This window comes from Pseudomonas guangdongensis, from assembly GCF_900105885.1.
GTDB classification, from domain to species: Bacteria; Pseudomonadota; Gammaproteobacteria; order Pseudomonadales; family Pseudomonadaceae; genus Geopseudomonas; species Geopseudomonas guangdongensis.
Map to the genome: position 1 here is coordinate 2234848 of NZ_LT629780.1, position 908815 is coordinate 3143662.

Below are 908815 nucleotides of genomic sequence, written 5' to 3' on the forward strand. Positions count from 1 at the left end.
GCAGCGCGCTGGCCATGCTGATCCCGGCGCTGGGGCCGTCCTTGGGCGTGGCGCCCTCGGGGACGTGCAGGTGGACGAAGGCCTGGTCGAAGAAGGTCGGGTCGCCCTTGTACTTCTTCAGGTGCGAGCTGATGTAGCTGTAGGCGATTTCCGCCGATTCCTTCATCACCTCGCCGAGCTTGCCGGTGAGCTTGAAGCCGCGGTTGAGGGTGTGGATGCGTGTCGCCTCGATCGGCAGGGTGGCGCCGCCCATGCTTGTCCAGGCCAGCCCGGTGACGATGCCGGTGCCCTGCAGATGGCGCTCCTTGCGGAACAGCGGCATGCCCAGGTAGTCCTCCAGATCCTTGGGGCCGACCTTGACCGTGGACTCGGGGTCTTCCAGCAGGCGCACCACCGCCTTGCGGACGATCTTGCCCAGCTGCTTCTCCAGCTGGCGCACCCCGGCCTCGCGGGCGTAGCCCTCGATCACCGCCCGCAGCGCGCTGTCGCTGATCCCCAGGCGCGCCTTGGGCACGCCGGCGCGTTCGAGCTGCTTGGGCCACAGGTGGCGCTTGGCGATGGCCAGCTTTTCCTCGGCGATGTAGCCGGACAGGCGGATCACCTCCATGCGGTCGAGCAGCGGGCCGGGGATCGAGTCGAGGGTGTTGGCGGTGCAGACGAACAGCACCTTGGACAGGTCCAGGCGCAGGTCCAGGTAGTGGTCGAGGAATTCGACGTTCTGCTCCGGGTCGAGGGTCTCCAGCAGCGCCGAGGCCGGGTCGCCCTGGTAGCTGGCGCCGAGCTTGTCGATCTCGTCGAGCATGATCACCGGGTTCATCACCTCGACGTCCTTGAGCGCCTGCACCAGCTTGCCGGGCAGGGCGCCGATGTAGGTGCGCCGGTGCCCCTTGATCTCCGCCTCGTCGCGCATGCCGCCTACCGAAAAGCGGTAGAACGGCCGGCCCAGGGCCTCGGCGATGGAGCGGCCGATGCTGGTCTTGCCCACCCCGGGCGGGCCGACCAGCAGGACGATGGAGCCGGAGATCTCGCCCTTGAAGGCGCCGACGGCGAGGAACTCGACGATCCGCTGCTTGATGTCGTCCATCCCGGCGTGGTGGCGGTCGAGCACCTTGCGCGCGCGCTTGAGGTCGAGCTTGTCCTTGCCCAGCACACCCCAGGGCACGCTGGTCGCCCAGTCCAGGTAGTTGCGGGTCACCGCGTATTCCGGCGAGCCGGTTTCCAGCAGCGACAGCTTGTGCAGCTCCTCGTCGATGCGCTTCTGCGCCGGCGCCGGCACCGTCTTGCCTTCCAGGCGGGTGCGGAACTCGTCGGCGTCGGCGCTCTTGTCGTCCTTGGTGATGCCCAGTTCCTTCTGGATCACCTTGAGCTGCTCGCGCAGGAAGAACTCGCGCTGGCGCTGGCCGATGGTGCTGTTGACCTCGGCGCTGATCTCCTTCTGCAGCTTGGCCACCTCGACCTCGCGGCGCAGCAGCGGCAGCACCTTCTCCATGCGCTTGAGCACCGGCACGGTGTCGAGCACCGCCTGCAGGTCGTTGCCCGGCGCGGTGGTCAGCGCGGCGGCGAAGTCGGTGAGCGGTGAGGGATCGTTGGGGCTGAAGCGGTTCAGGTAGTTCTTCAGCTCCTCGCTGTACAGCGGGTTGAGCGGCAGCAGCTCCTTGATGGCGTTGATCAGCGCCATGCCGTAGGCCTTCACCTCGTCGCTGGGGTCGGCCGGGGTGCGCGGGTAGTCGACCTCGACCAGGTAGGGCGGGGTGCGGCTCAGCCAGTGGCGGATGCGCACCCGCGCCAGGCCCTGGGCGACGAACTGCAGGGTGTCGTCCTGCTTGCTGGCGCGGTGGATGCGCACCACGGTGCCGTGCTCGGGGAGGCTCTCATGATCGAACTCCTCGGCGCTCTGCGGCGGGTTGTCCATGTAGAACAGCGCCACACAGTGGTGCTCGGTCTTGGCCACCTCGGCGATGGTCTGCGCCCAGTGCTCGGGGTTGACCATGATCGGCAGCACCTGGCCGGGGAAGAACGGGCGATTGTGGATCGGCAGGATATGCAGCCGATCGGGCAGGGCCTGGCCCTGCAGCAGCATGCCGGTACCGGCGGCGCCGTCGTCGTCGACGATTTCGTGAGGGATGTCCTGCTCGCTCATCAAGGGATTCCTGCGCTGATCGTTCGGTGTCCTGGGTACATGGGGGAGGGCGCCGCGCATTTCAACCATGGGCGATTCGCGCTTGATTGTTATGTTATTACTTATTAGCCTCCCCGGCCGCGCGACCAGGGAGCTGGACGAGGCCGCGCCTGGTTTTTCAATCCGCGCGGTCGCACAGGAGGTGCGCCCGCCGGCAACCGAGGTACTGCATGAATCCGATCCGTCATCCGCTTGCCCTGGCCGTGGCCATGGCCCTGCCGTCGAGCCTGGTCCTGGCCGCCGAGTCGCGGCCGCTCGAACTCGAACCCGGCGTGGTCAGCGCCAGCGCCCTGGCCAGCCGCGTGCAGGAGATGACCACTCCGGCCGAGGTGCTGGAGGGCGATGCGCTGGTGCTGCGCCGCGGCGCGACCCTGGGCGAGAGCCTCGACGGCCTGCCCGGCGTCCACGCCGCCGGCTTCGGCCCCGGCGCCAGCCGTCCGGTGATCCGTGGCCTGGACGGCGGGCGGGTCAAGGTGCTCAGCGACGGCGTCGACGTGCTGGACGCCTCCACCGTCAGCCAGGACCACGCGGTAGGCGTCGAGCCGCTGCTGGCCGAGCGCATCGAGGTGCTCAAGGGCCCGGCGACCCTGCTCTATGGCGGCGGCGCGATCGGCGGGGTGGTCAACGTGATCGACAAGAAGGTGCCCACCTACGTGCCGCAGAACGGTTACGAGGGCGAGCTGGAGCTGCGCGCCAACAGCGTGGCCAACGAAGGCGCCGGCCTGTTCGGTCTGACCGCCGGCGCCGGCAACTTCGCGGTGCGCGTCGAGGGCGTCAAGCGCCAGGCCGACGACTACGAGATTCCCGGCGCCGCGGGCGAGCCGCGCGCCGACAAGCAGACCGGCGCCTACAACGACACCGACAGCTACAGCCTGGGCGGCAGCTTCGTCGGCGCGCGCGGTTATCTCGGCCTGGCCTACAGCCGCCAGGAAAACCGCTACGGCCTGCTCGCCCACGAGCACGTCGAGTGCGACCCGCACGGCAACCACTGGCACTGTGGCGAGCACGGCCACGGCCATGATCACGACGCCCACGAGGAGGACGAGCACGACGAGCATGCCCACGGCGGCGCGGTGCCCTACATCGCCCTCAAGCAGGACCGCTGGGACCTGCGCGGCGAACTGAGCGACCCGCTGCCGGGCTTCGAGCGGGCGCGCCTGCGCGCCGGCCACAGCGAGTACCGGCATGCCGAGATCGAGGGCGGCGAGAAGATGGCGGTGTTCGAGAACCGTGCCAGCGAGGCGCGCCTGGAACTGACCCATCGGCCGCTGCTCGGCTGGCACGGTGTGCTCGGTGGGCAGACCACCCAGCGCGACTTCGCCCGCTTCACCGCGGAAAACCCCATGCCGCAGAGCCTGACCCGCAACCACGCGCTGTTCCTCCTGGAGGAATACACCGCCGGCGCCTGGCGCTACGAGCTGGGCGCGCGCCACGAATGGCAGGACATCGATGCCGACTCCGGCGCCCCGGACAGCCGACATCGCGGCACCTCGCTGTCAGCCGGCGCGGTGTGGACCTTCGCCCCCGAGTACTCGCTGGGCTTCTCGCTGTCGCGCGCCCAGCGCCTGCCCAGCGCCGAGGAGCTGTACGCCTACGGCCCGCACGCCGCCAGCCGCACCATCGAGCAGGGCAACCCGCAGCTCGACGAGGAAACCTCGCACAACGCCGAACTGACCCTGCGCAAGTTCGCCGGCGCCACCACCTTCAGCGCCAGCCTGTTCCGCAACCAGGTCGACGACTTCATCTATGCCGCCGATCTGGGGCGAAAACCGGGCGGCGGCTACCGCGAGATCGCCTACCGCCAGGCCGATGCGGTGCTTACCGGCGGCGAGTTCTCGGTGCGCCAGCAGCTCACCGGCAACTTCGCCGCCACCCTGTTCGGCGACCATGTGCGCGCCACCTTCAAGGACGGCGGCGAACTGCCGCGCATCCCCGCCGACCGCCTCGGCGTGCGTCTGGAGCAGCGCTTCAACGCCGCGCTGGACGGCCAGCTGGAGTTCTACCGGGTGCAGAAGCAGACCGACACCGCCGACTTCGAAACCGACACCGCCGGCTACAACATGCTCGGCGCCGGCCTCAGCTACCACGGCAGCCTGAGCCAGGCCGACTACCAGCTGTACCTCAAGGCCGACAACCTGCTCGACGCCGAGGCGCGCCAGCACAGTTCGCTGATCAAGGACGAGGTGCTGCTGCCGGGGCGCAACTTCACCGTCGGCATGCGGGTGAGCTTCTGACCCTGGGTTAGCGCGCCGGCGAGGGCTCGCCGCAGGCGCTGCCGCGTTTCCTGGACTGGAAACGACAACCGCCGGCCCTGGGGCCGGCGGTTGTGTTGCGGACGGTGGATCAGCCGATGGTCATCAGGCTGGCATTGCCGCCGGCGGCGGCGGTGTTGACGCTCAGGGCGTGCTCGATCAGCAGACGCTCCAGCGGGATGTCGGTGTCGCCACGGTTCAGGCCGTTGACGCCGACGATGGCGCCGGGGCGCTGGGCGGCCTTCTGGCAGACTTCGCGCAGCTGGTCGGAATCGCCGTGGTGGAGGATGGCGTCGAAGCTCAGCTCGCTGGTGGTCCAGTCGCCGACCAGCTGGATGCCCTGCTGCACGCCGCTGGGCAGCTGGGCGAGCAGCTTGCGGGTGGCCGGGGTGTCCTGCCACAGCACCCGGCAGCCGACCGCCAGCGCCGCGGCCAGCTGGGTCAGCAGGTCGCCGTCGTCGTCGGCCAGGCACAGCACCCGCTCGCGCGGCAGCAGGCTGTAGGTGTTGCGCTCGCCGGTCGGGCCGCTCAGCACCTGGGTCAGGCCGCTGGGCGACAGCTGCGCATAGCGCTCGGCCAGTTCGGCCAGCGCCGGCTGCTGCTGGCGCGCCCACTCCTGCAGCGCCGCGAAAGCGGCGTTGCCGTGGGGGCTGCGCTGCGCCTGGTCGAGTTGCAGCTGCTGGCTGAGCGCATCCTGCGGACGGGTGGACAGCAGACGATACAGGTACAGCGGGCCGCCGGCCTTGGGACCGGTGCCGGACAGGCCTTCGCCGCCGAACGGCTGCACGCCGACCACCGCGCCGACCATGTTGCGGTTGACGTAGAGGTTGCCGACATGCGCCGAGCCGACCACCTGGGCGATGGTCTCGTCGATGCGCGTGTGCACGCCGAGGGTCAGGCCGTAGCCGCTGGCGTTGATCGCGTCGAGCAGCGCGCCCAGCTCCTCGCGGCGGTAGCGCACCACGTGCAGCACCGGGCCGAAGATCTCGCGCTTGAGTTCGTCGAAGCTCTCCAGCTCGATCAGGGTCGGCATCACGAAGGTGCCGCGCTTGATGTCCTCGGCGTTGACCCGCGACAGCTGATGCACCTTGCGGCCCTTGTCGCGCATCGCCTGGATGTGCCGCTCGATGTTGGCGCGAGCTTCCTCGTCGATCACCGGACCGATGTCGGTGTCGAGGCGCTCGGGGTTGCCCAGGCTGTACTCGGCCATGGCGCCCTTGAGCATGCCCAGCACGCGGCCGGCGACGTCCTCCTGCACGCACAGCACGCGCAGCGCCGAGCAGCGCTGGCCGGCGCTGTCGAAGGCGGAGGCGATCACGTCGACCACCACCTGCTCGGTGAGCGCCGAGGAGTCGACGATCATCGCGTTCTGCCCGCCGGTCTCGGCGATCAGCGGCAGCGGGCGGCCCTGGGCATCGAGACGGCCGGCGAGGTTGCGCTGGATGATCCCGGCGACCTCGGTGGAGCCGGTGAACATCACCCCGCGGATGCGCTCGTCGGCGATCAGCGCGGCGCCCACGGTCTCGCCGCGGCCCGGCAGCAGTTGCACCGCGCCTTCCGGCACGCCGGCCTCGATCAGCAGGCGCACCGCCTGGGCGGCGATCAGCGGGGTCTGCTCGGCCGGCTTGGCCAGCACGGTGTTGCCGGCGGCCAGCGCCGCGGCCACCTGGCCGCTGAAGATCGCCAGCGGGAAGTTCCACGGGCTGATGCACACCACCGGGCCCAGCGGGCGGTGGCTGTCGTTGCCGAAGTGGCTGCGCGCCTGCGCCGCGTAGTAGCGCAGGAAGTCGACCGCCTCGCGCACCTCGGCGATGGCGTTGGCGAAGGTCTTGCCCGACTCGCGCACCAGCAGGCCCATCAGCTGCTGCATCTCGGCTTCCATGCGCTCGGCGGCGCGCTCCAGCACGGCGGCGCGCTCGGCGGGCAAGGTGGACTGCCAGATCTGCCCGCTGGCCACCGAGCAGAGCACCGCGTTGCGCACGTCCTGGGCGCTGGCCTCGAACACCTGGCCGACGATGTCGCGGTGGTCGGCCGGGTTCTTCACCGGCTGGCCTTCGCCGAGCAGGGCGGCCTCGCAGCCGAGCAGCGGCTGCGCGCGGTACTCGGTGTTGACGCTGGACAGCAGCGCCGAGGACAGCGAGCCGAGGCGGTGCTCGTTGGCCAGGTCGAGGCCGGCGGAGTTGGTCCGCGCCGCGCCGTAGAGCGCGCGCGGCAGCGGGATGCGCGGGTGCGGCAGGCCCAGGGTGCCTTCCTGGGCGGCCATCTGTTCGACCTGCACCACCGGGTCCTCGACCAGATCCTTCAGCGAGATGCTGTGGTCGGCGATGCGGTTGACGAAGGAGGTGTTGGCGCCGTTTTCCAGCAGGCGGCGCACTAGGTAGGCGAGCAGCGTCTCGTGGCTGCCCACCGGCGCGTAGATGCGGCACGGACGGTTCAGCTTGCCGTCGGCGACCTTGCCGACCACCTGCTCGTAGAGCGGCTCGCCCATGCCGTGCAGGCACTGGAACTCGTACTGGCCCGGATAGTAGTTCTGCCCGGCCAGTTGGTAGATGGCCGACAGCGAGTGGGCGTTGTGGGTGGCGAACTGCGGGTAGATGAACTCCGGCGCGGCGAGCAGCTTGCGCGCGCAGGCGATGTAGGACAGGTCGGTGTAGGGCTTGCGGGTGTACACCGGGTAGCCTTCCAGGCCGTTGACCTGGGCGGCCTTGATCTCGCTGTCCCAGTAGGCGCCCTTGACCAGGCGGATCATCAGGCGGTGGCGGCTGCGCTTGGCGAGGTCGATCACGTAGTCGATCACGTAGGGGCAGCGCTTCTGGTAGGCCTGGATGACGAAGCCGATGCCGTTCCAGCCGGCCAGTTGCGGCTCGAAGCACAGCTTCTCCAGCAGATCCAGCGACAGCTCCAGGCGGTCGGCTTCCTCGGCGTCGATGTTGATGCCGATGTCGTAGTGCTTGGCCAGCAGGGTCAGGCCGAGCAGGGTCGGGTACAGCTCGTCCATCACCCGCTCGTACTGGGCGCGGCTGTAGCGCGGGTGCAGCGCCGACAGCTTGATCGAGATGCCCGGACCTTCGTAGATGCCGCGACCGTGGGAGGCCTTGCCGATGGCGTGGATGGCCTGCTCGTAGGAGGCCAGGTAGCGCTTGGCGTCCTCCTCGGTCAGCGCCGCCTCGCCGAGCATGTCGTAGGAATAGCGGAAGCCCTTGGCCTCCAGCGACGCGGCGTTGGCCAGCGCCTCGGCGATGGTCTCGCCGGTGACGAACTGCTCGCCCATCAGGCGCATTGCCATGTCCACGCCCTTGCGGATCACCGGCTCGCCGCTCTTGCCGATGATGCGGTTGAGCGCGGAGGTCATGCCGCTCTCGTTGTGGGTAGACACCAGCTTGCCGGTGATCAGCAGGCCCCAGCTCGCCGCGTTGACGAACATCGACGGGCTCTGGCCCAGGTGCTGGCTCCAGTTGCCGTTGGCGATCTTGTCGCGGATCAGCGCATCGCGGGTGGCCTTGTCGGGGATGCGCAGCAGCGCCTCGGCCAGGCACATCAGCGCCACGCCCTCCTGGGAGGACAGCGAGAATTCCTGCAGCAGGCCCTGCACCAGGCCCTGGCGACCGCCGGCGTGTTTCTGGTTGCGCAGCTTCTCGGCGATGCCGAGGGCCAGTTTCTGGCTGGCCTCGGCCAGTTCGCGGGGCATCCGCGCCTGCTCCAGCAGCATCGGCACCGCCTCGGTTTCCGGGCGGCGGTAGGCGGCGGTGATCGAGGCGCGCAGCACCGACTGCGGCAGGATGCTCTCGGCGAAGTCGAGGAACACCTGCAGGCCCTGTTCGGTCAGCGCCTCCAGCGGCTCCTCGCCGGCGGCCACCGCCAGGCCGTTGTGCTCGGCCGGGGTCATGCCGCTCTCGATCTGCTCCAGGTAGCTGAAGATCGCCTGCTTGATCAGCCAGTGCGGGGTGCGGTCGATGCGCTGGGCCGCCTGCTTGAGGCGTTCGCGGGTGGCTTCGTCGAGTTTGACGCCGAGAGTGGTGGTGGCCATGGGGTGTCCTATTATTGGGATGGAGCACTGCAACGTAGCGAAAGATTAAACACGAACAATCGAAGGGTGCAACCAAGTGCAACCTTAATTTTTCGCCGGGCGACGAGCGTCAAGGAAGGGGGGGTTGCAGTGTTACTTTTCTGCACCACAGCTGTGCAGAATCGGTGGGATGCAGTGGGAAAATGCTACATAAAGGAGCATTTTGGGTTTTTCTACTGGCCGAAGGCAAAAAAGTAAAACCTTTTGCCGGAAATTGGTTGCACCTTGGATTCGGGTTTGCCTAGATTGTCGCCATCGAAGGTGCAACCGGGTTGACCGGATGCGGCAGTCGAACCAGAGCCAAACCAATAACAACCGCATGGGATCCCCCCCTCATGAACATGACCAACCCGACTTTGATCACCTTCGTGATCTACATCGCCGCGATGGTGCTGATCGGTCTCGTCGCGTATCGCTCCACCAACAACCTGTCCGACTACATCCTCGGCGGGCGCAGCCTCGGCAGCTTCGTCACCGCGCTGTCGGCCGGCGCCTCGGACATGAGCGGCTGGCTGCTGATGGGCCTGCCCGGCGCGGTGTACCTGTCCGGTCTCTCCGAGAGCTGGATCGCCATCGGCCTGATCGTCGGCGCCTACCTCAACTGGCTGTTCGTCGCCGGCCGTCTGCGCGTGCAGACCGAGCACAACGGCAACGCCCTGACCCTGCCGGACTACTTCACCAACCGTTTCGAGGACAACAGCCGCATCCTGCGGATCTTCTCGGCGCTGGTGATCCTGGTGTTCTTCACCATCTACTGCGCCTCCGGCGTGGTGGCCGGTGCGCGCCTGTTCGAGAGCACCTTCGGCATCTCCTACGAGACCGCGCTGTGGGCCGGCGCCGCGGCGACCATCGCCTACACCTTCATCGGCGGCTTCCTCGCGGTGAGCTGGACCGACACCGTGCAGGCCAGCCTGATGATCTTCGCGCTGATCCTCACCCCGATCATCGTCATGCTCGCCACCGGCGGCATCGATCCGACCTTCGCCGCCATCGAGCTGAAGGACGCCGCGCACTTCGATATGCTCAAGGGCGCCAGCTTCATCGGCGTGATCTCGCTGATGGCCTGGGGTCTGGGCTACTTCGGCCAGCCGCACATCCTCGCCCGCTTCATGGCCGCCGACTCGGTCAAGTCGATCCCCAACGCCCGTCGCATCTCCATGGCCTGGATGATCTTCTGCCTGGGTGGCGCGGTGGCCGTGGGCTTCTTCGGCATCGCCTACTTCGCCGCCCATCCGGAACTGGGCAGCGCGGTGGAAGCCAACCCGGAGCGGGTGTTCATCGAACTGGCAAAGATCCTGTTCAACCCGTGGATCGCCGGCGTGCTGCTCTCGGCCATCCTCGCCGCGGTGATGTCGACCCTCAGCTGCCAGCTGCTGGTCTGCTCCAGCGCCCTGACCGAGGACTTCTACAAGGCCTTCCTGCGCAAGGGCGCCAGCCAGCTGGAGCTGGTCTGGGTCGGCCGCGCCATGGTGCTGCTGGTCGCGGTGATCGCCATCGCCATCGCCTCCAACCCGGAAAGCAAGGTGCTGGGCCTGGTGTCCTACGCCTGGGCCGGCTTCGGCGCCGCCTTCGGCCCGGTGGTGATTCTCTCCCTGCTGTGGAAAGGCATGACCCGCAATGGCGCGCTGGCCGGGATGATCCTCGGCGCGGTCACCGTGATCCTGTGGAAGAACTACTTCGCCTGGACCGGCCTGTACGAAATCATCCCCGGCTTCATCCTCTGCACCCTGGGCATCCTGATCTTCAGCCGCATCGGCAACGCGCCGTCGCCGGCGATGCTCAAGCGCTTCGACGAGGCCGAGAAGGAATACCGCGACGCTCACCTCTGAGCCCTGTCGCCACCGGCCGCCGCGCGCGGCCGGTGCCTGTAACCAGGCACGGCTCCCGCCGTGTTTTACGGCCCGCGCCATGGCAAGCGCGGGCCTTTTTTCGTCCGCGCATCGACTGCGCTATGCTGCGCGACCCTTTCCCCAAGCCGCAGGCCGATTCATGAGCGATACCCCGAACAACCCGCTGCACGGCGTCACCCTCGAAGCCCTGCTCACCGCGCTGGTCGCCCACTACGGCTGGGATGGTCTGGCCCAGCGCATCGACATCCGCTGCTTCAAGAGCGACCCGAGCATCAAGTCGAGCCTGACCTTCCTGCGCCGCACCCCCTGGGCGCGGGAGAAGGTCGAGACGCTGTACCTGCGCCTGCCGCGCGACAAGCGCTGAGGACGCCGCTGTCGCAAGCATCGCGATGCCGTAGGGCACTCTTGCGAATTTCTTAAAGTGCTTGAATGTGCGTAGAATGCCGCCCCTTTCATTACCAGGGACTCGGGGGCTTTGCGCATGTCCATTACACCTTTGTTTCGTATGGATTTGCGCCGGCTGATCCTGCTGCTGGCGATCCTCAGCGCCCTGGTGACCCTGGCCAACAGCCTGTACGCCAGCTACCGCGTGCAGCGCCAGATGCTGATCGACAACACGCTGGAAAGTAACCACGCCTATGCGGCCAAGCTGGCCGGCAGCGTCGGCGACTTCCTCGACTCCGCCCAGCAGCAACTGGCCTACAGCGCCGGCCTGCTGGCCACCCGCTATGCCGATACGGCCTACCTGGAGGCCGAGGCCCAGCGGCTGCGCCTGCAGACCGACAGCTTCAACTCGGTGGTGTTCGTCGACGCCACGGGGCGGGTGCTGGCCACCTCGCCCGATACCCTGCAGATCCTCGGCCGCCGGCTGGACACGCCCGGCGCCGTCGAGGCGCTGCGCGAGCGCCGCCCGCTGGTCAGCGCGCCCTACCTGTCGCTACGCGGCAACCTGCTGGTGTTCATCTCCCATCCGGTGCGCGATGCCGCCGGCCGCTACCTGGGCTACATCGGCGGCACCATCTACCTCAAGCAGACCAGCATCCTTAACCGGCTGATTGGCGAGCACCATCACCGCGACGGCTCCTACCTGTACGTGGTCGATGCCAGCCGGCGCCTGCTCTATCACCCGCAGGCCGAGCGGGTCGGCACCCAGGTGGGCGATAACCCGGTGATCGATACGGTGATCGCCGGAGGGGAGGGCAGCCTGCGCCTGCGCAACAGCCAGGGCACCGATGTGCTGGCCGGATATGCCGGCGTGCCGCAGGCGGGCTGGGGCATCGTCGCCCAGCGCCCGACCGAGGCGACCCTGGCCGGGCTCGATGGTCTGATGCTCGGCGTGTTGCGCAACGCGCTGCCGCTGGCGCTGCTGACCGCGCTGTGCATCTGGTGGTTCGCCCGGCTGATCTCGCGGCCCTTGTGGCAACTGGCTGACGGCGCCCAGGACATGGATCGGCCGGGCACCGCCGCGCGCATCGAGGGGGTGCGCTCCTGGTATTTCGAGTCCTCCGAACTCAAGCGCGCCATGCTGGTCGGCATCGGCCTGCTGCACGGCACCATCGGCCGGCTGCGCCGCGACGTGCAGACCGACCCGCTGACCGGGCTGCACAACCGTCGCGGGCTGGATCTGGCCGTCGAGCTGTGGCGCGGCGAGCAGCGCCCCTTCGCCGTGGTGGCGCTGGACATCGACCACTTCAAGCGGGTCAACGACAACCACGGCCACGATGCCGGCGACCGCGTGCTGCAGGAACTGGCGCGGCTGATGGGCGAGTCCTCCCGCGAGGACGACGTGCTGTGCCGGGTCGGCGGCGAGGAGTTTCTGATGCTGCTGCCCAACGCCAGCGTCGAGGTGGCGGCACAGGTGGCCGAGCGCCTGCGCCGCCGCGTCGAGCAGACGCCGGTCGAGCCGGTCGGCTCGCTCACCGTCTCCCTCGGCGTGGCGCACTGGCCGCGGGACGGCAGCGGCATCGACCAGGTGCTCAAGCGCGCCGACGAAATGCTCTACCGCGCCAAGCGGCACGGCCGCAACCGGGTCGAGACGGCCGATGCGCGGCAGCCGGCAGGTGCCGTGCCGGCCTGAGGCGCCTCACTCGCCGAGCACCACCCCTTCGCGACGCGGGTCGGCGCCGCCGTGCAGGCCGTCGGCGCGGTACTGCAGGGCCTGGATGCCGCTGGGCAGCTCGACTTCCTCGACCTGATGGCCGCGTGCGCGCAGTGTCTCCAGGGTGGCCGGCGCGAAGCGGCCCTTCTCCAGCAGGGTCGGGCCGTTGAAGTTGGCGAAGTTGGGCAGGTCGATGGCCTGCTGCGGGCTCAGTTCCCAGGCGTAGAGGCCCAGCAGGGTCTTGGCGGTGAAGTGGACGATGGCCGCACCGCCCGGCGCGCCGAGGCTGGCCAGGGGCGCGCCGCTGGCGGCATCGAACACCAGGGTCGGGCTCATGCTGGAGCGCGGACGCTTGCCCGGCTCGACCCGGTTGGCCACCGGGCGTCCTTCGGCATCGCGCGGCGCGAAGGCGAAGTCGGTGAGCTGGTTGTTGAGCAGAAAGCCGCCGGGCAGGCCGCTGCCGCCGTCGCTGAGCAGCCGCGCGCCGAAGGCCGCCTCGATGCTGCTGGTCATCGCCACGGCGCGACCCTCGGCGTCGATCACGCTGATGTGACTGGTGCCGTACTCCGGCTGATCCGCCTGCGGCGCCCAGGCCAGCGGCGCGCCCGGCGTGCCGTGTTCGGCGCGCTCCATGCTGCCCTCGCCGATCAGCGCCGCGCGCTGCTTGAGGTAGCCCGGGGCGAGCAGGCTGCGCCAGTCGCCGGCCGGGGCGGCGGCGAACGCCGGATCGGCGATGTACTGCGCGCGGTCGGCGAAGGCCAGCTTGGCCGCCTCGCTGTAGCGATGCAGGAACGCCGCCGAGGGCGCGCCGTCTTCCAGCGGTCGTTCGAGCGGGGGCAACTGCTCCAGCAGGCCGAGGATCTGCATCTGCGTCAGTTGCCCGGAGGAGGGCGGCGGGAAGCCGCAGACCCGGTAGCGCTTGCGCCACAGCTGGCACAGCGCTTCACGGCGCAGCGGCCGGTAGGCGAGCAGGTCGGCGCCGCTCAGCCGGCCCGGGTTGTCGGCATGTTGCTGCACCTTGCGCACCAGCGCCTCGGCCACCGGCCCCTGGTAGAAGGCCGCGCTGCCGTGGCGGGCGACCCGGCGCAGCACCTCGGCCAGCGCCGGATTGCGCAGGCGCTGGCCGACCGCCAGCGGCTGGCCGCCCGGATAGTAGAAGGCGGCCGCCGCCGGGTCGCGCGGCAGGTGGCGGTCGGCGGCGAGCAGGGCGTGCAGGCGCGGGCTGACCGCGAAGCCCTGCTCGGCCAGCTCGATGGCCGGCACCAGCAGGACCGCCCAGGGCAGCCGGCCATGGGCGCGATGCGCCGCTTCGAGCATCTTCAGCAGCCCCGGCACGCCCACCGCGCGGCCGCCCACCGCGGCGGCCATGAACTCCAGCGGCTGCCCCTGCTCATTCAGCAGCAGGCGCTCGTCGACCGCCGCCGGCGCCGTCTCGCGGCCGTCCCAGGCGTCCAGGCGCACCCCGTCCCAGTGCAGCAGGAAGGCGCCGCCGCCCAGTCCGCTGGACTGCGGCTCGACCAGCGCCAGCACCATCTGCACGGCGATCGCCGCGTCCAGCGCATTGCCGCCGGCCTGCAGGATCTGCCGGCCGGCCTCGGCGGCCAGCGGGTTGGCGGCGGCCACCGCGTAGCGCTGCAGGTGCCAGCCGGGCTTGCTCTGGTAGCCGCTGGCCGCCTCGGGCTGGATCGGCCGGATGGCCAGTTGCGGTTGCTGCGCCTCGTGGCTGCAGGCGCTCAGGGCGAGACTCAGGCACAGGCCGAGCAGGCCGTTGCACAGACGGGGAAGGGGGCGGTTCACGGTGGCTCCTGGTGGCGGGCGCCGCCCGGTCGCGGCGTCCCGGTGAAAGGAAGAACCCGCCCGCCGAAGAGCGGCGGGCGGACTGCGGGCAGGTCGGACAGCGCCGGGCTAGAGCGCGTGGCGGGCGATGCGTGGCTCGCCGCCGGCGTTCGGCGCCTGGCAGCCGCTGTGGGCCTCCAGCAGGTAGGGGCGCAGCAGTGGCAGCATGCCCTTGAGGGTCTGTACCGGCAGCGCCGAGGTGAAACGGAAGCGCGCCGACTGCTCGCCGGACACGTAGGCGGTGAGCGTGCCGAAGTGGCGCGGGCCGAGGAAGAACACGAAGGTGGCGGTGCGGTTGCGGGCCGTCGAACTGGTCACCCAGCCGCTGCGGCTGACCGTCTCGATGCGGTTGTCGCCGGTGCCGGTCTTGCCGCCGAGGATCAGCGGCTGGCCGTCGTCCTGCAGCAGCACGCCCTTGAGGCGCCGCGCGGTACCGTTTTCCACCACGTCGGCCAGCGCGTTGCGCAGCGCCGCCGCCACCTCCGGCTGCATGACCCGCTCGCCATCGGTCTGCTGGCGGGCCAGACGGGTCTCGTAAGGGGTGTCGACGGCGAAGTCGAGACGTTCGATGCGCACCGTGGGCAGGCGCAGGCCGTCGTTCTGGATGATCCCCATCAGTTCGGCCAGCGCCGCCGGCCGATCCCCCGAGCTGCCCAGCGCGCTGGCCAGCGAGGGCACCATGTGCTCGAACGGGAAGCCCAGCTTGGCCCAGCGCTGCTGCAGATCGCTGAACGCCTCGACCTCGACCATGGTGCGGATGCGGCTGTCGCGGGCGCTGCGATGGCGGGTCTTGAACAGCCAGCCGTAGACCTCCTGGCGCTCGTCGCGGCTGGCGGCGAGCATCTCGCTGAAGGTCGCCTGCGGGTTCTGCAGGCGGTAGCCGATCAGCCACAGCTCCAGCGGGTGGACGCGGGCGATATAGCCCTGGTCGGGCAGGTTGAAGGCGCCGGGGCCGTAGCGGCGGTACAGCTCGTCGAGCTTCTTCGGCGGCGGCGCGAGCTTGCCGAGGCGCGCCTGCATCACTTCGCCGAAGGCCTCCAGACTGGCCTGGGGATACAGGTAACGGTGGATCGCCGCCAGGCGCGGCGGGCTCAGGCGCAGGCCGCGCAGCAGGGTATCGAGCATCTCCTGGGGGGGCTGCTCGCGATACTTGCGCCAGAAGCGCTGGAGGAACACCGAGCCTTCCTTGTCGGCGAAGCGGGTCAGGTACTCCAGGCGCCGCGGGTCCTTGTCGTCGGTGAGCAGCTGGGCGCTGTCGGCCATCTGGTAGGTGCTGTAGCGCGCCAGGTCGCGCAGCAGGCGCACGAACGGCAGGTTGAGGGACTCGCGCAGCGACTCGCGCACCGTGGCCAGGCGGCCGTTGTCCTCCTTGCGGAAGTTGCTGAAGGTGTGTGCGCCGCCGCCGGTGAAGAACACCTCGCCTGGGCTGGCCGAGTACTTGCGCTCCAGCGCGGCGTCGAGCATCTGCGCGAGGCTGGCCTGCGGGTTGACGCGCAGCCAGTCCAGCGCCCAGCGGCTGAGGTTGTCGCGCTCGTTGGCGGCGCGATAGCGCGCGACCAGCTCGCTGGGCGGCTGGCCGGCATGGCGCTGGTGCAGTTCGGCGACCATTTCCAGGTAGGTGGCCAGCACCCGCAGCTTGGCGGTGGAGCCCAGCTCCAGCTTGCTGCCTTCGTTGATGTCGAACGGTTGGCCGGTGGTGTCGGTCTGCACCCGCACGCGGTTGCCGTTGGGGCCGCGCTCGAACAGGGTGAAGCTGTAGCGCACGTCGGCGGTCAGCTCGGGGCTGAGCAGGCGCTCGCCGAACAGTCCGACCTCGGCGGCGAAGGCCGGATCGCCCAGCTTGCCCAGGTAGTCGCTGACCGCCTGCTGCAGCGGCTGGTTGAGGGTGGCGTCGACCGCCAGGTCGAGGCGGTCCAGGTCGTAAAGCGGCATGCCGAGCTGACGCACCAGGCGGGTGCGGATGGCGTTGATGCCCTTGTCGCTGGCCACCGGCGGCAGCGCCGGGTCGGTGGCCGGGTTGCGGAAGTTCAGCGGCTGGGCCAGCGCCGCGTCGCGCAGCGCCGGCTCGATCAGCCCGGCGCCGGCCAGCACCCGCAGGTGGCTGTCGGTCAGCGCGGCGAGTTCGGCGCGCCCGTCGGTCAGATACCAGGACGGCCGGCGCTGGGCGATGGTCAGCGCCAGTACCCGGCGCAGCGCCAGCCCCTGCTCGTCGAGGGTGACGCCCGGGCCGCCGGCCAGGGCGCGGTTGCTGGCGGCGAAGTCGGCGCCGAACCACACCCACAGGCCGTCGCCGATGCCGTGCACCTCGCCGTAGGCGGGAGCGGCGGAGAGCGGCACGTTGTTCAGGTAGTCGTGGACGATCTGCCGGCGCAGCGGCAGGGTCTCGCGACCCTCGCGATAGGCGCGGATGCTCGCCGAGAGCATCTGACGCAGCTTCTCCGGGGCATCCGGGGTGCGCCCCTGGGGCGAGTGACGGAACTTCTCGATCTGTGTGGCCAGGGTGCTGCCGCCAGCGGAGTCGGTGTCGGCGTCGAGCTTCTTGGCCAGCTGGGTCCAGGCGGCCTTGAGGAAGCGCGGCCAGTCCACCGCCGGGTTGAGGTGCGGGCGCTGGGTGTCGAGCAGGTGGCGGTTCTCGATGAACAGCAGGCTGGCTACCAGCAGCGGCGGGATGTCCTCGAAGCGCGGGTAGTGGCGCTGCGGGTGGCGGAAGTGGAACATCGGCTCGCCACGGCAGTCGGCGATGTCCAGTCCGGCGCGGGTCTTTTCCCCGTAGGGCGGGTACAGGCCGTGGCCGACGTACTCCAGCAGCGGCGGCGAGAAGCGCGCCTGGCGGGTGATGGCATAGCCCTGCTCGTTCAGGCGGCGGATGAACTCGGGCAGGGCGACGTAGCCCAGGCGCTGGTCGAAGGGGCCTTGGGTCGGCCAGACGAGGGCGGGGCTGGCGCCGTCCTCGACGCTGTAGCGCAGCTGCGCGGCCCAGTTGGCCAGGGGCTGCGATTGATGCTCGGAGGTCTGTGCCTCACGCTCGGCGAGCACCGCGACACCGGCCCCGGCGAGCAGCACCAGCACGGCGAAGCCGGCCCGGACATGACGGATGCGCCGGCGTTGCCGGCTCAGCACCTGCTCGTCGGCAGAGGCGGTTTCGGTCTGCGGCAGGGGGGGCGGAGACTGCGAGAGGGTGCCCATGATCCATCCTTTCATCCGAGCGTTTTTATCGTGTTTGGACAACAGCTTAGCCGTTATCGGCGGCCGCTGCATGGGGCGGCGGCGCTCTGGGGCGGGCCTTGGGCGGATCGTCGCGGCGCGCGATGTGTCGTCGCCCGTAGCGCCCGCGTCCACCGTCGAGCTGCTTGCGACAAGGAGAACCTGAAGATGCTGCTGTCCTGGCCCGCCCTGGGCGTGATCCGCGGACGTTTCCTGCTGCTGGCGCTGAGCTGCGTGGCGCTGGGCGTGGCCGTGTCCCTGCCGACGAGCGGCGCCACGCCGACGTTCTGGATGGATGCCGCGCTGGTGCTGCTCGGCGCCCTGGCCGCCCACGGGGCGGTCAATGCCCTCAACGAATACGCCGACTACCGCAGCGGCCTCGACCTGCGTACCGCGCGCACGCCGTTCAGCGGCGGCAGCGGCACCCTGGTCGAGCATCCGCAGTGCCTGGCGCAGGCGCTGTGGCTCGGCGTGGGGGGCCTGCTGCTGAGCGCCGCCATCGGCCTGTGCTTCCTGATCCGCCAGCCGGCACTGGTCGGGCAACTGGCACCGCTCGGTGCCGCCGGCCTGTTGCTGGTCGTCGCCTATACCCCCTGGCTGACCCGCCGGCCCTGGCTGTGTCTGCTGGCGCCGGGCCTCGGCTTCGGCCCGCTGATGGTGCTCGGCACCCAGGTCGTCCTTGCCGGTGAGGTCGGCATGAGCGGCGTGCTGCTGTCGCTGGTGCCGTTCTGCCTGTGCAACAACCTGCTGCTGCTCAATCAATTCCCCGACATCGACGCCGACCGCGGCATCGGCCGCCTGACCCTGCCGATGCTGCTTGGCCGGCCGCGTGCGCTGACGGTGCTCGGCGCGCAGTGGCTGCTGGCCTTCGCCGGCCTGCTGGGCTTCGTGCTGGCCGGCTGGGCGCCGACCGGCGCCGCCCTCGGCCTGCTCGGCGTGCTGCCGGCGCTGCGCGCCTGGCGGTTGCTGCGCCGCGATACCGAGGCCGCCGAGTGCCTGCTGCCGGCGATGGGGCTGAATGTGCTGGTCAGCGTGGCGACGCCGCTGCTGATGGCGGTGGGGATGGTGGTAGTGAGATGAGGTGCTCGACTGCGCAGCTTGATTGCTCTGGGCAGTAAATTTGCCGCCAAGCCTATTTTTCTTACGGGTCTTTGCCCGTCGTTTCTGAATTGATCAAGGATGTCTGTTGATGAGCACAAGAGTCACTGAAGGGCAGCAACAGTGGGATGCCGAAAGACCGGTTGCCTTGAACCGGATCCTGTTTGGCCCGCCGGGCACCGGAAAAACCTTTGCTACCGTCGAGGCGGCGTTGGAGGTCCTCACCCCAGATTTCCTTGCAGCTAATCGCGAGAACCGTGCGGTGCTCAAGATGCGCTTCGACGAACTGGTTGCCGAGGGACGGGTGCGCTTCGTCACTTTCCACCAGAGCTTCAGCTACGAAGACTTCGTCGAGGGGCTACGAGCCATTACTGACGAAGATAGTGGGCAGATCCGCTATGAGGTGGCGGATGGTGTGTTCAAGAGCCTCTGCGAGGCGGCGGCCGTCAAGATTACTCAGCAGGCTGAAGCCCCCATCGATCTCGGTGGTCGGCGCATTTGGAAAATGTCGCTCGGCAACACCTTGGGCAGCGATGCCAGCATTTATGAAGAATGCATTACCGGTGGCTACGTTCTTCTCGGCTATGGCAACGCAATCGACTTCAGCGGCTGCCGGAGCCGGGAGGAGGTGTATCAGCGCTTTTCGCGGGCAGGTCACACGTTAGCCAACCCCAATACCGACTACGCCTTGACCAGCGTGACTGTCTTCGTCACACGGATGAAAGTGGGTGATTTGCTGGTTGTGTCGGACGGCAACCTCAAGTTCCGCGCGATTGGCGAAATCACCGGCGATTACGCATTCAAGCCGCGTAAGGATTTTGTCGAAGACTATTCACAGTCCCGGTCAGTTAAGTGGCTGCGCACCTACGAGCCGTCGTTGCCCTACGGCGAGCTGATGAACAACCAGTTTAGCCAGATGACGTTGTACGAGCTGCGCCCCGGGGTGATTGATATGCGCAAGCTGCAAGCCTTGCTCAATACCCAGCAGCGGGATGTGCAAAATGGCTTTTTCGTCGGTCAACGTTTTGGCCAGGGCTATATCGTACAGAGGGTTTCGGCGGATGTAGTGGAGTTCGAAAAGCCCCGTGGTGGGCGTCTGCCGTTGCCGATCAGTTTGGTACGTCAATTGTTGCAGTACACCCAAACTGGCCAGATTTCTGTCGAGGATATCCGCCAGGGGCGGGTTTTCGAGAAAGTGGCTGAGGCCGAACTGGAGAAGTACATCGTCAATGGCTATCAAAGCCTCTTTGCCGCGCTGGTGGAGCAACTGCAAAAGCCTAGCGAGACCGCCCCTGCCAAGGACGCCCGAGTACTGATCATCGACGAGATCAATCGCGGCAATGTCTCGCGCATCTTCGGTGAGTTGATCACCTTGATTGAGGACAGCAAACGGGCTGGCGCGGCTGAAGCCTTGTCGGTTGTGCTGCCCTACTCGAAGGAGCGTTTCAGCGTTCCGGACAATGTCTACCTAATTGGCACCATGAACACCGCCGACCGCTCGTTGGCTGGGCTCGATATCGCCCTGCGTCGGCGTTTTACCTTCCAGGAAATGCCGTCGCGCCCGGAGTTGCTGGATGGCGTGCGGGTTGAAGGGGTGAACATCGGTCAGTTGCTGCGGGTAATGAACCAGCGTATCGAGGTGCTGCTGGATCGCGACCATTGTCTGGGGCATGCCTACTTCATGGAGATGCGCGACCAGCCTGCCAAGTGCAACTTGGCGCAGCTGGCGTTCATCTTCCGGCAGAAGATTCTGCCGTTGCTGCAGGAGTACTTCTTCGAGGATTGGGAGCGTATCAGTTGGGTGTTGAACGATCAGAATGCTCAAGCCGGCGTGCAGCCGTTCGTGCGAGCGCCGGCTCAGGAGAAGAGTTTGGCGGCGTTGTTCGGCAGCGAGGTGGCGGGCAAGCTGCGTGATCTGCGCTGGGAGCTGAACGAGGCGGCGTTCGAGTCCATCGCCAGCTATCGCAATATCCTCGGGGCTGCCGGGTGAGCTTGCACGCCATCACCGTCCGCGAGTACGCCCGCCTGACCACCGAGCCGGCCGCGCCATCGCTGGACTACGCCCAAGTGTCGCCAAGCGCCTTCGACTGGCTCTGCGAGCTGAGCGCCTCGTTCAGCCGCTCCGGCGCGGCGTTGCTACAGCGGGACGGGCACAGGGTTCTGAAACTGGACAGCTATGTCGGTGTGATCGAGACGCCCTGTGGCACGCGCCTGGAAATTCTCCCTAAGCATACCGAGCGCGCGGATTGCCTGAAGGAGAGCCGCCAACTACTGCAGCGGATGATCGCGACGGCGCTGGATCTGCCAGTACGCCAGGTCGGCGCGGCGGATCTACAGTTGTTCGACGCGCCGCTGTCGGAATGGGTGATGCGCCAGTTCCTCGAAGCACTGGACTATCTGCTCAAGCGTGGCTTGCGTTTCGACTACCAGCGTGTCGAGGAGGAACAGTGCTTCCTGTGCGGCCAACTCAACGTGGTGGCGCAGATGCGCCGGCCTCCGGGGCGCCAGCACCATTTCCAGATACGCCATGACTTGTTCCTGCCGGACTGTGCGGAAAACCGCCTGCTGCGTCTGGTGCTGGACCGGGTGTGCAAGAGCACGGATGAGCCGGGTAACTGGCGCCTTGCTCATGAGCTGCGTAGCTTGCTGCAGGATATCCCGGCGAGTCGCAACGTCCGTCAGGACTTCAAGCAGTGGCGCGGCGACCGGCTGATGGCGCACTACCAGCCGGTCCGCCCCTGGTGCGAACTGATCCTCGGCGAGCAGTCGCCGCTGTCGGTGAGTGGCGACTGGCGTGGCATCAGCTTGCTGTTCCCGATGGAGCGGCTATTCGAGCGGCATATCGAGGTGCTGCTGGGCAAACAGCTACCGAGCGGCGCGAGGCTGTTGCCCCAGCGCGCCAGGCACTCCCTGTGCACCCATCGCGACGAGCCCATATTTCGGCTCAAGCCCGACCTGCTGCTGGAGCATGAGGGGCTAGCCTGGGTGCTGGACACCAAGTGGAAGCTGATCGACGCCGCTGCCCGCGAGCGCAATTACGGGCTGAGCCAGGCCGACTTCTACCAGCTGTATGCCTACGGCCAGAGCTATCTGCAGGGGCAGGGCGAGATGGTGCTGATCTATCCGCGGACCGAGCGTTTCCGTGAGCCGCTGGAGCCTTTTGCCTTTTCCGCGCAGCTGGGGTTGTGGGTGTTGCCGTTCGATCTGTTGGCAGGCGAGTTGCTCGGTGGCGAACGGGCAGGGTTGCCGCTGGGTTGCTGAGCCGCTCGCGGTTACCCCCGCGCTGCGCTCACCCCTTCGAGGGTGGCGAACGAGGTGTCCTTGGCGGTGAGGAGGAAATCGCGCATGAACGGCGCATCCAGCATGTCGGCGCGGATGCCGGCGTATAGGGTGGCGTACAGGCCTTTTTCGCCGAGCTTCTTCGCCGTCACGTAGCCGCGCGAGCTGTACTCGTGCAGCGCCCAGTTGGGCAGGCAGCTGACCCCGCGACCGCTGGCCACCAGCTGCAGCATCATCACCGTCAGCTCGGCGGTGCGCAGTCCGGCTGGCTCGACGTCGGCCGGGTCGAGGAAACGGGTGAAGATGTCCAGGCGGTCGCGCTCCACCGGGTAGTGGATCAGCGTCTCGCCGGCCAGATCCTCGGGAGTGACATACGGCCTGTTGGCCAGCGGGTGCTGGTTGGCCACGGCGAGCTGCGCCTCGTAGGTGAACAGCGGCACATAGGTGATGCCGGCCAGCTCCACCGGGTCGGAGGTGACCACCAGATCCAGATCGCCGCGCGCCAGCGCCGGCAGCGGGGCGAAGGAGAAGCCCGAGGCCAGGTCCAGCTCCACCTCGGGCCAGGCGTCGCGGAACTGGTCGATGGTCGGCATCAGCCACTGGAAGCAGCTGTGGCACTCGATGGCCATATGCAGCCTTCCCGCAGTCCCTCCGGCCAGCCGCGCCAGGTCGCGTTCGGCGCTGCGCAGCTGCGGCAGCACCGCGTCGGCCAGCTGCAGCAGGCGCAGCCCGGCGCTGGTGAAGCGCAGCGGCTTGGTCTTGCGCACGAACAGCGACAGGCTGAGGCGTTCCTCCAGCTCCTTGAACTGGTGGGAGAGGGCGGACTGGGTCAGGTGCAGGCGCTCGGCGGCCTCCACCAGGCTGTCGGATTCGCGCAGGGCGTGCAGGGTCTTCAGGTGGCGCAGTTCGAGCATGGCGGCCTCGGCGGAAAGGTTGCATGGGGTGGATGGCCCTTCGTGGAAAGCGCGCGCAGCGATTTTCCACCGTTCACGACAGCCGCGGCGGGCTCCGGTGGAAAAGACCTGCGGTCGTTTTCCACCCTGCGGCAGCCTTATCGTGAGGGAAATTGTAGATCATCAAGAATTTATTGAGTTTGTCTCATGTGGCGGTGGCTGTCGACAATGCCGGCCACTCAACCAATACGGAGACAGACAAATGGCATTGGCGCACACCCTCGGCTTTCCGCGCATCGGCCGCGACCGCGAGCTGAAGAAGGCCCTGGAAGCCTACTGGAAAGGCGAACTGGACGAGGCCGGGCTACGCGCGGTCGGTCGCCAACTGCGCGCCGCGCACTGGCAGTTGCAGCAGGACGCCGGCATCGAGCTGCTGCCGGTCGGCGACTTCGCCTGGTACGACCAGGTGCTGGGCCACTCGCTGATGTTTGGCGTGGTGCCCGAGCGCTTCCGTGGCGCCGACGGCCGCGTCACCCTCGACACCCTGTTCGCCATGGCCCGCGGCGCCAGTGCCGGTTGCTGCGGGGGCGGCGGCGCGCAGGCGCTGGAGATGACCAAGTGGTTCGACACCAACTACCACTATCTGGTCCCCGAGTTCTCCCGCGACCAAGAGTTCCGCCTGAGCTGGGAGCAGCTGTTCGAGGAGGTCGCCGAGGCCCGCGCGCTGGGCCATGCGGTCAAGCCGGTGCTGATCGGCCCGCTGACCTATCTGTGGCTGGGCAAGGTGCGCGGCGACGAGTTCGACAAGCTGGAGCTGCTCGAACATCTGCTGCCGGTGTATGGCGAGGTGTTGCAGCGCCTCGCCGCGCTCGGCGTCGACTGGGTACAGATCGACGAGCCGATCCTCGCCCTCGACCTGCCGCAGGCCTGGAAGACCGCCTTCGAACGCGCCTACAACCTGCTGCAGCGCGAGCCGTGCCGCAAGCTGGTAGCCACCTACTTCGCCGGCCTGGAGGACAACCTGGGTCTGGCCGCCGGCCTGCCGGTAGACGGCCTGCACATCGACCTGGTGCGCGCCCCCGAGCAGTTCCCGGCGATCCTCGACCGCCTGCCGGCCTACAAGGTGCTGTCGCTCGGCGTGGTCAACGGCCGCAACGTCTGGCGCTGTGACCTGGAGCATGCGCTGGCCGTACTGCGCGAGGCGCACGAACGGGTCGGCGAGCGCCTGTGGGTGGCGCCGTCCTGCTCGCTGCTGCACAGCCCGGTGGATCTCAACCGCGAGGACCGCCTGGACGTCGAGCTGAAGGGCTGGCTGGCCTTCGCCGTGCAGAAGTGCGAGGAGGTGGCGCTGCTGGCCCGCGCGCTGAACCAGCCGGACGCGCCCGAGGTGCAGGCTGCGCTGGCCGCCAGCCGTGCAGTGCAGCAGGCGCGCGCCCAGTCGCCGCGCATCCACAATCCGGCGGTGCAGGCCCGTCTGGCGCAGGTGGTGCCGGCCGACAGCCGCCGCGCCAGCCCGTTTGCCGAACGCATCGTGCAGCAGCGTGCGCGCCTCGATCTGCCGGCGTTCCCGACCACCACCATCGGCTCCTTCCCGCAGACCGCGGCGATCCGTCTGGCGCGCCAGTCGTACAAGCTGGGCAAGCTCGGCGAGGCCGACTACACCGAGGCCATGCAGGCCGAGATCCGCCATGCGGTGGGCGTGCAGGAGCAGCTGGGGCTGGACGTGCTGGTGCACGGCGAGGCCGAGCGCAACGACATGGTCGAGTACTTCGCCGAGCAGCTCGACGGCTACGCCTTCACCCGCTTCGGCTGGGTGCAGAGCTATGGCTCGCGCTGCGTCAAGCCGGCGATCATCTATGGCGACCTGGGCCGGCCGCGGCCGATGACCGTGGAGTGGATACGCTACGCGCAGAGCCTGACCGCCAAGCCGATGAAGGGCATGCTCACGGGACCTGTGACCATGCTGATGTGGTCGTTCCCGCGCGAGGACGTTAGCCGCGAGGTGCAGGCGCGCCAGTTGGCGCTGGCGATCCGCGACGAGGTGCAGGACCTGGAAGCGGCCGGCATCGGCATCATCCAGATCGACGAGGCGGCGTTCCGCGAGGGCCTGCCGCTGCGCCGCGGCGCCTGGCAGCACTACCTAGACTGGGCGGTGGAGGCCTTCCGCCTGTGCGCCAGCGGGGTGGATGACGCCACGCAGATCCACACACACATGTGCTACAGCGAGTTCAACGACGTGATCGAGGCCATCGCGGCGATGGACGCCGACGTCATCACCATCGAGACCTCGCGCTCGCAGATGGAGCTGCTGGAGGCCTTCGAGGCGTTCGAGTATCCCAACGAGATCGGCCCGGGCGTCTACGACATCCACTCGCCGCGGGTGCCGACGGTGGCGGAGATGGTCGCGCTGATCGAGAAAGCGGCGGAGCACATCCCCGCCGAGCGGCTGTGGGTCAACCCCGACTGCGGCCTGAAGACCCGCGGCTGTGCGGAAACCCTCAGGGCGTTGGAGCACATGGTCGGTGCGGCGCAGCAGCTGCGCGGCAAGGCGCAGGCGGCGGCGTAGGAGCTGACTCGATCGTTCCCACGCTCCAGCGTGGGAACGACATGTCGGGCGCTCCTGCGCCCCGGTCGATCACGACGGATGCACGCGCCGGCTGATGGTGGACAACGCTGCGCGGTTGTCCACCCTACGCCTCAGGACAGCACCGGCCCGGCCTGCCGCCGCGGTGTTTCAGCGCAGCGGCGTGCGTGGCGTGCCGTTGCCCTGGTCGCGCAGCAGGACCGGGTGACCGCCCAGGCGTTGGTGCACCACGACCTCGCCCTGCGCGGTGCCCGCCGTCCTGCCGGCCAGATAGCGCACCAGCTTCTGTTTCTGCATCGGGCCAAGCAGCAGGCCGAGCTTGGTCCGCCGCCAGAGGATGTCCTCGGCATCGAGCGCCCACTCCTCGTCGCACAGGTAGTCCACTTCGCGGGCGTACAGGCCGGCGCCGAAGTTCTCGCCCAGCTCCATCAGGCAGTGCACGTTGTCCAGCAGTCGCAAGGCGCGGGTGCCGTAGCTGCTGGCCCAGCGCCTGGCCAGGTCGGCGGCCAGCCAGCCATGGGCCTGGCACAGCGCCTCGGTCAGCGCGCTCACCGATTCCAGCTCCTCGGCGCCGGGCAGCTTGCTGCGGGCGGTCCAGCTCGGCCCCATCGAGGGCAGGAACGGCGCCAGCTGGGCCAGCGCCGCCTCGGCCAGCTTGCGGTAGGTGGTCAGCTTGCCGCCGAACACCGACAGCAGCGGGGCGTGGCCGTGCTCGCTGTCCAGCACCAGGCGGTAGTCGCGGGTGATCGTCGCCGGCTCGCCACTGGCATCGTCGTATAGCGGGCGCACGCCGGAGAAGTGGCTGAGGATGTCGTTGCGTCCGATCTGCCGGCGGAAGTGTTCGTTGACCACCGCCAGCAGGTAGTCGATTTCCTCCTCGCTGATGCGCACCGCTGCCGGGTCGCCGTGGTACTCGCGGTCGGTGGTGCCGATCAGGCTGAAGCGCTGCAGCCAGGGGATGACGAAGACGATGCGCCCGTCGCGGTTCTGCAGGATGTAGGCCTGCTCGCCGTCGTGCAGGCGCGGTACCACGATGTGGCTGCCCTGGATCAGGCGCAGGTGCTGCTCGCTGCGCTGGTGCAGGACGTCGTGGAGCACGCGCTCGGCCCAAGGGCCGGCGGCGTTGACCAGGGCGCGGGCGCGCAGCGATACGCGGCTGCCGTCGGCGCGCTCCAGGTGCAGGTGCCAGAGGCCCTTGCTGCGCCGCGCGCCGACGCAGCGGGTCTGCACATGGATATGCGCGCCGCGCTCGCGAGCGGCGATGGCGTTGGTCACCACCAGGCGGGCATCGTCGACCCAGCAGTCGGAGTACTCGAAGCCGTCGCCGATCTCGGCCTTGAGCGGGCAGCCGGGGCCGAAGCTCAGGTGCCGCGAGCCGGGCAGGCTGTGGCGGGCGCCGAGGTGGTCGTAGAGGAACAGGCCGGCGCGGATCATCCACGCCGGGCGCAGGTGCGGGCGGTGGGGGAGGACGAAGCGCAGCGGGCGTACCAGATGCGGCGCCATGTCCAGCAGCACCTCGCGCTCGCCGAGGGCCTCGCGCACCAGGCGGAATTCGTGGTGTTCCAGGTAGCGCAGGCCGCCGTGGATCAGCTTGCTGCTCGCCGAGGACGTGTGTGCGGCTAGGTCGTGCTGTTCGCAGAGCAGCACCGACAGGCCGCGGCCGGCGGCGTCGGCGGCGATGCCGCAGCCGTTGATGCCGCCGCCGATCACGGCCAGGTCGTAGACCTCGGCCAGGGGCGCGGTGCTGGGGGTGTGGGTGTTCATGCTGGCGGCGCCTTTTGTTATGGGGGCTTCCATGGCCCGGCTCGCGGGCGGCTGCCCGGCTGTCGGCTTTTGCGTTATCTTCGCGGCGGTGCGCGCAGGCCTGCCCTTTAGCAGTCGTCCATGTGCGCCTCGACTTTCATTCTCGACCCTTTTCGTGAAGCCAGCATGACCCCCGCCATCGATCTGTTGAAGAAAGTTCGCGCCGCGCACACGGTGCACAGTTACACCCACGACCCCAAGGCGCCGTCCTACGGCCTGGAGGCGGCGGAGAAGCTTGGCCTGGAGCCTTCGCGGGTGTTCAAGACGCTGCTCGCCGCCAGCGAGAAGGGCGAGCTGCTGGTGGCGGTGGTGCCGGTGGCCGGCAGCCTGGATCTCAAGGCGCTGGCCCAGGCGGCGGGGGTGAAGAAGGCCGACATGGCCGATCCGGCGGCGGCGCAGCGCGCCACCGGTTACCTGCTCGGCGGGATCAGTCCGCTGGGACAGAAGAAGCGCCTGCGCACCTTCATCGACGCCTCGGCGCAGGAGTTCCCGAGCATCTTCGTCAGCGCCGGGCGGCGCGGGCTGGAGGTGGAGCTGGCCGCGGCGGTGCTGGCCGAGCACACCCGCGGGGCGTTCGCCGCCATCGGGCGTCCCTGAGCGGGTCTCAGCTGGCGCTGCTGTAGCGGCGCACGCCGGATTCGAGGGTCATCTGCGCGGCGATGCTGCCCTGGGCGAGGAACACCACCAGATGGTCGGCGGCGACCTGGATGCCGACGTCCTCGCCGAGCGCGTGGTCGTCGTGGCTGGCGAAGATCGATTCCAGCTGGGTGCCGGTGGGTAGCTGCAGGCGGTACAGGGTCGCCGCGCCGAGGAAGGTCTTGCCGACGATGCGCGCCTTCAGCTCGCTGTGCGGCGCGTAGACGATGTCGTCGGGGCGCAGCAGCATGTCCACCGCGGTGCCGGCGGCCCACTGGTAGGCGCGGTTGCCGCTCACCACTCCCAGTTCGGTCTGTACCGTGTCGTGGCTGAGCATCTGGCCGCGGACGAAGTAGCCCTGGCCGATGAAGCTGGCGACGAAGGGGGTCAGCGGCTCGTGGTAGAGGTTGTAGGGGGTGTCCCACTGCTCCAGGCGGCCGTTCTTGAACACGCCGACCTGATCGCTGACCGCGAAGGCTTCCTCCTGGTCGTGGGTGACCAGGATGGCGCTGGTGCCGCGCGACTTGAGGATCTCGCGGACCTCGTGGCTGAGCCGGCGGCGCAGTTCGCCGTCGAGGTTGGAGAACGGCTCGTCGAGCAGCAGCAGGCGCGGTTCGGGCGCCAGCGCGCGGGCCAGGGCGACGCGCTGCTGCTGGCCGCCGGACAGCTCATGGGGGTAGCGCTTGCCGAGGGCGCCGAGGTTGACCAGTTCGAGCATCTCGCGGGCGATGCGCTCGCGTTCGGGGTGTTTGCGGATGCCGAAGGCGATGTTCTCGGCCACCGTCAGGTGCGGGAACAGCGCGTAGTCCTGGAACACCATGCCGATGCGGCGCTTTTCCGGGGCGAGGGTGAAGCCCGGCCGGGAAATGACCTCGCCGGCCAGTTCGATGCTGCCGGTATGCACCGGCTCGAAACCGGCGATGGCGCGCAGGGTGGTGGTCTTGCCGCAGCCCGACGGCCCGAGCAGGCAACCGATGTCGCCGGCGTTGAGGTGCAGGTTGAGGTTCTGCACCACCGACTGGTCGCGGTAGCCGCAGGCCAGGTCGCGCAGGTTGAGCAGCAGGTCGTGGTTCATCGGCGTTCCGGGGTCAGGCGCGGTAGGCGTGTTCGACGAGGAATTCCAGCAGCGCCTTCTGGGCGTGCAGGCGGTTCTCGGCTTGGTCCCAGGCGACCGAGCGTGGGTCGTCGAGCAGGTCGGTGCTGATTTCCTCGCCGCGGTGCGCCGGCAGGCAGTGCATGAACAGCACGTCCGGGGCGGCGGCATCGAGCAGCGCGCGGCTGACCTGATAGGGCGCGAAGCGCTGGATGCGCGCAGCCAGCTCCTCTTCCTGGCCCATCGAGGCCCAGACGTCGGTGCTCACCAGATGGGCGCCGGCCACCGCTGCGTACGGGTCGCGGGTCAGGGTCACGCGGCCGGCGGCCTGGTCGAGGAATTCCTGCTTGGGCTCGAAGCCTTCCGGGCAGGCGATGCGCAGCTGGAAGTCGAACTGCACGGCGGCCTGGGCGTAGGTGTTGCACATGTTGTTGCCGTCGCCGATCCAGGCAACGGTCTTGCCCTGGATCGAACCGCGGTGCTCGTGGAAGGTCTGCATATCGGCCAGCAGCTGGCAGGGGTGCAGATCGTCGGTCAGGCCGTTGATCACCGGCACCTGCGAGTGGGCCGCGAAGTCGAGGACGTTCTGGTGGGCGAAGGTGCGGATCATCACCGCGTCGAGCATCCGCGACATGACGATGGCGGTGTCGGCGATGGGTTCGCCGCGGCCGAGCTGGGTATCGCGCGGGGAAAGGAAGATCGCCTGGCCGCCGAGCTGGATCATCCCGGCTTCGAAGGACAGGCGGGTACGGGTCGAGGCTTTCTCGAAGATCATCCCCAGCACACGGTTCTTCAGCGGTTCGTAAAGCACGCTGCGATTACGCAGCTCTTTCAGCTCGATACCGCGGCGGATCAGGCCGGCCAGCTCCTGGGGCGTGCAATCCATCAACGAGAGAAAGTGCCGAACGCTCATTATTCACTACCTGTATGACAGGCCGCAGAAATGACCGGCTTTGCAGAAAAAACGGGCTAGACCTGCGGCGGGACCGCGCGGAGCGGCGCTCTAAGGAAAGGCGTCGATCTTATAAGGAAATCGAGCGATTGCGCAAACCAGTACATATTTGCGCCATATTAACGGCGCACTGTTGCCCCAATTGGGTGCATGAGTGCTGCCGGGCCAGGTCTGGCAGCGGCCTTGCGCGATGCTGCAAGGCCGAGCGATACGCTCGGCTTTCCGTTACAATCGGCCCATCGCGCCGGCCGCGCGCCGGAACCCTTCAGCCGAGGTAGACCATGGACATCATTGAAACCATCAAAGAACAGATCGCCAGCAACCCTGTCCTGCTGTACATGAAGGGCTCGCCGAATGCTCCGCAGTGCGGCTTCTCCGCACGTGCCTCCCAGGCGGTGATGGCCTGCGGCGAGAAGTTCGCCTATGTCGACATCCTCCAGCACCCGGAAATCCGCGCCAACCTGCCCAAGTACGCCAACTGGCCGACCTTCCCGCAGCTGTGGGTCGACGGCGAGCTGATCGGCGGCAGCGACATCATTCTGGAAATGCACGAGAAGGGCGAACTGCAGCCGCTGATCAAGGCGGCGGTCAGCAAGGGCGAGTGACCGTCCTGCGGCCCTGAACGAAGAAGCCCCTCATTGAGGGGCTTCTTCGTTTCATGAGGCGCTCATTCGCCCATCTGCGACTGCAGGTAGTTCTCCAGGCCGATTTTCTCGATCAGGCCGAGCTGGGTTTCCAGCCAGTCGATGTGCTCTTCCTCGGATTCGAGGATGTCCTCCAGCAGCTCGCGGGTGGCGTAGTCGCCGCAGCTCTCGCAATAGGCGATGGCGGCCTTGAGGTCGGCCAGGCCCTTGTGTTCGAGCTTGAGGTCGCACTCGAGCATTTCCTTGGTGTTCTCGCCGATCAGCAGCTTGCCCAGATCCTGCAGGTTGGGCAGCCCTTCGAGGAACAGGATGCGCTTGACCAGCTTGTCGGCATGCTTCATCTCGTCGATGGATTCTTTGTACTCGTGCTTGCCGAGCTTCTCCAGGCCCCAGTCCTCGTACATGCGCGCATGCAGGAAGTACTGGTTGATCGCCACCAGCTCGTTGCCGAGGATCTTGTTCAGGTGCTGGATGACTTTCTTGTCGCCTTTCATGCCGGGATCCGCCTTGGGCCGTGGGTGATAGGCCAAGAGTCTGGTGCCGGCGCCGGGCGCTGTCAAATGGCGCAGCCGAGGGTGGCGCCGTGCCGGGTGGGCACGGCCAGGCAGAGGGGCGGGAGCAGTCGTGTCCGGCGGGCGGGGCGCCGGTCGCGGATTCAGCAGGCAGCGAAAGCGGCCGGATAGGCGAGGGCGGCCTGGGCGCCCTGCAGGTCGCTGAGGGTCTCGCGCACCACCTGCTTGGCCAGGCAGGCGCACTTGCCGCACTGGGTGCCGACGCCGGTGCTCTCGCGCACCTCGCGGTAGCTGCAGCATCCTTCGTAGACGGCATCGCGAAGGTGGTTGTCGGTGACACCCTGGCAGAGACAGACGTACATGGCAGAACCCGCAGACAGTTGGTTGATGCGGGGATGCTAATGTTAATAAGAAATACTGTCAAATGCTGCGGGTGTGCATTCTGTCGGATAACGAAAACCCCGGCCGGAGCCGGGGTTGCGGAAGACGGTGCAGTAGCCGATCGCTCACTCGTCGAAGTCGATCCAGCCGCCCATTTCCTTCCAGCGGTTGACGATGCCGCAGAACAGTTCGGCGGTCTTCTCGGTGTCGTAGCGGGCGTTGTGCGCCTCGCGGTTGTCGAACGGGATGTCCGCTGCCTGGCAGGCCTTGGCCAGCACGGTCTGGCCGTAGGCGAGGCCGGCCAGGGTGGCGGTGTCGAAGCTGGAGAACGGGTGGAACGGGTTGCGCTTGATCCCGCAGCGCGCCACCGCGGCGTTGAGGAAGCCCAGATCGAAGCTGGCGTTGTGGCCGACCAGCACCGCGCGCTTGCAGCCGCTGGCCTTCAGCGACTTGCGCACGCCCTTGAATATCTCGCCCAGCGCCTGTTCCTCGCTGACCGCCATGCGCAGCGGGTGACCCAGCTTGATGCCGGTGAAGTCCAGCGCCGCCTGTTCGATGTTGGCGCCCTCGAACGGCTCGATGCGGTAGAAGTAGGTGTGCTCAGGATAGAGGAAGCCGTCGTCGTCCATGGCGACGGTGGTGGCGGCGATTTCCAGCAGGGCGTCGGTAGCGCTGTTGAAGCCGCCGGTCTCGACGTCCACCACCACCGGCAGGAAGCCGCGGAAGCGCCGCGCCATCGGCGGTTTCAGGCCACCGCTGTGGGGTTCCAGCTCGTATTCGTCGTAGTCGATCTGCTCGCTCATGCCTGGCCCTCCAGCACGCGCCAGTGCAGTTTCTCGCCGGCGCGCAGCGGTACCAGGGTGTGGTCGCCGAAGTGCAGCTCGGTCGGCGCCACCCAGTCCTCGCGGATCAGGGTGATGCGCTCGCTGTTGCGCGGCAGGCCGTAGAAGTCCGGGCCGAACTGGCTGGCGAAGCCTTCCAGCTTGTCCAGCGCGCCGCGGCGGTCGAAGGCCTCGGCGTACAGCTCGATGGCGGCATAGGCGGTGTAGCAGCCGGCGCAGCCGCAGGCGGCCTCCTTGGCGTGGCGGGCGTGCGGCGCCGAGTCGGTGCCGAGGAAGAACTTCGGATTGCCGCTGGTGGCGGCGTCCAGCAGGGCTTCCTGGTGGGTGTTGCGCTTGAGGATCGGCAGGCAATAGAAGTGCGGACGAATGCCGCCGACCAGCATGTGGTTGCGGTTGTACAGCAGGTGATGGGCGGTGATGGTGGCTGCGACGTTGGCCGAGGCCTCGCGCACGAACTGCGCGGCGTCGGCGGTGGTGATGTGCTCGAACACCACCTTGAGGGTCGGGAAGCGCTCGACCACCCGGCGCAGGTTCTCGTCGATGAAGCGCTTCTCGCGGTCGAACACGTCGATGTCGGCGTGGGTCACCTCGCCGTGCACCAGCAGCGGCAGGCCGACTTCGGCCATGGCTTCCAGTACCGGGAAGATGTTGTCGACGCTGGTGACGCCCGAATCCGAGTTGGTGGTGGCGCCGGCCGGGTACAGCTTGGCGGCGTGCACCAGACCGCCGGCCTTGGCCGCGCGGATGTCCTCGGCGCTGGTCTTGTCGGTGAGATAGAGCACCATCAGCGGCTCGAAGCGGCTGCCGGCCGGGCGGGCGGCCAGGATGCGCTCGCGGTATGCCGCGGCCTGCTCGGCATTGCGTACCGGCGGCACCAGGTTGGGCATGATGATGGCGCGGCCGAAGGTGCGCGCGGCGTCGGGGACGGTGTGCGCCAGGGCGGCGCCGTCGCGCAGGTGGATGTGCCAGTCGTCGGGACGCAGCAGGGTCAGGCGGTCGGACATGCGGGGAATTCCAGGCGGGGTGACTCGTAGGGGCGTGATGCTACCGAAAAGCGCGCGGACGGTCATCCTGCGCCCCGGCTCCCCTGTAAATTCGCCGGAGGCGGCAGTAGAATCGGCCTTTTCGTAGAAAACCCCCGTGGAGAAACGCATGGCGGACGTTAAAAAGGTTGTTCTGGCCTATTCCGGCGGCCTGGACACCTCGGTGATCCTCAAGTGGCTGCAGGATACCTACAACTGCGAAGTGGTGACCTTCACCGCTGATCTCGGCCAGGGCGAGGAAGTCGAGCCGGCCCGCGCCAAGGCCCAGGCCATGGGCGTCAAGGAAATCTACATCGACGACCTGCGCGAAGAGTTCGTCCGCGACTTCGTCTTCCCGATGTTCCGTGCCAACACCGTGTACGAAGGCGAGTACCTGCTGGGTACCTCCATCGCCCGTCCGCTGATCGCCAAGCGCCTGATCGAGATCGCCAACGAGACCGGCGCCGACGCCATCTCTCACGGCGCCACCGGCAAGGGCAACGACCAGGTGCGCTTCGAGCTGGGCGCCTACGCGCTGAAGCCGGGCGTCAAGGTCATCGCGCCCTGGCGCGAGTGGGACCTGCTGTCGCGCGAGAAGCTGATGGACTACGCCGCCAAGCACGAGATCCCGATCGAGCGCCATGGCAAGAAGAAGTCGCCGTACTCCATGGATGCCAACCTGCTGCACATCTCCTATGAAGGCGGCGTGCTGGAAGACACCTGGACCGAGCACGAAGAGGACATGTGGCGCTGGACCCAGTCCCCGGAAGCCGCGCCGAACGTGCCGACCTACATTGAGCTGACCTACCGCGCCGGCGACATCGTCGCCATCGACGGCGTCGAGATGACCCCGGCCCAGGTGCTGACCCAGCTGAACAAGATCGGTGGCGAGAACGGCATCGGCCGCCTGGACATCGTCGAGAACCGCTACGTCGGCATGAAGTCGCGCGGCTGCTACGAGACTCCCGGCGGCACCATCATGCTCAAGGCCCACCGCGCCATCGAGTCGATCACCCTCGACCGCGAAGTGGCCCACCTGAAAGACGAGCTGATGCCCAAGTACGCCAGCCTGATCTACAACGGCTACTGGTGGAGCCCGGAGCGTCTGATGCTGCAGCAGATGATCGATGCCTCCCAGGCTACCGTGAACGGCGTGGTGCGCCTGAAGCTGTACAAGGGCAACGTCATCGTGGTCGGTCGCAAGTCCGACGACTCGCTGTTCGACGCCAACATCGCCACCTTCGAGGACGATGCCGGCGCCTACGACCAGGCCGACGCCGCGGGCTTCATCAAGCTCAACGCCCTGCGCCTGCGCATCGCCGCCGGCAAGGGCCGCAGCCCGCTCTGATAAGCTGTCTGCACCGAGCCTGACCATGACCCCGGCCGTGTGCCGGGGTCATGCTTTGTGCACCGTGAAACGCCAAGGAGATCCCTGATGAGACTGCTGCACACCATGCTGCGCGTCGGCGATATGGACAAGTCGATCGCCTTCTACACCGAAGTGCTGGGAATGACCCTGCTGCGCCGCAAGGACTACCCGGACGGCCAGTTCACCCTGGCCTTCGTCGGCTACGGCAACGAGGCCGAGAACAGCGTGATCGAGCTGACCTACAACTGGGGCGTCGACCGCTACGAGCTGGGCACCGGCTATGGCCACATCGCCCTGGAAGTCGAGGACGTCTACAAGGCCTGCGAGGACATCCGCGCCCGTGGCGGCAAGATCACCCGCGAGCCGGGACCGATGAAGCACGGTTCGAGCATCCTCGCCTTCGTCGAGGACCCGGACGGCTACAAGATCGAGCTGCTCTCGCCGCAGCGCAACGACTGAGCACGCTGCCCAACGCAAAGCCCCGCCATCTGGCGGGGCTTTGCGTTGGGGCCTTGGTGCGGCCGCTTCAGTCCCGCTTCGCCAGGCAGGCGGCGGCGGTGAGCAGCACGTCGGTGGAGGAGTTCAGCGCGGTTTCGGCGGAGTCCTGCACGATGCTGATGATGAAGCCGATGGCCACCACCTGCATGGCGATCTCGCTGGGGATGCCGAACAGGCTGGTGGCCAGCGGGATCAGCAGCAGCGAGCCGCCGGCCACGCCGGAGACGCCGGCGGCGCTGAGCGAGGCGATCACGCAGAGCAGCAGGGCGGTGGGGATGTCCACGGCGATGCCCAGGGTGTTCACCGCCGCCAGGGTCAGGACGCTGATGGTGATGGCCGCGCCGGCCATGTTGATGGTGGCGCCCAGGGGGATCGACACCGAGTAGGTGTCCTCGTGCAGGCCCAGGCGTTCGCACAGCTGCAGGTTGACCGGGATGTTGGCCGCCGAGCTGCGGGTGAAGAAGGCGGTGATGCCGCTTTCGCGCAGGCAGGTGAACACCAGCGGGTAGGGGTTGCGGCGGATCTTGCAGAACACGATCAGCGGGTTGACCACCAGGGCGACCAGCAGCATGCAGCCGACCAGCACCGCCAGCAGGCGCGCGTAGCCGGCCAGTGCGTCGAGGCCGGTCTCGGCCAGCGCCGCGGCGATCAGGCCGAAGGCGCCCAGCGGGGCGAAGCGGATCACTACGCGGACGATCTCCGACAGGCCATGGGACAGGTCGTGGAGCACGGTGCGGGTGGTTTCGCTGCCGTGGCGCAGCGCTAGTCCCAGGCCGATGGCCCAGGCGAGGATGCCGATGAAGTTGGCGTCGAGCAGGGCCTGTACCGGGTTGCTCAGCAGGCTGGCGAGCAGCGCGGCCAGCACCTCGCCGATGCCGCCGGGGGCGCTGGCATCGACGCCGGCGCCGCTGAGCAGCAGCGTCGAGGGGAACAGGAAGCTGGCGGCCACCCCGACCAGGGCGGCGGCCATGGTGCTGACCAGGTAGAGGAGCAGCACCGGGCGGATATGGGTGGGCTGGCCGCGCTTGTGGCTGGCGATGGCCGAGGCGACCAGCAGGAATACCAGCGGCGGCGCCACGGCCTTGAGCGCGGCGACGAACAGGGTGCCGACGAAGCCGGCGGACAGCGCGGCCTGCGGGGCGAGCGCCGCCAGCAGGGCGCCGGCGAGCAGGCCGACGACGATCTGGCTCACCAGACTGGTGCGCGCGAGGCGCTGCAGGAGAGGGCGTGGGGAAGCGGTGGCGTGGCTCATGGGTCGTCTCGAGGGTCCCGGATGCCACTGCGCGCAGTCGTCGACGGCGGGCAGCGCCGTCCGTTTGCTGCGGTGTACGGGGAGATCCCCGTGCGAAAGGGGGCGATTGTAGGGCGAGCCCGGGAGCTGGAGAAGTGCCGCCGGTAAGTCGGCCGTGACAGCGCCGCCCGGGTCCGGGCGGCGCGGAGCGGTTACAGGTCGAAGTCGTATTCCGACAGCTGCTTCTTCAGGCGGCGCTCTTCCAGCAGGTTGTCGATCACCCGGCGCTTGGCCAGGCTGCTGGTCTTGCCGGCCGGGGTTTCGCTGGCGGCGGGGGTGTCGTCCTGTTCGGCATCGACGACGAAGTCTTCTTCCAGGTCGAGGTCGGCTTTGGCTTGGGCCATGGCTGCTACTCCAGAAAACAGGGGACCGTTTCGCGGTCCTTATAGCGGCAAACTTCTGGAGGGTAAAAGAGATTTTATTTATCGCTCGATGCGAATTTTCAATGCAGGATCAATCGTCCGAAGTCTTCGCCTTGTACTCGCAAAGATCCTCGATCCGGCAGCTGCCGCACTGCGGCTTGCGCGCCTTGCACACGTAGCGGCCGTGCAGGATCAGCCAGTGATGGGCGTCGAGCAGGTATTCCCTGGGCACGAACTTCACCAGCTTCTTCTCCACCTCCAGCACGGTCTTGCCCGGGGCGATGCCGGTGCGGTTGCTGACCCGGAAGATGTGGGTGTCCACCGCCATGGCCGGCTGGCGGAAGGCGGTGTTGAGCACCACGTTGGCGGTCTTGCGGCCGACGCCGGGCAGCGCTTCCAGTTCCTCGCGGGTGCTCGGCACCGCGCCGTTGTGGCGCTCGATCAGCAGGCGGCAGGTCTCGATGACGTTCTTCGCCTTGCTGCGGTACAGGCCGATGGTCTTGATGTACTGCTCCAGGCCCTCGACGCCCAGGGCGTGGATCGCCTCGGGGGTGTTGGCCACCGGGAACAGCCTGGCGGTGGCCTTGTTGACCCCCACGTCGGTGGCCTGGGCGGAGAGGATCACCGCCACCAGCAGCTCGAACACGCTCTGGTATTCCAGCTCGGTGGTCGGCTCGGGGTTGTCCTCCTTCAGACGGCGGAAGATCTCCGCGCGCTTGGCGGCATTCATTCCACCACCCCGGTGACCCGCACGCGGCGGCTGACCGCCGCCTGCGGCGCGCCGGCCCGGGCCTTGGCGCGAGCCTCCAGGCGGGTGTCGACGAGGTTCTTGCCGGCGATCAGCAGGCCCATCACCAGGAAGGCGCCCGGCGGCAGGATGGCCAGCAGGAAGCCCCGGTAGTCGCTGCCGAACGCCTCGATGCGCCAGCCTGCCGCGCCGGCGCCGAACAGCAGCTGCATGTCGGCCAGCAGGGTGCCGCTGCCGAGCAGTTCGCGGATCGCGCCGAGCACCACCAGCACCAGGCCGAAGCCGGTACCCATCATCAGGCCGTCGAAGGCCGAACGGGCGATGCCGTTCTTCGCCGCGAAGCCGTCGGCGCGGCCGAGGATCACGCAGTTGGTGGTGATCAGCGGGATGAAGATGCCGAGGATCTGGTACAGCTCGTAGGTGTAGGCCTGCATCAGCAGTTCGGTGCAGGTGGTCAGCGCGGCGATGATCATCACGAACGCCGGCAGGCGCACGGCGGTGTGGGTAACGCTGCGGATCAGCGACACCGCGGCGTTGGAGCAGGTCAGCACCAGCATGGTGGCCAGCGCCAGGCCAAGGGCGTTGACCGTCGAGTTGCTGGTGCCGAGCAGCGGGCACAGGCCGAGCAGCTGGACCAGGCCGGGATTGTTCTTCCACAGGCCGTTGACGGCGATTTCGCGGTAGCTCTGGCTCATTGCGCGAGTTCCTCGGCAGGCTGGTCCTCCGTGCCGAACAGCTCGGCACGGTGGGCATCGACGTATTGCAGGGCGTGGTGCACGGCCTTGACCACCGCGCGCGGGGTGATGGTGGCGCCGGCGAACTGGTCGAACACGCCCTGGTCCTTCTTCACGCCCCAGCCGGTCTCGCCCGGATCGCTCAGCGACTTGCCGTTGAAGGCCAGCACCCAGGGATTCTTGGCCAGCTCGATCTTGTCGCCCAGGCCCGGGGTTTCCTTGTGCTGCAGGACGCGCACGCCGGCCAGTCGGCCGTCGGCCTGCACGCCGACCAGCAGGCGGATGCTGCCGCTGTAGCCATCGGGCGCGATGGCCTGGAGGATCACCGCCGTGGGGCGGCCGTCCTTGAGGGCCAGGTAGGCCGGCAGCGGCTGGCGGCTGCCGAGCAACGGGTCGGTCAGCTGCAGGCTGTTGTCCAGCAGGTGGTTGTCGTAGCTGCCGGCCGGGAGGATCTCGGCCAGCGCGCGCACCTGCGCCTCGCGCTCGGCGGCGGCGATGCGCGTCGCGGTGCCCTGCTGGGTGACGGCCACCACGCCGACGGTGGCGACCGCGAACAGGCCGAGGATCAGGGCGTTGCGCAGCATCGAGCGCGGCATTTCCGGCAGCATGGCGTCACTCTCCCAGCTTGAAGCCGCGCTCGGGCTTGCGATGGCCGTAGGTGCGCGGACGGGTGTAGTAGTCGATGGTCGGCGCGGCCAGGTTCATCAGCAGCACGGCGAAGGCCACGCCGTCGGGGTAGCCGCCCCAGGCGCGGATCACGTAGGCGAGCACGCCGACCCCGGCGCCGAACAGCAGCCGGCCGCGCAGGCTGGTGGCGCCGGATACCGGATCGGTGACGATGAAGAAGGCGCCGAGCATGGTTGCGCCGGTGAGCAGGTGGAACAGCGGCGAGCCGTTGGAATCGGAGCCTGCGCCGTTCCAGAACAGCAGGCTCATCAGCGCCAGGGCGGCGAGCATGCCCACTGGCGCGTGCCAGGTGAACACCCGCTTGTAGAGCAGGAACAGGCCGCCGGCGAGGAACGCCAGGTTGACTGCCTCGGCGCCGTAGCCGCCGAGGCTGCCGAACGCCGGGTTGCTTGCCCACAGCTCGGCGATGGTCAGGCTCTTGTTGACCTTGAGGGCATCCAGTGCGGTGGCCTGGGTCCAGGCGTCCGGCAGGCCGGCAGTCAGGCCGAGGATGCGCTGCAGGCCTTCGAGCAGGCCGAGCGTCGGGGTGGCGGCCTCGAAGCCGCGCGGCGCCGGCCAGCTGGTCATCTCCACCGGGAAGGAGATCAGCGCCACCACGTAGCCGAGCATCGCCGGGTTGAACGGGTTCTGGCCAAGGCCGCCGAACAGGTGCTTGCCGAACACGATGGCAAAGCCGGTGGCCACCAGGGTCAGCCACCAGGGCGAGTACGGCGGCAGGGCCAGGGCCAGCAGCACGGCGGTGAGCAGCGCGCTGCAGTCGCGCAGGAAGAAGGTCACCGGGCGGCTGCGCAGGCGCAGCACCGCGGCTTCGCAGCCGAGGGCGACGGCGCTGGCCCAGAGGAGGTTGATCAGGGTGCCGAAGCCGTACAGCCAGGTCAGCACCAGAATGCCGGGCACGGTGGCCAGCAGCACCAGCTGCATGACCTTCTGGGTGCGATTGTGGCCCGTGGCATGGGGCGAGGTGATGCGGGGCAGGGCCATGGATGCTCCGTTGTGGGCTTGCCTGGGGAGGTTGCCCTCCGCCTGCCGGTGGTGACCGGCGATGATCTTGGGGTTCGTGGGGTGGGTTAGGCCGCAGGCCATAACCCACCATGCGGCTGCAAGGCCGACCAGCGTGTGCCGGCTGTCGCCGGCAGCGGTGGGTTACGCCGCGGGCGGCTAACCCACCCTACGGTCATGTGCTCTGCTGCTCCGCCAGCGTCTGCTCGGCCTCGGCCAGACGCGCGCGGGCGGCCTCCAGCGCGGCCGGGTCGGCGTTCTCGTCGCGCTCCAGCTTGCGCAGGTCGGCGCGGGCGAAGGCCAGTTCGGTCTTCAGCGCGCGGGTGGCCTCGTCGACCGGGCGCTTGTCGGTACGCACCAGCTCCGGCGCCGGCTTGTTCGAGGCGTCCTCGGCGGCGTGCAGGGCCTGTTCGGCGCCCGCCAGCGCCTCGCGCAGCTGGGCCAGCCCGGCTTCGTCGGCGCCGGCCTTCTCGGCCTTCTTCAGTTCGGCGCGCTTCATCGCCAGCTCGACCTTGGCTTTCTTCAGCGGATCGATCTCGGCCTTGGCCGGCTCGGTCGGCTTAGGGGCCGCTACGGTGGTCGGCTGCTCCAGCGCCGCGAGCGCCTGTTCGGCCGTGGCGAGCTGTTCGCGCAACCGGGCCAGTTCGGTTTGCTGTGCGGTATCCGGTGCTTCGAGCTTTTCCAGCTTGCGGATCTGCGCCTTGAGCATGGCGGCTTCGATCTTGGCCTTCTTCAGCGCCTCGTCGCCGGCCGGTTTGGCGGCGGCAGGGGCGGGCGCGGCACTTTCGGCGGCGGCCAGTGCCTTATCGGCAATGGCGAGCTGCTCGCGCAGTTTTGCCAGCTCGGCCTGCTGTTCTGTATCCGGGGCTTCGAGCTTCTCCAGCTTGCGGATCTGCGCCTTGAGCATGACAGCTTCGATCTTGGCCTTCTTCAGCGCTTCGTCGCCGGCCGGCTTGGCGGCGGCAGGGGTGGGCGCTGCGACCGGTGCGACGGCCTGGGCCGCGGCGAGGGCCTGCTGCGCCGTCTCCAGAGCGGCGCGAAGCTCGGCGACCTGGGCGTGCAGCTCGGGCGTGTCGTGCTGGGCCAGCTGCTTCTCGGCCTTCTTCAGCGCCACCTGGGCCATGCTGGCCTCGATCTTCAGGCGCTTGAGTTCCTCGCCAGCGGCGCTGTTGTCGGCGCTGGCGGGCGCGGTCGGTGTGGCGGCGGCTTCGGCCTGGGCGGCCTTGGCGCGCGCGGCTTTCTCGGCACGGGCGCGACGCTCGGCCTCCTTGCGTTCCTCTTCGCGGCGCAGACGCTCCTGGCGTTGCTCGAAACGCTGCTTGGAGTGCTCGGCTTTCTGCTGCTTCTGCTCCAGCTCGCGGATTTCCGCCTTGGAGGCGCGGTAGTACTGCACCAGCGGAATGCTCGACGGGCAGACGTAGGCGCAGGCGCCGCATTCGATGCAATCGAACAGGTTGTGCGCCTTGAGCTGTTCGTGCTCCTGGCCCAGGGCGAAGAAGTGCAGCTGCTGGGGCAGCAGGCTGGCCGGGCAGGCCAGCGCGCACTCGCCGCAGCGGATGCACGGCATGGCCGGCGCCGGCGCCGGCAGCTCGCCACGGGCGGACGCCAGCAGGCAGTTGCTGGTCTTGATCGCCGGGACGTCCAGCGAGGGCAGGGTGAAGCCCATCATCGGCCCGCCCATGATCAGACGGTCGAGCTTGCCGCTGTCGAGGCCGGCGAAGGCCAGCAGTTCGCCGACCGGGGTGCCGATCAGCGCCTCGACGTTCATCGGTCGCGCCAGCGCCTCGCCGGTCAGGGTGACGATACGCGAGATCAGCGGCTTGCCGTGTACCACGGCGTCGTGGATGGCCACTGCGGTGCCGACGTTCTGGCAAAGCATGCCGATGTCCGCCGGCAGGCCACCGGCCGGCACTTCGCGGCCGGTGAGGATCTGGATCAGCTGCTTTTCGCCACCCGACGGATACTTGGTGGGGAAGACCCGCACCTGGTAGTCGCGCTCGCTGACCGCTGCGCGCACCGCGGCGATGGCCTCGGGCTTGTTGTCCTCGATGCCGATCAGTACCTCGTCGGGCTGGATCAGCTGCACCAGGATGTCGATGCCACCGACCAGTTCCGCGGCCTTCTCGCGCATCAGCACATCGTCGGCGGTGATGTACGGCTCGCACTCGGTGCCGTTGAGGATCAGCGTACGGATCTTCTGCTGCGGCCGTGCGGCGAGCTTGACCGCGGTGGGGAAGCCGGCGCCGCCCAGGCCGTTGATCCCGGCGTCGCGGATCTTCTCCAGCAGCTCGGCGGCCTCCAGCGCGCGGTAGTCGGGGCAGGGCGCGAGCGCGCACCACTCGTCGCGGCCGTCGGCGTCGATGACGATGGCCGGCGCGGGTATCCCCGAGGCGTGCGGGTAGGGCTGCGGGCCGATGAAGCTCACCGTGCCGGAGGTCGGCGCGTGCAGCGGCACGCTGACGAAACCGCTGGCCTCGGCGATCTTCTGGCCCTTGAGCACCCGCTCGCCGACCGCCACGCAGGGCTCGGCGGCGGCGCCGATATGCTGGCCGAGGGGCAGGATCAGCCGGTCGGGCAGCGGTGCCCGCTGGAGCGGCGTGCGGTTGGAGAGTTCCTTGCGCTCCGGCGGATGGATGCCGCCGGGGATGTCCCAGATCTTGGCGATAGCGCTCATGCGGCCTGCTCCCGGTCGGTGGCGATCAGCTGGCCGGGGGCCAGCGGGCGGTCCCATTTCCAGCCCTGCAGGTCGGTGCCGGCCTCGACCATGTCGATGCAGTCGACCGGGCAGGGCTCGACGCACAGGTCGCAGCCGGTGCACTCGTCCTTGATCACCGTGTGCATCTGCCGCGCGGCGCCGACGATGGCGTCCACCGGGCAGGCCTGGATGCACTTGGTGCAGCCGATGCACTCGGCCTCGCGGATGCGCGCGACCATGCGCGGCTTCTCGCCGCCCTCGGCATCCAGCGGCTCGGCCTCGACGTCGAGCAGGTCGGCCAGTGCCTGTACGGTGGTCTGCCCGCCGGGCGGGCACTTGTTGATCTTGTCGCCGTTGGCGATGGCCTCGGCGTAGGGCTTGCAGCCCGGGTAGCCGCACTGTCCGCACTGGGTCTGCGGCAGCAGGGCGTTGATCTGCTCGACGATGGGATCGCCCTCGACGCGGAAGCGCACCGCGGCATAGCCGAGGATGGCGCCGGCGACCAGGCAGATGGCTGCCAGGGCGAGGACGGCGATGAGGACCAGACTCATAGCTTGATCAATCCGGTGAAGCCCATGAACGCCAGCGACATCAGGCCGGCGGTGATCATGCCGATGGCCGCGCCGCGAAACGGCAGCGGCACGTCGGCGATGGCGATGCGCTCGCGCATCGCGGCGAACAGCACCAGCACCAGCGAGAAGCCGAGGCCCGCGGCGAAGCCGTTGGCGGTGGCGGTGATGAAGGTGAACTCGGCCTTGTTGGCGTTGAGCAGCGCCACGCCGAGGACGATGCAGTTGGTGGTGATCAGCGGCAGGAAGATGCCCAGCACCCGATAGAGGATCGGGCTGGTCTTGTTCACCACCATCTCGGTGAACTGCACCACCACGGCGATCACCAGGATGAAGCTGATGGTGCGCAGGAACTCCAGGTCCAGCGGCTTGAGCACGTACTGGTGCATCAGGTAGCTGCACATCGCGGCCAGGGTCAGCACGAAGGTGGTGGCCAGCGACAGGCCGATGGCGGTTTCGATCTTCTTCGAAACCCCCATGAACGGGCAGAGGCCAAGGAACTGCACCAACACGAAGTTGTTGACCAGAATGGCGCTGACCAGGATGAGGGCGAATTCGGTCATGGGCGATGGGCTCGGGCCGCGGAAAAACGGGCGCCTATTATCGTGGAGGTGGTTATGGCGTACAAGTCGGGGATTGCAGCGCCCTAATTACCTTTGGGAATAAGTGGTGGCTGTTCGGCTATTTGCGCGGCCTTGCGCCGGGCCATTGCGGCCTGCGGCGCATTGTCGCCCGGGGGCGGCGCGAGGCTGATCGTGCCCACGCTCCCGCGTGGGCACGCCTCCGGGGACGCTCCGCGTCCCGAAGGTGCTGTCAGTGCACGCGCTGGCCCGGCTTAGCACCGGCGTCCGGGCTGAGCAGGAAGATCTCCTCGCCGCCGGGGCCGGCGGCCAGCACCATGCCCTCGGACAGGCCGAACTTCATCTTGCGCGGCGCGAGGTTGGCGACGTACAGGGTCAGGCGGCCTTCCAGCTGGCTCGGGTCCGGGTAGGCGGACTTGATGCCGGAGAACACGTTGCGTTTGGCGTCGCCGATGTCCAGAGTCAGGCGCAGCAGCTTGTCGGCGCCCTCGACGAACTCGCACTTCTCGATCAGGGCGATGCGCAGATCCACCGCAGCGAAGGCGTCGAAGTTGATCTCGGGGGCCAGCGGCTCCTTGACCAGCTCGCCGTTGCCTGCGGGGGCGGCGGCTTCGGTGGACTGGGCGGCGAGGTCTTCCTTGGAGGCTTCGATCATGGCGTCAATCTTTGCAGGTTCGATACGGGTCATCAGCGGGGTGAACGGATTCAGCTGGTGGTTGGCCAGACGCAGCGCGTGGTCCTGCCAGGTCAGCGGGGCGATGTTGAGGAAGCCCTCGGCGGCGGCGGCCAGGTTGGGCAGCACCGGCTTGAGGAAGATCACCAGCTGGCGGAACAGGTTGACGCCGAAGGCGCAGATCTCCTGTACCTCGGCCTGCTTGCCCTCGACCTTGTTCAGCGCCCACGGCGCCTTGTCGGCGATCCAGGCGTTGGCGCGGTCGGCCAGGGCCATGATCTCGCGCATGGCGCGGCCGAAGTCGCGCTGCTCGTAGGCCTCGGCGATGCTCGGCGCGGCGACCTGGAAGGCGTCCCACAGCTCGGGCTCGGGATTGGCGTCGACCATCACCCCGCCGTTGCCCTTGTGGATGAAGCCGGCGCAGCGGCTGGCGATGTTGACCACCTTGCCGATCAGGTCCGAGTTGACCTTCTGCACGAAGTCCTCGAGGTTGAGGTCCAGATCGTCCACGCCGCGCGACAGCTTGCTGGCGTAGTAGTAGCGCAGGTACTCGGGATTGAGGTGGTCGAGGTAGGTACGCGCCTTGATGAAGGTGCCGCGCGACTTGGACATCTTCTGGCCGTTGACGGTCAGGTAGCCGTGCACGTTGACCGCGGTCGGCTTGCGGTAGCCCGCGCCTTCCAGCATCGCCGGCCAGAACAGGGTGTGGAAGTTGACGATGTCCTTGCCGATGAAGTGGTACAGCTCGGCGGTGGAATCCTTGTTCCAGAAGGCGTCGAAGTCCAGCTCCGGGCGGCGCGCGCAGAGGTTCTTGAAGCTGGCCATGTAGCCGACTGGGGCGTCCAGCCAGACGTAGAAGTACTTGCCCGGCTCGTCGGGGATCTCGAAGCCGAAGTAGGGCGCGTCGCGGGAGATGTCCCACTCCTGCAGGCCGCCGTCCAGCCATTCGGCGATCTTGTTGGCCACCGCGTCCTGCAGGGCGCCGCTGCGGGTCCACTCTTTCAGCATCGCCTCGAAGTCGGGGAGCTTGAAGAAGAAGTGCTTGGAGTCCTTGAGCACCGGGGTGGTGCCGGAGATCGCCGAGCGCGGGTCCTTCAGCTCGGTCGGCTCGTAGGTGGCGCCGCACTTCTCGCAGTTGTCGCCGTACTGGTCCTCGGCGGCGCACTTCGGGCAGGTGCCTTTGATGAAGCGGTCGGCGAGGAACATGCCCTTCTCGGGGTCGAAGTACTGGGTCACCGAACGGGTGGCGATGTGCCCGGCGTCGCGCAGCTTCAGGTAGATGCCGGTGGCCAGTTCGCGGTTCTCGATCGAGTGGGTCGAGTGGAAGTTGTCGAAGTTGACCAGGAAGTCGGCGAAATCGCCGCTGTGCTCGGCCTGCACACCGTCGATCAGCTGCTGCGGGGTGATGCCTTCCTTCTCGGCGCGCAGCATGATCGCCGAGCCGTGGGCGTCGTCGGCGCACACGTAGATGCACTGGTTGCCGCGCTGCTTCTGGAAGCGCACCCAGATGTCGGTCTGGATGTACTCGAGCATGTGGCCCAGGTGGATGGAGCCGTTGGCGTAGGGCAGGGCGCTGGTAACGAGAATCTGGCGGGGCTCGGACATGATGATCGGCTGCACTGGCGAAACAGGGAAAGGCGGGAACTATATAGGCACGGGCGGTTTTTTTCATCCGTGGGGGCTGGCGGTGCTGCGTGCGGCATCTTATGCGTAGGAAGGGAAACGGTCGCAGGCCTTTCCCGCCATGGCGCAGCGGCAGGGTGGGTGGCCAGCGCGTGGAGAATCGCTGCGCGAGTTTTCCACCCTGCAGCTCCGCGTGGGCCCGTCGCTCGGGTAGGATAGCCACCTGTTTCGCTCAACCATTTTCCGGGAGTCACCCATGAGTGCCGTCACCCGCGCCGCCGTCGAGGCGGTCCTGCGTCAGTACCTTGATCCGCATCTCGATCAGGACCCGGTCAGCGCCGGCTGCCTGCGCGACGTCGCCATCGACGGTGGCCGCGTGCGCGTGCGTCTGGAGCTGGGCTATGCCGCCGGCCTGTTCAAGGCCGGCTGGGCCGAGCTGCTCGAGTCCGGCCTGGAGAACCTCGACGGCGTGACCGAGGCGTCGGTGCAGGTGGACTGCGTGATCCCGGCGCACCAGGTGCCGGCGCAGACCCAGGCGCTGGCCGGGGTGAAGAACGTCATCGCCGTGGCCTCCGGCAAGGGCGGCGTCGGCAAGTCGACCACTGCCGCCAACCTGGCGCTGGCGCTGGCGCGCGAGGGCGCGCGGGTCGGCATCCTCGACGCCGACATCTACGGCCCCAGCCAGGGGCTGATGCTCGGCATCAAGGACGGCACCCGCCCGCAGGTGAAGGACGGCCAGTGGTTCGTGCCGCTCGAGGCTCACGGTGTGCAGGTGATGTCGATGGCCTTCCTTGCCGACGAGCGCACACCGATGGTCTGGCGCGGGCCGATGGCCTCCGGCGCGCTGCTGCAGTTGATCACCCAGAGCGCCTGGGACAACCTCGACTACTTGGTGGTGGACATGCCGCCGGGTACCGGCGACATCCAGCTGACCCTGGCGCAGAAGGTGCCGGTGGCCGGCGCGCTGATCGTCACCACCCCGCAGGACCTGGCCCTGCTGGATGCCAGGAAGGGCGTGGAGATGTTCGCCAAGGTCAACATCCCGGTGCTCGGCGTGGTGGAGAACATGGCGGTGCACGTCTGCTCCAGCTGCGGCCATGCCGAGCACCTGTTCGGCGAGGGTGGTGGCGCCAAGCTGGCCGCGCAGTACGGCGTCGAGGTTCTGGCCTCGCTGCCGCTGGCCATGGCGGTTCGCGAGCAGGCCGACGGCGGCAAGCCGACCGTGGTCGCCGAGCCGGACGGCCCGCTGGCGCTGACCTACCAGCTGCTGGCGCGCAAGGTCGGCGCGCGGCTGGCCCTTCAAGTCGGCAGCGTGGCGATGCCCAGCATCAGCATCAGCGAGGATTGAGCCGCGAGCACGGGCGGCGGCGCTGCCATTGCCCGTGCCGGGGAGAAATCGCGGGCATAAAAAAACCCGCCGAAGCGGGTTTTTTCGAGAAGTGCAGGTTAGATGACCTGAACTTCCTCGGCTTGCATGCCCTTCTGGCCGCGGGTCGCGACGAAGGAAACGGCTTGGCCTTCTTTCAGGCTCTTGAAACCGTCGCTCTGAATGGCACGGAAGTGTACGAAGAGGTCGTCGCCGGATTGCGGAGTGATGAAGCCGAAGCCTTTTTCATCGTTGAACCACTTGACGGTACCGGTTTGGCGATTAGACATGAAATGTCTCCTTGCATGAATTTGAAGTGTGGGTGCTCGGAAAATCCCGAGCTGGAACTGAGTGCAAGGAGTTAGGAGTCGTGGCGATGGTTGGATCGAAATCTAAACATGTTGCGATTCACGGTGACACATGCAGCAGCAGCCCAGTAACCATACGCGGTTTTCGTCAGGATGCGAGCTTTATTTTCGATTTCTTGTAGTCGGCGACCGGCGGTGCTCCCGAGTCGTTCCGCTTGCCCGCCATCGGCGGGCCTTTGAAGCGGGCCTTCGGCCCCGGTAAGATGCGCGCCTGATTCATTCACGCACAGCCCAAGCAGGACAGTCGCCATGAGCATCAAATCGGACAAGTGGATTCGCCGCATGGCCCTCGAGCACGGCATGATCGAGCCCTTCGTCGAGCGGCAGGTGCGCGGTGCCGAGTCCGAACGGGTGATCTCCTACGGCGTTTCCAGTTACGGCTACGACGTGCGTTGCGCCGACGAATTCAAGGTGTTCACCAACATCCATTCGGCCACCGTCGACCCGAAGAATTTCGACGAGAAGAGCTTCGTCGACGTCAAGGGGCCGGTGTGCATCATCCCGCCGAACTCTTTCGCCCTGGCGCGTACCGTCGAATACTTCCGCATCCCGCGCGACGTGCTGACCATCTGCCTGGGCAAGAGTACCTATGCGCGTTGCGGCATCATCGTCAACGTCACCCCGCTGGAGCCGGAGTGGGAGGGGCACGTGACCCTGGAGTTCTCCAACACCACCACCCTGCCGGCGAAGATCTACGCCAACGAGGGTGTGGCGCAGATGCTGTTCCTGCAGTCCGACGAGGCCTGCGAGGTGTCCTACAAGGATCGCGGCGGCAAGTACCAAGGTCAGGTCGGCGTGACGCTGCCCAAGGCCTGAGGCCGGGGCGGACCGAGACAACGACAAGCCGGGCCATGCAGCCCGGCTTTTTTGTGGCCGCTCGGCGGACAGGCTGCACGCCCCGTGCGCCGCCTGTACCTGCGGGTATGAGTTCAGCGCACCGGCGTCAGCAGCAGGCGCTGGTTGCCGTAGGCACGCTGCAGGTTGGCCTCGCGCAGGGGCAGGGGCGTGTAGCGGCCCTTGAGCAGTGCTTCCCGAGCGGCGGCGTGGTAAGGGCTGGTCGGGTGTTCGGACTGGCCGCGCACCTGTGCCTGCAGCGGCTCGTCGAGGGCGAAGTCGACCACCAGGCGCAGCGCCGGGGCGCTCCAGGCGTCGAAGCGGGTACCCCAGGAGCCGGCGGCGAGATTCACGGTGGAGTGGTCGCCTCCGGCCGGCAGCGGCGTGCGCGCACCGGCGAGCTGCGGGTAGCGGTGCAGTGCGCCCCACTGCCACCGGCGGCGGTCGCTGCCCAGTTGGCTGTCCAGCTGGGCGACCGCGGCGGCCAGGCTGCGGGCGAGGATGGCCGGCTTGTCCTCGACCTGCGGTGTGCGCCGGTCGTCCCAGAACGGGCTGTCGGCGCGGCCGAGCAGGTGGTCGGCCTGGGCCGAGTAGTTGAAGCGCGCCAGGTCGACGAAGGCCAGCCAGGCGGCGTCCTGTTCACCGCCGAGTTCGTCGAGGAAGGTCTGTCGTGCGCTTTCCTGCAGGAAGGCGGCGTACAGCGCGGCATCCGCCGAGTGTGCCGAGAGCTGGCCGTCGAAGACCTGCAGGCGGGCGAGCGCCAGCTCGGCGCGGGTGCGCTCGGCGGCGGGCAGGGTGGCGATGGCGCGTGCGAGCGGCTGCGCCAGCGCCGGGTCGGCGAGCAGGCTCTGGAGCTTGGCGGCGAACGGCGTGCGCTGGTCGTACTGCAGGGCGATCTGGCTGCGCGCATCGTGGCGGCGGTCGGCGGCGAGGCGTTCGGCGATGCGCTCGGCGCGCTCCGGGTAGTACCAGGCATTGGACAGTTGCACGCCATAGCCGCCCGGCACGCTGCGCTGGTTGGCGTCGCCCAGCCAGCCCTGTGGCGGGTCCTGGTCGTAGGGATGGAGCATGCTGTCGGCATAGCCGTCCCAGCCGTACTGGCGCTCCCAGCCGGGCGAGGGGAGCAGGCCGCGGCCGCTCCTGCGGTTCGGGTAGCGGCCGCCGACCTGCCAGGCGATGCTGCGCGCGTCGGCGTACAGCAGGTTGACCGCCGGGGCGCGGATCTCGCGCACCGCGTCGTGGGCGGCCTCCACCGAGGGCGCGCGCGACAGCTCGAAGAAGGCGTCCAGGCTGCGGTCGCCGGCGAACTCCGCGCGCTTGAGGGCGATGCCCAGGGGGCCGGTCGTGCCGCCGAGCAGCGGGCCGTGGGCGCTGGCGTAGAACGCCTCGCGCTGCGGACGCTGGCCGCGGACGAAGAAGGTTTCCTGGCGTTCGCGCAGTGGCAGCCACTGGCCGTCGGCGAGGTATTCCAGGCGTCCGCCGCTGCGCCGCAGCCGTTCGAGGAACAGGTCCTGGCTGTCGCCCATGCTGCGGCCGATGTTCCAGGCCAGCGAGCCGTTGAAGCCGGACAGCAGCAGCGGCAGGCCGGGCAGGGCGATGCCGCTGGCCTGGTAGCGCGGCGCGCGCAGCTGGACGAGGTGCCACAGTGGTGTCTCGCCGCTCTGGTGGCTGTCGCTGGCCAGCAGGCTGCGCCCGGAGTGGCTGCGCGGCGCGGCGACCGCCCACTGGCTGGAGAGATCGCCCTGCAGGTTCAGGCCGGCGAGGTGGCGCAGGTTGGCGGCCAGGCCGGCCAGCGCCCGGGTCTGCCCGCCGAGGGCGATGCCCTTGAGCTTGTCGGCTTCGTCGACCGGCAGCGGCTCGTCCGGGTAGGTCGGCAGCAGCCAGGCCAGTTGTTCGGCGCCGACCTTGTCGGCCAGCAGCAGGCCGGCGATCTCCTCCTGCAGGTTGCCGGCCAGCGCGAAATCGAGCAGGCAGAACAGCAGGGCCGAATCCTCCGCCTTCCAGTAGGCCGGCCGGTAGCCGCCGGCGCTGTACCTGTCGCGCTGGCGGAACAGGTAGGCGTTGACGCCGCGCGCATAGACCTCAAGGAACTGGCGCAGGCGCGGCGAGGCGTTCTGGTGGACGATCCGCGCATCGGCGCGCAGGTTCAGCGCGCGCATCAGGCGGTCGCCGTCCAGTGCCGCCGGCCCGGCGCGCTCGGCCAGGCGGCCCTCGGCCAGCAGGCGCAGGCCGAGCATCTGCTGCAGGCGGTCGCTGGCATGCACGTAGCCGAGGGCGAACAGTACGTCGTGGAAACTGTGACTCTCGATCAGCGGTACGCCCAGCGCGTTGCGGCGGATCGACACGCTCTGCGCCAGGCCCTTGAGCGGTTGCACGCCGCTGCTCGGCGGCAGGTCGGCGCCCTGGCGCTCCAGCCAGGCCTGGCAGCCGCCAAGGCCGAGCGTCGCGGCGAGCACGGCGCCGCTGAGCAGGGTGCGGCGGTGGAGGAAGGGCTGGAACATGGCAAGGCTCCTGGCTCGGGGCAGGCAGAGCGGCTGGGAAAAAGAGACCGGGATGGCGGATCGGGCGCCAAGGTAGTCGGGCGGCGCAGGCCTGGCAAGCGGCGGCGGACGCGCTGCGCGCCGGCCATGGGGGATGGCCGGCGCGCAGGGTTCAGGACTGGGCGCGCGGCGCCTGCAGGCCTTCGTCGAGCAGCCAGCGGGCGGCCTTGCGCGCCGCCGCCTTGTGCTGCAGTTCCAGCTCGCTGAAGCGCTTCTCGTGCTGACGCCGGGCGTCGCGAGGCAACGCCTTCCAGGCGGCATGGGTGGGGATGCCGGAGGTTTCCGCGAACAGCGTGTGGAAGACCTGGCAGTGCGCGTGGTTGCTCAGATGGATGTCGTAGTTGTCGAGCAGCACCTTGATGCGGATGGCGCCCTCGATCAGCGGCAGCTGCTCGTCGAGCAGGCTGCCGGCGAGCACGCGCAGGTCGCCGCCCAGGCGCTGTTGGCGCTCCTGCTCGGCGGCGGCGAGCGCCTTCTGCTGCTGCCACACCCGGCGCCACAGGTACAGGGCGTAGGCGGCGAGGGCCAGCACCAGCAGGCTGCCGGCCGCCAGCAGGGCGATGGACAGGGCGCTCATGGCCGCGTCAGGCGCCGTGGCACTTCTTGAACTTCGCGCCGCTGCCGCAAGGGCAGGGGTCGTTGCGGCCGACGTCCTTCAGCGGATTGCGCGTCGGCTCCTGGGCGGGGCCGTGGTTGCAGTGCGGGCCGTGGACATGGGGTTCGTGGTGGTGCGCATGATCGTGCGAATGGTCGCAGTGCGGACCATGGACGTGGGGCTGGTTGCTCATCGTTCACTCCGGAATGAAATCGCCGGGAATCACCTCGCCGCTGCGCTGCAGGTCGATGCTGCGACCGAACAGCAGGCCGGTCTTGACCTCGCCGTCGAGACGGTAGCGGATGGGTTGCTCGGGCTTCTCCAGTAGTTTGACGATGTATTTCATGTGCCGCCAGAGGTTGCTGTGCGCCGACACGGCAAACGACTCGTGACCGTGGGCCGGCACGGTGAACCACATCGGCGATTCGCCGTGGGCCAGCTGGATGTCGTTGAGGTGTACCTTATAGGCCAGACCGCGCACCGGCAGGCTGAAGTCGTTGGGGTTGTCGATGCGAAAGTGCAGCTTGAACTCCTGCTCCAGCAGGCGCGCGCGGATCAGCTCGACCTGGACCAGTTGCACGTCGGGATCCTTGAAGCCGCCGCCGAACCAGGTGGCGCAGCCGTTCAGACTGGCGCTGGCGAGCAGGATCAGCAGCAGGGCGAAGTTTCTTGTGGGTGATGCCGGAACAGACATGCGGTGACTCCGTTGGATGCCCGAGTGTAACAATCGACAGGCGGGCTGCAACGTGTGTTGCGAATATGTTGCAAGAAAAAGTCGTGCCATATTGCGCAGGGAAAAGGACAGGAGTGTGACGCCGATGGAAGTTTATGAAGTGATGCTGACCGGCGAACTGTTGCCCGGCTTCGAGGAGCAGGCAGTGCGCGAAGCCTTCGCGCGCCTGTTCCAGGTCGATGCCGCGCGGGTGGCGGCGCTGTTCTGCGGGCGGCCGGTGGTGATCAAGAGCGGCCTGGACGCGGCGGCGGCGGACAAGTACCGCCTGACTCTGGAGCGCATCGGCGTGTGCGTGCGGATCGAGCCGCTGCGTCCGGTCGAGGCGCCGGCGGCCACGGGCTGCGGCTTGTCGGTGGAACCGCGCGACGAGTACATGGCGGCGTTCCGCCATGTCGAGGCCCCGGACTTCGGCCTGGCCCCGCTGGGCGCCGATCTGCAGGATGCCCGTCCCCGGCCGCAGCCGCCGCAGCTCGACCTGCAGCGGCTCAGTCTGGCCCCGCCGGGCAGCGACCTGGGCCAGCTACGCGAGGCGCGCCCGTCCGTGCAGCCGCGCATCGAGCATCTGCGCCTGCTCGACTGATCCGCTACAGCAGCGGCGCGCAGCACTTCTTGAACTTCGCCCCGCTGCCGCACGGGCAGGGATCGTTGCGGCCCTGTGTCAGGCGCACCGTGGGGTCGATGAAGTACCAGCGGCCGTCCAGGCAGACGAAGTCCGAGCGCTCGCGGTGCGCCTGCTCGCCGCCGGCATCGCGCCAGCGGGCGGTGAAGGTCACCTGGGCGCGTGGCGGCGTGCCACCGAGCGGGCGATGCTCCTCCACCTGCAGGCCCAGCCACTGGCTCTGCGCGCTCCACTCGGCCATCGCCGCGCGATCCAGGGCCGCCTGCTGGGCGGGCAGGGTGGTGGCGACCAGATAGTCGATCAGGCCTCGCACGTAGGCGCTGTAGCGCGAGCGCATCAGCATCTCGGCGCTGTCCGGCAGGGCGCCGGCGTGGAAGCGGCCGCAGCAGTCGGCAAGAGCCAGGGTGCTGCCGCACGGGCAGAGGGTAGTCATCGGTGTTCCTGAAGGCATGGCAAGGGGGCGCAAGGGTAACCCTGCGGCCGGCTGGCGGCCAGACGCCGCGCTGCGTCCGTCGCCACGCTTCGACGCCCGGCTTGGCACTGCGCGGCGATGCCGCTAAGGTGGCGCATCGCCCGCGAGGAGCCTCCCATGAAACTGTTCAACCTGCTCGGCAGCCTGTCGGTCGCCGCCCTGTGGCTGGCGCTGGCCGGCAACCTGCTGCGCCCCTTCGCCGCGCCCTTCGACCTGCTGCTGCAGCTCGCCGCCGCCGGCCTGCTGGGCCTGCATCTGCTGCAGGCGTGGCTCTATCGGCGCGAACTGGGCGCCTGCGCCCGGCCGTGGCTGGCCACCCTCGGCGTGCTGTTGTGCGGTGCCTTCCGGCTGCCGCGCGAGCGGGCCGCGGTGGCGCCGCTGCTGCGTCCGCAGGCTAGTCGCGCCGACGCGCCTGCCGCCACGCCCGAGCCGCTGCGTTCGGCGGCCTGAGCCCGCCGCCCTGGCGGCGGCAGGCGCAATCGGTCTGCAGCCGCCGGCCCGGCGCGCTATCATAGCCAGCCATCCGGCTACTGAACGTATATCCAGCGCGCCCGCCATGCTCAGCAACGAACTCAAGTCCCAGATCCAGGGCGCCTACTCCCGTTTCCTCGAAGCCAAGGAACTCAAGCCGCGCTACGGCCAGCGGCTGATGATCGCCGAAGTGGCCAAGGGCCTCGGCGCCATCCCGGTCGACGACGAAGGCAAGCGTCAGGGCGATCCGGCCGTGGTGGCGGTGGAGGCCGGCACCGGCACCGGCAAGACCGTCGCCTACTGCCTGGCCACCATCCCGCTGGCCAAGAGCGCCGGCAAGCGCCTGGTGATCGCCACCGCCACCGTCGCCCTGCAAGAGCAGATCGTGTTCAAGGATCTGCCCGACCTGATGCGCAACAGCGGCCTCAACTTCAGCTTCGCCCTGGCCAAGGGTCGCGGCCGCTACCTGTGCCTGTCCAAGCTCGATCTGCTGCTGCAGGAGGGTGCCGCCCAGGGTGCCACCGCCCAGCTGTTCGAGGAGGAGGGCTTTCGCATCGACATCGACGCGGACAGCCAGAAACTGTTCACCAAGATGATCGAACGCCTGGCCGGCAACCGCTGGGACGGTGACCGCGACAGCTGGCCGGAGGCGCTGGAGGACGAACAGTGGGCGCGGCTGACCACCGACCACAGCCAGTGCACCGGCCGGCATTGCCCGAACTTCCAGCAGTGCGCCTTCTACAAGGCCCGCGAGGGCATGACCAAGGTCGACGTGATCGTCACCAACCACGACCTGGTGCTGGCCGACCTGGCCCTCGGCGGCGGCGCCATCCTGCCACCACCCGGCGACACCCTCTACGTGTTCGACGAGGGTCACCACCTGCCGGACAAGGCGATCAACCACTTCGCCCACTTCACCCGCCTGCGCGCCACCGCCGACTGGCTGGAGCAGGTCGCCAAGAACCTCACCCGCCTGCTGGCGCAGAACCCGCTGCCCGGCGAGTTCGGCCGGCTGATCGAGGGCATTCCCGAACTGGCGCGGGAAATCCGCGCCCAGCAGCAGTTCGTCTACAGCGCCTGCGAGGAAATCGGCGACTTCCGCCCCGGCGAGGACATGGAAGGTCGCGAGCGCCCACGCCACCGCTTCGCCGGCGGCGTGGTGCCCGAGCACCTGCGCGAGATGGGCATCGAGCTGAAGAAGGGCTTCAATCGCCTGACCGACCAGTTCACCCGCCTCAGCGAGATCCTCAAGGAGGCCATGGACGGCGACGGCAGCGCCGGGGTGACCAGCTACCAGGCCGAGGAGTGGTATCCGCTGTTCGGCAGCCTGCTGGCGCGGGCGCAGAGCAACTGGGAGCTGTGGGGCGCCTTTACCGCCGAGGACCCCGAGGACAGCCCGCCCACCGCGCGCTGGATGACCCTGGTGGAGAACGGCAGCTACCACGACATCGAGGTCAACGCCAGCCCGATCCTCGCCGCCGAGACCCTGCGCCGCCACCTGTGGAACGCCGCCTTTGGTGCCCTGGTGACCTCGGCGACCCTCACCGCGCTGGGCAGCTTCGACCGCTTCCGCATGCGCTCCGGCCTGCCGAAGGCCGCCGCCACCGCGGTGGTGCCGAGCCCGTTCCGTTACGCCGAGGCCGGCGTGCTGCGGGTGCCCGACCTCAAGGCCGACCCACGCAAGGCCGACGAGCACACCGCGGCGATCGTCCGCGAGCTGCCGGCGATGCTCGAAGGCGCGCGCGGCAGCCTGGTGCTGTTCTCCTCGCGCAAGCAGATGCAGGAGGTGTTCGACGGCCTCGACCGCGACTGGCGCAAGCGCGTGCTGATCCAGGGCAACCTGTCCAAGCAGGAGACGCTGAACAAGCACAAGGCGCGGGTCGACGACGGCGAGCCCAGCGTGCTGTTCGGCCTGGCCAGCTTCGCCGAGGGCGTCGACCTGCCCGGCGCCTGGTGCGAGCACGTGGTGATCGCCAAGATCCCCTTCGCCGTGCCTGACGATCCGGTCGAGGCGGCGCTGTCGGAGTGGATCGAGGCGCGCGGCGGCAACCCGTTCATGGAGATCGCCGTGCCGGACGCCTCGTTGCGCCTGATCCAGGCCTGCGGCCGCCTGCTGCGCACCGAGCAGGACACCGGCACCGTCAGCCTGCTGGATCGTCGCGTAGTCACCCAGCGCTACGGCAAGGCCATTCTCAACACCCTGCCGCCGTTCCGCCGGCAGATCGACTGAGTTCATAGTGTCGGTGCGCGCGACGCACCCGGCGCGTCGTGCGCGGCAGTCACGCCCGCGGCCGCGCGCCACCGTAAACTTGGCACAGGAGTCCCCATGCACATCCACGGCTATTTCGACCTGCAGTTCGAGGCAGTGAAGGACGCCTTCGCTGAGCTGTTCGACGAACCGCAGGAGCGCGGCGCCGCGCTGTGCGTGCAGGTCGGCGGCGAGACGGTGCTCGACCTGTGGGCCGGCATGGCCGACAGGGACGGTCAGGAGCCCTGGCACAGCGACACCCTCCTCAACCTGTACTCCTGCACCAAGGCCTTCACCGCCGTCGCGGCGCTGCAGCTGGTCGGCGAGGGCAAGCTGGAGCTGGACGCGCCGGTCGCCCGCCTGTGGCCCGAGTTCGCCGCCGCCGGCAAGCAGCACGTCACCCTGCGCCAACTGCTCAGCCATCGCGCCGGGCTGCCGGCGATCCGCCAGCCGCTGCCGCCGGAAGCCCTCTACGACTGGGAGGCGATGACCGCCGCGCTGGCCGCCGAGGCGCCGTGGTGGACGCCGGGCGACGGTCACGGCTACGCACCCATCACCTACGGCTGGCTGATCGGCGAACCGATCCACCGCGCCACCGGGCGCAATCCCGGCGAGGTGATCGTCGAGCGCACCGCGCGGCCGCTGGGCCTCGACTTCCACATCGGCCTGGCCGACAGCGAGTTCCACCGCATCGCCCACATCTCCCGCGGCAAGGGCAACCTCGGCGACGCCGCCGCCCAGCGCGTGCTCAACGCCATGCTGCGCGAGCCGCAGGCCATGACCACCCGCGCCTTCACCAACCCGCCGTCGATCATGACCAGCACCAACAAGCCGGAGTGGCGGCGCATGGCGCAGCCGGCGGCCAACGGCCACGGCAACGCGCGCAGCCTGGCCGGCTTCTACGCGGGACTGCTCGACGGCAGCCTGCTCGACAGCGCCCTGCTCGCCGAGATGACCCGCGAATACAGCCGGGGCGAAGACCGCACCCTGCTGACCTCCACCCGTCTGGGCCTGGGTCTGATGCTCGACCAGCCCGAGCTGCCCAACGCCACCTACGGCCTCGGCCGCCACGCCTTTGGCCACCCCGGCGCCGGCGGCTCCATCGGCTTCGCCGACCCCGAACGGGAAGTGGCGTTCGGCTTCGTGGTCAACACGCTGGGGCCGTACGTGCTGATGGACCCGCGGGCGCAGAAGCTGGCGCGGCTGGTGGGGGAGTGCCTGTAAGTGGGCGTCATGCCGGTGCTCGCGGAGCGCTGCAGTCGGTGGTGATGTGCCGGTATCGCTGTTGAGCCCGGATTTCGTGGCTGCACGCGTGGTTCGGAGCCGATCGGATTGCCCCTTCTAAATTCATCCTGACTCCAGCGGCAGCTCCAACGTGGCGACGAAGCCGCCGTCCGGGTGGTTGGCCAGGCCGAGCTGGCCGCCGTGGCGCTGGGCGGCACGGCGGGCGATGGCCAGGCCGAGGCCATGGCCGGGGCTGGCCTGGCCGGGGGCGCGGAAGAAGGGTTCGCCCAGGTGCGCCAGGTGTTCGGCGGCGACGCCGGGGCCGTGGTCGCGCACGCTGATGCTCAGCTGGCCGGCGTCGCGGCGGACGGCGACTTCCAGAGGCTGGTCGGCCGGGTTGAAGCGCGCGGCGTTGCGTAGCAGGTTGTCCAGCGCGCGCTCGAGCAGGTCCGGCCAGCCGGACAGTTGCAGCCCCTCCGGCACCTCGATGCAGATGGCCTGCTCGGGAGCGAGCAGGTGGGCGTCTTCGCGCAGCTTGCCGAGCAGCGCCGGCAGGTCGATGGGCTGGCGCTGGCTGCTCTCGCTGTCGACCCGCGCCAGTTCGAGGATCTCGCTGATCAGGGCTTCGAGGCGATCGCACTCCTGGCCCAGGCGCGGCCACAGGCGGGCGCGGGCTTCGGGGTCGGCGCGCTCGGCCAGGGCCAGGGCGACGCGCAGGCGCGCCAGCGGCGAGCGCAGTTCGTGGGAGACGTCGCGCAGCAGCTGGCGCTGGCTGCCGATCAGGTCCTGCAGGCGCGCACCCATGCGGTTGAAGTCGCGGGCCAGCACGCCCAGCTCGTCGCGCCGGCGGGCCAGGCGGGCCAGGCTGTGCTGCTGGTAGGTGGTGCGCCCGAGGTCGTGGACGGCGCTGCGCAGGCGGTCCAGCGGGCGGGTGATCGACAGGGTCAGCAGCAGGCTGAACAGGGTCATCACCACCAGGGCGATGCCCATGGCGCTGGCCGGCCAGAGCAGGCTGTCGAGGTGCCACTCGGCCAGTTCGGCCTTGGGGATGCGGTAGATGAACAGGTAGGTCTGGCCGCTTTCGGGGCTGGCGTATTCCTCGGTCAGGCGGCGCCAGGGCAGCCGCTCGCGGTGGCGCTGGCGGGCCTCGAAGGCCGCGGCGCGGCGCGGGAAGGTGCCCTGCACCAGCAGCTGGCCGCTTTCGTCGAGCACCTGCACGTCGATGTGGCGGCGATGCTTGTGGCGCTCCAGGTAGTGCTGGGCGGCGGCGGCGCCATGGTTCTCGTAGCGCTGCGTCCACTGTGCGGCGACGTTGTGGATGCCGGGGTGGCGGGCGAGGATCCAGGCGTCCTGATTCAGCGCATGGCCGAGCAGCAGGGACAGTCCGGCGACCACGGCGATGGCCAGCCAGAAGGTGGCGAAGATGCGCCAGAACAGGGAACGCATGGGTTCGGCTCTCGAACGCCTCGCGGCGAGCGCCGTCGGGCGGCCCGCCAGCGAGGCTGGGGGTGGGGTTACTGGGCCTTCTGCTCGCGCTCGGCTTTCCAGGCTTCGAACTCGGTGCGTTCGGCGCGGCGCTGTTCGCGCTCCTTGCTCAGTTCGTCGAAGCGCTTCTGCTGCTCGGCAGTCAGGGTGTCGCGGATGGCCTTCTGCTGCTTGTCGCGGTTGGCCTGCAGTTCCTTCTCCATGGCGGCCTTGTCGGCGGCCGGCAGCTTGTCCAGGTAGCGCTGGACGATGGCGCGGTGTTCCTTCATCTGCTCGCGCTGGGCATCGCGGATCTTGCGGTGTTGCTCGCGGTCGAGATCGAGGCCGCGCATCATGTGCGTGGCGTCGCCTTTCATGTGGTGCGCGCCGTGGCCGTAACCGTCGCCCATGCCGGGGCCGGCGATGGCCAGGGTGGGGAGGGCGGCGGCGAGCAGCAGGGCGGTGAGGGTCTTGCGCATGATCGTTTCCTCTCTCGTGGTCGGCGGGGTGCCGGATGAGTTCAGTCTAGGGCGCGCAAGGTCAACGGCCGTCAGGCGAGGGTAAATCCGCGGTAAAGGGGTCAGGGCGCGTAGTAGTAGCCGCGCCCGCGGCTGGCCATGATCCGCGAGCGACCGTCGGCATGGGCGCCGAGTTTCTTGCGCAGGTTGCTGATGTGCATGTCCAGGCTGCGGTCGTAGAGGGTCAGTTTGCGGCCGAGGGCGAGCTGGGCGAGCGCCTGCTTGTCCAGCGGCTCGCCGGGCTGGCCGAGCAGGGCTTCGAGGATGCGGCTCTCGGAGAGGGTCAGGGCGACTTCCTGCTCGCCGAGCATGGCCACCCCGCGGCTCGGGCTGTAGCTCAGATCGCCCAGCTCCAGGCGGGTGTTGCTGGCCGTGCTGCCCGGCTGCACGCGGCGCAGCACGGCGCGCAGCCGGGCGGTCAGCTCGCGCGGGTCGCACGGCTTGGCCAGGTAGTCGTCGGCACCCAGTTCCAGGCCGAGGATGCGGTCCAGCGGCTCGCCGCGCGCCGAGAGCATCAGTACCGGCAGCTCGGGGTGTTCGCCGCGCAACTGCTTGAGCAACTCCAGGCCGCTGCCGTCGGGCAGCATCACGTCGAGCACCACGGCGTCCGGCGCCTGCCCGGCGAGGGCGGCGCGGGCGCTGGCGCCGTCGTGGCAGGCGCGTACCTGGAAGCCTTCCTGCTGCAGCCAGGTGGCGAGCAGCTCGGTCAGTTCGCGGTCGTCGTCGATCAGCAGCAGGTCGTTCATGGCGGTCGGGGTATCCGGGCGGCGAAGGGTCAGGGCAGAACCTGGCGGAACGGCTTGACCAGCACGTCGGCATACACGCCGGCGGCACGGTAGGGGTCGGCGTCGGCCCAGGCGCGGGCGGCGTCGAGGGAGTCGAATTCGGCGACGATCAAGCTGCCGCTGAAGCCGGCGCTGCCGGGGTCGTTGCTGTCGATGGCCGGGTGCGGGCCGGCCAGCACCAGGCGGCCGGCATCGCGCAGGGCGTGCAGGCGTTCGAGGTGCGCCGGGCGGGCAGCCAGGCGCGCGTCGAGGGAGTTGGCGGCATCGGTGGCGATGATGGCGTAGAGCATGGCGATCCTTTCGGAGTGGGCCGCAAGGCGGCGCAGGAAGGCAGGGGAGAGCGGCGCGATGGCGGAATTTCGTCGTCGGCGCGCCATGAACGGCGGTGAAAGCGCATAATAACAGACCACAAAAGACGGAAAAGATCGCCATGCTTGCCGACCTGCACTGCCACAGTACCGCCTCCGATGGGCTGCTGACGCCCAGCGCCCTGGTGGAACGGGCCTGCGCGCAGGGCGTGGAGCTGCTGGCGCTGACCGACCACGACACCCTCGAAGGACTGGCCGAGGCGCATGCCGCGGCGGCGGCACTGGGCCTGACCCTAGTCGACGGCGTCGAGCTGTCCTGCACCTGGGGCGGTGCGACCATCCATGTGCTCGGCTACGGCTTCGACCCCGCCGCGCCGGCCCTGGGCGAGGCGCTGGCGGCGCTGCACGCCGGGCGCTGGGCGCGCGCCGAGGAGATCGGCCGGCGGCTCGCCGCCAAGGGCATGCCCGGCTGCTTCGAGGGCGCCTGCCAGGTGCAGCAGGCGCGCGGCGAGAGCGGCAACGCGCCGTCGCGGCCGCACTTCGCCGGCTACATGGTGGCCGCCGGCTACGTCAAGGACCATGCCCAGGCGTTCCAGCGCTGGTTGGGCGCCGGCAAGCTCGGCGACGTCAAGCAGCACTGGCCGACCCTCGACAGCACCCTGCAGACCTTGCGCCAGTCGGGGGCCTGGATCAGTCTGGCGCATCCCTGCCACTACGACTTTACTCGCAGCAAGCGGCGCCGCCTGGTGAGCGATTTCGCCGCCGGCGGTGGCCATGCCCTCGAGGTCGCCAACGGCCCGCAGGTGGACAGCCAGGTCGGCATGCTCGCCATCCTCGCCCGCGAGTTCGGCCTGCTGGCCAGCGCCGGCAGCGATTTTCACGGACCGCGCCTGTGGTCCGAGCTGGGCCGCTACCGCGGCCTGCCGGACGACCTGCCGCAACTGGCGACACGGCTGCGCGACCGGCAATCCCCACCCGCATAAGGAAACGTCATGGGCCAGTTCTTTCAGATCCACGCGGAAAACCCGCAAGCACGGCTGGTCAAGCAGGCCGTGGACATCATTCGCGCCGGCGGCGTGGTGGTCTATCCCACCGACTCCTCCTACGCGCTCGGCTGCAAGCTGGGCGACAAGGCGGCGCTGGACCGCATCCGCCACCTGCGCCGGCTGGACGACAAGCACAACTTCACCCTGGTGTGCCGCGACCTGTCGCAGCTGGGCGAGTACGCCAAGGTCGACACCAGCGCCTTCCGCCTGCTCAAGGCGCACACGCCGGGGCCGTACACCTTCATCCTCGACGCCACCCGCGAGGTGCCGCGCATGCTGCTGCATCCCAAGCGGCGCACCATCGGCCTGCGCGTGCCGGCCAATCCCATCGCCCAGGCGCTGCTGGCCGAACTGGGCGAACCGCTGATGAGCGTGACGCTGATCCTGCCGGGCGACCAGGAGGCCCTCAACGATCCCTACGAGATCCGCGAGCGCCTGGAAAAGCTGGTCGACCTGATCATCGACGGCGGCTATGGCGGCCTGGAGCCGTCCACGGTGGTCAGCCTGGTGGACGGCGATCCCCAGGTGCTGCGCGAGGGCTGTGGCGACCCGCAGCCGTTCCGGGTGCAGGCCTGACGGTGGTGGATGTACCCGGTGACTGAACAGCAACCGTCCCCCGACGCAGCGCTGCACGGCGGCGGCGAGCCCAGCGCGCCGCCGGCGCGCGTCTATGGCCGCGACTTCACCGACCTGCCGCAGGACCTGTACATCCCGCCGGATGCCCTGGAGGTGTTCCTCGACGCCTTCGAGGGGCCGCTCGACCTGCTGCTCTACCTGATCCGCAAGCAGAACATCGACATCCTCGACATCCCGGTGGCGGATATCACCCGCCAGTACATGGGCTACGTCGAACTGATGAAGAGCGTGCGCCTGGAGCTGGCCGCCGAGTATCTGGTGATGGCGGCGATGCTCGCCGAGATCAAGTCGCGCATGCTGCTGCCGCGCTCCAGCGAGGCGAGCGCCGAGGAGGACGATCCGCGCGCCGAGCTGATCCGCCGCCTGCAGGAGTACGAGCGCTTCAAGCAGGCCGCCGAGGAGCTGGACGCCCTGCCGCGGGTCGGTCGCGAGCTGCATGTGCCGCAGCTGCCGGCCCCCGAGGCGCGCGCGCGCACCCTGCTACCGCAGGTGTGCCTGGAGGAAGTGCTGCTGGCGATGGCCGAGGTGATGCGCCGCGCCGAGCTGTTCGAGAGCCACCAGGTGACCCGCGAACTGCTGTCCACCCGCGAGCGGATGAGCGAGGTGCTCGAACGCCTGGCCGGCGGCGACTTCGTCGCTTTCGCCACGCTGTTCGGTGTCGAGGAGGGGCGCCTCGGCGTGGTGGTGACCTTCATGGCGATCCTCGAACTGATCAAGGAGTCGCTGGTCGAGCTGGTGCAGAACGAGCCGTTCGCGCCCATCCATGTGCGCCTGCGCGGCGAATCCGCGGCCGTCATTACCCAGGAGTCCGAACCGGCATGAACCTCAACGATCCCCGGCAACTGGCCCCTTTGCTGGAGGCCATCCTGCTGGCGGCGGGCAAGCCGCTGTCCATCGAAGCCCTCGGCGAGCTGTTCGAGGAGGTCGAGCGACCCTCGCCCAAGCTGCTGCGCGAGGCCCTTGGCATACTGGGCGGCAGCTGCCTGGGGCGCGGTTTCGAGCTGTGCGAGGTGGGCTCGGGCTACCGCCTGCAGGTGCGCGCGCGCTTCGCGCCCTGGGTCGGGCGGCTCTGGGAGGAACGCCCGCAGCGCTACTCGCGGGCCCTGCTGGAGACCCTGGCGCTGATCGCCTATCGCCAGCCGATCACCCGTGGCGAGATCGAGGACGTGCGCGGCGTGGCGGTCAACAGCAACATCATCCGCACCCTGCAGGAGCGCGAGTGGATCCGCGTGGTCGGACATCGCGAGGTGCCGGGGCGTCCGGCGCTGTTCGCCACCACCCGCGGCTTTCTCGACGACTTCAACCTGAAGAGCCTCGACGAGCTGCCGCCTCTGGCCGTGCTGCGCGAACTGGAGCCGCAGTTGCCGGCGCCCGACGAGGACGACGACCCGGCGGTGCCGGCCAGTCTGCAGGCGCGCGCCGATCTGGCGCTGGCCGAGGCGGGTGAAGACGGCGAGGGCGTCGAGCCGGCCGAAGCGGCGGCGGAAACCAGCTTCCGCAGCCTGCTGGCCGAGCTGGATGCCATGGAGCAGGGCCTCAAGAGCGACTTCGAGGACCTGCCGCTGCCGGCGCTGGCCGAGGCGGACGCGCTGTCCGGTGCGGCAGGGCCGGACACCGACGATGAGCGGCAGGGCTGAGCGCTTGCCAGCGCCCCGGCTGCCGTCCAGTCTTGTCGGGTGCGTGGCGCCGGTCATCGGCGTATGATGCGCGCCCGCTCCGCGTCGCGGAGTCAGTTCACAGAATCCGGTTCCACCGGGAGGTGCCCAGCATGAACGAAAGCATTCAGCACGAAGAACACAGCCCGCTCGGCGAAAAGCTGCAGAAGGTCCTGGCACGAATGGGCGTCGGCTCGCGCCGCGACGTCGAGGCCTGGATCGCCCAGGGCCGCATCAAGGTCAACGGCGTCGACGCCACCCTCGGTCTGCGCGTGCAGCCCGGCGACGCCATTGCTCTCGACGGCCGCCTGCTGCGCCGCGAGGAAGAGGACCAGGTGGTGCGCCGGGTGCTGATCTACAACAAGCCCGAGGGCGAGGTCTGCACCCGCTCCGATCCGGAAGGCCGGCCGACCGTGTTCGACCGCCTGCCGCGGCCCAAGAACGGCCGCTGGATCAACATCGGCCGTCTCGACATCAACACCACCGGCCTGCTGCTGTTCACCACCGACGGCGAGCTGGCCAACCGCCTGATGCACCCCTCCTACGAGATGGACCGCGAGTACGCGGTGCGCGTGCGCGGCGAAGTCACCGACGAGATGATCGAGAACCTGAAGAACGGCGTGATGCTCGAAGACGGCCCGGCGCGCTTTACCGACATCAAGCAGGCGCCCCAGGGCGACGGCTTCAACCACTGGTTCCACTGCGTGGTGATGGAAGGCCGCAACCGCGAAGTGCGTCGCCTGTGGGAGTCCCAGGGGCTGGTGGTCAGCCGCCTGAAGCGCGTGCGCTTCGGTCCGGTGTTCCTCACCGCCGACCTGTCTGTCGGTCGCTGGCGCGAGATGGGGCAGGGCGAGGTGGACATCCTCGCCGCCGAGGTCGGCCTCAAGCCGCTGGCGCTGCCGGGCATGAAGGGCAAGGCCCGCGAGAAGCTCGACCGTATGCAGCGCAAGTCGGGCAAGCCGGTGGCCGAAGCCCGCCAGGGCGGTCGCGGCACGCGCGACGAGGCGCGCGGCGACAACCGCGGGCGGGGTCGTGGCGATGCGCGCGGCGAAGGCCGTGGCCAGCAGGGCACGCCGCTGGCCGAGCGTCCGGCCGACGTCAATCGCGGCAAGCGTCCGGGCAAGCCGCGCGAGGAACGCGCCAACCCCAACCTCACCGAGCGCCCGTCGCGCAAGCCGGCGGCGCCGCAGAACCCGCGCCGTCCGCAGCCGGCCGGCGAAGGCCAGCGTCCGGGCTTCCGTCGCCGCTGAGTGGCGATCCTCTCCGGCGCCCTGGTGGCGCCGGATTTCATTGTGCCCCGCGCTGTCGTGCGTGCCGACTAGCCAGGCAGTCGCGTCGTGCGGCACTATTTCGCCGCGTTTCGAACGGGCCGCCTATGCTTTCAGCGAGGCTGGCCGGCAGTCCGGCGCAAACGATCGATAGCGAGCGGCCAGGCGGTGGCTGCTCGCGCGTCCGGCCGGGCCGGGCGCCTGAATTTCTGGACTGGATCTGATCATGTCTCTGCTCAAACCTGCTGCTGTATTGATGTGTGTGGCGCTGGCCGGCTGTGCCGGCAAGACCGATTCCGATGTCGCTGCCGGCGCCGGGCAGGCGCGTCCCGAGGCGCCGCAGGTCGCGGCCAAGGCGTCCAAGGGCGATGCCAAACCTGCGCCGGCGGCAGCCGGCAAGACCGCTGCGGCGACACCGCCGGCTGCCGAGAAGAAGGGCGGCTGGTGGTGGTTCTCCGGTGTCGACGAGGCCGCGCAGCCGGCCAAGGCCCAGGCCAAAGCTGCGAAGGCCGAAGCGCCGAAGCCCAGAAAGGTCGATGCCGCCTGGCTGGACGCCGCCGAGAAGCGTCTGCGCGATGCGGTGGCCGGCAGCAAGTTCCGGGTCGAGCGCCGTGGCGAGGTACTTGTGGTGGTGGCGCCGGTGGATGGCTCGTTCAATCCCGACCGTCCGGCCATGCTCCTGCCGGCGACCCTGCGCCCGCTCAGCCAGGTGGCCAAGCTGGCCGCCAGCGATCCCGACAGCGCGGTGCTGATTCTCGGCCATGCCGACAGCAGCGGCGATGTGGTGGGCAATCGCAAGCTGAGCCTGGAGCGGGCTCAGTCGATGGCGGCGATCTTCCGCCTCAGCGGCCTGCAGAGCGACCGCCTGGCGCTGCACGGCGCCGGCTCCGACCTGCCGATGGCCAGCAACCAGCATGCCGCCGGCCGGGCGCAGAATCGTCGCGTGGAGATGATGCTGACCCTGCGCTCGGGCCTGCCGGCGCTGGTGGCGCAGAACAACCGCTGAGTGCCGCGTCGCCCGGCGGGGCGACACGCTCGTCAGTCCAAGCCCGTCGCGGCGCAGGGCGCCGCGTGTTGAACAAGGAGTTTTGCCATGAGTCAGTCGTTGGCCGACATGCGCCGGGATTACACCCGCGAGGGTCTCAGCGAGGAGCAGGCGCCGGCCGAGCCGTTCGCCCTTTTTCGCCACTGGTTTGCCGAGGCGGTGAAGACCGAGCAGGCGCCGGTCGAGGCCAATGCGATGACCCTGGCCACGGTGGACGCCGAGGGCCAGCCGCACTGTCGCGTGCTGCTGCTCAAGGCGCTGGACGAGCGCGGTTTCACCTTCTTCACCAACTACGACAGCGCCAAGGGCGAGCAGCTGCTGGCCAACCCGCGCGCGGCGATGACCTTCTTCTGGCCGGCTCTGGAGCGTCAGGTGCGTATCGAGGGGCGGGTCGAGAAGGTCACGTCCGTCGAGTCGGACGCCTATTTCCAGGTGCGCCCGCTGGGCAGCCGGCTGGGCGCCTGGGCTTCGCCGCAGAGCCGGGTGATCGACGGTCGCGGCGAGCTGGAGCGCCTGCTGGCGGAAACCGAGCGGCGCTTCATGGACAGCGCGCCGCATTGCCCGGAGCACTGGGGCGGCTATCGCCTGCTGCCCGAGCGGCTGGAGTTCTGGCAGGGGCGGCCGAGCCGCCTGCACGACCGGCTCAACTATCGGTTGCGCGACGGCGTCTGGCTGCGCGAGCGCCTGGCGCCGTGATGCCTGGGGTCAGGCCGCTGGGTGGTATTCCTGGGCGGCCTTCTCCAGCCAGGCGGCCAGGGCCTTGCGCTTGATGCCGCTGCCCTGCGCCTGCTGCAGGCGTTCGAGCATGTAGGCGCGCTTGGCGGGGTCGTTGCCGGCGAAGGACAGCGCCAGATCGCGATCGGTCCAGCGCTGGATGCGCTTGTACAGCCACCAGTGGAAGTACAAACCGGTTACAGTGGTAATGAAGATGATGAAATAGTCCATGTCGGGCTCCCGTGAATGCGCGCTCACCCTAGCCGATTGCCGGCACACGGAAAAGCGTCGGGAGGGCTCGGGATGGCAGGCCAGTGGAGAGCAGTCATGCGCAAATCAGCTTTATTGATGAGTCTGGCGGTTGCGGCGCTGACGGTTGGTGGCTGTGCCTCCAGCCTGACCGGCGACACCTATTCGCGCGACGAGGCGCGTGCGGTACAGACGGTGCGCCTGGGCACCATCGAGTCGTTGCGCCCGGTACGCATCGAGGGTACCAAGACGCCGATCGGCGCCGGCGCCGGCGCGGTGGTCGGCGGGATCGGCGGCAGCACCATCGGCGGCGGTCGCGGCAGTGCCGTGGCGGCGGTGATCGGCGCGGTGGCCGGCGGCCTGCTCGGCGCGGCGACCGAGGAGGGAATCACCCGCACCCAGGGCGTGGAGATCACTGTGCGCGAGGACGACGGCAACCTGCGCGCCTACGTGCAGGAAGTCAGCGAAGGGCAGATCTTCCGCGTCGGTGACCGGGTGCGCATCCTCACGGTGAACGGCACCAGCCGCGTCAGCCACTGACGACGGATCGGCCATGCGCCGGGGCGTGCGGTTTGCACGGCCCGGCGTTTTCTTTTAAAACCTTTGCAAACATTTTATCGGTCATGGGTGCGGCATTTGGCTATATGCTGCCTCGGCCATTGTGCTGGCGGCATTGCAGTTGCCATCGCCAAGGGCGCACATCCGGGCAGCGCCGTACCTGCGGCGGTCCATGTCTACAAAGGCTGCGTATCGACAGCCACCGCCCCTCTGCCGGGGGCGAGATAACCAAGGGGATATGCGATGACGCTGGCGCTCTTGATCGCGCTGCCGCTGCTGGGGGCCATTTTGCCCCTGCTGGTCGAACGCCACGGGCGTTCGCTGTGTGCCGCGGCGGCGGCGGTGGCTCCACTGGTCGGTCTGGTCCTGCTGCTCGGCGAGCGCAGCCGTGTGTTCGCCGGCGAGACGCTGCTGCAACAGTGGCAATGGCTGCCGACCCTGGGGCTGAACTTCAGCCTGCGCCTGGACGGTCTGGGCTTCCTGTTCGCCCTGCTGATCCTCGGCATCGGCCTGCTGGTGATCCTCTACGCGCGCTATTACCTGAGCAAGCAGGAGCCGATGGGGCGCTTCTACGCCTTCCTGCTGCTGTTCATGGGCGCCATGCTCGGCGTGGTGCTGTCGGAAAACCTGCTGCTGATGCTGGTGTTCTGGGAGCTGACCAGTCTTTCCTCGTTCCTGCTGATCGGCTTCTGGGGCTATCGCTCCGATGCCCGGCGCGGCGCGCGCATGGCCCTGACGGTGACCGGCGCCGGCGGCCTGGCGTTGCTCGCCGGGGTGCTGCTGCTCGGCAACCTGGTCGGCAGCTTCGAGCTGTCCGAGGTGCTGGCAGCCGGTCACTTCGTGCGCAACCATGAGCTGTATCCGCTGATCCTCGGTCTGGTCCTGCTCGGCGTGTTCACCAAGTCGGCGCAGTTCCCCTTCCATTTCTGGCTGCCCCACGCGATGGCCGCGCCCACCCCGGTATCGGCCTATCTGCACTCGGCGACCATGGTCAAGGCCGGGGTGTTCCTGCTGGCGCGCCTGTATCCGGTGCTGGCCGGCTCGGAGTGGTGGTTCTACATCGTCAGCCTGGTGGGGCTGGCGACCCTGCTGGTCGGCGCGGTGATGGCGCTGTTCCAGCACGATCTCAAGGGCCTGCTGGCGTTCTCCACGATCAGCCACCTGGGCCTGATCACCCTGCTGTTCGGCCTCGACACGCCGCTGGCGGCGGTGGCGGCGATCTTCCACATCATCAACCACGCCACCTTCAAGGCATCCTTGTTCATGGCCGCGGGGATCATCGACCACGAGACCGGCAGCCGCGACATGCGGCGCATCAACGGCATGTGGAAGTACATGCCGCACACCGCGGCGCTGGCGATGGTGGCGTCCTCGGCGATGGCCGGCGTGCCGCTGCTCAACGGCTTCCTCAGCAAGGAGATGTTCTTCGGCGAGACCCTGGCCTTCGAGCACCACCTGCTGGGCAGTTTCTATTGGATGATCCCGGCCGGCGCGACCCTGGCGGCGGTGTTCTCGGTGGCCTATTCGCTGCGCTTCATCCATGACGTGTTCTTCAACGGCGAGCCGGTCAACCTGCCCAAGTACCCACCCCACGAGCCGCCGCGCTACATGAAGGTGCCGGTGGAGATCTTGGTGTTCCTTTGCGTGCTGGTCGGCATGCTGCCGGCCTATACCGTGGCGCCGCTGCTGGCCGCCGCGGCTACCGCCAGTCTGGGCGCGACGCCACCGGAGTACAGCCTGGCGATCTGGCACGGCCTCAACCTGCCGCTGCTGATGAGCGTGATCGCGCTGATCGGCGGGATTGCCGTCTACGCCTGTCGCCAGCCGCTGTTCCGCTGGTACGCCGGCCTGCCGGACATGGACGCCAAGGCGCTGTTCGAGCTGGCCGTGCGCCAGGTGGTCCGGGTGGCCGCCTGCATCACCGGCGCGCTGGAGAACGGTTCGCTGCAGCGCTACCTGGCGCTGCTGCTGATGGCCACGCTGCTGGCGGTGTTCGTCGGCCTGTGGGACCTGCCGCAGCTGGTCGGCCCGCTGGCGCAGACCCGTCCCGATCCGGTGACCGCCCTGGGTTTGGGCGTGCTGTGCCTGAGCGCGGTGCTCACCGTGGTCTTCCACCGGCGCCGGCTGGTGGCGCTGATGATGCTCAGTGTGGTCGGCCTGCTGGTCTCGCTGGCCTTCGCGCGCTTCTCGGCGCCGGACCTGGCGCTGACCCAGCTGTCGGTCGAGGTGGTCACGGTGATCCTGCTGATGCTGGCGCTGTACTTCCTGCCGGCCCGCACGCCGGCCGAGTCGAGCAGCCTGCGCGGGCTACGCGACTTCCTGCTGGCCGGTGCCTGCGGCGGCATGGTCAGCCTGCTGACCTTCGCCGTGCTGACCCGTCCCTATGCGCAGGATCTGGCCGGCTTCTTCCTTGCCAACAGCGTGCCCGGCGGTGGCGGCACCAACGTGGTCAACGTGATCCTGGTGGACTTCCGCGGCTTCGACACCCTCGGCGAGATCAGCGTGCTGGCCATCGCCGGCGTCGGCATCTACGCGATGCTGCACGGCCTGCGCCTGCTGTCGCCCAGCCAGGACGCGGAGGGCCGTGCCTGGGCGCGGGAGCGCCATCCGCTGATCCTCGCCAGCCTGTCGCGGGTGCTGCTGCCGCTGGCTCTGCTGGTGTCGGTATTCATCTTCCTGCGCGGCCACAACCTGCCCGGCGGCGGCTTCATCGCCGGTCTGGTCACCTCGGTGGCGCTGATCCTGCAGTACATCGCCAGCGGCATCCACTGGACCCGCGAGCGCCTGCCGCTGAACTTCCAGCGTCTGGCCGGCGCCGGCGTGCTGATCGCCGGGCTGACCGGGCTGGGCAGCTGGCTGTTCGGCTACCCGTTCCTGACCTCGTCCTTCGGTCACTTCCACCTGCCGCTGGTCGGCGAGTTCGAGCTGGCCACCGCCATGCTGTTCGACCTCGGCGTGTACCTGACCGTGGTGGGGGCGACCCTGCTGATTCTCGCCTACCTGGGCAAGCTGACCCAGAACGATGCCGCAACGGAGGTTCACTGATGGAGCTGCTGTTCGCCCTGACTCTGGGCATCCTGACCGCCAGTGGCGTCTACCTGCTGCTGCGCGCGCGCACTTTCCCGGTGGTGATGGGGCTGACGCTGATCTCCTATGCGGTCAACCTGTTCCTGCTGGCCATGGGCCGACTGGCCACCGGCATCCCGGCCATCGTCGGACAGAGCGAGCGCTACACCGACCCGCTGCCGCAGGCCCTGGTGCTGACCGCCATCGTCATCGGCTTCGCGATGACCGCCTTCGTGGTAGTGCTGGCGCTGCGCGGCGTCGGTGAACTGAACACCGATCACGTCGACGGCAAGGAGCGCAAGCGATGAACCACGCCCTGATCCTGCCGATCCTGTTGCCGCTGTTCAGCGGCTGCCTGCTCCTGCTCGGCGAGCAGCGTCTGGGCAGCGGGGGGCGGCGCACGCTGTCGCTGCTCGCCACCCTGGCCCTGCTGCCGCTGGCCCTGTGGCTGACCGCCGAGGCCCATGGCGGTCCGCTGCAGGTCTATGCCCTGGGCAACTGGGTGGCGCCGTTCGGCATCGTCCTGGTCCTCGACCGTCTCAGCGCGCTGATGCTGCTGGTCACCGCGGCGCTGGCGCTGTTCGCCCTGTGCTATGCGGTGCGCGGCGACGACGAGCGGGGACGCAGCTTCCATGCGCTGTTCCAGTTCCAGCTGATGGGCATCAACGGCGCCTTCCTGACCGGCGACCTGTTCAACCTGTTCGTGTTCTTCGAGGTGCTGCTGATCGCTTCCTATGCCTTGCTGCTGCATGGCGGCGGCGGCGAGCGGGTCCGCGCCGGGCTGCACTATGTGGTGCTCAACCTGGTCGGCTCGTCGCTGTTCCTGATCGCGCTCGGGCTGTTCTACGGCATCGCCGGCACCCTGAACATGGCCGACCTGGCGCGCAAGGTGGCCCAGGCCAGCCCCGACCAGGCGCCGCTGCTCGGCGCCGCCGGATTGCTGCTGTTGCTGGTGTTCGGCCTCAAGGCCGCGATGCTGCCGCTGTACTTCTGGCTGCCGCGCGCCTATGCCGCCGCCAGCGCCCCGGTGGCGGCGCTGTTTGCGATCATGACCAAGGTCGGCGTGTACGCCATCCTGCGGGTGTTCATCCTGGTGTTCGGCGCCCAGGCCGGGCTGCTCACCGACCTGGCCCAGGTCTGGCTGTGGCCGCTGGCGCTACTGACCCTGCTGCTCGGTGTGCTCGGTGCGCTGGCGGCGAGCAGCCTGCCGCTGCTGCTGGCCTATCTGGTGGTGGTCTCGGTGGGCACCCTGCTGGCCGGGGTGGCGCTGGGCACCCCCCAGGCGCTGGTGGCGACGCTTTACTACCTGATGCACAGCACCTGGATCACCGGCGGCATGTTCCTGCTCGCCGATCTGGTCGCGCGCCAGCGCGGCAGCAAGGCGGCGCGCCTGGAAGCCGGGCCGGCGCTGCTGCAGCCGCAGCTGCTGGCCGGGCTGTTCTTCATCGGCGCCATCGGCATCGCCGGCCTGCCGCCGTTGTCCGGATTCTTCGCCAAGCTGATGCTGCTGGCCTCGGTGGCGCCGGGCATGCAGGCGCTGTGGCTGTGGTCGGTGGTGCTGCTCGGTAGCCTGGGCAGCCTGGTGGCCCTCAGCCGTGCCGGCAGCACGCTGTTCTGGCGCTCCGGGCGGGTGACCCTCGGCTGCGCCGAAAGCGACAACGGCCGTCTGCTGGCGACCATTGCCCTGCTGGCGCTCAGTCCGCTGCTGGTGCTGCTGGCCCAGCCGGTCACCGACTATCTGGAGGCGACCGTCGACCAACTGCAGGCGGTCGAGGTCTACCAGATGCTGATTCTCCAGGGAGGTGTCCAATGATGGCGCGCTGGTTGCCGCATCCCGTGCTCAGCCTGTGCCTGCTGGGCGTATGGCTGCTGCTGGTCAACGACTTCAGCGCCGGCCACTGGCTGCTCGGCGCCTTTCTCGGCTGGAGCATTCCGCTGCTGACCCGGGTGTTCTGGGTACAGCCGCCGCGGTTGGTGCGGCCGCTCAAGCTGGTGCCGTTCCTGCTGCTGATCCTCGGCGACATCGTGGTGGCCAACCTGCAGGTGGCCTGGCGCATCCTCGGGCCGCTGTCGCGGCTGCGCCCGGCGTTCGTCGAGGTGCCGCTGGATATCGAGGACGAACTGGCGCTGACCATCCTCGCCAGCATCGTGACCATGACGCCGGGAACGGTCTCCGCCGATATTTCCGACGATCGCCGCACGTTGCTCGTGCATGGTCTGGACATCGACGACGAGGCGGCCCTGGTGGCGTCGATCAAGCAACGCTACGAGGCGCCTCTGAAGGAGATCTTCGCATGCTCGACTACGTGATCCCGATCTGTCTGGCGCTGCTCAGTCTGGCGCTGCTGCTGGCCGCCCTGCGGCTGATCAAGGGCCCCGACCTGCCGGACCGCATCCTGGCGCTGGACACCCTGTACATCAACGCCCTGGCGCTGCTCGTGCTGTTCGGCATCTGGCTGGGCTCGGCGCTGTTCTTCGAGGCCGCCTTGCTGATCGCGATCATGGGCTTCATCGGCACCGTCGCGGTATGCAAATACCTGCTGCGCGGCGACATCATCGAGTGAGGTGAGAGATGCTCAATCCCTGGATCGAGGCGCTGGTGGCGCTGTTCCTGCTCGCCGGCAGCCTGTTCGCACTGGTCGGCGCCATCGGCCTGTACCGCCTGCCGGACTTTTTCACCCGCCTGCACGCGCCGACCAAGGCGACCACCCTGGGCGTCGGCGGCATGGTGATCGCCTCGCTGATCTACTTCAGCTTCAGCAGCGGCCAGGTCAATCTCCACGAGCTGCTGATCACCCTGTTCCTGTTCATCACCGCACCGGTCAGCGCCAACCTGCTGGCCAAGGCGGCGATGCAGCAGAAGGTGCGTCTGCACGAGGGCACCCGCGGGCGTCCGTGGGAGCAGTGAGCCTCGGACGTCGCGGCGGGCAGGCAGCCTGACCTAGCCCGTTCCGTTCGCCTCGGCCGCAGCGACCGTCTGCCAGTGCAGGGCCACATCGAGCATGCGCAGGGCGAAGGCCCACTCGTTGTCGTACCAGGCCAGCACCTTGACCAGATCGCCCTGCACCCGAGTCTGGGTCAGGTCGACCACGCAGGACGCCGGATGGCCGGAGAAGTCGCCGGAAACCAGCGGTAGCGCGTTGCATTCCATCACTCCGGCGGGCAACTGACGCGCGGCGCTTTCGAGCACCGCGTTGATCTCGCCGCGGGTCACGGCACGCTCGGCGCTGAAGGTCAGATCGAGCAGCGAGACCGTCGGCGTCGGGACGCGCAGCGCCAGTCCGTCGAGGCGTCCGGCCAGCTCCGGCAGCACCAGGCCGATGGTCTTGGCGGCGCCGGTGTGGGTCGGAATGATCGACAGCGCCGCGGCGCGGGCGCGGTACAGATCGCCATGGGTCTGGTCGAGCAGGTTCTGGTCGTTGGTGTAGGCATGCACAGTGTTGATCAGCCCTTGGCGGATACCCACCGCGTGGTGCAGCACCATGGCCAGCGGCGCCAGGCAGTTAGTGGTGCAGGAGGCGTTGGAGACGATCCGCTGGGCGCCCAGGCGCTGGTGGTTGACGCCGTAGACCACGGTCAGCTCGGCGCTCTCCAGCGGGTGGCTGACCAGAACCCGCGGCGCGCCCGCCTGCAGGTGCTGCTCGACCTGTTCGCGCTGCTTGAGCTTGCCGCTGCACTCCAGCACCAGATCCACGCCCAGTTCGGCCCAGGGCAGCAGGCGGGCGTTGGCTTCCTGCAGCAGGCGGATCGACTGGCCGCTGATCTGCAGCATGTCCTCGTGCAGAGTCACGCTGCCGGGATAGCGGCCGTAGGTGGAGTCGAAGCGGGTGAGGTGGGCGAGGGTGGCATGGTTGCCCAGGTCGTTGATGGCCTCGACGCGGATCCGCGACTCCAGGCCGTTCTGGAAGATCGCCCGCAGCACGGCCCGGCCGATGCGTCCATATCCGTTGATGGCGATGCGCAGCATGGCCCGACTCCTTCTGTGCCCTTTGCCTGCAGCATAGCCGGCCCGCGCCGACGTTGCCCTCAGTCGCGGGCGCCGCCGAAGCTGGCGCAGCCGGTCAGCGGCGCGGCCTGATCGAGGCGCAGGCGCGCGCGCAGGTGCTGCAGGGCGCCGCTCATGTCGTCGCGGCACAGTCCGGGGCTCAGCCACAGCTCCAGGCGCTGGCCGTTCGCCTCGCTGGACAGGCTCAGGCTGCCGTCGGGCAGGCGCTCTTCGAGATAGGGTAGGGCCAGCGCCGGACTGCCCAGGCGCTCCAGCACCATGCCGCCACTCGTGACCTGCAGCGACCAGAACGGCTCGTTGCCGCTGGCGCGCAGGATCAGCCGCTTGAAGCCGCTGTCCCGGCAGCCGCGGCCCTCGCCCTGCAGGCGGTAGAGCTGCTGCAGGCGCAGGCCCGCGCCGCTGGCCTCCAGGCTGCCGCGCAGATCGACGAACAGCGCCCCCGGGCTGTCGGCAGCCAGTTGGGCGATCTGCTCGCCGGGCTCGCCCTGACGGTTGAACTCCAGGCGGTAGGTGCGGCTTTCTCCGCAGGGGCGCAATTGCCAGTCGTCGCCCTGGCGGGTCAGCTCGCCCTGCAGGCGTAGGGTCGGCGCACTCGGCTCGGTCTTGGTGGCGGGCAGCCACTGGCAGGCGGCGAACAGGGGCAGGGTGGCGAGCAGCAGGGCAGGGGCGAGACGCATGTGATCCTCCGGAGCAGGTGCGCCACGGTAATCTGCGGGGCCTGTGCCGACAAGCGCGGATCGCCTGGCCTGTCGCTACATGCATGCCTGGCGGCTGTCAATAGCGGTGGGCTGGCCAAACCCCGCAGGGCATGCTAAAACCACTGAGGAAGTGATCTAGCCGCTTGAAACAAAAGGGAAAACCATGACCAAGTCGGAATTGATCGAACGCATCGTGACCCATCAGGGGCAGTTGTCGGCCAAGGATGTCGATCTGGCCATCAAGACCATGCTTGAGCAGATGGCTCAGGCACTGGCCTGTGGCGACCGCATCGAGATTCGCGGTTTCGGCAGCTTCTCCTTGCACTACCGTGCGCCGCGGGTCGGGCGCAATCCGAAGACCGGCGAGTCGGTCCGTCTGGACGGCAAGTTCGTCCCCCACTTCAAGCCCGGCAAGGAGCTGCGCGACCGCGTCAACGAGCCCTAGCGCCGTGCCCGTCGCCTTCCCTGCCCCTGTTCGCTGGAGACTGCGCATGCTCTGGATCAAACGTGTACTGGTGTTGGCCGTTGCCCTGCTGTTGGCGGCGCTGACGCTGGTATTCATCCTCGAAAACCAGAGCCAGACGCGCCTGCAGTTCATGACCCTGCACAGCCCCGAGCTGCCGGTGGCCTTTCTCGTTGCGCTGGCCTTCATCGCCGGCGCGCTGGTCGGCCTGGGGCTGAGCGTCTACCTCCAGGCCCGTCTCAAGTTCGCCCTGGGCCGCAGCCGCGGTGAGCTGGCGCGTTGCCGCAAGGAGCTCGACGACCTGCGCGCGCAGGCCGCTTCCAGCAAGGGTTCGTAGCGCGGTGTCCGACCTGCTCTGGCTGGGCCTGTTCATGCTGGCCGTGGCCAGCGGCTGGTGGCTCGGCCGGCGCGAGCGCCGGCCGCTGGAGCGTCGCCGCGCCGCACAGGCGATCAGCGACAACCATCTACTCGGCCAGCCCTCCGATGCCACGCTCAAGCGCCTGAGCGAGGCGTTGGAGGTCAGCAACGACACCTTCGACGCCCATCTGGCGGTGGGGCGCCAGTTTCGCCAGCGCGGCGATCTGGAGCGGGCCACCCAGGTCCATCAGAATCTGCTGGCCCGTCCCGAGCTGGGCCGCGCCGAGCAGGAGCGTGCGCAGCTCGAACTGGCACGCGATTTCCTCGCCGCCGGGGTGTTTTCCCGGGCCGAGCGTCTGTTGCAGGAGCTGGTCGAGGCGCGCGCCGGAGTGAGCGGCGAGGCGCTGCTCGACCTGCAGCGCATCTACGAGCGCGAGCGCGACTGGGCCAGAGCCGTCGAGATCGCCCGGCAATTGCCGCCCGGCGAGCCGTCGCCGCAAGTTGCGCTCGGCCACTACTACTGCGAGTGGGCCGAGCAGTCCCTGCGCCGTGGCGAAGCCGCCGAGGCGCGCGCCCTGCTCGAGCGAGCGCTGGAGAGCGATCCGGCCTGTGCGCGGGCCAGCCTGCTGCTGGCGCGCCTGCATGCCGCGCAGGGCGAGGAGCGGGCGGCTATCGGCCGGTTGCTGCAGGTGGCCGAGCAGGATCGCGACTTTCTGGCCGAAAGCCTGGAGCCGTTGCTGCGGCATGCCGCGAGCACCGGCAGTCTGGCGCAGCTGGAAGCCTATCTGCGCGAGCAGCTGGCGCGCGACGAGCCGACGGTGCGCGATGCGCTGGCGCTGAGTCTGGCGCGCGTGGTCGGCCAGCGGGAGGGGGACGCCGCGGCGCAGGCCCTGCTGCACGAGCAACTGGCCAGACGCCCCTCGCTGGCGCTGATCCGGCGCCTGCTGGAATGTGCGCCGGCCGACGCCGGAGCGCTGGCGGACAGCGCCGTGCGCGATGCGCTGGCTCGGCTGGCCGAGGAAGTGCCGGCCTGGCGCTGCCGCCGATGTGGCTTCCAGGCCCGCCGTCTGCACTGGCAGTGCCCGGCCTGTCATGGCTGGGCGGTGGTGCGTCCCCGGCAGGCAGGTCCTGCCCATTGAGCGAGGCGGGCGGCCGGCTCAGATCGTTCCGGCGTTTTTCAGGGCGGCAATGGCGGCGGCGTCGTAGCCCAGGCGCGCGAGAATGGCCGCGGTATGCTCGCCCAGCTGTGGGCCGATCCACTCGGTGCCGCCGGGCGTCTCGGAGAGCTTCGGCACGATGCCGGGCATCCGGAACTCTTTGCCGTCCGGCAGGCGCGCCTTCTGCAGCATGTCGCGGGCGAGGAACTGCGGATCGCTGAACATGTCCTCGGCGCTGTAGATGCGACTGGCCGGCACCTCGGCCTGCTGCAGCACCGCCAGCACCGCGTCCAGCGGCAGCGAGCGCACCCAGACGTCGATCGCCGCGTACAGCTCGTCGCGGCGCGCATCGCGGCCGGCGTTGTCGGCCAATTGCGGATCGTTGGCCAGGTCTTCGCGGCCGATGGCCAGCATGAAGCGTTTGAAGATGGCGTCGCCGTTGGCGCCGATCTGCACATGCTTGCCGTCGGCGCTGGTGTGGATCGACGAGGGGGTGATGCCGGGCATGATGTTGCCGGTGCGCTCGCGGATGAAGCCGAACACGTCGAACTCCGGCACCAGGCTTTCCATCATGGCGAATACCGCCTCGTACAGCGCCACGTCCACCACCTGGCCCTGGCCGCCGTTGACCTCGCGGTGGCGCAGCGCCATCAGCGCGCCGATCACACCCCACAGCGCGGCGATCGAGTCGCCGATGGAGATGCCGGTGCGCACCGGCGGGCGGTCCTTGAAGCCGGTGATGTAGCGCAGCCCGCCCATCGACTCGCCCACCGCGCCGAAGCCCGGCTGGTCCTTCATCGGCCCGGTCTGGCCGAAGCCGGACAGGCGCACCATCACCAGCTTCGGGTTCAGCGCGTGCAGCACCTCCCAGCCGAGGCCGAGCTTCTCCAGCACGCCGGGGCGGAAGTTCTCGATGACGATGTCCGCTTCGGCCACCAGTTGCTTGAGGATGGCCTGGGCTTCGGGGTGCTTGAGGTTGAGGGTCAGCGACTGCTTGTTGCGCGCCTGCACGAACCACCACAGCGAGGTGCCCTCGTACAGCTTGCGCCACTTGCGCAGCGGATCGCCGCCGTCGGGCGACTCGATCTTGATCACATCGGCGCCGAACTCGGCGCAGATGCGCGAGGCGAACGGGCCGGCGATCAGGGTGCCGAGTTCGATGACCTTGAGGCCGGCGAGGGGTTTGGCGGGCAGGGACATGGTGGCTCCTAGAGGGAAGGCTTGGCCAAGCCTAGGCGATTGCCGGGCGCGCGGCGAGAGTCCGCGCCGGCAGGCTGCGCGCCGGTGCGCGCCGAAGGGGCGCGCGGCCGGTGGCGCTGCAGCGGGTGCCGGGCCGTCGGGTGGTTTCGGGTACACTGCCGGCCTTTTTTCCTTCCATCCGGAACGCCCCATGGCCCTGCAGTCCACGCCCTACAAAGTCGAACTCAACCTCACCGATCTGGATCGCGGGGTCTACGAGAACCTGCGCTTCACCGTCGCCAAGCACCCCTCGGAAACCGAGGAGCGCATGGCGGTGCGGCTGATCGCCTATGCGCTGTTCTACAACGAGCAGCTGGCCTTCGGCCGCGGCCTGTCCGATGTGGACGAGCCGGCGCTGTGGGAAAAGAGCCTGGACGGTCGCGTGCTGCACTGGATCGAGGTCGGCCAGCCGGACGCCGAGCGCATCACCTGGTGCTCACGGCGCACCGAGCGCACCAGCCTGCTGGCCTACGGCAACCTGCGCGTCTGGCAGGGCAAGGTGGTCGATGCGGTGAAGACCCTGAAGAACGTCCATATCGCCGCGCTGCCCCAGGAGCCGCTGGCCGAGCTGGCCCGCGACCTGCCGCGCAGCATCAGCTGGAGCCTGATGATCAGCGAAGGCACCCTGTTCGTCACCGACGAACGCGGCCAGCAGCACGAACTGCAGCTGGAGTGGCTGCTCGGCGAGCGCGGCTGAGCGACCGCCCGGCGCCTTGCGCCGAGTGCCGGCGGGCTGCTTCGGCCGCTGCGGCGAGCGGCGCGGCGCTCCAGCGAGGCTCAGGGTGGCAGCGGCGCTTCGCGCGCCTGCCCGGCTCCGCGCCGTCCGGCGGCCACGGCATTCCTGTTATGCTTGCCGCCCCTTGCGGCGCTCCAGCCGCCGCCCGTCCCGGCCACACGACCCGAGTTCCGATGCGCATCGTTCCCCGCTCCCTGCCGTCCGTCCTGCCCGACCTGGGCGACCTGCCGCCGCTGCTGACCCGCCTGTACGCCGCCCGCGGCGTGCAGTCCGCCGCCGAGCTGGACAAGGCGCTGGCGCGGCTGATCCCGTACCGCGAGCTGAAGGGCATCGACGCCGCGGTCGAACTGCTGGTGACGGCGCTGGAAAGCCGTCAGCGCATGCTGATCGTCGGCGATTTCGACGCCGACGGCGCCACCGCGAGCAGCGTCGGCGTGCTGGCGCTGCGCATGCTCGGCGCCGCCCACGTCGACTACCTGGTGCCCAACCGCTTCGAGTACGGCTACGGCCTGACTCCGGAGATCGTCGCGGTGGCGCTGGACAAGCGCCCCGAACTGCTGATCACCGTCGACAACGGCATTTCCAGCATCGACGGCGTGGCGGCGGCCAAGGCGGCGGGCCTCAAGGTGCTGGTCACCGACCACCACCTGCCCGGCCCGGAGCTGCCGGCGGCCGATGCTATCGTCAATCCCAACCAGCCGGGCTGCGGCTTCCCGAGCAAGGCGCTGGCCGGGGTCGGGGTGATCTTCTATGTACTGCTGGCCCTGCGCGCGCGGCTGCGCGAGCTGGACTGGTTCGCCCGCGCAGGCATTGCCGAACCGAACCTGGCCGAGCTGCTCGACCTGGTGGCCCTCGGCAGCGTCGCCGACGTGGTGCCGCTGGACGCCAACAACCGCATCCTGGTTCACCAGGGCCTGGCGCGCATCCGCGCCGGGCGGGCGCGGCCGGGGCTGCGCGCGCTGCTCGAGGTGGCCGGCCGCGACCACCGGCGCATCACCTCCACCGATCTCGGCTTCATCCTCGGCCCGCGCCTGAATGCCGCCGGCCGGCTGGACGACATGAGCCTCGGCATCGAGTGCCTGCTGTGCGAGGACGAGGCGCTGGCCCGCGACATGGCCCAGCAGCTCGATCAGCTCAACCACGACCGCAAGGCCATCGAGCAGGGCATGCAGCGCGAGGCGCTAGCCCAGCTCAAGGAGCTGAAAGTCGAGGAGCTGCCGTTCGGCCTGTGCCTGTTCGACGCCGACTGGCACCAGGGGGTGATCGGCATCCTCGCCTCGCGCCTCAAGGAGCGTTACCACCGGCCGACCATCGCCTTTGCCGATGCCGGCGACGGCGTGCTCAAGGGTTCGGCGCGCTCGATCCCCGGCTTCCACATCCGCGATGCGCTGGACGCGGTGGCGGCCCGCCATCCGGGGCTGATCAGCAAGTTCGGCGGCCACGCCATGGCCGCCGGCCTGTCGCTGCCGCAGGCCAACTTCGGTGCCTTCGCCGCCGCCTTCGACGCCGAGGTGCGCCGCCAGCTGGTCGAGGACGACCTCGCCGGGCGCCTGCTCACCGACGGCTCGCTGGCCGCCGAGGAGTTCCGCCTGGATCTCGCCCAGCAGCTGCGCCACGCCGGTCCCTGGGGCCAGCACTTCCCCGAGCCGCTGTTCCACGGCGTGTTCGAGATCGTCCAGCAGCGCATCGTCGGCGAGCGCCATCTCAAGCTGGTGCTGAAGAGCGAATGCGGTCGCGCCCAGCTCGACGCCATCGCCTTCAACGTCGACCGCGAACTGTGGCCCAACCCGACGATCCGCTGGGCCGAGGTGGCCTACCGGCTGGACGTCAACGAGTACCGTGGCCAGGAAAGTGTGCAGCTGATGGTCGCCCATCTCGAACCGCGCTGAGCCAGCCTCGGAGGCTGCGGGCCCTCGGGCGCCCGACCGCTCCGCGCATGCCCTCTTGATTCTGCGCCCGGGCGGCGCAATATCCTCGGGATAGCGGACGATTCGTGGAGCCCTGCCATGATCCAGCTGTTCCAGCCGCTGACCCTGCGGCAACTGACCCTGCCCAACCGCATCGCGGTGTCGCCGATGTGCCAGTACAGCGCCCGCGACGGCCTGGCCAACGACTGGCACCTGGTCCACCTTGGCAGCCGCGCCACCGGCGGCGCCGGACTGGTGATCGCCGAAGCCACCGCGGTGGCGCCCGAGGGGCGTATCAGCCCGCAGTGCCTGGGGCTGTGGTGCGACGCGCAGATCGAGCCGCTGCGGCGCATCACCCGCTTCATCGACAGCCAGGGCGCGGTGGCCGGCATCCAGCTCGGCCATGCCGGGCGCAAGGCCGGCGTGTGGCGACCGTGGGCCGGGCGCAGCGGCGCGCTGCCGCTGGACGACGGCGGCTGGACGCCCCTGGCGCCCTCGGCGCTGCCTTTCGCTGCCGACCATCACACGCCCCGTGCGATGAGCCGTGCGCAGATCGCCACGCTGATCGCCGACTTCGCCAGCGCCGCCGGGCGCGCCCGGGCGGCCGGATTCCGGGTGGTGGAGATCCACGCGGCCCACGGCTACCTGCTGCACCAGTTCCTCTCGCCGCTGAGCAATGTCCGCGACGACGACTACGGCGGCAGCTTCGCCAACCGTACCCGCCTGCTGCTGGAGGTGGTCGAGGCGGTGCGCGCGGTGTGGCCGGCAGAGCTGCCTTTGCTGGTACGCCTGTCGGCCACCGACTGGCTGGACGGCGGCTGGAGCGAGCCGGAAACGGTCGAGCTGGCGCGGCTGCTCAAGGCGCGCGGGGTCGACCTGATCGACCTGTCCAGCGGCGGCCTGGCGCCCGGCGCGCAGATCCCGCTGGGGCCGGGCTACCAGGTGCGCTTCGCCGAGCGGGTGCGCCACGAGGCGCAGATCGCCACCGGCGCGGTCGGGCAGATCAGCGAGCCGGCGCAGGCCGAGCAGGTGCTGCGCTGCGGTCAGGCCGATCTGGTCCTGCTGGCCCGCGAGCTGCTGCGCGATCCCTACTGGCCGCTGCACGCCGCCGAGGCGCTCGGCCACCGGCTGGCCTGGCCGGCGCAGTACGTGCGCGCCGCCCGCCAGGACACACCGATCCACGACTCCACCGCCGGGCTGGACTGAGCGGTCACATCGCCTTGCACTTTTGCGCGGCTTCGCGCTGCCCGGCGCGCAGCGCCCTCGGCATAATCGCCCGATCTTCAGCGGAGAACTCCCATGGACACACGCAGTCTGCTCGACCAGTTGCTCAAGGCCGCCCCCGGCCTGCTGGGCAGCGCCGGTTCATCATCGAAGTCGCGCCCCGCCGGGCGACCGGACGGCAAGGAAGGCAAGGGCGGCAAGGGCGGCAAGGACAGCGGGCTGGGCAGCCTGCTGTCCGGCGCGGCCGGCGGCGGTCTGGCGGCCGGCGCCATCGGTCTGCTGCTGGGCAGCAAGAAGGCGCGCAAGTACGGCGGCAAGGCGCTGACCTACGGCGGCCTGGCGGCGCTCGGGGTGATGGCCTACAAGGCCTATGGCAACTGGCAGAAGCAGCAGGGCGCCAGCCAGCCGGCCACCGCGCCGCAGACCCTCGACCGCCTGCCGCCGGCGCAGGTCGAGCAGCACAGCCATGCGATCCTCCAGGCGCTGATCGCCGCGGCCAAGGCCGACGGGCACATCGACGCGCGCGAGCGCGAGCTGATCGACGCCGAGGTCGCGCGTCTGAGCGGCGATGCGCAGCTGCTGGCCTGGATCGACGGCGAGCTGAACCGCCCGCTCGATCCGGCGGCGGTGGCCCGCGCCGCGCAGACCCCGGAGATGGCCGCCGAGATGTACCTGGCCAGCCGCCTGCTGATCGACGAGGAAAACTTCATGGAGCGCGCCTACCTAGACGAGCTGGCCCGCCAGCTGCGTCTCGACCCGGCGCTGCGCGGCGAGCTGGACCGTCAGGTGGCCGAGGCCGGTTAGCCGGCGTCGCGGTACTCGGGCAACTGGCCGAGGCGCTGCTTGAGGAAATCCACCAGCAGGCGGACCTTGGGCGACAAGCCGCGCTGCGGCGGATACAGCGCCCAGACCGCGGTATTCGGCGGGCGATGCTGTTCCAGCAGGGCGACCAGCGCGCCGCTTCTCAGGTGCTCCAGCACGTAGTAGTCGGGCAGCTGGCACAGGCCGAAGCCGCGCAGCGCCGCGTCGAGCACCGCCGCGCCGCTGTTGCAGCGCCAGTTGCCCTGCACGCGCAGCTGGGTTTCCTGGCCGTGTTCGGCGAACACCCAGTGGTCGCTGCTGCCGATCAGGCAGTTGTGCCGGGCCAGGTCGGCCAGGCTGCGCGGCTCGCCGGCGCGTTCGAGGTAGGCCGGCGCGGCGCACAGGTACATCTCGCGCGGCGCCAGGCGGGTGGCCACCAGCCGCTCGGCGTTCAGGCGACCGAGGCGCACGGCCAAGTCGAGGCCTTCGTGGAGCAGGTCGAGGGTGCGGTTGCTCAGCTGGATGTCCACCCGCAGCTGTGGGTGCCGGGCCATGAACTGGTTGACCAGCGGCACCACGAAGCGCTCGCCGTAGGCCACCCCGCAGGTCATGCGCAGCAGGCCCTTGGGCTCGGCGGACAGGTCGCCGACCGCCCGCCAGGCGTCCTCGCGGGCGTCCTGCAGGCTGCGGCAGTGCTGCAGGAAGATCTGCCCGGCCTCGGTCAGGCTGACCCGCCGGGTGCTGCGATGCAGCAGGCGGCTCTGCAGGCGTTCTTCGAGCTGGGCGATGCGCCGGCTGACATGGGACGAGGACACCCCGAGGCGCTCGGCGGCGGCGGTGAACTGGCCGCACTCGGCGACGGCGACGAACTCGTCCAGCCCATCCCATTGGCTCATGGGGATTCTCCGGTGGGGCAGGGGATTGTCCCTGTGTGGCAATAATGTTTTTCCAAGCGGGCGATTATTCCTCAAAAGCCGCTGATCTACACTGTGCGGCACATTCCGGCGCAGGTTTCGCCCTGTGCCGTCCGCGTATCGCCAGGAGCCTTCCGATGATCAAATCCCGTGCCGCCGTCGCCTTCGCCCCCAACCAGCCGCTGCAGATCGTCGAGGTGGACGTCGCGCCGCCGCAGGCCGGCGAGGTGCTGGTGCGCATCGTCGCCAGCGGCGTGTGCCACACCGACGCCTACACCCTGTCCGGCCAGGACAGTGAGGGCGTGTTCCCCTGCATCCTCGGCCACGAGGGCGGCGGCATCGTCGAGGCGGTGGGCGAGGGCGTCACCTCGGTGCAGGTCGGCGACCACGTGATCCCGCTGTATACCGCCGAGTGCCGCCAGTGCAAGTTCTGCACCTCCGGCAAGACCAACCTGTGCAGCTCGGTGCGTGCCACCCAGGGCAAGGGCCTGATGCCCGACGGCACCACCCGCTTCAGCTACAACGGCCAGCCGGTCTACCACTACATGGGCTGCTCGACCTTCTCCGAGTACACCGTGCTGCCGGAAGTCTCGGTGGCGGTGATTCCCAAGGAGGCACCGCTGGAGAAGGTCTGCCTGCTCGGCTGCGGCGTGACCACCGGCATCGGCGCGGTGCTCAACACCGCCAAGGTCACCGAGGGCTCCACCGTGGCGATCTTCGGCCTCGGCGGCATCGGCCTCGCGGCGATCATCGGCGCCAAGATGGCCAAGGCCTCGCGCATCATCGGCGTCGACATCAACCCGGCCAAGGAGGCCGTGGCCCGCGAGCTGGGCCTCACCGATTTCGTCAATCCGAAGGACCACGCCAAGCCGATCCAGGACGTGATCGTCGAGATGACCGACGGCGGCGTGGACTACAGCTTCGAGTGCATCGGCAACGTGCAGCTGATGCGCGCGGCGCTGGAGTGCTGCCACAAGGGCTGGGGCGAGTCGACCATCATCGGTGTGGCGCCGGCCGGCGCCGAGATCAGCACCCGGCCGTTCCAGCTGGTCACCGGCCGCGTCTGGCGCGGCAGCGCCTTCGGTGGCGTCAAGGGCCGCACCGAGCTGCCGAGCTACGTGGCGAAGTCGCAGAAGGGCGAGATCCCGCTGGATACCTTCATCACCCACACCATGGGTCTGGAGGACATCAACGAGGCCTTCGAGCTGATGGAGGAGGGCAAGAGCATCCGTACCGTCATCCACTTCTGAGGCGTGACACACCGCCCGCAATGATCGCGCCCATGCTTTCTGCATGGGCGCGCCGTTTCCGGACCTCATGCAAGGAGTTCCCCCCATGAGCCTCGAACTGCTTTCCAGCCAGAAGAGCTTCGGCGGCTGGCACAACCGCTACCGTCACCGCTCGGCCACCCTCCAGTGCGACATGGTGCTCGCCGTCTACCTGCCGCCGCAGGCCGAACCGGACGCGAAGCTGCCGGTGCTCTACTGGCTGAGCGGGCTGACCTGCAGCGACGAGAACTTCATGCAGAAGGCCGGCGCCCAGCGCCTGGCTGCCGAACTGGGGCTGGTGCTGGTGGCGCCGGACACCAGCCCGCGCGGCCCTGACGTGCCGGGCGACCCGGACGGCGCCTGGGACTTCGGCCACGGCGCCGGCTTCTACCTGAACGCCACCGAGCAGCCCTGGGCGCAGCATTACCACATGCACGACTACGTGGTGCAGGAGCTGCCGGCGCTGGTCGAGGCGAACTTCCCGGTCAACGACAAGCGCGGCATCAGTGGCCACTCGATGGGCGGGCACGGCGCGCTGGTCTGCGCCCTGCGCAATCCCGGGCGCTACCGCTCGCTGTCGGCGTTCGCGCCGATCGCCAACCCGAGCAGCTGTCCGTGGGGCGAGAAGGCCTTTACCCGCTATCTGGGCGCGGATCGCGACGCCTGGCGCGGCTGGGATGCCTGTGCGCTGCTGGCCGAGCGCCCGGCCCGGCACCTGCCGATCCTGGTCGACCAGGGCGATGCCGACAGCTTCCTCGATGTGCAGCTCAAGCCGGCGGTCCTGCAGGCCGCGGCGGCGGCGGTCGGCCAGCCGCTGACCCTGCGCCTGCAGCCGGGCTACGACCACAGCTACTGGTTCGTCGCCAGCTTCATCGACGACCACCTGCGCCACCACGCGGCAGCGCTGCACGGCTGACCCCCGCGCCGCCCGCGGCGCGGCAACTCCTGTAGAATCGGCGCCCCGACTTCTGCAAGGCGTTGTCAATCATGCGTATCGGCCACGGCTACGACGTGCATCGTTTCGGCGAGGGCGAGTTCATCACCCTCGGCGGCGTGCGCATTCCCCACCGCTTCGGGCTCATCGCCCACTCCGACGGCGACGTGCTGCTGCATGCGCTGAGCGATGCGCTGCTCGGCGCGGCGGCGCTCGGCGACATCGGCCGGCATTTTCCCGACACCGACCCGCAGTTCAAGGGCGCCGACAGTCGCGTCCTGCTGCGCCATGTGCTCGGTCTGATCCACGCCAAGGGCTGGCGGGTCGGCAACCTCGACGCCACCATCGTCGCCCAGGCGCCGAAGATGGCTCCGCACATCGAAGCGATGCGCGCGCACATCGCCGCCGATCTGCAGATCGAGCCCGATGCGGTCAACGTCAAGGCCACCACCACCGAGAAGCTCGGCTTCGCCGGCCGCGAGGAGGGCATCGCCGTGCACGCGGTCGCCCTGCTGCTGCCGCGATGAGCGCGCTCGACGAGCAGGCGCTGCTCGGCCCGACCGCCTGGGGCCAGCCTTGCGGCAGCGCGGTGCTCAAGCACACGGCGGAGGACTTTCAGGTCAACGAGGTGCTGGACATTCCGCTGTCCGGCAGCGGCGAGCATCTGTGGCTGTGGGTGGAGAAGCGTGGCCTGAATACCGAGGACGCCGCGCGGCGCATCGCCCGCGCCGCCGGCGTGCCGCTCAAGGCGATCAGCTATGCCGGCCTCAAGGATCGCCAGGCGCTGACCCGCCAGTGGTTCAGCCTGCACCTGCCGGGCAAGGCCGACCCCGACCTGGCGGCGGCCGAGGGCGACGACCTGCGCATCCTCGAACGCACCCGCCACTCGCGCAAGCTGCAGCGCGGCGCCCATGCCGCCAACGGCTTCGTCATCCGCCTGACCGCCCTCGATGCCGACCGCGCCGTGCTGGAGCAGCGCCTGGCGCAGATCGCCGCCGGCGGGGTGCCCAACTATTTCGGTTTGCAGCGCTTCGGCTTCGACGGCGGCAACCTGCACGAGGCCCGCCACTGGGCCGCGCAGGGCACGCTGCCCGAGCAGCGCAACCGCCGCTCGCGGGTGCTGTCGGCGGCGCGCAGCTACCTGTTCAACCGGGTGCTGGCGGCGCGCATCGCCGAGGGCTGCTGGAACCGCGCGCTGCCCGGCGACCGGCTGGCCTTCACCGACAGTCGCAGCCACTTCCTCGCCGGCGCGGCCGACTGCCACGATCCGCGCCTGGCCGCACTCGACCTGCATCCCACCGGCCCGCTGTTCGGCGCCGGCGCGCTGGAAACCGGCGGCGCGCCGCAGGCGCTGGAGCAGCAGCTGCAGGCGGAGGAAGCGGCTCTGGTCGACTGGCTGGCGGGTGCCGGACTGGAGCAGATGCGCCGCATTCTGCGCCTCCCCATTGCCGGGCTGACGTGGCATTATCCCGCCACCGATACCCTGCAACTGGAATTCGTCCTGCCGGCCGGTTGCTTCGCCACCGTGGTGGTGCGCGAACTGGTCCGGTTGCTGCCGACAGGATCTATGGATATCCCATGCGAATTTTGATCGCCAACGACGACGGCGTTTACGCCCCCGGCCTCGTCGCGCTGCACCAGGCGCTGGCCGACTATGCCGAGTGCGCGGTGGTCGCACCCGACCAGGATCGCAGCGGTGCCAGCAGTTCGCTGACCCTCGACCGTCCGCTGCATCCGCAGCGTCTGGACAACGGCTACATCAGCATCAACGGTACGCCGACCGACTGTGTGCACCTGGCCCTCAACGGCCTGCTCGAACATACCCCGGAGATGGTGGTTTCGGGGATCAACCTGGGCGCCAACCTGGGCGACGACGTGCTGTATTCCGGCACGGTGGCGGCGGCCCTGGAAGGACGCTTCCTCGACAAGCCGGCGTTCGCCTTCTCGCTGCTGTCGCGACAGACCGACAACCTGCCGGCCGCCGCGCAGATCGCCCGACGCCTGGTGGCCATGCATGACCAGCTCGACCTGCCGCCGCGCACGGTGCTCAACGTCAATATCCCCAACCTGCCGCTGGAGCGCATCCGCGGCATCCAGCTGACCCGCCTCGGCCACCGCGCCCGCGCCGCCGCACCGGTCAAGTCGGTCAACCCGCGCGGCAAGGAAGGCTACTGGATCGCGGTGGCCGGCGATGCCGAGGACGGCGGCCCGGGGACCGACTTCCACGCAGTGATGCAGGGCTACGTGTCGATCACCCCGTTGCAGCTGGACCGCACCTTCCACGAAGGCTTCCGCGGTCTGGGCATTCTGGAGACGTTGTTGTGACAAGGAACGACCTGCAGCGCCGAGGGATCGGCATGACTTCCCAGCGCACCCGCGAGCGGCTGATCCAGCGCCTCTGCGAGGAGGGATTGTCGGATGCGCGGGTGCTCGAAGTGATCCGCCGCACGCCGCGCCACCTATTCGTCGACGAGGCGCTGGCCCATCGCGCCTACGAGGACACCGCGCTGCCGATCGGCCACAACCAGACCATCTCGCAGCCGTTCATGGTCGCGCGGATGAGCGAGCTGCTGCTGGCCAGCGGACCGCTGGACAAGGTGCTGGAGATCGGCACCGGTTCGGGCTACCAGACCGCGGTGCTCGCCCAACTGGTCGAGCGGGTGTTCTCGGTGGAGCGCATCCAGTCGCTGCAGGAGCGCGCCAAGGAGCGACTGCTCGAACTCGACCTGCGCAATGTGGTCTTTCGTTGGGGCGATGGCTGGGACGGCTGGTCGGCCCTGGCGCCCTACAACGGGATCATCGTGACCGCCGCCGCCAGCGAGGTGCCGCAGGCGCTGCTCGACCAGCTGGCGCCGGGCGGACGGCTGGTGATCCCGGTCGGCGCCGGCGACGAGCAGCAACTGCTGCTGATCGTCAACGAGGGTGGGCACTTCTCCCGGCAAATACTTGACTCGGTACGTTTCGTGCCTCTGCTGAGCGGCTCGGTGTTCTGAGTCCTCGGCCGTTCTGACGGAAAAAACAATGCGAAATGCTTTCCTGCTGTTCGCCAAGGGCATGGCCATGGGCGCAGCCGACGTGGTGCCGGGGGTTTCCGGCGGCACCATCGCCTTCATCAGCGGCATCTACGACGAACTGCTGCGCTCCATCGGCGCGGTGCCGACGGCCCTGCGCCAGTTGCTGCGCGGTCGGGTGCGCGAGGCCTGGCAGACGGCCAACGCCAATTTCCTGGTGATCCTGCTGAGCGGCGTGCTGACCAGCATCTTCAGTCTGGCGCGGGGCATCACCTGGCTGCTGGAGCACCAGCCGATCCCGCTGTGGTCGTTCTTCTTCGGTCTGATCCTGGTTTCGGTCTGGCTGGTCGGTCGGGAGATCTCGCGCTGGAACTGGGGCAGCATGCTGGGCTTCGGTCTCGGCGTGGCGTTCGCCTGGTGGATCACCGTGGCGGCCCCGATGCAGTGGGGGCACGACCCGCTGAGCCTGTTCTTCGCCGGCGCCATCGCCATCTGCGCGATGATCCTGCCAGGCATCTCGGGCAGCTTCCTGCTGGTGCTGATGGGGCTCTATGCCTTCGTGCTGGAAGCGGTCAAGGGCTTCGATGTGGCGGTGCTGGCGGTGTTCGCCGCCGGCTGCGCCTGCGGCCTGCTGAGCTTCGCGCGGTTGCTGAGCTGGATGCTCGAACATGTGCGCACCCTGACTCTGACCTTCCTGACCGGGCTGATGCTCGGCTCGCTGAACAAGGTCTGGCCCTGGAAGGAGACCCTGACCTGGCGCGCCGACCGTCATGGCCAGTTGCAGCCGCTGCAGCAGGAGAACCTGTGGCCCTGGCACTACGCCCAGTCGAGCGGACAGGACGCGCAACTGCTGCTGGCGCTGCTGATGGCGCTGGGCGGCGTGTTGCTGGTCTGTGCTCTGGAATGGTTTGCCAGGCGGCACCGGCCGCAGGTGGGGGAGGCATGAGTCGGCTCATGAGCGGATTCGCGATGTCATCGCAGGGTCGCGGCGCGCTGCGTCTGTTGGCCGGGTTTGGGCTGTGCCTGGGGTTGGCGCTGCTGGGAGGCTGCGCCACGTCTACGGGAAGCAGCGTGTCCGTCGACAGCCGCGCTGCGAACGCCCGTCAGCCGGTCACCCAGGGACAGTACCGGGTCCAGCGTGGCGACACCCTGTATTCGATTGCCAGTCGCTATGGCTGGGAATGGCGCGCCCTGGCGACCCACAACCGCATCGCCCCGCCCTACACGATTCATGTCGGGCAAGTGATCCGCTTCGGCACCTCGGGGCAGGCCCTGGCCAGCTCGCCGGCGCCCGCAGTGGTCGCACCGGTCGCAAGCCGGGCGCCCGGCAGTGCGGCCCGTCCCGCCGCTCCTGTGGCCGCGCCGAGCGTGCCGGCCACCACACCGGTGATGCCGTCTGCCCGCTCGGCCAGCGGCTGGTCATGGCCGGCCGTCGGTCAGGTGATCGAGGTGTTTTCGGCGAGCAATAGTTTGAACAAGGGCATTGATATCGCCGGAGATTTGGGCCAGCCTGTCCTTGCTGCACAAGATGGAAGCGTGGTGTACGCCGGTAGCGGTTTGCGGGGATACGGCGAGCTGGTCATCATCAAGCACAACGATACCTACGTCAGTGCCTACGGCCACAACCGCAGGCTGCTGGTGAAGGAAGGACAGCGTGTCAAGGTAGGTCAGCAGATTGCGGAAATGGGCTCTACGGACACTGACAGGGTGAAGCTGCATTTCGAGATTCGCCGTCAGGGCAAGCCCGTCGACCCGTTGCAGTATCTGCCACGCCGCTGAGCTGTCACCTTTGCCGGATAGCGTGGGGGGACAGGACCCCGGCGCGTCAAAGGGATATGAGCGTACGAGGTCTTTTGTCGAGCTCAGCAAAGGACCAATAAAAATGGCAAGTTCCAAAAAAGAAACCGTGGAGTTTGACAGCGATGACGAAATTCTCCTCCTGGAGCCTGGCGTCATCCCTGACCTGGATGTCGCCGAGCCGGAGGGAGACGGCGATGCGGGGCTCGACGTTCAGCCCGGCGCCAGCTCCCGGCAGCACAAGTTCATCGACTACACCCGTGCGCTCGACGCCACGCAGCTTTATCTGAACGAAATCGGCTTCTCGCCGCTGCTGACCCCGCAAGAGGAAGTGCATTTCGCCCGCATGGCGCGGCGCGGCGAAGAAGCCGGGCGCAAGCGGATGATCGAGAGCAACCTGCGCCTGGTGGTGAAGATATCCCGTCGCTACGTCAACCGGGGGCTGACCCTGCTCGATCTGATCGAAGAGGGCAACCTCGGCCTGATCCGCGCGGTGGAGAAGTTCGATCCGGAGCGTGGCTTCCGCTTTTCCACCTATGCGACCTGGTGGATCCGCCAGACCATCGAGCGGGCGATCATGAACCAGACGCGTACCATCCGCCTGCCGATCCACGTGGTCAAGGAGCTCAACGTCTACCTGCGCGCCGCTCGCGAGCTGACCCAGAAACTCGACCACGAGCCCTCGGCCGAGGAAATCGCCGCCCTGCTGGACAAGCCGGTCGGCGAGGTCAAGCGCATGCTCGGGCTCAACGAGCGGGTGACGTCTGTGGATGTCACCCTGGGTCCGGATTCCGATAAGACCCTGCTCGACACCCTGACCGACGAGCGTCCCAGCGATCCCTGCGAGCTGCTGCAGGACGAGGATCTGAGCCAGAGCATCGATCTGTGGCTGTCCGACCTGTCGGAAAAGCAGCGCGAGGTGGTGATCCGCCGCTTCGGCCTGCGCGGTCATGAGAGCTGCACGCTGGAGGAGGTGGGGCGCGAGATCGGCCTGACCCGCGAACGGGTACGGCAGATCCAGGTAGAGGCGCTCAAGCGCCTGCGCGAGATCCTGGAAAGCAACGGCCTGTCCAGCGAGGCGCTGTTCGAGTAAGCACTTCCGCACTGCAAGAGCCCGACCCGGCAGCGTCCGCGTCGGGTTTTTTCGTGCCCGCGGGCAAGACAAGCGGCATGTGCGGTCATTGATCGGATATCGGGCCGAGGCGCCGCTTGTCGCCCGTCCCTGTAATCCAAGGCTTACAGGGTTTGTAAGCCAATGCCGGAAAGGCTTCGGGTATTTGCCGGGCTGAGCGGTGAGTTTTTTTATAAATCTCTGTTTTTAAAGGATTTTTTGTGTTGCGGCAGGTGCTGGGGCGCCTCGCTCAGGCGGCGACGGCCAGCTTGCGGAAAAGTTCCCGGCGGCTAGTATCTGTCTTGCGTTCAGGATGTAACGCAGCCGGCAAGGATGCAGGCAGGGACATCACAGGGAAGCGATTCACCACGGTCGGTGGCAAGGGAACAGAAAGCAGGGCGGGGGCAACCCCGCCCTATTTTTTTGCGTGCGCAAAAGGTTCAGCCGCGGATGACCGGGCGGGTCGGGTCGGTGATCCACTCGCTCCAGGAGCCAGCGTACAGCCTGGCCAGCGGGTAGCCCGCCAGGCACAGGGCGAACAGGTTGTGGCAGGCGGTCACTCCGGAGCCGCAGTAGGCGACGATGCGGCTTTGCGGGCGCGGGCCGATCAGCCGGGCGAAGCGCTGGCGCAGGATGGCGGCATCGAGAAAGCGCTCGCTGTCGTCCAGGTTGTCGGTGAAGGCTGCGCACTGCGCGCCGGGAATGTGTCCGGCCACCGGATCGATCGGCTCGACTTCGCCACGAAAACGCGGCAGACCGCGAGCATCGAGCAATACCAGATCGGGGTCGGCCAGGGCCTGTGTCAGTTCGTTGCCGTCGATCACCAGAGCCGGATCGGGCTGGCCATGGAAGTCGCCGGCCGTCGCGAGCGGGCAGTCTCGGCTCAGCGGCAGACCGGCATCCTGCCAGGCGTTCAGGCCGCCATCGAGCAGCCAGACACCTTCGCGCTTGCCGAGCCAGAGCAGCAGCCACCAGGCGCGTGCGGCGAAGGCTCCCGGCCCGTCGTCGTAGAGCACGATCTGGCTGTCGTTGCCGATTCCCCAGGCGCGCAGGCGCTGGCAGAGTTGCTGCGGGTCGGGCAGGGGATGGCGGCCACTGCGTCCGGGCTGTACCGGGGCCGACAGGTCGCGCTCCAGGTCGGCATGTTGCGCGCGCGGCAGGTGGCCGGTCGCATGGGCGCGCCGACCGTAGTCGGGGTCTTCCAGGGCAAAGCGGCAGTCGAGGATCACCAGATCCGGCTGGTCGAGGCGTTGTGCCAGTTCTTGCGGGCTGAGCAGGCGGGCAAGGGCCATGGGCTTCTCCAGGTATGGGCAGTGGCGGGCAGGTGGGTGGACGACCTACAGCTTAACGCCAGTCTCCGCTCGACGTGCAGGGTGCATTTCCTGTGCCGGCGCTTGGCCGAATTGCCGCATGTTTGCCGCGCCGGCAGGTATACTCCGCGCTTTTACGCAGGAGAGCCTCGTGGCCGCAATCGATATCCGCTGGGTCCTGGATGACGCGACCCTGGCCAGCTGCTGCAGCGCCTGGCGCCGCCGGCCTTTCGTGGCGCTGGATACCGAGTTCATGCGGGTGGATACCTTCTACCCGATCGCCGCCTTGCTACAGGTCGGCGACGGTGAGGCAGTGTGGCTGATCGACCCGCTGAAGATCGGCGACTGGGCGCCGTTCGCCGCGCTGTTGGAAGACCCTGCGGTGGTCAAGGTACTGCACTCGTGCAGCGAGGACCTTGAGGTGTTCCGGCGCCTGACCGGCAGTTGCCCGCAGCCGCTGTTCGACACCCAGATCGCCGCCGGCTACCTGGGCATCGGTTTCTCCATGGGCTACTCGCGGCTGGTCAAGGAGCTGCTGGGGCTCGACCTGCCCAAGGACGAGACCCGCTCCGACTGGCTGCAGCGCCCGCTCAGCGACATGCAGGTGCGCTATGCCGCGGAGGACGTGCAGCACCTGTGCGAGGTCTACGCCAAGCTCGACGGCCGCCTGAGCGCGGACAAGCGTGCCTGGCTGCTGGAGGACGGGGCCGAACTGGTCGCCGCCCAGGGCGAGGTCTGCGACCCGCAGGAAGCCTGGCGCGAGGTCAAGCTGGCCTGGCGCCTGAACGGCCAGCAGCTGGCCGTGCTGCGCGCCCTGTGCGCCTGGCGCGAGGAGCAGGCGCGATTGCGCGACCAGCCGCGCAATCGCATCCTGCGCGAACGCTCGCTGTGGCCGCTGGCCCGCCTGCAGCCGCGCGATGCGGTCAGCCTGGCGCGCATCGAAGACATGCATCCGCGCACCGTGCGCCAGGATGGCGAGGCCCTGCTGGGGCTGATCGCCCGCGCTGCGGCGCTGCCCGTCGAGCAGTGGCCCGAGCCGCTGCCCGAACCCCTGCCGCTGGAAGCCGCGGCGCTGCTCAAGAAACTGCGCGCGGTCGGCCAGCGCGAGGCCGAGCGGCTGCAGATCGTCCCCGAGCTGATGCTGCGCAAGAAGGTGCTCGAAGCCCTGCTGAAAACCGGCTATCCCGATGGCCCTTACCAGTTGCCCGACGCCCTGCGCGGCTGGCGCCGCGCCCTGATGGGCCAGGCCCTGCTGGACACCCTCTGCCGAGACTGACGATGAAACGAATCTGCTCCATCTACAAAAGCCCGCGCAAGCGCGAGATGTACCTGTATGTCGACAAGCGCGAAGCCCTGGCCCGGGTGCCCGAAGCCCTGCTGAGCGCCTTCGGCGCGCCGCAGCATGCCTTCGACCTGCTGCTCACCCCCGAGCGCAAGCTGGCCCGCGAGGACATCCACAAGGTGCTGGACAACATCGAGAAGCAGGGCTTCCACCTGCAGATGCCGCCGCCGGAGGAGGAGTACATCGAGCACCTGCCCGACGAACTGCTGCGCCGCAACGACCCCGTCTGAACGACAGCCCGCCCGGAGACTTCGCCATGGCCGCCAAGGTCGAACCCTTCTGGAAGCGCAAGACGCTCGCGCAGCTCGACAGCGAGGAGTGGGAGTCGCTGTGCGACGGCTGCGGGCTGTGCTGCCTGCAGAAGCTCGAAGACGACGAGGACGGCAGCGTCTATTACACGCGCATCGCCTGCAAGCTGCTGGACCTCGAAACCTGTCGCTGCAGCGACTATGCCGGACGTCAGCAGCAGGTGCCCGACTGCGTGCGCCTGACGCCGGCGCAGGCCGGCGAGTTCCGCTGGCTGCCGCCGACCTGCGCCTACCGCCTGGTCGCCGAAGGCAAGGACCTGCTGCCCTGGCACCATCTGCTCTGCGGCGATCCGCAGGCGGTCCATGCGGCGCGCATTTCCCAGTCCGGACGCATGCTCAGCGAAAACAGCGTGGCCGAGGACGACTGGGAGGACTACCTGATCTTCCGGGCGGGCTGAACCTGCCGCGGCGGCCGGGGTCCTATCCGCTCACCAGGAGAACACTGCCATGCTCATGCGTTCGCGTCCCTTCTGGCTCGTGCTGGCGAGCCTGCTCTCCACCCCGCTGGCGGCTGCCCAGCGCGTCGACCTGGACTACCACGTGCGTTTCCTGCCGGACAGCGGCCAGGCGGAGGTCCGCCTGACCCTTGCCCGCGGCCAGGCGGTGCGCTATTTCGACTTCAGCCTCGGCGCCGATGGCGGCTACAGCGACTTCCAGGCCGATGGCGAGTGGAGCCAGGACAATCCGCAGCGTGGCGTCTGGCGTCCGCCGGCGGGCAAGGCCACGCTGAGCTACCGGGTGCGGATCGACCAGCAGCGCGACAATGGCCGCTTCGATGCGCGGATGACCGCCGACTGGGCCTTGCTGCGCGGCGACAACCTGGTGCCGGCGGCACGGGTCGACATCGCCCCGGACGTCGAGTTGGTCAGTCGCCTGCAGTTCGAGCTGCCGCCGGGCTGGAAGGGGGTGGAAACCGGCTGGCCGCGGATCGGCAAGGCGCGTTTTCGCATCGACAACCCGGCGCGGCGCTTCGACCGTCCGACCGGCTGGATTCTCGCCGGCCAGCTCGGCGTGCGCCGCGCCACGCTCGGCAAGACCGAGGTGGCGGTCGCCGCGCCGGTGGGCGAGGGGCTGCGGCGCATGGACATCCTGACCCTGCTGACCTTCGTCTGGCCCCATGTCCAAGCGGTGTTCCCGCGCGAGCCGGGCAAGCTGCTGATCGTCGGTGCCGGCGATCCGATGTGGCGCGGCGGCCTGTCGGGGCCCAACTCGCTGTACATGCACGCCGACCGGCCGCTGGTCAGCGAGAACGGCACCAGTTCGCTGATCCACGAGCTGGTCCATGTGTTCAGCCGCATCGGCGATACCGAGCGCAGCGACTGGATCACCGAGGGCATCGCCGAGTACTACGCCATCGAACTGATGAGTCGCGCCGGCGGCCTCAGCGAGGACCGCTACGCGAAGATCCGCACGCAGCTGGAGCGCTGGAGCCGCAAGGTCACCTCGCTGCGCGGCGAGCGCGCCAGCGGCGCGGTGACCGCGCGGGCGGTGCTGTTGCTGCAGGCGCTGGATGCGGAAATCCGCACCGCCAGCCGCGGCGAGCGCTCGCTGGACGACGTCACCCGCGGCCTGATGCGTCTGGAGAAGGCCAGTACCCGCGACTTCGTGCAGATCGCCGAAAACGTGCTGGGTCGACCGTCGAAAGTGCTGGATACCCGCCTGCTGCGCTGAGTGCGACCTGGACACGACAAGGGCGCCGCGCAGGCGCCCTTGTCGTGTCTGGCCGGGCGGTGTTTCCGGCCTTCGTGCGCCTGGCGGGCGCTCAGCGCCGGCCCAGCACCTTGAGCAGGAATGCGTACTCCAGCGCGGCGTCCCTGAGCGCCTGGTAGCGGCCGCTCATGCCGCCGTGGCCGGCGGCGAATTCGGTCTTGAGCAGCAGCGGGTTGGCGTCGGTCTTGCACTCGCGCAGCCGCGCCACCCACTTGGCCGCCTCCCAGTACTGCACCCGGCTGTCGTGGTAGCCGGCCACGGCGAGGATCGCCGGGTAGGCCTGGGCCCTGACGTTCTCGTAGGGCGCATAGGCGCGGATGCGCGCGTAGACCTCCGGCTCGCTCGGGTCGCCCCATTCGTCGTACTCGGTCACCGTCAGCGGCAGCTCCGGGTTCTGCATGGTGTTGAGCACATCGACGAAGGGCACCTCGGCGATCGCCGCGGCGAACAGCTCGGGGCGCTGGTTGAGCACCGCGCCGATCAACAGGCCGCCGGCGCTGCCGCCGCTGATCGCCAGTTGCGTCGTGGTGGTGTAGCCGCCCTCGATCAGCGCCTCGGCGCAGGCGATGAAGTCGTCGAAGCTGTTCTGCTTGTGCGCGAGCTTGCCGGCGCGGTACCAGGCCTCGCCCAGCTCGCCGCCGCCGCGCACGTGGGCGATGGCGAACAGGAAGCCGCGCTCCAGCAGGCTCAGGCGGGCATGGGAGAACCAGGGGTCGAGGCTCTCGCCATAGGCGCCGTAGCCGTACAGATAGAGCGGTGCGGGCAGCGCGGCGTCGAGCACCTCGCGGCGGCCGACCAGGCTGATCGGTACCCGGGTGCCGTCGGCCGCCGTTGCCCAGAGGCGCCGGCTCTCGTAGGCGTCGGCGTCGAAGAAGCCTTCCACCGCCGTTTGCTTGAGCACTGTCTGCGTGCCGCTGGCCAGCTCCAGCTGGCGGATCTGCGCCGGACGGTTGAGCGCCTCGTAGCGCAGGCGGATCACCGGGCTGTCGAACTCCAGGTCGTCGTAGACGTGCAGGCTGTAGGCGGCGTCCGGCAGCTGCACCCGGTAGGGCGCGCCGCCCTGGGGCAGGACCTCGATCACCGGCAGGCCGTTGTCGCGCAGGCCGAGGGTGATGGCGCCGGCGTTCAGGCTGACTTCCTCGAGCATCAGCGTATCGCGATGGGCGACCAGCTCCTGCCAGTGCGCGCGGGTCGGTGCGCTTTCCGTGGCGCTGTAGAGCGCGAAGTTGATTCCCGCCTGGTTGCTGCGGATCAGCCAGCGCCATTGGCCGTCGAGCTGGCCGTGGTCGGGGTAGTACTCGTGGCCTTCCTCGCGCGGGGCCAGGCACTGGAAGGCGCCGTCCGGGTGCTCGGCGTCCAGCACCCAGGCCTCGGAGGTGGTCTTGCTGGCCAGCAGCAGGATCAGCTGGCGCTCGGAGCTGGCGCGGTGACAGCCGAGGAAGAAGCGCCCGTCCTGTTCTTCGAACACCAGTTCGGCGCCGTCCTCGCCGAGGCTGTGGCGGTACAGGCGGTGCGGGCGGTGGGTGTCGTCCAGCGCGGCGAAGAACAGCGTGCGGCTGTCGTTGGCCCAGGTCAGGCTGCCGTCGCAGTCCTCGAAGGGCAGGGCGGTCACCTCGCCTGTAGCCAGCTCCTTGACGAATAGCTGGTAGATCTCGTCGCCCTGGGTGTCCAGGCTGTAGGCCAGACGCCGGTGGTCGGGGCTGATGCTGAAGGCGCCGATGGACAGGTAGCCATCGGCGGCGAGGGCGTTGGGGTCGAGCAGCAGTTCCTCGTGCGCCGCGTCGACGCTCAGCGAGCCGTCGGTCGGGCGCGGGTGGCGGTAATGGCGCGGATACTCCTCGCCGGCCGTGGTGCGCTGGTAGTACAGCCAGGGGCCCCAGGGGCTCGGCAGCGACAGGTCGGTTTCGCGGATGCGCGCGCGGATCTCCTCGAACAGCTGTTCGCGCAGCGCGGCAGTGTCGGCCAGTTGTTCCTCCAGCCAGGCGTTCTCGGCCTGCAGATGGGCGAGTACCTCGGCAGCGTCGCGCTGCTCCAGCCAGGCGTAGGGATCGGCGCCGTCCTGGCGGCGGGCGCGGGGCGGGGTATCGGGCATGGGGCTCTCCGGCCGCGTCTGGCGCGCGGCTGCTGGGAAAAGTCGCTATGATAAGCGGCCCATTCCGCCCGCGACCATGCGCCGATGACCGAACAAGACTATCTCCTCGCCTGGACCCTGTACGCCCTGGCCGCGCTGGGTTGCCTGCTGGTGGGGTTCCGCATCACTGCCTGGATGTGGCGTGCCCTGCGCGAGCCGCTGCGGGTGCTGATGGCCGTGCTGCTGTGTACGCCGACGCTGGTCGACCCGGCGCGCGAACTGCAGGCACCGGCCATCGCCATCGCCGCCTTGGACCTGCTGTTCAAGACCGGCAGCAACCTGTGGCTGGCGGTGACCGACCTGGCGGCCTTCGCGCTGATCGGTTTTTCCCTGTACCTGCTGTTCGTCGCCATCCGCTGGCCGCTGGAGCGGCGCCGGGCGGAAGCGGCCGCGGCCCGAGCCGAGGCCGAAGCGCAGCCGGCGCGCGAGCCGAGTTTGCGCGAGCTGCTCGATGACCGCCGCGGCGAGCCGCGCCTATGAAACCTGCCGGGAGCGCCGTGGATGTGTGAGTTGCTGGGCATGAGTGCCAACGTGCCGACCGATATCGTGTTCAGCTTCACCGGGCTGATGCAGCGCGGCGGGCGTACCGGCCCGCATCGCGACGGCTGGGGCATCGGCTTCTACGAGGGGCGCGGCCTGCGCCTGTTCCAGGACCCGCAGGCGAGCAGCGAGTCGGAGGTGGCGCGGCTGGTGCAGCGCTATCCGATCAAGAGCGAGGTGGTGATCGGGCATATCCGCCAGGCCAACGTCGGCAAGGTCTGCCTGGCCAACACTCATCCCTTCGTGCGCGAGCTGTGGGGGCGCAACTGGTGCTTCGCCCATAACGGCCAGTTGGCCGGGTTCGCGCCCGTGCCGGATTTCTATCGGCCGGTGGGCGATACCGACAGCGAGGCGGCGTTCTGCGATCTGCTCAACCGCGTGCGCCGCGCCTTTCCCGAACCGGTGGAGGTGGAGCAGCTGCTGCCGGTCCTGGTCGAGGCCTGTGCCGGCTATCGGCGCCTCGGCGTGTTCAACGCGCTGCTCAGCGATGGCGACTGGCTGTTCAGCTTCTGTTCGACCAAGCTGGCGCACATCACCCGCCGCGCGCCCTTCGGGCCGGCGCAGCTCAAGGATGCCGACATGGCGGTGGACTTCCAGGCGGAAACCACTCCCGACGATGTGGTGACGGTGATCGCGACCGATCCCCTGACCGCCAACGAGGACTGGCAGCTCTACCGCCCAGGTCAGTGGCTGCTGTGGCGGCGCGGCGAGCAGGTGGCCGCTGGCGCGCTGGCGGACTGACTAGCGCGGCGGCTGGTTCGGAGAGGCCCGACATGAAACGCGGGCAAGAAAAAACCCGGCTGATAAGCCGGGTTTTTTCGGACATCCAGATCAGCGATTAGCCGATGATCTGGATGTTGGAAGCCTGCTTGCCCTTCGGACCGGTGGTCACTTCGAAGGACACTTTCTGGTTTTCGGCCAGGGTCTTGAAGCCCTGAGCGCGAATTTCGGAGAAGTGGGCGAACAGATCGTCACCACCGTCGTCCGGCTTGATGAAACCGAAACCCTTGGTGTCGTTGAACCACTTAACTGTGCCAGTTGCCATTTCGTGTAATTCCTAGGTATTGATGTGTAGCAGGGCCGGAGCCCATGGGTGTGGAATCAAGAAGTCGAGAATGACGAACTGACGTACTGATTCAGTGCGTTTACAGCTGACGTATTCTGCCTTGACCAACGTCTTCACTTTGCCCGTTCCGGCCCGGCATGGCAAACGATTTTTTGCCCGGTCGGCAAAAATGCCTGGTGGCCTGTCGGGGTGCCGTTTATCCCGTCGGGCGCCGGCTCCATGGCCTTGCGCGGTACCGGCTCTGCCTGCCGGGCGCCCGGCAGGCAGAGTGCGCGCGCCGCTTACTGCTGCAGTTCCTGCTCGCCGAACAGGCCGTCGAACAGCATGGAGGACAGGTAGCGCTCGCCGGAGTCGGGGAGGATCACCACGATGGTCTTGCCCTGCATGTCCGGCTCGTTGGCGAGGCGCACCGCGGCGGCCATGGCCGCACCGCAGGAGATGCCGCAGAGGATGCCTTCCTCGCGCATCAGGCGCAGGGCCATCGCCTTGGCCTCGTCGTCGCCGACCTGTTCGACGCGGTCGACCACCGACAGATCGAGGTTCTTCGGCACGAAACCGGCGCCGATGCCCTGGATCTTGTGGGGCGCGGGCTTGACCTCGCTGCCGGCCAGGGTCTGGCTGATCACCGGCGAGCCGGCCGGCTCCACCGCCACCGAGAGGATCGGCTTGCCGCAGACGTTCTTGATATAGCGCGACACCCCGGTGATGGTGCCGCCGGTGCCGACCCCGGCGACCAGCACGTCGATGGCGCCGTCGGTGTCGTTCCAGATTTCCGGGCCGGTGGTCTGCTCGTGGATCGCCGGGTTGGCCGGGTTCTCGAACTGCTGCAGCAGCAGGTACTGGCCGGGGTGTGCGGCGGCCAGTTCGGCAGCCTTGTCGATGGCGCCCTTCATGCCCTTGGCCGGCTCGGTCAGCACCAGTTCGGCGCCGAGCGCCTTGAGCACCTTGCGCCGCTCCAGGCTCATCGAGGCCGGCATGGTCAGCACCAGCTTGTAGCCCTTGGCGGCGGCGACGAAGGCCAGGCCGATGCCGGTGTTGCCCGAGGTCGGCTCGACGATGGTCATGCCCGGCTTGAGCCGGCCGCTCTGCTCGGCGTCCCAGATCATGCTGGCGCCGATCCGGCACTTGACCGAGTAGGCCGGGTTGCGACCCTCGTTCTTGGCCAGGATGGTCACGCCGGTGGGGCCGAGGCGGTTGATGCGGATCAGCGGCGTGTTGCCGATGGCTTGGGCGTTGTCTGCGTAGATGCGGCTCATCTCGGGCCTTCTCCTGCGGTGGAAAACGAAAGCGCATCAGCCTATGCGCTCGGCGCGGGAGCGTCCAGCGCGCCGCGGTGTCCGGACGGGGCGCCGGCGTTCCCGGCGGCAAGCCCGCGCGTTATAGTCGGGCATCGCCGCCCACGGGCCGGCCACGCATCGCACGAGGAAGATTCCCGATGAAATTCGAAGGCACCGCCGCCTACGTCGCCACCGACGACCTCAAGCTCGCGGTCAACGCCGCCATTGCCCTGCAGCGTCCGCTGCTGGTCAAGGGCGAGCCGGGCACCGGCAAGACCCTGCTCGCCGAGCAACTGGCCGAGGCGCTGGGCACCCGGCTGATCACCTGGCACATCAAGTCGACCACCAAGGCCCATCAGGGCCTTTACGAGTACGATGCGGTGAGTCGCCTGCGCGACTCGCAGCTGGGCGTCGACAAGGTCCACGACGTGCGCAACTACATCAAGAAGGGCAAGCTGTGGGAGGCCTTCGAGGCCGACCAGCGCGTGGTGCTGTTGATCGACGAGATCGACAAGGCCGACATCGAGTTCCCCAACGACCTGCTGCAGGAACTCGACCGCATGGAGTTCTTCGTCTACGAGACCGGCGAGACGGTCAAGGCGGCGCAGCGGCCGATCATCGTCATCACCTCCAACAACGAGAAGGAGCTGCCGGACGCCTTCCTGCGCCGCTGCTTCTTCCACTACATCGCCTTCCCCGACCGCGACACCCTGCAACGGATCGTCGACGTGCATTTCCCTAGCATCCGCCAGGAGCTGGTGCAGGAGGCGCTGGAAATTTTCTTCGACATCCGCAAGGTGCCGGGGCTGAAGAAGAAGCCGTCCACCTCCGAGCTGGTCGACTGGCTCAAGCTGCTGATGGCCGACCAGATCGGCGAGGCCGTGCTGCGCGAGCGCGATCCGACCAAGGCGATCCCGCCGCTGGCCGGTGCGCTGGTGAAGAACGAGCAGGATGTGATGCTGCTCGAACGCCTGGCGTTCATGAGCCGGCGCGCCGGGCGCTAGGGTGGAGAGTCCGCAACGCGGTCTTCCACCGGTGGGCAACGCTGCGCGGCAGCCCACCCTGCGGTCTTCCCCGAGGTCATAGAGATGCTGCTCAACCTGTTCAACGAATTGCGCGCGGCAAAGGTGCCGGTGTCGCTGCGCGAGCTGCTCGACTTGCTCGAAGCGCTCGAGCGCCAGGTGGTGTTCGCCGACCTGGATGCTTTCTACTTCCTGGCGCGCACCGTGCTGGTGAAGGACGAGCGGCATTTCGACAAGTTCGACCGTGCCTTCGCCGCCTACTTCCAGGGCCTCGACAACCTGGACGCGGCGCTGCAGGCGTTGATCCCCGAGGACTGGCTGCGCAAGGAGTTCGAGCGCTTCCTCAGTGAGGAGGACAAGGCGCAGCTGAAGAGCCTGGGCGGCCTCGATGCGCTGATCGAGGCGTTCAAGCAGCGCCTGGCCGAGCAGAAGGAGCGTCACGCCGGCGGCAACAAGTGGATCGGCACCGGCGGCAGCAGTCCGTTCGGTTCCGGCGGCTACCATCCCGAGGGCATCCGCGTCGGCGACGCCGGCCAGCGCCAGGGGCGGGCGGCCAAGGTCTGGGAGCAGCGTCAGTACCGCAACCTCGACGACCAGGCCGAACTCGGCTCGCGCAACCTGCAGTTGGCCCTGCGCCGCCTGCGCCGCTTCGCCCGCGAGGGGGCTGCCGAGGAGTTCGACCTCGACGGCACCATCGAGCACACCGCGCGCGATGCCGGTCTGCTCAACATCCGCATGCGTCCGGAGCGGCGCAACGCGGTCAAGCTCCTGCTGCTGCTCGACATCGGCGGTTCGATGGACGCCCACGTCAAGGTCTGCGAGGAGCTGTTCGCCGCCTGCCGCAGCGAGTTCAAGCATCTGGAGTATTTCTACTTCCACAACTTCGTCTATGAGGCGGTGTGGAAGGACAACCGGCGTCGCCACAGCGAGCGCCTCGCCACCTTCGACCTGCTGCACAAGTACGGTCCGGACTACAAGGTGGTGTTCGTCGGCGATGCTTCCATGGGCCCCTACGAGATCACCCATGCCGGCGGCAGCGTCGAGCACTGGAACGAGGAGCCCGGTTTCGTCTGGATGCAGCGCTTCATGGAAACCTACAGGAAGCTCATCTGGATCAACCCGTACCCGCAGGAGGCGTGGAAATACAGCACCTCGACCTCGATGGTGCGCGAGCTGGTGCAGGAGCGCATGTACCCGCTGACCCCGGCGGGCCTCGAGGAAGGCATGCGCTTTCTCGCCGCCAACTGACCTTCAATCAACCCCGGGCCGAATGCCCGGATCGGGCGCCCGGCAGAGCCTGCCGCGCGCCCTTGCCTTTCTGGGAGTCGAGCATGTCGGTCACGCGACAGGGAATGGACGGGTTCGCCGTGCAACTGATGGTTGTGCTGTGCAGCCTGTGGGGATTGCAGCAGGTGGCGATCAAGCTGGCGGCGCCGGACATGGCGCCGCTGCTGCAGGTGGGGCTGCGTTCGGTGCTGGCGGCCCTGCTGGTGGCGCTGTTCATGCTGTGGCGGCGCCAGCCCTGGCAGCCGGGCGACGGCACCTTGCGGGCCGGCGCGCTAGTCGGACTGCTGTTCGCCCTGGAGTTCCTGTTCATCGCCGAGGCGCTGGTGCGCACCAGCGCGGCGCACATGGTGGTGCTGCTCTACACCGCACCGATCTTCGCCGCGCTCGGCCTGCACCTGTGGCTGCCGGGCGAGCGGCTGCGGCGCCTGCAATGGCTGGGCATCCTGATCGCGTTTGCCGGCATCCTGCTGGCCTTCGGCGGTGGCGCGCTGGGCCAGCGGATTTCCGCGCAGGTGTTGCTCGGAGACTTCTTCGCCCTGCTGGCCGGACTGTTCTGGGGGGCGACCACCGTGGCGGTGCGTTGCACCCGGCTGGCCGAGGCCGTGCCGGCCAAGACCCTGCTCTACCAACTGCTCGGCGCCGCCTGTCTGGTGCTGCCGGCCTGGCTGGGCGGACAGGTCGCGACGGCGCACCTGACGCCGGTGGTCTGGGGCAGCCTGTTGTTCCAGGGGGTGATCGTCTCCTTCGTCAGCTACCTGACCTGGTTCTGGCTGTTGCGCCGCTACCTGGCGTCGCGACTGGGCGTGTTCTCCTTCATGACGCCGCTGTTCGGCGTGCTGTTCGGCGTCTGGCTGCTGGATGAGCGCGTCGACCTGTTCTTCGTCGCCGGCGGTGCGCTGGTGCTGCTGGGGATCAGCCTGGTCAGCGCCGAGGCCTGGTGGCGCCGCCTGCTGGGGCGCTAGGTGAGACAGACGTGGATGCTCGGGGCCGGGCGCGGCGTACAATGGGCGGCGAGGCGCCGGCAGAGAGCCGCTGGCCTCGCCCATTTCCCCATGCAGAACGGAAGGTGCATATGTCCGGTATCGGAGCGATAACCCCGCAGGTGATGCCTGCCCAGAATGCGCTCAGCGCCGCTGTGGCCAGTGCCGAGGGCGGCGATGTCCAGGCGCAGAGTGGCGGCGTGACCTCGACGATCACCGTCGACCTGCATGCGGCGCTGTCCGGCAGCGGCAAGTCGGCCGGTGCCGGCGGCATGGTCGGCGGCGCCAGTGCCAGCAGCAACAGCGAGGAGTCCGACACCGTCAAGCAGCTCAAGGAACTGATCGCCCAGTTGCAGAAGCAACTGCAGGAGTTGCAGAAACGTCTGCAGGACGTGCAGGCGCGGGCCGGGAACGACGAGAGCGCCAGCGCCGAGGCGTCCGCGCTGCAGGCGCAGGTCGCCAGCGTGTCCGGCGCGCTGCTGGAGGCCACCGCGCAACTGGCCGAGGCACTGCAGGACTCGGGGGCGGGCAGCAGCGGTGCGCTGATCGATACCACCGCCTGAGTCCCGCCGCAGCCCGAGGCGCGCAGCAACGACAACGCCCCGGACCTCGCGGTCCGGGGCGTTGTCGTTACGGCCGGCCGGGTACTCAGGCGGCCTGGCTTTCGCTCTGGCGCAGGGCGCGGTTCAGTGCGCTGAACAGGGCGCGGAAGCTGGCGGTGGTCAGGTTGGCGTCGATGCCGACGCCGTGCAGCGGACGGCCGCCGTCGACGCGCAGCTCGATGTAGGCGGCGGCCTTGGCGTTGCTGCCAGCGCCGATGGCGTGCTCGCTGTAGTCCATCACCTCGATGCCCACCGGCAGGGCGGCGACCAGGGCTTCCAGCGGACCGTTGCCGGTGCCTTTCATGACCTGGGTGCGGCCGTCGTGCTCGACCTCCACCTCGACGCGGGTGATGCCGTCCTCTTCCTGCAGGCGATGGCCCTTGAGGCTGTAGGTCGCCGCGCCGTCGAGGTATTCGGCGACCAGCAGCTCGTGGATCTGCCGCGCGCTCATCTCCAGGCCGTGGCGGTCGGTCTCGCGCTGCACCACCTGACTGAACTCGATCTGCATGCGCCGCGGCAGGCTGATGCCGTACTCCTGCTCCAGCAGGAAGGTGATGCCGCCTTTGCCGGACTGGCTGTTGACGCGGATCACCGCCTCGTAGCTGCGGCCGATGTCGGCCGGATCGATCGGCAGGTAGGGCACTTCCCAGATGCCTTCCGGGTCCTGCTGGGCGAAGCCCTTGCGGATCGCGTCCTGGTGCGAGCCGGAGAAGGCGGTGTGCACCAGATCGCCGACGTAGGGGTGACGCGGGTGCACCGGCAGCTGGTTGCACTCCTCGACCACCTTGCGCACGCCGTCGATGTCGGAGAAGTCCAGCTCGGGGTCGACGCCCTGGGTGTACATGTTCAGCGCCACGGTGACCAGGTCGACGTTGCCGGTGCGCTCGCCGTTGCCGAACAGGCAGCCTTCCACGCGGTCGGCGCCGGCCAGCAGGCCCAGTTCGGTGGCAGCCACGCCGGTGCCGCGGTCGTTGTGGGTGTGCAGGCTGACGATCACGCTGTCGCGGCGGTCGATGTGGCGGCAGAACCACTCGATCTGGTCGGCGTAGACGTTCGGGGTGGCCGCCTCGACGGTCGCCGGCAGGTTGAGGATCAACTTCTGCGCGGGAGTCGGCTGGAACACCTCGATCACCGCGTTGCACACCTCGACGGCGAACTCCGGTTCGGTGGAGCTGAAGATTTCCGGCGAGTACTCGAAGCCCCACTGGGTGTCCGGGTTCTGCTCGGCCAGGCGCTTGATGATCTGCCCGGCGTTGACGGCGATCTGGATCACCCCGGCCTTGTCTTGGTTGAAGACGATGCGGCGGAAGCTCGGCGCGGTGGCGTTGTAGTAGTGGACGATGGCCTTCTTCGCGCCCTTGAGCGACTCGAAGGTGCGGGTGATCAGGTCCTCGCGGGCCTGGGTCAGCACCTGGATGGTGGTGTCGTCGGGGATGTGGCCGCCTTCGATCAGCTCGCGGACGAAGTCGAAGTCGGTCTGCGAGGCCGACGGGAAGCCCACCTCGATTTCCTTGACGCCCACCGCCACCAGCGCCTGGAACATGCGCAGCTTCTTCTCCGCGTCCATCGGCTCGATCAGCGACTGGTTGCCGTCGCGCAGGTCCGAACTCAGCCAGATCGGCGCCTGGGTGATGGTCTTCGACGGCCAGGTGCGGTCGGGGATGTCGATCTGCGGGAACGGGCGGTACTTGGTCGACGGATTCTTCAGCATGGGCATGGCGGATTTCCTGGAAACGGGGCCGCGGGGCGGCGGGCAATACGGAGTCGGGGCGGGCGAAGCGCGGTTCAGCTACGCAGTCGGGGGCTGACCAGGCGCAGGCTGAGGTATTGCCGCCGCAGGATGAGGGTGTGGGATGCGTTCATGGCGCCTACCCTAGCGGCTGCTGCGTGCCGATGGCAAGCATTGGTGAAAAATTGGAATTTATCTCTGCCTTGTGTTCTTGATTGGTTTTTTATTGCGCTAAAAAACCGTTTGCTACGCAGGCATTGCTTGGGGTTGCTGGCCCTGCGGATGCCCCTTTGCACCTCTTCGCAGCGGCGCTGCAGGGCTCTGCGGCGCCGTGTCGCACTAGGTCGACGCGCCGCCCCTGTGCGATCATCGCCGCCGTTTCGCGCGGCCCGCGGCCACGCAACCTCGTACAGGGAGAGGACATCGGGTGATTCGGCAACGGCGCATGCGTCTGGCAGCCTGGCTTGGCTTGTTCGCCATGCTGATGGCGTTCGCCGGTCCGCTGTACTCGCAGTTGCGCGCCCTCGATACGCTGGCGCTGAGCCAGCTCATCGACCTCGACGCCCTGCACTGCGGCGAAGGGCAGGGGCTGCCCGACGACGGCCCGCCGGCCTGGGTCCAGCACCTCGACCAGTGCGGTTACTGCAGCCTGCTGGCCGGCAGCCCGCCGTTGCCGGCGACCTTGCAGCTGGCCCTGCCGCCGCCCTCCAGCCTTGTCCATCAGTACCTGCCGCCGGCCCAGAACCTGCCGCAGGCGCCGCCGGCCAGTCGTCCGCCGCGCGGTCCGCCCTCCTTCCACGCCTGATTCATCGCTTGCATCCCGTCCGTCCGGGCGCGCCGTTGCGCACCTGTCCGGCGGCCGGCAATCCGTTTTTTGCGTGGAATACCCCCATGTCCGTTTTCGCTCGTCCGTCCCAGGCTCAATCGCGCCTGTCCCGCCCGTTCGCCCTGAATCCGTTCCAGCGTCGCTGGTGGCCGGCCCATGCCGCGCTGCTCGGTGCCCTGGCCCTGCCGCTGCAGGCGGCCGAAGTGGCCGGCGGCGCGCAGGCCGCCGATGAGGAGGTCGCTCCGCTGGTGGTGACCAGCGTCGCCCCGCAGTCGCCGCTGACCGTGGTCACCGATCCGCGCCAGCCGCGCCAGCCGGTGCCGGCCAGCGACGGCGCCGACTATCTGAAGACCATTCCCGGCTTTGCGGCGATCCGCAACGGCGGGGTCAACAGCGATCCGGTGTTCCGCGGCATGTTCGGCTCGCGGATCAAGCTGCTCAGCAACGGCGGCGAAATGCTCGGCGCCTGTCCGAGCCGCATGGATTCGCCCAGCTCCTACATCAGCCCGGAAAACTACGACCGCCTGACCGTGATCAAGGGCCCGCAGACCGTGCTGTGGGGGCCGGGTGCCTCGGCGGCCACGGTGTTGTTCGAGCGCGAGCCGGAGCGTTTCGACAAGCCCGACTACCGTCTCAACGCCAGCCTGCTCGGCGGCTCCAACGGCCGTTTCGACCGCAGCATCGATGCCGCTGCCGGCAGCCAGGACGGCTATGCGCGGGTCATGGCCAACCGCTCGCAGGCCGACGATTACCGCGACGGCAACGGCGACAGCGTGCCGTCGCGCTTCGACAAGTGGAGCAGCGACGTGGCGCTGGGCTGGACCCCGGACGCCAACACCCTGCTGGAGCTGACCGCCGGTGCCGGCGATGGCGAGTCGCGCTATGCCGGGCGCGGCATGGATGGCTCGGCATTCAAGCGCGAAAGCCTCGGCCTGCGCTTCGAGAAGAGCTACATCGGCGAGGTGTTCCATGGCATCGAGGCCAACGTCTATTACAACTACGCCGACCATGTGATGGACAACTACAGCCTGCGCAGCCCCAATCCCAACGACGTGATGATGCCGATGCGCAACCCGATGGCCAGCAACGTCGACCGCCGCACGCTGGGCGGGCGGGTCGCCGGCACCTGGCGCTGGGATGCCTTCGAACTGGTCGGCGGGATCGACGCCCAGGCCAGCGAGCACCGCCTGCGCAAGGCCGCCGGCATCGACACCTACAAGAGCCTGCCGTGGGCCAAGGATGCCACCTTCCACAACTACGGCCTGTTCGGCGAGCTGGCCTGGGATCTCAGCCGCCAGCAGCGGCTGATCGGTGGCGCGCGGATCGACCGGGCTGCCGCCGAGGACGAGCGCGAGCAGCTGTGCAACATGATGGGCATGGCCTGCCGGAGCAACCCGACCGCCGACCGGGAGCGCAGCGACACCCTCTACAGCGGTTTCCTGCGTTACGAGCAGGACCTGCTCGCCATGCCGGCGACCTGGTATGCCGGCCTCGGCCATGCGCAGCGCTTCCCCGACTACTGGGAGCTGTTCTCGGCAGCCAACCAGGTGGGGCAGCCGACCGCCTTCGCGTCGGTGAATCCGGAGAAGACCACCCAGCTCGACATCGGCATCCAGTACCGCCAGGGGCCGCTGGAGGCCTGGGCGTCGGCCTATGCCGGGCATGTCGACGACTACATCCTGTTCAGCTACGGCCCGGGGATGAACCCGCTGCACACCATTTCCTGGGTCGACAACATCGACGCGCGCATCGCCGGTGCCGAGCTGGGCGCCAGCTACCGCTTCGCGCCGCATTGGAAGGGCGATGCCAGCCTGGCCTATGCCTGGGGCGAGAACACCTCGGGCGATCGCGCCATGCCGCAGATTCCGCCGCTGGAGGCGCGCCTGGGGCTGACCTACGAGCGTGACGACTGGAGCGCGGCGGCGCTGTGGCGGGTGGTGGCGGCGCAGAACCGGATTGCCGAGAACCAGGGCAACGTGGTCGGCAAGGACTTCGACCGGAGCGCGGGCTTCGGCGTGCTGTCGCTGAACGGCGCCTACCGGGTCAGCGACACCCTCAAGCTCAGTGCCGGAATCGACAACCTGTTCGACAAGGCCTACAGCGAACACCTCAACCTGGCCGGCAACGCCGGGTTCGGCTATGCCGCCGGCAGCCGCTACAACGAGCCGGGGCGAACCCTGTGGACGCGGGTGGACCTGAGCTTCTGAGGTCGGCGCCGGGCGTTGCTGCAGGCGCGCCGCCGCCCATGCCGGGTGTCGAGCGCGCCCATGGCTCCGGCATCGGTCCCGGCGCATTCGACTGACCCGGCCCAGCCCCGCTTGCGGGGCTGGGCTTCGTCGCTCGAGCGGATTCCGTTCTGCCGGCGCCTCAGGCGTGCGCGCCCTGCCGCGCGTGCGGCTGCGTCGCCGGCGTCTGCCAGGCGCGCATGTCCGCGCCGCTCGGGTGCTGGAACACGCGCAGGCCGAACTCCGGGAGGATCGCCAGCAGATGGTCGAAGATGTCCGCCTGGATGGCCTCGTAGGCGTTCCACGCGGTGGTGTTGGTGAAGCAGTACAGCTCCAGCGGCAGGCCGTCGGCGGTGGGGCTGAGCTGGCGCACCAGCAGGGTCATGTCCTGGCGGATGCGCGGGTTGTGCTTCAGATAGCTCTCCACGTAGACGCGGAAGGTGCCGAGGTTGGTGACCCGGCGCTGGTTCAGCGCCGCCGCGCCCTGTTCGCTGAGGCGGCGGTTCCACTCGTCCAGCTCGCCCTGCTTGCTGGTGACGTAGTCCCTGAGCAGGGCGAACTCGCGCAGGTGGGCGATTTCCCCGGCATCGAGAAAATGCACGCTGTTCTGGTCCAGGTACAGGCTGCGCTTGATCCGCCGCCCGCCGGCTTCCTGCATGCCGCGCCAGTTCTTGAACGGGTCGGTGATGAAGCGCTTGGTGGGAATGGTGGTGATGGTCTTGTCCCAGTTCTGCACCTTGACGGTGTGCAGGGCGATGTCGATCACGTCGCCGTCGGCGTTGAGCTGCGGCATCTCCACCCAGTCGCCGACGCGGACGATGTCGCTGGAGGAAATCTGCACGCTGGCCACCAGGGAGAGCAGGGTGTCCTGGAAGATCAGCATCAGCACCGCGGCCATGGCGCCCAGACCGGAGAGCAGGATCAGCGGCGAGCGGTCGATCAGGGTGGCGATGATCAGAATCGCTGCGATGGCGAACACGGCGATCTTGACCACCTGGATATAGCCCTTGATCGGCTTGAGATGGGCGTCCGGCCGGCGCTGGTAGAGGGTGTTGACCAGGCTCAGGGCGCCGCCGATGGCCAGCGCCAGGGTCAGCACCACGAAGGCGCTGCAGACGTTGTCGACCACGGTGACCAGCGCCTTGGGCAGGTCGGGCACCAGCGCGATGCCCCGGCTGATGATCAGCGCCGGGACGATGTTGGACAGCCGGCGGATCACGCTCTGGTCGCCGGACACCACGTCGCGGCCCAGGGCGGTCATGCCCAGCGCGCGGTGGATGCCGCGCACCAGCAGGTGCTTGACCAGCCAGTTGGCCAGCCAGGCGACGGCCAGCAGCAGGGTGCCGGCGGCGATGCTCAGCAGCAGTGGCGGCTGCTGTTGCAGCCAAGCGTTCAGGGTGTCGAGTGAGGCGTTCACGGTGTCTCCTTGGGGGGTGGCCGGACGGGAATTCAGGGTTGGAAGGCGCCGATGAAGATCGCCGGATCGACCCGCGCATCGTTGAGGCTGACGTTCCAGTGCAGGTGCGGCCCGGTGGCCCGGCCGGTGGCGCCGACCTTGCCGAGCACGGCGCCGCGCGCCAGCTCGTCGCCGACCTTCACGCCGATCTGCGACAGGTGGCAGAACATGCTGATCAGGCCCTGGCCGTGGTCGACGAACACCGTCTTGCCGTTGAAGAAGTAGTCGCCGACCAGGATCACCCGGCCGGCCGCCGGCGCCTTGACCGGGGTGCCGGCCGGCACGGCGAAGTCGAGGCCCGAATGCGGATTGCGCTCCTCACCGTTGAAGAAGCGGCGCAGGCCGAACGGGCTGGACAGCGGGCCGTTTACCGGCCTGTCGAACAGCAGGTTGCTCGGCTGGCGCGCGCTGAATTGCCGGTAGGCGTCGTTCTGTACCGCCAGTTCGCGCTCGATGCGCGCCAGATTGGCGGCGTTGGGCGTGACCTGCTGCTGGTTCTTCAGGGTGATGCGCTGCTCCCGGTAGTGCCGGGCGGCGACGGCTAAGCTACGCGTGCTGCCGTCGTCAAGCTGCAGCTGCTCGCGTCCGGCCTTGACCGTCAGCGGCAGACCGACCACGGCGATCCAGCGCCGGCCGTCCTCGCGCAGCACCAGGACCGGGCGGTCGCGGTAGCGGGCGGCGGGGCGCTGCGCGGCGTCGCCCAGGTCGACCACCGCCACGCCGCCGGGCACCGGGCGGTCGAGCAGGCGGGAAAGGAAGCCTTCGGCATGGGCCGGCAGGCCGATCAGCAGGCTGAGGAACAGGGCGAGGAGTCGGAGCATGGGCGTCTCGGGCGGTCTGGGCGCGCCCGGCGAGGCCGGACGCGGCGGCTCATGGGGTCGGCGGCGACTCGACGCGCAGGTCAAGGCAGCCCTCGTGCAGGCGCGCGCGCAGCCGCTGGCCGGGGCGGGCGTCGGCGGCGCGGCGCACGGCCTGGCCGCACTCGTCGAGGAGGATGCTGTAGCCGCGCCCCAGGGTGGCCAGCGGGCTGACCGCCTGGAGGGTCTGCAGGGTGGCCTCGAAGCGCTGGCGACGCTCGCGCAGGCCGGCGTGCATGGCGCGCGGCAGGCGTTCGGCAAGATGGTCGAGGCGCTGGCGCAGCAGGCCGAGCAGGCGCTCGGGGTGCTGGGCGGCCAGTCGGGTGTCGAGGCGCGTCAGGTGCTCGCCGGCCCGCTGCAGACGCAGGGCCACGGCGCGCTGCAGGCGCAGCTCCAGCTCGTCGAGGCGCTGGGCCTGCTGGCGCAGGCGCTCGCCGGGATGGCGCAGGCGGCGGCGCAGGCCGTCCAGCTGCAGCCGGCGGTTGCTCAGCAGGTGCTGCATGCGCAGGGTCAGGCGGCGCTGCAGGGCGTCGAGGCGGCGCTGCAGCTCGGCGCTGTCGGGGGCCAGCAGTTCGGCGGCGGCCGAGGGCGTCGGCGCGCGCACGTCGGCGACGAAGTCGGCGATGGTCACGTCGGTCTCGTGGCCGACCGCGCTGACGACAGGCGTCGCGCAGGCGGCGATGGCGCGGGCGACGGCTTCCTCGTTGAAGCACCACAGGTCCTCCAGCGAGCCGCCGCCGCGGGCGAGGATCAGCGCGTCGAAGCCCTGGACATCGGCCAGCGCCAGCGCGCGGACCAGCTGCGCGGTGGCATCGCTGCCCTGCACCGCGCTGGGCACCAGGGTCAGCTCGACGTGCGGCGCGCGGCGGCGGAACACGCTGACGATGTCGCGGATCACCGCGCCCGACGGCGAGCTGACGATGCCGATGCGCCGCGGGTGGGCGGGCAGGGCGCGCTTGCGCCCGGTGGCGAACAGCCCCTCGGCGGCCAGCTTGTCCTTGAGCGCCTCGAAGGCCAGGCGCAGCGCGCCGTCGCCGGCCGGCTCGACGGCGTCGAGGATCATCTGGTAGTCGCCGCGGCCCTCGAACAGCGAGACCTTGCCGCGCACCTTCACCGCCAGGCCGTCGCGCAGCGCCTGGCGCACGCGCGCCGCGCTGGAGCGGAACAGCGCGCAGCGTACCTGGGCGCCGGCGTCCTTGAGGGTGAAGTAGACGTGCCCGGAGGTGGGGCGTGCCAGGTTGGAGATCTCGCCCTCGACCCAGACGCCGGGGAACACGTCTTCGAGCAGGTGGCGGGCGCGCTGGTTGAGCTGGCTGACGGTCAGGACCTCGCGATCGAGGCCGAGCCGCTGGAAGGGATCGGTATGCATGGCGGCCATGATAAAGACTTTGTCCGCCCTGCGGGCAAGCCCTGTGGCCGGCGCGGGGGCTGCAGTCGGCGGCGCGGCCCCGTACACTCGCGCCCCTTATGTCAGGCCCGGCGGCGGGTCTGCGCGGCACCTTCGGGGCGCCGGCAGCGTCGCCGCGGCATTTTCGTGGACAAGGATCGAGAGTTTCATGAGCAAGCAGATTCGCATCGCCATCGCCGGTTACGGCAACCTGGGCCGCGGCGTCGAGGCCGCCATCGAGAAGAACCCGGACATGACCCTGGTCGGCATCTTCAGCCGCCGCGATCCGGCCAGCCTGCAGCCGCTGCGCGCCGGCACCCCGGTGCACCGTCTGGAGAGCCTCGCCGCGCATGGCGAGGCCATCGACGTGCTGATCCTCTGCGGCGGCTCCAAGGACGACCTGCCGGCGCAGGGCCCGCAACTGGCCGCGCTGTTCAACACCGTGGACAGTTTCGACACCCACGCGCGGATTCCCGAGTACTTCGCCGCGGTGGATGCCCCGGCGCGGGCCAATGGCAAGACCGCATTGATCTCCATCGGCTGGGACCCGGGCCTGTTCTCCCTCAACCGCCTGTACGGCGAGGCGCTGCTGCCCGATGGCGCCACCTACACCTTCTGGGGCAAGGGCCTGAGCCAGGGTCACTCCGACGCCGTGCGCCGGGTGCCGGGAGTCAAGGCCGGGGTGCAGTACACCCTGCCGTCGCCGCAGGCCATCGAGCGCGTGCGCGCCGGCGAGCGGCCGCAGCTGAGCACCCGCGACAAGCACACCCGCGAGTGCTTCGTGGTGCTGGAGGAGGGCGCCGATGCCGCCGCGGTCGAGCGCGCCATCGTCACCATGCCCGACTACTTCGCCGACTACGACACCACGGTGAACTTCATCGACGAGGCGACCCTGATGCGCGACCACCGGCGCATGCCCCATGGCGGCTTCGTGATTCGCAGCGGCAACACCAGCGCCGAGCACGCCCAGGTGATCGAGTACTCGCTGCAGCTGGAGAGTAACCCGGAGTTTACCGCCAGCGTGCTGGTGGCCTATGCGCGCGCCGCCTATCGTCTCAATCGGCAGGGCCAGTGCGGCGCCATGACCGCCTTCGACGTGGCGCCCGGCCTGCTGTCGATCAAGTCGCCCGCGCAACTGCGCGAAGAGCTGCTGTAAGCCATGCCGGCGGCGTCCCGCACGACGGGGCGCCGCCGCCGAAGGAGGAATCCATGAGCGACCGACAGTTCATCATCGTGCCGCAGATTTCCAGCTATCCCGGCGCCGAGGCGCGGGCGCGCAAGATCCTGCGCTGGCTCGTCGAGCGCGACATCGTCGAGGCGCGCCTGACGCCCTGCGGCATCGGCGCCGGCGGACTGGGCTACGCCATGGCCGCCGGCGCCGAGCGGGTGCTCGACCTGCCGCCCGGCGTGGCCTTGCCGCTGGGCCGGCCGCGCACCAGCCTGGAGATCGTCACCGAGCGCTGCATCTACATGCCCGAGCGGGGCTTCGCGCGCCGCGCGCGCTGCCCGCAGTGCCGCCGCGAGATCGGCGAGGCGCTGTTCGAGCACCTGGAGGAGTGGATGCCGGGGGAGACCGACAACTTCGAATGCCCCGAGTGCGCCTTCGAGGACGACATCAACGGCTTCGTCTTCGCCCAGCCGTGCGCCTTCTCGGACCTGGGCTTCATCTTCAACAACTGGCCGGGAGAGTATTTCCTGCGCGCCTTCCTCGACGAGTTCGCCGAGCGCCTGGGCTTTCCCATCCGCGTGGTGCGGGTCGAGCTGTAGTAGGCGGCTGTTACCCGTGCGCCGCGCCATGGCCGATACTGCACGGACCTTCACCACCCGACAGGGAGAGAACCATGGCTGCGAAGAAGATCCTCATGCTGGTCGGCGATTACGTCGAAGACTACGAAGCGATGGTGCCGTTCCAGGCCCTGAGCATGGTCGGCCACCTGGTGCATGCGGTGTGTCCGGGCAAGAGCGCCGGACAGAGCGTGCGCACCGCGATCCACGACTTCGAGGGCGAGCAGACCTACAGCGAGAAGCCGGGGCACAACTTCGCCCTCAATGCCGACTTCGCCAGCGTGCGCGCCGAGGACTACGACGCGCTGCTGATTCCCGGCGGCCGTGCCCCGGAGTACCTGCGCCTGAATGCCGAGGTGATCGCCCTGGTGCAGGCCATGGCCGCCGCCGGCAAGCCGATCGCGGCGGTCTGCCACGGTGCCCAGCTGCTCGCCGCCGCCGGCGTGCTCAAGGGTCGCGAGTGCAGCGCCTACCCGGCCTGCGCCCCGGAGGTCGCCCTGGCCGGCGGGCGCTACGTGGAGATCCCGGTGGACCAGGCGCACAGCGAGGGCAACCTGATCACCGCCCCGGCCTGGCCGGCCCATCCGGCCTGGCTGGCGGCGTTCCTCGCGGCGCTCGGCACCCGTATCGAGCTGTAACCGCGAGGGCTGTCACGCTCCGGCGTGGCAGCCTCTTGGGAGGATGCTCCGCGCCCGTGGTTGCTTGGGAGGGCGCGGAGCGTCCCGAATGGCGTTACCGCACGAGGGCCAGGAAGCGCTCCGGGCAGAGGAGAACCGTCATGTGCGAGCTGTACGTCAAGGCCGACCCGATCCTCTACGAGTCGCGCTCGCGCTCGCTGCGCATCCGCGGCGTGGTCACCACCCTGCGCCTGGAGAACCAGTTCTGTGACATCCTGCGCGAAATCGCCGAGGTCGACGGCATGACCACCAACCAGTTGATCGCCAAGCTCTACGAGGAGGTTATGGACTACCGTGGCGAGGTGGTCAATTTCGCCTCCTTCCTGCGGGTCAGCTGCACCCGCTACCTGGCCCAGCGCCGCGAGCGCGGCGCGGCGTTGAGTCTGGTCGGCGCACGGGTGTCGGGCTAGCCGGGGCTGGGCGGGGCGCCGGCGCGCGTGGGACAATGCCGGCATGTCCCGAGTCCACTGTCCCCGCTGCCAGCGACCGCAGAGCCATTGCCTGTGTCCGCTGATCCCCCGTCTCGCCAGCCGTACCCGGGTGCTGATCCTGCAGCACCCGGACGAGGTGCGCCATGCGCTGAATACCGCGCGCCTGGCGGCCCTGGGGCTGTGCAACGCCGAGCTGCGCATCGGCGAACACTTCCCCGAACTGGAGGCCGAGCTGGCCGGTCGCCAGGTCTGGCTGCTGTTCCCCGGCGCGGCGGCGCTGCATGTCGAGGCGCTGGCGGGCCAGGCGTGCGGCGAGGAGCGCGTGCTGATCGTTCCGGACGGCACCTGGCGCAAGGCGCGCCGTCTGCTGCACTGCAATCCCTGGCTGGCCGCGCTGCCGCGGCTGAGCCTGGCCGAGGGGCTGGTCAGCCGCTACCGGCTGCGCAAGGCGCCGGGGCCGGGCGCGTTGTCCACCGTGGAGGCGCTGGTGCATTGCCTGAACGCTCTGGAGGGGCAGGGGCGTTTCGACGCGCTGCTGGCCCCGTTCGAGGCGCTGATCGACGGGCAGATCGCGGCGATGGGCGAGGAAGTCTTCCGGCGCAACCATCTGCGCGAGTCGCCCGAGACATGACGCGCCGGCTTCAGCGGCGGGTCTTCTGGCGCAGGATGTAGAGCGTCACCAGGCTGGCGCTGCCGAGCATGAACACCCGCGCCGGCAGCAGCGGCACCAGATAGCAGGACAGCAGGATGCTGGCCCACATCAGGCCGATGGCGTAGACCTTGCCCTTGAGCGGGATGCCCTCGCCGTCGAGGTAGTCGCAGATCCACGGGCCGAGGCGGGGGTGGCCGACCAGCCACAGATAGAAGCGCCGCGAACTGCGCACGAAGCAGGCGGCGGCCAGCAGCAGGAAGGGAGTGGTCGGCAGTACCGGCAGGAAGATGCCGGCGATGCCCAGCGCCACGCTCGCCCAGCCGATCCCCAGCAGCAACCAGCGCAGCCAGGGGTTGCGGGTTTCGACGATCTCGCGCGGCGCCATGCGGCGCCTCTCAGTGCGGGCGCGGCTTGAGCAGGGCGGGCTTCTCTTCCGGCGCCTGGCAGAGCAGGAACAGGGCGGTGAGCAGCTCGGGAATCTGGTCGACCATGCTGTCGACCAAGTCGCGGTCGCGGGCGATCTCGTCGAACTCGGGCTGCTCGTCGAACAGGCCGGAGCCGACCATGATCGGCAGCAGCAGCTCGCTGACCTCGTCCTCGGCGTCCTCGAACCAGACCTCTTCGCGCAGGAACACCCCTTCCATGAAGCCGATGCACCAGCCGCGCAGGTCGGAGTCGTCGGGCACCTCGCCCAGGTCGAGGTCGCAGGGCAGTTCCATGTCCTCGTCGCTGGCCAGCTGACGGCCGATGTGGGCCTTGAGCTGGATGAGGGTGCTCTCGATCTCGACCTTCTCGGCGTCGCTGCGGTAGTGCGGCGCTTCGGCGAACAGCGCGTCGATCCACTCGCGCTCCGGCACCGGATCGGGGCAGATGGACAGCGCGGTCAAATAGCCGTGGGCGGCCACGTAGTCCAGTGCTTCATCGTGCAGATCATCGGCATCGAGGAAGGCTTGCAGGCGGGACAGTTGCTCGGCGAAGGACATCGGGACACTACCTCAGGACGAATGCGACAACGATTGTAGACGAGGCGGCAGGCGCCTGTCAGGCGAACTATGCACGGTGAGTCGGCGGTGCTGGCGTATAATCGCCGGCTCGATTCGGAGGCCTCATGCTCGACTCTGCCCAGCGCATCCTCAAAGACGTATTCGGCTACGACGCCTTCCGCGGCAACCAGGCGCGGATCATCCAGCGTGTCGGCGCGGGCGGCGATGCCCTGGTGCTGATGCCCACCGGCGGCGGCAAGTCGCTGTGCTTCCAGGTGCCGGCGCTGCTGCGCGAGGGTGTGGCGGTGGTGGTCTCGCCGCTGATCGCGTTGATGGACGACCAGGTGGCGACCCTCGACGAACTGGGCGTGGCGGCGGTGGCGCTGAACTCGACGCAGACCCCCGACGAGCAGCGCGAGATCGCCGAGCGGCTGCGTCGCGGCGAGATCAAGCTGCTCTACCTGGCCCCCGAGCGGCTGGTGCAGCCGCGCATGCTGGCTTTCCTGCAGCGCCTGAAGATCGCCTTGTTCGCCATCGACGAGGCGCACTGCGTGTCGCAGTGGGGCCACGATTTCCGTCCCGAGTACCTGCAGCTCGGCCAGCTCGCCGAGCTGTTCCCGCAGGTGCCGCGCATCGCCCTGACCGCCACCGCGGACATGCGTACCCGCGAGGAGATCGCCCAGCGCCTGCACCTGCAGGAAGCCGAGCGCTTCCTCTCCAGTTTCGACCGGCCGAACATCTTCTACCGCATCGTGCCCAAGGATCAGCCGCGCAAGCAGCTGCTGGGCTTCCTCGAAGGTCGCCGCGGCGACGCCGGCATCGTCTACTGCATGTCGCGCAAGAAGGTCGAGGAGCTGGCCAGCTTCCTTGCCGAGCAGGGCTATCCGGCGCTGCCCTACCATGCCGGGCTGCCCAACGAGGTGCGCGCCCACAACCAGCGGCGCTTCCTCAACGAGGAAGGCCTGATCATGGTGGCGACCATCGCCTTCGGCATGGGCATCGACAAGCCCAACGTGCGCTTCGTCGCCCACCTCGACCTGCCCAAGTCGCTGGAGGCCTATTACCAGGAAACCGGTCGCGCCGGTCGCGACGGCCTGCCCTCCGAGGTGTGGATGGCCTACGGCCTGCAGGATGTGCTGTTCCTGCGCCAGATGCTGCAGAGCTCCGAGGGCGACGAGCGGCACAAGCGGGTCGAGCGGCACAAGCTCGAAGCCATGCTGGCGCTGTGCGAGGAAACCCGCTGCCGGCGCCAGGCGCTGCTGGCCTACTTCGACGAGGAGCTGCCCCAGCCCTGCGGGCACTGCGACAACTGCGTCGACGGCGTGGAAACCTGGGACGCCACCGAGGCAGCGCGCTTGGCGCTGTCGGCGATCTACCGCAGCGGCCAGCGCTATGGCGTCGGCCACCTGATCGACCTGCTGCTCGGGCGCGAGACCGATAAGATCCGTGCCCTCGGCCACCAGCACCTGACGGTGTTCGGCAAGGGCAAGCATCTGGCCGAGGCCGACTGGCGCACCCTATTCCGCCAGCTGGTGGCGCGGGGTCTGGCCGATGTCGATCTCGACGGCTTCGGCGGCCTGCGCCTGACCGATACCTGCCGGCCGCTGCTGCGCGGCGAGGTGAATCTCCAGCTGCGTCGCGATCTCAAGCCGCAGCGCGCGGCCCGCGGTTCGAGCGGGCCGAGCCAGGCCAGCCAGCTGGTGCGCGGCGACGAGCGGCCGTTGTGGGAGGCGCTGCGCACCCTGCGCCGCAAACTGGCCGAGGAGCATAGCGTGCCGCCCTACGTGATCTTCCCCGACGCAACTTTGCTGGAGATGCTGCGCAGCCAGCCGCAGTCGCTGGTCGGCATGGCGCGGGTCAGTGGCGTCGGTGCGCGCAAGCTGGAACGCTACGGCCAAGCCTTCCTCGATGTGCTCACCGACAGCCCCGAGGCGCCGGCCACGCCGCAGCCGGTGGCCGACCTGCGCCACGAGCTGGTCAGCCTGGCCCGTTCGGGGATGACTCCGGCGCAGATTGCCCGCCAGCTCGACTGCAGCGAGAAGAACGTCTACAGCCTGCTGGCCGAGGCCATCGCCCGCCAGCAACTGACGCTGGAAGAGGCGCTGGACCTGCCCGAGGAGCTGCTCGGCGAGATCCACGACGCCTTCCTCGACGGCGACGGCGAGCTGCCGCCGGTGGCGGCTATCGCCGAGGCATTCGCGGCGCGCGTGCCGCTCGGTGTGCTGTATTGCGTGCGCGCCGCCCTGGAAGCCGAGCTGGGTGGCTGAGGGCGGCGCGGACGGCGGGGTCAGATGCCCTGCGGCAGCTCCTCGCCGCCGAGCGCCTCGATCAGCTGCGGCAGGAACTCTACGAAGGTCAGCATCATCAGGGCGAAGCTGGCGTCCTGCTGGGCCAGGGCGTCCTCGCCGCCGTCCTGCTCGGCCTGCTCCTGCAGCAGGTCCTCGAAGCGCAGACGCTTGAGCGCCAGCTTGTCGTCGATCAGCAGTGACAGCTTGTCGGTCCAGGCCACGCCGAGCTTGGTCACCACCTTGCCGGCGGCCAGGTGGTTCTGCACTTCGTCGCTGCCCAGATCCTGGCGCTTGCAGCGTACGATGCCGCCATCCTCGTGGGTATCGCGCAGCTCGCACTCGTCGAGCAGGTATAGGCCGTTGCTGGCCTGCTGGTTTTTCAGCCAGTCGGTGAAAGTCGCCATCGGCGCGACCTTCACCGCCAGCGGGCGCACCGGCAGGCTGCCGAGGGCATCGCGCAGGGCGGACAGCAGCTCCTCGGCTTTCTTGGCGCTACCGGCGTCGACCAGCACCAGGCCGTGCTTGGGCGCGATCGCGGCGCGAGTCACTTGGCGGCGGATGAAGGCGCGCGGCAGTAGGGTCTGGACGATCTCGTCCTTGAGCTGGTCGCGTTCCTTCTTGTAGACCTTGCGCATCTGTTGCGCTTCGATCTCCTCGATTTTCTCGGCCAGCGCCTCGCGCACCACGCTGCCGGGCAGGATGCGTTCTTCCCTGCGTGCGGCGATCAGGTAGAAGTCCTGGCTGACGTGCGCGAGCGGGGCGTCCGGTCCCTTGCCCAGCGGGGCAACGAAGCCATAGGTGGCCAGCTCCTGGCTGGCGCAGCTGCGCGCCGGCTTGCCGCTCAGGGCGGTCTCCAGAGTTTCGGCATCCAGTTGCAGATCCTGGGTCAGGCGGTAGACGAGCAGGTTGCGGAACCACATGGCGGCTGGTAACTCCTTGAGCAAAGGAGCGCATTATTCCCCCTGGCGCGCCGGCAGGCCACCGCGTTGTGCGCCAAGTCGTTGCTGTCTTTGAAATTTTTTCAAAAAACGCTTGCCAAGGCGGAGTGCCCTCCATAGAATGCGCACCACTTCGAGAGCAAACGCAAACATGCGAATGCAACTGAATGGGTGATTAGCTCAGCTGGGAGAGCATCTGCCTTACAAGCAGAGGGTCGGCGGTTCGATCCCGTCATCACCCACCACTCTCGAGGTTGCGCGCGGCGGTAGTTCAGTCGGTTAGAATACCGGCCTGTCACGCCGGGGGTCGCGGGTTCGAGTCCCGTCCGCCGCGCCATTTTCTACAAGACCCTAAGTGACATGAAACACACAGAAACTCAGGTGCCACACGGCATGCTGGGTTTTTTGCGTTTTTGGTCTGCGCTTTTCCTGGCGTGGCGGTGCCGTTGGCGGCCTGTTAAGCTCGCCTACTCCGAGTTGCCCGCTGCGGCATCACCATTAAGGAACATGCATGAAACATCATCGCTTGGCCGCTGCGGTGGCTCTGGTTGGCCTGGTTCTGACCGGCTGCGACTCCCAGTCGGCGAAAAAGGAACTGGAGCTGAAGACCCCGGCCCAGAAGGCCTCCTACGGCATCGGCCTGAACATGGGGCGCAGCCTGGCGCAAGAGGGTATGGACGACCTGGATGCCCAGGCTGTTGCTCTCGGCATCGAGGATGCCGTGGCCAAGAAGGAACAGCGTCTGACCGACGAGCAGCTCATGGAGGCGTTCAGCTTCCTGCAGCAGCGCGCCGAGGAGCGCATGGCGGCCATCGGCGACGAGAACGCCAAGGCCGGCAAGAAGTTCCTGGAAGACAACGGCAAGCGCGAGGGTGTGGTCACCACCGCGTCCGGTCTGCAGTACGAGGTGGTCAAGAAGGCCGAGGGTGCCCAGCCCAAGCCTGACGACGTGGTGTCGGTTCACTACGAAGGCAAGCTGATCGACGGCACCGTGTTCGACAGCTCGATCCAGCGCGGCGCACCCATCGATCTGCCGGTTGGCGGCGTGATCCCCGGCTGGGTCGAAGGTCTGCAGCTGATGCACGTCGGCGAGAAGTACAAGCTGTACATTCCCAGCGAGCTGGCCTACGGCGCGCAGAGCCCGAGCCCGGCGATTCCGGCCAACTCGGTGCTGATCTTCGATCTGGAGCTGCTGAGCATCCAGGGTCAGGGCCAGTAAGTTTCCGTCTGCCGCCACCAGCGCCCCGCTTGTCGGGGCGTTGTCGTATCTATGGCCAGGGTTTTCGCCGGTTTCAGGTCTTGCCAGCGACAGTGTGTCGCAGGTTTATGCACATCGCACAGATCCGCGGCGGTGCTGTCAAGAGCGCTGTGGCGGCCCTCCGGGTTCAGGTTAAATTTCTGATTTGTAAAGACTTTTTTGGCTGAGCAAAAAATGCCCGATCTGTCTGGAGGCCGCATGCGACGGGGCCTGGCGGGAGTCTTCCCGGCATTGTTAACAAGCTTATCCACAGCTTTGGTGGATAACGCCCACCAGCCCGCCTGGCATGGGCATTGGCCGGGAGAAGGCGTGAACAGGGCGCTTGGCGTGGTGGCGCCGGCAGACTCAAGCTACGCACGCGCTGTTAAGATTGGGTGACTGGTGAGGAGTGTGAACGCAATGAATGTGCAAGTGATCGAGCGCGACGGGCAGCCGGAATACGCGGTGCTGGCTTGGGCGGAATATCTGCAGTTGCTGGCCGAGGCCGGGCGTCGGCAGCCGGAGAGTCGCGCAGCGGCCGAACCGGCGGCGGGGCCGGTCTTCGAGCTGGCCCGACTGGCCGAGTGGCGCGAGGCGCGCGGGCTCAGCCAGGAGCAACTGGCGCGGGCGGTGGGCATCAGCCCGCACTACCTGGGCATGATCGAGCGTGGCGAGCGGCAGCCGGACCAGGCCATCGGCCGGGCCCTGGAGCGTCATTTCGCCCGTCCGCAGGAGTGATGCCGAGTTGAGCCTGCGGATCAGCCGCCAGCACTGGCAGGGGCTGCTGGCGGCCCTAGACGAGGCGCGCCGGCAGCGCCACCTGCTGACCTATCGCTCGTTGATCGAGCGCCTGCAACTGCCGGCCCCCGCCATGGCGACGCTGGCGGCGGCGCTGGAGCACCTGGCGGCGCTGGATGCTCGGGCCGGCCTGCCGCTGCGCAGTGCGCTGGTGATCAGCCAGGGGGCCAGCCGTCTGCCGCGTCCGGGGTTCTTCGAGTGCGCCGAGCGCCTCGGACGCTTCAGCGGCCCGCCCGACGGCATGGCGGCTGCGGCCTGGCATGCCGCCGAGGTCGCCCGGGTGTTCGCCTTCGAGTTCAGCGAGGCATCCTCATGACGTCCCGTTACTGGCGCCTGCGTGCCGCCTGCGGTTACGCCCTGGCGCGCTACCTGTTCCGCTGGTCGTGGCTGCTGCGCCAGCCACGCGCCTGGCGCTGGATGGAGGGGCAGTTCGCGCGCATGGCGCACCTCGGCGATGGCGGAGCCCAGGACTTCTACGGCCATGTGCTGCTGTTTCGCGGTCAGGGGCTGGGCGCGCGCGAGGAGGGCTTGCGTCTGCTGCGTCTGGCGGCCGATCAGGGGCAGGCCAAGGCGGCTTTCCAGCTCGGCGTGCAGGCGCTCAAGGGCGATCTGGCGCATGCGCCCGATGCCCTCGAGGCGCGGCGGCGCTGGGAGCAGGCCGCTGCTGCCGGCCATCCGCTGGCGGCGCACAAGCTGGCCGAGCTGCTGATGCAGGGCGCGCCGGGACTGCCGGCCGATGCATCGGCTGCCGAGCACTACGCGGCGCTGGCGCGCCGCCTCGGTCTGTAGGCTTCCTCAGGCACTTTTCGGCAGCGGCATGGCCGCCTCGCAGACCGGCTGCGCCTGCGGCCGGCCGAGCAGATAGCCCTGCACCAGATCGACGCCCATGCCCTGCAAGGTCTGCAGCTCGCCGAGCAGCTCGACCCCCTCGGCGATCACCCGCGCGCTGGCGGCGCGAGCCATGCGCAGGATCGAGCCGACGAACTCGCGCTTGAGCGGGTCGAGGTGGATGCCGTCGATGAAGTGGCGGTCGATCTTGACGATGTCCGGGCGCAGCTCCGACCACAGGCGCAGGCTGGAGTAGCCGGCGCCGAGGTCGTCGAGGGCGATCGAGAAGCCCATGGTGCGGTAGTGGCGCAAGGCACGGTCGAGCAGGCCGAAGTCCTCGATCGGGGTCTGCTCGGTCAGCTCGATCACTACCCGCGAAGGCTCGATGCCGCAGGCCTGGAGGATCTGCAGGGTGCGGCCCGATTCGTGGCCCGGCTCCAGCAGCGACTCGGGCGAGGCATTCAGGTACAGGGTGCCGGGCAGTTGCAGGCGGCCGAAGGCCTGGCAGGCCTTGCCGCGGCAGGCGACTTCCAGCTCGCTCAGGCGGCCGGCCCGGCGCGCCAGGGCGAACAGGGCCAGCGGCGAGTGCAGGGGCGAGTTGGACGGGCCGCGGCTCAGGGCCTCGAACCCGTGGATGCGGCGACTGGCGAGCGAGAAGATCGGCTGGAACAGGGTGCTGAGCTGATCCTGGGCGATGATCCTGTCCAGGTTTCCAAGTTGCTCGGTGATGGTCATGCGGTGCTCGTCAGTCAGTGAAAAGGTGCCCCGCATCACGCGGGGCACCTGAATTTCACGACTAAATTGTGACGAGCTTATGACGGCCTGCCACCCCGAGGGGTGGCAGGCGTGCCTCAGTGGCGTGCCACGACCGCGTTGAGATTGAGGTAATCCAGGAGGATGCGTCCCGACTCGGCGAGGAAGGCGTCCTTTTCCGGCGCCAGGGTTTCCTCTTCCGCGGCCAGCGATTCCTCGTCCTCGACCTTCAGCTCCTTGAGCAGCGGCTCGCCTTTGGCGCTGCGCCGTGCGTTTTCCAGGCTCAGCTGGCGCTCCTCGATGGCGTGCTGCTCGGCGCGGCGACGCGTCTCGTTGAGGCTGACCCGGGTGTCCTGCATCAGCTGCTGGGACAGTTCCAGGCTGCGGCGGGCGAAGATGAAGTCCGGGTCCTGCGCGGTGCGGGTGGCATGTCTGGCCTTGAGTTCGGCGAGGAACGGCTGGAACGGATCGCGCTCGGGGTTGACCGCCGGGGAGATGCGATCCCAGGGCATGGCCGCCGGCAGGGCGCTTTCGCCGATCTCCTGAGTGTCGAAGGTGGCCGGGTAGGGGATGTCGGGCAGCACGCCCTGGTGTTGGGTGCTCTGTCCGGACACGCGATAGAACTTGGCCAGGGTCAGCTTGAGTTCGCCGTGGTTGAGCGGCTGGATGCTCTGCACGGTGCCCTTGCCGAAGGTCTGCCCGCCCAGTACCAGGGCGCGGTGGTAGTCCTGCATGGCACCGGCGAAGATCTCCGAGGCCGAGGCCGACAGGCGATTGACCAGCACCGCCATCGGACCGTCGTATTCGACGCCCTGGCTGTCGTCGGTCAGCACGTCGACGCGGCCGTCGCTGTTGCGCACCAGCACCGTGGGGCCCTGGTCGATGAACAGGCCGGTCAGCTCGTTGGCTTCCTGCAGGGAGCCGCCGCCGTTGTTGCGCAGGTCGATGACCACGCCGTCGACCCGTTCGGCCTTGAGTTCGGCGAGCAGCTTGCGTACGTCGCGGGTGGTGCTCTTGTAGTCGGGATTGCCGCTGCGGTAGGCCTTGAAGTCCAGGTAGAAGGCCGGGATCTCGATGACGCCGAGCTTGTAGTGGCGGCCGTCGTGGTCGAGTTCGAGCACCGATTTCTTGGCGGCCTGCTCTTCGAGCTTGACCGCTTCGCGGGTGATCGCCACCACCTTGCTGGTCTGATCGTTCGGCGCATTGCCGGCCGGGATCACTTCCAGGCGCACCACCGAGCCTTTCGGGCCGCGGATCAGCTTGACCACCTCGTCGAGGCGCCAGCCGATCACGTCGACCATCTCCTTGTCGCCCTGGGCCACGCCGACGATACGGTCGGCCGGCTGCAGCTGCTTGCCCTTCTCGGCCGGGCCGGCGGGCACCAGACGCACGACTTTGACGTATTCGTTGTCGCTCTGCAGGATCGCCCCGATGCCTTCCAGCGACAGGCTCATGTTGATGTCGAAGTTCTCCGCGTTTTCCGGCGACAGGTAGCTGGTGTGCGGATCGTAGGTCTGCGCGAAGGCGTTGATGTAGGCCTGGAAGATGTCTTCGCTGCGGGTCTGCGCCAAGCGCTTGAGCTGGTTGCGGTAGCGCTTGGTGAGCAGCTCCTGGATGGCCGCCGGCTCCTTGCCGGCGATCTTCAGGCGCAGCACCTCGTCCTTCACGCGCTTGCGCCACAGGTCGTCCAGTGCCTTGCGATCGGCGGCCCAGGGCGCCTTCTCGCGGTCGGTTTCGAGGCTCTCGTCGCGGCTGAAGTCGAGCTGGTCGACGCCCTTGTCGAGCAGGGCGAGGGCGAACTCCAGGCGTTCCTGCATGCGTTCGAGCTGGCGCTTGTAGATCACGAAGCCGGGCTGCAGCTCGCCGCTCTTGAGGTAGTCGTCGAAGCGGTAGCGCCAGGACTCGAAGGCGGCGATGTCCTCGGCGGTGAAGTAGCTGCGCGCCGGGTCGAGCATCTTCAGGTAATTGTCGAAGATCTGTGCGGAGCGTGCGTCGTCCAGCGGCGGCTTGCTGTAGTGATGGCGCTTGAGCAGTTCGACCACGTTGAGGCTGGCGATGATCTGCTCGCGATCCGGCTGCAGAGCGTCCCAGGCATTGCTGCGGGCGGTCGCCGCGTGGCTCGGCAGGGCGCCGATGGCCAGGGCCAGGGCAAGGGCGGTACAGGGCAGGAAGCGTTTCATGTAGGTATGCGTCGCAGGGATTCACGCCAAGTTTGGCAGCAGAACTGGCGCCGGGTTCCATGGTGCCAGTATCGGGCGGGCGCCCGGATGGACGGGGGAGGCTGACGGGAGGCCAGTTTCCGGGTAACAATCCGGGGCTTGTGGCCGGCAGTGCAGGGCAGGTGCCGGCATTTCGACAATATGGAGGTAGCGTGAACGCATTGCAAGGTATCGAGGGCGAGCTGGAGTGGGGCGTGCAGCCGCGCCCGGAGTGCGATGTCGGGCAGATCCGCATCAAGGTGGCGGCGGCTGGCCTGAACCGGGCCGACCTGTTGCAGCGCAACGGCCTGTATCCGCCGCCGCCGGGAGTGACCGAGGTGCTCGGTCTGGAATGCTCCGGGGTGGTGGTCGAGGCCGGCGCCGGCAGTCGCTGGCGGGTCGGCGACCGGGTCTGCGCGCTGCTGGCCGGCGGCGGCATGGCCGAGGAGGTGGTGGTCGATGCGCGCCATGCGCTGGCCGTGCCGGAAGGCCTCGGCCTGATCGAGGCGGCGGCGCTGCCGGAGGTGTATGCCACCGCCTGGCTCAACCTGTTCCAGCTGGCCCGCCTGCAGCCGGGCGAGAAGGTGCTGCTGCACGCCGGCGCCAGCGGCGTCGGCTCGGCCGGCATCCAGCTGTGCAAGGCCTTCGGCAGCCCGGTGTGGGTCAGCGTCGGCTCCCGCGAGCGGCTCGACTACTGCGAGGCGCTGGGCGCCGAGGGCGGGGTGATCCGCGGCGATACCCTGGACGGGCTGCGCGACTTCGCGCCCTTCGACGTGATCCTCGATCCGGTCGGCGCCAGCTACGGCGAGCTGAACCTCAAGCTGCTCAATCAGGACGGCCGCTGGGTGGTCATCGGTCTGATGGGCGGGCGCAAGGCGCAGCTCGACCTGGCCCTGCTGCTCGGCAAGCGCATCCAGATGATCGGCTCGACCCTGCGCAACCGCGATGCCGAGTTCAAGGCGCAGCTGATGGCCGAGCTGGAGCAATTCGTCTGGCCGCTGTTCGCCGAGGGGCGTCTCAAGCCGCAGCTGGAGCGCAGCTACCCGATCGAGGATGCCGCGGCGGCTTTCGAGGCGCTGGCCAGTAACGAGGTGCGCGGCAAGCTGGTGCTGGTGGTCGATCCCGCGCTGGACTGAGGCCGGCTGCGGACACGACAAGGGGCGCCGTGGCGCCCCTTGTCGTGTCCGGCGAGCGAGTTCTCAGCGCCAGTCGAGGATTTCCCAGCCGTGGCGCAGCGCGTGCTCGCGCAGCGCCGCATCCGGGTTGACCGCGTGGGGATGCTCGACGTGGCCGAGCAGCGGCAGGTCGTTGCGCGAGTCGGAATAGAAGTGCGCACCGGCCAGCGTTTCGCCCTGTTCCTCCAGCCATTGCTGCAGACGGGCAATCTTGCCCTCGCGGGCGCAGGGGATACCGGCGATCCGTCCGCTGTAGCCGCCGTAGTGCAGCTCCAGGTCGGTGCCCAAGACCTCGGCGATGCCCAGGCGCTCGGCGATGGCCTCGACCAGGAAGGTCGGCGAGGCGGAAATCACCAGCACCCGGTCGCCGGCGGCGCGGTGGGCGGCGATGCAGCGCATCGCCTGCGAATGGATCAGCGGCTCGATGGCGGCCTCGACGAAGGGGCCGGCAACGTAGGCCACTTCCTCGGGGGTACGGCCGACCAGCGGCTGCAGGCTGAACGCCAGGTAGTCCTCGAGGCTCGCCTCCAGGGCGGCGTACTGCGCCACCAGTTCCTGCTCGCGGGCCAGGAAGGCCTCGCGCTCGACCCAGCCGAGGTCGGCGAGGTGCGCGCTCCACAGGCTGGGGCTGTTGCCGTCGATCAGGGTGTCGTCCAGGTCGAAGATCGCCAGGGCCATAGTCCGCTCCTCAGACCAGTTCGGCGCTCTGGTAGAAGGCGCCGAGCACCTTCACCAGATGGGCCAGATCGTGGCTGCCGGCCAGCTCGCGGATCGAGTGCATGGCGAAGGTCGGCAGGCCGATGTCGACGGTGCGCACGCCGAGCTGGCTGGAGGTGATCGGGCCGATGGTCGAGCCGCAGCCTAGGTCGCTGCGGGTCACGAAGCTCTGCACCGGCACGCCCTGCTGCTGGCATAGGTGGCGGAAGAAGCCGGCGGTCTCGCTGTTGCTGGCGTAGCGCTGGTTGTTGTTGATCTTGATCACCGGCCCGGCGTTGAGCTGCGGGCCATGGTTGCCGTCGTGGCGGTCGGCGTAGTTGGGATGCACGCCGTGGGCGTTGTCGGCCGAGACCAGCAGCGAGCGCTGGAGGGTGCGCACGAAAGCCTCGCCGTCGCCGAGCAGGCGGCGCAGGGTTTGTTCGAGGAACGGGCCGTCGGCGCCGCAGGCCGAGCAGGAGCCGACTTCCTCGTGGTCGGTGCAGACCAGCGCGCAGTTCTCCTCCTCGCCGGCGGCGAGCAGGGCGCTGAGGCCGGCGTAGCAGGACAGCAGGTTGTCCAGTCGGGCGCCGGCGATGAAGTCCTGCTCCAGGCCGACCACGGCGGCGGCCTGGGTGTCGTAGAAACTCAGCTCGAAGTCCAGCACGCGCTCGGCGCGCAGGCCGTGCTCGCGCTCCAGCTGTTCGGCCAGTAGGCTGCGGAAGTCGCGGCTGGCGTCCACCGGCAACTGGGCCAGCAACGGCGGCAGTTCGGTCTGCGGGTTGATCGCCCAGCCCTTGTTGGCCTCGCGATTGAGGTGGATGGCCAGGCTGGGGATCACCGCGATGGGGGCGCGGAAGTCGATCAGCCGGCTGTCCAGCTGTCCGTCGCGACTGAAGGTGACCCGTCCGGCCAGCGACAGGTCGCGGTCGAACCAGGGGGCGAGCAGGGCGCCGCCGTAGACCTCGACACCCAGTTGCCAGAAGCCGTTGCGCACCAGTTCGGGCTGCGGCTTGACCCGCAGGCAGGGGCTGTCGGTGTGCGCGCCGACCAGCCGCAGACCGCCGTCCAGCGGCGCGCGGCGACCGAGCTGCACGGCGATCAGCGAGGAGTCGTTGCGGGTGACGTAGTAGCGCCCGCCCGGCTCGGTGTGCCAGGCCTCGCGCTCGTCGAGGCGCACGTAGCCGGCGGCTTCGAGGCGCGCGGCGAGGCTGGCGGTGGCGTGGAAGGGGGTCGGCGAGGCCTTGAGGAAGTCGATCAGGCCCTGGTTGAGTGCTTCGCGCATGACAGCTCCGGCGGCAGTGGTCGGCGCAGTCTACCGGAATCCGGCCGTCGCGGCCGGAGTCTGCCTGCGGCTCAGAACGGCGCCGGGCTCTCGAAGCGCAGCCGCTCGCCCGTCTGCGGGTGGGTCAGACACAGCAGGCTGGCGTGCAGGCACAGCCGATCGAAGGCGGCCAGCGCCTGCTCGTGGGCGTAGAGGCGGTCGCCGAGCAGCGGATGACCGATGGCCAGCATGTGCACGCGCAGCTGGTGCGAGCGGCCGGTGATCGGGGTCAGCTCGACCCGGCTCCAGTCGCCGCAGCGCGCGGTGACCCGCCAGAAGGTCAGGGCGTGCTTGCCCTGCTCGAAGTCGACGATGTGTCGCGGCTTGTTCGGCGGATCGTAGCGCAGCGGCAGCTCGATGCGCCCGCTGTCGGCCTCCGGCTGGCCCCAGCACAGCGCGGTATAGGCCTTCTCAGTTTCGCGGTCGTGGAACTGCCGGGACAGCTCGCGGTGGCTGTCGGCATCGCGGGCCAGCACGATCAGCCCGGAGGTTTCCCAGTCCAGGCGGTGGACGATGCGCGCCTCGGGATAGCCGTGCTCCTGCAGGCGGGTGACCAGGCAGTCCTTGTTGTCTTCGGCGCGCCCGGGTACCGAGAGCAGCAGGGTCGGCTTGTTGATGACCAGCAGGGCGTCATCCTGGTGGACGATTTCGATGTTCGACAGCGGCATGGCATTCCGGAAACGACAGCGGCGGCCGTCGGGCCGCCGCTGTGGCAAGGCGCCCGATCAGCGCTCGGGCAGGGTGACGTTGAGTTCGAGGATCGAGCAGGTGCCCTGGTTTTCCAGCACGACCTGCACCTGGTCCTGATCGATGTGTACGTACTTGCGGATCACCGCGATCAGCTCCTCCTGCAGCGCCGGCAGGTAGTCCGGCTGGCTGCGCTGGCCGCGCTCGTGGGCGACGATGATCTGCAGGCGTTCCTTGGCGATGGATGCCGAGGAGGTCTTCTTGCGCGAGAGGAGGAAGTCGAAGAGGCTCATTCCTTGCCTCCGAACAGGCGCTGCAGGAAGCCCTTCTTCTGCACGTCGAGGAAACGGTGCGGCACGTCCTTGCCGAGCAGGCGCTCGACCGCGTCGCTGTAGGCCTGGCCGGCGTCGCTCTGCTCGTCGAGGATCACCGGAATACCCTGGTTGGAGGCCTTGAGCACCGCCTGGGATTCGGGGATCACCCCGAGCAGGTCGATGGAAAGGATTTCTTCGACGTCGTCGACGCTGAGCATCTCGCCCTTGGCGACCCGCTCGGGGTTGTAGCGGGTCAGCAGCAGGTGTTCCTTGATCGGCTCCCCGCCCTGCTCGGCGCGCTGCGACTTGCTGGCCAGCAGGCCGAGGATGCGGTCGGAGTCGCGCACCGAGGAGACCTCGGGGTTGGTGACCACGATGGCGATGTCGGCGAAGTACATCGCCAGGTGCGCGCCCTTCTCGATGCCGGCGGGGGAGTCGCAGATGATGTACTCGAAGTCCTTCTTCAGGTCGTCGAGCACCCGGCCGACGCCTTCCTGGGTCAGGGCGTCCTTGTCGCGGGTCTGGCTGGCGGCCAGCACGTAGAGGTTCTCCAGGCGCTTGTCCTTGATCAGCGCCTGGCCGAGGCTGGCATCGTTGTGGATCACGTTGACGAAGTCGTACACCACGCGGCGTTCGCAGCCCATGATCAGGTCGAGGTTGCGCAGACCGACATCGAAGTCGACGATCACCGTCTTGTGCCCGCGCAGGGCGAGGCCGGTGCCGATGGCAGCGCTGGACGTCGTTTTGCCCACGCCACCCTTGCCGGAAGTGACAACAATGATTTTGGCCAAGGTGCTTACCCCAAAACAGGAAGATTCCGGGTCCCGGAAAATGCCGGGAGTATCCGTCAAAGGCGGGTGATGTTCAACACGTCGCCGACCAGGCTGGCCTGCACCGGCTTGCCCCATTGCGGACTGCGTCGCAGGTCTTCGGCGACCTTGTAGCGCCCGGCGATGGACAGCAGTTCGGCGGTCAGTTGCTGGCAGAAGATCCGCGCTGCGGTATCGCCGCTGGCGCCGGCCAGGACGCGGCCGCGCAGCGGACCGTATACATGGACGTTGCCGTCGGCGATCAGTTCCGCGCCGGGGCTGACCGCCGAGAGGACGATCAGGTCGCCCTTGGGCGCGTAGACCTGCTGGCCGCCGCGCACCGGACGGGTGATCACCAGGGTGGCGTTGACCGCCGGCTCCGGCGGCGGCTCCTCGACCCGCGGTGCGGCGGGCTCGGCGAGCGGTGCGCGTTCGCGTCCGCCGCTCGGCAGCAGCGGAATGCCCAGCGCCTGCGCCGCGGTCAGGTCGGCGCTGCGCCGCGCGCGCATGCCCAGCGGCAGCAGGCCGTGACGCTGGCAGAGGTCCAGCAGGGCGTCGAGGTCGAGGTCCGGTTCGTCCTCGGCCAGTTGTTCGAGGCCGAGCAGCAGGGGGGTGTCGTGGAAGAAGTTGGGGGCGCTGGCGACCTTGTCGCTCAACTGGCGGTCCAGGCGGTCCAGGTCGTTGTGCAGCAGCTCCAGCACGGTCACGGCGAGCAGGCTGCCCTTGAGGCGGAACACGGGTTCTTGGTTGAGCGGATCGGTGTGGTTCATGGTCATGGCTGCCGGACGTATCGCGGGACTTATAACGACATCACCGACGCCCCGCAAGTTGCAGCGTGGCTGATGCCCGCCCCTGCGACAGGGTAGAATGGCCCGCCCGAACGCCCTGACTGGATGTACTGATGGATCGTCCCCGTTTTCGTCGCGCCTTCCTGCACCCGCGCTTCTGGCCGCTGTGGCTGGGCCTGGGGCTGCTCTGGCTGGTGGTGCAGCTGCCCTATGCCGTGCTGCTGCGCCTGGGCCGAGTGCTCGGCGCGCTGATGCTGCTGGGCGCCGGTTCGCGCCGCCGCATCGCCGCGCGCAACCTGGAGCTGTGCTTCCCCGAGCTGTCGGCGGCCGAGCGCCGCCGCCTGCTGCGCGACAACTTCGCCTCCACCGGCATCGCCTTCTTCGAGATGGCAATGAGCTGGTGGTGGCCGCGCGCGCGCCTGGCGCGGCTGGCGCACGTCGAGGGGCTGGAGCACCTGCAGGCGGCGCAGCGCGAGGGGCAGGGGGTGATCCTGATGTCCCTGCACTTCACCACGCTGGAGATCGGCGCGGCGCTGCTCGGCCAGCGCCACACCATCGACGGCATGTACCGCGAACATAAGAACCCGCTGTTCGACTTCATCCAGCGCCGCGGTCGCGAGCGCCACAATCCCGACGCCAGCGCCATCGAGCGCGAGGACGTGCGGGCCATGCTCAAGGTGCTGCGTGCCGGGCGCGCCATCTGGTACGCGCCCGACCAGGACTACGGGCGCAAGCAGAGCATCTTCGTGCCGCTGTTCGGCATCCCCGCCGCCACCGTCACCGCCACCAGCAAGTTCGCCCGTCTGGGCAAGGCGAGGGTGGTGCCCTTCACCCAGCAGCGCCTGGCCGACGGCAGTGGCTACCGGCTGGTGGTCCACCCGCCGCTGGAGGACTTTCCCGGCGCCAGCGAGGAGGCCGACTGCCTGCGCATCAACCGCTGGATCGAGCAGGCGGTGCGCGAATGCCCGGCGCAGTACCTGTGGGCGCACCGCCGCTTCAAGACCCGCCCCGAGGGCGAGCCGAAGCTCTACGACTGATCAGCGGCCGAAACTGCCGTCGCGGTAGTCGGCGAGCGCCTGCTCGATTTCCTCGCGGCGGTTCATCACGAAGGGGCCGTACTGGACGATCGGCTCGCCCAGCGGCCGGCCGGCGATCAGCAGGGCGCGGGCGCCGCCGGCACTGCTCAGGTGCAGGCTGTCGCCGTCGCTGAGCCGCGCCAGTTGCCCGCGCTCGACCGTCCGGTCCTGCCGGCCGCGTACCGTCAGCTCGCCCTCGAACACATGCAGCAGCACGTTGAAGCCGTGGGGCAGCTCCGGCAGCACGCAGCCGCCGGCCGGCAGGCGCAGGTCGTAGAGCTGCGGCTCGGTGTGCGGGCGCAGCACGGCGCCGTCCTGCTGCAGCGCGCCCTCGCGGAACTGGCCGGCGATCACCGCCACCTCCACGCCGCGCTCGGTGCGCAGGCGGGGGATTTCACCGGGGGCGAAGTCGCGGTAGCCGGCCGGGCCCATCTTGTCCGCCGCCGGCAGGTTGAGCCAGAGCTGGAAGCCGAACAGCCGGCCCTGCTCCTGTTCGGGCATCTCGCTGTGGATGATGCCGCGCGCGGCGGTCATCCACTGCACGCCGCCGGACTCCAGCAGGCCGCGATGGCCGAGATGGTCCTCGTGGCGCATGCGCCCCTCGATCATGTAGGTGACGGTCTCGAAGCCGCGGTGCGGATGGGGCGGGAAGCCGCCGATGTAGTCGCCGGCCTCGCTGGAGTCGAAGGCGTCCAGCATCAGGAAGGGATCGAAGCGTTCCAGCGCGCCGCCGCCGATCAGGCGGGTGAGGCGCACACCGGCGCCGTCGGCGGTGGCGCGGCCGCTGTGCAGGTCGATGACGTCGCGGTAGTGGGGATAGCTCATGGCGCAACTCCGGTTCAGGGCGTTGCGTCATCCTAGTTCAGGCGAATGGATCGATGGGTGCGGATTCTGCGGCGGAATGATCGGTTGGCTCGATAGATTGTCGGGCTACTCGCCGATCTGCAGGCGGCGCGCCTCGTTGTAGAGGTAGCGCACCTTCTCGTACTCGAACGGCGAGTTGAGCTGGCCGTAGCGGAAGTCGTTGATATGGCGGCGGTCGATGGCCAGCAGGCCGTAGTACTCGGCGGGACGCCGGTTCAGGCCGCCGATGTCGGCGACGTTCAGGGCGCTGCCCAGGGTGTTGTCGAAGACCAGCCCGCCGGTGTCGCGCAGGTTCGACGGGCCGAGCAGCGGCAGCACCAGATAGGGGCCTTCGGCCACGCCCCAGCGGCCGAGGGTCTGGCCGAAATCCTCGCTGCGCCGCTCCAGGCCCATGCGCTGCGCCGGGTCCCACAGACCGCCCACCCCCAGGGTGGTGTTGAACAGCAGGCGCGCGGTGGTGTGCAGGGCGTCGCGGCCTTGCAGCTGCATGAGGTGGTTGGCCAGGCTGGGGATTTCCCCGAGGTTGGCGAAGAAGTGGCTCACCCCGCTGCGCAGGAAGCGCGGGGTGACGCGGCGGTAGCCTTGCACCAGCGGCAGGTATAGCCACTCGTCGAAGCGCTGGTTGAAGTGGTAGACGCGGCGGTTCCACTCCTCCCAGGGATCGTCGACCACCAGCGCGACCAGGGTGGCGCGTTCGAACTCGCGCTGGTCGAGCCGCGGGTTGAAGCGCAGCTGCTGCAGCGGGCGGGTGAAGCCGTCGGCATCCACGCTGGCGTCGCCGGCCTGGGCGCTGCCGCACAGCAGCAGGGCGGCCAGCAGCAGCGGGCGCAGCAGAGCGTCAGTCACGGAAGAACTCCAGCATGGCCTGGGTGTTGACCCGGTAGTTCATGTTGCCGCAGTGCCCGCCGCGCGGGAACAGAGTCAGCCGCGCGCCCAGGGTGCGGCGCAGGAAGCCCAGATCGCCGGGGCCGAGGATCAGGTCGTCGCGGTTGTGGAACACGGCGATCTTCGCGCTACCGGCCAGGTAGTCCTGCAGCGCGTAGAGACTGGTCTGGTCGATCAGCTGCAGCAGGCTGCCGCCGCCGTCGAGCTTGCGCCAGAAGGGGATCAGCTGTTCGCGCATGTAGCACTGGAAATCGCAGAGCAGGGCGCGCTTGAAGAAGGGGGTCAGGCTGGTGCCTTCGTCCATCGGATAGCGCGGCGGGATCACCGCACCGCGGCGGTTGATCAGGTCGGAGGTGAAAGCGATGTCGGCGGCCGAGAAGCGGAACACCGCGCCGATCAGCATGGCCATCTCCTCGTCGGACAGGCGCTGGCGCGAGCGCTGGACGTCGTGCAGCAGCGCGGCGTCGAGCTGCGCCGAGCCGCGTTCCTCGAAGTAGCGCGCCAGCTTGCCGAGGATCAAGTCGTAGAAGGTGCGGGTGTTGTCGATGCCGGCTACCTCGGTCTGCACCAGACGGTCGAGGTTGGATACCGAGGTGTAGAGGTTGACCGGCGGGTTGATCAGCAGCACGCGGCGGAAATCGAAGTCGCCCAGGCGCTCGTCCAGGTGGCTGACGAAGGCGGCGTGCAGGCCGCCCAGGCTGTAGCCGGTCAGGTAGTAGTCGGTCACCGGCAGGTCGCGCTGCTGTGCGCGGACCTTCTGCATCACCCGGTAGAGGTCGGCGGCGTCGTGGTCGGAAAGGCCGGGCGTGGCGTGCTTGGAGGCGGCGGCCATGAAGTCGTAGCTGGTCGGCGAGGACAGCTGCACCACGTGGTAGCCGGCGCCATAGAACAGCCGCTTGAGCTCCTCCATGCTGGCGCTGGCATAGTGCGCGCCGGTGCCGGCGATGATGAACACCAGCGGCGCCGGGCCGCTCTGTCGGGCCAGGCGGTACTTGAGGGTCTTTACCGCCCAGAAGTTGTTCGGCAGCTCGCGGCGCGGGCGCAGACGCAGGCTGTGGTCGGCCTGGACGATCTCGGCGTCGTCCGGCAGCGGCGGGCGCAGCGCCGGCGGGGTACCGACGATGGTCGCCTCGAAGGGATTGGCGAGCGGGAAGCCATAGTCGTCGGCGGCGATTTCGACGGCGGCCTGGGCGCCGCCCAGCCACAAGCCAAGCAGCAGCGGAACGAGGCGCGTGACGAAGGGCATGGCGATATCCGTGGTGCGTGACGGGCAGGGTGAGACTGCGCGCACCGGCCGGGGTTGCACTGGTGTGACGGGCGGTGCGGTGCGCGGACGGCTCCAGTGTGCCCGTTGTCGCCCGGATTGTCAGGCCGGCGCGGCAAAACGCGCTGACACGGGCTTGGGCCGGGGCGGAGGTCTCCGGCCCGGCGTGAATCCCTCGCGGGACTCCTGCTGATCAGCGACTACGGGTACCGCTTTTTCAGTAGTCGTTGTCCTCGACCTGCTGGGCGAGGCGCTGCAAATGCTTGCGCGACAGGGCGAGGAAGCGCGGCGTCAGGCCGGCGTCCTCGTAGACCGGATCGCCCTGCTCGTCGGTGGCCACCACCTTGCTGCCCCTGACATAGGGGAAGCTCGCCTCCAGCTCCTGCAGCGCGGCACCGACCAGCTCGCCGAGCAGTTCCTCGGCGTGGCGTTTGGGGTACATCTCGCCGAGCGCCGCCAGGCGGGCGGCCGACTCCAGATCCAGCGGGATGCAGTAGGTCTGCTTGCTCAGGGTGCCCTTGGCGCTGGCTTCCCATGCACTCACCAGATCACGGATCTTCATCGCTCTGTCTCCCGGGCCTGTAATGCTGTCGTGCAGGTCGTCGTCTGCGTGCGGCCCTGTCAGAAAGACTAGACGCCCGCTCGCCGCCCTGCCGGCAACTTGCACCCGGCCCGTGGCTGCGGCAGGCTCGGGCAAAAGGCATAAGGAGAATGAACATGGCCGAGATCGACGCCCGTCTGCGCGAGGACGTGAATGTGCTGGGCACCTTGTTGGGCGACACCTTCCGCGCCGAACGCGGCGCGGAGTTCCTCGACAAGATCGAGCGCATCCGCAAAGGGGCCAAGGCGGCGCGGCGCGGCTCGGCGGAGGGCGCGCAGCAGCTGGCGCAGACCCTCGATGCGCTGGCCGACGAGGAGCTGCTGCCGGTGGCGCGGGCCTTCAACCAGTTTCTCAACCTGGCCAACATCGCCGAGCAGTACCACCGGGTACGCCGGCGCCGCGCCGACGAACCGCAGCCGTTCGAGGAGCGGGTGCTCGGCGAGCTGCTCGAACGGCTGCAGGCGGCTGGGCACACCCCGGCGGAGCTGGCTCGCCAGGTCGCTGCGCTGGACATCGAGCTGGTGCTCACCGCCCACCCCACCGAGGTGGCGCGGCGCACGCTGATCCAGAAGTACGACGACATCGCCGCGGGCCTGGCGGCGCGCGATCACGACGACCTGTCGCCGCGCGAGCGCGACCAGGTGCGCCAGCAGCTGTGCCGGCTGCTGGCCGAGGTCTGGCATACCGACGAGATCCGCCGCAGCAAACCGACCCCGGTGGACGAGGCCAAGTGGGGTTTCGCGGTGATCCAGCATTCGCTGTGGCGCGCGGTGCCGGCGTTCCTGCGCGGCGTCGACGACCTGCTGCAGGGCTGCTGCGGGACGCGCCTGCCGCTGCACGCCGCGCCGGTGCGCTTCGCCTCGTGGATGGGTGGCGACCGCGACGGCAACCCCAACGTCACCGCCCAGGTCAGCGCCGAGGTGTTGCTGCAAGCGCGCCGGGTGGCTGCCGAGCTGCATCTGGAGGATGTCGAGCGGCTGATCACCGACCTGTCCATGCACCGCGCCAGCCCGGCGCTGCGCGAGCAGGTCGGCGATGCCCCCGAACCCTATCGCGCCCTGTTGCGCCAGCTGCGCCGGCGTCTGCTGATCACCCGCGACTGGCTGGCGGCGGCGCTGCGCGAACCCGGTCTGGCGCCGCCGGCCGGCGTGCTGCACGACAACGACGAACTGATCGCGCCGCTGCTGCTCTGCCACGACTCGCTGCGCGCCTGCGGCATGGCCACCATCGCCGACGGCGCGCTGCTCGACAGCCTGCGCCGCGCCCACACCTTCGGCCTGTGCCTGGTGCGTCTGGACATCCGCCAGGACGCCGCGCGCCACGTCGCCACCCTCGACGAGATCACCCGCTACCTGGGACTCGGCGCCTATGCCGAGTGGGACGAGGCGCAGCGTCTGGCCTTCCTCGAACGCGAGCTGGACAACCCGCGCCCGCTGCTGCCGGCCCATTACCGGCCGACGCCGGACACCGCCGAGGTGCTGGCCACCTGCCGGGTCGCCGCCCAGGCGCCGCGCGCGGCGCTGGGCTCCTACGTGATCTCCATGGCCGGGGCGCCCAGCGACGTGCTGGCGGTGCAACTGCTGCTCAAGGAAGCCGGCCTGCAGCGGCCGCTGCGGGTGGTGCCGCTGTTCGAGACGCTGGACGACCTGGAGCGCGCCGGCGCGGCGGTCGACGCGCTGCTGGCGCTGCCCGGCTACCGCGCTCGGCTGGACGGGCCGCAGGAGGTGATGATCGGCTACTCGGACTCGGCCAAGGACGCCGGCACCCTGGCCGCTGCCTGGGCGCAGTACCGCGCCCAGGAAGCGCTGGTCGAGGTCTGCGCGCGGCGCGGCGTCGAGCTGCTGCTGTTCCATGGTCGCGGCGGCACGGTGGGCCGCGGCGGCGGTCCGGCCCACGCGGCGATCCTCTCCCAGCCGCCGGGTTCGGTGGCCGGGCGTTTCCGGGTCACCGAGCAGGGCGAGATGATCCGCTTCAAGTTCGGCCTGCCCGGCGTCGCCGAGCAGAACCTCAACCTCTATCTGGCCGCGGTGCTGGAAGCGACCCTGCTGCCGCCGCCGGCGCCCACGCCCGAATGGCGGGCGCTGATGGAGCGGCTGGCCGGTGACGGCCTCCAGGCCTATCGCGGCGTGGTGCGCGGCGAGGCCGACTTCGTCGACTACTTCCGCCAGGCCACCCCGGAGCAGGAACTGGGCCGCCTGCCGCTGGGCAGCCGGCCGGCGCGGCGGCGCAGCGGCGGCATCGAGAGCCTGCGGGCGATCCCGTGGATCTTCGCCTGGACGCAGATGCGCCTGATGCTGCCGGCCTGGCTGGGCTGGGAAACCGCGCTGGCGCAGGCCGTGGCGCGCGGCGAGGCGCAGCTGCTGCACGACATGCGGGCGCGCTGGCCGTTCTTCCGGGCACGCATCGACATGCTGGAGATGGTACTGGTCAAGGCCGATGGCGGCATCGCCCGGCTCTACGACGAGCGCCTGGTGGACGCCGCGCTGCAGCCGTTGGGGCAGCGACTGCGCGACCTGTTGTCGCAGGCGGTGGCCGAGGTGCTGCGCCTGACCGGGCAGGCCGAGCTGCTGGGCAACAACCCCGAGCTGCGCGAGTCGATCAGCGTGCGCGACACCTACCTGGACCCGCTGCACCTGCTGCAGGTCGAGCTGCTCGCCCGCTCGCGCAAGCTGGCCGAACATGTCGACGGCCAGCTCGAACGGGCCCTGCTGGTGAGCGTCGCCGGTATCGCCGCCGGGCTGCGCAACACCGGCTGAGGCATGCCCCGGCGGCCGTCCTGCATCTTGTGTCGGGGCAGGCAGCTGTGTATTTTGGTCTGCTTTTTCGCCGTGCCATTTTGTGCTACGGGCGGTCAAGAGATTCCCAGGGCAGCCCCACGAGGGCTGCGCGAAGATGTCGTTGTGCCTGCCGCCCGGCATGCCCCGACTGCCAACAGGCAGCGGGACGGGTGGCCGATCGAGGCCATGTCATGGCCCTGAATTCCATCCGGCCTGCCCGAGGCGGCCGGAGACCCCATTTCTATCTGTTCCAGGAGCAATATATCGATGCGAGTGATTCTGCTGGGGGCACCCGGTGCCGGCAAAGGTACCCAGGCGCGTTTCATCACCGAGAAGTTCGGCATTCCGCAGATCTCCACCGGCGACATGCTGCGCGCCGCGGTCAAGGCCGAGAGCCCGCTGGGCCTGCAGGTCAAGGAAGTGATGGCCAGCGGTGGCCTGGTTTCCGATGAGATCATCATCGGCCTGATCAAGGAGCGCATCGCCGCTGCCGACTGCGCCAACGGCTTCCTGTTCGACGGCTTCCCGCGCACCATCCCGCAGGCCGAAGCCCTGCGCGACGCCGGCGTGACCATCGACCACGTGCTGGAAATCGCCGTGGAAGACGCCGAGATCATCAGCCGCATGTCCGGTCGCCGCGTGCACCCGGCCTCCGGTCGCACCTACCACGTCCAGTACAACCCGCCGAAGGTGGCCGGCCAAGACGATGAGACCGGCGAAGCGCTGATCCAGCGCGAGGACGATCAGGAAGAGACCGTGCGCAAGCGCCTGGAGCTCTACCATGCGCAGACCAAGCCGCTGGTGGACTTCTACCAGAACCTCGCGGCCGCCTCCGGCACGCCGAAGTACGCCTGCGTCCCTGGCGTCGGCAGCGTCGAGGAAATCACCGCCAAGGTGCTCGCCGCGCTGAGCTGATCGCTCCGCCGCTGCCACGAACGGCCCGCCCTGTGCGGGCCGTTTGCATTTACAATGCCCGCCCCGTTTGCCATCACCGGATACCCGTCATGACCACCCTGCTGGCCCTGGATACCGCCACCGAAGCCTGTTCCGTCGCCCTGCTGCACGAGGGCCGGGTGCTCAGTCGCTACGAGGTGATCCCGCGCCTGCATGCCCAGCGCGTGCTGCCGATGGTCCAGGAGCTGCTCGCCGAGGCCGGCATCGCCCTGAGCGCGGTGGACGCCATCGCCTTCGGCCGCGGACCGGGCGCCTTCACCGGGGTGCGCATCGCCGTCGGCGTGGTCCAGGGCCTGGCCTTCGCCCTGGAGCGGCCGGTGCTGCCGATCTCCAACCTCGCGGTGCTCGCCCAGCGCGCTCACCGCGAGCAGGGCGCGACCCAGGTCGCCGCGGCCATCGATGCGCGGATGGACGAGCTGTACTGGGGCTGCTATCGCCTGGAGGACGGCGAGATGCGTCTGGCCGGCGTCGAGGCGGTGCTGCCACCCGAGCAGGTCGCCCTGCCGCGCGATGCCGGCGGCGCATGGTTCGGCGCCGGCACCGGCTGGACCTTCGCCGCGCGCATTCCGGTCGAGGTCGCCGGGCGGGACGCCGGCCTGCTGCCCCATGCCGTCGATCTGCTGAGCCTCGCCGGTTTCGCCTGGGCGCGCGGCGAGGCGCGGCCCGCCGAAGAGGCCCAGCCGGTGTACCTGCGCGACAACGTGGCGACGCCGAAGAAGGCCTGAGCCGTGCTGCCGTACTTCCTCGGCTGTCCGTCGTGGAACGAGCCGGCCTGGCGCGGCAGCCTGTACCCGGCGGGCAGCGCCAGCCGCGACTTCCTCGCCGACTACTGCCGGGTGTTCAACACAGTGGAAGGCAACACCACCTTTTATGCCCGGCCCGCGGCGGCAACATTGGCGCGCTGGGCGCAGCTGATGCCGGCGCAGTTCCGCTTCTGCGCCAAGCTGCCGCGCGACGTCAGCCACACCGGCGATCTGCGCGAGCAACTGGCTGCCGCGGCCGAATTCGTCGCCCTGCTGGCGCCGCTGGGTGCACGGATCGCGCCGTTGTGGCTGCAGCTGCCGGCCAGCTTCGCTCCGGCCCGGCTGGCCGAGCTGGCGGCCTTCATCGATGGCCTGGCGGCGCCGCATGGGCTGGCGGTGGAAGTGCGCCACCTGGCCTTCTTCGCCCGCGGCGAGGAGGAGCGGGCGCTCAATCGCCTGCTCCATGGGCGCGGGGTGGAGCGCATCGGCCTCGACTCGCGGGCGCTGTTCAGTTGCACCGAGCGCAGTCCGGCGGTTCTGCATGCGCAGAGCAAGAAGCCGCGTCTGCCGCCGCGCCCGGCGGCCTTCACGATGGCGCCGCAGGTGCGCTTCATCGGCCATCCCGAGCTGGTCGCCAACGATGCCTTCCTCGCCCCCTGGGTGGACAAGGTCGCCGCCTGGATCGAGGAAGGCCGCACCCCGCACGTCTACCTGCATACCCCGGACAACCACCGCGCGCCTGAGCTGGCGCGGCGCTTCCATGCCCAGCTGATGGCCCGCTTGCCCGGCCTGCCGGCGCTGGCCGAGGATACCGGCGGCGAACAGCTGGGGCTGTTGTAGGGCGCGCCGCAGAGGATCGAGCATGCGCCGGGCCTGGGCGCCGGCGAGAGAGGCCAGCGCTCGTTCAGGCGGCGTTGCAAAGCGCCTGGGAATGCGCATAACGACCGGTAAGTACCGCTGCCTGCGCCCTGCCGGAGCTTCGCGCGGCCGAGCTTCCCTGCGGGGCCCGATACGCCGGCACGCGTCGATCCAAAGTCGCGCTCCGCGCGCCGGCGCTTTCGCGCTACCCTCGGCGCACCTCCACAGACCGGATGTCTGCCATGCCCCTGCCACGCCTGGCGCTGCTCGTCGCCCTGGCCATGCTGGCCTTTGCCGGTAATTCGCTGCTGTGCCGCATCGCCCTGCGCGAGGCGCATATCGACGCCGCCAGCTTCACGGTCCTGCGTCTGACCAGCGGCGCCCTGGCGTTGTGGCTGATCGTGCGCCTGCGCCGCCCGGCGGGCGGAGCGCTGGGCGGCAGCCTGCCTTCGGCGCTGGCGCTGTTCGTCTATGCCACCGGCTTCTCCTGGGCCTATCTGCAACTGTCCGCCGCCACGGGAGCGCTGCTGCTGTTCGGCGCGGTGCAGGCCAGCATGATCCTCTGGGGGCTGTGGCGCGGCGAGCGGCTGGGCATCGGGCAGTGGGGCGGCCTGCTGCTGGCGGCGCTGGGCCTGGCGGTGCTGCTGCTGCCCGGTGCCGGCGCGCCCCCGGCGCCGGCGGCGCTGGTCATGCTGCTGGCCGGGGTGGCCTGGGGCGTCTATTCGTTGCGCGGCCGCGGTGCCGGCGATGCCGGTGCGGAGACCGCCGGCAACTTCGTGCGCAGTCTGCCGCTGGCCGGCGGGCTGGCCCTGCTGGCCTGGCCGTCGGCGCAGCTGAGCGGCACCGGCGTGCTGCTCGCCCTGCTGTCGGGGGCGCTGACCTCGGGGCTCGGCTATGCGCTGTGGTACGCCGCCCTGCCGGCGCTGCGTGCTACCCAGGCGGCGACCGTGCAGCTCAGCGTGCCGCTGCTCACGGCGCTGCTGGGCGCGCTGCTGCTGGGCGAGCCCGTCGAGCTGCGCCTGCTGCTGGCCGGGGTGCTGGTGCTCGGCGGCATCGCCTGGGTGCTGCTCGGTCGCGCCGCCGCGCGCTGAGGCGGGGCGGTGGATTCTTTGGCAGAATGGCGGCCTTTCGTTGTCTGCCGTGGAAGCCCCGATGTCTGCCAGTCCCGTTCGCGTTCGAGTCGAAGCCCTGAGTCCCGCCCACGCGAGCGCCGCCCGGCACTGGGCCGAGCGTCTGGGGCTGGCGCAGGAGGGCGAGGCCGAGTTCGCCCTGCAGCTGGGCGATGACGGGTTGCAGCTGGTCGAGCTGGGCCCGGGAGCGCCGGGGCCGGTGCGCGTCGACTTCGTCGAGGGCGCCGCGGCCCATCGCCGGCTGTTCGGCGGCGGCAGCGGGCAGATGATCGCCAAGGCGGTGGGTATCCAGTCCGGCGTGCGCCCGCAGGTGCTGGACGCCACCGCCGGGCTGGGCCGCGATGCCTTCGTGCTGGCCAGTCTGGGTTGCACGGTGACCCTGGTCGAGCGCCAGCCGCTGATCGCCGCGCTGCTCGAAGACGGCCTGGCGCGCGCGGCGCGCGATCCCGAGGTGGCGCCGATCGTCGCGCGGATGCGGCTGATCTGCGGCAATGCAGTGGAGATCCTGCAGACCTGGACGGAGACGCCGCCGCAGGTCGTCTATCTCGACCCGATGTTCCCGCATCGCGACAAGAGTGCCCTGGTGAAGAAGGAGATGCGCCTGTTCCGCCCGCTGGTCGGCGACGATCTCGACGCCCCGGCGCTGCTCGCCGCGGCGCTGGCGCTGGCCAGCCATCGGGTGGTGGTCAAGCGGCCGCGCAAGGCGCCATGCATCGATGCCGCGCGCCCGTCGCACCAGCTCGACGGCAAGTCCAGCCGCTACGACGTCTATGCGAAAAAAGCCCTGAAGGGGTAGGCTGGGGCGGTCATCGACATGGAGATCGCCATGACCCAGAACGTCCGCGTAGCCCTGTTCATCGACGCCGACAACTCGCCCAGCCGCAAGATCGACGACATCATCGCCGAGCTGGCGGCGCTCGGTGTGGTGTCGATCCGCCGTGCCTACGGCAACTGGCGCAGCCCGCGCCTGGAGTCTTGGGTCAACGTGCTGCACGAGAACGCCATCCAGCCGATCCAGCAGTTCGACCTGGTCAAGGGCAAGAACGCCACCGACATGGCGATGGCCATCGACGCCATGGATGTGCTGCACAGCAAGCCGGTGGAGGTGTTCTGCCTGGTGTCCTCGGACTGCGACTTCACCCCGCTGGTGACCCGCCTGCGCGCCGAGGGCAAGCAGGTGATCGGTTTCGGCGAGCGCAAGTCGCCGGAGCCCTACGTCAACGCCTGCTCGCGCTTCGTGTTCCTCGACGATTTGCCCGATGCCGTGGTCATCCAGCCGCTCAGGCCGGCGGGCGGCGAGGGAATCTGCGAGCCGCAGTCGGTCGCACCGGCTTGCCGGCGCAGCGGCAAGGAACTCAAGGGCGATTCGCGGCTGATGAACCTGCTGCGCAACGCGGTGGCCTTCGCCGCCGACGACGAAGGCTGGGCGCACCTGAGCGTGGTCGGCTCGCGGATCGGCAACCAGGCCAGCTTCGATGCGCGCAACTACGGCTATGCGCGGCTGGTCGATCTGTTTGCCGCCATCGACCTGTTCGAGATCAAGCGGGTCGGCAACCATCCGCAGGTGCGTTACAAGCGTCGCGCCCAGGGCTGATGCCGGTGCCGATGAGCTGCGCTGTGCATCGCAGGAGAGCTGCCAAGGGCTTCACGCTGTCGCGATAAAGATGCGGCGCGGATGTTTCGCTGCTGGCAGAGGGGAATGGCTGGGCTAGCGTGAGGGAGCGGCCGGCGTGGATCGGCCGCCCCTCCCAAATAGCTGCAAAGGACTGTAAAGCATGAGCAGACTGCGTCTTTCTTCCCTGGTGTTCGCCCTGCTGGCCGGTTTTTCCCTCGCGGCGCATGCCGCGCCGACGGAGCCACCTGCACCTGCGCCGGCCACCGCGCCGCAGGTGCAGGTGGCACAGGTGACCAAGGTATCGCTCAACAGCGCCGATGCCGAGACCCTGGCCCGCGAGCTGAGCGGCGTCGGTGCCGCCAAGGCGCAGGCCATCGTCGCCTACCGTGACAGCCAGGGGCCGTTCGCCGCGGTGGACGAGTTGCTGGAAGTGAAGGGGATCGGTCCGGCGATCCTGGAGAAGAACCGCGATCGCTTGAGCGTCGACTGACGCCTCAAGCAGATCGTGGCGGTTGACTGACGAGGGCGGCGCAATGCGTCGCCCTCGTCGTTTGCGGCTTACTTGAGGCGGCGCTCGACGCCTTTCTCCACCAGCACCTTGGCGGAAATTTCCTCGACCGAGAAGTGGGTGGAGTTGATGAACGGGATGTTCTCGCGGCGGAACAGGCTTTCCACTTCGCGCACCTCGAACTCGCACTGAGCATAGCTGGCGTAGCGGCTGTTGGGCTTGCGCTCGTGACGGATCGCGGCGAGGCGGTCGGGGTCGATGGTCAGGCCGAACAGTTTGTCCTTGTAGGGCTTGAGCGCCGTCGGCAGTTGCAGGCGCTCCATGTCGTCCTCGGTCAGCGGGTAGTTGGCGGCGCGGATGCCGTACTGCATGGCCATGTACAGGCAAGTCGGGGTCTTGCCGCAGCGCGATACGCCGACCAGGATCAGGTCGGCCTTGTTGTAGTAATGGGTGCGCGCGCCGTCGTCGTTGTCGAGGGCGAAATGCACCGCATCGATGCGTTCCATGTAGTTGGGGTTGTGGGCGATGGAGTGCGACTTGCCCACCGAATAGGAAGAGTGCGAGGCCAGCTCCTGCTCCAGCGGCGACAGGAAGGTCGAAAAGATGTCGACCATGAAGCCGTTGCAATGCGACAGTACCTCGCGAATGTCGCGGTTGACGATGGTGTCGAAGATGATCGGGCGGACCCCGTCCGCCTCGGCAGCGGCATTGATTTGCTGTACCATTGCCCGCGCTTTTTCCGCCGTATCGATGTACGGTCGGGTCAGCTTGTGGAAGTTGATATTCTCGAACTGAGCGAGCAGGCTCTGGCCAAGCGTTTCGGCGGTAATGCCGGTGCCGTCGGAGATAAAGAAAGCGGTGCGTTTCATGGGCGCCCTGTCTACAGGATGGGAATCGTTCCCGGCTATCATGGAACGGCTGTCGGCAGCCGCTCGCGGTCCTGCGGCATTCTTACTTATTTTGCCGGGGTCGGCCACAAGCTCGGCCCCGCTTGAAAAGCGGTTTCTGCACACACTTAGGGGAGAAGTCACCTTGGCAGAGTACGTAGTTTCCCTCGATAAGCTCGGCGTCCACGATGTAGAGCACGTAGGGGGCAAGAACGCCTCCCTGGGCGAGATGATCAGCAACCTCGCCGGCGCGGGCGTTTCCGTACCGGGCGGCTTCGCCACCACGGCCCAGGCCTACCGCGACTTCCTCGAACAGAGCGGCCTGAACGACCGCATCCATGCCGCCCTCGACGCCCTCGACGTCGACGACGTCAACGCGCTGGCCAAGACCGGCGCGCAGATCCGCCAGTGGGTGATGGACGCCGAGTTCCCCGCCCAGCTGGATGCCGATATCCGCAGCGCCTTCGCCGCGATGGCCAACGGCAACGACAACATGGCGGTGGCCGTGCGCTCCTCGGCGACCGCCGAAGACCTGCCGGACGCCTCCTTCGCCGGCCAGCAGGAGACCTTCCTGAACATCCGTGGCGTGGACAACGTGATCCGCGCCGCCAAGGAAGTCTTCGCTTCGCTGTTCAATGACCGTGCCATCGCCTACCGCGTACACCAGGGCTTCGACCACAAGCTGGTCGCCCTGTCCGCCGGCGTGCAGCGCATGGTGCGCTCGGAAACCGGCACCGCCGGGGTGATGTTCACCCTCGACACCGAATCCGGCTTCCGCGACGTGGTGTTCATCACCGGCGCCTACGGTCTCGGCGAGACCGTGGTTCAGGGCGCGGTGAACCCCGACGAGTTCTACGTCCACAAGCCGACCCTGGAGGCCGGTCGTCCCGCCATCCTGCGTCGCAACCTGGGCAGCAAGGCGATCAAGATGGTCTACGGCGACGAAGCCAAGGCCGGCAAGTCGGTCAAGGTGGTCGACGTCGACCGTGCCGACCGCGCCCGCTTTGCTCTGTCCGACGCCGAGGTCACCGAGCTGGCCAAGCAGGCGCTGATCATCGAGAAGCACTATGGTCGCCCGATGGACATCGAGTGGGCCAAAGACGGTGACGACGGCAAGCTGTACATCGTCCAGGCCCGCCCGGAAACCGTGAAGAGCCGCTCCAGCGCCAACGTCATGGAACGCTATCTGCTCAAGGAAAAGGGCAAGGTGCTGGTGGAAGGCCGCGCCATCGGCCAGCGTATCGGCGCCGGCAAGGTGGTGGTGATCCACGACGTCAGCGAGATGGACAAGGTACAGCCGGGCGATGTGCTGGTCTCCGACATGACCGACCCGGACTGGGAGCCGGTGATGAAGCGCGCCAGCGCCATCGTCACCAACCGTGGCGGGCGTACCTGCCACGCGGCGATCATCGCCCGCGAGCTGGGCATTCCGGCGGTAGTCGGCTGCGGCAACGCCACCCACGTGCTCAGCGATGGCCAGCAGGTCACCGTGTCCTGCGCCGAGGGCGATACCGGGCTGATCTACGAGGGTGCGCTGGGCTTCGACGTGCGCCAGAACTCGGTGGACGCCATGCCCGACCTGCCGTTCAAGATCATGATGAACGTCGGCAACCCGGACCGTGCCTTCGACTTCGCCCAGCTGCCCAACGCCGGTGTCGGCCTGGCGCGCCTGGAGTTCATCATCAACCGCATGATCGGCGTGCACCCCAAGGCGCTGCTCAACTTCGCCAGCCTGCCGGCGGAGATCAAGGACAGCGTCGAGAAGCGCATCGCCGGTTACGACGATCCGGTCGGCTTCTACGTCGAGAAGCTGGTCGAGGGCATCAGCACCCTGGCCGCCGCCTTCTGGCCGAAGAAGGTCATCGTGCGCATGTCCGACTTCAAGTCCAACGAGTACGCCAACCTGATCGGCGGCAAGCTCTACGAACCGGAAGAAGAGAACCCGATGCTCGGCTTCCGCGGTGCCTCGCGCTACATCAGCGAGAGCTTCCGCGACTGCTTCGAGCTGGAATGCCGGGCGATGAAGAAGGTCCGCAACGAGATGGGCCTGACCAACGTCGAGATCATGATCCCGTTCGTGCGCACCCTGGGCGAAGCCTCCCAGGTCATCGACCTGCTGGCCAGCCATGGCCTCAAGCGCGGCGAGAACGACCTGCGCGTGATCATGATGTGCGAGCTGCCGTCCAACGCCCTGCTGGCTGAGGAGTTCCTCGAGTTCTTCGACGGCTTCTCGATCGGCTCCAACGACCTGACCCAGCTGACCCTGGGTCTGGATCGCGACTCGGGAATCATCGCCCACCTGTTCGACGAGCGTAACCCGGCGGTCAAGAAGCTGCTGTCCAGCGCCATCCAGGCCTGCAACAAGGCCGGCAAGTACATCGGCATCTGCGGTCAGGGTCCGTCGGACCACCCGGACCTGGCCCGCTGGCTGATGGAGCAGGGCATCGACAGCGTGTCGCTGAACCCGGACTCGGTACTGGATACCTGGTTCTTCCTCGCCGAAGGCCAGGCGTGATTCCGGCGCTCATGGTGTAAGCGAAAGGGCGGGGCAACCCGCCCTTTTTGCGTGTACAGAACAGCGAACGCATGCAAAGCAGCAGCAAACTCTTTCCCGTCGCGCTGGTTTCCGCCGAGTTGCGCGGCGATCTCGTCGAAGACGTCTACCGTCTCAAGCCCAATAACAGTCCCGACCGCTCGGTGGAGCTGGCGCTGACCCGCCTGGGTCTGGCCGGCGCCGCACGGCGCGGTGTGCCGGTGATCCTGCTGCATGGCGGCTTCGCCAATCGGCGTTGCTGGTATTCGGCGGGCGGCCACGGTCTGGGCGCCTGGCTGGCGCGTGCCGGTTTCGATGTCTGGCTGGCGGAGATGCGCGGCCACGGCCTGTCGCCGCGCAACCAGCGTTACCGCAATAACTGCATGAGCGACTACGCGCGTCACGACCTGCCGGCCATCGCCGCCTTCGTCGCCGAGCAGTGTGGCCGGCCGGCCCACTGGCTGGGGCACTCGCTGGGCGGCCTGAGCGTCGTCGCGGCGCTGGGCTGTGGTGCGCTGGCGGCCGGGCAGGTGGCTTCGCTGACGCTGTTCGGCTGCCAGGTCCGCCGCCTGCATTGGAGCCTGAAGGTGCCGCCGCTGGTCTGGGCGCTGCGCCTGTGGCTGCGCGGGCGCGAACAACTGTCGGCCGGCCGGCAGTCCCTCGGGCCGGAAGACGAGCCGCTCGGCATCGTGTGCGATGCGCTGCGCTGGTATGGCCTGTGGGGGCGCTTCGGCGTCGCGGGCGAGGACTGGGCTGCCGCTCTACGCACGCTGCAGGTCCCGGTGCTGGCGGTGGCCGGGGCGGGTGATCGCACCGATCCGGCCGGTGCCTGCCGCGAGCTGCTGGAGTGTTTTGCCGCCGCGCCGCGAGCCTATCTGTGCCTGGGCAGGGCGCAGGGTTTTGCCGAGGACTACGGGCATGCCGGCATGCTGGCCGGGCGTCATGCGCCGCGCGAGGTCTGGCCGCTGATCGAGCATTGGCTGCAGCATCGCTGCCTGCCCGCGACGGTCGGCGAGGCATCCGCGACGTTTGCCTAGTTCCCTGGCGGCCGGCTTGCCGCTAGGATCGGGCCTCAGCGTACCGTTGCCCGGACCGCGACACTGTCCCGCCGAGGGCGGGCTAGCCGTCCATGGTGGCCTGTTTCGCGCCACCGTGCCGGCGGGTGCCGCGGCATCCATTCCCCCTGCAAGGAGCCTTACATGCAATACGTGACCCCCGACCTCTGCGACGCCTACCCCTACGTTCACGTCGTCGAGCCGATGTTCAGCAACTTCGGCGGCCGCGATTCCTTCGGTGGCCAGATCGTCACCATTAAATGCTTCGAGGACAACTCGCTGGTCAAGGAGCAGGTCGAACTGGATGGCCGCGGCAAGGTGCTGGTGGTCGACGGTGGCGGCTCGCTGCGCCGCGCCCTGCTCGGCGACATGCTGGCCGAGAAGGCCGCCAAGAACGGCTGGGAAGGCATCCTGGTGTACGGCTGCATCCGTGACGTCGACGTCATCGCGCAGACCGATCTGGGCGTGCAGGCGCTGGCCTCCCACCCGATGAAGACCGAGAAGCGCGGCCTGGGCGACCTGAACGTGGAAGTCACCTTCGGTGGCGTGACCTTCCGTCCGGGCGAGTACCTTTATGCCGACAACAACGGCGTGATCGTCTCCCCCGACGCCCTGGCGATGCCGGAGTGATCCGCTGCCGACCGGCGCCCTCTGAGGTGCGACGGTCGGCCGGGCAGACGCCATGTTCAGCGAAATCCACGCCAGCGAGCGCGGCCTGGTCCACGGCTACGTGCTGGACGGCGAGGGCGGTGCGCGGCGGATTTCCCGCAATGCGCTGGATGTCCTCGACCTGCGTCCCGGCGAGAGCCTGTGGCTGCACTGGGATCGCGGCGTGCCGGAGGCGCGTGGCTGGCTGCGCGAGTCCAGCGGGCTGAGCCCCTTCGCCTGCGACCTGCTGCTCGAAGAGGCGACCCGGCCGCGGCTGGTGCCGCTGGGCGCCGAACGCCTGCTGGTGTTCCTGCGCGGAGTCAATCGCAATCCCGGCGCCGCGCCCGAAGACATGGTATCCCTGCGCATCTATGTCGATGTGCGCCAGGTGATCTCCCTGCGCCAGCGCCCGCTGCGGGCCGTGACGGCGCTGTGCGAGGCCTTCGAGCGCGGCGAGGGCCCGCGCACCGCCTCGCAGGTGATGCTGTTTCTCGCCGGTGCCCTAACCGATGGGGCGGATGCGCTGATTGCCGATCTGGGCGAGCAGCTCGATGGTGTCGAAGATGCCCTGGAGGCCAACGAGAAGGCGGTACCCGACCGCAGTCTGCTGTTGGCCCTGCGCCGCCGCGCCGCCGGCCTGCGCCGCTACCTGGCGCCGCAGCGCGAGATCTACGCCCAGCTGGCACGCAACCACCTGTCCTGGCTGGCCGCGGACGACTGCGACCGCTGGAGCGAACTGCACAACCGCCTGACCCGCCACCTCGAAGAGCTGGAGCTGGCCCGCGAGCGGGTCAGCCTGTTGCAGGAGGCCGAGCACCGCAGGGTCACCGAGCGGATGAACCGCACCATGTACATGCTCGGTATCGTCACCGGCTTCTTCATGCCGATGAGTTTCGTCACCGGCCTGCTCGGCATCAACCTGGGCGGGATTCCCGGCGCCGAGCATCCGCTGGGCTTCTTCGCCGCCTGCGGGCTGATCGCCCTGATGGCGGCGTTCCAGTGGTGGCTGTTCCGCCGCCTGCGCTGGTTGTAATGTGACCCGCGGCGTGCGCTTCGCGTCTTGATGGAACACCTCCCGGGGGTTGCCTCAACCATGCACGATCCCTTCGAAGAATCCCTGCGCGACCTGCTCAAGGGCAAGGCCGCCGAATCGGCCGATAGCGCCCGCCTGGATCGCGTGCTGAAGACCGCCAATCGTCAGGTCGGCGTGGGCGATCTGTTCAAGCTGCTCGGACACTGGTTCGACGCGCTGACGATCGCCCTCAACAGCGGCACGACCCGTCACAAGGTGTCGGCCACCCGTCGTCTGCGTACTCCTGCGCCACCGGCGCATAAGGCTGAGTGAAGATGGAATTCGATATCTGGACCCAAGGCCTGCTCAGCGCGATGAGCACTCTGTGGAGCAAGCTGGCCGGCTTCATTCCCAACCTGCTGGGCGCCGTGCTGGTGGTGGTGCTCGGCTTCGTGGTCGCCAAGCTGCTCGATACCCTGCTGTCCAAGCTGCTCGGCAAGCTCGGCCTCGACCGCCTGCTGGCCGGCACCGGGCTGACCAAACTGCTCGAGCGCGCCGGCCTGAAGATCGAGGTGTCGACGCTGATCGGCAAGATCGTCTACTGGTTCGTGCTGCTGGTGTTTCTGGTTTCGGCCGCCGAGTCCCTGGGCCTGCAGCGGGTCTCGGCGACCCTCGACCTGTTCGCCCTGTACCTGCCCAAGGTGTTCGGCGCGGCGTTGGTCCTGCTGGCCGGCGTGCTGCTGGCGCAGTTGGCCAGCGGCCTGGTGCGCGGCGCCGCCGAAGGCGTGGGGCTGGAGTACGGCAGCAGCCTGGGACGCATCGCCCAGGCCATGGTGATCGTCATCAGCATCTCGGTGGCCATCGGCCAGCTGGAAGTGAAGACCGAGCTGCTCAACATCGTCATCGCCATCGTGCTCGCCGCCGTAGGCCTGGCGCTGGCGCTGGCGCTGGGGCTGGGCAGTCGCGAGGTGGTGGCGCAGATCGTCGCCGGCATCTACCTGCGCGAACTCTACGAGGTCGGCCAGCAGATCCGCGTCGGCGAGATCGAGGGCACCATCGAGGAAATCGGCACGGTGAAGACCATCCTGCTGGACGAGGAGGGCGAGCTGGTCACCCTCAGCAACAGCCTCCTCCTGTCGCAACAGGTGCGTAGTCGCTGAATTCTCTGCGGGTTTCCTGCTAGATTACCCGGCTGTCCCTTCGCCCGCCCCTAGTGGTGGGCCTCCCCCTGACGACCCGATGCCGGCCCGATTCGCTTGAACAAGCCCCACCCCCAGTCCCTGCGCTACGACCCCCGCGAGCTTACCGACGAGGAGCTGGTGCAGCGTGCGCGCGAGGAGCTGTTCCATGTCACGCGCGCTTATGAGGAACTGATGCGCCGTTATCAGCGCACCTTGTTCAATGTCTGTGCGCGCTATCTGGGCAATGACCGCGATGCCGACGATGTCTGTCAGGAAATCATGCTCAAGGTGCTCTACGGGCTGAAGAACTTCGAAGGCAAGTCGAAGTTCAAGACCTGGCTGTACAGCATCACCTACAACGAGTGCATCACCCAGTACCGCAAGGAACGGCGCAAGCGGCGGCTGATCGATGCGCTGAGTCTCGACCCTCAGGAGGAAGCCTCCGAGGACAAGACGCCGAAGATCGAGGAGCGCGGCGGGCTCGACCGTTGGCTGGCGCACGTCAACCCGATCGATCGCGAGATTCTCGTGCTGCGTTTCGTCGCCGAACTGGAGTTCCAGGAGATCGCCGACATCATGCACATGGGCCTGAGTGCCACCAAAATGCGCTACAAGCGCGCGCTGGATCGTCTGCGCGAAAAGTTCGGCACTGGCGCGGAAGACTGAGCGAGGATTTCCGGCGCTTCCAAGCCGCGTGTTAAACTATCTGCCTTGTTGCCGGTCTGACGGTGGCAGCTTGCAAACTACCTAGATGGGGATTTAACGGATGAAACTGAAAAACACCTTGGGCCTGGTCATTGGTTCTCTGGTTGCCGCAACTTCGCTGGGCGCTCTGGCACAGGGCCAGGGTTCGGTCGAAGTCGAGGCGTTCGGCAAGCGCTACTTCGCAGACAGCACCCACGACATCACCAACGGCAACCTGTTCGGTGGCAGCCTCGGTTACTTCCTGACCGACGACGTGTCGCTGAACCTGTCCCACGGTGTCTACAAGAGCCTGGAAGGCGAAGGCCTGGCCCGTGGCCAGGAAATCGACGGCCACCTGACCGCCCTGGAAGCCGCCTACCACTTCGGCACTCCGGGCGTGCGCAGCCTGCGTCCCTACGTGTCCGCCGGCTTCGCCCACCAGGAGCTGGACAACACCTACGGCCGCGGCCAGAACAAGAGCACCCTGGCTACCGTCGGTACCGGCGTGAAGTACTACGTCTCCGAGAACGTCCTGCTCAAGGCTGGTCTGGACATGATGCACGGTCTGGATCAGGAGCAGACCGAGTGGATGGCCGGCGTCGGCGTTGGCATGAACTTCGGTGGCGGCAGCCAGCCGGCCCCGGCTCCGGTGGCCGAGCCGGCTCCGCTGGTCGAAGCGCCGGCTCCGGTGGCCGAGCCGGTACCGGAAGTGGTGCGTGTCGAGCTGGACGTGAAGTTCGACTTCGACAAGGCCCAGGTCAAGCCGGAAAGCTACGGCGACATCCAGAACCTGGCCGACTTCATGAACCAGTACCCGCAGACCACCACCGTGGTTGAAGGTCACACCGACTCCGTCGGCACCGACGCCTACAACCAGAAGCTCTCCGAGCGCCGTGCCGCGGCCGTGCGCCAGGTGCTGGTGAACCAGTACGGCGTCGATGCCGGTCGCGTCAACTCGGTCGGCTACGGCGAGTCCCGCCCGGTCGCCGACAACGCCACCGACGCCGGCCGCGCGGTGAACCGTCGCGTGGAGGCCGAAGTGGAAGCCCAGATCAAGCAGTGATCGGCTGACCAGGCGTTGAACGCACAAGGCCCGCATCGCAAGATGCGGGCCTTGTCGTTTGTGGCGCCGTCGTTGCGCAGGTTTCAGCGAAAGAACTTGCCCAGCATCCGCGAGACGAAGCCGCCGTCGAGGCTCTTCTTGACGAAGGGCGCGTAGTGCTTGTCCTCGCGCTTGATGTGGTTCATCAGCCACAGGCCGATGTCGGTGCGCACCTCGCGGGCCAGTCGGAACGGGTCCTGGCCGTTTTCCAGGCGCTGGGCATAGCCATGGGCGCGTGCCTTGAAGGCTTCGTGCACCTGATGGTGGGCATCCAGCATGGGATAGCCGGCCTTCTCCATCAGGCTCTCCTCGAAGGTGTTGTGAGAGATGGCGTAGTCGATCAGCTCGTGGATCACGTGCTCCACCGCCTCGACCGACTGGGTGGTGATGGCCTGATCGATCTCCGCCAGATACTCGAAGATACGCTTGTGCTGCTCGTCGATGATGTCGATGCCGGTGGCGAATTCCGGCGACCAGGAAATGACGATCCCCATGCTGCATTCCTTTCTTTTGACGTCTGGCGGTCATGTGCCGATGGCTGCGTGCCGCTATGGGCGGTGCAGGCCGTTTCATAGCACGGGCTGCGGCGAAAGACCACATGAGGGACGCGGGCTCTGCCGCAGTCCGTGCGCCAACTGTGACGCCCGGCACATTTGTTCTGCGATGGCGTGTGCGGACGCGCGTTTGACGCCCGTCACACAAGTCTCTAACCTGCCGGCCTGCTTCAGGTGCCCCCCAGCCGCCGGCTCGGCGGGGTGAAACAGGGAAGCCGGTGCGTTCGCTGCCATCGCGGACCAGGCCGGCGCTGCCCCCGCAACGGTAGGCGAGTCGAGAAACCGCATGGGCCACTGTGCTTGGCACGGGAAGGCGCGGTTTCGGGCGCGACAGGCGCCACTCGCGAGCCCGGAGACCGGCCTGTGGCATCCACGGTATCGCGGAGGGCGCTGGCCGTCGGGTGGTGCGGCGCTCGCCGCCGTCGCCCGTCGTCGCTGTCGTCCTGCGTGGCCACCCTGCGCGGGGAGCGCACAGCGGAGACAGACATGCACGACAGCGACATCCAGGACCAGCAACGCGACCAGCGCCACGTGGCGCGCATGCAGCGCAAGAAGGCGCTGATCGACGCACGGATCGCCGAAGCCAGCGCCGAGCGCGGCCTGCTGCTGGTCAACAGCGGCAACGGCAAGGGCAAGAGCAGCGCCGCCTTCGGCATGCTGGCGCGCGCCCTCGGCCACGGCCTCAAGGCCGGCGTGGTGCAGTTCATCAAGGGCGCCGCGACCACCGGCGAGGAAGCCTTCTTCCGCCGCTTCCCCGACGAGGTGCGCTACTTCGTGATGGGCGAGGGCTTCACCTGGGAAACCCAGAACCGCCAGCGCGACATCGAGAAGGCCGAAGCGGCCTGGGCGGTGGCCCGCGAACTGCTCGGCGATCCGCAGATCGCCCTGGTGATCCTCGACGAGCTGAACATCGCCCTCAAGCACGGCTACCTGCCGCTCGAACGCGTCCTGGCCGACCTCGCCGCGCGTCCGCCGATGCAGCATGTGGTGATCACCGGGCGCGGCGCCTTGCCCGGCCTGATCGAGGCGGCCGATACGGTCAGCGACATCGCGCTGGTCAAGCACGCCTTCCAGGCCGGGGTGAAGGCGCAGAAGGGGGTGGAGTTCTGATGGCCGCGTCGCGCCGCTGCCCGGCCCTGCTGGTCGCCGCGCCCGCTTCCGGACAGGGCAAGACCACCGTCACCGCCGCGCTGGCCCGTCACTACGTCGACCAGGGGCTGCGGGTGCGGGTGTTCAAATGCGGTCCGGACTTCCTCGACCCGATGATCCTCGCCCGCGCCTCGGGCGCTGCGGTCTACCCGCTGGACCTCTGGCTGGTCGGCGAGGAGGAGTGCCGGCGGCGCCTGTGGCAGGCGGCCGGCGAGGCCGACCTGATCCTCATCGAAGGGGTGATGGGCCTGTTCGACGGCAGCCCCTCGGCCGCCGAACTGGCGCGGCGCTTCGGCGTGCCGGTGCTGGCGGTGATCGACGCCAGCGCCATGGCGCAGACCTTCGCCGCCATCGCCCACGGCATGGCCAGCTACCAGAGCGATCTGCCGTTCGCCGGCGTGCTGGCCAACCGGGTCGGCAGCGCACGCCACGGCGAGATCCTGCAGGCCTGCCTGCCGGCGCACCTGCCCTGGTATGGCGCCTTGCCGCGCGAGGCGGCCATCGAGCTGCCGCGCCGGCACCTCGGGCTGGTGCAGGCCGCCGAGCTGGACGACCTCGACACCCGCCTGCAACGCGCCGCGGCGAGCCTGGCGCAGAGCGCCGCGCTGCACCTGCCGGCGCCGGTGACGTTCGCCGCCCCGGCACCGCTGGACTGCGCGCCGTTGCTCGCCGGGGTGCGCATCGGCGTGGCCCGCGATGCCGCCTTCGCCTTCGTCTATCCGGCCAACCTCGACCTGCTGCGCGAGCTGGGCGCCGAGCTGCACTTCTTCTCGCCGCTCGCCGACGCGCGGCTGCCCGAGGTGGACAGCCTCTACCTGCCCGGCGGCTACCCGGAGCTGCACCTGCAGCGTCTGGCGGACAACGCGCCAATGCGTGCGGCGATCTGTGTCCATCACGCCGCCGGCAAGCCGATCCTCGCCGAATGCGGCGGCATGCTCTACCTGCTCGACGGTCTGACCGACGTGCATGGCCAGCGCGCGCCGATGCTCGGCCTGCTGCCGGGCGAGGCGGTCATGCAGCCGAAACTGGTGGCATTGGCCATGCAGGAGGTCGAACTGGACGGCGAGCGCCTGCGCGGCCACAGCTACCACCACTCGCGGATGGATAGCCCGCAGGCGCCGCTGACCCACGGCGAATGCCCCAACTACCGGCGCACCCGCGAGCCGCTGTACCGCAGCGGCCGGCTGACCGCCAGCTACATCCACTTCTATCTGCCCTCGGCACCGCGCGCGGCTGCCGCCCTGCTGCGGCCATGAGCGCCGTGGCGAATCCTCCGGCAGCGCCTCGGCCGTGCGCCGCGCCGCTGCCGCCCAAGGCTCGACCATGAACGACGAAGCTCCCAGTCAGCGGCCGGAATTTGCCGGCAACCCCCACACCTTCAGCGCCGCCGAGCGCGCCGCGGTCTACCGCGCCATCGCCGAGCGCCGCGACATGCGCCACTTCAGCGGCGGCACGGTAGCCCCCGAGCTGCTCGCCCGCCTGCTCGACGCCGCGCACCAGGCGCCCAGCGTCGGCCTGATGCAGCCGTGGCGTTTTATCCGCATCACCGACCGCGCGCTGCGCCAACAGATCAAGGCGCTGGTGGAGGCCGAGCGGGCGCGCACCGCCGAGGCCCTCGGCGAGCGCAGCGACGAGTTCATGCGCCTCAAGGTCGAAGGCATCGAGGACAGCGCCGAGCTGCTGGTGGCCTGCCTGATGGACGGCCGCGAGCGCTACATCTTCGGCCGCCGCACCCTGCCGCAGATGGATCTGGCTTCGCTGTCCTGCGCCATCCAGAACCTCTGGCTGGCGGCCCGCGCCGAAGGCCTGGGCATGGGCTGGGTGTCGCTGTTCGACCCGCTCGCACTGGCCGAGCTGCTCGGCCTGCCGGAGGGCGCCGAACCGCTGGCGCTGCTCTGCCTCGGCCCGGTCGAGGCGTTCTATCCGCGACCGATGCTGGTGGAGGAGGGCTGGGCCGAGGAGCGGCCGCTGGCCGCGATGCTCTACGAGAACCGCTGGGGGCAGCAGCCATGAGCCTGGGTCTGGCCCTGTGCGCCGGCGTGGCGCTGGACGTGGCCCTCGGCGAGCCGCGCCGCCATCACCCGCTGGTGCTGTTCGGCCGCCTGGCCGAGCGTCTGGAAGCGCGCTTCAACGCCCACGGCGGCGGCTGGCGCAGCCACGGCGTCAGCGCCTGGTGCCTGGCGGTGCTGCCGCTCACCGTGCTGACCTGGGGGCTGGTGCAGCTGCCGCTGCTCGGCGGGGCGCTGGAGATCCTCGCCCTCTATGCGGCGCTGGGCCTGCGCAGCCTGCACGAGCACGCCCTGCCGGTGCTCGACGCCCTGCGTCGTGGCGACCTGCCGGCGGCGCGCGCCGGCGTGGCGCGGGTGGTCAGCCGCGATACCTCTGCGCTCGATGAGCACGGCGTGGCCCGCGCCGCCACCGAGTCGGTGCTGGAGAACGGCAGCGACGCGGTGTTCGCCGCGCTGTTCTGGTTCGCCGTGGCCGGCGCGCCGGGGGTGGTGCTCTACCGCCTGGCCAACACCCTCGACGCCATGTGGGGCTACCGCACCGAGCGTTTCGAACGCTTCGGCTGGGCGGCGGCGCGCATCGACGATGCGCTCAACTACGTGCCGGCGCGCCTCACCGCGCTGACCTACGCGCTGCTCGGCCAGACCCGCCGCGCGCTGGCCTGCTGGCGCCGCCAGGCGCCGCAGTGGGACAGCCCCAACGCCGGGCCGGTGATGGCTGCCGGCGCCGGGGCCCTTGGCGTCGAGCTGGGTGGCGCGGCGGTCTACCACGGCGAAGTCCACCAGCGCCCGGCGCTGGGTGAAGGCGCGCCGGCCGATGCCGAGAGCATCGCCGGCGCGCTCAGCCTGCTGCGCCGCGGCGTGGCGCTGTGGCTGGTCGTCGTGCTGCTGGGAGGCTGGCTGCATGCTTGAACATGGCGGTCGGCTGCGTGCGACGGCGCAGCGCTACGGCATTCCCCTGGCCGACTGGCTGGACCTGTCCACCGGCATCGCCCCCGAGCCCTGGCCGCTGCCGTCGATCCCGCTGGAGGTCTGGGCGCGCCTGCCCGAGGACGACGACGGCCTCGAAGCGGCCGCCTGCGCTGCCTACGGCGCCCGTCATGCGCTGGCGGTAGCCGGCAGCCAGGCGGCGATCCAGACGCTGCCGCAGCTGCTGCCGGGCGGCCGGGTCGGCGTGCTGGCGCCGAGCTACGCCGAACACGCCCAGGCCTGGCAGCGCGCCGGCCATGAGCTGGTGCGCCTGTCCGCGGCGGCCATCGACGCGGCGCTCGACGATCTGGACGCGCTGGTGCTGGCCAATCCCAACAACCCCACCGGCGAGCGCTTCGCCGTCGCGCAACTGCTCGACTGGCACGCGCGGCTGGCGGCGCGCGGTGGCCTGCTGCTGGTCGACGAGGCCTTCGCCGACTGCACGCCGGAACTCAGCCTGGCCGCGCACAGCGACAGGCCGGGGCTGGTGGTGCTGCGCTCGTTCGGCAAGTTCTTCGGCCTGGCCGGCGTGCGCCTGGGCTTCGTGCTGGCCGCGCCGACGCTGCTGGCGCGGCTGCGCGAGGCGCTCGGTCCCTGGCCGGTCAGCGGTCCGGCCCGGGCGCTCGGTCTGCAGGCGCTGGGCACCGGACAGGCCGGCGCCCGCCGGCGCCGCGCCGCCGAGCTGCAGCGCCAGGGCGCCGCGCTGGCCGGGCTGCTGCGTGCCCACGACCTGCCGCCTGCCGGCGGCACCGCGCTGTTCCAGTGGCTGCCGTACCCCGATGCGGCCGCGCTGCACGACTTCCTCGCCCGCCGCGGCATCCTCGTGCGCCTGTTCAACGAGCCAACCAGCCTGCGCTTCGGCCTGCCGGGCAGCGACGCCGACTGGCAGCGCCTGGCCCAGGCCTTGGCCGAGTACCGCCAGCCATGAGCCCACGTCCCGTAGGGTGGGCCACTCGCGCAGCGATTGCCCACCAGCCCGGCTGTTGCCTCGTTGCCGCTAGAAAACCGCGGTGCGGTTTTTCTGCCTCATGAGCGGCTGTGACTCACGATCCGAAGGAAACGACATGACCACCCTGATGGTGCAGGGCACCACCTCCGACGCCGGCAAGAGCACCCTGGTGACCGCGCTGTGCCGCTGGCTGGCGCGCCAGGGCGTCGCCGTGGCGCCGTTCAAGCCGCAGAACATGGCGCTCAACTCGGCAGTCACCGCCGATGGCGGCGAGATCGGTCGCGCCCAGGCGGTGCAGGCCCAGGCCGCCCATCTGGCGCCGCATACCGACATGAACCCGGTGCTGCTCAAGCCGAGCAGCGACACCGGCGCCCAGGTGATCATCCACGGCCGCGCCGTCACCCGCATGGATGCCGCCGCCTACCACGACTACAAGCGCGTCGCCATGCAGGCGGTGCTCGACTCGCACCGGCGCCTCGACGCGCAGTATTCGGTGGTGATGGTCGAGGGCGCCGGCTCGCCGGCGGAGATCAACCTGCGCGCCGGCGACATCGCCAACATGGGCTTCGCCGAGGCAGTGGACTGCCCGGTGATCCTCATCGCCGACATCGACAAGGGCGGCGTGTTCGCCCATCTGGTCGGCACTCTCGAACTGCTCAGCCCATCCGAGCAGGCGCGGGTGCAAGGCTTCGTGATCAACCGCTTCCGCGGCGATCTGGCCCTGCTGCAGCCCGGCCTCGACTGGCTGGAGCAGCGTACCGGCAAGCCGGTGCTCGGCGTGCTGCCCTACCTGCACGACCTGCACCTGGAGGCCGAGGACGCCATCGACGTGCGCCAGGTCGACAAGCGCGAGGAACGTCTCAAGGTGGTGGTGCCGGTGCTGCCGCGGATCAGCAACCACACCGACTTCGACCCGTTGCGCCTGCACCCGCAGGTGGAGCTGAGTTTCGTCGGCCCCGGCCAGTCCATTCCGCCGGCCGATTTGATCGTGCTGCCCGGCTCGAAGAGCGTGCGCGCCGATCTCGCCCACCTGCGCGCGCAGGGCTGGGAGGATGCCATCCGCCGTCACCTGCGCTACGGCGGCAAGGTCCTCGGCATCTGCGGCGGGCTGCAGATGCTCGGCGGCGAGATCGCCGACCCGCTCGGCCTGGAAGGAGCGCCGGGGAGCAGTCGCGGTCTCGGCCTGCTGGAGATCGACACCGTGCTGGAAGCCGACAAGCAGCTGCGCAACGTGCGCGGCCGCCTGGTGCTGGAGGATGCCGAGGTCAGCGGCTACGAGATTCACGCCGGGGTCAGTCGCGGCGCTGACCTCGAACGCGCGGCGGTGCAGCTGGACGACGGCCGCTGCGACGGCGCCCTCAGTGCCGACGGCCAGGTGCTCGGTACCTACCTGCACGGCCTGTTCGAGACGCCCGCGGCCTGCGCCGCGCTGCTGCGCTGGTCCGGTCTGCGCGCGGTGGAGATGCCCGACTACCACGCCCTGCGCGAGCGCGACATCGAGCGCCTGGCCGATCTGGTCGAGGCGCATCTGGATACCGCGCGGCTGCGCGCGCTGTGCGGATTGGCGCGGTGACCGCCTAAAGTCGTCGGCGCGCAGCGGCGTGCGTACTTCGCAGGGTGGAAAACCGCGCAGCGTTTTCCACCGGGGACGCTCGGCGTCATTCATGGTGGAAAAGACCGGCGGTCGTTTTCCACCCTACACAAGACTTCGTGAATCGAGAGCCACTTCACCATGCTTGAACTGATCCTCGGCGGCGCCCGTTCCGGCAAGAGCCGCCTGGCCGAGCGCCTGGCGCTGGAGTCCGGGCTGGCGGTCAGCTACATCGCCACCGCCCAGCCCGGCGACGGCGAGATGGCCGCGCGCATCGCCCATCACCGCGCGCGGCGTCCGGCCGACTGGGAGCTGGTCGAGGAGCCGCTGCAACTGATGGCGGTGCTGCGCGACCGTGCGGCGGAAAATCGCTGCCTGCTGGTCGATTGCCTGACGCTATGGTTGACCAATCTGCTATGGATTGATGACGGCATGCACCTCGCCGGCCAGCGCGACGCCCTGCTCGACGGCATCGCGACCCTGCCGGGACGCATCATCCTGGTCGGCAACGAAACCGGGCTGGGGGTGGTGCCGCTGGGCGAGCTGACCCGTCGCTACGTGGACGAGGCCGGCTGGTTGCATCAGGCGCTGGCCGAGCGGGCACAGCGGGTGGCGTTCTGCGTGGCAGGGCTGCCGATGATCTTGAAGGGAGAGGCGCTATGAACGAGCAGTGGTGGCTGGCCGCGTGCCAGCCGGTGGACCATGTGGCGCGGCAGAAGGCCGGCCAGCGTCAGGCGCGGCTGACCAAGCCGAGCGGCTCGCTGGGCCGTCTGGAGTCGCTGGCGGTCGAGCTGGCCGGTCTGCAGGGGCGCGAGTGTCCACACCTGGAGCAGCCGTGGATCGCGGTGTTCGCCGGCGATCACGGGGTGGTTGCGGAGGGCGTGTCGGCCTACCCGCAGGCGGTGACCCGGCAGATGCTGCACAACTTCGTCGCCGGCGGCGCGGCGATCAGCGTGCTGGCCCATCAGTTGCAGGCACGCCTGGAGGTGATCGACCTGGGTACCGTCGGCGGCGAGCCGCTGGGTGGCGTACACAGCTACGCGCTGGGGCCGGGCACCGCCAACTTCACCCAGGGGCCGGCGATGAGCGTGGCGCAGTGCGTCGCCGCGCTGGACGCCGGGCGAGCCAGCGTCGAGCGGGCGCGACAGGTATGCGCCGGGCTGTACATCGGCGGCGAGATGGGCATCGGCAACACCACCGCGGCCGCCGCGCTGGGCTGCGCGCTGCTCGATCTGCCGGCGCTGGCGCTGACCGGGCCGGGTACCGGACTCGACGCGGCGGGGCTGTCCCACAAGCAGCGGGTGATCGACAGCGCGCTGCTGCTGCACCAGCACGCCGGCAGCGAGCCCTTCGAGGTGCTGCGGCGCCTGGGCGGCTTCGAGATCGCCGCGCTGGCCGGCGCCTTCGTCGCCTGTGCCCAGCACGGCCTGCCGGTGCTGGTCGACGGCTTCATCACCACGGTCGCCGCGCTGTGTGCGGTGCGCCTCAACCCGGCCTGCCGGCCGTGGCTGTTGTTCGGCCACCGCAGCGCCGAGCCGGGCCACGCCCTGGTGCTGCAGGCGCTCAAGGCCGAGCCGTTGCTCGATCTGGGCCTGCGTCTGGGCGAGGGCAGCGGCGCGGCGCTGGCGGTGCCGCTGCTGCGCCTGGCCTGCAGCCTGCACGGCGGCATGGCGACCTTCGAGGAGGCGCAGGTCAGCGACCGTCCGGCATGATCCTCGACCTGTTGCGCCACGGCGAAACCGAGCAGGGCGGCGGCCTGCGCGGGCGTATCGACGACGCCCTGACCGCGCGCGGCTGGCAGCAGATGCGCGCCGCCGTGCCTGCGGCGACGCCCTGGCAGGCGGTGGTCAGCTCGCCGCTGCAGCGCTGCGCGGCCTTTGCCGCCGAGCTGGCCGCGCAGCGCGGTCTGCCGTTGCACCTGGAGCCTGGCCTGCGCGAGCTGGACTTCGGCGCCTGGGACGGGCGCAGCGCCGTCGAGCTGATGGAAACCGATGCCGAGGCGTTGGGCCGCTTCTGGACCGATCCCTATGCCTTCACCCCGCCGCAGGGCGAGCCGCTGGTCGACTTCGAGGCGCGCATTCTCGCTGCGTTGCAGGCGCTACATGCGCGCTTCGCCGCGCGCCAGCTGCTGCTGGTCACCCACGGCGGGGTGATGCGCCTGCTGCTGGCCCGCGCTCGCGGTCTGCCGCGCGGCGACCTGCTGCAGGTGGAGGTGGGGCATGGCGCCTTGTGCCGGCTGCAGGTCGCCGCGTCGGACGCCACGGGGCTGCGCCTGCGCGAGTAGGGGCGCGGCATGCTTGCCCCGCTGTCGCGGGGCCATGGCGTTCGCGGTTATCTCAAGGCGCGACCGTCTCGACGGCGCTGATCCAGGGCTCCAGACGCTGGCCGAAGGCCAGCTCTATGCGCAGATCGGGCGTCGTCCGGTTGTCCTGCGTGCGGCTCTGCAGACCGCGCAGGGCATCGTGCCAGGGCTTCGGCACGTTGATCCGCTCGACGCTCAGCTCGTCGAGGTAGCCGCGCAGGTGCGGCGGATGGTCGTGCAGGACGGGACGTACCAGACCCTGGACGATGGCGTGGCGGCGCCGGTCCGGATAGCGCTGGCGCAGGGCGTCGCGGTCGCGGCCGACCGCCACCGCATACAAGCGGGTGTCGCGCAGCAGCTCCTCCAGCTGCTGCTGGCGCTGCCGGGCGAGCTGCTGCAGGTCGGCACTGTCGGGCTGCGCCGCGAGGCTCTGGCGGGCCTGTTCGAGGAGCTCCCGGTGTCGGCGCAGCGTCTCGTGGTAGGCCGGGCCGTCCAGCTCCAGCACCACCAGGGCCAGCCGCGCGGCCTGATGCCGGCAGCGCGGCTGGCAGTCCTGCGCCTCCGGCGCGCGAAATCCCAGCTTGCGCATCTGCGCCTCGCTCAGCGAACGGTCGTGGCGTCCGTTGTCGGCATCGGCGCCCGGTGGCATGCGCCACTGCAGGTGCAGGGCCTGGCCGCTGTTCTCCCCGCGCGGATAGCTCGGCAGGCCGGCCAGCTCGCGCGGGCCGAGCGTCAGGCGGCTGTCCGGCTCGCCGCTGCGGTTGTACCAGGCGCCGGCCAGAGCGGCGGCGTTGACCGCCAGGATCAGCGCCAGCGCGGCGAGCAGGGTGGGGCGTGGCGTCAGGGGCTTCATGCGTCGCGACCTCCCGGGCGCGCGTGGCGCAGGCGGCGCAGCACCAGCAGGGTCAGCACGGCGATCAGGCTGAGCAGCAGGAAGAACAGGTACCTCGGCAGCAGTGTCCAGCACCAGTCGAACAGCCGGATGTAGAGGAGCAGGATGAAGAAACCCAGGCCGGTGTTGAGCGTCTCCGGCCAGTCGCGGCGGCTGCCGAGCCAGATGGCGCCGCCGGCGATGAGGAAGCCGAGCACCTGGTAGAAGACCTCGACGATTGCGACCGGCCAGGGCAGGTGGCTGCCCTGGCCCCAGTGGCCCAGCACCAGGACCGGCACCAGCAGGGCGAGCAGACCGAACACCCGGTAGAGCGGCGCGAAGCCGGCGAAGCGCCATTGCGGCAGCCAGCGCGGCGCGGCGAACAGCAGCAGGCCGGCGGGCAGGAAGTGCTCGGGGAACTCGGCCATGTTCAGCCAGTAGACCCCGCTCCAGGTGCCGGTGTGCGCGGCGAGGAAGGCCAGCAGGCAGAGCAGGCCGCAGCCCAGCAAGAGGCGGCTGTGGCAGGCATAGGCCAGCAGCAGGGCGAACGCCGCCCAGGCCAGCAGGGCATGGTCGCTGGGCGTGAGGTTGAAGATCTGCCCGAGCATCACCGTGTTCAGCACCAGGCAGGCGAAGGCGAGCATCGCCGCGAGCGTGCTGAAGTAGCCCGAGCTGTCGCGCTCGCGCACGGCGAAGGTCAGCAGCAGGCTGCCCAGCGCGGCGCCGGCGAGCAGGGCGACCTGGGTGGCGGTGCCGAACAGTCCCCAGAACTGGTAGAACAGGAACAGCACGCTGGCGGCCAGGGCCAGGGCGCCGAGCAGCGAGGCGATGCGCATGCCCAGCGACAGCTGGCGGGCGCGGCGGTCCTGATCGATGTCGAAGCGCTGGCGATAGTCGTCGAGCAGCTGGCGGTGGTGGGCATCCAGGCGGCGCTCCTGCGCGCCGTCGAGCTGCAGGGCGTGCTCGCGGCGCAGGCGCTGCAGCTCGCGCTGGAAGGCCTGGATGTCGTCGGCCCGTTGCTGGGCCTGGTCGCGGTCGAGGGGCATGGCCTGTCCTTGCTGCCGATCCTGTCCTTCCCAGCAAAGCAGAAAGGGCGACTTGCGTCGCCCTTTCTGCGGGTGGGGGTGGGGTTGCCTCAGCGAGCGCGGCGCTGCAGGGCCTCGATGCGCTCTTCCAGCGGCGGGTGGCTCATCAAGAGGCCGGCCAGGCCGTGCTTGAGGCCGCCGTTGATGCCGAAGGCGGTCAGGCTGGAGGGCATCTGCACCGGCAGCTCCTGCTCGGCGCGCAGGCGTTGCAGGGCGGCGATCATCGCGCCGGTGCCGGCCAGGTCGGCGCCGGCTTCGTCGGCACGGTATTCGCGCTTGCGCGAGAACCACATGACGATGATGCTGGCCAGGATGCCCAGCACCAGTTCGGCGAAGATGGTCGCCACGAAGTAGCCGATGCCGTTGCCTTCCTCGTTCTTGAGCACCACCTTGTCGACGAAGTTGCCGAAGATCCGCGCGAAGAACATCACGAAGGTGTTCACCACGCCCTGGATCAGCGACAGGGTGACCATGTCGCCGTTGGCCACGTGGCCGATCTCGTGGGCCAGTACGGCCTTGACCTCGTCCGGCGAGAAGCGCTCGAGCAGACCCTGGCTGACGGCGACCAGGGCGTCGTTGCGGTTCCAGCCGGTGGCGAAGGCGTTGGCCTCGTAGGCGGGGAAGATGCCGACCTCGGGCATCTTGATCCCGGCCTCGCGCGACAGCTGCTCGACGGTCTGCAGCAGCCACTGCTCGTGGCGGGTGCGCGGCTGGCTGATGATCTCGGTGCCGGTGCTCATCTTCGCCATCCACTTGGAGATGAACAGCGAGACCAGGGAGCCGGCGAAACCGAACACGGCGCAGTAGATCAGCAGGCTGCCGTAGTTCTGGCCGGTGAAGCGGTCGACCCCGAGCAGCTTGAGAGTGATGCTGGCAATCACCAGCACGGCCAGGTTAGTGGCCAGGAACAACAGGATGCGCATCATGATGGGAACCGTCTCCTTGCGGGCAGAATCGCGGTGAGTCTGTGCGGCTATATAAGGGAGTGACCGGGGCAGTTCAACCGACGGGCTATTTCAAACTGTGTCGCGCAGGCCGTCTGGGATGGGCTGCAGCGCTGTCCGGAGGGGATGCCGCGGTCCCGGCCCCGCGCGCTACGCAGGGCCGGGGCGAGGTCACTGGCGGTAGGTCTTGAGGAAGTTGCCGATACGGCCGATGGCCTGTTCCAGGTCGTCGACCCGCGGCAGGGTGACGACGCGGAAGTGGTCCGGCCACGGCCAGTTGAAGGCAGTGCCCTGGACGATCAGCAGCTTTTCGGAGAGCAGCAGGTCGAGGACGAACTTCTCGTCGTTGTGGATCGGGCAGACCTTGGGGTCGATCTTCGGGAAGGCGTACAGCGCGCCCATCGGCTTGACGCAGCTGACCCCGGGAATGTCGTTGAGCAGCTCCCAGGTGCGGTTGCGCTGTTCGAGCAGGCGCCCGCCGGGCAGCACCAGGTCGTTGATGCTCTGGTAGCCGCCGAGCGCGGTCTGGATCGCGTGCTGCGCCGGCACGTTGGCGCACAGGCGCATGTTGGCGAGGATGTCGATGCCCTCGATGTAGCTCTTGGCCTTGTGCTTGGGACCGGAGATGACCACCCAGCCGGAACGGAAGCCGGCGACCCGGTAGGACTTGGACAGGCCGTTGAAGGTCAGGCACAGCACGTCGGGCGCCAGCGAGGCGGTGCAGATGTGCTGGGCGTCGTCGTAGAGGATCTTGTCGTAGATCTCGTCGGAGAAGATCACCAGGTTGTGCTGGCGGGCGACCTCGACGATCTGCTCCAGCACTTCCTTGGGATACACCGCGCCGGTCGGGTTGTTCGGGTTGATCAGCAGGATCGCCTTGGTGTTGCTGGTGACCTTGGCCTTGATATCGGCGATGTCCGGGTACCAGTTGGCCTGCTCGTCGCACAGGTAGTGCACCGGCTTGCCGCCGGCCAGTGCGGTGGCCGCGGTCCACAGCGGATAGTCGGGCGCCGGGATCAGCACTTCGTCGCCGTTGTTGAGCAGGGCCTGCAGGACCATGACGATCAGTTCGGACACGCCGTTGCCGAGGTAGATGTCCTCGATGCCGACGCCTTCCACCTGCTTCTGCTGGTAGTACTGCATCACCGCCTTGCGCGCGCTGAACAGACCCTTGGAGTCGCTGTAGCCCTGGGAGATCGGCAGGTTGCGGATCACGTCCTGGAGGATTTCCTCCGGCGCCTCGAAGCCGAACGGCGCCGGGTTGCCGATGTTCAGCTTGAGGATGCGCTGGCCTTCGTCTTCGAGGCGCTTGGCGTGCTTGAGTACCGGCCCGCGGATGTCGTAGCAGACGTTGGCGAGCTTGTTGGATTTGCTGACCTGCATGGAAGGAACCCCGAATAACCAGCGCCCGCCATTCGCTCTGGCGCAAATCGTCGGGCAGGCGGGCGAGGGCGCAGTCGGGGCGCTCCACGCGGTCTGCGAAGGCGGCTTGGCAGTCTCGAACGCGGGTGACAGACTGAAAGTCGAGCATCATACGACTGCCCCGGTCCCGGTGAAAGGGAAGGGGCAGGCTTTTTTCCCAGGCGAGGTGTTTTGTATGCAGAAGGTGGAAAAAACCCTGGAGCAGTGGCGCGACGAGCTGTCGGAAAGCCAGTTCCAGATATGCCGGCTCAAGGGAACCGAGCGGGCGTTCAGCGGCGAGTACTACCACTGCAAGACCCCCGGCGTGTACCGCTGTGCCTGCTGCGCCGCGCCGCTGTTCGATTCCGACGCCAAGTACGATTCGGGCAGCGGCTGGCCGAGCTACTTCCAGCCGGTGTCGCCCGAGGCGCTGCGCCGCGAGGAGGATTTCGCCCACGGCATGCACCGCATCGAGGTGCTCTGCGCGCGCTGCGACGCCCATCTGGGCCATGTGTTCCCCGACGGTCCGGAGCCGACCGGGCTGCGCTACTGCATCAACTCGGCTGCGCTGCGCCTGGAGGCGCGCGAATGAGCCTGCAGTGCCGCGAGCGGGAACCGGGCATGGAGGGCCGGCTGGACGGCTTTCTGGCGCGGGCCGAGCAGGTGCTCGAACGGCTCGAACCCTGGCTGCCGGCACAGCCGCAGCAGATCGACTGGCAGCATTGTCTGGCCGCCCGCTGGCAGCGCGAAGGACGCCACGGCAGCCTGCGTGCGTTGCAGGTGCGCCTCGATCTGCGTCTCGACGACCTGCTCGGCGTCGACCGCCAGCGCGCCCAGCTGGAGGCCAACACCCGCCAGTTCGTCGCCGGCCTGCCGGCCAACCACGCGCTGCTCTGGGGCGCGCGCGGCACCGGCAAGTCCTCGCTGGTGCGCGCCCTGCTGGCCGCCTATGGCGAGGCCGGCCTGCGGCTGATCGAGATTGAGCGCGACGACCTGGCCGACCTGCCGCAGGTGGTCGCGCAACTGGCCGGCCTGCCCCAGCGCTTCGTGCTGTTCTGCGACGACCTGTCCTTCGACGCCGGCGAGGGCGATTTCCGGGTGCTCAAGAGCGTGCTGGACGGCTCCCTGGAGCAGGCGCCGGACAATGTGCTGCTCTACGCCACCTCGAACCGCCGCCATCTGGTGCCCGAGCGGCAGAGCGACAATGCCGACTGGCAGCGGGTCGACGGCGAGCTGCATCCCTCCGAGGCGGTGGAGGACAAGATCGCCCTGTCCGACCGTTTCGGCCTCTGGCTGTCCTTCTATCCCTTCAGCCAGCCGGAGTACCTGGCCGTGGTGCAGCACTGGATCGCGGCACTGGCCGCGCCCTGCGGGCTGCGCTGGGCGTGGAGCGAGGAGCTGGCCAGGGAGGCGATCCGCTGGGCCCAGGGTCGCGGCAACCGCAATGGCCGCTGCGCCTACCAGTTCGCCCGCCACTGGGTCGGGCGTGCCCTGCTCGACGCGCTGCCGCGCTGAGCCTGGGCGGCCGCTCAGGGGTACTTGAGGCCGAGCTTGTCGAGCTTCTTCCTGCCGACTTTCGCCCAGGCGCGGGTGTCGAAACGCAGCACCGCCATGGCGCAGGTCGGCAGGTTGCTGTCCTTGCCCGTCAGTTGCAGCAGCAGGTCCGACAGCAGCGGGTTGTGGCCGACCAGCATGACCCGCTTGTGCTCGCCGTCCAGCTCGCGGATCAGCTGGAGCAGGTCGTCCACCTCGCCGCGGTACAGCCGTTCGTCCTCGACGATGTGCCGGCGCTTGATGCCGAGCTTGCGGGCGATGGCCGTCGCCGTGGCTCGGGCGCGCCGGGCCGGGCTGGACACCAGCAGGTCGAGCGCCACCTCGGACTCGGCCAGGCGCTGCCCCACCTTGGCCGCGTCGCGCTTGCCCTTGTCCGTCAGTGGACGCTCCCGGTCGTCCAGGCGGACGTCGTCCCAGCTCGACTGGCCGTGGCGAACGAGGAACAGCGCTTTCATGGCAGGCACCTCGGGTGTGCGGGTTCGAACTTCAGGTTAGCCTGCGCGGATGACAAACGGATGCAGGCGATCCGCCCGCCGCCGGGCGTGTATGATCTCGGCCAGTCCGCCCTTTCAGTCTCCCGACATCCCCTGCAGGAAAGATGGTCATGGAAGCCAATAGCCGTCCTCTGATGCGCATTTTCGAACCTACCGTGTGCTACCAGATACCGCTGTTCCAGCGCCCCTACGTGTGGCGCCGCGAGTGCAGCTGGCAGCCGCTCTGGGATGACTTCGAGCGGCTGCTCGGCCAGGCGCTGGACGGCCAGCGCCTGCGCCCGCATTTCCTGGGCACCGTGGTGCTCGAACAGCTGTACAACCCCAGCGGCTGGGTACAGCTGCGCCAGGTCATCGACGGCCAGCAGCGCTTCACCACCCTGCAGCTGCTGCTGATCGCCCTGCGCGACCTGTGCCGCAGCCTGGACAGCCGGCGCTACTTCGAGCGCTTCGACTCGCTGGTCTCCAACCGCGCCTCGATGGTCGACAGCCCGGAGGAGATCTGCAAGCTGCTGCCGACCAACTTCGACCGCCAGGCCTATGCCCGGGTGCATCGGGCCGGCAGCCCCGAGGCGCTGCTGGAGCAGTTGCAGGAGGCCGGCGAGAGTCCCGACCGCGAGCAGGGCATCGCTGGCGCCTACCTGTACTTCCATGGGCGGCTCGACGACTGGCTGCAGGCGGCGGACGCTGAGCCGTTGCGCCTGCCACGCGAGGACCGTCTCGAAGCGCTCTGGGCGGTGGTGCAGAAGGGCCTGCAGTTCGTGGTGATCGAGCTCGGCGACCACGACGAGTCCCAGGTGATCTTCGAGACGCTGAATGCCCGCGGCACCCAGCTGCTGCCGGCCGACCTGATCAAGAATTTCCTGTTCCGCCTGGCCCAGGCCGAGGGCGACGATATCGACCTGCTGTACCGGACGCACTGGGCGGCCTTCGATGGCGAGTTCTGGCGCGAGGAGCTCAAGCAGGGTCGTGACAGTCGCCCGCGTATCGACAGCTTCATTCGTCACTTCCTGACCCTGGTTCTGCGTCGCGATATCCGCCTTGGGCACATCTTCAACGAGTGCAAGCACTACGTGCAGTACGCCGAGGAGGGGCGCTCGTGCTTCCTTGCCCGCCCTGCGACGGCGCGCGAGCACATGGCGCTGCTGGGCGATTACGCCGAGCATTTCCACACCTTCTCCAGTCCGCCGCCGGGGTCGCGGCTGGCGCGCTTCCTCGCTCGTCTGGATGCGGTCGACACCTCGGCCCTCTATCCGTTCCTGCTGCTGTGCAGCCGGCAGCTGTGCCCGCAGCGGCAGGACGAGTTCGAGGCGATCCTCGAGGTGGTCGAGTCGTTCCTGTTCCGCCGGATGATCTGCGGGCTGAGCAGCAAGCACTACAATCGCCCGTTCCTCGATCTGATCCGTCATCTGGAGCGCGAAGGACGGATCAGCGCCTGTGCGGTGGCGCGTTTCCTGCTGGGCTGCGAAGGCGAGAGTGCGCGCTTCCCGGGCGATGCCGAGTTCCGCCGGGCGATCCTCGACTACCCGCTGTACCAGTGGTGGCCGCAATACCGGGTGCGCGCGGTGCTGGAGGCGCTGGACGATGCGCTCGGCGGCGCCGGAGGCGAGGTGTCCGGCCCTGCTTCCGCGCCGAGCGTCGAGCCCATCCTGCCGCTGAAGTGGGAGGAGCACTGGCCGTTGCCCAAGGCCCTGGGCAGGAACCCGGAGGGCCGACAGGCGTTCATCGAGCGGCGCGAGCGGCTCAAGCACACCCTGGGCAACCTGACCCTGGTCGCCGGCGGCCTGAGTCCGGCGCTATCGCGCGCCGGCTGGGCGGTGAAGCAGGCCGAGCTGCTCAGGGGCGCTGCGCCGAACCTGAGCGGCGGACTGCAGGATCTGCAGGAGTGGTCGGAGCAGGAGATCCTCGCCCGTGGCCAGCGGCTGGCCGATGCGGCCTGCGCGCTGTGGGCCTACCCGCTGCTGCAGCGGGAGACCTCGTAGGCCGCGGATCTGCTGTGTCGAAGGAGCTTGGGCGTCGATACATCGGCGCCCAAGCTCGGCGTCAGTGCGGCGCTTGGGCGCGGGCCAGCAGCTTTTCGAGCATCCGGCATTCGTCGGGGAGAATGGCCTGTACGCTGTCACGCTGGCACAGACGAGCCTGCAGGGCGGCCAGTCCCGGCCAGCGTGCGGCATCGATCTGGGCGTTGCCGTGTTCCATGTTGATCACCTGACAGGCGAAGGCGAGGTCGGCCATGCTCAGCCGGTTGCCGACGAAGTAGTCGTTGCCGGCGAGGGTCTTTTCCAGGTAATCGAAATGGCGCGGCAGCTTGTCCTCGATGGCCTTCTGTACCTCCGCTTCGTCGCAGGGCTTGCCCATGGTCGGATTGAGGGCGCGGTTGACGAACACGCAGAAGGTGGTCAGCGGCGCCAACTCGTAGTCGGCATACTTTTCCAGCCAGCGGATCTGCGCCCGCTCGGCGGCCGAGTGACCGTACAGGGCGATGGTTTCGGGATGCTGCTCTTCGATGTACTGGGCGATCACGCTGGAGTCGGCCAGGCTCAGCTCGCCATCCCTGAAGCCGGGAATGCGCCCGAGCGGGCTGATCTCGAAGAACCAGTCCGGCTGGTTGAAGGGAGCGACGATCTGCAGTTGGTAGTCCAGCCCTTTTTCGGCCAGCAGCAGGCGCAGCTTGCGGACGAAGGGAGAGAGCGGGGCGCCATATACCGTCATGCTCATGGTGCGGTTCCTTGTGTGGGCGGGGCGGACCTCTTTATAGCACGCGCCGAAGCGCTGCCAAGGCGCCTGCCACGGCTTCGTATCAGGCCGCTGGCGCGGCGCAAGCCATTGATTTGGAAAAAATTAACGAGCAGGGGTTGACGCCTTCCAGGGCGCTCCATAGAATGCGCGCACTTCCGATGCGAAGCCGGTAGCGAAAGCGAAAGCAGCAAAAGAGGTTGGAAATGTGGCAGTCACAAGCTGTTGTAAGTTCCAGGCCGCGTCCCCTTCGTCTAGTGGCCTAGGACACCGCCCTTTCACGGCGGTAACAGGGGTTCGAGTCCCCTAGGGGACGCCACTTAAGCGGGAATAGCTCAGTTGGTAGAGCACGACCTTGCCAAGGTCGGGGTCGCGAGTTCGAGTCTCGTTTCCCGCTCCAGATTTTATCGATCAGCACGTGGTTGCTGATCGAAATACAGACCCAGAATGATGGGTTGGCATAGGCTGAACAGCCGGATGTAAAGATTTAGCGCGGGAATAGCTCAGTTGGTAGAGCACGACCTTGCCAAGGTCGGGGTCGCGAGTTCGAGTCTCGTTTCCCGCTCCAGATTTTATCGATTAGCACGTGATTGCTGATCGAAATGCAGACCCAGAATGATGGGTCGGCATGGGCTGAAAAGCCTGATGTAAAGATTTAATGCGGGAATAGCTCAGTTGGTAGAGCACGACCTTGCCAAGGTCGGGGTCGCGAGTTCGAGTCTCGTTTCCCGCTCCAAATCGAAAAGGCACCATCTCACGATGGTGCCTTTTTCGTTTGCGCGTCGGCCTGGTCCATCCCTCCGCCGCCAGGCGGGAGAGGGACCGCCGTGTCAGTGGCGCGGGCTGCTGTCGGGCAGGGCGAGCAGCTGCTTTTCCTGCTCCCAGTTGAACGCTTCGCCCTGTTCTTCGGCGGCAAAGCGACGTTCGTCGAGCTGCTGGTACAGGTCGATCTCCTCGTCGGGCATGTAGTGCAGGCAGTCGCCGCCGAACAGCCATAGCAGGTCGCGCGGTACCAGGTGGGCGATCTGCGGGTAGCGATGGAAGACCTGGACGATCAGCTCCTGGCCCAGATGCATGGCCGATTCCGGCTGGTGCGGCAGTTCATCGAGCAGTTCGTCGAAGCGCTCGATGAACAGGGCGTGGTTGTCCTCCGGCACTTGCTCGGCGTCGCCCAGGGCGATCAGGATGGTGCGCAGGTGGGCGAGCAGGGCGAGATGGTGGTCGATGTAGGCAGTGGCCATGGTGGTGTCCGGCAGTGAAACGGTGGGCGATTATAACAGTTGCCCCCGCTGCGATTGGCGCCGGCAAAGGGGGCTGCCGCTGCGCCAAGGTTGCATTTATGCGTGCAAGTCCCTATGTAGTCCTTTCGATTTTACGCGCGTGCCTCTTCCATGACTTCCGCATTGACCATTCGCCAGTTGACCAAGACCTACGGCAACGGCTTCGAGGCCCTCAAGGGCATCGATCTCGATGTCGCCGAAGGCGACTTCTTTGCCCTGCTCGGCCCCAACGGGGCCGGCAAGTCGACCACCATCGGTATCCTTTCCACCCTGGTGAACAAGACCGGCGGCACGGTCGAGGTGTTCGGTCACGACCTCGATCGCGACCCTTCCGGCCTCAAGCGCTGTCTGGGGGTGGTGCCGCAGGAGTTCAACTTCAACCAGTTCGAGAAACCCTTCGATATCCTCGTCGCCCAGGCCGGCTACTACGGCATCCCCGCCGGCGTGGCGCGCGGGCGCGCGGAGAAGTACCTGACCGAGCTGGGGCTGTGGGACAAGCGCAACGTCGCCTCGCGGATGCTCTCCGGCGGCATGAAGCGTCGTCTGATGATCGCCCGCGCGTTGATCCACCAGCCGCGCCTGCTGATCCTCGACGAACCCACCGCCGGCGTCGACATCGAGCTGCGTCGCTCGATGTGGAGCTTCCTGACCGGGCTGAACCAGCAGGGCATCACCATCATCCTCACCACCCACTATCTGGAAGAGGCCGAGCAGTTGTGCCGCAACATCGGCATCATCGACCACGGACGCATCGTCGAGCACACCAGCATGCGCGAGCTGCTGATGCAGCTGCACGTGGAGACATTCGTGCTCGACCTGCGCCGCCCGCAGCCGATTCCGCCGGCACTTTCCGGGTATGCCTCCAGGCTGATCGACCCGCAGACCCTGGAGGTGCAGGTGGAGAAGAGCCAGGGGATCAACTCGCTGTTCGCCCAGCTGGCTGCGCGCGGCATCGAGGTGCTCAGCCTGCGCAACAAGACCAATCGCCTGGAGGAGCTGTTCGTCTCCCTGGTCGGCAAGAATCTCGACGGAGCTCAGTGAATGTCAGCCGAACTGCGAGCCAACCTGGTATCCCTGCAGACCATCGTGCGTAAGGAAGTGCGCCGCTTCATGCGCATCTGGCCGCAGACCCTGCTGCCCCCAGCGATCACCATGATTCTGTACTTCGTGATCTTCGGCAATCTGATCGGTCGGCAGATCGGCGACATGGGCGGCTTCAGCTACATGGAGTACATCGTGCCGGGGCTGATCATGATGTCGGTGATCACCAATTCCTACGGCAACGTGGTATCGAGCTTCTTCGGCACCAAGTTCCATCGCTCGATCGAGGAGCTGATGGTGTCGCCGACTTCGCCCCATGTGATCCTCACCGGTTTCGTGATCGGTGGCGTGCTGCGCGGCCTCGCCGTGGCGGCCATCGTCACCGGCCTGTCGCTGTTCTTCACCCGCCTGCAGATCCACCATGGTGTGGTCATCGCCGTGGTGATGCTGCTGACGGCGACCATCTTCTCCCTGTGCGGATTCATCAATGCGGTCTATGCGCGCAACTTCGACGACATCTCGATTATTCCGACCTTCGTGCTGACCCCGCTGACCTATCTGGGCGGGGTGTTCTATTCGATCAGCATGCTGCCCGAGTTCTGGCAGACGGTGTCGCTGGCCAACCCGATCCTGCACATGGTCAACGCCTTCCGCTACGGCATCCTCGGGGTCTCCGACATCCATATCGGTGTCGCCATCGGCCTGATGCTGCTGGCTACCGGCGTGCTCTACGGCATCAGCCTGAGCCTGCTCAAGCGCGGCATCGGCATGCGCCAGTGAGCCTGGAGCGCCGGCGCGTCTGTGCCGGTGCTCACGATCCTTTCCAGTCCCTTTCGCGAGCGAGCGTGTCATGGCGCAAGACGTCCACCATTCCCCGCTGGGCAAGACCACCGAATATGTGGCCGAGTATGCCCCCGAGTTGCTGTTCCCCATCCCGCGCCTGGCCAAGTGGCTGGAACTGGGCATCGATCCGCAGGCGCTGCCGTTCGAGGGGGTCGATCTGTGGAACTGCTACGAGCTGTCCTGGCTGAACGAGAAGGGCAAGCCGGTAGTGGCCATCGGCGAGTTCGCGATTCCCGCCCGCTCGCCGAACATCATCGAGTCCAAGTCGTTCAAGCTGTACCTCAACTCGCTGAACCAGACCCGCTTCGCCGGTCGCGAGGCGCTGGTCGAGGTACTGGCGCGCGACCTGTCGGCAGCGGCCGGGGCGGCGGTGGCGGTGCGCGTGCGTACTCTCGACGAGGTGGCGGCCGAGGGCATCGCCGGCCCGCGCGGCGAGTGCCTGGACGACCTGGATGTGGCGATCGACAGCTACGGTCCGCCGGATGCCGGCCTGCTGGCCTGCGACCGCGAGCGGCTGGTCAGCGAGACGCTGTACAGCCATCTGCTCAAGTCCAACTGCCCGGTCACCGGCCAGCCCGACTGGGGCACGGTTTCCATCGACTACTGCGGGCCGGCGTTGGAGCGTGCCGCGCTGCTCGCCTACGTGGTCTCGCTGCGTATGCACGGCGATTTCCACGAGCAGTGCGTGGAACGCATCTACCTCGACCTGCGGGCGCTGTTGCAGCCGCAGCGGCTGACCGTGCAGGCCCGCTACGTACGGCGTGGCGGGCTGGACATCAATCCGTGCCGCAGCACCCATCCGGTCGAGGCGGACAACCGCCGGCTGGTGCGCCAGTAGCCGCTCCGGCGGCGATGAAAAAGCCGACCCGCGGGTCGGCTTTTTCTTGTGCGGCGCGAGGGCTCAGATACCCATGTTGGCCAGGGTCTGCATGATCGAGCGCAGGCTGCCGGCCAGGGTCGGATGGCTGGCCTCGAACCGCTCCACTGCCAGGTTGACGCCGTCCACCAGGCTGGCGTCCGGCTCGCTGGCGATCTCGCGGGCCAGTTGCACCTCGATTTCGCTCATCAGCTCGATCAGCGCCGCCTTGTCCTCGTCGTTCAGCGGCGGCGCTTCGGCCAGCTGGTTGCGCAGGTCTTGCAGTTGTTGCTGAAGTTGGCGTGCGGGCATTGCGGTTTTCCTCTGCGATGGTCTGGAACTGCGGCCAGGCTCTGGCCAGCCAGCGTTTCGGCAAGATTAACCCAGACCGCCTCAACCCGGGTGATCGGCATCAAGCGTCCTGGCGGCAAGGCGCGCGGGAGTCTGCAAACGCCTTATACTGCGCGCCTGAGCGGGGCGTCGTGCGACGGGCCTGCCTGACCGATCAAGGAGAAAAAACGATGCGAGAGATTCGCAGCCACTGGCTCGGGCGTGCCGCAGCCATCCTGCTGGCCAGTCTGCCGCTGTTGGCGCAGGCTAGCGAAGAGGATCCCTGGGAGGCCTTCAACCGGCCGGTGTTCGTGTTCAACGACACCCTCGATACCTGGGCGCTCAAGCCGCTGGCGCGCGGCTATCAGGCGGTTACCCCGCAGTTCGTCGAGGACGGCATCGGCAACGTGTTTGCCAACCTCGGCGAGGTCGGCAACCTGGGCAACAACCTGTTGCAGGGCAAGCTGCACGATGCCGGGGTCGATACCGCGCGGATGCTGATCAACACCACCGTCGGCGTGCTGGGCTTCTTCGACGTTGCGCGCCACGCGGGCCTGATACGCAACGACGAGGACTTCGGGCAGACCCTCGGGGTCTGGGGCGTGTCCAGCGGTCCCTACCTGATGCTGCCGTTCTTCGGGCCGAGCTCGCCGCGCGATGCCGCCGGTCTGGCGGTCGACAGCCTGCACTCGTTCTACCCGCACATCGGCCATGTGCCGACCCGCAACAGCGTGCGGGCGCTGGACGTGGTGGATACCCGCGCCGGTCTGCTCCCGGCCGAGAGGGTGATCACCGGCGACAAGTACCTGTTCATCCGCAACGCCTACCTGCAGAACCGCGAATTCAAGGTCTTCGACGGTCAGGTCGAGGACGATTTCTGAGACCCGCTCGACCCTCCGCGGTGCGACAGGACGTCGCTGCAACAGGGTGTTTCGGCGGCGCCTTTGCGGCTTGAACCCGCCTGCCGATGCGAGTAGTGTCGCGCCTTGTATCGGCGGCCCCGGCCGCCGGTCTGCCCAACTTCTCAGCCGAGCCGCCTGCGGCGCCGTTTGCCTGGATGATGCATGCATACAATCAGTGCCAAGCTGCTGGTCGTCGATGATAACGACGGGGTGCGCGCCCATTTGGCCGCCTACCTTGAAGATGCCGGTTTCTGCGTCCTGCAGGCCGCCAGCGCATTGCGCGGCCTGCAGCTGTTCGAGCTGGAACAGCCCGATCTGGTGATCTGCGACCTGGGCCTGCCGCAGCAGTCCGGCAAGGAGCTGGTGCGGCGCATTCTGGAGTGCGACGGCGACGCGCCGGTGATCGCGACCTCCGATGCCGGTGTGGTGAGCGACGCCGTCGAGGCTTTGCGCCTCGGCGCGGTCGACTATCTGGTCAAGCCGCTGGACGATCTGGCGATGCTCGAGCACTCGGTGCGTCGCGCGCTGGATCGTGCGCGCCTGCGCCAGGAAAACCGTCGTTACCGCGAACGGCTGGAGGCCGCCAACCGCGAGTTGCAGGCCAGCCTCAGCCTGCTGCAGGAAGACCAGGACGCCGGGCGCCACGTGCAGATGAACATGCTGCCGGTAACGCCCTGGCAGGCGGGCGAGTTCCGCTTCGCCCACCAGATCATCCCCTCGCTGTACCTGTCCGGCGACTTCGTCGACTACTTCCGCGTCGACGAGCGGCGCATCGCCTTCTACCTGGCCGACGTCTCCGGGCATGGCGCCTCGTCGGCCTTCGTCACCGTGCTGCTCAAGTTCATGACCACGCGACTGCTCTACGAGTCGCGGCGCAACCGGCAGCGCACGCTGCCCGAGTTTCGTCCCTCCGACGTGCTGGCGCACATCAATCGCGGCCTGATCAACTGCAAGCTCGGCAAGCATGTGACCATGCTCGGCGGGGTGATCGACGAAACCACCGGCACCATGACCTACAGCATCGGCGGCCATCTGCCGCTGCCGGTGCTGTACAGCGAGGGTCAGGCCCGTTATCTGGAAGGGCGCGGCCTGCCGGTCGGCCTGTTCGAGGACGCCAGCTACGAAGATCACGAGCTGCAGTTGCCGGAAGCCTTCAGCCTGACGCTGCTCTCCGACGGTATCCTCGACCTGCTGCCGGGCGAGACGCTGAAGGACAAGGAAGCGGCGCTGCCGCAGTGCGTCTGCGAGGCCGGCGGCAGTCTCGACGGACTGCGCCGCGTGTTCGGGCTGGCCAACCTGGGCGAGATGCCCGATGATATCGCGTTGCTGGTGCTGAGCAGGAATTTTGCATGAGTACGGGTAAGATCCAGTTCGCCGAACAGGACGGCACCTTCGCCCTCAAGTTTGTCGGCGAAGTCCGCTTGACGCTGTGTTCGGCGCTGGATGCGACCATCGAGAAGATCTTTGGCGCGGGTAATTTCTCCTCGATCATCATCGATCTGACGGAGGCTTCGAATATCGACAGCACGACCCTCGGCCTGCTGGCCAAGCTGTCGATCCTGTCGCGGCAGAAGATCGGTCTGCTGCCGACCCTGGTGACCACCAATCCGGACATCACACGCCTGCTCGAGTCGATGGGCTTCGAGCGGGTATTTAACATGGTCGGTACGCCGGTGCCTTGTCCGGAATGCCTGCGCGACCTGCCGGCGCAGGATCTCTCCGAGGCGCTGGTGAAGACCAAGGTGCTGGAGGCGCACCGTATCCTCATGGGTCTCAACGAGCACAACCGCGAGGCCTTCCGCGATCTGGTCTCCGCACTGGAGCGGCACTGAACCGACGCAAGTCGCAGCATTTCAACTTCATGAGCCCACAAAAAAGCCGCACCCTCGGGCGCGGCTTTTTTGTGTCGAGCGTCAGGCGTGTGCCGCCAGCAGCGCTTCGAGCTTTTCCTGATCGCGGGCGAACAGGCGAATACCCTCGGCCAGCTTCTCGGTGGCCATGGCGTCCTCGTTGAGGCGCCAGCGGAAGCCGCTCTCGTCGAGGCTCTCGCGTGGCTCGCCGGCAGTGCCCGGCGCCAGACGGCGCGGCAGCTCGCCCTCGGCGTCGGCCAACTGCTGCAGCAGCTCCGGGCTGATGGTCAGGCGGTCGCAGCCGGCCAGCTGTTCGATCTGGCCGATATTACGGAAGCTGGCGCCCATCACCACGGTTCCGTAGCCGTTGGCCTTGTAGTAGTCGTAGATGCGGGTGACCGAGCGCACGCCCGGGTCTTCGGCGCCGGCGAAGTCGCGACCCTTGGCCTTCTTGTGCCAGTCGTAGATGCGCCCGACGAAGGGCGAGATGAGGAACACCCCGGCATCGGCACAGGCCTGGGCCTGAGCGAAGGAGAACAGCAGAGTCAGGTTGGTCTGGATGCCCTGGCGCTCCAGTTGCTCGGCGGCGCGGATGCCTTCCCAGGTTGCGGCGACCTTGATCAGTACCCGCTCGCGACCGATGCCGGCCTGCTCGTACAGGCCAATCAGGCGCCGCGCGCGCTCGGCGGTGGCGGCGCTGTCGAAGGACAGCCGCGAATCCACTTCGGTGGAGACGCGGCCGGGAACGATCTGCAGGATCTCGCGGCCCACCGCCACCGCGAAGCGGTCGCAGGCCAGCCCGAGATCCTGTCCTGCACTGGCGATGGCGGCCTGCAGTTGTCCGGCATAGCGGGGCAGAGCGGCGGCCTTGAGCAGCAGCGAGGGATTGGTGGTGGCGTCCACCGGCTGCAGGCGGGCAATGGCCTCGACGTCGCCGGTGTCGGCGACCACGGTGGTGTACAGCTTGAGTTGCTCCAGCTTGGAAGTCATCTGACAAGAACCCTGTCGTTACAGATGCTTCGACATTAACCGAGCAGCGCACCCCGGCTCAATGGGCTTGCGCCCCGGCAGGTTGCGGCAACGCCGTGCTTGCCGGAGTCCGAGCCTGCCGCAGGGCCTCGGTGATCCGGGGCGACTTTCCGGCGTATCTCGGCGGGCTCAGTGCGTGCCCAGCAGTTCGATGGCGTGATCGAAGACACTGAGCGGCGCCGGGCTCTTGTGCACGTCCACCGACAGCACCTGGCGGAAGCGCCGCGCTCCGTGGAATCCCTGAGCCAGCCCGAGCACATGGCGGGTGATGTGGTGCATGGCGCCGCCCTGCGCCAGGTGCCGCTCGATGTAAGGGCGCAGCTGGCGCAGCACGTCGCCGCGGCTGGGCGCCGCGCGTTCGCTGCCGAACAGCTGCCGGTCGACCTCGGCCAGCAGGTAGGGGTTGTGGTAGGCCTCGCGGCCGAGCATCACCCCGTCGAAGGTCTGCAGGTGCGTGCGGCACTCCTCCAGCGTCTTGATCCCGCCGTTGAGGACGACCTCCAGCGCCGGAAAGTCGCGCTTGAGCTGCGCGGCCACTTCGTAGCGCAGCGGCGGCACCTCGCGGTTCTCCTTCGGCGACAGGCCTTCGAGGATGGCGATGCGCGCATGCACGGTGAAACTGCTGCAACCGGCCTCGGCCACCTGGCCGACGAAGTCGCACAGCTCGGCATAGCTGTCGCGGCCGTTGATGCCGATGCGGTGCTTGACCGTCACCGCGATGCCGACCGCATCGCGCATTGCCTTCACGCAGTCGGCCACCAGCGCCGGATGCCCCATCAGGCAGGCGCCGATCATGTTGTGCTGCACCCGGTCGCTGGGGCAGCCGACGTTGAGGTTCACCTCGTCGTAACCCCAGTCCTCGGCCAGCTTCGCGCAGGCCGCCAGCTCCGCCGGCACGCTGCCACCGAGCTGCAGGGCCAGCGGGTGCTCGCTCGCATCGTGGTCGAGGAAGCGCGCGCGGTCGCCATGCAGCAGAGCGCCGGTGGTGACCATCTCGGTGTAGAGCAGGGCATGTTGCGAGAGCAGGCGCAGAAAGAATCGGCAGTGTCGGTCAGTCCAGTCCATCATCGGCGCAACGGAAAAGCGCCTGCTCTGGATGCCTTGATTTGCGCGGGATTCAGAGGGGGTGTGGGTCATGAAAAAGGCCTGTTTTTAGGGCTTTGTGCACACGCAGTGCACACGAAGGGCATGAACAGGGGTATGATACAGGCATGCGCGGGTTGTAGTGGTCAAGCCATCCCGGACAGTGGGTTAAGTTTTTTCTCGGCCACGGCAGGCGGGAGTCCGTCGTTGGCTTGATGCGGCCTGATCCAGTTGTACCGATACATCAGGTAATGACTGATATCACGCCGAGCTTCCCGAGCACACAGGTAGCCCGTTGAGGGTATCCACTCGGTCTTCAGGCTGCGAAACAGCCGCTCCATCGGCGCGTTGTCCCAACAGTTGCCGCGCCGGCTCATGCTTTGCCGCATCCGGTAACGCCATAGCCGTTGCCGGAACAGGCGGCTGGCGTACTGGCTTCCCTGATCCGAGTGGAACATCACCTTCTGCGGTCTGCCACGCTGCTCGTAGGCCATGTCCAACGCACGGGCAGCCAGCTCCGCATCCGGCCTGTCAGAGAAGGCCCAGCCGATGACGCGACGAACGTGAAGATCCAGAACCACAGCCAGGTAATGCCAGCGGCCCTGCGCCCAGACATAGGTGATGTCACCACACCAGACCTGGTTGGGACGCTCGACAGTGAACTCGCGGTTCAGCAGGTTCGGAATGTAGGGACGCTCAACCGTTGCTGACCTGTACGCATGCGAGCCTGGCTGCTTGCTGACGAGGCCCAGCTCACGCATCAGGCTGCGCACCTGAAAGCGACCGATCATCACACCGCTCTCGCGCATCATGCCCATGATGCTGCGGCTGCCCGCAGCCCCGCGGCTTTCACTGAAAAACTGGTTGACCTGACTGCGCAGGGTTACACGACGAGCATCGACTCGATGACGCCGAGCGCGATAGTCGTAGAAGCACGAACGCGGCACATCGAAGGCTGAACAGACCATTTCCACGGGCTCCTGCTCACTCAACTGGTCTATCAGCGCGTACGTTCGAGTTCGTCCGCCATCAAGAGAGCGGTAGCCTTTTTTAGGATCGCTTTCTCCCGCTCCAGCCGGTTGATCTTGGCCTCCAGCTCTTGGATCTTCTGCTGCTCGGGAGTCAGCGCCTTGCTCTGCGGGGTGATGCCATTGCGCTCATCCTGAAGCTGCTTGATCCATCGACGCAGTGCCGACTCCACCACTCCCAAAGACTGGCAGGCCTCCACCACGGTATACCCCTGGTCCAGAACCAGAGTCGCGGCTTCGCGCTTGAACTCGGTTGAGAACGTACGTCGCTGTCTGCTCATCGAACACCTCTCTAATGGCGATGATTTTCGCCTAAGTCGGTGTCCGGGATCAGTAGACCACTACAGTGGAAGAACTCATTGACATGGTGGTGTGCAGCGAGAAGGGAGGCGGCCGGAGTTTTTTGCCGTTTGATTCTTTTTTGAGTGTTGCGTTTTTTTCGTGAATTGGCTTGCCCTTATAAATATTTTGTGAAGCACAAAATATTTATAAGGGCAAAAATTTTTAAATTTTAAGCTCATTGTTTGATGTCAAATCTTAGCCGCAGCCTAACGGCTGCGAAAGAGCGATATATAGAAGCAGGGCGGAGCGGGTTGCAGGGGCTATCCTGCTATCGACCTCATTTCAGATCGCATCCGGCAGGACATCCGGTGAAAAAGCCACCAGAGGAGGGGGCAGGAAGTGACTCGCTTTTTTGTTGCCCTCAAATAATACAGATCCGTTTTTTAAAAAACATTTCAAGGGGGCGGCTTTTCGATTTCCGACGAACGGTAGGTGTTGACGTCATGTCAATGGCCAGTGAAATGCCCTGTAAGCCAGGAACCATGCGGCTTTCGGCCGTATCGAGGTGGTTGGAGATGTGAGGAAAGTTTTTTCGATGGATTGGCGACGAACGGTTGCGTGGTTCCGGCCGGCGCATGGCGATGCGGCGGATCGGGTGCGACACATACTGTCGCTGTCATCCGTACCCTGTCGTCACGCTGCCTGGCAGCCAGCTATCGGGGAAGAAGGATCTTGCGAGCAGGTTGCTCTGGAGGTGGCTGGAAAGCCTCTGTGGGGCAAGGCTGTAGGGTGGATAGGCTATGGCGCAGAAAATGCGCTGAGCGAGCTCCTAGGCTGTTTGGGCGTGGGTTTCAGTCTGTGGGCGGGGGTTGTTGCCTGAAGGTGATGTCATGAAGAAGCTGAGCACTCGCGCGCTCACGGTCAGCTTGGTCCTGAGCCTGTTCCTGTCCAACCTTGCGCTCTTACAGGCCGCCGACCGTGATCTGGATAATGATGGCCGCTGGGACTTCAACCGCGGCGGCACGGATCGGGACGTCGACAACGACGGCCGCTGGGACTACGACAAGGGCGGTAGCGACCGTGACCTCGATAACGACGGTCGTTGGGATTTCGGTGCAGGTGGCTCTGATCGGGACATCGACAACGACGGTCGCTGGGATCATGACAAGGGCGGCTCGGATCGCGACCTCGATAACGACAAACGCTGGGACTACAACCAGGGCGGCTCGGATCGGGATCTGGACAACGATGGGCGATGGGATGACTGAGTTCCTCTGCGACACCGTTTGTCGCAACCCCATGGCATACAGCCTGAGAGCTACCAGTGTACCTGCCCTGAGGTCGGGATTTTGCGGATAATGCCGAGACTCAGAGTGTTGTCGAGCCTACCTGCCTCATGCCCACGTATACCGCCAACTTCACCAAGTGTTCGCTGATCGTGCCCGAATCGCGCATCGTGGCCGACCTGCTGCTGCAAGGTGTGTCAGGGAAGGAGTGGGATCGGCAGATTCGTGAGCTGAACGTGCTCAAGAAGCGAACCGCCAATACGTCGATGACGTACGCGAACCTTGCGCGCTCGCGGTTGCAGACCATGGATGCTGAGCTGTGGGAGCTGGTGCGCGACGGCAGCGTACCGGTGGCAACCCATGCCGTGCTGGCGGCCACCGTGAAATTCTCCCCCCTGTTCGGCGATTTCCTGCGCACTGTGGTACGCGACCAGTTTCGGCGCTTTGCTACCCACCTGGAGCTGCGCCACTGGGACAACTACATCGAAGACTGCCAGCGGGCTCAGCCGCGCATGCCGGCCCTCAGCGACTCCTCGCGCACCAAATTGAGGCAAAATGCCATGCGAATGCTCGACGAGGCCGGGTTCATCGAGAACACCCGCAACCTGCGTCTGCGCAGCCAGAACATCGAACCCGTGGTGCTGCGCTATCTGCAACACCGCCAAGAGCACTATGTGCTCGACTGCCTTCAGGTATGCCCGTGAACACATTGGATGAACGGCTCAACAAGATCCTCGACCGGATCACCTCCGACGATTTTCTGAAAGGCCAGGGACTGGGCAATGAAGTGCCGTTCTACGCCTTTGACTACCCACCCGAAGAGGAAGAAAGGGTGCGCGAGCACGTACGCTTTCTCGACGGCGCGATCACTAAGCGTCGTCCTGGCCTCAAGGTGGCAGTGATCAATCTGTTCGAGCTGCTGATGGAGATGCTCGAAGGCCGCAAGCTGCTTGAGAAGTCCCTGCACATGCAGTCTACCAAAGGGGATGAGGCCGTCTTCAAAGCGCTGAAAGCGCCACTGGATGCCGGCAAGGTGGCCAAAGAGCTGGTCGAGCGCTTCCCTCCGGCCGATTACAGCATGCTGTTGCTGACCGGTGTTGGCTCGGCCTATCCGCTACTGCGCACCCACAACCTCCTGAACAACCTGCAACCGTTCATGGGACAGCCCCCCCTGGTGCTGTTCTACCCCGGTCGCTATGACGGCCAGTCCCTGCGACTGTTCGGAATACTCGGCGAGAAGCCCTACTACCGCGCTTTCCAGCTGGTGAGCTAAAAGGAATTACCCGTGCAGATTCAGAAACTCTTCACCCGCTCCATTCACCGTTCGATCAACGGTGTGATCAAGGCCGACCAGGGCGATGCCGACTCGGTCTGGCAGGAGCTCGACGAGTACGTCATCACCCGCGAGCTGGACCAGCACCTGCGTAGCTTCTTCGAGTCCTACCTGTTCGCCCTCGATCACCCCCAGGAGGCTGCGGGTCGGGTAGGGGTGTGGATCTCAGGCTTCTTCGGCTCGGGTAAGTCGCACTTTCTGAAAATTCTTTCCTACCTGCTGGAGAACAAGCAGGTCAGCCGCGAGGGCGAGAGTCGTCGGGCCATCGATTTTTTCCAGGAGAAGATTCTCGATCCGATGCTCGCTGCGGATATCAAGCGCGCGATTTCTCTGGATACCGATGTCCTGCTGTTCAACATCGACAGCAAGGCCGACACCAGCGATGGCCGTGATGCCATCCTGCGTGTCTTCCTGCGCGTGTTCAACGAGAAGCTCGGCTACTGTGGCGATCACCCACACATCGCGCATATGGAGCGCTACCTCGACGAGCAGGGCAAGTTCGAGGCGTTCCGTCAGGCTTTCGCCGATGCTTCTGGCTCCACCTGGGAGGAAGAGCGCGACGCCTACCACTTCCAGGTCGATGCTCTGGCCACTGCGCTATCGCAGGTGCTTGGGCAGGAAATCAACGATGCAGACGCCTGGGTAGAGCGCTTCGAGAAGGACTTCAGTCTGAGCGTCGAGAACTTCGCTGGCTGGGTGCGGGACTATCTCGACAAGCAGGGCAACCAGAAACGCATCGTCTTCCTCGTGGATGAGATCGGCCAGTTCATTGGCCAGGACACCCACCTGATGCTTAACCTGCAAACCATCACCGAAAACCTCGGCACCACCTGCGGTGGCCGCGCCTGGGTGCTGGTGACCTCCCAGGAGGACATCGATGCCGTGCTCGGCGAAGTCCGGGCCTCCAAGGCCAACGACTTCTCCAAAATCCAGGGGCGCTTCAAAACGCGCCTGTCGCTCTCCAGCGGCAACGTCGACGAGGTGATCCAGCGTCGCCTGCTGGACAAGCAACCGGAGGCCAAGGATGAGTTGCGCAATATCTATCGCGAGAAAGCCGACATCCTGCGCAACCAGCTGAGCTTCACCAACATCGGCCGGACCTTCAAGGCTTTCACCGACGAAGACAACTTCGCAGCGGTCTATCCGTTCGCTCCCTACCAGTTCCAGCTGGTCCAGCGGGTGTTCGAGAGCGTGCGCAAGGCCGGAGCCACCGGCCTGCACCTGGCGCGCGGTGAGCGCTCATTGCTCGATGCCTTCCAGTCAGCCGCCAAGGCTGTCGGTCCCAGCGAAGTGGGCGTGCTGGTACCGCTCTACCGCTTCTACCCGTCCATCGAGGGTTTCCTCGAGGGGGTAGTCAAATCCACTATCGACAACGCCGCGAGCAACCCCAGCCTGGAGCTGTTCGATTCCCAGGTGCTGAAGACCCTGTTCCTGATCCGCTATGTCGATGAGATCAAGGGCAACGTCGATAACCTGATCACGCTGTTTATCGACCGTATCGATGCGGACCGCCAAGGGCTGCGCAAGCAGATCGAGGACAGCCTGCAACGTCTCGAGAAGGAGACGCTGGTCAGCCGCAACGGCGACGATTTCTTCTTCCTGACTAACGAAGAGCGCGACATCACCCGCGAGATCAAGGATGTCGACCTCACCAGCGCCGATGAGGCCCGGGAGCTGGGTGAGTTGCTGTTCAAGGAGTCGCTGCGCGACCAGCGCAAATTCCGTTTCACCGAGAACGGCAAGGACTTCGGTCTCAACCGCATGTGCGATCAGCACCCGCTGGGCAACCGCATCGATGGCGACCTGATGGTGTCGGTCATCAGCCCGCTGGTGGACGACCGCGAGACCTGGAGCGAGCAACGCTGCATCCTGGAATCTGGTCAGGGGGAGGGCAGTGTGCTGCTGCGCCTGGAGGATGACCGCGATCTGGCCCGCGAGCTGCGCCTATACCTGCAAACCGACAAGTACATCACTCGCAAGAACGATGGCACCTTGCCGTTGAATACCAAGCGCATTCTCCAGGACCGTGCTGAAGAAAACCGCCAGCGTCGTCAGCGCCTCAGCACCACGGTGGATCGCTTGCTGCGTGAGGCCGAGGTCTATGTGGCCGGGCAGAAGCTCGAACCCAAGTCCTCCAGTGCGCCCATGCTGGTCGAGGAAGCGCTCGACTATCTGGTGCGCAACACCTTTGCCAAGCTCGGCTACATCCAGCACCTGAGCAGCGACCCGCAGAAGGAGATCCAGTCGCTGCTGGCCACGCCCATGACCCCGGGCCTTGCCCTGGAGAGCACTGGGGAGGCAAACCCGCGGGCGCTCAAGGAGGTCAGCCAGCACATTGAGTTGCTCGCGGCCCAGTCGCGGCGCATCGTCCTCCATGACCTGGTGGATGGCTACTTCGGACGCCGGCCCTTTGGTTGGCCGGAGTGGGAAACCGTCCTGCTCATCGTTCGCCTGATGCTCAAGGGTGAAGTCAGTCTGCTCGGCAATGGCGGCCCGCTGGCCCCGCAGCAGGTTTGGAGTGAAATCTCCACGCCTGCCCGCTGGCGCACCACGGAAATCCAGAAGCGTCAGCAGATCGGCTCCGGCGAGCTGCAAAAGGCTCGTCAGCTGTTCAAAGATGTGGCTGGCAAGATCGCGCCGGATGGCGAAGATGCGCTGTACGCGGCGGTGCAGTCGACCCTGAAAGGCTGGGACAGCGACTTTGGCCAGTGGCGGGCTCTCGCCCAGAGCGGGCAGTACCCAGGCCTTGAAGTGATCGAGGAGTCCCTCAAGCTGGTTCGCAAGCTACAGGCGACTCCGGACAGCTTCGACGCCATTCAACTGTTCCTCAAGGAACGCAACGCGCTGCTCGACCTGTCCGACCATTACAGTGACCTCAGCCATTTCCACGGCAGCCAGAAAGGCGCGTGGGACAAGCTGCGCAAGGCCCAGCAGGACTTTGCCCCCAACCGTCCCAAACTCGACAAGCAGGCCGATGCGGCTCGTGCCTTGGCGCGCATCGACGAGATCCTGGCGGCCAAATCGCCCTACAAGCTCATTCGCGAGGGTGAGGGGCTAATCCAGACGGTGGCGCAGATCAACGAAGGCTTCCTCAAGGAGGCCCATCAGCGCGCCGATAGCTGGCTGGAAAAGCAGATCGGCAAGGTCAACGCCGAGCTGGACGCTCTCAAGGCCAGCCCCGATCAGCGCAACCGCAGCCTGCTGCCCTTGCAGACCCTGCGTCAGCGCATCGCTACCCAGCGCAGCCTGGCGCATATCGGACAGATGCAGGAGGAAGCCCGAGATCTGGCCGATGCGGCCATCGATCACCTGCACCTGCTCGCCCAGCAGGCCGCCGCAAAAGCCAAGGCCGATGCCCAGAAGGCAGTCATCGATACGGGCAATGGCTCGGCTCAGGCGATTGAGGAAAGTACGACTCCGGCGCCGGTAGCTCCCGCCCCCGTGGTTGCGCCGGTCACACCGGTGAAAAAGCGCCGGGTGATCGAAGTGCAGGAGCTGGTCGGCCCGGGCTACCTGGAAACCCAGGCCGATATCGAAGACTTCATTGCCCGGCTGCGTCAGGAGCTGGAGCAGGCCATTGCCAATCAAGAGCGCATAGAAATTCGCTAAGGAACAGCCATGTACAAGCCGGGTGGAACCATCAAGCAGCTTCTGGACAAGGTCGCAGCCAAGGAATACATCCTGCCGGCCATCCAGCGGGAATTCGTCTGGTGGCCGGAGCAGATCTGCCAGTTGTTCGACAGCCTCATGCAGGGCTATCCCTTCGGCACCTTCCTGTTCTGGCGTATCGAGCCCGAGAGGCGCCAGGAGTACCAGTTCTACGACTTCGTTCGTGACTACCATGAGCGCGACAACTACCACTGCGCTCTGCTCGAAAACCTCCCGGATCGCGAGCTGGTAGCCGTACTGGATGGCCAGCAGCGCATGACCGCGCTGAATATCGGCCTGCGCGGTTCCTATGCCTGGAAGCTGCCTGGCAAGTGGTGGTCGAGCAACGCTGCGTTCCCCGTTCGCTATCTGCACCTGGATCTTCTTGGTGAGCCCGATCCCGAAACAGGGTCTGAGTACCGCTTTGAGTTTCTGACGGATACGGCTGCATCTCTGACCGACGACGGCCATCTCTGGCTACGTTGTGGGCGTATCCTGAGTGAAAGTGAAGATGACTTGGTCGATAGCCTGGATGTCTTGGGGCTCAGCAGTGACCAGCTCAAGCAAGCCAAGAAGGTGTTGCGCCACTTCTTCAGAACTATCCATATCAAAGAAATCATCGCCTACTACGAGGAAACCGAGCAGAACCTCGAGCGCGTCCTGAACATATTCATTCGCATGAACAGCGGGGGCACGCCACTTTCCTATTCGGATCTGCTGCTGTCCATCGCCACTGCCCAGTGGTCAAAGCTGGATGCACGCCAGGAAATCCACCGGCTCGTCGACGAGATGAACAAGGAAGGTGATCAGTTCAGCTTCAGCAAGGATTTGGTGCTGAAAGCCGGCCTGATGCTCTCGGACATCGGCAGCGTCGGCTTCAAGGTCGAAAATTTCAACAAGGCTAACATGGGCCTGCTGGAGGAGAACTGGCAGCGTATCCGCGACGCCTTGTTGCTCGCGGTGCGCCTGCTGGCCAGCTTCGGCTTCAACAGCCAGAACCTGCGTGCCGACAGTGCGTTGCTGCCGATTGCCTACTACCTGTTTGTACGCCAGCCGGGCGAGGGCTATCTCTCCCGGGTCGAGTACGCCCAGGATCGGGAGAATGTCCGCAAATGGCTGATCCGCAGCCTGCTCAAGGCTTCCGGCATCTGGGGCAGTGGCCTGGACACCCTGCTGACCGCCCTGCGTGAGCAGATCCGTGAGCATGCCGCCACTGGCTTCCCTGCCGTCCAACTGGAAAGCGTGATGGCGGCACGTGGCAAGACGCTCACCTTTGTCGACGAAGAGCTGGATGAGCTGGTCGAGCTGCCCTACGGCGACAAGCGCACCTTCGCCCTGTTGTCCCTGATTTTCCCGGGCTTCGATCTGTCCCGGCACTTCCATGTCGATCACATCTACCCGCAGGCGCGCTTCACCAAGCCCCAGTTGCGCAAGCAGGGGATTGACGAGGAGCTGTGGGCGGAAATGGTCGACAAGTGCAACCGCCTGCCGAATCTGCAACTGCTCGAAGGCAGCATCAACAACCAAAAGCGGCAGAAGATGCCGCACGACTGGTATGCGCAGCTCAAGCCTGATGCGGCGACCCGCAAGGAGTATCTGGCTGGCCTCGAGATCGCCAGCCTGCCCGAAGAGCTCGATGGCTTCATGGGCTTCTATGAGCAGCGCAAGCAGGCACTGCGGGATCGCATCGTCGCGGCCCTGAAATAGACCACACGGTAAGCGGCGGCCGACTTCGGCCCATCAAGGGAGTGAGGCATGAGCAAGAGCTTTATGGCAGGAGAGGCGCTGTACCGCGCGTTCCGGGGACAGGGGCGAGTCTTGGTCGATGTCCAGGCGCTCGAGCATTCGATCCTCTCCGGCGAAGCCGGCTCGGCGCTGTATCGGCTGATGAGCGAGTCGGCCGACTACAACACCGATGGCAAGGCTATTGCCCTTTACCAGCGGGCTCTTGCCGGCTGGGTGCTGCAAGGTGGCTCAGGTGGCGAAGAGGCGGCTGTTGTCGCCCCTTTGCCCATCTCGCTCCAGCCGCCGACTGATTCGGCATTACGCCGGGCCGGCCGCCTGCTGGCCATGGTGCATGAGCTGCACAAGGCCGGTTACCAGCGATTGCGTATTTCCGCCGGCATGTCGCCTACGGGCATGCATTGGCGCTGCCACATCACCAGTGCCGACAATGTTCAGCTCGATGGCTGGGACCTTGTTCAATGGGGGGAGGAGGTCGTCACTTACTCCAGCGCCGACGATCACTACTTCGGCTGGCAAGACTCGGCAGGCAAGAGTGCCAGGCAGCTCGCACAGCTGTTCATCGAGCGTTTCCCCGAGTTGGCCAGGAAAGGGGTAGGGCAAGACCGAGCCTACGCCGGCTGGTTCGTCAGCATGTTGGGTAACGCCGAGAATGGTCGCTTTCCGGTGTTCTTTGCCGACTACCTGCTGAGCCCCACCGAGGAAGAAATGCCTCCGCCTCCCTGCGGCTATCGGCATGCATGGTCTGCGGTCGACGGACGAGTGGCCAACGCCGACCTGCGTCTCGAGCACCTGCCGCCGCCTGAAGCGCGTTGGGATGAGCTGGAGGTTTTCTGTCTCACCTATGACGGCTATGCCGGTGGCCAGAAGTCCATCAGTCAGTGCATGGCCCAGGCTGCGCAAGTGGCCTCCAGCCGACTGGCCGAAGCCAGTCTGGATGACCTGCGTACGACGCTGTTCATACGTCAGCGGGACATCCGCAACAATCACCCGATACCGCCGTCAGACGATGATCTGCGCCTGATGCATGCCATCGTCGAGCAGATCCGCAGCCGCCTCAGCCGTGGTTGAGGTATGCCACTCATCACGACGCGTTGCCTCAAGTCTGCCTAGCTCGGCCATTCCAGGGATCATGAAAAGGAGTTCACCCATGCGTCTGCTACCCCTCGCACTCGCCGCCAGCCTGTTCACCGGCTCTGCCCTGGCTGCTGAGCAACCCAAGCTCTTCAAGTCTTGGACGTACGGCTCACCCGCCAGCGCTTACAGCGAGACTGAAGGCTTTTACGACTGCTCGGCCGAAGTCGGCAACCCGGCACGCTGCATCGAAGAGGTCGACTTCCTGGGCCACAGCTTCGGCGCCATCCTGAGCTTCAACAATCAGCAGCTCGAATCGGTGGTCCTGGCGACCGACTTCAGCCAGGACATCTACGTCAAGAGCGTTGGCGCCCTGAGCAAGACCTTCAGCATGGCCCTCATGCGCGGCAGCAATGACCAGCTCGACATCATCGAACTGGCCCGTGCGCGTGGCGGCAAGGAGGACTTCATGGCCAGGCTCAACAACTACGAGACGCTCAACCTCCAACAGGGCCAGCTGACCTATTTCTACCTCGAGCAGCCGGCCACCGCACTTATGGCCAGGAAGAATGCCGTGGATGCCACCGTCAACGCGCCTGCCGACGTGCGCAGCGCCGAGCTGAGCGTGACCGATAACGACGGCGAGCCCCTGTTGCTGATCAACTTCAGCTTGCCTCGACTCACCTTGCAGAATCTCAAGCAGGCACTCCAGCAGGCGCCCGCCGAAGACTTCTGAGTCATTCGTCCAGGTCGGTGATGTGCTTTCTGGCGCACCGGCCTCCAGGCAGTCCGGCTGCCTGACATGAACACCCGGCCCCCGCGGCCCAACAGGAATCACCCATGAACCGCTCTGCTCTCAAGAAATACGCTCCCCAGGCCCGTCTCGACTTCATCGAGGCGGTCACCCTCCGTGCCCGTCGTCTGGGTCTCGACCCGGCACTGCCGGTCGATGTCGCACAAACCGGCGATGTGCTGATGATCGCTGGCCAGCCCTTCCCGGCCAGTATCGCCAGCCAGCGCACGGCGCTTGCCCAGCGTATTCGCCAGCAGGGCTTTGCCAGTGTCATGGAAGCGCTGGCCTACACCTGGTTCAACCGTCTGGTGGCCATTCGCTTCATGGAGCTCAAGGGCTATCTCAGCCATGGCTACCGAGTGCTCAGCCACCCGGACGGCTTGCAGCAGCCGGAGATTCTCGACCACGTCCAGCATCTTGAGCTGCCGGGTCTGGACAGGGCCGAAGCCATCCGCCTGAAGACCGCCGGCAATCAGGACGAAGCGCTGTACCGCGAGATCCTCCTCGCCCAGTGCCACGAGCTGCACAGCAACATGCCGTTCCTCTTCGAGGCACTGGACGATGCCACCGAGCTGCTGCTCCCGGACAACCTGCTGCGCACCGACTCGCCCATAGCTCGCTTGGTGGGCGACATCGAGGAAGGCGACTGGGAGCAGGTGGAGATCATCGGCTGGCTGTACCAGTTCTATATCAGCGAGAAGAAGGACCAGGTGATCGGCAAGGTGGTGAAGAGCGAGGACATCCCCGCGGCCACTCAGCTGTTCACCCCCAACTGGATCGTCCAGTACCTGGTACAGAACAGCCTCGGCCGCCTCTGGCTGATGGCCAACCCCGGCTCTGGCCTCAAGGCGCAGATGCCGTACTACATCGAACCTGCCGAGCAGACCCCGGATGTCCAGGCCCAGCTCGATGCGCTGATCAAGGTGCGCATGGACGAGGACGGCGGCACCCTCAACCCTGAGTCGCTGACGGTGCTGGATCCGGCCTGCGGTTCCGGGCACATCCTCGTCGAGGCCTACAACCTGCTGCGTGCCATCTACGAGGAACGCGGCTATCCACCGCGCGAGATTCCCCGCCTGATCCTCAGCAAGAACCTCTACGGCCTGGACATCGACGACCGCGCCGCTCAGCTTGCCGGCTTCGCCTTGCTGATGAAGGCCCGCGAGGATGACCGCCGCCTGTTCGACGATGCCGAAAACCCGCCGCACCTCAATGTCTTCGCCATTCAGGAAAGCGCTGGCCTGCCGGACGAGCAGATCGCTCAGACCATCCTCAATGCCGCCATCCAGGTCGAGGGTGGAGAGGCCTTCCAGACCGGGCAACTGTTCGGCGGTGGCCAGCTGGAAACCCAGCACAGCTCCGGCCTGACGGTGCGCGATCTGCGCGAGCTGATCCACCTGTTCTTCCACGGCAAGACCTTCGGTTCGTTGATCACCGTGCCGGCCGCCCTCAAGGCCAGGTTGGGCAAGATGGTCGATCTGCTGGCCACCGTGCGCAGCAAGGGGGATCCCCTGGCACGTAGCTATGCGGCTCAGGTGCTGGAGCAGTTTGCCTGGCCCGCGAGTGTGCTGGCGCTGCAATACGATGCCGTGGTGGCGAATCCGCCATATATGGGCAGTAAGGGCATGAATACGACGCTTAAGGATTTTGCCAAGGAGAACTTTCCTGATAGTAAGGCGGATCTCTTTTCTATGTTTATCGAGCGTGGCTTTGTGTGGTGTAAGTCAACAGGCTTCAATAGCATGGTTACCATGCAGAGTTGGATGTTCCTGTCGTCATATAAAGGGATGCGTGAGAATCTGTTGGCGACAAGAACTATTCAAACTATGGCTCACTTAGGGGCGCGAGCTTTCGGTGAGATATCTGGTGAGGTGGTGCAGACAACAGCATTTATAATTCAGGGTGGGCATGTATTAGGATTTAAGCCGGTATTTTTCAGGTTGATCGATGGTGTAGAGGTGGAAAAGGAATCCGCACTTCTGTCGGGGAAAAATAGATACGACCTGTCCGTGCAGGATGATTTTAATAAAATCCCTGGCAGTCCAGTTGCTTACTGGGCCAGCGAAGAGATTAAAAATTCGTTCTCTAAGCATCCCTCACTATCTACAGTTGGTAAGCCGCGCCAAGGGTTGGCTACTACGGATAATGAGAGGTTTCTCAGATTTTGGCATGAGTGCGACTTTGGAAATGTCTTCCTCGGCGCGAAAGATTCGAGTGAGGCGATGATTTCAGGGTGTAGGTGGTTTCCATGTCAAAAGGGTGGTGGATTTAAAAAATGGTATGGAAATAACGAGTATGTAGTGGATTGGGAGAAGGACGGTGCGCGTATTAAGGAGGTGGTTATTGCGCGCTATGGAAGCGCATCGAAGCGGGTTGCTAATGAATCATTTTACTTTAAGGCTGGAATCACTTGGTCGACGATATCTAGTTCTTCGCTTTCAATGAGGTATGTTCCCGCGGGCTTTATATTTGAAACGAAAGGGGCTATGTGTTTTTTTGATTCGAATTGGGATATGTACAGGTCTCTCGGTTTTTGTAATTCATCCATAGTTAATAATATAATTAATTGCATTAGTCCCACTTTGGATTTCCACGAAGGGCCTGTAGGTACTCTTCCGATTGCAGATTTTTATTCTGCGCTGGTGGAAGACAATGTGCGATCTTGCATTGAGTTAGCCAAGCAGGATTGGGATTATTCTGAGTTGTCTTGGGACTTCAAAAGTTTGCCAGTTACCTCTGGAGATTTTTTCGCGGATCGCTTATCGAAAAGCTGGAGCAATTTTTGTGTTGAGTTGGAAAGGCGAGTGGTTTTATTGAGAGAGAAGGAAGAAGAGAATAATTTTATATTTATAAGCAAGTATGGGTTGGAGAATAAAATAATTCCTGTAGTTCCTGATGAAGAAATAACGCTGAGTCGCGCTGACCGTGAAAAAGATATGATTCAGCTTATGTCCTATGCGGTTGGCTGCATGATGGGGCGCTACAGTCTCGACGAGCCAGGACTAATTTATGCCTATAGTGGTGGCGTTGGTTTTGATTCTACGCGTTACAGGAAATTCCCAGCTGATGTTGATGGAATCATTCCAGTAACAGAAGAGTTTTGGTTTGAGGACGATGCAGCTGAGCGCGTACGCGAGTTCGTCAAAATAGTTTGGGGCGCTGGTACGCTAGTCGAAAGCATGGAATGGCTGGCCGACAGCCTGGGCCGCAAATCCAACGAGTCCGCCGACGAGGCCATCCGTCGGTACCTGTCCACCAGCTTCTACAAGGATCACCTGCAAACCTACAAGAAGCGCCCGATCTACTGGCTGTTCTCTAGCGGCAAGCAGAAGGCCTTCGAGTGCCTGGTCTACCTGCACCGCTACAACGAGGGCACCCTCTCGCGTATGCGCATGGAATACGTCGTGCCGCTGCAAAGCCGCATGCAGGCCCGTATCGACCAGCTCAGCGACGACATCGCCGCCGCCACCAGCAGCGCCCAGCAAAAGACCCTGCAAAAGCGCAAGGACAAGCTCACCAAGCAGCTCGAAGAACTCCGCCGCTTCGACGAAGCCCTCCGCCCCTACGCGGACCAGCGCATCAAGCTGGATCTCGATGATGGGGTGAAGGTCAACTACGGCAAGTTCGGCAACCTCCTCGCGGAAGTGAAGGCGGTTACGGGTGGGAAAGAGGATTGAGTGAGTTTCAATAGAATGTCTGTGCCCCGGAGAGACTTTCGACGGGGCAATCTCAAAATTTCGTTTATGGTGGGTTGAATGGTTGCAGCAATTATTTTCGCGCTATTTTTACACTTCAGGAATCACTGGTGGAATAGCAAGCTCGTAAGTGGTGGTTATGGTGTCTCTTTTACATCCAATGTGGTCGGGATGTTGGGCGCCTTTGGCATGGTTGCTTTGGCATACTTTTTTATTGATTACAAGGCTTCAAGCATGGAGCGCAGTGGGGATGGTATTTTTGCCATCCTCTCGATGTTTTCGGCTATTTCTTCGGTTGGGATAGCGGCTGTTGTCGTTTTTATTTATCAAGTGGTGGCGGTGATTTCCGTTTGGCGAGCTACCGCCAAGCCGGGGGTATCATTCTGGACTAAGGTTTTCTGTAGGTACGCGCTGATATTGAACCTGATGATTGCTGCCGTGGCACTTCGGTTTGGGGCGGGCGGGATAATATTTGGCGGGATTCTCTATCTGGCATTCTGGTTTTTCTGGGGCAAGGGCCGCACGGGCGTGCAGTCGCCAAGAGCAGAGCGGGTCTTGCCTGCTGAGATGCCAAAAACTGTGAAAGAAAAGATTGACTCCGTTGCTTCGGGTGGTATTGATCTGGCCGGTTTTTCAAGGAACAACGCTGGTGAGCCTCGCCTGGCTGATTATGTCCAGCGGGTTACCCCTTCTGCGAGCATGAAAAAAAGAGTGCATATCGCACCGGATATCCCAGCTGGAAAGCTTGCATCAGCAATAGGCAGCCGTCATTTTAAGGCAGGCTTGAAGAATCAACAGCCTTTTATGCTGCTTGACGACTCTGGGCGATTTGATGGGAAGCATGGGCTTTTAGTCACTGACGAGTTTTTTGACTTCAGTTTTCCTGGTATTGAAGCTGTGACCTTCAGCTACTCATTTCACTCGGATGGTTTTGATGTGAAAGGCCAGAGTGTCTATCGGGGTGGTAGAAAATGTGCAGAATTCTCCAATTTCAAGGGGGATGACCTCGCGAAGATCTTTGGGGTTTTCAACGAATTTTTCGCTGATCGGGATGCCTGGTGGAGAAAAAGCGCCGAGAAAGGTGATCGGAATGCTCAATTCAAGTTGGCATCTAGCCTTGTGGGAAACAAGGAGGAAAGCATGCATTGGTTGCGTAAGGCTGCCGAGCAGGGCCACCCGATTGCACAGGGAAATTTGGGGACATATCTCACCAGTTCAGACCCGGAGGAGGCCTTTCTTTGGTTGAGTCGCTCCGCTGCGCAAGGCAATGAACACTCTCAGCGACGGTTGGCCGGAAAAGAGTTTGACTCATATAGGAATAAGACTGGCATCACTATTTGAAGTGGTGCTCAGATTAAAGTGGATAAGTGGTTCTAGGGGGAGCAGTGTATGAGGTCCTTGAAAGAATTTTTTGTGGCCAACAGCTTTGCTAATTGCAGTAAAGTTTACGTCGGTAATAATGTTCCGCCAAAGTTGGTAAGCAATGCCATCGGATCGTTTGGCTTCTCGGTGTCTCCTCAAGAAATAGCTGTTCTTCTTGATGATACTCTGTTCGGTAGTGGCAAGGATGGCTGTCTGGTCTGCGAAGGGCGGATTATTTTCAAGGAGGCGTTCTCGGATGCTATCGAGTACTCCTACGATGAGATAAACCTCCTCCAGATTGATGGCTCGGAAGTTTTCATCAATGGCCGTAAGGTGCATAAATTTACAATGCCCGATAAAAAGGACCTTAAGTTTTGCTTCGAGGTTCTGAATAAGTGGATATCGCTGAAGAAAAAAGGCGCAGAAAAGACGAGTTCTGTGCCAGTCGCTGAGGTCTCTGGTGGCATGTCGGATGCTCAGCGATCGATGCTGGCTGACGTTATTGTTGAATGTGCCTCTGATCTCGGTGTCGACAAAGTTTTTGTGGCGCCAAATATTCCACCAAGCAAGCTTTATGCTGCCATAAACTCCTATGGAAATGACATCAAGCCAGAGCAGGTTTTGGTTTTGGTCGATGACACTGTGTTCGGTAGCGCCAAAGATGGCTTGGTAATCACTGATAGCGTGATTGCCATGAAGTTTATGATGGAGTCTCCCAAGGTATTCCATTGGAAGTTTCTGGAAAGTGTGGTTGTTGCAAAGAGAAAGCTCTTCTTCAATGGTCGTGAAGTCGGCCAGTTGACTCAGTTGGGCGAAAAGGAGCTCGGGGAGCTGTTCAGGATCGTCGACGGGTTCCTCAAGGATCTACGCAGCGGTAAGGTAGATGAGTGCCTTGATGGCAACGCAGCCAACGCCAATCCTGCGCCTGTGGTTGAAATAAAAAATTCCGCAATCCCTACGGATGGCGTAGCCAAGGTTGAGTCGAAGGAATCGGCTACGGAAATTAGTTCATCTCAGGCTCCTCGGGCCATTAGCCAGGTGCAGAATTTGCCGCTAGCTGATCGTGCACTTACTGAGGGGCGCGTGGCGCCATCTACAAGCCCCAGGGCTGTGGTAAGTGATCAAGATTCGGACGCTGTCTCCATTGAAGAGAGCGTCAAAAATGACGTCAGGGTAAGTGATAAAGTATCTGGAATGATCTCTTCTGCTATCGAGCAGAATAAATCAAAAATCATTCCAATGCTCAAGGAGAAGGGAGTTGAGCTTTCTCTTGCAGCATTGCGAAGTGATGAAAATGTAGAGAAGCTTGCGGGTTTCTTGTACGCCTTCCTGCCGGGGGTTGTGCGGTTTGCGCTTAAGGAACAGGTTTTTGTTCAGTTTGTTCTTGATAATAGGAACAAGCTGCTGGCGGGGATTTTCAAGGATGAAGCCAAGGTTGACTTTGGAAGCGAGGAGGCGTCCAAGTGCTTGGTCAGGGCCGAGCGATTCGAAGATGATCTTGCCGAGCTTTTAGGTGAAAGTACAGGTTCTGCTCTTTCTGGGGGGAATGAAGCTCTCAGGGTGATGTCTGCGGTTTTGCAGGATCTTCGTTCCGAATTGGCTTCTGATGCTGACTATGAGTTGGTTTATGGTTTGGCTATTAATAATTTGAATGCGGTTTTGTCTCGGGCTGAGAAAATTTCTGGGTATCCGAGAGAGAAAGTTGAAGAGCAGATTTTGTTCATCCTTTCAATTATGTATGGCTTCTCCTTCCATAAGATACCGGAGTCCTTCAGGAAGGAGGAGAATGTTTTTACTGCTTTCTTCATGGGGTTCTTCGCAGTTTGCGAGAAATACGAAGAAAGAAGCGGAGCGAGTGGCCTGGATACGCAAAAGGATTGCGTGCCTATCGCTTTGGGGATGGCAAAGGTTATTACCAAAGATCAGCTGAACGAAATGATCAAAAAAATCATTTCTGGCCACAAGGCTGCCAAGAAACCTGGGGATTTTGAGCTTGACGATATCATGGCTCTTCTGCGTGAAGCGAACGGTTTTGCAGAGAAGTGGATCTCCGATTTGACGAGAAAAATGGTTCAAGAGGAGCGAGAAATGCACGAAAAGTGGGGGGATCTTATAAGTTAGTGTTGGCGGGCGGCTTCTGGCGCAATCGTTCCGCTTTTCTTTGTGGATGAGTGGAGCGGTTGCAAGGCTATTTAATGGATGATTGTGAGCTTTTTTATTTAATGGAGAGGGAACTTGAACAATAGATTTGTTTATGGCGCTTTTCTCGCTTTCATGGCTTTTGGGGCTCAAGCAGGCACCTACGAATGGACTTCCGGCTGGGGCATGGGAGTCAGCGAGCATCTGGTCGATGATGGCAACGGCAACGAGTTGAACATCTCCTGTCCGGATGATGAAGAGCAGGGCTACGTCAGTGCCTACGCCACCATCAATGGCAAACAGTACAGCTCCAACGATGAGCCGGGCTTTGACGTGATCGTCGATGGCAAGACGTACACCAACCCTTTCTATACCGGCTGCCGCGCCTGCGGCGACATCTTCCGCAACGAGTTCTGGGAGGCACTGCGCAAGGCCAATCGCCTACAGCTGAGCGCCGAAGGCCGCACCATCAACTTGCCGACCAAAAACATCGCTCAGGTGCTGAAGCCCATCGAAAGCCAGGAGAACAGCTGCCGTTCCGAGTGGTGATGCGCACTGGCCACCTGCGGGCCAGTTGCTATAGGTACGGAGGGGGAGCTGCGTCACTCTGCTCCCCTTGCCGACATCTTGGTGGTCTGATGCCGCTTGATACTCAGCGCGGGTAGCCGCTCCACTCAGATGCGTGCCCGTAATGCAGCTGGCAGAGGAGGGCCGATATACGTGCCTGCCTGATGGCTGCGGTCGAAGCTGAATACGTGGTAATGCGGGCTTTCCTGGCAGCGGCCTACCAGCGGTTGTCGATGGTCAGGACGCCCCTTGGCCAGTTCAACGGTGCCACCGCACAGCGGACAGTCGGCACTGAACCGTACCAAGCGGATCCACTTTTCGCTGTCGCGTCGGTACATCTCGAGCTGGCAAGGATCTTCAAGAAGTGCAGCGGCGCCACCGGGGGCGAGGATCACGCGGTGATCGATCAGTTGCCACCACGGGTGGTAAACGTAGCGCCACACGAAGGCGAAGCACAGGCTGACGAAGACCAGGCTGGTCAGCTGGGCCATAGTCGCTGGCTCGTGCGACAGGTGCAGACCCAGTACGCTCGTGGCATACATCAGAATCCAGGTGCCGCTGAGCAGAAACAGTGTGCCGAGAAACATGATCCCTTTCCGGCTGCGAGTGCGCAGCTCGCCATCACGGAACAGCCAGCGCAGGCAAAGCGATGGCTTGACCTCACCTCTGTCCGTCTGGCGATAGCTGATATCCAGATCAACTGTTTTGGCCTTTTCGGTCTTCGGTGCGGCCTCTGCTTCCGCCAGGGTCAGCCAATACTGGTTGACCTTGCCGCGCCCACCGCCGACCTGCTTCTGCTCATGCAATCCGAGATGCGGTCCTGGGAGGTCGCGTTGGAGTAGCTGCAAAGCTGCTTCCAGAGCTGGGGTTTTCGGAGTCCATTTGTTGGGGTCTTGCAGCTTGGACTCCGGGTTCTTTTCGCACGCAGCGATGAAGTTTTCCCGGGTGAAGGGGGCCGGTGTGCTGGTTCCTCCTTGCAGCTGCTCCAGTGTTTTTTCGACCATGTAGAGGACGATGTCGTAGGCCCGGCTTTGTGGGGTGTGGGGGCCAAACGTACTTTTCAGGCGCTCCAGCTGATCCAGCATCTTTCGTCCTTAATGGCTCTATTCCGGGATTTACAGCCTTGCAGAGAAAGCCCGGAAACCCCTTTTTCGGGGTTCTGGGGAGGTTTCTCGCCGGGCTGCGGGCGAGTCTTGAGTCCTTCTTTGAGAGTGGGGGACTCGAAATGACGATGTATGTTGCCATGAACGGCCAACAGCAACTGGTGACTGTCCAGGAGGTTGAGCGGGGGCTGGCCTGCGGCTGTACCTGTATCGAGTGTGGGGAAGTACTGATCGCTCGCAAGGGCGAGCAGAAGGAGCATCATTTTGCCCACCACTCGAACAAGGAAAGCTGCGAGGTTCGCCGGGAGAGCCTGCTTCATCTGTTTGCCAAGCAGGTTATTCGTGAAGCCATGGGGCTTCAGATGCCTCATTTGCCCGGCCAACCTCCCGAGGTAGGTGATCCGTCGAGCTGGTGGGATTTCGAGCTGGTCGAGGAAGAGGTATGGCTGGCTGGGTACCGTCCTGACCTGATTGCTCACCTGCGTGTAGTGGTCAAGCCATCCCGGACAGTGGGTTAAGTTTTTTCTCGGCCACGGCAGGCGGGAGTCCGTCGTTGGCTTGATGCGGCCTGATCCAGTTGTACCGATACATCAGGTAATGACTGATATCACGCCGAGCTTCCCGAGCACACAGGTAGCCCGTTGAGGGTATCCACTCGGTCTTCAGACTGCGAAACAGCCGCTCCATCGGCGCGTTGTCCCAACAGTTGCCGCGCCGGCTCATGCTCTGCTGCATCCGGTAGCGCCACAGCCGCTGCCGGAACAGGCGGCTGGCGTATTGGCTGCCCTGATCCGAGTGGAACATCACCTGCTGCGGTCTGCCACGCTGCTCGTAGGCCATGTCCAGCGCACGGGCAGCCAGCTCCGCATCCGGCCTGTCAGAGAAGGCCCAGCCGATGACGCGACGAACGTGAAGATCCAGAACCACAGCCAGGTAATGCCAGCGGCCCTGCGCCCAGACATAGGTGATGTCACCACACCAGACTTGGTTGGGACGCTCGACAGTGAACTCGCGGTTCAGCAGGTTCGGAATGTAGGGACGCTCAACCGTTGCTGACCTGTACGCATGCGAGCCTGGCTGCTTGCTGACGAGGCCCAGCTCACGCATCAGGCTGCGCACCTGAAAGCGACCGATCATCACACCGCTCTCGCGCATCATGCCCATGATGCTGCGGCTGCCCGCAGCCCCGCGGCTTTCACTGAAAAACTGGTTGACCTGACTGCGCAGGGTTACACGACGAGCATCGACTCGATGACGCCGAGCGCGATAGTCGTAGAAGCACGAACGCGGCACATCGAAGGCTGAACAGACCATTTCCACGGGCTCCTGCTCACTCAACTGGTCTATCAGCGCGTACGTTCGAGTTCGTCCGCCATCAAGAGAGCGGTAGCCTTTTTTAGGATCGCTTTCTCCCGCTCCAGCCGGTTGATCTTGGCCTCCAGCTCTTGGATCTTCTGCTGCTCGGGAGTCAGCGCCTTGCTCTGCGGGGTGATGCCATTGCGCTCATCCTGAAGCTGCTTGATCCATCGACGCAGTGCCGACTCCACCACTCCCAAAGACTGGCAGGCCTCCACCACGGTATACCCCTGGTCCAGAACCAGAGTCGCGGCTTCGCGCTTGAACTCGGTTGAGAACGTACGTCGCTGTCTGCTCATCGAACACCTCTCTAATGGCGATGATTTTCGCCTAAGTCGGTATCCGGGATCAGTAGACCACTACAGCGCGATGGCCGCAAACTGCTGATCGAGATTGCAGTCACCTCATTCGTCGATGAGGCCAAGCTCGAGCGCATCAGAGAGTCTGACCTGTGGACGTTGGAGGTCGACCTGAGCGACTTGCACGATGCTGAGATCGTTATCCCCTCTGATACCGTTCGACAGATGATCCTCCATCGCGCCGAGTGCAAGTACTGGGTGTATCCAGAGCCAGTCAGGTCCGAGGTTGTGTGCGCTGCGGAGTTTCCGGAGTTTCCACCGCCGTTCGAGCCGGCCTTCAGGCCGCCCATGTCAGAGCATCGCTTCACTATCGACGGCATGTGGGTTTCCGCCAGGGAGCTATTAATCCGGCAACCCAATACCCCAAATCATGCTGCATACGCGATTTTGGGATGTCGGAAGTAGGAACGAATCCGCTCGGGCTTTGATTGAAGGCGCCGCATGACCGAGCGGACTCGGCCTTCCAACGCATCCCGACTTTTCAAACTTGGCCCGCTGCGCACCTGATGCTTGAGATCGCCATTCAGGTATTCGTCCGGGTTGAGCTCGGGGGCGTAGGCGAGCAGAAAGAACACCTCAATCCGTTCGCGCCGCCCCTCCAGCCAGGCTTTGACCTTCTTGCTGTGGTGCACGCGCAGGTTGTCCAAGACCAGGAAGACCTTGCGCCCGCTGGTATCCCGGATCAGTCGCCCCAGGAAGCGGATCAGCACGACCGCTGTCATGGTTTCCCGGTACAGCATGAAGCGCAGCTTGCCCCGGTTGGTCACCGTCGAAATCATGTTCGTGGCAAAGCGGCTTCCGCTGACTTCGCGTACGGGCGTCCGCCCTGCCGGGGCGTAGCTGCGCCCTGCATGACTGTCGCTGCGCAGGCCGGTTTCATCGCCCCAGTGGATCTCGCCGCCCTCGGCCTTGGCGCGCTGCTCGATCTTCGGATACTCGGTTTCCAGCCAGCGCTTTATCGCCTCGGGCTTCTGCTGGTAGGCGCGCTTCAACGGGCGTTGTGGGGTATAGCCCCAACGCTTGAGGTATTCACCGACTGTCCGGATAGGCATCTGAAAGCCGCAGTGCAGGGCGATCAGGGCGCGCACCGCATCACGCGTCCAGAGCGCGAAGTCCAGCTTCAACTGATCCGGCATGGTGTCGAGCAACAGGGTGCGAATCAGTGACTCCTGCTCGGAGGACAGGCTGCGTCGCTCCCCCGGCAGCGATCCGCGCTGGCCACCTTCGATCGCGGCCTCTTTGCCCTGGTGCTCCGCGATCGCGACCCAATGCGCCACCGTGCGCAGATGAACGCCAACGGCTTCGCCGATGGCTCTGTAGGTATACCCCTGCTCGCGCATGCGTAGGGCGATAGCGCGTTTTTCGCGCTGTTCCAAGGGGCTGAGGCTTCGTGCGTCGCTGGTCATGGTGAAAAACGCTGATTATGCCCTATTGTATTGCCGGATTAATGCCGTCAGGGTCGCTGGCGGTGCGCTCGGTCTCCTACAGCCCGCAGATGCGCGATTTGCTCAAGCGGCTGGCTCGAGAGATGGGGGGCTATTACAAACCGGCTTACCGGAACTGGGTCTTTCCACCGGTCGTTGCGGCCATGCTGCTGGCCAGGCTGAAGGAAATGGCTGAGTGATACGCGGGAGGCCAAGTTGGGGGCGATCTCTCGATGCCGGGACTGCCACCCTGCGGAGGTTGACCTTGCCTTATCCCTCAGTCGGTTTATAGTTTCCTAATTAGATGCCCTATTGGTTGCATTTTTATGATGAAATTAAACCGGCTTCTCGCAGATTGGCCCCCTGGCGCGGTCGCCACCCAGGCCTGGCTCCACCAGCATGGTGTCGGCAGCAGCCTGGCACGCAAGTACCAGCAAAGTGGTTGGCTGGAGAGGGTAGGGCATGGTGCCTGGCAACGCTGTGGCGACCGGGTCGACTGGCTGGGAGCTGTCTTCGCCTTGCAGCAGGAAGCCCCACTGCGCTACTGGCCGGGCGGGCAGACCGCCTTGGACCTCCTGGGCTATGGCCACTATCTGGCCCTGGGGGGAGAGGCCGTCAGCCTGTGCGCCGCGCCGGGTGTTACCCTTCCGACGTGGTTTGCTCAGCATGATTGGGGGACACCGATCCACTTTCACCCGGTCAACCTGTTTGCCGAGCTGGAGACGTCCACCTGGCAAGGCTTCAAGCCGGCGCATCGCGACTTCGAGGTGCAGATCTCCTGCCCCGAGCGTGCGGTGCTGGAGTTGATCCATACCAGCGATGACGAGTCGTTGTTCAGCTCGGTTGCCGATCTGTTCACGGGGCTGGCGACGCTGAGCCCCAAGCGCCTGCAAAAGCTGCTGGAGGCCTGTCGCTCGGTTCGAGTGAAGCGCGTGTTCCTGCTTCTGGCGCGTCACGCCGGCCACACCTGGTATCAGCGTCTGGACTTGGCGCGCGTCGATATCGGCAGTGGCAAGCGACAGCTGATTCCCGGCGGGCGCCTGGACAAGCAGTTTCTGATTACCGTACCGGAGTCGTTCGCCGATGCCTCTTGATGCACGTTATGCCGCCCAGGTTCGACTCCTGGTACAAACCCTGCCATTCGTGGCTGCGGAAGAATGCTTCGCCCTCAAGGGCGGCACGGCGATCAACCTGTTTGTGCGAAGCCTGCCGCGCCTGTCGGTAGATATCGACCTGGCCTATTTGCCGAACTTGCCCCGTGACCAGGCCCTGAAGGAGGTGCGTGCCGCGCTGGAGCGGATCGCCGCCTCGGTTGAGCGTGGGCTTCCTGCGGTCAAGGCTACTGTTCAAGCCAATCGGCCGGATGAGCTGCGTATCCTCGTGCGCACGGCAGCGGCGCAGATCAAAGTCGAGGTATCGCCTGTGCTGCGTGGCACTGTCCATCCGCCGCAGCCACTCGATGTGGTGGACGAGGTCGAGGAAGCGTTCGGCTTCGCCAGCATCCCGGTGGTGTCCCTGCCGGACCTCTACGGTGGCAAACTCTGCGCTGCACTGGACCGGCAGCACCCGCGCGACCTGTTCGACGTGATGCTGATGCTGCGCGAGGAGGGCCTGACGCGGGAGATTTTCGAGGGGTTCCTGGTTTACTTGATCAGCCACGGGCGGCCGATTGCCGATCTGCTTGAGCCGCGTTGGAAACCGCTGGAGCAGATTTTCCAGGCAGAGTTTGCCGGCATGACCAGGGAGCCTGTGACGCTTGAGCAACTGGAGGCTGCCCGGATCGCGCTGCTGGAAGCTGTGCGTCAGCAGTTCACTGCGCGAGACGCCGAGTTCCTGCTGTCGCTCAAGAAGGGTCTGCCGGATTGGTCGCTGCTCGGGCTCCCTGGTATCGAGCAGCTGCCTGCGGTGCGCTGGAAGCTCAGCAATATTCAGGGGATGGCGGAGCAGAAGCGTGGAGAGGCACTGGTTCGCCTGGATGCGGTGTTGCAGCGTTTGCTGGATGGCAAGCTCTGAGTGCCTGGGCACCACACAGCGCTTTGAAGCTCCTGCTGAGATGGTTTGAAATTACGCCTAAAAGCGTACCAAAGGTTCCATTTATTTGATTCTTATAAACCGCTGGAGGCGGTGTTCGATGTCGGAGCAAGCAGCACAACTCGAGCGGATCACAGAGAGTCTGCAACAGCAGTTCGCCGGTTCCCGGGTGGTCTGGTGGGATGACCCGCAAGGCGAGTTCGGTGAGATTCTGGACTCGCTGGCTCTGGAGGGGGTGCAGGTTCTACGTCGATCGACGACTCCGGCATTGGCGATCAAGCAGCAGGTCGAGCTACTCAATCCGGCAGGACGCTTCCTTATCTACGAAGACACCATGCCGCCAGAGCCTGAGCAGGATTGGCTGCTGGATATCCGGCTCTATGCTGCACCCTTTGCAGCGGATCGCACCTCGATGCTGTTGCAGGAGTTGGGGCTGCGTCAGCACAGCCTGCGTGACCATCTGAAGACGCGAGCCACCTTCTTTGCCAGCCGAGATCGGATCAGCAAGATTCAGCGTTTGCTGAGCCCGGAGGATGATGAGGCTGCCATCGACCTGAAGATCCTCGCGGTGCTGGCCAAGGTGGATCAGGCCGAGACGTTTGCGGTGATCACCGCGATACTGGCTGGTCTGGTCGAGTGCGAACAGCACGATCAGAGCCCGATCTGGGGTGATATCTGCAAATACGACATGCAGCCGTTCTTCTGGAAACTCATGGCTCACGCATTCGGCTACCAGCACGGCGAACCCTCGTTGCGCCACTTTCTGGTCAGGCTGTTTGCGACGGATGTCGGCCATGCGCTCAACCACCAGCAGCCTGGGGCGTTGAAGGCCTTGCAGCTCAATCCTGCGCGAGCGGCCAACGTTGCGGTTTTCCTCTCCCAGTGGCGCGACAGCACACTGAGGCAATGGGCCTATGATCGCCTGGCGCGGCGGATTACCGAGGAGCTGCGTCCGGCCGAGCTGCTGGCTCAGGTGCCCATCGAGTCCCTGATGGGAGTGAGTACTTTCGTCGAAGTGGAGCGGTTGATCGCCGAGCGCCTGCGCGATGCCGTCCTGAGCAATACCAGCGAACCCGTCGGGCAGCAGCTGCGCGACATGGCCAGCCGGCGCATGGACGGCTACTGGGCCAACTCGCGCTGGCCCGACAACGAGGATGCCAACCGCTCAGTGTGGAATGCATATTACCAGTCGCTGATCGCTGCCTCCGAGCTGTTCGAGCTGAAGCTGCGCTATGCCGGTGGTTTCTCCTTCGCTTCACCCGAAGCTTGCTACAGCGCTTATACGCGGGAGCTGTACCGCTTCGACCAGCTGTACCGGCGCTATCACGAGAGTGCCGATCTGGTGTACGCCCGCAGCCCCGATGCGCTGTCGCCGCTGACCAGCCGAGTTGAGCAGGATTATCTCAATGGCTTCCTGCAACCTCTGACGCAAAAGTGGGGCAGTTTCCTTGAGGGCGGGATGCTCCAACAGTGGCAGCTGCCTGAAGTCCCCAATCAGCAACGCTTCTATGCGACTCACGTTGATCGCTACCTGAAGGGGGGCGAGGAGCGACGGATCTTCGTGGTGATCAGCGATGCTCTGCGCTATGAAGTGGCTCAGGAGCTGTGCGAGTCGCTCAATGGCAAGTACCGTTTCGCTGCCGAGCTGGAAAGCCAGCTCGGGGTACTGCCGTCCTACACCAAGCTGGGCATGGCCAGCCTGCTGCCGCACAAGAGCCTGAGCTATACCGACAGTGGGCTGGTGCAGGTAGACGGGCAGAGCAGCGATGGCCTGGAGGCGCGCAACAAGATCCTGGGCGGGGTGAACGGTCTGGCCGTGCGTGCCGAAGACTTCCTGAACATGAACAAGACCGATGGCCGCGAGCTGATCAAGCCGTACCGGGTGATCTACATCTACCACAATCGCATCGATGCGGTGGGCGACTCGTCCAGCACTGAGAGCAGCACGTTCAGTGCCTGCCGTGAGGCGCTTGGTGAACTCGAGTCCATCGTTACGCGCATCATGAACAACCTCAACGGCCACCGTGTGCTGGTGACTGCGGATCACGGCTTCCTGTTCCAGGACTCCGCCCCCGAGGTGTTGGACAAGAGCAAGTTGGTCAGCAAGCCAGCCGGGACTGTGGTGGCGAAGAAGCGTTACCTGATTGGCCGCAATCTCGGAGCTAGCGATCAGGTCTACGCCGGCCATATCCGGGACACCGCGGGGATAGAGGACGACATGATGTTCTGGGCTCCACGTGGGGTGAACCGCTTCCACTTCGTCGGTGGGGCGCGCTTCATCCACGGGGGCGCTGCCTTGCAGGAGGTCGCGGTGCCGGTGCTCAAGGTGCAGCATGTCCGCGGCCAGAAAGCCAAGGGCACCGAGGTGCGCAAGGTGCAGGCAACGGTGCTGGGGAGCAACTTCACCATTACTACTAACCGCTACGTGTTCAACCTGCTTCAGGCTGAGGCGGTGTCCGAGCGGGTGCAGCCGGCGGTGCTGAGGGCAGGGCTGTACAACGAGGCGGGCGACGCGGTATCCGCAACCGAGCTGGTGACGCTGGACAGCAGCTCGCCTAACCTCGATGAGCGGCAACGCAAGGTGATCCTCACCCTGTTGAACCGCCCGTTCTCCTCCAGCGAGCGGTATTTCTTCAAGCTCCTCGACGCGGAAACCGACGTCGAGCAGTTCCGTATCGATGTACGCATCAACTTGGCGATCAGCAATGACTTCGACTTCTGACAGCGCAAATCTCGACCGTGATGACGATCTCGATAGCCGCCTCAATCAGCATTTTGCTGGAAAGGTGGTGCGCAAGGATCTGACCAAGCGCCTGAAGGAAGGCATCAACGTGCCGGTGTATGTGCTGGAGTACCTGCTCGGCATGTACTGCGCCTCGGACAACGAAGAGGTGATTGCCGACGGGCTGGAAACGGTCAAGCGGATCCTGGCCGAGAACTATGTGCGCCCGGACGAAGCCGAGAAGGTCAAGTCGAAGATCCGTGAGCGCGGCAGCTTCAAGATTATCGACAAGGTGACTGCGCGTCTGAATGAGCGTCGGGACATCTATGAGGCGCTGTTCCTCAACCTCGGCGTGAAGGATGCCGAGATCCCGGGGCGCTATATCCAGCAGTTCGAGAAGCTGCTGGCCGGTGGTATCTGGTGCATCGTCACCATCAACTACTTCTTTGAGGAGGGGGCCAAAGGTTCCCCCTTCACGGTGCAGGATCTCAAGCCGATCCAGATGCCGAACATGGACATGGATGGTCTGCTGGAGGCTCGCAAGCACTTCAGCGAGGGCGAGTGGCTGGATGTACTGCTGCGCTCGACGGGCATGGAGCCGAGCCACTTCAGTGAGCGGGCCAAGTGGCATCTGCTGACCCGCCTGGTGGCCTTCGTCGAGAACAACTACAACTGCTGCGAGCTGGGGCCGCGTGGGACTGGTAAGAGCCATGTGTACAAGGAGGTCAGCCCCAACAGCATCCTGGTTTCCGGTGGGCAGACCACCGTGGCCAACCTGTTCTACAACATGGCGCGTCGCCAAGTCGGGTTGGTCGGGATGTGGGACGTGGTGGCGTTCGACGAGGTGGCGGGCATCTCGTTCAAGGACAAGGACGGTGTGCAGATCATGAAGGACTACATGGCTTCGGGCAGCTTTGCCCGGGGGCGTGATGCCATCTCGGCCTCGGCCAGCATGATCTTTGTCGGCAACATCAACCAGCCGGTCGATACCCTGGTCAAGACCAGCCATCTGCTGGCGCCGTTTCCCTCTGCGATGATCGACTCGGCCTTCTTCGACCGCTTCCATGCCTACATTCCCGGCTGGGAAGTACCGAAGATGCGCCCGGAGTTCTTCACTAACCGCTACGGCCTGATCACCGACTACCTGGCCGAGTACATGCGCGAGATGCGCAAGCGCAACTTCGCCGACGCTATCGACCGCTACTTCCGTCTAGGCAACAATCTCAACCAGCGCGACACCATCGCCGTTCGCCGTACCGTTTCCGGCCTGCTCAAGCTGCTCTATCCGAGCGCGGACTTTGACCGCGACGCGGTTCGTCGTTGCCTGGAGTACGCCCTGGAGGCGCGCCGCCGGGTCAAGGAGCAGCTGAAGAAGATCGGCGGCATGGAGTTCTTCGATGTGCACTTCTCCTACATCGATGTCGACACCCTGGATGAGACCTTCATCAGCGTGCCGGAGCAGGGTGGTGGTGGTCTGATCCCGGAGGGGCAGGGCAAACCGGGAGTCGTGCATCTGGTGTCGACCGGAGGCAACAGCCATCTCGGACTGTACCGGTTGGAAACCCAGATCACCGCCGGTAGTGGCAAGCTCAACATGTCTGGCTTGGGTTCCAGCAGCTCGGCCAAGGAAGCGCTCAAGGTGGCCTTCGACTTCTTCAAGGCCAACGCCAGCCGGGTGAGTGGCGCTGCCAAGGTGGGAGATCACGACTACCACCTGCACACCGTCGAGCTGCACAACACTGGCGCACCTCGAGCACTGACCTTGGCCGCTTTCGTCGCCTACTGCTCAGCCCTGATGCAACGACCGTTGCAGAGCCAAATGGTGGTGCTGGGTGATATGAGCCTTGGTGGCAATGTTGTACCGGTAGAGAACCTTGCTGAATGTCTCCAGGTTGCCTTTGACGCCGGAGCCAAGCGAATCCTCCTGCCGATGGCCAGTGTCACCGCGATCCCGACCGTACCTGGGGAGCTGTTTGCGAAGTTCCAGACGAGCTTCTACAGCGATCCGGTGGATGCTGTGTTCAAGGCGTTGGGGGTGGGGTGAGCGTGGTGTCACGCTGAGGTGGTGCAAGGGATGATGAGTTGAGCGCCTTCGCTTTTGACGTTGCCGACTTCATGCCCGACTGGGTACCACTCAAAAGCTGTTTGTAGTGGTCAAGCCATCCCGGACAGTGGGTTAAGTTTTTTCTCGGCCACGGCGGGCGGGAGTCCGTCGTTGGCTTGATGCGGCCTGATCCAGTTGTACCGATACATCAGGTAATGACTGATATCACGCCGAGCTTCCCGAGCACACAGGTAGCCCGTTGAGGGTATCCACTCGGTCTTCAGGCTGCGAAACAGCCGCTCCATCGGCGCGTTGTCCCAACAGTTGCCGCGCCGGCTCATGCTTTGCCGCATCCGGTAACGCCATAGCCGTTGCCGGAACAGGCGGCTGGCGTACTGGCTTCCCTGATCCGAGTGGAACATCACCTTCTGCGGTCTGCCACGCTGCTCGTAGGCCATGTCCAACGCACGGGCAGCCAGCTCCGCATCCGGCCTGTCAGAGAAGGCCCAGCCGATGACGCGACGAACGTGAAGATCCAGAACCACAGCCAGGTAATGCCAGCGGCCCTGCGCCCAGACATAGGTGATGTCACCACACCAGACCTGGTTGGGACGCTCGACAGTGAACTCGCGGTTCAGCAGGTTCGGAATGTAGGGACGCTCAACCGTTGCTGACCTGTACGCATGCGAGCCTGGCTGCTTGCTGACGAGGCCCAGCTCACGCATCAGGCTGCGCACCTGAAAGCGACCGATCATCACACCGCTCTCGCGCATCATGCCCATGATGCTGCGGCTGCCCGCAGCCCCGCGGCTTTCACTGAAAAACTGGTTGACCTGACTGCGCAGGGTTACACGACGAGCATCGACTCGATGACGCCGAGCGCGATAGTCGTAGAAGCACGAACGCGGCACATCGAAGGCTGAACAGACCATTTCCACGGGCTCCTGCTCACTCAACTGGTCTATCAGCGCGTACGTTCGAGTTCGTCCGCCATCAAGAGAGCGGTAGCCTTTTTTAGGATCGCTTTCTCCCGCTCCAGCCGGTTGATCTTGGCCTCCAGCTCTTGGATCTTCTGCTGCTCGGGAGTCAGCGCCTTGCTCTGCGGGGTGATGCCATTGCGCTCATCCTGAAGCTGCTTGATCCATCGACGCAGTGCCGACTCCACCACTCCCAAAGACTGGCAGGCCTCCACCACGGTATACCCCTGGTCCAGAACCAGAGTCGCGGCTTCGCGCTTGAACTCGGTTGAGAACGTACGTCGCTGTCTGCTCATCGAACACCTCTCTAATGGCGATGATTTTCGCCTAAGTCGGTATCCGGGATCAGTAGACCACTACACCTCCGGCAACACCGAGTTCTGGCGCCCGGCCGCCGAGCGGCTTGCCCACCCGGCGCAGCAGGTCCATATCGGCTGGCCCGGCTTCGGCAGCACGCCGCCCGACCCGAGCGTGACCGGCATGGCCGATCTGGTCGCCCGCGTGCTGCCAGAGATCGACCAGCCCACCACGCCGGTGGCGCAGTCCATGGGCGGCATCGTCGCCGTGTGCGCGGCGCTGCAGCGGCCCGAGCGGGTCACCCATCTGGTGCTGACCGTCACCTCGGGCGGGGTGGACATGTCCGCCCTGGGCGCGCAGGACTGGCGCCCGGACTTCGCCGCCGCCAACCCGAATCTGCCGCGCTGGTTCCTCGACGACCGCACCGACCTCACTGCCCGGCTGGCCGAGCTGCACATGCCGGTGCTGCTGCTCTGGGGCGACGCCGACCCGATCAGCCCCGTCCGCGTCGGCCAGCGCCTCGCCGAACTGCTGCCTCGCGCCGAGCTGCACATCTTCCCCGGCGCCGGCCACGACCTGGGCTTTACCCATGCGGCCGAGGTGGCGGGGTTGATCGACAGGCATCTGGCGAAGGGCTGACGGGGGCTGTTCGCCATCGGTCGTTTCGTTTATTTCGTTTGTTGCTGTTTTCGTTTGTTTCGATTAAAAGGTCGTGTGACTGCACCAACACTCTTTCTGGAGAAGCCCATGACCCTCGCGGACTTTGATCGCACCATGCTCCCTGATGACAAGGAGATCGCGGCCGCCGTGGAGTCGCGCCGCCAGCTTGCCGCCTTCCTGTCGACCAAGCTGGAAACCCAGCGCATCGATATCGTGGACGACGAGCAGCGTTCGCACACGGTCGAGCTGCCGGTCTTCGCCCTGCGCCTGCTCGATGAAATCCTCGGCGAGCTGGCCATGGGTAACGCTGTCAAGGTCGTGCCGATCCATGCGGAACTCACCACTCAGGAAGCCGCGGACTTGCTCAACGTCTCGCGTCCCCATCTGGTGAAGCTGCTGGATGAGAGCGCTATCCCGCACACCAAGGTTGGTCGCCACCGCCGGGTGAAGTTCGCCGATCTGATGGCGTACAAGCAGCGCAGGGATGCCGAAAGCCGTCAGGCGATGGATGAGCTCGCCGCGCAGGCCCAGGAGCTGGGGATGGGGTACTGATGAGGCACTCGCCGTTCACCGCCGTGTATGACGCCAATGTTCTGTATCCGGCGCCGTTGCGCGACTTCCTGATGCATCTGGCGCTGACCGGCGTTTATCGAGCGCGCTGGACGGCTGAGATCCATGAGGAGTGGAAGCAGAACCTGCTGCTCAACCGGCCGGATCTCTCTCGGGAACAGTTGGATCGCACGTCTTCTGCCATGGACCGGGCAGTGCCGGATGCTCTGGTCACCGGGCATGAGTCGCTATGTAGCTCGCTTAATCTGCCGGATCCGGATGATCGGCATGTGCTGGCCGCGGCGATCAAGTGTGGGGCGTCGGTCATCGTGACGTTCAATCTGAAGGACTTCCCGTCTGATGTGCTGGAGCCGTTCGAGGTCGAGGCGATGCACCCGGATGATTTCATCGCGGATCTTTTCGATCTGGATCAGGCGGCGGTGCTGCAGGCGGCTCAGGCACAGCGCGCATCGTTGAAGAACCCACCGCGCACTGCTCGGGAGTTCCTTGAGCGGCTTTCGTTGCAGGGGCTGACGCAGAGCGTCAAGTTGCTCTCGGACTATGAGCGGTTGATCTGACAGGCGTATGTCGTGAGCTTTGGCATGTTGCCGGGCGGGTCATCTCCTGAGCTTTCATCAAGCCCCGTCCCCGTACTTTGGGTGACCACCAACTACGGCGTTCGCCGATCATCCTCGAAGGCGAAGAGGCTGTGATCGGGCCACTTCGAAAATCTCGGCGGTACAAAAATGGTACAAGCCGAAACCCGACCCTCTGCAGCCCTTTATCCACGCGGGTTCTGATTTCCGTCCCGACGATCCATCATCGGCGCGACGAGAAAGCGTTGTTTTAGCCTGGGATGTACGGCGGCTGTAGCGGGCTGACATCTCGGAAGCAGACACCTGCCGGATAAGCGCTGCCGTACCGGGGAGGGGCGGAAAGCCTCCGGTGCGAGCCTGGCTGGACCTCGCCGGAGGCGGAGCCCCTCTGCGCTCGCAGGGGGCTGTGTATGTGCCTCAGAAGGTTTCGGCCTCGGCCACTCGGCGAGTGTGGGTGTGAGGCGCAGTCTGTGGGGACTGGGCTCGCTCGGCGCCGACCTTGAATACCGCGACCGTCTGCACCAGCTCCTCGGCCTGGCCGCGCAGGCTGTCGGCGGCGGCGGCCATTTCCTCGACCAGCGCGGCGTTCTGCTGGGTGGCGCGGTCCATCTGGGTGACGGCCAGACCGACCTGGCCGACGCCGGCGCTCTGTTCGCGGCTGGCGGCGCTGATTTCGCCCATGATGTCGGTCACCCGCTGGATGGCTTCGACCACCTCCTGCATGGTGCTGCCGGCCTGGTCGACCAAGCTGCTGCCGGCGGCGACGCGGTCGACGTTGACGGTGATCAGCTGCTTGATCTCGTTGGCGGCATTGGCCGAGCGCTGGGCGAGGGTGCGTACCTCGTTGGCCACCACGGCGAAGCCGCGGCCCTGTTCGCCGGCGCGGGCAGCCTCGACCGAGGCGTTGAGGGCGAGAATGTTGGTCTGGAAGGCGATACCGTCGATGGCGCTGACGATATCGGCCATCTGGCGCGAGCTGTTGTCGATCTCGCGCATGGTGGAAACCACGCGGTCGACCACCTCGCCGCCGCGTGTCGCCACCTCGGATGCACTCATGGCCAGCTGGTTGGCCTGGGCGGCGCCTTCGGCGTTGTTCTGCACGGTGGTGCCCAGCTCCTCCATGGAGGCGGAGGTTTGCTCCAGGGCGCTGGCCTGGCTCTCGGTGCGCGAGGACAGGTCCTGGTTGGCCTGGGCGATCTGCGCGCTGGCCACCGCCACGCCCTGCGAGCCCTGGCGCACGCTGGAAACCACCGCCAGCAGGCTGTCCTGCATGTGCTTGAGCTGCGCCATCAGGCTGCGGGTATCGCCGGCGCGCAGTGGGATCGGCCGGCTGAGGTCGCCCTGGGCGACGCGGTCGGCGATGGCTGCGGCATCTTCCGGATCGCCGCCGATGGGGCGCAGCACCAGACGCTCCAGGGCGATGCTCAGGCCGATGGAGACCAGCACGATGCTCAGCAGGCCGAGGCCGGCGGCCACGGCGCGCAGGGTGCTGATGCCGGCCAGCACCTCGTTTTCCGGTACGGTGGCGACGAAGGTCCAGGGCGTCGGCGTGGCGCCGATCCGGATCGGCACATACAGGCGGGTCACGGTGGTGTCCAGGCGGCTGTCGGTGATCCGCTCCCGATGGGGCGTGCCCGCCTGGATGCCGGCGCGCAGCGCTTCGTCGATGCCGACGGCGGTCATGTCCTGACCGACCTGCCGGGCATCGCGGTCGGCCACGACGGTGCCGCTGTTGGACAGCAGGGTGGCGTAGCCGCTGTCGAATATCTTCAGTTTGCCGACCATTTCCTGCAGGCTGGCCAGGGCGATGTCGATGCCGGCCACACCGAGGAAGCGGCCGTCGCGGATGATCGGCACGGTGAGGGTGGTGATCAGGACTTCCTTGCCGGCCACGGTGTAGGGGTAGGGGTCGAGCAGTACCGGTCGGCGAGTCTGCTTGGCCAGCTGGTAATAGTCGCCCGCGCCGGACTTGTCGTAGTCGATCAGCGCCTCGACCTGCAGGCTGCCGGCGCCGCGGTTCCAGTAGGGAACGAAACGGCCGCTCTGGTCGTGGCCGGGCTTGTCGACGTATTCCGCGTCCTTGCCGTCGAAGGCGTCGGGTTCCCAGCCGGTCCAGACGCCGAGGAAGCCGCTGTTGCCGGCGAGCACGCCGCGCAGGATGGTGTTGGCGATCTCGCGGTCGGCCAGGCCGTCTGCGCTCAGGCTGCCGAGCGCGTCGGCCAGCACCTGTGCGGCGTCCAGCGCGTGCTCGATGGTGAGCGAGACGGCCATGCTTTCGTGCTTGGCCCGTTCGTTGGCGTAGCTGAGCGCCGTGTCATGCTGCATGGAGGCGGCCTGCTGGCTCAGTACCGTGACGGTGGCGGCGAAGCCGACCAGCACGATCAATACCACGCACAGCAGCAACCTGGCGCGCAGGCTCATCTTCTTCCTTTCCAAGTACACCTCGACTCATCAGCGGTATGAAACGGTTGCCCGTCCGTTGCGGCGCGGCTGCGCTGCGGTCGGGCCCGGTTTTTAGATCCACACGAATCGGCTGGCGCGGTACTCCCGCGTGCCCCCTGGGCGAAAACGGTGCGCGGGGGCGCGGGCGAGAGCGGCGGCCTGCATCCGTTGCGGTTCCCTTGCGGAGAGGGAGCGTCAAATTTCCCACGGATCAATGGTTATGAAAAGTGTTAGTTGTGATGAAAATGAAGAATAAATGCCCGATTCGACGAGTATTTGACGTCATTGTCTGTTGTGGCGGCCAGTCCCGTGCCGGAAGAGGTGCCTCCTGCCCTGGCGCTCCCGCCGCTCGGGCGGATCTGTGCCGGGATTAAGCAATGGGCGTGCCGGAATCCGCTTGCTGCGGGCAGCCCGCGCGCTACTTTGGTAGCGTGCCCGGCGCTACCTGGGCAGGATTGCCCGGCGCCATCCCGACATGCAGGCTAGAGCCTGTTTCTGGCATACGGTGATCGGCATGGGCTGCGAGTTTCCCTCCCTGGCGCGGCGCACCCTGCACCTGGAGAACGGTGTGCAGGTGGCGCTGCTGCACGACCCGCAGGCGACGCGCATCGCCCTGGCCGGCAGTCTGGCGGCGGGCAGCTTCCACGAGCCGGCGGGCTGGCCGGGTCTGGCGCATTTCGTCGAGCACGCGTTGTTTCTCGGCAGCCACGGACGCCCCGGGGCGAGCGACTTCGCCGACTATGTGCATGCCCACGGCGGGCGCTACAACGCCCGCACGCTGGCCCTGCAGACCCTGTACTTGCTGGAGATGCCCGCCCGCGAGTGGCCGGCGGCGCTCGCTGCGCTGGACGATCTGCTGTTCCGCCCGCTGTTCTGCCGCGAACGCCTGCTGCGCGAGCGTGCGGTCCTGCACGCCGAGTATCTGGCGCGTTGCGCCGATGGCGCGCAGCAGGTGCAGGGCGCCATCGCCGAGCAGCTGCATCCCGGGCATCCGCTGTCGCGCTTCCATGCCGGCGCGCAGGATACCCTGCAGCCGCAGAGCGCGCAGTTCATGACCGACCTGCGCGACTGGCACGCCCGTCACTACCGGGCGGCGAACCTGTGCCTGCTGATCAGCGGCCCCCAGTCGCTCGACGCGCTGGAGCGTCAGGTGCGCGAGCGGTTGAGCGCGCTGCCGGCCGCTCCGCCCGAGCCCGAGCCCGAGCCCGAGCCCGACTGGCCCGACTGGCCCGACTGCTGGCCGGCCGGGCAGCCGGCGCTCGAACTGCTCCTGCAGCAACCCGAAGCGATCCGGCGCATGAGCCTGTGGTGGCCGCTGGCGCTGGAGCCGGCGCTGCAGGAGCCCCTGCAGACCCTGCTGGATCGGGCCCTGCAGCGGGCCGGCGCCGGCAGTCTGGCCGGCGAGTTACGCGCCCGCGGCTGGGCGCAGCGGCTCGCGGTACAGGTGCAGCCGGCGGATGCCGGCAGCGGCCTGCTGGTCCTGCATGTCGACCTGCTGGATGCCGGCGCGGCCCATGAGCGGGCAATCGCCGCGCTCTGCTGCGACTGGCTCGAAAGCTGCGCCGCGGATCCCCGGCTGCTGGCGGACGAGCCGGTCTGGCAGGCCATCTGTCGCGAGCAGGCCTGGCAGGAGTACGAACTGCCGGCCTTCGAGCGCGCCGCCCTGTGGGTCGAGCGCTGGCGCCAGCAGGGCGGCGACTGGCGGCCCTGGCCGCCGGTGACGCTGGAGACTCTGGCGGCGCGCCTGGCCCGGCTGGAGCGGCGACGGATGATCGTGCAGTACGCCCGGCCCCATCTGCCCTGCGCGGCGACCACGCCCTGGTTCCCCGTACGCTGGCAGGCCCGCCCGCTGGCCGGGTGGCCGGCTGTCCGGTCGCCGCGCTGGCAGACGCCGCCGCCCAACCCCTTCCTGCCGTCCGGCCCCCGTCCCGCAACGGCGTTGCCGGATGGCGCGTCCATGCAGCGTCCGGGGCATGCGGCGGTGCTGCTGTGCTGGCGCGGCGAGGATGCGCAGGGCGTGGCCCTGGCGGGTGCGCCGCTGGCCGAGGCGGCGCTGGCGCAGCACTGGCGCGAGGCGCTGGCGGATGCGCGACAGGCGGGTTGCGACTGGTGCTCGCTGGCCCACCCCGGCCAGCTGCGTTTTCATCTGAGCGGTCCGGCGCAGTTGCTGGCGCCGGTCCTGTCGACGCTGCTGGCGGCTCTGCACTGCCGCGACGGCGGGGCCTGGCGGGTGGCGTTGCGGCGTCAGGAGACCGAGGGCGCGCAGCAGATGCTGTTGCGCCAGATGCTGACCCACCCGGCGGCGCAGTGCCGGCCGGGCGACGAGGCGCTGCCCGCTGCCGCGCTGGCGCAGATCGACGATGAGGCGCTGCCGGCGTTGCTGCGCGGCTTCCTGCGCGACTCGGCGCTGCACCGCCTGGATTTCGGCGCGGTGCCGGAGGCGGTCGGACAGGTGCTGCAGGGCTGGGGGCGGCCTGTGCCGGCGCCGCCCCCCGCGCCGGCGCATCCCGAGCCCGGCGTGCACAGCCGCCGGCTCGGCCTGGGGGGCGACGAGCAGGCGGTTCTGCTGCGACTGCTGGCGCCGCGCATCGCGCCGCGCGAGGAAGCCGCCTGGCGCCTGCTGGCGGTATTGCGCCAGGGCGCGTTCTATCAGGCGCTGCGGGTCGAGCAGGGGCTGGGGTACGCCCTGTTCAGCCGTTTCCAGACGGGCGAGGCGGGCATCGAGCTGCAGTTCGGCGTGCAGTCGCCCCACGCCTCCGCCGAGCAACTGCAGGAGGCCATCCGCCGTTTCGTCGCGGACGGTGCGGCGGCGCTGGCGACGCTGCCCGAGGCGCGCCTGCAGCAGGCGCGCCAGGCCGTGCTCGACAGCTTGGCCGAGGCCGACGGGCAGCGCGCCCGCCGCCTGCGCGCCTGCCAGGCCTGGCTGAACGCCGAGCCGGCCGGCTGGACCGCGGCCGTACGCGCGGCGCTGGCGGAACTGTCGCAGGCCGAGCTGTGCCGGGCGGCCATGGCGCTGGGCGGCCCCGATACGAGCTGGTACTGGCTGTTCGGCCGCTGAGGTTCTGCCCGGCCGCCGCGGCGGCTCGTTCTCCCTGTCTGCGCCCGGAGCGCCCCCGTAGCGGTGCGCCTGCCGCCCCGCCTGCCTCCTTGCCGCTCTCCGCACGCTCTGCTCGAAACGGGCGCGTGTCGCGCGGCGGTCCGTATTGTCCCATCCGCCCATCCGCCCATCCGCCCATCCGCCCGGCGACCGTCTGCGCCGGGCGCGGCGGTGTGCCCGGGCGTTCCATGGTGGTAGGGGATGAGAGCCTTTGGTCGTGGCTCCTGTGGTCTTCCGAAAGTACGAGCGATCCGCGCCCTGCGCAGAATACGTGGCGTGCCGGCCGGCTCCCGATAATCGCTGCGACTGTTGGATCAGGCAGTCGTCCTGACGCAAGCGGAGACCAAGATGAACAAGAACAAAGCCTGCTACTCCCTTCTGGCGGCTGCCACCGCCCTGGCATTCAGCCTGCCGGCTGCTGCCGAAATCGTTCTGTACGACAAGGATGGCACCACTTTCTCCACCGATGGCTACTTCAACGCCTTCTACGTCAACAGCGACGTGGATCGCGCCGGCGAGCAGTTCGATCGCAAGCAGTCGCGGGTCAAGATGGGCTTCCTGCCCAACTACATCGGCTTCAACTTCGGCAAGCAGGTCGACGACATCAAGCTCGGCGGCCGCTCCTCGTTCTGGGTGACCATCAACGACAGCGAGCAGAACGGCACCGGTACCGCCATCGACGTGCGTCAGTTCTACGCCACCGCCAGCAACGACCAGTGGGGCGAGGTGCTGTTCGGCAAGGACTTCGGCCTGTTCGCCCGCTCCAACATCCTGCTCGACGAACTGCTGGCCGGTTACGGCCAGGTCAGCGACACCCTTGTGCTGGTCGATGGCGGCGGCGTGTCCTTCGGCAACATCGGCACCGGCTACCCGTATCCGTTCCCGACCTCGCAGATCACCTGGCGCTCGCCGGACATGAGCGGCCTGCGCATCGCCGCCGGCATCATGGACCCGGTCGATACCAACGACAGCAGCTCGACCGGCAAGGCCTATCAGGAAAACCCGCGCTTCGAGACCGAAATCACCTACCAGTTCGAGGTGGGCGGCGCGCAGATCTACTCCTGGCTCAACGCCATGCAGCAGACTTCGGAGAACACCGACAGCAGCGTCGAGGACGTCGACTCCAGCGGCATCGGCTACGGCGTGCAGGCCAGGATGGGCGGCCTGAGCCTGACCGCCTCGGGCTTCCAGGCCGAGGGCATCAACCCGTTCTTCACCAACAACCTGACCGAGCCGACCCTGCGCGAAGTCGACAGCGACGGCTATCTGCTGCAGGGCTCCTACCGCTTCGGCAAGAACCGCATCGCCCTGTCCTACGGCAAGACCAAGGATGACGGCAACGGTCAGGTGGCCGTCGGACGTCCCAGCCTGGCTGCCGACTACGAAACCCGTGGCGTCGCCTACTTCCGCGACATCAACGACAACCTCAAGCTGGTCGCCGAGCTGAACCAGTTCGAGATCGACGGCAAGAACAACCCCGCCCTCGACGAGGACACCCGCACCTTCGCCGTGGGTGCGGTGCTGGCCTTCTGAGGTCGTGCGCGGGCCGGAGCCCGACTCCGCCCGCGCCCGCCCGAACTCCTGTCGACTGCCGAAGAGGAAAGCCGCAAGGCTTTCCTCTTCGTGCTTGTGGGTGCCCGGTTGGCGGGGCGGGATCGCCGCGACCAAAGAAGGGGCGCGGCCAGTACCCAAGTAGCATTAGCCCGCCGCCCGCGCCTTTCTAGAATGCGCCTGTCTGTCTGTTCTACCGGCCCGGAGGCGACGTGGAAGAAGATCTGAACGACGTCGTCCGCATGGCCCTGTCCGAATCCAGCGATGCGGAAAGCGTGGCCCAGGACCTGGCCCGCCAACTGATGCACCCGCACCTGGGCTGCGTGCTGTTCTTCTGCAGCGCCGAATACGACCTGCCGGCGCTGGCCGCCGCGCTGGAGCAGTACTTCGGCGGCGTGCGCCTGGTCGGCTGCACCACCGCCGGCGAGATCACCCCGCAGGGCTACGGGCGCGGCTGCGTCAGCGCGGTCGGCTTCGATCATCGCAGCTTCTCCATCGCCGCCGCGCGCATCGACGCGCTGGACAGCTTCAGCCTGCTCGACGCCCAGCAGGTGGTCGCCCAGCTGGCCGAGGAATGCCGCGGCAGCAGCCGCGAGCCGATCACCGGGCACAGCTTCGCCCTGACCCTGCTCGACGGCCTGTCCAGCCGCGAGGAGCTGGTGCTCTCCGCGCTCAACGCCGCCTTCGGCCGCATCCCGCACTTCGGCGGCTCGGCCGGCGACGACAACCACCTGACCCGCACCCACGTCTACCACGACGGCCGCTTCCACACCGGCGCCGCAGTGGTGGTGCTGGTGCACACCGCGCTGGACTTCGAGGTGTTCACCACCCACCACATCCAGCCGCGCGACGAGAAGCTGGTGGTCACCGCCGCCGACCCGGCCAGCCGCACGGTGTTCGAGCTGAACGCCGAGCCGGCGGCGCTGGAGTACGCGCGCCTGCTCGGCCTCGACCCGCAGCAGCTCGACCTCAAGACCTTCGCCCTGCACCCGCTGGCGGTGCGTCTCGGCGGGCAGTACTACATGCGCTCGATCCAGCGGGTCAATCCCGACCTCAGCCTGACCTTCTACTGTGCGGTGGAGAACGGCATCGTCCTTACCGCCATGCAGCCCGGGCCGCTGCTGCCCAACTTGCAGGCACTGTTCGACGGCCTCGAACAGCGCCTCGGCCCGCTGCTGCTGACCATCGGGTGCGACTGCTTCCTGCGCCGCATGGAGGTGGAAGCGCGCGGCCTGGTGGCTGACACCGCCGGCCTGCTGGTCCGCCACCGCGTGATCGGCTTCAACACCTACGGGGAGCAGTTCAATGGCATGCACATCAACCAGACCTTCACCGGCGTCGCCATCGGCCGACCCGGACGGGGCCTGTGCCGCTGAGCTGCGCGTCCGGCTCGCCGAGCTGGAGGCGCGCAACCTCAAGCTGGAACGGATCAACGCCGCACTGATCGAGCGCGTCGAGTCCGCCGGTCCGCAGGGCGCCGACGCCTACGCCGCCTTCCAGCACTCGGTGGTGCTCGCCGAGCAGGTGCGCGAGCGCACCGACGCGCTGAACCGGGCGATGACCGAGCTGCAGACCAGCAATGCGCTGCTCAGCGAGGCGCGCGGCCGCGCCGAGACCGCCCACCAGCACCTGATCGACGCCATCGAGAGCATCTCCGACGCCTTCGTGCTGTTCGACGCCGAGCAGCGCATCCTGCTGTTCAACCGCCGCTTCCAGTCCCTCTGGGGCGATCTGCAGAGCCGCATCCGCCGCGGCATGCGCCTGACCGAGGTCAAGCGCCTGGCGATCAGTTCCGGGCTGGTGGTCGAGGAACACGGCGGCGCCGAGCAGGAGCGCACCCTCTATCGTCTGCACGATGGCCGCTGGGTGCAGGTCAGCGAGCGGCCGACCCGCGAGGGCGGCCTGGTGATCCTCTACACCGACATCACCGAGGTGAAGGTCAATGAGACCGCGCGCCGCGAACAGGCGGTGGCGCAGAAGTCGCGCCTGCTGCAGCGGACCATGGACAACCTGTCCCAGGGCGTCGCGGTGATCAACGCCGAGGGCGAGCTGGAGCTGTGGAACGGCCGCTTCCTTGAACTCAGCGGCCTGGCGCCGATCGAGGCGCACCGGCCGTTCGCCGAGGTGATGGCCGACAGCGAACTGGAGCTGCTCACCCCGGACAGCTGCGATATCAGCGGCCGTCCGCTGCGCGAGCGCGAACAGCGCCTGAGTGACGGTCGCGTGCTCGAGGTGCGCACCCACCCGATGCCCGCGGGCGGCTACGTCAACACCTACACCGACATCACCGAACGCTACCGCTACGCCGAGACCCTGCGCGAGAGCGAACGCTGGGTGCGCCTGATCACCGACCAGGTGCCGGCGCTGATCGCCTACATCAGCGGCGATCTCACCTACGAGTTCACCAACCGCGTCTACGACGAGTGGTACAGCTGGCCACGCGGCGCCATGCTCGGCCAGAGCATCCATGCGGTGCACAGCGAGGAGCACTGCCGGCTGCTCGAACCGTACATCGCACGCGCCTTCGCCGGCGAGAACGTCACCTTCGAGGTCGCCGAGCGCAACCAGGCTGGCCAGGAGCGCTACATGCTGCGTTCCTACGTGCCCAACCGCCAGCCGGGCGGCGAGGTGCTCGGCATCTTCGTGCTGATCCGCGACATCACCGAACGCCGGCGCACCGCCGAGGCCCTGCACCAGGCCTACCAGAACCTCGAGCGCCGGGTGCGCGAGCGCACCGCCGAACTGACCGCGGTGAACAGCCAGCTGCGCGAGGAGATCGACGAGCGCGCCCGCGCCGAGGCGCGCCTGCGCGAGGCCAAGCGCGAGGCCGAACAGGCCAACCTGTCGAAGACCAAGTTCCTTGCCGCGGTCAGCCACGACCTGCTGCAACCGCTCAACGCCGCGCGACTGTTCACCAGCGCGCTGCTCGAACAGCCGGTGCCGGCGCCCAGCGCCGGGCTGATCCGCAACGTCAGCAACTCGCTGGAGGACGTGGAAAGCCTGCTCGGCACCCTGGTCGACGTGTCCAAGCTGGATGCGGGGGTGATCAAGCCCGACGTCGGCGCCTTCGCCATCGCCGACCTGCTCGACAACCTCGCCGCCGAATACCACCAGATCGCCGCCAGCGAAGGGCTGACCCTCGACTTCGTGCCCAGCTCGGCGCTGGTCAAGAGCGACACCCAGCTGCTGGCGCGGGTGCTGCGCAACTTCCTCAGCAACGCCATCCGCTACACCGCCAGCGGCCGCGTGCTGCTCGGCTGCCGGCGGCGTCCCGGCGGGCTGTCCATCGAGGTGTGGGACACCGGCGCCGGCATCGCCCCGGACAAGCTCGGCGAGATCTTCCAGGAGTTCAAGCGCGGCGCCCCGGTGCGCGCCACCCAGGACCGCGGCCTGGGGCTGGGTCTGGCCATCGTCGAGAAGATCGTGCGCATGCTCGGCCACCGCATCCGCGTGTATTCGCGCGAGGGCATCGGCTCCTGCTTCGCCGTCGAGGTGCCCTACGCGCGCAGCGTGGCGCGCCCGCGCGAGCAGAGCGAACTGCCGGCGCCGCCCGGCGAACACCTGCAGGGCGCGCGGGTCTGGGTGGTCGACAACGACGCGGCGATCTGCGCCGGCATGCGCACCCTGCTGGAAGGCTGGGGCTGCCAGGTGGTCACCGCGCTGTCCGGCGACGACCTCGCCCGCCAGGTCGACACCGTGCAGGGCGAGGCCGACATTCTGCTCGTCGACTACCACCTCGACAACGGCCACACCGGCGCCGAACTGGTCGAGGAACTCAACGCCCGGCGCAGCGCGCCGCTGCCGGTGCTGATGATCACCGCCAACTACAGCAACGACCTCAAGCTGCAGATGCGCGAACTCGGCCAGGTGCTGATGCACAAGCCGGTGCGGCCGATGAAGCTGAAGACGGCGATGAGCCATCTGCTGGAGCGCAGTCGCTGCTGAGGCGGCGGGCTGGATAAGCGCGCTGCCGCCTATTCACCCTGGCGCTGCGGCTCGACAGCAGGCATTTCCCGAGAGCGAGACGAGGAGTCGAGCGATGCAAGGCAAGGCAATCCATGTTCAGGCGGGCGGCGGTTACGAGCGGGTGCTGGTCGGCCAGTCGCAGGCCGCCGCGCCGCGGGCGGGCGAGATCAGCGTGCGGCTGCACGCCAGTTCGCTCAACTATCACGACTTCGCGGTGGTCAGCGGCATGTGGGGGCCGAGCGAGCCGCGCATCCCGATGGCCGACGGCGCCGGCGAGGTGATCGCGGTGGGCGAGGGCGTCGAGGAGTTCGCCGTCGGCGATGCGGTGGTCAGTACCTTCTTCCCCACCTGGCTGGCCGGCGAGCCGCAGGTTGAGGGCTTCGCCACGGTGCCGGGCGATGGCGTCGACGGTTATGCCCGCGAGTTCGTCACCGCTGCGGCGAGCGCCTTCACCCGTGCGCCGCGCGGCTGGAGCCATGCCGAGGCGGCGACCCTGACCACCGCGGGGCTGACCGCCTGGCGCGCGCTGATGGCTGACGGCGGCCTGAAGCCGGGCGATAGCGTGCTGGTGCAGGGCAGCGGTGGGGTCTCGGTGTTCGCCCTGCAGTTCGCCCGCCTGGCCGGTGCCACGGTGATCGCCACCTCGTCCTGCGACGCCAAGCTGGAGCGCCTGCGGGCGTTGGGCGCTGGCGCGACCATCAATTACCGCCGCACGCCGGAGTGGGGCGCGCGGGTGCACGAGCTGACCGGCGGGCGCGGCGTCGATCATGTCATCGAAGTCGGCGGGCCGGGCACCCTGGCGCAGTCGATGGAGGCGGTACGGGTCGGCGGGCACATTTCGCTGATCGGCATTCTCACCGGTCTGGGCGGCGAGCTGCCGATCATCCCGGCACTGCTCAAGCAGATCCGCCTGCAGGGTGTGCTGGTCGGCAGCCGTGCGCAGCAGCAGGACATGATTCGCGCCATCGAGGCCAGCGGCCTGCGTCCGCAGATCGACCGCCGCTTCGCGCTGGAAGAGATCGTCGCGGCTTTCCGCTATCAGGAAAGCAACCGCCACTTCGGCAAGATCTGCCTGGAGTTCTGAGGTGGTGCGGCCCGTTGCGACGAGCCGCACCACCTTGTGGGCTCAGCGGCGCAGATAGGCGCTGAAGTCGATGTCGCCGGCGCTGAGGATGGCCTGCACGCGGTTGTGCACGCCGAGCTTGCGCAGGATGGCGGAGACGTGGGCCTTGACCGTGGTCTCGGCGATGTCGAGGTTGTAGGCGATCTGCTTGTTGGACTCGCCCTTGGTCATGCGCTCCAGTACCAAGAGCTGCTTGCGGGTCAGCGCCTGCAGCAGTTCCGGCGGGATGCCCGGCTCGTCGTGGCCGACCCGCCGCGCGCTGGGCTTGCTGGAGCGGATGATCTCCGAGGGTAGGTAGACGTTGCCGTTGAGTATCTGCTCGATGGCCTCGGTCATCTGCGCGCGCGGCGAGGACTTGGTGATGAAACCGACCGCGCCGTAGGTGATGGCCTGCAGGACGATCTGCTTGTCTTCCTCGGCGGAGACGATCACCACCGGAATGGTCGGCGCCTCGTTGCGCAGGGTCATCAGGCCGTTGAGGCCGTGCATGCCGGGCATGTTCAGATCGAGCAGGATCAGGTCGAGGTCGTCGTGTTCCTGGGTCAGGGCCAGGGCGCTGTCGAGGTCGGAGGTTTCCATCACCTCGCAGCCCGCGAAGCCGTCGCTGATGACGTTGTGGATGGCTTCGCGGAACAGCGGGTGGTCGTCGGCAATCAGGATCTTGTACATGGCCTTCACCAGATTCTTGTCGTTATCGATGGGGTGCGGCATTCAAGGCAGCGGTGCGGGGGTGGCGGCCTGTAGCGGCAGTCCGGCCTGCTGCCAGGCATCGACGCCGTCACGGTACCAGTACAGCCGGGTATAGCCCAGCGCGGCGGCGCGCTTGCTGGCGTTCCACGACAGCCAGCAGTCGGACTTGCAGTAGAACACCAGCGCGCGGTCGCGGTCGCCGCCGCTGGCCTGCTTGAGGTAGTGGGCGAAATAGTCCGACCAGCGAGATTCCAGACGGCCCTCGCCGACGTTGGCCAGCCACAGGCTGCCGGGGATGTTCTGGTGCGGCTCGTCGCTGGCGAACTGGCCGTGCAGCCAGGGGCGGCGGAACACGTCGATCAGCACCGGTTGCTCGGGGCCGTCCAGCAGGCGCTGCAGGGTGGCGGTATCGACGGTCCGAGCACCGTCCACCGTGGCCGGGGTGGGGCTGCGGTAGCGGTCCAGGCGATAGCCGTCGGTGGAGAACAGCGCATCCTCTCCGGCCTGGGCGGAGAGCAGGCCGCACAGCAGCGGCAGGCAGAGCACGGCAGCGAGCAGTCGCGACATGGCAGGGGTTTCCCTTGTTGTTTGCGACTATTTATCGGCCAGGCGCAGTGCTTTGGGAATTCTACGATGGAGGCGAAAGGCGGCACCAAAGTAGTAATTTTGCGAAAAGTCCGTCATCCATGGCGCGCCCTAGGCGTTGCGCCTGAGCGCGGCGTGCTGCGGGTTGAAGGTCAGTACGGCCAGCGCCGCGCACAGCAGGGTGACGCCCAGGCAGACCAGCAGGGCGGTGACGCTCAGGCGCTGGTAGAGGGCGAAGCGCACCAGCTCCACCGCGTGGCTGAACGGGTTGAGGGCGCACAGCCAGTACAGCCATTCGCTGGCCTCGCGCATCTTCCATAGCGGATAGAGCGCCGAGGACAGGAAGAACAGCGGGAAGATCACGAAGTTCATCACCCCGGCGAAGTTCTCCAGCTGGCGGATGCCGTTGGACAGCAGCAGCCCCAGCGCCGCCAGCATCAGCGCGGCGAGCAGCAGCGCCGGCAACGCGCAGAGCAGGCCCCAGGCCGGCGGCTGCACGCCGTACAGCCAGGCGATGGCGAGGAAGGCGTAGACCTGCAGCAGCGACAGCAGGCTGGTGGCCAGCAGCTTGGCGGCGAGCAGGAACGGCCGCGGCAGCGGGCTCATCAACAGCACGCGCATGCTGCCCATCTCGCGGTCGTAGACCATCGACAGCGAGCCCTGCATGCCGTTGAACAGCAGGATCATGCAGGCCAGACCGGGGACGATGTAGGTCTCGTAGGTGATGTAGGTGTCGTAGGGCTCGATGATGGCTATCCCTAACGCAGCGCGGAAACCGGCGGCGAACACCAAGAGCCACAGCAGCGGGCGCACCAGCGCGCTGAGAAAGCGCGAGCGCTGCTGGACGAAGCGCAGCCATTCGCGTAGGACGATGCCGCGCAGGCATTCCAGGTAAGCGGTCATGCGGCAACCTCGGTGAGGCGGGCGAAGCTGGCGGACAGGTCCTCGCCGCCTTCGGCCAGGTTCGCCGCCGTGCCGCGGGCCACCAGGCGGCCGCGATGGAGGATCAGCAGCGGGTCGTCGGCCTGCACCTCGTCGAACAGGTGGGTGGTCCACAGCACGGTGAGGCCGTCCTCGGCGCACAGCCGGCGCACGTGCTGGTTCAGCGCCTGGCGGCTGGCCGGGTCGAGGCCGGCGCTGGCCTCGTCGAGCAGCAGCAGCTGCGGCTGGTGCAGCAGCGCGCGGGCGATCTCCACCCGGCGGCGGTGGCCGCCGTTGAGTGCGCGCACCGGCTCGCGGCGGCGCTCGGCGAGCTGCTGGCGGGCCAGCTCCAGCGCGATGCGCTCGGCCGCCACGCCACGCGGCAGGCCGTGCAGGGCGGCGTGGTAGCGCAGGTTCTGCTCCACCGAGAGGTCGAGATCGAGGGTGCTCTGCTGGAACACCACGCCGATCTGCGCCAGCGCGCGGCGCGGCTGCGCGCGGATCGAGCAGTCGCCGATGCGGATGTCGCCCTCCTGCAGGTCGTAGAGGCGGGTGAGCAGGGCGATCAGGGTCGACTTGCCGGCGCCGTTGGGGCCGAGCAGGGCGTTGAAGCGCCCGGGCGCCAGGCTGAAGTCCAGCCCGCTGAGGGCCTGGCGCGTGCCGTAGGCGAAGCTCACGCCACTCGCCGCGAGGCCGATCATGGCGTCACCACCACGCCCCACGGGTAGCGGCCGACCTTGATCGACTTGGTGACCTTGAGGCTGGCCAGGTCGATCACCGAGACGTCGCCGCTGACGCCGTTGGTGGTCAGCAGCTGCTGCTCGCCGGGGGTGAAGGCCATGTGCCAGACGCGGCGGCCGACCAGCAGGTAGTCGAGCACCTCGTAGGTTTTGGCATCGACCACCGCCACGTGGTTGGCCGGGCCGAGGGCGACGAAGGCGTACTTGCCGTCGCTGCTCAGCTTGACGCCGACCGGCTGCACCTTGTCCGGGTGCACGCCCTTGATCGCGAAGTTGAGCACCTTGACCGGCTGGCGGCTGGCGACGTCGATCACCGTGACGGTGCCGCCGATCTCCGCCGAGGCCCACAGCAGCTTGCCGTCCTGGCTGAACTCGACGTGGCGCGGGCGCTGGTCGACCTGGGTGTTGTCGACCAGCTCGTGGGTGGCGGTGTCGATCCAGTGCAGCATGCTGGTGGTTTCGCTGGTGTTCACCGCCCATTTGCCGTCCGGGCTGACCGCCATGCCTTCCGGCTCGACGCCGACGTCGATCTGCGCCAGCACCTGCTCGCTGTCGACGTCGACCACGGTGACCAGCGCGTCGTCCTCGTTGGAGATGTACAGCCACTTGTCGTTGGGGTGCAGGGCGAACTGCTCGGGGTCGGCGCCGGAGGGCAGCTCCTTGACGATCTTGCGGGTGGCCAGATCCATCACCTGCACGCGGTCGGAGTCGCTGGCGCAGATGTACAGCAGCTTGTTGTCGCTGGACAGGGTCAGGCCGCGCGGGCGCATGCCGACCTCCAGCGTTTCCACCGTTTCCAGCTTGTCGAGGTCGATCACGCTGAGGGTGTTGTCCTTCTCGTTGGACACATAGGCGGTGGCGGCCAGCAGCGGGCCGGCGGCGCCCAGCAGCGGCGCGGCGATCAGGGTGGCGAGCAGGGTCTTGTGCATGGTGGGCCTCTTGTTGTGGTTGTCGGGCGGTTCATGGGTGCGCGCGGCGCACCCTGCAAGGCCGCAGTCGCAGGTATGGGCGGGCTGGCTTCAGCCGCCGTTGGCGGCCAGGTTGCAGCGGCTTTCCGGGCGGTCGAAGCCCAGGCTGTCGAGGTCGGTGAGCGGGTGCAGGAAGCCGTCCTGCGGCGAGGTGGTGACCAGCGCGCGCGGGTGCACCACGGGGATCGGCTGGCGCAGCTGGCCGTTCCAGTCGCGGTAGCTCAGCTTGCGGCCCTTGAAGCCGTCCAGCGGCAGTTCGCCGGACAGCGCCAGCTGGCGGATCGCCGCCGGATCGCTGCTTTTCAGCCTGCCGACCGCGGCGGCGACGCTGCGCACGGCGATCCAGGCGGCGAAGTCGCGGTCGTTCATCCAGCGCTTGGCGTGCTCCTCGAAGCGCTTCTGCAGCTGGGCGGCGCCGTAGGTTTCCACCGTCTTGTGCCAGCCGGTCGGGGTCAGGCCCTGGGTGCCGGCCACCGGGCGCGGGTACCAGGTGTGGTAGGGCACGTACTCGCCGAAGTCGCCGCGCTCGTCGGCGACCAGCACCACGTCGTACTCGGCGGTCTGGGTGAACAGCGGCATCTCGGCCTGGGCGCTGCGGCGCTGGTCGTTGTCGAAGCTCCACGGCTTCTCGGCGACGATCTTCACCCCGAAGCGCTTGGCGGCGCGGCGCAGGGCGTCGGCGTAGGCCGCGTCGTCTTCGGTCGGGCCGGGGATCAGCAGGGCGCGGTTCCACTTGCGCACGGCGAGGAACTGGCCGAGGGCGTCGGCGAGCATCGCGCGGCTGGGCAGGGTGTGCAGCACGTTGCTCGCGCAGGCGTCGGTGCGCAGGGCGTCGTCGGCGCTGCCGGCGTTGAACAGCAGGCTGTCCGGCAGCGCCGCGGCCAGCTGGCGCAGGCTGTCGACCGGGGCATTGACCACGAACAGGCGCAGGCCGGTCGCGTGCAGGGCGCGTGCCCGCTCGAGCAGCGCTGCGCCGCTGGCGGCCTCGGCGCTTTCCAGCCGGTAGCTGTGCTTGAGGAAGCGCCCGGTGCTGTTGCTGTCGGCGATGGCCAGTTCGGCGCCGCGCAGGCCGGCGTCCTCCGGTTCGGGAATGACGTTGGACAGCACCGGGCCGCGCTCGGGCGTGTGCTCCAGGTAGCCGATGCGGATGTCCAGCGCGGCCTGGGCGACGCCGGTCGCCAGCAGGCCGAGGGTGGTGATCAGGCAGGGCAGCAGTGTGCGCATGGACAGCCTCCTTGGGGATGCTGCCAGCTTAGGAAGGGCGGGAGGCTGGGCAAATATGCAGAAAGTAGCGCCGGACCGGTACCAAGGTACTGGTCCGGCGGCGGGATGCAGCTTTTAGGATGGGCCTACAACGACAATAAGGAACCCCGCCATGTCTTCGCTCAGAACCCTGTGCCTGCCCGTCCTGCTGATTCTCGGCATGGTCGGTTTCGACACCAGCCACGCCGCCGGCGACCTGACCCGCCGCACCGAGGCGCTGCCCGACCTGGTGATGGGCTCGGAGGCCAGCGACTACAGCCTGTCGCAGACCGAGTACCAGTTGGAGACCGGCAAGGCCTACCAGCTGAAGATCGTTTCCACCGGGCGCAAGGAGTACGCCTTCCAGGCGCCGGAATTCGCCACCGCCATCTACCTGCGCAAGGTTGAGGCCGGCGGCGTGGAGATCAAGGCGGTGACCCTCACCGAACTGGAGTTCGAGGATGTCGGCGAGGCGGAGATCTACTTCGTGCCGATCAAGCCCGGCAAGTTCCGCTTCTACAACAAGGGGCTGGAAGGCAAGGGCATGCAGGGCACCTTCGTGGTGCGCTGACAACCCGACTGTCGAGGCCTGAGCCATGGCCGCGCCGCTTTCCGCCCTGGGTCGCGCCAGCCTGCTGGTCAGCGCCCTGTTCCTCGCCGTGCTGCTGGTCTGTCTGGCGCTGGTGCTGCGCCAGGCCGAGCTGGACATCCGCCGCGAACTGCAGGCCGCCGACAGCGTGGCGCGCTTCCTCGCCCTGCGCGCGGCGGACGATCCGGCGCTGCTCGACGCCAGCCTGACCGCCAACCTGCGCCATCTGGAGCTGGATTGGGGCGACGACGCCCGCGGCGGCGCCGTGGACAATCCTCTGGCGCACTGGCTGGCCGGGCGCTTCGCCGACCTGCCGGTGTACCGGGTGGCGCTGAGCGACGGGCGCAGCCTGAGCATCCGCGTCAGCCCGCTCGACGAGCTGGACGAGGTGTGGGAGTCGCTGCTGCAGCTCTTGGCGCTGTTTCTCGTCGCCTGGCTGCTGTGCCTGGGCGCCAGCGCCTGGCTGGTGGGGCGCGGTCTCGGCCTGCTCACCGAGGTGCTGCGCGCCCTGCAGGCGATTGCCGGCGGCGCGCTGGATACCCGCCTGCCCGAGTACGCGCAGCCCGAGGCGCGGCGCCTGGCCGGGCAGGTCAACGCCATGGCCCAGGCCCTGCAGCAGGCCGGCGCCGACAACCAGGCGCTGACCGCCGCCCTGCTGGACACCCAGGAGCGCGAGCGCACCCGCCTGGCCCAGGCGCTGCACGACGATGTCGGGCAGATCCTCGCCGGCATGCGCGCCCAGCTCTACCTGCTCGGCCATTGCCACGACCAGCCGCAGCAGGTCGCAGCGATCAGCCGGCGCCTGCAGGACACCAGCGAGCAGATGCAGCAGAGCTTCCGCCGTCTGGTGCGCGATCTCTATCCGGTGATGCTGGAGCACCTCGGCCTCGGCGAGGCGGTGCGTCAGCACGTCGAGCAGTGGCAGGCGCAGCAGGGGCTGCCCTGCGCGCTGGAGCTGGACGATGCGCTGCCGCGCCTGCGCGACGAGGCGCGCGCGCACGTGTTCCGCCTGCTGCAGGAGGCGCTGACCAACGTCGCCCGGCATGCCGGCGCGCAGCGCGCCGAGGTGCGCCTGACCTGTCGCGGCGCCGACCTGCGCCTGGAGGTGTGCGACGACGGGCATGGCCTGCCGACGCCGCTGCGCGAGGGCGTCGGCCTGCGCTCGATGCGCGAGAGGGCGCGCTGCCTCGGCGCCGCCTTGCAACTGCACGACGCCGCGCCGCGCGGCCTGCGTCTGTGTGTGGAGATTCCTTGGCGGGAGTGGACTGCATGAACATCCTGATCGTCGACGACCATGCGGTGGTGCGCCAGGGCTATGCCAGCCTGCTGGCGACCCTGCTCGATGATGTCGTGGTGAGTGAGGCGGACAACGGCGAGGACGTGCTGCAGCGGGTCGCCCGCGAGTGCCCGGACCTGCTGATCCTCGACGTCGGCCTGCCCGGCATCAGCGGCCTGGAAACCGCCCGGCGCCTGCTGGCCCGCGAGCCGCAGCTGCGCGTGCTGTTCTTCAGCATGCACGACGAGCTGCCGGTGGTGCGCAAGGCGCTGGAGACCGGCGCGCGTGGCTATCTGACCAAGAGTGCGCCGCCGCAGGTGCTGCTGGAGGCGGTGCGCAAGGTGCTGGCCGGGCATACCTACATCGAGCACGGTCTGGCCACCGCGCTGGCCTGCGCCGGTCAGGAAGGTCAGGACCCGCGCCTGCGCGGCATGACCCAGCGCGAGCTGGAGATCTTCGTGCTGCTGGCCCGCGGCGTCGCCCTGCGGCAGATCGCCGAAAAGCTGTGCATCAGCGCCAAGACGGTGTCCAACTACCAGACCCTGCTGAAGAACAAGCTGCAGGTCGGCAGTCAGAGCGAGCTGGTGCATCTGGCCATCGACACCGGGCTGCTGCGGGTCGGCGTGGCCTGAAGCGCCGTTCGGCCGCTCAGCGGCGCGCTGGCGGCAGAACGGCGCCCAGCGCGCGGGCCTCGGCCAGCCAGCGCTCGCGGCGTGCCGGCGTGCTGTCCTGCAGCGGCCCGAAGCAGGCCACGGCGACCGGGCGGATGCCGCAGAACTCCAGGGTGGCGCGCTTCATCTGGGCGATGGCCGGCGCGCCGGTCACCCAGCGGAAGTACCAGGGCGGACTGTCCATGGTCACCAGCAGCTGCGCGCTGCGCCCGCCGAGCAGGCGCTCGGGCATGGCCTGGCCCGGCCGGTAGCGGAAGGCGAAGCCGGGCAGCAGCAGGCGGTCGAGAAAGCCCTTGAGCAGCGCCGGCACGCTGCCCCACCAGACCGGATAGACGAACACCAGGTGGTCGGCGCGCAGCAGCGCCTGGCGCGCCGCCTGCAAATCCGCCTCCAGCGCCTGCTCGCGGCGGTAGCCGTGGTGCAGCAGCGGGTCGAAGTCCAGGGTGTCGAGGGCGAGGCGTTCGACCCGGTGGCCGGCGTGCTCGGCGGAATCGGCATAGGCGTCGGCCAGCGCCGCGCCGAAGCTGTCGGCGGGGCTGGCGAGAATCAGCAGGACGTTGCGCGGGAGCATGGGGGAGTACCGGAACGAGGACGGGGCGCGCAGTCTGCGCCCTGTCCCATGGGGCAGAGTCAAGCCGGGACGCGGCAGTCGGCGAGGCGGCTGGCGTCGCGCTTCTCCAGGCAGGCGCGCAGCTCGTCGGCGGTGCGCTGCAGTGCCTCGGCGCGGCGTTGCAGCGCGGCGATTTCCTCCAGTGCCTCGCGGCGCTTGTGCTGCAGGTGGCCGAGCAGCGCCTGCCAGTCCGGCGCGCCGTCGGCGCCGGGACGCAGCAGCTCGCCCAGCTCGGCGAGCCGGAAGCCGAGCTGCTGGGCCTGGCGGATCAGGCGGATCCGCTCCAGGTGGCTGGCGGCGTAGTGGCGATAGCTGCCGTGGCGCGCCACTCCGTCGAGCAGGCCGAGGCGCTCGTAGAGGCGGATCGCTCGTGGCGTGGCGCCGCTGAGGGTGGCCAGTGTGCCGATGCGCATGACGATTCCCTGTCGCGAAAGAAGGCCGTCAGCCTGCCGGGCAAGGCCGCGCGGCGCAAGCCGGCGGGGTCACTTCTCCCAGTCGAGCGGACACTCGCGGCAGCCTTCCATGTGGGTGCCCTGGAAGGTGGCGTAGTGGCGGCGCGCGCCGGCGAGGTCGACGGCCTCCAGGTTGGCGTCGTTGATCTTGGCTTCCTGCAGGTTGGCGTCGCGCAGGGTCGCGCCCTTGAAGTCGGCCTTGTTCAGCCAGGCCATTTCCAGGTTGGCGGCGGTGAGGTTGGCATCGTGCAGGCGCGCCGCGGACAGGCGGGCGAACTCCAGGTTGGCGCCGGTCAGGTCGGCGCCGGTGAAGCGGGTGGCCTGGCCGTGCGCGGCCCAGCCGTTGATCGCCACCAGCCGCGCGGCGGAAAAGTCGGCCAGGCGCAGGTTGGCCTGCTGCAGGCTGGCGCGGGTCAGGTCGGCCTGGTGCAGCTTGGCCTTTTCCAGGTTGGCCAGGTCGAGGTTGGCGTGGCGCAGGTCGGCGCCGGAGAGGTCGGCGCCGGCCAGGTTGATGCGGCGCAGGTCCAGGTGACGCAGGTCGGCGCCGCGCAGGTCGGCGCCGGGGCACTGGCTTTCCGCTTCCAGGCGGCAGCCGTTGATGACGGTGACGCCGTCGTCGGCGACCGCCTGGGCAAGGGGGGCGAGCAGCAGGGCGAGAGGCAGGAGTCGTTTCATGGCGGCATTCCTGTAGGGTGCGCCGTGCGCACCGTGAGGGGGAATGGGTGCGCATGGCGCGCACCCGGCGGGCGGTGGGCGACAAGGAACGGGGGCGCAGCGCGCCCCCGTCGGCCCCGGGCGGCGGAGAGACGTCCGGGGGCCGTTGCTCAGCGCTGGGCGGTCTTGCTGTCCCAGCTCGGCAGCTTGAACACCCAGAACGAGCCGCCCTGGGCGACCGGCTTGGTCAGCTCGGCCATGTCGCCACCCCACAGCGGCACCGCGCCGCCGTAGCCGGCGGTCACGCCGATGTACTGCTCGCCGTCCTGCTCCCAGGTGACCGGCGGGGAGATGATTCCGGTGCCGACGTTGAATTTCCACAGCTCCTTGCCGGTCTTGGCGTCGAAGGCCTTGAAGTAGCCGTCGCCGGTGCCGGTGAACACCAGGTTGCCCTTGGTGGCCAGTACGCCGGCCCACAGCGGCAGCTTCTCCTTGTGCTCCCAGGCGACCTTGCCGGTGGTCGGGTTCATCGCGCGCAGGATGCCGACGTGGTCGTCGTACATGCGCTTGATACGGAAGCCCTGGCCGAGGTAGGCGGAGCCTTTCTTGTAGGTGACCTCCTCGGTCCAGTAGTCCTCCTTCCAGTGGTTAGCCGGCACGTAGAACAGTCCGGTGTCCTGGCTGTAGGCCATCGGGTTCCAGTTCTTGCCGCCGAGGAACGGCGGGGAGACTTCGATGGACTTGCCGTGTTTCTGGCCGGGTTCGGGCAGCGGCGGGCGCTGGCCTTCGACTTCCACCGGGCGGCCGGTCTTGAGGTCGATGTGGCTGGCCCAGGTGATGCCGTCGACGAACGGGAAGGCGTTCTGCAGCTTGCCGTTGGCGCGGTCGACTACATAGAAGAAGCCGTTGCGGTCGGCGTGGGCGGTGGCCTTGACGGTCTTGCCGGACTTGTCCTTGTAGTCGAACAGCACCAGCTCGTTGTTGCCGGAGAAGTCCCAGGCGTCGTTGGGGGTGTGCTGGTAGAACCACTTCACCTCGCCGGTGGTCGGGTCGACGCCGACCTGGCCGGAGGTGTACAGGCTGTCGTAGTCCTTGGGATCGCCGCCGTCGGCGGTGCGCGCCCAGCCGTTCCAGGGCGCCGGGTTGCCGGCGCCGATGATGATGGTGTTGGTTTCGGCATCGAAGCTGGCGCTCTGCCACGGCGCGCCGCCGCCCTGGCTCCAGGCTTCCTTCTTGCCGGTCGGGTGGTTGGGATCGTCCGGCCAGGAGGGTGCCTTGATGTCGCCGGTCGGGGTGCTTTCCTTGCCGTTGAGGCGGCCCATGTGGCCCTCGACGAACGGGCGCATCCAGACTTCCTCGCCGGTTTCCGGATCGCGGGCGAACAGCTGGCCGACCACGCCGAACTCGTCGCCGGAGCTGCCGTGGATCAGCAGCACCTTGCCGCTCTTGCCGTCCTTCACGATGGTCGGCGCGCCGGTCATGGTGTAGCCGGCGCCGTGGTCGCCGAACTTCTTGTTCCACACCACCTTGCCGGTGTCCTTGTTCAGCGCCACGACGCGCGCGTCCAGGGTGCCGAAGTAGACCTTGTCGCCGTAGATGGCCACGCCGCGGTTGACCACGTCGCAGCACGGGCGGATGTCGTCGGGCAGGCGGTGGCTGTAGCTCCACAGGCGCTTGCCGGTCTTGGCGTCGAGGGCGAACACCCGCGAGTAGGAGCCGGTGACGTAGATCACCCCGTCATGGATCACGGCCTGGGACTCCTGGCCGCGCTGCTTCTCGTCGCCGAAGGAGAACGACCAGGCCGGGGTCAGCTTGAACACGTTGTCGGCGTTGACCTGGGCCAGCGGGCTGTAGCGCTGGGCGTGGGTGCCCATGCCGTACTGCAGCACGTTCTGGGTGCTGACGTGGTCGTTGGCGATGTCTTCCCAGGTCACCGGCTTGGCCATGGCCGGCACGCCGAGGCCGAGGCCGGCGGCCAGGACCAGGCAATGGATGGTGCGGCCCAGCAGGTGCGGAGTGGATGGCAGGAGCTTTGTTGTTGTCATGGGGCGGTATCCCTGATCGGTGGTGGAAGGCTGCCGCGAAGCAGCCGCTCACCCCGATGGTGGCCGCGCACCGGTTCCCCGGATAGGGAAGCCTTCCCGCGCTCCTCGGGAAAAAATCCCTTTCTAAACAACGACTTGCTCTGCTACCAAGGGTCTCATCCGAAGGCACTGCAACACTGCTTCGAAAGTCTTGTACCAAGGGAGTAGGGCGCGGACACCAAAGCAGGATACTGGCGGTGGCCGGGGCCTCCCTAAGATGCGGCCAACACACTCCCGTCCCGGAGTGCATCGCCTTGCACCGCATCTGAAACGAGGTTCCGCCATGAACAACAAGAAACTGCTGAGCGCCCTGCTGACTTCCCTGGCCCTGGGGGCCGCCACCCAGGTCCTGGCCCACGGCGACGTCACCCCGCAGGTGGTGAACACCGCCGGCCTCGAACAGCTGGGCGAGGAATGGCGCGACGAGAACCCCTACCGCAAGCCCCACGCCGACCATGACAAGGCCGTGGAGATCGGCTCCTCCGCCTACAACCAGAACTGCGCCCGCTGCCATGGCCTGGAAGCCATCTCCGGCGGCATCGCCCCCGACCTGCGCGAGCTGGAAGCCAGCATCGACGGCGACGAGTGGTTCAAGGAGCGGGTGATCAACGGCGCGGTGCGCGATGGTGCGGTGTACATGCCGCGCATGGCCGATCACCTCAGCCAGGAAGCGCTATGGGCGATCCGCACCTACATCGAAAGCCGCGCCGAAGCGGCGCAGTAAGCCATGATGGCGCGCCTGTTCCTGCTGTTGCTGTGCCTGGCCGGGCTGGGAACGGCCCAGGCACAGGTACGTGCCTTCGACGACATCGTCGCCTCGGGCGTGCTCAAGGTGGCGGTGTACGAAGACTTCCCCCCCTACAGCTTCCGCGCCGACGGCCAGGCGCGGGGCGTCGACGTCGAGCTGGCGCAGAAGCTGGCCGACAGCCAGGGCCTGGCCCTCGAACTGCTGTGGGTCGCGCCGGGCGAGAAGCTCGAAGACGACCTGCGCAATTTCGTCTGGAAGGGCCACTACCTGCGCCCGGACGTGCTGGCCGACGTGATGCTGCGGGTGCCCTACGACCGCGAGTTTTCCTACAAGCGCAACGAGCTGGGCGAGCTGGTCAACGAACTGGTGGTGATGTTCGGCCCCTACCAGCGCGAGCGCTGGCAGGTCGCCCACGACACCCGCCGGCTTGCGGAGGTGCCCAGCGTCGCGGTGTTCGGCTACCACCCGATCGGCGTCGAGCTGGAGAGCGTGCCGTCGTTCTACATGAGTTCGGTGTTCGGCGGACGGATGAGCCGCAACACCCGCCACTTCGCCAGCCCGCCGCTGGCCTTCGCCGCGATGCGCGAGGGGCAGGTGGATGCGGTGATGGCCATGCGCGGCGAGATCGACTGGCTGCTCCACGAGGCCGGTGATCCGCAGCTCAAGGCCGCCGACAACGCCTATCCGGAGATGGGGCGCCAGCAGTGGGACATCGGCATGGCGGTGCACGAGAGCAACCGCCAGCTGGCCTACGCCCTGGAGGGCGGGCTGGTCGAGCTGATCGGCTCCGGCGAACTGGCGAAGATCTACGCCCGCTACGGGCTGCGCTACGAGGTGCCGGAACTGTACGAGGGCGAGGTGCAGGCGCAGACCCGCGGCGACTGAGCGATCGCTCCCACGCTCCGCGTCCCTGTTTGCGGGCGCAGGAGCGCTATCGGTGCGCACGGCGCACCCTACACGGGAAGGAGGCAGGGAATGACGATCCGAAGCATGGGCCTGGCGCTGGGCTGGCTGCTGTTGAGCGGCCCCTTGTGGGCCGGCGAGAGCGATCCGCTGCAGTCGCCGATGTGGAGTTTCCACCAGACGCGCTTTCTCGGCGCGGCGCCCTACGAGTTCGACGAGCGGGTGCGCCTGAGCGCGCCGCCGTTCGCCGAGGATGCCCGCCAGGTGCCGATCAGCATCGACGCCACGGCGCTGGGCAGCGAGGTGGTGCGCATCCTCGCCTGGGCCGAGCTCAATCCGATTCCGCAGATCTTCAGTTTCTTCCCCACGGGGCCGGTGGCGCCGCGCATCGCCCTGAGCATCCGCGTCGAGCAGGCCACGCCGATCCGCGCCGCGGTGCTGACCCGCGACGGCGTCTGGCATGTCGGCTCGACCCGCGTCGACGCCGCCGGCGGCGGCTGCACCGCGCCCAGCGCGGTGCGCGCCCAGGGCGGCTGGGAAGACCACCTCGGCGAGGTGTTCGGCGCACGCTTCCCGATGGGCGAGGGCAGCCGCCTGCGCCTGCGGGTGTCGCATCCGATGGACAACGGCCTGTCCGGCGGCATCCCCGAGTTCTTCATCGAGCGTGCCGAGCTGCGCAGCGAGGCCGGCGAGGTGCTGGCCAGCCTGGAGCTGCACCCCTCGGTGAGCGAGAACCCGACCCTGACCCTGCAGCTGGGCGACCGCGAGGCCGGCCAGCGCCTGTGGCTGCGCGACAACAACGGCAACGAATTCGAAGCGGCGTTCTGAGCTTCGCCATCCGGCGCCGCGCCGCTGCGCGCGGTGCTTCCCTGCGGTTCGCCCCGCCCGATCCGGACGTTCGGCGCGGGTCTCCCGGGCGCGGTGCGCGGGCGCCGGGCGGGCCGCGCTCCCCCATCCCGCAAAGGAGACACCATGCGTCTGTTCAGCCTGCTTGTGGCGCTCTTCCTCAGCCTGCCGCTGGCGGCGGCCGAGCTGGTCTACGCTCTCGAACCGCGCCGGATCGCCGAAAACACCTGGCTGCTGGAAGGCAGCACCGAAAACTTCGCCATGAGCAACGGTGGCGACATCGTCAACGTGGCGTTCATCGTCACCGAGGCCGGGGTGGTGCTGATCGATACCGGCATCTCCAGGCGCTACGGCGAGGCGCTGCGCGCCGCCATCGGCCGGGTCACCGAGCGGCCGATCGTCCTGGTGATCAACACCCACCATCACCCCGACCACGTGTTCGGCAACCAGGCCTTCGGCGACGTGCCCATCGCCTCGCTGGCGCGCACCCGCGAGCTGCTCGCCGAGCAGGGGGCGGCGTTCGCCGACAACCTGTATCGCCTGCTCGGCGACTGGATGCGCGGCACCGAGGTGCTGCTGCCGGGCGAGACGCTGGAGCCCGGCGTGCGCGAGATCGGCGGCCATCGCCTGCGCATGCTGGCCTTCAGCGGGCATACCGGCGCCGATCTGGCGATCCTCGACGAGACCACCGGGGTGCTGTTCGCCGCCGACCTGGTGTTCTACCAGCGCGCCCTGACCACCCCGCAGACGCCGGGGCTGCAGATCTGGCTGGACGATCTGGCCGCGCTGGAGAAGCTGCCCTATGCGCTGCTGGTGCCCGGCCATGGCCCGGTGGCCAGCGGGCGCGAGCCTTTCGCGCAGATGCGCGACTACCTCGGCTGGCTCGACGGCCTGCTGCGCGACTCGGCCGCCGCCGGCCTGGACATGAACGAGGTGATGAACGCGCCGATTCCCGAGCGCTTCGCGGCCATCAGCCAGAGCCGTTTCGAGCTGATCCGCACGGTCACCCACCTGTACCCGAAGTACGAGGCGCAGGTGTTCCGGCAGGTCAACAGCGACTGATTTGCGACTTTCCGGTCGGATGCCTCATCCCTATGGCTAAAGTCGCATTGCAATTATCGTACTGTATTTAAATCAAGGCGTTGCCGGCCCGCTCGGGAGCTTTGCACAATGCTCCGGCCGCAACGCCCGGCCCTCTCCGGCCCTGCGGCACGCCCCCCGGGAACCACGAAATTGTCTAGGGAGACTTGCCCGTGCAGATAGGTATACCCCGCGAAACCCACGATGGCGAAACCCGCGTGGCCGCCACCCCGGAGACGGTCCGGAAGTTTGTCGCCCAGGGCCATCAGGTCGTCGTCGAGGCCGGCGCCGGGCGCGCCGCCTGCATCACCGACGGCGACTACGAGGCCGCCGGCGCCCGCCTGGCCGACGCCGGCGCCGCCCTCGGCGCCGAGCTGGTGCTCAAGGTCGCCGCCCCCAGTCCCGTCGAGCTGGCGCAGATGCGCCCGGGCGCGGTGCTGGTCGGCATGCTCAACCCCTTCGATAGCGCGCAGATCGAGCGCATGGCCGCGCAGGGCATCACCGCCTTCGCCCTGGAGGCGGCGCCGCGCACCTCGCGGGCGCAGAGCCTCGACGTGCTGTCCTCGCAGGCCAACGTCGCCGGCTACAAGGCGGTGATGCTCGCCGTCGACCACTACCCGCGCTTCATGCCGATGCTGATGACCGCCGCCGGCACGGTGAAGGCCGCCCGCGTGCTGGTGCTTGGCGCCGGCGTCGCCGGGCTGCAGGCGATTGCCACCGCGCGGCGCCTCGGCGCGGTGATCGAGGCCTCGGACGTGCGTCCGGCGGTCAAGGAGCAGGTGGAATCGCTCGGCGCCAAGTTCGTCGACGTGCCCTGCGAGACCGACGAGGAGCGCGAATGCGCCGAAGGCGTCGGCGGCTACGCGCGGCCGATGCCGGCCTCGTGGATGGCGCGCCAGGCCCAGGCGGTGCACGAGCGCGCCCGGCAGGCCGACATCGTCATCACCACCGCGCTGATCCCCGGGCGCAAGGCGCCGACCCTGCTGCACGAGGCCACCGTGGCCGAGATGAAGCCCGGCTCGGTGATCATCGACCTGGCCGCCGCCCAGGGCGGCAACTGCCCGCTGAGCGTGCCCGGCGAGGTGGTGGTGCGCCACGGCGTGACCCTGGTCGGCCACACCAACCTGCCGGCGCTGCTGCCGGCCGACGCCTCGGCCCTCTACGCGCGCAACCTGCTGGATTTCCTCAAGCTGGTGCTCGACCAGGACGGCCGCTTCCACCTCGACCGCGACGACGACATCGTCGCCGCCTGCCTGATGTGCGAAGGCGGCCAGGTGCTGCGCCGCAACGCCGCCTGAGCCCGCCCGTCAGTCCCCTTCGCGGACCACCTACAAGGACAACAACCATGGATCCGATCTCCGACGGTCTCTACAACCTGATCATCTTCGTGCTGGCGATCTACGTCGGCTACCACGTGGTGTGGAACGTCACCCCCGCACTGCACACCCCGCTGATGGCGGTCACCAACGCCATCTCCGCCATCGTCATCGTCGGCGCCATGCTGGCCGCGGCGCTGACCGAAACCGGCCTGGGCAAGACCATGGGCACCCTGGCCGTGGCCCTGGCCGCGGTCAACGTGTTCGGCGGCTTCCTGGTCACCCGGCGGATGCTCGACATGTTCAAGAAAAAGGCGCCGAAAGCCCCGGCGGAGGGTCGTTGAGATGAGCATGAACCTGATCACCAGCTGCTACCTGGTCGCCTCCATCTGCTTCATCCAGGCCCTCAAGGGCCTCTCCCACCCGACCAGCTCGCGCCGCGGCAACCTGTTCGGCATGGTCGGCATGGCCATCGCCGTGCTCACCACCGTCGCGCTGATCTTCAAGCTCGGCACCGAGATGGCCACCGCCGGCCTCGGCTACGTGATCCTCGGCCTGCTGCTCGGCGGCACGGCCGGCACGCTCATGGCCAAGCGCGTCGAGATGACCAAGATGCCCGAACTGGTCGCCTTCATGCACAGCATGATCGGCCTGGCCGCGGTGTTCATCGCCATCGCCGCGGTGGTCGAGCCGCAGTCGCTGGGCATCGTCGCGCAGCTGGGCGAGCCGATCCCCGCCGGCAACCGCCTGGAACTGTTCCTCGGCGCGGCCATCGGCGCCATCACCTTCTCCGGCTCGGTGATCGCCTTCGGCAAGCTGTCCGGCAAATACAGGTTCCGCCTGTTCCAGGGCGCCCCGGTGACCTTCGCCGGCCAGCACTGGCTGAACCTGGCCCTGGGCCTGGCCATCCTCGGCCTGGGTCTGGCCTTCACCTTCAGCGGTGACCTGACCGCCTTCGCCGTGCTGCTGGCGCTGGCCTTCGTCATCGGCGTGCTGATCATCATCCCGATCGGCGGCGCCGACATGCCGGTGGTGGTGTCGATGCTCAACAGCTACTCGGGCTGGGCGGCGGCCGGCATCGGCTTCTCGCTGAACAACGCGATGCTGATCGTCGCCGGCAGCCTGGTCGGATCGAGCGGCGCGATCCTCTCCTACATCATGTGCAAGGCGATGAACCGCTCGTTCTTCAACGTGATCCTCGGCGGCTTCGGCGCCGAAGCCGGCGCCGGCGTTCAGGGCGGCAGCCAGGAACAGCGCCCGGTGAAGAGCGGCTCGGCGGACGACGCCGCCTTCCTGCTGGGCAACGCCGACAGCGTGATCATCGTCCCCGGCTACGGCCTGGCGGTGGCGCGCGCCCAGCACGCGCTGATGGAACTGGCGGAGAAACTGGCGCAGCGCGGGATCAGCGTGAAATACGCCATCCACCCGGTGGCCGGGCGGATGCCGGGGCACATGAACGTGCTGCTGGCCGAAGCCGAGGTGCCCTACGAGCAGGTGTTCGAGATGGACGACATCAACCCCGAGTTCGGCCAGACCGACGTGGTGCTGGTGCTGGGCGCCAACGACGTGGTGAACCCGGCGGCGAAGACCGACCCGCACTCGCCGATTGCCGGGATGCCGATCCTCGACGCGTACAAGGCCAGAACCGTGATCGTCAACAAGCGCTCGATGGCCAGCGGCTACGCGGGTCTGGACAACGAACTGTTCTACATGGACAAGTCGATGATGGTGTTCGGCGACGCCAAGAAGGTGCTCGAAGACATGGTCAAGGCGGTCGGCTGACCCCCGGCCTCGGCCGTCCCGGACCCTCGACGCCGCAACCGCCACCGTGCCCCGGTGGCGGTTGCGGCGTCTTGCCGTTGGCGCAGCGCCTGCCGCCCGGCGGGCGGGTATTGCTACCAAGGAAGCAGGTCTTTGCTCCCCGCGATCAATTGTTGCGCCACCCCCTGCGGCGAAGAATTCGTCACAGACCGGGAAAAATTCCCGGCGATAACAATGAACCCGCAGAGGTAGCCGCAATGAAGCACTCCGGTCTCACCCATTCCTTCGCCAGGACCACGCTGGGCCTCGCGCTGGCGCTGTCCGGCCTGTCCGCCTGGGCCGTCACCGACGAGGACATCCTCAAGGACGCGCAGACCCCCAGCGAGGTGGTCACCAACGGCCTCGGCCTGCAGGGTCAGCGCTACAGCACCCTGGATACCCTCAACGCCAACAACGTCACCCAGCTGCGGCCGGTGTGGGCGTTCTCCTTCGGCGGCGAGAAGCAGCGCGGCCAGCAGGCCCAGCCGCTGATCAAGGATGGCGTGATGTACATGACCGCCTCCTACTCGCGGGTGTTCGCGGTGGATGCGCGCACCGGCAAGGAACTGTGGCAGTACGACGCGCGCCTGCCCGACGGCATCATGCCGTGCTGCGACGTGATCAACCGCGGCGTCGCCCTGTACGGCGACCTGGTGATCTTCGGCACCCTCGACGCCAAGCTGGTCGCTCTCAACAAGGACACCGGCAAGGTGGTGTGGAAGAAGACCGTGGCCGACTACAAGGCCGGCTACTCGATCACCGCCGCGCCGCTGGTGGTCAACGGCAAGCTGATCACCGGCGTGTCCGGCGGCGAGTTCGGCGTGGTCGGCAAGATCGAGGCCTACAACCCGAAGAACGGCGAGCTGCTGTGGACCCGTCCGACCGTGGAAGGCCACATGGGCTACGTCTGGAAGGACGGCAAGAAGGTCGAGAACGGCATCACCGGCGGCGAGGCCGGCAAGTCCTGGCCGGGCGACCTGTGGAAGACCGGCGGCGCGGCGCCGTGGCTGGGCGGCTACTACGACCCGGAAACCAACCAGCTGCTGTTCGGCACCGGCAACCCGGCCCCGTGGAACTCGCACCTGCGCCCCGGCGACAATCTCTACTCGTCCTCGCGCCTGGCGCTGAACCCGGACGACGGCACCATCAAGTGGCACTTCCAGACCACCCCGCACGACGGCTGGGACTACGACGGCGTCAACGAGCTGGTGTCGTTCAACTACCAGGACGGCGGCAAGACCGTGAAGGCGGCGGCCACCGCCGACCGCAACGGCTTCTTCTACGTGCTCGACCGCACCAACGGCAAGTTCATCCGTGGCTTCCCGTTCGTCGACAAGATCACCTGGGCCAAGGGCCTGGACAAGAACGGCCGGCCGATCTACGACGACGCCAACCGTCCGGGCTCGCCGAACGATGCCGGCGCGCAGGGCAAGACCGTCACCGTGGCGCCGTCCTTCCTCGGCGGCAAGAACTGGATGCCGATGGCCTACAGCCAGGACACCGGGCTGTTCTACGTGCCCTCCAACGAGTGGAGCATGGACATCTGGAACGAGGGCACCGCCTACAAGAAGGGCGCGGCCTACCTCGGCGCCGGCTTCACCATCCACCCGCTCAACGAGGACTACATCGGCGTGCTGCGCGCCATCGACCCGAAGACCGGCAAGGAAGTCTGGCGCTACAAGAACTACGCGCCGCTGTGGGGCGGCGTGCTGGCCACCAAGGGCAACCTGGTGTTCACCGGCAACCCGGAAGGCTACCTGATGGCTTTCGACGCCAAGACCGGCAAGAAACTCTACGAGTTCAACACCGGCTCGGGCGTGATCGGCTCGCCGGTCACCTGGGAGATGGACGGCGAGCAGTACGTCTCGGTGCTGTCCGGCTGGGGCGGCGCGGTGCCGCTGTGGGGCGGCGAGGTGGCCAAGCGCATCAAGGACTTCAACCAGGGCGGCATGGTCTGGACCTTCAAGCTGCCCAAGGAAGTGGCGGCGGTGGCCAAGCGCTGACCGGGCGCCATGCCGGCGTCCGGTGAGGCCTGGCCGAACCTGGACTGCCTGACGGAGGCGGAGCGATGGCTCCGCCTCCGTCGTTTCAGGCCTCCTGCAGCGGCCAGTCCCAGTGACTGGAGCCCTCAGCCGCCAGCGCCTCGAAATGCCGGTCGATCCGTGCCAGCAGCGCGGCGTCGGTCTGTGCGTCCAGGCCGGGGTAGGGCGCGCCGAGGTAGTTGCCGTCGTAGGTCAGTACCGCCGCCGCCGTGCCGTGGCGCTCGTAGAGCGAGCGGATCAGCTGGCACTCCTTGTCTTCGGGCGGCGCGCAGCGCAACGCGTAGAGCAGGGCCAGCGCGGTGGCGAACTCCAGGCGCTCGGTGGTCAGGCCGAACTGCCGGGCCAGGTCGATGCTGCCGAGTATCCGCTCGCGCCGTTGCAGCTTGCGCAGCGGGTCGCGCGCCACGCGCTGGCAGGGGTCCTTGAAGGAGCGCCGGCAGCGCTGCAGGAAATTGTCGATGAAGCGGTCGGCGAACGGCGCGAGCGCCGGGTTCTCGCGCAGCAGGGCCGGCTTGATCTCCCGGTCGACCACCTGGCGCGCCAGTTGCTGCACGCGCTCGTCGCCCATGCCCTGGCCGATGCTCGGGTAGCCGAGCAGGCTGGCGTACCAGGCGATGATCGCGTGGGTGCCGTTGAGCAGGCGATTCTTCAGCTTCTGGATGGCGGCGATGTCGTCCACCGTCTGCACCTGGCAGAGTCGCTCCAGCAGCGCGCCGCCTTTCTGCGCGTAGAGCGGCATGTCGGGGCCGCTGCTGAACAGGCTCAGGCTATGGCTGCCCAGTTCGCTGAGCGGCGCCAGATGGCCGAGGCGGGTGCTCAGCTGTTGCAGGCTTTCCTCGGAGGCGGTGCGCGGGCTGGTCAGGTGCAGTTCGCCGAGACTGTCCTCCAGCCGGCGCAGCTCGTGCAGACGCAGGCGCAGTTGCTTGCGCAGCAGCTCGCGCGGGGTTTTCGAAACGATGCGGTTGACCACCGTCTCGCTGAACTCCACGCGGGCGAGCAGGGCGTCGGCCTCGTCCGCGTCCATCTGGCGCAGCAGTTCGTCGCGAACGCAGCGCCGCGTGAAGGCTGCGCCGCCCAGCTTGTTGAGCACCACCAGCAGGGTCAGCGGCTCGGCATCCCCGGCGAAGCGGGCCTGCAGCCCTCGTGCGATCTGCCCGGCTTGCTGGCGGATGGCGTTCTCCGGCAGGCAGATGGCGACGAGGGCCGTCTCGCGATACAGCTCCTGCATGGCGTGCGGGTCGTTGATGTCGATCAGGCGCACATGCTCGATGGCCTGCTCGAAGGCGCGGTTGGCGTAATGCACGGCGTACCGGCCGAAGGCATTGACCAGATTGCGCAGTGCCTGGTCGCTGGTGGCGCCGACGATCTCCTGGGGGCGGGTGTAACCGTCCCAGTGGGCCAGCACCTGGGCCAGGTAGCCGCCGCCCATGGCGCCGAAGCCGTGGATGCCGACCTTGAGGTCGTTGCGGGTCGCCGGAAAGGGATCGGTCAGGCGCGGCACGGGCCGGCTCGGCAGGCAGGGACGCAGGTCGGCGAGAAAGTCGGTCATGCACTGGCAGTAGCGGAAGGCCAGGGCGCGCACCTCCGCGCAGGGTTCCTTGATGTCGCGAATGGCGATCACCAGGGTGCCCGCGGCGGCGGCCGAGCGGATGCCGTTCTCCGAGTCCTCGAAACTCAGGCAGTGCTGCGGCTCGCAGTTGAGGCTGGCACTGGCGGTGAGGAAGATCTCCGGATGCGGCTTGCCGCGCGCCACCTCGTCGCCGCAGACGGTGATATCGAAGTACTTCATCACTCCGGCGTTGATCAGGTATTCCTCGGCGATGGCCCGGCGGCTCGAAGTGGCGACCGCCAGCAGCAGGCCGGCGGCCTTGAGGTGTTCCAGCACCTCGAACAGGCCCGGTTTGAGGGGAACGCCATACTTGCGTACATAGGCCAGCTCCAGTTCATCGGCGCGCTGGCGAATGGCGCTGTAGGGGTAGTCGGGGCCGTAGTGCTGGCGGGCGAGGGCTTCGGCCTTGCGGGCGCTGAGCCCCAGGGAGTCGGTCAGGACGGCGTCGCTGATCGGCTGGCCAAAGAGCTGGGTGGAGGCTTGCTTGAGGGTACTGAAGCGCAGGCGCTCGGTATCGAACAGGGTGCCGTCCATGTCGAAGATGGCGGCGTGAATCTGTCTTTCCTGAAAAATCATTGAAAATTCCTTGACTTGTTCGCTAGTTCTGCGATTTCTCCGTGAGGGGCTTAGGGTGTTTTTTTACCTTAACATGAAAAACGCCCCTGTCTGCCCGAGGGCGATCCCTGGTCCGGGCAGACCACGCACCCGCCGCCGCCCTGCGGCGGGTGCGTGGCCGGGTCGTCTTGCACGGGCCTGTGACCAGTCGGGTACGGGCGGGAGGGCGCTGGCGCGCAGCCTGCAGGCTGCGGGTATTTCCGGGGCTGGCCCGGTCTCGTCTTCTGCGGCTGCCGCGCGGCAGCCGTCGGCGGGAGGGCGCGGGCAAGGGGTTATGGCTTACTACCAAATAACGAGTTTCGCTGTTCCATCGGTGCATACCGGGCCGGTGGGTGGACTGCCAACATCCACTCACAGTCCACGCAAGAACCAGACCGGACCGCAACAATAAAAGAGAGGCCACGAGCATGATCTACGCACAACCGGGTACCGCAGGCGCCATCCTTTCCCTCAAGCCGCGCTATGGCAACTACATCGGCGGCGAGTTCGTCGCGCCGGTCAAGGGCCAGTATTTCACCAACACCTCGCCGGTCACCGGCGAGGTGATCGCCGAGTTCCCGCGCTCCACCGCCGAGGACATCGAGCTGGCGCTGGACGCCGCCCACGCCGCGGCCGACGCCTGGGGCCGCACCTCGGTGCAGGACCGCTCCAACATCCTGTTGAAGATCGCCGACCGCATCGAGCAGAACCTCGAAGTGCTGGCCGTCGCCGAGACCTGGGACAACGGCAAGGCGGTGCGCGAGACGCTGAACGCCGACGTGCCGCTGGCCGTCGATCACTTCCGCTACTACGCCGGCTGCATCCGCGCCCAGGAAGGCAGCGCCGCCGAGATCAACGAGCACACCGCCGCCTACCACTTCCATGAGCCGCTGGGCGTGGTCGGGCAGATCATCCCGTGGAACTTCCCGCTGCTGATGGCGGCCTGGAAGCTGGCTCCGGCGCTGGCCGCCGGCAATGCCATCGTCCTCAAGCCGGCCGAGCAGACTCCGCTGTCGATCACCGTGCTGGTCGAGCTGATCGGCGACCTGCTGCCGCCGGGCGTGCTGAACATCGTTCAGGGCTTCGGTCGCGAGGCCGGCGAGGCGCTGGCCACCAGCAAGCGCATCGCCAAGATCGCCTTCACCGGCTCCACCCCGGTCGGCTCGCACATCCTCAAGTGCGCCGCCGAGAACATCATCCCCAGCACCGTCGAGCTGGGCGGCAAGTCGCCGAACATCTTCTTCGAAGACATCATGCGCGCCGAGCCGGAGTTCATCGAGAAAGCCGCCGAAGGCCTGGTGCTGGCGTTCTTCAACCAGGGCGAGGTGTGCACCTGCCCGTCGCGCGCGCTGGTCCAGGAGTCGATCTACGACGAATTTATGCAGGTGGTGATGAAGAAGATCGGCCAGATCAAGCGCGGCAACCCGCTGGACACCGAGACCATGGTGGGCGCCCAGGCTTCCGACCAGCAGTTCGAGAAGATCCTCTCCTACTTCGACATCGCCCGCGCCGAAGGCGCCCAGGTGCTCACCGGCGGCGCCGCCGAGCGTCTGGAAGGCAGCCTGACCGGCGGCTACTACATCCAGCCGACCCTGCTCAAGGGCACCAACGACATGCGCGTGTTCCAGGAGGAAATCTTCGGCCCGGTGGTCAGTGTCACTACCTTCAAGGACGAAGCCGAAGCCCTGGCCATCGCCAACGACACCGAGTTCGGCCTCGGCGCCGGCGTGTGGACCCGCGACATCAACCGCGCCTACCGCATGGGCCGCGGCATCAAGGCCGGTCGCGTGTGGACCAACTGCTACCACCTGTACCCGGCGCACGCCGCCTTCGGTGGCTACAAGAAGTCCGGCGTCGGCCGCGAAACCCACAAGATGATGCTCGACCACTACCAGCAGACCAAGAACCTGCTGGTCAGCTACGACATCAAGCCGCTGGGCTTCTTCTAAGCACCGGGCTGGCGGGTGCAGCCCCGCCAGCCTTGCAGGCTTTGCTCCCCTCGGCGCGCTCCACGGCCGCCACGACTGTGTGTTGCTTGTCGATGCGCTCCCCCGGGCGCGGTTGCCGGCGGTCCTTCCCCGCTCCGGCAGCTGGTATCGAACGCGGCTTCGGCCGCGTTTTTTTTCGTCCGCACGATGCCGGCGCCCGGCCGCATGGCGTCTGCGCCGGCGGGTCTACCAAGGTCAGCGAAAACTCCTTCCAAAGTACCATTGGGCTGGCGCCGCGCAGGGCGCATAACTGTGCTTGCCGGAATTCGCCGGCCTGACAACAAGAGGACTGCGCCATGTGGACCAAGCCCGCCTTCACCGATCTGCGCATTGGCTTTGAAGTGACCATGTACTTCGCCAACCGTTGATCCACACAGCCCCGGCTCGCCGGGGCTTCCCATTCGGGGACTGCCCATGCACATCCGCATTCTCGGTTCCGCCGCCGGCGGCGGTTTCCCGCAGTGGAACTGCAACTGCCGCAACTGTCGCGGCCTGCGCGAAGGCACCCTGCGTGCCAGTGCGCGTACCCAATCTTCCATCGCCCTGTCCGACGACGGGGTCAACTGGATCGTCTGTAACGCCTCGCCCGACATCCGCGTGCAGATCGAATCCTTCCCGGCCCTGCAGCCGGCCCGCGCGGTGCGCGACACCGCGATCCGCGCGCTGATCCTGCTGGACAGCCAGATCGACCACACCACCGGCCTGCTCACCCTGCGCGAGGGCTGCCCGCACGAGGTGTGGTGTAGCGAGATGGTGCACCAGGACCTGACCAGCGGCTTCCCGCTGTTCAACATGCTCAGCCACTGGCACGGCGGCCTGAACTGGCGGCGCATCGAACTGGACCGCGGCTTCACCGTCGAGGCCTGCCCGGCGCTGCGTTTCACGCCGATCCCGCTGCGCAGCGCGGCGCCGCCGTACTCGCCGCACCGCAACGACCCGCACCCGGGCGACAACCTCGGCCTGCTGATCGAGGACACCGTCACCGGCGGCACGCTGTTCTACGCTCCGGGCCTCGGCCAGGTGGACGGCGCGCTGCTGGAGTGGATGGGCCGCGCCGACTGCCTGCTGGTCGACGGCACCCTGTGGCGCGACGACGAGATGATCCACGCCGGCTGCGGCAGCAAGCTGGGCAGCGAGATGGGCCACCTGCCGCAGAGCGGCGAGGGCGGCATGCTCGAAGTGCTCGAACGCCTGCCCGAACCGCGCAAGGTGCTCATCCACATCAACAACACCAACCCGATTCTCGACGAGGACTCGCCCGAGCGCGCCGAGCTGGACGCCCGCGGCGTCGAGGTCGCCTGGGACGGCATGAGCATCGTGCTGTAAGGCGGATCGTAGGGTGGGTTGCAACCCACCAACCGGCCGCAAGGCGCGGCCGTGGCGATGTCTGGCGACATCGATGGTGGGTTACGCCGCGTTGCGGCTGAACCACCCTGCGCCAGATGCCAGGCACCAGCAGAACAACAACGAGCCGCGCCGGTCGCGGCCACCCGAGGAGCCGTGATGACCCAGACTGCCATGAGCCCCGCCGAATTCGAGCAGGCGCTGCGCGCCAAGGGCGCCTACTACCACATCCACCACCCGTTCCACGTCGCCATGTACGAAGGCCGCGCCACGCGCGAGCAGATCCAGGGCTGGGTGGCCAACCGTTTTTACTACCAGGTGTGCATCCCGGTGAAGGACGCGGCGATCATGGCCAACTGCCCGGACCGCGACACCCGCCGGGAGTGGATCCAGCGCATCGTCGACCACGACGGCGCGCCGGGCGAGGAGGGCGGCATCGAGGCCTGGCTGCGCCTGGGCGAGGCGGTCGGCCTGGATCGCGCGCAACTGCTGTCCCAGGAGCTGGTGCTGCCCGGGGTGCGCTTCGCGGTGGACGCCTACGTCAACTTCGCCCGCCGCGCGTCCTGGCAGGAAGCGGCCAGCAGCTCGCTGACCGAGCTGTTCGCCCCGCACATCCACCAGTCGCGCCTGGACGCCTGGCCGGCGCACTACCCGTGGATCGACCCGACCGGCTACGACTACTTCCGCAAGCGCCTCAAGGAAGCGCGCCGTGACGTCGAGCACGGCCTGCGCATCACCCTGGCGCACTACACCACCTGGCAGGCCCAGCAGCGCATGCTGGAGATTCTGCAGTTCAAGCTCGACGTGCTGTGGAGCATGCTCGATGCCATGAGCATGGCCTACGAGCTGGAGCGCCCGCCGTACCACACGGTCACCGCCGAGCGGGTCTGGCACCGGGGGATCGCGCTGTGAACGAGATACGCCACGAGCAGGTGCCGGTGCTGCGCCGCGGCTTCCGCTTCCAGTGGGAGCCGGTGCAGGACTGCCATGTGCTGCTCTATCCCGAGGGCATGATCAAGCTCAACGGCAGCGCCGGGGCGATCCTCGGCGAGGTCGACGGGGTGCGCAGCGTCGCCGCCATCGCCGCCGACCTGCAAGCGCGCTTCCCCGATGCCGAGGGCATCGCCGAGGACATCCTGGCTTTCCTGGAGGTGGCGCGTGAGCGTTTCTGGATCGAGTTTCGCTAAGCCGGAGCACGTGCCCGGCCCGCCGCTGTGGCTGCTGGCCGAGCTGACCTACCGCTGCCCGCTGCAGTGCCCGTACTGCTCCAATCCGCTGGACTTCGCCCGGCACCAGGAGGAACTGACCACCGCACAGTGGATCGAGGTGTTCCGCCAGGCCCGCGAGCTGGGCGCCGCCCAGCTGGGCTTTTCCGGCGGCGAGCCGCTGGTGCGCCAGGACCTCGCCGAGCTGATCGCCGCGGCCCGCGAGCTGGGCTACTACACCAACCTGATCACCTCGGGCATCGGCCTGACCGAAGCGCGCATCGCCGAGTTCGCCGAGGCCGGCCTCGACCATATCCAGATCAGCTTCCAGGCTGCCGACGAGGAGGTGAACAACCTGCTGGCCGGATCAAAGAAGGCCTTCGCCCACAAGCTGGAGATGGCCCGCGCGGTGAAGCAGCACGGCTACCCGATGGTGCTCAACTTCGTCACCCACCGGCACAACATCGACAATATCGAGCAGATCATCCGCCTGTGCCTGGAGCTGGAGGCCGACTTCGTCGAATTGGCCACCTGCCAGTTCTACGGCTGGGCCGAGCTGAACCGCGCCGGGCTGTTGCCGACGAAAGCGCAGCTGGAGCGCGCCGAGCGCATTACCAACGAGTGGCGCGACCGGCTGGCCGCCGAAGGCCACCCGTGCAAGCTGATCTTCGTCACCCCCGACTACTACGAGGAGCGTCCCAAGGCGTGCATGAACGGCTGGGGCAGCCTGTTCCTCGACATCACCCCGGACGGCACCGCGCTGCCCTGCCACAGCGCCAGAAGCCTGCCGGTACAGTTCCCCAAGGTCACCGAGCACAGCCTGAAGCACATCTGGTACGACTCCTTCGGCTTCAACCGCTACCGCGGCGACGACTGGATGCCCGAGCCGTGCCGCTCCTGCGACGAGAAGGAGCGCGATTTCGGCGGCTGCCGCTGCCAGGCGTTCCTGCTCACCGGCGACGCCGACAACGCCGACCCGGTGTGCAGCAAATCGGCGCATCACGGCCTGATCCTCGACGCCCGTCGCGAGGCCGAGGAGGCGCCGTGGAGTCTGGAGCAGCTGACCCAGCGCAACGTCCGCGCTTCGCAGATCATCTGCAAGGGCTGAGGGCGGGCAGATGAGCCGTGCCAAGGGGCTGATCGTTCCTGCGCCCCCGCGAGGGAGCGCCGCCGCCCCGGCGTCCTGTGGGCATTCGAATCCCTCCGCGCCGGCTTGCGAACCTGGGCCCCGGCGACCGGCCGAGGCTGCCGAGCCGTTGCCCTGCGGCGACTGGTCGAGCGCCTGGAGCGCCGAACGGGCCGCCGCGGCCAGCCGCGACTTTGCCGAGCTGCGCGCCGGCCTCGGTGGCCTGCTGTGGCTGCAGTTCGACCCTAACGAAGCGGCCTGCAGCCTGTGGCGGTGGCGCGCCGGCCGGGCGCGTCGGCTGACCCCGGCGGGCTTCTCGGTGCGCAGCCGGGTCTACGAGTACGGCGGCGGCGCCTTCTGCGTGACCGACGTCGGCGTGGCGCTGGTCGGCGAGGCCGACCAGCAGCTCTACCACCTGCCGCTGACCGAGAGCGACGCGCCGGGCGCCCTGCGCGCGCTGAGCGCCGATCCCGACTGCCGCTACGGCGACCTGCATTTCGCCCCGGCCTGGCAGGCGGTGCTGGCGGTGGAGGAGCGCCGCGAGGGCGGGGCGGTGGTGCACCGGCTGGTGGCCCTGGCGCTGGAGGATGGGGCTCGGCGGGTGCTGGCCGAGGGCGCCGATTTCTACGCCGCGCCCAGGCTGTCCGCCGACGGGCGCAGTCTGGCGTGGGTCGAGTGGGACCGCCCCGAACTGCCGTGGACCGCGACCCGCCTGTGCCGGGCGCAGGTGGCGGTCGATGGCTCGCTCGGCCTGTGCGAGGTGCTGGCCGGCGGCGCGGGCGAGGAGTCGTTGCAGCAACCGATCTTCACTGACGGTGGCCGGCTGACCTGCCTGAGCGACCGCGACGGCTGGTGGCGGCCGTGGGCGGAACAGGATGGGCAATGGCGCCCGGTTTCTTCGGTGGAAAGCGCTGACGCGGTTTTCCACCCTGGGGCCGGGGTCGAGTGTAGGGTGGACAACGGCGCAGCCTTGTCCACCACCGGCACCGCTGCTTGGAGCACCCCCCGCCCCATGGCGTCGGCCGACCACGCCCCGGCGCCCTGGCAACTGGGCACGGTCAGCCACCTGCCGCTGGCCGGCGGCGGCTGGCTGCTGGCGCGTCTGGAGGAGGGCTGGGGCCTCTTGGTCGAGCGCGACGCGGCCGGCCGCGAGCGGCGTCTGGCGCCGGAGTTCTCGCGCTTCCGCCAGCTCGCCGCCGACGCGCGGTACTTCTACTGCATCGCCGCCGCGCCGGAGCGGCTGCCGGCGCTGCTGGCCATCGCCCGCGACTCGGGGGCGGTCGAGATACTCGCCGGCGGCGAGCGGCCGCTGGCCGAGGCCGAACTGTCGCGTCCGCAGTCGATCCGCTTCGCCACGGGGGACGGCGAGAGCGCCCAGGCGTTCTTCTATGCGCCGCGCAATGCCGCCTGTAGCGTGCCGGCCGGCGAGCGGCCACCGCTGGTGCTGTTCCTCCACGGCGGGCCGACCTCGGCCTGCTACCCGGTGTTCGACCCGCGCATCCAGTTCTGGACCCAGCGCGGCTTCGCCGTGGCCGACCTCAACTACCGCGGCTCCAGCGGCTTCGGCCGCGCCTGCCGGCTGCGCCTCGAGGGCGCTTGGGGCGACATCGAGGTGGCGGACGCCGTGGCGCTGGTACGCCACCTCGGCGCGCAGGGGCTGATCGATCCGGCGCGCGCCTTCATCCGCGGCGCCAGCGCTGGCGGCTACACCGCGCTGTGCGCGCTGGCCTTCCACGACGTCTTCCGCGGCGGCGCCAGCCTGTACGGGGTCAGCGACCCGCTGAGCCTGCGCCGCGCCACCCACAAGTTCGAGGGCGACTACCTGGACTGGCTGATCGGCGACCCCGTGCGCGACGCCGAACGCTACGCGGCGCGCACGCCGCTCCATCACGCCGGGCGTATCCGCGCGCCGCTGATCTTCTTCCAGGGCGGGCTGGACGCCGTGGTGGTGCCGCAGCAGACCGAGGCGATGGTCGCCGCGCTGCAGGACAACGGCGTGGCGGTCGAGTACCGCCTGTACCCGGAGGAGCGCCATGGTTTCCGTCAGTCGGCCAGTCTGGCCGACGCCCTGCAGTGCGAATGGCGGTTCTACCGGCGCCTGCTGGCAGACCGGGGCGATGCATGAGCGCCGATGGATTGCAATGGCCGGGCAATCCAGTAGGCTGTGGTCCGGTACACATTTCATAACAAAAATGACGCTCGCCAGGTTTCCCATGTCGCAGGCCATTACCCCGCTCCGCAAGTTCGTCAGTCCGGAAATCATCTTCGGCGCCGGCTCCCGCCATTCGGTCGGCAACTACGCCGCGACCTTCGGCGCGCGCCGGGTGCTGGTGGTGTCCGATCCGGGAGTGGTGGAGGCCGGCTGGGCGGGCGATGTGCTGGCCAGCCTCGACCGGCAGGGCATCCCTCACGTGCTGTTCACCGCGGTGTCGCCCAACCCGCGAGTCGAGGAGGTGATGGCCGGCGCCGAGCTGTACCGCGCCAGCGCCTGCGACGTGATTGTCGCGGTGGGCGGCGGCAGTCCGATGGACTGCGCCAAGGCCATCGGCATCGTCGCCGCCCACGGGCGCAGCATCCTCGAATTCGAGGGCGTCGACACCATCCGCATGCCCAGCCCGCCGCTGATCCTGATCCCCACCACCGCCGGCACCTCGGCGGACGTGTCGCAGTTCGTGATCATCTCCAACCAGACCGAGCGGATGAAGTTCTCCATCGTCAGCAAGGCGGTGGTGCCGGACGTGTCGCTGATCGACCCGGAAACCACGCTGAGCATGGACCCGTTCCTCTCCGCCTGTACCGGCATCGATGCGCTGGTGCATGCCATCGAGGCCTTCGTGTCCACCGGCAGCGGGCCGCTCACCGACCCCCACGCGCTGGAGGCGATCCGGCTGATCGGCGGCAATCTGGTAGCGATGATCGCCAATCCGCAGGACATCGCCCTGCGCGAGCAGATCATGCTCGGCAGCATGCAGGCCGGCCTGGCGTTCTCCAACGCCATCCTCGGCGCGGTGCATGCGATGAGCCACAGCCTCGGCGGCTTCCTCGACCTGCCCCACGGGCTGTGCAACGCGGTGCTGGTCGAGCATGTGGTGGCGTTCAACTTCGACGCCGCGCCGGAGCGCTTTCGCCGGGTCGCCGAGACCCTGGGCATCGACTGCCGCGGCCTGACCCCGCCGCAGGTGCGCGCGCGACTGGTCGAGCACCTGATCGCCTTCAAGCAGGCGGTCGGCTTCGAGGACAACCTGCGCCGCCACGGCGTCGGCAGTGCCGACATTCCCTTCCTGTCCCGGCATGCCATGCGCGATCCGTGCATCCTGACCAACCCGCGGCAGTCGACCCAGCGCGACGTCGAGGTGGTGTATGGCGAAGCCCTCTGAAGGCGAGGTGCGGCCCAACGTCGCCGATCTGCTGGGTCTGGGCAGTCATTCGGCGCGCAAGAGCTACTACCCGGAGCTGGCCGCGCGCCTCGACGAGCTGGAGCGCGAACGCAACCGCTACAAGTGGCTGTTCGAGCATGCCGTGCACGGCATCTTCCAGGCCGGCCTGCAGGACGGCATCCGCGCCGCCAACCCGGCGCTGGCGCACATGCTTGGCTACGACGATCCGCAGGAGGTGCTGTGGTCGCAGCACGATCTGGCCGAGCACCTGTTCGCCGGCGGCGCCGCCGAGCTGGCACGGATCGGCGCGGTGCTGCGCGAGGGCAAGGGGCTGTTCGGCTACGAAACGCGGCTGCGCCGCCGCGACGGCAGCCACATCGACGTGGTGATGAACCTGCTGCTCAAGCCCGATGCCGAGGGGCTGGTCGAGGGCTTCGTCGCCGACATCACCGAGCGCAAGCAGGCCCAGCTGCGTCAGCAGCAGATCAACGTCGAGCTGGAGCGGCGCGTCGCCGAGCGCACCGCCGAGCTGCTCGAAGCCAATCGCCACCTGCAGCAGGAAATCCGCCAACGCGAGCGCATCCAGTGCGAGCTGCGCGAGGCGCGCGACGCCGCCGAGGCGGCCAACCAGAGCAAGGACAAGTACCTGGCGGCGGCCAGCCACGATCTGCTGCAGCCGCTCAACGCCGCGCGCCTCTTGATCGCCACCCTGCGCGAGCGCAGTTTGCCGGCCGGCGAGGCCACGCTGGTGGAGCGCACCCACCAGGCCCTGGAGGGCGCCGAGGACCTGCTCGCCGACCTGCTCGACATCGCCCGTCTGGACAGCCGGGCGATCCGCCCGGACCCGGCCGTCTACCGCCTCGACGAGCTGCTGGCGCCGCTGGCCTCGGAGTTCCAGCCGGTGGCGGAGGCCGCGGGGCTGCAGCTGCGCGTGCGCATCCCGCGCCTGGCGGTGAACACCGACTTCCGCCTGCTCACCCGCATCCTGCGCAACTTCCTCAGCAATGCCTGCCGCTACACCGGCGAGGGCCGCGTGCTGCTCGGCTGCCGGCGGCGCGGCGCGCGCCTGCTGGTGGAGGTGTGGGACACCGGGCGCGGCATTCCGGCCGACAAGCTGGAGGAGATCTTCCTCGAATTCAACCAGCTCGACGGCAGCCGCCGCGGCGAGCGCAAGGGCGTCGGCCTGGGGCTGGCCATCGTCGAGCGTATCGCGCGGATGCTCGACTATCCGATCCGCGTGCGCTCGCAGCCGGGGCGCGGCTCGGTGTTTAGCATCGAGGTGCCGCTGGCCGAATACGCCGCGGCGCAACCCGCCGTGGCGCCCGTCGAGCGCCCCGGCGATCCGCTGCCGGGGCGTCGCGTGCTGGTGGTCGACAACGAGCCGGACATCCAGGCGAGCATGCAGGCGCTGCTTGTCCAGTGGGGATGCGAGGCGCGGGTGGCCGGCAGCCTGGAGGAGGCGCGCGGGCAGTTGCAGGGCTGGCAGGCCGAGCTGCTGCTGGTCGACTATCACCTCGACGCCGGGGCCAACGGTTGCGACCTGATCCGCGCGCTGCGCGCGGAGCACGGCAGCGCGCTGCCCGCGGTGGTCGTCTCCGCCGAGCGCAGCGAGCAGTGCCGCCGTCGCCTGCACGAGCACGGGATTCCGCTGCTCAACAAGCCGGTCAAGCCGGGCAAGCTGCGCGCGGTGCTCAGCCAGTTCCTCGGCTAGGCCGGCGCTCCTCAGTGCAATTTGCCCCGCGCTTCGCTAGCATGGCGCCCCACGCTTTTCAGCCGTAGCGAACAGATCGATGAGTTATCAGGTACTCGCCCGCAAGTGGCGTCCGCGCTCGTTCCGCGAAATGGTCGGCCAGACCCATGTGCTCCGGGCCCTGATCAATGCGCTGGACAACCAGCGCCTGCACCACGCCTATCTGTTCACCGGCACCCGCGGGGTGGGCAAGACCACCATCGCGCGCATCCTCGCCAAGTGCCTGAACTGCGAGCAGGGGGTCAGCTCCACGCCCTGCGGGCAGTGTTCGGTGTGCCGGGAGATCGACGAGGGGCGTTTCATCGACCTGATCGAGGTGGACGCGGCCAGCCGCACCAAGGTGGAGGACACCCGCGAACTGCTCGACAACGTGCAGTACGCGCCGAGCCGCGGGCGCTACAAGGTCTACCTGATCGACGAAGTGCACATGCTCTCCACGCACTCGTTCAACGCCCTGCTCAAGACCCTCGAAGAGCCGCCGCCGCACGTCAAGTTCCTGCTTGCCACCACCGACCCGCAGAAGCTGCCGGTGACCATTCTCTCGCGCTGCCTGCAGTTCTCGCTGAAGAACATGCCGCCGGAGCGGGTGGTCGAGCACCTGACGCATGTACTGGGCGCCGAGCAGATTCCCTTCGAGGAAGATGCGTTGTGGCTGCTCGGCCGCGCCGCCGACGGTTCGATGCGCGACGCCATGAGTCTCACCGACCAGGCCATCGCCTTCGGCGAGGGACGGGTACTGGCCGCCGACGTGCGGGCGATGCTCGGCACCCTCGATCACGGCCAGGTCTACGGCGTGCTGCAGGCGCTGATCGGCGGCGATGCGCCGGCTCTGCTGGAGGCGGTGCGCCAGCTAGCCGAACAGGGGCCGGACTGGAGCGGCGTGCTGGCCGAGCTGCTCAATGTGCTGCACCGCGTGGCCATCGCCCAGGTGCTGCCGGATGCCGTGGACAACGGCCAGGGCGACCGCGAGCGGGTGCTGGCGCTGGCTGGCGCGCTGCCGGCCGAGGACGTGCAGTTCTACTATCAGATGGGCCTGATCGGCCGTCGCGACCTGCCGCTGGCGCCCGATCCGCGCAGCGGTTTCGAGATGGTCCTGCTGCGCATGCTGGCCTTCCGCCCGGCGGACGCGACGCGTGTCCCGGCCACGCCGCTCAAGGCCGGCACGCCCGCGCCCGCCGTTGCCGCGCCGGCCGCATTGCCGGCAGCCTCCGTACAACCGCAACCGCAACCGCAACCGCAACCGCAACCGCAACCGCAACCGCAACCGCAACCGCAACCGCAACCGCAACCGCAACCGCAACCTGCGGCGCAGGCAGCAGCGCAGCCCGAGCGCACTCCCGAGGCGGTAGCCGAGCCGCAACCGTCGCCGCCCCAACCGGCTCGCACCGAGACCTCGCGCGAGCCCGAGCCGCCGGTGGCAACGGTGCCGGTGGACCTGCCCTGGGATCTGCCGGACGATGAAGGTGGCGTCACGGCCCGTGCCGTGCCCGCAGCTGCAGCCGCGCCGCGCCGCGAAGTACCGGTTACGCCGCCTGCGACCCCGCCGCAGCCGCCGGTCGTCGACGAGGGCGGCGAAGGCGACGAGGCGGGCGACGGCGAGGATTACGACAGCGTCGACATGGATGCCTATGCCTATCTGGACGGCATGCAGCCGGTCGACGACTACGCCCCGGCCGTGCCGCCTGCCGAGCCGGAGCCGGCCCTGGCGGTGGCGCCGGCGACCGGTCTGGCCGCCGAGTGGCTGGCGCTGTTCCCGCAACTGGGCCTGGCCGGGATGACCGCCAGCATCGCCGCCAACTGCACCCTGGTGGCCGTCGACGGCGATCACTGGTCGCTGCAGCTGGACCCGGCGCAGAGCGCGTTGTTCAATGCCGCCCAGCAACGGCGCCTGAGCGATGCGCTGAGCGCCTATCATGGACGCACGCTGACCCTGGACATCCGCATCGAACGTCCCGCGCAGGAGACTCCGGCACAGGCCGCCGCGCGCCAGCGCGCCGAGCGCCAGCGTCAGGCCGAGGCGGCGATCCAGAGCGATCCGCTGGTCCGGCGGATGATCGAACAGTTCGCCGCGGTGATCCGCGACGGCACCATAGAACCCCTGAACAACTGAGGTGATTTCCATGATGAAAGGTGGCATGGCCGGGCTGATGAAGCAGGCGCAGCAGATGCAGGAAAAGATGCAGAAGATGCAGGAAGAGCTGGCCAACGCCGAGGTGACCGGGCAATCCGGCGCCGGTCTGGTCAGCGTGGTGATGACCGGGCGTCACGACGTCCGTCGCGTCACCCTGGACGAGAGCCTGCTGCAGGAAGACAAGGAAATCCTCGAAGACCTGATCGCCGCCGCGGTGAACGATGCGGTGCGCAAGATCGAGCAGAACAACCAGGAGAAAATGGCCGGCATGACCGCCGGGCTGCAGATGCCGCCCGGCTTCAAGATGCCGTTCTGATCCCCGCGTCTCTCCCGGTGCGCAGCGCCGGTCCTGTGCACGGGCATGCCGCCTGCGCCGGGCCGGTGCTGCGCACCTTGCATTTGAATGGTACTTCGCGATGAGCTTCAGCCCCCTGATCCGCCAGTTGATCGACGCCCTGCGCATCCTGCCCGGCGTCGGCCAGAAGACTGCCCAGCGCATGGCCCTGCACCTGCTCGAACGCGACCGCAGCGGTGGCTTGCGGCTGTCCCAGGCGCTCGCCCGGGCGATGGATGGGGTCGGCTACTGCCAGCAGTGCCGCACCCTCAGCGAGGACGCCCTGTGCCCGCAGTGCAGCGATCCGCGCCGCGACGACAGCCTGTTGTGCGTGGTGGAGGGGCCGCTGGATGTCTTCGCGGTGGAGCAGACCGGCTATCGTGGCCGTTACTTCGTGCTCAAGGGCCATCTGTCGCCGCTGGATGGCCTGGGCCCGGAGGCCATCGGCATCCCCGAGCTTGAGCAGCACATCGCCCGCGGCCGTTTCAGCGAGGTGATCCTCGCCACCAATCCGACCGTGGAGGGCGAGGCCACCGCCCATTACATCGCCCAGTTGCTGGCGCCGCGCGGGCTGAGCCTGACGCGCATCGCCCATGGCGTGCCGCTGGGCGGCGAGCTGGAACTGGTGGATGGCGGCACCCTGGCCCACGCCATGGCCGGACGCCGGCCGATCGGTGGCTGAGGCGCTCAGCCCAGCCGGGCGCGCCAGAGAGTCGCGTAGCCCAGCCCCAGCAGCAGCCAGCCGCCCAGCGGGTGGAAGATGCTGCGCCACAGGCGACTGTACGGATCGAAGCCGACGCCGTGGATGAAGCCGCTGCAGATGCCCCACATCACCAGCATCAGCAGGCCGTGGCTGTAGCGGCCCTCGGCGTCGAGCATGGCGGCGGGATGGATCAGCAGCACCAGCGCCAGCGGCGCGGCGAGCAGCAGGGAAACCGCGCGGCTGCTGCCGCGCTGCAGCCAGGAACGGGACTCAGCGGTCACCCGCATCGCCCTCGTCGAGGTTCTGGGTGGTTTCCAGCCACAGCGCATTGACGATGCCGAAGCTGCAGGCCAGCAGTACGCCGAGAATCCAGGCGAAGTACCACATCTGTCGATCTCCTTGGCCCCATCGGGGCTCTTGTCGGCACGGGCTCAGTACAGGCCGTGCGGGTTGCTCTCGATGGTCTGGTCGGTCAGCCGGCCCCACATGCGGGTGTAGCACCACAGGGTGTAGAGCAGGATCAGCGGCACGAAGATGCCCGCTACCACCAGCATGATGCCCAGGGTCTTGTGGCTGGACACCGCGTCCCACACGGTCAGGCTCGACGCCGGGTCGAGGCTCGACGGGAAGACGAAGGGGAACAGCGCGAAACCCGCGGTGCAGATAGTGCCGACGATGGCCAGGCTGCTGCCGAGGAAGGCTACAAAGCCGCGGTTGAGCAGCGCGCCGAGCAGCGCCAGCACGCCGCCGGCCAGGCCCACCAGCGGGGCGAATCGGGTCAGCGGGTACTGGGCGTAGTTGGCCAGCCAGCCGCTGTTGTCCAGGCTCACCTGCTTGTGCAGCGGGTTGAGCGCCGCGCCCAGATCACCGAAGCCGCCGACCAGGCTGAAGCCCTGGATGCCCATCACCAGCCAGGTGCCGGCCGCCGCGAAGGTCAGCAGGTACACCAGCGCGCACAGCTGGGTGGCCTTGCGCGAGCGCTGGTGCAGGTCGGCGTCGGTACGCAGCATCAGCCAGGCGCCGCCGTGGGCGCAGAGCATGCTCAGGCTGACCACCCCGGCGAGCAGGGCGAACGGATGCAGCAGGGCGAAGAACGAACCCTCGTAGGTCGAGCGCATCAGCTCGTCGAGGCGGAATGGCAGGCCGAGGAACAGGTTGCCGAAGGCCACGCCGAACAGCAGCGCAGGCGCCGCGCCACCGACGAACAGCGCCCAGTCCCAGGCGCCGCGCCATTTCCGGTTCTCCAGCTTGCTGCGATAGTCGAAGCCGACCGGGCGGCAGAACAGCGCGAACAGCACCAGCAGCATCGCCCAGTACAGCCCGGAGAAGGCCACCGCGTAGACCATCGGCCAGGCGGCGAACAGCGCGCCGCCGGCGGTGATGAACCACACCTGGTTGCCGTCCCAGTGCGGGGCGATGGTGTTGATCGCCACCCGGCGCTCGTTGTCGGTCTTGCCGACGAAGGGCATCAGCGCCATGGCGCCCATGTCGAAGCCGTCGGTGAGGGCGAAGCCGATCAGCAGCACGCCGATCAGCACCCACCAGATGAGTTTCAGGGTTTCGTAATCGAACATGGCGGTCTCTCCTCAGGCCCGGGCCGGTTGGCGCTCGAAGTGGTAGCGGCCGGTGTGCAGGCTGGACGGGCCGAGACGGGCGAACTTGATCATCAGGTACATCTCGATCACCAGCAGCAGGCTGTAGAAGGCGATCAGGGCGATCAGCGAGCCCCAGACGTCGCCGGTGCTCAGGCTGGAGGCCGACAGGTGGGTCGGCAGCACCTCGCCGATCGACCACGGCTGGCGACCGTGCTCGGCCACGTACCAGCCGGTCTGCGCGGCGATCCACGGCAGCGGCAGGCTGAGCAGCGCCCACCTGAGCAGCCAGGGCTTGCTCTCCTCGTTCTTCTTCGCCGAAGCCCAGAAGGCGCAGGCGAACAGCGCCAGCATCAGGAAGCCCGAGGCGACCATGGCGCGGAAGCTCCAGAACAGGCTGAACACATGGGGAATGGTGTCCTTGGCGGCGAGCTTGATCTGCTCCTCGCTGGCATCAACCACGTTCGGGGTGTACTTCTTCAGCAGCAGGCCGTAGCCCAGATCGTGCTTGACCTGCTCGAAGGCGGCGACGGTTTCCACGCTCTGGTCGCCGCCGCGCAGTCGCTCGAGCAGTGCGTAGGCGGTCATGCCGTTGCGGATGCGCGCCTCGTGCTCGACGATCAGGTCCTTGATGCCCTTGACCTCCTCGTCCAGCGAACGGGTGGCGATCAGGCCCAGCGCCCAGGGAATCTTCACCGCGTAGTCGGTGCGCATTTCCTCCTGGTTGGGCAGACCGAACAGGGTGAAGCCGGCCGGCGCCGGGTGGGTTTCCCACTCGGCCTCGATGGCGGCCAGCTTGGTCTTCTGCACGTCGCCGATCTCGTAGCCGGACTCGTCGCCGAGGACGATCACCGAGAGGATCGAGGCCAGGCCGAAGGCCGAGGCGATGGCGAACGAGCGGCGGGCGAAGCCGAGGTCGCGCTTCTTCAGCAGGTAGTAGCTGGAGATCGCCAGCACGAAGATCGCCCCGGTGACGTAGCCGGCGGCCACGGTGTGCACGAACTTGACCTGCGCCACCGGGTTGAAGATCAGCGCGCCGAAATCGACCAGCTCCATGCGCATGGTCTGGTAGTTGAACTCGGCGCCGACCGGGTTCTGCATCCAGCCGTTGGCGATCAGGATCCACAGCGCCGACAGGTTGGAGCCCAGCGCCACCAGCCAGGTCACCACCAGGTGCTGCACCTTGGACAGCCGATCCCAGCCGAAGAAGAACAGGCCGATGAAGGTCGATTCGAGGAAGAACGCCATCAGCCCCTCGATGGCCAGCGGCGCGCCGAAGATGTCGCCGACGTAGTGGCTGTAGTAGGCCCAGTTGGTGCCGAACTGGAACTCCATGGTCAGCCCGGTGGTGACGCCGAGAGCGAAGTTGATGCCGAACAGCTTGCCCCAGAACTTGACCATGTCCTTGTAGATCTGTTTGCCGGTCATCACGTAGACCGACTCCATGATCGCCAGCAGGAAGGCCAGCCCGAGCGTCAATGGCACGAACAGAAAGTGATACATCGCGGTCATGGCGAATTGCAGACGCGACAGGTCGACGACGGCTTCCGAGATCATCTCGGCTCCTCCTCGTTCAGAGATGCGGGAGAGGTTGGCGGGGTGCCGAGCAGACGCTCGCTGACCCGGACGGTGCCGTTGTCCGGCACGGTGGGGGCGGTGAACCAGATGTGCTTGATGGTCAACAGGACGACCAGCTTGACCAGCAGGATGATGCCGATCTCGCGCACCAGGGGGATGCGCCAGGGGGATGGGCTGTCAGGTTGCGACATGTGCTGCGGCTCCGAACGGCCTGCGCCGGCAGGAGTGGCCGCGCAGGTGGCTGCATGAAGCAACAGCGAGGCCCGTCTCGGCCAGTGACCGAGCGCCACATGCGACCATGGGTCTCAGGTGGAAAGTCAATACCCTTTCGATTCGAAAGGTCTATTTCGTGTGTCGGAAGTATTACCGGATGCTGCGAGGAATGGCCCGCATCCGCGATGCTCGGGGTGGAAACGCAGACGCCCTGCAGGTAGCAGGGCGTCTGTGCGGTGGTGGTGCTGTGGCTGGCTCAGCTTTCGTAACGGCCGCCGGCCAGTGCGCAGAGCTCCACCGAGTCGAGGATCTGCACGTCCTTGCCTTCGGCCTGCAGCAGGCCGTTCTGCTGGAAGCGGGTGAACACCCGCGACACGGTTTCCACGGCCAGGCCCAGATAGTTGCCGATCTCGCTGCGCGACATGGCCAGGCGGAAGTGGTTGGCCGAATAGCCACGCGCCCGGAAGCGGGCGGACAGGTTGACCAGGAAGGTGGCGATGCGTTCGTCGGCGGTCTTCTTCGACAGCAGCAGCATCATCTGCTGATCGTCGCGGATCTCGCGGCTCATCAGGCGCATCAGCTGGCGGCGTAGTTGCGGCAGCTGCACCGACAGTTCGTCGAGTTTCTCGAAGGGGATTTCGCACACCGAGGTGGTTTCCAGCGCCTGCGCGGACACCGGGTAGACCTCGGTGTCCATGCCGGACATGCCGACCAGTTCGCTCGGCAGGTGGAAGCCGGTGATCTGCTCTTCGCCGCTGTCGGTGACGCTGAAGGTCTTCAGGGCACCGGAGCGTACGGCGAAGACGGAACCGAAGCCGTCGCCCTGGCGGAACAGGAACTCGCCTTTCTTCAGCGGGCGACCGCGCTTGACGATGTCGTCCAGGGCATTCATGTCCTCCAGGTTGAGCGACAGCGGAAGGCACAGGGCGGAGAGGCTGCAGTCCTTGCAATGCGCTTGCGGCAAGGAGCGCACCTTGAGGGTGTCTTGGCCGGCAGTCATGACGGTTCCTTACATGCACAGATTGCCGGCAAGGTTACCCCAGGCTGTGACGAACTGCCACCATGGAGGGTGCGCCCTGGCTCAGATCACCCGCGAGAAGCGCTGCGTGCTCTGCAGCGGCAGGTAGTGGTCGAACAGCATGCACACCGAGCGCACCAGCAGTCGGCCGGCCGGATTGATCTCGATGCCGCGTTCGTCGAGGCGGATCAGGCCGTCGGCGGCGCAGGCCTGCAGCTGTGGCCACAGCTCGGCGAAGTAGGCCTTGAAGTCGATGGCGAACTGCTGCTCGATGGCGACGAAGTCGAGCTGGAAGTGGCAGATCAGCTGCTGGATCACCGCGCGGCGGATGCGGTCGTCGGCGTTGCAGTGCAGGCCGCGGCGGGTGGCCAACTGGCCGTTGCCGAGGCTGCCCTGGTAGTCGTTGAGATCGTTGCTGTTCTGGCAGTAGAGATCGCCGATCTGGCTGATCGAGGACACGCCCAGGCCGATCAGATCGCAGTGGCCGTGGGTGGTATAGCCCTGGAAGTTGCGCTGCAGGGTGCCGTCTTCCTGGGCGATGGCCAGTTCGTCGTCGGGCAGGGCGAAGTGGTCCATGCCGATGTAGCGGTAACCGGCGGCGGACAGCTGCTCGATGGTGCGCTGCAGCATCTCCAGCTTGGCGCCGGGGCTGGGCAGGTCGTCGGCGTTGATGCGCCGCTGCGGCGGGAAGCGCTCGGGCAGGTGGGCGTAGTTGAACACCGAGAGGCGGTCGGGCTGCAGGGCGATCACTTCCTCGACGGTGCGCGCGAAGCTGTCGGGCGACTGCAGCGGCAGGCCGTAGATCAGGTCGAGGTTGATCGAGCGGAACTGCAGGGTGCGCGCGGCTTCGACGATGGCGCGGGTTTCCTCCAGACTCTGCAGGCGGTTGACCGCGCGCTGCACGGCCGGGTCGAAGTCCTGCACGCCGAGGCTGACGCGGTTGAAGCCGATGTCGCGCAGCAGGCCCATGGTCGCCCAGTCGGCCTCGCGCGGGTCGATCTCGATGCTGTAGTCGCCGCCGTCGTCGTCGAGCAGGTGGAAGTGCTGACGCAGATCGGTCATCAGCTGGCGCAACTCGTCATGGCTGAGGAAGGTCGGTGTGCCGCCGCCGAAGTGCAGTTGCTCGACCACTTGAGCACGGTCGAGATGGCGGGCGACCTGGCTCATTTCCTGCTGCAGGCGCTGCAGATAGAGGGCACTGCGGCCGCGATCCTTGGTGATGACCTTGTTGCAGGCGCAGTAGTAGCAGATGTGGGCGCAGAACGGCAGGTGCACGTAGAGCGACAGGGCACGCCGGGCCTGGGCGCTGTCGCGTAGGGCGTGCAGCAGGTCGAACGGGCCGACGCCGTCGTGGAACTGCACGGCGGTCGGGTAGGAGGTGTAGCGCGGACCGGCGAGATCGTAACGACGGATCAGGTCGGCATCCCAGCGGAGGGTGTCAAGCATGGGGGAGCCCCGAATATCAGACAGTGGGGGCAGTCTAGGGGGCGCTCGGCGGGGGGGTGTTGACCTGTATCAAGCGCACTGGAGGCGCTCCGCTGGCGCGATCTTGCGGCGATCAGGAAGCCAACGCACTGGCTATTGGCCAGTGCGTCGGTCTTGTTGCGGAGGGCGGCGGTGCCGCCGGCTCAGAAGCTTTCCCAGTCGTCCGCAGCGGCGGTTTCGGTCTTGGCGGCAGCGCTCTTGCGTGGCATGGCCGCTGGTTTGCTCGGTGCCACCGGCGGGCGTGGCGCCGCCCGTGGAGCGGTCCCTGCGCCGCTGCGCTGCGCCTGGGCGCCGAGCTTGAAGATCGCCACCACCTCGTTGAGGCGCTGGGTCTGTTCCTGCATGCTTTGCGCCGCGGCGCTGCTCTGTTCGACCAGTGCGGCGTTCTGCTGGGTCATCTGGTCGAGCTGACCGACGGCGGTATTGACCAGGCTGATGCCGTTGCTCTGTTCGTTGGCTGCGGCGGTGATCTCGCCGATGATGTCGGTGACCCGCTGCACGCTGGAAACGATGTCGTCCATCGTCGCGCCGGCCGAGCGCACCAGCGAGCTGCCGGCCTGTACCTGATCGACGCTGGCGCCGATCAGCGCGGTGATCTCGCGGGCTGCCTGCGAGCTCTGCTCGGCCAGGCTGCGCACGGCACTGGCCACCACGGCGAAGCCGCGACCCTGCTCGCCGGCGCGGGCCGCCTCCACCGCGGCGTTGAGGGCGAGGATGTTGGTCTGGAAGGCGATGCTGTCGATGACGCCGATGATGTCGGCGATCTTCTGGCTGCTCTGGGCGATGTCGTCCATGGTGTGCATCACCTGGCCCATCACCTCGCCGCCGTGGCGGGCCACGTCGGCGGCCGAGGTGGCCAGTTGGTCGGCCTGGCGCGCCGAGTCGGCGCTGTGTTTCACGGTGGCGGTGATCTGCTCCATGCTGCTGGCGGTTTCCTCCAGATTGCTGGCGGTGGCCTCGGTGCGGCTGGAAAGGTCCTGGTTGCCGGTGGCTACTTCGCGGCTGGCGACCTGGATGCTCTCGCTGGCCTGGCGCACTTCGGAAACCACCTTGTGCAGCGAGTCGCGCATTGCGGCCATTTCCTGCAGCAGGACGGTGAACTCGTCGGCGCCGGTGACCGCGACCGGCTCGGCCAGGTCGTTGGCGGCGATGCGCTGGGCGACGGTGGTGGCTTCCTGCAGACGGCGGCGCAGCATGGCCATCAGCCAGAGTGTGGCGGCGACGGCAATGGCCATCACGGCCAGTACGGCGCCGAGCAGCTGGACCTGCAGGGACGCGACGTTGTCCTCGATCATCTGGGTGCGCTGGCCGAGGATCTCCTGCTGCCAGTCGCGGGCCTCGTGGAACACGTTGACCAGCGGGGTGCGTGCGTCCAGTTGCTTGAAGGCCTGGGCGAGCTGCTCGTTGCCATCGCTCTGGCCGTTGCGGGTCAGGGCGATGAAGCCGTCCAGCGCGCCGCGGTAGGTGGCCAGATGGCGGCGCATGTCGGCGACCTGCTGGCGGGCCTTATCGGAGAAGATGTACTTGTTGAACTCCTCGATCCCTTCGCTGATCAGGGTGAGCGAGGCGTTGATCTCATCGATGGCGACCCGGGCCTGCTCCGGCGTCTTCACCAGCATCAACTGGCGGGACTGCGAATGCATCCGCGCGATCTCGGTGCGCATGTCGGCCAGGCGCAGCACCTGCGGCACCCGGCTGTGGGAGATGTCTGCGGCCTCTTGGGCGAGTTGTTGCAGGGCGAGCCAGGTGTTCAGGCCGACTGCGGCGAAGGCCAGCAGGATCAGTGCGAAGATGGCGGCCAGGCGTGTGCCGAAGCGCGAAAAGTTCAATCCCATTCTGGTTCTTCTCCTTGGTATCCGTGTGCCGGGCTGCAGTTGCCTGTGGCCAGGCGGCGTTGGCTGGCCGACGTTCTGTGTTTCGACTATCTGTCGGGCGCGCAATTGTATGCCGAAACGCGCGGCAGGCAATGCTTGCGGCTGGTGTCGGCGCGGTGAGCGGGCGTGGGGGAGTGGAGGAGGCGGTTCAGTGGCCCATCAACCAGGCCTGGTGCGGGCCGGGCAGGGTCCAGAGGCCGAACAGGATCACCAGCAGGCCGCCGGCGATGCGCACGCCGCGCCGCCGCAGCAGGGCAGTCAGACGCTCGGCGGCCAAGCCGGTGGCCAGCAGCACCGGCAGGGTGCCGAGACCGAAGGCCAGCATCAGCAGCGCGCTGTCTAGGGCGTCCCCCTGGCTGGCGGCCCAGAGCAGGGTGCTGTACACCAGACCGCAGGGCAGCCAGCCCCACAGGGCGCCGAGCAGCAGGGCGCGCGGTGCGTTGCGCACCGGCAGCAGACGGCGGGCGAGGGGTTCGAGCCGGCGCCAGAGCAGGCGGCCGATGCCTTCGATGCGGGTCAGTCCGCTCCACCAGCCGGCCAGGTACAGGCCCATGGCGATCAGCAGCAGGCCGGCGAGCAGGCGCAGGGCAGTGGCGGCAGGGCCGCTGGCCAGTGCCCAGCCGGCGGCGCCGATCAGCAGGCCGGCGAGACCGTAGGAGGCGATGCGGCCGAAGTTGTAGGCCAGCAGCAGACCCAGGCGCCGCTGGCGCTGCTCGGCGGGGATCGCCAGGGTCAGCGCGCCCATCAGGCCGCCGCACATGCCTATGCAGTGGCCGCCGCCGAGCAGGCCGAGCACCAGGGCCGAGAGCAGCAGGGGCAGCAGTTCAGTCACGCGGCGACTCGGGTGTATCGGTCCGGGCCGCGGGCTTGTCGGCGGAGTCGCCGGAGATGCCCGCCTGGTGACGGGGATCTTCCTCGTCGAACAGGATGCTGTGCGCCGGGCCGTCCAGATCGTCGTACTGGCCGTTGTTGACGGCCCAGAAGAACAGCCAGATGGCCAGGGCGACCACCACTACGGCAACCGGGATCAACAGGTAGAGTGCGGACATGGGGGTCTCCGATGGGCGGGCGCGGCGCCGCGCCGTGGCTGGACGAGGCGCATCAGGCGGCCTGTGCCGCAGGGGCGGGCGCTGTGGCGACCGGGCGCGGCGGGGTGCTTACCCGGCTCAGGCGCAGGGCATTGACCACCACCACCAGCGAACTGAGCGACATGCCGATCGCCGCCCACCCCGGAGTGATCCAGCCCAGGGCGGCGAAGGGCAGTACCAGGCCATTGTACAGACAGGCCCAGCCGAGGTTCTCGACGATGATGCGGCGGGTGCGGCGCGCCACGTCCATGGCCTGCACCAGACTGTCCAGGCGGTTGGAGAGCAGCACGGCGTCGGCGCTGGTCTTGGCCAGGTCGGTGGCGCTGCCCATGGCCACGCTGATGTCGGCTCCGGCCAGGACCGGCACGTCGTTGACGCCATCGCCGAGCATCAGCACGCGATGGCCGGCTTGGTGCAGTTCGCGCAGCACGGCGAGCTTGGCGTCGGGTGTCAGGCCGCCGCGGGCATCGCCGATTCCCAGCTCGCGAGCCACGCTGGCGACCATCGGCGAGCTGTCGCCGGACAGCAGCAGGACTTGCCAGCCGCGCTGGCGGGCGGCCTGCATCAGCAGGACGGCGTCGTCGCGCAGGCGGTCGTCGAGACGGAACCAGGCCAGTGCTCCCCGGGTATCGCCGAGCAGCAGCCACTGGCCCGGCTCGTCGGGCATCGGGGCTGCCGGGGTGCCGCTCAGGGCGCAGACGAAATCGCTCTGGCCGATGCGCAGCAGGCGCCCTTCGACCTCGCCTTCCAGCCCTTTGCCCGGCTCGCTGCGCAGCGCCTCGGCGCTCAGCAGCGAGCGGCCGAAGGCGCGAGCGATCGGGTGTTCGGAGCGCTGTTCGAGGGCCGCGGCCAGACGCAGGCAGGCATCGCCATCGAGCGCGGTCAAGGGGCGGATCTCGCGCAGGGTCAGGCGACCCTCGGTCAGGGTGCCGGTCTTGTCGACGATCAGGGTGTCGACATGGTTGAGGCTTTCCAGCACATGGCCGCGGGTGACCAGCAGGCCGAGCTTGTGCAGGCTGCCGGTGGCGGTGGTGAGTGCGGTCGGGGTGGCCAGCGACAGCGCGCAGGGGCAGGTGGCCACCAGCAGGGCGAGAACGACCCAGAAGGCCCGCTCGCTGTCGAGCTGCCACCAGAGCAGGCCGACCGCAGCGGCGGTGAGCAGCACGATGACCAGGAACCACTGTGCGACCCGGTCGGCCAGTTCGGCCAGACGCGGCTTGTCGGCCTGGGCCCGTTCGAGCAGGCGGACGATAGCGGACAGGCGGGTATCGTCGCCCAGCGCCTCGACCTGCAGGGTCAGCGGGCCCTCGATGTTCAGGGTGCCGGCGGTGACCGGCTGGCCGGCCTGGCGTGGTTGCGGCAGGTACTCGCCGGTGAGCAGCGACTCGTCGATGCTCGACTGGCCGGCGAGGATGCGCGCATCGGCCGGGATCACCGCACCGGGCGGCACCAGAACCTCATCGCCGACCCTGAGTTCGCTGAGCAGGATGCGCTGGCTGTGGCCCTGTGCGTCGAGGCGCAGGCAGGATGCCGGCAGCAGGTTGACCAGCTGGGCGGTGACCTGGGCGGTACGCTCGCGGGCGCGGCGTTCCAGGTAACGTCCGGCGAGGAGGAACAGGGCGAACATGCCGACGGCGTCGAAGTACAGCTCGCCGACGCCGGTAATGGTCGACCACAGGCCGGCGAGGTAGGCGCCGCCGATGGCCAGTGACACCGAGACGTCCATGGTCAGGTGGCGGGTGCGCAGGTCGCGCAGGGCGCCGCGGAAGAACTGGCCGCAGCAATAGAAGACGATCGGGGTGGTGAGGAACAGGCTGGTCCAGCGCAGGATGCTGTCCATGTCGGCGCTGAGGTCGATGTTGAACTCCGGCCAGGTGGCCATGGCGGCCATCATCACCTGCATCCACAGCAGGCCGGCGACGCCGAGCTGGCGCATGGCCTTGCGGTTCTCCTGCTGCATCCGCTCGGCCGCGGCATCGGCCTGGTAGGGGTGCGCCGCATAGCCGATCCGGCGCAGTTCGGCGAGCAACTGGCTGAGCGGCAGGCGCGCGCCGTCCCACTCGACCTGCAGGCGGTGGTTGGACAGGTTGAGATTGGCTTGGGTGACGCCGGGCAGTTTCTTCAGGTGATGCTCGATCAGCCAGCCGCAGGCGGCGCAGCTGATGCCCTCGATCAACAGGCAGGTCTGGCTCTGCTCGCCCTGGCGCTCGACCAGGGTCTGCTGCACGTCGGGGCGGTCGTAGAGGGCCAGTTCGTCGGCCAGGACCTTGGGCAGGGCCTCGGGGTTGGCGGCGCTTTCGCTGCGGTGGCGGTAGTAGCTTTCCAGTCCGCCGGCGACGATGGCCTCGGCCACCGCCTGGCAGCCCGGGCAGCACATGGCCCGCGACTCGCCGAGTACCTGGGCGTGGTACGGGCTGCCGGCAGGCACCGGCAGCCCGCAGTGGTAGCAGGGCAGGGGAGTGGCCATGGCGGCTGTCAGTGGGACAGTTCGATCGGGCGGCGGTCTTCCAGCACGAACTCGTCGAACAGGCGCCAGTCTTCGCGGCCCTCGCTGCCGATCAGCTCGACGAAGCGGCGACCGCTGACGGCGTCCTGCATCTGGCCCTGATAGAGGCCTGCCTGCCCGGCGACCGGTTGGAGGATGACCCGGCGGTCACGTTCCGGTTGGGTCGGGGAAATCAGGTTGAGCACCAGTTGCGCCGGCTGGCTGATCCCGCTCAGGGTCAGTTCGGCAGTGCCTTGGTGCTCGTCGAGGATCAGGGTGGCGCGCATGCCCAGGCGCTCGGCCAGGTGTTCGCGCTGCAGCGAAGTGTTGATGCCTTTGCCGACGTCGTAATAGTTGTCGGCGACCAGGGTGTCCGCGTTACGGGTGGCAACGACCAGCAGCGATATTCCGAGAACCACCGAGGTTGCCAGGATGGCGATGATGAACCAGGCCCAGAATTGCGTGTACCAGCGGGTGGTGGTCTCGGAGTTTCGCATGCGTGCTCTCTGTCAGCGGACGCGCGGGCCGATGAAGCGGCTTTCGGCGTCGAAGGTTTTACCGGGAAGGTCGGCGGCCTTGATTGTAAAGAGAATCTCGTTGGTGCTGGAAGGCAGCTGTTCCGGATCGATGGACAGTTCCACCGGCACCGAGAGGATCTCGCCGGCTGTGGCGAGGACTTCGCGCTTGCCTTCGTAGACCAGTCCGTCGAGGCCTTCTACCCCGATGCTGTAGACGTGATCGCGCTGGTCCTTGTTCATGATCTTCAGGGTGTAGACGTTCTCGATGCGGCCTTCCTCGTTCTCGCGGTACAGCACGCGGTCCTTGATCACGTCCAGCTCGGCCAGCGGGCGCATTACCAGCGCGGTACCGAAGGCGCCCATCATGATCAGCAGGGCGATGGCGTAGCCGATCAGGCGCGGGCGGGCGAGGTGGGTCTTCTGGCCGCTGAGGTTGTGCTCGGTGGTGTAGCTGACCAGGCCGCGCGGGTAACCCATCTTGTCCATGATGCTGTCGCAGGCGTCGACGCAGGCGGCGCAACCGATACAGGCGATCTGCAGGCCGTTGCGGATGTCGATGCCGGTCGGGCAGACATGCACGCACATCTTGCAGTCGATGCAGTCGCCCAGGCCCTGGGCCTTGTAGTCGGCATCCTTCTTGCGCGGGCCGCGCTGTTCGCCGCGGTTCGGGTCGTAGGAGACGATCAGGGTGTCCTTGTCGAACATCACGCTCTGGAAGCGCGAGTACGGGCACATGTGGATGCACACCTGCTCGCGCAGCCAGCCGGCGTTGCCGTAGGTGGCGAGGGTGAAGAAGCCGAACCAGAACAGCGCCCAGCCGTCGATGTTGAAGGTCAGCAGGTCGACGGTCAGCTGGCGGATCGGGGTGAAGTAGCCGACGAAAGTCAGTGCCGTGGCGGCGGCGACCAGCAGCCAGATGGCGTGCTTGGCGGCCTTGCGCAGGAACTTCTCGGCGCTCATGGGTTGCTTGTCGAGCTTCATACGCTGGTTGCGGTCACCCTCGGTGACCTTCTCGGCCCACATGAAGACCCAGGTCCAGACGCTCTGCGGGCAGGTGTAGCCGCACCACACGCGTCCGGCGAAGACGGTGATGAAGAACAGGCCGAAGGCGCAGATGATCAGGAGCCAGGACAGCAGCATGAAGTCCTGCGGCCAGAAGGTGGCGCCGAAGATGTAGAACTTGCGTTCGGGTAGGTTCCACCAGACGGCCTGGCGGTCGCCCCAGTTGAGCCAGGCGGTGCCGAAGAACATGAGGAACAGGAAGGCGCCGCTGATCAGGCGGATGTTGCGGAACAGGCCGGTGAAAGCCTTGGTGTAGATCATCTCGCGCTTGGCGTAGAGGTCGACGCTCTCGCCTTTCTTGGCGGGGGAGGGGGGGGTTACGTCCTTAACAGGAATCTGATCGCTCATCGGTCTCTACCACGGCTGGAGAAGGAGGTGCCCCGGCCGGTACTTGGCCGACCGGGGTCAATTCACCTGTTTTGCAATGGTACGCCTAATGGCGGGCGGCTGCATGCGACGGGTGGTCGCGCGACAGCCGCACGGGTCTTACTGTTGCTCAGCCTTTTGCGACAGGCTGTAGACGTACGCTGCGAGCAGGTGAACCTTGTCGTTGCCGAGAATCTCGTTCTGGGCGGGCATCACGCCGTTACGACCGTGGCGCAGGGTCTGCTGCACCTGGGCGAAGCTGGAACCGTACAGCCATACGCGGTCGGTCAGGTTCGGCGCGCCCATCAGCGGATTACCCTTGGCCTCGACACCGTGACAGGCTACACAGTTGGTGGCGTAGATCTGTTGACCGGCGGCAAGGTCGATGCCTTCGGGGTTCTTGAGGTCGCTCAGGCTGCGGATGTAGCCGGCAACGTTGCGGATACCCTCTTCGCCCAGTACGTCCTTCCAGGCCGGCATGGCTGCCTGGCGACCGCCGAGGATGGTGGTCTTGATGGTGTCGGCTTCGCCGCCCCACAGCCAGTCGTGGTCGGTCAGGTTGGGGAAGCCGTAGGCGCCCTTGGCGTCCGAGCCATGGCACACCGAGCAGTTGGAGGCGAACAGGCGAGCGCCCATCTTCAGGGCCTGCTCGTCCTTGGCCACTTCGGCCACCGGCATGGCGGCGTATTTGGCATACAGCGGGCCGTATTGCTCGTCGGCGCGCGCCATTTCCTTCTTCCACTGGTTGACACCGGTCCAGCCATCCTCATAGCCCGGCAGCACGCCCTTCCACTTGCCCAGGCCCGGGTAGAGGGCCAGATAGCCGACGGAGAAGATTAGGGTGCCGACGAACAGCAGGAACCACCAGCGCGGCAGCGGATTGTCGTATTCCTCGATGCCGTCGAAGGTGTGACCCATGGTCTGGTCGGTGGTGTCGGGGCGCTGGCCCTTGCGGGTCGCGAAGATCAGCCATGTCAACGCCAGCAAGGTGCCGACGGTGAGGATGGTGATGTACAGACTCCAAAAGGTAGTCATTCTTTATTGCTCCTGGAAGCGTGCTCGTCGCTCGTGGGCTTCTCGGGCGTCTCTGGTTCGTCGGCGAACGGCAGGTTGGCGGCTTCGTCGAAGTTTTTCTTGCGCTTGCCGCTGAATGCCCACAGCAGCAAGCCCGCGAAGGCGATCAGTACCAGGGCAGTGCCCAGGCCACGCAGAGTCCCGATTTCCATGGCGAGTTACCGTTTGTTCTTGATGCTGGTGCCGAGGACCTGCAGGTACGCGACGAGCGCGTCCATTTCGGTCTTGCCCTTGACCGCGTCGCGGGCGCCGGCGATGTCCTCGTCGGTGTACGGCACGCCCAGGGTACGCAGGGCTTCCATCTTGGCCGCGGTGTGCTTGCCGTCGAGCTGATGCTCGACCAGCCACGGGTAGGACGGCATCTTCGACTCGGGCACGACGTTGCGCGGGTTGTAGAGGTGCGCGCGGTGCCAGTCGTCGGAGTAGCGGCCGCCGACGCGGGCCAGGTCCGGACCGGTACGCTTGGAACCCCAGAGGAACGGATGGTCGTAGACGCTCTCGCCGGCGACCGAGTAGTGGCCGTAGCGCTCGGTCTCGGCGCGGAACGGGCGGACCATCTGCGAGTGGCAGCCGACGCAGCCTTCCTTGATGTAGATGTCGCGGCCTTCCAGCTGCAGCGCGGTATAGGGCTTGAGGCCCTCGACGGGCTCGGTGGTTTCCTTCTGGAAGAACAGCGGGACGATCTGGGTCAGACCGCCGATGCTGACGGCGAGGACCATCAGCAGGGCCATCAGGCCGATGTTCTTCTCGATGATTTCATGATTCTTCATCAGTGGGCTCCTTGAACCACGAACTGCTCGGCGGCGGCCATTTCATTGGCCTTGGCCACACGCACGGTGCGCCAGGTGTTGTAAGCCATCAGCAGCATGCCGGTGAGGAAGAAGGCGCCGCCGATCATGCGGACCAGGAAGCCGGGGTGGCTGGCTTCGAGGGCTTCGACGAAGGAGTAGGTGAGGGTACCGTCCTCGTTGACCGCACGCCACATCAGGCCCTGGGCGATGCCGTTGACCCACATGGAGGCGATGTACAGCACGGTGCCGATGGTGGCGAGCCAGAAGTGGGCGTTGATCAGGGGGATGCTGTGCATCTCCTTGCGGCCGAACACTTTCGGGATCAGGTGGTACAGCGAGCCGATGGACACCATGGCGACCCAGCCGAGGGCGCCGGCGTGGACGTGGCCGATGGTCCAGTCGGTGTAGTGGGACAGTGCGTTGACGGTCTTGATGGCCATCATCGGGCCTTCGAAGGTGGACATGCCGTAGAAGGCGAGGGAGACCACCAGGAAGCGCAGGATCGGGTCATGGCGCAGTTTGTGCCAGGCCCCGGAGAGGGTCATCATGCCGTTGATCATGCCACCCCAGCTCGGCGCCAGCAGGATCACCGACATCACCATGCCCAGGCCCTGGGCCCAGTCGGGCAGGGCGGTGTAGTGCAGGTGGTGCGGGCCGGCCCAGATGTACAGGGTGATCAGCGCCCAGAAGTGGACGATGGACAGGCGGTAGGAGTAGACCGGGCGCTCGGCCTGCTTGGGCACGAAGTAGTACATCATGCCGAGGAAGCCGGTGGTGAGGAAGAAGCCCACAGCGTTGTGGCCGTACCACCACTGGATCATGGCGTCGGTGGCACCGCTATACATCGAGTAGGACTTGAACAGGGTGACCGGGATCTCCATGTTGTTGACGATGTGCAGCATCGCCGTCACCAGGATGAAGGCGCCGAAGAACCAGTTGCCCACGTAGATGTGCTTGGCCTGGCGCTTCATCACGGTGCCGAAGAACACCACCGCGTAGGAGACCCACACCACGGCGATCAGAATGTCGATCGGCCACTCCAGTTCGGCGTACTCCTTGGAGGAAGTGAACCCCTGCGGCAGGGTGATCACTGCCAGCACGATCACCGCCTGCCAGCCCCAGAACACGAAGGAGGCAAGGGCGTCGCTGAACAAGCGGGTCTGGCAGGTGCGCTGCACCACGTAGAAGGAGGTGGCCATCAGGGCACAACCACCGAAGGCGAAGATCACCGCGTTGGTGTGCAGGGGGCGCAGGCGGCCGAAGCTGGTCCAGGGCAGGTCGAAGTTCAGGCTCGGCCATACCAACTGGGCAGCGATCAGGACACCTAGGCCCATTCCTATGACCCCCCAGATCACCGTCATGATGGCGAACTGGCGGACCACCTTATAGTTATAAGCAGTCTGACTGATTGCTGTACTCATTGCAGGGGTTCCACGGTTAATGGACTTTTCGGGACAAAAAACGGCGGCAAGTATGGAGAAAGCAGGTAGGCATTGCAACGCAACTCCCTGTTGTCAAAGGAATTGCATGCAAAGCCCGCCACCTGTCCATGCTGGCTGGCGTTTTCGTGGGAGCGCAGGCGGGGTCACGCAAGACGCCGCAAGGTCATATTGTCGCGTTGCTTTTGTAAGGAAGTGCGACTGACCGGGGAGCTTAGTCCCCTTGTGCGTTGCTGTGAAGGAAACTTCAGGCGGGGTGCGACACTTGGTCGCGCAGTAAAAGAGGGGCGTAGCGCGTTGCGCGCTACGCCCCTTGCCGCTTATTGAGCGGGTTGCTGCGAGAGGCTGTACACGTAGGCGGCGAGCAGATGCACCTTGTCGTTGCCCAGGTAGGGTTCCTGGGCAGGCATCTGGCCCTGGCGACCGTTACGGATGGTCTGCTGCAGCTGGGTCAGGCTCGAACCATAGATCCAGCCGGTGCTGGCGGTCAGGTTGGGTGCGCCCATGGCGGGTACGCCCTTGCCTTCGGCGCCGTGGCAGGCCACACAGTTGGCGGCGAAAATCTGCTGGCCGGCAGCCAGGTCGGCGCCGTGGCCTTCCGGCAGCGGTAGGCCGGCCAGTTCGCCACGCACGTAGGCGGCGACGTTTTTCACCCCGTCTTCGCCGATGACGGCGACCCAACCCGGCATGATGCCGTGACGGCCGGCGAGGATGGAGGCCTTGATGGTTTCCGCCTCGCCACCCCAGCGCCAATGGCTGTCGGTCAGGTTGGGGAAGCCGTAGCTGCCCTTGGCGTCCGAGCCATGGCACACCGAGCAGTAGGAGGCGAACATGCGCGAGCCCATCTTCAGGGCCTGCTCGTCCTTGGCCACCTCGGCCACCGGCATGGCGGCGTACTTGGCGAACAGCGGGCCGTACTCGGCGTCGGCGCGGTCCATTTCGCGCTGCCACTGCTTGACCTGGGTCCAGCCGCCTTCATAGCCCGGCAGCACGCCTTTCCAGTTGCCCAGGCCCGGGTAGAGCACCAGGTACAGGGCGCCGAAGATCAGGGTGCCGACGAACAGCAGGAACCACCAGCGCGGCAGCGGGTTGTCGTACTCCTCGATGCCGTCGAACGTGTGACCCATGGTCTGGTCGGTGGTGTCGGGGCGTTGGCCCTTGCGGGTCACGAAGATCAGCCATGCCAGCGCCAGCAGGGTGCCGACGGTGAGGATGGTGATGTAGAAACTCCAGAATCCTGTCATGGATCGTTTACTCCTGGCTGAGGCCGCGCATCAGCGCTTGTTCTTGATGCTGGTGCCGAGGACCTGCAGGTACGCGACGAGCGCGTCCATTTCGGTCTTGCCCTTGACCGCGTCGCGGGCGCCGGCGATGTCCTCGTCGGTGTACGGCACGCCCAGGGTACGCAGGGCTTCCATCTTGGCCGCGGTGTGCTTGCCGTCGAGCTGATGCTCGACCAGCCACGGGTAGGACGGCATCTTCGACTCGGGCACGACGTTGCGCGGGTTGTAGAGGTGCGCGCGGTGCCAGTCGTCGGAGTAGCGGCCGCCGACGCGGGCCAGGTCCGGACCGGTACGCTTGGAGCCCCAGAGGAACGGATGGTCGTAGACGCTCTCGCCGGCGACCGAGTAGTGGCCGTAGCGCTCGGTCTCGGCGCGGAACGGACGGACCATCTGCGAGTGGCAGCCGACGCAGCCTTCCTTGATGTAGATGTCGCGGCCTTCCAGCTGCAGCGCGGTGTAGGGCTTGAGGCCCTCGACGGGCTCGGTGGTTTCCTTCTGGAAGAACAGCGGGACGATCTGGGTCAGACCGCCGATGCTGACGGCGAGAACCATCAGCAGGGCCATCAGGCCGATGTTCTTCTCGATGATTTCATGATTCTTCATCAGTGGGCTCCTTGAACCACGAACTGCTCGGCGGCGGCCATTTCATTGGCCTTGGCCACACGCACGGTGCGCCAGACGTTGTAAGCCATCAGCAGCATGCCGGTGAGGAAGAAAGCGCCGCCGATCATGCGGACCAGGAAGCCGGGGTGGCTGGCTTCGAGGGCTTCGACGAAGGAGTAGGTGAGGGTGCCGTCCTCGTTGACCGCACGCCACATCAGGCCCTGGGCGATGCCGTTGACCCACATGGAGGCGATGTACAGCACGGTGCCGATGGTGGCGAGCCAGAAGTGGGCGTTGATCAGGGGGATGCTGTGCATCTCCTTGCGGCCGAACACTTTCGGGATCAGGTGGTACAGCGAGCCGATGGACACCATGGCGACCCAGCCGAGGGCGCCGGCGTGGACGTGGCCGATGGTCCAGTCGGTGTAGTGGGACAGTGCGTTGACGGTCTTGATGGCCATCATCGGGCCTTCGAAGGTGGACATGCCGTAGAAGGCGAGGGAGACCACCAGGAAGCGCAGGATCGGGTCATGGCGCAGTTTGTGCCAGGCCCCGGAGAGGGTCATCATGCCGTTGATCATGCCGCCCCAGCTTGGCGCCAGCAGGATCACCGACATCACCATGCCCAGCGACTGGGCCCAGTCGGGCAGGGCGGTGTAGTGCAGGTGGTGCGGGCCGGCCCAGATGTACAGGGTGATCAGCGCCCAGAAGTGGACGATGGACAGGCGGTAGGAGTAGACCGGGCGTTCGGCCTGCTTGGGCACGAAGTAGTACATCATGCCGAGGAAGCCGGTGGTGAGGAAGAAGCCCACGGCGTTGTGGCCGTACCACCACTGGATCATCGCGTCGGTGGCGCCGGCATACAGCGAGTAGGACTTGGTGAAGGTGACCGGGATCTCCAGGTTGTTGACGATGTGCAGCATCGCCGTCACCAGGATGAAGGCACCGAAGAACCAGTTGCCCACGTAGATGTGCTTGCTCTTGCGCTGCATTACGGTGCCGAAGAACACCACCGCGTAGGAGACCCACACCACGGCGATCAGGATGTCGATCGGCCACTCCAGCTCGGCGTACTCCTTGGAGGAGGTATAGCCCAGCGGCAGGGTGATGGCGGCGAGGAGGATGACGGCCTGCCAGCCCCAGAAGGTGAAGGCGACCAGCGGACCGCCGAACAGGCGGGTCTGGCAGGTGCGCTGCACCGCGTAGTAGGAAGTGGCGAACAGGGCGCAACCACCGAAGGCGAAGATCACCGCGTTGGTGTGCAGGGGGCGCAGACGGCCGAAACTGGTCCAGGGCAGGTCGAAGTTCAGACTCGGCCAGACCAGTTGTGCGGCGATCAGTACGCCGAGCCCCATCCCGACGATTCCCCAGATCACCGTCATGATGGCGAACTGGCGAACCACCCTGTAGTTATAAGCAGTCCTGAGATTTGCTGTGCTCATTTTGGAGGTTCCACGACTAATGGGCTTTGATCGGAAAAGATCAGCGTCAGGATGGATAAACCGCTATGGCAAGATGTTGATACAAATCAAAGCCCTATCGAGCGTGAGGGATTAGCGATGAATTTTTCCGGCCTGATGTGGTCTGTGCCGCCGGACGAGGTGCGCGGGCGGCTGATTCTGGCCCATGGGGCGGGCGCGCCGATGGACAGCCCGTTCATGACCGGGATGAGCGAGCGGCTGGCCGGGCGCGGCATCCTTGTGGCGCGTTTCGAGTTTCCCTACATGGCGCAGCGGCGCCAGGGCGGTGGCAAGCGCCCGCCCAACCCGCAGTCACAATTGCTGGAGTGCTGGCGGACGATCTGGCGGGAGGTGAACGCCGAGGCGTCGGGCGACTGGGCGATCGGCGGCAAGTCGATGGGCGGGCGCATGGCCAGCCTGCTGGCCGACGAGCTGGGGGCGGCGGCGCTGATCTGTCTCGGCTACCCGTTCCATGCCGCCGGCAAGCCCGAGCGGCCGCGCGTCGAGCATCTGGCCGACCTGCAGACGCCGACGCTGATCGTCCAGGGCGAGCGCGATGCGCTGGGCAACCGCGAGCGGGTCGCCGGCTATGCGCTGTCGCCCGCGATCCGGCTGCACTGGCTGGCGGCCGGCGATCACGACCTCAAGCCGCTCAAGGCCTCCGGGTACACTCACGCCGCGCATCTGGACAGCGCTGCGGCACAGGTTGCAGCCTTCTTCGTGGCGGAGTGACGGTCGTACTCAGCGGGCGAGCAACTGGCGCAGCACATGGCGGAGAATGCCACCGGCGCGGAAGTATTCGGCCTCGATGCGGGTATCGATGCGGCAGGTCACGGCGAAGCGCTCTTCGCCGCCGTCGGTACGGTGCAGTTCGACGATCAGCTGTTGTCGCGGCGCGAGATCGCCGGTCAGGCCGCGGATGCTCAGGCGTTCGCTGCCGTCGAGTGCCAGGCTGCGCCGGTTCTGACCGGGGAGGAACTGCAGCGGCAGCACGCCCATGCCGACCAGGTTGGCGCGATGAATGCGCTCGAAACTCTCGGCCAGCACCGCGCGCACGCCGAGCAGGCGAGTGCCTTTGGCCGCCCAGTCGCGTGACGACCCGGTGCCATATTCCTTGCCGGCGACCACCAGCAGCGGTACCCCTGCGGCCTGGTAGCGCTGGGCGGCCTCGAAGATCGACAGCCGTTCGCCGGAGGGCTGGTGCAGGGTCTGGCCGCCCTCCGCGCCGCCGAGCATCTCGTTCCTGATGCGGATGTTGGCGAAGGTGCCGCGTATCATCACCTCATGGTTGCCGCGCCGCGCGCCGTAGGAGTTGAAGTCCTCGGGCGCCACGCCCAGGCTCTGCAGGTACAGCCCCGCCGGCGAGCTGGCCTTGATGTTGCCGGCCGGGGAGATGTGGTCGGTGGTGATCGAGTCGCCGAACAGGGCGAGGATGCGGGCGCCTTCGATGTCCGTGGCAGGTGGCTCCGGGCGCTCGATGCCGGCGAAGAACGGTGGGCGGCGGATATAGGTGGAGTTCGGCTGCCAGGGATAGGTCGCGCCGGCGCCGCTGGTGATGCCCTGCCAGGCGGCATCGCCCTCGAACACCCGGGCGTATTCGCGGCGAAACATGCCCTCCTCCACGGCGCGTACGGCCTGGGCGACCTCGGCGTCGCTGGGCCAGATGTCGCGCAGGTACACCGGCTGGCCGTCGCGGCCGTGACCCAGCGGTTCGCGGTTCAGGTCGATGCGCGTGGTGCCGGCCAGGGCGAAGGCCACCACCAGCGGCGGCGAGGCCAGCCAGTTGGCCTTGACCTGCGGGTGGACCCGCCCTTCGAAGTTGCGGTTGCCGGACAGCACCGCGCTGACGATCAGTTCATGGACATTGATGCACTCGGCGATCGCGGTCGGCAGCGGGCCGGAGTTACCGATGCAGGTGGTGCAGCCGTAGCCGACCAGATTGAAGCCGAGCCGGTCCAGATAGGAGCTGAGGCCGGCCTTGGCCAGGTAGTCGCTGACGACCCGCGAGCCGGGTGCCAGCGAGGACTTCACCCAAGGGCGGCGCGTCAGGCCGCGCTCGACCGCTTTCTTCGCCAGCAGGCCGGCGGCCATCAGCACGCCGGGGTTGGAGGTGTTGGTGCAGGAGGTGATGGCGGCGATCACCACGTCACCGTGGCGCAGGCGCTGCTCGCTGCCGGCGACGGCGAAGTCCTGCTGCAGTTCGGCCTGGCGCCCTTCCAGGACCAGCAGGTTGTCGAACTGCGTGCGGATGTCCTCCAGCGCCACGCGATCCTGCGGGCGCTTCGGGCCGGCCAGCGAAGGGCGGATGGCGGACAGATCCAGCTCCAGCACCTCGCTGAACAGCGGCTCGGGCTGGCCGGTTTCGCGCCACAGGCCCTGGGCGCGGCAGTAGGCCTCGATCAGCGCGAGACGCTGCGGGTCGCGGCCGGTCAGGCGCAGGTAGTCGAGGGTCTGCCCGTCGACCGGGAAGAAGCCGCAGGTAGCGCCGTACTCCGGTGCCATGTTGGCGAGGGTGGCGCGATCGGCGAGGGGCAGGTGGTCGAGCCCCGGGCCGCAGAACTCGACGAACTTGCCCACCACGCCATGCCGGCGCAGCCGCTCGGTGACGGTCAGCACCAGATCGGTGGCGGTGACGCCTTCGCCCAGCCGGCCGACCAGGCGCATGCCGACCACCTCGGGAATCAGCATCGACAGCGGCTGGCCGAGCATCACGGCTTCGGCCTCGATGCCGCCGACGCCCCAGCCGAGCACGCCAAGGGCATTGATCATGGTGGTGTGCGAGTCGGTGCCGACCAGAGTGTCCGGGTAGGCCCAGGTGCGCTCGCCGTCGGCCTGGCTGCAGACCACCTGGGCCAGATACTCCAGGTTGACCTGATGGCAGATGCCGGTGCCCGGCGGCACCACGCGAAAATTGGCGAAGGCCTGCTGCCCCCAGCGCAGGAAGGCATAGCGCTCGTGATTGCGCCGCATCTCGATGGCCACGTTGGCGGCGAAGGCGTCCGGCGCGGCGAAGCGGTCGACCATCACCGAGTGGTCGATGACCAGATCGACCGGCGACAGCGGATTGATGGCCAGGGGATCGCCGCCGGCGGCGGCCATGGCATCGCGCATCGCCGCCAGATCGACCACGCCGGGCACGCCGGTGAGGTCCTGCATCAACACCCGTGCCGGGCGGAATTGGATCTCCTGGCTGGAGTGGCGTTTGGGCAGCCAGGCGAGCAGCGCCCGACAGTCGTCGGCGACGATGCTGTGGCCGTCTTCGTTGCGCAGCAGGTTTTCCAGCAGCACGCGCAGGGAGAAGGGCAGGCGGCTGCTGTCGCCCAGCCGCGCGTTGGCAGCGGCAAGGCTGCAATGGGTGTAGGTGTGCCCGCCCACCTGCAGCGGGCGAAGGCAGTGGAAACTGTCCGGGTGAGCCATGGCGCGATCCTCCCAGTCGTCATGCGAGCCGCGGCTGGCGCCGGGTGCGCTGCGTGTCGTCCCGGCCGCGCAGCAGGGCGCCGGCGCGGACTGGAAAGGCAAGCCTAGCCCGGTGCAGGGCGCGGCGCCCGTGCGGCGGATGACCGGCGCGCGACTTTGCGCGACAATGCCGGCCCGTTATCCGCCGGCCCCGTTCGTGAGAGTTCCATGACCCAGCAACCCGACGCCGTTCTCGATGCCACCGGCCTGCACTGCCCCGAGCCGGTGATGATGCTGCACAACAAGGTGCGCGACCTGCCGGCCGGCGGCCTGCTCAAGGTGATCGCCACCGACCCCTCGACCCGTCGCGACATTCCCAAGTTCTGCCTGTTCCTCGGCCACGAGCTACTGGAACAGCAGGAAGAGGCGGGCACCTACCTGTACTGGATCCGCAAGAAGCTCGACTGATATGCACTGCCCGGCAGGCGCACGCGCGCTTGTCGGGGAAGGCTCTACGCCGAGTCCGTGGCCGGCCTAGCGCCGGCTTGCGTCCCAGCCGCTCTGTCCCGGCGCCAGCTGGCAGCGGCGCAGGCTGTCCTGCCAGGCCTGCACGTGGCGCTGGCTGGCGGCGTTCAGCCCGCTCCATAGCGAGTGCTCGGTGCCGGCCAGTGCCAGCAGGTAGTCGCGGCTGGCGCTCGGGATGCCGGGGGCGCCGGCCAGCCGCCGCAGGGCGGCGCTCCAGCGCTGCCCGCGCTGATGAACCGTGGCCAGATAGGGCTGCAACTGCCCGGCGTAGTATTTGACGAACAGGTTCTGCATGAGCCGCCCGCGTGGCGTCGGCCGGCCCTGTGGGCACAGCGGGCGCGTGGCCTGACGTCGCTCCAGCAGCTCGCTGCCGGCCTCCAGCGTAGCTGTCAGGCGCTGCAGGCTGGTGATCAGCTCTGGGCCGCCGGAGCTGGCGTGCAGGGCGAAGAACAGTTCGTCCAGGGCCTCCGGCGCCGGTGGCAGGGCTGCCGGCAAGTGCGTGCCGATCTCTGCCAGGCGTTCGAGGGCGAGCAGCGCGGCCTCGTCGCCGGGGGCCTCGGGCGCCAGCGCGCGCGGGGCGAAGCGTAGGTACTGCTCGACCTCGGGGCCGGCGTTGACGGCGTTCCAGAATACCGCCGGGAGCTGCTCGCGCTTGGCTGCCAGCAGCGCCTGCAGGGTGTCGCGGGTTGCGGCGTCGGCGGGGCGCGCCAGCACCGGCAGACAGTCCTGCAGCGCCGCGATCAGCTGCCCTTCGTAGCCCAGACGGCGACTGGCGACCATCTGCTTGCCCAGGCTGTTGTTGCGCTCGGCGATCAGTTGCTGCAAACGCGGGCAGCGATGCATGTCGATCAGCAGGTCGAGCAGGCCGATACGCAGCTCCGGCGTCGCCAGCAGGCGCTCGCGGCGTGGCGGCATGCGCCACTGTTCCAGACTGGCGGGCGGTGCGGCCGCAAGGTCGAGTTCCAGGCCGTTGGCCAGGCGGGCGAGATAGTCGTCCTGCAGCGCCTGGCCCGGATCTCCCGGCTGGCACGCGGCCAGCAGCAGGAGCAGGGCGAGCAGGACGCCGCGCCGCATCTCAGCGGCTCCGGGCGGCGCGGATGCTGCGCCGCGCGCAGCCGCTCAGGCGCCAGCCGAGCAGGAGCGCGGCGCAGGTCAGGCCGACCACCAGGCCCTGCCACAGCCCGGCGGGGCCGCTGGGCTGTCCCAGCCAGTCGCTCAGGCCCAACGCATAGCCGACCGGTAGGCCGATACCCCAGTAGGCCAGCAGGGTGATCAGCATGGTCACGCGGGTGTCCTGATAGCCGCGCAGGGCGCCGGCGGCGGTCACCTGGATGGCGTCGGAGAACTGGAACAGCGCCGAGTAGACGATCAGGCCCGCGGCCAGGGCGACCACCTGCGGGTCGCTGGTGTACAGGCGGGCGATGGCCTCGCGCAGCGGCAGCATCAGGCTCGCCGAGCAGCAGGCGTAGGCCAGCGCTAGCAGCATCGCGGTGCCGGCGGCGAAGCGCGCATCGCGCGGCGCGCCGCGCCCGAGGGCCTGGCCGACCCGTACGGTGGCGGCCATCGCCAGCGAGTAGGGGATCATGAAGATCATCGAGGAGAAGTTCAGCGCGATCTGGTGGCCGGCGACCACGGTGGCGCCGAGGCTGCCGATCAGCAGGGCGATCACCGAGAAGATGCTGGCCTCGGCGAACACCGAGATGCCGATCGGCAGGCCGACGCCCAGCAGCGGGCGCATCGCCGCCGGCTGCGGCGCCTCGAAGCGGGTGAACAACTGGCTGCTGCGGTACACCGGCGCCCAGCGCACCCACAGCAGCATGCCGCCGAGTAGGAACCACATCACCAGCGCGGTGGCCCAGCCGCAGCCGACACCGCCCATGGCCGGTACGCCCAGCTTGCCGTAGATGAACACGTAGTTGGCCGGGATGTTCAGCAGCAGGCCGAGCATGCCGAGCACCATGCTCGGCCGCGTGCGCCCCAGGCCGTCGCTGAAGCAGCGCAGTACCTGATAGAGGGCGACGGCGGGGAAGCCGACAGCAACCGCCTGCAGGTAGCCCATCGCCGGATCGATCAGCGCCGCATCCACCTGCATCATCTGCAGCAGAGGGCGTGCGCCCCACAGTAAGCCGCCTGCCAGCAGGCCGACCAGCAGGCCCAGCCACAGCCCCTGGCGGACCAGCGGGCCGATGCGCGCGAAGTCGCCGGCGCCGGCATGGCGGGCGACCTTGGCGGTGACGGCCATCAGGATGCCGGTCATCAGCAGGAACACCGGCACCCAGATCGAGTTGCCCAGTGCCACGGCAGCCAGGTCGTGGGCGCTGACCCGGCCGGCCATCAGGGTATCGACGAAGCCCATGGCGGTGTGCGCCAGCTGGGCGATGATGATCGGCACGGCCAGGCCCAGCAGGGTGCGGAGTTCGCGGAGGGTACGGCGCGGGCGGGAGAGTGCGGGGGTGGTACTGGGAATGGACATCGTGGGGCCTCGACAAGCAGCGGCCAGTCTACGCCGGGGCTTGCGACGCGGCCAGCGGCAGCTGCCGTGGCGCGGCGAAACTGCGCTAGAGTGACGGCATTTCTGCACCGGAGCCCTGCCCATGCGCCTGCTGGCCGACGAGAACATCCCCCTGCTCGATCCCTTCTTCGCCGCCTTCGGCGAAATTCGCCGGCTGCCCGGTCGCGGCATCGACCGTACGGCGCTGGCCGATGTCGACGCGCTGTTGGTGCGCTCGGTGACCCGGGTCGATCACGCCTTGCTGGAAGGCACGCCGGTGCGTTTCGTCGGCACCTGCACCATCGGCACCGACCATCTGGATCTCGACTATTTCGCCGAGGCCGGCATCGCTTGGTCCAGCGCGCCGGGCTGCAACGCCCGCGGGGTGGTCGACTACGTGCTGGGCGCCGTGCTGGCCCTGGCCGAGCGCAGCGGCGCCGATCCGGCGCAGCGCACCTACGGCGTGGTCGGCGCCGGACAGGTGGGTGGGCGGCTGGTCGAGGTGCTGCGCGGACTCGGCTGGCAGGTGCTGGTCTGCGACCCGCTGCGGGCGGTGCGCGAAGAGGGCGACTTCGTCGATCTGGAAGAGATCGTTGAGCGCTGCGATGCGATCAGCCTGCATACGCCGCTGCAGCGCGATGGCGCGCACGCCACCTGGCACCTGCTCGATGCCGAGCGCCTGCGCCGCCTGCGGCCGGGCTGCTGGCTGATCAACGCCAGCCGCGGCGCGGTGATCGACAATGCCGCGCTCAAGGCCCATCTACAGGCCGGTGTCGATCTGCAGGTGGTGCTGGACGTCTGGGAGGGCGAGCCGCAGGTCGACCCCGAACTGGCCGCGCTGTGCCGGCTGGCGACGCCGCATATCGCCGGCTACAGCCTGGACGGCAAGCTACGCGGTACCGAGCAGATCTATCGGGCGTTCTGTGCCTGGCGCGGGGTGCCGGCGGCGGTGCGGCTGGAGACGTTGCTGCCGCCGCCCTGGCTGGGCGAGCTGGCCCTGCACGGCGATGCCGATCCGGCCTGGGCGCTGGCAACCCTGTGCCGGGCGGTGTACGACCCGCGCAGCGACGATGCGGCGTTCCGGCGCAGCCTGCTCGGCAGCGCCGAGGCGCGGCGCGCCGGTTTCGACCTGCTGCGCAAGCACTATCCGCCGCGGCGGGAAATTCCCGGTCTGACGGTGCGGGTGGCGGAGGGCGCTGCCGCCCCGGCGCTGCGTCGGCAACTGGCGGCGCTGGGCGTGAGGCTCGGCTGATCAGCCGAACAGGAAGCGCCGGCGTGGCTTGTCGGCCTGCTCCAGTTGGCGGCAGGCCTGCAGGATCATCTGTTCGGTGATCGGGATTTCGCGGCCCCGGGCGTCGATGATGGCGCCCAGATGCTGCTGGCGCAGCGGCTGGCTGAGATGACGGCGAGGGCTGGCGGGTGCGGCGCTGGACATGGCGGATGCTCCTGACTGTGCTTGCTGGCAGTCTAGGGGCGGTAGATGACGGGGCGGTGACGGTCCGGCGACGTGTGGAAGACAGATGCCCGCGGGGGCGGGCATCCGGGAGGGGTGCCGGACTCAGCGGTATTCGCAGAGGTAGGCAGTGTCCTGGGCGACCTTGAGCTGGAATTTGCTGTCGGCCGGCACGTCGAACTTGCTGCCGGCGGCGAAGGTTTCCCAGGCCTCGGCGCCCGGCAGCTTGACGGTCAGGGCGCCGGCGATCACGTGCATCACCTCGGCCTTGGCGGTGCCGAACTCGTATTCGCCGGGGGCCATCACGCCGACGGTAGCCGGACCTTCGTTCATCTCGAAGGCGATGGATTTGACGGTGCCGTCGAAGTACTCGTTGACCTTGAACATGCGGGCCTCGCAGGAAGGAAATAAAAGGGCGCGCCAGTATGCCCAAGCTGTCCGGTGGCGTCACCTGGGCATCGATCCGGCGACGGCGTCCCGAACCGGCATGGCTTCGGCCGCCACCGGCAGGTCCCGCAGGCAGGCGTCGAGGTCGACGGCGTCGATTTGGGCGGCGGCGAGGAAGCGCTGGGCGTACTCCAGGTAGGCGCCGCTGCACAGGAAAAGGCGGAACACCTCGCTGTCGATGTGCGCCTCGCGGGCCATCCGCGCCATGATCTGCAGGGCCTCGGAAAGCGGCTTGGGCGGCTTGTAGGGGCGGTCGTGGGCGGTCAGCGCCTCGAAGATGTCGGCTACCGCGACGATGCGTTCCGGCAGGCTCAGCTGCTCGCGGCGCAGGCGTCGTGGATAGCCGCTGCCGTCCATCTTTTCGTGATGGTTGGCCGCGATATCCGGCACTTTGCGCAGGTGCGGCGGCAGCGGCAGGCTGCTGAGCATGATCAGGGTCTGCACGATGTGTTCGTTGATCTTGAAGCGCTCCTCGTCGGTGAGGGTGCCGCGGCGCGTGCGCAGGTTGTGCAGCTCGCCGCGGTCGGCGGCATGGGGCGGCAGCCGCATGTCGAAGCCCCAGCGGTTGCGCGGATCGTCCTTCTCCACTGGCGGGCGCTGGCTGCCCCAGGGCTGGCGGTGCTCCGGACGGTCGGCGAGCAGGCGCTCCTCCGCGGGCAGCGCACGCGGCGCTATGCCTTCCAGTCGCTGGCGCTCCTCCAGGGAGAGGCCGAGGCGGTCGTCGAAGTGGCGCCACCAGCGGCGTTCGGCGATCCGCTCCAGGCGCCGGATGTCCTCGTCGTCCATGTCCTCGCCGCCGATGTTGCAGCGCGCAACGAAGGCGAAATCCTCCTGCAATTCGTCCTGCCGGCGCTGCAGTTGCCGCTGCAGCGCCGTGCCGTCGCCGCCGTCGGCCAGCGCCCGCCAGTAGTCCAGTTCGGCATCGCGCCAGAGCACCTCGAAGCGGGTGCGGATCTCGTGCAGGCGGTTGTAGAGGGTTTCCAGCTTGGTGGCCTTGTCGACCACGTGCTCGGGGCTGGTGATCTTGCCGCAGTCGTGCAGCCAGGCGGCGATGCGGAACTCGTAGAGTTCGGCTTCGCTCATGCGGAAGTCGGCAAAGCTGCCCTCGCGGCAGGCGATGGCCTTTTCCACCAGCAGTATGGCCAGTTGCGGGACTCGTTCGCAGTGCCCGCCGGTGTAGGGCGACTTGGCGTCGATGGCGTCGGCCAGCAGACGGATGATGGCGTCGATCAGGCGTTGCTGGGACTCGATCAACTGGCGGGTCTCGATGGCCACGGCGGCGGCGCCGGCGATCTCCTCGGCGAAACGGCGGAACGACTGCTGTGCCCGGGGTTCGCGGTGCAGCTCGCCCAGGCGCAGGACGAGCAGACCGAGCAGGGCGTCGCTGCGGTCCCTGAGCGGGATGCACAGGTAGTCCCGGGCGGCGAATAGCTGGACGAGGTCGGCGTCGAGCCGCACGGCGTCCTCGCCGCTGCAGTCCAGGCTAGGCGGGTAGTCGCCGGCCAGGTGCCGGGTGTTGAGGCGCAGGCAGGCGTTGTCGGATTCGTACAGGTAGATGCCGCCGCCCTCCAGGGCTGTGGCGCCGACCAGTTGCTGCAGCACCTGTTCCAGCATCAGTTCCAGACGGCTTTCGCGGTTCAGGGTGTGGGTGATGGTTTGCAGGTTGTACAGCGAGCCGGCCATGCGCTGCAGGACCCAGCCGAGGCGGCCGACTTCGCGGATCCGCGAACGTATCTGAGGCGGCTGGCGGAAGTCGAAGTCGATCAGCGCTTCCAGGTGTCGGGCCAGCTCGCGCAGCGGTGTGCCGATCCGCCGGCCCAGCCACCAGCCGGCCAGCAGCATGGGCACCAGCAGCAGGCCGGCCAGCAGGGTCTTGTCGAGCAGCAACTGGCGGGCGGCGAGGAACAGCTCGGCCTCGGGGATGGTGATCAGCAGCTTGCTGGCACTGTCCAGCCCTGTCAGCGGCATGCGCACGCCGTACCAGCGGTGTCCCTCGACGCTGAACGCTTGTACCTGGCGTCCGTCGGCGGGCAGGCGCTGCAGGGCGGAGAGTGCCGGTGCCTGCAGCTCGTCGAGTTTGGCCAGGCGCACGCTGGCGGGGTCGTCGCCGATCAGCAGGCGCTGTGGTTCGGAGTGGATGAATACCTGGTCCTGCGCGTCGAGGGCGGCGATCAGCGTACCCGGGGTCAGGCGCAGTGCGCGGACCTGGCTGCTGAGGTCCTGCACGGCGGCGTCCATGCCGATCACCATGCGCCCGTCGAGGCTGCGCTGGGCCAGGCTGACGCCGATCTGCGCGGTGGTGAAGAACAGGTAGGGTGGCGTCAGGATCGCCTCGGTGTCCGCCATGGCCTGGCGATACCAGGGGCGGCTGCGCGGGTCGTAGCGGTAGTCGGGACGTATCTGGCGCTCCAGCAGCTGCAGCTGGCTGTCGTAGAAGTGCCATTCGCCGTGCGTGGCGCCGGCGGCATCGCGGTCGATGCTTTGCAGCAGGTAGCGGGCCTGTGCGGGAGCTCGCAGGCGCTGGCGCTGCGGGTCGCTGTCCTGTTCAAGGCGGCGCAGCAGCAGGAAGTCGCCGTCAGGATAGCCGATGTAGACGGCGCTCAGGGCCGGGCCGATCTGCAGGGTCTCGGCCAGTAGCGACAGGCGCGGCAGGCGTGCCGCCAGGCTGTCGGCGCCGGACAGGGCATCGTGGCGCAGCAGGCTCAGCGCGCTGCGCGCCGGGCTGAGCAACTGCTGGGTGCGCTCGCCGATCAGGCTGCCGAGCCGCTGGGAGTCGTCCGTGGCAGCGGCCACCAGTGCCTGGCGCAGGCCATGCTGGCCCTGAAGGATCAGCGCGAGGGTCAGCAGCAGCATGCTGGCGACGATGGCAATTGCAGTCAGACGTTGCAGGGGGATGCCAGGGGGCGGGTGGGGCGTTTGCATGGCCATTCCTCCTGGCGTGGGATATTCAGTGCGGCGGTTGCGTGGCCTGGCAGGCGGCGATCAGGGCCGGCAGGCTCAGTGGCAGCAGGCGGGCGATGTTGCGGGCGTCGTCCAGGCCGCGATGCTGAGTGCCGGCAAAGCTCAGGCCGCTGACCTCCAGTGCCTTGTTCAGGCCCAGTTGGCGACGGTCGCGGCTGCGCCGGGTCTGCCGGTAATGGCGGGCGAACAACTGCTTGAGGTTGAAATGCGGCAGGCTGGCCAGGCAGCTGGACAGCTGCTGGTTGCGCCACTCGACTTCCAGTTGCTGGCGGTCGTAGTTGCCCCAGCTGAGCCAGCCTTGCAGGTCGCCGAGGTGCGGCAGCAACCAGGCTTCGAGGCGCGGCCAGAGTCGGTCGAGGGTCGGCGCGGCATCGATGTCGCTCTGGCGGATGTGGGTCAGCTGGCGGCAGAAATCGGTCAGCTCGGCGCGCAGGCGTGGTCTGACGAAACTCTGGAAGTGGCTCAGCTCGCGGCCATTCGCGTCGACGATGACCGCGCCGATCTCGATGACCTCCATGTCCTCGACCGGCCAGCCACCTTCGTCGGTGGTGGCTTCCAGGTCGATCACCAGCCAGTGCGTCATGCCAGTCTCCTTCTGCGGGCGAGTGCAGTATGGGAGCCTTCTGCCGTGCAGGCAAACGCCTGTGCTAGGCTCGTGCGTCGATTTTCGAGGAGGGGTGTGCGATGGCGAAGGTGGCGTTTATCGGTCTGGGCGTGATGGGCTATCCGATGGCCGGGCATCTGCAGCGCAAGGGCCACACGGTCTGTGTCTACAACCGCTCGGCCGACAAGGCCGAACGCTGGGTGGCCGAGTACGGCGGGTGCCGCGCGGCGACTCCGCGCGAGGCGGCCCAGGGCGCCGAGCTGGTGATGACCTGTGTGGGCAACGACGACGATCTGCGCAGCGTGGTGCTGGGCGGGCAGGGCGCTTTCGCCGGCATGGCGCCGGGCAGCGTGCTGGTCGATCACACCACGGCCTCCGCGGCGGTGGCTCGCGAGCTGGCGCTGCTGGCCGCCGAGCGCGAGCTGGAGTTCCTCGATGCGCCGGTCTCCGGCGGTCAGGCCGGTGCGCAAAATGGTGCGCTGACGGTGATGGTCGGTGGCGAACCCGAGGTGTTCGCCCGCGCCGAGCCGGTGATTGCCTGCTATGCGCGGATGGTGCGGCTGATGGGGCAGGCCGGCAGTGGTCAACTGACCAAGATGGTCAATCAGATCTGCATTGGCAGCCTGCTGCAGGGCCTGTCCGAGGCGCTGCATTTCGCCGAGTGCGCCGGGCTCGACCGGATGGCGGCGATGGAGGTGATCAGCAAGGGGGCGGCGCAGTCCTGGCAGCTGGAAAATCGTCATGCCAGCATGATCGAGGGGCGCTTCGACTTCGGCTTTGCGGTCGACTGGATGCGCAAGGATCTGGCCATCCTGCTGGAAGAAGCACGCCGCAACGGCGCCCAGCTGCCGGTCACCGCGCTGGTCGACCAGTTCTATGCCGATGTCCAGGCGGCCGGCGGCGGACGCTGGGACACGTCGAGCCTGATCAGTCGTCTCAAACCCTCGCGCGGTGCCTGAGTGAGGCGGTGCGGTCAGCTGCGGAAGATGAAGTAGGCCGCGCCCGACAGGCACAGCCTGACCCGTGGTTAATCGAGCTTCCGCGTCGGCTGTATATAAAGGAGGCTGAAGGGTACGAAGGTCGTCATGGTGATGGCCTCCTGAATGGTCTTCAGCTGGCCGACCGGCAGCGCGCTATAGCCAATGCGGTTGGTCGGCGGCGTGATCAGTGCATGCAAGTAGTTCAGGTGCTCGAACAGGACGATGCCTCAACTGATCAGGGCAGCGACGATCCATGGCTTGCTATGGAAGGTCTTGATGTGGCGAAAGTCGGGACGACGTTGAGCAGGCAGGGCAGGGCGGCGGTCTGCAGTCAGGCAGGCTGGGGCTCTGCATAAAAAACGCGCTGTATGGGGCTTGGCGCCAGTGTGGACGCTGGCTATCCTCGCGCGCCGAAAATGTCCTGTCCATGTCTCTTTCGCGGAGGTATTTCGCCATGCAGTGTCGCGCCGGGTGCGGAGCCTGTTGCATCGCGCCGTCCATTTCCTCGCCCATTCCCGGGATGCCCGAGGGCAAGCCGGCAGGGGTTCGCTGCGTGCAGCTCGATGCGCGCAATCTCTGTCGCTTGTTCGGCAGTCCCGAACGCCCCGAGGTCTGCAGTCGCTTTGTGGCGGACGTTCAGGTGTGTGGCGAAACGCGAGAGCAGGCGTTGCACCTGCTGGGCGAGTGGGAGCGCCTGACCGCCGCATGAGCGGAACGAAAAAGGGGCTGCCGAAGCAGCCCCTTTCCTGTCGCGCCGAGCCTGGCCTTAGCCGCGCTCGTTGATGGCGACGTAGTCGCGCTTGGTGTAGCCGGTGTAGATCTGGCGCGGGCGGCCGATCTTGTAGCCTTCGGAGTACATTTCCTTCCACTGGGCGATCCAGCCGGCGGTGCGCGCCAGGGCGAAGATCACAGTGAACATGCTGGTCGGGATGCCGATGGCTTTGAGGATGATGCCCGAGTAGAAGTCCACGTTCGGGTACAGGTTGCGCTCCTGGAAGTACGGGTCGTTGCGCGCGTACTCTTCCAGCTTCATCGCCAGCTCGAGCTTCGGATCGTTGATGCCCAGCTCGGACAGTACCTCGTCGCAGGTCTGTTTCATGACCTTGGCGCGCGGGTCGAAGTTCTTGTACACGCGGTGACCGAAGCCCATCAGCTTGAACGGATCGTTCTTGTCCTTGGCCTTGGCGATGAACTTCTCGATGTTCTCGACGCTGCCGATCTCGTCGAGCATGGTCAGCACGGCTTCGTTGGCGCCACCGTGAGCCGGTCCCCACAGCGCGGCGATGCCGGCGGCGATACAGGCGAACGGGTTGGCGCCGGTGGAGCCGGTCAGGCGCACGGTGGAGGTGGAGGCATTCTGCTCGTGGTCGGCGTGCAGGATGAAGATACGGTCCATGGCCTTGGCCAGCACCGGGTTGATCGGCTTCTCCTCGCACGGGGTGTTGAACATCATGTGCAGGAAGTTTTCCGCGTAGCTCAGGTGGTTGCGCGGGTACATGATCGGCTGGCCGACCGAGTACTTGTAGCACATGGCCGCCATGGTCGGCATCTTGGCGATCAGGCGGATCGCGGAGATTTCGCGGTGCTTGGGATCGTTGTTATCCAGCGAGTCGTGGTAGAACGCCGACAGGGCGCCAACAAGGCCGCACATCACCGCCATCGGGTGAGCGTCGCGGCGGAAGCCGTTGAGGAACGACTTCATCTGCTCGTGGACCATGGTGTGGTTCTTCACCAGGCCAGTGAACTCTTCCTTCTGCGCGGCAGTCGGCAGCTCGCCGTAAAGCAGGGCGTAGCAGGTCTCGAGGTAGTCGGACTTCTCGGCCAGTTGCTCGATCGGGTAACCGCGGTGCATCAGGATGCCCTTGTCACCGTCGATGAAGGTGATCTTCGACTCGCAAGCGGCGGTCGACATGAAGCCAGGATCATAGGTGAACACACCCTGGCTGACCAGGCTGCGGACATCGACAACGTCCGGCCCCATGCTGCCAGAGAGGATGGGCAGCTGAACCTCAGTACCCTCGATGATCAACTGTGCTTTCTTGTCAGCCATAACTGGCCTCCTAATTTTATGCGTGGAATCATCTATAGCGCGGCCCCCCAGGCAGGGCCCGTGCCACTATAGAGCGATAAGGTTGAAAGTCAATTTGTCCAAAAGTCGGTTTGTCAGCGCCGTTTCGCGCCCGTTTCGCCCTGAATCGGGGGCACGGTTTACGCCATTTGCCGGGGTGCGACAATCAGTCCTTTAGGCTAAGGGCGCGCGTTGTCATCGATATCCTAACTGTCTATACTCCCTGCCCGACCGCCAGAGGCTATGCCAGGCCTGGGTTCTGGCTGTTGTCACTCCCTGGTGATGGGTACCTGACAAGTGCACTTCCCGACAACTTGCCCTGCTGGTTGGGGCTCTCAGTGTGAAAAAAAGCCGTGAATAGCAAACGACCCGTAAACCTAGACCTTAGGACTATCCAACTCCCTGTCACTGCTTACACGTCCATCGCTCACCGTATTTCCGGCGTCATCCTGTTCCTGGGCATTGCTGTGCTGCTGTATGCACTCGACCTGTCCCTGGCGTCGGAACAAGGCTTCGAGCAGGTGAAGGCGTTCCTGGCCGGTTCATTGGCCAAGCTGGTGATCTGGGGCCTGCTGTCCGCTCTGCTCTATCACCTGGTGGCGGGCATTCGTCACCTGATCATGGATGCGGGCGTCGGTGAGACGCTGGAAGGCGGCAAGCTGGGCTCCAAAATCGTCATCGCTGTTTCCGCGGTGCTGATCGTTCTCGCAGGGGTATGGGTATGGTAACCAACGTCACTAACTTCTCCCGTTCGGGTCTGTTCGACTGGATGGCGCAGAGGGTTTCCGCTGTGGTTCTCGCGGCTTATTTCATCTTCCTGTTGGGGTACCTCGTGGCCAATCCCGGCCTGTCCTATGCGGACTGGCACGGGCTGTTCTCCCAGACCTGGATGCGCATCTTCAGTCTGCTGGCTCTGGTTGGTCTGAGCGCTCACGCGTGGGTCGGTATGTGGACCATCTCCACCGACTATCTGACCAGCATGGCTATCGGTCGCTCGGCGACTGCCGTGCGCTTCCTGTTCCAGGCAGTCTGCGGCATGGCGATGTTCGCATTCTTCGTCTGGGGTGTGCAGATTCTTTGGGGTGTCTGATCCATGGCTAGCATTCGTACTCTTTCTTTCGACGCCATCATCATCGGTGGCGGCGGCGCCGGCATGCGTGCCGCGCTGCAACTGTCCCAGTCCGGTCACAAGACCGCCTGTGTGACCAAGGTCTTCCCGACCCGTTCCCACACTGTATCCGCCCAGGGCGGCATCACCTGCGCCATCGCTTCGGCCGACCCGAACGATGACTGGCGCTGGCACATGTACGATACCGTCAAGGGCTCCGACTACATCGGCGACCAGGACGCTATCGAATACATGTGCTCCGTGGGCCCGGAAGCTGTGTTCGAGCTCGAGCACATGGGTCTGCCGTTCTCCCGTACCGAGCAGGGCCGCATCTATCAGCGTCCGTTCGGTGGCCAGTCCAAGGGGCCGGACAACAACACCCAGGCCGCCCGTACCTGCGCTGCTGCCGACCGTACCGGACATGCCCTGCTGCACACCCTGTACCAGGCGAACCTGAAGAATGGCACCACCTTCCTCAACGAGTGGTTCGCCGTCGACCTGGTGAAGAATCAGGACGGCGCCATCGTCGGTATCATCGCTATCTGCGTTGAAACCGGTGAAACCGTCTATATCCGCGCCAAGGCCACCGTACTGGCCACCGGCGGTGCCGGTCGCATCTATGCTTCCACCACCAACGCCCTGATCAATACCGGCGACGGTATCGGCATGGCCCTGCGTGCCGGTGTGCCGGTGCAGGACATCGAGATGTGGCAGTTCCACCCGACCGGTATCGCCGGTGCCGGCGTGCTGGTGACCGAAGGTTGCCGTGGCGAGGGCGGCTACCTGATCAACGCCCATGGCGAGCGCTTCATGGAGCGTTATGCTCCGAACGCCAAGGATCTGGCAGGTCGCGATGTGGTGGCCCGCTCCATGGTCAAGGAAGTCATCGCTGGCAACGGCGTCGGTCCGGACAAGGACCACGTGCTGCTCAAGCTCGACCACCTCGGCGAGGAAGTCCTGCACAGCCGCCTGCCCGGCATCTGCGAGCTGTCCAAGACCTTCGCCCACGTCGACCCGGTCGTTGCGCCGATTCCGGTCATTCCGACCTGCCACTACATGATGGGTGGCGTGGCCACCAACATCCATGGCCAGGCCATCACCCAAGACGCCAACGGTAACGACAAGATCATCGAAGGTCTGTTCGCGGTCGGTGAAGTGGCTTGCGTGTCGGTGCATGGCGCCAACCGCCTGGGCGGCAACTCGCTGCTCGACCTGGTGGTGTTCGGCCGTGCTGCCGGCCTGCACCTGGAGAAGGCCCTCAAGGAAGGCATCGAGCACCGTGGTGCCACCGAGACCGACCTCGAGGCATCGCTCAAGCGCCTGAACGGCGTCAACGAGCGCACCAGCGGCGAAGATGTCGCGCCGCTGCGCAAGGAGCTGCAGCAATGCATGCAGAACTACTTCGGTGTATTCCGTACCGGCGAATACATGCAGAAGGGTATCGCCCAACTGGCCGACCTGCGGGAACGCATCGCGAACGTCAAGATCGCGGACAAGAGCCAGGCTTTCAACACTGCGCGTACTGAAGCGCTGGAACTGCAGAACCTCCTCGAAGTGGCCGAAGCCACTGCGATTGCCGCCGAGACCCGCAAGGAGTCCCGTGGCGCGCACGCTCGCGAAGATTTCGAGGATCGCGACGACGAGAACTGGCTGTGCCACACCCTGTACTTCCCTGGGGAGAAGCGGGTTGCCAAGCGCGGCGTCAACTTCTCGCCGAAGACCGTTCCGGCCTTTGAACCCAAAGTTCGTACTTATTAAGGGTAGCCGCCATGTTGCAAGTGAGTGTTTATCGCTATAACCCGGAGAAAGATGCCGCACCGTTCATGCAGGACTTCCAGGTCGACACCGGTGGCAAGGACCTGATGGTGCTGGACGTGCTCGCGCTGATCAAGGAGCAGGACGTCACCTTCTCCTACCGTCGTTCCTGCCGCGAAGGCGTGTGCGGTTCCGACGGCATGAACATCAGCGGCAAGAACGGTCTGGCCTGCGTCACCCCGCTCTCGGCGGTGGTGAAGAACGGCAAGCTGGTCGTGCGTCCGCTGCCCGGTCTGCCGGTCATCCGTGACCTGGTGGTCGATATGAGCATCTTCTACAAGCAGTACGAGAAGGTGCAGCCCTACCTGCAGAACAACACGCCGGCTCCGGCCATCGAGCGTCTGCAGTCGCCGGAAGAGCGCGAGAAGCTGGACGGTCTGTACGAGTGCATCCTGTGCGCCTGCTGCTCGACCTCCTGCCCGTCGTTCTGGTGGAACCCGGACAAGTTCCTCGGTCCGGCCGCGCTGCTGCAAGCCTACCGCTTCCTGGCTGACAGCCGCGACACCAAGACCGAAGAGCGTCTGGCGGCCCTGGACGATCCGTTCAGCGTATTCCGTTGCCGCGGAATCATGAACTGCGTGAACGTTTGCCCGAAGGGTCTGAACCCGACCAAGGCAATCGGCCATGTACGTAACATGCTGCTGCAAAGCGGTACCTGATGATCCGCCTGTCGCGGTGATTCACTGAAGTCTGCACTGGCCGGCTCCGCCGGCCAGTGCAGTTGTAAAGCAGACCGCTCTCTACAGGGTGCGGTCATCGATGAAATAACGACCAGCAGGGGCGATCGGGCTGGACCCGGACTATCTGCGGGATCCGTAGTGGCTTTACCGAAGTCGCTGCTTTGGACTTTAGAGCCATGTTCGGTCTCCTCGCCAGGTGGTGTCCCCTTACCGAGGGTGACCTAGCATGCATGAAAGCGTAATGCAGCGGATGTGGAACAGTGCCCACCTGTCCGGTGGTAACGCTGCCTACGTCGAAGAACTCTACGAGCTCTTCCTGCACGATCCCAACGCTGTGCCCGAAGAGTGGCGCACCTATTTCCAGAAGCTGCCGGCCGACGGCAGCCAGTCTCCCGACGTTTCCCATGCCACGGTTCGCGATCATTTCGTGCTGCTGGCCAAGAACCGGCACCGCGCGCAGCCGGTATCCGCCGGCGCCGTCAGCAGTGAGCATGAGAAGAAGCAGGTCGAAGTTCTGCGTCTGATTCAGGCCTTCCGCATGCGTGGCCATCAGGCGTCCCGTCTGGACCCGCTGGGCCTGTGGGAGCGCAAGGCACCGGCCGATCTGTCGATCCATCACTACGGTTTGACCGACGCTGACCTGGATACCGTCTTCCATACCGGCGAGCTGTTCATCGGCAAGGCCGAGGCGACTCTGCGCGAGATCCGTGACGCGCTGCAGGCGACCTACTGCGGCACCATCGGTGCCGAATTCACCCATATCGTCGATTCCGAGCAGCGCAAGTGGTTCCAGCAGCGCTTGGAGAGTGTGCGTGGCCGCCCGCAGTACAGCAAGGAAGTCAAGGCTCACGTCCTCGAGCGCCTGACCGCCGGCGAGGGCCTGGAGAAATACCTGGGTACCAAGTATCCGGGTACCAAGCGCTTCGGCTTGGAAGGCGGCGAGAGCCTGGTGCCGATGGTCGACGAGATCATCCAGCGCTCCGGCTCCTACGGTGCCAAGGAAATCGTCATCGGCATGGCCCACCGCGGCCGTCTGAACCTGCTGGTCAACGCGCTGGGCAAGAATCCGCGTGACCTGTTCGACGAGTTCGATGGCAAGAAGCTGATCGAGATGGGCTCCGGTGACGTGAAGTATCACCAGGGCTTCTCCTCCAACGTCATGACCCCGGGCGGCGAAGTGCACTTGGCCATGGCGTTCAACCCGTCGCACCTGGAAATCGTCTCTCCGGTGGTCGAGGGCTCCGTGCGCGCCCGTCAAGACCGTCGCGGCGATGTCAGCGGCGACAAGGTGGTACCGATTTCCCTCCACGGTGACTCGGCGTTCGCCGGTCAGGGCGTGGTGATGGAAACCTTCCAGATGTCGCAGATCCGCGGCTACAAGACTGGCGGCACCATCCATATCGTCATCAACAACCAGGTCGGTTTCACCACCAGCAACCCGGAAGACACCCGTTCGACCGAGTACTGCACCGATCCGGCGAAGATGATCCAGGCGCCGATCCTGCATGTGAACGGCGACGATCCGGAAGCCGTGCTGTTCGTCACCCAGCTGGCCGTCGACTACCGCATGCAGTTCAAGCGCGACGTGGTCATCGACCTGGTCTGCTACCGCCGTCGCGGCCACAACGAGGCCGACGAGCCGAGCGGCACCCAGCCGCTGATGTACCAGAAGATCGCCAAGCAGCGCACCACCCGCGAGCTGTACGCCGATGCCCTGGTCAAGGAAGGCAGCCTGAGCCAGGAAGAAGTCCAGGCCAAGGTCGACGAGTACCGCACCGCGCTGGACAACGGCCTGCACGTGCTGAAGAGCCTGGTCAAGGAGCCGAACCCCGAGCTGTTCGTCGACTGGCGCCCGTATCTGGGCCACGCCTGGACCGCGCGTCACGACACCAGCTTCGACCTGAAGACCCTGCAGGAACTGAACCAGAAGCTGCTGCAGATTCCGGAAGGTTTCGTGGTCCAGCGCCAGGTCGCCAAGATCCTCGAAGATCGCGGCCGCATGGGCGCCGGCGCCATGCCGATCAACTGGGGCTTCGCCGAGACCCTGGCCTACGCCACCCTGCTGGTCGAAGGCCATCCAGTACGCATCACCGGTCAGGACGTCGGTCGTGGCACCTTCTCGCACCGCCATGCGGTGCTGCACAACCAGAAGGACGCCAGCCGTCACATCCCGCTGCAGCACCTCTATGAGGGTCAGCCGAAGTTCGACCTGTACGACTCCTTCCTCTCCGAGGAAGCCGTGCTGGCCTTCGAATACGGCTACGCCACCACCACGCCCAACGCGCTGGTGATCTGGGAAGCCCAGTTCGGCGACTTCGCCAACGGCGCCCAGGTGGTGATCGACCAGTTCATCACCAGCGGCGAGACCAAGTGGGGTCGTCTGTGCGGTCTGACCATGCTGCTGCCGCACGGCTATGAAGGCCAGGGTCCGGAGCACTCCTCCGCACGCCTGGAGCGCTACCTGCAGCTGTGCGCCGAGCAGAACATTCAGGTCTGCATGCCGACCACCCCGGCGCAGGTCTACCACATGCTGCGTCGCCAGGTGATCCGCCCGCTGCGCAAGCCGCTGGTGGCTCTGACGCCGAAGTCGCTGCTGCGCCACAAGCTGGCCATCTCCACGCTGGAAGATCTGGCGCAAGGCTCCTTCCATCCGGTGCTGCCGGAGATCGACACCCTCGATCCGAAGAAAGTCGAGCGCCTGGTGCTGTGCAGCGGCAAGGTCTACTTCGATCTGCTGGAGAAGCGCCGCGCCGAAGGCCGCGAGGACATCGCCATCGTGCGCATCGAGCAGCTCTATCCGTTCCCGGAAGAAGAGCTGGCCGAAGTCATGGCTCCCTACACCAACCTCAAGCAGGTGGTGTGGTGCCAGGAAGAGCCGATGAACCAGGGTGCCTGGTACTGCAGCCAGCATCACATGCGCCGCGTGATCAGCGTCCACGACAAGTCCCTGGGTCTGGCCTACGCCGGCCGCGAGGCGTCGGCGGCACCGGCATGCGGCTACGCCTCCATGCATGCCGAGCAGCAGGAAAAACTGCTGCAGGATGCCTTCACCGTTTAATGCCTTCACCCGTGCGCTGCCGGACCCAGGTCCGGCAGTGGCACGCCTGAAGAACCCTAATCCATAGGAAACGCACAGAATGGCTATCGAGATCAAAGCCCCGACTTTCCCGGAATCCGTCGCCGACGGTACCGTCGCCACCTGGCACAAGCAGCCGGGCGATGCGGTCAAGCGCGATGAGCTGATCGTCGACATCGAAACCGACAAAGTGGTCATGGAAGTCCTGGCCGAAACCGACGGCGTTCTGACCCAGATCGTCAAGAACGAAGGCGACACCGTGCTGAGCGGCGAGCTGCTCGGCACCATCGAAGCCGGCGCCGTCGCCGCAGCCCCGGCTGCAGCTCCTGCCGCCGCCGCTCCGGCTGTCGCAGCCCCGGCCGCTGCCGAAGAAGCCATCCTGTCCCCGGCTGCACGCAAGATCGCTGCCGAGAACGACCTGGACCGCAACGCCATTCCGGGTACCGGCAAGGGCGGTCGCGTGACCAAGGAAGACGCCGTCGCCGCCGTCGCCGCCAAGAGCGCCGCTCCGGCCGCCAAGCCGGTCGCTCCGGCCGCCGACGCGCCGATCTTCGCTGCCGGCGATCGCGTCGAGAAGCGCGTGCCGATGACCCGCCTGCGCGCCAAGATCGCCGAGCGCCTGGTCGAGGCGCAGTCCACCATGGCCATGCTGACGACCTACAACGAAGTCAACATGAAGCCGATCATGGACCTGCGCAACAAGTACAAGGACCTGTTCGAGAAGAAGCACAACGGCGTGCGCCTGGGCTTCATGTCCTTCTTCGTCAAGGCTGCCACCGAGGCGCTGAAGCGCTTCCCGGGTGTCAACGCCTCGATCGACGGCAACGACATCGTCTACCACGGCTACTCGGACATCGGCGTGGCCGTGTCCAGCGACCGTGGCCTGGTGGTGCCGGTGCTGCGCAACGCCGAGCTGATGAGCCTGGCCGAGATCGAAGGCACCATCGCCGGTTACGGCCGCAAGGCGAAGGAAGGCAAGCTGACCATCGAAGAGATGACCGGCGGCACCTTCACCATCTCCAACGGCGGCGTGTTCGGCTCCCTGCTGTCCAGCCCGATCGTCAACCCGCCGCAGACCGCGATCCTCGGCATGCACAAGATCCAGGAGCGCCCGATGGCGGTCAACGGCCAGGTGGTGATCCTGCCGATGATGTACCTGGCGCTGTCCTACGACCACCGTCTGATCGACGGCAAGGAAGCGGTGAGCTTCCTGGTGGCCATCAAGGATCTGCTGGAAGACCCGGCCCGTCTGCTGCTGGACGTCTGATCCGGCCCATCTCCCACGGCGGCTCCTGACAGAGGGGCCGCCCGGTTTATCCCAAAAGGATCGAGAGTTATGACCCAGAAATTCGACGTAGTGGTGATCGGTGGCGGCCCCGGTGGCTATGTTGCCGCCATCCGTGCAGCCCAGCTGGGCTTCAAGACCGCCTGCATCGAGAAGTACAAGGGCAAGGACGGTAAGACTGCCCTGGGCGGTACTTGCCTGAACGTCGGCTGCATCCCTTCCAAGGCGCTGCTGGACAGCTCCTGGAAGTACCACGAGGCCAAGGAGAGCTTCTCCGTGCACGGCATCGGCGTCGACAACGTGCGCATGGACGTGCCGGCGATGATCGAGCGCAAGGCCAACATCGTGAAGAACCTGACCGGCGGCATCGCCGGCCTGTTCAAGATGAACGGCGTGACCCTGATCGAAGGCCACGGCAAGCTGCTGGCCGGCAAGCAGGTCGAAGTCACCGCTGCCGACGGCGCCGTGCAGGTGCTGGAAGCCGGCAACGTGATCATCGCCTCCGGCTCCAAGCCGATCGACATTCCGCCGGCTCCGGTCAACCAGGACACCATCGTCGACTCCACCGGCGCCCTGGAATTCCAGAGCGTGCCGAAGAAGCTGGGCGTGATCGGCGCCGGCGTCATCGGCCTGGAGCTGGGCTCGGTATGGGCCCGTCTGGGCGCCGAAGTCACCGTGATCGAGGCCCAGGAGAAGTTCCTCGCCGCGGTCGACGAGCAGGTCGCCAAGGAAGCCCAGAAGCTGCTGACCAAGCAGGGTCTGCAGATCCGTCTGGGTGCCCGCCTGACCGGTTCCGAGGTCAAGGACGGTCAGGTGACCGTGTCCTTCACCGACGCCGCCGGCGAACAGCAACTGACCTTCGACAAGCTGATCGTCTCGGTCGGTCGTCGCCCGGTGACCCAGGACGTGCTGTCCGCCGACTGCGGCGTGACCCTTGACGAGCGCGGCTTCATCTACGTCGACGACCAGTGCGCCACCAGCGTGCCGGGCGTCTATGCCATCGGCGACGTGGTGCGCGGCCCGATGCTGGCCCACAAGGCCTCGGAAGAGGGCGTGATGGTCGCCGAGCGCATCGCCGGCCACAAGGCCCAGGTCAACTACGACCTGATCCCGTCGGTGATCTACACCCACCCGGAAATCGCTGCGGTCGGCAAGACCGAGCAGCAGCTGAAGGCCGAAGGTGTTGCCGTCAACGTCGGCGTGTTCCCGTTTGCCGCCAGCGGCCGTGCCATGGCCGCCAATGACACCCACGGCCTGATCAAGGTGATCGCCGACGCCAACACCGACCGCGTGCTGGGCGTCCACGTGATCGGCCCGAGCGCCGCCGAGATCGTCCAGCAAGGCGCCATCGCCATGGAATTCGGCTCCAGCGCCGAAGACCTGGGCATGATGGTGTTCTCGCACCCGACCCTGTCGGAAGGCCTGCACGAGGCTGCCCTGGCGGTGAATGGCCACGCCATCCACATCGCCAACCGCAAGAAGCGCTGAGGTGCCGCCGGCGCGGACGACGCCCTGCGTCGTCCGCGTCTGCCAGGACCCCCGTTGCCGCGAGCCAGGTGCCCGCGGCAACGGGGGTTTTTTGCTTTGTGCTCGGCAGCCGGTGCGTGGCGAATCGACCGCGTGCCGCTCTAGTCACTGCAACCTGTTCCCGGTTAGGATTCGTTCGCCGATACTTACAACTAAAGTGGTATGGAAGCATGAATCTTCACGAATATCAGGGTAAGCAGTTGTTTGCCGAGTATGGACTGCCGGTGTCCCGGGGCTATGCAGTCGATACTCCGAAGGAGGCCGCCGAAGCCTGCGACAAGATTGGCGGCAACGCCTGGGTGGTGAAGGCCCAAGTGCATGCCGGCGGTCGCGGCAAGGCCGGCGGCGTCAAGCTGGTTCGTAGCAAGGAAGAGGCCCGCGCGTTCGCCCAGCAGTGGCTGGATCAGCGTCTGGTGACTTACCAGACCGACGCCAACGGGCAGCCGGTCAGCAAGATCCTCGTCGAAGCCTGCACCGAGATCGCCAAGGAGCTGTATCTGGGCGCGGTGGTCGATCGCTCCAGCCGACGTATCGTGTTCATGGCCTCCACCGAAGGTGGCGTGGACATCGAGAAGGTTGCCCACGAAACCCCCGAGAAGATCCTCAAGACCAGCATCGACCCGCTGGTCGGCGCGCAGCCGTTCCAGGGCCGCGAGCTGGCCTTCAAGCTCGGCCTCCAGGGCGAGCAGATCAAGCAGTTCGCGCAGATCTTCGTGTCCCTTGCCCGACTGTTCCAGGACTACGACCTGGCGCTGCTCGAGGTCAATCCGCTGGTGATCAAGAAGGACGGCGACCTGCACTGCCTGGACGCCAAGATCAACATCGACGGCAACGCCCTGTACCGCCAGCCCAAGCTGCGCGAGATGCAGGACCCCTCCCAGGACGATCCGCGCGAGGCGCGCGCCGCCCGCTCCGAACTCAACTACGTGGCGCTGGACGGCAACATCGGCTGCATGGTCAACGGCGCGGGCCTGGCCATGGGCACCATGGACATCGTCAACCTCTATGGCGGCAAGCCGGCCAACTTCCTCGACGTCGGCGGCGGCGCGACCATGGAGCGGGTCAGCGAGGCGTTCAAGATCATCCTCTCCGACAGCAAGGTGCAGGCGGTGCTGGTGAACATCTTCGGCGGCATCGTGCGCTGCGACATGATCGCCGAAGGCATCATCGGCGCCGTGCGCGAAGTGGGCGTCAAGGTGCCGGTGGTGGTGCGTCTGGAGGGCAACAATGCCGAGCTGGGTGCCAGGGTGCTGGCCGACAGCGGGTTGAACATCATCGCGGCGAGCAGTCTGGCCGACGCGGCGCAGCAGGTCGTCAAGGCCGCGGAGGGCAAGCAATGAGCATCCTGATCGACAAGGACACCAAGGTCATCTGCCAGGGCTTCACTGGCAGCCAGGGCACCTTCCACTCGGTTCAGGCCATCGAGTACGGCACCCACATGGTAGGCGGCGTGACACCGGGCAAGGGCGGCACCACCCACCTGGGGCTGCCGGTGTTCGACACGGTGAAGGACGCGGTGGCCGCCACCGGCGCCACGGCTTCGGTGATCTATGTGCCGGCGCCGTTCTGCAAGGACTCGATCCTCGAAGCGGCGTTCGGCGGCATTCGTCTGATCGTCTGCATCACCGAGGGCATCCCGACCCTCGACATGCTGGAGGTCAAGGTCAAGTGCGACGAGCTGGGCGTGCGGCTGATCGGGCCGAATTGTCCCGGCGTGATTACCCCGGGCGCCTGCAAGATCGGTATCATGCCGGCCCATATCCATATGCCCGGCAAAGTTGGCATCGTGTCGCGCTCCGGTACGCTGACCTACGAGGCAGTGAAGCAGACCACCGATGCCGGCTTCGGCCAGTCCACCTGTGTGGGCATCGGCGGTGACCCGATTCCCGGATCGAGCTTCATCGATATTCTGAAACTGTTCGAACAGGATCCGCAGACCGAAGCCATCGTGATGATCGGCGAGATCGGCGGCAGTGCCGAGGAAGAGGCGGCGGCCTTTATCAAGGCTCATGTGAGCAAGCCGGTGGTGTCCTACATCGCCGGCGTCACGGCGCCGCCCGGCAAGCGCATGGGCCATGCCGGAGCGATCATCTCCGGCGGCAAGGGCACCGCGGACGAGAAGTTCGCCGCGTTGCAGGACGCCGGGGTGAAAACCGTGCGTTCCCTGGCCGATATCGGCAAGGCACTTGCCGAGATCACCGGATGGACCCTGCGATAAGCTCCGGTTGCGCGTAACCGTGGGAAAGAGCCACCAGCCGGTGGCTCTTTCCGTTTCGCGCGTGCGGCCGGGTCCCCGATTATCCAGTTGGTAGTTTTGCTTATGAATTATTTGAAAGGTCGGGATCTGCTGGCCCTGGGCTTCATGACGTTCGCGCTGTTCCTCGGCGCCGGCAACATCATTTTTCCGCCCAGTGCCGGGATGGCCGCCGGCGAGGCGGTATGGAGCGCGGCGCTGGGCTTCCTGCTCACTGCGGTCGGCCTGCCGTTGCTCACGGTGATCGCCCTGGCCCGCGTCGGTGGCGGCATGGACAGGCTGACCGCGCCGCTCGGGCGTGGCGCCGGGGTGCTGTTTGCGGTGGCGGTGTACCTGGCCATCGGTCCGCTGTTCGCCACTCCGCGCACCGCGGTGGTGTCCTTCGAGATGGGCGTGGCGCCTTTCGTCGGCAACGAGCCGCTGCCGCTGGCGTTCTACACCCTGGCCTACTTTGCCGCGGTGCTGTTCCTGGCCTTCAACCCCGGACGCCTGGTCGACCGCATCGGCAAGGTGATCACCCCGATCCTGCTGGCCGGCCTGCTGGTGCTGGGCGGAGCGGCGATCCTCGCACCGGCCGGTCCGGTCGGCACGACCGACGCGGACTATGGCGCGGCGCCGCTGACCCAGGGCTTCCTGCAAGGCTACCTGACCATGGATACCCTCGGCGCGCTGGTGTTCGGCATCGTGATCGCCACCGCGATCCGCGACCGCGGCGTGGATACCGCACACCGGGTGACCCGTTATTCGATCATCGCCGGACTGATTGCCGCCTGCGGCCTGTCGCTGGTCTATCTGGCCCTGTTCCAGCTGGGCGCGACCAGCCAGTCGATCGCCGGCGAGGCGCAGAACGGCGTGCAGATTCTCACCGCTTACGTGCAGCATACCTTCGGCACGGTCGGCAGCCTGCTGCTGGCGCTGGTGATCACCCTGGCCTGTCTGACCACCGCGGTGGGCCTGCTGACTGCCTGTGGCGAGTTCTTCAGCAAGCTGCTGCCGGTGTCCTACCGCACGGTGGTGGCGGTGTTCGGCATCTTCAGCCTGCTGGTGGCCAACCAGGGCCTGAATCAACTGATCAGTGTCTCGGTGCCAGTGCTGGTGGGCCTGTATCCGCTGGCCATCGTGCTGGTGCTGCTCAGCCTGGCCGACGGCCTGTGGCTGCATGCGCCGCGGATTTTCCGCCCGGTGATGGCGGTGACCTTGGTGTTCGGCGTGGTCGGCGGCCTGGCGGCGGCCGGGTTCAGCAGCCTGGTGCCGGCCTTCTTCAGCGAGCTGCCGCTGGCCGGGCACGATCTGGGCTGGCTGTTGCCGGTGCTGGTGACGCTGCTGCTGGCGGTGCTGTTCGACCGTTTCAAGGGCAAGCCCGCCCAGTGAGGCGGTGGAGGGCGCTGGCCGTCGTCGGCGGGCAGCGCCCGGCAGGATGATTCAAGGAGGCCGCATGGTTGTCGATCCGCAGTATGTACCGCACATCCTGGCCGTGGCCTGGTTCGCGCTGTGCTGGCTGGGCTATGCCCGCTACGCGATCTGGAAGGGACGCGACACGCCCTGTCTGGCCAGCGTGCTGCACCTCTACCGGGAGGACTGGATGCGCCGCCTGCTGCTGCGCGACAACCGCATCGCCGATGCCAACGTGATCGGCAACCTGGAGCGTAACGCCTCGTTCTTCGCCTCCAGCACGCTGATCATCCTCGCCGGTATCCTCACCGTGCTCGGCTCGACCGAGAATGCCGTGGCGGTGCTGGCCGAGCTGCCCTTCGTGCAGGCGGTCAGTCGCGAGATCAGCGAACTCAAGCTGATCTGCGTGGCGACGGTGTTCATCTACGCCTTCTTCACCTTCAGCTGGTGCATGCGTCAGTACAACTTTGCCGCGGTGCTGGTGGGGGCGGCGCCGATGATCGCCGAGCGGCAGGTCAGCGAAACCGAGCGCAACGCCTATGCCGCGCGCACCGCGCGGGTGCTGTCGATGGCCGCCAACCAGTTCAACCAGGGGTTGCGGTCCTACTATTTCGGTCTGGCGACCCTGGCCTGGTTCATCAATCCGTGGTTGTTCATCCTGGCCAGCGCGGGCGTGGTATTCGTGCTGTATCGCCGCGAGTTCCACTCCGATGTGCTGCAGGTGATGGTCTACAGCCCGACCCTGCCGCCGGATGTCGGCAAGGACGTCAAAGCGGACTGAACCCGCCGTCTTGCGGCGGCGGGCTGGTCGCTGTCCGCCCCGGCCAGTGGGGCTGGACGGCCGGCGTTACTGCTGCTCGGTCTTCTCGGCCTGCTCGCCAGCGGCCTCCTTGATTTCGTTCGCCTTCTCCTGCAAGGCCTCGCCGGCCTGCTGAAGGGTGTCGGCAGCCTCTTCGCTGGCTTGGCTGGCCGCTTCGCTGGCTTGCTGGCCGAGCGCCTGGGCTTTCTCCTCGACGGCCTCGCCGGCCTGCTTGGCGGCATCGCTCAGGGCCTGGGTGGTTTCAGCCGCGGAGTTGCCGGCGGCTTCCATTTTCTCTTCGGCTTTCTTGTCGCAGGCTGCCAGGCCGAGGGAGGCGGCCAGCAGCAGGGCAAGGCTCAGGGATTTGCGCATGATTCGTGGAATTCCTTGGACGGTTCCGTGGGGAAGAATCGACAGCTGCAGCACCCGGCGGGCAGGCCCTGATGGCGCTGCGGATCTGTCACTTCGTTGGAGTGGCAGATAGCCTGAAAGTTCATTGTGTCCTCGCGCTGGCCTGGGCTTTTGGTGGCATCCCGGTGCAGCGGGTATGATGTCGCGCTGTGAATCCAAGCCCCCTTGTCAAGGTCGTACCCATGAACGATGTCTCCGTGCTGGAAAGGGCCAACCGTTTTCTCGGTTCGCTGCGTCACTGCCAGGTGCTGGGCATGCGAGTGCATGCCGCCGACCGTGCCGGCGTCACCCTCTGGCTGCCTTTCAGCCGGGCGATCGTCGGCAACCCGGAAACCGGCACCATCCATGGCGGTGCGATCACCACCCTGATGGACTCCACCTGCTGCATCGCCACCGTCAGCGTACTGCCGGAGTTCGAGATCTGTCCGACCCTGGACCTGCGCATCGACTACATGCGCCCGGCCGAGCCGGACAAGGATGTGTTCGGTTTTGCCGAGTGCTACCGGGTCACCCCGCACATCGTCTTCAGCCGCGGCTATGCCTATCAGGACGACCCCGGCCAGCCCATCGCCCACGCGGTCGGCACCTTCATGCGCCGAGGCGGCGCGCCGGTCGGCGCGGAGGGCAAAGCATGACCCTGGAGCTGAAGACGCTGGTCCGCGAAGCCCACGAGAAGAACGATTACAACGCGCTGATCCGTCTGGTGCCTTACGCCAGCCTGCTCGGCATCGAGTGCCTGCGTCTGGGCGACGACATGGTGTTCCGTCTGCCGGCCAACGAGGCCTGCATCGGCAACCCCGAACTGCAGGCCCTGCACGGCGGGGTGATCGCCGGATTCATGGAGCATTCGGCGATGCTCCACCTGCTGATGTTCATGGGTATCCCGCACCTGCCGAAGATCATCGACTTCTCCATCGACTACCTGCGCGGCGGGCAATTGCGCGACACCTATGCCCAGTGCCAGGTCTGGCGTCAGGGGCGGCGCGTCGCCAACGTGGCGATCACCGCCTGGCAGACCACCCAGGCCGAGCCGATCGCCACCGCGCGCGCCCACTTCAAGGTCGACGAGCCCTGAGGCGTCCCCCGGCCGCGCGGATTTGCCCGCGGCCGGCGGGCAAGCCCTTGAAATCCCGAATGAAGTCTCCATATCCCTGACATTCGCCGCCTAGGCGCTTTCGTCATACCTGGAGTAAGCATTCATGAGCGTGGAGACTCGTAAAGAGACACTGGGCTTCCAGACCGAGGTGAAGCAGCTGCTGCACCTGATGATCCATTCCCTGTACTCCAACAAGGAGATCTTCCTGCGCGAACTGATCTCCAACGCCTCCGACGCCGCCGACAAGCTGCGCTTCGAGGCCCTGGCCAACCCCGCGCTGCTCGAAGGCGGCGATCCGCTGCGCATCCGCCTGAGCTTCGACAAGGACGCGCGCACCGTCACCCTCGACGACAACGGCATCGGCATGAGCCGCGACGAGGTGATCGCCCACCTCGGCACCATCGCCAAGTCGGGCACCGCCGACTTCCTGAAGAACCTTTCCGGTGATCAGAAAAAGGATTCCCAGCTGATCGGCCAGTTCGGCGTGGGCTTCTACTCGGCGTTCATCGTCGCCGATCAGGTCGACGTCTATACCCGCCGTGCCGGTAGCCCGGCCAGCGCGGGCGTGCACTGGAGTTCGAAGGGAGAGGGCGAGTTCGACATCGCCGACATCGACAAGGCCGAGCGCGGTACCCGCATCGTCCTGCACCTCAAGGCCGACGAGAGCGAGTTCGCCGACGGCTGGCGCCTGCGCAACATCGTCAAGAAATACTCCGACCACATCGCCCTGCCCATCGAGCTGCCCAAGGAACACTTCGGTGAAGAGAAGGACAAGCCGGTCGAGGTCGAGTGGGAAACCGTCAACCGCGCCAGCGCGCTGTGGACCCGCCCGCGCGGCGAGGTCAAGGACGAGGAGTATCAGGAGTTCTACAAACACGTCGCTCACGACTTCGAGAACCCGCTGACCTGGAGCCACAACAAGGTCGAGGGCAAGCTCGAATACAGCTCGCTGCTCTACGTGCCCGGCCGTGCGCCCTTCGACCTGTACCAGCGCGAAGCGCCCAAGGGCCTCAAGCTCTACGTGCAGCGCGTGTTCATCATGGATCAGGCCGACCAGTTCCTGCCGCTGTACCTGCGCTTCATCAAGGGCGTGGTCGACTCCAACGACCTGTCGCTGAACGTCTCCCGCGAGATCCTCCAGTCCGGGCCGGTGATCGACTCGATGAAGTCGGCGCTGACCAAGCGTGTGCTGGACATGCTGGAGAAGCTGGCCAAGGACAAGCCGGAGGACTACCGGACCTTCTGGAAGGCCTTCGGCCAGGTGCTCAAGGAAGGCCCGGCGGAAGACTTCGCCAACCGGGAGAAGATCGCCGGCCTGCTGCGCTTCGCCTCCACCAGCGACGCCAGCGGCGAGCAGAGCGTGGCGCTGGCCGACTACCTCGGCCGTCTGAAGGAAGGCCAGGACAAGATCTACTACCTCACCGGCGAGAGCTACGCCCAGGTCAAGAACAGCCCGCACCTGGAAGTGTTCCGCAAGAAAGGCATCGAGGTGCTGCTGCTCACCGACCGCATCGACGAGTGGCTGATGAGCTACCTGCCGGAGTTCGATGGCAAGTCGTTCGTCGACGTCGCCCGTGGCGACCTGGACCTCGGCCAGCTGGACTCGGAAGAAGATAAGAAGGCCCAGGAGGAAGTCGCCAAGGCCAAGGAGGGGCTGATCGAGCGCCTCAAGGGCGCACTGGGCGAGCAGGTCGCCGAGGTGCGTGTCTCCCACCGGCTGACCGACTCGCCGGCGATCCTCGCCATCGGCGAGCAGGATCTCGGCCTGCAGATGCGCCAGATTCTCGAAGCGACCGGGCAGAAGGTGCCCGAATCCAAGCCGATCTTCGAGATCAACCCGCAGCATCCGTTGATCGAGAAGCTGGACATGGAAGCCGACGAGGACCGTTTCGCCGACCTGTCGCACATCCTCTTCGACCAGGCCGCGCTGGCCGCCGGCGACAGCCTCAAGGACCCGGCCGCCTACGTGCAGCGCCTCAACAAGCTGCTGGTGGAGCTGTCGGCCTGAACGGCTGAACCCCGCCCGCGGTACTCCTGAAGATGCCGCTCGCCCTCCGGGGCGGGCGGCATTTTTCATGGCTGCGGAACAGCATGAGCGTCATCGCTTCGTCATGGAAAGGTCATAGGCTCGCCGCATCGCAACGAAGGAGAGCCATATGCGACTGTTCAACATGGGGGCGCTGGCGGCGCTGGGTCTGATGTCGGGGCTGGCCGTGGCCGAGGTGCGGGTGGAAGGGCCGGTCGAGTACGGCCTGTTCGAGACTCCGCCGCGCGAGGTGCAGCCGGGCGAGCGGGTGCTGCTGCGCAGCAACCAGCCGATTCAGCCGACCAGCGAGATTCCTGCCCGACTTGGCAGCAAGTTCGGCCTGCGCCTGACCCTCAGCGGCAAGCGCGAGGACGATACTCCGTTGACCCTGCTGTACCTGACACCCGGAGTGATCACCCCGGACGGCCAGCGCCATGATCGCTTCGAGGTGGTGCAGAAGCTGGCGCCCGGTGCCACCCAGGACGTGATGGCCTTCGAGTTCAGCGAGCATTACGAGGTGGTGCCCGGCGAATGGCACTTCCTGGTGTTCCAGGGCGACCGCAAGCTGGCCGAGCAGCGCTTTACCGTACGCTGAGGGCTTATCCACGCAGCCCGGCAATGGCCGGGCTGCGTCGTTTCCGGGGTCAGACCAGGGTGGTCAGCAGGTCGGTGCCGTGCAGCAGGTTGTCGGCCAGCGGGCAGCGTCGTTCGATGTCCGCTAGCACGGCCTGCTGCTCTTCGCGACTGAGGTCGCAGTCCATCTGCACCTTGACGCGCAGTGCCTGGAAGCCCGGGCGCACGTCCTCGCGGCGGCCGAGCAGGCCGTCGGGGTCGTAGTCGGCCTCGATCTCGAAGTGCATGCCGCGCAGTTCGAACTTGCGCTGGTGGGCGATGAAGCGGCCGATGGTGCCGAAGCAGCCGGCCACGGCGGCGAGGATCAACTCCAGCGGTGTGGGACCTAGATCCAGGCCGGCGGCGTTCTGCGGCTGGTCCATGCGGATCACATGGTTGCCGGCGCTCACGCTGACGGTGAAGGCGTGGTCGAGGTTGCCGCTGACGCGGAGAGTCTTCAGGGTCATGAGGATATCCTTGGCGGGGGAGGGGTAGGTGTCGGGCTGTGGGCCGAATGCGAATACCCTATACCCCGTAGGGTATGGCTGGCCAGTGACTGCCTGCCGCAGGCGCCGGAAACGACAACGGCACCCGAAGGTGCCGTTGTGCGTGGAGCGGGAAGGGCGGGCCTGTTACTGGCCGGTCCAGCGCTTCAGGACCAGGGTGGCGTTGGTGCCACCGAAGCCGAAGCTGTTGCTCATCACCGTGTTCAGAGTGACGTTCTCGCGGGTCTGGGTGACGATCGGCAGATCGGCCACGGCCGGGTCGAGCTCCTCGATGTTGGCCGAGCCGGCGATGAAGTTGCCTTCCATCATCAGCAGGCTGTAGATCGCTTCCTGCACGCCGGCGGCGCCCAGGGAGTGGCCGGACAGGCTCTTGGTCGAGCTGATCGCCGGCGCCTTGTCGCCGAACACGGCGCGTACCGCACCGGCCTCGGCCACGTCGCCGACCGGAGTCGAGGTGCCGTGGGTGTTCAGGTAGTCGATCGGGGTGTCGACGGTGGCCAGGGCCTGCTGCATGCAGCGGATCGCGCCTTCGCCGCTCGGTGCGACCATGTCGTAGCCGTCGGAGGTGGCGCCGTAGCCGACGATCTCGGCGTAGATCTTCGCGCCGCGGGCCAGGGCGTGGTCGAGGGCTTCGACCACCACCATGCCGCCGCCGCCGGCGATGACGAAGCCGTCACGCTTGGCGTCGTAGGCGCGCGAGGCCTTCTCCGGGGTGTCGTTGTACTGGGTGGACAGTGCGCCCATGGCGTCGAACAGGAAGCTCTGGCTCCAGTGCTCTTCCTCGCCGCCGCCGGCGAAGACGATGTCCTGCTTGCCGAGCTGGATCTGCTCGACCGCGTTGCCGATGCAGTGGGCGCTGGTGGCGCAGGCCGAGGAGATCGAGTAGTTGACGCCCTTGATCTTGAACGGGGTGGCCAGGCAGGCGGACACGGTGCTGCCCATGGTGCGCGGCACGCGGTACGGGCCGACGCGCTTGACGCCCTTCTCGCGCAGGATGTCCATGGCTTCCATCTGGTTGAAGGTGGAAGCACCGCCGGAGCCTGCGATCAGGCCGACGCGCGGGTTGGAGATCTGCTCCTCGGACAGGCCGGCATCCTTGATCGCCTGCTCCATCGACAGGTAGGCGAAGGCGGCGGCGTCACCCATGAAGCGGTAGACCTTGCGGTCGATCAGGGCTTCCAGGTCGAGGTCGACCGAGCCGGAAACCTGGCTGCGCAGGCCCATGTCGGCATAGGCCTGGTTGAAGCGGATGCCTGAGCGGCTAGCGCGCAGGTTGGCGGAGACGGTCTCTTTGTCATTGCCCAGGCAGGACACGATGCCCATCCCGGTGATCACGACGCGACGCATGCGGGTAACCCTTAGAAGCTGTCAGTGGAAGTGAACAGGCCGACGCGCAGGCCTTCGGCGCTGTAGATCTCACGGCCATCGACGCTGACGGTGCCGTCGGCGATGCCGAGAACCAGCGAGCGGTTGATGGTGCGCTTGATATGGATGTTGTAGGTGACTTTCTTGGCGGTCGGCAAGACCTGGCCGAAGAATTTCACTTCGCCCGAGCCCAGGGCGCGACCGCGGCCGGGGTTGCCCTGCCAGCCCAGATAGAAGCCCACCAGCTGCCACATGGCGTCCAGGCCCAGGCAGCCCGGCATTACCGGGTCGCCTTCGAAGTGGCAGGCGAAGAACCACAGGTCGGGAGTGATGTCGAGCTCGGCCACGATCTCGCCCTTGCCATACTTGCCGCCGGTCTCGCTGATGTGAACGATGCGGTCCATCATCAGCATGTTGGGGGCGGGCAGTTGCGCGTTACCCGGGCCGAACAGTTCACCGCGACTGCAGCGCAGCAGTTCTTCCCGAGTGAAGGCGTTTTGTTTGGTCATGCGAGCTCCTCGACGATCCCTGCCTGGCAGGGGGGCAGATCTTTCAAACCGCGCATCTTCTTCCCGATGAAAGCGTGGTTGCGGCATAGCCGTAGACTATGGCCTGTTGATGAAAGTCACAGCGCGGCGGCGACCATGTCGGGCTCGACTGGTGGCCGGTGCGTTGCACGGAAAGTGCAAGCGTGCCGTATTTCACGCCGGATCGCCACCCGTCGATGGTCGCGGACCTATCCAGCGCTGCAGGAGCAGGCGCAGATCGGAGCGCTTGAAGGGCTTGGCCAGCTGGTCGTTCATGCCGGCGGCCAGGCAGCTGGCGCGCTCCTCCGGCAGGGCATTGCTGGTCAGGGCGAGGACCGGGGTGTCGCGGTTCGGCCCGTTGCCCGCGCGGATGCGCCGGGCGATCTCGCGGCCGTCGAGGTCGGGCAGCTGGCAGTCCATGAGGATCGCGGCGTAGCGGTGCAGGTCGAGCAGCGGCAGCGCCTGCGCGGCGTTGCCGGCCAGGCTGACGCGAAAGCCCAGGCTGCGCAGCATGGCTTCGATGACCGTCTGGTTGACCGGACTGTCTTCGACCAGCAGCACGCAGTCGTCGCCGCTGCTGCCGCTGTCGACGAGCAGGGCGACTTCCTCGTCCTGGCACTGCCGGTAGGGCAGCGGCAGCTCCAGGGTGAAGGTCGAGCCGCAGCCTTCCTGGCTCTGTGCATGCAGGTGGCCGCCCATGTGCTCGGCCAGGGTGCGGGCGATGGACAGGCCCAGGCCGGTACCGCCGTAGCGCCGTGAGGTGGAGGTGTCGGCCTGCTGGAAGGCGTCGAACATGCGCTGCAGGCGGTCTGCGGGGATGCCGATGCCGGTGTCCTGCACCGTGCAGGTCAGCCAGAGCATCTGGGCGTCGAGGATCTGCCCGCGGATGCCGACGCTGATCCGCCCGCGCTCGGTGAACTTCAGCGCGTTGCCCAGCAGGTTGACCAGGATCTGCCGGATCCGCGTCGGGTCGCCGCATACCTTGCGCTGTTCCAGACCCGGCTCGATCTCCAGATGCAGTTGCAGGCCGCGCTCGCCGGCGCTGTGGCGGAACGCCTGCACGGTGCCCTTGAGCAGGTCGAGCAGGTCGAAGCAGATGCTCTCCAGCTCCAGCGCGCCACGTTCGATGCGCGAGAAGTCGAGGATGTCGTTGATCACCCGCAGCAGGTGCTCGGTGGATTCGGTGGCCAGCGCGGTGTACTCGGCCTGCTCGCTGTCCTGAGTGGTGGTGCCCAGCAGTTGCAGCATACCCAGCACGCCGTTCATCGGCGTGCGCAGCTCGTGGCTCATCATTGCCAGGAACTCGGACTTGGCGCGGTTGGCCTGCTCGGCGTCCTCGCGGGCCGCGACCAGTTGGGCGATGCCGCGCTGCTGCTCGGTCTGGGCCTGATCCAGGGCGGCGGCGAGGTGGTTGATGTGCCGCGCCAGCTCGCCCAGCTCCGAGCGATCGGTTTCCGGCAGGCGCGCCTGGTAGTTGCCGGCCTGGATCGCCTTGACCGTCTGCCCCATGGCCTGGATCGGGCGCGCCAGGCTCTGCGCCAGGCGGTAGGCGAGCAGCAGGGTGGCGATCAGCGCCAGCACCGCGAGCACGCTGGCGCGCAGGAGGATCTGCTGCTGGCGCTGGCTGAAGGCTTCGTCGGTCATGCCCACCACCACCTCGCCGAGCACCTCGGCGCGTGCCGTGCCGTCGGCCAGCGGCGGGTTGAGCAGGAAGGTGTCGTCCAGGCGGATCTGCTGGCGCAGGATCGGCGCGTGGAAGGTGGCGATGCGCACCGGCTCGCGGCTCAGGGCCTGCTCGACGTAGGCCAGCGGCTGGCCCTGGCTGTCGCGCACCTCGATAAAGCGTACCTGCGGGGTGTTCAGGGTGGCCTGCAGCAGGCTGTCGAGGATCGGGATGTTGCCGGAGATGACCCCGAACTCGCTGGCCGGGGCCAGCTGGTTGGCGATCAGCTGGCCGCTGGCGTCCAGCTCCTCGCGCAGTTCCTGCAGGCGGGTATGGGTGAAGTAGCCGGTGAGCAGCAGGGTCAGCAGCAGGGCCGGCCCCAGGCTGATGGCCAGGGTGCGGGTACGGATGTCGCTCTGGGCCCAGCGCATCATCATGGCTGCGGTTCTCCCTGGCGCAGGCGTTCGGCCTGGCGCTCGTCGTCGTCCAGTTCGATGCCCAGCGAGCGGGCGACCTGGGGGTTGCTGAGCACCTTGAAGTGGGCGGGGTAGGCGGCGCGGGGCCAGTGTCGCGGGGCGCGGTCGAGCAGGGCGTCGAGGCTGGCCAGCCAGTCCTGCTGGTCGCTGTAGGTGCTGCTCAGGCTGCCGGCGCGGATGAAGGCGGCGGTCGGGCCGATCAGCGCCTGCTTGCGCCCGTAGCTGGCCAGCAGGATGCCCTTGATGCTGCTCGGGTTGTACAGCGTCGGATCGTCCAGGCCGAGCAGCACGTCGCTGCTGTCGAGCAGGCGGTTGAGCGGCTGCGAATCGCCGGTGTCGGGCCAGTACTGGAATTCGAGGGTCAGGCCGGGCGGGGCGGTCATGCGCCGCAGCTCGTCGGCGAGCACGACGCTGTGCGCGCTGTACAGCACGCCGACCCGGCGGGCCTGCGGCAGCAGCCGGCGGATCAGTTGCAACTGGCGCGCCGGGGGCGGGTCGCTCCAGAGCAGGGTCAGCTGCGGCGGGCGCTGTTCGCCGAGGCGCTGCTGGGCCTGCAGGCGGCTGATCTGCAGGATCAGGGTCGGCGGCCCGGCGGCATGGCCCAGGCGCCAGTCGAGCAGGTCGGCGCCGAGCAGGATCAGCCGGGCATCGGCCGGCAGGGCGTCGGGCGTGGTGCGCTCGTGGCTGGGCAGCAGGCGCACGCGCTCGTCCGGGCGGCGCTGCTGCAGGGCGGCGACGAAGCGTTGCAGGGCCGGGCTGTCGTGGCTGGCGGCGATCAGTATCTCGCTGGCGCCGCCCGCCAGGCTCCAGCCCAGGGCGCCGGCCAGCAGGCAGGCGCGCAGCAGTCGGGAAGTCATGCTCATCCTTGAGAGGGTCGACATCGGGTTCAGAACTCGAGTCCGGCGGAGAACCAGAGTACCCGACGCGCGTCGTAGTGGTTGTTGGGCATGCTCAGCGGTTCGTCGTCCAGACGCTGCTGGAGCATGCCGGCCAGTTCCAGCTGGGTGGCGGCGATGTGCAGGCGCCGGGCCAGGCGCAGGTCCAGGCGCTCGAAGCGCAGGCCGTTGAGGCTGTCGGCGCCGTAGTAGAACAGGCTGCTGTGCCAGCCCTGACCCCAGTTGCGCAGCCAGCCGGCCGAGCCGCTGTGGCGCGGGGTGAGCCGGCGGTCTTCGGGATGGCTGGCGTCGAATTCGATGTAGGCATAGCCCAGGCGCAGGCGGTCGTCGCTGCCCAGGCGCCAGTCCAGCTCGCCCTCGATGCCGTTGAGGCGCAGGCGGTTGGCGTTGCTGGGGGTGAAGTCGTAGACCTTGAGCGGCTCGCTGATCATATCGTCGATGTTCTCGTGGAACAGCTTGACGTCCATGGCCAGGCCCAGGCGGGAGAAGTGCCCGTTGTAGCCCAGTTCGTAGGAGCGGATGCGCTCCTGGTCGAGGTCGCCGGGGGCCTGGGTGCTCATGAAGAACAGCGCCTCGCGCTGGCCGAAGGCAGCCGGGCGCAGGTCGCGGACCCGGTAGCTCCAGTGCGCGCCGTTCTCGAACATGTCCGGGGTGCGCAGCGCCTCGGAGTACACCGCGCGCAGGCCATGGGCCGGGGTGATCAGGTAGTTGAGGGCCAGGCGCGGGGTCAGCGAGTCGCTCAGCGCGGAGTCGCGCTCGTACATGGCGCCGCCCTGCAGCAGCCAGTGCTCGTCGATGTGCCATTCCAGATGGCCGAACAGGCGCCAGGTGTCCTTGCGCAGCGGCGCGCCCAGGTAGGTGTCCGACTCGGCGCGGTCGTGGCGGTAGCTGGCGCCGCTGAGCAGGCGCAGGCTGTCGGACAGGCTCAGGGTGTCCTGCACCTCCAGGTCGAGGCGGGTTTCCCGGCTGTCCTCGTTGATCAGGCCGCAGGCGTGGTCGAGGTTGCCGGTGGTCGGGTCGAGGGTGGCGAGCACCTGGCCGATCACCTGGCCGGCCAGCGCCACCTGCTCGGTACTGCCCGGCGGCGGGGTCAGCTTGCCGGCCTCCAGGTTGCCGAGCAGCGCGCTCGCGTAGCTCGGCGACAGGCGCCACAGCCGGCCCAGCTGCGGGCTGAAGCCGACCTGCGCCTCGCAGGCCCGCCACTGGCGCAGGCGCTCCCAGTGCTGCAGGTTGGCCTGGGCATGCAGGCGGTGCTGCGGGTCGAGGTCGAGGTTCCAGCGCACGCTGCCGGCATAGTCGCGGGCGCGCACGTCCGAGCGGTCGTCCTGCTCGCCCGGCAGCGCGGCGATTGGCAGGCTGGCGCGGTAGTGGTTGCCGACCTGGTTGCTGCCTTCCTTGAAGGCCAGCTGCCAGTCCAGCGACTGGCTGGGGTCGAGTTCCTGGGTCAGGCGCAGGTTGAGGCGGTCGAGGCGCCTGCCGTCGCGGAACTCGTTGCCGTCGCGGTCGTGATCGAAGCCGTCGTCGGCCTGGCCGGACAGCGACAGGTGCAGGTCGCCGCCGTCCCAGCCCAGCCCGTGGCCGGCGTACCAGTCGTCGATGCCGCGCTGGCCGCGGGTCACCTTCAGCCGTGTGCCGTGGCTGTCGCGCGGGGCGCGGGTGAGGATGTTGACCACCGCCATCAGCGCGTTGGCCCCGTAGCTGACGGTGTTGGGGCCGCGGAACACCTCGATGCGCTCGATGTCCTCGATGGCCAGCGGGATGTCGTGCCAGTCGACCTGGGCGAGCCCGGAGCGATAGACCGAGCGGCCGTCGACCAGCACCTGCAGGCGGCGTGCCTGGTTGGCGCTGCTGCCGTGGTAGTTGACCGTGGTCTGCGGCGGATTGCCGACCTGCGGCACCACCAGCATGCCCGGCACCAGGCGCAGCAGCTCGGGCAGGGTGCGTGCGCCGCTGGCGTGGATCAGCTCGCGGTCGAGCACGCTGATGCTGCCCGGCACGGCGGCGGCGGCCTGCTGCAGGCGCGTGGCGGTCAGCACTTCCGGCAGGGCCGGGCTGTCCATGAACAGGTCCTCGGCGCCGGCGGGGAAGGCCAGCAGGCCGAGACTCAGGGTCAACGCATGACGTGGATAGCCCATCACGGGTGCGGTTCCGATCCGTTGCGTGGTGAAGGGCGCGAATGGTACCCGAGGCGCCGCGTTTTGCCAGCGCCCGGAACACGGCTGGCCGGCGGGCCATGGCGCCGTATAATGCGCCCATTGCCGCCGTGGCGGCCCGTGATGGATCGATCGATGACTGAGCAGCAACCTGTAGCCGTGCTGGGCGGCGGCAGTTTCGGCACCGCCCTGGCTAACCTGCTGGCCGAGAACGGCCAGCGCGTGCGTTTGTGGATGCGCGACGCCGAACAGGCCGAGGCGATCCGCACCCTGCGCGAGAATCCGCGCTACCTCAAGGGCATCAAGGTGCATCCGGCGGTGGAGCCGGTCACCGACCTGGCGGCCACCGTGCAGGCCTGCACGCTGATCCTCGTGGTGCTGCCGTCCACCGCCCTGCGTGCCGCGCTGCAGCCGGTGGCGGCGCTGCTGCGCGGCAAGCTGCTGGTCAGCACCACTAAGGGCATCGAGGCGGACAGCTTCAAGCTGATGAGCCAGATTCTCGAAGAGATCGCCCCGGACGCGCGCATCGGCGTGCTCTCCGGGCCGAACCTGGCGCGCGAGGTGGCCGAGCACGCGCTGACCGCCACGGTGATCGCCAGCGAGGACGAGGAACTCTGCCAGCGTGTACAGCAGGCTCTGCACGGGCGCACCTTCCGCGTCTACGCCAGCCGCGACCGTTTCGGCGTCGAGCTGGGCGGCGCGCTGAAGAACGTCTACGCCATCATGTCCGGCATGGCTGCCGCGCTGGGCATGGGCGAGAACACCAAGAGCATGTTGATCACCCGCGCGCTGGCCGAGATGACTCGCTTCGCGGTGACCTTGGGCGCCAACCCGATGACCTTCCTCGGCCTGGCCGGGGTGGGCGACCTGATCGTCACCTGCTCTTCGCCGAAGAGCCGCAACTACCAGGTCGGCTACGCGCTGGGCCAGGGCCTGAGCCTGGAGGCGGCGGTCGAGCGCCTCGGCGAGGTGGCCGAGGGGGTCAACACCATCCGCGTGCTCAAGGCGCGCGCCGACCAGCTCGGCGTGTACATGCCGTTGGTCGCCGGCCTGCATGCCATACTCTTCGAGGGTCGCACCCTGGAGCAGGTCATCGGCCTGCTGATGTCCGGCGAACCTAAGACCGACGTCGACTTCATTTCCGCCAGCGGCTTCTGATCAAGGAGATAGGCATTCATGACCCACAACAAACAGGCCCGCGAGATCCTGATCCTGCGCGTGCTATGGATGGTGCTGTTCGCGCTGGTCTGGCAACTGGCCGAGCTGGTGCTGCTCGGTGTGGTATTGCTGCAGCTGGTGCTGCGCCTGATCAACGGTGCGCCCAGCCGCGCGCTGATGGAGTTCGGCGACAGCCTCAGCCAGTACCTGGCGCAGATCGGCCGTTTCGCCAGCTTCCACAGTGACGAGAAGCCCTGGCCGTTCGCCGACTGGCCGGCGGCGCGCGAGCCGCAGGTCGAGGCGCCGTTCGCGGCGGCCCCGGCACCCGCGAGCGCTCCGGTGCCTGCGGCCGCTGGCGCGGCGGCGAGTGCCGCTGTCGTGGCGCCGGTGGCGATTGCCGCAACGGACGAGGCAGCGGCGGCGGAAGGCGCGCAGGATAACGCGGCAGCTGCCGCCCCGCAGACCCCGGCAGCTGCCGCCGCGACCGAGGCGAGCGATGCTCCGCCCAAGGCGCCGGACGGCGGCGACGCGGAGCCGCGGGCATGAGGCTCTGGCTGCTGCGCCACGGCCAGGCCGGCCCCTATGTGCAGACCGGCGATCACCTGCGCGAGCTGACCGCCCACGGCCGGCGCGAGGTGCTGCATGCCGCCGGGCACCTGCTCGGCGAACCGCTCGATACCATCCTGGTCAGCCCCTACGTGCGCGCCCGGCAGACCGCCGAGTTGGTCCATGAGGCCCTCGAACGCCGCCCGGCGCTGCAGGTGCAGGATGGCATCACTCCCGACGACGACCCGCGCGGCGCGTTGCGCCTGCTCGCCGAGCGCCAGGAAGGCCACCTGCTGGTGGTGACCCACCAGCCGCTGGTCGGCGCACTGGCCGGGCTGCTGGTGCATGGCAGCCTGCAGCAGTCCTTGCCGTTCAACACCGCCAGCCTGGCGCTGCTGGAAGGCGAGGCGGCGCTGGCCGGGCTGATGAGCCTGCGCGCGCTGCATCACCCGCCGGCGCACTGAGATGGGCGTGCGTGTCGAGGAAGTGCGCCTGAGCCTGCCGCATATCGAGCTGGCGGCGCACCTGTACGGCCCCGAGGACGGTCGCCCGGTGCTGGCCCTGCACGGCTGGCTGGACAACGCGATGAGCTTCGCCCGGCTGGCGCCGCGGCTCGACGGCCTGCGCATCGTGGCCCTCGACCTGCCCGGCCACGGTCACAGCGGGCACCGCGCCGCCGGTGCCGGCTATGCGCTGTGGGACTATGCCCAGGACGCGCTACTGGTCGCCGAGCAGTTCGGCTGGCAGCGCTTCTCCCTGCTCGGCCACTCGCTGGGGGCGATCGTCGCCACCCTGCTGGCCGGCGCGCTGCCCGAGCGTATCGAGCGCCTGGCGCTGATCGACGGCCTCTTCCCGCTGACCCACGAGCCGGAGCTGGCGCCCGCCAAGCTGGGCGAGGCCCTGCGCGCGCACCTGCAGCTGGGCGACAAGCGCAAGCCGGTGTATGCCAGCGTCGACAAGGCGGTGAGCGCGCGGCTGCGCGGTGGCTACCCGCTCAGCCGCGAGGCGGCCGAACTGCTGGCCAGTCGCGGCCTGGTGCCGCAGGCCGGCGGCTACACCTGGCGCAGCGATCCGCGCCTGACCTTGCCGTCGCTGCTGCGCCTGACCCGGGCCCAGGCCGAGGCCTTCGTGCGGGCGGTGCGCTGCCCGGTCGGCCTGGTACTGGCCGAGCAGGGGCTGCTGCGCGACCCGCACTGGCTGGCCCTGCTGGAGCAGTTGCCGTTCACCGTCTGGCGCCAGCCGGGCGGCCACCATCTGCACCTCGACGACGAGGCCGGCGCGGCGGCCGTAGCAGACTGTTTCAAAGCCCTGTTCGCCGAGGCTTGACCTCGGCCTGGCAAGCACCGAGGCTGGGCGCACTGCAACAGGGAGAACCTGCATGATCGAGCTTCACAGCGGCGCCAGCCGGCGCTTCACCGCCTCTGACGCCACCCCGGGGACGGTTTCGTGAGTGCCCGTCCGATCAGCCGCACGCTGCGCCGGCTGGTGCTGGTCGGCCTTCTGGCCGCCCCGGTGGCGCTTGCCGACGTGCCGGGCAGTACCGATTTGGACTACCTGCCGCGCTTTGCCCGCGCCGAGATCGTCGACTACCGGGTGCAGGAGGGAGCCGAACGCATCTATCCGCAGAGCGCGATCCGCCGCATCAGCGGGCGCCTGCGCGTCGACGGCGAAATCGCCGCCGTCGGCCGGCTGAGCGTGCGCACCTACGAGCTGCCGGCCGGCCACTCCAGTGCCGAGGCCTTCGCCCAGGCGCGGCGGACGCTGCTCGCCGGCGGCGCGCAGGCCCTGCACTGGTGCGAAGGGCGCGAGTGCGGCGGCAGCAGCCTGTGGGCCAACAATGTGTTCGGCAACGCCCGCCTGTATGGGCCGGACGAGCAGCAGGCCTACCTGTTGCTGCAGCTCGCCGCGCCGCGCCAGGACACGCTGCTGGCACTGTACGCGATCACCCGCGGCAACCGGCGCAGCTACCTGCATGTGGAAACCCTGGAGGCTGCGCAGCCCCTGGGCAACCACCTGCCCAACGCCGAAACCCTGCTGCGCCAGCTCAAGGATACCGGCGTGCTGGAGCTGGGCGGCGTGCCGGCCGAGCCGGCCGATCCCTGGCTGGCCCTGTTGGCCCGCGCCCTGCGTCTGGACACCGGGCTGCGCGTGCTGCTCGGCGGGCCGACCGCGGCCGACTGGCGCGAGGCGCTGATCGCCCGCGGCACGCAGGCCGCGCGACTGGAAAGTGCGCCAGGTGAGACGGCGGGCCTGCATGTCGAGTGGTTACGCTGATAGGCTGTCGCCGTTCGCCGCGCAGCGGCACTGTCTGCTGGAAGCTTCTCCATGATTGAACACGACCGTCTGCTGGTGCAGATCCTCATGATCGGCTTGCTCGGCGCCTGCCTGTGGGTGCTGGCGCCGTTCTGGTCGGCGCTGTTCTGGGCCGCCGTCCTGGCCTTCGCCAGTTGGCCGCTGATGCGCGGCCTGACCCGCCTGCTCGGCGACCGCCCGGCGACCGCCGCAGGCCTGCTGACCCTCGGCTGGATGCTGCTGGTCGCCGTGCCGCTGGTCTGGCTCGGCTTCAACCTGGCCGACCATCTGCGCCAGGCGCTGGCCCTGTTCAAGGACATGCAGGTGGCCGGGCTACCGCCGGCGCCGGAGTGGATGGCCGGCCTGCCGCTGGTCGGGCCGAGTCTGGTGGAGGCCTGGGAGACGCTCGACCAGCAGGGCAGCGCGTTGCTGGCCAGCATCAAGCCTTATCTGGGCGAGGTCGGCAACTGGCTGCTGGCGCGCAGCGCGCGGATCGGCGGCGGGGTGCTGGAGTTGGCCCTGAGTCTGGTACTGGTGTTCTTCTTCTACCGCGACGGGCCGCGTCTGGCCGAATACGCCCTGAGCCTGCTGGAGCGCCTGCTCGGCAATCGCGCCGAGCACTACCTGGAACTGGTCGCCGGCACCGTGCAGCGGGTGGTCAACGGGGTGATCGGCACGGCGGCGGCGCAGGCCGCGCTGGCCTTCATCGGCTTCATGATCGCCGGGGTGCCCGGTGCCCTGGTGCTGGGCCTGCTCACCTTCGTGCTCAGCCTGATCCCGATGGGCCCGCCGCTGGTGTGGATCCCGGCCAGCGCCTGGCTGTTCTGGCAGGGCAGCTACGGCATGGGGCTGTTCCTCGCGGTGTGGGGGCTGGTGGTGATCAGCGGCGTGGACAACGTGCTCAAGCCCTACCTGATCAGCCGCGGCGGCAACCTGCCGCTGGTGGTGGTGCTGCTCGGGGTGTTCGGTGGCATCCTGGCCTTCGGCTTCATGGGCCTGTTCCTCGGCCCGACCCTGCTGGCGGTGGCCTACAGCCTGATCGGCGACTGGATCGCCCACCAGCCGCGCATCCAGCGTCCGCCCGCGCCGCCGCATTCCTGAGCGGCGCTTCACGCTTTGCCGCGCAGGCGGTGGCTGGCGCTGCCGGCGCGGCGCGGCTGCCGCTACACTGCGCGCCGCACCCCGCCTGCGGGCCGCGCGTGCGATCTTCCTTCGCCACCCATTCAAGAGTTCGAACGATGAAAAAGACAGGGATTGCCTTGGGCGTACTGCTGGCTGCCGGTGCGGTCTGCACCGGCGGCGCCTGGTACACCGCCGGCCAGCTCGAAGGCGCGCTGCAGGGCGCGATCAGCGAGGGCAACCGGCAACTGCAGACTTCCATGCCCGGCAGTGGCCTGGCGCTGGAGCTGGTGTCGCTGGAGCGCGGGCTGTTCTCCAGTACCGCGCGTTACCGGCTGCGTCTCGACAAACCCGGCGACGAGGAGCCGGCCGCCGAGCTGCGCTTCGTCGACCACATCGAGCATGGCCCGCTGCCGCTGTCGCGCCTGGCTTCCCTGCGCTGGCTGCCGGTGATGGCGACCAGCCGCGTCGAACTGGAGCGCAATGCCGACGTCGAGCCCTGGTTCGCCGCCGCCGGCGCCGCGGTGCCGCTGCGCGGGACGTTCGCCATCGGCTATGGCGGTGGCGTCGACGGCCAGTTGCAGCTGGCCCCGCTGCAGGTGGTTGCCGAGGGCGAGAAGCTCGATTTTTCCGGTCTGGATCTGGATCTCGCGGTCGGCGCCGATGCCAAGGATATCCGCCTGAGCGGGGCGGTCGAGCGCCTCAGCCTCGACCTGCAGCATGAGCGCGGTCCGGTGCGGATCAGCCTGAATGGGCTGAGCCTGGACAGCGAGCGCAGCCGCGGGCGCTCCACCCTGTACATGGGCGAGAGCCGGCTGGCGCTGGCCAGCAGCGAGATCCGTCTCGCCGACCAGCCGCCGCTGCTGATCCGCGATCTGGTGCAGAGCGACAGTCTGCACGAGCAGGGCGAGCGCATCGCCGCCAGTCTGGCCTACGACGTCGGCGGCCTCAGCTACGACGGCCACGAGCTGGGTTCCGCCCGCCTGCAACTGAGCCTGGGCAACCTCGACATGACGGCGCTGCGCCAGCTCAGCGAGCTGTACACCCGCTACGCGATGCGCCTGCAGGGCGAGGACGATTTCGAGCTGTCCGCCGAGGAGGAAACCCGGCTGCGCGACGCCCTGCTGCAGCTGCTGGCCGGTCAGCCGCGCCTGGCGCTCGACGAGTGGCGGGTGAAGACCGCCAGCGGCGAGAGCCGTTTCACCCTGCAGCTCGACCTCGACCGGCCGCAGCAACTGGAGGCCTCGCCCGACGCCCTGGCGCGCCAGCTGATCCAGCGCCTGCAGGCCAGCCTGGTGGTGGGCAAGCCGATGATCCGCGACCTGCTGATGCTGCAGGCGGTCTTCGATCCGCAGGCCGACCGTGCCGCGCTGAGCCAGGAGGCCGAGCAGGCCGCGCAGATGGCCGGGGAGATGGCCAGCGGCCTGCAGCTCGCCCGCCTGGAGGGCGAGAACATCGTCGCCCGCCTCGATTACCGGGACGGTCAGGTGGAGTTCAACGGCGTAAGCATGCCGGTCGAGCAGTTCGCCGCACAGATGATGGGCATGGCCGCGCTCGGCGGCGATGCCTTCGGCAGCCAGCCCGGCGCGCTGCAGGAGTAATCCGCCGCGCCGCGTCAGCCGATGTGCGGGTGATCGTGTTCGTAGCGATCCAGCACATCGCTGGCGATCAGCCGGCCCAGGGCGATCAGCTCCGGCGCCTTGTGGAAGTCGAAGAAGCGGCTGACCCGCTTGGGCACGTTGATCAGGATGTCCGGCGGATAGCCGGCGATCTTGTACTGGGCCAGGGAGTTCTGCACCACCTCCAGACTCTGGTTGATCAGTTCGAGCAGGCTGTCCGGCGCCTCGTTCTCCACCACGTGCATGTGGCTGGCCTTGGCGGCGGCGACCCCGCGCGAGGAGCCTGCGCTGCCTTCGCCTTCCGGCGGCGTCAGCAGCGCGGGCAGCTCCTGGGGATGCTGGCGGCGGAAGGGCAGGTGCGCGCCCAGGGCGTCGATCATCTGGTCGAAGCGGTGCTTGAGCGCCTGTGGCCGCTCGATCACCGGCAACTGGTACTGCAGCTGGTTGCTGGCGTTGACGTTGACCGCGACGATCAGGTCGCAGCGGCTGGCTACCACCGGCACGATCGGGATCGGGTTGAGCAGGCCGCCATCCACCAGCACCCGCGAGCCCTGGATCACCGGGGTGAACAGGCTGGGAATCGCCGCCGAGGCGCGCATCGCCTGGTGCAGGCAGCCTTCCTGGAACCACACCTCCTGCTGGTTGGTCAGGTCGGTGGCCACGGCGGTGTAGGGGATCGGCAGGTCCTCGATGTCGATCTCGCCGATGAACTGGCGAATCCGCCCGAACACCCGCTCGCCGCGGATGGCGCCGAGCGAGAAGCTGACGTCCAGCAGACGCAGCACGTCCAGATAGTCGAGGGTTTCCACCCAGCGCCGGTACACCGGCAGCTTGCCGGCGGCGTAGATGCCGCCGACTACCGCGCCCATCGAGCTGCCGGCGATGCAGGCGATCTGATAGCCGCGCGCTTCCAGTTCCTCGATCACCCCGATGTGGGCATAGCCCCGGGCGCCGCCGGAGCCGAGCACCAGTGCGACACGCTTGCCCATGTTGCAATCCCCCGCTGTGCCGTCGACCGCTGGCCTGCGACCCCATGTACAGGCCGGTCGAGCATGGCGCTTGTGGGTTTCAGTATGGGTGCTGCCGAGCGGGCTGCGCCAGGGCTTTGCTAGAATCGCCGCCATCGCGCATCTGCCCCCGGAGACCATGCATGACCGCCCCCCGCAGCGAACCCATCCGCCTCACCCAGTACAGCCACGGCGCCGGCTGCGGCTGCAAGATTTCCCCCAAGGTGCTGGAGGTGATCCTCGCCGGCAGCGGCGCGCAGAACCTCGACCCGAAGCTGTGGGTCGGCAACGCCTCGCGCGACGACGCGGCGGTCTACGCCATCGACGAGGAGCGCGGGGTGGTGTCCACCACCGACTTCTTCATGCCCATCGTCGACGATCCCTTCGACTTCGGCCGCATCGCCGCGACCAACGCGATCAGCGACATCTACGCCATGGGCGGCGACCCGCTGATGGCCATAGCCATTCTCGGCTGGCCGGTCAATGTGCTGGCCCCGGAAGTGGCCCGCGAGGTGATCCGCGGCGGCCGCGCGGTGTGCGACGCCGCCGGCATCCCGCTGGCCGGCGGGCACTCCATCGACGCCCCCGAGCCGATCTTCGGCCTGGCGGTCACCGGCCTGGTCGAGAAGCGCTTCATGAAGCGCAACGACACCGCCCGCGAAGGCTGCCGCCTGTACCTGACCAAGCCGCTGGGCATCGGCATCCTCACCACCGCCGAGAAGCAGGGCAAGCTGCGCGCCGAGGATGTCGGTCTGGCCCGCGACTGGATGTGTACCCTGAACACCCCCGGCAGCCGCTTCGGCAAGCTGGCCGGCGTGACGGCGATGACCGACGTCACCGGCTTCGGTCTGCTCGGCCACCTGGTCGAGATGGCCGACGGCAGCGGCCTGAGCGCGCGCATCGAGGCCGCTGCCGTGCCGCGCATCGCCGGCGTCGAGCATTACCTGGCCGAGGGCTGCGTACCCGGCGGCACGCTGCGCAACTTCGACAGCTACGGCCAGCGCATCGCGCCGCTGGACGCGGCGCAGAAGCAGCTGCTCTGCGATCCGCAGACCAGCGGCGGGCTGCTGGTGGCCGTCACCCCCGAGGGCGAGGCGGAGTTTCTCGCCGTGGCCGCCGAACTGGGCCTGGCGCTGGCGCCGATCGGCGCGCTGGTCGCCCGACAGAGCCACGCGGTCGAGGTGCTGTGATGCGCGACAACAGTGCCGACTACCGCGATATCTTCCTCAACGACCGGCCGCTGATGGATGTGCGCGCCCCGGTGGAGTTCCTCAAGGGCGCCTTCCCGCAGGCCCTCAATCGGCCGCTGATGAACGACATCGAGCGTCAGAAGGTGGGCACCTGCTACAAGCAGCAGGGCCAGGACGCGGCCATCGCCCTGGGTCACCAGCTGGTCGGCGGCACGGTCAAGGCCGAGCGCATCGCCGCCTGGGCCGAGTTCGCCCGCGCAAATCCCGACGGCTACCTGTACTGCTTCCGCGGCGGCCTGCGCTCGCAGATCACCCAGCAGTGGCTCGCTGCGGAGGCTGGCATCGCCTACCCGCGGGTGCTCGGCGGCTATAAGGCGCTGCGCGGCTTCCTGATCGACACCACCGAGGCGGCCGTGGCCGAGTGCGATTTCGTGCTGGTCGGCGGCCTGACCGGCACCGGCAAGACCGAGGTGCTGGCGCAGCTGGACAACGCCCTCGACCTGGAGGGACACGCCAACCACCGTGGTTCCAGCTTCGGCAAGCACGCCACCCCGCAGCCGGCGCAGATCGACTTCGAGAACGCCCTGGCCATCGACCTGCTGAAGAAGCGCGCCGCCGGCCATGAGCAGTTCGTCGTCGAGGACGAGGGACGCATCGTCGGCAGCTGTTCGCTGCCGCTGAGCCTCCATCAGGGCATGCAGCGCTACCCGATGGTCTGGCTGGAAGACAGCTTCGCCGGACGCGTGGAGCGCATCCTCGGCGACTATGTGATCGACCTGAGCGCCGAGTTCGTCGCCCTGCACGGCGCCGAGCAGGGGCAGATCGCCTTCGCCGAGCGCCTGCGCCAGAGCCTGAGGAACATCCTCAAGCGCCTCGGTGGCGAGCGCTACCAGCGTCTGGCGGCGATCATGGACGCGGCCCTGGCCGAGCAGCAGCGCAGCGGCGCGGTGGATCTGCACCGCGGCTGGATCGAGGCCCTGCTCGGCGAGTACTACGATCCGATGTACGCCTACCAGCGCGCGAGCAAGGCGCCGCGCATCGAGTTCAGCGGCGAGCGCCAGGCGGTGGTGGAGTACCTGCGCGAGCGCGCACGGCGCTGAACCGCGGCGCCGGGCGGCGCGTGGATTTTTCCGACGGAGGATGCATCGATGAAGACCTGGACCCTGTTGCCGCTGCTGGTCGTGCTGCTGGCCGGCTGCGCCGGCAAGACGCTGCACCGCGCGGACTGCGCGGCGCAGCTGGACGCCGCCTGGCGCGAGCTGGACATCGCCAAGGCGGAAGGTTTCGCCGGCACGGTCAGCTACTCCAAGGCGCTGGCGCTGCTCACCGCGGCCAAGACCCAGCAGCAGGTGGAGGCCTACTCCGGCTGTCTGCGCCGCGCCGAGCGCGCCCGCTTCTACATCCGCGAGTCGCGCGCCGGCCGCTGATGCCCATCCCGGCCCCGTCGCCACGGCGGAGTCGGGCGTGTTCCGTTTCCCTGCAAGGAAGGCTGCATGCTTGCCGAATTGTTCGCCGTGATGGCGCCGGTCCTGATCGTCGCCGGCATCGGCTATGGCTGGGCCCGTTCCGGGCAACCCTATCCCACCGACTTCGTCGCGCGTCTGGTGCTCAATATCGGCACGCCCTGCCTGGTGCTGTCCACCCTCAGCCGCACTGAGGTGGACATCCAGGCCTTCGGCCAGATGGCGCTGGCCTGTGTGGCGGTGACGCTGTGCATGGGCCTGATCGGCCTGCTGCTCAGCCGCCTGGCCGGCTACGACTGGAAGGTGCTGGTGCCGGCCTATCTGTTCCCCAACACCGGCAACATGGGCCTGCCGATCAGCCTGTATGCCTTCGGCGAGGCCGGTCTGGCACTGGGGGTGGCCTTCTTCCTGATGCTCTCGGTGGGGCACTTCACCCTCGGCATGCTGCTCTCCGGCGCCGAACGCTCGTGGCGCCGCCTGCTGGTCAATCCGATCATCCTCAGCCTGTGCGCGGCGCTGCTGGTGATGCTGCTGGAGCTGCAACTGCCGCGCTGGCTGGCCAATACCGTCAACCTGCTGGGCGGGCTGTCGATTCCGATGATGCTGGTGACCCTGGGCGTGTCGCTGGCCAGCATCCGCCTGCGTCACGTCGGTGCGGGGGTTCTGCTGGGCGCGTTGCGGATTCTCTGCGGTGCGGCCATCGGCTGGGCGGTAGCGGTGGCGCTGGATCTGCCGCTGCTGGCGCAGGGCGTGCTGGTGCTGCAGTCGGCGATGCCGGTGGCGGTGTTCAACTACCTGTTCGCGGTACGCGCCAACCGCTCGCCGGAGGCGGTGGCGAGTCTGGTCATGTGCTCGACCCTGCTGTCGTTCGTGCTGTTGCCGCTGTTGCTGGCCTGGTGGCTGCCGGCGGTGGGACGCTGAGGCGTCTCAGTTGACCAGTCGGGTCAGGTTGGGCAGTACCAGCAGCAGGGTGATGGCGAAGATCGCCAAGGCGGCTTGCCGCCATTTCGCTTTGAATTTGAGCATTGCCTGGGCCTTTTATTGTTGTTGCCGGGGGCTGTGCCGGAAGATCGCCTGCAATCCGCCCTCGTTTGGCGGCGCATGGTAGCAAAGGTGGTTCGATTAACCATCTACTGGCTGTCGCTTACTCTAGATGGCTTTGCCGGCGCGGGCATGGGCGTTTGTGCTGCAAGAGATGTACGGCGGTCCGGGGTGGCTCCGGCGGCGCGGTCTGGTGACGGCCTGGGCCCGGTGCAGAGCGGGCGGGGCATCCGTCCGGGTGCCGTGCCGTTAATCGGCTGGCCTGTGGCAGGGGGAAGGTGTGGCGGCCTTCCCCCTGAATATGGCCCGGGGCTTACAGGGTCTTGCTGACCGAGACGGTGAAGTTGGCGTCGCAGAAGTCCTTCTTGCCGGCGAAGGCGGCGCAGTCGCTGCCCTTGAGGTCGGTGTCGCTGTAGGTCAGGCCGACGTCGAGACCGGCGAGGGTCTTGCTCAGACCGATCGACCAGTCGTTGTAGGAGTCCTCGTTGCCGAAGGTGGGGTCCTTGAAGTCGTAGTTGCCGTAGTGCAGGGCCAGACCGATCTCGTAGGGCAGGGTGTATTCGTAGCCTACATAGGTGTACAGGGTGCTGTCGCGGCCGGCGAGGTCGTTGGAGTAGGCCGCGCCGAGGGTCGCGCCGTAGGCCGACAGGCTGGCGTAGTACTCGCTGAAGTTCAGGTCCTCGTCGCCGTCGCCCGGGTATTCGTACTTGATCCAGCCGAGGTCGTAGGCGATGTCCTCGGTGATGTTGCTGGTGAAGCCGGCGTAGTAGTCGAGCTCCATCGAGGCCTCGCCGCCGAAGTCGACGTTGGAGGCCCAGGTGCCGATGTACAGGCCGCTCTCGTGGGCCACATCCAGCCCGCCCTGGATCGCCGGATCGCCCTGGGTCTGGGAAATGCCGCGGAAGATGTAATCGCTGGTCAGGGCGACGTTCATGCTGACGTCGAAGTTGCCGAGCGGGCTGGCCACGGTTTCGGCGGCGGCGAAGGTGCTGCAGGCGACGGCGCCGGCGGCGGAGAGGGCGAGGGTCAGTTGCTTGAGCATGGGTACTACTCCTTGTGGTGCGAGATCGGGCGGGACCTTCCCGCTGCAGGGTCATGGCCGCTGCATTGAATGGGCGGAGTGCTCATAGCATTTACCTTGCCAGTTTTTAAAAGTCCTTTTGAATCAATAGGTTGCCTGACGGTATGGGCGGCTCTGCAGCGCCGTTCGGGGCGGATGGGCGGGCGCCTGGCGCCACCCTGGTGCGCGGGCGAGCCGTTTGCGGGCAGGCGCTGGCGCTCGCGGCGGCTATCGAGCGTCGCGGGCATCGGCCACAATGAGCGTCCGAACGAACCCGCATGGCAGGAGTCTTGCGATGAAAGAACAACTGGTGGAATTGATCACCCTGATCAGCTCGGGCTGCATGCGCGACGAGGATATCCAGCGCATCGCCGCCGAGGCCGAGCAGGCCTACGCCGATCCGCAGGCCTTCCTCGCGGCCAACCCGGACGTCAATTACGACGACAGCTTCCCGATCCCGCTGGGCGAGTGGGTGGTGGTCGGCAGCCTGCCGGACACCGTGCTGTTCCAGGCCGATCGGGCGGACGAGCTGTTTGCGCACATCGTCGAGTCCTTCGGGCCGCAGGTGGCCTTCGTGCTCAAGGCGCGCGACCTGACCAAGACCGACCTGCTCACCGCCCTGCGGCGCATCCAGGTGCAGCTGGGCAGTCTGTACCCGGAGAAGGGCGGCTATGTGCTGGTGGACTTCAGCGAGCCGCTGGACGACGAGCTGCAGGCCGTGCTGGTCTATGCCGAGGACCTGCCCCGGGTGCTGGAGCTGGCGCTGGAGATCGGTATCTACGCCGCGCCGGCCTACGAGAGCCGGCTGAGCGCCGAGGGCGACGGCGAGGACGGCTGAGCCGCGCCGTTCGCGAGTCTGCGGCCTGCAACGGGCCGCACAGCCGGCCGCCCGTGACGGGCGAGCCGGCCGGCGCCGGCGTTACGCGCCGGCCTTCTTGAGCTGCTCGAACCAGGCGGGGTCCAGGCGGGTCTGCTCGATGTCCAGGCCGCGGGCTTCCATGGCTTCCCGGAGCTGGTCGATCTCCCGCACCAGCGGCCCGAGGCCGCTGCTGTTGCCGTCCAGGCGGTGCATCTGCGTCACTCCCAGGTGATAGAAGCGCAGCAGCTTCATGGCGCTCGGCTCGCCGGCCTGCACGCCGGCGCTGACGTGGTGCATGACGTTGGTGATGCGCATCAGGTTGCGCTTGAGCTGCCAGCCGTAGACCGCCGCTGCCATCCAGGGCTGCGACCAGAGCTGCGTGCGCACCACCGCGACGGTCAGCAGCAGCCCGGCGAGCACTCCGCCGAGGTTCCAGCGGAAGTTGTCGCCGCCCGGCTCGCCGAACAGCGACACCGCCAGCATGGCCAGCGACATGGCCAGCAGGGCGAAGATCAGGATGACGATCAGCGCGCTGCGGCGCGTCTGCCGGCGGTACTCCTCCGGGTTGAACGGCTGGATCTCGAACATCATGCGATGGGGCTCCTTGCGTGAGCGGTGGGGACGGCGGGCATTATCGCCGCTGGCCGCGCCCGGCAACACCATCGCCCCGGGCAATTGCCTGCCGCGGCGGGCCTGCGCCTGTCGGGCCCTTGTTCGACCTTCGCCGCGGGGCGCCGCGCCGGCCTTGGCCGGGGATTCGCCCTGTGCCTATGATCGCCACTGCCGGGCGCCCTATGCGGCGCGCCCGGCCGATAACAATAAGAACGGAGGTGTGGCAATTGATCGTTCCGCAGTATTGGGCCGAGGCCCGTGTGCAGCACAAGGGGCGCCGGCGGCAGATCACCGTGCGGCGTTTCGGCTGGTCCGACGCCAGCCAGACGGAGGCGCAGGCCCACGCCGAGCGGCGTGCCTGGCAGGCGCTGGAGGATGTGCGCGACGGCGAGCCGCTGGCGCGGCGCGAACCGCGGGTGCCCTACAACGGCGCCGAGGGAGTGCCGATCCGCGAGGAGGTGGTCGAGCGCCATGGCGCGAGCGTGATCACCCGCAATGCCTATGGTGCGCGCTGCCTGAATACGCCCGATGTGCTGTTCGTCGACATCGATTTCCAGCAGGGCCCTTCCCAGCGCTTTGCCCAGGGGCTGTTCGCGGCGATCGCGCTGCCGGCGCTGCTGCTGGGCTGGCTGTTGCAGTCGGCGACGCTGCTGGCCGCGCTGCTGTGCCTGGCGCTGTTCGTCGCCAGCGTGCTGCCCGAGCGGCTGCATGGCCTGTTCCTGGCTTTCCACGGTGGCGCCGGGGCGCTGGCGCGGCGCCGGGTCGGGCGCTTCCTGGCCGCTCATCCCGAGTGGAACCTGCGCCTGTACCGCACCCCGGCGGGGATGCGCGTGCTTGCCACCCAGCGCACCTTCGCCAGCGACGATCCGGCGGTGGCCGCCTGCTTCGCGGCGCTCGGCGCCGATCCGCTGTATGCGCGCATGTGCCTGCGCCAGCGCTGCTTCCGCGCCCGGCTCAGCGCCAAGCCGTGGCGCATCGGCATCGCCGGGCGGCGGGGGCTCGGTCACTGGCCGGTGGCGGCGGAGCGGCTGCCGCTGCGCCGCCACTGGGTCGAGCGCTACGAGGCCCGGGCGCAGGACTATGCGGCCTGCCGGTTCGTCGAGTCGCTGGGCAGCGGGGTGATCGACCCGGCGGTGGCCGCGGTGCTGCGCCTGCACGACGAGCTGTCCGGGGCCGGCAGCCAGCGGCCGCTGGCCTGAGGCGCGGCCCTCACTCGCTGACGTTCATGTACTCGCGCGCCCAGGCGATGTAGTCGTCGGGGTGGGTATAGCGGGTCACCAGTTCCGAGGCGCTCAGGCCGTTGCCTGTGGCGATGCCGCGCTGTTCGCGCAGGCTGTCGTAGGTGGCCTTGATCGCTGCGAAATAGGCGCCGTGGCCGTCCACCGCGATACGCACGCCCAGTTCGGCGAGGCGGCAGTCGTCGCGCAGCGCCGGGTTGCCGTAGGTGACCAGCATCAGCGGTACGCGCAGGCCCTCGGCGATGGCCTCCAGATGGGCGCAGTCCTGCACCCCGACCAGGCAGATGGCGTCGGCGCCGGCGGCCTGGTAGGCCTGGGTGCGCTGGATCACCTCGGCCAGCGGCTGCACGCCGGCATGGGTGCGGGCGATCAGCGCCAGCGCCTTGTCGTCGCGCACCTCCTGGGCCGCGCGCAGCTTGCCGACCCCCTCCTCGACACTGATCAGCTCATAGGACTTGCGGCCGAATTGCGCCGGCAACAGGGTGTCTTCGAGGGTCAGTGCGGCGACCCCGGCGCGTTCCAGTTCGATCACCGTGCGCATGGCGTTGAGGGCGTTGCCGTAGCCGTGGTCGGCGTCGGCGATCACTGGCAGACGGGCGACGCGGCCGATGCGGGTGGCCTGCTCGGCGAATTCGCTGAGGGTGATCAGGGCGATGTCCGGTGCGGCGAGCACCTGCAGGGATGCCACCGAGCCGCCGAGAATACCGACCTCGAAGCCGAGATCGGCAGCGATACGGGCCGACATGGGGTCGAACACCGAAGCGGTGTGGTAGCAGGCGGAGGAGTCGAGCAGGGCGCGGAGGGCGTTGCGCAACTGGTGGTGACAGGCTTTTTGCATAAGTTATTCCTGCGGCTTACGGTTTGCTATTCATTATGGCGAGGCTATGTTGCAAGACCTGTACCGAACTTGCAATCCATGGCGATGCCTCTGGCATGGGCCCTGCGGCGGTGCTGGCGCTCGTGGCGTGGCGAAAGGGCGCCGTTTCCGGCGTCGGCTGACGGCGGATATTCGCCACCCGGGTGATCGTCCCTCGGCGGGCGCGCTGCAGGTGGCTTGGAGGTATTGCCGGAGTAGCGGCTTTTCGGACGCAGGCCTGTGGGTGCCTTGTGCCATGCAGTGGTGCCACCCGTATCGGCTTGCCGCGCGGCTGGGCGCGATCGCCGGCGATGTGGCCTGTGGCTGGCGGAGGATGGTGTACGCGACCTTGTGCGGCGTCTTCCAGTGCTTTTGTAGTAAGCCTAAAAAAACACTACAAAGTGATTGACGAGAGCCGGGGCAAACTTGCACGATGAACTCGCTTCCCTGACCCGGAGGCCCTGAAAAGGGTTTTCGGAGTGTGTCCGGTCAACCAGCCGGACCGTTCCGCGACTGTACTGCCCACAAGGCGGACTGATGAAGTTGGCTGGCATGTTCGCCTGTAGGGCGAGAGGTGCCGGCGAGACGTCCTCACGATGCATGCCGTGGCCGTGCCGCAGTCTTCCGGTCGGGTGTTGCAACCGCTCTGGCGTCCGCCTCCCTCCGCTTTTCCGGCCAGCCTGCCCAGGCTTCAGCGCTCTGCCTCCTGTAGCTCGCTCCGATCAGCGCTACATCAGGCTTCAGGTTGAGATTCGAATCCGCGAACGTCCGTCCGCCGCGCGTCCCACGACCCGGTGCCGGCGTTGCCGTTCGGTGAACCCGCATGCACCCGCTGCTTCTGCTCAATGACCAAAGGGGCTCATACCATGAATCTGAACAATCAACCGACCCTCGATGACCTGGCCCGCCTGTTCGCCGCCCGCAAGGACAGGCAGGACAGCCACATCCTGTGGATCTCCGAATCCGGCGAGGTGCGCCTCGACAGCCTGGCGCCGGAGATCGGCGAGGCGGAGTTCGAGAAACGCACGCCGAGCATGCGCGCCCGGCTGCGCACCTACCACCGCGGCAAGGGCTACGTCGGCAAGAAGGCCGCCGCCGACCGCGAGTTCATCGGCCGCGTGTACCAGACGCTGCAGCAGACCTGGGGTGTGGCGCGCAATCGCACCGAGGTGGCCTACATCGACCGCTACTGCTGAGCGGAAAAGCCTTCACCCGCCGGCTGTCGGCGGGTGAAGGCGTCGGCTGCCCTCAGGTCTGGGCGGCGATGAAGCGGCTCATCAGCGTCAGGGTCTGCGGCAGGGCCTCGCGGTGCGGTACATGTCCGCAGTCCTCGATGAAGACCGCCTCGCTGCGACCGCCGACCTGCTCGACGATGCGTTCGACCTGGGCGGCGCTGCCGTACTGGTCGTCGCAGCCCTGCAGCACCAGCAGCGGGCAGCGGATCGCCGGCAGCAGGTACTCGATGTTCCAGTGGCGGAACCAGGGGCTCAGCCAGGTCTGCGACCAGGCCTCGAACAGCGCCGTGCTGCGTTCGCCGTGGTAGCGCGCCAGCCCCTGCAGCTTGCCGAGCTGCCAGGCCTCGACGGCGCGGCGGATGCCATCGAGGGTCATCGGCTCGACGAACACATGGGCCGCGACGGTGATCGCCGCGCGCAGCAGCGGCGGACGCTCCGCGGCGTGCAGCAGGGCGATGCTGCCGCCGTCGGAGTGGCCGATCAGCAGGTAGGGCTGGCCGGCGATCAGCCTGGCCAGCACGTCGGGCAACTCCTGCAACGCCGCCGCATGCAGGTAGTGCAGGGTGCGCGGGACGTCCGTCGCCGGCGAGCGGCCGTGGCCGCGCCGGTCGTAGAGCAGTCCGCGGCATCCGCTGAGTGCACACAGGCGCTCGGCGAAGTCGCTCCACATCGCCGTGCAGCCGAGCCCCTCGTGAAGGAACACCAGCCAGGGGCGCTGCGGATCGCCGTCGATCAGGCGGTGGTGCAGGGCATCGTTGTCCATCGAATGGCTCTCCGTGTCAGGGCTGCGCGAGTTTTTGCGGCGCGCGCGGGGCGAAGCGCGCCAGTTGCATCTCGTGCAGGCGGCTGAGGGTGCGGCGGAAGGCGAAGGTCAGGCCGCCTTCGACATACAGCTGCTCCAACGGCACCTGTGCCTCCAGGTAGAGCGGTACGCGGCGGTCGTAGCATTCGTCGACCAGGGCGATGAAGCGCCGCACGCTGTCGTCGTGTACCGAGAGTGCCGGCAGCTGGCGGTCGCCGGCTGCCACCCGGCGGGCGCCGTCCTCGGTGCCGCGGGCGATGCGCGCGGCACGCTGCGGCGCGCTCAGGCACGGCAGGTCGCCGAGCAGGATGGCCGGGAAGCGGTCGCACAGGGCGATGAAGTCGAACGCCGACAGCGCCTGCTGGCAGAGGTCGGCGTAGCGGCACCAGAGTGCCGCCGGGCTATGGCGCAGGCTGTGGATGCGCCGCAGGCCGATGTTCACTGCGCCGTCGGCCACCGGCAGGCCCGCGCTCAACTGCGCGAAGACCGACTCCAGAGCGCTGGGTCGGCCGGGCTCGGCGATCCAGTAGCGCTGGTGGTGCGCGCCGGGGTGCCGGCGATGATCGGCGCCGCCATCCACCGCGAGGACCTGCATGTGCCGTTCGAGGGCGGCGATCGCCGGCAGGAAGCGCTCGCGGTTGAAACCCTCGGCGTACAGCTGGCCGGGCGGCTGGTTGGAGGTGGCGACCACCGTCACCTGTTCGACGAACAGCGCCTGCAGCAGCGGGCCGAGCAGCATGGCGTCGCCGATGTCGCTGACGAACAGCTCGTCGAAGCACAGCACGCGGACCTCGGCGGCCAGCTCGCGGGCCAGCGCCGGCAGCGGGTCGGCGGTGCCGCCGAGCTGGAACAGGCGACGGTGTACCCAGCGCATGAAGTGGTGGAAGTGCTGGCGCCGCGCCGGCACCTGCAGGCTGGCGTGGAACTGGTCCATCAGCCAGGTCTTGCCGCGCCCGACCGGTCCCCACAGATACACCCCGCGCGGCGCCGCGCCCTGCCGATGCCGATGCAGGGCTGCGTGGCAGCCGTCCAGCACCTGCGCGGCGCGCAGCTGCGCCTCGTCCGCCTGGAAGCCGCCGGCGAGCGCCGCCCGGTAGGCGGCCAGTGGCGAGGGTGCGGTATCGCAGGTGGCGCTGTGGGGCATGGACGGTTCTCGCACGGGCGGCCGGGACGAGCGGGCATCATAACCGCGCGGCGGCAGCGTGACGATGTGCGCGGCGACTGCCTGTTGCGCGCGCACTGGACAAGCGGTCGCCCGGCCGCGCATAACGGAGAGCGACGCGGCCCTGGATGGCGGGCCGCACTTTTCGCATGCCTGAATGGAGATGGATGAATGGCGACTTTTCCCCTGTCGACTCGCCCGGCGCTGCTCGTCGCCGCGCTGGCCTGCGCCGCTCTGGGCGCGCCGCCGATGGTGGCCCAGGCGGCCCCGGTGGTCCAGCAGCAGACCCAGGTGCCCGGCTTCTACCGCATGGCGCTGGGCGAGTTCGAGGTGACCGCGCTGTACGACGGTTATGTCAACCTGGATACCCAGCTGCTCAAGGGCGCCAGTGCCGAGGATATCCAGAGCCTTCTGGCGCGGATGTTCGTCGAGTCGGGCGGCGGTGTGCAGACCGCAGTCAACGCTTACCTGATCAACACCGGCAGCCAGCTGGTGCTGGTCGATACCGGCGCCGCGCAATGCTTCGGGCCGACCCTCGGCGGCATCCTCGGCAACATCCGGGCGGCGGGCTACGAGCCGGCGCAGATCGACAGCGTGTTGCTGACCCATCTGCATCCCGATCATGCCTGCGGTCTGCTGGACGAAGCCGGGCGGCCGGCCTTCGCCGCAGCGCAGGTGCATGTGCCGCAGGTCGAGGCCGACTACTGGCTGAGCGAGGCGGTGGCGGCCCAGGCGCCGGAGGGGCGGCGCAGCATGTTCGCGATGGCGCGGGCGGCGGTGGCGCCCTATGTCGCCGAGGGACGGCTGCAGGTCTATGGCGAGGCGGGGCCGCGGATTGCCGGGGTCAGCCCGGTGGCCACGCCCGGACACACGCCCGGACACAGCGCCTATCGGTTCAGCTCCGGGGCGCACAGCCTGCTGGTCTGGGGCGATATCGTGCACAGCCATGCGGTGCAGTTCGCCCGCCCGGCGGTAGCCATCGAGTTCGACGTCGACCGTGAGCAGGCCATCGCCACCCGCCGCCAGGTATTCGCCGATGTGGCGCGCGAGCGCCTGTGGGTGGCCGGCGCTCACCTGCCGTTCCCCGGCATCGGCCATGTGCGCGCCGAAGGCGAGGGCTACGCCTGGGTGCCGGTGGAGTACGCGCCGTTGCGCGCGGCGCCCTGAGCCGGCGAGTCCGCCGCCGTGCAGACAGCAAAAAGCCCGCACGGGGCGGGCTTCTCACCTATGGGGTCGCTGTTCCTTCAGCTGGGGAGGGATGTTGCCCTCGCGGGTGTGAAGAAAACGTGAAGGCGCCCCGTGCCTGCTTCACAGAACGCCGAATACCTTCTTCGCCAGGCTGGTGGCGGCACCAGCCGGATTTTCGCGGATGCTTGCCTCCTGTTCGGCGATGACCCGGAACAGGCCGTCCAGGGCCTGCTCGGTGACATAGTTCTCGATGCTGGCGTTCTTGGCGTCGAGGGCGCCGAAGGTGGCGGCCTTGCCGGCGAAGGCGTTGTACTGCTGCGCCAGGCCGACCCGGTCGGTGGCCTGCTTGACGATGGGCAGGAAGCGGGCGCGGATCTGCTCGCGGCTGCTGCGCGACAGGTACTGGGTGGCGGCGTCCGGGGCGCCGGCGAGAATGCCCTTGGCGTCGCTGATGGTCATCTTCTGCACCGCCTCCAGCAGCAGCGCTTGGGCCTGCGGCACGGCCGCTTCGGCCGCGGTGTTCATGCTCGCTTCGAGCTGCTCGATCTGCGCGCCCATGCCCATCATCTTCATGGTGCGCGCCACCTTGCCGAGGTTGCCCGGCAGCTCGATGCGCACCTCCGGGTCGCTGGCGAAACCGCCGGGCTTGCCGAGCTGCTGCACGGCGATCCGCGCGCCTTGGCCGAGGGCGTCCTTGAGGCCGCCACTGGCATCGCTCTGGCTGAGGTCGGCGAGGGAGAAGGCGAAGGCATTGGCGCAGAGCGCAAGGCCGGCGAGCAGGGCGGTGAGGCGGTGCATGGTGGGCAGTCCTGTGGCGGGGGAGAATGACCTTATCATAGCAGCGCGCCGCTGCGGGCCGTGGAGCGGAGCGCTCGGGGACGAGGCGCTCCTGAGTGCCTTGGGCCGTCGTGAGTCTTGAGGGCGCAGTGCCCTGGTCGTGACGCCCGCCACCGTGAGTGGCTCGCGGGGCTTTGCCTGTCGCATGCGGTTGCCTGCTGCGCTGGCGAGCACGTCGGGGGCAAGAGAGGCGGGCGCGGGCGTGCAGGTCCGCGTCTTGCGCAGAATGCAACGGCACGCCCCGGAGTTCTGTGTGGTGGCTCTTCAGGAGATTCCGATGTCGCGCATTGTCACCCTGACCCTCAATCCGGCGATGGACCTGTCCACCACCGCCGCCCGGGTCGAGCCGACCCGCAAGCTGCGCTGCAGTCTGCCGCACTACGATCCGGGCGGCGGCGGGATCAACGTGGCGCGTGTGGTGGCCACCCTCGGCGGCGACGCACTGGCGGTGTATCCGGGCGGCGGGCCGTTCGGCGACCTGCTCGAGCGCACCCTTGCCGGGCTGGGTGTGCCGCAGCGGCGCGTGCCGATCGCCGGCGATACCCGCGAGAGCTTCACTGTCGACGAGGGCGCCTCCGGGCTCCAGTACCGCTTCGTGCTGCCCGGCCCGGAACTGTCGGCGGTGGAGCAGCAGGCCTGCCTGGACGCCATCGCCGCGCTCGATCCGCGGCCGTCCTGGTTGGTGCTCAGCGGCAGCTTCCCGCCCGGGGTGGCGCCGATGTTTTTCGACCAGGTGGTCGCGCTGGCGCAACGTATCGGTGCGCGGCTGGTGCTCGACTGCTCGGGCGAGGCGTTGCGCCATGCCGGCCAGCGCGGCGCCATCCATCTGCTCAAGCCGAGCCTCAGCAAGCTGGCCACGCTGGCGGGTGGCAAGGTGGAGGGCGCGGCGGCGCAGGAAGCGGCGCTGCGCGAGCTGATCGGGCGTGGCGTGGCGGAGGTCATAGTGCTGTCGCTGGGTGGCGAGGGGGCGGTGCTGGCCAGCCGGGAAGGTATCGAGCGTTTCCCGCCGCTGGACGTGCCGGTGTGCAGTGCGGTGGGCGCGGGGGACAGCATGGTCGGCGCCATGGTCCTCGCCCTGAGCCGTGGTTGGAGCCTGCACGAGGCGGTGCGCTACGGCATCGCCGCCGGCTCGGCGACCATCATGCGCCCCGGCACCGAGCTGTGCCGGGTGGAGGATGTGCAGCGGTTGTACTGGAAGGGGTGAGACAAGCGAGGAAAACCGCCTGGGCGTTTTTCCTCGCGGCTGGAGGCTCAACCGGCGCTATCGCCCTTGGCCGCCTTCGGAGGCAGCAGGCCGTCGGCGCGGAACATCGCCTTGATGCCGCGGATCGCCTGGCGGGTGCGGTCGAGGTTCTCGATCAGCGCGAAGCGCACGTGGTCGTCGCCGTAGTCGCCGAAGCCGATGCCCGGCGAGACGCAGACCTTGGCCTCGGCCAAGAGCTTCTTGGCGAACTCCAGCGAGCCGAGGTGGGCGTAGGCCTCGGGGATCTTCGCCCAGATGTACATCGACGCCTTGGGCTTCTCGACCATCCAGCCGATCTCGTGCAAGCCCTTGACCAGCACGTTGCGCCGCTCGCGGTACTTGTCGGCGATCTCGCGCACGCACTGCTGGTCGCCTTCCAGGGCGGCGATGGCGGCCACCTGCAGCGGGGTGAAGGTGCCGTAGTCGTGGTAGCTCTTGATCCGCGCCAGGGCGCTCACGAGTTCTTGATTGCCGACCATGAAGCCGATCCGCCAGCCGGCCATGTTGTAGCTCTTCGACAGGGTGAAGAACTCCACGGCGACGTCCTTGGCGCCCGGCACCTGCATGATCGACGGCGCCTTCCAGCCGTCGTAGACGATGTCGGCGTAGGCCAGGTCGTGCACCACGAGGATGTCGTACTGCTTGGCCAGGGCGACCACGCGCTCGAAGAAGTCCAGCTCCACGCACTGCGCGGTGGGGTTGGAGGGGAAGCCGATGATCATCATCTTCGGCTTGGGAATCGACTCGCGGATCGCCCGCTCCAGCTCGGCGAAGAAGTCGACGCCGGGCACCAGCGGCACCGAGCGCACCTGGGCGCCGGCGATCACCGCGCCGTAGATGTGGATCGGGTAGCTGGGGTTGGGCACCAGCACGGTGTCGCCGTGGTCGAGGGTGGCCAGCATCAGGTGCGCCAGGCCTTCCTTGGAGCCGATGGTGACGATGGCTTCGCTGTCCGGGTCGATGTCGACCTGGTAGCGGTCCTGGTACCAGCGCGAGATGGCGCGGCGCAGGCGCGGGATGCCGCGCGAGGTGGAGTAGCCGTGGGTGTCCTCGCGCTGGGCGACCTGTACCAGCTTGTCGACGATGTGCGGCGGGGTGGCGCCGTCGGGGTTGCCCATGCTGAAGTCGACGATGTCCTCGCCACGGCGGCGGGCGGCCATCTTCAGTTCGGCGGTGATGTTGAAGACGTAGGGGGGGAGACGATCGATGCGCGCAAAGCGGCGTTTGCCGTGTTCGGCCATGATTTCCTCGAAGTACGTAAGCGCCCGGAACCGTCCGAGCGACGTTGGCCAGTGCGCTGGCCTGCGTCGGCGACGATACGCCGGCCGGATGACGTCTGTCGAGAGGCCAGATGGCCTTTCCGCCGTCCGCAAAGCAGAAGCCCCGCACGGGGCGGGGCTTCTGCTTACAGCGGTCTAGCGCTTACCAGGCTCAGGCCTGCAGCACCGGGATGTTGGCCTTGGCAGCCGCATCGCGGTATTCGGCCATCTGGTCGAAGGACAGGTAGCGGTAGATATCGGCAGACATGCTGTCGATGTTCTTCGCGTACTCCATGTACTCCTCGACGGTCGGCAGCTTGCCGAGGATGGAGGCGACAGCCGCCAGCTCAGCCGAAGCCAGGAACACGTTGGTGGCGTCGCCCAGACGGTTCGGGAAGTTACGGGTCGAGGTGGAAACCACGGTCGAGCCGGTCTGTACGCGCGCCTGGTTACCCATGCACAGCGAGCAGCCCGGCATTTCCATGCGCGCGCCAGCCTTGCCGTAGATGCCGTAGTAGCCTTCCTCGGTCAGCTGGTGGGCGTCCATCTTGGTCGGCGGAGCCAGCCACAGACGGGTCGGAATGCCACCCTTGACCTTGTCCAGCAGCTTGCCGGCAGCGCGGAAGTGCCCGATGTTGGTCATGCAGGAGCCGATGAACACTTCATCGATCTTCTCGCCGGCCACGGTGGACAGCAGGCGAGCGTCGTCCGGATCGTTCGGAGCGCAGAGAACCGGCTCCTTGATCTCGGCCAGGTCGATCTCGATGACGGCGGCGTATTCGGCGTCGGCATCGGCGGACAGCAGCTTCGGATCGGCCAGCCAGGCTTCCATGGCCTGGGCGCGACGCTCCAGGGTACGGGCATCGCCGTAGCCTTCGCCGATCATCCAGCGCAGCATGGTGATGTTCGACTTCAGGTACTCGGCGATGGCGTCTTCCGGCAGCTTGATGGTGCAACCGGCAGCCGAACGCTCGGCGGAGGCGTCGGACAGCTCGAACGCCTGCTCGACGGTCAGACCTTCCAGACCTTCGATCTCGAGGATGCGGCCGGAGAAGATGTTCTTCTTGCCCTTCTTCTCGACGGTCAGCAGGCCAGCCTGGATGGCGTAGTAGGGGATGGCATGCACCAGATCACGCAGGGTGATGCCGGGCTGCATCTTGCCCTTGAAGCGCACCAGCACGGATTCCGGCATGTCCAGCGGCATCACGCCGGTGGCGGCGGCGAAGGCGACCAGGCCGGAGCCGGCCGGGAAGGAGATGCCGATCGGGAAGCGGGTGTGCGAGTCACCACCGGTACCGACGGTGTCCGGCAGCAGCATGCGGTTCAGCCAGCTGTGGATGATGCCGTCGCCCGGACGCAGGGACACGCCGCCGCGGGTCATGATGAAGTCCGGCAGGGTGTGGTGGGTGTTGACGTCGATCGGCTTCGGATAGGCGGCGGTGTGGCAGAAGGACTGCATCACCAGGTCGGCGGAGAAGCCCAGGCAGGCCAGGTCCTTCAGCTCGTCGCGGGTCATCGGGCCGGTGGTGTCCTGGGAGCCGACGGTGGTCATCTTCGGCTCGCAGTAGGTGCCCGGGCGCACGCCCTGGCCTTCCGGCAGACCGCAGGCGCGGCCGACCATCTTCTGGGCGAGGGTGAAGCCCTTGCCGCTGTCGGCCGGAGCGACCGGCTTCTTGAACAGGGTGGACGGCGCCAGGCCCAGCTCGGCACGGGCCTTCTCGGTCAGGCCACGGCCGATGATCAGCGGGATACGGCCACCGGCGCGGACTTCGTCGAGCAGGACTTCGGTCTTCAGCTCGAAGGTGGTGATGACTTCTTCGGTGCCATGCTTGCAGACCTTGCCGGCGTACGGGTACACGTCGATGACGTCGCCCATGGCCAGGTTGGTGCAGTCGAATTCGATCGGCAGGGCGCCGGCGTCTTCCATGGTGTTGTAGAAGATCGGGGCGATCTTGGTGCCGAAGCAGAAGCCGCCAGCGCGCTTGTTCGGCACGTTCGGGATGTCGTCACCGAAGAACCACAGCACGGAGTTGGTGGCGGACTTGCGCGAGGAGCCGGTGCCGACCACGTCGCCGACGTAGGCGACCGGGAAACCCTTGGCCTTCAGCGCTTCCATCTGCTTGATGGGGCCGACCGAACCCGGAACGTCCGGGTTGATGCCGTCGCGGGCCATCTTCAGCATGGCCAGGGCGTGCAGCGGGATGTCCGGGCGCGACCAGGCATCCGGAGCCGGCGACAGGTCGTCGGTGTTGGTTTCGCCAGTGACCTTGAACACGGTCAGGGAGATCTTCTCGGCCAGCGCCGGGCGGTTGGTGAACCACTCGCCTTCGGCCCAGGAAGTCAGCACGGCCTTGGCGGCTTCGTTGCCGGCCTTGGCGCGCTCGGCAACGTCGTGGAAGGCGTCGAACATCAGCAGGGTGTGCTTGAGCTGCTCGGCGGCGACGTTGGCCAGTTCGGCATTGTCCAGCAGTTCGACCAGGGTGGCGATGTTGTAGCCGCCCTGCATGGTGCCCAGCAGCTCGACGGCGCGGGTCTTGCTGATCAGCGGGGAGCTGGTTTCGCCCTTGGCGATGGCGGTCAGGAAGCCGGCCTTGACGTAGGCAGCTTCGTCCACGCCAGCGGGAACGCGGTTGGTGATCAGGTCAACCAGGAATTCTTCTTCGCCAGCCGGCGGGTTCTTCAGCAGCTCGACCAGACCGGCGGTCTGCTCGGCGTTCAGCGGCTGGGGCACGACGCCCAGGGCGGCACGCTCTTCTACGTGTTTGCGGTAGGCTTCAAGCACAGTATTACCCTCATCAGTGGTCCCTTGCGGGGGTCCGGGACTCTCGTCCAGAAGCTGCTTTCAAAGTTTTACGCCGGCGGATGTGACGAGGGTATGTTGGCGAGGCGACTCGCGGCGAGGGCGCTCGCCAACAGACAGGCCGGGTTTACTGTGTGCGTGACGCTTTGAAAACAGCTTCTGTCGGACATTGGTGCCTGTAACAAGGCAGGCGGATTCTAATGGAAACGGCCTGATAAGTTAAGCAACCCGCCTTGGCAGCGGCGGGTGACCCGGCTTAGACAAAGGGCTAACATGCGACTCCGCTGACGGCCGCATTCCTGTTTTCACCATGTCCAACTCGCGCATCAAGACTCCCTGTATCGGCCTTTGCTCGACCGTCTACGGCGATCTGGTCTGCCGTGGCTGCAAGCGTTTCCATCACGAGGTGGTGAACTGGAACCTGTATGACGATGCGGAGAAACGCGCGGTCTGGCAGCGTCTGGAAAGCCTGCTGGTGCAGGTGGTCGCCGCCAAGCTGGAGGTGTTCGATCCGCAGCGCCTGCGCAGCCAGCTGGAGCAGCGGCAGATCCGTTTCGTCGAGCGGCAGTCGCCGTACTGCTGGGCCTATCAGCTGATCGCCCGCGGCGCACGGATGATCCAGCAACTGGATGCCTACGGCATCGCCCTGTTGCCCGAGTTTCGCGACAGCCCGCTGCCGTTGCTGCGCGATGCCATCGACCGCGAGTATTTCCTGCTCTCCGAAGCCCACTACGAGCGCTACATCGCACCGCGCTTCCTGATCGAGGGCGTCGAGCAGCGCGTGTGACACCCGTCGCCGGTAGCGACGGCGGGTGCCTGATGCTTCAGTCCTGACTCAACTGGGCCTCGAGATGCTCCGCGACATCGTCCGGCTTGAGGACCAGCACATCGCTTTCCAGCGCATCCAGCACCACTTCCGCGGTATTGCCGATCAGTGCGCCGGACAGCCCGCTGCGCGCCACCGTGCCGATGACCGTCACCACCGCATCGAGCTGCGCGGCCAGTTGCGGGATGAGCAGGTCGGCCGGACCTTCGGCGATGTGCAGCTGGCGGTTACTGAAGCCGTACTCCTCCTGGAACTGCTGGCAGGCCTCGCGGTAGCGGGCGGCGATGGACTCGCGAAGCTGGAAGGTCGGGTCGGCTGCCGAGAGCATCGGGGCCGGATGAGCGCTCAGCACGTGCAGCTCGCCCTTGGCCAGGCTGGCGATGTCGAAGGCGTGGCTGACGATGCCGGCATGCAGGGACTGGTGGGCCTCGTCGCTGTTGCCGACATCCACTGCCGCGAGGATGTTGCCGCCGCTCCACGGGCGGGCGGTCTTGACCAGCAGCACCGGCGCCGGGCAATAGCGCAGCAGCTTCCAGTCGTCAGGGGTGAGCAGGGCGCGCTTGAGCGGGTTGTCCGGCTGGTGCTGCTTGACCACCAGTCCGCAGCCTTCGGCCTGCTGGGCGGCGATGATGGTCTGGTGGGTGCTGTCCAGCCAGTCCTGGCGCACGCTCACGGTGTAGCCCTCGACACGCAGCGCCTCGGCCTGGGCGGCCAGGAAGGCGGTATGGTCGTGCTGCTTGTCGCAGACCAGCAGGTGCAGTTCCGAGCCGGTGGCTCCGGCGATCAGGCGGGCGCGTTTGAGTGCCGGGCCGTCCGGCTGGTCGGGTTCGAGGATCACCAGGATGCTGCGGATGGCTTGCATGTTCGTCTCCCCGGGCATGTGAAGGCTGACACGGGTACTACTGTAGTCGGCGCAGGGGGAAACGCCGCTTGATGCATGTCAAGCGGCGGGCATGGCCGCGAGGCCCGGTGTCCGTATAATGACCGGCTTTTCCAGACTAGTCCGCCCGCCATGTCCCTGCTTCCCGAGATCGAAAGCTTCCTGCTCTGCCCGACCCCCCAGGCCTGGATCGACCAGGCGCTGCAACATCCCGAGATCCTGCTGATTGACCACGCCAACTGCGAGAAGAAGGCCGCCGGTACGGCGCTGACCCTGCTGTTCCGCTACGTCGACAAGGACGACCTGCAGTACAGGCTGTCGCGCCTGGCGCGTGAGGAGCTGCGCCACTTCGAGCAAGTGGCGGCGCTGATGAAGAAACGCGGCATCGCCTACCGCCCGGTCAGCGCCTCTCTTTATGCCCAGCGTCTGCACGCGCACATCCGCAAGGGCGAGCCGGCCAAGCTGGTCGACACCCTGATCGTCGGTGCCTACATCGAGGCGCGCTCCTGCGAGCGCTTCTACCGCCTGGCGCCCTACCTGGACGAGGAGCTGGGCAGCTTCTACACCTCGCTGCTCAAGTCGGAAGCGCGCCACTATCAGGGTTATCTGAAAATGGCCGAGCAATACTCGCCGGAGCCGATCGACGAGCGGGTGGCGTTCTTCGCCGAGATCGAGCGCGAGGCGATCCTCACGCCGGACAAGGACTTCCGCTTCCACAGCGGCGCGGCGGCCTGAGCGCCTGTGGCGGAGCGGGAGGCGCCAGCCCCCGCGCTTCCCGGCTGAGGGTGGTTCAGTCCAGCGGGAAGGACTCCAGCCGATAGCCGCGCTCGTCGACCTCCAGCACCCAGCCCTGGCGGTCCCAATCGCCGAGGACGATGCGCTGGGCATTTTCGCCGTCGATCTGCAGCTTGTGCACCGCCGGGCGGTGGGTGTGGCCGTGAATCAGGGTGCGCACGCCATGGGTGGCCATCACCTGCGGCACCACCTCGGGGGTGACGTCGACGATCTCGGCGGCCTTCTCGCGGGTGCGCAGGCGGCTAGCCTCGCGCAGCTTGCGCGCCAGCTTGTGACGGGTAGCCAGTGGCAGGTTGCGTAGCAGCCACAGCGAGACGGGGTTGCGCAGGCGTCGGCGCAGGCGCTGGTAGCTCTCGTCGCGGGTGCACAGGCTGTCGCCGTGCAGCAGCAGCACCGGCTCGCCGTACAGCTCGACCACGCTGCCTTCCCTGAGCAGGCTGCAGCCGGCTTCGCGGCAGAAGCGCTTGCCGAGCATGAAGTCGCGGTTGCCGTGCATCAGCCAGATGTGCGTGCCGGTGTCGCTGAGGCGGCGCAGGGCGGCGGCGATGGAGCGCTGGAAGTCGTCCATGGCATCGTCGCCGACCCACACCTCGAAGAAGTCGCCGAGGATGTACAGCGCCGCGGCGCCGTGGGCGCGGGTGGTGAGGAAGTGCAGGAACGCCCGGCTGATGTCCGGGCGTTCCGCTTCGAGATGCAGGTCCGAGATGAACAGGACGCTCATCGAATCACGCGACGACTTCGGCCTTCTCGATGATCACGTCATCGACCGGTACGTCGCCGTGGCCGGAGCGGTGGCCGGTGGCCACGGCCTTGATCTTGTCGACCACGTCCATGCCCTCGACCACTTCGCCGAACACCGCATAGCCCCAGCCCTGGGCGGTCGGCGCGGTGTGGTCGAGGAAGCTGTTGTCGGCGACGTTGATGAAGAACTGCGCGCTGGCCGAGTGCGGGTCCATGGTGCGGGCCATGGCGATGGTGCCGGTCTTGTTGGACAGGCCGTTGTTGGCCTCGTTCTTGATCGGCGCACGGGTGCTCTTCTGCTTCATGCCCGGCTCGAAGCCGCCGCCCTGGATCATGAAGTTGCCGATCACGCGGTGGAAGATGGTGCCGTCGTAGTGGCCTTCCTTGACGTACTGCTCGAAGTTGGCCGCGGTTTCCGGGGCCTTGTCGGCGAACAGTTGCAGGGTGATGACGCCGAAGTTGGTGTGCAGCTTGATCATGAATTCGTTTCGCTCTGTCGGAAAAACCTAAGGCCTGTCAGGGGGTTGACAGCTTCGGCTATGATACGGGCTTTGACTTGAGCGGCCTACCCTGAGCCGCGTGCCGCATACCAAGGATCCCATGAGCAAGCCCACCGTCGAAAAAGCCGCCAACTTCCTGCGCCCGATCGTCCAGGCCGACCTGGAAGCCGGCAAGCACGCCAAGATCATCACCCGCTTCCCGCCGGAGCCCAACGGCTACCTGCACATCGGCCACGCCAAGTCGATCTGCCTGAACTTCGGCCTGGCCGAGGAGTTCGGCGGCGAGTGCAACCTGCGCTTCGACGACACCAACCCGGCCAAGGAAGACCAGGAATACATCGACGCCATCAAGGCCGACGTCGAGTGGCTGGGCTTCAAGTGGGCCGGCGAGGAGCGCTACGCCTCCAACTACTTCGACCAGCTGTACGCCTGGGCGGTGCACCTGATTCAGAATGGCAAGGCCTATGTCTGCGACCTGTCGCCGGACGAGGCGCGCGCCTACCGCGGCAGCCTGACCGAGCCGGGCAAGAACAGCCCGTTCCGCGAGCGCAGCATCGAGGAGAACCTCGACCTGTTCGCGCGCATGAAGGCCGGCGAGTTCCCCGACGGTGCCCGCGCGCTGCGCGCGAAGATCGACATGGCCTCGCCGAACATGAACCTGCGCGACCCGATCCTCTACCGCATCCGCCACGCCCATCACCACCAGACCGGCGACCAGTGGTGCATCTACCCGAGCTACGACTTCACCCACGGCCAGTCGGACGCCCTGGAAGGCATCACCCACTCGATCTGCACCCTGGAGTTCGAGGATCACCGCCCACTGTACGAGTGGTTCCTTGCCAACCTGCCGGTACCGGCCCAGCCGCGCCAGTACGAGTTCGCCCGCCTCAACCTGAACTACACCATCACCAGCAAGCGCAAGCTCAAGCAGCTGGTCGATGAAGGTCACGTGAATGGCTGGGACGACCCGCGCATGTCGACCCTGTCCGGCTACCGTCGCCGCGGCTACACCCCGGCCTCGATCCGCGCCTTCTGCGACATGATCGGCGTCAACCGCGCCGGCGGCCTGGTCGACATCGGCATGCTGGAGTTCGCCATCCGCGAGGACCTGGACGCCAACGCCGCGCGCGCCATGTGCGTGCTCAAGCCGCTGAAGGTGGTGATCACCAACTACCCGGAAGGCCAGGTCGAGAACCTCGAGCTGCCGCGCCATCCCAAGCAGGACATGGGCGTGCGCGTGCTGCCGTTCTCCCGCGAGATCTACATCGATGCCAGCGACTTCGAGGAAAATCCGCCGGCCGGCTACAAGCGCCTGATCCCCGGCGGCGAAGTGCGCCTGCGCGGCAGCTACGTGATCCGCGCCGACGAGGCAGTGAAGGACGAAGCCGGCAACATCGTCGAGCTGCGCTGCTCCTATGACGAGAACACCCTGGGCAAGAACCCGGAAGGCCGCAAGGTCAAGGGCGTGATCCACTGGGTGCCGGCCGCCGAGAGCGTCGAGTGCGAAGTGCGCCTGTACGACCGCCTGTTCAAGGCTGCCAACCCGGAGAAGACTGACGAGGAGGGCGGCAGCTTCCTCGACAACATCAACCCGGAGTCGCTGGTGGTGCTCAAGGGCTGCCGCGCCGAGCCGTCGCTGGCCAATGCCGCGCCGGAAGAACGCTTCCAGTTCGAGCGCGAGGGCTACTTCTGCGCCGACCTCAAGGACAGCCAGCCGGGCGCCCCGGTGTTCAACCGTACCGTCACCCTGCGCGACTCCTGGGGGCAGTGAATGACGCTTTCCATCTACAGCACCCTGTCCAAGAGCAAGGACGAGTTCAAGCCGCTGGAAGGCAACAAGGTGCGCATGTACGTGTGCGGCATGACCGTCTACGACTTCTGCCACATCGGCCACGCGCGGGTGATGGTGGCGTTCGACGTGGTCGCCCGCTGGCTGCGTCATCGCGGCTATGAGCTGACCTACGTGCGCAACATCACCGACATCGACGACAAGATCATCAAGCGCGCCTTTGATAACGGCGAGTCGTTCCAGGCTCTGGTCGGCCGCATGATCGCCGCGATGCACGAGGACGAGGCGCGCCTCAACGTGCTGCGCCCGGATATCGAACCGCGTGCCACCGACCATATCGCCGGCATGCACGCGATGATCCAGACCCTGATCGACAAGGGCTTCGCCTACGCGCCGGGCAACGGCGACGTCTACTACCGGGTCGGCAAGTTCGAGGGCTACGGCAAGCTCTCAAGGCGCAAGATCGAGGACCTGAAGATCGGCGCGCGCATCGAGGTCGACGAGGCCAAGGAAGATCCGCTCGACTTCGTGCTGTGGAAGGGCGCCAAGCCGGGCGAGCCGAGCTGGGAATCGCCCTGGGGCGCCGGACGTCCGGGCTGGCACATCGAGTGCTCGGTGATGTCCACCTGCTGCCTGGGCGAGACCTTCGACATCCACGGCGGTGGCCCGGACCTGGTGTTCCCGCACCACGAGAACGAGATCGCGCAGAGCGAGGCGGCCACCGGCAAGCTGTACGCCAACGCCTGGATGCACGCCGGCGCGGTGCGCGTCGCCGGCGAGAAGATGTCCAAGAGCCTCGGCAACTTCTTCACCATCCGCGAGGTGCTGGAGAAGTACCACCCCGAAGTGGTGCGCTACCTGCTGGTGTCCAGCCACTACCGCAGCCCGATCAACTACTCCGAGGACAGCCTGCGCGAGGCCAAGGGCGCGCTGGAGCGCTTCTACAACGGCCTCAAGGGTCTGCCCGAGGCGACGCCTGCCGGTGGCGAGGAGTTCGTCGAGCGCTTCGGCGCGGCGATGGACGACGACTTCAACTCGCCGGAAGCCTGCGCGGTGCTGTTCGAGATGATCCGCGAGGTCAATCGCCTGCGCGAGAGCGACCTGAACGCCGCCGCCGCGCTGGCCGCGCGCCTCAAGGAGCTGGCCGGCGTGCTCGGCGTGCTGCAGCTCGACCCCGAGGCCTTCCTGCAGGCCGGCGCCGCGGGCAAGGTCGATGCCGCCGAGGTCGAGGCGCTGATCGCCGCGCGCCTGGCCGCGCGTGCCGAGAAGAACTGGGCCGAATCCGACCGCATCCGCGACCAGCTCACCGCCATGGGCGTGGTGCTGGAGGACGGCAAGGGCGGCACGACCTGGCGTCTGGCCGAGTAAGCCCCCAGAAGCGGCGCTACCTCGCAGTGGAGCGCCGGTCGACTGCTTCGGACATCGCTCCATACAGTACAAGGCCGCCTGCATGGCGGCCTTGTACATAGGGTGTCGCGTTCAGTCTTGCGGCGGGGGAAGCGGGCGGATATTGACGGCATGCAGCCCCTTCGGCCCCTGCAGGATTTCGAAGTGTACCGACTGGCCGGCCTTGAGCGTCTTGTAGCCCTCGCTCTGGATGGCCGAATAATGGGCGAAGAAGTCTTCGTCGCGGCCTTCGGCCAGGATGAAGCCATAGCCCTTTGCATTGTTGAACCACTTGACCTTGCCGTTCAGCATGCTGATTTTCCCTCTGCAAAGGACTCCATTGCTGGAGTATGATCCCTCTCGGATCGCTTGGTCGGGAGGTCTCTCCCGTAGCGTATTCCCCCTTTTTTATTGGGGATATGCCCATTGTTTGTAACACCGATTTGCCGATAGTCAAGGCATCTCGCCAGCCACACGGCAAACACCCCAGATCCCCCATTCACCTGTCAGCGTTGTCCATTTCAGCATGCATGCAAGCCGCCAGATTCGACTAACATTCAATCAAGACTCGCCTGTACCGGCCGGAGACGAAGACTCGGGCGTCGCGGTACAGGAAGCCCAGCCGGCGCTGAAACCGCCCTCGATGTACAAGGTGATCCTGCTCAACGACGATTACACGCCGATGGATTTCGTGGTTGAAGTACTGGAGCGCTTTTTCGGCATGAATCGAGAAGCGGCTACCCGAATCATGCTGGCGGTGCATACTGAAGGCAGTGCGGTGTGCGGGATCTATACCCGGGATATCGCGGAAACCAAGGCGATGCAGGTCAACCAGTACGCGCGGGAGTGTCAGCATCCGCTGCTCTGCGAGATCGAGAAAGACGAGTGATGTGGGCCCTTGGGAATGAGGTGAAGGTATGTTGAACCGCGAACTTGAAGTTACCCTCAATCTCGCCTTCAAGGATGCTCGGGCAAAGCGGCATGAATTCATGACCGTCGAGCACCTCTTGCTGGCCCTTCTGGACAACGGCGCAGCGGCGACCGTCCTGCGGGCCTGCGGGGCCAACACGGACAAGCTGCGCCACGATTTGCGCGAATTCATCGACTCGACCACGCCGCTGATCCCGCTGCACGAGGAAGAGCGCGAGACCCAGCCGACCCTCGGCTTCCAGCGCGTGCTGCAGCGAGCAGTCTTCCATGTGCAGAGTTCCGGCAAGCGCGAAGTGACCGGCGCCAATGTGCTGGTGGCGATCTTCAGCGAGCAGGAAAGCCAGGCGGTGTTCCTGCTCAAGCAACAGAGTGTTGCGCGCATCGACGTGGTCAACTTCATTGCCCACGGCATTTCCAAGGTGCCTGGCGAGAACGAGACCCGCGACAACGAGCAGGAAACCCAGGACGAGGAGGGCGGCGAGGGTGTCAGCTCCGGCAATCCCCTCGAAGCCTACGCCAGCAACCTCAACGAACTGGCCCGCCAGGGGCGTATCGACCCGCTGGTCGGCCGTGAGGCGGAGGTCGAGCGCGTCGCGCAGATCCTCGCCCGGCGGCGCAAGAACAACCCGCTGCTGGTGGGCGAGGCCGGTGTCGGCAAGACCGCCATCGCCGAGGGACTGGCCAAGCGCATCGTCGACGGTCAGGTGCCCGATCTGCTGGCCTCCAGCGTGGTCTACTCGCTGGATCTGGGGGCGTTGCTGGCCGGTACCAAATACCGCGGCGATTTCGAGAAGCGCTTCAAGTCGCTGCTCAACGAGCTGCGCCGCCGCCCGCAGGCGATTCTGTTCATCGACGAAATCCATACCATCATCGGTGCCGGTGCAGCATCGGGCGGGGTGATGGATGCCTCCAACCTGCTCAAGCCGCTGCTGTCCTCCGGCGAGATGCGCTGCATCGGCTCGACCACCTTCCAGGAATTTCGCGGCATCTTCGAGAAGGATCGCGCTCTGGCACGGCGCTTCCAGAAGGTCGACGTGGTGGAGCCCTCGGTGGAAGACACCATCGGCATCCTCAAGGGTCTGAAGGGGCGCTTCGAGCAACACCACAAGATCGCTTACACCGACGAGGCGCTGCGCGCCGCCGCCGAGCTGGCGGCCCGCTACATCAACGACCGGCACATGCCGGACAAGGCCATCGACGTGATCGACGAGGCGGGTGCCTACCAGCGCCTGCAGCCCGAGGAGCGTCGGGCCGCCTGCATCGATGTGGCGCAGGTCGAGGACATCGTGGCGAAGATCGCGCGGATTCCTCCCAAGCACGTCACCACCTCCGACAAGGAGCTGCTGCGTAACCTGGAGCGCGACCTCAAGCTGACCGTGTTCGGCCAGGACGATGCCATCGATGCGCTGTCCACCGCGATCAAGCTGTCGCGTGCGGGGCTCAAGGCGCCGGACAAACCGGTCGGTTCCTTCCTGTTCGCCGGCCCCACCGGCGTGGGCAAGACCGAGGTGGCGCGTCAGCTGGCCAAGGCGCTGGGGGTCGATCTGGTGCGCTTCGATATGTCCGAGTACATGGAACGGCATACCGTGTCGCGGCTGATCGGCGCACCGCCTGGTTACGTCGGCTTCGACCAGGGTGGTCTGCTCACCGAGGCGATCACCAAAACGCCGCACTGCGTGCTGTTGCTCGACGAGATCGAGAAGGCTCATCCGGAGGTCTTCAACCTGCTGTTGCAGGTGATGGACCACGGCACCCTGACCGACAACAACGGTCGCAAGGCGGATTTCCGCAGCGTGATCCTGATCATGACCACCAATGCCGGGGCGGAAACCGCGGCACGGGCGTCCATCGGGTTCACCCAGCAGGACCACTCCAGCGATGCCATGGAGGTGATCCGCAAGGGCTTCACGCCGGAGTTCCGCAACCGTCTCGACGCCATCATCCAGTTCGGCCGTCTCAATCACGCGATCATCAAGAGCGTGGTCGACAAGTTTCTCACCGAGCTGCAGGCCCAGCTGGAGGACAAGCGGGTGCTGCTGGAAGTCAGCGAAAGTGCGCGCGGCTGGCTGGCCGAGCGTGGTTACGATGCGCAGATGGGCGCCCGGCCGATGGCGCGACTGATTCAGGAGCGGATCAAGCGTCCCCTGGCCGAACAGATCCTGTTCGGCGAGCTGGCCGAGCAGGGGGGTGTCGTGCACATCGACGTGCAGGACGGCGAGCTGGTATTCGACTACGAAACCGCAGTGATACCTGCCTGATTTCCGCTTGCCCATAACGACAACGCCCGGCAATGCCGGGCGTTGTCGTCAATAAAGCCTGCGCCGGATCAGCGGGCGCGGTAGGTGATGCGACCTTTGCTCAGGTCGTAGGGCGTCAGTTCGACGCGCACCTTGTCGCCAGTCAGGATACGGATGTAGTTCTTGCGCATCTTGCCTGAGATGTGCGCGGTAACGACGTGCCCGTTTTCCAACTCCACGCGGAACATGGTGTTGGGCAGGGTGTCGACGACAGTGCCTTCCATTTCGAAGCTGTCTTCTTTCGACATGCAGTAAAGCCCTCAAGTACTTTAGGATGGCCCGGGTGATAGGGTCGGGCAAAAGCGGCATGCATTGTGCCCGAAAATGCCACTCTGCGCCAAGTAGGCGCGCATCTTGCCGTGGTTTCGTCGCGCGACTAATACGCTCAGCGCACTCCCAGGCGTCTGGCCAGCCGGTGCAGGTTGGCGCGGTCGAGCTCCAGCTGGCGTGCGGCTGCGGCCCAGTTGTGCTGGCAGCGCTCCAGGGCGGCGATGATCTGCTGGCGCTGGAACTGCTCGGTGGCCTCGCGCAGGCCGCTGAAGTGTCCCGCGCCGGACTCCTGCGGCGCATCCTGCAGGAACTGTGTCGGACCGACGTTCGGTAGATCGAGCAGTTCGGCGCCGATGCTGAGGATGCGCTTGCGCTCTCCGCCGGCCATGGCTTTGAGTGCCGCGCGACCGATCAGATGCTCCAGCTCGCGGACGTTGCCCGGCCAGTCGTAGCCCAGCAGTGCGGCCTGGGCCTCCGCGCTCAGGCGCAGGCTGCGCAGGCCGAGGCGCGCACGGTTCTCTTCGAGGAAATAGCCGGCTAGCAGCAGTACGTCGCGGCCGCGCTCGCGCAGCGGCGGCACCGGCAGCGGATAGACGCTCAGGCGGTGGTAGAGGTCGGCGCGGAAGCGTCCGGCGCGCACTTCCTCGGCCAGGTCGCGGTTGGTGGCGGCGATCACCCGCACGTCGACGCGGTGCTCGCGGTCGGAGCCGACCCGCTGCAGCTGGCCGCTCTGCAGCACGCGCAGCAGCTTGGCCTGCACCGCCAGGGGCAATTCGCCGACCTCGTCGAGGAACAGGCTGCCGCCGTCGGCCAGTTCGAACTTGCCGTGGCGCTCGCTCAGCGCGCCGGAGAAGGCGCCGCGCACATGGCCGAACAGCTCGCTTTCCACCAAGGTATCCGGCAGGGCCGCGCAGTTGAGGCTGATCAGTGGCTTGCGCGCGCGTGGCGAGGCATCGTGGATGGCCTGTGCGACCAGTTCCTTGCCCACGCCGGTTTCGCCGCTGATCAGCACGTTCAGGTCGCTGCCGGCGACCACGGCGATCTCTTCCAGCAGGCGCTGGTGCTCGCGGCTCTGGCCGATCAGTTCGCGGCGCGCCTGCTGGCCAGCGGCCTCGCGGTAGACCCTGACCAACTGTTCATCGTGCTCGGCGCGGCGGGTCAGGGCGTCGATACGCTCGGCGGCGCGCGCCGTGGCGGCTGCCAGGCTGGCGAAAGCCTCGAGGTTGTCGAGATCGATATGCTCGAAGCGCGAGGGGTCCAGCGAGTCGAGGGTCAAGAGGCCCCAAGGCTGTTCGTCGACGTACAGCGGGCAGCCCATGCAGTCGTGGACTTCCAGATGTCCGGCGTGACCCTCGACCAAGCCGTCGTAGGGATCGGGCAGTGCGCAGTCTGCGGCGAAGCGTGTCAGCCCTCGATGGGCCAGCAGGCTCTCGAAGCGCGGGTGCTCGCCGACCCGGAAGCGCCGACCGAGGGTGTCCGCACTCAGGCCGTCCACCGCCAGCGGTACCAGGGTGTCGCCATCCAGGCGCAGCAGGGCGGCGGCGTCGGCCGGAAACAGGCTGCGCAGGGCGCCGAGCAGGCGGCGGTAGCGCTCGGCCTCGGGCAGTTCGCGGGACAGGTCGGCGACCAGCGGAACCAGTGCGGCGAGAAGCGGGTGCGTGGTCATTTTGACATTCCGTTGTCGAAAGGACTGCGGTTTTTTGTTGTCATGATGACCCTTTGTAAATTTAAGTTATTGATTTTAAAGAAATAAAATCATGGCACGAAAACTGATGTCTCCATTGTGCTTGCAGTTCCCGCGGCCTGTCGATGGCCGCTCACCGATTGAGCCTTTTCAGGAGATGTCCATGCTGTCCGATCAACAACGCGCCATCATCAAGGCCACCGTGCCGCTGCTGGAAACCGGTGGCGAAACCCTGACCAAGCATTTCTACAAGATCATGCTCGGCGAATACCCCGAGGTGCGCGTGCTGTTCAACCAGGCCCACCAGGCCAGCGGCGACCAGCCGCGCGCGCTGGCCAACAGCGTGCTGATGTACGCCCGTCACATCGACCGCCTGCAGGAGCTGGGCCCGCTGGTCGGCCAGATCGTGCACAAGCACGTGTCGCTGCAGATCCTGCCCGAGCACTACCCGATCGTCGGCTCCTGCCTGCTGCGCGCCATCCGCGAGGTGCTCGGCGCGGAGATCGCCACCGACGAGGTGCTGGAAGCCTGGGGCGCCGCCTACCAGCAGCTGGCCGACATCCTGATCGGCGCCGAGGAGGCGGTGTACGCCGCCAACGAGGCCAAGGAAGGTGGCTGGCGCGGCTCGCGCCAGTTCCGCGTGGCGCGCAAGGAAGCCGAGAGCGAGGAGATCACCTCCTTCTACCTGCAGCCGGTGGACGGCGGCGCGGTGCCGGAATTCGTGCCGGGCCAGTACCTGGGTCTGCGCTTCGTCATCGACGGCGAAGAGATGCGCCGCAACTACTCGCTGTCCGCCGCGCCGAACGGCCGCGAGCTGCGCATCAGCGTCAAGCGCGAGGCGGGCGGCCGCATCTCCAACTACCTGCACGACGAGGTGCAGGTTGGCGCCGAGCTGGAGGTTTTCCCGCCGGCCGGCGACTTCGTCCTCGAGGACAGCGACAAGCCGCTGGCGCTGATCACCGCCGGCGTCGGTATCACCCCGGCGGTGGCCATGCTGGAACAGGCGCTGCAGAGCGGCCGCGAGGTGCGCTTCATTCACTTCGCCCGCCACGGCGGCGTGCATGCCTTCCGCGAGTGGCTGGACGAGAAGAGCGCCCAGCACCCGCAGCTCAAGCGCTTCTACTGCTACAGCGAGCCGCGCGAGGGCGATGTGGCCGACGCCGAGGGTTTCAGCAGCGCCGCGCTGCTGGGCGACTGGCTGCCGGAGCAGCGCGACCTGGACGCCTATTTCCTCGGTCCGAAGCCGTTCATGGCTCAGGTGAAGAAGCAGCTCGCCGAGCTGGGCGTGCCGCAGTCGCAGTGCCGCTACGAGTTCTTCGGCCCGGCGGCGGCGCTGGAGGCCTGATCTAAGCTGCAGTGAGGCCTGGTGCAGGGTGGAAGACTCGCGCAGCGATTTCCCACCCTGCGCTGGCAGTGATCGCTCCCACGCTCCAACGTGGGAACGCCGCGCTGGGACGCTCTGCGTCCCTTTTGGTTTCGTGCAAGGAACTCCCCATGCAGTTGGTCGACCGCAAGGCCCTGTTGCAGATCGCGCCGCTCTGGCGCCTCGCCTTTCGTCCCTTCTTCCTCGCCGGCACGGCTTTCGCCGCGCTGGCCATTCCCCTCTGGCTCGGCGTACTGGCTGGCCTCTGGCCTGACTGGCAACCGGCCGGCGGTGCGCTGGCCTGGCACCGCCACGAGATGCTGTTCGGCTTCGGTGTCGCGATCATCGCCGGCTTCCTGCTCACTGCCGCGCAGACCTGGACCGGTCGCCAGGGCGTATCCGGCCGGCCGCTGACGGCCTTGGCGCTGCTCTGGCTGGCGGCGCGGCTGGCTTGGCTGCTGGATGCGCCGTTGTGGCTGCTGATTCCGCTGGAAATCGCCTTCCTGCCCGCTGTCGCCGTGCTGCTCGGCCGCATGCTGCTGCCGGTGCGCCAGGTGCGTAACTACCCCATCGTTGGCGTGCTGATCCTGCTGACTCTGGCCGACCTGCTGGTGGTTGCCGGCCTCATGCACAGCAACGATGCCTGGCAGCGTCAGGGCGTGATCGCCGCGCTCTGGCTGGTGGCGGCGATGATGGGACTGATCGGCGGCCGGGTGATTCCCTTCTTCACCCAGCGTGGCCTGGGTCTGCCGGCGCAGGTGCCTGCCGTGCCCTGGCTGGAGCGCTTGGCCCTGGGCGGGCTGGTCACAGTCGCGCTGCTCAGTGCCGCTGGGTTGGCGCTGCGCCCGCAGCCCTGGCTGGCCGGAGTGTTCGCTGCGGTGGCGCTGCTGCATGGCGTGCGCCTGGCGCGCTGGCACGACCGTCGGCTGTGGCGGGTGCCGCTGTTGTGGTCGCTGCACCTGGCTTATGCCTGGCTGGTCCTCGCGCTGGTCGGGCAGGCGCTCTGGCATGCCGGCCTGTTGAGCAATCCCAGCCTGGCGCTGCATGCCCTGGCCGTGGGGGGGGTGGGCGGGCTGATTCTGGCCATGGTCGCCCGGGTCAGCCTCGGGCATACCGGCCGGCCATTGCAGCCGCCGCAGGCGATGGCCTGGGCGTTCGCTCTGCTCAACCTCGGCGCTGTAGCGCGCGTGTTGTTGCCGCCGCTGCTGCCGCTCGGCGCGCTGCTGATGTCGGGTATCGCCTGGACGCTGGCCTTCGCACTGTTCGTCTGGCACTACGCGCCGATGCTTTGCCGGCCACGGCTGGATGGGCAGCCCGGCTAGGCGCGGCGTGTCGATGCTCGCAGTGTTACCGGGAGGCTCGTCACGTAACGCAGCTGGGTCCGGCGGTAACGGTATTGCAAGCCGGCTGTGTTGGTGGGTGGTGCAATTTTCTTTAAGTTCTTGATTTTAAAGGATTTTATTTTGTTGGCATGGCATGTGCTTTGTTAATGGCACAACAAGAACAACAACGTCGACACAACAGAACAAAAACAAGATCTGGCGATTCCATAACAACAAGAACAACAGGATGGAAGCGTAGCAAACCGATCGTTTTGGAGAGGAGTTGCCTGCACTCCGACCGGCCCGAGAACCATAAAACTGCCCCGAGGCAGCGGCCAGTACCGGTTGAGCCTGCAAGGCATGCGGCAGCATCAGCGTCCAAAACAATCCGTTTGTTCTTGAGCCCCCACTTGGGGCTGCGACACCGAAGCGTGCCTTTGGCCGGTGAAAAACAAGAACAACACACCGCCGCTATAACAAGAACACAGCATGACCGACTTGAGGGGGAGCCTAGGCTCCCCCTTGTGCTGTCTGCTCTCCCGAACTGGCGTGCCCGCAGCCTTGCAGCAGGTCTTGCGTGCTGCCTGCCAGTGCACGTATCCCTGTACGACTCCTCCTCCGGCCTCCCGGGTGATCATCCCCTCGTCCTGTCCGCTCGCCAGCTCGCGCGTTGTGCGCATCTCGTTCGGGCGCCCCCTTGCCGATTGCCGCCGGGGCGGTGCCTGGCTGTGCGGTGTACCGTGGCAGTTGCAGCGGATGCAGCCCGCAGGGCGGCAGCGTTCACGCGCTGCGGCTACTATCAATTCCATTTCCAAAACCTATTGGCCGGGTGGAGCTCCGGCTGCCAAGCTCGTTAGCAGGGTTGACCAAGCTGTCGCGGTGGACGGATGTGCATTGCCGCCCCGTGCAACGCCGCCGCTTGACGAACGATGGCAACGCCTCAAGGCTGTGCGAAGGGCAGGGCGACTCGACGAAAGGTCGGGCGGCCCGCGTAGGGCGCGCCACCCACCTTTTGCTAGCTGCCGGTGCCGGATGAGCCTGTTGCGGATCGCCACGGTGGGCGAGGTCGAGTCGATGAACTCATGTGATCGGAGATGAAAATGAGCGAGAACAATATGAAGCCTGCAGGCAAGTGCCCGGTGATGCACGGTGCTAACACCACCGGTAGCACCTCGAAAATGGATTGGTGGCCGAATGCCCTCAACCTCGACATCCTCCACCAGCACGACACCAAGACCAACCCGCTGGGCGACTTCGACTACCGCGAGGAAGTCAAGAAGCTCGACTTCGCCGCGCTCAAGCGCGACCTCACCGCGCTGATGACCGACAGCCAGGACTGGTGGCCGGCCGACTGGGGGCACTACGGCGGCCTGATGATCCGCATGGCCTGGCATGCGGCCGGCACCTACCGGATCGCCGACGGCCGTGGCGGCGCCGGCACCGGCAACCAGCGTTTCGCACCGCTGAACTCCTGGCCGGACAACGCCAACCTGGACAAGGCCCGCCGTCTGCTCTGGCCGATCAAGCGCAAGTACGGCAACAAGATCAGCTGGGCCGACCTCATCGTGCTGGCCGGAAACGTGGCTTACGAGTCGATGGGCCTGAAGACCTTCGGCTTTGGCTACGGCCGCGAGGACATCTGGCATCCGGAGAAAGACATCTACTGGGGCTCCGAGAAGGAATGGCTGGCGCCGACCGGCAGCGAAGGCAGCCGCTACTCCGGCGAGCGCGACCTGGAGAACCCCCTGGCCGCGGTGATGATGGGCCTGATCTACGTCAACCCCGAGGGTGTCGACGGCCAGCCCGATCCGCTGAAGACCGCCCATGACATGCGCATCACCTTCGCCCGCATGGCGATGAACGACGAGGAAACTGTCGCCCTGACCGCCGGTGGCCACACCGTCGGCAAGACCCACGGCAACGGCAGCGCCGCCAACCTCGGTCCGGCGCCGGAAGGTGCCGATGTGCAGGAGCAGGGTCTGGGCTGGATGAATCACAGCACCCGTGGCGTCGGTCGCGACACCGTGACCAGCGGTATCGAGGGCGCCTGGACCAGCCACCCGACCCGGTGGGACAACGGCTACTTCGACATGCTGTTCAAGCACGACTGGTGGCTGCAGAAGTCGCCGGCCGGTGCCTGGCAGTGGGAGCCGGTCAACATCAAGGAAGAGGACATGCCGGTCGACGTGGAGGATCCGAGCATCCGCTGCAAGCCGATCATGACCGACGCCGACATGGCGCTGAAGTTCGACCCCGATTACCGCAAGATTGCCGAGCGATTCCACCAGGATCAGGCCTATTTCGAGGAAGTCTTCGCCCGCGCCTGGTTCAAGCTGACCCACCGCGACATGGGGCCGAAGTCCCGTTACATCGGCCCGGAAGTGCCGGCCGAAGACCTGATCTGGCAAGACCCGGTGCCGGCCGGCCGCACTGACTACGACGTCGCCGCAGTCAAGGCGAAGATCGCCGCCAGCGGCTTCTCCGTCAGCGAACTGGTCAGCACCGCCTGGGACAGCGCGCGGACCTTCCGCGGCTCGGACAAGCGTGGCGGTGCCAACGGCGCGCGCATCCGCCTGGCCCCGCAAAAGGACTGGGAAGGCAACGAGCCGGCGCGCCTGGCCAAGGTGCTTGCGGTCTACGAGAAGATCGCCGCTGAGACCGGCGCCAGCGTCGCCGATGTGATAGTGCTGGGCGGCAATCTGGGGGTCGAGCAGGCAGCCAAGGCCGCCGGCGTCGAGGTCAGCGTGCCGTTCGCCCCGGGGCGTGGCGACGCGACCCAGGAGCAGACCGACGTGGAGTCCTTCGAGGTGCTGGAGCCGATCCACGACGGCTACCGTAACTGGCTGAAGAAGGACTACAAGGTCAGCGCCGAGGAGCTGATGCTCGACCGCACCCAGCTGATGGGCCTGACCGCGCCGGAAATGACCGTGCTGGTCGGCGGCATGCGGGTGCTGGGCACCAACCATGGCGGTAGCAAGCATGGCGTGTTCACCGACCGCGAGGGCGTGCTGAGCAACGACTTCTTCGTCAACCTGACCGACATGGCCAACACCTGGAAGCCGGCCGGCAACAACCTCTACGAGGTGCGTGATCGCAAGACCGGTCAGGTCAAGTGGACCGCGACCCGTGTCGATCTGGTGTTCGGCTCCAACTCGGTGCTGCGCGCCTACGCCGAGGTCTATGCCCAGGACGACAACCAGGCGAAGTTCGTCAACGACTTCGTTGCCGCCTGGACCAAGGTGATGAACGCCGACCGCTTCGACCTGGCGTAACGTAACCTAGGAGGTGAATCGGGCCTGCTTTGCAGGCCCGATTCGTTTATGCGCAGTGCGGAAGTGCGAGGGACCGGTAGCGACGGCTGACGCGCTACATCCACTCCTGTTCCGCTGCTGCCACCGGATCGCCCCACAACACCCGCGGCGGCAGGTCGTACAGCGAATGGGCACCGTGCTGCAGCAGCGGCAGCGCCCGCGCGCCGGCCAGCATCATGCGCGCCGCCAGCTCGATCTCGTCGAAGCGGGCCTCCAGCAGCAGGGCGGCGTGACTGCTGTTGCTGCTCGCCGCATGGCGCTCCAGCAGCAGGCCGCGCTCGGCCTCCAGCCCGGCGACGCTGTCCACCGGGAACACCAGGGTCTCCTCGTCCAGATAGAGCGGGTCGCGGCGGATGGCCTGCTCGACGGCGGCCGCGTCGGCACCCGGCTCCAGCTCGACGTAGATGTAGCGCTGCAGCGTGCCATCCTGGGTTCTCTGCTCCAGCGCCAGCGCCAGCGCCCGGCGCACGCCCGCGATGCCTTCCGCCGCCAGCGAGTGGTGCAGGCTGGTGCCGGCATGCAGGCTGCTGCGGGTATGCCCGTGGGGCAGCAGCAGGGCGAACTGGCTACGGAACAGCGACAGGATGCCGGGATCGCTGCCGGCGCCGACAATCGCGGTGGTCCGGTAGAGGTGGGCCATCCGCTGCATTTCCCCATGGTGGGCGATGAAGGCGTCGCCATGCAGGCGCGCGCACTCGACCAGCGGGATACGGTGCTGCAGCAGCTCCCGGGCCTGGCCCTGGACGCTGTCCGCCGGTACGCAGAGCAGGGCGGCATCGACCTGCTTAAGCTCGGTGAAATGCCCGACCACCGGCAGGTCGCCCAGCCAGTCGAGCGGTGCGGGGGTGCGCCGCACCACGCCGGCCAGGCCCAGGGTCGGATCGTCCAGCAGCCGCTCGGCGCAGCGCTGGCCGAGCCGGCCGAGGCCGATCACCGCGATCTGACGTTTCTTCATGTCTGCCTGCCTATGGGAGGAGCGCGGGCCGCCCGGTATTCCCCGTTGAGGTTAGATCAGGCCGTGGCCTCCCTCCGCCTGTGACGCTAGCGCAATGCGCCGGCAACGTTCGGCGGCGACCGCTCAGCTCGACTTGGCCGCCGTGACTGCCTGGGGCTCGAGCGGCTCGGTGGCCTGCGGCGGTTCGGCCGGCGCGGTGATCACGCTGAAATCGCTCACCTCGATGGCTCCCCGCCCATAGCCGAGCAGGTGGAAGGAGAACGCCTTGCGCGATTCCGGGTTGTAGAAGCTGAAGTCCATCTGCAACGGCTTGTCGTGGGTGACCAGCATCCGGGCGGGGATGTCCAGCGGCACGTCCTGCTCGAACTCCTTGGCCTTGAGCAGGATGTAGGCCTTCTGCTCGCGGCCCACCGAGCGCACGGTCAGACGCACCCGCGTCATCGAGCCCTTGGGCAGCTCCAGGTACTGGGCACCGATCAGGTTGTCCGTCCAGTCGTCGCGGACTTGCGCCTTGAGGCGGATGACGGCCGGGCTGCCGAACTGGTAGAGCCGGTTCAGCGAGGAGTGCAGCAACGACTGATCCAGCGCGCTGGCCCTGGCCGCCATCTGGCGCGCGTGCCGGCCGCCATACTGGCCGAGGAAGGTGGCCCGCTCGGCGATGAAGCCTTCGCTGGCGTAGTAGCGGCAGCGTTGCTGCACGTCGCACTCGGTCAGGGTGCCCCGGCCATCGTGATGGCGCAGCTTGCCGTTGGTGTACGACATGATCTCCCGGCCATGGTCATAGTCGCGGAACAGCGAGCGGCCGCTGAGGACCTTGGGCGCCGGGAAGCCGAAGTAGTCGAGCACCGATGCGCTCAGGTCGACGTGGCCGTAGACCCCGCTCTTGATCCGGGGCAGTTGCGCCTGCTCGGGGGCCAGCACCAGGCTGAAGCCCCAGGCTGAGGCCAGGCGCACGCCGTCGATGCCATGGGACTCGTCCGAGGTGACGATCACCAGGGTGTCCTTCATCACGCCCGAGCGCTCCAGTGCGGCCAGGAAGTCCCCGAGGGCATCGTCCAGATAGGCCACCGCGGCCTGCTTGGGGCTGGCGTGGCGGCGCAGGTACGCGGCCGGCGCCGAGTAGGGCTGGTGGGTGCCGACCGTCAGCAGGGTGAGCATCCAAGGCTGTTTGCCCCGGCGCAGCTGGCCGACGTAGTCCAGCGCACCTTCGAAGAAGGACCTGTCGTCCATGCCCCACGGGAAATCCAGACGGGCAGGCTTCCTGAACCACTCCCGGCCGCGGGTGGCGTCGAAGCCGATGTGCGGCATGATCCGGTCCTTGGCCATGAACCTGAGACCCGCGCCCTGCAGGTAGTGGGTGGCGAACCCGCGGCTGCGCAACTGGGCGGGCAGGCAGGCCCGGTTGCGCTGGTTCTGGGTGAGCATCTCGATGCCCTTGGGTGTGCCGTTGTCGAGCTTGTCGTAGTCGCCGCAGAGCATCGCGTACAGGCCGCGGATGGTCTGGTGGCTGTGCAGCACGTAGTCGGGCGTGTTCATGCCCCGTTCGGCCCAGGCGCTCAGCCTGGGCATCAGGTTTTCGTGGTAGCTGCCGTTCAGGGCGGCGCGGTTCACCCCGACATAGGCGCCGGGAATGCCTTCGAGGGCGACGATCAGCACGTTGCGGGCGCGCCCCGGGGCGTCCAGCAGCTTCCTGCCGTCCAGGTCGAGCCGGGCGAGGCCGGCCAGCGGTGGCGGTGTGTCGGCATCATCGCCGGCCAGCCATTCCTCCAGGCGGGTCTGTCCGTGGCCGACGCCGGCCACCAGCCACTGATGCGGCAGGTTGAACAGTCGCCACTGGTCCGCCTCGCTGGGGTGGAGATACTGCAGGCCGCCGTGGCCCAGCAGGAGCGACAGCGGCGCCAGCCAAGCATGCCGCGGCAGGCGCGGAGACGGTTGCGCGCGGCCGGCCCACCGGCTGGCCAGCCAGACGGCCAGGGCGCCGAGCAGGGCGGCGGCCACCCACGGCTGGGCAAGGCTGCCGGCGGTGGAGTTCTCCATGAACTGCGGATCGGTCAGGTACTGCAGGTCTGCCACGTCCGGCAGGCGGCCGACGGCGCTGACCAGTTCCACCGCCGCCACGTTCAGCAGGCTCCACGCCAGCAGCACGGGCAGGACCAGCCACCAGGGGCGGCGGTACAGCAGCACGATCAGCAGGCTGGCGATGCCCAGGTCGGACAGATAGCCGAGGGACGCGGACCAGCCCAGGGCAAGACGGATGCCCAGGGGGACGATCAGCACCAGGCCGATGAGACTGGCGAGCGGGGCGCGGGGATGGCGCAGGCAGTGCGGGATGATGCTCACGAGGAAACCCTCACGCCATCGGATGTTCATGAAAACATGCTGGGCGGAATCGCTCGTATTTTGGGCAACTTCGGCCGCGGAAAGTTCTTGCGCCCATCCGCGGGCCGGGCCGTGCCGATGGGCCTGCGCCTAGGTCTGCTTCGGGCGGGGCGAGGCGCTGCGCCTGGTTGCCGTGCCGCCGGCCTTACGCGGCGCGGTCTTGCTCGGGGCGCCGGTGCGCTTGCCCTTCCAGGCCGGCTTGCCGCGGCCGGGCGCGACCGGCGGGCCGCTGATGGTCAGGCGCAGGCCGGCGCAGCGCTCCACCAGCTTGCTCATCCACGCCGACTGCTTGGCGACGAACTCCTCCAGTGGCATCTCGCCGCTCTGCACCATGTCCAGCGCCTGCTCCCAGATCGCCGTGGTGCCGGGGTCGGCGATCGGCCGCGGCACCGCATCGATCAGGCCGAACGCCGCCGGGGTGGCCGCCAGCGCCTTGCCCTGTTTGGTCAGGTAGCCGCGGTCGAGCAGCCCCTGGATGATCCCCGCGCGGGTCGCCTCGGTGCCGATGCCGGTGGTGTCCTTGAGCTTCTGCTTGAGGCGCGGATCCTCTACCAGTTTGGCGACGTTCTTCATCGCCTTGATCAGGTCGCCTTCGGTGAACGGCTTGGGCGGCTGGGTGTGCAGGTCCTTGAGCGTCACCTCGCGCACCGCGCAGTCCTGGCCCTCGCGCAGCGCCGGCAGGGCCTGCGGCTCGGCCGCCTCGCGGCCCTTGGCCGGCGCGAGCGCCTCGGGCAGCGCGCGCCGCCAGCCCGGCTCGACGATGCGCTTGCCCACCGCGCGCAGGGCGTTGCCTGCGCAGTCGCAGTCGGCCTGGGTGCGGTCGTACTCGTGGTTGGCCAGGAACTGCGCCAGGTAGCGGGCGCGGATCAGGCTGAACACCGCGCGTTCCTTGCCGGCCAGGCGGCTGGAGGCCTGCGCGGCGGCGGTGGGGATGATGCCGTGGTGGGCGCTCACCCTGGCGTCGTTCCACGCCCGCGAGCGGCGCCGGGCGTCGAGGTGTGGCGCCAGCGTGGCCAGTGCCGGATCGGCGGCGGCCAGGGCGGCGAGGATCGCCGGGGCCTCGGCGTGCTGGCTCAGCGGCAGGTAGCCGCAGTCGCTGCGCGGGTAGGTGATGACCTTGTGCGTCTCGTACAGCGCTTGGGCGATGTCGAGGGTTTCCTGGGCGCCGAGGCCGAGTTTCTTCGAGCAGACTTCCTGCAGGGTACCCAGGTCGAAGGGCAGCGGCGCCGCTTCGCGCACGCGCTCGGTGTTCAGTTCGACCAGCCGCGCGCTGCCGGCACGGCGCATCGCCTCGGCGACGGCGCGGGCCAGCTCGGGCCTGAGGCAGCGGCCCTGCTCGTCGCAGGCATCCTCCGGCGCGCGCCACTGCGCGGTAAAGGGGATGCCATCCGCCAGCAGCTGCACGTCGATGGCCCAGAACGGCACCGGCACGAAGGCGGCGATGCTGCGGTCGCGATCCACCACCAGACGCAGGGTCGGCGTCTGCACGCGGCCCACCGAGAGCACGCCCTGGTAGCCGGACTGGCGGCCGAGCAGGGTGAACAGCCGGCTCATGTTCATGCCGATCAGCCAGTCGGCGCGCGAGCGGCCTAGCGCGGCGTGGTAGAGGGGGAAGGTCTCGCTGCCGGGCTTGGGTGCCTTGAGCGCCTTGCGGATCGAGGCGTCGTCCAGTGCCGACAGCCACAGGCGCCGGATCGGCCCGCGATAGCGGCAGTGATCGAGGATTTCGCGGGCGATCATCTCGCCCTCGCGGTCGGCGTCGGTGGCGATCACCAGCTCCGTGCACTCGCCGAGCAGGCGCTTGACCGCCTTGAACTGGCTGGCGGTCTTGCTCTTGACCAGCATCTTCCAGCGCTCGGGGACGATGGGCAGGTCGGCGAGGCTCCAGCGCTTGTAGCGCGCGTCATAGGCGTCCGGCGGCGCGGTTTCCAGCAGGTGGCCGATGCACCAGGTCACGGTGACGTTCGTGCCCAGCCAGCAGCCGTCGCCGCGCCGGCTGGCGCCGAGCACCTTGGCGATGTCCTTGGCCTGGGAAGGTTTTTCGCAGAGAAAGAGCTGCATGGCGGTCGTCGGGACGGATGGCGGTGGGGCAGAGCATGGGCAGAAAGCGGCGTTCAGGCAAGTTTTATCTGTATGTGCATACAGCTCTGCTGGCGCCGGCGGCCGTCGGCGGCGCGCCGGAACATGGCAACTGTGCGGCGGCGCGGTATGCTGCGCGGCACAGGCGTCGATTCAGCTTCAATTAAGTGGCGATGCCTAGAGTAGGCCCTGTCGAAAGCCACTGGCTCCCAAGGAGACCGAATCATGAAAAAGCTCACTGCCCTGTTCACCGCCGCCCTCATCGCCGCTGCCGCCGGTGCCGCCCAGGCCCGCGATCTCGGTCCGGACGAGGCGCTCAAGCTGCGCGATGCCGGCACCATCCAGTCCTTCGAGAAGCTCAATGCCGCGGCCCTGGCCCAGCATCCGGGCGCGACCATCGAGGAGACCGAGCTGGAAGAGGAATACGGCCGCTACATCTACCAGGTCGAGGTGCGCGACACCCAGGGCGTGCAGTGGGATCTGGAGCTGGACGCCACCAACGGCCAGATCCTCAAGAACCATCGCGACGACTGAGACTGATGCGCCACACCCTGTTGCTGGCCCTGTGTAGCCTGATCCTCGTCGTGCCGGCGCAGGCCCGCGACCTGGATCAGGACGAGGCCCTGCGCCTGCGTCAGAAGGGCGTGATCCTGCCGCTGGAGCAGCTCCTCCAGCAGGCGCTCGACCGCCACTCCGGCTCGCGCCTGCTGGAGGCCGAGCTGGAGGAGGATGACGACCTGTACGTCTACGAGGTCGAACTGCTCACCCGCGACGGCCAGGTGCGCGAACTGGAGTTCGACGCCGCCAGCGGACGTCTGCTCAAGGACGAAGAGGACGACTGATGCGACTGTTGCTGGTGGAAGACAACGTGGCCCTGGCCGACGAGCTGCTCGCCGACCTGGGCCGTCAGGGCTATGCCGTGGACTGGCTGGCCGACGGCCGCGATGCCCTGGTGCAGGGCGCCACCGAACCCTACGACCTGATCGTCCTCGACCTCGGCCTGCCCGGCATGCCGGGGCTGGACGTGCTGCGCCGCTGGCGCGCCGACGCTCTGCGCACCCCGGTGCTGATCCTCACCGCGCGCGACAGCTGGGCCGAGCGCATCGACGGCCTCAAGGCCGGCGCCGACGACTACCTGAGCAAACCCTTCCATCCCGAGGAACTGGCCCTGCGCATCCAGGCGCTGCTGCGCCGCGCCCACGGGCTGGCCAACCAGAGCGAGCTGAAGGCCGCCGGTCTGGTGCTCGACGAAGGGCGCCAGTGCGTGCGCCGCGGCAGCGAGGAGATCGCCCTGAGCGGCGCCGAATTCCGTCTGCTGCGCTATTTCATGCTGCATCCCGGGCAGATCCTCTCCAAGACCCAGCTCAACGACCACCTCTACGACGGCGAGAGCGAGCGCGAGTCCAACGTCATCGAGGTCCACGTCAACCACCTGCGCCGCAAGCTCGGCCGCGAGGTGATCGAGACCCGTCGTGGCCAGGGCTACCGCTATGCCGGCGCCGCGGAGGCGGGCGGGTGAGGTCGATCCAGAGCCGCCTGGGTCTCGGTCTGGCCGCCACCTTGCTGGTGGTCGGCGTGGTGGTGCTGCAGAGCAGCCTGTGGCTGTTCGACAACGGCCTGCGCCGCTATCACGCGGCCATCCTGCAGGACGAGGCGGAAAGCCTGCTGGTGGCCCTGGTGCGTGGCAGCGGCGGCGTGCAACTGGACGAGCAGCGTGTCCACCCGGCTTTCCAGCGCGCCTACTCGGGGCGCTATTTCCGCATCGATTTCGCCGAGCGCAGCTGGCGCTCGCGCTCGCTGTGGGACAGCGAACTGCAGCCGCCTGCGCAGGCCGGGCTGGCCATCGAGCTGCAGCCGGGGGCGGTGGGCCAGCGCCTGCTGGTGTTCCGCGGCGACTACCGGCGCTTCGGCCAGAGCCTGCGGATCACCGTCGCCCAGGACTACACCCCGGTGCTGGCCAGCCTGTCGCGCATCCGCTGGCTGGCCGCCGGCGGCGGTGCGGCGGCGCTGCTGCTGGTGCTGTTGCTGCAGTGGCTGACCGTGCGCCGCGCCCTGCGGCCGCTGGAGCGGGTGCGCCGGCAGATCGCCGAGCTACAGGCCGGGCAACTGAGCGCGCTGGACAGCCGGGTGCCGCGCGAGCTGGAGCCGCTGGTCGGGCAGATCAACCACCTGCTGCGCCACACCGAAGAAACCCTCAAGCGCTCCCGGCATGGTCTGGGCAACCTCGGCCATGCCCTGAAGACGCCCTTGGCGGTGCTGCTCAGCCTGCTCGGCCGCGACGAGCTGCGCGCCCATCCGGCGCTGCGCGCCACCCTGCGCGAGCAGTTGCAGCAGATCGAGCAGCGCCTGCAGCGCGAGCTGGGCCGCGCGCGGCTGGCCGGCGAGGCGCTGCCCGGCGCGCATTTCGACTGCGGCGGCGAGCTGCCGGCGCTGTGCGCCACCCTGCGACAGATCCATCCCCACGTCGACATCGACTGGCAGGCGCCGCCCGGCCTGCGTCTGCCCTGGGACCGCGAGGACCTGCTGGAGGCGCTCGGCAACCTGCTGGACAATGCCTGCAAGTGGGCGGACAGCGCGGTGCGGGTCAGCGCCGGCGAGGACGGGGAGGGGTACTGGCTGTGTGTGGAGGACGACGGCCCGGGCATCGATCCGGCGCAGCGCGAGGCGGTGATCGCCCGCGGCAGCCGGCTGGACGAGCAGGTCGCCGGGCATGGCCTGGGGCTGGGCATCGTGCGCGACATCGCCCAGGCCTGCGGCGGGACCTTGAGTCTGGAGGACAGTGGCGAGCTGGGCGGGCTGTGCGCGCGGTTGCACCTGCCCCGGCGCGCCCAGGCAGTGGGGCGGCCCTGAGCGGGCCGCCCGCGGGGTTTACTCGAAGGGCTTGGGCTGCGGCGTGTCGTTGGTCGACGGCGGCAGGATCGGCAGAGTGAAGCTCGGCTGTTCGCCGGTCAGGGTCTTGAGGAAGGCGGTGATCTTGCCGACTTCGTCGTCGCTGAGCTTGCGGCCCAGCTGCAGGCGGGCCATCACGTCCACCGCCTCTTCCAGCTTCCAGTAGGCACCGTCGTGGAAGTAGGGGTAGGTCAGCTCGACGTTGCGCAGGGTCGGCACCTTGAACTTGAAGCGATCGGCGTCCTTGCCGGTCAGCGCGGCGACGCCCTCGGCCGGGTTGTCGGTCTTGTAGGGTTCGACCAGGCCCATCTTCTGGAAGGAGTTGCCGCCGGCGGCCGGGCCGTTGTGGCAGGTGGTGCAGCCGGTGTCCTTGAACAGCTTGTAGCCTTCCAGCTCGACCTGGGTCAGGGCTTCCTTGTCGCCGAGCAGCCAGCGGTCGAAGCGCGAGTGCGGGGTGACCAGGGTCTTCTCGAATTCGGCGATGGCGTCGGTCACCGCGTCGATGGTGATCTTGTCGACCTTGTAGACCGCCTTGAAGGCGTCGCGGTACTGCGGGATCGAGCGCAGGGTGTCGAGCGCCAGGCTGTGGGTGAAGGCCATCTCGCCGGGGTTGGCGATGGGGCCGGCGGCCTGCTCCTTGAGGTCGGCGGCGCGGCCGTCCCAGAACTGGGCGACGTTCATGCTGGAGTTGAGCACGGTCGGCGAGTTGATCGGGCCTTTCTGCCAGTTGTGGCCGATGGAGGTCTGCAGGTTGTCGCTGCCGCCCATGCTCAGGTTGTGGCAGGAGTTGCAGGAAATGAAGCCCGACAGCGACAGGCGCGGATCGAAGAACAGCTGCTTGCCCAGCTCGACCTTGGCCGGATCGGTGATCTTCGCCGGCAGGATCGGTTGGATCGGCTCGTTGCTGGGCGTCATGGCCCAGGCGTTGAGGCTGCAGAGCAGGCCGGCGGTCAGTGTCAGCGTTTTTTTCATGAGACTTCCTCAGTCGTTTTCCCTGTTGGTCCACGCAAATTATCCCGGCCCGATGACAGCCAGCCGTTGCCCTGGATCAGCGCCGGGGCGATTGCCGGGCTCTAGATCGGGCCTGGCGGGCGAGTCTATTGCAGAAATAGCGAACCCCACGCCTGCGGGGCAGGGCGTGGGGTCCGGTAGGCGGCGCCGCGAGCGCGGCGTCGTCACTGCTTGGGCTTGCAGCTCTTGCAGGTCTTGCAGCCCAACAGGGTGTAGGCCGGGCACCAGCCGAGCAGGCCGGTGGCCAGCGGCAGGATGCCGATCCAGGCCCACAGCGGACCGCCGGCCAGCGCCCAGACGATCAGGGCGATGCCGACGACGATGCGGGCGATCTTGTCGATGCCGCCGACGTTCTTTTCCATGGTGAAACTCCTCTGTGCGTGCGCGATGGTGGGGATGGCCGGTGCTCAGTCGAACGCCGGCAGGCTGGGGGTGACCACCGGCTTGCCGGCCGCCGTCCAGGCGTCGAAGCCGCCGGCGATGGACTGCACCTTCAGGTAGCCCATGCTCCGCAGGGCGTCGGCGGCCAGCGCAGCGCGGCCGCTTGTCTTGCAGTACAGCACGATGTCGAGATCGCGGGCGGCCAGCTCGGGCGCGGCGCTGAGCTTGAACTCCAGCAGGCCGCGGGGGATGTGCACCGCGCCGGGGATATGCCCGGCGTGGAACTCGTCGGCCTCGCGCACGTCGAGCAGCAGGTCGGCGCTGCGGATCGCCGCCTCGGCGGCGTCGAGGTCGATTTCATGGATGCGGGTTCTGGCCTCGGCGACCAGATCAAGGGCGCTTTTCACGATGGTTGTCCTTGTGCGGGGAAGGGGTGGCGGGCTGGGGCGCGTGGCCGTTGCGGCGCTGGGCCATGGCCTGCCGGGTGGTCTGGGGGTCGAGGGCGGCCAGCGCCTCGAACTGGCTGATGAACACCTGGCCGCCGAAGTGATCGAGGAAGTCCGAGGCGCGCAGGCGGTCCATCACCGGGCCCTTGATCTCGGAGAAATGCAGCTGGATACCGGCGGCATGCAGCCGCGCGCTGATCGCTTCGAGGCTTTCCAGGGCGCTGGCGTCGATCAGGTTGACGCCGGGGCACATCAGCACCAGATGCTCGATCTGCGGGTGCTGGCCGGCCAGCTCGGCGATGCGGTCTTCCAGGTAGCGGGCGTTGGGGAAGTACAGGCTCTCGTCGACCCGTACCGACAGCACCTTCGGGCTTTCCACCACGGCGAAGCGCTCGACGTTGCGAAAGTGCTCGCTGCCCGGCAGCTGGCCGACCACCGCGATGTGCGGCTGGCTGGTGCGCCAGAGGAACAGCAGCAGCGACAGGCCGACGCCGAGCAGGATGCCGGCCTCGACGCCGAGCAGCAGCACGCCGAGCATGGTCGCGGCCATCGCCGCTGCGTCCTGGCGCGAGTAGCGCCAGGTGCGCCTGAGCGCGCCGAGGTCGACCAGACTGAGCACCGCGACGATGATGGTCGCGGCCAGCACCGCCTGCGGCAGGTTGTGGAACAGCGGGGTGAAGAACAGCACGGTGACGGCGATGCCCACGGCGGTCAGCGCGCCGGCCAGCGGCGTCTGCGCGCCGGCGTCGAAGTTGACCACCGAGCGGGCGAAGCCGCCGGTGACCGGGAAGCCGCCGCTCAGTGCCGCCGCCACGTTGGAGGCGCCAAGGGCGACCAGCTCACGGTTCGGCTCGATGCGCTGGCGGCGCTTGGCGGCCAGGGTCTGCGCCACCGACACCGACTCGACGAAGCCGACCAGGCTGATCAGCGCGGCGGCCGGCAGCAGCTGGACGATCAGCGTCGGTTCCAGGCTCGGCAGGGTCGGCGAGGGCAGGCCGCCGTGGACGGCGCCGACCACCCGCACGCCGGCATCGGCCAGATCGAGCAGACCGACCGCCAGTACCGAGGCCAGCAGGGCCAGCACCGGGCCGGCCTTGGCCAGGTTGCCGGCCAGGCGCGGTGGCAGGCCCAGCGCGCGCAGCCAGCGTGCGCCGTGGCTGCGCAGCAGAAACAGGAAGAGCAGGCTGCCGGCGCCGATCGCCAGGGTCGGCAGGTGGGCGCCGGGCAGTGCGGCGAGCAGGCCGAGCAGCAGTTCGGCGGCGTTCTCGCCGTCCACCCGGATGCCGAGGATGTGCTTGAGCTGGCCGAGGGCGATGAGGATGCCCGAGGCGCTGATGAACCCGGAGATCACCGGGTGGCTGAGGAAGTTGGCCAGGAAGCCCAGGCGCAGCAGCGCCATGGCCAGCAGAATGGCGCCGGAGAGCAGCGCCAGGAGCATGGCGGCTTCGGCATAGGCGGCGCTGCCGGCCGGGAACAGCGGGCCGAGCGCCGCGGCGGTCATCAGCGAGATCACCGCCACCGGGCCGACCGCCAGGGTACGGCTGGTGCCGAACAGGGTGTAGGCGATCAGCGGCAGGATGCTGGCGTACAGGCCGGCGACCGGCGGCAGTCCGGCGAGCATGGCGTAGGCCAGGCTCTGCGGGATCAGCATCAGGGTGACGATCAGCGCCGCGAGGCCGTCCCTGGCGGCGGCCTCGCGGTCGTAGTGGCGCGCCCACTCCAGGCACGGCAGGTAGCGGGCCAGCCGCTCTCTCATCACTTCTTCTCCTGGGTGAAGTCGCAGGCCGGTGTCGATTCCACCGGGCGCGGTTCGAAGTCCAGATGCCTGGGTTCGGCCAGCCACTCGTGGCCCTTGAGCATCAGGTCGAAGTAGATGCCGGGCATCCACTTGGTCTTCAGGTCCCAGGCCAGCTTGCGCGGCACCCGCGGATCGAGGGGGAAGGTGGGCAGCAGCTTTCCGCCGTAGCCGAACTCGGCGAGGATCACCTTGCCGCGCTCGACGGTCAGCGGACAGGAGCCGTAGCCGTCGTAGATCGCCCGCAGGCCGCGGCCGGCGAGTACGCTGAGGACGTTCTCGGCCACCACTGGCGCCTGCTTGCGCACCGCCGCGGCGGTCTTGGCGTTGGGCGCGGCGCAGACGTCGCCGAGGCTGAAGATGTTGCCGTAGCGCGGATGGCGCAGGGTCTCGTGATCGGCCTCGACCCAGCCGTCGGCGTTGGCCAGCGGGCTGTGGCGGACGAACTCCGGGGCGCGCTGCGGCGGCACCATGTGCAGGAAGTCGAATTCGCGCTCCACCGTGCCGGTCGTACCGTCGGCCCCGGTGACCTTGAACCAGGCCTTGTGCGCCTCGCCGTCGACCTTGATCAGCGTCTCGTTGAAGTTGAGGTGGGCGCCGTAGCGCTCGACGTACTGCATCAGCGGCGGGACGAAGTCGGCGACGCCGAACAGCACGGCGCCGGCCGAGCAGAAGTCCACCTCGATGTTGGGCAGCACGCCCTGTTTCAGCCAGTGGTCGCAGGACAGGTACATCGCCTTCTGCGGCGCGCCGGCGCACTTGATCGGCATCGGCGGCTGGGTGAACAGCGCCCGGCCGCTGCGCAGCGCCTGCACCTGCTGCCAGGTGTAGGGCGCCAGCTCGAACACGTAATTGCTGGTCACGCCATGCTTGCCGAGGGTTTCCCGCGCGCCCTCGATGGCGTCCCAGTCGAGGGTCAGCCCCGGGCAGACGATCAGCGCGCGGTAGCCGAGGCGGCTGCCGTCTTCCAGCACCACCTGCTGCTGCTCCGGCTCGAAGGCCGCGGCGGCGGCGCGGATCCACTGCGCCTTGGCGGGGATGCAGCGGGCCATGGCGCGCTCGGTACGCGCGCGGTCGAACACCCCGGCGCCGACCAGGGTCCAGCCCGGCTGGTAGTAGTGCTGGTCACGCGGCTCGACGATGGCGATGCGCAGCCCCGGATCGCGCTTGAGCAGGCTGGCGCTGACCGCGCAGCCGGCGGCGCCGCCGCCGATCACCAGCACGTCGTAGCGCGGGGTATGGGCGAAGCTGGCGGCCGGCTGCGGAGCGTTGGGCAGGGTCTGCCAGCGTTGCTCCAGGCGCGGGCGCAGCGCGGCGAGGTCGTAGCCGGCGTCCCTGGCGGTGGCCAGCAGGGCGTCGGGGTCGAGGTGGTGGGCCTCGGCCAGCGCCCATAGGGTGGTCGAGCGGGTGCCGCTGCGGCAGAAGGCCAGTGCCGGTCCCTTGATCTGGTCGAGCAGGGTGCGGAACGCCTCGACGTCGGTATCGGTGATCTGCCCCGAGACCACCGGCAGGTGGTGGTAGTCCAGCCCCGAGGCCTCGGCGGCGGCCTGCATGGCGGCGCTGGACGGCTGGCCCTCGCCTTCGTGGTCGGGACGGTTGTTGATCACCGTGCGAAAGCCGCTGGCGGCCAGGGTGCCCATGTCGGCCGGCTCCAGCTGGGCGGCGACGGCGATGAACGGGGTGAGGCGCTTGATCGGTTGCATCTTGTGGTTCTCCGCAGGTGCTCGCGCGGTGTGCGTCGGGCCGATTCAGAGCAGGTCGAGGGGTATCTTCAGGTAGCGGGTGCCGTTGTCCTCGGCCGGCGGCAGCTCGCCGGCGCGCATGTTGATCTGCACCGAGGGCAGGATCAGCGTCGGCATGCCGAGGGTGGCATCGCGTGCCTGGCGCATGGCGACGAACTGTTCCTCGCCGATGCCGACATGGATATGCACGTTGCCCGTGCGTTCGGCGCCGATGGTCGTCTCGTAGAGATACTGGTCGCGCCCCGGCGCCTTGTAGTCGTGGCACATGAACACCCGGGTCGCGTCCGGCAGGGCGAACAGCTTGGTGTGGATCGAGCGGTACAGGGTGCGCGCATCGCCGCCGGGGAAGTCGCAGCGGGCGGTGCCGTAGTCGGGCATGAACAGGGTGTCGCCGACGAAGGCGGCATCGCCGATCAGGTAGGTCATGCACGCCGGGGTGTGGCCGGGGGTGTGGATGGCGCGGGCTTCGACGCTGCCGACCCGGAAGGTTTCGCCATCCTTGAACAGGCGGTCGAACTGGCGACCGTCGGTGGCGAACTCCGGCTCGACGTTGAACAGCTTGCCGAAGGTGTCCTGCACCACGGTGATGCGGTCGCCGATCGCCAGGGTGCCGCCGAGCTGCTCCTTGAGGTAGTGGCCGGCGCTGAGGTGGTCGGCATGTACGTGGGTTTCGAGAATCCACTGCACGCGCAGGCCGTGTTCGCGCACGTAGGCGATCAGCCGGTCGGCGTTCTTGTGCGAGGTGCGCCCGGCGGCCGGGTCGTAGTCGAGCACCGGGTCGACCAGCGCGCACTGGCCGCTTGTCGGGTCGCTGACCACATAGCTGTAGGTGAAGGTGGCCGGATCGAAGAAGGCTTCAACATGGGCGTTCATCGGACAGTTCTCCCTGCGTGGCTTGATACCCGGTGGGGTATGTCATGGAGTAAAGCCTACTGCCGTTTTTAGTTCTATGCATAGAATTATTTTTTATAAGCGAGCAAGGGCGGCAATCGCCGCCGCCGGTATCGCTTTGACAGCCCAGGCCGCTTTCGGCACAGTGCGCGCCTTTCGTCGCAGACGATCCCGAAATCTGGAGTCAATCCCATGAATGCGGTACTCATCGCCGTCGGCCTGATGCTGGTGCTCAGCCTGTGCCGGGTCCACGTGGTGGTCGCGCTGATCCTCGGCGCACTGGCCGGCGGTCTGGTCGGCGGCCTCGGTATCGAAGGCTCGCTGGCAGCCTTCAACAAGGGGCTGGGTGGTGGCGCCACCGTGGCGCTGTCCTATGCGCTGCTCGGCGCCTTCGCCGTAGCCATCGCCAAATCCGGCCTGGCCCACGCCCTGGCCGACCGCGCGCTGGCGCTGGTCGGCCGTCAGGATGCCGGCGCCCAGGGTGGCGGTGGAGTGAAGTGGCTGGTGCTCGGCCTGCTGCTCGCCGTGGCGGTGTCTTCGCAGAACATCCTGCCGATCCACATCGCCTTCATCCCGCTGCTGGTACCACCGCTACTTTATGTGACCAGTCGCCTGCGCCTGGACCGCCGGCTGATCGCCTGCGTGCTGACCTTCGGCCTGATCACGCCCTACATGTTCCTGCCGGTGGGCTTTGGCGGCATCTTCCTCAACGAGATCCTGATGGCCAACGTGGCCAAGGGCGGGGTGGAGGTGGCCGGTCTGAGCGTGACCCAGGCGATGGCGATTCCCGCCCTGGGCATGCTCTGCGGTCTGCTGGTGGCGGTGCTGTTCAGCTACCGCAAGCCGCGCGACTACGACCTCGGCCGGATCGCCCGCACCGAGCAGGTGGACAGCCGCTACAGCCCGAAGACCCTGCTGGTGGCCGGTGTGGCGGTGGCAGTGGCCTTCGCCGTGCAGCTGTGGCTGGGCTCGATGATCGTCGGCGCGCTGGCCGGTTTCGTGGTGTTCTCGGTCTCCGGCGTGGTGCGCTGGAAGGAAGCCGACGACCTGTTCACCGAAGGCATGAAGATGATGGCGATGATCGGCTTCATCATGATCGCCGCCGCCGGCTTCGCCGAGGTGATGCGCGAGACCGGCCATGTCAAGGCGCTGGTGGATGCCTCGGCGGCGCTGATCGGCAACAGCAAGGCGCTCGGCGCGCTGCTGATGCTGCTGGTCGGTCTGTTGGTGACCATGGGCATCGGCTCCTCGTTCTCCACCGTGCCGATCATCGCGGCGATCTTCGTGCCGCTGGGCGTCGAGCTGGGCTTCGGCCCGCTGGCCATCGTCAGTCTGGTGGGCACCGCCGGTGCGCTGGGCGACGCCGGCTCGCCCGCCTCGGACTCGACCCTCGGCCCGACCGCCGGCCTCAACGTCGATGGCCAGCACAACCATATCTGGGACAGCGTGGTGCCGACCTTCCTGCACTACAACCTGCCGCTGCTGGCCTTCGGCTGGCTGGCGGCGATGATCCTGTAGGTAACGCCGTAACGAAAAAAGCCGGAGCAGTGCTCCGGCTTTTTTCGTTTGTGCCCTGGCGATCAGGAGGGGAACAGCTCGCCCAGCTTGAGCGCCAGCATCATGTCGCCTTCGGCGCGCAGCTTGCCGGTCATGAACGCCTGCATGCCGCTGACTTCGCCGCTGAGGATGCCCTTGAGGGTCGCGCTGTCCATGATCAGGGTCACGTTGGGCTTGTCCGCATCGCCCTGGGTCAGGTCGCAGGTGCCATTCTTGATGGCGAGGAAGTAGTTTTCCGCATCCTCGATGCTGAACTGAAAGATCAGGTCGAGGCCGGCGGCGGCGGCGGCGTTGAAGCGGGCCTGCATGGTTTCGATGACTTTGGCGACGCTGCTCATTGAGAGGGGTCCTTGTGCGATCCGGTGGGCAATTGCGGCGAGCGTATTGGCAAGGCGCGGCGGCTGTCAACGACAACCCGCGCGCGTCTTGCGCCCGGCGCCGGCACGCCCTGCCGGGCGGTTTCGCGCTGGTCGGCGGGGGCGAGTGGCCGTTATCCTTGCCGCCTGGCCGCGCATTCTGGTGCGGCGCACGATCGAGGAGAACCCGTGGAGTTTCTGAGCGAATACGCCGGCTTCCTGGCGCGGACCGTGACGGTCCTGGTGGCCGTTCTAGTCGTCCTGCTGGCCGTGGCGCTGCTGCGCGGCCGCGAGCGGCGCAGTGGAGGGCATCTGGAGGTGCACCGGCTCAACGACTTCTACCAGGCGCTGCGCGAGCGCCTGCAGGGCAGCGTGCTGGACAAGGAGCAGCTCAAGGCGCTGCGCAAGGCCGAGAGCAAGGCGGAAAAGGCCGAGAAGAAAGCCGGCCGGCACAAGCCGCGGGTCTACGTGCTGGACTTCGACGGCGACATCAAGGCCTCGGCCGGCGAGCACCTGCGCCACGAAGTCACCGCGCTGCTGAGCATCGCCACTCCCGAGGACGAGGTGGTGGTGCGCCTGGAGAGCGGCGGCGGCATGGTTCACAGCTACGGACTGGCCTCCTCGCAACTGGCGCGCATCCGCCAGGCCGGCGTGCCGCTGACCGTGTGCGTCGACAAGGTGGCGGCCAGCGGCGGCTACATGATGGCCTGCATCGGCGACAAGATCCTCGCCGCGCCCTTCGCCATCCTCGGCTCCATCGGCGTGGTCGCCCAGCTGCCCAACTTCCACCGCCTGCTGAAGAAGCACGCCATCGACTTCGAGGTGCTCACCGCCGGCGAGTACAAGCGCACCCTCACGGTGTTCGGCGAGAACACCGACAAGGGCCGGGAGAAGTTCCAGGAGGACCTGGAGATCACCCACGGGCTGTTCAAGGACTTCGTCGCCCGCTACCGCCCGCAGCTGGACATCGACGCGGTGGCCACCGGCGAGGTGTGGCTCGGCCAGGCCGCGCTGGGCCAGCAGCTGGTCGATGAGCTGCAGACCAGCGACGAGTACCTGAGCCAGCGCGCCCGCGAGGCCGAGCTGTTCCAGCTGCGCTACCACGAGAAGAAGAGCCTGCAGGAGCGCATGGGCCTGGCCGCCACGGCGGCGCTGGACGGCGTGCTGCTGCGCTGGTGGAGCCGCCTGTCGCAGCCGCGCTTCTGGCAGTGAGCCAGCCATGAAAAAGCCCCGCGATGCGGGGCTTTTTCATGCGGCGGGACAGGCTCAGCGGCGACGGAACAGCGGCAGCGGTTGCTCGACGCTGGTCTGGTAGGTCACCGAGAAGTCCGACAGGCCCTTGAGCGCATCGTACGGGTCGCGGTCGGCGCGCACCGCGAAGGCGTCGAAGCCGCAGCGGTGCATGAAGAACAGTTGGTCGCGCAACACGTCGCCGATGGCGCGGATCTCGCCCTGGTAGCCGTAGCGCTCGCGCAGCAGGCGGGCGCTGGAGAAGTGGCGGCCGTCGGTGAAGGCGGGGAAGTCGAGGGCGATGACCTGGAAGTGCTTGAGGTCGTCGACGATGTCCTCGATCTGCTCGTGGCTCTGCAGCCACACGCCGAGGCCGCCGTCGCGCACCTTGAGGGCGTGACTGGACTCCAGCCACAGGGCCAGCGGCACGATCAGGTCGTCGCTGTTGGGAATGCCGTCGAGGCTGGCGTCGGCCGGCAGCAGGTGCCAGCGCTCGTCGATGACCTCGCCGTTCTTAATGATGCTTTGCATAGACGCGCTCCTTGAAGGGATCGATGCCGATACGGCGGAAGGTCTCGATGAAGCGCTCGTCTTCATGGCGCTGCTCGACGTACACGGTGATGATCTTCTCGATCACGTCGGCCATGTCGTCCTGAGCAAAAGACGGGCCGAGGATCTGGCCGAGGCTGGCGTTGCGCCCGGCTTCGCCGCCCATCGACACCTGATAGAACTCCTCGCCCTTCTTGTCGACGCCGAGGATGCCGATGTTGCCGATATGGTGGTGACCGCAGGCGTTCATGCAGCCGGAGATGTTCAGGTCGATCTCGCCCAGATCGAACAGGTAGTCGAGGTCGTCGAAGCGGCGCTGGATGGCCTCGGCGATGGGGATCGACTTGGCGTTGGCCAGCGAGCAGAAGTCGCCGCCCGGGCAGCAGATGATGTCGGTCAAGAGGCCGATGTTCGGCGTGGCCAGGCCCAGCGCGCGCAGCTCGTTCCACAGGTCGAACAGCTTGGCCTGCTCGACGTCGGCCAGCACCATGTTCTGCTCGTGGGTGCTGCGCGCCTCGCCGAAGCTGTAGCGCTCGGCCAGGTCGGCGACGGCATCGAACTGCTTGTCGGTGATGTCGCCGGGGGCGATGCCGGTGACCTTCAGCGACAGTGTCACGGCGCAGTAGCCCGGCTTCTTGTGCGCCACCACGTTGCGCGAGCGCCAGCGGGCGAAGCCCGGGTGCTCGGCGTCGAGGGCGGCCAGCGCGGCGCTCTGGTCTTCCAGGGTCTGGTAGGCGGGGTCGACGAAGTGCGCGGCGACGCGGTCCAGTTCCGCCTGGGTCAGGGTGGCCGGGCCGTCCTTGAGGTGCGCCCACTCGGCGGCGACGCGCTCGGCGAAGACTTCCGGGGTCAGTGCCTTGACCAGGATCTTGATCCGCGCCTTGTACTTGTTGTCACGGCGACCGTAACGGTTGTACACGCGCAGGATGGCTTCCAGGTAGGTCAGCAGGTGTTGCCAGGGCAGGAATTCGTTGATGAAGCTGCCGACGATCGGGGTACGGCCGAGGCCGCCGCCGACCAGCACGCGGAAGCCCAGTTCGCCGGCTTCATTGCGCACCGGCTCCAGGCCGACGTCGTGGACCTCGATGGCGGCGCGGTCGGCGGCCGAGCCGTTCACCGCGATCTTGAACTTGCGCGGCAGGTGGGCGAATTCCGGGTGGAAGGTGGCCCACTGGCGGACGATCTCGCACCACGGACGCGGATCGATCACCTCGTCGGCGGCGACGCCGGCGAACTGGTCGGTGGTGACGTTGCGGATGCAGTTGCCGCTGGTCTGGATCGCGTGCATCTGCACGCTGGCCAGTTCGGCGAGCATGTCCGGCACGTCTTCCAGCTTCGGCCAGTTGTACTGCACGTTCTGGCGGGTGGAGATGTGCGCGTAGCCCTTGTCGTAGTCGCGGGCCAGCTTGGCCAGCATGCGCAGCTGTGGCGCGGAGAGCAGGCCGTAGGGCACGCAGACGCGCAGCATCGGCGCATGGCGCTGCACATAGAGGCCGTTCTGCAGGCGCAGCGGGCGGAATTCTTCCTCGCTGAGCTGGCCGGCCAGGTAGCGGGCGGTCTGGTCGCGGAACTGCGCGACGCGCTCCTCGATGATCCGTTGATCGTATTCGTCGTATACGTACATGTAATTGTCTGCTCTCAGGCTGTCGGCGGAGATCGGCATCGCCTGGCGAAGTCCGACCCGCAAGGGCGTCTGCTGCGCGCACGGCCGCGCACTCCCACGGAGTGGCGGCACGATAGCAGTTCGTCCTTATGCGATAAAGTGAAGAATAACTATATATAAATAGCTGAAATGGATAAGTGCGCGTGCGTTCAGCGCGCTCCGCCGGCGGCGGCGACCATCACCCGGTTGCGGCCCTGCTGCTTGGCTGCGTACAGCGCCTGGTCGGCCATCTTCAGCACGGTGTCGATGTCGCGGTCGCTGGCGGGCCAGTGGGCGACACCGAGGGACACGGTGGCCAGGCCGACGCCCGGGGTCAGGCTCGACTCCATGCGCGCGCGCAGGCGCTCGGCGACCATCCGCGCGGCGTCGAGGCTGGCCTCGGGCAGCAGCATGAGAAACTCCTCGCCGCCGTTGCGGCACAGCACGTCGTTGCCCCGCGAGGTGTCGCGCATCAGCTGCGCCATGTGGCGGATCGCCTGGTCGCCGACGTCGTGGCCGTGGTTGTCGTTGATGCGCTTGAAGTGGTCGATGTCCAGCGCCACCACGGCGAAGGGCCGCTCGCTGTCCTGCCAGCGCTCCAGGGTCATCTGCAGGCCGCGGCGGTTGAACAGGCCGGTCAGCGGGTCGGTCAGGGTGTCGAGGTTGAGCTTGCCGATCTTCTGCTGCAGCAGGGTCAGCCCGGTGAGCATGGCGCGCTTGAGCTGGGCCGCCTCGAAGTACCAGGCGCGCACGCTGCGGATGTCGCCGGAGGCGGTCTGCGAGTCCATGTTGCGCGCGGTGTTGGCCAGCTGCCAGAGCGGCCGGGAGATCAGCCGCGCCAGCCACCAGATGCCCAGCAGGGAGATCAGGGTGACCGGAATGGCGTTGCGCAGGGTGGTCAGCATCAGGCCGTCGAGCCCGGCCAGGGTCATCTCGGTGGGGCGCTGGGCGACCACGCCCCAGCCGCTCGTGCCCAGCGGCGCATAACCGGCCAGCATGTCGATGCCCCAGCTGTTGGTCAGGCGCATGCTGCCGGCTTCGCCGCGCACCACCGCGTCGATGGCCGGGTTGCCCTTGATCACCTCGCCGACCCGCTCGGGGTCGCGGTGGTAGACCAGGCTGCGCTGCCGGTCGACCACGTACAGATAGGAGCCGTCGCGGTAGTAGTGCTCGCCGAGCAGGGTGTGCAGGGCGCTCTTTTCCTTCAGGTAGAGACTGCCGCCGAGAAAGCCCAGGTAGCTGCCGTCCGGAGCGTAGATCGGCTGCGAGAGCATGATGATCAGCCGGCCGGTGGCGGAGACGAACGGCAGGCTCATCAGCGGGCGGCGCTCGCGCAGCGCCTCGCGGGTGCCTGTGGTGGCGAGGAGCGTGCCCAGCGCCAGGTTGCTCGGATAGACCGCGCGCAGCCGGCTGTCGGCACCGACCACGAAGGTGGAGTTGAAGGTTTCCGCCTGCTGCTTGAGGCGCTGCACCTCGTCGTGCAGCGCATCGGCATCGTCGAAACGCCCGCTCAGGCGCACCGCGCTGTAGGCCAGCTGGCGCTGCGCTGCGAGCAGGAAGTGGTGGGCGCTGTCGGCCAGCTTGGCGGCGTACACCCGGTTGGCTTCCAGGGTGCTGTCGATCAGCAGCTGGCGCTGTACCTGGTAGCTGGCGTAGAACAGGTTGGCCAGGGTGAGCAGGGCGCTGGCGATGGCCAGCAGCAGGATCAGGCGGCCAAGGTCGAGGCGGAGCAGTGAAGAAGTTGACATTGCGCGGCGCCCGTTGGCCTTGACGGTGGATGGGGGGCGAATCTTAGCATGGGGCCGGGGCGGGCTCGACGCTGGGCCATGGTCGGCTTGAGCCCGCTGCGATCCTCGGCTTGACTGGAGAGGGCAGGGGCCTTGCGAGGGGGACATGCCATGCAGCCGACGGATCCGCACACTATGCCCGACAGCCGCGCCGACGCCTGGGCCGCGCTGGCGCTGATCCTCATCGCGGTGCTGGCGGCGGTGCTCTGGGTCGCCGGGCGGTAGCCGCTCAGGCGGCACCGCTGAGGCCGAGGACCAGGCGCACCAGCCCGTAGAGCAGCAGCACGAACAGGGCGGTGCAGAGCACGCCGAGCAGGATGAAATGGCCGGGTTTGCCGCGGCTGAAGTCGCGGGTCCGGTTGCGCCCGCTCTGCACGCCGAAGGCGGCGGCCAGTACGCTATGCAGGGTCTGCCAGAAGGTCAGGGGCGGGGGCAGCGGCTCCTGCGGTTCGGTGGGGCGGGGTTGCGGCTCGTCGTGCATGGCGGTCTCCGGCGCGGGCGGGCGATGCAGCAAGCGTTGCCCGTGTTCGCCGCGCCGGCAAGTCGGCCGCGGTTTCAGAGTTCGATGCGCGCCCAGCCGCGGCGCTGCCACATCAGCGCGAACAGCAGCGAGGCCAGGCCGCGCTGCAGGATGTACAGGCTCCAGATCGCCAGCAGGCCGTAGCCGAGCACCGGGCCGAGCAGGTAGGTCAGCGGCAGCACCACCAGCCACTGGTTGCCGAGGGTCACCGCCATCACCGTGCGGCTGGCGCCGGCGCCGAGCAGCGCCTGGCCGAGCACCAGCGCGGCGGCGTCCAGCACCATGCCGGCGCCGGTCAGGCGCAGTGGCCAGAGTCCCAGCTCGACCAGTTGCGGGTCGTTGACGAACAGGCCGAGGATCGGCGCCGGGAACAGCCAGAACGGCATGCCCAGCAGCAGCAGGCCGCAGGCCGCCACCCGCACTACCTCCCAGCCCCAGCGGTGCGCCGCTTCGACGTCGCCCGCGCCGAGGCTGTGGCTGACCAAGGTGGTCGCCGCCATGCCCAGACCGATGGCCGGCAGGATCAGCAGCAGCGCCAGGTTGACCAGCACATGGGCCACCGCCAGTTCGGCGGTGCCGACCTGGGCGATGATCCAGAACAGCAGGGTGATGCCGGTGGCGAACAGGAACTGCTGCAGCGAATTGGGCAGCGACAGGCGGCTCAGCGTGTGCAGCTCGCGCCACCGTGGGCGGCGGCGCAGGAAGCCCTGGTCGCGCGCCACCCGCCAGGTCTGGCTGGCATAGACCAGCGAACCGACCCACAGGGCGATGCAGGTGCCCAGTCCCGAGCCCTCGGCGCCCATCGCCGGCAGGCCGAACAGGCCATGGATCAGGCAGTAGCTGAGCGCCGCGTTGGCCAGGTGCATGCCGAGCAGGATGCGCAGGTACAGCCCCGAACGGTGGCTGCCGTTCCAGAAGCCGCGGAACGCGAAGTTCATCCCCACCGCCGCTACCGCCAGCACCCGCCACTGCAGGTAGCCCTGACCGATGGCGGCCACCGCCGCATCGTCGGTCAGCCAGGCGATGACCAGCGGCGCGCTCAGCCAGCCGAGCAGGCCCAGCGGCAGGCCGCCGGCCAGGGCCAGCAGCAGTCCGGCGTTCAGCGCCGCGCCGGTCTCCTCCGCGCGGCCTTCGCCGCGGCGGCGCGCCACCAGCGCCTGCACCCCGGAGCCGAGGCCCATCACCAGGGCGATGACCATGAAGTTGGCGTAGCTGCCGATGCCCACCCCGGCCAGTGCGGTTTCCCCCAGGTGCCCGACCATCGCCGCATCCACCAGGTTGATCAGGCTCTGGCTGAGCATGCCGCCGATGATCGGCAAGCCGAGGGTGAGGATCTGGCGCAGGCGCTCGGGCATGGAGGGTGGGGAGGTGGCAAAAGGGTCGGCAGTTTAGCGCAGAACGCCGCCGCCGAGCCGCCCGGGAGCGCCCGCCTGGCCATTGCCTGCGGCGCGATGAACTCTGTGGGAGCGGCGCCCGCGCCGCGACAGTCGCCGTCTCGGCCGCGCCGCGAGCGCGGACGGCCTGAAAGATCCTGCCATGCCCCGCCTGTTCCCCCACGCTGCGCGGTGCGACGGTTTTCCTGTAATGAATTCGTGACGAAAGAGTGGCTGGAGTGCCTATGCCTCCAGCTCTGGCGGGTGCTGTAAGGAAAATCTGCCGTTTCTGCCGGTCGCCCGTGGCCGGCGCGGGCGGGCGGGTGGTTGTTCGCCGTCCGGGCAGCGGGTGTGATGCAGGCATGCCGGCCCTCGCGGGGTCGGCACCACAACAATAAAACGTGGAGGCCGCATGACTGCCCTGACCACCCCCGCCCCCCTGGCGTGCCACCCTGCCTCGCGCCGTCCCCGCCGCCGTTGCGCTGCGTCCGCTCTGCGGCCGACTGCCGGAACGGCCGCGCCATGTACAATGCGCGCCGCTTCGACTGTGACCCACTGCGCATATCCGCGCACCCCGGGTTGTCCGGACGCGCGCGATCGCCGCCGCCCGAGTCATCCCATGAGGTGAATCCGCCTTGCCGACTCCGCCGTGCCACAAGCCCGGCGGGTGATTTCCCGTCACAGACAAGAACAAACAGGTGACGCATGACCCGTGAAAAACCGAAGAACCTCTGGCAGTCCCGCTGGGGCTTCATCCTCGCCGCGACCGGCTCCGCCGTGGGCCTGGGCAATATCTGGAAATTCCCGTACATCACCGGCGAATACGGCGGTGGTGCCTTCGTGCTGATGTACCTGGGCTGCATCCTCGCCATCGGCATCCCGGTGATGATGACCGAGATCGCCCTCGGCCGTCGTGGGCGCGGCAGCCCGCTGGACGCCATCGCCCGGGTGGTCAGGGAGAACAACGGCAATCCGTTGTGGAAGCTGATGGGCGGCATGGCCACGCTGTGCGGCTTCCTGATCCTCTGCTTCTACGTGGTGGTCGCCGGCTGGGCCTTCGCCTACACGTGGAAGATGCTCGACGGCTCGCTGGCCGCCACCAGTGTCGAGGCGCTGGCCGGCGTGTTCGAGGCGCACAATGCCAGCCCCTGGCAGCTCGGCAGCTGGAGCCTGATCGTGGCCCTGGTCACCCTGTGGATCGTCGGCAAGGGCGTGACGGCCGGCGTCGAGCGCTCGGTGCGCTGGATGATGCCGGGCCTGGCGGTGATGCTGCTGATCCTGGTCGGCTACGCCCTGACCAGCGGCAACTTCGCCGAGGGCTTCGCCTTCCTGTTCACCTTCGACGCCAGCAAGGTCACCGGCGAGGCGTTCCTCGCCGCGCTCGGCCATGCCTTCTTCACCCTCAGCCTGGCCTCCGGGGCGATCCTCACCTACGGCTCCTACCTGCCGGACGACCAGTCCATCGCCCGCACCACCTTCGTGGTGGCGATCGCCGACACCTGCGTGGCGCTGCTTGCGGGCCTGGCGATCTTCCCGGTGATCTTCGCCAACGGCATGAGCCCGGCGGCCGGTCCCGGCCTGATCTTCATGAGCCTGCCGCTGGCCTTCCAGCAGATGCCGCTGGGCACCGTCTTCGGCGTGCTGTTCTTCGCCATGGTCTCGGTCGCCGCGCTGACCTCGGCGATCTCGATGATCGAGGCTACCGTCGCCTACCTCAACGAGAAGCACGGCGTCGGCCGCATGAAGGCCTCCATCGTCTCCGGTGCGGTGCTGATCGCCATCAGCATGCTGGCCATGCTGTCGTTCAACGTCGGCGCCGAGTGGAAGCTGTTCGGGCTGAACTTCTTCGATCTCCTCGACTACGTGACCTCGCGCTGGATGATGCCGGTCGGCGGCATCCTGATGGTGATCCTCGCCGGCTACTGCCTGCGCAGCGAGATCATGCGCGACGAGCTGCGCCTGCCGGCCGCCGGCTATGCGCTGTGGCTGTTCATGGTGCGCTACGTCAGCCCGGTGCTGATCCTCGTGGTGTTCCTCAACGCCCTCGGCTGGCTGGGCTTCGACCCGCTCGCCGGCTGGTACTGGATCGCCAGCGCCATCGGCGTGCTGGCCGTGCTCGGCGAAGTCTTCGCCCCGCGCGTGCGGCACGAGTTCGCCGTGCGCTGAAACGCCCTGCGGCGCTCCCCGGAACCCGGCCTCGTGCCGGGTTCTGTCCGTTCCGGGGCGCCGCTATACTGCGCCCCCTCCGGCCGGGACGCCGGCAGCCAGCGCGGTTTCGGCCATGCTGGGAGAGACAGGGACGCGCCGCGATGCGCCCGATCCGGGAGGCGTCGTTCCTGCCTCGCCGGCCACCCGCCGCCGCGGGGCGTTCCATTTCCCCAGGGGACCTACCGACCATGGACACCCACCCGCAGCCGGGCGAACTCCGGCGCAGCCTGCAGAACCGCCATATCCAGCTGATCGCCCTGGGCGGCGCCATCGGCACCGGCCTGTTCCTCGGCTCGGCCGGCGTGCTGCAGAGCGCCGGGCCGTCGATGATCCTCGGCTACGCCATCGCCGGTTTCGTCGCCTTCCTGATCATGCGCCAGCTCGGCGAGATGATCGTCGAGGAGCCGGTGGCCGGCTCGTTCAGCCACTTCGCCCACAAGTACTGGGGCGGCTACGCGGGCTTCCTGTCGGGCTGGAACTACTGGGCGGTGTACATCCTGGTGGGCATGGCCGAGCTGACCGCGGTGGGCAAGTACATCCAGTTCTGGTGGCCGGAGGTTCCCACCTGGGTCACCGCCGCGCTGTGCTTCGTGCTGGTCAACGCCATCAACCTGGTCAACGTGCGGCTGTTCGGCGAGACCGAGTTCTGGCTGGCCATCGTCAAGGTGGCGGCCATCGTCGGGATGATCCTGCTCGGCCTGTACCTGCTGCTCAGCGGCGAGGGCGGCGAGCAGGCGCGGGTCGACAACCTGTGGCGCCACGGCGGCTTCTTCCCCAACGGGGTCGGCGGGCTGGTGATGGCGCTGGCCTTCATCATGTTCTCCTTCGGCGGCCTGGAGCTGGTCGGCATCACCGCCGCCGAGGCCCGCGAGCCGCGCCAGGTGATCCCCCGGGCGATCAATCAGGTGGTCTACCGGATCCTGATCTTCTATGTCGGCGCGCTGACCGTGCTGCTCTGCCTATACCCCTGGGACGCCCTGCTGGCCAGCCTCAACGCCGCCGGCGATCCCTACAGCAGCAGCCCGTTCGTGCAGATCTTCGCGCTGATCGGCAGCGATACCGCGGCCCATGTGCTGAATTTCGTGGTGCTCACCGCGGCCCTGTCGGTCTACAACAGCGGCGTCTACTGCAACAGCCGGATGCTCTACGGCCTGGCTGCTCAGGGCGACGCGCCGCGCGCGCTGCTGCGCCTCAACCGCCGCGGCGTGCCGGTGCTGGGCATCGCCGTGTCGGCCTCGATCACCCTGCTGTGCGTGCTGCTCAACTACCTGCTGCCCAACGGCGCGCTGGAGCTGCTGATGGCCCTGGCGGTGGCGGCGCTGGTGATCAACTGGGCGATGATCAGCCTGGCGCACCTGCGCTTTCGCGCCAGCCAGCGACGCCTCGGCCTGCAGTCGGGCTTCCCGGCGCTGTGGTCGCCGTTCTCCAACTACCTGTGCCTGGCCTTCGTGGTGCTGATCCTCGGCGTGATGCTGCGGATCGAGGGCGTCAGCCTGTCGGTCTACCTGATCCCCGGCTGGCTGCTGCTGATCTGGCTGGGTTATCGCCTCAAGCTGGCGCTGGCGCGCCGCTGAGGCGCGTCAGGTAGAGGGGAGGGGCGGCCTGCGCGAGTGCGGCGGGTTGGTCAAGGGGCGCATGGCGCACCCAGCGGCGCTCGGAAGGGGAGACGGGGCGCCTGGGCGCCCCGTGGCACCAATGGGCGTCAGCAGACGCGAGCGATGGCCGCCGCCAGCTCGCCCAGGCGGCGCTCGTCGAGGCCGGCGACGTTGGCGCGGCCGCTGCCGACCAGGTACACGCTGAACTCCGCGCGCAGCCGGCGCACCTGCTCGGGCGACAGCCCGGTATAGGAGAACATGCCGCGCTGGCTGGCGATGTGGGCGAAGCGCTCGGCCAGACCGAACGGCTGCAACGCCTCGACCAGCCCGTGGCGCAGGCGCAGCACCCGCTCGCGCATGGCGTCCAGCTCGCGCTGCCATTCCCGCTTCAGCGCCGGGTCGGCGAGGATGGTCGCCACCACCGCCGCGCCGTGGAACGGCGGCGTCGACCACAGGTTGCGCGCCAGCGAGGCGAGCTGGCTGCGCACGTCGAGCAGCTTGTCGTGATCGGCGGCGCAGACCAGCAGCGCGCCGGTGCGCTCGCGGTACAGGCCGAAGTTCTTCGAGCAGGAACTGGTGATCAGCAGCTCCGGCAGCTCGGCGGCGAACAGGCGCACCGCCCAGGCGTCCTCCTCCAGACCGTCGCCGAAGCCCTGATAGGCGAAGTCGATCAGCGGCAGCAGCTCGCGGCGGCGCACCACGTCGAGCACCCGCTGCCAGTCGTCGTGCGACAGGTCGAAGCCGGTGGGGTTGTGGCAGCAGGCGTGCAGCAGCACCACGTCGCCGCTCGGTACCTGCTCCAGTGCGGCGAGCATCGCCTCGACGTTCAGGCGGTTGTCGGCACCCACGTAGGGGTAATGGCTGACCTTGAGCCCCGCCTCGGCGAAGATCGTCTCGTGGATCGGCCAGGTCGGGTCGCTCAGCCAGATGCCGCGCCCCGGTAGGCAGTGGGCGAGGAAATCCGCGCTCAGGCGCAGCGCGCCGGTGCCGCCGGGCGTCTGGGTGGCGCCGGCGCGCTGGCCGGCCAGCAGCGGCGAGTCGGCGCCCAGCACCAGGCCGGCGAGCTGCGCGCCGAAGGCCTCGTCGCCGTGGCCGGAGGTGTAGGTCTTGGTGGTTTCCGTCGCGAGCAGGCGCTGCTCGGCCTGCTTGACCGCCGCCATGATCGGCGTGCGACCTTCGGCGTCCTTGTACACGCCGACGCCCAGGTCGAGCTTGGCCGGGCTGGGATCGGCGCGGAAGGCCTCCATCAGGCCGAGGATCGGATCGCCGGGGACGCGGGCGACGGACTGGAAGTGACTCATTGAATACCCTCGCAGGTGGCGGCGAGCGCGTCGGTACGCGCCGCCATGATGAAGTCGTTGCGGTGCAGGCCACGGATCTTGTGGGTCCACCAGGTGACGGTGAGCGCGCCCCACTCGACCAGCAGCGCCGGATGGTGGCCTTCGGCCTCGGCGGCGGCGCCCACCGCGTTGGCCAGGGCCAGCGCCCGAGCGAAATCGGCGCAGCGGAAGGTGCGTTCCAGCTGCATCACCCCGTCGCGCACCTCGATGCGCCAGTCGGGAATCTGTCGCAGCAGGCCGGCCAGTTCGGCTTCGGGCACCTGCGGGGCATCGGCGCGGCAGGCGTCGCAGTGGGCTTGGTCGAGCGTGTTCATGGCAAGGCATCCTCGAACGGGCGGGACGGGCTGTCGCCGCGGCGTCCTGTTGTTATAGCCCGTATGGATACCCCAGGGCGGCGCGGCGCGCAGCCAGTCGGCGCCGGCCGGCGGGGAGGTGTGGGGAGTGCTTGTGTAATTCAATCGTTACGGTTGCCGCTGAGTGGGCGCCTCCCGGTGGATCGGCGGCCCTTCATTTGCCGGCTTTCGTCACATATTCTTGACGAGAAGAATGCGTCTTGCGGCGCCCGGTGTGCCTGAGCGGCGGTTGAACCGCCGGCAGGCGTACCCAGACCCGACAACAACCACAACACGGGCCCTTTCCATGCGAATCAAGGTTCACTGCCAGAACCGCATCGGCATCCTGCGCGACATGCTCGACCTGCTCGCCGACTACGGCGTCAACGTCGCCCGCGGCGAAGTCGGCGGCGAGCAGGGCAATGCCGTCTACCTGCTGTGCCCCAACCTGATCAACCTGCAGTTCCAGTCGCTGCGCCCGAAGATCGAGGCGATTCCCGGCGTGTTTGCCCTGCAGCGCGTCGGCCTGATGCCCAGCGAACGGCGCGCCCTGGAACTCAACGCCCTGCTCGGCGCCCTCGAGTTCCCGGTGCTCTCGGTGGACATGGCCGGACAGATCGTCGCCGCCAACCGCGCCGCCGCCCAGTTGCTCGGCGTGCGCGTCGACGAGGTGCCGGGCATCGCCCTGTCGCGCTACGCCGAGGACTTCGACCTGCCGGCGCTGGTGCGCGCCAGCAAGGCGCGGATCAACGGCCTGCGGGTCAAGGTCAAGGGCGACGTCTACCTGGCCGACATCGCGCCGCTGCAGACCGAGGGCGAGGACAGCGAGGCGCTGGCCGGCGCGGTGCTCACCCTGCAGCGCGCCGACCGCATCGGCGAGCACATCTACAACGTGCGCCGCCAGGAGCTGCGCGGCTTCGACAGCATCTTCCAGAGTTCCAAGGCGCTTGCCGCGGTGGTGCGCGAGGCGCGGCGCATGGCGCCGCTGGATGCGCCGCTCTTGATCGAGGGCGAGACCGGCACCGGCAAGGAGCTGCTGGCGCGTGCCTGCCATCTGGCCAGCCCGCGCGGCAAGGCGCCGTTCATGGCGCTCAACTGCGCCGGCCTGCCCGAGTCGATGGCCGAGACCGAGCTGTTCGGCTACGGCCCCGGCGCCTTCGAGGGCGCCCGCCCCGAGGGCAAGCTGGGCCTGCTGGAGCTGACCGCCGGCGGCACCCTGTTTCTCGACGGCGTCGGCGAGATGAGCCCGCGCCTGCAGGGCAAGCTGCTGCGCTTTTTGCAGGACGGCGGCTTCCGCCGGGTCGGCAGCGACGAGGAGGTGTATCTGGACGTGCGGGTGATCTGCTCGACCCAGCAGGACCTTTCCGAGCTGTGCGGGCGCGGCGAGTTCCGTCGCGACCTCTATCACCGCCTCAACGTGCTGTCGCTGCACATCCCACCGCTGCGCGAGTGCCTGGACGGCCTCGATGCGCTGGCCGCGCACTTCATCGACCAGGCCAGCCGGCAGATCGGCTGCCCGCTGCCGCAGCTGGCGCCGCCGGCCCTGGAGCGGTTGCGCCACTACCACTGGCCGGGCAACGTGCGCCAGCTGGAGAATGTGCTGTTCCAGGCGGTGTCGCTGTGCGACGGCAAGTGGATCAAGGCCGAGCACATCCGCCTGCCCGACTACGACATGCCGCAGCCGCTGGGCGCCTTCACCCTCGACGGCGGCCTGGAGCAGATCGTCGGTCGCTTCGAGAAGGTGGTGCTGGAAACCCTCTACCGCGACCACCCCAGCAGCCGCCTGCTGGGCAAGCGCCTGGGGGTGTCCCACACCACGGTGGCCAACAAGCTGCGCCAGTACGGCATCGGCGCGGAAAAGGCCTGACGCACGGCCCGCCCGCCGGGCAACCTGTGGTCGCCGGCGTGGTCGAAGTCTGGCTGGACAACCCCGGCGGCGCCCGACACAGCGGGCGCCGCCCCGCCCACGGAGACTCGCCCTTGCCCGTTTCGCTGCGCCGCCTGCTGCCCTGTCTGCTCCTCGCGCTCGGCCTGCCCGTACAGGCCGCGCCCGCCTGTCCGGCCGGCCAGCAGTCGCTGTGCGTGGGCAGTTGCTTCTGCGTGCCGGCCAGCGCCGAGATCGAGGCGCTGCACCGCGATCTCGGCCGGCTGGCCGCCCAGGGGCTGGAGCGCTGGCTGCAGGAATCGCGCGATGCGCTGGTCGCCCGCGGCGCGGATCAGCCGATCCCCCTGCATGTGCGCGCCCAGCTGGAGCCCTATTTCGACCTGCGGGTGCTGGAAACCGCGCGCTTCGCGGTGGGCGACGCCACCCAGTTCAGCGCGGCCAACACCCTGCTGCACAACCCCGACGTGCAGGCGGTCACCCTGATCGACGTGGTGGTGTTCCGCAGCGCGGCCGCCGCCCAGGACGACGTGGCGCTCTGGGCGCACGAGCTCAAGCACGTCGAGCAGTATCTGGAGTGGGGTGTGCGCGGTTTCGCCGAGCGCTACAGCCGCGACCATCAGGCTGTCGAGGCGCCGGGCTACGCCATGCAGCGCCGGGTGGCGGCGGACCTGCGGGCCGCACAGGCGCCGCTGGCCACGACCCGCGAATGACGCGCCGATAAAAAACCGCCCGCACCCCAGGGGAGGTGCGGGCGGTGAAGGTGGGCAACGCCATCTGATGCCCTGTCTGTGCAACCCAGACTCGGTGGATCAGGCGACCTCTTTGGCCGCCTGCATGTGAACGACCTGCACGGCCACCGCTTCGACCTTCGGCTGCGGCTTGGCGTAGCGCTGCGGGGCGAAGGCGTGCAGCAGCTGGGCCTCGCGAGACTTGACGCGCTCGACGCTGGCCAGCTTGACGTGGCCGTAGCCGCGGATCTCCTCGGCCAGCGCGGCGATGCGCACGGCGGCGTCGAGGTTGTCGGCCTTCAGTTGCGGCAGCAGTTCGCGGATGCGCGCGGCGTACTCCTCGATCAGTCGGCGCTCCATGCGCCGCTCCTCGGTCTTGCCGAACAGGTCCAGCGCGCTGCCGCGCAGGCCCTTGGCCTTGGCCAGCAGCGGGAAGACCTTGGCAAGCCACGGACCGATAGTGATCTTGCGCGCGCGGCCGTCCGCGCCCGGACGCGACAGCAGCGGCGGAGCCATGTGGAATTCGAGGCGGAAGTCGCCCTCGAACTGCGCCTCCAGCTGCTGGCGGAACGCCGGGTCGCTGTACAGGCGCGCCACCTCGTACTCGTCCTTGTAGGCCATCAGCTTGGCGTAGCCGCGCGCCACCGCTGGGCTCAGGCGCAGCTTGGCCTGCGGGCCGAGCAGGGCGCGTTCGGCGGCGGCGACTTCGTCGACCAGCTGGCGGAAGCGGCGGGCGTAGGCGGCGTTCTGGTAGTCGGTGAGTAGCCGCTCGCGATGGGCGACCAGCTCGTCGAAGTCCTCGATCAGGCGGAATTCCTCCACCTCGGCGCTGCGGCTGAGCAGCTGGCGCAGGCCCTGCGGGTTGGCGCAGGCCAGACGGCCGAGGCCGAAGGCGGCCAGGTTCATCGGCACGGCGACGCCGTTCAGCTCGATGGCGCGCTGCAGCGACTCCAGGCTCAGCGGGATCAGCCCGGCCTGCCAGGCGTAGCCCATCAGCAGGATGTTGGCGCCGATGCTGTCGCCGAGGGCGCGCTGCGCCAGGCTCTGCGCGTCGCACAGCTCGAGTCCGGCTTCGCCTACGGCGTGGCGGATCTTCTCCAGCAGGCCTTCGGTCTGCAGGTTGGCGTCCGGGTTCTGCACGAACTCGGCGGTGGGCAGCACGTGGCGGTTGGCGATCACCTTGGTGCGGCCGTGCTTGACGCTCTGCAGGGCGTCGGCGGAGGCGGCCACCACCAGGTCGCAGGCGAGCAGGGCGTCGGCCTGCTGGGTGTCGATGCGCACCTGGTTGAGGCGCTCCGGCACGTCGGCCAGGCGCACGAAGGACAGCACCGCGCCGCCCTTCTGGGCGAAGCCCATGAAGTCGAGCACGCTGGCCGACTTGAATTCCAGGTGGGCGGCCATGCTGATCAGCGCGCCGACGGTGACCACGCCGGTGCCGCCGACGCCGGTGACCAGCAGGTCGTAGGGCGCGTTCCACACGTGGGCGGCCGGACGCGGCAGCTTGTCCAGCAGCTCGGCCAGGGCGCGCTGGCCGGCCTCGGCCTGCAGGGCGCCGACGCCCTTGCGCACGCGGCCGCCCTTGACCGAGACGAAGCTCGGGCAGAAGCCGTTGACGCAGGAGTAGTCCTTGTTGCACGACGACTGGTCGAGCTGGCGCTTGCGGCCCAGTTCGGTTTCCAGCGGCACCAGCGACAGGCAGTTGGAGGCCACGCCGCAGTCGCCGCAGCCTTCGCACACCGCCTGGTTGATGAACAGGCGGCGGTCCGGGTCGGGGAATTCGCCCTTCTTGCGGCGGCGGCGCTTCTCGGCGGCGCAGGTCTGCTCGTAGATCAGCACGGTGACGCCGGCGGTCTCGCGCAGTTCGCGCTGCACTTTGTCCAGATCCTCGCGCGGGTGGAAGGCGGTGCTGGCCGGGAAGCGGTCGCGCTGGCTGGCGTACTTGGCGATATCGTCGCTGAGCACCACCACCTTGCGCGCGCCCTCGGCGGTGACCTGCTGGGCGATGGCGTCGACGGTGATGGTGCCGTCCACCGGCTGGCCGCCGGTCATGGCCACCGCGTCGTTGAACAGGATCTTGTAGGTGATGTTGGCCTTGGCGGCGATCGACTGGCGGATCGCCAGGTAGCCGGAGTGGTAGTAGGTGCCGTCGCCGAGGTTCTGGAACACGTGCGGCACCTGGGTGAAGCGCGAGTGCGCGGCCCAGTCGACGCCTTCGCCGCCCATCTGGATCAGGCCGCTGGTGCCTCTGTCCATCCAGTTGGCCATGAAGTGGCAGCCGATGCCGGCCAGGGCGCGCGAGCCTTCCGGCACCTTGGTCGAGCTGTTGTGCGGGCAGCCGGAGCAGAAGTACGGCGAGCGGCGCACGGCGTCGGCCAGGTTGCTCAGCTGCGACGGTGCGGTGAAGTCGCGCACCAGGTGGCGGCGGTCGAGGCCGGCGGTCTGCCGGGCCAGCCAGTCGGCCAGCACCGGCATGATGCGCGACGGGCGCAGCTCGCCGAGGGCGGAGAGCAGCGGCTTGCCAGCGGCGTCCTGCTTGCCGAGCAGGCGCGGGCGCAGCTCGGCCGGCTGGTTGTAGAGCAGCTCGCGCAGCTGGCGCTCGATCACTGGCGCCTTTTCCTCGATCACCAGCACCTCGTCGAGGCCGCGGACGAAGTCGAGGGCGCGACTCGGCTCGATGGGGAAGGACAGGCCGATCTTGTAGACGCGGATGCCGGCGCGGGCCAGGTTGTCCAGGGAGATGTCCAGGCGGCGCAGGCATTCGAGGAAGTCGAGGTGCGCCTTGCCGCAGGTGACGATGCCGAAGCGCGCCTGCGCGCAGGCGACGATGGTCTTGTCGATGCTGTTGCTCTTGGCGAAGGCGCGCACCGCGTCGAGCTTGTCGGCCTGGCGGGCTTCGAGCTGCAGCGAGGGCAGGTCCGGCCAGCGGTAGTGCAGGCCGCCGGCCGGCGGGGTGTAGTCCACCGGCGCCTCGAAGCGGGTCTGGATGCGGTCGAGGTCGACGGTCGAGCCGCTTTCCACCACCTCGGAGAGGGCGGTGAAGCCGACCCAAGCGCCGGAGAAGCGCGACAGCGCCCAGCCGTACAGGCCGAACTCCAGGTATTCGGCGATGGTCGCCGGGGAAACGGTCGGCACGCTCCAGGCCTGGAAGGCCAGGTCGCTCTGGTGCGGCATGGAGGAGGACACGCAGCCGTGGTCGTCGCCGGCGACGATCAGCACGCCGCCGTTGGGCGAGGAGCCGTAGGCGTGGCCGTGTTTCAAGGCATCTCCGGCGCGGTCGACGCCCGGGCCTTTGCCGTACCAGTAGGCGAACACGCCGTCGACGGTGCGCGCGGGGTCGGACTCGACCTGCTGGGTGCCGAGCACCGCGGTGCCGCCGAGCTCTTCGTTGATCGCGGGGAGGAATTCGATCTGGTTGTCGGCCAGCAGGCGCTTGGCTTTCCACAGGGCCTGGTCGACCATGCCCAGCGGCGAGCCCCGATAGCCGCTGATGAAACCGGCGCTGTTCAGGCCGCGCGCGCGGTCGAGGGCGCGCTGCATCAGCGGCAGGCGTACCAGCGCCTGGGTGCCGGTGAGGAAGATCTGGCCGCGGGTGGCTTCGAGGCTGTCGCTCAGGCGGTAGTCGTCGCGCAGCTGCACGGTGCTGGCGCGCTCGGTCGCATGGGTCATTGTTATTGTCCTGCGAGGGGTTGTTCTGTGGCGAATAGTGTTCCCCAGCGCAGGCGGTTTTTTGTTTCTCTTTTTCCTTGTGCAGCGGTAGATTCGAGAAAAAATTAATAGCTATTTCTCGAAAAGGAGAATCACATGCTCGACAAGTTCGCCCGCCAGCTGCTCCGCGAGCTGCAGCGCGACGCCCGGCAGACCATGCAGCAGCTCGCAGAAAAGGTCGGCCTGTCGACCACACCCTGCTGGCGGCGCATCAAGGAGCTGGAGGAGGAGGGGGTGATCCGCCGCTACACGGTGCTGGTGGACCGCGAGAAGGTCGGCCTGCAGAACTGCGTGTTCGCCGAGGTGGCGCTGAGCCGCCACGCCGGCGACGTCACTGCCGAGTTCGAGGCGGCGGTGGCCGCCACCCCGGAAATCGTTGCCTGCTACGCCACCACCGGCAAGGCCGACTACCTGATCAAGGTGGTCACCAGCGACATCAAGGCCTACGACCAGGTGCTGCAGCAGCGCATCTTCCGCCTGCCGGGGGTGGCCAGCGTGCACACCAGCGTGGTGCTGCGCGAGGTGAAGGACGAGGTGATCCTGCCGTTGGGGTGATGTTTTGATCTGCCCTGCGCTGAGTTCTTATCTGTTTTTTTGTCGAGGATTTATAATTTTTATGCGTAAATTTCTTTACGGTAAAAAGGTTTTTCTTCAGGAAGTAGTGGATGGTTTGGTTGGTCCCAGGTTTACAGATATATCACATTATTCAAGAATGGATAATGAGAGCATGCGGGATGATGAGGGAAGTAAATTTTTCTCTTTGAGTGAATGTGCCTTGGAAGTTTTTTCTGGGGATTGTGACTTCAGGCTTGGCGGTGCAGGCGTCGGTTCCATGCTATCTATCCCAACTGAACACTGCTATTGCCTTTGTTTGAGCGGTAGAGGAAACGATCCTGAACTTTTTGAGAAGTTTAAAGCGGATATTTGTATTGAGATTGATGTTGAGGTTCTTTTGGATATTGTTGGTTCTGTTTTATCTCATCGTCTAAAAGGGGCTGCTGTCGATGCTCGAGAGATAACCTACTATGAGCCATCTCTTCCTCCGATCTCAGTAGGCTCTAGAGATTTGGTTTTCTTTAAGCCTATCCAGTTTTCTCATGAGGCAGAGTTTAGGGTGGTTATTTTTTATCCAAAAGACAAGCGCGGATTTATTTGTGATGGCGGGGTTTTCGTGCCATTCAGTATTCCTGGAGATTCTTTGCATATTTCTTTTTCTAGTGAGGATTCATCGGTTTTTAAGAGATTTGTTAAGGGTGTTTTTGAATTTCCGGGATTTTGCTTGGGTTGAGAAAATTTTTGCTTATTGGGTTGAACAGGGGCAGCACCTCCGTACTGCCCCTAAATTTTACTGCTGCGCTTCGACCTCCGCCTCCACGCGGCGGTTGATGGCGCGGCCTTCGGCGGTGGCGTTGTCGGCCACCGGGCGGCTTTCGCCGTAGCCCACCGAGTCGACCCGATCGGCGCTCACGCCGTACTGGTGGACCAGCACATCGCGTACCGCCTGGGCGCGGCGTTCGGAGAGGCGCTGGTTGTAGGCGTCGGGGCCGACCGAGTCGGTGTGGCCTTCGACGGTGGTGCGGGTCTGCGGGTACTGGCTCATGAAGTCGGCCACCGCGCGGATGTCCGCCTGGCTGCCGTCCTTGACCACGGCCTTGTCGAAGTCGAATTTCACGTCCAGCTCGACGCGCACCATGCTCGGTGCCGGGGTCATGGGCTCCGGTTCCGGGGCGGCGACCGGCAGCGGGCAGCCGTCGGCGCCCACCTGAGTGCCCTTGGGCGTGTCGGGGCACTTGTCGTCCTTGTTGACCACGCCGTCGCCGTCGGCGTCGCCGTGGACCCAGCAGTAGGCGGCGCCGGTCAGCGCGCCGATGCCCAGGCCGCCGGCGGCCCAGCTGGCGCTTTCGATGGCGCCCAGGCCTGCGCCGACCACACCGCCGACGGCCGCGCAGGGTGGCCAGTCGCTCTGTACCAGGCCGGCGCAGCCGGTCAGCAGGCCGCTGGCCATGGCCAGGGGTAAGGCTGTTCTTGCAATGCGCATAGTTGCTGCTCCTCGATGGATCGGGCGGGACTGCTCACGTTGCTGGCCTTGCAGGCAAAGCAATGTGTGAAAGTGTTGCAGCGGATCGGGAGTTGTCAAAACGACAGGGCGTGCGGCGCAGTGCGGAGCGGGCGGGGAGGACGTGGGAGCGGGGCGCTGCGTGGTGCGGATGCGCCACCGGGGCAGGCGTCGGGTGGCCTGCTCCGGCGACGTGATGGAGTGGTGCGGACTCAGTGCTCGGCCTGCCAGGCGTCGATGACTTCCTGGGCGGCGCGGAAGGCGTCGATGGCCGCCGGGGCGCCGGCGTAGACGGCGCAGTGCAGCAGGGTTTCGCGGATTTCCTCGATGCTGCAGCCGTTGTTCAGCGCGCCGCGCACATGGCCCTTGATCTCCTGCGGGCACTTGAGGGCAGTGAGTGCGGCGAGTGTGATCAGGCTGCGGGTCTTGCGCGGCAGGCCGTCGCGGGTCCAGACCCCGCCCCAGGCGTGGGCGTTGACGAACGCCTGCAGCGGTTCGGTGAATTCGGTGGCATTGCCCATGGCGCGGTCGACGAAGGCGTCGCCCATCACCTCGCGGCGGACCTTGAGGCCCTGCTCGTGGCTGTCGGTCATCGGGGGTTCCTTGGCTGGAGCGCCTGCGGACAGGCGCGGGGGCCGGCTCAGCGGCGTTCGAGGGCCAAGGCTACACCCTGGCCGCCGCCGATGCACAGGGTCGCCAGCCCCTTGCGGGCGTCGCGGCGGAGCATCTCGTGCAGCAGGGTGACCAGGATACGGCAGCCGGAGGCGCCGATGGGATGGCCGAGGGCGATGGCGCCGCCGTTGACGTTGACCTTCCGCGCATCCCAGCCCAGTTCCCTGCCGACCGCCAGCGCCTGGACAGCGAAGGCCTCGTTGGCTTCGATCAGGTCCAGTTCGTCGAGCCGCCAGCCGGCCTTGTCCAGGCAGCGGCGGGTGGCGGCCACCGGGCCGATGCCCATGACCGCCGGATCGACCCCGGCGCTGGCGTAGCCGGCGATCCTCGCCAGCACCGGCAGGCCCAGCTGCTCGGCCTTGGCGGCGCTCATCAGCAGCACGGCGGCGGCGCCGTCGTTGAGGGTCGAGGCGTTGCCGGCGGTGACGCTGCCGTCCTTCTTGAATGCCGGACGCAGGCCGGCCAGCGAGGCGGCGCTGGTTTCGGCGCGCGGCTGCTCGTCGACGGCGAAGCGCAGCGTCTCGCCCTTGCGCTGGGGCACCGGCACCGGGGTGATCTCGGCCGCGAAACGCCCGGCCGCAAGGGCGGCGCAGGCCTTCTGCTGCGAGGCGGCGGCGAAGGCGTCCTGCTCTTCGCGGGAGATGGCGTATCTTGCCGCCAGATTCTCTGCGGTGATGCCCATGTGATAGTCGTTGAAGGCATCCCACAGGCCGTCGTGGAGCAGGCTGTCGACGATCTGGCCGTGGCCCAAGCGCAGGCCGCTGCGCGCCTGGGGCAGCAGGTAGGGCGCCTGGCTCATGTTCTCCATGCCGCCGGCGATCACCACCTCGGCGTCGCCGCAGCGGATCGCCTGGGCGGCCAGGTGCAGGGCCTTGAGGCCGGAGCCGCAGACCTTGTTGAGCGTCAGCGCCGGCACGCCGTGTGGCAGGCCGGCGAGCAGCGCGGCCTGGCGGGCGGGGTTCTGGCCGCAGCCTGCGCTCAGCACCTGGCCGAGGATCACCTCGTCGACCCGGGCCGGGTCGAGGCCGGTGCTTTCCAGCAGGGCGCGGATCACGCAGGCGCCCAGCTCGCTGGCGGGGATGTTGGCCAGCGCGCCCTGGAAGGCGCCGATGGCGGTGCGGGTGGCGGCGACGATGACGACTTCGTGCATGGCGGACTCTCTTGTTGTTCGTGGCGCGGTACATGGCGCTGCCGCAGGGCGTGCGCCCGCGCGGCGGCAAGGCCGCGGAATTAGAAAAGCGACTGCAGGGGCAGTCGCCGAACCGGGCAGAAGAGGGGGATTGGCACCTCTGCCGGGAAAGCGTGGGTGCCGGCGCGGCGACACCCTGAATGGCATGGCGTGCGGGCAGTCGGGCGGCCCGGCGCGCTCATGTCGGGCTCAGCGTCGGACCTGGCAGCCGGTGGCGGCCTGCAGTTCGTCGAAGTCGACGCCCTCGGCCAGCTCGACCAGCTTCAGGCCCTCTGCGGTGACGTCGAGCACGGCCAGGTCGGTGATGATGCGGTCGACCACGCCGACGCCGGTCAGCGGCAGGTCGCAGTGCTCGAGGATCTTGTGCGCGCCGCCCTTGGCGGTGTGCTCCATCAGCACTACCACGCGCTTGACCCCGGCCACCAGGTCCATCGCCCCGCCCATGCCCTTGACCATCTTGCCGGGGATCATCCAGTTGGCCAGGTCGCCCTGCGCCGACACCTGCATGGCGCCGAGGATCGACAGGTTGATGTGGCCGCCGCGGATCATCGCGAAGCTCGCCGCGCTGTCGAAGAAACTGCTGCCGGGCAGGGTGGTGATGGTCTGCTTGCCGGCGTTGATCAGGTCCGGGTCGACCTCGTCCTCGGTGGGGAACGGGCCGATGCCGAGCAGGCCGTTCTCGCTCTGCAGCCAGACGTCCATGCCTTCGGGAATGTAGTTGGCCACCAGGGTCGGCAGGCCGATGCCGAGGTTGACGTAGAAGCCGTCCTGCAGCTCGGCGGCGGCGCGCTGCGCCATCTGTTCGCGGGTCCAGGCCATGGTTCAGCTCCTCCCTGCTTTTGTAGAAAGTGTGCGTTGCTCGATGCGTTTCTCGGGCGTGGCGTTGACCACGATGCGCTGCACGTAGATGCCCGGCAGGTGGATCTGGTCGGCGTCCAGGGCGCCGGTCTCGACCAGCTCCTCGACCTCGACCACGCAGACCTTGCCGGCCATCGCGGCCAGCGGGTTGAAGTTGCGCGCGGTCTTGTTGAACACCAGGTTGCCGGCCTTGTCGGCCTTCCACGCCTTGACCAGCGCCACGTCGGCGGTCAGCGAACGCTCCATGACGTACCACTGCCCGTCGAACTGGCGGGTCTCCTTGCCCTCGGCGACCAGGGTGCCGTAGCCGGTCTTGGTGAAGAACGCCGGGATGCCGGCGCCGCCGGCGCGCAGCTTCTCGGCCAGGGTGCCCTGCGGGGTGAACTCCAGCTCCAGCTCGCCGGCCAGGTACTGGCGCTCGAACTCCTTGTTCTCGCCGACGTAGGAGGAAATCATCTTGCTGATCTGCCGGGTGGCGAGCAGCTGGCCGAGGCCGAAGCCGTCGACGCCGGCATTGTTGCTGATCGCGGTGAGGTTCTTGCGGCCGCTGTCGCGCAGGGCGGCGATCAGCGCCTCGGGGATGCCGCACAGGCCGAAGCCGCCGACGGCGATGGTCATGCCGTCCTCCACCAGCCCGTCGAGGGCGGCGTCGGCGTTGGGGTAGAGCTTGTTCATGCTGAGCGGTCTCTGTTGTTCTTGTGTGCTTGAGACGGGGGCGCTCCCACGCCGGAGCGCGGGAGCGATCGGATCGCCGGTGTCAGGCGCTGCGCGCCGGCAGCAACACGCCGCGGCATTCGCCGAAGCCGATGGAGGGCTGACCCTCGCGGCGGCAGCGGGCGCGCAGGATCACCTCGTCGCCGTCTTCGAGGAAGGTGCGGGTCTCGCCGCTGCTCAGGGTCAGCGCCTGCTTGCCGCCGAAGCTGCTCTCCAGCAGGCTGCCGAACTGCTCGGGCTCCGGCCCGGACAGGGTGCCGGAGCCGAACAGGTCGCCCGGCTGCAGCATGCAGCCGCCGACGCTGTGGTGGGCGACCATCTGCGCCACGGTCCAGTACATGTGGCGGGTGTTGCTCAGCGCCAGACGCTGCGGGGCCAGGCCCTGTTCGCGCATGGCGGCGCTCTGCAGCAGCACTTCCAGCTCGATGTCGAAGGCGCCGGCGGCCTGATCCTGGGCATCCAGCAGGTAGGGCAGCGGCTGCGGGTCGCCGGCCGGGCGCGGCGGCTGGGCGATGCGGAACGGCGCCAGCGCCTCGGGCATCACCACCCAGGGCGATACCGTGGTGGCGAAGTTCTTGGCCAGGAACGGGCCGAGCGGCTGGTATTCCCAGGCTTGCAGGTCGCGCGCCGACCAGTCGTTGAGCAGGCAGTAGCCGGCCACATGCTCGCCGGCCTCGCCGATGGCGATGGACTCGCCCATGGCGTTGCCCTCGCCGATCCAGATGCCCAGCTCCAGCTCGTAGTCCAGGCGCTTGCTCGGGCCGAAGCTCGGCGCCTCTTGACCCGGCGGCAGGGTCTGGCCCAGCGGGCGGCGTACCGGGGTGCCGGAGACGCACACCGTGGAGGCGCGGCCGTGGTAGCCGATCGGCACGTGCTTGTAGTTGGGCAGCAGCGGGTTGTCCGGGCGGAACAGCTTGCCGACGTTGTTGGCGTGGTGGATGCCGACGTAGAAGTCGGTGTAGTCGCCGACCCTGGCCGGCAGGTGCAGGCGGCAGTCGGCCATGGCCGGCAGCAGGGCATCGCCCAGGGCTTCCATGTGCATCCGCGCCGGGCTGCCTTCGGCTAGCAGGCCGGTCAGCGCCGCGCGCAGGGCGCGCCGCGCCGGGGCGCCGAGGGCGAAGAAGGCGTTCAGGCAGTCGCCGCTGGCGGCCCGGGCGGCGGCTTCGGCCTCACCCTCGAACAGCCCGGCCGCGCAGGCGACCTGGAGGTCGAGGATGTGCTCGCCGATGGCGACGCCGCCGCGCGGCGTCTGGCCGGCGACGCTGAAGACGCCCAGCGGCAGGTTGTGCAGGGGAAAGTCGGGGTGGCCGTTGGCCGAGGGCACCCAGCTGAGCGGGTTGGCTGCGTCGATCATGGACTGCGTTCTCCGTGGCGGGGCCGGATTACTGGAACATTTCTTTGTAGCTGCCGTCGTGCATCCACGCGGCGTGTTTGGGTGCGCGTTTGGTCTGGCCCCACTCTTCGAGCATCGCCCATTTCACCTGGTCGAGGGCGGCGAGCATCTTTGCCGAGCCGGTGTTGGCGGCCAGTTCCAGGCGGTGACCGTTGGGGTCGAAGAAGTAGATCGACTGGAACAGCGCGTGGTCGGTCGGGCCGAGCACCTCGATGCCGGCGGCCTCCAGGCGCGCCTTGGCCTCCAGCAGGACCTCCATGGACTCGACCTGCAGGGCCAGGTGCTGCGTCCACACCGGGGTGTTCGGGTCGCGGCCCATCTCCGGCCGTGTGGGCAGCTCGAAGAACGCCAGCACGTTGCCCATGCCGGCGTCGAGGAAGATGTGCATGTAGGGATCGGACTCGCCGGTGGAGGGCACGGCGTCTTCGGCGATGGACAGCACCAGTTGCATGCCCAGGTGCTTTTCGTACCAGCGGGCGGTTTCCAGCGCGTCCTTGCAGCGGTAGGCGACGTGATGGATTTTCTGCACGAGCGGCTTCATTACGGTTTCCCTTTCTCGGTGGGCGGTGCGGATGCGCGGCGGCACAGGTGGCGCTGGCGAATCTGCGTTTTGTTTTGCGTAATCAACTTACGATTAACGTAACTTGCGCGCCCGAGGGCGTCAAGCGCTAGAATCCGCCACCCATCGCCACCCACAGGAAGGATCATGACCAGCGAAATCGAGCGCGCCGCGGCGCCACGGCGGCAGAAGGTGCAATCGGCCGAGGTCGGCACCGACATCCTCAAGGGCCTGGCCGAACTGGCGCCGGCCACCTCACTGTCGCGCCTGGCCGAGCACGTCAGCATGCCGGCGAGCAAGGTGCACCGCTACCTGCAGGCGCTGATCGCCAGCGGCTTCGCCGAGCAGGACGAGAGCACCGGCCACTACGGCCTGGGCCGCGAGGCGCTGTTCGTCGGTCTGGCCGCCATCGGCCGTCTCGACGTGACCAAGGTGGCGCTGCCGCGCCTGGTCGAGCTGCGCGACGCGCTCAACGAGACCTGCTTCCTCGCCGTGTGGGGCAACAAGGGGCCGACCGTGGTGCACGTCGAGCAGGCGGTGCGCGCTGTTACCGTGGTCACCCAGGTGGGCTCGGTGCTGCCGCTGCTGGGCTCGTCCACCGGGCTGGTGTTCGACGCCTTCCTGCCGGCGGTGGAGCTCGCCGCACTGCAAGCCGAGGCGCTGGCCGAGCCGGGCGCACCGAGCGCCGCCGAGCTGGCGGCGCTGCAGGCGCAGATCCGCGCGCGCGGCCTGCACCACGTGCACGGCCTGCTGATGTCGGGGGTCAATGCGCTGTCGGCGCCGCTGTTCGCAGCGGGGGAGAAGCTGGTCGGGGTGATCACCGTGGTCGGCACGGCGTCGAGCTTCCCGGCCGACCCCGAGGGCGCGCAGGCCGAGCGGTTGCGGACGGTGGCGGCGGAGATCAGTGCGCGGATGGGCGGCGTGGCGCCGCAGTAACGCGGCCAGGCCCCGCAGGCACGGCGCGGCGGCCGGGATGCCGGCGGCGATGGGCTGGCGGGGGGAGTTCAGCATCAGGATCAGGCGGTCTGCGCGCCACAAAGAAAAACGGCAACCCGGATCTCGCTGCCAGGCCGATCCGGGTTGCCGCAAGTACAGGCCGGGGGCGCCGTGTCGACCCCCGGCCTTTAGGCCCCGCGCCGCGCTCGGGCGAGGGGCGAGCGTCCTTACTCGGTGGCCAGCACGCCGCGGCGGATCTGGTCACGTTCTATGGACTCGAACAGCGCCTTGAAGTTGCCTTCGCCGAAGCCGCTGTCGCCCTTGCGCTGGATGAACTCGAAGAACACCGGGCCCATCAGGGTTTCCGAGAAGATCTGCAGCAGCAGGCGCTGCTCGCCGTTCTCCGCCGCGCCGTCGAGCAGGATGCCGCGCGACTGCAGCTCGGCCACCGGCTCGCCGTGGCCGGGCAGGCGGCTTTCCAGCATCTCGTAGTAGGTCGCTGGCGGCGCGGTCATGAAGCGCATGCCCAGCTCCTTGAGGGCGTCCCAGGTCTTCAGCAGGTCGTCGGTGAGGAAGGCCACGTGCTGGATGCCCTCGCCGTTGAACTGCATGAGGAACTCCTCGATCTGCCCGGCGCCCTTGGAGGATTCCTCGTTGAGCGGGATGCGGATCATGCCGTCCGGCGCGGTCATCGCCTTGGAGGTCAGGCCGGTGTATTCGCCCTTGATGTCGAAGTAGCGGATCTCGCGGAAGTTGAACAGCTTCTCGTAGAAGTCCGCCCAGTAGGCCATGCGCCCGCGGTAGACGTTGTGGGTCAGGTGGTCGATCAGCTTGAGGCCGGCGCCCTGCGGGTGGCGGTCGACGCCCTCGATGAATTCGAAGTCGATGTCGTAGATCGAGCTGCCGTCGCCGAAGCGGTCGATCAGGTAGATCGGCGCGCCGCCGATGCCCTTGATCGCCGGCAGGCGCAGCTCCATCGGCCCGGTGGGGATGTCGATCGGCTGGGCGCCCAGCTCCAGGGCGCGGGCGTAAGCCTTATGCGCGTTCTTCACCCGGAAGGCCATGCCGCAGGCGGACGGGCCGTGCTCGGCAGCGAAGTAGGAGGCGAGGCTCTTCGGCTCCTTGTTGAGGATCAGGTTGATGTCGCCCTGGCGGTACAGGTCGACGTCCTTGGAGCGGTGGGTGGCGACCTTGGTGAAGCCCATCATGGCGAAGATGGGCTCCAGGGTGTTCGGCGTCGGGGCGGCGAATTCGATGAATTCGAAGCCCATCAGGCCCATCGGGTTATCGAAGAGATCGGTCATGGCGGTTTCTCGTGTGCAAGCGGATTGAATGAAGGTGTAGCAGCTCAGCGGTCGAGAAACCGGAAGGGCGGCGCGCAGGACAGTCCGCGCACGCTGCGGGCGAGGAAGTCGCCCATGAGCAGTTGCAGGCCGAGGATCTTCATGGCGGGGACTCAGGCCGGGGTGTCGGCCTGGGCGTCCGGGTGGGCCTGTCGGAAGGCCGGGTGTTCGAGGGCGCGGCGTTCGACGCGGACGATGCGCGGCAGGTCGGCGAAGTCCACGCCGAAGCGGCGCGCGGCGTACAGTTGCGGCAGCAGGTAGACGTCGGCCAGTCCCGGGCGCGGGCCGAAGCAGAAGCCGTGGTCGCCGATCAGCGCCTCGACCGCGCGCAGACCCTCGCCGATCCAGTGGGCGATCCACTGCTGCACCTGCGCCTCGTCCAGACCCAGGCCGCGCAGGCGTTCGAGCACCGCGACGTTGTGCAGCGGGTGGATGTCGCAGCTGATCAGCGCCGCCACGCCGCGCTGGCGCGCGCGCTCCAGCGGATCGGCCGGCAGCAGCGGGCATTGCGGGTAGCGTTCTTCGAGGTATTCGAGAATCGCCGGCGACTGGATCAGCAGCACGCCCTCGTCGCTGCGCAGCGCCGGCACGCGACCTTGCGGATTGATCGCACGGTAGGCGCTCTGGCGCTGCTCGGTGTGGCCGGGGGCGAGGTTGACCGGGATATGCCGGGCCTCCAGTCCCTTGAGCGCCAGGGCGATGCGCACCCGGTAGGAGGAGGTGGAACGGTAGTAGGTATACAGGTCCATGGCCGCACGCTCGTGTTGGACGGTCGGGCGGGAGCGCTCGTACCGTCTCCTCGCTCGCCCGAATATTGTTCTTTGCGTAACTGCGTTCTGATTTGTGCAATTTGCAGCGTAGCGGCCGGGCTGTCAAGCGCTGTGCTCAGTTCAGCACATAGCCCTGCGGCAGCAACGGCTCGGGCAGCGGCTCGCCGAGCATGTCCAGCAGGTCGATCTCGATGTGGCGCACCAGCGCCGTGAGCGGCAGGTCGTTGTCGGAGAGGCCGAACGGCTCTTCCAGTTCGTCGCCCAGGGCGTCGAGGCCGAAGAAGGTATAGGCGATGATCGCCACCAGCACCGGGGTCAGCAGTTCCAGGGAGGCGACCAGTCCGAACGGGAGCAGCAGGCAGAACAGCCAGGCGGTGCGGTGCAGCAGCAGCGAATAGGCGAAGGGCGTCGGCGTGCTCTTGATCCGCTCGCAGGCGGCCTGGGCGCAGGCCAGCGCCTGCAGGCGCCGCTCCAGGCCGAGGTACAGCACGTCGCTGAGCTGGCCGCGGCGCAGCGCGTCGGCCAGCTCGATGTTGAGTGCCTGCAGCAGGGCTTCGGCGGCGTTGCGGCGCTGGCGCAGGGCGGCGAGCGCCGCGCCCTCGACCCAGCGCTCGGCGGCCAGCCGGGCGTCCTGGTCGCGCAACTGGGCGGCCAGGGCATGGGCGAAAGCGATGGTGGTCCTGAGCAGTCGCGCCCGCAGGGCCTGCCGTTCGGCGCCGGGCAGCAGGGCGAGGACTTCGCGACCGAGGCCGCGGCTGTGGATGATCACCTCGCCCCACAGCTTGCGCGCCTCCCACCAGCGGTCGTAGCAGGCGCTGTTGCGGAACCCGAGAAACACCGACAGCGCCAGGCCCAGCAGGGAGAACGACGGCGCGCTGAGCTGGCTCAGCCAGTGCATCCAGCCGGCCTCGTAGAGGGCGACCACGGCGCAGGAGAGCAGGGTGATGACGCCGATCTTGGCGGCGATCTGCGGCAGGATGGAACCACGCAGGATGAACAACAGCTTGAGCGTGCCGGGGCGCGGACGAACGATCATGTCGGGGGCGATCCACAAAGGACGGGAGGGGCGGGAGGCGCGCGGATTATGCGCCGCCCGGCGCTTGCCGGCCAGTGCCGGCATGGCGCCGGAGGCCCATTCCAGAGCCTGCGCCGCCGTCGTGGATCGTCTGGCGGCCGCGTCCCGCCGCGTTCAGCGGGCGCGGTCGAAGTAGGTGGTGGTCGCGGTGAGGCGGGCGACTTCCTCGACGTAGGCGCGCACCGCCGGCGGGAAGGCCAGGTCCCTGACCATGCTCAGGTTGCGCAGTCCGGGATAGAGCAACACGTCGTCCCAGCCGAGGGTGCCGCCGTGTTCGCTGGGCAGCGGCAGCGCCGGCAGGCCGGCCAGCATCGCCTCGACCGCCGCCTTGTGCTCGGCGGTTTCCGCCAGCGCCTGGGCGAAGCTGCGCTGGATGAGCTGCTCCTTCTTGGCCTGGAAATAGTCGCGGGCCGAGGCGGTGGCGAACTCGGGCAGGTCTAGGGCGATATCGCGGGGGAACAGCAGGCACCAGATGGCCAGGCGCGCCCGGTCGAGCTGCGCGCGGATCGCCTCGGTGTCGCCATGGGGGCGGATGGGCCGCAAGACGTCGCCGATCTCGTCCAGATGGCGGGCGATGTCCAGGCTTTCGCCCATCGCGCTGCCGTCGTCGAACTGCAGGATCGGCACCTGCTTGGCGCCGATCATCGCCAGGCAGCTCGCCTCGTCGTCGTTGAGCAGGTAGACCTGCTCGACCGGCACGCGCTTGTAGTGGGCGACCATCTCGGCACGGATGCAGAACGGGCAGTGGTCATACAGATAGAGCCGCATGGGCAGTCCTCGCTCGGGGGGCTGGGCCGGGCGGGCTCAGGTGGCCGCCCGGCGGGCAATCATTGCAGAACCTGGGCGTTGAATTGCTGCAGGCAGACCTGCCACCACTCGAAGGAGTCTTCGAGGTTGTCGCGGGTGATGCCGTGGTCGGCGTTGATGTCCATCTCCAGGCGCGGGTCGCCGTCGTTGTCGAGAAAGGCCTTGGCGAAGCGGTTGTCGCGGTTCCAGGCGTTGATCTCGGTGAGGTTGGTGGCGACCCCGGACCAGCCGGCGCTGAACTGCAGGGCGGTGCAGTCGCGGCCGTTCTTGCAGCCGTAGAAGTAGACGCCGTACTTGGTGCCGTCGATGCGCCCGACGATGTTGGGATCGCCCACGTCGTCGGTGCCCAGCTCGGCCGAGCCGAAGCCTTTGGCGATTTCCAGCACCTGCTGGGGGTTGCTGGCATCGATCAGGGTGCTGGCCTGGGCGGCGCCGGTGCCCAGTGCCAGGATCAGCAGGCTGCGCAGGGCCAGTTGGGGGACGTTCATGCTCGACTCTCCGTGTGTGTGATGGCGGACGACCGGCGCGCAGTGTAACCGCTGCGGCGCGGCGGGAAATCCGCCTTCGTGCTATGTTGCGCGCCTTGCAACGTGCTCTGGAATCGCCATGAAATTCATCCACCAACGCGAGCAGCTCAACGAGGGCGACCAGATCGTCATCGAGAGCTCGCTGCCCTGCAACATCCGCCTGATGAACGACGCCAACTTCCGCGCCTTCAAGAACGGCGCCCGGCACAACTACATCGGCGGGCACTTCGACCGCTTCCCGGCGCGGATCAACGTGCCGAGCAGCGGCTTCTGGAACATCACCCTCGATACCGTTACCCGCCGCCCGATCAGCGTGACGCGCAAGCCGAAGCTGGAGTATTCGATCAGGATTCGGCGGGCGAAGCCGGGGTACTGAGCCACGGCCGGTGGCTGGCTGTGACCGCTCCGGATACGAAGAGGCCCGCAGATGCGGGCCTCTTCGTGTTTGCCGGTGGATCGGTCAGTCGTCATACCCCAGATTCGGTGCCAGCCAGCGCTCGGTCACGCCGAGATCCTGGCCCTTGCGCCGGGTGTAGCGCTCGACCTGATCCTTGTCGACCTTGCCGACCGCGAAGTACTGCGCCTGCGGATGGGCGAAGTACCAGCCGGAGACGGCGGCGGCGGGGAACATGGCGTAGTGCTCGGTGAGGAACACGCCGCTCTGGCCGGGTTTGCCCATCTCGGCCTCGGGGTCGAGCAGGGCGAACAGGGTGCCCTTTTCGGTGTGGTCCGGGCAGGCCGGGTAGCCGGGGGCCGGGCGGATGCCCTTGTACTGCTCCTTGATCAGCTCCTCGTTGCTCAGCGCCTCGTCCTGGGCATAGCCCCAGTACTTGGTGCGGACTTCCTTGTGCAGCCACTCGGCGCAGGCCTCGGCGAGGCGGTCGGCCAGCGCCTTGACCATGATGCTGTTGTAGTCGTCACCCTTGGCTTCGAAGTCCTTGGCCAGCTCCTCGGCGCCGATGCCGGCGGTGACGATGAAGCCGCCCATGTAGTCGGTCACGCCGCTCTCTTTCGGGGCGACGAAGTCGGCCAGCGACAGGTTGGGCTTGCCGTCCGGCTTGATGGTCTGCTGGCGCAGGTGGTGCAGGGTGGCGAGCTTCTCGCCGTTGTCGGCGTAGACCTCCAGATCGTCGTCCTCGACCTGGTTGGCCGGCCAGAAGCCCAGCACGGCGCGGGCCTTGATCAGCTTCTCGTCGATCAGCTTCTTCAGCATCGCCTGGGCGTCGGCGTACAGCGCGGTGGCGGCCTCGCCGACCACCTCGTCGGTGAGGATGCGCGGGAACTTGCCGGCCAGATCCCAGGAGATGAAGAACGGCGTCCAGTCGATGTACTCGGCCAGGGTCGACAGGTCGATGTCCTCCAGCACCTTGACGCCGGTGAAGCTCGGCACCGGCGGCTGATAGCCGGCCCAGTCGAACTGCGGCTTGTTGGCCACCGCCTTGTCGTAGCTCAGGCGCTCGGTGCGCGCGCTGCGCGCGGCGGTGCGCTCGCGCACCTCGGCGTACTCGGTCTTCAGCTTGGCGACGTAGTCGGGCTTCATTTCCTTGGACAGCAGGGTGGTGGCCACGCCCACCGCGCGCGAGGCGTCGGTGACGTAGACCACCGCGTCGTTGCTGTACTGCGGCTCGATCTTCACCGCGGTGTGCGCCTTGGAGGTGGTGGCGCCGCCGATCATCAGCGGCAGCGAGAAGCCCTGGCGCTGCATTTCCTTGGCGACGTGGACCATCTCGTCGAGCGAGGGGGTGATCAGCCCGGACAGGCCGATGATGTCGCACTTCTCCTCGATGGCGGTCTTGAGGATCTTCTCCGCCGGGACCATCACGCCCAGATCGACGATGTCGTAGCCGTTGCAGCCGAGCACCACGCCGACGATGTTCTTGCCGATGTCGTGGACGTCGCCCTTGACCGTGGCCATGAGGATCTTGCCCTTGGCTTCCGGTTTGTCGCCCTTCTCGGCCTCGATGAAGGGGATCAGGTGGGCCACCGCCTGCTTCATTACCCGCGCGGACTTGACCACCTGGGGCAGGAACATCTTGCCGGCGCCGAACAGGTCGCCGACCACGTTCATGCCGGCCATCAGCGGGCCTTCGATGACTTCGATCGGGCGCGCGCACTGCTGGCGGCACTCCTCGGTGTCCTCGACGATGAAGGCGGTGATGCCCTTGACCAGCGCGTGTTCCAGGCGCTTGTCCACCGGCAGCGAGCGCCATTCCTCGTTCTCGACTTCCTTGACCGCGCCGCCGCCGCGATAGTCCTCGGCGATGGCCAGCAGCGCCTCGGTGGCGCCGGCGTTGCGGTTGAGCACCACGTCCTCGACCTTGTCGCGCAGCGCGGCGGGGATCTCGTCGTAGATCTCCAGCTGGCCGGCGTTGACGATGCCCATGGTCAGGCCGTTCTTGATCGCGTGGTAGAGGAAGACCGAGTGGATCGCCTCGCGCACCGGGTTGTTGCCGCGGAACGAGAAGGACACGTTGGACACGCCGCCGGAGGTCAGCGCATAGGGCAGCTCGTCGCGGATGTAGGCGCAGGCCTCGATGAAGTCCACCGCGTAGTTGTTGTGTTCCTCGATGCCGGTGGCCACGGCGAAGATGTTCGGGTCGAAGATGATGTCTTCCGGCGGGAAGCCGACTTCGTTGACCAGGATGTCGTAGGAGCGCTGGCAGATTTCCTTCTTGCGCGCGGCGGTGTCGGCCTGGCCGGCCTCGTCGAAGGCCATCACCACCACGGCGGCGCCGTAGCGCTTGCACAGCTTGGCGTGGTGCTTGAACTGCTCGACGCCTTCCTTCATGGAGATCGAGTTGACGATGCCTTTGCCCTGGATGCACTTCAGGCCCGCCTCGATCACCTCCCACTTGGAGGAGTCGATCATGATCGGCACGCGCGAGATGTCCGGCTCGCCGGCGATCAGGTTGAGGAAGGTGACCATCGCCGCCTTGGAGTCGAGCATGCCCTCGTCCATGTTGATGTCGATCACCTGGGCGCCGGCTTCCACCTGCTGCAGGGCGACTTCGAGGGCCTCGGTGTAGTTCTCCTCGCGGATCAGGCGGGCGAAGCGGGCTGATCCTGTGATGTTGGTGCGCTCGCCTACGTTCACAAAGAGGCTGTTGCGGTCGATGGTGAACGGCTCCAGGCCCGACAGGCGGCAGGCCTTGGCAATCTCCGGGATGGCGCGCGGCGGGTACTTGGCCACCGCCTCGGCGATCGCCTGGATGTGCGCCGGGGTGGTGCCGCAGCAGCCGCCGACGATGTTGAGGAAGCCGCTGGCGGCGAATTCCTCGACCACCGCGGCCATCTCCGCCGGGCTCTCGTCGTACTCGCCGAAGGCGTTGGGCAGACCGGCGTTGGGGTGGGCGGAGACATGGGTGTCGGCCTTGCTGGCCAGCTCTTCCAGGTAGGGGCGCAGGTCCTTGGCGCCGAGGGCGCAGTTGAGGCCGACCGAGATGGGGTTGGCGTGGCGCACCGAGTTCCAGAACGCCTCGGTGGTCTGCCCGGACAGGGTGCGCCCGGAGGCGTCGGTGATGGTGCCGGAGATCATGATCGGAAGTGCAACGCCTTCCTCCTCGAACACCTGCTGTACGGCGAAGATCGCCGCCTTGGCGTTGAGGGTGTCGAAGATGGTCTCGATCAGGATCAGGTCGGCGCCGCCCTCGATCAGGCCGCGGGTGGCCTCGGTGTAGTTCTCCACCAGCTCGTCGAAGGTGACGTTGCGGTAGCCGGGGTTGTTGACGTCCGGGGAAATCGAGCAGGTACGGCTGGTCGGGCCGAGCACGCCGGCGACGAAGCGCGGGCGATCCGGGGTCTCGGCGGTCTTGGCATCGCAGACCTGGCGGGCCAGGCGGGCACCTTCCACGTTCAGCTCGTAGGCCAGGTGCTCCATGCCGTAGTCGGCCTGGGATACGCGGGTGGCGTTGAAGGTGTTGGTTTCCAGGATATCGGCGCCGGCGTCCAGGTAGGCCTTCTCGATGGCGCCGATCACGTCCGGGCGCGACAGCAGTAGCAGGTCGTTGTTGCCCTTGACGTCGCTCGGCCAGTCGGCGAAGCGCTCGCCACGGTAGTCGGACTCCTCCAGCTTGTAGCTCTGGATCATGGTGCCCATGCCGCCGTCGAGGATCAGGATGCGTTCCTTGAGGGCGTTCTGGAGGGCCTGGAGACGGGCGGCGCGGTCGGTCATGGGGACTACCTAGAAAGGGTGGATCGAAAGGCGCGGATGATAGCAAAGCTGCATGGTTCTGGAGCGCATGCGGGTGTAGCATGAATTTTGTTCATGTTGGGCCGGCGTCTGCGAGGCTTTCCACGCGCCGCGTGGAAGCCGGATCCCGGTGGTGCGGCCGCGTTGCGGAGCCTCCGCCCCCGTGCCGGCGGGCAAACGGCTAGAATCCCCCGAAACCCGCCACGGACAGCCCCATGCCCATCCCCTTCCTGCTGCTGATCCTGCTGCTGATCCTGCTGTTCAGCCTGCCGCTGTCCGCCGCCCCGGTCTCCTTCACCCGCGATGTGCAGCCGATCCTCACCGCCAAGTGCGTGGCCTGCCATGCCTGTTACGACGCGCCCTGCCAGCTCAACCTGGGCAGCGGCGCCGGTCTGGCGCGCGGGGCATCGAAGGTGCCGGTGTACAACGGCACGCGCACCCAGGCCGAGGCGACCACCCGGCTGTTCGTCGATGCGCAGACGGAGCAGGGCTGGCGCACGCGGGGCTTCCATTCGGTGCTGGAGGGCGGCGACGCGGCGCTGGTGGCGCGGATGCTGGCGCTGGGCCGTGCCCACGCGCCGCTGCCGGGCAGCAAACTGCCGGAGGATCTGGACATCGGCATCCGCCGCGACAACCAGTGCCCGACGCCTGGAGAGTTCGACGACTTCGCCGCCCGGCAGCCCAGTGCCGGCATGCCCTTCGCGGTCAGCGGGCTGAGCGATGGCGAGTACGCGCTCCTGCAGCGCTGGCTGGCCGAGGGCGCACCGCTGGATGGCGAGCCGGTCGTCGCCAATCCCTCGGAAGCGGCGCAGATCGAGGCCTGGGAGGCGCTGCTCAATCGCCGCGGCGCCCGCGAGCAACTGGTGGCGCGCTGGCTGTACGAGCACCTGTTCCTCGCCCACCTGTATTTCGACAAGGGCGCCAGCGGACATTTCTTCGAGCTGGTGCGCTCGCGCACGCCCACGGGCGAGGCGGTGGATGTGATCGCCACGCGGCGCCCCAACGACGACCCCGGTACGCGCTTCTTCTACCGCCTGCGGCCGGTGCAGGGGGTGATCGTACACAAGACCCACATCACCTATGCCCTGAATCCGCGCAAGCTGGCGCGGGTCGAGGGGCTGTTCTTCGCCGGCGACTGGACGACGGATGCGGTGCCCGGCTACGGCCCGCACCGCCGCGCCAACCCGTTCGAGACCTTCGCCGCGATCCCCGCCGAGGCGCGCTACCGGTTCATGCTGGACGACGCCGAGTACTTCGTGCGCACCTTCATCCGCGGCCCGGTGTGTCGCGGCCAGATCGCCACCGAGGTGATCCGCGACCACTTCTGGACGCTGTTCCAGGACCCGGCCCACGACCTCTACCTGCTCGATGCCGAGTACCGCGAGCAAGTCACGCCGCTGCTGGCGCTGCCCGGCCAGGAAGACGACCTGGCGCGCCTGCCGCTGGTCTGGCGTACCTACCGGGCCAAGCGCAACGGCTACGAGGCGGCGCGCCGCGAGGCCTATTCGCACACGCCCTATCCGAGCTGGTCGCACATCTGGGCTGGCAACGACAACGCGCTGCTGACCATCTTCCGCCAGCACGACAGCGCCTCGGTGCGCAAGGGGCTGATCGGTGCGGTGCCGCAGACCCTGTGGTGGATGGACTTCCCGCTGCTGGAGCGCACCTACTACGCGCTGGTGGTCAACTTCGACGTGTTCGGCAACGTCTCCCACCAGGCGCAGACCCGCCTGTACTTCGACCTGATCCGCAACGGCGCCGAGCAGAACTTCCTGCGCCTGATGCCGGCGGCGCAGCGCCAGGCGATCCTCGGCGACTGGTACCAGTACAGCGGCCGGCTCAAGCTGTGGCTGGATTACGAGGGCATCGACCGCACCACGCCGAGCGGCCTGACGCTGCCGGCGGAGAATGCCAAGGCGGTGTTCGCCGCCCGGCTGCTGGAGCGCTACGGCACCCTCAACGCGCGGCCCGATCCGCTCAATCGCTGCGGCGACGGGCGCTGCTATCGCGCCAAGGCGAGCCCCGCGCTGCAGCGGGTCGACCAGCGCCTGAGCCGGCTGGCGGCGCGGCCGCTGGCCGAGCTGGCGGCCATCGAGTTCCTCCCCGAGGCGACCCTGCTGCGCGTCGAGCTGGATGGCGGCGGGCGCGAGGTCTACAGCCTGCTGCGCAACCGTGCGCACAGCAACGTGGCCTTCCTGCTCGGCGAGTCGCTGCGCTACCAGCCGGACAAGGACACCCTGACCCTCTACCCGGAGGTGCTGAGCAGCTACCCGAACTTCCTGTTCAGCCTGCGCGAAGGGGAGGTGGCGGCCTTCGTCGCCGCCCTGGAGCAGGCGCGCAGCGCCGGGGAGTTCGAGCGCATCGTGCAGCGCTGGGGTGTGCGGCGCAGCGATCCGCGCTTCTGGAGCCTGTTCCACGACCTGAGCGCACACATCCGCGAGCGCGAGCCGGTGGAGGCGGGGGTGCTGGACATGAACCGCTACCAGAATCTGTGAGCGGCAGCGACGTTCGGCGGGTCTCCGGGCCTTGCGTCGCTGGTCTCCGGCCTTATTCCTACCAAAACGCTAGGACTTTATCCGCGTCCCGGCATCGCGTACACTGCGCGCATGTTTGCGAGGAGTTGCCATGAGCGCCATCACCTTTACCGAATCCGCCCAGGAGTACCTGGCTGACCTGCTGGAGAAGCAGAACACGCCGGGCATCGGCATTCGCGTGTTCATCACCCAGCCGGGAACCCAGTACGCCGAAACCTGCATCGCCTACTGCAAGCCCCACGAGCAGAAGTCCGAGGACACCGCGCTGGCGCTGAAGGCCTTCACCGCCTGGCTGGACGCGGTCAGCGTGCCGTTCCTCGAAGACGCCGTGGTCGACTACGCCACCGACCGCATGGGCGGCCAGCTGACCATCAAGGCGCCGAACGCCAAGGTGCCGATGGTCAACGAGGACAGCCCGCTGCCCGAGCGCATCAACTACTACCTGCAGACCGAGGTCAACCCCGGTCTGGCCGGCCATGGCGGCAACGTCAGCCTGGTGGACATCGACGACGAGGGCGTGGCCATCCTGCGCTTCGGCGGCGGCTGCCAGGGCTGCGGCATGGTCGACATGACCCTCAAGGACGGCGTCGAGAAGACCCTGATGGAGCGCATCCCCGAACTCAAGGGCGTACGCGACGTCACCGACCACAGCAACAAGGAAAACGCCTACTACTGACGGCGCTCGCCGGTCCTGGCCGGCGCTGCGTGCCGGCAAAGAGGCAAGGATGGCGAGCCCCGAGGGTCTCGCCATTTTTTCGTGATGAGCAAGGAGTTCCGCATGCATCCCTTCAACGCTCCCCGTCCGCCGCAACTGGCCTGGCTGCTCGGCTGCGCCGGACTGATCCCCTTCGTCAGCGGTGCGCTGGGTATCTGGTTGACCCCGCTGGGCTGGCGTCCGCTGGTGCTGACCGCGTTGCTCGATTATGCGGCGGTGATCCTCGCCTTCATGGGCGCGATCCACTGGGGGCTGGCGATGCGCGGCGAGCAGGACGACCTGCGTGCGCTGATGCAGCTCGGCCTGTCGGTGATCCCGCCGCTGCTCGGCTGGGCGGCGATCTCCTTCGGCATGCCGGTGGTGCTGGCGATCCCGATCTTCCTGCTCTGCTTCGTCGCCCTGTACCTGGCCGACCTGCGCGCGGTGCGCCTGCAGTTGGCGCCGGCCTGGTATCCGGTCCTGCGCGGGCCGCTGACCCTGGTGGTGAGCCTCAGCCTGCTGGTCGCCTGGCTGGGCGTGCTGTTCGCCTGAGTCGGCGGGGCGCCTTGCGGTCCGCGCTGCCTGGCGATCCCAGGCGATCCCGGTCTTCTGCGGCAGGCTCGCGCTGAGGCCGGTTCAGGGGCGAGGTGCGTCGCGACGAGGGCGCGGCGCTCACGGGGCTTGCGGCCGTGTCGGGCGTGCCGATTGCAGCCCCGGACCACGACCATCCCTCGCGCCGTTGTGCCTATCTGCTAGGATGCCGCCCCGCGGCTCTGTGCCGCGCTTTCGCCCAGATCGAACAATCGCGCGCCCGGGCGCGCCAAGGGAGTGTTGTATGGAGTTATGGGTCGCCATCCAGGCGCTGATTCTCGGCATCGTCGAGGGTCTGACGGAGTTTCTGCCGATTTCCAGTACCGGCCACCAGATCATCGTCGCCGACCTGATCGGTTTCGACGGTGCGCGCGCCAAGGCCTTCAACATCATCATCCAGCTCGGCGCGATCCTCGCGGTGATGTGGGAGTTCCGCCGCAAGATCTTCGCCGTGGTGGTCGGCCTGCCGCGCGAGCGCCAGGCGCAGAACTTCACCCGCAACCTGCTGATCGCCTTCTTCCCGGCGGTGATCCTCGGCCTGGCCTTCGCCGATCTGATCGAGCAGTGGCTGTTCAACCCCATCACCGTGGCCAGCGCGCTGGTGATCGGTGGCGTGGTGATGCTCTGGGCCGAGAAGCGCCAGCATGCCATCGCCGCCGAGACGGTCGACGACATGAGCTGGCAGCAGGCCCTCAAGGTCGGCTGCGCGCAGTGTCTGGCGCTGATTCCCGGCACCTCGCGCTCGGCCTCGACGATCATCGGCGGCCTAGTGTTCGGCCTGTCGCGCAAGGCCGCCACCGAGTTCTCCTTCTTCCTCGCCATGCCGACCATGGTCGGTGCGGCGGTCTACTCCGGCTACAAGCACCGCGCCCTGTTCGACAACGGCAGCGACCTGCCGGTGTTCGCCCTCGGCTTCGTGGCCTCCTTCGTCTTCGCCATGCTCAGCGTGCGCGCCCTGCTGCGCTTCATCGCCACCCACAGCTACGCGGTGTTCGCCTGGTATCGCATCGCCTTCGGCCTGCTGATCCTGGCCACCTGGCAACTGGGCATGATCGATTGGAGCACTGCACAGGGATAGGGGGAGCACGGGCTATGGAACAGCGCGGCGTGCTGAAAAGCTGGAACGACGACAAGGGATTCGGCTTCATCCAGCCGGAAACGGGTGGCGAGCCGCTGTTTGCGCACATTTCGGCGATGCGTGGCGAGCGGCGGCCCCAGGCGGGCGAGACGGTCCTGTTCATTGCCGAGCGCGACCCGCAGGGGCGGTTGCGCGCCCGGCACATGCGTCTTGAGGCGCTGAGCCTCGACCGGCCGGCCATCCGGCGCAAACCCCGTCCGGGCGTGACTCCGGCGGACAAGCCGGCGCGCCGGGAGCGTCCGCCGCGCGCCGGTTCGGCGGGTATCCGCAACTGGCCACTCAAGCTGGCGCTGTTGCTCGGACTCTGCGTGCTGCCGCTCGCCGGCGCGTGGCGGATGCTGCAGCTGTGGGGCCTCGTCTGGCCGTTGGCTGCCTACGCCCTGGCCAGCCTGGTCAGTTTCTTCCAGTACTGGCACGACAAGCGCCGCGCCGAACAGCGCGAGTGGCGCATACCGGAAAGCACCCTGCATGCCGTCGAGCTGTTCGGAGGCTGGCCGGGCGCGCTGCTGGCCCAGCAGGTGTTCCGCCACAAGACCCGCAAGGTTTCGTATCAGGTGGTGTTCTGGGGGATTGTCCTGCTGCATCAGGCGCTGTGGTGCGACTGGCTGTGGCTGGGCGGTCGTTACGGCGGCGCCTGGCTGGCGCTGCTCGGTGGCGGGGCGTAGCCGTCCGGCCCGCCCATGGCCATCGCCGGCCTCGGGGCGTCATGCATCTGGTATACTGCCGCACAGAACCCCGCTCCGGCGGGGTTCGCTTTTTTTGGCTTCCGGCGGCGAATGGGTAGCAAACTGGTACAAGAATGGCACCGTCGCTGAGCCACTCCCTCTGAAACCCCCGTGGATACTGGCCTTGATCTCTACCGCAAACATCACGATGCAATTCGGCGCCAAGCCGCTGTTCGAAAACGTTTCCGTCAAGTTCGGCAACGGCAACCGCTACGGCCTGATCGGCGCCAACGGCTGTGGCAAGTCGACCTTCATGAAGATCCTCGGCGGCGACCTGGAGCCGTCCGGCGGTCAGGTGATGCTCGAACCCAATACCCGCCTGGGCAAGCTGCGCCAGGACCAGTTCGCCTACGAAGAATTCAACGTCATCGACACCGTGATCATGGGTCACGAGGAGCTGTGGCGGGTCAAGGCCGAGCGTGACCGCATCTACTCGCTGCCGGAGATGAGCGAGGAGGACGGCATGGCCGTCGCCGAACTGGAAACCGAATTCGCCGAGATGGACGGCTATACCGCCGAATCGCGCGCCGGCGAGCTGCTGCTGGGCCTGGGCATTCCGCTGGCCCAGCACTTCGGGCCGATGAGCGAGGTGGCGCCGGGCTGGAAGCTGCGCGTGCTGCTGGCCCAGGCGCTGTTCTCCAACCCGGACGTGCTGCTGCTGGACGAACCGACCAACCACCTGGACATCAACACCATCCGCTGGCTGGAAGGCGTGCTCACCGCGCGCAACAGCACCATGATCATCATCTCCCACGACCGGCACTTCCTGAACTCGGTGTGCACCCACATGGCCGACCTGGACTACGGCGAACTGCGCCTGTTCCCCGGCAACTACGACGAATACATGACCGCCGCCACCCAGTCGCGCGAGCAGCTGCTGGCCGACAACGCCAAGAAGAAGGCGCAGATCGCCGAGCTGCAGACCTTCGTCAGCCGCTTCTCGGCCAACGCCTCCAAGGCCAAGCAGGCCACCAGCCGCGCCAAGCAGATCGACAAGATCCAGCTCGCCGAGGTCAAGCCGTCCAGCCGCGTCAGCCCGTTCATCCGCTTCGAGCAGACCAAGAAGCTGCACCGCCAGGCGGTCACCGTCGAGCACATGTCCAAGGGCTTCGACGGCAAGCCGCTGTTCAAGAACTTCAGCTTCACCGTGGAAGCCGGCGAGCGCGTGGCGATCATCGGCCCCAACGGGATCGGCAAGACCACCCTGCTGCGCACCCTGGTCGGCGAGCTGACCCCCGATGCCGGCAGCGTGAAGTGGACCGAGAGCGCCGAGGTCGGCTACTACGCCCAGGACCATGCCGCCGACTTCGAAGACGACATGACCCTGTTCGACTGGATGGCGCAGTGGACCCAGGGCGGCGAGCAGCTGGTGCGCGGCACCCTCGGCCGCATGCTGTTCTCCAACGACGAGATCCAGAAGTCGGTCAAGGTGATTTCCGGTGGCGAGCAGGGCCGCATGCTGTTCGGCAAGCTGATCCTCAACAAGCCCAACGTGATGGTGCTCGACGAGCCGACCAACCACCTGGACATGGAGTCGATCGAGGCGCTCAACCTGGCGCTGGAGAACTACCCGGGCACGCTGATCTTCGTCAGCCACGACCGCGAGTTCGTCAGCTCCCTGGCCACCCGCATCATCGAGCTGTCGGAAAACGGCGTGACCGACTTCAGCGGTAGCTACGACGACTACCTGCGCAGCCTTGGCGTAGCGGTCTGAGGCACAGGGCAGGGCGCCTCGGCCCCCTGCCCGCAGCGACCGGCCTGGGCATCCGGCCCGGTCTTCGAGCGCGCGTCCGGCCCTGGCCTGGCGCGCGCTTTGTCGTTCAGGAGGTGGGCTGCGGGCGCAGCGGCGCGAACTCCTCGGGAGTGATGGTTTCGCGCTCCAGCAGCAGCCGCGCGCCGGCATCCAGCTCCGCGCGGCGGCGCTGCAGGATTTCTCCGGCGCGGGCGTAGGCGGCGTCGATCAGCGCGCGCACCGCCAGGTCCACCTCGCGGGCGGTCTGCTCGGAGTAGTCCTTCTCACGCATGGCGATCACGCTCTCGCCGAGAAAACTGTTGCTCTGCCGCTCCAGCACGGCCTGGCCCAGTTCGGCGCTCATGCCGAAGCGGGTGACGATCTGCCGGGCGATGTCGGTGACCTTGGCCAGGTCGTCGGCCGCGCCGGTGGAGACCTCGCCGAACAGCAGCTGCTCGGCGGCGCGCCCGGCCAGCAGTACCACCATGCGGTCCTTGAGTTCCTGCAGGGTGATCAGGAAGCGGTCCTCGGTGGGCCGCTGCAGGGTGTAGCCCAGCGCGCCGATCGAGCGCGGAATGATCGACACCTTGTGTACCGGGTTCATGCCGGGCAGCGCGCTGGCGGCCAGCGCGTGGCCCATTTCGTGCCAGGCCACCACCTCGCGCTCGTGGGGCTGCAGCAGGCGACCCTTGCGCTCGGCGCCGGCGACGATGCGCTCCACGGCGCGGGTGAAGTCGTCCATGCTCACCTGCTCGGCGCCGCGCCGGGTGGCGGTGATCGCCGCTTCGTTGACCAGGTTGGCCAGGTCGGCGCCGGTGAACCCCGGAGTGAGGCCGGCGAGCTGCTCCAGATCGACCTCGGCGGCAGCCTGGATACGCTTGATGTGAACCCGCAGGATCGCCGCGCGGCCCTTGCGGTCCGGGCGGTCGACGACGATCTGCCGGTCGAAGCGGCCGGCGCGCATCAGCGCCGGATCGAGAATTTCCGGGCGGTTGGTGGCGGCCAGCAGCACCACCCCTTCGCGCGGATCGAAGCCGTCCAGTTCGGCGAGCAGTTGGTTGAGGGTCTGTTCCTTCTCGTCGTTGCCGCCGAAGGCGCCGACCCCGCGGGCCTTGCCGAGGGCGTCCAGTTCGTCGATGAAGATGATGCACGGCGCCGCCTTGCGCGCCTGCTCGAACAGGTCGCGGACCCGCGCGGCGCCGACGCCGACGAACATCTCGACGAACTCCGAGCCGGAAATCGAGAAGAACGGCACCCCGGCCTCGCCGGCCACCGCCTTGGCCACCAGGGTCTTGCCGGTGCCGGGCGGGCCGACCAGCAGGATGCCCTTGGGAATCCGCGCGCCGAGGCGGCTGTAGCGGGGCTGGTCCTTGAGGAAAGAGACGATCTCCTCCAGCTCAGCCTTGGCCTCGTCGATCCCGGCGACATCGGCGAAGGTCACCCCGGTATCGCGCTCGACGTACACCTTGGCCTTGGACTTGCCGACGTTGACCAGCCCGCCGAGTCCCTGGCGGTCGGCCATGCGCCGGAACAGGAAGCTCCAGAAGGCAAAGATCAGCACCAGCGGCAGCAGCCAGGAGAGCAGGGCGGAGAGGGCGGTATTCTGCTTGACGGCGGCGAACTGCACCCCGGAGCGGGCCAGCGCCTCGGCCAGTTGCGGATCGACGCGGTTGGTCACGAAATGGCTGCGGTTGTTGATCGGGTCGAGCAGCTTGCCGCTGATCTGCTGCTGGTCGATGCGCAGCTCGGTGAGCTTGCCGGCGTCGAGCAGGCGGAGGAACTCGCTATAGGCGATCGGCTCGACCGCCCGGCGCTCGCTCCACCAGCCCTGAAACACCAGCAGCAGGCTGAAGGCGAGCAGAAAGTACCAGGCGTTCCACTGAAACTTCTTGTCCATGCGCGGCTCCGGTTGTGCAGGTTCGGCCTGTGCAGGATAGCCCTCCGGCCATGCCCGGGCTTCGCTGCGCGGCTGCGCCATGGGGGAGAAGAGAGGCGATGCACCGTTCTGCATGGGGTGCGAACAGGCAACTCGCTGCTCGGCAAGGTGGCTCATCTACAGCCGTTGTTTAACATAATGTATTTGATAAGTGCATTCGCAACCCCCTACCGTGCACCGGATTAACAGTGCGGGGAGGAGGCGGCGGGAGCGAGCGATGGCGTGCCGTACCCACAGCTTTTCGAGCAGGTTCGTCAGGGTTGCGCGCTCTGCCAGTCCAGACGCAGGTTGCCGTCCTGCACATGCACCGTGCAGCCGAGCGGGGCGCATTCGCGCAGCAGGGTCTCGTACAGCCAGTGCCGGTCGAGATCCGCGGCCTGCTCGATGCGCAGGCGGTGCAGACGGGTGGGCACCATCTCCAGGTCGAGCAGGCGCCCATCGTCGCCCAGTGCGGCGAAGTACAGCAGCCCCAGTTCGCCACGAAACACGCCATGGCTCTCGATGCCCTCGTAGTCGTTGAGGCGGTCGCCGCAGCCATAGAGGATCAGCCGCTGGCGGTAGACCTCGATGCCCTTGATGTGGTGCGAGGAGTGGCCATGGATCAGATCGACGCCGGCCCGGTCGATCAACGCATGGGCGAAGGCGCGCTGTTCTTCGGGGATGGCGAAGCTCCAGTTGTCGCCCCAGTGCAGCGAAACCAGCACCCGGTCGCCGGCGCGGCGCTGCTGGCCGATCAGCGCCGCGACCCGCCCCAGGCTGCGCGGCGACAGGTCGTCCAGGCGCGCCACGCCCGGCTGATGGGCAGCCGCGGCCCAGTGCGGGGGAATGCCGCTGTCCGGCAGACCGAAGGCGAACACCAGCAGGCGCCGGCCATCCGGCAGCGGCAGCACGGCCGGCGCCTGGGCCTGCTGCAGATCGAGACCGGCGCCGGCCCAGGGCAGGTCGTGGGCGCGCAGGGTGTCCAGGGTATCGCGCAGGCCGGTTTCGCCCCAGTCCAGCACATGGTTGTTGGCCAGCACGCAGCAGTTGATGCCGGCGGCCTGCAGCAGCGGGAAGTTTTCCGGACTCATGCGGTAGTTGATGCCCTTGGGCTCGGGGCGGCCGTGGCGGGTCAGGGCGGTTTCCAGATTGATCAGGCGGACCTGCGGCCGGCGGCGGCGGATCTCGGCCAGGGCATCGCCCCAGGGGTAGGCGAAGTCCACCGGCCGCTCGATGACGGCGCAACGCCGCTCGGCGAGGGCTACATAGTCGTTGGCATCGTGGACGAAATCTTCGTACAGCCGCGGATCGCCGGGGTGCGGGAGGATCTGGTCGATGCCGCGGGCCGGCATGAAGTCGCCGAGCAGGAACAGGCTGAGCGGGGCGCTGGCCATGGAGTCCACCTTGCGGCGCCGGTCGCGCCGCGGGTTGCCGGAGGGTCGTGGTCGTCCCTGGCGTTATGGGCGCTTGTCCTCGTCCCTTGCATCCCCGGTGGCAGTTCGAGATGCACGGCGCGTACTCACATCCAGAGTAAAGATCACCGCAGCCCGTCGCGGAGCGGAACCCGCCGGCCGGTTCTGTGCCCTACAGGCGGCGCGGCGGCACCTGGCCACGCTGGCGACGGGCGCGGCCGCCGGGGTGCTGGTGGTGACGGTAGAAAACCCGTTTGAACAGCTCGGAGCTGCCGGCATACAGCAGGGAAATACCGAGTAGCGCCAGCAGCAATGTCGGTGGCAGCGGCACCAGGCCGAACCAGGTCGCCAGCGGGCTGTAGGGCAGGGCGAGGGTAACGGCGATGACGGCCAGCGAACTGCCCAGCAGCAACCGGCCGGGCCGGCTGCGCCAGCAGGGCTTCCAGGTGCGCACCACGAAGATGATCAGCACCTCGGTGAGCAGCGATTCGACGAACCAGCCGGTCCGGAACAGTTCGGCCACCTCGCCGGCGAACCACAGCAGCACGGCGAAGGTGAGCAGGTCGAACAGCGAGCTGACCAGGCCGAAGCCGATCATGAAGTCGCGCACCATGCGCAGGTCCCAGCGGTGCGGCATGCGCTGCCACTCGCGGTCGACGCGATCGTTGGCGATGCCCACGGCGGGAATGTCGGAGAGAAAGTTGTTGAGCAGGATCTGCTTGGCCAGCAGCGGGAGGAAGGGCAGAAACAGCGAAGCCACGGCCATGCTCAGCATGTTGCCGAAATTGGCGCTGGTGGTGATGAAGATGTACTTGAGGGTATTGGCGAAGGTCTGCCGGCCTTCGTCGATGCCCTGGCGCAGCAGGTCGAGGTCGTGCTTGAGCAGCACGAAGTCGGCGGCTTCCTTGGCCACATCCACCGCATTGTCGACGGAGATGCCGACATCGGCGCAATGCAGGGCCGGTGCGTCGTTGATGCCGTCGCCGAGGAAACCGACCACGTGGCCGGTCTTCTGCAAGGCGAGGATGATGCGCTCCTTCTGGTTCGGATCGACCTCGGCGAACAGTGCCATCCGCGGCGCCAGGTTGAGCAGGGCCTCGTCCTTCATCTGCGCCAGTTCGCTGCCGGTGACCACGCGCTCTACGGCGATGCCCACCGCTTCGGCGACATGCTGCGCCACCAGACGGTTGTCGCCAGTGATCACCTTGACCTGCACGCCCAGCTCATGCAGCGCGGCGAGGGTCTGTTGCACGCCGGGCTCCGGTGGATCGAAAAACAGCAGGAAGCCGACGAAGGTCATGCCGTGCTCTTCGGCCTTGTCCGCCTCGGCGGCTAGCGTCTTGCGCGCCAGCCCCAGCACCCGATAGCCCGCGCCGCTCCAGCGGGCATAGCGCTCGCGGATGGCAGCCAGCGTACTGGCGTCGAGCGGGGTTTCCCGGGTGCCGTCGGATACCCAGGTGCACACCTCGAGTACCGTTTCCAGAGCGCCCTTGGTGAGGGTCTGCGGATAGGCGGCGTCCGGCTGGCGAACCAGCACGCTGAGGCGCTTGCGGGTGAAGTCGTAGGGAATCTCGTCGAGCTTGCGGCAGTCGTCGGCTTGCTGCGCCGCCGCGACGATGGCTTCGTCCAGCGGATTGCGCAGGCCGGTCTGCAGGTGAGCATTCAGCCAGGCCATGCGCAGCACGGCGGACGAGGGCTGGCCGTCGATGTCCAGCGCACCGTCCAGGCACACCACGCCGCGGGTCAGGGTGCCGGTCTTGTCGGTACACAGCACGTTCATCGCGCCCAGGTTCTCGATGGCATTGAGGTGGCGCACGATCACCCCGGCCCGGGACATGCGCTGCGCGCCACGGGCCAGGGTGATGCCGAGGATCGCCGGCAGCAGCTCCGGCGACAGTCCCACCGCCAGTGCCACGGTGAACAGCAGGGTGTCGAGGGTCGGGCGCTGCAGCAGGATGTTGGCGCCCAGCACCAGCACGGTGATCACCAGCATGACCCGCAGCAGCAACGTGCCGAAGTGCCGCAGGCCGCGTTCGAACTCGGTTTCCGGCGGACGCAGGGCCAGGGTCGCGGAGAGATGCCCGAACTCGCTGTCGGCAGCAGCCCTGACCACCAGCAGGGTTGCGCTGCCGCTGCGCAGCGAGGAGCCCATGAACAGGCAGTTGCTGCGCTCGGCCAGTGCCGCATGGACGGGCACCGTGCCCGGCTGCTTCTCGACGGGGAAGGTTTCCCCGGTCAGCAGGCCCTGGCTGGCGAAGCAGCCCCGAGCGTCCAGCAGGACGCCATCGGCGGGGATCAGGCTGCCGGCCGACAGTTCGACGACATCGCCCGGCACCACCTCGCTGGCGGGTATCTCCTGCACCTGCCCGCCACGGCGTACTCGCGCCTTCACGGCGATGCGTCGGCGCAACTGCTCGATGGCCTGCGAGGCGCGGTGCTCGTACCAGGCGCCAAGCAGCGCACTGCAGGCCACGATGATCAGAATGATCAACGCCTCCAGCCAGTCCTGCACCAGCAGCGCGATACAGGCACCGAAAATCAGGATCAGCACCAGCGGGCTGCGCAGCTGCTCGAACAGCAGTCGCACAAAGCCACGTCGTGCAGGCGACGGCATCTTGGCGCAAGCCAGTCGCTGGGCCGCGAGGGCCGGTTCGAGGCCCTGGGGAGAACTGCCCAGTTCGAGCAAAAGGTCGCTGGCCGGACGACTCCAGTAAGCGGCAGGATCGGCCGGCGAGAGCGGGTCCTGCGGGTGGGGCGGGAAGGGCGCAGGCATGGAATGCCCCAGGGCCAAGGAGAAAGCCCCGCAGCGGCGGGGCTTGCGGATCGGTCAGCGCGGTTTGATATCGATGGTCTTTTCCGCCTTTGCCGCTTCAGGCTTCTTCGGCAGTGTGACGGTCAGCAGTCCGTTGCCGAAGTGGGCCTCGATCTTCTCCGCATCGACCCCCTCGGGCAGGCTGAAACTGCGCTGGAAGGCGCCGTAGTGCCGCTCTGACAGGTAGTAGTCCTTCTTGCGCTCCTCGCGCTCGTCCTTCTTTTCCCCCTTGAGGGTGAGGATGCCGTTGTTCAGCTTGATTTCGAGGCACTTCTCGTCCATGCCCGGCAGCTCGGCCGTCAGCTCGTAGGCGCCGTCCTTCTCGACGATATCCACGGCCGGCATGCCGCTGATGGTCAGCTCGCGCTTCCAGAACGGCTCCACGTCGAGGCTGCTGCGAGCGAAGGGGAAATGCCGTAGATCGAAGTCCTCGAACAGGCGGTCGACCTGACGGCGCAGGCTTTCGAGCGGGTGAGGGCGCTTCTCGGTCTTGTCGGATTCCACGGGAATCTTGTTGTCGGTTGCCATCGCACATTCCTCCAGTGTGCCCCGCGACGGGGCCTGACGTTCATGTTCGCTGGCGGAAAAACCATCGCCTTGACTTTTATCAAGCCGAAACTGAGTGATGTCATAAACGGGCGATATCTCTGATTAAACATAATAAAGCTGAATGGCCAACCCTGTCGAAATCCGCACTCCGAAAAGTTATCAGCCTTGGGGAATGTCCTTGAGCTGCAACGGGGAAAGCAGCCCAAGGTGCTTCAGCCGCACTTCGCGGCCATCGATATCCAGCAGGCCGTTGCGCTTGTAGCGGGCCAGCAGGCGACTGACCGTCTCGCTGGTCAAGCCCAGGTAATTGGCGATCTCGCAGCGGCTCATCGGCAGGATGAAGTGTCGCGCGGACAACCCGCGCCGGCCGAAGCGGCCGGCCAGGTCGAGGAGAAAACCGGCCAGACGCTCCTCGCCGGTGCAACGAAGCAGCCCCAGCCGTCGCTGATCGGCCTGGATTTCCTCGCTCATCACCCGCAGCAGTTCACCGCGCAACTGCGGCAGGCTGCCGGCCAGCGTTTCCAGGCGGGTCAGGGGAATGCTGCACAGCATGCTGGTCTCCAGCGCCACGGCAAAGCCCGGATGGCTGTGGCGGCCCAGCGCATCGAGGCCGAGCAGTTCGCCCGGCAGATGGAAGCCGGTAATCTGCTCGTTGCCGTCGCTGCTCAGCAGATAGGTTTTCAGCGTACCGCTGCGCACCGCATACAGGCTCGCCTGAGGATCGTCGGCCCGGTACAGGTGTTCGCCGCGCTGCAGCGGGCGACTGCGCTGGATGATCGCCTCCAGCGCCGCCAGCTCCCGACAGCCCAGGTTGAGCGGAAAGCAGTGCGCACGCACTCGGCAGGCCTGGCAATGCATGGCGGTGACCGGTCGCAGAGGCAAACCATGGCGGGCGCATCGATCCGGCATGCGGAACTCCTGTGACGGCATACGGGCGGTGAGAAAAGTCTAGGTCATGCGTGGCATGGGTAAGGCCTGCAGCGGTTGCCGGGCATGTGCTTGCTCGACCGCCTGGAGGACTCGCGCCGCGTTGCGCGCGGGCCTGGCTCCGCACTCAATAGACGTCTGAGGCCTGCATCGCCCAGAGATGCGCGCCGACCAGCGCGCGCCAGGGCGAGAACTCCGCCAGCCAGGCCCGCGCCTGCGCCTCGCTGACTTGCTCCGGCTGGCCGAGTAGCGCCTGCAGCCCGCGGCGCACGGCGGCATCGCCATGCAGCGAGCCATCCAGCCAGCCGAAACCGCGCAGCAGCGCGTAGTTGACTGTCCAGGGGCCGATGCCGCGCAGCGCCTCGAGCTGCGTCCGGATCTCCTCGACCGGGAGCGTGCGCATCCAGTCGTCGAGGGGCAAGCGACCCTCCATCACCCCTCTGGCGAGGGCCAGCAGGGCGCCGGCCTTGGTTGCCGAGAAGCCGGCCCGGCGCAGGGTCGCTTCGCTCAGCCCGGCGACCTGGGGAGCCTGCGGGTAGCACAGCAGGCCGCCGGAATGGCGCACGTTCGCCGCCATCACCAGCTTGCGACGAAGGGCGACGGCGGCGCCGACGCTGATCTGCTGGCCGGTGATCGCCCAGGTCAGCGCCTCGAACGGGGTCGCGGTGAGCGGTACGCGCAGGCCGGCCTGCCGGGCGAGCAGGGGGCCGAGTTGGGGATGGCGGCGGTGGCGCTGTTCGAAGGCTTCCACCTCCTGCTCCAGGCCGAGCATGCGGCGGACCATGGCCTCGAAGGCTGGCTGTCCGGCCTCCGCCACTGCGCCGTCGACGGACAGGCACGCCTGTGCCCGGCCGCGGTGGAATTCGATGGACAGGCAGGCCGCGGCATCGCCCCAGACGAGGCCCTTGTGCAGCGCGGCCGCATCGACCCGTTCGGCGATGGCCTGCGGGTCGCGGCGATGGAAGGCCAGGATATCCTGGGGACGGAAGGTGGCGCCCAGCGCCATGGCGCAGGAAAGCTTGGTGGTCACGGCGTGGCCTCCCGTTCGAGCAGCGCCCGCTTGCGCTCAACCCCCCAGCGATAGCCGGAAAGTCCGCCGTCGCTGCGCACCACCCGATGGCAGGGAATCGCCACGGCCAGCGCGTTGGCCGCGCAGGCGCCCGCCACGGCGCGCACGGCCTTGGGCGCACCGATGCGCTGGGCGATTTCCGCATAGCTCGCCGTGGTGCCGGCCGGGATTTCCCGCAGTGCCTGCCAGACGCGCTGCTGGAAGGCGGTGCCGCGCACGTCGAGGGGCAGGTCGATTCCGCGCCCGGGCATTTCCACGAAGCCGACGACCGTGGCCACCAGTTGCTCGAAGGCGGCATCCGCGCCGATCAGCTCGGCCTTGGGGAAGCGGTCCTGGAGGTCGCGGACCAGGGCATCGGGATCGTCGCCGAGCAGGATGGCGCAGACGCCGCGTTCGCTGGCGGCGATCAGGATCGAGCCCAGCGAGCACTCGCCCACCGCGAAGCGGATGACCGCCCGGTTGCCGCCGTCGCGGAAGCTCCCGGGAGGCATGCCCAGCAGGTGCGCCGACTCCTGATAGAAGCGGCCGGACGAGTTGTAGCCGGCCGCGTAGATCGCATCGGTGATCCTGCCGCCGCCGCCCAGCGTCGTGCGGACCTTGCGGGCGCGGAGTTCCGCCGCGTAGGCCCTCGGCGTCACGCCGGTGACCGCCTTGAACAGGCGATGCAGATGGGAGGTGCTCATCCCGGCGCCACGCGCCAGCTCTGCCAGGCTAGGCGGCGTGTCCGCGGCCTCGATCTGCCGGCACAACATGGCTACCAGGGCAGCCTGCCGCTCGGCGAGTGGAGGCTGGTCGGGACGGCAGCGCTTGCACGGGCGGAATCCCGCCTGTTCGGCGGCGGCGGCCGAAGCGAAGAAGCGGACGTTCTCCGGTCGCGGCGTGCGCGCGCCGCACGAGGGGCGGCAGTAGACACCCGTGGTCCGCACCGCATAGCAGAAACGGCCATCGGCGAGCGGGTCGCGGGCGACCACCCGGGTCCAGCGCGGATCGGCCAGGGTCGTGGCGGCAGATTGTTCGGTTGACTTGGACATGTCCGGAGTATCCCACGAGTTCGACGCCGCCTACTGTAGAGCTGGCAGGAGTCGGACACACTCCGGGTCTTGCTTTCGAATTCGCTGCCCGCAAAAGAGCATTTCGCAAGGAGGAGCAGGGGAGAGGCGAACCATTCCGGGAAGAGCGGACGGAACGCGGATGAACCCAGACCTGCGAATACGGCTTGCCTCAGGCCGAAACAATCCTGTTCTTACCCCCGTGTTTGGCCTCGTACAGCGCTTGATCGGCGCGTTTTATCGTGTCTTCGTATGAGCGATCTTCCGGGATCATGGTCGTCACCCCCATACTCGCCGTGACAGCAATGCCGTCCACCGAGAACTTACCGAGTTCTTCCCTGAAAAGATCATGTATACGCCTGGCGAACTGCATTGCCTGTTCATGTCCGGTATTGGGCAGGGCGACTACAAACTCATCGCCACCAAAACGGCAGGCGCAATCGGTCTTGCGAAGTGCCGAGCGACAAATGTTGGCTACCGCCTGGATCGCCTCATCGCCAACGTGATGACCCTGGCTGTCATTGATTTTCTTGAGGTTGTCAAGATCGAACATCAAGATGCAGGTCGGTACCGAATACCGAACGTATGACTCGTAGTGCAGCGTCAGGTCATGTTCCAGTTTTCTCCGGTTGAAAAGGCCTGTCAGCTGATCGGTATCGCTTAGCTCCCGCAGCCTGACCTCCAGGTCGTGCCGCTCCGAGATATTGCTTGCGACCCAGAGCACGACGTCCTCGTCGTCCACAGCAAAACTCAGGGCCTGGATGCGTCCCTCGAACCAGATCGGCTTTTCGGGTCCCTCATCGGGCAAACCCTTCACATCCTTGTTGCTCAGTTCGTATTCCTCGACGAGCAGTTTCCGGGACGCCAGCGCCCAATCGATCTGTTCGAGAAACCAGTTGGCTTTTTCAGGCTTGATCAAGTCCGAAAGATACAGGCCAACCAGGCCGGAGCCGTCGTGGTAATAGCGCTTGTCACGGCCACCAAACACCGCAACATATTTGCCAGTGCGGGACAGGATAAAGGCGGGATCCGGCAAAGCATCAAGAATTGATTTCATCTGCTCGACGTTGACCATGACGCACTTCTTCTGAGTGGTTTAATGGATGGCACATTAGTCAGCCTAAAGGTGAAATGCACGGAATTTTCTCGACGCCAAGAGCGGCTACCGAGCTGGCTTGGGCCTGTCACGAAAAGCTGCTTTGGGTCGAAAGCATTCGCCAGTAGCAGTGTCCGGTACCGTGATGCACAGGTTCTTCATCGAGTGCGCGCGCTGTTCGTCGACGGACGTGTAGTTGGTGTTCTGGGTGGCGCTCAAGCTATTGTCGTGCAATATATGCAATTTCCGGGTCTGGTGATTATCGGATATTGCATTGATGGTTGCCCGGTCCCCCCCACGACCTTGGCTGCAAATTTGCGGCCTGAGCTTCTGGGCACCGATGCTGCCGGGCCTTCTGGCGGCACGCACGGTGCTACGCGCCGAACCACCGGGCTGAAGCGGCCCATGGGCGGCAAAGCGCCGGCCTTTCGGGTACGGTATCGGCCTGTCCCACCCGGCATCGCTCTGCACCACGCCACGGAATCCTCCCATGCCCAACGCACCGCAACCGCTGTTCGAAACCTATAACCGCTTTCTGGACCTGAACTTTCTGCAACTGAGCGAGGAACTGCCGGCCGTGCGCGCGTATCTCGCCGGCTTTCCGCCCGAACTGCAGGTGGTCGAGGGTTATCTGGCCGTGCGCGGGTTCCTCAAGTCCTATGCCGGCAACGAGCCGACCTTCAACTCCTACCGCACCCATGTCGAGCGGCTGCTGCTGTGGTCCATGCTGGTCGCCGGCAAGCCGCTGCTCGAACTGCGCCGGCGCGATGCCGAAGCCTTCATGGAGTTCTGCCTGCGTCCGCCCCGGGACTGGATCGGGCCGATGGTCCGCTCGCGTTTCGTGCGTATCGGCGGGCGCAAGAAGCTCGAATCCGACACCTACGCGGTCAACGAGGACTGGCGGCCGTTCAGCGTCACCACGCCCAAGCGCAACCGCTCGCTGAGCGAGAGCGGCGCCGTTGCCGAGGAGCAGCGGCCCTACCGGATGTCCCAGGGCTCGGTCGCCCAGGTCTTCGCCGTCTGCGGCAGTTTCTTCCAGCACGCCATCGACGAGGGCCTGACCGAGGTCAACCCGTTCCGCGCGGTCAAGCAGAAGTCGGTCTACAAGCAGCGCAACACCCTGGACGTTTCCGGGCGCTCGCTCACGCCGCTGCAATGGGGTTACGTGATCGAAACCGCCGAGCAGATGGCCGACGCCGAGCCCGAGGTTCACGAGCGCACCCTGTTCATCCTCGCCACGCTGTTCGCCATGTACCTGCGCGTTTCCGATCTGGTCGGCCGCGACAACTGGGAGCCGACCATGGGCGACTTCCGCCGCGATACCACCGGCAACTGGTGGTTCCATGTGGTCGGCAAGGGCAACAAGGCGGCCAAGATCAGCGTGCGCGACGACTACATCCAGAACTACCTGACCCGCTACCGGCGCCATCTGGGGCTGCCTGCCCTGCCCTCGCCCCATGAAACCCACCCGCTGCTCAGCACCCTCAAGGGCCGCGCCGGGCTGTCCGACCGCCACTTGCGCCTGCTCCTGCAACAGGTCTTCGATCGCGCCCTGCAGCGCATGGTCGAGGAAGGCTGGAGCAACGACGAGGTCGACCACCTGCGCTCCGCCTCGCTGCACTGGCTGCGCCACACCTCGGCGACCTTCGACGCGCCGCACCGCGACATGAAGGATCTGCAGGCCGACCTGCGTCACAACAGCCTGAGCACCACCCAGAACACCTACTACAACTCCCTCGACGAGCAGCGCGCCCACTCGGTCAAGCACCTGCGCATCAAGGACTGAACCGCGCGCCTCGCCCGCCGTGTGCTCACCTAGGCGGCCCGCGGCCGCGAATCCCGTGGCCGCGGCGCTCTCGCCGCTCCGCGCTCCGGCCCGAGGCGGAATCCGGCCGCGCACGCCTCGCCGCCCTGTGCTGAACTGTGTTTATGCCCCCTATCGATTGCGGGCCAGGCCCGCGAGGCAGGCTGCCATGTATCACGGTGAGCGCTTCAACGCCTGGACGCATCTGGTCGGCGCGGTGCTGGCCAGCATCGGCGCGCTCTGCCTGCTGGTCCAGGCACTCTGGGAGGGCGAGCCGCTGAAGATCGGCAGCATCGCGGTCTACGGCGCCAGCCTGGTGCTGCTCTACGTGGTTTCGACCGTCTATCACAGCGTGCGCGGGCGAGCCAAGGCGATCATGCGCAAGCTCGATCACCTGTCGATCTACCTGCTGATCGCCGGCAGCTATACCCCCTTCTGCGTCGTGAGCCTGCAGGGGCCTTGGGGCTGGTCGCTGCTCGGCTTGGTCTGGGGCATGGCGCTGGTGGGCATACTCCAGGAACTCAAGCCGCGCTCCGAAGCGCGCCGGCTGTCGCTGGTGATCTACGCGCTGATGGGCTGGAGCGCCGTGCTGGCCCTGGAGCCGCTGGCCAGCGCGCTCGGCCCCGGCGGGCTGGGCTGGCTGCTGGCCGGCGGCATCTTCTACACGGTAGGCATCGTCTTCTTCGTCCTCGACCGGCGCCTGCGCCACGGGCACGGCATCTGGCACCTGTTCGTGATCGCCGGCAGCACCCTGCACTACGTGACGGTGACGCTCTATGTGGTCTGAGGCCCGCCGCAGAGGGCGCGGCGCCAAGCACGACGGGCGCTCTCCCCGCTCGCCCGGCCATGTCTTTTCAATCTCTGCATATATCCATAAGTGCTTTCCGCAGCAAAAATAAAGCACTTAAGATCATAAGCAGACAAGCCCGCGCGCCCCGCCGCGCCGGTCGGGGTCGCCCGTCGCGCCGGCCCCGCACTCCCGATCCTGCTCAAGGCACCCCGACGATGGCACTGGAAGCCCTGCAACAGCATTTCCGCACCGAACAGGAAACCCTCTGGGGCGACGGCCTGGCCCTGAGCGCCGCCGCCGACGGCGTGTCGGGGCACTTCGCCCGCCTGCGCCTGCACAGCCACTTCCAGCCGCTGCTCGATGCCGTCACGCTGCAGCCGCTGGCCCATGAGGCGCTGCTGCGCCCGCTCGACCCGCACAGCGGCGCCTATCTGCCGCCCAGCGCCGCTTTCGCCTGTGCCCGCACGCCGCAGGAGGCGGTGTATCTGGATCGCCTGTGCCGGGTGGTGCATGCGCTCAACTTCGTCCGCCAGCAGCCGGGCCGGCAACTGCTGTTCCTCAATGTCAGCGGCCGCCACCTGGCGGCCGTGGCCCAGGAGCACGGCGCCGCCTTCGAACGACTGCTGGCCCTGTGCGGCCTGCAGCCGCAGCAGGTAGTGCTGGAAATCCTCGAAGCCAGCGTCGACCAGCTGGAACTGCTGCAGACCGCCCTGCAGGCCTACCGCAAACGCGGCTTCCGCATCGCGATGGACGACTTCGGCTGCCAGCACTCCAATTTCGACCGCCTCTGGCAGCTCACCCCGGACCTGGTGAAGCTGGATCGCCACCTGATCCAGCAGGCCGAGGTCAACCCGCGCGCGCGGCTGATCCTGCCCAAGCTGATCGGGATCATCCACGACCTCGGCGCCCAGGCGGTGTGGAATCGAGACGGCGCAGCAGCACCGCCTCTGCGTGGACGCCGGCAGCGACCTGCTGCAGGGCTACTACTATGCCCGTCCGCAGCCGACGCTGCTGCGCGACGGTGCCGCAACGCCTGCGGTGTCGCGCCCGGCGGCGCTGGCATAGGTACGGCAATCCGGCTGCGCCGCAGGGCACGGCCAGAACGGTAAAAGGCCCGGCGGGAGCGAACCCGCCGGGCCTTTTGCCTCTTCGCCGACCTGGACGTTACTGCTGGGCGCCGTAGGTCTGGTCGAACACGCCACCGTCGTTGAAGTGGGTCTGCTGGATCTGCGGCCACTCGCCGAAGGTCTTCACCGCATCGAGCAGTTCGACCTGCGGGAAGCGGTCGGCGAACTCCTGGAGGATCGCCGGGTTGCGCGGGCGCAGGTAGTTGGCGGCGGCGATGCGCTGGCCTTCGTCGGACCACAGGTACTTGAGGTAGGCCTCGGCCTCGGCGCGGGTGCCCTTCTTGTCGACCACCTTGTCGACCACCGCCACCGGCGGCTCGGCCTGCACCGAGACGCTCGGGTAGACCACCTCGAACTCGCCGCGGCCGAATTCGCGGGCGATCATCTCCGCCTCGTTCTCGAAGGTCACCAGCACGTCGCCGATCTTGTTCTGCATGAAGGTGGTGGTCGCCGCGCGGCCGCCGGTGTCCAGCACTGGCGCCTGGCGGAACAGCTTGCCGACGAACTCGCGCGCCGCCGCCTCGTCGCCGCCCTGCTTGAGCACGTAGCCCCAGGCCGACAGGTAAGTATAGCGGCCGTTGCCCGAGGTCTTCGGGTTGGGCACCACCACCTCGACGCCGTCCTTGAGCAGGTCCGGCCAGTCCTTGAGGCCCTTAGGGTTGCCCTTGCGCACGATGAACACGGTGGCCGAGGTGAAGGGCGCGCTGTTGTCCGGCAGCAGGCTCGCCCAGTTCTGCGGGATCAGCTTGCCGATGTCGTGCAGGGCGTTGATGTCGGTGGCCATGTTCATGGTGATGACGTCGGCCGGCAGGCCGTCGATCACCGCGCGGGCCTGCTTGCTGGAACCGCCATGGGACATCTGGATCTGCAGCGGCTTGTTGCCCTCGGCCTGCCAGTGCTTCTGGAAGGCCACGTTGTATTCCTTGTAGAAGTCGCGCATCACGTCGTAGGAGACGTTGAGCAGCGTGGCGGCCTGGGCGGCGCCGGAAGCCAGCGCCACGCTGGCGGCCAGCAGGGAGGAAGTGAGCAGTCGCTTCATCGGGCAATCCCTGGGGGTGAACGGAAGAAAGCCGGACTATAGGAAATTGCCGCTTATTCCACAAAAGAATATTTAGTTATCTTTATCTTCGATCATCGCATAAGCATGGGCGGGCATGAACGCCCTGCCCTTATATTCCAAAAAGAAATTAATAAATCAAAATTCATTCTTTTTGACTCTTTGAAATCCTGTGCATAGTGGCTCCACCCAAGGACATCACCCCTTCTGAGGAGCACCACCATGAGCATCCGCCTCGGCGACATCGCCCCCGATTTCGAACAGGACTCCAGCCTCGGCCGCATCCGTTTCCACGAGTGGCTCGGCGACAGCTGGGGCATCCTGTTCTCCCACCCGGCCGACTTCACCCCGGTGTGCACCACCGAGCTGGGCTTCACCGCCAAGCTCAAGGACCAGTTCGCCCAGCGCGGCGTCAAGGCCATCGCCCTGTCGGTCGACCCGGTGGACTCGCACCTGAAGTGGATCGGGGACATCGAGGAAACCCAGGACACCCGGGTCAACTTCCCGATCCTCGCCGACGCCGACCGCAAGGTGTCCGACCTCTACGACCTGATCCACCCCAACGCCAGCGACACCCTGACCGTGCGCTCGCTGTTCATCATCGACCCGGCCAAGAAGGTGCGGCTGATCATCACCTACCCGGCCAGCACCGGGCGCAACTTCCACGAGATCCTGCGGGTGATCGATTCGCTGCAGCTGACCGACAGCCACAAGGTCGCCACCCCGGCCAACTGGCAGGACGGCGACGAGGTGGTGATCGTACCCTCGCTCAAGGACGAGGAAGAACTCAAGCAGCGCTTCCCCAAAGGCTACCGCGCGGTGAAGCCCTACCTGCGCCTGACCCCGCAGCCGAACCGCTGAGCTGCGATACCAAGGTTTCAACCCTCAAGCCACGCATGGGGTTCGGGGCCTGCCAGGCAGAACAGGCCCCTTTTTTATTCACACGAGAAGGAAACAGCGATGCGGGTCGTATCTCTTTCCGGCAGTCCCTCGCAGCAGTCGCGCTCCGGCGGCCTGCTCGACTGGTCGCGGCGCTGGTTGAGCGCGCGCGGCGTCGAGGTGGTCGGCTTCGGCGTGCGCGACTTCGCCGCTGAGGATCTGCTCCACGGGCGCTTCGACAGCCCGCAGGTCATCGAACTGGCCGAGCGTGTACGCGAAGCCGATGGCCTGCTGGTCGCCACGCCGGTGTACAAGGCCGCCTATTCCGGCGCGCTGAAGACCCTGCTCGACCTGCTGCCCGAGCGCGCCCTCGCCCGCCAGGTGGTGCTGCCGCTGGCCACCGCCGGCAGCCCGGCGCACCTCTTGGCGCTGGACTACGCACTGAAGCCGGTGCTCGCCGCGCTGAAGGCCGAGGAAGTGCTGCAGGGCGTGTTCGCCGACGATGCGCAGACCCGCTATCAGGACGACGGCCTGTGGCTGGCGCCGGAACTGGAGCAGCGTCTTGAAGGCGCCCTGGAACAGTTCTACCAGGCACTGGCGCGCCGCCCGCAGCACCTGCAGCCGGGGCAGCTCGAACGGCAATTGCTCGGCGCCCGCTGGAGCATCTGAACCACCGATTTCCCCTTCGGGCGAGCGTTCCCGCGCAGTCCACCCGTTTCCAGCCTCCCCGTCGCGGGCGAGGCGCGCGAAAGTCCTCACCCGTCCGTCAACGGACCGGCAGGCATCCACCACCAACGACTTGCATATCAAGGAGAGCGCCATGCGCACTACTTACCTGCGTCGCGGACTGGTCGCCCTGCTGGCCGCCGCGATCTCTTCCGCCGCCCTCGCCGCCGACGAGGCGCATACCCTGCGTATCGGCTACCAGAAGTACGGCACCCTGGTCCTGCTCAAGGCCAAGGGCTCCCTGGAGCAGCGCCTCGCCGCCCAGGGCGTCAAGGTGCAGTGGACCGAGTTCCCCGGCGGCCCGCAGCTGCTGGAAGGCCTCAATGTCGGCTCGGTCGACTTCGGCGTGACCGGCGAGACCCCGCCGGTGTTCGCCCAAGCCGCCGGCGCCGATCTGCGCTACGTCGCCTACGAGCCGCCGGCGCCCACCGGCGAGGCGATCCTGGTGCCCAAGGATTCGCCGATCAAGTCCGTCGCCGAGCTGAAGGGCAAGAAGGTCGCCCTGAACAAGGGCTCCAACGTGCACTACCTGCTGGTGCGCGCCCTGGAGGACGCCGGCCTGTCGATCAAGGACATCACCCCGGTGTACCTGCCGCCGGCCGACGCCCGCGCCGCCTTCGAGCGCGGCAGCGTCGATGCCTGGGTGATCTGGGACCCCTTCCAGGCCGCCGCCGAGCAGCAGCTGTCGGCGCGCACCCTGCGCGACGGCAGCGGGCTGGTCGACAACCACCAGTTCTACCTGGCCAGCGGCAGCTACGCCCAGCAGCACCCGCAGGTGGTCGGCGCGCTGATCGAGGAGATCCGCACCGTCGGCGAGGAGGCCAAGGCCGATCCGGCCAGGGTCACCGCCCAGGTCGCCCCGCTGATCGGCCTGCCGGCCGACATCACCCACAAGGCCGTAGCTCGCCAGGGCTACGGCGCCCAGCCGCTGACCCCGGCGGTGGTGGACGCCCAGCAGAAGATCGCCGACACCTTTGCCGACCTCAAGCTGATCCCCAAGCGCCTGAGCATCAAGGACGTGGTCTGGACGCCGCCGGCCAAGGTCGCACAGCAGTAAACCGCTCGCGGGCGCCCTGCGGGGCGGCCCGTTCCACTTGCCGAATCATCGCGCGCATGAGCCAGGCCCACGCGCGCCCGCTTTTCAGCAATCTTTCAGGAATACCGCGATGAGTCTGAACATCTTCTGGTTTCTCCCCACCCACGGCGACGGCCACTACCTGGGCACCGCCGAGGGCGCCCGCGCCGTCGACCACGGCTACCTGACCCAGATCGCCCAGGCCGCCGACCGCCTCGGCTTCGGCGGCGTGCTGATCCCCACTGGGCGCTCCTGCGAGGACTCCTGGCTGGTCGCCGCCTCGCTGATCCCGGCCACCCAGCGTCTGAAATTCCTCGTCGCCCTGCGCCCGGGGATCATCTCGCCGACCGTGGCGGCGCGTCAGGCGGCGACTCTCGACCGCCTGTCCAATGGTCGCGCGCTGTTCAACCTGGTCACCGGCGGCGATCCGGACGAGCTGGCCGCCGACGGCCTCAACCTCAGCCACGCCGAGCGCTACGAGGCGGCCGTGGAGTTCACCCGGGTCTGGCGCAAGGTGCTGGAAGGCGAGACCGTCGACCTCGACGGCAAGCACATCCAGGTCAAGGGCGCCAAGCTGCTCTACCCGCCTATCCAGCAGCCGCGCCCGCCGCTGTACTTCGGCGGCTCTTCCGAGGCGGCCCACGAGCTGGCCGCCGAGCAGGTCGAGCTGTACCTGACCTGGGGCGAGCCGCCGCAGGCAGTGGCGGAGAAGATCGCCGACGTGCGCGCCCGCGCCGCCAAACACGGTCGCACGGTGAAGTTCGGCATCCGCCTGCACGTGATCGTCCGCGAGACCAACGCCGAAGCCTGGGCCGCCGCCGAACGCCTGATCAGCCACCTCGACGACGACACCATCGCCAAGGCGCAGGCCTCGCTGGCGCGCTTCGACTCGGTCGGCCAGCAGCGCATGGCCGCCCTGCACGGCGGCCGCCGGGACAAGCTGGAAGTGGCGCCCAACCTGTGGGCCGGGGTCGGTCTGGTGCGCGGCGGCGCCGGCACTGCGCTGGTCGGCGACGGCCCGACCGTGGCGGCGCGGGTCAAGGAGTACGCCGATCTGGGCATCGACACCTTCGTGTTCTCCGGCTATCCGCACCTGGAGGAATCCTACCGGGTCGCCGAGCTGCTGTTCCCGCACCTGGATATCGCCCAACCGCAGCGTCCCGAGAGCCGCGGCTACGTCAGCCCGTTCGGCGAGATGATCTCCAGCGACATCCTGCCCAAGGCGGCCAAGGCCGGCTGATGAGCTGAGCGTGCCCACGCCGGAGCGTGGGAACCATCGTGAAAAGAGTGAACGAACGATGAGTACGACACCTATCCAAAGTCTGGCCCTGCGCCTGGCGCCCTGGGCCCTGCCGGTCCTGCTGCTCGGCGTCTGGCAACTGGCCGCCAGCAGCGGCTGGCTGTCCAGCCGCATCCTGCCGGCGCCCAGCGCCGTGGGCGTCGCCGGCTGGCTGCTGCTGACCAGCGGCGAACTGTGGCAGCACCTGGCGATCAGCGGCTGGCGCGCCGGCATCGGCTTCGTCATCGGCGGCAGCCTGGGCCTGGCGCTCGGCTTCGTCACCGGCCTGTCGAAATGGGGCGAGCGTCTGCTCGACAGCTCGGTGCAGATGATCCGCAACGTGCCGCACCTGGCGCTGATCCCGCTGGTGATCCTGTGGTTCGGCATCGACGAGAGCGCGAAGATATTCCTGGTCGCCCTCGGCACCCTGTTCCCCATCTACCTCAACACCTACCACGGCATCCGCAGCGTCGACGCCGGGCTGGTGGAGATGGCGCGCAGCTACGGCCTGTCCGGCTTCGCCCTGTTCCGTCAGGTGATCCTGCCCGGCGCCCTGCCGTCGATCCTGGTCGGCGTGCGCTTCGCCCTCGGCTTCATGTGGCTGACGCTGATCGTCGCCGAGACCATCTCGGCCAACGCCGGCATCGGCTATCTGGCGATGAACGCCCGCGAGTTCCTGCAGACCGACGTGGTGGTGCTGGCGATCCTGCTCTACGCCGTGCTCGGCAAGCTGGCCGACGTCGCCGCCCGCGGCCTCGAACGCGCCTGGCTGCGCTGGCACCCGGCCTACCAGCAAGGAGGTGCCAAATGAGCGCCCAGGACCTGAAACGCGGCATCCCGCTGCGCCTGCACGGCGTGGCCAAGGCCTTCGGCGACCGCACGGTGCTGCACGGCATCGACCTGCACATCCCCGCCGGCCAGTTCGTCGCGGTGGTCGGCCGCAGCGGTTGCGGCAAGAGCACCCTGCTGCGCCTGCTGGCCGGCCTGGATCATGCCAGCTCCGGCGAACTGCAGGCCGGCAACGCGCCGCTGGCCGCGGCCCGCGAGGACATCCGCCTGATGTTCCAGGATTCGCGCCTGCTGCCGTGGAAGCGAGTGATCGACAACGTCGGCCTCGGCCTGTCCGGCGACTGGAAAAGCCAGGCGCTGCAAGCGCTGGCAGCGGTCGGCCTTGGCGAGCGCGCCCACGACTGGCCGGCGGCGCTGTCTGGCGGGCAGAAGCAGCGCGTGGCGCTGGCCCGCGCGCTGATCCACCGCCCGCGCCTGCTGCTGCTCGACGAGCCACTCGGCGCGCTGGACGCGCTGACCCGCATCGAGATGCAGCAACTGATCGAGCGCCTGTGGCAGCAGCACGGCTTTACCGTGCTGCTGGTCACCCACGACGTCAGCGAGGCGGTGGCGGTGGCCGACCGGGTGATCCTGATCGAGGACGGCCATATCGGCCTCGACCTGCCGATCCCGCTGACCCGTCCGCGCCAACGCGCCTCGGCGGCGCTGGCTGCCCTGGAAGCCCGTGTGCTCGAACGGGTACTGGCCCTGCCCGCCGGCGCCGAGCCGCCGGAACCTGTATCCCCGCTGCCCACGCAACTGCGCTGGGCCCTGTAACTCCCGACTCCGCATCACCCCTACCCCGCTAAGGAGCAAGACCATGACCATCAAAGCCATCAACGTGCGCAACCAGTTCAAGGGCACCATCAAGGAAATCGTCCTGGGCGACGTGCTCTCCGAAATCGACGTGCAGACCGCCGCCGGTATCGTCACTTCGGTGATCACCACCCGCTCGGTCAAGGAGCTGGAGCTGGCCGTCGGCAGCGAGGTGATCGCCTTCGTCAAATCCACCGAGGTGTCGATCGCCAAGCTGTGAAGCCGGCCGCGCCATCCACCGCCGATGGTGGATGGCGCGTGACCTCAATCGTCGCGGGTCAGCACTTCCAGCAGCTCGATCTCGAAGCACAGGTTGGAGTGGGGCTTGATCTGCTCGCCGACCTGCCGCTCGCCATAGGCCAGATGCGCCGGCACCCACAGCCGGCGCTTGCCGCCGACCCGCATGCCCATCAGCCCCTGATCCCAGCCCTTGATCACCCGGCCGGTGCCGATCACGCACTGGAACGGCTTGCCGCGCTGCCAGGACGAGTCGAACACGGTGCCGTCCTCCAGGGTGCCGGTGTACTGGGTGGTGATCAGTGCGCCCTTGACGCAGGCCTTGCCGTCGCCGACGACCAGGTCCTCGATCTGCAGTTCGTTGCTCATGTTGCGGATTCTCCCGATGGATGATGCGGCGCTGCCTCGTCGCCGCGCGCCTTTTCGCAGGATTCGCCGCGCGGGGCAAGCCCCGCCGGCGGATACCAGCGTGGCGTGTACACCCAGTCGCCGCCATCCGCGCGCGGGAAGCTGCGGGTGGTCGAGGAGCCGACGATCACCAGGGTGCGCATGTCGACCATCTCGGCGGTCAGCTCGCCGAGGGTCAGGCTGCGCAGCGCCTGCGCCGGGCGGCCGACGTCGCGGCCGAGCACCACGCGGGTCTGCGGGTCGCGATGGCCCCTGACGATCTCCAGGGCGCGGCCGAGCTGCCAGGGCCTGGCGCGGGAGATCGGGTTGTAGAAGGCCATCACCAGATCGGCGGCGCCGGCGTGCTCGAGGCGCTGCTCGATCACCGTCCACGGCTTGAGGTTGTCCGACAGCGAGATCAGGCAGAAGTCGTGGCCCAGCGGCGCGCCGGACAGCGCGGCGGTGGCCAGCGCGGCGGACACGCCGGGGAGGATTTCCAGCTCGACCGCGTGCCAGAGCGGGTCAATGCTCTGCTCCAGCGCCTCCAGCACCGCCGCGGCCATGGCGAACACCCCCGGATCGCCGGAGGACACCACCACCGCGCGGCGCCCGCTGGCCGCCAGCTCGAAGGCATGGCGGGCGCGCTGCAGCTCCTCGCGGTTGTCGCTGCAGTGGCGCACCTGCTCCGCGCGCAGCGGGCCGGCCATGTTCACGTAGGTCTCGTAGCCGAGGATGTCCTCGGCCTCGTCCAGCGCGCGGCGCACCGCCGGCACCATCAGCTCGGCGGCGCCGGGGCCGAGGCCGACCACGCTGAGCCGGCCGCGCGCCCGGCCCAGACGGGCCATCTCGACCGGCTGCGCGGCGCGGCCGATGCACAGGCCGTCGCCGGCCAGCCTCTCCTCCAGCGGCAGCAAACGGCGCAGCCAGTCGGCCGGCGTTTCGCCCGCCGCGCGTTCGGCGAAGCGCAGCGGCACGCCGAGTTCGCGCGCCGCGCTGCCCAGCGCGGCGTCGCTCATCGCATCCATTGGCGCCAGCAGGCCGGCCAGCGCCGCTTCGGCCAGGCCGTGGGCGGCCAGCGCGGCGCGTACCTTGGCGGCCAGCTCGGCCTCGCCAGCCTCGACCGCCACCACCAGCGCGCGCGGGTGGATCAGCAGCTCGTCGGCGCTGGCGCCGCGCGCGCAGCTCACCCGAATGCGCCGCCCGGCGTCTTCGCGCAGCGGCAGGCGCGCCGCGGCCAGCCAGGGCGCCGCACCCTCCACGCGCACCCCCTCGCCGCCGAGCAGGTCGGCGACGAAGCGCTTGCCCTCCTCCACGTCGGCCAGCGCGTAGCCGTCCGGCGGGTTGAGCAGGCAGGTGCCGAAACGCAGTTCGCCGGACGTGGTGATCGCCGCCTCTATGCCGAAGATCGCCGCGATCTCGCGGGCGATATGGTTGACCCCGGCCAGCCCGCCGAGCAGCGGCACCACCGCGCTGGCGTCCTCGGCCACCGCCAGCACCGGCGGCTCCTGCTCCTTGTCGGCCAGCACCGGCGCCAGGCTGCGGATCACGATGCCGGCGGCGCACAGCGCGACGATGGGCGTGCCGCTCTGGTACAGCGCGCGCAGGGTGGCGCCGAAGTCGGCGTAGGCGATGTCCGCCTCGACCCGGCCCTGCAGGGCGTAGACCGGCGCCTGCGGGTAGCGGCGCTGGATGCGCCGCGCGGTGGGCAGGCTGGCGGCGCCGAGGATCACGATTGCGGGAGTCTTGTGCATCAGCCTTGCCACCTCGGGCCGGGAACCAGGATGAGGGAGAAGTACGGCGATGCCATCGGGTCGACCTCGGCCAGCGGCAGGCTGCGCTGCTCGGCCATGGTCGCCCGCTCGATATACAGGGCGCGCTCGGCCAGATTCAGGCGCTCCAGCACCCGGCGCACCTTGTCGAAGTTGCGGCCGAGCTTCATCACCACCGCCGCCTCGACGCCGGACAGCCGCGCGGTCAGCTCCTCCTCGGACAGCACGCCGGACAGCACCAAAAGGCTCTGGTTGCGATACACCAGCGGCGCGCCGAGCGCGGCGGCGGCGCCGAGCATCGAGCACACGCCGGGCACCACCTCGGTGGCGTAACGCTCGGCCAGGCGGTCGTGCAGGTACATGTAGGAGCCGTAGAACAGCGCATCGCCCTCGCAGATCACCGCCACGTCACGGCCGGCGTCGAGGTGCGCGGCGACCTGCGCGGCGGCGGTGTCGTAGAAGTCGGCGATCACGTCCTCGTAGGACAAGGGCGGCGCCAGCTTCTCGGTGGTCACCGGGTAGACCAGCGGCAGGCGCAGCTGGTCGTCGCGCAGGTACTCCTCGATGACGCCGAAGGCGTTGCCGCCCTGCCCCTTGCTGGCCTTGGCCTTGGCGACGAAATAGGCCACCACCGGCGCCTCCCGCAGCAGGCGCAGCGCCTTGACGGTGATCAGCTCGGCATCGCCCGGCCCGACGCTCAGGCCCAGCAGTCGTCCCTTGCCCATCATTCCACCTCCGTGGCCAGCGCGTTGACCGCCGCGGCGGCCATGGCGCTGCCGCCGCGCCGGCCGCGGACGATCACGTAGGGCACGCCGTGGCTGCCTTCGGCGAGCAGGTCCTTGGACTCGGCGGCGCCGACGAAGCCGACCGGGAAGCCGAGGATCAGCGCCGGCTTGGGCGCGCCGGCGGCGAGCATTTCCAGCAGGTAGAACAGCGCAGTCGGCGCGTTGCCGATCACCACCACGCTGCCTTCCAGATGGTCGCGCCAGTGCTCCAGGGCCACCGCCGAGCGGGTGTTGCCCAGCTCGCGGGCCAGCGCCGGCACTTCGGGATCGTTGAGGGTGCAGACCACCCGGTTATTGGCCGGCAGGCGCGCGCGGGTGATGCCCTCGGCGACCATCCGCGCATCGCAGAGGATCGGCGCGCCGGCCGCCAGCGCGGCGCGCCCGGCGGCGCCGGCACCCGGCGAGAAGCGCAGGTCCTGCACCACGTCGACCATGCCGCAGGCGTGGATCACGCGCACGGCGAGCTTTTCTAGATCGGCGGGGATCGCCGCGAGATCGGCCTCGGCGCGGATGATAGCGAAGGAGTTGCGATAGATTTCCTGGCCATCGCGGATGTAGTCGATCATGGAGACTCCGGGGATGAGGGATGGGCGGCCAGCCGCGCGGCGGCCTGCTCGATGTTCAGATGTTCGGCCAGCACCGGGCCGTGGCCGCCGGCCAGCAACTGGTAGCGCGCCGGAGCCGTGGCCAGCAGGGTGAAGGCGGCGCCATGGGCGGCGGCGCAGCGCCGCGGGCAGCCGCTCAGATGGATGACCGCCGCGTCGGCCGCGGGCGGCAGCAAGGCGGCCAGGCGCCGGGCGTCGGCCTTGGTGTCGGCCAGCGCGCGGGCGCAGCCGGGCGAGCCGCTGCAAGCGATCAGCCGGGCCAGCGGCGCGGCCGGGTCGACCAGCAGGCCAAGCTCCGCCAGGGCGCGCTGCGCTTCGGCGCCGCGCGCGGCGGGCACGTCGGGGAGCAGCACGCCCTGCCAAGGGGTCAGATGCAGACGGGGCGTGCCCAGTCGCTCGCTCAGCGCCGCCAGCGCCTGCAACTGGCGGGCGTCGAGGCGGCCCAGCGCGGTCTGCGCGCCGACCTGGCAGAGCCCGGCCTCGCGCTGCGCCTGCACGCCGAAGCGCCGCTGCGGTTCGGCCGGCGCGCGGCGCCAGGCGAGCAGCGCGGCGTCGCGGCGCAGCGCCAGCGCCGGCTGGCGTTCGCGCAGCGCATCAAGGACGGCAGGCGCCGGCAGGCTCTGCAGCAGGTGGCGCATGCGCGTCTGCTCGGCGCCGGCGCGGTCGAGGAACAGCGCCAGCAGCGCGAACACCAGCTCGCCGGCCTGCGCCGCCGGAATCGAGGCCAGCGCGGGATCGTCCCCGGCGCGCTGCGGCGGGCAGCCGGCCAGGCCGAAGGCATAGCGCGGCCCGTCCTCGCCCGGCAGGGCCGACAGCCACAGGTCGTGGGGATGGTCGAGCATCGCCAGCGCCTCGCCGCCGTCGAGCTGCACGGCGAACTTGGGCGACAGCCCATGCCAGCGCGGTTCGCGCTCCAGCCGGGCGAGCAGCGCGGCGGCCAGCGGGCGGGTGTCGAGCAGGGTGTGGGGATCGTGGCCGGCGGCGGGGCTGAGCATCAGGTTGCGCACGTCGTCGCCGCCGGCGCTGGCGGCGCCCAGGCCGGCGGCCAGCAGGCGCTCGATCAGCGCGTCCTCGCACCCAGCGCGCACGCCGCGGATCTGCAGGTTGGCGCGGTTGGTGGCTTCCAGCACGCCGCCGGCACACGCCTCGGCGGCAACGGCGATGGCCCGCGCCTGGCGGGCGGTGAGCCGCCCACCGGGCAGCTTGATGCGGCAGATGCCGCCGTCGCGGGCGGCGACGATGCGCAGCAGGCCCGGACAGGCGGAAGGGCGCGGCGCAGCCGCGCGAAGAGGATGCTTCACGAAAGGTCACCGGATTGTCCGTCGCGGCGACCCCTGCGATCCCGCCCGCAGGCGAAACCCCGCGCCGGCCCGCAGGCTGGCGCGCTTGCAGCATCGGTACACCCCGCCCGACGTTGGCACTCGCGACTCCTCTCGCCGGCAGGTCTCCTGGCTGGCAGGTCGTCGCCCGGCGTCGCCTTCCCGGTTGCCCAGTGGCCTGTGACGCGGACTCGCTGCTGACAGTTGCGGGGGCAGCCACGGTCGGAGCGATGCTCTTCCGTGTTCCCTCTTCGGCCCTGAACGGGCACCGACGAACGCGCTATTATGCCCGCCTTTCGCCGCCATTGCCCTCACAGACCACCACGGGGGCGAATTCATTCGCCAGGGCGCGGCATTTTGGCGGAGACCTCCGCCCATCACACAAGGAACCCCGATGACGCCCTGGCTGACCGTAGTGGGCATCGGCGAAGACGGCTTCGCCGGCCTCGGCAAGAGCGCCCGCCGCGCCCTGCTCGGCGCCGCGCACATCGTCGGCGCCGAGCGCCAGCTGGCCCTGCTGCCGCGCTGCGTGAGCGCCGCGCGCGCGTGCTGGCCCAGTCCGTTCGACCTCGCCGCCGTGCTGGCCCGGCGCGGCACGCCTACCTGCGTGCTGGCCAGCGGCGACCCGATGTTCTACGGCGTCGGCGCCAGCCTGGCGCGCGCGCTGCCGGCCGGGGAGCTGCGCGTGCTGCCGTCGCCCTCCTCGGTGTCCCTGGCCGCCGCGCGCCTGGGCTGGGCGCTGCAGGACTGCACGGTGGTCTCGCTGGTCGCCCGCCCGCTGGCCGCGCTGAACCGCCACCTGCAGCCCGGCGCGCGCCTGCTGGTGCTCAGCGAAGGCGCCGCCACCCCGGCGCAGGTCGCCGAACTGCTGCGCGAGCGCGGCTTCGGCCTCAGCCGCCTCAGCCTGCTGGAGCACCTCGGCGGCCCGCACGAACGGCGCCTCGACGGCCTCGCCGCCGACTGGAGCCTGCCGCCCGGCGCCGCCCTCAACCTGCTGGCCATCGACTGCCGGGCGGAAGCCGGCGCGCAGCCGCTGCCGTCCACCGTCGGCCTGCCCGACGAGGCCTACCGCCACGACGGCCAGCTGACCAAGCGCGACGTGCGCGCCGTCACCCTCGCCCGCCTCGCCCCGCTGCCCGGCGAGCTGCTGTGGGACGTCGGCGCCGGCTGCGGCTCGATCGGCATCGAGTGGCTGCGCGCCCATCCGCAGTGCCGCGCCATCGCCCTGGAGGCCGACGAGGGCCGCCAGGCGCACATCCGCCACAACCGCGACGCCCTCGGCGTGCCGCACCTGCAGCTGGTCGCCGGCAGCGCGCCGCAGGCGCTGGCCGGCCTGCCGGCGCCGGAGGCGGTGTTCATCGGCGGCGGCGTCACCGTGCCCGGCGTGCTGGAAGACTGCTGGGCGGCGCTCAAGCCGGGGGGACGGCTGATCGCCAACGCCGTCACCCTGCAGAGCGAGGCGCGGCTTATCGACTGGCACGCCCGCCACGGCGGCGAGCTGCTGCGCCTGCACATCGCCCACGCCAAGCCGCTGGGCAACTTCGACACCTGGCGCCAGGCGCTGCCGATCACCCTGCTCTGCGTGCGCAAGCCCGTCGAGGCCGGCGATGCGTGAGGAAACCCCGGAACAGCCGCGCCCTCTGCGCACCGGCCTGACCACCGGCAGCTGCGCCACCGCCACCAGCCTGGCCGCCGCGCGCCTGCTGCTGGGCGGCGAAGCCTGCGACGCGGTGGAGATCGTCCTGCCCAAGGGCCAGCGGGTCAGCATGCGCCTGGAGTTCTGCCGGCCGTGCGCCGGCGGCGCCGAGGCCGGCACGCTCAAGGACGGCGGCGACGACCCGGACGCCACCCACGGCGCGCTGATCAGCGCCCGCGTGGCGCTCGATCCGCGTCCTGGCGTGCGCTTCCACGCCGGCCCCGGCGTCGGCACCGTCACCCGCCCCGGACTGGTGCTGGCGGTCGGCGAGCCGGCGATCAACCCGGTGCCGCGACAGATGATGACCGAACACCTGAGCGCGCTGGCCGCCGAGCGCGGCTATGCCGGCGGCTTCGAGGTCACCGTCTGCGTGGCGAACGGCGCGGAAATCGCGCTGAAGACCATGAATCCACGGCTGGGCATCCTCGGCGGCATCTCCATCCTCGGCACCACCGGCATCGTCCGCCCGTTCTCCTGCTCGGCCTACATCGCCTCCATCCACCAGGCCATAGACGTGGCCCGCGCCAACGGCCTGCAGCATCTGGCTGCCTGCACCGGCAACGCCAGCGAGGACGCCATGCGCGGCCACTACGGCCTCGACGACAGCGCGCTGATCGAGATGGGCGACTTCGCCGGCGCGGTGCTCAAGCACCTGCGCCGCGCCCCGGTGGCGCGCCTGACCCTGTGCGGCGGCTTCGGCAAGATCAGCAAGCTGGCCGCCGGGCACCTCGACCTGCACAGCCGCCGCTCCAGCATCGACCTGCCGCAACTGGCCGACTGGGCCGCCGAACTGGGCGCCGACGGCGCGCTGCAAGACGCCATGCGCGCCGCCAACACCAGCCAGCAGGCACTCGCCCTGGCCGCTGCCGCCGGCATCGCCCTGGGCGATGCGGTGTGCGCCCACGCGCTGGCCTTCGCCCGCTCGATAGTCCCGGCCGAGGTGCGCCTGGAAGTCTTCGCCATCGACCGCCAGGGCCGCTTCGTCGGCCGGGCGCTGGAGTCCGCATCGTGAACAAGCGCATCCTGCTGCTCGGCGGCATCGGCGAGGCGCTGGCCATCGCCCGCCAGCTACCGAGCGACGCCATCTACAGCCTCGCCGGCCTCGGCAAGGTGCCGACCGACCTGCCCTGCCAGGTGCGCGTCGGCGGCTACGGCGGCGCCGAGGGGCTGGCGCGCTTCATCGCGGCTGAGGGCATCGGCCTGCTGATCGACGCCACCCACCCCTACGCCGCACAGATCAGCCGCAACGCCGCCCGCGCAGCGCAGCTCGCCGGCATCCCCTGCTGGGCCCTGCGCCGCCCCGGCTGGCAGACCGGCCCCGGCGACGACTGGCGCGAGGTGGCGGACTGGGCGGAACTGACCGCCGCCCTCGCCCCCTTCCGCCGCCCGCTGTTCACCCTCGGCCGCGAACCGCTGGAACACCTCCACGAAATCCCCGCCCACCAGCACTGGACCGTGCGCTGCCTCACCGCCCAGCCGCCCGCACCGCGCGCCGAAATCCTCGGCGCCCGCGGCCCCTTCGCACTCGACGACGAACGCGCGCTGATGGCACGCATCGACTGCGACGTGCTGATCAGCAAGAACAGCGGCAGCCAGGCCACCGAGCACAAGCTGCAGGCCGCCCGCGAGCGGGGGATTCCGGTGCTGGTGTTGAAGAGGCCGGAGTTGCCGAAGGTGGAGTGGGAATTTGGGAGTGGGGAGGCGTTGCTGGTGGGGTTGGCGGAAGGAGGTTGGCGGTGATGTGTGGTTATCACGACAGTGTAGGGTGGAAAACGACCGTAGGTCTTTTCCACCGGGTACTGCGGGGCATGTGACGGTAGAAAACGCTGTGAGGTTTTCTACCCTACGAGCTAGTTCGTTTCATTTCAGTTTTACGGCACCTCGCTCACATCGATTCCCGCTCTAGCAATAAAATCAATAGCAGATTTTTGCTTTAGCTTTTTCAAGCCGCTAATGATTTTTGGGGCAATGAAACTTTTACCATCCAGATAGATAGCAAACTCAGAAACATCATCTCCACCATTCTCATACTGCTCACGTAAACCATCATATTCTTCGGAATAGCAATGACGACCACCTACGTCAGCAAGAGCAAGCAGGGCGCTCATTTCCCGTATCGAATATTCAGCACGAAGAAGCAGATATAAATCGCGATCCAGACCAGCGCCAGACAACATTGCATCACGCCAACCTAGACCACTAGAATCAGCTGTTGCCCTGATTCGAAGCTCAAGAAATCGAGAAATCTTCTCTGCCGAAATATCCTTCAGCGGAATCTCATCACCTATATTTGCTGCAAACTCCCTATGAGATTTAATCACATCTATAATCTCAGAAAGACCTCTCAGGCTTACCCCATATCTCTTGCTGATATCATTTTTTATTTCTCGAAATGCAGGGGCACTCCACTCTGACTTTTTGGGAAGTTCCTTAGATATACGTTCAATCACAGCTCTAGAGGCGAATCTCGTGTATGTTCCTGTGCGGTATTCATCAGAGAGAAGCTCAGTGAGACCCTCTGCGTCTTTAATACCATTTGAGAGCCTACAGAAAGCAGAGTAGAACACCTCTATGTTTATCAAAGAAACGCTGTTCTCAAGATGCTTTTTGTTGCTATTGTCATAGGCATATCGAAATGTCTCTCCTGTAGGGTCAACCATTGAGAACTCACGAACCGCAGGCTCTATCAACCGAACCACCTCTGCATATCGTGGGTCGCACAAATTGGTCGCTTCCGCATACATATCCCACAGCGCAGCCAGATCATGAGTTCTCATGAGCTTGGGATCAGAAACAGTGACCTGCCCTTTTATTCTCTCAATCAACCTGATCTGCATTTTCAAAAACAGCTCTATTCTATGCCTGGCACAAAATACTATCGGATACACTATTTCATCTGGATCAAACCCTTTGGAGATGACATCTCGGCACATTGTGTGAACAGCACGCTCGAACCCTCCAGCGTAGTAGCCGGTCTCAGGCCATCCGTTCTTTCCTACGCATGCATTCAGCCCTATGTTTTCACCCCTTGAAAAAAACTCCAAAACCTTGACTCCTTTTTAAACCACGGGGAAATCCAACTGTTTATAAGGCCGCACATTGTTCAGCGGAGGAATTCTCCAACAGCTTTGGCTCGAAGCTCTATTATTAATCCGGCAACCCAATACCCCAAATCATGCTGCATACGCGATTTTGGGATGTCGGAAGTAGGAACGAATCCGCTCGGGCTTTGATTGAAGGCGCCGCATGACCGAGCGGACTCGGCCTTCCAACGCATCCCGACTTTTCAAACTTGGCCCGCTGCGCACCTGATGCTTGAGATCGCCATTCAGGTATTCGTCCGGGTTGAGCTCGGGGGCGTAGGCGAGCAGAAAGAACACCTCAATCCGTTCGCGCCGCCCCTCCAGCCAGGCTTTGACCTTCTTGCTGTGGTGCACGCGCAGGTTGTCCAAGACCAGGAAGACCTTGCGCCCGCTGGTATCCCGGATCAGTCGCCCCAGGAAGCGGATCAGCACGACCGCTGTCATGGTTTCCCGGTACAGCATGAAGCGCAGCTTGCCCCGGTTGGTCACCGTCGAAATCATGTTCGTGGCAAAGCGGCTTCCGCTGACTTCGCGTACGGGCGTCCGCCCTGCCGGGGCGTAGCTGCGCCCTGCATGACTGTCGCTGCGCAGGCCGGTTTCATCGCCCCAGTGGATCTCGCCGCCCTCGGCCTTGGCGCGCTGCTCGATCTTCGGATACTCGGTTTCCAGCCAGCGCTTTATCGCCTCGGGCTTCTGCTGGTAGGCGCGCTTCAACGGGCGTTGTGGGGTATAGCCCCAACGCTTGAGGTATTCACCGACTGTCCGGATAGGCATCTGAAAGCCGCAGTGCAGGGCGATCAGGGCGCGCACCGCATCACGCGTCCAGAGCGCGAAGTCCAGCTTCAACTGATCCGGCATGGTGTCGAGCAACAGGGTGCGAATCAGTGACTCCTGCTCGGAGGACAGGCTGCGTCGCTCCCCCGGCAGCGATCCGCGCTGGCCACCTTCGATCGCGGCCTCTTTGCCCTGGTGCTCCGCGATCGCGACCCAATGCGCCACCGTGCGCAGATGAACGCCAACGGCTTCGCCGATGGCTCTGTAGGTATACCCCTGCTCGCGCATGCGTAGGGCGATAGCGCGTTTTTCGCGCTGTTCCAAGGGGCTGAGGCTTCGTGCGTCGCTGGTCATGGTGAAAAACGCTGATTATGCCCTATTGTATTGCCGGATTAATATGGTCCAGTGACTGCTTTCATCTCTTGTCCGCAGCAGCTAGAAACCCACCCATTTCTTGATCGTTCCCACGCTCCGCGTGCGAACGCAGCCAGTGACGCTCTGCGTCCCAGAAGCGGATGCGGAGCGTCCAGTGATAATGGCTCCCACGCAGAGCGTGGGAGCCATCACATCAAGCGCTGAGCGCGAGTCAGAACCGCTACGAACCGCTACGCGTCCCTCGGCCGCCCCACCACAACCCCCACCCGCATCCCGAACAGCCTGAACACGCTGTCCAGCGTCGCCACCGTGGGGTTGCCGGCATCCTGTTCGAGCTGGCGCAGGGTGCGCAGCGACAGCTTGCACATGCGCGCGAAGTCGGTCTGGTTCAGGCCGGTGACGCGCAGGCGCAGTTGGCGGATGGCGCCGCCGAAGCTCAGGGTGCCGTCGGCCAGTTGCTGGCGGATGTCGTCGAGTACCGCGCCGCGGTCTTCCGGCGGTTTCTTCATAGCAGCCCCCAGCGGCGCAGGGTGGTTTCCAGGCGGTCGAGCGGGATGGTCGGTGCCTGCCAGGTCGCCTCGGGCAGGCCCAGTTCGTGCAGCAGGTCCGGCAGGGCCAGCAGCTGGCGGGCATCGGCGCGCAGGCGCTCGAACGAGACTTCGGGGTCGGCCCAGCGCGCCAGGGCGTGGCAGGCGGCGCGCCAGTCGGTGCCCTCCAGGCGTTCGATGCCGTCGGGCCAGCGGGTCGTGCGCACCACGCCTTCGGGGTCCATGGCCATCGGCGCCAGGTCGTAGATCGGCGCCAGGTCGATGCGCTCACGGCTGCGCAGGATGGCGAAGTTGCGCCCGTGATTGTCGGTGTTGCCGAGTATCTGGTTGAGCAGGTCGCGGCGCAGGTATTCGGCGATCAGGGCGGGAATCTCCGCGCCCTGCCCGACGGCGTTCCAGGTCTGCGCCAGGCGGGCGACCACCTCGACATGCTCCAGGCGGCTGCCCGGCCGGGTCACGCCGCACAGCGAGTAGGCGGATTCGACGGCGATGCGCTCGACCCCGTGCGGGCCGATCCGGCGGTCGAAGCGCTGCATCCACAGGCTGGGCTTTTCTGCCTCCTCGAAGGCCAGCCCTTCGGCGGCAATCGTCTCGATGCCCAGACGGTTGAGCGCATGGTAGTAGCAGTATTCGCTGCGCAGTATGTCCCGGTCGGTGGCCGTCGCGCCGTTGCGCGGGAACTTGACGAACCAGTGCCGGCGCACCTCAGCGTCGGGCAGGCTGGCGTCCGGGTGGAGGTCGCCGGCGGCATCCTCGGCCAGCAGCAGCTTGGGCGCCTCGCCGCCCGCTCCCGTGGCGCCGCCGATGGCCGCGCCGCGCTCGTAGGCGTAATCGAGGAAGCGGATGTCGCGGCGGATCACTTCCTCGCGGGGGAAGCCGGCCGCTACGCAGGGGGCGGCGACGGACTCCTTGACCCGCAGGTTGCCGACCGGCGCCAGGGTGCAGCGCTGCAGCAGGAAGAACTCTTCCGGCGCATCGAGGGGCAGCGCCATCCGCGCGAGGATGAGCCGCCGCGCGGCGCCGGCGGGGATGATGTCGTGCAGGAAGGCCGGCGCGATGCCGCGGTAGTCGTCCCAGCCCAGGGGCAAGGCGGCGCTCACCGCCGGGGCTTTCGGCGTGCCCAGGTCGTCGAGGTGGGCGACCAGATAGTCGGCCTCGTAGCGGGCGCTGCAGCGGCTGCGCAACCCGTCGGCGGGCGCGTCGAAGCACAGCCGCATCGCATCGTGCCATTGACCGTCGAGATGGACCTGAAGGGTGAGGGTTTCCATGTGATGGCTGGCGCCGCGCACCGTGTCTTTGGAGATGTGATGGATAGGCATCATAGTACCTATTCTGGCCATGCCCAAGGCACAAAAAGGCATTTAAATACCTATTTATGCCTTTGCGCAGCCCGGAATCGGCATTTTGATGCCCATCCAATGCCATTGCACTGAAATCCGGCCTGCCCGTTATCTTGCGTCATGGACGGCTGGCTCCAGCCGGGGCTACCGGCGGGAAACCGTGGGCATGCCCCGTGCGCTGCGGCACCGAACGCCGCGGCGGCTCGCTGTATAAGGCTCAGGCACTGCCGATGGGGTCGGTGCCGCGTCCCCGCGGATCGTAGTCGGCACGGAAAACCGGGCCGGCCATTCACTCAGGGAGAGGGGGAAACAACTTGAAGGGTGCCGTTGAAGCCGAGGCTGCGATCAGCCTCCCTGCCCGCTCGCGGAGCTGGTTCATCCAGGCTGTTCTGACAGCGATCGTCTTCATGCCGGCCTGGAAGTGGTACGGCCTTTGGCCAGGTGTCGCGCTGGCCTTGCTGTTCAACCTGCCGCTCGTGCTCGGGCCCAGCAGGATCACTATCTATCCGCATTCCAGGCGACTGGTCTTTTCATACCCGGGGTTCGGCTCCTTCAGGCGGCAAAAGGTCGTCGATCTCGCCGGGTTCTCGCGCGTTTACAGCCAGATCGACAGCTATGCCGCACGCTCCCTCCATCTGAGCGGCCCGCAGGGGGAACACCTGAAGCTGGCCAGCTTTGCGCAGAGCGTGAGGTCGGCAAACCGGCATATCGAGGAAGTTGCCGAGCTGCGGAAAAGGATCGCCAGTGCCCTGCATATCGTCGATGGCGGTGAGGCCTAGCCTCCGCCGGATGGCGCCGGCCGAGCGGCGATTGCCGTCGCAGAGCGGTTCGGCCGCATCAGGAGCGCCTCGCCACGCGCACCGTTTGCGGGCAAGATCGGGCCTTCACCTCGGGACCGCCGCGACAAGGAGCATCGCCGCCATGAACCACTCTCAAGACATCCGCCGCCTGCTGGGCATCCGCCATCCCATCGTCCAGGCGCCTATGGTCGGGGTGTCCACGCCGCAACTGGCCGCCGCGGTGTCCAATGCCGGGGCGCTGGGCTCCATCGGTCTCGGCGCCAGCAGCGCGGCGCAGGCGCAGGAGTCGATCCGCGCCACCCGCGCGCTCACCGCCGCGCCGTTCAACGCCAACCTGTTCTGCCATTGCCCGGCGCTGGCCGATGCGGCGCGCGAGGCGGCCTGGCTGGCGCATCTGGCGCCGGTGTTCGGCGAGTTCGGCGCGCAGCCGCCGGCGGCGCTGAGCGAGGCCTACCGCAGTTTCCTGGCCAGCGAGGACACCCTGGAGGTGCTGCTGCGCGAGCGGCCGGCGGTGGTCAGCTTCCATTTCGGCCTGCCGCCGGCCGAGTGGATTCGCGCCCTCAAGAGCGCCGGGATGGTCACTCTGGCCTGCGTCACCAGCCTGGAGGAAGCGGCGCTGGCCGAGCAGGCGGAAGTCGATGCGCTGGTGGCCCAGGGCGCCGAGGCCGGCGGGCATCGCGGGGTGTTCGAGCCCGAGGGCGACCTGCTGCTCGGCACCTTCGCGCTGGTCCGGCTGCTGGCGGGCGCCACCCGTCTGCCGCTGATCGCCGCCGGCGGGATCATGGACGGCGCGGGCATCGCCGCCGCCCTGCGCCTGGGCGCGGCGGCGGTGCAGATGGGCACCGCCTTCGTCCTCTGCCCGGAATCCTCGGCCAACGCCCAGTACCGGGCGGCGCTGGGCAGCGAGCGGGCGCGCCACACGCGGATCAGCGCGGCGATCTCCGGGCGCCCGGCGCGAGGGATGGTCAACCGGCTGTTCGACGTGCTGGACGCCAAGGGCGCCCCCACCCTGCCCGACTACCCCATCGCCTACGAGGCCGCCAAAGCGCTGGTCGCCGCCGCCGGCGCCCGGGGCTGCCACGACTTCGCCGTGCAGTGGGCTGGCCAGGGCGCGCCGCTGGCGCGGGCCATGCCGGCGGGCGAGCTGGTCGAGACACTGGTGCGCGAGCTTGGGGAGGCATGCCCTCAGCCAACCTATTCCGCCCCCTAGCGGGTACACTGCGGTGAGCAACGGGCTCGCGACAGCGGCGAGCCCGTCCCCCGCAAGCCACCCATGGAGCACAACATGCAGGCCAAGAACGCATTGAGTGACGAACTGGTAACCCGGATGGAAGACAGGATTCCGGTCATGGCCGAAGGCGCCGTGAATAGCGCGTACATCAACGCACTGGCAGCCGGCAGGAGCGTGGTGGAGGTCATGGGCGGCCTGCTCGTCGAGACCACGGCCGACGGCAGTCACAAGGTGATCCGCCCGGCCAAACCCAAGCACAAGGTAAGTCTTGGGGGAGTCATCAAGGTACGGCGTTGTTCATGAGCATTCCCCGGCTGAGGGTCTTCGCCGGTCCCAACGGCTCCGGCAAGAGCACCATGAAAAGCGCTATTCCCGCTCATCTGATCGGCATTTACATCAATCCCGATGAAATCGAAAAAGCCGCGCGGGAGAGCAACCGCCTGGATTTCGCCGACTTCCAGCTGCATGTCGAAGGCGAGGAAGTCCTCGAGTTCCTGCGCCAGCACCGGCTGATCGACGCTGCCCGGCTGGGAGAGGAAGTCTCCCGCATAGGCTTCAGCCACAACGGGCTGGACCTTCGAGCGGTAGCGATGAACTCCTACTTCGCATCGGTGTTCGCCGACTACATCCGCCACAAGCTGCTTGAAGCCCGGTTGTCCTTCACCTTCGAGACGGTCATGTCCAGCGACGACAAAGTGGCATTCATGCGCAAAGCCAGCGCGCTCGGCTACCGCACCTACCTGTATTTCGTCGCGACCGAAGACCCTGAAATCAACATCAACAGGGTCAGGAACCGGGTCGCAGCTGGCGGACACCCGGTTCCGACCGAAAAGATCGTCCAGCGCTATGGGCGCTGCCTTGGTCTTTTGCCATCGGCCGTTGCGGCATCGAACCGGGCCTACATCTTCGACAACTCCGGCGCCGACCTGCTCCTGCTCGCCGAAGTCACCGATGGTACCGACCTTGAATTCAAGGTTGAGGAAATCCCCGACTGGTTCATGAGCGCCTATGTCGAGAAGGTGCAATAGATCCTCGCCGCTCAGCACAAAAACGCCCGCGGACCGTCACCGGCCGCGGGCGTTTTCATGGGCGAGCAGCTGTCAGGCGACGCGCAGGTTGCCCACGCAGGTCAGCCGCCGCAGCACCGCGGAGTCCGGCCAGCGCTTGAGCAGGCGCACCACCAGGCAGGTGAACAGCGGCTCGCAGAGCACCAGCGGCGCGTAGGCGGCGGCGAACAGCAGCCAGTTGTCCAGCGCCAGCGGCTCCTCGCCGATGGCCAGCCAGAAGCCGACCATGGCCACCACGCCGCCGTAGTAGACGGTATCGAAGCGCACCACGGACTGCCAGTCCAGGCGGCGCGACTGGCTGTCGAACAGGCGGCGACCGAACAGGCCGTGGGCGGCGATCAGCGGCAGCATCAAGGACAGCGAGTTGACGCCCAGGTGGACCAGATCCTGCGGGTCGAACACCAGCCCCTGCAGCAGCAGGCCGAGGGCGAAGCCGAACAGGGTGGGCAGGAAGCCGAAGACGAAGTAGATCGCCGAGGCGCCGATGAAGTGCAGCTCCGAGACTCCGGCCGGGACGTGGTAGGCCTGCATGAACAGCGAGAAGAACACCGCCGCTAGCAGGGTCTTGGCGATCTGGTCGAGGCGACCGATCCAGCGCGGAGCGTAGATCAGCAAGGTGGCGATGGCGGCCGCGTGGCCGTAGAGCACTTTGGCGGCGTTCAGCGCGCCGGGTTCGATATGCATCGGACTCCCTCCGAGGGATGCGTGGGTCGAGTGGCCGCCTGGGCGGCCGGTGGTGCCGGCAGGTCTCCTGGCTGGCGGGTCGTCGCCCTTGCGCGCCTTCCCGGTCCGTGGACCAGTGGCCTGTTGCGCAAGCGCTCGCCGCTTACAGTTGCGGGGGCAGCACGGGAATCGCCCGCGAGCGGGCTCACCCGTTTCCCTGTTGTCTCCGCCGCGACGCGACGGAACCGGACTCGTGGGGCGCGGCGGCGTTGGGCCGCCGTGCCGGATCTGAAGTCGCCCGGACGCGGGCGTGCGGGGATGGCGATCGGTAGAAAATCGCTGCGCGGGTTTTCTACCCTACCGGGCTCGTGAGCTTGGGCGCGGAGGGCATGGTGGAAAAGACCTGCGGTCGTTTTCCACCCTACGGGGTGCTGGCAGGCGTGGCGTAGGGTGGGCAACTCGCGCAGCGATTGCCCACCGCCAGCTGCCACGCTGGACAAGGCTGGGCCGTTGTCCACCCCACGCCGGACCTTCCCTTGCGCGATGCTCATGCCAGCGGGATCTCGTCGATATGCCGGTATTCGGCGCCCAATGCCGCCGCCAGCGCCCTCGCCCGCCCGAGGCGCAGCGGGCCGCTCTCGATGTCGATCAGCAGCGCCGGGCAGGCGGCGGGCGCCAGCGCCGGCAGCTCGCGCAGGCGGCCGTCGGTGAGCAGCCAGAGCTGCTGGCGCTCGCCGGGATGGCGGCGTTGCCGGCGCGCCAGCCATTCGCCGGCCTCGGCCAGCGCGGCGGGCAATGGCGTGCCGCCGCCGGCGCCGAGCTGCTGCAGCCAGTGCCGCGCGGCCTGCGGGGCACGCTGGCCCTGGCAGAACCAGCGCGGTTTTGCGCCGTCCGCCTGCAGCAGGGCCAGTGCCACGCGGCGGCGGCACGCCTGGTCGAGCAGTTCGGCGAGCAGGCCCTTGGCGCGGCGCAGGGCGCCGTGGCGGCGGGTCGAGGCCGAGGCGTCGACGACGATCAGCCATAGCGCTGGCGCAGCACTCACGCGGCTGCGGTAGTGCAGTTCGGCGCGCGAGCGCGGCCGGCCGCGCTGCAGGCTGCGCGGCCAGTCGATGCGGCCGGGGCCGGACGCACCGGCGCGGCCACGCGGGGTCGGCTGGGGCTTGTCCCGGTGTCTGGCATCCGCGCCCCGGGCGGGTTGCGGGCGGATGCTCAGGGCTTTTTTGGCCAGCGCGGCGGCGCGCGGCGCTCGCCGATGGCCACCGGCTGCGCCGGCAACTCGCCCCACTGGCCTTCGCCGGGGTCGCGCTCGCCACTCTGACCGCCCGCATCGTTCTGCGGGGCGGCGGCGCTATCGTTCGACTGCGGCGGTGGCGCGGCGGCCGGGCCGTGCGGATGGCGATGGCGCAGCACGAAGTCCTGCACGGTGTCGATGTCCTCCGGGGCGATGGCCGCGGCGCCGCGCCAGGCGGCGTGGGCACGGGCGGCGCGCAGCCAGACCAGATCGCCGCGCAGGCCGTCGATGCCGGCGGCGTAGCAGCGTGCGGCGATGGCTTCCAGCGCTGCATCGTCCAGCGGGATCGCTTCCAGCGACTTGCGGGCCTGCCGGCAGCGCGCCTGCAGCGCGTCCTGCGCCGCCTGCCAGCGGGCGCGGAAAGTCTCGGGGTCGCGGTCGAAGTCCAGGCGGCGGCGGACGATCTCGGTGCGCTCGGCCGGCAGCGGTGTGCCGCCAAGGCTGACGGCGAGGCCGAAGCGGTCGAGCAGCTGCGGGCGCAGCTCGCCCTCCTCCGGGTTCATGGTGCCGATCAGCACGAAGCGCGCGGCGTGGCGGTGCGAGATGCCATCGCGCTCGACGTGGTTGACCCCGCTGGCCGCCACGTCGAGCAGCAGGTCGACCAGATGGTCGGCCAGCAGGTTGACCTCGTCGACGTAGAGCACGCCGCCATGGGCGCGCGCCAAGAGGCCCGGCGCGAAGCGCGCGCGACCCTCGCCGAGTGCGGCGTCCAGATCGAGGGTGCCGACGATGCGTTCCTCGGTGGCGCCCAGCGGCAGGGTGACCAGCTGGCCGGCCTCCAGCAGCTCGGCCACGCCGCGCGCCAGGGTCGACTTGGCCATGCCGCGCGGGCCTTCGATCAGCACGCCGCCGATGGCCGGATCGACCGCCGCCAGGCACAGCGCCAGCTTCAGCGCGTCGGCACCGACCACCGCGGCCAGCGGGAAGTTCACGGGTTCATGCATGGGACATCCTCGTGGCGGCCATCAGCCGTCCTCCTCACAGTCGAGCAGCAGGTTTTCCAGCGCCTCGCGGTATTCGCCCGGCTCTTGCCAGAGGCCGCGCTGCTGGGCATCGAGCAGGCGCTCGGTCATCTCGCGCAGCGCCGCTGGGTTGTGCTGGCGGACGAATTCGCGGGTATCGGCGTCGAGCAGGTAGGCATCGGTGAGCATCTGGTACTGGTGGTCGTCGATCAGCTCGCTGGTGGCGTCGAAGGCGCACAGGTAGTCGACCGTCGCCGCCAGCTCGAAGGCGCCCTTGTAGCCGTGGCGCTTGATGCCGGCGATCCACTTGGGATTGGCGGCGCGCGCGCGCACCACGCGGTTGAGTTCTTCCTTGAGGGTGCGGATGCGCGGGTTGTCCGGCTGGCTGTGGTCGCCGTGGTAGCTGGCCACCGGGGCGCCGCCGAGGGTTTCCGCCGCAGCGAGCATGCCGCCCTGGAACTGGAAGTAGTCGTTGGAGTCGAGCAGGTCGTGCTCGCGGTTGTCCTGGTTGTGCAGCACCGCCTGCAGCGCGCCGAGGCGCCGCTCCAGCGCGGCGCGGGCCGGCACGCCGTCGCCACCGGCGCCGTAGGCGTAGCCGCCCCAGGTCAGGTAGACCTCGGCCAGATCGGCGCGGCTGTCCCAGGCGCCCTCAGCGATGGCCTGCTGCACGCCGGTGCCATAGCCGCCGGGGGCGGCGCCGAACACCCGCCAGCCGGCGCGGCGGCGCGCCTCATCCAGGCCCAGCCCCTCGGCAGCCAGCTCGGCGCTCTCGCGGCGCACCCGCGCGGCCAGCGGGTTGAGGTCTTCCGGCTCGTCCAGCGCGGCCACCGCCAGCACCGCGGCGTCGAACAGGCGCAGCAGGTTGGCGAAGGCGTCGCGGAAGAAGCCGGAGACGCGCAGGGTGACGTCGACCCGCGGGCGGTCGAGCAGCGACACCGGGAGGATCTCGAAGTCCTCGACCCGCCCGCTGCCGGCCTGCCACACCGGGCGCACGCCGAGCAGCGCCATGGCCTGGGCGATGTCGTCGCCGCCGGTGCGCATGGTCGCGGTGCCCCACACCGACAGGCCGAGGCGGGTCAGGTGCTCGCCGTGGTCCTGCAGATGGCGCTCCAGCAGCAGGCTGGCGGACTGGAAGCCGAGCCGCCAGGCGGTGGGCGTGGGCAGGTTGCGCACGTCCACCGAATAGAAGTTGCGCCCGGTGGGCAGTACGTCGAGACGGCCGCGACTCGGCGCGCCGCTCGGCCCCGGCGGCACGAAACGGCCGTCCAGCGCGGCGAGCAGCCCATTGATCTCCGCCGCGCCGCAGGCGTCGAGCAGCGGCGCGACGCGCTCGCGTAGCTCGGCGAGCACCTGCGCGCTGGCCGCGCCGGGCGCTTCCCGTTCGCCGTCGATCAGCTGCAGGGCGAGCAGCTCCAGGCGCTCGCGAGTGTCGCCAGCGGTACGCCACGCATCGCTGCATAGATCGGCGAGAGCATCCGGACGCGGCCCGCTCCACGCCTCGCCGGGATCGCCGGCCAGCGGGTCCCAGCCCAGCGCCAGATCTTTGGCCAGCGCGCGCAGCAGGCTGGCGTTGCCGCCCTGCCCGTCGCCGCGCGGCACACGCAACAGCGCCAGCAGGGTGTCGCGGCGCAGGCGTCCCGTGGGCGACTCGCCGAACACATGCAGGCCGTCGCGGATCTGCGATTCCTTGAGGTCGCACAGGTAGGCGTCGAGCTGCGGCAGCCAGCTGTCCGGGTCGTCGCTGAGCTGCAGGTTCAGCTCGCGGTCCAGCGCGGTGACGCGCACGGTGGCGAGGATCTCGCCGCGCAGCTGCTCGGCGCGGCGCGGGTCGAGCTGGCTGGCCTCGTAGTATTCGTCGGCCAGGTGCTCCAGATCACGCAGCGGGCCGTAGCTCTCGGCGCGGGTCAGCGGCGGCATCAGATGATCGACGATCACCGCCTGGGTGCGGCGCTTGGCCTGCGCGCCCTCGCCGGGATCGTTGACGATAAAGGGGTAGATATTCGGCAGCGCGCCGAGGATCGCATCCGGCCAGCACGCGGCGGACAGGCCGACGCCCTTGCCCGGCAGCCATTCGAGGTTGCCGTGCTTGCCGACGTGGACCACGGCGTCGGCGCCGTAGGCCTCGCGCAGCCAGAAGTAGAAGGCCAGGTAGCCGTGCGGCGGCACCAGCAGCGGATCGTGGTAGATCGCCGCCGGATCGAGCTGGTAGCCGCGCACCGGCTGGATGCCGACGAAGGTCAGGCCCAGGCGCAGGCCTGCGACCATCATCCGCCCGCCGCGGAACATCGGGTCGCCTTCCGGTTCGCCCCAGCGCTCAAGCACCGCCTGCTGGTTGGCTTCAGGCAGGCGCTCGAACAGGCGCTGATAGTCGGCCAACGCCAGGCTCTGGTGGCAGGGGCGCAGGTCGAGGCTGTCAAGATCGTTGCTCACCCCGCCGAGCAGGGCGTGGATCAGCGCCGTGCCGGAGTCCGGCAGCCCGGCCAGCGGATAACCGGCGTTTTGCAGCGCACGCAGGATATTCAGCGCCGCCGCCGGGGTGTCGAGGCCGACGCCGTTGCCGATGCGCCCGTCGCGGGTCGGGTAGTTAGCCAGCACCAGGGCGATGCGCTTGGCGGCGTTGGCCTTGCGCGCCAGGTTCACCCAGCGCCGCGCCAGTTCGGCGACGAAGTCCATGCGCTCGCCGTCGGCCTGGTAGCAGACCACATCGCTCTGGCTGCGCTCGCTGCGCCAGGCCAGGCCCTTGAAGCTGATCGGCCGGGTGACGATGCGCCCGTCCAGCTCGGGCAGCGCCACGTGCATGGCCAGGTCGCGCGGGCCGAGGCCCTGCGGGTTGTCCTGCCAGCGCGGGCGGTTGTCCAGCGCGCAGATCGCCTGCAGCACCGGCACGTCGCGGCGGAACGGGCGCAGCGCCGGGCGCTCCGGGCTGGACAGGGCAAAGCCGGTGGTATTGAGGATCAGCGCCGCGTCGCTCTCGTCCAGCCAGTTCTCGACCTGCGCCAGGCAGGCCGGCTCCTTGAGGCTGGCCACGGCGATCGGCAGCGGATTGAGGCCCTGGGCGACGAGACGCGCGCAGAACTCGTCGACGAAGGCGGTGTTGGCCGCCTGCAACTGCGCGCGATAGAACAGCAGTGCCGCCACCGGCGCGCCGGTTTGCCAGTCGTCCCGCCACAGCGCCGGGGTGCCGCTGCCGTGGCGCGGGTGGTAGACGCTGATACGCGGCAGCGCCTGCGGCTCGTGCCATGCCTGCGCGTGCCCCAGCCAGCGGTCGGCGAGGAAGCGATACAGCTGGCGGGCGTTGTCCAGCCCGCCCTGGCGTAGGTACTGCCAGGCGCGCTCGGCGTCCTCCCTGGACACCGTGCTCAGGCGGCTCAGCTCCGGGTCGGGGCGGTCGTCGCCGGGCACCAGGATCAGCGTGGCGCCGGCCTCGCCCAGCTCGACCAGTCGCTCGATGCCGTAGCGCCAGTAGCCCACCCCGCCGTGCAGCGAGAGCAGGATCACCCGCGCATGGCGCAGTACGTCCTCGACGTAGAGGTCGACCGAGGCGTGGTTGCGCAGCTGGGCGGGGTTGGCCAGACGCAGGCTCGGGTAGCCGCCCGCCAGCTCGCCGGCGGCCGCGGCCAGCAGCGTCAGGTTGGAGTCGCCGCTGCACAGGATGACCAGCTCGGCCGGGGTCTGGCCGAGGTCGGCGATGCTGTCGTCGGGGACGAAGCCGCCGGGCTGGGTGCGCAGGAGGTGCATGGCTCGGGCGGGCGCCTCAGCGGGTCAGCGCGGCGCGCAGCTCGGCGTCGATGACCGCCTCGTTGAGATCCTGGCCGATGATCACCAGCCGGGTGATCATCGGCTCATCGGCGCGCCAGGCGCGGTCGAAGTGCCGGTCGAAGCGCTGGCCGACGCCCTGCACCAGCAGGCGCATGGCCTTGCCCGGCACGGCGACGAAGCCCTTCACGCGCAGCACGGCGTGGCGCTGCACCAGCTCGGCGAGCGCGGCGAGCAGCAGGCGCTCGTCGACTTCCGGCAGCTCGACGCCGAAGGCGTCGAACTCGTCGTGGTCGTGGTCCTCGCCGTCGCCGTGGTCGTGGTGGCCGGGGCGGGCGTCGATGTGCAGCTCGGCCTCGGCGCCGATGCCCAGCAGCACGTCCAGCGGCAGGCGGCCCTGCTGCGCCTCGACGATCTTCACCGCCGACGGCAGCTCCTCGGCGACCTCGGCGCGCACCGCGGCCAGTGCCTCGGCATCGAGCAGGTCGGTCTTGTTCAGCACCACCAGGTCGGCGCAGGCCAGCTGGTCCTCGAACAGCTCGTGCAGCGGCGACTCGTGGTCGAGGTTGGGATCGGCGCGGCGCTGGGCGTCCACCTGCGCGGGGAAGGCAGCGAAGGTGCCGGCGGCCACGGCTGGGCTGTCGACCACGGTAACCACCGCATCCACCGTGCAGGCGTTGCGGATTTCCGGCCAGTTGAACGCCTGCACCAGCGGCTTGGGCAGCGCGAGGCCGCTGGTTTCGATGAGGATGTGGTCGAGGTCGGCGCGGCGCGCCACCAGTTCGCGCATCACCGGGAAGAACTCTTCCTGCACGGTGCAGCACAGGCAGCCGTTGGCCAGCTCGAAGACGCGGCCCGCCGCCTCCTCCTCGCTGCAGCCGATGGCGCACTGCTTGAGGATCTCGCCGTCGATGCCCAGCTCGCCGAACTCGTTGACGATCACCGCGATGCGCCGACCTTGCGCGTTGTCCAGCAGATGGCGCAGCAGGGTGGTTTTGCCCGAGCCGAGGAAGCCGGTGACGATGGTGACGGGAAGTTTGCTCAAGGATTTCATGCGCGGCCCTGCCTGGCTGGCGGGGGCATGACGAGACGCCGCCGGGCGCACGCGCGCCGGTCGGTCGGATTCGCCACCGGATCACCCCGCCCGGTTGTCGTGAAGGTCCGGAAACGCTCCGCGAGGCGGGGCGCTTCCTTCGAGGCAGGTCTCCTGGCTCACGGTGGGCGCCTGTGGCGCCGTCCCCTCGCCTTCCCGCGTGAGCAGTGGCGTCGTGAGGGGATTCGTACCGTTTACAGTTGCGGGGGCAGCCGCGGTGTCGCACCGCGTTCCCTCTTAGCTCCGGCCCAGACCGGAGAACCTCGGGGCGGCAAGGCTACGCAGGGTGCGCGCGGGGGTCAATGGCGGTGACCGGTGATGCCGGCAGCCAGACGTGGCAACTCGCGCAGCGATTGCCTGCCGGGCAGGTCGGCGCCGGGGACTCGGCAGAAGATCGTTGCGCGAGTCTTCCACCCTGCGCCGCGTCCACCGGCGGTGGTGCGATTGACGCCGTGCGCGGCGGCGTGCTGTTGTAAAAAAGCGTTCCGCCTGGGCGGCCGCCCTCGAAAAACCATCCCCTGCCGCGATCCGGCTCGCTTCGTCCGTCAACGTCCATGCCCTCAGCATTCTTCCCCTCTTGCTCCGATTCCCGATCTGCCCGGCTGCTGGTCGCCGGCTTCGGTTGCCGGCGCGGCTGTGGCGCCGAGGAGCTGCAGCGCCTTCTGGCGGGCAGCCTGCGAGAATGCGGACTGAACGTCGCCGATCTGCACGCCCTGGCGAGCCTCGACGGCAAGCTCGGCGAGCCGGGCCTCGTCGTCCTGGCCGAGCAGTTGGGACTGCCGCTGCACGGCCTCTGCGTGGAGCGGTTGCGGGAGTACGAGCCGCGGCTGACCAGCCACTCCGCAGCCGCCCGGCGCATCACCGGCTGCGCCGGGGTGGCCGAGGCCAGCGCCCTGGCGCTCGCCGAGGCGCTGGGCGGAGCGCCCGCCAAGCTGCTGATCGCCAAGCGGCGCAGCGCCAACGCCACCTTCGCCCTGGCGCACGTCGCCGCCCCTTCCCACCTGGAGCATCCATGACCGTCTTCTTCATCGGCGCCGGCCCCGGCGATCCGGACCTCATCACCGTACGCGGCCAGCGGCTGATCCGCAGCTGCCCGGTGATCCTCTACGCCGGCTCGCTGGTGCCGGAGGCGGTGCTGGAGGGGCACAGCGCCCATACCGTGGTGAATACCGCCGAGCTGGAGCTGGCGCAAATCGTTGACCTGCTGGCCGAAGCCCACGGGCGCGGCGAGGACGTGGCGCGCGTGCATTCGGGCGATCCATCGCTGTACGGCGCCATCGGCGAGCAGATCCGCCACCTGCGCCGGCTGGGCATTCCCTACCAGATCGTCCCCGGCGTCACCGCCACTGCCGCCTGCGCGGCGCTGCTCGGCTGCGAGCTGACCCTGCCCGAGGTGTCGCAGACGCTGATCCTCACCCGCTACGCCAGCAAGACGCAGATGCCGGCAGGCGAAGCGCTCGGCGATCTGGCTCACCACCGCGCGACCATGGCCATCCACCTGGGCGTGCGCCAGCTGCCGCAGATCGTCGCCGAACTGCTACCCCACTACGGCGCCGACTGCCCGGTCGCGGTGGTGCACCGGGCCAGCTGGCCGGATCAGGACTGGGTGCAGGGCACCCTGGCCGATATCGTCGCCAGGGTCGCCACGAAGGACTTCCGGCGCACCGCGCTGATCCTGGTCGGCCGGGTGCTGACCGCCGAGGACTTCGCCGACTCCTCGCTGTATTCGGCGCACTGACGCTGCCCGCAGGCTCCCCGCCGCCGGCAAACGCTGGGCGCCCTGCGCCTTCCGATGAATATCCGCCCGCAGTAGCGCGGACTTTCCGCAGGGCAGCGTCCATGGCGCGGGATCGCCCTGCCGATTCCCCTCAGTCGCCGCCGCTCCGTCCCGGCAGCGCCGCCACTTCCGCCAGCGCCAGGCTGCCGAAGGCGGCGCTGGCGTCCACGTAGCGCAGCGCCGATTTCACATCCTTCCAGCCGACGTATTCCATCAGCGCCTTGAGGTCCCAGCCGCTGGCGCTGGCCCAGGTGGCGAAGCCGCGGCGCAGCGAGTGGCTGCTGTAGCGTTCGGCGTCGAGGCCGGCGCGGCCCAGCGCCTGGCGCAGCAGCGGGATCACGCTGTTGGCGTGCAGCCCTGCCTCGCCCAGTCGCCCCCAGCGGTCGATGCCACGAAACACCGGCCCTTCCAGCAGTCCGGCGCTGGCGATCCACGCCTGATAGGCCTGCACCGGGCACAGGCGGCGCAGCGCCGGTGCCCGGTAGTGGGTGCCGAGGTTGTCGCGGTCGCCCTTGCTGCGCGGCAGGTACAGGCTCATGCCGACGCCGGGCTGCACGCGGATGTCCTGCACCTGCAGGCGGCACAGTTCGTCGCTGCGGAACCCGCGCCAGAAGCCCAGCAGGATCAGCGCCGCATCGCGCCGGCTACGCAGCAGCGCGGTGCGATCGCCGGCCGCCTCGGCCTGCCGGGCTTCCTCTTCCAGCGTTTCCACCACCTGCTGCAGGTCGCGCAGCTGCAGCGGCTCGGCCTGCTTCTCGCGGGCCGGATGCAGGGCACGGATGCCGCGCAGGGTCTGGCGTACCAGCGGCGCCTTGGTCGGGTCGGGGAAGCCCTGGCTGTTGTGCCACTGGGCCAGCGCCGAGAGGCGCAGCTTCAGGGTGTTCAGCGACAGCTGGCCGGCATGGGCAGCCAGGTAGCGCGCCACGCTTTCGGCGGTGGCCGGCAGGAAGCCACCCCACTCCACCTCGAAGTGCTCGATGGCGGCGCGGTAGCTGCGCCGCGTGTTGTCGCGGGTGGCCGCGTGCAGGTAGCGATCCAGATCGGACATGGGGCATTTCCCGGGCCGGTGTACCGGCATGCTGCTCGAAAGACGCCATTTTCGCCGCTTAGGCGGCGTAATACCAGTATATCCCGCATCAATATTTATGGAAAAACGCGAAATTCTATTCCGTATTTGTACTGTATTTTCGTAACATGTAATACGGTACGAAATCGACGGAGCGGCACATGGCACGCGGCGGCATCAACAAGGCATTGGTTCACAAGGCGCGGCAGGCGTTGCTTGCTCGCGGCGAGCACCCGAGCATCGACGCGGTGCGCGTCGAGCTGGGTAATACCGGCTCGAAGACCACCATTCATCGCTATTTGCGGGAGTTGGACGACGAAGGCCCACTGATTCCGGATGCACGCCCCAGCCTCAGCGACGAACTGGGCGCACTGGTCGCCGGCCTGGCCGAGCGGCTGCAGGTCGAGGCCAACGCGACCCTACAGGCCGCCGAAGCCGCCTTCGCCGAGGAGCGCAGCGGCTTGCGGAACGAGCTGGAACAGGAGCGCCGCCGCTGCGCCGAGCTGGAGGCCCAGGCGGCGCAGCAGCAGCAGGCCATGGCGGCGCTGCAGGCGGAAACGCAGCAGCTGCAGGCCCGCCTGCACGAGCAGCAGCTGGAGCTGACCCGCCTCGATCAGCTGCAGAGCGACCAGCGCATCCGCCTGGAGGAGCGCGAGCGGCAGATCGCCTCGCTGGAGGACAAGCACCGCCACGCCCGCGAGGCGCTGGAGCATTACCGTGCCTCGGTGCAGGCCCAGCGCGAGCAGGAGCAGCGACGCCACGAGGCGCAGGTGCAGCAGTTGCAGGTCGAACTGCGCCAGGGCCAGCAGGCGCTGATCGTCCGCCAGGAGGAAATCCTCCAGCTCAACCGCGACAACGAGCGGCTGCTCGGCGAACTGCGCGGCGCCCATCGCGAGCGCAGCGAACTGCAGGAACAGCAGGCCCGGCTGGCTGGCCAGCAGAACGAGCTGCACGCCCAGCTGGCACGGCTGGAAACCCGCAATGCCGGTCAGCAGGAGGCGCTGGAGCGTCTGGAGCAGAGCCGCCAGGCGCTCGGCGACGAGCTGGAGCAGGCGCGGCGCCGCGAAGTCGAACAACTGCGCCAGGCCCAGCAGACGGAGCAGGCCCTGCAGGTCGCCCTGGCCCGCTGCGAGGCGGAGCTGCAGCTATTGCGTCAGGCGCGGCAGGCGGCAAGTACCGCGCCCGGCGCTGCGCAGGGGGCACAGGAGTAGCAGCCCGCAGGGTACCGCCAGTACCGCAGCGCGCGGAGCCCTCTGTCTTCGCCGCACGCAGGTGGCGGCGCGGGCGCGCACAACCGGCGCCCCCATCGCAGCCTCCGCGCCGGCGCAAGGACATGGATGCCCTGCCGCACAGTGAAATATGCAGCGGCATCCGTAGCCGTTGTACCGGCGCCGCGATAGCCCGAACGGCGCCGGGGCTGGCCTCCTGCGGGATCTCGCCCGCGTCCTCTACCCGCCCCGCGCCACACTGCGCCATCCGGTCGCTCCGGGGCGCGGGGCGCCTGTGCTATGTTGCGCGACCTGTCACCCATGCATCTTTCTGGAGCCTCCCGCATGCCGATCCGCCCCCTGACCCTGGCCGCCCTGCTGGCCTGTGCCCTGCCGGTCTTCGCGCACGACTACAAGGTCGGCGACCTGCAGATCGACCACCCGTGGTCCCGCGAGCTGCCGCCCAACGCCCCGGCGGGCGCGGCCTACTTCACCCTGCACAACGGCGCGGCGCAGGCCGACCGCCTGCTGGGCGCCAGCACACCGCGCGCCGAACACAGCGAGCTGCACAACCACGTGCATCGCGACGGGCTGATGAAGATGGAAGAAGTGCCCAGCGTCGAGGTACCGGCGCAGGGCGAGGTGCGTTTCCAGCCGGGCGGCCTGCACGTCATGCTGTTCGGCCTCAAGCAGCCGCTCAAGGCCGGCGAGCACTTCCCGCTGACCCTGGAGTTCGAGAAGGCCGGCAAGGTCGAGGTGCAGGTTCAGGTGGAAAGCGCCGAGGCCCGGGTACCGACCGGGCACGGCGAGCATGAGGGGCACGCCGGCGGGCATGGTCACGGCCAGCACTGAGCCGCGGCGGCATTAATGCAAACGGGGAGCCCATGGGCTCCCCGTTGCGTTGCGGACTACCGCTCGCCGCTGGCGACTCAGTCGGCGCGCGGGCTGCGCAAGGTGACGAACTCCTCGGCGGCGGTCGGGTGGATGCCGATGGTCTCGTCGAACAACGCCTTGGTGGCGCCGGCCTTGAGCGCCACCGCCAGACCCTGGACGATCTCCCCGGCCTCCGGGCCGACCATGTGGCAGCCCAGCACCCGGTCGCTGTCGGCATCCACCACCAGCTTCATCAGGGTGCGCTCCTGACCGTCGCCGAGGGTCAGCTTCATCGGCCGGAAGCGGCTCTCGAATACTTTCACAGCATGCCCCTGCTCGCGCGCCTGCTGCTCGCTGAGGCCGACGGTGGCGATGTTCGGCAAGCTGAACACCGCGGTGGGGATCAGCGCGTAGTCCACCGGCCGGTATTCCTCGGGGCGGAACAGCCGGCGCGCCACCGCCATGCCTTCGGCCAGCGCCACCGGGGTCAGCTGCACGCGGCCGATCACGTCGCCGATGGCGAGGATCGACGGCGCGCTGGTGCGATACTCGTCGTCCACGGCGATGAAGCCGCGCGCATCCAGGGCCACGCCGGCGTTTTCCAGCCCGAGGTCGTCGAGCATCGGCCGCCGGCCGGTGGCGTAGAACACGCAGTCGGCCTCCAGCTGGCGACCGTCGCGCAGGGTGGCGCACAGGCTGCCGTCGGCCTGACGCTCGATGCGCTCGATGTCGCTGTTGAACTGCAGGTCCAGACCCTTCTTGCCCAGCTCCTCTTCCAGATGGCAGCGCACCGCTTCGTCGAAGCCGCGCAGGAAGCGCTCGCCGCGGTACAGCAGCGTGGTCTGCGCGCCGAAACCGTTGAAGATCGAGGCGAATTCGACGGCGATGTAACCGCCGCCGACCACCAGCACCCGCCGCGGCAGCTGCGCCAGGTGGAACACCTCGTTGGAGGTGATCGCCAGCTCGCGACCGGGGATCTCCGGCACCTGCGGCCAGCCGCCGACGGCTATCAGGATGTGTTCGGCGCTGTAGCGCCGGCCGTCCACTTCCACTTCGTGGGGGCCGAGGATGCGGGTGTGGCCTTCCAGCAGGGTCACGCCGCTGTTGACCAGCAGGTTGCGGTAGATGCCGTTGAGTCGCTGGATTTCGCGGTTCTTGTTGGCGATCAGGGTCGGCCAGTCGAACTGCGCGCCGTCCAGCGACCAGCCGAAGCCGCGCGCCTGTTCCAGCTCCTCGGCGACGTGGGCACCGTAGACCATCAGCTTCTTCGGCACGCAGCCGACGTTGACGCAGGTGCCGCCCAGGTAGCGGCTCTCGGCCACCGCCACGCGGGCGCCGAAGCCGGCGGCGAAGCGGCTGGCACGCACTCCGCCGGAGCCTGCGCCGATCACAAACAGGTCGAAATCGAATGCCATGTCGAGTCTCCTTTTTCGTTGCCGGGCAGGATACCACCGGCCGAAACGAAACTGCCCCGACCGGAACGGGCGGGGCAGTTTCGCGGCGCAAGCGGAAGCGGCGGAATCAGTAGGCCTTGCCGGCCTTGTAGAGATTCTCGTAGCAGAAGTTGGTGGCCTCGATGAAGCCCTCGGCGCTGCCGCAGTCGAAGCGCTTACCCTTGAACTTGTAGGCCAGCACGCAACCGTCCTGGGCCTGACGCATCAGCGCATCGGTGATCTGGATCTCGCCGCCCTTGCCGGGCGGGGTCTGCTCGATCAGCTCGAAGATGTCCGGAGTGAGGATGTAGCGGCCGATGATCGCCAGGTTGGAGGGCGCGTCTTCCGGCTTGGGCTTCTCGACCATGGTATGCACGCGGAAGATGTCGTCGCGGATCATCTCGCCGGCGATCACCCCGTACTTGTGGGTGTCTTCCGGCGGCACTTCCTGGATGGCGACGATCGAGCAGCGGAACTGCTTGTACAGCTTGACCATCTGCGCCAGCACGCCGTCGCCGTCCATGTTCAGGCACAGGTCGTCGGCCAGCACCACGGCGAACGGCTCGTCGCCGATCAGCGGACGACCGGTGAGGATCGCGTGGCCCAGGCCCTTCATCTCGATCTGCCGGGTGTAGGAGAAGGTGCACTCGTCGATCAGACGGCGAATGCCGACCAGGTACTTCTCCTTGTCGGTGTCGCGGATCTGCTCTTCCAGCTCGTAGCTGATGTCGAAGTGATCCTCGATGGCGCGCTTGCCGCGCCCGGTGACGATGGAAATCTCCCGCAGGCCGGCGTCCAGCGCCTCCTCGGCCGCGTACTGGATCAGTGGCTTGTTCACCACCGGCAACATTTCCTTGGGCATGGCCTTGGTTGCGGGCAGGAAGCGGGTGCCATAACCAGCTGCCGGGAAGAGACACTTCTTGATCATGATGAGCGGAACCTTGGAGTTGGAAGTACCGGGGGCGGCAGTCTAATCAGCCGACCAGCGGCTTACAACGGACAAATGGGCGAGCCGCCTTAAGCATCGATTAAGCCGGCGTGGCTAGGCTGTGCGATCATCGCAAACGCCACATGGCGCCCATCCAGAACAATAACTCGATCACAAGGAAGCCTCCCCATGGCGCACGCTGCACCGCGTCGTACCGATGCCTTTTATTGGCTGCTCACCTGGCTCGCGCTGGCCCTCCATCTGGGACGCTTCTTCGAGCTGGCCGCCGCTCCGCTGCTGGCCGTCTACCAACTGGTGCTGATCGGTAGCTATGCCCTGCTGTTCGTCGCGCCGATCTGGGCGCTGAGCCGCCTGGCGGGCCGCTTCGCGCCCAGGGCCGGCGCCGTGCTGTCGGTGCTGCTGGCCGGCGCTGTGCAACTGGCGCTGTATGGCGATCACCTGCTCTGGCAGCTGTACGGCTTCCACCTCAACGGTTTCGTCTGGAACATCCTCACCACTCCGGGCGGCATCGCCGCGCTGGGTTCCTCCGCGTCCACCGAGCGCGAGGTGGCCCTGCTGGCCGCCGGACTGTTCGCCCTGCAGGGCGCGCTGCGCCTGCTGGCTGCCGCACTGGCCCGCCGCGCGCTGCCGGCGCCGCGCCTGGCCTGGGTGCTGCCGCTGTTCGTCGTCGCCACCCTCGGCGAGCGGATCAGCTATGGCGTCAGCCACTTCTACGGCTACAGCCCGCTGCTGGAGAACGCCCAGCGCATGCCCTTCTACCAGCCGCTGACCATGCGCCGGGTGCTGGAGAAGCAGTTCGGCCTGGAGCGCCCGCAGCGCCTGGAAGTCGCCAGCGCCAAGCTCGACGGCCAGCTGCGCTATCCGCAGGCGCCGCTGCGCATCGAGGCGCCGGCCAAGCCGCTGAATATCGTCTGGCTGGTCGCCGAATCCTGGCGCGCCGACACCCTGAACGCGCGGGTGATGCCGCAGACCCACGCCTTCGCCCAGCGCGCCCAGCACTTCACCCGCCATTTCTCCGGTGGCAACGGTACGCGCATCGGCATGTTCAGCCAGTTCTACGGCCTGCCGGCCAACCTGTGGTTCCCGGTGCTCGACGCCCGCGTCGGCAGCCCGCTGATCGACGTGCTGCAGCAGCAGGACTACCAGATCAAGCTGTTCACCAGCGCGCGCTTCAGCTACCCGGAATTCGACAAGACGCTGTTCGTCAAGGTGCCGCGCGAGCAGATGGTCGAGGACGATCAGGGCGAAACCTGGGCCCGCGACCGGCGCAACGTCGACAACCTGCTGAAGTTCGTCGAGCAGCGCGATCCGGCCCGGCCGTTCATGACCTTCCTGTTCTTCGAGTCGCCGCACGCCAACTACAACTTCCCGCCCGAGTCGGTGATCGAGCCGGACTACCTGCCCGACTTCAGCTACGCCAGCATGGACCTTACGCGCGACATCAAGGGCATCCACAACCGCTACCTCAATGCCGTACACCACCTGGACAGCCAACTGGCGCGAGTCACCGCACATCTGGAGAAGAACGGCCTGCTGGACAACACCCTGGTGGTGATCACCGGCGACCATGGGGAAGAGTTCATGGAAAAGGGCCGCTGGGGCCACAACTCCACCTTCGTCGACGAGCAGATCCGCGTACCGCTGGTGCTCTGGGTACCCGGCCGCGCGGCGCATCTGGAAGACCTGCGCACCAGCCACATGGACCTGCTGCCGACCGTGCTGCCGCTGCTCGGCGTGCAGAATCCCAGCCAGGACTACGCCGTCGGCCGCAGCCTGTTCTCGGCGCAGCCGAACCGCCTGCTGCTGGCCGGCAACTGGGATCGCCTGGCCTTCCTCGGCGAGCAGCACAAGCTGGTGCTGCCGTTCACCAGCGGCAGCTTCGTCGGCCTGGACGTCAGCCACGCCGACGACCGTCAGGTGCTCGACAGCAGCAAGGTTCTGCAGAACAAGCTGCCGGCGATCCAGGCGGAAATGAGCAGCCTGCGGCGCTTCCTCGCCCACTGAGCCGGGCTGTCACACCAGCCACCGCGTCCTCTCTCTTGCCCCGCGACAGCCCGGCATCCTTGCCGTTGCCGCGGGGCATCGCCCCTCTCGCACTGATTACCGAATGGCACGATCTTTCAAGCGTGAAGGTTTACCAATAATTCATTATGGTAAATAAAGACTCGTAAACTGGTGCTTGGTCGGTGCGGCGGCTCAGTGTTGCCGTGGCAGCTCCAGCACGAAACGGGTCAGTTCGTGGGCAGACTCGCAGGCGATACGGCCACGGTGGGCTTCGAGGATCGAGCGGGTGATCGCCAGGCCGAGACCGGCCTGGCCGCCCTCTTCGCGGCGTGCCGGATCGATGCGGTAGAAACGGTCGAACAGCCGCGCGCGATGGGCCTCGTCGATCGCCGGCCCCGGATTCTCCACACTCAGGCGCAGCACCTCGTCCACCGCGACGATTCGCACCACGATGCAGCCCCCGGGCGGGGTGTAGCGCAGCGCGTTGGACAGCACATTGGACAGCGCCCGGCGCAGCATGCCCTCGTCGCCCTCGACCCAGCCCTCCCCGCAGCGCTGCAACCGGATATCGCCCTCCTCGGCCAGCCAGCGGTAGTAGTCGAGCAGGCCGTCGACCAGCCCATGCAGGGCCAGGCGGCGGCGCTCCGGAACGATCAGGCCGTTGTCGGCCTTGGCCAGGAACAGCATGTCGTCGATCATCCGCGCCATGCGCTTCACGTCGTCGAGATTGCCGTACAGCGCCTCCCGGTACTCCTCCAGGCTGCGCGCGCGGCCGAGCACCACCTCGGTCCGGGTGATCAGTTGGGTCAGCGGCGTGCGCAGCTCGTGGGCGATGTCGGCGGAGAAGTTCGATAGCCGCACGAAGGCTTCGTCCAGGCGCGCCAGCATGTCGTTGAAGGCATCCACCAGCGGGCGCAGCTCCACCGGCACGGCCGCCAGGGGGATCCGCTCCTTGAGCGAGCGCGCCGAGACCTGGGTGGCCACTTGGGTCACCTCGCGCAGCGGACGCAGACCGCTGCGCGCCACCAGCCAGCCGAGCCCAGCGCTGAGCAGAGCGCAGATGCCCAGCGCCATCCATAGCCAGCGCCCCAGTTCGGCGAAGAACGCCGCATGATGGGTCACATCCAGCCCCAGCAGCAGGGTCAGCGGCCGCTCCGCGCCGGGCGGCGTCAACGGCGCGCGCAGGCCGCGCAGCAGGCGGCCGTCCTCGCGCCACTCCCAGAACGGCGCCGGATCGTGGAGGAACCGCGGAGGAATCGCCTTGCCCGGCGGCTCGGCGAACAGCTCGCGCCCGCTGGCATCGACGATCCGCGCGCGCAGGTCCTGATGGGCGCCGAGCAGGGCATGCAGCTGCGGCTGTAGGGCGGCGAGGTCGCCGCGTCCTTGCAGACTGCCGAACAGGCGCTGGCTGGCCTGCAGTTTCTCGTGCAGGGCGTGGCGGTCCAGCTCGATGAAGTGCTCGCGGCTCAGGTGCTGCACCGCCAGGCCGGCGGCCAGCAGCACGCCGGTCAGCGCCAGCATGAACAGCACGCCGAGCCGCGCGGTCAGCGACAGACGAGCCATCACTCGGGCAGGTCCAGCCGGTAGCCCATGCCGCGCACGGTATGGATCAGCTTGGGCGAGAAATCGTCGTCTATCTTCAGCCTCAGGCGGCGAATCGCCACCTCGATGACGTTGGTATCGCTGTCGAAGTTCATATCCCAGACCTGCGAGGCGATCAGCGACTTGGGCAGCACCTCGCCGCGCCTGCGCAGCAGCAGTTCGAGCAGGGCGAACTCCTTGGCGGTCAGCTCGATGCGCCGCCCGGCACGCACCGCGCGGCGCTTGAGCAGGTCCACTTCCAGATCGGCGATCTGCAGGCAGGTCGGCTGTGCGCTGACCTGACCGCGACGCAGCAGGCTGCGCACCCGCGCCAGCAGCTCGGCGAAGGCGAACGGCTTGACCAGGTAGTCGTCGGCGCCCAGCTCCAGCCCCTTGACCCGGTCGTCGACGCCATCGCGCGCGGTGAGAAACAGCACCGGCAGCTCCAGCCCGGCGGCGCGCAGGCGTTGCAGCACCGCCCAGCCGTCCAGTTCCGGCAGCATCACATCGAGAATCAGCAGGTCGTGCCCGCCGCCCAGCAGCGCGTGCAGTGCGGCGGCGCCGTCCGGCGCCCGCTCGACGGAAAATCCCGCCTCGCACAGCCCTTGTTGCAGATAGGCGGCGATCTTCGGATCGTCCTCGGCCAGCAGAATTTGCATGGTGCACCTCTCACTCATCCCGCGCGCATTGTGCAGCGCACGCCTCATACTCACCAGTCGCCGCGCCGAGCTGACAGAACGGTAATCTTCGCCTCAGCTTACCGACAGCCAGGCACCTCTATGCTTAGTTCAGGGTGCCTTTGCACCCTCTGTGCGACACGACACGCCCGTGCCACCCATACCGCCCAGACAGGAAGGAACCCATGCCCCTCCGTACCTCGCGCCGCACCTTCATCAAGGCCCTGGCCGCCGGCGGCGCCCTGGCCGGCCTCGGCCTCTGGCGCGCCCCGGTCTGGGCGCTGGACAGCCCCGGCCAGCGCGGCGTGCTGGCCGGCAGCGAGTTCGACCTGGACATCGCCGCGCTGCCGGTCAACTTCACCGGCCGCCCGCGCACCGCACTGGCCATCAACGGCAGCCTGCCCGGCCCGGTGCTGCGCTGGCGCGAGGGCGACACCGTGACCCTGCGGGTGCGCAACCGCCTCAAGGAGGACACCTCGATCCACTGGCACGGCATCCTCCTGCCGGCCAACATGGACGGCGTGCCCGGCTTCAGCTTCGCCGGCATCGCGCCGGACGGCATGTACGAATACACGTTCAAGGTGAAGCAAAGCGGCACCTACTGGTACCACAGCCACTCCGGCTTCCAGGAACAGCAGGGCGTCTACGGGGCGCTGGTGATCGACCCGCGCGAACCCGAGCCCTTCCCGTACGAGCGCGACTATGTGGTGCTGCTCTCCGACTGGACCGACGAGAACCCGGCGCGGGTGCTGGCCAAGCTGAAGAAGCAGGCCGACTACTACAACCCGCAGCGCCGCACCCTCGGCGACTTCATCGACGACGTGGCCGTGCATGGCTGGCGCGACGCCTTCGGCGAGCGCTGGGCCTGGGCGAAGATGAACATGAGCCCCACCGATCTGGCCGACGTCAGCGCCACCACCTACACCTACCTGCTCAACGGCCAGGCTCCGGACGGCAACTGGACCGCCCTGTTCCAGCCCGGCGAGCGCGTCCGCCTGCGCCTGATCAACGCCTCGGCGATGACCTACTTCGACTTCCGCATCCCCGGCCTCAAGCTCACCGTGATCGCCGCCGATGGCCAGCCCGTCGAGCCGGTGGAGGTCGACGAGATCCGCCTGGGCGTGGCGGAAACCTACGACGTGATCGTCACCCCGGATGGCCGTCAGGACGCCTACACCCTGTTTGCCCAGTCCATGGACCGCAGCGGCTACGCCCGCGGCACCCTGGCGCTGCGCGAAGGGCTCAGCGCGCCGGTGCCCGAACCCGATCCGCGTCCCGAACTGAGCATGGCCGACATGGGCCACGGCGCACATGGCGGGCATGCTGGCCATGGCAGCAATGCCGCGGCGAACCCGCACACCGGCCACGGCGCCGGCATGGGCCATGGCGCGATGCACCACGGCGACATGGACCACGCGGCCATGGCCGGGATGGCTCACGGGCAGATGACGGGCATGGATCACGCCGGCATGAGCGGCATGCCCCACGATGCAACGGCAGGCGCGCTCATCGCCATGCGCGGCCATCCGACCAGCGAAACCGGCAATCCCCTGCTCGACATGCAGACCGAACAGCCGACCCACAAACTCGACGACCCCGGCATCGGCCTGCGCGACAACGGCCGCCGGGTGCTGACCTACGCCGACCTGCGCAGCCGCTTCGCCGATCCGGACGGCCGCGCGCCGAGCCGCACCATCGAGCTGCACCTGACCGGCCACATGGAGCGCTTCGCCTGGTCGTTCGACGGCATTCCCTTCGCCGACGCAGAGCCGATCCGCCTCGCCTACGGCGAGCGGGTACGCTTCGTGCTGGTCAACGACACCATGATGCACCACCCCGTTCACCTGCACGGCCTGTGGAGCGACCTGGAGGACGAGTACGGCAACTTCCGGGTGCGCAAGCACACCATCGACATGCCGCCGGGCTCGATCCGCAGCTACCGCGTCACCGCCGACGCCCTCGGCCGCTGGGCCTATCACTGCCACATGCTGATGCACATGGATCTCGGCATGTTCCGTGAAGTTCACGTTGAAGAATCAGGAGTTACCCGATGAGCACCTTCGGCACAACCGCTGCCCTGGCCCTGGGCCTCGGTCTGCTCGCCAGCGCCCAGGCCGCCGAGCCGCAGGATCACGCGGGGCATGCCGGGCACGGCGGAACCGCGCCGACCGAGAGCGACAAGCACAGCGCCCATCACCCACAACCTGCAGCGCCGGCGCCGGCAGGCCAGGGCATGCCGATGATGGATCACGGGCAGATGGGCCATGGTGGCATGAGCCACGAGCAGATGATGCAGATGTATCAGCAGCACATGCAGGGCCAGCCGCAGGCGGCGCCCGGCGCCGGTGCGCACGCCGGCCATCATCCCGACGGCTACCCGAGGGCTCCGGTGCCGCCGGTCACCGACGCCGACCGCGCCGCCGCCTTCCCCGACCTGCCGCCGCACACCATGCACCAGGGCGGTATCAACCACCTGTTCATCGCCGACCAGTTGGAATGGCAGGACGCCGACGACGGCAGCGCCCTGGCCTGGGACCTGAACGGCTGGATCGGCGGCGATATCGACCGTCTCGCCTTCCGCTCCGAGGGCGAGCGTGTTGCCGGCCGCACCGAGTCGGCCGAGCTGCAGCTGCTGTGGAGTCATGCCATCGGTCCGTGGTGGGAATCGGTGCTCGGTGTGCGTCAGGACTTCAAGCCGGGCCCGGCGCAGACCTGGGTTGCCTTCGGCATGCAGGGCATGCCGCTGTACGGCCTGGAAACCGAGGCCACCGCCTTTCTCGGCGAGGCCGGCCAGAGCGCCCTGCGCCTGAGCGCCGAATACGACCTGCTGCTGACCCAGCGACTGATCCTGCAACCCGCCGCCGAACTCAACCTGTACGGCCGTACCGACGAGGAGCGCGGCGTCGGCTCGGGTCTCTCCGATCTCGAACTGGGCCTGCGCCTGCGCTACGAGATCCGCCGCGAATTCGCTCCCTACCTCGGGGTAAGCTGGCACCGCGCCTACGGCAACACCGCCGACCTGCACCGCGCGCACGGCGAGGACCTCGGCGAGGCGCGGCTGGTGGCGGGGGTGCGGTTCTGGTTCTGAGGCCCGCCCTCGGGCCGGGCCGGCTTGGCGGCTAACGGTTCTGCCGGAGCGCGGGGCATCGCGGCGCGAGCGCCCCGCTCCACACAGGCTTTGCAGACGCCTCGGGCAGTCATGGGATTGCCCAGCAAGACCACCGACGGCGGGAACCCGCCCGTGGCAAAGCTGCTAGAATGGCGCGGATTTTTTCAGCCCCGTGAGTGTCGCCGTGGAACTCTTTAAAGAATTCACCTTCGAAGCCGCCCATCTCCTGCCCCATGTCCCCGAGGGCCACAAGTGCGGGCGTCTGCATGGTCACTCGTTCCGCGTGGCGATCTACATCGAGGGCGAGGTAGACCCCTATACCGGCTGGATCCGCGACTTCGGCGAGATCAAGGCGATCTTCAAGCCGATCTACGACCGTCTCGACCACTACTACCTGAACGACATCCCCGGCCTGGAAAATCCCACCAGCGAGAACCTCGCCAAGTGGGTCTGGCAACAGCTCAAGCCGCTGCTGCCGGAGCTGTCGCGGGTGCGCATCCACGAAACCTGCACCAGCGGCTGCGAGTATCGCGGCGACTGATTCCTCCCGCCCAACCGGGCCGTTCGTCGCGGCCCGGTCATGGCGGCATGTTCTATCGAGCGGCTCTTGAGCGCCTCCTTTGGCTTATTAATCCGGCAATACAATAGGGCATAATCAGCGTTTTTCACCATGACCAGCGACGCACGAAGCCTCAGCCCCTTGGAACAGCGCGAAAAACGCGCTATCGCCCTACGCATGCGCGAGCAGGGGTATACCTACAGAGCCATCGGCGAAGCCGTTGGCGTTCATCTGCGCACGGTGGCGCATTGGGTCGCGATCGCGGAGCACCAGGGCAAAGAGGCCGCGATCGAAGGTGGCCAGCGCGGATCGCTGCCGGGGGAGCGACGCAGCCTGTCCTCCGAGCAGGAGTCACTGATTCGCACCCTGTTGCTCGACACCATGCCGGATCAGTTGAAGCTGGACTTCGCGCTCTGGACGCGTGATGCGGTGCGCGCCCTGATCGCCCTGCACTGCGGCTTTCAGATGCCTATCCGGACAGTCGGTGAATACCTCAAGCGTTGGGGCTATACCCCACAACGCCCGTTGAAGCGCGCCTACCAGCAGAAGCCCGAGGCGATAAAGCGCTGGCTGGAAACCGAGTATCCGAAGATCGAGCAGCGCGCCAAGGCCGAGGGCGGCGAGATCCACTGGGGCGATGAAACCGGCCTGCGCAGCGACAGTCATGCAGGGCGCAGCTACGCCCCGGCAGGGCGGACGCCCGTACGCGAAGTCAGCGGAAGCCGCTTTGCCACGAACATGATTTCGACGGTGACCAACCGGGGCAAGCTGCGCTTCATGCTGTACCGGGAAACCATGACAGCGGTCGTGCTGATCCGCTTCCTGGGGCGACTGATCCGGGATACCAGCGGGCGCAAGGTCTTCCTGGTCTTGGACAACCTGCGCGTGCACCACAGCAAGAAGGTCAAAGCCTGGCTGGAGGGGCGGCGCGAACGGATTGAGGTGTTCTTTCTGCCCGCCTACGCCCCCGAGCTCAACCCGGACGAATACCTGAATGGCGATCTCAAGCATCAGGTGCGCAGCGGGCCAAGTTTGAAAAGTCGGGATGCGTTGGAAGGCCGAGTCCGCTCGGTCATGCGGCGCCTTCAATCAAAGCCCGAGCGGATTCGTTCCTACTTCCGACATCCCAAAATCGCGTATGCAGCATGATTTGGGGTATTGGGTTGCCGGATTAATATCGGGAAATAATCTAAGCTCCCTGCCCTTCCTTTGCTAATTTCATCCCAATAAGACGGTTAACTCCTTCGAGCAACCTGAATTGAACAAGGATGCAAGATGCAAAGTTCTGCGCTTCGACGCCTTCTGGTCATTGACCCCTGTAGCGATTTGCAACCCCTGCTATCCGAGTTGTCCCGCAGCGGATGGAAGGTCCATGAATGTCCATTATCGCGCGCACTGGAATATCCGGCGGATGTCGGAATTATCCAGCTGGGCGATTGCCTGGATACCGTCCGCGAACTGCTCGCGCGCAATCCGGCACAATGGATCGCACTCCTGCCGGACCATCTTCATCTGAATGAAGCCATGGGCAAGTTCATCGGCGAGTGGTTCTTCGACTATCACACCCTGCCGCTCGACCTACACCGGCTGAAGACCATCCTCGGTCACGCCTCGGGCATGGCCCGCCTGCGCCATGGCGACCCGCACCAGGCGCCACAGGGCGACCTGGTCGGCGACAGCCGGGCGATGCGCGAGCAGCGCCGGCTGATCGCCAAGCTGGCGTCCACCAACTCGCCGGTGCTGATCCGCGGCGAGAGCGGCACCGGCAAGGAGCTGGTCGCCCAGGCCCTGCATCGGCAGTCCAGGCGCGCCGGCCAGCCCTTCATCGCCATCAACTGCGGCGCCATTCCCGAGCAACTGATCCAGTCGGAGCTGTTCGGCCACGAAAAAGGCGCCTTCACCGGCGCCAGCCAGCGCAAGACCGGCCGCATCGAGGCCGCCGATGGCGGCACCCTGTTCCTCGACGAAATCGGCGACCTGCCGCTGGAGCTGCAGGCCAATCTGCTGCGTTTCCTGCAGGAGGGGCAGATCCAGCGTATCGGCTGCAACACGCCGATCGCCGTGGATGTCCGGGTATTGGCCGCCACCCACGTCGATCTCGAACAAGCGGTGGTCGCCCGGCGCTTCCGCGAGGATCTCTACTACCGGCTGAATGTCCTGCAGATCCGCACCGCGCCGCTGCGCGAGCGCCTGGAGGACATTCCCCTGTTGGTCAGGCACTTTGCCCAGCTGTACGCCAGCGAGGTGGGCCGCCGCCCGCGCGAACCGAGTCCGGCTGCGCTGCAGGCCATGCAGGAGTACGCCTGGCCGGGCAATATCCGCGAACTGGCCAACCGCGTGCGCCGCGGCATGGTTCTGGCCGAAGGCCGCTTCATCGAGCCCGAGGATCTGGGACTGCTGGCCAGCTGTCAGGAAAGCGGCGAATGCAACCTGGTCGACTACAAACTGCAGGCCGAGCGTCGCGCCCTCAACGAGGCTATCCAGTACACCTCGACCTTTACCCAGGCCGCCAAGGCGCTGGGCGTTTCACGACCCACTTTCTATCGACTGTTGAACAAGCATGGCATGCGCACGCGACATAAGTCGCCGCCATTATAAATAGCGGTAAAGCGGACAATGCGCGGTACGCCTTGAATTCTCGGAACAGGCGTACCGCGCCTATTGTTTTTCACTCCCGAATCTCAGCATAAATTCAACTTGAGCATTACTGACTGACCGCTACAACGCCGAGACTCTCGACCGGCACTCGGCGTTGCAGCAACCATGATCAGAAGTAGTAGGGGAATTTCAGGCTGAAGGAAAAGTCCGGAGCATCCGGCGTCAACCCGATGGACAGGTTGGGCACCATGGTCAGTTTGTCGGTCAGGGCATAGGTCATGCCGATGTTGAAGTACGCGGCATTTGCATCGCTGCTGGACACCGTCTGCCAGTCGCCTCCATCGGGACGGATGCGGCTTTTCTGGCTGACCAGGTGAGAGTAGGAAAAGGACATGCTGGTGCGCTCGTTGAGCGCGAAGGCCACGCCCATGCCGTACTGGAACCAGTTGCCGAGCTTGACCTTGCCGGGCACCGTCTGGCCAATCGTCGAGCTGATGTCGTCGAACGATTCTTCCATGTTGTAGGTGTAGGACAACGAGCCGAACAGCACCGCCGGGTCGACCGTCTTGACCACCGAGATGCCCGGCGTGATCGACCAGACCCCGTTGCCGGTCGGCAGCTCCTCGGGGATGAAGACGTTGTCGTTCTCGGTGGCCTGGATCAGCTTGACGCCATACGGATGCTCGCCGGTCGGCGCCTTGACCCGCAGGCTGAGTACCGTGTCGGGCACGCTGCCCTTCTCGTCGAACAGCTTGTAGGCCACACCGACGCTGACATCGCCCAGCGCGGGATCGCGAGTGACCTTCGCCGAGGACACCGCCTGGGTCGAGCCGCCGGCACCGGCCGACTCATAGGTGGTGCTGCGATAGACGAAGGGTGCATTGATGTCGAACTGCCAACGGTTGCCCAGGTTGTAGCGGCCGGTGACATCGAAGGTGAAGCTGTCGGAGCCGATCTGGTCGACGTTGATGTTGCCCAGGAAGATGGCATCCAGGGCGAGGAAGCCGTTGAGCACCAGCTGGCGGGTATCGTAGCGGCTGTAGGTCAGGCCGGTTTCCAGGCTGAACTTGCCGTCGCCGAAGAAGCCACTGGCCTCGTCGTAGATGTTCTCGACGCTGCGCGCCGGACTGCTGTCCTCGCGCAGCTGCTCTCCGTAGCCTTGCCCCGGCCCTGCGGAGCGGGCCAGACGCCCGGGCTGGGCGACCGCGGGGCGAGCCTCGACTTCCCTGACCCGTTGCTCCAGCACCATGAGCGCCTTGCGTTGCGCATCGTACTGCTGACGCAACTCCAGCAGTTCCCGTTGCAGCGCTTCCACTTCGTTAGCCTTCGCCGTCTGCATCGATGCCAGCGGAGAAACAGCGGCTACAGCTATCGCAATTCGCAGCGAATATGAACCGGTCATAACAGCACTACCCTGTCGCGACTAATGGTATGAACAGCGTAGATCAGTAGCCCATCGGTCGCAGGTTGCGCAGTTGATCGATATTGCAGTTCAGATCCTCGCCCGACAGCCCGCTGCGCAGCACCACATCCAGCGAGGCGAAGTTGCGCACCGTATTGAACGAGCCATTGATGTTCGCCTGCTGACGCAGGCCGCCGGCACCCAGTTGCTGCCAGCTACTGCCCTGCCCCGGCGCCTGGATCTCGATGCGCAGGCCGCCGCCTCCCGGCTGGATCGCCACCTGGCCAGCCACACCGCTGACCGCCACACCATTGCCGAGCGGCTGGCCGGCACCACCAGCAGTCGGCGCCGACTGCCCACGAGAAACATTGATCACCAGATTGTTGGCCACCGTATTGAAGTCGCCGGCCGATCGGCTGCTCTGCACAATCCCAGCCACGCTGTCGAGCCCGGCGCCGCCAGCGATCTGCCCGCTGCTCATCCCGGGCGCGGCCGGTGCTGCCGAGGCGGCCCCCGGCAGGCTGTCGCTCGTGATGGTCGAAACACTGAACTGTGGCTGGTACATGCCCTGCCCGACCTGCATGTTGACCTGACCGCCGATCACCTGCCCGCTTGCGTCCTGCCAGATGCTGTTCATGGTCACGCCGAAATGCACGATATGCCCCGGCATGACGAAGCGGCCGCGCAATTGGGCCAACTCGTGGTCGTGCAGCTCGATCGGCTGCAACTGCGCATGAATCGGCCACGACAGGGCAGCCAGCAGGCCGACCGTCCCCCAGTGGCGAATAGACATGTTCATGTCGACCTCCCAAAGGTCGCTGATCCGTTCAGAAGAAGTCGCTCTGGATAAAGCCGTACTCCATGAGTTCGGCATCCTTGACCGGCCGGAAACCGTTCAGGCGATCTCGGGCGGTCAACGGCTCGGGGGGCGACAACAGAGCGTTGTAGCGGTCGTATTCGGGGCCGATGATCGCGAAGACGATCCCGTTCCAGCCCTCGGCGAACTCGTTGAGGGCATAGCGCTTGTGCCCGAGCACCGGATCGCCGACATAGGCCCAGCCGTTCTGCACCCGCTGCAGCACGACGAAATGCTTGTAGCCGCGCACTTCCTGCAAGACGATCACAGGCACTTTCAACTCGCCCAGTGCCGCTGGCGGAATGCGATAGCCACGTGCCCGCATGCCCAGCGCCTGGATGTAGCGCTTCATGTCGAGCATGGAAAACCCCTGGGTACGCACCAGGTCGTGATCGGCGCCCGCCAGCATGCCGGTGATCACCTGTTCCTCGTCGACATCGAAGCGATAGGCCTGGCGCAGGATGGTCGCCACGGCGGCGGCGCCGCAGCTGAAGTCGGTACGCTGCTCGACGAGATTGCTGAAACGCCGCTCGCGCATGCTTTCGATCTGCTTGAACACCAGACCGCCGCCCGGCAGCACCGCCATCGGCATCGGTCCCGCGTGCAGCAGGCCGCTGCATAAGCATCCCAGGACAAGAATCGCAATGCGCATGGCGCACCTCTCGAATCGGCAGAAAAGGCCCTGCAAGCAGGGCCTTTCCAGCGGTGAGGTTACATGCAGGTCTTGCAACCCACAGCGATGGCCAGCGAGTTCAGCTGCTGGTTGTTGGTCCCCGCCGAGACGTTGGCACCGATGTTGCCGCTGACCCCGTTCAGGGAGTTGGTCACGCTGGCATCATTGGTCACGACCTGCTTGAAGGTAGCGCCCACCGGCACATAACCGGTGGCAGTGCCGCCCAGCGCAATGGCACCGGCTTCACCGAATACCAGCGGATCCTTGTCTGTCCGGTCGCCGCCATTACCGCCACGGTGATGACCGCCACCGTGGTGATCATCGCGCTCGGCCTCGTCGACCACATAGCCCGAACCGCCGCCCCAGTAACCACCACCCAGTCCAACAGACAGACTGACCTTGGCGTACTCGGCCTTCAGGTTGGCTTGGTTGTCGACATCGACGCCGCCAAGATCCTGGGTCACGCCCGTGCTGGCGACAGCCTTGCGCCCGGCCGATACGGAGATGGCCATGGCGTTTTTCTGCTGGTTGAAGTTGCCGGCCGTCATGTTCAGGCCGATGTTGCCGCTGGAGCGGTTGGCAGCGTTATCCATGGAAGCGCTGTTCTGCGTCGAGTAGTTCTGGACGTCGTTGCCACCGCCATGCTGGGTCACGGAGATCGAGGATACCGCCGTGCCGAACAGGAACTGCTCGTCGGCCACAGCGATCACCGCCTCGTTGGCTTGCTGGTTAACATCGCCGGCAGCGACGTTGGCACCGACATTGCCCGAGCTGCCGTTGAGCGACCCGCTGACGGTTGCAGTGTTTTCGGTACCTTCATTGCGTACCCAGTTACCGCCCATGTCCTGTACGTTGTCGATGCTGGCCATGGCACCGGCATCGGGCGTGGCATAGGGGTTGGGCTGCTGATGGTGCCCGCCGTGATGGCCTCCACCGTGGTGACCACCGCCACGGTTGTTGTCCGCATAGGCACCCGCCGCCATTACTGCAGCCATGGCGAACACCAGCGGTTTGAGAGTGGCTTGAACTTTCATGGCATTTCTCCTTGCAGAATCGCACTACCTGTTGGTTTTTGCGGTCACTGGGTGACCTTTATGCCGATGGCATTGACCATCCGGTTGCCTGCCCCGGCGCTCTGGTTCAACTGCACCACGCCGCGACTGCCGGCAAAGGCCCGGTCGTCGATATCGACGAGGCGGTTGCCGGCGGGCGCGTCAGTTGTTCCCGAGTTGTGTGCCAGCACCACGCTCTGCTGAGCGAGGAGGCTGTCGTCCAGGCTTTCCACGCGCGCACCGAGCTGCACCTGGAAAGCGTTGATCTGTTGTGTGCCGACCCCGGCGGACTGGTTGACGCCCAGCACTCCGGAGCCATTGGCGAAGGCGTTGCCACGGATGCTGGCGCTGGCGTCCATCCCGGTCAGCGGCGCGCTCGCATCGAGGCTCTGGCGATAGCGCTCGCCACCCGACGCCGAGCCGATAGCCAGGGTGCGGCCGTTGATCTGCTGCTGCAGATGACCGGCGGCCTGGTTGACGGAAAGCGCTCCGCTGTAGCCCTGGCCGCTGCTGGAGATCAGCGCGGCGTTGTCCTCGACCGGCGAGGACGCCCAGCAGGCTCCCGACAGCAGCAGTCCCGAAACTCCGATCAGCCGCCACATGTCAGCGATCTCCCGTGAGCATCTTCAGCGGCGCCAGGCCCTGCTGAAGACTCTTGTTGATCTGGCCGGAGATCGCCCCGCCCGAGCCGCCGTGACCGCCGGCGATGTTCGGCATGCCCTGCGCCGCGCCGGCGGACTTGCCGTCCAGGCCCGGGGTATGCATCGGCAGCTGCAGCGCCCGCGTCATCACCGACTGCCCGCTGGAAACCTGCGAGAAGTCGCCGTCGCTCAGCTCGCCGGCCGCCACGCTGGAATTGACCAGCGCCGAACGGTCCATCTGCACGGTGAGAGGATTGGGATCGGGAACCAGCGCCGGGCGCGTGGCGATGCGCGGCTGGACGTCGCGGGTCAGGATGACTTCGCCATCCGCCGCCTGGGCCACAGCGGCGAACATTGCGATGGCCAGCAGCGATGCGCTGGTCACCGCCGTGTAAACCCTTGCCCTGTTGCGTGCTGTGTTGCTCATCGCCGCCACCCCCACATTTGCCTGTCCATGCAAGTGCAGAGGCTGTGCCAGAAATAAAAAATCCTGATAAATCAACAGGATGGAGCAATACACGCAGACTGCGACGCAGGCCTTGTCAACGCGCTGAGACACAACCGGCGAAAATCCCGTCCGTGCCTGTATCAACCCTGCAACACCGCTCCCGCTGATGGGCGGCGCCCAGGCGTTACCGGCCTTGCAGCCCGCCGCACTGTCTCAGCGGCGTAACAGCACTGGTCTTCCGGCATAGGCAAGCGCCGCCCCGGCGCCGATAATGCGGCCCCTTGTCAGCGTCCGATGCCGCCGCATGCACCACACGCCAGTTACGCCTCGTTCACCCACCACTCGCGCCCGGCAGGTTCGCCGCTGATGGCCGCCATCCCCGGCCAGGGCGGACGCGAGCGTGGGCTCGATCTGGTCAAGTGGCTGGCGCTGCTGAGCATGGCCATCGACCACCTGCGCTTTCTGCTGCCCGGCCACGAGCTGCTGCGCTGGAGCTTCGTGCCCGGCCGGCTGGCCTTTCCGCTGTTCTGCCTGGCCCTGGCCGCCAACCTGGCCCGCGCGCGACCCGGGGTCTTCGCCGCCAGCGAGCGGCGCCACCTCGGCGCGCTGGCCCTGTTCGCCCTGCTCAGCGAGCCGGCCCACGACCTGATGCTGGGCAATGCCGGCAAGTTCAACATCCTGGTCACCCTGGCGCTGGGCTGGGTGCTCGCATGGGCGCTGAACGCCCTGCAGCCGCGCGCCCTGCTGCTGGCCGCCGGCCTGCTGGCGCTCGGCGCCGCGCTGCACGCGCAGATCACCTACGGCCTGCTCGGCGTGCTGCTGCCGAGCCTCTGCCTGCTCGCCCTGCAACGACGCGGCCCCTGGCCGGCGCTGGCCACTCTGGCGGTGCTGCTGGCCAACCTCGGCCCGCGCCTGCGCGACGGCCTGCTGGCCGGCGAGCCACACGCCGCGCTGATCGCCGCCACCTGCCTGAGCGCCATCCCGCTGGGCCTGTGGCTGCTGCACACGCCGCTGCCGCCCCGCCTGCGGGTCGCCGCCGTCGGTCGCTGGGCCTACTACTTCTATCCGCTGCACATGCTGGCGATCGCCGCAGCCGCCGCGCTGCTGCGCGCCCACTGAGGGACCGAACATGCGCCTGATCCACACCTCCGACTGGCATCTGGGACAGACCCTGCACGGCCAGGACCGCGACTTCGAGCACGCCGCCTTCCTCGCCTGGCTGCTCGATACCCTGGTGGAGCAGCGGGCCGACGCCCTGCTGATCGCCGGCGACGTCTTCGACACGGTCAACCCGCCGCTCAGGGCCCAGGAGCGCCTGTACGACTTCATCGTCAGCGCCCACCAGCGCCTGCCGCAGCTGGACATCGTGATGATCGCCGGCAACCACGACTCCGGCGCACGCATCGAGCTGCCGGCGCCGCTGCTGCGCCGGCTCAACGCCCACGCCCTGGGCCGGGTGAGCTGGCTCGGCGACGGCGAGCTGGACAGCGCGCGCCTGCTGCTGCCGCTGCACCGAGCCGGCGGCGAGATCGGCGCCTGGTGCCTGGCCCTGCCCTTCCTGCGCCCGGCGGAAGTCACCGGCGGCGGGCTGGGCAACGACTACCTGGCCGGCATCGCCCGGGTCCACCAGCAGTTGATCGCCGCCGCCGAAGCACGCCGCCGCGCCGATCAGGCACTGGTCGCCATCAGCCACGCGCACCTGGCCGGCGCGGCGGTGTCGGAGGACTCCGAACGCAACATCGTCATCGGCAACGCCGAGGCGCTGCCGGCCAGCCTGTTCCCCGAGTCCGTCGCCTACGTCGCCCTCGGCCACCTGCACAAGCCGCAGCAGGTCGCCGGGCAGACACGCCTGCGCTACAGCGGCGCGCCGCTGCCGCTGTCGTTCGCCGAGGTCAACTACCCCCATCAGGTGCTGCTGGTCGAGCTGGACGGCGCCGGCCTGCACCAGGTCGCGGCGCTCCCCGTGCCGCGCGCGGTGGAGATGCTGCGCCTCGGCCCGGCTCCGCTGGCCGAAGTGCTGGAGTGGCTCGCCGCCCTGCCCGCCGCCGACCGCCCCCGCGAGCGCCAGCCCTGGCTGGAAGTGCGCGTGCAGCTGGAACAGCCGCAGCCCGACCTGCGCCAGCAGATCGAGGCGGCGCTGGAGGGCAAAGGCTGCCACCTGGTGCGCATCGCCAGCGAATATCGTGGCAACGGCGTGGAAGCCGCCCCGCTGGTCGGCCTCGACCAGCTCGACCCGCAGGCGCTGTTCCGTCGCAGCTGGCAGGCCGAGTACGGCCAGGAAGCCGACGCCCAGGTGCTGGCCGACTTCGCAACGCTGCTGCAGGACGTGGAACTGAACGGAGAACCGGCATGAAGATCCTCGCCATCCGCCTGAAGAACCTCGCCTCGCTGCCCGGCGAGCAGGTCATCGACTTCACCGCCGAGCCGCTGAAAAGCGCCGGACTGTTCGCCATCACCGGTGCCACCGGCGCCGGCAAGAGCACCCTGCTCGACGCCCTGTGCCTGGCGCTGTTCGGCGAAACTCCGCGCCTGCAGCACGCCCGCGCCGCCCTCAAGGTGCCCGACGGCGCCGACCCGGAAGCGCTCGGCAGCGACGACGGGCGCAACCTGCTGCGTCGCGGCACCGCCAACGGCTTCGCCGAGGTGGATTTCGTCGGCGTCGACGGCCGCCGCTACCGCGCCCGCTGGGAGGTGCGCCGCGCCCGCGACAAGGCCAGCGGCAAGCTGCAGAACAGCCAGCAGAGCCTGCGCGACCTGGACGCCGACCAGTTGCTGACCACCGCCAAGAACGAATTCCGCGCACTGATCGAGCAACGCCTGGGCCTCAACCTGCAGCAGTTCACCCGCGCCGTGCTGCTGGCGCAGAGCGAGTTCGGCGCCTTCCTCAAGGCCGACGACAACCAGCGCGGCGAACTGCTGGAAAAGCTCACCGACACCGGCATCTACAGCCGCATCGGCAAGGCCGCCTACGCCGCCGCCAAGCGGGCGAAAGAGGCACTGGAGCAACTGGAGCGCGAGGCCGGCGGCGTGCGTCCGCTGGACGGCGAGGAACGCGCTGCGCTGGAGCAACGCCACGTCGAGGCCGTCGCGCGCCTCAAGAGCGAGCAGACGCAGTTGCAGCATCTGCAACAGCAGCGTCAGTGGCTGGCCGAACGGGATCGCCTGCAGGGCGAGCAGCAGGCGGCGCAGCAGCAGCTGGATGCCGCCCGCGCCGAACACGCCGGTCTGGCCGGCGAACGCCAGACCCTGGTCCTGCTCGAACAGCTCGCTCCCGAGCGTCATCGCTTCGCCCGCCAGGCCGAACTCGGCCCGCAACTGGCCGAGTTGGAAAGCGACCTGCAGCGCCATGGCCAGCAGCAACAGGCACTGCAACAGCGCCTGGGAGAACTGGAGGCGGCAGCCCGGCAGAGCGCCGCCGTACAGGCAAGCGCCGAGCAGGCCCGCCAGCACGCCGACGCGCCGCTGCGCCAGGCCTATGCGGAAGAACAGCGCCTGACCGAACTGCAGCAGGAGCTGACCCGGGCGCAGCAGGCCGAGCGTCAAGCGCGCGACGCCTGGAGCGGCGGGGAAGCCGCGCTGGCCGGACTGCAGGAGCGCCAGACCCGCCTGAGCGGCCAGCAGGCCGCAGTGGCCGAACGCCTGCAGCGCAGCGGCACCCTGCAGGCGCTGGGCGCCGCCTGGGACGGCCATCGCCCGCGCCTGCAGCAGGCCGTGCAACTGGCCAACCAGCTGAGCAAGGGCCGCGAGGAGCTGCCGGCGCTGGAGCAGGCGGCTCGCGATGCACAAATACGCCTCGCCGCCGCACAGCGGGAACTGAGCGAACTGCAGCAGCCGCTCGGCGGCGCCAGCTCCGCCGAACAGCTCGACCGCCTGCAGCAACAGCTCGACGCCTGGCGCCCGCAACTGCACGCCCTCGACCAGGCACAACGCCACTGGCAACGCCGCGAGGAGCTGGCCAGCGCCCTGGCCGCCGTGCAGATACGCAGCGCCAAACTCCAGGCCGAGCGCGAGCAGTGCGTGACCAGCGGCAAGGCAGTCGGCGCCGAGCTGCAGGGCGCAGAGCAGACGCTCAAGGCCACCCTTGAGCTGCTGGAGCGGCAGCGTCTGGCCCGCAGCGCCAGCGTCGAGACGCTGCGCGCGCAACTGCAGGACGGCGAACCCTGCCCGGTGTGCGGCAGCGCCGAGCATCCCTGGCACCACGGCGATGCCCTGCTCGCCGCCCTCGCCGGCCAGGACGAGGCCGAAGCCAGCCGCGCCCGACAGCAAGTCGACCGGCTCCGCGAGCAACGCGCCGTGCTGGCCGCCGAATACAAGGCGCTGGAACGCCAGCTGGGCGAAGTCGGTGAGGAACAGGCACGCATCGGCAGCGAACTGGCGGCACTGGACGCCACCCTCGCCAGCCATGACGTACTGCTCGCCCAGCCGCTTGAGCAACGCAGCGCCTGGCTGGCCGGGCAACTGGCCGAACTGCGCCAGTGCATCCAGCAGGCCGAGCAGCGCCAGAGCCAACTGCTGGCCCAGCAGCGGCGCAGCGAACAGCTGCAGGAGCAGCTGCGGGCGGCCGACAAGGCCAGCGAGACGGCCCGCCAGCAGCTGGAGCACCAGCGCCAGCGGCTGGCCGCCGACCAGCAGCGCCTGGACGCCGAGCTGCAGGCCTTCGCCGACCTGCTGCCCGGCGACTGGCTGCAACGCTGGCAAACTGAGCCGGCGCGCACCTTCATGGAGCTGGACCGCCAGGTGGCGGAACGTCTGCAGCAGCTGGACGAGCAGCGCGAGCTGGACGAGGAGTATCGCGAGCGGCAGACCGTTCTGGACAAGGAGCGCCACGAGCAGTCCCATCGCCAGCAGGCGCTGCAGGCCTGCAGCACCCGCCTGGGAGAACTGGAACAGCTGCGCCAAACGGCCGCAGCCGGTCTGCGTCAGTGTCTGGGCGAGCAGCCCAGCGCCGCCGCCTGGCAACGCCAGCTGGAGCAGGCACAAAACCTGGCCCGCGCTGCCGCCAACGCCGCCGGCGAGGCGCTGCAGCAGGCACGCCAGCAGCAGATCAAACTCGCCGGCGAGGAACACAATCTGCGCCAGCGCCAGCAGGCGCTGCATACCGAGCAGGCCGACCTGCGGCGCGAACTGAACGCCTGGCGCGCCAGCCACCCGCAGCTGGACGACGCCACCCTCGCCGCCCTGCTCGCCCGCCCGGCCGACGATCTCGCCATGCTGCGCGAACAGCTCAAGACCGCCGAGGATGCCGTCACCCAGAGTCGCGTGCGTCTGGAGGAGCGCAGCCAGCAGTTGGCCGCGCATCTGGCAAGGGTCGACGCTGCCCCCGAACCCTCAGCCCTGGCGCAGGCGCTGGCCGAACAGCAGCACAGCCTCGAACAGGCCGAACACGCGGCCAGCGAACTGCGCGCCTCGCTCGTCGACGACGACCGGCGGCGCAGCCAGAGCCGCGAACTGTTCGAACGCATCGTCGCCGCGCAGGCCGAATACCAGCGCTGGGGGCGGATCGCGGCGCTGATCGGCTCATCTGAAGGAGACAAGTTCCGCAGGATCGCCCAGGGCTACAACCTCGACCTGCTGGTCCAGCACGCCAACGCGCAACTGCAGCAACTGGCCCGCCGCTACCGCCTGCAGCGCGGCGGCAGCCCGCTGGGCCTGCTGGTGCTGGACACCGAAATGGGCGACGAACTGCGCTCGGTACACTCGCTCTCCGGCGGCGAAACCTTCCTGGTGTCGCTGGCCCTGGCGCTCGGCCTCGCCTCGATGGCCTCCAGCAAGCTGCGTATCGAATCGCTGTTCATCGACGAAGGCTTCGGCAGCCTCGACCCCGAATCCCTGCAACTGGCCATGGATGCCCTCGACAACCTCCAGGCCCAGGGCCGCAAGGTCGCGGTGATCTCCCATGTGCAGGAAATGCACGAACGGATTCCGGTGCAGATCCGCGTGCAGCGGCAGGGGAACGGGGCGAGTGTGGTGAGGGTGGTGGGGTAAGAAGCCAAGGGGCTGTGGATGCGGCCACGCTGGCAGGGCGCGGTCGTCTCCTGCGCGCAGACAACGGCGCCGCCTTGCCTGCCGCTGCCCACGGTGGGTAATCGCTGCGCGAGCTACCCACCCAAACTCCGGAAATACGCTGCGATTGGGCAGCGAAATCCGTCGGATACTCAGTAATCCCGCTTGTAGAAGATGTCCAGCGAACTGGCCAGCCCACTCGCCGCTTCCAGATAAAGCTTCTTGCTCAGCTCGTAGCGCAGCGCCAGGCTGTTGACCGGCTCGAACACGCCGACGCCGTAGCGCAGGCTGAGGTTGGGGGCGAGGTAGCCGCTGGCGACCACGCTGGAGGTCAGGCCGGAACCTTCGCTTTCCAGCTGGAAGTCCTGGATGCCGAGGCGGTCGGCCAGCGAGCGGGCCACCGGGGCGCCGCCGGCCAGGCCCAGGGCCAAGGCGGCCTGACCGATCAGGTTGTCGTCGCCGCCGCTGCCCAGCGGGCGGCCGAGCACCAGGTAGGACAGCGCCTGCTCCTGGCTCATCGCCGGCTCCGAGAACACCTGGGAAAGCGGCGCGTCACTGCGCCCGGAGAGGCGCAGGCCGGCTGTGACGTCGCCGACCGTGCGCACCGCCTCGACGTCGAGCAACGGCTCGCTGACCGGCCCGGCGAACAGCAGGCGGGCGCGGCGCAGGGTCAGGCGCTGGCCGTAGGCGCGGTAGCGGCCGTTTTCCAGGGTCAGGGTGCCGCGGCTGTCGAGGTTGTCGCGGATGCGCAGGTTGCCCTTGAGGTCGGCGGTCAGGCCGAAGCCGGAGAAGCTCAGGCGCTCGGCGCCGAGGGCGATGCGCAGGTCCATCTTCAGCGGCAGGCCGGCGGCCTGTTCCTCGGCGCCGACGATGCGCGCGTCGTCGGAAACACGCACCGCCTGTTCGGGCAACTGGCGCACGCGGATGCGTCCGCGCGGCACGGCAATGCGCCCGGCGAGGCTGACCGCGCCCTGCTCCAGACCGATCTGCAGGTCGGGTTCCACCTCCACTTCGGCATAGGGTTCGAGGCTGGCCGGCAGGCGGCTGCCGCGCAGGTTGAGGGCCATGGACAGCTGCGGCGCCCAGCCCAGTTCGCCGTCGAGGCTGCCGCGGCCGTGCTCGCCGCTGCGCCAGCGGCCGTCCAGGCGGGCGCGCTGGCCGGCGATGTCGAGGGCGACCTGCAGATCCTCGATGGGCAGCGGCAGCTCGCCGCCGGCGGCGCGGCCGTCGCGCAGGCGCAACTGGCCGTCGATCACCGGGGCCAGCAGATTGCCGGAGAGCCGGCCGCTGCCGTCGATGCGCCCGTCGAGCTGCTCGACCTGGGCGACGAAGGGGCGCGCCAGGGCCAGATCCAGGGCGGCGATACGGAAGTTGCCGGACAGCGGCCGCGCGCCGGGGCGCGGGTCGATGCCCAGCTCCAGGGCCAGTTCGCCCAGTTGCGGACCGCTCAGGCGCAGCTGGCTGTCGATGCGCTGCGGGCGCAGGCGGCTGTCCAGGTAGAGGGACTGGTAGGCGATGTCCTGCCAGCCCTCGCCGTCCGGCTCGCGCAGGCGCAGCACGCCGCTGCCGGCATCGAGGCGCAGGCTGCCGCTGGGCCCGCTGGCCGGCAGGTCGAGGGACACATCTCCCTGCAGGACGCCCTGCACCGCGAAGCCTTCCGGCAGCACGGCGGCCAGCCGGGCGAGCTGGAAGTCGCGCAGGCGCAGACGCAGTTGCGGGTCGGGCAGCAGGCGCTGGGCGTCGGCGCACAGGCTGGCATCGGCGGAGCGCCAGCAGTGCGCGCCGAGGCTGACCCGCCCGGCGGCGCTGCGCTCCAGCAGCGCCGGGGTCTGCAGCTGCCAGTCCAGCCCGGCGGCGGCCAGCCGGCCGCGGGACAGCTCGCCACGCCAGCGCCGCGCGGCGTCGAGACCGCCCTGCAGGCGCAGGTCGAGCGCCAGGGGCTCGCCGTCGAGCTGCAGGTCGAGGCCGTGGCGGGCCAGGGTGCCGGAGGCATCCGCGCTGAGGGTGCCGAAGGCGCTGTCGCCGCTGCGCAGGCGCTCGGCCTTGAGGGCCAGACGGCCGCGCTGGCCGGCTTCCACGGCGGCGTCGAGGCTCAGGCGGCCGAGGCCGGCGTCGCGGTAGCCGAGACGCCGGCCATTCAGGGTCAGGCGGCCTTGCGGCGCGGCAGGGGTGCCGGCCAGGCGCAGGTCACCGCCGAGGTTGCCGCGCAGGCCGGGCCAGAGCTGGTCGAGGCGGTTCAGGGCGAGATCGAGGCGACCGTCCAGGCGCGTGGCCCAGCGGCCCTGTCCGTTGAGGCGGTTGTCGCCCAGGCGCAGGTCGAGGCCGTCCAGACGCCAATCGGCCGGCGCGCCCTGCAGATGGCCGGCCAGCGCCAGCGGCTGACCGCGCAGGCGGCCCTGCAGGCTCCACCGGGCTTCGGCCTGCAGCCCGGATTCGCCCAGCTGGCCCCGGCTGCTCAGGCGTCCGCCGATGCGGCCGGGCAGTTCGGCCAGCCAGTAGGCCGGGTCGAGGTCGGCCAGATTCAGTTCGGTTTCCCAGCCCAGCGCGGCGGCGAAGTCCAGCGCCAGCGCGCCCTCGGCGTGGCCGCGCCCGGCGTCGAGGCGCAGTGCCGGCAGGCGCAGGGCGGTGCTGTCGCCTTGCAGCGGGCTGCGCAGACGCAGCGGCCCGGCCGGGCCGTGCAGGCGGATGTCGAAGTCGCCGCGATAGGCGTCGGCGGCGTAGTCCAGTTGCGCCTGCAGCGTCTCCAGGCGCAGGTCCACGCCCGCCAGCGGATAGAGCTGCTGCCAGTCGAAGGCGCCAGCCTCCAGGCGCAGCGCGGCGCTCAACGCCTCCTGCCAGCCGAGGCGGCCGGCCAGTTGCAGCGCCGCCCCGGCGCCGTCGCGCAGGCGCAGACGCTCGATCTGCGCGCCGCGGGTATCGGCGCGGCCGTCCAGACTCAGCGCGACCGGCCGGTCGCGCCCGGCCAGCCGGCCACGGCCCTGGATGGCGAAGCCCTGCTGCAGGTCGCCGCTCGCCGCCAGGGTCAGCTGCGTCAGGCGCAGGGTCGCTGGCAGGCCGGCGGCGGCGAGGAAGTCGCGGGCCTCAAGGTTCAGCGCCAGCGGCAGGCCGTCCTGCAGCGGCGCCAGCCAGCCGCTGAGCTCGGCGTCCAGATAGCCGCTGCTGCGCGCGTGCAGCTCCAGACGCTGGCGCAAACGGCCGTCCAGCTCCACGGCCAGCGGCCAGGGACGGCCGTCCAGCGCCGGCAGGCGCAGCGCGGCGCGGGCGCGCAGCGGCCAGTCGCCGTGGGGCTGCAGTTGCAGGTCGTCGATGCGCAGGTGCAAGTCGTCGCGGGCCAGCTCCAGGGCGGACAGGCGCAGGCCGCTGCGCTCCAGTTGCGCGCTCAGGGACAGTTCGCGCAGCTGCTGGGTTCCATCGATGCGCAGGCTGCCCAGCGCCAGATGGCCGATCCGTATTTCCAGCGGCAGGCGGATATCTGGCAGCTGCAGCGGCGCGCCGGCTTCGTCCGAGGCGGGCGGCAGGTCGAGCGCCACCTCGGCGGCGCGCAGTTCGTCCAGACACAGGCGGCGCTGCAGCAGGCAACCCAGACGCAGCGTGACGCCGGGCTGCTCGACGCTCAGCGCGGTGGCGCCGTCCGTCCACTGCAGGCGCTCGGCCGACCACTGGCCGTAGAGCGTGCCGGCAAAGCCCTCGACGGCCAGCCCCGGCACCTGGGCCAGCAGCCAGCGGCTGCCGCGCTCGCCGAGCGGCAGGGCGAGCAGCGCGGCCAACGCCAGCAGCACGACCAGCAGCAGGGTTGCCAGGGCCTTGAGGCTTGCCTTGAGCAGACGCGTCACAGTTCCGGTCCCATGGAGAAGTGGATGCGAAAGCCCGAACCCTCGTCGCTGTCGAGGGCGTGGGCCAGGTCGAGGCGGATCGGCCCGGCCGGGGAGATCCAGCGCAGGCCGATGCCGACGCCGGTCTTCAACGGATCGCTGAGGCCGTCGAAGGCGTTGCCGTGGTCGACGAAGCTGGCCAGCCGCCAGCGTTCGGCGAGCGGGTACTGGTATTCGACGCTGGCCACCGCCAGGTAGCGGCCACCGATGCGATTGTCCGCGTCGTCGCGCGGCGACAGGGTCTGGTAGTCGTAGCCGCGCACGCTCTGGTCGCCCCCGGCGAAGAAGCGCAGCGACGGCGGCACGGCGGAGAAATCGTTGGTGGCGATGCCGCCCAGCTGCAGGCGGCCGAGCAGGCGGTGGCCGCCGGCGAAGGTGGTCAGCCCGCGGGCCTGCAGATTGACATGCAGCAGGTCGGCGTCGGAGAGCAGGGTGCGCTGGGCGCCGGCCAGGTCGGCCTGCAGGCGCCAGCCGCGGCTGGGGTCGACCTTGCTGTCGCTGACCGTGCGGGAAAAGCCGATCCCCGGCAGCAGCAGGCTGCTGTTGCCCTCGTCCTCGCCGACCCGGTAGTTCTCCTGCTCCCAGCGCAGCGAGACGACCCGCAGCCAGTCGCTGGCCAGCAGGCTTTGCCACTGGCTGCCGAGGGTCAGGCGGCGACTCTCGGTGTCCACCAGGTCCTCCTGCTGGTAGCCGGTGGTGAAGCGCAGGCTGTCGCTCAGCGGCGGATCGAGGGGAATCTCGTACCAGGTACTGAGGTTCTGCCGCGGTGCGGAGAACTCGAAGTCGGCGCCCAGGCGGTGGCCGCCCTCGCCGCGCCAGTGGCGGGTCCAGCTGCCGCGCAGGCGCGGGCCGACGTCGGTGGAGAAGCCCAGGCCGACGCCCAGGGTGCGCGGCTTGCGCGCCTGCAGGGCGACCCGCAGCGGGATGCGGCGATCCTCGGCCTGTTCGGGGCTGGCGTCGATGCGCACGTCGCTGAAGTAGTTGCTGGACAGCAGCGCCTGGTTCAGCTCGGCGATGCGGTCGGAGTCGTAGGGGATGTCGCGGCCGAAGGGCACCATGCGCTGCAGCAGGTCGTCGTCGAACGGGGTGTCGCCCTCGAACTGCACCGCGCCCAGCCGGTAGCGCGCGCCGCTGGCGTAGATCAGGCGGATATCGGCGACGCCCTCGGCCGGATCGACCGTCAGGCTGTGCTCGACGAAACGGCCGTCGAAGAAGCCGTAGCGCAGCGCCTGGTTGGCGATCAGCCGCTTGGCGTCGTCGTAGGCACCGTGGTCGAGCACCGCGCCGGGCTTCAGCCGCGCGCTGGACGGCAGGCGGAAAGCGGCCAGCGCGCTGGCCTCGCCGTCGATGCGCACCTCCACGCGGCGCAGGCGCACCGGCTCGCCGGTCTCGATGCTCAGGCGCAGGCGCGCCTTGTCGCCCTCGCCGCGCACCTCGCTGCGAATCCGCGCGCGATAGTGCCCGAGCGCCTGCAGCGCCTTGCGCGCCTCGCGCTCGGCGTGGCGGGCGAAACGGCGCAGCGCCACGGCGTCGCGCTCGCCCAGCGGGCCGATGTGCGCCTCGACGTTGTCCTTCAGGGTCTTGTTGGCCGGCGTCAGGCGCACCTCCAGCTCGGCGGCGGCCAGCGGGCCGCAGACCAGGCAGGAGGCCAGCAGCAGGCCGGTCCAGTGGCGATGGGTGCGTTGGGTCATGACGGGGATGCTAGCACGCGACAGCCGCTCTCCGGCCACGCCCTCACTCCCCCGCCGACGCCTCCAGCCCCTGCCAGCCCCCGCCCAGCGCCGCGATCAGCTGCACGCTGGCGATCAGCCGGCTGCCCTGCAGGTCGAGCAGGCTGCGTTCGCTGGACAGCGCGGCGGTCTGGGCGCTGGCCACGCTCAGGTAGTCGACGGTGCCGGCGCGGTACTGGTTGTCGATCAGGCGCAGTGACTCGCGGGCGGCGTCGAGGGCGGCGCGGCGGGCGTCGGCTTCGCGTTCGGCGACGGCGAGCTGCACCAGGCGGTCTTCCACCTCGCGCAGGGCGTCCAGCACGCTCTGCCGGTAGTCGGCCACGGTTTCGTCGTAGCGCGCCTCGGCCTGTTCGACCCCGGCGCGGATGCGCCCGCCGTCGAACAGGGTCATGGCGAACTGCGGGCCGATGGACCAGAAGCGGTTGGGCGCGCTGATCCATTCGGCGAGCTGGGCGCTGCGGTAGCCGCCGCTGGCCGAGAGGGTCAGGTCGGGGAACCAGGCGGCGCGGGCCACGCCGATCTCGGCGTTGGCGGCGATCACCCGGCGCTCGGCGCCGGCCACGTCCGGGCGGCGCTCCAGCAGGCTGGAGGGCAGCGCCGGCGGCAGGCCCGGCAGCGCCGGCAGCCCGTCGCGGGCGGCCAGGCGCAGGCTCGCCGGGCTCGCGCCGAGCAGCACGGCGATGGCGTGTTCGAGCTGGGCGCGCTGGTAGTCGAGGTCGATGCGCTGGGCTTCGGTGCTCTTCAGCTGGGTCTGCGCCTGGGTGACGTCGGACTTGGGCACCAGACCGGCGCGATACTGGTTGTCGCTCAGGCGCAGCGAGCGGCGGTAGGCTTCCAGGGTGGCGTCGAGCAGGCGGATCTGCTCGTCGACCACCCGCAGCTGCAGGTAGCTCTGCACCAGTTCGGCCTGCTGGCTGAGGCGCACCGCGGCCAGATCGGCGGCACTGGCGGCCAGGCCGGCCTCGTCGGCCTCCAGCTGGCGGCGCAGCTTGCCCCAGACGTCCGGCTCCCAGCTCGCGCCGAGACTGGCGTCGTAGCTCTTGGCGACGCCCTCGGCGCTGCCACTGCGGCTCGCCGCGGCGCCGCCGTCGAGGGTCGGCAGGAAGGCCGCGCGCGCGCCGCGGGCCAGGGCGCGGGCCTGGCGCCAGGCGGCCTCGGCGGCGGCGAGGCTCTGGTTGCTGTCTTCCAGACGGCAGATCAGGGCGTTCAGCTCGGCGTCGCCGTACAGCTCCCACCAGGCGCCGCGCTCGATGGCATCGGCCGGCGCGGCGGCCTTCCAGCCTTCCACGGCGCGGAACTGCGCCGGGGTGTCGAGGGCCGGGCGCCGGTAGTCCGGGCCGATGGCGCAGCCGGTCAGGGCCAGGACCAGCAGGGCCGGCAGCAGCCGGCGGGCGGGCAGGCGTCCATCGAGCGCGGGCAGGCTCGCCCTTGCGGGGCGCGGGGCGTGAACGGGTGCAGTCATAGCGGAGCTTCCAGGGCGGTATCGCTGGGCCGTCCGCGCCAGCGGTTGACGCGGTGGCGCAGGCGGTCGAGGTACAGGTAGACCACCGGGGTGGTGTAGAGGGTGAGCAACTGGCTGAGCACCAGCCCGCCGACGATGGTCAGGCCCAGCGGCTGGCGCATCTCGGCGCCCTCGGCGCCGCCGACCAGCAGCGGCAGCGCGCCGAGGATCGCCGACAGGGTGGTCATCACGATGGGGCGGAAACGCAGCAGGCAGGCACGGCGGATCGACTCCTCCGGGCTCAGGCGCTCGCGGCGCTCCAGCTGCAGGGCCAGGTCGATCATCAGGATGGCGTTCTTCTTCACCACGCCGATCAACAGGAACAGGCCGAGCAGCGAGATCAGGCTGAACTGCCCGCCGGTGAGCTGGATCGCCAGCAGCGCGCCGACCCCGGCCGATGGCAGGGTGGAGAGGATGGTCAGCGGGTGGATGTAGCTCTCGTAGAGGATGCCGAGCACCAGATAGACCAGCAGCAGCGCGCCGAGGATCATCAGCGGCTGGGCGTTCTGGCTGTCCTGGAAGACGCCGCCGGTGCCGCCCAGCTTGCCCTGCACCTCGGTGGGCAGGTCGATCAGCGCCATGGCGCGGTCGATGGCGGCGCTGGCCTGATCCAGGCTCACGCCCTCGGCCAGGGCGAAGGAGAAGCTCTCGGCGGCGAAGGCGCCGTCGTGCTGCACGCGGTCCTCGGCCAGGCTGCGTTCCCAGCGGGCGAAGGCGGCCAGCGGCACCTGGGCGCCGTCCGGGGCGATCAGCCGCACCTGGTCGAGCACCTCGGGATGCTGGGCGTAGCGCGGGTCGATCTCCAGCACCACGCTGTACTGGTTGAGGCTCTCGTAGATGGTCGACACCTGGCGCTGGCTGAAGGCGTTGTTGAGCAGCGCGGTGACCGTGCTCATCTCCAGCCCCAGGCGCTTGGCCGCCTCGCGGTCGACCACCAGGGTGATCTGCTGGGTGCCGGCGCCCTCGCGGGCGTCGACGTCGGTCAGCTCCGGCAGGCTCTTGAAGGCGTCGCGCACCTTCGGCTGCCACTCCTTGAGGGCCTCCAGTTCGCTGGCCAGCAGCACGTACTCGTAGCTGGAACTGCCGCCCTCGCGGGCGCCGAAGCGCAGGTCCTGGTCGGGCATCAGGAACAGCTGTCCGCCCGGCACCTTGGGCAGGTTGCGGCGCAGCCGCTCGGCGACCCGCTGGGCGCTGGCGTCGCGCTCGGCCACCGGCTTGAGGCGCACCAGCATGAAGGCGTTGTTGATCCCGCCCTGGCCGCCGATGAAGCCGGCCACGCTCTCCACCGCCGGGTCCTCAAGGACGGCGCGGCGGAAGATTTCCATCTTCGGCTGCATGACCTGGAACGACAGTCCGTCGTCGCCGCGGATGAAGCCGACCAGCTGTCCGGTGTCCTGCTCGGGGAAGAAGGTCTTGGGCACGTTGACGTACAGCCAGACGTTGAGGGCGATGGTGGCGAAGAGGCCCAGCAGGGTCAGCAGCGCGTGGCGCAGCGACCACTCCAGGCTGACCCGGTAGAAGGCCAGCACCCGCTCCTGCAGCCGCGCGCCGAAACGCCGCAGCCGACCGTCGCGGCCCCGGGTGTCGCCGGGACGCAGCCAGCGGGCGCAGAGCATCGGCGTCAGGGTCAGCGAGACCAGCAGGGAGATGACGATGGCCACCGTCAGGGTGATGGCGAACTCGCGGAACAGCCGCTCGACGATGCCGCCCATGAACAGGATGGAGAGGAACACCGCGACCAGCGAGACGTTCATCGACAGCAGGGTGAAACCTACCTCCTTCGAGCCCTTGAGCGCCGCCGGCAGCGGCTTCTCGCCGGCCTCGATGTGCCGGGCGATGTTCTCCAGCACGACGATGGCGTCGTCCACCACCAGCCCGGTGGCGATGATCAGCGCCATCAAGGACAGGTTGTTCAGCGAGAAATCCAGCAGGTACATGGCAGTGAAGCTGCCGACCAGCGACACCGGCACCGCCAGCGCCGGGATCAGCGCGGCACGCGGGCGGCCGAGGAAGGCCAGCACCACCAGGATCACCAGCGCCACGGCAATCAGCAGGGTACGCTCGGCCTCGTGCAGGGTGGCGCGGATCGACGGCGAGCGGTCGCTGGCCACCTGCAGCTCGACGCTGCCCGGCAGCACCGCGCGCAGCGCCGGCAGCTCGGCGCGGATCTGCTCGATGGTCTGGATGATGTTGGCGCCGGCCTGGCGGTTGATCACCAGCAGCACCGCCTCCTCGTCGTTGAAGAAGCCGCTGTTGTAGCGGTCCTCCACCGCGTCGCGCACCTCGGCGATGTCGCCCAGGCGGATCGCCGCGCCGTCCTGGTGGCGGATGATCAGCGGCAGGTAGTCGGCGGCGCGCGACAGCTGGTCGTTGCTGGCGATCTGCCAATGGCGGCTGCCGTCTTCCACCGCGCCCTTGGGGCCGCGCACGTTGGCCGCGCCGAGCGCCTGGCGCACCTCGTCGAGGGCGATGCCGTAGTGCTCCAGCAGGCGCGGCTGCAGCTCGACGCGCACCGCCGGCAGCGAACTGCCGCCGACCTGCACCTCGCCGACCCCCGGCACCTGGGAAAGTTTCTGCGCGACGATGGTCGAGGCGGCGTCGTAGAGCCGGCCCTTGTCGAGCACCGTGGAGGTCAGCGACAGCACCATGATCGGCGCCTGGGACGGGTTGACCTTGCGGTAGGTGGGCATGCTGCGCATGGCGCTGGGCAGCAGGGTGCGCGCGGCGTTGATCGCCGCCTGCACCTCGCGGGCGGCGGCGTTGATGTCGCGGTCTAGGTCGAACTGCAGGATGATCCGCGTCGAGCCCTGGCTGCTGCGGCTGGTCATCTGGTTGACCCCGGCGATGGTGCCCAGCGAGCGCTCCAGCGGCATGGCCACGCTGGAGGCCATCACCTGCGGGCTGGCGCCGGGCAGGCTGGCCTGCACGGTGATCACCGGGAAATCCATCTGCGGCAGCGGCGCCACCGGCAGCAGGCCGAAGCTCAGCACGCCGGCCAGCAGGATCGCCAGGCTGAGCAGCAGGGTGGCCACCGGGCGGACGATGAAGGGCGCCGAGAGGTTCATTGCCCTGCTCCGCCCACCGCCACACCCGCCGCGCTGCGCCCGGCAAAGCGCCGGCTCAGGCGGTCGAACCACAGGTAGATCACCGGGGTGGTGAACAGGGTCAGCACCTGGCTGACCAGCAGGCCGCCGACCATCACCAGACCGAGCGGCTGGCGCAGCTCGGCGCCGGAGCCCGAGGCGAGCATCAGCGGAATGGCGCCGAACAGCGCGGCCAGGGTAGTCATCAGGATCGGCCGGAAGCGCAGCAGCGCCGCCTGGTGGATCGCCGCCTGCGGGTCCATGCCCTGGTGGCGCTCGGCCTCCAGGGCGAAGTCGATCATCATGATCGCGTTCTTCTTGACGATGCCGATCAGCAGGATGATGCCGATCACCGCGATCAGCCCCAGGTCGTTGCCGGTCAAGAGCAGCGCCAGCAGCGCGCCGACGCCGGCCGAGGGCAAGGTGGAGAGGATGGTGATCGGGTGGATGTAGCTCTCGTAGAGCACGCCGAGCACGATGTACATGGTGACGATGGCGGCGAGGATCAGCCACAGGGTGCTCGACAGCGAGGCGCGGAACGCCTCGGCGGCGCCCTGGAAGCGGGTCTGCACGCCTTCCGGCAGGCCGATCCCGGCCTTGACCTGTTCGATGCGCGCCACCGCCTCGCCCAGCGCCACGCCGGGCGCCAGGTTGAACGACACGGTGACCGCCGGGAACTGGCCGATACGGTTGACCACCAGCGGCGCGGCGCGCTCCTCGACGCGCACCAGGCTGGCCAGCGGCACCGCCACCCCACCCTCGCCGGCCACGTGCAGCTGGCGCAGCGCGGCCAGACCCATCTCGCGGGCGCCCTGGCTTTCAAGCACCACGCGGTACTGGCTGGTCTGGGTGAAGATGGTGGAGATCTGCCGCTGGCCGAAGGCGTCGTACAGCGCGCTGTCGATGGCGCTCATGCTCACGCCGAGGCGCCCGGCCAGGTCGCGGTCGACCTGCAGGTAGGCCTGCAGGCCGCGGCTCTGCAGGTCGCTGGTGACGTCGGCCAGCTCGGGCACGCCCTCCAGCGCCTCGACCAGCCGCGGCGTCCACGCCTCCAGCAGCGCGGCGTCCGGCGATTCCAGGCTGAACTGGTACTGGGTACGGCTGATGCGGTCCTCGATGGTCAGCTCCTGCACCGGCTGCAGGAACAGCTCGATGCCCGGCACCTGCGCTAGCGCCGGGCGCAGCCGCTCGATCACCTCGGCGGCGGTGACGTCGCGCTCGGCATGGGGCAGCAGGTTGATCTGCAGGCGCCCGCTGTTGAGGGTGGCGTTGTCGCCGTCCACCCCGATGTAGGACGACAGGCTGGCCACCGCCGGATCGGCGAGGATCGCCTCGGCCAGACGCTGCTGGCGCTCGCTCATGGCGGCGAAGGAGATGCTCTGCGGCGCCTGGCTGATGCCCTGGATGGCGCCGCTGTCCTGCACCGGGAAGAAGCCCTTGGGCACCGCCAGATAGAGCGCCACGGTCAGCGCCAGGGTGCCGAGGGCGATCAGCAGGGTGATGCCCTGATGGCGCAGTACCCAGTGCAGGCCGCCGTCGTAGCGGGCGATCAGCCAGTCGATCCAGGCCCCGCTGGCCTTGTAGAAGCGGCTCTGCTCGGCTGCGGGATCGTGGCGCAGCAGGCGCGCGCACATCATCGGCGTCAGGGTCAGCGACACCACCAGGGAGATGAGGATGGCCACCGCCAGGGTGATGGCGAACTCGCGGAACAGGCGGCCGACCACATCGGCCATGAACAGCAGCGGAATCAGCACGGCGATCAGCGAGAAGGTCAGCGAGATCAGGGTGAAACCGATCTGCCGGGCGCCCTTGAGCGCGGCATTCAGCGGCGTCTCGCCCTCTTCCAGATGGCGGGCGACGTTCTCCAGCATGACGATGGCGTCGTCGACCACGAAGCCGGTGGCGATGGTCAGCGCCATCAGGGTCAGGTTGTTGACCGAGAAGCCGGCCAGGTGCATCACCGCGAAGGTACCGATCAAGGACAGCGGCACGGCGATGGAGGGAATCACCGTGGCGGCCAGGCGGCGCAGGAACAGGAAGGTCACCAGCACCACCAGGCCGATCGCCAGCAGCAGCTCGAACTGCACGTCGCGCACCGCGGCGCGGATGGTCTGGGTGCGGTCGCTGAGCACGCGCACCTCGACCCCGGCCGGCAGGCTGGCGGTGATGCCCGGCAGCAGCGCCTGGATGCGGTCGACCACCTCGATGACGTTGGCGCCCGGCTGGCGCTGCACGTTGACCAGCACCGCGGCGTTGCGGTCGGCCCAGGCGGCGAGGCGCTCGTTCTCCGCGCCGTCGACCACCTCGGCGATATCGCCCAGGCGCAGGGTCGCGCCATTGCTGTAGGTCAGCAGCAGGTCGCGGTATTCGGCGGCGGACTTGAGCTGGTCGTTGGCGTCGAGCTGGGAGACGCGGGTCGGGCCGTCGAAGTTGCCCTTGGGCTGATTGACGTTGGCGGCATTGATCAGGCTGCGCACGTCGCTCAGGGTCAACCCGTAGGCGGCCAGCGCCTGCGGGTTGACGCGGATGCGCACCGCCGGGCGCTGCCCGCCGGCCAGGCTGACCAGGCCGACGCCGTTGATCTGCGCCAGCTTCTGCGCCATGCGCGTGTCGACCAGATCGTTGACCTCCGGCAGCGGCAGGGTCGCGGAGGTGACCGCCAGGGTCAGCACCGGGGTGTCGGCCGGGTTGACCTTGTTGTAGACCGGCGGCGCCGGCAGGTCATTGGGCAGCAGGTTGCTGGCCGCGTTGATCGCCGCCTGCACCTCCTGCTCGGCGACCTCCAGGGCCACGTCGAGGCTGAAGCGCAGGGTGATCACCGAGGCGCCGCCCGAACTGGTCGAGGACATCTGCGCAAGGCCGGGCATCTGCCCGAACTGGCGCTCCAGCGGCGCGGTCACCGCGCTGCCCATCACCTCCGGGCTGGCGCCGGGATACAACGTCAGCACGCGGATGGTCGGGTAATCCACCTGGGGCAGCGCCGCCACCGGCAGCAGCCGGTAGGCGATGGCCCCGGCGAGGAAGATCGCCACCATCAGCAGCGTGGTCGCCACCGGGCGCAGAATGAACGGACGCGACAGGTTCATCAGTCGGCTTTCCCGGCAGCGGCGGCAGGAGCCGGACGCTCGCCCTGGGCGGCTCCCGGAGCGGCGCTCTGCAAACGTCCGTCACTGGCGTGCTCGCCCGCCTCGCCACGCGGCGCCGCAGCGGCAGCACCGGGAGCGGCCGGCGGCGTGGCCGGCTTGAAGGCACCCTCCACCACTTCCACCGTGCTGCCGGCGCGCAGCCGGTCGGTGCCTTCCAGCACCACCTTCTCGCCGGCCGCCAGACCCTCGGCGATCAGGCTCTGCTCGCCGTTGCCGGTCTCGACCCGCACCGGGCGCACTTCCACCTTGTCGTCGGCGCCGACCACATAGACGAAGGTGCCGCTGTTGCCGAACTGCACCGCCTCGGCCGGCAGCAGCAGCGCCTCGCGACGGGTGTCGACGCGCAGGCGCACGTTGACGAACTGGTTGGGGAACAGGCGCTCGTCGGCGTTCTCGAAACGCGCCTTGAGGCGCACAGTGCCGGTGGCGGTGTCGATCTGGTTGTCCAGGCTGGCCAGCACGCCCTCGGCCAGCCGGTTGCGCTCGCCGCGATCCCAGGCCTCGACGGCCAGCATGGCGCCCTGCCGGTAGCGCGCCAGCACCGCCGGCAGCTCGGCCTCGGGCAGGGTGAAGCTGACGGTGATCGGCGCGGTCTGGGCGATGCTCACCAGCGGCGTGGCGTCGCCCGAGGACACCAGGTTGCCGACATCCACCTGACGCAGGCCGAGACGCCCGTCGATGGGTGCGCGCACCTCGGTGAAGTCCAGCTTCAGGCGCGCCTCGGCGACCTGCGCCTCCAGGCTCTTCAGGCTGCCGCGCAGCTGCTCGACGCTGGCCTGCTGGCTGTCGAGGGTCTGTCTGGCGATGGAGTCTTCGGCGTAGAGGCCCTGGTAGCGCTTGAGGTCGAGTTCGGCGTTCTTCAGCTCGGCGCGCCGCTCCAGCAGGTTGCCTTCGGCCTGCTGCAGCACGGCGCGGTAGCTGCGCGGATCGATGCGCGCCAGCAGTTGCCCGGCCTTGACCTGCGCGCCCTCCTCGAACAGCACCTCGACCAGTTCGCCGTCGACCCGCGGGCGCACGCTGACACTGTTGTAGGCCTGCACGGTGCCGAGCGCCTTGAGCTCCACCGCGTAGTCGCCCAGGCGCGCCTCGGTGAGCCGCACCGGCACCGCCCCGCCACCTCCCATGCCGCGGAAACGCCCACCGGGCCCGCCGCCCATCCCCGGCCCGCGCGCAGCCGGCGCCTCGGCCACCGGCTGCGGCCACCACCACCAGGCCAGCGCCAGGGCGAGCAACAGGACAACAGCGCCGAGCAACCAGCGCTGGCGAGAAGAAGCATGGGGAGCAGAGAGTCGGGACATGGTGCGAATCGCTTTCCTTGGGAGGCTGAACGATAAGGCCTCTCAGTTGGGATGCAAAGGAGCTTTACCGGCACTTTACCTGCCCGGCGGCGATCCATCCCGGCAATGCAGCCCCTAAACGCAAACGGCCTGCGCAAGGCAGGCCGTTTGCACTCCAGACGAGGACTCAGAGCGCCTTCAGCGCCGCCGCGTAGTCCGGCTCGTCGGCGATTTCGCCGACCAGTTCGGCGTGCAGCACCTTGTCGTGCTCGTCGAGCACCACCACGGCGCGGGCGGCGAGGCCGCGCAGCGGGCCTTCGGCGATGGCCACGCCGTAGTTGTCGAGGAACTCGCGGCCGCGCAGGGTCGAGAGGTTGACCACGTTGTCCAGGCCTTCGGCGGCGCAGAAGCGCTTCTGCGCGAACGGCAGGTCGGCGGAGATGCACAGCACCACGGTATTGGCCAGCTTGCTCGCCTCGGCGTTGAAGGTGCGCACCGAGGTGGCGCAGGTCGGGGTGTCGACGCTGGGGAAGATGTTCAGCACCTTGCGCTGGCCGGCGAAGTCGGCCAGGGTCTTGTCGGACAGGTCGCCCGCCACCAGGCTGAAGGCCGGGGCCTGGCTGCCGACCTGCGGCAGGCTGCCGTCGACGCGTACCGGGTTGCCTTTGAGGGTCACTTGACTCATTGCGGTATTCCTTTTGCTTCAGGGATGAAAGCCCCGGCGCCGCCGGGGCGGTCGATCAGGGATGGCGGGCGAAGTGCTCGCGGGTCAGGCGCAGCACCAGCGGGCTGAGCAGCAGCAGCGACACCAGGTTGGGCAACGCCATCAGGCCGTTGAGGGTGTCGGCCACCAGCCAGGCGAACTCCAGATGGGCCAGCGCGCCGAAGGGGATGGCCAGGACGAAGACCAGGCGGAACGGCAGGATCGCCCGGGTGCCGGCGAGGAACTCCCAGCAGCGTTCGCCGTAGTAGCTCCAACCGAGAATAGTGGTGAAGGCGAAGATCGCCAGGGCCAGGGCGATCAGGTGGCTGCCGATGCCGGGCAGCGCCGATTCGAAGGCCGCCGCCGACAGCGCCGCGCCACTGGCGCCGCTGGTCCATACCCCGGAGCAGACGATCGCCAGACCGGTCAGGCTGCAGATGATCAGGGTATCGATGAAGGTGCCGAGCATGCCGATCAGCCCCGAGCGCACCGCGCTGGTGGTGGTGCCGGCGGCCTGGGCGATGCCGGCGGTGCCCAGCCCCGCCTCGTTGGAGAAGATCCCGCGGGCCACGCCGAAGCGGATCGCCGCCATCACCGCGGCGCCGGCGAAGCCGCCGGTGGCGGCGATGGGGGTGAAGGCGTGGGTGAAGATCAGCGCGAAGGCGGCGGGAATCTGCGCGGCGTTGACCGCCAGCACCGCCAGCGAGGCGACCACGTAGGCGATGCTCATCGCCGGCACCAGCGCTTCGGCGACCTTGCCGATGCGGCGGATGCCGCCGAGGATCACCAGGCCAGCCAGCAGCATCACCGCAAGGCCGGTGGCCCAGTGCGGCGTGCCGAAGGAGACGTGCAGCGCATCGGCCATGCTGTTGACCTGGACCATGTTGCCGATGCCGAAGCCGGCCAGCCCGCCGAAGATCGCGAAGGCGCTACCGAGCCACTTCCAGCGCGGGCCGAGGCCGTTCTTGATGGCGTACATGGGGCCGCCGACATGCTCCTTGCGCTCGTCGACCTCGCGGTAATGCACCGCCAGCACCACTTCGGCGTACTTGGTGGCCATGCCGACCAGCGCGGTACACCACATCCAGAACAGCGCGCCGGGGCCGCCGAGGAAGATCGCCGTAGCCACCCCGGCGATGTTGCCGGTGCCGATGGTCGCGGCCAGTGTGGTCATCAGCGCCTGGAACGGGCTGATCTCGCCGGTGCCGGCCTCGCCCTTGTGGCGGCCCTGCCAGAGCAGGCGCAGGCCGGTGCCCAGGCGCAGCAGCGGCATGCCGCGCAGCGCCAGCATCAGAAACAACCCGGTACCGAGGATCAGCACCAGCATGGGCGGCCCCCAGACCAGTCCGTTGACCTGTTCGACCAGCGCATGGAACCACGCCATCCTCACCTCTCCTGTCGTCTCGTTGCGGGCGCGGCTCGATCCGCCGCGCGGTGGCGATGGTGCGCGGTGGCGCGCCATCGGGGTCCGTCGGGCGCCACCGGTGTGCGGCCGGCGCCTCGCTGTACGCGCGGGTGTGCCGCGCCCGGCGATCCTAGCACGGCGCCGCGCGGCGAAAACCCGACGGACTGCAGTGGCTTTGCCGGGGCCAGTACAGGCGGGGGCGCCGGGGGCTCCATCATCCAGCGCGAGTTACGGGGCACATGGCGCACCCTGCCGAATTCGTGCACAGGCCCTGCGCCGACCCCCGGCCGGCCCTGCAGGAGCGGGCGCGATCGGCTAGGATGGCGGCTTTTCCCGGAATGCCTGCGCGATGAAACTCGTCTCCTTCAATATCAACGGCCTGCGCGCCCGCCCCCATCAACTGGCCGAACTGATCGAGCGTCACCAGCCCGACGTGATCGGCCTGCAGGAAACCAAGGTGGCCGACGAGCAGTTCCCCCGCGCCGAGATCGAGGCGCTCGGCTACCACGTCGAGTACCACGGCCAGAAGGGCCACTACGGGGTCGCCCTGCTGTCGCGCCAGGCGCCGCAGAACCTGCTCAAGGGCTTCCCCTGGGATGGCGAGGAGTCCCAGCGGCGCTTCATCGGCGCCACCTTCAGCGATGCCCAGGGCCGACCGCTGCACGTGTTCAACGGCTACTTCCCGCAGGGCGAGAGCCGCAGCCACGCCACCAAGTTCCCGGCCAAGACGCAGTTCTACGCCGACCTGCAGCGCCTGCTGGAGGAGCGTTTCCGTCCCGAGCAGGGCGTGGTGGTGATGGGCGACTTCAACATCTCCCCCGAGGACTGCGACATCGGCATCGGCGCCGACAACGCCAAGCGCTGGCTGCGCACCGGCAAGTGCAGCTTCCTGCCCGAGGAACGCGAGTGGCTGGCGCGCCTCAAGCAGTGGGGGCTGGTGGACAGCTTCCGCCACCTGCACCCGGCAGTGGCCGACCGCTTCAGCTGGTTCGACTACCGCAGCCGCGGTTTCGAGGACGAGCCCAAGCGCGGCCTGCGCATCGACCTGATCATGGCCTCCAGCGGCCTGCTGCCGCGGCTCGCCGAGGCCGGCATCGACTACGACCTGCGCGCCATGGACAAGCCCTCCGACCACGCGCCGGTGTGGCTGCGCCTGGACTGAGACACCGGTCACAGTCACCGTCATTCGGGCGTCACCTCGGCGCCCTACCCTGCGCGGCAGTCTTCCGTCGTCCGCCCAGGAGTCCTGCCATGTCGCGCCTCGCCCCGTTCCGCCGCCTTGCGCCGTTCGCCGCGCTGCTGGGCCTGCTGCTCGGCGCGCCGACGCAGGCGGCCCTGCCGCTGCCCGACGACGACCGGCCGCTGCTGCGCATCCACGGCTCCAACACCATCGGCGCGCGCCTGGCGCCGGCGCTGGTGGCCGGCCTGCTGGAGCGCGAGGGCTTCGGCTCGCTGCGCATCGAGCCGGGTCGTCTGGCCAACGAGCAGCGCCTCAGCGCCCGCGATGCACAAGGCCGCCGGGTAACGGTGGAGATCGCCGCCCACGGCTCGGGCACCGGTTTCACCGCGCTGGCCGCCGGGCAGGCGAAGATCGCCGCCGCTTCGCGGCCGATCAAGGCCGAGGAGGCGCGCCGCCTCGCCCATCTGGGCGATCTGCGCAGCCGCGAGGCCGAGCAGGTGATCGCCATCGACGGACTGGCGGTGATCCTGCACCCGGACAACCCGCTCAACAGCCTGTCGGTGGAGCAGCTGGCGCGGGTGTTCTCCGGCGAGATCGCCCGCTGGGAACAGCTCGGCGCCCCGCCCGGAGCGATCCGCCTGTACGCCCGCGATGCCCGCTCCGGCACCTGGGACACCTTCAACGAGCTGGTGCTGGCCGCCCACGGCCGCAGCCTCGCCGCCGGCGCACGGCGCTTCGAGTCGAGCGAGGCGCTGTCCGCCGCGGTCAGCGCCGACCCGCGCGGCATCGGCTTCATCGGCCTGCCCTACATCCGCCATGCCAAGCCGCTGGCGCTGCAGAGCGGCGACGCGCGGCCGATGCTGCCCGGCACCTCGCTGGTGGCCAGCGAGGACTATCCGCTGGCGCGGCGGCTGTACCTGTACCTCAAGCCCGAGGAGGACAACCCCTGGGCGCGCGCCCTGGTGCGCTTCGCCCAGAGCCCCCGGGGGCAGGCGCTGGTGGCCCGCGAGGGCTTCGTCGCACAGACCGTGCAGGCGATGAAGGTCACCCCGCATGCCGGGATGCCCGAACGCTACCGGCGCCTGGCCGAGGAGGCGCACCGCCTGACGGTCAGCTTCCGCTTCAACGCGGGCAGCGCGCACCTGGACAGCAAGGCCCTGCAGGACGTGCTGCGGGTGCAGCAGTACCTGCGTGCACACCACAAGAGCCAGGGGCAGGCGGTGCTGGTCGGCTTCGGCGACGCCAGCGGCAGCGCCGAGCGCACCCGCCTGCTGTCCAAACTGCGCGCCCTGGCGGTGCAGCGCGAGCTGAGCCGCGGCGGCATCCTGCTGCGCGACATCGACGGTCTCGGCGAAGCCCTGCCGCTGGCCGCCGACAGCGCCGACGGCGGGCGCCAGCGCAACCGCCGGGTCGAGGTCTGGGTGTACTGAGGCGCAGCGCCAGCTAAACTGCGCGCCCCGCCTTCGCACCGAGACTTTCCCCATGCCCATCGCCATGGCCCGCCACATCCTGGTCAAGACCGCCGCCGAGGCCGAGCAGCTCAAGGCCCGTCTGGCCAAGGGCGAGGACTTCGACACCCTGGCCCGCCGCCACTCCACCTGCCCGTCGCGCAAGCGCGGCGGCGACCTGGGCGAGATCCGTCCGGGGCAGATGGTCAAGGCGTTCGAGAGTGCGGTGTTCCGCAAGCCGGTCAACCAGGTGCAGGGGCCGCTCAAGACCCAGTTCGGCTGGCATCTGGTGCTGACCTACTTCCGCGACTGAGGCGCGCGCCGCGCCACACGCGCCGGCCCGAGAAGGGCGAGGCATAGCCCGCGGGCCGACGCGCGCTACGCGTCCGCCGCCTGCAGGCGCTGCGCGCGGCTGGCGCGCTGCTGCTCCAGCAGGCGGCGCAGCTGCTGGTCGAGCTTGTCCAGGCAGCCCTGCGGGTCGAGCCAGTAGTCGGTGGACCACAGCCGCAGGATCTCCCAGCCCAGCCCGCGCAGCACGCTCTCGCGCACCTTGTCGCGGTCGCGGGCGGTGGCCGAGCGGTGGTAGGTGGCGCCGTCGCATTCGATGCCGGCCAGGTAGCGCCCAGGCGCGTCCGGGTCGACCACGCCGAGGTCGATGCGGAAACGCGACACCCCGACCTGCGGGTGCAGCACCCAGCCGCGCTCGCCCAGGGCGCGCGCCACCGCCTCCTCGAACGGCGAGTCGAACTCGCCCACCGAGCCGAACACCGCGGCATCCAGGGCGCGGGCGCCGTGCTCGGCGAATTCGAGGAAGTGCTTGAGGTCGCGCACGCCGAGCGCGGCGGTGCGCGACAGGTCGATCTGCTCCGGGCGCAGGCTGCTGAACACCTTCAGCTCGCGCCGCGCGCGGGTGATCGCCACGTTGAGGCGGCGCTCGCCGCCGCGCTGGTTGAGCGGGCCGAAGTTCATGCTCAGCTGGCCCTGGCGGTCGGGGCCGAAAGTGGTGCTGAACAGGATCAGGTCGCGCTCGTCCCCCTGTACCGACTCCAGGTTCTTGACGAACACCGGCTCGATCAGCGCCTCGTCGAAGTGGCGGTCCAGCGCCGGATTGGCGCGCCGCGCCGCGTCCAGCAGGTCGAGGATCAGGGTCTGCTGCTTCTGGTTGAAGGTGACCACGCCCAGGCTCAGCGCGCCCGGCTCGACGCCGGCCAGGCGCTGCTCGATCTCCACCACCACCGCGTCGGCCTCGGCGCGGTTGGTCTGGCTGCTGCCGCGCGCGTAGAGGCCGTCGACGCGCACCAGGTTGACCGCGCGATCCTCGGTGGTCGGCGACGGGAAGGTGATCAGCCCGCCCTTGTAGTAGCGGTGGTTGGAGAAGGTGATCAGGCTCTCGTGGCGCGAGCGGTAGTGCCAGGCCAGGTCGAGGGTCGGCAGGTTGGCGCCGAGCAGCTCGTCGAGGATGCTCTCCAGGTCCTCGTCGTCGCCCTCCTCCTCGCCGCCCTGGGCGGTGGTGAAGAAGCTGGTCGGCGGCAGCTGCTTGGGATCGCCGACCACCACCACCTGACGGCCGCGGGCGATGGCGCCGATGGCGTCCCACACGGTGATCTGCGAGGCCTCGTCGAAGATCACCAGATCGAAGGGTTCCTGGTCGGCCGGCAGGTACTGGGCGATCGACAGCGGCGACATCAGCAGGCACGGGGTCAGCGTGGCGATGGCGTGGGGCGCCTCGGCGAGCAGCTGGCGCAGCGGCTTGTGGCGGTTCTTCTTCTCCAGCTCGCGGCGCAGCAGGCCGAATTCGCTGCTGTATTTGCTGTCCTCGCGGCCGTTGAGCTGCTGGCGGATGCGCGTGCGGATGTACTCGGCGGTGATCGCCCGCACGCGGTCGTCGAGGGCACGGAAGCCGGCGATCTTGCGCTCGTGCTCGACGGCGACGAACTGGCGCAGCGCCGGTTCGGCATCGATCTGCGCGGCCAGCCAGCCGCGCGCGTAGTTGACCTCCAGCACCCGCATCAGGTCGGCGCCCTCCAGCCGGCCCTGTTCGAGCGCGGCGATCAGCGGCTGCAGGCCGAGGCCCAGCGCCTCGCTGCGCACCCGCCGCCAGGCGCACCAACCGTGCAGGCGGCCGGCGTGGCGTTCCAGTTGCCCGGCCAGCGTCGCCAGGCGGGCCAGACCGGCCTCGCCGGGCTCGTACAGTTCGCCGGGCTCGCGGCCAATCAGCGCGGCGAAGGCCTCCAGCGCCTCCTCCAGATCGGCGCCGAGCTGCAGGGCGTCGCCGCACAGGCGGCCGACCGCGGCCTGCGCGTCGAGCAGCCCGTTGCCCTCCAGCACCAGACGGCGCAGGCCCTGGCGCAGGGCGGCGAGCTGTTCGCCGTCGCCGGCCAGCGCGGCGGGCAGCGAGCGCAGCTGCCAGGCCAGCTGGGCCAGTTCGTGCAGCGCCTCGGGGTCGGAGTCCAGGCCATGCCAATGCGGCAGGCCGGCCAGCCGCGGCGCCAGCGCCTGCAGTTCGCGGTGCAGCTGCTGCAGGGTGCCCAGCGTCGGCAGGGCGGCGCCGACCCCGTCGCTCAGGCCGACCCCGGCCTGCTCCAGCAGCCAGGCCTGCAACTGGCGCTGACGCACCAGCTTGAGCGGCCACCAGCTGTCCTGCGCCTCGCGCCAGCGCTGCTCCAGGGCCGTCAGGTCCAGCGCCAGCAGGCGCTCGCGCGGCCAGGCCTGGGACAGCCCGGCCTGCAGCTCGGCGAAGCGCTGCAGCAGCGGCACCGCCTTGTTCAGGGCATCGAGGCGCTCCAGCACGTCGGCCTGGAAGGCGAAGTCCAGGTCCTTGCCGGCGGCCTGCGGCAGCAGGCGCAGCAACTGGCCGAGGGCCGCCAGCTGGCCGCGTCCCTGCAGCGGGCGCAGCAGGCCGAGGTGCCGGCCGAGCGCGGCCAGACAGTCGCCCAGCGCCGTGGCGCGCGCGGCGAGCAGCGCCGCCTGGGCCAGCGCGGCCTGCTGCCAGGCCATGCTCCAGTCGTCGACGGCGACGAAGGCCAGCGGATGCTCGCCGGCGCCGCCCAGTTCGGCGGCGTTGAGGCCGAGGCGTTCGGCCACCGCCAGCAGGTGCTCGCGATCGGCGGCGGTGTGGCTATCGGGATCGCTCCAGCGCAGCTCGACGAGCGGCACTCCGGCATGGGCCACCGCCAGCGCCAGAGCGCCGCGCACGGTCAGGCCGTTGCGCCGGGGCCGGTGCAGGGCCTCGACCAGCGCGTTGAGCTCGTCGCGCAACTGGCGCAGGCGCGAAGTCTCGCGCGCCCACTCGACGTCGCGCAGGGTGCCACGCGCCTTCCAGGCGTCGGCCAGCTGCTGGAACACCTCGACCTTGCGCGCCTTGTTGGAATGCAGCTCCAGGCAGAATTCGCCGAGGCCATGCTCGCGCAGGCGGCGATAGACCACCTCCAGCGCGGCGGCCTTCTCGGCGACGAACAGCACCCGGCGGCCGAGGGCCAGGTTGTGGGCGATCATGTTGGCGATGGTCTGCGACTTGCCGGTGCCCGGCGGGCCGATCATCACGAAATTGCGCCCCTCGGCGGCGGCGACCACCGCGGCCAGCTGCGAGGAGTCGGCTGACAGCGGGGTGAACAGCTGCTCCGGGCTGACCCGCCGGTCCAGCTCGCGGGGGGCGACGAACTCGCCGGGCTGGACGAACGGCTCGCGCGGGCTGTCGATCAGGTGGCGCACCACCGGGTTTTCCTTGAGCTGCTCCAGGCGCTCGGCCAGGTCCTTCCACATCAGGTACTTGGCGAAGGAGAAGGTGGTCAGCAGGACGTCGTCGACAATCTCGAAGCCGTCCACGTCGAGCACCTCGCGGCGCATGCGGGTGAGGATCGCGGCGATGTCGATGCCCTGGCCATCGCTGGGCAGCAGGCTGTCGAAGCCCTGGATGTCGAGGGCGAAGTCCTGGCGCAGCATCTCCAGCAGGGTGGTGTTGAAGCGCGGCTCGTCCTCGCCCAGGCTCAGGCGGATGCCGGAGTTGATCGACTTGCGGCTCATGGTCACCGGCAGCAGGATCAGCGGCGCCCGGTAGCTGCGCTCCTTCAGCCCCGGACGCTGCCAGCGCAGGAAGCCGATGGCGAGGAACAGGGTGTTGGCGCCGCCCTCCTCCAGGTCGGCCTTGGCCTTGCGGTACAGCTCGACCAGCGCGGCCTCCAGCTTGTCGGCCTCCAGCGGGGCGAACAGGCGGCCCTTCTCCAGCGCGCTGCGCGCGCCCTGCTCGCGGGCCAGGACGGCGGCGGCGTCCTCGCCGCGCGGCGGCAGCGCTTCGAGGGCGAACGCCTGTCCGGCGGCCAGGGCATCTTCGAGCTGCGCGGGATCGGGGGCGAGGATCGGGATCGCGGTGCGGCTGTCGCGCAGGCTGAGCAGCGGGTTGCGCAGCGACAGGTCGAGCAGACGGCGCTGCCACTGCTCCAGACGACCGAGCGGGGTGGCCGGCGCCAGCTCGTCGTCGCCGACCGCGGGCGCGCGCATGTCCGGCGCGTCGAGCACCTCCAGGCTGTCGGCCTGCGGCAGCGGCGTGCCGAACGGGCGCAACTGGTGGGCGCGGGCGGTGGCCAGGTCGAGGACCATAACGAAGCGCTCGTCCACCGTCAGGCGCTGCTGGGCGGCGCGCATGGCGTCCTTGAAGGCCACCCCGCGGCTCAGCAGGGCGCTGTCGAACAGCAGGATGTCCTTGAGCTGCACGCGCTTGCGCAGCAGCAGCACGTCGTCGCCACAGACCTGCGGGAAGCGCTCGGCCTGCATCCACAGGCCGGCGTAGGCATGCTCGTCTTCCAGCACCAGCAGCGGGTGCAGGCCCATGCGTTCGAGCAGCGCGCAGCACAGCAGGGCGCAGTCCAGGGCCCCGGCGCTGCGGGTCTGCACGATCTGCTCGGGGCTGCGCAGGCGCTGCGCCGCGGCCAGGGGCGCCGGCGCGGCCAGGGCGTCCAGGCGCAGGCCCAGCAGCACGTTCCAGACCGCCACCGCCTGCAGGCCGAGCCGGCTGGCGTCGGCGGCCTCGTAGCCGTGCAGGGTGGCGTCGTGGCCGTTGCGCTTGAGCAGCTCGCCGGCCAGGCGCAGCAGCTTGTCCACCACCGGCTGCGCCGGCAGGCAGCAGCTGGCCAGCTGCTCGGGAGCCTGTAGGTAGCCGGCCCACTCCAGCTGCGCCGGCGTGCCGAGGTCCGTGGCCGCCTGTTCCCGGTGGGCAGTGCCGCCCTGCTCGTCACGGGCCTGACCGGGTACCAACGCTTGCTCGGACATCCGACTGCATCTCCAACCTGCGGACCGCCAACGGGCGATCCCGGCCGGCGCAGTCCGCGCCGGCACTCTATTGATGATCTGGGGGAACAGGCCTGCGTCACCGCGCCGGGGAATGGCGGAAAAGCGTCACCGGGCGGCCATGAACCTGTACGGGCGCACAGTATCCGCTGCCATCGTGCAGGTAAAGGGCTTTGCCGCCTCGCACGATCCTGCCGGCTGCGGATCGGCGCCCGGCCCTGGCCGGCAGGTCCCGCGGCTTGCTCCCGGCCCCGGTTGTGCGACAATCCGCGCCTTTTTTCAGCGCCGCCCGCGCGCCTGCAGCCGATCCACAGCCGATGACCCTCGATCTCCACCACCTGCGCCTGCAGGACTGGCGCCACGCCATTGCCAGCGGCGACTTCCAGCGCGGTCGCGCCTATGCCGACGAGGAGCGCGCGCAGAACCTGCGCTTCGAGGCCGGCGAGCTGCTCGCCGAGTGCCGCGGCTCCGGCTGGCAGCGCTATCGCCAGCGCATCCGCCTGATCGAACGGGCCGGGCGCTGGGACGTGGACGGGCGCTGCAACTGCCCGGTGGGCTACAACTGCAAGCATGTGGTGGCCGCCCTGCTGACCCTGGAGCGCCTGCAGCAGGCCGGCCAGCGCCTGCCGGGCAGCGACGCGCCGGCACCGCAGGTCGTCGAACTGCCCGCCCGGCCGCCGCGCCCGCGCCTGCTGCTCGGCAGCCATGTGCGCGCCCACTACGACGCCCGCAAGGGGCGCATGCTCGAACAGACCCAGCACCGCGCCGCGCTGGCCTTCGACTACCAGGGCCACCTGGCCTTCGGTCGCGGCGCGCGCGAGTTGCTGGTCAACCTCGACGGCGGCCGGCGCCTGCGCATCCTCCGCGACCTGGAAAGCGAGGCGGCCTGGCGCCAGCAGCTCGTCGAGCTGGGCTTCGCCGTCGCCCTGCGGCGCAGCGAGGCGCTGCCGGAAAGCGCCGGCGAGCCCTTCGAGCTGGCCGACGACGGCGCCTGGCTGCATTTCGTCCGCGAGGGCCTGCCGCAACTGCGCGAGCGCGGCTGGCAGGTGCGCCTGCAGCCGGACTTCCACTTCAACCTCGCCGAGGTCGGCCAGTGGTACGCCAGCGTCGCGGAGGCCGAGCACGACTGGTTCGACCTGGAGATGGGCATCGAGGTGGACGGCCAGAAGGTCAGCCTGCTGCCGATCCTGCTGCACGCCATCCGCCACTCGCCCTGGCTGCTCACCGGCGAGGCGCTGGCCCGCCGCGGCGACGACGAGGTGCTGCTGGTGCCGCTGCCGCGCAGCCACGGCGGGCGCCGCGTGGCCCTGCCGTTCGGGCGGCTGCGGCCGCTGCTGGCCAGCCTCGGCGAGCTGTACCTGCGCGACGACGAGGGCGCCGCCGACACCCTGCGCTTGGCCCGCGCCGACGCCGCGCGGCTGGCGCAGCTGGAACAGTTGCCGACCCTGCACTGGCTCGGCGGCGAGCGCCTGCGCGACTTCGCCAGACGCCTGGCCGAGCTGCCGCAGCGCCGGGTCGCCGCGCCCGCCGGGCTGCGGGCCGAGCTGCGCGACTACCAGCAGCAGGGCCTGAGCTGGATGCAGACCCTGCGCGAGCTGGGCATGGGCGGCATCCTCGCCGACGACATGGGCCTGGGCAAGACGCTGCAGACCCTGGCGCACATCCTCGCCGAGAAGCGCGCCGGGCGCCTCGACCGGCCGGCGCTGATCGTCATGCCCACCAGCCTGATTCCCAACTGGCAGGACGAGGCCGCGCGCTTCGCCCCCGAGCTGCGCGTGCTGGCCCTGCACGGCGCCAAGCGCAAGGCACTGTTCGCCCAGATCGACCAGCACGACCTGGTGCTGACCACCTATGCCCTGCTGCCGCGCGACCTCAAGCAGTTCGCCGCCCGCCCCTGGCACCTGCTGATCCTCGACGAGGCGCAGAACATCAAGAACCCGCGCAGCAAGGCGGCCAGCGCCGCCGGCCAGCTCGACGCCGCCCAGCGCCTGTGCCTGACCGGCACGCCGCTGGAAAACCACCTGGGCGAGCTGTGGTCGCTGTTCAACTTCCTGATGCCCGGCTGGCTCGGCGACAGCAAGACCTTCGCCCGCAACTACCGCACGCCCATCGAGAAGCAGGGCGACGCCCTGCGCCTGGCGCATCTCAACGCCCGCGTGCGGCCCTTCATGCTGCGCCGCAGCAAGGAGCAGGTGGCCCGCGAGCTGCCGCCCAAGACCGAGATCACCCTGCGCATCGAGCTGACCGACGTGCAGCGCGACCGCTACGAGGCGCTGCGCCTGGCCATGGACCAGAAGGTGCGCGCCGAGATCCAGCGCCTGGGGCTGGGCCGCAGCCAGCTGCTGATCCTCGAAGCGCTGCTGCGCCTGCGCCAGGCCTGCTGCGACCTGCGCCTGCTCGGCGACGAACAGGCCGCCGGCTACGCCAGCGCCGACTCCGGCAAGCTCACCGCCCTGCTCGACATGCTCGACGAGCTGATCAGCGAGGGCCGCCGGGTGCTGCTGTTCTCGCAGTTCACCTCGATGCTCGAACTGATCGCCGCCGAACTGAGCGCGCGGCGCATCGCCCACGTCACCCTGACCGGCGCCAGCCGCGACCGCCGCGCGCCGGTGGAGGCCTTCCAGAGCGGCCGGGTGCCGGTGTTCCTGATCAGCCTCAAGGCCGGCGGCGCCGGCCTCAACCTCACCGCCGCCGACACGGTGATCCACTTCGATCCCTGGTGGAACCCGGCCGCCGAGGCCCAGGCCAGCGACCGCGCCTACCGCATCGGCCAGGACAAGCCGGTGTTCGTCTACAAGCTGATCGCCCGCGGCAGCGTCGAGGAGAAGATCCAGCAACTGCAGCACAGCAAGGCCAGCCTGGCGCGCAGCGTGCTCGACGGCGGCGCGCAGGGCGACTGGTCGCTCAGCGAGGCCGATCTCGACGCCCTGCTGGCGCCGCTGCCCTGATGGACGCGCCCTTCGCCGCCACCCTGCCCTGCCGCGGGGGCGACTATCCGGACTGGCATCGCGGCCGCTCGCGCTACGCGCTGTGGAGCCTGCCGGTGGAGTGCCCGCGCATCCTCGCCCGGCTGGCCGAGGCGCGCGCCCGGCTCGGCGACTGGCTGCATGAGGACTGCCGCCGCCAGGCGCACATCACCCTGTTCGTCTGCGGATTCCCTGCGCAATCCCCACAGTTCGACGACGATTTCCCCGCCACGCGCCTCGCCGCCCAGCTTGATGCGCTGCGCCGCCTGCGCGCCGCGCCCTTCGTCCTGCGCATCGGCGGCCTGCGCAGCTTCGCCAGCGCACCCTACCTGACGGTGGACGATCCCGACGCCAGCCTGGCGCCGCTGCGCGCGGCGCTGGCGGCGCAGGGTGCGGAAATCCGCCAGGCGCCCTACCGCCCGCACCTGACCGTCGGCCGCTATGCCCGCGCCGTCGCCCACGCCGAGTTGCAGCGGCGCCTGGCGGCGAGCGTCGACCACACGCCGCTGAGCCTGCCGGTGCGCGAGCTGCACTACGCCACCTACGCCGCCGCCGACCTGGCCGGCCCGCTGCGCTGCGAGCGGCGCCTGGCGCTAGACTGAGCACACCCCCGGCACGGAGCCCGACATGTTGAGCAGCGAACTGAAAGCCTTCTATCAGGTGGCACAACTGGGCAGCATCACCCAGGCGGCGAAGAAGCTCGGCCTCAGCCAGCCGACGGTGACCACCCAGATCCGCCAGCTGGAGGCGCGCTACGGCATCGAGCTGTTCTACCGCGGCGGCCGCCGGCTGAGCCTCAGCGACGCCGGCGCCGCGCTGCTGCCCAGGGTGCGCGCGCTGCTGCAGCAGGAGGCCGACATCGAGTTCTTCCTGCGCAACAGCGGCCAGTTGCAGGGCAGCCTGCGCCTCGGCGCCACCGCGCCCTACTACGTGCTCGACCTGCTCAAGGGCTTTCGCGAGCGCCTGCCGCAGGTCGAGGTGGCGGTGCAGATCGGCAATTCCCAGGAAGTGCTGGAGGCGCTCGACGAGTTCCGCGTCGACCTCGCCGCCTCCTCGCAGCGCCTCGACGATCCGCGCCTGGTGCGCCTGGAGCTGGGTCGCGATCCGCTGGTGCTGGCGGTGCACCGCGAGCATCCGCTGGCGGCGCTGGGCAGCGTGCCGCTGGCCGCCCTGGCGCGGCACTGCCTGCTGATGCGCGAACCCGGCTCCACCACCCGCCAGCTGACCGAGCGCATGCTCGCGGAGGCCGGCGTGCGCCCGCAGGCGCTGCTGGAGATCGGCAGCCGCGAGTCGATCCGCGAGGCGGTGCTGCGCAACATCGGCGTCGGCATCATCGCCCGCCACGAGGTGCCGCACAGCCCGGAGCTGCGCGTGCTGACCCTGGAAGGCGCGCCCGAGATCGCCGAATACCTCTACTGCCTCAAGGAGCGCCGCCTGGCGCGCCTGCCGGCGGCCTTCCTCGCCGTGGCCCGCGAGTTCGCCGAACGAGCGGACTGACATCCCCGCTTCACAAAAATCCCGATACCTCCATCGGCAGCTTTTGCCCAACTGCCACAAGGCCTTAGCACACGCGCCCTAGCATGACCCTCGTCGAGTCATACCGCTCCACGAGGATCGCACCATGCACCCCATGCCCACCGCGCACCTGCGCGTCCACCAGTTGCGCAAGCGCTTCGGCGGCTTCACCGCCCTAGACGGCGTCTCCCTGGACATCGCCGCCGGCGAGCTGGTCTGCCTGCTCGGCCCTTCCGGCTGCGGCAAGACCACCCTGCTGCGCTGCGTCGCCGGCCTCGAACGCCAGGACGGCGGCGCCCTGTACATAGGCAGCCGCGACATCTCCACGCTGCCGCCGCAGGCCCGCGACTACGGCATCCTGTTCCAGTCCTACGCGCTGTTCCCCAACCTCACCGTCGAGCAGAACATCGCCTACGGCCTGGCCGGCAGCGAGCGCGAGGCGATCCGCGCACGGGTCGCGCAGATGCTCGAACTGGTCGGCCTCACCGGCAGCGAGAAGAAGTACCCCGGCCAGCTCTCCGGCGGCCAGCAGCAGCGCGTCGCCCTGGCCCGCGCGCTGGCACCGGCGCCCTCGCTGTTGCTGCTCGACGAGCCGATGTCGGCCCTCGACGCCCGCGTGCGCGAACACCTGTGCAGCGAGCTGCGCGCCCTGCAGCGCCAGCTCGGCATCACCACCCTGATGGTCACCCACAACCAGGACGAGGCCATGCTGATGGCCGACCGCATCGCGGTGATGAACCACGGGCGCGTCGAGCAGTACGCCACCCCGCGGGAGATCTACGCCAACCCGGCCAGCCCGTTCGTCGCCGAGTTCGTCGGCCAGGGCAACTGGCTGCCCTTCGAGCAGGCCGGCGACGGCTTCGCTCGGGTCGGCAGCCTCAGCCTGCGCCTACCGGTGGCGGCTCGCGCCGAGCGCGGCCGGCTGTTCTGCCGCCCGGAAGCCATCGTGGTCAACCCGACGGTGCACGAGCCGAACCTGTGCCGCGCGCAGATGCGCGAGATCACCTTCCTCGGCAACCGCTGCCGACTGAGCTTCGAACTGGACGAACTGCCCGGCCACGCCCTGCAGGCCGAGGTCGCCCCCGAGGCGCTGCCGCATCCGGCCGGCGAGCTGTGGGTCGCCCTGCCGCCGCACCGCCTGCAGGTGTTCGCCTGACATGCACAGCTCCCTCACCCTCCCCGCCGGCCGCGACGCCGGCCTGCGCTGCGCCCGCGCCGACCGCCTGTTCATCGACGGCGGCAAGTGGACGATGCTGGTCCTGCTGCTGCTCGCCGTACTGCTGCCGCTGACCGCCATGCTCTGGCGCGGCTTTGCCGGCGAGCCCGGCCAGGGCGGCGGTCTGGCCGCCGCCGCCGAGCTGCTGGCCAGCGCCAACTTCCGCTGGCTGCTCGGCAACAGCCTCAAGGTCGCGCTGACCGTGGCGCTGATCGTGGTGCCGCTGGCCTACCTGTTCGCCTACGCCCTGCAGCGCACGCTGATCCCGGCCAAGGGCCTGTGGCGCGGCATCTCCCTGCTGCCGCTGTTGGCGCCGTCGATGCTGCCGGGCATCGCGCTGATCTACCTGTTCGGCAACCAGGGGCTGCTGCGCGAGCTGCTGGACGACAACATCTACGGCTTCTGGGGCATCGTCCTCGGCGAGGCGATCTACACCTTCCCCCATGCCTTGATGATCCTGCTCTCGGCGTTGGCGCTGGCCGACGCGCGGCTGTTCGACGCCGCGGCGAGCATGGGCGCGAGTCCCTGGAAGGCATTCCGCAGCATCACCTGGCCGGGCAGCCGCCAGGGCGTATTCGCCGCCTTCTGTCTGGTGTTCACCCTGACCATCACCGACTTCGGCGTGCCGGTAGTGATCGGCGGCGACTACCAGGTGCTGGCGCTGGAGGCCTACAAGGCGGTGGTCGGCCAGCAGCAGTTCGGCCGCGGCGCGCTGATCGGCCTAGTGCTCTTGGTGCCGGCGCTGCTCAGCTTCGCGGTCGACGCCTGGCTGCGCCGCCGCCAGCGCGACGCCATGAGCGGCCGCGCTCAGGTGTTCCGCCCTGTGCCTGCGCCGCGCCGCGACGCCACTTTCCTCGCCGTGGTGATAGCCCTGTGCAGCCTGCTGCTCCTGGTGTTCGGCATGGCGGTGTACTCGTCGCTGGTCGCCTTCTGGCCGTACAACCTGTCGCTGTCGCTGCGCCACTACGCCTTCGCCGACCTGCCCGGCGGCTGGCAGCCGTACTTCAACAGCCTGCTGATGGCCTCCGCCAGCGCGCTGATCGGCGGTTTCCTGATCTTCACCGGCGCTTGGCTGCTGGAGAAGACCCGTCAGGACGCTCTCACCCAGGTCCTGCGCCTGCTGTGCTTCGTGCCGATGGCGGTGCCCGGTCTCGTGCTCGGCCTCGGCTACGTGTTCTTCTTCAACCTGCCGGGCAACCCGCTCGGCGGCCTGTACGGCAGCCTGCTGCTGCTCACCGTGTGCACCGTGGCGCACTTCCTGAGCACCGCGCAGATCACCGCCAGCACCGCGCTGCGCCAGCTCGACGGCGAGTTCGAGGCCGCCGCGCTGTCGCTGCGCGTGCCGCTGTTCCGCCACTACCTGCGCGTCACCCTGCCGCTGTGCCTGCCGGCGCTGCTGGACATCGTCCGCTACCTGTTCGTCTCGGCGATGACCACGGTGTCGGCGGTGATCTTCCTCTACAGCCCGGACAGCATGCTCGCCGCCATCGCCGTGCTGAACATGGACGACGCCGGCAACGTCGGCGGCGCCGCCGCCATGTCCACCCTGATCCTGCTCACCTCCGCCGCCGTGTCCCTGCTGCTGGCCGCCGCCTCGCGCGGGCTGCTGCGCCGCAGCCAGGCCTGGCGCCAGGACCCGAGCCACTGACTCACCCCCGGAGAACCCTCATGCACTATCAGACCCCCGACCGCCTGGAAGCCGCCATTCTCGACTGGGCCGGCACCGTGGTGGACTTCGGCTCCTTCGCGCCGACCCGCATCTTCGTCGAGGCCTTCGCCCAGTTCGACGTCGAGATCAGCCTGGACGAGGCCCGCGGCCCGATGGGCATGGGCAAGTGGGACCACATCCGCGCCCTGTGCGACCAGCCGGCCATCGCCGAACGCTTCCAGCGCCGCTTCGGCCGCCTGCCGAGCGACGCCGACGTCACCGCCCTCTACGAGCGCTTCATGCCGCTGCAGATCGCCAAGGTCGGCGAACACTCGGCGCTGATCCCCGGCGCGCTGGAGGCCATCGCCGCCCTGCGCGAACGCGGCCTGCGCATCGGCACCTGCTCGGGCTACCCGCGCGCGGTGATGGACAAGGTGGTCGAGCTGGCCGCCGCCGCCGGCTACCGCCCCGACCATGTGGTGGCCAGCGACGAGGTGCCGCGCGGCCGCCCCGGCCCGGCGCCGGCCCTGGCCAACGTGGTGGCGCTGGGCATCGAGCACGTCGGCGCCTGCGTCAAGGTCGACGACACCGCGCCGGGCATCCTCGAAGGCCACCGTGCCGGCATGTGGACCGTGGCGCTGCGCTTCTCCGGCAACTTCGCCGGGCTGACCTGGGACGAGTACCGGGCGCTCTCGCCCGCGCAGCGTGCCGCCGAGTGCCGGCGCCTCGACGCGCTGTTCGCGCCCTGCCGGCCGCACTACCTGATCGACACCCTCGCCGAGCTGCCGGCGATCGTCGACGCCATCGACCTGCGTCTGGCCCGCGGCGAACTGCCGGGCAGCGCCCGCTGAATTCCCTTCGCACAAGGAAATCCCCATGTTCAAACGTCTTGCCCTCGCCGTCGCCCTGGGCGCCGCCGCCCTGCAGGCCCAGGCCGCCACCGAGCTGACCGTCTACACCGCCCTGGAGGTGGAACAGCTCAAAGTCTACAAGGAAGCCTTCGAGAAGCAGCACCCGGACATCGAGATCCGCTGGGTGCGCGACTCCACCGGGATCATCACCGCCAAGCTCTTGGCCGAGAAGGACCGCCCGCAGGCCGACGCGGTCTGGGGTCTGGCCGCCTCCAGCCTGGCGATCCTCGCCCAGCACGACATGCTCGAAGCCTACGCGCCGCAGAACCTGCCCAACATCGACGCCAAGTACCGCGACGCCGCCAACCCGCCGGGCTGGGTGGGCATGGACGTGTGGGCCGCCACCGTGTGCTTCAACCGCGTCGAGGCCGAGAAGCAGGGCCTGCCCAAACCGACCCGCTGGGAAGACCTCACCGACCCGGTCTACAAAGGCAAGATCGTCATGCCCAACCCGGCCTCCTCCGGCACCGGCTACCTCGACGTCAGCGCCTGGCTGCAGACCTTCGGCGAGCAGCAGGGCTGGGCGTTCATGGACAAGCTGCACGAGAACATCGGCCAGTACACCCACTCCGGCTCCAAGCCGTGCAAGCTGGCCGCCGCTGGCGAGTTCCCGGTGGGCATCTCCTTCGAATACCCGGCCATCCAGCTGCAGCGCCAGGGTGCGCCGCTGGACATCGTGCTGCCCAAGGAAGGCCTCGGCTGGGAGGTGGAGGCCACCGCCATCCTCAAGGGCAGCGACGCCATGGATGCGGCGCGCAAGCTCGCCGACTTCTCCGCCAGCCCCGAGGCCATGCGCCTCTACAGCCACAACTTCGCCGTGCTCGCCCAGCCGGGCATCGCCCAGCGCATCAGCGAGCTGCCGGCCGACTACGAACAACGCCTGATCGCCAACGACTTCGCCTGGGCCGCCGAGGAGCGCGAGCGCATCCTCGCCGAATGGCGCCGGCGCTACGACGGCAAGTCCGAGAAACAGTGAGGAGAACCACCATGCACAACCGTTCCGACATCGCCATCGTCGGCGCCGGCATCCTCGGCCTGGCCCACGCCTTCGCCGCCGCCCGCCGCGGCCTCAAGGTCCGCGTCTTCGAACGCAGCGAGCGCGCCCTCGGCGCCTCGGTACGCAACTTCGGCATGGGCCTGATCACCGGCCAGGCGCCCGGCCCGATGCTCGACCTGGCCCGCCAGAGCCGGCCGATCTGGGCCGGCTGGGCCGAGGCGGCGGGCTTTGCGGTCAAGCGCGAAGGCTCGCTGCTGTTCGCCCGCAGCGAGGCCGAGGAGCAACTGATCGAGGCGTTCTGCGCCGGCCGCGCCCGCGAGCACGGCTACCGCGTCGAGCTGCTCGGCCGCGAGGCGCTGGGCGAGATCTACGGCGGACGCTTCCGCCACCACCGCGCCGCCCTGCACGGCTTCGACGACCAGCAGCTCTATTCGCGCGAGGCACTCCCGGCCATCGCCGCCTGGCTGGCCCGCGAGCACGGCGTGGAGTTCCACTTCTCCACCCTGGTGCGCGAGGTCGAGCCCGGCGTGCTGTACACCACCGCCGGGCGCTTCCAGGCCGGGCACATCCTGGTCTGTGCCGGCCACGACTACCTGACCCTGCTGGCCGACACCCTGCGCACCCTGGAACCGCAGGTCTGCCGCCTGCAGATGCTGCGCGTCGCCCCGCAGCAGTCCTTCGAGCTGAACCACGCGGTGCTCACCGGCCTGTCCGGCGTGCACTACGGCGCCTTCGCCGACCTGCCGGAGGCCGACGCGGTGCGCGCGCAGATCCGCCGCGAATGCCCGGCGCTGGAGCGCTTCGGCATCCACTTGCTGGTCAGCCCGACGCCCCACGGCGAGCTGATCATCGGCGACTCCCACGACTACGGCCAGGACGCCTCGCCGTTCAACGCCGAGGAAGTCGACAAGCTGCTGCTGGAACTGGCCGAGCACACCCTGGCCACTCCGCTGCGGGTGGTCGAGCGCTGGCAGGGCGTCTACGGCGGCCGCGGCCCGGGCCCCTTCTCGGTGACCCCGGCCGGCGAGGGCATCACCGCGGTGCTGATGCACACCGGCCTGGGCATGAGCGTCGGCCCGGCGCTGGGCGAGCGCACCGTCGCGGCGCTGCTGGGCGAGTGAGGGCGGGCGGGACTGCGGCGGCGCACATCCTCCCTGCGCCGCCCGGAGACTGCCGGGCCACTGCTTGAAGCCCCGCTGGCCGGGTGCCGATGGAGCCTCGGCACTTCTGGCTGCCAAACCACCGGGCAACGGCCTGCCGGGCATCGGGCAGGCCGTTGCCCGGCTTTTGCCGTACGGCACGGATCGCCGCCGACGTGTAACCGGCGAACCGCCGCACCAGTGCCCTGCGGAGTGCTCGGGCACCTTCTGCAGCGGTGCTCACCGCGCGCCGCCGAACACAGGCCGGGCGCGGTGCGCATCATGCAAATCGAGTAGGCGGCATCGTCCCGTGGAGTGCTCAAATCCGCCGCACCCCCTGCTCGCCGGTGCGCCGTGCCGTGGGCGCCCAGACCACCATCGGGAGGTCCTCCATCAACACCGACCCGCGTTACATCGTCTGGCTGCTCGACTTCCTGCAGAGCCAGGGCATCGACAGCGCGCAGTTGGCTCGCCGTCACCGGCTGGACCCCGCACGCCTGCTGGACGCCGATGCCACGGTCAGCACCGAGCGGCACCGCGCGCTGCTGCTCGATGCGCTGCAGCTGAGCGGCAACAGCGGTCTCGGCCTGCAACTGGGCATCCAGCGCTCGCTGGCCACTTTCGACCAGCTCGGCCACCTGATGATGAGCTGCGGCACCCTGCGCGAGGCGAGCCACGCCGGCCTGCGCTACCAGAACTACCCGGGGCGCTTCTCCGGGCGCTCGATCATCACCGCGTTCAGCGAGATCGAAGGCCAGGGCTGCTACCAGATCCACGCCAGGGACGATCTCGGCCCGCTGCGCCTGCTGGCGGTGGAGGACGTGCTCGGCAGCATCGTCGCCAGCTGTCGCTGGGTGCTGGGCCGCCCCCTGCCGGTTACCCGCCTGCGCTGCGACTTCCCCGCGCCACCCCATGCCGAGCAGTACCCCGCGGTGTTCGGCTGCCCGATCCAGTTCGACGCGCCGGCCACCCAGCTGTTCTTCGACGCCGCCGTGCTCGACCAGCCGCTGCCCCAGGCCAGCCCGCAGAGCGCCGCGCTGTACGCCAGCCTGTGCGAGCGGCGCAGCATCGAGCGCAACGGAGGCGAGGTGGCCTGGCGGCTGTCGCAGATGATCGCCGGGCAGATCGCCGAACCGCCGGATCTGACCGCCGCCGCCGAGGCCCTGCACTGCAGCCCGCGCACTCTCAGCCGCAAGCTGCTCGCCCAGGGCTGGCAGTACCAGCAACTGGTCGACCAGGTGCGCGAGATCCACGCCCGCCGGGCGCTCAGCGACCCGACCCAGAGCATCACCCGCATCGCCCAGCAGCTCGGCTACGCCGACAACTCGGGCTTCTTCCGCGCCTTCAAGAAGTGGACCGGGCTGTCGCCCAGCGCCTTCCGCGAGCGGCTGTTCGGCTGAACGTCGCGCGTCTGCGCCACGCCTCCCCTCGCCACCCCGCGCCACACCCTCAGCACCGCCCGCCAACATGGCCGGATCGGCCATCGAACTGTCCGCATCGGCAATGCCTGCACAGGCCCGGCAGCTCTAGCATCGACCGCACAACAAGAAGCCACTGGAGCACCATCATGCTGAAAACCGAGGGCATCAACGCCCATCTGCTGGAAAAATTCACCCCCAACCCCGGCGCGCGCCCGCTGCTGCCCGCGCTGAACGCCAAGGCGCAGGTCGCGCTGATGTGCCGGATGCTCAGGCGCGAGGGCTGGGACGACCACATCGCCGGGCACATCACCGTGCGCCAGAGCGACGGCACCATACTCACCAACCCCTGGGAGCTGGCCTGGGACGAGCTGCGCGCCAGCGACATCGTCACCCTCGACCGCCACGGCAAGGTCCTCGACAGCGACTGGAACGTCACCCCCGCCCTCGGCCTGCACCTGCAGCTGCACGAGCTGCGTCCCGACGCCAACGTGGTGATCCACAACCACGCCCGGTGGAGCGGCATCTGGGCCGACCTGCAGCAGGTGCCGCCGGTCTACGACCAGTCCGGTGCTTACTGTGGCGTCGAGCTGCCGCTGTACGACGACTACACCGGCACCTTCGAGAAGCAGCAAACCAGCCTGTCCGCCGCCGAGGCGCTGGGCGACGCCAAGTGGGCGCTGCTGGCCAACCACGGCGCGCTGGTGGTCGGCCGCGACCTGCGCCAGGCCCACCTGCGCGTCGTCACCCTGGAATGGCGCTGCCGCCGCGCCTACGAGGTCAAGCTGGCCGGCGGCGGTCGTCCGCTGGCCGACGCGGTGGTCGAACGCCTGGCGATGGCCGACGCCAACGGCTTCCCCTTCCTCTGGGAAGCCATGGCCCGCCGCGAGCTGCGCAACGATCCGTCCGTCCTCGAATAACGACAATAAGGAGAACAACCATGGGCCTCATCGTCACCCCCCTGAACAACGTCGGCGTCGAAGTCTCCGGCTTCGACATCAACGGCCCCTACAGCGAGGCGCTGCAGGCCGAGCTGAAGGCTCTGTGGTACGAACACGCCATCCTGCTGTTCCGCGACCAGGACATCACCCCGCAAAGCCAGATCCGCTTCAGCCGCCTGTTCGGCAAGCTGGAGATGCACCCGCTCAAGGTCACCACCTCCGACCAGTACCCGGAACTCTTCGTGCTGGAGAACAACGGCGCCAAGGACAGGTTCGCCACCGCCTTCTACCACGGCGAGGAAATCGTCGGCCGTCTCGACTGGCACATCGACCTGCACTACACCGGCCGCCCCAACCACGGCGCCGTGCTGACCGCCGTGGAGGTCGCCCGCGAAGACGGCATGACCGGCTTCGGCGACCTGGCCAAGGCCTTCGACGCCCTCGACGACCAGACCAAGGCGCTGCTGGAGAAGCTGGAGGTGGCCTACGCGTTCAGCATGCAGCGCCGCCACATGCGCTACGTCGACCTGGACGGCTACGTGCCAGGCCCCGGCCTGCCGAAGAAGCCCGCCGACATCGGCTTCCCCGACTTCGCCGATGCGGTCTACCCGGCGGTGGTCACCCACCCGGTCAGCGGCCGCAAGATACTTGGCGTGGTCGAGCAGTTCCTCGACCGCATCATCACCCCGCAGCGCTTCGGCCTGTGCAACGACGAGGCCATCGAACTGCTCGAACGCCTGGTGGCGCATACCCGCAAGCCGGAATTCCACTACTTCCACCCGTGGCGCCAGGGCGACATGGTCCTCTGGGACAACTGGCGCGCCATGCACTGCGCCACCGGCACCAAGCCCGGCGTGCGCCGGGTGATCAACCGCACCACCATCGAGGGGGATCGGATGCTGGGGCGGGTGTTGAGCGGGGAGTGACAGCAGCGTCTACTGCCCAAGGCCAGCGGCGTGGAGGTGCTGCGCTACCTGATGCAGGAGCATGGCCTGACCCAGGCCGACCTGCCCGAGGTGGGCGCACAGTCGGTCATTTCCGAGATCCTTGGCGGCAAGCGCCAGCTCAATGTCCGCCATATCCGCGCACTGTCCGAGCGTTTTGGCGTGCCTGCCGACGTGTTTTTCTGAGGCCGCACACGCGCCTGTGCCGCTCGGGACGAAACTCCCCGAGCGCCCCACCGATCAGCGGCCGCGCGCCTCAAGTACTGCGGAGCCCAAACAGGAAATCGCAACACTCCGATAAAGCCGCAGCCACTCGGCGCATCGCCAGAAAACCCGTAGATATCCGTAAAACATGCACAGCGGGCTTCAGGCCTGACGCCCAACATGGACACTATCGCGCCAATGCCGCCTGTCCGGCGCACCTAAAAAAACGCCGCCCGCTGCATGCACAGCGGACGGCCAAAGGGCGACTCTCAGCGCTCTTACATGTACAACACGACCAGATCGTTGATCACCGCCGGGCGTTCGCTGCCGACCACGTGGATGTTCAGCTCCAGGGTCAGCTGGGTGCCGCGCTTGCCGATCTCCACGGCCTTGACCCGGCCGCGGGCGTGGATGCGCGAGCCGGCCGGCACCGGGCTGGGGAAGCGCAGGCGGTCGGAGCCGTAGTTGACCATGTTGGTGAAGCCGACGATCTCGTGCTCGAACGGCACCTTGAGGCGCGACATCAGCACCTGGACCAGCGCGCCGTGGACGATGGTGCCGCCGAACGGGCCCTGCTTGCGGGCGCGTTCCGGGTCGGTGTGGATCCAGTAGTCGTCGCCGGACAGCCTGGCGAACTCGTCGATCAGCGCCTGATCGACGACGAACTGGTTGCTCCACTCCGTGAACTGGTCGCTGACCAGCGCGTGCAGGGCCTCGGCGTCGTCGACGCGGATCTGCCGGCGCGGCGCCTGTTCCTCGACCTGCTCCACGGCCTGCTGCTCGTCGAAGCGGCGCGGGGCCACGTCCTTGTCGAGGCCGGTGAAGCGCAGCAGGGTTCGGCCTTCGGCGTCGACGGTGTCGAACACCGGCTTGAGGCGCATGCCGACCTTGATCTCGTCCTCGGCAAGGCCGACCAGGGTGGTGTTGATCCGCACGCCCTCGTCCAGCTCGACCACGGCGAGCTTCTGCGGCGCCTCGTCGGCGAAGTCCGGCAGGGTCGGGATGCGCGCCACGGTGAAGCTGTACAGCGTGCCGCTGCCGGAAACATCCTGCCATTTCAGGTCGTGGGAGTAGCAGCGGTCGCAGTGGCGGCGCGGGTAGAAGACCCAGTGGCCGCAGGCCTGGCACTGCGGGATGGTCAGGCGCTGCTCCTTGAGGCCAGCCCAGAACGGCGCCGAGATTTCCGTCGGCACGGGCATCGGTTTGTTGGTCGACATCTCGCTCATGCTCCCTGAAGAATCAGTGCGCCCTGCTCGCTCATCACGCCGCCGGTACCGGAGACGTAGACGTTGTCGCAGCGGGTGAGCTGGCGGTCGCCGGCGCGGCCGGCGATCTGGTGGAAGGCCTCGATGACCTGCGACATGCCGCCGGCCGAGCCGGCCTGGCCGAAGCTAAGCTGGCCGCCGTGGGTGTTCATCGGGAAGTCGCCGCGCCAGGTCAGGTCGTGCTCGCGGACGAAGCGCATGCCCTCGCCCTTGGGCGCGAAGCCGGCGTCTTCCAGGGTCAGCAGCACGGTGATGGTGTAACAGTCGTAGATCTGCGCCGCGTGCATGTCGGCGGGCTTGAGGCCGGCCATGGCGAAGGCGCGGTCCGAGGCCGGGCCGACCGGGGTGCGGGTCATGTCGCTCGCGTAGGACGGCGACTTGAACTCCAGGTGCTCGCCGAAGCCGGTGACCACCGCGCCGCGGTTGCGCGCGCGGGCGGCGACTTCCTTGGAAGCGACGATCAACGCCGCGCCGCCGGCGACCGGCATGACGATCTCCAGCACATGCAACGGGTCGGCGACCTTCTTGCTGGCCAGCACCTGTTCCACGGTGAGCGGCTGGCCGTAGAACATGGCATCGGGGTTGAACTGGGCGTTGAAGCGCTGATCGACGGCGATCTTGGCCATCGCTTCGGCGTCGTAGCCGTACTGGGCGGCATAGCGCTGGGCGATCATCGCGTAGCCGGTGTTCTGGCCCATGTGCCCGTAAGGCAGGTCGAACTCCGCCTCGGGCGCGCCGAAGGCGGTGCTGTGGCCGCCGAAGCGCATGGCGCGGGCCATCCAGCTCGGGTCCTCGTCGGGGCCGAAGGGAGCCATGCGCGCCGGCAGCACGCAGAGCACCGCCTGGCACAGACCCAGTTCGATGGCGGCGGCAGCGCGCCAGACCATGCCCACCGAGGTGCAGCCGCCCAGATCGACGACTTCGGCGAAGTTGAGCTTCATGCCCAGGTATTCGGCGGCCATCGCCGGGACGAACACCGAGGCCTCGTGGAACTGCGGGCCGTTGATCACCAGACCGTCGAGGTCCGAGGCCTGCAGGCCGGCGTCGGCCAGGGCGCGCGCGGCGAGGTCGGCCACCTGTTCCAGATGGAACATGCGCGGCGCGCTGGCGTACTTCTCCGGTTTGTACTGGGCCGCTCCGACGATGGCGGCGTTGCCTTTGAGTCCCATGGTTGTCTCCACTGGTGCGGGGCGCTCGATGAGCCGTGACATGCGGCCACTATGGCGCGCATGTCGACGGCTCGAATCGTTCAAACCGAGTAGGCCGCACGGAGGAGCCCGCAGGCTCCGCCGTGCCGCGCCTCAGAACGAGTACTTGGCGGACAGGGTGGCGTAGTCGCGGTCGGCCAGCTGGCGGCGGATCGGGTCGGCCTCGCCGAGGAAGGCGTTGTAGGCCAGCGCCACTTCCAGGTTGCCCATGTACTTGAAGGTGGTGCCGACGGTCAGGCGCTTGTCGCCCTGGGCGCCGGAGATGGTGCCGGACATCGGCGTGGCGCCCTCGACCACATGGGAGAAGCGCACCGGCACGTCCAGGTCCCAGCCGGTGAACACGCCCGGGTAGTTGAACACGCCGACCAGCGAGTAGGCGGTGGCCGTCTTGCTCTTCCACGCCGTGGCGGTCTTGAAGCTGTAGTCGTCGGCGCCGTTGAGCGTCTCCACGTCGTCGACCCGCTGGTGCACCACCTCGCCCATGAAGGTGGTCTGGCTGGCCCACGGGCGGTCGCCGAGGATGCGCATGAACGACAGCTGCATCTGCTGGCCCTTGCCCTTGGTCGGCTGCGGGCCGCCGGCGGTAAGTACGTTCACCGGCGCGCCGTCGCGGTACGACCATTCGCCGCCGATCTGGGTGTCGCCGACCTTGGTGGAGAAGCTCACGCCGGTGAGGTGGATGTCCTCGAAGTAGTTGACCCGGTAGCTGCGCGGGATGCCCCCGACTGAGCTGATGTCGATGCCGGACGGGTTGCGGTCGTGGTAGTTGATGCGGAACAGCGACAGCTCCAGATCGGCGGTCGGCCGGTAGCGCATCTGCAGGCCCCACTGGCCGCTGTCGCGCGGCTCATTGGTACCCGCGTAGGTAGCCTGCTGGATGCCCATGCCGAACCTGGTCAGGTCAACCAGCAGCATCTCGCGACCGGGGCCGGTGACGTCGCTGGTCGACAGGTAGCTGCCGACCGGCGCCAGTTCGTTGCCTTTCCACTCGTACTGCACGTAGCCGCCGAAGGTGAACGCCTCGTTGAGGCTCCACTGCGCGGACACCTGGCCGACCGGCAGCAGCACTTCCTTGGTCTCGATACCCGGCAGCGAGGACTTGACCACGTCGACCGGTCCCTGGGCACCGGAGACACCCGGGAAGATCAGGCTCTCGCCCCAGGACACCACATGGCGGCCGGCCTTGAGGTCGATGTTCTGGCCATCGTCGGTGCGCCAGCCACCGAACAGGTAGGCATCGAGGATGCGGCTGCGGCCGCCGCTGTAGTACTTGGCGTCGCTGCTGAACTCGTCGTGGGCACCGGACTTGTTGACGGTGGCCGGCGAGTCGTTGTCGTTGCGTCCGTGGTAGGCGTCGTCATAGAAGGTGCTAGCGCGCAGCACCGCGCCGAAGTTGTCCCTGTGCAGGATCAGCTCGGCCAGCGCACCGACCCGGTGGGTCACCAGGCTGCCCTTGTCGAAGTTGCGGTTGCCGTCGTCCGCGTTGAGGCCCAGCAGCGCATCGTCCGGCGACTCGGTGCGCATGCCGATGCCGTAGCTGGTGGTGAGCGTCCAGTCCAGGGTGAAGCCGTTGTCGAATTCGATGGACTCGCCGGCGTGCGCCGCGCCGCTGGCCAGGGCGATGGCGATGGCGGCGGCGAGGCCCAGGAGCGGGAAGCGCTGGGCAACCAGAGTCTTGCAACGAACATTGTTGTTATTGTGCATGCTGCTTTTCTCCAAATGACGGCCAACCGGCCGCGTCGAGTTTCCTGGCAACGCCGGCCGGCCCGCCTCGTCAGAACAGACTAGGCAGACCGGCCGGCGCGTCTTGCGGCCGGGCGCGGCGGTAGCGGTACACGCCCGCCACCGTCTCGCGCACCAGCAGTCCCTCGGTGACGAGGTAATTGGTGTGGGCCAGCGTCTCGCCGATGGCCATCAGCTCGTCGAAGCGGCTCTTCAGCCGCGGGAACAGCTCGACCATCAGCTCGGCCGCCGTGCACGGCTCGCTGCAGCGCTCCAGGGTCTGGTCGAGATGCTGGCGGTGATGGGCGCGCAACTGCGCGAGGCGCAGGTGCAGGCCGAAGAACGGCCGCTCGTGGGCCGGCAGCACCAGCAGGCCGTCGGGCAGCGCGGCCAGCCGGTCGAGGGAAGCCAGCCAGTCGCGCAGCGGGTCGCCGTCCGGCTCGTCGACGTTGACGCCGACCGTCGAGGTGATGCGCGGCAGCACCTGATCGCCGGAAATCAGCAGGCCGTCCTCGGCGCTGAGCAGGCAGGCGTGCTCGGGCGAGTGACCGCGGCCGAGCACCACCTGCCAGCGCCGGTCGCCGATGGGCAGCACGCTGCCCTCCCTGAGGCGGCGGAAGGCGCTCGGCACGCGCGGCCGGAAGTGCGCCGCGCGGACCATCGGCAGGAAGGCGGCCGAATCCTCCGCCGCCAGCCCGGCCTGGCGATAGAACTGGTGAAAGGCCCAGTCCGGCTCGTCGCTGCGCGGCGGCGCGACATGCAGCGCCTGGTACTCGGCGTGGGTCATGTACACCGGGCAGCGGAAGCGTTCGGCCAGCCAGCCGAGCAGGCCGCTGTGGTCGTAGTGGAAGTGGGTGCAGATCAGCGCCAGCAGCGGCCGGCCCTCCAGCACGCCGCCCAGCACCGCCTCCCACACCGCGCGGCTCTGCTCGGTGTTCAGGCCGGTGTCGACCGCCACCCAGCCATCGCCATGGCGCAGCAGGTAGAGGTTGATGTGATCGAGGCCGAAGGGCAGCGGCATGCGCAGCCAGAGCACGCCGGGCGCCACCTCCAGGGTCTCGCCGGGGGCCGGCGGCGCCACCCAGGGAAAGCGCAGGCCGGCACGCAGTTCGTGGCCGTTGGCGTCGAGTTCAACCATGGGAATCACCGAAGGGCGCCAGGCCGATGGCCGCCAGCGCCTCGGCCGAATACGGCCGGTAGGTGCCGGCGCCGTCGTCGCGCAGGTACAGCGGATCGGCGAAATTCGCCGGGTCGTAGCCCTGGCGCTGCAGGTCGACCTTGCGCAGCTTGAAGGTGCTGGTCAGGTCGGCGGCGGCCGACACGCGCACGAACACCGGCGCGGCGTAGCGCGGCAGACGCGCCTCGGTCAGCGCGTAGAAGCTGTCCGGATCGAACTGCTGGCCGTCCTGCATCAGCACCGCCGCCATGCCGGCGCGGCCCTCCTGCCCCGGCACCTGCACGCCGTAGATGTTGATCAGCTCCAGGCCCGGATAGTCGGCCAGTGCGTCGGCCACCTCCAGGGTCGAGACGTTCTCGCTCTTCCAGCGGAAGGTGTCGCCGATGCGGTCGACGAAGTAGAAGTAGCCGTCCTCGTCGTAGCGCAGCAGATCGCCCGAGCTCCAGTAGGCGTCGCCCTTCTGGAACACGTCGCGGAGGATCTTCTTCTCGGTGGCCTCGGCCGAGGTGTAACCCTCGAAGCGGCCGCCGCCGATGTCCGGGTGGTCGACGATGTAGCCGATGGCCTCGCCCACCTCGCCCGGCTGGCACAGCAGGTAGAAGCCGTTGGCGTCGCGCGGGTGCGACTCGCTTTCCACGTCGAAGCGCACCAGGCGGAAGTTGGTCTTCTCCCAGTAGGGCACGCGGCCGCAGGAGCCGATGCGGTTGTCGACGTTGATCAGGTTGGTGTTGGCCTCGGTGGAGCCCCAGCCCTCGAAGATCTGTACCTCGCCGAAGCGCTCCACCCAGCGCTGCCAGGACTCCGGCGACAGGCCGGCGCCGAGCATGGCGCGCAGGCTGTGCTCGCGGTCGCGCGCATCTTCCGGCAGGTTGAGCAGGTAGCGGCAGATCTCGCCGATGTACTGGCAGATGGTGATGCCGTGGTTGCGCACGTCGCTCCAGAACTCGCGCACGCTGAAGCGCCGGCGCACCACGATGGCGGCGCCGACCTTGAGCGCGGTGGAGGTCACCGAGGTGGCCGCCGCGCCGTGATAGAGCGGCAGGCAGCAATAGAAGACGTCGTCCGGGGTGGCCTCCAGGGTCTCTACCATCACGTCGCCCGAACTCATCCAGCGCATGTGGCTGTAGCGCGCCGCCTTGGGCAGGCCGGTGGTGCCGGAGGTGAAGATCAAGAGGCTCGGCGTCTCGGCGCTGATGCCTTCGCGCAGCTCGCGCGGCGGCGCCTGGCGCGGGGCGGCCGCCACCTCGGCGGCGAAGCCTTGGTCGGTGAGCGCGCGCAGCTCGACACCCGCCGGCTTCTCGGCATCCGGCACCAGCCACAGCGGCACCGCCGGCAGGTTCTCGGTGGCGGCGAAGTTGGCCAGGCATTCCTCGCCGGCCAGCACGGCGCGCGCGCCGGTGGTTTCCAGGGCATGGGCCAGCGGCTTGCCGCTGACGTGGGTGTTGAGCGGCGCCACCACCACGCCGAGCTTGACCAGGCCGAACCAGGCGAAGAAGAACTCCGGGCGGTTCTCCAGCGCCAGCGCGCAGACGTCGCCGGCCTTGAGGCCACGGGCCAGAGCGGCGTGCGCCACCTGGTTGGCGCGCGCGTCCACCTCGGCGTAGCTGTAGCGCTCGCCACCGTAGATCAGCAACGGCCGCGCGGCCAGGCGCTGCGCCTGCTCCTCCAGACGGTCGCCGATGGTGTAGGGATCGCGCGGCTTGATCAGCGCGCTGGCCGCGGCGCGGCGGTCGAGGCGCGCCTGGGTGACCTCGCGGGGCACCGGGGCGGCGTCCAGCGCGGCCACGGTCTGGGCTTGGATGGGATCGTTCATCTTGTTGTTGTTCCCCTGATGGATTCGAGGTTCGCCGGGCTCAGCTCGCCGGCACCGGCCAGCGCGGGTAGTCGAGGTAGCCGCGCGGCCCCGGCGTGTACAGCGAGCCGCGGTCGAAGCCGGCCAGCGGCGCGTTGACCCGCAGGCGCTCGGCCAGGTCCGGGTTGCCGATGTAGTGGCGGGCGAAGGACACCGCCTCGCCCTGCCCGCTCTCGATGGCGCGGGCCGCGCTGTGGCCGTCGAAGCCGTCGTTGAGGATCAGTGCGCCGGGGAAGTGCTCGCGGGCCAGGGCGAAGGCGTCCAGCCCCGGCACCGGCGCGCGCATCACGTGCAGGAAGGCCAGTCCCAGCGGGGCGATGGCGTCGAGCAGCGCCGCGGCGGTGGCGGCCGGGGCGCTGTCCTCGCTGTCGTTGTAGGGGTTGCCGGGGCAGATGCGCAGGCCGACGCGGCCCGGGCCGATGGCCTCGGCCATGGCGGCAAGCACCTCGGCGGGGAAGCGCACGCGGTTTTCCAGGCTGCCGCCGTACTCGTCGCTGCGCTTATTGCTGCCCTCGGCCATGAACTGCATCGGCAGGTAGCCGCTGGTGCAGTGCAGCTCGACGCCGTCGAAGCCGGCGGCGCGGGCGTTGCGCGCGGCCTGGGCGAACTCGGCGATCACCTCGCGGACCTGCGCGGTGCTCAGCGCCACCGGCTCGTCGGTGTCGACCATGCCGGCGGCGTCGCTGTACAGCTGGGTGCGCGCGCGCAGCGCCGAGGGCGCCACGGTCGGCGCGCCGGCCGGCTTGTTGTGGTGGCTGGCGACCCGGCCGACGTGCATCAGCTGCAGGACGATGCGCCCGCCGGCGGCATGCACCGCCTCGGTGACGCCGCGCCAGGCGGCGATCTGCGCGGCGTTGTAGATGCCCGGGGTGCGGCAGTAGCCGAGGCCGGCGGCCGAGGGCGCGGTGCCTTCGGCGACGATCAGGCCGGCGCTGGCGCGCTGGGCGTAGTACTCGACCATGTCGAGGGTCGGCATGCCGTCGGCGCCGGCGCGGCTGCGGGTCATCGGCGCCATCACCACGCGGTTGGCCAGTTCGATATCGCCCAGACGCAGGGGTTGGAACAACGGATTCATGGTCGTCTCCTCAGCGCACGCGGATCTTCGGCGCGCCGGCACCGCGGCGCAGGGTGGCGAGGAAGCCTTCCAGCGGCGCCGGCGCGGCGACTTCGGGCAGGCTTTCCTTGTCCGGGCGCGCGGCCCAGAACTCGTTCCAGGAGGGGAACAGGTCGTGGAAAGTGCCGTGATAGGGCTCGCGGCCGGGCCAGCGCATCTTGCGCTGGCCGATCGGCGGCTTGTTCAGGTCGGTGGCGTACCAGTAGCAGGGCAAGCGGCGGCGGAAGTACCAGCGCCCGTCGATGCGCTCGTAGTCGTCCCAGTAGAGCATCTGCATGATCACCCACTCCGGGCCGGTCTCGTGCTCGTTCTTCGAATACACCACGCCGGTGGCATGGTCGGCGTCGACGAACTCGATGATGTGCTGGCCGAGGTGGTGCGAGGTGCCGTCGAACTGGTTGCGCAGGGTGTCGTCGAGCCAGTTCTTGAGGTGGGCGCGGCCGACCTTGTCGCGGCCGACGCGGATGTCCGGGGCGAACAGGTTGACGTGGGCGTCGAGGTCGCGCATGTCCAGCGACAGCGAATACTTGCCGGCCAGCTGGCGGATTTCCTCGATGGATTCGAGGCGGTCCAGGCGCGCGGCGAGGCTATTGTTGTTGTCCATTCGGATTGCCCTTGCTGCGGGTGGTTCGGCCCCGCGGGCGGCGCTCGACGCCACGCGCGGGGTGTGGGCGCGCGGCGTCAGTCGAGCACGGTGTAGAGGTCGGAGCTGCGCCCGCCGTCCACGGTCAGGCAGGCGCCGGTGACGTAGGAGGCTTCGTCGGAGGCGAGGAACAGGATGGCGTTGGCCAGCTCCACCGGCTCGCCGACCCGGCGCAGCGGGATCATCTTCTCGGTGTTGGCGCGCGCCTTGTCGTCGGCGAGCATGCCGGCGGTGGCCGGGGTGGCGACCACGCCGGGGATCACCACGTTGCAGCGAATCTTGGCGGCGGCGCCCTCGGAGGCGGCGGCGCGGCTGAAGTTGATCACCGCGGCCTTGGCCGCCGAGTAGCCGGCCATCCAGGCGGTACCGAACAGGCCGCAGATCGACGCCAGGTTGACGATGGCGCCGCCGCCCTGCTGCTGCATGATGCGCATCGCGGTGCGGGTGCCCCAGAAGGTGCCGTCGACGGTGGTGGCGAAGTTGCCGTGCCAGGTGTCGGTCTCGGTGGCGGTGATGGCGCCCCAGCTGTAGGCCATGGCGTTGTTGACCAGGATGTCGAGGCGGCCGTGACGCTGCGCGGCGGCCTCGATGGCGGCGACGAAGGCCTGCTCGTCGCTGACGTCGGCGACCACGCATTCGGCATTGCCGCCCTTGTCGCGGATCGCCGCGACCACCGCCTCCAGCGGCTCGGCGCGGCGGCCGCAGATGACCACGGTGGCGCCTTCCTCGGCGAAGCGGTGGGCGGTGGCCTCGCCGATCCCCGAGCTGCCGCCGGTGATGAAGGCGACCTTGTTCTGCAGACGTGCTGTCATCGTTGCTCTCCCTCTCAGATGAAGGCCATGCCGCCGTTGACGGCGATGTTCTGGCCGGTGATGAAGCTGGCGTCGTCGCTGGCCAGGAAGGCCGCCACGGCGGCGATCTCGGACGGCTCGCACATGCGGCCGAGCGGGATGGCCTTGACCATGCTCTGCATCCAGTCGTCGGGAATGCCGGCCATCATCGGGGTGTTGGTCGGGCCGGGGACGATGGTGTTGACGCGAATCTGGCTGGCGGCCAACTCGCGGGCCAGGCTGCGGGTCAGGCCCATCACCCCGGCCTTGGAGGCGCAGTAATGACTCGGCCCCTCGCCGGAGAGAGCGGCGGTGCTCGACAGGTTGACGATCACCCCGCCCTGGCCGCTCTGGTGCATCAGGCGCGCGGCCTCGCGGCTGCACAGGAACACGCCGGTGAGGTTGACGCCGATGACCCGCTGCCAGTGCTCGTCGGGGGTGTCGAGGAAGGCGTCGACCGAACCGACGCCGGCGTTGTTGACCAGCACGTCGAGGCGGCCGAAGCGCTCGACCACGGTGGCCATGGCCGCGGCCACCGTGGCGCCGTCGGCGACGTTGCAGGCCAGTGCCAGGGCACTGCCGCCGGCCAGCCCTTCGATGCTCTCGCGCGCGGCGTCCAGATTGATGTCCGCCGCTACCACAACGGCGCCCTCCTCGGCGAAGCGGCGCACCATCGCCCGCCCCATGCCCTGCCCTGCTCCGGTGACGAAGGCCACCTTGTTCACCAGCTTCATGTGCGTTCTCCCGCAAGCGAAATTCCGTCGCGGCGGGGAACTCCCGCGGCGACCACGGGGCTCATGATTGGCGGCGCACCACGGATCAACATCGTCCGATAAGACGATGCCCATGACCGGGGCAAGGCGGAGCATCGCGCTCATCCTTCGCAGAACAACAACAAGAGGAACTGCCCGTGAACCCACCTGCGCGTGTCACCTGGCGAACCCATTACGCCCTCGGCGTGCTGACGATCATCTACGTGTTCAACTACATCGACCGGCAGCTGATGGCGATCCTCATCGAGCCGGTGAAGGCCGAGTTCGGCATCTCCGACACCCAGGTCGGCCTGCTCTCCGGGCTGACCTTCGCGGTGTTCTACACCCTGTTCGGCTTCCCGCTCGGCCGGCTCTCCGACCGCATCGGCCGCAAGCCGGTGATCGCCCTGTCGTGCATCGCCTGGAGCGCCATGACCATGCTCTGCGGCCTGGCCGGCAGCTTCCTGTTCCTGGTGCTGGCGCGCATCGGCGTGGCCATCGGCGAGGCCGGCGGCACCGCACCGTCGATGGCGATGGTGTCCGACCTCTACCCGCCACGGCGCCGCTCCACCGCCCTGTCGGTGCTGATGCTCGGCTCCAGCCTCGGCGCGATCTTCGGCCTTGGCCTCGGCGGCTGGGTGGCCCAGCATTACGGCTGGCGCACCGCCTTCGTGGTGATCGGCGCGCCGGGCATCTTCCTCGGCCTGCTGCTGTGGGCCACGGTGCGCGCCCCCAAACCGGCGGCGCCAGCCATCGCGCCGGCCGGCACCGCGCAGGAAAGCTGGCTGCAGACCCTCGGCCTGCTGCTGCAGACTCCGGGCTTCCTGTGGATCGTGCTGACCGGTTCGGCCGCCGCCATCGCCGGCTATGCCATCGGCACCTGGGCGCCGAGCTTCCTGATCCGCTCCCACGGTCTGTCGCTGCAGGAGGCCGGCATTCTGGTCGGCGTGGTCGGCGGCACCTGCTCGGCCATCGGCACGGTCACCTGCGGCTGGCTCACCGACCGCATGGTGCGCCGCGATGCCGGCTGGCAGATCGGCGTGCCGCTGCTCGGCACCCTGCTCAGCATCCCCTTCGGCCTGGCCTGCTTCCTCTGGCCGCAGGGCGTGGCTTTCGAGGCCTTCGGCATCGCCGTGCCGCTGGCCTTCCTGTTCTACATCCCGTTCGGCTTCTTCGGCACCTGGTGGGCGACGCCCTGCCTGGGCGCGATCAGCCACCTGTTCCCGGCCACCCGCCTGGCCCAGGCCACCGCGATCTTCGTGATGGGCATGACCCTGCTCGGCGTCGGCCTCGGCCCGCTGGTCACCGGCATGCTCAGCGACTACTTCACCCCCATCGCCGGCAGCGAGGCGCTGCGCTACTCGCTGGCCGCCTCGATGTCGCTGCTGGTGCTCGCCGCGCTGTTCCTCGCCATCGCCCTGCCGCGCTACCGCCGCCAGCTGCTCGGCCAGCCCTCGCCTTCCAGCGCTGTCCACGGCGCCACCACCGCTACCGCCTGATCAGGAGATCGCCATGTCCGCACAAGACCTTCCGCTGCCCCTCGGCCACTTCGCCACCCTGCCCGAAGGCCTGCGCCTGCACTACCTCGACGAGGGCCAGGGACCGGTGGTGCTCTGGCTGCACGGCAGCGGCCCCGGCGCCAGCGGCTACAGCAACTTCAAGGGCAACTACCCGCTGTTCGCCGCCGCCGGCTACCGCAACATCGTCCTCGACCTGCCCGGCTTCGGCCGCTCGGACAAGCCCGAGGACACCGAGTACTGCCTGGAATTCTTCGTCGCCGCGCTGAACGCCTTCCTGAGCACCGTCGGCATCGAGCGCTGCACCCTGGTCGGCAACTCGCTGGGCGGCGCCATCGCCCTCGGCCAGGCGCTGGCCCACCCGGCCACCGTCGAGAAGCTGATCCTGATGGCCCCGGGCGGCCTCGAAGAGCGCGAAACCTACTTCCAGATGGAAGGCATCCAGCGCATGGTCGAGGTCTACAGCGCAGGGCCGATGGGCGTCGAGGAAATGCGCCAGGTGATGACCCTGCAGCTGTTCGACCCGAGCCTGCTCGACGATACCCTGCTGGCTGAACGCGCCGCGGTGGCCGCCACCCAGCCGCGCAGCCTGTTCGCCGGCATGCGCGTGGCCAACATGACCGAACGCCTCGGCGAGCTGACCTGCCCGGTGCTGGCCTTCTGGGGCACCGTCGACCGCTTCAACCCGGTCGGCGGCGCGCTCAAGCTGCTGGACAACGCCCCGCAGGCGCGCTGCCTGCTGCTCAACCGCTGCGGCCACTGGGTGCAGGTCGAGCACACCGAACTGTTCAACCGCACCTGCCTCGACTTCCTCGGCGAAGCCTGAACAATCGCGCCGGGGCGGCGGCGTCGCTCCGGCCAGCTAGGGACGATCCTTCGATGACCCACTATCCCCACCTGCTCGCCCCCGGCCGCATCGGCCAGCTCGAACTGCGCAACCGCATCGTCATGGCGCCGATGGGCTCCAACTTCGCCGAGGCCGACGGCCACTGCGGCGAACGCATCCAGGCCTACTACGAGGCGCGCGCCGCCGGTGGCGCGGGCCTGCTGATCATGGGCGTATGCTCCATCGCCTACCCGGCCGGCACCGCCGAGCCCTACCAGGTCGGCGTCTCCAGCGACGACTTCCTGCCCGGCCTGTCCGCCCTGACCGCTCGCGTGCACAAGCACGGCGCCAAGATCGCCATGCAGCTGCAGCACGCCGGCAAGGTCGCGGTGCGCGACATGGCCGAGGGCCGGCCGATCTGGGTGCCGTCGATCCCGCCGGCAGTCAACACCAACATGATGGCGGCGCTGACCCGCGAGGAGCTGAGCACCTTCGTCAGCTCCAGCAAGCGCCGCGAGGGCGGCGCCGCGATCCGCGTGATGGACCAGGCCGACATCGCGCAGATGGTCGAGTGGTTCGCCGCCGCCGCCGAGCGCGCCCAGCGCGCCGGCTTCGACGGCGTGGAGATCCACGCCGCGCACAACTACATCATCGCCGGCTTCCTCTCCGCCTATTACAACCAGCGCGACGACGAATACGGCGGCCCGCTGGAGAACCGCGCGCGCCTGCTGCTGGAGGTGCTCGCCGCGGTGCGCGCACGGGTCGGCGCCGACTTCCCGGTGTGGCTGCGCCTGGACGCCTACGAGCTGCGCACCCCCGGCGGCATCACCCTGGAGGACGCCAAGACGGTGGCGGTGATGGCCGAAGGCGCCGGCGCCGACGCGGTCAGCGTGTCGGCCTACGCCGCGGTCACCGAGGGCGTGGCCTTCACCGAGGCGCCGCTGGTGCACCAGCCGGGCGGCTACCTGGAGTGGGCGGCGGCGATCCGCAAGGAAATCGACATTCCGGTGATCGCCGTCGGCCGCGTCGAGCCGGAAGCCGGCGACCAGTCCATCGCCCAGGGGCGCTGCGACTTCGTCGCCATGGGTCGCAAGCTGCTGGCCGACCCGGAGCTGCCCAACAAGCTGATCGCCGGCCGCCCGCAGGACTTGCGCCCGTGCATCTACTGCTATGCCTGCGTCAGCCAGATATTCATCAACCAGCGGGTCAAATGTGCGGTCAACCCGCGCACCGGCCACGAGGCCGAGCTGGTCATCGCCCCGGCGGCCACGCCGCGCCATGTGGTGGTGGTCGGCGGCGGCCCGGCCGGCATGGAGGCGGCGCGGGTCGCCGCGCTGCGCGGTCACCGCGTCACCCTGCTGGAGCGCAGCGACCGCCTGGGCGGCACGCTGTTCTTCGCCGCCCTCGCCTACGCCGAGAACGGCCGCCTGCTCGATCATCTGGTCGAGCAGGTACGCAACCTGCCGATCGAGGTGCGCTACAACAGCGAGGCCACCCCGCAGCTGCTGCGCGAGCTGGGCGCCGACACGGTGCTGGTCGCCACCGGCGCACGGCGCGCCGCGCCGGCCATTCCCGGCGCCGAGCAGGATCACGTGTGGAGCGGCGACGAGCTGCGCCGCCTGCTCACCGGCGACCGCGCCGAGGAGATCGCCAAGCGCAAGCTGTCGCTGACCCAGCGGGCGATGATGAAGGCCGGCAGCCTGGTCGGCGTCACCGACTCGACCGCCGCCATGCAGAAGCTGTCCCACGTGTGGATGCCGCTGGGCAAGCGCGTGGTCATCGTCGGCGGCGGCCTGGTCGGCCTGGAGCTGGCCGAGTTCCTCATCGAGCGCGGTCGCGAGGTCTGCGTGCTGGAAAGCGGGCCGAGCCTCGGCCGCGAGCTGGCCATCGTGCGCCGCTGGCGGGTGCTGCACGGCTTGCAGGAGCACCAGGCGCAACTGCTCACCGGCGTCGAGGTCCAGTCCATCGGCCGCAACAAGGTCAGCTATGTCAGCGCCGAGGGCGTCACCGTGGAAGTTGCGGCCGACTCGGTGGTCCTGGCCATCGGTGCCGAACCGGACGACAGCCTGGCCCGCGAGCTGGCCGCCGCCGGCCTGCCCGTCAGCAGCATCGGTGACTGTGAGCAGATCGGCTACATCGAAGGCGCCATGGCCTCGGGCCTGCGCGCCGGCTGCGCGGTCTGAGCCAGCGGACGCTGCGGGTTCGCCCGCAGCGTCCGCTTCACTTCCCCAATCGCATGAGTGCTCAACCCCCTGTAGGGGCGAATTCATTCGCCTTGCCGGGGTGTTTTGGCGAATAAATTCGCCCCTACAAGCCGGGAAATCGGCTGCATGCGCTTGCCCTGCCCAGGAAACCTGCCAATGAGCGACGCAACCCGCGCCATCCACAATCTGCTCCACCGCTACGCCGAAGCCATCGACGCCGGGCACCTCGACGAGGCCGCCGCACTGTTCCGCCACGCGCGCATCGAGGCCGGCGGCAACGGCACACTGGACCATGCCGGCCTACTCGCCCTGTGGCAACGGATCATCGTTCTCTATCCCTGCGGCACCCCGCGTACCCGTCACCTGATATCCAACCCCATCGTCGACATCGACGAGGCCACCGGCACGGCGACTGCCCGCTCCTGCTACACGGTGTTCCAGGCCACCGAGCAGCTGCCGCTGCAGGCTATCGCCAGCGGCCGCTATCTGGATCGCTTCGCGTGCATCGACGGGCAGTGGTGTTTCACCGCGCGGGAATATCGGCTGGATCTGGTGGGGGATATGAGCTGGCATCTGACCACGGTGAAGCACTGAACAACGGGGCTAAAGCGACCGGGAAGGCTCTCCCTCGCCCACCCGGATGCTTCATCCATTGCTCGCCCCCCCCAACCTCACGCCGGCCGCGCCTCCACCACCGCAATGCGCGCGGGGAGCTTTTCCAGCAGGGCATCCACAGCGACCCGTGTTTTCAACGGCAGGTGGGGGGTATGTGGCCACAGGGCGTTGATCGGGAAGGTCACGCTTGGTTGCGCGGACAGCACTTCCTGCAACTCGCCGCGCAACAGGTACTCGCGAGCCAGCCAGTAGGGCAACCAGGCGATGCCGTGATCGGCAAGCGTGGCGTCGACCACGGCACGGAGGTCGTCCATCAGCAGGCGGGCCTTGGGCTTGATCGACTGCAGCTGGCCGTTGACTCGTACCTGCCAGTCGAGCAACCGGCCTTGGCGCATATACGCCACCGCATCGTGCTGATGCAGCTCCTCGATGCTTTTCGGCAGCCCGTGGCGCTGCAGGTAGGCAGGCGAAGCGCAGAACGCCATACCGTGCTCGCCCAACCAACGGGCCACCAGGTCGCGGGTGTCGGGCAAGGCGCCATTGCGGATAGCCAGGTCGAAGCCTTCCTCGACCAGGTCCACCATGCGGTCGCTGAAGGACATCTCCAGGGTCAGCCCCGGATGCTGCTCCGCCAGTTCGATCAGGATTGGCGCTATGCACAGATGCCCGAAGAGCACCGGCATGGAAACCCGCAGGCGGCCGGTCACCTGCCATTTGCCGCTTTCCAGCAGCGCTTCTCCCGCACGAATTTCCTCGATCGCCCGCAGGCAGTGCTCGAGGAACAGGCCCCCCTCTTCGGTGAGGCTCAGGCTCCGCGTGGTGCGATGAAACAGTAGTACCCCCAGGCGTTGCTCCAGACGAGCGACTCTCTTGCCTACAGCGGAGCGGGTGATGTGCAGACTGGCGGCCGCCTCGGCGAAGCTGCCGGACTCCGCGACCGCGACAAAAATCTCGATGCCGTTCAGGGTATCTCGCATGACTCTGTATCCAAATAGGAACCAATCATAGGAAATACTATCGCCACTTGGGAAAAAGTGGCGATGGTAGGCTTTACGCATTCAAACGACAGATTCACCAGGAGCGCATTCATGAGCCAGGTTCTCGTCCTCAAGTCCAGCATCATGGGCAGCAACTCCCAGACCAACGCACTCATCGACAGTTTTCTGGCCCAACGCAGAGCCAGGGGGGGCGCCGATGAGGTGGTGGTGCGCGACTTGACCAGCCTCGATCTCCCGGTTCTCGACCACGAGCTATTCCAGGCACTGAGGGGCGCCGAGGATCTGAGCGAACGTGCCCAGCGCGTGGTGGCCCTGTCCGATCAATTGATCGCCGAACTCCAGGCAAGCGATGTGCTACTGATCGGTGCGCCCATGTACAACCTGAACGTGCCGACGCAGCTGAAGAACTGGTTCGATCTGGTAGCTCGTGCCCGCGTTACCTTCCGGTATACCGAAACCCATCCGGTAGGTCTGGTCGAAGGCGTGAGCGCAGTGGTCTTCAGCTCCCGCGGTGGCGTGCATGTCGGCCAGCCCAGCGATGCGGTCACGCCTTACCTGCGGGCCGTGCTAGGCCTGATCGGCATTACTGAGGTGGACTTCATCTATGCCGAAGGGCTGGACTCGAAGCCTCACGGTGCAGCGAAAGGACTGGCCGACGCCCACGCACAAATCGTCAGACTGACCGCCTGAGTGCGGGTCGCCCCGTCACACCAATCACGCGTTCTGAATCCAAACGAGCCGAGTTGCTACGCCGCATTGCCAAACGCAAGTGGCCTGCCGATGCGAGGATAGGTGCCGGGATCATCCTGGGCTGTGCGCAAGGCGAAACCGCAGGCCATAACGACACGGGCCGGTGTCCCCTCTCAGGACACCGGCCCGTGTCGTTTGTGCATGTCTCGTTCAGCGCTTCAGATGGCAGCCCTGCGCCCCTGCCACGGCCGCTCGCGTTCGAGCTGGCCGGCCAGGCGATACAGCACGCCCTCGCCGCCCAGGCGCGCGGTGAACATCATGCCGATCGGCAGGCCGCTCTCGCTCCAGCCGGAAGGTAGCGACATGGCCGGCTGGCCGCTGACGTTGGCGACCACGGTGAACGCGGCGCTGCCGGTGGCGGCGCTGGCGTAGTCCTCCCAGGGCTGGCTGAGGCGCAGCTTGCCCAGTTCCGGGGTCAGGGTGGCGGTGACCGGCGAAAGGATCACGTCGAAGCGCTCGAACTGCGCTTCCATCGCCAGGCTGACGGCCTCGAACGATTGCCGGGCGCGGTACAACGCTTCGCCGCTGACGCCCTGGGCGCGTTCGAGCACCGTGCGGGTGACCTGTTCGAGGTCGTCGGCGCCGGCGCTGCGGCCGAGCCGCTGCTCGCGGTCGCGGATCGCGCTCAGCAGCGCCGTGCCGGTGACCGCGCCGTGGGCGGCGAATACCTGCTGGGGCTGCACCGGCTGTGCGATCTGCTCGACCTCATGGCCGAGGGACAGCAGCAGCTTGACCGTGTCGTCGAGCACCCGGCGGATGTCGGCATCGAGGGCCAAACCGGTCAGCGACTGGTCGAGCAGCGCCACGCGCAGCTTGCCGGGCTCGCGGCCGACCTCGTCGACGAAGGGGCGCTCCAGCGGCGGCAGCCAGTAGGGGCTGCCCGGCTCGTGGCCCTGGCCGACGTCGAGCAGCAGCGCCGAGTCGCGCACGCTGCGCGACACCACATGGGCGGCGCTGGCGCCGAACCAGCTCTCGAAGCGGCCGGGGCCGCTGGGGGTGCGGTAGCGGCTGGGCTTCATGCCGAACAGGCCGCAGTAGGAGGCCGGGATGCGGATCGAGCCGCCGCCGTCGGTGGCGTGGGCGGCCGGGACGATGCCGGCAGCCACCGCCGCCGCCGCGCCGCCCGAGGAGCCGCCGGCGCTGTGCGCCAGGTTCCAGGGGTTGCGGGTCTGGCCCCAGAGCAGCGACTCGGTGGTGGTGGTCAGGCCGAACTCGGGCACCGCGGTCTTGCCGAAGATCAGCGCGCCGGCGGCCTCGTAGCGCGCGGCCAGGGTACTGGTGTGCTGCGCTGCGGGCGCGTCCCTGAAGAAGCGCGAGCCGTTGCTGGTCGTGGTGCCGGCCAGGGGGGTGTTGAGGTCCTTGAGCAGGAAGGGCACGCCGGCCAGCGCGCCCGTACGGGCCAGTCCCTGGCGCTTGCGGGCGGCCAGCAGGCGCCGGGCGTAGTCGTCGTGGCGCATCACCACGGCGTTGACCTGCGGGTTGAGCGTATCGCAGCGCGCCAGCGCGGCGGCCAGCAGCTCCTCCGGGCTGATCGCGCCGCGGCGTACCTGCTCGGCCATGGCGGTGGCGTCGAGGTCGAGATACTCGCTTTGCGCAAGCCCGCCGGCGGCGAAGCCGAAGCGCGGCAGCAGGCTGGCGCCGGCCAGCAGCGCGCCGGCCTTGAGCAGTTGCCGGCGCTGCCAGTGCATCGGCGACGACGTCGCAATGCCCTGCCCGCCGTCCCACGCCGCACTCGCTGCCTGCCCCTGCATGTCAGCGTCATTTTCCATGGTTATCGCCTCTGTTCGTTATCTTTAGTTCTTTTTTGCCGCAGGGTAGCGTTCAGTCCGCCAGGCGCGGCGCCCAGGCCACGCCGTTGATGTGCGCGCCGCCGTCGACGAACAGGGTGTTGCCGGTCAGGTAGCGGGCAGCGTCGCTGGCCAGGAAGACCGCGACCGGGCCGATGTCGTCGAGCGGGTCGCCGACCCGCCCCATCGGGTTGGCGGCGGCGATGGCGCTGGCGTTGTCCGGGCTGGCGGCGGCGAACTTGCGGTAGGCCTCGCTGACCGCGCCGGGACAGATCACGTTGCAGCAGACGCCCTCGCCGGCCCATTCGCGCGCGGCGCTGCGGGTCAGGGTGCGCAGCGCTTCCTTGGCGGCGTTGTAGTCGGCGGTGTACAGGTGGGCGTTGACGCCGTTGAGCGAGCACAGGTTGATCACCCGCCCGCCGCCGCGCTTGCGGAATTCCGGCAGGGCCGCCTGCATGGCCCAGAAGGCGGCCATCACCGCCATGTCGAAGGACGCGCGCAGGCGCTCGTCGCTCAGTTGCTCCAGGCGCGCGAAACCCGAGCCGCGCCAGGCGTTGTTGACCAGGATGTCCAGCTGGCCGAAATGCGCGACGGCGGCGGCCACCATGGCCTGCACCTGTGCCTTGGCGGTCACGTCGACGCGCTGGAAGACGGCGTCGACGCCCCAGCTGTCGCGCAGCCAGGCCACGGTTGCCTCGCCGGCCTGCTCGTCGATTTCCGCCACCATTACCCGCGCGCCCTCGCGGGCCAGCGCCCCGGCGATGCCGCGACCGATGCCCATGCCGGCGCCGGTGACGATGGCGACCCTGTTCTGCAGCTTGCCCATTGCCCTCTCCTGCGTGGTCTGCCACGAAAAAACGGCCGCTCACCCCGGAGGGGAGCGGCCGAACAGAACAACCCTGTGTCCGCCTCGAACTCAGCGCCCCTGGGCGCGGATGGCGTCAGCCGTGTACATGGTCGGGACGTACTTGCCCTCGTTGAGAATCGGCCCGCGCTTGGACTCGTTGGTCATGCTGTAGCCGACGTACTGTCCGGAGTTGAGGTCGTGGTAGAAGGACGAGCCCGCCTGCCAGGCGCTCATGTCCGGGTGGTAGTAGTAGTTGATGAAGGCGAACTTCCACAGCTCGCCGCGGGCGTCGTAGTTGTCGGCCATCACCGCGTTCCAGGTGTCCTCGTCGATGAACAGCACGCGCTTGCTGTACAGGTGACGGAAGCCTTCCTTGAGGGTCGCCTCCAGCACCCAGACCCGGCGCAGCTCGTGGCGCATCACGTCGGGGTTGGGATGGTTGGGGGTGAGGATGTCGGCGTATTTGATCTCGCCGCTGTTGGCCTTGAAGGTGTTGGCCGGGATGTACATCTCGCGCTTGCCCAGCAGCTTCCACTGGTAGCGGTCGGGCGAGCCGTTGAACAGGCGGTCTTCGTCGATGATCATCGTGCCGTTGGTGCCGATCATCGGCTGGTCGTAGCCGTAGCCGGGCATCTGCCGCACGCGCCGGGTGCCCGGGTTGTAGGTCCAGGCCTGGCGGCTGCTGGTGACGAAGTTGTACGGCTCGTGGGCGATGTTCATCGTGCCCTTCTCGCGCTGCGGCGAAAGGGTGGTGTTCCAGCTCATCGCCTGCATGCCGCTCTCGGTGACCGGCTCGACCGTGGGATCGTTGGCCTGGGACAGGTTGCGCTGCCAGGTGCGGCCCCAGGCGATCTTGCCGTTGGGCAGCACGCTGGCGATGTCGCGGATGTTGTCCTCGGTGAAGGCGCGCACCGGCAGCTGGTGGTTCCACAGCACTTCCATGGCGTTCTTCGGAATCGGGAACGGCACCTGGCCGAGGCCCTTGACGCCCATGCCGTCGTTCTCCAGCTCGGCGGTCAGCGCATTCTGCCGGGCGCGGTCGCAGACATAGTCGGGATAGCGGAAGTCGCGATGGCCGGGGTAGACGTTGATCTTGTAGGTCTCGGGATAGCGCTTGAGCAGCGCCTTCTGCCCTTCGCTCAGGCGCTCGGCGTACTGGGCCATGTTCTGCGCAGTGATCACCGCCACCGGCTTCTCGTCGGCGTAGGGGTCGACCGGCTTCTGGCCGGAGAAGCGCACGTGGTTCCAGCCGGGCACCTCGCCCAGGTACTTGCCGGTGAATTCGGGGATGCTGCCGTCCGCGTTGCCGGCCCGCTCGGCGCCGGTGCAGGTCAGTTCCTTGCCGAGCTTGGCGGCTTCCTCGGGGCTTACCCTGGCGTGAGCATTGGCGATCAGTCCCGCATTGATCGCCAGCGCCACGGCCAGCACAACACCTTTTCTGTTCATTTTTATTGGTCTCCGATGGGGTGGTCCGGCTTTCGAGCCGGGGTCCATGTTTCCCAATGGAGTGGCTGGCAACATCGTCCGTCAGGACTAGGCAAGATCACTGCCTTATCGCCGGTTTTGTCCGCACGATAGCCAACGCCGCAAGCACCGGCGCCTCGACGAGGCGCGGTGCTTGCGGCGTGCGGGGAGGCCCGGCTCAGTTCAGGAAACGGCGCAGGAAATCCTCGCGCAACGCACTCTTGAGCAGCTTGCCGGAGGCGTTGCGCGGCAGCTCGGCAGCACTCAGCAGGATGTGCTCGGGCACCTTGAAGGCCGCCAGGTGGGCGGCGATGTGCGCATGCAGCGCCAGCTCGTCCACCCCGCTGCCCTCGCGCACCCGCGCCACCAGCGCCACCGCCTCGCCCATGCGCTCGTCCGGCACGGCGAAGGCGGCCGCCTCGATCACCCCGTCCAGCCCGCTGGCGCAGGCCTCGACCTCGGCGGCGGCGACCTTCTCGCCGGCGCGGTTGATCAGGTCCTTGAGCCGGTCGGTGATGCGCAGGAAACCCTCCTCGTCCACGCAGCCGACATCGCCGGTGGCCAGCCAGCCGTCCTGCAGCACCTCGGCGGTGGCCGCCGGCTGCCCCCAGTAGCGGCTCATCAGGGTCGGCGAGCGCAGCCAGATCTGCCCCTCCCGGTCCGGCGCCTGCGGTGCATCCGGCGTGTCGCCGATGCGCACCTCGACGATGGGCAGCGGCCAGCCGACCGTGGCCGGCTTGTAGACGAACTGGTCGCCGCCGATGGCCGCGGCCACGCCGTTGCTCTCGGTCATGCCGTAGCCGGCGCCGCCGATGGCGTTCGGCTTGACGCCGGTGAGCTGCGCCAGCAGCCCCGGGTTGGCCGCCGCGCCGCCCAGCCCCAGGCCGAACAGGCTGGCGGTGGCCTCGCCGGCGAAGCGCGGCGAGGCCAGCAGCTGCTGCATCATCGCCGGCGCGCCGTTGAACTGGGTGCAGCGCTCGCGCTCGATCAGGTCGAGAGCACGCTCGGCGTCCCACTTGTACATCAACACCAGCCGCCGACCGCCGCGCAGGGCCACCAGGAACTGCGCGTGCAAGCCGCTGACGTGGAACAGCGGCACCGCCATCAGGGTGGTCGGCGCGAAGCCGCTGGCCATGATCGCCTGGATGCGGGTCGGCGAACTCATCGCGGCGAAGGCGCCCTGGAACTCGAAGGCGGCCAGCGCCTGGCACACCGCGCGGTGGGTGGACAGCACGCCCTTGGGCTTGCTGGTGGTGCCGGAGGTGTAGAGGATCAGCAGCGGGTCGTCGGGCTCGAACGCCGGCGGCGGCAGCAACTCCACCGGCTCGGCGAGCAGCCGCTCGTAGTCGCTGACCCGCGCGTTCTGCTGCGGCGCATCGACGGCGACGACGCGCAGGTCGAGGGCCTCCAGGTCCTGTTCGAGCAGCGCCAGGCGCGGCGCGTCGCAGAGCAGCAGCGCCGCACCGCTGTCTTCCAGGCCGTGCAGCAGCTCTTCGCGCTGGCCCCAGCTGTTCAGCGGCACCACGATGGCGCCGCTGGCCACCGCGGCGACGAAGGCCACCAGCCAGGCCGGCTGGTTGCGCATGGCGATGGCCACGCGGTCGCCCTTGCGCACACCGAAGCGGGTGCGCAGCTGCGCGGCCAGACGGTCGACCCGGGCGAAGAACTCGGCGAAGGTCAGCCGCTGTTCCTCCCAGACCAGGAATTCGCGCTCGCCGTGGGCGCGCCCGGCATCCAGCGCGCTCAGCAGGTCCGGCGCGGCGTTGCGGAACGCGCGCGGGCCACCGTCGACGGGGGTGACCACTTCATAGGGTGAGCCGGGGGCGATCAGTTGCGCCCAGGCGGCTTTCCAGTTTTCCACTGTCATGTCGCTCTCCCGCGCTCAGGCCTGGGCATCGCTCAGCGCGCCGTAGCGCTGGCAGTGGTAGTCGCTGTCGCCGAGGCAGGCCTGGGCAACGCGGATGCGCTTGAGGTACAGGCCGACGTCCAGCTCGTCGGTGACGCCAATGCCGCCGTGCATCTGCACCGCCTCGTTGCTCACCTTGTCGGCGGCGATCCCGGCCTTCCATTTGGCCAGGCTGGCCAGGCGGGCGCGCTCGGCGGCGTCGAGGCTGGCGTCGTCGAGGGCGGCGAGGCCGGCCATCACCGCGCTGCGCGCCAGCGCCAGCTCGACGTACAGGCGCGCGGCGCGGTGCTGCAGGGCCTGGAACGAGCCGATGGGCTGGTCGAACTGCACGCGGGTCTTCAGGTAGTCGAGGGTGGTGGCGAACAGCGTCTCGGCGGCGCCGAGCAGCTCGGCGGCCAGGCACACGCGGCCGCGATCCAGCGCGGCTTCCAGCGCCGGCAGGCCGTTGTCGAGTTCGCCGACCAGCGCCTCGGCGCCGAGCGTCACGCCGTCGAACCGCAGGCGCGCGCAGTTGCGCGAGTCGATCAGCGCCGCCGGGGCGACCGTCAGGCCCGGCGCGCCGGCCTCGACCAGCAGCAGCGACAGGCCGTGGGCATCGCCGCGCTCGCCGGCTGTGCGCGCCAGCACCAGATAGGCGTCGGCCTGGACGCCGTCGACCACGAACAGCTTGGCGCCGGACAGGCGCCAGCCGCCTTCGGTGCGCTCGGCACGCAGCGCGGTGGCCAGCGGGTCGTGGCGGCCGCTCTCGTCGATGGCCAGCGCCAGGCGCTTGTCGCCTGCGATCAACGCCGGCAGCCAGCGCGCTTGCTGCTCGGCACTACCGGCCAGCTGCAGCAGCGAGCCGGCCAGCACCACGCTGGACAGCAGCGGACTGGCGGAAAGGTTGCGGCCGATCTGCTCGAACAGCGGGCCGAGGCTCTGGCAGCCGAAGTCCAGGCCGCCGCAGTCCTCGGGGAACGGGATGGCGCTCCAGCCCAGCTCGACCATCTCGCTCCACAGGGCGGGGTCGAAGCCGAGCGGCGCGCGCTCGTCGCGTAGGCGGCGCTGCGCGGCCACCGGGCTGCGCGCGGCGAGGAACTCGCGCGCGGTGTCGGCCAGCAGGCGTTGCTCTTGGTTGAAAATCAGGCTCATGGCGTGTTCCTCACTTGGCGTCCGGCAGGCCGAGGACCCGCTTGGCAATGACGTTGAGCTGCACCTCGGAGGCGCCGCCGGCGATGGTCATGGCGAAGCCGTTCAGCCAGGCCTTGGTGATCGCCAGCTCCTCGCCGCTGAAGGCGTCGCCTTCCCAGCCGAGGGCGTGGTAGCCGAGGGCGTCGAGGAGGATCTCGAACTTGTCGCGCTCCTGCTCGCTGTGCACCAGCTTCATGATCGCCATCAGCCCGGAGACGTCCTGGCCGCTGCGCGCCTCCTCGCCCATGCGCTGCACGGTGAGGGCATAGGCGTGCTCGTCCATCGCCGCGCCCAAGGCGCGGGCGCGCAGGGCCTGGTCGGCGGCGCTGCGCGGCTCGGACAGGTAGCGCTCGACCAGCGGCAGCAGGTGGAAGTGGTTGGGCAGGCTGGTCTCGCCGAAATTGGACATGGCCTTGCGCTCGTGCTGCAGCAGGCTCTTGCCCAGGGTCCAGCCGCCGTTGAGCGGGCCGATCAGCTGGCTCTTGGGCACCTTGACGTTGTCGAAGAACACCTGGCAGAACGCCGACTTGCCGCTGATCAGGTCGATGGGCGCCACGCTGACCCCCGGCGAGCGCATGTCCAGCACGATCAGGCTGATGCCCAGGTGCTTGGGCGCGTTCGGGTCGGTACGCACCAGCGCGTACATCCAGTCGGACTTGTCGCCGTAGGAGGTCCAGATCTTGGTGCCGTTGACCACGAAGTGGTCGCCCTCGTCGCGGGCGCTGGTCTTCAGGCTGGCCAGATCGGAGCCGGCATTGGGCTCGGAGAAGCCCTGGCACCAGCGGATCTCGCCGCGCGCCATGGGCGTGAGCAGGTCGCGCTTCTGCTGTTCGCTGCCGTATTCGAGCAGCACCGGGCCGAGCATCCAGATACCCAGGTTGATCTGCGGCGGCCGGCACTTGAGGCGGCGCAGCTCGCTTTCCAGCACCGCCACCTCGGCCGGCGTCAGCCCGCCGCCGCCGTACTCCACCGGCCAGTCCGGGCAGAACCAGCCCTTGTCGCGCATGCGCTCGAACCACAAGCGCTGGTCTTGGTCATGGAACTCGACCTGGCTGCCGCCCCACACCAGTTGGCCCTCGGGCAGCGGGGCGCGCTGCGAGGGCGGGCAGTTGGCTTCGAGCCAGGCGCGGGTCGCTTGGCGGAAATCGTCGATGGCGCTCATCTGTTGTTGTCCTTGTTGTTCTGCGCCGGGGCGGCGCTGGCGACGCCCCGGCGGGCAATGTGGCGAAGCCCGCGACCGGCGAGCGCTCAGCGCAGGGTGCGCGGCATGCCGAGGCCGAACTGGGCGATCAGCTCGCGCTGGATCTCGTTGGTGCCGCCGCCGAAGGTCAGGGTCACCGAGGCGCGCACCTCGTACTCCAGCTCGCCCTGCAGCAGGGAGGCCGCCGAGCCTTCGCGGACCAGCCCGTTGGCGCCGACGATCTCCGACAGCTTGCGCAGGATCTCGATCACCGACTCGGCGCCGTAGACCTTGGTGGTCGAGGCCAGCGCCACGTCCATGCGCTCGCGTTCGAGGTCGGCGGCGATGCGGAAGTTGATCAGGCGCATGGCCTCCAGACGCGCGTAGCACTCGGCCAGCGCGCTGCGCACCCAGGCCTGCTCGACCGCGCGGCGGCCCTGCTCGTCCGGGCTGCGCGCCCACAGGTAGACGCGGCGGAACAGCCCGGCGACCTTGTCCGACCAGGAGCCCAGGCCCAGGCGCTCGTGGTTGAGCTGCGCGGTGATCAGCTTCCAGCCGCCGTGCAACTCGCCGACCAGCATGTCGGCCGGCACCCGCACATCGTCGTAGTAGGTGGCCGCGGTCGGGTTGCTGCAGGTGGGGATCACCGTGTGCGAGAAGCCCGGCAGCGTGGTGTCGAGGATCAGGATCGACACGCCCTTGTGGCGCGGGCGCTCCGGGTCGGTGCGCGCGGCCAGCCAGATGTAGTCGGCCGCCTCGGCGCCGGAGGTCCACAGCTTGTTGCCGTTGACCACGAAGTGGTCGCCTTCCGGGCGCGCGGTGGTCTTCAGCACCGCCAGGTCGGAGCCGGCGTCCGGCTCGGAGTAGCCGATGGCGAAGATGATCTCGCCGGCGGCGATGCCGGGCAGGAACTTCTCCTTCTGCAGCGCGCTGCCGTACTCCATCAGCGCCGGTCCCACGGTGCTGATGGTGACGAAGGGCAGCGGCGCGCCGGCGATGTTGGCCTCCTCGAAGAAGATCAGCTGCTCGGTGGCGGCGTAGCCCTGGCCGCCGTGCTGCTTCGGCCAGCCCACCGCCAGCCAGCCGTCGCGGCCCATCTGGCGGATGGTCTGGCGGTACAGGTCGCCGCCCTCCTTGCCGCGCAGCTCGCTGCGCAGCTCGGGAGTCATCAGGTTCTGGAAGTAGTCCCGCACCTTCAGGCGCAGGGCGTGTTGCTCGGGGGTCAGATCGACGAACATGTCGCGCTCCTTATGCTGCGCCGAGGATCAGGCCGCTGGTCGGCACGCCGGTGCCGGCGGTGACCAGCACGTTCTCGACGTTGTCGACCTGGTTGGCCGCGCTGCCGCGCACCTGGCGCACCGCCTCGGCCACGCCGTTCATGCCATGGATGTAGGCCTCGCCGAGCTGGCCGCCGTGGGGGTTAATCGGCAGGCTGCCGCCGCGGGCGTGCAGGCCGTCGCGGATGAAGTCCTTGGCCTCGCCGCGCTTGACGAAGCCGAACTCCTCCAGCTGCGGCAGCACGAAGGGGGTGAAGTGGTCGTAGATCACCGCGGTCTGCAGGTCCTGCGGGCCGAGGCCGGACTGCGCGTACAGCTCGCGGGCCACCACGCCCATCTCCGGCAGGCCGGTGATGTCGGCGCGGTAGTAGGAGGTCATGATCTGCTGGCCCTCGGTGATGCCCTGGGCGCCGGCCTTGATGATCACCGGCTTCTGCTTCAGGTCGCGGGCGTACTCGGCCGAGGTGATGACCATGGCCACCGCGCCGTCGGACTCCTGGCAGCAGTCGAGCAGGTGCAGCGGCTCGGCGATCCAGCGCGAGGCCTGGTGCTCTTCGAGGGTGATCGGCTTGCCGTGGAAGAACGCCGCCGGGTTGGTGGCGGCGAAGTCGCGCACCGCCACCGCGACGCGGCCGAAGTCCTCGCTGGTGGCGCCGTAGGTGTGCATGTAGCGGCGGGCGAACATGCCGACCCAGGCCGCCGGGGTGTGGAAGCCGTGCGGCATGTACCAGCCGTAGTTGACGTTCTCGAAGATCGGCGTGTCGGCAAAGCCATAGCTGCCGGTGCCGAAGCGGTACCAGGAGCGCTCGTTCATCGCCCGGTACACCACCACCACCTTGGCCACCCCGGTGGCCACCGCCATCGCCGCGTGCATCACCGGCGCGCAGGCGGCGCCGCCGCCGTGGGGGATCTGCGAGAAGAACTTGACGTTCTTGCAGCCGAGCAGGCGGGCGATCTCGTACTCGGGCACCTTGTCCACCGAGTAGCTGCTGAAGCCCTCGACGTCGGCCGGGTCGATGCCGGCGTCGGCCAGGGCGCCCAGGGTGGCTTCCATGGCCAGGCGCAGCTCGGTGCGCCCGGAGTTCTTGGAAAATTCGGTGGCGCCGAGGCCAACGATGGCCGCGCGGCCGGAAAGCGAATTGCGGGTCATGTCCTGTCTCCTGCGCCGTGCGGCAGCACCAGGGTGGCCGTACCGGTCACGTGGTTGCCCATGGAGTTCTTGCCCTTCAGGGTCACCTCGACGGTGCGGCTGGCGGCGTCGCACGCGCTCACCTCGCCGCTGAAGGTCATGCTGTCGCCCGGGTAGTTGGGCGCGCCGAGCTTGATCTTCAGATCCTGGAAGCGCGCGCCGGGGCCGGCCCAGTCCTCCACGTAGCGCTGCGCCAGGCCGCTGGTGGTGAGGATGTTCATGAACACGTGGGGCGAACCGAGTTCGCGCGCGGCGTCCTTGTCGTGGTGGCCGGGGAAGTAGTCGCGGGTGGCGATGGCGCCGGCGGTGATCAACTGCACGGTGATCGGAATCACCAGCTCCGGCAGGGCCTGGCCGGGGAGCACGTCGTCAAATGCCCTGGTTTTCTTCGAGGTCATATTTCCATCCCAGCTTGTCGTTGTTGGCCAGCCAGTCGCCGAGGCGTTCGAGGGTCGCGGCGCTGCCGCCGAGAGCGATGCCCAGGGCGCGGCTCCAGTAGAGGTAGCGGTGGATCGGGTAGGTCAGGTCGACGCCGATGCCGCCGTGCACGTGCTGCGCCTTGTGGCCGACCTGATGGCCGGCCTCACAGGCCAGATAACGGGTCGCCAGCGCCTCAGCGGTAGCCGACAGGCCGGCGTCGAGGCGCCAGACCAGCTGCCAGAGCGCCGAGCGCAGCGCTTCGACGGCGATGTGCGCGTCGGCCATGCTCATCTGCACCGCCTGGAAGCTGCCGATGGCGCGGTCGAACTGCCTGCGCTCGCTGACGTATTCCACGGTGCGGCGGATCTGCTCGACGGACACCCCCAGCTGCAGCGCGGCCAGCGCGGCGATGGCGCGGCTTTCCAGCCAGTCCAGCGCGGCGACCGGCAGCAGCGCCTCGTCCGGCACTACCACGGCGTTGAAGCGCAGGTCGGCGACCGCCTCGCCCTGGGTGAACACCCCGGCGACCCTGTCGATGCCGGCCGCTTTCAGGTCGACCCGCAGCAGGCGCGGCGCGCCGGCCACCGTGGCCAGCAGCAGGCCATGGTCGGCCTCGGCGCCCAGCGGCACGGCGGCCACGGTGCCGTCCAGCCGCCAGCCCGCGGCCGCTTGCGTGGCCTGCAGGGCGATGCCGCGGGCACTGGCCAGGCCGTCGAAGGCCAGGGTCAGCAGTGCGCCGCCCTCGGCGGCGGCCTGCACGATGGCGGCGCTGCCGGCACCGGCGAAGCGGGCCAGGGTCGCGGCGGCCAGCTGGTGGCGCCACAGCGGCACCTGGCCGAGGGCGCGGCCCTGGGCTTCCAGTACCAGCATCAGCTCGGTCATGCCCAGGCCGCTGCCGCCGCAGTCCTCGGGGATGGCCAGGGCCTGCAGGCCGGTTTCCACGCAGCTCTGCCACAGCCCGGCCATGAACGGCTCGCCGGCGCCGTCGAAGGCGCGCAGACGGTCGTCGGTGCAGTAGTCGGCGAACAGCCCGCCGGCCATCTCGGCGATGGCGCGCTGTTCCTCGTTCAGTTCGAAATCCATGCTCGGCTCCTCACTGCGCCACCGGCCGGAACAGCGGCAGGGTCAGCTCATCGTCAAAGGTGTGGAACTCGACCTGCACGGCCTGGCCGATGGCCAGCTCGTCGCGCTGGACGCCGACCAGCCTGGCGATCAGGCGCACGCCCTCCTCCAGCTCGATCAGGCCGATGGGGTTGGGGTAGTCGAAGGGGGGGACTTCCGGGTAGTGCATGACCACGAAGGAGTAGAGGCTGCCCTTGCCGCTGGCCTGCACGCTGTCCCAGTCGAAGGAGTGGCACTTGGCGCACACCGGCGCCGGCGGATGGCGCAGGGTGTTGCAGGCGCTGCAGCGCTGGATCAGCAGCTTGCCCTCGGCGCAGCCTTCCCAGAAGAAGCGGGTGTCGTCGCTGATGCCGGGCTTGGGCCGCTTGAACTTCGGCAGCGCCGGCGCGCCCTCGCCTTCGGCGGCCGCCTTGACCGGATTGGCCGGGCGGAACTTGAACACGCGGAACAGCAGCTGGCCGACCGGCTCGTCGCCCTCGGGCTTCTCGGAGAAGAAACTCATCACCAGGGTGACGAAGTAGCCGGTGCCCAGCGCGGTGGTCTTCTCCTCGCCCACCGCGTCGAGGCGGGTGGTGTAGTAGAGCTTCTCGCCGAGGGTCACGTAGCGCTCGAAGCTCAGGTCGGAGTTGACCGCCACCACCGAGGCGAAGCCGTTGGCCTCCAGCAGCTTGAGCACCTCGTAGGGGTTCTCGTCGGTGGAGCCCGGCGCGTAGTTGTTCTGGTGCAGGCCCTCCAGGCACCAGGCCTGCAGCATGGCCGGCGGCGCGACGATGCCGCCGTACTCGCTGCCGGCGGCATAGTCGGCATCGGTGTAGAGCGGATTGTCGACGCCCATCACCTCGCACCACTGGCGGATCATCGGCGCGTTGACCGCGTCCCAGGCGTAGACGCGACCGTACTCGCGTCCCACCATGGCCCGCACGGCGGGCATGAATTCTTGTTCAGCCAAGATCGTCTCCTCGGTATTGAGGGCGGCCCGCGCGGCGGGCGCGCCGGCTTCGCTCATTGATGGGCGGAATTGGCTGCCGCCTGGAAGGCGGGACGCTCCCCGCCCCCGTGCAGCAGGAGGTTGCAGCCGCTGGCGTAGCCGGCCAGCGGCGAGGCGATGTACAGGCAGGCGTTGCCGATGTCCTCGGGGGTGGCCATGCGCCCGGCCGGGATGGTGGCGCCGACCGCGGCGATACCCGCCGCGTCGCCGTAGTGCAGGTGCGCCTGCTCGGTCTGCACCAGCCCCGGACTGACGGTGACCACGCGCACCTTCGGCGCCCACTCCACCGCCAGCGAGCTGACCAGCGCCAGCACCCCGGCCTTGGCCGCGCCGTAGGCGGCGGTGCCCGGCGAGGGACGCAGGGCGCTGATGCTGCCGACGAAGACGATCACCCCGCCCTCTGCCTGACGCTGCATCAGCCGGTTGGCGTGCTGGGCGACGTTGAGCGGGGCGATCAGGTTGAGACGGATGATGCTTTCGTGAAACCGCGGCGAGGCCTCGTCGGCCAGGGCGAAGGGGCTGCCGCCGGCGTTGTTGACCAGCACGTCGAGACGCCCGCAGCGTTCCTCTATCGCGGCGAACAGGGCCGCCAGCGAATCGGCGTCGCGCACGTCGGCGGGGAGGAATTCGGCCTGACGGCCATCGGCCTCCGGCAGCGCCTCGGGGGCGTTGCGTCCGCAGACCAGCACGCGGGCGCCGGCCTCGATGAAGCACTGCGCGATGCCAGCGCCGACGCCCTTGGTGCCGCCGGTGACCAGCACCACCTTGCCGGTGAAATCCAGGCTGTTGTGATTAGCCATTGCACGCTCCTTTTTCCTGCATGGAACGCACTCTAGGGGCAGGCCCGCGCCGCTCTCGTCGTCTAAACGGACGATGAGTGAAGCGCCCGGCGGCGCGAACAATCGGGGCATCCCCTTACCGCCTGCCACAAGCGAGGTCGTGCATGGCCGACGACAACCTTCCCTCCGTGCTGCTCGACTTTCCCGCCGAGGGCGTGGCGCGCCTGCGCCTGAACCGCCCGCAGGCCACCAACGCCCTGAGCCTGGAGCTGCAGGCGCGGCTCTCGCGCCACTTCGCCGAGCTGGGCGAGGACCCGGCGGTGCGCTGCATCGTCCTCACCGGCGGCGAGAAGGTGTTCGCCGCCGGCGGCGACATCACCAGCATGGCCGGGGTCGGGCCCATCGATATCTACCAGCGCCACACCGAGCGGGTCTGGGCGCCGATCCAGCACTGCCCCAAGCCTGTGATCGCCGCGGTGTGCGGCTACGCCTACGGCGGCGGCTGCGAGCTGGCGATGCACGCCGACATCATCGTCGCCGGCCACGGCGCGAAGTTCTGCCAGCCGGAAATCCGCATCGGCATCATGCCCGGCATCGGCGGCACCCAGCGCCTGGTGCGCGCGGTGGGCAAGGCCAAGGCGATGCGCATGGCGCTGACCGGCGCGCCGATCAGCGCCGAGGAAGCCTGGGTGGCCGGGCTGGTCAGCGAGCTGGTCGCCGACGCCCAGGTGCAGGAGCGCGCCCTGGAGATGGCCCGCGGCATCGCCGCCATGCCGCCGCTGGCCGCCGAGCAGATCAAGGAGGTGATCCTCGCCGGCATGGACGCCTCCCTGGAGGCGGCGCTGGCCCTGGAGCGCAAGGCCAACGCCCTGCTGTTCGCCTCCCACGACCAGAAGGAAGGCATGCAGGCGTTCATCGACAAGCGCCCGCCGCGCTTCGAGGGCCGCTGAGCCGCCGCCCGCCCCATACCCGTCCCCGCAGGCCCGCTCCGGCGCGCGCATCGCGCGCCCGGCGGCCAGCCGGCGGGAGCCAGAGCGGCCAGCCTGACGGCCGCATTCTTGGCGCAGCAGCGCCAGCGCAAGGAGTACGCACGCATGAATCCACCGCTGTTTTCCCTCGAAGGCCAGACCGCCCTGGTCACCGGCGCCGGTCGCGGCATGGGCCTGGGCATCGCCGAAACCCTCGCCCGCCTCGGCGCCACCGTGGCGGTCAACGACTTCTATCCCGAACGCGCCGAGGAAGCGGTCGCCGGCCTGACCGCCCAGGGCCTGGCGGCCTTCGCCGCGCCGGCCGACGTCGGCGACTACGCCCAGGTGCAGGAGATGGTCGCCGGCATCCGCGCGCGCACCGGACGCCTGGACGTCTACGTGTCCAACGCCGGCGTGCCGGTGAGCGGCATGGGCTACGCGCGCTTTCTCGAATCCACGCCCGAGGACTGGGAGCGCTTCGTCCGCCTCAACATGTACGGGCTGATGAACGGCTGCCACGCCGTGCTGCCGGGGATGATCGAGCAGGGCTACGGCCGGGTGATCGCCATCACCTCGGAGTCCTGGCGCGCCGGCGTGCCCATGGGCATCGCCGCCTACGCCGCGTCCAAGGCCGGGGTGGTCGGCTTCGTCCGCCAGCTGGCCGCCGAGATGGGCCGCAAGGGCATAACGGTCAACGCCCTGTCGCTGGGCACCATGAACAACTGGGACTCCGAGGAGATGGCCAAGAAGTCCTGCTTCGTGCCGCGCGCCGGCTCCCCCGCCGACGTCGGCGCCGGCGTCGCCTACCTCGCCTCGCGCGAGGCCAGCTGGGTCACCGGCCAGGTCCACGCCCTCAACGGCGGCAGCCTGACCGCCTGAGCGGGGCGCCACAGACCTCCCCGGCCGCGCCGGGGAGGTCCGCTCAGCAGGCCAGCGGCCGGCCCTGCGCCGACAGGCGCATCACGTAGCCGAGCTTGACCAGCGACGGGCCGAGGATGGTCAGCATGTGCGCGCCGACCACCAGCCCCAGGCCGATGGCCTCGTCGAAGCAATAGGCGCCGAGCACGCCGACGATCAGGATCGCCATGCCGGCCAGCAACAGGCCGTTGGCCAGGGTGCGGGCTTTGCCGGGGGACTCGAGCATGCCAGCCATATCGAGTACCTCCATAACGCGTTCACAGGGTGCGAACAGCGTTTCAGGAACCGTGCCAGGCCAGCGCGCCCTTGCGGATCAATACCCTACGAGCGCACTCGGAAAAAGGCAGTCGAATCGACACGCCAGTTTGCGGTCATCGCGACTACGCGGCGAGTCGGAATGACTCGCCTCCGCGCACTCATTCGGCCTGGGCCACCCCGGCGCGCTTGAGCAGCTGCTTGCAGCGCTCGGAGAGGTGCAGCACGCGCAGGTGCTTGCCGGCGCAGGCGTAGCGCTCGCGCAGGGTCTTCAGCGCGGCGATGGCCGAGTAGTCGACGAAGCTCAGGTGGCGGCAATCGAGGACCACCTGATCGGGATCGCCGGCCGGGTCGAACTGGTTGAGGAAGGTCGTGGTGGAGGCGAAGAACAGCGTGCCGTGCAGGCGGTAGAGCTTGCTGCCATCGGCCTGCAGATGGCTGTCGGCGTACAGCTCGCGGGCCTGCTGCCAGGCGAAGTTGAGCGCGGCGATGACGATGCCGCACAGCACCGCGGTGGCCAGGTCGGTGAACACGGTGATCACCGTCACCGCGAAGATCACCAGCGCATCGTTGCGCGGCACCTTGCCGAGCACCCGCAGCGAGGCCCAGGCGAAGGTCTGCTGGGCGACCACGAACATCACCCCGACCAGCGCGGCCAGCGGGATGCGCTCGATCAGCGGGGCGAGGAACAGCACGAACAGCAGGATCATCACCCCGGCGACCACCCCGGACAGCCGGCCGCGACCGCCGGAGCCGAGATTGATCATGGTCTGGCCGATCATCGCGCAGCCGCCCATGCCGCCGAACAGCCCGGAGGCCAGGTTGGCCGCGCCGAGGGCGGTGCATTCGCGGTCGGGATAGCCGCGGCTGCCGGTGATCTCGTCGGTGAGGTTGAGGGTCAGCAGGGTTTCCAGCAGGCCGACCAGGGCCATCAGGATCGCGTAGGGGGCGATGATCCCCAGGGTCTGCAGGGTCCACGGCACGTCCGGCAGGGCGAAGACCGGCAGGCCGCCGGCGATGTTGGCCATGTCGCCGAGGGTGCGGGTCGGCAGGTCGAGCAGCCAGACCGCCACGCCGACGCCGAGGATCGCCACCAGCGCCGGCGGCACCGCGCGGGTCAGGCGCGGCAGCAGGTAGACGATGGCCATGGTCGCTGCCACCAGCCCGAGCATCAGGGTCAGCGAATTGCCGCCCAGCCACGCCTCGCCGTCCTTGAAGTGCTCCAGCTGGGACAGGGCGATGACGATCGCCAGGCCGTTGACGAAGCCGAGCATCACCGGATGCGGCACCATGCGGATCAGCTTGCCGAGGCGCAGCAGGCCGAAGGCGACCATGATCAAGCCGCCGAGCAGCACGGTGGCCAGCAGGTACTGCGCGCCGTGCTGCACCACCAGGGCGACGATGACCACCGCCATCGAGCCGGCGGCGCCGGAAACCATGCCTGGCCGGCCGCCGAACAGCGCGGTCAGGGTGCAGATGATGAAGGCGCCGTAGAGGCCCATCAGCGGGTTGAGCTGGGCGACCAGGGCGAAGGCGATGCACTCGGGCACCAGGGCGAAGGAGGTGGTGAGTCCGGCCAGGACATCGGCGCGCAGACGGGCTGGTTTCATGGGGTTCCTGCGATCTGGACCGGCGCGAGCGGCCGGCGGGATGGGAAAAACGGCTGCGGATGTTACGGAATCGACCCCGCCCCGACCACCCCGGCCGTCCTCCCGGCCACGCGCGGCACAGCCGCGCGCGCCCTCAGTCCAGCGCCACCACGCTGCACAGCAGCAGTTGCACCAGGGCGGTCTGGCGCTTCACACCGGTCTTGGCGAACACCGCGCGCAGGTGGGTGCGCGCGGTGTTGCGGCTGATCCCCAGCCGGGTCGCCGCCTCCTCCAGGGTCAGCCCCTCGCCAAGCAGCACGGCCAGCGCGGCCTCGGCCGGGGTGAGGCGGTAGAGCTGGCGCAGCAGCGGTTCGGACGGCTGCGCCGGGCGGGTGGTGTCGCGCAGGATCAGCTCGACGGCGGCCGTCCGCCCGGCTTCGGCGCTGGAGCCCAGCGGGATGCTGCGCACCAGCACGCTGAGGCCGCCGCGCTGGCCGCCGCGGTCGAGGGCGATGGCCTCGGCCAGAGCGCTGCCGCTGCGCCCGGCGGCGGCCTGCTTGATCAGCCGCCACAGGCGGCGGTCGTCGCGCGGGGCGACGGCTTCGAGCAGGCCGTTGTGCAGTTGCAGGCTGTCGCGCTCGGCGAGGATGGCCTCGGCCACCCGGTTGATCCGGCAGATTCCGCCGTGCTCGTCGAGCAGGATCGAGCCGATGCCGATGCGCTCCAGGGTGCCGACGTACAGCCGGCAGGCGCTCTCCACCCGGTCGATATGGGCGTACAGGCGCAACGCGCGGCGCAGGTGCGGCAGCAGCAGGCCGCACAGCGCCCGCTCGGTCTCGCTGAACGGCCCGCCCTCGGGCGGGCGGCTCAGGCGCAGGCGGAACTCGCGCTCGCGGCCGTCGTCGCTGCGGATGTCGGCGCCCATCATGTAGCGCACCTGCAGCGGTTCGAGGAAATCGCGGTAGATCACGCTGCCCAGCCACTCGTCTTCGTCGATCAGCTCTTCGAGCATCACCACCGCATCGCGCGGCAGGTTGACGAACGGATCGACCGCGTACAGCGAGCTGCTGTAGAGGGCGTGGATGTGCGGCCGCGCCTCGCCGGCGAACACCACCAGGCCGCGATCCTCGGCGCTGGGCAGGCGGATGGTCAGCGAGGCGTAGTTGGCCGCGAAGCGCCGGCGCAGGGCGTCGAGCAGGCCGCTCCAGGGCGGGTCTTCGAGCAGGCCGTCGTAGACCCGCCCGATCAGCTCCTGCAGCTCGGCATAGCCGGTGCCCGCGGCGAGGCAAGGGGCGCACGCGCCCCCCGCCTCCGCCATCACAGCCCGCCTCGCCGGGCGGCCTCCGGCCCGAACATCGCCGGGCGGAAGTTCGGCACGTTCAGCTTGAAGCCCTTGGGCTGCTCGTTGATCAGGTTGAACGCCAGGTAGGTGTTCTCCAGCAGGTCGTGGTACAGGCCGACACCGGCCTGCGGCGTCTGGGTCTCGTAGGCGTAGAAGAAGTTGAGCATCGAGGTACGCCACAGCTCGCCGCGACTGTCGTAGTTATCGGCGACGATGGGGAACCAGGTGTCCTCGTCGATGTACAGGCGACGCTTGCCGTACAGGTGGCGGTAGTCGCTCTTCAGGGTGCCTTCCAGCACCCAGACGCGGTGCTTCTCGTAGCGCATGTGGGTCGGGTCGATGTGCCCCGGCTTGAGCAGGTCGGCGTACTTCAGCTCCGGCGAGTGGATGCGATAGGCGTTGTAGGGGATGTACAGCTCCTTCTTCTCGACGATCTTCCAGTCGTAGCGCTGGCCGGAGCCGTTGAACAGGCGCACCTCGTCCACGGTGATCGAACCGCCGCTGCCGGGGAACGCCATGTCGAAGCCGTAGCCGGGGGCCTGACGCACGCGGCGGGTGCCCGGATCGTAGCGCCAGCTCTGGCGCGGCTCGGTCTTGTCGTTCCAGAACTCCATGCCGGTGTTCACCTCGCCCTTGTCGCGCAGCGGCAGCAGGGTCTGGTTGAGGTAGAAGGACGACTGGCCCTGGGTATCGCCGATGCGCCCCGGCTCCAGGTGCGGCGCCAGGTTCTTCGAGTGCACGCGGCCCCAGTTGATCTTGCCGTCGCGCAGCACGTAGGCGTTGTCCGAGATGTATTCCTCGGTCCACGGGCGCACGGTGAACAGCGAGGCGTTCTTCAGCAGCTCCAGACCATTCTTCGGCATCGGGAACGGCGTGCCGCCGGTCTTGGCCACCACGCCCTCGCCGTCGTCGGTCAGGCGGGCGTAGCCGACGTTGGCCTTGGTCGCCTGGCACACGCTGTCGTTGAAGCGGAAGTCGCGGTGCGAGGGATAGACCGGCATGCGGAAGGTATCGGGATACAGCCGGAACAGCGCCTTCATGCCGTCGGTGAGGTGCTGCTCGTGCTCGGCCATGTTGGCCGCGGTGATGACGAACAGCGGCTTCTCGTCGGCGTAGGGATCGAGCGGGTGGTTGCCGGTGCCCTGGAAGTTCACGTGCGGCGGCGCGCCCAGCCACTTGCCGGAAAACGCCGGAATGCTGCCGTCGGCGTTGCCGGCGCGCTCGGCGCCCATGCAGGTGTGGGTGCTGCTGTCCAGCAGGGCCGCGTCATCGGTCTTGGCCAGCGCCGGCGTGGCGAGCGCGAACAGCGCGCCGCAGGCGAGCGCTCTGGCGAGTTGCGAGTGTTTCATGGGTCCCTCCCCCTTCTTAATAGGTGTACTTGGCGTTCAGCGACACGTAGTCGCGATCGGCCAGGGTGCGGCCGTTGGCGATGTCCGCCGAGCCGAGGTAGCCGACGTAGGTCAGGCCGACCTGGAAGTTGCCCAGGTACTTGAAGTCGCCGCCGACGGTGATGCGCTTCTCGTCGCGGCCCAGGCCCGAGTAGGCGCTGCCGGCGACGTTCTGGTTCCAGAACACCTTGGTGGTCAGGTCCCAGCCGCTGAACAGCCCCGGATAGTCGAAGGTCGCGCCGACGCCGAGCAGCGTGCTGCCGCGGGTCTGGCCGTCGTACTCGAAGTCGTCGAAGGCGCCGTTCTCGCCCGGCAGGCCGCCGCTGACATGCAGGGTGTCGACGCTGTCGATGCGCTGGTGCACCAGCTCGCCCATCAGCGTGGTCTGCTGGGCGAAGGCGCTCGGGCCGAGCATGTACACGGCGTTGAGGTTGGCCTGGATCAGGTTGCCGCGGGTCGGCGCGCCGTTGGACAGGTACACCGCGGCGTCCTCGCGGTAGCTCAGATCGCTGCCGATCTGCACCGCATCGCCGAGCTTGGTGCTCAGGCTCACCCCGGTCAGGGCGATGTCGTCGAAGTAGCCGAGCTGGTAGGCCGGCGCGTTGCCCGCCCCGGTGCCACGGCCGACGCCGGCCAGCGAGGAGTAACGGGTGTTGCCGGTGAAGTCGAAGAACAGCGCCGCCACCCGGTCGTGGTAGCGGTAGTGGTAGAGGCCGACCTCGGTGTCCTGGCTCAGCTGGTAGCGCAGGCCCAGACCCCACTGGCCGTCGTCGCCCGGCTTGACCTCGCCGGCGTAGTTGACCACCCGGAAGCTCTGGTCCGGCAGGCTGCCGATCACCCCTGGCGCCAGGCGGAAGAACTGCGCGCCGGGGCCGAAGTAGTCGCTGCCGAAGAAGTCGCCCACCGGGTTGAGCAGGGTCTCCTCCCACTCGTACTGCCAGAAGCCCACCAGGGTCAGGTCGTCGGTCAGCGAGAAGGACGCCGACACCTGGCCGACCGGCAGGTAGGCGTCCTTGGCCTCGGTGCCCGGCACGTTGAACTTGGTGGCGTCCACCGGCGCCTGGCCCTGGCTGATGTTCGGCCAGAACAGGCTCTCGCCCCAGGCCACCAGATGGCGGCCGGCCTTCACCGACAGATAGCGGCCGTCCAGCTCCCAGTTGCCGAACACGAAGGCGTCCAGCAGGCGGAACTCGCCGCCGCTGCGCTCGCGGGTCTTGTCGGTGAAATGATCGTGACTGCCGACCTTGTTGACCGTCAGCGGCGAGTCGTTGTCGTTGCCGCCGCGGTAAGCCGCATCGTAGAAGTGGCTGGCGCGCAGCATGGCGCCGAGGTTGTCGTGGCGCAGCAACATCTCGCCGAACAGGCTGACGCGGTTGGTGATCAGCGCGCCGCGGTCGAAGTTGCGCGTGCCGTCGTCGAGGTTGAGATCGTTCAGATACGCGTCGGCGGGCTTCTCGGTGCGCATCGAGGCGGTGTAGTTGACCGTCAGCGACGATTCGAGGGTGGTCGACTCGCCCAGTTCGAGGGTCGGCAGGGCGCTCGCCGCGCCGCTGCCCAACGTCACCGCCACGGCGAGCAACTCGCGCAGGTACGGCGGCTGGCCGGTGCGCCGGCCTTCCTTTCTTGCTGCCTTGGACATGCTGTCTCCTGATTCTTGTTGTTCTGGCATCACAGGCCCGCAGCGGCGTCCGCCGCGCAGGCAGGTCCACGCCCCGCCGCGCGGACAACCGGCACGGCGGGGACGGGAACAGTGTGGGAAGGCGCGAGCGGGCGGACATCATCCGTTTGAGGGAGATTCGGGCAGTCCGGCAGCGGGAATCGCGCGGGCGCCCCGGCACGGCGGCTGTAACCCCGGAAGCCGGGCACAGGAGCGCCCGGAGAGGCGGCAATACCCGCAAGCGGCGCCTCGCCGCACGACGCCGCCTTGCCGTCACACCGCGAGCGGCGGCGAGACTTGTCTACCCGGCCGGCGCGTTGAAGCCCACGCCGAAGTCATGGCCCCACACGCTCACCTCGCTGGCCTCAAAGACGCTGTGCCGCGTCCAGTCGAGGACCAGGCCGCCGAAGCCGTACTCGATGGCGAAGCCCGAGGGGGTGTCCATATAAAAGGAGGTCATGCGGTCGTTGACGTGCTGGCCGAGGGTGGCCATCAGCTTGACGCCCGCGCGCTGCATGCGGTCGTGGGCGCGGCCGACTTCCACCAGGTTCTCCACCTCCACCATCAGGTGCACGCAGCCGCTGGGCACCGGCCCGCCGAACAGCGCCAGGCTGTGGTGGCGGCCGTTGTTGCAGTGCAGGAAGTAGATGGGGATGGCCGGGGCGTCCGGCGCCGGCTGGAAGCGGTGGATGTCGGACAGGCCGAAGCCCATCACATCGCGCAGGAAGGCCCAGGTTTCATCGAAGTTCGACGCCGGCAGCACGGTGTGGCCCATGCCCAGCTCGCCGGTGACGAAGCCCGGCACGCCGGCCGGCGAGACGAAGCGGCGAAAGTCCGAGCGCACGCCCCATACCAGCTCGTGCAGGTTGCCGGACGGGTCGCGCAGGCTGGCCAGGCCGTTGACCCGGCGCACCGCGCACAGCTCGGCGCAGCCGCGCTCGAACGGCACCCCGGCGCGCTCCAGTTCCGCGCAGGCCTGCTCGAAGGCTTCCTCGCCCGCCAGCTCCCAACCGCTGGCCACGTAACGGTCGGCCGGCCCGCCGGAGACGAACAGGCGGAACGGCCGCTCGTCCATCTTGATATAGAGGTCGCCCAGCGGCCCCTCCTCCACCATCATGCCCAGCACGTCCTCGGCCTGCCGGCGCCAGGCGGCCAGGTCGCGGCTCGACGCCACCACGTAGGCCAGTCCACGAATGTCCATCATCGGATTCTCCTCGTCGCGGCGCCGGGCGCGTCGCCACGCCCGGCGCACTGCTCGCAATCAGCCCCTCAGGTGGCGCAGTTCCGGCTTCACGCCGACGTAGTCCATGTCGATCTCGTGCTCGTAGCGACGGGTCGACTCCTCGGGCGCCTCGTTGACCGGCAGGAAGAACTGCTCGTACCACTTGCGCGCGTGGTAGAGGTTGCCGTCGCTCTCGCAGAGCATCGGGTTGCCGATGCGCAGCTTGTTGTCCCAGATCGCCACGTCGGTGCCCAGGGCGATCTGCTGCAGCTCGGTCCACTCGGCGATCAGTTGCTGGTTCTCGGCCTTGCTCAGCCCCGGAATGTGCCTGGTGGCCACGCCGAAGTGCAGGGTGAAGCTGTGATGGTCGATGGCGGTGTTGCCGACGATGTAGATGGTCTCCATGTAGTGGCCCTTGTACGGTCCCTTCAGCGACACCAGCAGCACGCCCGGCCCGTAGTAGGTGGCGTAGGTGATCACCGCCTCGCCCGCGCTCATGATCCGCGAGCCGGAGATCTGCACCTGGGTGGCCTTGTGGTCCTCGAACAGGTTGGCGAAGAACAGCGATGGCGACTGGTGCGTCTCGTCGAAGTGCCCCATGTCGACGATGTTGTCCACCAGCTCGCGGCTGTTGGCGTTGATCACCCACTCCGCCCAGCGCATCTCGCTGTACTCCGGCGAATACAGCTCCTCCAGGCGCGGGATCTCCTGGCCCTCGATCGGCGGGTTGCCGTCCGGGTCGTGCCAGATGAACAGCGCCTCGTTCAGCTCGGCGGTGGCCCAGCGGCCCACCCGCGCCTTCGGCGGCACGCGCTTGCAGTAGGGAATGCTCACCGCCTTGCCCTCGCGGTCGAACTGCCAGCCGTGGAACGGGCAGACCACGTTGTCGCCCTCCAGGCGGCCATGGCTGAGGTCGCCGCCCATGTGCGGGCACCAGGCGTCGAGCACCTGCAGCGCGCCGTCGGAGGTCTGGAACACCACCAGGCGGTAGCCGAAGGCGTTCACCGTATGCGGCTTGCCGTCCTTGTACTTCTGCGCCGAGCCCAGGCAGTGCCAGCCGCGGGCGTAACGCTCGGGGATCGGGTCGGCGATGATCTTTGCGCGATTCATGGACATGGTCGGGTCTCCTGGGCTCAGAGGAAGCTGTCGGTGGTGGTCTGGTCGGTGAGGGCGATGAAGCCGAAGGCGCGGCCGAACAGGTCGACGTTGTTGGCGATGTGCGCGCGGCCGGTGAACACGTCGAGGAAGATCCGCGTCAGCGGATAGCTGCGGTAGGTGCCGGCAGCGCCGCAGCAGCGCAGCAGCTCGTTGATGTGGTGGGCGCACTCGTTGGCCACCTGGGCGAGCTGGTAGCGCTGGCGCAGCCGCTCGTTGACCGGCGCCGCCTCGCCGCGCTCGGCGTAGCTCATCTGCACGTCGTAGTGGCGCTTGCGGTTCTCCACCATCTGCTCGTGGGCGACCACCGCGCGGGCGTAGGCCAGCTGCGCGTTGGGATCGTCCACCGTGCGCATGCCGACGTTCTTGCTGATGCCCTGCTTGGCGTAGTCCTTGAAGTGCTGGATGGCCGCCGCCAGGCCGCCGAGGCAGGCGTTGGACACCGCCGGGATGAACATCTGGGCGAACGGCACCCGGTACAGCGGCGCACTGTTGAGTTCACGACCGGGGTTGGCCGCGTCGTCATGCTGCTGGGTGGCGTGGGTGCGGTGCAGCGGCACGAAGGCGTCCTCGACCACGATGTCGTGGCTGCCGGTGCCACGCAGGCCGATCACGTCCCAGTTGCGCTCGATGCGGTAGTCGCTCTTCGGCACCAGGAAGGTGCGGTAGCTGTTGCCCTTGCCGACGCCCGGGGTCAGGTTGCCGCCGAGGAACACCCACGCGCAGTGCTCGCAGCCGGTGGAGAAGCCCCAGCGCCCGCTGATGCGGTAGCCGCCCTCCACTTCCGTGACCCTGGCCACCGGCATGTAGGTCGAGGCGATCAGCGTCGAGGCGTCCTCGCCCCACACCTCCTGCTGCGCCTGTTCGGGGAACAGCGCCAGCTGCCACGGATGCACCGCCACCACGCCGTACATCCAGGCGGTGGACATGCAGCCCTCGGCCAGCGTCTGCTGGATCTCGGCGAACACCTTGGGCCCGAACTCGAAGCCGCCATGACGTTTCGGCTGCATGACGCGGAACAGCTGCGCCTCCTGCAGCGCGGCGATCACATCAATGGCCACCTTCAGCTCGGCCTCGGCCTGCGCGGCACGCTCGGCCAGCAGCGGCACCAGCGCCCGCGCGCGGGCCACCAGCTCCTCGGGGGAAATTCTTGTTGTTTGCTCCATCGACTCACCCATGGTCGTGCGGGAAGAAGTCGCGGGCCGCCAGCGTTCGTGCGGCGGCTCGCCCTGTGTGACACGGGACGGATTCTTTGACTGGGGCCGGGTGGCGACATCATCCGAATGGAGTAGCCGCGCGGGTAGTGGGGGTTTTGTTGATCTGGAGCAAGGATTGGCAGGGGGATAGCCGAAGCACACGGCATGGTGATCTGGGACAAAGCCTGAAGCTTTGATCAATGCGCGAGGTGAACCAAAGCGAGAGAGACTTGAGTAAGCGCGGCCATCGCACCTATCTGCGACGGCTAGAAGGTTGCAGGCTCCGAGCTGCTCGATGAGATGGCTGGAAGTAAGTGTGCCCGAGATATTAATCCGGCAATACAATAGGGCATAATCAGCGTTTTTCACCATGACCAGCGACGCACGAAGCCTCAGCCCCTTGGAACAGCGCGAAAAACGCGCTATCGCCCTACGCATGCGCGAGCAGGGGTATACCTACAGAGCCATCGGCGAAGCCGTTGGCGTTCATCTGCGCACGGTGGCGCATTGGGTCGCGATCGCGGAGCACCAGGGCAAAGAGGCCGCGATCGAAGGTGGCCAGCGCGGATCGCTGCCGGGGGAGCGACGCAGCCTGTCCTCCGAGCAGGAGTCACTGATTCGCACCCTGTTGCTCGACACCATGCCGGATCAGTTGAAGCTGGACTTCGCGCTCTGGACGCGTGATGCGGTGCGCGCCCTGATCGCCCTGCACTGCGGCTTTCAGATGCCTATCCGGACAGTCGGTGAATACCTCAAGCGTTGGGGCTATACCCCACAACGCCCGTTGAAGCGCGCCTACCAGCAGAAGCCCGAGGCGATAAAGCGCTGGCTGGAAACCGAGTATCCGAAGATCGAGCAGCGCGCCAAGGCCGAGGGCGGCGAGATCCACTGGGGCGATGAAACCGGCCTGCGCAGCGACAGTCATGCAGGGCGCAGCTACGCCCCGGCAGGGCGGACGCCCGTACGCGAAGTCAGCGGAAGCCGCTTTGCCACGAACATGATTTCGACGGTGACCAACCGGGGCAAGCTGCGCTTCATGCTGTACCGGGAAACCATGACAGCGGTCGTGCTGATCCGCTTCCTGGGGCGACTGATCCGGGATACCAGCGGGCGCAAGGTCTTCCTGGTCTTGGACAACCTGCGCGTGCACCACAGCAAGAAGGTCAAAGCCTGGCTGGAGGGGCGGCGCGAACGGATTGAGGTGTTCTTTCTGCCCGCCTACGCCCCCGAGCTCAACCCGGACGAATACCTGAATGGCGATCTCAAGCATCAGGTGCGCAGCGGGCCAAGTTTGAAAAGTCGGGATGCGTTGGAAGGCCGAGTCCGCTCGGTCATGCGGCGCCTTCAATCAAAGCCCGAGCGGATTCGTTCCTACTTCCGACATCCCAAAATCGCGTATGCAGCATGATTTGGGGTATTGGGTTGCCGGATTAATAGTACGATGAAGATCCAGCCTGCGCATACAATAGCGCTTACGTCGAATAGCGAGGGACCATGTTCGATTTCACCAGCCTCACCACAAAAATCAACTCTGAAGCACCCGATACACTAGAGGAGCTTTTCAGCCAACTTGACAGGAAGGCCACTCATATCACACTTCGTCCTGCGCAAACTTCAGCCTTAGCAAAACTTGATGAGCAGCGAGATAAGCGGGATATAGTTATCAAGCTAAGCACTGGCTCAGGAAAAACCGTTGTCGGGTTGGTGTATGCTGAAATGATGAGGCGCCGCTTTAAAGGCGAGCCAGTCTTGTATTTGTGCCCAACAAACCAACTTGTTGATCAAGTTATTCAATCAGCACAAGCCATTGGCGTACAGGCTGGGGCTTTCCCTAGCAATGGGCTACCATACAGCGCGCTTGCCGGAGAATCCGTACTAGTTTGCACCTACGACAAGTTATTTAACTCTAGAAACGTCTTCGAAACCAATACCATCAGACCATCCTGTATCGTTTTGGATGATGTCCATGCCGGCATCAATCGAGTCAGAGGCTGCTTCACAGCAAAAGTACCTGATCAATGCTTCGATCAATTCAGATCGATGTTGCAGCCTCTCTGCGAGGCTACAGATCCTGCGACTTGGCGAGGGATTCAGAGTCACTCGCAAGATTTTCGCTACGAGGTTCCATATTGGGTCTGGGACAACATTCACGGCGAAGCGGCAAAGATTCTCGAACAACACAAGGACGATCGAGAACTGCGATTTTGCTGGAATAACATCAGTCGCTATCTAGAGCTGGCGCGAGTATGTATCTCTGGAACCGGGGCTGAAATTACGCTCCCGTTAGCAGCCGTAGAAGAGAATGCGGCATATTGCTCAGCCAAGCATCGCCTTTTCATGTCCGCAAGCATCAAGGATGGCTCATCCTTTATTGCTGATCTTGATTGCGATCCCGAGGCCTTTAAGCGCGTCATCGAACCCTTGGAGGACGAGGGCGCCGGTGAGCGCATGATGCTTGCCACTTCGCTCATCAGCCCCGAGGCCGAAAAAAAAGATATCGCAGAAGTATGCAAAAATCTGTCGCTCTCAGTGAACGTGGTTGTCCTAACCAGCTCAACTTCCCAAGCAAAAATCTGGGTAGACTCAGGGGCAACCCTAGCGAAAGCCCAAGATTTTGACTCCGCCCTGGAAGAGTTGAAAACATCAGTAGGAAACTATGTTGTTTTCCCACAGCGATTTGATGGCGTCGATCTTCCTGACGATGCATGTAGGGTTTTAGTCATCGATGGCGTGCCCACTGGAGATAGGCTCAGCGACAAAATCGACGCTGCGCGACAGAAGGACTCCCCTGAGTACGACGTAAACACAGTCAACCGATTTGAGCAGGCACTTGGAAGAGCCGTGCGTTCAAGCGCGGACTTTGCAGCAGTTTTCTTGGTCGGAACTGATATTGCCGCTTTTATCGGAAAGCGCTCAGTCAGAGACCTTCTTGAATCTCGAACACTTGTACAAGTTGATCTCGGGAGAGACCTTACAAAGCTTACTCCGGGCACTACCCTTCCCGCTGCCCTCAAGGGGATGGTTCAAGCGCTCATCGGCAGAGATAATGGATGGAAAGACACTCACCGCAAGCGTGTTAAGGCTGCCCAGCGCGTCACGAGGCAAGGAGGGGTTTTAACAGTTCATGAGTTGCTCGCAACCGCCGTACGATCTAGTTGGGTCTTTGCAAAAGCACGAAACTTTCAAGCTGCAGTGCCCATTCTACGCGAGGCAATCAACAACCCCAACATCCATAAAGTTCAAAAAGCAGAGCTACTCTACAGAATTGCATCCTATCTTCACCAATTTGACTCCACGGCCTCCGCAGATGCTTATCGAGCAGCTTTCAATATAAACTCTGACTTCCCACGCCCACAAAAAATAGCTGATAAAAAATTCGCAAAACTCTCTGACCAAGCCGTAGCCGTACGCGACTACTTTGTTCGATTTGCTCAGCCAAATGCTGCCTTAGCACGTCTAGATCAAATAGCAGCAAAGCTAAGCTTCGCTCTAGACGCAGAAGTCATAGAACAAGGATTGCTTGAGCTTGGCGAAGCATTAGGCGCCACTGCGACGCGACCAGAAAAAGAGACCGGCCGCGGCCCAGACGACCTTTGGCTATTTGATGATATCGGTTTTTGCCTAGAGGCGAAAAGCGAGAACAAAACATCAATTCACAAGACCGACGCAGCACAGTTAACACTTAGCCTGCAATGGTGCAATGACAACGTCATGATGCCAGAAAAGGGGTTCATCCCCATTTTTGTCTCGAACACTTCAGTTGCTGACCGGGCTGAGGACATATCCTTTGGTCCAAGCCTACTGACTGAGCAGATTCTATTTGATCTCATAGTGAGACTAAAAAAAGTCGTCCTGTGCCTTAGCTTTGATGGCCCGCTGTTCTCAGATCCTGCTGCAATTATGAAAGCGCTCAACGCTGAAGGACTAGCAGGCCGGCAGATTGCAACAAAATTAGGAAAACTGAGTAGCCCCCACTAACCTGCTTCCCCTTACAGGTAGGTACCTGTAAGGGGAATTAGACCTAAAAAGTCAGCCGCCCGGTCTCACGATCCGATATGCCAGGCTCGCGGGATGGGCGGAGGAGCGGATTAAGACGCTTCCGAAGCCCCCACCGGATACCGCCACACCCCACAAGCCACCTCCGCCAGCACCTCTCCCCTGGCCAGAATCTCCCGCTCCGCCCAATCCTCCAGCTCATGCAGCTCGCGGCTCAGCCCCGGCTGGCTGTACCTGAGCAGCTCCGCCTTCTTCACTTCCCACGGCGAGCGCGACAGCGCCGGGTTGAGGCTGCCGGCGAGCAGGGTCAGGTTGCCCAGGGTGTGCTTGAGGCGGTCGCGCTGTTCGGCGAAAGCCTGACCTGCACGGCTTTCGGCAGCAGCCAGTGGTCATCCCAGTTCTGGCCCGCGCTCATCAGGCTGAATCATCGCCTTCTTCTGTGAGGCGTCGGATAGTCAGTCCCGCGCGTTGTTCGATCAGGGTGGCAATCTGTTCGATCAGTGGCTCTCGCGCAAACATGGGCGTCGCCTGCAAGGTGCGCGCAGCCTTGGGTAGCGCCTGCGCCATGCCGAGGATTCGCTTGCGGGTCTGGGCGCGTGCCAGTCCGGCGGCCTCGGCGAATTGCTCCCAGTGCCGGAGCCGGACCTCGCTGAACTTGTACTTGCTGCCCAGCTTCATCGCCATCTTCGGGGTGAGGCTCGGGTAGATGGCGGTCGACAGTACGTCGTAGAGCGGGGCCAGGGTCGGTGCCGCTCTGGATGAGGGGGAGGCGAACAGCAGCGAGAAGTTCTTGGCATGCGCATCGTGGTTGCCGACCAGGGCGTTGAACACCACATAGTCCAGCAGACGCAGCACCTGGGGGGCGCTGGGACGGGTAACGCGCCGCAGCAGATCGAAGCAGGCTTTCAGGTCGGGGCCGCCCTCGTTCTGATACTTCATCTCCGGCACCACGCCGAGCGCCTGGCAGAGATCCTCCTGATGCAGACGTACCGGGTTGCCTTGTGCATCGCGCTGGCGGTCATAGCGCGCGACCAGCAGGAAGCGGCGGTCGCCAGCCTGATGAATCCGCGCTTCGGCGCTTGGCAACTTCATCGCCTGGGCCAGAGCGAGGCAGAAGCCTTCGTTGAGCACCGTATTCTCGAGTGCGTGAATCGGCGGCTTGAGAATATGCGTGCTGGGCTGTCCTCCCAGAGGCAAGCCGATGCGCTGCCCGTCGAACACCACCGGCAGCTTGTCCTGAGCGCCGGCGAGCGACAGGCGCAGGCCGTCCTGACCGGCCAGCATCGGGCGACGGGGCAGCTCGTCGAGGATCGCGGATAGTCGTTGATCGTCCAGCCACGACACCTCGCCCGCGCCGGCGACCTGCGGGACCGCATCCTTCGGCAGCAGCGTGACGGCCCCGGCGCACTCGCCGCCGATGGCATCCAGCAGGGCGAAATCGTTCTGCCCAGATACCTGGAAGCGTTGGGCGATCAAGCGCCGCAGATGGCCTTCCGGTAACAGCCCGGCGAAGAACGGCCGGGTACGAATGTCATCGAAGGGGGCGGCCTGCAGCGGCAAGGAGCCCGACAGCGCTACCGCGTCGGGGTTCGCCAGCCAGTTGGGGTGATACGCAAAGCTCAGGCGACCATCGTTCAGCGACAAGCTGCCGACCTGCTCGGCGAACAGCCAGACGGCGAGTTCATGCGCCATGACGAGTGGTCTCCGCTGGAGCACCCGCAAGCCCGTCCAGCCGGACCCGGCCACCCAGGGCATCGATCACGCGGAGCACCTGCTCCAGCCGCACCGTGGGCTTGCCGGCCTCCAGATCGACCACGAAGCGCACGCCCACCCCGGCGGCCAGGGCCAGATCGGCTTGCGTCAGGCCCAGTTGCTTGCGTGCGGCTCTCAGGGCCGCGCCGAGTGCTTGCGTGGAGTCGATAGGAATCATGGCGTTCTCGAATAATTTCCCGTTCGGGAAATTATTCGCCTGAAACCGCACTGACGCAAGCCAATATTCCTGATCGGGAATATTACGTGTACTTCGGCAACTGTATGGGTGAATTATTCCCGAGCGGGAATCACCGCTCCCCGCAATTCCCCCTTCACCACCTTGTTCGACGCATTCACTGGCAGCGCCTCGAAGAAGCGCACCAGCCTCGGCACCTTGTAGTTGGCCATGCGCTGGCGCGACCAGGCGATCAGCCCGGGCTCGTCGAGCTCTTGCCCCGGGCGTAGCACCACGCAGGCGCAGCCGACCTCGCCCATGCGCTCGTCGGGCACGCCGATGACCGCGACCTGGGCGATGGCCGGGTGTTCGAGCAGGCCGGCCTCGATCTCCGCCGGGTAGCAGTTGAAGCCGCCGACGATGAACATGTCCTTGAGGCGGTCGGTGATGCGCAGGTAGCCGCGCGCGTCGAGGGTGCCGACGTCGCCGGTGTGCAGCCAGCCCTCGGCGTCGATGGTCTCGGCGGTGGCCTGCGGGTTCTCGAAGTAGCCCTGCATGACGTGGAAGCCGCGCAGGCACACCTCGCCCGCCGCGCCCGCCGGCAGCGGGCGGTTTTCGCCGTCGACCACGCGCACCTCGGTGCCGGGGATGGCACGGCCGCAGGTGGTGGCCACCGTCTCGGCGTCGTCGGCCGGGTCGCAGATGGTCGCCAGGCCGCCGCACTCGGTCAGTCCGTAGGCGGTGGTGACCACCGCGAAGCCCAGTTCGCGGCGCATGCGCTCGACCAGCACCGGCGGGATGGTCGCCGCGCCGGTGACGGCGATGCGCAGGCTGGACAGGTCGCTTTCTGCCAGCTTGGGGTGGGCGAGCATCGACAGGTACAGGGTCGGCGGGCCGGGCAGCACGGTGATGCGGTCGCGCTCGATGCGCTGGAACACCGCCTCGGCGTCGAACACCGGGTGCGGCAGGATGGTCGCGCCGCCGAGCAGGCAGGTCAGCCAGCCGGCCTTGTAGCCGAAGGCATGGAAGAACGGGTTGACGATCAGGTAGCGGTCGCCGGGGCGCAGGCCGATGACCTGCACGTATTCGGCGAAGGCGCGCAGGTTCTGGCCGTGGGCGCTCATCACGCCCTTGGGCTTGCCGGTGGTGCCGGAGGTGAACAGCAGGTCGGACAGGTCGTCCGGGCGCACGGTCAGGGCGCGCGCCTGGGCCTCGTCCATGTCGACCGCCTCGCCGGCGGCAAGAAAGCCCTGCCAGCTCAGGTCGCCATGGTCGGAGGGCGCCTCGCAGGGCAGCACCACCACGCGCTGCAGGCAGTCCGGGCGGTGGGGTTCGAGCATCGCCGGGTAGTCGACGCCGAGGAACTGGCCAACGCAGAACAGCAGGCGGGTGCCGCTGCGTTCGAGGATGTCGGCGGCCTCGTTGCCCTTCATCCGCGTGTTGATCGGCACCAGGGTGGCGCCGGCGCAGTGGATGCCCAGCGCGGCCAGCACCCAGTCGTAGCGGTTCGGGCCCCACACGGCGACGCGGTCGCCGGGCTGGATGCCCTCGGCGATCAGCGCGCGGCTCACCGCGAGCACCCGCTCGGGCAGTTCGGCGTAGTCGATGCGCACCTCGCCGTCGGCCAGGGCGCAGCGCCCGGCGTGGCGGCGCGCGGCCGCGAACACCAGGGCGGGAATGGTCGGCGGCACGCCCTCGGCGGCCGGGGTGGTCAGCGGAATATCGGTCATCTCGGCCATCCGTATCTCAGTCGGGGAAGCGCACGCGCACGTGCGCGCTGGTGGCCACGGCCTGGCAGGCCAGGGTCCAGCCTTCGTTCAGCTCCTGCTGGTCGAGGGCCTCGTTGCGCAGCAGCTCGACCTCGCCCTGCTCCACCGTGCACATGCACGAGGCGCAAGCGCCGACCAGGCAGGAGTGCGGCGCGCGCACCCCGGCGCGGCGCATGGCGTCGAGCAGGGTCTCGCCCGGTTCGCAGTCGAGGGCGTGCTCGGCGCCGTCGAGTCTGACCTCCAGACGCGCGGCCACTGCCGCCTCGCTGACCACTGCCTCGCCCTGCTCGCCCTCGCCGGGCAGCGAGACGAAGCGCTCGACGTGGACCTTGGCGGCCGGCACGTCGAGGCCGTGCAGCGCGGTCACCGCGGCGTCCATGAACGGGCCGGGGCCGCAGATGAAGGCCTCGGCGTGCCTGAACGGCCGCGCCAGTTCGGCGAGCTGCTCGACGGCGGGGATGCCCTGCACCGAATCCAGCCAGTGGATCACCTGCAGGCGGCGCGGGTGGGCGGCGGCCAGGGCCTTCAGCTCGTCGCGGAAGATCACCGAGGCCTCGTCGCGGTTGGCGTAGATCAGCAGCACGCGGCCTTGGCCTGCGTGCAGCACCGAGCGCAGGATCGACAGCACCGGGGTGACGCCGCTGCCGCCGCCGAACAGCAGGAAGTCGCCGTCCAGGCTGCGCGGCACGAACACCCCGGCCGGCGCCATCACCTCGATGGCATCGCCGGCCTTGGGCACGTCGCACAGCCAGTTGGAGGCGCGGCCGTCCTTGACGCGCTTGACGGTGACGCGCAGCGGCTCGTCGAGCAGCGGCGTGCTGGACAGCGAGTAGCAGCGCGGCAGCCAGCTGCCCTCAAAGGGGATGCGCAGGGTGAGGAACTGCCCCGGCTTGTACTTGAACTGCGCGGCCAGCGCGGCCGGCACCTCGAACACCAGCGAGCGGGCGTCGGCGGTTTCCTCGATGACCTGCGCCACGCGCAGGGAGATGTATTCGGGACTGTTCATGCTCAGATACTCATGACGAACTGGCCGCTGTCGATGCGCAGTTCCATGCCGTTGATGGCGCGCGACTCGTCGCTGGCCAGGTACAGGGCGGCGGCAGCGACGTCCTCGGGCAGGCACATGCGGTTCATCGGGTCGCTGTCGATGGTGAACTTCGCCGGGTCGATGCCCGGCGGGTAGCTGGCGACGGTCATCGGCGTCAGCACGCCGTCGGGGTGCAGCGAGTTGCAGCGGATGCGGTATTTCTGCCGGCGGCAGTGGGCCGCCACGGCGCGATTGAGGGCGGCCACCGCGCCCTTGGAGGCGCCGTAGGCGGCGTAGTCGTCGCGCCCGGCCAGGGCGGCGATGGAGGAAACGTTGACGATCGAGCCGCCGCTGTCCTTCATCAGCGCCACGGCCATGCGGCAGCCGAGGAAGGCGCTATCGGAATTGACCCGCAGCAGCCTGTGCCAGTCGTCGAGGCTGGCGTCCTCGATGCTGCCCTTGAGCAGGATGCCGGCGTTGTTGACCAGCACGTCGAGGCGGCCGTAGCGCTCACGCACGAAGTCGGCGACCGCGTTCCAGTCGGCCTCGCTGGCGGCGTCGTGGCGGACGAAGCTGGCCGCGCCGCCCCGCTCTGCATTCAGTTGGTCGGCCAGCGCCTGCCCGGCGTCGGCGTTGAGGTCGCTGATCAGCACCTTGGCGCCCTCGCCCACCAGCGCCTGCACGATGGCGCGGCCGATGCCGCTGGCGCCGCCGGTGACCAGGGCGATCTTGTCCTGTACCCGTCCTGTCATGTTCGTCTCCTCGTTCAGGCGGGCGCGCCGAGCGGCGCGGCCTGGCTGGTGGTGTGTTGCCCGGCATGGGCCGCCGCTTCGCCGGCGCGGCGGCCGGAGAACACGCAGTCGGCCAGCGACAGGCCGCTGATGTAGAGGTGCGAGGGAATGCCGATGGCGGTGCGCCCGGCGGCGTACAGGCCGGGGATGGCCTGGCCCTGGCCGTCGAGCACCGCGCCGTTGTCCTCGTCGACCTTGAGCCCGCCCAGGGTCAGCGCACCGAGCGGGAAGATCGGGTTGCCCACCGAGATGTCGCAGGCGTAGAACGGCGCCCGGTCGAGCACCTGGCGGCTGCTCTCCGACTTGCCGACCGGGTCCGGCGCGGTGCCGCGCGCGGCGGCGTTGTAGGCGCGCAGCGATTCTTCGAGCAGCTCGGGGCGCATGCCGGTGACGCCGGCCAGCTCGCGGGCGGTGCGGCCCTTGCGCACCTTGAGCAGCATCAGCGCCAGCGCCGGCACGCTCTGGAACCACCAGTAGCCGCCGAACAGCGCCTGCTTGATGGCATCGCGGCGCAGGCGCACATCGAGCACCAGCCAGGCCTTGCCACCCTGCTCCTCGCACAGCGGGTAGCCGAGGGTGCCGCCATAGACTTCCTCGTTGACGAAGCGCCGGCCTTCGGTGTTGACCACGATGCCCTTGGGCCAGCACAGCGGCGGGTTGATGAAGCGCCACGGCGAGACCTGTTGCAGACGGTCGCTGGCTGCGCCGGCGGTGAGGCCCAGGCGCAGGCCGCTGCCGTCGCAGCCGGTGGCGCCGACCTTGAAGTTGCGGCGGTATTTGGGCGCATGTTCGGCGATCAGCGCCCGGTTGAAGATGAACCCGCCGGTGCTGAGGATCACGCCGTTGCGTGCCTGCACCAGCCGTGGCCGGGCGTGCTGCTGCTCGATGCGCGCGACCTTGCGGCGCAGGCCGTCGCAGTAGCTCGGGGCGAAGTTCTGCAGGCGCTCGGCGCGCGCCGCGAGGCGGGCATGCTCTTTCGCCGCTTTGCTGCCGGCGGGCAGGCACCACAGCTCGGCGCCGATCACCCGGCCCTTTGCGTCCAGCACCAGACGGCGTGCGGCGGACTGCACCAGCGCGCGCACCCCGGCCTTGAGGCAGGCACGCTGCAGGTGGCCGTAGAGCACCGCGCCGCACTGGCCCTTGCCCACGGTGCGGTGGCCGCGCGGCGCAGGCGGGTGAGCGCCTTGGTGCGAGGGCACCATCTCGTTGCCGGAGTAGTAGAGGAAGTAGCCGTCCGGCGGATAGGAGGTCTTGCCGCCGCCCGGCGGCATGCTGTGCGCGTAGCGCGCGCCGTGGCTTTCCAGCCACTCCAGGTTGGCCGCGCTGGACTCGCAGAAGCGGCGCAGGGTGGCGTCGTCGATCACCCCCTGGGTCTCGTGCTTGAGGTAGTCGAACATCGCCTCGGGGCTGTCGACGTAGCCGGCGTCGCGCTGCTGGCGGGTGCCGCCGCCGGCGTACACCACGCCGCCGCTCTTGGCGCTGGCGCCGCCGCCGGTGAAGCGGTCGGCAACCAGCACGTCGGCGCCACGGGCACGCGCCTCCAGCGCCGCGCAGGCGCCGGCCGCGCCCCAGCCGATCACCAGCACGTCGCACTGATCGTCCCACTGCAGGCTGCTGGCGTCGGCCACCTGCAGCGGCAACTGGATGTCGGTGCAGGTCGAGATCGTTTCGCGGGTCATCCTGACCTCCTCACAGGCTGGCGGCGATATGCCGGGCGGCGATGTAACCGAAAGTCATCGCCGGGCCGAGGGTGCCGCCGGCGCCGGGGTAGCTGGTGCCCATCACCGAGGCCGAGGTGTTTCCGATGGCGTACAGGCCGGGGATCGGCTGGCCGTTCTCGTGCAGCACCTGGGCGTTGGCGTCGGTCAGCAGGCCGCCCTTGGTGCCGATGTCGCCGGCATCCAGGCGCATGGCGTAGTACGGCCCCTTGGTCAGCGGCGCCAGGCAGGGGTTGGGCTTGACGTTGCTGTCGCCGTAGTAGCGGTCGAAGACGTTGCCGCCACGGGCGAAGTCGCTGTCGACGCCGGTGCGGGCGAACTCGTTGACGCGCTTGACCGTGGCGTCCAGCCCGGCCGGGTCGACGCCGATCTGCCGGGCCAGGCCGTCGAGGCTGTCGGCCTTCCAGTACACGCTGTTCAGCCACTCCTTGCGCAGGCGGCTGTCGGGCATCACCTGGGCCGGCATCAGCGGGCCCATGGCGTAGTTGAAGCGGAAGCGCGCATCGAAGATCACCCAGGCCGGGATCGACTGGCTGTCCTTCTGGTGCTCGCGGTACATGGCGTCGACGAACTCCAGGTACGGCGCTGCCTCGTTGACGAAGCGCTTGCCGTGGCCGTTGACCACGATGGCGCCGGGGAAGGCGCGTTCGGCGAAGATGCCCCGCGGCTTCTCCTCGCCGGGCACCTTGATGGTCGGCGCCCACCAGGCCCAGTCCATCAGGTCGGTGGCGGCGCCGATGGCCTGCGCGGCCTCCAGCGCGGCGCCGGTGTTGTTGCCCGGCGGGGTGGCGCTCCAGTCGGCACGGGTCGGCTGCGGCAGGTACTTCTCGCGCAGCGCCTGGTTCTGCTCGAAGCCGCCGCAGCCGAAGATCACCCCGCGCCGCGCCTGCAAGGTCAGCTTCCGGCCGCCCTGCAGCACCTCGATGCCGGTCACCCGGCCGTCTTCCACCACCAGCTCGCGGAACTCGGTGTTCAGCCACAGCGGCACCTTGCGATCCATCAGCGAGCGGCGCAGCGCGGCGATCAGCGAGGCGCCGAGGGCGGCGCGGCGGTCCATCTTGCCCTTGCGCCGGCCCTTGAAGTCGAGCTTGTAGCGCAGCATCAGGCCCAGCAGCATCAGCCGCCAGCCGAACTCGCGGGACATGGCCTTGTGCGCGTGGCGCGCGGTCCAGGCGATGCGCCCCATCAGCAGGGTGGTCGGCGAGGGCTTGCGCATGTGCTCGTATTCGTCGCCGAGCAGGCTGGTGTCGAACAGCTCGGGGTCGAGGCTGCGCCCGCCGGGCAGCGAGCCGGGCAGGTGCTGGTAGTAGTCGGGGTACTTGTCGGCCACCGCGTAGCGCACGCGGCTGCGCGTTTCGAGGTAGTGGATCATCCGCGGCGCGTATTCCAGGTAGGCGCGCAGGCGCGCCTCGTCGACCTTGTCGCCGGCGGCCGCCTTGAGGTAGGTGAAGGCCTTGTCGAAGCTGTCCGCCCCGCCCTTCTCGGCGAAGTAGTGGTTGTTGGGAATCCAGATGCCGCCGCCGGAGATCGCCGAGGTGCCGCCGTACTTGTCGCTCTTCTCGACGACCAGCACCGAGAGGCCCTGGTCGGCGGCGACCACCGCCGCCGCCATGGCGCCCGCGCCGGAGCCGACGACGATCACGTCGTAGGCGGACTGAGGCTGAACCTGTGTTGTCATTGTTGTCGTGTCCTTTGCCGTGGTGGTCGGAAGCCGGGTCGATCAGACGTAGGGGTCGGGGTTGGGCAGGCCGAGCTGCACCGCGCCGTAGCTGCGCCCGAAGGCGGCGACGTTGTTGGAGATGTGCCCGCGCGCCTGGTGCAGGTCGCGGAAGGTGCGCGCCACAGGGTTGCTGCTGTACAGGCCGGAGGCGGCCATCGAGCGCAGCAGGTCGCTGACCCGCTCGGCACAGACGTTGGTGACCTGGGCGGACTGGTAGCGGTACAGCAGGCGGGTCTCGGTATCCGGGATCTCGCCCTTTTCGGCCAGCGCCAGCATGTGGGCGAAGTTGCGCTCCAGCACCAGCTTGAAGGCATCGAGGGTGGTGATCGCCTCGGCCACCGCGCTCTGCGCCACCGGGTCCTCGGCGGTCCTGGCGCCGTGCTTGCCGATGTGGCGGGCGGCGTTGTCGCGGAACTCGTTGATCGCGCCCTGCAGGGCGCCGAGGCAGGAGCTGGACACCGCGCGGGTGAACACCTGGGCGAAGGGCAGCGCGTAGATCGGGCTGGTGTTGACCTCGCGGCCGGGCGTGGCCGCCAGGCTGGAGTTGTTGGTGCGCTGCACGCGATGGGCGGGGACGAAGGCGTCCTCGACCACGATGTCGTGGCTGCCGGTGCCGCGCAGGCCGAGCACGTCCCAGTTCTTCTCGATGCGGTAGTCGCTGCGCGGCACCAGGAAGGTGCCGTGCTCGACCGGCAGGTCGCCGTCGGCCGGCAGGATGCCGCCGAGCAGGCACCACTGGCAGTGCTCGCTGCCGCTGGAGAAGCCCCAGCGCCCGCTGATGCGGTAGCCGCCTTCCACCGGGGTGACCTGGGCCACCGGCATGTAGGTGGAGGAGATCAGCGTGCTGGTGTCCTCGCCCCACACGTCCTGCTGGGCCTCGACCGGGTAGCGGGCCAGTTGCCAGGGGTGCACGCCCATCACGCCGTAGATCCAGGCGGTGGACATGCAGCCTTCGGCGAGGGTCATCTGGATTTCGAAGAAGGTGCGCGGGTCGACCTCGTAGCCGTCCCACTGCTTGGGCTGCAGGGCGCGGAACAGGCCGGCCTCCTGCATCTCGCGGATGGTCTCGTCGGGCACCTTGCCCTCGCGGTCGGCCCGCTCGGCGCGCTCGCGCAGGGCGGGAACCAGACGCCGGGCGCGCTCGATCAGCTCGACCTCTACCGGGGTTTTTTCTCGCATGACATGCATCGCCAACTCCTCCGTCACTCTCGCTGAGCGAATCTGTTCGTGGCTTCGATCATCGGGCGCACCCCGGCGCCGCTCATCGTCAATGCGGACTAGACGGAAGGGTGCAGACGGCGGACGGCAAAAGGCCCGGCGCTGGGGCCGGGCCTTGGGGGATGCGAAGAGGCGAGATGATCGTTCCCATGCTCCAGCACGGGAACGCGCGCCCTGCGCACTGGACGCGGAGCGGCCGGGGAGCGGCTCCCACGCAGGAGCCTTCAGGGGGTCAGGGCGTCACCTGCGCCTCCATCGCCGCAAGGAAGTGCTCGCCATAGGGCGGCAGCAGGCCCCACTCGCGGCGCGGGTCGTAGGCGCCGGCCTCGAACACGGTGCGCGCATGGCTGAATTCGAGGAAGCCCTCGCGGCCGTGGTAGTGGCCCATGCCGGAGGCGCCGATGCCGCCGAACGGGGCGTCCTGCATGGCGGCGTGCATCATCGCCTCGTTGATGCTCACCCCGCCGGACAGGCTGTGTTCCAGCACCCGCCGCTTCTCCGCCTCGTCCGTGCCGAACCAGTACAGCGCCAGCGGTCTGGGCCGGGCATTGATCTCGGCAAGCACCGCGTCGATGGCGTCGTAGGGCAACAGCACCATCGCCGGACCGAAGATTTCCTCCTGCTGGATACGGCACTCGACCGGCGGATCGACCACCACGCGCAGCGGCCGGCGGCGGTCGGCGGGGTCGGCCGGCAGCGACTCGGGCAGCGACTCCACCCGCACCCCGGCGGCGATGGCGTCCTCGACCAGCCCCTCGACGCGGGCCAGATGGCGCTGGTTGACCACCGCCACCACGTCCGGGTTGCCCTGCACCCGTGGGAACAGGCCGGCGTAGGCGGTCTTCAGCTCGGCGAGGAAGACCTCAAGCTGCTCGCGCGGCACATAGACCAGGTCCGGGTTGACGCACAGCTGGCCGCCGTTGCTGGCCTTGGCCGCGGCGATACGGAAGGCGGCGGTGGCCAGATCGGCGCTGCGCGAGACGATGGTCGGCGACTTGCCGCCCAGCTCCAGGGTCACCGGCACCAGGTTGTCGGCGGCGCTGCGCATCACCGCCTTGCCGACCGCGGTGCTGCCGGTGAACACCAGATGGTCGAAGGGTTGCGCGCTGACCGCGGCGGCGACTTCCGGGCCGCCGCACACCACGCCGACCAGCAGCGGATCGAGGTGCTCGGCGCAGGCGGCGGCCAGCACCTCGGCGGTGCGCGGGGCGATTTCCGAGGGCTTGAGGATCGCCCGGTTGCCGGCGGCCAGCACGTAGGCCAGCGGGCTGAGCAGGGTGAACAGCGGCGCGTTCCAAGTACCGACGATGGCCACCGAGCCCTTGGGCTGGTACATCACCCGCGCCCTGGCGCCGAGCTGGTCGTAGGGCGGGAACGGCTGGCGCTCCTGCGGCTGCATCCAGTCTTCCAGGTGGTCGCGGGCGTGCTTGAGCGAGGCCAGCGAGCCGAGCACGTCGTTCATCAGCGAGAAGCCCTGCGGCCGCCCGCCGAAATCCTCGTCCATCGCCTGCGCCAGCGGCTTGTGCCAGGCCACCAGCAGGTCGATCACCTGCTGGATGCGCCGACGCCGCTCGGCGGCGTCCACCGCGCCCTCGGCGTTGAAGGCGGACTTCTGCGCGGCCAGCAGCGCGGCCAGCCCCTCGATAGGTGCAAGTGCGGAATTCATCGAACCTCCTGAAATGCTCGCGACGGCCGGTGTGGCGCCCTGCGCCGATAGTGGCGAGCGCCGGCGCCCCGGCGCCTCGTCCGTTGAGACGATGCCGGGCCTTGCCGGCGTTGCGAATACTCGCCACACCCTTACCCCCGATACCTGCGAGGCCCAGCATGAACGCTCCGGCTACCTTCGACCCTCAGGCCTTCCGCGCCGCCCTGGGCACCTTCACCACCGGGGTGACCATCATCACCACCCGCACCGCCGAGGGCGAGGCGGTCGGCATCACCGCCAACAGCTTCAACTCGGTGTCGCTCAACCCGCCGCTGGTGCTCTGGAGCCTGGCGCGCAACGCGCGCAGCCTGGCGGCCTTCAGCGCCGGCCAGTACTGGAACGTGCACGTGCTGGCCGCCGAGCAGGAGGCCCTGTCCGGGCGCTTCGCCACCCAGGGCAGCGACAAGTTCGCCGGCATCGCGCTGGACGACGGCATCGGCCCGGCGCCGCTGCTGCCCGGCTGCACCGCGCGCTTCCAGTGCCGCACCGCCTTCCAGTACGAGGGCGGCGACCATGTGATCTTCGTCGGCGAGGTGCTGGCCTTCGACAGCAGCGGCCGGGCGCCGCTGGTCTACCAGGGCGGCCAGTACGCGCTGGCCGCGCGCAAGCCGCGCCAGGAGCTGCGCCTGGGCGCCACCCCGCCGCCGGAGTGCAGCTACACCGAGGACCTGCTCGGCTACCTGCTCGGCCGCGCCCACTACCAGCTGCTCGACCGTCTGCGCCGCCTGATGGCCAGCCAGCAGCTCGACGAACACCTGTTCTTCGTCCTCTCGGTGCTGTGCATCCGCGACAACCTGACCCTCGACGAACTCAACGCCTTCGTCGCCTACACCGGCCACCGGGTGAGCGCGCAGAGCCTGGCCGAACTGGAGCGCCGCGAGCTGATCGCCGGCGAGCCGGGCCGCGACGGCAGCCGCCGCTACCTGCTGACCGCCGCCGGGCGCGAGCAGTCGCTGCACGAGATCGCCCTGGCCAAGGCGGTCGAGGGCGATGTCGCCGACCAGCTGGAACCGGGCGACGTGATGGCCCTCAAGGTGCTGCTCAAGCGCCTGGTGGCCGCCACCGATCCCGGCCTGCCCGACCTGTGGGCCGGCCGCTGAAACGATCCGCCATTCCCCATCGATAACGACAAGAAGGAGTTTCCGGCATGAGCATCCTGCAGCGCTTCACCCTCGACGGCAGCGTCGCCGTGATCACCGGCGCCGGTCGCGGCATCGGCCGCGCCATCGCCCTGGCCTACGCCGAGAACGGCGCCGACGTGGTCTGCGCGGCGCGCACTCTGGCCGACGTCGAGGCGGTGGCCGACGAGGTCCGCGCCCTGGGACGACGCGCCATCGCGGTGTCCTGCGACGTCACCGACCTGGCCCAGCGCGAGGCGCTGGTCGCCAGCGCCCGCGAGCAGTTCGGACGCATCACCCATCTGGTCAACAACGCCGGCGGCGCCGGGCCCAACGATCCGCTCAAGCTGGCCCCGGAGCGCCTGGAGGAAATCCTGCGTTTCAACGTCACCTCGGCCTACCACCTCACCCAGCTGTGCGTGCCGCACATGCGCGAGGCCGGCGGCGGTAACGTCATCAACATCACCTCGGGCGCGGCGCGCTACGCCCAGCGCCAGTTCAGCGCCTACGGCACCGCCAAGGCCGCGCTGACCCAGCTGACCCGCCTGCTGGCCCAGGACTTCGCCCCGCAGGTGCGGGTCAACGGCATCGCCCCCGGCCCGATCCTCACCGATGCCCTGCAGCGGGTGATGCCCGCCGAGATGCGCGCGGCGATGGAGACCGGCACGCCGCTGGGCAGCCTCGGCGAGGTCGAGGACATCGCCTGCGCCGCCCTGTACCTGGCCAGCCCGGCGGCACGCTGGGTGACCGGCAAGATCCTCGAAGTCGACGGCGGCGCCGAGAACAGCGTCTGGCCGGGCTGAGTCCCCGCCCCTACGGCGGGCCGCCGGCCCGCCTCCGCCTTCCCCTCTGCGACGGAGCCCCAGCATGCAGGCATCCCTGATCGACACCCTCGGCGACGAGCTGTTCGCCGCCCTGCGCGACCGGCGCACCCTGGCGCCGCTCACCGAGCGCCACCCGGACATCACCCTGGACGACGCCTACCGCATCTCCCTGCGCTTCCTCGCCCAGCGCGAGCGGCAGGGCGAGAAGGTGATCGGCAAGAAGATCGGCGTCACCAGCAAGGCCGTGCAGGACATGCTCAACGTCCACCAGCCGGACTTCGGCTTCCTCACCGACCGCATGCAGGTGGCCGACGGCAGCGATGTCAGCCTCATCGAGCACCGCCTGATCCAGCCGCGCGCCGAGGGCGAGATCGCCTTCATCCTCGCCGAGGACCTGGTCGGCCCCGGCATCAGCGCCGAAGACGTGCTGGCCGCCAGCGCCTGGGTGGTGCCGTGCTTCGAGATCGTCGACTCGCGCATCCACGAGTGGAAGATCCGCATCCAGGACACCGTGGCCGACAACGCCTCCTGCGGTGTGTTCGCCCTGGGCTCCCAGCGCATCGACCCGCGCATGCTGGATCTGGCCGCCGTGCGCCTGGAAATGACCAAGAACGGCCAACCGGCCGGCAGCGGCCTGGGCAGCGCGGTGCAGGGCCATCCCTGCGCGGCGGTGGCCTGGCTGGCCAACACCCTGGGCGAGCTGGGCATCCCGTTCCGCAAGGGCGAGGTGATCCTCTCCGGCGCCCTCGCCCCGCTGGTGCCGGTGAGCGCCGGCGACCGCATCCACCTCTCCCTCAGCGGCCTGGGCGAAGCCTCGCTGCGCTTCGTGCCCTGACGCCCCCTTTTTCGAGAGCGAATCCATGACCAAGAAGATCAGATGTGCCCTGATCGGGCCGGGCAATATCGGCACCGACCTGCTCTACAAGCTCAAGCGCAGCCCGGTGCTGGAGCCGGTATGGATGGTCGGCATCGACGCCGCCTCCGAGGGCCTGACCCGCGCCCGCGAGCTGGGCCTGAAGACCACCAGCGAGGGCGTCGACGGCCTGCTGCCCCACGTACTGGAAGACAACATCCAGATCGCCTTCGACGCCACCAGCGCCTACGTGCACGCCGAGAACAGCCGCAAACTGAATGAGCTGGGCGTGCTGATGATCGACCTGACCCCGGCCGCCATCGGCCCCTACTGCGTGCCGCCGGTCAACCTCAGGCACAACCTCAAGGCCGGGGCGATGAACGTCAACATGGTCACCTGCGGCGGCCAGGCCACCATCCCGCTGGTCGCCGCGGTGTCCAGCGTACAGCCGGTGGAATACGCCGAGATCGTCGCCACCGCCGCCTCCAAGTCGGTCGGCCCAGGCACGCGCAAGAACATCGACGAATTCACCCGCACCACCGCCGGCGCCATCGAGAAGGTCGGCGGCGCCAGGCAGGGCAAGGCGATCATCGTCATCAACCCGGCCGAGCCGCCGCTGATCATGCGCGACACCGTGCACTGCCTGACCGAGTCGGAGCCGGACCGCGAGGCGATCACCGCCGCCATCCTGGCGATGATCGAGCAGGTGCAGCAGTACGTGCCCGGCTACAAGCTGGTCAACGGCCCGGTGTTCGACGGCAACCGCGTGTCGATCTTCATGGAGGTGGAGGGCCTCGGCGACTACCTGCCCAAGTACGCCGGCAACCTCGACATCATGACCGCCGCCGCCGCGCGCACCGCCGAGATGTTCGCCGAGGAAATCCTCAAGGGCGAACTGACCCTCGCCGCCCAACCCGCCCTCGCCTAAGGAGCCGACCATGGATCTTCGCGGCAAGAAAATCACCGTCCACGACATGTGCCTGCGCGACGGCATGCACCCCAAGCGCCACCAGATCAGCCTGCAGCAGATGAAGGACATCGCCAGCGGCCTGGACGCCGCCGGCGTGCCGCTGATCGAGGTGACCCACGGCGACGGCCTCGGCGGGCGTTCGGTGAACTACGGCTTCCCGGCGCACAGCGACGAGGAGTACCTGTCGGCGGTGATCCCGCTGATGAAGCAGGCCAAGGTCTCCGCCCTGCTGCTGCCGGGCATCGGCACCGTCGACCACCTGCGCATGGCCCACGAGCTGGGCGTCTCGACCATCCGCGTGGCCACCCACTGCACCGAGGCGGACGTCTCCGAGCAGCACATCAGCATCGCCCGCAAGCTGGGCATGGACACCGTCGGCTTCCTGATGATGGCGCACATGAACAGCCCCGAAGGCCTGGCCAAACAAGGCAAGCTGATGGAGAGCTTCGGCGCCAACTGCGTGTACATCACCGACTCGGCCGGCTATATGCTGCCGGGCGACGTGGCCGCGCGGGTCGCCGCGCTGCGCGAGGTGCTCGATCCGGCCACCGAGATCGGCTTCCACGGCCACCACAACCTGTCGATGGGCGTGTCCAACTCCATCGCCGCCATCGGCGCCGGCGCCACCCGCATCGACGCCGCCTGCGCCGGCCTCGGCGCCGGGGCCGGCAACACGCCGATGGAAATCCTCGTCGCGGTGTGCGACCGCATGGGCATCGAGACCGGGGTCAGCGTGTTCGGCATCCAGGACGTCGCCGAGGACCTGGTGGTGCCGATCATGGACTTCCCGATCCGCAGCGACCGCGACGCCCTGACCATGGGCTACGCCGGCGTCTACGGCTCGTTCCTGCTGTTCGCCAAGCGCGCCGAGAAGAAGTACGGCGTGTCGGCCCGCGAGATCCTCGTCGAGATGGGTCGCCGCGGCATGGTCGGCGGCCAGGAGGACATGATCGAGGACACCGCGATGACCATGGCCCGCCAGCGCGGCCTGCCGGTCTGAGCGTCGCCGGCCGGGCGCCGCCGAGGCGCCGGGCCGGTTAGTGGTATCCGGCCCGGCCAGTCTGACCGGGCCCTCCCCCGACCGGACCGGCCGGGCGCCGTGACGGCATCGCGAGCCGCCCGACCGCCGGGCCGGCCCTCTGCAAGGAGGCCGCCATGGCCCGCGCCACCCCCTCCCCCGGCCTGTGGCACAGCCACGGCCTGCTGTTCCTCATGGCGCTGATGTACGCCGACAACTTCGTCGGCCGCCAGATCCTCGCGGTGATGATCGAGCCGATCAAGCAGGAGTTCGGCGCCAGCGACAGCGCCATGGGGCTGATCTCCGGCCTCGCCTTCGCCGCCGTCTACGCGGTGCTCGGCCTGCCCGCCGGGCGCCTGGCCGACCGCCTGCCGCGCACCCGCCTGCTCGCCGCCTCCTGCCTGCTGTGGGCGCTGGCGACCATGGCCTGCGGCCTGGCTGGCGGCTTCCTGGTGCTGATACTGGCGCGCATGGCGGTGGCGACCGCCGAGGCGCCGGCGACGCCGACCGCCTTCTCGCTGATCGCCGACCTCTACCCGCCACACCGCCGCTCCTTCGCCATCAGTTGCTTCACCGCCGCGCCGACCTTCGCCGCGCTGATCGGCCTGGCCGGCGGCGCCTGGCTGGTGGAAACCCACGGCTGGCGCACCACCTTCATCCTCATCGGCCTGCCGGGGCTGCTGATCGCTGCGCTGCTGGCCGTGACCGTGCGCGAGCCGCAGCGCGGCCGCTGGGAGATCAGTCATGTGCCGGCGGCGCCGCAGGGCATGCTGCGCACCGCGCTGGAGCTGTGGCGCGAACCGGCGCTGCGCTGCCTGCTGGTCGCCGGCGGCTTCTGCACCCTGAGCGGCTACGCCCTGGCGATGTGGAACGCCAGCTTCCTGGTGCGCTCCCACGACCTGTCGCTGCAGCAGGCCGGCCTGCTCGCCGGGCTGGTCGGCGGCGGCGTGGCCGCCATCGGCACCCTGACCAGCGGCTGGCTGACCGACCGCCTGGCGCAGCGCAGCCGCCTGTGGCTGATCGGCATCCCGCTGCTGGGCAACCTGATCGGCGGTCTGGCCATCGCCGCCTACCTGCTCTGGCCGGCCGGCACCCTGCTGCACTGGGGCGCGCTGGCGGTGCCGACCGCGTTGCTGTGGTGCGCGCTGGCCTGCTTCTTCAGCGTCTGGTGGGTGGCGCCGTCCTACACCCTGATCACCCATCTGGCCGCTCCGGACCGGCGCGGCACCGTGATGGCCATGCAGACCATCCTTTCCACCATTCTCGGCGTCGGCCTCGGCCCGCTGGCCACCGGCATGCTCAGCGACCTGCTGCTGCCGGCCTTCGGCCAGGAGTCGCTGCGCCATGCCCTGCTGGCGACCAGCGCCACCGTGGTCCTGCCGATGCTGCTGCTGTGGCGGGTCTACCGGCTGACGGTCCGCCAGCAGGCGCTGGCGCTGAACGCCACCGCCGCCTCCTGACGAAAGAATGCCCGCTGCAGTCGTTGCCAGCGGGCATTCTTTCGTCGCTGGCGGCCGCGCGGCCGCCGGGTTCAACCGCGTTCGACCAGCATCGCCACGCCCTGCCCGCCACCGACGCACAGCGTCGCCAGGCCCTTGCGCGCCTCGCGGCGCTGCATCTCGTGAAGCAGGCTGACCAGCACCCGGCAACCGGAGGCGCCGATCGGGTGGCCGAGGGCGATGGCGCCGCCGTTGACGTTGAGCCTGTCGCTGTCCCAGCCCAGCTCGCGCTCCACGGCCAGGGCCTGGGCGGCGAAGGCCTCGTTGGCCTCGATCAGGTCGAGCTGTTCCAGGCTCCAACCGGCCTTGGCCAGCGCCGCGCGAGTGGCGCCCACCGGGCCGATGCCCATGATCGCCGGGTCGACGCCGACGCTGGCCGCCGCGACGATGCGCGCCATGACCGGCAGGCCCAGGGCCGCCGCCTTCTCGGCGCTCATCAGCAGCACCGCCGCGGCACCATCGTTGAGCGTCGAGGCATTGCCCGCAGTCACGCTGCCATCCTTGCGGAAGGCCGGGCGCAGCGCGGCCAGGCTGTCGAGGGTGGTGCCGGCGCGCGGCTGTTCGTCGTGCTCGAACACCAGCGGCTCGCCCTTGCGCTGGGGAATCGACAGCGGCGCGATCTCGGCGCGGAAGCGCCCCTCGGCCTGCGCGGCGCTGGCGCGCTGCTGCGAGCGCAGGGCGAAGGCGTCCTGCTCGGCGCGCTCGATGGCGTACTTCTCGGCCAGGTTCTCCGCGGTGATGCCCATGTGATAGTCGTGGAAGGCATCGGTCAGGCCGTCGCACAGCAGGGTGTCCTGCAGCAGGCCGTCGCCGATCCGCAGCCCCGCGCGCGCGCCGCGCAGCACATGGGGCGCCTGGCTCATGCTCTCCTGTCCGCCGGCGATGACGATCTGCGCATCGCCGCAGGCGATGGCCTGGGCGCCGAGCTGGACAGCCTTGAGGCCGGAGCCGCACAGCTTGTTCAGGGTCATGGCCGGCACCTCGTAGGGCAGGCCGGCCTTGACCGCCGCCTGGCGCGCCGGGTTCTGCCCGGCCCCCGCCGTGAGGATCTGGCCGAGGATCACCTCGTCGACCTGCCCGGCCTCCACGCCGCTCTGCTCCAGCAGGCGGCGGATCACCGCCGCGCCCAGATCGCTGGCCGCCATGGCCGCCAGGCTACCCTGGAAGGCGCCGATGGCCGTGCGGGTCGCACCCACGATTACAACGTCACGCATAAGACCTCCAGCGGTCGTCTTGCGACAAAGAGTCAGTCGGATGAACCATCGATAGAACACGCGGGCGCGCCCTGCGCCCGCGACAACCTCAAATCCCGCCGAAGAAGTTCGCCAGTCCCACCCGGGACAGGATCATCACCAGGAAGTCCGTATCCCTGCCCTTCCCCGCATAGGGGTCGTAGACGAACAGGAAGACCGCCAGGGCGGCGAAAGAGAGGCTCCAGAGGCATACCTTGCTTGCTGTTTTCATAGCCAGATCCCGCCATTAACAGACAAACCGCACCACGTTCGAGGCAATCATAGAATCGGCCGCGGGCGGCGCATCGTCCGTCCAGACTAAATCCCGCAGCCGCCGGGACCTCGCCCGGCGGCCCTCACAGGTTGGGGTAGTTCGGCCCACCGGTGCCTTCCGGGGCGACCCAGGTGATGTTCTGCGCCGGGTCCTTGATGTCGCAGGTCTTGCAGTGCACGCAGTTCTGCGCGTTGATCTGGAAGCGCTGGCCGCCGTCGTCGCCGGCGACGATCTCGTAGACCCCGGCCGGGCAGTAGCGCTGCGCCGGCTCGTCGTACAGCGGCAGGTTCTGCGCCAACGGGATGCTCGCATCGCGCAGCTTCAGGTGGCAGGGCTGGTCTTCCTCGTGGTTGGTGTTGGAGAGGAACACCGAGGACAGTTTGTCGAAGCTCAGCTTGCCGTCCGGTTTGGGGTAGACGATCTTCGCGCAGGCCGCGGCCGGCTTGAGGCGGGCGTGGTCGGGGGTGGTATCGCGCAGGGTGAACGGCAGCTTGCCGCCGAACAGGTTCTGGTCGACGAAGTTGAACGCCCCGCCCAGCAGGGTGCCGAACCTGTGGATCGCCGGGCCGAAGTTGCGGCTGCGCTGCAGTTCGTCGTACAGCCAGCTGGCCTCGAAGGCCTTGACGTAGTTGTTCAGCTCGTCGCCGCCCTCGCGGCCGGCGGCCAGCGCCTCGACGATGGCGTCGGCGGCGAGCATGCCGGACTTCATCGCGGTGTGGCTGCCCTTGATCTTGGCGAAGTTGAGGGTGCCGGCGTCGCAGCCGATCAGCGCGCCGCCGGGGAACACCAGTTTGGGCAGCGAGTTGAGGCCGCCCTTGCAGATGGCGCGGGCGCCGTAGGCGATGCGCTTGCCGCCTTCCAGGTACCGGGCGATGGTCGGGTGGTGCTTGTAGCGCTGGAACTCGTCGAACGGCGACAGGTGCGGGTTGCTGTAGGACAGGTCGACGATCAGGCCGACCACCACCTGATTGTTCTCCAGGTGGTAGAGGAAGGAGCCGCCGGTGTTCTCGCTGCCGGTGATGTCCAGCGGCCAGCCGGCGGTGTGCACCACCAGGCCCGGTTCGTGTTTCGCCGGGTCGACTTCCCACAGTTCCTTGATGCCGATGCCGTAGTGCTGGGCATCGGCCTCGGCATCCAGCTTGTAGCGGGCGGTCAGCTGCTTGCCGAGGTGCCCGCGGCAGCCCTCGGCGAACAGGGTGTATTTCGCGCGCAGTTCCATGCCGGGGGTGTAGAGGCCGTCCTTGGGGTTGCCTTCGTGGTCGACGCCCAGGTCGCCGGTGACGATGCCGCGCACCACGCCCTGCGCGTCGATCAGCGCTTCCTGGGCGGCGAAGCCCGGATAGACCTCGACGCCGAGGGCCTCGGCCTGCTGGGCCAGCCAGCGGCACAGGTTGCCGAGGGAGATGATGTAGTTGCCCTCGTTGTGCATGGTCCTGGGCACCAGGGCATCGGGGATGCGGGTGGCGCTGTCGGCGTTCTTCAGCAGGTAGATGTCGTCGCGCTTGACCGGGGTGTGCAGCGGCGCCCCCCGTTCCTTCCAGTCGGGGAACAGTTCGTTGAGGGCGTGCGGCTCGAACACCGCGCCGGAGAGAATGTGTGCGCCGACTTCGGAGCCCTTCTCCACCACGCAGACACTGACGTCCTGTCCGCTGGCGGCGGCCTGCTGCTTCAGTCGGCAGGCGGCGGAGAGACCGCCGGGGCCGGCTCCGACGATGACGACGTCGAATTCCATGTATTCGCGTTGCATGTTCCGCTCCCCGGCCTAGGCCTCGACCGCCTTGACCATGTCTTCGAGCACCTTCTTGGCGTCGCCGAACACCATGATCGACTTGTCCATGTAGAACAGTTCGTTGTCCAGGCCCGCGTAGCCGCTGGCCATCGAGCGCTTGTTGACGATCACGGTTCTGGCCTTGTACGCGTCGAGGATCGGCATCCCGGCAATCGGCGAGTGCGGGTCGGTCTTCGCCGCCGGGTTGACCACGTCGTTGGCGCCCAGCACCAGCACCACGTCGGTCTGGCCGAACTCGGGGTTGATGTCGTCCATCTCGAACACCTGCTCGTAGGGCACCTCGGCCTCGGCCAGCAGCACGTTCATGTGCCCCGGCATCCGTCCGGCCACCGGGTGGATGGCGTATTTCACGCTGATCCCGCGGTGCGCCAGTTTCTCCGCCAGTTCCATCAGCGCGTGCTGGGCGCGGGCCACCGCCAGGCCGTAGCCGGGGACGATGATCACGCTGTCGGCGTTGCCCAGCAGGAAGGCGGCGTCGTCCGCCGAGCCGCTCTTCACCGGGCGCTGTTCCTGGCTGCCGCCCTGAACGCCGGCGCCGGCTTCGGCGCCGAAGCCGCCGAGGATCACGTTGAAGAACGAGCGGTTCATCGCCTTGCACATGATGTAGGAGAGGATCGCGCCGCTCGAACCGACCAGGCTGCCGGCGACGATCAGCATCGCGTTGTTCAGCGAGAAGCCGATGCCGGCCGCCGCCCAGCCCGAGTAGCTGTTGAGCATCGACACCACCACCGGCATGTCGGCGCCGCCGATCGGGATGATGATCAGCACGCCGATGACGAAGGCCAGCGCCAGCAGCACGGCGAACGCGGTCAGGTCACCGCTGAAGGTGAAGGCCAGACCCAGGCCGAGGATGGCCAGGCCCAGGGCCAGGTTCAGCCAGTGCTGGCCGGCGAAGGTCACCGGGGCGCCCTGGAACAGGCGGAACCTGTATTTGCCGGACAGCTTGCCGAAGGCGATCACCGAGCCGGAGAAGGTGATGGCGCCGATGGCCGCGCCGAGGAACAGTTCCAGGCGGTTGCCGGCGGGGATCGGCTCGCCCAGCTGCGCGACGATGCCCAGCGACTGCGGCTCGACCACCGCGGCGATGGCAATGAACACCGCGGCCAGGCCGATCATGCTGTGCATGAAGGCGACCAGTTCGGGCATCTTGGTCATCTCGACGCGCTTGGCCATGAGCGTGCCGGCCGTGCCGCCGAGCAGCAGGCCGAGGATCACGTAGCCGAGGCCGGCGGTGGTCCCCCCTTCTTGCAGGGAGAGCGCGCCGAGCTTGTAGATCAGGCCGACGGTGGTGAGCACGGCGATGGCCATGCCGACCATGCCGAACAGGTTGCCGCGGCGCGAGCTGGTCGGGTGGGAGAGGCCCTTGAGGGCCTGGATGAAGCAGATGGAGGCGACCAGGTAGCAGCTGGTGATCAGGTTCATGCTCATCTCAACGACCCTCCGCCGGGGCTTTCGGCGCCTTTTTCTTGAACATGTCGAGCATCCGCCGGGTGACCAGGAAGCCACCGAACACGTTGACCGCGGCCAGGGCCACGGCCAGGGTGCCCATGGTCTTGCCCAGGCCGGTTTCGGTCAGCGCCGCGGCCAGCATGGCGCCGACGATGACGATGGCGGAGATGGCGTTGGTGACCGCCATCAGCGGGGTGTGCAGTGCGGGGGTGACGTTCCACACCACGTGGTAGCCGACGTAGATCGCCAGCACGAAGATGATCAGGTTGTAGAGACCGTCGGAGATCGGATCCATGGTTGTTGTCCTTGTAGGAGGTCCGCGAAGGGGACTGACGGGCGGGCTCAGGCGGCGTTGCGGCGCAGCACCTGGCCGCCTTCGCACATCAGGCAGGCGGCGACGATGTCGTCGTCGCGGTCGAGGTGGAAGCGGCCGTCCTGGTCGAGCACCAGCTTGAGGAAGTCCAGCAGGTTGCGCGCGTAGAGGGCCGAGGCGTCGGCCGGCAGCAGCGCCGGCAGGTTGGTGTGGCCGACCAGGGTCACGCCGTGGCGCACCACCACCTCGCCGGGCACGCTCAGCGGGCAGTTGCCGCCCTGGGCGGCGGCCAGGTCGATGATCACCGAGCCGGGCTTCATCTCGGCCACGGTGGCCTCGTGCAGCAGAGTCGGCGCCTGGCGGCCGGGGATCAGCGCGGTGGTGATGACGATGTCGGCCTGCCGGGCGCGCTCGTGCACCGCCTGGGCCTGGCGCGCCATCCACGAGGCCGGCATCGGCCGCGCGTAGCCGCCGACGCCTTCGGCGCATTCGCGCTCCTCGTCGGTCTCGCAGGGCACGTCGACGAACTTGGCGCCGAGCGATTCCACCTGTTCCTTGACCGCCGGACGCACGTCCGAGGCCTCGATCACCGCGCCGAGGCGCCGCGCGGTGGCAATCGCCTGCAGCCCGGCGACGCCGGCGCCGAGCACCAGCACGCGGGCGGCCTTCACCGTGCCGGCGGCGGTCATCAGCATCGGCATGAAGCGCGGGTAGTGGTCGACGGCGAGCATCACCGCCTTGTAGCCGGCGACGTTGGCCTGCGAGGACAGCACGTCGAGGCTCTGCGCCCGCGAGGTGCGCGGCGCCGCCTCCAGGGCGAAGGCGGTGATGCCCTGCGCGGCCATGCGCTCGATCTGCGCGCCGTCGAAGGGGTTGAGCATGCCGACCAGCACCGCGCCCGGGCGCATCTGCGCCAGCTCGGCGGGGCTGGGAGCGGCGACCTTGAGCACCAGTTCGGCGCCGAGGGCGGCGCCGGCGTCGGCCAGGCGGGCGCCGGCGGCCTCGTAGTCGCCGTCGGTGATGCAGGCGGCGCGCCCGGCGCCGGCCTCGACGACGACCTGATGGCCCTGGGCGACAAACTTCCGGACCGTCTCCGGGGTGGCGGCCACGCGGGTTTCCCCGGCATGGGTTTCCTTGGGAATACCGATGCGCATTCCACTCTCCTTGCGTCTTGAGGGATTAGAGCGATTCAGAACCGGGCGAGGCTCAGGCGCGCTGCGCGCGCCGGGCGAAGAAACCGTCGACGGCGGCGGCGAACTCGGGCCGCCCGGCGCAGTCGAGGAAGGCCGCGCGCTCGGCCTGCAGTTGCGCCTCCAGGCTCTGCTGCCCGGCCAGGCGCAGCAGGCGCTTGAGATGGGCCAGGGCATGGGGCTCGCGCCGCGCCAGGCGCGCGGCCAGGTCGTCGGTGACCGCTGCCAGCCGCTCGGCCGCCACCACCCGGTTGAGCAGGCCCAGGCGCAGGGCCTCGGTGGCGTCGAAGCTCTCGCACAGCAGGGCGATTTCCAGCGCCTTGCGCAGGCCGAGCAGGCGGGGCAGGGCCCAGGAGGCGCCGCCGTCGCAGCTGGCGGCGATATCCGTATAGGCGAAGTTGAACCGCGTGCCCTCGGCGGCGATGGCCAGATCGGCCGCCAGCATCAGGCTGATGCCCGCCCCGGCCGCGGCGCCATGCACGCTGGCCAGCACCGGCACCGGCATCTCGCTCAGCAGTTGCACCGACGCGTGCAGCGGACGGATCAGGGCGTCGGCGGCCTCGACCGGCGCCCGGCGCATGGCGGCCAGATCGCCGCCGGCCATGAAGGCGCGACCGTTGCCGCCGAGCACGACCACGCGCACCGCGCTGTCGCTGGCGATGGAGCGGCAGGCCTCCAGCAGGGCGTTGGCCAGCCCGGCATCCAGCGCGTTGAGCACGTCCGGGCGGTTGAAGCGCAGTTGAGCCACGCCGGCGGCGCGCTCAACGACAAGGGGTGAATCACTCATGGCGGATCTCCAGGCAATGACTTCGCACGCGCGCCCCGCCCGCGCGGCCAGCCGGCCGGCGGGGCTGTCGATACGCTACTCAATAGAAACCGCGGTCCTCATCGGCCATCTGGCGTAGGCCATCCGTCACCCGGTACAGCTCGCCCAGCCCGGCGAGCCCGTCGGCCAGCGCGACGAAGCGGCGCACGCCGAGGGTGTCGATGTAGCGCAGCGGGCCCCCGTGGCTGCCGGGGAAGCTGATGCCCAGCACCGCGCCCATGTCCACCTCGGCCGCCGAGGCGACGATGCCCTCCTCCAGGCTGCGCACCGCCTCCAGGCACAGCGGCACCATCATCCGCGCCACGATCTGCGCATCGTCCATCGACGCGGCCGCCGGGGCGGCGAGCAGCGCGGCGACCTGCGGGTCGTCTTCCCTGAGCAGGCGCCCGCTGGCGTCCGCGGTGTAGCGGTAGAAGCCCTGGCGGTTCTTCTGGCCGAGGCGCCCGGCGTCATGCAGGGTCGCCACCGCGTCGCGGAAGTCGTGGCGCATGCGCGTCGGGTAGCCCGCGGCCAGCACCTCCATGCAATGGCGGCTGGTGTCCAGGCCGATCACGTCGAGCAGGTAGGCCGGCCCCATCGGCCAGCCGAAGGCCTCCATGACCCGGTCGATGCGCGGGAAATCGACGCCCTCGTGCAGCAGGCGGACGAAGCCGCCGAGGTAGGCGAACAGGATGCGGTTGACCAGGAAGCCCGGGCAGTCGTTGACCACGATCGGCGTCTTGCCCAGGCGGACGGCCAGCGCCACCGCCGTGGCGATGGTCTGCGCGCTGCTCTGCTCGCCGCGGATCACCTCCACCAGCGGCATCTGCTGCACGGGGTTGAAGAAGTGCATGCCGCAGAAGTTCTGCGGCCGCTGCAGCGCGCGGGCCAGCAGGCTCACCGAGATGGTCGAGGTGTTGGTGGTCAGGATCGCCTCGGCGGGCAGCGTGCATTCGGTCTCCGCCAGCACTGCCTGCTTGATCTCCGGGTTCTCGACCACCGCCTCGACGACCAGATCGACCTCGGCGAAGGGCGTGTAGTCGAGGGTCGGCTGGATGCGCGCGAGGCACTCCTGGCGCTGCGCCTCGCTCATCGCCTGGCGGGCGACGCGCTTGCCGAGCAGCGCCTCGCCCTCCTCCATGCCCAGCCGCAGGGCCTGCTCGCGGATGTCCTTCATCACGCAGGGATAACCGTGCAGGGCGGCCAGGCTGGCGATGCTGCCGCCCATGATCCCGGCGCCAAGCACCGCGCAGCGCCGCACCGGGCGGGCCAGCGCCTCGTGGCCGCGGGCGGCCTTGCGCACCGCCTGGCGATTGAGGAACAGGCCGATCAGGCTGGCCGCTTGCGGCGAGCGGGCCAGCGCGACGAAGTCGCGGGCCTCGCGCTGCAAGGCCTGCTCGCGCGGCAGGGCGAGGCTCGCGGCCATCGATTCGAACGCCCGGCTGGCGGCCGGGAAGTGGCGCCGCGTCTTCGCCGGGATGGCCTGCAGGGCCTGCTCGATCAGCGCCCCCGCAGCCTCGGCCGGCAGCTCCAGAGCGGCCCGCTTGCGCTGGCGCCGCGCCTGGTAGTCGATCTCGCCGGCCAGCGCCTGCCCGAGCAACGCGCGGCAGCGCCCGACCAGTTCGGCCTCGGGCACCACGGCATCGACGATGCCGGCCGCCAGGGCGCTGGCGGCGTCCACTTCGCGGCCGGAGCCGATCCATTCCAGGGCAACGTCGAGGCCGGCCAGGCGCGGGGTGCGCACGCTGCCGCCGTAGCCGGGGAACAGCCCCAGCCCGACCTCGGGGAAGCCGACGCGGGCATGCTCGCCGAGCACTCGCAGGTCGGCGGCCAGGCACAGCTCGAAGCCGCCGCCGAGGGCCAGGCCGTTGATCGCCACGGCGCTGGGCATCGGCAGGTCTTCGAGGTCGCAGAACAGCCGGTCGACGGCGAGGATCGACTCCAGCACCTGCGCCTCGCTGCGCCGGAAGGCGGCGGAAAACTCGGTGATGTCGGCGCCCACCACGAACAGCGGCTTGGCGCTGGCGATCAGCAGGGCGCGTACCCCCGCCGTGGCCTTGAGCGCATCCAGCGCCTGGCGCAGCTCGTCGAGGGTCAGCCGGTCCAGCTTGTTGACCGGCTCGCCGGCCAGATCGAGCGTGAGTTCGGCAATGCCGTCGGCCTGCAATGCGACGGACACCGCCTTGCCTTGAAAGATCATCCTGTCAGTCTCCTGAGAGGCTCGCCGCGGCGAGCCGGAACGCAGGCCGGCGACGGCCTGCGTGGGGGCGGGTCAGCCGATGAGGCGCTGCAGCTCCGGTACCGCCTCGAACAGATCGCCGACCAGGCCGTAGTCGGCGACCTGGAAGATCGGCGCCTCCTCGTCCTTGTTGATCGCCACGATCACCTTGGAGTCCTTCATCCCGGCCAGGTGCTGGATCGCACCGCTGATGCCGACGGCGATGTACAGCTCGGGGGCGACGATCTTGCCGGTCTGGCCGACCTGCATGTCGTTGGGCACGAAGCCGGCATCCACCGCCGCGCGCGAGGCGCCGACCGCGGCGCCCAGCTGGTCGGCCAGGGTGTAGAGCAGCGCGAAGTTCTCGCCGTTCTGCAGGCCGCGCCCACCGGAAACCACCACCTTGGCGGCGGTCAGCTCGGGACGTTCGGACTTGGCCAGCGCCTCGCCGACGAAGGCGGAAAGGCCGGTATCGCCGGCGCCGCTCACCGCCTCGATGGCGGCGCTGCCGCCCGTGGCGGCCACGGCGTCGAAGCCGGTGCTGCGCACGGTGATCACCTTGATCGCCGCGCTGGACTGCACGGTGGCGATGGCATTGCCGGCGTAAATCGGCCGCTTGAAGGTGTCGGCGCTCTCGACCGTGACGATCTCGGAGATCTGGTCGACGTCCAGCAGCGCGGCAACGCGCGGCAGCACGTTCTTGCCGTTGCTGGTGGCCGGAGCCAGCACATGGCTGTAGCCGCCACGGGCCAGCTCGGCGATCAGCGGGGCGAGGTTTTCCGGCAGCTGGTGAGCCAGCGCGGCGCTGTCGGCGACCCGTACCCGGGCGACGCCCTCGATCCGGGCGGCGGCTTCGGCCACGGCGGTGCAAGCGCTGCCGGCGACCAGCACATGGATATCGCCGCCGATCTGGCGGGCGGCGGCCACGCTGTTGAGGGTGGCGCCGGCCAGGGCGGCGTTGTCGTGTTCGGCAATGACGAGAATGCTCATCTCAGATCACCTTCGCTTCGTTCTTGAGTTTTTCCACCAGCTCGGCCACCGAGCCGACCTTGATGCCGGCGCTGCGGGTGGCCGGCGCCTCGACCTTGAGGGTCTTCACGCTGGAGGCGGTGGACACGCCGAGGGCCTCGGGCGTCAGCACGTCGAGCGGCTTCTTCTTGGCCTTCATGATGTTGGGTAGGGAGGCGTAGCGCGGCTCGTTGAGGCGCAGGTCGGTGGTGACGATGGCCGGCAGGGTCAGCGCCACGGTCTGCAGACCGCCGTCGATCTCGCGGGTGACCGTGGCCTTGCCGGCGGCGATCTCCAGCTTCGAGGCGAAGGTGCCCTGGGCGAAGCCGCAGAGCGCGGCGAGCATCTGCCCGGTCTGGTTGTTGTCGCTGTCGATGGCCTGCTTGCCGGTGACGATCAGCTGCGGCTGCTCCCGGTCGACCACGGCCTTGAGCAGCTTGGCCACGGCCAGCGAGCCCAGTTCCTCGGCGGTTTCCACCAGCACGGCGCGGTCCGCGCCGAGGGCCAGCGCGGTGCGCAGCTGCTCCTGGGCGGCGGCGGGACCGACGGACACCACCAGCACTTCGCTGGCGATGCCCTGCTCTTTCAGGCGCACCGCCTCTTCCACGGCGATTTCGCAGAAGGGGTTGAGCGCCATCTTCACGTTGGCCAGATCGACGCCGGAGTTATCCGCCTTGACGCGGACCTTGACGTTGTAATCGACCACACGCTTCACGGGGACCAGAATTTTCATGCAACCTCCCGGTTCGACTGGACTGGATAGTTGCAGGCAAATTACGGCAACGCGCAGCGATCAGCCTCGTTCATTTGAACTATTGGCGGCATTGCGCACAGACAGAAACGACACCGCCCGGCAAAGCCGGGCGGTGTGCTGGGGGGACGGGCTGGCGATGGCTCAGCCCACGGTGACGATCTCGCGCCGCTCGAACATCGCCGCCGGCACCTCGGCTTCGTCCATGAAGAACTGCTGATACCACTCGCGCAGCTGGTAGACCGGGCCGTCGCCCTCGGCCAGCACCGGGTTGTTGATGCGTACCTTGTGCTTCCAGATGTCTACGTCCTGATAGAAGGAGTTGCGGTTCTGCTGCACGTACTCCTTGGCCAGCGCCTCGTTCTGCTCCTCGCTCCAGCCCGGAATCTTCTTCACCAGGCAGCCGAAGCGCAGTTCGAAGCTGTTGGGAGTGATCGGCACATGGCAGTTGAGCAGGATCGAGTGCACCTCCAGCCCCTCGAACTGCGCGCGCATGCGGGTGAAGTGGGTGGCCGGGCCGAAGTAGGCCGACTCGGCGACCAGATCGCCGCCCAGGCGCTCGGAGTCGCCATGGAAGATCTGCTCGGCGACGTGGCCCGCGAACACGTTGGCGAAGTACTTGGTCGGCGTGCCGTGCACCGGGCCGAAGTGCTGGGCGTCGACCAGGTTGTCGACCAGCTCGCGCGGGTTGGTCTCGATGATCAGGGTGTCGAGGTGCCAGTCGTGGGACCAGTCGGCGCTGTCCATCTCCGGCAGGTGCGGAATCACCACGCCCGCGGCCGGCGCCTTGCCTTCCGGGTTGTTCCAGACGAACAGCAGGCGGTTCTCCTCGCAGGTCAGCCAGGCGCGGGTCTTGGCCTTGGGCGGGATGCGCTCGCAGTAGGGAATCTCGACGCAGCGGCCGCTGCCCTCGAACTTCCAGTGGTGGAACGGGCAAACCACGCGGTTGCCCTCCAGGGTGCCCTGGGAGAGGTCGGCGCCCATGTGCGGGCAATGGGCGTCGAGGACGCTGATCTTGCCAGTATCGTCGGCGAACGCCAGCAGGCGGCTGCCGAACACGTTCAGGGTATGCAGCTTGCCGTCGCGAAAGTCGTCGGCGATACCCAGGCAGTGCCAGCCACGGGCATAGCGGGCAGGCAGGGCATTGTTGGAATTGTGATTGTCTGCCGGAAAGGTCATCAGGATGTCTCCGTTGAGCACACGCAAGCGGGATACCGGATGGCTGTCGTCGAGGCGGGCCACCCGGCAGCGTCCGACGATCTTCACCGAGGGACGCCGCGGGCTCATCATCCGCTTGGACTAGAAAAGGCGATTTCAGCCGCCGGTCGGCACCCGCCAGTCGGCGACGATGCCCTGCTCTAAGGCGAACGGCTGGGCGGCGATGGTGCGCTTCTGGAAGTCCGCGGCCTGCGGAGCGGTGGCCAGCCAGAGCATCACCTGCGCCGGCACCGTGGGCGGCGCCATGCCGCCGCGCAGGGCGATCACGCCCTTGTCGCCGATGGTGGCCATCAGCGCCTCGGTGGTCACCACGCCGGGATTGACGGTGAAGGCGCGGATGCCGCGCTCGCCCAGCTCGGTGGTGAGCACCCCGGACAGGCGCGACACCGTGGCCTTACCGGAGCCGTAGGCGTAGCCCCAGCCGCCGCGCCCGGCGGCCACCGGCGGATCGCTCTCGCCGGCGCCGGAGGTGACGTTGACGATCACCCCCTCGCCGCGTTCGAGCATCTGCGGCAGCACCGCGCGGGTGGCGAGGAACGGCGCCAGCAGGTAGCCCTGATAGACGCGCAGCAGGGTCTCGGGTTCGAGTTCGAGGAACGGCAGGTTGAGGTCGCCGCCCTGGTAGATGGCGTTGTTGACCAGCACATCGATGCGTCCGAAGTGCTCCAGCACGGCGGCGCAGGCCTGCTGCACCGACTCGCCGTCGAGCAGGTCCATGCGCACCACGAAGGCCTCGCGGCCCGACTCGCGGATCGCCGCGGCGGTCGCCGCCAGGCTGCCCGGCAGCGGCGTGCCGTCCGGGTTGCGCAGCGCGTGCTGGTGGCTCTCGCCCTCCTCCAGGGTGCGCGCGCTGATCGCCACGTCGAAGCCGGCGCGGGCGAAGGCCAGCGCCGTCTCGCGGCCGATGCCCCGGCTGGCGCCGGTGATGAATGCCACTTTGTTCATTGCAGACTCCTTGCTTGCGCTCCCCAGCGCAGTCTGGGCGCCGGAAGCACGGCGAACATCGTCAATACGGCGCCGAAACGGCGAGGCCACCCCCAGGTGGCCTCGTCCGTGCGGTTGCCGCGATCAGAACCGCGCCGGACGCACCATGGCGTCCATCCCGCCGTCGACGAACACCACGCTGCCATGCACGAAGCTGGCCTGCGGCGACTGCAGGAACGCCACCAGCGCGGCGATTTCCGCCGGCTGGCCGGCGCGGCCCAGCGGCGCGACGAAGTTGCGCACCGCCTGACCGAAACGCGGGTCTTCCTTGGAGGCCTGGTGCAGCGGGGTTTCCACCGCCCCCGGCGCCACCACGTTGAGGCGCAGACCCAGGCCGCCCCACTCCACCGCCTTCTGCCGGGCGTAGCGGGTCACCGCGTACTTGGAGCAGGCATAGGCGCTCTGCGGCTGGTTCAGCTCGTCGGCCAGCGCCAGCGCCCGCGGCTCGTCGCCGGCCAGCATGGCCTCGACCATCGGCTGGCTGTTGTCCGCATGGGTCGCGGCCACCGAGCCGACGATCAGCGCCGCGCCGCGCTCGCCGCGCGCCAGCGCCGCGGCCAGCCCCTCGACCAGCGCGGTGACGCCGAAGTGGTTGACCGCGACGATCAGCCCGCTGGACGGCGCGGTGACGCCAAGCCCGGCGCAGCACACCAGACCGTCGAGCACACCGTCGCAACGGGCCAGCACGCCCTCGACCGCCATCTGGCGCCCGGCGGGGCTGGACAGGTCGGCGATCACCTCGGCATGGGCGCGGTCGATGCCGATGATCTCGTGACCGGCGGCGCGCAGGGCGTCGCACACGGCGGCGCCGATGCCCGACGCCGAACCGCTGACTGCTGTGACTGGCATGGTAGTTCTCCTGGGTGACGGGTCTGCCCCCACACTAGGCGGCGCGGCAGCGGGCCGAATCGTCCGCATGGACGATCCGGCGGCGGCTGTCAGCCGGCGCGCAGGCGCTGCGCCGGCAGCTCGCTCTGCCCCAGCGCCATCACGCTGTTGAGCATGATGCGCACCAGCTCGGTCTGCCGGCGCACGCCGGTCTTGGAGAAGATCGAGCGCAGGTGCGCGCGCGCCGTGTTGCGGCGGATGTTCAGCGCCTCGGCGGCTTCCTCCAGCGACAGGCCGTTGGCCAGTTCGAGGGACAGCGCGGTTTCCGCCGGGGTCAGGTTGAACAGCTGCTTGGTGACCGCGGTGCTGGCCAGCGACTTGCCGGCGGCATCGCGGATGTACACCACCACCGCAGGCTGCCCCTTGCTTTCCGCCCACTCCAGCGAAGGCACCGACTCCACCACCACGCCCAGGCTGACCTGCCCGGACGGCCGGGCGATCGACATGGCCTCGGCGATCGGCGGCGCCTCCTTGCCCTGACGGGCGAAGGCGTTGCGCACCAGGCGCTGCAGTTCGCGGTTGTCGCTGGGATAGGAGGCCTCCAGGCGGCCGCCGACCAGCTTGAGGCCGTCGGCGTCGGCGAGGATTTCCTGGGCGACGGGGTTCTGCTGCAGCACCCGGCCGCTCTCGTCGAGCACGATGGTCGCCACCGACAGGCGGCCGATGGCCTGGGAATACAGCACGCCCATCGACTGGCTGCGGTCCAGCTGGTTGTGCATGTTCAGGGCGCGGCGCAGGTGCGGCAGGATCAGCTCGCACAGCGCGCGGTCGCGCGCCGCGAAGCTCGCCGCCCCCTCCGGGCGGGTCAGCCGGAAGCGCAGCTTGCCGGCATCCGGGGTGGAAATGTCGACGCCCATCACATGATGCACGCCGTTGGGCTTGCACCAGTGCTGATAGTAGGAAGAACGCCGCCACTCCGCCTCGCCCAGCACCTCGTCGGCGGTGAACACCGCGTCCACCGGCATGTTGACGAAGGGCGTGTTGGTGTTCGGGTACGTGATGTAGGTGATCTTGCCCTGCCCCTCGATGTTGCCGGCGACGATCATCAGGCCGACGTCGGTCTGTTCGGGAACACGCAGGATCAGCGTGGCGTAGTTGGCCTGGAACAGGTCGCGGATCTGTTCCATGGGGATGTTCCACAGGCGACTGTCCAGGGCCGCGTCGTACAGGGCTGCGACCAGTCGGTCGTATTCGGCCAGATCCAGGCCCGCCAGGGCATGGATACCATCGATAGTCTTCTCCACCCTTCACCTCACTGCGGGCGCGGTTCATCGACCGCCCCCTTTTTATTGTTATCGGTCGTCCCTCGCAGTGGCGCGATGGCCAGGCAACCGCTCCGGTTGCCGTGGCGTTGCGCCGTACGGTGCTCGCAAGTCCGTGCGTGCCGGCGTTGCCGCAGCGCTCGCTGCGGCGGTCCGGCAAGCCCGCGCCAGACAGATTCGGGCAAACGGGAGGCCACCACAAGTACCTTGCAGGGCTCCCGCTCGACGGCTGTACGGCCCGGGTTTTCCCTCCCTACACCTGAGCGCCAATTTCCCGGCGACGAACTGCCGGCGCGCTCGTAACAGTCGCCATCTCCGCCTCCTGACCGTCGCGGGCGCGCACCAGCGGGCGCCCCTCGTTGAACCAGGCGGCCAGCGCCGGCAGCAGGATGATCGCGCCGAACACGTTGACCAGGAACATGAAGGCCAGCAGCACGCCCATGTCGGCCTGGAACTTGAGGGCGGCGAAGGCCCAGGTGCACACGCCGATGGACATGGTCAGCGCGGTGAACACCGCCGCCGTGCCGCGCTGGCACATGGCCTCGTAGAAGGCGTTGCGCAGGTCGCGCCCCGCTTCCATCTCGTGCTGGATGCGTTCGTAGAGGTAGATGCCGTAGTCGACGCCGACGCCGACGCCGAGCGCCACCACCGGCAGGGTGGCGACCTTGAGGCCGATGCCGAGCAGCGCCATCAGCGCGTTGCACAGGATCGCGACGATGGCCAGCGGCACCAGGATGCACAGCACCGCGCGCAGCGAGCGGAAGGTCAGCCAGCAGAACAGCGCCACCGAGCCGAACAGCGCGCCGAGCATCATGACCTCGGCGCGGTCCACCGCCTCGTTGGAAGCGGCCATGATGCCGATGTTGCCGCCGGCCAGACGGAACTCCACGCCCGGGGTGACGTCCTCGGCGATGAGCCGCTTGACCTCCTTCATCACGTGGGCGACGGTCGCCCCCTCGTGGTCGGTGAGGAACACCAGCACCTGCATCTGCTGGCAACCGTCGGTGACCATGCCCAGCTCCGAGGAGTAGGCGTGCGAGCCCTGCTGCAGGCCCTGGGCGGAATTGGGGATCGCCGACCAGCGCGGGTTGCCCTCGTTGTTGCCGGCGATCATCACCCGCGCCATGCCGGTCACGCTGGACACCGACTGCACCCCGGCGATGTGCCGCACGGCGAAGTCGAAACGGTCCACCGCGCGCATCACCTGCGGCGTCAGGCAGGCTTCCGGATTGTCCTTGACCTCGACGAACACCGTCAGCACGTCCAGGCCGATGGCGTAGCCACCGATGATCCGCGCGTTGTCGCGGTTGTAGCGCGACTCGCTGCGCAGCTCCGGCGCCCCGGCGCCGATGTCGCCGGTCTGCAGCTCGCGCGCCTTCATGGTCCCGGCCGCCAGCAATCCCAGGCTGATGGCGAACACCACCAGCGCCGGCCGTGGCTTGGCGAAGCCGGAGACGCGCCACCACAGCGCGTGCTTGCGGCCCTCGATCGGCTTGTTGAAGTGCTGCGCCGAGCGCTCCAGGGTCAGGTAGGAGATGATGATCGGCAGCATCATCTTGTTGGTGATGATCATCAGCAGGACGCCGATGCAGGCGGTCACCCCCAGTTCATGCACGATGGGGATGTCGATCAGCATGATCACCGCAAATCCCAGCGCGTTCATCAGCAGCGCCAGGGCGCCGGGAATGAAGATCTTGCTGAACGCGGCATGGGCGGCGACCACCGACGAGTCGCCGGCCAGCACGTCCTGCTTCCAGGCGTTGGTCATCTGCACCGCGTGGGACACGCCGATGGAGAAGATCAGGAACGGCACCAGGATCGACATCGGGTCGATGCCCAGGCCCAACAGCGGCAGCAGGCCGAGCAGCCAGACCACCGGCAGCAGCGCCACCACCAGCGCCACCACGGTGAGCTTGAGCGAGCGCGAATAGCCCCACAGCAGCGCCGCAGTGATCAGGAAGGCGACCACGAAGAAGCCCATCACCGTGCCCAGGCCCTCGACCACGTCGCCGACCAGCTTGGCGAAGCCGACGATGTTGATCTCGATCTGCTCGTTGTTGTAGCGCGCGCGGATTTCCTCCAGACGCTGGGCCACCTCGGTGTAGGAGACCTTCTGCCCGGTCTTCGGATCGATGTCCTGCAGGTCGGCACGCACCAGCGCCGCCTTGAGGTCGTTGGCCACCAGGCGGCCGATCTGCCCGGAGCGCGCCGCGTTGTTGCGCACCTGTTCGAGGTCCTTGAGCGACCCGGAGAAGCGCGGCGGCACCACCACGTCGCCGAAGTAGCCGTCCTCGGTCACCTCGATGTAGCGCACGTTGGGGGTGAACAGCGAGGTCACGCTGGAGCGGCTGACCCCGGAGGTGAAGAACACGTCGTCGGTGACCTTGCGCAGGGTATCGAGGAACACCGGGTTGTAGATGTCGCCCTCGCCCTTCCAGCGCACGCTGACCAGGAAGCGGTTGGCGCCGGTAAAGATCTTGCTGTATTCGAGGAAGTTCTGCATGTATTCGTGGCGCAGCGGAATCAGCTTGTTGAAGCCGGGGTCCAGCCGCGTCTGCAGGGCACTGAAGCCCAGGCCCACGGTGATCGCCAGGAATACCACCATCAGCATCCGGCGGTGCCCGATCAGGCGGTCGGCACAGGCCTCGACCCAGCGGTCCACCCAGGAGGTTTGTTCCTTCATCTCGTCGCCCTCAGTTCTGCACGGCGGCTACGCCGCTGCGGAAGCTCTTGAACACACCCCGCTCGCCACCGACCACCAGCACCCGCTCGTCGAGCGCGGCGATCGAGGTCAGGGTGCCCAGGCCGTCCAGATGCACGCTGTCGGCCAGCCGGCCCTCGCGATCGAAGCGCATCACCACGCCGCCGGCGCCGACCAGCAAGGCCCCCGAGCGGCCGGGCATCAGGTCGTGGCCGTAGAGCGGCGTCGCGTGAGCGACCGGCACCTGCTTCCAGCTCTGGCCGAAATCGGCGGTCACGAACACGTGGCCGCGCATGCCGTAGGCCAGCCAGCGCTCGGCGGACAGCCGCGCGATGCCGAACAGCGAGCCGTTGTAGAACGCCGGCAGCGGCTCCCAGTGCTGCCCGCCGTCGGCCGAACGCAGCACCGTGCCGCGCTCGCCGACCAGCATCAGGCGGCCGTCGGCGTCGCCGTCCATGCCGTTGAGGTGGTAGCCGTCCACCGGCAGTTCGCGAGCCTCCCAGCTGCGCCCGCCATCGGCGGAAACGAAGTACTTGCCGAAGCTGCCGTAGGCCACCACCTCGGTGTCGCTGGCGGCCCATACGCCGAGCAGCGGCTCGGCCAGTTCGAGGTCGACGCGGCTCTCCCGCCAGCTGCGCCCGCCGTCTTCCGAGCGCAGGATCCAGCCGTCGTGCCCGACCGCGACCAGGGCGTCCTGCGACAGGGCCACCACCCCGGTCAGGCTGCTGTCGCGGCGCGGCTCCACGCTGGCCTGCAGCCAGGAGTCGCCGTAGTCCTCGCTCACCAGAATGACCCCCTGCTCGCCGACGGCCACCACCCGGCGGCCGTCGGTGGCCATGTCGTTGATCAGCAGGCGGTCGATGCGCAGCTCGGTGGCCGGCAAGGGGGGCGGAGTACGCAGGGAGAACGCATACAGGGCGGTGGCGGCGACGACCGCCGACATCAGGTAGCCGATCAGTTGGCGCATGGCGACCTCCCGGCGGCGTGCGGAAGAGGAGCGGAAACGTTCATGGGGTCTGTCCCTTGTTCTTGTTGTGACAGGTCCGGGCTAGGCGACCGGACCGACGCAGGCGACGACGCACCCCGATAGTCCCCAAGCGGCTCCGGGCCAACATCGTCCATAAGGAGTAGCCGGCCCGGGCGCCGTGGAGACGGCGGGGCTCAGGCCAGCTCGAACAGCCCGGCGGCACCCATGCCGCCGCCGATGCACATGGCCACCACCACGTAGCGCACGCCGCGGCGACGGCCTTCCAGCAGGGCGTGGCCGACCATGCGCGCGCCGGACATGCCGAACGGATGGCCGATGGCGATGGCGCCGCCGTTGACGTTGAGGCGGTCGTCGGGGATGCCCAGCACGTCGCGGCAGTGGATCACCTGGCAGGCGAAGGCCTCGTTGATCTCCCACAGGCCGATGTCGGCCACGGTCAGGCCGAAGCGGTTGAGCAGCTTGGGCACGGCGAACACCGGGCCGATGCCCATCTCCTCCGGCGCGCAGCCGGCCACGGCGATGCCGCGATAGACGCCGAGCGGCGCCAGGCCGCGGCGGGTGGCCTCGGCGCGGCTCATCAAGAGGGTCGCCGCGGCGCCGTCGGAGAACTGCGAGGCGTTGCCGGCGGTGATGAACTCGCCCTGCTGCACCCACTTGCCGTCCTTCCACACCGGCTTGAGCGCGGCGAGATCCTCCAGCCTGGTCGACGGGCGGTTGCACTCGTCGCGGTCGGCGAGCACCTCCTCGTGGCCGGTCGGGTTGCCCTCCTTGTCGAAGCACAGCTTGCGCGCGGCCAGCGGCACGATCTCGTCGGCGAACAGCCCGGCGGCCTGCGCCGCGGCGGTGCGCTGCTGGCTCTGCAGGGAATACTCGTCCTGGGCGGCGCGCGAGATGCCGTAGCGGCGCGAGACGATCTCGGCGGTCTCCAGCATCGGGATGTAGGCCGCCGGCACCACTTCCTGCACCGCCAGCGACTGCGCGCGGTAGCTGTTCTTGTGCTTGGTCTGGGTCAGCGACAGCGACTCGACGCCGCCGGCCACCGCCACGCTCAGCTCGCCGGTCATGATGCCCTTGGCGGCGACGCCGATGGTCATCAGGCCGGAGGCGCACATGCGGTCCAGCGCCATGCCCGGCACGCTGTCCGGCAGGCCGCCGGTGTAGGCGCACAGGCGGCCGATGTTGTAGGCCTGGGTGCCCTGCTGCACCGCCGCGCCCATGATCACGTCCTCCACCGCGCCCGGCTCGATGCCGGCGCGCTCGACCACCGCGCGCACCACGTGGCCGCCGAGCACCGGCGCCTCGGTATCGTTGAAGGAGCCGCGGAAGGACTTGGTCAGCGCGGTGCGCGCGGTGGATACGATCACCGCATCGTTCGGATTGGCTTGCATGGGAATCTCTCGCTCAGTTGAAGGTGTAGCGGCTGATGGTGTCGACCACGCAGCCCGGGCGCTCGCCGCCCTCGATCTCGACGCTGACGCGCACGGTGGCCTGCACCGCCGCGCCGACCTGCTCGACGCGCACCACCTCGCCGCGCCCGCGGATGCGCGCGCCGACCTTGACCGGCGCCGGGAAGCGCACGCGATCACAGCCGTAGTTGACGCCCATGCGCAGGTTGTCGACCTGGATCAGCTGCGGCAGGAACAGGTTGACCAGCGACAGGGTCAGGTAGCCGTGGGCGATACAGCCGCCGAACGGGCCGCTGGCGGCGCGCTCGGGGTCGACGTGGATCCACTGGTGATCGCCGGTGGCCTCGGCGAACAGGTTGACCCGCGCCTGGTCGATCTCGATCCAGTCGGTGGCACCCAGATCCTGGCCCTCGGCGGCGAGCAGCTGTTCGGCGCTGGAATAGATGGTGGTCATGGCGCGCTCCTCAGGCCTGCTGGGAACTGACCGACAGCACTTCGCCGGTCATGTAGGAGGCGTAGTCGCTGGCCAGGAAGACCATCACGTTGGCCACTTCCCAGACCTCGGCGGCGCGGCCGAAGGCCTCGCGGCTGGCCAGCTGGGCGAGCAGCTCCTCGCTGGAGGCCTTCTTGAGGAAGTCGTGCAGGGCGATGGACGGCGACACCGCGTTGATGCGCACGCCGAACTCGGCGGCTTCCAGCGCGCTGCAGCGGGTCAGCGCCATCACCCCGGCCTTGGCTGCGGCGTAGTGGGCCTGCTCCTTCTGCGCGCGCCAGCCGAGCACCGAGGCGTTGTTGACGATCACCCCACGGCCGCGGCCCTGCATGTGCGGCAGCATGGCGCGGGTCATGCGGAAGGTGCCGGTCAGGGTGATGTCGAGCACCCGCGACCACTCCTCGTCGCTCATCTCGGTGACGCGCTTCTGGCCGCCGAGCCCGGCATTGTTGATCAGCACGTCGACGCCGCCCAGCGCCTGCTCGGCCGCGGCGACCAGCGCCTGCACCTCTTCTTCCACGGCGACGTTGCACAGCTGGCCATAGACGGCGGTCAGGCCGGTCTCGGCCTTGAGGCGCTCGACCGCCTCTTCCAGGCGGCGCGGGTGGATGTCGGAGATCATCAGCGCCCGGCAACCCTCCTCCGCACAGCGCTTGGCGGCGGCGAAACCGATGCCGGCGCCGGCGGCGGCGGTGATCAGGACGGACTTGCCGGCCAGCAGCTGGTGGCCGGGTACGTAGGGGGGAGCTTGTCGCATGGCAGAAACCTCGTTGGTAAAGGGTCTGCCACAGGTATACGGGGCGCTCGGGGGGGCTACATCGTCAAAACGGACGGGGTGGGCGCGCCGTGTCCGGGGGATGGCCAAGCGCGGACCGGCACCCTGCCAGTCGCCCCGGACAGCAGGACCTGCGCCCCCTGAACGGGGGCGCACGGGCGTGCCGGGCCTCGCTCGGCAGCCATGGGGTCACTCACGCAGCACGGGACTGACGCGGCGTCGAGGGCACCTGTCCGGCGCCGCGCGACTCCACGGCGACAGGCCCCTCAGCAGGCTTGCGCTTCCAGCTGGAAGCCGGGCACCGCGGCGGCTCGCTCTTGCGCAGGCGCCTGCGGCGGCGGCATATCGTCCAGGCGGAACACCGCCACCGCCTCCTGCAGGGTTTGCGCCTGGTCGGCGAGGGCGAGCGAGGCGGTGGACGCCTCCTGTACCAGCGTGGCGTTCTGCTGGGTCACCCGCTCCATCTGCGCGACGGCGCCGTTGACCTGGCCGATGCCCTCGCTCTGCTCCCGCGAGGCGGCGGAGATCTCGTCGAGGATATCGGTGACCCGGCTCACGGCGCCGACCACCTCGGCCATGGTCCTGCCGGCCTGCTCGACCAGTTGCGAGCCCTCCCCGACCCGGCGCGTGGACTCCTCGATCAGCGCCTTGATGTCGTTGGCCGCGGAGGCCGAGCGGCTGGCCAGGTTGCGCACCTCGCCGGCCACCACCGCAAAGCCGCGGCCTTCCTCGCCGGCACGCGCCGCCTCCACCGAGGCGTTGAGGGCGAGGATGTTGGTCTGGAAGGCAATGGAGTCGATCACGTCGATGATGCTGGCGATACGCTGCGAACTGTCGGTGATGCCCTGCATGGTCTCGACCACCCGGTGCACCACCTCGCGGCCCTGGGCGGCGGTGCCCGAGGCGTCGTTGGCCAGCGCGTGGGCCTGGCGGGCGTTGTCGGCATTCTGCTGCACCGTGGCGGTCAGCTCCTCCATGCTGGCGGCCGTCTGTTCCAGGGACGCCGCCTGCTGCTCGGTGCGCGCCGCCAGATCGACGTTGCCGCCGGCGATCAGCCGCGAGCCGCTGGCGATGCGCTCGCTGCCGCTGCGTACCGAGCCGACCACCTGGGTCAGCGAGTTCTGCATCCGGTTCATCGCGTGGGTCACGCTGCCCGGTCGCGCCTGCGCCATGTCGATGCGTGTGGTGAGGTCGCCGTTGGCGATACGAGTGGCCAGATCGGCCACCGCGGCCGGCTCGCCGCCGAGCTGGCGGGTCAGGCCACGGGTCAGCAGCACGCCGATCAGCGCGCCGACCAGCAGACCGGCCAGGGTCAGACCGATCATCAGCAGGCGGATGCCGGCGTAGATCTCGTCGATCTGCCGGCTGAACTCGGCGGCGTTGCCCATCATGCCGTCGACCAGCTGGGTCATCAGCTCGTTGGCCTGCTCGGCGACAGGTCGTATGGAGGTGAGCAGGTAGGCGGTCGAGGAACGCGGATAGGGCACGTCCTCGCCGTCGAGACGGCGGATGACGTCCTTCATGTTCTGCGCGTATTCCTCCTGCGCCTCCAGCAACTGGGCGAACAGCCGCCGGTCGCGCTCGCCGACGAAGGACTCCGCGGCCTTGTCCATCTCGCTGCGTACCCGCTCCAGGTGCGTGTCCATCTCGCCCAGATACTGCTGGCGATCCTCGAACGACGCGGTGAGGATCGCGCTGCGAATCGCCGACGCCGCGGCCTGGAACTGGATGTTCGCCTCGCTGGCATGGCGTATGCCGGTGGCCTCGCGCTCGTACATCAACGATGCCAGCTGCTTGAGCTGCGCAGCCTTGAGGATCCCCTGCAGACCGACGAAGGCGCCGATCAGCGATACCAGAAAAAATCCACAGACCAGCTTGGTGCCCACTGTCTGTCGTCTCAACCAATCCATGCATGTTCTCCAGGCCAAAATGGACAACGCCCCGGCCACCAGGCCGAGGCGTCGCGACATTCACCGCTCCCTCAGGTCCCCCAGACCTTCTGCGCCTTGGGCGCTTCGGCGAGGATTTCGTCGACCACCGGGCCGATCTCCTCGGGCAGCCAGCGCGCGCCCTTGTCGCGGGTCACGCCGGTGCGCCAGCCGTCGCCGAGGGAGATGCGACCGCCCTGGCTCTCGAACACCTGGCCGGTGACGTGGCGCGACTGCGCGCTGCCCAGCCAGACCACCAGCGGCGCGACGTTCTCCGCCGCCCACAGGTCGAAGCTGCCGTCCTCGGGCTTCTTCACCACCTCGGCCATGGCGCTTTCGGTCATCGCCGTGCGCGCCGCCGGGGCCAGGGCGTTGGCGGTGATGCCGTAGCGGGCGAGTTCGGCGGCCTGCACCAGGGTCAGCGCAGCGACGCCGCCCTTGGCCGCCGAGTAGTTGGACTGCCCCACCGAGCCCTGCAGGCCGGCGCCGGAGCTGGTGTTGATGATGCGTGCGTCGACCGGCTGGCCGGCCTTGGCCTGGTCGCGCCAGCGGCGGGCGAGGATGTTGGCCAGGCAGAAGTGGCCCTTGAGGTGCACCTGCATGACCAGGTCCCAGTCCTCTTCGCTGAGGCTGAGGAACATGCGGTCGCGCAGGATGCCGGCGTTGTTGACCAGCACGTGCACCTCGCCGAAGGCCGCTACGGCGGCATCGACGATGCGCTGGGCGGTGGCCAGGGTGGTGATGTCGTCGGCGTTGGCGATGGCCGCACCGCCGGCGGCGCGGATCTCGCCGGCGACGTCCTCGGCGGCGGCTTGACGGATGTCGTTGACCACCACGTTGGCGCCCTCGGCGGCGAAGGCCAGCGCATAGGCGCGGCCCAGTCCGCCGCCGGCGCCGGTGATGATCACGGTTCTTCCTGCACAGATAGCCATGGTTTGTTGTCCTTGTTCTCTATGTTCGGGTCTGCAGCCGGCATCCCACGCAGGGTGGAAAACGACCGAAGGTCTGGTGATGGCTCCCACGCTCCCGCGTGGGCACGATCAGATCGGACGTGCCTTACAACCGTTCGATGATGGTCACGTTGGCCTGGCCGCCGCCTTCGCACATGGTCTGCAGGCCGTAGCGGCCGCCGCTGCGCTCCAGTTCGTGCAGCAGCGTGGTCATCAGCCGCGCGCCGGTGGCGCCCAGCGGGTGGCCGAGGGCGATGGCGCCGCCGTTGGCGTTGGTGCGCGCCGGGTCGTAGTCCAGCTCCTTGGCCCAGGCCATCACCACCGAAGCGAAGGCCTCGTTGATCTCCACCCGGTCGATGTCGTTCATGCTCATGCCGGCCTTCTTCAGCGCATGGCGGGTCGCCTCGATGGGGGCGGTGAGGTGCCAGATCGGGTCGTCGCCGCGCACGCTGATATGGTGGATGCGCGCCCGCGGGGTCAGGCCGTAGCGCTTGAGCGCCGCCTCGGAGACCACCAGCAGCGCCGCCGAGGCGTCGCAGGTCTGGCTGGACACCGCGGCGGTGATCGACGGGTACTCCGGCCCCACCGGCTCCAGGCTGGCCATCTTCGCCAGGCTGGTTTCGCGCGGCGTCTCGTCGTACCAGACGCCCTCCAGCGGCAGCACTTCGCGGGTGAAGCGGCCGCCGGCGATGGCCGTCAGGGCGCGCCGGTGGCTCTCCAGGGCGAAGGCCTCCATCTGCTCGCGGCTGATCTGCCAGTGGTCGGCGATGCGCTGGGCGGCGTAGAACTGGTTGACCGGCGCATCGCCGAAGCGCGCCTGCCAGCCCTTGCTGCCGGAGAACGGATCGGGGAAACCCAGCGGCTGGCCGGCGAGCATCGCCGAGGAGATCGGGATCTGCGTCATGGTCTGCACGCCGCCGACCGCGATCACGTCCTGGGTGCCGCTCATCACCGCCTGGGCGGCGAAGTGCAGCGCCTGCTGCGACGAGCCGCACTGGCGGTCGACGGTGGTGCCCGGCACGCTCAGCGGCAGGCCGGCGGCCAGCCAGCTGGTGCGGGCGATGTCGCCGGCCTGCGAGCCGATGGTGTCGACGCAGCCGAAGATCACGTCGTCGTATTCGAAGGCCGGCACCGGGTTGCGCTCGACCAGCGCCTTGAGCACCTGGGCGCCCAGGTCGATGGCGTGGACGTGGGACAGACCGCCCTTGCGCTTGCCGGTCGGGCTGCGCAGGGCGTCGACGATATAGGCTTCAGCCATGGGTCACTCCTCGAAGGTCTGGCCCGGCGCCAGCGGGGCGCCGTCGGCCAGCACGAAGCCGGCCACGCGGGACTTGTGGAAGGCGCGGTCGCCCCAGGAGGCGTCCAGCGCCCAGGCGCGCTTCATGAACATCTGCAGGTCGACCTCCCAGGTGTAACCCATGGCGCCGTGCACCTGGATGCCGTGGCGCGCTGCCAGCCAGGCCGCCTCGGCGCAGGCCAGGCGGGCGTGGGAGACGTGCACCGGAGCGTCGGTCGCGGCGCTGGCCAGGGCGTGGGCGGCGCGGTACAGCACCGGCTTGGCGAATTCGATCCTGGTGGCGACGTCGGCCAGGTGGTGCTTGACCGCCTGGAAGCTGCCGATCGGCTTGCCGAACTGCTTGCGCTGGGCGACGTAGTCGACCGACAGGTCGAGCATGCGCTGGGCCAGGCCCAGCGACTGGCCGGCCACCGCCAGCGCGCCGCGATTGACCGTATCCGCCCACAGCGCGCGACCGGCCTCGCCCGCCGCCACGCGGGTCGCCGACCCCGGCTCCCAGACCACCTGGCTCAGGCGCCGCGAGGCGTCGATGCTCGGCGTGGCGATCACGTCGACCAGCGCGCGCGGCACCAGATGCACCTCGTCGCCATGGGCGAGCAGCAGCTGGTTGGCCAGGTGGGCGTCGGCCACCAGCGGGTTGACCGGATGGCCGACGGCGACGCGGATGCTGCCTGCGGCGATCTGCGCCAGGGCATCGCTGCGGCCGGGGGTGTCCTCGGCCAGGCCGACGAGCAGTCCGGCGGCGATGTAGGCGGTGTCGGCCAGCGAGTCGGGGATGGCGTAGTAGCCCAGTTCCTGGGTCATCAGCGCCCAGGCCACGTCGTCCATGCCCAGGCCGCCGCAGGACTCGGGCACCGACAGGGCGGTGAGGCCCTGGCTGGCGATCTTGTTGCGCAGCTCGGGGGAACGGCCGGCGTCGGTTTCCCAGACGTCGCGCAGCATCTCGGGGGCCGCCTCGGTCATCAGGAAGCGGCTGATCGCCTCGCGGAAGGCGAGCTGGTCGTCGTTGAAGGTGAAGTCCATGGCCCGCTCCTTACTTCGGCAGGCCGAGCATGCGCTCGGCGATGATGTTGCGCTGGATCTCGTTGGTGCCGGCGTAGATCGGCCCGGCCTGGGCGAACAGGAAGCCCTCCAGCCAGCCCTCGCTGCCGTCCAGCAGCTCGCCGCGCGCGCCGAGGATGCGCATGGCAGTCTCGTGCATGCGCAGGTCCAGCTCGGACCAGAAGATCTTGTTGGTGCTCGACTCGGCGCCGATGCGCGCGCCGCGCGCCAGGCGGCCGACCGTGTGGTAGGCGGACAGCGCGTAGGCCTGGGCGTCCATCCACGCCTGGACCACCGCCTCGCGGATGCTCGGGTCGCGGTCGGCGCTGTCCTGGTTGGCGCGGTACAGCTCGACCAGCTTGCGCGCGGTGGCCTGGAAGCGTGCCGGCGAGCGCAGCAGCAGGCCGCGCTCGAAGCCGGCGGTGGCCATGGCCACGTGCCAGCCCTGCCCTTCGGCGCCGATGCGGTTGTCCACCGGTACGCGCACGTCGTCGAAGAACACCTCGGCGAAGGCGTCCTTGCCATTCAGCGCCTTGATCGGGCGGATGGTTACGCCCGGGGCATTCAGCGGTACCAGCAGGTAGGACAGGCCGTGGTGGCGGCTGGAGGCCGGGTCGCTGCGGAACAGGCCGAACAGCCAGTCGGCGAAGATCGCGCGGGTCGACCAGGTCTTCTGGCCGTTGAGCACGTAGTGGTCGCCGTCGCGGATCGCCTTGCTGGTGATCGCCGCCATGTCCGAGCCGGCATTCGGCTCCGACCAGCCCTGCGCCCACATGTCGGCGCTGGCGGCCATGCGCGGCAGGAAGCGCTTCTTCTGCTCCTCGGTGCCGAACTCCATCAGGGTCGGGCCGAGCAGCAGCTGGCCGTTCTGGTTGACGCGCATCGGCGCGCCGGCACCGTAGTACTCCTCCTCGAAGATCAGCCATTCGGTGAGGTCGCAGCCGCGCCCGCCGAGTTCGGCCGGCCACATCACCATGGACAGGCGGGCGTCGAACAGGCGGCTTTCCCATTCGCGGTGTTGTTCGAAGCCTTCGCGGGTGTCGTAGCTGGCCAGCGGCTCGCGCGGCAGGTTGTCCGCCAGCCAGGCCCGCACCTCGGCGCGGAAGGCCTTCTGTTTGGGGGTATAGGCAAGGTCCATGGTGCGTCCTCAGAACTTGGCGTCGCGCTTCTCGACGAAGGCCCGGCGGGTCTCCGCGGAGTCCGGGCTGGTGTAGGCCTGCAGGGTGAAGCCCTGCTCCCAGCGGTACTTGTCTTCGAGGTTGCCGTCCTCGATGCCGTTGAGGGCTTCCTTGGCGATGCGGATCATCGCCGGGCTCTTGGCGGCGATCTTGGCGGCGATCTCCAGGGCGGCCTCACGCAGCTCTTCCTTCGGCACCACGCGCTCGATGAAGCCGTACTTCTCGGCCTCGCGGGCGCCGATCTTCTCGCCGGTGAAGAACAGGTAGCGGACCTTCTGCACCGGGAACAGGCGCTGCAGGTGGGCGCCGCCGCCCATGGCGCCGCGGTCGACCTCCGGCAGGGCGAAGGTGGCGCACTCGGCGGCGACCACGATGTCGGCCGCGCCGGTGATGCCGATGCCGCCGCCGAGCACGAAGCCGTGCACCGCGACTATGACCGGCACCGGGCTGCGGTGCACGGCGCGGAAGGTCTCGTAGTTGCCCTTGTTGACGGCGACGATGCGCTCGGGATGGGCATCGAGTTCCTTGATGTCGACCCCGGCGCAGAAGCCGCGGCCCTCGGCGCGGATGACGATCACGCGCACTTCCGGGTTGGCGCCCAGCTCGTCGATCGAGCGCGCCAGGCCCAGCCATTCCTGGCTGTCCAGCGCGTTGACCGGCGGCTTGGCGATCGTCAGTTCGGCAATGCCCGCCTCGATACGGGTAGTGAATGCCTGGCTCATTGTTGTTGGCTCCTGGTAGGCATGGCGGGGTTCAGGAGATGGCCGGCGCGGTCTTCGCCGCGGCCTGGCGGGCGCAGAGCGCGGCCAGGCAGCGCTCGGCCTCGGCGACCATCTCGTCGATCAGTTGCTGGCAGCTCTGCAGCTCGCCGATGGCGGCGGCCACCTGGCCGCTGGGCAGGATGCCCTCGTCGGGGAAGCCGTCGACCATCGAGCGCTGCAGCAGCACCGGCTGGTTGGCGGCCATCACCGTCTGCGACACCGCGCCCGGGTCTTCCTTGAGCGCCTGGCGCAGCACGCCGAGCATGTGGCCGAAGCTCATACCGGTCTGCTGCTTCCACTGCCAGGCGCTGCCCAGGGCGATGCGCAGGCGGCCGAACGGCCCGGCGCCTTCCAGGCGGTTGATGAACGGGTTGTCGATCATCCGGTGGCGCATGCCGTCCACCGCCAGGGTGACGCGGATGCGCTGCGGGTCGTTGACCGCCAGGTAGCGCTGCAGGGTCGCCTTGGGGGTGGGCGAATCGCTGGTCATCAGGAAACGGGTGCCCATGGCGATGCCGGCGGCACCGGCGGCCAGCGCCGAGGCCAGGCCGCGGCCGGTGGAGTAGCCGCCGGCGGCGATCACCGGCACCTTGACCGCATCCAGCACCTGCGGCAGCAGGATGGTGGTCGGCACGCCGCCGGTGTGGCCGCCGCCCTCGCCGCCCTGGATGGTGATCAGGTCGGCGCCCAGCTCCACGGCCTTCTGCGCGTGCTTGAGCGCGCCGACGGTGGGGATGCACAGCACGCCGGCGGCCTTGAAGCGGGCGATGGTCTGCTTGTCCGGACCGCGGCCGTAGCTGACCGCGCGCAGGCGGTACTGGATCGCCAGGTCGACGCACTGGGCGGCGTTTTCCTGGAACATGTGGAAGTTGAGGCCGAAGTTGCTGCCGCCGGTGGCCGCGATCACCTTCTGGATCTCGCCTTCCAGTTCGGCGGCCGGGATGGTCGCCCCGGCGAGGAAGCCGAAGCCGCCTGCCTTGGTGGTGGCGATCACCAGGTTCGCGTCGGCCACCCAGCCCATCGCGGTCTGCACGATCGGGTAGCGGCAGCCGAGCGCCTCGGTCAGCGGGGTCTGCAGCAGGGCACTCATGCGCTTTCCCCTTCGCTGGCCGCGGCCTGCTTGTTGGCCTTGGCCATGGCCTTGGCGTCGTAGCCGCCCAGCTTGTCGCCGGACAGCAGCTCGTTGTGCACGTGGGCGAAGTGGTGCCAGGCGAACACCGCGTCCATCGCGGTGCGCTTGCCGGCCAGATCCTCGACGTGGTTGATCGCCTGCTTGGTCAGCGCCAGGCCCATGCGCGGCTGGGCGGCGATCTTCGCCGCCAGCGCATAGGTGGTCGCCTGCAGCTCGTCACGCGGCACCACGCGGTTGACCATGCCCACCTCGTAGGCGCGGCTGGCCGGCATGCGGTCGCCGCACATGAGGAATTCCTTGGCGATGCGCGGGTTCATCTCGTAGGGATGAGCGAAGTACTCCACCCCCGGAATGCCCATGCGCACCACCGGGTCCTGGAAGAAGGCATCGTCGCTGGCGACGATCAGGTCGCAGACCCAGGCCAGCATCAGGCCGCCGGCGATGCAGGCGCCGTGGACCATGGCAATGGTCGGCTTGGGCAGCTCGCGCCAGCGCCGGCACATGCCGAGGTAGACCTCCTGCTCGCGGGCGTACAGGTACTCGCCGCCCGGCTTGTTGGTGTGGTCCCACCACAGGTGGGCGCGCTCGAACGGCTTGTTGATGTCGCGTCCCGGCGTGCCGATGTCGTGGCCGGCGGAGAAGTGCTTGCCGGCGCCGCACAGCACGATGACCTTGACCGCGTCGTCGTCCACGGCGCGGCGCAGGGCCGCGTCGAGGGCGTAGGTCATCTGCGAGTTCTGCGCGTTGTTGAACCCCGGACGGTTCATGGTCAGGGTGGCGATGCCGTCGGCCACCGTGTACAGCACCGGCTGCTCGGTCTCGTAGACCGAGGCGTCGGCGCGGGTGACGAATTCGCTGTCGCTGCTCGGGACGCTCATGGTCGATTCCTCAGGCCTGGGTGGCGGCACGGATGCCGGGCGGATTGCCCTTGAGGGCGGAGGCACGCAGGTCGTGCGGGTCGAGGCGGCGGATGATCGCCAGCTGCTCGGCGGTCGGATGCGCGGTCTCGCCCATGCCGTCGGCCTTGAGCAGCGGGAAGCCGGTGTTGTCCTGCACCTCCTCGAAACTCACCCCCGGGTGCAGCGAACGCACGCGCACCGCGCGCTCCGGCCCCTCGAAGTCCATCACGCACAGGTCGGTGACCACGCGGCGGATGTCCATCAGGTCGCGGCGCGAACCCTCCAGCCAGCGCTCGGGCTTGAAGCCGACGCCGGAGACCATGTCCACCTCGCCGGCGACGAACACCCGCTTGTTGTGGCTGGGCACGAAGAACGAGTTGATGTGGTTGATGCTGTTGCCCGGCAGGCCGCGCACGCCGAGCATGGCGATCTTCGGCTGGCGGTAGTCGCCGACCACCGACAGGTTGGTCTGGCCCCAGCGGTCGACCTGGGTCGGGCCGATCATCGCGTGGCGGCGGCCGCCCCACACGCACTCGAACACCCGCTCGAAGCTCATGCAGCCGGAGTACTTGGGCACGTAGTCGCCGCGCGGGCCGAGCGGGATCGGCTCCTCGACCAGGAACGCCTCGCTGTCGGTCATCAGCAGTTCCGGGCTGTGGGTGAGCTTGGCCAGGCTGGCGCCCAGGCGCGGAATCACGCCCAGGCCCGAGGCCAGCACTTCGCCGTTGCCGCGCCAGGCTTCCGAGGCGGCGACGATCAGCAGTTCGGCCAGGGTGAAATCACGGGTATCGGTCATCGCTCGTTCTCCTCAGAACACCGGCAGGGGCAGCTTGCCCAGGCGCTCGGCGCCGCCGTTCTTTTCCTGGTAGGCCGTCTCGCCCGGCGTCACGAACTCGTCGACGTAGGCCTGCCAGCCGCCCTCTTCCGCCGCACTGGCGACGTAGCGCTTGAAATGGCTCATGTCCCAGCCGTAGTCGGACGGGCAGGAGGTCGGGTGGGCGCCGAACGGGGCGTGCACCACGCCGGTCACCAGGTAGCGCTCGAAGGTGTTGTTGCGCGCTTCCTGAGCGGTCAGCGCGAAGCGCTCGTGCAGGCGCTCGCAGGACACGAAGCACTGCTTGGCGGCGCGGGCGAACAGATGGTCGAAGTACGGGTCCGGGCCGGTCACCAGGGTGTTGCCCAGGCGGTCGGCGTCGTTGACGTGCAGGAAGGCCACGTCAAGATTGAGCGCCGGCATGGCCAGCAGCACCTCGCCGTCGGCGTAGGGCGAGGCGATGGTCTTCAGCTCGGGGTTGTGGGTCAGCACGTCGGTGGCCAGGCCGCAGCGGGTCGGCAGGAACGGCAGGCGCATGCCGGCGGCGCGCAGGCCCCACTCGAACATGCCCTCGTCCAGCTCCATCAGTTCGGTGAGCTGGCCGGCCTCGCGGCACTTGCGGAACCACGGCTCCAGCGGGATGGCGTCGAGGGTGGCGAAGCCGAACACCAGTTTCTTGACCTTGCCGGCGGCGCACAGCATGCCGACCTCGGGGCCGCCGTAGGCGACCACGGTGAGGTCCTTGACATCCGAGCGGAGGATCTCGCGGACGATGGCCATCGGCTTGCGCCGCGGGCCCCAGCCGCCGAAGCCGACGGTCATGCCGTCGCGCAGTTGGGCGACCGCATCGGCCGCCGTCATTTGCTTGTTCATCTCTTCTGTACTCCTTATTGCCGGCCGGCGGAGAAGTCGTGGCCCCAGATGCTCACGCGGGTGAACTCGAAGGCGCTGTGTTCGGCCCAGTCGAGCTGCAGGCCGCCGTAGCCGTATTCCAGGTCGAAGCCCGAGGGGGTCTTCATGTAGAAACTGGTCATGCGGTCGTTGAGGTGCTGGCCGAGGGTCGCCGACAGCGGCACGCCGTGCGCCTGCATGCGGTCGTGGGCGCGGCCCACCTCGGTCATCGAGTCGACCTCGACCATCACGTGCACGCAGCCGCTCGGCACCGGGTACTCGGCCAGCGCCAGGCTGTGGTGGCGGGCGTTGGCGCAGTGCAGGAAGTGGATGCGGGTCGCCGGGCCGTTCGGGTCCGGGCGGAAGTTGAAGATGTCGGAAACCTCGAAGCCGAGCACCTCGGTGGCGAAGGCCAGGGTGGCGTCGAAGTTCGGCGCCGGCAGCACGGTGTGGCCGAGGCCCATGTCGCCGGTGACGAAGCGCGGCACGCCCTGCGGCGAGACGAACGGCAGGCAGTCGGAGCGATGGCCCCAGCTCAGTTCGTGCCGGTTGCCCGCCGGATCGACGACGATGGCCAGCGCCTGCACGCCGCGCTGCTCGATCTCCTCGGCGCTGCCGGCCTGCCACTCGACGCCCTTGGCCTCGAGGTGCGCGAGGGCGTTGCGGAAGGCCTTCTCCCCGGCCAGCTCCCAGCCGGAGGCCAGGTAGCGCGGCGAATCGCCCTCGACCACCAGCATGCGGAAGGGACGCTCGTCCATCTTCACGTACAGAGCGCCGCCCGGCGCGGGGCTGGTCGGCATGCCCAGCACGTCCTCGGCGTAGCACTGCCAGTCGCCGAGATTGCCGACCTGGGCAACGAAGTAACTCAGTCCACGGATGTCGATCATGCCCCTGCTCCTGAAAGATCGTTTCATGACTTGGGGCGATTCTGCGCAGGCCGCACCAGCGGCTCATCGTCCGTTGAGACTAAGCAGGGACGAGACCTGTAGGGGCGAATTCATTCGCCCGACCGGGGCCACGCTGGCGAATGAATTCGCCCCTACACGGCCACGGCCAGCGCGACTTCTAGTCCGTTTCGGGGATTCCCGTACCCCGCGCCCCTCGCACACTCGAATCCTGCTAATGGGCCAGAGGAGCCGGTAATGGACTTCGCGCTGAGTGACGAACAATTGATGATCCAGGAGAGCGCGGCGGGCTTTCTCGCCGCGGCCTCCGATTCGGCGGCGGTGCGCGCCGCCATGGCCAGCCCGCAGGGCTTCAATGGAGAGCTGTGGCGACAGATCGCCGAGGATCTGTGCTGGCCGGGACTGATGATTCCCGAGCAGTACGGCGGCGTCGGCCTGGGCTTCGTCGAGCAGGCGATCCTGCTCGAACAGATGGGCAACCACCTGCTCTGCTCGCCGTTCTTCGCCAGCGCCTGCCTGGCCACCCCGGCGCTGCTGCTGGGCGACAACGAGGCGCTGCGCGCGCGCTGGCTGCCCGAACTGGCCGCCGGCAGCCTGACCGCCACCCTCGCCTACCGCGAGAACCGAAACGGCTGGCATGCCGCCGAGCAGCCGCGCGCCACGCGCGACGGCGACGGCTGGCGCCTCGACGGTATATATGAAGCGGTGCTCGACGGCGCCAGCGCCGGGCTGCTGATAGTCACGGCCCGCGACGACGCCGGCGCGCAGCGCCTGTTCGCCGTGCCCGCCGAGCAGGCCGGCATCCGCCGCCAGGCGCTGCCGACCCTCGACCAGACCCGCCGCCGCGCGCGCATCGAGCTGGACGCTGTGGCGGTGAGCGCCGAGCAGTGTCTGCACGCGGATGGCGAAGGCGAGCGCCTGCTGGACAAGGTGCTGCAGATCGCCGCCATCGGCCTGGCCTGCGAGCAGACCGGTGCCGCGCAGCGCACCCTCGACCTGACCCTCGCCTACATCGGCGAGCGCAAGCAGTTCGGCCGCACCATCGCCAGCTTCCAGGCCATCAAGCACCGCTGCGCCGACCTGATGCTGGCCATCGAGTGCGCCCGCTCGGCCAGCTACTACGCCGCCTGCGTGGCGCGCGAGGCGCTGGTCGAAGACGGCGACACGCAGCTGGCCGGCCAGCTGGCCGAGGCTGCCGCCATCGCCCAGAGCCAGGCCAGCGAGACCTTCATGCACTGCGCGGCGGAGTCGATCCAGCTGCACGGCGGCGTCGGCTTCACCTGGGAGTACGACCCGCACCTCTACTTCAAGCGCGCCCGCGCCAGCGAGCAGCTGCTCGGCACCCCGAGCTGGCACCGCGAGCGCCTGGCCACCCTGATTCTGGAGACCCGCCCATGAAAATCGGATTCGGCATCGAGGACGAAGCCTTCCGCCAGGAAGTCGCCCACTGGCTCGAACAGCACCTGCAAGGCGAATTCGAGCAGCTGCGCTTTCGCGGCGGCCCCGGCGACGAACACATGTTCCCCGAGGAGCGCAAGGCCTGGGAGCGCGAGATGGCCAGGGGCGGCTGGATCGGCCTGGGCTGGCCGCGCGAGTGCGGCGGGCGCGGCCTGTCGATCAGCCAGCAGGTGATCTTCCACGAGGAATACGCCCGCGCCGGCGGCCCGGGCCGCATGGGCCACATCGGCGAGGGCCTGGCCGGGCCGACCATCGCCGCCTTCGGCAGCGAGGAGCAGAAGCGCCGCTTCCTGCCCGGCATCCTCGAGGGCCGCGAATTCTGGTGCCAGGGCTACTCCGAGCCGGGCGCCGGCTCCGACCTGGCCGGGGTGAAGACCCGCGCCCGCCTGGAGGGTGACCGCTGGCTGATCAACGGCCAGAAGGTGTGGACCTCGCTGGCCCACGAGTCGGACTGGTGCTTCGTGATCGCCCGTACCGAGCCGGGCAGCGTCGGCCACAAGGGCCTGTCGTTCTTCCTGGTGCCGATGCACCAGGCCAACATCCGCGTGCAGCCGATCCAGCAGATCACCGGCACCAGCGAGTTCAACGAGGTGTTCTTCGACGACGCCGAAACCGCCGCGGACAACATCGTCGGCGCGCCCGGCGAGGGCTGGAAGATCGCCATGGCCCTGCTCGGCTTCGAGCGCGGCGTCTCCACCCTCGGCCAGCAGATGCTGTTCCAGAACGAGCTGGACGAGATCGTTCGCATCGCCAAAGCCAACGGCGCCGCCGCCGACCCCATGCTGCGCCAGCGCCTGGCCCGCGCCTGGGCCGGCCTGCGTACCCTGCGCTACAACTCGCTGCGCATGCTCTCCGGCCCGCAGGACGGCAGCCTGCGCCCCGAGGCGATGAGCTACAAGCTGGCCTGGTCCACCTGGCACGTCGAGCTGGGCAAGCTGGCGATGGACGTGCTCGGCCCGCAGGCGGAGATCCTCGACGGCGAGCCCTACGAACTGTCGCGCCTGCAGTCGCTGTTCCTGTTCACCCGCTCGGACACCATCTACGGCGGCAGCAACGAGATCCAGCGCAACATCATCGCCGAACGAGCCCTAGGGATGCCGCGCGAGCCGCGTTGAGGGCTCGCGCACTTCCACGATGTAAAGGCCTGCAGCCGACCAGGTTCAGGCCTACTCTTCGCTATTCGCAGTGCCTAGTCGTGTCGCACGTCCGCGCCTGCGCCGTCGTGCCGCCCTGCGGCTCCGCCTTGCCCTCCACCGGCCGCCCCTCCCCGTCGCGTTGCGTCCTTGTCGTCGCCGCCGTTCATTTTCGGCGCAAAGAGAAACCCCCGACCAGCGTTTGCTGATCGGGGGTTTGGTATAGGTGCTTGACGATGACCTACTCTCACATGGGGAAGCCCCACACTACCATCGGCGATGCGTCGTTTCACTGCTGAGTTCGGGATGGGATCAGGTGGTTCCAACGCTCTATGGTCGTCAAGCAATTCGGTTGGGATCTCGCCGTGGCGCGATCCCGAATCAGGTATGTGATAGCGGTGTTTCTATTCGGTATTTGCGGTTCATGCAAGCTTTCGGCCTGTCACACGCAACAATTGTCAGATTGTTTGGGTGTTATATGGTCAAGCCTCACGGGCAATTAGTATCGGTTAGCTCAACGCCTCACAGCGCTTACACACCCGACCTATCAACGTCGTAGTCTTCGACGACCCTTCAGGAAGCTCAAGGCTTCAGTGAGATCTCATCTTGAGGCAAGTTTCCCGCTTAGATGCTTTCAGCGGTTATCTTTTCCGAACATAGCTACCCGGCAGTGCCACTGGCGTGACAACCGGAACACCAGAGGTTCGTCCAACCCGGTCCTCTCGTACTAAGGTCAGCCCCTCTCAAATCTCAAACGTCCACGGCAGATAGGGACCGAACTGTCTCACGACGTTCTAAACCCAGCTCGCGTACCACTTTAAATGGCGAACAGCCATACCCTTGGGACCGGCTTCAGCCCCAGGATGTGATGAGCCGACATCGAGGTGCCAAACACCGCCGTCGATATGAACTCTTGGGCGGTATCAGCCTGTTATCCCCGGAGTACCTTTTATCCGTTGAGCGATGGCCCTTCCATACAGAACCACCGGATCACTAAGACCTACTTTCGTACCTGCTCGACGTGTCTGTCTCGCAGTCAAGCGCGCTTTTGCCTTTATACTCTGCGACCGATTTCCGACCGGTCTGAGCGCACCTTCGTACTCCTCCGTTACTCTTTAGGAGGAGACCGCCCCAGTCAAACTACCCACCATACACTGTCCTCGATCCGGATAACGGACCAGAGTTAGAACCTCAAGATTGCCAGGGTGGTATTTCAAGGATGGCTCCATGGAAACTGGCGTCTCCACTTCAAAGCCTCCCACCTATCCTACACAAGCAAGCTCAAAGTCCAGTGCAAAGCTATAGTAAAGGTTCACGGGGTCTTTCCGTCTAGCCGCGGATACACTGCATCTTCACAGCGATTTCAATTTCACTGAGTCTCGGGTGGAGACAGCGCCGCCATCGTTACGCCATTCGTGCAGGTCGGAACTTACCCGACAAGGAATTTCGCTACCTTAGGACCGTTATAGTTACGGCCGCCGTTTACCGGGGCTTCGATCAAGAGCTTCGCTTTCGCTAACCCCATCAATTAACCTTCCGGCACCGGGCAGGCGTCACACCCTATACGTCCACTTTCGTGTTTGCAGAGTGCTGTGTTTTTAATAAACAGTCGCAGCGGCCTGGTATCTTCGACCGGCGTGGGCTTACTGAGCAAGTCATTCACCCTCACCGGCGCACCTTCTCCCGAAGTTACGGTGCCATTTTGCCTAGTTCCTTCACCCGAGTTCTCTCAAGCGCCTTGGTATTCTCTACCCAACCACCTGTGTCGGTTTGGGGTACGGTTCCTAGTTACCTGAAGCTTAGAAGCTTTTCCTGGAAGCATGGCATCAACCACTTCGCATTCTAAAAGAACGCTCGTCATCAGCTCTCGGTCTTGAATTCCCGGATTTGCCTAAGAATTCGACCTACCACCTTAAACTTGGACAACCAACGCCAAGCTGGCCTAGCCTTCTCCGTCCCTCCATCGCAGTAACTAGAAGTACAGGAATATTAACCTGTTTCCCATCGACTACGCTCTTCAGCCTCGCCTTAGGGACCGACTAACCCTGCGTCGATTAACGTTGCGCAGGAACCCTTGGTCTTTCGGCGTGGGAGTTTTTCACTCCCATTGTCGTTACTCATGTCAGCATTCGCACTTCTGATACCTCCAGCCAGCTTCTCAACTGACCTTCACAGGCTTACAGAACGCTCCTCTACCGCTCATCCAAAGGATGAACCCGTAGCTTCGGTGTGTGGTTTGAGCCCCGTTACATCTTCCGCGCAGGCCGACTCGACTAGTGAGCTATTACGCTTTCTTTAAAGGATGGCTGCTTCTAAGCCAACCTCCTAGCTGTCTAAGCCTTCCCACATCGTTTACCACTTAACCACAACTTTGGGACCTTAGCTGACGGTCTGGGTTGTTTCCCTTTTCACGACGGACGTTAGCACCCGCCGTGTGTCTCCCACGCTGACACTTCCAGGTATTCGGAGTTTGCATCGGTTTGGTAAGTCGGGATGACCCCCTAGCCGAAACAGTGCTCTACCCCCTGGAGTGATACGTGAGGCGCTACCTAAATAGCTTTCGAGGAGAACCAGCTATCTCCGAGCTTGATTAGCCTTTCACTCCTATCCACAAGTCATCCCCTACCTTTTCAACGGGAGTGGGTTCGGTCCTCCAGTCAGTGTTACCTAACCTTCAACCTGCTCATGGATAGATCGCCCGGTTTCGGGTCTATACCCAGCGACTAAACGCCCTATTAAGACTCGCTTTCGCTACGCCTCCCCTATACGGTTAAGCTTGCCACTGAATATAAGTCGCTGACCCATTATACAAAAGGTACGCAGTCACCCAACAAAGTAGGCTCCCACTGCTTGTACGCATACGGTTTCAGGTTCTATTTCACTCCCCTCTCCGGGGTTCTTTTCGCCTTTCCCTCACGGTACTGGTTCACTATCGGTCAGTCAGTAGTATTTAGCCTTGGAGGATGGTCCCCCCATATTCAGACAAAGTTTCTCGTGCTCCGTCCTACTCGATTTCACTGCAAGGATCTTTTCGTATACGGGGCTATCACCCACTATGGCGGCACTTTCCAGAGCCTTCTACTAAAATCCAAGCAGCTTAAGGGCTAATCCCCGTTCGCTCGCCACTACTAAGGGAATCTCGGTTGATTTCTTTTCCTCAGGGTACTTAGATGTTTCAGTTCCCCTGGTTCGCCTCTTGCACCTATGTATTCAGTACAAGATACCCAGCTTATGCTGAGTGGGTTTCCCCATTCAGAGATCTCCGGATCAAAGTCTGTTTGCCGACTCCCCGAAGCTTATCGCAGGCTACCACGTCTTTCATCGCCTCTGACTGCCAAGGCATCCACCGTATGCGCTTATTCACTTGACCATATAACCCCAAGCAATCTGTGATCCGAGGATCTGATTGACTGTGATTATGTGCGTGAATGTCGACATTCGCCGAAAACTTGCGCTTGAACTCGCAAATTTTACCTTGACTTGAATGATCACCAGTGAAAGAGATCATTCAGTCTACTTCTATCACATACCCGAATTTTTAAAGAACGTCTGGCGATAAGACCAGAAATCAATGCTCGTTTCGCACTGCATGTTGCAGTACAAGCACTCATTTCTGAGCTTGGCGATTAAGTGGTGGAGCCAAGGAGGATCGAACTCCTGACCTCCTGCGTGCAAAGCAGGCGCTCTCCCAGCTGAGCTATGGCCCCATCTTTCGATCAGCCTGCGCACCACGACAATTGGTGGGTCTGGGCAGATTCGAACTGCCGACCTCACCCTTATCAGGGGTGCGCTCTAACCAACTGAGCTACAGACCCAATCGCCTTTCGCGAGTGAATCAAGCAATTCGTGTGGGAGCTTATGAGGAAGCTGAAGTCTTCGATTAAGGAGGTGATCCAGCCGCAGGTTCCCCTACGGCTACCTTGTTACGACTTCACCCCAGTCATGAATCACTCCGTGGTAACCGCCCTCCCTAAGGTTAGACTAGCTACTTCTGGAGCAACCCACTCCCATGGTGTGACGGGCGGTGTGTACAAGGCCCGGGAACGTATTCACCGTGACATTCTGATTCACGATTACTAGCGATTCCGACTTCACGCAGTCGAGTTGCAGACTGCGATCCGGACTACGATCGGTTTTGTGGGATTAGCTCCACCTCGCGGCTTGGCAACCCTCTGTACCGACCATTGTAGCACGTGTGTAGCCCTGGCCGTAAGGGCCATGATGACTTGACGTCATCCCCACCTTCCTCCGGTTTGTCACCGGCAGTCTCCTTAGAGTGCCCACCATAACGTGCTGGTAACTAAGGACAAGGGTTGCGCTCGTTACGGGACTTAACCCAACATCTCACGACACGAGCTGACGACAGCCATGCAGCACCTGTGTCAGAGCTCCCGAAGGCACCAATCCATCTCTGGAAAGTTCTCTGCATGTCAAGGCCAGGTAAGGTTCTTCGCGTTGCTTCGAATTAAACCACATGCTCCACCGCTTGTGCGGGCCCCCGTCAATTCATTTGAGTTTTAACCTTGCGGCCGTACTCCCCAGGCGGTCAACTTATCGCGTTAGCTTCGTTACTAAGTTCTCAAGGAACCCAACAACTAGTTGACATCGTTTACGGCGTGGACTACCAGGGTATCTAATCCTGTTTGCTCCCCACGCTTTCGCACCTCAGTGTCAGTATCAGTCCAGGTGGTCGCCTTCGCCACTGGTGTTCCTTCCTATATCTACGCATTTCACCGCTACACAGGAAATTCCACCACCCTCTACCGTACTCTAGCTCAGTAGTTTTGGATGCAGTTCCCAGGTTGAGCCCGGGGCTTTCACATCCAACTTGCTGAACCACCTACGCGCGCTTTACGCCCAGTAATTCCGATTAACGCTTGCACCCTTCGTATTACCGCGGCTGCTGGCACGAAGTTAGCCGGTGCTTATTCTGTTGGTAACGTCAAGACAGCAAGGTATTAACTGACTGCCCTTCCTCCCAACTTAAAGTGCTTTACAATCCGAAGACCTTCTTCACACACGCGGCATGGCTGGATCAGGCTTTCGCCCATTGTCCAATATTCCCCACTGCTGCCTCCCGTAGGAGTCTGGACCGTGTCTCAGTTCCAGTGTGACTGATCATCCTCTCAGACCAGTTACGGATCGTCGCCTTGGTGAGCCATTACCTCACCAACTAGCTAATCCGACCTAGGCTCATCCGATAACGCAAGGCCCGAAGGTCCCCTGCTTTCTCCCGTAGGACGTATGCGGTATTAGCGTTCCTTTCGAAACGTTATCCCCCATTACCGGGCAGATTCCTAGGCATTACTCACCCGTCCGCCGCTGAATCCGGTAGCAAGCTACCTTCATCCGCTCGACTTGCATGTGTTAGGCCTGCCGCCAGCGTTCAATCTGAGCCATGATCAAACTCTTCAGTTCAAATCAATCTGGGTTTTGAGAAAACCCTAAACTTGGCTCAGCAATCGCAAAAAACTCTCGAATTCACGAGTGTTACTTGTGATGCTGATAATCTTGCGACTGTCAGTCTTATCTCACAAGCACCCACACGAATTGCTTGATTCAACTTGTTAAAGAGCGTTTCGACCGAGCCAGTGTTTCGTCTCAACCGAGGCCGCGCATTCTACAGCAGCCTTTCAACCTGTCAAGCGATTTTTGAAAATTTCTTTTCAATTCAATCGCCTGGCGCCTTTCAGGTTGCTTGTCTGTCTGGCGTGGAGGTGAATCATACAGCATCGAAAATGCCTGTCAACACCCTCGGCGACTTAATTCCTAGCCGTCAGACATCGACCGCAGTGCCTTCGAACCAGGCCAACTTCTGCCGCAGCGTGACGACCTCCCCCACAATCACCAGAGTCGGCGCATGCACCTTGTGCTGTGCCACCAGTTGCGGCAGGTTCGCCAGAGTGCCGGTGAACACCCGCTGGTTGCGGGTGGTGCCCTGCTGGATCAGCGCTGCGGGCGTATCCGCTGCCCGACCATGACGGATCAACTGTTCGCAGATCAGCGGCAACCCGACCAGCCCCATGTAGAACACCAGCGTCTGACCCGGAGCCACAAGATCGACCCATGGCAGGTCGCAGCTATGATCCTTGAGATGGCCGGTCACAAAACGCACCGACTGCGCATAGTCGCGATGCGTCAGCGGAATACCGGCATAGGACGCACATCCCGAAGCGGCAGTGATACCTGGGACGACCTGGAAGGCGATGCCCTCCGCAGCCAGCTCCTCGATCTCCTCGCCACCACGCCCGAAGATGAAGGGATCCCCCCCCTTGAGACGCAGCACGCGCTTGCCTTGCTTGGCCAGCGCCACCAGCTGCTGGTTGATCTGCTCCTGCGGCAGTGCATGCTCGCTACGCCGCTTGCCGACATAGATACGCTCGGCGTCCCGCCGGCACATGTCGACGATCGCCGGAGCAACCAGACGGTCGTACAGCACCACATCAGCCTGCTGCATCAGACGCAGAGCCCGGAAGGTCAGCAGATCGGGATCACCCGGCCCCGCACCGACCAGATAGACCTCGCCCAGATGGCGCTCCTGGCTGCCCTCCAGCGCGCTCAGCAACAGGCGCTCCGCCTCGGCATCGCGGCCAGCCAGCACACGCTCGGCGACCGGCCCCTGGAACACCTCTTCCCAGAACACCCGACGCTGCTGAACATCGGCAAAGCGCCGCTTGACCCTTTCACGGAATCGCTGCGCCAGACCGGCCAGACGCCCATAGGCAGCAGGAATCAAGGTCTCCAGGCGAGCCCGCATCAGCCTGGTCAGCACTGGCGCATCGCCACCGCTGGACACCGCAACCATCAGCGGCGAGCGATCGACGATGGCCGGAAAGATCACGCTGCACAGCGCCGGAGCATCCACCACGTTGACCGGCAGGCTGCGCTGCCCGGCATCGCCGGACACACGAGCATTGAGCACCTCATCATCGGTGGCGGCGATTACCAGCACGCAGCCGTCCAGATCCTCGGCCCGATAGCCGCGCAGTCGCAGCTCGCCGCCACCGGCTTTCACCAGATCGCGCAGCTCGTCTTCAATCTGAGGCGCAACCACCTGCAGGCATGCACCGGCCTCGGCCAGCAGGCGCGCCTTGCGCAGGGCAATCTCACCGCCGCCGACCACCAGCACCCGACGACCGCGCAGATTGTGAAACAGGGGAAGAAAGTCCATGACCGCCTCTCGACAGATGCCGGCTGAATAATGAAGAAGGCCGGACCTCTGGGGCTCCGGCCGCTATCGCACCCGCCGCACACGGCGGAAACGGGGGCTGCTGGCAGCCCCCGGCAAGTCGACCGACGATCAGCCGATGACCTCGACGCCACCCATGTAGGGCTTGAGCACCTCCGGCACACGAATCGAGCCGTCCGCCTGCTGGTAGTTCTCCAGCACGGCGACCAGGGTGCGACCGACGGCCAGGCCGGAACCGTTGAGGGTATGCACCAGCTCGGGCTTGCCGGTTTCCGGATTGCGCCAGCGCGCCTGCATGCGCCGGGCCTGGAAGTCGCCACAGTTGGAGCAGGAGGAAATCTCGCGATACTTGCCCTGGCTCGGCACCCACACTTCCAGGTCGTAGGTCTTGGTCGCACCGAAGCCCATGTCGCCGGTGCAGAGCGCCAGCGTGCGGTACGGCAGCTCCAGCAGCTGCAGCACCTTCTCGGCATGGCCGACCAGCTCCTCCAGCGCGGCGAAGGACTTGCCGGGCTCGACCACCTGTACCAGCTCGACCTTGTCGAACTGGTGCTGGCGGATCATCCCGCGGGTATCGCGACCGGAGGCGCCGGCTTCGCTGCGGAAACATGGCGTGTGGGCGACGAACTTCAGCGGCAGCTGCCTGGCATCGAGGATCTCGCCGGAGACGATATTGGTCAGCGACACTTCGGCAGTGGGAATCAGGTAGAAGTCGGCCTCGCCCTCGCGGCTGATCTTGAACAGGTCATCCTCGAACTTGGGCAACTGGCCGGTGCCTTGCAGTGCCGGCGCCTGAACCAGATAAGGGGTATAGGCTTCCTCGTAACCATGTTCGCCGGTGTGCAGGTTGAGCATGAACTGCGCCAGGGCGCGGTGCAGGCGGGCGATCGGCCCGCGCATCAGGGCGAAGCGTGCGCCGGACAGCTTGGCGGCGGTCTCGAAATCCAGCCAGCCATGCTGCTCGCCGAGCGCGACATGATCCTTGACCTCGAAGTCGAACTCGCGCGGGCTGCCCCAACGACGCAGCTCGACGTTCTCGTCCTCGCTGGCACCCACCGGCACCGACTCGTGCGGCAGGTTGGGGATGGTCAGCAGCAGCGCGTCCAGCTCGGCCTGGATGGCTTCCAGCTCCTGCTTGCCGGCAGCCAGCTCGGTGCCCATGCGCTCGACGTCGGCCATCAGCGGAGCGATGTCCTCGCCGCGCTGCTTGGCCTGACCGATGCTCTTGGAGCGGGTATTGCGCTCGGCCTGCAGCTGTTCGGTACGGGTCTGGGTTTCCTTGCGGCGGCTTTCCAGCGCCTCGAGGCGCGCCACATCCAGCTGGAAACCACGGGTCGCCAGACGCTGGGCCACTTCCTGAGGCTGGCCACGAACCAGTTTGGAGTCGAGCATGCGGAAATCTCTATATGCAGAAGCGATCGGATGAAAATGCCGCACCGGCACGTGCCGGGCGCGGCCGTCGGCTCCGCCGCACGGCGGAAGCCCGGAAACAACAGGCCGCAGAGTTTACCCGCTGAACCCGCCGCTGGGGCAGCCTGGCGGCGTTTTTGTCTTCCCAGGCTCGTACAGCCTCAGGCTACAGGGCGCGCGCCAGTGCCAGTCCCGCCCAGGTGGCGAGCAGGCTGGCGAACACGCTGAAGCCGGCATAGCCCAGCGCCGTGGCGAGCTGACCGCTCTCCAGCAGGCGCAGGGTGTCGAGGGAGAACGACGAGAAGGTGGTCAGGCCGCCGAGGAAGCCGACAATCAGCCCGGCGCGCAGCGCCAGGGGAATGTCCGGGCGCAGCAGGAAAGCTCCGTACAGCGCGCCGATCAGCAGACAACCGAGCAGGTTCACCGCAAGGGTCGCCCAGTAGAAATGCTGCGGCCAGTGCGCCGTCACCCAGTTGGCCGTGGCGAAGCGCAGCAGACAGCCGACCGCCCCGCCCCCGGCCACCGCCAGGGCCGCGGCGATCATGGCTTTCTCCGCCGGCGCGGGCTCTGCCGGTCCAACTCGGCCAGATGGGCAAGCTTCTCGCGGATCTTCAGTTCCAAGCCGCGCGCTACCGGCTGGTAGTAGGCCTGCGGCGCCAGCTGCTCGGGGAAATAGTCCTCGCCGGCGGCATAGGCCTCGGGCTCATCGTGGGCATAACGGTACTCGTCGCCGTAGCCCAGCCCCTTCATCAGTTTGGTCGGCGCGTTGCGCAGGTGCAGCGGCACCTCCAGCGAGCCGTGCGCCGCGGCATCGCGCATGGCCGCCTTGAAGCCCATGTACACGGCGTTGCTCTTCGGCGCACAGGCCAGATAGACCACCGCCTGGGCGATCGCCAGCTCGCCTTCCGGGCTGCCCAGACGCTCCTGTACTTCCCAGGCCGCCAGGCACAGGCTCAGCGCGCGCGGATCGGCGTTGCCGATATCCTCGCTGGCCATGCGCACCACCCGGCGCGCCAGATACAGCGGATCGCAGCCGCCATCGAACATTCGCGCCAGCCAGTACAACGCGGCATCCGGGCTGGAGCCGCGCACGGCCTTGTGCAGGGCGCTGATCTGGTCGTAGAAGGCCTCGCCCCCCTTGTCGAAGCGCCGCACGCCCTCGCCCAGCAGGCTTTCCAGCAGTTCGACGCCGATTTCCTCGCCGTCCTCCAGCAAGTCGGCGGCATTCTCCAGCAGGTTGAGCAGGCGCCGGCCGTCGCCATCGGCCGCGGCCAGGAGCAGCGCTGTGGCCGCCTCGTCAATCCGCAGACGGCGCTCACCCAGGCCACAGGGCTCGCCGAGCGCGCGCGCCAGCAGCGCGCGCAGGGCGGTCTCGTCGAGCGGCTTGAGGACATAGACCCGGGCCCGCGACAGCAGCGCATTGTTCAGTTCGAACGAGGGATTCTCGGTCGTGGCGCCGATGAAGATCAGCGTGCCGTCCTCGACATAGGGCAGGAAGGCGTCCTGCTGTGCCTTGTTGAAGCGATGCACCTCGTCGACGAACAGGATGCTGCGGCGCCCGTATTGGGCGGCCTGCTGACGGGCCACTTCCACCGCCTGGCGGATTTCCCTGACCCCAGCAAGCACCGCCGAGATGGTCTCGAAGTGGGCGTCGCCGACCTGCGCCAGCAGCCGCGCCAGGGTGGTCTTGCCCACCCCCGGCGGCCCCCAGAAGATCATCGAGTGCAGCGCACCCTGCTCAAGCGCCTCGCGCAGCGGCTTGCCGCGCGCCAGGAGGTGCTCCTGCCCGGCATAGTCGTCCAGCCGGGTCGGACGCATGCGGGCGGCCAGGGGCTGGGTAGCCGGAGGGCGATCGAACAGGTCCATGGGCAGGGGTCACTGCTCCTCGATCACATCGGCGCCGGCGGGCACCTGGAAGTCGAACTGGGCATCGTCCAGCGGCTGGTTCATCTTCACACCGAGAAACAGGATGTTGGTGCGCTGGCCGATGCTGTCGATCAGCTGCATGTCGTTGATCACCCCGTTGCGGAACGACAGGCGCAGCGTGTCGAACAGGGTGTCCTTGGCCTTGGGCTTGAGAATGAAGTCGACCACGCTGCCGCCTTCCTGATGGCTGATGGTGAAGCTCTCGCGGATCTTCGACACATCGCCGGACAGCAGCAGCGCCGGCGTGTGGGTCATGCGCTGATCGAGGTCCTGAATGGTCACCTGCTCCAGGTCCGGATCGTACAGCCAGACCTTCTGACCGTTGGAGACCAGCAACTGCTCCATCGGCGCATCGGTGTGCCAGCGCAGCAGCCCCGGCCGCTTGAGCGCCATCTCGCCACTGGCTTCCTGCAGCTGGGTGCCGGAACCGTCCAGGGTCAGCTGGGAGAAGCGCCCGCTCAGGGTCTTCGCCTGGCCCAGCAGCTCGGTCAGCCGCTGTACCGAGCGCCCCTCTCCTTCCTCGGCATGGACGCCAGCCCCGGCCAACGCCAGGGCGGCCAACAACAACACTCGAATCAAACGCATAGAGCCTCGCTCAGTCGCGCACCGGCGCCGGCGCGATGACTTCGCGGGAGCCGTTGCTGTTCATGGGGGTAACCACTCCAGCCATTTCCATGGCCTCGATCATTCGTGCCGCACGGTTGTAGCCGATCTTCAGTTTGCGCTGCACCGCGGAAATCGATGCCCGGCGGCTTTCCGTGACGAAGCGCACGGCCTCGTCGTAGAGCGCGTCCTCCTCGCTGCCCTCGCCACCCTCGCCACCGGTCGAATCATAAGATCCGCCGCCGCCCTCTTCGGTTCCCGCGAGGATGTCCTCGATGTAATCGGGTGCGCCGCGCTGCTTCCAGGCCTCGACGGTACGATGCACCTCGTCGTCGGAGACGAAGGCGCCATGGACGCGGATCGGCAGCCCGGTGCCCGGCGGCAGGTAGAGCATGTCGCCATGCCCCAGCAGTTGTTCGGCGCCGCCCTGGTCGAGGATGGTGCGCGAGTCGATCTTGCTGGACACCTGGAAGGCGATGCGGGTCGGGATGTTGGCCTTGATCAGGCCGGTGATCACATCCACCGAGGGGCGCTGGGTGGCGAGGATCAGATGGATGCCGGCGGCCCGCGCCTTCTGGGCGATGCGGGCGATCAGCTCCTCGACCTTCTTGCCGACGATCATCATCATGTCGGCGAATTCGTCCACCACCACCACGATGGTCGGCAGCGCCTTGAGCAGCGGTGGCAGGTCGTCCGGACTCTCGCGGCGGAACAGCGGGTCGGTCAGCGGCGTACCGGCCTCCTCCGCCTCGCGGATCTTGCGGTTGAAGCCGGCCAGGTTGCGCACGCCCATGGCGGCCATCAGCCGGTAGCGGCGATCCATCTCGGCGACGCTCCAGCGCAGCGCGTTGGCCGCCTCCTTCATGTCGGTGACCACCGGGCAGAGCAGGTGCGGAATGCCCTCGTAGATCGACAGTTCGAGCATCTTCGGGTCGATCATGATCAGCCGCACCTGCTCGGGGGTCGACTTGTAGAGGATCGACAACAGCATGGCGTTGACGCCAACCGACTTGCCCGAGCCGGTGGTGCCGGCCACCAGCAGGTGCGGCATGCGCGCCAGGTCGGCGGTCACCGGCCGACCGCCGATGTCGTGCCCCAGGGCGATGGTCACCACCGACTTGGCTTCCTCGAACTCGGGAGTGGACAGCACCTCGGAGAAGCGCACGATCTGGCGGTTCTCGTTGGGCACCTCGATGCCCACGGTGGTCTTGCCGGGGATCACCTCGACCACCCGCACGCTGATCACCGCCATCGAGCGCGCCAGGTCCTTGGCCAGGTTGGTGATGCGGCTGACCTTGATGCCCGCCGCCGGCTGAATCTCGAAACGGGTGATCACCGGGCCAGGATGGGCGGCGACCACTTCGACCTCGACGCCGAACTCCTTGAGCTTGATCTCCAGCAGCCGCGACATCGACTCCAGCGCCTCGGGGGAGAAGCTGTTGGGACGGCTCTGCGCCGGGTCGAGCAGCGAAAGCGGCGGCAGGGTGCCCGCCAGCGCCTCGTCGACGCAGCTCGCCACGGGTGCCCTCACCTCATGGACCACCGGTCGCGGCTCGGCCGACAGCGGCTTGATCGCCAGCGGCGGCCGCTCGGCCGTCGCCACCGGCGCGACGCGCTCGACCGCACGGGGGGGAGCAGGCGGCGGCGCCTCGGGCTCGACTGGCGGCAGCGCGAACGGTTCGTCGTCCAGCAGATCCTCGATGTCCAGTACCGGCTCGCGGCGCCCGCTCGCCTCCTGACGGGGCGGCTCGACCGAGGCCGCTCTGGCTACGGCAGGCAACTCCGGAGCCGCAGCGGGGGCCGCGGCCAGCGGCGCAGTGCGCCCGCGCCGCGCCGGCGCAGCGCTCTCGGCGACACTGTCGGCCTGACGCAGCTTGAGTTCGAGGGCGCGTCGCTCGCTGCGTGCCGCCCACCAGCGACTGCCCAGACTGTGCAGCAGCTCGAACAGGTCCAGGGTGATCTTGCCGGTCAGGTCCATCAGGCGGAACCAGGACAGGTCGGTGAACACCGTCAGGCCGAACAGGAAGACCGCCATGAACAGCAGCGTGCCGCCCTGCACGTTCAACGCATCGACGGTCCACTCGCCCAGCGTCTTGCCCAGCATGCCGCCGGCCGGCGCCTGCGGGTTGACCTCCAGCGACTGGAACTGGATCGCCGCCAGTACCGAGGTCGACAGCAACAGCAGCAGCAGCCCGGTCAGGCGCCAGGACAGCAGCCAGCCGTTCCAGCGCAGCGGCCGGTGGCGGGACAGGAACAGGTCGAGCATCTTCAGCCCGAGCAGGGCCGGCAGCACATAGGCGGCATAGCCGAGGACGAAGAAGCACAGGCTCGCCACCCAGGCGCCCAGCCGGCCGGCGGCGTTGTTGACCTGCCCCGAGCCGGTCGACACATCGATGCCGGGGTCTAGGGGCGAATAGCTCGACAGCGCCATGCACAGATAGATGCCCAGGACGCCCAGCGCGATCAGCGCGGCCTCCTTCAGGCGGTAGTGCAACTGCTCGCGCCAGGCGCTCTCGCCGGCCGTCTCGCCCGACTTGCGGGGGGCGGAGGCGGAAGCGCGGCTGCGCGCCTTGGCGGTAGGGGTGGAAATCTTCAAAACGGGTCTTTTCCTGTGCGCATCCGGCGCTTGCGAATCATTGACGCAGACTATTGTAAGACTTTGCCTCAAGGATGCCATGCAGAGCGCTGGCCGGCGGTTTTTGCCGCCCGCACCTGTGCCGGTGTAGCATGCGCCACGGCATGTTCGAGGCGGGCCGATTGGAGCACGCATTTCCTTTTGAGACAAAGGCTTGTGGAGTCATTTATGGGTGAAACCAAACATTCGCGACTGATCATTCTTGGCTCCGGCCCGGCCGGCTACACCGCCGCCGTCTACGCCGCCCGCGCCAACCTCAAGCCCCTGCTGATCACCGGCCTGCAGGCGGGCGGCCAGCTGACCACCACCACCGAAGTCGACAACTGGCCCGGCGACGTCGAGGGTCTGACCGGTCCGGCGCTGATGGAGCGCATGCAGAAGCACGCCGAGCGCTTCGCCACCGAGATCGTCTACGACCACATCCACACCGCCGAGTTGCAGCAGCGCCCCTTCGTGCTCAAGGGCGACAGCGGCGTCTACACCTGCGATGCGCTGATCATCGCCACCGGCGCCTCCGCCCAGTACCTCGGCCTGCCCTCCGAGGAGGCCTTCATGGGCCGCGGCGTCTCCGCCTGCGCCACCTGCGACGGCTTCTTCTATCGCAACCAGGTGGTCTGCGTGATCGGCGGCGGCAACACCGCGGTCGAGGAAGCCCTGTACCTGTCGAACATCGCCCGCGAAGTCCATCTGATCCACCGCCGCGACAAGCTGCGCGCCGAGAAGATCCTCCAGGACAAGCTGCTGGAGAAGGCTGCCAACGGCAATATCCGCCTGCACTGGAACCACAGCCTCGACGAGGTGCTGGGCGATGCCAGCGGCGTCACCGGCGTGCGCATCAAGGACGTCAACAGCGGCGAGGCCCGCGAACTGGCACTGACCGGCGTGTTCGTCGCCATCGGCCACAAGCCCAACACCGAACTGTTCGCCGGTCAGCTGGACATGCGCGACGGCTACCTCAAGGTGCAGGGCGGCAGCGAGGGCAACGCCACCGCCGCCAGCATCGAGGGCGTGTTCGCCGCCGGCGACGTGGCCGACCACGTCTACCGTCAGGCCATCACCTCGGCCGGCGCCGGCTGCATGGCCGCGCTCGACGCCGAACGCTACCTCGACCAGTAAGGCCGTGCGGGCCTGCCGGCCCGCCCTCCCCCATGCTCAGCTGGCTGACCCGCAACTCGCTGGATTTTCCGCCTCTGGAGCGCGCCCTGCGCGAGCCGGACGGCCTGCTGGCGGCCGGCGGCGACCTCAGCCCGGAGCGCCTGCTGGCCGCCTATCGGCACGGCTGCTTCCCCTGGTACCAGGACGGACAGCCGCTCCTCTGGTGGTCGCCCGACCCGCGCATGGTGCTGTTCCCGGAAGAGCTGCACGTCTCGCGCAGCCTGCGTAAGACCCTGCGCCGCGGCGACTTCACGATCACCTTCGACCAGGACTTCGCCGCGGTGATCCGCGCCTGCGCCGCCCCGCGCAGCTACGCCGACGGCACCTGGATCACCTCTGCGATGCAGCAGGCCTACCTCGAACTGCACCGCCGCGGCATCGCCCATTCGGTGGAGGCCTGGCAGAACGGCGAACTGGTCGGCGGACTCTACGGCCTGGCGCTGGGCCGGCTGTTCTTCGGCGAGTCGATGTTCAGCCGCCGCGACGATGCCTCCAAGGCCGCCTTCGTCACCCTGGTCGAGCGCCTGCGCGACTGCGACTTCGCGCTGATCGACTGCCAGATGCACACCGAGCACCTGGCCCGTTTCGGCGCCCGCCAGATCCCCCGCCACGCGTTCGCAGCCTGCCTGCAGCGGCATCTGGATCGGGAAGGACCGAATCCCTGGGCGACCACCGCGCCGTGACATACACTGCTTGTGAGTACTCCGCTGGGAGGCTTTCGCCATGACCGAGCTGGCCCATCTCAAGTTCTACGCCACCCAGCCGCATGCCTGCAGCTATCTGGACGAACAGGCCACCACGCTGTTCCTCGACCCGCGCCAGCCGCTCGACGCCGACATGTATGCCGAGCTGTCCGAACTGGGCTTCCGGCGCAGCGGCGAACATCTCTACCGGCCGCACTGCCAGCACTGCCAGGCCTGCATCCCCGCGCGCATCCCCTGCGCCGCCTTTCGCCCCAACCGCCAGCAGCGGCGCATCGCCCAGCGCAACGCGGACCTGCAGACCCATATCGTGCGCCCAAGCTACAACGACGAGTACTACGCGCTGTATGCGCGCTACATCGAGCAGCGCCATGCCGACGGCGACATGTATCCGCCCAGCCGCGAGCAGTTCGCCACCTTCCTGCTTCGCGATCTGCCGTTCTGCGTGTTCGTCGAATTCCGCCTCGACAACCGGCTGCTGGCCATCGCGGTGACCGACGTGCTGCCCAACGGCCTGTCGGCGGTCTACACCTTCTTCGATCCGCAGGAGGAGAAACGCAGCCTCGGTCGCATGGCCATTCTCTGGCAGATCGACGAGGCGCGCCGGCGCGGCCTGCCAGCACTCTATCTCGGCTACTGGATCCGCAACTGCCGCAAGATGCGCTACAAGAGCGAGTACCGCCCGCTGGAGCTGTACGTCAACCAGCGCTGGACGCTGCTGACCTGAGCACGGCGCGACAATTGCGAGCCATGCACCCGGCAGCACGACCAAAACCCCGCATAATTCGCCCGCTTCCGCACCCCGGGCTGGCATTTCCACCTAAGTCTACTGGTGACTTCCCACCTCCCCCATAGGCTATGGAGGCGGCGGAACACCTTCGGCAGGCCGCCTGTCCATTGCCGAATTCATTTGCTATGGTTCGCGTCCCGACGAAGGCTGATGCCTTGTTCATCCGGCGCTATCGAGGTTTCGATTGATCAAGGTGCTCGTTGTTGATGATCACGATCTGGTGCGTACCGGCATCAGGCGCATGCTCGCCGATGTCGAGGGCGTCGATGTCGTCGGCGAGGCCGACTCCGGCGAAAGCGCCGTGCTGCGCGTGCGCGAACTCAAGCCGGATCTGGTGCTGATGGACGTAAAGATGCCCGGCATCGGCGGCCTCGAAGCCACCCGCAAGATCATCCGCAGCCACCCCGACATCCGGGTGATCGCCGTCACCGCCTGCGACGAGGAGCCGTTTCCCTCGCGCCTGCTGCAGGCCGGAGCGGCCGGCTATCTGACCAAGGGCGCCGCCCTGGACGAAATGATCAAGGCCATCCGCCAGGTGTTCGCCGGCCAGCGCTACCTCAGCGCCGATGTCGCCCAGCAACTGGCCCTCAAGCCCTTCCAGGCGCAGGGCGACAACTCGCCCTTCGAGCTGCTGTCCGAGCGCGAAATGCAGATCGCCCTGATGATCGCCGGCTGCCAGAAGGTGCAGAGCATTTCCGACAAGCTCTGCCTGTCGCCGAAGACGGTCAACACCTACCGCTACCGCATCTTCGAGAAGCTGGCGATCACCAGCGATGTGGAACTGGCCATGCTCGCCGTTCGCCACGGCATGGTCGATGCCGGCAACTGAGATGGACAGCCCCTTCGACAGTGCAGGCTTCCTGGCCAGCTGCAGCAGCCATCCCGGGGTCTACCGGATGCTCGATGCCGACGGGAAACTGCTCTACGTCGGCAAGGCCGCCAACCTGAAGAAGCGCCTGGCCAGCTACTTCCGCAAGAGCGGACTGGCCCCGAAGACCGCCGCACTGGTCGCGCGCATCGCGCAGATCGAGGTCACCCTCACCGCCAACGAGACCGAAGCCCTGCTGCTGGAGCAGACGCTGATCAAGGCCTCGCGACCGCCCTACAACATCCTGCTGCGCGACGACAAGTCCTACCCCTACGTCTTCCTGTCCAGCGATGACGCCTTCCCGCGCCTGGGCATCCATCGCGGCGCCAAGAAGCAGAAAGGCCGCTACTTCGGCCCCTACCCCAGCGCCCTGGCCATCCGCGAAAGCCTCAACCTGTTGCAGAAGACCTTCCAGGTCCGTCAGTGCGAGGACAGCTACTTCAACAACCGCACCCGCCCCTGCCTGCAGTACCAGATCAAGCGCTGCAAGGCGCCCTGCGTCGGCCTGGTCAGTGCAGAGGAATATGCCGAGGATGTCCGCCACTCGGCGATGTTCCTCGAAGGCCGCAGTAACCTGCTCAGCGACGAACTGACCCGCAGCATGGAGCAGGCCGCTGCCGCGCTGGATTTCGAGCGTGCCGCCGAACTGCGCGACCGCATCGCCCTGCTGCGCCGCGTCCAGGACCAGCAGAGCATGGAAGGCGGCAGCGGCGATGTCGACGTGGCCGCCGTGGCAGTCAGCCCCGGCGGCGCCTGCATCAACCTGATCACCGTACGAGGCGGGAGGGTGCTGGGCAGCAAGAGCTTCTACCCGCAGATCGGCATCGAACAGGAGGCCGGCGACATCCTCAGCGCCTTCCTCGCCCATCACTACCTGGGCTCCAGCGAGCGCGACCTGCCGGACGAGCTGATCGTCAACTGCGACCATGCGGACCTCCCGACCCTGAGCGCCGCCATCGCCACGCTGCGCGGGCGCGGCCCCTCGATCAGCCTGCGGGTGCGCGGCACCCGCGCGCGCTGGCAGCAACTGGCGGCGACCAACGCCGAGCAGGCGCTCAGCGCCCGCCTGGCCAACCGGGCGCACGCCGCCGCCCGCCTGGCCGCGCTCGGCGAAGCCCTCGGCCTGCCGCAGGCACCGCAGCGCCTGGAGTGCTTCGACATCAGCCACTCCAGCGGCGAGGCGACGGTGGCCTCCTGCGTGGTCTTCGGTCCCGAAGGCCCGCTGAAATCGGAATACCGCCGCTTCAACATCGAGGGCGTCACCGCCGGCGACGACTATGCGGCCATGCAGCAGGCGCTGACCCGGCGCCTGCGCCGCCTCAAGGACGGCGACGGCAAGCAGCCCGACATCCTTCTGGTGGACGGCGGCAAGGGCCAGCTCAACATGGCCCGCGAGGTGTTCGACACCCTGGGCGTGACCGACATCCTGCTGCTCGGCGTGGCCAAGGGCGAAACCCGCAAGCCCGGCCTGGAAACCCTCTACCTCAACGAGGCGAGCCACGAATTCACCCTGCCGGGTCACTCCCCGGCCCTGCACCTGATCCAGCAGATCCGCGACGAGGCCCACCGTTTCGCCATCACCGGCCATCGCGCCCGGCGCAGCAAGGCCCGCAACACCTCCCGCTTGGAGGAAGTGCCGGGTGTCGGCCCCAAACGCCGCCGCGACCTGCTCAAGCATTTCGGCGGCCTGCAGGAACTGGGCCGCGCCAGCAGCGATGAGATCGCCAAGGCGCCGGGCATCAGCAAAAAGCTCGCCGAGTTGATTTATGCCGTACTGCACAGCGAGTAGAATCCCCATTTCCTTAGCAGCCACAGCGTGCCGATGAATATCCCCAACCTGCTCACCGTCCTGCGCGTACTGCTGATCCCGGTCTTCATCGCGCTGTTCTACCTGCCCTTCAGCTGGAGTTACTGGGCAGCCAGCGGCGTGTTCGCGCTGGCCAGCGCCACCGACTGGCTGGACGGCTATCTGGCGCGACGCCTGGGGCAGAGCACACCGTTCGGCGCCTTCCTCGACCCCGTCGCGGACAAGCTGATGGTAGCGGTCGCCCTGGTGCTGCTGGTCGAGGAGCACTCCAGCCTGTGGCTGAGCCTGCCGGCCATGATCATCATCGGCCGCGAAATCGTCGTCTCCGCGCTACGCGAGTGGATGGCGGAGATAGGTGCCCGCGCGCATGTTGCTGTATCGCGCCTCGGCAAGTGGAAAACCGCCGCACAGATGACGGCTCTGGTCATCCTGCTCGCCAATCCGCCACGCATGGACCTGTGGGTGGGCTTGGGCTTCGGCCTGCTGATAATCGCCGCCATCCTCACCCTCTGGTCGATGATCCAGTATCTGCGCGCCGCCTGGCCGCACCTGGGTACGAGCAAATAACTTTTTTGAATCAAAGACTTGACAGCTAAACGGGTTCCTATAGAATGGCGCCCGTCACCAAGCGGGAATAGCTCAGTTGGTAGAGCACGACCTTGCCAAGGTCGGGGTCGCGAGTTCGAGTCTCGTTTCCCGCTCCAGTTTCAACGCTGTTCTGAAATATCTTCAGAACGCAAAGGCCGGGTGGCAGAGTGGTCATGCAGCGGATTGCAAATCCGTGTACGCCGGTTCGATTCCGACCTCGGCCTCCATATGAGAAAGTCCTGCAAGTCGATGATTTGCAGGACTTTTTTATTTACGGCAGGAAAAAGCGCGCCTTGCGGACATCGGGATGTGCTGTATATATTCTGCCCCCGCAGATCACGGATACACCGCGCTACCGCCCGAATGGCGAAATCGGTAGACGCAGGGGACTTAAAATCCCTCGCCCGCAAGGGCATCCCGGTTCGAGTCCGGGTTCGGGCACCAACAACATGCTTCCGCCTTCCCCCGGATTCACCCGGAAAGGCCGGAAACCCAGAGAAACCGGCCACTTGAGCCGGTTTTTTTGTGCCTGGGTTATCCCGCGTGCATCTGGATAGCCCCGCCATTTAGGTATATGTTTAGGTATACACCGATTCGATATGGAAACGTATACCAATGGCCCGCACCGTTACCCCGCTCACTGACCCCAAATGTGACGCCGCCAAGCCCCGCGAAAAGGAGTACCCCCTGTTCGACGGGCAAGGGCTTTACCTGCTGGTGAAGCCGTCAGGCACTAAGACCTGGCGCTTCAAGTTCACCCGTCCGGATGGCCGCTCCGGCCTCGCCACTTTCGGTAACTACCCGGCCCTTGGCCTGAAGGCCGCACGCGAACGCCGCGCCGAAGCCCTGGCACTGCTGGCGCAGGGTATCGACCCGCTCGAGCACGCCCGGCAGGCGAAGGCCGAAGCCATAGCAGCCACCGCGCACACCTTCGAGGCAGTGGCCCGTGACTGGCACGCCGCCAACGCCGCCAAGTGGAAGCCAGCCCACGCGCAGAACGTCCTGAGCCGGATGGAGAAAAACCTGTTCCCGGCAATCGGCAAGCGCCCGATAGCCGACCTGAAAACACGCGACCTGCTGGCTCCGCTCAAGGCAGTGGAGCAGCGCGAAGCCCTAGACCTGGCGAGCCGCCTGCGCCAGTGCATTACCGGCATCATGCGCCGCGCCGTACAGCTCGGGATTATCGACACCAACCCGGCGAGCGACCTGCAAGGTGCTACGGCGACCGGCAAGACCACCCACCGCGCCGCGCTACCCTTGGAGCGCCTTCCCGAGCTGCTGGAACGCTTGGACGCCTACAAAGGACGCCAGCTCACCCGCCTGGCCGTACAGCTCACCCTGCTGGTTTTCGTCCGCTCGAGCGAACTGCGCTTTGCCCGCTGGGAGGAAATCGACTTCGACCGGGCGCTGTGGACGATCCCCGGCGAGCGGGCACCGATTGAAGGCGTGAAGCATTCCACGCGAGGCTCCAAGATGGGGACGCCGCACCTTGTACCCCTGAGCCGGCAGGCAATGGCCGTACTCGAGCAGGTGCGCCAGCTCACCGGGCGCTTCGAGCTGATCTTTCCGAACGATCACCAACCGCAGAAGCCGATGAGCGAAAACACCGTAAACGCCGCCCTGCGCCGCATGGGGTACGACACCAAGACCGAGGTATGCGGGCATGGATTCCGCACTATGGCCTGTTCGGCGCTGGTGGAGTCGGGGCTGTGGAGCCGTGACGCGGTAGAACGGCAAATGAGCCACCAGGAACGCAACGGGGTACGCGCCGCCTACATCCACAAGGCCGAACACCTAGGCGAGCGCCGCCTTATGTGTCAGTGGTGGAGCGATTATCTGGACGCCTGCCGGGAGCAGTTCACTGCACCGTTCGAGTTTGCCCACCGTGGCGAGGATGGCGGCAACGTGGCGCGGATCAAACGCACCGGGGAGGCTGGCTGATGCACCCGGTATTTCCGTTTGATCTGGCCGCGCAAGACGCTATCAGCCGCGCCGAATCCGACCCTGAGCAGGCCGCCGAAGCCCTGCGCCTTGTGGCGGCCTGCCTGCGCCGTGGCGAGGCGCTGCCGGCGAACCTTGCCGAGTACCTGGCTGGCGCTATCGAAGCCAGCATGGGCAAGCCCCAGGCCCGGAGAGCCGCCGCCTTGTGTAATGAGCTGCACCTTACCGCGCAGAACCGGCGGCCTGCCGCCTACTGGCCGGAAGTCGGAGCGTACATGACCGACCTGATCGAAGCTGGCGCAAGCCAGAACGCCGCCGCCGTGAATTTTAGGATTGGTGAACCGACCGCCGTCCGCTACCTGCGCCAGTACCGCGAAGCCATGCGCGCCGCTGAGGCCGTCGAGCGGCTGGAAGCTGGCCGAACTGACTGACTCAAAAGCCCCTGCCCTATTGGATCAACAGCGCCGGCCACGCCGCATAACCTGCGACCTGTACTCACACAGGAGCATCCGACATGATCCAAGCAACCACCCCGAGCGCCAGCACCCCCGAGCTGTGGACGATGGCCGATCTGGCCCGCGTCATGCACCGTACCCGCTCGGGTATCGACAAGCTGCGCGCCCGTGACCCGCAGTTCCCCAAGCCGCTGAAGGATGGCACCGACCGCCGCAGCCGTATCTATTTCGTCCGGCAGGAAGTCGAGGCGTACCTGTCTGCACGTCTGGCCGAACGCGAGGTGCGCGCATGAAAAAGGCCGCACCCCATACCAGCAGCGCAGCCCGTCGCAAGGCGCATTTTACCACCGCCGTACAGGTCGCCGGCATCGCTGCCCTGTACGTCCTGACATTCGCCGGACTGCTGGCCTTCACGCTGCTGATTATCGAGGTGGTGCGGAGGGCTGGCCTGTGACCGACCAGACCGACTACCAGCGAGGCCACCGCTATGACGGCGAAGGATGACGCCGGCAAGGCGATGGGGCCAGTCGAGAAGCAGCAATGGCTAGATGACGCCGCAGCATTGGCACACCTGAGCCGCGCCGAGCTGGCCGCGCTGATCGTGATAGCCAACACGATGAACTCCAAGACCGGCATAGCCTGGCTGAGTATGGCGACCATCGGCAGACGCACCGGCACCACCATCCGCACCGCCAACAGGACTATCAGGCGACTGCTAGAGCTGGGGCTTATCGAGCTGGTGAAGCGTGGCACATGGCAGGGGAAAGCCAACCACTACACCCTGAACCGGCACTATTTCAGCCAACCGGTAGGTAGTGACGCCGGCGACACTACCCCCAGCAAGGTAGTGACACCCAGCGTCGAAGGTAGTGACGCGCAGGGTACAAAGGTAGTGACGCCCACGTCAGACATATCTATCCCTGAATCCGAGCCATTAGCGAAGGATGAAGGGGATAGATCGCAAGCGGAGGCCGGGACTGCGCCGCTGCGCCCTGTTGGGGCTTGCGTCGCGTCCCGCCAGACAAAAAGAGCAAGGGTGCGGCAACCCCCTATGGCCTGAGCCGTCAGGCGCTTCTGAGACGCTTACAGGCCGCCATCGTCGATACGGGTAGGGAATGCGCCGGGAGTACGGCAAGATCACGGCACCTTTCACGGTAAGATCACGGTAAGGTTTTGCAGGATCACCCCATGTTTACCCCAAGGTTCCGCATGGATCACGTCAAGATCACCATTAGGCCAGCCGCTAAGGTTGCACCAAGGGTTCGCGGATCACGTCAAGATCACATCATGGCTGCATCCGTTACTCAGATATGAGCATCGCCCGACCTGATGCTATTTTCGCAGCATCGCCCCCACCACCCCCACTAGAACGCCCTGAGAGGCCGCAGGACGCGTCCCGGCTGATCCGCTGGCCGATGGCATGGCCTGACCTATGCGAGCTGCTGGCGGCTGTCCTGCTGGCACTGAAGGTTTTCCAGCAGTCACTATGCGAGGCGCAGCCTTGCCGATTAGAAGGACGTTTTTGGGCACGTTAGATGTGAGCGCTTTTGCGCGCATCCTGAGCAGTGCGCACGCGACAAACTCCCCAGTATCAAAAAGCGCCAGCAGATGCCCGGGCGAAGGTGCCCGGCTGGGGTACTTTCGGATTTAGGTATACGACCAGGACACCCAAGGCAAAAAACCCTTCAAGAATGCGGCTTTCAGGCCACTATTCGACTCCGGCTTCGACCATATTCTTCAGAGCTTGCGGGGGCATCTCGATGCAGCCCTGATGAGCTTTCCGCAATTCGACGCGCCACGCGCCAGCAGTCTCAAGCCGACAATAGAAAGCAGCCCCGACATAGCGCGGGGCTTTTGCGTTTCCGGGTCGTACGACAGCGAGCGTGATCGACAGGCACCTAATTCCGCTGCACGGCATCCATGCCGCAGGCGTCGATGCCTACCTCTCAGCCCCGCAAGCAGGCTTCGGACGCACGCAGGTAGGACTGCTGGTGCTGCTCGCCCTGGCTGTCGCGGTAGGTCATCAACGCCGTGGTGGTTTCGCAGCTGGCGCTGGCGGGGATCTCGATGCTCAGCACCCGGGCGATGTCCGCGCGAGGCGCACCGGTTTCGCCGGCATGGGCGACGCCGGCGAGGCACAGCAGGGCAACGGCAAGGATCTTGGCTTTCATAGATGACAGGTCTCTCATAGGCTGGAAGAAGGGCTCGCACTCCTGCATCTCCGACACCCAAGCCGCAGCGGCGGGCTGCCAGGGGAGTGCATGCCAGCCATTCTGCCCGGGCGGGACCGTCAAACCGCTTGCCGGTGGATTACCGATTCGTAATGGAGCATGAGCGGGCAGACCGCGCGCATCGGCTATCGTGAAACGGGATGGGAATCCCGCTCCGGCGTCGAGGAAACCGCACATGAGCCCAGGCAAGACCGCATTCGTGCTGGCCGGCGGCGGCAGCCTCGGTGCCGTGCAGGTCGGCATGCTCAAGGCGCTGGACCGGGCGCAGATCGTTCCCGACTTCGTCGTCGGCGCCTCGGTCGGGGCGATCAACGCCGCCTACTATGCTGCCGCCCCCGATGCCGCCGGCATCGCGCGCCTCGAACGCATCTGGCTGGATCTGCGGCGTACGGACATCTTTCCGTTTGCCCCGTTCGACACCCTCCTCGGCCTGCTCGGCCGGCGCGACTTCTTGACCCGGCCCGGCCCGCTGCAGAGCCTCATCGCCACGCAGTTGCCCTACCGCAGGCTGGAGCAGGCCGCCCTGCCCTGCCACGTCGTCGCCACCGACGCCCTCGACGGCACGGAGGTCATCCTCTCCTCGGGCGAAGCCAGCCAGGCGCTGCTCGCCAGCGCCGCCATTCCGGCGGTATTCCCGGCCGTGGTCATCGATGGGCGACCGCTGATGGATGGCGGCATCGCCAGCAACACCCCCATTGCCGCGGCAGTAGCCCTGGGCGCGAGCAGGGTGGTGATCCTGCCGACCGGCACCCCCTGCGCCCTGCAGAAACCGCCGCGCGGGGCGCTGGCCGTCGCCCTGCACGCCATCAACCTGCTGGCGATGCGTCAGCTGCTGGCCGACATCGACCGCTTCGCCGCACGCTGCGAGCTGATCGTCCTGCCGCCGCTGTGTCCGCAGGCCATCAATACCTACGACTTCACCCACACGGGCACGCTCATCCAGCGCGCGGAAAGGGCTGCCGAGCACTGGCTGCAGGACGGCCTGCAGGGCCTGCGGGCCAAGGACCCGCGCTGGTTGCTGGCACCCCACCGGCATCCCGCCGCACACGGCTGAGCGCGGCGACTGCACCGGCACCCCGCAAAATTGCTAAACGCATCACGGAAGCCGGTCGATCCGCGTCATATCGTCGGCCGTCCCACAGGGAGGGCCGACAATGGAAATGACACGACTGGAACAGATGTGGCGCCTGTTCGGCATGCCGGGGCTGCTGATGGCCGGCGCCCTGCTGGGCATGCTGCTGGTGAGCGCGCTGCCTGAACTCTTCGCCGCTTCGCTGCGCGATCTGGCCAGCGTACCGCTGCTGGGCGGGCTCGCCTGGGGCACCGTCTGGTGGATACTCAACGCCTGGAAACTCTACTGCTGGGAAGCCGGCACCTGGGAAGGCAGCTGCATCTTCTGCGGCGGCCACATGCACAGCGCCGACGGCGTCAGCCTGTGCCTGGCCTGCAGCACCCGCCGCGAAGCCCAGCCGCTGGCCTGAATCACCCTCCCCGCGCGCCCTGCGGCGGCCCGATGCCACGGCTGCCAAGCGGCGCTGCCGTCTGCCATGCACCTTTGCCCTGATCTGCCGCAGTGACAGCCGCCGCCGGCGGGCTTACCCTCTGGACTCGAAAAGCCGGTCGAGAACGGATGGATGCGATGAAGCAGAACAAATGGATGGGGCGTGGCGTACTGCTGGCTGCACTGGCGCTCGTCGCGCTGGGTGCCTGGTATCAGCTGCGCCCGGGGGATGCAGACGCCGGCCTGGTCAAGGGCAACGGTCGCATCGAGGCCACCGAGATCGACGTGGCCAGCAAGCTGGCCGGGCGCATCGCCCACATCGAGGTCGATGAGGGCGATTTCGTCGAACCGGGACAGATCCTCGCCCGCATGGACACCAGCAACCTCGACGCCCAGCTGCGCCAGGCCGAAGCGCAGGTGCGCCAGGCGGAAAACGCCATCCTCACCGCCCGCGCCATGGTCGCCCAGCGCGAGAGCCAGAAGGCCAGCGCCGAGGCCGTGGTGGTGCAGCGCCAGGCCGAGCTCAACGCCGCCGACAAGCGCTACCGGCGCACCGAGGCGCTGGTGCAGAGCCGCGCCGTGTCGCGCCAGCAGCTGGACGACGACCTCGCCGCCCGGCAGAGCGCCGCAGCGACCCTCAGCGCCGCCCGCGCCCAGGTGCTGGCCGAGCAGGCCGCCATCGAGGCGGCGCGCTCCCAGGTGATCGAAGCCGAATCCGCCGCCCTGGCGGCCCGCGCCACGGTCGAGCGCCTGCGCGCCGACCTCGACGACAGCCAGCTCAAGACCGACCGCGCCGCGCGCGTGCAGTACCGCATCGCCCAGCCGGGCGAGGTGCTCGGCGCCGGCGGCAAGTTGCTCAATCTGGTCGACCTCGCCGACGTCTACATGACCTTCTTCCTGCCCGAGCGGCAGGCCGGGCGGGTGGCGATCGGCAGCGAGGCGCGGCTGGTCCTCGACGCCGCGCCGCAGTACGTGATCCCGGCGAAAGTCAGCTACGTGGCCAGCGTCGCCCAGTTCACCCCCAAGACGGTGGAGACCGCCAGCGAGCGGGAGAAGATGATGTTCCGCGTCAAGGCGCGCATCGACCCCGAGCTGCTGAGAAAGCACCGCGAACGGGTGAAGACCGGGCTACCCGGCGTGGCCTGGCTCAAGCTCGACGACGGCGCCGAATGGCCGGCCCACCTGCAGATCAACGTCGGCCAATGAACGGCGCGAACGCCACCGTGGCGCACCTGGCGGACGTCGGCCTGCGCTACGGCCAGACCTGCGCCCTCGACGACATCCAGCTGGAGATTCCCGCCCGGCGCATGGTCGGCCTGATCGGCCCGGACGGGGTCGGCAAGTCCAGCCTGCTGGCGCTGATCGCCGGCGCCCGGCAGATCCAGCGGGGCCGCGTGCGGGTGCTGGACGGCGAGATGAGCGACGCCGCGCACCGCCGTGCCGTCTGCCCGCGCATCGCCTACATGCCCCAGGGACTGGGCAAGAACCTCTATCCGACCCTCACCGTCGCCGAAAACCTGGAGTTCTTCGCCCGCCTGTTCGGCCAGGACCGCGCCGAACGGCAACAGCGGATCGACGCGCTGACCCGCAGCACCGGCCTGCATCCCTTCCTCGACCGCCCGGCCGGCAAGCTCTCCGGCGGCATGAAGCAGAAGCTCGGCCTGTGCTGCGCGCTGATCCACGATCCCGACCTGCTGATCCTCGACGAGCCGACCACCGGGGTCGATCCGCTGTCGCGCAGCCAGTTCTGGGAGCTGATCGGGCGCATCCGCGCCGGGCGTCCGCAGATGAGCGTGCTGGTCGCCACCGCCTACATGGACGAAGCGCAGCGTTTCGACCACCTGGTGGCCATGGACGCCGGGCGCATCCTCGCCACCGGCAGCCCCGCCGAGCTGCTGGCGCGCACCGCAAGCGCCAGCCTGGAGGAAGCCTTCATCCGCCTGCTGCCGGAGGAGAAGCGCCGCCGCCACCGCGCCCTGGCAATCCCCCCGCGCCCGCCCAGCGACGCGACGGCCATCGAGGCCCACGGCCTGACCATGCGCTTCGGCGACTTCGTCGCGGTGGATTCGGTGAGCTTTCGCATCGAGCGCGGGGAGATCTTCGGTTTCCTCGGCTCCAACGGCTGCGGCAAGTCGACCACCATGAAGATGCTCACCGGCTTGCTGCCGGCCAGCGAGGGCGAGGCGCTGCTGTTCGGCAAGCCGGTCGATCCCCACGACCTGCAGACCCGGCAGCGGGTCGGCTACATGTCCCAGGCCTTCTCGCTGTACGGCGAGCTGAGCGTGCGGCAGAACCTCGACCTGCACGCCCGGCTGTTCCACATCCCCGCCGCCGAGCGCGAGGCGCGCATCCGGGAGATGCTCGAACGCTTCGAGCTGGCCGACGAGGTGGACAGCCTGCCCGAACGCCTGCCGCTGGGCGTGCGCCAGCGTCTGTCGCTGGCGGTAGCGGTGATCCACCGCCCGGAAATCCTGATCCTCGACGAACCCACCTCGGGGGTCGACCCGGTGGCCCGCGACGGCTTCTGGGAGCTGCTGGTGCAGCTGTCGCGCGAGGACGGCGTGACCATCTTCATCTCCACCCACTTCATGAACGAGGCGCTGCGCTGCGACCGCATCTCGCTGATGCACGCCGGCCGCGTGCTGGACAGCGACACCCCGCAGGCGCTGATCGACAAGCGCGGCCTGCCGGACCTGGAAAGCACCTTCATCGCCTACCTGCGCGACGCCGTGGCCGAGGCCGACGGCGGCGCCGTCGAGACGCCAGCCGGCCACGCCGCGGACACTCCGCCCGCCGCCACCGACCACGCCGCGCCCCACGCCCGCTTCAGCCTACGCCGCCTGCTCAGCTACAGCCGCCGCGAGTCCATGGAGCTGCGCCGCGACCCGGTGCGCGCCACCCTGGCGATGCTCGGCACCGTGCTGCTGATGTTCATCATGGGCTACGGGGTCAGCTACGACGTGGAGAACCTCACCTACGCGGTGCTGGATCGCGACCAGACCACCAGCAGCCAGGCCTATCTGCTGGACATCGCCGGCTCGCGCTACTTCACCGAGCGGGCGCCCATCGCCGACCACGCCGAGCTGGACCGTCGCCTGCGCAGCGGCGAAATCAGCCTGGGCATCGAGATCCCGCCGAACTTCGCCCGCGACCTCAAGCGCGGCACCGCCCCGCAGATCGCCTTCTGGATCGACGGCGCCATGCCGATGCGCGCCGACACCATCAAGGGCTACGTGCAGGGCATCCACGCCAGCCACCTGCAGGAGCTGGCGCGCCGCGCCGGCGTGGACGCCACGCCGCAGGTCGACGTGGCGATCCGCTACCGCTACAACCCGGACGTGCAGAGCCTGCCGGCGATGGTGCCGGCGATGATCCCGATCCTGCTGATGATGATCCCGGCGATGCTCACCGCCCTGGGCGTGGTGCGCGAGAAGGAACTCGGCTCGATCACCAACTTCTACGTCACTCCGGTGACCCGCCTGGAGTTCCTGCTCGGCAAGCAGCTGCCCTACATCGGCCTGGGGATGATCAACTTCCTCACCCTGGTGCTGCTCGCGGTGTTCGTCTTCGGCATCCCGGTCAAGGGCAGCCTGCTCGCCCTGTGCCTCGGCGCGCTGCTCTACGTCACCTGCGCCACCGGCCTGGGCCTGTTGATGTCGTCGATCCTGCGCAGCCAGATCGCGGCGATCTTCGGCACCGCCATCGCCACCCTGCTGCCGGCCATCCAGTTCTCCGGGCTGACCCACCCGGTCTCGGCGCTGGAAGGCCCCAGCGCCTTCGTCGCCCAGCTCTACCCCACCAGCCACTTCCTGATCGTCAGCCGCGGGGTGTTCTCCAAGGCGCTCGGGCTGGCCGAGCTGTGGCCCTACCTGTTGCCCATGCTGGCGGCCATCCCGGTGCTGACCCTGATCAGCGTCGCCGGCCTGCGCAAGCAGGAGAAGTGACATGCGCGCCCTCGGCAACATCCTCCAGCTCGGCCTCAAGGAACTGCGCAGCCTGTACCGCGACCCGGCGCTGGTGGCGCTGATCGTCTACGCCTTCACCCTGGCCATCTACTCCAGCGCCACCGCGCTGCCCGAGGCGCCGCACCGCGCCAGCGTCGCGGTGGTCGACGAGGACCGCTCGCAGGTTTCGGCGCGGATCCTCGACGGCCTGCAGATGCCCTACTTCATGCCGCCCGCGCACATCGACCTCGCCGCGATGGACAGCGGCATGGACGCCGGGCGCTACACCTTCACCCTGAACATCCCGCCGAACTTCCAGGCCGACCTGCTGGCCGGGCGTAGCCCCAGCGTGCAGCTCAACGTCGACGCCACCCAGGTCAGTCAGGCGTTCACCGGCGCCGGGCACATCCAGCAGATCGTCGCCGCCGAGACCGCCGCCTTCGTGCAGCGCTACCGCGGCAGCGAGCCGCTGGCGGTGGACGCGGTGATCCGCATGGCCTTCAACCCCAACCTGGTGCGCGCCTGGTTCGGCGCGGTCAACGAGGTGATCAACCAGATCACCATGCTGGCGATCATCCTCACCGGCGCCGCGCTGATCCGCGAGCGCGAGCACGGCACCATCGAGCACCTGCTGGTGATGCCGGTCACGCCGCTGGAGATCATGCTCGGCAAGGTCTGGGCGATGGGCCTGGTGGTGCTGGTCGCCGCCGCCTTCTCGCTGCGCGTGGTGGTGCAGGGCTGGCTGGACGTGCCGCTGCAGGGCTCGCTGGCGCTGTTCGTAGCCGGCAGCGCGCTGCACCTGTTCGCCGCCACCTCGATGGGCATCTTCTTCGGCACAGTGGCGCGCTCGATGCCGCAGCTGGGTCTGCTGGTGATTCTCGTGCTGATGCCGTTGCAGATCCTCTCCGGCGGCGTCACCCCCCGCGAGAGCATGCCCGAACTGGTGCAGCAGGTGATGCTGGTGGCGCCCACCACCCACTTCGTCCAGCTCGCCCAGGCCATCCTGTTCCGCGGCGCGGGGCTGGACATCGTCTGGCCGCAGTTCCTCGCCCTGGCCGGCATCGGCGCGCTGTTCTTCGCCGGCGCCCTGGGGCGGCTGCGCAAGTCGCTGCAGTGAGCGACCGAGTCCTGCGGGAGCGCCATCCGCGCCGCGAGGGCACGGGGAGCGAACCCCGGCAGGATCGGGCCTGTTTCGCACCGCCAGGGCGAGGCCGGACCACCTGCGCAGTCCCGCCTCGCCCCGTTCAGCGCTGGAACTGCGCCGGGCGCTTCTCCAGGAAGGCGCCCATGCCTTCCTTCTGGTCGGCGGTGGCGAAGGCGGCATGGAACAGCCGGCGCTCGAAGCGCAGGCCCTCGGCCAGCGAACTCTCGTCGCAGCGCTGGATGCACTCCTTGATCATCAGCACCGCGGTGCGCGAGCGCGCGGCGATCTGCCGGGCGGTGTCCAGCGCCGTCGCCTGCAGCTCGGCCAGCGGCACCACGCGGGCCACCACGCCGCAGCGCTCGGCCTCGGCGGCATCGAACTGGCGCCCGGTAAGGGTCATTTCCATCGCCTTGGCGCGGCCGACCAGCCGCGCCAGACGCTGGGTGCCACCACCGCCGGGCAACACGCCGAGGGTGATCTCCGGCAGGGCGAAGCGCGCATTGTCGGCGGCGATGATGAAGTCGCAGGCCAGCGCCAGCTCGAAGCCGCCGCCCAGCGCATAGCCGGCCACCGCGGCGATCACCGGCTTGCGCCGTGCGGCGACCCGGTCGACGCCGGCGAAGAACTCCTCCAGATAGCTGTCGGGGAAATGCAGCCCGACCATCTCGCGGATGTCGGCGCCGGCGGCGAAGGCCTTGTCCGAACCGCTCAGCAGCACGCAGCCGATCTCGCGGTCGTGTTCGAAGGCGTCCAGCGCGCGGTTCAGCTCCTCCAGCAGCGCGCTGTTCAGCGCATTGAGCGCCTGGGGACGGTCGAGGACGATCAGCCCGACGGCGCCGTCGCGCTCGACCCGGATGTGTTGGTAGCTCATGGCATAACTCCTGGGGGCAAGGGTCAGCGCAGGCGCTCGATGGCCACGGCGGTGGCTTCGCCGCCGCCGATGCACACCGAGGCGACGCCGCGGGTCAGGTCGTACTGCTGCAGGGCGCAGAGCAGGGTCACCAGCACCCGCGCGCCGGACGCGCCGATCGGGTGGCCCAGCGCGCAGGCGCCGCCGTGGACGTTGAGGCGCTCGTGGGCGATGCCCAGCTCGCGCATCGCCGCCATCGGCACCACGGCGAAGGCCTCGTTGATCTCGAACAGCTCCACCGCCTCCAGCGCCCAGCCGCTACGCTCCAGCAGGCGACGAATCGCCCCCACCGGCGCGGTGGTGAACAGGCTCGGCGCCTGGGCGAAGGACGCCTGGGCGACGATCCGCGCCAGCGGGGTCAGGCCGCGGCGCTCGGCCTCGGACTGGCGCATCAGCAGCAGCGCGGCGGCGCCGTCGGAGATCGAGCTGGAGTTGGCCGCGGTGACGGTGCCGCCCTCGCGGAACGCCGGCTTCAGGGTCGGAATCTTGTCCAGACGCGCCTTGGGCGGCTGCTCGTCGGCGTCGATCAGCCGGCGTTCGCGGCCGATGCGCGCCTCGACGGCGACGATCTCCGCAGCGAAGCGGCCCTCGGCCATGGCCTTCTGCGCCCGCTCCAGGGAGGCGATGGCGTAGGCGTCCTGCTCGCGGCGGCCGAAGCCGTAGGCGCTGGCGCAGTCCTCGGCGAAGGTGCCCATCAGCCGCCCCGTCTCGTAGGCGTCCTCCAGACCGTCGAGGAACATGTGGTCGAGCACCCGGCCATGGCCGAGGCGATAGCCGCCGCGCGCGCGGTCGAGCAGGTAGGGCGCGCGGGACATGCTTTCCATGCCGCCGGCGACCACCACCGAGGCGCTGCCGGCGATCAACTGGTCGTGGCCGAGCATCACCGCCTTCATTCCCGAGCCGCACATCTTGTTCAGCGTCGAGCACAGCGCGCCCTGCGCCAGTCCCGCGCCCAGCGCCGCCTGGCGGGCCGGCGCCTGGCCCTGGCCGGCCTGCAGCACGCAGCCCATGAGCACCTCGTCCACCGCCTCGGCGGCGAGGCCGGCGCGGTCGAGCGCGGCGCGGATCGCCACCGCGCCCAGTTCGGCGGCGCTCATCTCGCTCAGCTCGCCCTGGAACCCGCCCATCGGCGTGCGGGCGCTGCCGACGATGACTACCGGGTCTTTCATGTTCATGGTCTCGCTCCTCGTTGCATTCATTTCGCCGCCATGCGCAGCGCGCCATCCAGACGGATGACCTCGCCGTTGAGCATGGGGTTGGCGACGATGTGCCGCACCAGCGCGGCGTATTCGGACGGGTGCCCCAGGCGGGGCGGGAACGGCACGTTGGCGGCCAGCGCGGCGCGCACTTCCTGGGGCATGCCGGCCATCATCGGCGTCTCGAACACCCCGGGGGCGATGCACATCACCCGGATGCCCGAGCGCGCCAGCTCGCGCGCCGCCGGCAGGGTCAGGCCGACCACCGCGCTCTTCGAGGCGGCATAGGCGCATTGGCCGATCTGCCCGTCGAAGGCCGCCACCGAGGCGGTGTTGACGATCACCCCACGCTCGCCGTCGGCGTTCGGCGCGTTGCACGCCATCGCTTCGGCGCCCAGGCGCAGCAGGTTGAAGGTGCCGTTCAGGTTGATCTCGATCACCCGGCGAAAGCGCGCCAGATCGTGAACGCCGTCGCGGCCGAGGAGCTTCTCGGCCGGCGCCACCCCGGCGCAGCTGACCACCCCGTGCAGGGCGCCGAACTGCGCCAGCGCGGCGTCCACCGCAGCCTGCACCTGCGTCTCGCAGGTCACGTCGCAGGCCACCGCCAACGCCGCCGCGCCCAGTTCCAGGGCCGCCGCGCGGGCCGCGGCGGCGTCGATGTCGGCGAGCACCACCCGGGCGCCGGCGCCGACCAGTTCGCGGGCGGTGGCCAGGCCGAGGCCCGAGCCGCCGCCGCTGATCAGAAATACGCTGTTGTCGATCTGCATGACGGTTCCTCGCTCAGTGGGCGGCGGCCTGCGGCGCCTGGCCCTGGGCACGGGCGATTTCCTGGCTGCGCAGCAGGAAGCGCTGGATCTTGCCGCTCGGGGTCTTCGGCAGCTCGGCGACGAACTCCACCTCGCGCGGGTAGGCATGCGCCGACAGGCGCTGGCGCACGTGCTGGCGCAGCGCCTCGGCCAGCGAGGCATCGCCGCGGTACGGCGCGTGCAGCACGACGAAGGCCTTGACCACCTCGGTGCGCTCCGGATCGGGCTTGCCGACCACCGCCGCCTCGATCACCGCCGGGTGCTCGATCAGCGCGCTTTCCACGTCGAACGGGCCGACCCGGTAGCCGGCGGTGGTGATCACGTCGTCGTTGCGGCCGATGAAGCTGATGCTGCCGTCCTGGTTCAGCTCCACGGTGTCGCCACTCAGATAGTAGCGCCCGGCGAAGGCGCGGGTCGGCTGGCCCAGGTAGCCGGGGAACCAGAACAGCGGCGACTGACGGCGATCCACGGCGAGGATGCCGGGCTGGCCGGGGGGCAGCTCGCGCAGCTGCTCGTCGACCACCACCACCCGGTGGCCGGGCACCGAGTAGCCGGCCGCGCCCAGATGCACGGGATGTTCGAGACCATGGTGGTTGCACAGCACCATGCCCATCTCGGTCTGCCCGTAGTGGTCGTGGATCGGCGCCTGCAGGCGTTCGGCGAACCAGCGGATCACCTCCGGGGTCAGCGGCTCGCCGGCGCTGCTCACCGCGCGCAGGCGCCCGCGCAGCTGCGCCTCGACCTCCTCGCGGGCGGCCATCAGCAGACGGAAGGCGGTGGGCGAGCCGGCCAGGTTGGTGATGCCGTACTGGCGGACGATCCGGCAGGTGCTCTCCACGCTGAACGGCCCGTCGTAGAAGGTGGTCGGGTAGCCCAGCGCCAGCGGCCCGGTGACCGCGTAGTAGAGGCCGTAGGCCCAGCCCGGATCGGCGAGGTTCCAGAAGGCGTCCTCGGGGCGCAGGTCGATGGCCTGGCGCATGTAGCCGGTGAACGCGACGATGGCCTTGAGCGGCACCTGCAGCGGCTTGGACGGCCCGGTGGTGCCGGAGGTGAACATCAGCAGGAAGGGATCGTCGCCGCGGCGCGGCACCGGCGCGAAGCTCGCGTCCTGCGCCTCCAGCTCGGCCCAGAAGCTGCCGTCGCCGCGACGGATACCCTGCCCCTTCGGCCCGCTGACGGTGAGGATCGGCGGCGCGTCGGGCACCTCGTCGAGCTTGGCGCGGTTGCCGGCGTCGGTGACCACCAGCCGCGCCGCCGAGGCGGCCAGGCGGTATTCGATGGCCTTGGGACCGAAGGCGGTGAACAGCGGCTGGTACACCGCGCCCAGGCGCCAGGTGCCGAGGATGGTGATCAGCAGTTCGGGAGTGCGCGGCAGCAGGCCAGCCACGGTATCGCCGGGGCGCACGCCCTGCTGCCGCAAGTAGTTGGCCAGCCGCGCCGAGGCGTCCTGGAGCTGGCTGAAGGTCCAGGTGCTGCGAGTGCCGTCGCGGCCCTCCCAGAACAGGGCGATGCGGCCCGGCAGGGCGTGGCGGTCGCAGCATTCGACGCAGGCGTTGACGGCCTCCAGCGAGCCGCTCAGCGCCGCCGCGACGGCGCGCTGCAGATCGAAGGCGCCGACGGCGCTCTGATAATCGCGCATGGTGATGACTCCCGGCTTGTTGTTGTGTGGAGCTGGCCGGATAGTCGCGCCGCCCCGGACGGGCGGGCAATGTCGAAACTCGTCAATCCTCGCGAGCAGTTTGGACAATTGCGGCGTGCCGGCCGCGCTGGCGGATCAGCGTGCGGTACTGCCCCGGCGTCGCCCCGGTCCACTTGCGGAACGCCTTGTAGAAGGCGCTGGCGTCGGCAAAGCCCAGCCCGAAGGCCAGCTCGGCGAAGTTCGGCTCGCCGCCGTCGAGATGGGCGATGGCCAGGTCGCGGCGCAACTGGTCCTTGAGCGACTGGTAGGACTGGCCCTCCTGGGCCAGATGACGGCGCAGGGTCGAGGCGCCCATGTGGAAGTGCCGCGCCAGGGCCTCCAGGTCCGGCCAGTCGGCCGGCGCCAGGGCGCGCAGGTGGGCCCGCACGCGCATCGCCAGGCTCTGCGGATCGCGGTAGCGGACCAGGATGTTGGCCGGCGCCCCGGCCAGGAAGCGCCGCAGCTCGTCCTTGCCGCGCCGCACCGGCTGGTCGAGGGCGCGGGCGTCGAGCAGCAGGCGGCTGCGCGGGCGGGAGAAGTTCAGGTTCGGGCCGAACATCACCCGGTAGTCGCCGTCGTAGTCCGGCGCCGGGGAGCGCAGGTCGATGGCCAGGATCGGCAGGCGCTGCCCGGCCAGCCAGCAGGCCAGGCCGTGGATCATCAGCCACAGGGTGAAGCAGGTGAAGGCGCGCGGCGGCGGCCCCGGCGGCTCGTCGAGGACGATCTCGGCCAGCGCGCCGCAGCGCGACAGGCGCGGATCGAGGTCGTCGAGGACCAGGCCGAGAAAGCGCAGCGCACCCTCCAGCGCCGCACCGACGCTGGCCTCGCCCAGCGCGGCGCGGGCCATGAAGGCGAAGCTGCCGGGCTTCATGCGCCGCCGGTTCATGGCGAAGAACTCGTCGTCGAGCACCCGCACGCTGGCCAGCCAGAGCCGCGCGTAGAGCGCCGCCGGCACCCGCGCGCCGGGCTGCGCCAGCGCCGGCGGGTCGATGCCGACGCCGCGCAGCAGCGCCTCGGCGTCGTGGCCAAGGCGGCGCAGTTCGAGCAGCGCCTCCTCCACCAGCGCGGCGGAGATGGTGCCCTTCTCGGTCGCCGCGCTCATGGCGCCATCCCGGCATCCGCCGCGCGGCCCATCAGCAGCGCCTGCTGCTGCGCCGCCGTCTCGCGCAGGAAGTTCCACGCCGCGCGCATCCGCGACAGGTCCTTGATCTCCACCGGCATCAGCATCCAGAAGGTGCGCACGAACTCCACCTCGCCGGGCAGCACCTCGCGCAGCGCCGGCTCGCCGGCGGCGGCGAACGCCGGGAGGATCGCCAGCCCGGCGCCGGCCGCCGCCGCGCGCTGCTGGGCGAGGATGCTGGTGCTGCGCAGCGCCACATGGCGCGGCCGGCCCAGCTCCTCCAGGTAGTGCAGTTCCTTGCTGTAGAGCAGGTCATCGATGTAGCCGACGAAACTGTGCTCGCGCAGGTCGTCGCGGCTGCGGATCGGCGCCCGCCCGGCCAGGTAGCGCTCGCTGGCGTACAGGCGCAGCACGTAGTCGGTGAGCCGGGTGATGATGTACGGCCCGCGCTCGGGGCGGTCGAGGGTGATGACGATGTCCGCCTCGCGGCGCGACAGGTTGACCATCCGCGGCACCGCCAGCAGGTCGACCTGCAGGTGCGGGTGGCGGGCGGTCAGCTCGGCCAGTTGCCCGGCCAGCAGCACGCTGCCGTAGCCCTCGGTGGCGCCGATGCGCACCAGCCCGGAGAGGTTGTCCTCGCCGCCGCCGGGGCGCGTCTCGATGCCGGAGAAGGCGCTTTCCATCGCCTCGACCTGCGGCAGCAGGCGCCGGCCGCTCTCGCTCAGGCTGTAGCCGCTGGCGGCGCGGACGAACAGCGCGGCGCCGTGGCTCTTCTCCAGCGCCTGGATGCGCCGCGCCACCGTGGTGTGATCGACGCCCAGCCGGCGCGCGGCGGCGGTCAGGGTACCGGCGCGCGACAGTTCGAGGAAGTAGCGCAGGTTGTCCCAGTCCATCGGTGTGTCTCCCGTGTGCGTGTGCGGAACGTGCGCGGGTACAGCTTGCCCCGGCGCGGCGCTCCGCCGCCATTGTGCGAATCTGCACAGGCGATGTGCAAATTGCGCCACTGTGCATGGCAATTTTCCACTGCTAGCGTTGTTTTACGGCCCGGCAACGCCGGCGCTCCGACCATAACAACGACAAGACAGCCCCACTGGCGAGGTGACCATGACCGCGACCCGCACCCTTCCCACCGTCAAGCTGCTGATCGGCGGCGAGTTCGTCGAATCGCAAACCACCGAGTGGCGCGACGTCGTCAACCCGGCCACCCAGGAGGTGCTGGCCCGCGTACCCTTCGCCACCGTCGATGAGATGAACGCCGCCGTGGCCAGCGCCAGGGAGGCCTTCAAGAGCTGGCGCAAGACCCCCATCGGTGCCCGCGCGCGGATCCTCCTCAAGTACCAGCAGCTGATCCGCGAGAACATGCAGGAACTGGCGGCGCTGCTCAGCGCCGAACAGGGCAAGACCCTGCCGGACGCCGAGGGCGACGTGTTCCGCGGCCTGGAGGTGGTCGAGCACGCCGCCAACATCGGCAGCCTGCAGCTCGGCGAACTGGCCAACAACGTCGCTGGCGGCGTCGACACCTACACCCTCAACCAGCCGCTGGGCGTGTGCGCCGGCATCACCCCGTTCAACTTCCCGGCGATGATTCCGCTGTGGATGTTCCCGATGGCCATCGCCACCGGCAACACCTTCGTCCTCAAGCCCTCCGAGCAGGACCCGATGGTCACCATGCGCCTGGTCGAGCTGGCCTTGGAAGCCGGCATTCCGGCGGGCGTGCTCAACGTCATCCATGGCGGCGCCGACGCGGTGAACCTCTTGTGCGACCACCCGGACATCAAGGCGGTGTCCTTCGTCGGCTCCACCCGGGTCGGCACCCACGTCTACGAGCGCGCATCGCTCAGCGGCAAGCGCGCACAGTGCATGATGGGCGCCAAGAACCACGCCATCGTCCTGCCCGACGCCCACAAGCAGCAGACCCTGGCCAACCTGGTCGGCGCCTGCTTCGGCGCGGCCGGCCAGCGCTGCATGGCGCTGTCGGTGGTGATCCTGGTCGGCGAGGCGCAGAGCTGGCTGCCGGAGCTGGTGGAGAAGGCCCGCACCCTCAAGGTCGGCGCCGGCAGCGAGCCGGGCACCGACGTCGGCCCGCTGATCTCCCGCGCGGCGCGGGCGCGGGTCGAGGAGCTGATCGGCTGCGGCGTGGCCGAAGGCGCCGAGCTGCTGCTCGACGGGCGCAACCCGCAGGTGCCGGGCTACGCCGACGGCAACTTCGTCGCCCCGACCATTTTCTCCGGCGTCACCCGTGAGATGACCATCTACCGGGAAGAGATCTTCGGCCCGGTGCTGTGCGTGATGCAGGCGGCGACCATGGACGAGGCCATCGCCATCATCAACGCCAACCCCAACGGCAACGGCACGGCCATCTTCACACGCTCCGGCGCCGCCGCGCGGCACTTCCAGGAAGAGATCGACGTCGGCCAGGTCGGCATCAACGTGCCGATCCCGGTGCCGGTGCCGATCTTCTCCTTCACCGGCTCGCGGGCCTCCAAGCTCGGCGACCTCGGCCCCTACGGCAAGCAGGTGGTGCAGTTCTACACCCAGACCAAGACCGTCACCGCACGCTGGTTCGACGAGGACGAGGTCGGCCACGTCAACACCACCATCACCCTGAAGTGAGTCGGGGCGGCCGGCGCCGCACGCGCCGGCCGTCCAACCAGAACGACAAGAAGAGGACTCGGCATGCATATCGGCTTTCTCGGACTCGGCAACATGGGAGCGCCCATGGCCCGCAACCTGCTCAAGGCCGGCCACCGGCTGAGCGTCTTCGATCCGGTGCCGGCGGCGGTCGCCGCCCTGGTCGAGGCCGGCGCCCACGCCGTCGACTCGGCGGGCGCGGTGGCCACGGCGGACGTCGAGGTCATCGTCACCATGCTGCCGGCCGCTGCGCAGGTGAAGGCGGTCTACCTAGGCGACGACGGCCTGCTCGCCCACGCCCGCCCCCGCGTGCTGCTGATCGACTGCTCGACCATCGACCCGCACAGCGCCCGCGAGGTGGCCGCCGCCGCCGAGGCGCAGGGCAACCCGATGCTCGACGCGCCGGTGTCCGGCGGCACTGGCGGCGCCGCGGCCGGCACCCTGACCTTCATGGTCGGCGGCAGCGATGCCGACTTCGCCCGCGCCCGACCGCTGCTCGCGGCGATGGGCAAGAACATCGTCCACTGCGGCGGCCACGGCAACGGCCAGGCCGCCAAGGTGGCCAACAACCTGCTGCTGGGCATCTCGATGATCGGCGTCGCCGAAGCGATGAACCTCGGCGTGGCCCTGGGCGTCGATCCCCAGGTGCTGGCCGGCGTCATCAACACCTCCAGCGGCCGCTGCTGGAGTTCCGACACCTACAACCCTTTCCCCGGGGTGATGGACAACGTGCCGGCCGCGCGCGGCTACAGCGGCGGCTTCGGCTGCGACCTGATGCTCAAGGACCTCGGCCTGGCCAGCGAGGCCGCCCGGCAGGCACGCCAGCCGGTGATCCTCGGCGCCCTCGCCCAGCAGCTCTACCAGACCTTCAGCGCCCAGGGCCATGGCGGCCTGGACTTCTCGGCGATCATCAACCTCTACCGCAAGGAACCCCAGGCATGAGCGCAGCCCCCGTCCTGGCCGAAGTGCGCAACCGCATCGGCCACCTCACCCTCAACCGCCCGCAGGGCCTCAACGCCCTCAACCTGGACATGGTCCGCCTGCTGCAGCGCCAGCTGTCGGCCTGGGCCGACGACGGGCAGATCCTCGCCGTGGTGCTGCGCGGTGCCGGCGAAAAGGCCTTCTGCGCCGGCGGCGACATCCGCGCCCTGTACGACAGCTACCAGGCCGGCGACGACCAGTGGCAGCGCTTCTTCGAGGAGGAATACGCCCTCGACCAGTACATCCACGCCTATCCCAAGCCCTTCCTCGCCCTGGTCGACGGCTTCGTACTCGGCGGCGGCATGGGCCTGATGCAGGGCGCCGCGCTGCGGGTGATCACCGAACGCACGCGCATGGGCATGCCGGAAACCGCCATCGGCTACTTCCCCGACGTCGGCTCCAGCCACTTCCTGTCGCGCCTGCCCGGCGAGCTGGGCACCTACCTGGGCGTCACCGGCAACCAGATCCGCGCCGCCGACGCGCTCTACGCGGGCCTGGCCGACTGGTGCCTGCCCAGCGAACAGCTCGCCGAGTTCGACCGCTGCCTGGACAACCTGAGCTGGAACACCCCGGCGCGCGAAACCCTGCGCACCCTGCTCGCCACCCTCGCCTCGCGTACCCTGCCCGGTGCCGAACTCCAGGCGCTGCACCCGGCCATCGAACAGCACTTCGCCCAGGACAGCATCGCGGCGATCCGCGCCTCGCTGCAGGGCGAAACCCGCGAGGCCTTCCGCGCCTGGGCCGAGGACACCCTCAAGGTTCTCGACAGCCGCTCGCCGCTGGCCCTGTGCGTGACCCTCGAACTGCTGCGCCGGGGCCGCCAGCTGTCGCTGGCCGAGTGTTTCGCCCAGGAACTGCACCTGGACCGCCAGTGGTTCGCCGCCGGCGACTTCATCGAAGGCGTGCGCGCGCTGATCGTCGACAAGGACAAGAACCCGCGCTGGAACCCACCGCACCTGGAGGCCGTCGACCCCGCCCAGGTACAGCGCCTGTTCGCCCGCGCCAGCCGCTGAAGCGCCCGCAGCCACCGGACAAGAACAAGAGAGAACGGCCATGAACGACCTCGAATTCACCGAAGAACAACGGATGATCCGCGACATGGCGCACGACTTCGCCCAGCGCGAGATCGCTCCGCGCGCCGCCGCCTGGGAAAAGGCCGGCTGGATCGACGACGCCCTGATCGCCCAAATGGGCGAACTGGGCCTGCTCGGCATGGTGGTGCCCGAGGAATGGGGCGGCAGCTACATCGACTACGTGGCCTACGCCCTGGCGGTGGAGGAAGTCTCCGCCGGCGACGGCGCCCTGGGCGCGCTGATGAGCGTGCACAACTCGGTGGGCTGCGGCCCGCTGCTCAACTACGGCACCCAGGCACAGAAGGAAGCCTGGCTGCCCGTGCTGGCCGGCGGCCGGGCCATCGGCTGCTTCTGCCTGACCGAACCGCAGGCCGGCTCCGAGGCCCACAACCTGCGCACCCGCGCCGAGCTCAAGGACGGCCACTGGGTGCTCAACGGCGCCAAGCAGTTCGTCACCAACGGCAAGCGTGCCAAGCTGGCCATCGTCTTCGCCGTCACCGACCCGGAACTGGGCAAAAAGGGCCTGTCGGCCTTCCTGGTGCCCACCGACACCCCCGGCTTCGTGGTCGAGCGCGCCGAACACAAGATGGGCCTGCGCGCCTCCGACACCTGCGCCATCGCCCTCGACGACTGCCGCATCCCGCAGGAGAACCTGCTCGGCGAACGCGGCAAGGGCCTGGCCATCGCCCTTTCCAACCTGGAGGGGGGGCGCATCGGCATCGCCGCCCAGGCCCTCGGCATCGCCCGCGCCGCCTTCGACGCCGCCCTGCGCTACGCCCGCGAACGCGTGCAGTTCGGCAAGCCGATCATCGAGCACCAGAGCATCGCCAACCTGCTGGCCGACATGCACACCCGCCTCAACGCCGCGCGCCTGCTCACCCTGCACGCCGCCCGCCTGAAAAGCGCCGGCCTGCCCTGCCTGTCCGAAGCCTCGCAGGCCAAGCTGTTCGCCTCGGAAATGGCCGAACAGGTCTGCTCCAGCGCCATCCAGATCCACGGCGGCTACGGCTACCTGGAGGATTACCCGGTAGAGCGCTACTACCGCGATGCGCGGATCACGCAGATCTACGAGGGCACCAGCGAGATTCAGCGGATGTTGATTGCAAGGGAGTTAGGCAATTACGGGGTTTGATGACAGTTTGAGACTTGGTGCGGACAACCTAGGCAGCCAGCGCTGCCCAGGTTGTTTTTTGTCTGGATGACGCGTTAACCTCGCCGCATTGCAAAAATGCCGTACGCAAAGGGACTTCTCATCATGGCGCATAACCTGCTCTCAGCTTTAGCCACAGTCAAAATCCCACATTATAAATTCTGACAAATATCTCACCCACCATTCTCATCCAATATACTACCGATTAATACAATCCTCAGCAAAACCGGATCACAAGGAAGAAACATGCCAAAATCTGAAATATTCGAGCTCCACCTAAAAAGATCAGACAAAGACAATGACATCTTCAGCCCTGAATATCAAAATGAGCTGAATGAGTTTTCCAAAGGCGCACACGCAAGTAGCCAGCGCAGCTTTGCCATGGACTGCGCAGCAGGCAGCGGCGGCCTAATTGGTGAATTCGTCTTCAACAACGCAGAAGCATTAATTGCCGCACTTGCATATGTCGCAAGCACATGGATAACCGCCAAAAATGGAAGAAGAGTCCGCATAAAAACTAAAGAAATTGAAATAGAGGCAAGTTCAACCGAAGAGATCAATGAGGTACTGGATAAAATAAAAAATCTTCAGGAAAACACCCAAACCCCAACAAATAACCAACAACCAAAGAAAACAATAGACCCGAGCATCCAATCCAGCTCACCCAAAAATCCAAAAATCACCCGCCAGCAGAAAAATCAGACACAACGATGAAATTCGAAAACCTAATTCACCTCAAACCATAACAAATATCACCTATTACTGAGCTCCCCACAAAATGCACCGCACCCGCCGCCTTGCAATTATCATCGCCTGCTATCTGCTCTCCGCATACGGCATTCTCTGCTCGCTGATGCTGGCGGGAATGGCCGGCGCCGGCTCGCCGGGCGCGGGCATGGTCGGTCTGCTGATCGTGTTGGCTTGGCTGTGCCACCTCGTCATGAGCATCGGCTGGGTGCTCGATCGGCCCGCCCGCCGATGGCTGCCGATCTGCGGCAGCGTGGCCGGCTCGGTGGCGTTGCTGGCGTGGCCTGTCGCGAACCCGGCGCTTGAGCGTTTTTCGATCTCCGACGCCCTCGGCGCCGCGGTCATGGGCGGCGGCTTCGTCCTGCCCTGCTTGCTGCTTGCCCTCCATCTCGTCCGCTTCCACCTGACGGCCCACCGCCCGGCCGGCGCCTGAAACCGGACGGGGCAACGCCCCAGCCCGACAGTCCCGCAGGATGCGCCACGCGCACCGGGAAACCGCGCCGACTCATGCCATCCCTGGCACTGGCTGCAAACACCGGCACAGCCCGCGTCCGCATCACGAAACCTTCACAACCCGCGCCCTATACTCGCCCCATCTAGTCTCCTTGGCCCCGCCCCGTGCGGGGTTTTCTTTTTCTGCCATTCCCGTTTCCCACCCCCGATACGCCGCCCCTACGTCCGGCCGGCCGCCTCAGTCGTGCCCGGCCTGCCCCTGCGGGTGGGTGCCGGGCACGTGGTTGTGCGGGTGTCCGTCGCCGCGGCGATCCTCGGCCAGCGGCTGCGACAGTTCGCGCAGGATGCCGCAGGCGTCCGCCGCGCCGGGGACGGTGCAGCGCTGGCGCAGGTTCAGCAGGTGCGCTTCGAGCTGGCGCAGCTCGCGGATGCGCGAGCAGACGTGTTCGATGTGGCGGTCGAGCAGCCGGTTGACGTCGGCGCACGGCTCGTGCGGAGCGTCCTTGAGGCGCAGCAGGGCGCGGATTTCCTCGTGGGTCATGTCCAGCAGCCGGCAGTGGCGGATGAAGGTCAGGCGTTCGAGGTGTTCGCCGCCGTAGATCCGGTAGTTGCCTTCGCTGCGCGCCGGCGCGGGGAGCAGGCCTTCGCGCTCGTAGTAGCGGATGGTTTCCACCGCGGTTCCGGTATTTCTCGCCAGTTCGCCGATCTTCATCGCCCTCTCCTCCGCCCCTCGATGGGCGCCCATCGCCGCCAGCATAGTCGCTTGACTCTGTAGCCACTACAGGCTGTTTACTCCCGGTACGCCATCCGAACAGGGAGAAGGCCATGGCCTCCTGCAAGACCGACAATTGCGGCTGCTCGTCCGCCGCGCTCGCCCCGCCGGCCGGCATCCGCGTGGCGCGCTACCGCATCGACAACATGGATTGCCCCACCGAGGAACGGCTTATCCGTAGCCGCCTGGAAGGCTTCCCCGGTATCGCCACGCTGGACTTCGACCTGCTCGGGCGCACCCTGAGCATCGGCCACCGTCTCGACTCGCTGGCTGGCGTCGAGGCGCAACTCGCCGCCCTCGACATGCATGCCGTGCGTGTGGACAGCCGCCACACGCGGCTGGCCATCGCCGGCATGGACTGCCCGACCGAGGAACGGCTGATCCGCGAGCGTCTGGGCAGCCTGCCGGGCGTCGACAGCCTGGAGTTCGACCTGCTGAACCGCCAGTTGCGCATCGACCACGACCCGGCCGCGCTGGAGGCGATACTCGCCGCGCTGGCCGCCCTCGATCTGCCGGGGCGGGTGCTGGACGAGGCGGCGCCGGCCAATGCCGCCGGGGACGCCGCGCCGCGCCGGCCCTGGTGGCCGCTGGCGCTGTCCGGGGTCTGCGCGACCCTCGCCGAGGTCATGCACTGGGTCAACGGCGGCAACCACTGGCTGGTGATGCTGCTGGCCCTGCTGGCCATCGGCGTCGGCGGGCTGTCCACCTACCGCAAGGGCTGGATCGCCCTGCGCAACCGCAACCTGAACATCAACGCGCTGATGTCGATTGCCGTCACCGGGGCCATGCTGATCGGCCAGTGGCCGGAGGCGGCGATGGTGATGTTCCTGTTCGCCCTCGCCGAGGTCATCGAGGCCCGCTCGCTGGAGCGTGCCCGCCACGCGATTCGCGGCCTGCTGGCGCTGGCCCCGGACACCGCCACCGTGCGGCAGGCCGATGGCGGCTGGCGGAGCATGCCGGCCAGCGCGGTGCAGGTCGGCGCGCAGGTGCGCCTGCGGCCGGGCGAGCGCATCGCGCTGGACGGCGTGGTCAGCGCCGGACGCTCGGCGGTGAACCAGGCGCCGATCACCGGCGAGAGCCTGCCGGTGGACAAGGCCCCCGGCGACAGCCTGTTCGCCGGCAGCATCAACGGCACCGGCGCGCTGGAGTACCGGGTCAGCGCCGAGGCCAGCCATTCGACCCTGGCGCGGATCATCCAGGCGGTGGAGTCCGCCCAGGGACGCCGCGCGCCGACCCAGCGCTTCGTCGACCGCTTCGCGCAGGTCTACACCCCGGCGGTGTTCCTGGTCGCCCTGCTGACCGCGCTGATCCCGCCGCTGCTGCTCGCCGGGGACTGGCTGGAGTGGGTCTACCGGGCGCTGGTGCTGCTGGTGATCGCCTGCCCCTGCGCGCTGGTGATCTCCACCCCGGTGACGGTGGTCAGCGGCCTGGCCGCCGCCGCGCGCATGGGCATCCTGATCAAGGGCGGCGTGTACCTGGAGGAAGGTCGCCGGCTGGCCACCCTGGCGCTGGACAAGACCGGCACCCTGACCCATGGCCGACCGGTGCAGACCGACTTCCAGGCCCTCGACGGCGAGGCGGCGCAGGTGCAGCGGGTGGCCGCCAGTCTGGCCGCGCACTCCGACCATCCGGTGTCGCGCGCCATCGCCCGCGCCGCGCAGGAGGCCGGGCTGCAGATGCTCGCGGTGAGCGGGCTGGAGGCGATTCCGGGGCACGGGGTGCGCGGCACGGTCGACGGCCAGTCCTGCCATCTGGGCAATCACCGGCTGATCGAGCGTCTGGGGCTGTGCTCGCCGGCCATCGAGGCACGCCTGGAGGCGCTGGAGCGGCAGGGCAAATCGGTGGTGCTACTGGCCGGCCCGCAGGGCGTGCGCGGCCTCTTCGCGGTGGCCGACACCCTGCGCGACAGCAGCCGCGCGGCGGTCGCCGAGCTGCACGCGCTGGGGGTGAAGACCCTGATGCTCAGCGGCGACAACCGCCACACCGCCGAGGCCATCGCCCGCGACGTCGGCATCGACGAGAGCTGCAGCGAACTGCTGCCGGAGGAGAAGCTGGCGCGCATCGAACGCCTGCTGGCGGACAGTCCGCCCGGCAGCGTCGGCATGGTCGGCGACGGCATCAACGACGCCCCGGCGCTGGCTCGCGCCAGTATCGGTTTCGCGATGGGCGCGGCGGGCACCGACACCGCCATCGAAACCGCCGATGTCGCGCTGATGGACGACGATCTGCGCAAGATTCCCGCCTTCATCCGCCTCTCGCGCGCCACCGCGCGCGTCCTGCGGCAGAACATCGCCCTGGCCCTGGCGATCAAGGCGGTGTTCCTGGCGCTGACCTTCAGCGGCGATGCGACCCTGTGGATGGCGGTGTTCGCCGACATGGGCGCCAGCCTGCTGGTGGTGGCGAACGGCCTGCGCCTGCTGCGTCAGGCGCCATAGCCGGCGGGGGCCGCGGCGCGCGGGGACGGCGTTGCCGCGGCGCGCCCGGGCTTACTCCAGCTCTTCGTCGTCGCGGATCAGCACGCACAGACGACCCTGGTCGTCCTCGTGCCAGTCGTGGACGTAGTACATCGCCACCCCGCCCTCGGCGAGCATGACCGCCACGTAGTCGCCCACGTCGGGGGTGAAGAAGCCGCGCGCGGCAGGCTCGGCCTCGCACTCGATGAAGGCGTGGAAGAACAGCGCCGGGTCGTCCTCGTCGAAGTAGGCGGCGCAGGCCTCGGCATCCCACTCGGCCGGCGGCTGGAAGGCGCCGCGGAAGAGGATGCGCGCATCGCCCAGGTCTTCCTCCTCGGCGTCCGGGTCGTCCTCGTCGGCGCGGTACAGGGTGCAGTCCAGCGCCTGCGGATTGCCGAGGATTTCCCGCCGCGCCGCCAGGCGCTGCAACGGATCGAGGCCGTCGGCCTCGCACATCTGTACCCACACCTTGTCCATGCTGCGCTCCCGAATATGGCTCTGCGAATCGGCGCCGGGCACCAGCCTGGCAGCGTGGCGCGACGCCACGGTGACAGCCGCCCCGGATCGAGGCGGCGGATCATAGCAAGGCTGCCGGCGCGACACCCGTTACATCGCGTGGCGCAGGCGCTCGACCAGCTGGGCGTGCAGCTCGGGGTCGCCGCAGGCGATCACCGCACCGCCGTGCTGGGCGGTGCTGCCGTCCCAGGCGGTCATCACCCCGCCGGCGCCCTCGACGATGGGCATCAGCGCCTGCACGTCGTAGGGCTGCAGGCTGGCCTCGACGATGGCGTCGACGAAGCCCGAGGCGAGCATGCAGTAGGCGTAGCAGTCGCCGCCGAAGCGCAGCAGCTGGGCATCGGCCGCCACCGCCTCGAAGGCGGCGCGGCGCGCAGCGCTGTCGAACATGTCAGGGGTGGTGCACATCAGTCGCGCGCTGGACAGGCTCTTGCAGGCGCGGGTGCGCAGCGGCGTGCCGTTGCGCCAGGCGCCTGCCGGGCTGCCGGTGTAGCGCTCGCCGGTGAACGGCTGGTTCATCACCCCGAGCACCGGGCGCTCGCCGTCGTTGAGGGCGATCAGCGTGCCCCACAGCGGCAGGCCGGTGATGAAGGCGCGGGTGCCGTCGATGGGGTCGAGCACCCAGGTCAGCGGGCTGCTTCCGGTCACCGCGTCTTCCTCCTCGCCGAGGATGCCGTGCTCGGGGTAGCGGGCCAGGATCAGCTCGCGCATGGCGCGCTCGGCGGCCTTGTCGGCGACGGTCACCGGGTCGAACAGCCGGCCGCCCTTGTCGTCCACCGCCAGTTCGGCGCGGAAATAGGGGGCGATGGCGGCGGCGGCGGCATCCGCCAGTTGCTCGGCGAAGGCCTGGTATTCGGCAAGTTGCGCAGCGCTGAGGGACATCGAAGGCTCCAGGGTACGAACGGGAAAGGCGCGGATCATAGCAAGGGCCGACACATCCTTCAGCCGGCCGGCGGCGCGCCGCGCAGGCCGCGCTCCAGCGCATCGGCCAGCGCCACCGGCACGCCGAGCCGCACCAGGTTCCAGTAGTGGCCCTCCAGGGTGCGGTTGACCAGCAGGGTGGTCGGCGAGGGCTGCAGGCTGCCGAGCATGCCCAGCACCTCGGGCGACAGGTCGAGCAACTGGCGATGCAGACGCGTGGCGGCGAAATCCCAGGGCTGGCCGGGCTGCAGCACGGGGTGCAGCAGCGCCTGCAGGCGCCGGTACAGCGGCCACGGCGGCGCCGAGGCCGGCTGGCGCGTGCCCAAAGCCTGGAAGGCGCGCTCCAGACGCTCGACGCTGCCGGCCTGCAGGGCGCGGTAGGCGTCGACGTAGGCCTGCAGCACGTCCGGCGCCAGGCGCTGCACGCAGCCGAAGTCGTAGACCACTAGCTCGCCGGCCTCGGTGTAGGCGAAGTTGCCGGCGTGCGGGTCGGCATGCAGCAGGCCCAGCTCGAAGGCCTGGGCGACCAGCCAGTCGACCAGGGTCTGCGCCACCCGCTGGCGCACCGCGACGCTGGCCCGGTCGATGCCCGAGAGCGGCAGGCCGGCCACTTCGTCGAGCGCCAGCACGCCGGGCCGGCACAGCGCCTCGCAGGGCTCGGGCAGGCGCAGCCCCGGCCAGGCGGCGAAGTGCCGGCGGTAGACCTTTAGCCGCTCCAGCTCCAGGGCATAGTCCAGCTCCGCCTCGATGCTGCGCGCCAGCTCGCGGTAGACGCCATCGAGCTGCCCGGCCGGCGCGCACAACAGGCGCCCGAGCGGCAGCAGGCGGCGCAGTTGGGCCAGGTCGGCGCGGCAGATCTCGGCCATGCCCGGATACTGCACCTTGAGCATCAGCGGCCGGCCGTCGCGGGCCACGGCGCGATGCACCTGACCGAGCGAGGCGGCCGCGCAGGGCTGGGGCTCGATGTGGCGGAAATGACGCTGCAGATCGCCGTCGTAGAGACGGCACAGGTGGGCTTCCAACTCGGCGAAAGGCAGCGCCGGCACCTGGTTCTGCAGCCGCGTCAACGCCTGCACGATCGGCTCGGGCAGCAGATCCTGCCACTGCGCGGCCATCTGTCCGAGCTTGAGCACCGGCCCCTTCATCTCGCCGAGCACCTCGCCGAGCAGCGCGCCCACCGGCTGCCAGTCGATCCCCTCGCGACCGCGCAGCAGGCGCTGGCCGACAGTGCCGCCGGCAATCCGCGCGGCGGTGCCGGTGAGCGTCAGGAAGCGCCCGAGGGCGGAGCGTGAAGGCGGAGTGGACATCGCAAAGACCTCGCAGGAACCTGCCCCGATCCTCGGCGAGCCCGGCGGCGCGGGCAAGCCTGCATGCGACCACAGCGACGCCGCGCCGGACTGGCGGCACGCCGGGCAACCCGGCAAGATCGACCCAGCGGCGCTCCCCGGCGCCGACCGTCCACGGAGCGCGCCATGCAAGCCGTCTACATCGACACCGAATTCACCCAGCTCAGCGCGGAGCGCCGGCTGATCTCCCTCGGCCTGGTCGCCGCCGGCGGCGCCGAGTTCTACGTCGAACTCAGCGACACCTGGGAGGAAGCCGACTGCTCGGACTTCGTGCGTGAGATCGTCCTGCCGCAACTGCAACCGCAGCGCCACGGCCTGCCGGCGGCCGAAGCCGCTCGGGCGGCGCATGCCTTTCTCACCGGGCTGGGCGAGATCGAGATCGTCGGCGATGCCCTGGCCTGGGACTGGCCGCTGCTGGTCGAGCTGCTGGCGCCTCTGGGCCTGCCCGATAACGTGTGCGGCCACCGCCAGGTCGATGACCCGCTCGCGGTGCTGCCCAGCGCGGCCATCCCCCATCACGCCCTCTACGACGCCCGGCTGCTCTGCGCCCTGTGCGAAGGCCGGGCGCTGCCCGGCGAGTGAACGGGTCGCCCCTTGCGGCAGGCGCCAGAACGCCCTGCGGGCCGAGAATGGACGCAGCGACGGGGAGGAAAACGGAATTTGCCGGGGCAGAAATGGAGGCGGCCCCGCCAGCCACGCCCCGGAACACAATGTCACCACTATGGCTGCTCCCTTCCGGGCCTGACCAGGTTTACGGCTGATTGTTGCGGGTAGGCTTGGAGACCGCGCCATTACTGGCTTCCAGCGGTTTCTGTCCATCACACGACTATTGACTGGTGGCTGCATTCTACAGCGAGCGATTCAGCCTGTAGCAGCCCTTGGATCACCTGTTCGGATCACTTTTGGATCACTTTTGGATCACCTAGCCACACCCAGAGCGGCTATTTTTTGAGCAAATTTATGAGACCCCATATACGCAGGGGCTTACCTGTCGTTCCCCCGGTACCCTACCCAGGCTCGCCGTCTTAGAAGGAGCCTCCCCAAGCTGCTGCATCTTCCTGTGGCTGGCAGGGGCAGGGTTGAGGTCGCTGTGCCGTTCAAGTCTTAGGCATCATTCCAGCGCTCAATGTTTCCTTCCCAGCCCTCCATTTCCTCCTCGCTCATCGCGGATTCACCGTCGTGGTCGGAGCACTCGTCTTCGGAGTTCAGCTCGCTGAGGGCATACGCCGCCTCGCCCCTGCAGTAGCGGCAAAATCCGTACTCACCGCTGCTTGCCACGCAAGCGAAGTGAATGAAGTCTCCCGTGTCGTACCCCCCGGCCCTAATGGGGATCAGCGGCTCTCTGTCTTCACCTTGACCGCAAATGACGCACTGGTTTTCGTTTGACATTGCTTTCTCCTAGCTGGATTTGAGTAGAGGAAGACCACTCAAAGTAGGCTGAAAGATTGATGAGAGCCAGTGGATCAGATTGTGTACCTTTTGATCCATCCTGAAGCCTTCCTCAAGCCAACGAAGGAATGCGGCCTCCAAGTAGCTCAGATCTGTTGACTTCCACTGATCCACGACCTAGCATCCTGAGCCAACCATTAGATCCACCTCTGCGCTCAGGGAGCAACCAGCCATGACCGCCACCATCGCCTACGTCCGAGTCAGCACCGACGACCAGACCACCGAGGCCCAGCGTCACACCATCAGCCAACGCTTCAACGTCAATGAGTGGTTCTCCGATGAGGCCACCAGTGGCGCTACGAAGGCGCTGCAGAGGGATGGGTTCAAGGCGCTACATGCCTATGCCCGCAAGGGAGATACCGTCGTGGTGGCTGCGATAGACCGTCTGGGCAGGGATACCATCGACGTTCTGGAGACGGTGGAGGCACTGAAGGCCAAGGGAGTGACAGTGGTCTCGATCCGTGAAGGCTTCGATCTCTCCAGCCCAGTGGGTAAGGCCATGCTGACCATGCTCGCTGCAATGGCAGAGCTGGAGCGATCCAACATCAAGGCGCGTCAGATGGCTGGAATAGAGAAGGCCAGGGCGCAGGGGAAGAAGCTGGGTGCCCCGAAGGTGATCGACGATGGGGCTGTGGCTGCCTGGAGGAAGGAGAACAGCGCCAGCATTGCCGATACCGCCCAGCACTGGAGGATCTCCACGGCTGCAGTGAAGAGGGCTTGCCGGGCCTTCAGGGTCGAGGCTTGAGCCTGTGCTGTGGTGAAGCCCTGTGGTGGGGTGTGCTTACTTTTTCCGCCCCAAGATCCACCGTAAGCCACCCCGGAAGCCTCACCAGCAGAGCCACTTTCTCAACACCGAAGGTCTGCCCCGGTGGTTGCACCCGGCTGTGAGCCTCTGGTCTCGACAAGAATCGTGCCAATCTTGAGGGGGTCGATTAGGACGCACTACTGAGGGAGAAACGTCTCAACCGTGCAGAATCGTCTCATCGGCATCCTTGGTGCTCGGTGGGCCTTCTGAAGCTGGCGCTCATGTTCGACAAGAATCGTGCCAACTTCAGGGTGGTCGATTAGGTTGCACTACTGAGGGAGAAACGTCCCTAACTGGGAAAGGCTCATCGCATCAGCATCCACGCTGGGCAGTGACCGAGTACCCGTGACTACTTTGAGCTTCAGGCGTGTAGAACCGATAAACGCACCCATCAGTGGGTGGCAGTTCAACGGAAGGGAACCTGACGAAGCTGGCTTGGGGGTGATGGCACCAAGTCGAGGCTGGCTACCTGCGTAGATGCAGGGTGTAGTCGCGGATGGCGAAGCCACTATAAGTTTCTCTTGTAGTGCTTTCACCATTCATCATCACCATCAATATTAATCCGGCAATACAATAGGGCATAATCAGCGTTTTTCACCATGACCAGCGACGCACGAAGCCTCAGCCCCTTGGAACAGCGCGAAAAACGCGCTATCGCCCTACGCATGCGCGAGCAGGGGTATACCTACAGAGCCATCGGCGAAGCCGTTGGCGTTCATCTGCGCACGGTGGCGCATTGGGTCGCGATCGCGGAGCACCAGGGCAAAGAGGCCGCGATCGAAGGTGGCCAGCGCGGATCGCTGCCGGGGGAGCGACGCAGCCTGTCCTCCGAGCAGGAGTCACTGATTCGCACCCTGTTGCTCGACACCATGCCGGATCAGTTGAAGCTGGACTTCGCGCTCTGGACGCGTGATGCGGTGCGCGCCCTGATCGCCCTGCACTGCGGCTTTCAGATGCCTATCCGGACAGTCGGTGAATACCTCAAGCGTTGGGGCTATACCCCACAACGCCCGTTGAAGCGCGCCTACCAGCAGAAGCCCGAGGCGATAAAGCGCTGGCTGGAAACCGAGTATCCGAAGATCGAGCAGCGCGCCAAGGCCGAGGGCGGCGAGATCCACTGGGGCGATGAAACCGGCCTGCGCAGCGACAGTCATGCAGGGCGCAGCTACGCCCCGGCAGGGCGGACGCCCGTACGCGAAGTCAGCGGAAGCCGCTTTGCCACGAACATGATTTCGACGGTGACCAACCGGGGCAAGCTGCGCTTCATGCTGTACCGGGAAACCATGACAGCGGTCGTGCTGATCCGCTTCCTGGGGCGACTGATCCGGGATACCAGCGGGCGCAAGGTCTTCCTGGTCTTGGACAACCTGCGCGTGCACCACAGCAAGAAGGTCAAAGCCTGGCTGGAGGGGCGGCGCGAACGGATTGAGGTGTTCTTTCTGCCCGCCTACGCCCCCGAGCTCAACCCGGACGAATACCTGAATGGCGATCTCAAGCATCAGGTGCGCAGCGGGCCAAGTTTGAAAAGTCGGGATGCGTTGGAAGGCCGAGTCCGCTCGGTCATGCGGCGCCTTCAATCAAAGCCCGAGCGGATTCGTTCCTACTTCCGACATCCCAAAATCGCGTATGCAGCATGATTTGGGGTATTGGGTTGCCGGATTAATATCACCTATGAAGTTGATGACTATGAGTGATGACATCAAGTGATCTTGTGGAGCAACTGAAAGTCAAGCCTAAGGTGGAGCCACAAGTGCTACTTGATGACTACACCTTCATTGGTTCTGACCACGATGGTGATGATGATATTGATCAGTCCCCAGTGACGATCTTCGATCTCCGACACAACTGACCGAGAGCCTCTCTGCTCTTCCCAGCTTCCTCCTCGGTCATGTGTCAGGTCATGTGTCGGGAATGATGGTCAGGTGTCAGTGGTGATGATGGTGGTATGTCAGATGCCATATCCACCACCCATTCCTCCACCTCAGCCCCACCTCAAGTCCAACTTCAAGTAACACCTCGCAGCTTCCCTTGCTGCTTCAACTCAAACCCAGCCCGTTTTGTCCAGCCGTTCGAGCCGTCCATGTTTCCCCTTGGTGTGGGGAGCTGGTGGTGTGGACGGAAGGGACTCTGACGGCTGCACAAAAAGGAATCACACCATGAAGATCAAGCGTACTGGCAAGTCCTTCAACTACACTCCGGCTGACTGCCCGAAGCATGTGATGCTGACTCTCGGATTCACTGAAGAACAGACCGAGAGGATGATCCGGGTGCGCCGGATACTTCCCTTTGTCGAGAGCAGAACAGAGCCGTGTATTGATGCCCGGAAGCTCTGGGAAAAAATAGGCAGACCCGAAGCCCGTTTCGACAAATGGGTCTCTCGCGGCGCAGCAAGAATAATGGACGAATTCGGGCATTATTCGGAGGTGGTAAAGAAGAGCACACCATCATCGCGAAAGCCCCGCACCGACTACATTCTCAGCCGTAACTGCGCAGCGCATTTGGCCATGAGCACTCAAACCCCAGAAGGGCGCGAGGTTCGGCACTACTTCCTCGACATGGAAGAGCTGGCCCTCAAGCTCATCCGCTACACCCCTCTCCGTGGCTCCATGATCACCACCATCGACAACCAGGTGGCCAAACAGGCATTCGTGGTTGCAGGTAACAAGGCCAAGGCTGGTGAGCTACCGAAGAATCTGGTCAAGAGCGAAGCCTTCAATACCCAGAAGACCCTCATGTCGCTGGTATGCAGGGTGATGACTGGTCTCTCTGCTGGTGAATGGAGGGCCAAGGTAGGGAAAGGCATCCGTGATGTACTCTGCCCAGAAGACCTCAATCAGTACGCCCGAGCTTACGACCTTGCCTCAATGCTGCAAACGGCAGGGAAGTCTCTCGGTGAGATCGAGGAGACGCTCAAAGCCAACTTCGGCAACAGCATCCAGGTCGATGACTACCTCACCGAGCAGCACCCGGAGGTAGCCTGAACATGCGACTGATCGAAGCCTTCTTCATCGTTGCACTGCCCATCTGGCTCTCCATGCCGCTGATCTACTTCCTGCTCCTCCAGCTCAACCCAGGCATGAAGCTCACCACAGCACAGAACAAGGCATCTTGCGGAGGCAACTGCAAGCCATGCTGACCAGAGCTGACAAGCAGATCTCACCGGAAGTACGCAAGCATCAGAAACTCAAGGCGATCAAGGAGAAGCCCAAGGTGGCAACTCCAACCAACCCCGATAGACGCACCCTCGCTGAACACATGGCTGAAGTGGAGCGTCAATGGAAGGCAACCACACGGATGAACCTTCCGGTGCTTCGTTTGGTGAAGACCACGAACGAATAGCTGTACCTCTTCTCTTTCCTCTCTTTCTCTCTCCCGTGGCAACCCCCGGTCATCCCTTCGTCTGCACCTCGCAGAAGATCGCTCTGCGGTCTGGATGGCTGGGGGTATTTTTTCGTGAAAGCCTCTCTCCCCGGAAGACATCTTGTTCATGTCATGACCCGCTCTCCACTGCTACTGATTCGATCAGTCCCGTGGGCTAACTGCGAGCCTCTCTGATTAGGACGCACTCATGGATGACGCCCCCGGTTCCGACTGGGGGTGTCCTCCGATGCCCACGACAACTGTGAGAAGACCGCACATGAACCTGCAGTACATCCGTCGCCTGTCCCCGCAGTGCGACTTGATTCTGAACCACCTGGAGAAGGGCCACTCGATCACCCAGCGATCCGCCCTGATGGACTTCGGCGTGATGGCTCTGCCGCGCCGCATCAAGGATCTCAAGGAGATGGGCTACCCGATCCGCTCCGTGATGGAGACCAACAACCTGACCGGCCAACGCTACGCCCGCTACTCCCTGGAGAAGGAGACCCTGCAGTGATCCAGCTCAACAAGATCTTGAAGTCGTTCTCCAAGACCATCGACCAGCTCGAACGACTGATCGCCACCAACAACATCGAGGTTGACCACAACACCCAACAGATCGACCACCTGCAAGGCAAGAACCTGATGCTGCTGGCTGAAGCCCAGGCAGCCAAGGAGACCGCCGAGAAGTTGAAAGCTCTGGTAGGCCAGTGACCCAGACCTGACCCGACGAATCGACGGGTTAGGTATCCAGCACAAGACCTGGGTGGCCAAATCGGCCAGTCAGCTACCCCGAATCCCCAGGCCCGCACAACGCGGGCTTTTTCATGCCTAGAGGAAAGAGACCATGACCAACCAAGTGACCAACTTCAAGTTCGAGGGCAGCGCCGAGATCCGTGTGGTGAGCATCGACGGCAACCCGTGGTTCGTTGCGAAGGATGTGTGCAAGGCCATCGGCTACAACGTCAAGGAAAGTGGCGATGTGAACACATCCCAGGCGCTGAAACCGCTTGCTTCGGACGAGGTTATCACTAGTCAGATTAGTGATAACCGTGGAAAACCTCCGAAGCTGATCTCCGAGTCCGGCCTCTACAAGCTCATCATGCGCTCGAACAAACCGGAAGCCCGCCGCTTCCAAGACTGGGTGACCCGCGAAGTACTCCCGGCCATCCGCAAGGACGGTGCCTACATCATGGGCGAGGAGAAGGTGGCGACCGGCGAGCTGGATGAAGACGCCTTCATTGCCAAGGCGATGGAGATCATGCAGCGCAAGATCGAACGCCTGAAGGAAGAGAAGGCCAAGCTGGCTGTGGAGAACCAAGAGCTGACCCACGAACGCGACGGTCTGTCCTCCGTGGTCGGCTCGAAGATGCACACCCTTGGCCGCTTTGCTCGCACCCTCCCGCAGATCAACAGCCTCGCCATCAAGTCCGACCTGCAGCGCCTCGGCTACCTGTACAGGAAAGGTGGCACCTACCGGATCTACCGCCAGTACGAGCACCTGTTCGTCGAGAAGTTCAACGATCAGTACGGCTCCATCGACATCTTCGTGACCGAGAAGGGCAAGACCCTGATCGCCTCTCTGGCTGACCAGAAGAAGCTGACCATGAAGAAGGCGTATGCAGCATGAGCGAGTGGGTACAGACCCAGACCTGACCGGCTGAATTGACCAGTCAGCTACCCCGAATCCCCAGGCCCGCACAACGCGGGCTTTTTCATGCCTAGAGGAAAGAGACCGTGACCAACGCAATCATCACCCGCGAGTACAACGGCAACGTCTTCACCTTCCGCGAGGACGGCTACTTCAACATGACCGACGCTGCGAAGAAGTTCGGCAAGCGCCTGGATAACTTCATGGTTTCCCCGGAGACCAAGGACTACGTCGAAGCCCTTTCTCAAACCCTGGATTCCAGGGATTGCCAAGTAGTACAGGCGTTCCGTGGGGGCCGCACCCCTGGCACCTGGGGCCATCCCAAGCTCGCCGTCTTCTTCGCCCGCTGGCTGGACGTGAAGTTCGCTGTGTTCTGCGACATGGTGATCGACGACATCCTCAACAAGAAGGCCGAGCTGACCATCACCCAGCCCGCCGAGTCGATGGCCATGAAGGTTCCTCAGTCCTTCCCCGAAGCCCTGCGTCTGGCTGCCGAACTGGCAGAGCAGAACGAGAAGCTCGCCTCCGAGAACAAGGTGATGCACGACGAGCTGAACCTGCTGACCGTCGATGAGTACCGGGCACTGACCCACCGCTACTTCAACCACGGCTACAAGGTGAAGCTGGGTCAGGCAGCCACCCGAGTCCTCCGCTCCGAAGGTCGTGAACCTGACCAGCAGGAGCGCACTGTCCACGTCTTAACAGCCTCGCCGTCACCCCTGACCGGCAGCGCCTCGGCAGGATATATTTGACGCGCGCAGCCCCAAGCTCGTGGGCTACAGATTGCTCATGGCGTACAGCATCCAGCCGACTACGAAAGAGTTGCTCTGCTGGACACTGAGGAGAAAGGTACGCATATCTGGGTGGCGAGGCTGCGTCTCGTCATATCAGGTGAGAAGGAACTGAAATATGCTGGACAAGACCCTGATCAATGGCTTCCGCTTCCTTGAGGAACTCCGCAAGCTCGACCCAGAGATGCAGCTCCAGACTGCACAGACGTTCATGTGCGTTGCCCTTCGTCCGGGCATCACGATGAAGGAGATAGGAGACAAGCTGGGACTTTCCCAGTCCTCTTGCTCCAGAAACGTAGCGGCGCTCTCGAAGGTGCATCGCCTGAACAAACCAGGGCACAACCTTGTGGTGGCGGTCGAAGACCCAATGGAACGCCGCCGCAAGGTGGTAAACCTCACCCCAGATGGCGAGCGTATGGCCCGTAACATCAAGGCTCTACTCGAAGGCAACGACTTCTAAGCGAGGAGTGGTGCAAGACAGGCCTCGAACCTGGACAAAGCAGGTATTGCATCCGGAGCGGGAGGCCGAAGCCATCGCCGCGCTCGACCCTCTCCGCTCACTGCAACCACCCAACAGCATCGAAGTCCACTGCCTCCACCACCGGGGCCAGTACCTCGGGCCTGAAGTCCTTACCGTAGCGACTGAAGGTGATGCCACCCGTCTGGTGCCCCAGCAGCCCACCTACCAGCGCCTCACTGAGACCCTTCTGCTTCAGGTGATCGGCAATGGTGTGACGGAAGCTGTGGAAGTCCTTCTGCCCTTCCCCATCCCTGAAGCCCAACTGCTCACGAACACGGGCGAACCACTTCGACGGAGCAGCCGCGTAGCCATGCTTCTTGTGGCAGGTCAGTTCAGGGAAGACCCGCTGGTGCCCTGCCGCCCGCTGCTTCTGGATGAACTCGATGAAGCCCAGCGCCTTGAGCTTGGAATGGATCGGCACCAGCCGCTCGGAAGATGCAGTCTTGAGCTTCTGATCGGGTCGTGATGCTCGGATGTGGAGGCAGTCCACACCGTTGATGGTCACCACATCGTCGAGGTAGAGCTGACACAGCTCATTGAGCCTTGCTCCGGTATACAGCCCCAGCAGGGGTAGCCAGTACTGATTCGGCTTCTTGGTGCTGGCCGAGGCGTATACCTCCTTCGAGAACAACCGGCGCAGATCCTCCTCGGTGAAGACACTGCGCTCCTCGCTGACCTTGCCCCGCTGCCTCACCCTCAGCCCATCGAAGGGATTGCGCTCGCAGTAGCCCTCACGGATGGCGTAGGAGAAGAAGGTAGTCAGGTTCTTCACATAGTTGTTGAACGTAGTAAGGCTGATCGTGCTGGTTGCCGTCTTGATGATCTCCTCCAAGGACTGGCCTTCGGGGAGCTGATAGAGACGCGGAGGCAGCTTGAGTGCTGTCTCGCGGAACTTCCGGGCATCCTGGCGGGTGATCAGGTCAATGGGCATGTCACCGATGATCCGCACCAGCAGGGCAGCAACGGATCGCTTGTCGTCGATGGTCTTGGTCGAGACGCCTTCCTGCTCCTGCTGCCCCAAGCACTCCTCGACCACCTTGGAGAAGCGAGGAGACGTACTGGGCGAGTCTGGCACCAACCCCATGCCTTGACCTGAAGAAGCTCTTGTAGAGGCTCTGCGGAGCTTCTGAGAGCCTTCTGCCTCTCTGCCCTGCCCCACCTCGCCATTCGCTCCGGGCTGCCCCTGTGGGGGCACTCCAGAAGCCACCATCTCGACCAACTGCTGCTGACGGAGCCATGAGGCCCAACTGGCGACTCGCTTGCCTCCAGCCTCCCATGCACCACGCAAGGCATCAAGACAGGGACGAACACCCTGGAAGGCTTGGGTGTAGAGGCGCTGAACCTGCAGGAGCAACTCACGGCCACGGATCAAGGCTTCGCGCTTGCAGCGGGTCTGCAGGGAGCGACGAATCTCGGCACAGGGGAACAACGGACGAAGGACTTCTGGCACCACGATCCTGAAATAGAAGACCGAGTGTCGGGACAACCAGAGGTAGGAGGGAACGGCTGGCACGGTGGATCACCCTTTGGATCACTCGCGTGTCTCAGGGCAAAAAACCGTTGAAAATCAAGGACTTACAGAAATGGAGGCGGCCCCGCCAGCCACACCCCGGCACACAATATCACCGCTATGGCTGCTCCCTTCCGGGCCTGACCAGGTTTACGGCTGATTGTTGCGGGGGGACCGACGGGGCCACCATAACGCGCCTGCCAGAACAGCAGACGGGCGCCATTGTAGCGGCTCGCACGCAAGTTACAACCGCTGAGGGGAAAAAAGCCGCCAGCCGCCCAGGGCTGCCCGCCGGCAAGCGGCGGTATGGTGCCGGGCTTGCCGTCGCCAAAAAACTGTCAAAAAAGCCCGAGCACCGCTTCTGCGAATATTTCTCGCTGCCCGCCACGAAACCGCTCACAAAAGCCAGGCTCTGGATTATCATCGCCGGGCCGCGGCGCGCCTGAGTCCGCAACGCCACCGACTGTTATCAAATTCTTGACGCCAGGCGTCGCGGCATGCGCCCTTCCGGCCCGCTTTTACTCTCAGGGAATGCTCACGTCATGCAGGACACCCGGAAAACGACGCTGCGCCGCTGGATGTGGCGCGCCTTCGTGCAAAGCTCGCTGATTCCGCTGATCCTGGTGGAAACCGTGCTGATCGCCGCCTACCTGCTAACCAACAGCTCGATCCGCGAGGCGCAGATCGACCACCTGCGCCAGACCGCCCTCACCGACCTGCAGAGCGCCGCCCAGCAGGAAGGCCGGCTGATCAACGAGCGCCTGCGCGCCATCAGCCGCACCACCCGCCTGTACGGCGAGCAGATCCGCGAGGTGCTGCTGCGCGAGGACTACCAGGTCGACGAGGCCGAACGCCGCCGCCACGCCCACACCGAGGACGGTGTGCTCTACACCCGCAGCAACGACGGCCGCGCCGCTTCCTTCTATGCCAACAGCACCCCTCGCGAGCGCCAGGACATGGAGCGCGTGCTGCGCCTGGCCCAGCTCGACCCGTTGATGAAGAGCATCCAGGCCAGCGACAAGCTGATCGCCTCCCTCTACTTCAACACCTGGGACAGCTACAACCGCATCTACCCCTGGTTCTTCACCCCCGACCAGTACCCCCACGACATGGTCATCCCCGACTACAACTTCTATTACCTGGCAGATGCGCGGCACAACCCACAGCGCAAGGTGGTGTGGACCGAAATCTACGTCGACCCCGCCGGCCAGGGCTGGATGATGTCGGCGCTGGCGCCGGTCTATCGCGGCGACTTCCTCGAAGGCGTCGCCGGCCTCGACGTTACCGTCGACACCATCCTCGACGAGATCGCCACCCTGCAGGTGCCCTGGAACGGCTACGCCATCCTGGTCAGCGAGGAGCTGAACATCATGGCCCTGCCGCCGGCCGGCGAGCGCGACTTCAACCTCAGCGAGCTGACCAGCCACTCCTACGACGAGGCGATCCGCAAGGAAATCTTCAAGCCCGCCGACTTCAACCTCGCCAAACGCGAGGACACCCAGGCGCTGGCCGGCGCCATCGGCCAGCGCGCCTCCGGCCTGCAGACCCTGAGCCTGGGCGGCAAGAGCCAGCTCGCCGCCTGGACCACCATCGGCGAAACCGGCTGGAAGCTGGTCACCCTGGTCGACGAGGCCGAGGTGTTCCGCCAGACCAACGCCCTGGCCGCCCGCTACCAGCAGATCGGCTACCTGCTGATCGCCGGCCTGGTGCTGTTCTACGTGCTGTTCTTCGCCGGCATGTGGCTGCGCGCCCGCCAGCTCAGCGCCCAGCTGCAGGGGCCGATCGACCACCTGTCGGCGATGATGGGCGAGATCGGTCGCGGCAACTGGCACCCGCCGCGCCAGCCCTGCGAGATCGGCGAGCTGGACGGCGCCGCCGCCGCCGCCGCGGCGATGGGCGCCCAGCTCGAATGCAGCGAAACCACCCGCCAGCAGGCCCAGGACCAGCTCGATCTGGTCCTCGACTCCACCACCGAGAGCCTCTGGACCCTCGACCTGCGCCGGCAGCGGCTGCACATCGAGGGCCGCTTCCCGCAGCGCTTCGGCCTGGACGGCAACGACCTGGCGCTGGACGCATTCCTCGCCCGCGTCCACCCCGACGACCGCGAGGCGGTGATCGCCTGCCACGAGCAGCCGGCCGCGAGCAGCGACAACTACAGCATCGAGTACCGCTTCAGCGACGCCCATGGCATCTACCACTGGCTGCTCAGCCGCGCCCGCCTGCTCGACGCCGATCCGGTCAGCGGCCGGCCGCTGCGCCTGGCCGGCACCCACGTCGACATCGACGCCCTCAAGGCCACCCAGGAGGCGCTCAGCCGCGCCAGCCAGCAGGCCCAGGCCGCCAACGTCGCCAAGACCCGCTTCCTGTCGAGCATGAGCCACGAGCTGCGCACCCCGCTCAACGCCGTGCAGGGCTTCGCCCAGCTGATCCAGCTGGAGCTGCAGGAGCGCCCCGAGGAGCACAGCCTGCGCCAGTACGCCGGCGAGATCGACAACGCCAGCAGCCACCTCGGCCTGCTGGTGGACGACATCCTCGACCTGGCGCGCATCGAGGCGGACAAGGCCAGCGTCCATCTGGAGACCGTCGACGCCCGGCAGATCATGGCCGAGTGCCTGGAACTGATCCGCCCGCAGGCCCGCGAGCAGCACCTGCAGCTGGAGGCCCAGCTGCCGCCGGGCAGCCTGCTGGTGCGCGCCGAGGCGCGGCGCCTGCGGCAGATCCTGCTCAACCTGCTGAGCAACGCGGTCAAGTACAACCGCCCCCACGGCCGGGTAACGCTGGGCTACCGGATCGACGGCGAGCGCCTGCGCCTGAGCGTCGAGGACAGCGGCTACGGCATCGACCCCGAGCGCCAGGACCAGCTGTTCAAGCCCTTCCAGCGCCTCGGCCACGAGAACAGCGCGATCAAGGGCAGCGGCATCGGCCTGGTGCTGAGCCGCGAGCTGGCCGAGCTGATGCACGGGCGGATCGGCTTCGTCAGCACCCCGGGCAGCGGCAGCACCTTCTGGATCGAGCTGCCGTTCAGCGCCGAACTGCAGGCCAGCGTGCGCAGCGCCGCCGCGCCCGGCCGCGAGCGCCTGCCGCGGGTGCTCTACGTCGAGGACAACCGCGCCAGCCAGCTGCTGGTGGAGAAGGCGCTGGGCGACATCGCCCGGGTCGAGGTGCTGGACAACGGCCTGGAGGCGCTGCACTGGCTCAACGAGCACCCGCCGCAGCTGCTGCTGCTCGACCTCGACCTGCCCGGCCTGCAGGGCGACGCCCTGCTGCGTCGCCTGCGCGACAACCCGCAGACCCGCGAGCTGCCGGTGATCATCATCAGCGCCGCGGCGATGCCCGAGGACATCGCCAACATCAGCGCCCTGGGCATCGCCGGCTACCTGACCAAGCCGCTGAAGATCCAGACCCTGCGCGAGGCCGTGCTGCAGCTGTGCGGACGCGCGCGGCAGGCGTCCTGAGCCGCGCGGGCGCCTGTCGGCGATACCCGCACAGCGGATACACTATCGCCATGCATTCCCCGGCGTTCCCATAGGTATCCCCCGTGCCCGGCAAAATCCTGATCACCGGCGGTGCCGGCTTCATCGGTTCGGCGCTGATCCGTCAGCTGATCCACGGCAGCGACCGCGAGATCGCCAATCTCGACAAGCTGACCTACGCGGCCAACCCCGCGGCGCTGGCCTGCGTGGCGGACTCGCCGCGCTACCGCCTGCATGCAGTGGACGTCTGCGACGGCAGCGCATTGGCACGGATCTTCGCCGATTTCCGCCCGGACGCGGTGATCCACCTGGCCGCCGAGTCCCACGTGGACCGCTCCATCGACGCCCCGGCGCCGTTCGTCCAGACCAACCTGGTCGGCACCTTCACCCTGCTCGAAGCGGCCCGCCGCTACCGCGATGGCCTGCCGGCCGCCGCCGCCGATGCCTTCCGCTTCCTGCAGGTGTCCACCGACGAGGTCTACGGCGACCTGGGCGACGGCATGGCGGCGTTCCGCGAAACCACGCCCTATGCCCCCAGCTCGCCCTACTCCGCCTCCAAGGCCGGCGCCGACCACCTGGTCCGCGCCTGGCAGCGCACCTACGGGCTACCGGTACTGGTCAGCCACTGCTCCAACAACTACGGCCCCTGGCAGGTGCGCGAGAAGCTGATCCCGCTGATGATCGACCGCGCCCTGCGCGGCCAGCCGCTGCCGGTCTACGGCGACGGCGCGCAGGTGCGCGACTGGCTGTATGTGGACGACCACGTCCGCGCGCTGCTGGCGATCCTCGAGCGCGGCCGGCCGGGCGAGAGCTACAACGTCGGCGCCCATGCCGAGCGGCGCAACCTCGACGTGGTCGGGCAGCTCTGCGACCTGCTCGACGAGCTCAAGCCGCGCCCGCACGGCTCCTACCGCCAGCAGATCGCCTTCGTCGCGGACCGTCCCGGCCACGACCGCCGCTACGCCATCGACGCCGGCAAGATTGCCGCCGAGCTGGGCTGGCGACCGCTGGAGAGTTTCGCCTCGGGCCTGCGCAAGACCGTGCAGTGGTATCTGGAGCAGCCGCGATGAAGGGCATCGTTCTCGCCGGCGGCAGCGGCTCGCGGCTCTATCCGCTGACCTGCGCGGTGTCCAAGCAGCTGCTGCCGGTCTACGACAAGCCGATGATCTACTACCCGCTGTCGGTGCTGATGCTGGCCGGAATCCGCGACATCCTGATCATCTCCACCCCCGACGACCTGCCAGGCTTTCGCAAGCTGCTCGGCGACGGCGCGGCCTTCGGCATCCGCCTGAGCTATGCCGAGCAACCGGCGCCGGAGGGCGTGGCCCAGGCCCTGCTGATCGGCGAATCCTTCGTCGGCGACGACAACGTCTGCCTGATCCTCGGCGACAACATCTTCTACGGCTACGGCTTCAGCGCCATGCTCCACGAGGCGGCCGGCCGCCAGCACGGCGCCACCGTATTCGGCTACCCGGTCGCCGACCCGCAGCGCTTCGGGGTGGTCGAGTTCGATGCCGACGGGCGCGCGCTGTCCATCGAGGAAAAGCCGCAACGGCCGAAATCCGCCCACGCGGTGACCGGCCTGTACTTCTACGACCGCGACGCGGCGCGCATCGCCCGGCAGGTCAGGCCCTCGTCGCGCGGCGAACTGGAAATCACCGACGTCAACAACGCCTACCTGCAGCGCGGCGACCTGCAGGTCAGCCTGCTCGGTCGCGGCTTCGCCTGGCTGGATACCGGCACCCACGACTCGCTGATGGAGGCCAGCCACTTCGTACAGACCATCGAGGCCCGCCAGGGCCTGAAGATCGCCTGCCTGGAGGAGGTCGCCTGGCGCCAGGGCTGGCTGTCGGATACGCAGCTGCAGCAGCGCGCCCGGGCGCTGGCCCACACCGGCTACGGCCAGTACCTGCTGCGCCTGCTGGCCCAGGAGCCACGGCGATGAAGGTGACCGCCACCGAGTTGCCGGGGGTGCTGATCGTCGAGCCACGGGTGTTCGGCGACGCTCGCGGCTTCTTCCTGGAAACCTTCCAGGTCGAGCGCTATCGTGCCGCCGGCATCGACCTGCCGTTCGTCCAGGACAACCACTCGCGCTCGACACGCGGCGTGCTGCGCGGCCTGCATTTCCAGCGCCGGCGCCCGCAGGGCAAGCTGGTCAGCGTCAGTCGCGGGGCGATCTACGATGTGGCGGCCGACATCGACCCAGCCTCGCCCACTTTCGGGCGCTGCGTCGGCGTCGAGCTGAGCGACGCGAACCACCGCCAGCTATGGATACCGCCGGGCTACGCCCATGGTTTCTGCGTGCTCAGTGCGGTGGCCGATACCCACTACAAATGCACCGATTTCTACTGCCCCGACGACGAAGGCGGGGTGATCTGGAACGACCCGCAGCTCGACATTCCCTGGCCGCTGGGTCAGCCGCTGCTGTCGGACAAGGACCGCGCCCTGCCGAGCCTGGCCGGACTGCTGCAGGCACACGGTCGATGAACCGCACCAATGCGGCCGCGCCGCTGCGCGTGCTGGTCACCGGCGCTCACGGCCAGCTGGGCCGCGAGCTGCTGCGCCATGCGCCGGCAGACTGGACGGTCGTCGGGCTGGGGGCCGCGCAGCTGGATATCCGCGATGCTGCGCAGGTCGCCGCGCAGGTGGAAAGGGTGCGTCCGCAACTGATCGTCAACGCCGCCGCCTACACCGCGGTGGATCGCGCCGAGACGGAGCCGGCGCGGGCCTGGGCGGTCAATCGCGACGGCGCCGCGCACCTGGCGCAGGCGGCGCAGCAGCGGGGCATCGCGCTGTTCCAGCTGTCCAGCGACTACGTCTTCGCCGGCGACCTGCGCCGCCCCTACCGCGAGGAGGACGCCTGCCGACCGCTCGGCGTCTACGGCGCCAGCAAGCTCGGCGGCGAACGGGCGGTGCGCGCAGGCTGCAGCCGCCATCTGATCCTGCGCAGCAGCTGGGTGTTCGGCGCCCACGGCCACAACTTCGTCAAGACCATGCTGCGCCTGGCGGGCACGCATCCGGAACTGGCGGTGGTCGCCGACCAGCTGGGCTGCCCGACGCCGGCGGCCTACCTGGCCCAGGTACTCTGGCAACTGGCGCAGCGCTATCGCCAACAGGGCGACCTCGCCTGGGGCACCTACCACTGCGCCGGCGCGCCGCCCTGCAGCTGGCACGCCTTCGCGTTGGAGATCTTCCGTCAGGCCGAGGCGCTGGCGCTGCTCGCGCGGACGCCGCAGGTGCGCGCCATCGGCAGCACCGACTACCCCGGCGCCGCGCAACGGCCGGCGTATTCGGTACTGGACTGCGGCAAGCTGCGCGCCACTTTCGGCATCGCCCCGGCCGACTGGCGGACGGCGCTGGCGGGGGTGCTGGGCGAGCTGGCCGCCGGCTAGTCGCCCGAGCCCAGCCCCCAGCGCTGGCGCAGCCACTCCAGGTCTTCGGGACGGGTGATCTTCAGGTTGTCGGCGCGACCCTCGACCAGTCGCGGAGCCTGGCCGGCCCACTCCAGGGCGGAAGCCTCGTCGGTGATCGCCACCCGCGATACCCGGGCGTCGGCCAGGCTGCGGTGTAGCGCGCCGAGGCGGAACATCTGCGGGGTATAGGCCTGCCAGATCACGCTGCGGTCGACCGTCTCGCGCACCCGGCCATCCTTGCCGACCCGCTTGAGGGTGTCGCGCGCCGGCACCGCCAGCAGGCCGCCGACCGGGTCCTCGGCCAGTTCGCCGAGCAGCAGGTCGAGATCCTCGCGGCTCAGGTTGGGCCGCGCCGCGTCGTGCACCAGCACCCAGTCGTGCTCGTCGGCACCGAGCTCCAGCAGATGCAACAGGCCGTTGAGCACCGAGTCGGCGCGCTCGCAGCCGCCGGCGACACGGGCGATGCGCGGATCGCCGGCGCAGGCCAGCCCCGGCCACCAGGGATCGTCCTCGGCCAGGCAGACCACCAGCCCCTTGAGGGTCGGGTGGCCGAGGAAGCAGCCAAGGGTGTGCTCCAGCACCGTGCGCTCGCCGAGGCGCAGGTACTGCTTGGGACGGTCGGCGCGCATCCGCGCGCCGACGCCGGCCGCAGGAATCACGGCCCAGAATTCGGGGAGGGGAATCAGGTTCATTTGCTCAGCAGATACAGGGTTTCGCCGTCTTTGACCATGCCCAGCTCATGGCGGGCACGCTCCTCGACCGTCTCCATGCCACGCTTGAGCTCGGCCACCTCGGCATCGAGGATGCGGTTGCGTTCGAGCAGGGCTTCGTTCTCGCGCTTCTGGTCGGCGATTTGCTGGCGCAGTTCAGCGTTATGGGTGAGGCCGCCGTCGCCTTCCCACAGACGGTATTGCAGGCCGCCCAGCACCAGCAGCAGCACGACGAACAGCAGATGGGCCTTTTGCATGCGGATCAGCCCTCGATGGTGCGGTGAAGGCGGCGCGGGCCGCGCGCCGCCCTGTCGCCATGCCCGCCGCAGCGGACATGGCGAGGGTCACGGACAGCTTAGCCGCGGAACTCGGCACGGCCCTTGTACGGAGCCTTGGCACCCAGTTGCTCCTCGATGCGCAGCAGCTGGTTGTACTTGGACACGCGATCGGAACGGCACAGCGAACCGGTCTTGATCTGGCCGGCAGCGGTACCCACGGCCAGGTCGGCGATGGTGCTGTCCTCGGTTTCGCCGGAGCGATGCGAGATCACCGCGGTGAAGCCGGCGGCCTTGGCCATCTGGATGGCTTCCAGGGTCTCGGTCAGCGAGCCGATCTGGTTGAACTTGATCAGGATCGAGTTGCCGATCGACTCCTCGATACCGCGCTTGAGGATCTTGGTGTTGGTGACGAACAGGTCGTCGCCGACCAGCTGCACCTTCTCGCCGATCTTGTCGGTCAGCACCTTCCAGCCGGCCCAGTCGGACTCGTCCATGCCGTCTTCGATGGAGATGATCGGGTAGCGCTGGGTCAGGCCGGCCAGGTAGTCGGCGAAACCTTCGGCGCTGAACACCTTGCCTTCGCCTTCCAGATCGTACTGGCCGTCCTTGAAGAACTCGGAGGAGGCGCAGTCCAGGGCCAGGGTGACGTCTTCGCCCAGCGTGTAGCCGGCGTTGGCCACGGCTTCGGCGATGGCGGCCAGGGCGTCCTCGTTGGAAGCCAGGTTCGGCGCGAAGCCGCCCTCGTCACCGACGGCGGTGTTCAGGCCACGGGCCTTCAGCACGGCCTTGAGGTGATGGAAGATCTCGGCGCCCATGCGCAGGGCGTCGGCGAAGGTCTTGGCGCCGACCGGCTGGACCATGAACTCCTGGATGTCGACGTTGTTGTCGGCGTGCTCGCCGCCGTTGATGATGTTCATCATCGGCACCGGCATGGAGTAGACGCCCGGGGTGCCGTTCAGATCGGCGATGTGCGCGTACAGCGGCACGCCCTTGGCGGCGGCGGCAGCCTTGGCGGCGGCCAGGGACACGGCGAGGATGGCGTTGGCGCCCAGCACGGCCTTGTTCTCGGTGCCGTCCAGTTCGATCATCGCCCGGTCCAGGGCCCTCTGGTCGGCCGGATCCTTGCCCAGCAGCAGCTCGCGGATCGGGCCGTTGACGTTGGCCACGGCCTTCAGCACACCCTTGCCCAGGTAGCGGCTCTTGTCGCCATCGCGCAGCTCCAGCGCTTCGCGCGAGCCGGTGGAAGCACCGGACGGCGCGCAGGCGCTGCCGATGATGCCGTTGTCGAGGATCACATCGGCTTCTACGGTGGGGTTGCCACGGGAGTCGAGAACCTCACGGCCCTTGATGTCGACGATTTTTGCCATTGCGGGTAGCACTCCAGAGAGTTGACGAACACGATCGCGGATGCAGTGGCCTGGCCAGTGCCGCACGACCGGGGAGAAAACGGGATCGGGCGCCCCGCTCGGGCGCCCGACACTTTACCGCGGTGGACGGCCCTCAGGCCGTTTCGAGCGGCGGGAAGCTCTTGACCAGCTCGTCCAGCGCCTTGAGCTGGGCGAGGAACGGCTCCAGCTTGTCCAGGCGCAGGGCACAGGGACCGTCGCACTTGGCGTTGTCCGGGTCCGGGTGGGCTTCGAGGAACAGCCCTGCAAGCCCCTGGCTCAGTCCGGCTCGTGCCAGCTCGGTGACCTGGGCACGGCGCCCGCCGGCCGAATCGGCGCGACCGCCCGGCATCTGCAGGGCATGGGTCACGTCGAAGAACACCGGGTAGTCGAACTGCTTCATGATGCCGAAGCCGAGCATGTCGACCACCAGGTTGTTGTAGCCGAACGAGGAGCCGCGCTCGCAAAGGATCAACCGGTCGTTGCCCGCCTCCTCGCACTTCCTGAGGATGTGCTTCATCTCCTGCGGGGCGAGGAACTGGGCCTTCTTGATGTTGATCGCCGCGCCGGTCTTGGCCATCGCCACCACCAGGTCGGTCTGCCGCGACAGGAAGGCCGGCAGCTGGATGATGTCGCAGACCTCGGCCACCGGCGCCGCCTGGTAGGGCTCGTGGACGTCGGTGATCAGCGGCACGCCGAAGGTCTTCTTCACTTCCTCGAAGATCTTCAGCCCCTCGTCCAGGCCCGGGCCGCGGAACGAGGCGATCGACGAGCGGTTGGCCTTGTCGAAGCTGGCCTTGAACACGTAGGGAATGCCGAGCCTCTCGGTGACCCGCACGTATTCCTCGCAGACCTTCAGCGCCAGATCGCGCGACTCCAGCACGTTCATGCCGCCGAACAGCACGAACGGCAGGTCGTTGCCGATCTGGATGTCGCCGACGCGGATGATCTTCTGCGCCATGGCTCAGCCCTTCTGGTTCAGTGCGTGCTGCTGGAGGGCAGCCTTGACGAAACCGCTGAACAGCGGATGGCCGTCGCGCGGGGTGGAGGTGAACTCCGGGTGGAACTGGCAGGCGACGAACCACGGATGCTCCGGCGCCTCGACCACCTCGACCAGCGCGCCGTCGCCGGAGCGGCCGCTGACCCGCAGACCGGCTTCCTGCAGCTGCGGCAGCAGGTTGTTGTTGACCTCGTAGCGGTGCCGATGGCGCTCGACGATCACGTCCTTGCCGTAGCAGGCATGGACCTGCGAACCGGCCTCCAGCTGGCACTCCTGGGCGCCCAGGCGCATGGTGCCACCCAGGTCGGAGCCTTCGCTGCGCTGCTCGACGGCACCGGTGGCGTCCTGCCACTCGGTGATCAGGCCGACCACCGGATGGCCGCTGGCGTGATCGAACTCGGTGGAGTTGGCGTCCTTCCAGCCCAGCACGTTGCGGGCGTACTCGATCACCGCGACCTGCATGCCCAAGCAGATGCCCAGGTAGGGAATCTTGTTCTCGCGGGCGTACTGCACGGTCTGGATCTTGCCTTCCACGCCGCGCAGACCGAAGCCGCCGGGCACCAGGATGGCGTCGACGCCGGCCAGCAGGCCGGTGCCCTGGTTCTCGATGTCCTCGGAGTCGATATAACGCAGGTTGACCTTGGTGCGGCTCTGGATGCCGGCATGGCCCATCGCCTCGATCAGCGACTTGTAGGCGTCCAGCAGCTCCATGTACTTGCCGACCATGGCGATGGTCACTTCGTGCTCGGGGTTGAGCTTGGCATCGACCACGCGGTCCCATTCGGACAGGTCGGCCGGGCCGCACTCCAGGCCGAAGCGCTCGACGACGATGTCGTCCAGGCCCTGGGCGTGCAGCACGGAGGGGATCTTGTAGATGGTATCCACATCTTCCAGGCTGATCACCGCACGTTCTTCGACGTTGGTGAACAGGGCGATCTTGCGCCGCGACGACAGGTCGACCGGGTGGTCGGAGCGGCAGATCAGAACGTCAGGCTGCAGGCCGATGGAACGCAGCTCCTTGACCGAATGCTGGGTCGGCTTGGTCTTGGTCTCGCCGGCGGTGGCGATGTAGGGCACCAGGGTCAAGTGCATCAGCATCGCGCGCTTGGCGCCGATTTCCACGCGCAGTTGGCGGATCGCTTCGAGGAACGGCTGCGATTCGATGTCGCCGACGGTGCCGCCGATCTCCACCAGGGCCACGTCGGCATCGCCGGCGCCCTTGATGATCCGGCGCTTGATCTCGTCGGTGATATGCGGAATCACCTGCACGGTGGCGCCCAGGTAGTCGCCGCGGCGCTCCTTGCGCAGCACGTCCATGTAGATGCGGCCGCTGGTGAAGTTGTTGTTCTGGGTCATGGTGGTGCGGATGAACCGCTCGTAGTGGCCCAGGTCGAGGTCGGTTTCCGCGCCGTCGTGGGTGACGAACACTTCACCATGCTGGAACGGACTCATGGTCCCCGGATCGACGTTGATGTAGGGGTCGAGTTTCAGCATGGTGACCTTCAGCCCCCGCGCCTCCAGGATTGCCGCCAAGGAAGCCGAGGCGATGCCTTTCCCCAATGAAGAAACAACACCACCCGTGACGAAGATGTAGCGCGTCATGAAAAACCCTAGAAGTTTGCGTTGAGGCGGCTGGCCGCCGGGGAATGCGAAGGGAGGCGCAAAGCCTCTTGAAGACGGGAGAATAGTTTACGCGAAAGGCATTATCAGCTCAAACCCGGACCACCGGTCGGCGGCTGCCAGCGCAGGCCGGGCGCGCCCTCCCCGCTCGTCCGCAGCTGCGGCAGGTTGGCCACCGCCAGCAGCCGGTCGCCGCACTTGAGCAGCGGCAGGCGCTCGCGCACGAAGGGCGGCACGCCGCATTCCTGCAGCAGGCGCTTGAGATCGCGATGGCCGCGCCCCGGCAGGTCGAGCACCTCGCCGCCGCGGCGGTACTCCACCCGCAGCGCGCCGTTCGGCAGGGCACCTTCGAGCCACACACGCCCGTTGCCGGGCAGCGCCAGCGGCTCCTGCGGCGCAAGCCAGGGTTCGCCAGCCGGCGGTGGCGCGGCGAGCCAGGCGCCGCTCAGCCACCAGAGACGCCCGCCATGGCGGCGCAACTCGCCGCCGCTCAGCCGCCAGCAGGGCGTGGCATCGACGGCGGCATCGCGCAGATCCACCCAGCCGGTCCAGTGCTCGCGCTCGGGCGGCAGGCTCAGCGGGCGCAGCCACTCGCGCAGCGCATTGCGCTGGCGCGCCTCGGACAATGCCTGCAGCGGCGCCAGCGCCAGCGATGGCAAGGGCAGCCAGGCATGTGGCGCGGGCGTGCGGGCCGCGGCCAGATCCAGGGCAGCCAGCTCGCCGAGCAGTTGGTCGGCTTCGGCCAGTTGCTCGGCATCGCGGGCCAGCACTGCGCCGGCCGCCGGCCAGTGCCGCTCCAGACGCGGCAGGATCTCGCGACGCAGGAAGTTGCGCGCCAGGGAGACATCGGCGTTGCTCGGGTCCTCGATCCAGGACAGTCCCGCCGTCCGCGCCCAGGCCTCCAGCTCGGCGCGCCTCACCTCCAGCAGCGGGCGCAGCAGGTGCCCGGCCGCCAGCGGCCGACTGGCCGGCATCGCCGCCAGCCCGCGCACCCCGGCACCGCGCAACAGACGCAGCAACAGCGTCTCGGCCTGGTCGTCGCGGTGCTGGGCGACGAGCAGCACCTCGCCGGCCTTCAGGACAGCGGCGAACGCCCCGTAACGCGCCTCGCGCGCCGCCCGCTCGACGCTGGCGCCCTCGCCCACCCGCACGTGCCGCACCTCGAGCGGCACGCCCAGCGCCGCACAGCGGGCACGGCAGTGCGCCACCCAGGCGTCGGCGTCGGCCTGCAGACCGTGATGGACATGCACGGCGGACAGTGGCGGCAGGTCGTGGTTAGCGCGCAAACGGACGAGCAGGTGGAGCAGCACGCTGGAATCGAGGCCGCCGGAGAAGGCGACAACCCAGCCCGACGCCTGGCGCCAGGGTTCGAGCAGGGACAGGAGACGGGATTCGAGGGACATGGAGCGCAGCTCCAGCAGGGATGAATGCCGCCGGCAGGCAAGCCGGCGCGGCAAAGAGCGGACGCCCCTTCCGGGCAACCGGCGCCGCCCGGAACGGCGAGCGGCGCGCCACAGGGTGAAGGGTCGCCGCGCGAGCCCTGCACCCTGCGCAGTCGCGCGTCAGGCCACGCCGTAGCTCATCAGGCGCTCGTAACGGCGCGCCAGCAGAGCCTTGGTGTCGAGCTTGCCCAGCTCGTCCAACTGCTTGTTCAGCGACTGGCGCACCGACTCGGCCACCGCCGCGTGGTCGCTGTGGGCGCCGCCCAGCGGCTCGGGGATGATCTGGTCGACGATGCCCAGGTCCTTCAGGCGCTCGGCGGTCACGCCCATGGCCTCGGCCGCTTCCGGGGCCTTGTCGGCGGTACGCCAGAGGATCGAGGCGCAGCCTTCCGGGGAGATCACCGAGTAGGTGGAGTACTGTAGCATGTTCAGCTGGTCGCAGACGCCGATGGCCAGCGCGCCGCCCGAACCGCCCTCGCCGATCACCGTGGCGATGATCGGGGTCTTCAGGCGTGCCATGACCCGCAGGTTCCAGGCGATGGCCTCGCTCTGGCCGCGCTCCTCGGCATCGATGCCCGGGTAGGCGCCGGGGGTGTCGATGAAGGTGAGGATCGGCAGCTTGAAACGCTCGGCCATTTCCATCAGGCGGCAGGCCTTGCGGTAGCCCTCGGGGCGCGGCATGCCGAAGTTGCGCCGGACCTTCTCGCGCACTTCGCGACCTTTCTGGTGGCCGATGACCATCACCGGACGGTCGTCCAGACGGGCGACGCCACCGACGATGGCGGCATCGTCGGCGAAGTGGCGGTCGCCGTGCAGCTCATCGAACTCGGTGAAGATGTGCTGGATGTAGTCCAGGGTGTAGGGACGGCGCGGATGACGGGCCAGGCGCGCAATCTGCCAGCTGGTCAGGTTGCTGAAGATGCTCTGGGTCAGCGTCAGCGTCTTGTCCTGCAGACGGGCAATCTCTTCGCTGATGTTCAGCTCGTTGTCATTGCCCACCATGCGCAGGCCATCGATCTTGGCTTGCAGGTCGGCGATCGGCTGTTCGAAATCCAGATAATTCGGGTTCATGCAGGCATCCGTGGTGAGCAGGTTACTGTTCGGCTCGAAAACTGGCGCCCGACTTTACGGGATCGGGCGCGGCCGGTCGAGTGCGGCAGGAGCGAGGCCCCGGCCTTAGCGGTATTGCAGGAAGACGTTGTCGCGTCCGAACTGGTCACGCAAAGTCTGAATCAGGCTGTCGGTGGGGTCGATTCGCCATTGGTCGCCGAACTGCAGCAACGCGCGGGCGTTCTCGCCGCGGTAGTCGAGGGTCAGCGGGCAGGCACCCCGATGGCGACCGCACAGCTCCGCCAGCCAGCCCAGGCGATCACCCCCCAGCTGCTCGCCGGCGACTTTCAGGCGCAGGCTTTCGGCCAGCCCGGTGCGCGCCTCCTCCAGACTCATCACCCTTTTCGCGCGCAGGCGCAGGCCGCCGGAGAAGTCGTCGAGGCTCACCTCGCCCTCCACCACCACCAGCGCGTCGGTCTGCAGCAGGGACTGGGCGGCGGCGAAGGCCTCGGCGAACAACGAGGCCTCGATGCGCCCGGAACGGTCGTCGAGGGTGACGAAACCCATCTTGTCGCCGCGCTTGTTCTTCATCACCCGCAGGTTGACGATCAGGCCGGCTACCGTCTGCGTCTCGCGCGCCGGGCGCAGGTCGTTGATCCGCTGGCGGGCGAAGCGGCGCACCTCGCCCTCGTACTCGTCGATCGGGTGGCCAGTCAGGTACAGGCCGAGGGTTTCCTTCTCGCCGCGCAGGCGCTCCTTGAGGGTCAGCTCGCGGACCTTGCGGTAGTTGGCATAGACGTCCGCCTCGGGCTCGGCGAACACCCCGCCGAACAGGTCCATGTGCCCGCTGTCGGCGCTGCGCGCGGTCTGCTCGGCGGCCTGCACCGCCTCCTCCATGGCCGCCATCAGCACCGCGCGATTGAGGTCGAGGCTGGCCTGGTAGGCCTTGGGCTCGTCGTGGTAGTGCGGCCCGAGGCGATCCAGAGCGCCGCTGCGGATCAGCGCCTCGAGGGTGCGCTTGTTGATGCGCTTGAGGTCGACCCGCGCACAGAAGTCGAACAGGTCCTTGAACGGCCCCGCCGCGCGCGCCTCGACGATGGCCTCCACCGGCCCCTCGCCGACTCCCTTGACCGCGCCGAGGCCGTAGACGATGCGCCCGTCGTCGTTGACGGTGAACTTGAACTCGGAGACGTTGACGTCGGGGGCGTCGATGCGCAGCTTCATGCTGCGGCACTCCTCGATGAGGATCACCACCTTGTCGGTGTTGTGCATGTCCGCCGAGAGCACCGCGGCCATGAACGGCGAAGGGAAGTGGGTCTTCAGCCAGGCGGTCTGGTAGGAAACCAGGCCGTAGGCCGCCGAGTGCGATTTGTTGAACCCGTAACCGGCGAATTTCTCCACCAGATCGAAGATGTTTCCCGCCAGCTCGCCATCGATGCCGTTGCTGGCGCAGCCCTCGATGAAGCCGCCGCGCTGCTTGGCCATCTCCTCGGGCTTCTTCTTGCCCATCGCACGGCGCAGCATATCGGCGCCGCCCAGGGTGTAGCCGGCCATCACCTGGGCGATCTGCATCACCTGCTCCTGATACAGGATGATGCCGTAGGTGGGCTTGAGCACCGGTTCGAGCCCGGCGTACTGGTAGTCCGGATGCGGGTAGGACAGCTCGGCGCGGCCGTGCTTGCGGTTGATGAAGTCGTCGACCATGCCCGACTGCAGGGGGCCGGGACGGAACAGCGCCACCAGGGCGATGAGGTCTTCCAGGCAGTCCGGCTTGAGCTTCTTGATCAGCTCCTTCATCCCGCGCGATTCGAGCTGGAACACCGCGGTGGTTTCCGCACGCTGCAGCAGCTGGTAGGTCGGCTTGTCGTCCAGCGGGATGAAGTCGATGTTCAGCGGCTCCATGCCCTGCTTGGCCCGCTCGCGGTTGATCGTCTCCAGCGCCCACTTGATGATGGTCAGGGTGCGCAGGCCGAGGAAGTCGAACTTGACCAGGCCAGCGGACTCGACGTCGTCCTTGTCGAACTGGGTCACCAGGCTGCCGCCCTCGTCGTCGCAGGCGATCGGCGCGAAATCGGTGAGCTTGGTCGGCGCGATCACGACGCCGCCGGCGTGCTTGCCGGTGCCACGGGTGACGCCTTCCAGCTTGAGGGCCATGTCCCAGATCTCGCGGGCATCCTCGTCGGCGGCGAGGAACTCGCGCAGCGGCTCCTCCATCTCGTAGGCCTTGTCGAGGGTCATGCCGACCTCGAAGGGGATCATCTTCGACAGGCGGTCGGCCAGGCCGTAGGACTTGCCCTGCACCCGCGCCACGTCGCGCACCACCGCCTTGGCGGCCATGGTGCCGAAGGTGATGATCTGGCTCACCGCGTTGCGCCCGTAGGTCTCGGCCACGTAGTCGATCACCCGGTCGCGGCCGTCCATGCAGAAGTCGACGTCGAAGTCGGGCATGGAAATCCGTTCGGGGTTGAGGAAGCGCTCGAACAGCAGGTCATAGGCCAGCGGGTCGAGGTCGGTGATCTTCAGCACATAGGCGACCAGCGAGCCGGCGCCCGACCCCCGCCCGGGGCCGACCGGCACGCCGTTGTTCTTCGCCCACTGGATGAAGTCCATCACGATCAGGAAGTAACCGGGGAAGCCCATCTGGATGATGGTGCCCAGCTCGAACTCCAGGCGGTCGACGTAGACCTGGCGCCTGGCCTCGTAGTCCGGGGTGTCCTTGGGCAGCAGGATCGCCAGGCGCTCCTCCAGGCCGTCGAACGACACCTTGCGCAGGTAATCATCGATGGTCATGCCCTCGGGCACCGGGAAGTTGGGCAGGAAGTAGGTGCCCAGCTGTACTTCGATGTTGCAGCGCCGGGCGATCTCCACGCTGTTCTCCAGCGCCTCGGGCAGATCGCTGAACAGCTCCCACATCTCTTCCGGGGTCTTCAGGTATTGCTGGTCGGAATAGGTGCGCGGCCGGCGCGGGTCGTCGAGGGTGCGGCCCTCGCCGATGCACACGCGGGTCTCGTGGGCCTCGAAGTCCTCCGGCCTGAGGAAGCGCACGTCGTTGGTGGCCACCAGCGGCGCATGGCAGCGCGCCGCCAGCTCGACCGCCGCGTGCAGATGCTCCTCGTCGCCGACCCGGCTGGTGCGCTGCACCTCCAGGTAGAAGCGCCCGGGGAAGGCCGCCTGCCACTCGCCGAGCAGCGCCTCGGCCTCGTCGGGGCTGCCGTTGAGCAGCGCCATACCGATCTCGCCCTCGCGGGCGCCGGACAGGGCGATCAGCCCCTCGGCCGCCTCCTTGACCCAGTCGCGCTGGATGATCACCAGGCCGTTGTGCTGCCCTTCGGTCCAGCCGCGCGAGACCAGTTCGGTGAGGTTGCGGTAGCCCTGTACGTCCATCGCCAGCAGGGTCAGCCGGCTGAGCGGTGCGTCATCGCCGCGCCCGGCCAGCCACAGGTCGGCGCCACAGATCGGCTTGACGCCCGCACCCATGGCCGCCTTGTAGAACTTGACCAGCGCGCACATGTTGCTCATGTCGGTGACCGCCACGGCCGGCATGCCGGCGCCGGCCACCGCCTTGACCAGCGGCTTGACGCGCACCAGGCCGTCGACCAGGGAATATTCGGTGTGCAGGCGCAGATGGACGAAGGAAACGGGCATGAGGGTACCGTGGCAGCTGAAACGACAGGGAACGGATTGTAGCGGGCCGAAGCGCCCAGGTCAGAGGGCTTTCGCCGCCCAGTCCCGCCGCGGGGCGGGAAGATTCGGCGCGCGGCGCCTCAGGCGTCGGCCAGCAGCGCGCGTACCGGCGCGAAGGAGCGCCGATGGATCGGCGTCGGCCCCAGACGGCGGAGCGCCTCCAGATGCGCCGGGGTCGGATAGCCCTTGTGCCCGGCCATGCCGTAGCCCGGATAGAGGGCGTCCAGCGCGGCCATCTCGCGGTCGCGACTGACCTTGGCGAGGATCGAGGCGGCAGCGATGGCCGGCACCCGGCCGTCGCCCTGCACCACCGGGGCGGCGGGCACCTCCAGCACCGGACAGCGGTTACCGTCGATCAGCGCCAGACTGGGACGCACCGCCAGGCCGGCCACCGCGCGCTGCATGGCGAGGAAGGTAGCCTGGAGGATGTTCAGCCGGTCGATCTCCTCCACCTCGGCGCGGCCGATGCACCAGGCCAGGGCCTTCTCGCGGATCTCGTCGAACAGCCGCTCGCGGCGCGCCTCGCTGAGCTTCTTGGAGTCGTTGAGGCCGAGGATCGGCCGCGCCGGGTCGAGGATCACCGCGGCGGTGACCACCGGGCCGCACAGCGGGCCGCGCCCGACCTCGTCGACCCCGGCGACCAGCTCCTCGACCAGCGAGAAATCCAGGCCCAGCTGCATCAGGTAGGCTCCAGCAGCTGCAGCACCGCCTCGGCGGCACGCTCGGACGCGCCACGGCGCAGGGCGCGATGGATGGCGTCGAACCCCTCGGTCTGCACCTGGCCATCATCCAGCAGCGGCGACACGGCCTCGGCCAGGGCGTCGGGCGTCGCGGCCTCCTGGATCAGCTCGGGCACCAGAAAACGCCCGGCCAGCAGGTTGGGCAGGGAAATGTAGGGGCTTTTCACCAGCCGCTTGAGAATCCGGTAGGTCAAGGGCGCGACCCGGTAGGCCACCACCATCGGCCGCTTGAACAGCAGCGCCTCCAGGGTCGCGGTACCCGATGCGATCAGCACCGCATCGCAGGCGGCCAGCACCTCGTGGGAACGGCCGTCGACCAGCTTGAGCGGCAATTCGCGGCCGGCCAGCATGACTTCGAGCTGGGCACGGCGCTCGGCGCTGGCGCAAGGCAGCACGAAGCTGACGCCACCGCGCAGCGCGCGCAGCCGCGCGGCGGCGTCAAGGAACAGGCTGCCGAGGCGCTCCACCTCGCCGCCGCGGCTGCCGGGCAACAGAGCCACCAGCGCGCCCTCCTCGGCCAGTCCCAGGGCGGCGCGCGCCGCGGCGCGGTCGGCTGCGAGGGGAATGGCGTCGGCCAGCGGATGGCCGACGAAGCACACCGGCACCTGCTGTTCCTCGTAGAAGCGCGCCTCGAAGGGGAACAGGGTGAGCATCAGATCGCAGGCACGGCGGATCTTCAGCACGCGCTTCTGCCGCCAGGCCCACACCGAGGGGCTGACGTAGTGCACGGTGCGGATACCGGCCTGGCGCAGCTTGAGCTCGACGCCGAGGTTGAAGTCGGGAGCATCGATGCCGACGAACACGTCGGGGCGCTCGGCGATCAGAGTACGGATCAGCCGGCGGCGACGGCCGAGCAGCTCGGGCAGACGGCCGAGCACCTCGACCAGGCCCATCACCGCCAGACGCTCCATGGGGAAGTAGGAATCCAGGCCTTCGGCCTGCATGCGCGGCCCGCCGACGCCGATGAACTGCGCGTCGGGATGGCGCGCCTTGATGGCCTGCATCAGGCCGGCGCCGAGGATGTCGCCGGACGCTTCGCCGGCGACCAGGGCAACTTTCAGGGGACGGGTCATGGCGCTCAGCGGGTGATGCCGCGGGTCGAGTGGCGCACCGAGTCGCAGAACAGCGCGACTTCCGGGTGGAGGGCGGCCTCTTCGGCCAGTTCGGTCAGCGCCGCCTCGACGGTCAGGCCCTTGCGATACACCACCTTGTAGGCGCGGCGCAGCGCCTGCATCGCCTCCTCGCTGAAACCGCGCCGGCGCATGCCCTCGAAGTTCATGCTGCGCGCTTCGGCCGGACTGCCGAACACGGTGACGAAGGCCGGCACGTCCTTGCCGATCGCCGTGCCCATGCCGGAGAAGCTGTGCGCACCGATGTGGCAGAACTGATGCACCAGGGTGAAACCGGAGAGGATCGCCCAGTCGTCGATGTGGACATGCCCGGCCAGCGCGGTGTTGTTGACCAGGATGCAGTGGTCACCGATCACGCTGTCGTGACCGACATGCACATAGGCCATCAGCAGGTTGTGGCTGCCGATGGTGGTCTCGCTGCGATCCTGCACCGTACCGCGATGGATGGTGACGCCCTCGCGGATCACGTTATGGTCGCCGATCACCAAACGGGTCGGTTCGCCCTTGTACTTCAGATCGGGGGTGTCCTCGCCTACCGAGGAAAACTGGTAGATGCGATTGTGCCGGCCGATCACCGTCGGGCCCTTGACGATCACGTGCGGGCCGATGACGGTACCCTCGCCGATTTCCACGTCCGGCCCGATGATCGACCAGGGGCCGACCTCGACGTTGTCGGCCAGTCTGGCGCGCGGATCGATGATGGCGCGAGGGTCGAGCAAACTCATTTCTTCTGTTCCGCGCAAATGATCTCGCCCGAGCAGACCGCCTTGCCGTCGACGCTGGCCTGGCACTCGAACTTCCACAGGCCGCGTTTGGTGCTGAGCACGCGCGCTTCGAGGATCAGCTGGTCGCCCGGGGTGACCGGCGAGCGGAAGCGCAGGTTGTCGGAGCCGACGAACAGGTACAGGGTATCGGCCGCCGCCTTGGCGCCCATCAGGCTGAAGCCGAGCAGGCCGGCGGCCTGGGCCATGGCTTCGATGATCAGCACGCCGGGCATGATCGGATGGCCCGGGAAGTGGCCATTGAAGAACGGCTCGTTGATGGTGACGTTCTTGTAGGCGCGGATGCGTTTTTCCTCGAGATCCATCTCCACCACCCGATCCACCAGCAGGAACGGGTAGCGGTGCGGCAGGAGTTCGCGAATCTCGTTGATATCCATCATGTTCAGGGGGCCTTGAGCAGAAAAGGGAACACGGCGCTGCGTGCATCAGGCATCTGATGCGGCATCTCCGTTGCAGGTCACGGCAGCCAGCTGCTTTTCCAGCTGCTGCAGACGCTTGGCCATGTCGTCGAGATGGCGCAGGCGCGCCGCGCTCTTGCGCCACTCGGCGGCCGGCTGCATCGCCGTGCCCGAAGAGTAGGAACCCGGTTCGGTGATCGAGCGGGTGACCATGGTCATGCCGGTGACGAACACGTGGTCGCACACCTCGATGTGGCCGACCATGCCGACGCCGCCGGCGATCATGCAGTGCTTGCCGATCTTGGTGCTGCCGGAAATCCCGCAGCAGCCGGCCATAGCGGTGTGGTCGCCGATCTGCACGTTGTGGGCGATCATGATCTGGTTGTCGAGCTTGACCCCGTTGCCGATCACGGTGTCGCTGAGCGCGCCACGGTCGATGGTGGTATTGGCGCCGATCTCGACGTCGTCGCCGATCCGTACCCCACCGATCTGGGCGATCTTGCTCCACACGCCCTTGTCGTTGGCAAAACCGAAGCCTTCGCCGCCGATCACCGCGCCCGACTGGATCACCACCCGCGCACCGATCTGCACGTCGTGATAGAGGGTGACGCGCGGCGCCAGCCAACCGTCCTCGCCGATCACGCTGCGCGCACCGACCACGCAGTGGGCACCGAGGGTTACGCGCGCACCGATCACCGCGCCGGACTCGATCACCACGCCCGGACCGACCGCAGCGCTCGGATCGACCACGGCATCGGCCGCCACCAGCGCACTGGGATGGATGCCCGGCAGTGCGACCGGCTTGCGATCGAACAGGTGCGAGAGCTGGGCGAACGCCAGGTACGGGTTGGCCAGCACCAGGGCGTTGCCGGCGAAACCTTCGGCATCGGCCGGCGTGAGCAGCACGGCACCGGCCTTGCAGTCGCTCAGGTGCTTGCGGTACTGCGCATTGGCCAGGAAGGTCAGCTGTCCGGAACCGGCGTCCTGCAGCGCCGCCAGTCCGCCGATACGCAGATCGGCCGGGCCGCGCAACTCGGCACCGACACGCTCGGCCAACTCGCCCAGGGTATACATGGAGTCGCTCATGGGATCAGCGCAGCTGGTTCATGCGCTCGATCACCTGCTTGGTGATGTCGAACTGCGGCTTGACCTCGACCACGGCACCACGCTCCAGCACCAGATCGTAGTTGCCGCGCTTGATGACTTCCTCGACGGCCTTGTCCAGCTTGGGCTTGAGCTGCTGCAGCATGTCGCGGTCGGCGATGGCCTTGGCCTCGTTGAGCTCCTTGGACTGGAACTGGAAGTCGCGGGCCTTCTGCTTGAACTCCAGCTCCAGACGCTCGCGCTCGCTGGTCTGCATCTTCTCGCCGTCCTTCATCAGGCGCTCCTGGATGCGCTTGGCATCGCTTTCCAGGGTCTTCAGACGATTGAGCTGCGGGCCGAACTTCTTCTCGGCGTCGACGGCATACTTCTTGGCCGCGTCGGATTCGAGCAGGGCCATTTGATAGTTGAGGACCGCCACCTTCATTTCGGCGAAGGCCGGCATGCTCACCAGAGCGGCGGCGAACAGAACAGCTTGGGTCAACTTGCGCACGATGAACTCCTGCTACGAATCGGTTGGGTAGTCTGCACGATGAATCTAGAAGGTCTGTCCCAGGGAGAACTGGAAGACCTGCGTATCGGAGTTCTCCGGCTCCTTGATCGGCATGCCGAGGCTGAAGCTCAGCGGGCCGAGGGCGGTCAGCCAGGTGAGGCCGACACCCACGGAACTGGCCATGTTGCTCAGGTCGATGTCGCACGATGCGTCGTTGCGAGCCTTCTGCGCGGTGCTGCAGTTGGTATCGAACACGTTGCCCACATCCCAGAACACCACGGTGCGCAGCGAGCGCTGATCCTTGACGAACGGCAGCGGGAACAGCAGCTCGGCGCCGCCCTGGACCAGGATGTTGCCGCCGAACGGCTCCGGGTCCTGATCCGGATCGGCGGCGCTCGGCGTGCTGCGCGGCCCCAGGCTGCTTTCCTCGAAACCGCGCACCGAACCGAAACCGCCGGCATAGTAGTGCTCGTAGAACGGCAGCTCGCTGGTGGAGCCATAGCTGTCGGCATAACCCAGGCGGGTATGGAAGCGCAGCGCGTAGTCCTTGCCGAGCGGGGCGAAGACCTGCCCGTTGTAATCCAGGCGATAGAACGACAGATCGCTGCCCGGCAGGGTGATCTCGCCGACCAGGCTCTGCGAATAACCGCGGGTGGCGAACACGCCACGGTTGAGGGTCGAGTCGGACCAGCCGATCGAGCCCTTGAAGTTGGTGTAGCTGTCGCCTTCGAGCGCGATGAAGTCGTTGATCTCGCCGACCGTGTAGGTGCCCGGCTTGATCTTGTCCTGCTGGGCGCTGAGGCCGTAGGTCAGGCGCGCGGTCTCGCTGATCGGGTAGCCGAGGTTGATGCCGGCGCCGAAGCTGTCCACCGAGTAGCTGGAGACGTCCACATCCAGCTCGTCGTAGTCGGTGGTGCGGTAGAACATGTTGTAGCCGAGGCTGACGCCGTCCTTGGTCCAGTAGGGGTCGACGAAGCCGAAGTTGTAGCGGGTCTGGTATTCGCTGCGGGTCAGGCCGAGGTTGACCTTGTTGCCGGTGCCGAGGAAGTTGTTCTGGCTGATCGAGCCACCGAGGATCAGGCCGGCGCTCTGGGCGAAACCGACGCTGGCGGTGATCGAGCCGGAGGGCTGCTCCTCGACCGTGTAGTTGACGTCGATCTGGTCGTCGGCGCCGGGCACCTGCGGGGTCTCGACGTTGACTTCCTTGAAGTAGCCGAGACGCTCCAGGCGGGTCTTGGACTGGTCGATCAGGTAGGTGGAGGCCCAGCCGCCCTCCATCTGGCGCATCTCGCGGCGCAGCACCTCGTCCTCGGTCTTGGTGTTGCCGCGGAAGTTGATGCGGTTGACGTAGGCGCGCTTGCCCGGATCGACCACGAAGGTCACGCTGACCGTGTTGTCCTCGTCGTGCGGCTCGGGAATGCCGTTGACGTTGGCGAAGGTGTAGCCCTCGTTGCCGAGACGCCGGGTGATCAGCTCGCTGGTGCTGGTCATCACCTTGCGGGAGAACACCTGGCCCGGCTCGACCAGCAGCAGCTTGCGCACCTCTTCCTCCGGCACGCGCAGATCGCCGCTCAGCTTGACCTCGCGGATGCTGTACTTCTCGCCCTCGTCGATGTTGACGGTGACGTAGACGTGCTTCTTGTCCGGGGTGATGGATACCTGGGTGGAGGCGATATCCATGTTGATGTAGCCGCGATCCAGGTAGTGCGAGCGCAGCCGCTCCAGGTCGCCCGAGAGTTTTTCGCGGGAGTACTTGTCGTCGTTGCGGAAGAACGACAGCCAGTTGCTGGTGCGCAGCTCGAACAGCCCGGCCAGTTCCTCGTCGGAGAACACCTGGTTGCCGACGATGTTGATGTGCTGGATGGCCGCGACCGAGCCTTCGTTGATCTCGATCTTCAGCGCCACGCGGTTGCGCGGCAGCGCCTCGACCTTGGTCTCGATGCTCGCCGAGTAGCGGCCCTGGGCCACGTACTGGCGCTGCAGTTCGTTGCGCACGCCTTCCAGGGTGGCCTGCTGGAAGATCTCGCCCTCGGCCAGCCCCGACTGCTTCAGGCCCTTGAGCAGCTCCTCGGTGGCGATGGCCTTGTTGCCCTCGATCTCGATGCTGGAAATCGACGGCCGCTCGACCACTTCGACCACCAGCACGTCGCCGTCGCGGCCGAGGCGGATGTCCTGGAAGAATCCGGTCTTGAACAGGGAGCGGGTCGCATCCACCAGACGGCGCTCATCGACCGCTTCACCGACGTTCAGCGGCAGGGCGCCGAACACGCTGCCGGCAGAAACGCGCTGCAGGCCGTTGATGCGGATATCGGTGATGGTGAAGGACTCGGCGTGAACCTCGGCGGTGATCAGCGCGGCGATTACCGCAGGTAGCAGCAAGCGTTTCATGAAGTCCTTTCTTTTTCAGACTGTCTAAAAAGGAACTGCCGCGTCAGGCGGCAGTTCCGCAATACGATGACCTACAAGCGGCTGAGATCGTTGAACAGCGCCAGCAGCATCAGACCGACCACAAGGCTGATCCCGATCTGCATACCGGCCGCCTGCACCCGCTCGGACAGCGGCCGACCGCGCACCCACTCGACCAGGTAGAACAACAGGTGTCCGCCATCGAGCACAGGAATCGGCAGCAGGTTGAGCACTCCCAGGCTGATGCTCAGGTAGGCGAGGAAACTCAGGAAGTCTCCCAGCCCCGACTGAGCCGAAGCGCCGGCCACTTTAGCAATGGTTATCGGGCCGCTCAAGTTTTTTACCGACAGCTCGCCAAACAGCATCTTGCCGATGGAATCCAGGGTCATCAGGCTCATCGACCAGGTGCGCGCCAGCCCCTCGCCGACCGCATCCAGCGGGCCGTGACGCACCTCGCGCAGCATCTCCGCCGGCCATTCGCCGCCCGCCACACCCGCCCCCAGGTAGCCTGCACGGGCCGCACCCTCGCCGCGCGCCGCCAAGGTCAGATCGACCACGAAGGCGCGACCGTCGCGCTCGACCTGCAGGGCGATGCGCTGCCCGGGACGGGCGCGCACCGCCTCGACGACCTGCTGCCAGTCGTCCAGCGCCTGGCCGTCCAGCGCCTTCAGGAGGTCGCCCTCGCGCAGCCCGGCCGCCTGCGCCGGCCCGGCGGGATCCAGCTGGGCAAGCAGGGGGGCCGTCTGCGGCCGCCATGGGCGAATACCCAGCGATGCCAGCGGGTCGGGTTCCTCGGCGCCGCGCAGCCAGCCATCGAGCACTAGGCTGCGTTCGACCTCGAGGGTCGAGCCAGGTTCGAGCAGGCGCAGACGCAGGGTGCCGCTCTCGCCCAGGCGGCGGATCAGCTGCAGATTGACCTCGCCCCAGCCGAGCGTCGCCCGGCCGTCAACCGCCAGCACCTCGGCACCGACCGGCACGCCGGCGCGCGCCGCCAGGCTGTCGGCCTCGACAGCACCGATCACCGGGCGCACCTGTTGGCTGCCGAGCATGGCCAGCAGCCAGAAGAACAGCAGCGCCAGGAGGAAGTTGGCCAGCGGCCCGGCGGCAACGATGGCGAAGCGCTGGCGCACACTCTTGCGATTGAAGGACTGCCCGAGCAGCGCCTCGGGCACGTCGCCCTCGCGCTCGTCGAGCATCTTCACGTAGCCGCCCAGGGGAATCGCAGCGATGACGAATTCGGTGCCTTGACGATCATGCCAGCGCAGCAACGGGCGACCGAAGCCGACCGAGAAGCGCAGCACCTTGACCCCGCAGCGCCGCGCCACCCAGAAGTGGCCGAACTCGTGGAAAGTCACCAGCACCCCGAGCGCCACTAGGGTGCCCAGGATCATGTACAGCGCGCTCATACCCACCTCCACCTTCAGCGCCCGAACCGTTGCAGCCAGGCCTGCGCGACATCGCGCGCCTGGCGGTCGGCGGCGAACACGCGCTCCAGCTGGTCGACGGGCTCGCCCGGCAGCGCGTTCAGTACCGCCTCGATCATGCAAGCAATGTCCGGGAAGCGGATACGCTCGTCAAGGAAGGCCGCCACCGCCACCTCGTTGGCGGCATTCAGCAGCGCCGGCAGGGTACCGCCGGCCTCGGCGGCCTGACGCGCCAGCTGCAGGCAGGGGAAGCGCCGCACATCGGGCGCCTCGAAATCCAGCCGGGCGATGGCGAACAGGTCCAGCGGCGCCACCCCCGAGTCGATGCGCCGCGGCCAGGCCAGCGCATGGGCGATGGGCGTGCGCATGTCGGGATTGCCGAGCTGGGCCAGCACCGAGCCATCGACATAGTCGACCAGCGAATGGATCACGCTCTGCGGGTGGATCACCACCTCGACCTGGGCCGGGCGCGCATCGAACAGCCAGCAAGCCTCGATCAGCTCCAGTCCCTTGTTCATCATGCTCGCCGAGTCGACGGAGATCTTGCGCCCCATCGCCCAGTTGGGGTGGCTGCAGGCCTGCTGCGGCGTGGCCTCGGCGATACGCTCCAGCGGCCAGCAACGGAACGGCCCGCCCGAGGCGGTAAGCAGGATGCGCCGCACGCCGACTGGCGCCAGGCCGCGCCCGTAGTCGCCGGGCATGCACTGGAAGATCGCGTTGTGCTCGCTGTCGATCGGCAGCAGCTGGGCGCCATGCTCCTGCACCGCCTGCATGAACAGTGCGCCGGACATCACCAGCGCCTCCTTGTTGGCCAGCAGCACGCGCTTGCCGGCCCGCACCGCGGCCAGGGTCGGCCCGAGACCGGCAGCACCGACGATGGCGGCCATCACCGCGTCCACCTCGGGATGCGCGGCGACCTCGCACAACCCCCCCTCGCCGGCCAGCACGCGAGTTGCCAGCCCGGCGGCGCGCAGACTGCCCTGCAGGGTACGCGCCGCCACAGTCTCGGGCACCACGGCAAAGCGCGGGCGGTGCTCCAGGCACAGGCGCTCCAGTTCGGCCAGCCGGCTGTGGCCGGTCAGCGCGAACACCCGGTAATCGCGCGGATGGCGGGCGATGACATCGAGAGTGGAGCGACCGATGGAGCCGGTCGCGCCCAGCACGGTGACCTGCCGGACAGTGTCTTGCGCCATCTCGCTCACAGGGCACCCCAGCCATGCAACCAGAGCAGCACGGCGAACATCGGCACCGCCGCAGTCAGGCTGTCGATGCGGTCCAGCACGCCGCCGTGCCCGGGCAACAGATTGCTGCTGTCCTTGATCGCGGCCTGGCGCTTGAACATGCTTTCGGTCAGATCGCCGACCACCGAGATCGCCACCACCAGCGCCGCACCGAGCAGCGCCAGCAGCAGATCGCGCGCCGCCCAGTCGAAATACAGCCCGGCCAGCAGGGTCAGCAGCAGGCTGCTGGCCAGCCCTCCATAGAAGCCTTCCCAGCTCTTGCCGGGGCTCACCGCCACCGCCAGCTTGCGCCGGCCGAAGCGCTTGCCGCTGAAATAGGCGCCGATGTCGGCACCCCAGACCAGCAGCATCACCGCCATGATCAGGCTGTTGCCCTGCGGCCACTGCTTGAGCAGCAGCAGCCCCTGCCAGGCCGGCACGAGAATCAGCAGGCCGATCAGCATCCGCACCGCCGGCGTGCGCCAGAGACGGCTGCTGGACGGGTAGCCGAGCACCAGGCCGATCGCCGCCAGCCACCAGAGTACCGCCAGCGCCAGCACCGGGCCGGCCAGTTGCGGCAACCGGTAGAGCAGCAGGAGCAGACCGGCGACCAGTGCCGCATAGCCCAGGCGCTGCACCTGGGCCAAGCAACCGGCCAGACGCGCCCACTCCCAGGCGCCGACACAGATCACGGCGGCGATGAACAGGGCAAAACCGCCACCCTGCAACCAGAAGAAGCCGGCCAGCGCGACCGGCAACATGAACAGGGCGGTGATGATGCGCTGTTTCAGCATGTGGGGTTTCGTCCTTCGGCGGCCACCTGCTCGCTGGTCTTGCCGAAACGGCGCTGACGCCGGGCAAAATCCGCCAGCGCGCTACGCATGGCCTCGTGCTTGAAATCCGGCCAGAACAGCGCGGAGAAATACAGCTCGGCATAGGCCATCTGCCAGAGCAGGAAATTGCTGATGCGCTGCTCGCCACCGGTACGGATGCACAGGTCGACCATTGGCTGATCGCCGGTGACCAGGCAGCGGCGCAGCAGATCGGGAGCGATGTCCTCGACCTGCAGATGGCCGGCCGCCACCTCACGCGCCAGGCGCTGGGCGGCCTGGGTGATGTCCCACTGCCCACCGTAATTGGCGGCCACCTGCAGCAACAGGCGCTCGCCGCCTGCCGTCAGATCCTCGGCTTCGGCCATCGCTGCCTGCAGCTCGGCGCTGAAGCGCGCCCGCTCGCCGATGATGCGCAGGCGGATGCCATTGTCTGCCAGCCTTTTCGCCTCGCGGCGCAGGGCGCGCAGAAAGAGCCCCATCAGCGCTCCGACCTCGTCGGCCGGACGCTGCCAGTTCTCGCTGGAGAAGGCGAACAGGGTCAGCACCTCGACCTCCGCCTCGGCGCACACCTCGATCACCGCGCGCACGGCATCGACGCCGGCCTTGTGCCCGGCGACGCCGGGCAGGAAGCGCTGCTTCGCCCAACGGTTGTTGCCATCCATGATGATGGCGACATGGCGCGGCACCGCAGCAGAAACTGCTTGCATCGTCTTCTCCATGACAGTCACCCGGCCGTCAGACGGCCATCAGGTCGGCTTCCTTGGCCTCCAGGGCCTTTTCGACTTCGCCGACGGCCTTGTCGGTCAGCTTCTGCACCTCGTCGGCGGCACGACGCTCGTCGTCCTCGCTGATCTCCTTCTCCTTGACCAGGTCCTTGAGCTGGGCCAGCGCATCGCGACGGATGTTGCGGATCGCCACGCGAGCGTTCTCCGCCTCGGCGCGCGCCTGCTTGGTGTAGCCCTTGCGGGTTTCCTCGGTCAGCGCCGGCATCGGCACACGGATGGTGGTACCGGCGGTGGCCGGATTGAGACCGAGGTCGGAGGTTAGGATGGCCTTCTCGACGGCCTGGATCATGCTCTTGTCGAACACGGTCAGGGCCAGGGTGCGCGAGTCTTCGGCGATCACGTTGGCCACCTGGCGCAGCGGCGTGTCGGAGCCGTAGTAGGACACCATAACGCTGTCCAGAATGCTCGGATGGGCACGCCCGGTACGGATCTTGGCGAAGGCGTGAGCCAGCGACTCCAGCGACTTGTTCATGCGCTCCTGCGCGTCTTTCTTGATCTCGTTGATCATTCTCAACCCTCCTCGACCAGGGTGCCTTCGGCGCCCCCGACAACAATGTTAAGCAAGGCTCCGGGCTTGTTCATATTGAACACCCGCAGCGGCATCTTGTGATCGCGGCACAGGCAGATGGCCGTCAGGTCCATCACCCCCAGCTTGCGATCCAGGACCTCGTCGTAGGTCAGACGCTCGAATTTCTCGGCATCGGGATCCTTGAACGGGTCGGCAGTGTACACACCATCGACCTTGGTGGCCTTGAGCACCAGATCGGCATTGATCTCGATGCCGCGCAGGCAGGCCGCCGAGTCGGTGGTGAAGAACGGATTGCCGGTACCGGCGGAGAAGATCACCACCTCGCCGCTCTGCAGGTGGCGTACCGCCTTGCGGCGGTCGTAGTGGTCGGTGACGCCGACCATGGAAATCGCCGACATCACCAGCGCTGGAATGTTCGAACGCTCCAGGGCGTCGCGCATGGCCAGCGAGTTCATCACCGTGGCCAGCATGCCCATGTGATCGCCGGTGACACGATCCATGCCCGCCGCGCTCAGCGCCGCACCGCGGAACAGGTTGCCGCCGCCGATCACCAGACCGACCTGCACGCCGATCCCCACCAGCTGGCCGATTTCCAGGGCTATGCGGTCGAGCACCTTGGGATCGATGCCGAACTCCTCGCTGCCCATCAGCGCTTCACCGCTGAGCTTGAGCAGAATACGTTTGTAGCGGGGTTGGCGACCACTCAGCTGGGCCATACAGATCTCCTGCGGCGTAGGATTTGCGGAAAGACCGGTGCACTGCCTGCGACCGGCGCGGATTGGACCACGGCGGATCGCTCGCGTATGCACGGGCGGCAAAAAATATCCGGCGACAAGCCGGCGTGCGGCTTTCAAAGAAAAGGCTGCACGCGCGAGCGGGCAGCCTTTTGGCGATGGCGTCAGACCATCTTACTGCTTGCTGGCAGCCACCTGAGCAGCCACTTCGGCAGCGAAGTCGACTTCGGCCTTCTCGATGCCCTCGCCCACTTCGTAACGCACGAAGGAGACGATCTCGGCACCGGCTTTCTTGGCCAGTTCACCGACCTTGACTTCCGGATCCTTGACGAACGCCTGCTCGACCAGGCTGGCTTCGGCGAGGAACTTGGCGATACGGCCCTTGACCATGTTCTCGACGATGTTTTCCGGCTTGCCGGCGATCTTGTCAGCGTTCAGCGCCAGGAAGATTTCCTTTTCCTTGGCGATGGCTTCCTCGGACACCTCGGCAGCGCTCAGGAACTGCGGGTTGCTGGCAGCCACGTGCATGGCGATGTCCTTGGCCAGCTCGGCGTTGCCGCCTTTCAGGTTGACCAGCACGCCGATGCGGTGACCGTGCAGGTAGGCGCCGACCACATCGCCCTCGACGCGGGTCAGGCGACGGATGTTGACGTTCTCGCCGCACTTGGCGACCAGCGCTTCACGAGCGGATTCGCGGGAGGCGACCAGCGGAGCGGCGTCGGTCAGGCCGTTGGCGAAGGCTTCTTCCAGGCTGTCGGCGACGAAGCCCTTGAAGTCGTCCTGCAGGGCCAGGAAGTCGGTCTGCGAGTTGACTTCGATGATCACGGCCGCCTTGTTATCGGCGGAGACCTTGACGGCGATGGAGCCTTCGGCGGCGATGTTGCCGGCCTTCTTGGCGGCCTTGATGGCACCGGAAGCGCGCATGTCGTCGATGGCCTTCTCGATGTCGCCTTCGGCGGCGACCAGGGCCTTCTTGCACTCCATCATGCCTTGACCGGTGCGCTCGCGCAGTTCTTTCACCAGGGCTGCAGTAATCTCTGCCATGTTCGCAATCCTCTTGGACAGGTTTTCAACCATTCCACCCGCTGTCGCGGGCATTCGATTCTTGAAGTGGCAAAAAGGGGGCCTAGCCCCCTTTCTGCGCAGCGGTGTGACGCTTGGCGCGCCCGACGCTTAGCCTTCGGCGGCTTCGGAGGAAGCCTGCTCGATGAACTCTTCGCCGCCGGCGTTGGCCTTGCCGCGCAGCACGGCGTCAGCCATGGCGCCCAGGTAGAGCTGTACGGCGCGGATGGCGTCGTCGTTACCCGGGATGATGTAGTCCACGCCTTCCGGGCTGCTGTTGGTATCGACAACGCCGATGACCGGAATGCCCAGCTTGTTGGCTTCGGCGATGGCGATGCGCTCGTGGTCGACGTCGATTACGAACAGCGCGTCCGGCAGGCCGCCCATCTCCTTGATACCACCGAGGCTGCGCTCCAGCTTCTCGAGGTCGCGCGAACGCATCAGGGCTTCTTTCTTGGTCAGCTTGTCGAAGGTGCCGTCCTGCGCCTGGACTTCCAGGTCGCGCAGACGCTTGATCGAAGCGCGGATGGTCTTGTAGTTGGTCAGCATGCCGCCGAGCCAGCGGTGATCGACGAACGGCATGCCGGCGCGGGCAGCCTCTTCGCGAACGATCTTGCCGGCGGAGCGCTTGGTGCCAACGAACAGGATCTTGTTCTTGCCGGCAGCCAGTTTCTCAACGAAGGACAGCGCCTCGTTGAACATCGGCAGGGTCTTTTCGAGGTTGATGATGTGGATCTTGTTGCGCGCGCCGAAGATGTACTTGCCCATCTTCGGGTTCCAGTAACGGGTCTGGTGACCGAAGTGGCAGCCGGCTTTCAGCATATCGCGCATGTTGACTTGGGACATTTCTATTCCTCGATAAGTCGGGTTGAGCCTCCACGCACCCCAAAGTCCAACCCTTGCGGGCACCCAGGACAGTGTGTCGGTGCGTGTGTGGTTTCGATGGCTTGACGGGACCACCCCGAAAAGCGCGGCGCTTTATACCATATCCGCTCCCCCTGCGGAACCCGTCGCGCACGCCGCGGCGCTGTGGCCGGCCTGCCCGCGTCTGTTAGAATCGCGCCTTTCCCCGACAACGGCGCCGCGCCTCGGCGCCCGAGAGAGAGCTGATGACCGTTTCCATCAAGAGCCCCCAGGACATCGAGAAAATGCGCATCGCCGGCCGCCTGGCCGCCGAGGTGCTGGAGATGATCGAGCCGCACGTCAAGGCCGGCGTCACCACCGAGGAACTGAACCGCATCTGCCACGACTACATCGTCGACGTGCAGAAGGCGATCCCGGCTCCGCTCAACTACAAGGGCTTCCCCAAGTCGATCTGCACCTCGATCAACCACGTGGTCTGCCACGGCATCCCCAACGACAAGCCGCTCAAGGATGGCGACATCCTCAACATCGACATCACCGTGATCAAGGACGGCTACTTCGGCGACACCAGCAAGATGTTCCTGATCGGCAAGGTGCCGGAGTGGGCCGAGCGCCTCTGCCAGGTCACCCAGGAGTGCCTGTACAAGGGCATCTCGGTGGTGCGTCCCGGCGCGCGCCTGGGCGACATCGGCGAGATCATCCAGAAGCACGCGGAGAAGCACGGTTTCTCGGTGGTGCGCGAATACTGCGGCCATGGCATCGGCACCGTGTTCCACGAGGAGCCGCAGGTGGTCCACTACGGCCGCGCCGGCACCGGCCTGGAGCTCAAGGCCGGCATGACCTTCACCATCGAGCCGATGATCAACCAGGGCCGCTTCGAGACCCGCCTGCTCGGCGACGGCTGGACCGCGATCACCAAGGATCGCAAGCTCTCCGCCCAGTACGAGCACACCATCCTGGTGACCGAGGACGGCTACGAGATCCTCACCCTGCGCAGCGACGACACCATCGCCCACCGCGCCCCCTGAGTCGCCCATCGACGGAGAAGCCCATGCCGACGCCGCACGCCGATCAAGAGCTGTTCGACCGCGGCCAGTTCCAGGCCGAACTGGCCCTCAAGAGCAGCCCCATCGCCGCCTTCAAGAAGGCCATCCGCAAGGCCGGCGAGGTCCTCGACGGGCGCTTCTCCGCCGATTGCGATATTCGCGCGCTGATCCACGCCCGCGCCTGGTTCGTCGACCAGATCCTCGGCCAGGCCTGGGCGCGCTTCGACTGGGGCGACGCCGCGGACATCGCCCTGGTCGCGGTCGGCGGTTACGGCCGCGGCGAGCTGCACCCGCACTCGGACATCGACATCCTGCTGCTGCTCGACGGTGCCGACCACGAGCGCCTGCGCGAGCCGATCGAGGGCTTCCTCACCCTGCTGTGGGACATCGGCCTGGAAATCGGCCAGAGCGTGCGCTCGGTGGAGGAATGCGCCAGCGAGGCGCGTGCCGACCTGACGGTGATCACCAACCTGATGGAAAGCCGCACCATCGCCGGCCCCGACAGCCTGCGCCAGCGCATGCGCGAGGCCACCGGCACCGCACAGATGTGGCCGGCGCGCGAGTTCTTCCTCGCCAAGCGCGCCGAGCAGCGCGCCCGCCACGCCAAGTACAACGACACCGAGTACAACCTCGAACCCAACGTCAAGGGCTCGCCGGGCGGGCTGCGCGACCTGCAGAACATCCTCTGGGTCGCCTGCCGCCAGTACGGCACCCTGACCCTCGACACCCTGGTCAGCAGCGGCCTGCTCAGCGACAGCGAGCTGAACCTGCTGCAATCCTCCCAGGCCTTCCTCTGGCGGGTGCGCTATGCGCTGCACATGGTCGCCGGGCGCGCCGAGGATCGCCTGCTGTTCGATCACCAGCGGCGCCTGGCCGGCCTGCTCGGCTACGAGGCGAGCGACAGCAAGCTGGCGGTCGAGCGCTTCATGCAGAAGTACTACCGGGTGGTGATGGCGATCTCCGAACTGAGCGACCTGGTCAACCAGAACCTCGAAGAGCTGCTGCTGGAGAAGGGCGACGCCGGCCCGACCCTGCGCCTCAACGCGCGCTTCCAGGTGCGCGACGGCTTCATCGAGGTGACCAGCCCCAGCGTGTTCAAGCGCACCCCCAGCGCGATCCTCGAAGTCTTCGTGCTGATGGCCCAGCACCCGGAAATCCGCGGCGTGCGCGCCGAAACCATCCGCCTGCTACGCGACCATCGCCACCTGATCGACGAGGAGTACCGCCGCGACATCCGCAACACCAGCCTGTTCGTCGAGCTGTTCAAGTCCTACAAGGGCATCCACCGCAACCTGCGGCGAATGAACCGCTACGGCATCCTCGGCCGCTACGTGCCGGAGTTCGGCCACATCATCGGCCAGATGCAGCACGACCTGTTCCACATCTATACGGTCGACGCGCACACCCTCAACCTGATCAAGCACCTGCGCAAGCTCGACCGCCCGGAGCTGGCCGAGAAGTTTCCGCTGGCCAGCGAACTGATGGCCAAGCTGCCCAAACCCGAGCTGGTGTACTTCGCCGGCCTGTTCCACGACATCGCCAAGGGCCGCGGCGGCGACCACTCCGAGCTGGGCGCGGTAGACGCCCTGGCCTTCTGCGCCCGCCACCACCTGCCGCCGTGGGACAGCCGGCTGATCGCCTGGCTGGTGCAGAATCACCTGGTGATGTCCACCACCGCGCAGCGCAAGGACCTCTCCGACCCCCAGGTGATCCACGACTTCGCCCGCACCGTCGGCGACCAGACACACCTCGACTACCTCTACGTGCTGACCGTGGCCGACATCAACGCCACCAATCCGAACCTGTGGAACTCCTGGCGCGCCTCGCTGCTGCGCCAGCTCTACGCCGAGACCAAGCGCGCCCTGCGCCGCGGCCTGGAGAACCCGGTGGACCGCGAGGAGCTGATCCGCGAGCACCAGCACGCCGCCCTCGACCGCCTGCGCCAGCGCGGCACGGTGGACCCGGACGCGGTCGAGCAGCTATGGAGCCAGCTCGGCGACGACTACTTCCTGCGCCATTCGGTCGAGGACATCGCCTGGCATGCCGAGGCGATCCTCCAGCACCCGCAGGACGGCGCGCCGCTGGTGCTGATCAAGGAAACCACCCAGCGCGAGTTCGAGGGCGGCACGCAGATCTTCATCTACGCCCCCGACCAGCACGACTTCTTCGCCGTCACCGTGGCGGCCATGGACCAGCTCAACCTGAGCATCCAGGACGCCCGCATCCTCACCTCGACCAGCCAGTTCACCCTCGACACCTACGTGGTACTGGACGTCGACGGCGGCTCGATCGGCGACGATCCCGAGCGTATCGAGGAAATCCGCCAGGGCCTGATCGACGCCCTGAAGAACCCCGAGGACTACCGCACCATCATCCAGCGCCGGGTGCCGCGCCAGCTCAAGAGCTTCGCCTTCGCCCCGCAGGTGACCATCCACACCGACGCCCTGCGCCCGCTCAGCGTCATCGAGGTGATCGCCCCGGACCGCCCGGGCCTGCTGGCGCGCATCGGGCAGATCTTCCTCGACTTCGACCTGTCGGTGCAGAACGCCAAGATCGTCACCCTCGGCGAGCGCGTCGAGGACGTGTTCTTCGTCACCGACGCCCACAGCCAGCCGCTGGCCGACCCCGAGCTCTGCGCCCGCCTGCAGGACTCCATCGTCCGCCAGCTTTCCGACTCCACCGACAGCCTCGCCACACCGTCGCGCATCCGCTTCTGAACAGGAACCCCAGATGAACCGAGCCCTCGACCTCCTGCAGCCCTATCCGTTCGAAAAGCTGCGCGTACTGCTGGCCGGCGCCCAGCCGCCGGCGGACAAGAAGCCGATCGCCCTGTCCATCGGTGAGCCCAAGCACCGCTCGCCGAGCTTCGTCGCCGAGGCGCTGGCCGGCAATCTCGACCAGCTCGCCACCTACCCGACCACCCTCGGCCTGCCGGCGCTGCGCGAGTCCATCGCCACCTGGTGCGAGCGGCGCTTCGGCGTACCGGCCGGCTGGCTGGACCCGGCCAGGCACGTGCTGCCGGTCAACGGCACCCGCGAAGCGCTGTTCGCCTTCACCCAGGCCGTGGTCAACCGCGAGCCGGAGGCCCTGGTGGTCAGCCCCAACCCGTTCTACCAGATCTACGAAGGCGCCACCCTGCTGGCCGGCGCCCAGCCGCACTACCTGCCGTGCCTGGAAGACAACGGCTTCAATCCCGACTTCGACGCCGTGCCGGCCGAAGTCTGGCAGCGCTGCCAGATCCTGTTCATCTGCTCGCCGGGCAACCCCACAGGCGCGCTGGTGCCGATGGACACCCTGAAGCGACTGATCGCCCTGGCCGACGAGCACGACTTCGTGATCGCCGCCGACGAGTGCTACAGCGAGCTGTATTTCGACGAACAGAGCCCGCCGCCCGGTCTGCTCAGCGCCTGCGCCGAGCTGGGCCGCAGCGACTTTGCGCGCTGCGTGGTGTTCCACAGCCTGTCCAAGCGCTCCAACCTGCCGGGCCTGCGCTCGGGCTTCGTCGCCGGCGACGCCGAAATCCTCAAGCCGTTCCTGCTCTATCGCACCTACCACGGCTGCGCCATGCCGGTGCAGACCCAGCTGGCCAGCATCGCCGCCTGGAACGACGAGGTGCATGTGCGCGCCAACCGCGTGCTGTATCGCGAGAAATTCGAGGCGGTGCTGGAAGTACTCGGCGGCGTGCTCGACGTGCAGCGCCCGGACGGCGGCTTCTACCTGTGGGCGAAGACCCCGCTGGACGATGCCACCTTTACCCGCGAGCTGTTCGAGCGCGAGCACGTCACCGTGGTGCCCGGCTCCTACCTGTCCCGCGAGGTCGACGGCGTCAACCCCGGCGCGGGCCGCGTGCGCATGGCCCTGGTGGCGCCGCTGACCGAGTGCGTCGAGGCCGCCCGGCGCATCCGCCATTACCTGGAGAACCGCCAGCCATGATGGACAACCCGCTCAACGTGATGACCGCGCTGATCGCCCTCGGCATGCTGCTGCTCGGCGTCGGCTACACCACCCGCGACAGCGACATCGGCGTGGGCATGCTGGCCCTCGGTGTGCTGGTGATGCTCTCCTCGCTGTTCTACCGCCTGTACCTGGCCTTCGCCTGAGGGAGCCCGCCATGAGCGAACACTGCCTTTATGGCATCAAAGCGTGCGACACCATGAAGAAGGCCCGCAGCTGGCTCGACGAGCACGGCGTGGCCTACCGCTTCCACGACTACAAGACGGCCGGCATCGACCGCGCCCGTCTGGAAAAATGGTGCGACGAACACGGCTGGGACAAGGTCCTCAACCGTGCCGGCACCACCTTCCGCAAGCTCGCCGAGGAGCAGAAGGCCGATCTCGACCAGACCCGCGCCATCGAGCTGATGCTCGCGCAGCCGTCGATGATCAAGCGCCCGGTGCTCGACCTCGGCAGCCGCACCCTGCTCGGCTTCAAGCCGGAACTCTACGCCGCCGCGCTCCCCTGAGCCGGCCGCCGCCACCCTCGAAAGGAACCACCCCGCATGTCGCAGACCCTCTACAGCATCGCCTTCGGCGTCGGCACCCAGAACCGTCAGGGCGCCTGGCTGGAAGTCTTCTATGCCCAGCCGCTGCTCGCCCCGGGCGCCGAACTGGTCGCCGCCGCCAGCAGCGCCCTCGGTTACACCGGCGGCAACCAGACCCTCGCCATGACCAACCACCAGGCCCACGACCTGGCCGGCGCCCTCAAACAGATCGACGCCGCCCAGGCCGCCCTGCTGACCCGTCTGGCCGAGAGCCGCAAGCCGCTGGTCGCCGTGCTGCTGGCCGAGGACGCCGCCCCGGCGACCACCCCGGAGGCCTACCTCAAGCTGCACCTGCTCTCCCACCGCCTGGTCAAGCCCCACGGCACCAGCCTGGCCGGCATCTTCCCGCTGCTGCCCAACGTCGCCTGGACCAACGAGGGCGCCGTCGACCTCGGCGAACTGGCCGAGCGCCAGCTGGAAGCGCGCCTGAAAGGCGAGCTGCTGGAAGTCTTCTCGGTGGACAAGTTCCCGAAGATGACCGACTACGTGGTGCCGAGCGGCGTGCGCATCGCCGACACCGCCCGCGTGCGTCTGGGCGCCTACATCGGCGAAGGCACCACCATCATGCACGAGGGCTTCGTCAACTTTAACGCCGGCACCGCAGGTCCCGGCATGATCGAAGGCCGCGTCTCCGCCGGCGTGTTCGTCGGCAAGGGCTCGGACCTGGGCGGCGGCTGCTCGACCATGGGCACCCTGTCCGGCGGCGGCAACATCGTGATTTCCGTCGGCGAAGGCTGCCTGATCGGCGCCAATGCCGGCATCGGCATTCCCCTGGGCGACCGCTGCACCGTGGAGTCCGGCCTGTACATCACCGCCGGCACCAAGGTCGCCGTGCTCGACGACCAGGGCAACCTGGTCGAAGTGGTCAAGGCCCGCGACATCGCCGGGCAGAACGACCTGCTGCTGCGCCGCAACTCGCAGAGCGGCGCGGTCGAGTGCAAGACCAACAAGACCGCCATCGAGCTGAACGCCGTGCTGCACGCGCACAACTGAGTGGCATCCGCGGGGTGGAGAACTCGCGCCGCGGGTTTCCCACCCCGCCGGCAGCCGCGAGGCGCGCCGCCGGCCGATCGCTACCGGTACACTGCCTGAAGCGCCGGATGGACCCCGGGCCCGCCGGCCGACACACCGCCCCTACCGGGACCGCCCCTGACAGGAGCCACCATGTCCCTGCCCTCCCCCTGGCGCGCCGACTTCCCGGCCTTCTCGGCCTTCGCCGCCGACGGCCTGACCTACCTGGACAGCGCCGCCACCGCCCAGAAACCCCAGGCGGTGCTCGATGCCCTGCTCGGCCATTACGCCGGCGGCGCCGCCAACGTGCATCGCGCCCAGCATCTCCCCGGCGAGCGGGCCACCCGCGCCTTCGAAGCCGCCCGCGACAGCGTGGCGCAGTGGCTGAACGCCGACAGCGAGGAGATCGTCTTCACCCGCGGCAGCACCGAAGGCCTCAACCTGCTGGCCTACGGCCTGGAACACCTGTGCGAACCGGGCGACGAGATCGCCGTCAGCGCCCTGGAGCATCACGCCAACCTGCTGCCCTGGCAGCAACTGGCCCAGCGCCGCCAGCTCAGACTGGTGATCCTGCCGCTGGATGCCGCCGGCGACATCGACCTGGCGCAGGCCGCCACGCTGATCGGCCCGCGCACCCGCCTGTTGGCGGTCAGCCAGCTGTCCAACGTGCTCGGTCGCTGGCAACCGCTGGCACCGCTGCTGGCTCTGGCTCGCGCCCAGGGCGCGCTCAGCGTGGTCGACGGCGCCCAGGGCGTGGTGCATGGCCGCCACGACCTGCAGGCGCTGGACTGCGACTTCTACGTGTTTTCCGGGCACAAGCTCTACGCCCCGGACGGCATCGGCGTGCTCTACGGCCGCCGCAGCGCCCTCGCCCGCCTGCGCCACTGGCAGTTCGGCGGCGAGATGGTGCAGTTCGCCGACTACCGGAGCGCCCGCTTCCGCCCCGCCCCGCTGGGCTTCGAGGCCGGCACCCCGGCCATCGCCGCCGCCATCGGCCTGGGCGCGGCCCTGGCCTACCTGAGCGAGCAGGACCCCTACGCCATCGCCGCCCACGAAGCCGCCCTGCACCAGCGCCTGCTCGCCGGCCTGCGCCGCTTCGACGGCCTGCGCCTACTCGGCGAGCCGCACACCGCACTGGCCAGCTTCGTGGTCGAGGGCGTACACAACGCCGATCTCGCCCACCTGCTGAACGAGCAGGGCATCGCCGTGCGTGCCGGCCAGCACTGCGCCATGCCGCTGCTGCAACGCCTCGGCCTGCCCGGCGCACTGCGCGTCTCGCTCGGCCTGTACAGCGACGGTGATGATCTGGAGCGCTTCTTCGCCGCTCTCAACCACGCGCTGGAGCTGCTGCGATGAGCGCGGCGACGAACCTGCCGGCCGAGGCCCGTGCAGCCCTGGCCGCCTTCTCCGCCTGCAACGGCTGGGAACAGCGCGCCCGCCTGCTGATGCAATGGAGCGAACGCCTGCCGGCGCTGACCGACGAGGAACGCTGCGAGGCCAATCGGGTGCAGGGCTGCGAAAGCAGCGTATGGCTGGTGGCAGGCCGCAGCGGCAGCCGCCTGCAATTTCGCGCCAGCAGCGACGCCCGCCTGCTGCGCGGCCTGCTGGCCCTGCTGCTGCTGCGCATCGACGGTTTGAGCGAGGCCGAACTGGCCGCGGTGGACGTGACCGACTGGTTCGCCCAGCTCGGCCTCGGCCGCCAGCTGTCGCCGTCGCGCAGCAGCGGACTGAACGCGGTGCTGCAGCGCATCCGCGAGCTGGCCAGCGAAACCTATCCGTAGGGGGCTCGCGTCGGCGACTGCCCGCCAGCGACAGCCCCCCTGCGCGGGACTCCGGCCCTACGACTGGGTGCCCCTGCGCTCCGCCGGCCGCCGCGCGCCGGCCACCAGTTTGTCGACCAGCCGCGCCGCGGCGACCATGCCGAAGGTGGCTGTGACCATCATCACCGCGCCGAAGCCGCCGGCGCAGTCCAGGCGCACCCCTTCGCCGACGAAGCTCTTGCTCTGACAGACGCTGCCGTCGGGCTGCGGGTAGCGCAGCTGCTCGCGCGAGTACACGCAGGTAACGCTGTAGGTGCGCCCCGGGGTGCGCGAGAAACCGTAGTCGCGGCGCAGCAAGGAGCGCACCTTGGCGATCAGCGGGTCGTTGACCGTCTTGTTCAGGTCGGCGACCTGCACCTGGGTCGGGTCGACCTGTCCGCCGGCGGCGCCGGTGGTGACGATGGCGATCTTGCGCCGCTTGCACCAGCTGATCAGCGCCGCCTTGGCCGCCACGCTGTCGATGCAGTCGATCACCCCGTCGAGCTGTTCGGTGATGTGCTCGGCCATGGTCTCGCGGGTGACGAAGTCGGCCACCGCATGCACGATGCAGCCGGGGTTGATGGCGCGGATGCGCTCGGCCATCGCTTCGACCTTGGCGCGACCGATGTTGCCGGCGTGGGCATGGATCTGTCGGTTGGTGTTGGTCACGCAGACGTCGTCGAGGTCGAACAGCGAGATCTCGCCGACTCCGCTGCGCGCCAGCGCCTCGGCCGCCCAGGAACCGACCCCGCCGATGCCGACCACCGCCACATGGGCGCTGGCCAGCCGTTCGAGGCCGATACGCCCGTACAGGCGGGCAATGCCGCCGAAACGCTGCTCGTCGATCTGCATGTCAAGTTCCCCGGAAAAATGCGCCGCGCATTATAGGGATGCGCCCGGCGCCACCCAAGTGCCGGGCGCCCGCCGGCCCGCGCAGTACGCCCCCTGTACAGCCCCGAAGGGCCGGAGTACGATGCGCGCGCGTCGGCGCTCGCCGGCTTTCCTCTCCGTTCCTTTCTCTGGAACCCTGCATACATGTCTGCTCGCAAACTGGGTCTCAACCTGGTCATGGTCGTGGCCGTGGCCTCCCTGTTCACCGGCCTGTGGGCCTGGTTCAACCAGCCGCTGAAAGCGCCCGACTGGCCCGACCACATCTCCGGCTATTCCTTCTCGCCGTTCCGCCTCAACCAGAACCCGCAGGACGGCACCTACCCGAGCGAGGCGGAGATCCGCGCCGATCTGGAGCTGCTCAGCAGCCAGACCGACAACATCCGTACCTACTCGGTCGACGGCATGCTCGGCGAGATCCCGCGCCTGGCCGAGGAAGCCGGCCTGCGGGTGACCCTGGGCATCTGGCTGAGCAACGACCTAGAGGCCAACGAGTGGCAGATCCAGCGCGGCATCGAGATCGCCAAGCGCGAGCGCAGCGTGGTGCGCGTGGTGGTCGGCAACGAAGCCCTGTTCCGCGAGGAGGTCACCGTCGAGCAGATGATCGGCTATCTCGACCGCGTGCGCGGCGCCCTCAAGGTGCCGGTGACCACCGCCGAGCAGTGGCACATCTGGGAGAAGTACCCGGAGCTGGCCAGGCATGTCGACCTGATCGCCGCCCACGTGCTGCCCTACTGGGAGTTCATCCCCCAGGAGCACTCGGTGGACTTCGTCCTCGACCGCGCCCGCGAGCTGAAGAAGCTGTTCCCGAAGAAGCAACTGCTGCTGGCGGAAGTCGGCTGGCCGAGCAACGGCCGCACCCGTGGCGGCGCCCAGGCTACCCAGGCCGACCAGGCCCTCTACCTGCGCAACCTGGTCAACCAGCTCAACGCCAAGGGTTACAACTACTTCGTCATCGAGGCCTTCGACCAGCCGTGGAAGGCCAGCGACGAAGGCTCGGTCGGTGCCTACTGGGGCGTGTTCAACGCCGAGCGCCAGGCCAAGTTCCCGTTCACCGGCAGCGTGGTGGAGATCCCCGAGTGGCGCCTGCTGGCCACCGCCTCCGGGGTGCTGGCCCTGCTTGGCCTGGCCCTGCTGCTGATCGACGGCAGCGCCCTGCGCCAGCGCGGCCGCACCTTCCTGACCATCGTGGCGTTCCTCGCCGCCACCCTGCTGGTGTGGATCGCCTACGACTACAGCCAGCAGTACAGCAACTGGTTCAGCAGCCTGGTCGGCATCCTGCTGGCCATCGGCGCCCTCGGGGTGATGATCGTCCTGCTCACCGAGGCCCACGAGCTGGCCGAAACCGTGTGGAAGCACCAGCGCGTGCGCACCTTCCGCCCGGTCACCGAGGAAAACGCCTACCGGCCCAAGGTGTCGATCCACGTGCCCTGCTACAACGAGCCTCCGGAGATGGTCAAGCAGACCCTCGACACCCTGGCGCGACTCAACTACCCGGACTACGAAGTGCTGGTGATCGACAACAACACCAAGGACCCGGCGGTCTGGCAGCCGGTGGAAGCCCACTGCGCCGGCCTCGGCCCGCGCTTCAAGTTCTTCCACGTCGCGCCGCTGGCCGGCTTCAAGGGCGGCGCGCTCAACTATGTGCTGCAGCATACCGCCGCCGACGCCGAGGTGGTGGCGGTGATCGACTCCGACTACTGCGTCGAGCCGGACTGGCTCAAGCACATGGTGCCGCACTTCGCCGACCCGGAGATCGCCGTGGTGCAGTCGCCGCAGGACTACCGCGACCCGCACGAGTCGCTGTTCAAGAAGCTCTGCTACGCCGAGTACAAGGGCTTCTTCCACATCGGCATGGTGACCCGCAACGACCGCGACGCGATCATCCAGCACGGCACCATGACCATGACCCGCAAGTCGGTGCTCGACGAACTGGGCTGGGCCGACTGGTGCATCACCGAGGATGCCGAGCTGGGCCTGCGGGTGTTCGAGAAGGGCCTGTCGGCCGCCTACGCCGAGCAGAGCTACGGTAAAGGCCTGATGCCCGACACCTTCATTGACTTCAAGAAACAGCGCTTCCGCTGGGCCTACGGCGCCATCCAGATCATGAAGCGCCACGCGGCCAGCCTGTTCCTCGGCAAGGGCAGCGAGCTGTCGCGCGGCCAGCGCTACCACTTCATCGCCGGCTGGCTGCCGTGGATCGCCGACGGCCTGAACATTTTCTTCACCCTCGGCGCCCTGTTGTGGTCGGCGGCGATGATCATCGTGCCCAACCGGGTCGACCCGCCGCTGATGATTTTCGCCATCCCGCCGCTGGCGCTGTTCGTGTTCAAGCTGGGCAAGATCCTGTTCCTCTACCGCCGCGCGGTGGGGGTGAACATGCGGGACGCCATCGCCGCCGCGGTGGCGGGCCTGGCGCTGTCGCACACCATCGCCAAGGCGGTGCTGTACGGCTTCGTCACCCGCAGCATCCCGTTCTTCCGCACGCCGAAGATGCGCAGCAGCCACGGCCTGCTGGTAGCGCTGGCGGAGGCCCGCGAGGAGGTGTTCGTCATGCTGCTGCTATGGGGCGCCGCCTTCGGTATCGCGCTGACCCAGCCGCAACCGAGCCTGGACGTGTACTTCTGGGTCGGCGTGCTGCTGGTGCAGTCGCTGCCCTACCTGGCGGCGCTGCTCATGGCCCTGCTCTCGGCCCGTCCGCAGGTCGAGGCCAGCAGCGACGAAGTGCCGGTCTGATCCCCGGCCCTTCCCCGACAACGGCGCTCAGAAATGGCGCCGTTTTCCTTTAAGATAAACGCCTTTCGACCTGTCGCCGTTTGCGGAGCCTGCATGACCACCCTCTCCCCCACCCTCGAACTGGCCTGCGAGCTGATCCGCCGCGCCTCCGTCACCCCGCTGGACGAGGGCTGCCAGGCGCTGATGAGGGAACGTCTGGCCGCCTGCGGCTTCGCTGTGGAGCCGATGCGCATCGAGGAGGTGGAGAACTTTTGGGCGCGCCGTGGCGGCGAAGGCCCGGTGTTGTGCTTCGCCGGCCACACCGACGTGGTGCCCACCGGCCCGCTGGACGCCTGGCAGCATCCGCCCTTCGCGGCCTTCGTCGATGCGGAAGGCATGCTCCGCGGCCGCGGCGCCGCCGACATGAAGGGCAGCCTGGCGGCGATGATCGTCGCCGTCGAGCGCTTCGTCGCCGACCACCCGCGGCACACCGGCGCCATCGCCTTCCTGATCACCAGCGACGAGGAAGGCCCGGCGCTGCACGGCACCAAGGCGGTGGTCGAGCGCCTCTCGGCGCGCAACGAGCGTCTCGACTGGTGCATCGTCGGCGAACCGTCAAGCACCTCGCAGGTCGGCGACATCGTCAAGAACGGCCGCCGCGGCTCGCTCAACGGCCGCCTGCGAGTCAAGGGCGTGCAGGGCCACGTCGCCTACCCGCATCTGGCGAAGAATCCCATACACCTCGCCGCCCCGGCACTGGCCGAGCTGGCCGGCGAGCACTGGGACGCCGGCAACGCCTTCTTCCCGCCGACCAGCTTCCAGATCTCCAACATCCACTCCGGCACCGGCACCACCAACGTCATCCCCGGCGAGCTGACCTGCCTATTCAACTTCCGCTTCTCCACCGAATCGACCGTGGAAGGCCTGCAGCAGCGCGTCGAGGCGATCCTCGACAGGCACGGTCTGGACTGGCAGATCGACTGGTCGCTGTCCGGACTGCCGTTCCTCACCGAACCGGGCGCGCTGCTCGATGCGGTGTCGGCGAGCATCAAGGCCGTCACCGGCCGCGACACCAGCCCCTCGACCACCGGCGGCACCTCGGACGGCCGCTTCATCGCCACCCTGGGCACCCAGGTGGTCGAACTCGGCCCGGTCAACGCCACCATCCACCAGGTCAACGAGCGGGTGCTGGCCAGCGACCTGGACCTGCTCACCGAGATCTACTACCAGACGCTGGTGCGTCTGCTGGCGGCCTGACCATGCTCATCTGCCCGATCTGCAGCGGTGCGCTGCATGCCCAGGACAACGGCGTGCAGTGCAGCCACGGCCACCGCTTCGACCGCGCCCGCCAGGGCTACCTGAACCTCTTGCCGGTGCAGCACAAGAAGAGCCTCGACCCGGGCGACAACGCCGCGATGGTCGAGGCGCGGCGGCGCTTCCTCGGCGCCGGCCACTACGCACCGCTGGCCGCGCGACTGGCCGAGCTGGCGGTGGCGCGCACCCCGGCGCGCTGGATCGACATCGGCTGCGGCGAGGGCTACTACACCGCGCAGCTGGCCGATGCGCTGCTGGCAGCCGACGGCTACGCCCTGGACATCTCCCGCGAGGCGGTCAAGCGCGCCTGCAGGCGCGCCCCGCAACTGACCTGGATGGTCGCCAGCATGGCCCGCGTGCCGCTGGCCACCGGCTCCTGCGGCCTGCTGGCCAGCGTGTTCAGCCCGATCGACTGGGTCGAGGCGGCGCGCCTGCTGCGCCCCGGCGGCGGCATCCTGCGCCTGGGGCCGGCGCGCCTGCACCTCTACGAGCTGCGCCAGAAGCTCTACGATGAGGTGCGCGACTATCAGGACGACAAGCACCTGAGCGATCTGCCCGACTCGCTGAAACTGGCCGATACCCAGACCCTGGAGTTCCGCCTGAGCCTGGACAGCTTCGAGGCGCGCAGCGACCTGCTGGCGATGACCCCGCACGGCTGGCGGGTCAATGCCGAACGCCGCGAACGCATCCTCGCCGAGCCCTTCGAGGTCACCGTGTCCGCCCGCTACGACTGGATCGAACGCCAGTAACAATGCCCAGGACGGCCGCGCGGCCGTCCCCATCGCCGCACCAGGAAGCCCGACATGCGCCAACCGGATATCGAGATCTACCTCAAGGACGTCGAACTGCCGGCGGTCACCGCCTGGCTGGAGCAGGCCATCGGCCCGTGCAGCCAATGGCAGGTCCGCGGCCAGACCCACAAGTGCCGCGCCGGCGACATCCCCGTCACCTGGCTGCACAAGGCCGTCGGTCGCTGGAGCAGCCTGCTGCTGGACAGCGCGCAGACGCCCTGGGAAGACGACCTGGCCTGCGCCAAGGCCGCCTGCGCCGCCCTCGGCGTGCAGGTACGCTGCGCCCCCGGCAGCTGGAACGAGGAACAGGGCGAGGAAGATGCCGACCGCTGGCTGAAGGTCACCGCCGAGGGCGTCAGCGAGATCACCTGGCGCACCGACTGAGTCCGGCTCCCCTCTCCACCGCCCAAGAGATTCACCATGCAAGGCAAGATCGTCACCTGGAACGACGACCGCGGCTTCGGCTTCATCGCACCCGACGATGGCTCGGCGCAGCTGTTCTTCCACATCTCCGCCGTGCGCACCAGCGTACGCCGGCCCCAGCAGGGCGACCGGGTCGCCTTCGAAACCACCCGCGACAGGTCCGGCCGGCTCAAGGCCGCCTGGGTGACGCTCGAAAACGCGGCGGCGCAGCCGCAGGCGCCTCGGCGAGCGCCCGGCAGCGCCCCGCGCGGCAGGCCGGCACAGTCCAGCCCGCTCCGGCTGCTGGGCGGCGCCGCGCTGCTGGTGCTGCTGTTCCTCGGCTGGCTGCTGACCCAGGGACCGCTGTCCGGCCTGTTCACACCGACGCCCGCCGGCCCCGGCAGCGCCCTGCAGGTCGAGGCACCGATCCAGCGCGAGATCGACAAGACCCTCGCCCTGATCCGTCGCGGCGGCCCCTACCCGCACAGCCAGGACGGCACCGTGTTCCAGAACCGCGAACGCCGGCTGCCCGCCCAGGCGCGCGGCTACTACCGCGAATACACGGTGCGCACGCCGGGCCTGTCCCATCGCGGCCCGCGGCGCATCGTCACCGGCGGCAACCCACCGGTGATCTACTACTACACCGAAGACCACTACCAAAGCTTCCGCGTACTGGAGCCCAGGCCATGACCCCGCAGCAATTCGCCGCGCGCCTCCTCGCCGAACCGGCGCACGCCGGGCTGTATCGCTGCGCGCCGGGCTGGGTGCAGGACTCGGCGGAGATCCTCTGGCGCCCGCTCGCCGCCGCGCCCATCGCCCGCGAGCCGCTGCTCGCCGCGCTCGGCACCGCACTGGCCTTCCCCGCGTACTACGGGCAGAACTGGGACGCCGCCTGGGACTGCCTCACCGAACTGGACTGGCCGGCCGGGCGCCTGCTCGCCCTGCGCCTGCCGCTCGCGCCCGGCTGCGCGGTGGACGAGGCGGCGCTGGAGGTCTTCCTCGAACTGCTGGACGACGCCTGCCGGCACTGGGCCGAACAGGGCCGGGCGCTGTGCCTGCTGCTGGAAACCCGCCGCGAGGACCTGTCCTGCCTGCGCGCGCTGCCCATGCTGGAGTGATCGCGCAGACAGCGAAAAGCCCGTCTCGCGACGGGCTTTTCGGAACCTCCACAGCGTGGACTCAGAGCTTGGAAACGTCCTCGGCCTGCAGGCCCTTCTGCCCCTGGGCGACGGCGAACTCGACGCGCTGCCCTTCCAGCAGGGTGCGATGGCCATCGCCTCGGATGGCGCGGAAATGCACGAACACATCGGCGCCGTTCTCGCGCTGAATGAATCCATAGCCCTTGGCATCGTTGAACCACTTGACGGTTCCGATCTCGCGATCAGCCATTACAACTCTCTCCAGACTCGCAAATGTTCATCGCTCCCCGCAGGGAGCCGCTCGGGACGGTACGTTGCGAAACGTTCTTCTTGTTATATCCGACCTCCGCCGCCGCGAGGCGTCTGGAGCGGGTATTTCGAATGGCGTTCTTGACGACCGCTGGCCCGAGTATAAACAAAGCGTCCGACCTGAAAAGCCCCGCCACTTGACCCAGGACAAAGGTCGCAGCCTTCACTCGCGCGGCGCCAGCAGCTCGCCGGCACGCCGCGCCAGCACGGCGTATTGCGGCGCCTCCAGACGATAGGCCCAGTCGCGCTGGCCGATCAGCTGCGCGCCCAGCCCGCGGCTTTCGCCCAGCACCAGCCAGTGCTGGCCGCCGCGCAGATAGAAGCGCCCCTGCAGCTCGCCGCCCGCGAAGGTGCGCACCACGAACTCCAGCTCCGGACGGCCATCGAAGGCGACCTGCGCCAGCGACGCGGCGTCGGCGAAGTCGAGGCTGGAGAACAGCGCGGCCATGCTGTTGAGCGCTCCCTCGTAGGCCAGCCGGCGGCCGGCCGGCAGGTCGAGGAGGTTCAGGTTGAACTGCTCGGCGCTGTCGCGGCCGGCGCGCAGGCGCTCGCCATCGGCATGCCGCACCGCCACCTCGCGCACGCTGGCGAAGGGAATCTCGGCGATGCGCCGATCCAGCCAGGCCAGTTCGTTGTCGACCAGCGCCAGCGGCTGATCGACCAGCCAGACCTGCGCATCGTCCGGCCAGCGCACCAGTTGGCCGCCCTGCCGGGAGGCCTGCCCGATCAGCAGCACCTGCGGCGCGCCGCCGAGGCCTTCCAGGGTCAACCGCGTGGCCGCGCCCTCGCCAGCCTCGGCCAGGCCGAGGCGCGCGTGGTTGTCCGGGTTGCGGGTCTTGGCCTCGACCTTGCGCGCCGCCGCCAGCGCGCGCAGCAGGCGATTGACCTCGCCGGCCGCCGCCGGATAGCCGGCCTTGTCCGGCACCACCCAGGCGTCGCCCTCGCGCACGATGCGGATCCTCGGCAGCTCGCCGTGGCGGATCTCCAGCGCCCGCACCTTCTCCAGTTGCCCGGCCAGCGCCGGCAGCAGCAGTTGCCGCTCGGCCTGGCGGGCGATCCCGTCGCCGCGCTGCAACCAGACGAGCAGCGCCCCGAGCAGCAGGGCGAACGACAACAGCATCCACAGCGACTTGCGTTGCATGACAGCCTCCGGCAGGCATCGGGGGATGTGGCGCCAGCCGCCTTGGCCGCTGGCGCCCACCCGTCAACAGGGTCAGGCCGTGCGCCGCCGGCGCAGCAGCCACAGACCGATCACCGCCAGCGTCAGCAACAGCGGCACCAGGGCGATATTGACGAACTTCAGGCTGCGCCCCAGCGCCTCGATGTCGGCGTTGAGCTGGTAGCGCACCTCGCGCAGCTGCTTGCGGATCGCCAGCTTCTCCTGCATGAACTGCTGCAGGGTGGCCTGCTGCTCGGGACTCAGCTCCAGCGCCTGCTCGGGGCCATCGCCCGGCTGCAGTTCGGCCAGGCGCTGCTCGGTCTGCGCCAGGCGCTGGTTGAGGATCTCCTCCTGCTCGCGGAAGCGCGCCTCGGCCTGACGCTGCAGGTTCTCCACCACCACGAACGGCCGGCTGTAACGCCCGCGCGAGCGCACGCTGATCAGCGCATCGCTGCCGGCGAGGTTGTCCAGCGCGTTGATGGCGAAGCCGGCGTTGTCGGCGAACGGTTGCGGCACGCGCTGGCCGAAGAAGTCCTGCACCTGCACCCACATGCGGTCGGCGAGCAGGTCGCTGTCGGCGACCACGATCAGGTTGATCCGCTCGGCGGCCTTGAGGCCGTCCTTCTGCCCCTCGATGCCGTCGGGGAAGGCGCTCTGCGCCGGACCGTCGATGCGCGCCGCCAGCGCGTAGCGTTCGCCGGTCGGGGCCAGATCGCGCAGCAGCTCCTGCGGATCGCGCAGCATGGCGAAGCGCTGGACGTCCATCGGCATGGCGTACTCGGAACTCTGCAGCAGCGGCGTGAAGCGGGTACCGGCGCCTTCCAGCGGTTCGAGGATGCCGGCGGTGGCTACGGTGATGCTCTCCAGCCCCGCCGTGGTCACGTCGTCCTGATCAAGCGCCTGCGCCGGCAGGCTCAGCCAGCCGACATGGCGCACCGGGCGCTGCGCCTCGCCGCGCCCCACCGCCAGCGCGTAGCTGCCGTCGGCCAGCACCTCGCCGGGGCGCAGGCGCAGGCCCCAGGCCTTGAACAGCGGCGCCAGGTCGGAGGCGTTGCCCCCCTCCATCAGCCCGCCGCTGTCCGCCTCGCTGAACGGATCGACGAAGGCCAGCAGCTTGCCGCCGCGCAGCACGAACTGGTCGATGGCATACAGCGTCGGCTCGGCCAGCGCCTTGGGATGAACCAGCAGCAGCACCGACACCTCGTCGGGGATGCGGTCCACATCGTCCTGCAGGCGCTTGATGGCGAACTGCTGGCGGATCTGCTCCATGACCATCCAGGGCGCGCCGCCCTGCCCGCTCAGCGGGTTGAAGCCGCCGTCCAGCGGCAGCCCGGAGAGCACGCCGACCACCGGCCGCTCCGGCTTGGCCAGCGCCTGCACCAGACGGCTGATCTCGTATTCGAGGAACTCCTCCTGGTCGAGCGGGAAGAACGGGATGGTCTGCACGTCGTCCAGCGCGTTGCTGCCGGCCAGGCCGAAGTACAGCTTGTCGCCGCCTTGCTGCAGCGGCACCGCATGCAGGCCGAACTCGGCGGCGCGGTCCTCCTCCTCGGAGAACGGCTCGGGGTCGATCACCTGGAGCCTGAGCTTGCCGCCGGCTGCGCGCTCGTAGGCGCGCAGCATCTCCTCGACGCGCCGCGCGTAGTTGCGCAGCGGCGTGAGGTCGCGGCTGAGGTTGTCGGAATAGAAGAAGTACAGGTTCACCGGCTCGTCCAGCCCGGCGAGGATGCGCCGGGTACCGTCGCTGATGGTGTAGAGCTTCTGCTCGGTCAGGTCGAGCCGGGCGTTGGGCAGGCCGATGCCGGTGACCATGTTGAAGGCCAGGAAGGCCGCGGCGATCAGCAGCAGGCCCGCGCCGGAATGGATGATGCGCTTCATCGTCGGCTCCTCAGTCGGCTTTCTTCAGGTCGATCGCCACCGCCGTGGCGGTCAGCCAGGCGAGGATCAGGCTGGCGAAGTACAGCAGGTCGCGCAGGTCGAGCACGCCCTTGCTGATCGCATCGAAGCGGGTCAGGAAGCTCAGCGCGGCCACCGCGTCGACCAGCGTCTGCGGCGCCCAGCCGCTGAAGGCGTCGAGCACCAGCGGGAAGCCGCTGGCGACGAACAGGAAGCACACGCAGACGGTGAGGATGAAGGCGATCACCTGGTTGCGGGTCAGCGCCGAGAGGCACGAGCCGATGGCCAGGTAGGCGCCGGCCAGCAGCCAGCTGCCGATGTAGCCGGTGAGGATCGCGCCGTTGTCCGGCTCGCCCAGGTAGTTGACCGTCAGCACCATCGGGAAGGTCAGCAGCAGGGCGATACCGGCGAACACCCAGGCGGCGAGGAACTTGCCGCCCACCGCGTCGGCACGCGTGATCGGCAGGGTCATCAGCAGCTCGATGGTGCCGCTCTTGCGCTCCTCGGCCCACAGGCGCATGGCCAGCGCCGGCACCAGGAACAGGTACAGCCAGGGGTGGAAATTGAAGAACGGCGCCAGATCGGCCTGACCGCGCTCGAAGAACTCCCCCAGGTAGAAGGTGAACACCCCGGACAGCACGAGGAAAATCACGATGAACACATAGGCCAGCGGCGTGGCGAAATAGCTCGCCAGCTCGCGCCTGAAGACCACCGGCAACTGCTTCATGCCGCCTCTCCTCGGGTCAGGGTGCGGAACACCTCGTCGAGGCGTCCGCGCTCGACGTCCATTTCCTTGATCTGCCAGCCGCGCGCCGCGACCAGCGCGCTGACCTGCGGGAAGATCACCTGGCCAGGCTGCGCCAGCACGGTCAGGCTGTGCTCGCGGGCGTTACGCTCGACCCCGGCGACTCCCGGCAGCGCCGCCAGCGCCGCCTCGTCCAGGCCCGCGCCGCCCACCAGGGTCACCGCCTGGTGATAGCGCGAGCGGCTCTCCAGCTCGAAGGGCGTGCCGTCGGCCACCACCCGTCCGCTGGCGATCACCAGCGCCCGGCTGCACACTGCGCTGACTTCTTCGAGGATATGCGTGGAAATGACGATGATCTTGTCATGGGCCAGACGCTGGATCAGCTGGCGCACCTGATGCTTCTGGTTCGGGTCGAGGCCGTCGGTGGGCTCGTCGAGGATCAGCACCTGCGGGTCATGGAGGATCGCCTGGGCCAGCCCGACGCGGCGCTTGAAGCCCTTGGACAGGGTCTCGATGGACTGGCCGAGCACCGACTCCAGCTCCACCTGGGCCACCGCCCGCGCCACCCGCGCGCGCTTCTCGGCGCCACGGAAACCGCGTACCTCGGCGATGAAGGCGAGGAACCCCTGCACCGTCATGTCGCCGTAGCAGGGCGCGCCCTCCGGCAGATAGCCGATCAGCTGCTGGGCCTTGAGGGTCTGGCGCTGTATGTCGAAACCGAAGATCCGCGCGGTGCCCGAAGTCGGCGCGAGGAAGCCGGTGAGCATCTTCATGGTGGTGGACTTGCCGGCGCCGTTAGGGCCGAGAAAGCCCAGCACCTCGCCGGGCTGAACGCGGAAGGACAGGCCGTCCACCGCCGTATGCTGCGCAAAGCGCTTGGTGAGTTGTTCCAGTTCGATCATGGTCGCTCCAAGACTGCCGGAGCCTGCGCGCCAACAGCCGCGGAGGCTTCACGAATGCCGGGTGAACTCTAGGTAGGGCATGGGGGCATTGCAAGGGGCAGGCCGTGCCCGCGCGGGCCGGCTCAGAGCCGCGCCCTACGGGCGGAGGCCATGCTCCATCAGCCCACTTCCTGCGCCTGTCCCGCCAGATTGCCCAATGCCTCCTCCACCCGGTTGCGCCCCTGGCTCTTGGCCTGGTACAGCGCCTGGTCGGCCAGCTTGATCAGGATTTCCGGGCTGTTGTCGTCCTCGGGCACCAGCAGGGCGACGCCCATGCTCACGGTGACCACGCCCAGCGGCGAATCGGCGTGGGCGATGGCCTGTGCCATGACTGCCGCACGGATGCTTTCGGCCAAGGCCAGAGCGCCGGCGGCGTCGAGGTCGCTGGCGATCACCGCGAACTCCTCGCCGCCGTAGCGGGCCGCCAGGTCGCCGGCGCGGCGGGTGCCGGCCTGCAGGGTGGCGGCCACCTTGCGCAGACAGTCGTCGCCGGCCAGATGGCCGTAGCGGTCGTTGTAGCGCTTGAAGAAGTCGATATCGAGCATGAGCAGCGCCAGCGGCTGGCGGGCACGGCGTGCGCGGCCCCACTCGCGGGCCAGGGTGGCGTCGAACACCCGGCGGTTGGCCAGCCCGGTCAGGCCGTCGGTGCTGGACAGGTGCAGCAGCTCGCGGTTGGCCCGCTCCAGCTCGGCGGTACGCGCCTCGACCTGCTGGCGCAGTTCCTCGGTGTGTCGCTCCAGGCGGCGCGCCATCATCGCCAGGGCATCGCCGAGCATGCCCACCTCCAGCACCCGGCTGTCCACCGGCTTCTCGCCGCTCCAGTCGCCGTTGCCCAGGCGCAGCGCCCAGCGGCTCAGGGTGCCGAGCGGCTGGGCGATCCAGTTGCTGAGCAGCACGGCGCCCAGCAGGCTGAGCAGCAGGACGGCCAGGGCGACCAGGGTGACGTTGCGCAACAGGCCGCTGGTCGGGGCGATGAACTGGCGCTGCGGCAGGGCCACGCCGATGGTCAGCGTCGGGCCATCGGGCAGCGCGTAGCTGCCCCAGTCGACCAGATAGCGCTCGCCGTCCAGCTCGCGGAAGGTGCGCCCCTCGGTACTGCCCTGCTCGGCGATGGCCTGGCCGCTGGTGCGCACCAGCGGGTTGTCGCTGGCGCTGGCCTTGATGCGGATGCTGCGGGTACCACGCAGCAGGTATACCGGCTCGCGGCTGGAGGTGGCGAGCAGATCGCCGTTGGCCTCGGCGAGGAAGGCCACGCCGCCGGTGTGCCGGGTGATGTCGGCGAGCAGCTGGCTGAGCTGCAGCAGGGCGACGTCGGCGGTCAGCACACCGAGAAATTCGCCGCTGCGGCCGTACAGCGGCGCGGCCATGCCGATGCCCATGGCATCGTAGGCGCCCGACTCGTCGTCGATGGCGTAACGGTACGCCGGGTACCAGACCATGCTGCCCGAGGCCCGCGCGGCGCGGAACCAGGGCCGGAGGCGCGCATCGAAATGGGCGTTGCCGCGGGAAATCAGGCTGCCACGACGGTTGGCGTCGTCGACCCGATAGAGCAGCATCGCCCGACCGTCGCCCTGGCGGGCCTGGAGCATGCGCAGGGCGCGGTCCTCGCCGCGCGGCGGACGGCTGGCGGCGTGGTACTCGCCCTCGGCGGTGCCCAGGGAGAGGAAGGTCAGCAGCGACTGCTGGCGCAGCTGGAGGAGGAAATTGCCGACCAGCGCCTCGGGCTGGGCGACATCCAGCAGGCCGAGGCGCGCCTGCTCGGCATTGAAGCTGAGCACCCGGCGCGGTACCTCGAAGAATTCGGCGACCTTGTCGTGGACGCGCAGGCCGATCTCGCTGGCCAGCTGCTTCTGGAACTGCTCGGCGGCGGACAGCGCCGCCTGGTAGGACAGCCAGCCCTGCACGGCGATGATCGGCAGCAGGAGCATCAGCAGGCGTCGGCTGAGGAAACCGCGCAACGGCACCTTGCGCATGCTCTCCGACCACTGCGGGCCGCGCGCCGGGCGACCGTCGAACAGCACCAGCGCCAGCAAGCCGAGGGTCAGCAGCGCGCCGCCGCCGCGCAGCCACAGCGCGCGCTGCGGCGGATAGCCCTGGGCGCGTTTGAGCTGCGCGGCAATCATCCAGCGGCCGTCGGGCAGAACGATCTCGCGTTGCAGGTCGGCCTCGTGGAACAGCTCGGGATCGCCGAAGAACACCTCGCCGCGCTCGCCCAGCCCCTCGCGCCCGCGCAGGGCCAGCGCGAAAGGCAGCTCGGGATCGTACAGGCCGCTGTCTTCCAGCAGCCCCTGCAGGTCGATCACCGTGGAAATCAGTCCGAGCAGTTCGCCGCTGCGCGGATCGGCGCCGCCGGCGAAGAACGGCGTGCGCACGATCACTCCGAGCCGGCCGCTCTGCAGCAGCGGTAAAGGCCCGGCGAGGCTGTTGCCACGCCGGGCGACGGCGCGGCGCACGCCTTCCATCATCTCCGGGCGCAGGCCGAAATCCATGCCCAGCACCGCCTCGTTGCCGGCCAGCGGATTGACGTGGACGATGCGCAGGCCGCGCGAGATGGCGATGTTGACCAGCCGGCGATGGCGGTCGAGCAGCGGTTCGGTGAGCGCGCGCAGTTCCTCTTCCGGCAACTGCGGGTCGGCGGCCAGGCGCGCGGCCAGCGGATCGGCCAGGGGCATCAGCGCACCCAGGGTCTGCTCCAGTTCGGCGCTCAGGCGCTGCAGCTGGCCGGCGGCCTGCTGGTGGCGCAGCGACTCCTGACGCTGGCGGTCTATCAGTTCGGCGACGAGAGTGACCAGCAGCCCGAGCAGCAGCACGCCGATGACGTTCCCGAGGGCTTTGCGGCGTTTCATCGCTACTCCATTGATCTGGACGGGGCTTGCCGATCCGGGGCAAGACGGCCGGAATGCGCCGCGCGGAATGGCGCCGGGAGCGCGATGCGGCGCGGATGCCGGCTCGATGACGATGCTAATCGTCCGGCCGCATTCTGCAAAGCGCGCCATGCGCGGCGCGGTGACTCGGCCAGCGGCATCACGGTCACGCCGACCTGCGGGGCGTGGCCGCCGCCGAGGATCGCCCCGCGCAACGCGGGGGCGCCACCATCAGAGCGCCACGGCCAGCACCACCAGCACCGCGCATTCGAGCAGTTCCAGCAGCGCTCCGGCAGTATCCCCGGTGGTGCCGCCGAGGCGCCGCAGCATGGCGCGCCGGCACAGCACGAACACCGCCAGCGCGCTGCCCAGCGCCAGCAGTCCGGCCCAGCCGCCGGCCAGGCAACCCAGCGCCACCGCCAGCAACACCCACCAGCCGGTACGCTGCGGCACGGCGGCAGCCATGGCGCTGCCCAGCCCGTTGGCGCGCACATAGGGGGTGCCGAGCAGCAGCATCAGCAGCGCGCTGCGCCCCAGCAGCGGCGCCAGCAGCAGCACCGCCCACTGCCCGGCCGCCAGCAGCGCCCAGAGCGCGGTGAACTTGAGCAGCAGCAGCGCCACCAGCGCCAGCACCGCCATCGGCCCGCAGCTGGGGTCCTTCATGATCGCCAGGGTGCGCTGGCGATCCCCGTAGCCACCGACCCAGGCATCGGCGCTGTCGGCCAGCCCGTCCAGGTGCAGCCCGCCGCTGGCCAGCAGCCACAGGGCCAGCAGTAGCGCCGCGGCCAGCGGCGCGAACACGCCCTGCAGCAGCGCGGCGGCGAGCAGCAGCACGAGACCGAGCAGCAGGCCGACCAGCGGATAGCAGAGCAGCGACCGGCCGAGCTGGCGGGGTTCGGGCATGCCGGGCAGGCGCACCGGCAGGCGGGTGAGAAACTGCAGGGCGATCAGCAGGGGCAGCACGGCGTTCACGCGGGACTCCAGGGCTCGAAGCAGGACAGCGGCGGGTTCATCCGCGGCGGCGCAGGCGGTAGACACGCTCTTCGAGACGCGACAGACCGCGCTCGATGAACCGCCAGTTGCCCTCCAGCGCGTCGCTGCAGAGCAGCAGCTCCAGCTCCCAGCCCTCGCCGTAGAGCGCACGCACCTCGGCATCGTCGACCGCGAAGGGCGGCCCGCTCATCTGCTCCTGCGGGTAGTCGAGGGTAACCAGCATGCCGACCGCGCCGGCCGGCAGCAGGCGCTGCAGCTGGGCGACGTAGCGGCGGCGCATCTCCGCTGGCAGGGCGATCAGCGCGGCGCGGTCGTAGAAGGCCGTGCAGCCGGCGGTCTGCGCCGGCTCGACGGCGAAGAAATCGCCCTGCAGCACGGCGATCCCCGCGTCCTCATGGCGTTGTAGCGCGCCGTCGGCGCGCACGGCGGGAGACAGCCCCTGCTCGGCGAAGAAGTCCGTCACCGCCTTCGCCGCCAACTCGATGCCCAGCACCCGCTGTCCCTGGGCGGCCAGCCAGGGCATGTCGAGGCTCTTGCCGCACAGCGGCACCAGCACCTCGCTGCCCGCCGGCACCGCCAGCTGCGCCCAGCAGGCCTGCAGGTGAGGATTGACTTCCTTGAGGTGGAAGCCGATTTCGTTGCGCGCCCAGCGCGCCTGCCAGAACTCCTCGTGCATCTGCGTCTCCCTGTCCGATAGCGGTATTCGATGCGATTGGTCGAAAACTTATGCTGGATTTCGATCATTCGGCTGCCGAAGATAGCAACATCGCTCCCCGGAGGCACTTGCCATGTTACCCAGCCTGTTCATTTCCCACGGCTCGCCGATGGTCGCCCTGCACAGCGGCGACACCGGCCGCGCGCTGGCCCGCCTGGCCGGCGAGCTGCCGCGGCCGAAGGCGATCCTGGTGGTCTCCGCGCACTGGGAAAGCGCCGACCTGCGCATCACCTCGGCACCGCGCCAGGAGGCCTGGCACGACTTCTACGGCTTCCCGCCGGCGCTCTACGCGCTGGACTACGAGCCGCCCGGCGCCCCCGCGCTGGCCCTGGAGATCCTCGAACGCCTGGAGGACGACGGCCTGGTCGTGCATCTCGATCCGCAACGCCCCCTCGACCACGGCGCCTGGGTGCCGCTGCGCCTGATGTACCCCGAGGCGGACATCCCGGTGCTGCAGCTGTCGCTGCCCAGCCAGCACGGCCCGGCGCTGCAGACCCGCCTCGGCCGCCTGCTCGGCGAGCTGCGCGGCCAGGGCGTGCTGCTGATCGGCTCGGGCAGCATCACCCACAACCTCGGCGAGCTGGACTGGCACGCCGGCCCGGAGATGGTCGAGCCCTGGGCGCGCGAGTTCCGCGACTGGCTGGTGGCGCGCCTGGCCGCCGACGACGAGGCCGCCCTGCACGACTACCGCCGCCAGGCGCCCTGGGCGGTGCGCAGCCATCCCAGCGACGAGCACCTGCTGCCGCTGTTCTTCGCCCGCGGCGCCGGCGGCGCCTTTGCCGTCGAGTACGCCGGCTTCAGCAAGGCCACCATCGCCATGGATATCTACCGCTTCGGCTGAGTACCCGGCCCGGCCGGCGTTTCTTCCGGCCGCAAACGCGAACGCCCCGAGCGAGTCGGGGCGTTCGTTGCAAGCCGGGGCCGATCCGCGCGGATCAGTCCTCGTGGTAGCGGCGCAGGCGCAGGGCCTTGCCGGCCACACGGGTCTCCTTCAGGCGACCGAGCAGACGCTCCAGACCTTCCTCGGGCAGCTCGACCAGACTGAAGGTCTCGCGCACCTGGATGCGGCCGATGGCTTCGCGAACCAGCTTGCCTTCGTTGATGATCGCACCGAGCAGGTTCTTGGCGGCGACGCCGTCGCGCTTGCCCAGGGCGGTGCGGCAGCGCACGCGGCCTTCGGCCAGCGGCTCCATCGGACGTCGCGGACGGGCTTCGCCGGTACGCTCGCCGCTGCGCTCGCCACGCTCGGTGGCCGGACGCTCGCGGCTCGCCGCCGGGGTCAGCGGCTGCTCGCGGCGCACGCTTTCCAGGTCCAGCGCCTGGCCCTGGGTCAGCTTGGCCAGCAGGGCCGCGGCCAGTTGCTCCGGGGTGCATTCCAGACGACGGCACAGCTCGACACCGATCTGCCCGCGGGCCGCTTCGGCACCTTCGAGCAGCGGCTTGAGGCCGTTGGCCAGACGGGTGAGACGCGCCTCCAGCACGGTTTCGGCGTCCGGCAGCTTGATCTCGGCGACCTTCTGGTTGGTCACGCGCTCGATCACCTGCAGCATGCGGCGCTCGCGCGGGGTGACCAGCAGCAGCGCACGGCCTTCGCGACCGGCGCGGCCGGTACGGCCGATGCGGTGCACGTAGGACTCCGGATCGTAGGGCATGTCGATGTTCAGCACATGGGTGATGCGCGGTACGTCGAGGCCACGGGCAGCCACGTCGGTGGCGATCACGATGTCCAGGGTGCCGTCCTTGAGCGCCTCGACCACGCGCTCGCGCTGGGCCTGGGCGATGTCGCCGTTCAGCGCGGCGGCGCGGTAGCCGTTGCGCTCGAGCATCTCGGCGATGTCCAGGGTGGCCTGCTTGGTGCGCACGAAGCCGATCAGCGCGTCGAACTGCTCGACTTCCAGCAGACGCAGCACGGCGGCCTGCTTCTGGTCGGCATGCACCATCAGGTGGGCCTGCTCGATGCGCTCGACGGTCTGGGTCTTGCTGGCGATCTTGACGTGCTTGGGCGACTTCAGGTTGCGCTCGGCGATGGTGCGGATCGACGCCGGCAGGGTCGCCGAGAACAGCACGGTCTGGCGGCTTTCCGGCAGGGCCTGGAAGATCGCCTCGATGTCTTCCATGAAGCCGAGCTTGAGCATCTCGTCGGCTTCGTCGAGGACCAGGCGCTGCACGCTGTTCAGCAGGTTCTCGTCACGACGCAGGTGGTCGCACAGGCGACCCGGGGTGGCCACCACCACCTGGGCGCCCTGGCGCAGGGCCTTGAGCTGCGGGCCCATCGGCGCGCCGCCGTACACGGCGACCACCTTCACCCCACCCATGTCGCTGGAGTAGCGCTCGAAGGCGGCGGCGACCTGCAGGGCCAGCTCGCGGGTGGGGGTGAGGATCAGCACCTGCGGCTCGCGGCGCGCCGGGTCGAGCAGCGACAGCAGCGGCAGGGCGAAGGCGGCGGTCTTGCCGGTGCCGGTCTGCGCCTGGCCGATCATGTCGTGGCCGGCGAGGATCACCGGAATCGACTGCGACTGGATGGCCGACGGCTCTTCGTAGCCGACCGCAGTGATCGCGGACAGTACGGCCGGATGGAGATTGAGCGCGGCGAAGCCGCCAACGATGGATTCGGTCATGGGTATTTGCCTCGTGTAATCCGCAAAGACCCATGGCCAGCGCTGCGCCAGCCAAAAGCAAGACCCGTAGGGTCACCCTGGCAGCCTGGTCGGCGGGGATTTGCGAAATCGCGTGAAAAGGATAGTTCGACAAGAGGTGTCCGTCGGGACGGACGCACGGCGGAAGCTGGCGCTTCCTGAGGTGCTGGTTTGGCACGGGACACATCAAAGCGGCGCACATCATAACGCAAGATACGTGCCGAGTCGCGTCTTTTTCGCCGCAGCGCTGCGCGCGCCGGCCTTCAGCTGGCCGGGCGCAGGTGCGCTACATAGCCTTCCAGGCTGTAGCCCAGCCGGGTTTCCAGGCTGCGGGCGCGCTCGCGCAGCGCCGCCGGATTGAGGGTCTGGGCCTCGTCGGCCGGCACATAGAGGATCACGTTGCCCTCGCAGACCGGGCACTCCCAGTAGCTGTGGCGGAACAGTCCGCGCAGCAGCGGCGCGCCCAGCGGCTTGCCGTCGGTAGCGCTCCACTGATTGATCACCAGCCAGCCGCCGGGGCGCAGCCGCGCGCGGCAGGCCTGCAGGAAGCCCCAGGCGATGTGCGCGGCGGCCGGCCCGGTGTCGGTGTAGAGATCGAGGAAGATCACGTCCGCCGGCGCGCACTCGGCCAGCTGGCTGCGCGCATCGCCGATGCGGATCTGCAGCCGCGGATCGTCGGCCAGCCCCATGAACTCGCGAGCCAGCGCCGGCACCGCCGGACGCAGCTCGACCGCCTCGGCCGCGCGCAGCGGCAGCCATTTCAGGCAGGCCATGGTCAGGCTGCCGCCGCCCAGGCCGAGAAACAGCGCCCGCTCGCAGCGCGCAGGAAGCAGCGCGCCGAGCAGCATAGCGCGGGTGTAGTCGTACTCCAGCCAGGCCGGATCGGGCCGGTAGCTGCAGCTCTGCTCGACCTCGTCGCCGAATTCGAGGAAGCGGTAGTCGCCGGCCTCCACCACGCGGATCACCCCGTGGTCGTCGTGTATTTCCGCCAGCTGGCGATAGTCGCCCATCTCACCCCTCCACAGAATCGGCGGCATCCTAGCAGACGCCCCGGACTCGATACACGGCCTCTATCGAGCCCATGCCAGCGCGGCCCGGACGCATCGGTTACCATGACGCCCATCCCCTATCCGTCACCGCGAGCCACCCGATGAGCCAGCCCTGGAGCCCCGACAGCTGGAGAACCAAGCCGATCCAGCAACAACCCGACTACCCCGACGCCGAGCACCTCGCCCGGGTCGAGCAGACCCTGGCCGGCTATCCGCCGCTGGTGTTCGCCGGCGAGGCGCGCGAGCTGCGCCGCCAGTTCGCCGAAGTGACCCAGGGCCGCGCCTTCCTGCTGCAGGGCGGCGACTGCGCGGAGAGCTTCGCCGAGTTCTCCGCCGGCAAGATCCGCGACACCTTCAAGGTGCTGCTGCAGATGGCCATCGTGATGACCTTCGCCGCCGGCTGCCCGGTGGTCAAGGTCGGGCGCATGGCCGGGCAGTTCGCCAAGCCGCGCTCCGCCGGCCACGAAACCCTCGACGGCGTGACCTTGCCGGCCTACCGCGGCGACATCGTCAACGGCATCGGCTTCGACGCCGCCAGCCGCGCCCCCGATCCGGAGCGCCTGCTGCAGGCCTACCACCAGTCCACCGCGACCCTCAACCTGCTGCGCGCCTTCGCCCAGGGCGGCTTCGCCGACCTGCACCAGGTCCACCAGTGGAACCTCGACTTCATCGCCAACTCGGCGCTGGCCGAGAAGTACAGCCACCTGGCCGACCGCATCGACGAGACCCTGGCGTTCATGCGCGCCTGCGGCCTGGACAACGCGCCGCAGCTGCGCGAAACCAGTTTCTTCACCGCCCACGAGGCGCTGCTGCTCAACTACGAGCAGGCCTTCGTCCGCCAGGACAGCCTGACCGGCGGCTGGTACGACTGCTCGGCGCACATGCTGTGGATCGGCGACCGCACCCGCCAGGTCGACGGCGCCCACGTGGAGTTCCTGCGCGGCGTCGGCAACCCGGTCGGCGTCAAGGTCGGCCCGAGCATGGACACCGACCAGCTGCTGCGGCTGATCGACCTCCTCAACCCGGACAACGATCCCGGCCGCCTCAACCTGATCGTGCGCATGGGCGCCGGCCAGGTCGGCGAGCACCTGCCGCGACTGATACGCGCCGTACAGGGCGAGGGCCGCCAGGTGCTGTGGAGCTGCGATCCGATGCACGCCAACACCATCAAGGCCAGCAGCGGCTACAAGACCCGCGACTTCGCCTGCGTGCTGGAGGAGGTCAAGCGGTTCTTCCAGGTGCATCGCGCCGAGAACAGCCATGCCGGCGGCATCCACATCGAGATGACCGGGCAGAACGTCACCGAGTGCATCGGCGGCGCGCGACCGATCACCGAAGCCGGCCTGTCGGACCGCTACCACACCCACTGCGACCCGCGCCTCAACGCCGACCAGTCGCTGGAGCTGGCCTTCCTGATCGCCGAAACCCTCAAGCAGGCCCGTCAGTGAGCCCCGCCGCGCCGCCTGCCCGGCGGCGCGGACTCAGCCCTTCAGCGCCAGCAGCAGGGCGCAGCCGACCAGGAACAGCGCGAACCATGCGCGCAAGCGGCGCGCCGGCAACCGGTGGGCGAGCCGCACGCCCCAGCTGATGCTGAGCAGCCCGCCGAGCGCCAGCGGCAGGCCACTGGCCCAGTCGACCTGGCCGTGGCCGGCATAGGTGAGCAGGGTCACCAGGGTGCCGGGCAGCGCCAAAGCCAGCGCCAGCCCCTGTGCCACCACCTGACTCAAGCCGAACAGCAGGGTCAGGATCGGCGTGGCGAGCACCGCGCCGCCCACCCCGAACAGGCCGCCCAGCAGTCCGCAGCCGCCGCCGAGCAGGACCAGCCCAGCAGATGGCAGGCGCTTCGGGACGGCCGCCGTCGGCTGCAGCCAGAGCTGCAGGCCGTTCCACAGCGCCAGCGCCAGCAGGAACGCGACGAAGGCCAGGCGCATCGCTCCCGCATCCAGACCGACCGCGAAGCGCGCACCGCCCCACGCCAGCAGCAGCGACGACAGCCCCAGCAGCAGCCCATGGCGCCAGTCGATCCGGTTGCGCTGGTGGTAGCGCCACAGCGCCAGCATCACGTTGGGCACCACCATCACCAGCGCCGTGCCCTGGGCCAGTTGCTGGTCGAGGCCGAGCAGGCCCAGCGCCGGAATCGCCAGCAGGCCGCCGCCGATGCCGAACACGCCGCCGAGCACGCCCAGCAGCATTCCCAGCCCCACCTCCAGCAGCATCTGTAACAGCGTCATGGCGTCCTCCGCGAAAAGGTCCATGCTACGCAGGCCACCCTACCCCGGAAACGCAAAGCCGGGCACAATGGCTGTGCCAACCACGCACAGGTGCAGCCATGTCCCACGATCCGCTCAGCGGCCAGCTGGCCCTGTTTCTCGACAGCCTGGAGTGCGGCAGCTTCTCCGCCGCCGCGCGCCGCCACCAGCTCACTCCCTCGGCGGTGGCGCGGCGCATCGATGCGCTGGAGCGCCAGCTTGGCAGCCCGCTGTTCCAGCGCAGCACCCATGCCCTGCGCGCCACTCCGGCCGGACTGGCCTTCGCGGTGCGCGCCCGGCGCATCCTCGACGAACTGCAGCTGGCGCGCGCCGAGGCGGTCTCGCTGGGCAGCGCCCCGGAAGGTTTGATCCGCATCGACGCCCCGGCGCCGTTCGGCCGCCGCCATCTGGCGCCGGCGATTGCCGAGTTCCTGGCCGCCTATCCGGGGCTGGATGTACAGCTGCGCCTGATCGACAGCTTCGTCGACCTGCAGGGCGAGCACCTGGGACAGGTCGATCTGGTCCTGCGCATCGGCCCGCTGGCCGATACCCGCCTGGTCGCCACCGCCCTGGCGCCGATGCGGCGCATCGCCTGCGCCAGCCCGGCGTACCTGAAACGGCGCGGCACGCCGAGCGATCCGCGCCAGCTCGCCGAGCACGACGGCCTCGACTGGGACCGACTCGGCCCGCCCCACGCCTGGCGCTTCGAGGTGGCGGGACAGCTTCGCCAGATCCGCCCCACCCGCCTGCGGATGACCGCCAACAATGCCGAAACCCTGCTCTGCGGCGCCCTCGCCGGCCTGGGCATCGCCCACCTGCCGACCTGGCTGATCAGCGACCACCTGCTGCGCGGCGAGCTGCTGCCGCTGTTCTGCGATAACGGCCTGCCCGCTCCCGAGCCGAGCGGCATCTATGCCCTGCGCCTGCCGCAACCGGCCAGCTCGCGCACCCGCCTGCTGCTGGAGTTCCTGCGCCAGCGCTTCGGGCCGGCGCCGCCCTGGGACACGGCCCTTCAGGGCGGCTTTGCCGCGCGCTGAGGGACGCAAACGAAAAAGCCCGGCGCAGGGCCGGGCTTTCGTCGACACACGAGCGGGATCAGGCCTTGACGCGGGCCTTGTACTCGCCGGTGCGGGTGTCGATCTCGATGGAGTCGCCGATTTCGCAGAAGGCCGACACCTGCAGCTCGGAGCCGTTGTTCAGACGGGCGGTCTTCATCACCTTGCCGGAGGTATCGCCACGTACGGACGGCTCGGTGTAGGCGATCTGGCGCACGATGGTGGTCGGCAGGTCGACGGAGATGACCTTGTCGTTGTAGAACACGGCTTCGCAGACGTCGGTCATGCCGTCTTCGATGAACGGCATGACCGCTTCGAGGTCGTCCTTCTCGATTTCGTACTGGTTGAACTCGCCGTCCATGAACACGTACAGCGGGTCGGCAAAGTAGGAGTAGGTCACTTCCTTGCGCTCGAGGATTACCGGCTCCAGCTTGTCGTCGGCCTTGTACACGGTCTCGGTCGCGGAACCGTTGAGCAGGTTCTTCAGCTTCATCTTGACCACGGCACTGTTGCGGCCGGACTTGTTGAACTCGGCCTTCTGGATGACCCAGGGAGCACCGTTGATGATGGCGACCTGGCCGGCGCGGAACTCTTGTGCGGTTTTCATGCGAATTTCCGTTGGAATTGAGGGTGAAACAGGTGCGCTATTCTAACGAACCTGTGTAAAAAAGCACCAGCCCCGTCGCAAGATCCGGGCGGGAGGCCAGCTCGGCGCACCAGCTTCGCGCGTGTCGTTGCCAGTCCGCAGCCTGTGCCTGCAGCTGCGCCCAGCTCGCTGCCAGGCTCGCATCGGCCTCCGGCGCCGCGTTCCAGGTCCGCCACAGATCGCGCAGCGCCTGCGCCAGCGCCGGCTCGGCCGTCGCCAAGTAGCGCGCCATGAAGGCCTCGAGCTTGTCCAGATGGGCGCTCTCCTCCTGCGGGTAGATGTGCCAGATGAACGGCCGCCCGGCCCACTGCGCGCGCACGAAGGAATCCTCGCCGCGCACCGCGTTGAGGTCGCAGCTCCACAGCAGGCGGTCGTAGTCGTCCTGACTGACGAAAGGAATCACCCGCACCGTCAGGGCGCCGCGCGTACAGAGCGCACCGCACGCCAGATCCTCGCCTGCCCAACGCCGTACATCGCCCAGCACCCGCCCCTCCGGCACCAGCAACAGGGTCGGCTCGCCGGCCGCCAGCAGCTCCAGCCATGCCTCCAGCCGCGGCTGCTCGTAGGCGAACAGCGAGACCAGCCGCTCACCGCGCCACTCGACGCCCAGTCCGGCGAGAAAGGCGCGGCGCCCTTCGGCATCCGCCTGCCAGGCATCGCGGCGCACCAGCAGCTCCCGCTCGCGCAGCAGCCCGCCGGTGCGCGCGGTGAAGCCGGGAAACCAGAAGTACTTGGCCAGCCCGTTGGCCTGCGGCGAGGCCAGTCCATGGCAGTCCTCGACCCAGTCCTCGGCGCTCAGGTACTCGAGATTCACCCACAGCGGCAGCGGCCGGCACGCCCCCAGCGCCGCCTCGTAGGCCGCCGGCAAGCGGCAGGCAAAGGCCTCGACCACCACCTCGGCCGGCTCGACCGCCGCCCAAGGCTCGCCCCAGCGACACACCTCGACACCCTGCTGCCACTGACGGTCGGCCAGCGAATCGGCCCCCGGACACAGCGGCACGAAGGCCCCCGGCTCATCGACCCACAGGCGCACCTGCTGGCCGTGCTCGGCCACCAGCTGACGGGCCAGCCGCCAGGTCACCCCGATGTCGCCGTAGTTGTCCACCACACTGCAGAAAATGTCCCAACGCGCCATGGCTGCCTCCGTCACCTGCCGGCGCGCAGTCTAGCAGCAACCCCGACGCTCACCGGCCGGCCCTAAGCCAATGAAAAATTTGAAAAAAGCTTTGCATTCGGAAAAACCTTCGACTACATTGTGCGCCGTCGACAGGGGCATAGCCCACGCCGACGAGAAAATATGGTGAGGTGTCCGAGCGGTTGAAGGAGCACGCCTGGAAAGTGTGTATACGGGAAACCGTATCGAGGGTTCGAATCCCTCCCTCACCGCCATATTGAAAACCGAAAGCCCCGCATTGCGGGGCTTTCGCGTTTCTGCGGATCGGAAAGCGTACCTGTAAGCGCGCGCCGGATTTGGCACCGTCTTGCATGGTGTTTGGCATACGCTGTTTGCAGGATGCTTGGCACAAGAGCCCGCTTGAATGCGGGCTCTTGCGTTTCTGGGGGCTGGGTCAGAGCCAGGAGGACTGGTAATCGGGGGAGTGGCGTGCGATCTGGTGGGTGACCGGGTTGTAGGAGCCGCTGAGTGCTCGCGCCTCCTGCGCGGACTCCGCCTGGACTGCCATGGCGAATGTGCGGTTGTCCGTGCCGCCGGGGCTGGCGGCGGGGCCGAAGGTGTAGTGCGTGTGGCGACGGCCTGCGATGTAGCCGCCCGGCTTGCTCCGGGCAATACTGCCCATCCAGCGTTGTCCGGCTTCTTCCCACCGGACCTCAGCCCCTGTGCCATCTCTGCCACTAGCTCACACACAGCCAGACGGGAACGCCGCGCCCGCCACCCGGGCCCATCCCGAGCCGGACCGGGGCGCGGCCGAGCCGACGGCCGGTGGACACGGCAGCCATTGTGCCGGATCGGCTTCCTCAGCCGGACTGCAGCGCCACCAGCGCAAACCCGCACAGCATGCCAGCCAGGGCGATCAGCCAGCCGATGCGGTAGGCGCGGTTCTTCAGTGCCCGGCGGGCGGGGTCCATGGGTTTCTTCGGGGTTCTCATGCTTCGCTCCGTTCGGCCGACAGGCGCCGTGGGCGGCGCGTGGCGCGCCTTTTTAGAGCGGCGCCGCGCGCTTGTCCAGCCCCACCAGCCGGCAGGACTCACATGAGACCGTCGATCAGCACCGCATTGCTGTAGATCAGAATGCCGTCGCTGGCGCGGTGGCCGATCAGATGGAACTGCCCGCGCCGGTCGTCCGGGCGTAGGTAGACCCGCAGGTAGCAGTCCGCCAGCGGCCCGCACTCGGGTGGCGTGACCAGCTCCAGACTGCCCTGATCCACCTCCACACGCAGCTCGGTGAGGCGCTCGTCGTTCTGCAGACGCTCCTCGGCCTCCTCCAGCTTCAGCCGGTTTTCGCCGCCGATGTAGAAATGAATCAAACCCATGGGGAGCGACTTGCCCTGGGGATCGGGCTTGCACCAACTCTCGATTTCGAAGCTACTCATGGCCATGGCTCCAGGCAGGCGGGCGGACAGAGCCCACCGCTCAGGATAGCCGCGCCACCGCTACGCTCCGTGCCGCTCGTCCCCCGATTCAGGGCGCGCCGAACAGCGCCGTCCAGTAAATGCCGGCTGCGCTTTTCGGATCGACGGCGTAGGCGGCGCCCAGCTCGCTGAACTGCGGGTTCATCAGGTTGGCACAGTGCGCGGGGCTGGCCAGCCAACCGTCAACCACCCGGCTCGCGCCATCCAGCGCGGCGGCGATGTTTTCGCCGACCTGCCGGCCCTGGTATCCGGCCAGCTCGGCGCGGTCGCTCGGGGTATAGCCGTCGCGGTCCTGGTGGGCGAAGAAATTGCCGTTGGCCATGGCGCGGCTGTGGCCCTGCGCGGCGGCGCCGAGCACCTCGCTCCAGCTCAGCGGCGCAGCGGCGGCGAACGGCTGGCTGCCGCACTGGCGCGCCTGCGCGCGGGCGGCGTTGACGGCATCGAGTAGCTTGCGGCCCTCGGCCTGCCAGTCGCCCAGCTTGCCGCCGAGCAGCGGGCGGGCCAGCACCACACGCCAGTCGCGCCCGACATGGTGGATGCCGACATCCACGTACTGCGGCGCCAGCACCACCTGGCAAAAGCTCTGCCGCAGCATCTCCATCGCCGCCGGCGCATCGCGCGGCCCGGACAGGGTGATCGCCTGGGCGTCCACCATCGGATAGCCGCTGCGACTCAGCGCCGCCTGCAGGTCGCCGACCACACCGGCCGGCTGGATCAGCCGGGGATCGGCGCTCAGCGGCGGCAGCTCGCCGGCCGCCTCGCCGGCGCAGCTCTGCACCTGCGCCCGGTAGGCGTTGAGCGCCCCGAGCAGCTGCGCCTCCTCGCCGGCCGCAACGGCGCCACACGACAGCCCCAGGGACAGCGCGGCCAGTCCCGCGACGAATGATGCACTCAGCATGACGATCTCCTCGAATCCAGGGCGCCCATGATGCGCGATCCGGGGCCGCCTGGCACCCGTCCGCTGCAACGGCGCAGCCGGCAACCCCCGCAACCGGAGCGCAGCGCCCATCGGCCACCCAGCACTCGCGCTGTTGCGGCCCGGAGCGGCACGGCTATGATCGCTGACATGGACACGCCACCGCTTCGCCAACCCTGCCCTCCCGCCGTCTGCATCTGCAGGCATCGCGAGCTGCTGGACGACGCGCGCGGCGACCGGCGCATCCTGCGCCTGACCCGCCACGAGGAGCGGCGCCTGCTGGAGCGCCTGGAGAACCTGCAGGACCTGGACGACCTGCGTCACCTGCAACGGCGCATGCACGAGCAGCTGGGCATCCGCCTGGAGGTCGCTCCGGGGCACCACGAGGTGCGCAGCGCCCGCGGCATCGCCATCACCTTCGCCGAGCAGGCGGGACTCTGCCGCAAGACGCGCCGGGCGATTCCGGCGGCGATCCGCCGCGCCATGGAGCGCCGCCCGGAGATCGTCTGGCGCCTGCTCGACAGCTTCGACCTGCTGGGCGGGGCCTGAGGTCCAACGCGCGGACAGATCCTCAATCGCGGGCGCGGCAGCGGGAATAGAGCAACGCGCCGGCATGCTTGACGGCGGATTCGGCGAAGTACACCTGGTGACGGAGGTTCATGGGGATTTCCTCGGAACTGTCGATGGTTGCGACCGCCCGGCGCTGCCGTGCGGCGATGACGACAGGATGCCGGCGCCGCACGCCGGCGGGAAAACGAAAAACCTCATCGCCGGGATTGAGAAAAGCGATGCGTCCGCGACTCCTGCGGGAGCGACGCTGCGCGCCGGCGCCATCCGGCCCCGCCGCAACGGCCGGAGCAGAAGGCCGGCGCCCTCACCCGCCCGGCGCCTCCGCTCACGCCATGCCCGCAAAGCGCCGGCGGATCGCTACAATGCGCGGCTGTTTCGAAGCGCTCGCGAGTCCGCCCCCATGTCTCTACCCAAGCACCACCTGGAACTGCTCAGTCCCGCGCGGGATGTCTCCATCGCCAAGGAGGCCATCCTGCATGGCGCCGATGCCGTGTACATCGGCGGCCCCAGTTTCGGTGCGCGGCACAATGCCGAGAACAGCGTGGCCGATATCGCCGGGCTGGTGGAGTTCGCCCGCCTGTTCCATGCGCGGGTGTTCGTCACCCTCAACACCATCCTCCACGACGACGAGCTGGAGCCGGCACGCCGGCTGATCCACGAACTGTACGACGCCGGCGTCGATGCGCTGATCGTGCAGGACATGGGGATCATGGAGCTGGACATCCCGCCCATCGAGATCCACGCCAGCACCCAGACCGATATCCGCACCCTGGGCAAGGCGAAATTCCTCGCCGACGCCGGCTTCTCCCAGCTGGTGCTGGCCCGCGAGCTGAACCTTGCGGAAATCCGCGAGATCAGCGACAGCGTCGACGCCGCGGTGGAGTTCTTCATCCACGGCGCGCTGTGCGTGGCCTTCTCCGGGCAGTGCTACATCTCCCACGCGCAGACCGGGCGCAGCGCCAACCGCGGCGACTGCTCGCAGGCCTGCCGCCTGCCCTACACCCTCAAGGACGAGAGCGGCGCGGTGGTGGCCTACGAGAAGCACCTGCTGTCGATGAAGGACAACAACCAGAGCGCCAACCTGCGCGCACTGATCGACGCCGGGGTGCGCTCGTTCAAGATCGAGGGCCGCTACAAGGATGTCGGCTACGTGAAGAACATCACCGCCTACTACCGCCAGCGCCTCGACGAGATCCTCGCCGACCGCCCGGACCTGGCGCGCGCCTCCAGCGGGCGCACCGAGCACTTCTTCGTGCCCGACCCGGACAAGACCTTCCACCGCGGCAGCACCGACTACTTCGTCAACGACCGCCTGACCGACATCGGCGCCTTCGACTCGCCCAAATTCACCGGCCTGCCGATCGGCGAGGTGCTCAAGGTCGGCAAGCGCGACCTGATCGCCAGCACCAGCGACCCGCTGGCCAACGGCGACGGCCTCAACGTGCTGGTCAAGCGCGAGGTGGTGGGCTTCCGCGCCAGCGTGGTCGAGCTGCTCGGGCAGAGCGAGGAGGACGGCACACCGCGCTGGCAGTACCGCGTCGAGCCCAACGAGATGCCGGAAGAACTTAAGCGCCTGCGCCCGAACCATCCGCTCAACCGCAACCTCGACCACAACTGGCAGCAGGCGCTGCAGAAGACTTCCGCCGAGCGGCGCGTCGGCGTGAACTGGCGGGCCGAGCTGAGTGCCGGGCGCGTCACCCTGACCGCCACCAGCGAGGAGGGCGTGAGCGCCTCGGCCAGCTTCGACGGCGCCTTCGGCGCAGCCAACAAGCCGGAGCAGGCCCGCGAGCAGCTGCGCGACCTGCTGAGTCAGCTGGGCAACACCGTCTATCACGCCGACGGCGTGGAGATCGCCGCCGCCGAGATGCCCTTCGTGCCCAACTCGCAGCTCAAGGCGCTGCGCCGCGAGGTCGTCGAGGCACTCACCGCCGCGCGCCTGGCGGTGCATCCGCGCGGCAGCCGCAAGCCGGTCAGCGTGCCGCCGCCGGTCTATCCGGAGTCGCACCTGAGCTTCCTGGCCAACGTCTACAACGCCAAGGCGCGCGCCTTCTACCAGCGCTACGGCGTGCAGCTGATCGACGCAGCCTACGAGGCCCACGAGGAGACCGGCGAGGTGCCGGTGATGATCACCAAGCACTGCTTGCGCTTCTCTTTCAACCTGTGCCCCAAGCAGGCCAAGGGCTACACCGGGGTGCGCACCAAGGTCGCGCCGATGCAGCTGGTGCATGGCGACGAGGTGCTGACCCTGAAGTTCGACTGCAAGCCGTGCGAGATGCACGTGATCGGCAAGATCAAGGGCCATATCCTCAACCTGCCGCAGCCGGGCAGCCAGGCGAGCATCGTCGCCGAGATCAGCCCCGAGGACCTGCTCAAGACCATCAAGCGCCAGCCGCTGCACTGAACCTGCAATCCGGCGGCGGGCCGCATCCCGCCCGCCGCCGGCCTTGCCGGACAGGCCTCGCCGCACCGCCGCCCACGATCGCCCGCCCACGCCCCCGCGTGCGCGGGATACAATGCCGGCTCATCCCCCAGGAAAAGGCTCCATGACCTCCACAGACACCGCTCACCAACCCAACCGCGAATTCATGCATCACGTGAGCGATGGATGCGCCTGCGCCGTGTGCGGCAGCGACACCCGCCCCCTGGCGATGCAAGTGCTGCAACGCTCCTACGCGCGCGATGCCAGCCTGCCCAAGGGGTTTCTGGTGACGGCGATGTCGGTGGACGCCATGCGCGGCGTATTCCCGGTGTGCGACCAGTGCGCGCCGCTGTGCCCGACCTGCGGCCTGCCGGCCGCCAGCGCCGCTGTGCTGAAGTTCAAGAAGGCCATGAAGGCGCAGTACGGCAAGGCCGTGTGCCCGCAGCACGGCGCCAGCGACACCCTCAGCACCCGCCTCAAGGCCATCTTCAGCCGCGCGCTGAAGTTCGGTCGCAACTGACACGCCCCCGCGCCGCCCGGCCTCGCGGCGCTTGAATCGCCGGCGAATTCCGGTAGGCTCGGCGCCTTACTTTGCAAGGAGTATTCCCATGGCCAAAGCCACTGCCCGTCACATCCTGGTTGCCAGCGAAGCCAAGTGCCTCGAACTGAAAGCCGCCATCGAAGCCGGCGCCGACTTCGCCCAGGTCGCCAAGGACAACTCGACCTGCCCGTCCGGCCGCCAGGGTGGCGACCTCGGCTCGTTCGGCCCGGGCCAGATGGTCCGCGAGTTCGACACCGTGGTGTTCAGCGCGCCGCTGAATGTGGTGCAGGGCCCGGTGAAGACCCAGTTCGGCTACCACCTGCTGGAAGTCACCAGCCGCCAGGACTGATCCCGACCGGCAGCATCGCTGCCAGCGCGCACCATGCAAAAGGGGCTGCCGGATGGCAGCCCCTTTTGCATAGGTTCGGCGCCAAGGCGCCGTGCGACGGCGGATCTCAGGCCTGCAACTGCCGGGCGATGCGCTGCGCGGTGGCGACCAGGCGCTGCTCCGCCTCGCGCAACTGCTCGCCCTGCTTGAGCAGCGGGACGCACAGGTTCAGCGCGGTGAGCACCAGCAGCTCGTGACCGCCGGCACCGGGAAAACGCTGCTGGCTCTCGTCGAGACGCTCGCGCAGCAGGGAGGCGGCCTGTTGCAGGGTCTCCTCCTCGCTGGCGGACACCTTGATCGAGTAGTCGCGCCCGAGAATGTTCAGGACACGAACGCCGCTCTCCTTCATGCGACGTTACTGGCACCGGCGCGCTGCACCAGCGCCTGCAGGCGGGCCAGCGCGGCGGTCTGCTGCTCCTCCTGCTCCAGAGCGGCCATTTGCAGGTTCTCGTTTTCTTCCCGGGCCTGACGCAGCTGCTGCTCGAGCTGCTGGCAATTCTGGCTCAGGGTCTGGTTCTGTTGCAGCAGATCGGCGACAAGGCCTTCAAGTTGCGCGAGGGTAGCTTCAAGCATGGAGTTTTCCCGAAGTTCGTGAGAGTTGGCGAAGAATAAATAAAAGCACACGCACCGACAACTATGCCACAGCGCACGCCCGTCGCGGACAGACGGGTGCCGGCCGGGCCGTCGAGCCGCTAGAATCGCCCTCCCCGTTCCCGGCACGCACCGGGACACCACCCGCACCGCGAGAGAACCGATATGGGCGCCCAGTGGAAAGCCAAACCGAAAGAAGCCGCCGCCAATGCCAGGGGGAAGATCTTCGGCAAACTGGTGAAGGAAATCATGATTGCCGCACGTAACGGCGCCGATCCGGAAATGAACCCCAAGCTGCGCCTGGCCGTCTACCAGGCCAAGAAGGCGTCGATGCCCAAGGACACCCTGGAGCGCGCGATCAAGAAGGGCGCGGGCCTGTCCGGCGAGGTGGTCAACTACGAGCGCACCGTCTATGAAGGCTTCGCCCCGCACCGCGTGCCGGTGATCGTCGAGTGCCTGACCGACAACCTCAACCGCACCGTGGCGGAAATCCGCGTACTGTTCCGCAAGGGCCAGCTGGGCACCTCCGGCTCGGTGAGCTGGGACTTCGATCACCTGGGCATGATCGAGGCCCACCCCGAAGGCGACGCCGACGCCGAACTGGCCGCCATCGAGGCCGGCGCCCAGGACTTCGAGCCGGCCGAGGACGGCGCCACCCTGTTCTACACCGAGCCAACCGACCTGGACGCGGTGTGCAAGGCGCTGCCGGAGTTCGGCTTCACCGTGCAGTCCGCCAACCTCGGCTACAAGGCGAAGAATCCGGTGAGCCTGTCCGGCGCCGAACTGGAAGAGGTCGAGGCCTTCCTCGAAGCCCTCGACAACCACGACGACGTGCAGAACGTCTACGTCGGCCTGGCCGGCTGAGGCCGGAGCGCTCCCGGGCGCGGCATGCTCGCGCCGCGCCCGCCCAAGAAAAGGACTTCGCCATGCCCGCTCGCCTGCTCCTGCGCCCTGTCCACGCGGACGATCTGGCGCGCGTTGCTGCCTTCGCGCAGACGCCCGAGGAACTCTACTACCTCGCTCCGCGCGCCCGCTTCCCGCTGGATGCCGCGCAACTGGCTGACAGCATCGCCCAGCGCAGCGACTCCAACGTGATCTGCCGGGGCGACGAGGTGCTCGGTTTCGCCAATATCTACAAGCGCGAAGGCACCGCCTGCTACGTCGGCAACGTCGTGGTAGCGCCACAGGCGCGCCGCCAGGGCGTCGCACGCTTTCTGATGGAAGGCATGGCGCAACTGGCCGCCGCCCGGCATGCCGCCCGCGAAGTACGGGTCTCCTGCTTCAACGGCAACACCGCCGGCCTGCTGCTGTATGCCCGCCTCGGCTACACCCCCTTTGCCCTGGAAGAGCGCAGCGACTGGCAGGGCCGCCCCATCGTGCTGCTCCACCTGCGCCGCCCCTGCGCCTGAAATATCCCGGCCGACGCAGCAGATTGTCGCAGCCCGGCCGACGTCTCCCGCACCGCGCCAGACCAGGACGGGCGCTGCCTGCAGGGTGCAGCGTCATCCGCCCACACTGCCCGACAGCGGGCATATGGCCGCCATCGGCGGCCAATCGCGGACAAAACCCGATACAATGCGCGGCTTTTCCACCACCCCCACCAAGGAGCCGCCATGAGCACCCTGCCGCCCTGCCCGCAGTGCAATTCCGAATACACCTACGAGGACGGCGCGCTGCTGGTCTGCCCGGAGTGCGGCCACGAGTGGTCGGCAGATGCCGGCACCGAGACCGGCGAAGGCGACAAGGTGATCCGCGACTCGGTCGGCAACGTGCTGAGCGACGGCGACACCGTCACCGTGATCAAGGACCTCAAGGTCAAGGGCTCCTCCCTGGTGGTCAAGGTCGGCACCAAGGTCAAGGGCATCCGCCTGTGCGACGGCGACCACGACATCGACTGCAAGATCGATGGCATCGGCGCGATGAAGCTCAAGTCCGAGTTCGTCAAGAAGGTCTGATTCGGCACTCCGCCGCAGGCGATCCCGGCCAGCGGCCGGGGTCGCCGCCGGAACCGCTGCGGACGACTCGCCGGCCCGGCGACACCCTCATGCTGGCCCGACAGGCGCTCATCCGCTGGCAAACGGAAGGCACGCCGGCAACTGTGCCGCCACGACAGGCCGGGTATACTGTCGCCCCGAAACCGTCACCGCCCCAGCCGCACCCCGGATCGCCCATGACCTCGAACATCCCGACGCCCGAAACCGCCCCGCACAGCACCGCCGACAGCACGCCGGACAGCAGCGCAGAGAACCGCCAGATTCCCGCCTTCCGCTTCCCCTTCAGCGCCGACACCTACGCCCCGAAGAAGGACGGCGACCAGCCCCGCTACCCGCGAAACCACGGCGTCAACCACGACCAGCGCCCCGGCGCAGCGCCACGCGGCACCCGCCGCTCGATGGGCAAACGCTGATCCGCCACACGGCACGCGCATGACGCAGCACCTCGATTTCACCCCGCTCGCCGCGCTGCAACATCCCCTGCTGCACAAGTTCTACCGCGCCCAGCGCAGCCCAATGCGCATCCCCGACGGCGCCCAACCCTGGGTCGCGCGCGGCGCGGACATCCTCGCCGCCCTGAACCTCACCCCGCTCGATGGCGGCCAGTGGCTGACCGGCCTGCTGGTCTCCCGCGAACACCGCCGCCAGGGCCTGGCCCGCCACCTGATCGACCACGCCCTCGCCGCCACGCCCGCCCCTACCTGGCTGTTCTGCCACCCCGACCTCGCCGACTTCTACCAACGCCTGGACTTCACCCCCAGCGAACACCTGCCGCCCAGCCTGGCCGAACGGCTGCAGCGCTACCGACGGCACAAGCGACTGGTGGCGATGGTGCGCTGACAGAACGCGCACGACAGGTAACGCGAAAATCACGCGCACCCTCGCGGAGAACGGCAAGAGAGGTACGGCGCCCCCAGGCCAGCACCAGCGGACGCGCTACCCACACCTTTACCCTGGCCTATGGCACCAGCGAGTCCGATCACCGGAACCTGGCCACCACCGAGGGGTGGAAGCGGGCCAGCCTGAGCGCGAGCATCACCAATGCCCTGCTGCTGGCCGCATACGACGCCCAGGGCAACATCCAGACCGCCCGTTACGACATCGAGGCCGACGCCAGCTTCTCATCCACGACAGCCCCCTTGCTGACCGGCTCACACACGATCACCGAGACCTATAAGCTGGTCGATGGCATGTCCGGCCCCGCCTGCGCACTGTCCGAGGTGCGGCATAACGGCTTCGCGGTCGCCGGAGGCGTCACCCTCAAGCAGCAGAACGCCCGGCTCTGCGCCATCGTGCGCGGATTCGACGGAAAGGAGGTCGACCGGGTCGAGCGGATCGGCCAGCGCACCGAGCAAAGCACCTACCTCTCCGGCGGGGAGGGCGCCTGGTACGAATACGAGAGGGGCAACTACGTCCAGGCCACTGGCGACAATATCGGCTCGCTCTGGCTGAGCGTGGCGCTGGACAGCATGATCAGCCAGAGACCGCTGCCTATCGGAAGGCACCTGAGCGGAGGCGGGCTTACCAGAGTCCTGTTCGCCGAGGACGAGCGGGACTTCGTCGCCGCCTACAGCAACTGCCTGGGCGGTATTGCCCGGAGCAAGCCGGGCGGCTACATCGCAGGCCGCCGCCACACACACTACACCTTCGGCGCCGCCACCAGCCCCGGCGGCACGGACAACCGCACATTCGCCATGGCAGTCCAGGCGGAGTCCGCGCAGGAGGCGCGAGCACTCAGCGGCTCCTACAACCCGTTCACCCACCAGATCGCACGCCACTCCCCCGGCTACCAGTCCCCCCTGGCTCTGACCCAGCCCCCGGAAACGCAAGAGCCCGCATTCAAGCGGGCTCTTGTGCCAAGCATCCTGCAAACAGCGCATGCCAAACACCATGCAAGACGGTGCCAAATCCGGCGCGCGCTTACACGAACGGTGACCAAAATGGGTTGTTGCACACTGGGCACCAAAAACAGCAGGTATAAAAAAATCCAAGCACCCGTAAGTGCTTGGATTTTCTAGGGATTTTTGGTCGGGACGGAGTGATTCGAACACTCTACCCCTTGCACCCCATAAGGGTAATTAGCTGTCTACCACTGTCTCCCGATTTCCGTTGATCACGCTGAAACCCTTGAAAATAAAGGCTTTCAGGCTTTCAGTCGTCCACGGTCATCCATTAGGATTCACCTCAAGCTACGCTCAAACGGTCACCAAACGGTCACGAGGAGAAGCCATGGGCGAAATCACTGACAGGCAGATGGGCACCAAGCCGTCGGACAAGGATATCTGGCTGAACGAGTCAGCCCCCAAAGGGCATGGACGCTTCATCGCACGCATCACTCCTGGCGGGGATCGCCTGTTCTACTACCGCTACACGGACTCGACCGGTAAGCGGATTCGACTCCCTCTGGGGGCCTATGATCGTGACGGGACCTCGGGCCTTACCCTGAAAGCTGCACGTCTGCGCGCCCGAGAACTGACTGATCTTTACCTGAGCGGCATTACCGATCTGCGGGAACACCTCGAGGCCGAGGAGGCTGCACGCATTGCTGCCCGCGATGCCGAGCTGGCACGCCTGGCAGAAGAGAGGGCTGCCGCCGAAGCCGAGCAGGCACGCCAGGCTGCCCGTAAAAGCGTTGCCGACCTCTTCGAGCACTGGGCCAGGGTCGACCTTATCAACCGGAAGGATGAGGGTGCCGAAGTCCGGCGCATGTTCCAGAAGGATGTACTGCCCGTCATTGGCCATCTCGCGGTTTCTGATGTGAAGAAGGGACATATCACTGAGGTGACCGATGCGCTGCTTGCCCGGGGCGTCAATCGCATGGCCAAGCTGATCTTCAGCCTAATGCGTCAGATGTTTCGCTTTGCCGTGGATCGTGACCTGATCGAGCATGACCCCTCGGCCAGCATTCGGAAGGCCAAGATCGGCGGTAAAGATGTCGAGCGCGATCGAGTGCTGAGCGAGGACGAGATCCGCCTTCTGGCCCAGAAGGTGTCCGGGGCTGGCTTGCTGGTCACATCCGAAGCGGCAATCTGGATTGCTCTCTCAACATGCTGCCGCATCGGTGAGTTGCTGGCGGCGCGCTGGGAGCATATCGACTGGGACAAAGGCACCTGGCTGATTCCTGCTGATAACAGCAAAAACGGCAGAGCGCATACCGTCATGCTGTCACCTTTCGCCGTAAAGCAGTTCAGGAGGGTGCAGGAGCTCAACGGTTCTACCCCTTGGTGTTATCCGAATACTGACGGTAGCGGCCCGGTATGTCCGAAGACCGTGACCAAGCAACTGGGAGATCGCCAGCGCTCGCCTGAGCAGGGCACCATGAGCCGGCGCAGCACAAAAGCCCAGGCCTTGTTGCTGTCCGGTGGAAAGTGGACACCTCATGACCTGCGTAGAACGGGCGCTACGCTCATGACGGCTCTCGGCGTTCTGCCAGAGGTTGCCGAACGCTGCCTGAACCACACCGAGGAAAACAAGGTGAAGCGTACCTACCAGCGGCATAGCTACATCGCAGAGATGAGCGATGCCTGGATGCGTTTGGGGGAGCACATTGAGCAGCTGACGTCGGCGGAGTTCTGAGTGGCCTGCCCCGAAGCGGGGCGTGCAGGTGGATCGGGTAGTGCTTTTTATGGGCTTTTATGAGATATCAGTAATTATCTGTTTTGGATAATTGTAGGTAACCACGATGAGCACCATCTACCGACGCCCCGAGCTGGCCGCCCAGATGGCTCGCCAGCTACTCAACCCAGGCGTGCTCGATGAGGGCCTGCGCTCCGGGCTGTTCATCTCGGGGCTACGACGCACGGGCAAGACCACCTTCCTGCGTAACGACCTTATTCCTGCCCTGGAACAGGCCGGTGCCTTGGTCATCTACGTCGACCTGTGGAGCGACACGCTGACCAGCCCGAGCAAGCTGTTGCATGCCGCCATCCGTCAGACACTCGAGGAGCTGCAGACGCCTTCATCGGCCCTACTTGATCGGCTCAAGCGGATCGGCGGCCTGGATATCGAGGCGTTGGGCTTCAAGCTCGGCTTCACGGTGGAAAGCATCGGCAAGGAAGATGGGCCAACACTGGCTCAGGCGCTGAGCGAGGTGGTCGACAAGGCCAAGACCGACATCGTGTTGATCGTCGATGAGGTCCAGCATGCCATCACGTCCGAGGAAGGACAGCAGCTGCTCCTCGCGCTCAAGGCGGCACGGGATGCCATCAATCCGCGTCCCGATACACCCGGCCACTTCATCTTCATCGGCACCGGCTCGCACCGGGCGCTGGTCAGTGAACTGACTGCACGACGAAATCAGGCCTTCGCCGGCGCAACCTCTATCCCGTTCCCACTGCTGGGGGAGGACTACGTTGAGCATCTGCTGCAGCGGTTGGCCCACCAGGAAAGCAGCCGGCTACCTTCTTTGGTCGTCGCCACTCAGGCCTTCAAGACGCTGGGCAACCGACCGGAGGAAATGATCAAGGCGCTGCGGCAACTGCTGAGTGGCGCCCCTTCGGATAGCGATCCGGATACCCAGCTCCCGGTCATCGCAGCCACGCTGCGCTCCATGGCGGCCGATATCGAGCTGATGAAGGTCGATCAGCTGGGCAGCCTGGCCAAGGCCATCTTTGGGCGTATCGCGGCGACGGAAGGCGATGCCCGCGGGCTGTTCTCAGCTGAGGCGGCGGCTGCCTACTCCAGGCAGGTAGGGCGCGAAGTCCGCATCGAGGAGATCCAGCCGATCGTGAACCAGCTGGTCGACGACAACATCATCATGCGCCGGGGACATGGGCTGTACTGCGTCACTGACCCCTTCGTGCAGGAAATCTGGCGCGAGCGGCAGGATTTCCTCGACCGCATTGACGATCTTTGAGTTAAGAAATCGCCATGAGCAACGCCTCCGTCTACTTCATCCTCCACGTGCAACTCGAACCCCTGCACCTCAGCCCGCCGATCTGGCGGCGGTTGCTGGTCAGCGGCGACTGCACGCTGCGCAAGCTGCATCACTTCATCCAGGCGGCCATGGGCTGGCACAGCAGCCATCTGCACGAATTCAATGATGGCCTGCATCGCTACCTGCCTCCTGACCCCGACTTCCCGGATTTCGAGCTCGAGACACGGGACGACCGCAAGTACAAGCTGCGCCGCCTGCTCAAGGAAGGCGACCGCCTGCGCTATGTCTACGACTTTGGCGACTCATGGGAGCACGTCATCGCTGTGGAAAAGGTCGAGCCGTGCGACGCCAGTGGCAGCTGGTGCGAAGTGCTCGACGGTGCCCGTGCCTGCCCGCCCGAAGACGTCGGCGGCGTGCCGGGCTACCTGCAGTTCCTCGAGGTCATCCAGGCGCAACCGCTCGGTGACGAAGGCCGCGAGGCCCTGGCCTGGGCAGGCAGCGCCTTCGATGCCGAGCTGTTCGATCGCCGGGCGGCGAATGCGGCGGTGCAGCGGATCTGCAACAACTTCTGGGGCTGAAACCAGCGACTCCGCAAGAGACTGCCCGAGCGGAGCACTCTGAATGTTGCCTAGAGGCTCGTCAGTGCTGGACATGGCGTGTTGGCGCAGTTCTACACGAGCTCATGCAGCCGGCCGTGGTGGATCGCTCGTTGTGCAGGGCTGTGGGAAGCCCACTCCAAAAAATCTCAGTCACACATCACTGCCATGACATCCCCCTCACGGAGACCTACGTCATGTCCTTGCAGTGTCCCCTCTGCAGTTCCCCCAAGATCGCCTCGCTGCGTACAGCCATGAAGATCGGTGCCGCCGTCGGCGCTGCCGGAGGCGCTGCTCGCGGTGCCAGCGTCGCATTGACCGGCAGTCAGGTCGGTGCCGCTGTAGCCGTTGGCCTTGCAGCCGGCCCGATTGGCATCACGCTCGGCACCGTCGCCGGAGCCATCCTCGGCGGCCTGGCCGGCGGTGCCGGTGGCTGCGCGCTCGGCGCACAGCTCGGTGAGAAGCTGGATCGCCATGTGCTGTCCAACAACCTCTGCTTGGAATGCGGGCATCGCTTCAACCTGCCGGTCTGATCGACCGCTGTTTCCTCTCGCCTTCCTTCGTCTTTGACCTTTCTTGGCAGTGGCTGCGCCTGGCGCAGCTGCTATGCCGTCCTGCATCTCAAGGAGTCATCACCATGGCCCATCTCATCGAACAAATGGCCTATGTCGGCCAAACCCCCTGGCACGGTCTCGGCAGCGAGCTGTCGCCGCATCAGCCGCTGGAAGTCTGGCAGCGTGAAGCCGGCATGAACTGGACTATCGAGGAAAGCCCCGTCCGCTTCATGGCTGACACCCAGGGGCACCTGGGCACCATCCATGCCTTCCCCGAGCAGAAAGTGCTGTACCGCTCGGATACCAAGGCTCCGCTGTCGGTGGTCTCCAACCGCTACCAGATCGTCCAGCCCCGCGACGTGCTGGAGTTCTACCGGGATCTCTCCGAGGTCTCCGGCTACGAGCTGGAAACGGCGGGCGTGCTCAAGGGCGGTCGCAAGTTCTGGGCGCTGGCTCGTACCGGACAGGGCTCGGCGCTCAAGGGCAACGATCAGGTCAACGGCTATCTGCTGCTGGCCACGTCCTGCGACGGCACCCTGGCCACCACGGCGACCCCGACCACGATCCGGGTAGTCTGCAACAACACCCTGAGCATCGCCCTCGACGGCGCTCCGCAGGCCATCAAGGTGCCGCATAACACCCGCTTCGATGCGCAGGCGGTGAAGCGGCAACTAGGCATCGCGGTGTCCGGCTGGGACGAGTTCATGTACCGGATGAAGCACCTGGCCGAGCGCAAGATCCGGCCGCACGAGGCGAAGAACTTCTTCCTCGACGTGCTCTGCGAAATCCAGCCCAACAGCGCCGTGCCGGAAGCGCTGCCCAACGAGCGGGCGCTCAAGCGGGTCGAGAGCCTGTATGGCGGCGCGGGTCGCGGAGCCAATCTGGAGTCCGCACAGGGTACGGCCTGGGGACTGCTCAATGCGGTCACCGAGTACGTCGACCACGAGCGCCGGGCACGCAGCAACGAGTACCGCATGGACTCGGCCTGGTTCGGCCAGGGTGCCCAGCTCAAGCAGAAGGCCCTGGATACCGCACTGCGACTGGTGGCCTGAGCCTTTACCTCACTCCCTTTCACATCCCTTGCGAGAGCGCCCGGTCAGCTTCGGTTGGTCGGGCGTTCTTGCGTCTGGAGGAATGCACCATGGAACAGATCAAATCCCGTACCACTTCGAGCAAGCCCCGGCCGGCGCTGCGTCTGGTCAAGACCAAGGCCATGCCCCGTGAGGAATGGCTGGCCGTGCGCAAGCGCGGCATCGGCAGTTCGGATGCGGCGGCGGCCGTGGGCCTCAGCCCCTATAAGTCGCAGCTGGAGCTGTGGATGGAGAAGACCGGCCGGGATGCAGCACTGCCCAAGGCCGACGCCCAGGATGAGGAAAGCCCGCTCTACTGGGGCAACATCCTCGAACCGATTGTCGCTGCGCACTACACCAAACGCAGCGGCAACCGGGTGCGGCGGGTGAATGCCGTCCTGCAGCACCCGTCCGCCGAGTTCAGCTGGATGCTGGCCAACATCGACCGCGAGGTGATCGGCGCGGATGACGTGCAGATCCTCGAATGCAAGACCGCCGGCATAAACGGGGCACGCCTCTGGAAGGAGGGCGTGCCTGAGTATGTGCAGTTGCAGGTGATGCACCAGCTGGCCGTCACCGGCAAGCAGGCCGCCGATGTGGCGGTGCTGATCGCCGGTCAGCATGTCGAGATCCATCGCATCGAGCGTGATGACTTCCTCATCGGTCGCCTGATGCGTCTGGAGCAGCAGTTCTGGCACTACGTCACGACCGACACACCGCCACCGGCGGATGGCAGCGCCTCGGCGGAGCAGGCGCTACGCACCCTGTTCCCACAGGACAACGGCGAGACGCTGGATTTCAGCCAGGACAGCTCGCTCTCGGCGGCCTTTGCCGAGCTGCAGGCGGTGCGCGAGATCCTGAGCACCCACGAGAAGCGCGAGGCGCAGCTCAAGCAGACCATCCAGCAGGCCATGGGCGACGCCACCAAGGCCACCTTCGAGACCGGCAGCGTGACCTGGAAGAAGGCCAGGGACAGCGAGAGCGTGGACCTCAAGCGACTGCTGCAGGATCACCCGGAGCTGCAGGCGCAGTACACCGCCATCAAGCCCGGCAGCCGGCGCTTCCTGATCGCCTGAACAACCCGACCCCACCACTCAACGAGCCACCCCGGTCCCTCGCGGCCTGGGTGGCTTTTCTGTTTTCAGCTCAAGGAGAACCCCCATGCTCAAGGGCCTGGCTATCACTCCGCCGGTACTCGGGCGGATTTCCATCGGCAAGGTCGTCGAGAAGAATGGCAAGCGCCTGCCGGAGAAGGACGATCAGTTCACCATCACCTCCCAGGTGCAGGTCCGCGACGGCTGGCTGCTACACCCCTTCGACGAAGCGCTGCGCAAGGAACAGGGCGGCAAGATCCGCAGCATCCCGATCCGGCTGCTGTTCAACGAGCCGGATCTGAACTTCCGCGCCGACTACAGCCTGTTCGACCGCAACACCGGACGGCCGCTGTGCGTCGGCAATGGCGAAACCTGCCGCCGCCAGACCAGCGAGGGGCTGCAATCACTGCCGTGCCCCTCACCGGATGCCTGCCCGCTGGCCAAGGGCAACGCCTGCAAGCCCTACGGACGGCTCAACGTGGCCATCGGCGACGACGATCCGCTCGGCAGCTTCGTGTTCCGCACCACCGGCTTCAACAGCATCCGCACCCTGGCGGCCCGGTTGCAGTACCTGCAGGCGATCTCCGGCAACCGACTGGCCTGCCTGCCGCTGGAGCTGCGCCTGCGCGGCAAGTCCACCCGGCAGAGCCATGGCACGCCGATCTTCTACGTCGACATCACGGTACGCAGTGGCCTGACGCTGGAAGAGGCGCTGGAGCAGGCCCGCCAGCTCGATGAGGCCCGGCGCAACGCCGGCTTCGACCAGGCCGCGCTGGATCAGGCCGCCCGGCAAGGCTTCGCCAACGGCGCTTTCGAGGATAGCGAGGAAGACACCGGGGCCATCGTCGAGGAGTTCTTTCCGGTGACCGAGGAGGAGCCCAGCAGGCAGAGCGTCACTCCCGCAACCGCTGCCCCAGCCGGCAAGCCCGGCCTGGCCGAGCGTCTGGAGGCGCAGATGCAACGCCAATCCCCCTCAGCAGAAGCGCACTGATCCCACAGAATCGATTCGAGGAACCACACCATGAAATTCCACAAGCTCAGAGCAGGCGAAGTGCCCGGCACCTACGTCATGGAGTCGCCGGTCACCGAGGCCGACATCCTGCACATGGCCCGGCAGCTGGCCCGCAAGCGGCTGGCCAAGGGCCGCCCGCTGAGCGACCCGCAGAGCGTGTTCGCCCACCTGCAAACCCTGCTGCAGGACTACCCACACGAGGTATTCGCCCTGCTGCTGCTCGATACCCGGCATCGGGTGATCGGCTTCCACGAACTGTTCCGCGGCACCCTGGACGGAGCCAGCGTCTACCCACGGGAAGTGGTCAAGCTGGCCCTGGAGCACAACGCGGCAGCCGTGATCCTGGTGCATAACCACCCCTCGGGCGATCCGGAGCCAAGCAACGCCGACCGCCATCTGACCCACAAGCTGATGGACGCACTGAACCTGGTCGGCGTGCGTACCCTCGATCACATCGTGGTCGGTAACGAAGGCTGCGTATCGCTGGTGGAGCTGGGCTACATGTGAGCCCCTCACGCGAACCACTGGAGGACACGCCATGGCGATCCTGCGTCTGCTGGCGGCACTGCTCGCCTTTGCCGGCATCCTCGCTGGTTGCCTGGCAGTCCTGCTGCTGATCATCGTGCTGCTGCGTTTTCCGCTGCTGCTGATCGCCCTGCTGCTGGCGTGCTGGGTGTTCGGTCGGCTGCTGGAAATCAGCGGCTCGTCGGATAGCTAGTCAGCCGCTTTTCGCAGCAAAATGCGGCATCCTGACCACATAGAGCACTGCTGCAAGCAGTCTGCTCATCCATCAAATGGAGCTTGAAATGAAGAAAATCGTCGGCACCCTGGCACTGTCTGCCATTGCCATCCAGTCGGCCATCGCCCAGCCCATGGGCGAGAGTGCCCAGTCGCACTGTGCCTATCTGGAGGAGGTCGTTTTCAACTGTGCCATCGGCAAGAAGCACGTTTCCGTGTGCAACACGGACGGCAACCTGCAGTACCACTTCGGCAAGATCGGCGCAGCCGAGCTGGTTTTCCCGGCCACCCCGGATAACAACGAGTCAGTGACACGCGGCGGGATCATGCTGGCTGGTGGCGGCGGTGACTACCTGCGCTTCTCGAATGGAGCACACGACTACATCACCTACAGCGCAGAGGGGCGAGGTGTGCTCAGTGAGGGAGTCGTCGTCGAGAAGAACGGCAAGCAGCTCGCAGCACTGAAGTGCAGCAGCTACGCGACCAACAAGATCTCCACCAATCTGCCGGATGGCATCCATGACGATGCCAAGCCGTTCTTCATCCCCTGACTGCTTGTGAGCAGACCAGCGTGGGCAGCCCGAAGGCCGCTCACGCTGGCCTGCCGTCACCGGGCATTTCTTTTTTTGCTTCTTCGGCCAACCCTTCCAGATCAGCCGTCCCGCGCCACCTCGAAGCCCACCACACTGCGCTGCTCGCGGCTGAATTCCACGCCGATCAGGTGGATCGGCTCGCCTCGCGCCCGGTACTTCTCGGCATAGCCACGCTCGCGGATCTGCTGCAGCGCCTTGCCCTCGGGGACCAGCTCCACCACCTTGAACTCGAACAGGTAGACCTGGCCATTGAACAGTACGGCCATGTCGATGCGACCGAAGCTGGTGGCATCTTCAACCCGCACGTCCAGGCCCAAGGCCGCGAAGTGGCTGTAGAACACGCTGGCGTAGTAGCCCTCGTACTGGGCAATCGGATTGTTGCGATACCAGTCGTGGGGGATGCTGGCGAAGAACGCGCTGAACAGCTGCTGCAGCCCGGGGAAGTCGTTGCTGCGCAGCAGGCGATGCAGCGACATGCGCTGGCGGGCGACCGGCTGCCCCTCCGGCGACCAGGCCTTGATCAGGCTGCCATGCAGGCTCTGACGCACTTCGCGGTTGGGATAGCGCAGGCGATAGAACCAGTTGCCGTCGAGGTTGATCTCCTCGTCGATGGTCAGATAGCCCGCCTGGAACATCAGCGCCTCGGTGGCGATATTGTCCACCTCGAAGGTCGACAGCAGCTCGGCATCGGTTTCCAGCTGTCCCAGCTCCGGCAGCCAGGCCTGACGGCGAGTGAGCAGCTCGATCAGGAAGGTCGGCGTTCCCGTTTCGAACCAGAACGGGCGGAACTCGCGCTCACGGAACAAGAGCAGCAAATCGAACGGGTTGTACACCGAGGTGCCGGTCCAGTTGTAGCCGTTGTACCACTGACGGACTTCCTCCCGATCCAGTCCGGCCAGCTCCGGAGCGAATACCGTATCCACGTCCTCATCGGTGTAGCCGCAGATGGCGGAATAGCCGGGTGACAGGGTGATGTCGCGCAGATTGTTCAGCCCCGAGAACAGACTGACCTTGCTGAACTTGGATACCCCGCTGAGCATGGCGAAGCGGATATGTGCATCCTGCCCCTTGATCACCGAATAGAGGTTGCGCAGGCCGTCGCGCATCTCGCGGGCCAGCTCAGCGTTGGCCAGATTGTCGAGAATCGGCTTGTCGTACTCATCGACCAGCACAACGACCCGCTGACCGTGGATGCACTCAGCCTCACGGATCAGCTCGGCAAAGCGGCCAGGGATGTCTGCTGCCGTGAAGTCAGGTAACCCGAGTCGCTGGGCGTTGACCTGCAGCAGATCGTCGATGCGGGTATCCAGCGCCTGGCGACTGTTGACCACCCCGTCGGCAAAGCTGATACGCACGACCGGAAAGCGCCGTCCCCAGTCCCACTGCCCATGCACCACCAGGCCACGAAACAGCGGCTCGTTGCCCTCGAACAGCTCGGCCAGGGTATCGAGGAACAGGCTCTTGCCGAAGCGCCGCGGGCGGGAGAGGAAGTAGTAGTTGCCTTCCTCGATCAGCTGCAGGGCGATGCCGGTCTTGTCGACGTAGTAGCAGTCATCCTCGCGGATACGGGCGAAGGTCTGGATACCGATGGGCAGCTTCTTGCGTGACATGGCAGGCAACCTGTAGGCAGATGCGGCGATTGTAGCCGAAGGGATGCGGGCAGGCTCAGTTGGAGCAAACGTAGTGGACGCCAAGCTCCGTGGCAGCAACGGCTACTTGCCGTGCAACCAGCGCCCTCTGCGCATGCCAGCCGGGAATCTCGCTGCCATCACTGCCGATGCCCAGCCCATGCTTCCAGTACGACAAGTAAGCCTCGCCACGATCAGCTGCGTAGTAGTTGCCATTGCCGGCAGAGTAGTCGAGCGCATACTGCCAGTTGTTTTCGCGCATGCAAACGCCATGCTCAGGGTGTAGCAGTTGGCCCAGCCCGATCAGGTATTCGGCACTCTTGGCATCCAGCGGCCGGAATACCGCGACCCTCAGGCGGCCATCCTCGCGGGCACTGATGGCGGCAACCAGGCTTTCCTCGCGCTGGATGGTGACCAGCTCACCCGCTAGATCCACCGGCCCCAGCTCCAGCCACCAGTCATCGCCCATCACGGGAGCGGCAGCTCGACCATCGTCCGCGGTCAGCAACTGGGCCAGCCGATTCATGGCCGGCTCGTAGTGTCGCCAGTCCACACCAGCTTCGGCGCCATGCTGCTGCAGAGCCTGCAGCATGACCGCCAGCGGCAACTCGCCATCCAGGGACAGAGCTGCCTGCAGGTCGCCCGGTGGCAGCGGATAGGCAATGTCCGGCAGGCCGTAGCGGGCCAGGATTTCGGGCTTGAGGTGGATCTCAGCGGTATGCGGCATGAGGTATCTCTTCACAAGGGGCTGGCCTAGATGCCAATGCCGGAACCCAGACAATCTGCTTCAGGTTCCCCTTCATCACATCCATGGACTCAGCCCCAGTCTTCACGATTACCGAAGCCTCACCACTCGGGCCGGCAGCTGTTTTCCGGGCTGTCGAGCGGCTTCAGCACCTGGCCGATGTTCTTGGTCGGCAAGTTGATGGTGCTTCCCCCTGCGCTGAGCTGCAGGCGATTGGCGTGGCGCAGTGCCTCCCAGAACTCCCCGCGGTAGATCTCGCTGCAGACGCGGCAGCCGGTGTAGAAGGGGTTGCTGTAGCTCGCACCGTCGATGATCACGTCAAAGCCCGGCTCATCGTTGGAGCTGTATTGCTTGCCGTTGATAGTGGCATAGGCACTTACGTAGCCCTGCTCTTCATAGTCAGGGCAGGAGATGTTCAGCTCGTTGCCGTTGCCATCATCGACCAGGTGCTCACTGACACCCATGCCCCAGCCAGACGTCCACTCGTAGGTACCGGCTACAGCCGTGCCAGACATCAGCGCAGCCAGTGCAGCGCAGATCAGCATTCTCTTCATGTCCCTTGATTCCATTTCCTGTTCAAAATATCAGCGGCTCGGGCACAATCCCGTCTCCGCCCTTATTGCATCCAGTACCGCATGAAACTTCTCAACACCTACGACGACCGTGACGAAGCCGAAGAGGCTGCCGAGAAGCTGACCGGCGACAAGCGCCTGGCCAGCGAACGCGACGCCACCGTGGTCATCTACAACCTGTTCGGCATTCCCAGCTGGGGAAATTTCCATCGCCTGGGCATGTACAACCTGGGCGAGCTAAAAAGCCTGCTGGAGCGCCGAGCCAGTTGGCAACCTGCCGACCAAACACGGCATGCAGAGATCATCGCCACGCTGAAGACTGTGGCGAAGAACTACGGGATCGAGGTGCCAGGGCACTGGCTATGAAGACCAGTGCCTCTCGTCATACGACCTCCAGAGGGTTGCGCTCCAGGCGCTGTATCAGCTCAGAAGCGGTCAACTCGGATTTCTTCTTCTTGGTTTTCTCGATCAAGCGATAACCAACATCCAGGGCAGACTCCATCATCACTTTGGGCACATCCAGATGCCCAATTCCCCCACTTTGCATCCAGACTGGCTGGATTAAGCCATGGCCGAGACAACTTTTATAGCTATCCGATATTTCGGAAATACGCAGACCTCTCTCACGACGCACGACGTGTCCCTCGACATCTCGGAGCAATTCCGTTGCGAGATCCTTGGTGTGTCCGCGCCGTAAGGAAGCATCCATAAGGCGCTGAAGCGTCAGGTTATTGGTCAGCACCTGGGCTGCCGCTTGTTGCTGATTGAGCCTTTCGACAGCTCCTACTCGAAGTAGGGTACGAGCAATCAACTGAGCATCCTCCGCCACCTTCTCTGCATAACCGTTCAACGTGGCATCAGGAACAACATCGCCACTGACCCCATGGCTCTCTAGTTCATCAAATTTCTGCGCCAGGCGCGAAGCACCACTTTCCGTATCGCAGAAAGCGATTGCTGCCTGACGGATACCATCTGACTCTGCCAAAATCACCTGCACGGCTCCACCTGCCTCTGCAAGAGCGGTCAAATGGGTAAGCAGATGATCGAAAACAGGATCTCCGTAGCTGGCGAAGTGTAGAGGCTCCTCGCCAGGCAGTCCGACATCCATGAGCTCACGATCAACCGTCAGGTTGGATCCATCAATCAGCGGATCCACACCATTCAAAGTGATGTATCGGGCGCAAGGGCTGAACTGGCAACCACACGACTTCAAATATTCCGACTCAATCAACGATCTCCATATCTGAGCCAGTGTTACTGGCAGCGGCAGTGACCGATACTGCATCTCCAGTCGAGTGTAGATATCGAAAAGCTCTTGAGCTGGAATTTCAAGAAGCTTGTTGTGCTCACGTTGCTGCCTGGCTCGCTCCAAAGCAATCTTTTCTAGCTGCTGCTCATCAAGCGTCTTTGCCGCAAGCTGCTCAAACTCATCTACCGTGACAGGCAGCAGGGAGAACTGCTGCGTGCCGACAACCAATCCAGCCTTTTCCAGGCGCTGCATGAGTCGCTCATAGACAAACTGTTCAGCAGAGTCCGCATAGCAAAGATTCAACACTGAAATTTCACTGTGCCGCTGCCCAATGCGGTCAATCCGCCCGATTCGCTGCTCCACCTTCATGGGGTTCCAAGGCAAATCGAAGTTGATCAGCATGTCTGCTGTTTGCAAGTTCAATCCTTCAGCAGCCGCATCGGTACATACAAGGATATCAATTTCCCCTTGAACGAAACGGTGCTTGATTTTCTCCCTCTCACAGCCAACCATGCTTAGCAGATCCACGTCGAAGTAAGAGCCGCCCTGGCCGGAGTAGGTGCCTATACGGGCATGCGGATGAACTGCCTGAATCCGCTCGACGATGTCCTCCAGCGTGTCGAAGAAGCGAGTAAAAATCACCGTTTGCTGAATACGCCCAGAGGGTTGCTTCCTCCGCCCCAACACCATCAGCAAAACCTGCATCTTGGAAGAAACCTGCGAGAGATCCTCTACTTCCTGCCGCAAGGCTTGTAGGCAATCACGCTCCCAACGGAGGTCTTCCGGGGTTCGGTTGCGCAACAAACTGTCCACGGCCTCCAGGTCGTCCTCTCCACCCTCCAAGAGAAGATCTTCCAGCTCGGCTCGGTCTTCGGCAGAAGTGCTTTCGCTGAGTTGCTGGATCAAGGTGGCTTGTACGCGATCAAGGCGGCGCTGCACCGTCAGCTTCAGTGCTCGCAGACTGGATGCGAAACGCAAACGCAGGAAGCTCAGATAGAAACCCAGCGCGGTCTGATTAGGCTTGCACTCACCATTATTAAGCATTGCCTCACGCAAACCTTCGCAGTACTCATGCAAAAAGCTTTCAACCCTTGCTTCCTGCGGGGTGAAGACAATGCGTGGTGGCGTGATGACTTGTCGCTTGGCCAAACCAGCCTTCAGTTTACCCTTGTTGCGGTAGATCTTGAGCAAGTCTCGAGTATGCCGCTGCATGACTCTAGACAGAGGAGCTGCCGCAAACAGCAGCCGCGCCAAGGCCGGATGATTGATGGATTGCGGCACAACTCCGCTCTTCAGCCACTGCTCCAGGTCGATCTTGGAAAACGGGTCAATCACAACCTCCAGGAGATATCGCCACAAGACCGGATCCAGGTGTTCAATGCTGGTGACTGCCGCCCGCAATAGCGCCCACTCTTCACGCTCCAGCGCCTGTCCCTGACTGAGGGCGGCCGTGAGCTGGTAGTACCTGAGAGTGAGGGATGGGTCATATTTGAAAGCTCCTACCCGATTGGTCAGGGCAATCAGGTCACTGACCTCCACAGGATCGAGCTGCATTGGGGTTGCCGTCGCCAACAACAGACTCTTCGTAGCTGGTCGGATCAGATCCTGAAGTGTCTTGTACAGGTTGTTGTACTGCGGATAGCCACGCACTCCGCGTTGCGAGTTGGAGCGCCGGGCATAGTGGGACTCATCGAGCAGCACCAGGTCAAACTGTTGTGCGCTCTTGAGTGCCTGGCGTCGCTCCTGGCGCGTCATCAGGCCAGTGGAAATGATCGATAGATCCGCGTCATACAAGCCCGATGCAGGAGCACTCCCTTCCTGCGGTAGAAGGTAGTCCAGTTGCAATGAAGGACCGGAGCGCACACGACGGAATGGCAAAAGAAACTTACTGGCCATCTCCCGCTGCCATTGCTGCGTAAGACTGGCCGGTGCGGCGATCAGTATCCGCTTGGCCCGCTCGCTCAAGTACAGCGCGCGGAAAACCAGCCCGGCCTCGATGGTCTTGCCCAACCCCACCTCATCGCACATCAGACCCGATGCTGGGTAGTTATCGATCAGACGATGAGCTACGACAATCTGATGCGGCCAGGGTTGGACAGGTGCCGTATACAGACCGACATACTGTCCGTTGGGCATCAGCGGAGCGTACTTGATCAGCTGGAAGCGCGCCTGCTCCAGCGGCGAGAGCGTGGGCCGCTCCAACAAAGCAGGCTTTCCATCCATCTCCACCGGGAACTGAATCTGCTCGGAGAAGCTGATCAGCCGCTCCTTGACCGCTGTTGGCAGGTCGACAACCTTGAAAGCCGGGTGCTGATCGTTCCACAGCGCTTCGAAGTCGCGCTGAGCATCAGCGATCTTGGCCTGCTCCTTGGATCCCTGCCATGAGCAGTCCACATCCACGTTTTCGGCGTTATGCGCCAATGCCGTTTGCGACTCGTTCCAGGAACCACTGGCATAGAGGCAATTGCCTTCGGCATCGTAAGCAAGCGCCCACTTCTCGTGAACATACCCATCAACGCCGGAGTCAAGGGAGATAGCTTGTCCTGTCTGACTATGCACCCGCAAAGCGACACGGATCTCCAGATAGCCTTGCCGAACCATCCAGGACAGCAGCTCTACGCCGCGCAATTCGGCCTCGCGCCATTGCGCCGGATTGTCCAGCGCCTCTTGCAAGGCGTCATCGAGCTTGCCTTGGCCATTTATGATGGCCTGTACGTCCTGAGGGTGCAGGTCAGCGCCTGCAATCAGTCTCACCTTGCCGTCACGGCTTACAAATGTCGAGAAACCACGCGATGCCAAAGCCAGAGAACTGGAGCGAAAGTAACCAGCTACCCGATCGTAACGCACGGCACGCTGTAGCAACGGGATATAGAACTCACGCAGGATGTCGACCGTATGGCCATCCTTGGTCAGTGAGGAGGTCTTGTAGCTATAGCGCCATGGATAATCGGCAAGACTCGTCGACATTATCAGCTTCCCTATTTCTTCCTTGCTATTGATACGCAGAGCATCGACCAACCGGCCAACCATGACGGCAGCCTTACTAAAATTACTGATTACTCCCAAAAAACGGGCGCCGAAGCGCCCGTTCCACTATCAATGGGTTTTCAGACCAAACAGAATCGTCTTGGCCTCGTTACGCAGCTCTGGCGTTTCGGCCTCCGCAGCCCAGACCTCCAGCAGATCCAGTACGGTGTTTTCACGCCCCTCACGGTGCTGATCCAGATAGGCACGTGCCACGGGAATATCGCCGGAGCGGTAGCACATGATCAGACCATGCAACACGTCCCAATCCGATTGCGGCTTGGCAATACGTCGCTTGTCGCGCTCCTCTGGCTTGGCCAAGCGGAGCTTGGAACCTTTTTTGAGTAGCGGCGCGGCGTAACCGACGGTTTCCACTGAGGCGCCCTTACGCTTGGCGCCGGACTCCTCGGTGTTGTAGGCAACCAGGCGATCCTCAACCCCATAACCCGCCACCCGACTCTCCAGGCGGAAGTTCAGCGATTTGGAGAGGTTCAGAGCCTCACTGTAGGCAACATCATTGTGCCCCCAGATGCCGTAAACCGTCAGCGCCATGGCGGTTTCGGTATCCAGGTCATCTACGGTGATGCGCCCTTCCGTGATATCGCGAATCTGATGCTCTGCGACAACCCGACTGGCCTCGTTCATGGCTCGGATCGGATTTACTTCTTCATCGCCATCCATTACTGGCCAGTTTTCCGAAAGAACCTGCAACGCACGACCATAGCAGGCAATCATCTTGTCTACCGGATTCAGATTCAGAGCCGAAAACTCATCGAGAGCCCCCTCGACCGAGTCACGAATTTTACTCTGTACGCCCCTCCCACCGAGGCCAGTCCAGACAGCGGGGAACGGCTGATCAGCCTGACGTTTGCGGCAGGTAATAAAGATTGAGCTGGCAGCTGCTGCTAGGTCTTTCTGGTGGGTCGAATAGCTACTTTCAGACTCAACTGGAAAGCTAGAAGTAATTACCCAGCCAGAGTCAATAAGAGAGCGCGTCAATGTTTCCCAAGCGTCCTGCTCTTTATGAGTAAACATCAACGTCATCAGCCCATCGAGCCTCACAACACGATGACACTCTTTAAATATTTCCAACATTAACCCTTCATAGACCGCCTTTGCTTTTGCCTTTGACCCTGCCAGTGCAGGATTTGCAACAGCTTCATCAACCTTATTAGTCAATCGCGGCCAAACAATCTCAGGATACAACTCCTTAAGATTACGCTTCATCCAAACATAAAAGAAATCAGAAAGCTCTGCATACTGAACATTGTTATAATAGGGCGGATCCATGCACACCAAATCAACGCTTGAGGAGTCGACCCCAGAAATGCTTGCACCAGACCCGTTTATGATTTTCGGAATGGAAATTGAATTCAACTCACGACCAGCTGAAACCAAACTACAAATACCCTTATAGCTATCAAGTATTTGGCTTAAGCCCCATTTTAGCCCAGAAAAAGGCCCAGAAAAAACCATTTCCCCATAAGTCCACTTAAGCGAAAAATCATGCCGCCCAAAAGTGCCCTTTATAACCCCCCGAGTAAATTCCCAGCGAGTGTGCTTACTGTTGTAGTCTAGAGCCTTATCGAGAGCAAACTGCAAATAGGTAACTACAGCCCGCCCCTTAGCAGCTCCACACGCTTCAATAACCTTCTCTCTCAAGTCATTTAGAGCCTTCAGCGCAGTCAAGTGAGCAAGTATCTGGCGCGAATTAAACATATCGAGCCACTTAACTATGCCAAAATTTACAATTCCATCTCGTTGATCTCGACGATGCCCATACGGGATAGGCTCCGTAGGTATTAACCCCTGCAAATCGAACTCATCCCACTTCCGCTCAAGCTCTTTCCACGCCTCATCTATTGCAAGGAAATCTTTCTCAGAAGCTATGCGAAAAAACCTAACTTTCTCAACCTTTAACTCTCCAGCCCGCTCACCTGTCGAATATCTCTGTGGTTTTCCTTGACTGTCCAAGCTGGGTTGATATCTGGACGAAACCACTACATAAAGCCGGTCTTTCCATAGCCCATGCACAGAGTCCCCCCTGGCCTGAGATTTTATTTCATCACCGCTTATTGCCTGCCTACAGTGCACACACTGCCCAACCCCACGATCAACAGTGGCAAGCTCAGGATCTTCACCGTTTGGCCCCTTACCACCTGTTAACACCTGATAGGTTTCGAAGCGGTAATTCGCCGAAGCCCCCTGTCCCTGAGGGATAATTTTCACCCCCCAGGGATCAGCGGCCTCCTTGGAGAGCCAACAGGTATTCAGCAGCGGCGTCTTGGCCAAGCAACTGGGACAAGTCACCTCGCGGCAATAGAGCAGGCCGTTCTGGTCGTACTCCGGCTGGTTGAACTGATCGAACAGCTCAGGGTAATGCTCAAGATGCTTGCGCAAGCGATCCTGTTCGTATTTTGGCAGTGGCGAGAAGGGGTAGAAAGGCGCCATCTGGCTTTCGACCCTCTCCCGCATGATGTTGCCCCAATGCTCGATATCGTCGTACAGACTCATGCCAAAGCGGGCCGGGTAATCCAGGGTCGCATATAGAATGGTGGTGGCGACCGGATTCAGCTCGTTGGCGATCACGTTGTGACCGAGGCGCAGGGCCTCGAACGGAATAGAACCGCCCCCCGAGGTTGGATCGAGTACCGTCAGACCGCTGGGCTTGGGAGCATGGTCGTTCTGATACGCACGGGCATACCCGTAGAGATCCTCGGCATCCCACTTGATCTCCTTACCAAGAATCGCCTTGACCTCAGGCAGCTTGGCAAACTCGATGCGCTCGTTGACGTGCGCCGGATCAGCCATGACCCGCTCGACGGTCAACCACTGCCCGGCATGAATCTGCCCCAACGGCCGGGACTCCGCCTCCCAACGCAGCATAACCGGGTGTCTTGCCAGCTCCGGACTTTGCGCCTTGAGCTGCGCGATCTGTTGCAGGCTTTCCTCCCGGCGCTCCTGCTCACTGTCGAAGGCACGCAAGACCACGGGGTCGACCTTCAACCGCTCACCATCAGCGGTCTTCTCCAGGCGCCCCAGCAGTTTGCCGACGATAACCCAGTGCTGCCCTCCCAGGGTTACGACTCGCTTCTCGATGCCAAGCTCCTTGACGAAGCTCTCCACATCGGTATCGGCAGGCAGCAACGATCCCGCTACCGCCGCGCGGCTGGGCGTCAACGGGCGACGTGCCCACCAGACATGAAGAAAGTACAGTGGCGGGAGGGCTGAACTGGCTCCTCGCTCTCGCTGGGTTTCTGCACCTACCTGGTGGCAGGGAAAGCCTGCCTCGATCAGTCTGCGATCCATTGGGTCAACTCTTCCTAAATCTGTTAGCGCAGCTTGTCGAGCATGCGTTGAATACCATCGTCTTTGTTGCTGGTGCCGGTCAGCATGATGCGCAGACCACTGATCGCCCAACGATTTGCGTCGGCACCGTAGCTGGTGGTGCGAGCCAGCCAATAGGCGGCTTCCTCGCGGCTGAAACGCATGATGCGTCGAGCCAGTAACTCGATGCGATCCGGGTTGTGCAGGCGCTCCTGCAAACGGAACAGCAAGGCCAACTTGGCACCCGCCTCCTCGTCGAGCGGCAGGTTGTCACGAAGCTTCAGGCCCTCCTTGTTGAAGAAGCGCTGCAACTCCATGGGTACGCCTGCTTCATCGCAAACCCCTTCGACCATGCGCTTGAGCAGGGGGATCAGGCATTTGAGGCTCTCGCCATAGAGGTGGCCGCGATCCTGAAGATTGCCTAGCTGCTGCAGGTTGCGCTCTTCAGCGCGGGTTTCACTGGAAACCCGCTCCTTGATCACGACGACAGTGCCGGTGATGTCCTTCCACTCGGTAAAACGCAATACGAAAGGCGCCTTGCGCCAGCGATTTTTCAGGCGCTGGTCGTAATGGGCTTGCAGGGAAACAGGCTTACTCATTTGTGTGCTTTACCAGATCAAAGAAGGCACAGGACTCCGGAACCTGATGGATGTCGATCTGTGCCTGGGTCTCGCTTCCCTGCTTGGTGAGGTCGCCCAGTACCTCGAACAGTTCGGCCAGCAGCTTCATCTCTTTGGGAGAAACCTTGACCAGGTCGATATTGATTTTCCCGCCTTCAGGCAGCTCCAAGCCACTCATGCGGAGCAAATCGATGCGGGTATTCGCGCCTTTGGCATACAGCGACCCGAGCTTACGCAGATTTGCGTGCAGGACCTCGGCCAGCTGTTTTCCCTGCGCCGTAAAACGAGTGTCCTCAGGCTCGACCCAGCCGTATTCAGAGGCCTCCGCTGGAGTGATGAGGATGTCGTTGACACTGGTCTTGTGGAAATAGGCATTGGAGCCATAGACCAGATCTGGAGCGGTTCCCTCGCCGGCCGGCACCGGGTCGTTGCTCTCGGTAGGCGTGTAGGTGTAGACCTTGGCTTTCTGTACCGCGTTGTCGATTGCCGTCAGGATGGTCGAGTCCTTGATCTCACCATGCTGCTGCTTCACTGCTGCCAGCACATCAGCAACCTTGGTATGCGGCTTGAGCTGCATCGCCTGCGCAACCCACTGCTCGACTTGTTCGGGAGCGGGCTCAGCTTGTGGATTCCAACCACGCTGCAACGCACCCTGTACGCTGACCAGCTTCCATCCAGCCTGCGAGAGGTTGAGATCCATCGGCAACGCACCGGTATCTCGGCTGTAGAACTCAGCAGGCTTCTGATCCTCGGCAGAGGTGAAGCGGTACAGGCACCACTGGCCACGCTCGACGCCAGCACGCAGCAGTGTATCGAGAACATTCTTCTGCTCGAGGATCGGCCAGCGGCGATTCTGGGCAAGCTGGCTGCGAATCTGCTCGATTGATGGCGTCTGGCTGAGGTGGAAGAACATCTGCCCCAGCAAAATCAGCATTTCGCTGGTGGTGGCCTTTTCCATGGTCACCATCTCACCCTCGCCGGAGAGTACACGGAGAATTTCGGCATCCACCGACTGTCCGCCTTCGCCACCCGCCTGCTTGATCATCTTCTTGGTGGTGGCACCAGAAGCCCCCGGGAAGTAGATCGCTTCATAAGCCTGGGAGACTGCCGTCTGCAACGCCAGCTCACGCTCGCGGAGCTTGCTCTTGAACCCGCTCTCCACCAGCTTGGCGGCCGTCATGCCGAAATCTTCCGGCTTGTGATCGAGGCGGCGCATGGCCAGCACCGTGCGGGTGAGGTCCTCCAGGCGCTCGATACGGTAGCGGGCTTTATTGGTGCGATCTTCGTTCCAGGTTTCACCCTTGATCTGTACGGTTTCCGGAACCAGCAAGAACACGTAGTTCTGGTGCAAGCGCGGCGTGTTTCCGCCGCAACTGGTGATCATGGCTTCAGCATCGATGCGGTTGGCATCCAGGCGCACAATGGCCAGCACCGGTCGGTCGGTCTTGTCGGGAATGTCCTCGGGCTGCGACACGTCCTGCGCTACCACGAAGGTCGGGCTATTGTGGGTGACCACCTTGCGGCTGACGATGGCCAGGTGCTCCCCCACCGCATCCGGACTAATGCCCTGTTTGATGGTGCTGACGATCCGCGCCTCGGTCGGATCGGTATGGGCGTAAAAACGGCCTTCGTTATCTCGAAGGTAGTAGGCTTCGTCTGCGATGGCCTTGAGCGCCGTCTCTACCTGGGCAGGAGTCATATCCGGCATAGCCGTTTCAAACAGTGCTTCGGAGTAACTGACGCCGAACAGGTTGGAGGAGAGACCCTCTCCACGCCCGACGAGGCTATGCAGGAACACGACCTTCCAGGTCCACTCGTAGAGAGGGAACTCCAACGGGTGTGGATTCTTCTTGTCCAGCGCCTGGGCAACCGAAGCCCCCAACTCAAGACTACCGCTGTCGGCGCCCCCCACATCGGCGTTGAGAACGGTGATCAGGTCTGATGCACCTGTCCGCCCAACCACCTCGTCTGCTACATCGGGGTTCGCCAGATCGATATGGCAGGTATGCACCAGGGCCAACTTGGTGTTCTTCTTCCAGAGGCTACGGATGGCCATGGCCAAAACACGCAGGACGCCACGAGTGCCCTGGAAGTTCTGGACGGTGGACAGCTTGTTGGTCAGGAAGCTGATGAAGCTGGGATGGAAGGGGTAGTTGTTGGTGATGACTTGCTCGAAATCAGCACGGCTTGCCTGGTCTGGCAGCTGAGCACCACTCTTCTGGTACATCGCCATGTAGGCCTGCGCAGTCTCCTGAGCGGCACTGTGGTCGATGGAGACAAACAGGCGACGAGCCAGCACTCGGGAAATTTCGGTCGCACGTACCGGTACGGTCGTGGTGGCATCACGCGAAACGACACTGAGGATGGCCTTGCCAGCCTTCTCGGCCAGAGCTTCGGCTTCGTCGGTATCCACAGCGCGCCCAAGCGTTTGTTGCAGAACACCTGCCAACATGCCGGTTTGCTGACGGAAGGCATCCTGCTGACTGGCCAGCGTGACCACTACCGAAATGCCGCTGTGGGTACGGGCATAACCCAGCAGCCCCATCAGGAAAGCGCCGATCTGATCACCACCGCCTAGATGAGCGGCCTCGTAGCGAGTCGCATACTGCGCCAACTCGTCCATCATGATCAGTACCTTGCGGGTACCGAAGAGACGCTCTAGGAAGTACTTGCCAGGGAAGGCCGTTGAGGTGACTTCCTTGAGGTTTTCCCGGTAGAAGTTTTCGCCCCCCAGACGCAGGGCCAGTTCCCCCCACAGGGTATAGGGAAGGATCTCCTCACCGCTGGGCTCGATGACCGGCATCTCATCGCAGGCGATACCGACGATGTCGACACTGCCTTCCGGGAGCAGAAACTCGGCCTCGATGACCTCCTTGGCTACCTCCGCAATGCTCGAACCACGTTTGGCGAGGTGAACCAGGGAAATCAGCGTATGGGTCTTACCACCACCAAAGGAAGTTTCCAGTCGGTGGATGGCCGGGAGGGAATTATCACCAGAAAGGCGACCAAACACGTCCCGAACAACCCGCCGCAAACCCTCCGTCGGAAAGGTTGCCTGAGTGAAGAACAGGCCGGCATCGGTGTAGATGTTGTCCGTGCTGGTACCCTTTCCTGAGTAGGCATCCAGTACCTGGCTCAACGAAGCCGTGAAAATCTCCGGGTTGAACGATCCCGCGATAATGTCGGGACGGGGGATGCAGGTCTGCAAAATCGGCTTCATCGTGCCTCCGTGTCTGATCCATGCTCGGGAGGCGAGCCAAACGCCCTGCCTACCGGACTCCTCGATGGCCGTTAGCCATACTGAAAACTGCTGTACATCGTACTTGATTGGCTACAACGAACGCACATCTGCGGCGGAGCATAGAAGCAAGGGGAGCTCTCATGCTGGAGAAATGCGAAACGAGAGGTCACTCATCCCACCGCCCATCGTTGTCCAGATCCCGATCCGAACCGCCCTGGTCGTAATCCCAGCGCTTGTCGTTATCGAGATCACGGTCGCTGCCGCCCTTGTCGTGGTCCCAGCGACCATCGTTGTCGATATCTCGATCCGTGCCGCCGGCGCCGAAATCCCAGCGGCCGTCATTGTCGAGGTCGCGGTCGGTGCCACCCTTGTCGTAGTCCCAGCGCCCATCGTTGTCGATGTCCCGATCCGTGCCACCACGGTTGAAATCCCAGCGGCCGTCGTTATCGAGGTCGCGGTCGGCCGCCTGAGCCTGGCAAACCATACCCATCAGCAGGCCAAGGCTCGCAGCGGCCAACATGCGTTGATGACGCTTCATCTATACAGCTCCTCGTTACCAGCCCGGATAACGCTGCCAGACCGCCTCGGCGATCGCGCTCTCGTCACTGTGGTACTGCTCGGGGACCTGGATGATGTCCAGCGCCATTTCCTCGATCACGTCACGCAGCTCCAGGTGCTGCAGCCAGCGCTGCGGGATGGCATCGGGGCCATGGATCAGACCGAGGAAGTGGCCGGCGATCAGGCCGGTGCTGTCGCTGTCTCCGCTGTGGTTGACGGCGGTGATCACGCCTTCCTCCAGGCTGTCTGCCGCCAGGGCGCACCACAGGCCGATGGCCAGGGCCTCTTCGGCCACCCAGCCACCGCCCAGTCGCTCGATGGATTCGGGGTCGGGCTGCTCACCTGACTCATGCAGGGCGAGCACCTGCTCGATGATGCGGCGGGTTTCCTCCATGCCCGGTTTGTCGCCGTGCGCTGCCAGACTGGCTCTGGTGGCGGCGGCGAGCGTTATGCCCTCGCTCCAGATCCGCGCAAGGATGTCGGCGAACAGGCCAGCCGCCAGATAGCCGCTCGGGTGCCCGTGGGTGGTGCGGGCGGATTCGGCGGCATTGTCGAAAGCGTTCGGGAAGAAGGCACAGGGCGCCACGCGCATCACGCCACCGCAACCCTTGCTGTCGTTGTCGGCCAGTTCGCCGAAACTGCGACTGGCTCGCAGGGCCGACAGGCAGGTATTGCCCGGAGCCCGGCGCGACCACAGGCGGCGGTCACCAAACAGCCAGCCATCCTGGCCGATTTCCAGCGGCGTGCGCTCGCCCTGGGTCAGCAGCCAGCGCAGCAGGGCGTGATGGATGACCGACGGCGGATGGCAGACGCCTCGGGAGGCACCGCGCACATGGGCGCGCAGCAGGCCTTCCGCGGTGAACAGCATCATCTGCGTATCGTCGGTGATCGCGCCCAGCTGGCCGTAGGCGGGCACGAAGTGGCGGATGCCGGATTCCCCGAACTCGCGGCGAATGCGCTCCCAGCGCAGGAACTCGACTGGCGCACCGAGCGCATCGCCCACGGCACCGCCGAGCAGGCAGCCAAGTACACCGGCAGGGCTGCCGGGAAGCGGATGGGATGGGGCGATTTGTGAATCTGGCATGCGACTCTCCCTGAGTGATCTGCCGGCAAGCCTAACGGGTGGCTGCGACAGCTTGTGTCGCACTCGGTCGGTAGACTGACGCTTCGTGATCACAGCTCAAGGAAGGATCTGTCGGCTCCGGCATGAGCCTTCGAAAGGCTGCCCTGCTGCGTACATCTACGGTGACTTCCTCAGCCTCCCGCCAGCAGGTTTCTGTCGCATAAAAGGTAAAGCCGGGTCGCACCAAAGCAATGATGCGATCCAGACTGCTTACATGGGGCAGATGCTTACCCGTTGTCGCTCTCGCACTCTACCAGCTCAAATTTTGGCCCTTCGACAACCTCAACGCCCTCAGGAGCAGAGGCCAGACAAGAGTTCTCTAGGTCGGCACCGGACTGGTCGAGCGAGAACGTCACTTCCCAGACCAGCAGTCCCAGCGTCGTTTCAGCTTTGAAGCCCTTGCTCCATGTCTCGCTGTCTTCCTTGAAGGCCGGCTTGCCTATCTGGACGGTTTGCACCTCACGAATCTGATCAGCCGGAATGGTCTGCTTCTCTCCGTTGATCTTGACCACTGCCCCTTGCACAACCTTGATCTGCCAACCCATGTGACGACTCTCCTTGTGGAAAGCGCCAATTTAGCCGAACTCGCCGAGTAGCGGCACCCCGGCGAGTCTCCATGAGCTTGTTGTCAGCACCTAGCCCAGCACCGCAGGGCTCTGCATGCCCCAGGCCTGCTGTAGCTTCGGCCAGAGATCGGAATGGATGAACACCGGACGCATGCGCAGTCCTTCACAGGTCTCCAGCAGCTCCAGCGCCTCTGGCCACGTATAGACCCAGCGATACCGTGGATCGGTCGCCAGCCAGTCAACTCGCTTAGGAGCAGCCTCCTGACTGCTCCACTGCAGGCGGTACTGCCAGGCGCTTACCTACCAGTCGCAGTGAGCCACGCTGCCCAGCATCCAGATCCAGCAGCAATTCCTCACCGGGCTGTATCACAGCGGGCTGGTAGGTGCTGAGCCCTCTAGTCATTGCGGCCATGGCTCCGGCTACGTCCTCAGCGTAGGCCTGCCCATTGAAGGGTAGATCCTCGTCGCTGCTGTCCTCGATATCTTCCAGCTCAGGCAGGTAGCGGTCCCGTAATGCCTCCAGCTCAGCCAGCGTCCTGCCACGGATGATCAGCAAACCATCTGCCGAGCCGTGTGCGTAATCGACGATCTCGAAGGTGCCGATATCAGTTTCGACCCACATGGAAACGCTCTCCTTTTCCAGCAAAGGCATCAGCCCCTGCTCGCTCCGAAGCTGTGCTGATGATCACCGTACATCTTGGTTGCAGTCTTGCAGAGGTAGCTGGCTCGGCGGAAGAACTCGGCCTGGCTCTGCTCATCGTCACGGGAGATGTAGTAACCGGGGTTCTGCGGGACGTGTACCAGTCCGGCGACAGCCTCTCTCGGCAACCTCAAGGCACTGGCCCAGGCCTCTTCCAGGCGGTTGAACACGTTCCTGCCTTCGGACTGGAAGTAGCCCAGCACGCTGTAGGCATCCTTGTTCAGGAAGATCACCAGGTGGTAGTGCGGTCTGTCCGAGCTGGCGATCTCGCGCACCCAGATGTAACGCACGGTACAGGGATGGGCGTAGCGGTTGCGGCGTTTGGCCATGCCGCGACTGTGTTCGATCTTGGCCTTGAAGGATTCGAAGAACCGGCTGATCACCTCATTCCTGAAGGCGTAGCTGGGCAGCATGCCGCTGTTGGGGAACTTCAGCTCTACCCGGAAGGCGAATGTCCGAGGGTGCTCATCGAGTGCTCGTTGCATCGTGTCGTACAGGCGTTGCAGGTGCTCACGAATGAACGGGCCTTTCTCGTGCATGACGGGCAGGCCTTGGTAGGTGTGATCGTGGTGGATGTGCAGGTTGTGGTTCTGAGGGTGACGACGCATGGTCATGTCTCCGTTTTGGTGGATTCATAACCAGTGCTGGATGGGTATCTTTTTACGTCTGATGGCTACCTGATCGATGCTGATGAGCTGATTGTCTAGCTGTTGGTCATGGAGGTAGCTAGTCCTCTGATGAGTAGATGGGTCGTCATGGATACTGAGTCTGATATGCCTAGATGGAATGAAAGGATTACCCATACAAAGCATATAGCTATTAACCGAGAACTCCTGAGCTCCCTCCACCTTATGGCTGCCTAGCAAACCGACCTCCTCAACCCCAGGCCAGCATGGCAAGCCCATCACCCCAGCCACTCCGGCAAAAAAGCCCTGCAGTCGGCATGAACCGACTGCAGGGCTTGTGTGGTCACCACCGGTCACTACTCAGCTGTTACGGCCGTTACGATCGTTCGCAGATCGCGCTCCCTTATGCGATCTGCAATCCAGGCCTGCACCTCGACCTCAACCCAGGCCACGGCGCGGCCACCCAGCGATACAGGGGCAGGAAAAACTCCTTGCTTGACGTACTTGTATACCGTGGAGCGAGCCAATCCGGTCGCAGCTTTCACATCGTTCAGGCGCATGAATTTCATGTTCGGCTCCTCGCCGCTGTTCGTCCAAACGATGGGTGCTGGCGTTAAAAAAATACTGGCTTCTGCCCATGCAAGGCCTTCTTCTATCCGACGATCCTCCTAATCATCACAGATAGGAATTATTTGTTTTAGCTTGCTATTTTCGCTATAAATAGCAGAAATAGCGGGGTCAGCATGAACAATGCACTAGATGATCGAGACTCATCCACCACCACCGGCGCACGCTCTACCTACGACGGCTGGCCACGCTTCCGTGAGCACAGCTTGCTGGAAGGCGCTGTGACGGAAGCAGTCAGAGAGCTACAGGTTTCCCGAGAGATGGCGACAATGTGCGCATTCGGAGCCATGGCCACAGCCTGCCAAGGGCATGTCGATGTACAGATGCCCACCGGACACAAGGTACCAACCTCACTGATGCTGCTGACCATAGCGGACTCCGGTGAGCGCAAGACCACTACTCAGAACTACTTTTTCGAGGCCATCAACGCCCTAAATGATGCAGCGCATCGTGCCAACGAAGCAGCCTTAGCAGATCACCGGGTCGAGCACCAACTGTGGAGCACACGCAAGCGGCATCTGGAACGCATGTACAGCAAATGTGCGTCCCAGGAGGATGAGGCGGCTACCCGCAACGCCCTGGATGCAATTGCCGAGCATGTCAGGGCGGAACCGTCACCAGCCCGCTCGGGCAAGTTCCTCTATGAGGACACCACCCCGCAGGCCCTAGTGCAGATGCTTCATGAAAACACGCCTAACGGTTGCCTGCTGACCAGTGAAGCCAACAGTATTTTCAGCGGCAAGGCACTGGGTGAGCTCGACAAACTGAATACCCTCTGGGATGGCAGCAGCGTCATCGTTGATCGGATCTCCAGGGAAGGATTCATCCTCCAGAATGCGCGCCTCACACTGTCGCTAATGGCACAGCCAAGCGTGATCGCTCGCTTCATGGGCAAGCGCGGAGAGGAGGCTCGTGGCACAGGCTTTCTCGCCCGCTTCTTGGTCGCCAAGCCACGCCCAATGGCTGGCCAACGCACACATGACCAGCAATCTGCACAACCACGCCGACAGCTCTTCAACGCGCGAATCCGCGAGCGCATAAGCTCCAGCACTTCGCCTGATCGCCAAGTGCTACGTTTCTCTGAGCCAGCCGCAGACTTCTGGTATCAGCGCAGCCAGTACCTCGAACAACAGATGCAGGAAAACGGCCTGTACCACTACCTCAAGGATCACGCCTCCAAGCTGCTGGAAAACACGAGCCGTCTGGCGGCTATCCTACATACGTTCGAGCGCACCTCGGACAGCGATACCGAGATCGACCACCTCACCTTGGAGTTCTGCTGGAGGTTCGCTCAGACCTGCTCAAGGCACTTCATCGAACACTTGGCCAACGAGCCGCAGCTCGTTACGGATGCGAACTACCTAGCGCACTACCTGCTGCAGTGCGCCTACAGAGACAACACTAACCCAGAAAAAAATACAACCAGAGGCAGAAACGACGACATGAAGCCCATAAGTCCAGGCCGGACTGCACGACCTGACTACCTGAAACCTGGAGCACGCACCGGCTTCACGCTGACTCAACTAAAACAGTATGGCCCCAGCAGCCTCAGAGGGCGTGCCAATAATGAGCGACTGGAGGCCGCCATCGAGCTGCTGACTAAACTAGGACACATCAATAAGGAAGGGAGCGTTTACCGCTTCCAGGAAACTATCCTGCTCAAACGAGGAGTGCCTGCACTGAAGAACGGGGAGGTTCTCACCATCAAGGAGCTGCCGCTATTCAGCGAACAGGAATACTGGTCACCCGAGCGTAGCAGTGGATTTATTGATCCTTCGGGCTACTTCATCAAGCTCCGCAGATAACACCCGTAACGCGGGAGGGGCACGACAACGCCAGAAGCACCTGGCAGCTATTGCGCGCGGCAGACCAGACTGATGGGCGAGCGACTAGCACATCGGCAGGAAGCATCGCGCGGTAGAGTCAACGCATGCACCGTCTATTGAAAAACACAGAGATTAAATTAAAATATTATAACATTTATTTTCGCTATTTACTGCTTCGCGCTTGCGCTCTGCACAAGAATTCCTTTTTGATGACAGCAAGCGTCCGGGCATCACACCTCGCCGGGCTTCCAGCAATGCGGCAGCAGTTCGGCCAGTGCGCTGGCAGGCTGTGTCGGCCGGCGCGTGAGCACGTCCTTCAGGTAGGCATACGGATCATGGCCCAGCCGAGCGGACTGAATCAGCGTCATCAGCGCGGCTGCGCGCTTGCCGCTGCGTAGCGAGCCGGCAAACAGCCAGTTCGAGCGGCCCAGCGCCCACGGGCGGATCTGGTTCTCGCACCAGTTGTTGTCGATCGCCACCCCGCCATCATCGAGATAGCGCACCAGGGCCGTCCAGCGTTTGAGGCTGTAGTCGAGCGCCTTGGCGATGGCCGTGCCTTCGTGCACCAACTGGCGCTGGGCGAGCATCCAGATATGCAGGGCATCGGCGATGGGTTTGGCTTTTTCCTGGCGTATTCGCTGTCGCTCATCAGGCAGCAGATCGCGCACCTCGCGCTCGATGGCATACAGCTGACCGATGTGCTGCAGGGCCTGTTCGGCCAGCGGGCCCTGGTTGGCCACATGCAGGTCGTAGAACTTGCGCCGGGCATGGGCCATGCAGCCGATTTCGGTCACACCCTGCTCGAAGCAGGCCTTGTAGCCGGCGAAGTCATCGCAGACCAGCTGGCCTTTCCAGTCGCCGAGAAAGGCACGGGCATGCTCGCCGGCGCGGCTGGGACTGAAGTCGTAGACCACGGCGCACAGATCGGCGAACGGGCTGGCGGTATAGACCCACACGTAGGCCCGCTGGGTCTTCTCCATGCCGGGAGCGAGCATCTGCACCGGGGTTTCATCCGCGTGCTGGACGCCCTGCTGCAACAGCCGCTCGCGCAGCGCATCGACTAGCGGTTGCAGCTGTACACCGCAGCTGCCGACTCACTGCGCCAGGGTCGAGCGCGGGATGGCCAGGCCAGCGCGGCCGAAGATCCGTTCCTGGCGGTACAGCGGCAGGTGGTCGGCGTATTTGGCGACCATGACCTGGGCCAGCAGACCGGCGGCAGGGATGCCCTTGTCGATCACCTGGGGTGGCACAGGCGCCTGGATCAGCGCTTCGCACTGCGCACAGACCCATTTGCCGCGGATATGCCGCTCCACCGTGAAGACGCCCGGGGTGTAGTCGAGCTTTTCGCTGACATCCTCGCCGATGCGCTTGAGCTGGCAGCCGCAGGAATACTGTGTGGAGTCCGGCTCGTGGTGGATCAGGGGACGCGGAAGCTGCGACGGCAAGGCGGTGCGCTTGGGCGGCTGGCGTGGCTCGGCGGGTGCCGGTGCGGGATTCAGCGCCTTGAGTTCGGCCTCAATGGCCGCGATGTCGGTGCCGAGCAGCTCGTCCAGCAGGCTGATCTGGTCGGGACTGAGCTGCTCGCTGCGCCGGGCAAACTTGTGGCGCCTGAGGATAGCGATCTCGTGAGCCAGCTGCTCGTTACGGGTTTTGTGGTAGTCCACCTGCTGGTCGAGCTGTTCGACACGCTTCGTCAACTGCGCAGCCAGGGCGCGCAGTTGTTCCGGCGTCAGGTGATCGAAGGTCGGCAGTGCAGCACCTTCAATCGCCTGGAGGGGGGGGGGGAGTGCTTCCTTTCGGGCTGAGTCGCACGCACGCGCTACGCAGCTCAGCACATACGGTCACCAAACGGTCACCAGAAGCCGCTGGTGACCGGGCCTGAGAAAAACAGACAGGCATAAAAAAATCCAAGCACCCGTAAGTGCTTGGATTTTCTAGGGATTTTTGGTCGGGACGGAGTGATTCGAACACTCGACCCCTTGCACCCCATGCAAGTGCGCTACCAGGCTGCGCTACGCCCCGACATGTCTTCGGATCACCTGAAGACGGAGCGTACTTTACACTAACGTCATGAAATGTGGAAGTTTTTTCTTACCGGACCGAGAGTCGCCAGCAAGCGCGGGGGCAACGCCAGCCCATGCGAATGCCTGCCAGCCTCAAGCACCGTCCCAGACGCTGAGGAAGGCGGCCGGCTCCAGCACGGGCGGCGTGCGGCGCTCGCCCAGCGGGGTGCCCAGGTAGAGGAAGCCGACGATGCGCTCGTCGTCGCCCAGGTCCAGCCCGGCACGCACCTCGGCGTCATGGGACAGCTCGCCGGTGCGCCAGATCGCGCCGAGGCCTTGGGCATGGGCGGCGAGCAGGATGCCATGGGCAGCACAGCCGGCGGCCAGCAGCTGCTCGGACTCCGGCACCTTGGCGTGCGCCTGCAAGCGGGCGATCACCACCAGCAGCAGGGGGGCGCGCAGCGGCATCGCGCGTGCCTTGTCGAGCAGTTCGGGACCGGCTTGCGGGTTGTGCAGCGCCTGCACGCGGGCGAACAGCTCGCCGAGCCGGTGGCGTGCCTCGCCTTCGACGCTCAGGAAGCGCCAGGGACGCAGCTGGCCATGATCCGGGGCGCGCAACGCGGCGCGCAGCAGCAGCTCGCGCTGCTCCGGCGTGGGCGCCGGCTCGCCCAGGCGCGCCACCGAAACACGATTGATCAGAGCGTCGAGCGCATCCATGGACCTACTCCCGTTGACTGGCAAACCCGGATTCTAGCCGATCAGGCGGCGCGGTCGGGCGACAGATCCGGCTGCAGCGGCGGAGTCAGCGGCGGCAGGCCGTGGGCGGCGCGCGCCGCGTCGCAGCGCGGATTGTGCTCGCCGTGCTCCCAAGAGGCCTCGAACTCGCGGCAGGCCGAGGAGCGCTGTTCGTACATGGTGCAGCGCACCCCGCAACCGACCTCGCCCATCAGGCTGACGCAGCGTGTCGGCTTGCTGGTGGTACCGCGCATGGCGGCATGGTAGGGGCTGATCTGCTCGACCAGCTCGTCAGGGACGATGCCGCCGGCAGAGCGGCATTCGCCCCAATAGAAGGACACACGAAAGTGCGCGCAGCAGGCGCCGCACGTCAGGCAGGGATTATTTTCGGACATCGGTGCAACACCGCAGGAACCGGCGACTGCCGGCAGGAGCCGCGGATTTTAGCGAGGAGAAAAAGCGGCTGAAAAGTAGCCGGGACAGTTTTTTTCGGTGCACCGCCCGATGGCATGGCCGCCGCGCAAAGACCGCCTGTTGGCGTCAGTTTCACGACTCGGATACTATCCGGCACCCGTCGCCTGCGCCCGCACAGGAGGTGCCACCATGCCAGGAATCCCCGGCAAGCCCAGCGCCAGCAGCACCCGCCCCAGGGCCGCGCCCTTTTCCGACCGCGAACAACACAGCCGCCTGCTCGCCTGGCTGAGCCTCGCCTGCGGCATCGCCGTCGGCGTACAGATCGGTCACTTCGACACCACCCTGCTCTGGGCGGCCGGCTATGCACTGCTCTACCCGCCGCTCAGCCATGCCGCCAGCCGCTATCTGCCGGCACGCCACCACCCCGCCGCGCGCCACGGCCTGCTGCTGCTCGACGCCCTGCACATCGGCCTGGCCATCGTGCTGCTCGGCTACTCGCTGATCCCCGCCCTGCTGATCCTGCTGATGCTCGCCAGCGGCGCCCTGCTGGTCGATGGGCCGCGTCTGTGCCTGCAGGCCCTGCTGGCCAGCGCGGCCGGCGCGCTGCCGGCCGTCCTGCTGCTCGACCCACCCGCCCAGCCGGACACCCCGCTGCCGGTCAGCCTGGCCTGCCTGCTGGTCGGCGGCGGCTACTGCCTGCTCATCGGACTGATCGCCCACCGCCAGAGCAAGCAGCTCGATGCCGTGCGGCAGGCCCTGTGCGAGGAGAAGGAAAAGGCCTCGGGACTGGCCTCCAGCCTGGCGCGCTACCTGTCGCCGCAGGTCTGGGAGTCGATCTTCAGCGGCAGGAAAAGCGCCCGCCTGGAGACCCAGCGCAAGAAGCTCACGGTGTTCTTTTCCGACATCCGCGGCTTCACCGAACTGTCCGAGGAGCTGGAGGCCGAGGCGCTCACCGACCTGCTCAACACCTACCTCGACGAGATGTCGAAGATCGCCCTCAAGTACGGCGGCACCATCGACAAGTTCATCGGCGACAGCGTGATGATCTTTTTCGGCGACCCCAGCACCCAGGGCGCCCGCCACGATGCGGTGGCCGCCGTATCGATGGCCATCGCCATGCGCAAGCACATGAAAGTGCTGCGCCAGCAGTGGCGCGCCCAGGGCATCACCAAGCCGCTGGAGATCCGCATGGGCATCAACACCGGCTACTGCACGGTGGGCAACTTCGGCACCGAGATGCGCATGGACTACACCATCATCGGCCGCGAGGTAAACCTCGCCAGCCGCCTGGAAAGTGCCGCCGACAGCGGCGAGATCCTCATCTCCCACGAAACCTACGCCCTGGTGAAGGACGTGATCATGTGCCGCGACCAGGGCGCGATCACGGTCAAGGGCTTCAGCCGGCCGGTGCAGATCTACCAGGTGGTCGACCTGCGCAGCGACCTGGGTAGCGGCACCCGCTATCTGGAGCACGAGCTGCCGGGCTTCTCCATGTACCTGGACACCGACGACGTGCGCCACCACGACACCGAGCGGGTCATCCACGCCCTGCAGCACGCAGTCGAGAAACTGCGCGACAAGGTCGGCTGATTTGCCCGGCGCGCCGGCTGCGGCATACTGCGCGCCATGTCCAACCTCGCCTCCGCCCTGCCCGCCTGCTGCGAAGCGCCGCGCGACCACTGGCCGCTGCCGGTGGCACTGCCCGGCCTGCACCTGCACAGCTGCCGCTTCGACCCGGCGCGCCTGGCAGCGGACGACTTCGCCCGCTGCGCCCTCGAGCCGCCGCCCGGCATCGCCAGCGCCGCCACCAAACGGCAGAGCGAATACCTCGCCGGCCGCCTGTGCGCCGCCAGCGCCCTGGCCGCCCTGAGCGGGCAGCCGCACTACCCCGCCCGCGGTGCCGACAACGCGCCCTGCTGGCCGCCGGGCCTGCTCGGCAGCATCACCCACAGCCACGGCTGGGCAGCCGCTCTGGTCGGGCGCCGCGACGCCTGGCGCGGCCTCGGCCTGGACGCCGAGCGCCTGCTGCCGGGCGCGCGCGCCGAACGCCTGGCCGGCGAGATCCTCACCGCCGACGAGCTGGCGCACTTCCACGCCCTGCCCGCGAGCGAGCGCGGCGCCCACCTGACCCTGTGCTTCTCCCTCAAGGAAAGTCTGTTCAAGGCGCTCTATCCGCTGGTCGGCCGGCGCTTCTACTTCCACGCCGCCGCCCTGGTCAGCCATGGCGAGGACGGCCGGGCCTGCCTGGAGCTGCGCGAAGAGCTCGGCGCCGGATGGCACCGTGGGGCGCGCCTGGACGGCCAGTTCGCCGTCGACGACGGGTGCCTGCTGAGCCTCGTGGCGATCCCCGCGGCCTGAGCGGGGCTGCACACTCGGCGGCTTTTTCCAAGACTCCCCAAGCACTAGATGTTGTGTTAGTTTGCGCGCCCTTCAAGACCATGGCCGGGCCTGCCCGACAGCCGTGGCGAGGCGACGAAAGGCCTGAATGCCGCCAACCAGCGCAGTGCGCCGCGGCACGCCAAACAGCCCACAGCTCGCCCACACATTACCCACACACTTATCCACAGAAGGTCGTTTGCATTACCTCCATGAGCGCTCTATCTTGTAGCTCAATTGGAATGACCCACTAGATATTGGGTTTTTACCCGGCAACCACCCATAATCGAAAACACCGGCGCAGGCTTCCCGCAAGCCCCAGGCGGTTGCCGAACAGCGCCTTTCCAGCCGCCCGCCGAGACCCCGGCAACGCGCTGGACGCCCCGCGATGCAGGCATCGTCCGGGGCCATGTACGGTGGCCTGCACTGCGCACCGCCACCCCTAGATATTGTGGTCGCCACCCGCCTGCCACCGCACGGGTAGACCCCGGCACACGGGCCATGCCGCCGCCATGCGGCGCCGCCCGCCGACCGCTTCACCCACGCCCGCGTGGGCGCTCTTTTCGAACGGCGGCACCCCGGTGCCCGAACTGAACACACCGAGATTGTGGAGACCCCGATGCACACCGACACCACTCGCGAGATATCCCAGGCAGACGCCAGCGATCTGGCTGCTACCGCCCCGGGCCAGCTGCGCGTGATCAAACGCAACGGTACCGTCGTGCCCTACACCGACGACAAGATCACCGTCGCCATCACCAAGGCCTTCCTCGCCGTGGAAGGCGGCAACGCCGCCGCCTCGTCGCGCATCCACGACACCGTGGCACGCCTGACCGAACAGGTCACCGCCACCTTCAAGCGCCGCATGCCCTCCGGCGGCACCATCCACATCGAGGAGATCCAGGACCAGGTCGAACTGGCCCTGATGCGCGCCGGCGAGCAGAAGGTCGCCCGCGACTACGTGATCTACCGCGAAGCCCGCGCCCAGGAGCGCAAGCGCGCCGCCGCGAGCAGCGACGTGGCCCAGCCGCACCCGAGCATCCGCATCACCCTGGCCAACGGCGAGAAAAGCCCGCTCGACCTCGGCCGCCTGCAGACCATCATCGCCGAGGCCTGCGAAGGTCTGGCCGAGGTGGACGGCGAGCTGATCCAGCGCGAGACCCTGAAGAACCTCTACGACGGCGTATCCGAACAGGACGTCAACACCGCCCTGGTGATGACCGCGCGCACCCTGGTCGAGCGCGAGCCGAACTACTCCTACGTCACCGCCCGCCTGCTGATGGACACCCTGCGTGCCGAAGCGCTGGGCTTCCTCGGCGTCGCCGAGCGCGCCACCCACCACGAGATGGCCGAGCTGTACGCCAAGGCGCTGCCGGTGTACATCGACAAGGGCATCGAGTTCGAGCTGCTCGATCCCAAGCTGCGCTGCTACGACCTGGACCGCCTGGGCGCCGCGCTGAACCACGAGCGCGACCAGCAGTTCACCTACCTCGGCCTGCAGACCCTCTACGACCGCTACTTCATCCACAAGAACGACGTGCGCTTCGAGCTGCCGCAGGTGTTCTTCATGCGCGTCGCCATGGGCCTGGCCATCGAGGAGCAGGACAAGGAAGCGCGCGCCATCGAGTTCTACAACCTGCTGTCGTCGTTCGACTACATGGCGTCCACCCCGACCCTGTTCAACGCCGGCACCCTGCGCCCGCAGCTGTCCTCCTGCTACCTGACCACCGTGCCGGACGATCTGGGCGGCATCTACGACTCGATCCGCGACAACGCCCTGCTGTCCAAGTTCGCCGGCGGCCTGGGCAACGACTGGACCCCGGTGCGCGCGCTGGGCTCCTACATCAAGGGTACCAACGGCAAGAGCCAGGGCGTGGTGCCGTTCCTCAAGGTGGTCAACGACACCGCCGTGGCGGTCAACCAGGGCGGCAAGCGCAAGGGCGCGGTGTGCGCCTACCTGGAAACCTGGCACCTGGACATCGAGGAATTCCTCGAACTGCGCAAGAACACCGGCGACGACCGCCGCCGCACCCACGACATGAACACCGCGAACTGGATTCCCGACCTGTTCATGAAGCGCGTGTTCGACGATGGCGACTGGACCCTGTTCTCGCCGTCCGACGTGCCCGATCTGCACGACCTGACCGGCAAGGCCTTCGAGGAGCGCTACGAGTACTACGAGGCGCTGACCCAGTACGGCAAGCTCAAGCTGCACAAGACCATCAAGGCCAAGGACCTGTGGCGCAAGATGCTGTCGATGCTGTTCGAGACCGGCCACCCGTGGCTGACCTTCAAGGACCCGTGCAACCTGCGCAGCCCGCAGCAGCACGTCGGCGTGGTGCATAGCTCCAACCTGTGCACCGAGATCACCCTGAACACCAACAAGGACGAGATCGCCGTCTGCAACCTGGGCTCGATCAACCTGCCGAACCACATCGTCGACGGCCAGCTGGACACCGCCAAGCTGCAGCGCACCGTGAAGACCGCCGTGCGCATGCTCGACAACGTCATCGACATCAACTACTACAGCGTGCCGCAGGCGCAGAACGCCAACTTCAAGCACCGCCCGGTCGGCCTAGGCATCATGGGCTTCCAGGACGCCCTGTACCTGCAGCACATCGCCTACGGCTCCGACGCCGCCGTCGACTTCGCCGACAAGTCCATGGAAGCGATCAGCTACTACGCCATCCAGGCCTCCTGCGACCTGGCCGACGAGCGCGGCGCCTACTCCAGCTTCGACGGCTCGCTGTGGTCCAAGGGCATCCTGCCGCTGGACTCCCAGCAGATCCTCATCGAGCAGCGCGGCCAGAAGTACATCGAGGTCGACCTGTCCGAGTCGCTGGACTGGGCGCCGCTGCGCGAGCGCGTGAAGAAGGGCATCCGCAACTCCAACATCATGGCCATCGCCCCGACCGCGACCATCTCCAACATCGTCGGCGTGTCGCAGTCCATCGAGCCGACCTACCAGAACCTCTACGTGAAGTCGAACCTCTCCGGCGAGTTCACCGTGATCAACCCCTACCTGGTGCGCGACCTCAAGGAACGCGGCCTGTGGGACGCGGTGATGGTCAACGACCTCAAGTACTACGACGGCTCGGTGCAGCAGATCGAGCGCATCCCGGCCGACCTCAAGGCGCTGTACGCCACCGCCTTCGAAGTCGAGACCCGCTGGATCGTCGAGGCCGCCAGCCGCCGCCAGAAGTGGATCGACCAGGCCCAGTCGCTGAACCTGTACATCGCCGGCGCCTCGGGCAAGAAGCTCGACGTGACCTACCGCATGGCCTGGTACCGCGGCCTGAAGACCACCTACTACCTCCGCGCCCTGGCCGCCACCAGCACCGAGAAGTCGACCATCAACACCGGCAAGCTCAACGCCGTCAGCTCGGTGATCGACGAAAGCCTGCCCGCCGAGCCGAAGCCGGCCCCGGTGCCCCAGGCCTGCTCGATCGACAACCCCGACTGCGAAGCCTGCCAGTAACCGACCATCCCCCTCTCCCGCTCGCGGGAGAGGGGCCGGGAAAGAGGGCGCAGCCCCGCACCGACCAACGGCCCCGGTATCGTCTTGCGCACCCTGTGCAACGCCATAGAATCGAATGGCTGTCTATCCATACAGGCCGACCCGCATCGGCCCGCTCAACCAGGCAGGAGAACCACCATGCTGAGCTGGGATGAATTCGACAACGAAGAAGAAACCGTAGCCGCCAAACCGGCCGCGGCCCCGGCTGCCGCCAGCGCAGCCCCCGCCGACAAGCTCGACAACGCCGCCGAGGCGGCCGTCCACGACGCCCGCGCCGTCTCCGCCGACGATTCCGCCGCCGTGGCCCGCGCCAAGGCCGCCCTCGACCAGCTGGACATCGCCGAAGGCCTCAGCGAACTGGAAGGCGAAGGCGCCCGCGTCACCGTCGACGCCAAGCGCATGATCAACTGCCGCGCCGACCTCAACCAGCTGGTGCCCTTCAAGTACGACTGGGCCTGGCAGAAGTACCTCGACGGCTGCGCCAACCACTGGATGCCGCAAGAGGTCAACATGAACGCGGACATCGCCCTGTGGAAGAGCCAGGACGGCCTCACCGAGGACGAGCGCCGCATCGTCATGCGTAACCTCGGCTTCTTCTCCACCGCCGACTCGCTGGTCGCCAACAACCTCGCGCTGGCCGTGTACCGCCTGATCACCAACCCCGAGTGCCGCCAGTACATCCTGCGCCAGGCCTTCGAGGAAGCGATCCACACCCACGCCTACCAGTACTGCATCGAGTCGCTGGGCATGGACGAGGGCGAGATCTTCAACATGTACCACGAGGTACCGTCGGTGGCGAAGAAGGCCGCCTGGGGCCTCAAGTATACCCGCGCCATCTCCGATCCGCAGTTCAACACCGGCACCGTCGAGACCGACAAGGAACTGCTGCGCAACCTGATCGCCTACTACTGCGTGCTGGAAGGCATCTTCTTCTACTGCGGCTTCACCCAGATACTCTCCATGGGCCGCCGCAACAAGATGACCGGCGTCGCCGAGCAGTTCCAGTACATCCTGCGCGACGAATCCATGCACCTGAACTTCGGCATCGACGTGATCAACCAGATCAAGATCGAAAACCCGCACCTGTGGGATGCCGAACTGAAAGACGAAGCCACCCAGATGATCCTCCAGGGCACCCAGCTGGAGATCGAATACGCCCGCGACACCATGCCCCGCGGCGTGCTGGGCATGAACGCGGCGATGATGGAGGACTACCTCAAGTTCATCGCCAACCGCCGCCTGACCCAGATCGGCCTCAAGGAAGAATACCCGGGCACCACCAACCCGTTCCCGTGGATGTCGGAAATCATGGACTTGAAGAAGGAGAAGAACTTCTTCGAGACTCGCGTCACCGAGTATCAGACCGGTGGTGCGCTGGCCTGGGATTGATGTGAGCACTGATAAGGGCGACTGAAAAGTCGCCCATTTTTCATGGAGGATTTAATGTTCCCTCTTAAAAGACCTGAAGTCAGCGAAGTTTTTACACCGCGAGCACAGACGCCAAACTCAAAAACATATATTGCTCGCCCAGATCTTGAGAGGCGCCTGTCTAGATCCATAAAAGGTTCACTCCATACGCTCATCCACGGAGAAAGCGGCAGCGGTAAGACTTGGCTTTACAAAAAAGTCCTACGAGACCTGAACACCCATGTGGTTGTAGCCAATTGCGCACAGGCAAGCCTTGGAAACTCCATTCTCGACGAAATTGACAGAGCGATATTCCCGAACGGGAAGACCACACTAACAGGATACACAGAGAAAAAAACCGCAGAAGTCAATGCGGCAGTAGCGAAAGGCTCTCTCGACCACAACAATACATTCCAAATATTAATCCGGCAACCCAATACCCCAAATCATGCTGCATACGCGATTTTGGGATGTCGGAAGTAGGAACGAATCCGCTCGGGCTTTGATTGAAGGCGCCGCATGACCGAGCGGACTCGGCCTTCCAACGCATCCCGACTTTTCAAACTTGGCCCGCTGCGCACCTGATGCTTGAGATCGCCATTCAGGTATTCGTCCGGGTTGAGCTCGGGGGCGTAGGCGGGCAGAAAGAACACCTCAATCCGTTCGCGCCGCCCCTCCAGCCAGGCTTTGACCTTCTTGCTGTGGTGCACGCGCAGGTTGTCCAAGACCAGGAAGACCTTGCGCCCGCTGGTATCCCGGATCAGTCGCCCCAGGAAGCGGATCAGCACGACCGCTGTCATGGTTTCCCGGTACAGCATGAAGCGCAGCTTGCCCCGGTTGGTCACCGTCGAAATCATGTTCGTGGCAAAGCGGCTTCCGCTGACTTCGCGTACGGGCGTCCGCCCTGCCGGGGCGTAGCTGCGCCCTGCATGACTGTCGCTGCGCAGGCCGGTTTCATCGCCCCAGTGGATCTCGCCGCCCTCGGCCTTGGCGCGCTGCTCGATCTTCGGATACTCGGTTTCCAGCCAGCGCTTTATCGCCTCGGGCTTCTGCTGGTAGGCGCGCTTCAACGGGCGTTGTGGGGTATAGCCCCAACGCTTGAGGTATTCACCGACTGTCCGGATAGGCATCTGAAAGCCGCAGTGCAGGGCGATCAGGGCGCGCACCGCATCACGCGTCCAGAGCGCGAAGTCCAGCTTCAACTGATCCGGCATGGTGTCGAGCAACAGGGTGCGAATCAGTGACTCCTGCTCGGAGGACAGGCTGCGTCGCTCCCCCGGCAGCGATCCGCGCTGGCCACCTTCGATCGCGGCCTCTTTGCCCTGGTGCTCCGCGATCGCGACCCAATGCGCCACCGTGCGCAGATGAACGCCAACGGCTTCGCCGATGGCTCTGTAGGTATACCCCTGCTCGCGCATGCGTAGGGCGATAGCGCGTTTTTCGCGCTGTTCCAAGGGGCTGAGGCTTCGTACGTCGCTGGTCATGGTGAAAAACGCTGATTATACCCTATTGTATTGCCGGATTAATAACTGAAGGCGATCCTCTACAAGCTGCTTACGCACAGCTCAGAAAGGATGCAGGCCATAAGGCGGCGATTTTAGTATTCGACAATCTCGAAGCCATATTTTCAGACCCAAAACTCATGAGAGAACTCGCCAATATAATATCGCTGCTAGATGACTCTCGATATGCGAAATACGAAATAAAATTCCTCCTCGTGGGTGTCCCCAGAGACATAGCCACCTATTTCTCAAAGCTTGAGAACCTCTCCAGCGTCGGCAACAGAATCGAAGAACTTCCAGAAGTAGACTGCCTATCTGCCACGCAAGTTTCCGAACTGGCACACAAAGGGCTAGTAAAAGAGCTCAAAATAAAACTTGAAGAAAAAACGGAGCAAGAATTCTCCAAGCATATTTTCGACGTAACTCTAGGAATTCCTCAAAGGGTTCAGGAGTATTGTGAAAAGCTTGCCTATGCAATCGAAGACTCTAACTGGAATGCCACCGCAGAAAACTTGGAAAAAGCTGACAAAGAGTGGCTTGAAAGCGGACTAAAACAGGCTTACCAGACAGTCGAAGGCCTAATGAACGAGAAAGAAACAAAAGCCGGAAGAAGAAACCAGACACTATACACATTAACAAGAATCACAAAATCGTCCTTCTCGACCGGAGAAGTTGAGGAATTACTGCGACTTGAGTTCCCAAACTCAACAAAAGACGTAAAGCTTGCAGTTGGCCAAATACTCTCAGAGCTTGCCACAAAGGAAAACACCGTAATCAAGCGAACTGCAAAAGGGAATGGATTCCAATTCACCGACCCTCGTTACTTGATGTGCATGCGACTAATGCTCAAGAAAGACGAAACAACAGAAAAGATCGCCAAAATAGAGCTTTGATCTATTACGCAGAAAGGTAGCCTGGAAGTTCTTGGTGGAAAATCGCTGCGCGAGTTTTCCACCCTACGCAGGACGCTGCCCCGCTGCATCCTCGATGCCGTAACGCCTCAGCGCCTCACACAGGCAAACAGCGCATTCCCGGAGCTGCCGTCCCAGGGAATCAGCTTCTGGTAGTCGTGCTCGAACACGTGCACCTCGAAGTATGGCTGCAGCAGCGCCTGCAGTTCGTCGAAGTTCACCGCGACCATCGGGTGTTCGTCGTGCCAGACCTGGGTTTCGTCGGCCACGCGGCGTTCGATGCGCAGGCGCAGCGACTGGCGCTCGCCCTCGCCGGGGTAGTGCCAGCCGGAGCTGAAGCTGAACAGGCCGTCGGCATGCCGGGCGCTGTGGGTCATGCAGGAGGCGTTGTCGATCCGGCGCTTGTCGACCGCGTTGAAGCAGAACAGGCCGCCTGCGGCCAGGGCGCGGTGCGCGGTGGCGATGCAGGCCTGCAGGCGGTCGAGGGCGCCGCTGTAGTGGATCGAGTAGAGGAAGCAGGTGATCAGGTCCTGCGCCTCGTCCGCAGCGAAGGCGCACATGTCCTGGCGGGAGAACCGCGCTTCCGGACAGCGCAGCGCAGCGCGGTCGAGCATCGGCTGGTTGATGTCGAGGCCGCTGCAGGCATAGCCGGCGTCGATGAAGTGGCGCACGTGCGGGCCGGTGCCACAGGCCAGGTCGAGGTGCCGGCGCCCGCCGTTGCCGAACAGTTGCTGCAGGCGGTGCACGCAGTGGCTCTGCGCCGGGTAGTCGATCTCGGCGCACATCAGGTCGTAGTAACCGGACAGGTCGTTGTAGAGGGTATTGCCGGCCATGAGGATCTGATGTTCCAAGCGGAGCCTAAGGGGCGCGCATCATAGCCCAAGCCGGGGGTGGCGGCATCGAAAGCCTGCCCGCCGGGCAGGAAACCGGCGGCCGGTAACGCCTTAGCGGCGGCGGATCGTCACGCGAGCCTCCGTGGCCGCTCTGTACGGGATGGGGCCGCCATGCGCGGGCTCAGTCAGGATGACGGCAGGCCCGGCCCAGCCGGCGAAGCTGCGCAATCGCGAAAACACGGGGGGAAGACGCGAGCAGAAAGGCCGCAGGGTGATTGCGCAGGGCGCGCATGCAGCCTCGATCTCGGGGGAGTCAGGACTTGAGCTGAACCTCGGACTCGGGCTCGCCATGGGCCTCGACGCGGGCCTTGAGCTTCTGTCCGGGGCGGAAGGTGACCACGCGACGGGCGGTGATGGGAATTTCCTCGCCCGTCTTGGGGTTGCGACCCGGCCGCTGGCGCTTGTCGCGCAGATCGAAGTTGCCGAAACCCGACAACTTGACCTGCTCGTTGTGCTCCAGCGCCTGACGAATTTCCTCGAAGAACAACTCGACCAGCTCCTTGGCTTCGCGCTTGTTCAGGCCCAGCTCCTCATGGAGGCGCTCGGCAATCTCGGCTTTCGTCAGGGCCTTCATACGCTTACTTCCTTAACGTGGCGTGGAACTTTCCTTCCAGCGAAGCAATGATTCTGTGCAGATTTTCATTGACTTCTTCGTCAGTAAGAGTGCGCGATGGATGTTGCCAGGTCAAGCCGACGGCCAGGCTTTTGCTAAGCGGATCAATACCTTTGCCCTGGTAGACGTCGAACAGCCGCAGGTCGGTGAGGTGCTCGCCGGCCTGCTGGCGGATATCGGCCAGCAGGGTTTCTGCCGGCACTTCGCGCGCCACCAGCAGCGCCAGATCGCGACGCACCTCGGGGAAGCGCGACAGCTCGCGGAACTGCGGCAGACGGCCTTCGACTACTTCGGCGAGCCGCAGCTCGAAGAGGAAAACCGGCTGCTCCAGCCCCAGATCGCGGGCCAACTCCGGGTGCAGGGCACCGAGGAAGCCTACCAGTCGTCCCTCGCGCTCGACCCGCGCGCACTGGCCCGGGTGCAGGGCCGGATGCTCGCCGGCAACGAAGGCGAACTCGACACCCGCCCCGGCGGAGCCGAGCAGGGCCTCGACGTCGGCCTTGAGGTCGTAGAAGTCCACGCCGTCCTTGCCGTTGGCCCAGCCTTCCGGCTGGCGGCTGCCGCAGATCACCCCGGCGAGCATGGCCTCCTGCTTGAGGCCGTCGAGCTGGCCGACGAAGCGCAGGCCCGACTCGAACAGGCGCACGCGGCTCTGCTGGCGGTTGAGGTTGTGCTGCAGCGCCTTGACCAGCCCCGGCCACAGCGAGGCGCGCATGGCGGCCAGGTCGGCGGAGATCGGGTTGGCCAGGGTCAGCGGGGCGACGCCCGGGTGGAACAGCTCGAACCACTTGGGATCGATGAAGCTAAAGGTGACCGCTTCCTGGTAGCCGCGGGCGACCAGCAGGCGGCGCAGCTGGCCGAGCTCGGCGCGCGCCTCGCTCTGCGGCTGCGGCGCCAGGCGCGCCTCGGGGTAGCGCACCGGCAGACGGTTGTAGCCGTACAGGCGGGCCAGCTCCTCGATCAGGTCGACCTCGATGGACAGGTCGAAGCGGTGGCTGGGGATCTCCACCTGCCACTGCCCTGCCCCGCTGGCGGCGACCTTCAGGCCCAGCCCGGTCAGCAGACGCTCGACCTCGGTGGCCGGCAGCGAAAGGCCGAGCATCTGCTCGATGCGCTCGGCGCGCAGGGTGACCGGCGCGACCTGCGGCAGGTGCTCGGCGCTGACCGCCTCGACGATCGGACCCGGCTCGCCGCCGACGATCTCCAGCAGCAGCGCGGTGGCGCGCTCCATGGCCTCGCGGGCCAGCTGCGAGTCGACGCCGCGCTCGAAGCGGTGCGAGGCATCGGTGTGCAGGCCGTAGGAGCGGGCCTTGCCGGCGATGGCGATGGTGTCGAAGAAGGCGCTTTCGAGGAACAGGTCGCGGGTGCCGGCGGCGACGCCGCTGTGCTCGCCGCCCATCACCCCGGCGATGGCCAAGGCGCGCTCGTGGTCGGCGATCACCAGGGTGTCGGGACGCAGGGTGACTTCCTGGCCGTCCAGCAGCACCAGCTTCTCGCCGGCCTCGGCCAGACGCACGCGGATACCGCCCTTGATCTCGGCGAGGTCGAAGGCGTGCATCGGCTGGCCCAGTTCAAGCATCACGTAGTTGGTGACGTCGACCGCCGGATCGATGGCGCGTACGTCGGAGCGGCGCAGGCGCTCGACCATCCACAGCGGGGTCGGGCGCGACAGGTCGACGTTGCGGATCACCCGGCCGAGGTAGCGCGGGCAAGCCTGGGGCGCCAGCAGCTCGACGCTGCGTACCTCGTCGTGCGCCGCCGGCACCGCGGCGATGGCCGGACGAGTCACCGGCGCGTCGTACAGCGCACCGACCTCGCGGGCCAGACCGGCCAGCGACAGGCAGTCGCCGCGGTTCGGGGTCAGGTCGACCTCGATGCTGGCGTCGTCGAGGTTCAGGTAGGTGCGCAGGTCTTCGCCGACCGGCGCCTCGCCAGCCAGTTCGAGCAGGCCGGAGTCGTCGTCGCTGATCTGCAGCTCGGAGGCCGAGCAGAGCATGCCGAAGGATTCGACACCGCGCAGCTTGGCCTTCTTGATCTTGAAGTCGGCGCCGAGCACGGCGCCGATCATGGCGAAGGGAATCTTGATGCCCGGACGGGCGTTGGGTGCGCCGCAGACCACCTGGAAGGTTTCGCTGCCGTTGCTCACCTGGCAGACGCGCAGCTTGTCGGCGTCCGGGTGCTGTTCGGCGGTGAGGATCTCGCCGACCACCACGCCGCTGAACTCGCCGGCAGCCGGGGTGACGCTGTCCACTTCGAGGCCGGCCATCGACAGGCGGGCCACCAGTTCGTCGCGCGCGACCTGCGGGCTAACCCAGGTGCGCAGCCATTGTTCGCTGAATTTCATCCTGTTCTCCTGAAAGCGGGTTGACCGGTCGACCTAGCGGAATTGCGCGAGGAAGCGCAGGTCGTTGTCGAAGAACAGGCGCAGGTCGTTGACGCCGTAGCGCAACATGGCCATGCGCTCGACGCCCATGCCGAAGGCGAAGCCCTGGTACTTCTCGGGGTCGATGCCGGACATGCGCAGCACGTTCGGGTGGACCATGCCGCAGCCCATCACTTCCAGCCAGCCTGTCTGCTTGCAGACGCGGCAGCCCTTGCCGGAGCACATCACGCACTCCATGTCGACCTCGGCCGACGGCTCGGTGAAGGGGAAGAACGAGGGGCGGAAACGCACGCCCAGCGGCTTCTCGAAGAACACCCGGAGGAATTCCTCGATGGTGCCCTTGAGGTCGGCGAAGCTGACATTCTCGTCGACCAGCAGGCCTTCGACCTGGTGGAACATCGGCGAGTGGGTGATATCGGAGTCGCAGCGGTAGACACGGCCGGGGCAGACGATGCGGATCGGCGGCTGCTGGCTTTCCATGGTGCGCACCTGGACCGGCGAGGTGTGGGTGCGCAGCAGCATGTTGGCGTTGAAGTAGAAGGTGTCGTGCATCGCCCGCGCCGGGTGGTGGCCGGGGATGTTGAGGGCTTCGAAGTTGTGGTAGTCGTCTTCGACTTCCGGGCCTTCGGCGACGTTGTAGCCGATACGGGTGAAGAACTGCTCGATGCGCTCGAACGTGCGGGTCACCGGGTGCAGGCCGCCGCTGGTCTGGCCACGACCCGGCAGGGTGACGTCGATGCGCTCGGCAGCCAAGCGGGCAGCCAGGGCGGCGGACTCGAGGTCGGCCTTGCGCGCATTGAGGGCATCCTGAACGCTGGTCTTGGCCGCGTTGATCAGCGCACCGGCCTTGGGCCGCTCCTCGGCCGAGAGCTTGCCCAGGGTCTGCATGAGCTGGGTCAGCTCGCCCTTCTTGCCGAGATAATGAACCCGGAGCTGCTCCAGGGCATTCACATCTTCGGTGTGTCGCACGGCCTCCAGGGCTTGGGAGACCAGCGCATCCAGGTTTTCCATGTACGGACTCCAGATACAAAATAGGGGAAGGGCACAAAGGCCCTTCCCCTATTGGTGACGTTGCCCGAGCCCGAAGGCCCGATGATTGTCGGGGGGCTTAGGCCAGAACGGCTTTGGCTTTCTCGACAATCGCAGCGAACGCCGCTTTTTCGTTCACTGCCAGATCGGCCAGAACCTTGCGGTCGATCTCGATGGAAGCTTTCTTCAGGCCGGCGATCAGACGGCTGTAGGACAGGCCGTTGATGCGCGCACCGGCGTTGATACGGGCAATCCACAGAGCGCGGAACTGACGCTTCTTCTGACGACGGTCGCGGTAGGCGTACTGGCCTGCCTTGATCACCGCCTGCTTGGCAACGCGGAATACGCGCGAACGCGCACCGTAGTAGCCCTTGGCGAGCTTCAGGATCTTCTTGTGACGACGACGGGCGATGACGCCACGCTTAACACGAGCCATGTTGTAACCTCTTGATTATCTTGACTAGATTAACGAACGCGCAGCATGCGCTCGACTTTGGCGACATCGGATGCATGCATCAGCGAGGTGCCGCGCAGCTGGCGCTTACGCTTGGTGGTCATCTTGGTCAGGATGTGGCTCTTGAAAGCGTGCTTGTGCTTGAAGCCGTTTGCAGTCGGCTTGAAGCGCTTCTTGGCACCGCTCTTGGTTTTCATCTTAGGCATGTTTAGTACTCCGCATTCGGTAATTACGCATAACCGCAAGGCCTGCCAGTGCCCTGGTGGTTACTTTCTCTTTTTGGGGGCGATGACCATGATCAGCTGGCGTCCTTCCATCTTCGGATGCTGTTCGACGGAGCCATATTCGGCGAGGTCGTTTTCGACCCGCTTCAACAGCTCCATGCCCAGCTCCTGGTGGGCCATCTCACGACCGCGGAATCGCAGGGATACCTTGGCCTTGTCCCCATCGACTAGGAAACGTACCAGGTTGCGTAGTTTTACCTGGTAATCCCCTTCTTCCGTCCCTGGACGAAACTTTACTTCTTTAATCTGCGCCTGCTTCTGGTTCTTCTTCGCCTCGGCAGCCTGTTTCTTCTTCTCGAACAGGTGCTTGCCGTAGTCCATGATCCGGCATACGGGCGGAACCGCGTCAGCAACAATCTCAACCAGGTCGAGCTTGGCGTCTTCGGCCGCCTGAATGGCTTCGGCAATGGAAACCACACCAACCTGCTGACCATCGGCACCGATCAGGCGAACCTCGCGAGCGGTGATGTTTTCGTTGATCGGCGGACGTGCCTGTACTCGTCTGTCTTGTCTCATGTCGCGCTGCTTAATAGTGATTACTCCGTTTGTTACCGACCACGCCGGGAAACGGCCTCGGCCAGCAGATTCTGGAACTCGATGACGCTCATGGAGCCCAGATCCTGACCGTCGCGCGTACGCACGGCGACGGTCTGCGATTCGACTTCGCGATCCCCGATCACCAGCAGGTAGGGAACCTTGAGCAAAGTATGCTCGCGGATTTTAAAGCCGATCTTCTCATTTCTCAAGTCGGCCTTGGCACGGTAGCCACTGCCTTCCAGTTCTTTCGCCACCTGGGCGGCGAATTCGCCCTGCTTGTCGGTGATGTTCAGCACCACCGCTTGGGTCGGCGCCAGCCAGGCCGGAAAGGAGCCCTCGTAGTGCTCGATGAGGATGCCGAGGAAGCGCTCGAAGGAGCCCAGCACCGCACGGTGCAGCATCACCGGATGCTTGCGGCTGTTGTCTTCGCTGACGTACTCGGCGCCCAGGCGAATCGGCAGATTGAAATCGAGCTGCAGGGTGCCGCACTGCCAGACGCGACCGAGGCAGTCCTTCAGGGAAAACTCGATCTTCGGCCCGTAGAAGGCGCCCTCGCCCGGCTGCAGCTCCCACGACAGGCCCGTGGCATCCAGCGCGGACTGCAGGGCAGCCTCGGCGCGATCCCACAGCTCGTCCGAGCCGACGCGCTTTTCCGGACGGGTAGACAGCTTGAGCTGCACATCCTTGAAGCCGAAGTCGGAGTACACATCGAGGGTCAGCTTGATGAAGGCCGCCGCCTCATCCTGCATCTGCCCCTCGGTGCAGAAGATGTGCGCATCGTCCTGCACGAAGCCGCGCACCCGCATGATGCCGTGCAGCGAGCCGGACGGCTCGTTACGGTGGCAGGCGCCGAATTCGGCCAAGCGGATCGGCAGCTCGCGGTAGCTCTTCAGGCCCTGATTGAACACCTGCACGTGGCACGGGCAGTTCATCGGCTTGACCGCGTAGTCGCGACTTTCCGACTCGGTGGTGAACATCAGGTCGCCGTAGTTGGCCCAGTGCCCGGATTTCTCCCACAGCACGCGGTCGACCACCTGCGGGGTCTTGATTTCCAGATAGCCATGCTCGCGCTGCACGCGACGCATGTACTGCTCGAGCACCTGATAGATGGTCCAGCCATTGGGGTGCCAGAACACCATGCCGGGCGCTTCTTCCTGGGTGTGGAACAGATCGAGGCGCTTGCCGATCTTGCGATGGTCGCGCTTCTCGGCCTCCTCCAGACGATGCAGGTAGTCCTTGAGGTCCTGCTTGCTGCCCCAGCAGGTGCCGTAGATGCGCTGCAGCATCTTGTTCTTCGAATCGCCACGCCAGTAGGCGCCGGCCACCTTCATCAGCTTGAACGCCTGCAGCTTGCCGGTCGAGGGCACGTGCGGGCCACGGCACAGGTCGATGAAGTCGCCCTGACTGTAGAAGGACAGCTCTTCGTTACCCGGGATCGACTCGATAATCTCGACCTTGTACTTCTCGCCGAGACGATCGAAAAAGGCCACCGCTTCGTCGCGCGACATCAGCGAGCGAGAGACCGGCAGGTCGGCCTTGGCCAGCTCCTGCATCTTCGCCTCGATCTTTTCGAGGTCTTCGCTGGTGAAGGGCCGCTCGCAGTCGAAGTCGTAGTAGAAGCCGTTGTCGATCACCGGACCGATGGTCACCTGAGTGCCGGGGAACAGCGCCTGCACGGCCATGGCCATCAGGTGGGCACAGGAGTGACGCAGCACATCGACGCCCTCCACATCACGCGCGGTGATGATCGACAGCGCGACATCGCTCTCGATGACATGCGAGGTGTCCACCAGCTGGCCGTCGATCTTGCCGGCCAGGGCGGCCTTGGCCAGACCGGCACCGATGGACTGGGCAACTTCGGCCACGCTGACCGGCTGCTCGAACGAACGCTGACTACCGTCGGGAAGAGTAACGATGGGCATGGCGCCTCCTCTCTCAGTGGTGACCCCTACCAAAGGCCACATGGGGTGGGATGAGCCAGTAAGCGGCGCCCGGCGGGAAAACTGCCTCACGATGGCAGGACCGAAAACGGCCTTCCCGGCACACAGGCGGAGATCACTGGAAAATAAGCGCGCAATCGTTCCAGAAAAACCCGACAGGCGCAAGGAAAACGCCCGCCGCGACCTAGAGCGCCTCGATGAACTCGCGCAACAGGCGATTGAACTGCGCCGGACGCTGCACGTTCATGCCATGGGAAACGCCCGGTAGTATCTCGCAGCGCGCATCGGGCAATTGCCGCGCGAGCATCCGCAGCACCTGCGGGAAGGGCGCCGGACTGCGCTCGCCACCCAGCAGCAAGGTCGGCCGGCGGATACCGTGCAGCAGGTCCGCACCGATCACCCCCGGACGATCGCGAACCTGCCCGACCAAGGTAAAGGCATTGTCGAGCGCCATCTGCCGGAAGCGCGCCGAGGAACGCTGCCAGATACCGGCACCGCTCACCGTATCGACGAACAGCTGCATGCCGGCCTCAAGCTCGCCGACACGAATCAGGCGCAGCGCCTCCTCGCGGAACAGATTGCGACGGGCCGGCGCCAGCGGCGCTTCCAGCCCGGAGGCCTGGAACAGCTCGACGGCGTAATCGCCGCCCGGATCGGCCAGCACCAGCGAGCGCAACAGGTCGGGACGCTGCGCGGCCAGGCGCAACGCCAGATTGCCGCCCCGCGAATGCCCGACCAGATGCACCGGCTCGCGCAAATGCTCGTCGATCAGCTCGACCAGGTCGGCCACATGCCGCTCGCTGGAGAAGCCATCGCCCTGCCCGTCCCAGCGCTCGGGATAGCAGCGCCGCAGACTGACAGCAATCACCCGCCAGCCAGCCCCCGCCAGCGGCGCCATCTGCGCCTGCCAGTAGCGGTAATCGCACAGCGAGCCATGCACCAGCAGCACAGGCACTCCCTCACCCTGCTCGACGCCATGCAGCACACCTTCCGCCAACGGCCAGACCACCGACTTCACCGCCCACCTCGCCGCACAGGATTTTTCCGAAAGCCGAAAACAGAAAAGCCGGTCATCTAGACCGGCTTTTCTGTTTTGTTGGTAGGCGCAATTGGACTCGAACCAACGACCCCCACCATGTCAAGGTGGTGCTCTAACCAACTGAGCTATGCGCCTGCAACTGCTGAAATCTGGTAGGCACAATTGGACTCGAACCAACGACCCCCACCATGTCAAGGTGGTGCTCTAACCAACTGAGCTATGTGCCTGCGTTGCGCCGCGAATATTAGAGAGGCTTCCCGAGCCCGTCAACAGTTTTTTCGCTAAGCCACTGAAAAACTGCATTTTTCTCGCTGAAGCCGGGACGCTCTGGCAGCCCTGCGGGATCGGGCTTAGGATCAGGGTGTCGTAAAGGATATACAACAGAGGTTGCAAGATGGCGCACACTCCCTACCCGCAATCCTACTATGCCTTCTCCGCCCACCCCGCCGCGGAGCGACCGGCCCTGCAGGGCGAGCAGGACACCGATGTGTGCATCGTCGGCGCCGGCTACACCGGCCTGTCCAGCGCCCTGTTCCTGCTGGAGCATGGCTTTCGCGTCACCGTACTGGAAGCGGCGAAGGTCGGCTTCGGCGCCTCGGGGCGCAACGGCGGCCAGATCGTCAACAGCTATAGCCGCGACATCGACGTGATCGAGCGCAGCGCCCCACCCAAGGCCGCAGCCCTGATGGCGCAGATGGCCTTCGAGGGCGGACGGATCATTCGCGAGCGCATCGCCCGCTACCGGATCGCCTGCGACCTCAAGGACGGCGGCATCTTCGCCGCCTTCACCGATAAACAGATGCGCCACCTGGAGACCCAGAAATCGCTCTGGGAGCGCCACGGCCACACCCAGCTGGAGCTGCTGGATCGCCAGGCGATCCGCCGCTGCGTGGCCAGCGAGGGCTACATCGGCGGCCTGCTCGACCGCAGCGGCGGGCATATCCACCCGCTCAACCTGGCGCTGGGCGAAGCGGCCGCGGTCGAGTCGCTGGGCGGACGCATCCACGAGCAGTCGCCGGTGATCCGCATCGAGCGCGGCAGCACCCTGCGCCTGCACACACCCCACGGGCAGGTACGCGCGCGCTTCGCGATCGTCGCCGGCAACGCCTACCTCGGCAACCTGTTGCCCGAACTGGCGGCCAAGTCGATGCCCTGCGGCAGCCAGGTGATCGCCACCGAACCGCTCGACGAAGCCAGCGCCCGCGCCCTGCTGCCGGGCGATCACTGCGTCGAGGACTGCAACTACCTGCTCGACTATTTCCGCCTGTCCGCCGACCGCCGCCTGATCTACGGCGGTGGCGTGACTTACGGCGCCCGCGACCCCAGCGACATCGTCTCGATCATCCGCCCGAAGATGCTCAGAACCTTCCCGCAACTGCAGGACACCCGCATCGACTTCGCCTGGACCGGCAACTTCCTGCTGACCCTCTCGCGCCTGCCGCAGGTCGGTCGCCTGGGCGACAACCTCTACTATTCGCAAGGCTGCAGCGGCCACGGCGTCACCTATACGCACCTGGCCGGCAAGGTGCTGGCCGAGGCCCTGCGCGGCCAGGCCGAGCGTTTCGACGCTTTCGCCAGCCTGCCGCACTACCCCTTCCCCGGCGGGCGCCTGCTGCGCGTACCGCTCACGGCGCTGGGCGCCTGCTACTACCAGTTGCGCGACTGCCTGGGGCTCTGAGGACAGCTCAGGGAAGCGTCGCCGGACACGCCGGCAGGCTCGGGCACGACCCTGCCGCGCCAGCCGCCGGCAGGGATTCGCGCAGCCGGGCATCGGCGGGCGCCAGGCGCTGCGCGCAGCCTTGCGCCACCCGCGCCTCGACCGCGCAACCCTGCTCGGCCAGCACATGGGCCAGGTTCGACCAGCCCGGCGCCAGACCGGGTTCGACGTGCACCGCCCGCAGCAGAGCCTCCTGCGCGCCAGGCACATCCCGCGCGGCATAGCGGGCATTGCCCAGAGCGAACCACGGCAATCCGGCGGCGGGCCAGCGTACGGTCGCCACCCGATAGGCCTGCAGCGCCGCCGCGCCGCGACCGACCTGCTCCAGATCCGCCGCCGCCTGCAGCCAGACCTGCGGCTGCGCCTGCGCCGGCAGCCGATCCGCCGGCAGGGTCAACACTGCCCAGCGCCCGCCGCGCGCCCAGGTGGCGTCGAAGCTGGCGAAGTCGCTCAGCCAGCGCCGGGTGGTGCCCGAACGCAGGATCAGCTGTTGCCGGGACAGGTCGTAACCGACCAGCACGGCGAAGTGCCAGCGCGGATACCAGTCGAACGCCAGGTTCTGCAGCACCAGAACCGGATGGCCGGCCGCCACTTCGGCCAGCAGCGCCTCCAACCGCGGCGCCACGGGATAGACCAGCAGGTCGCGCTGGCGCGCCGCCGCCACCAGCTCCACCTGCAGGCTGCCCTGGCGGCCGGGCAGATAGACCTCGCGCCGCAGCGCGTCGGGCTCCTCACTCAAGCCGCGCTGACCGAGCATGGTGGCCAATGCGGCCGGACCGCACTGGTAGTCCTCCTGGGGGAAAAACGGCACCTCCTCCAGCTCCACCCGCGGCGGCAGACCCGCCGCGGGCCCCAGCACCGGCCGCGCCGCGCAGCCGCCGAGCAGCAGCGCCCCGAGCAGCAGGGCCAGCAGGCCCCGGCTCAACGGTTGATGCACTTGACGAAGGAGAACAGGTCGGTGGCGCAGAGCATGTCGGTGATGATGAAGATCACCAAAAACAGCACGATGACCCCGACGATGCCGCCGGCCGGCGCCTCGCCGAGCTGTTGATTGAACTGCGCCAGCTCGGCGTTGCTCAGGCTGGCGATGCGCCGCTCGACCTGCTCGCGCTCGACGCCCAGTGCCGCCAGCTTGTCACGCACGCCCTGGTCGTCGAGCATGGCCAGCAGTTGCTGGCGGTCGAGCTGTTGCTGCTGGGCCTGCAGCACCTCGCCGATGCCGAGCATCGCCGCCTGGGCCAGCGGCACCTGGACGCCGGCGCACAACTGGGCGGCCAGCAGTGCGACCGCCAGACGGCGGCGGATTGGTCTCTTGAACATGACGACTCTCCTGAGTGGGGAAGGCTCTAGACTCCCGTCACCTCCACGGGTTCCTGCAGAGCATAGAGGAGGCTTCGCCAGGATACCGGCACCGCGATGGCACCCCGCCATGATTGTCATGATTTCGCAACACGACGGTCATCCCGGCGACATACAAAAACTCTAATAAAGGCTCCACTTCCTTATTCCATTGGAAACTGCCTGATGCTCTCCCGCCTGACCATCGGTACCCGCCTGGCCCTCGCCTTCGCCACCATCGTCCTGCTGATGATCGCCGCCACCGGCGCCGGCCTGCACGGCCTCGACGCCCAGCGCGACACCGCCACCGAGATGCTCGACACTCATGTGGTGCTCGCCCACAACGCCTCGGAAATCCGCCGCCTGACCCTGGAGGAGCGCCGCCTGGAGAAGGAAATCTTCATCAACGTCGCCTTCCTCGCCAGCGTCCGCCCGCACAAGCAGAAATGGGACGAGGCCCACCAGCAACTGCTGCGCCTGCTCGACGAGGGCGCCGCCCTGGCGCCCTCCGAGGAGTTGCGCGCGCTCTACGAGGAGTCGGAAAAGCAGCTGATCGCCTACAGCAACGGCTTCGCCGCCCTCTACGCGCGCATCGAGGAACAGGACCTGACCGATACCGGCATCGCCAACATGGTCTTCGGCCAGTTCAACGACGAGGTGCAGCAGCTCGACACCCTGGCCGCCGATATCGAGCAGCGCGCCCTGCAGCTGATGAGCGAGGCCGCCACCCAGGTCGCCCGGCAGTACTACCTGTCGCGCAACAGCCTGCTGGGCTTTGCCGTGCTCGCCGTGCTGATCGCCGGCGCCATGGCCCTGTCGATCACCCGCAGCATCACCCGCCCCCTGCAACGCGCCCTCGACGCCACCCGGCGCCTGGCCGACGGCGACCTGACCCAGAGCCTGCACGGCCACAACCACGACGAGACCGGTCAGTTGCTCAGCGCCATGGGCGAAACCAACCAGCGCCTGTCCAGCCTGGTGATTTCCCTGCACGACAGCAGCGAAAGCGTGCTCGACGGTGCCCACGAGGTCCTGACCGGCAGCCAGGCGCTGGCCGCACGCACCCAGGAGCAGGCCATCGCCCTGCAGCAGACTGCATCGAGCATGAGCCAGATCACCGGCATCGTCCGGCAGAACAGCGAAGTCACCGAGCAGGCCAGCCAGCTGGCCCTGGAGGCGGCACGCACCGCGCAGAGCGGCGGCCGCGACGTGGCGCAGTCGATCCAGCTGATGCAGGAGCTGGCCGACAGCTCGCAGAAGATCAACGACATCATCCAGGTAATCGACTCGATCGCCTTCCAGACCAACATCCTCGCCCTCAACGCCTCAGTCGAGGCGGCGCGGGCCGGCGAGCAGGGTCGCGGATTCGCCGTGGTAGCCGCCGAGGTGCGCACCCTGGCCAGCCGCAGCGCCGACTCGGCCAGCGAGATCCGCCAGTTGATCGAGGCCATCGCCGGCAAGATCAACGACGGCGCACGACAGGCCGAGCACAGCGGCGCCAGCATCCGCGCCACCGTCGCCTCGATCGATCGCCTGTCCAGCCTGATGCAGGAAGTGGCCAGCGGCACCCGCGAGCAGAGCGCGGGCATCGAGCAGATCGACAACGCCATCCACCAGATGGACAACAGCACCCGGCAGAACGCCCTGCTGGTCGAGCAGTCGCGCAGCGCGGCCGCCGCCTTGGAAGATCAGGCCGAGCAGATGAAGCAGCGGGTGGAAAGCTTCCGCATCAGCCAGCCGGTGCGCTCCGATGCCGACGACAACGCCTACGACAATGACGTCGAACCTGCCCCGGTGACGCGGCAACGGCGCTTCGCCGCGGCCTGAACGCCGGGCAAGCGACGCGTATCAGCCCAGCCGCGCACTCCACAGGGCATCGGCGCGCGCGAATGCGTCCTCGCGGTCCAGGCCCAGGCCGCGCAAGGCCAGCGCCATGCTGGCACGCACCGCCAGCAAGCCGTAGGCGTCCTGCGCCTCGCCGCGCCACACCGCGAGCAGGTGCGCGGGATCGAGTCGGGCAGGCTTGACGTGGCGCTGCGCGGACAACGCCGGCCACTCCTCGTCCCAGGCCTGCCCGCCCGTGGCGCCGTAAAGGTGCATGGCGGCATCGGGGTTGGCCTCGATCTCGCCGCCATCGCCCTTGATCACCAGGGCATGGTCGCCGAGCAAGCGGCTGGCCTCGCGATGCACCGCCTGATAGCCGGGATGGAAGATACTCTGCAGCGCGCAACGCGCGCCCAGCGGGTTGAGCACCCGTGCCAGCGAGTGGATCGGCGAGCGCAGACCGAGGGTGTTGCGCAGGTCGATCATCCGCTGCAGCGCCGGCATCCAGGCGCCCAGCGGCATGAAGGCGAGCCCGCCGCGCGCCAGTGCCGCCTCGACCTCCGCCCAGTCCGCGCAGCAGGGAATCTCCAGGGCCGCAAGCATCTGCTCGCTGTACAGCCGGCCGGCGGTGTGCGCGCCGCCACCGTGCATGAAGATCCGCACCCCGCCCGCCGCCAGCGCCTTGGCGGCCAGCAGGTACCAGGGCAGATGGCGCTTCTTGCCGGCATAGCTCGGCCAGTCCAGGTCCACCGCGATGGCCGGCGCGGCGACCCGCGCGCGCACCGCCTCGGTGAAGCCGGCCAGCTCCTCGGCGCTCTCCTCCTTGTGCCGCAGCAGCATCAGGAAGGCGCCGAGCTGGACGTCCTCGACCCGCCCGTCGAGCAGCATGCCCATCGCCTCGCGCGCTTCGTCGCGGGTCAGGTCGCGGGCGCCGCGCTTGCCCTTGCCGAGAATGCGCACGAAGGCGGCGAAGGGATGTTCTTCGGGAGTGGTCGGGATCGGCGTCATATGCAGTTGGTCGGTTTCGGTAGCCCGGCCAGCTTGGCGGCCAGTTTGGCAGGAGTGCCGTTGAACAGGCGGTTGAGGTACAGGCTGTTGCCCTTCTCCGCGCCCAACTGCTGGGCCACGTAGCGGATCAGCGGCCGGGTCGCCGGCGACAGCTGGAACTCGGCGTGGAAGCGCCGCAGCAGATCGAGAATTTCCCAGTGCTCGGCGCTCAGCGCCAGCCCCTCGCGGGCAGCCAGCGCCTCGGCCACCGCCCGGTCCCAGTCGCCGAGCTGCTGCAGATAGCCGTCGCCGTCCAGCGCAATCTGCCGGCCGCTCACGTCGAGACAATTCATAGCCAGCTGTTGACCCGTGCAAAACGCAGGCTCAGGTCGACGAAGCCGGCATAGTCGACCACCGTCACCCGGGCCGGCGCAGCCAGGCCACGGGCGGCCAGATCTTCGTCCAGGATGAACAGCGGCTGCCCGGCGGGCAGCGCCTCCAGCAGGGCGCGCGGCGCCGTTCCAGGTTGCAGGGCATGGACGGCATCGCCAGTCAGCAGCAGGCCGTCGTCGGCACCGAGCAGGCGCAGGCAACTGGCGAAGCTGTCATCGCCGAACGGCGAGCGGGAAAGCAGGTGCAGGGTGGACATCAGAGGGTCATCACCAGATCGTGTCGATTGAGCAGGGCCGCCAGCGCGGCGTCCTCCACTAGCGTCGCCGGCAGGGCCAGCTGCGCGGCCTCCAGACCACGGCGCTGCAGGTCGGCAGCCGCCACATACAGCGCCTCGATGCCGAACAGCGGCAACGCCCTGAGGTTGGCGCCCAGGTCCTTCTGCTCCAGCAGGGCCGGCTGCTGGCCGGCCTGCAGCTGGAACACACCGTCATCGAGAAACAGCAGGCTGATCGGCAGGTCGAAGGCGCCGCCGGCCAACGCCACATCCAGCGCCTCGCGCGCCGCCGGGCCGCTCCACGGCGCGCGCCGGCAGATCAGCAACAGGGATTTGGCCATGCTCAGTCGCCTCCGAAACAGATCAGCCGGTCGGCCTCCTGGGCCATCTCGTGCCACTGCCCAAGGCCCGACAGCGTCCAGCCTTGGCTCAGATTGGCCGCCGGGCGCCGATAGCGCTCGGCTTCGCCGGCATCCAGCACACCGCGGCGCAGGGCGGCGGCGATGCAGACCACCGCATCCAGGCGATGCCGCTCCACCAGCGCGCGCCAGGCGGCGGGCAGGTCCAGCTCGTCCTGGGCGGCGACCGGCAGGGCCGACCCCAGATGCACGGCATCCTGATAGAAGAACAGCCGCACGATCTCGTGCCCCTCGGCCAGCAGTGCTTCGGCAAAACGCAGGGCGCGACGACTGGACGGGGCATGGGGCGCGGCGAACAGGGCAAGGGCGAATTTCATGGCATCTTCCGGGTACGCCCGGCGGGCGGAGGCGGCATGGACACCGCCCTCCCCGCCCACCAGACGCACCCGCTCAAGGCTGGCTAATGGCGTTAGCCGGCATGATAAACGAAAAGACCCGCCAGGGCGGCGGGTCCGAAAGGCGCGACGGCGGTCAGTCGTCGCTGCCCATGATGCCGAGGATCTGCAACAGGCTGAGGAACAGGTTGTAGATCGACACATACAGGCTGATAGTCGCCATCACGTAGTTGCGCTCGCCACCGTGGATGATCTCGCTGGTCTGCCAGAGGATCGCCGCCGAGGAGAACAGCACGAAACCGGCGCTGATCGCCAGCTGCAGGCCGCTGATCTCGAACAGCCAGGCCGCCAGCATGGCACCGAGCAGGACGAAGAAGCCCACGGTGATGAAGCCCGACAGGAAGCTCATGTTCTTGCGGGTGGTCAGCACGTAGGCCGACAGGCCGCCGAACACGATGGCAGTCATCGCGAAGGCGCTGACGATCAGGTCGGCGCCGTTGCTCAACGCCAGATAGCGGTTGAGGATCGGCCCCAGGGTGTAGCCCATGAAACCGGTCAGGGCGAAGGTGCTGAGCAGCCCCCAGCCGGAGTTGCGCAGCTTCACGGTCAGGAAGAACAGACCGTAGAAACCGACCAGAGTGAGCAGAATGCCCGGATGCGGCACCTGCGCCTGCTGCGCGGCGAACGCCACCAGACCGCTGAAGCCCAGCGTCAGCGCCAGCAGCGCATAGGTATTGCGCAGGACCTTGCTGGTCGCCTGCTGCTCGACCTGCGTATCGTGCAGGACATAAGGATGTTCGCGCATGTTGCTCCTCCTGGATGGACACTGGCGCAATGGGACGAGCAAATCTTAGCAAAGCCCCGCCCGGCACCGGGCAACAGAGTTTGACAGGCTGTTTCGATCCGGTAGTATTGCGGCCCTGTTAAGGAAGCGTGGCCGAGTGGTTTAAGGCAGCGGTCTTGAAAACCGCCGACGGGCAACTGTCCTAGAGTTCGAATCTCTACGCTTCCGCCAGATTGCAATCGAAAGCCCCGGAATCCGGGGCTTTCGTGTTTCTGGGAATAAAACCACTTCAACATAGTCCTGCCCTACTCCCATACGAGTAGCTCTGCGAATTGCCGCGCCATCCGAGCGAGCGCACAACGCCCACCTTATTCCGCCCGGATATAGCGCCAACACATCGCCTCGCAACAAGACCAGCACTCGCCGCAAAGTCCCCACAGCTCGCAAAAGCGCTATTCTGACCGCACAGGTACATGCCGCCACAGGCCCAGCAGACCGCGTCAGGAGAGCACCATGCCAGAGTCATCGAGCCATCCCATGCCCGCCGAACAGCTGGGCGAACTGCTGCAGATCCTCCTCAGCGCCGAGCGCGCCGGTGCCAAGGTGGCCGGCGAAAGCCTGCGCCAGAGCGAGGACGACGCCCAGCGCGCGCTGCTGCAGCAAATCCTGCAGGGCGAGGGCGACAGCTGCCGCCACCTGCTCAACTGCCTCAACCACCTGGGCCTGGAACCCAACCGCGACACCGGCGCCTTCTACGCCAAAGCCATGGCTATCGAGCCGCTGGAGGAGCGACTGCAGTTCGTCGACCGCGGCCAGCAATGGGTGATCCGCACCCTGCGCGAGCATCTGCCGGGCTGTGACGATGCGCTGATCCGCGCCGAGCTGGAGGAGGTGCTGCGCATCCACGAGCAGAACAGCGCGGCAGCACACAATTGACACCTGGGCGGGGTATCGTCATCGCAGCGGTACAGGCTTCGACAGCGTGCGGCGGGCGATGCCGCGAGGGACGAATGCGCGGTGCCAGCCCGCTTGCGGGTTCGCCTTGCGAACGATTCGGGAGAGGTCGTGCACGGCAGCGTCCACGACCAAAGTACAACGACCCGCACAGCGCTTTCGCCGCCCTGCTGCAGGCCCCGCAAGCATCGCCCCAAGGCGCGTTCCAGAGCGGCTGTGCGAACGCGGTCGAAGACCGGCGCCAGCGCGCCCGGACGCCCCGCCCAGGCAACGCAACGTCATGAATCCCATGGACATATCGTGATATGCTGCCGCACGATTGCGGCGGTAGAGACCCGAATAGCGAAGCGGAATGCGTTCTACGCCTTTCGACCAACAGACGGTCGATCCCCATAACAACAACCGCCCATGGCCAAAAGCCGATGCGCTCGGAATCGCCAAAAAAGCATCCTCTTGCGCGCATCAAGACATTGTGCAACCACAGCAAAACTGAGGGTTAGATTAGAAGATGTCCACTCGCTCAAAGATTATCTACACCTTTACCGACGAAGCACCCGCCCTGGCGACCTACTCCCTGCTTCCGATCATCAAAGCCTTCACCGCCTCCTCCGGCATCTCTGTTGAAACCCGCGACATCTCCCTCGCCGGCCGCATCCTGGCCAGCTTCCCCGAATACCTGAGCGCAGAGCAGCAGATCGGCGACCACCTGGCCGAACTGGGCCAGCTGGCGACCACCCCCGAAGCCAACATCATCAAGCTGCCCAACATCAGCGCCTCGATCCCGCAGCTCAAGGCGGCGATCAAGGAACTGCAGGAGCACGGCTACAAGCTACCGGAATACCCGGAAGCACCGGCCAACGACACCGAAAAGGACGTCAAGGCCCGTTACGACAAGATCAAGGGCAGCGCCGTGAACCCGGTCCTGCGCGAGGGCAACTCCGACCGCCGCGCCCCGCTGTCGGTCAAGAACTACGCCCGCAAGCATCCGCATAAGATGGGCACCTGGAGCGCCGACTCCAAGTCGCACATCGCCTACATGAGCAACGGCGACTTCTACGGCAGCGAGCAGGCCGCACTGATCGAAGCCCCCGGCAGCGTCAAGATCGAACTGATCGGCGCCGACGGCAGCAGCAAGGTGCTCAAGGAAAAGACCGCCGTGCTGGCCGGTGAAATCATCGACTCCTCGGTGATGAGCAAGAAGGCCCTGCGCAGCTTCATCGCCGCGCAGATCGATGAGGCCAAGCAGCAGGGCGTGCTGCTCTCCGCGCACCTCAAGGCCACCATGATGAAGGTCTCCGACCCGATCATGTTCGGCCACATCGTCGCCGAGTACTACAAGGACGCCCTGGACAAGCACGCCGAAGTGCTCAAGGAAGTCGGCTTCAACATCAACAACGGCATCGGCGACCTGTACGCCCGCATCAAGGCCCTGCCGGCCGAGAAGCAGGCCGAGATCGAAGCCGACGTCCAGGCCGTGTACGCCCAGCGTCCGCCGCTGGCCATGGTCAACTCCGACAAGGGCATCACCAACCTGCACGTGCCGAGCGACGTGATCGTCGACGCCTCGATGCCGGCGATGATCCGCGACTCCGGCAAGATGTGGGGCCCGGACGGCCAGCTGCACGACACCAAGGCGCTGATCCCGGATCGCTGCTACGCGACCATCTATCAGGCCGTCATCGAAGACTGCAAGCAGCACGGCGCCTTTGATCCTGTGACCATGGGCAGCGTGCCGAACGTCGGCCTGATGGCCCAGCAGGCCGAGGAATACGGCTCCCACGACAAGACCTTCGAGATCCCGGCCGCCGGCACGGTCCGCGTGACCGACCAGAACGGCAAGGTGCTGATGGAGCAGGCTGTCGAGGCCGGCGACATCTGGCGCATGTGCCAGGTCAAGGATCTGCCGATCCAGGACTGGGTCAAGCTGGCCGTCAACCGCGCCCGCGCCAGCAACACCCCGGCGGTGTTCTGGCTGGACGCCAAGCGCGCCCACGACGCCCAGGTGATCGCCAAGGTCGAGCAGTACCTCAAGGACCACGACACCAGCGGCCTGGAAATCCACATCATGGCCCCGGTCGAGGCGATGAAGTTCTCCCTGCAGCGCATCCGCGCCGGCAAGGACACCATCTCCGTCACCGGCAACGTGCTGCGCGACTACCTGACCGACCTGTTCCCGATCATGGAGCTGGGCACCAGCGCCAAGATGCTGTCGATCGTCCCGCTGATGAACGGCGGCGGCCTGTTCGAGACCGGCGCCGGCGGCTCCGCGCCCAAGCACGTCCAGCAGTTCGTCGAGGAGAACCACCTGCGCTGGGATTCGCTGGGCGAGTTCCTGGCCCTGGCTGCCTCCCTCGAACACCTGGGCACCACCACCGACAACGCCAAGGCGCTGGTGCTGGCCAAGACCCTGGACCAGGCCAACGGCCAGTTCCTCGACAGCAACAAGTCGCCGTCGCGCAAGGTCGGCCAGCTCGACAACCGCGGCAGCCACTTCTATCTGGCGCTGTACTGGGCCCAGGCCCTGGCCGCCCAGAGCGATGACCTGGAGCTGCAAGCCCAGTTCGCCGATCTGGCCAAGAGCCTGACCGACAACGAGGAGAAGATCGTTGCCGAGCTGAACGAGGTGCAGGGCAAGCCGGTCGACATCGGCGGCTACTACCATGCCGATCCGCAGCTGACCAGCCAGGCCATGCGCCCGAGCGCTACCTTCAACGCCGCCCTGGCGCAACTGGCCTAAGCCTGCTGCGCGCTGCGTGACCGACGGGCTCGCCCGTCGGTAGCCTCGACAGAAACCCCGGCCCGGTGCCGGGGTTTCCGTTTCTGCCGCAGGCACGCGCGCCACCGCACGAGGAGAACCCCATGACCCGTTTCACCCCGCACGTCACCGTCGCCACCGTGGTCGAGGACCAGGGCCGCTTCCTGCTGGTCGAGGAACACGCCGAAGGCCGCGTGGTGCTCAACCAGCCGGCCGGCCACCTGGAGGCCGACGAAAGCCTGCTGGACGCCGCCCGGCGCGAAACCCTCGAAGAGACCGGCTGGGAGGTCGAGCTGACCGGCGTCACCGGCATCTATCTGTACACCGCACCGAGCAACGGCGTGACCTACCAGCGCGTATGCTTCGCCGCCCGCCCGCTGCGCCACCGCCCCGAACTGGCGCTCGACGAGGGCATCATCGGCCCGCGCTGGCTGAGCCGCGAGGAGCTGGAGGCGCGCCGCGAACAGTGGCGCAGCCACCTGGTCGCCCGCTGCATCGACGACTACCTGCAGGGCGAGTGCTACCCGCTGGCGCTGATCCGCCTGCCGGGCTGATCGCCGCGCCCTTCCCGCCCTGCTAGAATCGCGCCTTTGCCTCCAGCAACGGTTTTCCGGATGACTATGCGTGACCCTGCCAATACCCGCGTGATCGTCGGCATGTCCGGCGGCGTGGACTCCTCGGTGTCGGCCCTGCTCCTCCAGCAGCAGGGCTACCAGGTCGAAGGCCTGTTCATGAAGAACTGGGAGGAAGACGACGGCACCGAATACTGCACCGCCAAAGAGGACCTGGCCGACGCCCAGGCGGTGTGCGACAAGCTGGGCATCAAGCTGCACACCGCCAACTTCGCCGCCGAATACTGGGACAACGTGTTCGAGTACTTCCTCGCCGAATACAAGGCCGGCCGCACCCCCAACCCGGACATCCTGTGCAACCGGGAAATCAAGTTCAAGGCATTCCTCGACTACGCCCTGATGCTCGGCGCCGACCTGATCGCCACCGGCCACTATGTGCGCCGCCGCGATGTCGACGGGCGCAGCGAGCTGCTCAAGGGCCTCGACCCGAACAAGGACCAGAGCTACTTCCTCCACGCCGTCGGCGGCGAGCAGATCGCCCGGACCCTGTTCCCGGTGGGCGAACTGGAGAAGCCGGCGGTGCGCGCCATCGCCGAGCAGTACGGCCTGGCCACGGCGAAGAAGAAGGACTCCACCGGCATCTGCTTCATCGGCGAGCGGCGCTTCCGCGACTTCCTCAAGCAGTACCTGCCGGCTCAGCCGGGCACCATCGAGACCGTCGACGGCCAGGTGATCGGCCAGCACCACGGCCTGATGTACCACACCATCGGCCAGCGCCAGGGCCTGGGCATCGGCGGCATGAAGGACGCCGGCGACGACGCCTGGTATGTGCTGGCCAAGGACATGGCGCGCAACGTGCTGATCGTCGGCCAGGGCAACGAGCACCCCTGGCTGTTCTCGCGCAGCCTGGAGGCCTCGCAGATCTTCTGGGTCAACCCGGTCGAACTGGACGCACCGCGCCAGCTCACCGCCAAGGTGCGCTACCGCCAGCAGGATCAGGCCTGCACCCTGGAACGCAGCGCCAGCGGCTATCGCGCCATCTTCGCCGAGCCGCAGCGCGCGGTGACGCCCGGCCAGTCGGTGGTGTTCTACGACGGCGAGGTCTGCCTCGGCGGCGGCGTGATCGAAAGCGCCAGCCCCTGGGATGCGGAGATCCAGCGCCCATGAACCGCGAACAGGAACGCCTGCTGGCGCTGGCCGGCGTCTTCGAGGCCGCCGCGCTGGTCGACCGCCTGGCCAAGACCGGCCAGGTCCAGGAAGGCGCGCTGGGCTGCATGCTCGGCAGCCTGCTGGTGCGCAATCCCAAGGACACCCTGGAGGTCTATGGCGGCGACCACCTCAACCTGCGCGACGGCATGCGCGCGCTGGCCGGCGCCCTGGAGCGCAACCCGCAGAGCCTGCCGCGCGAAACCCTGCGCTACGCCGTGGCGCTGATCTCCCTGCAGCGCCAGCTGGACAAGCGCGACGACATGCTCCAGGTGATCGGCAACCGCCTGCAGCAGATCGACAGCCAGGCGCAGCTGTTCGGCATCGCCCACGACAACGTGATCGCCGCCTGCGCCGCGCTCTATCAGGACACCCTGAGCACCTTCCGCCAGCGCATCCAGGTCCACGGCGAGATGCGCCACCTGCAGGACAGCCGCAACGCCGACAAGGTCCGCGCCCTGCTGCTCGCCGGCATCCGCAGCGCGATGCTCTGGCGCCAGCTGGGCGGGCGCCGCTGGCAGCTGCTGTTCAGCCGCCGCAAGCTGCTCGACCAGCTCTATCCGCTGCTGCGCGGCTGAGCCATGGCCAGCCCCGCTCCCACCGCGACCCGGCAGCACCGCCCGGGTCGCGGCGCCGCCCTGCTGGCGCTGTCGGCACTATTCTTCGCCCTGATGGGCGTGTGTATCCGCGAGGCCACCGTTCTCGGCGTCGGCAACGAGATGGTGGTGTTCTTCCGCAACGCCGTCGGCGTGCTGTTCTTCCTGCCGCTGGCGCTGACCCGCGGCCTGGCGCCGCTGCGCACCGCCCGCCCGTGGAGCCACCTCAAGCGCAGCGCCTGCGGCCTGGCGGCGATGTACTGCTACTTCTACGCCCTCGCCCACCTGCCGCTGACCGACGCCATGCTGTTCAGCTACGCCGCGCCGGTATTCACCCCGCTGATCGCCTGGTGGTGGCTCAGGGAGCCGTTGACTGCGCGCATGCTGTTGGCCACCGCGATCGGCTTCGCCGGCGTGCTGCTGGTGGCCAAGCCCAGCGGTGCGCTGGTCTCGGCCATCTCGCTGATCGGCATCCTGGCCAGCGTGATGGCCGCCTGCGCCTTTGTCTCGATCCGCGAGATGAGCGACAGCGAGCCGGCGTTCCGCATCGTCTTCTGGTTCGCCCTGTTCAGCGCCCTGGCCTCGGCGCTACCGCTGCTCTGGGCCTGGCAGCCGCTCCAGGGCGAGCAGTGGCTCCTGCTGATCGCCGCCGGCCTGATGGCCAGCTTCGGCCAGTTGAGCATGTCGCAGGCCTACAGCTACGCGCCGCCGGGGCTGATCGGCCCGGTCGCCTACCTGGCCATCGTGTTCGCCGGGATCATCGCCTGGCTGCGCTGGGACGAGGTACCCAGCCAGGCCTCGCTGCTCGGCGCCGGGCTGATCTTCGCCGCCGGGCTGATCCCGCTGCTGCGCCGCTCGCGCTGAGCCGCCGCCGGGCCGGCGCTTTCCGTGTATAATTTCGCCCCTTTCCTGTAGCCAGACTGTCGAGAACGTCCTCATGCAGCTCTCCTCGCTCACCGCAGTGTCCCCCGTTGATGGCCGCTATGGCAGCAAAACCAGCGCCCTGCGCCCGATCTTCAGCGAATTCGGCCTGATCCGCTGCCGCGTGCAGGTGGAAGTGCGCTGGCTGCAGCGCCTCGCCGCCCACGCCGGCATCCCCGAGGTCGCGCCGTTCTCCGCCGAAGCCAACGCCCTGCTCGACGCGCTGGCGGAAAACTTCCAGCTCGAACACGCCGAGCGCATCAAGGAAATCGAGCGCACCACCAACCACGACGTCAAGGCCGTGGAGTACCTGCTCAAGGAGCAGGCCGCCAAGCTGCCGGAACTGGCCGCGGTCAGCGAGTTCATCCACTTCGCCTGCACCAGCGAGGACATCAACAACCTGTCCCACGCGCTGATGCTGCGCGAAGGCCGTGACAACGTGCTGCTGCCGCTGATGCGCCAGCTGGCCGACGCGATCCGCGCCCTGGCCGTGCAGTTCGCCGCCGTGCCGATGCTCTCGCGCACCCACGGCCAGCCGGCCTCGCCGACCACCATGGGCAAGGAACTGGCCAACGTGGTCTACCGCCTGGAGCGGCAGATCGCCCAGGTCGCCGCCGTGCCGCTGCTCGGCAAGATCAACGGCGCCGTGGGCAACTACAACGCCCACCTGTCCGCCTACCCGGACGTCGACTGGGAAGCCAACGCCCGCGAATTCATCGAAAACGACCTGGGCCTGGCGTTCAACCCCTACACCACCCAGATCGAGCCGCACGACTACATCGCTGAGCTGTTCGACGCCATCGCGCGCTTCAACACCATCCTCATCGACTTCGACCGCGACATCTGGGGCTACATCTCCCTCGGCTACTTCAAGCAGAAGACCGTGGCCGGCGAGATCGGCTCCTCGACCATGCCGCACAAGGTCAACCCGATCGACTTCGAGAACTCCGAAGGCAACCTGGGCATCGCCAACGCGATCCTCCAGCACCTGGCCAGCAAGCTGCCGATCTCCCGCTGGCAGCGCGACCTGACCGACTCCACCGTGCTGCGCAACCTCGGCGTCGGCCTGGCCCACAGCCTGATCGCCTACGAGGCCAGCCTCAAGGGCATCGGCAAGCTGGAGCTGAACGCCGCACGCCTGGCCGAAGACCTGGACAACTGCTGGGAAGTGCTGGCCGAGCCGGTGCAGACCGTGATGCGCCGCTATGCCGTGGAAAACGCCTACGAGAAGCTCAAGGAGCTGACCCGCGGCAAGGGCATCAGCGCCGAGGCGCTGCGCGAGTTCATCGACGGCCTGGACATCCCGGAAGCCGCCAAGGCCGAGCTGCGCCTCATGACCCCGGCCAGCTACATCGGCAACGCCGTGGCCCAGGCCCAGCGCATCTGACCCCAGCCTGAACGGCGCCCCGCCCGACCGTCAGGACTGGCCAGCACAGCGCAGTCTCGACAGTCGGGCGTTTTCATTCCCGAAGAGTTGGATATGGCACCCGATACCCCGCTGCAACTGCTGGGCGGCCTGACGCCCCGCGAATTTCTCCGCGACTACTGGCAGCAGAAACCGCTGCTGATCCGCCAGGCGATCCCCGGCTACCAGAGCCCGATCAGCCCGGACGAGCTGGCCGGCCTGTCGCTGGAGGAGGAAGTCGAGTCGCGCATCGTCATCGAACATGGCGACCGCCCCTGGGAACTGCGCCGCGGCCCGTTCGCCGAGGACGCCTACCAGCATCTGCCCGAGCGCGACTGGACCCTGCTGGTGCAGGCGGTCGATCAGTTCGTCCCGGAAACCCGCGAGCTGCTCGAGCAGTTCCTGTTCCTGCCCAGCTGGCGCATCGACGACCTGATGGTCAGCTATGCCGCGCCCGGCGGCGGCGTCGGCCCGCACTACGACAACTACGACGTGTTCCTGCTGCAGGCCCATGGCCGGCGCCGCTGGAAACTCGGCCAGCTGTGCGACAGCGACAGCCCGCTGCTCGAGCACCCGGACCTGCGCATCCTCGACGGCTTCGAGCAGAGCGCCGAATGGGTGCTGGAGCCCGGCGACATGCTCTACCTGCCGCCGCGCCTGGCCCACTACGGCATTGCCGAGGACGAATGCATGACCTATTCGGTGGGCTTCCGCGCCCCCAGCGCCAGCGAAGTGCTGACCCACTTCACCGACTTCCTCGGCCAGTTCCTCCCCGACGAGGAGCGCTACAGCGACGCCGCCTGCGCCCCGGCCAGCGACCCGCACCAGATCCAGCGCGATGCCCTGGAGCGCCTCAAGGGGCTGATCGACAAGCACATCAACGACGAACAGCTGCTGCTCACCTGGTTCGGCCAGTTCATGACCGAGCCGCGCTACCCGGAGCTGGTCGCCGGCGCCGAGATCGACATGGCCGAGTGCTTCGGCGCCCTCGCCGACGGCGCGCTGCTGGTGCGCAACCCCAGTGCGCGCCTGGCCTGGAGCGAGGTCGACGACTACCTGGTGCTGTTCGCCAGCGGCAACAGCCGCTGCCTGGACGCCTCGCTGCGCGAGCTGCTCAAGCTGATCTGCAGCGCCGACGTCCTGCACCTGGAAAACCTCGCCCCGTGGCTGGACAGCGACGAGGCGCTCACCCTGATTCACGAGCTGGTCAAGCAAGGCAGCCTGGAGTTCGCCGCCGATGAATAGAATCACCGTACGCATCGCCGACTGGCACGCCGACAACGCCGACCTGCGCCGCATCCGCGAGGCGGTGTTCGTCGTCGAGCAGGAAGTACCGCCGGAACTGGAGTGGGACGCCGACGACGCCGACGCCGTGCACTTCCTCGCCTTCGAGGACGAATTCGCCGTCGGCGCCGCCCGCCTGCTGCCCGACGGACGCATCGGCCGGGTCTCGGTACTCAAGGACTGGCGCGGCCTGCACATCGGCGAAGCGCTGATGCAGGCGGCCATCGCCGAGGCCGAGCGCCGCGGCCTCGGCCGCCAGTTCCTCACCGCGCAGGTCTACGCCATTCCCTTCTACGAGCGCCTGGGCTTTCGCATCGACAGCGAGGAGTTCCTCGAAGCCGGCATTCCCCACGTCGACATGGTCCGCGACGGCGCCTGAGCCGGCCCTGCCCGGCGCTCCCGTGCCGGGCGGCATTCCCCCCGCCGCCGTTTCGCGGCACCATGCCGGAAGCCCCCGCCACCCTGGAGCCTCCGGCATGTTCACCCGTCCGCTCGCCAGCCTGTGCATCCTGCTCTGCGCCGCCAGCCTGCAGGCCGAGCCGCGCCTCGACATCCTCACCCTGCAACACCGCAGCGCCGACGAACTGCTGCCGCTGCTGCAACCGCTGCTGGAGGCCGACGAGCGCATCGCCGCCGACGGCCAGCAACTGCTGCTGCGCGCCGAACCCGCACGCCTCGACGAGCTGCGCAGCCTACTCGAACAGCTCGATGTCGCGCCGCGCCGGCTGCTGATCAGCGTCGACAGCCGCCGCCAGGAACAGGGCGAGCAGCGCGGCTACCGGCTCGATGCCCAGGCCGGCCGCGACCCGCAGGCCGAGCTGCGCGTGCAGCGCTTCGGCACCCGCGACAACGCCGCCAGCCTGCAACAGATCCAGACCCTCGAGGGCTACCCGGCACGAATCCTGATCGGCCGCAGCCTGCCGGTCGAGCGCCAGGCCCGCGACGCCTACGGACACCCCTACCGCTACACCGAGCAGCGCGAACAGCAGCAGGGCTTCCAGGCCATCGCCAGCGTGCGGGGCGAACGGGTCAGCGTGCGCCTGTACAGCCTGCAGGACGACCTGGCCCGCGGCAGCGACGGCAGCTACACGAACCGGCAGAGCGATACCCTGCTCAGCGGCCGGCTGGGCGAGTGGATCGAGGTCGCCGGGATCCGCGCCGCAAGCGCCGATCCGGGCGCAGAGGTGCGTTCCAGACGCTACGACAGCGCCGCCGAGGGCCTTTCGCTACGCCTCAAGATCGAGCTTCTCGAGTGATCTAGAACTTTTGTAGTAGCTTCAAAAAAAAACTACAAAATCCATTGACGCCCCGCGCGCCTCCGCGCATGATGAGCCCGCTCCCGCTGACCAGAGGCCGGCAACGGCCCCCGAATCGCAGACCGGACCACCCCCGGGCCCGATTCGTGTCAGTACCCCCCACACGGCGGTGCGACAAGGTTGCGACTGGAACGAAGTTGTCCTGAGGGACGGGGAAGCGCTGTTGCAACCGGCTCGACATACGCAGCCCACCCGGCTGTTGTAGTCCCCCCACCGGTCGTCACTACATCCCCTCCTCCGGCCTCCTGCCGAACCGGTCTCCTCCTCGACGCTCTGCGGTGAGCTGCAACACTACCGTCAACGCTCCGGTGTTGACTGGGAATGTCGGTGCTCAACGAAACACTCTCTTTGAAGGATTGACCATGTCCGCATACCAAAACGACATCAAGGCCGTTGCCGCCCTGAAAGAAAAATTCGGCAGCAGCTGGAGCGCCATCAACCCTGAGTCGGTCGCTCGCATGCGCGCTCAGAACCGCTTCAAGACCGGCCTGGACATCGCCAAGTACACCGCAGCCATCATGCGCAAGGACATGGCTGAGTACGATGCCGATTCCTCCCTGTACACCCAGTCGCTGGGCTGCTGGCATGGCTTCATCGGTCAGCAGAAGCTGATCTCCATCAAGAAGCACCTGAAGACCACCAACAAGCGTTACCTCTACCTGTCCGGCTGGATGGTCGCCGCCCTGCGCTCCGAGTTCGGCCCGCTGCCGGACCAGTCGATGCACGAGAAGACTGCCGTTTCCTCGCTGATCGAAGAGCTGTACACCTTCCTGCGCCAGGCCGACTCCCGCGAACTGGACCTGCTGTTCACCGCGCTGGACGCCGCCCGCGAAGCCGGCGACCAGGCCAAGGCCGCTGAAATCCAGGCGCAGATCGACAACTTCGAAACCCACGTTGTCCCGATCATCGCCGACATCGACGCCGGCTTCGGCAACCCGGAGGCCACCTACCTGCTGGCCAAGAAGATGATCGAAGCCGGTGCCTGCTGCATCCAGATCGAGAACCAGGTTTCCGACGAGAAGCAGTGTGGCCACCAGGACGGCAAAGTGACCGTTCCGCACGTCGACTTCCTCGCCAAGATCGCTGCCGTTCGCTACGCCTTCCTCGAACTGGGCGTTGACGATGGTGTGATCGTTGCCCGTACCGACTCCCTGGGTGCCGGCCTGACCAAGCAGATCGCCGTGACCAAAGAGCCGGGCGACCTGGGCGACCAGTACAACTCCTTCCTGGATTGCGAAGAAATCTCCGAAGCCGAACTGGGCAACGGCGACGTCGTGATCAAGCGCGAAGGCAAGCTGCTGCGTCCGAAGCGTCTGCCGTCCAACCTGTTCCAGTTCCGCGCCGGCACCGGCGAAGCACGTTGCGTGCTGGACTGCATCACCTCGCTGCAGAACGGCGCCGACCTGCTGTGGATCGAAACCGAGAAGCCGCACGTTGGCCAGATCAAGGCCATGGTTGACGAAATCCGCAAGGTCATCCCGAACGCCAAGCTGGTGTACAACAACAGCCCGTCGTTCAACTGGACCCTGAACTTCCGTCAGCAGGTGTTCGATGCCATGGTCGCCGAAGGCAAGGACGTGTCCGCCTACGACCGTACCAAGCTGATGAGCGTCGAGTACGACAACACCGAACTGGCCCAGATCGCCGACGAGAAGATCCGTACCTTCCAGCGCGACGGTTCCGCTCAGGCTGGCATCTTCCACCACCTGATCACCCTGCCGACCTACCACACCGCCGCGCTGTCCACCGACAACCTGGCCAAGGGCTACTTCGCCGACCAGGGCATGCTGGCCTACGTGAAGGGCGTGCAGCGCGAAGAGATCCGTCAGGGCATCGCCTGCGTCAAGCACCAGAACATGGCTGGCTCCGACATCGGCGACAACCACAAGGAATACTTCGCTGGTGAAGCCGCTCTGAAGGCCTCCGGCAAAGACAACACCATGAACCAGTTCCACTAAGGAACCGGCTCACTCACCGCAACGGTGAGCGCTCCCTGAAAACCCCGGCCCTTGGGCCGGGGTTTTCTTTTGTCCGGCGCAGACTGGCATCATGCCCGCCCCGAAGCCCGGAGCCGTCCCATGTTTCTCGAACTCGCCCTGGAGCCGACCACCCTGGCCGCGCTCGCCGCCGTGGCCTTCCTCGCCGGCTTCGTCGACGCCATCGCCGGCGGCGGCGGCCTGCTGACCATCCCCGCCCTGCTGACCGCCGGCCTGCCGCCGCATCTGGTGCTGGGCACCAACAAGCTGTGCGCCACCTTCGGCTCGGCCACCGCCGCCTGGACCTTCTACCGCCGCCGCCTGTTCGAGCCGCGCGCCTGGCGCCGCGCCCTGCTGGCGACCGCCTGCGGTGCCGGCCTCGGCGCCTGGGGCGCGCACCTGCTGCCGGGCAGCTGGCTCAACCAGATGCTGCCGGTGGTGGTCTTCGCCTGCGGGCTGTACATGCTGATCAACCCCAAGCCCGCTCAGCGCACCGCAGCGAGCACTCCGCGCACCGGCCGGCAATGGCCGCAGGGGCTGGCGCTGGGCTTCTACGACGGCATCGCCGGCCCCGGCACCGGAGCCTTCTGGACGGTCAGCAGCCTGCTGCTCTATCCGCTCGACCTGCTGCGCGCCAGCGCGGTGGCGCGCAGCATGAACTTCGTCAGCAACGCCATGGCGCTGGCGGTCTTCGTCGCCGCAGGTCAGGTGGCCTGGGCGCTGGGCATCGGCATGGGGCTGGCATTGATGCTGGGCGCCTTCTTCGGCGCACGCACCGCCATCGGCGGCGGCGCGCGGCTGATCCGTCCGGTATTCATCCTGGTGGTGCTGGCGCTGACCCTGCGTCTAGCCTGGCAGCACTGGATCGGCGCGGCCTGAGCGGCGCGCCAGGTACAGCTCTATCAGATAGCGGGAGATCGCCCCCTGCGGCGGCAGGGCCGGCAGGCGGTCGAGAGGGAACCAGCGGGCATCCTCGATCTCCTCCGCCTGCGGGACGATCTCGCCGCCCAGGTAGTCGGCATGGAAGCCGAGCATCAGCGAATGGGGAAACGGCCAGCTCTGGCTGGCGATGTAGCGCAGGTTGCCGATCCGCACCGCGACCTCCTCGGCCACCTCGCGATGCACGCAGGCCTCGATCGACTCGCCCGGTTCGACGAAGCCGGCCAGGGTGCTGTAGACCCCGGCGGCGAAGCGCGGCGAGCGCGCCAGCAACAGCTCGTCGCCGCGCCCGATCAGCACGATGATGCTCGGCGACAGCTGCGGATAGCAGCGCATCGCGCAGTCCGGGCAGTGCATCGCCCGCTCGCCGGGCAGCACCTGCAGCGGCGTGCCACAGCTGCCACAGAAGCGGTGCTGGCGCGCCCAGGTGCCGATCTGCGCGGCATAGCCGAGCATCTGGAAGGTCTGCCGCTCGCCCTCCAACATGAACTGGCGCAGCCCCTTCCAGGCATGGCCGGGCCACAGTCCGTCGTACGCTGCGGGCAGTTCCAGGACGAACACCGGCTGGCCGTCCAGATAGCCGATGCCATGCTCGGCGATCACCGCCGGCAGCCGGCGGCGCAGGCCTTCGCGCGGCAGCAGCGGCCCCTGCGGGCCGCACAGGAAACGCTGCTGGCAGTGCAGCAGCGCCCAGCCGCCGGAGCGGCCCGGGTCGACCAGCGCGGCCTGCCAGGCCATCAGCAGGCCACCTCCAGGCCCAGCGCGCGCACGCTGTCGGCAGCCAGGTCGAGTACCCCGCGCCGGCCGTCTTCGTGCAGGCCCTCGCCGCCTTCGAGGAAGAACTCCAGACTGCTCAGCGCATCGGCCAGGGTTTCCAGCATGGCCTCCGGCGGCATCTGCGCCGAGCCCAGCATGCCGTCCTCCACGTAGTCGGCGCAGGAGGCAACCAGCGCGCCGGCCCGTTCCAGACCGAGGAACCACAGTCCGCCGCGCACGCTGCGCAGGCTGTCGGGCACCGCCAGCAACGGGCGGGTGTCGCCCCGACCGTCCAGATAGGCGGCGATGGCCTGCTTGGCCTGAGCCAGGGCGTTGCGCGCTTCGAAGATCACCACCCGGCGCGCCTCGGCGAACTGCCGGGCGGACGCTTCGCTGCTGTCGTCGCTGCGCACGCTCTGCGCGCCGAGGCACGGCTTGAGCGGCTCGCCGTGCGCCAGGCCGGCGACCATGCTCTCCACCGTCAGCAACACGTCGGCCAGCCCGGCCAGCGCCGGACCTGGCGCCGCCGCCAGCCGCGGCAGCTGCTCGTGCAGCAGGGTCGCGCCGGCGCCGAGGCCGACCATGCCCAGGGTCTTGGCCAGGCGCTCCAGCTGCAGGCGCAGGCGCTCGCCGCCCTCCGTCTGCTGGCTGCCGCGCGCGCACAGATCGAGCAGTTCCTTGAGTTCGCCCAACTCCTCGCTCATCGCCTGGGCCAGCGAGCGCATCACCGCCTGCCCCGGGCCGGCCAGGCGCTGCGCGGCCTCGGCCAGCAAGGCGTCGCTGAACGGCAGCGGCGCCAGGGCGAACACCCGGCGCACCTCGCGGCTGCGCGGGCCGGCGCCGTTGCCGAGCGCCACCAGATAGAGCAGCTCCTTGAGCAGGCTGCGCGGCGCCTCGCTGGACGGCGCGTCGAGCAGCTGGCGCAGCTGGCGGTCGATGCGCGCGAGCAGGCGCAGGCGCCACGGATAGAGGCGCAGCGGCGCCTCGCGCAGACTTTCCAGGGCGGCGGCGGCGATCCAGCACAGCCGCGTGGCGCAACCGGCATCCAGGCGGCCCAGGGCGCGCTCCATCAGGCGCAGCCCGGCCTCCACGCCCTCGCCGCGCAGCACGCCGAGCAGGCCGACCTGATACATCTGCCGCAGGCGGCGCCCGCTGTCGCTCGTCAGGGGCCGCAGCGCGCGCGGCGGACGCGGCGCATCGAGGCGCACGCTGAAGAAGAAACTCTCCGGCAGGGCCGGCTGCCCCAGCGACTCGCGCACTTCGTTGACGCTCGGCAGCAGCAGCTCGGGGATTTCCTGGCGGTGGCTGTCGATGCTTTCCAGATAGCGGCGCAACACGAACAGGCCGCGACCCAGCGCGGCCAGCTGGCCGTCGCGCGCCGCGCCGGCCCCGGTGGGGATGTCGGTGGCCAGCTGCCACATCTCCCGCGCCAGCAGCTCGGCGCCCGCCAGTTGCAACAGCTTGAGCGTGCCGCCGAGCTGTTGCAGGCCCTCGACCATCTGCTGCAGGGCGGCGGCGTCGCCGCGCTCGGCGATGAAGCGCTCCAGGCTCTGCTCGACCTGCTCGATGGTGACGAACAGATCGTTGCGTACCAGGCCGAGCGATGTAGCCCCCATGACCATAATGTGTTTGCGCCTCCTGCGACGATCGTGGAAATCCGCGTCCGCGCGGAGCGGCGCTACGCCATGCAGGGCATGGCGGGCAATGGCCCGAGCGTCACTCGCGGATGCAGTCGACAGTATACAGATCCTCGCCCGTCGCACCGTGGCGCTGCAGGCCGTGCACCTCGGCGGCGAAGCCGGGAAACTCGCCCTCGAAGCGGCAGCTGAAGCGCAGGTAGTCGATGATCGGGCGGCTCGCCTCGGTGAAGCGCTCGCCGGGCATGATCAGCGGGATGCCCGGCGGATAGGGCACCAGCATCACCGCGGCGATGCGCCCCTCCAGAGCCTCCAGCGGCACCGCCTCGACCTCGCCGCGCACCAGCCGGTCGTAGGCTACCGACGGCTTGAGGGCCAGCTCCGGGCGCTGCGCATAGACCTGGCGCAGGGCGCGCGCCACGCGGTTGTCGCGGTAGCAGGCATGCAGCTGCAGGCACAGGTCGCGCAGCCCCAGGCCGGCATAGCGCCGCCCGCCGGCACGGGCTACCGAGGGCAGCGCCTGCTCCAGCGGCGCGTTGCCGTCGTGCAGGCGCTTGAACTCCAGCAGCTCGGTGGCCAAGGTGCTCCACTTGCCCTTGGTAATGCCCATGGAGAACAGCACCAGCAGCGAGTACAGGCCTGTCTTCTCCACCACCACCCCGCGCTCCCAGAGGAAGCGGCCGAGCACCAGCGCCGGAATGCCCTCCTCGTCCAGCCGCCCGCCGGCGGTCAGCCCCGGCATCACCAGGGTGACCTTGAGCGGATCGAGCAGCACGTAGTCCGCCGCCAGCTCGCCGAAGCCATGCCAGTCGGCACCGGGCGCCAGCACCCAGTCGGCCGCGCAGGAGGCGCCGCGGGCCTCGATGCCCGGCGGCTGCCAGATGTCGAACCACCAGTCGTCCTCCGGCAGGTTGCGGCGCAGGTTGGCCAGCGCACGGCGGAAGGCCAGCGCCTCGTCGAAGGTTTCCTGGATCAGCGAGCGGCCGGCGGCGCCCTCCATCATCGCCGAAGCCACATCCAGCGAGGCGAGGATGCCGTACTGCGGCGAGGTCGAGGTGTGCATCATGAACGCCTCGTTGAAGCGCGGTACGTCGAGGCGGCGCTGGCCGCCGTCCTGCACGTGGATCATCGAGGCCTGGCTGAAGGCGGCGAGCATCTTGTGGCTGGAATGGGTGCTGAACAGCAGCGGCGCGTCGGCCTCGCTGCGCGTGGTGCCCATCGCGTAGCGACCGGCGTAGAACTCGTGGAAGGCGGCGTAGGCGAACCAGGCCTCGTCGAAGTGCAGCACCTCGACGCTGTCGCCCAGCTCGCGCTTGATCAGCTCGGCGCTGTAGCACAGCCCGTCGTAGGTGGAGTTGGTCACCACCGCCAGCCTGACCCGCGCCTCGCGCCCGGTCGCCAGCGGGCAGGCGGCGATCTTCGCGGCGATGGCCGCGCGGCTGAACTCCTCCAGCGGGATCGGCCCGATGATCCCCAGCTCGTTGCGGGTCGGGTTGAGGTAGAGCGGGATCGCCCCGGTCATCACCAGCGCGTGCACCACCGACTTGTGGCAGTTGCGGTCGACCAGCACCAGGTCGTCGCGGCCGACCATGGCGTGCCAGACGATCTTGTTGGCCGTCGAGGTGCCGTTGATGACGAAGAAGGTATGGTCGGCGCCGAAGTTGCGCGCCGCGCGCTGCTCGGCCTCGGCCAGCGGCCCGGTGTGGTCGAGCAGCGAGCCCAGCTCGGGCACCGACACCGACAGGTCCGAACGCAGGGTGTTCTCGCCGAAGAACTGGTGGAAGGCCTGGCCCACCGGGCTCTTGCGGTGCGCCACGCCGCCGCCGTGCCCCGGCGTATGCCAGGAGTAATGGGCGTCGGCAGTGTGCTGCACCAGGGCACGGAAGAACGGCGGCAGCAGGCTGTCCAGATAGCCGCGCGCCGCGCGAGCCACCTGGCGGGCGAGGAAGGGCACGGTGTCCTCGAACAGATAGAGGATGCCGCGCAGCTGGTTGAGTTCGGCCATCGCCTCGGGCGGCGCGTTCTCGATGGTGATCTGCTCGCCGAGGGCGAAGATCGGCAGCTGCGGGGCGCGCAGCCGGGCGGCGCGGATCAGCTCCACCACGTCCTGTAGCAGCCGCGGGTTGTCGCCGGCGCCCTCGGCAGCGACCAGCACGCAGGCCAGGCCGTGCTGCGAGGAGGCGACGATGCGCCCCTCGCGAACGCTGGCGGTACACAGGGTGGCGAAGCCGTCCTGCTCCAGCTCGCGGACGATGCCGCGCACCCGCTCGCCGGCCACGCTGTCGGCCTGCACGTCGCGGTGGACGATGAGTACGGGAAACTTCAGGTCCTTGTACATGCTCCCTCCGGCACGCGCACAGGCACAGCCTGTCGATGCCTTCAGGGTAGCCGCCGCCCGCGCGGCGCGGAACCCGGCCGCGCTCAGTGCCGGGTCGACGCCTCGTCGGCGTCGGGCTCCAACTGCTGCCAGAGCGCCGGTCCGCCGCAGGCCTTGGCCACTGCGGCCAGGCGCGCGGCGTGCAGCGCCAGCTCCTCGGCCGAGGCGCGCAGCACCGGGGTGCGCGGCCGGTCGGCGGGCAGGCGGCGGATCTCGGCGGCCGTCGCGCCGGGGCCGCCGTCCTCGCCGCTCTGCCCGGCCAGCGACAGGCTGGTCTGCCCGCCAGTCATCGCCAGGTAGACGTCGGCGAGGATCTCGGCATCGAGCAGCGCGCCGTGCAGGTCGCGCCCGGAGTTGTCGACGCCGTAGCGCTTGCACAGCGCATCGAGGTTGTTGCGCTGCCCCGGATGGCGCTCGCGGGCCATCAGCAGGGTGTCGAGCACCGTGCAGTGATCGCGGACCTCGCCCAGGTCGCTGCGGCCCTTGAGCAGGGCGAATTCATGGTTGATGAAGCCGATGTCGAACGCCGCGTTGTGGATGATCAGCTCGGCGCCCTTGATGAACTCGAAGAACTCGTCGACCACCTCGGCGAAACGCGGCTTGTCGGCGAGGAACTCGTCGGTGATGCCGTGCACCGCCATCGCCCCCTCGTCGACCTCGCGCTCGGGGTTGATATAGACGTGGAAGTGCCGGCCGGTCAGACGCCGGCCGATCAGCTCGACGCAGCCGATCTCGATGATCCGGTGCCCTTCGCGGGGTTCAAGGCCGGTGGTCTCGGTGTCCAGCACCACGTAACGCATAGTCGATACCTGTCTACTGCCAAGGAGGGAAAGGCTCAGCGGCCGTTCAGTTCGCTGACACCGCGGTTGGCCAGTTGGTCGGCGCGCTCGTTGCCAGGATGGCCGTTGTGCCCGCGCACCCACTGCCAGTGGACCTCGTGGCGGCCGACCTGCTCGTCGAGCACCTGCCAGAGATCGGCGTTCTTCACCGGCTGGCGGCTGGCGGTCTTCCAGCCGCGCTTCTTCCAGTTCGGCAGCCACTCCTTGATGCCTTTCATCACGTACTCGGAGTCGGTGGTCAGCTGCACCCGGCAATGCCGGTTGAGGGTCTGCAGCGCACGGATCGCCGCGGTCAGTTCCATGCGGTTGTTGGTGGTCTCGGCCTCGCCGCCCCACAGCTCGCGCTCGACGCCCTTGTAGACCAGCAGGGCGCCCCAGCCGCCGGGGCCGGGATTGCCCTTGCAGGCGCCATCGGTATAGATCTCGACACTGTCGCTCATGACTCTTTCCTGCCTGGATGACGGCCGACCTTGGCCACGGGCACCGCGCGCAGCGGTGCCAGCGTGGCACGACGCGGCTGTGGCAGCGGACGCAGGCCGGCGACCAGCTTGCGCGCCACCAGCAGATAGAAGCCGCCGCCCGGTAGCTGCCAGCGGTCGGCCCAGGGTTCGATAACGCCCAGCCGCGCCTGCCAGCGCGGCGAACGAAGCGGCGGACGATAACACCCGAACCGGCGTTTCTCCAGCGCGAAGCCCAGCAGGTGCAGCCAGTCGGCGATCCGCGCCGGAGCGATGCAGCGCGCCTGGGCCAGGGCGTCGGTGGCCAGCCAGTGGCGCAGCCCCCACAGGCTCCAGGGGTGAATACCGGCGATCAGCAGATGCCCGCCGGGACGCACGCAGCGCGCCGCCTCGCGCAGCAGGCGGTGGGGCGACACGGCGAAGTCCAGGGCATGCTGCAGCAGCACCAGGTCGGCGCCATGTTCCAGGACCGGCCAGGCATCCTCGGCGCAGACCATCTCCACGCCCGGCAAGGCCGGGCCGAGGCGCACCGCATGGGTGATATGGCGCAGCGGCGGCGGCGCGCCGACGCAGCTGTAATGCAGCAGGAAGCTGCCGAAATGGCCGTCGAGCTGCTCGGCCAGCAGCGCCTGCTGGCTCTCCAGCAGCAGGCGGCCCAGCGGCCCGGCGAACCACGCCTGCGCCGTCTCCTGAAGCCGTTGCTGGTCGATGGCCGCACCGCTCAGGGGATGCTCGCTCATGCTACCTCCCGTCTGGCATGTCGCCGGTCAGATGCCTACTATGCCGAACCGATTCAGCATAACGACTCCACCGCCCATGATACAGATCACCCCGCTGCCCGCCTTCGACGACAACTATATCTGGCTGTTGCAGGACGCCGCGCTCGGCCACTGCGCGGTGGTCGACCCCGGCGACGCCGCGCCGGTGCTGGCCTGGCTGGCCGAGCACCCGCACTGTCGGCTGGTCGACATCCTGATCACCCACCATCACGGCGACCACACCGGCGGCATCCAGGCCCTCAAGGCGGCGACCGGCGCGCGGGTCTGCGGCCCGGCGCTGGAGAACATCCCCGGCCGCGACCTGGCGCTGCAGGACGGCCAGACGCTGCGCGTACTGGAGCGCGACTGGCAGGTGCTGCAGGTGCCGGGGCATACCGCCGGGCACATCGCCCTGTTCGGCGGCGACGCCGAGCAGCCGCTGCTGTTCTGCGGCGACACCCTGTTCAGCGCCGGCTGCGGCCGGCTGTTCGAGGGCAGCGCCGAGCAGATGCACGCCTCGCTGCAGCGCCTCGCCGCCCTGCCGGCGCAGACCCGCGTCTGCTGCACCCACGAGTACACCCTGAGCAACCTGCGCTTCGCCCTGGCGGTGGAGCCGGACAATCCCGCCCTGCAAGAGTACCAGCAGCGCGCCGCGGCACAGCGTGCCGCCGGCCAGCCGACCCTGCCGTCCAGCCTGGCGCTGGAGCTGGCCATCAACCCGTTCCTGCGCACCGGCGAAACGGCAATCCGACGAAATGCCGAGGTCCGCGCCGGACGCCCGCTGGAGACGCATGCCGAGGTGTTTGCCGCGCTGCGGGCCTGGAAGGACGTCTTCTGAACGGCGGCGAAACCTTGACCCTCCCCGGGGCGGTTCCTAGAATCCCCCGACTTTTGATCAGGGAAATCGCCCGCCGATGCCACCGCCAACGCACCCGAGCAGCGCCCCGTCCTCCCTGTACAGGCTGAGCCGGCTGCTGCTCGTCGCGTTGCTGCTGGTGCTGGCCGGCTGCCAGAGCCGCGGCGGCGACGCCGGTCGCGACACCGACCGCGCCGTGGCCGTCGAGCCGCCGGTGGAGTGGGACAACCGCCTGCAGCGGCCCCGCGAGGCCCGCGACATCTGGGAGCGGATCCGCGCCGGCTACCGCCTGCAGGACCAGATCGGCACCCACCCGCGCATCGAGCGCCAGCGCTTCGGCCTGGCCAGCCGCCCGGCCTCGATCCAGCAGATCGCCGAGCGCAGCGGCCCCTACATCCACTACATCGTCGAGCGCCTCGAAGAGAACGACATGCCGCTGGAGCTGGCGCTGCTGCCGATGATCGAAAGCTCCTACAACCCGCTGGCCTACTCGCCGGCCCAGGCCGCCGGCCTCTGGCAGTTCATCCCCTCCACCGGCCGCCACTTCAACCTGCGCCAGACCAACTGGTACGACGGCCGCCGCGACATCACCGCCTCGACCAATGCGGCGATCAGCTACCTCAAGCGCCTGCACGACATGTTCAACGGCGACTGGCTGCTGGCGCTGGCCGCCTACAACGCCGGCGAAGGCACGGTCAGCCGCGCCATCGAGCGCAACGCCCGCCAGGGCCTGCCCACCGACTACTGGAACCTGCCGCTGCCGCGGGAAACCCAGGACTACGTGCCCAAGCTGCTCGCCGTGTCGCAGATCATCCAGGCGCCGGCCAGCTACGGCGTGCGCCTGGCGCCGATCGCCAACGAACCCTATTTCGAGAAGGTCGCCATCGCCCACCAGCTCGACCTGTCGCGCATCGCCGACCTGGCCGACATGGACGAGGACGAGCTGTTCCAGCTCAATCCGGCCTTCAAGCAGCGCATCACCCTCGACGGGCCCAAGCACCTGCTGGTGCCGGTGGACAAGGCCGAGGAACTGAGCGCCAGCCTGGCCAACCTGCCGCCGAGCAGCCAGGTGCAGTGGCGCAACTACCGGGTGCGCGGCGGCGACAGCCTGCACGATATCGCCAACCGCCACCATGTCACGGTCGCCACCCTGCGCGACATCAACCGCCTCAACGGCAACCGTCTGCGGGTCGGCCAGTCGCTGCTGATCCCCCAGGCGCCCGGCACGCCGCAGACACCCCTGTACGCCCGCGAGCAGCGCGCGCCGGCCAAGCCGGTCGCCGCCCCCCGGCCGAGCCATTACCGGGTGCGCAGCGGCGACAACCTGTGGGACATCGCCAAGCGCCACAACGTGGCGGTCGCCGACCTGCAGCGCTGGAACCGCCTCAAGGGCCACAGCCTGCGCGCCGGCCAGACCCTCGCCCTGCAGGGCGGCCGCGCCGCCACTGGCCAGGCGCCCGGCAAGTCCTCGGCCACCTACTACAAGGTACGCAGCGGCGACTCGCTGTACGCCATCGCCCAGCGCTTCTCGGTCGACATGCAGCACCTCAAGCGCTGGAACCCCAGACTCGGCTCGCGGATCAAACCCGGGCAGGTGCTGACCCTCTACCTGCAGCGCCGCTGAAGGCCGCGGGGCGCGCCCCGGAGCCGCCCTTTTTCCTGCCGATACAAGCTGTTACTGTAGCTCGCCCCTTTTTCAAGAATGCCACGGACCGGACCTCACCCGATGAGTCGTCTCCTCGCCCTGCTGCTCGGTCTGGCTGCCTGCCTGCCGGTTGCTGCCGCCATCACGGAAAGCCACGGCTACGCCCAGTTCGGCGCGCTGAAGTATCCGGCCAGCTTCCGCCACTTCGACTGGGTCAACCCCGACGCCCCCAAGGGCGGCAGCATCCGCATCATGGGCGCCGGCACCTTCGACACCCTCAACCCCTACACCCTCAAGGGCACCAGCCCGAGCGCCACGGGCAACTTCGTCCAGTACGGCATCAGCGAGCTGAACGCGCCGCTGATGGTCGGCACCGGCTTCTACGACCCCTCCGGCGACGAGCCGACCTCCAGCTACGGGCTGGTTGCTGCCTCGGTGGAGTACAGCGAGGACCGCAGCTGGGCGGTGTTCAACCTGCGCCCCGAGGCGCGCTTCCACGACGGCAAGCCGATCACCGCCTACGACGTGGCCTTCTCCTACCGCCTGCTGCGCCGCGAGGGACACCCGCAGTACCGCACCGCCCTGCAGGAAGTGCAGCGGGTCGACATCCTCAACCGCCAGCGGGTGCGTTTCGTGTTCAAGCGCAGCGGCAACCCGCTGCTGATCCTGCGCCTCGGCGAGCTGCCGGTGCTGCCTCAGCACTACTGGAGCGGCCGCGACTTCAAGGCCACCACCTTCGAGCCGCCGCTGGGCAGCGGCCCCTACCGGATCGCCCAGGTGGTGCCGGGACGACGCCTGGTGTTCGAGCGGGTCAGGGACTGGTGGGGCGCGTCGTTGCCGGTCAATCGCGGCAAGTACAACTTCGACCGCGTCGAGGTGGAGTTCTACCGCGACAACCATGTCGCCTTCGAGGCGTTCAAGGCCGGCGAATTCGACTTCTACATCGAGAACCAGGCGAAGAACTGGGCCAACGGCTACGACTTCCCGGCCCTGCAGCGCGGCGAGGTGCTGCGCGCGGAAATCCCCCACCGGATTCCCACCCAGACCCAGGCGCTGTTCATGAACACCCGCCGCCCGGCCTTCGCCGACGTGCGGGTGCGCGAGGCGCTGGGCCTGCTGTTCGACTTCGAGTGGAGCAACCGCACGCTGTTCAACGGCGCCTACAGCCGCGCCACCAGCTACTACCCCAACAGCGAGTTCGCCGCCCGGGACATTCCCCAGGGCGAGGAATGGCTGCTGCTGTCGCCGTACCGCAAGCAGTTGCCGGCCGGGCTGTTCACCGCGGCGCCGCAGATGCCCAGGACCGACGGACACGGCATCCCGCGCGAAACCCTGCGCCGCGCCCTCGACCTGCTCGCCGCCGCCGGCTGGAAATCCTCCGCCGCCGGCCTGGTCAACGGCCGCGGCCAGCCGCTGAGCTTCGAGATCCTGCTGGTCAACCCGAGCCTGGAGCGCATCCTCCAGCCCTACCGCGACAACCTCGCGCGCCTCGGCATCCGCGCCAGCCTGCGCACCGTCGACCGTGCCCAGTACAAGCAGCGCATCGACGGCTTCGACTACGACATGATCCTGATGACCCTGCCGCAGACCCTCAGCCCCGGGCTGGAGCAGTGGCAGTACTTCCACTCCAGCCAGCTCGCCGTGCGCGGCAGCCGCAACTATGCTGGCGTGAACCATCCGGTGGTCGACGCCCTGCTCGACAGGCTGCTCGCCGCGCAGAGCCGCGAGCAACAGGTGGCGGCCGCCCGCGCCCTCGACCGGGTGCTGCTCAGCCAGCACTACAGCATCCCCAACTGGTACAGCGACCACCACCGCCTGGCCTGGCGCAACCGCTTCGCCCACGTCACCACGCCGCCCTATACCCTCGGCCTGCGGGCCTGGTGGCTCAAGACTCCGGAGACTGCCCGATGAGCGCCTTCCTGCGCGGCATCCGCCGCATCGCCGCCGGCAGCGTCCTGCTGCTCGCCGGCGTCCTCAACGCCAGCGCTGCCGGCCGCCACGCCCTGACCCTCTACGACGAGGCACCCAAGTACCCCGCTGGCTTCGCCCACTTCGACTATGTGAACCCCGACGCCCCCAAGGGCGGCACCCTGCGTCAGGCCGGCTTCGGCGGCTTCGACAGCCTCAACCCGTTCATCAACAAGGGCGTGGCCGCCGACGAGATCGGTCTGGTCTACGACACCCTGACCAAACGCAGCCTCGACGAGCCGTTCACCGAATACGGCCTGCTCGCCGAACGCATCGAGAAGGCCGCGGACAACCGCTGGGTGCGCTTTCGCCTGCGCCCGGAAGCGCGTTTCCACGACGGCGCGCCGGTGACCGCCGCCGACGTGGTGTTCAGCTTCGACACCCTGATGAAGGACGGCGCGCCGCAGTACAAGGCCTACTACGCCGACGTCGAGAAGGCGGTGGCCGAGGACCGCCATACCGTGCGCTTCGACTTCCGCCAGGCCGGCAACCGCGAGCTGCCGCTGATCGTCGGCCAGCTGCCGGTGCTGCCGCAACACGCCTGGGAAGGCCGCGAGTTCGCCCGCACCAGCCTGGAGCCGCCGCTGGGCAGCGGCCCCTACCGGGTCGCCGAGGTACAGGCCGGGCGCAGCATCCGCTACACGCGGGTCGCGGACTGGTGGGGCAAGGACCTGCCGGTCAACCGCGGCCAGTACAACTTCGACAGCCTGGTGATCGACTATTACCGCGACAACACCGTAGCCCTGGAGGCGCTCAAGGCCGGGCAGTTCGATTTCTGGATCGAGACCAGCGCGAAGAACTGGGCCACCGCCTACGACACCCCGGCGGTGCGCGACGGCCGCCTGATCAGGGAAGAGATCGCCAACCACAACCCGACCGGCATGCAGGGCTTCATCTTCAACCTGCGCCGCCCCCAGTTCCAGGACGCGCGGGTGCGCGAGGCCCTCGGCCTGCTGTTCGACTTCGAGTGGACCAACCGCCAGCTGTTCCACGGCGCCTACATCCGCACCCACAGCTATTTCGAGAACTCCGAACTGGCCGCCCGCGGCCTGCCCGGCGCGGACGAACTGAAGCTGCTGGAACCCTGGCGCGGGCAACTGCCGGCGCAGGTCTTCGAAGCCGAGTACCGCCCGCCGCAGAGCGACGGCAGCGGGGTGATCCGCGAGCAGCGCCGACGGGCCTTCGAGCTGCTGCAAGAGGCCGGCTGGCGCCTGGAAAAGGACCGCATGCTCGACGCCACGGGTCAGCCGGTGAGCATCGAGTTCCTCCTCGCCCAAGTCGAGTTCGAGCGCGTGCTGCTGCCCTACAAGCGCAACCTGGCCAGCCTCGGCATCGAGCTGCAGATCCGCCGCGCCGACGTATCCCAGTACATCAACCGCCTGCGCTCGCGGGACTTCGACATGGTGGTCGGCAGCTTCGGCCAGTCCAGTTCGCCGGGCAACGAGCAGCGCGAGTACTGGCATTCGAGCAGCGCCGACAATCCCGGCAGCCGCAACCTGATCGGCCTCAAGGACCCGGCCATCGACGCGCTGGTGGAAGGCCTGATCGCCGCCGACAGCCGCGCCAGCCTGATCGCCCACACCCGCGCGCTGGATCGCGTGCTGCTCTGGGGCCACTACGTGGTGCCCAACTGGCACATCAAGACCTGGCGGGTGGCACGCTGGGACCATTTCGCCCATCCGGCCGTCACCCCGCTGTACGACATCGGTCTGCACACCTGGTGGCAGCGCGACACCGCCTCCGCGCCGGCCACCGCCGGCGCCCGGGAGTAACCGCGCATGCTGGCCTACATCTTCCGTCGCCTGCTGCTGATCGTGCCGACCCTGTTCGGCATCCTGCTGATCAACTTCATCATCATCCAAGCCGCCCCGGGCGGGCCGGTGGAACAGATGATCGCCAAGCTGGAAGGCTTCGACGCCGCTGCCGGTGGCGCCACCGGGCGCATCGCCGGTGACGGCGCCGAGGTGGCGGCGGCCGGCTCCGCCTACCGCGGCGCCCAGGGTCTGGATCCCGAACTGGTCAAGGAAATCGAGCGCATGTACGGCTTCGACAAGTCGGCCAGCGAGCGCTTCTGGATCATGATCCAGAACTACCTGAAGCTGGACTTCGGGCAGAGCTTCTTCCGCGACGCCACGGTCACCGAGCTGATCGTCGAGAAGATGCCGGTGTCGATCTCGCTGGGGCTGTGGAGCACGCTGATCATGTACCTGGTGTCGATCCCGCTGGGGATCGCCAAGGCCATGCGTCACGGCAGCGCCTTCGACGTCTGGACCAGCACGGCGATCATCGTCGGCTACGCCATTCCGGCCTTCCTGTTCGCCATCCTCTTGATCGTGCTGTTCGCCGGCGGCAGCTACTTCGACTGGTTCCCGCTGCGCGGACTGACCTCGAACAACTTCGACGAGTTGAGCCTGTGGGGCAAGATCGCCGACTACTTCTGGCACCTGGCGCTGCCGGTAACCGCGCTGGTGATCGGCAACTTCGCCACCCTGACCCTGTTGACCAAGAACAGCTTCCTCGACGAGATCGGCAAGCAGTACGTGATCACCGCGCGCGCCAAGGGCCTCTCCGAGCGCCGCGTGCTCTACGGCCACGTGTTCCGCAACGCCATGCTGATCGTCATCGCCGGCTTCCCCTCGGCGTTCATCGGCATCTTCTTCACCGGCTCCCTGCTCATCGAGGTGATCTTCTCCCTCGACGGCCTCGGTCTGCTCAGCTTCGAGGCGGCGATCAACCGCGACTATCCGGTGGTGTTCGGCACCCTGTTCATCTTCACCCTGCTGGGACTGATCGTGAAACTGATCGGCGACCTCACCTACACCCTGGTCGATCCGCGCATCGACTTCGAAAGCCGGGAGGGCTGAAGCATGGCGCTCTCCCCCATCAACCGGCGGCGCTTCGCCCAGTTCAAGGCGCACAAGCGCGGCTGGTACGGCCTGTGGCTGTTCCTCGGCCTGTTCGTGCTGAGCCTCGGCGCCGAACTGATCGCCAACGACAAGCCGCTGCTGGTCAGCCACGACGGCCAGTGGTTCGTGCCGGTGCTCAAACGCTACCCGGAGACCGCCTTCGGCGGCGAGTTCCCGCTGGAGGCCGACTACAAGAGCCCGTACATGCGCGAGCTGATCGAGGCCAAGGGCGGCTGGATGCTCTGGCCGCCGATCCCCTACAGCTACGACAGCATCAACTTCGAGCTCAAGGTGCCGGCCCCGGCGCCACCCTCGGCGGACAACTGGCTGGGCACCGACGACCAGGGCCGCGACGTGCTGGCGCGGGTGATCTACGGCTTCCGCGTCTCGGTGCTGTTCGCCCTGACCCTGACCCTGGCCAGTTCGCTGATCGGCGTCGCCGCCGGCGCGCTGCAGGGCTTCTACGGCGGCTGGGTCGACCTGATCGGCCAGCGCTTCCTGGAGATCTGGTCGGGTCTGCCGGTGCTCTATCTGCTGATCATCCTCGCCAGCTTCGTCGAGCCGAACTTCTGGTGGCTGCTCGGCATCATGCTGCTGTTCTCCTGGATGAGCCTGGTCGACGTGGTGCGCGCCGAGTTCCTGCGCGGGCGCAACCTGGAATACGTGCGCGCCGCCCGCGCCCTGGGCATGGGCAACGGCGCGATCATGTACCGGCACATCCTGCCCAACGCCATGGTTTCGACCATGACCTTCATGCCGTTCATCCTCACCGGCGCCATCGGCACCCTCACCGCCCTGGACTTCCTCGGCTTCGGCCTGCCGCCCGGCTCGCCGTCGCTGGGCGAGCTGGTCGCCCAGGGCAAGTCCAACCTGCAGGCGCCCTGGCTGGGGATCAGCGCCTTCGCCGTGCTGGCGCTGATGCTGACCCTGCTGGTGTTCATCGGCGAGGCGGCGCGCGATGCCTTCGACCCGAGGAAATGAGCCGATGAACGAACCCCTGATCGAGATCCGCGACCTGCAGGTGGCCTTCGGCCACGGCGGCGCGCCACAGACCGTGGTGCACGGGGTCAGCTTCGACATCCGCCGCGGCGAGACCCTGGCGCTGGTCGGCGAGAGCGGCTCGGGCAAGTCGGTGACCGCCCACTCCATCCTGCGCCTGCTGCCGCGCAGCAGCAGCCATCCGAGCGGCAGCATCCGCTATGCCGGCGAGGATCTGCTCAGGCTGCCGGAACGGCGCCTGCGCGCGATTCGCGGCAACCGCATCGCCATGGTCTTCCAGGAGCCGATGACCTCGCTCAATCCGCTGCATACGGTGGAGAAGCAGATCGCCGAGGTGCTCGCCCTGCACAAGGGCCTCACCGGCCAGGCGGCGCGCGCGCGGGTGCTGGAGCTGCTCGAACTGGTCGGCATCCCCGAACCGGCCAAGCGTCTCAAGGCCTACCCCCACGAGCTGTCCGGCGGCCAACGCCAGCGGGTGATGATCGCCATGGCGCTGGCCAACGAGCCGGAAATCCTCATCGCCGACGAGCCGACCACCGCGCTGGACGTCACCGTGCAGCTGAAGATCCTCGACCTGCTCAAGGAGCTGCAGGCACGCCTGGGCATGGCCCTACTGCTGATCACCCACGACCTCAACCTGGTGCGGCGCATCGCCCACCGCGTCTGCGTGATGCAGCGCGGCCACCTGGTCGAGCAGGGCCCCTGCGCCGAGCTGTTCGACAATCCCCGGCACCCCTACACCCGCGAACTGCTCGGCGCCGATCCCGATGGCATCCCCGCCGACAACCCGCCCGGCGCGACGCTGATCGAAGCCGCGGACCTGCGCGTGTGGTTCCCGATCCGGAAGGGCCTGCTGCGCCGCACCGTCGATCACGTCAAGGCGGTCGACGGGGTCAACTTCAGCCTGCCCCAGGGTCAGACCCTGGGCATCGTCGGCGAGAGCGGTTCGGGCAAGTCGACCCTCGGCCTGGCGATCCTGCGCCTGATCGCCAGCCAGGGCGCCATCCACTTCGCCGGTCGGCGCATCGACGGCCTCGACCAGCAGGCCGTGCGCCCGCTGCGCCGGCAGATCCAGGTGGTGTTCCAGGACCCTTTCGGCAGCCTCAGCCCGCGCATGTCGGTGAGCCAGATCATCGGCGAGGGTCTGGAGATCCACGCTATCGGCACCCCGGAGGAGCGCGAGCGGGCGATCATCGAGGTGCTCGGCGAGGTGGGACTCGATCCCGAGAGCCGACACCGCTATCCTCACGAGTTTTCCGGCGGCCAGCGCCAGCGCATCGCCATCGCCCGCGCCCTGGTGCTCAAGCCGCAACTGATCCTGCTCGACGAGCCGACCTCGGCCCTGGATCGCACGGTGCAGCGCCAGGTGGTCGAACTGCTGCGCAGCCTGCAGCGCAAATACAACCTGACCTACCTGTTCATCAGCCATGACCTGGCGGTGGTCCGCGCCCTCAGCCACCAGTTGATGGTGGTGCGGCACGGCAAGGTGGTCGAACAGGGTGAGGCCGGCGCGATCTTCCGCGCCCCGCAGCACCCCTATACCCAGCAGTTGCTCGAAGCGGCCTTCATGGCGCCGAGCCCTGCCGATCAACCAGAAAGAGGAAGTACACATGGGTTTTCTCACCGGTAAGCGCGTGCTGATCGTCGGCGTCGCCAGCAAGCTGTCCATCGCCTCCGGCATTGCCGCCGCGATGCACCGCGAAGGTGCGGAACTGGCCTTCACCTACCAGAACGACAAGCTCAAGGGTCGCGTCGAGGAATTCGCCGCCGGCTGGGGCTCCAGCGCCGACCTGTGCTTCCCCTGCGATGTGGCCAACGACGAGGACATCGCCCGCGTGTTCGAGGAACTGGGCAAGAAGTGGGACGGCCTGGACTGCATCGTCCACTCGGTCGGCTTCGCCCCGGGCGACCAGCTCAACGGCGACTTCACCGAAGTCACCACCCGCGAAGGCTTCAAGATCGCCCACGACATCAGCGCCTACAGCTTCGTCGCTCTGGCCAAGGCCGGCCGCGAGATGATGAAAGGCCGCAACGGCAGCCTGCTGACCCTGTCCTACCTGGGCGCCGAGCGCACCATGCCCAACTACAACGTGATGGGCATGGCCAAGGCCTCGCTGGAAGCCGGCGTGCGCTACCTGGCCGGCAGCCTCGGCCCGGAAGGCACCCGCGTCAACTGCATCTCCGCAGGCCCCATCCGCACCCTGGCCGCCAGCGGCATCGCCAGCTTCCGCAAGATGCTGGCCGCCAACGAGCGCCAGACCCCGCTGCGCCGCAACGTGACCATCGAGGAAGTCGGCAATGCCGGCGCCTTCCTCTGCTCCGACCTGGCCTCAGGCATCAGCGGCGAGATCCTCTACGTCGACGGCGGCTTCAACACCACCGCCATGGGCGCCCTGGAAGACTAAGGCCCGGCGCAACAGCCAGCCACGGCGGCGCTGTTGCGCAACCTGGCGCCCCGCGCCGGCCCGCACGGGCCGGCGCCTCTCCTCCTCCCCCACCGGCTACGCCGCAACGGCGCTGGGCACGCTGGTGCAACCCCACACCTAGGGACACGCCGCAGACAGCCAGCGCGCGAACCCGCGATGACATATCGCCCCGTCCAGCCTGGACGCTCCATACCCCAAAAAGCACGACGCCCCCTTGCGGAGGCGTCGTGCGGGCGGTAGCGGGACCGTACGGGGTCAGAAACGCTCGATCTCGGCCTGCTCGCGCAACTGGCGCTGGAAGGCCTGGAAGTCCTGCTGGCCGCTGCGCGAGGCGAGGAAGCGGCGATACATGGCCAGCTCCTCGGCGCCCAGCTCGGCACCGGCGCTGCCGACACCCTGCAGGCGCAGCACCACATAGTCGCCGTTGGCCAGCGACAGACCGGCAAAGCTCGGCTGCTCGGCGCTCGCCGGCTTGGGCATACGGAACAGGGCTTCCAGCAGTTGCGGATCGACGCCCTCCTGATCGCGACCGGTCGCGGCATGGCTCTGCCACTCGCCGACAACGGACGGCGCCTTGCCTTCGCGCAGCTCGGCCAGCAGCGCTTCGCCACGCTGCCTGGCCTGCTCGGCGGCCTGCTCGCGGCGCAGCTTGTCGCGCAGGGTATCGGCCAGTTGTTCCAGCGGCTGCTGTTCGGGCTTGCGGTGCTCCTTGACCCGCAGCACCACCACGGTATCGGGGTCCAGCTCCAGGGCGGCGCTGTTGGCGCCCTCGGTCAGCACCTCGGTACTGAAGGCGGCCTGTACCACCTGACGGTTGGCGGCGATGCCTTCGCCGCCTTCACGACCGAAGGGAGCAGCTTCGCGCACTTCCAGCCCCAGTTCCTGGGCCGGCTGCTGCAGGTCGGCGGATTCGAAGGCGGCATCCTCGAGTTCCTTGGTCACCTCGACGAAGCGCTGCTCCACTTTCTGCGTCTTCAGCTCGCGCTCCAGTTGCGGCTTCAGGCTGTCCAGACTCGGCACCTCGGCGGCCTGGATATCGTCCAGCCGGATCAGGTGCCAGCCGAACTCGCTCTTCACCGGGGCGGAAACCTGGCCCACCTGCAGGGCGAACAGGGCCTCCTCGAACGCCACGTCGTAGACGCCCTGACCGGCATAGCCGAGATCGCCGCCGGCAGCCGCCGAGCCCGGATCGTTGGAGAACTCCTTGGCCAGCGCGGCGAAGTCTTCGCCGGCGAGGATGCGCTGACGCAGTTCCTCAAGCTTGGCGCGGGCCTGCTCGTCGTTCAGCGCATCGCCGGTTTCCAGCAGGATGTGCGAGGCCTTGCGCTGCTCGCCAAGGTTGGCGATTTCCTTCTCGTACTCGGCCTGCAGCTCCTCGGCGGATACCTCGACCTGATCGAAGAAGCGCTCCTTCTTCAGCTCGACATACTCGATGCGCACCTGCTCGGCGGTCATGAACTCGCTGGCGTGCTCGTCGTAGTAGGCCTTGAGCTGCTCGTCGGAGATGCTCACCGCAGCGCTGTCGGCCTGTAGCGTCAGGCTGGCGAAGTCGCGGGTCTGCCGCTCCAGGGCGGCGAAGGCGCGGACTTCCTCCTCGGTGACGAAGCCGCTGCCGGCCAGACCGGCCTGCAGCTGGCCGATCAGCATTTCCTGCTCCAGCAGCTGGCGGAACTGCAGGCGGTCGTAGCCCATCTGGCGAATCACCTGGTCGAAGCGCTCGGCGGAGAACTTGCCATCCTGCTGGAACTCGGGCGTCAGCAGGATCAGTTGATCCAGCGCCGGTTGGGAAAAGCCGAAGCCGGCCTGCGCAGCGCCCTGCAGCAACAGCTTGCGCTCGATCAGCGCATCCAGCGCGCTGCTGCGCAGCAGCTTCTCATCCAGCAGAGAGGCGTCGAACTGACCGCCAAAACGCTGCTGCAGCTGCCGGCGCTGCATATCCACCGCACGGCTCAGCTCACCCAGCGCAATGGGCTCGCCGTTCACCTCGGCCGCCTCGTTCCTGTTGCTGGCGACGTTCATGATCGCATCGAAGCCGGTCAGCGCCATCAGCACGATGATCACGCCGATGATCGTCTTGGCGATCCAGCCCTGGGAGTTGTCCCTGATATTTTGAAGCATGCAGCCCCCAAACTCGGCCAGGCCCTGTCGACACCGATGCGTGCCTGGGGCGGTGGCAGATAAAAGAAAGGCGCATCCGAGGATGCGCCTTCTCGATAAGTGGCGGAGCGGACGGGATTCGAACCCGCGACCCCCGGCGTGACAGGCCGGTATTCTAACCGACTGAACTACCGCTCCGCTGCCGGACCCACTTGCATGGCCCCGGAAGAACTCAAGCCAGAAAGACGCTTAGTTGACGGCATCCTTGAGGGCTTTGCCGGCCTTGAAGCCGGGGATCTTGGCCGCTTCGATCTCGATCGGCTTGCCGGTCTGCGGGTTGCGGCCGGTACGCGCGGCGCGCTCCTTGACGGCGAAGGTGCCGAAGCCGACTAGAACCACGGAGTCACCCTCTTTCAGGGCACCGGTGATGGAGTCGATTACCGCATCCAGCGCGCGGCCGGCAACAGCTTTCGGGATATCAGCAGATGCGGCGATGGCATCGATCAGTTCCGACTTGTTCACTCTAAGTCCCCTTGATTCCTGTTGAGTTCGTATCTTGATCAGGTGTTGGCAAAACTGTTGCGGCTCGGCTTGCCGACACACGAGGGGCCGCTTTATATCAAGGGCCCGAAAAGAGTGTCAAGGAAGCCCAACTCTCAGTGCGTACTGATTCTTTCCTGGGAATCGGCATCACGCTTGTCGTCTTTGGCAACCAGCTCGGCAGCCGCGTCGGACAAGGGTTCAGGCTTGTATTGCAGCGCAATCTGCAGGACCTCGTCAATCCACTTGACCGGCTTGATCTGCAGTTCCTGCTTGATGTTGTCGGGGATTTCCTTGAGATCGCGGACATTCTCCTCGGGAATGATCACCGTGCGGATGCCGCCGCGATGCGCCGCCAGCAACTTCTCCTTGAGACCGCCAATGGCCAGCACCTGACCGCGCAGGGTGATCTCGCCGGTCATTGCCACATCGGCGCGCACCGGAATACCGGTCAGCGCGGATACCAGCGCGGTGCACATGCCGATACCGGCGCTCGGACCGTCCTTGGGCGTCGCCCCTTCGGGCACGTGGATATGGATGTCGCGCTTCTCGTGGAAGTCGGGAGCTACGCCCAGGCTGCGCGCACGGCTGCGCACCACGGTCAGCGCCGCGGTGATCGATTCGCCCATCACGTCGCCCAGCGAGCCGGTCTTGATCATCTGGCCCTTGCCGGGCACGGCGACCGCCTCGATGGTCAGCAGCTCGCCGCCCACCTGGGTCCAGGCCAGGCCGGTCACTTGCCCCACCTGATCCTGCAGCTCGGCCAGGCCGTAGCGGAACTTCTTCACTCCCAGATAATGCTCCAGGTTGTCGGCACTCACGGTCACGGCGAAGCGCTTGGCCGCGGCATGTTCCTTGACCGCCTTGCGGCAGACCTTGGCGATCTGCCGCTCCAGGCTGCGCACCCCGGCTTCACGCGTATAGAAACGAATGATGTCGCGCAGCGCGGCTTCCTCGAAGGTCAGCTCGCCCTTCTTCACCCCGTTGGCTTCGGCCTGCTTGGGCACCAGGTAGCGGGTGGCGATATTGACCTTCTCGTCCTCGGTGTAGCCGGGCAGACGGATCACTTCCATGCGGTCGAGCAGCGGCGCCGGAATGTTCATCGAGTTGGCGGTGCAGATGAACATCACGTTGGACAGGTCGTAGTCGACCTCCAGGTAGTGATCGTTGAAATTGTGGTTCTGCTCGGGATCGAGCACCTCCAGCAGCGCCGAGGCCGGATCGCCGCGCATGTCGCTGCCCAGCTTGTCGATCTCGTCGAGCAGGAACAGCGGGTTGCGCACGCCGACCTTGGTCATGCGCTGGATCAGCCGGCCCGGCATCGAGCCGATATAGGTGCGCCGGTGACCGCGGATTTCCGCCTCGTCACGCACCCCGCCGAGCGCCATGCGCACGTACTTGCGATTGGTGGCACGGGCGATCGACTCGGCCAGCGAGGTCTTGCCCACGCCGGGCGGGCCAACCAGGCAGAGCACCGGTCCCTTGAGCTTCTTGACCCGCTTCTGCACGGCGAGGAATTCGAGGATCCGCTCCTTGACCTCCTCCAGGCCGTAGTGGTCGGTATCGAGAACTTCCTCGGCGCGCGCCAGGTCCAGGCGCACCTTGCTCTCGGCCTGCCACGGCACGTTGGTCAACCACTCGATATAGGAGCGCACCACGCTCGCCTCGGCGGACATCGGCGACATCTGCTTGAGCTTGTTCAGTTCGGCATTGGCCTTGGCCAGCGCCTCCTTGCTCATCCCGGCGTTGTCGATGCGTTTCTTCAGCTCATCGACCTCGCTGAGTCCCTCCTCGCCGTCGCCCAGCTCCTTCTGGATGGCCTTCATCTGCTCGTTCAGATAGTACTCGCGCTGGCTGCGCTCCATCTGCTTCTTGACCCGTCCGCGAATGCGCTTCTCCACCTGCAGCAGGTCGATCTCGGCATCCAGCAGACCCAGCACATGCTCGACCCGCGCGGCCAGCGCGGTGATTTCGAGGATTTCCTGCTTCTGCTCGATCCGCAGGGCCATGTGCGCGGCCATGCTGTCGACCAGCCGCGCGGGATCGTCGATACCGCTCAGCGAGGTCAGTACCTCGGACGGCACCTTCTTGCCCAACTGCACATACTGCTCGAACTGGCTGAGCAGGCTGCGGCAGAACACCTTGGCCTCGCGCTCGGCCACTTCTTCATCGGCAAGCGGCATCACCTCGGCGCGCAGATGCCCCGGCGCCTCGAAGAAGCGCTCGACCTCACCGCGCTGCTCGCCCTCGACCAGCACCTTGACGGTACCGTCGGGCAGCTTGAGCAGCTGCAGCACGCTGGCCACTGTGCCCATCCGGTAGAGCGCGTCTGCGGCCGGATCGTCGTCGGCCGGATTCTTCTGCGCCACCAGCAGGATCTGCTTGTCGGCACTCATGGCTGCCTCGAGCGCCTCGATGGACTTCTCGCGCCCTACGAAGAGGGGGATAACCATGTGCGGATAGACCACCACATCGCGCAGCGGCAGAAGGGGCAACTCGACGACTGTCTTCATGCTTTCAACTCTTGATTAGCCCGACAGCGGAAGATCCGGGCGTTGAACATGCCTTCAAGATGGGGGCCGGGCAGGGAAAAAACAAGCGGGGGGGCCAGGCACAGAAGCAACAAAGGGGCCCGCAGGCCCCCTTGTTATCGCTCATGCCTCGGGTGCAGCCTTGGCCGGCTGCTCACCGCCCTGATAGATCAACAGCGGCTTGGAGGTGCCTTCGATGACGCTCTCGTCGATCACCACCTTGCCGACGTCAGCGGACGAGGGGATCTCGTACATGGTGTCGAGCAGGATGCCTTCGAGGATCGAACGCAGACCGCGCGCGCCGGTCTTGCGCTCCAGCGCCTTGCGGGCCACCGCATGCAGGGCGTCAGCACGGAACTCCAGCTCGACGCCTTCCATCTCGAACAGACGCGCATACTGCTTGGTCAGCGCATTCTTCGGCTCGGTGAGGATCTGCATCAGCGCCGCCTCGTCGAGTTCCTCGAGGGTAGCGATCACCGGCAGGCGGCCGACGAATTCGGGGATCAGGCCGAACTTGACCAGATCGTCCGGCTCAACCTCGCGCAGGGACTCGCCGACCTTCTTGCCGGCTTCCTTGCTGCGCACCTCGGCATTGAAGCCGATACCACCCTTGGTGGAGCGGTTCTGGATGACCTTCTCCAGACCGGAGAAAGCACCACCACAGATGAACAGGATGTTGCGGGTGTCGACCTGCAGGAATTCCTGCTGCGGGTGCTTGCGCCCACCCTGAGGCGGAACCGAAGCCACGGTGCCTTCGATCAGCTTGAGCAGGGCCTGCTGCACACCCTCGCCCGATACGTCGCGGGTGATTGAGGGATTGTCCGACTTGCGGGAAATCTTGTCGATCTCGTCGATGTAGACGATACCCATCTGGGCCTTCTCGACATCGTAGTCGCACTTCTGCAGCAGCTTCTGGATGATGTTCTCGACATCCTCGCCGACATAGCCCGCCTCGGTGAGAGTGGTGGCATCGGCGATGGTGAAGGGTACATTGAGCAGACGCGCCAGGGTTTCGGCGAGCAAGGTCTTGCCCGAGCCGGTCGGCCCGATCAGCAGGATGTTGCTCTTGCCGAGTTCGACATCATCCTTCTTCTCTTTCTGGCTGAGACGCTTGTAGTGGTTGTACACCGCGACCGCCAGCACCTTCTTCGCACGCTCCTGGCCGATCACGTACTGGTCCAGGATACTGCTGATTTCCTTAGGTGCCGGCAACTTGTTGGCACTGCTCTCGGCCTGGGCCTCCTGCACCTCCTCGCGGATGATGTCGTTGCACAGGTCGACGCACTCGTCGCAGATGAAAACGGAGGGGCCGGCAATCAACTTGCGCACTTCATGCTGGCTCTTGCCGCAGAAGGAGCAGTAAAGCAGCTTGCCGTTATCCTCGCCGTTGCGGGTGTCAGTCATTCGATCAATCCAATCCGGTAGGCATGAACACAAGATGGAGGCATTCACAGGCTTTTTCAAGCCTGCGAAACGGCCGGCAAGCGCCGGCCGGAGTCACGCGGGGGTGGTCAGGCGGACAGCTGGCGCTTATTCAGCACCTGGTCGATGAGGCCGTACTTGACGGCCTCATCGCCGCTCATGAAGTTGTCGCGGTCGGTATCGCGGGCGATCACGTCGATCGGCTGGCCGGTGTGGTCGGCCAGGATGCGATTGAGGCGCTCGCGGATGGTGAGTATCTCGCGGGCATGGATCTCGATGTCCGAGGCCTGCCCCTGGAAGCCGCCGAGCGGCTGGTGGATCATCATCCGCGAATGCGGCAGACAGTAGCGCTTGCCCGCGGCGCCGCCGGCCAGCAGCAGGGCGCCCATGCTGCAGGCCTGGCCGATGCAGATGGTCGACACGTCCGGCTTGATGAACTGCATGGTGTCGTAGATCGACATGCCGGCGGTCACCGAACCACCCGGCGAGTTGATGTACAGATGGATGTCCTTGTCGGGGTTTTCCGCCTCAAGGAACAGCAGCTGCGCAACCACCAGGTTGGCCATGTAGTCCTCGACCGGACCGACCAGGAAAATCACCCGCTCTTTGAGCAGGCGCGAATAGATGTCGTAGGCACGCTCGCCGCGCGCCGACTGCTCGACCACCATGGGCACCAGACCGCCGGCGGCCTGCACGTCGAACTGCGACTCAAAAGAATTGCGGAACATGTCCTGCGCTCACTCCCTAAATAGTCATGTCGTACAGACACATAAGCCAGCGCTGAGGCTGGCTTATGGGGGCTCTTACCAGTGCGGGAGACTTACTCGGCTTGCGGAGCTTGTGCCGGCTTGACCGCTTCTTCGTAGGAGACCTGCTTGTCGGTGACGTTGGCCTTCTGCAGGACAGTATCCACGACTTGCTCTTCCAGAACAACCGAACGCACTTCGTCCAGCTGCTGGGCGTTCTTGTAGTACCAGGCCACGACCTGCTCGGGCTCCTGGTAGGCCGCCGCCATCTCCTCGATCAGCGCACGCACGCGCTCTTCGTCGGCCTTGATCTCGAACTGCTTGACCACTTCGGCCACCAGCAGCCCCAGCTGCACACGACGCTTGGCCTGCTCTTCGAACAGCTCGGCCGGCAGCTGCTGCGGGTCGATGCTGCCACCGAACTGCTGGACAGCCTGCACGCGCAGACGGTTCACTTCGTTGCCGACCAAGGCCTTCGGCACTTCGACGCTGTTGGCGGCCAGCAGGCCATCCATCACCTGGCTCTTGACCTTGGACTTGATGGCCTGGCGCAGCTCGCGCTCCATGTTCTTGCGCACTTCGGCGCGGAAGCCTTCCAGACCGCCTTCCTTGACCCCGAACAGTGCGAAGAAGTCGTCGTTCAACTCCGGCAGCTGCGGAGCCGCAACGCTGTTGACGGTCACGGCGAACTCGGCAGCCTTGCCGGCCAGATCGAGGTTCTGATAGTCCTCGGGGAAGGTCACGCTGAGTACGCGCTCTTCGCCAGCCTTGGCGCCGACCAGACCTTCTTCGAAACCAGGGATCATGCGACCGGAACCCAGCACCAGCGGGGTGCCCTTGGCGCTACCACCGGCGAAGACTTCGCCATCGACGGTGCCGACGAAATCGATGTTCAGCTGATCGCCATTCTCGGCAGCACGCTCGACGACTTCGAAGCGGGTGTTCTGCTTGCGCAGGATGTCCAGCATGTTGTCGACATCGGCGCCGGTCACCTCGGCCTGCAGGCGCTCGACGGCAATCGACTCAAGACCAGTCACTTCGAACTCGGGGAAGACTTCGAAGGTAGCCACGTACTCCAGGGCCTGACCCTTTTCGAACGCCTTGGGCTCGACGGAGGGAGCGCCGGCCGGATTCAGCTTCTCCTGCACCACAGCCTCATAGAAGGAGGACTGGATCAGGTCGCCCAGTACTTCCTGACGAGCGGAATCTTCGTAGCGCTGGCGGATGATGTTCATCGGCACCTTGCCCGGACGGAAGCCTGGGATCTTGGCGCGACGAGCGGTCTGCTGAAGACGCTTGTTGACTTCGGTCTCGATACGCTCGGCAGGCACGCCAACGGTCATGCGACGCTCGATGGAGGAGGTGGTTTCAACAGAAACTTGCATGGATAATCCTCGTTGCACAGGCAAAGCCGGTCCTGCCGGCCCCATAAATAGGGGATGCATTCTAGTGGGAGAATAAAAAGAAGTCACCCTGCGACTCGACAGAAAAGCCGGGGCAATACAGGCAGATGCCCGAGCGGGCCAAGCGACAAAACCGACCGAAACGGCACATCATTGCGCAGCGATGCAACGAAATGCGCAACCTGTATATAAGGAAAAACCTGAGACCCCTGCGAGGGGAGAGATGGTGCGGACGAAGAGACTCGAACTCTTACACCTTGCGGCACTGGAACCTAAATCCAGCGTGTCTACCAATTCCACCACGTCCGCACGCGGGCAAAAACGAAAACGCCAGGCTATGCCTGGCGCTTCGGAATATGGGGTGGACGATGGGAATCGAACCCACGACACCAGGAGCCACAATCCTGTGCTCTACCAACTGAGCTACGCCCACCATATTGCATTGCTTGAGCCAAGCACCCCAATGGCGCACCCGGCAGGACTCGAACCTGCGACCATCCGCTTAGAAGGCGGATGCTCTATCCAGCTGAGCTACGGGCGCGTTTGTGGCGACAACCCCTTAGCCGGATCCGAAACCTGAGGCTTCGAGCTGGCTAACCTTCGAGCTTGCTGCTTGCTTTTGCATCCAGCTTTGCTCGCCAAGCGGGGCACATGTTATTCACACCCCACCCCCCCGTCAACCTTTTTTTGAAAAAATTCAAACACATATGTTCGCCCACGGGTTTTGCCCGGCTGCCGCCTTTGCCCGTCCGCCAGCGCGTGCGAGAATGGCCCACCTCTTTCCCACTGACATTCATGGTTCTCCCAGCGTCATGACCGCACAACTGATCGACGGCAAAGCCATTGCCTCCAGCCTGCGCCAGCAGATTGCCCAGCGCGTGACCGAGCGCCGCCAGCACAACCTGCGCATTCCCGGCCTGGCAGTCATTCTCGTGGGCAACGACCCGGCCTCCCAGGTGTACGTCGCCCACAAGCGCAAGGACTGCGAAGAGGTCGGCTTCATTTCCCGCGCCTACGATCTGGAGGCCGACACCACCCAGGAGCAACTGCTGGAGCTGATCGACAGCCTCAACCAGGACCCGGCCATCGACGGCATCCTGGTGCAGCTGCCGCTGCCGGCGCACCTGGATGCCTCGCAACTGCTGGAGCGTATCGCGCCTGACAAGGATGTGGACGGCTTCCACCCCTTCAACATCGGCCGCCTGGCCCAACGCATGCCGGTGCTGCAGCCCTGCACGCCGAAAGGCATCATGACCCTGCTGAAGAGCACCGGCGTCGACCTGCACGGCCTGCACGCGGTAGTGGTCGGCGCCTCCAACATCGTCGGCCGACCGATGGCCCTCGAACTGCTGCTGGCCGGCTGCACTACCACCGTGACCCATCGCTTCACCAAGGATCTGGCCAGCCATGTGCGCCAGGCCGACATCGTGGTGGTCGCCGTCGGCAAGCCGGGGCTGGTCAAGGGCGAGTGGATCAAGGAAGGCGCCATCGTCATCGACGTAGGCATCAACCGCCAGGCCGACGGCAAGCTGGTCGGCGACGTCGACTTCGACACCGCCGCAGCCCGTGCCGGCTGGATCACCCCGGTGCCCGGCGGAGTCGGCCCGATGACTCGCGCCTGCCTGCTGGAGAACACACTGTACGCCGCCGAGCAGTTGCACGACTGATCCACCCGTACAGACCCAAAGGAAGAACCCCGGCACGCCATGCATGCCGGGGTTCTTCCTTTTGGGGTGATCGCGACCGGCGGGCAACGCGTGCCCTCCCCTGTCTGTCCCGCCGCGATCACGTCCACCTCAGCGGCGGGCGCTCACAGCCACCGCACCGCTGCCGACGACGGTACGCGCCGTCAGAAAGCGTCGCCGGGCACGCGTACCCAGCCCTCCATCAACACCCGCGCGCTGCGGCTCATCACCGCCTTGGTGGCGGTCCACTCGCCGTCGACCTGCGCCGCGGCCGCACCGACGCGCAGGGTGCCGGACGGATGACCGAAGGTCACCGCCTCGCGCGCGCCGCCGCCGGCGGCCAGGTTGACCAGGGTGCCCGGCACCGCGGCCGCGGTGGCGATGGCCACCGAGGCGGTGCCCATCATCGCGTGGTGCAGCTTGCCCATCGACAGCGCGCGCACGCAGCAGTCGATGTCGCCGGCGGCCACGGTCTTGCCGCTGGACGACACGTACTCGGTGGCCGGCGCGACGAAGGCGATCTTCGGCGTGTGCTGGCGAGCGGCGGCCTCGGCGATATCCGCGATCAGGCCCATCTTCAGCGCACCGTAGGCGCGCATGGTCTCGAAGCGCGCCAGCGCCTCGGCGTCGGCGTTGAGGTCCTTCTGCAGCTCGGTGCCGGTGTAGCCGATGTCGGCGGCGTTGACGAAGATGGTCGGGATGCCGGAGTTGATCATCGTCGCCTTGAAGGTGCCGACGCCCGGCACTTCCAGGTCGTCGACCACGTTGCCGGTGGGGAACATCGAGCCCTCGCCGTCGGCCGGATCCATGAACTCGATGACCACCTCGGCGGCCGGGAAGGTCACCCCGTCCAGCTCGAAGTCGCCGGTTTCCTGCACCTCACCGTTGGTGATCGGCACATGGGCGATGATGGTCTTGCCGATGTTCTTCTGCCAGATGCGTACGGTGCAGATGCCGTTGTGCGGGATGCGCGCGGCATCGACCAGGCCGCCAGCGATGGCGAAGGCGCCGACCGCCGCGGTCAGGTTGCCGCAGTTGCCGGACCAGTCGACGAATGCCTTGTTGATCGCCACCTGACCGAACAGGTAGTCGACGTCGTGCTCCGGCTGCTCGCTCTTCGCCACGATCACCGTCTTGGAGGTGCTGGAGGTCGCACCGCCCATGCCGTCGATCTGCTGGCCGTAGGGATCGGGACTGCCGATCACCCGCATCAGCAGCGCATCGCGCGCCGCGCCGGGCACCTGGCAGCGCTCGGGCAGGTCCTGCAGGCGGAAGAACACGCCCTTGCTGGTGCCGCCACGGATGTAGGTGGCGGGAACCTTGATCTGGGGTACGTGAGCCATGGGAATCTTGTCCTCATGAAACCGCGCCGCCGGACGGCGGCACGGGAAAGAAAAGACGCGGCGCCGCCCGCCGCCGCGCAGGGCAGCGAGCGGCGGCCGGATCAGGCCTGGCCGAGGAAGTCCTTGGCGAAGCGCTGCAGCACACCGCCGGCCTGGTAGACGCTGACTTCGGCAGCGGTGTCGAGACGGCAGGTGACCGGCACACGGGTCTCTTCACCGTTCTTGTGGTGAATGACCAGGGTCAGGTCGCAGCGCGGCGACAGCGCGCCTTCGATGTCGTAGGTCTCGGTGCCGTCGAGGCCGAGGGTCAGGCGGGTGGTGCCCGGCTTGAACTCGACCGGCAGCACGCCCATGCCGACCAGGTTGGTGCGGTGGATGCGCTCGAAGCCTTCGGCGACGATCACTTCCACACCAGCCAGGCGCACGCCCTTGGCCGCCCAGTCACGCGAGCTGCCCTGGCCGTAGTCGGCGCCGGCGACGATGATCAGGTTCTGCTTGCGGTTCATGTAGGTTTCGATGGCTTCCCACATGCGCATCACCTGACCTTCCGGCTCGACGCGGGCCAGCGAACCCTTCTGCACCTTGCCGTCGACCACCGCCATTTCGTTGACCAGCTGCGGGTTGGCGAAGGTGGCGCGCTGGGCGGTCAGGTGGTCACCGCGGTGGGTGGCGTAGGAGTTGAAGTCCTCCTCCGGCAGGCCCATCTTGGCCAGGTACTCACCGGCGGCCGAATCCGGCAGGATGGCGTTGGACGGCGACAGGTGGTCGGTGGTGATGTTGTCCGGCAGGATCGCCAGCGGACGCATGCCCTTGAGGGTACGCTCGCCCGCCAGCGCGCCTTCCCAGTACGGCGGACGGCGGATGTAGGTGGACATCGGCCGCCAGTCGTACAGCGGCGACTTGGCTTCCTCGATGGTGCCGAGGTCGAACATCGGGATGTAGACCTGCTTGAACTGCTCCGGCTTCACCGAGGCGGCGACGATGGCGTCGATCTCCTCGTCGGACGGCCACAGGTCCTTGAGGGTGATCGGGTTGCCTTGACTGTCGGTGCCCAGCACGTCCTGCTCGATGTCGAAGCGCACGGTACCGGCGATGGCGTAGGCGACCACCAGCGGCGGCGAGGCGAGGAAGGCCTGCTTGGCATAGGGGTGGATGCGGCCGTCGAAGTTGCGGTTGCCGCTCAATACGGCGGTGGCGTACAGGTCGCGGTCGATGATTTCCTGCTGGATCTTCGGATCCAGCGCACCGGACATGCCGTTGCAGGTGGTGCAGGCGTAGGCGACGATGCCGAAGCCGAGCTTTTCCAGCTCGCTCAGCAGGCCGGCCTCTTCGAGGTACAGCTTGGCGACCTTGGAGCCCGGGGCGAAGGAGCTTTTCACCCACGGCTTGCGCACCAGGCCCAGCTCGTTGGCCTTCTTCGCCAGCAGACCGGCGGCCACCACGTTGCGCGGGTTGGAGGTGTTGGTGCAGCTGGTGATCGCGGCGATGATCACCGCGCCATCCGGCAGCAGGCCTTCGGCTTCTTCGGCCTTAGCGGCAGCCAGCTTGGCCTCGTCGGCGATGCCGCGCTCGTGCAGGGCGGAGGTCGGCAGGCGCTTGTGCGGGTTGCTCGGGCCGGCCATGTTGCGCACCACGCTGGACAGGTCGAACTCGAGCACGCGCTCGTACTCGGCGCCTTCCAGGGCGGAGGCCCACAGGCCGGTTTCCTTGGCGTACTGCTCGACCAGGGCGACCTGCTCCGGCTCGCGGCCGGTCAGCTTGAGGTAGTCGATGGTCTGCTGGTCGATGTAGAACATCGCCGCGGTGGCGCCGTATTCCGGGCACATGTTGGAGATGGTCGCGCGGTCGCCGATCGACAGGCTGTCGGCGCCCTCGCCGAAGAACTCGACGTAGGCGCCCACCACGCGCTCCTTGCGCAGAAACTCGGTGATGGCCAGTACGATGTCGGTGGCGGTGATGCCCGGCTGACGCTTGCCGACCAGCTTGACGCCGACGATGTCGGGCAGGCGCATCATCGACGGCAGGCCGAGCATCACGGTCTCGGCTTCCAGGCCGCCGACGCCGATGGCGATCACGCCCAGGGCGTCGACGTGCGGGGTGTGCGAATCGGTGCCGACGCAGGTGTCCGGGAAGGCCACGCGCTTGCCGTTCTCATCCGGGCGCGCCTGGATCACCGGCGACATCTTCTCCAGGTTGATCTGGTGCATGATGCCGTTGCCGGCCGGAATCACGTCGACGTTCTTGAAAGCGGTCTTGGTCCACTCGATGAAGTGGAAGCGGTCCTCGTTGCGGCGCTCCTCGACGGCACGGTTCTTCTCGAAGGCATCCGGATCGAAACCGGCGTACTCGACGGCCAGCGAGTGGTCGACGATCAGCTGGGTCGGCACCACCGGGTTGACCTTGGCCGGGTCGCCGCCCTGCTCGGCAATCGCATCGCGCAGGCCGGCCAGGTCGACCAGCGCGGTCTGACCGAGGATGTCGTGGCAGACCACGCGGGCCGGATACCACGGGAAGTCCAGGTCACGCTTGCGCTCGATGATCTGCTTCAGCGAGTCGGTCAGCATGGCCGGCTCGCAGCGGCGCACCAGCTGCTCGGCCAGCACGCGGGAGGTGTAGGGCAGCTTGTCGTAGGCGCCGGGCGCGATGGCCTCGACCGCCGCGCGGGTGTCGAAGTAGTCCAGGTCGGTGCCGGCCAGGGCTTTGCGATATTCAGTATTCATCGGGCAGGAACTCAATCGGGTGGCGATCGGTAGGGTCTTCGAGAAGCACGCAAGGGAGACCCCCTCGTAAGGGGCCTCCCTGCGCGGGATCAGCGTGCGGCGATCGGCGGAACCGGGCGCTGCTCCACGCCGATGTACTCGGCGCTCGGACGGATGATGCGGTTGTTGGAGCGCTGCTCGAACACGTGGGACGCCCAGCCGGTGACCCGCGAGCAGACGAAGATCGGGGTGAACAGCTTGGTCGGGATGCCCATGAAGTTGTAGGCGGACGCGTGGTAGAAGTCGGCGTTGGGGAACAGCTTCTTCTGCTCCCACATGACCTTGTCGATGGCTTCGGAGACCGGGAACAGCACGGTGTCACCGACTTCCTCGGCGAGCAGCTTGGACCAGCCCTTGATCACCTCGTTGCGCGGGTCGGAGACGCTGTAGATGGCGTGACCGAAGCCCATGATCTTGTCCTTGCGCGCCAGCATGGCCAGGGTGCCTTCGGTGGCCTCCTCGGGGGTGGCGAACTTCTCGATCATCTCCATCGCCGCCTCGTTGGCGCCGCCGTGCAGCGGGCCGCGCAGCGAGCCGATCGCGCCGGTGATGCAGGAGAACAGGTCGGACAGGGTCGAGGCGCAGACGCGGGCGGTGAAGGTCGAGGCGTTGAACTCGTGCTCCGCGTAGAGGATCAGCGACACGTTCATCACCTTGCGGTGCAGCTCGCTGGGTGCCTTGCCGTGCAGCAGGGTCAGGAAGTGGCTACCCAGGTCCGGCGCGTCGCTGGTGCAGTCGATGCGCACGCCTTCGTGGCTGAAGCGGTACCAGTAGCACATGATCGCCGGGAAGGCGGCCATCAGGCGGTTGGCCTTGTCGAGCTGCTGCTCGAAGCTTTCCTCGGGCTCCAGGTTGCCGAGCATCGAGCAGCCGGTACGCATCACGTCCATCGGGTGGGCACTGGCCGGAATGCGCTCGAGCACTTCCTTCAGCGCCTGGGGCAGATCGCGCTGGGTCTGCAGCTGGGTCAGGTAGCCGTCCAACTGGGCCTGGGTGGGCAGCTCGCCGTAGAACAGCAGGTAGGCGACTTCCTCGAACAGGCAGTCCTTGGCCAGCTCGCGGACATCGTAGCCGCGGTAGGTCAGGCCGGCGCCGGCCTTGCCGACGGTGGACAGGGCAGTCTGGCCAGCGATCTGGCCACGCAGACCAGCACCGGTGAGCACTTTACCTTCAGCCATCGCGTTATTCCTCTTCTTCTCTATTTATTGAAGTTGTTGGCGGATAGAGCAATTGGTTCCCTGGAGGAGCCTCACGGGGCTCCGGATCAGTCGCGCGGGATCAGCATTCGCGCGGCTGGATCTTTTCCTGCTTCTTCTGGGCGAACAGTTCGTCGAGCTTGTCCTCGTAGGCGTGGTAGCCGAGGTATTTGTACAAGTCGGCACGGGTCTGCATGATCTCGACCACGTTCTTCTGCGTGCCCTGCTCGCGGATCGCCTGGTAGACCTTCAGCGCCGCGGCGTTCATCGCGCGGTAGGCGCCGCAGCAGTACAGCACCATGTCGACGTCGACCGAGGCCAGCTCGTCGCAGGTGAACAGCGGGGTGTGGCCGAACTCGGTGATGTTGGCGAGGATCGGCACGTTCACCGCGGCGCGGAACTGCTTGTACATCGGCAGCTCGGTCATCGCCTCGGGGAAGATCATGTCGGCGCCGGCCTCGACGTAGGCGCAGGCGCGGTCGATGGCGGCCTGCAGGCCCTCGCCGGCCAGCGCATCGGTGCGCGCCATGATCACGAAGCTGTCGTCCTGACGGGCGTCGACGGCGGCCTTGATGCGGTCGACCATCTCCTCGGTGCTGACCACTTCCTTGCCCGGACGGTGGCCGCAGCGCTTGGTGCCGACCTGGTCCTCGATGTGCACGGCGGCCACGCCGACCTTCTCGAACGAGCGGATGGTGCGGGCGATGTTGAAGGCGCCGCCCCAGCCGGTGTCGATGTCGACCAGTACCGGCAGGGTGGTGGCGTCGGTCAGGCGGCGGGCATCGGTCAGCACGTCTTCCATGGTGCTGATGCCGAGGTCGGGAATGCCCAGCGAGTTGGCGGCCACGCCGCCCCCCGAGATGTACAGCGCCTGGAAGCCGGAGGCCTCGGCCATGCGGCCGGCATAGGCGGTGATGGCGCCGACGATCTGCAGCGGATGCTCGTTGGCGACCGCATCGCGGAACTTCTGGCCGGGAGTCTTCTTGGTCATGACTTACCTCGTTGCTTGGCGTTCTTGGGGGAGGCGTCCTGGAGGTGACGCTCGACGTTGCGCTTGGATGCGGCGATATGCCGACGCATCAGCAGTTCGGCCAGCTCGCCATCCCGCTCGGCGATCGCATCGAGAATCCGATGGTGCTCGGCGAAAGCCTGGTGCGGCCGGTTGGGCGTGGCGGAGAACTGGATGCGGTACATGCGCACTAGCTGGTACAGCTCGTTGCACAGCAGATTGCTGAGGGTGCGGTTGCCGCTGCCCTGGATGATCCGGTAATGGAAGTCGAAGTCGCCTTCCTGCTGGTAATAGCCGATGCCGGCGCGGAAGGCCTCGTCGCGCTGGTGGGTTTCCAGCACCCGGCGCAGCTCGTCGATCTCCTCGCGGGATATGCGCTCGGCGGCCAGCCGGCAGGCCATGCCCTCCAGCGACTCGCGGATCTCGTACAGCTCGATCAGCTCGGCCTGGCTCAGCGACACCACCCGCGCACCGGCATGGGGCACCCGCACCAGCAGCCGCTGGCCTTCCAGGCGACGGATCGCCTCGCGCAGCGGGCCGCGACTGATACCGTAGGCACGCGCCAGTTCCGGCTCGGAGATCTTGCTGCCCGGGGCGATCTCGCCACGCACGATGGCCGATTGCATGCAGCGGAACACATGATCCGACAGGGTTCCCGATTCGCTTTCGCCAAGCGGCAGTTCGGCCAGGGCTTCGCTCATGATTGTCGACACATTCGCAGAATTGGATGACCAGAAGCTAAGCCGCACCCCAGCGAATGTCAAACCTCATTAGACGATTGTCGACAATCGTCGATGACTGCCAGCTCCGTCACAGCACCCGCGCCCGACCGCCCGCAGCCCCCGCGCCGGCTGTCGCTGCCACCCGAGGCCCATGCTAGAATGCCGGCCTCCGAGCGGCAGACGGACGGCGCCGAACCGGCGCAGCGTCCGCCAGCCCGCCCTCCCCGTTCACGTGTCAAGCTCAGGATCCATGAGACTCCAGTCCTTCGCCCTGCTACTCAGCCTGCTGCTGCCGCCCTGCGCGGCCGCCCTGGCCGCCGAGAAAACCGTCTACGGCCTCAACGAAAGAGTCTTCCTGGCGGAACTTGGCAGCCTGGTCGCGGCCAAACTGGACACCGGCGCCAAGACCGCCTCGCTCAGCGCGCACAACATCAAGCGCTTCAAACGCAACGGCGAGACCTGGGTACGCTTCACGCCGGGTTTCGGCGACCAGGAGGCCGCGCCGATCGAGAAGCCCCTGGCCCGCATCAGCAAGATCAAGCGTCGCGCCGGCGACTTCGACCCGGACGAAGGCAAGACCTACACGGCGCGCCCGGTGATCGAACTGGACGTGTGCATGGGTCGCATCCGACGCACCATCGAAGTCAACCTGACCGACCGCAGCGCCTTCGAGTATCCCCTGCTGATCGGCTCCGACGCGCTCACCCGCTTCGGCGCCCTGGTCGACCCGAGTCTCAAATACGCCGCTGGCAAGCCCAGCTGCACCCACGTTGCACACGCTGACGAGTAATCCCAATGCGCTCTCTCAACCTGCACCTTAAAGTCCTTATCGCCATATTGGTGAGCCTGGGCGTGGCGATCACCGCCTACCAGATCTTCGTGCTCGGCATTCCGGTCACCGAGGCGGAAACGGACAACGTCTGGAACATCGACGCCAAGGTCGAGTTCCAGGCCAGCCCGCGCAATCCGGTCAAAGTGCAGATGTACATCCCGCCGCTGGAGCAGGACTTCGTCAGCCTCAACGAGAGCTTCATCTCCAACAATTACGGCGTCAGCGTCAACAACGTCGACGGCAACCGCCGGGTTACCTGGTCGGCGCGGCGCGCCAGCGGCAAGCAGACCCTGTACTACCGGATGGTCCTGACCCAGCGCTACAGCACGGAAAAACCCGTGGAAAAGGGGGCGATCTACCGCGAAAGCCTGCCGATCGCCGGCCCCGAGCAGATCGCCGCCGAAGCCCTGCTGGCGCCCATCCGCCAGCACTCGGCCGACGTCGAGACCTTCATCAGCGAGACCATCAAGCGCGTCAACAACCTCAATGACGACAACGTCAAGCTGCTGCTGGCCGGCGACAGCTCGGTGGCCAACCGCGCCCGGGTGATCGACCTGCTGTTGTCCATCGCCCACGTACCGCTGGAGCGCGTCCACACCATTCGCCTGATCGAGAACCAGGCCCAGAGCCCGGAGCTGTGGCTGCGCAGCTTCAACGGCCAGAACTGGCTGTACTTCAACCCCGACAACGGCCAGCAGGGCCTGCCGCGCGACCGTCTGGTCTGGTGGCTGGGCGACGGCGAGCTGGTTAGCGTCGACGGCGGCAAGCAGGCCCAGGTCAGCTTCACCCTCAACACCAGCGAGCTGAATGCCATTCGCCTGGCCAAGCAGTCCGACGCCTCGGCCGATTCGGGCTTCCTCGAATACTCGCTGTACGGCCTGCCGTTGCAGACCCAGCAGACCTACCAGATCATGATCATGATCCCGATCGGCGTGCTGGTGATCCTGATCCTGCGCAACCTCGGCGGCCTGCAGACCCTCGGCACCTTCACCCCGGTGCTGATCGCCCTGGCCTTCCGCGAGACCCAGCTGGGCTTCGGCATCGTGCTGTTCACCATCATCACCGCGCTGGGCCTGTCGCTGCGCTCCTACCTGGAGCACCTCAAGCTGCAGATGCTGCCACGCCTGTCGGTGGTGCTGACCTTCGTGGTGGTGCTGATCGCGGTAATCAGCCTGTTCAGCCACAAGCTCGGCCTGGAGCGCGGCCTGTCGGTGGCGCTGTTCCCGATGGTGATCCTGACCATGACCATCGAGCGCCTGTCGATCACCTGGGAAGAGCGCGGCGGTGGCCATGCCTTCAAGGTCGCGGTCGGCACCCTGGTCGCCGCCACCCTGGCGCACCTGCTGATGAGCATCCCGGAGCTGACCTACTTCATCTTCACCTTCCCGGCGGTGCTGCTGATCCTGGTGGGCTTCATGCTGGCGATGGGTCGCTACCGCGGCTACCGCCTGACCGAACTGTTCCGTTTCAAAGCCTTCCTCAAGGACTGACGCCATGTTCGGCCTGATCAAAACCTGGAAGGCCCTGAGTGCCAAAGGCATCATGGGCATCAACCGGCGCAACGCGGACTACGTGCTGAAGTACAACAAGCGGCACCTGTATCCGGTGGTGGACGACAAGATCCTCACCAAGGAGCGCGCCATCGCCGCCGGCATCCACGTGCCGGAGATGTACGGGATCATCTCCACCGAGAAGGAGATCGAGAACCTCGACAAGATCATCGGCGAGCACAACGATTTCGTCATCAAGCCGGCGCAGGGCGCCGGCGGCGACGGCATCCTGGTGATCGCCGACCGCTTCGAGGGGCGCTTCAAGACCGTCTCGGGCAAGATCGTCAGCCGCGACGAGATCGAGCAGCAGCTGTCCAGCATCCTCTCCGGCCTGTACTCGCTGGGCGGCGGTCGCGACCGCGCGCTGATCGAGTACCGGGTGACCCCGGACCCGATCTTCAAGAGCATCAGCTACGAGGGCGTGCCGGACATCCGCATCATCGTGCTGATGGGCTACCCGGTGATGGCCATGCTGCGCCTGCCGACCCGCCAGTCCAACGGCAAGGCCAACCTGCACCAGGGCGCCATCGGCGTCGGCGTCGACCTGGCTACCGGCGTCACCCTGCGCGGCACCTGGCTGAACAACAAGATCACCAAGCACCCGGACACCGGTAACGCGGTGGACGGCGTGCAGCTGCCCAACTGGGACGGCTTCATGAAACTGGCCGCCGGCTGCTACGAGCTGTGCGGTCTGGGCTACATCGGCGTGGACATGGTGCTGGACGTGGACAAGGGCCCCTTGATCCTCGAACTCAACGCCCGTCCCGGCCTGAACATCCAGATCGCCAACGACTGCGGGCTGACCCATCGCGCCCACGCCGTCGAGGCGCGCCTGGAGGAACTCAAGGCACAGGGCATCGAGGAAAGCCCGGAGGAGCGCGTGCGCTTCTCGCAGAGCCTGTTCGGCCACATCAAGCCGGTCGAGCTTTAACCGCCGCGGGCGCCTGCAACGGGCGCCCGCCGCTTGAACCCCTGCGGTAGAATTCCGGCTTGCGCCAATCCGAGCCACGCCATGTCCGTCTGTACCCTGCATCCCCTGCCCTATCACGCCGATCCGCGCCCGCGCTTCGCGCGGATTCAGGCGGCGCCCGGCGCCTGCCTGCTCGACGGCGGCCGTCCGCATGCCGAGCGCGGCCGCTTCGAACTGTTCAGCGCCTGGCCCGAGCAGACCCTCGCGCCCCGGCCCGACGAGGACGGCCGCGCCTTCCTCGCCCGCTGCCGCGCGGCGCTGGCCGAACTCGGCCGTGCCGACGCGCCGGCGGGCGTCGAACTGCCGTTCACCGGCGGCCTGCTCGGCTACCTGGCCTACGACTTCGGCCGCCGGCTGGAACGCCTGCCGGCGCAGGCCGCGGACGACCTGGCGCTGCCCGACGCGCGTCTCGGCCTGTACGCCTGGGCGCTGGTCACCGACCACCGGCGGCAAACCTCGCAACTGGTGTTCCATCCGCGCCTGCCGGCCGAACGGCGCGCGGCGCTGATCGCCCTGTTCGAGGCCGGGGCAGACGCCCCGCCGGCAGACGACTTCCGCCTGCTGGCGCCCTTCGCCGCCGATCTCGACGCCGGCCAGTACCGCGCCGCCATCGAACGCATCCAGGACTACATCCGCGCCGGCGACTGCTACCAAGTCAACTTCGCCCAGCGCTTCCAGGCGCCCTGCCGGGGCCAGCCGTGGGGCGCCTACGCCCGGCTGCGCGAGGCCTGCCCGACGCCCTTCGCCGGCTACCTGGCGCTGGAGGACGGCGCCATCCTCAGCCTGTCGCCGGAGCGTTTCATCAGCGTGCAGGCCGGTCAGGTGGAAACCCGGCCGATCAAGGGCACCCGCCCGCGCGGCGCCGACGCCGCCGAGGATCGCGCACTGGCCGACGACCTGCTGGCCAGCGCCAAGGACCGCGCCGAGAACCTGATGATCGTCGACCTGCTGCGCAACGACATCGGGCGCAGCTGCCGCACCGGCTCGGTACGGGTACCGGAACTCTTCGCCCTGGAAAGCTATCCCAACGTTCACCATCTGGTGAGCAGCGTGACCGGCGAACTGGCCGAGGGCCTCGACGCCTTCGACCTGCTGGCCGGCAGCTTCCCCGGCGGCTCGATCACCGGCGCGCCGAAGATCCGCGCCATGCAGATCATCGACGAGCTGGAGCCGACCCGCCGCGCGATCTACTGCGGCTCGCTGCTGTACATCGACTGCCGCGGCGAGATGGACAGCTCGATCTGCATACGTACCGTGCTGGTCCGGGGCGGCCGCGCCAGCTGCTGGGGTGGCGGCGGCATCGTGCTGGACTCGGTCTGGCAGGCCGAATACGCCGAGTCGCAGACCAAGGTGCGGGTGCTGCTGCAGACCCTGGAAACCACCCTCGACCGATAGCGCGCCCAGCGAAAGGCGATCTGGCCGACACACCCTATCGCTCGCCCCGCCTACACTGCGCAGCGCTCCCGCTGTGCTGCCTAGAAGGATCCCCATGCCCAGTCTCAACCGCATCATCCTGATCAACACCCACCTCGCGGGCGTGGTCGAGCTGGTGGTCGACGACCACACCAACATCTGCGGCACCAACGCCTCCGGCAAGACCACCCTGCAGCGCCTGGTGCCGGTGTTCTACGGCGAATACCCAAGCCGCGTGGTGCCGGCCACCCGCGACAGCTTCGAGCGCTGGTACCTGCCCACCGAGCAGAGCTTCATCGTCTACGAGTACCGGCGCATGGACGAGGCGCTGTGCCAGGTGGTGCTGGCCGCCGCCAGCGACGGTAAGGGCGTCGCCTACCGCCTGGTGCAGAAGGGCTTCGAGCTGGACGACTACATCAGGAGCCGCCAGGGCGATGCCATCGTCTGCCTGAACATGGCCGAGCTGGGCCGCCAGTTCAAGCAGGCCGGCGTGGCGGTCACCACCCTGCTCAACACCCGCCAGTTCCGCGCCATCATCCAGCACGACCGCAGCCTGCTGGCCGCCGACGGCGAGCGCGCCCAGCTGCGCGCCTGGGCGCGGCAGTTCTCGCTGTGCGAGCCCGAGCACTCGCTGCGCCACATCGAGAAGCTGGCCCGCGCCGTGCATTCGCGCGAGGGCAAGATGGAGACCATCAAGTCGATGGTCGCCGCGATCCTCGAAGAGGACGGGGTCAGCCCGCCGGCCACCCACCTCAACCTGCAGCGGGTCGAGGACTGGATCCGCGACAGCCGGCTGATCCAGGGCTTCAACGCGATCCGCCCGGAATTCCACAAGCTCGAACGCGAACACCAGGACCTGCAGGCCCACGAGGCGCGCCTGGCCGGCCTGCTGCTCGGCTACCGGGCCGACGAGCCGCGGCTGTTCCAGCGCCAGGAGGAAACCGCCGCCGCCATCGAGCAGAGCGGCTTCCAGCTCAAGCAGCTGGAGGCGCGCTGGACCGAGCAGCGCGACGGCCTCAACCAGGAGCTGTCGGCCGCCCGCGGCGATCTGGCGCGCATCGACGGCGAACTGGAGCAGATCGAGCAGCAGTACCAGAGCTACCTGGACGCCGACATCGAGCAGCTCAAGGCCGACCTCGACCAGCTCGGCGCCTGGCAGGATGAGCAGGCCAACCTGCAGGCCCGCCACCGCCTGCTCACCGAGGCGCACCAGGACATCGAGCGCGCCTGGCTGGAGCGCAACCAGGCGATCAAGGACCAGCGCGAAGCGGCGCTGGAGCAGCTGCGCGCCGAGGAGGACGCTCTGCGTGAGGAGCGCGATGCCCGCAAGGCGCAGCAGGACGAGGCGCTGCAGGCCCTCGACAGGGTCTTCGCCGAACGCCGCCAGCAAGGCAGCGACGAGTTTGCCGCGCGCGACCACGCACTGAAGCTGCAGCGCGGCCTGATCGAGCAGCGGGCCGACAGCCTCGGCTACAGCGAGGAGGAAAACCTCGCCCTGGCGATCCTCGACCGCCGCCTGGAGGAAGCCGACGAGAAGGTCGAGGCCGGCGAGGCGCGCGTGCGCCAGCTCGACAGCCAGGAACGCCAGCTGCGCGCCGCCCGCGAGGACGCGCACGGCGCCTTCACCCTCGCCGGCCGGCGCCTGGCCGAGCGCCAGGAGCAGCTCGACGCCATCGAGCGCATCCTCTACCCCGGCCAGCGCACCCTGCTGGAGTTCCTGCGCCGCGAGCAGCCGGGCTGGGAAGCACGCCTGGGCAAGGTCATCCACCCCGGCCTGCTGGACCGCGACGACCTCAAGCCGCAGCTGCTGGACGGCGCGACGGACAGCCTGTTCGGCGTACAGCTCGACCTCGCCGCGCTCGACACTCCCGACTACGCCGCCAGCGAAACCGAGCTGCGCCAGCGCCTGCAACTGGCCAGGGACGCCCTGGACGATGCGCAGAACCAGCAGCAACAGGCCGAGGCGCGGCTGATCGAGGCCAGCGCCGCACTCGACGAACTGCAGCGCCAGCAGGTGGTGGCGCGCAGCGACGCCCAGCAGCGCCGCGACGACCGCCAGCGTCTCAAGGACGAACGCCGCGCCCGCAAGGAACAGCTCGACGCCGCGGTCGCCGAACGGCGCAGCCAGGCGCGCCGGCAGCTGGTCGAGGTCGACCACGCCCTGCAACTGCTGGCCGCAGAGCGCGAGCACTGGCACGGCGACCTCAAGACCCGCCACGGCGAGGAGCGCCTGGAAGCCAGCGCGCACTGGCAGCAGGTGCTGGGCAGCCTCGATGCGCAGCTCGCCCAACTGCGCGGCCAGGCCGAGGCGCGGCGCGCCAGCGCCAAGGCCGAGCTGGCCGAGTGCGAGCGCTGGTACCGCGCCGAACTCAAGGAGCGCGGCATGGACGAGGACGCCATCGTCGCCCTCAAACAACAGATCCGCAGCCTCGCCGAACGCATCGCCCGCACCGAGCAGCGCCGCAGCGAGGTGCTGCGCTACGACGACTGGTACCGGCACAGCTGGCTGCAGCGCAAGCCGCGCCTGCTCGGCGAACTGGGCGAGTGCCGCAGCCGCGCCGAGCGCCTGGAGCAGCAGCTCAGGAGCGCCAGTGAAGAACACAAGGCCGAACGCAGCCAGCTGGAAGCCACCCGCCAGCAAGCCCTGCAGCTCAAGGGCCAGCTCGACGAGGCGCTGGCCCGGCTCAAGGTGCTGCTGCGCCGTCTCGGCGAGCTGAAGCTGCCCCGCGAGGGCAGCCTCGCCGAGGGCGAGCTGGACGAGCGCCTGCGCCTGGGCGAGGAGCTGCTGCAGGCCCGCGAGCAGCAGCTCGCCGCGATCAAGGCCCATGTCGAGCGCTTCGACAACCTGATCGCAGCGCAGAGCGGCTCCAGCCTGGCCGAGACCTGGGCGCGCAGCCGCGAGGAATGCACCCGCGACAACGAGCGCGGCATCCCGGTCCTCGACCACCGCCGGCTGGTGCCGCACCTGGAGCAGTTGCTCAACGTGCTGGTGCCGCAGAGCCTCACCGCCCTGCGCGAGCAGGGGCGGATCTTCGGCCTGGAACTCAACGCCTACTACGAGGTGCTCGCCGACATCGACCGCAAGATCGGCACGCAGAGCGCGCGGATCACCCGCGAGGTCAGCGAGGAGCTGTTCCTCGACGGCGTCTCCGAGTCGGCGGTGCGCATCCGCTCGCGGATCGGCGAACTGGAGTTCTGGCCGGAACTGAAAGCCTTCATCAAGGCCTTCCAGAGCTGGCGCGACCAGGGTTTTGCCGAGCTGCCCGGCGAGGACTACACCGCCAGCATGCGCCGCGCCCTGGAGATCATCGGTCGCTCGGCGCTCGGCGGCGGCATCGCCGGCCTGCTGGAGATCGAGCTGCGCCTGCGCGAGGGCAACAGCGACCTGGTGATCCGCACCGACCGCCAGCTCAACGAGTCGTCCAGCCACGGCATGGCCTATCTGATCCTCTGCAAGTTCCTGCTCGCCTTCACCCGCCTGCTGCGCGGTGCGGCGCCGGCGGTGATCCACTGGCCGATCGATGAGCTGGGCACCCTGCACCACAACAACGTGAAGAAGATCTTCGACGCCTGCACCAGCAACGGCATCCGCATCCTCGGCGCCTTCCCCAACCCGGACTCCGAGGTGCTGGCGCTGTTCGCCAACCGCTACATCGTCAACAAGCAGACCCGCCAGCTGCAGGTGGTCCGGCCGCGCCCGGACCCGATCGCCGAGAAGCTCAAGGGCCTGAAAACCGGAGAGGTGGCGTAAATGCTCTCGACCAAGGGACAAGTCATCGAACGCCTGCTGCAGGGCGAGTTCGTCTGCCGCACCAGCGCCGAGGACGCCTGGCGCTTCCTCAAGACCCCGGCCAACCGCGAGCAGGTCGACGACTACCTGGCCACGCTCAACCGCAAGGTGGCGGTGGTCGGCGGGCAGAGCGAGGGCGAGGTGTTCTTCTGCGCCTACCGCCAGCTCGGCGAGGACGAGCGCAAGGTGCTCGGCCAGCAGTTCCGCGACGTCTGTGCCGCGCTGACCCCGCTGATCGAGTGGCTGGTGCTGGTGCAGGAGGCCGGCGCCCAGGACGCGCCGCTCACCGAGGGCAGCGCGCTGCGCCTCAACGAGCTGCAAAGCATCGTCGAGGACACCCCGGCGTTCCGCGAGCAGCTGGCGCGGATCAGCCACTACCGGCTGTTCGGCTCCACCAGCGCCAGCGTCGACGGGCAGATCAAGCAGGTGTTCAAGCGTCTCTGCGAGCTGGGCTACTTGCTGCGCCCCAACCCTGACAAGCAGATCTACCTGGGCACCGGCAAGCTCGACCACCTCTACGAGGTGATCCGCTTCATCGACGAGAGCGAGAGCCTCGACCTGGAAAGCCGCGCCGCCAGCGCCAGCCAGGGCAGCCTGCTATGAGCGGCAACCTGCATCAGGCCGGGGTGCGCTTCCTGCGCCAGCTGGGCAGCCATGCCGAGGCGATCATGGACGCCTACCTGGCCGGCGCCGTCGCCGAGCAGGCGCTGGAACCGGGTGTCCAGGAGCGCCTGGTCAGGCAGGGCATCCTCTACCGCCCCGAGCCCGGCGCCGACCTGCACCTGCGCCGCGCGGTGCGCGCCCTGCTGGAGGAGGCGCTCAAGGACGACCGCAACCGGCAGATCGACGCCAACACCGGCTCGACCCTGGCGACCTTCAAGACCCTCGCCGCCCACTACAAGGAAGCCCGCCACCAGGGCGACTACGCCGCCGCCGACGCCTACCTGGCCGACCTGCGCGAGCACGTCTACGCCTTCGGCGAAAGCCTGGGCCACGCCATCCGCGTGCTGTGGAGCCGGATCAACAACGAGTTCGGCTACGTCGGCAGCCTGGCCGCGAAGATCCGCGAGAACGAGCTGGCGCAGACCCAGGTCAGCGAGCTGCTCGCCGGCCTGGAGCTGATCAGCTTCGCCGAGCTGGCGGAGGCCTGCGGCGAACTGCGCGAGCTGCGCCGCCTGCTGGTCACCAGCCTGCAGCGCACGGTCAGCGCCTGCTCCCAGGAGCTGAGCATCGTTCAGGGCCGTCTGCTCGAACTGCTCGGCCGCTTCCGCCAGATCCGCGGGCGCACCCGCCTGCTCAAGGGCTGGCTGCTGCACATCGAGCAGCAGCCGGACTACCGGGTCGGCAACCACGCCAGCCAGCTGCAGGTGCCGGCGCTGTTCAACCAAGCACCGGCGCTGCTCGCCCCGGCGGCCATCGACGTCCACGACCCGCTGCAGGAAGATGCGCTGCTCGCCGTGCTGGCCCAGGTGCGCAGCCTGCAGCCGGTCGCACGCCTGGCCCCGGCGCCGGGCGAGGCCGGCGAGCTGCTGCTCGGCGCGGTGGAAGACTTCGAGATCGCCGCCAACCCGCTGCGCGAGGCGGTCTCGGCGTACTTCTGCCAGGTCATCGAGTCCGGCGAGCCGCTCTCGGCGCTGGAGTGGCGGACGCGGCAGGAGCTGCCCTGGGACGCGGAAAGCTGGCTGTACCAGGTGATCGGCGGCTACGAGGGACTGCCGGAGGAGCACAAGCAGCACTTCGAGCTGGACGCCCTCGGTGAGCCGGACCCGGTGTACTCGGGCAACTTCATCGTCCGCGACGTGCGCCTGTGGCTGGCCTGACCAGGCTCGGCGCACGCCACTGGCAGGCGATCCACGACCTGCTGCGCAGCCGCGAGCGCAGCGTGCAACTCGGCCCGCTGTGGCGACAGATCCACATGCAACTGGAAGTCGGTGAGCCGCGCGGCAGGCGCCTGCACTTCAGCGAGGCGATGCTGCGCAGCCTGCGCCAGGCCGCCGAGCAGGCCAGCGGCGTCGACCTGCTGGTCGCCGCGCCCGCCGGCACACGCCGGGAAACCGCCAGCCTGGGCTTCGTCGACGACAAGGTCGCGCCCCAGCGCCCCGACCACGGCTTCGTGCTGGTCAAGGGCGCCCTGCCCGCGCCGCTGCCGGCGCTCGCGCCCGAGCTGAGCCTGCGCGTGCCGCTGGCCAGCCTGGAGCTCGCCGCCATCGAGCAGGTGCTGGTGATCGAGAACCTCGATAGCTTCGACGACTGGCAGCACTTCGACGCCCCGGCCGAGCTGGCCGGCTGCCTGGTGCTGTACCGCGGCCACGGCGGCCTGGCCCGCGGCGCGCGGCGCCTGCTCGCCGCACTGCCGACCGACACGCCGGTCACCGCCTTCCCCGACTACGATCCGGCCGGGCTGGCCATCGCCGCAGCGCTGGGCGCCAGCCAGTTGCTGCTGCCGGAGCTGGACGAGCGCCTGCTGACCAAGGGCTGCCAGACACACTTCCTTCGCCAGTTCAGACAGGCCACTCATCTGGACGGCATCGAGCTGGGCGGCTGGCAGCCTGTCTGGGACGAGATGAAACAGCAGGCGCGCAGCATCAAGCAGCAGCACATGCTGGCGCTCGGCGCATGCCTGCGTCTGCTGCCGCGCTGATCTGCCCCCGCCAGAAACAACGAGGCCCGCATCATGGCGGGCCTCGTCTTCATCGCCGTCCTGCGCTTACAGGCTCAGCTCGCGCACCGACGCCTTGAGGAACTCCTGCTTGAGGTCCTCGTAGGTGTGCACCGCCGGGAACTGCGGGAACTCGGCGATCACGTTGTCCGGGGCATGGAACAGGATGCCGGCGTGGGCCTCGCTGAGCATGGTGGTGTCGTTGTACGAGTCGCCGGCGGCGATCACCCGGTAGTACAGGCTCTTCAGGGCGATCACCGACTGGCGCTTGGGATCCTTCTGGCGCAGCTGGTAGTCGACCACGCGGTCGGTCTCGTCGGTGATCAGCTTGTGGCACAGCAGGGTCGGGAAACCGAGCTGGCGCATCAAGGGCTGGGAGAACTCGTAGAAGGTGTCGGAGAGGATCACCACCTGGAAGCGCTCGCGCAGCCAGTCGACGAACTCCACCGCGCCGTCCAGCGGCTTGAGGGTGGCGATCACTTCCTGGATGTCACGCAGCTTCAGGCCGTGCTCGTCGAGGATGCGCAGGCGCTGCTTCATCAGCACGTCGTAGTCGGGAATGTCGCGGGTGGTGGCCTTGAGCGCGTCGATTCCGGTTTTTTCGGCAAAGGCGATCCAGATTTCCGGGACCAGTACACCTTCGAGATCAAGGCAGGCGATTTCCACGGGGCACTCCTCGGTGAGACGGACAGAAAGAAAGGCGGCACTCTAGCGAGTTGTCCGATCCAGCGCAACGGCGCCTTATATCCATTTAAAAGCTGCACACGGCTATTTGGTTATTTATACGCATAAATAGCGAGCTGCTACCATGCCGCCAGCCTTCCCCCTATTAGAAGAAGCGGAATAGCCCGATGAGCCAGACCTTCGATGTTGCCGCCCTGGCGGCCGCCTACGCCGACAAGTCCCCCCAGGAGGTGCTCAAGCTCGCCTTCGAGCACTTCGGCGACGACCTGTGGATCTCCTTCAGCGGCGCCGAGGATGTGGTGCTGGTGGACATGGCCTGGAAGCTGAACAAGAACGTCCGGGTGTTCAGCCTCGACACCGGCCGCCTGCACGCGCAGACCTACCGCTTCATCGAGCAGGTGCGCGAGCACTACGGCATCCAGATCGAGGTGCTGTCGCCGGATTCGCGCCTGCTCGAACCGCTGGTGCGCGAGAAGGGCCTGTTCAGCTTCTACAAGGATGGCCACGGCGAGTGCTGCGGCATCCGCAAGATCGAGCCGCTCAAGCGCAAGCTGGCCAGCGTCAGCGCCTGGGCCACCGGCCAGCGCCGCGACCAGAGCCCCGGCACCCGCAGCCAGGTGGCAGTGCTGGAGCTGGACGGCGCCTTCTCCGCGCCCGACAAGCCGCTGTACAAGTTCAACCCGCTGGCCAACATGAGCAGCGAGGAAGTCTGGGGCTACATCCGCATGCTGGAGATCCCCTACAACCCGCTGCACGAGCAGGGCTACATCAGCATCGGCTGCGAGCCCTGTACCCGCCCGGTGCTGCCCAACCAGCACGAGCGCGAGGGCCGCTGGTGGTGGGAGGAAGCCACCCACAAGGAGTGCGGCCTGCACGCCGGCAACCTGATCGCGCGCAACTGAGGCCAGCGCCAAGCAAAAGGCCCGACGCAAGCGTCGGGCCTTTTGCGTTTCAGGGCGCGGCTCAGTAGGTCGGCAGCTGCACGTCGGCGAACAGCTCGTCCAGCTCGGCCTTGTTGCGGCACTGCACCGCGTCGAGCACCCGCTCGCGGCTCAGGTGCGGGGCGAAGCGCTCGATGAAGTCGAGCATGAAGCCGCGCAGGAAGGTGCCGCGGCGGAAGCCGATCTTGGTCACGCTCGGCTCGAACAGCTCGCTGGCGTCGAGCACCACCAGATCCTTGTCCTGCTCCGGGTCGACCGCCATGCGCGCGACGATGCCGACGCCCAGGCCGAGGCGCACGTAGGTCTTGATCACGTCGGCATCGGCGGCGGTGAACACCACCTTGGGCTCCAGGCCGCGATGGCTGAAGGCTTCGTCGAGCTTGGAGCGGCCGGTGAAGCCGAACACGTAGGTGACGATGGGGAATTCGGCCAGCGCCTCCAGGGTCAGCTTGGGCAGACGCGCCAGCGGATGACCCTGGGGCACGATCACGCAGCGGTTCCAGCGGTAGCAGGGCATCATCACCAGGTCGCCGTAGCGCTCCAGCGCCTCGGTGGCGATGGCGAAGTCGACGGTGCCGTCGGCGGCCATCTCGGCGATCTGCGTCGGCGTGCCCTGGTGCATGTGCAGGGCCACATCCGGGTACTGCTGGATGAACGCACTGATCACCTCGGGCAGCGCATAGCGCGCCTGGGTGTGGGTGGTGGCGATCGACAGGGTGCCCTTCTTCTCGTTGGAGAACTCCTGGGCGATCTGCTTGATGCTCTCGACCTTGCGCAGGATTTCCCCGGCAGTCTCGATGATCCGCTCGCCGGCCGGCGTCACCCGGGTCAGGTGCTTGCCGCTGCGGGCGAACACCTCGACCCCCAGCTCGTCTTCCAGCAGGCGGATCTGCTTGCTGATCCCCGGCTGCGAGGTGTACAGGCTCTGCGCCGTGGCGGAGACGTTGAGGTCGTGGTGGGCCACTTCCCAGATGTAACGCAGTTGCTGAAGTTTCATGGAAAACCCTCGAAACGGAAGAATCCGGAGCGCTGCCGCCCGACGCCACTTATAACCACGAGGCGCACAATAAGAGTGATCTTAGACGAAAAATCAACATCTGTATGCCCGCCGCTATCCGCTCCGCCGCGCGCTTCAGCCCTGCGCGCGCGCCTGCAGGAAAGATAGCGCCTGATACAGCATGCGCACGCGCGGCATCTCGACGCCCAGCGCCGCGGCGGCCGCCAGCGGCGCGGCATAGACGGCCTGCAGTTCGGCCGGCCGGCGCTGGGCGAAATCGTGGTACATGCTCGGCAGGTAGTCGGGCATGCGGTCGGTGTAGGCCAGCAGCTTGTGCGGGTAGTTCGCCGGCAAGGGCGCCCCGGCCGCCTCGGCGGCGGCCACCACCTCCTCCATCAGGGCCAGCAGCAAGGCGCGGCTGTCGGCCTGCGCCATCAGTAGCCGCGTCGAGGCGCCGAGCAGCGCGGACAGGCCGTTGTAGGGCACGTTCCACACCAGCTTCTGCCAGCGCGCCTGGGCCAGATCGGCGATCGGCGCGGACTCGATACCCGCCTCGCGCAGCCAGGCGACCCCCTGCTCCAGCAGCGCCAGGCGCTGCGCCTCGTCCGCCGGGCCGCTGTGATAGCCGAGGTTACAGACGCCCTGGGACTGATGCACCACCACCCCCGGCGCTTCGCGATGCGCGCAGATGAAACACAGCCCGCCCAGCAGGTGCAGCGAGTCCGGCAACAGCGGCCGCAGCGCCTCTTCGACGCCCAGGCCGTTCTGCAGCAGCACCACCTTGGCATCCGCGGCCGCCGCCTGCACGATCAGCGGCGCCAGTTCGGCATTGGCCGTGCTCTTGGCACCGACCAGCAGCCAGTCGCAGGCCGGCATCGCCGCCGCCTCGCACCAGGCGTTGACCTGCGGCAGGTGCAGCTCGCCCAGCTGGGCGTGGCGCACGCGCAGCCCCTCGCGGGCCACCGCGGCGTATTCGCTGCGCAGCAGGAAGTGCACCTCGAAGCCGGCGCGCGCCAGCATCAGACCGTAATACCCTCCGATGGCACCGGTGCCGATGATGCCGATGCGCGGACGTGGACTTGCGCTCATGGACTGCTCTCCAACGCGGAAAAGGACGAAGCGCGCACTATCCTGCGCCGGACGCCGGGCAGGCAAGCGGCGATGCCGGGATTCGTCCGTCGCGCACGGGCGGCGCGCCCGCAGCAGCCCGGCGCCGCGGCCGGCAAACCCGAAAGTCTTTATTGTGAAGCGCCTGCCGGACAGGTTAAGGTTCGGACACCCCGTTGACCTATCCTGCTGCGTTCCGCCACGGGCCCGACTGGCGGACGGCATCCGTGAACACGCGAGTAGCAACACGATGGCTGATTTACCGATCGACGACCTGAACATCGCCTCCAACGAGGCGCTGATCACTCCCGCACAGCTCAAGCACGAAGTGCCCCTCACCGAACTGGCCATGCGCACCGTCAGCCAGGGGCGCCAGGTCGTCCGCGACATTCTCGACGGCAAGGACCACCGCCTGTTCGTGGTGGTCGGCCCCTGCTCGATCCACGACGTCAAGGCCGCCCACGAATACGCCGAGCGCCTCAAGGTGCTGGCCGCCGAGGTGTCCGACACCCTGTTCCTGGTCATGCGCGTGTACTTCGAGAAGCCGCGCACCACCGTGGGCTGGAAAGGCCTGATCAACGATCCCTACCTGGACGACTCGTTCAAGATCCAGGACGGCCTGCACATCGGTCGCCAGTTGCTCAGCGACCTGGCCGAAATGGGCCTGCCGACCGCCACCGAGGCGCTCGACCCGATCTCCCCGCAGTACCTGCAGGACCTGATCAGTTGGTCGGCGATCGGCGCGCGCACCACCGAGTCGCAGACCCACCGCGAGATGGCTTCCGGCCTGTCCTCGGCGGTCGGCTTCAAGAACGGCACCGACGGCAGCCTGACCGTGGCGATCAACGCCCTGCAGTCGGTTTCCAGCCCGCACCGCTTCCTCGGCCTCAACCAGCAGGGCCAGGTGTCCATCGTCACCACCAAGGGCAACCGCTACGGTCATGTGGTGCTGCGCGGCGGCAACGGCAAGCCCAACTACGATTCGGTCAGCGTGGCGCTCTGCGAGCAGGAACTGACCCGCGCCGGCATCCGCCCGAACATCATGGTCGACTGCAGCCACGCCAACTCCAACAAGGACCCGGCGCTGCAGCCCCTGGTGATGGACAACGTCGCCAACCAGATCCTCGAAGGCAACAACTCGATCATCGGCCTGATGGTGGAAAGCCACCTGGGCTGGGGCAGCCAGTCGATTCCGAAGGATCTCGGCGAGCTCAAGTACGGGGTGTCCGTCACCGACGCCTGCATCGACTGGAACACCACCGAGAAGGCCCTGCGTAGCATGCATGCCAAGCTCAAGGACGTGCTGCCCAAGCGCCAGCGCGGCTGAGGCTGCACACGCCAGAAACGACAAGGCCGGGCATCTTGCCCGGCCTTGTCGTTTCTGGTTTTCACGCCTCGCGGGCGACGCTGCCCTGGCGGCGCTCCATGTAGCGCTCCACATAGGAGCAGGACGGTATGACCGTATAGCCCATCGCCTCGGCGAAACGCAGGGCTTCTTCGGTCAACGCCGCGGCGACGCCGCGCCCGCGCAGGCTGTCCGGCACATAGGTGCGGTAGATGTCGATGGTCTGCTTGCCCAGATCCATGTAGGACAGGTAGGCCCGATGGCCATCCACAGTCACCGCGAACTGCTTGCCCGCCGGATCGTGCTGGACTTCAATGGACAATGACTCGCTCATCTCGACTCTCCCCTCGCTGCGCTGCTCATGGCGTTCCACCCGAGTCTTGAACATTAGCAAAGCCCGGGCGCGGCTGTCCAAACTCGACCCCGCCGCTGGGCGGCCAGGCAGTGTCCGCATCGGCGCCAATACTGGCTACTTTTTGCACAGCTGTCGACCTTGCAGTGTCCCCGGCAAAAAAAAAGCCAAGACAGGCGGTCGGCACATTTACTTACTAGAACTTATGAGTACCATGTACAGCAGCAGGTTTCCCGGTATGGGGAATCGCATCATGGAAAGTCCACCTTAAGGGGAACACCGATGAACAACGTTCTGAAAATTTCCGCTCTGACCCTGGCCGCCATCCTGGCTACCGGTTGCAGCAGCATGTCCAAAGAAACCGAAGCCCGTCTGACCGCTACCGAAGACGCCGCTGCCCGCGCTCAGGCTCGTGCCGACGAAGCCTACAACAAGGCTGACGAAGCTCTGGCCGCCGCTCAGAAGGCTCAGCAGACCGCTGACGAAGCCAACGAGCGCGCCCTGCGCATGCTGGAAAAAGCCAGCCGCAAGTAATAGATCCCCGGATCTGGCACTTGTGAAAAAGCCGGCCCCTCGGGGCCGGCTTTTTCATGCCTGCAAAACGCGTCGCCCTCAAGCGACGAGGCCCGCGACAGCAGCGCTGCCACGGGCCTCGTCGAGCCAGTCACGGCGCGGGATCATTCCGCGCTGGCCACGGCCTCTCGCGAAGGGGCGATCTCCACCGGGATGCCGTCTTCGGCGGCCACCACCTCGCGGACCACTTCCCAGTCCAGGCTCTGCTCGCCGCCCAGGTCGTTGCGCTTGAGCAGGGTGTTGATCACCTGCGCATGCTTGTCGACCACCGAGGCCTCGCCGGTGTCGTCCAGCGGCGCATGGGCCTCCAGGTAGACCTTGCCGCCACTGATGCCGAACTTGTACGGCTCGTTGATGATCCGCACCTTGGTACCCACCGGTACCATCTTCGCCAGCTCCAGTACGTTGTGGTTGAGCATGCGGAAGCAGCCGTGGCTGACCCGCATGCCGATGCCGAACTTCTTGTTGGAACCGTGGATCAGGTAGCCCGCCGTCCCCAGGGTGAACTTGAACGGCCCGAGCGGATTGTTCGGACCCGGCGGGAAGATCGCCGGCAGGATGTCGCCCTCGGCGGCATGTTCCTCGCGGATCGACTTGGGCGGAATCCAGGTCGGGTTGGGGAACTTGCCGGTGATGGTGGTGTTGGCGATCGGCGAGTTCCAGCCCTCGCGGCCGATGCCCAGCGGGAAGGTGTGCACCACGTTCTGGCCTTTCGGGAAGTAGTACATGCGGTACTCGGCCAGGTTGATGACGATGCCTTCGCGCGGCCCCGGCGGCAGGATGAAGCGGGTCGGCAGGATCACCTCGCTGCCCTCGCCCGGCAGCCAGGGATCGACGCCCGGGTTGGCGGCGACCATTTCCAGATAGCCGAGGTCGTTCGCCGTACCGAGGTCGGCGAAGGTGTCTTCGTACTTGGCCTTGATCACCTGCACCTGGCCGACCACATCTTCGCCGGGCGGCGGCAGCGGCAGCTCCAGAGCGATGGCCGGCGCGGCCAGCAGCAGGGCGGACAACGAGGCCAACAGCGGACGAACGGCAAAAGCGCGCGGCAACATCGGAAGTTCCTGAGTATTTTGGGTGGTCAATTATTGTACATCGGCGCCCCGGCCACGGGGAGTCCTATCGTCTCTCGGCGCAGAACCGTCCCATGCAGCAGTCGGTGCAGTGTTGCGGGAGGGCCGATAGCAGCCCGTCAAGGCGCCTCCGGAACGCACAGCGACGCTGCGCAGAGTCCTCCTGCGGACTCAGCGCAGCGGCCAGTCCCGCGGCAAGCCATGGCGCTCGGCGCGCAGGCGCTGCAGGCACACCGAGCACAGCCGGTTGTCCTTGAGCACCGCGCGATCCAGATCCATCCACAGGGGCTGCGCCGGCAGCAGGCTGCCGCACAGGGTATGGTCGCCCGCATCGTCCAGCTCCAGCTGCCGGGCCACCACATGCAGGCGCACCTCCTGGCAGGCGAACAGGTCGAGCTGTTCGTTGGGCACCAGCAGTCGGTAGGCGTACAGGGACCAGCTATGGCGGGACATCGAGAGGGGCTCCGGGGCGACGGCGCGCAACCTTAGCCG

The 908815-nt window shown here is 67.6% G+C and carries 796 protein-coding genes, 20 tRNA genes, 3 rRNA genes, 2 other RNA genes, 6 pseudogenes and 4 riboswitches (1 of these 831 cut by a window edge); of the genes and pseudogenes, 410 read left to right on the plus strand and 417 right to left on the minus strand.

The genetic code is table 11. The features are described 5' to 3' along the window. A protein-coding gene (gene lon / locus BLU22_RS10565) for an endopeptidase La (RefSeq protein ID WP_090214253.1) crosses the window boundary here: on the minus strand, positions 1-2140 show its 5' portion. The gene continues 260 nt to the left of window position 1, outside the view; only the first 2140 of its 2400 coding nucleotides appear in the window; the start codon lies at positions 2138-2140; the stop codon falls past the left edge of the window. A 209-nt stretch (positions 2141-2349) separates the two neighbouring features. On the opposite strand from lon (BLU22_RS10565), the gene BLU22_RS10570 reads away from it, so the two are divergent. Further along, on the plus strand, positions 2350-4413 hold the full coding sequence (locus tag BLU22_RS10570) for a TonB-dependent receptor (protein ID WP_090214255.1): 2064 nt from the start codon (positions 2350-2352) through the stop codon (positions 4411-4413). 109 nt (positions 4414-4522) lie between these two features. Here BLU22_RS10570 and putA read toward each other — a convergent pair whose 3' ends face one another. Then, positions 4523-8458: a trifunctional transcriptional regulator/proline dehydrogenase/L-glutamate gamma-semialdehyde dehydrogenase gene (gene putA, locus BLU22_RS10575; protein ID WP_090214256.1), complete on the minus strand. Its 3936-nt coding sequence runs from the start codon at positions 8456-8458 to the stop codon at positions 4523-4525. A gap of 374 nt (positions 8459-8832) precedes the next feature. Between putA and putP the strand changes: the two genes are divergently transcribed. The 3 genes from putP to BLU22_RS10590 all read left to right on the plus strand — a co-directional run bounded on the left by putP (position 8833) and on the right by BLU22_RS10590 (position 12424). Then, positions 8833-10326 (plus strand): sodium/proline symporter PutP, encoded by a 1494-nt coding sequence (putP, locus tag BLU22_RS10580; protein WP_090214258.1) that lies wholly within the window; start codon positions 8833-8835, stop codon positions 10324-10326. A gap of 160 nt (positions 10327-10486) precedes the next feature. Further along, positions 10487-10711, plus strand: coding sequence for a VF530 family protein (locus BLU22_RS10585; RefSeq protein ID WP_090214260.1), 225 nt, complete (start codon positions 10487-10489; stop codon positions 10709-10711). A gap of 117 nt (positions 10712-10828) precedes the next feature. Next, positions 10829-12424, plus strand: a complete 1596-nt coding sequence (locus BLU22_RS10590; RefSeq protein WP_090214261.1) for a GGDEF domain-containing protein — start codon at positions 10829-10831, stop codon at positions 12422-12424. Between the two features lie 6 nt (positions 12425-12430). Here the strand turns inward: BLU22_RS10590 and BLU22_RS10595 are convergent, their stop codons facing one another. Both BLU22_RS10595 and BLU22_RS10600 read right to left on the minus strand, forming a co-directional pair. After that, entirely contained in the window at positions 12431-14242 is a 1812-nt protein-coding gene (locus BLU22_RS10595; protein WP_090214263.1) for a gamma-glutamyltransferase family protein, read from the minus strand. 108 nt (positions 14243-14350) lie between these two features. Further along, positions 14351-17467 (minus strand): transglycosylase domain-containing protein, encoded by a 3117-nt coding sequence (locus BLU22_RS10600; RefSeq protein WP_090214265.1) that lies wholly within the window; start codon positions 17465-17467, stop codon positions 14351-14353. A gap of 186 nt (positions 17468-17653) precedes the next feature. Here BLU22_RS10600 and BLU22_RS10605 point away from each other — a divergent pair, with 186 nt between their 5' ends. From BLU22_RS10605 to BLU22_RS10615, 3 genes are all read left to right on the plus strand, one after another. Next, complete coding sequence (locus tag BLU22_RS10605; protein WP_090214266.1) at positions 17654-18565, plus strand: prenyltransferase; 912 nt, start codon at positions 17654-17656, stop codon at positions 18563-18565. Positions 18566-18674: 109 nt separating this feature from the next. Next, positions 18675-20573, plus strand: a complete 1899-nt coding sequence (locus tag BLU22_RS10610; protein WP_090214268.1) for an AAA family ATPase — start codon at positions 18675-18677, stop codon at positions 20571-20573. After that, a complete protein-coding gene (locus BLU22_RS10615) occupies positions 20570-21844 on the plus strand; it encodes an McrC family protein (protein WP_394327522.1) in 1275 nt (424 codons plus the stop codon). The genes BLU22_RS10610 and BLU22_RS10615 overlap by 4 nt, the downstream gene beginning before the upstream one ends. An 11-nt stretch (positions 21845-21855) precedes the next feature. Here BLU22_RS10615 and metR read toward each other — a convergent pair whose 3' ends face one another. Further along, positions 21856-22776 (minus strand): transcriptional regulator MetR, encoded by a 921-nt coding sequence (gene metR, locus BLU22_RS10620; protein ID WP_090214269.1) that lies wholly within the window; start codon positions 22774-22776, stop codon positions 21856-21858. A 241-nt stretch (positions 22777-23017) separates the two neighbouring features. Here metR and metE point away from each other — a divergent pair, with 241 nt between their 5' ends. Next, a complete protein-coding gene (metE, locus tag BLU22_RS10625; RefSeq protein ID WP_090214271.1) occupies positions 23018-25321 on the plus strand; it encodes a 5-methyltetrahydropteroyltriglutamate--homocysteine S-methyltransferase in 2304 nt (767 codons plus the stop codon). A gap of 168 nt (positions 25322-25489) precedes the next feature. Here the strand turns inward: metE and glpD are convergent, their stop codons facing one another. Beyond that, positions 25490-27103 carry a glycerol-3-phosphate dehydrogenase gene (gene glpD / locus BLU22_RS10630; protein WP_090214272.1) on the minus strand — a complete coding sequence of 538 codons (1614 nt, stop codon included), beginning with the start codon at positions 27101-27103 and terminating at the stop codon, positions 25490-25492. A 165-nt stretch (positions 27104-27268) separates the two neighbouring features. On the opposite strand from glpD, the gene ybaK reads away from it, so the two are divergent. Next, entirely contained in the window at positions 27269-27739 is a 471-nt protein-coding gene (gene ybaK / locus BLU22_RS10635; RefSeq protein ID WP_090214274.1) for a Cys-tRNA(Pro) deacylase, read from the plus strand. Positions 27740-27746: 7 nt separating this feature from the next. Here the strand turns inward: ybaK and BLU22_RS10640 are convergent, their stop codons facing one another. Together BLU22_RS10640 and argF are read right to left on the minus strand one after the other, a co-directional pair. Then, positions 27747-28853: an ABC transporter ATP-binding protein gene (locus BLU22_RS10640; RefSeq protein WP_090214276.1), complete on the minus strand. Its 1107-nt coding sequence runs from the start codon at positions 28851-28853 to the stop codon at positions 27747-27749. 13 nt (positions 28854-28866) lie between these two features. After that, positions 28867-29784, minus strand: a complete 918-nt coding sequence (argF, locus tag BLU22_RS10645) for an ornithine carbamoyltransferase (RefSeq protein WP_090214278.1) — start codon at positions 29782-29784, stop codon at positions 28867-28869. 320 nt (positions 29785-30104) lie between these two features. Here argF and grxD point away from each other — a divergent pair, with 320 nt between their 5' ends. Then, positions 30105-30428, plus strand: coding sequence for a Grx4 family monothiol glutaredoxin (grxD, locus tag BLU22_RS10650; protein WP_090214279.1), 324 nt, complete (start codon positions 30105-30107; stop codon positions 30426-30428). Between the two features lie 62 nt (positions 30429-30490). Here grxD and bfr read toward each other — a convergent pair whose 3' ends face one another. From bfr to pyrC, 4 genes are all read right to left on the minus strand, one after another. After that, positions 30491-30961, minus strand: coding sequence for a bacterioferritin (gene bfr, locus BLU22_RS10655; protein WP_090214281.1), 471 nt, complete (start codon positions 30959-30961; stop codon positions 30491-30493). A gap of 161 nt (positions 30962-31122) precedes the next feature. Then, entirely contained in the window at positions 31123-31341 is a 219-nt protein-coding gene (locus BLU22_RS10660) for a bacterioferritin-associated ferredoxin (RefSeq protein ID WP_090214282.1), read from the minus strand. 144 nt (positions 31342-31485) lie between these two features. Then, positions 31486-32163, minus strand: coding sequence for a ribonuclease T (rnt, locus tag BLU22_RS10665; RefSeq protein ID WP_090214284.1), 678 nt, complete (start codon positions 32161-32163; stop codon positions 31486-31488). After that, on the minus strand, positions 32160-33206 hold the full coding sequence (gene pyrC / locus BLU22_RS10670; protein ID WP_090214285.1) for a dihydroorotase: 1047 nt from the start codon (positions 33204-33206) through the stop codon (positions 32160-32162). The genes rnt and pyrC overlap by 4 nt, the downstream gene beginning before the upstream one ends. A 148-nt stretch (positions 33207-33354) precedes the next feature. On the opposite strand from pyrC, the gene BLU22_RS10675 reads away from it, so the two are divergent. Both BLU22_RS10675 and gloA read left to right on the plus strand, forming a co-directional pair. Beyond that, positions 33355-34572 (plus strand): argininosuccinate synthase, encoded by a 1218-nt coding sequence (locus BLU22_RS10675; RefSeq protein WP_090214287.1) that lies wholly within the window; start codon positions 33355-33357, stop codon positions 34570-34572. 87 nt (positions 34573-34659) lie between these two features. After that, complete coding sequence (gene gloA, locus BLU22_RS10680) at positions 34660-35052, plus strand: lactoylglutathione lyase (protein WP_090214289.1); 393 nt, start codon at positions 34660-34662, stop codon at positions 35050-35052. A gap of 67 nt (positions 35053-35119) precedes the next feature. Here gloA and sstT read toward each other — a convergent pair whose 3' ends face one another. The 10 genes from sstT to metG form a co-directional block, all read right to left on the minus strand. Then, positions 35120-36343: a serine/threonine transporter SstT gene (sstT, locus tag BLU22_RS10685; protein WP_090214290.1), complete on the minus strand. Its 1224-nt coding sequence runs from the start codon at positions 36341-36343 to the stop codon at positions 35120-35122. A 191-nt stretch (positions 36344-36534) separates the two neighbouring features. After that, a complete protein-coding gene (locus tag BLU22_RS10690) occupies positions 36535-36726 on the minus strand; it encodes a PA3496 family putative envelope integrity protein (protein WP_090214292.1) in 192 nt (63 codons plus the stop codon). Positions 36727-36835: 109 nt separating this feature from the next. Next, entirely contained in the window at positions 36836-37474 is a 639-nt protein-coding gene (nth, locus tag BLU22_RS10695) for an endonuclease III (RefSeq protein WP_090214293.1), read from the minus strand. Next, positions 37471-38187, minus strand: a complete 717-nt coding sequence (locus BLU22_RS10700) for an electron transport complex subunit E (protein WP_090214295.1) — start codon at positions 38185-38187, stop codon at positions 37471-37473. The genes nth and BLU22_RS10700 overlap by 4 nt, the downstream gene beginning before the upstream one ends. Beyond that, a complete protein-coding gene (gene rsxG, locus BLU22_RS10705; RefSeq protein WP_090214296.1) occupies positions 38184-38834 on the minus strand; it encodes an electron transport complex subunit RsxG in 651 nt (216 codons plus the stop codon). Before rsxG ends, BLU22_RS10700 begins: the two co-directional genes overlap by 4 nt. A gap of 4 nt (positions 38835-38838) precedes the next feature. Continuing rightward, positions 38839-39894: an electron transport complex subunit RsxD gene (gene rsxD / locus BLU22_RS10710; protein ID WP_090214298.1), complete on the minus strand. Its 1056-nt coding sequence runs from the start codon at positions 39892-39894 to the stop codon at positions 38839-38841. 193 nt (positions 39895-40087) lie between these two features. Continuing rightward, positions 40088-42586 carry an electron transport complex subunit RsxC gene (gene rsxC, locus BLU22_RS10715; protein WP_090214300.1) on the minus strand — a complete coding sequence of 833 codons (2499 nt, stop codon included), beginning with the start codon at positions 42584-42586 and terminating at the stop codon, positions 40088-40090. Continuing rightward, the gene (gene rsxB, locus BLU22_RS10720) at positions 42583-43158 is read right to left on the minus strand and encodes an electron transport complex subunit RsxB (RefSeq protein WP_090214301.1); all 576 of its coding nucleotides are present in this window, start codon (positions 43156-43158) and stop codon (positions 42583-42585) included. Before rsxB ends, rsxC begins: the two co-directional genes overlap by 4 nt. After that, on the minus strand, positions 43155-43739 hold the full coding sequence (rsxA, locus tag BLU22_RS10725; RefSeq protein WP_090214302.1) for an electron transport complex subunit RsxA: 585 nt from the start codon (positions 43737-43739) through the stop codon (positions 43155-43157). The genes rsxB and rsxA overlap by 4 nt, the downstream gene beginning before the upstream one ends. A 250-nt stretch (positions 43740-43989) precedes the next feature. Continuing rightward, the gene (metG, locus tag BLU22_RS10730) at positions 43990-46035 is read right to left on the minus strand and encodes a methionine--tRNA ligase (protein ID WP_090216391.1); all 2046 of its coding nucleotides are present in this window, start codon (positions 46033-46035) and stop codon (positions 43990-43992) included. Between the two features lie 274 nt (positions 46036-46309). Between metG and apbC the strand changes: the two genes are divergently transcribed. Continuing rightward, complete coding sequence (apbC, locus tag BLU22_RS10735; RefSeq protein WP_090214304.1) at positions 46310-47401, plus strand: iron-sulfur cluster carrier protein ApbC; 1092 nt, start codon at positions 46310-46312, stop codon at positions 47399-47401. A gap of 98 nt (positions 47402-47499) precedes the next feature. On the opposite strand, the gene BLU22_RS10740 is transcribed toward apbC, so the two are convergent. After that, positions 47500-47709 (minus strand): cold-shock protein, encoded by a 210-nt coding sequence (locus BLU22_RS10740; RefSeq protein WP_090214305.1) that lies wholly within the window; start codon positions 47707-47709, stop codon positions 47500-47502. Between the two features lie 327 nt (positions 47710-48036). On the opposite strand from BLU22_RS10740, the gene dcd reads away from it, so the two are divergent. After that, positions 48037-48603: a dCTP deaminase gene (dcd, locus tag BLU22_RS10745; protein WP_090214307.1), complete on the plus strand. Its 567-nt coding sequence runs from the start codon at positions 48037-48039 to the stop codon at positions 48601-48603. Positions 48604-48716: 113 nt separating this feature from the next. On the opposite strand, the gene BLU22_RS10750 is transcribed toward dcd, so the two are convergent. The 4 genes from BLU22_RS10750 to BLU22_RS10765 all read right to left on the minus strand — a co-directional run bounded on the left by BLU22_RS10750 (position 48717) and on the right by BLU22_RS10765 (position 52450). After that, positions 48717-51122, minus strand: a complete 2406-nt coding sequence (locus BLU22_RS10750) for a penicillin acylase family protein (protein ID WP_090214308.1) — start codon at positions 51120-51122, stop codon at positions 48717-48719. Positions 51123-51273: 151 nt separating this feature from the next. Further along, positions 51274-51738: a DUF2489 domain-containing protein gene (locus BLU22_RS10755; protein WP_090214309.1), complete on the minus strand. Its 465-nt coding sequence runs from the start codon at positions 51736-51738 to the stop codon at positions 51274-51276. Positions 51739-51745: 7 nt separating this feature from the next. After that, entirely contained in the window at positions 51746-51949 is a 204-nt protein-coding gene (locus BLU22_RS10760) for an SEC-C metal-binding domain-containing protein (protein WP_090214311.1), read from the minus strand. Positions 51950-51952: 3 nt separating this feature from the next. After that, a complete protein-coding gene (locus tag BLU22_RS10765) occupies positions 51953-52450 on the minus strand; it encodes an LEA type 2 family protein (protein ID WP_090214312.1) in 498 nt (165 codons plus the stop codon). 124 nt (positions 52451-52574) lie between these two features. On the opposite strand from BLU22_RS10765, the gene BLU22_RS10770 reads away from it, so the two are divergent. Next, a complete protein-coding gene (locus BLU22_RS10770; RefSeq protein ID WP_090214314.1) occupies positions 52575-53069 on the plus strand; it encodes a hypothetical protein in 495 nt (164 codons plus the stop codon). Between the two features lie 4 nt (positions 53070-53073). Here BLU22_RS10770 and BLU22_RS10775 read toward each other — a convergent pair whose 3' ends face one another. After that, positions 53074-53541 (minus strand): YchJ family protein, encoded by a 468-nt coding sequence (locus BLU22_RS10775; RefSeq protein ID WP_090214316.1) that lies wholly within the window; start codon positions 53539-53541, stop codon positions 53074-53076. Between the two features lie 156 nt (positions 53542-53697). Here BLU22_RS10775 and BLU22_RS10780 point away from each other — a divergent pair, with 156 nt between their 5' ends. The 3 genes from BLU22_RS10780 to BLU22_RS10790 all read left to right on the plus strand — a co-directional run bounded on the left by BLU22_RS10780 (position 53698) and on the right by BLU22_RS10790 (position 57523). Further along, a complete protein-coding gene (locus BLU22_RS10780) occupies positions 53698-54030 on the plus strand; it encodes a DUF1145 domain-containing protein (protein ID WP_157718991.1) in 333 nt (110 codons plus the stop codon). A 106-nt stretch (positions 54031-54136) separates the two neighbouring features. Then, positions 54137-56281, plus strand: coding sequence for an ATP-dependent DNA helicase DinG (gene dinG / locus BLU22_RS10785; protein WP_090214319.1), 2145 nt, complete (start codon positions 54137-54139; stop codon positions 56279-56281). 96 nt (positions 56282-56377) lie between these two features. Beyond that, on the plus strand, positions 56378-57523 hold the full coding sequence (locus BLU22_RS10790) for a serine hydrolase domain-containing protein (protein ID WP_090214321.1): 1146 nt from the start codon (positions 56378-56380) through the stop codon (positions 57521-57523). Positions 57524-57646: 123 nt separating this feature from the next. Here the strand turns inward: BLU22_RS10790 and BLU22_RS10795 are convergent, their stop codons facing one another. From BLU22_RS10795 to BLU22_RS10810, 4 genes are all read right to left on the minus strand, one after another. Continuing rightward, positions 57647-58969 (minus strand): sensor histidine kinase, encoded by a 1323-nt coding sequence (locus BLU22_RS10795; RefSeq protein ID WP_090214322.1) that lies wholly within the window; start codon positions 58967-58969, stop codon positions 57647-57649. Positions 58970-59037: 68 nt separating this feature from the next. Then, complete coding sequence (locus BLU22_RS10800) at positions 59038-59466, minus strand: hypothetical protein (RefSeq protein ID WP_090214324.1); 429 nt, start codon at positions 59464-59466, stop codon at positions 59038-59040. A 101-nt stretch (positions 59467-59567) separates the two neighbouring features. After that, positions 59568-60251, minus strand: coding sequence for a response regulator transcription factor (locus BLU22_RS10805; RefSeq protein WP_090214325.1), 684 nt, complete (start codon positions 60249-60251; stop codon positions 59568-59570). Positions 60252-60280: 29 nt separating this feature from the next. Further along, entirely contained in the window at positions 60281-60580 is a 300-nt protein-coding gene (locus BLU22_RS10810) for a YciI family protein (protein WP_090214327.1), read from the minus strand. Between the two features lie 140 nt (positions 60581-60720). On the opposite strand from BLU22_RS10810, the gene BLU22_RS10815 reads away from it, so the two are divergent. The 7 genes from BLU22_RS10815 (at position 60721) to pdxH (ending at position 66944) form a co-directional block, all read left to right on the plus strand. Continuing rightward, positions 60721-61581 (plus strand): PHP domain-containing protein, encoded by an 861-nt coding sequence (locus tag BLU22_RS10815; protein WP_090214329.1) that lies wholly within the window; start codon positions 60721-60723, stop codon positions 61579-61581. A 9-nt stretch (positions 61582-61590) separates the two neighbouring features. Beyond that, positions 61591-62220, plus strand: a complete 630-nt coding sequence (locus tag BLU22_RS10820) for an L-threonylcarbamoyladenylate synthase (RefSeq protein WP_090214331.1) — start codon at positions 61591-61593, stop codon at positions 62218-62220. 51 nt (positions 62221-62271) lie between these two features. Next, positions 62272-63102 (plus strand): segregation and condensation protein A, encoded by an 831-nt coding sequence (locus tag BLU22_RS10825; RefSeq protein WP_394327552.1) that lies wholly within the window; start codon positions 62272-62274, stop codon positions 63100-63102. Further along, on the plus strand, positions 63099-63917 hold the full coding sequence (gene scpB, locus BLU22_RS10830; protein ID WP_090214334.1) for an SMC-Scp complex subunit ScpB: 819 nt from the start codon (positions 63099-63101) through the stop codon (positions 63915-63917). The genes BLU22_RS10825 and scpB overlap by 4 nt, the downstream gene beginning before the upstream one ends. Before the next feature lie 131 nt (positions 63918-64048). Beyond that, positions 64049-65185, plus strand: a complete 1137-nt coding sequence (gene rluB / locus BLU22_RS10835; protein ID WP_090214335.1) for a 23S rRNA pseudouridine(2605) synthase RluB — start codon at positions 64049-64051, stop codon at positions 65183-65185. A gap of 244 nt (positions 65186-65429) precedes the next feature. Next, a complete protein-coding gene (locus BLU22_RS10840) occupies positions 65430-66209 on the plus strand; it encodes an OmpA family protein (RefSeq protein WP_231975237.1) in 780 nt (259 codons plus the stop codon). 87 nt (positions 66210-66296) lie between these two features. After that, positions 66297-66944 (plus strand): pyridoxamine 5'-phosphate oxidase, encoded by a 648-nt coding sequence (pdxH, locus tag BLU22_RS10845; RefSeq protein WP_090214339.1) that lies wholly within the window; start codon positions 66297-66299, stop codon positions 66942-66944. A 9-nt stretch (positions 66945-66953) separates the two neighbouring features. On the opposite strand, the gene BLU22_RS10850 is transcribed toward pdxH, so the two are convergent. Next, on the minus strand, positions 66954-67193 hold the full coding sequence (locus BLU22_RS10850) for a hypothetical protein (protein WP_090214340.1): 240 nt from the start codon (positions 67191-67193) through the stop codon (positions 66954-66956). Positions 67194-67289: 96 nt separating this feature from the next. Between BLU22_RS10850 and BLU22_RS10855 the strand changes: the two genes are divergently transcribed. The 7 genes from BLU22_RS10855 (at position 67290) to BLU22_RS10885 (ending at position 73743) form a co-directional block, all read left to right on the plus strand. Next, complete coding sequence (locus BLU22_RS10855; protein ID WP_090214342.1) at positions 67290-67751, plus strand: outer membrane lipoprotein; 462 nt, start codon at positions 67290-67292, stop codon at positions 67749-67751. A 261-nt stretch (positions 67752-68012) separates the two neighbouring features. Beyond that, complete coding sequence (locus tag BLU22_RS10860) at positions 68013-70814, plus strand: monovalent cation/H+ antiporter subunit A (protein WP_090214344.1); 2802 nt, start codon at positions 68013-68015, stop codon at positions 70812-70814. Beyond that, the gene (locus tag BLU22_RS10865; RefSeq protein WP_090214345.1) at positions 70814-71143 is read left to right on the plus strand and encodes a Na+/H+ antiporter subunit C; all 330 of its coding nucleotides are present in this window, start codon (positions 70814-70816) and stop codon (positions 71141-71143) included. The genes BLU22_RS10860 and BLU22_RS10865 overlap by 1 nt, the downstream gene beginning before the upstream one ends. Then, positions 71140-72648, plus strand: a complete 1509-nt coding sequence (locus tag BLU22_RS10870) for a monovalent cation/H+ antiporter subunit D (protein ID WP_090214347.1) — start codon at positions 71140-71142, stop codon at positions 72646-72648. Before BLU22_RS10865 ends, BLU22_RS10870 begins: the two co-directional genes overlap by 4 nt. After that, on the plus strand, positions 72645-73145 hold the full coding sequence (locus tag BLU22_RS10875; protein ID WP_090214348.1) for a Na+/H+ antiporter subunit E: 501 nt from the start codon (positions 72645-72647) through the stop codon (positions 73143-73145). Before BLU22_RS10870 ends, BLU22_RS10875 begins: the two co-directional genes overlap by 4 nt. Then, entirely contained in the window at positions 73130-73399 is a 270-nt protein-coding gene (locus tag BLU22_RS10880; protein ID WP_090214350.1) for a K+/H+ antiporter subunit F, read from the plus strand. The genes BLU22_RS10875 and BLU22_RS10880 overlap by 16 nt, the downstream gene beginning before the upstream one ends. Before the next feature lie 8 nt (positions 73400-73407). Next, positions 73408-73743, plus strand: coding sequence for a Na+/H+ antiporter subunit G (locus BLU22_RS10885; RefSeq protein ID WP_090214352.1), 336 nt, complete (start codon positions 73408-73410; stop codon positions 73741-73743). A gap of 33 nt (positions 73744-73776) precedes the next feature. Here the strand turns inward: BLU22_RS10885 and gap are convergent, their stop codons facing one another. Beyond that, on the minus strand, positions 73777-74802 hold the full coding sequence (gene gap / locus BLU22_RS10890; protein WP_090214354.1) for a type I glyceraldehyde-3-phosphate dehydrogenase: 1026 nt from the start codon (positions 74800-74802) through the stop codon (positions 73777-73779). A 59-nt stretch (positions 74803-74861) separates the two neighbouring features. After that, a complete protein-coding gene (locus tag BLU22_RS10895; RefSeq protein ID WP_090214356.1) occupies positions 74862-75518 on the minus strand; it encodes a COG3650 family protein in 657 nt (218 codons plus the stop codon). Between the two features lie 184 nt (positions 75519-75702). Between BLU22_RS10895 and ihfB the strand changes: the two genes are divergently transcribed. From ihfB to BLU22_RS10910, 3 genes are read left to right on the plus strand one after another with little or no spacing between them, the layout of a single operon-like run. After that, positions 75703-75984, plus strand: a complete 282-nt coding sequence (gene ihfB / locus BLU22_RS10900) for an integration host factor subunit beta (RefSeq protein WP_090214357.1) — start codon at positions 75703-75705, stop codon at positions 75982-75984. Between the two features lie 46 nt (positions 75985-76030). Continuing rightward, positions 76031-76339 carry a lipopolysaccharide assembly protein LapA domain-containing protein gene (locus BLU22_RS10905; protein WP_090214358.1) on the plus strand — a complete coding sequence of 103 codons (309 nt, stop codon included), beginning with the start codon at positions 76031-76033 and terminating at the stop codon, positions 76337-76339. 4 nt (positions 76340-76343) lie between these two features. Further along, positions 76344-77498 carry a tetratricopeptide repeat protein gene (locus BLU22_RS10910; protein WP_090214359.1) on the plus strand — a complete coding sequence of 385 codons (1155 nt, stop codon included), beginning with the start codon at positions 76344-76346 and terminating at the stop codon, positions 77496-77498. Between the two features lie 18 nt (positions 77499-77516). Here the strand turns inward: BLU22_RS10910 and BLU22_RS10915 are convergent, their stop codons facing one another. After that, positions 77517-78716, minus strand: a complete 1200-nt coding sequence (locus tag BLU22_RS10915; protein ID WP_090214361.1) for a CaiB/BaiF CoA transferase family protein — start codon at positions 78714-78716, stop codon at positions 77517-77519. 190 nt (positions 78717-78906) lie between these two features. Here BLU22_RS10915 and BLU22_RS10920 point away from each other — a divergent pair, with 190 nt between their 5' ends. The 4 genes from BLU22_RS10920 (at position 78907) to BLU22_RS10935 (ending at position 83426) form a co-directional block, all read left to right on the plus strand. Then, positions 78907-79452 carry a YaeQ family protein gene (locus tag BLU22_RS10920; protein WP_090214363.1) on the plus strand — a complete coding sequence of 182 codons (546 nt, stop codon included), beginning with the start codon at positions 78907-78909 and terminating at the stop codon, positions 79450-79452. Between the two features lie 212 nt (positions 79453-79664). Continuing rightward, a complete protein-coding gene (gene recJ, locus BLU22_RS10925) occupies positions 79665-81380 on the plus strand; it encodes a single-stranded-DNA-specific exonuclease RecJ (RefSeq protein ID WP_090214364.1) in 1716 nt (571 codons plus the stop codon). 117 nt (positions 81381-81497) lie between these two features. After that, entirely contained in the window at positions 81498-82604 is a 1107-nt protein-coding gene (locus tag BLU22_RS10930) for an NADH:flavin oxidoreductase/NADH oxidase (RefSeq protein ID WP_090214366.1), read from the plus strand. Between the two features lie 93 nt (positions 82605-82697). Further along, positions 82698-83426 (plus strand): tellurite resistance TerB family protein, encoded by a 729-nt coding sequence (locus BLU22_RS10935; protein ID WP_090214367.1) that lies wholly within the window; start codon positions 82698-82700, stop codon positions 83424-83426. On the opposite strand, the gene BLU22_RS10940 is transcribed toward BLU22_RS10935, so the two are convergent. Continuing rightward, positions 83423-84319 (minus strand): LysR family transcriptional regulator, encoded by an 897-nt coding sequence (locus BLU22_RS10940; protein WP_090214369.1) that lies wholly within the window; start codon positions 84317-84319, stop codon positions 83423-83425. The genes BLU22_RS10935 and BLU22_RS10940 overlap by 4 nt on opposite strands. 155 nt (positions 84320-84474) lie before the next feature. Here BLU22_RS10940 and BLU22_RS10945 point away from each other — a divergent pair, with 155 nt between their 5' ends. The 9 genes from BLU22_RS10945 to rpoS all read left to right on the plus strand — a co-directional run bounded on the left by BLU22_RS10945 (position 84475) and on the right by rpoS (position 92440). Continuing rightward, entirely contained in the window at positions 84475-85587 is a 1113-nt protein-coding gene (locus BLU22_RS10945) for an S-(hydroxymethyl)glutathione dehydrogenase/class III alcohol dehydrogenase (RefSeq protein WP_090214370.1), read from the plus strand. 85 nt (positions 85588-85672) lie between these two features. After that, on the plus strand, positions 85673-86521 hold the full coding sequence (gene fghA / locus BLU22_RS10950) for an S-formylglutathione hydrolase (RefSeq protein WP_090214372.1): 849 nt from the start codon (positions 85673-85675) through the stop codon (positions 86519-86521). A 71-nt stretch (positions 86522-86592) separates the two neighbouring features. After that, positions 86593-87066 (plus strand): 2-C-methyl-D-erythritol 2,4-cyclodiphosphate synthase, encoded by a 474-nt coding sequence (ispF, locus tag BLU22_RS10955; protein ID WP_090214374.1) that lies wholly within the window; start codon positions 86593-86595, stop codon positions 87064-87066. Continuing rightward, positions 87063-88130 (plus strand): tRNA pseudouridine(13) synthase TruD, encoded by a 1068-nt coding sequence (truD, locus tag BLU22_RS10960; RefSeq protein WP_090214376.1) that lies wholly within the window; start codon positions 87063-87065, stop codon positions 88128-88130. The genes ispF and truD overlap by 4 nt, the downstream gene beginning before the upstream one ends. Next, the gene (gene surE / locus BLU22_RS10965) at positions 88118-88864 is read left to right on the plus strand and encodes a 5'/3'-nucleotidase SurE (protein ID WP_090214377.1); all 747 of its coding nucleotides are present in this window, start codon (positions 88118-88120) and stop codon (positions 88862-88864) included. The genes truD and surE overlap by 13 nt, the downstream gene beginning before the upstream one ends. A gap of 32 nt (positions 88865-88896) precedes the next feature. Further along, a complete protein-coding gene (locus BLU22_RS10970; RefSeq protein ID WP_090214379.1) occupies positions 88897-89532 on the plus strand; it encodes a protein-L-isoaspartate(D-aspartate) O-methyltransferase in 636 nt (211 codons plus the stop codon). A gap of 28 nt (positions 89533-89560) precedes the next feature. Next, positions 89561-90496, plus strand: coding sequence for a DUF368 domain-containing protein (locus tag BLU22_RS10975; RefSeq protein WP_090214381.1), 936 nt, complete (start codon positions 89561-89563; stop codon positions 90494-90496). A gap of 8 nt (positions 90497-90504) precedes the next feature. Then, positions 90505-91329 carry a peptidoglycan DD-metalloendopeptidase family protein gene (locus tag BLU22_RS10980; RefSeq protein ID WP_231975238.1) on the plus strand — a complete coding sequence of 275 codons (825 nt, stop codon included), beginning with the start codon at positions 90505-90507 and terminating at the stop codon, positions 91327-91329. A 103-nt stretch (positions 91330-91432) separates the two neighbouring features. Beyond that, on the plus strand, positions 91433-92440 hold the full coding sequence (gene rpoS / locus BLU22_RS10985) for an RNA polymerase sigma factor RpoS (protein ID WP_090214382.1): 1008 nt from the start codon (positions 91433-91435) through the stop codon (positions 92438-92440). Between the two features lie 458 nt (positions 92441-92898). Here rpoS and BLU22_RS10990 read toward each other — a convergent pair whose 3' ends face one another. Further along, complete coding sequence (locus tag BLU22_RS10990; RefSeq protein ID WP_090214384.1) at positions 92899-93750, minus strand: sulfurtransferase; 852 nt, start codon at positions 93748-93750, stop codon at positions 92899-92901. A gap of 118 nt (positions 93751-93868) precedes the next feature. On the opposite strand from BLU22_RS10990, the gene rnd reads away from it, so the two are divergent. Genes rnd through BLU22_RS11010 form a run of 4 tightly spaced genes read left to right on the plus strand, consistent with a single transcriptional unit; the run spans position 93869 to position 97089 of the window. After that, positions 93869-95044, plus strand: coding sequence for a ribonuclease D (gene rnd, locus BLU22_RS10995; protein ID WP_090214385.1), 1176 nt, complete (start codon positions 93869-93871; stop codon positions 95042-95044). A 2-nt stretch (positions 95045-95046) separates the two neighbouring features. Next, the gene (locus BLU22_RS11000; protein ID WP_090214387.1) at positions 95047-95340 is read left to right on the plus strand and encodes a YcgL domain-containing protein; all 294 of its coding nucleotides are present in this window, start codon (positions 95047-95049) and stop codon (positions 95338-95340) included. Positions 95341-95366: 26 nt separating this feature from the next. After that, positions 95367-95816 (plus strand): YcgN family cysteine cluster protein, encoded by a 450-nt coding sequence (locus BLU22_RS11005; RefSeq protein WP_090214389.1) that lies wholly within the window; start codon positions 95367-95369, stop codon positions 95814-95816. Between the two features lie 55 nt (positions 95817-95871). Then, a complete protein-coding gene (locus tag BLU22_RS11010; RefSeq protein WP_090216397.1) occupies positions 95872-97089 on the plus strand; it encodes a M61 metallopeptidase family protein in 1218 nt (405 codons plus the stop codon). Between the two features lie 91 nt (positions 97090-97180). Here BLU22_RS11010 and BLU22_RS11015 read toward each other — a convergent pair whose 3' ends face one another. Then, the gene (locus BLU22_RS11015; RefSeq protein WP_090214390.1) at positions 97181-99220 is read right to left on the minus strand and encodes a S9 family peptidase; all 2040 of its coding nucleotides are present in this window, start codon (positions 99218-99220) and stop codon (positions 97181-97183) included. Positions 99221-99304: 84 nt separating this feature from the next. Between BLU22_RS11015 and BLU22_RS11020 the strand changes: the two genes are divergently transcribed. Beyond that, entirely contained in the window at positions 99305-99739 is a 435-nt protein-coding gene (locus BLU22_RS11020; RefSeq protein WP_090214392.1) for an MFS transporter, read from the plus strand. Between the two features lie 21 nt (positions 99740-99760). Beyond that, positions 99761-100540 carry a class II glutamine amidotransferase gene (locus BLU22_RS11025; protein WP_090214393.1) on the plus strand — a complete coding sequence of 260 codons (780 nt, stop codon included), beginning with the start codon at positions 99761-99763 and terminating at the stop codon, positions 100538-100540. Positions 100541-100637: 97 nt separating this feature from the next. Here BLU22_RS11025 and BLU22_RS11030 read toward each other — a convergent pair whose 3' ends face one another. After that, entirely contained in the window at positions 100638-100844 is a 207-nt protein-coding gene (locus BLU22_RS11030) for a cold-shock protein (RefSeq protein WP_090214396.1), read from the minus strand. A 302-nt stretch (positions 100845-101146) separates the two neighbouring features. After that, positions 101147-102121 (minus strand): cysteine synthase A, encoded by a 975-nt coding sequence (gene cysK, locus BLU22_RS11035; protein WP_090214397.1) that lies wholly within the window; start codon positions 102119-102121, stop codon positions 101147-101149. 179 nt (positions 102122-102300) lie between these two features. On the opposite strand from cysK, the gene BLU22_RS11040 reads away from it, so the two are divergent. From BLU22_RS11040 to BLU22_RS11055, 4 genes are all read left to right on the plus strand, one after another. Continuing rightward, a complete protein-coding gene (locus tag BLU22_RS11040; protein ID WP_090214399.1) occupies positions 102301-103146 on the plus strand; it encodes an AAA family ATPase in 846 nt (281 codons plus the stop codon). Between the two features lie 84 nt (positions 103147-103230). Then, entirely contained in the window at positions 103231-104412 is a 1182-nt protein-coding gene (locus BLU22_RS11045) for a vWA domain-containing protein (RefSeq protein WP_090214401.1), read from the plus strand. 83 nt (positions 104413-104495) lie between these two features. Beyond that, positions 104496-105413, plus strand: a complete 918-nt coding sequence (locus BLU22_RS11050; protein WP_090214402.1) for a DMT family transporter — start codon at positions 104496-104498, stop codon at positions 105411-105413. Between the two features lie 110 nt (positions 105414-105523). Then, positions 105524-105994, plus strand: a complete 471-nt coding sequence (locus BLU22_RS11055; protein WP_090214404.1) for a hypothetical protein — start codon at positions 105524-105526, stop codon at positions 105992-105994. An 85-nt stretch (positions 105995-106079) separates the two neighbouring features. Here the strand turns inward: BLU22_RS11055 and leuA are convergent, their stop codons facing one another. Then, complete coding sequence (gene leuA, locus BLU22_RS11060) at positions 106080-107750, minus strand: 2-isopropylmalate synthase (RefSeq protein WP_090214406.1); 1671 nt, start codon at positions 107748-107750, stop codon at positions 106080-106082. Positions 107751-108207: 457 nt separating this feature from the next. Between leuA and BLU22_RS11065 the strand changes: the two genes are divergently transcribed. Further along, complete coding sequence (locus tag BLU22_RS11065; RefSeq protein ID WP_090214408.1) at positions 108208-108567, plus strand: DUF2946 domain-containing protein; 360 nt, start codon at positions 108208-108210, stop codon at positions 108565-108567. Positions 108568-108653: 86 nt separating this feature from the next. Beyond that, positions 108654-110795: a TonB-dependent copper receptor gene (locus tag BLU22_RS11070; RefSeq protein WP_090214409.1), complete on the plus strand. Its 2142-nt coding sequence runs from the start codon at positions 108654-108656 to the stop codon at positions 110793-110795. A 160-nt stretch (positions 110796-110955) separates the two neighbouring features. Here the strand turns inward: BLU22_RS11070 and BLU22_RS11075 are convergent, their stop codons facing one another. From BLU22_RS11075 to xseA, 3 genes are read right to left on the minus strand one after another with little or no spacing between them, the layout of a single operon-like run. Continuing rightward, positions 110956-112230 carry a mechanosensitive ion channel family protein gene (locus BLU22_RS11075; protein ID WP_090214411.1) on the minus strand — a complete coding sequence of 425 codons (1275 nt, stop codon included), beginning with the start codon at positions 112228-112230 and terminating at the stop codon, positions 110956-110958. A gap of 32 nt (positions 112231-112262) precedes the next feature. Next, a complete protein-coding gene (locus tag BLU22_RS11080; RefSeq protein ID WP_090214413.1) occupies positions 112263-113090 on the minus strand; it encodes a peptidoglycan DD-metalloendopeptidase family protein in 828 nt (275 codons plus the stop codon). Positions 113091-113139: 49 nt separating this feature from the next. Beyond that, the gene (gene xseA, locus BLU22_RS11085) at positions 113140-114495 is read right to left on the minus strand and encodes an exodeoxyribonuclease VII large subunit (RefSeq protein WP_090216399.1); all 1356 of its coding nucleotides are present in this window, start codon (positions 114493-114495) and stop codon (positions 113140-113142) included. Between the two features lie 187 nt (positions 114496-114682). Here xseA and BLU22_RS11090 point away from each other — a divergent pair, with 187 nt between their 5' ends. The 5 genes from BLU22_RS11090 to BLU22_RS11110 all read left to right on the plus strand — a co-directional run bounded on the left by BLU22_RS11090 (position 114683) and on the right by BLU22_RS11110 (position 118037). Continuing rightward, positions 114683-115669 (plus strand): diaminopimelate dehydrogenase, encoded by a 987-nt coding sequence (locus BLU22_RS11090; RefSeq protein WP_090214415.1) that lies wholly within the window; start codon positions 114683-114685, stop codon positions 115667-115669. A 53-nt stretch (positions 115670-115722) separates the two neighbouring features. Then, positions 115723-116280, plus strand: a complete 558-nt coding sequence (locus tag BLU22_RS11095) for a sugar ABC transporter ATPase (RefSeq protein ID WP_090214417.1) — start codon at positions 115723-115725, stop codon at positions 116278-116280. A 74-nt stretch (positions 116281-116354) separates the two neighbouring features. Next, positions 116355-116936 carry a DJ-1/PfpI family protein gene (locus BLU22_RS11100; protein ID WP_090214418.1) on the plus strand — a complete coding sequence of 194 codons (582 nt, stop codon included), beginning with the start codon at positions 116355-116357 and terminating at the stop codon, positions 116934-116936. A gap of 140 nt (positions 116937-117076) precedes the next feature. Beyond that, complete coding sequence (locus BLU22_RS11105) at positions 117077-117385, plus strand: ribbon-helix-helix domain-containing protein (RefSeq protein ID WP_090214420.1); 309 nt, start codon at positions 117077-117079, stop codon at positions 117383-117385. A 43-nt stretch (positions 117386-117428) separates the two neighbouring features. Next, complete coding sequence (locus BLU22_RS11110; RefSeq protein WP_090214421.1) at positions 117429-118037, plus strand: tRNA-uridine aminocarboxypropyltransferase; 609 nt, start codon at positions 117429-117431, stop codon at positions 118035-118037. A 10-nt stretch (positions 118038-118047) separates the two neighbouring features. Here BLU22_RS11110 and BLU22_RS11115 read toward each other — a convergent pair whose 3' ends face one another. Both BLU22_RS11115 and BLU22_RS11120 read right to left on the minus strand, forming a co-directional pair. Next, positions 118048-118443 (minus strand): YbaN family protein, encoded by a 396-nt coding sequence (locus tag BLU22_RS11115; protein ID WP_090214424.1) that lies wholly within the window; start codon positions 118441-118443, stop codon positions 118048-118050. A 10-nt stretch (positions 118444-118453) separates the two neighbouring features. After that, entirely contained in the window at positions 118454-119041 is a 588-nt protein-coding gene (locus BLU22_RS11120) for a UPF0149 family protein (protein WP_090214425.1), read from the minus strand. 125 nt (positions 119042-119166) lie between these two features. Here BLU22_RS11120 and recQ point away from each other — a divergent pair, with 125 nt between their 5' ends. Continuing rightward, positions 119167-121308 (plus strand): DNA helicase RecQ, encoded by a 2142-nt coding sequence (recQ, locus tag BLU22_RS11125; RefSeq protein WP_090214428.1) that lies wholly within the window; start codon positions 119167-119169, stop codon positions 121306-121308. Positions 121309-121328: 20 nt separating this feature from the next. Here the strand turns inward: recQ and rdgC are convergent, their stop codons facing one another. Beyond that, positions 121329-122249: a recombination-associated protein RdgC gene (gene rdgC / locus BLU22_RS11130; RefSeq protein WP_090214430.1), complete on the minus strand. Its 921-nt coding sequence runs from the start codon at positions 122247-122249 to the stop codon at positions 121329-121331. 187 nt (positions 122250-122436) lie between these two features. Here rdgC and BLU22_RS11135 point away from each other — a divergent pair. The 6 genes from BLU22_RS11135 to BLU22_RS11160 all read left to right on the plus strand — a co-directional run bounded on the left by BLU22_RS11135 (position 122437) and on the right by BLU22_RS11160 (position 125091). Next, positions 122437-122512, plus strand: a tRNA-Val gene (locus BLU22_RS11135). Positions 122513-122527: 15 nt separating this feature from the next. Continuing rightward, positions 122528-122604 (plus strand) — tRNA-Asp (locus tag BLU22_RS11140). 174 nt (positions 122605-122778) lie between these two features. Next, positions 122779-123486, plus strand: a complete 708-nt coding sequence (locus tag BLU22_RS11145; RefSeq protein ID WP_090214432.1) for an FKBP-type peptidyl-prolyl cis-trans isomerase — start codon at positions 122779-122781, stop codon at positions 123484-123486. Positions 123487-123924: 438 nt separating this feature from the next. Next, positions 123925-124242, plus strand: a complete 318-nt coding sequence (locus tag BLU22_RS11150; RefSeq protein WP_090214433.1) for a helix-turn-helix transcriptional regulator — start codon at positions 123925-123927, stop codon at positions 124240-124242. 7 nt (positions 124243-124249) lie between these two features. Next, positions 124250-124618, plus strand: a complete 369-nt coding sequence (locus BLU22_RS11155) for a hypothetical protein (protein ID WP_090214436.1) — start codon at positions 124250-124252, stop codon at positions 124616-124618. After that, positions 124615-125091 (plus strand): hypothetical protein, encoded by a 477-nt coding sequence (locus tag BLU22_RS11160; protein ID WP_090214440.1) that lies wholly within the window; start codon positions 124615-124617, stop codon positions 125089-125091. The genes BLU22_RS11155 and BLU22_RS11160 overlap by 4 nt, the downstream gene beginning before the upstream one ends. A gap of 15 nt (positions 125092-125106) precedes the next feature. Here the strand turns inward: BLU22_RS11160 and BLU22_RS11165 are convergent. Beyond that, positions 125107-125865: pseudogene (locus BLU22_RS11165) on the minus strand (EAL domain-containing protein); the annotation flags it as partial. Between the two features lie 116 nt (positions 125866-125981). Continuing rightward, the gene (locus tag BLU22_RS11170; RefSeq protein ID WP_090214444.1) at positions 125982-128063 is read right to left on the minus strand and encodes a carboxy terminal-processing peptidase; all 2082 of its coding nucleotides are present in this window, start codon (positions 128061-128063) and stop codon (positions 125982-125984) included. Between the two features lie 191 nt (positions 128064-128254). Here BLU22_RS11170 and BLU22_RS11175 point away from each other — a divergent pair, with 191 nt between their 5' ends. Next, positions 128255-129217, plus strand: coding sequence for an NAD(P)H-quinone oxidoreductase (locus tag BLU22_RS11175; RefSeq protein WP_090214447.1), 963 nt, complete (start codon positions 128255-128257; stop codon positions 129215-129217). 63 nt (positions 129218-129280) lie between these two features. Here BLU22_RS11175 and BLU22_RS11180 read toward each other — a convergent pair whose 3' ends face one another. The 6 genes from BLU22_RS11180 to minC all read right to left on the minus strand — a co-directional run bounded on the left by BLU22_RS11180 (position 129281) and on the right by minC (position 133853). Next, positions 129281-129934 (minus strand): HAD family hydrolase, encoded by a 654-nt coding sequence (locus tag BLU22_RS11180; protein ID WP_090214449.1) that lies wholly within the window; start codon positions 129932-129934, stop codon positions 129281-129283. 10 nt (positions 129935-129944) lie between these two features. Further along, positions 129945-131234, minus strand: a complete 1290-nt coding sequence (locus BLU22_RS11185; RefSeq protein ID WP_090214452.1) for a M18 family aminopeptidase — start codon at positions 131232-131234, stop codon at positions 129945-129947. 71 nt (positions 131235-131305) lie between these two features. After that, complete coding sequence (locus BLU22_RS11190; protein ID WP_090214453.1) at positions 131306-131941, minus strand: RluA family pseudouridine synthase; 636 nt, start codon at positions 131939-131941, stop codon at positions 131306-131308. A gap of 57 nt (positions 131942-131998) precedes the next feature. Then, positions 131999-132253 (minus strand): cell division topological specificity factor MinE, encoded by a 255-nt coding sequence (gene minE / locus BLU22_RS11195; RefSeq protein ID WP_090214456.1) that lies wholly within the window; start codon positions 132251-132253, stop codon positions 131999-132001. After that, the gene (gene minD, locus BLU22_RS11200; RefSeq protein WP_090214458.1) at positions 132250-133065 is read right to left on the minus strand and encodes a septum site-determining protein MinD; all 816 of its coding nucleotides are present in this window, start codon (positions 133063-133065) and stop codon (positions 132250-132252) included. The genes minE and minD overlap by 4 nt, the downstream gene beginning before the upstream one ends. Before the next feature lie 56 nt (positions 133066-133121). Then, on the minus strand, positions 133122-133853 hold the full coding sequence (minC, locus tag BLU22_RS11205) for a septum site-determining protein MinC (RefSeq protein ID WP_090216404.1): 732 nt from the start codon (positions 133851-133853) through the stop codon (positions 133122-133124). Between the two features lie 131 nt (positions 133854-133984). Here minC and BLU22_RS11210 point away from each other — a divergent pair, with 131 nt between their 5' ends. Next, positions 133985-134908, plus strand: a complete 924-nt coding sequence (locus BLU22_RS11210) for a lipid A biosynthesis lauroyl acyltransferase (protein ID WP_090214461.1) — start codon at positions 133985-133987, stop codon at positions 134906-134908. Here the strand turns inward: BLU22_RS11210 and BLU22_RS11215 are convergent, their stop codons facing one another. From BLU22_RS11215 to BLU22_RS11230, 4 genes are all read right to left on the minus strand, one after another. Continuing rightward, positions 134909-135772 carry a pirin family protein gene (locus tag BLU22_RS11215; RefSeq protein ID WP_090214463.1) on the minus strand — a complete coding sequence of 288 codons (864 nt, stop codon included), beginning with the start codon at positions 135770-135772 and terminating at the stop codon, positions 134909-134911. 105 nt (positions 135773-135877) lie between these two features. Continuing rightward, on the minus strand, positions 135878-136657 hold the full coding sequence (locus BLU22_RS11220; protein ID WP_394327523.1) for an MlaA family lipoprotein: 780 nt from the start codon (positions 136655-136657) through the stop codon (positions 135878-135880). Then, positions 136650-137942, minus strand: a complete 1293-nt coding sequence (locus BLU22_RS11225) for an alpha/beta fold hydrolase (RefSeq protein ID WP_090214466.1) — start codon at positions 137940-137942, stop codon at positions 136650-136652. The genes BLU22_RS11220 and BLU22_RS11225 overlap by 8 nt, the downstream gene beginning before the upstream one ends. Positions 137943-138177: 235 nt before the next feature. Further along, positions 138178-138522 (minus strand): pilin assembly protein, encoded by a 345-nt coding sequence (locus BLU22_RS11230; protein ID WP_090214469.1) that lies wholly within the window; start codon positions 138520-138522, stop codon positions 138178-138180. Positions 138523-138677: 155 nt separating this feature from the next. On the opposite strand from BLU22_RS11230, the gene ppc reads away from it, so the two are divergent. The 8 genes from ppc to BLU22_RS11270 all read left to right on the plus strand — a co-directional run bounded on the left by ppc (position 138678) and on the right by BLU22_RS11270 (position 147128). Further along, positions 138678-141317 carry a phosphoenolpyruvate carboxylase gene (gene ppc / locus BLU22_RS11235; RefSeq protein WP_090214471.1) on the plus strand — a complete coding sequence of 880 codons (2640 nt, stop codon included), beginning with the start codon at positions 138678-138680 and terminating at the stop codon, positions 141315-141317. A 288-nt stretch (positions 141318-141605) separates the two neighbouring features. Continuing rightward, on the plus strand, positions 141606-142253 hold the full coding sequence (gene adk / locus BLU22_RS11240; protein WP_090214474.1) for an adenylate kinase: 648 nt from the start codon (positions 141606-141608) through the stop codon (positions 142251-142253). Positions 142254-142342: 89 nt separating this feature from the next. Then, positions 142343-143017, plus strand: a complete 675-nt coding sequence (gene tsaB / locus BLU22_RS11245) for a tRNA (adenosine(37)-N6)-threonylcarbamoyltransferase complex dimerization subunit type 1 TsaB (RefSeq protein WP_090214477.1) — start codon at positions 142343-142345, stop codon at positions 143015-143017. Positions 143018-143020: 3 nt separating this feature from the next. After that, complete coding sequence (locus tag BLU22_RS11250; RefSeq protein WP_090214479.1) at positions 143021-143875, plus strand: DUF72 domain-containing protein; 855 nt, start codon at positions 143021-143023, stop codon at positions 143873-143875. Positions 143876-144135: 260 nt separating this feature from the next. Continuing rightward, positions 144136-144984: an EamA family transporter gene (locus tag BLU22_RS11255; protein ID WP_090214483.1), complete on the plus strand. Its 849-nt coding sequence runs from the start codon at positions 144136-144138 to the stop codon at positions 144982-144984. 61 nt (positions 144985-145045) lie between these two features. Continuing rightward, positions 145046-145819 carry a class I SAM-dependent methyltransferase gene (locus BLU22_RS11260; protein ID WP_090214486.1) on the plus strand — a complete coding sequence of 258 codons (774 nt, stop codon included), beginning with the start codon at positions 145046-145048 and terminating at the stop codon, positions 145817-145819. A 30-nt stretch (positions 145820-145849) separates the two neighbouring features. Further along, on the plus strand, positions 145850-146617 hold the full coding sequence (locus BLU22_RS11265) for an NYN domain-containing protein (RefSeq protein WP_090214488.1): 768 nt from the start codon (positions 145850-145852) through the stop codon (positions 146615-146617). A gap of 181 nt (positions 146618-146798) precedes the next feature. Then, positions 146799-147128, plus strand: coding sequence for a ComEA family DNA-binding protein (locus tag BLU22_RS11270; RefSeq protein WP_090214491.1), 330 nt, complete (start codon positions 146799-146801; stop codon positions 147126-147128). A 68-nt stretch (positions 147129-147196) separates the two neighbouring features. Here BLU22_RS11270 and ppsR read toward each other — a convergent pair whose 3' ends face one another. Next, on the minus strand, positions 147197-148015 hold the full coding sequence (gene ppsR, locus BLU22_RS11275) for a posphoenolpyruvate synthetase regulatory kinase/phosphorylase PpsR (RefSeq protein ID WP_090214493.1): 819 nt from the start codon (positions 148013-148015) through the stop codon (positions 147197-147199). A gap of 163 nt (positions 148016-148178) precedes the next feature. Between ppsR and ppsA the strand changes: the two genes are divergently transcribed. From ppsA to BLU22_RS11315, 8 genes are all read left to right on the plus strand, one after another. Next, entirely contained in the window at positions 148179-150548 is a 2370-nt protein-coding gene (gene ppsA / locus BLU22_RS11280; protein ID WP_090214496.1) for a phosphoenolpyruvate synthase, read from the plus strand. Between the two features lie 71 nt (positions 150549-150619). Further along, positions 150620-151603 (plus strand): alpha/beta fold hydrolase, encoded by a 984-nt coding sequence (locus tag BLU22_RS11285; RefSeq protein ID WP_090214498.1) that lies wholly within the window; start codon positions 150620-150622, stop codon positions 151601-151603. A gap of 162 nt (positions 151604-151765) precedes the next feature. Then, complete coding sequence (gene rraA / locus BLU22_RS11290) at positions 151766-152251, plus strand: ribonuclease E activity regulator RraA (RefSeq protein WP_090214500.1); 486 nt, start codon at positions 151766-151768, stop codon at positions 152249-152251. A gap of 52 nt (positions 152252-152303) precedes the next feature. After that, complete coding sequence (locus BLU22_RS11295; protein ID WP_090214502.1) at positions 152304-153302, plus strand: zinc transporter ZntB; 999 nt, start codon at positions 152304-152306, stop codon at positions 153300-153302. Positions 153303-153362: 60 nt separating this feature from the next. Beyond that, on the plus strand, positions 153363-153614 hold the full coding sequence (locus tag BLU22_RS11300) for a CrfX protein (protein ID WP_090214505.1): 252 nt from the start codon (positions 153363-153365) through the stop codon (positions 153612-153614). 2 nt (positions 153615-153616) lie between these two features. Beyond that, positions 153617-154441 carry a mechanosensitive ion channel family protein gene (locus tag BLU22_RS11305; protein ID WP_090214508.1) on the plus strand — a complete coding sequence of 275 codons (825 nt, stop codon included), beginning with the start codon at positions 153617-153619 and terminating at the stop codon, positions 154439-154441. A 96-nt stretch (positions 154442-154537) separates the two neighbouring features. Continuing rightward, complete coding sequence (sigX, locus tag BLU22_RS11310; protein WP_090214510.1) at positions 154538-155128, plus strand: RNA polymerase sigma factor SigX; 591 nt, start codon at positions 154538-154540, stop codon at positions 155126-155128. Positions 155129-155228: 100 nt separating this feature from the next. After that, on the plus strand, positions 155229-156209 hold the full coding sequence (locus tag BLU22_RS11315; protein WP_090214513.1) for an OmpA family protein: 981 nt from the start codon (positions 155229-155231) through the stop codon (positions 156207-156209). 83 nt (positions 156210-156292) lie between these two features. On the opposite strand, the gene BLU22_RS11320 is transcribed toward BLU22_RS11315, so the two are convergent. Further along, on the minus strand, positions 156293-156742 hold the full coding sequence (locus tag BLU22_RS11320) for a bacteriohemerythrin (protein WP_090214517.1): 450 nt from the start codon (positions 156740-156742) through the stop codon (positions 156293-156295). A gap of 215 nt (positions 156743-156957) precedes the next feature. After that, positions 156958-157181: riboswitch (cobalamin riboswitch) on the plus strand. Positions 157182-157288: 107 nt separating this feature from the next. Here BLU22_RS11320 and cobO point away from each other — a divergent pair. From cobO to cobC, 9 genes are all read left to right on the plus strand, one after another. Next, on the plus strand, positions 157289-157912 hold the full coding sequence (cobO, locus tag BLU22_RS11325; RefSeq protein WP_090214518.1) for a cob(I)yrinic acid a,c-diamide adenosyltransferase: 624 nt from the start codon (positions 157289-157291) through the stop codon (positions 157910-157912). Next, entirely contained in the window at positions 157912-159207 is a 1296-nt protein-coding gene (locus BLU22_RS11330; protein WP_090214521.1) for a cobyrinate a,c-diamide synthase, read from the plus strand. Before cobO ends, BLU22_RS11330 begins: the two co-directional genes overlap by 1 nt. A 67-nt stretch (positions 159208-159274) precedes the next feature. Next, entirely contained in the window at positions 159275-159964 is a 690-nt protein-coding gene (gene bluB, locus BLU22_RS11335) for a 5,6-dimethylbenzimidazole synthase (RefSeq protein WP_090214523.1), read from the plus strand. Beyond that, complete coding sequence (gene cbiB / locus BLU22_RS11340; RefSeq protein ID WP_090214526.1) at positions 159961-160869, plus strand: adenosylcobinamide-phosphate synthase CbiB; 909 nt, start codon at positions 159961-159963, stop codon at positions 160867-160869. Before bluB ends, cbiB begins: the two co-directional genes overlap by 4 nt. Beyond that, complete coding sequence (cobD, locus tag BLU22_RS11345; protein ID WP_090214528.1) at positions 160862-161854, plus strand: threonine-phosphate decarboxylase CobD; 993 nt, start codon at positions 160862-160864, stop codon at positions 161852-161854. The genes cbiB and cobD overlap by 8 nt, the downstream gene beginning before the upstream one ends. Positions 161855-161990: 136 nt before the next feature. Beyond that, the gene (locus BLU22_RS11350) at positions 161991-163448 is read left to right on the plus strand and encodes a cobyric acid synthase (protein WP_090214531.1); all 1458 of its coding nucleotides are present in this window, start codon (positions 161991-161993) and stop codon (positions 163446-163448) included. 159 nt (positions 163449-163607) lie between these two features. Further along, positions 163608-164129: a bifunctional adenosylcobinamide kinase/adenosylcobinamide-phosphate guanylyltransferase gene (gene cobU, locus BLU22_RS11355; protein ID WP_090214534.1), complete on the plus strand. Its 522-nt coding sequence runs from the start codon at positions 163608-163610 to the stop codon at positions 164127-164129. Continuing rightward, a complete protein-coding gene (gene cobT, locus BLU22_RS11360; RefSeq protein WP_090214535.1) occupies positions 164126-165178 on the plus strand; it encodes a nicotinate-nucleotide--dimethylbenzimidazole phosphoribosyltransferase in 1053 nt (350 codons plus the stop codon). The genes cobU and cobT overlap by 4 nt, the downstream gene beginning before the upstream one ends. Continuing rightward, entirely contained in the window at positions 165175-165750 is a 576-nt protein-coding gene (cobC, locus tag BLU22_RS11365; RefSeq protein ID WP_090214538.1) for an alpha-ribazole phosphatase family protein, read from the plus strand. The genes cobT and cobC overlap by 4 nt, the downstream gene beginning before the upstream one ends. A 52-nt stretch (positions 165751-165802) precedes the next feature. Here the strand turns inward: cobC and BLU22_RS11370 are convergent, their stop codons facing one another. The 4 genes from BLU22_RS11370 to BLU22_RS11385 form a co-directional block, all read right to left on the minus strand. Further along, positions 165803-166621: a DUF4824 family protein gene (locus BLU22_RS11370; protein WP_090214541.1), complete on the minus strand. Its 819-nt coding sequence runs from the start codon at positions 166619-166621 to the stop codon at positions 165803-165805. Continuing rightward, positions 166618-167685: a DUF2157 domain-containing protein gene (locus tag BLU22_RS11375; RefSeq protein ID WP_090214543.1), complete on the minus strand. Its 1068-nt coding sequence runs from the start codon at positions 167683-167685 to the stop codon at positions 166618-166620. Before BLU22_RS11375 ends, BLU22_RS11370 begins: the two co-directional genes overlap by 4 nt. An 89-nt stretch (positions 167686-167774) precedes the next feature. Next, positions 167775-168650 carry a protease HtpX gene (htpX, locus tag BLU22_RS11380; protein ID WP_090214546.1) on the minus strand — a complete coding sequence of 292 codons (876 nt, stop codon included), beginning with the start codon at positions 168648-168650 and terminating at the stop codon, positions 167775-167777. Between the two features lie 189 nt (positions 168651-168839). Then, on the minus strand, positions 168840-170051 hold the full coding sequence (locus BLU22_RS11385) for a pyridoxal phosphate-dependent aminotransferase (protein WP_090214548.1): 1212 nt from the start codon (positions 170049-170051) through the stop codon (positions 168840-168842). 214 nt (positions 170052-170265) lie between these two features. On the opposite strand from BLU22_RS11385, the gene msrB reads away from it, so the two are divergent. Next, positions 170266-170661, plus strand: coding sequence for a peptide-methionine (R)-S-oxide reductase MsrB (msrB, locus tag BLU22_RS11390; RefSeq protein WP_090214551.1), 396 nt, complete (start codon positions 170266-170268; stop codon positions 170659-170661). Positions 170662-170690: 29 nt separating this feature from the next. Beyond that, positions 170691-171584, plus strand: a complete 894-nt coding sequence (locus tag BLU22_RS11395; protein ID WP_090216410.1) for an ATP-binding protein — start codon at positions 170691-170693, stop codon at positions 171582-171584. 14 nt (positions 171585-171598) lie between these two features. Here BLU22_RS11395 and BLU22_RS11400 read toward each other — a convergent pair whose 3' ends face one another. Then, complete coding sequence (locus BLU22_RS11400) at positions 171599-172078, minus strand: SixA phosphatase family protein (RefSeq protein ID WP_090214553.1); 480 nt, start codon at positions 172076-172078, stop codon at positions 171599-171601. A 149-nt stretch (positions 172079-172227) separates the two neighbouring features. On the opposite strand from BLU22_RS11400, the gene BLU22_RS11405 reads away from it, so the two are divergent. Further along, positions 172228-174096 (plus strand): DUF262 domain-containing protein, encoded by a 1869-nt coding sequence (locus tag BLU22_RS11405; protein WP_090214554.1) that lies wholly within the window; start codon positions 172228-172230, stop codon positions 174094-174096. A 61-nt stretch (positions 174097-174157) separates the two neighbouring features. On the opposite strand, the gene BLU22_RS11410 is transcribed toward BLU22_RS11405, so the two are convergent. After that, a complete protein-coding gene (locus tag BLU22_RS11410; RefSeq protein ID WP_090214558.1) occupies positions 174158-174832 on the minus strand; it encodes a glutathione S-transferase family protein in 675 nt (224 codons plus the stop codon). Positions 174833-175093: 261 nt separating this feature from the next. On the opposite strand from BLU22_RS11410, the gene BLU22_RS11415 reads away from it, so the two are divergent. The 4 genes from BLU22_RS11415 (at position 175094) to BLU22_RS11430 (ending at position 175586) form a co-directional block, all read left to right on the plus strand. Beyond that, positions 175094-175169: transfer RNA gene (locus BLU22_RS11415), tRNA-Glu, on the plus strand. Between the two features lie 5 nt (positions 175170-175174). After that, a tRNA-Gly gene (locus BLU22_RS11420) sits at positions 175175-175250 on the plus strand. Positions 175251-175342: 92 nt separating this feature from the next. Then, positions 175343-175418: transfer RNA gene (locus BLU22_RS11425), tRNA-Gly, on the plus strand. Positions 175419-175510: 92 nt separating this feature from the next. Beyond that, a tRNA-Gly gene (locus tag BLU22_RS11430) sits at positions 175511-175586 on the plus strand. Positions 175587-175680: 94 nt separating this feature from the next. On the opposite strand, the gene BLU22_RS11435 is transcribed toward BLU22_RS11430, so the two are convergent. Further along, entirely contained in the window at positions 175681-176091 is a 411-nt protein-coding gene (locus BLU22_RS11435; RefSeq protein WP_090214561.1) for a PA2817 family protein, read from the minus strand. Positions 176092-176241: 150 nt separating this feature from the next. On the opposite strand from BLU22_RS11435, the gene BLU22_RS11440 reads away from it, so the two are divergent. From BLU22_RS11440 to queF, 3 genes are all read left to right on the plus strand, one after another. Continuing rightward, positions 176242-177171, plus strand: a complete 930-nt coding sequence (locus BLU22_RS11440) for an ABC transporter ATP-binding protein (RefSeq protein WP_090214563.1) — start codon at positions 176242-176244, stop codon at positions 177169-177171. Beyond that, entirely contained in the window at positions 177172-177951 is a 780-nt protein-coding gene (locus tag BLU22_RS11445) for an ABC transporter permease (RefSeq protein WP_090214565.1), read from the plus strand. Positions 177952-178021: 70 nt separating this feature from the next. Continuing rightward, complete coding sequence (queF, locus tag BLU22_RS11450; RefSeq protein ID WP_090214567.1) at positions 178022-178852, plus strand: NADPH-dependent 7-cyano-7-deazaguanine reductase QueF; 831 nt, start codon at positions 178022-178024, stop codon at positions 178850-178852. Positions 178853-178915: 63 nt separating this feature from the next. Here the strand turns inward: queF and BLU22_RS11455 are convergent, their stop codons facing one another. Further along, positions 178916-179182 carry a DUF4404 family protein gene (locus BLU22_RS11455; RefSeq protein ID WP_090214570.1) on the minus strand — a complete coding sequence of 89 codons (267 nt, stop codon included), beginning with the start codon at positions 179180-179182 and terminating at the stop codon, positions 178916-178918. 209 nt (positions 179183-179391) lie between these two features. On the opposite strand from BLU22_RS11455, the gene BLU22_RS11460 reads away from it, so the two are divergent. The 3 genes from BLU22_RS11460 (at position 179392) to rssC (ending at position 181934) form a co-directional block, all read left to right on the plus strand. Beyond that, entirely contained in the window at positions 179392-180081 is a 690-nt protein-coding gene (locus BLU22_RS11460; RefSeq protein ID WP_090214573.1) for an MlaA family lipoprotein, read from the plus strand. A 183-nt stretch (positions 180082-180264) separates the two neighbouring features. Further along, positions 180265-181455, plus strand: a complete 1191-nt coding sequence (gene rssB, locus BLU22_RS11465) for a two-component system response regulator RssB (RefSeq protein WP_090214576.1) — start codon at positions 180265-180267, stop codon at positions 181453-181455. Beyond that, a complete protein-coding gene (rssC, locus tag BLU22_RS11470) occupies positions 181452-181934 on the plus strand; it encodes an anti-sigma factor antagonist RssC (protein ID WP_090214578.1) in 483 nt (160 codons plus the stop codon). Before rssB ends, rssC begins: the two co-directional genes overlap by 4 nt. A gap of 81 nt (positions 181935-182015) precedes the next feature. Here the strand turns inward: rssC and tal are convergent, their stop codons facing one another. From tal to BLU22_RS11485, 3 genes are all read right to left on the minus strand, one after another. Continuing rightward, positions 182016-182942, minus strand: coding sequence for a transaldolase (gene tal, locus BLU22_RS11475; protein WP_090214581.1), 927 nt, complete (start codon positions 182940-182942; stop codon positions 182016-182018). A 168-nt stretch (positions 182943-183110) separates the two neighbouring features. Then, the gene (gene dusA / locus BLU22_RS11480) at positions 183111-184118 is read right to left on the minus strand and encodes a tRNA dihydrouridine(20/20a) synthase DusA (RefSeq protein WP_090214583.1); all 1008 of its coding nucleotides are present in this window, start codon (positions 184116-184118) and stop codon (positions 183111-183113) included. A 92-nt stretch (positions 184119-184210) separates the two neighbouring features. Further along, positions 184211-185373, minus strand: a protein-coding gene (locus BLU22_RS11485) for an IS3 family transposase (RefSeq protein ID WP_090214585.1) whose coding sequence is annotated in 2 segments (ribosomal slippage) — positions 184211-185118 and positions 185118-185373 — 1164 coding nt in all. Because the reading frame shifts where the segments join, the coding sequence is not laid out codon by codon here. A gap of 891 nt (positions 185374-186264) precedes the next feature. On the opposite strand from BLU22_RS11485, the gene BLU22_RS11490 reads away from it, so the two are divergent. The 11 genes from BLU22_RS11490 to BLU22_RS11535 all read left to right on the plus strand — a co-directional run bounded on the left by BLU22_RS11490 (position 186265) and on the right by BLU22_RS11535 (position 202996). After that, positions 186265-186642, plus strand: coding sequence for a hypothetical protein (locus BLU22_RS11490; RefSeq protein ID WP_231975239.1), 378 nt, complete (start codon positions 186265-186267; stop codon positions 186640-186642). A gap of 128 nt (positions 186643-186770) precedes the next feature. Continuing rightward, positions 186771-187364: a DUF1819 family protein gene (locus BLU22_RS11495; RefSeq protein ID WP_090214587.1), complete on the plus strand. Its 594-nt coding sequence runs from the start codon at positions 186771-186773 to the stop codon at positions 187362-187364. Continuing rightward, on the plus strand, positions 187355-187933 hold the full coding sequence (locus BLU22_RS11500) for a DUF1788 domain-containing protein (RefSeq protein ID WP_090214589.1): 579 nt from the start codon (positions 187355-187357) through the stop codon (positions 187931-187933). The genes BLU22_RS11495 and BLU22_RS11500 overlap by 10 nt, the downstream gene beginning before the upstream one ends. Before the next feature lie 12 nt (positions 187934-187945). After that, entirely contained in the window at positions 187946-191602 is a 3657-nt protein-coding gene (gene brxC, locus BLU22_RS11505; protein ID WP_090214592.1) for a BREX system P-loop protein BrxC, read from the plus strand. Between the two features lie 9 nt (positions 191603-191611). Next, entirely contained in the window at positions 191612-193348 is a 1737-nt protein-coding gene (locus BLU22_RS11510) for a DUF262 domain-containing protein (RefSeq protein WP_090214595.1), read from the plus strand. 48 nt (positions 193349-193396) lie between these two features. Continuing rightward, on the plus strand, positions 193397-194455 hold the full coding sequence (locus tag BLU22_RS11515) for a hypothetical protein (RefSeq protein ID WP_090214596.1): 1059 nt from the start codon (positions 193397-193399) through the stop codon (positions 194453-194455). Between the two features lie 79 nt (positions 194456-194534). Further along, positions 194535-195194, plus strand: a complete 660-nt coding sequence (locus tag BLU22_RS11520) for a hypothetical protein (RefSeq protein ID WP_090214601.1) — start codon at positions 194535-194537, stop codon at positions 195192-195194. 104 nt (positions 195195-195298) lie between these two features. Further along, positions 195299-198928, plus strand: a complete 3630-nt coding sequence (pglX, locus tag BLU22_RS11525) for a BREX-1 system adenine-specific DNA-methyltransferase PglX (protein ID WP_090214604.1) — start codon at positions 195299-195301, stop codon at positions 198926-198928. Positions 198929-199006: 78 nt separating this feature from the next. Beyond that, a complete protein-coding gene (locus BLU22_RS14970) occupies positions 199007-200287 on the plus strand; it encodes a tetratricopeptide repeat protein (protein WP_157718992.1) in 1281 nt (426 codons plus the stop codon). Positions 200288-200335: 48 nt separating this feature from the next. Then, positions 200336-202429, plus strand: coding sequence for a hypothetical protein (locus tag BLU22_RS14975; RefSeq protein WP_157718993.1), 2094 nt, complete (start codon positions 200336-200338; stop codon positions 202427-202429). Positions 202430-202582: 153 nt separating this feature from the next. Beyond that, positions 202583-202996 carry a hypothetical protein gene (locus BLU22_RS11535; protein ID WP_090214609.1) on the plus strand — a complete coding sequence of 138 codons (414 nt, stop codon included), beginning with the start codon at positions 202583-202585 and terminating at the stop codon, positions 202994-202996. A gap of 125 nt (positions 202997-203121) precedes the next feature. On the opposite strand, the gene BLU22_RS11540 is transcribed toward BLU22_RS11535, so the two are convergent. Further along, a complete protein-coding gene (locus BLU22_RS11540) occupies positions 203122-204099 on the minus strand; it encodes a hypothetical protein (RefSeq protein WP_090214612.1) in 978 nt (325 codons plus the stop codon). Positions 204100-204239: 140 nt separating this feature from the next. Between BLU22_RS11540 and BLU22_RS11545 the strand changes: the two genes are divergently transcribed. Next, positions 204240-204635, plus strand: coding sequence for a competence protein CoiA family protein (locus BLU22_RS11545; RefSeq protein WP_231975240.1), 396 nt, complete (start codon positions 204240-204242; stop codon positions 204633-204635). Here BLU22_RS11545 and BLU22_RS11550 read toward each other — a convergent pair. Both BLU22_RS11550 and BLU22_RS11555 read right to left on the minus strand, forming a co-directional pair. Beyond that, positions 204610-205772 (minus strand): IS3 family transposase gene (locus tag BLU22_RS11550; RefSeq protein ID WP_090214617.1). Its coding sequence is split into 2 segments (ribosomal slippage): positions 204610-205517 and positions 205517-205772, totalling 1164 coding nucleotides; the frame shifts between segments, so codons are not numbered across the junction. The genes BLU22_RS11545 and BLU22_RS11550 overlap by 26 nt on opposite strands. Before the next feature lie 428 nt (positions 205773-206200). Continuing rightward, a complete protein-coding gene (locus BLU22_RS11555; RefSeq protein ID WP_090214618.1) occupies positions 206201-207238 on the minus strand; it encodes an IS630 family transposase in 1038 nt (345 codons plus the stop codon). 89 nt (positions 207239-207327) lie between these two features. Here BLU22_RS11555 and BLU22_RS15405 point away from each other — a divergent pair, with 89 nt between their 5' ends. The 5 genes from BLU22_RS15405 (at position 207328) to brxL (ending at position 214053) form a co-directional block, all read left to right on the plus strand. Then, positions 207328-207456, plus strand: coding sequence for a hypothetical protein (locus BLU22_RS15405; protein WP_269457626.1), 129 nt, complete (start codon positions 207328-207330; stop codon positions 207454-207456). A 126-nt stretch (positions 207457-207582) separates the two neighbouring features. Beyond that, a complete protein-coding gene (locus tag BLU22_RS11560) occupies positions 207583-208350 on the plus strand; it encodes a type IV toxin-antitoxin system AbiEi family antitoxin (protein ID WP_197676753.1) in 768 nt (255 codons plus the stop codon). After that, positions 208340-209269, plus strand: a complete 930-nt coding sequence (locus tag BLU22_RS11565; protein ID WP_090214621.1) for a nucleotidyl transferase AbiEii/AbiGii toxin family protein — start codon at positions 208340-208342, stop codon at positions 209267-209269. The genes BLU22_RS11560 and BLU22_RS11565 overlap by 11 nt, the downstream gene beginning before the upstream one ends. Before the next feature lie 118 nt (positions 209270-209387). Continuing rightward, positions 209388-212009: a BREX-1 system phosphatase PglZ type A gene (gene pglZ, locus BLU22_RS11570; protein ID WP_090214624.1), complete on the plus strand. Its 2622-nt coding sequence runs from the start codon at positions 209388-209390 to the stop codon at positions 212007-212009. Next, positions 211993-214053 (plus strand): protease Lon-related BREX system protein BrxL, encoded by a 2061-nt coding sequence (gene brxL / locus BLU22_RS11575; RefSeq protein ID WP_090214628.1) that lies wholly within the window; start codon positions 211993-211995, stop codon positions 214051-214053. The genes pglZ and brxL overlap by 17 nt, the downstream gene beginning before the upstream one ends. Positions 214054-214163: 110 nt before the next feature. Here brxL and BLU22_RS11580 read toward each other — a convergent pair. Further along, positions 214164-215326, minus strand: a protein-coding gene (locus BLU22_RS11580; RefSeq protein WP_090214585.1) for an IS3 family transposase whose coding sequence is annotated in 2 segments (ribosomal slippage) — positions 214164-215071 and positions 215071-215326 — 1164 coding nt in all. Because the reading frame shifts where the segments join, the coding sequence is not laid out codon by codon here. Here BLU22_RS11580 and BLU22_RS11585 point away from each other — a divergent pair. The 3 genes from BLU22_RS11585 (at position 215289) to BLU22_RS11595 (ending at position 217114) form a co-directional block, all read left to right on the plus strand. Further along, entirely contained in the window at positions 215289-215966 is a 678-nt protein-coding gene (locus tag BLU22_RS11585; protein WP_331713904.1) for an alpha/beta fold hydrolase, read from the plus strand. The genes BLU22_RS11580 and BLU22_RS11585 overlap by 38 nt on opposite strands. Before the next feature lie 108 nt (positions 215967-216074). Further along, positions 216075-216539, plus strand: a complete 465-nt coding sequence (locus BLU22_RS11590; protein WP_090214632.1) for a helix-turn-helix domain-containing protein — start codon at positions 216075-216077, stop codon at positions 216537-216539. Continuing rightward, a complete protein-coding gene (locus BLU22_RS11595) occupies positions 216539-217114 on the plus strand; it encodes a PIN domain-containing protein (RefSeq protein WP_090214635.1) in 576 nt (191 codons plus the stop codon). The genes BLU22_RS11590 and BLU22_RS11595 overlap by 1 nt, the downstream gene beginning before the upstream one ends. A gap of 435 nt (positions 217115-217549) precedes the next feature. On the opposite strand, the gene BLU22_RS15410 is transcribed toward BLU22_RS11595, so the two are convergent. Continuing rightward, positions 217550-219553, minus strand: coding sequence for a methyl-accepting chemotaxis protein (locus BLU22_RS15410; RefSeq protein ID WP_090214637.1), 2004 nt, complete (start codon positions 219551-219553; stop codon positions 217550-217552). 496 nt (positions 219554-220049) lie between these two features. Between BLU22_RS15410 and BLU22_RS11605 the strand changes: the two genes are divergently transcribed. The 5 genes from BLU22_RS11605 to BLU22_RS11625 all read left to right on the plus strand — a co-directional run bounded on the left by BLU22_RS11605 (position 220050) and on the right by BLU22_RS11625 (position 229272). Further along, positions 220050-222632, plus strand: coding sequence for an insulinase family protein (locus BLU22_RS11605; protein WP_231975241.1), 2583 nt, complete (start codon positions 220050-220052; stop codon positions 222630-222632). Positions 222633-223019: 387 nt separating this feature from the next. Further along, positions 223020-224204 carry a porin gene (locus BLU22_RS11610; RefSeq protein WP_090214642.1) on the plus strand — a complete coding sequence of 395 codons (1185 nt, stop codon included), beginning with the start codon at positions 223020-223022 and terminating at the stop codon, positions 224202-224204. Between the two features lie 230 nt (positions 224205-224434). Beyond that, complete coding sequence (gene nosP, locus BLU22_RS11615; protein WP_173867177.1) at positions 224435-225598, plus strand: nitric oxide-sensing protein NosP; 1164 nt, start codon at positions 224435-224437, stop codon at positions 225596-225598. Further along, positions 225528-228167, plus strand: a complete 2640-nt coding sequence (gene nahK / locus BLU22_RS11620; RefSeq protein ID WP_090214644.1) for a hybrid sensor histidine kinase/response regulator NahK/ErcS' — start codon at positions 225528-225530, stop codon at positions 228165-228167. Before nosP ends, nahK begins: the two co-directional genes overlap by 71 nt. Positions 228168-228261: 94 nt before the next feature. After that, positions 228262-229272 carry a zinc-dependent alcohol dehydrogenase family protein gene (locus tag BLU22_RS11625; protein WP_090214647.1) on the plus strand — a complete coding sequence of 337 codons (1011 nt, stop codon included), beginning with the start codon at positions 228262-228264 and terminating at the stop codon, positions 229270-229272. Between the two features lie 42 nt (positions 229273-229314). On the opposite strand, the gene BLU22_RS11630 is transcribed toward BLU22_RS11625, so the two are convergent. The 6 genes from BLU22_RS11630 to BLU22_RS11655 form a co-directional block, all read right to left on the minus strand. Next, positions 229315-229980 carry a response regulator transcription factor gene (locus BLU22_RS11630; RefSeq protein ID WP_090216420.1) on the minus strand — a complete coding sequence of 222 codons (666 nt, stop codon included), beginning with the start codon at positions 229978-229980 and terminating at the stop codon, positions 229315-229317. 42 nt (positions 229981-230022) lie between these two features. Then, the gene (locus BLU22_RS11635; protein WP_090214650.1) at positions 230023-230568 is read right to left on the minus strand and encodes a PQQ-dependent catabolism-associated CXXCW motif protein; all 546 of its coding nucleotides are present in this window, start codon (positions 230566-230568) and stop codon (positions 230023-230025) included. A 129-nt stretch (positions 230569-230697) separates the two neighbouring features. After that, positions 230698-231489, minus strand: coding sequence for an ABC transporter permease (locus tag BLU22_RS11640; protein ID WP_090214653.1), 792 nt, complete (start codon positions 231487-231489; stop codon positions 230698-230700). Continuing rightward, positions 231486-232208: an ABC transporter ATP-binding protein gene (locus BLU22_RS11645; protein ID WP_090214655.1), complete on the minus strand. Its 723-nt coding sequence runs from the start codon at positions 232206-232208 to the stop codon at positions 231486-231488. The genes BLU22_RS11640 and BLU22_RS11645 overlap by 4 nt, the downstream gene beginning before the upstream one ends. Then, positions 232205-233176: a YVTN family beta-propeller repeat protein gene (locus BLU22_RS11650; protein WP_090214657.1), complete on the minus strand. Its 972-nt coding sequence runs from the start codon at positions 233174-233176 to the stop codon at positions 232205-232207. Before BLU22_RS11650 ends, BLU22_RS11645 begins: the two co-directional genes overlap by 4 nt. Before the next feature lie 90 nt (positions 233177-233266). Beyond that, on the minus strand, positions 233267-234439 hold the full coding sequence (locus BLU22_RS11655) for an ABC transporter substrate-binding protein (RefSeq protein ID WP_157718994.1): 1173 nt from the start codon (positions 234437-234439) through the stop codon (positions 233267-233269). 151 nt (positions 234440-234590) lie between these two features. On the opposite strand from BLU22_RS11655, the gene BLU22_RS11660 reads away from it, so the two are divergent. Genes BLU22_RS11660 through BLU22_RS11670 form a run of 3 tightly spaced genes read left to right on the plus strand, consistent with a single transcriptional unit; the run spans position 234591 to position 236954 of the window. Then, positions 234591-235028 carry a cupredoxin domain-containing protein gene (locus BLU22_RS11660; protein ID WP_090214660.1) on the plus strand — a complete coding sequence of 146 codons (438 nt, stop codon included), beginning with the start codon at positions 234591-234593 and terminating at the stop codon, positions 235026-235028. Positions 235029-235053: 25 nt separating this feature from the next. After that, entirely contained in the window at positions 235054-236319 is a 1266-nt protein-coding gene (locus tag BLU22_RS11665) for a sensor histidine kinase (RefSeq protein WP_090214663.1), read from the plus strand. Then, the gene (locus BLU22_RS11670; protein ID WP_090214666.1) at positions 236316-236954 is read left to right on the plus strand and encodes a response regulator; all 639 of its coding nucleotides are present in this window, start codon (positions 236316-236318) and stop codon (positions 236952-236954) included. The genes BLU22_RS11665 and BLU22_RS11670 overlap by 4 nt, the downstream gene beginning before the upstream one ends. A 16-nt stretch (positions 236955-236970) precedes the next feature. On the opposite strand, the gene BLU22_RS11675 is transcribed toward BLU22_RS11670, so the two are convergent. The 4 genes from BLU22_RS11675 to exaA all read right to left on the minus strand — a co-directional run bounded on the left by BLU22_RS11675 (position 236971) and on the right by exaA (position 240754). Then, positions 236971-237564 carry an NAD(P)H-dependent oxidoreductase gene (locus tag BLU22_RS11675; RefSeq protein ID WP_090214669.1) on the minus strand — a complete coding sequence of 198 codons (594 nt, stop codon included), beginning with the start codon at positions 237562-237564 and terminating at the stop codon, positions 236971-236973. Between the two features lie 59 nt (positions 237565-237623). Next, on the minus strand, positions 237624-238016 hold the full coding sequence (locus BLU22_RS11680; RefSeq protein ID WP_090214671.1) for a MerR family transcriptional regulator: 393 nt from the start codon (positions 238014-238016) through the stop codon (positions 237624-237626). A 69-nt stretch (positions 238017-238085) separates the two neighbouring features. After that, positions 238086-238730 (minus strand): pentapeptide repeat-containing protein, encoded by a 645-nt coding sequence (locus BLU22_RS11685; RefSeq protein ID WP_090214674.1) that lies wholly within the window; start codon positions 238728-238730, stop codon positions 238086-238088. Positions 238731-238879: 149 nt separating this feature from the next. Further along, positions 238880-240754 carry a quinoprotein ethanol dehydrogenase gene (gene exaA, locus BLU22_RS11690; protein ID WP_090214676.1) on the minus strand — a complete coding sequence of 625 codons (1875 nt, stop codon included), beginning with the start codon at positions 240752-240754 and terminating at the stop codon, positions 238880-238882. Positions 240755-241076: 322 nt separating this feature from the next. On the opposite strand from exaA, the gene pedF reads away from it, so the two are divergent. The 8 genes from pedF (at position 241077) to BLU22_RS11730 (ending at position 249489) form a co-directional block, all read left to right on the plus strand. Further along, positions 241077-241517 (plus strand): cytochrome c-550 PedF, encoded by a 441-nt coding sequence (gene pedF, locus BLU22_RS11695; protein ID WP_090214678.1) that lies wholly within the window; start codon positions 241077-241079, stop codon positions 241515-241517. A 6-nt stretch (positions 241518-241523) separates the two neighbouring features. Continuing rightward, positions 241524-242426 carry a substrate-binding periplasmic protein gene (locus BLU22_RS11700; protein ID WP_090216423.1) on the plus strand — a complete coding sequence of 301 codons (903 nt, stop codon included), beginning with the start codon at positions 241524-241526 and terminating at the stop codon, positions 242424-242426. 105 nt (positions 242427-242531) lie between these two features. After that, entirely contained in the window at positions 242532-243272 is a 741-nt protein-coding gene (locus BLU22_RS11705) for a quinoprotein dehydrogenase-associated SoxYZ-like carrier (RefSeq protein ID WP_173867199.1), read from the plus strand. A 144-nt stretch (positions 243273-243416) separates the two neighbouring features. Continuing rightward, positions 243417-244352: a quinoprotein relay system zinc metallohydrolase 1 gene (locus tag BLU22_RS11710; RefSeq protein WP_090214683.1), complete on the plus strand. Its 936-nt coding sequence runs from the start codon at positions 243417-243419 to the stop codon at positions 244350-244352. 191 nt (positions 244353-244543) lie between these two features. Continuing rightward, positions 244544-245668 (plus strand): Re/Si-specific NAD(P)(+) transhydrogenase subunit alpha, encoded by a 1125-nt coding sequence (locus tag BLU22_RS11715; RefSeq protein WP_090214684.1) that lies wholly within the window; start codon positions 244544-244546, stop codon positions 245666-245668. A 47-nt stretch (positions 245669-245715) separates the two neighbouring features. After that, positions 245716-246030, plus strand: a complete 315-nt coding sequence (locus BLU22_RS11720; RefSeq protein WP_090214687.1) for an NAD(P) transhydrogenase subunit alpha — start codon at positions 245716-245718, stop codon at positions 246028-246030. Between the two features lies 1 nt (position 246031). Beyond that, positions 246032-247468: an NAD(P)(+) transhydrogenase (Re/Si-specific) subunit beta gene (locus tag BLU22_RS11725; protein ID WP_090214689.1), complete on the plus strand. Its 1437-nt coding sequence runs from the start codon at positions 246032-246034 to the stop codon at positions 247466-247468. 236 nt (positions 247469-247704) lie between these two features. Further along, positions 247705-249489 carry a PQQ-dependent methanol/ethanol family dehydrogenase gene (locus BLU22_RS11730; RefSeq protein ID WP_090214692.1) on the plus strand — a complete coding sequence of 595 codons (1785 nt, stop codon included), beginning with the start codon at positions 247705-247707 and terminating at the stop codon, positions 249487-249489. A gap of 85 nt (positions 249490-249574) precedes the next feature. Here BLU22_RS11730 and mtlD read toward each other — a convergent pair whose 3' ends face one another. After that, on the minus strand, positions 249575-251713 hold the full coding sequence (mtlD, locus tag BLU22_RS11735) for a bifunctional mannitol-1-phosphate dehydrogenase/phosphatase (RefSeq protein WP_090214694.1): 2139 nt from the start codon (positions 251711-251713) through the stop codon (positions 249575-249577). 446 nt (positions 251714-252159) lie between these two features. On the opposite strand from mtlD, the gene exaC reads away from it, so the two are divergent. From exaC to recR, 12 genes are all read left to right on the plus strand, one after another. Next, positions 252160-253680, plus strand: coding sequence for an acetaldehyde dehydrogenase ExaC (exaC, locus tag BLU22_RS11740; protein ID WP_090214697.1), 1521 nt, complete (start codon positions 252160-252162; stop codon positions 253678-253680). 335 nt (positions 253681-254015) lie between these two features. Next, positions 254016-254087, plus strand: coding sequence for a pyrroloquinoline quinone precursor peptide PqqA (pqqA, locus tag BLU22_RS11745; RefSeq protein WP_003253598.1), 72 nt, complete (start codon positions 254016-254018; stop codon positions 254085-254087). A gap of 46 nt (positions 254088-254133) precedes the next feature. After that, entirely contained in the window at positions 254134-255045 is a 912-nt protein-coding gene (pqqB, locus tag BLU22_RS11750) for a pyrroloquinoline quinone biosynthesis protein PqqB (RefSeq protein ID WP_090214700.1), read from the plus strand. A 177-nt stretch (positions 255046-255222) separates the two neighbouring features. Further along, the gene (gene pqqC, locus BLU22_RS11755; protein ID WP_090214703.1) at positions 255223-255975 is read left to right on the plus strand and encodes a pyrroloquinoline-quinone synthase PqqC; all 753 of its coding nucleotides are present in this window, start codon (positions 255223-255225) and stop codon (positions 255973-255975) included. Further along, positions 255972-256250 (plus strand): pyrroloquinoline quinone biosynthesis peptide chaperone PqqD, encoded by a 279-nt coding sequence (pqqD, locus tag BLU22_RS11760; protein ID WP_090214705.1) that lies wholly within the window; start codon positions 255972-255974, stop codon positions 256248-256250. The genes pqqC and pqqD overlap by 4 nt, the downstream gene beginning before the upstream one ends. Further along, positions 256222-257376 (plus strand): pyrroloquinoline quinone biosynthesis protein PqqE, encoded by a 1155-nt coding sequence (pqqE, locus tag BLU22_RS11765; RefSeq protein WP_090214707.1) that lies wholly within the window; start codon positions 256222-256224, stop codon positions 257374-257376. The genes pqqD and pqqE overlap by 29 nt, the downstream gene beginning before the upstream one ends. A gap of 148 nt (positions 257377-257524) precedes the next feature. Further along, positions 257525-259519 carry an alpha/beta hydrolase family protein gene (locus BLU22_RS11770; protein ID WP_231975242.1) on the plus strand — a complete coding sequence of 665 codons (1995 nt, stop codon included), beginning with the start codon at positions 257525-257527 and terminating at the stop codon, positions 259517-259519. 88 nt (positions 259520-259607) lie between these two features. Further along, positions 259608-260771: an alcohol dehydrogenase-like regulatory protein ErcA gene (gene ercA, locus BLU22_RS11775; RefSeq protein WP_090214712.1), complete on the plus strand. Its 1164-nt coding sequence runs from the start codon at positions 259608-259610 to the stop codon at positions 260769-260771. Continuing rightward, on the plus strand, positions 260755-262482 hold the full coding sequence (locus BLU22_RS11780) for a PAS domain-containing hybrid sensor histidine kinase/response regulator (RefSeq protein ID WP_090214714.1): 1728 nt from the start codon (positions 260755-260757) through the stop codon (positions 262480-262482). The genes ercA and BLU22_RS11780 overlap by 17 nt, the downstream gene beginning before the upstream one ends. Positions 262483-262561: 79 nt before the next feature. Next, on the plus strand, positions 262562-264631 hold the full coding sequence (gene dnaX / locus BLU22_RS11785) for a DNA polymerase III subunit gamma/tau (protein WP_090214717.1): 2070 nt from the start codon (positions 262562-262564) through the stop codon (positions 264629-264631). Positions 264632-264641: 10 nt separating this feature from the next. Beyond that, complete coding sequence (locus BLU22_RS11790; RefSeq protein ID WP_090214722.1) at positions 264642-264968, plus strand: YbaB/EbfC family nucleoid-associated protein; 327 nt, start codon at positions 264642-264644, stop codon at positions 264966-264968. Positions 264969-265068: 100 nt separating this feature from the next. Then, on the plus strand, positions 265069-265668 hold the full coding sequence (gene recR, locus BLU22_RS11795; RefSeq protein WP_090214725.1) for a recombination mediator RecR: 600 nt from the start codon (positions 265069-265071) through the stop codon (positions 265666-265668). A 5-nt stretch (positions 265669-265673) separates the two neighbouring features. Here recR and BLU22_RS11800 read toward each other — a convergent pair whose 3' ends face one another. The 20 genes from BLU22_RS11800 to ccoN (BLU22_RS11895) form a co-directional block, all read right to left on the minus strand. Then, on the minus strand, positions 265674-265976 hold the full coding sequence (locus BLU22_RS11800) for a cyd operon YbgE family protein (RefSeq protein ID WP_090214728.1): 303 nt from the start codon (positions 265974-265976) through the stop codon (positions 265674-265676). After that, complete coding sequence (gene cydX / locus BLU22_RS11805) at positions 265960-266076, minus strand: cytochrome bd-I oxidase subunit CydX (protein WP_090214733.1); 117 nt, start codon at positions 266074-266076, stop codon at positions 265960-265962. The genes BLU22_RS11800 and cydX overlap by 17 nt, the downstream gene beginning before the upstream one ends. 44 nt (positions 266077-266120) lie before the next feature. Then, positions 266121-267263: a cytochrome d ubiquinol oxidase subunit II gene (cydB, locus tag BLU22_RS11810; protein WP_090214737.1), complete on the minus strand. Its 1143-nt coding sequence runs from the start codon at positions 267261-267263 to the stop codon at positions 266121-266123. Between the two features lie 12 nt (positions 267264-267275). Beyond that, complete coding sequence (locus BLU22_RS11815; RefSeq protein ID WP_090214739.1) at positions 267276-268838, minus strand: cytochrome ubiquinol oxidase subunit I; 1563 nt, start codon at positions 268836-268838, stop codon at positions 267276-267278. Continuing rightward, a complete protein-coding gene (gene cydP / locus BLU22_RS11820; protein ID WP_090214740.1) occupies positions 268835-269050 on the minus strand; it encodes a cytochrome oxidase putative small subunit CydP in 216 nt (71 codons plus the stop codon). Before cydP ends, BLU22_RS11815 begins: the two co-directional genes overlap by 4 nt. A gap of 278 nt (positions 269051-269328) precedes the next feature. Continuing rightward, the gene (gene fnr / locus BLU22_RS11825; protein ID WP_090214741.1) at positions 269329-270072 is read right to left on the minus strand and encodes a fumarate/nitrate reduction transcriptional regulator Fnr; all 744 of its coding nucleotides are present in this window, start codon (positions 270070-270072) and stop codon (positions 269329-269331) included. Positions 270073-270153: 81 nt separating this feature from the next. After that, positions 270154-271536, minus strand: coding sequence for an oxygen-independent coproporphyrinogen III oxidase (gene hemN, locus BLU22_RS11830; RefSeq protein WP_090214751.1), 1383 nt, complete (start codon positions 271534-271536; stop codon positions 270154-270156). Between the two features lie 182 nt (positions 271537-271718). Beyond that, complete coding sequence (locus tag BLU22_RS15415; RefSeq protein ID WP_269457627.1) at positions 271719-273410, minus strand: methyl-accepting chemotaxis protein; 1692 nt, start codon at positions 273408-273410, stop codon at positions 271719-271721. Positions 273411-273597: 187 nt separating this feature from the next. Beyond that, positions 273598-274281, minus strand: coding sequence for a sulfite exporter TauE/SafE family protein (locus tag BLU22_RS11840; RefSeq protein ID WP_090214753.1), 684 nt, complete (start codon positions 274279-274281; stop codon positions 273598-273600). Beyond that, a complete protein-coding gene (ccoS, locus tag BLU22_RS11845) occupies positions 274274-274498 on the minus strand; it encodes a cbb3-type cytochrome oxidase assembly protein CcoS (protein ID WP_090214756.1) in 225 nt (74 codons plus the stop codon). The genes BLU22_RS11840 and ccoS overlap by 8 nt, the downstream gene beginning before the upstream one ends. Before the next feature lie 52 nt (positions 274499-274550). Then, positions 274551-277004 (minus strand): heavy metal translocating P-type ATPase, encoded by a 2454-nt coding sequence (locus BLU22_RS11850; RefSeq protein ID WP_090214758.1) that lies wholly within the window; start codon positions 277002-277004, stop codon positions 274551-274553. An 8-nt stretch (positions 277005-277012) separates the two neighbouring features. After that, the gene (locus BLU22_RS11855) at positions 277013-277519 is read right to left on the minus strand and encodes a FixH family protein (protein WP_090214760.1); all 507 of its coding nucleotides are present in this window, start codon (positions 277517-277519) and stop codon (positions 277013-277015) included. 12 nt (positions 277520-277531) lie between these two features. Further along, positions 277532-278950: a cytochrome c oxidase accessory protein CcoG gene (ccoG, locus tag BLU22_RS11860; RefSeq protein WP_090214763.1), complete on the minus strand. Its 1419-nt coding sequence runs from the start codon at positions 278948-278950 to the stop codon at positions 277532-277534. A 138-nt stretch (positions 278951-279088) separates the two neighbouring features. Beyond that, entirely contained in the window at positions 279089-280003 is a 915-nt protein-coding gene (ccoP, locus tag BLU22_RS11865) for a cytochrome-c oxidase, cbb3-type subunit III (protein WP_090214766.1), read from the minus strand. Further along, positions 280000-280194, minus strand: coding sequence for a cbb3-type cytochrome oxidase subunit 3 (locus BLU22_RS11870; RefSeq protein ID WP_090214768.1), 195 nt, complete (start codon positions 280192-280194; stop codon positions 280000-280002). Before BLU22_RS11870 ends, ccoP (BLU22_RS11865) begins: the two co-directional genes overlap by 4 nt. Before the next feature lie 6 nt (positions 280195-280200). Continuing rightward, positions 280201-280812, minus strand: coding sequence for a cytochrome-c oxidase, cbb3-type subunit II (gene ccoO, locus BLU22_RS11875; RefSeq protein ID WP_090214770.1), 612 nt, complete (start codon positions 280810-280812; stop codon positions 280201-280203). Next, positions 280812-282254 (minus strand): cytochrome-c oxidase, cbb3-type subunit I, encoded by a 1443-nt coding sequence (ccoN, locus tag BLU22_RS11880; RefSeq protein ID WP_090214773.1) that lies wholly within the window; start codon positions 282252-282254, stop codon positions 280812-280814. The genes ccoO (BLU22_RS11875) and ccoN (BLU22_RS11880) overlap by 1 nt, the downstream gene beginning before the upstream one ends. Positions 282255-282592: 338 nt before the next feature. Then, the gene (gene ccoP, locus BLU22_RS11885; RefSeq protein ID WP_090214775.1) at positions 282593-283516 is read right to left on the minus strand and encodes a cytochrome-c oxidase, cbb3-type subunit III; all 924 of its coding nucleotides are present in this window, start codon (positions 283514-283516) and stop codon (positions 282593-282595) included. A gap of 30 nt (positions 283517-283546) precedes the next feature. Further along, positions 283547-284158, minus strand: a complete 612-nt coding sequence (gene ccoO, locus BLU22_RS11890) for a cytochrome-c oxidase, cbb3-type subunit II (RefSeq protein WP_090214770.1) — start codon at positions 284156-284158, stop codon at positions 283547-283549. Next, a complete protein-coding gene (gene ccoN, locus BLU22_RS11895) occupies positions 284158-285600 on the minus strand; it encodes a cytochrome-c oxidase, cbb3-type subunit I (RefSeq protein ID WP_090214778.1) in 1443 nt (480 codons plus the stop codon). The genes ccoO (BLU22_RS11890) and ccoN (BLU22_RS11895) overlap by 1 nt, the downstream gene beginning before the upstream one ends. Before the next feature lie 117 nt (positions 285601-285717). Between ccoN (BLU22_RS11895) and BLU22_RS11900 the strand changes: the two genes are divergently transcribed. Then, positions 285718-286350, plus strand: a complete 633-nt coding sequence (locus BLU22_RS11900; RefSeq protein ID WP_331713905.1) for an alpha/beta family hydrolase — start codon at positions 285718-285720, stop codon at positions 286348-286350. Between the two features lie 9 nt (positions 286351-286359). Here BLU22_RS11900 and acnA read toward each other — a convergent pair whose 3' ends face one another. After that, on the minus strand, positions 286360-289035 hold the full coding sequence (gene acnA, locus BLU22_RS11905) for an aconitate hydratase AcnA (protein WP_090214781.1): 2676 nt from the start codon (positions 289033-289035) through the stop codon (positions 286360-286362). Positions 289036-289242: 207 nt separating this feature from the next. Between acnA and tusA the strand changes: the two genes are divergently transcribed. Further along, the gene (gene tusA, locus BLU22_RS11910; protein ID WP_090214784.1) at positions 289243-289482 is read left to right on the plus strand and encodes a sulfurtransferase TusA; all 240 of its coding nucleotides are present in this window, start codon (positions 289243-289245) and stop codon (positions 289480-289482) included. A gap of 66 nt (positions 289483-289548) precedes the next feature. Here tusA and BLU22_RS11915 read toward each other — a convergent pair whose 3' ends face one another. Further along, complete coding sequence (locus BLU22_RS11915; protein ID WP_090214787.1) at positions 289549-290613, minus strand: DUF3080 family protein; 1065 nt, start codon at positions 290611-290613, stop codon at positions 289549-289551. Position 290614: 1 nt separating this feature from the next. Further along, positions 290615-292012 (minus strand): MATE family efflux transporter, encoded by a 1398-nt coding sequence (locus tag BLU22_RS11920; protein WP_090214790.1) that lies wholly within the window; start codon positions 292010-292012, stop codon positions 290615-290617. Positions 292013-292133: 121 nt separating this feature from the next. Here BLU22_RS11920 and pdxB point away from each other — a divergent pair, with 121 nt between their 5' ends. Further along, complete coding sequence (gene pdxB, locus BLU22_RS11925) at positions 292134-293282, plus strand: 4-phosphoerythronate dehydrogenase PdxB (protein ID WP_090214791.1); 1149 nt, start codon at positions 292134-292136, stop codon at positions 293280-293282. Here pdxB and BLU22_RS11930 read toward each other — a convergent pair whose 3' ends face one another. The 4 genes from BLU22_RS11930 to BLU22_RS11945 all read right to left on the minus strand — a co-directional run bounded on the left by BLU22_RS11930 (position 293283) and on the right by BLU22_RS11945 (position 297474). Continuing rightward, positions 293283-293465 carry a PA1571 family protein gene (locus BLU22_RS11930; RefSeq protein WP_090214794.1) on the minus strand — a complete coding sequence of 61 codons (183 nt, stop codon included), beginning with the start codon at positions 293463-293465 and terminating at the stop codon, positions 293283-293285. 123 nt (positions 293466-293588) lie between these two features. Next, positions 293589-293870: a pyrimidine/purine nucleoside phosphorylase gene (gene ppnP, locus BLU22_RS11935; RefSeq protein ID WP_090214797.1), complete on the minus strand. Its 282-nt coding sequence runs from the start codon at positions 293868-293870 to the stop codon at positions 293589-293591. A gap of 60 nt (positions 293871-293930) precedes the next feature. Beyond that, on the minus strand, positions 293931-296852 hold the full coding sequence (locus BLU22_RS11940) for an HD domain-containing phosphohydrolase (protein WP_231975243.1): 2922 nt from the start codon (positions 296850-296852) through the stop codon (positions 293931-293933). A 25-nt stretch (positions 296853-296877) separates the two neighbouring features. Continuing rightward, positions 296878-297474 (minus strand): exonuclease domain-containing protein, encoded by a 597-nt coding sequence (locus tag BLU22_RS11945; protein WP_090214802.1) that lies wholly within the window; start codon positions 297472-297474, stop codon positions 296878-296880. A gap of 101 nt (positions 297475-297575) precedes the next feature. On the opposite strand from BLU22_RS11945, the gene BLU22_RS11950 reads away from it, so the two are divergent. Beyond that, positions 297576-298454 carry an NAD(P)-dependent oxidoreductase gene (locus BLU22_RS11950; RefSeq protein ID WP_090214805.1) on the plus strand — a complete coding sequence of 293 codons (879 nt, stop codon included), beginning with the start codon at positions 297576-297578 and terminating at the stop codon, positions 298452-298454. A 68-nt stretch (positions 298455-298522) separates the two neighbouring features. On the opposite strand, the gene BLU22_RS15475 is transcribed toward BLU22_RS11950, so the two are convergent. Beyond that, a complete protein-coding gene (locus tag BLU22_RS15475) occupies positions 298523-298672 on the minus strand; it encodes a DMT family protein (protein ID WP_394327525.1) in 150 nt (49 codons plus the stop codon). Between the two features lie 257 nt (positions 298673-298929). Between BLU22_RS15475 and BLU22_RS11960 the strand changes: the two genes are divergently transcribed. Next, complete coding sequence (locus tag BLU22_RS11960) at positions 298930-299184, plus strand: YkgJ family cysteine cluster protein (RefSeq protein ID WP_090216431.1); 255 nt, start codon at positions 298930-298932, stop codon at positions 299182-299184. A 57-nt stretch (positions 299185-299241) separates the two neighbouring features. On the opposite strand, the gene gltA is transcribed toward BLU22_RS11960, so the two are convergent. Then, positions 299242-300525, minus strand: a complete 1284-nt coding sequence (gene gltA / locus BLU22_RS11965; protein ID WP_090214807.1) for a citrate synthase — start codon at positions 300523-300525, stop codon at positions 299242-299244. Positions 300526-300896: 371 nt separating this feature from the next. On the opposite strand from gltA, the gene sdhC reads away from it, so the two are divergent. The 11 genes from sdhC (at position 300897) to BLU22_RS12020 (ending at position 314461) form a co-directional block, all read left to right on the plus strand. Then, positions 300897-301271, plus strand: a complete 375-nt coding sequence (sdhC, locus tag BLU22_RS11970; RefSeq protein WP_090214810.1) for a succinate dehydrogenase, cytochrome b556 subunit — start codon at positions 300897-300899, stop codon at positions 301269-301271. Then, positions 301265-301633 carry a succinate dehydrogenase, hydrophobic membrane anchor protein gene (gene sdhD / locus BLU22_RS11975; protein ID WP_090214812.1) on the plus strand — a complete coding sequence of 123 codons (369 nt, stop codon included), beginning with the start codon at positions 301265-301267 and terminating at the stop codon, positions 301631-301633. The genes sdhC and sdhD overlap by 7 nt, the downstream gene beginning before the upstream one ends. 3 nt (positions 301634-301636) lie before the next feature. After that, positions 301637-303409: a succinate dehydrogenase flavoprotein subunit gene (gene sdhA / locus BLU22_RS11980; RefSeq protein WP_090214814.1), complete on the plus strand. Its 1773-nt coding sequence runs from the start codon at positions 301637-301639 to the stop codon at positions 303407-303409. Positions 303410-303420: 11 nt separating this feature from the next. Then, positions 303421-304125 carry a succinate dehydrogenase iron-sulfur subunit gene (locus tag BLU22_RS11985; RefSeq protein ID WP_090214817.1) on the plus strand — a complete coding sequence of 235 codons (705 nt, stop codon included), beginning with the start codon at positions 303421-303423 and terminating at the stop codon, positions 304123-304125. A 247-nt stretch (positions 304126-304372) separates the two neighbouring features. Beyond that, on the plus strand, positions 304373-307204 hold the full coding sequence (locus BLU22_RS11990) for a 2-oxoglutarate dehydrogenase E1 component (RefSeq protein WP_090214820.1): 2832 nt from the start codon (positions 304373-304375) through the stop codon (positions 307202-307204). A gap of 79 nt (positions 307205-307283) precedes the next feature. Beyond that, entirely contained in the window at positions 307284-308489 is a 1206-nt protein-coding gene (gene odhB / locus BLU22_RS11995; RefSeq protein ID WP_090214822.1) for a 2-oxoglutarate dehydrogenase complex dihydrolipoyllysine-residue succinyltransferase, read from the plus strand. A gap of 69 nt (positions 308490-308558) precedes the next feature. After that, positions 308559-309995 carry a dihydrolipoyl dehydrogenase gene (gene lpdA, locus BLU22_RS12000; protein ID WP_090214824.1) on the plus strand — a complete coding sequence of 479 codons (1437 nt, stop codon included), beginning with the start codon at positions 308559-308561 and terminating at the stop codon, positions 309993-309995. A gap of 209 nt (positions 309996-310204) precedes the next feature. Next, complete coding sequence (gene sucC, locus BLU22_RS12005) at positions 310205-311374, plus strand: ADP-forming succinate--CoA ligase subunit beta (RefSeq protein WP_090214827.1); 1170 nt, start codon at positions 310205-310207, stop codon at positions 311372-311374. Next, positions 311371-312252, plus strand: coding sequence for a succinate--CoA ligase subunit alpha (sucD, locus tag BLU22_RS12010; RefSeq protein ID WP_090214831.1), 882 nt, complete (start codon positions 311371-311373; stop codon positions 312250-312252). Before sucC ends, sucD begins: the two co-directional genes overlap by 4 nt. Before the next feature lie 102 nt (positions 312253-312354). Beyond that, positions 312355-313659: a branched-chain amino acid transport system II carrier protein gene (gene brnQ, locus BLU22_RS12015; RefSeq protein WP_090214834.1), complete on the plus strand. Its 1305-nt coding sequence runs from the start codon at positions 312355-312357 to the stop codon at positions 313657-313659. A 64-nt stretch (positions 313660-313723) separates the two neighbouring features. Then, complete coding sequence (locus tag BLU22_RS12020) at positions 313724-314461, plus strand: DUF599 domain-containing protein (protein WP_090214837.1); 738 nt, start codon at positions 313724-313726, stop codon at positions 314459-314461. 66 nt (positions 314462-314527) lie between these two features. Here the strand turns inward: BLU22_RS12020 and BLU22_RS12025 are convergent, their stop codons facing one another. Continuing rightward, the gene (locus BLU22_RS12025) at positions 314528-314851 is read right to left on the minus strand and encodes a hypothetical protein (protein ID WP_090214839.1); all 324 of its coding nucleotides are present in this window, start codon (positions 314849-314851) and stop codon (positions 314528-314530) included. Between the two features lie 221 nt (positions 314852-315072). Here BLU22_RS12025 and BLU22_RS12030 point away from each other — a divergent pair, with 221 nt between their 5' ends. The 4 genes from BLU22_RS12030 to BLU22_RS12045 all read left to right on the plus strand — a co-directional run bounded on the left by BLU22_RS12030 (position 315073) and on the right by BLU22_RS12045 (position 318607). Beyond that, a complete protein-coding gene (locus tag BLU22_RS12030) occupies positions 315073-315525 on the plus strand; it encodes a PaaI family thioesterase (RefSeq protein ID WP_090214842.1) in 453 nt (150 codons plus the stop codon). Beyond that, entirely contained in the window at positions 315522-315965 is a 444-nt protein-coding gene (locus tag BLU22_RS12035) for a PaaI family thioesterase (protein WP_090214845.1), read from the plus strand. The genes BLU22_RS12030 and BLU22_RS12035 overlap by 4 nt, the downstream gene beginning before the upstream one ends. 124 nt (positions 315966-316089) lie before the next feature. Next, positions 316090-317994: a molecular chaperone HtpG gene (htpG, locus tag BLU22_RS12040; RefSeq protein WP_090214848.1), complete on the plus strand. Its 1905-nt coding sequence runs from the start codon at positions 316090-316092 to the stop codon at positions 317992-317994. A 148-nt stretch (positions 317995-318142) separates the two neighbouring features. Further along, positions 318143-318607 (plus strand): DUF3859 domain-containing protein, encoded by a 465-nt coding sequence (locus BLU22_RS12045; protein WP_090214852.1) that lies wholly within the window; start codon positions 318143-318145, stop codon positions 318605-318607. 49 nt (positions 318608-318656) lie between these two features. Here BLU22_RS12045 and BLU22_RS12050 read toward each other — a convergent pair whose 3' ends face one another. The 6 genes from BLU22_RS12050 to BLU22_RS12075 all read right to left on the minus strand — a co-directional run bounded on the left by BLU22_RS12050 (position 318657) and on the right by BLU22_RS12075 (position 326192). Further along, the gene (locus BLU22_RS12050) at positions 318657-319091 is read right to left on the minus strand and encodes an OsmC family protein (protein ID WP_090214854.1); all 435 of its coding nucleotides are present in this window, start codon (positions 319089-319091) and stop codon (positions 318657-318659) included. A 165-nt stretch (positions 319092-319256) separates the two neighbouring features. Next, positions 319257-320477: a beta-ketoacyl-ACP synthase I gene (gene fabB / locus BLU22_RS12055; protein ID WP_090214859.1), complete on the minus strand. Its 1221-nt coding sequence runs from the start codon at positions 320475-320477 to the stop codon at positions 319257-319259. 11 nt (positions 320478-320488) lie between these two features. Next, a complete protein-coding gene (gene fabA, locus BLU22_RS12060; RefSeq protein WP_090214861.1) occupies positions 320489-321004 on the minus strand; it encodes a 3-hydroxyacyl-[acyl-carrier-protein] dehydratase FabA in 516 nt (171 codons plus the stop codon). Positions 321005-321196: 192 nt separating this feature from the next. Continuing rightward, on the minus strand, positions 321197-323119 hold the full coding sequence (locus BLU22_RS12065) for an ATP-binding protein (RefSeq protein ID WP_394327553.1): 1923 nt from the start codon (positions 323117-323119) through the stop codon (positions 321197-321199). Next, positions 323119-324024, minus strand: coding sequence for an ABC transporter substrate-binding protein (locus BLU22_RS12070; RefSeq protein ID WP_090214866.1), 906 nt, complete (start codon positions 324022-324024; stop codon positions 323119-323121). Before BLU22_RS12070 ends, BLU22_RS12065 begins: the two co-directional genes overlap by 1 nt. A 23-nt stretch (positions 324025-324047) precedes the next feature. Continuing rightward, positions 324048-326192: a TonB-dependent receptor plug domain-containing protein gene (locus BLU22_RS12075; protein WP_090214869.1), complete on the minus strand. Its 2145-nt coding sequence runs from the start codon at positions 326190-326192 to the stop codon at positions 324048-324050. 153 nt (positions 326193-326345) lie between these two features. Between BLU22_RS12075 and BLU22_RS12080 the strand changes: the two genes are divergently transcribed. The 7 genes and pseudogenes from BLU22_RS12080 (at position 326346) to BLU22_RS12110 (ending at position 332926) form a co-directional block, all read left to right on the plus strand. Continuing rightward, positions 326346-327368 carry an NAD(P)H-dependent glycerol-3-phosphate dehydrogenase gene (locus BLU22_RS12080; RefSeq protein WP_090214871.1) on the plus strand — a complete coding sequence of 341 codons (1023 nt, stop codon included), beginning with the start codon at positions 326346-326348 and terminating at the stop codon, positions 327366-327368. 18 nt (positions 327369-327386) lie between these two features. Continuing rightward, positions 327387-327695: pseudogene (locus BLU22_RS15325) on the plus strand (DUF4389 domain-containing protein); the annotation flags it as partial. A 215-nt stretch (positions 327696-327910) separates the two neighbouring features. After that, positions 327911-328378: a phosphohistidine phosphatase SixA gene (sixA, locus tag BLU22_RS12090; protein ID WP_090214877.1), complete on the plus strand. Its 468-nt coding sequence runs from the start codon at positions 327911-327913 to the stop codon at positions 328376-328378. A 1-nt stretch (position 328379) separates the two neighbouring features. Beyond that, entirely contained in the window at positions 328380-329240 is an 861-nt protein-coding gene (locus tag BLU22_RS12095; RefSeq protein WP_090214879.1) for an alpha/beta fold hydrolase, read from the plus strand. A 135-nt stretch (positions 329241-329375) separates the two neighbouring features. Then, positions 329376-330188, plus strand: coding sequence for a DUF4892 domain-containing protein (locus BLU22_RS12100; RefSeq protein WP_231975305.1), 813 nt, complete (start codon positions 329376-329378; stop codon positions 330186-330188). A gap of 51 nt (positions 330189-330239) precedes the next feature. Then, positions 330240-331307, plus strand: a complete 1068-nt coding sequence (locus tag BLU22_RS12105) for an AI-2E family transporter (RefSeq protein ID WP_090214882.1) — start codon at positions 330240-330242, stop codon at positions 331305-331307. Positions 331308-331444: 137 nt separating this feature from the next. Further along, positions 331445-332926, plus strand: coding sequence for a YdgA family protein (locus tag BLU22_RS12110; protein WP_090214885.1), 1482 nt, complete (start codon positions 331445-331447; stop codon positions 332924-332926). Positions 332927-332940: 14 nt separating this feature from the next. Here BLU22_RS12110 and BLU22_RS12115 read toward each other — a convergent pair whose 3' ends face one another. After that, positions 332941-333933 carry a patatin-like phospholipase family protein gene (locus tag BLU22_RS12115; RefSeq protein ID WP_090214890.1) on the minus strand — a complete coding sequence of 331 codons (993 nt, stop codon included), beginning with the start codon at positions 333931-333933 and terminating at the stop codon, positions 332941-332943. A gap of 161 nt (positions 333934-334094) precedes the next feature. Here BLU22_RS12115 and selD point away from each other — a divergent pair, with 161 nt between their 5' ends. The 4 genes from selD (at position 334095) to BLU22_RS12135 (ending at position 337525) form a co-directional block, all read left to right on the plus strand. Continuing rightward, entirely contained in the window at positions 334095-335141 is a 1047-nt protein-coding gene (gene selD / locus BLU22_RS12120) for a selenide, water dikinase SelD (RefSeq protein WP_090214892.1), read from the plus strand. Continuing rightward, positions 335141-336241, plus strand: a complete 1101-nt coding sequence (mnmH, locus tag BLU22_RS12125) for a tRNA 2-selenouridine(34) synthase MnmH (protein ID WP_090214895.1) — start codon at positions 335141-335143, stop codon at positions 336239-336241. The genes selD and mnmH overlap by 1 nt, the downstream gene beginning before the upstream one ends. A gap of 48 nt (positions 336242-336289) precedes the next feature. Further along, on the plus strand, positions 336290-336568 hold the full coding sequence (locus tag BLU22_RS12130) for a hypothetical protein (RefSeq protein ID WP_090214897.1): 279 nt from the start codon (positions 336290-336292) through the stop codon (positions 336566-336568). 66 nt (positions 336569-336634) lie between these two features. Then, positions 336635-337525, plus strand: a complete 891-nt coding sequence (locus tag BLU22_RS12135) for an AEC family transporter (protein WP_090214899.1) — start codon at positions 336635-336637, stop codon at positions 337523-337525. A 433-nt stretch (positions 337526-337958) separates the two neighbouring features. Here the strand turns inward: BLU22_RS12135 and BLU22_RS12140 are convergent, their stop codons facing one another. Continuing rightward, positions 337959-338687 (minus strand): TorF family putative porin, encoded by a 729-nt coding sequence (locus tag BLU22_RS12140; protein WP_090214903.1) that lies wholly within the window; start codon positions 338685-338687, stop codon positions 337959-337961. 313 nt (positions 338688-339000) lie between these two features. On the opposite strand from BLU22_RS12140, the gene BLU22_RS12145 reads away from it, so the two are divergent. Continuing rightward, entirely contained in the window at positions 339001-339543 is a 543-nt protein-coding gene (locus tag BLU22_RS12145; protein ID WP_090214905.1) for a hypothetical protein, read from the plus strand. Between the two features lie 81 nt (positions 339544-339624). Here the strand turns inward: BLU22_RS12145 and BLU22_RS12150 are convergent, their stop codons facing one another. After that, on the minus strand, positions 339625-340152 hold the full coding sequence (locus tag BLU22_RS12150) for a DUF3087 domain-containing protein (RefSeq protein ID WP_090216438.1): 528 nt from the start codon (positions 340150-340152) through the stop codon (positions 339625-339627). Positions 340153-340403: 251 nt separating this feature from the next. On the opposite strand from BLU22_RS12150, the gene BLU22_RS12155 reads away from it, so the two are divergent. After that, complete coding sequence (locus tag BLU22_RS12155; RefSeq protein ID WP_090214907.1) at positions 340404-341375, plus strand: hypothetical protein; 972 nt, start codon at positions 340404-340406, stop codon at positions 341373-341375. 10 nt (positions 341376-341385) lie between these two features. Here BLU22_RS12155 and BLU22_RS12160 read toward each other — a convergent pair whose 3' ends face one another. Continuing rightward, positions 341386-342252, minus strand: coding sequence for an isocitrate lyase/PEP mutase family protein (locus BLU22_RS12160; protein ID WP_090214910.1), 867 nt, complete (start codon positions 342250-342252; stop codon positions 341386-341388). A gap of 884 nt (positions 342253-343136) precedes the next feature. Here BLU22_RS12160 and BLU22_RS12165 point away from each other — a divergent pair. Further along, positions 343137-343466: a hypothetical protein gene (locus BLU22_RS12165; RefSeq protein ID WP_090214912.1), complete on the plus strand. Its 330-nt coding sequence runs from the start codon at positions 343137-343139 to the stop codon at positions 343464-343466. A gap of 52 nt (positions 343467-343518) precedes the next feature. Here the strand turns inward: BLU22_RS12165 and BLU22_RS12170 are convergent, their stop codons facing one another. Continuing rightward, positions 343519-344268: an alpha/beta fold hydrolase gene (locus tag BLU22_RS12170; RefSeq protein ID WP_090214914.1), complete on the minus strand. Its 750-nt coding sequence runs from the start codon at positions 344266-344268 to the stop codon at positions 343519-343521. Between the two features lie 16 nt (positions 344269-344284). Then, the gene (gene zapE / locus BLU22_RS12175) at positions 344285-345451 is read right to left on the minus strand and encodes a cell division protein ZapE (protein WP_090214917.1); all 1167 of its coding nucleotides are present in this window, start codon (positions 345449-345451) and stop codon (positions 344285-344287) included. 189 nt (positions 345452-345640) lie between these two features. Between zapE and BLU22_RS12180 the strand changes: the two genes are divergently transcribed. Beyond that, the gene (locus BLU22_RS12180; RefSeq protein ID WP_090214919.1) at positions 345641-346636 is read left to right on the plus strand and encodes an MBL fold metallo-hydrolase; all 996 of its coding nucleotides are present in this window, start codon (positions 345641-345643) and stop codon (positions 346634-346636) included. A 141-nt stretch (positions 346637-346777) separates the two neighbouring features. Here the strand turns inward: BLU22_RS12180 and BLU22_RS12185 are convergent, their stop codons facing one another. Beyond that, positions 346778-347455, minus strand: coding sequence for a DUF4197 domain-containing protein (locus BLU22_RS12185; protein WP_090214922.1), 678 nt, complete (start codon positions 347453-347455; stop codon positions 346778-346780). A 316-nt stretch (positions 347456-347771) separates the two neighbouring features. Between BLU22_RS12185 and BLU22_RS12190 the strand changes: the two genes are divergently transcribed. Continuing rightward, complete coding sequence (locus BLU22_RS12190; RefSeq protein WP_090214925.1) at positions 347772-348698, plus strand: 1-phosphofructokinase family hexose kinase; 927 nt, start codon at positions 347772-347774, stop codon at positions 348696-348698. 47 nt (positions 348699-348745) lie between these two features. Here the strand turns inward: BLU22_RS12190 and alaC are convergent, their stop codons facing one another. Together alaC and acnB are read right to left on the minus strand one after the other, a co-directional pair. Beyond that, the gene (gene alaC / locus BLU22_RS12195; protein WP_162274141.1) at positions 348746-349978 is read right to left on the minus strand and encodes an alanine transaminase; all 1233 of its coding nucleotides are present in this window, start codon (positions 349976-349978) and stop codon (positions 348746-348748) included. Between the two features lie 190 nt (positions 349979-350168). Further along, complete coding sequence (acnB, locus tag BLU22_RS12200; protein ID WP_090214926.1) at positions 350169-352778, minus strand: bifunctional aconitate hydratase 2/2-methylisocitrate dehydratase; 2610 nt, start codon at positions 352776-352778, stop codon at positions 350169-350171. Between the two features lie 328 nt (positions 352779-353106). On the opposite strand from acnB, the gene BLU22_RS12205 reads away from it, so the two are divergent. Next, complete coding sequence (locus BLU22_RS12205) at positions 353107-353583, plus strand: DUF1289 domain-containing protein (RefSeq protein WP_090214929.1); 477 nt, start codon at positions 353107-353109, stop codon at positions 353581-353583. Between the two features lie 37 nt (positions 353584-353620). Here BLU22_RS12205 and BLU22_RS12210 read toward each other — a convergent pair whose 3' ends face one another. Beyond that, complete coding sequence (locus tag BLU22_RS12210) at positions 353621-354484, minus strand: universal stress protein (protein ID WP_090214931.1); 864 nt, start codon at positions 354482-354484, stop codon at positions 353621-353623. 150 nt (positions 354485-354634) lie between these two features. On the opposite strand from BLU22_RS12210, the gene miaE reads away from it, so the two are divergent. Beyond that, positions 354635-355237 carry a tRNA-(ms[2]io[6]A)-hydroxylase gene (miaE, locus tag BLU22_RS12215; RefSeq protein WP_090214934.1) on the plus strand — a complete coding sequence of 201 codons (603 nt, stop codon included), beginning with the start codon at positions 354635-354637 and terminating at the stop codon, positions 355235-355237. Positions 355238-355292: 55 nt separating this feature from the next. Here miaE and lpxH read toward each other — a convergent pair whose 3' ends face one another. Further along, positions 355293-356018, minus strand: coding sequence for a UDP-2,3-diacylglucosamine diphosphatase (gene lpxH / locus BLU22_RS12220; RefSeq protein ID WP_090214937.1), 726 nt, complete (start codon positions 356016-356018; stop codon positions 355293-355295). A 4-nt stretch (positions 356019-356022) separates the two neighbouring features. After that, on the minus strand, positions 356023-356517 hold the full coding sequence (locus BLU22_RS12225; protein ID WP_090214940.1) for a peptidylprolyl isomerase: 495 nt from the start codon (positions 356515-356517) through the stop codon (positions 356023-356025). Positions 356518-356638: 121 nt separating this feature from the next. On the opposite strand from BLU22_RS12225, the gene BLU22_RS12230 reads away from it, so the two are divergent. Next, complete coding sequence (locus tag BLU22_RS12230) at positions 356639-358309, plus strand: glutamine--tRNA ligase/YqeY domain fusion protein (protein ID WP_090214944.1); 1671 nt, start codon at positions 356639-356641, stop codon at positions 358307-358309. Next, a complete protein-coding gene (cysS, locus tag BLU22_RS12235; RefSeq protein ID WP_090214946.1) occupies positions 358310-359695 on the plus strand; it encodes a cysteine--tRNA ligase in 1386 nt (461 codons plus the stop codon). Positions 359696-359806: 111 nt separating this feature from the next. Here cysS and cspD read toward each other — a convergent pair whose 3' ends face one another. Further along, entirely contained in the window at positions 359807-360025 is a 219-nt protein-coding gene (gene cspD / locus BLU22_RS12240; RefSeq protein WP_090214949.1) for a cold shock domain-containing protein CspD, read from the minus strand. Positions 360026-360239: 214 nt separating this feature from the next. Between cspD and clpS the strand changes: the two genes are divergently transcribed. Continuing rightward, on the plus strand, positions 360240-360602 hold the full coding sequence (gene clpS, locus BLU22_RS12245) for an ATP-dependent Clp protease adapter ClpS (protein ID WP_090214952.1): 363 nt from the start codon (positions 360240-360242) through the stop codon (positions 360600-360602). A 28-nt stretch (positions 360603-360630) separates the two neighbouring features. Further along, positions 360631-362901 carry an ATP-dependent Clp protease ATP-binding subunit ClpA gene (gene clpA / locus BLU22_RS12250; RefSeq protein ID WP_090214955.1) on the plus strand — a complete coding sequence of 757 codons (2271 nt, stop codon included), beginning with the start codon at positions 360631-360633 and terminating at the stop codon, positions 362899-362901. A 68-nt stretch (positions 362902-362969) separates the two neighbouring features. Here clpA and infA read toward each other — a convergent pair whose 3' ends face one another. Further along, a complete protein-coding gene (infA, locus tag BLU22_RS12255) occupies positions 362970-363188 on the minus strand; it encodes a translation initiation factor IF-1 (protein ID WP_002553999.1) in 219 nt (72 codons plus the stop codon). Between the two features lie 137 nt (positions 363189-363325). Continuing rightward, positions 363326-364876: a nitric oxide reductase transcriptional regulator NorR gene (gene norR / locus BLU22_RS12260; protein WP_090214957.1), complete on the minus strand. Its 1551-nt coding sequence runs from the start codon at positions 364874-364876 to the stop codon at positions 363326-363328. Positions 364877-365057: 181 nt separating this feature from the next. Between norR and hmpA the strand changes: the two genes are divergently transcribed. From hmpA to katG, 3 genes are all read left to right on the plus strand, one after another. Then, positions 365058-366239 carry an NO-inducible flavohemoprotein gene (gene hmpA, locus BLU22_RS12265; protein WP_090214960.1) on the plus strand — a complete coding sequence of 394 codons (1182 nt, stop codon included), beginning with the start codon at positions 365058-365060 and terminating at the stop codon, positions 366237-366239. A 149-nt stretch (positions 366240-366388) separates the two neighbouring features. Beyond that, entirely contained in the window at positions 366389-367579 is a 1191-nt protein-coding gene (locus BLU22_RS12270) for an NnrS family protein (protein WP_090214963.1), read from the plus strand. A 1100-nt stretch (positions 367580-368679) separates the two neighbouring features. Then, positions 368680-370851 carry a catalase/peroxidase HPI gene (gene katG / locus BLU22_RS12275; protein ID WP_090214967.1) on the plus strand — a complete coding sequence of 724 codons (2172 nt, stop codon included), beginning with the start codon at positions 368680-368682 and terminating at the stop codon, positions 370849-370851. Between the two features lie 94 nt (positions 370852-370945). Here the strand turns inward: katG and BLU22_RS12280 are convergent, their stop codons facing one another. The 3 genes from BLU22_RS12280 to BLU22_RS12290 all read right to left on the minus strand — a co-directional run bounded on the left by BLU22_RS12280 (position 370946) and on the right by BLU22_RS12290 (position 376285). Further along, positions 370946-371845 (minus strand): Rossmann-fold NAD(P)-binding domain-containing protein, encoded by a 900-nt coding sequence (locus BLU22_RS12280; protein ID WP_090214969.1) that lies wholly within the window; start codon positions 371843-371845, stop codon positions 370946-370948. A gap of 123 nt (positions 371846-371968) precedes the next feature. Next, positions 371969-374215: an LTA synthase family protein gene (locus BLU22_RS12285; protein ID WP_173867178.1), complete on the minus strand. Its 2247-nt coding sequence runs from the start codon at positions 374213-374215 to the stop codon at positions 371969-371971. 99 nt (positions 374216-374314) lie between these two features. Continuing rightward, positions 374315-376285 (minus strand): DNA topoisomerase III, encoded by a 1971-nt coding sequence (locus BLU22_RS12290; protein WP_090214972.1) that lies wholly within the window; start codon positions 376283-376285, stop codon positions 374315-374317. 243 nt (positions 376286-376528) lie between these two features. Between BLU22_RS12290 and BLU22_RS12295 the strand changes: the two genes are divergently transcribed. The 4 genes from BLU22_RS12295 to BLU22_RS12310 are packed head-to-tail and all read left to right on the plus strand — an operon-like array spanning position 376529 to position 379153. After that, positions 376529-376837 carry a PepSY domain-containing protein gene (locus BLU22_RS12295; protein ID WP_090214973.1) on the plus strand — a complete coding sequence of 103 codons (309 nt, stop codon included), beginning with the start codon at positions 376529-376531 and terminating at the stop codon, positions 376835-376837. A gap of 5 nt (positions 376838-376842) precedes the next feature. Further along, positions 376843-377145 (plus strand): PepSY domain-containing protein, encoded by a 303-nt coding sequence (locus BLU22_RS12300; RefSeq protein WP_090214976.1) that lies wholly within the window; start codon positions 376843-376845, stop codon positions 377143-377145. Continuing rightward, a complete protein-coding gene (locus tag BLU22_RS12305; protein WP_090214977.1) occupies positions 377145-377822 on the plus strand; it encodes a response regulator transcription factor in 678 nt (225 codons plus the stop codon). Before BLU22_RS12300 ends, BLU22_RS12305 begins: the two co-directional genes overlap by 1 nt. Then, positions 377819-379153: an ATP-binding protein gene (locus tag BLU22_RS12310; protein ID WP_090214980.1), complete on the plus strand. Its 1335-nt coding sequence runs from the start codon at positions 377819-377821 to the stop codon at positions 379151-379153. The genes BLU22_RS12305 and BLU22_RS12310 overlap by 4 nt, the downstream gene beginning before the upstream one ends. 18 nt (positions 379154-379171) lie before the next feature. Here the strand turns inward: BLU22_RS12310 and BLU22_RS12315 are convergent, their stop codons facing one another. The 6 genes from BLU22_RS12315 to BLU22_RS12340 form a co-directional block, all read right to left on the minus strand. After that, positions 379172-380164 (minus strand): cytochrome-c peroxidase, encoded by a 993-nt coding sequence (locus tag BLU22_RS12315; RefSeq protein WP_090214983.1) that lies wholly within the window; start codon positions 380162-380164, stop codon positions 379172-379174. A 203-nt stretch (positions 380165-380367) separates the two neighbouring features. Further along, the gene (locus BLU22_RS12320) at positions 380368-380565 is read right to left on the minus strand and encodes a YgaP family membrane protein (RefSeq protein WP_090214986.1); all 198 of its coding nucleotides are present in this window, start codon (positions 380563-380565) and stop codon (positions 380368-380370) included. Between the two features lie 45 nt (positions 380566-380610). Further along, a complete protein-coding gene (locus tag BLU22_RS12325; RefSeq protein WP_090214988.1) occupies positions 380611-380991 on the minus strand; it encodes a rhodanese-like domain-containing protein in 381 nt (126 codons plus the stop codon). Then, positions 380975-382786: a SulP family inorganic anion transporter gene (locus BLU22_RS12330; RefSeq protein WP_090214991.1), complete on the minus strand. Its 1812-nt coding sequence runs from the start codon at positions 382784-382786 to the stop codon at positions 380975-380977. Before BLU22_RS12330 ends, BLU22_RS12325 begins: the two co-directional genes overlap by 17 nt. Further along, positions 382786-384528, minus strand: a complete 1743-nt coding sequence (locus tag BLU22_RS12335) for a bifunctional protein tyrosine phosphatase family protein/NAD(P)/FAD-dependent oxidoreductase (protein ID WP_090214995.1) — start codon at positions 384526-384528, stop codon at positions 382786-382788. Before BLU22_RS12335 ends, BLU22_RS12330 begins: the two co-directional genes overlap by 1 nt. A 45-nt stretch (positions 384529-384573) precedes the next feature. Beyond that, entirely contained in the window at positions 384574-385440 is an 867-nt protein-coding gene (locus tag BLU22_RS12340) for an MBL fold metallo-hydrolase (protein ID WP_090214997.1), read from the minus strand. 210 nt (positions 385441-385650) lie between these two features. On the opposite strand from BLU22_RS12340, the gene BLU22_RS12345 reads away from it, so the two are divergent. Further along, positions 385651-386976 carry a Na+/H+ antiporter family protein gene (locus tag BLU22_RS12345; protein WP_090214999.1) on the plus strand — a complete coding sequence of 442 codons (1326 nt, stop codon included), beginning with the start codon at positions 385651-385653 and terminating at the stop codon, positions 386974-386976. A gap of 62 nt (positions 386977-387038) precedes the next feature. Here the strand turns inward: BLU22_RS12345 and BLU22_RS12350 are convergent, their stop codons facing one another. Next, on the minus strand, positions 387039-387353 hold the full coding sequence (locus BLU22_RS12350; RefSeq protein ID WP_090215003.1) for an SCP2 sterol-binding domain-containing protein: 315 nt from the start codon (positions 387351-387353) through the stop codon (positions 387039-387041). A 207-nt stretch (positions 387354-387560) separates the two neighbouring features. Between BLU22_RS12350 and sohB the strand changes: the two genes are divergently transcribed. Then, complete coding sequence (gene sohB, locus BLU22_RS12355; protein WP_090215004.1) at positions 387561-388583, plus strand: protease SohB; 1023 nt, start codon at positions 387561-387563, stop codon at positions 388581-388583. A 54-nt stretch (positions 388584-388637) separates the two neighbouring features. Here sohB and BLU22_RS12360 read toward each other — a convergent pair whose 3' ends face one another. The 5 genes from BLU22_RS12360 to BLU22_RS12380 form a co-directional block, all read right to left on the minus strand. Then, on the minus strand, positions 388638-389132 hold the full coding sequence (locus BLU22_RS12360; protein ID WP_090215007.1) for a DUF934 domain-containing protein: 495 nt from the start codon (positions 389130-389132) through the stop codon (positions 388638-388640). Beyond that, positions 389116-390774 carry a nitrite/sulfite reductase gene (locus BLU22_RS12365; RefSeq protein WP_090215008.1) on the minus strand — a complete coding sequence of 553 codons (1659 nt, stop codon included), beginning with the start codon at positions 390772-390774 and terminating at the stop codon, positions 389116-389118. Before BLU22_RS12365 ends, BLU22_RS12360 begins: the two co-directional genes overlap by 17 nt. 188 nt (positions 390775-390962) lie before the next feature. Next, a complete protein-coding gene (locus tag BLU22_RS12370) occupies positions 390963-392540 on the minus strand; it encodes a GGDEF domain-containing protein (protein ID WP_090215011.1) in 1578 nt (525 codons plus the stop codon). A 268-nt stretch (positions 392541-392808) separates the two neighbouring features. After that, a complete protein-coding gene (locus tag BLU22_RS12375) occupies positions 392809-393060 on the minus strand; it encodes a DUF2970 domain-containing protein (protein WP_090215014.1) in 252 nt (83 codons plus the stop codon). A gap of 74 nt (positions 393061-393134) precedes the next feature. Then, on the minus strand, positions 393135-394454 hold the full coding sequence (locus tag BLU22_RS12380; protein ID WP_090215016.1) for an MATE family efflux transporter: 1320 nt from the start codon (positions 394452-394454) through the stop codon (positions 393135-393137). Between the two features lie 723 nt (positions 394455-395177). Between BLU22_RS12380 and BLU22_RS12385 the strand changes: the two genes are divergently transcribed. Then, positions 395178-396638: a sodium-dependent transporter gene (locus BLU22_RS12385; RefSeq protein WP_090215019.1), complete on the plus strand. Its 1461-nt coding sequence runs from the start codon at positions 395178-395180 to the stop codon at positions 396636-396638. A 230-nt stretch (positions 396639-396868) separates the two neighbouring features. After that, positions 396869-398254 (plus strand): amino acid permease, encoded by a 1386-nt coding sequence (locus BLU22_RS12390; RefSeq protein ID WP_090215023.1) that lies wholly within the window; start codon positions 396869-396871, stop codon positions 398252-398254. A gap of 128 nt (positions 398255-398382) precedes the next feature. Here the strand turns inward: BLU22_RS12390 and BLU22_RS12395 are convergent, their stop codons facing one another. Both BLU22_RS12395 and BLU22_RS12400 read right to left on the minus strand, forming a co-directional pair. Continuing rightward, positions 398383-399576: an amino acid aminotransferase gene (locus BLU22_RS12395; RefSeq protein WP_090215025.1), complete on the minus strand. Its 1194-nt coding sequence runs from the start codon at positions 399574-399576 to the stop codon at positions 398383-398385. Continuing rightward, positions 399573-399929 carry a 4a-hydroxytetrahydrobiopterin dehydratase gene (locus BLU22_RS12400; protein ID WP_090215028.1) on the minus strand — a complete coding sequence of 119 codons (357 nt, stop codon included), beginning with the start codon at positions 399927-399929 and terminating at the stop codon, positions 399573-399575. The genes BLU22_RS12395 and BLU22_RS12400 overlap by 4 nt, the downstream gene beginning before the upstream one ends. A 325-nt stretch (positions 399930-400254) precedes the next feature. On the opposite strand from BLU22_RS12400, the gene BLU22_RS12405 reads away from it, so the two are divergent. After that, positions 400255-401814: a sigma-54-dependent transcriptional regulator gene (locus BLU22_RS12405; protein WP_090215030.1), complete on the plus strand. Its 1560-nt coding sequence runs from the start codon at positions 400255-400257 to the stop codon at positions 401812-401814. Between the two features lie 113 nt (positions 401815-401927). Then, complete coding sequence (locus BLU22_RS12410) at positions 401928-402542, plus strand: eCIS core domain-containing protein (protein WP_231975245.1); 615 nt, start codon at positions 401928-401930, stop codon at positions 402540-402542. Positions 402543-402641: 99 nt separating this feature from the next. Here BLU22_RS12410 and BLU22_RS12415 read toward each other — a convergent pair whose 3' ends face one another. Further along, positions 402642-406226: an indolepyruvate ferredoxin oxidoreductase family protein gene (locus BLU22_RS12415; RefSeq protein ID WP_090215032.1), complete on the minus strand. Its 3585-nt coding sequence runs from the start codon at positions 406224-406226 to the stop codon at positions 402642-402644. Between the two features lie 135 nt (positions 406227-406361). On the opposite strand from BLU22_RS12415, the gene BLU22_RS12420 reads away from it, so the two are divergent. Next, positions 406362-406820 carry an Lrp/AsnC family transcriptional regulator gene (locus BLU22_RS12420; protein WP_090215034.1) on the plus strand — a complete coding sequence of 153 codons (459 nt, stop codon included), beginning with the start codon at positions 406362-406364 and terminating at the stop codon, positions 406818-406820. A 61-nt stretch (positions 406821-406881) separates the two neighbouring features. Then, positions 406882-407553 carry a hypothetical protein gene (locus tag BLU22_RS14980; RefSeq protein ID WP_157718995.1) on the plus strand — a complete coding sequence of 224 codons (672 nt, stop codon included), beginning with the start codon at positions 406882-406884 and terminating at the stop codon, positions 407551-407553. A 57-nt stretch (positions 407554-407610) separates the two neighbouring features. Here the strand turns inward: BLU22_RS14980 and BLU22_RS12425 are convergent, their stop codons facing one another. From BLU22_RS12425 to BLU22_RS12455, 7 genes are all read right to left on the minus strand, one after another. Continuing rightward, the gene (locus tag BLU22_RS12425; RefSeq protein ID WP_090215036.1) at positions 407611-408303 is read right to left on the minus strand and encodes an OmpA family protein; all 693 of its coding nucleotides are present in this window, start codon (positions 408301-408303) and stop codon (positions 407611-407613) included. 230 nt (positions 408304-408533) lie between these two features. Then, the gene (locus tag BLU22_RS12430; protein ID WP_090215039.1) at positions 408534-408914 is read right to left on the minus strand and encodes a carboxymuconolactone decarboxylase family protein; all 381 of its coding nucleotides are present in this window, start codon (positions 408912-408914) and stop codon (positions 408534-408536) included. A 47-nt stretch (positions 408915-408961) separates the two neighbouring features. Then, positions 408962-410143 (minus strand): acetyl-CoA C-acetyltransferase, encoded by a 1182-nt coding sequence (locus BLU22_RS12435; protein ID WP_090215041.1) that lies wholly within the window; start codon positions 410141-410143, stop codon positions 408962-408964. 228 nt (positions 410144-410371) lie between these two features. Continuing rightward, complete coding sequence (locus tag BLU22_RS12440) at positions 410372-411001, minus strand: CoA transferase subunit B (RefSeq protein WP_090215044.1); 630 nt, start codon at positions 410999-411001, stop codon at positions 410372-410374. 3 nt (positions 411002-411004) lie between these two features. Beyond that, positions 411005-411715 (minus strand): CoA transferase subunit A, encoded by a 711-nt coding sequence (locus tag BLU22_RS12445; protein WP_090215046.1) that lies wholly within the window; start codon positions 411713-411715, stop codon positions 411005-411007. A gap of 82 nt (positions 411716-411797) precedes the next feature. Continuing rightward, complete coding sequence (gene fahA / locus BLU22_RS12450; protein WP_090215048.1) at positions 411798-413108, minus strand: fumarylacetoacetase; 1311 nt, start codon at positions 413106-413108, stop codon at positions 411798-411800. A 28-nt stretch (positions 413109-413136) separates the two neighbouring features. Beyond that, the gene (locus BLU22_RS12455; RefSeq protein WP_090215052.1) at positions 413137-413688 is read right to left on the minus strand and encodes a VOC family protein; all 552 of its coding nucleotides are present in this window, start codon (positions 413686-413688) and stop codon (positions 413137-413139) included. A 165-nt stretch (positions 413689-413853) separates the two neighbouring features. Between BLU22_RS12455 and BLU22_RS12460 the strand changes: the two genes are divergently transcribed. Continuing rightward, positions 413854-414642: an IclR family transcriptional regulator gene (locus BLU22_RS12460; protein WP_090215056.1), complete on the plus strand. Its 789-nt coding sequence runs from the start codon at positions 413854-413856 to the stop codon at positions 414640-414642. Between the two features lie 227 nt (positions 414643-414869). Here the strand turns inward: BLU22_RS12460 and hppD are convergent, their stop codons facing one another. The 5 genes from hppD to BLU22_RS12485 form a co-directional block, all read right to left on the minus strand. After that, positions 414870-415946, minus strand: coding sequence for a 4-hydroxyphenylpyruvate dioxygenase (gene hppD / locus BLU22_RS12465; protein WP_090215058.1), 1077 nt, complete (start codon positions 415944-415946; stop codon positions 414870-414872). 152 nt (positions 415947-416098) lie between these two features. Beyond that, complete coding sequence (gene maiA, locus BLU22_RS12470) at positions 416099-416734, minus strand: maleylacetoacetate isomerase (protein WP_090215060.1); 636 nt, start codon at positions 416732-416734, stop codon at positions 416099-416101. Between the two features lie 136 nt (positions 416735-416870). After that, positions 416871-417791 (minus strand): bestrophin family protein, encoded by a 921-nt coding sequence (locus tag BLU22_RS12475; protein ID WP_090215063.1) that lies wholly within the window; start codon positions 417789-417791, stop codon positions 416871-416873. A gap of 153 nt (positions 417792-417944) precedes the next feature. After that, on the minus strand, positions 417945-418598 hold the full coding sequence (gene grxB, locus BLU22_RS12480) for a glutaredoxin 2 (protein ID WP_090215066.1): 654 nt from the start codon (positions 418596-418598) through the stop codon (positions 417945-417947). Between the two features lie 59 nt (positions 418599-418657). Next, a complete protein-coding gene (locus BLU22_RS12485) occupies positions 418658-419125 on the minus strand; it encodes a YbjN domain-containing protein (protein ID WP_090215069.1) in 468 nt (155 codons plus the stop codon). Positions 419126-419243: 118 nt separating this feature from the next. On the opposite strand from BLU22_RS12485, the gene BLU22_RS12490 reads away from it, so the two are divergent. Beyond that, positions 419244-419540: a DUF1883 domain-containing protein gene (locus BLU22_RS12490; protein ID WP_090215072.1), complete on the plus strand. Its 297-nt coding sequence runs from the start codon at positions 419244-419246 to the stop codon at positions 419538-419540. Positions 419541-419624: 84 nt separating this feature from the next. Here the strand turns inward: BLU22_RS12490 and metH are convergent, their stop codons facing one another. Next, complete coding sequence (gene metH, locus BLU22_RS12495; protein ID WP_090215073.1) at positions 419625-423335, minus strand: methionine synthase; 3711 nt, start codon at positions 423333-423335, stop codon at positions 419625-419627. A gap of 233 nt (positions 423336-423568) precedes the next feature. Here metH and BLU22_RS12500 point away from each other — a divergent pair, with 233 nt between their 5' ends. From BLU22_RS12500 to BLU22_RS12525, 6 genes are all read left to right on the plus strand, one after another. Continuing rightward, a complete protein-coding gene (locus BLU22_RS12500; RefSeq protein ID WP_090215074.1) occupies positions 423569-425848 on the plus strand; it encodes a fatty acid cis/trans isomerase in 2280 nt (759 codons plus the stop codon). Between the two features lie 130 nt (positions 425849-425978). Continuing rightward, positions 425979-426563, plus strand: a complete 585-nt coding sequence (gene nfuA / locus BLU22_RS12505) for a Fe-S biogenesis protein NfuA (protein ID WP_090215075.1) — start codon at positions 425979-425981, stop codon at positions 426561-426563. Between the two features lie 102 nt (positions 426564-426665). After that, positions 426666-427133 carry a DUF3429 domain-containing protein gene (locus BLU22_RS12510; RefSeq protein WP_090216448.1) on the plus strand — a complete coding sequence of 156 codons (468 nt, stop codon included), beginning with the start codon at positions 426666-426668 and terminating at the stop codon, positions 427131-427133. A gap of 283 nt (positions 427134-427416) precedes the next feature. After that, on the plus strand, positions 427417-428250 hold the full coding sequence (locus tag BLU22_RS12515) for an undecaprenyl-diphosphate phosphatase (RefSeq protein WP_090215076.1): 834 nt from the start codon (positions 427417-427419) through the stop codon (positions 428248-428250). Positions 428251-428264: 14 nt separating this feature from the next. Beyond that, positions 428265-428975: a DUF1294 domain-containing protein gene (locus BLU22_RS12520; RefSeq protein ID WP_090215078.1), complete on the plus strand. Its 711-nt coding sequence runs from the start codon at positions 428265-428267 to the stop codon at positions 428973-428975. Between the two features lie 184 nt (positions 428976-429159). Beyond that, positions 429160-430749 carry an ABC-F family ATPase gene (locus BLU22_RS12525; protein ID WP_090215081.1) on the plus strand — a complete coding sequence of 530 codons (1590 nt, stop codon included), beginning with the start codon at positions 429160-429162 and terminating at the stop codon, positions 430747-430749. Positions 430750-430855: 106 nt separating this feature from the next. Here BLU22_RS12525 and ftsH read toward each other — a convergent pair whose 3' ends face one another. The 8 genes and pseudogenes from ftsH to BLU22_RS12565 all read right to left on the minus strand — a co-directional run bounded on the left by ftsH (position 430856) and on the right by BLU22_RS12565 (position 441575). Further along, positions 430856-432664, minus strand: coding sequence for an ATP-dependent zinc metalloprotease FtsH (gene ftsH, locus BLU22_RS12530; protein WP_090215083.1), 1809 nt, complete (start codon positions 432662-432664; stop codon positions 430856-430858). Between the two features lie 293 nt (positions 432665-432957). After that, complete coding sequence (locus BLU22_RS12535) at positions 432958-434076, minus strand: CapA family protein (RefSeq protein ID WP_090215085.1); 1119 nt, start codon at positions 434074-434076, stop codon at positions 432958-432960. 190 nt (positions 434077-434266) lie between these two features. Next, positions 434267-436807 (minus strand): annotated as a pseudogene (mgtA, locus tag BLU22_RS12540) (magnesium-translocating P-type ATPase); the annotation flags it as partial. 114 nt (positions 436808-436921) lie between these two features. Next, a complete protein-coding gene (locus BLU22_RS12545) occupies positions 436922-437434 on the minus strand; it encodes an Hsp20/alpha crystallin family protein (protein ID WP_090215088.1) in 513 nt (170 codons plus the stop codon). 180 nt (positions 437435-437614) lie between these two features. Then, positions 437615-438364 carry a fumarate/nitrate reduction transcriptional regulator Fnr gene (fnr, locus tag BLU22_RS12550; RefSeq protein ID WP_394327526.1) on the minus strand — a complete coding sequence of 250 codons (750 nt, stop codon included), beginning with the start codon at positions 438362-438364 and terminating at the stop codon, positions 437615-437617. Between the two features lie 145 nt (positions 438365-438509). Next, positions 438510-439412: a DNA-3-methyladenine glycosylase family protein gene (locus tag BLU22_RS12555; RefSeq protein WP_090215092.1), complete on the minus strand. Its 903-nt coding sequence runs from the start codon at positions 439410-439412 to the stop codon at positions 438510-438512. Then, positions 439409-440482 carry a bifunctional DNA-binding transcriptional regulator/O6-methylguanine-DNA methyltransferase Ada gene (gene ada / locus BLU22_RS12560; protein ID WP_090215095.1) on the minus strand — a complete coding sequence of 358 codons (1074 nt, stop codon included), beginning with the start codon at positions 440480-440482 and terminating at the stop codon, positions 439409-439411. The genes BLU22_RS12555 and ada overlap by 4 nt, the downstream gene beginning before the upstream one ends. Before the next feature lie 190 nt (positions 440483-440672). Further along, a complete protein-coding gene (locus BLU22_RS12565; RefSeq protein WP_090215098.1) occupies positions 440673-441575 on the minus strand; it encodes a sensor domain-containing diguanylate cyclase in 903 nt (300 codons plus the stop codon). A gap of 511 nt (positions 441576-442086) precedes the next feature. Between BLU22_RS12565 and BLU22_RS12570 the strand changes: the two genes are divergently transcribed. The 3 genes from BLU22_RS12570 (at position 442087) to BLU22_RS12580 (ending at position 445299) form a co-directional block, all read left to right on the plus strand. After that, the gene (locus tag BLU22_RS12570; RefSeq protein WP_173867179.1) at positions 442087-443382 is read left to right on the plus strand and encodes a tyrosine-type recombinase/integrase; all 1296 of its coding nucleotides are present in this window, start codon (positions 442087-442089) and stop codon (positions 443380-443382) included. A gap of 187 nt (positions 443383-443569) precedes the next feature. Further along, positions 443570-444187, plus strand: a complete 618-nt coding sequence (trhA, locus tag BLU22_RS12575; protein WP_090215101.1) for a PAQR family membrane homeostasis protein TrhA — start codon at positions 443570-443572, stop codon at positions 444185-444187. Between the two features lie 218 nt (positions 444188-444405). Further along, the gene (locus BLU22_RS12580) at positions 444406-445299 is read left to right on the plus strand and encodes an EAL domain-containing protein (protein WP_157718998.1); all 894 of its coding nucleotides are present in this window, start codon (positions 444406-444408) and stop codon (positions 445297-445299) included. A 55-nt stretch (positions 445300-445354) separates the two neighbouring features. Here the strand turns inward: BLU22_RS12580 and BLU22_RS12585 are convergent, their stop codons facing one another. Continuing rightward, positions 445355-446356 (minus strand): sulfate ABC transporter substrate-binding protein, encoded by a 1002-nt coding sequence (locus BLU22_RS12585; protein ID WP_090215105.1) that lies wholly within the window; start codon positions 446354-446356, stop codon positions 445355-445357. A 240-nt stretch (positions 446357-446596) separates the two neighbouring features. Between BLU22_RS12585 and BLU22_RS12590 the strand changes: the two genes are divergently transcribed. From BLU22_RS12590 to BLU22_RS12620, 7 genes are all read left to right on the plus strand, one after another. After that, complete coding sequence (locus BLU22_RS12590) at positions 446597-447235, plus strand: peroxiredoxin (protein WP_090215107.1); 639 nt, start codon at positions 446597-446599, stop codon at positions 447233-447235. A 99-nt stretch (positions 447236-447334) separates the two neighbouring features. Next, positions 447335-447922, plus strand: coding sequence for an NADPH-dependent FMN reductase (gene ssuE, locus BLU22_RS12595; protein WP_090215109.1), 588 nt, complete (start codon positions 447335-447337; stop codon positions 447920-447922). 151 nt (positions 447923-448073) lie between these two features. Continuing rightward, positions 448074-449036, plus strand: a complete 963-nt coding sequence (locus tag BLU22_RS12600; RefSeq protein ID WP_090215113.1) for a sulfonate ABC transporter substrate-binding protein — start codon at positions 448074-448076, stop codon at positions 449034-449036. Between the two features lie 109 nt (positions 449037-449145). After that, positions 449146-450294: an FMNH2-dependent alkanesulfonate monooxygenase gene (gene ssuD / locus BLU22_RS12605; RefSeq protein ID WP_090215117.1), complete on the plus strand. Its 1149-nt coding sequence runs from the start codon at positions 449146-449148 to the stop codon at positions 450292-450294. A 58-nt stretch (positions 450295-450352) separates the two neighbouring features. After that, positions 450353-451144 carry an aliphatic sulfonate ABC transporter permease SsuC gene (gene ssuC, locus BLU22_RS12610; RefSeq protein WP_090215120.1) on the plus strand — a complete coding sequence of 264 codons (792 nt, stop codon included), beginning with the start codon at positions 450353-450355 and terminating at the stop codon, positions 451142-451144. Next, entirely contained in the window at positions 451141-451938 is a 798-nt protein-coding gene (ssuB, locus tag BLU22_RS12615; RefSeq protein WP_090215121.1) for an aliphatic sulfonates ABC transporter ATP-binding protein, read from the plus strand. The genes ssuC and ssuB overlap by 4 nt, the downstream gene beginning before the upstream one ends. Before the next feature lie 43 nt (positions 451939-451981). Further along, a complete protein-coding gene (locus BLU22_RS12620; protein WP_090215127.1) occupies positions 451982-452197 on the plus strand; it encodes a TOBE domain-containing protein in 216 nt (71 codons plus the stop codon). 44 nt (positions 452198-452241) lie between these two features. Here BLU22_RS12620 and BLU22_RS12625 read toward each other — a convergent pair whose 3' ends face one another. From BLU22_RS12625 to cobG, 5 genes are read right to left on the minus strand one after another with little or no spacing between them, the layout of a single operon-like run. After that, positions 452242-452583 carry an FKBP-type peptidyl-prolyl cis-trans isomerase gene (locus BLU22_RS12625; RefSeq protein WP_090215129.1) on the minus strand — a complete coding sequence of 114 codons (342 nt, stop codon included), beginning with the start codon at positions 452581-452583 and terminating at the stop codon, positions 452242-452244. After that, the gene (gene cobJ / locus BLU22_RS12630; RefSeq protein ID WP_090215132.1) at positions 452580-454352 is read right to left on the minus strand and encodes a precorrin-3B C(17)-methyltransferase; all 1773 of its coding nucleotides are present in this window, start codon (positions 454350-454352) and stop codon (positions 452580-452582) included. The genes BLU22_RS12625 and cobJ overlap by 4 nt, the downstream gene beginning before the upstream one ends. Beyond that, complete coding sequence (locus tag BLU22_RS12635) at positions 454352-455095, minus strand: precorrin-2 C(20)-methyltransferase (protein ID WP_090215135.1); 744 nt, start codon at positions 455093-455095, stop codon at positions 454352-454354. The genes cobJ and BLU22_RS12635 overlap by 1 nt, the downstream gene beginning before the upstream one ends. Further along, positions 455095-455721, minus strand: coding sequence for a precorrin-8X methylmutase (locus tag BLU22_RS12640; protein WP_090215136.1), 627 nt, complete (start codon positions 455719-455721; stop codon positions 455095-455097). Before BLU22_RS12640 ends, BLU22_RS12635 begins: the two co-directional genes overlap by 1 nt. Further along, positions 455718-457061 (minus strand): precorrin-3B synthase, encoded by a 1344-nt coding sequence (gene cobG, locus BLU22_RS12645; protein WP_090215139.1) that lies wholly within the window; start codon positions 457059-457061, stop codon positions 455718-455720. The genes BLU22_RS12640 and cobG overlap by 4 nt, the downstream gene beginning before the upstream one ends. A 120-nt stretch (positions 457062-457181) precedes the next feature. Further along, positions 457182-457367, minus strand: a riboswitch (cobalamin riboswitch). A gap of 106 nt (positions 457368-457473) precedes the next feature. Between cobG and cbiE the strand changes: the two genes are divergently transcribed. From cbiE to BLU22_RS12660, 3 genes are read left to right on the plus strand one after another with little or no spacing between them, the layout of a single operon-like run. Next, on the plus strand, positions 457474-458694 hold the full coding sequence (cbiE, locus tag BLU22_RS12650; protein WP_090215142.1) for a precorrin-6y C5,15-methyltransferase (decarboxylating) subunit CbiE: 1221 nt from the start codon (positions 457474-457476) through the stop codon (positions 458692-458694). Continuing rightward, on the plus strand, positions 458687-459787 hold the full coding sequence (locus BLU22_RS12655) for a cobalt-precorrin-5B (C(1))-methyltransferase (protein WP_090215144.1): 1101 nt from the start codon (positions 458687-458689) through the stop codon (positions 459785-459787). Before cbiE ends, BLU22_RS12655 begins: the two co-directional genes overlap by 8 nt. Further along, positions 459784-460515, plus strand: coding sequence for a cobalt-precorrin-6A reductase (locus tag BLU22_RS12660; protein ID WP_090215147.1), 732 nt, complete (start codon positions 459784-459786; stop codon positions 460513-460515). Before BLU22_RS12655 ends, BLU22_RS12660 begins: the two co-directional genes overlap by 4 nt. A gap of 131 nt (positions 460516-460646) precedes the next feature. Here the strand turns inward: BLU22_RS12660 and BLU22_RS14985 are convergent, their stop codons facing one another. The 4 genes from BLU22_RS14985 to BLU22_RS12675 form a co-directional block, all read right to left on the minus strand. Then, a complete protein-coding gene (locus BLU22_RS14985) occupies positions 460647-461618 on the minus strand; it encodes a hypothetical protein (RefSeq protein WP_157718999.1) in 972 nt (323 codons plus the stop codon). Positions 461619-461948: 330 nt separating this feature from the next. Then, positions 461949-462986, minus strand: coding sequence for an IS630 family transposase (locus BLU22_RS12665; protein WP_090214618.1), 1038 nt, complete (start codon positions 462984-462986; stop codon positions 461949-461951). 251 nt (positions 462987-463237) lie between these two features. Then, a complete protein-coding gene (locus BLU22_RS12670) occupies positions 463238-463516 on the minus strand; it encodes a helix-turn-helix domain-containing protein (protein ID WP_090215149.1) in 279 nt (92 codons plus the stop codon). Continuing rightward, positions 463513-464823, minus strand: coding sequence for a type II toxin-antitoxin system HipA family toxin (locus BLU22_RS12675; RefSeq protein ID WP_090216453.1), 1311 nt, complete (start codon positions 464821-464823; stop codon positions 463513-463515). Before BLU22_RS12675 ends, BLU22_RS12670 begins: the two co-directional genes overlap by 4 nt. A 386-nt stretch (positions 464824-465209) precedes the next feature. Between BLU22_RS12675 and BLU22_RS12680 the strand changes: the two genes are divergently transcribed. From BLU22_RS12680 to BLU22_RS12695, 4 genes are all read left to right on the plus strand, one after another. Continuing rightward, positions 465210-465674, plus strand: coding sequence for a hypothetical protein (locus BLU22_RS12680; RefSeq protein WP_090215151.1), 465 nt, complete (start codon positions 465210-465212; stop codon positions 465672-465674). A gap of 142 nt (positions 465675-465816) precedes the next feature. Further along, positions 465817-466905, plus strand: a complete 1089-nt coding sequence (locus tag BLU22_RS12685; RefSeq protein WP_090215154.1) for an NAD(P)H-dependent flavin oxidoreductase — start codon at positions 465817-465819, stop codon at positions 466903-466905. Between the two features lie 75 nt (positions 466906-466980). After that, positions 466981-467229, plus strand: coding sequence for a hypothetical protein (locus BLU22_RS12690; protein ID WP_090215156.1), 249 nt, complete (start codon positions 466981-466983; stop codon positions 467227-467229). Then, a complete protein-coding gene (locus BLU22_RS12695) occupies positions 467226-467954 on the plus strand; it encodes a zeta toxin family protein (protein WP_090215159.1) in 729 nt (242 codons plus the stop codon). The genes BLU22_RS12690 and BLU22_RS12695 overlap by 4 nt, the downstream gene beginning before the upstream one ends. A gap of 72 nt (positions 467955-468026) precedes the next feature. Here the strand turns inward: BLU22_RS12695 and BLU22_RS12700 are convergent, their stop codons facing one another. The 5 genes from BLU22_RS12700 to cobW all read right to left on the minus strand — a co-directional run bounded on the left by BLU22_RS12700 (position 468027) and on the right by cobW (position 475719). Then, a complete protein-coding gene (locus BLU22_RS12700) occupies positions 468027-468677 on the minus strand; it encodes an energy-coupling factor ABC transporter permease (protein ID WP_090215161.1) in 651 nt (216 codons plus the stop codon). A 55-nt stretch (positions 468678-468732) separates the two neighbouring features. Next, positions 468733-468905, minus strand: a riboswitch (cobalamin riboswitch). 298 nt (positions 468906-469203) lie between these two features. Next, complete coding sequence (locus BLU22_RS12705; protein WP_331713906.1) at positions 469204-469698, minus strand: vWA domain-containing protein; 495 nt, start codon at positions 469696-469698, stop codon at positions 469204-469206. 167 nt (positions 469699-469865) lie between these two features. Further along, positions 469866-470891, minus strand: coding sequence for an ATP-binding protein (locus BLU22_RS12710; protein WP_090215167.1), 1026 nt, complete (start codon positions 470889-470891; stop codon positions 469866-469868). 21 nt (positions 470892-470912) lie between these two features. Continuing rightward, on the minus strand, positions 470913-474647 hold the full coding sequence (cobN, locus tag BLU22_RS12715) for a cobaltochelatase subunit CobN (protein ID WP_090215169.1): 3735 nt from the start codon (positions 474645-474647) through the stop codon (positions 470913-470915). 16 nt (positions 474648-474663) lie between these two features. Further along, complete coding sequence (gene cobW, locus BLU22_RS12720) at positions 474664-475719, minus strand: cobalamin biosynthesis protein CobW (RefSeq protein WP_090215172.1); 1056 nt, start codon at positions 475717-475719, stop codon at positions 474664-474666. Positions 475720-475859: 140 nt separating this feature from the next. Further along, positions 475860-476024, minus strand: a riboswitch (cobalamin riboswitch). Between the two features lie 288 nt (positions 476025-476312). On the opposite strand from cobW, the gene BLU22_RS12725 reads away from it, so the two are divergent. Further along, complete coding sequence (locus tag BLU22_RS12725) at positions 476313-476774, plus strand: cobalamin biosynthesis protein (RefSeq protein ID WP_090215175.1); 462 nt, start codon at positions 476313-476315, stop codon at positions 476772-476774. After that, positions 476771-477496, plus strand: a complete 726-nt coding sequence (gene cobM / locus BLU22_RS12730; RefSeq protein ID WP_090215177.1) for a precorrin-4 C(11)-methyltransferase — start codon at positions 476771-476773, stop codon at positions 477494-477496. Before BLU22_RS12725 ends, cobM begins: the two co-directional genes overlap by 4 nt. Before the next feature lie 130 nt (positions 477497-477626). Here the strand turns inward: cobM and BLU22_RS12735 are convergent, their stop codons facing one another. Then, positions 477627-478583, minus strand: coding sequence for a site-specific integrase (locus BLU22_RS12735; RefSeq protein WP_090215179.1), 957 nt, complete (start codon positions 478581-478583; stop codon positions 477627-477629). Between the two features lie 179 nt (positions 478584-478762). Between BLU22_RS12735 and BLU22_RS12740 the strand changes: the two genes are divergently transcribed. Continuing rightward, a complete protein-coding gene (locus BLU22_RS12740; protein WP_090215181.1) occupies positions 478763-479812 on the plus strand; it encodes a DNA-binding protein in 1050 nt (349 codons plus the stop codon). Between the two features lie 342 nt (positions 479813-480154). Next, positions 480155-480661: a copper chaperone PCu(A)C gene (locus BLU22_RS12745; protein WP_090215184.1), complete on the plus strand. Its 507-nt coding sequence runs from the start codon at positions 480155-480157 to the stop codon at positions 480659-480661. A gap of 77 nt (positions 480662-480738) precedes the next feature. Here BLU22_RS12745 and gorA read toward each other — a convergent pair whose 3' ends face one another. Both gorA and galU read right to left on the minus strand, forming a co-directional pair. Further along, positions 480739-482097 (minus strand): glutathione-disulfide reductase, encoded by a 1359-nt coding sequence (gene gorA / locus BLU22_RS12750; protein WP_090215185.1) that lies wholly within the window; start codon positions 482095-482097, stop codon positions 480739-480741. Positions 482098-482203: 106 nt separating this feature from the next. After that, on the minus strand, positions 482204-483043 hold the full coding sequence (galU, locus tag BLU22_RS12755) for a UTP--glucose-1-phosphate uridylyltransferase GalU (protein WP_090215187.1): 840 nt from the start codon (positions 483041-483043) through the stop codon (positions 482204-482206). A 189-nt stretch (positions 483044-483232) separates the two neighbouring features. On the opposite strand from galU, the gene BLU22_RS12760 reads away from it, so the two are divergent. After that, a complete protein-coding gene (locus BLU22_RS12760) occupies positions 483233-485068 on the plus strand; it encodes a sulfatase-like hydrolase/transferase (protein ID WP_090215190.1) in 1836 nt (611 codons plus the stop codon). A 192-nt stretch (positions 485069-485260) separates the two neighbouring features. Here the strand turns inward: BLU22_RS12760 and BLU22_RS12765 are convergent, their stop codons facing one another. Both BLU22_RS12765 and BLU22_RS12770 read right to left on the minus strand, forming a co-directional pair. After that, a complete protein-coding gene (locus BLU22_RS12765; protein ID WP_090215192.1) occupies positions 485261-486631 on the minus strand; it encodes a heavy metal sensor histidine kinase in 1371 nt (456 codons plus the stop codon). Then, on the minus strand, positions 486631-487308 hold the full coding sequence (locus BLU22_RS12770) for a heavy metal response regulator transcription factor (protein WP_090215195.1): 678 nt from the start codon (positions 487306-487308) through the stop codon (positions 486631-486633). The genes BLU22_RS12765 and BLU22_RS12770 overlap by 1 nt, the downstream gene beginning before the upstream one ends. A gap of 203 nt (positions 487309-487511) precedes the next feature. Between BLU22_RS12770 and BLU22_RS12775 the strand changes: the two genes are divergently transcribed. The 5 genes from BLU22_RS12775 (at position 487512) to BLU22_RS12795 (ending at position 493592) form a co-directional block, all read left to right on the plus strand. Beyond that, positions 487512-489380, plus strand: a complete 1869-nt coding sequence (locus tag BLU22_RS12775; RefSeq protein WP_090215197.1) for a copper resistance system multicopper oxidase — start codon at positions 487512-487514, stop codon at positions 489378-489380. Beyond that, entirely contained in the window at positions 489377-490414 is a 1038-nt protein-coding gene (locus BLU22_RS12780; RefSeq protein ID WP_090215200.1) for a copper resistance protein B, read from the plus strand. Before BLU22_RS12775 ends, BLU22_RS12780 begins: the two co-directional genes overlap by 4 nt. Positions 490415-490619: 205 nt before the next feature. Continuing rightward, positions 490620-490976, plus strand: a complete 357-nt coding sequence (queD, locus tag BLU22_RS12785; RefSeq protein ID WP_090215203.1) for a 6-carboxytetrahydropterin synthase QueD — start codon at positions 490620-490622, stop codon at positions 490974-490976. A gap of 129 nt (positions 490977-491105) precedes the next feature. Beyond that, complete coding sequence (locus tag BLU22_RS12790) at positions 491106-492143, plus strand: IS630 family transposase (protein ID WP_090211663.1); 1038 nt, start codon at positions 491106-491108, stop codon at positions 492141-492143. Positions 492144-492269: 126 nt separating this feature from the next. Continuing rightward, positions 492270-493592: a sigma-54 dependent transcriptional regulator gene (locus tag BLU22_RS12795; protein ID WP_090215205.1), complete on the plus strand. Its 1323-nt coding sequence runs from the start codon at positions 492270-492272 to the stop codon at positions 493590-493592. Between the two features lie 169 nt (positions 493593-493761). Here the strand turns inward: BLU22_RS12795 and BLU22_RS12800 are convergent, their stop codons facing one another. Genes BLU22_RS12800 through BLU22_RS12825 form a run of 6 tightly spaced genes read right to left on the minus strand, consistent with a single transcriptional unit; the run spans position 493762 to position 498775 of the window. Then, positions 493762-494994: a transporter gene (locus BLU22_RS12800; RefSeq protein ID WP_090215207.1), complete on the minus strand. Its 1233-nt coding sequence runs from the start codon at positions 494992-494994 to the stop codon at positions 493762-493764. Positions 494995-495037: 43 nt separating this feature from the next. Next, positions 495038-495793, minus strand: coding sequence for a hypothetical protein (locus BLU22_RS12805; protein ID WP_231975246.1), 756 nt, complete (start codon positions 495791-495793; stop codon positions 495038-495040). A gap of 28 nt (positions 495794-495821) precedes the next feature. Next, positions 495822-496502 (minus strand): C39 family peptidase, encoded by a 681-nt coding sequence (locus BLU22_RS12810; RefSeq protein WP_090215209.1) that lies wholly within the window; start codon positions 496500-496502, stop codon positions 495822-495824. Between the two features lie 59 nt (positions 496503-496561). Then, positions 496562-497557, minus strand: a complete 996-nt coding sequence (locus tag BLU22_RS12815; protein WP_090215211.1) for a hypothetical protein — start codon at positions 497555-497557, stop codon at positions 496562-496564. Between the two features lie 44 nt (positions 497558-497601). Continuing rightward, positions 497602-498177, minus strand: a complete 576-nt coding sequence (locus BLU22_RS12820) for an adhesin (RefSeq protein ID WP_090215213.1) — start codon at positions 498175-498177, stop codon at positions 497602-497604. 1 nt (position 498178) lies between these two features. Continuing rightward, positions 498179-498775, minus strand: coding sequence for a hypothetical protein (locus BLU22_RS12825; RefSeq protein ID WP_157719000.1), 597 nt, complete (start codon positions 498773-498775; stop codon positions 498179-498181). Between the two features lie 255 nt (positions 498776-499030). Between BLU22_RS12825 and BLU22_RS12830 the strand changes: the two genes are divergently transcribed. Genes BLU22_RS12830 through BLU22_RS12840 form a run of 3 tightly spaced genes read left to right on the plus strand, consistent with a single transcriptional unit; the run spans position 499031 to position 504649 of the window. Next, positions 499031-499783, plus strand: coding sequence for a TraX family protein (locus BLU22_RS12830; RefSeq protein ID WP_157719001.1), 753 nt, complete (start codon positions 499031-499033; stop codon positions 499781-499783). Between the two features lie 10 nt (positions 499784-499793). Further along, positions 499794-501017: an exonuclease SbcCD subunit D C-terminal domain-containing protein gene (locus BLU22_RS12835; RefSeq protein ID WP_090215219.1), complete on the plus strand. Its 1224-nt coding sequence runs from the start codon at positions 499794-499796 to the stop codon at positions 501015-501017. Continuing rightward, positions 501014-504649, plus strand: coding sequence for an AAA family ATPase (locus tag BLU22_RS12840; protein WP_090215222.1), 3636 nt, complete (start codon positions 501014-501016; stop codon positions 504647-504649). Before BLU22_RS12835 ends, BLU22_RS12840 begins: the two co-directional genes overlap by 4 nt. A gap of 170 nt (positions 504650-504819) precedes the next feature. On the opposite strand, the gene BLU22_RS12845 is transcribed toward BLU22_RS12840, so the two are convergent. The 8 genes from BLU22_RS12845 to BLU22_RS12880 form a co-directional block, all read right to left on the minus strand. Continuing rightward, on the minus strand, positions 504820-508491 hold the full coding sequence (locus tag BLU22_RS12845; protein WP_090216457.1) for a translocation/assembly module TamB domain-containing protein: 3672 nt from the start codon (positions 508489-508491) through the stop codon (positions 504820-504822). A gap of 5 nt (positions 508492-508496) precedes the next feature. After that, positions 508497-510230, minus strand: coding sequence for an autotransporter assembly complex protein TamA (locus tag BLU22_RS12850; protein ID WP_090215225.1), 1734 nt, complete (start codon positions 510228-510230; stop codon positions 508497-508499). Between the two features lie 43 nt (positions 510231-510273). Next, entirely contained in the window at positions 510274-511731 is a 1458-nt protein-coding gene (locus tag BLU22_RS12855; protein ID WP_090215227.1) for an efflux transporter outer membrane subunit, read from the minus strand. Next, positions 511728-514835 (minus strand): efflux RND transporter permease subunit, encoded by a 3108-nt coding sequence (locus tag BLU22_RS12860; protein ID WP_090215230.1) that lies wholly within the window; start codon positions 514833-514835, stop codon positions 511728-511730. The genes BLU22_RS12855 and BLU22_RS12860 overlap by 4 nt, the downstream gene beginning before the upstream one ends. Further along, positions 514832-517939 (minus strand): MdtB/MuxB family multidrug efflux RND transporter permease subunit, encoded by a 3108-nt coding sequence (locus BLU22_RS12865; protein ID WP_090215232.1) that lies wholly within the window; start codon positions 517937-517939, stop codon positions 514832-514834. The genes BLU22_RS12860 and BLU22_RS12865 overlap by 4 nt, the downstream gene beginning before the upstream one ends. Then, positions 517939-519297, minus strand: coding sequence for an MdtA/MuxA family multidrug efflux RND transporter periplasmic adaptor subunit (locus tag BLU22_RS12870; protein WP_090215234.1), 1359 nt, complete (start codon positions 519295-519297; stop codon positions 517939-517941). Before BLU22_RS12870 ends, BLU22_RS12865 begins: the two co-directional genes overlap by 1 nt. 166 nt (positions 519298-519463) lie before the next feature. After that, positions 519464-519961: a thiol peroxidase gene (gene tpx, locus BLU22_RS12875; protein WP_090215235.1), complete on the minus strand. Its 498-nt coding sequence runs from the start codon at positions 519959-519961 to the stop codon at positions 519464-519466. A gap of 55 nt (positions 519962-520016) precedes the next feature. Beyond that, the gene (locus BLU22_RS12880; RefSeq protein ID WP_090215238.1) at positions 520017-521363 is read right to left on the minus strand and encodes an alanine/glycine:cation symporter family protein; all 1347 of its coding nucleotides are present in this window, start codon (positions 521361-521363) and stop codon (positions 520017-520019) included. A gap of 370 nt (positions 521364-521733) precedes the next feature. Between BLU22_RS12880 and xthA the strand changes: the two genes are divergently transcribed. The 3 genes from xthA (at position 521734) to BLU22_RS12895 (ending at position 524325) form a co-directional block, all read left to right on the plus strand. Then, the gene (gene xthA, locus BLU22_RS12885; RefSeq protein WP_090215240.1) at positions 521734-522546 is read left to right on the plus strand and encodes an exodeoxyribonuclease III; all 813 of its coding nucleotides are present in this window, start codon (positions 521734-521736) and stop codon (positions 522544-522546) included. A gap of 89 nt (positions 522547-522635) precedes the next feature. After that, positions 522636-523994 carry a substrate-binding domain-containing protein gene (locus BLU22_RS12890; protein ID WP_090215242.1) on the plus strand — a complete coding sequence of 453 codons (1359 nt, stop codon included), beginning with the start codon at positions 522636-522638 and terminating at the stop codon, positions 523992-523994. A 52-nt stretch (positions 523995-524046) separates the two neighbouring features. After that, positions 524047-524325: a peptidylprolyl isomerase gene (locus BLU22_RS12895; protein ID WP_090215246.1), complete on the plus strand. Its 279-nt coding sequence runs from the start codon at positions 524047-524049 to the stop codon at positions 524323-524325. A 65-nt stretch (positions 524326-524390) separates the two neighbouring features. On the opposite strand, the gene BLU22_RS12900 is transcribed toward BLU22_RS12895, so the two are convergent. Further along, positions 524391-529277 carry a DUF4011 domain-containing protein gene (locus tag BLU22_RS12900; protein ID WP_090215249.1) on the minus strand — a complete coding sequence of 1629 codons (4887 nt, stop codon included), beginning with the start codon at positions 529275-529277 and terminating at the stop codon, positions 524391-524393. Positions 529278-529612: 335 nt separating this feature from the next. Here BLU22_RS12900 and BLU22_RS12905 point away from each other — a divergent pair, with 335 nt between their 5' ends. The 12 genes and pseudogenes from BLU22_RS12905 to BLU22_RS15335 all read left to right on the plus strand — a co-directional run. After that, positions 529613-532243: a DEAD/DEAH box helicase gene (locus BLU22_RS12905; RefSeq protein ID WP_090215251.1), complete on the plus strand. Its 2631-nt coding sequence runs from the start codon at positions 529613-529615 to the stop codon at positions 532241-532243. Continuing rightward, positions 532243-532863 (plus strand): 2'-5' RNA ligase family protein, encoded by a 621-nt coding sequence (locus tag BLU22_RS12910; protein ID WP_090215254.1) that lies wholly within the window; start codon positions 532243-532245, stop codon positions 532861-532863. Before BLU22_RS12905 ends, BLU22_RS12910 begins: the two co-directional genes overlap by 1 nt. Positions 532864-532888: 25 nt before the next feature. Continuing rightward, positions 532889-533758 (plus strand): LysR substrate-binding domain-containing protein, encoded by an 870-nt coding sequence (locus tag BLU22_RS12915; protein ID WP_090215256.1) that lies wholly within the window; start codon positions 532889-532891, stop codon positions 533756-533758. A gap of 124 nt (positions 533759-533882) precedes the next feature. After that, positions 533883-534932 carry a putative 2-aminoethylphosphonate ABC transporter ATP-binding protein gene (locus BLU22_RS12920; protein ID WP_394327528.1) on the plus strand — a complete coding sequence of 350 codons (1050 nt, stop codon included), beginning with the start codon at positions 533883-533885 and terminating at the stop codon, positions 534930-534932. Position 534933: 1 nt separating this feature from the next. Further along, complete coding sequence (locus tag BLU22_RS12925) at positions 534934-536640, plus strand: putative 2-aminoethylphosphonate ABC transporter permease subunit (RefSeq protein ID WP_090215259.1); 1707 nt, start codon at positions 534934-534936, stop codon at positions 536638-536640. Between the two features lie 20 nt (positions 536641-536660). Beyond that, positions 536661-537491 (plus strand): phosphonoacetaldehyde hydrolase, encoded by an 831-nt coding sequence (phnX, locus tag BLU22_RS12930; RefSeq protein ID WP_090215261.1) that lies wholly within the window; start codon positions 536661-536663, stop codon positions 537489-537491. A gap of 25 nt (positions 537492-537516) precedes the next feature. Then, positions 537517-538527 carry a putative 2-aminoethylphosphonate ABC transporter substrate-binding protein gene (locus BLU22_RS12935; RefSeq protein WP_090215264.1) on the plus strand — a complete coding sequence of 337 codons (1011 nt, stop codon included), beginning with the start codon at positions 537517-537519 and terminating at the stop codon, positions 538525-538527. Between the two features lie 11 nt (positions 538528-538538). Continuing rightward, positions 538539-539669, plus strand: coding sequence for a TIGR03364 family FAD-dependent oxidoreductase (locus BLU22_RS12940; RefSeq protein WP_090215266.1), 1131 nt, complete (start codon positions 538539-538541; stop codon positions 539667-539669). Between the two features lie 377 nt (positions 539670-540046). Then, entirely contained in the window at positions 540047-541087 is a 1041-nt protein-coding gene (locus tag BLU22_RS12945) for an AraC family transcriptional regulator (protein WP_197676754.1), read from the plus strand. Between the two features lie 167 nt (positions 541088-541254). Then, a complete protein-coding gene (locus BLU22_RS12950; protein ID WP_090215268.1) occupies positions 541255-542025 on the plus strand; it encodes a class II aldolase/adducin family protein in 771 nt (256 codons plus the stop codon). A 20-nt stretch (positions 542026-542045) separates the two neighbouring features. Beyond that, positions 542046-542972 (plus strand): TauD/TfdA dioxygenase family protein, encoded by a 927-nt coding sequence (locus tag BLU22_RS15330; protein ID WP_090215269.1) that lies wholly within the window; start codon positions 542046-542048, stop codon positions 542970-542972. 12 nt (positions 542973-542984) lie between these two features. Next, a pseudogene (locus tag BLU22_RS15335) lies at positions 542985-543176 on the plus strand (helix-turn-helix domain-containing protein); the annotation flags it as partial. Between the two features lie 296 nt (positions 543177-543472). Here BLU22_RS15335 and BLU22_RS12965 read toward each other — a convergent pair. The 9 genes from BLU22_RS12965 to BLU22_RS13005 all read right to left on the minus strand — a co-directional run bounded on the left by BLU22_RS12965 (position 543473) and on the right by BLU22_RS13005 (position 553739). Continuing rightward, the gene (locus tag BLU22_RS12965; RefSeq protein WP_090216465.1) at positions 543473-544411 is read right to left on the minus strand and encodes a bifunctional OB-fold nucleic acid binding domain-containing protein/MaoC family dehydratase; all 939 of its coding nucleotides are present in this window, start codon (positions 544409-544411) and stop codon (positions 543473-543475) included. Positions 544412-544416: 5 nt separating this feature from the next. Continuing rightward, positions 544417-545628: a thiolase family protein gene (locus BLU22_RS12970; RefSeq protein WP_090215272.1), complete on the minus strand. Its 1212-nt coding sequence runs from the start codon at positions 545626-545628 to the stop codon at positions 544417-544419. Between the two features lie 132 nt (positions 545629-545760). Then, positions 545761-547371, minus strand: a complete 1611-nt coding sequence (locus BLU22_RS12975; RefSeq protein ID WP_090215274.1) for a DUF1302 domain-containing protein — start codon at positions 547369-547371, stop codon at positions 545761-545763. 70 nt (positions 547372-547441) lie between these two features. Then, a complete protein-coding gene (locus BLU22_RS12980) occupies positions 547442-548527 on the minus strand; it encodes an MBL fold metallo-hydrolase (RefSeq protein WP_090215276.1) in 1086 nt (361 codons plus the stop codon). After that, positions 548520-550379 (minus strand): long-chain-acyl-CoA synthetase, encoded by a 1860-nt coding sequence (locus BLU22_RS12985; RefSeq protein ID WP_090215279.1) that lies wholly within the window; start codon positions 550377-550379, stop codon positions 548520-548522. Before BLU22_RS12985 ends, BLU22_RS12980 begins: the two co-directional genes overlap by 8 nt. A gap of 40 nt (positions 550380-550419) precedes the next feature. Then, positions 550420-551493 (minus strand): alkene reductase, encoded by a 1074-nt coding sequence (locus BLU22_RS12990; protein WP_090215282.1) that lies wholly within the window; start codon positions 551491-551493, stop codon positions 550420-550422. Between the two features lie 10 nt (positions 551494-551503). Beyond that, complete coding sequence (locus BLU22_RS12995; RefSeq protein WP_090215283.1) at positions 551504-552136, minus strand: nuclear transport factor 2 family protein; 633 nt, start codon at positions 552134-552136, stop codon at positions 551504-551506. 77 nt (positions 552137-552213) lie between these two features. Beyond that, complete coding sequence (locus tag BLU22_RS13000; RefSeq protein WP_090215285.1) at positions 552214-552987, minus strand: SDR family NAD(P)-dependent oxidoreductase; 774 nt, start codon at positions 552985-552987, stop codon at positions 552214-552216. A gap of 14 nt (positions 552988-553001) precedes the next feature. After that, positions 553002-553739, minus strand: a complete 738-nt coding sequence (locus BLU22_RS13005) for an SDR family NAD(P)-dependent oxidoreductase (protein ID WP_090215287.1) — start codon at positions 553737-553739, stop codon at positions 553002-553004. Between the two features lie 176 nt (positions 553740-553915). On the opposite strand from BLU22_RS13005, the gene BLU22_RS13010 reads away from it, so the two are divergent. The 4 genes from BLU22_RS13010 (at position 553916) to BLU22_RS13025 (ending at position 558898) form a co-directional block, all read left to right on the plus strand. Continuing rightward, on the plus strand, positions 553916-555256 hold the full coding sequence (locus tag BLU22_RS13010; RefSeq protein WP_090215289.1) for a spinster family MFS transporter: 1341 nt from the start codon (positions 553916-553918) through the stop codon (positions 555254-555256). A gap of 13 nt (positions 555257-555269) precedes the next feature. After that, the gene (locus BLU22_RS13015) at positions 555270-556100 is read left to right on the plus strand and encodes an alpha/beta fold hydrolase (RefSeq protein WP_090215294.1); all 831 of its coding nucleotides are present in this window, start codon (positions 555270-555272) and stop codon (positions 556098-556100) included. A gap of 53 nt (positions 556101-556153) precedes the next feature. Then, positions 556154-558283, plus strand: a complete 2130-nt coding sequence (locus tag BLU22_RS13020; RefSeq protein WP_090215296.1) for an FAD-dependent oxidoreductase — start codon at positions 556154-556156, stop codon at positions 558281-558283. Between the two features lie 177 nt (positions 558284-558460). Continuing rightward, a complete protein-coding gene (locus BLU22_RS13025) occupies positions 558461-558898 on the plus strand; it encodes a nuclear transport factor 2 family protein (RefSeq protein ID WP_090215299.1) in 438 nt (145 codons plus the stop codon). Positions 558899-558975: 77 nt separating this feature from the next. On the opposite strand, the gene BLU22_RS13030 is transcribed toward BLU22_RS13025, so the two are convergent. Beyond that, positions 558976-559896: a LysR family transcriptional regulator gene (locus tag BLU22_RS13030; RefSeq protein ID WP_090215301.1), complete on the minus strand. Its 921-nt coding sequence runs from the start codon at positions 559894-559896 to the stop codon at positions 558976-558978. A 111-nt stretch (positions 559897-560007) separates the two neighbouring features. On the opposite strand from BLU22_RS13030, the gene BLU22_RS13035 reads away from it, so the two are divergent. Beyond that, complete coding sequence (locus BLU22_RS13035) at positions 560008-560607, plus strand: FMN-dependent NADH-azoreductase (protein WP_090215304.1); 600 nt, start codon at positions 560008-560010, stop codon at positions 560605-560607. A gap of 218 nt (positions 560608-560825) precedes the next feature. Here BLU22_RS13035 and BLU22_RS13040 read toward each other — a convergent pair whose 3' ends face one another. The 12 genes from BLU22_RS13040 to BLU22_RS13095 all read right to left on the minus strand — a co-directional run bounded on the left by BLU22_RS13040 (position 560826) and on the right by BLU22_RS13095 (position 574817). Beyond that, the gene (locus BLU22_RS13040) at positions 560826-562355 is read right to left on the minus strand and encodes an amidase (protein WP_231975306.1); all 1530 of its coding nucleotides are present in this window, start codon (positions 562353-562355) and stop codon (positions 560826-560828) included. A gap of 133 nt (positions 562356-562488) precedes the next feature. Then, positions 562489-563280, minus strand: a complete 792-nt coding sequence (locus BLU22_RS13045) for an SDR family NAD(P)-dependent oxidoreductase (protein ID WP_090215309.1) — start codon at positions 563278-563280, stop codon at positions 562489-562491. A gap of 90 nt (positions 563281-563370) precedes the next feature. Next, positions 563371-564747 carry a DUF1329 domain-containing protein gene (locus BLU22_RS13050; protein ID WP_173867180.1) on the minus strand — a complete coding sequence of 459 codons (1377 nt, stop codon included), beginning with the start codon at positions 564745-564747 and terminating at the stop codon, positions 563371-563373. A gap of 196 nt (positions 564748-564943) precedes the next feature. Further along, a complete protein-coding gene (locus BLU22_RS13055; RefSeq protein ID WP_090215315.1) occupies positions 564944-566632 on the minus strand; it encodes a class I adenylate-forming enzyme family protein in 1689 nt (562 codons plus the stop codon). A 15-nt stretch (positions 566633-566647) separates the two neighbouring features. Further along, on the minus strand, positions 566648-567802 hold the full coding sequence (locus tag BLU22_RS13060; protein ID WP_090215318.1) for an acyl-CoA dehydrogenase family protein: 1155 nt from the start codon (positions 567800-567802) through the stop codon (positions 566648-566650). 10 nt (positions 567803-567812) lie between these two features. After that, on the minus strand, positions 567813-569003 hold the full coding sequence (locus BLU22_RS13065) for an acyl-CoA dehydrogenase family protein (RefSeq protein WP_090215321.1): 1191 nt from the start codon (positions 569001-569003) through the stop codon (positions 567813-567815). An 86-nt stretch (positions 569004-569089) separates the two neighbouring features. Further along, positions 569090-570259: an acyl-CoA dehydrogenase family protein gene (locus tag BLU22_RS13070; protein WP_090215323.1), complete on the minus strand. Its 1170-nt coding sequence runs from the start codon at positions 570257-570259 to the stop codon at positions 569090-569092. Between the two features lie 10 nt (positions 570260-570269). Next, on the minus strand, positions 570270-571448 hold the full coding sequence (locus BLU22_RS13075) for a lipid-transfer protein (protein ID WP_090215326.1): 1179 nt from the start codon (positions 571446-571448) through the stop codon (positions 570270-570272). Beyond that, on the minus strand, positions 571445-571885 hold the full coding sequence (locus BLU22_RS13080; RefSeq protein ID WP_090215328.1) for a MaoC family dehydratase: 441 nt from the start codon (positions 571883-571885) through the stop codon (positions 571445-571447). The genes BLU22_RS13075 and BLU22_RS13080 overlap by 4 nt, the downstream gene beginning before the upstream one ends. Next, positions 571857-572990: an acyl-CoA dehydrogenase family protein gene (locus tag BLU22_RS13085; protein WP_090215331.1), complete on the minus strand. Its 1134-nt coding sequence runs from the start codon at positions 572988-572990 to the stop codon at positions 571857-571859. The genes BLU22_RS13080 and BLU22_RS13085 overlap by 29 nt, the downstream gene beginning before the upstream one ends. A 10-nt stretch (positions 572991-573000) precedes the next feature. Beyond that, positions 573001-573960, minus strand: coding sequence for an OB-fold domain-containing protein (locus BLU22_RS13090; protein ID WP_394327554.1), 960 nt, complete (start codon positions 573958-573960; stop codon positions 573001-573003). 71 nt (positions 573961-574031) lie between these two features. After that, entirely contained in the window at positions 574032-574817 is a 786-nt protein-coding gene (locus BLU22_RS13095; RefSeq protein WP_090215336.1) for an SDR family oxidoreductase, read from the minus strand. A gap of 143 nt (positions 574818-574960) precedes the next feature. Between BLU22_RS13095 and BLU22_RS13100 the strand changes: the two genes are divergently transcribed. Next, on the plus strand, positions 574961-575746 hold the full coding sequence (locus tag BLU22_RS13100; protein ID WP_090215338.1) for an enoyl-CoA hydratase: 786 nt from the start codon (positions 574961-574963) through the stop codon (positions 575744-575746). 144 nt (positions 575747-575890) lie between these two features. After that, entirely contained in the window at positions 575891-576643 is a 753-nt protein-coding gene (locus BLU22_RS13105; protein ID WP_090215341.1) for an SDR family NAD(P)-dependent oxidoreductase, read from the plus strand. Between the two features lie 43 nt (positions 576644-576686). Here BLU22_RS13105 and BLU22_RS13110 read toward each other — a convergent pair whose 3' ends face one another. The 8 genes from BLU22_RS13110 to BLU22_RS13145 all read right to left on the minus strand — a co-directional run bounded on the left by BLU22_RS13110 (position 576687) and on the right by BLU22_RS13145 (position 586468). Beyond that, a complete protein-coding gene (locus BLU22_RS13110) occupies positions 576687-576917 on the minus strand; it encodes a hypothetical protein (RefSeq protein WP_090215342.1) in 231 nt (76 codons plus the stop codon). 181 nt (positions 576918-577098) lie between these two features. Then, positions 577099-578547 carry a SulP family inorganic anion transporter gene (locus BLU22_RS13115; protein ID WP_090215345.1) on the minus strand — a complete coding sequence of 483 codons (1449 nt, stop codon included), beginning with the start codon at positions 578545-578547 and terminating at the stop codon, positions 577099-577101. A 133-nt stretch (positions 578548-578680) separates the two neighbouring features. Continuing rightward, positions 578681-579844, minus strand: a complete 1164-nt coding sequence (locus BLU22_RS13120; RefSeq protein WP_090215348.1) for a helix-turn-helix transcriptional regulator — start codon at positions 579842-579844, stop codon at positions 578681-578683. After that, positions 579844-581217, minus strand: coding sequence for a DUF1329 domain-containing protein (locus BLU22_RS13125; protein ID WP_090215350.1), 1374 nt, complete (start codon positions 581215-581217; stop codon positions 579844-579846). Before BLU22_RS13125 ends, BLU22_RS13120 begins: the two co-directional genes overlap by 1 nt. 16 nt (positions 581218-581233) lie before the next feature. Continuing rightward, positions 581234-582895: a DUF1302 domain-containing protein gene (locus tag BLU22_RS13130; protein ID WP_090215353.1), complete on the minus strand. Its 1662-nt coding sequence runs from the start codon at positions 582893-582895 to the stop codon at positions 581234-581236. Between the two features lie 319 nt (positions 582896-583214). Further along, positions 583215-584117 carry a VOC family protein gene (locus BLU22_RS13135; protein ID WP_090215357.1) on the minus strand — a complete coding sequence of 301 codons (903 nt, stop codon included), beginning with the start codon at positions 584115-584117 and terminating at the stop codon, positions 583215-583217. Positions 584118-584174: 57 nt separating this feature from the next. Continuing rightward, positions 584175-585251 carry a Rieske 2Fe-2S domain-containing protein gene (locus tag BLU22_RS13140; protein WP_090215359.1) on the minus strand — a complete coding sequence of 359 codons (1077 nt, stop codon included), beginning with the start codon at positions 585249-585251 and terminating at the stop codon, positions 584175-584177. 17 nt (positions 585252-585268) lie between these two features. Next, positions 585269-586468 (minus strand): acyl-CoA dehydrogenase family protein, encoded by a 1200-nt coding sequence (locus BLU22_RS13145; RefSeq protein ID WP_231975247.1) that lies wholly within the window; start codon positions 586466-586468, stop codon positions 585269-585271. A gap of 388 nt (positions 586469-586856) precedes the next feature. Here BLU22_RS13145 and BLU22_RS13150 point away from each other — a divergent pair, with 388 nt between their 5' ends. Together BLU22_RS13150 and BLU22_RS13155 are read left to right on the plus strand one after the other, a co-directional pair. Further along, on the plus strand, positions 586857-587894 hold the full coding sequence (locus BLU22_RS13150) for an IS630 family transposase (protein ID WP_090211663.1): 1038 nt from the start codon (positions 586857-586859) through the stop codon (positions 587892-587894). 86 nt (positions 587895-587980) lie between these two features. Next, positions 587981-590464 (plus strand): DEAD/DEAH box helicase family protein, encoded by a 2484-nt coding sequence (locus BLU22_RS13155; RefSeq protein WP_090215361.1) that lies wholly within the window; start codon positions 587981-587983, stop codon positions 590462-590464. A 110-nt stretch (positions 590465-590574) separates the two neighbouring features. Here BLU22_RS13155 and BLU22_RS13160 read toward each other — a convergent pair whose 3' ends face one another. From BLU22_RS13160 to BLU22_RS13205, 10 genes are all read right to left on the minus strand, one after another. After that, positions 590575-590868: an HNH endonuclease family protein gene (locus BLU22_RS13160; RefSeq protein ID WP_090215364.1), complete on the minus strand. Its 294-nt coding sequence runs from the start codon at positions 590866-590868 to the stop codon at positions 590575-590577. A gap of 28 nt (positions 590869-590896) precedes the next feature. Next, positions 590897-592174, minus strand: coding sequence for a type II toxin-antitoxin system HipA family toxin (locus BLU22_RS13165; RefSeq protein WP_090215367.1), 1278 nt, complete (start codon positions 592172-592174; stop codon positions 590897-590899). Continuing rightward, positions 592164-592412: a type II toxin-antitoxin system Y4mF family antitoxin gene (locus BLU22_RS13170; protein WP_090216469.1), complete on the minus strand. Its 249-nt coding sequence runs from the start codon at positions 592410-592412 to the stop codon at positions 592164-592166. The genes BLU22_RS13165 and BLU22_RS13170 overlap by 11 nt, the downstream gene beginning before the upstream one ends. A gap of 113 nt (positions 592413-592525) precedes the next feature. Continuing rightward, positions 592526-594139: a FadD3 family acyl-CoA ligase gene (locus BLU22_RS13175; protein ID WP_090216472.1), complete on the minus strand. Its 1614-nt coding sequence runs from the start codon at positions 594137-594139 to the stop codon at positions 592526-592528. A 16-nt stretch (positions 594140-594155) separates the two neighbouring features. Next, on the minus strand, positions 594156-595184 hold the full coding sequence (locus BLU22_RS13180; protein ID WP_090215369.1) for a ferredoxin--NADP reductase: 1029 nt from the start codon (positions 595182-595184) through the stop codon (positions 594156-594158). Between the two features lie 2 nt (positions 595185-595186). Continuing rightward, on the minus strand, positions 595187-595957 hold the full coding sequence (locus tag BLU22_RS13185; protein WP_090215371.1) for an SDR family oxidoreductase: 771 nt from the start codon (positions 595955-595957) through the stop codon (positions 595187-595189). A gap of 14 nt (positions 595958-595971) precedes the next feature. Beyond that, a complete protein-coding gene (locus BLU22_RS13190) occupies positions 595972-597675 on the minus strand; it encodes an FAD-binding protein (RefSeq protein WP_090215374.1) in 1704 nt (567 codons plus the stop codon). A gap of 10 nt (positions 597676-597685) precedes the next feature. Further along, positions 597686-599392: an FAD-binding protein gene (locus BLU22_RS13195; protein WP_090215376.1), complete on the minus strand. Its 1707-nt coding sequence runs from the start codon at positions 599390-599392 to the stop codon at positions 597686-597688. 42 nt (positions 599393-599434) lie between these two features. After that, positions 599435-600622: an acyl-CoA dehydrogenase family protein gene (locus BLU22_RS13200; RefSeq protein WP_090215377.1), complete on the minus strand. Its 1188-nt coding sequence runs from the start codon at positions 600620-600622 to the stop codon at positions 599435-599437. A 262-nt stretch (positions 600623-600884) separates the two neighbouring features. Further along, positions 600885-602318, minus strand: coding sequence for an aldehyde dehydrogenase family protein (locus BLU22_RS13205; RefSeq protein ID WP_090215380.1), 1434 nt, complete (start codon positions 602316-602318; stop codon positions 600885-600887). A gap of 158 nt (positions 602319-602476) precedes the next feature. Here BLU22_RS13205 and BLU22_RS13210 point away from each other — a divergent pair, with 158 nt between their 5' ends. The 6 genes from BLU22_RS13210 (at position 602477) to BLU22_RS13235 (ending at position 608600) form a co-directional block, all read left to right on the plus strand. Then, complete coding sequence (locus tag BLU22_RS13210; RefSeq protein ID WP_090215382.1) at positions 602477-603457, plus strand: flavin reductase family protein; 981 nt, start codon at positions 602477-602479, stop codon at positions 603455-603457. Positions 603458-603504: 47 nt separating this feature from the next. Beyond that, positions 603505-604278 carry a glucose 1-dehydrogenase gene (locus BLU22_RS13215; RefSeq protein WP_090215385.1) on the plus strand — a complete coding sequence of 258 codons (774 nt, stop codon included), beginning with the start codon at positions 603505-603507 and terminating at the stop codon, positions 604276-604278. A 64-nt stretch (positions 604279-604342) separates the two neighbouring features. Then, a complete protein-coding gene (locus BLU22_RS13220; RefSeq protein ID WP_090215387.1) occupies positions 604343-605134 on the plus strand; it encodes a fumarylacetoacetate hydrolase family protein in 792 nt (263 codons plus the stop codon). A gap of 25 nt (positions 605135-605159) precedes the next feature. Then, the gene (locus tag BLU22_RS13225; protein ID WP_090215390.1) at positions 605160-606080 is read left to right on the plus strand and encodes an acetaldehyde dehydrogenase (acetylating); all 921 of its coding nucleotides are present in this window, start codon (positions 605160-605162) and stop codon (positions 606078-606080) included. A 10-nt stretch (positions 606081-606090) separates the two neighbouring features. After that, positions 606091-607122, plus strand: coding sequence for a 4-hydroxy-2-oxovalerate aldolase (dmpG, locus tag BLU22_RS13230; RefSeq protein WP_090215392.1), 1032 nt, complete (start codon positions 606091-606093; stop codon positions 607120-607122). Positions 607123-607277: 155 nt separating this feature from the next. Further along, positions 607278-608600: a spinster family MFS transporter gene (locus BLU22_RS13235; protein WP_090215395.1), complete on the plus strand. Its 1323-nt coding sequence runs from the start codon at positions 607278-607280 to the stop codon at positions 608598-608600. A gap of 71 nt (positions 608601-608671) precedes the next feature. On the opposite strand, the gene BLU22_RS13240 is transcribed toward BLU22_RS13235, so the two are convergent. The 30 genes from BLU22_RS13240 to BLU22_RS13380 all read right to left on the minus strand — a co-directional run bounded on the left by BLU22_RS13240 (position 608672) and on the right by BLU22_RS13380 (position 642161). Then, positions 608672-609853 carry an acetyl-CoA C-acetyltransferase gene (locus BLU22_RS13240; protein WP_090215397.1) on the minus strand — a complete coding sequence of 394 codons (1182 nt, stop codon included), beginning with the start codon at positions 609851-609853 and terminating at the stop codon, positions 608672-608674. 88 nt (positions 609854-609941) lie between these two features. Beyond that, complete coding sequence (locus BLU22_RS14990) at positions 609942-610103, minus strand: hypothetical protein (protein WP_157719002.1); 162 nt, start codon at positions 610101-610103, stop codon at positions 609942-609944. A gap of 124 nt (positions 610104-610227) precedes the next feature. Continuing rightward, on the minus strand, positions 610228-611892 hold the full coding sequence (locus BLU22_RS13245; RefSeq protein WP_090215400.1) for an electron transfer flavoprotein-ubiquinone oxidoreductase: 1665 nt from the start codon (positions 611890-611892) through the stop codon (positions 610228-610230). A 15-nt stretch (positions 611893-611907) separates the two neighbouring features. Continuing rightward, entirely contained in the window at positions 611908-613362 is a 1455-nt protein-coding gene (locus BLU22_RS13250; RefSeq protein WP_090215403.1) for an NAD(P)(+) transhydrogenase (Re/Si-specific) subunit beta, read from the minus strand. A 1-nt stretch (position 613363) separates the two neighbouring features. Then, positions 613364-613678 (minus strand): NAD(P) transhydrogenase subunit alpha, encoded by a 315-nt coding sequence (locus BLU22_RS13255; protein WP_090214687.1) that lies wholly within the window; start codon positions 613676-613678, stop codon positions 613364-613366. Positions 613679-613725: 47 nt separating this feature from the next. Next, a complete protein-coding gene (locus BLU22_RS13260; protein WP_090215406.1) occupies positions 613726-614850 on the minus strand; it encodes a Re/Si-specific NAD(P)(+) transhydrogenase subunit alpha in 1125 nt (374 codons plus the stop codon). Between the two features lie 52 nt (positions 614851-614902). Next, complete coding sequence (locus tag BLU22_RS13265; RefSeq protein ID WP_090215408.1) at positions 614903-615673, minus strand: enoyl-CoA hydratase/isomerase family protein; 771 nt, start codon at positions 615671-615673, stop codon at positions 614903-614905. Positions 615674-615752: 79 nt separating this feature from the next. Further along, positions 615753-617891, minus strand: coding sequence for a fatty acid oxidation complex subunit alpha FadB (fadB, locus tag BLU22_RS13270; RefSeq protein WP_090215410.1), 2139 nt, complete (start codon positions 617889-617891; stop codon positions 615753-615755). 72 nt (positions 617892-617963) lie between these two features. Next, complete coding sequence (locus BLU22_RS13275) at positions 617964-618899, minus strand: electron transfer flavoprotein subunit alpha/FixB family protein (RefSeq protein ID WP_090215412.1); 936 nt, start codon at positions 618897-618899, stop codon at positions 617964-617966. 1 nt (position 618900) lies between these two features. Then, positions 618901-619650: an electron transfer flavoprotein subunit beta/FixA family protein gene (locus BLU22_RS13280; protein WP_090215415.1), complete on the minus strand. Its 750-nt coding sequence runs from the start codon at positions 619648-619650 to the stop codon at positions 618901-618903. A 162-nt stretch (positions 619651-619812) separates the two neighbouring features. Then, entirely contained in the window at positions 619813-620847 is a 1035-nt protein-coding gene (locus BLU22_RS13285; RefSeq protein WP_090216475.1) for a Rieske 2Fe-2S domain-containing protein, read from the minus strand. 135 nt (positions 620848-620982) lie between these two features. Further along, positions 620983-621831 (minus strand): SDR family NAD(P)-dependent oxidoreductase, encoded by an 849-nt coding sequence (locus BLU22_RS13290; protein WP_090215417.1) that lies wholly within the window; start codon positions 621829-621831, stop codon positions 620983-620985. 123 nt (positions 621832-621954) lie between these two features. Then, entirely contained in the window at positions 621955-622719 is a 765-nt protein-coding gene (locus BLU22_RS13295; protein ID WP_090215420.1) for an SDR family oxidoreductase, read from the minus strand. Positions 622720-622808: 89 nt separating this feature from the next. After that, complete coding sequence (locus BLU22_RS13300; protein ID WP_231975248.1) at positions 622809-624002, minus strand: helix-turn-helix transcriptional regulator; 1194 nt, start codon at positions 624000-624002, stop codon at positions 622809-622811. Between the two features lie 271 nt (positions 624003-624273). Then, on the minus strand, positions 624274-626703 hold the full coding sequence (locus BLU22_RS13305; RefSeq protein ID WP_173867182.1) for an efflux RND transporter permease subunit: 2430 nt from the start codon (positions 626701-626703) through the stop codon (positions 624274-624276). Between the two features lie 10 nt (positions 626704-626713). Further along, a complete protein-coding gene (locus tag BLU22_RS13310) occupies positions 626714-627688 on the minus strand; it encodes a WD40/YVTN/BNR-like repeat-containing protein (protein WP_090215423.1) in 975 nt (324 codons plus the stop codon). Positions 627689-627882: 194 nt separating this feature from the next. Next, entirely contained in the window at positions 627883-629097 is a 1215-nt protein-coding gene (locus tag BLU22_RS13315; RefSeq protein ID WP_090215425.1) for an acetyl-CoA C-acyltransferase, read from the minus strand. A 13-nt stretch (positions 629098-629110) separates the two neighbouring features. Further along, the gene (locus BLU22_RS13320; protein ID WP_090215427.1) at positions 629111-629569 is read right to left on the minus strand and encodes a MaoC family dehydratase; all 459 of its coding nucleotides are present in this window, start codon (positions 629567-629569) and stop codon (positions 629111-629113) included. 10 nt (positions 629570-629579) lie between these two features. Then, entirely contained in the window at positions 629580-630365 is a 786-nt protein-coding gene (locus BLU22_RS13325; RefSeq protein ID WP_090215429.1) for an SDR family oxidoreductase, read from the minus strand. A 284-nt stretch (positions 630366-630649) separates the two neighbouring features. After that, a complete protein-coding gene (locus BLU22_RS13330) occupies positions 630650-632293 on the minus strand; it encodes a methyl-accepting chemotaxis protein (RefSeq protein WP_231975249.1) in 1644 nt (547 codons plus the stop codon). Positions 632294-632364: 71 nt separating this feature from the next. Next, positions 632365-633243, minus strand: a complete 879-nt coding sequence (locus BLU22_RS13335; RefSeq protein WP_090215432.1) for an SDR family oxidoreductase — start codon at positions 633241-633243, stop codon at positions 632365-632367. A gap of 124 nt (positions 633244-633367) precedes the next feature. After that, entirely contained in the window at positions 633368-634519 is a 1152-nt protein-coding gene (locus BLU22_RS13340; RefSeq protein ID WP_090215434.1) for an acetyl-CoA C-acetyltransferase, read from the minus strand. A 3-nt stretch (positions 634520-634522) separates the two neighbouring features. Continuing rightward, complete coding sequence (locus BLU22_RS13345) at positions 634523-635581, minus strand: acyl-CoA dehydrogenase family protein (protein ID WP_090215437.1); 1059 nt, start codon at positions 635579-635581, stop codon at positions 634523-634525. A 10-nt stretch (positions 635582-635591) separates the two neighbouring features. Continuing rightward, entirely contained in the window at positions 635592-636737 is a 1146-nt protein-coding gene (locus tag BLU22_RS13350) for an acyl-CoA dehydrogenase family protein (RefSeq protein WP_090215440.1), read from the minus strand. 9 nt (positions 636738-636746) lie between these two features. Beyond that, positions 636747-637499 carry an enoyl-CoA hydratase family protein gene (locus tag BLU22_RS13355; RefSeq protein WP_090215442.1) on the minus strand — a complete coding sequence of 251 codons (753 nt, stop codon included), beginning with the start codon at positions 637497-637499 and terminating at the stop codon, positions 636747-636749. A 31-nt stretch (positions 637500-637530) separates the two neighbouring features. Next, positions 637531-638628, minus strand: a complete 1098-nt coding sequence (locus BLU22_RS13360) for an NAD(P)H-dependent flavin oxidoreductase (RefSeq protein ID WP_090215445.1) — start codon at positions 638626-638628, stop codon at positions 637531-637533. Continuing rightward, positions 638625-639548 (minus strand): enoyl-CoA hydratase, encoded by a 924-nt coding sequence (locus tag BLU22_RS13365; protein WP_090215448.1) that lies wholly within the window; start codon positions 639546-639548, stop codon positions 638625-638627. The genes BLU22_RS13360 and BLU22_RS13365 overlap by 4 nt, the downstream gene beginning before the upstream one ends. Before the next feature lie 10 nt (positions 639549-639558). After that, complete coding sequence (locus BLU22_RS13370) at positions 639559-640365, minus strand: CoA-transferase subunit beta (RefSeq protein ID WP_090215449.1); 807 nt, start codon at positions 640363-640365, stop codon at positions 639559-639561. A gap of 12 nt (positions 640366-640377) precedes the next feature. Beyond that, positions 640378-641256 carry a CoA transferase subunit A gene (locus BLU22_RS13375; RefSeq protein ID WP_090215452.1) on the minus strand — a complete coding sequence of 293 codons (879 nt, stop codon included), beginning with the start codon at positions 641254-641256 and terminating at the stop codon, positions 640378-640380. Between the two features lie 14 nt (positions 641257-641270). Beyond that, positions 641271-642161: a VOC family protein gene (locus BLU22_RS13380; RefSeq protein ID WP_090215455.1), complete on the minus strand. Its 891-nt coding sequence runs from the start codon at positions 642159-642161 to the stop codon at positions 641271-641273. Between the two features lie 255 nt (positions 642162-642416). Here BLU22_RS13380 and BLU22_RS13385 point away from each other — a divergent pair, with 255 nt between their 5' ends. Further along, a complete protein-coding gene (locus BLU22_RS13385; RefSeq protein ID WP_090215456.1) occupies positions 642417-643577 on the plus strand; it encodes an acyl-CoA dehydrogenase family protein in 1161 nt (386 codons plus the stop codon). After that, entirely contained in the window at positions 643574-644752 is a 1179-nt protein-coding gene (locus tag BLU22_RS13390) for an acyl-CoA dehydrogenase family protein (RefSeq protein WP_090215457.1), read from the plus strand. The genes BLU22_RS13385 and BLU22_RS13390 overlap by 4 nt, the downstream gene beginning before the upstream one ends. Before the next feature lie 246 nt (positions 644753-644998). Here BLU22_RS13390 and rrf read toward each other — a convergent pair. From rrf to BLU22_RS13445, 11 genes are all read right to left on the minus strand, one after another. After that, positions 644999-645114: ribosomal RNA gene (gene rrf, locus BLU22_RS13395) — 5S ribosomal RNA — on the minus strand. A gap of 134 nt (positions 645115-645248) precedes the next feature. After that, positions 645249-648140: ribosomal RNA gene (locus BLU22_RS13400) — 23S ribosomal RNA — on the minus strand. Positions 648141-648401: 261 nt separating this feature from the next. Continuing rightward, positions 648402-648477, minus strand: a tRNA-Ala gene (locus BLU22_RS13405). A 31-nt stretch (positions 648478-648508) separates the two neighbouring features. Continuing rightward, positions 648509-648585 (minus strand) — tRNA-Ile (locus BLU22_RS13410). 66 nt (positions 648586-648651) lie between these two features. Further along, a 16S ribosomal RNA gene (locus BLU22_RS13415) occupies positions 648652-650188 on the minus strand. Together the 16S, 23S and 5S rRNA genes with 2 tRNA genes alongside form the textbook arrangement of a ribosomal RNA operon. A gap of 358 nt (positions 650189-650546) precedes the next feature. Further along, complete coding sequence (cysG, locus tag BLU22_RS13420; RefSeq protein ID WP_090215458.1) at positions 650547-651941, minus strand: siroheme synthase CysG; 1395 nt, start codon at positions 651939-651941, stop codon at positions 650547-650549. Between the two features lie 129 nt (positions 651942-652070). Further along, positions 652071-653351 (minus strand): serine--tRNA ligase, encoded by a 1281-nt coding sequence (serS, locus tag BLU22_RS13425; protein WP_090215462.1) that lies wholly within the window; start codon positions 653349-653351, stop codon positions 652071-652073. A gap of 184 nt (positions 653352-653535) precedes the next feature. Continuing rightward, the gene (gene crcB, locus BLU22_RS13430; RefSeq protein ID WP_090215465.1) at positions 653536-653913 is read right to left on the minus strand and encodes a fluoride efflux transporter CrcB; all 378 of its coding nucleotides are present in this window, start codon (positions 653911-653913) and stop codon (positions 653536-653538) included. Then, positions 653910-655235, minus strand: coding sequence for a replication-associated recombination protein A (locus BLU22_RS13435; RefSeq protein ID WP_090215468.1), 1326 nt, complete (start codon positions 655233-655235; stop codon positions 653910-653912). The genes crcB and BLU22_RS13435 overlap by 4 nt, the downstream gene beginning before the upstream one ends. A gap of 9 nt (positions 655236-655244) precedes the next feature. Further along, complete coding sequence (lolA, locus tag BLU22_RS13440; RefSeq protein WP_090215470.1) at positions 655245-655880, minus strand: outer membrane lipoprotein chaperone LolA; 636 nt, start codon at positions 655878-655880, stop codon at positions 655245-655247. A 10-nt stretch (positions 655881-655890) separates the two neighbouring features. After that, positions 655891-658494 carry a DNA translocase FtsK gene (locus BLU22_RS13445; RefSeq protein WP_449404112.1) on the minus strand — a complete coding sequence of 868 codons (2604 nt, stop codon included), beginning with the start codon at positions 658492-658494 and terminating at the stop codon, positions 655891-655893. Between the two features lie 207 nt (positions 658495-658701). Here BLU22_RS13445 and trxB point away from each other — a divergent pair, with 207 nt between their 5' ends. The 14 genes from trxB to BLU22_RS13510 all read left to right on the plus strand — a co-directional run bounded on the left by trxB (position 658702) and on the right by BLU22_RS13510 (position 667898). Next, a complete protein-coding gene (gene trxB, locus BLU22_RS13450; RefSeq protein ID WP_090215475.1) occupies positions 658702-659649 on the plus strand; it encodes a thioredoxin-disulfide reductase in 948 nt (315 codons plus the stop codon). Between the two features lie 32 nt (positions 659650-659681). Then, on the plus strand, positions 659682-660371 hold the full coding sequence (gene aat, locus BLU22_RS13455; RefSeq protein ID WP_090215476.1) for a leucyl/phenylalanyl-tRNA--protein transferase: 690 nt from the start codon (positions 659682-659684) through the stop codon (positions 660369-660371). Positions 660372-660411: 40 nt separating this feature from the next. After that, positions 660412-661116, plus strand: coding sequence for an arginyltransferase (locus BLU22_RS13460; protein ID WP_090215479.1), 705 nt, complete (start codon positions 660412-660414; stop codon positions 661114-661116). A 247-nt stretch (positions 661117-661363) separates the two neighbouring features. Beyond that, complete coding sequence (gacA, locus tag BLU22_RS13465) at positions 661364-662008, plus strand: response regulator transcription factor GacA (RefSeq protein WP_090215480.1); 645 nt, start codon at positions 661364-661366, stop codon at positions 662006-662008. A gap of 1 nt (position 662009) precedes the next feature. Next, on the plus strand, positions 662010-663836 hold the full coding sequence (gene uvrC / locus BLU22_RS13470; protein ID WP_090215483.1) for an excinuclease ABC subunit UvrC: 1827 nt from the start codon (positions 662010-662012) through the stop codon (positions 663834-663836). A 33-nt stretch (positions 663837-663869) separates the two neighbouring features. After that, positions 663870-664421: a CDP-diacylglycerol--glycerol-3-phosphate 3-phosphatidyltransferase gene (pgsA, locus tag BLU22_RS13475; RefSeq protein WP_090215487.1), complete on the plus strand. Its 552-nt coding sequence runs from the start codon at positions 663870-663872 to the stop codon at positions 664419-664421. 61 nt (positions 664422-664482) lie between these two features. Next, positions 664483-664558 (plus strand) — tRNA-Gly (locus tag BLU22_RS13480). 37 nt (positions 664559-664595) lie between these two features. Continuing rightward, positions 664596-664669, plus strand: a tRNA-Cys gene (locus BLU22_RS13485). A gap of 130 nt (positions 664670-664799) precedes the next feature. Continuing rightward, positions 664800-664886 (plus strand) — tRNA-Leu (locus BLU22_RS13490). Between the two features lie 171 nt (positions 664887-665057). Next, positions 665058-666383, plus strand: a complete 1326-nt coding sequence (locus tag BLU22_RS13495; RefSeq protein WP_090215488.1) for a tyrosine-type recombinase/integrase — start codon at positions 665058-665060, stop codon at positions 666381-666383. After that, positions 666383-666814 carry a hypothetical protein gene (locus BLU22_RS13500; RefSeq protein WP_090215491.1) on the plus strand — a complete coding sequence of 144 codons (432 nt, stop codon included), beginning with the start codon at positions 666383-666385 and terminating at the stop codon, positions 666812-666814. The genes BLU22_RS13495 and BLU22_RS13500 overlap by 1 nt, the downstream gene beginning before the upstream one ends. 83 nt (positions 666815-666897) lie before the next feature. Next, entirely contained in the window at positions 666898-667131 is a 234-nt protein-coding gene (locus BLU22_RS13505; protein ID WP_090215496.1) for a transcriptional regulator, read from the plus strand. Then, complete coding sequence (locus tag BLU22_RS14995; protein WP_157719003.1) at positions 667128-667292, plus strand: hypothetical protein; 165 nt, start codon at positions 667128-667130, stop codon at positions 667290-667292. Before BLU22_RS13505 ends, BLU22_RS14995 begins: the two co-directional genes overlap by 4 nt. Positions 667293-667325: 33 nt before the next feature. Beyond that, on the plus strand, positions 667326-667898 hold the full coding sequence (locus BLU22_RS13510) for a helix-turn-helix domain-containing protein (RefSeq protein ID WP_090215500.1): 573 nt from the start codon (positions 667326-667328) through the stop codon (positions 667896-667898). Between the two features lie 886 nt (positions 667899-668784). On the opposite strand, the gene BLU22_RS13515 is transcribed toward BLU22_RS13510, so the two are convergent. After that, positions 668785-669009: a DUF2790 domain-containing protein gene (locus BLU22_RS13515; protein ID WP_090215503.1), complete on the minus strand. Its 225-nt coding sequence runs from the start codon at positions 669007-669009 to the stop codon at positions 668785-668787. 235 nt (positions 669010-669244) lie between these two features. Between BLU22_RS13515 and BLU22_RS13520 the strand changes: the two genes are divergently transcribed. From BLU22_RS13520 to BLU22_RS13540, 5 genes are all read left to right on the plus strand, one after another. Next, positions 669245-670123 (plus strand): patatin-like phospholipase family protein, encoded by an 879-nt coding sequence (locus BLU22_RS13520; protein ID WP_090215505.1) that lies wholly within the window; start codon positions 669245-669247, stop codon positions 670121-670123. Positions 670124-670223: 100 nt separating this feature from the next. Beyond that, entirely contained in the window at positions 670224-670550 is a 327-nt protein-coding gene (locus tag BLU22_RS13525) for a hypothetical protein (RefSeq protein ID WP_090215508.1), read from the plus strand. Between the two features lie 158 nt (positions 670551-670708). Continuing rightward, positions 670709-671776 (plus strand): HlyD family secretion protein, encoded by a 1068-nt coding sequence (locus BLU22_RS13530; protein ID WP_173867183.1) that lies wholly within the window; start codon positions 670709-670711, stop codon positions 671774-671776. Beyond that, positions 671773-674514: a ribosome-associated ATPase/putative transporter RbbA gene (rbbA, locus tag BLU22_RS13535; RefSeq protein WP_090215513.1), complete on the plus strand. Its 2742-nt coding sequence runs from the start codon at positions 671773-671775 to the stop codon at positions 674512-674514. Before BLU22_RS13530 ends, rbbA begins: the two co-directional genes overlap by 4 nt. Before the next feature lies 1 nt (position 674515). Beyond that, on the plus strand, positions 674516-675631 hold the full coding sequence (locus BLU22_RS13540) for an ABC transporter permease (protein ID WP_090215515.1): 1116 nt from the start codon (positions 674516-674518) through the stop codon (positions 675629-675631). A 127-nt stretch (positions 675632-675758) separates the two neighbouring features. Here the strand turns inward: BLU22_RS13540 and BLU22_RS13545 are convergent, their stop codons facing one another. The 6 genes from BLU22_RS13545 to BLU22_RS13570 form a co-directional block, all read right to left on the minus strand. Next, on the minus strand, positions 675759-676529 hold the full coding sequence (locus BLU22_RS13545) for an enoyl-CoA hydratase-related protein (RefSeq protein ID WP_090215517.1): 771 nt from the start codon (positions 676527-676529) through the stop codon (positions 675759-675761). 23 nt (positions 676530-676552) lie between these two features. Next, entirely contained in the window at positions 676553-677743 is a 1191-nt protein-coding gene (locus BLU22_RS13550) for an acetyl-CoA C-acyltransferase (RefSeq protein WP_090215519.1), read from the minus strand. Positions 677744-677763: 20 nt separating this feature from the next. After that, on the minus strand, positions 677764-678531 hold the full coding sequence (locus tag BLU22_RS13555; protein WP_090215522.1) for an SDR family NAD(P)-dependent oxidoreductase: 768 nt from the start codon (positions 678529-678531) through the stop codon (positions 677764-677766). Positions 678532-678544: 13 nt separating this feature from the next. Continuing rightward, positions 678545-680209 carry an AMP-binding protein gene (locus tag BLU22_RS13560; RefSeq protein WP_090215524.1) on the minus strand — a complete coding sequence of 555 codons (1665 nt, stop codon included), beginning with the start codon at positions 680207-680209 and terminating at the stop codon, positions 678545-678547. A gap of 82 nt (positions 680210-680291) precedes the next feature. Further along, positions 680292-681350, minus strand: a complete 1059-nt coding sequence (locus BLU22_RS13565) for an AraC family transcriptional regulator (RefSeq protein ID WP_090215526.1) — start codon at positions 681348-681350, stop codon at positions 680292-680294. Then, positions 681347-682261 carry a LysR family transcriptional regulator gene (locus BLU22_RS13570; protein WP_090215528.1) on the minus strand — a complete coding sequence of 305 codons (915 nt, stop codon included), beginning with the start codon at positions 682259-682261 and terminating at the stop codon, positions 681347-681349. The genes BLU22_RS13565 and BLU22_RS13570 overlap by 4 nt, the downstream gene beginning before the upstream one ends. Positions 682262-682472: 211 nt before the next feature. Here BLU22_RS13570 and BLU22_RS13575 point away from each other — a divergent pair, with 211 nt between their 5' ends. The 6 genes from BLU22_RS13575 to BLU22_RS13595 all read left to right on the plus strand — a co-directional run bounded on the left by BLU22_RS13575 (position 682473) and on the right by BLU22_RS13595 (position 688383). Next, positions 682473-683981 carry a CoA-acylating methylmalonate-semialdehyde dehydrogenase gene (locus BLU22_RS13575; RefSeq protein ID WP_090215532.1) on the plus strand — a complete coding sequence of 503 codons (1509 nt, stop codon included), beginning with the start codon at positions 682473-682475 and terminating at the stop codon, positions 683979-683981. A gap of 63 nt (positions 683982-684044) precedes the next feature. Beyond that, a complete protein-coding gene (gene mmsB, locus BLU22_RS13580; protein ID WP_090215534.1) occupies positions 684045-684941 on the plus strand; it encodes a 3-hydroxyisobutyrate dehydrogenase in 897 nt (298 codons plus the stop codon). Then, positions 684938-685993 carry an enoyl-CoA hydratase/isomerase family protein gene (locus BLU22_RS13585; RefSeq protein ID WP_090215537.1) on the plus strand — a complete coding sequence of 352 codons (1056 nt, stop codon included), beginning with the start codon at positions 684938-684940 and terminating at the stop codon, positions 685991-685993. The genes mmsB and BLU22_RS13585 overlap by 4 nt, the downstream gene beginning before the upstream one ends. A 40-nt stretch (positions 685994-686033) precedes the next feature. Then, entirely contained in the window at positions 686034-687185 is a 1152-nt protein-coding gene (locus BLU22_RS13590; RefSeq protein ID WP_090215540.1) for an acyl-CoA dehydrogenase, read from the plus strand. Between the two features lie 264 nt (positions 687186-687449). Then, positions 687450-687917, plus strand: a complete 468-nt coding sequence (locus tag BLU22_RS15000; protein WP_157719004.1) for a hypothetical protein — start codon at positions 687450-687452, stop codon at positions 687915-687917. A 64-nt stretch (positions 687918-687981) separates the two neighbouring features. After that, positions 687982-688383 carry a hypothetical protein gene (locus BLU22_RS13595; protein ID WP_090215543.1) on the plus strand — a complete coding sequence of 134 codons (402 nt, stop codon included), beginning with the start codon at positions 687982-687984 and terminating at the stop codon, positions 688381-688383. Between the two features lie 258 nt (positions 688384-688641). Here the strand turns inward: BLU22_RS13595 and cadR are convergent, their stop codons facing one another. After that, positions 688642-689115, minus strand: a complete 474-nt coding sequence (gene cadR / locus BLU22_RS13600) for a Cd(II)/Pb(II)-responsive transcriptional regulator (RefSeq protein ID WP_090215546.1) — start codon at positions 689113-689115, stop codon at positions 688642-688644. Between the two features lie 113 nt (positions 689116-689228). Between cadR and BLU22_RS13605 the strand changes: the two genes are divergently transcribed. Beyond that, positions 689229-691610, plus strand: a complete 2382-nt coding sequence (locus tag BLU22_RS13605; RefSeq protein ID WP_090215548.1) for a heavy metal translocating P-type ATPase — start codon at positions 689229-689231, stop codon at positions 691608-691610. A gap of 51 nt (positions 691611-691661) precedes the next feature. Here BLU22_RS13605 and BLU22_RS13610 read toward each other — a convergent pair whose 3' ends face one another. The 3 genes from BLU22_RS13610 to BLU22_RS13620 all read right to left on the minus strand — a co-directional run bounded on the left by BLU22_RS13610 (position 691662) and on the right by BLU22_RS13620 (position 694372). Beyond that, a complete protein-coding gene (locus BLU22_RS13610; protein ID WP_090216486.1) occupies positions 691662-692084 on the minus strand; it encodes a hypothetical protein in 423 nt (140 codons plus the stop codon). Between the two features lie 150 nt (positions 692085-692234). Continuing rightward, positions 692235-693026 carry a histidinol-phosphatase gene (hisN, locus tag BLU22_RS13615; protein WP_090215551.1) on the minus strand — a complete coding sequence of 264 codons (792 nt, stop codon included), beginning with the start codon at positions 693024-693026 and terminating at the stop codon, positions 692235-692237. A gap of 59 nt (positions 693027-693085) precedes the next feature. After that, a complete protein-coding gene (locus BLU22_RS13620; RefSeq protein WP_090215553.1) occupies positions 693086-694372 on the minus strand; it encodes an ABC1 kinase family protein in 1287 nt (428 codons plus the stop codon). 165 nt (positions 694373-694537) lie between these two features. Between BLU22_RS13620 and BLU22_RS13625 the strand changes: the two genes are divergently transcribed. Beyond that, complete coding sequence (locus BLU22_RS13625; RefSeq protein ID WP_090215556.1) at positions 694538-694993, plus strand: hypothetical protein; 456 nt, start codon at positions 694538-694540, stop codon at positions 694991-694993. A 102-nt stretch (positions 694994-695095) separates the two neighbouring features. Here BLU22_RS13625 and ffs (BLU22_RS13630) read toward each other — a convergent pair. After that, positions 695096-695192, minus strand: an RNA gene (gene ffs / locus BLU22_RS13630) — signal recognition particle sRNA small type. A 323-nt stretch (positions 695193-695515) separates the two neighbouring features. Beyond that, positions 695516-695800, minus strand: a complete 285-nt coding sequence (locus tag BLU22_RS13635) for a hypothetical protein (protein ID WP_090215559.1) — start codon at positions 695798-695800, stop codon at positions 695516-695518. A gap of 232 nt (positions 695801-696032) precedes the next feature. On the opposite strand from BLU22_RS13635, the gene BLU22_RS13640 reads away from it, so the two are divergent. The 10 genes from BLU22_RS13640 (at position 696033) to BLU22_RS13675 (ending at position 702927) form a co-directional block, all read left to right on the plus strand. Then, positions 696033-696605 (plus strand): recombinase family protein, encoded by a 573-nt coding sequence (locus BLU22_RS13640; protein ID WP_090215561.1) that lies wholly within the window; start codon positions 696033-696035, stop codon positions 696603-696605. A gap of 659 nt (positions 696606-697264) precedes the next feature. Further along, positions 697265-698302: an IS630 family transposase gene (locus BLU22_RS13645; protein ID WP_090211663.1), complete on the plus strand. Its 1038-nt coding sequence runs from the start codon at positions 697265-697267 to the stop codon at positions 698300-698302. Between the two features lie 519 nt (positions 698303-698821). Further along, a complete protein-coding gene (locus BLU22_RS13650) occupies positions 698822-699646 on the plus strand; it encodes an antA/AntB antirepressor family protein (RefSeq protein ID WP_090215563.1) in 825 nt (274 codons plus the stop codon). Between the two features lie 2 nt (positions 699647-699648). Beyond that, positions 699649-699801 carry a hypothetical protein gene (locus BLU22_RS15005; RefSeq protein WP_157719005.1) on the plus strand — a complete coding sequence of 51 codons (153 nt, stop codon included), beginning with the start codon at positions 699649-699651 and terminating at the stop codon, positions 699799-699801. Next, the gene (locus tag BLU22_RS15010; protein ID WP_157719006.1) at positions 699795-700004 is read left to right on the plus strand and encodes a hypothetical protein; all 210 of its coding nucleotides are present in this window, start codon (positions 699795-699797) and stop codon (positions 700002-700004) included. The genes BLU22_RS15005 and BLU22_RS15010 overlap by 7 nt, the downstream gene beginning before the upstream one ends. 298 nt (positions 700005-700302) lie before the next feature. Beyond that, on the plus strand, positions 700303-700542 hold the full coding sequence (locus tag BLU22_RS13655) for a helix-turn-helix domain-containing protein (RefSeq protein ID WP_197676755.1): 240 nt from the start codon (positions 700303-700305) through the stop codon (positions 700540-700542). Continuing rightward, a complete protein-coding gene (locus BLU22_RS13660) occupies positions 700539-700739 on the plus strand; it encodes a hypothetical protein (RefSeq protein ID WP_090215566.1) in 201 nt (66 codons plus the stop codon). Before BLU22_RS13655 ends, BLU22_RS13660 begins: the two co-directional genes overlap by 4 nt. A 133-nt stretch (positions 700740-700872) precedes the next feature. Further along, entirely contained in the window at positions 700873-701655 is a 783-nt protein-coding gene (locus BLU22_RS13665) for a BRO-N domain-containing protein (RefSeq protein ID WP_090215569.1), read from the plus strand. Between the two features lie 107 nt (positions 701656-701762). Further along, a complete protein-coding gene (locus tag BLU22_RS13670; RefSeq protein ID WP_157719007.1) occupies positions 701763-702428 on the plus strand; it encodes a KilA-N domain-containing protein in 666 nt (221 codons plus the stop codon). 157 nt (positions 702429-702585) lie between these two features. After that, positions 702586-702927 (plus strand): MarR family winged helix-turn-helix transcriptional regulator, encoded by a 342-nt coding sequence (locus BLU22_RS13675; protein ID WP_090215571.1) that lies wholly within the window; start codon positions 702586-702588, stop codon positions 702925-702927. A 97-nt stretch (positions 702928-703024) separates the two neighbouring features. Here the strand turns inward: BLU22_RS13675 and BLU22_RS13680 are convergent, their stop codons facing one another. Together BLU22_RS13680 and ffs (BLU22_RS13685) are read right to left on the minus strand one after the other, a co-directional pair. Next, complete coding sequence (locus BLU22_RS13680) at positions 703025-704500, minus strand: site-specific integrase (RefSeq protein WP_090215574.1); 1476 nt, start codon at positions 704498-704500, stop codon at positions 703025-703027. An 80-nt stretch (positions 704501-704580) separates the two neighbouring features. Continuing rightward, positions 704581-704677: signal recognition particle sRNA small type (gene ffs / locus BLU22_RS13685), an RNA gene on the minus strand. A gap of 362 nt (positions 704678-705039) precedes the next feature. Here ffs (BLU22_RS13685) and BLU22_RS13690 point away from each other — a divergent pair. From BLU22_RS13690 to rfbD, 5 genes are all read left to right on the plus strand, one after another. Then, positions 705040-707952, plus strand: coding sequence for a hybrid sensor histidine kinase/response regulator (locus BLU22_RS13690; RefSeq protein WP_090215577.1), 2913 nt, complete (start codon positions 705040-705042; stop codon positions 707950-707952). 83 nt (positions 707953-708035) lie between these two features. Next, the gene (gene rfbB / locus BLU22_RS13695; RefSeq protein ID WP_090215580.1) at positions 708036-709040 is read left to right on the plus strand and encodes a dTDP-glucose 4,6-dehydratase; all 1005 of its coding nucleotides are present in this window, start codon (positions 708036-708038) and stop codon (positions 709038-709040) included. Beyond that, on the plus strand, positions 709037-709915 hold the full coding sequence (rfbA, locus tag BLU22_RS13700) for a glucose-1-phosphate thymidylyltransferase RfbA (RefSeq protein ID WP_090215582.1): 879 nt from the start codon (positions 709037-709039) through the stop codon (positions 709913-709915). The genes rfbB and rfbA overlap by 4 nt, the downstream gene beginning before the upstream one ends. Beyond that, positions 709912-710457 carry a dTDP-4-dehydrorhamnose 3,5-epimerase gene (gene rfbC, locus BLU22_RS13705; RefSeq protein WP_090215585.1) on the plus strand — a complete coding sequence of 182 codons (546 nt, stop codon included), beginning with the start codon at positions 709912-709914 and terminating at the stop codon, positions 710455-710457. Before rfbA ends, rfbC begins: the two co-directional genes overlap by 4 nt. A gap of 23 nt (positions 710458-710480) precedes the next feature. After that, positions 710481-711362 (plus strand): dTDP-4-dehydrorhamnose reductase, encoded by an 882-nt coding sequence (rfbD, locus tag BLU22_RS13710; RefSeq protein ID WP_090216491.1) that lies wholly within the window; start codon positions 710481-710483, stop codon positions 711360-711362. Here rfbD and ispD read toward each other — a convergent pair. The 23 genes from ispD to rpsB form a co-directional block, all read right to left on the minus strand. Next, positions 711359-712075: a 2-C-methyl-D-erythritol 4-phosphate cytidylyltransferase gene (ispD, locus tag BLU22_RS13715; protein ID WP_090215588.1), complete on the minus strand. Its 717-nt coding sequence runs from the start codon at positions 712073-712075 to the stop codon at positions 711359-711361. The two genes, rfbD and ispD, sit on opposite strands and share 4 nt — an antisense overlap. Next, entirely contained in the window at positions 712072-712350 is a 279-nt protein-coding gene (locus BLU22_RS13720) for a septum formation initiator family protein (protein WP_090215590.1), read from the minus strand. Before BLU22_RS13720 ends, ispD begins: the two co-directional genes overlap by 4 nt. 98 nt (positions 712351-712448) lie before the next feature. Continuing rightward, a complete protein-coding gene (gene eno, locus BLU22_RS13725) occupies positions 712449-713738 on the minus strand; it encodes a phosphopyruvate hydratase (RefSeq protein WP_090215594.1) in 1290 nt (429 codons plus the stop codon). Between the two features lie 133 nt (positions 713739-713871). Then, complete coding sequence (kdsA, locus tag BLU22_RS13730) at positions 713872-714717, minus strand: 3-deoxy-8-phosphooctulonate synthase (protein WP_090215597.1); 846 nt, start codon at positions 714715-714717, stop codon at positions 713872-713874. A gap of 3 nt (positions 714718-714720) precedes the next feature. Then, positions 714721-716358, minus strand: a complete 1638-nt coding sequence (locus tag BLU22_RS13735; protein ID WP_090215600.1) for a CTP synthase — start codon at positions 716356-716358, stop codon at positions 714721-714723. Between the two features lie 104 nt (positions 716359-716462). Continuing rightward, the gene (gene tilS / locus BLU22_RS13740) at positions 716463-717779 is read right to left on the minus strand and encodes a tRNA lysidine(34) synthetase TilS (RefSeq protein ID WP_090215602.1); all 1317 of its coding nucleotides are present in this window, start codon (positions 717777-717779) and stop codon (positions 716463-716465) included. A 159-nt stretch (positions 717780-717938) separates the two neighbouring features. Beyond that, entirely contained in the window at positions 717939-718889 is a 951-nt protein-coding gene (gene accA / locus BLU22_RS13745; RefSeq protein WP_090215604.1) for an acetyl-CoA carboxylase carboxyl transferase subunit alpha, read from the minus strand. A 105-nt stretch (positions 718890-718994) separates the two neighbouring features. Further along, the gene (dnaE, locus tag BLU22_RS13750; RefSeq protein WP_090215606.1) at positions 718995-722513 is read right to left on the minus strand and encodes a DNA polymerase III subunit alpha; all 3519 of its coding nucleotides are present in this window, start codon (positions 722511-722513) and stop codon (positions 718995-718997) included. 119 nt (positions 722514-722632) lie between these two features. Further along, positions 722633-723232 carry a ribonuclease HII gene (gene rnhB, locus BLU22_RS13755; RefSeq protein ID WP_090215608.1) on the minus strand — a complete coding sequence of 200 codons (600 nt, stop codon included), beginning with the start codon at positions 723230-723232 and terminating at the stop codon, positions 722633-722635. Further along, positions 723232-724365: a lipid-A-disaccharide synthase gene (lpxB, locus tag BLU22_RS13760; RefSeq protein WP_090215611.1), complete on the minus strand. Its 1134-nt coding sequence runs from the start codon at positions 724363-724365 to the stop codon at positions 723232-723234. The genes rnhB and lpxB overlap by 1 nt, the downstream gene beginning before the upstream one ends. Positions 724366-724370: 5 nt before the next feature. Beyond that, positions 724371-725147: an acyl-ACP--UDP-N-acetylglucosamine O-acyltransferase gene (gene lpxA, locus BLU22_RS13765; protein WP_090215613.1), complete on the minus strand. Its 777-nt coding sequence runs from the start codon at positions 725145-725147 to the stop codon at positions 724371-724373. Further along, entirely contained in the window at positions 725144-725584 is a 441-nt protein-coding gene (gene fabZ, locus BLU22_RS13770; RefSeq protein ID WP_090215615.1) for a 3-hydroxyacyl-ACP dehydratase FabZ, read from the minus strand. Before fabZ ends, lpxA begins: the two co-directional genes overlap by 4 nt. A 45-nt stretch (positions 725585-725629) precedes the next feature. Then, on the minus strand, positions 725630-726688 hold the full coding sequence (gene lpxD / locus BLU22_RS13775) for a UDP-3-O-(3-hydroxymyristoyl)glucosamine N-acyltransferase (RefSeq protein ID WP_090215619.1): 1059 nt from the start codon (positions 726686-726688) through the stop codon (positions 725630-725632). A 4-nt stretch (positions 726689-726692) separates the two neighbouring features. After that, the gene (locus tag BLU22_RS13780; RefSeq protein ID WP_090215620.1) at positions 726693-727196 is read right to left on the minus strand and encodes an OmpH family outer membrane protein; all 504 of its coding nucleotides are present in this window, start codon (positions 727194-727196) and stop codon (positions 726693-726695) included. Positions 727197-727241: 45 nt separating this feature from the next. Beyond that, entirely contained in the window at positions 727242-729584 is a 2343-nt protein-coding gene (gene bamA / locus BLU22_RS13785; protein ID WP_090215623.1) for an outer membrane protein assembly factor BamA, read from the minus strand. A 71-nt stretch (positions 729585-729655) separates the two neighbouring features. Further along, positions 729656-731008 (minus strand): RIP metalloprotease RseP, encoded by a 1353-nt coding sequence (gene rseP, locus BLU22_RS13790; protein ID WP_090215626.1) that lies wholly within the window; start codon positions 731006-731008, stop codon positions 729656-729658. Between the two features lie 14 nt (positions 731009-731022). Then, positions 731023-732219, minus strand: a complete 1197-nt coding sequence (gene ispC / locus BLU22_RS13795) for a 1-deoxy-D-xylulose-5-phosphate reductoisomerase (RefSeq protein ID WP_090216494.1) — start codon at positions 732217-732219, stop codon at positions 731023-731025. A 5-nt stretch (positions 732220-732224) separates the two neighbouring features. Further along, a complete protein-coding gene (locus BLU22_RS13800) occupies positions 732225-733040 on the minus strand; it encodes a phosphatidate cytidylyltransferase (protein WP_090215627.1) in 816 nt (271 codons plus the stop codon). Continuing rightward, positions 733034-733798: a polyprenyl diphosphate synthase gene (uppS, locus tag BLU22_RS13805; protein WP_090215630.1), complete on the minus strand. Its 765-nt coding sequence runs from the start codon at positions 733796-733798 to the stop codon at positions 733034-733036. The genes BLU22_RS13800 and uppS overlap by 7 nt, the downstream gene beginning before the upstream one ends. A gap of 16 nt (positions 733799-733814) precedes the next feature. Next, positions 733815-734372 carry a ribosome recycling factor gene (frr, locus tag BLU22_RS13810; protein ID WP_090215632.1) on the minus strand — a complete coding sequence of 186 codons (558 nt, stop codon included), beginning with the start codon at positions 734370-734372 and terminating at the stop codon, positions 733815-733817. A gap of 2 nt (positions 734373-734374) precedes the next feature. After that, on the minus strand, positions 734375-735109 hold the full coding sequence (gene pyrH / locus BLU22_RS13815) for a UMP kinase (protein WP_090215635.1): 735 nt from the start codon (positions 735107-735109) through the stop codon (positions 734375-734377). 192 nt (positions 735110-735301) lie between these two features. Then, positions 735302-736171 carry a translation elongation factor Ts gene (gene tsf / locus BLU22_RS13820; RefSeq protein WP_090215637.1) on the minus strand — a complete coding sequence of 290 codons (870 nt, stop codon included), beginning with the start codon at positions 736169-736171 and terminating at the stop codon, positions 735302-735304. A gap of 129 nt (positions 736172-736300) precedes the next feature. Further along, positions 736301-737035, minus strand: coding sequence for a 30S ribosomal protein S2 (gene rpsB / locus BLU22_RS13825; RefSeq protein ID WP_090215640.1), 735 nt, complete (start codon positions 737033-737035; stop codon positions 736301-736303). A gap of 263 nt (positions 737036-737298) precedes the next feature. On the opposite strand from rpsB, the gene map reads away from it, so the two are divergent. From map to BLU22_RS13860, 8 genes are all read left to right on the plus strand, one after another. After that, on the plus strand, positions 737299-738081 hold the full coding sequence (gene map, locus BLU22_RS13830; RefSeq protein ID WP_090215642.1) for a type I methionyl aminopeptidase: 783 nt from the start codon (positions 737299-737301) through the stop codon (positions 738079-738081). A gap of 23 nt (positions 738082-738104) precedes the next feature. Continuing rightward, positions 738105-740816: a [protein-PII] uridylyltransferase gene (locus BLU22_RS13835; protein WP_090215645.1), complete on the plus strand. Its 2712-nt coding sequence runs from the start codon at positions 738105-738107 to the stop codon at positions 740814-740816. A 13-nt stretch (positions 740817-740829) separates the two neighbouring features. Beyond that, positions 740830-742032 carry a succinyldiaminopimelate transaminase gene (dapC, locus tag BLU22_RS13840; protein WP_090215647.1) on the plus strand — a complete coding sequence of 401 codons (1203 nt, stop codon included), beginning with the start codon at positions 740830-740832 and terminating at the stop codon, positions 742030-742032. Then, the gene (locus tag BLU22_RS15015) at positions 742029-742199 is read left to right on the plus strand and encodes a hypothetical protein (RefSeq protein ID WP_157719008.1); all 171 of its coding nucleotides are present in this window, start codon (positions 742029-742031) and stop codon (positions 742197-742199) included. The genes dapC and BLU22_RS15015 overlap by 4 nt, the downstream gene beginning before the upstream one ends. A gap of 11 nt (positions 742200-742210) precedes the next feature. After that, positions 742211-742561: an ArsC family reductase gene (locus BLU22_RS13845; protein ID WP_090215650.1), complete on the plus strand. Its 351-nt coding sequence runs from the start codon at positions 742211-742213 to the stop codon at positions 742559-742561. A 36-nt stretch (positions 742562-742597) separates the two neighbouring features. Beyond that, entirely contained in the window at positions 742598-743632 is a 1035-nt protein-coding gene (gene dapD, locus BLU22_RS13850) for a 2,3,4,5-tetrahydropyridine-2,6-dicarboxylate N-succinyltransferase (protein ID WP_090215653.1), read from the plus strand. A 171-nt stretch (positions 743633-743803) separates the two neighbouring features. Beyond that, positions 743804-745006 carry an aminotransferase class V-fold PLP-dependent enzyme gene (locus BLU22_RS13855; protein WP_090215656.1) on the plus strand — a complete coding sequence of 401 codons (1203 nt, stop codon included), beginning with the start codon at positions 743804-743806 and terminating at the stop codon, positions 745004-745006. After that, positions 745003-745431: a SufE family protein gene (locus tag BLU22_RS13860; RefSeq protein ID WP_090215658.1), complete on the plus strand. Its 429-nt coding sequence runs from the start codon at positions 745003-745005 to the stop codon at positions 745429-745431. Before BLU22_RS13855 ends, BLU22_RS13860 begins: the two co-directional genes overlap by 4 nt. Before the next feature lie 57 nt (positions 745432-745488). Here the strand turns inward: BLU22_RS13860 and tcdA are convergent, their stop codons facing one another. Next, on the minus strand, positions 745489-746301 hold the full coding sequence (gene tcdA / locus BLU22_RS13865) for a tRNA cyclic N6-threonylcarbamoyladenosine(37) synthase TcdA (protein WP_090215661.1): 813 nt from the start codon (positions 746299-746301) through the stop codon (positions 745489-745491). Positions 746302-746484: 183 nt separating this feature from the next. Here tcdA and BLU22_RS13870 point away from each other — a divergent pair, with 183 nt between their 5' ends. From BLU22_RS13870 to BLU22_RS13895, 6 genes are read left to right on the plus strand one after another with little or no spacing between them, the layout of a single operon-like run. Beyond that, on the plus strand, positions 746485-749073 hold the full coding sequence (locus tag BLU22_RS13870; protein ID WP_090215662.1) for a glycosyltransferase: 2589 nt from the start codon (positions 746485-746487) through the stop codon (positions 749071-749073). A gap of 33 nt (positions 749074-749106) precedes the next feature. Further along, positions 749107-750309: a succinyl-diaminopimelate desuccinylase gene (dapE, locus tag BLU22_RS13875; protein ID WP_394327529.1), complete on the plus strand. Its 1203-nt coding sequence runs from the start codon at positions 749107-749109 to the stop codon at positions 750307-750309. A gap of 2 nt (positions 750310-750311) precedes the next feature. Then, complete coding sequence (locus BLU22_RS13880; RefSeq protein WP_090215667.1) at positions 750312-751115, plus strand: putative RNA methyltransferase; 804 nt, start codon at positions 750312-750314, stop codon at positions 751113-751115. Between the two features lie 54 nt (positions 751116-751169). Next, entirely contained in the window at positions 751170-751541 is a 372-nt protein-coding gene (locus tag BLU22_RS13885; protein ID WP_090215670.1) for a hypothetical protein, read from the plus strand. A 36-nt stretch (positions 751542-751577) separates the two neighbouring features. Continuing rightward, the gene (locus tag BLU22_RS13890; RefSeq protein WP_090215672.1) at positions 751578-752249 is read left to right on the plus strand and encodes a ribonuclease domain-containing protein; all 672 of its coding nucleotides are present in this window, start codon (positions 751578-751580) and stop codon (positions 752247-752249) included. Continuing rightward, entirely contained in the window at positions 752246-752677 is a 432-nt protein-coding gene (locus BLU22_RS13895) for a barstar family protein (protein ID WP_090215675.1), read from the plus strand. Before BLU22_RS13890 ends, BLU22_RS13895 begins: the two co-directional genes overlap by 4 nt. Before the next feature lie 61 nt (positions 752678-752738). Here the strand turns inward: BLU22_RS13895 and BLU22_RS13900 are convergent, their stop codons facing one another. The 8 genes from BLU22_RS13900 to BLU22_RS13935 all read right to left on the minus strand — a co-directional run bounded on the left by BLU22_RS13900 (position 752739) and on the right by BLU22_RS13935 (position 762281). Then, positions 752739-752948, minus strand: coding sequence for a cold-shock protein (locus tag BLU22_RS13900; protein ID WP_090215677.1), 210 nt, complete (start codon positions 752946-752948; stop codon positions 752739-752741). A 222-nt stretch (positions 752949-753170) separates the two neighbouring features. Then, positions 753171-754148 (minus strand): DUF4340 domain-containing protein, encoded by a 978-nt coding sequence (locus BLU22_RS13905; RefSeq protein ID WP_090215680.1) that lies wholly within the window; start codon positions 754146-754148, stop codon positions 753171-753173. Positions 754149-754220: 72 nt separating this feature from the next. Next, complete coding sequence (locus tag BLU22_RS13910; protein ID WP_090215681.1) at positions 754221-756044, minus strand: GldG family protein; 1824 nt, start codon at positions 756042-756044, stop codon at positions 754221-754223. 10 nt (positions 756045-756054) lie between these two features. Then, positions 756055-756789: an ABC transporter permease subunit gene (locus BLU22_RS13915; RefSeq protein WP_090215684.1), complete on the minus strand. Its 735-nt coding sequence runs from the start codon at positions 756787-756789 to the stop codon at positions 756055-756057. Further along, complete coding sequence (locus tag BLU22_RS13920) at positions 756786-757709, minus strand: ABC transporter ATP-binding protein (RefSeq protein ID WP_090215686.1); 924 nt, start codon at positions 757707-757709, stop codon at positions 756786-756788. The genes BLU22_RS13915 and BLU22_RS13920 overlap by 4 nt, the downstream gene beginning before the upstream one ends. A gap of 158 nt (positions 757710-757867) precedes the next feature. Continuing rightward, entirely contained in the window at positions 757868-760594 is a 2727-nt protein-coding gene (locus BLU22_RS13925; protein ID WP_157719009.1) for a diguanylate cyclase, read from the minus strand. A 249-nt stretch (positions 760595-760843) separates the two neighbouring features. Beyond that, positions 760844-761575: an adenosylcobinamide-GDP ribazoletransferase gene (locus BLU22_RS13930; protein WP_090216495.1), complete on the minus strand. Its 732-nt coding sequence runs from the start codon at positions 761573-761575 to the stop codon at positions 760844-760846. A 46-nt stretch (positions 761576-761621) separates the two neighbouring features. Further along, positions 761622-762281 (minus strand): thiopurine S-methyltransferase, encoded by a 660-nt coding sequence (locus BLU22_RS13935; protein ID WP_090215691.1) that lies wholly within the window; start codon positions 762279-762281, stop codon positions 761622-761624. A gap of 112 nt (positions 762282-762393) precedes the next feature. Between BLU22_RS13935 and BLU22_RS13940 the strand changes: the two genes are divergently transcribed. Next, entirely contained in the window at positions 762394-763161 is a 768-nt protein-coding gene (locus BLU22_RS13940; protein ID WP_090215694.1) for a DODA-type extradiol aromatic ring-opening family dioxygenase, read from the plus strand. Between the two features lie 94 nt (positions 763162-763255). On the opposite strand, the pseudogene BLU22_RS13945 reads toward BLU22_RS13940, so the two are convergent. Together BLU22_RS13945 and BLU22_RS13950 are read right to left on the minus strand one after the other, a co-directional pair. Further along, positions 763256-764972: pseudogene (locus BLU22_RS13945) on the minus strand (DEAD/DEAH box helicase). A 247-nt stretch (positions 764973-765219) separates the two neighbouring features. Then, positions 765220-765966 (minus strand): spermidine synthase, encoded by a 747-nt coding sequence (locus tag BLU22_RS13950; protein ID WP_090215699.1) that lies wholly within the window; start codon positions 765964-765966, stop codon positions 765220-765222. A gap of 140 nt (positions 765967-766106) precedes the next feature. Here BLU22_RS13950 and BLU22_RS13955 point away from each other — a divergent pair, with 140 nt between their 5' ends. Then, the gene (locus BLU22_RS13955) at positions 766107-767453 is read left to right on the plus strand and encodes a class II 3-deoxy-7-phosphoheptulonate synthase (RefSeq protein WP_090215701.1); all 1347 of its coding nucleotides are present in this window, start codon (positions 766107-766109) and stop codon (positions 767451-767453) included. Between the two features lie 33 nt (positions 767454-767486). On the opposite strand, the gene BLU22_RS13960 is transcribed toward BLU22_RS13955, so the two are convergent. Then, positions 767487-768221 carry a sulfite exporter TauE/SafE family protein gene (locus BLU22_RS13960; protein ID WP_090216498.1) on the minus strand — a complete coding sequence of 245 codons (735 nt, stop codon included), beginning with the start codon at positions 768219-768221 and terminating at the stop codon, positions 767487-767489. Between the two features lie 113 nt (positions 768222-768334). Between BLU22_RS13960 and BLU22_RS13965 the strand changes: the two genes are divergently transcribed. Further along, on the plus strand, positions 768335-769291 hold the full coding sequence (locus BLU22_RS13965) for a LysR family transcriptional regulator (protein ID WP_090215704.1): 957 nt from the start codon (positions 768335-768337) through the stop codon (positions 769289-769291). Positions 769292-769349: 58 nt separating this feature from the next. Here the strand turns inward: BLU22_RS13965 and efp are convergent, their stop codons facing one another. Together efp and earP are read right to left on the minus strand one after the other, a co-directional pair. Continuing rightward, entirely contained in the window at positions 769350-769916 is a 567-nt protein-coding gene (gene efp / locus BLU22_RS13970) for an elongation factor P (RefSeq protein WP_090215706.1), read from the minus strand. Between the two features lie 37 nt (positions 769917-769953). Next, positions 769954-771090: an elongation factor P maturation arginine rhamnosyltransferase EarP gene (earP, locus tag BLU22_RS13975; RefSeq protein ID WP_090215711.1), complete on the minus strand. Its 1137-nt coding sequence runs from the start codon at positions 771088-771090 to the stop codon at positions 769954-769956. A 164-nt stretch (positions 771091-771254) separates the two neighbouring features. Between earP and BLU22_RS13980 the strand changes: the two genes are divergently transcribed. Beyond that, positions 771255-771344, plus strand: a tRNA-Ser gene (locus BLU22_RS13980). Between the two features lie 179 nt (positions 771345-771523). Here BLU22_RS13980 and BLU22_RS13985 read toward each other — a convergent pair. The 4 genes from BLU22_RS13985 to BLU22_RS13995 all read right to left on the minus strand — a co-directional run bounded on the left by BLU22_RS13985 (position 771524) and on the right by BLU22_RS13995 (position 773441). Then, positions 771524-771751: a hypothetical protein gene (locus tag BLU22_RS13985; RefSeq protein WP_090215713.1), complete on the minus strand. Its 228-nt coding sequence runs from the start codon at positions 771749-771751 to the stop codon at positions 771524-771526. A gap of 178 nt (positions 771752-771929) precedes the next feature. After that, positions 771930-772061, minus strand: a complete 132-nt coding sequence (locus tag BLU22_RS15420; protein ID WP_269457630.1) for a hypothetical protein — start codon at positions 772059-772061, stop codon at positions 771930-771932. 98 nt (positions 772062-772159) lie between these two features. Further along, a complete protein-coding gene (locus BLU22_RS13990; protein ID WP_090215715.1) occupies positions 772160-772504 on the minus strand; it encodes a hypothetical protein in 345 nt (114 codons plus the stop codon). A gap of 88 nt (positions 772505-772592) precedes the next feature. Then, entirely contained in the window at positions 772593-773441 is an 849-nt protein-coding gene (locus tag BLU22_RS13995; protein ID WP_090215718.1) for a CAP domain-containing protein, read from the minus strand. Between the two features lie 156 nt (positions 773442-773597). On the opposite strand from BLU22_RS13995, the gene BLU22_RS14000 reads away from it, so the two are divergent. The 4 genes from BLU22_RS14000 to BLU22_RS14015 all read left to right on the plus strand — a co-directional run bounded on the left by BLU22_RS14000 (position 773598) and on the right by BLU22_RS14015 (position 777338). Further along, entirely contained in the window at positions 773598-774008 is a 411-nt protein-coding gene (locus BLU22_RS14000; protein ID WP_394327530.1) for a hypothetical protein, read from the plus strand. A 421-nt stretch (positions 774009-774429) separates the two neighbouring features. Then, the gene (locus BLU22_RS14005; RefSeq protein ID WP_090215719.1) at positions 774430-776430 is read left to right on the plus strand and encodes a peptidase U32 family protein; all 2001 of its coding nucleotides are present in this window, start codon (positions 774430-774432) and stop codon (positions 776428-776430) included. A gap of 142 nt (positions 776431-776572) precedes the next feature. Beyond that, entirely contained in the window at positions 776573-776968 is a 396-nt protein-coding gene (locus tag BLU22_RS14010; RefSeq protein WP_090215722.1) for a hypothetical protein, read from the plus strand. Positions 776969-777056: 88 nt separating this feature from the next. After that, complete coding sequence (locus BLU22_RS14015) at positions 777057-777338, plus strand: peptidylprolyl isomerase (protein WP_090215724.1); 282 nt, start codon at positions 777057-777059, stop codon at positions 777336-777338. A gap of 106 nt (positions 777339-777444) precedes the next feature. On the opposite strand, the gene BLU22_RS14020 is transcribed toward BLU22_RS14015, so the two are convergent. Both BLU22_RS14020 and BLU22_RS14025 read right to left on the minus strand, forming a co-directional pair. Beyond that, the gene (locus BLU22_RS14020; RefSeq protein ID WP_090215727.1) at positions 777445-777726 is read right to left on the minus strand and encodes a cell division protein ZapA; all 282 of its coding nucleotides are present in this window, start codon (positions 777724-777726) and stop codon (positions 777445-777447) included. Beyond that, complete coding sequence (locus tag BLU22_RS14025) at positions 777723-777950, minus strand: hypothetical protein (protein ID WP_090215732.1); 228 nt, start codon at positions 777948-777950, stop codon at positions 777723-777725. Before BLU22_RS14025 ends, BLU22_RS14020 begins: the two co-directional genes overlap by 4 nt. Before the next feature lie 183 nt (positions 777951-778133). Between BLU22_RS14025 and BLU22_RS14030 the strand changes: the two genes are divergently transcribed. The 16 genes from BLU22_RS14030 (at position 778134) to BLU22_RS14105 (ending at position 790453) form a co-directional block, all read left to right on the plus strand. Beyond that, entirely contained in the window at positions 778134-778832 is a 699-nt protein-coding gene (locus BLU22_RS14030) for a YebC/PmpR family DNA-binding transcriptional regulator (RefSeq protein ID WP_090215734.1), read from the plus strand. 62 nt (positions 778833-778894) lie between these two features. Further along, positions 778895-779377 (plus strand): GNAT family N-acetyltransferase, encoded by a 483-nt coding sequence (locus BLU22_RS14035; protein ID WP_090215736.1) that lies wholly within the window; start codon positions 778895-778897, stop codon positions 779375-779377. 204 nt (positions 779378-779581) lie between these two features. Beyond that, entirely contained in the window at positions 779582-779923 is a 342-nt protein-coding gene (locus BLU22_RS14040; RefSeq protein ID WP_090215739.1) for a zinc ribbon domain-containing protein YjdM, read from the plus strand. Between the two features lie 215 nt (positions 779924-780138). Then, the gene (locus BLU22_RS14045) at positions 780139-780375 is read left to right on the plus strand and encodes a hypothetical protein (protein WP_090215742.1); all 237 of its coding nucleotides are present in this window, start codon (positions 780139-780141) and stop codon (positions 780373-780375) included. A gap of 19 nt (positions 780376-780394) precedes the next feature. Continuing rightward, the gene (locus BLU22_RS14050; RefSeq protein ID WP_090215743.1) at positions 780395-780802 is read left to right on the plus strand and encodes a GNAT family N-acetyltransferase; all 408 of its coding nucleotides are present in this window, start codon (positions 780395-780397) and stop codon (positions 780800-780802) included. A gap of 299 nt (positions 780803-781101) precedes the next feature. Continuing rightward, the gene (locus BLU22_RS14055; protein WP_090215747.1) at positions 781102-781980 is read left to right on the plus strand and encodes a hypothetical protein; all 879 of its coding nucleotides are present in this window, start codon (positions 781102-781104) and stop codon (positions 781978-781980) included. A 211-nt stretch (positions 781981-782191) separates the two neighbouring features. After that, a complete protein-coding gene (locus tag BLU22_RS14060; protein WP_090215748.1) occupies positions 782192-783538 on the plus strand; it encodes a tyrosine-type recombinase/integrase in 1347 nt (448 codons plus the stop codon). Between the two features lie 106 nt (positions 783539-783644). Next, a complete protein-coding gene (locus BLU22_RS14065; protein WP_090215750.1) occupies positions 783645-784817 on the plus strand; it encodes an AAA family ATPase in 1173 nt (390 codons plus the stop codon). A 14-nt stretch (positions 784818-784831) separates the two neighbouring features. Beyond that, positions 784832-785416 carry a plasmid pRiA4b ORF-3 family protein gene (locus BLU22_RS14070; RefSeq protein WP_090215751.1) on the plus strand — a complete coding sequence of 195 codons (585 nt, stop codon included), beginning with the start codon at positions 784832-784834 and terminating at the stop codon, positions 785414-785416. Positions 785417-785631: 215 nt separating this feature from the next. Continuing rightward, positions 785632-785967: a hypothetical protein gene (locus tag BLU22_RS14075; RefSeq protein WP_090215753.1), complete on the plus strand. Its 336-nt coding sequence runs from the start codon at positions 785632-785634 to the stop codon at positions 785965-785967. Positions 785968-786071: 104 nt separating this feature from the next. Beyond that, positions 786072-787040, plus strand: a complete 969-nt coding sequence (locus BLU22_RS14080) for a DUF932 domain-containing protein (protein WP_090215756.1) — start codon at positions 786072-786074, stop codon at positions 787038-787040. Between the two features lie 89 nt (positions 787041-787129). After that, entirely contained in the window at positions 787130-788134 is a 1005-nt protein-coding gene (locus BLU22_RS14085) for a YqaJ viral recombinase family nuclease (RefSeq protein ID WP_090215757.1), read from the plus strand. 85 nt (positions 788135-788219) lie between these two features. Then, complete coding sequence (locus BLU22_RS14090) at positions 788220-789143, plus strand: recombination directionality factor (protein WP_090215759.1); 924 nt, start codon at positions 788220-788222, stop codon at positions 789141-789143. A 30-nt stretch (positions 789144-789173) separates the two neighbouring features. Next, positions 789174-789671 (plus strand): RadC family protein, encoded by a 498-nt coding sequence (gene radC / locus BLU22_RS14095; protein WP_090215762.1) that lies wholly within the window; start codon positions 789174-789176, stop codon positions 789669-789671. A gap of 31 nt (positions 789672-789702) precedes the next feature. Further along, positions 789703-789882: a hypothetical protein gene (locus BLU22_RS14100; RefSeq protein WP_090215765.1), complete on the plus strand. Its 180-nt coding sequence runs from the start codon at positions 789703-789705 to the stop codon at positions 789880-789882. Positions 789883-789970: 88 nt separating this feature from the next. Then, positions 789971-790453, plus strand: a complete 483-nt coding sequence (locus tag BLU22_RS14105; RefSeq protein WP_090215767.1) for a hypothetical protein — start codon at positions 789971-789973, stop codon at positions 790451-790453. 101 nt (positions 790454-790554) lie between these two features. On the opposite strand, the gene BLU22_RS14110 is transcribed toward BLU22_RS14105, so the two are convergent. The 3 genes from BLU22_RS14110 to BLU22_RS14120 form a co-directional block, all read right to left on the minus strand. After that, complete coding sequence (locus tag BLU22_RS14110) at positions 790555-792105, minus strand: ATP-binding protein (RefSeq protein WP_090215770.1); 1551 nt, start codon at positions 792103-792105, stop codon at positions 790555-790557. Positions 792106-792160: 55 nt separating this feature from the next. Further along, on the minus strand, positions 792161-792850 hold the full coding sequence (locus BLU22_RS14115; RefSeq protein WP_090215772.1) for a hypothetical protein: 690 nt from the start codon (positions 792848-792850) through the stop codon (positions 792161-792163). Between the two features lie 119 nt (positions 792851-792969). After that, complete coding sequence (locus BLU22_RS14120; RefSeq protein WP_090215775.1) at positions 792970-793422, minus strand: hypothetical protein; 453 nt, start codon at positions 793420-793422, stop codon at positions 792970-792972. A gap of 81 nt (positions 793423-793503) precedes the next feature. Between BLU22_RS14120 and BLU22_RS14125 the strand changes: the two genes are divergently transcribed. After that, a complete protein-coding gene (locus BLU22_RS14125) occupies positions 793504-793806 on the plus strand; it encodes a hypothetical protein (protein ID WP_090215777.1) in 303 nt (100 codons plus the stop codon). A 16-nt stretch (positions 793807-793822) separates the two neighbouring features. On the opposite strand, the gene BLU22_RS14130 is transcribed toward BLU22_RS14125, so the two are convergent. The 10 genes from BLU22_RS14130 to BLU22_RS14175 form a co-directional block, all read right to left on the minus strand. Beyond that, positions 793823-797719: a helicase-related protein gene (locus BLU22_RS14130; RefSeq protein WP_090215779.1), complete on the minus strand. Its 3897-nt coding sequence runs from the start codon at positions 797717-797719 to the stop codon at positions 793823-793825. Between the two features lie 66 nt (positions 797720-797785). Continuing rightward, the gene (locus BLU22_RS14135; protein ID WP_090215781.1) at positions 797786-801022 is read right to left on the minus strand and encodes a DUF1156 domain-containing protein; all 3237 of its coding nucleotides are present in this window, start codon (positions 801020-801022) and stop codon (positions 797786-797788) included. Positions 801023-801045: 23 nt separating this feature from the next. Beyond that, entirely contained in the window at positions 801046-801639 is a 594-nt protein-coding gene (locus BLU22_RS14140) for a DUF7680 family protein (RefSeq protein WP_090215784.1), read from the minus strand. Beyond that, positions 801632-804880, minus strand: coding sequence for an ATP-binding protein (locus BLU22_RS14145; RefSeq protein WP_090215787.1), 3249 nt, complete (start codon positions 804878-804880; stop codon positions 801632-801634). The genes BLU22_RS14140 and BLU22_RS14145 overlap by 8 nt, the downstream gene beginning before the upstream one ends. Positions 804881-805067: 187 nt before the next feature. Further along, positions 805068-805439 carry a hypothetical protein gene (locus tag BLU22_RS15340; protein ID WP_231975250.1) on the minus strand — a complete coding sequence of 124 codons (372 nt, stop codon included), beginning with the start codon at positions 805437-805439 and terminating at the stop codon, positions 805068-805070. Between the two features lie 15 nt (positions 805440-805454). Then, the gene (locus BLU22_RS14155) at positions 805455-806543 is read right to left on the minus strand and encodes an ADP-ribosylglycohydrolase family protein (RefSeq protein ID WP_090215789.1); all 1089 of its coding nucleotides are present in this window, start codon (positions 806541-806543) and stop codon (positions 805455-805457) included. A 266-nt stretch (positions 806544-806809) separates the two neighbouring features. Further along, positions 806810-807127 (minus strand): hypothetical protein, encoded by a 318-nt coding sequence (locus BLU22_RS14160; RefSeq protein WP_090215792.1) that lies wholly within the window; start codon positions 807125-807127, stop codon positions 806810-806812. Between the two features lie 268 nt (positions 807128-807395). Continuing rightward, complete coding sequence (locus tag BLU22_RS14165) at positions 807396-807800, minus strand: hypothetical protein (protein ID WP_157719011.1); 405 nt, start codon at positions 807798-807800, stop codon at positions 807396-807398. Continuing rightward, on the minus strand, positions 807800-808456 hold the full coding sequence (locus tag BLU22_RS14170) for an inovirus Gp2 family protein (RefSeq protein WP_090215797.1): 657 nt from the start codon (positions 808454-808456) through the stop codon (positions 807800-807802). Before BLU22_RS14170 ends, BLU22_RS14165 begins: the two co-directional genes overlap by 1 nt. A 374-nt stretch (positions 808457-808830) precedes the next feature. Further along, positions 808831-809043 carry a helix-turn-helix transcriptional regulator gene (locus tag BLU22_RS14175; protein ID WP_090215800.1) on the minus strand — a complete coding sequence of 71 codons (213 nt, stop codon included), beginning with the start codon at positions 809041-809043 and terminating at the stop codon, positions 808831-808833. Between the two features lie 174 nt (positions 809044-809217). On the opposite strand from BLU22_RS14175, the gene BLU22_RS14180 reads away from it, so the two are divergent. Beyond that, positions 809218-810906, plus strand: coding sequence for a YfjI family protein (locus tag BLU22_RS14180; RefSeq protein WP_090215803.1), 1689 nt, complete (start codon positions 809218-809220; stop codon positions 810904-810906). 251 nt (positions 810907-811157) lie between these two features. On the opposite strand, the pseudogene tnpC reads toward BLU22_RS14180, so the two are convergent. The 4 genes and pseudogenes from tnpC to BLU22_RS14200 form a co-directional block, all read right to left on the minus strand. Further along, positions 811158-812693 (minus strand): annotated as a pseudogene (gene tnpC / locus BLU22_RS14185) (IS66 family transposase). Between the two features lie 179 nt (positions 812694-812872). Next, positions 812873-812949 (minus strand) — tRNA-Pro (locus BLU22_RS14190). Between the two features lie 134 nt (positions 812950-813083). Further along, positions 813084-813647, minus strand: a complete 564-nt coding sequence (locus BLU22_RS14195; RefSeq protein ID WP_090215806.1) for an NAD(P)H nitroreductase — start codon at positions 813645-813647, stop codon at positions 813084-813086. Between the two features lie 41 nt (positions 813648-813688). After that, the gene (locus BLU22_RS14200; protein ID WP_090215811.1) at positions 813689-814060 is read right to left on the minus strand and encodes a YkgJ family cysteine cluster protein; all 372 of its coding nucleotides are present in this window, start codon (positions 814058-814060) and stop codon (positions 813689-813691) included. Positions 814061-814268: 208 nt separating this feature from the next. Between BLU22_RS14200 and BLU22_RS14205 the strand changes: the two genes are divergently transcribed. The 5 genes from BLU22_RS14205 to BLU22_RS15480 all read left to right on the plus strand — a co-directional run bounded on the left by BLU22_RS14205 (position 814269) and on the right by BLU22_RS15480 (position 821862). Continuing rightward, complete coding sequence (locus tag BLU22_RS14205) at positions 814269-815669, plus strand: adenylate/guanylate cyclase domain-containing protein (protein ID WP_090215814.1); 1401 nt, start codon at positions 814269-814271, stop codon at positions 815667-815669. A gap of 36 nt (positions 815670-815705) precedes the next feature. Beyond that, positions 815706-816437, plus strand: a complete 732-nt coding sequence (locus tag BLU22_RS14210; RefSeq protein ID WP_090215816.1) for a 4'-phosphopantetheinyl transferase family protein — start codon at positions 815706-815708, stop codon at positions 816435-816437. Between the two features lie 637 nt (positions 816438-817074). Beyond that, complete coding sequence (locus tag BLU22_RS14215) at positions 817075-819933, plus strand: ribonucleoside-diphosphate reductase subunit alpha (protein WP_090215819.1); 2859 nt, start codon at positions 817075-817077, stop codon at positions 819931-819933. A 177-nt stretch (positions 819934-820110) separates the two neighbouring features. Next, a complete protein-coding gene (locus tag BLU22_RS14220; protein WP_090215822.1) occupies positions 820111-821361 on the plus strand; it encodes a ribonucleotide-diphosphate reductase subunit beta in 1251 nt (416 codons plus the stop codon). Between the two features lie 54 nt (positions 821362-821415). Next, complete coding sequence (locus BLU22_RS15480; protein ID WP_157719012.1) at positions 821416-821862, plus strand: AAA family ATPase; 447 nt, start codon at positions 821416-821418, stop codon at positions 821860-821862. Here BLU22_RS15480 and BLU22_RS14230 read toward each other — a convergent pair. Next, positions 821826-822863, minus strand: a complete 1038-nt coding sequence (locus BLU22_RS14230; RefSeq protein WP_090215827.1) for an IS630 family transposase — start codon at positions 822861-822863, stop codon at positions 821826-821828. The genes BLU22_RS15480 and BLU22_RS14230 overlap by 37 nt on opposite strands. Positions 822864-823021: 158 nt before the next feature. On the opposite strand from BLU22_RS14230, the gene BLU22_RS15025 reads away from it, so the two are divergent. Continuing rightward, positions 823022-823774, plus strand: a complete 753-nt coding sequence (locus BLU22_RS15025; RefSeq protein WP_157719013.1) for a hypothetical protein — start codon at positions 823022-823024, stop codon at positions 823772-823774. Positions 823775-823881: 107 nt separating this feature from the next. Here BLU22_RS15025 and BLU22_RS14235 read toward each other — a convergent pair whose 3' ends face one another. From BLU22_RS14235 to BLU22_RS14285, 11 genes are all read right to left on the minus strand, one after another. Then, the gene (locus BLU22_RS14235) at positions 823882-824625 is read right to left on the minus strand and encodes a class I SAM-dependent DNA methyltransferase (protein WP_090215829.1); all 744 of its coding nucleotides are present in this window, start codon (positions 824623-824625) and stop codon (positions 823882-823884) included. 313 nt (positions 824626-824938) lie between these two features. Continuing rightward, complete coding sequence (gene ihfA, locus BLU22_RS14240) at positions 824939-825259, minus strand: integration host factor subunit alpha (protein WP_090215831.1); 321 nt, start codon at positions 825257-825259, stop codon at positions 824939-824941. A gap of 4 nt (positions 825260-825263) precedes the next feature. Further along, complete coding sequence (gene pheT, locus BLU22_RS14245) at positions 825264-827642, minus strand: phenylalanine--tRNA ligase subunit beta (RefSeq protein ID WP_090215834.1); 2379 nt, start codon at positions 827640-827642, stop codon at positions 825264-825266. A 33-nt stretch (positions 827643-827675) separates the two neighbouring features. Then, complete coding sequence (gene pheS, locus BLU22_RS14250; protein WP_090215837.1) at positions 827676-828692, minus strand: phenylalanine--tRNA ligase subunit alpha; 1017 nt, start codon at positions 828690-828692, stop codon at positions 827676-827678. Positions 828693-828789: 97 nt separating this feature from the next. Beyond that, entirely contained in the window at positions 828790-829146 is a 357-nt protein-coding gene (gene rplT, locus BLU22_RS14255) for a 50S ribosomal protein L20 (protein ID WP_090215839.1), read from the minus strand. A 29-nt stretch (positions 829147-829175) separates the two neighbouring features. Further along, entirely contained in the window at positions 829176-829370 is a 195-nt protein-coding gene (gene rpmI / locus BLU22_RS14260) for a 50S ribosomal protein L35 (protein ID WP_090215844.1), read from the minus strand. A 60-nt stretch (positions 829371-829430) separates the two neighbouring features. Beyond that, positions 829431-829964, minus strand: a complete 534-nt coding sequence (gene infC, locus BLU22_RS14265; protein WP_090215846.1) for a translation initiation factor IF-3 — start codon at positions 829962-829964, stop codon at positions 829431-829433. 32 nt (positions 829965-829996) lie between these two features. After that, complete coding sequence (thrS, locus tag BLU22_RS14270; protein ID WP_090215848.1) at positions 829997-831907, minus strand: threonine--tRNA ligase; 1911 nt, start codon at positions 831905-831907, stop codon at positions 829997-829999. A 202-nt stretch (positions 831908-832109) separates the two neighbouring features. Further along, on the minus strand, positions 832110-832943 hold the full coding sequence (locus tag BLU22_RS14275) for an alpha/beta fold hydrolase (RefSeq protein WP_090215850.1): 834 nt from the start codon (positions 832941-832943) through the stop codon (positions 832110-832112). A 79-nt stretch (positions 832944-833022) separates the two neighbouring features. Then, positions 833023-833099 (minus strand) — tRNA-Val (locus BLU22_RS14280). 15 nt (positions 833100-833114) lie between these two features. Beyond that, positions 833115-833191: transfer RNA gene (locus BLU22_RS14285), tRNA-Val, on the minus strand. A gap of 167 nt (positions 833192-833358) precedes the next feature. Here BLU22_RS14285 and BLU22_RS14290 point away from each other — a divergent pair. Continuing rightward, entirely contained in the window at positions 833359-834642 is a 1284-nt protein-coding gene (locus BLU22_RS14290; RefSeq protein ID WP_090215853.1) for an NAD(P)/FAD-dependent oxidoreductase, read from the plus strand. 7 nt (positions 834643-834649) lie between these two features. On the opposite strand, the gene BLU22_RS14295 is transcribed toward BLU22_RS14290, so the two are convergent. Together BLU22_RS14295 and BLU22_RS14300 are read right to left on the minus strand one after the other, a co-directional pair. Then, positions 834650-835567 carry a PA2778 family cysteine peptidase gene (locus tag BLU22_RS14295; RefSeq protein ID WP_090216506.1) on the minus strand — a complete coding sequence of 306 codons (918 nt, stop codon included), beginning with the start codon at positions 835565-835567 and terminating at the stop codon, positions 834650-834652. A 35-nt stretch (positions 835568-835602) separates the two neighbouring features. Beyond that, positions 835603-836001, minus strand: coding sequence for a PA2779 family protein (locus BLU22_RS14300; RefSeq protein ID WP_090215856.1), 399 nt, complete (start codon positions 835999-836001; stop codon positions 835603-835605). Between the two features lie 204 nt (positions 836002-836205). Here BLU22_RS14300 and BLU22_RS14305 point away from each other — a divergent pair, with 204 nt between their 5' ends. Continuing rightward, the gene (locus BLU22_RS14305) at positions 836206-837846 is read left to right on the plus strand and encodes a methyl-accepting chemotaxis protein (RefSeq protein ID WP_090215859.1); all 1641 of its coding nucleotides are present in this window, start codon (positions 836206-836208) and stop codon (positions 837844-837846) included. A gap of 21 nt (positions 837847-837867) precedes the next feature. Here the strand turns inward: BLU22_RS14305 and BLU22_RS14310 are convergent, their stop codons facing one another. The 6 genes from BLU22_RS14310 to BLU22_RS14335 all read right to left on the minus strand — a co-directional run bounded on the left by BLU22_RS14310 (position 837868) and on the right by BLU22_RS14335 (position 841056). Further along, positions 837868-838851, minus strand: a complete 984-nt coding sequence (locus tag BLU22_RS14310; protein ID WP_090215862.1) for a glycosyl transferase family protein — start codon at positions 838849-838851, stop codon at positions 837868-837870. Next, the gene (locus BLU22_RS14315) at positions 838848-839183 is read right to left on the minus strand and encodes a TusE/DsrC/DsvC family sulfur relay protein (protein ID WP_090215863.1); all 336 of its coding nucleotides are present in this window, start codon (positions 839181-839183) and stop codon (positions 838848-838850) included. Before BLU22_RS14315 ends, BLU22_RS14310 begins: the two co-directional genes overlap by 4 nt. After that, on the minus strand, positions 839180-839479 hold the full coding sequence (gene tusB / locus BLU22_RS14320) for a sulfurtransferase complex subunit TusB (RefSeq protein WP_090215866.1): 300 nt from the start codon (positions 839477-839479) through the stop codon (positions 839180-839182). The genes BLU22_RS14315 and tusB overlap by 4 nt, the downstream gene beginning before the upstream one ends. Continuing rightward, the gene (gene tusC, locus BLU22_RS14325; RefSeq protein ID WP_090215867.1) at positions 839479-839838 is read right to left on the minus strand and encodes a sulfurtransferase complex subunit TusC; all 360 of its coding nucleotides are present in this window, start codon (positions 839836-839838) and stop codon (positions 839479-839481) included. Before tusC ends, tusB begins: the two co-directional genes overlap by 1 nt. 2 nt (positions 839839-839840) lie before the next feature. Further along, complete coding sequence (gene tusD / locus BLU22_RS14330) at positions 839841-840233, minus strand: sulfurtransferase complex subunit TusD (RefSeq protein WP_090215870.1); 393 nt, start codon at positions 840231-840233, stop codon at positions 839841-839843. 154 nt (positions 840234-840387) lie between these two features. Next, positions 840388-841056 carry a Bax inhibitor-1/YccA family protein gene (locus tag BLU22_RS14335; protein ID WP_090215872.1) on the minus strand — a complete coding sequence of 223 codons (669 nt, stop codon included), beginning with the start codon at positions 841054-841056 and terminating at the stop codon, positions 840388-840390. Between the two features lie 122 nt (positions 841057-841178). Between BLU22_RS14335 and BLU22_RS14340 the strand changes: the two genes are divergently transcribed. The 13 genes from BLU22_RS14340 to BLU22_RS14400 all read left to right on the plus strand — a co-directional run bounded on the left by BLU22_RS14340 (position 841179) and on the right by BLU22_RS14400 (position 854899). Beyond that, positions 841179-841266, plus strand: a tRNA-Ser gene (locus tag BLU22_RS14340). Between the two features lie 282 nt (positions 841267-841548). Beyond that, positions 841549-841971: a DUF6306 domain-containing protein gene (locus tag BLU22_RS14345; RefSeq protein WP_090215875.1), complete on the plus strand. Its 423-nt coding sequence runs from the start codon at positions 841549-841551 to the stop codon at positions 841969-841971. Between the two features lie 526 nt (positions 841972-842497). Further along, positions 842498-844726, plus strand: coding sequence for an NADP-dependent isocitrate dehydrogenase (locus tag BLU22_RS14350; RefSeq protein ID WP_090215877.1), 2229 nt, complete (start codon positions 842498-842500; stop codon positions 844724-844726). 122 nt (positions 844727-844848) lie between these two features. After that, positions 844849-845298, plus strand: coding sequence for an NUDIX hydrolase (locus BLU22_RS14355; RefSeq protein ID WP_090215880.1), 450 nt, complete (start codon positions 844849-844851; stop codon positions 845296-845298). 66 nt (positions 845299-845364) lie between these two features. After that, positions 845365-846483: a tRNA 2-thiouridine(34) synthase MnmA gene (gene mnmA, locus BLU22_RS14360; RefSeq protein WP_090215882.1), complete on the plus strand. Its 1119-nt coding sequence runs from the start codon at positions 845365-845367 to the stop codon at positions 846481-846483. After that, a complete protein-coding gene (gene hflD / locus BLU22_RS14365; RefSeq protein ID WP_090215885.1) occupies positions 846480-847100 on the plus strand; it encodes a high frequency lysogenization protein HflD in 621 nt (206 codons plus the stop codon). Before mnmA ends, hflD begins: the two co-directional genes overlap by 4 nt. A gap of 3 nt (positions 847101-847103) precedes the next feature. Beyond that, the gene (locus tag BLU22_RS14370) at positions 847104-847982 is read left to right on the plus strand and encodes a DMT family transporter (RefSeq protein WP_090215888.1); all 879 of its coding nucleotides are present in this window, start codon (positions 847104-847106) and stop codon (positions 847980-847982) included. A gap of 73 nt (positions 847983-848055) precedes the next feature. Beyond that, complete coding sequence (gene purB / locus BLU22_RS14375; protein WP_090215891.1) at positions 848056-849426, plus strand: adenylosuccinate lyase; 1371 nt, start codon at positions 848056-848058, stop codon at positions 849424-849426. Positions 849427-849519: 93 nt separating this feature from the next. After that, positions 849520-850689, plus strand: coding sequence for a ribosomal protein uL16 3-hydroxylase (locus BLU22_RS14380; RefSeq protein WP_090215894.1), 1170 nt, complete (start codon positions 849520-849522; stop codon positions 850687-850689). After that, entirely contained in the window at positions 850682-851107 is a 426-nt protein-coding gene (locus BLU22_RS14385; RefSeq protein WP_090215896.1) for a GNAT family N-acetyltransferase, read from the plus strand. Before BLU22_RS14380 ends, BLU22_RS14385 begins: the two co-directional genes overlap by 8 nt. 97 nt (positions 851108-851204) lie before the next feature. After that, a complete protein-coding gene (locus BLU22_RS14390) occupies positions 851205-851984 on the plus strand; it encodes a secretin N-terminal domain-containing protein (protein WP_090215899.1) in 780 nt (259 codons plus the stop codon). 422 nt (positions 851985-852406) lie between these two features. Beyond that, a complete protein-coding gene (locus tag BLU22_RS14395) occupies positions 852407-854002 on the plus strand; it encodes an isocitrate lyase (protein ID WP_090215901.1) in 1596 nt (531 codons plus the stop codon). A 120-nt stretch (positions 854003-854122) separates the two neighbouring features. Continuing rightward, the gene (locus BLU22_RS14400; protein ID WP_090215904.1) at positions 854123-854899 is read left to right on the plus strand and encodes a TSUP family transporter; all 777 of its coding nucleotides are present in this window, start codon (positions 854123-854125) and stop codon (positions 854897-854899) included. On the opposite strand, the gene nudC is transcribed toward BLU22_RS14400, so the two are convergent. The 6 genes from nudC to BLU22_RS14430 form a co-directional block, all read right to left on the minus strand. After that, the gene (gene nudC / locus BLU22_RS14405) at positions 854867-855703 is read right to left on the minus strand and encodes an NAD(+) diphosphatase (RefSeq protein WP_090216509.1); all 837 of its coding nucleotides are present in this window, start codon (positions 855701-855703) and stop codon (positions 854867-854869) included. The genes BLU22_RS14400 and nudC overlap by 33 nt on opposite strands. Continuing rightward, the gene (locus tag BLU22_RS14410) at positions 855697-857337 is read right to left on the minus strand and encodes a ferrous iron transporter B (protein WP_090215907.1); all 1641 of its coding nucleotides are present in this window, start codon (positions 857335-857337) and stop codon (positions 855697-855699) included. The genes nudC and BLU22_RS14410 overlap by 7 nt, the downstream gene beginning before the upstream one ends. A gap of 94 nt (positions 857338-857431) precedes the next feature. Continuing rightward, entirely contained in the window at positions 857432-859690 is a 2259-nt protein-coding gene (locus BLU22_RS14415) for an Orn/Lys/Arg family decarboxylase (protein WP_090215909.1), read from the minus strand. A gap of 83 nt (positions 859691-859773) precedes the next feature. Next, positions 859774-860568 (minus strand): DNA polymerase III subunit epsilon, encoded by a 795-nt coding sequence (gene dnaQ / locus BLU22_RS14420; RefSeq protein WP_269457644.1) that lies wholly within the window; start codon positions 860566-860568, stop codon positions 859774-859776. Then, positions 860565-861008, minus strand: coding sequence for a ribonuclease HI (gene rnhA / locus BLU22_RS14425; RefSeq protein ID WP_090215914.1), 444 nt, complete (start codon positions 861006-861008; stop codon positions 860565-860567). The genes dnaQ and rnhA overlap by 4 nt, the downstream gene beginning before the upstream one ends. Next, positions 861005-861766 (minus strand): class I SAM-dependent methyltransferase, encoded by a 762-nt coding sequence (locus BLU22_RS14430; RefSeq protein ID WP_090215915.1) that lies wholly within the window; start codon positions 861764-861766, stop codon positions 861005-861007. The genes rnhA and BLU22_RS14430 overlap by 4 nt, the downstream gene beginning before the upstream one ends. Before the next feature lie 76 nt (positions 861767-861842). Between BLU22_RS14430 and gloB the strand changes: the two genes are divergently transcribed. The 8 genes from gloB (at position 861843) to fabI (ending at position 872563) form a co-directional block, all read left to right on the plus strand. Then, positions 861843-862622, plus strand: coding sequence for a hydroxyacylglutathione hydrolase (gloB, locus tag BLU22_RS14435; RefSeq protein WP_090215918.1), 780 nt, complete (start codon positions 861843-861845; stop codon positions 862620-862622). 76 nt (positions 862623-862698) lie between these two features. Beyond that, entirely contained in the window at positions 862699-864264 is a 1566-nt protein-coding gene (locus BLU22_RS14440) for a LysM peptidoglycan-binding domain-containing protein (protein ID WP_090215920.1), read from the plus strand. Between the two features lie 102 nt (positions 864265-864366). Then, entirely contained in the window at positions 864367-866196 is a 1830-nt protein-coding gene (locus tag BLU22_RS14445) for an extracellular solute-binding protein (RefSeq protein ID WP_090215923.1), read from the plus strand. After that, on the plus strand, positions 866193-868025 hold the full coding sequence (locus tag BLU22_RS14450; RefSeq protein ID WP_090215925.1) for an extracellular solute-binding protein: 1833 nt from the start codon (positions 866193-866195) through the stop codon (positions 868023-868025). Before BLU22_RS14445 ends, BLU22_RS14450 begins: the two co-directional genes overlap by 4 nt. 6 nt (positions 868026-868031) lie before the next feature. Continuing rightward, a complete protein-coding gene (locus tag BLU22_RS14455) occupies positions 868032-869117 on the plus strand; it encodes a microcin C ABC transporter permease YejB (protein ID WP_090215927.1) in 1086 nt (361 codons plus the stop codon). 3 nt (positions 869118-869120) lie between these two features. Continuing rightward, positions 869121-870140 carry an ABC transporter permease gene (locus BLU22_RS14460; RefSeq protein ID WP_090215930.1) on the plus strand — a complete coding sequence of 340 codons (1020 nt, stop codon included), beginning with the start codon at positions 869121-869123 and terminating at the stop codon, positions 870138-870140. A 4-nt stretch (positions 870141-870144) separates the two neighbouring features. Then, positions 870145-871788 (plus strand): ABC transporter ATP-binding protein, encoded by a 1644-nt coding sequence (locus BLU22_RS14465; RefSeq protein WP_090215932.1) that lies wholly within the window; start codon positions 870145-870147, stop codon positions 871786-871788. After that, entirely contained in the window at positions 871769-872563 is a 795-nt protein-coding gene (gene fabI, locus BLU22_RS14470) for an enoyl-ACP reductase FabI (protein ID WP_090215935.1), read from the plus strand. The genes BLU22_RS14465 and fabI overlap by 20 nt, the downstream gene beginning before the upstream one ends. A gap of 276 nt (positions 872564-872839) precedes the next feature. On the opposite strand, the gene BLU22_RS14475 is transcribed toward fabI, so the two are convergent. The 10 genes from BLU22_RS14475 to BLU22_RS14520 form a co-directional block, all read right to left on the minus strand. Next, the gene (locus BLU22_RS14475; RefSeq protein WP_090215938.1) at positions 872840-874702 is read right to left on the minus strand and encodes a SurA N-terminal domain-containing protein; all 1863 of its coding nucleotides are present in this window, start codon (positions 874700-874702) and stop codon (positions 872840-872842) included. Positions 874703-874802: 100 nt separating this feature from the next. Further along, positions 874803-874879: transfer RNA gene (locus BLU22_RS14480), tRNA-Asp, on the minus strand. 51 nt (positions 874880-874930) lie between these two features. Further along, a complete protein-coding gene (gene hupB, locus BLU22_RS14485) occupies positions 874931-875203 on the minus strand; it encodes a nucleoid-associated protein HU-beta (protein WP_090215941.1) in 273 nt (90 codons plus the stop codon). A 134-nt stretch (positions 875204-875337) separates the two neighbouring features. After that, positions 875338-877734, minus strand: a complete 2397-nt coding sequence (lon, locus tag BLU22_RS14490; RefSeq protein ID WP_090215944.1) for an endopeptidase La — start codon at positions 877732-877734, stop codon at positions 875338-875340. Positions 877735-877875: 141 nt separating this feature from the next. Continuing rightward, entirely contained in the window at positions 877876-879156 is a 1281-nt protein-coding gene (gene clpX, locus BLU22_RS14495; RefSeq protein WP_090215947.1) for an ATP-dependent Clp protease ATP-binding subunit ClpX, read from the minus strand. Positions 879157-879263: 107 nt separating this feature from the next. Beyond that, positions 879264-879902: an ATP-dependent Clp endopeptidase proteolytic subunit ClpP gene (gene clpP / locus BLU22_RS14500; RefSeq protein WP_090215948.1), complete on the minus strand. Its 639-nt coding sequence runs from the start codon at positions 879900-879902 to the stop codon at positions 879264-879266. Positions 879903-879994: 92 nt separating this feature from the next. Then, positions 879995-881305 (minus strand): trigger factor, encoded by a 1311-nt coding sequence (gene tig / locus BLU22_RS14505; protein WP_090215950.1) that lies wholly within the window; start codon positions 881303-881305, stop codon positions 879995-879997. Between the two features lie 242 nt (positions 881306-881547). Next, positions 881548-881632 (minus strand) — tRNA-Leu (locus BLU22_RS14510). A gap of 48 nt (positions 881633-881680) precedes the next feature. Then, positions 881681-881756, minus strand: a tRNA-His gene (locus tag BLU22_RS14515). Between the two features lie 31 nt (positions 881757-881787). After that, a tRNA-Arg gene (locus BLU22_RS14520) sits at positions 881788-881864 on the minus strand. 271 nt (positions 881865-882135) lie between these two features. On the opposite strand from BLU22_RS14520, the gene folD reads away from it, so the two are divergent. After that, positions 882136-882990 carry a bifunctional methylenetetrahydrofolate dehydrogenase/methenyltetrahydrofolate cyclohydrolase FolD gene (gene folD / locus BLU22_RS14525; RefSeq protein WP_090215952.1) on the plus strand — a complete coding sequence of 285 codons (855 nt, stop codon included), beginning with the start codon at positions 882136-882138 and terminating at the stop codon, positions 882988-882990. Positions 882991-883172: 182 nt separating this feature from the next. On the opposite strand, the gene prpF is transcribed toward folD, so the two are convergent. From prpF to BLU22_RS14550, 5 genes are all read right to left on the minus strand, one after another. Next, on the minus strand, positions 883173-884351 hold the full coding sequence (prpF, locus tag BLU22_RS14530; protein ID WP_090215955.1) for a 2-methylaconitate cis-trans isomerase PrpF: 1179 nt from the start codon (positions 884349-884351) through the stop codon (positions 883173-883175). Between the two features lie 101 nt (positions 884352-884452). Further along, complete coding sequence (gene acnD / locus BLU22_RS14535; RefSeq protein WP_090215958.1) at positions 884453-887071, minus strand: Fe/S-dependent 2-methylisocitrate dehydratase AcnD; 2619 nt, start codon at positions 887069-887071, stop codon at positions 884453-884455. An 89-nt stretch (positions 887072-887160) separates the two neighbouring features. Further along, entirely contained in the window at positions 887161-888288 is a 1128-nt protein-coding gene (gene prpC, locus BLU22_RS14540) for a bifunctional 2-methylcitrate synthase/citrate synthase (protein ID WP_090215960.1), read from the minus strand. 100 nt (positions 888289-888388) lie between these two features. Then, entirely contained in the window at positions 888389-889297 is a 909-nt protein-coding gene (gene prpB / locus BLU22_RS14545) for a methylisocitrate lyase (protein WP_090215962.1), read from the minus strand. Then, positions 889294-890016, minus strand: a complete 723-nt coding sequence (locus BLU22_RS14550) for a GntR family transcriptional regulator (protein ID WP_090215965.1) — start codon at positions 890014-890016, stop codon at positions 889294-889296. Before BLU22_RS14550 ends, prpB begins: the two co-directional genes overlap by 4 nt. 271 nt (positions 890017-890287) lie before the next feature. On the opposite strand from BLU22_RS14550, the gene rloA reads away from it, so the two are divergent. The 8 genes from rloA (at position 890288) to BLU22_RS14590 (ending at position 901233) form a co-directional block, all read left to right on the plus strand. Continuing rightward, entirely contained in the window at positions 890288-890827 is a 540-nt protein-coding gene (gene rloA, locus BLU22_RS14555; protein WP_090215968.1) for a retropepsin-like aspartic peptidase RloA, read from the plus strand. 5 nt (positions 890828-890832) lie between these two features. Further along, positions 890833-892359, plus strand: a complete 1527-nt coding sequence (rloB, locus tag BLU22_RS14560; RefSeq protein ID WP_090215970.1) for an osmotic stress tolerance membrane protein RloB — start codon at positions 890833-890835, stop codon at positions 892357-892359. A 4-nt stretch (positions 892360-892363) separates the two neighbouring features. Continuing rightward, positions 892364-893350 (plus strand): alpha-L-glutamate ligase-like protein, encoded by a 987-nt coding sequence (locus BLU22_RS14565; RefSeq protein ID WP_090215973.1) that lies wholly within the window; start codon positions 892364-892366, stop codon positions 893348-893350. An 81-nt stretch (positions 893351-893431) separates the two neighbouring features. After that, positions 893432-894784 carry an aminodeoxychorismate synthase component I gene (gene pabB, locus BLU22_RS14570; protein ID WP_090215975.1) on the plus strand — a complete coding sequence of 451 codons (1353 nt, stop codon included), beginning with the start codon at positions 893432-893434 and terminating at the stop codon, positions 894782-894784. A 94-nt stretch (positions 894785-894878) separates the two neighbouring features. Then, positions 894879-898553 (plus strand): ATP-binding protein, encoded by a 3675-nt coding sequence (locus BLU22_RS14575; protein ID WP_090215978.1) that lies wholly within the window; start codon positions 894879-894881, stop codon positions 898551-898553. Then, on the plus strand, positions 898554-899195 hold the full coding sequence (locus tag BLU22_RS14580) for a hypothetical protein (RefSeq protein WP_090215980.1): 642 nt from the start codon (positions 898554-898556) through the stop codon (positions 899193-899195). Beyond that, the gene (locus BLU22_RS14585; RefSeq protein ID WP_090215983.1) at positions 899192-900412 is read left to right on the plus strand and encodes a phosphoenolpyruvate carboxylase; all 1221 of its coding nucleotides are present in this window, start codon (positions 899192-899194) and stop codon (positions 900410-900412) included. Before BLU22_RS14580 ends, BLU22_RS14585 begins: the two co-directional genes overlap by 4 nt. Beyond that, on the plus strand, positions 900400-901233 hold the full coding sequence (locus tag BLU22_RS14590) for a DUF7281 domain-containing protein (RefSeq protein ID WP_173867184.1): 834 nt from the start codon (positions 900400-900402) through the stop codon (positions 901231-901233). Before BLU22_RS14585 ends, BLU22_RS14590 begins: the two co-directional genes overlap by 13 nt. 66 nt (positions 901234-901299) lie before the next feature. On the opposite strand, the gene thrH is transcribed toward BLU22_RS14590, so the two are convergent. Beyond that, the gene (gene thrH / locus BLU22_RS14595) at positions 901300-901917 is read right to left on the minus strand and encodes a bifunctional phosphoserine phosphatase/homoserine phosphotransferase ThrH (protein WP_090215986.1); all 618 of its coding nucleotides are present in this window, start codon (positions 901915-901917) and stop codon (positions 901300-901302) included. A 185-nt stretch (positions 901918-902102) separates the two neighbouring features. On the opposite strand from thrH, the gene BLU22_RS14600 reads away from it, so the two are divergent. Further along, positions 902103-902837, plus strand: coding sequence for a phosphoadenylyl-sulfate reductase (locus tag BLU22_RS14600; protein WP_090215989.1), 735 nt, complete (start codon positions 902103-902105; stop codon positions 902835-902837). A 61-nt stretch (positions 902838-902898) separates the two neighbouring features. Here the strand turns inward: BLU22_RS14600 and cysB are convergent, their stop codons facing one another. Further along, positions 902899-903873: an HTH-type transcriptional regulator CysB gene (gene cysB, locus BLU22_RS14605; protein ID WP_090215992.1), complete on the minus strand. Its 975-nt coding sequence runs from the start codon at positions 903871-903873 to the stop codon at positions 902899-902901. Between the two features lie 135 nt (positions 903874-904008). Beyond that, entirely contained in the window at positions 904009-904962 is a 954-nt protein-coding gene (locus BLU22_RS14610) for a putative 2-dehydropantoate 2-reductase (RefSeq protein WP_090215994.1), read from the minus strand. 268 nt (positions 904963-905230) lie between these two features. Between BLU22_RS14610 and BLU22_RS14615 the strand changes: the two genes are divergently transcribed. Further along, positions 905231-906307: a 3-deoxy-7-phosphoheptulonate synthase gene (locus BLU22_RS14615; RefSeq protein WP_090215997.1), complete on the plus strand. Its 1077-nt coding sequence runs from the start codon at positions 905231-905233 to the stop codon at positions 906305-906307. 61 nt (positions 906308-906368) lie between these two features. On the opposite strand, the gene BLU22_RS14620 is transcribed toward BLU22_RS14615, so the two are convergent. Beyond that, a complete protein-coding gene (locus BLU22_RS14620) occupies positions 906369-906659 on the minus strand; it encodes a GNAT family N-acetyltransferase (RefSeq protein ID WP_090216000.1) in 291 nt (96 codons plus the stop codon). A 300-nt stretch (positions 906660-906959) separates the two neighbouring features. Between BLU22_RS14620 and BLU22_RS14625 the strand changes: the two genes are divergently transcribed. Next, complete coding sequence (locus BLU22_RS14625; RefSeq protein WP_090216002.1) at positions 906960-907211, plus strand: Lpp/OprI family alanine-zipper lipoprotein; 252 nt, start codon at positions 906960-906962, stop codon at positions 907209-907211. A 143-nt stretch (positions 907212-907354) separates the two neighbouring features. Here the strand turns inward: BLU22_RS14625 and BLU22_RS14630 are convergent, their stop codons facing one another. Both BLU22_RS14630 and BLU22_RS14635 read right to left on the minus strand, forming a co-directional pair. Continuing rightward, positions 907355-908305 carry a L,D-transpeptidase family protein gene (locus tag BLU22_RS14630; protein ID WP_090216005.1) on the minus strand — a complete coding sequence of 317 codons (951 nt, stop codon included), beginning with the start codon at positions 908303-908305 and terminating at the stop codon, positions 907355-907357. 189 nt (positions 908306-908494) lie between these two features. Next, positions 908495-908776: a hypothetical protein gene (locus tag BLU22_RS14635; RefSeq protein WP_090216007.1), complete on the minus strand. Its 282-nt coding sequence runs from the start codon at positions 908774-908776 to the stop codon at positions 908495-908497. Between the last annotated feature and the right edge of the window lie 39 nt (positions 908777-908815).

Bases quoted from the DNA above. Each gene is read 5' to 3' on its own strand.
- BLU22_RS10570 (WP_090214255.1), top strand. From the start codon at position 2,350: ATGAATCCGATCCGTCATCCGCTTGCCCTGGCCGTGGCCATGGCCCTG.
- putA (WP_090214256.1), bottom strand. From the start codon at position 8,458: ATGGCCACCACCACTCTCGGCGTCAAACTCGACGAAGCCACCCGCGAA.
- putP (WP_090214258.1), top strand. From the start codon at position 8,833: ATGAACATGACCAACCCGACTTTGATCACCTTCGTGATCTACATCGCC.
- BLU22_RS10585 (WP_090214260.1), top strand. From the start codon at position 10,487: ATGAGCGATACCCCGAACAACCCGCTGCACGGCGTCACCCTCGAAGCC.
- BLU22_RS10590 (WP_090214261.1), top strand. From the start codon at position 10,829: ATGTCCATTACACCTTTGTTTCGTATGGATTTGCGCCGGCTGATCCTG.
- BLU22_RS10600 (WP_090214265.1), bottom strand. From the start codon at position 17,467: ATGGGCACCCTCTCGCAGTCTCCGCCCCCCCTGCCGCAGACCGAAACC.
- BLU22_RS10605 (WP_090214266.1), top strand. From the start codon at position 17,654: ATGCTGCTGTCCTGGCCCGCCCTGGGCGTGATCCGCGGACGTTTCCTG.
- BLU22_RS10610 (WP_090214268.1), top strand. From the start codon at position 18,675: ATGAGCACAAGAGTCACTGAAGGGCAGCAACAGTGGGATGCCGAAAGA.
- metR (WP_090214269.1), bottom strand. From the start codon at position 22,776: ATGCTCGAACTGCGCCACCTGAAGACCCTGCACGCCCTGCGCGAATCC.
- metE (WP_090214271.1), top strand. From the start codon at position 23,018: ATGGCATTGGCGCACACCCTCGGCTTTCCGCGCATCGGCCGCGACCGC.
- glpD (WP_090214272.1), bottom strand. From the start codon at position 27,103: ATGAACACCCACACCCCCAGCACCGCGCCCCTGGCCGAGGTCTACGAC.
- ybaK (WP_090214274.1), top strand. From the start codon at position 27,269: ATGACCCCCGCCATCGATCTGTTGAAGAAAGTTCGCGCCGCGCACACG.
- BLU22_RS10640 (WP_090214276.1), bottom strand. From the start codon at position 28,853: ATGAACCACGACCTGCTGCTCAACCTGCGCGACCTGGCCTGCGGCTAC.
- argF (WP_090214278.1), bottom strand. From the start codon at position 29,784: ATGAGCGTTCGGCACTTTCTCTCGTTGATGGATTGCACGCCCCAGGAG.
- grxD (WP_090214279.1), top strand. From the start codon at position 30,105: ATGGACATCATTGAAACCATCAAAGAACAGATCGCCAGCAACCCTGTC.
- bfr (WP_090214281.1), bottom strand. From the start codon at position 30,961: ATGAAAGGCGACAAGAAAGTCATCCAGCACCTGAACAAGATCCTCGGC.
- BLU22_RS10660 (WP_090214282.1), bottom strand. From the start codon at position 31,341: ATGTACGTCTGTCTCTGCCAGGGTGTCACCGACAACCACCTTCGCGAT.
- rnt (WP_090214284.1), bottom strand. From the start codon at position 32,163: ATGAGCGAGCAGATCGACTACGACGAATACGAGCTGGAACCCCACAGC.
- pyrC (WP_090214285.1), bottom strand. From the start codon at position 33,206: ATGTCCGACCGCCTGACCCTGCTGCGTCCCGACGACTGGCACATCCAC.
- BLU22_RS10675 (WP_090214287.1), top strand. From the start codon at position 33,355: ATGGCGGACGTTAAAAAGGTTGTTCTGGCCTATTCCGGCGGCCTGGAC.
- gloA (WP_090214289.1), top strand. From the start codon at position 34,660: ATGAGACTGCTGCACACCATGCTGCGCGTCGGCGATATGGACAAGTCG.
- sstT (WP_090214290.1), bottom strand. From the start codon at position 36,343: ATGAGCCACGCCACCGCTTCCCCACGCCCTCTCCTGCAGCGCCTCGCG.
- BLU22_RS10690 (WP_090214292.1), bottom strand. From the start codon at position 36,726: ATGGCCCAAGCCAAAGCCGACCTCGACCTGGAAGAAGACTTCGTCGTC.
- nth (WP_090214293.1), bottom strand. From the start codon at position 37,474: ATGAATGCCGCCAAGCGCGCGGAGATCTTCCGCCGTCTGAAGGAGGAC.
- BLU22_RS10700 (WP_090214295.1), bottom strand. From the start codon at position 38,187: ATGAGCCAGAGCTACCGCGAAATCGCCGTCAACGGCCTGTGGAAGAAC.
- rsxG (WP_090214296.1), bottom strand. From the start codon at position 38,834: ATGCTGCCGGAAATGCCGCGCTCGATGCTGCGCAACGCCCTGATCCTC.
- rsxD (WP_090214298.1), bottom strand. From the start codon at position 39,894: ATGGCCCTGCCCCGCATCACCTCGCCCCATGCCACGGGCCACAATCGC.
- rsxC (WP_090214300.1), bottom strand. From the start codon at position 42,586: ATGAGCGCTATCGCCAAGATCTGGGACATCCCCGGCGGCATCCATCCG.
- rsxB (WP_090214301.1), bottom strand. From the start codon at position 43,158: ATGAGTCTGGTCCTCATCGCCGTCCTCGCCCTGGCAGCCATCTGCCTG.
- rsxA (WP_090214302.1), bottom strand. From the start codon at position 43,739: ATGACCGAATTCGCCCTCATCCTGGTCAGCGCCATTCTGGTCAACAAC.
- metG (WP_090216391.1), bottom strand. From the start codon at position 46,035: ATGTCCGAGCCCCGCCAGATTCTCGTTACCAGCGCCCTGCCCTACGCC.
- apbC (WP_090214304.1), top strand. From the start codon at position 46,310: ATGAGTGCCGTCACCCGCGCCGCCGTCGAGGCGGTCCTGCGTCAGTAC.
- BLU22_RS10740 (WP_090214305.1), bottom strand. From the start codon at position 47,709: ATGTCTAATCGCCAAACCGGTACCGTCAAGTGGTTCAACGATGAAAAA.
- dcd (WP_090214307.1), top strand. From the start codon at position 48,037: ATGAGCATCAAATCGGACAAGTGGATTCGCCGCATGGCCCTCGAGCAC.
- BLU22_RS10750 (WP_090214308.1), bottom strand. From the start codon at position 51,122: ATGTTCCAGCCCTTCCTCCACCGCCGCACCCTGCTCAGCGGCGCCGTG.
- BLU22_RS10755 (WP_090214309.1), bottom strand. From the start codon at position 51,738: ATGAGCGCCCTGTCCATCGCCCTGCTGGCGGCCGGCAGCCTGCTGGTG.
- BLU22_RS10760 (WP_090214311.1), bottom strand. From the start codon at position 51,949: ATGAGCAACCAGCCCCACGTCCATGGTCCGCACTGCGACCATTCGCAC.
- BLU22_RS10765 (WP_090214312.1), bottom strand. From the start codon at position 52,450: ATGTCTGTTCCGGCATCACCCACAAGAAACTTCGCCCTGCTGCTGATC.
- BLU22_RS10770 (WP_090214314.1), top strand. From the start codon at position 52,575: ATGGAAGTTTATGAAGTGATGCTGACCGGCGAACTGTTGCCCGGCTTC.
- BLU22_RS10775 (WP_090214316.1), bottom strand. From the start codon at position 53,541: ATGACTACCCTCTGCCCGTGCGGCAGCACCCTGGCTCTTGCCGACTGC.
- BLU22_RS10780 (WP_157718991.1), top strand. From the start codon at position 53,698: ATGAAACTGTTCAACCTGCTCGGCAGCCTGTCGGTCGCCGCCCTGTGG.
- dinG (WP_090214319.1), top strand. From the start codon at position 54,137: ATGCTCAGCAACGAACTCAAGTCCCAGATCCAGGGCGCCTACTCCCGT.
- BLU22_RS10790 (WP_090214321.1), top strand. From the start codon at position 56,378: ATGCACATCCACGGCTATTTCGACCTGCAGTTCGAGGCAGTGAAGGAC.
- BLU22_RS10795 (WP_090214322.1), bottom strand. From the start codon at position 58,969: ATGCGTTCCCTGTTCTGGCGCATCTTCGCCACCTTCTGGCTGGCCATC.
- BLU22_RS10800 (WP_090214324.1), bottom strand. From the start codon at position 59,466: ATGCGCAAGACCCTCACCGCCCTGCTGCTCGCCGCCGCCCTCCCCACC.
- BLU22_RS10805 (WP_090214325.1), bottom strand. From the start codon at position 60,251: ATGAACGACCTGCTGCTGATCGACGACGACCGCGAACTGACCGAGCTG.
- BLU22_RS10810 (WP_090214327.1), bottom strand. From the start codon at position 60,580: ATGCTCTACGCCATCATCGCCACCGATGCCGCCAACTCCCTCGACGCG.
- BLU22_RS10815 (WP_090214329.1), top strand. From the start codon at position 60,721: ATGCTTGCCGACCTGCACTGCCACAGTACCGCCTCCGATGGGCTGCTG.
- BLU22_RS10820 (WP_090214331.1), top strand. From the start codon at position 61,591: ATGGGCCAGTTCTTTCAGATCCACGCGGAAAACCCGCAAGCACGGCTG.
- scpB (WP_090214334.1), top strand. From the start codon at position 63,099: ATGAACCTCAACGATCCCCGGCAACTGGCCCCTTTGCTGGAGGCCATC.
- rluB (WP_090214335.1), top strand. From the start codon at position 64,049: ATGAACGAAAGCATTCAGCACGAAGAACACAGCCCGCTCGGCGAAAAG.
- BLU22_RS10840 (WP_231975237.1), top strand. From the start codon at position 65,430: ATGTCTCTGCTCAAACCTGCTGCTGTATTGATGTGTGTGGCGCTGGCC.
- pdxH (WP_090214339.1), top strand. From the start codon at position 66,297: ATGAGTCAGTCGTTGGCCGACATGCGCCGGGATTACACCCGCGAGGGT.
- BLU22_RS10850 (WP_090214340.1), bottom strand. From the start codon at position 67,193: ATGGACTATTTCATCATCTTCATTACCACTGTAACCGGTTTGTACTTC.
- BLU22_RS10855 (WP_090214342.1), top strand. From the start codon at position 67,290: ATGCGCAAATCAGCTTTATTGATGAGTCTGGCGGTTGCGGCGCTGACG.
- BLU22_RS10860 (WP_090214344.1), top strand. From the start codon at position 68,013: ATGACGCTGGCGCTCTTGATCGCGCTGCCGCTGCTGGGGGCCATTTTG.
- BLU22_RS10865 (WP_090214345.1), top strand. From the start codon at position 70,814: ATGGAGCTGCTGTTCGCCCTGACTCTGGGCATCCTGACCGCCAGTGGC.
- BLU22_RS10870 (WP_090214347.1), top strand. From the start codon at position 71,140: ATGAACCACGCCCTGATCCTGCCGATCCTGTTGCCGCTGTTCAGCGGC.
- BLU22_RS10875 (WP_090214348.1), top strand. From the start codon at position 72,645: ATGATGGCGCGCTGGTTGCCGCATCCCGTGCTCAGCCTGTGCCTGCTG.
- BLU22_RS10880 (WP_090214350.1), top strand. From the start codon at position 73,130: ATGCTCGACTACGTGATCCCGATCTGTCTGGCGCTGCTCAGTCTGGCG.
- BLU22_RS10885 (WP_090214352.1), top strand. From the start codon at position 73,408: ATGCTCAATCCCTGGATCGAGGCGCTGGTGGCGCTGTTCCTGCTCGCC.
- gap (WP_090214354.1), bottom strand. From the start codon at position 74,802: ATGCTGCGCATCGCCATCAACGGATATGGACGCATCGGCCGGGCCGTG.
- BLU22_RS10895 (WP_090214356.1), bottom strand. From the start codon at position 75,518: ATGCGTCTCGCCCCTGCCCTGCTGCTCGCCACCCTGCCCCTGTTCGCC.
- ihfB (WP_090214357.1), top strand. From the start codon at position 75,703: ATGACCAAGTCGGAATTGATCGAACGCATCGTGACCCATCAGGGGCAG.
- BLU22_RS10905 (WP_090214358.1), top strand. From the start codon at position 76,031: ATGCTCTGGATCAAACGTGTACTGGTGTTGGCCGTTGCCCTGCTGTTG.
- BLU22_RS10915 (WP_090214361.1), bottom strand. From the start codon at position 78,716: ATGTCCCTGCCCGCCAAACCCCTCGCCGGCCTCAAGGTCATCGAACTC.
- BLU22_RS10920 (WP_090214363.1), top strand. From the start codon at position 78,907: ATGGCCCTGCAGTCCACGCCCTACAAAGTCGAACTCAACCTCACCGAT.
- recJ (WP_090214364.1), top strand. From the start codon at position 79,665: ATGCGCATCGTTCCCCGCTCCCTGCCGTCCGTCCTGCCCGACCTGGGC.
- BLU22_RS10930 (WP_090214366.1), top strand. From the start codon at position 81,498: ATGATCCAGCTGTTCCAGCCGCTGACCCTGCGGCAACTGACCCTGCCC.
- BLU22_RS10935 (WP_090214367.1), top strand. From the start codon at position 82,698: ATGGACACACGCAGTCTGCTCGACCAGTTGCTCAAGGCCGCCCCCGGC.
- BLU22_RS10940 (WP_090214369.1), bottom strand. From the start codon at position 84,319: ATGAGCCAATGGGATGGGCTGGACGAGTTCGTCGCCGTCGCCGAGTGC.
- BLU22_RS10945 (WP_090214370.1), top strand. From the start codon at position 84,475: ATGATCAAATCCCGTGCCGCCGTCGCCTTCGCCCCCAACCAGCCGCTG.
- fghA (WP_090214372.1), top strand. From the start codon at position 85,673: ATGAGCCTCGAACTGCTTTCCAGCCAGAAGAGCTTCGGCGGCTGGCAC.
- ispF (WP_090214374.1), top strand. From the start codon at position 86,593: ATGCGTATCGGCCACGGCTACGACGTGCATCGTTTCGGCGAGGGCGAG.
- truD (WP_090214376.1), top strand. From the start codon at position 87,063: ATGAGCGCGCTCGACGAGCAGGCGCTGCTCGGCCCGACCGCCTGGGGC.
- surE (WP_090214377.1), top strand. From the start codon at position 88,118: ATGCGAATTTTGATCGCCAACGACGACGGCGTTTACGCCCCCGGCCTC.
- BLU22_RS10970 (WP_090214379.1), top strand. From the start codon at position 88,897: ATGACTTCCCAGCGCACCCGCGAGCGGCTGATCCAGCGCCTCTGCGAG.
- BLU22_RS10975 (WP_090214381.1), top strand. From the start codon at position 89,561: ATGCGAAATGCTTTCCTGCTGTTCGCCAAGGGCATGGCCATGGGCGCA.
- BLU22_RS10980 (WP_231975238.1), top strand. From the start codon at position 90,505: ATGAGCGGATTCGCGATGTCATCGCAGGGTCGCGGCGCGCTGCGTCTG.
- rpoS (WP_090214382.1), top strand. From the start codon at position 91,433: ATGGCAAGTTCCAAAAAAGAAACCGTGGAGTTTGACAGCGATGACGAA.
- BLU22_RS10990 (WP_090214384.1), bottom strand. From the start codon at position 93,750: ATGGCCCTTGCCCGCCTGCTCAGCCCGCAAGAACTGGCACAACGCCTC.
- rnd (WP_090214385.1), top strand. From the start codon at position 93,869: ATGTTTGCCGCGCCGGCAGGTATACTCCGCGCTTTTACGCAGGAGAGC.
- BLU22_RS11000 (WP_090214387.1), top strand. From the start codon at position 95,047: ATGAAACGAATCTGCTCCATCTACAAAAGCCCGCGCAAGCGCGAGATG.
- BLU22_RS11005 (WP_090214389.1), top strand. From the start codon at position 95,367: ATGGCCGCCAAGGTCGAACCCTTCTGGAAGCGCAAGACGCTCGCGCAG.
- BLU22_RS11010 (WP_090216397.1), top strand. From the start codon at position 95,872: ATGCGTTCGCGTCCCTTCTGGCTCGTGCTGGCGAGCCTGCTCTCCACC.
- BLU22_RS11015 (WP_090214390.1), bottom strand. From the start codon at position 99,220: ATGCCCGATACCCCGCCCCGCGCCCGCCGCCAGGACGGCGCCGATCCC.
- BLU22_RS11020 (WP_090214392.1), top strand. From the start codon at position 99,305: ATGACCGAACAAGACTATCTCCTCGCCTGGACCCTGTACGCCCTGGCC.
- BLU22_RS11025 (WP_090214393.1), top strand. From the start codon at position 99,761: ATGTGTGAGTTGCTGGGCATGAGTGCCAACGTGCCGACCGATATCGTG.
- BLU22_RS11030 (WP_090214396.1), bottom strand. From the start codon at position 100,844: ATGGCAACTGGCACAGTTAAGTGGTTCAACGACACCAAGGGTTTCGGT.
- cysK (WP_090214397.1), bottom strand. From the start codon at position 102,121: ATGAGCCGCATCTACGCAGACAACGCCCAAGCCATCGGCAACACGCCG.
- BLU22_RS11040 (WP_090214399.1), top strand. From the start codon at position 102,301: ATGAAATTCGAAGGCACCGCCGCCTACGTCGCCACCGACGACCTCAAG.
- BLU22_RS11045 (WP_090214401.1), top strand. From the start codon at position 103,231: ATGCTGCTCAACCTGTTCAACGAATTGCGCGCGGCAAAGGTGCCGGTG.
- BLU22_RS11050 (WP_090214402.1), top strand. From the start codon at position 104,496: ATGTCGGTCACGCGACAGGGAATGGACGGGTTCGCCGTGCAACTGATG.
- BLU22_RS11055 (WP_090214404.1), top strand. From the start codon at position 105,524: ATGTCCGGTATCGGAGCGATAACCCCGCAGGTGATGCCTGCCCAGAAT.
- leuA (WP_090214406.1), bottom strand. From the start codon at position 107,750: ATGCCCATGCTGAAGAATCCGTCGACCAAGTACCGCCCGTTCCCGCAG.
- BLU22_RS11065 (WP_090214408.1), top strand. From the start codon at position 108,208: ATGCGTCTGGCAGCCTGGCTTGGCTTGTTCGCCATGCTGATGGCGTTC.
- BLU22_RS11070 (WP_090214409.1), top strand. From the start codon at position 108,654: ATGTCCGTTTTCGCTCGTCCGTCCCAGGCTCAATCGCGCCTGTCCCGC.
- BLU22_RS11080 (WP_090214413.1), bottom strand. From the start codon at position 113,090: ATGCTCCGACTCCTCGCCCTGTTCCTCAGCCTGCTGATCGGCCTGCCG.
- xseA (WP_090216399.1), bottom strand. From the start codon at position 114,495: ATGCATACCGATCCCTTCCAGCGGCTCGGCCTCGATCGCGAGGTCCTG.
- BLU22_RS11090 (WP_090214415.1), top strand. From the start codon at position 114,683: ATGAGCAAGCAGATTCGCATCGCCATCGCCGGTTACGGCAACCTGGGC.
- BLU22_RS11095 (WP_090214417.1), top strand. From the start codon at position 115,723: ATGAGCGACCGACAGTTCATCATCGTGCCGCAGATTTCCAGCTATCCC.
- BLU22_RS11100 (WP_090214418.1), top strand. From the start codon at position 116,355: ATGGCTGCGAAGAAGATCCTCATGCTGGTCGGCGATTACGTCGAAGAC.
- BLU22_RS11105 (WP_090214420.1), top strand. From the start codon at position 117,077: ATGTGCGAGCTGTACGTCAAGGCCGACCCGATCCTCTACGAGTCGCGC.
- BLU22_RS11110 (WP_090214421.1), top strand. From the start codon at position 117,429: ATGTCCCGAGTCCACTGTCCCCGCTGCCAGCGACCGCAGAGCCATTGC.
- BLU22_RS11115 (WP_090214424.1), bottom strand. From the start codon at position 118,443: ATGGCGCCGCGCGAGATCGTCGAAACCCGCAACCCCTGGCTGCGCTGG.
- BLU22_RS11120 (WP_090214425.1), bottom strand. From the start codon at position 119,041: ATGTCCTTCGCCGAGCAACTGTCCCGCCTGCAAGCCTTCCTCGATGCC.
- recQ (WP_090214428.1), top strand. From the start codon at position 119,167: ATGCTCGACTCTGCCCAGCGCATCCTCAAAGACGTATTCGGCTACGAC.
- rdgC (WP_090214430.1), bottom strand. From the start codon at position 122,249: ATGTGGTTCCGCAACCTGCTCGTCTACCGCCTGACCCAGGATCTGCAA.
- BLU22_RS11145 (WP_090214432.1), top strand. From the start codon at position 122,779: ATGAAACATCATCGCTTGGCCGCTGCGGTGGCTCTGGTTGGCCTGGTT.
- BLU22_RS11150 (WP_090214433.1), top strand. From the start codon at position 123,925: ATGAATGTGCAAGTGATCGAGCGCGACGGGCAGCCGGAATACGCGGTG.
- BLU22_RS11160 (WP_090214440.1), top strand. From the start codon at position 124,615: ATGACGTCCCGTTACTGGCGCCTGCGTGCCGCCTGCGGTTACGCCCTG.
- BLU22_RS11170 (WP_090214444.1), bottom strand. From the start codon at position 128,063: ATGAAACGCTTCCTGCCCTGTACCGCCCTTGCCCTGGCCCTGGCCATC.
- BLU22_RS11180 (WP_090214449.1), bottom strand. From the start codon at position 129,934: ATGGCCCTGGCGATCTTCGACCTGGACGACACCCTGATCGACGGCAAC.
- BLU22_RS11185 (WP_090214452.1), bottom strand. From the start codon at position 131,234: ATGCGCGAAGCACTCAACCAGGGCCTGATCGACTTCCTCAAGGCCTCG.
- BLU22_RS11190 (WP_090214453.1), bottom strand. From the start codon at position 131,941: ATGCCGCTGTCGAACATCGAAATCGTCCACCAGGATGACGCCCTGCTG.
- minE (WP_090214456.1), bottom strand. From the start codon at position 132,253: ATGAGCCTCTTCGACTTCCTCCTCTCGCGCAAGAAGACCTCCTCGGCA.
- minC (WP_090216404.1), bottom strand. From the start codon at position 133,853: ATGAACCACACCGATCCGCTCAACCAAGAACCCGTGTTCCGCCTCAAG.
- BLU22_RS11210 (WP_090214461.1), top strand. From the start codon at position 133,985: ATGGATCGTCCCCGTTTTCGTCGCGCCTTCCTGCACCCGCGCTTCTGG.
- BLU22_RS11215 (WP_090214463.1), bottom strand. From the start codon at position 135,772: ATGAGCTATCCCCACTACCGCGACGTCATCGACCTGCACAGCGGCCGC.
- BLU22_RS11225 (WP_090214466.1), bottom strand. From the start codon at position 137,942: ATGCCCTTCGTCACGCGCCTCGTTCCGCTGCTGCTTGGCTTGTGGCTG.
- BLU22_RS11230 (WP_090214469.1), bottom strand. From the start codon at position 138,522: ATGAAGATCCGTGATCTGGTGAGTGCATGGGAAGCCAGCGCCAAGGGC.
- ppc (WP_090214471.1), top strand. From the start codon at position 138,678: ATGGCCGAGATCGACGCCCGTCTGCGCGAGGACGTGAATGTGCTGGGC.
- adk (WP_090214474.1), top strand. From the start codon at position 141,606: ATGCGAGTGATTCTGCTGGGGGCACCCGGTGCCGGCAAAGGTACCCAG.
- tsaB (WP_090214477.1), top strand. From the start codon at position 142,343: ATGACCACCCTGCTGGCCCTGGATACCGCCACCGAAGCCTGTTCCGTC.
- BLU22_RS11255 (WP_090214483.1), top strand. From the start codon at position 144,136: ATGCCCCTGCCACGCCTGGCGCTGCTCGTCGCCCTGGCCATGCTGGCC.
- BLU22_RS11260 (WP_090214486.1), top strand. From the start codon at position 145,046: ATGTCTGCCAGTCCCGTTCGCGTTCGAGTCGAAGCCCTGAGTCCCGCC.
- BLU22_RS11265 (WP_090214488.1), top strand. From the start codon at position 145,850: ATGACCCAGAACGTCCGCGTAGCCCTGTTCATCGACGCCGACAACTCG.
- BLU22_RS11270 (WP_090214491.1), top strand. From the start codon at position 146,799: ATGAGCAGACTGCGTCTTTCTTCCCTGGTGTTCGCCCTGCTGGCCGGT.
- ppsR (WP_090214493.1), bottom strand. From the start codon at position 148,015: ATGAAACGCACCGCTTTCTTTATCTCCGACGGCACCGGCATTACCGCC.
- BLU22_RS11285 (WP_090214498.1), top strand. From the start codon at position 150,620: ATGCAAAGCAGCAGCAAACTCTTTCCCGTCGCGCTGGTTTCCGCCGAG.
- rraA (WP_090214500.1), top strand. From the start codon at position 151,766: ATGCAATACGTGACCCCCGACCTCTGCGACGCCTACCCCTACGTTCAC.
- BLU22_RS11295 (WP_090214502.1), top strand. From the start codon at position 152,304: ATGTTCAGCGAAATCCACGCCAGCGAGCGCGGCCTGGTCCACGGCTAC.
- BLU22_RS11300 (WP_090214505.1), top strand. From the start codon at position 153,363: ATGCACGATCCCTTCGAAGAATCCCTGCGCGACCTGCTCAAGGGCAAG.
- BLU22_RS11305 (WP_090214508.1), top strand. From the start codon at position 153,617: ATGGAATTCGATATCTGGACCCAAGGCCTGCTCAGCGCGATGAGCACT.
- BLU22_RS11315 (WP_090214513.1), top strand. From the start codon at position 155,229: ATGAAACTGAAAAACACCTTGGGCCTGGTCATTGGTTCTCTGGTTGCC.
- BLU22_RS11320 (WP_090214517.1), bottom strand. From the start codon at position 156,742: ATGGGGATCGTCATTTCCTGGTCGCCGGAATTCGCCACCGGCATCGAC.
- cobO (WP_090214518.1), top strand. From the start codon at position 157,289: ATGCACGACAGCGACATCCAGGACCAGCAACGCGACCAGCGCCACGTG.
- BLU22_RS11330 (WP_090214521.1), top strand. From the start codon at position 157,912: ATGGCCGCGTCGCGCCGCTGCCCGGCCCTGCTGGTCGCCGCGCCCGCT.
- bluB (WP_090214523.1), top strand. From the start codon at position 159,275: ATGAACGACGAAGCTCCCAGTCAGCGGCCGGAATTTGCCGGCAACCCC.
- cbiB (WP_090214526.1), top strand. From the start codon at position 159,961: ATGAGCCTGGGTCTGGCCCTGTGCGCCGGCGTGGCGCTGGACGTGGCC.
- cobD (WP_090214528.1), top strand. From the start codon at position 160,862: ATGCTTGAACATGGCGGTCGGCTGCGTGCGACGGCGCAGCGCTACGGC.
- BLU22_RS11350 (WP_090214531.1), top strand. From the start codon at position 161,991: ATGACCACCCTGATGGTGCAGGGCACCACCTCCGACGCCGGCAAGAGC.
- cobU (WP_090214534.1), top strand. From the start codon at position 163,608: ATGCTTGAACTGATCCTCGGCGGCGCCCGTTCCGGCAAGAGCCGCCTG.
- cobT (WP_090214535.1), top strand. From the start codon at position 164,126: ATGAACGAGCAGTGGTGGCTGGCCGCGTGCCAGCCGGTGGACCATGTG.
- cobC (WP_090214538.1), top strand. From the start codon at position 165,175: ATGATCCTCGACCTGTTGCGCCACGGCGAAACCGAGCAGGGCGGCGGC.
- BLU22_RS11370 (WP_090214541.1), bottom strand. From the start codon at position 166,621: ATGAAGCCCCTGACGCCACGCCCCACCCTGCTCGCCGCGCTGGCGCTG.
- BLU22_RS11375 (WP_090214543.1), bottom strand. From the start codon at position 167,685: ATGCCCCTCGACCGCGACCAGGCCCAGCAACGGGCCGACGACATCCAG.
- htpX (WP_090214546.1), bottom strand. From the start codon at position 168,650: ATGATGCGCATCCTGTTGTTCCTGGCCACTAACCTGGCCGTGCTGGTG.
- BLU22_RS11385 (WP_090214548.1), bottom strand. From the start codon at position 170,051: ATGCAGGTCAGCAAATCCAACAAGCTCGCCAACGTCTGCTACGACATC.
- msrB (WP_090214551.1), top strand. From the start codon at position 170,266: ATGCAGAAGGTGGAAAAAACCCTGGAGCAGTGGCGCGACGAGCTGTCG.
- BLU22_RS11395 (WP_090216410.1), top strand. From the start codon at position 170,691: ATGGAGGGCCGGCTGGACGGCTTTCTGGCGCGGGCCGAGCAGGTGCTC.
- BLU22_RS11400 (WP_090214553.1), bottom strand. From the start codon at position 172,078: ATGAAAGCGCTGTTCCTCGTTCGCCACGGCCAGTCGAGCTGGGACGAC.
- BLU22_RS11405 (WP_090214554.1), top strand. From the start codon at position 172,228: ATGGAAGCCAATAGCCGTCCTCTGATGCGCATTTTCGAACCTACCGTG.
- BLU22_RS11410 (WP_090214558.1), bottom strand. From the start codon at position 174,832: ATGAGCATGACGGTATATGGCGCCCCGCTCTCTCCCTTCGTCCGCAAG.
- BLU22_RS11435 (WP_090214561.1), bottom strand. From the start codon at position 176,091: ATGGCCACTGCCTACATCGACCACCATCTCGCCCTGCTCGCCCACCTG.
- BLU22_RS11440 (WP_090214563.1), top strand. From the start codon at position 176,242: ATGACTTCCGCATTGACCATTCGCCAGTTGACCAAGACCTACGGCAAC.
- BLU22_RS11445 (WP_090214565.1), top strand. From the start codon at position 177,172: ATGTCAGCCGAACTGCGAGCCAACCTGGTATCCCTGCAGACCATCGTG.
- queF (WP_090214567.1), top strand. From the start codon at position 178,022: ATGGCGCAAGACGTCCACCATTCCCCGCTGGGCAAGACCACCGAATAT.
- BLU22_RS11455 (WP_090214570.1), bottom strand. From the start codon at position 179,182: ATGCCCGCACGCCAACTTCAGCAACAACTGCAAGACCTGCGCAACCAG.
- BLU22_RS11460 (WP_090214573.1), top strand. From the start codon at position 179,392: ATGCGAGAGATTCGCAGCCACTGGCTCGGGCGTGCCGCAGCCATCCTG.
- rssB (WP_090214576.1), top strand. From the start codon at position 180,265: ATGCATACAATCAGTGCCAAGCTGCTGGTCGTCGATGATAACGACGGG.
- rssC (WP_090214578.1), top strand. From the start codon at position 181,452: ATGAGTACGGGTAAGATCCAGTTCGCCGAACAGGACGGCACCTTCGCC.
- tal (WP_090214581.1), bottom strand. From the start codon at position 182,942: ATGACTTCCAAGCTGGAGCAACTCAAGCTGTACACCACCGTGGTCGCC.
- dusA (WP_090214583.1), bottom strand. From the start codon at position 184,118: ATGACCCACACCCCCTCTGAATCCCGCGCAAATCAAGGCATCCAGAGC.
- BLU22_RS11490 (WP_231975239.1), top strand. From the start codon at position 186,265: ATGAAGAAGCTGAGCACTCGCGCGCTCACGGTCAGCTTGGTCCTGAGC.
- BLU22_RS11495 (WP_090214587.1), top strand. From the start codon at position 186,771: ATGCCCACGTATACCGCCAACTTCACCAAGTGTTCGCTGATCGTGCCC.
- BLU22_RS11500 (WP_090214589.1), top strand. From the start codon at position 187,355: ATGCCCGTGAACACATTGGATGAACGGCTCAACAAGATCCTCGACCGG.
- BLU22_RS11510 (WP_090214595.1), top strand. From the start codon at position 191,612: ATGTACAAGCCGGGTGGAACCATCAAGCAGCTTCTGGACAAGGTCGCA.
- BLU22_RS11515 (WP_090214596.1), top strand. From the start codon at position 193,397: ATGAGCAAGAGCTTTATGGCAGGAGAGGCGCTGTACCGCGCGTTCCGG.
- BLU22_RS11520 (WP_090214601.1), top strand. From the start codon at position 194,535: ATGCGTCTGCTACCCCTCGCACTCGCCGCCAGCCTGTTCACCGGCTCT.
- pglX (WP_090214604.1), top strand. From the start codon at position 195,299: ATGAACCGCTCTGCTCTCAAGAAATACGCTCCCCAGGCCCGTCTCGAC.
- BLU22_RS14970 (WP_157718992.1), top strand. From the start codon at position 199,007: ATGGTTGCAGCAATTATTTTCGCGCTATTTTTACACTTCAGGAATCAC.
- BLU22_RS14975 (WP_157718993.1), top strand. From the start codon at position 200,336: ATGAGGTCCTTGAAAGAATTTTTTGTGGCCAACAGCTTTGCTAATTGC.
- BLU22_RS11535 (WP_090214609.1), top strand. From the start codon at position 202,583: ATGGCTTTTGGGGCTCAAGCAGGCACCTACGAATGGACTTCCGGCTGG.
- BLU22_RS11540 (WP_090214612.1), bottom strand. From the start codon at position 204,099: ATGCTGGATCAGCTGGAGCGCCTGAAAAGTACGTTTGGCCCCCACACC.
- BLU22_RS11545 (WP_231975240.1), top strand. From the start codon at position 204,240: ATGACGATGTATGTTGCCATGAACGGCCAACAGCAACTGGTGACTGTC.
- BLU22_RS11555 (WP_090214618.1), bottom strand. From the start codon at position 207,238: ATGACCAGCGACGCACGAAGCCTCAGCCCCTTGGAACAGCGCGAAAAA.
- BLU22_RS15405 (WP_269457626.1), top strand. From the start codon at position 207,328: ATGCGCGATTTGCTCAAGCGGCTGGCTCGAGAGATGGGGGGCTATTAC.
- BLU22_RS11560 (WP_197676753.1), top strand. From the start codon at position 207,583: ATGATGAAATTAAACCGGCTTCTCGCAGATTGGCCCCCTGGCGCGGTC.
- BLU22_RS11565 (WP_090214621.1), top strand. From the start codon at position 208,340: ATGCCTCTTGATGCACGTTATGCCGCCCAGGTTCGACTCCTGGTACAA.
- pglZ (WP_090214624.1), top strand. From the start codon at position 209,388: ATGTCGGAGCAAGCAGCACAACTCGAGCGGATCACAGAGAGTCTGCAA.
- brxL (WP_090214628.1), top strand. From the start codon at position 211,993: ATGACTTCGACTTCTGACAGCGCAAATCTCGACCGTGATGACGATCTC.
- BLU22_RS11590 (WP_090214632.1), top strand. From the start codon at position 216,075: ATGACCCTCGCGGACTTTGATCGCACCATGCTCCCTGATGACAAGGAG.
- BLU22_RS11595 (WP_090214635.1), top strand. From the start codon at position 216,539: ATGAGGCACTCGCCGTTCACCGCCGTGTATGACGCCAATGTTCTGTAT.
- BLU22_RS15410 (WP_090214637.1), bottom strand. From the start codon at position 219,553: ATGAGCCTGCGCGCCAGGTTGCTGCTGTGCGTGGTATTGATCGTGCTG.
- BLU22_RS11605 (WP_231975241.1), top strand. From the start codon at position 220,050: ATGCAGGCTAGAGCCTGTTTCTGGCATACGGTGATCGGCATGGGCTGC.
- BLU22_RS11610 (WP_090214642.1), top strand. From the start codon at position 223,020: ATGAACAAGAACAAAGCCTGCTACTCCCTTCTGGCGGCTGCCACCGCC.
- nahK (WP_090214644.1), top strand. From the start codon at position 225,528: ATGGCATGCACATCAACCAGACCTTCACCGGCGTCGCCATCGGCCGAC.
- BLU22_RS11625 (WP_090214647.1), top strand. From the start codon at position 228,262: ATGCAAGGCAAGGCAATCCATGTTCAGGCGGGCGGCGGTTACGAGCGG.
- BLU22_RS11630 (WP_090216420.1), bottom strand. From the start codon at position 229,980: ATGTACAAGATCCTGATTGCCGACGACCACCCGCTGTTCCGCGAAGCC.
- BLU22_RS11635 (WP_090214650.1), bottom strand. From the start codon at position 230,568: ATGTCGCGACTGCTCGCTGCCGTGCTCTGCCTGCCGCTGCTGTGCGGC.
- BLU22_RS11640 (WP_090214653.1), bottom strand. From the start codon at position 231,489: ATGACCGCTTACCTGGAATGCCTGCGCGGCATCGTCCTACGCGAATGG.
- BLU22_RS11645 (WP_090214655.1), bottom strand. From the start codon at position 232,208: ATGATCGGCCTCGCGGCGAGTGGCGTGAGCTTCGCCTACGGCACGCGC.
- BLU22_RS11650 (WP_090214657.1), bottom strand. From the start codon at position 233,176: ATGCACAAGACCCTGCTCGCCACCCTGATCGCCGCGCCGCTGCTGGGC.
- BLU22_RS11655 (WP_157718994.1), bottom strand. From the start codon at position 234,439: ATGCGCACACTGCTGCCCTGCCTGATCACCACCCTCGGCCTGCTGGCG.
- BLU22_RS11660 (WP_090214660.1), top strand. From the start codon at position 234,591: ATGTCTTCGCTCAGAACCCTGTGCCTGCCCGTCCTGCTGATTCTCGGC.
- BLU22_RS11665 (WP_090214663.1), top strand. From the start codon at position 235,054: ATGGCCGCGCCGCTTTCCGCCCTGGGTCGCGCCAGCCTGCTGGTCAGC.
- BLU22_RS11670 (WP_090214666.1), top strand. From the start codon at position 236,316: ATGAACATCCTGATCGTCGACGACCATGCGGTGGTGCGCCAGGGCTAT.
- BLU22_RS11675 (WP_090214669.1), bottom strand. From the start codon at position 237,564: ATGCTCCCGCGCAACGTCCTGCTGATTCTCGCCAGCCCCGCCGACAGC.
- BLU22_RS11680 (WP_090214671.1), bottom strand. From the start codon at position 238,016: ATGCGCATCGGCACACTGGCCACCCTCAGCGGCGCCACGCCACGAGCG.
- BLU22_RS11685 (WP_090214674.1), bottom strand. From the start codon at position 238,730: ATGAAACGACTCCTGCCTCTCGCCCTGCTGCTCGCCCCCCTTGCCCAG.
- exaA (WP_090214676.1), bottom strand. From the start codon at position 240,754: ATGACAACAACAAAGCTCCTGCCATCCACTCCGCACCTGCTGGGCCGC.
- pedF (WP_090214678.1), top strand. From the start codon at position 241,077: ATGAACAACAAGAAACTGCTGAGCGCCCTGCTGACTTCCCTGGCCCTG.
- BLU22_RS11700 (WP_090216423.1), top strand. From the start codon at position 241,524: ATGGCGCGCCTGTTCCTGCTGTTGCTGTGCCTGGCCGGGCTGGGAACG.
- BLU22_RS11705 (WP_173867199.1), top strand. From the start codon at position 242,532: ATGGGCCTGGCGCTGGGCTGGCTGCTGTTGAGCGGCCCCTTGTGGGCC.
- BLU22_RS11710 (WP_090214683.1), top strand. From the start codon at position 243,417: ATGCGTCTGTTCAGCCTGCTTGTGGCGCTCTTCCTCAGCCTGCCGCTG.
- BLU22_RS11720 (WP_090214687.1), top strand. From the start codon at position 245,716: ATGGATCCGATCTCCGACGGTCTCTACAACCTGATCATCTTCGTGCTG.
- BLU22_RS11725 (WP_090214689.1), top strand. From the start codon at position 246,032: ATGAGCATGAACCTGATCACCAGCTGCTACCTGGTCGCCTCCATCTGC.
- BLU22_RS11730 (WP_090214692.1), top strand. From the start codon at position 247,705: ATGAAGCACTCCGGTCTCACCCATTCCTTCGCCAGGACCACGCTGGGC.
- mtlD (WP_090214694.1), bottom strand. From the start codon at position 251,713: ATGATTTTTCAGGAAAGACAGATTCACGCCGCCATCTTCGACATGGAC.
- exaC (WP_090214697.1), top strand. From the start codon at position 252,160: ATGATCTACGCACAACCGGGTACCGCAGGCGCCATCCTTTCCCTCAAG.
- pqqB (WP_090214700.1), top strand. From the start codon at position 254,134: ATGCACATCCGCATTCTCGGTTCCGCCGCCGGCGGCGGTTTCCCGCAG.
- pqqC (WP_090214703.1), top strand. From the start codon at position 255,223: ATGACCCAGACTGCCATGAGCCCCGCCGAATTCGAGCAGGCGCTGCGC.
- ercA (WP_090214712.1), top strand. From the start codon at position 259,608: ATGTCGCAGGCCATTACCCCGCTCCGCAAGTTCGTCAGTCCGGAAATC.
- BLU22_RS11780 (WP_090214714.1), top strand. From the start codon at position 260,755: ATGGCGAAGCCCTCTGAAGGCGAGGTGCGGCCCAACGTCGCCGATCTG.
- dnaX (WP_090214717.1), top strand. From the start codon at position 262,562: ATGAGTTATCAGGTACTCGCCCGCAAGTGGCGTCCGCGCTCGTTCCGC.
- BLU22_RS11790 (WP_090214722.1), top strand. From the start codon at position 264,642: ATGATGAAAGGTGGCATGGCCGGGCTGATGAAGCAGGCGCAGCAGATG.
- recR (WP_090214725.1), top strand. From the start codon at position 265,069: ATGAGCTTCAGCCCCCTGATCCGCCAGTTGATCGACGCCCTGCGCATC.
- BLU22_RS11800 (WP_090214728.1), bottom strand. From the start codon at position 265,976: ATGCGGGTGACCGCTGAGTCCCGTTCCTGGCTGCAGCGCGGCAGCAGC.
- cydX (WP_090214733.1), bottom strand. From the start codon at position 266,076: ATGTGGTACTTCGCCTGGATTCTCGGCGTACTGCTGGCCTGCAGCTTC.
- cydB (WP_090214737.1), bottom strand. From the start codon at position 267,263: ATGTTCGATTACGAAACCCTGAAACTCATCTGGTGGGTGCTGATCGGC.
- BLU22_RS11815 (WP_090214739.1), bottom strand. From the start codon at position 268,838: ATGATCTCGGAAGCCGTCGTCGACCTGTCGCGTCTGCAATTCGCCATG.
- cydP (WP_090214740.1), bottom strand. From the start codon at position 269,050: ATGTCGCAACCTGACAGCCCATCCCCCTGGCGCATCCCCCTGGTGCGC.
- fnr (WP_090214741.1), bottom strand. From the start codon at position 270,072: ATGACTGCCGGCCAAGACACCCTCAAGGTGCGCTCCTTGCCGCAAGCG.
- hemN (WP_090214751.1), bottom strand. From the start codon at position 271,536: ATGCTTGACACCCTCCGCTGGGATGCCGACCTGATCCGTCGTTACGAT.
- BLU22_RS15415 (WP_269457627.1), bottom strand. From the start codon at position 273,410: ATGGGATTGAACTTTTCGCGCTTCGGCACACGCCTGGCCGCCATCTTC.
- ccoS (WP_090214756.1), bottom strand. From the start codon at position 274,498: ATGTCCGCACTCTACCTGTTGATCCCGGTTGCCGTAGTGGTGGTCGCC.
- BLU22_RS11850 (WP_090214758.1), bottom strand. From the start codon at position 277,004: ATGGCCACTCCCCTGCCCTGCTACCACTGCGGGCTGCCGGTGCCTGCC.
- BLU22_RS11855 (WP_090214760.1), bottom strand. From the start codon at position 277,519: ATGCGAAACTCCGAGACCACCACCCGCTGGTACACGCAATTCTGGGCC.
- ccoG (WP_090214763.1), bottom strand. From the start codon at position 278,950: ATGAGCGATCAGATTCCTGTTAAGGACGTAACCCCCCCCTCCCCCGCC.
- ccoP (WP_090214766.1), bottom strand. From the start codon at position 280,003: ATGACTACCTTTTGGAGTCTGTACATCACCATCCTCACCGTCGGCACC.
- BLU22_RS11870 (WP_090214768.1), bottom strand. From the start codon at position 280,194: ATGGAAATCGGGACTCTGCGTGGCCTGGGCACTGCCCTGGTACTGATC.
- ccoO (WP_090214770.1), bottom strand. From the start codon at position 280,812: ATGAAGAATCATGAAATCATCGAGAAGAACATCGGCCTGATGGCCCTG.
- ccoN (WP_090214773.1), bottom strand. From the start codon at position 282,254: ATGAGTACAGCAATCAGTCAGACTGCTTATAACTATAAGGTGGTCCGC.
- ccoP (WP_090214775.1), bottom strand. From the start codon at position 283,516: ATGACAGGATTCTGGAGTTTCTACATCACCATCCTCACCGTCGGCACC.
- ccoO (WP_090214770.1), bottom strand. From the start codon at position 284,158: ATGAAGAATCATGAAATCATCGAGAAGAACATCGGCCTGATGGCCCTG.
- ccoN (WP_090214778.1), bottom strand. From the start codon at position 285,600: ATGAGCACAGCAAATCTCAGGACTGCTTATAACTACAGGGTGGTTCGC.
- BLU22_RS11900 (WP_331713905.1), top strand. From the start codon at position 285,718: ATGAATTTTTCCGGCCTGATGTGGTCTGTGCCGCCGGACGAGGTGCGC.
- acnA (WP_090214781.1), bottom strand. From the start codon at position 289,035: ATGGCTCACCCGGACAGTTTCCACTGCCTTCGCCCGCTGCAGGTGGGC.
- tusA (WP_090214784.1), top strand. From the start codon at position 289,243: ATGACCCAGCAACCCGACGCCGTTCTCGATGCCACCGGCCTGCACTGC.
- BLU22_RS11915 (WP_090214787.1), bottom strand. From the start codon at position 290,613: ATGCGGCGCGGCGTCCTGCTCGCCCTGCTCCTGCTGCTGGCCGCGTGC.
- BLU22_RS11920 (WP_090214790.1), bottom strand. From the start codon at position 292,012: ATGTCCATTCCCAGTACCACCCCCGCACTCTCCCGCCCGCGCCGTACC.
- pdxB (WP_090214791.1), top strand. From the start codon at position 292,134: ATGCGCCTGCTGGCCGACGAGAACATCCCCCTGCTCGATCCCTTCTTC.
- BLU22_RS11930 (WP_090214794.1), bottom strand. From the start codon at position 293,465: ATGTCCAGCGCCGCACCCGCCAGCCCTCGCCGTCATCTCAGCCAGCCG.
- ppnP (WP_090214797.1), bottom strand. From the start codon at position 293,870: ATGTTCAAGGTCAACGAGTACTTCGACGGCACCGTCAAATCCATCGCC.
- BLU22_RS11940 (WP_231975243.1), bottom strand. From the start codon at position 296,852: ATGCAAACGCCCCACCCGCCCCCTGGCATCCCCCTGCAACGTCTGACT.
- BLU22_RS11945 (WP_090214802.1), bottom strand. From the start codon at position 297,474: ATGACGCACTGGCTGGTGATCGACCTGGAAGCCACCACCGACGAAGGT.
- BLU22_RS11950 (WP_090214805.1), top strand. From the start codon at position 297,576: ATGGCGAAGGTGGCGTTTATCGGTCTGGGCGTGATGGGCTATCCGATG.
- BLU22_RS11960 (WP_090216431.1), top strand. From the start codon at position 298,930: ATGCAGTGTCGCGCCGGGTGCGGAGCCTGTTGCATCGCGCCGTCCATT.
- gltA (WP_090214807.1), bottom strand. From the start codon at position 300,525: ATGGCTGACAAGAAAGCACAGTTGATCATCGAGGGTACTGAGGTTCAG.
- sdhD (WP_090214812.1), top strand. From the start codon at position 301,265: ATGGTAACCAACGTCACTAACTTCTCCCGTTCGGGTCTGTTCGACTGG.
- sdhA (WP_090214814.1), top strand. From the start codon at position 301,637: ATGGCTAGCATTCGTACTCTTTCTTTCGACGCCATCATCATCGGTGGC.
- BLU22_RS11985 (WP_090214817.1), top strand. From the start codon at position 303,421: ATGTTGCAAGTGAGTGTTTATCGCTATAACCCGGAGAAAGATGCCGCA.
- BLU22_RS11990 (WP_090214820.1), top strand. From the start codon at position 304,373: ATGCATGAAAGCGTAATGCAGCGGATGTGGAACAGTGCCCACCTGTCC.
- odhB (WP_090214822.1), top strand. From the start codon at position 307,284: ATGGCTATCGAGATCAAAGCCCCGACTTTCCCGGAATCCGTCGCCGAC.
- lpdA (WP_090214824.1), top strand. From the start codon at position 308,559: ATGACCCAGAAATTCGACGTAGTGGTGATCGGTGGCGGCCCCGGTGGC.
- sucC (WP_090214827.1), top strand. From the start codon at position 310,205: ATGAATCTTCACGAATATCAGGGTAAGCAGTTGTTTGCCGAGTATGGA.
- sucD (WP_090214831.1), top strand. From the start codon at position 311,371: ATGAGCATCCTGATCGACAAGGACACCAAGGTCATCTGCCAGGGCTTC.
- brnQ (WP_090214834.1), top strand. From the start codon at position 312,355: ATGAATTATTTGAAAGGTCGGGATCTGCTGGCCCTGGGCTTCATGACG.
- BLU22_RS12020 (WP_090214837.1), top strand. From the start codon at position 313,724: ATGGTTGTCGATCCGCAGTATGTACCGCACATCCTGGCCGTGGCCTGG.
- BLU22_RS12025 (WP_090214839.1), bottom strand. From the start codon at position 314,851: ATGCGCAAATCCCTGAGCCTTGCCCTGCTGCTGGCCGCCTCCCTCGGC.
- BLU22_RS12030 (WP_090214842.1), top strand. From the start codon at position 315,073: ATGAACGATGTCTCCGTGCTGGAAAGGGCCAACCGTTTTCTCGGTTCG.
- BLU22_RS12035 (WP_090214845.1), top strand. From the start codon at position 315,522: ATGACCCTGGAGCTGAAGACGCTGGTCCGCGAAGCCCACGAGAAGAAC.
- htpG (WP_090214848.1), top strand. From the start codon at position 316,090: ATGAGCGTGGAGACTCGTAAAGAGACACTGGGCTTCCAGACCGAGGTG.
- BLU22_RS12045 (WP_090214852.1), top strand. From the start codon at position 318,143: ATGCGACTGTTCAACATGGGGGCGCTGGCGGCGCTGGGTCTGATGTCG.
- BLU22_RS12050 (WP_090214854.1), bottom strand. From the start codon at position 319,091: ATGACCCTGAAGACTCTCCGCGTCAGCGGCAACCTCGACCACGCCTTC.
- fabB (WP_090214859.1), bottom strand. From the start codon at position 320,477: ATGCGTCGCGTCGTGATCACCGGGATGGGCATCGTGTCCTGCCTGGGC.
- fabA (WP_090214861.1), bottom strand. From the start codon at position 321,004: ATGACCAAACAAAACGCCTTCACTCGGGAAGAACTGCTGCGCTGCAGT.
- BLU22_RS12065 (WP_394327553.1), bottom strand. From the start codon at position 323,119: ATGATGCGCTGGGCCCAGAGCGACATCCGTACCCGCACCCTGGCCATC.
- BLU22_RS12070 (WP_090214866.1), bottom strand. From the start codon at position 324,024: ATGAGCATGACTTCCCGACTGCTGCGCGCCTGCCTGCTGGCCGGCGCC.
- BLU22_RS12075 (WP_090214869.1), bottom strand. From the start codon at position 326,192: ATGGGCTATCCACGTCATGCGTTGACCCTGAGTCTCGGCCTGCTGGCC.
- BLU22_RS12080 (WP_090214871.1), top strand. From the start codon at position 326,346: ATGACTGAGCAGCAACCTGTAGCCGTGCTGGGCGGCGGCAGTTTCGGC.
- sixA (WP_090214877.1), top strand. From the start codon at position 327,911: ATGAGGCTCTGGCTGCTGCGCCACGGCCAGGCCGGCCCCTATGTGCAG.
- BLU22_RS12095 (WP_090214879.1), top strand. From the start codon at position 328,380: ATGGGCGTGCGTGTCGAGGAAGTGCGCCTGAGCCTGCCGCATATCGAG.
- BLU22_RS12105 (WP_090214882.1), top strand. From the start codon at position 330,240: ATGATTGAACACGACCGTCTGCTGGTGCAGATCCTCATGATCGGCTTG.
- BLU22_RS12110 (WP_090214885.1), top strand. From the start codon at position 331,445: ATGAAAAAGACAGGGATTGCCTTGGGCGTACTGCTGGCTGCCGGTGCG.
- BLU22_RS12115 (WP_090214890.1), bottom strand. From the start codon at position 333,933: ATGGGCAAGCGTGTCGCACTGGTGCTCGGCTCCGGCGGCGCCCGGGGC.
- selD (WP_090214892.1), top strand. From the start codon at position 334,095: ATGACCGCCCCCCGCAGCGAACCCATCCGCCTCACCCAGTACAGCCAC.
- mnmH (WP_090214895.1), top strand. From the start codon at position 335,141: ATGCGCGACAACAGTGCCGACTACCGCGATATCTTCCTCAACGACCGG.
- BLU22_RS12130 (WP_090214897.1), top strand. From the start codon at position 336,290: ATGAAGACCTGGACCCTGTTGCCGCTGCTGGTCGTGCTGCTGGCCGGC.
- BLU22_RS12135 (WP_090214899.1), top strand. From the start codon at position 336,635: ATGCTTGCCGAATTGTTCGCCGTGATGGCGCCGGTCCTGATCGTCGCC.
- BLU22_RS12140 (WP_090214903.1), bottom strand. From the start codon at position 338,687: ATGCTCAAGCAACTGACCCTCGCCCTCTCCGCCGCCGGCGCCGTCGCC.
- BLU22_RS12145 (WP_090214905.1), top strand. From the start codon at position 339,001: ATGAAAGAACAACTGGTGGAATTGATCACCCTGATCAGCTCGGGCTGC.
- BLU22_RS12150 (WP_090216438.1), bottom strand. From the start codon at position 340,152: ATGTTCGAGATCCAGCCGTTCAACCCGGAGGAGTACCGCCGGCAGACG.
- BLU22_RS12160 (WP_090214910.1), bottom strand. From the start codon at position 342,252: ATGCAAAAAGCCTGTCACCACCAGTTGCGCAACGCCCTCCGCGCCCTG.
- BLU22_RS12165 (WP_090214912.1), top strand. From the start codon at position 343,137: ATGAATCTGAACAATCAACCGACCCTCGATGACCTGGCCCGCCTGTTC.
- BLU22_RS12170 (WP_090214914.1), bottom strand. From the start codon at position 344,268: ATGGACAACGATGCCCTGCACCACCGCCTGATCGACGGCGATCCGCAG.
- zapE (WP_090214917.1), bottom strand. From the start codon at position 345,451: ATGCCCCACAGCGCCACCTGCGATACCGCACCCTCGCCACTGGCCGCC.
- BLU22_RS12180 (WP_090214919.1), top strand. From the start codon at position 345,641: ATGGCGACTTTTCCCCTGTCGACTCGCCCGGCGCTGCTCGTCGCCGCG.
- BLU22_RS12185 (WP_090214922.1), bottom strand. From the start codon at position 347,455: ATGCACCGCCTCACCGCCCTGCTCGCCGGCCTTGCGCTCTGCGCCAAT.
- BLU22_RS12190 (WP_090214925.1), top strand. From the start codon at position 347,772: ATGTCGCGCATTGTCACCCTGACCCTCAATCCGGCGATGGACCTGTCC.
- alaC (WP_162274141.1), bottom strand. From the start codon at position 349,978: ATGGCCGAACACGGCAAACGCCGCTTTGCGCGCATCGATCGTCTCCCC.
- BLU22_RS12205 (WP_090214929.1), top strand. From the start codon at position 353,107: ATGTCCAACTCGCGCATCAAGACTCCCTGTATCGGCCTTTGCTCGACC.
- BLU22_RS12210 (WP_090214931.1), bottom strand. From the start codon at position 354,484: ATGCAAGCCATCCGCAGCATCCTGGTGATCCTCGAACCCGACCAGCCG.
- miaE (WP_090214934.1), top strand. From the start codon at position 354,635: ATGTCCCTGCTTCCCGAGATCGAAAGCTTCCTGCTCTGCCCGACCCCC.
- lpxH (WP_090214937.1), bottom strand. From the start codon at position 356,018: ATGAGCGTCCTGTTCATCTCGGACCTGCATCTCGAAGCGGAACGCCCG.
- BLU22_RS12225 (WP_090214940.1), bottom strand. From the start codon at position 356,517: ATGATCAAGCTGCACACCAACTTCGGCGTCATCACCCTGCAACTGTTC.
- BLU22_RS12230 (WP_090214944.1), top strand. From the start codon at position 356,639: ATGAGCAAGCCCACCGTCGAAAAAGCCGCCAACTTCCTGCGCCCGATC.
- cysS (WP_090214946.1), top strand. From the start codon at position 358,310: ATGACGCTTTCCATCTACAGCACCCTGTCCAAGAGCAAGGACGAGTTC.
- cspD (WP_090214949.1), bottom strand. From the start codon at position 360,025: ATGCTGAACGGCAAGGTCAAGTGGTTCAACAATGCAAAGGGCTATGGC.
- clpS (WP_090214952.1), top strand. From the start codon at position 360,240: ATGCATGCAAGCCGCCAGATTCGACTAACATTCAATCAAGACTCGCCT.
- clpA (WP_090214955.1), top strand. From the start codon at position 360,631: ATGTTGAACCGCGAACTTGAAGTTACCCTCAATCTCGCCTTCAAGGAT.
- infA (WP_002553999.1), bottom strand. From the start codon at position 363,188: ATGTCGAAAGAAGACAGCTTCGAAATGGAAGGCACTGTCGTCGACACC.
- norR (WP_090214957.1), bottom strand. From the start codon at position 364,876: ATGACCACGCACCCGCTTCTCGCCGCACTGGTTCCGCTGGTCGCCGAC.
- hmpA (WP_090214960.1), top strand. From the start codon at position 365,058: ATGCTGTCCGATCAACAACGCGCCATCATCAAGGCCACCGTGCCGCTG.
- BLU22_RS12270 (WP_090214963.1), top strand. From the start codon at position 366,389: ATGCAGTTGGTCGACCGCAAGGCCCTGTTGCAGATCGCGCCGCTCTGG.
- katG (WP_090214967.1), top strand. From the start codon at position 368,680: ATGAGCGAGAACAATATGAAGCCTGCAGGCAAGTGCCCGGTGATGCAC.
- BLU22_RS12280 (WP_090214969.1), bottom strand. From the start codon at position 371,845: ATGAAGAAACGTCAGATCGCGGTGATCGGCCTCGGCCGGCTCGGCCAG.
- BLU22_RS12285 (WP_173867178.1), bottom strand. From the start codon at position 374,215: ATGAACATCCGATGGCGTGAGGGTTTCCTCGTGAGCATCATCCCGCAC.
- BLU22_RS12290 (WP_090214972.1), bottom strand. From the start codon at position 376,285: ATGCAGCTCTTTCTCTGCGAAAAACCTTCCCAGGCCAAGGACATCGCC.
- BLU22_RS12295 (WP_090214973.1), top strand. From the start codon at position 376,529: ATGAAAAAGCTCACTGCCCTGTTCACCGCCGCCCTCATCGCCGCTGCC.
- BLU22_RS12300 (WP_090214976.1), top strand. From the start codon at position 376,843: ATGCGCCACACCCTGTTGCTGGCCCTGTGTAGCCTGATCCTCGTCGTG.
- BLU22_RS12305 (WP_090214977.1), top strand. From the start codon at position 377,145: ATGCGACTGTTGCTGGTGGAAGACAACGTGGCCCTGGCCGACGAGCTG.
- BLU22_RS12315 (WP_090214983.1), bottom strand. From the start codon at position 380,164: ATGAAAAAAACGCTGACACTGACCGCCGGCCTGCTCTGCAGCCTCAAC.
- BLU22_RS12320 (WP_090214986.1), bottom strand. From the start codon at position 380,565: ATGGAAAAGAACGTCGGCGGCATCGACAAGATCGCCCGCATCGTCGTC.
- BLU22_RS12330 (WP_090214991.1), bottom strand. From the start codon at position 382,786: ATGAGAGAGCGGCTGGCCCGCTACCTGCCGTGCCTGGAGTGGGCGCGC.
- BLU22_RS12335 (WP_090214995.1), bottom strand. From the start codon at position 384,528: ATGCAACCGATCAAGCGCCTCACCCCGTTCATCGCCGTCGCCGCCCAG.
- BLU22_RS12340 (WP_090214997.1), bottom strand. From the start codon at position 385,440: ATGAACGCCCATGTTGAAGCCTTCTTCGATCCGGCCACCTTCACCTAC.
- BLU22_RS12345 (WP_090214999.1), top strand. From the start codon at position 385,651: ATGAATGCGGTACTCATCGCCGTCGGCCTGATGCTGGTGCTCAGCCTG.
- BLU22_RS12350 (WP_090215003.1), bottom strand. From the start codon at position 387,353: ATGAGCAGCGTCGCCAAAGTCATCGAAACCATGCAGGCCCGCTTCAAC.
- BLU22_RS12360 (WP_090215007.1), bottom strand. From the start codon at position 389,132: ATGCAAAGCATCATTAAGAACGGCGAGGTCATCGACGAGCGCTGGCAC.
- BLU22_RS12365 (WP_090215008.1), bottom strand. From the start codon at position 390,774: ATGTACGTATACGACGAATACGATCAACGGATCATCGAGGAGCGCGTC.
- BLU22_RS12370 (WP_090215011.1), bottom strand. From the start codon at position 392,540: ATGTCAACTTCTTCACTGCTCCGCCTCGACCTTGGCCGCCTGATCCTG.
- BLU22_RS12375 (WP_090215014.1), bottom strand. From the start codon at position 393,060: ATGCACGACGAGCCGCAACCCCGCCCCACCGAACCGCAGGAGCCGCTG.
- BLU22_RS12380 (WP_090215016.1), bottom strand. From the start codon at position 394,454: ATGCCCGAGCGCCTGCGCCAGATCCTCACCCTCGGCTTGCCGATCATC.
- BLU22_RS12385 (WP_090215019.1), top strand. From the start codon at position 395,178: ATGACCCGTGAAAAACCGAAGAACCTCTGGCAGTCCCGCTGGGGCTTC.
- BLU22_RS12390 (WP_090215023.1), top strand. From the start codon at position 396,869: ATGGACACCCACCCGCAGCCGGGCGAACTCCGGCGCAGCCTGCAGAAC.
- BLU22_RS12395 (WP_090215025.1), bottom strand. From the start codon at position 399,576: ATGAGTCACTTCCAGTCCGTCGCCCGCGTCCCCGGCGATCCGATCCTC.
- BLU22_RS12400 (WP_090215028.1), bottom strand. From the start codon at position 399,929: ATGAACACGCTCGACCAAGCCCACTGCGACGCCTGCCGCGCCGATGCC.
- BLU22_RS12405 (WP_090215030.1), top strand. From the start codon at position 400,255: ATGCGAATCAAGGTTCACTGCCAGAACCGCATCGGCATCCTGCGCGAC.
- BLU22_RS12415 (WP_090215032.1), bottom strand. From the start codon at position 406,226: ATGACCCATGCGACCGAGCGCGCCAGCACCGTGCAGCTGCGCGACGAC.
- BLU22_RS12420 (WP_090215034.1), top strand. From the start codon at position 406,362: ATGCTCGACAAGTTCGCCCGCCAGCTGCTCCGCGAGCTGCAGCGCGAC.
- BLU22_RS14980 (WP_157718995.1), top strand. From the start codon at position 406,882: ATGCGTAAATTTCTTTACGGTAAAAAGGTTTTTCTTCAGGAAGTAGTG.
- BLU22_RS12425 (WP_090215036.1), bottom strand. From the start codon at position 408,303: ATGCGCATTGCAAGAACAGCCTTACCCCTGGCCATGGCCAGCGGCCTG.
- BLU22_RS12430 (WP_090215039.1), bottom strand. From the start codon at position 408,914: ATGACCGACAGCCACGAGCAGGGCCTCAAGGTCCGCCGCGAGGTGATG.
- BLU22_RS12435 (WP_090215041.1), bottom strand. From the start codon at position 410,143: ATGCACGAAGTCGTCATCGTCGCCGCCACCCGCACCGCCATCGGCGCC.
- BLU22_RS12440 (WP_090215044.1), bottom strand. From the start codon at position 411,001: ATGGCCTGGACCCGCGAACAGATGGCGCAGCGCGCCGCCGCCGAGCTG.
- BLU22_RS12445 (WP_090215046.1), bottom strand. From the start codon at position 411,715: ATGAACAAGCTCTACCCCAACGCCGACGCCGCCCTCGACGGGCTGGTG.
- fahA (WP_090215048.1), bottom strand. From the start codon at position 413,108: ATGATCGACGCAGCCAACCCGCTCAGCTGGGTGCCCTCGGCCAACGGC.
- BLU22_RS12455 (WP_090215052.1), bottom strand. From the start codon at position 413,688: ATGAAGCCGCTCGTGCAGAAAATCCATCACGTCGCCTACCGCTGCAAG.
- BLU22_RS12460 (WP_090215056.1), top strand. From the start codon at position 413,854: ATGACCAGCGAAATCGAGCGCGCCGCGGCGCCACGGCGGCAGAAGGTG.
- hppD (WP_090215058.1), bottom strand. From the start codon at position 415,946: ATGACCGATCTCTTCGATAACCCGATGGGCCTGATGGGCTTCGAATTC.
- maiA (WP_090215060.1), bottom strand. From the start codon at position 416,734: ATGGACCTGTATACCTACTACCGTTCCACCTCCTCCTACCGGGTGCGC.
- BLU22_RS12475 (WP_090215063.1), bottom strand. From the start codon at position 417,791: ATGATCGTTCGTCCGCGCCCCGGCACGCTCAAGCTGTTGTTCATCCTG.
- grxB (WP_090215066.1), bottom strand. From the start codon at position 418,598: ATGCGGCTCTATCTGTATGACCACTGCCCGTTCTGCATCCGTGCCGAG.
- BLU22_RS12485 (WP_090215069.1), bottom strand. From the start codon at position 419,125: ATGAACGTCCCCCAACTGGCCCTGCGCAGCCTGCTGATCCTGGCACTG.
- BLU22_RS12490 (WP_090215072.1), top strand. From the start codon at position 419,244: ATGAAATTCATCCACCAACGCGAGCAGCTCAACGAGGGCGACCAGATC.
- metH (WP_090215073.1), bottom strand. From the start codon at position 423,335: ATGACCGACCGCGCCGCCCGTCTCCAGGCCCTCCAGAACGCCCTCAAG.
- BLU22_RS12500 (WP_090215074.1), top strand. From the start codon at position 423,569: ATGCCCATCCCCTTCCTGCTGCTGATCCTGCTGCTGATCCTGCTGTTC.
- nfuA (WP_090215075.1), top strand. From the start codon at position 425,979: ATGAGCGCCATCACCTTTACCGAATCCGCCCAGGAGTACCTGGCTGAC.
- BLU22_RS12510 (WP_090216448.1), top strand. From the start codon at position 426,666: ATGCATCCCTTCAACGCTCCCCGTCCGCCGCAACTGGCCTGGCTGCTC.
- BLU22_RS12515 (WP_090215076.1), top strand. From the start codon at position 427,417: ATGGAGTTATGGGTCGCCATCCAGGCGCTGATTCTCGGCATCGTCGAG.
- BLU22_RS12520 (WP_090215078.1), top strand. From the start codon at position 428,265: ATGGAACAGCGCGGCGTGCTGAAAAGCTGGAACGACGACAAGGGATTC.
- ftsH (WP_090215083.1), bottom strand. From the start codon at position 432,664: ATGGACAAGAAGTTTCAGTGGAACGCCTGGTACTTTCTGCTCGCCTTC.
- BLU22_RS12535 (WP_090215085.1), bottom strand. From the start codon at position 434,076: ATGGCCAGCGCCCCGCTCAGCCTGTTCCTGCTCGGCGACTTCATGCCG.
- BLU22_RS12545 (WP_090215088.1), bottom strand. From the start codon at position 437,434: ATGGCAACCGACAACAAGATTCCCGTGGAATCCGACAAGACCGAGAAG.
- fnr (WP_394327526.1), bottom strand. From the start codon at position 438,364: ATGCCGGATCGATGCGCCCGCCATGGTTTGCCTCTGCGACCGGTCACC.
- ada (WP_090215095.1), bottom strand. From the start codon at position 440,482: ATGTCCAAGTCAACCGAACAATCTGCCGCCACGACCCTGGCCGATCCG.
- BLU22_RS12565 (WP_090215098.1), bottom strand. From the start codon at position 441,575: ATGGTCAACGTCGAGCAGATGAAATCAATTCTTGATGCTTTGCCGGAT.
- BLU22_RS12570 (WP_173867179.1), top strand. From the start codon at position 442,087: ATGCCCAACGCACCGCAACCGCTGTTCGAAACCTATAACCGCTTTCTG.
- trhA (WP_090215101.1), top strand. From the start codon at position 443,570: ATGTATCACGGTGAGCGCTTCAACGCCTGGACGCATCTGGTCGGCGCG.
- BLU22_RS12580 (WP_157718998.1), top strand. From the start codon at position 444,406: ATGGCACTGGAAGCCCTGCAACAGCATTTCCGCACCGAACAGGAAACC.
- BLU22_RS12585 (WP_090215105.1), bottom strand. From the start codon at position 446,356: ATGAAGCGACTGCTCACTTCCTCCCTGCTGGCCGCCAGCGTGGCGCTG.
- BLU22_RS12590 (WP_090215107.1), top strand. From the start codon at position 446,597: ATGAGCATCCGCCTCGGCGACATCGCCCCCGATTTCGAACAGGACTCC.
- ssuE (WP_090215109.1), top strand. From the start codon at position 447,335: ATGCGGGTCGTATCTCTTTCCGGCAGTCCCTCGCAGCAGTCGCGCTCC.
- BLU22_RS12600 (WP_090215113.1), top strand. From the start codon at position 448,074: ATGCGCACTACTTACCTGCGTCGCGGACTGGTCGCCCTGCTGGCCGCC.
- ssuD (WP_090215117.1), top strand. From the start codon at position 449,146: ATGAGTCTGAACATCTTCTGGTTTCTCCCCACCCACGGCGACGGCCAC.
- ssuC (WP_090215120.1), top strand. From the start codon at position 450,353: ATGAGTACGACACCTATCCAAAGTCTGGCCCTGCGCCTGGCGCCCTGG.
- ssuB (WP_090215121.1), top strand. From the start codon at position 451,141: ATGAGCGCCCAGGACCTGAAACGCGGCATCCCGCTGCGCCTGCACGGC.
- BLU22_RS12620 (WP_090215127.1), top strand. From the start codon at position 451,982: ATGACCATCAAAGCCATCAACGTGCGCAACCAGTTCAAGGGCACCATC.
- BLU22_RS12625 (WP_090215129.1), bottom strand. From the start codon at position 452,583: ATGAGCAACGAACTGCAGATCGAGGACCTGGTCGTCGGCGACGGCAAG.
- cobJ (WP_090215132.1), bottom strand. From the start codon at position 454,352: ATGCACAAGACTCCCGCAATCGTGATCCTCGGCGCCGCCAGCCTGCCC.
- BLU22_RS12635 (WP_090215135.1), bottom strand. From the start codon at position 455,095: ATGGGCAAGGGACGACTGCTGGGCCTGAGCGTCGGGCCGGGCGATGCC.
- BLU22_RS12640 (WP_090215136.1), bottom strand. From the start codon at position 455,721: ATGATCGACTACATCCGCGATGGCCAGGAAATCTATCGCAACTCCTTC.
- cbiE (WP_090215142.1), top strand. From the start codon at position 457,474: ATGACGCCCTGGCTGACCGTAGTGGGCATCGGCGAAGACGGCTTCGCC.
- BLU22_RS12655 (WP_090215144.1), top strand. From the start codon at position 458,687: ATGCGTGAGGAAACCCCGGAACAGCCGCGCCCTCTGCGCACCGGCCTG.
- BLU22_RS12665 (WP_090214618.1), bottom strand. From the start codon at position 462,986: ATGACCAGCGACGCACGAAGCCTCAGCCCCTTGGAACAGCGCGAAAAA.
- BLU22_RS12670 (WP_090215149.1), bottom strand. From the start codon at position 463,516: ATGAAGAAACCGCCGGAAGACCGCGGCGCGGTACTCGACGACATCCGC.
- BLU22_RS12675 (WP_090216453.1), bottom strand. From the start codon at position 464,823: ATGGAAACCCTCACCCTTCAGGTCCATCTCGACGGTCAATGGCACGAT.
- BLU22_RS12685 (WP_090215154.1), top strand. From the start codon at position 465,817: ATGAACCACTCTCAAGACATCCGCCGCCTGCTGGGCATCCGCCATCCC.
- BLU22_RS12690 (WP_090215156.1), top strand. From the start codon at position 466,981: ATGCAGGCCAAGAACGCATTGAGTGACGAACTGGTAACCCGGATGGAA.
- BLU22_RS12695 (WP_090215159.1), top strand. From the start codon at position 467,226: ATGAGCATTCCCCGGCTGAGGGTCTTCGCCGGTCCCAACGGCTCCGGC.
- BLU22_RS12700 (WP_090215161.1), bottom strand. From the start codon at position 468,677: ATGCATATCGAACCCGGCGCGCTGAACGCCGCCAAAGTGCTCTACGGC.
- BLU22_RS12710 (WP_090215167.1), bottom strand. From the start codon at position 470,891: ATGCATGAACCCGTGAACTTCCCGCTGGCCGCGGTGGTCGGTGCCGAC.
- cobN (WP_090215169.1), bottom strand. From the start codon at position 474,647: ATGCACCTCCTGCGCACCCAGCCCGGCGGCTTCGTCCCCGACGACAGC.
- cobW (WP_090215172.1), bottom strand. From the start codon at position 475,719: ATGAAATCCTTGAGCAAACTTCCCGTCACCATCGTCACCGGCTTCCTC.
- BLU22_RS12725 (WP_090215175.1), top strand. From the start codon at position 476,313: ATGCCCTCAGCATTCTTCCCCTCTTGCTCCGATTCCCGATCTGCCCGG.
- cobM (WP_090215177.1), top strand. From the start codon at position 476,771: ATGACCGTCTTCTTCATCGGCGCCGGCCCCGGCGATCCGGACCTCATC.
- BLU22_RS12735 (WP_090215179.1), bottom strand. From the start codon at position 478,583: ATGTCCGATCTGGATCGCTACCTGCACGCGGCCACCCGCGACAACACG.
- BLU22_RS12740 (WP_090215181.1), top strand. From the start codon at position 478,763: ATGGCACGCGGCGGCATCAACAAGGCATTGGTTCACAAGGCGCGGCAG.
- BLU22_RS12745 (WP_090215184.1), top strand. From the start codon at position 480,155: ATGCCGATCCGCCCCCTGACCCTGGCCGCCCTGCTGGCCTGTGCCCTG.
- gorA (WP_090215185.1), bottom strand. From the start codon at position 482,097: ATGGCATTCGATTTCGACCTGTTTGTGATCGGCGCAGGCTCCGGCGGA.
- galU (WP_090215187.1), bottom strand. From the start codon at position 483,043: ATGATCAAGAAGTGTCTCTTCCCGGCAGCTGGTTATGGCACCCGCTTC.
- BLU22_RS12760 (WP_090215190.1), top strand. From the start codon at position 483,233: ATGGCGCACGCTGCACCGCGTCGTACCGATGCCTTTTATTGGCTGCTC.
- BLU22_RS12765 (WP_090215192.1), bottom strand. From the start codon at position 486,631: ATGGCTCGTCTGTCGCTGACCGCGCGGCTCGGCGTGCTGTTCATGCTG.
- BLU22_RS12770 (WP_090215195.1), bottom strand. From the start codon at position 487,308: ATGCAAATTCTGCTGGCCGAGGACGATCCGAAGATCGCCGCCTATCTG.
- BLU22_RS12775 (WP_090215197.1), top strand. From the start codon at position 487,512: ATGCCCCTCCGTACCTCGCGCCGCACCTTCATCAAGGCCCTGGCCGCC.
- BLU22_RS12780 (WP_090215200.1), top strand. From the start codon at position 489,377: ATGAGCACCTTCGGCACAACCGCTGCCCTGGCCCTGGGCCTCGGTCTG.
- BLU22_RS12790 (WP_090211663.1), top strand. From the start codon at position 491,106: ATGACCAGCGACGCACGAAGCCTCAGCCCCTTGGAACAGCGCGAAAAA.
- BLU22_RS12795 (WP_090215205.1), top strand. From the start codon at position 492,270: ATGCAAAGTTCTGCGCTTCGACGCCTTCTGGTCATTGACCCCTGTAGC.
- BLU22_RS12800 (WP_090215207.1), bottom strand. From the start codon at position 494,994: ATGACCGGTTCATATTCGCTGCGAATTGCGATAGCTGTAGCCGCTGTT.
- BLU22_RS12805 (WP_231975246.1), bottom strand. From the start codon at position 495,793: ATGAACATGTCTATTCGCCACTGGGGGACGGTCGGCCTGCTGGCTGCC.
- BLU22_RS12810 (WP_090215209.1), bottom strand. From the start codon at position 496,502: ATGCGCATTGCGATTCTTGTCCTGGGATGCTTATGCAGCGGCCTGCTG.
- BLU22_RS12815 (WP_090215211.1), bottom strand. From the start codon at position 497,557: ATGAAAGTTCAAGCCACTCTCAAACCGCTGGTGTTCGCCATGGCTGCA.
- BLU22_RS12820 (WP_090215213.1), bottom strand. From the start codon at position 498,177: ATGTGGCGGCTGATCGGAGTTTCGGGACTGCTGCTGTCGGGAGCCTGC.
- BLU22_RS12830 (WP_157719001.1), top strand. From the start codon at position 499,031: ATGGCCGCCATCCCCGGCCAGGGCGGACGCGAGCGTGGGCTCGATCTG.
- BLU22_RS12835 (WP_090215219.1), top strand. From the start codon at position 499,794: ATGCGCCTGATCCACACCTCCGACTGGCATCTGGGACAGACCCTGCAC.
- BLU22_RS12840 (WP_090215222.1), top strand. From the start codon at position 501,014: ATGAAGATCCTCGCCATCCGCCTGAAGAACCTCGCCTCGCTGCCCGGC.
- BLU22_RS12850 (WP_090215225.1), bottom strand. From the start codon at position 510,230: ATGACCCAACGCACCCATCGCCACTGGACCGGCCTGCTGCTGGCCTCC.
- BLU22_RS12855 (WP_090215227.1), bottom strand. From the start codon at position 511,731: ATGACTGCACCCGTTCACGCCCCGCGCCCCGCAAGGGCGAGCCTGCCC.
- BLU22_RS12860 (WP_090215230.1), bottom strand. From the start codon at position 514,835: ATGAACCTCTCGGCGCCCTTCATCGTCCGCCCGGTGGCCACCCTGCTG.
- BLU22_RS12865 (WP_090215232.1), bottom strand. From the start codon at position 517,939: ATGAACCTGTCGCGTCCGTTCATTCTGCGCCCGGTGGCGACCACGCTG.
- BLU22_RS12870 (WP_090215234.1), bottom strand. From the start codon at position 519,297: ATGTCCCGACTCTCTGCTCCCCATGCTTCTTCTCGCCAGCGCTGGTTG.
- tpx (WP_090215235.1), bottom strand. From the start codon at position 519,961: ATGAGTCAAGTGACCCTCAAAGGCAACCCGGTACGCGTCGACGGCAGC.
- BLU22_RS12880 (WP_090215238.1), bottom strand. From the start codon at position 521,363: ATGGCGTGGTTCCATGCGCTGGTCGAACAGGTCAACGGACTGGTCTGG.
- xthA (WP_090215240.1), top strand. From the start codon at position 521,734: ATGAAACTCGTCTCCTTCAATATCAACGGCCTGCGCGCCCGCCCCCAT.
- BLU22_RS12890 (WP_090215242.1), top strand. From the start codon at position 522,636: ATGTCGCGCCTCGCCCCGTTCCGCCGCCTTGCGCCGTTCGCCGCGCTG.
- BLU22_RS12895 (WP_090215246.1), top strand. From the start codon at position 524,047: ATGCCCATCGCCATGGCCCGCCACATCCTGGTCAAGACCGCCGCCGAG.
- BLU22_RS12900 (WP_090215249.1), bottom strand. From the start codon at position 529,277: ATGTCCGAGCAAGCGTTGGTACCCGGTCAGGCCCGTGACGAGCAGGGC.
- BLU22_RS12905 (WP_090215251.1), top strand. From the start codon at position 529,613: ATGACCCTCGATCTCCACCACCTGCGCCTGCAGGACTGGCGCCACGCC.
- BLU22_RS12910 (WP_090215254.1), top strand. From the start codon at position 532,243: ATGGACGCGCCCTTCGCCGCCACCCTGCCCTGCCGCGGGGGCGACTAT.
- BLU22_RS12915 (WP_090215256.1), top strand. From the start codon at position 532,889: ATGTTGAGCAGCGAACTGAAAGCCTTCTATCAGGTGGCACAACTGGGC.
- BLU22_RS12920 (WP_394327528.1), top strand. From the start codon at position 533,883: ATGCACCCCATGCCCACCGCGCACCTGCGCGTCCACCAGTTGCGCAAG.
- BLU22_RS12925 (WP_090215259.1), top strand. From the start codon at position 534,934: ATGCACAGCTCCCTCACCCTCCCCGCCGGCCGCGACGCCGGCCTGCGC.
- phnX (WP_090215261.1), top strand. From the start codon at position 536,661: ATGCACTATCAGACCCCCGACCGCCTGGAAGCCGCCATTCTCGACTGG.
- BLU22_RS12935 (WP_090215264.1), top strand. From the start codon at position 537,517: ATGTTCAAACGTCTTGCCCTCGCCGTCGCCCTGGGCGCCGCCGCCCTG.
- BLU22_RS12940 (WP_090215266.1), top strand. From the start codon at position 538,539: ATGCACAACCGTTCCGACATCGCCATCGTCGGCGCCGGCATCCTCGGC.
- BLU22_RS12950 (WP_090215268.1), top strand. From the start codon at position 541,255: ATGCTGAAAACCGAGGGCATCAACGCCCATCTGCTGGAAAAATTCACC.
- BLU22_RS15330 (WP_090215269.1), top strand. From the start codon at position 542,046: ATGGGCCTCATCGTCACCCCCCTGAACAACGTCGGCGTCGAAGTCTCC.
- BLU22_RS12965 (WP_090216465.1), bottom strand. From the start codon at position 544,411: ATGTCGACCAACAAACCGATGCCCGTGCCGACGGAAATCTCGGCGCCG.
- BLU22_RS12970 (WP_090215272.1), bottom strand. From the start codon at position 545,628: ATGGGACTCAAAGGCAACGCCGCCATCGTCGGAGCGGCCCAGTACAAA.
- BLU22_RS12975 (WP_090215274.1), bottom strand. From the start codon at position 547,371: ATGCACAATAACAACAATGTTCGTTGCAAGACTCTGGTTGCCCAGCGC.
- BLU22_RS12980 (WP_090215276.1), bottom strand. From the start codon at position 548,527: ATGGTTGAACTCGACGCCAACGGCCACGAACTGCGTGCCGGCCTGCGC.
- BLU22_RS12985 (WP_090215279.1), bottom strand. From the start codon at position 550,379: ATGAACGATCCCATCCAAGCCCAGACCGTGGCCGCGCTGGACGCCGCC.
- BLU22_RS12990 (WP_090215282.1), bottom strand. From the start codon at position 551,493: ATGAATCCGTTGTTCCAACCCCTGCGTCTGGGCGATATCGAACTGGCC.
- BLU22_RS12995 (WP_090215283.1), bottom strand. From the start codon at position 552,136: ATGGACAACAACAATAGCCTCGCCGCGCGCCTGGACCGCCTCGAATCC.
- BLU22_RS13000 (WP_090215285.1), bottom strand. From the start codon at position 552,987: ATGACAGCACGTCTGCAGAACAAGGTCGCCTTCATCACCGGCGGCAGC.
- BLU22_RS13005 (WP_090215287.1), bottom strand. From the start codon at position 553,739: ATGAAGCTGGTGAACAAGGTGGCCTTCGTCACCGGAGCAGGGCAGGGC.
- BLU22_RS13015 (WP_090215294.1), top strand. From the start codon at position 555,270: ATGTCCGCACAAGACCTTCCGCTGCCCCTCGGCCACTTCGCCACCCTG.
- BLU22_RS13020 (WP_090215296.1), top strand. From the start codon at position 556,154: ATGACCCACTATCCCCACCTGCTCGCCCCCGGCCGCATCGGCCAGCTC.
- BLU22_RS13025 (WP_090215299.1), top strand. From the start codon at position 558,461: ATGAGCGACGCAACCCGCGCCATCCACAATCTGCTCCACCGCTACGCC.
- BLU22_RS13030 (WP_090215301.1), bottom strand. From the start codon at position 559,896: ATGCGAGATACCCTGAACGGCATCGAGATTTTTGTCGCGGTCGCGGAG.
- BLU22_RS13035 (WP_090215304.1), top strand. From the start codon at position 560,008: ATGAGCCAGGTTCTCGTCCTCAAGTCCAGCATCATGGGCAGCAACTCC.
- BLU22_RS13040 (WP_231975306.1), bottom strand. From the start codon at position 562,355: ATGCACTGGCAGCGCCGGCAACTGCTCAAGGCCGGCGCGCTGCTGGCC.
- BLU22_RS13045 (WP_090215309.1), bottom strand. From the start codon at position 563,280: ATGGGCAAGCTGCAGAACAGGGTCGCCATCGTCACCGGCGCCGGCATG.
- BLU22_RS13050 (WP_173867180.1), bottom strand. From the start codon at position 564,747: ATGAACAGAAAAGGTGTTGTGCTGGCCGTGGCGCTGGCGATCAATGCG.
- BLU22_RS13055 (WP_090215315.1), bottom strand. From the start codon at position 566,632: ATGACAGTGGAAAACTGGAAAGCCGCCTGGGCGCAACTGATCGCCCCC.
- BLU22_RS13060 (WP_090215318.1), bottom strand. From the start codon at position 567,802: ATGAGCCTGATTTTCAACCAAGAGCAACGCCTGCTGGCCGACACCGCG.
- BLU22_RS13065 (WP_090215321.1), bottom strand. From the start codon at position 569,003: ATGAGCGCCATCGACGATTTCCGCCAAGCGACCCGCGCCTGGCTCGAA.
- BLU22_RS13070 (WP_090215323.1), bottom strand. From the start codon at position 570,259: ATGTTCGTCGATCTGACCCCCGAGCAACACGCCCTGCGCCTGAAGGTG.
- BLU22_RS13075 (WP_090215326.1), bottom strand. From the start codon at position 571,448: ATGACCCGCAATTCGCTTTCCGGCCGCGCGGCCATCGTTGGCCTCGGC.
- BLU22_RS13080 (WP_090215328.1), bottom strand. From the start codon at position 571,885: ATGACCTCGAAGAAAACCAGGGCATTTGACGACGTGCTCCCCGGCCAG.
- BLU22_RS13085 (WP_090215331.1), bottom strand. From the start codon at position 572,990: ATGGATTTCGAACTGAACGAGGAACAGCGCGCCATCGCCGAGATGGCC.
- BLU22_RS13090 (WP_394327554.1), bottom strand. From the start codon at position 573,960: ATGCCCGCCGTGCGGGCCATGGTGGGACGCGAGTACGGTCGCGTCTAC.
- BLU22_RS13095 (WP_090215336.1), bottom strand. From the start codon at position 574,817: ATGGCTAATCACAACAGCCTGGATTTCACCGGCAAGGTGGTGCTGGTC.
- BLU22_RS13100 (WP_090215338.1), top strand. From the start codon at position 574,961: ATGGCCGACGACAACCTTCCCTCCGTGCTGCTCGACTTTCCCGCCGAG.
- BLU22_RS13105 (WP_090215341.1), top strand. From the start codon at position 575,891: ATGAATCCACCGCTGTTTTCCCTCGAAGGCCAGACCGCCCTGGTCACC.
- BLU22_RS13110 (WP_090215342.1), bottom strand. From the start codon at position 576,917: ATGGCTGGCATGCTCGAGTCCCCCGGCAAAGCCCGCACCCTGGCCAAC.
- BLU22_RS13115 (WP_090215345.1), bottom strand. From the start codon at position 578,547: ATGAAACCAGCCCGTCTGCGCGCCGATGTCCTGGCCGGACTCACCACC.
- BLU22_RS13120 (WP_090215348.1), bottom strand. From the start codon at position 579,844: ATGGCGGAGGCGGGGGGCGCGTGCGCCCCTTGCCTCGCCGCGGGCACC.
- BLU22_RS13125 (WP_090215350.1), bottom strand. From the start codon at position 581,217: ATGAAACACTCGCAACTCGCCAGAGCGCTCGCCTGCGGCGCGCTGTTC.
- BLU22_RS13130 (WP_090215353.1), bottom strand. From the start codon at position 582,895: ATGTCCAAGGCAGCAAGAAAGGAAGGCCGGCGCACCGGCCAGCCGCCG.
- BLU22_RS13135 (WP_090215357.1), bottom strand. From the start codon at position 584,117: ATGATGGACATTCGTGGACTGGCCTACGTGGTGGCGTCGAGCCGCGAC.
- BLU22_RS13140 (WP_090215359.1), bottom strand. From the start codon at position 585,251: ATGTCCATGAATCGCGCAAAGATCATCGCCGACCCGATCCCCGAGCGT.
- BLU22_RS13145 (WP_231975247.1), bottom strand. From the start codon at position 586,468: ATGGGTGAGTCGATGGAGCAAACAACAAGAATTTCCCCCGAGGAGCTG.
- BLU22_RS13150 (WP_090211663.1), top strand. From the start codon at position 586,857: ATGACCAGCGACGCACGAAGCCTCAGCCCCTTGGAACAGCGCGAAAAA.
- BLU22_RS13155 (WP_090215361.1), top strand. From the start codon at position 587,981: ATGTTCGATTTCACCAGCCTCACCACAAAAATCAACTCTGAAGCACCC.
- BLU22_RS13165 (WP_090215367.1), bottom strand. From the start codon at position 592,174: ATGGCGCATGAACTCGCCGTCTGGCTGTTCGCCGAGCAGGTCGGCAGC.
- BLU22_RS13170 (WP_090216469.1), bottom strand. From the start codon at position 592,412: ATGATTCCTATCGACTCCACGCAAGCACTCGGCGCGGCCCTGAGAGCC.
- BLU22_RS13175 (WP_090216472.1), bottom strand. From the start codon at position 594,139: ATGACCGATATTCCGCTGACCACCCCGGCCGCCGAGGGCGTGCCGCCG.
- BLU22_RS13180 (WP_090215369.1), bottom strand. From the start codon at position 595,184: ATGAACAGTCCCGAATACATCTCCCTGCGCGTGGCGCAGGTCATCGAG.
- BLU22_RS13185 (WP_090215371.1), bottom strand. From the start codon at position 595,957: ATGACAGGACGGGTACAGGACAAGATCGCCCTGGTCACCGGCGGCGCC.
- BLU22_RS13190 (WP_090215374.1), bottom strand. From the start codon at position 597,675: ATGACCCGCGAAACGATCTCGACCTGCACCGACATCCAGTTGCCGCTG.
- BLU22_RS13195 (WP_090215376.1), bottom strand. From the start codon at position 599,392: ATGACAACACAGGTTCAGCCTCAGTCCGCCTACGACGTGATCGTCGTC.
- BLU22_RS13200 (WP_090215377.1), bottom strand. From the start codon at position 600,622: ATGCATGTCATGCGAGAAAAAACCCCGGTAGAGGTCGAGCTGATCGAG.
- BLU22_RS13205 (WP_090215380.1), bottom strand. From the start codon at position 602,318: ATGAATTCCGCACTTGCACCTATCGAGGGGCTGGCCGCGCTGCTGGCC.
- BLU22_RS13210 (WP_090215382.1), top strand. From the start codon at position 602,477: ATGAACGCTCCGGCTACCTTCGACCCTCAGGCCTTCCGCGCCGCCCTG.
- BLU22_RS13215 (WP_090215385.1), top strand. From the start codon at position 603,505: ATGAGCATCCTGCAGCGCTTCACCCTCGACGGCAGCGTCGCCGTGATC.
- BLU22_RS13220 (WP_090215387.1), top strand. From the start codon at position 604,343: ATGCAGGCATCCCTGATCGACACCCTCGGCGACGAGCTGTTCGCCGCC.
- BLU22_RS13225 (WP_090215390.1), top strand. From the start codon at position 605,160: ATGACCAAGAAGATCAGATGTGCCCTGATCGGGCCGGGCAATATCGGC.
- dmpG (WP_090215392.1), top strand. From the start codon at position 606,091: ATGGATCTTCGCGGCAAGAAAATCACCGTCCACGACATGTGCCTGCGC.
- BLU22_RS13235 (WP_090215395.1), top strand. From the start codon at position 607,278: ATGGCCCGCGCCACCCCCTCCCCCGGCCTGTGGCACAGCCACGGCCTG.
- BLU22_RS13240 (WP_090215397.1), bottom strand. From the start codon at position 609,853: ATGCGTGACGTTGTAATCGTGGGTGCGACCCGCACGGCCATCGGCGCC.
- BLU22_RS14990 (WP_157719002.1), bottom strand. From the start codon at position 610,103: ATGAAAACAGCAAGCAAGGTATGCCTCTGGAGCCTCTCTTTCGCCGCC.
- BLU22_RS13245 (WP_090215400.1), bottom strand. From the start codon at position 611,892: ATGCAACGCGAATACATGGAATTCGACGTCGTCATCGTCGGAGCCGGC.
- BLU22_RS13250 (WP_090215403.1), bottom strand. From the start codon at position 613,362: ATGAGCATGAACCTGATCACCAGCTGCTACCTGGTCGCCTCCATCTGC.
- BLU22_RS13255 (WP_090214687.1), bottom strand. From the start codon at position 613,678: ATGGATCCGATCTCCGACGGTCTCTACAACCTGATCATCTTCGTGCTG.
- BLU22_RS13260 (WP_090215406.1), bottom strand. From the start codon at position 614,850: ATGCGCATCGGTATTCCCAAGGAAACCCATGCCGGGGAAACCCGCGTG.
- BLU22_RS13265 (WP_090215408.1), bottom strand. From the start codon at position 615,673: ATGAGTGATTCACCCCTTGTCGTTGAGCGCGCCGCCGGCGTGGCTCAA.
- fadB (WP_090215410.1), bottom strand. From the start codon at position 617,891: ATGATCTTTCAAGGCAAGGCGGTGTCCGTCGCATTGCAGGCCGACGGC.
- BLU22_RS13275 (WP_090215412.1), bottom strand. From the start codon at position 618,899: ATGAGCATTCTCGTCATTGCCGAACACGACAACGCCGCCCTGGCCGGC.
- BLU22_RS13280 (WP_090215415.1), bottom strand. From the start codon at position 619,650: ATGAAAATTCTGGTCCCCGTGAAGCGTGTGGTCGATTACAACGTCAAG.
- BLU22_RS13285 (WP_090216475.1), bottom strand. From the start codon at position 620,847: ATGACCTTTCCGGCAGACAATCACAATTCCAACAATGCCCTGCCTGCC.
- BLU22_RS13290 (WP_090215417.1), bottom strand. From the start codon at position 621,831: ATGAACAAAGTGGCATTCATCACCGGCGCCAGCCGGGGCATCGGCCGC.
- BLU22_RS13295 (WP_090215420.1), bottom strand. From the start codon at position 622,719: ATGCCAGTCACAGCAGTCAGCGGTTCGGCGTCGGGCATCGGCGCCGCC.
- BLU22_RS13305 (WP_173867182.1), bottom strand. From the start codon at position 626,703: ATGAAGGAACAAACCTCCTGGGTGGACCGCTGGGTCGAGGCCTGTGCC.
- BLU22_RS13310 (WP_090215423.1), bottom strand. From the start codon at position 627,688: ATGCGCCAACTGATCGGCTACCTGATGTCGGCGGTCGTCGCCGCCACC.
- BLU22_RS13315 (WP_090215425.1), bottom strand. From the start codon at position 629,097: ATGCAAGCCAATCCGAACGATGCGGTGATCGTATCCACCGCGCGCACC.
- BLU22_RS13320 (WP_090215427.1), bottom strand. From the start codon at position 629,569: ATGACCACCATCTATTCCAGCGCCGAACAGCTGCTCGCCGCCGAGGGC.
- BLU22_RS13325 (WP_090215429.1), bottom strand. From the start codon at position 630,365: ATGCGACAAGCTCCCCCCTACGTACCCGGCCACCAGCTGCTGGCCGGC.
- BLU22_RS13330 (WP_231975249.1), bottom strand. From the start codon at position 632,293: ATGGATTGGTTGAGACGACAGACAGTGGGCACCAAGCTGGTCTGTGGA.
- BLU22_RS13335 (WP_090215432.1), bottom strand. From the start codon at position 633,243: ATGGCTATCTGTGCAGGAAGAACCGTGATCATCACCGGCGCCGGCGGC.
- BLU22_RS13340 (WP_090215434.1), bottom strand. From the start codon at position 634,519: ATGGCTGAAGCCTATATCGTCGACGCCCTGCGCAGCCCGACCGGCAAG.
- BLU22_RS13345 (WP_090215437.1), bottom strand. From the start codon at position 635,581: ATGGACTTCACCTTCAACGACGACCAGCTCGCCTTCCGCGAGGCGATC.
- BLU22_RS13350 (WP_090215440.1), bottom strand. From the start codon at position 636,737: ATGGACCTTGCCTATACCCCCAAACAGAAGGCCTTCCGCGCCGAGGTG.
- BLU22_RS13355 (WP_090215442.1), bottom strand. From the start codon at position 637,499: ATGAGCCAGGCATTCACTACCCGTATCGAGGCGGGCATTGCCGAACTG.
- BLU22_RS13360 (WP_090215445.1), bottom strand. From the start codon at position 638,628: ATGAGTGCCCTGCTGCAGACCCCGCTGACCGAGGCGCTCGGCTGCCGC.
- BLU22_RS13365 (WP_090215448.1), bottom strand. From the start codon at position 639,548: ATGAGCGTCCCGAGCAGCGACAGCGAATTCGTCACCCGCGCCGACGCC.
- BLU22_RS13370 (WP_090215449.1), bottom strand. From the start codon at position 640,365: ATGACCGATACCCGTGATTTCACCCTGGCCGAACTGCTGATCGTCGCC.
- BLU22_RS13375 (WP_090215452.1), bottom strand. From the start codon at position 641,256: ATGAACAAGCAAATGACGGCGGCCGATGCGGTCGCCCAACTGCGCGAC.
- BLU22_RS13380 (WP_090215455.1), bottom strand. From the start codon at position 642,161: ATGATCGACATCCGTGGACTGAGTTACTTCGTTGCCCAGGTCGGCAAT.
- BLU22_RS13385 (WP_090215456.1), top strand. From the start codon at position 642,417: ATGGACTTCGCGCTGAGTGACGAACAATTGATGATCCAGGAGAGCGCG.
- BLU22_RS13390 (WP_090215457.1), top strand. From the start codon at position 643,574: ATGAAAATCGGATTCGGCATCGAGGACGAAGCCTTCCGCCAGGAAGTC.
- cysG (WP_090215458.1), bottom strand. From the start codon at position 651,941: ATGGACTTTCTTCCCCTGTTTCACAATCTGCGCGGTCGTCGGGTGCTG.
- serS (WP_090215462.1), bottom strand. From the start codon at position 653,351: ATGCTCGACTCCAAACTGGTTCGTGGCCAGCCTCAGGAAGTGGCCCAG.
- crcB (WP_090215465.1), bottom strand. From the start codon at position 653,913: ATGATCGCCGCGGCCCTGGCGGTGGCCGGGGGCGGGGCGGTCGGCTGT.
- BLU22_RS13435 (WP_090215468.1), bottom strand. From the start codon at position 655,235: ATGGACCTGTTCGATCGCCCTCCGGCTACCCAGCCCCTGGCCGCCCGC.
- lolA (WP_090215470.1), bottom strand. From the start codon at position 655,880: ATGCGTTTGATTCGAGTGTTGTTGTTGGCCGCCCTGGCGTTGGCCGGG.
- trxB (WP_090215475.1), top strand. From the start codon at position 658,702: ATGGGTGAAACCAAACATTCGCGACTGATCATTCTTGGCTCCGGCCCG.
- aat (WP_090215476.1), top strand. From the start codon at position 659,682: ATGCTCAGCTGGCTGACCCGCAACTCGCTGGATTTTCCGCCTCTGGAG.
- BLU22_RS13460 (WP_090215479.1), top strand. From the start codon at position 660,412: ATGACCGAGCTGGCCCATCTCAAGTTCTACGCCACCCAGCCGCATGCC.
- uvrC (WP_090215483.1), top strand. From the start codon at position 662,010: ATGGACAGCCCCTTCGACAGTGCAGGCTTCCTGGCCAGCTGCAGCAGC.
- pgsA (WP_090215487.1), top strand. From the start codon at position 663,870: ATGAATATCCCCAACCTGCTCACCGTCCTGCGCGTACTGCTGATCCCG.
- BLU22_RS13495 (WP_090215488.1), top strand. From the start codon at position 665,058: ATGGCCCGCACCGTTACCCCGCTCACTGACCCCAAATGTGACGCCGCC.
- BLU22_RS13500 (WP_090215491.1), top strand. From the start codon at position 666,383: ATGCACCCGGTATTTCCGTTTGATCTGGCCGCGCAAGACGCTATCAGC.
- BLU22_RS13505 (WP_090215496.1), top strand. From the start codon at position 666,898: ATGATCCAAGCAACCACCCCGAGCGCCAGCACCCCCGAGCTGTGGACG.
- BLU22_RS14995 (WP_157719003.1), top strand. From the start codon at position 667,128: ATGAAAAAGGCCGCACCCCATACCAGCAGCGCAGCCCGTCGCAAGGCG.
- BLU22_RS13510 (WP_090215500.1), top strand. From the start codon at position 667,326: ATGACGGCGAAGGATGACGCCGGCAAGGCGATGGGGCCAGTCGAGAAG.
- BLU22_RS13515 (WP_090215503.1), bottom strand. From the start codon at position 669,009: ATGAAAGCCAAGATCCTTGCCGTTGCCCTGCTGTGCCTCGCCGGCGTC.
- BLU22_RS13520 (WP_090215505.1), top strand. From the start codon at position 669,245: ATGAGCCCAGGCAAGACCGCATTCGTGCTGGCCGGCGGCGGCAGCCTC.
- BLU22_RS13525 (WP_090215508.1), top strand. From the start codon at position 670,224: ATGGAAATGACACGACTGGAACAGATGTGGCGCCTGTTCGGCATGCCG.
- BLU22_RS13530 (WP_173867183.1), top strand. From the start codon at position 670,709: ATGAAGCAGAACAAATGGATGGGGCGTGGCGTACTGCTGGCTGCACTG.
- rbbA (WP_090215513.1), top strand. From the start codon at position 671,773: ATGAACGGCGCGAACGCCACCGTGGCGCACCTGGCGGACGTCGGCCTG.
- BLU22_RS13540 (WP_090215515.1), top strand. From the start codon at position 674,516: ATGCGCGCCCTCGGCAACATCCTCCAGCTCGGCCTCAAGGAACTGCGC.
- BLU22_RS13545 (WP_090215517.1), bottom strand. From the start codon at position 676,529: ATGAGCTACCAACACATCCGGGTCGAGCGCGACGGCGCCGTCGGGCTG.
- BLU22_RS13550 (WP_090215519.1), bottom strand. From the start codon at position 677,743: ATGAACATGAAAGACCCGGTAGTCATCGTCGGCAGCGCCCGCACGCCG.
- BLU22_RS13555 (WP_090215522.1), bottom strand. From the start codon at position 678,531: ATGCAGATCGACAACAGCGTATTTCTGATCAGCGGCGGCGGCTCGGGC.
- BLU22_RS13560 (WP_090215524.1), bottom strand. From the start codon at position 680,209: ATGCGCGATTATCAGAGCGCCGTCGGCGCCTTCGATCTGCAGCGCGCC.
- BLU22_RS13565 (WP_090215526.1), bottom strand. From the start codon at position 681,350: ATGAGCGCGGCGACCGAGAAGGGCACCATCTCCGCCGCGCTGGTGGAG.
- BLU22_RS13570 (WP_090215528.1), bottom strand. From the start codon at position 682,261: ATGGACTGGGACAACCTGCGCTACTTCCTCGAACTGTCGCGCGCCGGT.
- BLU22_RS13575 (WP_090215532.1), top strand. From the start codon at position 682,473: ATGACCGCGACCCGCACCCTTCCCACCGTCAAGCTGCTGATCGGCGGC.
- mmsB (WP_090215534.1), top strand. From the start codon at position 684,045: ATGCATATCGGCTTTCTCGGACTCGGCAACATGGGAGCGCCCATGGCC.
- BLU22_RS13585 (WP_090215537.1), top strand. From the start codon at position 684,938: ATGAGCGCAGCCCCCGTCCTGGCCGAAGTGCGCAACCGCATCGGCCAC.
- BLU22_RS13590 (WP_090215540.1), top strand. From the start codon at position 686,034: ATGAACGACCTCGAATTCACCGAAGAACAACGGATGATCCGCGACATG.
- BLU22_RS15000 (WP_157719004.1), top strand. From the start codon at position 687,450: ATGCCAAAATCTGAAATATTCGAGCTCCACCTAAAAAGATCAGACAAA.
- BLU22_RS13595 (WP_090215543.1), top strand. From the start codon at position 687,982: ATGCACCGCACCCGCCGCCTTGCAATTATCATCGCCTGCTATCTGCTC.
- cadR (WP_090215546.1), bottom strand. From the start codon at position 689,115: ATGAAGATCGGCGAACTGGCGAGAAATACCGGAACCGCGGTGGAAACC.
- BLU22_RS13605 (WP_090215548.1), top strand. From the start codon at position 689,229: ATGGCCTCCTGCAAGACCGACAATTGCGGCTGCTCGTCCGCCGCGCTC.
- BLU22_RS13610 (WP_090216486.1), bottom strand. From the start codon at position 692,084: ATGTGCGAGGCCGACGGCCTCGATCCGTTGCAGCGCCTGGCGGCGCGG.
- hisN (WP_090215551.1), bottom strand. From the start codon at position 693,026: ATGTCCCTCAGCGCTGCGCAACTTGCCGAATACCAGGCCTTCGCCGAG.
- BLU22_RS13620 (WP_090215553.1), bottom strand. From the start codon at position 694,372: ATGTCCACTCCGCCTTCACGCTCCGCCCTCGGGCGCTTCCTGACGCTC.
- BLU22_RS13625 (WP_090215556.1), top strand. From the start codon at position 694,538: ATGCAAGCCGTCTACATCGACACCGAATTCACCCAGCTCAGCGCGGAG.
- BLU22_RS13635 (WP_090215559.1), bottom strand. From the start codon at position 695,800: ATGTCAAACGAAAACCAGTGCGTCATTTGCGGTCAAGGTGAAGACAGA.
- BLU22_RS13640 (WP_090215561.1), top strand. From the start codon at position 696,033: ATGACCGCCACCATCGCCTACGTCCGAGTCAGCACCGACGACCAGACC.
- BLU22_RS13645 (WP_090211663.1), top strand. From the start codon at position 697,265: ATGACCAGCGACGCACGAAGCCTCAGCCCCTTGGAACAGCGCGAAAAA.
- BLU22_RS13650 (WP_090215563.1), top strand. From the start codon at position 698,822: ATGAAGATCAAGCGTACTGGCAAGTCCTTCAACTACACTCCGGCTGAC.
- BLU22_RS15005 (WP_157719005.1), top strand. From the start codon at position 699,649: ATGCGACTGATCGAAGCCTTCTTCATCGTTGCACTGCCCATCTGGCTC.
- BLU22_RS15010 (WP_157719006.1), top strand. From the start codon at position 699,795: ATGCTGACCAGAGCTGACAAGCAGATCTCACCGGAAGTACGCAAGCAT.
- BLU22_RS13655 (WP_197676755.1), top strand. From the start codon at position 700,303: ATGAACCTGCAGTACATCCGTCGCCTGTCCCCGCAGTGCGACTTGATT.
- BLU22_RS13665 (WP_090215569.1), top strand. From the start codon at position 700,873: ATGACCAACCAAGTGACCAACTTCAAGTTCGAGGGCAGCGCCGAGATC.
- BLU22_RS13675 (WP_090215571.1), top strand. From the start codon at position 702,586: ATGCTGGACAAGACCCTGATCAATGGCTTCCGCTTCCTTGAGGAACTC.
- BLU22_RS13690 (WP_090215577.1), top strand. From the start codon at position 705,040: ATGCAGGACACCCGGAAAACGACGCTGCGCCGCTGGATGTGGCGCGCC.
- rfbA (WP_090215582.1), top strand. From the start codon at position 709,037: ATGAAGGGCATCGTTCTCGCCGGCGGCAGCGGCTCGCGGCTCTATCCG.
- rfbC (WP_090215585.1), top strand. From the start codon at position 709,912: ATGAAGGTGACCGCCACCGAGTTGCCGGGGGTGCTGATCGTCGAGCCA.
- ispD (WP_090215588.1), bottom strand. From the start codon at position 712,075: ATGAACCTGATTCCCCTCCCCGAATTCTGGGCCGTGATTCCTGCGGCC.
- BLU22_RS13720 (WP_090215590.1), bottom strand. From the start codon at position 712,350: ATGCAAAAGGCCCATCTGCTGTTCGTCGTGCTGCTGCTGGTGCTGGGC.
- eno (WP_090215594.1), bottom strand. From the start codon at position 713,738: ATGGCAAAAATCGTCGACATCAAGGGCCGTGAGGTTCTCGACTCCCGT.
- kdsA (WP_090215597.1), bottom strand. From the start codon at position 714,717: ATGGCGCAGAAGATCATCCGCGTCGGCGACATCCAGATCGGCAACGAC.
- BLU22_RS13735 (WP_090215600.1), bottom strand. From the start codon at position 716,358: ATGACGCGCTACATCTTCGTCACGGGTGGTGTTGTTTCTTCATTGGGG.
- tilS (WP_090215602.1), bottom strand. From the start codon at position 717,779: ATGTCCCTCGAATCCCGTCTCCTGTCCCTGCTCGAACCCTGGCGCCAG.
- accA (WP_090215604.1), bottom strand. From the start codon at position 718,889: ATGAACCCGAATTATCTGGATTTCGAACAGCCGATCGCCGACCTGCAA.
- dnaE (WP_090215606.1), bottom strand. From the start codon at position 722,513: ATGCCCGTTTCCTTCGTCCATCTGCGCCTGCACACCGAATATTCCCTG.
- rnhB (WP_090215608.1), bottom strand. From the start codon at position 723,232: ATGCAGCTGGGCCTGGATTTCTCGCTGGTCGAGGAGCTGGTCGCCGGG.
- lpxB (WP_090215611.1), bottom strand. From the start codon at position 724,365: ATGACCCGTCCCCTGAAAGTTGCCCTGGTCGCCGGCGAAGCGTCCGGC.
- lpxA (WP_090215613.1), bottom strand. From the start codon at position 725,147: ATGAGTTTGCTCGACCCTCGCGCCATCATCGATCCGCGCGCCAGACTG.
- fabZ (WP_090215615.1), bottom strand. From the start codon at position 725,584: ATGATGGATATCAACGAGATTCGCGAACTCCTGCCGCACCGCTACCCG.
- lpxD (WP_090215619.1), bottom strand. From the start codon at position 726,688: ATGAGCGACTCCATGTATACCCTGGGCGAGTTGGCCGAGCGTGTCGGT.
- bamA (WP_090215623.1), bottom strand. From the start codon at position 729,584: ATGAAACGCTTGCTGCTACCTGCGGTAATCGCCGCGCTGATCACCGCC.
- rseP (WP_090215626.1), bottom strand. From the start codon at position 731,008: ATGAGCGCGCTGTACATGATCCTGGGCACCCTAGTGGCGCTCGGGGTG.
- ispC (WP_090216494.1), bottom strand. From the start codon at position 732,219: ATGGCGCAAGACACTGTCCGGCAGGTCACCGTGCTGGGCGCGACCGGC.
- BLU22_RS13800 (WP_090215627.1), bottom strand. From the start codon at position 733,040: ATGCTGAAACAGCGCATCATCACCGCCCTGTTCATGTTGCCGGTCGCG.
- uppS (WP_090215630.1), bottom strand. From the start codon at position 733,798: ATGGAGAAGACGATGCAAGCAGTTTCTGCTGCGGTGCCGCGCCATGTC.
- frr (WP_090215632.1), bottom strand. From the start codon at position 734,372: ATGATCAACGAGATCAAGAAAGACGCGCAGGAGCGCATGAACAAGTCG.
- pyrH (WP_090215635.1), bottom strand. From the start codon at position 735,109: ATGGCCCAGCTGAGTGGTCGCCAACCCCGCTACAAACGTATTCTGCTC.
- tsf (WP_090215637.1), bottom strand. From the start codon at position 736,171: ATGGCAGAGATTACTGCAGCCCTGGTGAAAGAACTGCGCGAGCGCACC.
- rpsB (WP_090215640.1), bottom strand. From the start codon at position 737,035: ATGTCCCAAGTCAACATGCGCGATATGCTGAAAGCCGGCTGCCACTTC.
- map (WP_090215642.1), top strand. From the start codon at position 737,299: ATGACCGTTTCCATCAAGAGCCCCCAGGACATCGAGAAAATGCGCATC.
- BLU22_RS13835 (WP_090215645.1), top strand. From the start codon at position 738,105: ATGCCGACGCCGCACGCCGATCAAGAGCTGTTCGACCGCGGCCAGTTC.
- dapC (WP_090215647.1), top strand. From the start codon at position 740,830: ATGAACCGAGCCCTCGACCTCCTGCAGCCCTATCCGTTCGAAAAGCTG.
- BLU22_RS15015 (WP_157719008.1), top strand. From the start codon at position 742,029: ATGATGGACAACCCGCTCAACGTGATGACCGCGCTGATCGCCCTCGGC.
- BLU22_RS13845 (WP_090215650.1), top strand. From the start codon at position 742,211: ATGAGCGAACACTGCCTTTATGGCATCAAAGCGTGCGACACCATGAAG.
- dapD (WP_090215653.1), top strand. From the start codon at position 742,598: ATGTCGCAGACCCTCTACAGCATCGCCTTCGGCGTCGGCACCCAGAAC.
- BLU22_RS13855 (WP_090215656.1), top strand. From the start codon at position 743,804: ATGTCCCTGCCCTCCCCCTGGCGCGCCGACTTCCCGGCCTTCTCGGCC.
- BLU22_RS13860 (WP_090215658.1), top strand. From the start codon at position 745,003: ATGAGCGCGGCGACGAACCTGCCGGCCGAGGCCCGTGCAGCCCTGGCC.
- tcdA (WP_090215661.1), bottom strand. From the start codon at position 746,301: ATGCAGATCGACGAGCAGCGTTTCGGCGGCATTGCCCGCCTGTACGGG.
- BLU22_RS13870 (WP_090215662.1), top strand. From the start codon at position 746,485: ATGTCTGCTCGCAAACTGGGTCTCAACCTGGTCATGGTCGTGGCCGTG.
- dapE (WP_394327529.1), top strand. From the start codon at position 749,107: ATGGCGCCGTTTTCCTTTAAGATAAACGCCTTTCGACCTGTCGCCGTT.
- BLU22_RS13880 (WP_090215667.1), top strand. From the start codon at position 750,312: ATGCTCATCTGCCCGATCTGCAGCGGTGCGCTGCATGCCCAGGACAAC.
- BLU22_RS13885 (WP_090215670.1), top strand. From the start codon at position 751,170: ATGCGCCAACCGGATATCGAGATCTACCTCAAGGACGTCGAACTGCCG.
- BLU22_RS13890 (WP_090215672.1), top strand. From the start codon at position 751,578: ATGCAAGGCAAGATCGTCACCTGGAACGACGACCGCGGCTTCGGCTTC.
- BLU22_RS13895 (WP_090215675.1), top strand. From the start codon at position 752,246: ATGACCCCGCAGCAATTCGCCGCGCGCCTCCTCGCCGAACCGGCGCAC.
- BLU22_RS13900 (WP_090215677.1), bottom strand. From the start codon at position 752,948: ATGGCTGATCGCGAGATCGGAACCGTCAAGTGGTTCAACGATGCCAAG.
- BLU22_RS13905 (WP_090215680.1), bottom strand. From the start codon at position 754,148: ATGCAACGCAAGTCGCTGTGGATGCTGTTGTCGTTCGCCCTGCTGCTC.
- BLU22_RS13910 (WP_090215681.1), bottom strand. From the start codon at position 756,044: ATGAAGCGCATCATCCATTCCGGCGCGGGCCTGCTGCTGATCGCCGCG.
- BLU22_RS13915 (WP_090215684.1), bottom strand. From the start codon at position 756,789: ATGAAGCAGTTGCCGGTGGTCTTCAGGCGCGAGCTGGCGAGCTATTTC.
- BLU22_RS13920 (WP_090215686.1), bottom strand. From the start codon at position 757,709: ATGATCGAACTGGAACAACTCACCAAGCGCTTTGCGCAGCATACGGCG.
- BLU22_RS13925 (WP_157719009.1), bottom strand. From the start codon at position 760,594: ATGAAACGCCGCAAAGCCCTCGGGAACGTCATCGGCGTGCTGCTGCTC.
- BLU22_RS13935 (WP_090215691.1), bottom strand. From the start codon at position 762,281: ATGCACGAGGAGTTCTGGCAGGCGCGCTGGGCGCGCAACGAAATCGGC.
- BLU22_RS13940 (WP_090215694.1), top strand. From the start codon at position 762,394: ATGTTACCCAGCCTGTTCATTTCCCACGGCTCGCCGATGGTCGCCCTG.
- BLU22_RS13950 (WP_090215699.1), bottom strand. From the start codon at position 765,966: ATGGGCGACTATCGCCAGCTGGCGGAAATACACGACGACCACGGGGTG.
- BLU22_RS13955 (WP_090215701.1), top strand. From the start codon at position 766,107: ATGAGCCAGCCCTGGAGCCCCGACAGCTGGAGAACCAAGCCGATCCAG.
- BLU22_RS13960 (WP_090216498.1), bottom strand. From the start codon at position 768,221: ATGCTGCTGGAGGTGGGGCTGGGAATGCTGCTGGGCGTGCTCGGCGGC.
- BLU22_RS13965 (WP_090215704.1), top strand. From the start codon at position 768,335: ATGTCCCACGATCCGCTCAGCGGCCAGCTGGCCCTGTTTCTCGACAGC.
- efp (WP_090215706.1), bottom strand. From the start codon at position 769,916: ATGAAAACCGCACAAGAGTTCCGCGCCGGCCAGGTCGCCATCATCAAC.
- earP (WP_090215711.1), bottom strand. From the start codon at position 771,090: ATGGCGCGTTGGGACATTTTCTGCAGTGTGGTGGACAACTACGGCGAC.
- BLU22_RS13985 (WP_090215713.1), bottom strand. From the start codon at position 771,751: ATGGGCAGTATTGCCCGGAGCAAGCCGGGCGGCTACATCGCAGGCCGT.
- BLU22_RS15420 (WP_269457630.1), bottom strand. From the start codon at position 772,061: ATGAGAACCCCGAAGAAACCCATGGACCCCGCCCGCCGGGCACTGAAG.
- BLU22_RS13990 (WP_090215715.1), bottom strand. From the start codon at position 772,504: ATGAGTAGCTTCGAAATCGAGAGTTGGTGCAAGCCCGATCCCCAGGGC.
- BLU22_RS13995 (WP_090215718.1), bottom strand. From the start codon at position 773,441: ATGCTGAGTGCATCATTCGTCGCGGGACTGGCCGCGCTGTCCCTGGGG.
- BLU22_RS14000 (WP_394327530.1), top strand. From the start codon at position 773,598: ATGATCGCTGACATGGACACGCCACCGCTTCGCCAACCCTGCCCTCCC.
- BLU22_RS14005 (WP_090215719.1), top strand. From the start codon at position 774,430: ATGTCTCTACCCAAGCACCACCTGGAACTGCTCAGTCCCGCGCGGGAT.
- BLU22_RS14010 (WP_090215722.1), top strand. From the start codon at position 776,573: ATGACCTCCACAGACACCGCTCACCAACCCAACCGCGAATTCATGCAT.
- BLU22_RS14015 (WP_090215724.1), top strand. From the start codon at position 777,057: ATGGCCAAAGCCACTGCCCGTCACATCCTGGTTGCCAGCGAAGCCAAG.
- BLU22_RS14020 (WP_090215727.1), bottom strand. From the start codon at position 777,726: ATGAAGGAGAGCGGCGTTCGTGTCCTGAACATTCTCGGGCGCGACTAC.
- BLU22_RS14025 (WP_090215732.1), bottom strand. From the start codon at position 777,950: ATGCTTGAAGCTACCCTCGCGCAACTTGAAGGCCTTGTCGCCGATCTG.
- BLU22_RS14030 (WP_090215734.1), top strand. From the start codon at position 778,134: ATGGGCGCCCAGTGGAAAGCCAAACCGAAAGAAGCCGCCGCCAATGCC.
- BLU22_RS14035 (WP_090215736.1), top strand. From the start codon at position 778,895: ATGCCCGCTCGCCTGCTCCTGCGCCCTGTCCACGCGGACGATCTGGCG.
- BLU22_RS14040 (WP_090215739.1), top strand. From the start codon at position 779,582: ATGAGCACCCTGCCGCCCTGCCCGCAGTGCAATTCCGAATACACCTAC.
- BLU22_RS14045 (WP_090215742.1), top strand. From the start codon at position 780,139: ATGACCTCGAACATCCCGACGCCCGAAACCGCCCCGCACAGCACCGCC.
- BLU22_RS14050 (WP_090215743.1), top strand. From the start codon at position 780,395: ATGACGCAGCACCTCGATTTCACCCCGCTCGCCGCGCTGCAACATCCC.
- BLU22_RS14060 (WP_090215748.1), top strand. From the start codon at position 782,192: ATGGGCGAAATCACTGACAGGCAGATGGGCACCAAGCCGTCGGACAAG.
- BLU22_RS14065 (WP_090215750.1), top strand. From the start codon at position 783,645: ATGAGCACCATCTACCGACGCCCCGAGCTGGCCGCCCAGATGGCTCGC.
- BLU22_RS14070 (WP_090215751.1), top strand. From the start codon at position 784,832: ATGAGCAACGCCTCCGTCTACTTCATCCTCCACGTGCAACTCGAACCC.
- BLU22_RS14075 (WP_090215753.1), top strand. From the start codon at position 785,632: ATGTCCTTGCAGTGTCCCCTCTGCAGTTCCCCCAAGATCGCCTCGCTG.
- BLU22_RS14080 (WP_090215756.1), top strand. From the start codon at position 786,072: ATGGCCCATCTCATCGAACAAATGGCCTATGTCGGCCAAACCCCCTGG.
- BLU22_RS14085 (WP_090215757.1), top strand. From the start codon at position 787,130: ATGGAACAGATCAAATCCCGTACCACTTCGAGCAAGCCCCGGCCGGCG.
- BLU22_RS14090 (WP_090215759.1), top strand. From the start codon at position 788,220: ATGCTCAAGGGCCTGGCTATCACTCCGCCGGTACTCGGGCGGATTTCC.
- radC (WP_090215762.1), top strand. From the start codon at position 789,174: ATGAAATTCCACAAGCTCAGAGCAGGCGAAGTGCCCGGCACCTACGTC.
- BLU22_RS14100 (WP_090215765.1), top strand. From the start codon at position 789,703: ATGGCGATCCTGCGTCTGCTGGCGGCACTGCTCGCCTTTGCCGGCATC.
- BLU22_RS14105 (WP_090215767.1), top strand. From the start codon at position 789,971: ATGAAGAAAATCGTCGGCACCCTGGCACTGTCTGCCATTGCCATCCAG.
- BLU22_RS14110 (WP_090215770.1), bottom strand. From the start codon at position 792,105: ATGTCACGCAAGAAGCTGCCCATCGGTATCCAGACCTTCGCCCGTATC.
- BLU22_RS14115 (WP_090215772.1), bottom strand. From the start codon at position 792,850: ATGCCGCATACCGCTGAGATCCACCTCAAGCCCGAAATCCTGGCCCGC.
- BLU22_RS14120 (WP_090215775.1), bottom strand. From the start codon at position 793,422: ATGAAGAGAATGCTGATCTGCGCTGCACTGGCTGCGCTGATGTCTGGC.
- BLU22_RS14125 (WP_090215777.1), top strand. From the start codon at position 793,504: ATGAAACTTCTCAACACCTACGACGACCGTGACGAAGCCGAAGAGGCT.
- BLU22_RS14130 (WP_090215779.1), bottom strand. From the start codon at position 797,719: ATGGTTGGCCGGTTGGTCGATGCTCTGCGTATCAATAGCAAGGAAGAA.
- BLU22_RS14135 (WP_090215781.1), bottom strand. From the start codon at position 801,022: ATGGATCGCAGACTGATCGAGGCAGGCTTTCCCTGCCACCAGGTAGGT.
- BLU22_RS14140 (WP_090215784.1), bottom strand. From the start codon at position 801,639: ATGAGTAAGCCTGTTTCCCTGCAAGCCCATTACGACCAGCGCCTGAAA.
- BLU22_RS14145 (WP_090215787.1), bottom strand. From the start codon at position 804,880: ATGAAGCCGATTTTGCAGACCTGCATCCCCCGTCCCGACATTATCGCG.
- BLU22_RS15340 (WP_231975250.1), bottom strand. From the start codon at position 805,439: ATGAAGCGTCATCAACGCATGTTGGCCGCTGCGAGCCTTGGCCTGCTG.
- BLU22_RS14155 (WP_090215789.1), bottom strand. From the start codon at position 806,543: ATGCCAGATTCACAAATCGCCCCATCCCATCCGCTTCCCGGCAGCCCT.
- BLU22_RS14160 (WP_090215792.1), bottom strand. From the start codon at position 807,127: ATGGGTTGGCAGATCAAGGTTGTGCAAGGGGCAGTGGTCAAGATCAAC.
- BLU22_RS14165 (WP_157719011.1), bottom strand. From the start codon at position 807,800: ATGCCTTTGCTGGAAAAGGAGAGCGTTTCCATGTGGGTCGAAACTGAT.
- BLU22_RS14170 (WP_090215797.1), bottom strand. From the start codon at position 808,456: ATGCGTCGTCACCCTCAGAACCACAACCTGCACATCCACCACGATCAC.
- BLU22_RS14175 (WP_090215800.1), bottom strand. From the start codon at position 809,043: ATGAAATTCATGCGCCTGAACGATGTGAAAGCTGCGACCGGATTGGCT.
- BLU22_RS14180 (WP_090215803.1), top strand. From the start codon at position 809,218: ATGAACAATGCACTAGATGATCGAGACTCATCCACCACCACCGGCGCA.
- BLU22_RS14195 (WP_090215806.1), bottom strand. From the start codon at position 813,647: ATGGATGCGCTCGACGCTCTGATCAATCGTGTTTCGGTGGCGCGCCTG.
- BLU22_RS14200 (WP_090215811.1), bottom strand. From the start codon at position 814,060: ATGTCCGAAAATAATCCCTGCCTGACGTGCGGCGCCTGCTGCGCGCAC.
- BLU22_RS14205 (WP_090215814.1), top strand. From the start codon at position 814,269: ATGCCAGGAATCCCCGGCAAGCCCAGCGCCAGCAGCACCCGCCCCAGG.
- BLU22_RS14210 (WP_090215816.1), top strand. From the start codon at position 815,706: ATGTCCAACCTCGCCTCCGCCCTGCCCGCCTGCTGCGAAGCGCCGCGC.
- BLU22_RS14215 (WP_090215819.1), top strand. From the start codon at position 817,075: ATGCACACCGACACCACTCGCGAGATATCCCAGGCAGACGCCAGCGAT.
- BLU22_RS14220 (WP_090215822.1), top strand. From the start codon at position 820,111: ATGCTGAGCTGGGATGAATTCGACAACGAAGAAGAAACCGTAGCCGCC.
- BLU22_RS15480 (WP_157719012.1), top strand. From the start codon at position 821,416: ATGTTCCCTCTTAAAAGACCTGAAGTCAGCGAAGTTTTTACACCGCGA.
- BLU22_RS14230 (WP_090215827.1), bottom strand. From the start codon at position 822,863: ATGACCAGCGACGTACGAAGCCTCAGCCCCTTGGAACAGCGCGAAAAA.
- BLU22_RS15025 (WP_157719013.1), top strand. From the start codon at position 823,022: ATGAGAGAACTCGCCAATATAATATCGCTGCTAGATGACTCTCGATAT.
- BLU22_RS14235 (WP_090215829.1), bottom strand. From the start codon at position 824,625: ATGGCCGGCAATACCCTCTACAACGACCTGTCCGGTTACTACGACCTG.
- ihfA (WP_090215831.1), bottom strand. From the start codon at position 825,259: ATGAAGGCCCTGACGAAAGCCGAGATTGCCGAGCGCCTCCATGAGGAG.
- pheT (WP_090215834.1), bottom strand. From the start codon at position 827,642: ATGAAATTCAGCGAACAATGGCTGCGCACCTGGGTTAGCCCGCAGGTC.
- pheS (WP_090215837.1), bottom strand. From the start codon at position 828,692: ATGGAAAACCTGGATGCGCTGGTCTCCCAAGCCCTGGAGGCCGTGCGA.
- rplT (WP_090215839.1), bottom strand. From the start codon at position 829,146: ATGGCTCGTGTTAAGCGTGGCGTCATCGCCCGTCGTCGTCACAAGAAG.
- rpmI (WP_090215844.1), bottom strand. From the start codon at position 829,370: ATGCCTAAGATGAAAACCAAGAGCGGTGCCAAGAAGCGCTTCAAGCCG.
- infC (WP_090215846.1), bottom strand. From the start codon at position 829,964: ATGAGACAAGACAGACGAGTACAGGCACGTCCGCCGATCAACGAAAAC.
- thrS (WP_090215848.1), bottom strand. From the start codon at position 831,907: ATGCCCATCGTTACTCTTCCCGACGGTAGTCAGCGTTCGTTCGAGCAG.
- BLU22_RS14290 (WP_090215853.1), top strand. From the start codon at position 833,359: ATGGCGCACACTCCCTACCCGCAATCCTACTATGCCTTCTCCGCCCAC.
- BLU22_RS14300 (WP_090215856.1), bottom strand. From the start codon at position 836,001: ATGTTCAAGAGACCAATCCGCCGCCGTCTGGCGGTCGCACTGCTGGCC.
- BLU22_RS14305 (WP_090215859.1), top strand. From the start codon at position 836,206: ATGCTCTCCCGCCTGACCATCGGTACCCGCCTGGCCCTCGCCTTCGCC.
- BLU22_RS14310 (WP_090215862.1), bottom strand. From the start codon at position 838,851: ATGACGCCGATCCCGACCACTCCCGAAGAACATCCCTTCGCCGCCTTC.
- BLU22_RS14315 (WP_090215863.1), bottom strand. From the start codon at position 839,183: ATGAATTGTCTCGACGTGAGCGGCCGGCAGATTGCGCTGGACGGCGAC.
- tusB (WP_090215866.1), bottom strand. From the start codon at position 839,479: ATGTCCACCCTGCACCTGCTTTCCCGCTCGCCGTTCGGCGATGACAGC.
- tusC (WP_090215867.1), bottom strand. From the start codon at position 839,838: ATGGCCAAATCCCTGTTGCTGATCTGCCGGCGCGCGCCGTGGAGCGGC.
- tusD (WP_090215870.1), bottom strand. From the start codon at position 840,233: ATGAAATTCGCCCTTGCCCTGTTCGCCGCGCCCCATGCCCCGTCCAGT.
- BLU22_RS14335 (WP_090215872.1), bottom strand. From the start codon at position 841,056: ATGCGCGAACATCCTTATGTCCTGCACGATACGCAGGTCGAGCAGCAG.
- BLU22_RS14345 (WP_090215875.1), top strand. From the start codon at position 841,549: ATGCCAGAGTCATCGAGCCATCCCATGCCCGCCGAACAGCTGGGCGAA.
- BLU22_RS14350 (WP_090215877.1), top strand. From the start codon at position 842,498: ATGTCCACTCGCTCAAAGATTATCTACACCTTTACCGACGAAGCACCC.
- BLU22_RS14355 (WP_090215880.1), top strand. From the start codon at position 844,849: ATGACCCGTTTCACCCCGCACGTCACCGTCGCCACCGTGGTCGAGGAC.
- mnmA (WP_090215882.1), top strand. From the start codon at position 845,365: ATGCGTGACCCTGCCAATACCCGCGTGATCGTCGGCATGTCCGGCGGC.
- hflD (WP_090215885.1), top strand. From the start codon at position 846,480: ATGAACCGCGAACAGGAACGCCTGCTGGCGCTGGCCGGCGTCTTCGAG.
- BLU22_RS14370 (WP_090215888.1), top strand. From the start codon at position 847,104: ATGGCCAGCCCCGCTCCCACCGCGACCCGGCAGCACCGCCCGGGTCGC.
- purB (WP_090215891.1), top strand. From the start codon at position 848,056: ATGCAGCTCTCCTCGCTCACCGCAGTGTCCCCCGTTGATGGCCGCTAT.
- BLU22_RS14380 (WP_090215894.1), top strand. From the start codon at position 849,520: ATGGCACCCGATACCCCGCTGCAACTGCTGGGCGGCCTGACGCCCCGC.
- BLU22_RS14385 (WP_090215896.1), top strand. From the start codon at position 850,682: ATGAATAGAATCACCGTACGCATCGCCGACTGGCACGCCGACAACGCC.
- BLU22_RS14390 (WP_090215899.1), top strand. From the start codon at position 851,205: ATGTTCACCCGTCCGCTCGCCAGCCTGTGCATCCTGCTCTGCGCCGCC.
- BLU22_RS14395 (WP_090215901.1), top strand. From the start codon at position 852,407: ATGTCCGCATACCAAAACGACATCAAGGCCGTTGCCGCCCTGAAAGAA.
- BLU22_RS14400 (WP_090215904.1), top strand. From the start codon at position 854,123: ATGTTTCTCGAACTCGCCCTGGAGCCGACCACCCTGGCCGCGCTCGCC.
- BLU22_RS14410 (WP_090215907.1), bottom strand. From the start codon at position 857,337: ATGGTCATGGGGGCTACATCGCTCGGCCTGGTACGCAACGATCTGTTC.
- BLU22_RS14415 (WP_090215909.1), bottom strand. From the start codon at position 859,690: ATGTACAAGGACCTGAAGTTTCCCGTACTCATCGTCCACCGCGACGTG.
- rnhA (WP_090215914.1), bottom strand. From the start codon at position 861,008: ATGAGCGACAGTGTCGAGATCTATACCGATGGCGCCTGCAAGGGCAAT.
- BLU22_RS14430 (WP_090215915.1), bottom strand. From the start codon at position 861,766: ATGAGCGAGCATCCCCTGAGCGGTGCGGCCATCGACCAGCAACGGCTT.
- gloB (WP_090215918.1), top strand. From the start codon at position 861,843: ATGATACAGATCACCCCGCTGCCCGCCTTCGACGACAACTATATCTGG.
- BLU22_RS14440 (WP_090215920.1), top strand. From the start codon at position 862,699: ATGCCACCGCCAACGCACCCGAGCAGCGCCCCGTCCTCCCTGTACAGG.
- BLU22_RS14445 (WP_090215923.1), top strand. From the start codon at position 864,367: ATGAGTCGTCTCCTCGCCCTGCTGCTCGGTCTGGCTGCCTGCCTGCCG.
- BLU22_RS14450 (WP_090215925.1), top strand. From the start codon at position 866,193: ATGAGCGCCTTCCTGCGCGGCATCCGCCGCATCGCCGCCGGCAGCGTC.
- BLU22_RS14455 (WP_090215927.1), top strand. From the start codon at position 868,032: ATGCTGGCCTACATCTTCCGTCGCCTGCTGCTGATCGTGCCGACCCTG.
- BLU22_RS14460 (WP_090215930.1), top strand. From the start codon at position 869,121: ATGGCGCTCTCCCCCATCAACCGGCGGCGCTTCGCCCAGTTCAAGGCG.
- BLU22_RS14465 (WP_090215932.1), top strand. From the start codon at position 870,145: ATGAACGAACCCCTGATCGAGATCCGCGACCTGCAGGTGGCCTTCGGC.
- fabI (WP_090215935.1), top strand. From the start codon at position 871,769: ATGGGTTTTCTCACCGGTAAGCGCGTGCTGATCGTCGGCGTCGCCAGC.
- BLU22_RS14475 (WP_090215938.1), bottom strand. From the start codon at position 874,702: ATGCTTCAAAATATCAGGGACAACTCCCAGGGCTGGATCGCCAAGACG.
- lon (WP_090215944.1), bottom strand. From the start codon at position 877,734: ATGAAGACAGTCGTCGAGTTGCCCCTTCTGCCGCTGCGCGATGTGGTG.
- clpX (WP_090215947.1), bottom strand. From the start codon at position 879,156: ATGACTGACACCCGCAACGGCGAGGATAACGGCAAGCTGCTTTACTGC.
- clpP (WP_090215948.1), bottom strand. From the start codon at position 879,902: ATGTTCCGCAATTCTTTTGAGTCGCAGTTCGACGTGCAGGCCGCCGGC.
- tig (WP_090215950.1), bottom strand. From the start codon at position 881,305: ATGCAAGTTTCTGTTGAAACCACCTCCTCCATCGAGCGTCGCATGACC.
- folD (WP_090215952.1), top strand. From the start codon at position 882,136: ATGACCGCACAACTGATCGACGGCAAAGCCATTGCCTCCAGCCTGCGC.
- prpF (WP_090215955.1), bottom strand. From the start codon at position 884,351: ATGGCTCACGTACCCCAGATCAAGGTTCCCGCCACCTACATCCGTGGC.
- acnD (WP_090215958.1), bottom strand. From the start codon at position 887,071: ATGAATACTGAATATCGCAAAGCCCTGGCCGGCACCGACCTGGACTAC.
- prpC (WP_090215960.1), bottom strand. From the start codon at position 888,288: ATGGCTGAAGGTAAAGTGCTCACCGGTGCTGGTCTGCGTGGCCAGATC.
- prpB (WP_090215962.1), bottom strand. From the start codon at position 889,297: ATGACCAAGAAGACTCCCGGCCAGAAGTTCCGCGATGCGGTCGCCAAC.
- BLU22_RS14550 (WP_090215965.1), bottom strand. From the start codon at position 890,016: ATGAGCGAAGCCCTGGCCGAACTGCCGCTTGGCGAAAGCGAATCGGGA.
- rloA (WP_090215968.1), top strand. From the start codon at position 890,288: ATGAGACTCCAGTCCTTCGCCCTGCTACTCAGCCTGCTGCTGCCGCCC.
- rloB (WP_090215970.1), top strand. From the start codon at position 890,833: ATGCGCTCTCTCAACCTGCACCTTAAAGTCCTTATCGCCATATTGGTG.
- BLU22_RS14565 (WP_090215973.1), top strand. From the start codon at position 892,364: ATGTTCGGCCTGATCAAAACCTGGAAGGCCCTGAGTGCCAAAGGCATC.
- pabB (WP_090215975.1), top strand. From the start codon at position 893,432: ATGTCCGTCTGTACCCTGCATCCCCTGCCCTATCACGCCGATCCGCGC.
- BLU22_RS14575 (WP_090215978.1), top strand. From the start codon at position 894,879: ATGCCCAGTCTCAACCGCATCATCCTGATCAACACCCACCTCGCGGGC.
- BLU22_RS14580 (WP_090215980.1), top strand. From the start codon at position 898,554: ATGCTCTCGACCAAGGGACAAGTCATCGAACGCCTGCTGCAGGGCGAG.
- BLU22_RS14585 (WP_090215983.1), top strand. From the start codon at position 899,192: ATGAGCGGCAACCTGCATCAGGCCGGGGTGCGCTTCCTGCGCCAGCTG.
- BLU22_RS14600 (WP_090215989.1), top strand. From the start codon at position 902,103: ATGAGCCAGACCTTCGATGTTGCCGCCCTGGCGGCCGCCTACGCCGAC.
- cysB (WP_090215992.1), bottom strand. From the start codon at position 903,873: ATGAAACTTCAGCAACTGCGTTACATCTGGGAAGTGGCCCACCACGAC.
- BLU22_RS14610 (WP_090215994.1), bottom strand. From the start codon at position 904,962: ATGAGCGCAAGTCCACGTCCGCGCATCGGCATCATCGGCACCGGTGCC.
- BLU22_RS14615 (WP_090215997.1), top strand. From the start codon at position 905,231: ATGGCTGATTTACCGATCGACGACCTGAACATCGCCTCCAACGAGGCG.
- BLU22_RS14620 (WP_090216000.1), bottom strand. From the start codon at position 906,659: ATGAGCGAGTCATTGTCCATTGAAGTCCAGCACGATCCGGCGGGCAAG.
- BLU22_RS14625 (WP_090216002.1), top strand. From the start codon at position 906,960: ATGAACAACGTTCTGAAAATTTCCGCTCTGACCCTGGCCGCCATCCTG.
- BLU22_RS14630 (WP_090216005.1), bottom strand. From the start codon at position 908,305: ATGTTGCCGCGCGCTTTTGCCGTTCGTCCGCTGTTGGCCTCGTTGTCC.
- BLU22_RS14635 (WP_090216007.1), bottom strand. From the start codon at position 908,776: ATGTCCCGCCATAGCTGGTCCCTGTACGCCTACCGACTGCTGGTGCCC.